Genomic DNA, 922,746 nt, shown 5'->3' with positions numbered 1-922,746 from the left:
CAATCTATGAGAAATATAAATTATTGAAACTTTTCTTTTGTTAAGTTCGTCAATTAATTTAAACATAGATTCAATCTCGACAACCGTTAAGGGAGCGGAAGGTTCGTCCATAATAAGAACTTTAGCGTTCTGTATTACGGCTTTTGCTATCTCTACCATTTGTTGATATCCTACGGTAAGGTTTTTAACAAGTTTATCGGGATTTATATCTATATTTAATTGTTCAAAAACTTCTTTAGATTTTTCATGCATTAGTTTTTTATTTATAAATATACCTTTTGAAAGTTTTTTGCCTAAAAATATATTTTCTGCAGCAGATAATTCATCAACTAAATTAAATTCTTGATAAATAGTCGCTATTCCCATTTTTTCCGAAAGTTGAGGCGTCATATATTTAAACTGTTTGCCGTCTATATTAATAGTTCCAGCGTCAGGCTGTATTGCTCCCGCTATAGTTTTAATTAAAGTAGATTTTCCAGCTCCGTTTTCTCCCATTAAAGCATGTATTTCGCCTCTTCTAATATCTAACGATACATTATCTAAAGCCAAAATGCCAGAATATTTTTTAACAATATTATCTAAACTTAATATTATATCTTGTTCCATAATTCAACCTTTCAAAAAAATAGGGGCAAGATAATTACCCCTATTATCCAAAAAATAAATTATTATAATTATATTTTTCCTGCCATATAATCTTGCACATTTTCTTCGTTTATTACTTTAAATTGTCTATAAATTTTACTATCTATATCTTCGTTGTTAACAAGTTTCATGCATATATCAAAAACTGATTCGGCAAGTTGTTTTGGAGTTCCTAGTGAAACGGAAGCTCTAAAAGGCTCATTTGATTTAGAGATTTTATCGCAAGCTTCGTCGGTAGCGTCCGCGGCAAATATTCCAAAATCTGGAGTAGCTTTGCCAGCGGCTTTAACGGCTTCGTTTGCTCCTATTGCCGCTCCGTCTCCTATGCTCGCTATGACTTTTATATTAGGATTGGACTGCAAAAAAGATTCTGCAAGAGGCATGCCTTCAGCCGCGTTTATAGCGCTATCTCTGACTACTATTCTTGCATTTGGAGACAATTCTTTAATGCCCGCAACTATTCCGTCAGCTCTTTTAATTAAATTTGGATAAACTGAATATTCAACGATAGCGACATCCGTTTGTCCGCCTAATTTTTCATTTATCCATTTTCCAGCTTCCGTTCCTATAGCTTTTCCAAATTCAAAATTGTCTATAAGCCAAGACACATCGGCGTTGTCGGTATCCTCATCCCAGCAAAATACTTTTATTCCGTTGTCTCTAGCTTTTTGCATTATTGGAGCTAACGAATTAATTTCTGCAGGATGGATTGCAATAACATTCAAGCCTTTTTGGATAAAATTTTCCATTTGAGTAATTTGATTTGCCGAATTACCCTGACAGTCTACCACAGTCAAATCGACATTATTATTAGCGCAAATAACCTTTAAGTTTTCTGCCGTAGCTCCCCAAACAGGATTAGTTAAATCCTGCACTGTAAATGCCATAGATATTTTTTTGGCGTTAGATTTGTTTTTACTGCCAGAGCATGATATAGAAATCACGGTTAGGCAAGTGATAAATAATGTTATTAATATTTTTCGCATAATGCTTCTCCTTAAAAATAATTTTATTTACATTTTAATAACAGTCTTTACTATATTGGCTTTATCTTTCACGCTATCGTCCATCGCCTTTTGTAAATCTTTAAAATCATAAGTATTTGTAACGATATTTTTAATATTTATAGCGCCGCTTTCTACTGCGTCTATAGATAAAGGGAATATATGTCTATATCTAAATACGGTTTTGAAAGTTAATTCTTTATCCAAAGCCATTCCGACATTCATATTAATCATTCCCGTTTTACTATATCCAACCAAAACTATAGTAGAACCTTTTTTAGCGAATTCTATAGCCTGATTTGTAATACTTTCAACCCCTGCAGTTTCTATTGTTAAATCGCTTCCTTTTCCGTTAGTAAACTCATAAGCTTTTTTTACCACATCCTCTTTAGAGGCGTCTATAACTCCAGCAGCTCCTAATTCCAAAGCCTTATCCAATCTCTTTTTCATTACATCTATAACATAAACTTTTGATATTCCGCAAGCTTTTAAAGAAAGCATCGAACATAAACCTATGCATCCCGCTCCCGTTACAAATGCAATTTCTCCTATTTTGGCTTTTCCTTGCATAGCCGCATGCATTCCTACGGATAAAGGCTCTATTAAAGCGCCTTCCATAGTCGATAATTTATCAGGAAGTTTAAATGATAAATTTTCAGGATGAGCGACATATTCTTGAAATACTCCATCTACTGGAGGCGTTGCGAAAAATATTACATCTTTGCATAAATTATATTTTCCCTTTCTGCAAAACTCACATTCTCCGCATGTTTTTCCTGGCTCTAAAGCCACTCTGTCTCCAACCTTTAATTCTTTTACCTTGCTTCCGATTTCGACTACAGTTCCTGCGCATTCATGCCCTAGGACAAAAGGAGTTTTAACTATAAAATTTCCTATAGCTCCATGTTCGTAATAATGCAAATCCGAACCGCAAACTCCGATATATTCGAGTTTTACCAATACTTCATTATCTTTAGGTTTCGGTATTTCTCTTTCGGTAAATTCAATTTTATTAAGAGCCGTCATAACGGCGGTTTTCATCATTCCTTTCATAAAAAATTTATCTCCAAATTAATATAGATACTTTTTTAAAATAGTTTTATTAAAGTATTTATATTAATAATATAATACATAAAAAATTATTTGTCAAGTGAAAAATTCAAAATTTGTTTAAATTTTTAGGTTTATAAGAAATTTATTGAGCTATTATAATACATTTAATACATATTTTTAGCTTTTTTAAAAAATAAAATTTGCAAATCTTTAGAATTTGATTAATTAATCTTTATATTTTATCAATGAAAGCGTAAATATGCTGTAAAGCTGCGCCTAATGCTGCTGCTTCAAAATGATGCTTACAAACTTTTACATAATTTCCGTTTGTTTCAAAAGTATTTAATTCTGCGACTCTTTTTCTAAAATCGTCAATATAATTTTCAAAATATCCGCCTACATAACCGCCAATTATAACATCGCAATCGAAAGCCATTCTCAAATTATTAACCGCTATTGCCAAATAATATAAATAATTTTCCCATATTTTTAAGAAGTCTTCATTTCCTTCTTCAAGTTCTTTGAAAAAATCTCCAAGTTTTCCGTTTGTCAAATCCGAAAGCAAATTAGCTTTGCAATAAGAATCTAAACATCCGATTTTTCCGCAATAACATTTAATGCCGTTTGGAACTATACGCATATGTCCAAACTCTCCGCTTCTTATATTGTCTCCGTTATATAATTGTTTTGCAAATATTATAGCGCCGCCAACGCTATTGCTTAAAGATAAATAAAGAGAATTATTTTCAAGATATCTTGCTTCCGCAAATCCAGCTGCGTTTGCATCGTTAATAAATATGCATTCAAACGGTATATATTTTGTAAAATCAGTAAATGGAACTTTTCCAAATCCCAAAACATAAGAGTTTGCTATATCGGTTGCAGATTTATCAATTATTCCGGGTATCGATACGCCAGCTCCGAGAATTTTGTTTTTATCGATTCCTTCCGTAAAATCGTTAATAGATTTATTAAACCATAAAAAATAATTTTCATCGTAAGAAAAAGTATTTTTTAATCTTATATGTTTTATAACTTTTCCCGCAAGGTCAACCAAAACTAAACTAACATGATTTTTAGTTATATCTATTCCGATTGATAATCTCGCGTCAGATATTATTGAAATAGCTTTAGCCTTTCTGCCTCCGCTAGATTGAAATTCTCCGACTTCTTTTATAAGATTTTGGTTAAGAAACTCTTTAATATTTTGCAAAACCGTAGGCATACTCATATCTAAACCTATAGCTATATCATGTTTAGAAATTTTTTCTTTTTCAAGAATATATTTGTAAATAGTGTTTTTATTAATCTTTTTAATTTCAATATTATTGCTTTTTTTGTATAACATAATTAACCATAAAATATAATTAAGAATAGTATATATTAAAGTAATAAATTTGGAATATTATTAAATAAATAATTAATATATATTGTTAATAATTAAAAAAATTGTAAAATATAATAAATCTATAAATGACAATTTAACGAGGAAAAAATGAACATAAATATAACTAAAGAAACCGAAGACGCTCTTTCAAGTATCGCTAAAAAACATAATAAAACCGTAGATTATCTTGTCGAAGAAGCAATTTTAAATTTTTTGGAAGATTTTGAAGATATAAAAGACGCTTTGCAAGGAAGAGAAGAGTGACTTAAAGGCGATAACGGAATAAAAGCTAATGAATTTTATAAACAGATTGGAATTTAAATGGAATTTGTATTTTCTTTATAAAAAATATTTATAACAAATAATTTCTAAATATTAAATTAAGATAAAACTTGATTTATAAAATATTTTTCTATATACTCATAACGAATAATAAAAAAGCGAGGCTAAAAAATGTATAGTTTAGGAATAGATTTAAGCACGCAAAGTTTAACTTTAAGCGTTTTGAATTACAAAAATTTTAAAAACGAATTAAATATATCGGTAGCTTTTAATTCTTTGGAAGAAATAAATAATTCTTCAATGAATAAAAATACTTTATTAATCGATTCAAATATAGAAGGCAAAGCGGAACAAGATACAAATATTTTTTTAATAGCTTTAGATAAAGCTTTTTCAAAATTAAAAGATAAATGCAATATTTCGCTTATAGATTCTATTCAAATATCCGCTCAACAGCATGGACATGTTTATTTGTCTGATAATTATAAAAAGAATTTAGAATATTTAAAATTAAAAGAATCGGCAAATAAAAGTTTAGTCGAGATATTAAAAAATTCTTATTCTTATAATGGCGCTCCAATTTGGAGAACTTCCTGCGCTGAAAAACAAGCTAAAGAATTAAGAAAGGCTGCGGGCGGTAAAGAAAAAATGATTCAAATAACTGGTTCTGATTCGCCTTTAAGATTTACGGGAGCGGTTATAAAATATTATTTTGATAATAATAAAAGTCTTTTAGAAAATACTTATAAAATATTTTTGCTCAATACTTTTATCTCTTCAATATTAACGGCAAAAGACGGTATCTCCGTAGATTTTGGAAACGGCGCGGGAATGAGTTTAATGGATTATTCAAAAAAAGAATGGAACGAAAATCTTTTAAATGCAGTTTCAAAAGATTTAAAAAATAAATTAGGAAATATAAAAAGTCCTTCAAGCGAAGCGGGATATATTTCAACTTATTTTATTGAAAAATTTGGATTTAATAAAAATTGTATTGTAGGAATTGGAAGCGGAGATAATCCTGAAACAAAAGTTTTATATAAAGGCGATATTTTATCTCTTGGGACAAGTTTTGTTTATATGCTTAATATAGACGAAAATGATAGAGATTATAACGGAGTTTCAAACGCTATGTATGACGGAATAGGAAATCCATTTATGATATTTTGCAGAACAAACGGCGCTATGCTTTGGGATGCTATAATGAATAATTATAATAAAAATTATAAAGATATAACAATTTCGCTTAAAGAAAATATAAATAATTTGCCTTTAATGTTATGGCAGAAAGAAAACGAATCCGTGCCTATAAGTAAATCATTTGAAATAAAAAGATATTACGAAAAAGCTAATTTTGATTGCGATTATAAAGGAATTGTTTTAAGTTCTTTATCTTTAATCGCCGAATATTCTAAAAAATTTAATTCTTCAAAAAAAGCCGATTTGTCGGTTACAGGCGGTCCAACAAAAGATATTGAAATATTAAAAATTATAGCGAATATTTGGCAATGTCCTATAAAAATTCTTCCTTCGGGAGGAGCTTCTTTGGGAGCTGCAATTTCCGCTATTTTATTATTAAATGAAAATATTGATTTAGATGAAATTAGAGAAACTTTGAGAGATAAAACAATTATAGAACCCGATTATAAATTATCCAAAAAATACGAAGAATATCAAAAAAATATGATTGAAAAATTTGAAGAACTTACAAAAAATTAAAATTAAAAAACTAAAATTAGAATATAAAAAATATTTAACATAATAAAATTTTGTATAAAATGTATTATTTCTATTATTATCTTTTCAAAAAATTTAAAACTTCACAAAATTTTTGAAATAACTATATATAGTAATATTGATTTAATTTTAAGAAATTTTATAATTATTGCCAATAAAAATAAAAATTTTTATTAATAAAAATTTAAAAATTTTATTGGAGGATACAATAAATGAAAAATGTGCCTGAAATTTTTGGTAGTATGGTTTTTAACGATAATGTCATGCGGGAAAAATTGCCTAAAGATGTTTATAAAAAATTGGTAAAAACCATAAAAAATGGAGAAACATTGGATTTGGAGCTTGCTAATGTAGTGGCGCATGCCATGAAAGAGTGGGCTATAGAAAAAGGCGCTACGCATTTTACTCATTGGTTTCAGCCTATGACGGGAATAACTGCGGAAAAGCATACAAGTTTTATAACGAGACAAAAGCCGGCGTCTGGCGAGGTAGAAGGCGGTTCTATTCGTATGGAATTTACGGGTAAAGAATTGGCGCAAGGCGAACCTGACGCTTCAAGTTTTCCTTCTGGCGGATTAAGAACTACTTTCGAGGCGAGAGGTTATACCGCTTGGGACCCGACTTCCTACGCTTTTATAAAAGATAATACTTTATGCATTCCGACTATTTTCTGTTCTTATGGAGGCGAGGCTTTGGATAAAAAAACTCCTCTTCTTCGTTCTATGGAAGTTTTAGAAAAAGAAGCTAAAAGAATACTTAAATTATTCGGACATAACGATGTCGGAAGAGTTTATACTACTGTCGGAGCGGAGCAGGAATATTTTTTAATAGATAGAGAATTATATTTGCAAAGACAAGATTTAAGATATTGTAAAAGAACTTTATTCGGAGCATGCCCGCCTAAAGGGCAGGAACTTGAAGACCATTATTTTGGAGCGATAAAACCAAGAGTGCAGGAGTTTATGAAAGAGCTTGATAACGAGCTTTGGAAATTAGGAATATTGGCAAAAACGGAACATAACGAAGTTGCGCCTGGACAATACGAATTAGCGCCCGAATTTTCAATTACAAATATCGCTTCAGACCAAAATCAGCTTATGATGGAATTAATGAAAGTTATTGCCGAAAAGCATAATTTATCTTGCATACTGCATGAAAAACCTTTTGCGGGAGTAAACGGAAGCGGAAAACATAATAATTGGTCTATAGGCACGGATACGGGAATAAATTTGCTTGAGCCTGGAAATACTCCTTGGAAAAATAAACAATTCCTATTATTCTTAACGGCGTTTATAAAAGCGGTTGACGAATATCAGGATTTATTAAGAGTGACAACGGCAAGCGCAAGCAATGACCATAGACTTGGAGCGAGCGAAGCGCCTCCTGCGATAATATCAATATTTTTGGGCGAAGAATTAACGGATATGTTGGAATCTTTTGTCAACTCTCAAAAATATAACGCTAAAGGCAAAGAAGAGATGGAAGTCGGAGTTCATTATTTGGCGAAACTAACAAAAGATATAACCGACAGAAACAGAACTTCTCCTTTGGCTTTCACGGGAAATAAATTCGAATTTAGAATGGTTGGCTCAAGTTTGTCAATTTCAGGACCTAATATAATATTAAATACGATAGTAGCCGAATCTTTATCGCAATTTGCCGATATTTTGGAAAAAAGTTCTAATTTTGAAAAAGATTTAGAAGAGCTTATTAAAGAAACTTTCAAAAAACATAAAAGAATAATATACAATGGAAATAACTATTCGGACGAATGGGTAAAGGAAGCCGAAAAAAGAGGATTATATAATTTAAAATCCACGCCCGAAGTTTTGCCTCAATTTATTTCAAAAAAGAATGTCGAGCTTTTGACTAAACATAAAGTTTTTGCAGAAAGCGAAATTCATTCAAGATACGAAATAGTTTTGGAAGAATATATTAAAGTTTTGAATATCGAAGCTTTAACTTTAATAGATATGATTAATAAGCATATTATTCCAAACTCTATGGAATATACGAGAGCGCTTTTGGATATTGTAGAGAAAAAGAAAAACTTAAAAATAAAATTTGAAGTTGAGAAAGATTTGATTAATAAAATAAGCGATTTAACCAAATCTCTATACGACAAATTGAAAAAGCTTGAAAGTTATCTTACGGAAGCTAAAAAAATTGGCGATATAAATAAATTATCTAAATTCTACAGAGATAAAATTTTACAATGCATAGATGTAGATATGCGTCAGATAATTGACGAGCTTGAAAAAACGGTTGCAAAAGAATATTGGAAATTGCCGACTTACGGCGAGATGCTTTATAGTTTATTATAATTATTATAAAGATTTTTAAATTTAGCTTTAGGTTTTGAGTTTATAGCTTGAAATCTAAAGCTAATTTTTTATTTATTTTTATTGATATTAAATATTAATTGAATTTTATAAATTATTATAATTATAGTCTAATAAAAAAGCCATTAGGAAGAAAAATCTCCCTAATGACTTCTGACTTTCAAAGCATTAGTTTATTATTTAATTTTTTTTATTTTTGTAAAGCTAATTTTATATCTCCTCTTTCAGCTAAATCGCCTTTCCATTTAAGAGTAAGAGAACCGTCTGTTCCAAAAGTAGCCGTAGCTTCTCTTGTATAAGTTACATATCCGTTTCCTTCTACATAATTTGCTTTTTTGTATTGTAAATTATATACAGAGCCTTTTTCATTTATAGGATAATAATACTGTTCAGTTTCCCAAATTTCTCTATTTTCGTCTTTAGGGTCTATATATCTTACTTCAAGATACGACTCATTAACTTCAGGGACTACAATTTTTGCCACTAAAACTACAGAAACATGTCCTATCTTTTCTATATTTGATTTATATGTTTTATTTTCAAATTGACTGATATCTTTATTATCGTCAACTTTAACTACTTCTTCGGTTGTAGCTTCTCCTGATAAGGTAAGGTTATTTGCCCTAGTTACCTTATTCTTACAGCTTATTGAAAAGACTATAAGAATAGCTACAATAAAAACTAATGCTGAAAGTTTAAAGATTTTTTTGTTCGTCATAAAACGCCTCCTGCCGAGTTTTACTCTGGCTTTAATTAATCTTTCTATACTTAATATAATTAATTAATTTAAAAAGTCAAGTCTTTTTTAAAAAAAATTTATATATTATGTAAACATAATTTATATTGAATTTCGCTTGAATTTTTTATAAAAAATATAATCGTAAAGTCGTTATTTACTTAATAAAAATATTATAGTATAATAGAATTATGAAAAAAAGATTTCTTATTATTGACGCTTTCGGTATCCTTTATAGATATCATTTTATTTTTTTGAAAAGACCGCTTTTAAACTCAAAAGGAGAAAATGTTTCTTCAATAAACGGATTTTTGAGAACTTATTTTTCTTTATTAGACGCTTATCCTTCCGATTATGTCGCTATAGCTTTAGATAGTTCAAGAAAAACTTTCAGAAGCGAAATTTATAAAGAGTATAAAGAAAATAGAGAGAGTATGCCTGACGATTTGAGAAGTCAAATTCCGATTTTATACGAACTTATAGACGCTTTAGGAATATCTAGAATAGTTTTGGATAATTACGAAGCGGACGATATTATAGGATATATCGCAGAAAGAAATAAAAAAGAAAATATAAAAACTATAATTTACTCTCCCGATAAAGATATACTGCAACTTGTCGACAAAGATGTTAATGTTGTGGCAAGCAATAAAGATAATGAATTAATAGAATACGATGCGGAAACAGTTAAAGAAAAGAGAGGAGTTTATCCTAATCAAATTATAGATTTACTCGCTTTAATGGGCGATTCTTCGGATAATATTCCTGGAGTAAAAGGAGTCGGAGAAAAAACGGCAGTTAAACTTTTGCAAGAATATAAAACCTTAAACGGCGTTTATCAAAATATAGATTCTATTCAAGGAAAATTGCAAGAAAGATTGATTAACGATAAAGAAAACGCTTATATGAGTTATGAACTTGCTACAATAAAAAGAGATATAAAAGAATTAAATTTAGATTATAAAGATATTGAAAATAATAAAATCGATATTGAAAAAGTTAATAAAATTCTTGACGATTTGGAATTAAAACAAATTAGAAATAAAATTAATTCTTATATATCCGAAAACGGAACTATAAAATCGAAAAAAGAAGATAAAGTAAAAATATCGGACGAATCAAAAAAAACAGATAAAAAAAATAAAAGAGAAAATAAATTACAAAGCGAATTAATAAAAGAAGAAAAAGAAATAACGATATTATCGAGCGCAAAAGACGGTAATGCAAATTATTATTTAATAGAAAACGAAACAGAATTAAATAATCTTATTAAAGATATAAATAATAAAAAATTGGTATGCGTTGATTTTGAAACTACGGGTTTAAATGTTTTTGAAGATAAAATTATCGGCATTTCGTTTGCTATGAAATCAAAAGAAGCTTTTTATTTTGATATTAGCGGAAGAACTAAAATAAATATTGATTCTTGCTTAAAATTAGTATTCGATACTTTGGCTAAAGAAGATATAAAAGTAATAGGACATAATTTAAAATACGAATATAAAATGATGCGAGCGATAAATAAGAGATTTGGAAATATGTATTTCGACACTATGGTTGCCGCTTATCTTATAAATCCTGCAAGAAGCCGATATAATATGGACGATTTGGCTTTAAGTTATTTGTCTTATAATACTATAAAATATAGAGATATAACCGACAACGCCGAAAAAACTTTATTAAATGTAAATTTAAAAGATGTAGTGGAATATGCATGCGAGGATGCAGATATAACTTTTAGGCTTTACGAATGCTTTGCTCCGATAATAAAGAAATTTGAGCTTGACAAATTATTTTTTAATATAGAAATGCCTTTGATAGAAGTTCTTGCCGATATGGAATTTGACGGAGTTTATATTAGTTCTAAAAAAATGGAAAAACAATCGGAAGAGTATGGTTTGCTTTTAGATAAAATTCAAAAAGACATTTATAAAGAAGCTAAAGAGGAATTTAATTTGCAATCTCCGAAACAACTTGAATATATATTATTTACAAAATTAAAACTTCCGACTGCAAAAAAAACGAAAACGGGATTTTCTACGGATGAAGAAGTTTTGAGCGAGCTTGCCAAAAAATATAAAATAGCGGAAAATATGATAACTTATAGAAAATATTCAAAATTAAAAAATACATATTTGGATGTTTTTCCGACTTTAGTTAATAAATCGACAAATAGAATTCATGCATATTTTAATCAAACCGTAACCGCAACGGGAAGATTATCTTCTTCAGAGCCTAATTTACAAAATATACCCGTGAAAGGAGAAGAAGGTAAAGATATAAGAAATACTTTTATAGCCGAAAAAGGAAATTTACTTATATCAGCCGATTATTCGCAAATAGAATTAAGATTACTAGCTCATTTTAGTAAAGACCCGACATTAGTAGAAGCTTTTAAAAATAATGACGATATTCATAAAAAAACTGCAATGAAAATATATTCCGTTAGTAAAGAGCATATTACTCCTTCAATGAGAAATACGGCAAAAATTATTAACTTTTCAATAATTTATGGAAAAACTGCATTCGGGCTTTCAAAAGAATTGGATATAAAAAGGAAGGAAGCGGACGAGTTTATAAAAAGTTATTTTGAAACTTATTCTCAAGTTAAACCTTTCTGCGAAGAGGCAATTAAAGATATTAAAAATAAAGGCTATGTTAGAACTATGATGGGAAGAATAAGGGATTTATCAAAAACTATAAACTCTTCAAACTCTGTAGTTAGAAACGAAGCGGAAAGAATGGCTTTGAATACTTTAATTCAAGGAAGCGCCGCCGATATGATTAAAGTCGCTATGATAGGAATTCATAGAGAGTTTAAAAATCATTTCAAAACTGCAAAAATAGTTATGCAAGTTCATGACGAATTAGTAGTTGAAGTTTCAGAAGAAGAATCCGACAGAGCTATGAAAGTTATGAAAGATATAATGGAGCATTCGGTTAAAGCAAATGTTCCTATAGTAGTGGATATTCATAAAGGCAAAAGTTGGGGAGAAATTCATTAATTATTTGTATTCAATTTATTTTTCATAAGCGTTAATGCAAGTTTTTCAATATCAAAATTATTATCTTTAGCGGAAGTAGATAAAAGCGAATAATTTATATTTTCTATATTCCATAATATAACTTTTTTATTATCAGAATTATTTTTTATTATAATATTTATGCTTTCAATATCTTCGATTATAAAATCTAACTCTTCTATAATAGCGTTAATATTATTAGAAATATTTTCTTTATTACTAATATTTATATTATTTAATTTAAATAAATCGTTTAATTTTTTTGAAGCTCTATAATAATAATTATTATTTGCATAATCAAAATTAACTTCCGCAATAGTTTTATTTATAATAGCATATTTAGAGTTTAAAGCGTTTTCAGGAGCGGGAGTGCAAAATCCCAAAACCTTAAAAGATTTCGGAGAATCTACGGGAACATAATCTAAATTACTTTTATCATTAAAGCATGATATTAAAATAAAAATGGATAAAGTTAATAATACAATTTTGATTAATTTCATGGAATTTCCTTTATTATAATTTTTTAATGTTCAATTGATTATATATTAAAATAAAATAATATTGAATATGTAATTAATTTTAAGACGATTTTACGAAATTATAAAAAATGCAATTAAGAATATAATATAATAGAGTAAGGTAGAGTAGTTATTAAAAATGTAATAATATATTTTTTAGATAAAATATTTTTGACAACAAATAATTTTTGATATAATATTATTTTATATTTTAATTAATTAAATGTATAAGCAAAAAATGAAAAATATAATTAAAAAAATCGCATTAACTATAATATATATTTTATTATTAACTTCATTTATATTAGGTTTAATATTTATTCCTAAAGTTTATAAATTATATAAATTCTCAAAAGAATATATTAATAAACCTTTTTCAAAAGAAAAATTACAAAAAAACGAAAGCAGAGTATTAAAAATTTACGATAGAAATAATATTTTGCTTGCAAATCTTTTTCCAGAATACGGCGGATTTTATAAAGAAGTTAAATATTCCGATTTGCCTCAAAATTTAATTGAAGCCGTTATAAGCGCCGAAGATAAAAATTTTTTTAAGCATAAAGGAATAGATTATAAAGCGATTTTAAGAGCCTTTATTTCAAATCTTTTAAACAGAAAAATTGTTTCGGGCGGAAGCACAATAACTCAACAACTTTCAAAAAGCATTATTCATAGAGAAAGAAATTATATAAATAAATTTTATGAAGCTTTAGATTCCATTCGATTAGAAAAGAATCTTACTAAAGAAGAAATATTAACAGAATATCTTAACAGAATTTTTTTTGGTAATAATTGCTACGGAATAGGAGCGGCTGCGGAATTATATTTTAAAAAAGAAGTTAAAGATTTAAATATAAACGAATCCGTTATTCTTGCATCTATAATAAAATCGGGAACAAAATTTAATCCTTATAAATATAAGGAAAGATTGCATTTAAGAAAAATATATGTTCTTGGTCAAATGAAAAATAATAATTATATTAAAGAAGAAGAATATAATAATTATATAAACGAAAATACAACGATTTATAAAAATAAAGAAAAATATACTTTTAAAGCTCCGCATTTTGTAATGTATATAAAAGATTCGCTTTATAAATTAAAATATTCAAATATAACGGAAGTAAAAACTACTTTAGATTATAAAATGCAAAAAGAAGCTTCGTTAGTTATAAGCAATGCGAGTCAATCTCTTCATAGTTTCAATGTCAGAAATATTTCCTGCGTTATATTAAACGCTAAAACGGGAGAAGTTCTTTCAATGATAGGCTCTATGGATTATTTTGACAAGGAGACGGACGGCTCTGTAAATGGCGCTATAGCTTTAAGACAACCTGGAAGCGCTTTGAAACCTTTTTTATACGCTTATTTATTTGATAAAGGAGAATCGCCCGCTTCGGTAATAGGAGATATTAAAACTTATATAAACTCGCCAGGAGGAGATTATATACCCGAAAATTTTGATAGAAAGTATAGAGGTCCTGTTACAATAAGAGACGCTCTTGCAAACTCTCTTAATATACCCGCTGTTAGATGGCTTTCAAAATATAGTCTTAAAGATTTTCAAAATATTTTATTAAAATCGGGTTTAAGAAGTATTGATAAAAATCCCGATTATTACGGTTATTCTTTAGTTCTTGGAAGCGCTGAAGTTAGGCTTATAGATTTGGCTTCGGCTTATACTATATTTCCAAATTCGGGAATATTTATAAATCATTATTCTGCAGTTTCATTAAAAAAAGAAAACGGAGAGATATTTTATTTTCCTAAAAAATCCTACACTCATAAAAGAGTAATTTCGGAAGAAAGCGCATATTTAATAAATAAAATATTATCCGACAAAAATGCAAGAATGGGTTCTTTCAGAAGTTATAGAGGATTAGTTTATCCTTTTTCTATAGCGATTAAAACGGGAACTTCAAAAGGCTCAAGAGACGCTTGGGCTATTGGCTATACAAAAGATTATATAGTCGGTTTATGGCTTGGAGATTTTAAGGGAAGCGAAATGATAAATATAACGGGAGGAAACGGAGCGGTCCCGATACTTTACGATTTATTTTCTATGCTTAATAAAAGTCAAAAAGAAACAAGATGGGATAAGCCTAAAGATATTATAGAGAGAGAAATTTGTTTAATCAGCGGAAAATTGAGAGGAGAATTTTGTAAAGAGACTCGACTCGAAGAATTTTCGATTTCAAATGTAGTTAAAGACGAATGCGATGTTCATAATTTATATATAAAAAGAAATTCGGACGGAAGCTTTGATAAAAAAGTTTTTCTTAATTTGCCGAGCGAATATAACGATTGGATTAAAGAAAGACAGATAGAAAAACCAAATTCAGAATGGATAAAGGCAGAAAATACTTACGCTTATAATAATTTAAATCAAATTAATAATTTTAATAGTATAAATAATCAAAATAAAATAAATGAAAGAATTTCAATAACTTCGCCAACCGATAATTCGATTTATAAAATAGATTCTACTTTGCCTTTGGAATATCAAAATATTTTTATTTCTTCTTACATTCCTAAAAATATTATCGAAGCTAATTTATATTGCAATGAAGAGATTATTGCAAATATTGAAGAATTAAAAAACGGTTCTGTGATTTGGAATCTTAAAAAAGGAGATTATACTTTTTATATTAAAGCGATTAATTCAAATGGAAACGATATAAAAAGTCCGAATATCAATATTTTTATACAATGAAATTTTAATAAAGCTTATCATAAAATTAAATTTTATTCCGATAATTTTTAAGTATAAATGTAAATTGGAGTTTATTTTAAAAATGAAAAAAAGAATTATAGCCACAATATTAATATTTGCAATTTCATTAAATATAGAAGCTTATTATAATTCGACTAAATATATAAAAGTTGTCGATGTTCAAGGAAATGTAAAACTTGAAGTGGAAGCGAAAAAATCTGACGAAACTCAAGCGGCAAAAAAAATTATTCAAAAACCCGCGAGATTGGGAGATTTATTATTTACGAGAGACACTATAATCACGGAAGCGTCTTCTTTAACTGCATATTTGCAAGACAGAATTTTATTGAAAGTCGAAGAAAACTCCTCAATATATTTAGACAATACTTTTGATAAAAACGGAAATATTGTATTTAGTTTGCATAAAGGCGAGATTTTAATCGTAGCGCCTATGAGTTATAAACCCGAATACATTACAATTTATACGCCCGACAACAGCACTATAAATATATCTGGAGCCGCTATAGTTTCTCATAATGGAGGAATAACAAAAGTTCAATTCTTGCATGGATATGGAAAATTAAATAATACGGTTGTAGGACAGTTTAGAGAAGTTAATCTAAAAGACGGAACTACAAAAGATATAGTTATGTCGGCTTATTTAAGAAATAGAATAAACGAAATATTAAGAATGCAATATATAGAGAGAGTGGCTCAAGCTAATGTTTACAAAAATATTGCAAAATTAAGCGATTCGTCTGCGTTTAATGTAAAACAGGTAGTAGCGCCTATAGGAAACGATTTTTTTAGCGAATCAAAATAAAATCTTAAAACAATAAATCCTATTTTTTGACAAATATCAATATTCTGTTATAATATAATTAAATTAATTAAATAAGGATAAAAATGAATCCGAGAGAACAAATTATAAAAGCTGCAAGAAAATTATTTAAACAATATGGTTTTAAAAAGGCTTCTATGAGCGATATTGCATTAATGGTTCATAAATCTAAAAGCAGTATTTATTATTATTTTAAGAGCAAAGAAGAAATATTTTTTGCAATCGCGGAAAAAGAAGCTTTAGACTTAAAATCGGAATTATACGAAGCGATAAAAAAAGAAGAAACGGCGGAAGCGAAAATAAGAGCGTATATACTAACGAGACAAAAAGGTTATATAAAACTTGCCAATCTTTACGAAGCCTTGCATAGCGGAATATTTGAAGATTTTACGCTTATAGAACATATGAGAGCGCAATATCATAAAGACGAATTTAATACTATAAAAATGATATTAAGAAGCGGAGTAAAAAAAGGATTATTTAATATAGATATAAAACTTGCAACAGAGTCGATACTTGCAATAATAAAAGGCTTTGAATTAGAATGGGCAAAAAACGAAAATTTTGAAAGCGCAGAAAAAGATTTAGACACTATTATAAATATAATTTTTTACGGAATAGTAAAGAGATAAATATTTTTACTTTTAAATAATAATGAAAAAATTTTATAGCTATCCGATTACTTATATTTTATACATTGCTTTAAGTTTTTCTTTTGGAATATCTTTAGCTTTATCTTTAAAAAATATTTTTTTATCGTATATATTTTTAATAGTCGCTTTTATATTAATAATCTTATCTTTAATTTTTGCATTTTTTAATAAAACTAAAATTTATTTAGCTATAATATCATGTTTTTTTATCGGTTATAGTTTTACTATAGCGAGATATTATAAAATATTTATTAATCCTTTGAGCGATTTTGAAGGCAATATAAAGGGCTATAGAGCGAAAATAAAAGAATATGAAGGAGTAATAAATTTTAGAGATAGATATATTGCTTATGTCGATATGATATTTGACGGAAAAAATTGGCTTTATTATTCGGGAAATATTAGAATATATCATAATTCTTCAAAACCGATTTATATAAACGATGAAATTACGGTTTATGCAAAAATTAATTTGTATAAAAATATTTTTACAAATGAAAACGAAAAAAATATTATAAAAAATCTTGATAATAAAATGTTATATGGCGTTTCTTCAATTTATACTTATATTAATTTTACCGTTCAAAAAAGCGGTTTTTCAATTATCAATTATATAAATAAATACGGTTTATATTTTAGAAATATTGCAAAAAAATCTCTCGGAAAATTTTTAAGTCCAATAAATTATTCTGTAGCTCAAGGCATAACAATCGGAGATAAAAGCATTATTCCAAAAAATATAAATCAATATTTTATAGACGCGGGAATATCTCATATACTTTCAATATCTGGACTTCATATTTCTATGGTTCTTTATATTTTATTTATCGCTTTATCTTTTCTGCCGATAAATTTTTATAAAAGAATATTAATATCTACAATTATAACAATTATAATTTATCCCGCTATTACTTTATTTTCGGTTTCTATAATTCGAGCGAGCATAATGGCTTTTTGTTTATTAATATCTTTTATTTTCGATAAAAATAGAAATTCCGTCAATTCGTTATTTTTAGCCGCTTTAATAATATTGACAATAGAGCCTAATTCTATAAGAGAGATAAGTTTTCAATTTTCTTTTTTAGCGACTTTAGGAATAATTCTTTATTATCCGATTTTTGATTTTTATATTTTAAGTAAAATAAAAAATGTAGATAATATTTTTCTAAAAAATTTAATCATAAAATTAGTTGGATTTCTTTTTATAAATTTAATAGCGTTAATTTCAATATTGCCTTTTAGCGTTTATCATTTTTCGATTTTAAATTTAACTTCGATATTTGCAAATATTTTCGCCGTTCCTTTGGCTTTTATAATTCTATCTTCTTCGATAATAACTATAATTATTTTTCAAATATATTCTCCTTTGTCGATTTATCCCGCTTCTACTGTGGAATTTTTTACAAATCTATTAATAAAATTGTCTAAAAATTTTTCCGAAATAAAATTTTTGAAATATCAAATTTTATGCAATTTATATTTTGCAATATTTTTAACTTTTATTATTATGTTTATCGGGCTTATTTTAAGAGTAAAAATTAATAAAAAATAATTGATTAATAAACTTTTAATATTTATATTATTTACAAATATCTACAAACATAGAAAATATATTTTGCATTTTTATATCTTTAGCAGTCATACATTCGGGATGCCATTGAACGCCAAATATAAAAGCGTCTTTTTTCTTATATTCTATAGATTCTATTATTCCGTCATTAGCCGTAGATGTGATTTTAAAATCTTTAGAAAGTTTATCAATAGCCTGATGATGAAAGCTATTTACTTCGGCAGTTTTTCCAAAAATATTGTAGATTATAGAATCTTTTTTTATTTTAATTTTATGAGTCGCCACATCTATTGCCGCAGTTTGAGAATGTAAAACATTCGTATTTTTTTGAGAGTTAATATCTTGTATTAAAGTTCCGCCAAAAAAAACATTTATAAGTTGTATTCCTCTACAAATTCCAAATATTGGTTTTTTCATTTCAAAAGCATGTTTCATAATTAAAAAATCGAAATCGTCTCTTTCTTTTGATATTGCTCCAATTTTTGGATTAGGTTCTTCGTTGAATCTAAAAGGATGAATATCGACTCCTCCCGTCATTATAATTCCGTCAACTTTTTCAATCATTTTTTTTATTATATTTTCGTCTTCGCATATAGGAATTATAAAAGGAATTCCGTTAGCTCTAACTACAGAATCTATATAAGTTCGATTTACAAAAACCTTTGCTATAGAATTTTCTTCTAAAATATTTCCCGATATTCCTATAATATTCATTTATTAATTCCAAATTTATTTTTAATTTTTAGAAATAATTTTATATATAAAAAATATTTTTTCAAGTTTATTTAATAAATTTTATAAATATATTTTAATTATGTATAACGCTTAAAAATAAAGTATTAATAGTTTTTTATTTAGTTCAAGTTGCGCTCTTTTGTTTTAAGCGTATTAAACTCTTGACAAATCATTTATTATATACTATAATATAGCTATGATTATTAAATTAATTAATTATATTTACGATTACCCAATCGCCAATCGCCAATCGCCAATCGCCAATCGCCAATTAATATAATTTTAAATTTTTTAAAATACTTTTCAAAAAATAAAAACTTATTTATATATGCATATACATTAAATTATATATATTGTCATTATTTTTATAAATTCAAATATTTATTGAGTTATCTATTTTTATTTAGAGGTATAAATTATGCTTTATAAAAATTATACAGACCTAGTAAATAAATTAGTTTGGATTATACCCAAAAAGAGCAAAAGAGATAATATGAGAAATATTCTTAACGATATTGTAAATACCGCTTATAAAGTAGAATATTTAATGAATAAAAATAATTCGGCAGAAAGCGATAAAGACGAAAGAACTATTATAATATGGCAAAGTGATGGATTTACGGGACAGTTGGGTAAATATTTTATTGGAGAATCTATTAAACAAAATTATGATAATGTAAGGATAAAATACGATATTACTTGGCATTTAAATTGGGGTAAAGATGCTTTGGGAAAAGAAAAAAGAATTTTTGATTTAACTAATTGTTTTCCCGATTTAGATATAGAAATAGCTACAAAAGATGAGATTGAAATGTATAAAAGATTATTCTATGTTAAAGACGAAACTTGGTATCCTATAGATAATTATATCAAAAAAATGAAGAATATATATCTTGACGGTTATCCGCTTCCATTAAATCATGATTTTGAAAAAATAAAAGAAAAACTTGACCTTGATAAACATTTGCTTCATAGACTTGAAGGCGATAATTTGGTTATTCATAACGAAATAATTAATCATCCTGCATCGGTAGCCGTTCATATTAGAAGAGGAGATATTAAAGCGCATGGCGGATTTGCGGTATTTAAAAATAACGATTCTATATATAAAGAATATATTTTTAAATCTATTTATTTAATGATAGAAAAATTAAAACCGATAAAGCCTAAATTCTTTTTCTTTTCAAACGATATGAATTGGGTAAAAAATAATATATTAATAAATTTGAAGAAAGAAGTAGAATATACTTACTCTAATAACGATAATAAAGATACGGTATATTTTGATATGTATTTAATGTCTTCATCAAAACATATGATATTTACTATTGGCGCGTTTTCAAAAGCCGCTTATATGTTTAATAAAAATAAAAATATCATAGTAATAAGCCCCGATAATATAAATTCTTTATAAGTAGTTTAAAATATAATTTCAGATTTATAAAAATATTTACATAACATAGTTAACATATTGCTTATTATCGGAATATGCAACCTCAATAATTTATAATAAAATTCATTATAACATACAAAAAATAAAATATCAACAGTTGAATATAAATTTATTTGTATCATTTTCTGAGTATTAATTTATAAAAAATAATCATTTATCAAAAAATTAAGTATAATTTAATCATAATTTAATAATTTATGTTCCTATAATAAGCAATATGTTAACTAATTCTGGAGAAATAAATGAATGACAAAGATATTAAAAAAACGATAGATAATATAGTTTGGTGGATACCAAATAGAAAATTAAGAGACAAAGTTAGAGATTTTTTTGAAAGTATTAGAGCAAAGCATGATTTAATTAATTTCCAATTTAATAAAATAACTCCTAAAGCGAATATAGATTTTATAGATATACATTTGGTGGAACATTGCAATCTTAATTGTCAATGTTGTGACCATTTCTCCCAATTAGCAGAACCGGAATTTACAAATATTGAAGTGTTTGAAAAAGATATTAAAAGACTATCCGAATTATCTAACGGAGAAGTAAATACAATTCATTTAATTGGAGGCGAGCCTTTATTAAATCCTAATATAAAAAGATTTTTTGAAATTGCAAGGAAATATTTTGATAAAACCGAAATAAAATTAATTACAAATGGAATTTTATTATTGAAACAAGATAATAGCTTTTGGCAATCAATGAAAGATAATAATATTACTTTAGCGCCGACAAAATACCCGATAAAAATAGATTGGGATAAAATAAAAGAAATTTGTAAAGACATGAATATAAAATTACAATTTTTTAATGATGAAAATATTATTAAGACTAGCTATAAACATATGCTAAATTTGGATGGAAAAGAAAATCCAGAGTATAATTTTAGAAATTGTAATTTAGCAAATAGTTGCATATTTTTAGATAATGGAAAATTATATACATGTTCTTTACCTTCAAATATAAGACATTTTAATAAATTTTTTAATAAAAATATTCCGATAAGCGTTAATGATTATATTGATATACATAAAGCAAGAAATTATCAAGAAATTCTACAATTTTTAGCGAAACCGATACCTTTCTGTAAATATTGCGATGTGAAAAATTGGAAATATGGTATAACTTGGAAAACTTCAACAAAAGGCATTGAGGAATATATTGAATAATTCTTTATAAAAAATAAATTAATATAAGTTTTCAGGATTGAGACATTTCAAACTATCGACTACAAAAATTCCGTTTTTCCTTATCAATATATCGTCAAAATAAATTTCGCCTCCGCCGTAATCTTCCGTCTGAATGCAAACTAAATCCCAATGAATAATAGATTTATTTCCGTTAGGCGCTTCATCGTAACAAGAGCCTGGCGTAAAATGAAAGCTTCCCATTATTTTTTCGTCAAATAAAATATCTTTCATAGGTTTTGTTATATAAGGATTAACTCCCAAAGAAAACTCGCCTATATATCTTGCGCCTTCGTCCGTATCTAAAATTTCGTTTATTCTTTTAGTATCGTTTGCCGTAGCTTTTATAATTTTTCCGTTTTTAAATTCAAATTTTATATTCTCGTAAGTAAATCCATCGTTATATAAAGAAGGAGCGTTATAAGATAAAATTCCATTAACCGATTCTCTAACGGGAGCGGTAAAAACTTCTCCATCAGGAATATTCATTTCGCCCGCGCATTTAATAGCTTTAATATTTTTTATTGAAAAAGTTAAATCCGTTCCTTCGCCGATTATTTTTACTTTATCTGTTTTATCCATAAGCTCTACTAAATTATCCATAGCTTTTGACATTTTAGAATAATCCAAATTGCATACTTTAAAATAAAAATCTTCAAATTCATCGCTGCTCATTGAAGCCTGCTGAGCCATAGAAGGAGTCGGATAATTAAGTATAACCCATTTTGTATTTTTCACTCTCTCATGCATATGAACGGGATTAGAATAAAATTTTTCGTATATTTGATTATTCTCTCTTCTAACCGAAGAATTTTCCGCGTTATTTGAACCGCCCCATATTCCGATATAAGCGTCCATTTTTCGCATAAGCGCCAAATCGGATTCCGCCCATAATTTTATCTGCTCTTCATTGCATTCTTTAAGTAATTCTATCATTATTTGCGGGTTATGATTCCATACGAAAGGATTTCCTCCGACTTTATAAACTTCTTTTATCAAAGCTTTAACCAAATTATGCTCTTCGCTCTCTCCATAAACTTTTATTAAAACATTTTCATTTTTATTAACTTTACAGGAATAGTTAACCAAACTTTCCGCTAATTTATTTATTCTTGGGTCTTGCATTTTTACTTCCTTAATTTTAATTTTAAAAATTTACTTTATTTTATAAAATATAAAAATTATTTATTAATTTCGTAAATATTATCGTATTCAATATTATTTTCTTTTAATATTTTTATCAATACTTCTCTTAATTCAATTTTAGATTCCCAAGTCAAACCGCATCCCGCCGATATTTCGCTTGGAATAGAAATTATTTTTCCTAAAATATTATTTTCTTTAAATACTTTTTCGGCTCTCAAAACATCAGTTGTAGTATTAAAAGTTATTATAAGTCTTTTTTCATTTTTTTCTATCATATAAAATCTTTTAAGTCCTTTATTTATTATTTTTATCAAATCCTATAATAGCCGCTCCAATAGCTCCGGCGTATTGCCCTCTATCGTCAGTTATCACTTTACCGCAAAGCGATTTTTCTAAAGATTTCACCAAATACGGAAATACGCATAAACCTCCCGTAAGAAAATAATTATCGTCTTTAAACTTTCCGCATAACGAAGCGACTTTATTTGCAACAGACGACACTATGGCGAAAGCGATTTCTTCTTTTTTCTTTCCTGAAGATTTAAGGCTTATAACTTCCGTCTCCGCGAATACCGTGCAAGTAGAACTTATGCTTATATCGGTTGATTCGCATTTTTCAGCCTCTTTAATCAAATCGTTTATCGAGCAGCCGAGAGAGTTAGCCATCAATTCTATAAATCTTCCCGTTCCCGCCGAGCATTTATCGTTCATAATAAAATTATCCACTTTGCCGTCTTTTATTTTTATGATTTTAGTATCCTGTCCGCCGATATCTATTAAAGTGCCGCTTAAATTATTGAATAAAAAATTAGTTCCTTTCGCATGACATGTTATTTCGGTTATCGTATCGTTTGCATATTCTATAGCCACTCTTCCGTATCCAGTGCCTACAAAATATGAATTATCTTTATTAATATTTTTTTCTTTTAAGGTTTTAAATATTTTTGAAGCGGTTTCTATTCCAGACCATCCCGTAGGAAGCATAAATAAATCTATAAATTCTTTTTTATTTTCGTCATAAACGGCTACTTTTGAAGCGGTAGAGCCTATATCTATTCCGACATAATACATTTTTTATACCTATTTTTTAAATTTAGAGCTTATTTCTTTTATAGCCTCTATTCCTTTGTCGATTTCCTCAAAAGTATTAAAATAAGAAAAACTAAATCTCGCTATTCCTTGATTTACCGTCCCTAAAGCTTCATGCATTAAAGGAGCGCAATGAGCCCCTGGTCTCGTGGCAATATTATAATCGTTTGATAGAATATCGGATATTTTTGAAGAATCTATTTCGCCTATATTTAAAGCGACTATCGACACCCTATTGTCTGTTTTATAATCTCCGTAAAATTTTATATTCTCAATATTTTTAATAGAGTCATAAAAATAACGGCTCAATTCTCTGTCATGCTTCATTATTTTTTCTATGGTTTCATTTTCTATAAACTCTAAAGCGGCGTTTAATCCAGCTATTCCATGTCCATTTAATGTCCCAGCTTCAAGCCTCGTAGGCATATCTTTAGGATGAGTTTTTGAATAGCTTTTAATTCCCGTTCCTCCCGTTTTCAAAGGCTTTATATACAAATCTTTTCTAACGCATAATCCTCCAGTTCCTTGAGGTCCCATTAATCCTTTATGTCCCGTAAAACATAAAACATCTATAAAATTATTTTTAATGTCTATCGGAACGCATCCCGCGGTTTGAGAAGCGTCCAATATAAAAATCAATTTATATTTTTTAGCGATTTTTCCTATTAAAGAAATATCCAAAATATTTCCGATAACATTCGAGGCATGCGCGCAAATAATCGCTTTTGTATTTTCTTTAATATTATTTTCTATTTCATTATAATTTATGATTCCTCTTTTATCGGCTTTAATAATTGTAACTTCAGTTCCTATATTTTCCATTTCGTAAATGGGTCTTAATACGCTATTATGTTCAAAAGAAGTAGTTATAATATGGTCGTTTTTATTAATCAAACCTTTTATGGCAATATTAAGAGCTTCTGTAGAATTATTTGTGAAAGCTATACAATTTGGAGAATCCGCATTGAATAGCTTTTTTAATCTCTCTCTTGCCGATAAAATAATTCTTTCGGAATTTAGAGACAATTCATAAGAGCCTCTCGATGCATTTGAAAAATTATTAATAGCTTCATATACCGCTACGGCTACTTCTTTAGGCTTTTTTAAAGTCGTAGCGGCGTTATCAAAATAAATCATAGCATCTCTACAAAGGCTTCAAGTCTCGTTTTAAGTTGTCCCGAATCGCTATTTGAATAATTAGTTTCTATAGCCAAATAAGATTTTCCACATCCTTCAACCGCTCTTCTAACTTTTTTGGTTTCTATAGCATAAGTATGGCAAGCGGTAAGAGTGACATCGACTACTCCGTCTACGCTATAATCTTTTATATATTCTTTTATTCTATCCATTCTACCGTCATTTGGCGTCATTATAGAACATGGAATATTTAAATATCTTTCGGCTATAGCGTCTATAGGCTCTTTATTTTCGTCCACAAGCATTTCAAAATTTTTAGTTCCAACGCAATTTTCAAAACAAACTACAGAACTTCCCGCCTCTTCAAGCTGTTTTACAATTTTATCGACAAGCCCTCCTGTAGGACATCCCGTTATAAGTATTCTTGGCGTTCCTTTTTTAAACGGAGTCTCTCCGCTATCGTATTTTTCTTTAAGCGAATTAGTCAAAGATTTTATTTCGTTTATATAAAGCTCTCTGTCAAACTTGAAGTTGGAAGAATACAAAGCTTCATGCATATCCGTTCCCTTTATTGGCGAAGGATTAAGTTTAGCCAAATTAAAGAATTCTTTCATCGCTTTTCTCTCTTTATTGCATAATTTAATCGCTTCTTTTATTTTATCTTCCGTTATCTTAACACCAAACTTTTCTTCTAATTTTTTTATTAGCTCGACAAGTTCGTTTTTCCAAAGTGCCATAGAAAAATTATTTTTAGAATGAGGAAGCTGCATAACATAAGTGTCTTTTATCTCTCCCAAGAGTTCATACATTTTCTTTTTAGCGTCACATGTAGTCTCGCCGATTATAATATCCGAAAAATACATGTAAGGGCATTTATCGGTTATTGCAAAACCGTAGCTTGATTTTACCAAAGGACATAAATTTTTTGGCAATACTTTTTCTGCATCTGGAACGGTTTCATCGCTTGTAGAACATAGAGACACCGACATGGCATCCGCCGCATATATTAACTCTCTCGGAGTGTATGTGCAAAAAGTTCCTACGACTTTTCTTCCTTTATCTTTTTCTTCTTTCATAGTAAGAAAACCTTTTTTACGCGCGTCGTTAAAAGATTCAAAAACATCTGGCAATTTGTTAGACATATAATTTCTCCTATTAATTTAAATTTTTTAATTTTATTGTTTTATATTTTATAGTAGTGTTTACAAAAATTTATTTTTAGAGTCTATAAACTATGGACTTTTTAGATTAGAATATATGCTTTGTATGTTTCTTTGCCAAATACGATATGGCTACTATTATTTTTGATATTGAAAAATATTCTATCATAAAGATTAATATCTCCAAAATTTCCAAATCTTAAATATCAATATTTTATCGCTATATTAAATATTATATAACATTTTAATTATTTTTCAACAAGTATTTATATATTAATAATTATATTTTTAATTATATAATTAAATTTAATTCAATTTTTTTATTTCATAAAAATATTGTCATTGCAATGACTATTTTTTACCGTTATGCGAAGTTACTGACACAACAAGTCGGTTAGAAGCCAAGCAATATCTCCCACTATCATTGCAAGCGTCTGCTGAGACTAAAGTCTGCCGTTGACGAGCAGTCCACTTTTTATAAAATTTATTTATTTAATGGAACTAAATAATTATAATAAAACTCTTTTTACAATTGCATAAAAAATATGTTAAGTATTTTTTTACTATACCGATATTATATTAAAAGCAGTAAATATTTATAAAGTTAACATAAGAATTGATATATTTATTTTCTGCTATATAATATTAGAATATTATATTTAAGAGAGGAAATAATATGGCAGACGAAGAAAATTTAGATTTAGAAGAAGGCGAAGAAGAGGAACAAGCCGAAGCCAAACCTAAGAAAAAATTTAGCATAAGTCCTATGATTATTAAAATACTTATGATTATTGCTGCTTTATTAGTTGTTATTTTAATTTCTGGACTTATAGCTTACTTTGTATCAAAAGGCGTGGGAAAAGCCTCTGGAGTTCAAGGCGGAATTTCGGACGATATGATAAAACAACCGCCTCCAACTTATTTCCCTATAACTCCAGATTTCAACGCTAATACGGCGGATATGGATGTTACAAGATATTTTAAAGTGAGCATAGTTTTAACTTATACGGCTAACGCTAAACAATTAGCTGTTGAGCTTCCTGAAAGAGTTTATATGATAAAAGACAGAATATACGCGCTCATTAGTTCTTATACTTACGACCAATTAAGAACTAACGAAGGAAGGGAGCAGTTAAAAGCGGATATTAAAAGAGAAATAAACAGTATGCTTAGAAACGGTCAAATAGACGATGTATTGTTTGTAGACCTTATATTAAGTTAATTTGAAAATAGGTTTAAGGAATATTTTATGACGGAAGTATTGTCTCAGAGCGAAATAGATGCTTTATTAAGCGCCATATCGTCAGGCAAAAGTTTGGATAATATCGATACCAAACGCGTTGAAGTAGAGCATAGAAAAATAAAAATTTACGATTTTAAGCGTCCTGATAAATTTTCAAAAGACCAAATTAGAACGCTTCAAATGATGCATGAGAATTTCGCCCGCGTTACCACTACTTCTTTATCGGCGCAATTAAGAACTTTAGTAGGAATCCATGTCGCAAGCGTTGACCAGCTTACCTACGAAGAGTTTATAAGAAGCGTAAGCAATCCTTCTACTTTGGCTATGGTTAGTATGGACCCTCTTAAAGGAAGTTCTATTTTAGAAATTGACCCTTCGATAACTTTTACTATTATAGACAGATTATTTGGAGGACCTGGAGAAAGTCCTAAAAATCTAAACAGAGAGTTAACCGATATCGAGCTTTCCGTTATGGAAGGAATCATAGTTAGAATATTAGGAAATTTAAGAGAAGCCTGGTCTCAAGTTATAGATTTAAGACCGCGTTTAGGCTCTATTGAAACGAATCCTCAATTCGCTCAAATGGTAAGCCCTAACGACATGGTTGTTTTAATTACTTTAGAGACTAAAGTTGCCGATGTTGAAGGTATGATGAATTTTTGTATTCCTTACATTACGATAGAACCTATACTTTCAAAATTATCGGCTCAATATTGGTATGCTTCGGTTAAAAGAGGAAGCACGATTGAAAACTTGAAAATTATTAAAGAGAAATTACAAAATATATTTGTTGAAACTTCGGCGGAACTTGGCTCTATGCAATTGCCACTTTCGGATATTCTCAATCTTCAAAAGGGAGATGTGGTTAAATTTACGGACACTAAAATCACCGACCCTGTTATATTTAAGGTTGGAACGAGAAAGAAATTTTTATGTCGCCCTGGTATTTCGGGCAGTAGAATGGCTGTTCAACTTACGGGAGTCATGGATAACGAGGCTGACATAACCGAAGAAGATTTATTAAAAGAGGAGGAATAATTTATGATAAGTGACGGCGCATTATCTCAAGATGAAATAGAAGCTTTGCTTAAAGGCTCTGATGAAGCGTTTGGCGGAACTGAAACAGCATCCGATGGAAATGTGGATAAACAACTTTTTAACGAGGCGGCTAAAATTATAGCGGATAATCAGGCTTTTTCATTATCTTCTATTTCCACGAAAACCGTGACTATAACAAATATTGCAACCACTATAGGAAATACTACAAATTTACAGCAAATGCTATCGGGTAAAATGGTAGAGGCTAAAGTGTCTTATACAGGTTCGATTAGCGGAAACGCTTATTATTTCATGGGCGAAAAAGAATCTTTGGCTATATCTTCTTTTATGATGGGACAAAAAGAAGAAATCTTAAACGATATGGTTGCGCAGGCATTGAAAGAAGCATTTTCTCAAATGATAGGCTCTTCAGATAGCGCTTTAACTTCAAGATTCGGAGGCAATTTTACAAATTCGCCTGTAGAAACTTCTATATTGGAAGATGCGTCTAAGATTAATATATCGGGCAGTTTGGCTATAGTTAATGGAACGGCTACAATAGAGGGAGAATTTGAAAACGCTCCTTATGTATTAGCTATGGAACTTCCTCTTTTGCAAGCTCTTATAGGAAATAGCAAATCTTCGAGCGGAAATTCTGCAAGCAATTCTAATAGCGGAGATTCTAATAATAATGAATTTGAACCTTCTAATCAATTAGGAGTTCAGCATGCAGAGTTTAATTCTCTAATGCCTGCGGCGGATATTCAAGGAACGGGAAATATCGGATTGCTTATGGATGTAACCATGAATATGACGGTTGAACTTGGAAGAGCGACTATGACTATTCGAGATATATTAGGACTTGGCGAAGGTTCGATTATAGAACTTCAAAAATTGGCTGGAGAACCCGTTGACTTATTAGTTAATGGAAAACTAATAGCTAAAGGCGAAGTTGTGGTTATAGATGAAAACTTTGGCGTTAGAGTTACCGATATTATCAATCCTATGGATAGATTAAGAAATAAAGCAAAATAATTTGTTTTATAATAAATTAAGAATTTAAGCGGGACTATTTTATAGTCTCGCTTTTTTATTTAATTTATAAAAAGTATAAAATAAGCGTCATCAGTCCGCACAAACTAATAATATAAAAAATTATTAAAATTATTTTAACAAATAAAATATTCTGTTATAACATAACTATGATAAGGTTATTCTGCATAGTAAGTATTTAGGTATGCTTGCTATATAACCGCTTCTCAATTATCCTCCAGTATTTATATTGGCATTTCGCTACTACCATAACTACTTTCAGTTATAGCTCCATTTACAGGCGCAAAACCTTTAGCCGTAATAAATAATTATCTACAATATTATAGTTTCTTGTAATATTCTTAAAAATTTTAATTTTAAATTGTCCTTTATTTTTTGTCATCGCTGTAAGTCGCACAGAGTGGGCGAGCATAAGTGTAGCAATCGCTTTCTTGTCATCGCGATCGATAGCGTGGCAATCCGATTTAAGAAAGTTAATTTTAAATAAAGAAAAGTTTAAAATAAAAAATGGCAGAGCTTTTAAACCCTGCCTATATTAAAAATGAAAACCTTATCTAATTTATCTTAATAATTCTCTATCTACCAAAGTATTTGCAGGTACATAATCATTAACTACTTGAGAGAAAATTAAAGTATCCGCAAAGCCCCCTCGTTTTACCGACAAGAATAAATCGTTATATTCGCTTTCCGCCATTCCCATTTTCTTTAATGTAACCGCTTTATAGAAAGTCGCATCGTTTGCAAATCTTGTGCTTGGATATTCGTTAATAACTCTATCAAATAAATCTACCGCGCTTTGTAATTCGTTCATATCGGTAGAATAAGTTTGATAAAGCATTCCGTTCCATAATAAAGACAGAGGTTTAAATTTTTCTATAGTCGTATTATTCATAACATTTTTAAACGATTCGTTAGCTATAGATATATTTGCTCTATTGCTTTTTGAAAGAAAATAATGAACTATTCCTTTAAATTGATAAATCTGTCCCAAATCAACTCCAACAGGCAAATTATTCAAATCTAAATTATTTATATAATTTCTTGCTCTCGTATATTCTTTATTTGCAATCATTACTCTTATCTCTTTAATAATCAAAGGGTCGGTTTTATGCGTGCTTGCCCAAGGACTATAAAAATTGTATATAGTCGCTTTTCTTTGTCCTCTCCTTATAGGCGTTGAAGTTCTAACCGTAGGAGTCGGCTTTTTGGGGGCGTTATTTTGATTATAATCATTAACGCTAAAATCGTCATAAAAAGGACCTGAATTAAAATTATTCGATTCTAAAATAACATCCTGATTAGTAGACTGTTGATATTCTCGTTCTATTTGATTTATATAATCATCCTGAACATTTTTATTATCTTTACAAGAGGCAATAAAAGATAATAGTATTAAAGATAAAAACATTAATAAAGCTTTTTTCAACATTTTTTACTCCATAAAGTATAATTAATATTTTTTATATTATCGGAAATTATATAATAAATATTAGATAACGGTTTAATAAATTTAATTTTTCTTCAAAATTACTATCTTACGCTTTTATCATAAGGCAAACCCGAAGCTTTCGGAGCTTGAGAGTTTTTTGAAGTAAAAGCCAAAACTATTATAGTCGTTATATAAGGAATCATTTTATAAACGCTATTTGATATCGGCAAATTTGAAAGTATAGGAATTCCCGAATATGCTGACGCTAAAGTTTTCATTAATCCGAAAAAGAAAGCTGCATAAAGTATTCTTATTGGTTTCCACTGCCCGAATATTAAAACCGCCAAAGCTAAAAATCCGTATCCTGCAACCGTAGCATTAAAATTTGTCGAAGTTGGAATAACGAATACCAAACCTCCAATTCCAGCCAAAGCTCCAGAAATTGCAACTCCAAAATAACGCATTTTATAAACATTAATTCCGACAGAATCGGCGGCTTGAGGATGCTCTCCGCAACTTCTTAATCTTAAACCAAATCTAGTTTTATAAAGCGCAAACCATGATAAAGCTAAAATTATAAATCCCAAATAAGTCGTTATATAAGCGTTTTTAAATAATAAATTTCCTATAATCGGAATATTTCCTAAAATTGGAACGGATTCTATTCTAAAATTATTTACAAAAGATATTTGCTGAACTACTTGAATCGCTCTCGTAACATATATTGCAAAAGCGGGGGCGAATATATTTAAAGCCGTTCCGCTTATAACTTGGTCGGCGCTCATATTAATAGAAGCGTAAGCATGAAGCAAAGAAAATATTAAACCAGACAAAGCCGAAATTATTATAGCTATAAATAAAGTAATTGTTGGCGAAAATAAATTTCCGAATCTGCTTATAAAAAATATTCCCGTAAAAGCTCCGATAATCATTATTCCTTCTAAAGCTATATTAACCACTCCGCTTCTTTCTGAAAACATGCCGCCCAAAGCGACAAGCAAAAGAGGAATTGAAAATAACATTGTTTGTTGAACTAAAAAATAAATTGTTTCCATAAATTGTCCTTCTTAATTTTTTTAATTAATTTTCTTTTTTAAGTTTTTTAGAAATAAATCCTGCAATGCTTCTAAACATTAAAGCGAAAGCGCTAAAATAAATTATAGACGATATTATCATTTCTATAACTTCGGGAGTAAAATCATGCATTTGCATATAAAATCCTCCAACCGTTATATAAGCGATAAATATTCCCGCTATTAATATTCCAAAAGGATGCGATAAACCTAATAAAGCTATAGGAATTCCCATAAAACCTTCTTCAGCTAAAATGTCTACGACTTCAATATGTTTTCCAACGCCAGATAAATATAATAAACCTCCTCCGAGTCCCGCTAAAGCTCCCGCTATAACCATCGATAAAATTATATTTCTTTTTTCGTTTATTCCCGCATATCTGCTAGCTTCTTTATTCAATCCGCAGGCTTTAAGCTCAAATCCGAAAGTCGTTTTTGAAAGAATTATATAAATTATTATAACTGTTAGAATCGCTATAAAAAATCCTCCGTTTGCGCTTGAGCCTTTAAATATTGCGTTTAATCCCATATTTGGAATTGTTCCAGATGGCGGAATATTTTGAGATTGATTTTTTAACATATCATAAACCGTTAGAGTGACAAGATAATTAACCAAATACATTCCTATATAATTCATCATAATGCTCGATATAACTTCATTAACATTAAATTTAGCTTTCAAAATTCCTGGCAAATAAGCCCATAAACCGCCAGCGATAAAAGAAACGAATAAAGCCAAAATCCAATGAAGCCAAGATGGAAGGCAAACGCATTTTACCGCAACCAAAACCGCCGCATAAGCTCCGACTATAAATTGTCCAGGAGCGCCTATATTAAAGAGTCCGTTTTTGAAAGCGAAACCTACCGAAAGTCCCGTTAATATTAAAGGAGTAGCCGTATATATAACTTGTCCCATTCCTCTGCTTCCGCCTGAAAATCCGCCCAAAAGTATTGTAATAAAAGCGGGCAAAGCGTCTTTAGGATTGCTTATAAGAAGTATTATTAGTCCGAGTAAAAGTCCTATTATTATTGCAAGAAAAGAAGAAAATATTTTAATAAATCCGTCTTTTTCGAGTATATTAATTATTTGATTTTTCATTTTATTTGCTCCTTTTATGCGCTTCTCTTTGAGCCAGACATATATAATCCAAGTTCGTTTACAGTTAAATTGTTAGGATAGAGATTTGCAACTATTTCGCCTTCAAACATAACTAATATTCTATCGCTTAAATTCATTACTTCGTCAAGCTCTAAAGAAACAAGTAAAACCGCCTTTCCTTTATCTCTCTGATTAATAAGCTCTTTATGTATATATTCAATCGCTCCAACATCGAGTCCGCGAGTAGGTTGAACGGCTATAAGTAAATCGGGTTCTCTGTCAATTTCTCTTGCTATAATAGCTTTCTGCTGATTTCCGCCCGACATACTTCTTGCTATCGTCTTAAAACCTTCGGCGCTTCTTATATCGAATTTTTCTATTAAAGAATTTGAATAATTTTCCATTTCTTTAAAATTTAAAAATCCTTTATTTTGAAATCTTTCGGTAAAATAAGTTTGAAGAATTAAATTCTCTCCCAAAGTATAATCCAAAACTAAACCGTATTTATGTCTGTCTTCGGGAATATGTCCTATTCCGCTTAAAGTCTTTTTCCTAATGCTTAAATCGGTAATATCATGTCCTTTTAAGTTTATGTTTCCAGAATTTAATTCTATCAATCCCGTTAATGCGTATATTAATTCGCTCTGTCCGTTTCCGTCTATTCCAGCTATGCAAACTATCTCGCCCGCTCTTACTTCAAAAGAAACATTTTTAATGATATTCTTTGCGCTTTTATGAGATTTTATATTCAAATCATGAGCCGATAAAATTATATCTTTAGGTTTAGCTTCGCTTTTTTCAACTACCAAAGATATTTTTCTTCCAACCATCATTTCTGACATTTCTTCTTTTGTGGCTTCTTTTACATCTATAGTTCCTATATATTTTCCTTTTCGTAAAACGGAACATCTATCGGCAACCTCTTTTATTTCGTTTAATTTATGAGTTATAAATAAAATTGATTTTCCTTCTTTCGTTAACGATTTCATTATTTTCATTAATTCTTCTATTTCGTTTGGCGTTAAAACTGCAGTAGGTTCGTCAAATATAAGTATATCGTTATCTCTATAAAGCATTTTTAATATTTCAACTCTCTGTTGCATTCCAACCGTTAAATCGCTAATTAAAGAATCGGGATAAATTTCAAGTCCGTAAGTTTTGCTTAATTCTAAAACTTTTTTTCTTGCATCGTCCATTTTTAAAATTCCGTTTTTTACGGTTTCAACTCCGAGTATAATATTTTCTAAAGCGGTAAAATTATGAACGAGTTTAAAATGCTGATGAACCATTCCTATTCCCAAAGCGTTTGCCGTGTTAGGGTTATCAATATTAACTTCTTTTCCATTAACTTTTATGATTCCTTCTTCCTGTTTATAAAGCCCGAATAGAACGCTCATTAAAGTTGATTTTCCCGCTCCGTTTTCTCCGAGCAATGCATGAATTTCGCCTCTTTTTAATTGAACGGTAATATTATCGTTTGCGATTATTCCCTTAAATCTTTTTGTAATGCCGAGCATTTCGACTACATAATCTTCGTTTATATTAGGCATAGTAAAATCCTTGTTAAAAGATTATTTATATTTATATATTACAATATTTTTTATAAAAATGAAATAGCTATAATTATATATTATTGATTTTTTTCTGTTTTTTTGTATATTTATATATATAAGACTTAATTTAACGGATTAAAAATTGAAAGTTAGATTTTTGGGAAGTAGAGGCTCAATACCGACCCCTGGTAATAGTTTTAGCGAATACGGAGGTAACACTTCTTGCATTCAAGTTATAGACGATGATGGAAATTATATCATACTTGACGCTGGAAGCGGAATAAAGAATCTTGCTTATTATGTTTTTAAATCGGAAAAAACCGAAAGCATATTATTATTAACGCATTTTCATTGGGACCATATAATGGGAATACCATTCTTCGCTCCTTTCTTTTCAAATAAATATAGTTTTACAATTTACGGACCAAAAGACACTTCGGGCGAAATGTATGATACGATAAATAATATACTTGCAAAAGATTATTTTCCCGTTAGTTTAGAACAGTTTTCACAAAATTTAAAATTTGACGCATTTTTTGAAGGAAAAAAAATAACTTTTGGAAATATGCTTATAGAAGCGATATGGGTTAATCATCCTTGCCATACTTTATCTTATAAAATAACATCGGGAAATAAAACCATAGTTTATTTAACAGACCATGAACCTTATAAAAAAAGAATGCATGAACAACATCCTTCTTTAGAACATTATAATCATAACGCCGATTTACTTCATGCAAGATTAATAGATTATGTTAGAGGAGCGGATGTTTTAATAATAGAAGGAGAATATACGAAAAGCGAATATTATAACGGACATGTCGGTTGGGGACATTCCACTTTAAATGACGCTATTCAAGTCGGACTCGATGCTGAAGTTCCTTATGTCGTTATTCATCATCATAATCAAGATAGAACGGATTCTCAAATCAAATTAATATACAGCAAATTATTAGCATTTTTGCAAAAAGAAAATATAGATTTGCAATTAGCTTTTGCCAAAGAAGGCTCTTATATAAAAATTTAATTTAATTTTTATTACAATTTTTCATTAATTAAACTATTGACATATTTAAAAAACATGTTAAACTTTATTTATATTGATTGTCAACTATTCGGCAAAGGATTTTTTAATGTATAGTAATATATTTTCAAGTGAAATTCGTCAACAGAACAGAACCCTTACAGGGCTTCCTTCGGTCGCAGAACAGAATTATTACAAGGCTTATTTCATTGCAAAACAAAATCTTGCAAAGTTTATTTCAGTCGTTTAATAGAACTATTATTAGTTATACGAAACAAAATATTATCTTTAATTATTTTAAAATTTTTTATGCAATTTTCTAAATTTCTAAATGCTCATCCCTCAGGGCATAAAGCGAGGGGGTATGCGTTTTTGTCCTTATCAAATACGGGTTTTGATTTTAGGACAACCCCCTTGTTATTTAATTTTAAAATTAAAAAAATATTTTTATGACAAACTAATATATTATTAATTAAAATTATAGTAATTATTTTTAAAATTTTCATTAATAATAACTTTAAGAAATTAAATTATTCTATTATGATATTAGTATTTTATCTTCCCTTGCTTGAAAACGAAGTAATCATAAAAAATGCGCCTATTACAGCCAGGACTATATTTGGAAACCACATTGCAAAAAAAGCTGGGACGGTTCTATTTCCCGCTATTATTTCGGCGGCGGTTATAAGTAAATAATATATTACAACTACAATAACCGATATTCCAAAACCGAAACCTTTTCCGCTTCTCTTTCCGACTATTCCTAAAGGAGCGCCTATAAAAACCATAAATAAACAAGCGGCTGGAATAGAAATAAATTTATGGAATTCAACATAATAAAAATAAGGAACGGACATTTTTATCGCTTCATTTCTTATTGTTGTAATCTCTTGAGAGTTTGTGCTTATATATTCGTTTGAAAAAGATTCTAAACTCTTTACGGAATTATCCTGAATATTTGAATAAGAGTCTATTATCATTCCGCTTATTTGAGCTTCGGCGGAATTGCTTGCCTGACTTTTAGTATCTTCTATTTTTTCGTATATTTTCCAAGCGGGCATTTCTCTTAAACCTCTTTCATGCGATGATAAAGTGCTTACTCTTCTAACTATATTTATATCCATAGAATCGAATACGCTAAAATCGTTACTAACTATTCCAAAATATGGCATTTCTTGAACTATTCCATCCGATAAAGTTAAAGTTATGATTCTTGAATTTGCTTCGTTATTATGCCATACTCCCGATTTTGCAGTTATAACTCTTTTAGATTCTGAAGTTCCGTCAAATATTACAACATTAGACATTCCCATATTATCCGAATATTCCGCTCCAATAGAAAGTCCCATATCCGATATATAAGTAAAATCCGATTTTCCAACCGCAATAGAAGGACGCATATTAATCATATAAGATATTAAAGCTCTGTATCTATAATTTGATTCGCTCATTACAACATTATTAAAGAATAGAGAAAATAAAAAAGTTATAAATCCTAGTATTATTATCGGTATATATATTCTCATATGCGAAAAACCAAGCGCTCGCATAACTATGATTTCATTGTCTGAAGATAATCTTAAATATCCCATTATGCTTGCCATTAATATTGACATTGGTATAGTTATCGCTATATTGAAAGGAAGCATATAAACAAAAACTTCGAGAGATATTTTTATCGGCGCTCCGTTATTGATTATTAGTTTAAATAATTCGGGCAAAAGCTGTATTACGAATATAAAAGTAAAAAATAAAACTCCCGCTACAAAAGGACCTATAGCTTCTATAATTATATATTTTGCTATTTTTTTCATTATAAAATATTAATAAATACTCCAAAAATTAATATGCCTAAAGATATATAACTTAAATAATCAAATATCATAGGCGAAAGTAAAATAATAAAAGCCTTAAAAGAATTATTTATATTAAAAGAAAATTTAATATTTCTATATAATAAAATTAAATAATATATTTGCAGTATCGTAAATACTATCGCTTGAATAAATAAAATCCCTGCAGATTTTGAAAATATTAAAGTTATGGGAAGAATAAATATAAATATTCCGTATATTCCAAAACAGTTGCTTGCAAATATTCTCAAATTATTTTTATCGTTATCTTTAGAAAATATAAAAACCGTAAAATTAATAATCGCTATTTTTATAATATTTGAAACGGCTATATAAGAAGCTATTCCAAAAGTAATTATAAAAAGATTTAAAATATTACTTTTGCTTCCAATAGAATATAAAACCGAAATTGAAACAGTTAAAGCGGTTATTAAATATACGATTAAAGAATATTCAAAATTAATATTTTTTTTAATCGCTTCTTTCGGAGATAATAAATAATAATATAAAGATTCGCAGATTTTCATTAATTTTCTCCTATATAATTTGGAATATAAATATACATAGGAATTCCAATATATTTTGCGCTCATTATCTCTTCATAATAAGGCATAATAGATTTTGGTTTAATTCCGTCCGATACGCTCGACAATAATAGATTTATTAGTTTTTCTTTTTCTTCGGGCTTTTTAATTATATAAGGCTCTTCGTCTTCTATGCCAGCCATTTTTGCAGCGTCTTTTATAGCGTCTTGCAAAGTTCCTATAGAATCTATTAATCCTATTTCTAAAGCGTTTTTACCGCTGAAAACTCTGCCGTCAAATATTTCGTCTTTATTTCCTTTTATTTTATCGCCTCTTGTTTCTTCGACAACATTAATAAACTGCTCGACAAATTCTTTTGTCATATTTTGCCAATATTCAAGTTCGTCTTCTCTTGGTTCTCTGAAAGGCGAGAGGGAATCTTTATTTCTTCCGCTTTTTATCGTATACATTTTTACTCCGTATTTATCCATTAAGCCTGAAAGATTAATAAATTGAGATATGACGCCTATGCTTCCCGTTAGAGTCGATTCGTTGGCGTATATTTTATCCGCTATCATTGAAATATAATAACCTCCGCTTGCCGCCATACTTCTAAAAGACGCTATAATAGGTTTTGGATATTTTTCTTTTAATTCTTTCAAATATTTTAATGTTTCTTCGCATGAAGTTAAAGCTCCGCCAGGACTATCGACTTGTAAAACAATAGCTTTGACATTATCGTCTTTCATATAATATTCAAAATCGTCCATTAAGGCTTCGGTTACGGATTTTATTTCCATGCCGAAATTCGATTTTCTTTTTTCATGCGAAATAACTCCCGTTAAATCTATTACCGCGATTCCTTCTCTGCTCGATACTTGCGGTATTGATTTTGATATATTATTTCTCTTTACTATTTTCATTGCTGAAATATTATTATTTTTTTCTCTTGAAAATATCGTAATTATTCCAATAATTATCGATATTAATATAAAAGCCGAAAATATTATAAATTTTCTATCTTTTTTAATATTCTCTTTTTTATTATTTTCTTCTTCTCTTTCAAATTCAAATGACATTTAAATTTTCCTCCGATTATTTTAATTGTTCTTTATTTTCTTCAATAATATCGTCTATATAAAGCGAAACAAATATAACAGGCTCTCTGCCGATTATTTGCATATATTTTCTTCTTAAAGCTTCTCTCACTTCGTATTTTATTGTAGAAGGAGTTTTTTTATTTTTTGAAAGCAATTTTTTAACCGATTCCATAGCCGAGTTTATTCCTTCTTTTTTTAATTCTTCGGTTTTTAATAATAAACTTTCATTATCTCCCGATTTATAAATAAAACCTTTGCTTTCCGTATCGATTTTTATATCGTAATTTCCATTTATATTTTTTTTAATTATTACATTTGCAGCGACTACTCCGTTTAATGATAATTGCTCTCTATCATGAAATATGCTTTCTTCCAAATCGCCAACTCCTTTTCCGTCAACATATATATTTCTAATTTCTATCGGTTCTGATAATTTTGCGTCTAAATTTTTATCGATTTCCAATACATTGCCATTATAAAGTAAAAAACCTTTTGTGTTAAGTCCGTTTAAATTTTCTACAAGATTTATATGGCTTATTAAATGTCTTTTCTCTCCATGAATTGGAATAAAATATTTAGGTTTAACCAATCTATACATTAATTTTAAATCTTCGCTTGAAGCATGTCCAGATACATGAAGTAGCTTTTTATCTTCTCCAACCATTTTTGCTCCCAAATCAAAAAGATTATTTATCATTCTTGTAACAACCATTTCGTTTCCAGGAATAATGCTTGAAGAAAAAATTACCATATCTCCGTCTTCAATTTTAATATGTCTATGCGAACCAGCGGCTATTAAAGATAATGAAGAATAAGGTTCTCCTTGCGTTCCTGTAGTAAGACAAACTATTTTTTCTCTTGGATATCTGTTTATTTTATCAATCGGAATAACTATATCGTATAGATTTAAATATCCCATTTCTTCCGCTATTTTTGTATATTTAATCAAACTTCTTCCCGAAAAAGTTATATATTTATTATTGACTTTCGCCGCTGTCACCAAATCTTGTATTCTCTCAATACTGCTTGCAAAAACCGCCGCTATTATCATTCCGTCTTTATATGCAAATAGAGGAATTATCGTGCTTTGAACAACGCTTTCGCTTATTGAAAAACCTTCTCTTTGGCAATTTGTAGAATCGGCTAAAAGTAATAAAACTCCTTTCTCTCCATATTCGGCAAATTTATAAAGGTCGATAAATCTATCGGTTGTAGGATTTAAGTCTATTTTGAAATCTCCCGTATGTATTATTATTCCCAAAGGAGTTTTTATGGCGACTCCAACTCCGTCAGGAATACTATGATTTACTCTAATAAATTCTATTTCAAAATTTATTCCTAATTTTATTTTATTTCTCGGTTCTAATTCGTATATTTCAATGTCTTTATATTCGTTTTTATAATCCGATAATTTTGCTTTTAAAAATGCGGCTGTTAATCTCGTTCCGTAAATTTTTATATTTGGAAAATTTCTTAAAAAATGCGGAATCGCTCCGATATGGTCTTCATGTCCATGCGTTAATATTAATCCTATTATATTTTTATCTTTCAAATAAGAAGTGTCGGGTATAACATAATCTATACCAAGCATATGATATCGTGGAAACATAAAACCGCAGTCTATTATAATTAATTCGTTTCCATATTCGATGACAGTCATATTCATACCTATTTCTTGAACTCCGCCAAGAGGTATGATTCTTATTTTATCGTTATTATCGTTCATTGATTTTTATTATTTTATATTTTTACATTTTCTATATTTTAACTATAAAAAGGCATAAAGTCAAGGATTTTTTATTAATTTTAATAATATGAAAGTCAAATTTTACCTTATTTAATAATTAATTTTTAATTTATATATTTAAATTATTATTTTATATTTTGACAAATAAAAATATTTTGTTATAATATTATTAATATTAATTAAAATAGATTTATAAATATTAAACATTAAATAAATATAAAATTAGGCAAATAATTATGAAAAATCAAATACCTAATATATTAAGCGTTAGCAGAATTATTTTATCTCCGCTTGTTATATTTCTTTATTTTTACAATTCTATTATAACGGCAATTTTAGGATTAATATTTTTAATTATCCTTGAAATTACTGACGCTTTGGACGGAATGATTGCTAGAAAACTTAATTTAGTTAGCGATTTGGGAAAAGTTCTCGACCCTTTTGCTGACACAGTTTTTCATATTACTATGTTTACAATTTTTTTATACGAAGGTTCTATGCCGATATGGATGTTTATAATTTCGCTTTATAGAGATATGTTTTCAATGTTTATAAGAATTCTTGGAGGTTTGAGAGGTTTCGCGGTCGCCGCAAAGTTTAGCGGAAAATTAAAAACCGCTTCGAGAGCCGCCGCCGTTATAATAATATTTTTGATAAAAGTTTTAAAATTTACTTCTATTGATTTTCTGCCTTTTGATACAATAACTTATTATAGCTTGCTTATAGTGACGATAATAACGATTTATTCATTTTTTGATTATCTGCCTTTAATAATTGGTAAAAAATAAAGTAATTTTATTTAAATAAATACTTGACAAAAATATAATATATGTTATAATATTTTATATATTAATTTTAATTTAGGAATGAGATTGTGAGTAAATTCGTCAACAGTCAACAGTCAACAGTCAACAGTCAACAGTCAACAGTCAACAGTCAACTAATACATTTAGTTTAAAATTATGTAAACTATTCATAATAAATATTTTTAAGAAATATTATTTAATAGCAAATTCACTTATACGATTTGCCTCGCATTTCTATTGCAAAAAATTAAATTTTATATATTTGGAGTATAAAAATGGACAAAAAAGTAATCGATAATATAGTTTGGTATATACCTTTTAGAAAATTAAGAGATGCAATTAGAGAATATTTGTCAGAACAAATAAGATTGCTCAATAATTTACCAGATAAAAATTATAAATATGATTTGGACACTTGTAGTTTAAAAATATTCGAACTACTTCATGAAGAAGATACAAAAGAATCAATAAAATATATTCGCGAGAACGGTTCTAATGCCATCATGTTTACAGATAGAATAGAAATGTTTAAATTTGTATTCGAAGAACATGTAAAAACTAACGATTATAAAGATAAATTATTTTTAGAATTTGGAGTATTTGAAGGATATTCAATAAATTTCTGTTCTTCTTTAATTCCTGAAGCAAAATTTTACGGATTCGATTCTTTTGAAGGTTTGCCAGAAACATGGCACGCCGAATGTTTTAAAGGCGAATTCGATGTTAAAGGTAAATTACCTAAAGTCAACAAAAATGTTAGTTTAATAAAAGGCTATTTCAATGAAACATTGCCAAAATTTTTAGAAGAACATAAAGAGAAAGCCTCTTTTATACATATCGATTGCGATTTATATTCTTCTACAAAAACCGTCTTCGATAATATTTACGATAGAATTGTTCCAAATACTGTTATACAATTTGACGAATATTATAATTATCCAGGTTGGCGAAATCATGAATTCAAAGCGTTTCAAGAATTTTGTAAAAAGTATAGCGTTGAATACGAATATATAGGAATATCTCTTTATCAAGTAGCGGTTGTAATAAAGAGTATTAAGAATTGATTATTATTTTTATTATATACTAATATATTATCGTCATTGCGAGGCTTTAGTCACTACAATCTCACGATATACTAAAGTCCGCCGTTGGCGAAGTCGGACAGAAGCCAAGCAATCCACTATTAATGAAATTAAATTTTTAAAATTGACTTTATTAAATGTAGATTTTATCAAGTTTCACTTTATTAATTATTTTAATTTATAAATTGAATATATACAGAAAATATATAAAATGTTATAATAATTGTCAATTAATTAAGAATATAATAATTTTATTAAATAAAGTAAAGAAGCGGAAAATTGCGGAGGCATAAAATGAGAATAATTATTACTAATGAAAGCGTTTACGAATGGGCGGCTTATTATACTACAAAATGCATACTAGATTATTCAAACAAAGATAAACCTTTTGTATTATCGTTTCCAATTAGATATATCGATAAATCATATTATCAAAAATTATTGTCTTTCTATAACGATAATATAGTTTCGTTTAAAAATGTTCATATAGTTTCAGCTGGAGAATATATAGATTCTAATATATCTCAAAAATATATAGAAGATAATTTTTTACAATTTATAGATTTGCCTAAAGAAAATATTCATCTTTTCGACAGTTTCGTTTTAGATAGAAAAAAAGAAGCTAAAAGAATGAAAGATTTAATAAAAAATTTGGGCGGAATAACTTTATTAATAGATTCTTTAGCAGAAGATGGAAGTTTTTTACTCAATACTCCAAGTTCGTCTTTAGAGGGAAGCGTTAGAGATAAAAGAGTAAGCGAAATAATAAGAAGTTACGAATCGAAAAAAATAGGAATTGCATCGGAATCTTTTCCAAAAGAAGGATTTACTTTAGGTTTTGAAGAAGCTTTCGATTCAAAATATATAATGATTATTGCAAAAGGTTATGAAGTATCGGAAGCTCTGCCTCATTGCGTGGAAGGAGAGATTAGTCAATTCTATCCTACATCTATATTGCAAAAACATAAAAAATTAATAATAGTAGCGGACGAAGAAGCGAGCGAAAACTTAAAAGTAAAAACTTATAAATACGCTAAAAGTTTGGAAAGCAAAAGTTTGCATCCTAAAGAATTGATTAAAGGATTATATAAATCATATTACGCTTTAACGAATATTAAAATATTTGACGGAGAAAAATTTATAAAAGGTTATTGTATTGTTATAGAAAATAATATTATAAAAAGCGTTGAAAAAGAAATTGATGTTGACGCGGTTATTACGAGAATTGATTTGGGCGGTAAAATTGTAGCTCCTGGTTATATAGATTTGCAAGTTAACGGAATTGGCGGATACGATATAAACGCTTATCCTTCTTTAGAAACTTTGCAAAATATGAGCGAAGTTTGTCAAAAATACGGATGCACTTCATATTTGCCTACAATAATAACTACAGACGATAATCATATGCTTAAAGTAATAGATTTATTTAACAATATAGAGGATTTGTCTGTATTGGGAGTTTTGGGAATACATTTTGAAGGACCTTATATATCGCATGAAAAAAGAGGAATTCATGAAGATAAATTTATAAGACATCCCACTAAAGAAATGATAGATAAAATAAACGATTCAAAATGCGTCATGATTACGGTAGCGCCCGAAACGGTTGACGGAAAAGTTATAGAGGCTTTTGCAAACGCGGGAAAAGTTGTTTCTGCTGGACATACTAACGCCACTTATAACGAAATAAAAGAAAAAATACCTTACGGAATAACTTTTGCAACGCATTTATTTAACGCTATGCGTCCTTGGGGTTCGAGAGAGCCTGGAGCGGTTGGCGCGGTTTTGGAAACTAAAAATATTTACGCTGGTTTAATATGCGATGGAATTCATTGCGATTTTGCTTCTATAGAATTGGCTTATAAATTAAAACAAGGACATATATGCATAGTAACGGATGCAATCTCTCCCGCCGCTTCCGATATAAAAGAATATATTTGGGCTGGAAAAAAATTGCATAGAGAAGGAAACAGATTAATAGACGATAACGGAACTTTGGGAGGTTCGGCGATTACGATGAGTCAATCGGTTAGAAATGCAGTTAATCAAGTTGGCGCTACTTTGGAAGAGGCTTTAAAAATGGCTTCGCTTTATCCCGCTCAAGTTATGAAGATAGACAATAAATACGGAAGAATAAAAGAAGGCTATATTGCAGATTTGGTTATATTGGACGAAAAATTAATCGTTAAAGGAGTCGTATTTAAAGGAAATTATAAAGAATGCAATTATGATTACGAGTGGGAAACTCATACATAAATCATAAAATATATTTTAATTAAAAAGGAAAATTAAATGAATAAAGAGATTTTAGAAAGAGCTAAAAATATTTTTAAGAATCAGGAATTTCAGATTTTTACGGGAATGAAATTGGAGAAATTAGAAGATAAAAAATCTATAATATCATGCGAAAATAAAAAAGAATTATCGCAAGGTTTGGGTTATATGCATGGCGGAATGGTTGCCGCAATTTTAGACACGGCGGGAGGATTTGCAGCTTTCACTGTAATTCCTTCAAATTGTCATTTGGTAACATCCGAGTTAAAAATTAATTATATGCGTCCTGTTATTTCAAAAAAAGTATTTGGAATTGGAGAAGTTATAAGTCAAGGAAAAAAATTAATCGTAGTTGAAGCGACTTTAAAAGACGAAAAAGACAATATGCTTGCAAAAATGATGGCTACTATGTTTGTAGTTGAAGATAAAAAATAAATATTAAAATAAAAAATAAATTTAAGGAGATATTATAATGAAAATTGGATTTATAGGAGCTGGTTCTATGGGCGGAGCTTTAATAGAAGGTTTTATTAAATCTGGCATAGATAAAAAAAATATAATAGCAAGCGTTAAAACAAAAGAAAAAAAAGAAACGCTTGAAAAAAATATTGGAATAAAAGTTTATAACGATAATAAAAAAGTAGCGAGAGAATCGGATATATTATTTATTGCCGTAAAACCTTATATGTTTGAAAATATTTCAAAAGAGATAAAATCTAATATAAAAAAAGAAACTATAATAATAAGCGTAGCGGCTTCGATAAAGAATAAAGAATTAATAAAATTATTTGAAACAAAAAAAATAATTAGAATAATGCCAAATACTCCCGTTAAAACTTGCAATGGATTTATAGCGGTAGTAGAAAGCGATTCTATAGAAAAAAAAATAATTGATTTATTAAGTAAAATTGCAATGGTTAAAATTATTCCCGAAAATCTTATTCATTCTTATACGGCTATTTCTGGATGTTCGCCTGCATTTTTATATATATTAATAGAAGCTATGAGCGATGCTGGAGTTATAATGGGAATAGATAGAAAATCATCAATAGAAACGGCGGCTCAATTATTCAAAAGCGTTGGAGCTATGGTTTTGGAATCTAAAAAACATCCTGCAGAGCTTAAAGATGCCGTATGCACGCCCGCTGGAATAACGATAAAAGGCGTTGAAAAATTGGAAGAAAAAGCCTTAAGAAGCGGACTTATTGAAACAATACTATCAAGTTATAATAAATCTATAGAAAGCGAAGAAAAATAAAATGAATTTAATAAAATTATATTTGACTTTTTTATTCAAATTTATATAATATACAAATAAATATATGTTTATATTTTAAGGAGCATTTATATGCCTAAGAAAACGATATTAGTGTTGGACGATGAAAAAAGTATTAGAACTTTATTTGAAGAAGAATTTAAAGACGAAGGTTATAATGTAGTTTCTACTGACGATGGCGAGGAAGCTTTGAGAATGATTCAAAATGGAAATCCTAGAATCGATTTAATAACATTAGATATTAAAATGCCTAAAATGGACGGACTCGATTTTTTGGCTAAAGTCAGAGAACATCATAGAGATTTGCCCATAATAATATGCACCGCCTATAATAATTATAGACATGAATTTTCTGTATGGAATGCGGACGGATATATATTAAAATCGGGCAATTTAACCGAAATTAAAGATAAAATAAAGAGACTCATAGGTTAAGATTTTTTATGCCTCATATACGAAAAGACCCAGTAACGAAACAATCGGTAATAATAGCTTCCGACAGGACAGGAAGACCTAGCGATTATATTACGGTTAAAGACGATAAAAGAATTTCAAATACCGAATTGAATTGCCCTTTTTGTAAAGGACATGAAAATATAACTCCAAACGCTTCAATTAGTATTTTTGACGATAATTCAAATTGGGCTGTTAGAATCGTGCCAAATAAATATCCTATAATTGCCGAAACTAAAGCGGGCGAACTTCCAAATACTACGAATTTATTTAACGCTTCAAGCTCTAAAGGTTTTCATGATGTTATTATAGAAAATCCTAATCATAATTTTAATTTTTATAACGGGAAAAGCGAAGATTTATTGAAAATTTTTGACGCGGTTATTTTAAGATTAAAAGAATTATATAAAGAAAACGATATGCAATATAGTTTGTATTTCAAAAATTTCGGAAGAGAAGCGGGAGCGAGTTTATATCATTCGCATTCGCAGATGATAACGACTCCTTTTATCCCCGTTCAAATGTTTGACGAAATAAACGGAGCTTTGGAATATTATAATGAAAAAAATAAATGCGTTTATTGCGATATAATAGCCGAAGAAAAAAAACTTAATGAAAGAGTAATTTGCGAAAATAAAGAGTTTATTGCAATTTCGCCTTTTGCTTCAAGATTTCCTTATCAAATATATATTCTTCCAAAAAAACATTTTGATAGCATAATCGACTCTTCCGATTATAATTTTGACTTTGCCGATATAGTTAAAGATGTTTTTAATAGAATAAATAAATTGCTTGGAGAGGTTAGTTTTAATTATGTTTTGCATACTTTATCGCCGACATTAAAACAAAAAGAAAAATATTCTTCTTCAAATCATTGGTTTTTGGATATAATTCCTAAAATGAGCAAATTGGCTGGATACGAACTTGGAAGCGGAGTTTATATTAATTCTATAAATCCCGAAGATGCTGCAAAAGATTTGAGAGATGTTTCTTCAATTTAAAATCTATTTATAATAATTTACAAATATATTGCAAAATATAATTTTTATTTTTGTATATTATTTAATATTTTTGTTATTATATTTTTTAAATTTTCTTTTTCTTCTTCCGACATATTTGAAAACATTTTATTATCGTTGTCTCTTATATATTTAAAAATTATATCTTCTAATTCTCTGCTTTTATCGGTTAAATAAATTTCCTTGTATCTTTTATCTTTAGAGCTTATTTTTCTTATTATAAATCCATTTTTTTCAAGCCTTAATAAAGTTCCCGCTATAGTCGGATTGCTTAAACTTAAAAAATTTTCTATATCTCTTTGATTGACTATTTTATCTTCGTTATGAAGAAGAAATATTAATATATCCATTTGAGAAGAAGTTAATTTATATTTTTTAGAAAATTTATTAAAATTATTTTCTAACGCTATATGAAGCTGTTTAATTAATTTCCCTATAATGAAATTTTCCATATAATTATTATATATTTTTATATTTTAAAAACAATATTATAATTTTTATATGTTTATGATTTAAAAGGTTTGTTATTATTTTATAGCATAAAAAGAATAAGAATTTTTTGCTTTCTTTTACAAAAAAACCGAAATTTTTTATTTCTTTATATTTATATATTTCAAAAATTTAAATTTATTTTTATTTAAATTATTTAAAAAAAAGCAAATTATCATATTGTAAAAAATGCTTTTTAATGATAGAATATTTATTAAATAAAAAAATAAATATTAAAAATTATGAGGAAGCTATGAGATTCAGATGTTCAAAAAAAGATATAGTAAAATCAATCGGAGTAACCGAAAATGTTGTTGAGGGAAAAGTAATTTATAATATAGAAAGCAATGTGCTTTTTCACCTTTCGGGCAATATTCTAACATTAACCGCTACGGACGGTTCGGTTTGGGCGAGAAGTAGAATAATATTGGACGATTGCGAAGGCGAAGGCATCGTTGCAATATACGCTAAAAAAATAAGTTCTATATTAAAAGAAATGCCCGAAGGTATGATAACTATAAATGTTGAAGAAAACGAAAAGATTAATATAGAATCCGAAAACGGAAGAATAAAACACTTAATAATAGGAATGAAAGCGGATGAATTCCCACAATATCCCGAAGGCGAAGGCGATATAAATTATATAATGCTTCCTACAAAAGAATTGGTTAATATGATTAATAAAACCATAACCTCTATAGCGAAAGAGCCTTTTAAACCAGCTTTAAGAGGAATATGCTTTGAAAAAACCGATTCTAAATTTTTAGCCGTTGCGACAGACGGAAGAAGAATGGCTATTATAGAGCGAGAATTTGAAGGAATAGAAAAAGGTTCTTTTTCAATAATTGTAGAGCCAAAAGTTTTAAATGAAATACTTGTAACTGCAAATTATGACGAAGTTGAGCAGGTAAAAATGGGAGTTGATGGACAGCAAGTTTATTTTCAAGTTGGGAAATACGATTTTGTTTCAAGTCTTATTGAAGGAAAATATCCTAATTTTAGACAAGTTATACCGAAAGAATTCGCTTATAGTTTTAGAGTTAATAAAAATGATTTGCTTGACGCTATAAGAAGAATTGTGCCTATGATTAACGATGTTCGTTCAAAAAGAATGATATTAAGCGTTTCTGAAGAGACTCTCAAAGTTAAAGGGATTAATCAAGAAATGGGAGAATCTGTAGAAGAAATAGATATAAAATATTCAGGCGAAGATAATTCTGTAGCTTATAATTATAGTTATATACAAGATGTTATTAAGCAAATTGATTCTGAAATAGTCACTTTTATGGTAAATAAAGATTCAAGTCCGACTATGATAAAAGAGATAGAAAGAGACGACTATTATTTTATAATTATGCCTATGAGTTTAGGAGACGAATAATTAAGTAGTTTCTATTTTTATTCTTTTTGTAAAATGAAAAATGAATTAAACGAATACGGCGAAAATTTAGATTGTCGAAGTTTAAATAGATGGCGTTTAATACTCGGAAGTTTTTCAAATTTAGAAATCGATAACGAATATTCTGAAATAGACGAAACATTAAATTTTTTATACGATAGAGAATATACTCAAAACGGCGGATATTCTTTAGATAATTTTAATAATTCTAATAGTTCAAAAGAAAAAAGCGCTTTAACCGTTCCAAAATGGATTTCAAAAGTCAAAAAATTATTCCCAAAAGAAACCGTTGAAATAATGCAAAAACAGGCTTTAGAAAAATATAAATTGACGGAAATTTTAACTGATGAAAATATACTTAAAGAAATTGAGCCTAATATTGAACTTTTAAAAAATATTTTAACTTTTAAGGATATGATGAGTCAAAATGTTAAAAAACTTGCTTACGATATAGTAAAAAAAACGCTTGAAGAAATTAAAAATAAAATGGAAGTCGAAATAAAAAAAGTTTTCTACGGAAAGAAACTTCCAAATTCAAATACGACAAATAAAATATTTAAAAATCTCGATATAAAAAAAACTATAAGATATAATTTAAAAAATTATGATATTAAAAATAAAACAATTTTTACTGATAAATTATTTTTCAATCAAAATATAAAAAAATATAATCCTTATAATATAATCATACTTATTGACGAAAGCGGTTCTATGCTTGATTCGGTTATTTATTCAAGTATTATGGCTTCGATATTTGCAAATATTCCTTATCTTTCTATTAAACTTGTGATATTCGATATTTCGGTAGTCGATTTAAGCGAACATATAAAAGAGCCTATAGATATATTATTTAAAGTTCAATTAGGTGGAGGAACAAATATAGCGCAGGCTTTGGAATACGCTAAAAAAATAACTTTCGCTCCCGATAAAACAATCGTCCTACTTATAAGCGATTTATTTGATAGCAACGATTACAAACTTATGTATAAGAATGCAAACGACATAATAGAATCTGGAAGCAAATTGATTGTTTTAACCGCTTTAGATTATAACGCTAATTCAATTTACGATAAGGAAGCTGCAAGATATTTTTTAAAAATAGGCGCAAAAGTTGGAGCGTTAACTCCAAGTAAACTTTCAAAATGGATTAGCGATATAATTTCGTAAGAATAGATTAATATCATTTTTAATTTTAAAAAAATAATTAACAATATAAATCTATAGTTATTAATTTATTTTATATATTTCTATTGAAAATAATATAATTTAAAATACAATTCTATAAAAAATTTTATAAATTAAGAGGTTTAAAAATGATTAAAATAGTCGCTAAAAATACGGTTAAAAAAGAAAATAAAGCGGATTTTATAAATACGGCAAAAGAGCTTATAGAAAAAAGCAGGGCGGAAGAAGGATGCATATCCTACACTCTTAACGAAAGTTTAGACGGAAAATATTTAACATTTATAGAAGAATGGAAAGATGAAAAATCTATAGAAATGCATAACAATTCGGAACATTTTAAATCTATAGTTCCAAAATTATCTAAATCTAAAGAAGGCGATATGGATGTTATTTTGTATAAAGAAATTTAATTTTTTATTGACATTAATTTAATTTAAATTATAATTTCTTAAAAATAATTCTAATATAATTTAAAGAGGTTTAAAAAAGATGAAAAAATTATTTTTTATTGTATCTTTTATTATTTTTGTTTCATGTTCAAAAAGTAAAAATATGGATGCCGTTTATGTTAATTTGGGAGCTGAACCTAAAACTATAGACCCAGCTTTGAATATAACTTTGCAAGGCTCGACTTATGTTACGCATTTATTTGAATGTTTAACTACAAAATATAAAGACATTGCAATTCAGCCAGGCGCTGCAGAAAGTTGGGATATTTCCGAAGACGGCTTAACTTATATATTTCATTTAAGAACCAACGGAAAATGGTCGGATGGAAAAACTTTAACTGCAAAAGATTTTGAATATTCTTGGAAAAGAGTCGTAAATCCCGATACGGCAAGCGAACCGAGTTATTTATTTGAGCCTATTCTTAATTTTTCTAAAGTAAATTCTGGAGAGATTGATGTCGAAGAATTTGGAATTAAGGCTTTGGACGATTTTACTTTGGAAGTTAAATTGGAATATCCAACGGCGTATTTTTTGGAATTGGTTAATCTTCCCGTTTTCTCTCCCGTTAGAGAAGATATTGTGGAAAAAAATCCAGACGATTGGACTATAAATCCAGAAACTTGTATAGGAAACGGCGCTTTTAAATTGTTGGAAAGAAAACCAGACGAAAGCATAACAGTTGTAAAAAATACTAATTATTGGAATAAAGATACTATAGTAGCCGAAAAAATAAAATTTGTTTTAATGGATAATCCTAATTCTGCAGTTGCGGGAGTAAAAGAGGGAATTTTGCATTTTTCCGACACTTTTCCTTGGCAGGATATTGACAGTTTGAAAGAAGAAGGTTTAATAGATATTGCCACAAGAATTGGAACGGTATATTACGCTTTAAATACTACAAATAAAACTTTAAAAGATAAAAGAGTTAGAAAAGCTTTATCTTTGGCTATAGATAGAAATTATATAATTGAAAATATAGTTAAATCGGGAAAACCCGCGGGAGCTTTAGTGCCTAGAGGAGTGACGGATGTTGAAGGAGATTTTAGAGAAAATGCGGGCGAATATATAAGCGTAGAGCCTAAAGATTATACAAATAATGTAGAAGAAGCTAAAAGATTAATGGCTGAAGCTGGATATCCAAACGGAGAGAATTTTCCCGTATTAGAATTTTATCTTACTTTTAATAATGATATTCCAATGTTTGAAGCTATTCAAAATATGTGGAAAGTTAATTTAGGAATAGATATTAAACTTATTCGAATGGAATTTGCGCCTTTTATTAACGCTTTTAGAACGGAAAGAAATTATACTATGGCTGGAGCGAGCTGGACAGGAAGCTATAACGACCCTACGACTTTTTTAGGAATGTTCGTAAGTTATTCTTATAAAAATCATTCTTTATTTACGAATAAAGATTTTGACGATGAAATTCTTACGGCTTCAAAAACTATAGACCAAAATATAAGAATGCCCGCCTTACATAGAGCGGAAAAAATTCTTATAGAAGACGAAGCGGTTATTATTCCAATTTATTATTTTGAACCGCCTGTATTGAAAAGTCCGAATTTGAAAGATGTTTTTTATATTCCATTTGCGCAATATAAATTTTCTTATTCGTATTTGGAAAAATAACTAGAATATATTAACTTTATTTATATTTTTTATTTCATAAAAATATCGTCATTGATAAGCTACTACTGAAGCAATCTCGCTCCCCATCATTGAGAGCGATTGAAAGGAAAAGAAGTAATCAACCTTTAATGAAACTACATTTATAAAATTAATTTTTTAAATGTGGGTTACTTCGTCCTCCAATGGAGGACTTTAGTATAGTTCGGTTTTTTGTTATCAAAAAATAAAAAATAATTTATTCAATCCTAACTCTATGCAAACCTCTTAAATAATAAGTTATATCTTGAATATTTTTATCTATCATTTGCTTATATTCTTCGGGAATTTTCTGCTCTCTTATAAGTTTAAACATTTCTAATCCTTCTTGCAAATTTCCAAGCAAACTTATTCTCGCCGCATTTCTCAATATTTTTTTATATTTTGAATAATAAGTATTTTCGGGCATATTGTCAAATCCATAAGTTATAACAAGTTTTTTTTCGTAATCGTCAGTATCGTCCAAAAGTTTCATTCTCATTGTTGGAGTTTCGCTTGCAGGTTTTAATTGAGTTTCGGGTTTCGCTAATTTTGAAGATTCTTTAGGCGCTTCAACTTTTACCGTTATATTCGGAACGGGCATTTGATTTTGAGGAGCATTTTCATCTTGAGGTTTTGCAACTATATTTTGTCCGCCAGCCGTTGTGGAATATCCTTCGTTAATTTCTACTCTGCTATTTTCTATTTTATCAATTATAGTAAATTTTCTTTTTAAATTGTCTTCATTTCCCGCCATAGCTTCTAATTGCTCTGCGGCTCTATTTAATCGCTCTTCGCCTTCCGATAATTCGGAGTTTTTTTCTTTCTCTTCGATTTCTTTTTGCTCTCTATAATCGTCCATTGCGGCGCATAGAATAGTGGCAAGTTTTTTTAATTCTTCTTCGTTATCCGTTATATTTAAAGAGTCCGTAGGATATTCGGGATTTAAATTGCTGTCCGCTTTATCGCTGCTTCCGTAATAATTAACTTGACTGTTTCTTATAGTCGATGCTATATCTCTTGCGGAATCTTTAATATTGCTTCTAATCGCTTTTACTTTTTGAGCTTCTTTTTTCAATAATTCTCTTTTTTTATCTAATATTTCATTTTCTCTTTTTATCTTTTTTAAAATTTTAATATTTTCTTTAAATTGATTTTTATCTTCTTTAGAAATCGCTAATTTATTTTTTTTACTTTTCTTTAATTCGGCTAACGCTTCTTTTAATTTTGAAGTTAATTCTTTTCTTTCTTCTTCCGACTCTTTTAATTTTTTTCTTAATTCCTTTATCTCTTTTAATGTTTCTTTTGAAGAATCTTTTGCAACTCTCTCTACTCTTGCCGTTTTTGAAATTTTCGCTTCCGCTTTTATTTTCTCCGCTTCCAATTTTGCGTTTTTGCTTTCTAATTGTTCTATTTTCTTTTGAAGTTTAGATAATTCGCTTTTATTCAATTTTGAACTTCCCAAATTTTCCGCAGTCGATTTTTTAAGATTATCTTCTAAATTTTTAACTATTTTTTTATATTTTTCTTCCGCTTTTTTGTATTTATTTTCTAATTTTTGTTTTTGAATATCTATTATTTTTTTATATTTTTCATTTAATTCGATTATTTTATCTTCCGATTTTTTTAATTTTAATTGCAATTTTTCAATCAAATTTTTTGAGTTTGTATTTTCTGATTTTGTTTTTATTGTTTTTATTGTAGATATTTTTTTATTTGCTTTTTTGATTGTTTTTTTTACAGCCATTAATTAATTCTCTCTAATTATTATTTATTTTATTTTTTAATTATCTTAAAATTTTAAACTTATCAATATTAACGGAATATTTTACGCGTATATAATTAAAATATTTTAGTTAACATATTATAATATTATGTAAACTAACGCCACATTATTGTTAATAAAAAATCCTAATAAAAAATTTAAAATATACGATAACTATTATAAGATTTTTTATTTTTATAATTTTAAGGAGCAGATAATGTCAACAAGCTCATTTTTCGGAATAGAATTAGGAAAAAGGTCGCTTCAAAATTTCAAAACGGCTTTGGAGGTAACGGGACATAATATAAATAATGTCGCTACTAAAGGCTATAGCAGACAGCGAGTAGTAATGCGTTCTTTCGATAAACCTTTGGAAGCGCCGAGTTTAAATAGAGCCGAACGCGCGGGACAATTAGGACAAGGAGCCGAAATAACTACTATTGAAAGAATAAGAGACGAGTTTATAGATTCAAAAATTATGACGGAGCTTGGCGAAAGCGGATATTGGAATACTAAATACGAATATCTTAAACAGCTTGAAGCGATTTACAATGAGCCTGGCACAAATAATTTAAGAAACGATTTGGATGCATTTTGGGACGCTTGGCAAGAAATGGCGGTTAATCCATCCGAAAGAGGAACGAGATTAGTTTTAGTTGAAAGAGCGGATAGAATTAATTCTTCTTTAAATTATATGTTCGAGCAGATGAACGGAATGCGAGGAAATTTAAATAATCTTATTGAAAGCAAAGTAAATAGAATAAACGATATTGCAAACTCTATTAAAGATTTAAATGTAGAAATAGTTAAACAGCAGGCATTGGGACAGAATCCTAACGATTTGCTTGATAGAAGAGATTCACTTTTAGACGAATTATCTTCTATTGCAAATGTCGATATAAAATCGGCAGACCCTGACGAAACTATGATTTATATCGGAAGTAGAGCTTTAATTCAAGGAAATATAATAAGTAAATTGAGTTTGGAGAGAAGCGCAAACAACGAAGGAATGTTTGATATTTATTGGGAAAAGGATAATATTCAAGTTAATCTTGGCGGAGGCGAATTGAAAGCCTTACTTGAAATGCGCGATATAGACACAATTCAAGCTATAAACGATTTGGATACTTTTGCAATGAATTTAGCCGATTCGGTTAATGAAGTTCACAAAAGCGGATTCGGATTAAATCAAGAAACGGGAATCGATTTCTTTACTATGACAAAAAATACTCCTTCCGTTATCGGCAACTTCGATACTAATAATGACGGCGAAGAAGATGCAAGCATAATGTTTAAGGTTAGCGGAATCAACTCAATCGATTTAAACGATAGTATAGGAAGCGCGGGAACATTGATTTTTGGAAATAAATCTAGAGAAGGCGTTAATATTGCTATAGATTATACCGCTCAAATGAAAGTTAAAGATTTGATAGATAAAATTAATTCAAGCGAAGCAAATGTTTCGGCTTATTTGGACGATAAAAATAGACTCGTTCTTAAAGCGAAAGGTTTTGACGATTATATGCGTCCTTCTTATTTTATAAAACATATAGAAGATTCGGGCGACTTTTTAGTTGGAATAACGGGAGTTTTAAATCAATCGGGAGAGGCTGGCGCTTATGATTGGAATCAAATAAATCAAGTTAATCAACTTGCAGGCGATTTTAGAAATTTCACCGTAACTCCTTATAGACATCCTGCATCTTCTATTCAAGTTAATGATATAATAAGAAATGATATTAATTATATCGCGGCTTCAAAAGGAATAGACACAACGGGAAACGGTTTTAATGATAAATGGAACGGAATCGGAGATGGCTCAAACGCTTTGGCTATAGCTAATTTAAAAAATAAAGATATTATGGTTGAAAGCAAATCAACTTTTAACGATTTTTATACGGGAAGCATTGCAAGAATAGCGTCAAGAACAGAAACGGCAAATGCAGAATCGGAAAAACAAACTATAGTAATGGAATATCTTGAAAAATTAAGGCAGTCGGTTTCGGGCGTTAATTTGGATGAAGAAATCGCTCAAATGGCAATGTATCAACATGGATATAACGCTTCCGCTCGGGTTGTTAGCGTTATGGACCAATTGCTAGATGTTGTTATAAATAGAATGGGTGTTTAAAATTATATAAATTAGTTTAGGCGATGCTCTATTTTTTAGAGTGTCGCTTTTTTATTTTTTCAAAAAACCGAATTCGTAAATCTTCGGCTCAATCTTTTTGGCTAAAATTTTCATTCTCTCTCTTAAATTTCCAATCAATTTATTATAAGTTTCGTCAATACTTTAATATCTTTCGCTTCTTTTGAAAACTTGAGAGGATTTGCAAGAATAAACGATGCATTTTTAGATAACAATAAGGTTTTCACTTATGCGTCTCTATGGAAACAAGGATTTTCTTATTTACTAAATAATAAAAAACCCGCAGATATACATAAGCTTATTTTCTTTCAAAATTTACTTAATTTCCCAATTGAAGCCTGCTGACAAATATCAATATATCTTTTATCTCTTAATTTCTTTTCTATAGCGACTATTCCATCGTAAAAATGCAGAGAATATACAAAATCGGTAAAATAATTTGCATTCAAATCGTCTCCTTTCAAACTCCAATATGCATTTAAATAATCAATTAATTTTTTAGCATATTCTATAAAAGAAGATTTATTTTTATAATCGTTCCAATAAGAAGTGTAAATATCTTCGCAAAAATACAAACCGCCGTTATTTATATGTTCAAACATCTCTTCAAATGTTATTATCTGCTCTTCGGGAATATGTCCGCCATCGTCAATTAATATGTCTAATTTTGGAATTTCATTTTTTAATCTTCTTAAAAATTCTCTATCGGATTGCGAGCCTATAAAAATTTTTATTCCGTCTTCTTCAAATTTTTTGCATCTTTCTTTTTTATCGATTCCATAAATATTTACTTTTGAGTTTGGGTTTAATTTACTAAAATAATTTTTCCACATTTTAAGAGAACCGCCATATCCAACGCCAATCTCAAGCAGATTAATATCTTTTCCTCTGTATTTTGAAAAATGTCTTTCGTAAATATCGAAATAGGGGAGATGTTTATAAATTGCTTCTTCCTTATTATTCAAAAAATAATTATGCAAATCGGATTTATTTTTATTTTCTTCGTTTATTAAAATATTTTTTATAATCTCTCTTTTTTTATTATCTTCTTCCGACTCGCCATTTATCATAAAAGTATTTCTATTGATTTTAGTTTTTATTTTATTATTCATTTTAAATATTTCCTTGAAAAAATTTTAACAAGCATAATTTTTATTTGTAAACGATTTCTAAATAATCGCTTTCGTTATGTATTCTATCCAACGCCGTGATATAATATACATAATTTGATTTTTTATTTACGGTTTTATCTTTATAAATTATTTTAGCGTTTGTATTATAATTAGTTCTTCTGATTTTATCTATTAATTCTATTCCCGCTTCTTTAATATTTCTTCTGTAAACGGCATAATAAACCGAAGTTCCTACTTTTGGATGCGAATAATCGTCTAATTTATATTCGTTAGGGTCCGTAAAACTTATTTCTATATAATTAAAATGTTTTTTTATTTTAGGATTTTCTAATTTTAAAGGAGTTTCGTTTAATTCTTTCATTGTATTCATTTTAGGAATTATAGCTTTGAATATATAATTATTTTCTTTTATATATTTTATCGCTTCGCTTCCGTAATTTTTTGTATTAATATCGTTTTTATACATATTATGCATTGTAAAAAAAGCCGAACCTTTTATAAAATTTTTTCCTTCTTTTCTTATATAATTTATTTGCTCTGAAAGTAAATTTGTATTTCGCCAATTTTCCGAACTATTTGAACTGCCCATTCTGTATAATGCATGCCCGATATATAAATCGGCTAAATTGTTATTTGTAGATTTTTTCGCTTCTTCAATCCACCAATTTACTATTATATTGAAAGGAATTAATTTATGCCCTGAACTCCAATAAATTTGCGGAATAATAGCGTCAATATACATTTTATTTATTCCGTCTTTTTCGGTAGCGTTGCTTAACGATTCTGTTTTCTCTCCGTTTAGCATCCATAATAAAACATCCGCATGCAAAGCGTCAAAATTAGGATTATAGGATTTTGTATCGCTTCCGTATTCGCTGCCTTTATATTCCGATAATTTATTTTTGTTTCGCCAAACTCCAGCGGGCGATATTGTCCATTTAACATAAGGCTTTCTTTTTTTTATTTCTTCATATAATTTGCTTACCAAGTTATTTATATTATTTCTTCTCCAAGAGTATAAACCGTTAACTCCGTAATCGTCATAAGATTTATTTGCAATATCGTATCCCGCTTCTTTTCCGTATTTTGAGGCGCTTATTTTATCATCCCAATCTTTATAAGTTTTTCCTTTTGCCGCGTTTTGATAAAAATAATCGTCAAAATGCACTCCGTCTATATCGTAATTTTCAACTACTTCTATAACCGAATCTATTACATATTTTTCGCTTATAGGCTCGCCAGGGTCTAAATATAATCTTTTATCAAACCAATATATCGGCTTTAAATTATTTGAAACATAAGTATGAATAAAATTCTTTTTTGAAAATTGTTCTTTATAACTTTTTTTAGAGTTATAAGTTAATGATATTCTATAAGGATTAAACCAAGCATGAACTTCAATATTTCTTTTATGAGCTTCTTCGATTATAAACTCAAGCAAATCGGTTTTAAAAGGATATTCGTCTCTTTCGTTTGTAGAATCGTTTCCAAAAAAATATCTTGTAGTAGGATTTATTTTAGAATTAAAAATTACTCCCGCATCTGGTTTCACTTGCACAAATACCGCGTTAAAATTATTTTTATTTAAAGTTTCTAAATGCTTTACTATAAGATGTTTTTGTTCCGTTTCGCTTCCGTTTTTTATGGGAAAATCTATATTTACGACTGTAGAAAACCAAGCCGCTCTAAATTCTCTGTATATCGGATTATATTCTCTCTTTTCGTCCATGCTTCTTACGAGAGATTTTTTTATATCGTTAGGAATAATTATATTAATAGTTTCGCATGATAGAATAATCAATATAAATATAAAAATAATAATTTTTTTCATTAATTTAATCGAGTATAGTTTATTAATTTAATTTTGGCATTAATAAATATATTTTTAAAATAAAAAAGGAGCTTTATATAAAATAAAACTCCTTACAATTTTAAACTTAATTATAACATGCTATCAACCATAGATTTAATATTTTCTATAGTGGCTTCTTCTTTTGTAACTTCTTTAACTTTAGCGCCGTCTTTATAAATCGCTATAGTCGGAAGTCCTAATATTTTTTCTCTGATAGCCAATCTTCTTGCTTTAGAAGTATTGAAAGAATAGAAGTTGACTTTGCCCGTGTATTGTTCGGATAACTCATGAACTTTAGGCATTAAAGCTTTACAAGGTTCGCAAGTGTCTCCAAAATAGTCAACCAAACATAATTCTTTTGAGTTAATAACTTTTTCGTCAAAACTGTCTTTATCTAATTCTAACATAAATAAAAACTCCTTATTTTAATTTATCTTATATTTTTAATTATACATATAATTTATTATTAGTCAAGCTATAAATTTTAAATTATTAATTTAATTATAAATTATCGCTTGACAATAGAAAATATCATTATATATTTATCATTATTTTAATATTTTAAGGTTTTATGAAAAAAAATTATATTGAAGAATATACAAAAGAAAGTATAGATTATTTAAAAAATACAGATATAAAAAAAAGAAAAAAATTAGGGCAGTATTTTACGCCAAAATCTATAAGAGAATTACTGCTTTCAAAATTGCCAAAAAAAGATAACGCCGATATTCTTGACCCAGCTTGCGGAAGCGGAGAGTTTTTACTTTCATGCAAAAAATATTTTAAAAATCCAATTCTTTACGGTTTTGATATAGATAAAAAATTAATTAATATCTCTTCAAAATTAGTAAAAAATGCGAGTATAAAAAATTTTGACTTTTTAAATATCGATATTAATAAAAAGAAATACGATTATATTATAGGAAATCCGCCTTATTTTGAATTAAAATTAAACGAAGAGATTAAGAAAAAATATTTTGATATAATTAAAGGAAGAGTAAATATATTTTCTTTATTTATAAAAACGGGTTTGGATTTGCTTAAAGACGGCGGTTATTTGGCTTATGTCGTTCCGCCTTCAATGAATAACGGCGCTTATTTTTCAAAGTTGAGAGAATATATAATTAAAAATTCAAGTTTAGAATATTTGCATATAATTGACGGAGCGGATAATTTTCATTTGGCAAATCAAAAAGTTATGCTTATAATTTTAAAAAAAACTAATTTAAAAAAATCGTCAAAATATATTTTTAAAAAAAACAAAATTACGATTTTTACGGAAGATAAGAATTTTTTGAATAAATCTTATAAAAATACGGTTAGCTTAAAAGATATTGGTTATACGGTAAAAACGGGAAGTATAATTTGGAACGAGCATAAAGAAAAATTAACTAACGATAAAAATAATTCGACTCTTTTAATTTGGGCTTCAAATATAAATAACGGAAAAATAATTATTGGTTATACTAAAGGAAAACCTCAATATATAAAAAATATTTCAAACGATTTAATAATTAAAAGTAGGGTAGTTGTAGTAAATAGAATAACAGGCTCTTCAAAAGATATAAATATAAAAGCGGCTATAGTTAATGAAAAAGAATTTGTTTGCGAAAATCATGTTAATGTTATTTACATGTCCAAAAATGCAAATCAAAATTATTCTTTGGAAGATATTTTTAAAGCTTTACAAGATAAAACAAATATAAAAGTAATGAGACTTATTAGCGGAAATACTCAAATATCTAAAACCGAATTAGAAAGATTGCTTCCTATCATTAAAAAATAAAAAATGCAAGTTGATAATAAAGTTTTTGTTATACTTGATTTTATATAATATTAATATATTATATTTACATGGAAAATTTTATAAACAAAATAACCTGCGATGACGCTCTTAAAACCATGAAATTATTAGACGATAATACTATTTCTTTAATCGTCACAAGTCCGCCTTATTGGAATTTAATAGATTACGGAGTCGATGGACAATACGGGCAATGCTCTTACGAAGAATATTTATATCAAATGCTTGATATATTTAAAGAGTCGGCTAGAGCATTAGAACCTAATGGTAAAATAGCCTATATTACCCCAATAGTTCCCGTATCAAAATCGGTGGACGCTTCTACTCATACGAGAAAACTTTTAAATATTTCGGCGGATATAGAGAGAAAAGTTTTAGATAGCAATTTGGGACTTCATAGATTTAGTTTATATATTTGGCAAAAACAAACCTCTAAAAAAATGTTTGGCAGTTATCCGTATCCGCCTAATATTTACGAAGACAATACTATAGAGTTTATAAATGTTTTGGTAAAAGAAGGCTCGCCTAAAAAAATTCCTCAAGAGATTAAAGAATATAGTAAAATTACGCAAGAAGAATGGTTAAATATGTCGATGCAGATTTGGCCAATAATGCCTACGAATATAAATAGAAAAAATGCGGGAGGACATCCAGCGCCTTTCCCTTTAGAAATTCCAAACAGATTAATCGCTATGTATACTTTTAGAGGAGTGGAAGAATTGGGATTTAAAGGAGATATAGTTTTGGATATGTTTAACGGTTCGGGTTCTACAACTTTATCGGCATATATAAGCAAAAGAAGATTTATAGGGATAGAATTAAATATGGATTATTGCAATATTGCAAGAGACAGAATAGCGAATGTCGATAAAAATTTGGCTCGTAATTTAATTATAGATAGAATAAAAATGCCAAATAAAAATAATACTAATAATATTGTAAAGGCAACGGAAGAAAAAATGTTATTTGAGTTATAATTATGAATATAATAAAAGAGTTATATTGGAAAGAATTTTTTATAAACTACTTAAACGATAATTTATATTGGTATATACCTAAAGGATACGCGATAAAAAGCGATAATTTTGAGAGCATAAAAAATAAATTGTCAGTTTTGAAAGAATACGAAAATAAAATTTGGAATAATGAACTTCAAACAATTATTAGAAAAGAATTTATAAAAAAAGGATTATTTGAACCGAGAGCTGAAAATCAAAATGAAGAAGATGAAAACGCTATAATAAGAGTTATAAAAGTTATTACTTCTACTTTAGGTTTAGCTTGGGTTAATGAAAAAGAGAAATTACATATAACGGATATAGGAAATAAATTATTAGAAAAATCAAATTATGAAGAAATAATATTTAATCAAATAAGAAGATTTGAATTTAATAATTTTAATATTACAAGAAGCAAAGAAAATATTAAAGTATTGCCTATATTTTATTTAGCCAATGTTTTAATAAAATTAAAAGATAAGCGCTTAACAAAAGACGAATATTGCTTATTTATCGCTAAAAAATCGGATAATAACGAAATAAAAAAGTCAGTCGATGAAATAGAAAGATATAGATTATTGAGCGATAAAGACAAAGATAAAATAAAAGATTATTTGAGAGCAAAAAATATTAAGAATATACGAAATAAAAAAAGAAAATCTATATTAAATACCATAGAATTAGATAGTAGTTACGCTTTTAATTTTTTCGCTTCTTCCAATTTGTTTTATATAGAAAATTCAAATATCTTTATTAAAGATAAAAAACAGTTAGAAAACTTTTTAAATGATTGTAAAAATAGCAGTATATGGATAGATTTTAAAGAGAAAAAAGATTGGTTTTATTATTATGGAAGCGACAATAAAAATATATCGCCAATAGAATTTGCTTTAGATTATTATACCGATATATCGGATGTCGATAACGCTTTAAATATTTATAATTATTGCAAGAAAAATAAAATTAAGATTGATAAGAGTATAAATGCAATTTCAGAAACGGAGTTTAAATCCGTTCTTGTCGATGAAAAAATATTAGAAGATTTTTTAGAAAGACATATAAAAGAATTAGAAAAAGGATTAAGATTAATCAGAAGACAATATCCTACTATATCGGGACCTATAGATTTATTAGCTACAGATAATAAAGGACGAATGGTAGTTATAGAACTTAAAAAGAATAGAGTTTCCGATAAAGTTATAGGACAAGTTGCAAGATATGTGTCTTTTTTAGAAAGAGAGCAAGACAAAGAAGTAAGAGCTATCATAATTGGAAAGAAGATAGACAATAATATAAAATTAGCCGTGAATGCCTTAAGTTGCAGAACCGACTTATATAATTTCGATTATAGAGTAAATTTTGAAAGAGTAAATTAAAATATTTTTAATAAAAATTAACAATTCTCGTTAGCGTCACTGTTTTATTATCAAAATCGGTAACTTCTGTTTTAAAAGTATATTTTCCTCTTCTTGGAATAAAACTTCCGCCTCTGTAAAAATGTGAATCTACTCCGTAAACTTCTTCAAATCTATAATTTGGCGCTATATAATAAATATTGTCTCTTTTTATAAAATAAGTAAAATCGTAATCTCTTATAAGCTCTTCGTTCATAAATATTTTTACTCTTTTAAGTCCCATTGGGATGCTGCCAAGCAAATCATAAGCTTTAACGAAAAGCCTCAACTCTCCGTTATATCGCATTGGCATTTTGTCTTTTATTTGAATTAATCTATTTTCCGTTCTTAAATATATTCCATGTATTAAAGGGCTTTGTTCCGAGCCTTTTGAAATTTTTAAATGCTCTAAAGGGTCAACTACCAAACCTTCTTTTATATTTTCTACGGTTAAATGCAAATGAGCGCCGCCCGACCTTCCGCTATTTCCCGTTAAAGCTATAATATCTCTTTCCGTCACTTTTGCAAAAGATTTTTCTATAGTTCCGTCTTCTATATGATAATAATAACTTCTAATTCCATTTGGATGCTCTAATATAATAGTGTTTCCAACTCCGTATAATTGCCTTGTCGGGTCTTCGGCTATATCAAAATAATGAACAATCTCTCCATCCGCCATAGGATATATTTCCATTTTGCTTCCTCCGAAATCCACGCCATTATGAAAATGGTCCGTTCTGAATTCTCCAAAAGTGCTTGTTATTTTTATTTTATTTTCGTCAATCGGAACTCTTCCAAATAATATTGAAGATAAAATAAATAATAAAATAGATATAATTAAAATATTTTTTGTCATAATTTTACCCTTTTATAAGTATAAATATTTTTGTCGCTTACTATCATATATTCGTTTTTCTCGCTCGATATATCCAAATGATAAATCCATCCGTCTATAAAATTCTCATAAATAATTTCTTTCAATTTATTATCGTAAATTATAACCGCGCTTTTTCCTTCTTTCGATACGCTCATTATTGTAGTATTCGTTTCGCTGTTTAATTTCATGTTAATTGCATTTTGCATATTATATTTTTCTATATTTATTCTGTCTTTTTCTTTTCCATTATTCAAATTATATAAAATAATATTTCTGTCCGAAAGCATAAAAGCAGTCATAGATTTTTCGCTCACATAAGCGGAAACATGTCTTCTTCTATTTAATCCCGTGTCTAAATACCATAAAGTCCCGCCTTTTGAATTATACAAACTTATATATTCCGCTCTTATTCCGCTTATAGATAATGCAAAGCTTCCGTATTCGCTTATGGCAACCGATTTGATTATATTTATTTCGCTTAATATTGAAGAGATTACAAAGTCTAAAGTTCCGTTTCTGTTTATATAAGCAATATCTCCGCTTGAAAATCCCGCTATATAATCTCCCGTATTTTTAGCAAAAGCTCCGTCCGTTACAATTTCTCCATATTGAATATGCGAACTTAAATAATTATTATCAAAATCAAACATTTGAATTTTTGAATTATCGCTTGAATGATAAATAATTCTATTTGCATAAGGCGAAATTTCAGGATAAATAGAAGTATTAGTTTTCCATAAAATTAGCCCGTTATTATTGTAAGCGTCAATATAATTTCCGTATCTTTTATAAATAATAAAAATTTCATTATTTAAAGAAGCAAGCTCTCCTCTCTGTAAATTCGTATAAAAAGTTGTTATTCCGTCTTTATTAAAATAATGAATCATACTTTCGGATTTAGTAAAAAAATTATGATTAAATTCTCCTTCAATATTAAAATTATTATCATGCGAAGGCATTTCATAATTATAATTAGATTTATTCCAAATATTTATTATATTATATTCTTCGTTTAATCTATTTTTCCCGAATAAAAATATAAACAATAAAATAAATATGATTGAACTTATTATAGTTAAATATTTTATAAAGAAAGGCTCTATTTTATGTATATTTTCTTTTTCAATAATTAATTTTTTGTTTTCTTTCATTTTTAATATTTCTTTATAAGAATTCTTCCAAAACATTTCTTTTCTTTTATATACGGATAATATTCTCTATCTCCAAAAATTTGATAACCTTTTTCAAGTATTCCGTTTAATATCGAACGCGATGACACGGCAAAAGGTTTTTTATAATCGCTTGGAATATAATTATTATCAACCAATAATATTTTAGAATCGTCATATTTTTTATATTTTTCAGGTATCTCTTTTAACGGCATTATTTTTAAGTTCTTATATTTCGGACGATTTTTTATTTTAAAATTCGTATACCAATGTCCAGCGGCGCGAGTAAGTTCTTTTTTAGGAGTTAGGAAATTATCAACGCTATTATATCCCGCCCATACCAAATTATCTTTGAAATACGATATATAAGCGGGAGTTAAAACATTTGCAATATTAGATATTATAATAAATTTCTTTTTGCTATCTACTAATATTTTCCAATAATCTGTAGCTCTTGAAAACGGAGGATTTGTGCATACAATATCCGCTTCTTCTTTAAGAATTTTCAAAGATAAAGGGTCGTCAAAACTTCCCGTATAATGTTTTGGATAAAATTTTTTCTCTAAAAAGCCGTCTTTTGTAAATACATACGCTTTTGAACCTTGATTAAATAAATCCACAGGTCCATCGTAATGCGTGCATATTAATTTTTTTAATTTAAGTTCTATAAAATTTCTTAAAAAATATAAAGCGAATGCGGATGTATTTCTTTCGTCATCGCCGACGGCATCGTCACAGTTGCAGAAAACCGTTTTATTTCTCCAAATTTTTTTATTATACATAGATAATTCTTTTTCAATATCTTCCATTCGAGTATAAAATTCATCATTATTAACTTTTTGGGCTTTTTGAAGTATATCTTTTCTTGATAAGCCTCTTTCTTTAAGAGTCGGCGTAGTTTTCTTTACTATTTTAACTTTTTTTAAAATTTCTTCTTTCGATTTTGTATATATTTCTTTTATAAATAGTTTATGGGATTTAATAAATTTAACATAATCTTCAAATAAAGGCGAATTATAAAAATATATTTCTTTACTCTTTTCTTCTCTGAGATTAGAAAATTTTTTCTTTATATCGTTTTCTAAAATTGACATATATTTTACTTCAGAGCAAAATAAATATTGATAGGTATTTTCTTTAGATTTTCCCGTCATACTATTATATTCTTTTAGCCTTCTTTCCAAATCGTTAGTTTTTCCTATCTTGCATTTTGAAGATTCTAATCTTGCTTGAACTATATAAATATATTCTTTTTTCATATTTATATATATAACATATTTAATCGGCTTTGTCAAGTTTATAATATTTGATTATTTTATTCGAGTTAAACTTTTTATATCAAACGAAGAATTTTTTTCTAAAATGCTTAAAGGGTCGAAAGTCATATTTCCCGCGCGCATTTCCCAATGACAATGAGGTCCCGTAGCCATTCCCGTAGAACCGATTAATCCTATTATATCGCCTTTTTTTACATATTGTCCTTCTTCCGCTATCAATTTAGACATATGAAAATAACTGCTATAAACTCCTTCGCCATGGTCTATTACAACGCAATTTCCCCTAACAAAAAGCTCTCTCGATACTCTCACCACTCCGTTATTTGCAGCGACTATTGGCGAACCGTTAGTATTCGCTATATCAAATCCTTGATGATATCTTGCATAATCTTTAGTATAACCTCTAAACGCTCCGAATTGCGAAGAATATCTTCCTTGAGCGGGCATTATATAAACAGTGTCGGCATAATTTGTTGGAGTGTATGAAGTATAGACTTTTCCATGCAAAAGTTCTCTCTCTTCTTTAGATTTTTGAGGATTGCTTATTATATTTGTCATAGCCGCGGTAACGCCTGGAATTTGTTTTGGTTTCGGCGGAGGCGGAGTGAAATCCGATTTTATATCTATTGCCAAATTTAATAAAGTTTTATCTTTTAATTCTATATTGCAAACGAATTGATATTTTTCATCTTGAGCGCCGACATATATTCCGAATACGGTTTTATAAATTTTTATATTTTCGTTAGAATTTTTTACTTCAAAAAATTTTACTATCGGTCTTGAGCTTCCCATTAATTTTGAATCTTTTATTTTTATTTCGTCTTTGCTCGTTATAAAAATATTTCCGACTTTCCCCGCATAAAGAGGAACAGGGTTGGCATATACTTTTAAATCTTCGTTATATTTTTTAAAATCTTCCAATGATTTAAAAGATTTGTCTTTTATATAAATCGCTCCGTTTTTCAATTTAGCATTTTTTGAAATATCAACTTTTCCGTTATTTGCAATATAATAATATTTATTATTTATTTTTACTTCTAAAAATCCGTCTTCTCCCGTTTCTATTATATCTCTATCAAATAGTTTTTTTGAATTATCCAAATTTATTTTTTTATTATCTCTTATAATATTGACATTTCCTATATATTTAAAATCGTATTGAGAATACAAATTTATTGAATTTATCGAAAGAAAAAATATAAATGTAAAAATAAATTTCATGATACAACCTTTATTATTTTAATTATTTTTTATAACCTAATTGGTCTAATTTTATAAGATGCTCTTTAATATCTTTATTTGTCGGAGAAATTTCAAAAGCTTTAGTTAAAAATTCTTTTGCATTAGCTATATCGTTTTTTTTGAAAAATGCCCAACCTAAAGAATCCAAATAAGCGGGATTATTCGGGTCTGAACTTAAAGCTTTTTTTATTTCTGAAATTCCTTCTTCTATGTTAGTTTCGCTATCCGCTAAAATAAATCCGAGAGAATTTCTTGCATTTGCGCTTTTAGGGTCTAAAGCCAAAGCCTTTCTTAAAGATTCTATAGCCTTTCTAATATTATTTTTTTTATAATATATATAACCAAGCACGGAATATATTTGAGTATTTTCTATTCCTGAAGATAAAGCGTCCGATAATTCAAATTCCGCCAAATCATACATTTCTCTTACAGAATAAATATAACCTACAATTATATGAGCTTGCATAATTCTTAAAGGATTGTCTAATCTTCGCATTATTTTATCGAAAATTTCAAGAGTTTTATCATAATTTTGAATTTGAGCGTAAGCTAAAGCCAAATGATAACCCGATTCTATATCGTTTTTGCTTTCAAAAGTTTTTTCAAGCGAATCTATAGCCTCTTTATAATTTTCGTTTCTAAATAATTTTATTCCAGCTTCGAGTTCGGTTTTACCTGTCCCTATACTCATATATTCTCCTATGATTTATAGCTTTTAACATTTTATATTTAAATTAAAAAATCTCAATATCTATTGTTTATATATTATTTTATAAATATTATATTTAACAAATAAAATTTTACTCTATTATTTGATAATATAGAATTTTATTAATATTTCTATTTCGTAAAAATATTATCATTTCGGAATAAGCCAAACAACCCACAACTAACAAAACAAAAAAAAGAAGCTCGCCCATTTTAGACAAGCCTCTTCAATAATATAAAAAAAAGAATTTTCTAACCGCAACCTAAAAATCGCAACTTAAACCCTCAACTTTTTTAATTATTTTATCAAACTCTCACTGCAAGCAAAAACTACTTACAATGAGGAGTTTAATAAAATCTATTTAATATAGTGAGGAATTTATTATTTACTTTATAGTTAATCTACCCAACCACCTACATCCCGCAGACTATCATTTTTACTCATATTAATCAAAATTGAATGCTCATTATAGAAAACGGACGGTTTAAACTTAATTGTCCAAGTGGCTATTCTCGGAGCATCCTTATTAGTAGCGCTTGTAATTTCAAAATCTAAAGAATTATAACTTTGAATGTCGGCATTCTTTTTAATAGAATTTGATAGAATAGTTGTAAATTCTGCCACGCTTAATTGATTACCTGCTTTACCATCTTGCGAATTGGTAAGGAAAAATTTAGTTGTATCGTCTGTTCCTACTGCGAATTTACTATTTTCAAAGAATATGTTTTCATGTGGTTCAGAAGTAATATTACCGCCACTAATACTACCTTGGTCCGTTAAGGTAGCACCATTTTTATCTGTCATATCAAACTTACTTTTCTTAAATGTGTCAACCGAAATATTAGTTTGCATTTTACCAATATAAATAGTTGCAGTTTCGGTGTTTTTCGTAATTGGAGTAGCCGAACTTGGAGTTAGCTTAAATGTTAAAGTGACTGCATTAGATTTTCCAGCAGGCATATTATTAAAATCGAAATTTGTCACTTTCAAAGTTCCATTTTCGATAATAAAATTATTTGTGGTTAATGTTTGCAAAGTTGTTTCTTCACTGCTAACCTCCGTCAAAGTTCCGTTGGCATTGGCGAAACTTAAATTAATTGAGTTTATATTGGTTGCTCCGTTAGTAGAAATAATGAGCAAACCTCCAGCGTTTATTGTAGGATTAACGGGCGTTGGGTCTCCTCCTCCGCCGCCTCCGCTTTTTCTACAACCGAAAATTAATGCTACTGCCAACAACATTATTGTGAAAGTTATGCTTCGGACATGTCCGAAGGGCGCAAGCCTACGGCTTGCGCCTATGTTTCTTTTAATTTTTTTTGAATTAGTCATACTAATTCCTCCTTTAATAATTTAATATTTTTATTTAAAATAATGGAGTTTTACCTCCAATAATTTTCCACTTTAGCAAATAAACTTAAAAAAGCCTAATTTCAAATCAACTTTTCTTTATCTTGCCATCCGAATTACCAATAGCAAGTATCAAATATTCTCTACTCATAATATAGCAAACTTTTAAAAAAAGTCAAGTAATAAATTTATAATTTTTGACTTTCTTTATATTAAAATATCGGTTTTTGTATTGATAAATTTTAATTTTATGAAAATAAATTATAAGGTTTATAATTTGGCAAATCGGCTTCAATAAATACAATTTCGTCTTTCACAGGATGCGGAAATTTCAAACTTTTTGAAAATAATGCAAGCAAAATATCGCTTTTATCGTATTTAATATAATTTCCGTATTTTCTATCGCCGTAAATCGTATGTCCGATATTTGAAAATTGAACTCTTATTTGGTGAAATCTTCCCGTTTCAAGTTCTACTTTCACGAGGCTTAAATTTTTAATAATATTTTCTTCTATAACTTCGTATTTTAATTTGGCAAATTTTGAATTTTTAGTATTTTCAAAAACTATTTGGGCTATATTTCCCAATTTATTTGATTTCTTAATAATATAATTTTCTAATATTCCCGTTTTATCTAAAAAAATTCCATTAACAACCGCATAATATATTTTTTCAAATTTTCTCTCTCTTATAGATTCGCTCAATCTTCCCGCCGCTTTTGAAGTTTTAGCAAATACCATAATTCCCGAAACGGGTCTATCCAATCTATGAACCAAGCCTAAAAATATATTTCCGCTTTTATTATATTTTAATTTTATATAATCTTTCACATATTCAAAAAATGAAATATCTCCGCTTTTGTCTTTTTGCGTTGGAATATTTGGAGGTTTTACGGCTACTATTAAATGATTATCTTCATACAATGGATTTATATATTCGGTTAATTCTTTTAAGGATTGCATAAAATTAATTGATATTCTATTAAAGACTTTATAAATTATTTAATATGCCGAGTCAGGGAATCGAACCCTAGACACAAGGATTTTCAGTCCTTTGCTCTACCAACTGAGCTAACTCGGCGATTAATTTAATTAATTGATATTAATTATAACATTATTTAATTTTTTGTCAATAGTATTATAAACAATTATTAAATTTTATTCTTATTCAAAAAAGCTAACTTTTTCTGATTATGTTCGTTATCGCCTCCTTCATGTCCGTTGAAAGTATATACTACGATATCTTTTTTTCCAGCATAATTATTATAAGCGGCAAATACTGTAGAAGGCGGACATATCATATCCATTAAAGCGGTTGAAAATAAAGCTTTAACTTTGCATCTTTTTGCAAAAAATACTCCGTCAAAATATGTTAATGTTTCAAATACTTGATTCTCTTTACTTCTATCGGATAAACAATATCTTGCAATTTGATGATATGGATATGTGTCTACAATCGTAGCAGCTCTTCTATAATCGCATAAAAATGGAACATCGATTAAAGAAGCTTCAACTTTTATATTTGCAAATCCCGATAAAGCTGTAGCTGCAAGAGACATTCCGCCTCCTTGACTCGCTCCGCTTATAACTATTTTATCCGTTAGTTCATGTTGTTTAGCGGCTTCAATAGCTTTAAGAGAATCAATAAATACTCTTCTGTAATAATATTCGTCTTTATTTAATATTCCTTTTGTCATAAAACCATCGGAATGCGGTCCAGAACCTACAGGGTCATAAGTCACGCTTCCGCCGTTTGCTCCTTCAGTTCCTTGTCCTCTCGCTTCCATAACAAAAGTAGAATAACCAGCTGATGGATACAATAAATACTTAAAAGGAAAATCTCTTCCTCCGCCATAGCCAGGATAATACATAACGCAAGTTAATCGTCCTTTGGCATTTTTAGGCGCTATATACCAACCGTATATACGATGCCCGCCGAAACCAGCAAAATTAACTTCCCATACATCGAATAATTTTAAATAATAATCATTCTTTAATTTGTATTTAGCGTCAGCGTTATGAGAATTTTCTTTTAGAGTTCTTTTCCAAAAAGAATCGAAATCTTTTGGCTCTTTTGAGCTGCCTTTATATTCTTTCAACTTGTCTAAACTTAAATCAAATAACATAATTAAATCCTTAATTTATAAAAGTTTTGTTATAATTGTAAGAATATATAATTTAATTTTCTTTGTCAATATTAAAATTTAGTTTTTATTTATTAATAATTTATAATAATAATTAAATCTATTTTGACGCTGTCCACATTTGGCGTAGTTTTTCTATATATAAAAATATAAAAAATAACTTGAAGTTTTGACTTTCTTTTAAAAATAAATTTACTTTTCACTTCTTCTTAATATAAACAAAATTATAAATATCAATATTGGAAAAATTATTGCAAAAAATATTCCCGCTTTTAATCCTATTTGAATAATATCATTATTTGAAATTATATAAGAAAATTTATTTATTATAGTTTTATTATTTGAAATTATTCCTACAATTCCAGGTCCTATTGAGCATCCAACATCGCCCGCTAAAGCTAAAACCGCAAACATAGCCGTTCCGCCTTTTGGGTAAGATTTTGAAGCCAAACTAAATACCGAAGGCCACATTATGCCGACTGAAAGCCCGACTATAGTGCAACCTATTAAAGATAAAAAAGCGAGCGGACTAAATGCTATTATTAAATAACCAAACATACAAAATATTGACGAAACTGTTAAAGCTTTATTTATATCTATATTTTCCGATTTCATTCCGTAAATTAATCTAACTATTCCCATGCAAAAAGCAAACATACAAGCTCCTAATAAATCGCCGACAGTTTTATTTACATTTAAACCGACTTCGGAAAAAAAAGAAACCCATTGAGCTACCGCATGTTCCGAAGCGCCCGAGCAAATCATTAATAATACAAAAGCCAAAACTATACGAACGGATAATAATTTTCTAATTGAAATTGAATTATTTTCATTGCCTTCCGATTTTAAAGTATTTATTGGAACTTTTAGAAATAAAATCGAACAAATTATCGGAAATATAGCCCAAAATATAGATAAATATCTCCAATTTTCTATTCCAAATATTTTAAAATATATAGTCGATAAAATTACTATAAACATCCAACCCCAACAGTAAAAAGAATGAAGTATATTCATAGCTTTTACTTTTTGTTTTTCTGGAAGCGCTTCCACTATAGGACTTACCAAAACTTCAGTCAATCCGCCGCCGATTGCATTTAGAAAATAACATATCAATATTGCCGTAAAAGGATTTACATAAAAAGGCAAAATTCCTAATAATATAAATCCAAAAGCTATTATAATATTTGCAAATACGATTGGAATTCTATATCCTATTTTATCTACAAATTTAGCGGATAAAAAATCTACAATAACTTGAATTATAAAATTAAAAGAAATTAAAAAAGCTATTCTTTCAATCGAAATGCCAAATTGTTTTTGAAAAGCTATAAAAATCAAAGTTGGAAATATATTAACCATAGCTTGATTTATATAACAAAGATAACTTGCATATAAAGTATGAGTATAATTAAATTTTATATTAAATCGCATTTTAAAAACTCCAAATTAAAAATAAAAAAATAAAATTCGCAAAAATTATATTATAGAAAATATAGAAATTCAAATATTAACGATTAATTACTTTTCCGTTTATAAAAGAAAAATTGACGCTTCCAAAATCTCTGCTGTCGTATCCGTAATCTCTGTTATCCGAAAGAACAAAATATTCGTTATAGCCGATAATATAAGGTCCAAAATTATCTCTTCCCGAAACTTCAGAATTTAAAAATCGCAAATCGTTATTTATATTAGCCCAAGATTCTTCTAAAAAACTTCCGTTGATATAAACTTTTTTTTCTCTTATTTCTATAGTTTCATTTGGAAGCCCGATAACTCTTTTTATCAAATATCTTTTTTTAGAAATATTGACATTTCCAAAAGTTGCAAAATAAATAACATAAGAAAAAAATCTTTTTATAAAATTTTCTCTCGAACTTCTTGGGTCTGTCATAAATATTATATCTCCTCGTTTAGGTCTTGAAAATATAATTGTTTTTCCTGTTAGAGAAGATACGAAAGGTTTTATTGCAATCGCATATCTTAATTTTGAAGTTATAACAGTTTCGTTTTTTTCTATAGAATTTTTTGTAGAATTTGACATGGCGGAACTTTTCATTTTATCGAATCTTACAAATATAGTAATTATTCCAAAAATAAAAAAAGCGATTATAAATCCTAAAATAAGTCTTACAAAAATTTTCCATAAAACCGCTATTTTGAATATAAAAAAATTTGTTTTTTCTTTCATTATTTTAACGATTTTTATTTAGAAATCTTTTTTGCCTGATGCTCGCTATTTTCTAAAGCCGCTGGAACTGCAGGAACGACTATATAACCGTATTCTCCGCTTCTGCAAAGATTCATTATAGTTTGATTGTCTAAAGTTTCTCCTGCTTCATCTTCTCTTAAATATTCGGGCAAATCGATTACATGATAAAGAGGCGGAATATTTTCAACATTAACCTCAAATAAATCTTCAATAAATTCCAAATCTTTATTTAATCTGCTTAACATTTCTTCTTTTTGATTTTCTTCTATTCTTAATCTTGTTTGATATAAAAGCGCTTCTAATTCTTCTCTGTCTGTTTTCATAATTAAAAATTTCCTTTTTCTGAAATTATTAAATGATTATATAGGTTTTTTTAATTTATTTCAATTATTTATTTTTAATATTTATATTATTCTTTCTAACTTATAAATAAATATTAATGAAAATAATTTTTTTTGATTTAAATCTATATTCTTTATAAAAATCATTGAAAAACATTATGAAAAATTAAAAAATATTATGTAAATATTAAAAAAATTAGAAAAAATTTAAAAAAAGTTCTTGACTATTTAAAAAAATTTATTATCTTATATACAGAGAGTATAAATAATGTAAAGGCTTTGAGCCTTACAAGGAGTATTTTATGAGTAAACAAAAATATTTATTTAAGGTTATAGCAATAGCTATAATGGTAGTAATGGTAGCGGTAGCTTGTAAAAAGAAACCTACGGGTGTTAACGCTACTGTAGATGTTGGCGAAGAAATAACGCCTCCAGAAGAGCCAATTCAACCCGAAGGACCAAAAGTAAAAATTGACCCTAACGGAGACTTAAAACAGTTTTTAGGTTATTATTATGAAAGCGGCGGATATCAGGGCATAAGCGGAGTTCTTGTATTTACGGCTAGAGTAGGAAGAGATGATAAACAAGCTTATATTGAATTTGAAGACGGTTTTAAATTCTATCAAGGAGCCGGTCCTGCTTGTAAAGGAGCTAATTATAAATTACTTATAGAATCAGGAAAAGAAAGAAATGGAGGAGCTTGTCAATATGCGGATGTAGTATTCTATGAAGACGGCTATATTGATGTTAAATTTAATAATTATCTCTTGCCTATAAGATATTCATTACAAGCTACAAATAAATAAACGAGTTAGAAAATAATTAGCCTGCTCATTAACTTGAGCGGGCTTTTTTATTTTTAATCAACCTTTTACTAAATATAACGAATTAATAGACTTGACTATAAATAAAAAATTTAATATTATATTTACATTAATTTTATTAGGAAAAAAAATAATGATTAGAGATTTAATTATATACGGAGATGAAAGATTACAGCAAAAATCTTTATATATAGAAAAAGTTGACGATGAAATTTTAGATTTAATCGAAGATATGTTTGAAACTATGTATAAGGCAAACGGAGTAGGGCTTGCGGCGGTTCAAATTGGAATATTAAAAAAGTTAATCGTTATATCCGTTCCCGATTTCGATAACGAAGAAGACGATAAAAAATCTAAAAAACCCGATTTCAAATTGGCTTTAATTAATCCCGAAATAATTTGGCATTCTAACGATAAAGAAATTCTTGAAGAAGGTTGTTTATCTTTTCCCGAAATAAGAGACGAAGTTGCAAGATATAAAAACATTAAAGTTAAATATATCGATACAAACGGAGAAGAGAAAATACTTGAAGCTAACGATTATGTGGCAAAAGTTTTACAGCATGAAATTGACCATACTAACGGAATAACTTTTATTGACAGATTAGAATCCTATCAAAAGAGAAGATTAAAAAGAGAATTGAAAGAATTGAGAAACAGCCCGAAACATTTTTATAGCGTTTAATATTATGCAAAAAATAAAAAATATTATTTTCGATTTGGACGGCACTTTAATTGATTCTATTCCCGATATTTATAAATCGATTAATAAATCTTTGGAATATATTAATTTTCCTGAAATTCCTATAGACAATATCCGCAAATATGTAGGAAACGGAGCGAAAGCGCTTATAAAAAGAACTTTAAATTTCTTTTCTTACAAATATGATAAAAAATATTTAGAAATCGTTGAAGAGAAAATGTATAATTTTTATATGGAATATTATTTTGAACATTGCATTGACGAAACTAATTTATACGAAGGAGTGGAAGATACTCTAAAAAAACTTTTTGAATTAAATATTGATATGTTTATTATAACGAATAAGCCGAATAATATTGCGATTAATACTGCAAAAAAACTAAATATATTTAATTATTTTAAGGCGATTATTGGAGATGGAGTTTATCCTTATAGAAAGCCCGACATTAATATTTGGAATAATTTGAAAAAAGATTATAATTTAATTGAAGATAAAACTATTATGATTGGAGATGGAATTCCCGATTATGATTTTGCTAAAAATTCCAAATTAAAAGTTTTGCTTGCGTTGTATGGAATAACCGATAAAAATATTCTTTTGAATTTGAAAAACGATTATTATATAAATTCTTTTTACGAAGTTTACGATTTTGTAATAAATAATTAAATTCTTATTTGTCATTATATTTATTTTTTGTTATAATATTTGTTATAATAATTTAAGAAAATTTTATTTAAGGATATTTAATTTATGATAGAAAATTTAATAAAAAGATTGCCAAAATTAGAACCGATTAAAAAAAATATAGAACTTGCAATAGAAGAGATTATAAAATGTTATGAGAAAGGCGGAAAAGTTTTAATAGCGGGAAATGGCGGAAGCGCTTGCGATAGCGAACATATAGCGGGCGAATTATTAAAAAGTTTTTTGAAAAAGCGTCCGATTAAAGAAGATTTAAGAAAGGAATTATTAAAAATTGAAGACGGAGAATATATAGCCGACAATTTGGAAGCGCCATTAAAAGCGGTTGCCTTAACTTCGCATATTGGACTTTCAAGCGCATACTTAAACGACAGAGAGCCTTATTTGGTTTTTGCTCAACAATTATTAGGTTTTGGAGATAAAGGCGATATTTTTATTGCAATAAGCACTTCGGGAAACGCTAAAAATATTTTATATGCAGTTAAACTTGCAAAAGCTATGGGAATAAAAATTATATCTTTCACAAATGAAAATGGAGGCAAATTGTCCGAAATAGCGGATATTCAAATAAAAGCGCCTGCAAAAGAAACTCATATAGCTCAAGAATATCATGAAGCGATATATCATGAATTATGCATAAAAGTTGAAGAGCATTTTTTTAAAGAAGATAGATAAAAACTATTTTAAAAATTATTTAAATTATCTAATATTTTTATTTTAAGAATTTTTATAATATTAGATTTAATTTTAATCATACTAAAAGAAATTATTAAAGTTAATAATATTATTAAACTATAAAATATTTTTAATACTTTAATAGAATTTGTAATAACTTAAAGATAAAGCAAAAACAAAAATATTGTCTAATTTAAAATATAATATATAATTTTATTTTGTTAGAAAATTATAACAAGGAGAAATAAAATGAAAAATATAATAATAAAAATAAAAGGCATGGGTTGTCAAAATTGCGTAAATGCGGTTATGGAAAGTTTAAGCGAAATTGACGGAATAAATAAAGTTAATGTAAGTTTAGAAAAAGAATTAGCCGAAGTGGAATATGACGAGTTAAAAGTAAACGCGGATAAAATGATAGAAACAATTAAAGAATTGGAATACGAGGCTTCAATATAATAAATGTTCGCTTTTATAGAAGGTAAAGTTCAAATAATATCGGAAAATCTTATAGCCGTTTTATGCAATGGAGTAGGGTATGAAGTCAATGTTTCAAAAAAATTGAATGCTCAAAATAATGATAATATAAGATTATATACTCAACTTATACATAAAGAAGATTCTATGACTCTTTACGGATTTGCAACGCGTGAAGAAAAAACAATGTTCTCAACTTTAACTTCAACTTCGGGAGTCGGCGCTAAACTTGCTATGGAAATTCTTTCAACTTATTCTATAAACGAGATAATGCATATTTTATTTAATAAAGATATTTCAATGCTTAAAAAAGTTCCAGGAATGGGATTAAAAAAAGCGGAAAAATTATTATTTGAAATTAGAGATAAAATAGATAAAATTAATATTAATATCGATATTTCTTCTTCTAAACCTAACGATAATGAAAGCGATGTTATAAAGGCTTTAATTTCTTTAGGTTTTTCAAATAATGAAGCTATTAAATCTTTATCGAAAATAGAAAATAAAGAAAATATGAGCGTTGAAGATTTAATAAGTTTGGCTTTAAGAAATTTGAGTTCTATATAATTTAATATAATTATAAAAAAATTATTTTTAAACTATTGCAATTCTATTAACAGTATATTATAATATAAAAGATTAAAAAGGGGAATGAGGGTGAAAATCCCACGCTGGCACGCAACCGTAAAGTTCGATTATTTATAAATCGGCAAAGTCGGAATACCTTAAATAATAATCGAGTCGAGCGCGCTTGATTAGAGCCGCTCCTTTATCTTAAATTAAGGAGTTAAAAATGAAAACAAAAAAATTCGGCAAAATTCATACATATTCGCTATTATTAGTATTTTTATTTATAGCTATAATATCCTGCAATAAAAATCCGTATAATCGACTTTTAGGAACTTGGAAAAACCCAAAATATAGTGGCGAAACTTATATATACGATGGAATAACATTTACTTCAAGCGGTTCTTATAAAATGAAGGTAAAAAGCATAATTTGGAGTTCAGATGCATCTGGAATTATTTACGGAAGATATACTGAAAATACTTATAGTCCGAGTGTGGTTGGAAAATATTACGCTGTTTCATTTAAGGATTTAACAGATACTAGTATATCGATTTCTGGAGCGTTTAAAGACGGGAAAATGTCAGCGGATTCTTTAGTAGAAGCCATAACCGAATTTACTATAAATAACGGTTATTATGGCACTTATTCAAGTTGTAAAAAGGTTAAATAAAATATTTGATTTATTAATTTAGGTTTGTAAAAAATGAAAAAATCATTATCGTTTATTATAATATTAATTTCTTTAATATCTTGCGGTAATCCGATTGCAAATTACGATAATAAAAAAGATAATAAATTAGAAATTATAACCGAAGGAATTAGACTCGTTAATTACGGTTTAAAAAGTTCTCATGTTGATGTAAATGATAATAATACGCTTACAAATTTATGGAAAGAAATTACTTCAAATAAAGAGGTTTATTCTTCTTCGTCTTTAACTCCAACTTATATAATCGGACGCTTTGATGCCAATTCCGACTATATTGAAAACGGAAGAACAAGGACAAAATTTAAAAAATGCTATGTTTATAAATTTGAAAATAAAGCTTATTTATCCGCCGTATATTGGGATAATAAAACAGGCATTGGAATGCGAATAAGATATCGCTTAATTATTATAAACGACAAAGGCGAAGAGCATGCTTGGTATGGCGGCGGAGAAGATATAAATATTTTACCCGATAAAAATACCGATTGGGTTAAATATGATTTTTTATTTGGATATTTAAAAGTTAATATTTAAAGTAGTATTATAATGAAAACTAAAAATTTAATTTTATTATTAATTTCGGTATTAATTATATCATGCGGAAATCCTATGAATCCGCCAAAGAATGATAATGAAAAAGGTAAAGTAATTATTACGGAGGCAGATAAAACTTATAAAGTTAGAATGGGTACTATAGAAAAAGAAATAAAACCTTCAGAGATGACGAATGCATGGAAAAATTATATTGGCGGTAAAAAAGTATTAAACCCGACCTACAATAGTTATTTTGGATGGTATTTTGAAGATGGAACGGGCGATTATTGGGAAGCCTCATATAAGCAAGGAAAGTATCCGAGAGCTAAATGCTATGGCGCTACTATATGCTCTAATAATGATACTTTATATTTAATGGGTGTTTATTATAATTATTATACTAAAGGAATGCCTAATAATTGGATGTTAATATATATTCAATCCGATGGACAAGAAAGAGGTTATTATGGAGGCGGTAGTAATGAGAATATAAAACCCGATAATTCTACAGAATGGACGCATTATACATCTCCTGTTGACCCTTTGGGAAAATTAACAAATTATTAAAAGTTTTATTATGAAATATTTAATTCTAATATTATTATTTATATTTAATATTAATTTATATTCTCAATCTTATTTAATTAAAGAATTAATTGGCGGTATTTGGGTAACTTCGAGAGTTGAAATTACAAATTCCTCTTTAACTAATATTACTACTAACGAAGGCAAACCTAAAGAACCTATTAAAGTGAATAACAATATTATAACTTCGGAAGATATAGACAGAATGGGCTTTAAAAATGCAGGGGAAGTTTTAGCAAATCAACCTGGTTTTGTAAATAAAGGCAATTATATGGGAAATGAAACCGTTGACCCTGCGGGAGCTAATGCCGATAACATAAAAATATATATTAACGGCGTTTTAATGAATACTGCAAAAGGCAATGCGGATGCAGGAGTCGATTTAAGAAGAATACCCGCGAATTTAATTGAAAGTATAGAAATTATAGGCAATTCTATTTATATAACGACAAAAACGCCTTTAAATGATATACTTTTAATTTCTCTTTCTTACGGTTCTTATAATACAATTCGTCCTTCAATTTTATTTTCAAGGAATTTTGATAATAAACATGTCTTTACTTTTACCGCCGATTCTTATTATTCGGATGCAAATTATTATTATGATTTTATTAATCAATGGGGAGATAGAATAAAAGGCTATTTGCATGATAATCGTCAACTTATTATGAATTTTTCTACAGATTATAAGTATTTGCTTCCTAATAAAGATTATATAAGAGCTTTCGTTAATATTTCTTTTAATAGTTCCGCAGCTCAATATAATATTCCGCCTATAACCGCAACGGATTCTTGGTTTAATTTTACTACTTTAGTATCTTCGTTATCATATAATGGTTTTTCCGATATTCTTAATTATGATATAAATTTGTCTTATTTATACGATTCTTTTGTAGATAGACCTTTTCATTCTAATGGTAAATTTGAATCCGATTATAAATCGCATGCAGTTTCGCTTAATTTTTCATTAAATAGAATGGATGAATTTTTGCCTAATTTAATAACAATGTTTAATAAAATAACTCCCGAATATAGATTTGATATTTTAACCGAAGAGAAAAACGCTATTTTGACAAATTATCCGACAAGTCCTAAAAGGCATTCTATTTCTATAAAATACGAACCTCAAATTTCTTTTGGTTATTGGGATGAAGATACTCCAATTTTTACTTTGCTTCCATTTATTAAATACGAATATCAACTTGATTACTTAAACGGTTATAAAAATAGAAATTATTTAGCTTATAGCGGCGCTTTTAATTTGAATTTTTACAAGGGCTACAGTTTATATTTTTCTTATTCTCATGATTATACCGCTCCGACATTTAACGATTTATATTATGGCGATTTTGGAAATATTAATTTGAAAGCCGAAGATTATAATCAAATACTTACAAAATTAACATTAGAACCGATAACCAACTTAAAAATTGAAGGCTCTTATTCTTACACAGTTTACAGTAATAAAATAATTTGGTATGGATTAAAACCAGAAAATGTAGATATTGCAAAATCGCATATAGTTAATGCAAATATAGGTTATGAGATTCCATTTTTAACTTATAATAAAATAAAGGCTAAAGTCGGTTATTCCTATCAACTTGCATATATGAGCGAGAATAAACTTCCAAAAATAGGAATGCCCGAAGATGTGATTTCGGTTTTATTAGGTTATGATTTTATTTCTGAAAATAATATTTTAACTTCTTTATCGTTAAATATTTATTATATTTATTCAATGAAAAGACCGATAACGGATTATAAACCTATTAAATACTCTGACGATTTTCATGATTTCAATATTTCTTTTTATTCGATATGGTTTAAGCATTTGATAATCTCTACGCATTTTAAGAATATTTTTAATAAAACTCCTATTTTATCGACTTATTCGGTTGCAAAACCGTTTACTTGGGAGATAGAATTAGGTTATAATTTTTAATTTTTTATAAGGATATAACAATGAAAAATTTTAAAATATTTTTAATTATTTTTTTAATAATAATTTCTTGTAATTATAATAATAAAAATAATTCAATTTCTAAAATAAAAGATAGAGCGGGAAACGATATAATTATTCCAAAAAAGATTGAAAAAATAATTTGCCTTTCTCCTTCGATTACGGAAATTTTAATTGAAATTGAAGAAGAAGATAAAATAATTTCGGTAGATTCTTATTCAAAAGAAATTTTAGAAAAAAATAATATATCTACTTCAAGTATGCAAATTTTCGATATGATGAATCCCGATGTTGAAAAAATTATATCTCTTAAACCCGATATTATATTTGTAAATACATTTAGCGTTTTTTCCGCTAAAAATTCTGTAGACGCTATAAAAAATCTTGGTTTGTCGGTTGCCGTTATTCCAAATAGCGATACTTTAACCGCAATAGAAGAAGATATTTATTTTTTAGGAGAAGTTTTAAAATTAAAAGACGCTTCTAAAAAAGTTATATCTAAAATGCAAATAAATATTGAAAAAATAAAATCTATTGGCGATAAAATAACTAATAAAAAATCGGTTTATTTTGAAATAGGAGCTATGCCGAATTTATATACTTTCGGATGCAATGTTTATTTGGACGATATGATAAATATTATTGGAGCTAAAAATATTTTTGAAGATAAAAATTCTTGGATAGCGGTTTCAGAAGAGAGCGTTTTATCTGCAAATCCCGATATTATTTTTACAAGCGTAGATTATATAGATAATCCAATAAATGAAATTCTTAATCGTAAATCTTGGCAGAATATAAAAGCTATTAAAAATAAAGAAGTATATTTTATAAACTCAAGTTTGTTGCCAAATCATAATGTTATACAAGCTTTATTTTCAATGGCAAAATCGACTTATCCGAAAGAGTTTAAAGATATTGATAAATAATATACGCGTAATAAAATAATAATATGATAAAAAAAATTATAATAATTCTTATATTTGTTTTTGCTTCAATTATATTGTCTATATGTATTGGAAGTATTTTTATATCTCCAAAAGAAATAATATCAATATTCTTTTATAAAATATTTTACCCAAATTTAATTGAAAATAAAATCAACGCGGATATTATTTTTAATATAAGATTGCCTCGTTCAATTTTAGCTTTTTTTGTCGGAGCTTCATTGTCATTAACGGGAGTCGTTATGCAATCAATATTAAGAAATCCGCTCGCATCCGCTTATAATTTGGGAATATCTTCTGGAGCGGGATTAGGCGCTGCATTATTAATAATTACGGGAATATATTTTAATCAATATGTTTTTGTAGCGGTTTCGACTATTTTCGCTTTTATAACTATAATATTTATTTTATTTATATCTAATAGAATAGACAAATATATGAATAATAATTCAATAATTCTTGCTGGAATTGTAATATCTTTATTTCTTTATTCTCTTATGAGTTTTTTTATTTATATATTTCCTAAACACTCAAATCAAATAATATTATGGCAATTAGGAAATTTATATTTAAAAAATTTTGCCGATATTTTTATTATAATTTTTATTACTTTAATTTTTCTTCTTGTTTTAATTAAATATTCAACCGTTTTGGATATAATGACTTTTGGAGACGATACGAGTTTATCGCTTGGAGTAGACGCTAAAAAAATGAGAATATTTTTTATAATTATCTCTTCGTTTATAACCGCCGTTTTAGTTTCTTTTGTCGGAATAATAGGATTTGTCGATTTGGTATCTCCGCATATTGCAAGAAAAATATTTAAAGCGAATCATATTATAGTTTTGCCTATATCCGCTCTTTTTGGCGGAATACTTCTTAATGTTGCCGATATATTTTCAAGAATTATAATTTCGGGAGCGAATATTCCAATCGGCATAGTAACCGCGTTGATAGGAGCGCCTTTTTTCTTATATATTTTTATTATAGGCAGGAATAATAAACTATGATTGAAGTTAATAATTTATCTTTTTCTTACGATTACAATAATAAAAAAATATTAAAAAACATATCGTTTAAGTTATTTGAAAACGAAAGATTATGTATTATAGGTCCAAACGGTTCGGGAAAAACTACTTTATTAAAATGTTTATGCAATATTTTAGATTTTCAAGGCTCAATATTTATTAATAATAAAAATATAAAAAATATTGAAGTTTATAAATCCGTATCTTTTTTAAGTCAGTCTTCAGAAATATATTTTGATTATAATGTTTTTGATACGGTTATGTTGGGAAGATACGCAAATTTTAAAGATAAACTTTTATCAATTCCAACCAAAGAAGATAAAGAATTTGTATTTGAATGTTTAGAAAAATTAAATATTATTCATTTGAAAGATAAACTTATAAATCGACTTTCTTGTGGCGAGCTTCAAAAAGTTTTTTTAGCTAGAGCTTTCGCTCAAAATCCAAAAATTATATTAATGGATGAACCTACTAATCATTTAGACTTAAATAGTCAAATTGAACTTATTTATAATTTGAAAGAATGGGTTAATAAAGATTTTAGATGCATTATAGCCGTGATGCATGATATCAATAACGCTTTAAATTTTGCCGATAAAATATTGCTTTTACATAAAGGAGAGATTATATATTTTGGCGATATTGAGAATTTTAATTTAGAATTATTGAATAATATTTATAATATAAATGTAGTCGAGTATATGAGAAATTCTTTAAAAAATATAAAATAATATTTTATAATTATTAATAATAAAAGAAGAAAATTAAAGTATTGACTTTTTTTATTAATATGTTATAATTTATTCATTAAAAAATAAAGTAGGAATTTTATATGTTTAGTTTGCCACTACACTACACTACACTACACTACACTACACTACACTACACTACACACGCCGCATTGTAAATTTTTTCGGCGATTTTTTCATTGCAGAAAATTATTTATTAAAGAATTATCTAATTATTTTTATATTAAGGAGTTTTCAAAATGATTAAACTCCATGAAAAAAATAACGGTAATAATATTAATATTTTAGACAAAAAAGAATGCACGGGTTGTTCGGTATGCGCACAAGTTTGTCCTCATAATTGCATTAAAATGATTGAAACTAAAGAAGGCTTTCATTGTCCTGTTATCGATGAAAAATTATGCACAGATTGCGGTTTATGCGTTAAAAAATGCCATGCTCTAAACGATAATTTTAAAACCGACTTTAATCAAGAATTCTACGATGTAAGGGCGAGCGATGAAATAAGAATGAAATCGTCTTCGGGCGGAATGTTTACTTTAATTGCCGATTATGTTTTTGAAAATAACGGTTTTGTATGCGGCGCAAGTTGGCGGGAAGATTGGCTTGGTGTAGAACATATAATAATTGAAGACAAAAAAGATTTGGACAAATTGAGAGGCTCGAAATATGTCGAAAGTTCTTTGGGAAATATTTTTTCTGAAATAAAGAGATTATTAAACGATAAAAAATTGGTTTTATTTTCAGGGACGCCTTGTCAAGTTTCTGCATTAAATTTTTATTTAGGTAGAGATTACGAAAATTTAATAACGGTTGATTTGCTTTGCAATAGCGTAGTTCCGCAAAAAGTTTGGAGAAAATATTTATTGGAGAAATTTAACGATACTGCAAAAATAGAATATATAAGCTTTAGAGACAAAAAAGCCCTAGGTTGGTTGGGTGGGTGTTTCTTGAAATCGGCGGAAATCGAATATATAGACAAAAAGAGCGAAGATTTTTACATGAGAGCGTTTTTGGAGCATATTTCTTGCAAAGAAGAGTGCATTCGTTGTAAATATAGAAAATTTGAGCGAGCTGGCGATATTACGATTGGCGATTATTGGGGCGTTGAGGATAATGACGATAAAGGAGTTTCTTTGGTTTTGGTAAATAGTATTAAAGGAAAATCAATTTTTGAAAATATTAATCAATCAAATTTTAATTATAAAAGAGTTTATAATATTTCTAATGGAGGTTTGGGCGGAAATGTTCCTATATTTGCGAGCAGAAAATATTTTTTTGATAATTTGGATAAAGAAGATTTTGAGACTTTATATAATAATTCAAATAATCCAAAATATAATGTGGCAATAGCAAATATGCTTTTTCAAAATAATTTTGGAGCGATATTGACGGTTTACGCTTTATATAAAACTATAGAAGATTTGGGTTATAATCCGTTAATAATTTATAATAATCTTTACTGTTATAAAAATAGTTTATATTCCAATATGCTAGGCAATCGATTTGGTTTAAAATATTTGAATATTGCAAACGAATATTTTTCAAAAGAAGAATTGGAAAAATTAAATGAAAAATGCGATAATTTCGTAGTCGGTTCTGACCAAGTTTGGCGAGCAAAAGCACATGGTGAAACGGCTCAATTTTATTTTCTAAATTTTGCATATAACTTCAAAAATAAAATTGCTTATTCATCGTCTTTTGGAATAAATTATTTTGAAGGAGAATTAAAAGATAAAATACTTTTTAAGTATTATTTAAAACAATTTGATAAAGTTTCGGTTAGAGAATATGACGGCGTAAAAATTTGTAAAGAAGATTTTGATGTCGAAGCTACTCATGTATTAGACCCAGTATTTTTACTTAACGATTACGATTATTTAGTTAGCAAATCAATGAAAAATAAAAATAATAAATTTATTGTCGTTTATTCTCTTTATACAAATATTGAAAATGAACTTAATTTTATTTTAAATAAATTAAACCTCGATATTGAATATTTAATTAAGGATAATGAAGAAATAAGTATTGAAGATTGGCTTTGGACTATAAAAAATTCTGAATTATTAATAACCGATTCTTTTCATGGAAGTTGTTTTGCCATAATTTTTAATAAACCTTTTGTATGCATATTAAACGAAGGAAGCGGAATTTCAAGATTAGAAAGTTTATCGAATATGTTTGATATAAAAAACAGAATAATTAGCGATTTGTCGGAAGTTATGCATAATACTGATTTTTTACTAAAAATGGATTATACAGAAATTAATAAAAAACTTGAAATAGAAAAAGTAAAATCCTTGAATTGGTTAAAAAATGCATTAGAAAATAAAAAAGAAAAATATAATTATAGAGACGATATAATAAATTATTTGATTGAAGAAAATAATGAGAAAGAAAGCGAGATACATTATTTACGGAATTATATTAATGAAAAACAGAATTGGATAAAATTATTTGGCATTTATAATACGAAAGATTATTTAATGTTTTATTTATTTGGAATTAAGATTTCATTAAAAATAAATGAAAAGAATATTAATAAGTTGGCTTGGTGGATACCTATTAGGAAATTGAGGGAGAGGTTTAAGAGGAAATTTTTTAAATGAGAAATATTAATTAATTTATAATTAGGCTTTGAGTGAGAATATAAGATTTTAGTATAACTCTATTAAATGAAACTATAATTATTTTAGCATTATTGAAATAATATAATATTTGAATTATGATTATTTAATCTATTATTTATGGAGAATTATAGATGACAAATGAAATCATATTAACTAATTTTATTACAAACTATATTACTAATTATACTGAGATAACAAATTTTGGATTAAATAGTAATACTATTTATAGTCTAACAAAAACATCATATTTGGATATAATACATGTTGGTATAGAAGCTATTGTTCCAATTTTAATATTCATACTAGGTTTTATATTACAGTCTAAATTAAATAAAATTAATAGATGTATTAATATATCCAAAGAATTTGATTTTTATATTGATAAATTAGTTACTGAAGAGTATTTAGATAAATTTTATTATAATATAAATAATGATAATGGCAGTTTATCACAACAATTTTATTATTTATATGATATATATAAAATAGTTAAAGGTTATTCTGATAATATAAATAAAATAATCGCTTTATTGGAAAAATATGAGAAAGATATTCCTAATTCTTATAAGCTATATTACCCTAAATTAAAATCAATTTTTAAATATTTAAAATACTCACAAACTACATCAAGTATCAACTATTCATTTATATTTGACAAATATATAAAGCATATTTCAAATTATTGTAATAGAATATCAGAAGTTATACATAAAGAAATCAATGGGTATAGTATAGAAAAAGAGAAAAATGAAATTTATGATATCTATAGAGAAATAGAGCAAAAACAAAAGGAATTAGATGATGAATTTAATAATCCAACACTATTATAAAAATAAGCTCTATTAAAAATATATCGTTAATACTCAAAAATCATGTAATCAATAATGTAATCAAACTATAGGCTATGCTGTTATTTATGCAAATATTGGAAAAGTTAAAAATGTTTTAGGTTGGATACCAAAAGATAGTATTAATAGTAGTTATTTATGAAAATTAAAATAAATAATTTACTAATAAAAGTATTGACATAATTCTTAATATAATGTATAATTCATATTAATTAATTAGAAAATTTGATTAAATTAAAAGGTAGCGATTATTGGAAAAGCTTTACTATTATATGAGTTTAATGGAGATTCTGATTATCATATTTTTGATACTAAAATTACTTCAAAATATAATAATATTATATCTATAGATGTATATGGAATGTCTAAATGTAGTAAAATAAATTTGGGTAATAAATATAATTATACAAATTTAAAATTATACGATGTAGAAGTAAAATCTACTATTTGTAATAGCAACTTGAATATTTATTATGGCAAATATCCCAATACAAATAATTTAGAAGTTATATACACAGAAAATGATAATGATTTTAATGAAAGAGGTATGAGGGTTATAGCTGCGGTAATTGGTAGTAAAATATGTGGAAATTGTACATCCACTTTATATAGCAATTTAAATAATAATTGAATTTATAAAATTGACTTATTTTTTGTTATATTACTATACAGGTTCTTTGAAATGGAAATATAATTGGTTTAAGCATGCTTTTAGCGTGAGTGTGCTATTAAAGATATCAATAAATTTTAAGGAGGATATTATGACAATATTTATTTTATTAATTAATTTTATTATTACAATAAATTTTAGTTTATATATAAATTGTGGTATAAAAATTCTTTCAATTTCAAATCTATCATTCTATATCTGGCATGCTTAAATTAATTATATTTTAGCAACCTCAATACTCCATTCCGCACCGCTGTAAACCCTATACCTCTCTGAAAAATTTCCCATATTTATCGCAATCGAAAAATTAAGCTCTGAATTAAAATAAGCCAAATTATCATTTTCTGCCACATCGCCGAATGTATTTACAAGTTTAATGTCTCCCGTCCATACAAGCGAATTATTATTATAAATTTTAACATTTAAAATATCGCCAATTTGAATTCCGTTATCTATCATTAATTTTCTTGGTAAAGAACTCCAAACATTTCCGTATTGAATATCCAAAATTGGAATATTTGCGAAAAATTTTCCGTCTTCAAATCTCGCTTTTTCGTAATCTATTTTAGTTATATTAGTTCCTAAAGATTTTCCAACTTTTTCAAAAGTAATTTGTTTTGAAGCTAATTTTGCGCCCGTATAAACATAAACATCTCGCCCATGAAATGTGTAAGATTCTTCGGAATTTTCTCTTCTGTTAATCGCTTCGTCTATCTCTCTGACTTCTTCAATTCCTAAACTTTCCGCCACAAAAGTTAAAGCGCCATTATCGGGAGTGACGAAATAATAATTATTTTTAGTTTTCATTACTACAGATTTTCTTTCCGTTCCAACTCCAGGGTCGACAACATTAATAAATACAGTTCCCGAAGGCCAATATCTTGCCGTCTGCTCCAATCTTAAAGCCGCCTCCCAAATATTATAAGCGGGAATTTCATGAGTTAAATCGTAAACTTTCAAATCTTTATCAACGCTCAAAGCAACGCCATACATACTTGCAACAGCGTTATCTTTTCTTCCAAAATCGGTTTGTATTGCCAAAGGCGATTTATTAGATTTATTTGAACATGAAATTAAAATCGTCCAAATTAAAATTATAAAAAATATTGTCTTTTTCATTTTATCAAATCCTTTTTTATCAAATAATTTTATCAATAATAAATTAAGGGCATAAGAATAACTTACGCCCTCGCTATATAAACTTATTTTAATTATTTTGTTTTGCCGTTTAGAGCGTCTTTTTGTCTTTTTATTCTTCTTGCCGCTCTCTTTCTTTTTACAACTTTTCTATGTTGCTTTCCCATAATATCTCCTTATATTTTATTATTACTGCCTAAAACATTATTTATTTTATGCATATAAAGTTTTTTCATTTCATCTCTTGCAGGTCCCAAATATTTTCTTGGGTCGAATTCTTTTGGGTCATCATGAAATACTTTTCTTATAGCCGCCGTCATTGCTAGTCTTGAATCGCTGTCTATATTGATTTTACAAACCGCGCTTTTTGAGGCTTCTCTTAATTGCTCTTCTGGTATTCCAATTGCATCGTCTAATTTTCCGCCGTTTTCGTTAATAATTTTAACATATTCTTGTGGAACGCTTGAAGAACCATGCAAAACTATAGGAAATCCTGGAATTTTTTTCTCTATCTCTTTAAGAATATCCAACCTTATTTTAGGATTCTGTCCTGGTTTAAATTTATAAGCTCCATGACTCGTTCCAATAGATATTGCAAGAGAATCTACTCCCGTTTTTTTAACAAAATCTTCAACTTCTTCGGGGCGAGTGTAAGTATGCTGTTCGGCTACAACATCGTCTTCAACTCCAGCTAAAACTCCCAATTCGCCTTCGACTGTGACATCGTATTTATGAGCATATTCTACAACGCTTTTTGTCAATTCTACATTTTTATTATAATCATGATGACTGCCGTCTATCATAACGGAAGAAAAACCATATTCAATACAACTTTTACAAAGTTCTAAAGTGTCGCCATGGTCTAAATGTAAAACTATAGGAACATTTACTCCCAATTCTTTTGCATATTCAACCGCTCCTTGCGCCATATATCTTAATAAAGTTTGATTGGCATATTTTCTAGCGCCTGAAGAAACTTGAAGTATAACGGGGCTTTTTGTTTCAACGCAGGCTTGAATTATTGCCTGAAGTTGCTCCATATTATTGAAATTGAAAGCGGGAATTGCATATCCTCCGCTTACAGCTTTTTGAAAAAGCCCTCGGCTATTTACTAAACCTAAATCTGAAAATTTAACCATTATTTTATTCTCCTTAAAATTGAAATTAATAAAATTATAAATACGCTTTAATAATATAATAAAACCGATTATTTTTCAATAAAATAAAATCATTAGTATTGACATTTTTTATTAAATATGTTATAATTTTCTTAAATTAATTGATTGTAATTTGTAATTGTCGAAAAAAGGAGAAAAGAAAAATGAGCGGATGTAAATTCTACAATACAATACAATACAATACAATACAATACAAGCCATTATTATAATTTTTGGCTGTTTTTTCATTGCAAAACTAAAGAATTATTTGAAACATTTAAACGCTTTCTCTTGCGTCTACAAAAATTAACTTTTAAGGATATCGCTCTATGAAATCTAAAAACAAAAATTTATTTCTAAAAATTTATATTCCGTTTGTGATTATTACAATTATTACTCTAATCGTTTTACAAATTCTTGGTTCTAAAAATAGAATTGGATATTTAAGTGATTTTAGTTTAGTTGTTGATAAAACAATGAAGTTAAATAATTCGGAAAATATAACTAATTATGTTTATCATTTTAGAATTAGATATTATGACAAAACATTTAGAAATAACGATATTTACGGAGTTTATCCTGATTTATCAAACTTACCAGATTTTGTGAAAGAAATTAAAATGGATTATTTTGGTAGTCCTTTTGGAATTTTTATTTCAGATAAAAAAATTATTGAAGAAGATAAAATTGACAATATTAATTATACATTAAAAATAAAAAAGAATATTATAGAGATAATTATATTATTACATTTATCAATCTTAATAATATTTATAATGAATAATATTAAAATTTATTATTATAATAAATTTTATAATTTAATTAACAAAAAATACATTTTATATAGTTTTTTATTTTTAATATTATCATTTTCTTTATTCGTAAGAATTTACTGGGCTTCAAAACAAGAAGGTATGTATTGGGACGAATATTATAGTTTAAGCGCTGCTAATTATAAAGTTTTTGCAAATGAAGATAAAATTAATAATTATAAAAATATTAAAGGTTTTGATATATTAAAAGATTTAACATTTGATAATTCAAGCATAGAAGATTGCATAAACGATATAAAGAGATTATATAAAGACACTAACGACCCTTTTATAAGCAATTTATATTATACTTTTTTAAGATTAGCTTTTATCGGAAGAGAAGCGGTTGATATTAAAAATATAATTATTACAGGAACGATTTTAAATTGCATTTTTTCAATTATTTCATTTATATTTTTATTTAAAATCTTAAAATTAATATTTGAAAATAAAAATGAATTTATAATATTTACTTTATTAATTTTTTCATTATCTCCAATATCAATAAGTTTTTCTATGTTTTTGAGAGCCTATCAAATGCAGGAAACTTTCTTTATTGTAATTACTTATTTTGTTTTGAATACGATTTATTATAATAAATATTCTATCCTAAATTTAATTTTAACTTCAATAATCGCGGGAATTGGTTATTTAACTTTATATTCTTCATTATTATTTATTTTAATTTTATCGGCAATGTTATTTTTTAATTATTGTTTAAATATTGATAAATTAGAATTCTTAAAAAATAAATACGCGATATTAAATCCTTTATTAAAAATAAAAAGTTATAAAATAATAATATATTATGCGCTCGCTTTTATCTCGGCTTTATTTGTCTCAAGAATATTATATAATAGTTTTTTCGCTTCTTTATTTAATGCAAATAATAGAGCGTCTTCTTCTTTGGCTTTTTCGGGAAAATTATTTAATTATATTAACGATTTAGCTTTTGACGGATTATTAATAATTTTATTAACTTTGTTTGTTTTTATTTTAATATCAAAAATTATAAAGAAAAAAGATTTAAATATAATCGCAGAAAAATCAAAATTTAAATTATTAATATTTATTATTTTATTAGGATTAATATTTGCAATTTTGGGAGATTTGACTTCGCCGTATAAACTTGAAAGATATTCGGCATCAAGTTATATATTTATATTATTTTTTATTCCATTAATTATTTGTTTTATTACTAATTTAAAAATTAGAATTATTTTACTTTCTTTAATATCAATAATTTATATATTTAATATAACTAATTCTAAAAGATTTGTTTATTTTGAAGTTGTTGATAAAGATAAATATGTTTTAACTAATAATTATAATGTTTACGCTTATAAATCTTTTATTAATTATTATGATTTTCATTATTTGAATACTAATCTTTATTACTCATATTTAAATGATAGAAACGAATTGAATTCCATTAAAGAAAATAATTTTTATTTAATGATTGATTATAAAGATATAGATAAAATTAAAAACGAATTAACCGACTATAATTTTAATTATTTGAATAATGTAGGAGAAATTAATATATTTGAATTGAATAAAAAATTTAATTAAAGTATTGCAATTTATTTTAAAAAATGTTATAATTTCTTTAAAATTAAAACTAAATAAATAAAAAAATAGGAGAAGAAAAATGAACAAGTTTCATGCATCAAACGAAATAAGTTATTCTTATTCGTTTAATTATTCTAAAAAATATAACAATAAAAGAAATCAAAATAATATTCTTAACATTCTCTTATCTATTCTAATTAATATTCTGTAATAAATAAAAATAATTTATAAAAATAAAATTTAAATATTATACAAAATATAATATTTTAAAATTAATGCAATTTTTTAATAAGGAGTTTTAAAATGAAATTAAACGGTTCTGAAATAATTATGGAAGTTTTAATAGAGCAAGGAGTAGACACAATATTTGGCTATCCTGGAGGAGCTGTATTATATATATATGATGCGCTTTATAAATATAGAAATAAATTAAATCATATAATGCCTGTTGATGAATGCGGCGCTGGACATGCAGCTGACGGATATGCGAGAGTTAGCGGAAAAACGGGAGTAATATTAGCGACAAGCGGACCTGGAGCTACAAATTTAGTCACGCCTTTAGCAACCGCTTATATGGATAGCGTTCCGATTGTGGCGATAACGGGAAATGTTCCAATAAGTTTAATGGGTAAAGATAGCTTTCAAGAGGTTTATATTGCGGGAATTACTATGACTATTACGAAGCATAATTTTGTCGTTAGAAAAATAGAAGATTTAGCCGACACAATAAGAAAAGCTTTTATAATAGCGAATTCGGGAAGAAAGGGACCCGTTTTAATCGATGTTCCTAAAAATATAACCGCCGATATTACCGATTTTATACCTAAAGAAAAAATTAAATTAAAAAATCCAAAAATAACTAAAGAAGACGAAAGCGTTATAGAAAATGTTGCAAAATTAATAAATCAGTCTAAAAAACCTATTATATATTTTGGAGGCGGCGCTAAAGATTCTAGCGATAAATTAAGAAAGTTTATGATTAATACAAATATTCCATCCGTTCATACGATAATGGGAGCTGGAACATTAGGATATAACGAGCCTCTTAATATCGGTTTATTAGGAATGCATGGAAGCGAAACTGCAAATAAAGTTATAAACGAAGCCGATTTAATATTGGCTATAGGAACGAGATTCAGCGATAGAGTAGCCCTCAATACTTCAAAATTTGGAAATAACGCTAAAAAAGTGCATATAGATATAGATGGAAGCGAAGTTAATAAAAATGTTAAAGTAGATTATAGCATAATAGGAGATATTGATGATGTATTAGATAAATTTTCAAAATTGATTAATAGATTAAATAATGACGAATGGGTTTCAAAATTATCAAATTTGAAAATGAAAGAAGAAGAAAATAATACAAAAAAATATTCCAAAGACAATATATTTCATCCTAAAAATATTATAGAATCAATCGGTTATAAATGCGAGGATAATGTAATATATGTAACCGATGTTGGACAGCATCAAATGTGGGCGGTTCAATATCTTCATCATACAAAACCAAGAAGTTTTATAACGAGCGGAGGACTTGGAACTATGGGATTTGGTTATGGAGCTTCCATTGGCGCTAAAATTGCGAAACCTGAAAGGCATGTTGTTCATTTAACGGGAGACGGTTCTTTTTATATGAATTTAAATGAAGTCGCTACGGCTATAGAATATAAATTACCTATAATTTCCGTAATATTTAATAACAATACATTAGGTATGGTTAGACAATGGCAAAATGTTTTTTATGAAGAGAGATATTCAAGCACGGATATGAATAAAAAAATAGATTATATAAAAGTTGCGGAAGGTTTTGGAGCTAAAGGATTCAGATGCGAAACTTTAGAAGAATTTGAAAAAGCATTTGATAACGCCTTAAAAGAAAAAGTTCCAGTTTGGATAGAATGCATAATAGATAAAGATTTAAAAGTTTTGCCTATGATTCCATCGGGCGGAACTGTTGAAGATATTATATTAAATTAAAGATTTAAAGAGGTTAAAAAATGAAGAAAAGAATTTTAGTTTTATTTGTAGACAATAGCTCGGGCGTTCTTACAAGAGTTTGCCTTTTATTTAGTCAGAGAGGATTTAATATATTGAGTATAACTTGTTCGGCTACTTGCTATCCAAATATTGCGAGGATGACAATAGTAACGGAAGGAGACGAATCTCAAATCTCTCAAATAATTAAACAAACATTAAAATTGATAGAGATTCATTCTGTATTTTTGCTTGATAATGAAAATATTATTGAAAGAGATTTATTATTATTAAAAATAGCCGTAGAAGATTCTAAAAAAAATGAGTTATATGATATAATTAATAAATACAAAGCTAAAATTACGGATGAATTTTCAGGCGGTATTATAACCGAATTTACCGATAAACCCGAAACTATAGATAATTATTTAAAAGAAATTTCGGAATTTAATATTTTAGAATTATCGAGAACGGGAATAACGGCAATGGAGCGAGGAGATAAAATTCCAACTATTGATTTAACCGATAATTATTGATTAAATTAATTAATAATAATTATAGATAAAAAATAAAAAATTTAAAAATATTTTAATTAATAAAAGGAGAATTAAAATGATAAAAAAATATTATGACGCAGATTGTAATTTAGGGCTATTAGACAATAAAACTGTAGCCATAATGGGATTTGGAAGTCAAGGACATGCGCATGCTCAAAACTTAAAAGAAAGCGGCGTTAAAGTTATAGTAGGATTAAGAAAAAATAGCGCTAATTTTAAGAAAGCTGAAGAAGCGGGCTTAAAAGTTATGGAAGTTGAAGAAGCCGCAAAATCTGCGGATATCGTTATGATGCTTGTTCCTGACGAAGTTTCAGCCGACATATATAACAATCAAGTCGCGCCTTATATGAAAGAAGGAAATATATTAATGTTCGCTCATGGCTTTAATATTCATTTTCAATTTGTAGTTCCTGCAAAAAATATAGATGTTATAATGGTTGCGCCTAAAGGACCTGGACATACCGTTAGAAGTCAATATTTGGAAGGTAGAGGAGTTCCGAGTTTAATTGCCGTTTATCAAGATTTTAGCGGAAGAGCGAAAGATTATGCTTTGGCTTATGCAAGCGGAATTGGAGCGGGAAGAGCGGGAATATTAGAAACGAGTTTTAGAGAAGAAACGGAAACGGATTTATTCGGAGAGCAAGCGGTTTTATGCGGAGGCGTTACCGAGCTTATGAAAGCGGGATTCGACACTTTGGTTGAAGCTGGATACGAACCTGAAATGGCTTATTTTGAATGCATACATGAAATGAAGCTTATAGTCGATTTAATATATTCTGGAGGTTTTGCTATGATGAGATATTCAATTTCAAATACTGCCGAATATGGAGATTATAGAACGGGTAGAAGAATGATAACGGAAGAGACGAGAAAAGAAATGAAAAAAGTTTTAAGAGAAATTCAGGACGGAACTTTCGCAAGCGAGTTTATGCAAGAGTTTAGCGCAGGAAGAAAGGCAAAATTTAACGCTACAAAAAGAGTGGAAAGCGAGCATAAATTAGAAAAAGTCGGAGCGGAATTAAGAAAAATGATGAGTTGGATTAAAAAATAATATTTAATTTATCGTTTTATATGCGAGGTTTAAAAATGAGAAAGATTAAAATTTTTGACACTACTTTAAGAGACGGCGAGCAATCGCCAGGTTGCACAATGAATTTAAACGAAAAATTGGAGATGGCTTCTGAATTGGATAAATTGGGAGTCGATGTAATAGAAGGCGGATTTGCAATTTGTTCGGACGATGATTTTAAAGCTATAAAAGAAATTAGCAAAGTCGTAAAAAATTCAAAATTGGCAAGTTTATCTAGATGCAATAAAAAAGATATAGATAGAGCTTACGAATCTTTAGCCGAAGCAAAACATCCGATGCTCCATATATTTATAGCGACAAGCGATATTCATTTGAAGCATAAACTTGAAATGACGAGAGAGCAGGTATTGAAAGCTATAAAAGATTCTGTTTCTTATGCAAAAAAGAAATTTGATTTTATAGAATTTTCCGCCGAAGATGCATCTAGAAGCGATAGAGAATTTTTGGCAAAAGCTTATTCTATCGCTATTGAAAACGGAGCTACTACGATAAATGTTCCAGATACTGTCGGTTATTCTACGCCTATTGAAATGGCTGATTTGATAAAATATTTAAAAGAAAATGTTAAAGGAATTGATAAAGTAGATATATCCGTTCATTGCCATGACGATTTGGGACTTGGAACTGCAAATTCTCTTTCTGCAATTTTGGCGGGTGCTACTCAAGTGGAATGCACTATAAACGGAATTGGAGAGCGCGCTGGAAATGCGAGTTTGGAAGAGATAGTTATGGGAATAAAGACGAGAAAAGATTTTTATAACGCTTATACTAATATAAATACAAAAAGAATATATAAAATATCAAAATTATTATCTACAATATCTGGTATGGTTGTCGCTCCTAATAAGGCTATAGTCGGTTCAAACGCATTCGCTCATGAAGCGGGAATTCATCAACATGGCGTATTGAAAGAGAGAAGCACTTATGAGATAATGAATGTCGAAGATATAGGAATTCCTCAAAATAAAATGGTTTTGGGCAAACATTCAGGCAAGCATGCTTTTAAGGATAGAGTAAAATCTTTAGGATACGATATTGATAAAAAAACTTTGGAAGAAGCTTTTATAAGTTTTAAGAATTTAGCCGACAAGAAAAAAATTGTCACAGATTCCGATATCGAGGCTTTGGTAATAGGAAGCGGTAGCGTTATGGAAAATCCGACTTATTCCTTAAAAAGTTTTGTAGTCAATTCGGGAAGCGATATTTCTTCTTTGGCTGCGGTTTCTATACTTTATAACGATAATAATGTAGTCGAAGGAATAGCGAAAGGAAACGGACCGATTGACGCCGCATTTTGCGCGATAGATTCTATAACTTCAAACAGAGCGAAATTAACTACTTACAGCATAAACGCTATTACTGAAGGAGAGGACGCTTTGGGCGAGGTTATAGTAAAACTTTCGGATGGAAAAGATAAAATGGTTATAGGAAGAGCGGTTAGCACAAATGTTATTGAAGCGAGTTTAAAAGCTTATGTTAATGCCCTAAATAAGTTATAATAAAATAATAAATAAAAATTAAATTATAAAAAGGATTATAATATGACTATTACTCAAAAAATTTTAGCGGCTCATTGCAATGCAGAAAAAGTTGAAGCGGGAGAGCTTATAAAAGTAAAAACCGATTTGGTATTGGGAAACGATATAACGAGTCCCGTAGCGATTAACGAATTTGAAAAATACGGATTTAATAAAGTTTTTGATAATGAAAAAATCGCTTTGGTTATGGACCATTTCGCCCCAAATAAAGATATAAAAGCCGCAGAACAATGTAAACAATGCAGAGACTTTGCAAATAAATACGATATAAAACATTATTACGATGTTGGCGATATGGGAGTAGAGCATGCGCTTTTGCCTGAAAAAGGTTTAATAGCGCCTGGAGAGTTAATAATTGGAGCGGATTCCCATACCTGCACTTATGGAGCTTTTGGGGCTTTTTCTACGGGAGTGGGAAGCACGGATATGGCGGCTGCTATGGCTACGGGAGAGGTTTGGTTTAAAGTTCCTTCGGCTATTAAATTTAATTTGAAAGGAAAATTAAAAAATAATGTTTCGGGTAAAGATGTTATACTTCATATTATCGGAAATATCGGAGTTGATGGAGCTTTATATAAATCGATGGAATTTTCGGGAGAAGGACTTAATTCTTTAACTATGGACGATAGAGCATGCATTTCAAATATGGCAATAGAGGCGGGCGCTAAAAACGGAATATTTGAAGTCGATAATCAGACTGTAGATTATTTAAAAGATATAGTTAGTAGAGATTATAAAATATTCAAAGCCGATGAAAATGCGATTTACGAAAAAATTATAGATATAGATTTATCTTCTATGGAACCTACGGTTGCATGTCCGCATTTGCCCGAAAATACTAAAGAAGCTAAAGAGCTTAAAAATATAAAGATAGACCAAGTAGTTATAGGTTCATGCACAAACGGTAGAATTTCCGATATGGAAACGGCGGCTAATATTTTGAAAGGTAAAAAAATAGCTAAAAATGTTAGATGCATTATAATTCCAGCCACTCAAAAAGTGTATAAAGAATGCATTAAAAGAGGTTATATGGATATATTTATCGATTCGGGATGCGCGGTTTCTACTCCGACATGCGGACCTTGTTTAGGCGGATATATGGGAATACTCGCTCATGATGAAGTTGCCGTTACGACTACGAATAGAAATTTTGTAGGAAGAATGGGAGATAAAACTTCAAAGGTTTATTTGGCAAGTCCAGCGACTGCGGCTTATAGCGCATTAACGGGCTATATAACCGAGCCAAAATAATTATTATAATTTATTAAAAAAGGAGTTAATTAAATGAAAGCTAAAGGTTATGTTCATAAATACGGAGACAATATCGACACGGATGTCATTATTCCAGCAAGATATTTGAATACCGCTAATCATAAAGAGCTTGCATCTCATTGTATGGAAGATATAGATAAAGATTTTGTTAATAAAGTCCAAAAAGGCGATATTATTGTAGGAGGCGAAAATTTCGGATGCGGTTCTTCGAGAGAGCATGCGCCGATAGCAATAAAAGAATCGGGAATTTCTTGCGTTATTGCCTCTTCTTTTGCTAGAATTTTTTATAGAAATTCAATTAATATTGGGCTTGCAATTTTAGAATGCGAAGAAGCGAGCAAAAAAATTGTAGATAATGACGAAGTGGAAGTCGATTTTGATAACGGAATAATAAAAAATATTACTAAAAACGAAATATATAAATCCGAGCCTTTTCCAGAATTTATTAAAAATATTATAAACTCAAACGGGCTTTTGAATTCTATAAAAAACGGTTGATTATTATGAATAAAGAAATTAAAAAAATAGAAAAAAATATTGCGGTTATCAAAGGAGACGGAATAGGTCCAGAAATCATTGAAAAAGCTATAGAAATATTAAAAAAAATAGAAAAAAAATATTCGCATAAATTTAATTTGGAATATGTCGATATGGGCGGATGTTCGATTGATAAATATGGAATTCCTTTAACTGACGAAAATTTAGAAAAGTGCTTAAAATCGGATGCAGTTTTGCTTGGTTCGGTTGGCGGTTATAAATGGGATAATGTAGAGCCAGAAAATAGACCCGAAAGAGGATTATTAAAACTTCGTAAAGAAATGAATCTTTATGCAAATATAAGACCGACAAAAATTTTAAAGCCTTTGGAATATGCATCGCCTCTTAAAATAAATGAAAACGATTCTATAGATTTTATTATAGTTAGAGAACTTACGGGCGGAATATATTTCGGCAAACATTCTTTTGAAACTGTCAATAATATTAGGCAGGCAAGCGATATTATGATTTATAGAGAAGACGAAATAAAAAGAATAGGAAAAGTCGCTTTTGAGATGGCTAAAAAAAATAAAAAAAATATTGTTTCGGTAGATAAGGCTAATGTTTTATATTCTTCAAAATTATGGCGAGAGATTATGAACGATTTGTCTAAAGAATATAAAGAGATTGAATATAAAGATATGTATGTCGATAATGCGGCAATGCAATTAATAGCTAATCCTTCGCAATTTGGAATTATAGTAACAGAAAATATGTTTGGAGATATACTTTCTGACGAAGCGAGTATGTTAACGGGTTCGATTGGAATGTCGCCTTCTGCAAGTTTATCGGATAATTCTATCGGAATGTATGAGCCTATTCATGGTTCTGCGCCCGATATCGCTAGAAAAGATATTGCAAATCCAATAGGCGCTATTTTATCTTTATCTATGATGTTTAGATATTCTTTTAATTTATTAGAAGAAGCGGAAGATATTGAGAATGCGGTTAATAAAACTATTGAAGAAAATTATAGAACAATAGATTTAATTCCAAAAAATATGGAATTATCATATAAAAAAGTCGGATGTTCTGAAATGGGCGATATTATAATGTCAAAAATTTAGATTTTTTTTAATTTTTCGCTTGACAATTCGATTTTTATTAACATACTATATAGTATATAGAAAATAATTAAAGGTATAAGATAAGTGGAATACAAAGAAAAAGATATTATTTCGGATTTACAAGAAGATAATAAATTGCTTTTATCAAAAATTGAAGTTTATAAAGAAGAGATAACAAAATTAAAAAATAAACTTGAATACGCCCAAAGATTTTTTGTTTTGTATGAAAATATTATGGAAAATTCAAGAAAAGAAAATAAGCAGTTAACCGAAAAAATTAAAGAATTGGAAAATCAAATTAAATTAAACAAAAAAGATTAAATAATGATTAATATTTTTTTTCCTTCTAATAACGATAAAAATGAAATATTTATAGCCTCTTCGTCTAAAGGGCAAAATATAAAGGCTTCTGAAATTACGGAAGAAAAAAGAAAAGAAATTGAAATTGATTTTTTTAATAAAATTAATTTAGATATGAATAAAGCTATTTTTATGCATCAAGTTCATAAAGATAATATTGTAAAAATAGACGAAACTAATAAAAATATTTATAGTAAAGAAAATCCCGTTAAAGAAACTGACGCTTTAATTACAAATTTGAAAAATGTTCCTTTGGTAATTCAAACCGCCGATTGTCTGCCTATAATATTATATTGTAAAGAAAGCAAATCTATGGCTGCGATTCATTGTAGCTGGCGAGGAATAGTTCAAAAAATAGTTCCTAAAACTATAGAATTAATGAAAAAAGAATATAATATTGACGCGAGGACAACTTACGGATATATAGGAGCGCATATATTTCAAAAAGATTATGAAGTAGGCGAGGAGGTAGCGATTCATTTTAGAGCTAAAAGAATTATAAACGGAAAATGGCATACAGATAACGCTATGGAATCGGTTTTACAAATGATTGATAGCGGACTTTTTGAAGAAAATATTGAAGTATCGAATTTAAATAGTTATAATGAAATGTTTTATTCTTATAGAAGAGACGGAAAACAAATTGGGAGAATTTTAACCGTTGGAATGATAAAGTAAGAGAAAATGATTTTTATAAAATTATTTGTTCTTTTTCGGTATAAAAAATAACAAATAAATTTTGAATACTTCTTTCAAAAGTCTCACAAAAAACAAAAAGAATATTTTTAATAACTTCTAAAATTACTCAATTACTTGAATAAGCGCTTAATCCTATTTTCATTAACACTTCAAGAAAATTATCTATATTTATATTTTCTAATTTTTTTATTTTTCCTTCGTCTTCCAAATTATCTAATTTATCGTCAATATCGTTCATTATATCGTCTCTTATGGATTTAATATCTTGCCAATCAGGTTTGTTGCTTTTTTCTTTAAATAATTTATCAACGAATAATGAAAATTCTATTAACGCTTCTTTGTAGTTTATATATTTTTCGGCATTATCGTAAATCGCTCTTGCGCATTTATTATCTCTTATTCTTTCGTCATATTTAAGATTTTCTTCTTGATTTTCGCCCCTCATTTCAGATTTTATTTCCAAAGCTTCTTTTAAAAATTCTTCTTCAGTTATTCTCTTGCTCTCGTAATCTTTTATTATTCTTTTTATTTTTTCTGAAAGTTTTTCGTAGAAAGCGGGATTTTCCTCCATTTTTTCTTTTATCATATTACTTGCCGCGTTTAATATCGCTTCTGCTTTATCTTTATCGTTTTCAAAAATTTCAATTTCTTTTTCAAGCTCTTCGCTTAATATATTAGGAATTTTATTAAGAACTTTTACTTCTATCTCCGTTCCTATAAATGTGTCGTAAAGCTTTTGCATTTTCGCTTCATATTCTTTAAAATCTATAGCTTCGTTATATTTTAATCTTAAACTTTTTCTTAATTCTATGCAGTTTTTAAATAATTCTTTGTAAAAATTTATTTCCTCTTCGTTAAAACTTTCTAAAAAATATCCGCTAAACTGACAAATATTTAATAACTTTGAATAGTTTGAAAATAGTTTATAAAATTCTTCTCTCTTTTCTTTTTCGTATAATAAATCTCTGCATAAAGATAATTTATCTTTTTTATTTGATTTTAATTCGGGTAAAAAATTTATTAATTTATTGCATGATTCTTTAAACTCTTCTATTTTTTCTTTTAAGTTAAAAATCGCATCCTCTATATCTTCAGAATCATAATTTGCAAGTTTATCGTATTTATTTAAAGCCAAATCTAAATTTTTTAATAAGCCTCTATAATCGATTAATATTCCAAAATCTTTTCCTTCACAAGTTCTATTTACTCTCGCTATTGCCTGCAAAAGCGCATGGTCTTTCAATTCTTTATCCATATATAAAACTTGAGCTTTAGGCGCGTCAAATCCCGTTAAAAGTTTATCGACAACTATAAGTATATCGATATTTCCGTCTTTAAATTTCTTTATTATCTCTTCCGTATATTTTCTTTCGTTATTTGCATATTTTCCGTAAAGCTCATTCCATTTTTTATAAACATATTTTTTATTTTCAGAATTTTCATCCTCTTCGTTTTCTGTAGATTCGGAGGATATAATAACTTCGGTTTCTAAATTATGATATGCGTCAAAAATTTCTTTCATTTTCAAAGCCTGATATTTGCTTGAAACTGCAAGCATAGCGTTAAAATTAGTATTCTTTAAATTCTTATCATAATGATTAAATATATCGCTAGCCAATTTCATTAGTCGATTATAATTTTGATTTATAGTATTTTCCGTAACTCTTTTATTTTGCAAATCGCTTTTTTGTTCTTCGGTAAAATCTTTTGTTATTAATTCGTATCTTTCGTCTAAACTTTTTTCGTCTAAAATCTTTAATTTTATTAATCTGCTTTCATAATACAAAGGCACGATTACTTTATCTTTAAGTCCGTCTCTTATAGTATAACAGTCGATAAAACCGCCGAATTTTTTAGCAGTGCTTTTTTCCGACTTATATAAAGGAGTTCCCGTAAAACCTATATAGCATGCGTTTGGGAAAACTTTTCTCATTTTATTTGCCAAATCTCCATATTGCGTTCTATGACTTTCATCAACCAAAACGAATATATCGGGAGAATCGATTTTTATTTTTTCTTCAAACGCTTTTTCAAATTTATTTATTACGGTTGTTATTACCGATTTATTATTTTTTATAAGTTCGGTTAAATGTTTTCCCGAATTTGCCTTATTAACCGATATAGAAGTATTTTGAAAAGTTTTGCTTATCTGTTCGTCCAAATCAATTCTGTCGGCTACAACTATAACTTTAGCTCCGTTTATTTTTCTTGATATAATTTTTGTAAGCATTGCCATAGTTAAACTTTTTCCGCTTCCTTGAGTATGCCAAATAACGCCTCCGTCTCTTTTTCCGTCTTTTATATTATTTATTCTTTTAATAGTTTTTTTGATTGCAAAGTATTGATTATATCTCGCTATTTTTTTAACCATTCCGTCAAATATTATAAAATATTCCAAAATATCTAAAAATCTTTCTTTTTTAAAAAGCGAATATATAGTTATATCAATTTTATCTAATTTTCTATCTTTTATAATTTCGCTCAATTCTTTTTTTATTTTTCCATCTTCTTCTTTATCTTTCCATACGGAATAAAATTCTTTGTTCGTTCCTGCAGTCGCATATTTTACGCTTTCGTCATTTGCGCATAATAATAATTGAGAGAATTTAAATAACTCTCTAATCTCGCCTTCGTTTTGATTTCCAATCATTTGTTCTATAGCGTTTTCTATACTCACGCTCGCTTTTTTAAGTTCTATTATTCCAAGAGGAATTCCGTTTATAAATACTATTAAATCAGGTCTTTTAGTTTTTTCTTTTTCTTCCGTATTTTGTCTCTTTACTTCAAATTCTTCTGTTATATGAAAAGCGTTATTTTTAATATTATCAAAATCTATATATCTTATATTAAAACTCTCTCTTTTATTTCCAACATTTTCTTTATAACCTTCGCCTTTTAAAAGTTTTTCGGTTATCTTTTCGTTAGCTGACAAATAGCCGTTTATTAAAGAAACATCTAAATCTTTTATAGCTTGTTTAATATTTTCTTCGGAGAATTTATATTTTTTATCGTCATAAACAAAATAATTAAATTCGTTCATTTTATTTGCAAGAATATTTTTAAGTAAAACATTTCCTTTATTGTTTCCTCTTTCTTTAAAAGCTTCTTCACGGCTTAAATATTTATAGCCCATTTTTTTGAATAGTTCAATAACTTTATCTTGCAAAAATCTTTCGCTATATTCTTTTGGCATAGTTAGTCCTGATTTTAAATATTTTAATAAAGCGTTTATAAATCAATATATATAATTTTCTAATTCCTTAATAGTTTTTGTTATTAATTTTCCTTTATTTTCCATCTCAAGAGCTTCGTCAAGATATTCGTTGGATTTTATTAATTTCATAACTCTTGAAATATTTTCTTCGGGCATTTTGTCTATAATTTGAATTAACTCTTCTTTAACCGTCATAAAATTTCCTCAAATTAAAATATTTTAGTTTTGCAATATATTTCTTTCTTCAAAATAAAGCGAAATAGCGTTTTTAAGTTCTTTTAATGCTTCTTCTTCCGTTTTTCCAAATGCGCTTATCGAGTCAAGCTCTTCGGCTATCGCAATATATCCTTCGTCCTCTTCGCTGAAAAATATTTTTATCGTATATTTCATAATTACTCCTCAAGATTATATTTTTTTATAATATTTAAAAATTGTTTAATTTGATAAGGTTTAACTTCTCCGTTGACATTTTGTATATTTAGCAATTCTTTAACTCCAATTCTATAATATAATCTATGGCTTCCTCTTTGTCTTTTGCATACAAATCCAAAATATTTTAATATTGAGCAAAAGTCGGCATATTCAATATTTTTATTATTATTTTTTAGTTTATTAATAATTTCTTTTTTATTCATAATATATATTAATTATATAATTTAAGATTATAAAATCAACTATTAATTATTAGCGTTTTATAAATTTTGAATTTGTATAATAACGATAACTAAATATAAACCGTCTATATATGCAAATATTTTTCCTATAAAATAAAAACATACAATATATTGCGGATATTTCAAATAAATTTAATGTCAATATTAAAAATATTTTTTGTCGATATATTAAGAATATATTATTGATATTATAATATTAAACTATATAATATAATTAAAAAAGGAGTAATTAAAAATGGGTTTATTTAAATGGCAAGAAGATATAAACGATATGTTTAACAATCCTCAAAAACGAGCTATGCTTGAAGAAGGAGTTAAATTATTAAATGAAATTAACGATAACCAAAAAGAGATATTAAAAGAATTAAAAGAAATCAATAATAAATTAAATTCTAAAGAGGAAATAAAATGAATGTAATAAGAATTCAAATAACCGAAGAAGAATACAAAATGGGCGTTTTAGTTACAAGTTTTTTATGTAATCTAAACCGATACAATATAATAAACGATAACGAATTAGACGAACTTATAAAATATTTTGCCGAAAAATACGCTAGAGAATGTAGAGAACGCAAGAAAAATAAATAATTTTAATTGTCAATCGACATTTAAGAAAATTAATTTTAAAAATTAGTTTCATTAATAAATGAATTTTATTAAAATTGGATTGCACGCTAAAGCAACAAATCTACTCCAACAACCTAACCTCGCCAGACAATAATTTTTGCATAGCTCCTCTCTTCATTTCCTTAATCAATTCTTTTTGCTTTTTCAAATTATCAATTTCTTCATCAAGCAAACTTAAATATCTGCCTATCTTTTCTTGCTCTTCAATACTCGGATATGGAACTAATATATCTTTGCAAGCTTTAAATTTAATTTGTTTACCATACCTAATACCTTCCGCATAAGGTCTTAAATCTTTAATAAATTTGAAACTTTTAAAATAATATTTATAAAAATAGTGAGCCATTTCTATTTTAGGTTTTAATACGGTATATGCTGGACTTATAATTCCTTCATAATCGGAATATTCAAATCCGCTTTGAAACGACATTAAACTTATAACAAAACAACCTTTTTTTACTAATTTATAATTAGATAAACTTTCTTTTTTTCTTATTATTTTTCTTTCCGTCAAACTATTAGGTATAACTCCTTTATCTATCGTAGAAGCCAATATTATTTTATCTTCGTTATTCTTTTCTTTAAAATTATCAAACATATCGCCAAGTTTAACTATTTCCCATTCGTTCTCAAAACCTTTAAATCTTGCTTCGGGAATATTTTCGCCTTCTTTACAAGTCAATAATTTTTTAGCAATTCCTCTTTTAAATCTTTCTTTTTCTTCTATTAGTTTAATTGTATTTTCTAAATATGCGTCAATTTTTGAAAGTGCGGATGCAATGCGTTTTTGTTCGTCTAATGGAGGAATAGGAATTTTTATTTTTTTTAAATTTTTTCGATTTATTCCATAAACCGATATTCCTGTGGCTACTTTACAACATTCTTTATGCACATTATGATTATAAAAAATATATCCTTTATAACCATCTGCAAAATAATTTCCTTTATCTCTTAATAAAAGGGTATGTAAGCCAGATACGAGTTTATACGATAAGTTTTTAACCTCAACGCTTGAGCATATTCCTTTATAATCTTCCGAAACATCAACTACTATTAAATCTCCGTTTTTTACTAACTCCAATTTATTAATATATTTAGAAAGTTTGTTCTCAGAAATTTTAGGCAAAGATATATTTTTACAATCTAATTTATGTTGGTAATATTTATGTATATCTCCGTAATGCAAATAAGAAATATTAGAATTATTATCCAAATCTTTTCTTGCATTAGTATAATTTTTTCTAATTTCAAATACTTCTTCAATATATTTTTCTTCCCAGCCGTCAGGTAATTTATTCATAAATTAATTATATAATTTATATGTTTTATAGTCAAATATTATATTTTTAGGATAAGCTAGAATTTTTATAATTTAATAAAATGATAGTTTATTATTTTAATTTTAATGGTTTTAATTTAACAAGTCAAATTAATTTTATTCATTTATTATAGTTTTTCAATTTCGTCTATGGTTAAGCCTGTGATTTCGCTTATAAGGTTAATGTCTAGGTTTTTAGTTTTCATTGATTTTGCCATTGAGTATTTTTCATCTCTTATTCCTTCAAGTTTACCCATTTTTATACCTTCTTCTATTCCTTCGTCAAAACCGTCTTCTCGCTCTCTTCTTAACATCATTTTTTGCCCAACTAAAAACGCTTCTCTAGCTGCATACGCTCGCATCATTTTATCATCCGAAGTAAATTTTCTGTATTCTTCAATAACTTTACTCATAATTTGATTCTCCTCCTTTAGCTCTTCTTCGATTAATTCTAAATTATCGCTTGTAAAAAATTTCATCCAACTTAATAATCTGTTTTTCTTTAATTCCTCTTTAGTTGAATTTTTAATTATTTCAATAAATCTTTTTACTTCTAAAATATGAATTTGAATTAAATCTAAACTTATATTTAAATCTTTTGTATCAATCAATTTAAAACATCTGTGAGCCTTACCTTTATCTCCGAATTTTAAATTAAAATCTAATAAATTAATGCTAATAATTTTTTGAACATTGTTATAATTTTCGCCTTCTTGGCGTCTGCCCGCTGTAAGCGTCACTTCATTGACAACATTTTTTGAAATATAATAAAAAATTCTTTTAAGAAAATCCATATTTCCGCAAAGTTGAAATTCTATAATCACAGTTTCATTATTTTTTGTTTTTGCTTTAATATCAATTATCGACTCTTTAAGTTCAATATTTTCTGACAAATTGAATGGGTCAATTATCTCTAAATCTTTAACTTCCTCAAAATTAAATTCTCTTAAAGTGGAATTTACCAAATCGGTTAATAAATCTTCGTTTCCGTTTTTTCCGAGTAAATATCGTGCAAATAAATCACTTAATTTGTATACTTCTTCATGTTTCATAATTATATTATAACAAAATAATTTTATTTGTAAAGAATGTAAAATTATTTATGTTTATCTTAATTATAAATTTCATTTAAAGTTTTTATTTTATTAATGTAGATTTTCAATATTTATTAATTTTGTAAGTTTATATATTTTTTAATAAAGTAAGTCTAAATATTTAAAATAATTTAACAAAAAATACTTGTTTTATAATTAATTATATATTATTATATAAGCATTATTTTTAATAGGAATATATAATGACAAAGAAAAAAGACAGAATCATAACATTTATTTTAGTTTTAATAATTATAATTTTAATCAATGCGATTATTAATCAATTTAATCCTTCTTTGGATTTAACGAGAGATAAAGTTTATTCTTTAAGTAAAGAAAGTAAAACTCTAATAAAAAATATAAAAGAGCCTATGAGCGTGAAGTTTTTTATAACTCCAAATCTTCCGCCGCCTTTTTCAACTTACGAAAAATATGTAAGAGATATCTTTGAAGAATATAAATCAAAAAATATAAGTTTTGAAATTATAGACGCTTCAAAAAATCAGTCTTTGGCTAATCAATATGGAATTAGCTCAAGTCAAATTAGCGTATTGGAGAGAGACCAAACTCAAACTAAAGTCGCTTATATGGGACTTGCCTTTTTGTATGGAGATTCTATCGAAACTATTCCTTTTATAGAATCTACGGAAGGATTAGAATATAGAATAGACACAGTTATAAGAAAAATGATTGATAAAAACGATAAATTAAAAAGACTTGAAAATAATTTAAATGTTTATTATATATCTTCGCCTGAAATTTACGGACTTCTTCCGATTGGAGCTGCAAATTTAGTTCCAGAATCAATAATGCAAGCCGTAAACGAAGCGAATAAAAATTTAATGAATAAAGTGGTGTTCACTAATATAAATATTGTAAACTCCGAAGACGAAATTAATAACGAAGAATTATTAAAAAAATTAAATATAAAAAAATTAGAGTGGGAAGATATTAAAGACGAAAAAGGAAACATAGTGGCAAATAAAGGAAGCGGTTATTTTTCATTATTTTTAGAAAACGGAGACGATATAAAAGAATTATCAACGGCTTCAATTTTATACGGCGATTTTTCCGCAATCAAAGACGATATATTAAAAAATATTGACGGTATGCTTGGAATAAAAGCGACTGTAGGATATATAACGGGACATGGAGAGCCTCCGTATTTCGACATTCCCGAACAATACGGCGGAAATCCAAACGATAGATATAATAGTTTTACGGAATATTTAGGCGAAATTGAAGCGAATTATAATTATCAAGTTATAGATACAACAAAAGAAGATATTCCTTCAAATATAGACGCTTTGATAATAGCGGGCGGTAAAGTTGAATGGACTGAAAGCGAATTATATAAACTAGACCAATTTATAATGAGAGGCAAGCCCGTTTTATTTATGATTAGCGGAGTAGAAATGGATGAAAATAATCCTAATTCTCCAATATATGGCGAGCCTGTTTTAGTTCCCGTTACAAACGGATTAAATAATATGATTCAAAATTATGGTTTAACTGTCGCTACGAATATGGTTTTTGACGAATATTGTTATAGAAGTAGAAGAGAGCAAAACGCACCAGAGCAGATGGTATATTATGTTCCCGCAATAGCTACGGAAAATATAAATCCTAAAAGCGATATAACTAAAAGTATAAACGCCATTCTTGTTCCGATGGTTTCTGAAGTTTTAATTAATACGAATATAGACGGATTAAAAATAACTCCTTTATTTCATACAAGCGTTAAGAGTTGGACTGAAACTCAAAATATTTCATCTTCTATGTCTGGAGCGCCATCGGATGCAAACAGATTATATAGAAGATTAATAGGAGCGGTATCCGAAGGAAAAATGGAAAGCGCTTTTTTAAATAAAGATATTCCTAATCAATCGGATTTGGCAAATATAAATAGAATTAATTCTACTACTGACGGAAAAATAATACTTATAGGTTCTTACGACATAGCTAAAAATAGCGCATATACTGTGAATAGAATACTTTTAATGAATTTAGTCGATTATATGGCTGGCGATGTCGGACTTATGAGCATAAGAAGAAAGGGAGCTATATTTAATCCGCCTTATAAAGGTTTAAACTTATTCGGCGTTATTATAAATCCCGAAATTTCTAAATTATTAGTTAGAATTGTAAATATAATTATAGTTCCTTTAGCTGTTATAGTATTCGGACTCGCTTTATGGAATTCGGACAAAAAACGAAGAAAGAAAATATTTGAGAAATTCAATAATGCCGAAAAAGAATAACACGATATTTATATGCGATAATTGCGGAGAAACTACGATTAATTGGATGGGAAAATGTCCGTCCTGCAATTCTTGGAATACATTAAAACCTTTCACAGAACCGCAAGAAAATAATAATATAAAAAATATAAGAGAGAGAAATTCCGAAGGAAAGGCTTTACTAACTTCAATAAAAAAAATTAAAACGGGAGATAATGTTAGAATATCTACTGAAATAGAAGAGCTTAACGGAGTGCTTGGCGGAGGATTAGTGCAAGGAAGCGTTATTTTAATCGGAGGCGAGCCTGGAATTGGAAAATCTACTCTGCTTTTGCAAGTCGCTTCAAATATATCAAAAAAAGAAAAAGTATTTTATTTTACGGGCGAAGAATCTTTAGAGCAAATAAAATTAAGAGCGGATAGATTAAATATAATGAATATAAACGATTCGGATTTTTTAATTTCTTCAGAATCAAATTGCGATAATATTGTAAATACTCTTATGGAAGAAAAACCAAAACTTGCGATAATCGATTCCGTTCAAACTATATATACTTCTTCAACAAATAGTATAGCAGGCTCTCCCGCTCAAATTAAAAACTGCGCTTGGGCTTTAATGCAAATAGCAAAATTAAAAAACATAACTATATTTTTAGTCGGACATATAACGAAAGAAGGAACTATAGCGGGACCTAAAATATTAGAGCATATAGTAGATTGCGTTTTATATTTTGAAGGAGACGATAAAGGAATATATAGAATTTTAAGAGCGGTAAAAAATAGATACGGTGCAGTTGATGAAGTCGGAATATTTGAAATGACAGAAAAAGGATTAATGGAAGTGAGCGATGCATCGAGAGTTTTTACTAAAGGAATTAACGAATCGATATTTGCAGGAAATGTTATAACTCCCGTAATTGAAGGAAGCAGAGTTTTTTGCGTTGAGCAAGAAGCTTTGGTTGGCAGTAGTTCTTTCGGTTATCCAAGAAGATTAACTATGGGATATGACCAATACAGACTTTTAATAATAATAGCGATTCTTGAAAAACGAGCGCATCTTAATTTGTCGAATCAGGATGTTTATCTTAATATAGCAAATGGACTTAATGTAAAAGAAACGGCGAGCGATATGTCGGTTGCAATGGCTATAGCTTCAAGTATGTCGGGAATTGCAATTCAAAGAACAACCGCTTATATAGGAGAGTTAGGACTTTCGGGTGAAGTTCGTCCCGTTAGATTTATAGAAAGAAGAATAAAAGAGATGAAAAAATTTTCTCTTAAAGAAGTTTATATTTCAAAAAGAGCGTTAAAAGAAATTCAAAACTCAAAAACTATTGAAGGAATAAAAGTTATAGGAATAGAGCATATTTCAGAAGCGGTTAAAAGACTTGGAATAAATTAAAATATTTTTATAAACTACAAAATTTAAATAAAATTTTTATCAATTCAATTTTATCTTTTGCGATTATTTTTTGATTTATTTCTTCCTCTATTATTACCGCGATTAGAATTATTTTTATTATTCTTTTTATTTTTGCTTTTTCTAATTTTATTAAAAAAATCTTTACCGTCAATTATATTCTCTCTATCAAATGAATTATCAAACTCGTCAGATGGAATAAAATCTATAAATAATTCTTTAAGATTAACTTTATAAACCGTTATTCTTATTTTATCGCCCAAAGTAAACCATTTGCCGTTAGCTTCGCTATAGGCAGCTTGTTCTTTTTCGTCAAATCTATAATGCGATTTTAAAATTGCGTATCTTATAAGTCCTTCTATTCCTCGCTCTTCTATTTCCACGAATATTCCGAATTTCGTTATTCCGCTTATTATTCCGTTATATTCGTTTCCAACTTTATCTTTCATAAACCTAACGGATTTTACTTTATTTAAAGCTCGCTCGCATTCTATAGCCACTCTTTCGGTTTTTGAGCATGACAAAGCGGCGTTATTAAACATTTTCTGCATTGAAGGTTTAAGAGTTTTTATATCTTCTTCCAATACTAATTTTAATAATCTATGAGTGAGCAAATCTGTATATCTTCTTATCGGCGATGTAAAATGCGTATAATATTGAAAGCCAAGCCCAAAATGTCCTATATTATTAATATCGTAAACAGCCTGTTTCATAGAACGCAAAAGTAAAGTGAGAAGTAATTTTTCGTCCGCCTTTCCCGTTATATTTTCCATAAAAGATTGAAAATCAAAATTTCCTTCATTGTCTTTTACTAATTTATATCCTCTGTTGTAAGCGATTCTATTAAATGTGTCCAATTTTTCTTTATCGGGAGAATCATGAACTCTGTAAATAGCGCCTTTTATATTTTTCAATTTTTTAGCGACTTCGCAATTTGCCAAAAGCATTAACTCTTCTATTATTTTATGCGTTTCTTTCCTTTCGGCGATAAAAAAGTCTTTCGGATTTCCGTCTCCGTCAAGTATAATTTTAGTTTCGTTTAAATTAAATTCTATACTTCCGTTTTCAATTCTTTTTTTTAATAATATTTCTTTTATTTCATTTGCTTCGGTTAATAATTTTTTTAGCCATTCTTCGTCTTCTTCAATTTTGTCTAAAATATCTTGAGCGTAATCGTAGGTTAATCTTCTGTCGGATTTTATAACGCTTTTATGAAAACTGCTTTCTCTAACATTGCCTTTATTGTCAATATTTATAAAAACCGTCATAGCAAATCTGCTAACTCCTTCATTTAAAGAACAAATTCCGTTTGAAAGTTCATGCGGAAACATTGGATAAACTTTATCTATCAAATAAACGCTATTTCCTCTCTTTCTCGCCTCTCTGTCTAAAGCGCTTCCAATATCTACAAAATGACTCACATCTGCAATATGAACTCCGATTTTATAACCATCGTTTAATTTTTCTACGCTTATCGCATCGTCAAAATCTTTTGAATCCGCTCCGTCTATAGTTATAGTTTTTAAATCTCTTAAATCTATTCTGTCAAATTCTAAAGGTTCGTTTTCCAAATTATCGGGCAGTGATTTTGCTTCCTCTAAACATTTTTTATTGAATTCAATCGGAATATTATAAGCTTTTGCTATTAATTCGGCGTCTTTTTTAGGATTGTTTATATCTATCTTTATATCGGGTTTTGGAATAGATTTCTTAATATCCGTTTTTTTATCCAATTTTTTTTTAACTAAAATTTTTTTATTTGAATTTTTATTATATTTAATTGATTTTTTTTCTTTATTAGATTTATCGTTATTAACTTTATTCTTTTTACTTTTACTATTTTTCAAATTTTAATTATCCATTTTTATTATTTTTTTAATATGCTATTAATTATAGAATAATATTTTATAATGTCAAATAATTTTTTTAATAGAATAATTGACATTTTAAATTAAATATTATACATTTTATTAGATAAACCGATAAATTTTATAAAATATATTTTATAAATGCACAAATAAAGAGGTATGATTAAAAAATGAGAAAATTAATTTATAAAATTCCAATTATGTTTGCAATTGCAATTATAATAGCCACTTCTTCAAGCATAATATTATCCAACGCTTTTTATATAAAAACTTTTAATACAACTTTAAATGAATATAAAATGCAATTAAATAATGAAAATGTTTCAAATAACGAATTAAAAGATAAAGTTTATATTCCATTAAAAAGAACGATTTTATTTTCCATAATAGTCGGATTAATTATAGTAATCTCTCTTACGATAATGGCGATAATTTTTACAAAAAGGCTAACTTCTTATTTGAACGAAGCTTTAAGAGTTTCGCATTTATTATCCGAAGGAGATATTAGTTTTAAAATTTCCGAAAAATTTTTAAGTAGAAAAGACGAAATTGGCGATATAATAAGAAGTTTAAATAATGTTGTCGATGTGTTAAAAGGAATTATAAAAACTGCAAATTTAAATATAGATTTGACAAAAAGAACGGCTTATTCCTTGACTTATTCTAATAAAGATTTATTACAAAGGACAACGGAACAAACTTTACAATTAGAAAAAACCGCCGAAGCTACGGAAGAGATTTCAGGAACTATAAAAAAGTCCGCAGAAAACGCGGGTTTAATAAATCAAATGATGAAAGAAGCTAAAGAATCTGTCGATAGAGCGGGAAATATAATATCCGAAACGGTTAATAATACGGAAGAAGCTTTTGAATATAGCGAAAAAATAAGCGGACTTGTAAAATTTATTGAAGATATAGCTTTTCAAACTAATTTGCTAGCGTTAAATGCATCGGTTGAAGCTGCAAGAGCGGGAGAGCATGGAAAAGGTTTCGCCGTAGTCGCTTCTGAAGTTAGGAATTTAGCTCAAACGACTCAAAGCTCCGTTCATGATATAACTTCTTTTATTTCGGGAAGCAATGAAAGAGTAAAGAAGGCTACAGAATCGGCTAATTTTTCAAGAGAATTATTTGCAGATATTGAAAATAAAATTTCAGAAACTACAAAATTAATATCCGATATGCATGATATAACTAAAGAGCAAATGATTGGAATAGGAAATATTAATAAAGCTATGACGGATATAGATTTGAGGAATCAAGAAAATGACAGTTTAGTCGGTTCTATGGGAGAATCTTCAAAAGAGCTTGAAAGTCAAATGGAAGAATTATTTAAAGCTATGAGTTTTTTCCAAATAGGAGCGAGAAAAATTGAATGGCTTGATAAATATAACACTTTAAATAAAACTATAGACTCGCAACATATTAAAATAATAGAATACGCGAATAAAGTTCATAACGCTTTATATAGCGGAAATAAAAAAGAAGTTGACGAAGCTTTTAAAGGAGCTATCGAATATACAAAATTCCATTTTTCAGAAGAGCAGAAAATACAAGTTCAACATAAAGATAAATATCATAAAGTTAAAGAGCATTTTGGAGAGCATAGAATGTTTGAAAATAAAATAGACGAACAATATAAAAAATTTCAAAACAGCCTCGATTGGCGTAAAGTTGCCGAAGATTTTTCTCACCTTTTGGAAAAACTTTTAATAGAGCATATCGGAGTTTGGGATAAAGAATTTGTAAAAACTGCAGGAATTCAGAATTCTTAAATTATTTTCATTGAATAAGATTTTATAATTAAATATTGCATATTATTTTACAGTCATTGAGAATATTTAGCCGCAAAATAGTCGGGCAAAAGTTAAGCAATCAGCCATTAATAAAGTTAAATTTTAAAATATAATTTTATTAATTTTAGATTGTTAAATACTTGATATATTTTTTTTAATATTGTATAATTTGCCAATATTTAAAAAATAAATAACCGAACTAAAAATTTCGGAATATAGGCGATTAACGGAGATAAATTCTTATGAAGAGAAGAGAAGAGAAGAGAAGAGTATTACGCTTTTAACTAATATTTTATCATTCAAATTATTAATTGCATTATTATCAATATTATTATTTTTAATTAGTTGTAAATCTAACGAAAATCCCAACACGCCTGAAAAACCGCCAAGAAAAAAACATGAACTTGAAGGAACTTGGGTAGGTTATGACAAAAAAGATAAGAATTATAAACTTAAATTTAAAGTCGATAGCGATGGAAATATAACTTTTTATCCAAAACCATATCCATATATTATTAGTCCCGGTAATACTAATTTACGCAATTATCTCTATATTGGAAAAGTTAAAACCAACGATATTGTTTACCCTTATACTAACGATGTAACTTGCGATTTATTGAATCGGATTGGGGAGGAAGATGGAAAATTTGTATTTAGTAACCAATCAAATTGCACTGCCAAATATAATAGAATAGACGCTGGCAATAATCCATATATTGAGATAACTATAATTACAAATGGAACGAATATAACAACGAATACAAATAATGTAGGGGGTTATCTGGGTTTAGCAGGAGTCACTGTAGAATTTACAAAACAATAATTTATAAATAAAATATTTAAAATATTAATTATAAAAGGCATAGCTTTGCTCGTTAAGGCTCGCAATAAGAAAAATATTTTTGACATTTTATACTTGCTTTTATATAATTTATAAATAAAAAATAATATAGGTTTATAAATGATTAATAAAGAAAATCGCTATTTCTATAACGCTTTAAGCAATATTCAAAATCAAAATTACGAAAAAGCTATTGAGGATTTGATTAAAGTAATTGAATTAGACGAAAAAAATTTAGACGCATATTATAATTTGGCAAGAGTTTATTACGATATAAAATCTTACGATAAGGCTATTGAAACTTATAACAAGTCGATTGAAATTTATCCGTATGATAGCGAAATATATTATAATAGAGCCGAAGTTTATATTGAGTTAAATAAATTTGAAGAAGCCTTAAAAGATTTAGAAAAAGCGATTTCGATAAATAAATCTTTTTCTGACGCTTATTATTTGATTTCCGTTATATTTAGAAAACAAAAAAAATATAAAAAATCAATTAAATATTTGAAAAAAGTTTTGGAGACGAACGGAGAAGATTATATAGCTTATTACGATATTTATAAATTATATAATATTTTAATTAAGCATGAAAAAGACGAAACTAAAAAAGAAAAATATTTAAATATTGCAAATAAAAGTTTGAAAAAATCTGCAAATTTAGGTTATGAGAAAGCGATTAATAAATTAAAATCTGAAAATTAAATAATTATTTTACAAATTTTTAAAAACTATTAGATATAAAAAAGCATAAATAATACCAATATAATTTTGACAAAACTAGTTTATGGTTATATAATTAAATTAATAAATATATTATTAACAATTTAGGGAAGCTAATTATGCCACATGAAAAATTAACAGATTATGTTTCTGGACAAGCAATTCCTGCTACACCAGAAGAAAAATATGCGACTCAACCATTTTCAAAAATGCTTGTTGAAGATTATGGCTATGATAAATCTATGATAATTACAAGACCTCAATTTAAGATTAAAAGAAGCCCGTCCGATAAAGTAGGTTATCCTATAGATATTTGTGTTTTCGATAAAATTAATGGTATAAAAAAAATAAAAATGATAGTTGAATGTAAAGCACCTAATGAAAAAATTTCGGATACGAGACAATTAGAAATATATATGTCGTTATCGGATTCTGAAATAGGTATTATGTTCAATGGAGTGGATAGTATATATCTACGAAAAATTAGAAATGAAAACGGGGATGTTTTTGAAAGAATACCAGCTATTCCAAAATATGGTGAAAAATTAGATGAGATAGGATTATATAAAAAGAGTAATTTAATACCAACGCATAATTTAAAAAGTATATTTAGAGAAATTCGTGGATGGATAGTTGCTAATGGTAATATTACAAGAGATGAAGATATAGCTAGCCAAATTATCTTATTAATGCTATGTAAAATATATGACGAGAGATTTACTTCTATGAAAGATAATTGCCAATTTAGAGCAACATTATCAGACACAGATGATGAAATAGAAAATAGGATTAATAAATTATTTTTAGCAACACAAAATAAATATAACGATGTTATATTGTCAACTGATACAATAGAATTCGATGGTAAAACATTAAGAGGTATAATTGGCAGATTGCAAAGGTTTAGTATCATAACAACAGATAGAGATTGTATGGCTGATGCTTTTGAAGTATTTATTAATAAATCTGTAAAAGAATCTGAAGGACAATTTTTTACTCCTAGAAATGTTATAAATGTAATAATTCAGGCAATAGATATTAAGAGAGATGACAAAATTATTGATAGTGCTTGCGGAAGTGGTGGCTTTCTTGTGGAAGCATTAAAAAAAACTTGAGAAAATTGTAAATGATGAAGGCGATATTTTTGGTTGGGATGATTCAGCTAAAAAAGAAGAAATAAAGGCATTAGCTATCAAAAATATAAGAGGTATAGAGAAGACCCATTCTTAACAAAATTGTCAAAATCATATATGGCTATTTTAGGGGACGGTAAAGGTGGAATTTTTCAATAAGATTCATTAGATTTACCAAAAAATTGGGCATCAAAAACACAACAAGAAATAAAATTAGATACTTTTGACATTTTATTAGCAAACCCTCCCTTTGGAAAAGATATTAAAGTTGAAGGAGAAGAAAAACTATCTCAATATATATTAGCTCATAAAACAGACAAAAAAGGAATTAATAAACTACAAAAACAAGGAAAGGTTTCCACTTTATTTTTAGAAAGGAACTTACAGTTAGTTAAGAAAGGAGGCAAAATTGGCATTATACTACCAGAGCCATATTTTGCATTACCTTCCTATAAAGGTGCAATAAATTTCATGTTTGAAAATAATAATATTATGTGGGTTATAGATTTACCACAAAATACATTTAGACCTCATAATAATGCAAAATGTTGCGCTATTATAATTCAAAAAGGGGAAAAGCAACAAGAGTATATAAATATGGCTGTTGCCGAATATATAGGGCATGACCATCAAGGAAGAGTAATCTATAATGCAGATAAAACTATTAAAGATGATACTTCGCAAATTATAAAAGAAATTAATGAAAGGCAAAAGAATAAAAGAAAGCTTATTAATAAATACGATAGAAAATTAACATTTAAGATAAAAGCTGATATAGTAAAAGAAAAAAATATTTTAGTTCCTAGATTTTATTGGCAAGCTAAATTAGATAGGGTTATAGAAAAAGCAAATAAGAATAATATTGAGCTAATATCTATGCAACAATTAATAGATGAAAAAATTATTGAAAGTTTTGATGGACATGGTTCTCCAAAAGGAGAATTAAAAGGACTTGGTGATGTCCCATATATAAGAGTTAAAGATATTGTTAATTGGCAATCGTATATAGATGTTACTTCTTTAATTCCAAGAGACGAATACGAAAGAATATTCAAAGAAAATAAAGAATTGAAACCGAGAGACATTCTATATGTTAGTAGAGGTAGCTATCGTATAGGTAGTGTAGCGATGGTATCGCCATACGATACGGAGATTTTATTGACAAGAGAAATTATTATTATTCGCATAAAAAAAGAAAATAATCAATATGGTATATCTCCTGAATATCTACTATATGCTTTATCTCATAAATATGTATGGGAACAAACTGAAAATAAAGTATTTTATGAACCTTGTTACCAAATATAGCAGAAAGATGGAAAGAATTAATGATTCCCATATTTAAAGATAAAAAGACATTTAATCTTATAAAAATGAAAGCAGAAAACATTGTTAAAGAACAATGGGGTTTTAAAAAGTCTATACAGGATTTAAGAAAGAACTTTGATGCATATTTAATTTAATAATTTATATAAATATTTAAATACTATATAAATAACTTTCAATAGATTATATATAAACATGCTAAAAATATAATTCTAAATAAATTAAAAATCTAATAAATAAAAAAGCCAATGGAAAATTAATTAATTCTCCATCAGCTTTATTAAAACTTTTAACTAATTATTAAATTGTTAAAAGCTATTATTTTTGTTGTTTGATAGATTCTACTAAAGCGTCTACCAAAGCGTCCATTTCGCCTACATTTGCATCCTTCATTGAAGAAGAAACAGAAACTTGAGCGTCTAAAACTTCTGATTGTTTAAGATTATTTTCTATAAACTCTTGCATCAAAGTGCCAGATTTAGGAGCCCAAGAGCCGTTTTCTATTAGGGCAAATTTTCTTTTTTGAAGATTAAGAGCCTTCATATCATGCAAATATTCGTATATAGGCGGATATATATTCAAATTATAAGTAACCGAAGCCAAAACAACATGGCTTAATTTGAAAGTATCCGAAATCAAATAAGATACATGCGTGCTTGAAACATCATGCATAACTATATTTGTTATTCCCCTATCCGCTAATTTTGCCGCAAGAACTCCAGCCATCTCTTCCGTATTTCCATACATTGTAGCGTAAACGATTAAAACGCCTTTTTCTTCTGGAACATAAGTGCTCCATTTGTCGTATTTTTCAAGTATATAGCCCAAATCTTTTCTCCAAACGGGACCATGCAAAGGACAAAGTATTTTAATTTTGTCAATAATTCCGCCCGCTTTTTTAAGGAGATGTTGAACATGAGGACCGTATTTACCAACGATATTCGTATAATATCTTCGAGCTTCATCGAGCCAATCTCTGTCAAAATTAACTTCGTCTGCGAATAATTTTCCGTCTAAAGCTATAAATGTTCCGAAAGCGTCCGCAGAGAATAAAACTCCGTTTGTAGCGTCAAAACTTACCATAGCTTCTGGCCAGTGAACCATTTGAGCGGCTATGAAGTGAATTTCATGCTTTCCAAACTTTTGAGAATCGCCTTCTTTAACTTGAATTTTTTGTCCATCAGGAACTACAAAACCGAATTGGTCCATAAACATAAAGGCTTTTTCGGTTGATATAACTTTAGTTTCAGGATAGCGAAGTAAAACCTCTTGAATACAAGCGGCATGGTCGGGTTCCATGTGATTGATAATCATGTAATCCAATTTTTTACCATTCAAAACATAAGCTATATTATCTATAAATTGTCTGCATACAGCCCAATCAACGGTATCAAAAAGAACCGTCTTTTCATCCATTAAAAGATAAGAGTTATATGAAACGCCTTTAGTCAAGGGATGCACATTTTCAAATAGGGCTAAACGATGTTCATTCGCTCCAACCCAGTATAAATCTTCTGTAACTTTTCTAACGCAATGCATTAATTTTCCTCCTTTTTAATTTATTGCAATTATATTAAAAAGCCTCTATAAATGTAGATTTTTCTTCGCTACATTCAGGGCATACCCATTCGTCAGGTAGAGACTTAAACTCTGTTCCTGGAGCTATTTCTGCTTCAGGGTCGCCTATTAGAGGGTTATATTCATAGCCACAACCGGTGCATGCATATAATTTAGGCAATTCGATTGTTTTCTTAGGAGCTATTCTCTTCATTTTTTTGTATGGAACTTCGGCTGGTTTTTTAGCGCCCGTATCCAAAGCTTTAGCGAGTAAAGGCAAAATCTCTTTAACATCTCCGACTATTCCATAATCGGCGTTTTTGAATATTTTAGCGTTTGCTCTAGTATTTATCGCAACTATTATAGCGGCATTTTTAATACCTTTCAAATGCTGATTTGCGCCTGAAATACCGCAAGCTATATACAAATTACCGTTGAATTTTTGTCCAGACATACCTACATATCTATTTATAGGCAAATATCTCAACTCTTCGGCAACAGGGCGAGAACAACCGATAGCAGCGCCTGCAGCTTTAGCCAATTCTTCAACAAGCTTCATATTTTCTTTTCCGCCAATACCTTTACCAGCGCTTACTACTCTTTCCGCGTCAATAATAGGAGTGCTTATATCTATACCAACAGAGAAGTCAATGCCGTCTTTTTGTAAAGCTGCAACCAAAGCGTTAACTCTATCTTGAGCCGAACCTTCTTTAAATAGTATATTTCTTCTTTCGCCAGTGATAGGACCTTTTTTAACCATAAGTCCGCCACCGCCTCCACCGCTTGGAGCTTTAGGCATTTTGCCGAGTATAGAAGCAGAAATAACCACTCTTTGAATTTCGTTAGTGCCTTCGTAAATTGTGCAGATTTTAGCGTCTCTGTAGGCTCTTTCAACCATATAAGCGCCTTTAATATATCCGTTTCCGCCATGAATTTGAAGAGCGTCATTAACTACTTCCAAACCTATATCAGAAGCGTATTGTTTAGCCATAGCGGCTTCCATTCCGTAAGGTTCATGAGCTTCTTTCAAATAACCCGCGCTATAGATTAATAAACGAGCAGCGCGCAATTTTGTAGCCATATCGGAAAGTTTAAATGCTATAGCTTGTTGTTGAGCTATAGGGCGTCCAAACTGTATTCTTTCTTTTGAATATTCTAAAGCCGCTTCGTAAGCGCCTTGAGCTATTCCTAAAGCTTGAGCTGCAATTCCTATACGACCTCCGTCAAGAGTTTGCATTGCAATTTTGAAACCTTGTCCTTCTTTACCAAGCAAGTTTTCTTTAGGAACTTTAACATCGCTAAATAATAATTGAGCGGTTGAAGAAGAACGAATACCCAATTTATTATAATGTTCTCCAAACTCAAAACCTTCCCATCCTTTTTCAACGATGAAAGCGCTTATTCCTTTTGTTCCTATGCCAGGAGTTGTAACGGCAAATACTACATAAATATCCGCTTTTGGAGCGTTAGTTATAAATATTTTTTCGCCATTCAAGATATAATAATCTCCTTGCAAAACCGCGGTAGTTTCCGTTCCGCCTGCATCAGAACCCGCTTCAGGCTCAGTTAAACCGAAAGCTCCTATTTTTTCTCCCGTAGATAGAGGAGTTAAATATTTTTTCTTTTGCTCCTCTGTTCCGTAAGCGGCTATAGGATAAGCTCCTAAAGAAGTATGAGCCGATAGAATAACTCCTACTCCGCCGTCAACTCTAGAAAGTTCTTCGACAGCTATTGCATAACTTATGACATCGAGACCAGCGCCTCCATATTTCTTCTCATAAGGAATGCCCATTATGTCGAGTTTCTTTCTTCCCATTTCTTTAACGGCTTCGTCAGGGAATTTGTTATCTAGGTCAAGCTCTACCGCTATGGGTTTAACTACTTCTTCCGCCCAAGCTCTGACCTTAGCACGAAATTCTTCGTGTTGTTCAGTTGTTTTAAACATTTGCTTCTCCTTTAATTTGAATTTTAAATATATAATAAATTACAGATTTTCTTCAAATTACTTTTTCTTAAACCGCGTCCGCTCTACAAAATAAATCTCAAATTCTTAACTTTGCAACCAAAATAATTTTCATTATACTTATATTATAGTATAAAAAAATTAAATTGTCAATTGCAAATATATACTAATTGATAATTATTTTAATTTATTTTTAATATTTTTATAAAATTTACAATAATTTAATGCAAAATTTTATATAATTATGATATTCAAAACCCAAAATAAGAAAATCGAAAAAATTTTTTATTCGTTTTAAATTATTTTTTTATTTAAGAATCCAAAAAATCTTTAAGTTTTCTCTTTTTTGAAGTGGCTTTTAATCTTCTTATAGCCTTTGCTTCTATCTGTCTTATTCTCTCTCTCGTCACTTTAAATACATATCCAACTTCTTCCAAAGTATGACTATAGCCATCATCCAAACCGAAACGCATTCTTATAACTTTCTGTTCTCTTTGCGGAAGATTTCCTAAAATAGAACCGATTTGTTTTTGAAGGATTTTGAAAGTAGTTATATTTTGAGGACTTTCAAATTCTTTATCTTCTATAAGCTCTCCAAGTATAGTATCTTCTTCGTCTCCTATAGGCGCATTTAAAGAAACAGGGTCTTTAGCTACATTTCTAACTTGTTTTACTCTGCTTTCGGGCCAACCTAATGCTTTCGCTATTTCTTGTATTGAAGGCTCTCTTCCGTATTGCTGCATATATTGTCTTAAAACTCTAGTCACTTTATTAATCTGTTCTATCATATGAACGGGAACTCTTATTGTTCTGGCTTGGTCGCTTATCGAACGAGTTATTGCCTGACGAATCCACCAAGTTGCGTAAGTTGAAAATTTATAACCTTTCTTATATTCAAATTTATCAACCGCTTTTATTAATCCTATATTTCCTTCTTGAACCAAATCGAAGAAATGAAGTCCTCTATTGACATATTTTTTTGCAATCGCTATAACCAATCTTAAATTCGCTTTTACAATATGGTCTTTAGCTCTTGCAATATGTCTTCTTGCAGAATCTATTTTTCTAACCCATTCCGTTAAAGTTTCTTTATCGACTCGAACTTCATCGTAAATATCTGCAAGACGAACTTGAGAATTATGGAAACTCGTTATAACGGCTTCGATTGCGTCAGGATTTATATTAAACTCGTCTACAAGTCTTATAAATATTTCTTTATTTCCTTTTTCAATTTCTTTATAATAATTTTCAAAATCTTCTATATCTTTGTAATATCTCTTTTTTAGCTTTCCAAAATATTCTTCAATTTGATTTATTCTATGCAAATAGAATTTTAATTTTTCGGCTATTCTGTCTATTTCCATTCTGTTTAATCTAACTTTGTAAAGAAGTTTAACTATAGAATCTTTAATTTCATCCTGCTCTTTTGTCAAATTTTGAATAGTTTTTTTAGTCGTAATCTTTTTTATTCTTTTGTCTAAAGAAAGATATTTTTCAGCCAATACAACATATTCTTTTTCAAAACTTTTATATTTTCTTTCCAATTTTCTTTTTTCATGCGTTGAAACATTATATATTCTTGGAGGCTCTAATATTTCATGAATAGAAACTCTTCCCGAATGAACATTTTTAATAGTAGTTAAAACTTCGCCAACTACTAAATGAGTATTTAATACAATTCCTTCAATTTCCGATTCTCCCGCTTCTATCTTTTTAGAAAATTCTACTTCATCGTCATGCGTAAGCAAATTAACTTTTCCAATTTCTTTTAAGTATAATCTTATCGGGTCGTCATTATTTCCTACTTTTTCTTCAACATGGATAAATTTATCCGAACTGTCCGATTTGCTATGCTCTTTTACAATATTGTCGAATTCTTTTTTATCTTCGACTGTGGCGATATTTCTTGCATTTAATAATTGAAATAAAATATCTATTACATCGGCGTCTACATTATCTATAGCGTTATTAATTTCTTTGTAGGTTAGATATTTATTTTCGTTTCCTTTTTCTAATAATTTTTTTATTTTTTCATTTTTTATTAGAAGGTCGCATTCTTCTTCTATTGTAATATCTGTAATATTATTATTCATAGTTTAATTTCCTTGATATAATTTTTCTTTTTGCTTATTAAGTTTATGTATTTCGCGGGCTTTCGCGCATATAGACTCAAAACTATCATTACTTTTAATTGAATTATTAGCGTTATTTACTATCTCTTTTCGTTTATAGTCTATATCTCCGCTTTTTATTTTAATAATAAGCGATTCTAATTTTCCGTTTATATTATCTTTATATAATTTTTCCTTACTTTTTATCTGATTAGCAATATTCTCGTTTCCAAGTATATTTAGCGCATCTTCCGAAGTGGCGTCTTTATCAAGAGTTAAGAGTCTTATATAAAATTCTTTAGTTATATCTTTTTTAAAAAGGTCAACTCCAATCTCTCTTTCTGCCTCTTTTATTAAAGACGGATTCAAAGCAAGCAAATATATTAAGCTATTTTCATAATAAAAATTATTATCGGTTTTTATATCCTTATTCTTTGAGTTATAATTATTAAATTTCTTATTTTTGTATAAATTTATATAATCTTTATTAAAAGCTTCTTTGTCAATAGAAAGTTTGGATGCTATATGAGATATTATCATTTGTTTTTCCGTTTCGCTTTTTAATTCATTTAAATATTTATAAATAATATTAACAATCTTTAATTTTTCTTCTATTGATAGATTATTTGGCTCTCTCTGTCCTTTTATTCCCATTTCTATAATAAAATCATACCAATTAAGCCTATTTTTATATAAATTATCAAAACCGTTTTTATCGTAAATTGTAAAATATTCGTCTAAATCTTTTGTCTCTTTTATATATAGTATAGTCAATTTCAAATCGAATTTCAATAGTATTAATATAGCTTTTTGGGAGGCTTTTATTCCCGCTTCATCTCCGTCTAAAGCCAAAACCACATTATTTGTATATTTTTTTATTTCGATTGCATGCTCTTCGGTTATAGCCGTGCCTAAAGAACCGACAACATTTTTTATTCCCATTTTATGGCAAGCTATCGTATCCATATAACCTTCGACTAATATAACTTCGTCAGATTTCATAATATATTTTTTAGCTATATTTATTCCGTATAAACATGATTTCTTTTTAAAAACCAAACTTTCTTTTGAATTCAAATATTTAGGCTCTACTCCGTCAATACTTCTGCCTCCAAAACCTATAACCTCTTCTCTTTCGTTTATAATTGGGAACATTATTCTATTTACAAAATTATCGTAAAAATGATTCGGATTATTTTTACTTATTCCGACAAGCCCTAATGTATTTAAATTTTGAACGGTTATATTATTTTGAGATAAAGTTTTAATTAATGCATTCCAACTTGGCGGAGCGTATCCGATTTTAAATTCTTTTATTATACTGAAAGGAATTTTTCTTTTTTTTAAATATTCTACCGCTTCTTTATAAAAATAATTTCCTTTTTTATCTTTCAAAAGAAGATTTTTACCGAAAAAATTGCATGCGATTCTGTTTATTCTTCTGCTTTCTAAATATATTTGCTCTTTTTGAGAATTTTTAGCCGAAAAAAAATCGCTCGTATCTACCGAAAATCTTTTTCCAAGATATTTAACCGCTTCTTTAAAATCCATTCCTTCTTTTTCTTTAAGATAGGTTATTGTATTTCCTTTAGCGCCGCATGTAAAACATTGATATAATCCTTTTGAATCATCAACCGACATAGAAGGATGAGTTTCCTGTCCATCTTTGTGAAAAGGGCATTGAACAAAATATTGACTTCCGCCTCTATGAACGACTTTATATTTATCTCTTAATATATCGACAAGAGAAACTCTCGATAAAAGAGAGTTCAATTTTTCAATAAATAAATTATTATTCACGGTAAATAAAATCTCAAAATTTATAAATAATTGAAAACTTTTATAATTATTTTGTATAAATATTAAGAATATTTTAAAAAAAGTCAACTATCTTAAGGTTATAATTTTATAATTTTTATTTTTAATAATTTAGCTGTCGTCTTGTCTACTAAATAGATAAACTATTAATAAAAAAAATAATAAAATTTTGACAATATAAGAGTATAAATAGTTTATAATAAAAAAAATTTAAATCTATAATTGAAATAGAATAATACTTTAATTGCTTGATTTTAGAATTCGTTAATTTTATAAAAATATTTATTTTCATGAAATTAAAGATTTAAAATAAATAAACTATCTAATGTATATTAGATTTTTAATATAAAATGTTAATGCTTTTATTGGGACGACTGATAAATTAAATAAAATAAAACCTATAAACCTTCTCCAATTTTTAATCCTAATTGAAAACCAATATCAAACGAAGATAAATTTCTATTTTCGACATATCTTTTTTCAGCGCCTCTTAAATCTAAATTAAAATCTGCTCCTATATAACCTCCAAATAAAACGGCGACTTTATCAAAAACATAAAAAGAATAATCGAAAGAAAATTTTATATAAGTTATAACCAAATCTTTAAAAAGATTATTCATCTGCTCAATATTATATTTGCTTATCGTAGAGCTATTTCCTACGCTAGCCGAATGAGTTAATTGAAAAGGAATTTTTATTCCTATTCCAAAACCTACGGCATAATTTCCTTTATGGAATTTCGGCAATATTCCAATTTGCATGCTTTCAAAAGTATAGCTTTCTTTTGTGCTAGAACCTTTTATTGCAAAAGTGTCATGCGAATAACCTAAATCGAGCAATAAACTTATTCCTTTATCTCCATCTCCTACAAAATATCCCGCCTGAACGGTTAATCCTGAATCAAAACCAACGCTTGTATCTCTTTTGGCGTAAGTATCTTTATAAGTTTGAGACGCATCGGAAGAAAAACGAACTTTATAAAATCCAAAACTTGCTCCAATCGGAATATTTAAACCGAATTGCCAACCGCTTACAGCGAAAGATTCTTTAGTAAACGCTATGATAAAAATTAACGCTATTATTAAACTTATTCTCTTCATAATAAAATTCTCCTTTTTAAATTTTTTATTTATTAAATTTTATTTCTTTAGCTTCGTTCCATAATTTATCCAAATCGTAATATTCCCTTCCTTCTTTCGTGAATATATGAATAACCATAAAACCGTAATCGCTTAAATGCCATAAAGATTCGGGAGTATTATCGTTTTCAGAATAGGGCAGTATTCCTTCCTCTTTTTTAAATTCTTTATAAACTGCATCCGCTCCCGCTTTCATTTGAGGCGAAGAGTTTGCCGTAGCTAAAATAAAAAAGTCGGATAGAGATGTTATTCCGTCCAAATCTAAAACTTTTATATCTTCCAATTTTTTATCGTCTAAAATTTTAGCCGCTTTCAAAGTAAGTTCTTTAGCTTTTTCTCTGTCGATAAATTTTTTCTTATTTTTTGTAATTTTATTATCTTGTAATTTCATAATAATCGTTTCCTAATATTAAAACGGCATTATTTAAAAGTCTTCTATCCGTTTTAGCATATATTCTATTTATTCTGCATTCTCTTCCAACCATAAAGCCTTTTTCAATTTGTCCGTTTCTTATAATAACCGCGCTTTCGCTTAAATTATTTTTTGAAAAATTTCCGTATTCTCCCGCTTTAAAACCTCTATATCTCATTCTTATGCTTATTCTGTCGGCAAGTCCGCCTATTCCCGTAGCGTTCAAAACTATTAAACTTATATCTTCGTTTTCAATTTCACTTTTTTGAGTTTTAAGTCCGACATATAAAGTTAAATCGTTTATTTGTTTAATAAAAGCGCTTCCTTCAAGTATCGGAGTTAATATTCCTCTTTCGTCTATGTTTGCGTCAATAGATTCTACAATTAAAGTTCTTTCATTGCAATTTGCAAGTATATTAAACAAAATCTTAATATCGGGCGGTCTCAAGTTCGATTTAATTCTTGAAGTTATTGCATTTTTTATATCTTTTGAAAGCATTATACTTTTAAGTTCGGGATTTTGTATAATTCCTATCATAGCGTTTATAATTAAATCTTCAAGTCTGTATAAAGTTTCAATTTCTTCATATCCTTCGATAGTTAAATAATTTAAATAAGATACCGCTTTATCGCCTTGAAAAAATCTCTCTCCGACATCGAAAGAAAGATTATCTATATTAATAGCCTCTTCAATATACATTCTAACTCCGCCGATTAAATCTATAATATCCGAAATTTGATTATTATCAACGGCTATTTTATAACTTATTTTTTTTCCCGTAGTAATTTCAATCGCTTTAAAAACTTCTTCTCTGCCTCCCGTTTCATATAATTTATTTAAAGGAATATTTTTATCGTTTTTATTTTTCCATAAACCTATATTTTTAGGAAGTCCGATAATTCCTATTCTATTATGCAAGCTTGAAATTATTCCAAAATAAGCGCCGTAAGGAATATTATTTTCGTCTATAAATAAAATTGCAAAATATAATTCTTCGTCATTATCTCTAGCTTTTTTTAAATCGCTATAAAAGAAATAATAAAATAAAAATATTATAATTCCAACTCCCGCTATTATTGACGAAATTACAAACGCTATCGCTTTTCTATTTGCTTGAGTTATCGATTTTAGAGATTTATCGTCTTTATGATTTTTTTTATTTTTTTGCGTTTTTTTATTCATATCATAAATAATATATTATGTTAAATAAGTTGTCAAATTATTTTTTATGCTATTGAAATTGTTTAACTTTATAATTATAATTATTGTAAATAAATAAAAAACGGATTAATATTTTATGAATATTGCAAAGAAAGTGGTTTTCTTAATAGGTTTATTATTAGCTTTTATTTCAATAAGCGCTATGACTTCCTATTATAAACCCAAAGATAAAAAAATAGAAAAAGATTATTAATTTTTATGATTAAATTTAGATTTATTTTATTTTTTATTTTATTAACGCTATTTTTCGGCGTAAATTTATATTCTATAACAATGACAATTTTACCTTTTAAGAGCGCAAATAGAGAATGGATAGAAGAGTATATGGTTGATGACGGAATGCCAAGAGTTTTAGAATCTTCTCTAATAAATACTCATTTATTTGAAGTTAGCGATTACGATTTATTAATTTCTTATTTTGCATCTTACGATATTGTCGCTTCTTACAAAATAATGCAGACAAATATTAATGTCGCTTCAAAATTTATTAAAGAAACTTTTAATTCCGATTATTTGATTAACGGAGAAGTTTTAGATTTTACATTAAAAAAAGGCGGAAAAGATACGGCGACTGTGGAGTTTAAAGTTAATCTTATAAATATAAAAACTTTAGAGGTTTTAAAAACTTTTACAAATAGCGCAAATTATACTTTGCCTGGCAATAGTCCCGTTTATAAATCGGAAGATGCGTTATTTTACGAAAGCGCGCTTGGAAGAGCGTCAATTTTGGCATTTGATAAAATTGTAAGAGATATCGTTAAATATCTTAAGGCTTCTTCTATTTCGGGTTTAATAACGAGAGTAGAAGATAAAAAAATATATATTAATTTAGGCAAAAAAGATAATGTAAAGAAAGGAGATAAATTCGATATATATGAACTTGAAAGAGTTTTAGAACTTCCAAACGGAGATAGCAATAGCTCAAATTCTTATACCAATGTTCATACAAATAGTTTAAATCAAAAGTTTGTAAATAAAAGCAATAGTCCAAAAAATTCTGTAGAAACTAATAATAGTATTGAAGAATATAAACATATAAGAAGCAATGAAAGAGGCGATGTTTGGTATACGAGCGAAATGCTTTATAAATATAGATTTTATAACATAAAAGAAAAATTTGTAGTGTCTGCAGAAGTTGTGGAATTATACGATAATTATGCAATATTGCAAAATAAAAGCGATAAGAAAATAGAAATTATGATGAGAGTAAGAATAAAGAAATAAAAAGCATTGGAGCTTATTTTATGATATCTAAAAATAATGTCTTATTTAATAAAATAGACAAAAAAGATTATTTTATTTATATTGATAAAAATACAAATAGAGGAATATTTTCTCCGTATTATAGAGGAATGCATAACGCTTTCTTTTACGATTTCAAACTTTCTAAATGCAGAATATTTCATAAAAATGCAAAATCATATTCTATTTTAGATTTGTCTTTAGACGGAAAAAAAGTAATGATTGTTTCAAACGATGCAAACGAATCTTTAAATAATAAATTGAGAATAATTGAAATTGGAACAAATAAAATACTTTTAGAAATAAATTATATGTATATTTACGAAGCTTATTTTACGGGAAATCCGAGATATATATTATGCAGAGGAAAAGAATTTAATTTAATTAATACTTTCGTTTACGATATAGTCGATAAAAATGTAGTTTCTATTTTAAAAGAAAATATTTTTATAAGCAACGGTTGTTTTTACGAGAACAGAACTTTTTTTAGTTATCCTTCAACTATCGAAGATAATACTATTAATCATCTTAATTTTTTGACATTGTCGGACATAAAAATTGCCGTAGATTATACCGACATAAAAATTTCTAAAATATATTTAGTAAATAAAAAAGATTTTGCATTATTAGACGAAAACAAAACAATATATTTATATTCTAATAAAAAAATATATTGGAAAATAGATTTATTTTTATTATTTACTTCAGAATACGAAGGCGGATTATTTTATTTAGACAAAAAAATATATTTAGACACTCCCGCTCTTGTGAAAGAAAGCAGCGATGAGGAAATTATATCGAGTATGGTTTTATTTAGAATAGACGAAGATAGCGGAAATTTAGAATATTTAATATTGCCAAATAATATAAAGTTTAAAAAATTTACTACAATGTTTGGTTATAAAATTATAGATACGGCGGGAAATGTATTCGATGTTAGAACTAATAAATTGCAATCATTTCCTTTGAAGTTATATAGATAGTTATTAAATATTTAATATTCTGTTAACTTTTTATAATTTGAAATACGCGACATTTAATTAATAAAAATTATTAAAAAATTATAATTTCACTATTGCAAAAATTCATTAAAAATATTAATATATAAATACGATAATAATATTATGCATAGTAAAGAGACTATTTTTATTAATGCGCTTTATTATTATAAAATTAAAAAAGTTAAGGAGAAAAAAATGAAAAGAAAAGTGTTAAGTTTTATTGCAGTATTTGTATCGTTATCCGCTATAGTATTTGCGCAAGATAATGAAATCAAAATTCCAACAGATTTGTATAAGATAAGCGATTATGGTAGAAATCTTGATATATACCATACCGAAAGAGGTTCTTCTACTTTAACTAGCGTTTGGGGATATGTTATACAAACAAATATTTATTATAGAAATAATATTAAAACTTGCTATCTTGTATTCGATTTATATTCGGAAGAGAATGCGAACGATAAATTTTATTCTGTTATTTTTTCTGATAAAAAAGAAAATAATAAAGTCGTTTTGAATATTAATTTGGCTGACAATGGAGAAAAATTATTTAAAGAAAGCGATGCCACCATACATTTGCGAAATTTACAAAATGTAGCAAGAAGGCAACATAGATTATCCGATTCTGAAGTAGATTCTTTAATAAAATTAATTGAAGATACTAAATTTAAAGTATATGTAAGATTTAATAGCGGAAATAATAATTATTATTCGCTATCTAGAAAGGATTTTAGCAAGAAGCAGGCTAAAGCTTTATATACATTATTAAAATTTTATAAAGAAATTAAGAATAAATAATTTAATTTTTATTTAAGCGATATAATTATTTATTTTGATAGATTATAATATTTTTAATAATTATAATTCATATCTATATATTGAAAAAATTAATCTTAATTGATGATAATATATTACGCTTTTTACTTAAAATAATATTTTAATATTTTATATATTATAATTATTTTAATGGAGTTTTGCTAATGAAAAAAAAATTATTATTTCTATTTTTAATTTTATTCTTAATTAATTTTCTTAACGCTCAAAATATTACAAGAACGAGCGAATATTCTCATAATTGGGTTAAGCGTATTAATAGAAAAACTATAGACATGCATGGCGCTTTATACGAAGCTATTCCTGGCGGAAATTGGGTTTTAATTTCGGGAAAAGCGCCATTTTTATTAATAAAAGAATATAAGTTTTTAGGAGCGCGTTCTGAATCTCAAGCTTATTATTCTCATCAAAAACCTATAAGTTTCTTTTTTGACAACGCTCCGAGTTTGGGAATAGTTATGGTTGAAGGTTATTCTATAGAAGGCGCTAAAATAACGAGATTTTCAAAATATGTGCCGAGTTATGAAGAAAAATTAGACGCTTGGAAAGAAGACAACGCTATTTTTACAAACGACACTTGGATTGCAAAAACAAATGCAAATTGGAGAAGTTTTCCCGTGCCGCAACCCGAAGATGTTAACTGGGCGAGCGGAGATTATGCAGGCGAATTATATTAAATGCAATATATATTTATTATAGCCGTTATATTTTTAGTTCTCACAGTTTTATTGCTGATTACAAATAAGCGGACAATATCTTTCGATAAATATTGGATTAATTTAATAAAAGAAAAAATCGTAAAAGCCGACAAAAATTATACTTTTCAAAAAGACGGCGAAATTATAATTGACAATAAAAAAAGATTAAATTTTATAAAAGCGATATCAAATAATATGGCGGTTTATAGTCATAGCGATTATATTAATAAATTTATGCTAGTATTTTCGGGTTATTCTTCAGTGAAAGTAACTTTTATGGAAGGTTATATAGTTGAAAATAATAAACTTTATTACACTTACGCTTATAAAAAATCTTATTATAATAAACTTCATTTATGGATGCAAAAAAACGGCGTCTTTGAATCTAAAGAAGTTTGGGTTGCAAAAAAAAATATAAATTGGAAAACATTTCCCGCTCCTACTATTAACGATATAAATTGGGAGAAAAAAGCTATGATAGGGGATATTTCAAATTAATATTATTTTCTAAACTATTTTAGATTTATAATCTAAAACATTTTTTATATTTCCAATATTTGTATAAATAAAGGTAGAGTAGTCTGTTTGTATTACTTTAATTATTAAAATCATTTTGACAAATAAAAATTATTCTGTTATAATATAATTATGAAACATGAAGAAGTATATAAATTAAGCGACTTATTTGCACGATATCTACTCGGAAAAAACGGAAATGAAGATTTATTAACCGATTTGGTAAATTCTACTTTAAGAGAATTCAATTTTGAGGAAGTTAAAGACTTGGAAATAATCGACCCATCGCCAAAGGCGGGCTTTAGCCTTAACTTATCGGAGAATATTGAACTTAAAGAGTCCATAATTGACATTAAAGCAAAAACAAAAAATAATGAAACTGTGATTATAGAATTTCAACTTTGCGAAAATATAGATTTTCTAAAAAGAATTTTTTATTATATTTCAAAAAATGTTATAAACGAAGTGACACTTACAGCGGGCAGACGCCAAGAAGGAGAAAATTATAACAATGTTCAAAAATTATTAGCATTAATTTACTTGATTTTAATTTAAAATTCGGAGACTAAGGCAAGGCTCACAGATGTTTTAAATTGATTGATACAAAAGATTTAAATATAAGTTTAGATTTAATTCAAATTCATATTTTAGAAGTAAAAAGATTTATTGAGATAATTAAAAATTCAACTAAAGAAGAATTAAAAAACAATAGATTATTAAGTTGGATGAAATTTTTTACAAGCGATAATTTAGAATTAATTGAAGACGAATTAAAGGAGGAAAATCAAATTATGAGTAAAGTTATTGAAGAATACAGAAAATTTACTTCGGATGATAAAATGATGCGAGCGTATGCAGCTAGAGAAGCGTTTTTAGTCGGACAAAAAATGATGTTGAGAAGAGAAAGAGAAGACGGTTTTGACGAAGAAATAGAAGAAGGTATAAAAATGGGTAAACTTGAAGGAATAAAAGATGAAAAATACTCAATGGCAAAATCTATGAAAACTAAAAACCTTGACATTAACCTTATAAGCGAAATAACAGGCTTAACCATTGACGAAATTGAAAAACTATAATAAATGAATAAAATTAATTAGACTTGTTAAATTAAAACCATTAAAATTAAAATAATAAACTATCATTTTATTAAATTATAAAAAATCTAGCTTATCCTAAAAATATAATATTTGACTATAAAACATATAAATTATATAATCAATTTATGAATAAAATTAATAAAGATTGGAAAGAAGTTAAACTTGGATATATAGTTTGTTATAAAATAGTTTTAATAAACTAAAAAGTTTACTAAATAAAATTATAATTATAAATGAGAAAATAAATGAAACTTACAATTAAAAACGAAGAAATTCAATGATTAAATAAAAGTTTAATTTTGAAATATTGACATTTTAATATTAAACTATATAATAAAAATATATAATTAAAATGGAGCTAATCTTATGGAAAACGAAACTAAAAATAACGAAATTATTGAAGCTAAATTTGATTTGATAGAAAATGAAGCAGATAAAAATACTTTGATAAATAATTTAAGCAATTATAACATATTTAAAATTGACGAAAGCAATTCAAATGGTATTAATATAGGAAATTTTTCAGATAGCGTAGTAAAAGTTGCAAGCGAACTATTTAAAGACGGACTTATTTTAGAAAAAACTTCAAAATTATTTAAATGTGATACATCTATTAATTCGTTAATGAAATTTACAACAGGCGGATACGGTAGTGCTATTATGAAAGACGGTAAAATATCCGAACATGCAAAGTTTTTTCCTGTTGGCGGTGATATTTCAAAAGTAATATCGCCTTTTCTTATATTGCAAATCGCATCCGTAGCGTTAGGGCAATATTTTATGTATCAAATAAATGAAAAATTAGGAGAGATATTGAATGTAGTAAAAGAAATATCTATGAAGATGGAATACGAAAAAATGGCTGAACTAAAAACTATAATAAGTGAAATACTTGTAATTGAAAATAAAAAGACTATAGATAAAAATGATATAAGCATATTGAATGATTTGAAAATAAAGGCAAAAGATATTTTTAATTATTATGAAATAAAAATTAAAAATACAACTATAAATGAAATTGATTTTGGCAACAAAAAAAGATTTAAATCTAGGATAGAGGAATTATTAAAAAATATAGGAGAATTTGATTTAAATTATTATATGTATAAAGCCTCTTTTGAAACTTTAATTTCTATATACGCATTATTATATAAAGTATATGCGCAAAATAATGATTTTGAAAATGCGGAAAATATTTTTGCTATTCTAAAACAATATGATAAATTATTTGACAATGGAATATCAAGTAAATTAAAAGATATTACAAATAAAATTTTAAATCAATTTGATTATATACAGAAAAATAAAGATTGGATACCAAATACGCTTTTTAAAGTAGGAATATTTGTAAATCCAATATTTCTTTTAAGTAGTTTTTTAGGCGGTAGCTGTAAAGATTTTACTAAAGAACATATAGAAAAATATTCTAAATTAAAAGAAGAAATAAATAATAATAGCAGTCAAGTTATACAAGCTAATATGAATTTTATTCAAAATATGGAAAGAAAAAATACTATTTATTATGCTGAAATTAATAACGATAAATATGCTTTAATAGAAAATAATATTTCTAATAAATAATATTATAAATATAAAAAATATAGTAATACAATATTTATAGGTAATGGCACATATAATTTAATACTTGACAAAGTAATTAAAAATGTTATCATATTAATTATAAAACTATTTTTAAGGAGTATTTTAATGAGTGAAATTGAAGAAGTTAAAAAAATTATTTTAGAACATCGTGGAAAAACGAATGCTATAAAATCTAGAGAAATTGCAAATAAAGTTGGCATAAATGAAGACGATACTCATGCTAAAACTCGTGAAATTATACGGGATATAGAGGAGACGGATAATCTTCCAGTGCTTGCATGTAATAAAGGATATTATTTAGCAGAAACTGAAGAAGAATTTAATGAATATATAGAAAATCTTAAAAATCGTATTAAAGGCATCGAGAAAAGGATACAAATAACTACTAATAACTATAGAAATGCTAAAAATGAGTAAAATTAAAAATCAAATTTGAATAATAAATAAAATTCATATTGGCAAAGATTTAATAAATTTACTTTTACAAGAATAGTCAAAATTAGTCTCAACATCGACATAGCCCGTTCTTATCAAATGATTATTAATAAAAGTTTTATTATCCAAATAAACATAGCACATTAAATTATTATTTTTATCGTATTTTTGTAAATCGTATTTCAAATATATTTTTCTTTTATTAAATTTTTCTTTCAAATAATTAATCGCTTGAGGCTTGAAATTATCTTTTTCTTTTATTCCAAGAAGTTTAATTTCGAGTCCGTTATTTAAAATAATTTTATTTGGAGAGACAACATCTTTTACGGAAAATAATTCTCTCTTATTTTCGTTTTTATTTTTGTCGATTTTAGAACCGAATTTTAGTTTTTTAATATCAATTTTTTTGTCAAGTTTATGAGCGTCTTCAAATATATAAGGCAATTTGTCGAAAGAATAATTATTATTTTCTTTATCTTCTAATAAAAATTCAATCGTATCTTCGTCTAAACTTAATTGATTTATATTTAATTTTTCTTTAATAATAGGTTCAAATTCTTTATTGATTTCGTATCCTATAGAATTTCTTCCCAAATTTTTTGCAGCTAAAGTCGTAGTTCCGCTTCCCAAAAACGGGTCAAAAATCGTCTCGCCCGAAAAAGAAAACATTTTTATTAATCTTTTAGGCAATTCTTCGGGAAACATAGCTATATGTTCCGATTGTTTTACTCCGCTAAAATTCCAATGCGAAGAAAAATATTGATTCCATTCTTCTTTTGTCATAATAGAATTTTCTTTTTGTTCTAAAGTCGGTTTTGGAGGATTTCCTAATTTTTTAAATATTAAAATAAATTCATAATCTATTTTTAAAATGCCGTTTCGAGGATATGGAAAACTTCCCATTATAGCTCCGCCTCCCGAAGCATTCATTGTTGTCGCTTTCTGCCAAATTATAGCGCCCATATAATCCATTTTTAAAGTTTCGCAAAATCTTATAATTTCCGTTCTTATTGGGACGACTTTATACCTTCCGTAATAAACAGAACGAGCAAATTGGTCGCCTATGTTTATACATAATCTGCAACCTTCAGATAAAATTCTTTCGCATTCCATCCAAACAAGATTTAAATTATTTATATATTCTTCATAACTATTATTAAATCCTATTTGATTATTAGAACCGTAATCTTTTAATTGCCAATAAGGAGGAGAAGTTATAATTAATTGAACCGATTTGTCTTCAATTTTATTTAAAGCTCTACTATCGCCGAAATATATTTTATGATTAGTCATTTATATTTTAACCTTCGCTTGCTTTCGTAAGCAATTCCACTATGCTGTCATAACCTTTTTCTTTCGCATATATCAAAGCGGTTTTTCCGTAATTATCTTTTATATCTACATCGGCGTTTAATTCTATAAGCATTTGCACAACCTGTTCATAACCGTTAACTGCTGCAAAGAATAAAGCCGTATATCCTACTCTATTTTGAGCGTTTATATTTGAGCCGTTTCTATTTAATATTCTTATAACTTTATCGTTTCCTCTTCCCGCCGCATACATTAAAGCCGTGTTTCCATAATAATCTTTTATATTAATATCCGCTTTCGCATCTATTAAAGTTCTCACTATTCTATCGTATCCGTTCATAGCGGCAAAAATTAAGGCTGTCGCTCCTATATTATTTTGAATATTTAAATCCGCTTTCGCAGTTATAAATATATTAACTAAAGCGATTTTATTATTAAAAGTAGAATACATTAAAGCCGTATTTCCATCTTTATCTTTTATATTTAAATCCGCTTTCAAATTAATCAAGGCTTGAGTCATATCTCTATTTCCGTTAATAGAAGCTAAAATTAAAGCCGTTCTTCCTACATTATTAGTAGAATTAACATTTACAGAATTAGTGAATAAAGGAATAAGATTTATTCTATTATTATAAGCTACATACATAAAAGAATCGTTTCCGTTTATATCTTTCATTTTAATATCGGCTCCGTTTTCAATAAGCATTTCTGCAGTTGCATAACTTCCTTTATATGAAGCGAACATTAAAGCGGTAAATCCGTCATTTTTTGCAGCGTTAATATCGGCTCCAGAATCGATTAATAATTTTAAAACATTTGTATAATTATTAAAAGAAGCATATATTAAAGGCGTATTTCCGTTTGCATCTTTAACATTAATATCAGCTCCAGAATCGATTAATAATTTCGCCACGCTATAACTTCCTCTATAAGAGGCGAAAGTTAAAGCGGTAAATCCTTCTTTATTTTTTGCATTAATATCGGCTTTCGTATCTATTATTGCTTTTGCCAAAGAATAATTATTATTATAAGCGAGATTCATTAAAATAGTATTGCCTTTTTCGTCTTTTATATTTATATTCGCTCCGTTTTCAATAAGCATTTTAGCGACTTCATTATTTCCACTATTTAAAGCGTAATTTAAAGCGGTTAGTCCGTTTTTATTTTTTATATTTACATTAGCTTTAGCATCTATTAAAGTTTTTGCCAATATTTGATTTTTATTCATAGCCGCATACATTAAAGGCGTATTTCCGTCATTGTCTTTAATTTCAATATCCGCTCCCGATTCTATAATCATATTGAATATTCTATCGTTTCTGTTTGTTAAGGCAAAAATTAAAGCCGTTATTCCGTCTTTATTTTTTATATTTACATTAGCTTTAGCTTCTATTATAAGTTGAACCATTTGTTGATTTCTTTTTAGAATCGCATGCATTAAAGGCGTGTTTCCGTTTGCATCTTGTATATTAATATCAAAACCTTCTTGTGAGATTAATTTTTTTACTTCTTGAGTATTATTTGCCCTTATTAAAGCGAAAATATTTGGAATGTTTTCTTGAGCCGTTAATATAATGGCAAATACTATAATTAAAGCCAAAATAATTTTTATATTTCTTTTCATAAATAAATACCCGCTTATAAAAACTTTATTATAATAAAATAATATAATAAAAAAAATAAAATATCAATTAATTTATTTTTAATATATAATTTAATTATTAACATAATATTGGATATTATTATGCAACATTTGGGAACATTTAATTTAGAAACCGACAGACTTATTTTAAGAAAATTTAAAATTGAAGACGCTACAGATATGTATAATAATTGGGCGAGCGACAATGAAGTTACAAAATATTTATCTTGGAAAACTCATTTAAATATCGAAGAAACTAAAGAAATATTGAAAAGCTGGATAGAAAATTATTATAAAAGCGATTTTTATCAATGGGCTATAGTATTAAAAGAAAATAATCAAGCTATAGGAAGTATAAGCGTAGTTAAAAATGACAACAGTATAGAGATGGTTCATATAGGATATTGCATTTCAAAAAAATATTGGAATAAAGGTATAACATCCGAAGCTTTTGAAAGAATAATAAAATTCTTTTTTGAAGAGGTAAAGGTAAACAGAATTGAAGCCGCTCATAACGAAAAAAATATTTACTCGGGAAAAGTTATGCTTAAATGCAAACTTAAAAAAGAGGGCATTTTGAGAGACGCTTTGAAAGACAATAGCGGAATTACAGATTGTTTAATTTATTCTATTTTGAAAAGAGAATATTTTTATAAATAATTTATTGTAATTTTGAAATATATAACAATTTGAATAATAGCGATTTAATAACGACAGCAAATAAATTTTTGCAATTTAATTTACTCCATTTTACTACTTTATAGTTAGATTTATTATATAAAATATTAAACTATAAAAATAATATTTAAAAAATTAGTTGACATAATATTTATATAATTTACAATATTATCATAAGGTTTTTTTATGAATAATAATATTAATACTCTTTTAAATGAAATTTCTTACAAAATAAATAGCGATGAATTCGATAAAACTTTAGATATTTTGGATAATATTTTAAAAAAAGTTCCTAAAAATTATAGAGCGAATTTGTATAAAGGGCAGATTTGCGTAGAGAAAAAAGAATTTCAAGAAGCGATAAAATATTTTGAGGAAGCAAAAAAAGTAGATATAAAAACTTTCAAGGCTTATAATTTGCTTGGAATTAGCTACCATGCAATCGGCGAATACGATAAAGCTATAAATTGTTTTAATGAAATCTTAAAAATAACTCCAAATTCATGTTCGGCATACAATTTGCTTGGAATAACTTATTATAAAAAAAACGATTATAAAAAAGCGATTGAATATTTTAACAAATCAATAGAGATAAATCCGAAATACGACAAGGCTTATAATAATTTGGCTTTGTTTTATTATAGAAATAAAAATTACGATATAGCGATAAAATTTTTTGAACATTCAAAGAGTTTGGACGAAAGAATATTTAAAGCTTACGATATGCTCGGAATGTCATATTATAAAATTGGCAATTATGATAAGGCAATAGAATGTCTTATAAAATTTCTTCAGCATAATCAAAATTCTTATAAAATAGCAAATACTTTGGGAGCGATTTATTCTTATTTAAAAGATTATGATAAAGCTATAAAATATTTTACAAAAGCTATAGAAATTAATCCGAAATATGCAAGCGCTTATAATAATTTGGCTTCGATTTATTTTAATAAAAAAAATTTTGATAAAGCCGCTTTATATTTTGATAAGGCTAAAAGATTTTCAGAAAATTATTTTTCAGATTATTATAAATTAGGATTTTCTTATTATTCTAAAGGTTATTATTACGAAGCTATAGAATGTTTTAAAAAAGTTATAGAGAAAAACGAGAATTCTTATAAAGCTTATAATTTAATCGGTTTATGTTATTTATCAAATTCGGAATATGAGAAGTCTATAAAATATTTTGAAAAAGCGATTGAGATAAACGGAGAATATTACGAAGTTTATAATAATTTGGCTATTGCATATTTCAATTTAAAAAATTATACAAAAACTATAGAGAATTTTAATTTAACAAATTTAGAAATTATTAAAGACAAGTTGGATATATATAATAAACTTGCAATTTCCTATTTCTATATTAAAGATTATAATAAATCTATTGAATATTATAATAAAATTATGTCGAAATTAAATTATAAAACTCCTTTCTATGTTTATAATAATTTGGCTATTTTGTATTATTTAAAAAAAGATTATGATTCTATTTTAAAAACTTACCATAAATATTTAGATAATTATAAATCGGAAAATAATTTTGCAAGTTATAATATATTTTTATTGTCTTATAATTTGCTTACAAAAAGATTAATAAAATATAACGATTTTTTAATTTTGTTTGAAAAATGTTTAATTAAAAGTATTGAAAATAATTCGTATAATAACGATATAAATAATATTTCTTCTATATATGAAACTATGGAATACGATATTGAAACTTTAAAATTAATTCTTGAAAATAAAATTAACTTTAAAAACTCAAAAGAATTATTGAAAGATAAATTAAACGAAAAACAATTAAAAGCTATAGAGCCAATAATTAATAAAATAAAATTATTTTCTTTTAATTCTAATATAAAAAATATTTCAGATTACGGCAATAATACAATATGCGTAGAATATTATTTTTCAAAATTAAATAGTGTAGCTATTATAAAAAACTCCGATAATAATAAAGAAATATATGGAAAACAAGCTAAATTTATTACGGAAGATATAAAATACGATTCTTTGATTTCGATATTTTCCGATAATAAAAAAGCTTATGATTTCAATATTTTATTTTTAATTAAAGAAAATATTGAAAAATTTGGGGGGTTAAAAGTGAAAGCTATATATTTGCCGAATAATTGCGATGAATTTGATATTAAATTAATAAAATGTATATTAAATAACGATGATATTAAATTATATAAAGCCGTTAAAGAGAATGGTTCGGTTAAATATTTATTGATATAATTTAATAGCGATATAAAATAAATTTTTATAAGTAAAGTATTGACATAATTATAAAAGTTTGTTATTATATATAGAATTAAGCGGATATTTAAGAGGTATTCTTATGAAAAAGCTAGTATTAATAATCTTTTTGGTTGGATTTAGTAGAGTTTTTGCAGCATTTGAAGTCGATGTTTTAGGACAACTTGCAGCGTCTTTTGGCGTGCCAATTGTGCAGTCAGTTTATACGGATGGCACTAATTTCTATGCAACAGCAGGAGCTAATACGAGAAGGTTAAGGGTTAAAGGTTCAACCGAAGCGAGATTTAGCGGTTCTGTGCAAATAGGTTATCAGTTTCCTAAGACTAATTCCTTAAAAGGAATAGGCGTTTTTTGTAATATAAAAATTGAACAGTTTTCTATGGGAACTTCGACTAACGACGGTAAAGATTTCCTTAAGAAAGAAGGATTTAATTTAGGCGTTGGACTTGCTACAAAATTTATATTTGGAAGTATTAATAGTTTAGTTCCGAGAGATACAATTATTGGTTTTGGATTAGGCGCTAAAGTTTTAGTCGCTCCAAAGATTGAATTTAGTTCTCCTATTCCTCCTCCTATAACTCCTTATGTAGATTTATTCGTAGAGCAGAGATTTTTTGTAGCAAGAAAATTAGCTTTGGTAGGCGGAATTAATGTTGGAGTTGATTTTATGATATACCAATTTTCCGATGATGGGAAAGCTCTATTTGGGAGTTATGGTCCTTATATAACAGCTTATCCTTCTTTAAGCATAGGACTTAATATAGGGCTTCATTTCGGAAATTAACGGCAATAGTTTTCTTTTTTGCGTAGTATTATAAACGAGACGGTATAAATAATGCCGTCTTATTTTTTATTGTTTATTGAAAATTATAAATTGAAAGTTATATATTATTGAAAATTTTTATAAATAACATTATAATAAATCTATTCGATTAAATTAATATTTTATGCGTTAAATTTTATGGAATATATAATATCCACGACTATTTATTTGCTTAAAGGAACTTATATGACTTTAAGCCTTTATTTTGTAACGGCTTTATTTTCAATGCCTTTATCTATGCTTTTTGCCGCTTTGCAATTTAGCGCTCCAAAATTTATAAGATATATTTTTGATATATACGCTTGGATATTTAGAGGAACTCCTTTAATATTGCAATTAATATTTTTTTATTATGGAATTCCTTTAATGACAAATAATTTTATAGCTTTTCCAGCTTTTACTTCGGCAGCTATAACTTTTATTTTAAATTATTCCGCTTATCTTATGGAAATATTCAGAGCGGGAATTGAAAGTATAGAAAAAGGACAATATGAAGCGGCTTATGTTCTTAATTTAAATCATAGACAGATTATGACGAGAATAATTTTGCCTCAAGCGGTTAGAAGAGTTTTGCCTCCTTTGTCAAACGAAGCTATAAATTTAGTTAAAGATACGGCGCTTGTTATAGTTTTAGGAATTGGCGATTTAATGCTTCATGCAAGAGAGATATTAACGAGAGATTTTAAATTATTGCCTTTCGTTATAGCGGGAATAATATATTTAATATTCACTTCGGTTTTAGTTCTTATATTCAGACGATTGGAGAGAAAATATGTTATCAGAAATTAATTTAAAAGTAGTAGACTTAAAAAAGAATTATAAAAATATTTCCGCATTAAACGGCGTTTCTTTTGATGTTCATAAAGGCGATATACTTTCTATTATTGGACCTTCTGGCGCTGGCAAAAGTTCTCTACTTAGAAATATTATACAAATTGAAAGTCCCGATTACGGCGAAGTTTATATAGACGGAGAGATATTATTTTCAAAAACTAAAGAAGATAAAAAAAATAATTTATCGCATGCCGATATGATGAAACGAAAAGAAAAAATGGGAATGATATTTCAGCATTTTAATTTATTTCCGCATAAAACGGCGCTTGAAAATATTATAGAAGCTCCGATTATAGCAAAAAAAATTAATAGAGAAGAAGCGATTGAAGAAGCTTTAAAACTTTTAGATAGAGTCGGACTTAAAGATAAAAGCGAAAGTTATCCTAATGAATTGTCGGGAGGACAAAAACAGAGAGTAGCCATTGCGAGAGCGCTTGCTATGAAACCCGAAATACTTTTATGCGATGAGCCAACTTCCGCTTTGGACCCTGAACTTATAGGCGAAGTTTTATCCGTTTTGAAAGAACTTGCCGAAGAAAAAATGACTATGATAGTAGTAAGCCATGAAATTAGTTTTGTTAGGGAGCTTTCTACAAATATAGCTTTTATGGATTATGGTAAAATTATTGCAATGGATAATTCGGAAGATTTTTTTAATAATCAGAAAAATGAAAGAATAATTGATTTTCTTAATAAGATTTTTCATAAATAATTATTATATAAAATGAAAATTATTAACATAATATAACATAAGAATTTTTATAAAATATAATATATAAAATTTTGGTATTGATAATATTAAAAAAAATTAGAGTTTATAAAGTAGAAATATAGAAACAAATATTTTATAAATCAATATTTTATAGTTATAAAATTTTAGAAAATATAAAAAATCATAAGGCATATATAATAAATATACATGCCTTATTTTATTAGTTTAGGATGAAAAAAATAATAAAATCTATTCTTTATAAGCGTAAACAAATTTATGCATAGCCAAAGCGTCATAATAAACATCTTTCAATTTAGGCGAAACTAATAACGGCTCTGTATAAAAATAAATCGGAACTATAGCGAAACTGTTTACAAGCAATTCTTCAGCCTTATGCATTGCATCCATTCTAACTTTTTGATTTCCCGTAGTCAATGCCGTTTGAATATAAGCGTCATATTGAGCGTTGCTATAAGAACTATAATTATTTGGAGAATGGCTCGTATATAAAGACAAGAAATTTATTGGGTCGTTAAAGTCCGCAAACCATCCGCCTCTTGCCATTGTAATATTTTTATCGTATCTCGTTTGCAAAAATACCGCCCATTCTTCTTGAATTATTTTTGTGTCTATTCCTAAATTTTCTTTCCACATTTGCTGAACGGCTTCAAATATAGATATATGAAATCCAGGGTCCGCTTTAAACTCAAAAACAGGAAAATTTTTACCGTTTGGATATCCCGCTTCCGCCATTAATCTTTTAGCTTCTTCAATATTATTTTGATAATTTTTAGGGCTTATGTCGAAAAATCCGCCTCCATTTTCTCTAAAACTTTCTTTAATATCCGCATCTCTTATTCCAAAAGGAACAAAAGCGTTAGCGGGAGTTTCGCCTCCTTTCATAACTTGCTCGACTATATAATTTCTATCTATAGCCAAAGCAAGCGCTTTACGAACTCTAATATCTTTTAATATTTCGTTTGTTACATTAAAACAATAAAAATAAGATGCAAGCATAGGTTTTATTTGCAATAATCCTTCTTCTTTTAATGTCGGTATATCTTGCGTTGGAACTATTCTTGCAAAATCTATAGAACCGTCTTTAATTCCTGCAACCGAAGATGTTTCATTTTGCATTAAAATAAATCTTAACTTTTCGGCTACTACAGAATCGGCATTCCAATAATTTGTATTTTTAATCATTATAATACTTTCATCTTGATTTATTTCGGAGGTTATAAAAGGTCCGTTTCCTATATAAGTTTTTGCATTTAAACTCCAAGCGTCTCCAAACTCTTCTATAATATCTCTTCTAACGGGATAAAAAGTAGGGAACGCTACCAAATCCAAAAAGTAAGCGGTAGGAGCTTCTAAAATAACTTCTAAAGTATAATCGTCTATAGCCTTTATTCCTAAACTTTCAACGGGCAATTTTCCAGCCGTAATATCTTTTGCATTTTTCACGGGTTCATGCTGAAAACTATATTGACTTCCAACCAAAGGGTCTACGACTCTTCTCCAAGTATAAACGAAATCTTCCGCTAAAACTGGTTTGCCATCGCTCCATTTTGCATTTGTTCTTAAATGGAATATATATCTTGCGCCATCGTCAAACTCTTCCCAACTTTCAGCGACTCCGCCGACTATATTCCCGTTTTTATCTTTTGTAGTCAAACCTTCAAACGCATGTATAACATAATAGCATCCGTCCAAAGCGGTATTCAAACTCGGGTCTATAGTTTTCGGCTGAGGTCCCGCGTTGATAGTTATAACCTTATTATTTGAAGATTTATTTCCGCATGAAATAATAAAAGCTAAACAAAAAACTGTTAATGAAATTATAATTATTCTTTTCATTTTTGAATCCTTTTAATCTAAATTTTATTAATAAATTATATAGATTTAATTTATTCTGTCAATATATAAATAAAGTATATTTTTTAATTAATTACATATTTATTATAAAATAAGAGTAAGCAATATATAATTTTCTTTTAATGCTTTTTTTAATATAGTCGGTCATTGTTAGCCAATGCCGTGACACTTGTCCGCCTCACTCTGTGGACTTTAGTCTTGGTAAGGCAAAGCAATACACTTTAGAATTAAAAATTGAAGACTTATGCTTACAGCGGGCAGTCGCTAGCTTCTGTTTGACGATTAATAAAACTAAATTTTGAAATTAACTTTTTCAAATGTGGATTACCACTATCCATTTAGGTCGCTCGCGATAGCGGTATTACGGTATTTAAGGAAGGTAAGAATAATAAAAAAAATTAAATAAATTTATAAATTTTAAAAACAATAAATTTATAAGTCTCAATTATTTTACGCTTTGACAAAAAAATATATTATATTATAATTAATAATTACTAAAATTAAGAAGAGAGGTAAAATTATGATAAATAGAACTATGAGCATAGGCGAGATAATTCAAATATTTCCAGATTCGGTTGAAATAATGATGAGTCATGGGCTTCATTGCGTTGGCTGTCATGTGGCAAGTTGGGAAAGTTTGGAAGAAGGTTGTCGCGGACATGGAATGAGCGATGATAAAATCGAGCATTTAGTTAATGAAATCAATGAAAAATGCGGTAAATAATCAATTATCGTAAAATAAAAAAGCTTTATAATTTTTTATAGATTATAAAGCTTCTTTAAATTTCTAAAATTTATTATTACACTTGCTTATTTATTAAAGCGGATAATTTTCTGTTAAAAACATATTCTTTGCCTTTATTATTATAACCGACTTTTTTACTGCTATATAAAACTTCTTTCATATCTTTGAAAAAGCTAAAAGTTTCGTCAAATAATTTTGGAGATAATTTATTTAAATGCCTCAATCTTGCTATTAAAGTCACTAATTCCAAACGCATAGCGGATATTTTAGAAGTTTTATTTAAAGGAATTTTTCTTATAATATCCGATAAAGTCGCCGTTTCAGATAAATGAGGAAATCTATTTAAAATTATTATATCTATAATATTTTCTCTCATTTTTCTTAATTCGTTCGCTTCGTTCATCTTATCGTTTTGATGTTCGCAATATAGATGTATATCCTGCAATCGGGTATTAATAATAGAATTTACTTTTTTTTCTTCGTCTTCCAATAAAATTTTGTAAACTTCTATTTCTTTTGAAAGAAGTATTTCAATTTTAGTAAGTTCTTCGTATAAATCAAACATAAAATACCGTCCTTTAATATCTATATATATTAATTATCGATAATTAAATAAATTACTTTACATAATTTTTTTATTACGGAACATTGAATTTTGTTATATTTTTATTTAAATCCTTTGACAAAATTTTATAATTATATATTATTTATACGATTTGAATTAAATTAAAGGCAAATAAAATGTATAAAATATCCGAATTAAAAGAATTATTAAAAAATAAAAAAATGTCCGAAAAGTTTAGCGGAATTTACGGCGGAGATAAAAATTCTATAGAAGAAGCTTATTCAAGATTATCTTCGGTTTTAGATGAATTTCAAAAAATTGACAAATCGGAAAATATTTTTATATTCAGCGCTTCGGGAAGAACGGAATTATCGGGAAATCATACCGACCATAATAACGGTTGCGTTTTAACGGCTTCAATTAATTTGGATAAATTAGCCGTAGTTTCAAAAAGAGAAGATAATAAAATAATCGTTTATACGAACGGCTATGATACTCCCGATTTAATAGATATAAATAATTTGGAAATTGATAAAAAAGAATTTGGAAATTCAAACGCTTTAATAAGAGGAGTTTGTTCTGGATTAAAAAATTCGGGTTATAAAATCGGAGGATTTACCGCCTATTTAAATAATAGAGTTCTTATAGGAAGCGGACTTAGCAGTTCTGCAAGTTTTGAATCTTTAATCGGCGAAATTTTAAATTCTCTTTATAACGAAAATAAAATAGAAAAAACTGAAATAGCTTTAATTGGACAATATGCGGAAAATATTTATTTCGGAAAACCATGCGGATTAATGGACCAAATGGGATGTTCGCTTGGAGGAATAATTTCAATAGATTTTAAAAATCCTAAAATTCCTATAATAGAAAAAGTGGAATACGATTTTGAAAAATCGGGTTATGCGCTTATGATAGTTGACGCTAAAGGAGACCATAGTTCGCTTACGGGAGAATATTCCGCTATAAGAGAAGAAATGAACGCCGTTGCAAAATATTTTTCAAAAGAAGTTTGCCGAGATATAACAAAAGAAGAATTAATTTCAAACGCTTCAAAAATAAGAGAGAAAATTGGAGACAGAGCTTTAATGCGAGCTTATCATTTTATAACGGAAAACGAAAGAGTTATAAATCAAATCAACGCTTTGAAAAATAATAATATTAAAGAATATATAAATCTTATGAACGATTCTGGACTTTCAAGTTTTATGTATTTGCAAAATTGCTATTCTACTACAAGCTCAAAAAATATGGGAGTCGCTTTGGCTTTAATGCTTACAAAAGATTTTTTGAAAGGAGATGGCGCTTGCAGAGTTCATGGCGGAGGTTTTGCTGGGACTATTCAAGCATTAATACCTTTAGATAAAGTTGAAGAATATACTAATTATATGAATTCGGTATTTGGAGATAAAAGCGCAAAGAAAATAAAAATTAGACAGATTCCAGTTTGCGAAATATAAATTATCTATCCGCTTTAATATCGATAACCGCATATTCTTCGGGAGGCAAAGTTTTCGGTGCTTTCTCTGAAATATCTCTTAATTCTTTTGAATAAAAATATTCTGTGCCTGATGTTTTTTTAGTAACATATTTTCTTATATTCGATATATAAACCGTAACGCCTGGAAAAAATCCTTCCATTGAAGAAACGCTACTATTTGATAATTTTTCAAATTCTTCGCTCATTTGTTTTCTTTTTTCTTCCAATTCTGCAGTTTCTTTTACAAGATTAGTAACTTTTTTCAATATATTTTTTATAGCTTCTCTTTTATTTTCTGGTATTCTTTGTATAAAAGCTTTAGGGTCTTTAAAATATTCCGCTCCTAATAAAGTTTTATATTTGTTTATCTCTTCTCTATTTGTTTTTATAGTCGTCACTATATTTTTAAATAATGCGTCAGCTTCTGCATCTCGCCCTACTATTATTGTAGTTTTTGATTCGCTTATAGCTCCTATACTTTTTGCCCAAATTCCGTTTAAGGCTTTAATATTTCCTCCAATTATAACGCCCTTTCCTTCCAAAACTATTACTCTATTATTGCATGATATGTCTGAGTTAACTATTTGATTGGCTATAACATCGCCGTTTGAAATTAAATTAGCGTTTCTTATAAAAGATGCGTAAACTTTTCCGTTTATATGTATATCGCTATCTGGTCCGCCTATTATTCCGCCCGACACAATTAAATTACCTCCGCAGTTTATTTTAGCGTCCTCAATATTTCCGTTTACTTTTATATCGCCTTCGGTTTTAATGCTAAATCCAGGCGTCACATTTTCTTTTATTATAACCGAACCGTCAACTTCTATATTTCCCGTAGACAAATCGACTTTTTCAATTTCAATAACATTGCTTACGGATATAGTATTATTATTATTTACCAATATTCCTTTTATCGCGCTTTTTATATTTATTCCGTCAGCTTCAACTTTAAGATTATTTCCTATTTTGTAGCATGGGTCATCGTCATAATTAGCTTCCATAACTTCGTCATATATATCAAGTCCGTCAATGGCTGGTTTTTCTGGAATAAAATGAGCGATTTGAACTCCCGCTTCTATATTATGAATAAAACTTCTTTCTTTAAAATCTATGCTTCCGTCTTCGGATTTTTTTCCCGTTTCTATCGACATATCGTAATCAAGTATAACTTTTTGCACATTTCCATCGATTGGTTTTTTTCCTTCGACAAATACGCAGCAAACTCCTTCGTTGAATTTTAAATTTTCTTCGACAAGTTCCGTTATCCTATCGTAATTAACCATTAATTGAATTGGAAGTTCTGAAATCATACTATTAATATCATCGAGTCCTAATTGTTTTTTTACATTTTTTTGAGGAGGCAAAACCATTATTCCGCGCCATTTTTCTGAAACATTTATAACGGGAATAACCGAAACCGAATTCATTCCGTCATAAACGACATAACCGTAAACCGCGCTTCTGTATACGCCCGTCATTTTATCGAATTTAACATTTTTACCGACTTTAATTCCCGCTCTCTTGCTTATTGATTTTAAAATCTGCTCGCCTATAGTCACATAATTTTTTGAAATCTCTTCGTATAAATGCTGATTATTAGGCTCAGAGTCCACTATTTTATAGTATATTTCTCTTATATTAATCGTATTGTCGAAAGAGTATTCGTAATTATTTGGGTCCATTGAAAGCAAACCGTTATTCTCTGTAGCCATAATATCTCCTTAATATTTTATTTTTTATATTTTACTTTTTACATAAAAAAAGCATTACATCGCCTTTATTAAATATTTTAACATATTTATCAAAAAATGATTTTATAAATTTATTCGTATTCTTTTCTATAGGAATACTTCCCCAAGAAAAATCTTTAATAATATTAAATCCAATATCTTTCATATATTGAGATAAAGTTTTTTTTGAAAAAAGCCATAAATGTTGAGGCATAACCGCGCGCCATTTAGATTTATATTTTTTAGCAAATATTCCGTCCGCATTCGGAGTCGTGATAGCCAAATAACCGCCTTTAGCGAGTATTCTATAAACTTCTTTTAAAGTTTCGGCGGGATTTGGAACATGCTCTATAACATGCGAAAAATGTATAAAAGAAAAAAAATCGCTTTCAAAACCTATATCAATTAAACTTTTTTCATAAACGGTTAAATTATAATTTTTTCTTGCATATTCCGCAGAAGAAGAGCAAATTTCAATGCCGTAAGTATCGTAGCCTTCGTTTTTAAAATAATTAAGAGTCATTCCCGTAGCGCATCCTATATCTAAAACATTTTTATTTGGAAATTCTTTTTTTATATTTTCAAATTCTATATCTTTTAACGCGAGTCTTATCAACTTAAAAAAATTTTCCTGATTCGCAATTTCGTATTCAAAATAATTGTCATCATATATAGCGTTTATTTCTTTTTTAGTTATAACGGGAAATTGATATATAAGTCCGCAATTTAAACATTTATTATAGCTTACCAAATCGGATTTTATATAGAGTTCGGACTCATTGCTATTACAGAATTCGCATACATTATTCATTTTAACTATATATATCTCCAATTAAAATTTTCGGAAAAAATTTTACAATTTTTATTATATATTTTGTTTAGTTTTTTCATTTTTACTCTTTAATTTTATTCTTTATTATTAACGATTAAAGTTATTTCCGAGTCGGATTTTATAATCTCATTAGCCAAAGGAGTTTGAGATAAAACTATATTGTTTTCTTGAATATCCTCTCTTGATTCTACTTTATTGTTAATAATAACATTAGGCAATTTACTTATAACATCGTTCGATATTATATTAAGCGCTTCTTCGTATTTTAATCCTATAATATCTGGCATATTTACGGTTATCTCTTCGGGAGCATTAACTACTAAATATACGGTTCTGCCTTTTTTAATTTTTACGCCGCCTTTAGGCTCTTGGCTTACTATAGTTCCCAAAGGATAATTATTAAAATAACGAGCTTGAATATTTAAATTAATTTTTTCTTTTTCTAAAATTTTAATGGCTTCGTAAATTCCTTTATTTTGAACATCGGGAAGAACAAAAGATTTTCCTCCAGATTTTACCACAATAAACACGACTATTGAAACTACAAAACATTGCAATACGAATAATAATAAAGCGAATAAAATTAATCTCTTAAAAACCAAAGCGGAATTTCGATTATTCATTATTTTATTTGGAAAAATCATTTTAAAGAATTTAGTAATTTTAGGTTTTAATTTGATTTTATATAATTTTTTTAATTTATCTATCTGATTATTTAATTTATTTTGCATCTCTTTCATAATTTATAATTAAACTCCTCTATTTAAAATATTCGCCCGTATTTAATTTATTTCCGCATAAAAATTCTTTCACAGTTTGCCTTTTTTTTCCTTCTTTTTGCAATTCTTTTATAATATAAACTCCATTTAAAGCCTGAATAAAAATTCCGTTATTATTAACTTCGATAATTTTTCCAAAGTCGGATTTATTATCAGATTTTTTATATTCGCTTTTAAAAACTTTTATCATAAAATTATCGTAATAACAAAACGCGGTTGGATATCTAACAAAGGCTTTAGTCATATTATGCAAAATTAAAGCGTCTTTTGTAAAATCTAATTTTCCGTCCTCTTTTTTTATTTTTCCGCAATAAGTCGCTTTTTTATCGTCCTGTTTTTTCAGATTTGAAATATATTTGTCTACATCGCTAAAAAATTCTTTTAATAAAGAAACTCCGCTTTTTTTAATTTCTTCGTATAATTCGTAAAATTGCCAATTTTCTAAAATTTCAAATTCGTCTTGAAGTATAATATCGCCTTCGTCAAGTTTATAATCCATTTTTTGCAATGTAGTTCCTGTCTTTTCAAAACCGTATAATAAAGCATGCTCAACGGGACTCGCTCCTCTCAAAATAGGCAAAAGCGAACCGTGAATATTTATTGGCATTATTTTAGGAATTGACAAAGTTTTTTTCGACAAAATTTTTCCATAAGCTACAACGATTAAAAAATCGGGTTTCAAATCCGACAAAGTTTTATAAGAATCGTCAGAGTTAATATTTTCGGGTTTCAAAAGTTTAATATTATTTTCTAAAGCAATTTTACTTGTAGGAGAAATTATTATATTTCCCTTTCTGTCTTTTTTAGAATCTACAGGCGCTATTATAGAGGATATATTGACATTATCCATTTTCATTAATTGCAAAATACAATCAGCCGTAAAATCGGTAGAACCAGCAACGATAACATTATACATAAATTCTATTATATATGGCTATCGTTAAAAGTCAAATTAATAAATAGGTAGAATTTCGACTTCAAAATATTTTGCATATATTTTCTTTATCTTTTAAATTTTTGTTCATCATAAAATTCTCCTTAAAATAACTTATATTATTAAGTATATACAAATTTATAATTTAATCTATAGTTTATATTAATTATTTATATTTTATAAGAAGTTCATCCTCTCTATCAAATATATCAATAAGTTTCTTTATCAAATCAAATTTTTTATCGCTGCTATAAGTATTTTCTGCATAATATATATCGCTTAATTGTATAGGATAATCCGATACAAGCTCTTTTTTATTCGTTGTTATTTTTATTACTTTTTGAATTTCATCAGTAAAAAATAACTCCTCTTTTTCACTGTAATAATATTTTAAAATAAAAGAGAATAATTTTGATACATCCGTTATATCGTTATATTCTTCTCCGTTGAATTTAATATATTCTAATTTTTTACCCGTAGGGTCGTCTGCCTCAAATATATCTACTTCAACATTACCATTTGTAATAATTACATTTGGATATTTCCAAACTTTCAAAAATCTTTCTTTAATTTTCTCAAATCTTTCTTTAATATTTTTTGGCTTCCATTCCTCTATTTGTTTTAAATATTCGTTAAGCCAAAGGCTACTGTATATATAACCCTGCTGTCCATTATCAATATTCATATTCTTTTTTTCTATAAATCTTTTATTTCCAAGCGCTCCATTATTAGCCGATAATGTTAAATTAGCTATTTTATGAAGGTTCTTTTCTGCAATACTATATTCTTCTTCCGTTAAATCTTCTTCCCAAGCGCCATCTGGATTTTGTGGAAATATATGCTCTATAGTCAAATCCGTTTTATTAAAGTCTACAACTTCTTTGCCTAAACCTTGTTCTAATTTATTAAACAAATACATTTTCTTTTTTTGAGCTATACTCTCATAAATATTTTTTTCTTTAAATTTAGATATAAATTCTTCGTCTTTTGGAAATTTTAGACTAAATTCTAATTTGCATAAATATTCTTCTAATGATTTAACATAATTATTTTTGTCTATTTGTCTATAATTTTGTCGTTATAGTCTTTATAAATTTTCAAGAAAAAAGGATAAGATACATTTACCTCTAAAGATTTTATATTATCAAGTTTCAATGATATATCTTTATCATTTTCTTTTTTAGGATTTAATAATTTATTATAATAACTTGCATATTCTTTTAATACTCCCAAATAGTTTTTTATTTCATTCAAATTGTCTATAGAATATTTTTCTTTAAACTCTTCGTAAACTCTGCTTTTATTTGGTATTTTATTATATTCGCTTGTCATAAAATCTCTAATAAAATCGGAAACCATATCCTTATTAATACTTTCGTCTTTAGCGTCCTTTTCTATATATTCCCAATATTTTTCATATATTTCTATTTGCTGTGGAGAGTCTAACTTCATTAAAATATAGTTTCTTATTAAATCGCCTTGAGATAAATCGAGTCCCGTTGAATTTAAACTTTCAAATATTCTTTGAGGGTCATCTATATTTCTATCTAAAGCCATATCGACAAATATAAGATTTGCTAATCCTTCTAATACATTTTTATAATTATTTTGTGTTATATTTTTTTCAAAAAATATATAATTATCTATTACATTAGATTTTTCATTAATGCTTATTTTTACATTATCATATATATGTTTTAAAGCTTTATCATTATTCGCAGTTGGTTTTAGTTTAATTTTCTTATCGGGCGTGCTTGCAAATTTATTTATTAAATATTGTTCGTGTATTTTATCTTTAAGAGATTGATTTCCAATTTCATCTAATAGTTTATATAATCTTAAATATATTAGTGTTATCGTAGTTAACCTTTGCTGTCCATCGACTACTATCAATTCTTTAACAGATGTGGCAGGTTTATTATCGGTTACATACACTATACTTCCTATAAAATGTCCTTTTTTATTTTTACCAGCTTCCATTATATCGTTTAAAAGAACTTTGCAATGTTTCTCTGTCCAATCATAATTTCTTTGATAAACAGGTATAACAAATTGTGTATCAGGCTGTTTTATTAACTTGTCTAAATTTGAATGTGTAGCAAACATAAAATCTCCTAATTATAATATTCCTCTATAATAAATCAAATTATGAAAAAAGTAAATTATTGAGATAACTATTTTTATTATTTTTTTGAACTTCTACTCGTCATAGCGAAGTATCTTCTGAAATAATCAATTTTTAATAAAATTCACTTATTTAATATTTTGCATTTTTATCTTAAATAAGTAAGTTTTATTAAAAGTGTATTGCTAACCAAATGCGGACTTTAGTCTCATAAATGACGATATTATTAAAAAAATAAACAATAAAATTAAAACTTGAAAAAATATTTATAGTTTATATAATATTTTTCAATATAATTAAAAAATAATTAGTTAAACGGAGAATATAATTAATGCTAATGCCAAATATAATATTTATAATCGCTATAATTTTAATAATAATTATAGCCATAATTTTAATTTTTATTAAAAAAAATAATAAAAGCAAAGTTTCATTAACGGGTTCAAAAAATAAATTTTCGCTTTCGGCTTTATTCAATACTTCGGCTATTAACGAAGAGTTTTTTGCCAATTTAGAAAACATATTAATAAAAGCGGATGCGGGAGTTGAAACGACTAAAGATATAATATTAAAATTAAGAGAAACTATAGAAAAAAATAATATTAAAGAACCAACGGAAGCAAAAAATCGTTTGAGAGAAATTCTAATATCAAAATTTATACAAAAAAAATTGGAATTAAAAGAAAAAAATATTTTATTTATAGTCGGAGTAAACGGAGTTGGAAAAACTACGACAATCGCTAAATTATCGAATCTATTAAAAAAAGAACATAATATTATAATAGCGGCTTCGGATACTTTCAGAGCTGCGGCAATAGAACAGCTTGAAGAATGGGCAAATCGTTTGTCGGTTTCTATAGTGAAAGGACAGCAAGCGGGCGACCCTGCGAGCGTTTTGTTTTCCGCTTTGGATAAGGCAAAATCTATAAACGCCGATATAGTTATAGTTGATACGGCGGGACGATTTCATAATCAGGATAATTTAATCAGACAGCTTGAAAAAATGAAAAAAATATCAACCGAAAGATTTTCAGAATTTAATTTTATTCCAATATTAGTGCTTGATGCAAATGTCGGGCATAATGGAATAGAGCAGGCTAAAGTATTTACAGATTCTTTAAATATTGAAGGAGCTATAGTTTCAAAAATGGATAGTTCGGCAAAAGGCGGCGTGGCAATAAGCGTAGCGTATTATTTATCGCTTCCAATATTTTATTTAGGATACGGGGAGAAAGTCGATGATTTCAAAGAATTCGATATTGAAAACTTTGTAGATTCTATATTAAAATGATTTGCAATAATTTCAATAACTATTAAAATAATTGCCAAAAAGGAGTCTTATATGTTTTTAAGAGTTAAGCCAAGCGATATTTTTGGTTCTGTATATATTCAAATAAGCAAAAGCGATGTTCATAGAGCTTTAATAGCGTCTTTTTTAGCAAAAGGCGAAAGCGTCTTAAAACCTTGGATGGAAAATGTAGGAATAGATATTACGGCGACAAAAGAAGCGATTTCTAATTTTGCCGATTTTAAATTAGAAAAAGATTGTTTGAAAGTTATTCCAAAAGATAAAAATATTGACAATATAATAATTGATGTAAAAGAATCGGGAAGCAGTTTAAGATTATTAATTCCCGTAGTTTCCGCTTTAGGAATTAACGCTAAATTTATAGGCAGTAAAAAATTATTTTCTCGTCCTCTTGATACATATAAAAAAATATGGATTAATCAAGGTTTAACTTTCGACTTAAAAAAAGATAGTTTAACAATAAAAGGAAAATTAAAAAGCGGAGATTTTAATGTCGAAGGAAATATAAGCAGTCAATTTATAAGCGGATTATTATTCGCTCTTCCTTTATTAGAAGGCAATTCAAAAATAATAATCGAAGGAGAATTAGAATCCGCTCCTTATGTTATGATGACTTTGAAAACTTTGAAATCTGCAAAAATAGAAACTTCAAAAAAGTCGGATAATAGCGTTATTGAAGTTTTTGGCTCTCAAGAATATTCTCCGATTAATTATGAGATTGAATCAGATTGGTCGCATGCGGCATTTTTTGCTGCGGCGGGAGCTTTAGGAGGCGAAGTTGCATTATACGGATTAAATAAATATTCTATTCAAGGCGATAAAGAGATATTAAATATATTAAAATTTATGGGAGCTTCGATTATATATAACGAAGACGGTTCTATAACGATTAAAAAGAATTTGAGATTAAACGCTTTAGATATAGATATTTTAAATATTCCCGATTTAGCGCCCGTTATAGTCGCTCTTGCATCAACGGCGAAAGGAACTACAAAATTATATAATGCAAGAAGATTGAAATATAAAGAAAGCGATAGAATAAACGATTTGAAAGAAAGTTTTAATAAAATAGGGGCAAAAATAACTACAACCGAAGATGAAATATTTATAGAAGGAGTGGAAAAATTAAAAGGCGGGAAAACTTCATCTCATAACGACCATAGAATCGCTATGGCTCTTTGCGTCGCTTCGATAGTTTGCGAAAATGAAATTATTATAAATGACGGCGAATCTATAAATAAATCTTCTTTTAATTTTATAGAACAATTTAAAAGCATAGGCGCAAAGTTGGAAGAAAAAGAATAATTAAAAAGTTGTTTTGGTTTGAATATTTAATAACAACAATGGGTTGCAACACATTGTTATCAAAAATTATTTATTAAAATAATTTTTTTTATTTCTAAATTTTAATCTTAAAACTCTAAATAATGCTTCCGCTATTATATTTTTTGACATTTTCGATTGTCCGCTTCTTCTTTCATAAAATATAATCGGTTCTTCTTTCACTTTATAACCGTTGCTTTCAAAAGAATAATTCATTTCAATTTGAAAAGAATAACCTGTTGAAAGTATATTATCGAAATTCATATTTTTAAGGACGGATACTCTAAAGCATTTAAATCCTCCCGTTATATCCATTATTTTTGAGCCTAAAACAAATGAAGCGTATCTATTTCCATAATATGATAAAAATAATCTTCTTAATGGCCAGTTAACTACGCTTATTCCGTTGCAATATCTTGAGCCTATAACCAAATCTAATTTTTCATTTTCCATCCTTTCGATAAATTTTATTACAAAATTTGGGTCATGAGAAAAATCGGCATCCATTTCTATAACATAATCGGGATTGTAGGAAAAAGAATGTTTAAAGCCCGCTATATACGCGGGACCTAATCCTTCTTTTTTTTCTCTTCTTAATAAATGAACTCTTTTATTATCAAGATATTTTTCTACCAAATCGGCTGTTTTGTCGGGGCTATTATCGTCAACGACTAAAATTTCTACATAGCTTGGCAATTCTAAAACCGCATTTATCATTTTTTCTATATTGTCTTTTTCGTTATAAGTCGGCACTATTATTATAGCTTTCATTTTTCTTCCATATTAAATTAATTAATTTTTAGTTTTAATATTTAATATATTATACAATAATTATATAAAAAATAAAGAATTGACTTTTTTATAATAATATATATTATTAACTAATAATAAAAAGTATTTTATGGTTTTTGCCATTTTCCGATAATAAAAAAAATAATAAATATATAAATATTCGGGGGGATTCATTGGCTATTACCGATGGTTATCAAAAATATAAAAAGGTTGAAATAAGCACGGCATCTCAAAATAGGCTTATAGTTATGCTTTATGACGGCGCTATAAAATTTTTAGAATCGGCATGCGTTTCTATAGATAAAAAACATGGAACTGAAGAAGCTCATAATAATATAGTTAAAGCTCAAGAGATAATATACGAACTTTTATCTTCTTTAAATTACGAAGCGGGCGAGATAGCCGATAGACTCGCTTCAATTTATACTTATATGAATCAAAAATTAACCGAAGGAAATATTTCAAAAACAAAACCTCCAATATTGGAAGTTATAAAATATCTTAAAGAATTAAAAAGCGCTTGGGCGGTTGTGGAAGAGAAAGCGGCTAAAGGAAATATAGATTCAAATAAATCGCAGAATAATAAAAATAATAACGAAGAAAATTCTGATAATTCTAATATAAAATTAAATACAAAAGGTTAATTTTGATGAAAAAAATAATTTCGTTTTTAATATTGGCGTTCGTAATATCTTGCGGCGATAAAGATGTAGAAACTATAGAACAACACGAAGAGCGAATGAATAGAATGGAAATTCTAAAATATTATAATATACAAGATGTAATGCCTCCGAGAGTAGTAGAGGACGGTATTTTATTTACTTTCGCTGAAAATTATGATTCGGTTGAAGTTTCGGGAGATTTTAATTATTGGGAAGATAGCATTCCTTTAATAAAAAACTCTTATGGAATTTTTTATTATTTATGGCAAGTTCCATTGAAAGCGGGAAAATATAATTATAGATATAGAGTTAATGGAGTTTGGATTAACGACCCTTTAAACTCAAATACGGAATACGATAATAATAATCAAGAAGTTAGTTATTTTATTTTAGATAAAGATATAGGTTTTTACGATAAAAATCCCGTTTACAATTCTGACGGAACGGTTACATTTTTCTACAGCAACGATATTGCAAGAGAGGTAATGTTTACTTCCGATAAATTAGGATTTGATAGTTTAAGATATCCTATGATTTATTCAAATAATTTATGGACAATAACTTTAAGAGCCGAGTCGGGAAATTATTATTATAATTTTGTAGTCGATAGAGTTTGGGAAGTCGACCCTTTGAATATGAATGTATATAAAGGAAATGACGGAAGATTGCATTCTTATACGGTTATAAATTATAGTCAAAATAAAGTCGTAAAATAATAATGAAAAATAAATTATAATTTATGTATATTTTTATAAATTTATTAAAAATTTTTTAGAAATTTTTATTAAAAACGCTTGGCATATCCTTAAAAATATTATATAATTATAATAGTCAATTAATTAAAAATATTGAAATTTTATTATTGACAAAAAATTTTAAATATTGTAAAATATTATTCAATTAATTAAAATAAATAGTTGATAATTTTTTTAAATATTTTATAATATTGTTAAATTAAATTAATCAATATTGAAAAAAATTTAAAATAAACTATTGACTAATTTTTAAACTTATTGTATAAATTAAAAGTTAGTTAAAAAATATTTAAATTGTTATTGACTAATTTTTTTAATATTGTATAATTTAATTAAATATTAATTTTATTGATAGAGTTATGATAGTAAAATATTTATCTTATAGTTTGGGTTACCGTCAACCGTCAACCGTCAACCGTCAACCATGAGATAAATTTATTCTTTGCAAAATTTTTATTTAAGTTAGTTCAGTTATTTTTTAATGTAATTCATTGCAAGACGAAAAAAGTAAAGGCTTGGCAATCAACTTTTAAAAAATTTAATTTTAATAATTTTGAAATAATAAGTCTTTTAGATTATGGCTTTTGCTATAATTACGGCTTTAATCATAATGAGAATAATCTAAAAAATTATCATTCTTCGGTTAATGAAAATTATAATTTTGCATTCGGTGAAAATTGTAATTTCGTAAAATCTTTTAATTACGATTTTGTAAACATTGAAAGCAAAAATTATAATTTGTCAAAAATCGGAAATTATAATTCTTTAAATGGTTCTTGTTATGGTTTTTGGCGTATTTATTTCATTTGCGATAATTTGAAGGATTTTTTATTTAATACGAAAAATCAAAAAAAATTTTAAAAAAGGAGAGAGAAAATGAAAAAGATTTTTCTAACAACAATAGCTTTGCTTTCTATGGCAAGCGCGTCAGTATTTGGTATGTATGGAGTTAATTCGGGAGATTGGATTGGCTTCCTTACTCATGGTAATCAGTTCAGAGCAAGAATGTGGCAATTAGGCTTTACGCTCGGAAACGACACTATTAAAGGAACTTTCGGATTCTTTAATAATGGTAGAGGAGCTTATGGTTCTATGTTAGTAAATAATGCTACAGATACTACAACAACGGGAGGACCAAGCGCAGGTTTATTCTATGACTTTACTCCGACAATTTCTATGGGTTTAGCTTATACTTCTTCATTAATAAGCGTAGGAGTTGGCTATAATGCAACCATAGGACCAAGATGGAACAGATATAACAATAAAACCGAGCCTAAAAAAGTGGAAGCCGTAGTTCATACGCCTGTTTTGGTTTTAAACGCTTTGGATAACGCATTTAGAATGGCTATTCCTATTCAAGTTGTTAATCTTACCGACAAATTTGACGGAGTAGGTAAAGGAAGCATAACGGCTGTAAGTTTGGACGCTCAATTTAGATATTTTACAGGTTTAGACTTCTTGCCTCAAATCAGATTGCTTATTAAATATGGAAACTATGGAATGCAATTAAGTCCAGAAGGAGGACAGAAAGAAAAAGTAACAATTGCGGAATCATTCGGATTTGAATTTAGACTTTACTTTGGCGCGATGGTGGAAGAAGTTGCTTTACAACCTTATATTAAATTGGTTTATAACGGAGCTTTAGGAAAACAACATAGTAAAACAAGCGTGACGGCGCTTTCAGCTCTTAACGATTCTGCAAGATTTATGGGAGAGCTTACTTCATTTATGGCTAATGCTGGTAGTGGAAGTGCAACTCAACCTACAACTACTTATGGCGGAAATGCTACTTGGAAAAAAAGCGCGTGGGATTTGACATTAGCTCCAACTTTGGGAATAACTGCAAACAGCGATATAGTTTCATTATATGTTGAGCCTTCATTGGGTTTGACAATTACTCAATCAGGAAGCGCAACAGACAACAAAGTTAAAGAACTTTACAGTTTATATTGGGGCGCTTATGCAGAAATTTATATTACGCCAATCAAAAACCTTGAATGGTATTTTGAGGCAAATGTAAGCAGAGATACTGTTGCACCAGTGAGCCTTGCAGCCTCTACGGGTATAACTTGGTATTTGCCAGCGCTTTAATTAGAAAGTAAATAAATTTATAATAAGGGACTTGTCGATTGGCGAGTTCCTTATTTATAAGTTTTTTCTTTTTAGAAAGAAATTCTTTTATTTTTTTGATACCAAAAAGAATAAATAATTTTTGTTATTAAAAAAGAATAAGAATTTTGATTTACTTTATCGAAGGTGAGCAGAGCGAAAAAAAGAAATAGTTTTTTGATTATTTTAATTTGATATTAAAAAAGTAAGATTAAAAATTTGATTTACTTTAAAGAAGGTTAGCGGAGCGATAAAAAAAACAAGAATTTTAATTTAATAATAAAGTAAAAATTTAAATTGCATCTTTCTTATACAGAGGATTATTCTCAAATCCTTTGTATTTCCTATAATTTTGGCGTCTTTCGTTTGTTGCGGACGGAGGGCGCTTTTATTTTTTGCAGATTTATTTTAATTGAATATTTTTAAAAATATTGTGCGATTATAATAAATGAATTAATATAAAGTTGAAATTAATCTAAAGTTTAAAAAGTTGCAAAATCTCAGAAGGAAACTTTCAATAAGAAAAAAATTATAATAAATTAATTAATATAAAGTTTAAAAAGGCGATATTAAAGTTTTTTTATTTCGTCAATGGTTAAGCCAGTGATTTCACTTATAAATTTTATATCTGAACCAGCTTTTTTTAGATTTTTAGCTATTGAATAGTTGCGTTCTTTTATTCCTTCAAGTTTTCCTTTTTCTATACCTTCTTTAATTCCTTCTTCTCTCTCTACATTCATCATATCCTTATAAAAATATTCATTCCATTCTTTTTTTCTATAAGCGTTTATTAATGGGTCGCTATCGATAAAACTTTGGCATCTCTTCTCAACTTCTTCAAAAATATTATTCTCTTTTATTAAGTTTGACATATTCTCCCCCTTGAAAAATTTTATCCAACTTGATAATTTTTCTTTATCGTTATTTAAATTAAATTTCGGTAATTCGATATAATGCAACATGCAATGGTCGGTTAATATTTTATTATGCTTGATTTCTTTTAATAAATAACAAGAATGAAAATCTTTAATATCGTTAAATAAAACAAAATCTAAAACATTAATGCTAATCACGGGCGAAAGTTTTGTATAATTTTCCGATTTATTAAGTAAAGAACTATAACTATTCGCCCAATAATAAAGACTTCTGCGAATAAAATATTGATTTCCTTGCAATTGAATTTCAATTATAACGGTTTGATTATCTTCGGTTATACATTTCACATCAACGATTGATTCTTTGCCGTCCAAATATTTAGTCAAATTGAATGGATTTAAAATTACAACATTATTGAAAGTTTGAAAATTTAAATCAATCATTACTCCGTTTATAAAATCTAAAACAATATTTTCATTTCCTTCGTCAGAAAAAAGATAACGAATAAAACAATCATTTTTCTTGTTTAAATTATCAATGGTAATAATTTTATTTTTGCTTTTTTCTAAATATTCAAATTCTTTCATAATGATATTATAACAAAATAATTTTATTTGTCAAAATGACTTTATAGTATTGATTATTGTTATATAGAATTATATAATAAATTCATTATAGAGAATGCAAAACTAATGCTTATAGTAAACCTTATAAAATCATAAATATAAAGGTTGGATATAGCGGATATTAAGGTTTTAATTATGAATAATATTAAAATTAAATCAAAAGAATTGGTAAATAAACTTATAGAAAAAAAATTAAAAATAACTTCGGCGGAATCTTGCACGGGCGGATTATTTGCATCTTCAATAACTTCAATTAGCGGTTCTTCCGTTTGTTTTGAAGGTTCTTTTATAACTTATTCAAATGAAATTAAAAATAAAATTATAAATGTCAAAAAAGAAACTCTATTAAATTACGGAGCGGTAAGTAAAGAATGCGTTATTGAAATGGCGGAAAATAGCAGAAAAATAATTAAATCGGACATATCTATAGCGATTAGCGGAATTGCAGGACCAGACGGAGGAAGCGAAGATAAACCCGTAGGCTTGGTTTGGATTTGTTTATCGGCAGAAAATTATATTAAAGCTTATAAAAATATTTTTTCGGGAGATAGAGATAAAATAAGAGAGGAAAGCGTTATTTTTGCTTTAGATTTGGTCTTAAATTTTATAAATAATCATTAAAATATGATAAAAATTATTAAAAATACAAAATAAATTAAATATTTTTTAAAAAATATTATGTTTACTTATTGACAAAAAATATATTATAGATTATCATATAAATAATAAGTATTATGTTAACTAATAAATAAACATAATTTTTTTATAAAGTAAACATAATTATTTCCGATAGATTATAAAGATAACTTTTTTTAGGTAGGTATTCCTATGCAGGACTTTATAAATAAATTAATAAGTCAAGTTAAAAATATTTTTTCAAAAACTACTAAAGTGCAAAAAGCTATAGTAATTGGCATTTTGGTTGTGGCGCTTGGCGCGATTATAGCGACTATAATTTTAAGTTCAAGAAGAACGGGAACTTTATTATTTCAAAAAGCTTTAAGTCAAGAGGATGCAAGAAATGTAATATCCGTTTTGGAAGCGAGCAATATTAAATATCAGTATAGAAACGGATTTATAACTCTTAATAATATGTCCGATAAAGCAAAAGCCGAATTAGAATTAGTTAAAGAAGGAAAAATGCCAACTTCTTTAGACGGTTGGGAATTATTTGATTCTCCGCGTATAGGAATTACAGATGTCGAATTGGATATAAATAAAAGAAGGTCTTTAACTAAAGCGATTACTCAATTATTAACTAAATTAGAATTTGTGCAAGAAGCTACGGTTGATTTGGCTTTTCCTAAAAAAGAATATTTAACCGATGTTGACGCTCCCGTTACGGCTTCTGTGGTTATTAAAGCCGAACCTTTTAAAGAAGAAATTTTAAGAGACCCAAAAACGGTTAGAGGACTTCAAAGATTAATCGCTATGGGAGTAGATAAATTACAACCCGAATTTGTAACGATTACCGATAGCGTTGGATTGGTATTAACCGATTTTACGGACGAAGCCGCTAATTTAAAATTGAAAGTAGCTCAAGAAGAATTAAAAATCGTTGACAGAGAGAGAAAAAAGATAGAAAATAAAATAAGACAAACTTTAGGAAGAATATATACGAATAGAGTCGAAACTACTATAGCTTTAGAATTAATATGGGATGAAGTGACTATTACAAATAATTCCGTTATGCCTATAGTTTTAAAAGAGGATGACCCTTCGACTCCTTATGACGATAGTATTATTACAAATAAAGTGCAGGTTTCAAGCAGAACTGTGACTGAAGATTGGAAAGGACAGCAATTTATTCCTCAAGGAGCGGCGGGCGCAGAAGAGAATGTTCCTCCAGGATATAAAGATAAAACCGATAGATGGCAAACTTATACAAAAACGGACACTCAAGATAATTACGAATTAAGTAAAAGATATGAAGCGATAAAAAAGGGAAGTTATCAAATAGGAAAAATATCGGCGGCGGTAGCGTTAGACGGAAGATGGACGAGAGTTTATGACGAGAGAGGAAATCCAGTAATAACTAATGGAACGAGTTATGTTAGAGAATATCATCCCGTATCTGCAGAAGAGATAAGAAATGTTACTTCTTTAGTTCAAGCCGCTATAGGTTATAATTTGAAAAGAGGAGACCAAGTAAGCGTTACTCATCTTCAATTTGACCATTGGGATAGATTTGACGCCGAAGATGCGAGAATCATGCGAAACAATTTTATAAAGAAAACTTTAGTTATAGCTATGATTTCATTACTTGCATTATTTATATTAGTATTAATTGTTAGAGCAATACAAAAAGAACTTGCAAGAAGACGCAGACTCAGAGAAGAAGAGCTTGAAAGAAAGCAAATGGAAATGCGTAGACAGGCTATGATGAATGTAAATGAAGAGCCTATTACGGAAATGAATTTAGAAGATGCCGCTAGAAAGAAACTTATGGAAGAGGTTATAAGAGTGAGCCATGAAAGACCCGAAGATGTGGCGCAGTTATTAAGAACTTGGATGGCGGACGATAAACAATAAAAAATTATAAAATTAATATAAAAAATATTGAGTTATAAAATAGGAGATATATTATGGCTACGGCTAATAAAGAAAAAGAAAATGATAAAAAACAGAGAGTTTTAAGCGGGCGTCAAAAAGTCGCTATATTTCTTGTTTCTTTAGGAATGGAAACTTCAAGCGAAATATTTAAACATTTGAGAGAAGAAGAAATAGAGCAAATTACTTTTGATATAGCGAGACTTGAAAATATCGAATCTGCCGATAAGGATGCCGTTTTTAGAGAATTCCAAGAGATGATGATAGCTCAGGATTTTATAACTCAAGGCGGTATAGATTACGCGAGAGATTTATTAGAGCGTTCGGTTGGAAGTCAAAAGGCAAGCGATATTATAAATAGATTAACTTCTTCGCTTCAAGTTAGACCTTTTGATTTTATAAGAAGAACGGACCCAGCTCATTTGCTTAACTTTATACAAGGCGAGCATCCGCAAACTATAGCGCTTATTTTGGCTTATTTGGAAGCTCCAAAAGCTGCAAGTATATTAGGTTCATTGCCTTCTGAAATTCAACCCGATGTTGCAAAAAGAATTGCAATAATGGATAGAACTTCTCCAGAGGTTTTAAGAGAGGTTGAAAGAGTTCTTGAAAGAAAATTATCTACTCTTGCAAGCGAAGATTTCACGAGCGCTGGAGGAGTCGATGCTATAGTTGAAATTATTAACAGCGTAGACAGAGCTACTGAAAAAAGTATTATTGAGAATTTGGAAGAGGATGACCCAGAACTTGCAGAAGAGATTAAGAAACGCATGTTCGTATTTGAAGATATTGTTCTTCTTGACGATAGAGCGATACAGAAAGTTTTACGCGAAGTTGATTCTAACGATTTGGCTAAAGCGCTTAAAAGCGTTGATTCGGATGCTCAAGATAAGGTTTATAGAAATATGTCTAAAAGAGCGGCTGCATTGCTTAAAGAAGATATGGATTATATGGGACCTGTTAGACTTAAAGATGTTGAAGAAGCTCAGCAGAAAATCGTTAATATTATTCGTAAATTGGAAGACCAAGGCGATATTGTTATTGCTCGCGCTGGCGAAGACGAAATGGTTGTTTGATATTTATATTAGGAGTTATTTATGCCAGAGAAGGTTTTTAAAGCTAAAAGTATAGTTGAACTTACTCAAAAAGTTAATATAGCAGTTCCTCATAATGTTTCAAAAGAAGAATTGGATTACGAGGAAGCGCAGGAAGAATATAGAGGTCCTTCAATAGAGGAAATCGAAGCGGAAATTGCTGGAATAAGGGCGAAATGGGAAGAAGATTTAAGAGATATGAGAAGAAAAGCCTCCGATGAAGCGGATAGAATAATGGAAGACGCTAAAAATCAGGCTTTTGAAATTTTTAAATCTAAACAAAACGAAGCTCATGTTATTTCAGAACAGGCTAAAGTTGACGCTTCAAAAATAATTCAAGATGCAAACGCCGAAAAAGCTAAAATAGAAAGCGAATCAGAATCTATTAGAGATGCAGCTTATAAAGAAGGTTATGCGAAAGGATATGATGAAGGTTTTGAAAAATCATTTTCCGACAGCAATAATGATTTAACAAAATTGGCGGAACAATTAAGAAAAATTTTAGGCGAGACTATTAATAAAAGAAACGAAATAATAGACGCAGCGGAAGCTCAAGTTATAGAGGTTGCCGTTCTTATAGCAAAACGAGTAGTTAAAATGCTAACCGAAAGAGATAAAGGAATCGTTATAAGAAATATTCAAGAAGCTTTAAGAAGAATTAAAGGAAGAACGAAAATTACAATAAGAGTAAATATTGACGATTTGGAAGTTTCTGCAAGACATAAAGACGAATTCTATCAAATGTTAGATAAAATTGAAGGCGTTACCGTTCTTGAAGACCCTAATGTCGATATTGGCGGTTGTATGATAGAGACAGATTTTGGCGATATTGACGCTAGAATAAATACTCAATTAAACGAAATTGAAACGGCTATTAAAGAAGTTGAACCTATAAAAGGTTTTTAATTTTATAATAATTAAAGGTTTATCTTATGCTAAAAAAACAAAGTAGGGAATCGATTATTGAAATTCAAAATACCTTTAATAAATATAAAGAAGTCGTTGACGATGTCGCTTTATTAAAATTTTGCGGAAAGGTTAAAGAAATTACGGGTTCGTTAATAATAAGCGAAGGACCTTTTGCAAAACTTGGAGATATTTGTCGCATATATAAAAGCGATAAGACATATATAGACTGCGAGGTTATAGGATTTAGAAATCAAGATGTTCTTATTTCGGCTTACGGTTCGGTAAACGGCATAACTTTTGGAAATATGGTTTATTCTTTTGACAAACCTTTATCAATAATGTGTTCGGATAAATTATTAGGAAATATTTTAGACGGAATGGGAAAACCATTAAACGGATGCGTTCATAAATTTTATGAAACTCCTATTTCAATACATCATAGAGCGGTTAATCCTTTAAATAGACCTAGAATTAAAGAGCATATACAAACGGGCGTTAGAGCTATAGACGGACTTTTGACGGTTGGAAAAGGGCAGAGAATGGGAATAATGAGCGGAACGGGAGTCGGTAAATCTACGCTTTTGTCAATGATTGCTAGAAATACTAACGCTGATGTAAATGTTATCGCCCTTATAGGAGAGAGAAGAAGAGAAGTATTGGATTTTATAGAAAGAGATTTAGGAGAAGAAGGATTAAAAAAAAGCGTTATAATAGTAGCCACAAGCGATGACGCTCCTTTATTGAGAGTTAGAGCGGCATATACTGCGACTACGATAGCCGAATATTTTAGAGATAAAGGGAAAGATGTAATGTTTATGATGGATTCCGTTACGCGCTTTGCTTTGGCTCAAAGAGAGATAGGACTTTCAAGAGGCGAGCCACCTACAACTAGAGGTTATACTCCGAGCGTATTTTCCGAATTGGCTCAACTTTTGGAAAGAACGGGAACTTCAAAGAAAGGAACTATAACGGCGTTTTATAATGTATTGGTTGAAGGAGACGATTTGGACGAACCGATTACGGATGCGGTTAGAGGAATAATAGACGGACATATAGTTTTATCGAGAGATTTAGCGAATAGAGGACATTATCCCGCTATAGATATAAATAAAAGCATTTCAAGAATAATGAGCGAAGTCGTTTCGGATATGCATAAAAAATCGGCTAAAGAGTTTCTAAAAATGAGTGCCGATTATAATGAAGTTAAAGAGCTTATAATGATAGGCGGATACGCTAAAGGAAGTATGCCCGAAGTTGATAAGGCTATAGAATATAAATCCGCTATGGATAAATATTTGCAGCAAGATATATACGAAATTTCAAGTTTTGCAGACAGCAAAGAATCTCTTTTATCAATGTTTTATTCTAGAGAAGAAATTGAAAACGATTTGCTTGAAAGCGGAGATATAAAAATAGAAAACGAGAATTCTAAAATTTCCGATAATGTTCAATATGTCGGAGATAATTTATTAAACGATAATCTCGTAATATTATAATATTGATATTTGGATTTATGATTAATGAAAAGATTTAATTTTAAACTTGAGCCTTTATATAAATTGAGAAAGAATATAGAAAAACAAAGGCAGGCTGAAGTTGCGGAAGTTTCGGCTGAATATAATAAAGAGAGAGACGGAAAAGATAATTGCATTTTTAAGATTAATGACGGAATAAAAATAGTCGATTCTATTGAAGATGAAAGAGAGATGATGAATATGAGTTTTTATTTGGGAGATTATATTACGGCGCTTAATTCTCAAATAGGATTGCATGAAAATAATATGTCTATTATTGAAATTGAATTAAGAAAAAGACAGGAGATTTTGCAAGAAGCTACGAATAGCAGGAGAGCGGTTGAAATATTAAAAGAAAAAAAATTAGCGGAATATAAAAAATTAATTAATAAAGAAGAACAGTCTAAATTGGACGAATGGAAAAAAGAATATATAAGTTAATAAAAAATAAAATTAAGGAATTATTATGATAGAATCTATACAAAAAATACATAGCAGAATAGGGGAGATTCAAAATACTTTTAACAAATTGGGTTTTGCTCCTCTCAATACTCAATTGCCTATTAAACCTTTTTCTGAATATTTAAACGAGGCTATGGTAAATAGTTCTAAAAATAAAATAAATAATTCTGAAGGCTCTCTTTTAATAGAAAATAATATAAAGAATAATAAAATTGATAACGGAAAAATTATAGACGAAGAAGCTTTTAACGGCAAACTTTCTTTTGGCGTTTATGACGATATAACAAATAATTTTGCAAAAGCAATAAACGCTTATAAAAAGACTTCGGCAGATTTTCCGAATACTTACGATAATATAATAAAAGAAGCGTCAGAAAAATATTCCGTTCCCGAGTATTTGATTAAAGCGGTTATTAAACAGGAATCTAATTATATGCCAAACGCTATTAGTTCAAAAGGAGCTATTGGTTTAATGCAAATAATGCCTTCAACGGGAGCTTTGCTTGGAGTTGATGATAAAGAACTTTTGAAAGACCCTTATATAAATATTATGACGGGAACTAAATATTTGTCTCAAATGTTAAATAGATATGATGGAAGATTAGATTTATCATTATCCGCCTATAATGCGGGTCCGAATTTGGTTGATAAATTGCAAAGAATTCCTAATATTGACGAGACTAAAAATTATGTAAAAAATATTATAGGTTATATAAAGTAAGTTAAATTTAAGTTTACTTGACTTTTTTTGCCTGTAATTTTATAATAGTAGAAATTGCCCGCTTAGCTCAGATGGTAGAGCATCACCATGGTAAGGTGAGGGTCATCGGTTCAATCCCGATAGCGGGCTTTTCTCATTAATTAAAAATTCAAGTTTGAAAGAGGATTAAATAATATTTATGAAACTAAAACTTGCAGCGATAATAACATTATTTTTAACGGTTATATCGCTTTTAAACGCTTTTGATAAAACGCCATATTATGTAAACACGGAAACTTACGATTCTTATAAAGAACTTATAAGAGGAGTGCATTATTATAATCAGGAGAGATATGACGCTTCAATAGCGAGTTTCAGAACATCTTTAAATACAAATCCAACCGATAAATTTATAAGATATTGGTATAGCAAAGCTTTATATAAAGCGGGTTATATGTCTTTGGCTATTAACGAATGGCTTAATATTACAAGAATGGGATATGAAGATGCAATAATATTATCTAAAATTAATAAATATTATACGGCAAATATTGAAGATACTAAAGATACTTTTAGTAATTTTATTTATTTAAAAGCTTTTTCTACAAATGCAAATTTTATGAAAAATATTAATCAACCGATACAATTAAAAGTTTTGGATGACGGAACAATTTATGTTTTGGATTATAGCGATTCTTCATTAAAGAGATTTGACGCTAACGGAAATTTGATTAAAAAAATATCGCAAGGCAAAAGGCTTGAAAATTCGCAATTAAATTGGTGGGGGAAAGCGGTTCAATTTGTAACGAGAGTTTATCCTTACGAAAAATTAGAAAATCCAAGAGGTTTTGCGATAGATACGGACGGAAATATTTATATAGCGAATACGAAAAAAGACAAAATATTTAAGTATAATTCCAACGGAAATTATATAACTAATATAGGAGTTTCGGGAATAAGCAACGGACAATTATTAGGACCGAATTCTGTTTATGCGGATAATTATGGCAGATTATATGTTTCAGATAGCGGAAATAATAGAATAGTTGTGTTTGATATTAACGGAAATTATTTATTTAGTTTCGGAAAACTTGGAGAAAATGAAGGAGAGTTTTTTTCGCCTGCGGGAATTGTCGTTAATCAAAGTAATATATATGTGGCGGATATGGGAAATAAACGAATTCAAAAATTCGATATTAGCGGAAATTATGTTTCGACTATTAAGCATGAAATGTTTAAAGAGCCGAGAGGTTTGTCTTTTTCTTCGGATGGAAATTTATTCATAGCGGACGGAGGTAAAGTTTATTATTACGATATTAATGCTAATTCGTTTACTTTATTTAATAATTCGGAAAGATATACTACAACTCCTACTTCGATTGCAGAAGATAAAAACGGAGCGATTTATTTAGCCGATTTTATGTCGGGAAGAATAGATGTTTATACGAGAAAAGAAGAATATTATGCCAACTTGGATGTATTTTTAGATAAACAATATTTAAGCAAATTTCCTGTAGTTGTCTCTTCCGTTACGGTTAGAGATAGACTTGCAAATCCTGTTATAGGTTTAACAGCGGATAATTTTTATATTACGGAAAACGATTTAACCGAGCATAAAGTAGCTTTATACGATGCGCCAGAATTATATCAATATAGATTTATTTATCTTATAGAAGATAGCGCAGCTGCAAAAAATTATGAAGGCAGATTAAAAGAAGAGATAAGCAATTTTACTTTGAGTTTGACGAATAATGACGAGGTTTTGGTTATTCATTATAACGATGGAGTTTATAAATCGGAAAATTATTCTCAAGCTAATTTAAGGATAATTGAAAACGCAAATAATTTTAGATTTTCGGGCGGAAATTCGGCGCTTGGAGAAGCTTATTATGAAGCGATAAGACAATCTTTAAATAGCTTTAAGAAAACGGCGATTATACATTTTTCAGTAAGCGATATTGACGATAACGCTTTTGTTTCAATGGATTTTAACGATTTGTCAAGTTTCGCAAAAAATAACGCGGTTTCATTAAATCAAGTTTATTTGGGATTAAATAAAAATAATTATTTTTTAGATTTCATTTCAAAAAATACTTATGGCTATATAATTAACGGCGATAGTTCAATCAATTATAGAGAGGCGATTAATAATATAAAAAATATCAATTTCGGAAGATATTATATTTATTATAGCAGTTATAAAAATATAAGAGAAAGCGGACAGTATAGAGCTATAAAAGTTAGAGTGCAATATAGAGATATGTTTGGTGAAGAAGAATCAGGTTATATAGTTCCTTAAATATATAATATAAGTTATTGACATTTTTATTTAATATGTTATAATTTTTCTATATTGAAAATATTAATTAAACGCCAAATAAATAAGTTTGCTTGCATAAGTATGCATTTGGCTCTATGTTAGTTTAACGAAGGTAAATTCTCATGAAGAACAGAACAGAACAGAACAGAACAGAACAGAACAGAACTATAATTATACTCTAAAATATAATTTCGCATTGAATCTTTTATATTTGCGGGGCGTAGTATATGTATAAGGGAAGAAACATATACTTATGCGCTTTCGCTAATATAGAACTTATGCCGTCTATTATTAGATTTCATAATCAGGCAAAAGAGAGTAATTTTTTCGACAATATTTTTATTTACAACGAATATAATTTGCCGAAAGATGAAAAATTTGAAGCGTTATTATCTCATAAATTAGTTCCGAGTAGAGGATTTGGTTATTGGTGCTGGAAACCTTTTATAATCTTAAAAACTTTAGAAAATATAAAAGACGGCGATATTTTAGTTTATGCGGATGTAGGTTGTCATATAAATAAAGAAGGAGAAAAACGATTTTACGAATATTTGGATATTGTAATTGAACATAAAGCTTTATGCTATAAATCGCATTGGGTAGAAGCCCATTATACAAAAGCCGATTTATTCAATTATTTCGATAAACTCAAAGATAAAAATATTACAGACACTTCGATGAGACCTGCAACTATTTGTATATTTGAAAAGAATGATATTAATTTAGAATTTGTTAATAAATGGCTTCAAGTTTTTTATGACGATTTTTCTTTAGTTGACGATACTCCTTCAAAATTGCCAAATTTGGATGGATTTATAGAACATAGACATGACCAAAGTGTTTTTTCTATATTCTCTAAAATTTATAATGTTTCTACCGTGTATGCTGGAGAGTTTGAAGTAAATAGCAAAAATTTCCCTTTTAATGCATTAAGAGATAAGAGAAAAATTATTGATAATAATATTCTAAAATACATAAATAAAATAGTATGGTGGATGCCGATAAGAAAGAATAGAGATGAAATAAGAAAAATGTATTATGATTATTGCAGTAATATTTTGTTAGATTTAATATATAATAAACGAACTAACGATAAAATATATAATCCGATAGATTTTTTAGTAAAATTGTATTTAAGAAATAAAATGAACGCCTTTATTAAATCAAATAAAATTAAAAATTTTATTAACGAGATGCAAAATATAAATCTTATATAATATGATTTTTATTTTACTAAATAATTTTTTTAATTATTGTTTAATAATAAAGAATAATTCCAAAAACTACCGAAATTAATATTATAATTATTATTGACATTTTTATTAAATATGTTATAATTAATCAAATTAAAAATTAGTAGAAAATTTATGCGCAATACAATACAATACAATACAATACAATACAATACAATACAATACATATAGGTATATTCTTAATTTTTTATTATTTTCCCTTTATTGTAAAAAGGGATTTTGTCATTGCATTTTTTCATTTAAGTTAAATATCGCGGGGTTATTATGTTATTTAGCTCTATGATATTTCTTTGGCTTTTTCTTCCGTTAGTATTTTGTTCATACTATTTAATCGATAAGAGATTTAAAAATATTTTGCTTTTAATATCGAGTATAATATTTTACGCTTGGGGAGGAGTTAGCTATAGTTTAATAATGCTCTCTTCAATAATCATAAATTATATTTTCGCATTACTTATAGATAAAGCGATAGAAGATAATAATTTAAAAAATAAAAAAATATATTTGGCTTTATGCATTATAATAAATTTATCAATATTAGGATATTTCAAATATACGAATTTTATTATTTCAATTATAAATTCTTTATCTCAAAATAAAATAATAGAATTAACAAATATAGTTTTGCCAATAGGAATATCTTTTTATACTTTTCAGGCTTTATCTTATGTTATCGATGTTTATAGAGGACATAATAAAGCGCAGAAAAATATATTTAATTTGGCTTTATATATTTCATTTTTTCCTCAACTTATAGCTGGTCCTATAGTGAAGTATCATGATATTGAAAATCAAATATTAAATAGAAATGAGAGTTTAGAAAATATTTTTTACGGAATTAAAAGATTTATTTACGGTTTATCTAAAAAAGTAATTTTGGCAAATATGTTTGCATTATCTTGCGATGAAATATTGAAACAACCTACAGATGAATTAGGCACGGCTTTAGTATGGTGCGCCTCTGTTTTATATACTCTTCAAATATATTATGATTTTTCGGGTTATTCGGATATGGCTATCGGTTTGGGTAAAATGTTCGGATTTAATTTTTTAGAGAATTTTAATTATCCTTATATATCGAAATCTATAAAAGAGTTTTGGAGACGCTGGCATATATCTTTATCGACTTGGTTTAAAGAATATTTATATATTCCGCTTGGAGGAAATAGAAAAAGAAAATTATTCGCATATATAAATCTTTTAATAGTTTTCTTTGCCACAGGTTTATGGCATGGAGCGAGTTATAATTTTATTTTATGGGGATTATTTCATGGTTTCTTTTTGGTAATCGAAAGAATATTTTTAGGCAAATTATTAGAAAAGAATAAATTAAAGTTTATCAATCATATTTATGTAATCTTTGTATTTGTAATTGGTTGGGTTTTATTTAGAGCAGATGATTTAAAACATGCATTTGAATTATATAAATTAATGTTTAGTTATAAAGAAAGTATTTATACAGTCCGTTATTTCTTTTATCCTCAAACTTTTGTCTGTTTCATATTTGGCATTTTATTTAGCGGATTATTTCAAAGCATATTTCCAAAAGTTAGAGAAGCTACATTTTCAAACAAGGTTTATATACTTGAAAGCGTGATTCAATTTATCTTATTATTTATTTGTATTATGTATTTAGTGAACGGCACTTATAACCCTTTTATTTATTTTAGATTTTAATCGAGGTTGATTTATGAGAAAAATAATTTATTTAGGTTTATCATTTTTATTATTAGCGACTTTAATTACTCTTCATATATTAGGAAGCAAGGAGCGAGTAGGGTATTTAAGCGATTTTGGAATGATTGAAAGAAGCAAATCTAATTATATTTATAATTTTAGAATAGGATATTATGATAAAGTATTTAGAAATAGCGATATTTACGGAGTTTATTTAATTACAAATAGTTTGCCCGAATATATTAAAGAGATAAAAATGAAAGAATTGGGCAGTCCTTTTGGAATAATAATTTCGGATAAAATAATTAAAGAAGAAAAAATTGATAATATTAAATATATTTTGAGATTAAAAAATAGTTTAATTATATTTGTTGTAATAATAGTAGATTTTATAATATTATTTGATTTTATAAAATTTGAATTATTACAATTATTTATTAAACTAAAAAATATGTATATTTTAATATCTATTTTATTTTTATGTTTCTTAATAATGCCAAATATTATTTATAGAATATTTTACAAAAATTTTGACCATATTAATTATGAGAATAGAACTTTAGCAAGCAAGCCGATTTTAGTTTTAACTAATATAAACGAATATCCTAAAAAGTATGAAGAATATTTTAACGATTATTTGCCGTTTAGAAACGAATTAGTTAAACTTAAAAATTTAAATGATATATTTGTATTTAAGAATATTATATCGGATAGAGTTTTATTAGGCAAAGCTAAATGGTTATTTCTTAAAAATGTAAATTCAATTGGAAAATATATGGGAATAGAAAGATATTATTTTACGAAAGAAGAATTAGAAATAGCAAAGAATAATTTAATTCATTTTAGGGACGAACTTAAAAAGAAAAATATTGATTTTATATTAATGGTATGTCCCAATAAACGATTTATATACTCTGAATATATGCCCGACTATATTAAAAGAAAATCTACAAAAAATGATACTGATATATTTGTAGAATATATGAAAAAAGATATAAAAGTAGTTTATCCTAAAGAGGAATTATTGAAGTATAAAGATAAATATCAATTATATTATAAATATGATTATCATTGGAATAATCTTGGAGCATATATTGGCTATAGTGAATTAATGAAATCACTAAATATTTATGTTGATAATATTGATAATGTTAATATAAAAAGTTTGAATGGTAATGAAAGATATAATTTTGATATATATAATTATAACGATATAGCTTATTCGTTGTCTCTAAGCGGATTAAAATATTATAACGATGATAAAACTTATATTATATCAAATTATATTATAAAAAATTATGAAACAAATTATTATATTTCAGAAACTAATTTTTCTTATAATTCAAAGTCATGTAAGAATGAAAATAATATTATGATAATAAGAGATTCATATGCAATGAATATGTATGATTATATAGCTATGGAATTCAAGCAAAGCGAATTTATTCATATAGACACTTTCAAAAATGAAAATATAACGGAATATAACCCAGATATAGTAGTTTTTCAATTAGTTGAATGGGATTTGAAAGGAAGAATTTTAAATGTTATGCCGAATTATAAGATTGAGGGGATTAATGAAGATTAAGTCATATTAAAAATTCAGTATAAAACAATCCCCAAAACAGCGGAAATTAATATTATCGCTATTACGGGAACTTTTTTAATTTTCAAAAATATCGACAAAGCGAAAATAAAAATTCCAATCGGGCTTATATACTTAAAAATATTTTGAATAAAATCTATATTTCTTAATATCGAGGTTTCCGTGAGTTTTACAAAAAAAGCGTCTTTTGAAAATGTGATTACGGCAGAAGCTATCAAAGCGACCGCGCAAACTCTCAAAGCGTTCATTATTGCGTTAAATTGTTCATTGTCTTTTATTTTGTAAAAAAAATTAGATACTATCATAGTTATAAAAAATGCAGGGACAAATATTCCTAATGTCGCAAAGAAAGAGCCTAAAATTCCCGCCACTCTATAACCCACGAAAGTCGCCGAATTAATCGCTATCGGACCTGGAGTTATTTGAGAGATTGCCACTAATTTTGAAAATTCCGATGCGCTTATCCAACCGTAATTTTCCAATATTCCTAATAAAAGCGCAATTATAGCGTAGCCTCCGCCGTAAGTGAAAAGTCCCAATTTTGCGAATACATAAAATAATCTGAAATAAATCATTATAAATCCTTTTTATTTTTTATATTTTTATTTATTAAATAATAAATCCAACCGATTAAACCCGAAAGTAAAAGCGTATAAATAACATTAAATTTCAAAAATACTACAAGAATAAAACTAAATATAAAAAGTATAGCGGTAAATTTATTTTTTAAAATTTCCTTTCCCATTCCGTAAGCCGAAAGTAATATTAATCCCGCTATCGCTCCTTTAATTCCCAAAAAAGCTTTATTGACATATTCTAAATTCTGAAATCTTTCAAATATCGGCGCTATTATAAGTATTATTATAAACGAAGGCATCATTACTCCAATTCCCGCCATAATTCCTCCCAATATTCCTGCAATTTTAAATCCCGTTATTAAAGAAGTATTAACAGCGATAACTCCAGGAATACTTTGAGCTAATGCAAAAACATCGATTATTTCCGATTTAGTTAAAAATTTTCTTTTATTTACAAATTCTTCTTCCATTATCGGAAGCATAGCTAAACCTCCGCCTATCGTGACCAATCCTATATAAAAGAAAGATATAAACATAGTTAAAAAAGACGCTTTCTTATTTTCGCTTTTTTCCGTTTCCATAACCATAATAGAACAGTCCATTATTTTATCGTTATTATAATAATAAACTTCTCCGTCAAAATAGGCGATATTAGAATCTCTTAAAGTTTCTTTCGCCTTTATATAAATTGTCTCTCCAGCTTTAACTTTTTCTTTATAACAATTTGCGCTTTTTATATTTAAAATAAATCCTATTTTTTTAGTTTTGCCGTTTTGAATATGCGAATTATAAGCGGCGCAACTTTGAGCTACATATTCTATAAATATATAACTTGGAATTCCGTCAGTTTCGTAAAAAATATTTTCTTCTTTTATAGTAGCAAAAGTAATTATAGTTTTATTTTCAAAATCTATATTTTCAATTCCGTCTATTAAAAGCATTTTATTTTTATGCGGAATTTTTAATTCGTATTTCATAATTTATTTTCCTATTATCAAACAAGTATTGCTTCCGCCGAATCCGAAAGAAACGCTCATACAATTATTTAATTTTTCTGCGTATATTTTTTCTGTGGCTAAATTTATTTTTTTCAAATTATTATCGTATTCTCCGTCATAAAAATGTCTTGGAATTATTTTATCTTTATTAACGCCAGATAAAGCCAAATAACAAACCCCAAGCTCCATTGAACCCGCCGCTCCAATCGTATGTCCGAATGCGGTTTTACTTGAACTGCAATAAATATTTTCAGCGCCGACTTTATTAATAGTTTCGCTTTCCATTATATCGTTTAAAATTGTTCCCGTTCCATGCAGATTTATATAATCTATATCGTCTATTTTTAGATTTGATTTTTTCAAAGCGTTGTTTATGCATTTTGAAGTAGATTTTGCTTCCGTGTCTGGACTCGTAATATGATGAGAATCCGAATTGCTTTCATAACCTTTTAATATAACGGCGTCTTTACTATCGATAAAATTTTCTTTAGCCAAAATAAAAAAAGCCGCTCCTTCTCCCAAATTTATTCCTTTTCTATTTTTTGAAAAAGAGTTAATTTTATTATAATCGACTATATCTAAAGAATCGAAACCGTAAACCACAGTATCGGTTACTACATCCGCTCCGCCGACTATGGCTACATCGATTATATCGCTTTTTATAAGTTCGTCAGCCGATATTATAGCGTTAGCACTAGAAGTGCAAGCTGTAGATATTGTAAAAGAAATTCCGTTAACATCAAAATATTTTTTAATAAAATCGCAACATATATTTAAACTTTGCATTATTAAAATTCTTTTTTCTTCTATTACCGAACCATTTAATATAAAATCTTTCGTTTCATCGCTTCCGTTTTCGCAAGTTCCGACAATTACTCCGATTCTGTTTTTTCCGTATATTTTTTTGGCTTCGTCTATAATAGGTTTTAATTGATTAACCGAATGCAAAGCCATTTTATTTATTTTATTATTATAAGGATTTTCTAATTCAAAATCAAAAAAATTATTTTCAATTTTTCCAAGATAAAATTTTTTATTATATTCCAAATTTTCTTTTAATCCGTTTGGAATATTTAGAAAGTAATTATTATATAATTCTTCTTTATTTTTGGAAATTGAATTTATAACGCCAAAATCGAGTAAAAGATTATTCATATTAAAGCCTTAAATTATAATACATAAAATAATAGTTTTATTATATAATATTTTAATTTCTTTTTCAATTTTCAGAAATTGATTTTTAATACTTGACTTTATTTAAAAAATAATTTATAATAAAGTTATCAAATAATAATATTAAATTTTGTATATGTCAAATTTAAATTTTAAAGTTTTGGATTGGGATTTCTTTTCTCCAAATATGAATAAAGAATATATATTAAACAAATTAAACGAAAATATTAATATAACTTACGGAGATGCGATTCCCGATTTGGATTTTATATCAATAGCGCAGCGAAGAAGATTCAGCCAAATAACTAAATATGTTTTTGAATCGGTTAAAAATCTTATAAAAGAAAACGAACAAATTCCAATTTTCTTTGTTTCGAAATATGGCGAGATAAATCGACAATATAATATGTCTAAAAAAATAGTAACCGAGCATGAAACTTCGCCTGCGGTATTTAGTTATTCGGTTTTTAATACGGCTATAGCGCAACTTACGATATTTTATAAAAATAACGCGAGAGCTATCGCTATAACATGCTACGATAATTTTTTAGATACGATTCTTTTGCAGGCTATAGCTTTTCTAAAAAATTCAAATTCTAATAAAGCGCTTCTAATTATAGCGGATGAAAAACTTCCCGAAAGTTATGAAGAAATATCGAAAGATAAAAATTATTCTTTTGCATTTTCTTTTATTATATCGGCTGATAAAAACGAAAGCGATATAAATATTAAAATAATAGACGGCGAAGAGAAGAAAGACGAAAATTCTATAATTGATTTTATAAAATTTATTTCTTTAAAAGATAAAACTAATTTAAAATTGGGAAAAATAGAATTAAATAAAATTAAATAAAATTACGGAGAATTAAAATGGAAAATCTTGAAAACGAAATTAAGAAAATAATTATTGAGGTTGCGAATCTTGAAGGAATGACTATAGACGATATTGACAACGATACGCCTTTATTTGGAGAAGAGCTTGGATTAGATTCTATAGACGCTTTGGAGATTGGAGTCGCCGTTAGAAAACATTTTGGAATAACTTTTTCCGATATTGAAGAAAATAATAAAAAGCATTTCTACTCTGTAAACGCTTTGGCAAAATATATAAGAGAGAATTCTAAAAAAGAAGATTAAACGGGAAACTATATTTATGAGAAAATTAAGCGAAACAAATTTTTATTCGTTGAAAGATTCCGAAGAGATTTTTTTAATTAATAAGGAAAATAAATATAATATAAGTTATAAAAATTTTATAATCGATATCGCAAAATGTTTGGAGTATATTTCTAAATTAGAAAAAGATACGATTACAATTTTTATAGATAACGCTTATTATTTTATAGTAGTTTTGTCTTCGGCGCTTTTGCTAAAAAAGAAAGTCAATGCGCTTAATAACAATAGTCCGAAATATGTCGAAAGCATAATAAACGATTCTATGATTTATATATCTGACGATGAAAAATCAAATATTTCATTAAAAGATATATTTGAAAAAGAGCATGATGAAAAATGGATTGAATTTTTGAAGTCGAATAAAATAGACGAAAATATGAATATAAATTTTTATACTTCGGGATTTACGGGATTTCCTAAACTCATTGAAAAAACATTAAAACAATTTGAAGCGGAAGCTTTGAAAATAATAGGGGAGTTTGGAGAAAATTTAAAAGATTCTATTTTTGCTTATAGCGTTCCACATTATCATAGCTACGGTTTCGTTTTTGATTTTTTAGTTCCTTATATTTTAGAATTAAAATTTTTGGACAATAGAATAAATTATTTGGAAACTTTAAATAATTTTGAAGAATATAAAGAGATTACTTTTATAACGAATCCAGCATTTTTAAAAAGAATAGACAAATCTTCGTTAAAAATAAAATCAAAATGGTATGTATTTTCTTCTACGGGAGCTTTAGATAAAGAGACAAGCGATTTATGTATAGAAACTTTTAATACTGACGCTATAGAAATTTACGGAAGCACCGAAGGAGGCGGAATGGCTTACAGAAAGAAAAGCGAAAAAGATTTATGGACGAGATTAAAAATCGTTAAACTTAAAGTTAATGAAAACGGAAGTTTATTCTGCTCTTCGGGTTATACGGGAGAAGGATTTTGGGTGCATGTCGGCGATGTGGTTGACATGAAAAACGAAAACGAATTTGAGCTTTTGGGAAGAGAAGATTCTATAGTTAAAATTGAAGGAAAGAGAATAAGCGTTCAACAAATAGATAGACAAATACTTCAAGATAAAAATTTTATAGACAGTTATACTATATATTGCAAATCGGACAAAAGAGAATATGCGGCTTCTTTTATAGTTCTTAAAGATGCAAACGCCAATAAAGATAATATGAGAAAATATATTAAAGATTATTTGAAAGGTTATTTTGAGAAAATTGTAATTCCTAAAAAGATTTATTTTATAGAAAGAATACCAAGAAACGAATTAGGTAAAATAGAGAGAAAAAAGCTTGATGAAATTATGGAAGGTTTTGAAGAGGCAAATGAATTCTAAAAATTATAATTTGAAACATAAAAAAGATAATATATTTATAGCGGAAGTTTTTATATCTAAAGATTCGCCTTTCTTTGACGGACATTTTGAAAATTTTAAACTGTTTCCCGCAATAGCTCAAATTAAAATAGCAGTCGATATGGCAAAAGAAATTTTTAATATAGATTTTAAGGTTAATAAATTATCGAAAGTTAAATTTACGAATATGATATATCCGAATACAAAAGTCGATATAGAAGGGCATTATTTAAACGATTCTTTAACTTTTAAAATATACGATAACGATAAAAAATACTCCGAAGGCAGAGCGAATATTACATTATTATGAAACATTGGAGCGAAGGAAAAGAAATAGGCAATAATTGGAAAATATTTTTGTCGATAGCCGTTTATAAAATATTCGGCAGAAGTTTAATGATAATTTATTTAATATTTCCCGTGAGTTTTATGTATTTTATTTACTGTTTTATTAGCGGAAGAATAAAAGCTTCGAGAGATTTTTTAAAAAGAATTTCAAAATATAATAAAAAAGTAAAATCTAATATTTTTCATTCTTATAAACATTTGCTTTCTTTTATAATTTCAATATGCGAAAAATACGCCGCTTGGAACGGAGATATTCCATTAAAAGATTTAATTTTACAAACAAAAGAAAATTATAATAAGGTTATAGATTTGCTTAAGTCTAAAAAAGGAATGATAATATTGTTCGCTCATGTTGGAAATATAGAACTTTTAAGAGCTTTAGCCGTCATAAGCGAAGGCAATCCGATAAAAAATTGCAAGATAAATATAATAATAGATTTTAAGCTAAATAAAAATATAAATATTTTAATGGCGTTTGCAAAAAATAATAAAAATAATTTTGTGAATTTTATAGACGCTTCCAATATTGGAGCGGATACTATAATAGCGATGGAATCGAAATTAAATAACGGAGAGATAATAGCGATAGCGGGAGACAGAACTTCAAGCAAGAGCGACAAATTTAATTTGATTAATTTTTTGGGAGATGAAGCTCCTTTTCCTTATGGCGCTTTTTTGATTCCCGTTTTGCTTAAGTATCCGACTTATTATTTTTTCGCTTTAAGAGAAAAAGATAAAATTATTCCGAAAAGATACGATTTTTATATTTATGAATCTAAAGTTTTGTCTGATATTCAAAATAAAAAATTAACGAAAGATAATAAAAATAGAATATCTCTTGAACTTACAAAAGAATTTGTTAAAATAATCGAGGAAATGGTTATAAAATATCCTTATCAATGGTATAATATGTATTATTTTTGGAATAAAGAAAATTAGGAAAATTAAATATTATGAGAAAAATTTTTATTTTAATATATTTTTTATCGTCAATATTATTAACGGCGCAAATTAAAAGCGAATATAAAAACGCTAAACTATTAAAAGGAAATTATAAACAAATAGTATATTTTAATCGTAATAATAAATTTTTTGTCTCTTCGGGAGATTTTTTTATAGCGAACGGATATGGAATTTGTTGGATTACGAAAAAACCTAAAGAGTCGATAACCGTAATGGAAGAAAAAAATATAGCTCAAATACTTCCAAACGGAGATAAAAAAATAATATCGGATTCAAGCAACGCCATTTTTTCTCAAATTGCAAATATAATAAAATCAATTTTTACTTACGATGAAATCTCTCTTAAAGATTATTTTATTGAAAGCGAAGACGAAAACAAAAATATAATTTATACTCCGAAAAATGACGATTTGAAAAAAATATTGAATAAAATAGAAATTGAAATATCCAAAGAAGGCTATATTGAAAGAATAAAAATATTTAATAAAAAAGGACATATCGAATATATAATGAAAAATTTGCAAATAGAAAACGAGATAGGCGATAATGAAAAAAAATATTTTGAATAAAAAAGTTCTACTATGGCTAATTTTTCATTTATCCGTTATTTTAATATTTTTATTTAGATTCGATTGCAGAGCTAAAATAGACACAAATTTTTTATCGATAGCTCCAAGATTTGCAGAAAGCGAAGATTTTCAAGAGAGCATAGAAACTTTTTTTATACAAAATTCGAGCGAAATTAAAATTTTTGTAGAAAGCGAAAATTTTGAAACTGCTAAAAATTCCGCTATAGAAATAGAAAATTATATAAAAGAAAAAGATAAAAATATTATAGTTAATTTGCGCTCTAAAAATTATGACGATATTTTGGAAACAATTATAAAATATAAATATCAACTCATATCAAAAGAAATAAGAAATTTACTTTTAATTAACGAAGGCTATAAAGTCGCAGAAAACGGCATAGCAAATTTTTATTCGCCTTTTTTTATTCACATAGTAGATAATATTGAAGATGACCCTTTTTTTGTTTTAAATTCAAAATTAATGGAGATTCTTAAAAATAATAATAATTTTGAAACTAGAGACGAAATTAATTTTTTAAATTACAAAGGAAAATTTAATATTCTATTAAATATAGAAATTCCTAAAAAAATTGAAAATGGAAATATGATTTTTTTTGACGAATTAACTTCGCATTTAAAAAATATAGAAGAAAATAAAAAAGTAAAAATATATATTTCGGGAGTGCCAATTCATGCGTATTATAGTCAGAAATCGGCTCAAAAAGAAATAACCATAATATCTTTAATTTCTATTATTATTATATGTTTAATATTTTTATTTATATTTAAATCTATAAAGCCTTATATAATTTCTATGATTTCAATATCTTTATCCGTGTTAACTTCGTTCTTTTTGCTTTCTATATTATTCGATTCTATTCATATATTTACTTTCGTTTTTGGGACAAGTTTAATTGGAATATCGCTTGATTATTCGATTCATTTTATAACTGAATGGTATAATGAAAAAGATAAAAAAGAGGTTTTAAAAAAAATATTGCCGAGTATGAGTTTAAGTTTTATAACTACAATTGCAAGTTATTTTGCTTTATTTTTAACTTCGCTTTCTCTTTTGAAACAAACGGCTTTATTTTCAATATTCGGACTTACAAGTTCTTTTTTAACCGTAATAGCTTTGTATTCTTTTATTTTTAAAAACGATAATAGTATTTTAAGAGATGGTATTTTAAATAAAAGTAAAAATATATTGAAAGGTTATATTAACTTTTTTAATAAAAAATATTTAATATTTTTAACAATATTTGTTATTTTAATTTCAATTATAAGTATTCCAAAATTAAAAGTTAATTTTTCTTCAAACCAACTTTATAATCCTCCGAATTTTCTTATAAATAGCGAAACGGAAATTTATAAAAGATTAGATTATTCAATTTCTAAAAATATAATTATATCGAGAGGAGATACTTTAGAAGATGCTTTAGAAAACGAAGAATTATTAGAAAATTATTTTACTAATTATACGGCTATATCCAAAGTTTTTTATTCTAAAAATAGGCAGAAAGAAAATATAAAACTTGTCGAAAATAATTTGATGCCTTTGTTAAAAAAACAGATTGAAGATTTAGGTCTTGATAACGAAACTTATAATAAAATAAAATCGAAATTTGAAAATAATAAAAACAAAATTCTAAATATTGGAGATTTAATTGAAAATATGAGCGAATTGAAAAAACTTATTCTAAAAAATAACGATAAATATTTTATAATTTCCACAACGGACGAAATCGAAACGAAAATTATAGAAAACGAAAACATAAAAATTTTTAATATAAATGCAGAAATAAACGAGGCTTTGGATAAAACCGCAAGAACGGCTATAAAAACCGCGCTAATCGCTTATGTGATAATATTTTTCTTTATGATAATTTTCTTGAGTAAAAAACATGCGGTTGCGATAATGATAATTCAAATAATTTCAATTTTCGTAAATTTAAGCGTCCATTCGATATTTAATTTAAGCGTAAATATATTTTCCGTATTCGCACTTATACTTTCGATTGGAATATCTATTGATTATTGCATTTTCTTTTCAAAAAGCAAAGCAAAAAAAGAAGTTACATTTCTTGCGATATTTTTATCTATGATTACGACAGCTTTATCTTTCGGAACTTTATCTTTCAGCGGATTTATTCCCGTTAAATCTTTCGGATTATTTTTATTTATTGGAATATTGGTTTCGTTTTTATTATCGCCCGTTCTTTTAAAAATTAACGATATAATTGATTAAGATTTATATTTATTTAGTTATAATTTTTAAGTTAAAACGCTTGACAGATTGATATTTATTGATTATACTTAATATATATTATAGATGTTTTAATGAGCAAAATAAAAAATTAAATTAGGAGTTATATTATGGAAGATAACAATATTTTAAAGATTTCTTCGACATTAGGAAAAGTCGATGTATTAAAATCAAAAAATGAACTTCAAGGCGGAGATAATTATTTAATATTAACCGCTTATCAATCCGATACCGATAAATTAATGGATTATCTTAAAAAATTGGAATCGTCATTTGGAGTTAGTTTTACTATCGCTAAAGATATTGATTTATATAATAACGATAAATATACGAGTTTTTATTGTAAAATAAATCAAGATAATATAAATAAAATATCCGAGTATATTTACGATTATAATAACGACAGCAAAATTACATTGCTTACAAATATTTATTCACTCAATAATTATATAAGCGATTTTGTTAATAGAATAAAAAATTATAAAATATATAAAGTTAATAAAACCGATGACGATGAAGATTCTGTTAGTTATTATTTGCATGATTTTAATAATGTAAAATTTTTGGTTATAACTTATATGGACCAAGTTAGTTATATTTATGTCGATAGATTTGTTAAAATAACCGAATTGGAATTGAGCAAATTTCAGCATGTCGATAAATCTATTTACGAAAATGTTGACGAGGATACGGAAATGCTTGTTCAACATCTTAAAAATAATGTGGCGGATACAGTTCCTTATCCGATTGTTAGCGAGTTATTTGGATTGTAATATATTTATTTTAATTTTTGATTAATATTTTTTATTTTTGCAAAAATTCTTTTTGTTTAATTTATTTGTAAAATGATATTAATTAATTCTTTTTAAATTATGATTTTATTTTAGAATTAACTTCTTTATATAAAAAATAACAGAGAATTTTTATCTACCTTTTTACATAAAAAAGTAAGTATAAATTTAATATAAAAATTTGTTTACTATTTTCTATAATTAATGTATTATTCGTAAGTAAATATTACTATAATAAGGTTTTAAAGTTAATATAAATTATACGAAAAAATGGAGTAAAATAAATGAAAAAAAGAAAAAATAGTTTAGTTCTCAAATTTCTAATTCCTTATATAATTTCAATGTTTGCTATTTGCATTATGGTTTATATTTTGTATTTTCCACAATACGAAAAAAGATTTTTAAAAGCCGAAGAATCTAATATAAATAATTTAACTGTAATATTAGAAAATAGAATTTTATCTCTTTACGGAAAAGTAAATATATTCTGTTCGTATTTAGAAAAAGAAACCGATACAAATAAATTGAAAAATATATTTTCAAATATTGTAGATAACGATAAAGATATAATGAATATATATTATGGAGGAAGAATTCCTTATAAAGACGGCGGATATATGCTAAATACTGTTGGCAAATTGGCTGCAGATTATGACCAAACTTCAAGAGGCTGGTATAAAGAAGCTTTAAAATCAAAAGATAATATAGCAGTATCCGAACCTTATTTAGATATTATAGACCCGAGCAATCCGATAGTAATAACTTTTTCAAAGGCTATTTATGATAACGAAAATTTATTGGGAGTAGTGGGAGTCGATATATTATTTTCAAAAATTGTAGAAGATTTAGAAATTATTAAAGACTATGAATTGAATATAATAAATCATAGCGGATTATATCTTCACAGTTCTAATAAATCTTATATTTTAAAGCAAAATATTTTTGACGATTCTATCATATCGAAACATAAAGATAATATTCTAAATAATTCTAATTATGGTTGGGTAGAAAAAGATAAAGCTTATATATCCGTTTCGGCTAAAAGTATGCCGTATATATTGATAGTATCTACGCCGACAAACGATTTAAAAAAATCTTTAATAAGTTTAATGATTGTTCTTATTGCCGTATTGATAGTTTTATCAAGCATAGAATTATGTCTTGTTCTTATAGTCGCAAAACCTATTTCTTCTACTTTAGAAAATACTATTAAAATTATAGAATCAATGTCTAAAGGAAATTTCAATATTTCTTTTAAGGATAAAGAATTAAATAAAAAAGACCAAATGGGCGATGTTATGAGAGCGCTTAATAGTATGCAAAATAAATTAGGCGATATAATTTATTCAATGAAAAAAGAAATCAACGGAATTAACGATTCTGTTAATATTATTACAAACGGAAGCGTTAATTTATCCGACAGAGCAAACTCTCAAGCAAGTTCTCTTGAAGAGTTGGCAAGTTCCGTAGAATTTGTATTATCTTCTTTGCGTGAAACCGCTAAAAATGCGAGCAATGCAAAAAGTATGAGCGAAAATGTTTCTAACGCCACAAAAAACGGAGTAGACGCTATAAATAATACTTCCGAAAATATGAATGAAATATCCGAAGCGAGTAAAAAAATATCCGAAATAACAAATACTATAGAATCAATAGCTTTGCAAACAAATATTCTTGCATTAAACGCGTCCGTTGAAGCTGCGCGCGCTGGAGAGCAAGGAAAAGGTTTTGCCGTAGTAGCTTCCGAAGTTAGAAATTTGGCGCTTAATGTAGGAAACGCTGCAAAAGATATTTCTGGAATAGTAGAAGAGACAATACGAAAAATAGATAATGGAAAAATATCGGTTAAAGCGTCTTCATATACTCTTAATCAAATTGAAAATTCGGTTAATGATGTATTAAAATTATTAATAGATATTTCTAACGCTATAATAAACGAAGAAGACAGCATATCTCAAATTAACGCCGCCGTAGTAGAATTAAATAATATTACTCAAGAAAATTCTAAAATAGCTGAAGACGGAGCTAACGCGAGCAAAAATGTTTTAGATAAATCGAAAAATATAGTTAATGAAGTTTCTTATTTTAATTTCAATTAACTTTAACTAATTATTTTGTCTATTAATCTTTTAGCCAATAATTTTGAATCAATATTTTCAATGCAAATATGATTATTTGGGCAGTTTTTCCTTTTATAACATTTTTCGCATTCTATATTATCCGCTCTGAAAACTTCGGAATTTTCCGCAATAGGTCCTACTCTGATTTCGCTTGTCGGTCCGAATATTGCAATAAGAGGTTTTTTGAAAGCGCAACCCGTATGCATAGGAAAAGAATCAACAGTTAACATGCATTGAGAATTTTTTATTAAATATGCAAGTTCTGGCAAATTAAAAAGTCCCGAAGAATCCAAAACATTATCAAAACCTTCTACAATTTCTTTGCATTCTTTATTATAATCCGAAGTCGCAGAAACTATTATTTGAATATCTTTTAATTTTTTTATTTCGGCTATTATCTCTCTCGCTTTATTTACCGACAAATCTTTTGTCTCCCATCTTGAAAAAGGAGAAAAAACTATATAATCTTTTTCAATTTTAAAATTTTTTGTTTGCTTTATTCTTTCAATAGTTTTATTAAAATCTTCTTCTATAGTTTCGGGCAGAAAATAATCTAAATCTACTCCGTCATTTGGACAGTCAAAAAATTTTAAAAATGAAATTAATCCGACTATAGCGTTAATATCGACATAATAATTACTTTTGACGAAAGCCCATTTTCCTTTTGCATATTTTTTTTTAGCCTTGCATAAATAAAGAAAAATTATGCTTCTTTCAAGCCCTTGCAAATCTATAGCGATATCGTATTTTTTTTTTCTAACTTCTTTTATATGAGAGAAAAATTCTTTTATAGTTGAAAAAAATTTTAAAGGCGATTTAAAAATTTCTTTTTCGTATTTATAAATATCTAAAACATATAATTTATTAATATAAGGATTATTTTTTAATATTCCCAAAGCTCTTTTATCGGTTACAATATCAATTTCAGATTCTGGCTTCCATTTTTTCAAAGCTCTTATAACGGGCGTCATGTGAAGAACATCGCCGAGAGAAGTTTGTTTTATTAATAAAATTTTCATAATTTATTTTAATTATATTATTATTATTATAAAATACAACCTTAACATTTATGAATAAAATTTTTCTTCTATTTTCAAAGGTTTGGAATTATTTTCTTTTAGAGTTTCTTTTATGCTTTCTTCTAAAAAAGACGATAGAGTAAATTTAGAACCGATATAATTCACTATTCGTCCTTGATATAATTTTTAAATATTCTCGTTAAATGCATTTTTAGACAACCTAACCTCGCCAGACAATAATTTTTGCATAGCTCCTCTCTTCATTTCCTTAATCAATTATTTTTGCTTTTTCAAATTATCAATTTCTTTATCAAGCAAACTTAAATATCCGCCTATCTTTTCTTGTTCTTTAATCGATTTTGGAATTTTTATTTTTAATTCTTTAATATCTGAAAGTCTAATTGTAGGATATGTAGAACCTACTAATCGACTTTTTATTTGTTTTGCCATATCGTCCGAATATAAATATTGATATATGTATTTCATTTCTATATTTGAATTAGCCGTTAAAACTGCAAAACCTTTGGAACAAATATAATCTTTTGCTTCAAAATCTATAAAAGCATGCCCTAATAAATAAGGGCGAACTGTTGCCATAATAATATCATTTTTATTTATAATTCTTCTTGCAGAAATCGGAGCATTCTCAAAAGTTGTATAGTCGTTTGAAAAATTAATTATTCCTTTTTTAACAGCGGTTAAATCTATATATTTGAATTTATAATTTTTATCAGTATTTTCTTTTAAACTTTTATTATTAATTAAACATATATCGCCAAGTTTAACTATTTCCCATTCGTCTTCAAAACCTTTAAATCTTGCTTCGGGAATATTTTCGCCTTCTTTACAAGTCAATAATTTTTTAGCAATTCCTCTTTTAAATCTTTCTTTTTCTTCTATCAATTTAATTGTATTTTCTAAATATGCGTCAATTTTTGAAAGTGCAGATGCAATGCGTTTTTGTTCGTCTAACGGCGGAATAGGAATTTTTATTTTTCTTAAATTTTCTTTATTAACTCCTCCAATTAAACCCTGTATATTTGAATTAAATTCTCGTAAAAAATCATTACTTTGTAAATAAAAATAAATAAATTTAGGTTCATCTTCAATAGCTTCAAAACAACAAAGTTTATTGCCAAAACAAACATCTTGATTTGTAAATCCTATTTTTCGTCCCGCGCTTCCGCCTTCTATACATAATAAAGAAGTATTTGATTTTGCTATTTTAAAATCTTTTAAATCCTTAAAAGGAATTTTTACTCCGTTCTCATATTCTATTATATTATTAAAACTTATATCTTTTGTCCCAATATAATTTAGTCCTTCTTTTAATCCTATAAAATTTTCTTCCTTCTTCTTTTTGTTAATACTATTCCCCGTATAAATATTACAGGCTTCATTTAAAGTTTTAATTTGCCAATCTGAAGGTAATTTATTCATAATTATTCCTTTATCTTAAAGGAGCTTGAGATATGCTCACTTTAATTTTATTCATTTTATCATTATCTTTATATTTATTATAAATAATTTGTTTAATATAATCCGAAGTTAATTCTTTATCCTCTATTTTACCGCCCAATATAATCTCTTCTATAAAATTTTCGTTTTCGTTAAATAACTCGTTATAATTTATATACAATCTTTTATTATTATCTACTTTTATATTCTCGTCTTTATAATCGGTTGTAATAAGCATTCTTAATTCTTGTTCTTCAAAAAACGCTTCATGCTTTATTATATATCTTATATTTTCAAATAAATTTGAAAATATTTCGTCTTTTAAATTTTTATTTTCTATTTGATTATCTATTTTTTCTGCATAGTTAAATATTTTGTAAAATATATAATTTATGATATTTTCTACACTTTCGTCAATAACTCTATTTAGTTTTACCATGCAATATTTATTTAAATCTACTATTATATTAGAATACTTTGAATTTGTAGGATTAAATATTAATTGATTTTCTTTTTCATTATAATAAAGTATAAAATATAAATTATTAATACCTCTTTTATAATTAGACATCATTTGCATTGGTGTTGCTAGTGAAAGAGGTTCGTTATTAAAATAATTTTTATCTATACATAAGCATATACCCGTAGCTTCTTTATTGTCTTCTTTACCATAAAATCTAAACATTGTTAAAGCGTCTTTATTCCTACTATATGAAGTTTGTAAAGTAATTAAATTATCCTTGTTTTTAATTTTAATATTTAAACCATTTTTACTAAAAATATTTTCTAATATTTTGCCTTCTTTAGGGTCGTTTGCATTCGATATATTTGTTATTCTTATATTATGACTATCATTTAATAAAGAAAATAATACTTTTAACGAGGTATAATGTGATACTTCTATATTATTATTTTTTGTATGTATTATTATAAAATAAAGAGATAACACCTGAAGTAAAAAATATTCATATAATAAAATATTTTTTATATCTTTTAATATATTTTCGTTATTTTTTAAATATTTAGATATAATATTATTTAATAAATTAAAAGTGATATCTTTACGCCATAAATCATTATATTCATTTTTAGATAATATTTTAAAAATATCTTCTATAGTGTCGCTATCATAATTCCAAATGAATATTGATATTATTTGATTAATGTAATTATATGTAAAATATTTATCTAATTTAGAATATTTAAGAAAAGCGTCTATTGATTCTCTATATAATCCTATTTCATGATTTACAATCGACATATTTAAATATGTGCTTTGGTCATAAGGGTTTATTTTTAATGCGGTATTATAATCGTTAAAAGCCTCTTCATATTTTTTTAATCTAACATTTATTAATCCTCTTAAATTATAAAATTGAGAATGTTCGGGAATTGGTTCTTTAATATTATTTATCACTTTATCGCATAATTCTAAAGCTTCTTTAGCATTGCCAGCAACGAGACGCATCGTTATTTCTTGTAATACATTCATAAATAAAATTTCCATTAAAAAATAAAATAATTATTTATTATAACAAAGTTATATAAATTATTTAAATTACAATCTTATCAAAAATAATTTCGGCTTCGCTTTCTAATTTTACTCTTTCAATTTGCAATTTTTTAAGTTCCTCTTTTGAAATTCTTAAATCTACATTTTCATAGCCCTCAAATGTATCTATATATCTTACTATATTCAAGTTATAATCGTTTTCTACAATTTCCTCAAAACTAACCGCGCGGCAATATTTCAATATATCTTTTCGCTTTCTATAAGCCGTTAATATTTTTGAAATATCTTCTTCTCTTAATTTATTTTGTCGTTTATCTTTATAATATTCAAAACTGCCGTCAATAAAAAATATATCTTTATTCTTTTTGTTATTTTTCAAAATAATTAAACATGTCGGTATAGAAGTTCCGTAAAATAAATTTGAAGGAAGTCCTATAATCGTATCTATTAAATTATTTTCAATAATTCTCTGCCTTATAAGTCCTTCGCTTTCTCCTCTTGACAAAATGCTTATAGGCATTACGACTACGATTATTCCGTTTTCTTTCATTGAGTTTATCATATGAAGTAAAAAAGCTAAATCGCCTTTGCTTTTCGGCGGTACTCCAAATTCAAATCTATTGTATTTATCGTTTAATGCAATTTCCTCTCCCCATTTATCTAAACTAAAAGGCGGATTTGCAACCACAACATCAAATTTTCTCAGCTCGCCTTTGTCCGTAAATTTAGGCTCTTTAATCGTATCGCCCCATTCAATTTTTGCTTCGTCTCCAATTTCATGCAAATACATATTCATTCTGCATAAAGCAAATGTTTGGCTATTTTTCTCTTGTCCGTATATTGTGCAATTTTCTCTTCCAATTTCTTTATTAACTTTAATCAAAAGCGAACCGCTGCCGCAAGTCGGGTCGTAAATTTTTACTCCCGTTCTATCGCTAACTATTTTTGCAATAAGAGTCGAAACTTCGGGAGGCGTAAAAAATTCTCCGCCTTTCTTTCCCGCATCCGAAGCAAAATTTGAAATTAAATATTCGTAAGCGTCTCCCATTACATCATTATTTTGAAGAGCGCTCGGGCTTAAATCAAGTTCGCTGTCGCTAAAGTCTTCAAGTAAATGTTTTAAAATTGCATTTCTTGTTTTTGTCTCGCCAAATTTATTAGAATCGTTAAAATCTATATTATTAAAAATGCCGTCAAATTTTTGAGGATTATCTTTTTCAATTTTTCTTAAAGCCGTATTTATTATCTCTCCAATATTTGGCGCTTCCTTATTTTTTAATAAATATTCAAAACTTGCATCTTTGCTTATTTTATAATTCATTCTTTCAAGTCTTCTTTTAAGTTTATCTCCCGAATATTTGCTTTCAAGTTCTTTTATTTTTTCTTTCGCAAAGTCCGATAAATATTTTACAAAAAGCATACTTAAAATATAATCTTTATAAAGCGAAGAATCTATTGAGCCTCGAAAAGTGTCGCATGCCTTCCAAACTATATTTTCAACCGTTTCTTTTGTAGTTTTCTTTTGCATAATTTTCTCCTTAAAATATTTTATTCAAATTTTTATTTATTTTATTATTAATAATTTACATATTATATATTTAATTATTCTATTTTACAATTTTCAACTTTTAATTTTTAATTTGAGTTAATAAAATCATTATAATTCTATTTAAATTTATATTTTTTATGCTAATATATAAATAATAAAAACATAGGATTAATTTAAATGAATAAATTTAATAAATATTTTTTAATGAATGAAAAAGATATTTTAGAATACGCCAAAGAAAAATTTAAATATTTTAATTCTAAAGATACGACTTGCAATGAAATTGGAGATGGAAATTTAAATTATGTTTATAGAGTTAAAAATAATAAAAAATCCGTCATAATAAAACAAGCGGGAGTTCATACAAGAAGCAATTCTTCGGGTAGAATTTTAGATATTAACAGAAATAAAAAAGAAGCTGAAATTTTAACTTATTACGGAAAAAAATTCCCAAAACTTGCTCCTAAAATTTTTTATATAGACGAAACAATGAAACTTTTTATAATGGAAGATTTGAAAGATTGCATTATATTAAGAGACGCTTTGATTAAAGGAAAAATTCTTTATCATCTGCCCGAACAGATAACCGATTTTATAATAGAAACTACTTTATCAACCGCCGATTTTTTTACAGATGCATTTTCTAAAAAAAACGAAGTTATAAAATATACGAATAAAGAATTATGTAAAATAAGCGAGGAGTTGGTTTTTACAGAGCCTTTTTTTAATTTGCTTAAAGAAAATGTTTTTTCAAAAAGATTGAAAAAATATGTTGAAAAAGAATTTTATAAAAATAAAAAATTGCAATTTGAAGCGGCAAAATTAAAATACGAGTTTATGAATAATCCTCAAGCTTTGATACATGGCGATTTGCATACGGGTTCTATTTTTACAAACGACAAATATATTAAAGTTATGGATTGCGAATTTGCATTTTATGGACCGATTGGCTACGACTTGGGAACTTTAATTGCAAATCTTATTTTTTCTTATGTTTATCATTTGAATATTACGAATAATAAAAAATTTATGCGTTTTATTTATAATGCCATAAACGATATAATAAAATTATTCAAAAAGAAATTTTTAATTAAATTTAAAAAAGATATTAAAGACATTTCGGCAAAAAACGAAGAGTTTAAAAAATATTATCTTGATAATATTTTAAAATATTCTTTCGGAATTTGCGGACTTGAAATAATAAGAAGAACTACAGGTTGTGCGAGAGTTAAAGAAATAGAATCCGTTTCTGACGAAAAAAAGAGAGCCGACATTGAATATAATTTGCTAAAAATTGGAAAAGAAGTTATAATGCAAAGAGAAAAACTAATAAGAGTTGCAGATTTTACAAATTGGTTAAAATTTAATTTGTAATTCATTGTGGAGGTTAATCAATGAAAAATCTAAAAAATTTAATAATAATATTATTCTTTTTATCCTTATTTCATATTTGCTGTAAGTCAAATTCAAACCCGATAACATTATCCTATTATGTGGGCAAATGGTATAATGTAAAAGATAATACTCTTGTTATTACGATATACTCTGACGGTTCTATGAGCGAAAGTAGTGACAAAAAAATTCACGCATCCGATATAACAAGAATTAGCGCGACAAGTTATAAGAATAAACAAGGCGATGCTTTATATTTTAGAAGTTTCACTAAAGGAACATTCACCGCTCAAGGAGCAGAAAATCCCACAATTATTACTAGAAAATAAAATAGAAATTGAATGATTAAAAAAATTTTAAGAATTTTTTGAGAGAGAAAATAAATTAATTTAAGAGAAAAATCTATGGAAAGAATCGATAAAGATTTGGCTTTTATGCTTCAATTTGAAAATATAGCTTGGTATGAAGAGGGAATAGTAAAAATATTAGATAGGCGAGTTTATCCGAATAAAATTAATTTTGTCGAATGCAAAACTTATAAAGAAGTTTCTAAAGCAATAGCCGATATGGTGACTCAAAGCGCGGGACCTTATTTGGCTGTTGCAATGGGAATGGCTTTGGCGGGATATGAAGCTAAAAATTTGCAAGGCGAAGATAAAATTAAATTTCTTAAAAACGCTTGCGATACTTTGGCAAACTCTCGTCCGACTACAAGCGCAAGAATGATGTCTATAACAAAAAATTGTTTAGATGCTGGAATTGACGCTATAAATAAAAACAAAGATTCAAACGAAATAATAGAGGAAATTTTTAATAAAGGAATAGAACTTTCCACAAAAAGATACTCGAAAATTAAAAAAATGGCTGAATATTTGGTTTCAATGTTTCCCTCTAAAGGGACGATTTTAACTCAATGTTTTGGAGAGTCAATAGTCGGTTTTATGATTAGAGAATTTCAAAAACAAAATAAAGATATAAAAATAATTTGCGCTGAAACTCGTCCGTATTTTCAAGGAGCAAGATTAACGGCAACCGTAGCCTTTGAGCAAAATGCCGATACAACAGTTATAACAGACAATATGATAGCTTATACAATGCAAGAGAAAAAAATCGATATATTCACTTCCGCTGCAGATTTGATTTGCCTAAACGGAGCGGTTGTAAATAAAATCGGCACTTATCAAATAGCGATTATTTCAAAATATTTGGGAGTTCCTTATTTTGTAACGGGAGCGCCCGATAAAAGTCATAGAGGATTTGAAGATATAGAATTTGAGTTTAGAGACGAAAAATTGGTAACGGAAGCTATGGGAGTAAAAACTGCAAAAAAAGGAGTTAAAGGATTTTATCCCGCTTTCGATTATACTCCGCCGCATTTGGTAAGCGCGATAATTACCGATTTAGGAATATTTTCTCCTTATGATGTTTTTAAATATTATGAAAATAATTCTGAAGGCGAATATTAATTTTATAAATATAAACTCGCTTCAAGTCCAAATTTACTTTCCATTTTTTTGAAAGCGTATAATTGTTTAGAGCGTTCATATTGATATTTTACGCCAATTATAATTCTGTAAATTTCAACGCCAGCTCCTACGGATATTGAAGGCGTCCATTCGCTATAACTTCTTAAAGCTATATAATCGTCAATAGTTCTTTTAATCGTATTTATTTGGTCAAGATTAACTCCTAAATATACTCCCGAAATAAAACTAATCTCTCCCCAAATTGGAACTCTAAAACCTATTCCAGAAAAAATATTAAACAAATCAACCAAATTTGATTTTTTAAAACCCGTAATTGCAAAAGCTACTCCGCCGTAAAAAGCAAACCATCCGTATTTGTAATGAGCGGAAAATTGCATTTGCTCAAATCCGTTATCTTTAAATTCTTCCGTAGATTTATCGTATAACTTATCGTCTCCCAATATATCGCCCGCTATATGAGAGCATACATGCCTTAAAGGAGAAAATCTAAACTTAAAAGAATTATTATATATATAATCAAAAAATACTTCCGTCTGCGTATAAGTTCCGTAAAATAAACTTTTTCCGTAATATTGACTAAATCCTTTTCCGTAATGCGAAAAGAAAAAATGCGTCAAATATCCAACTCCTATTTTAAATCTATGTTTTTCATTATGCTTAAAACTTATTGGCGTCACTTCTGTAGCTAAAGTCGGATGATAATATAATATCATTTTGTCAAAATTAAAATTTTTATTCGGATACATTTCTTTTATATTAAAAATATCTCCAAACCAAAATTTGCTATTATAAGCGTTTGGATTAAGCCAAGAAGAAAAATATCTATCCGTTGCATAATTCTTAAAAGGATTATATTCCCACTTAGTTTTTACTTTTTCCTCATAATTATCCATTTTATATTTTAACGAGCCGTTAGTTTCATCGCAATAAAGAAATAAATTTATAGAAAATAATAATAAGACGCTATAATAGATAAAATTTTTAAACATATTAACTCCTAACTTATAATTTAATATTAATAGTATGATTTTCCGAAAAGTATGATATAATAGTATGTAAATTATGTCAAGCAATAGAATTTTTTGCTTTAAATTTTTAATATTTTTTATATAATATATGGTAAATAAGGTATATTTATTAGGTAAATTAATGTTTATAAAAAAGATTTTATTAATTGTTATATTTATTACGATTTCAAGCGTAAGTCAATTAAACGGTTATATTTCAAGTTCGCCTATGTATCTTATGGAAGAAAAAGAATTAATAGGCATTGAAACTATAAATTATAACGATTATTCTCAAAATTTAAAAATATTAAGTTTTCCTATGGTAAGTTCGGCAATGTGGTTTAAGGATTTTCCGATATTGGATTTAATTTTGGATGTATATGTTTTTGTCGCTTATAATAAAAATGTAAATACTTTTGTGACTTATCTTAATTTTTATAGAACCTTAAAATCTATAGAATACAGATTTGAAAAAAGCAATTTTTCTTTGGTTTTTTACTATTCAAGCACAATGAATAATTATTATAATTCAATGATTAGAGATTTATCGATAACATATAGCAAATATTATTTTGATACGCATGTTTATTTGGGTTTTAATTATTATTTGAATTGAGTTTATTCTTTGTTAATATTTTTTATATATAAAAAAGCTACCGATTATTAAATCGATAGCTTTTATTATTTTAAACTTTCATGCTTTTATTTCACTATTTTATCCGCTATTCCAAGCAAAGCCTGAATTTTCGGAGAGAACGCTATAATCGCGCCTGCAAAAACCACGCTTATTAAACTCATTAATTTTATAAGAATATTTAAACTTGGTCCTGAAGTGTCTTTAAATGGGTCGCCAACAGTATCGCCAATAACCGCAGCGGCATGATTAGGATTTGTTATTTTATTTCCATTTTTATCCGTAATTTTTTTTCCGCCCAAATTTCCAGCTTCTATATATTTTTTAGCGTTATCCCAAGAACCGCCCGCGTTTGACATCATAACAGCCATTGCAAAACCAGAAGTTAATCCGCCAATTAAAAGCCCAATAACAGCGGGAACTCCAAATAAGAAGCCAACCAAAACGGGAACTATTATAGCCAAAACCGAAGGAATAATCATTTCTTTTTGAGCCGATTTTGTGCAAATTTGAACAGCTTTTTCATAATCCGCTTTAACTCCTTCTTCTCCAGCCAAAAGTCCTTTTATCTCTCTAAATTGTCTTCTAACTTCTTCAACTACTCCGCCAGCAGCTCTTCCAACCGCTTTCATTGTCAACGCGCAGAAGAAGAATACAAGCATTGAACCTACAAATATTCCAACTATTACTTTTGGATTCATTAAGTGAATATTGAAAGCCTGCATAAATTCGTTCATACTCAAGCTATAAACTACTTTATTATATAATTCTGAAGAACTTTCCGCGGTATATTTTACCGAACCTATAACTATTTCTTTTAAATTACCGCTATTAATCATTCTGCCCAAAGCCGTTTTAATTTCTTCTATATAAGCGGCGACTAAAGCCATAGCCGTTAAAGCCGCAGAACATATTGCAAAACCTTTTCCTGTAGCAGCCGTAGTATTTCCTAAAGAATCCAAAGCGTCCGTTCTCTCTCTAACGCTTTCAGGCAAACCAGACATTTCTGCATTTCCTCCCGCATTATCGGCAATTGGTCCGTAAGCGTCCGTAGCCAAAGTGATTCCTAAAGTAGATAACATACCAACTGAAGCCAAAGCTATTCCATATAATCCTTGAGAGAAAGAACCGACTTCAGAACCGAAACCGCCCGCAAAACCGAAAGATAATATTATAGAAACGACTACTGTAACAACGGGTATTAAAGTAGATTGCATACCGATTGCAAGTCCTCCGATTATAACTGTTGCAGGTCCCGTTTTTGATTGTTCAGCAACCCATTGAGTAGGTTTGTATTCTGCAGCCGTATAATATTCTGTGAAGAAACCGACAACATTACCAGCGATAAGTCCCACTATTATTGAAACGAATAATCCCAAATTATTAGGAAGAAGCGCTTTTACAAGTAAGAATGAAACTACTATAATAATAACGCTACTTACATAAACTCCGACTCTTAAAGATTTTAATAATTCTCCCATAGACGCTTTTTCTTTAGTTTTAACGAAGAAAACTCCGACTATTGAAGATAAAGTTCCTATTGCAGCGAGTATAAGAGGAAGAGTAACCGCATATATTGGGCTTATTGTAGGATTTATATAACCGAAAGCCGCAGAACCTAAACTCATTGCCGCAAGTATTGAGCCAGCATAAGATTCGTAAAGGTCCGCTCCCATTCCAGCAACATCGCCGACATTATCGCCGACATTATCCGCTATAACGGCAGGATTTCTTGGGTCGTCTTCAGGTATTCCAGCTTCAACTTTACCGACTAAATCCGCTCCGACATCGGCAGCTTTTGTAAATATTCCGCCTCCGACTCTTGCAAATAGAGCCTGAAAAGAAGCGCCTACTCCAAAGCTTAACATTGTTGTCGTTATAAAATGCATTTTAGCGGCGATATAATCCATAGAATCTCTTGAAATATTTCCAACTCCTAAAAAATCCGTATTAAACCAATTATTATCAAGCCAACCGTTTAATATTATAAACCACATTGAAATATCGAATAAAGCCAAACCTACAACCGTAAGCCCCATAACCGCTCCAGAGCGAAAAGCTATAGTCAAACCTTGATTTAAAGATTTTGAAGCCGCATGAGCTGTTCTTGCAGACGCGTAAGTCGCTGTTTTCATTCCTAAAAAGCCCGATAGAGTTGAGAAAAAACCTCCCGTTAAAAATCCAATCGGAACGAAAGGATTTTGCACTTTTAATGCATAAGAAAGAATGGCAAAGATAATGAAAGCTCCGCCAAAGAAGAAGGCTATAACCCTATATTGTTGTTTAAGGTAAGCCAAAGCTCCAGAGCGAACATGAGAAGCTATCTCTTTCATTTTGTCCGTTCCCTCGTCCTGTTTTCGCATCCATTTATAGAAATAAAATGCGAATGCTAAAGTTAATACTGCCGCCGATATTGTAAAAAAGCGGGCATTTTGAATTAACATTTCCATAATAGTCCCCTATAAATTAAAATTTTTAAAAATTATTAAATTGATTATAACAAAAAAAATATAAATTGTCAATATATTTTATGAAATTCTAATATATAATTTGCATATTTAAAACATAGAATTTTTTTAGAAAAAAATTAAGGTAGAGCAGGTTCTGTCGCCATAATTGGAGACGGTTCTATAGCTACATTTACGGACGAAGGCGGAGAATTAGTTTACAGAAGATTTACTCAAAAATATTTTGAAACTCAAGATAAAGCTGGAGTTGAAGTAGCTCAATAAAGAAAGATAAAATGATTTTAGATAATAAAGGGACGCGTAGAAATATGCGTTCCTTTTTTATTATAAAATCTATATTTTATTAATTTTAATACTTTACTAATAATAATTATTAAAGTAAAATATTAAGATATTAAATTAAATTTAAAGCGAGTAATCTTTATGAGAATTTTTATATTATTTATTTCTTTTATTTTAATCAATATTTCGGCTTTTCCTCAAATATATACTTTGCAAAGAGGCGAGAGAGTAAAAGACGGATATATTTTAGACGAAAATAATTTTGCCGTTATAATAGAAAAAACCGATATAGATAATCAAAAAACTTTTGATATAATTTATAAAGAAAAAAGATTAACGGGCTATAAAGACGCGGGAATAATAAAAATTCTTCCAAATAATATTTTAGTCGCCACAATGTTGAAATCTTCTACGGGAAAAGATATGTGGACTTTAATTTATGGCGATAAAGAAATGGAATTTGATTCTATAGAAAGAAGCGATTTTTCAGGAAATAATTCTATAATATTTGCAAGATTAAACGATTATGGAATCGCGATTATAAACGGCGAAAGACAAACGGAATACTCGGAGTTATTCGCTTCTATTATTGACGACAATGATTTTGCTTTTTCTTATTTAAGAGATGGAGAATATTTTATCAATATAAACGGAGAAGAGACACAAATTGACGGCAAAGTCGACAGAATGAAATATTCTACCTATGGAGACGAACTTATATATATTATTGAAGTAGAAGAAAGTTCAACTTTATCGAATGACGATACCGATATATTTTTTGAAGTCGTTGATTTTGCTTCTTTTGACGCTAATAATTATGCTGATGCCGTTAAATTTATGCCCGAAATTGATACTAACGATATAAATAATTCTATAATTACAAACGCATCGACTACAAATACTTCAATGATTACTAATTATAATTTATCGAATATCAGCGTCTATACAAATGAGGAAGGAATAACTGTAAAAGGACAATCCGACACTATAGCTCTTATGATTATAACGAATATTATAACAAATTTTATTTCATTACAAATGCCCGAATTATCTCAAGAAAATATTACAAACACTCCTGTAATGACAAGTCTTATTTTAAACGGCAGAAATTTAGGCGAATATAATTTAATAACTAATATGTCTTTTTCGCCCGATGGAAAAACTTTATTATTTATCGATATAGATACAAACGAAAATTTAAGTTTTCATGTTGGAGGAGAGATAATTACAAATTATGATAATATTCTTTTATATAAATATTCTGCAGATTCAAAATCTTTCGCCTATGCGGCGCAAACAAACGGTAATTCATTTATAATATTAAACGGAAAAAGATTAAATAAAGATTTTAATAATATAAACGAATTATATTTTTCTTCAAATAATAATTTAGTTTATAACGCTACAAAAGGCGATAGACAATATATTTTTACTGACGATTTCGAAAGCCCTTCTTATAATAATATAAATTCTTTTAAGTTTATCGGAGAATCTTTCGCATTCACGGGCGAGCGACTTGGGAAATATTATTATTTTATTTTAGATAAAGAGAATTTAAAAAGAAGAGAGTTTGGAGGCTACGATTTTGTATCGGCTATAAACGAAGAAACCGATTCTGCAATTTCTATAGTTTCTGACGGAAAAAATATATTTATAATTAAAGACGGAAATATTATAAATAATCGATAATTTTTTAAGAATTTTTTATTTTTGAAATTAATTCTTTTAAGTCTTTAGGCAAAGGAGCTTTTACTTTTATTAGTTTATTTGTTATAGGATGATTAAATTCTAATTTGTATGAATGCAACGCTTGTCTTATAAAAAAATCTTTTGGAATAACGCTTTTTTTAATAAAAGAATTAAAAACTTCGGGACCGTATTTTCCGTATATTTTATCTCCTAAAGTATAAAATCCAAGCGAATGCAAATGAACTCTTATTTGATGCATTCTTCCCGTGTATAATCTTGCCATTACAATTGCATAATCTCCAAATTTTTTTAAGGTTTTAAATTTTGTTTTTGAATATTTTAAATTTTTATTTTTTATATCTTTAATATTTTCAATATCCTTATTAAGAATTTGATATCTTCTATAAAAAATATTTCCTATCTCTTCCAAGTATCCTTCAACGATAAAATTATCTTCAATATTTTTTGCATTTTCAACTATCGCTATATAAGTTTTTTTTATTTTATTAGAATTATTTTTTGAATGCATTGAACAGAATTTTGAAGCCAATTCATGTCCTCTCGACATAACAACGCAACCGCTCGTTTCTCTGTCTATTCTATTTAACATATTTATATTGCAATTTAAATTTTCTTTCATTATCGTATGCAAAGTATTATAATAATATTTTCCCGAAGGTATAACGGGCAAATTTGCAGGCTTATTTACTATAATCAAATCGCCGTCATCGTAAATTATTTGAATATTTTTATCAATATCGGGTTCTTTTAGTCCTATCAAATGATAAACAATTTCATCTCCTTTTTTTATCTCTCTCGTATATTTTATTCTCTTTCCGTTTACCAATACCAAACCCTGCCCGACTAAATCCTGCCATTTATTTCTTGAATAATAAGAAAATCTATTTCCTAAATATTTATCTAATCTCATAGAATCAATATTTTCTTCAATTCTGCATTTTCTTATAACGGAGTTTTTATATATTTCCTCAAGGTTTGAATTTAATTTATTTTTCGCTTTTTTCATTTAGATTAAATTTTATTTTAGAAAATCTTTATATAACATACTCGGCTGAATATCGGTATTATTCTGATATTTTCCGCTATTATATTCTTCGTAATCTCCGCCAATCGTATGATAATATAATTGAGCTATTTCAACATTTGGATAAATTATTATTGGCTTGATACAAAATATTTCCAAAGTCCAATAACCCGAAAATCCAACATCGCCAAATCCCGCCGTTATATGAATGAAAATTCCTAATCTTCCAATAGAAGAGCGTCCTTCAATCATAGGAACGAATTTTTTTGTGCTTGTATATTCTAAAGTTCTTCCCAAGTATAATTGATTAGGTTCTAATTTAAAACCTTCTTCCGAAATTATAATTTCTTTAGTTTCGTTAGGTTTTTTCATGTCTAATAAATTTTCTTTATATATTAAAAGTTTATTATGGAGTTTAACATTATAACTATTTGAATTTAATTGATTTCTATTAAAAGGTTCTATTATTATATTTTTTCCTAAATTTTTTTCTATTTCGAGTCCCGATAAAATCATATTTTTGCCTTAATTATTTTCTTTATTTTTTAATTTAATATTGTATAATATATTTCATAAAATAAAAGTATGGAGTATCAAATGATAACTATAAATTATAAAAATACATTGAATTTTTTGAAAGAATACGAACTTGATTATTTGCATGATTTTGCAAAATATTCAAACGAACTTTTGGAAAACAAAAAAGGAGCGGGAAACGATTTTTTAGGTTGGGTTAATTTGCCTTCGGAAGCTTTAAAAACTTTTAAAGAAATCGATTCTATAGGAAAAGAGATTAGAGAAAACGCGGAAGTTTTGGTTTCCGTTGGAATAGGCGGTTCTTATTTGGGAGCGAGAGCGGTTATAGAATCTTTTTTAAATCCTTTCGCTCAAGCTAAAAAAGGCGCTACTCAAGTAATATACGCGGGACATAATATGAACGGAGAATATTTTAAGCATCTTTTGGATTATTTAGAAAATAAAGATTTTTATATAAATGTAATTTCAAAAAGCGGAACTACAACAGAGCCTGCGATAGCTTTTAGATTCTTAAAAGAATATGCCGAAAAAAGATACGGAAAAGAAGGAGCTTCAAAAAGAATAATAGCGACTACTGACGCTAAAAAAGGCGCTTTAAAAACTTTATCGACTGAAAATAAATATAGAACTTTTGTAATACCTGACGATGTCGGCGGAAGATATTCGGTCTTAACTCCCGTAGGTTTAATTCCTATTGCGGCCGCGGGAATAAATATAGAAGAGTTAATTAAAGGTTTCAATTCTATGGCAAAATTAACTAAAGATAGCGATTATAAAAAAAATCCTTCTATGTTATACGCTATAATAAGAAATATTTTATATAATAAAGGTTTTGCAACGGAGATTATGGTAAATTATATTCCAAGAATGCATTATATTTCAGAATGGTGGAAACAATTATACGGAGAGAGCGAAGGTAAAGACAAAAAAGGAATATATCCTTCTTCTGTGGATTTTTCAACAGATTTGCATTCTTTAGGACAATTCATACAAGACGGAAAAAGAGGATTATTTGAAACTGTTATAAGAGTCGGAAACGAAGATATTGATTTAAGCGTAAAAAAAGAAGATTCCGATTTGGACGGACTCAATTATTTGGACGGAAAAAAATTGCATGAAATAAATAAATCCGCTTTGGAAGCTACGGTTTTAGCTCATGTTGACGGAGGCGTTCCTAATATAATAATCGACATTGACAAAATTACTCCTTTTACAATCGGAGAGCTTTTGTATTTCTTTGAAAAAGCATGCGGAATTTCGGGATATATTCTTGGCGTTAATCCTTTTGACCAGCCTGGAGTTGAGGAGTATAAAAAGAATATGTTTGCTATGCTCGGTAAAAAAGGTTATGAGGAAATGGGCAAAACTTTAAGAGATAGATTAGGGAAGTAAATTAATTATATATTCATATAATTTAATAAATAATATATTTTAAAGAAAACTAGAATTATTGTTCTTTATATAAGTAAGAAAGAAAGTAAAAATTTTTTGTTTTTTAGTTTATTTGATATATTTTAAATTTTATTAAATTAAGCAATTAGAATTTTAATTATCGCTGAAATATTAACTTTATTTATTATTTTCATTATTATCGTTGGAATTTAAATTTCTCAATCTCTCTCTAATTTCTTTTGTTGATTGTAAAGCGTCTTTTTCTTTCATTTTTGGTTGTCTGAATATAGATAAAGTTTGATTTAAAATATTTTTAAAACTATCTTCAACCACATTTTCTTTAGAGTTTATATACATCATTCTTATTTGGTCTTTAATTTCTTTATCTTCTATTTTTTCAAGCAAATTAATATTATGGTCGGATATTGAAATTAAATACATTTCTTCCGCTATCTCTATAATCGAAATATATCTATTTGATGCGACAGTCGTTGTAGCTAATATTTTTATAATTTCGTTTGAACCCGATATTTTTTTAGTTTTATTTTTAAGATACATAAACACTAAATATATTCCGATTAAAGTTAATATAAATCCTATAATCGCTCTTATAAACATTCCTGTTGAACTTACGGCGGCTCTGTTTTCAATATTTCTTATATCTTGAATTATCGCAGGTTCGTTATTTGTATTATTTTCTGTTTCTGTGGGAACATTAAAATAATTTGAGGTTGCTTCGTTATTTGTATCGCCATTTTGAGAATAAGCCATAGATACGGCTATAAAAAATATTATAAATATCGCTTTCTTCATTTTAATCCGATGCGGAGAGCGAGGGATTCGAACCCTCGGTAGGAAAAATCCTACGACAGTTTAGCAAACTGTTCCCTTCGGCCTCTCGGGCAGCTCTCCAAACATTATACATTTTAAAAATAAGTTTTTTTATAATAACATAAATATATTTTTTAGTCAATATTTTTAAATGTATATTTTATTAATTTAGTTTTATAATTTTTTGGTTTCCGCCTATTTTATTTTAATTTTTTTAAAATAAACGCTTGATATATATTTTAATCAATGTTAAAAATTTTTTGTAAATTAAAAATATTTAAATTAATTATATTGACTTTATTTTAAAAGATTGTATTATAGTTAATAAATATTTAAATTATTTTGTTGACAAAAATTTTTAAATATTGTAAAATATTACTCAATTAATTAAAATAAATAGTTGACAAAATTTTTAAAATGTTTTATAATATTATTAAATTAAATTAATCAATATTGAAAAAAATTTAAAATAAACTATTGACTAATTTTTTAAATGTTGTATAATTTAATTGTAAAAGTATTTGCCGAGAAATCGGTGAGGAAAGTTTGATATGAAAACTACAACAAATAACAATACTGTAAATTTGTTAAGCAAAGCAAAGCAAAGCAAAGCAAAGCCATAATTATATCTTAAATAATTATTTTAAATTTCTATTTCAAAAATATTTTTTACATTTAGTTAAAATCTTTTTAACTTCAATTACTTTCGATAGCTTATCAGAGAGAAATCTCTGTTTAGTTATAAAAAAAATTTATTCAAAAGGAGTGTGCAAAATGAAACACACAAAAAACATTCTTAAATCTTTATTAATAACGGTAATGGCTTTATCGTTATTGTCGGTAAGCTGTAGCAAGGACGAAGGCGGAAGTAAACCTACTAACCCAACGCCAACTAAACTTGAATTAGCAAAACAAGCAGCGTCAGCAGCAAAAACAGAGGCAGCAGCAATAGCAGCAGAACAAGCACCAACAGAAAAAAAAGTAAAAACAGTGGCAACAATGATAGCAACAGCAGCAACAGCAATAGCAGATGCAGCAACAGGAGAGTTAAAAACAAAAGTAGAAGCAGTAAAAACAGCAGCGGAAGCAGCAACAAATAATTTAAAAGAAGAGGCAGGCAAAGTAGAAACAGCAGCGGTAGGAGCGGTAGCAGCAGTAACAGCAGCAAATACAGATTTAAAAGCAGCAGTTGATGATTTAAAAACAGCAGCTACTAGTTTAAAAACAGCAGCTCAAAAATTAAATTAAAGAAGCATATATCGAATAAAATAAAGATTTAAGACAACAACCTCTATGTTCAAAAAGAGCATAGGGGTTTTATTTTTTATAATGAAGATAATAATTTTATTTGTTTCTATGCGGTTTATAAATTATAGTTTTTCAATTTCTTTTATGGTTAAGCCTGTAATTCGTTTAATAGTTTCTATATCAATATTTTCTTTTTTCATTGCGGTTGCCATTGAGATTTGTTCTGCAAGTCTGCCTTCTTTAATTCCTTCCGCTTTGCCTTCTCGTCTTTTATCTTCAAGCGATATTTGTTTATCGTATTGATAGATTTCTTTTTTCTCATACTCCGACATCATTAATCGACTTCTAATAAAATTATTATATCTTTTATGCGCTTCTTCCATTATAGGTTTTTCTTTTACTATCTCTGACATATACTCCTCGCTACTGCGCACAGTCGTGCCATATTATTTGTAGTGAAAAATCCAAGCCAATAATTTAAATCCTTTTTCAAATTATTATCTTTGAATTTAAATTTCTTTAATTCTATCATATGTATTTGCAAATGGTCGGTTAATAATCTTTTACTTTTTGTATCGTAAATCATATAGCAACTGTGAACATTGCTATTCTTTTTATTCAAATTAAAATTAAGCAAATTAATGTTTATAACAGGAGTTAAATCATCATACTTTTCACCTTTCTTCAAAAGTTTACTATAATTTGCAGACCAATAATAAAGTATTCTTTCTGGAAATCTTGAATTGCCTGAAAGCTGAACTTCGATAATTACAACCGTTCCGTTTTTAGTAATGCATTTCACATCTACAATAGTCTCTTTATCATTGTAATGTTTTTTAAGATTAAACGGATTTAATATTTCAACTGCCTTAAAAGTTTTCATGTCAGCGCTAATCATAACGGCGTTTATAAAATCAAGCAAAACTTTTTCGCCTCCTTTATCAGTAAAGAAATACCGAACGAAACAATCATTAAGCGCATTAAAAGGTTTTTTATTCATAACAATATTATAACAAAAAAATTTTATTTGTCAAAGATATTAATCTAAAATAAAAATTGTTAAAATTAAAAAATTAATATATAAATTTTTTAAAAATATTATATAGTAATAAATATAACATTATAAGGAGTTTGTATGCAAAAGTTTGATATTTGCGTTATTGGAGTAGGAACTGTCGGAGCTTTCGCAGGTTATTATTTGGCTAAAAAAGGACTTAAAACCGCTTTGGTAGATATTTATTCTCCGCCGCATGATAAAGGCTCTTATCATGGAGATACGAGAATTTTTAGAATAGCGTATGGCGAAGGCGAAAAATATATTCCTATGTTAAAAAGAGCTTTTGATTTATGGGGAGAATTTGAAAAAGAAACCGATACAAAATTATTTGAAAGATGCGGCGTTATTAATATAGGGTATAAAAATTCGGATTTTATGATTAATATTATAAAAAGCGTTAATGATTATAAACTTGATTGCGAAATCATTGATAAAAAAGAAATAGAAGAAAGATATAAATTTTTTGTTCCAAATGATTTTATAGGAGTTTACGAAAAAAATACGGGATATGTTTATAGCGATAAATCAATAATAACGGCGTCTAACGAGGCTAAAAAATTAGGCGCTAAAGAATATTATAACGAAGAGATAACGGAAATTAAGAAAAATGATAATTCTTATTTAATAATATCTAAAAATTACGAGTTTGAAACAAAAAATATAGTATTAAGCGCGGGAACATATTCGGATGAAATTTTAAATCTGCTTTTAAAAATAATGCCTCTTCCTTGCATACCTATTTTTAAGAAAAGAAAAATTTTTTCTTGGTGGAAAAGCGAAGAATATATTTACGGAAAATTGCCAGCCTTTACTTTTGAAATAGACGGCGACCATTATTACGGTTTTCCAAATGCGGGAGACGGATTTAAAATAGGTAAAAATTTAAGCGGACAATATTATAATAAAAGAGAGGAGAGAGCGCCTTTCGGAGAATTAGAAGAAGATAAAAACGAAATAGGAGAGCATGCCAGAAAATTTATGCCTTATATTGGAGATTTTATAGAAGGAAAATCATGCAGTTATCCTATGAGTTTAGACGAAGATTTTATAATAGATTTTCTAAATAAAGATATATTATTTTTTGGCGGATTAAGTCATGGTTTTAAGTTTGCCACAGTTTTAGGCGAATTAGCAATGAAAGCGTTTATAGAAAAAGATTTTAAATTAGATGATAATTTTACTTTAAAAAGATTTAATTAATTATTTTAAATTATTTAATATTATTTTATATAATAAAAAATAACGCCCGCATATTAATAAAATATGAGAGCGTTATTATATTTTATTCTATAATTACTTATAGAACAGGACTTTCATGCATAGCCTTTAAGCGAGTCCATCTTCTGTCGACTTCTTTTTGGAAAGCTCCGAGTATATCGGGATATTTCAAAAGATGCTTCGTTTTTCCCATCATTTCAAGCCATTTTTCTACAGGTAATTTTTTATCGTCAGCTATCATATTGGTTATTGTCGTTACTCCATGTTCAACTTCGTATAGAGGGAAGAAACAAGTATCAACCGCAGCTTTAATAACATCTTTACCCATATCGTCAGGCGATTTCCAATTTAAAGGGCATGCTATTAAAATTTTGACGAAAGCCGTCCCATGATTATTCGCATACCATTGAGCTTTAGCCGCTTTTTTCACCAAATCCATTGGATAAGATTCGCAACCTGTAGCTACATAAGGTATATGACAACCCGCAAATATTTGAGCCACATCTTTATGGTTAAATTGTTTTCCAACTTCCGCTTTGCCGACATTTGAAGTTGAAGTTCTATGTCCTAAAGGAGTAGAGAACGACAACTGATTGCCCGTATTCATATAGCCTTCGTTATCGTATTCTAATATTATCATTTTATGGTTTCTAACCGCAGCTCCAATAGAAGGTCCCATACCTATATCATGTCCGCCATCTCCCGTAACCATTATAAATGTAGGGTCCTCAGGTCCGTCTATCTCGCCTCTTCTTTTTCTTTCATGATACATTTCAACAATGCCAGAAAGAGTGGCAGCACCGTTTTGGAATAGGTTATGAACATAAGTCGTCCTGTAAGAACTGTAAGGATAACCCGTAGTTACAACCATCGAACAACCCGTATGAACTAAAAGCACAACCGAACCTTCAATTCCTTTCATAAAAGTATTTATTCCAGAGAATATACCGCAACCGTTACAAGCGCCATGTCCTTGAGCGTATCGATAAGCCTTGCCCGTTAACTCTCTTAAAGGAGGAACTTTAACATCAAGTTTTTTAGTTTGCTCGTTCATTGTCACGGTTATTCCAGATTTTTGACTTTCTATTGTCAACGGTTCATGAATAGGTTTCATTTCAACGCCCGCATGTCCCATATACTGTTCTAAATAATCATGTTTATGAACTGTTCCAGGTTTTGCCAACTCGTCTATTCCAGCTTGGAATAATTTTTTAGCGCTATCTAAAGGGAATTCCGTTCCGCCAAGTCCGTAAGTTCTGCTTATAACGACTGTTTTATTCGTAGCGTCATTTTTCAAAGCCGCTCTTATTTCGGTAGACATATTTCCGCCCATACCAGAATAAGTGTCTTGTCTATCGCCTACAACTACAACTTTAACATTTGCCAATAATTTTTGAAGTTCTTTTTCAGGGAAAGGACGAATTTGAGATATCGCAAAAGTTCCTATTTTGAGTTTAGGATTTTCTTTTGTCATCTCATCAACCGCCAAAGTAGCCGTTTCATAAGCGCTTCCGCAAACCATTAAAGCGACATCTACATTATCCATTTTATAAGTTTCAATCGGCGAATATTTTCTTCCCGATAATTGAGCGAACTCTTCAAACACATCAAGTATTATTGGACGAGAGTCTTCTAACGCTTGAGATAATTGTAATTTGTTTCCCGTTAATTCGTCTTCATTCATGTAAGGTCCGATTGTAACGGGATGTTTAGAAGGTTCTACGGATGTAACTTCTGGAATATATTTTCCTAAAAAGTTTTGAACATCGCTATCGTTTTTAAATAATTGAACTTTTTTCTTCTGGTGAGAAGTAAAAAATCCGTCCGAAGAAACTATTATTGGAAGTTTAGCTCTTTCTGCAATTTTCAAAGCCAAAATATTGAAATCGTAAACCATTTGAGTAGTATGAGCCATTATTATTATCCAACCCGTATTAAGCGCCATCATTATATCCGATTGGTCGCATTTAATATCCAAAGGTCCTGAAACCGTTCTGTTTACCACATTCAATACCATTGGGAATCGAGTTCCAGATTGAACGGGAAGCTGTTCCATAGCGAATAGGAGTCCGTTCGCGCTTGTAGCGTTGAATACTCGTCCTCCAGCCGTGGTAGCTCCAAAACATATTCCCGCAGCTCCATGCTCTCCGTCTCCTGGTATCATACATACTTCATGTCTTCCGTTAGCCTTCATTTCGTCCAAATATTCGGCTATTTGAGTGGAAGGCGTTATTGGATAATAACCCATTACATGATAATTGATTTGAGCGGCCGCTATGGCTGCAAGCTCGTTACCACTTTCAAGTATATTTTCTTGTTCAGCAAGTTTGTATTTATTAGCCATTTATACGCTCCTTATTTATTTTTCTTATAACGACTGTAGGTTAATTTATCTACATCGAAATTTACTTCTAATTCGATTCTTAAAGCCTGCTGGTCTTTCTCCAAAGGTTTAGGAGCATAAGGACCTTTAGGACAAGCTCTAACGCATTTTAAACAACCTTTACAGTATTGATAGTCTATGCCCATCATATTCATAGCGGTAACTTCTGGTTTTTTTCTGTCTGGACCTCTTTCCCATACTATGCATAAATCTGGACATACCGCTTCGCATTGAGCGCAGTCTATACAATTTGCAGGATTGAATACGGGAATTTTACCCGTTCTCGTAACTTGCAAATCTTTTAAAGTGCTGTTTCCTGCCGCGCTTATATAACCGCCCGTTAGCTGATTATTTTTACCGTAAACGGGTTCTGGTTTTTTGTAAGGAATATAAGGGTATTTGTCTTCGGGAGCGAATACTTCCTCTACGGAATCATCGTATCCTCTTCTAAACGCCTCTATATTCGGCTCTACCAATTCGGGCTTCTTTCCGTCAAACTGTTTTCTAATTTGCTTTTCAAACAGTTCTTTTTCTATAAACGGAAGCTGTTTAATCATAGCGCCCATAATAATGGTGTTTGCGGCTTGCGATGGAAGATGCAAATCGCCCGCAATTTTAATAGCGTCCACACAAACTACTTTTCCGCCATGAAGTTTAGCGAAATCTCTCGCTTCTTTTGGAGACATATTGGTATTAAAAATAACGATAGCGTCATCTTTAACGCCCATTAATGTCATTGGGTTTTTCAAAAGATTCATATGGAAAACCGCTACAACATGTGGTTCTTCAACGGTAGAATTAACTCTAACCGAAGTTTCCGAATCGGCAAATCTAACGAAAGATTTAACGGGAGAACCTTTCTTTTCGGAACCATAACTTGAGAATGCGGCGCCGTTATAACCTTGTGATAAAACGCCTACATCGGCAAGCATTTTACCCGCGCTATTTGCGCCCATTCCGCCTATACTTTCGAGACGAATCTCGAAAAAGCCTAAATCATTGACTTTTGGAAGTTTCACAACTTTTCTCCTTTTGTTATAAAAATGAGATTTTTAAATTAATATCGATACAACAATATCAATCTATAATATTTTACTACAAAAAAAATAAAAGTCAAATTAATTACAATCTTATATATTATTATATATTGATATAATAATATACTATTTAAGGCATTTTTATTAAACAAAAAAATAATATCTCAATTTACAATTTACTTATTATTTGAATTACTAGATAAAATCATAAAAATCGTTGATAAAATAATTAAAATAGAACCTATTATAATATTTATAGTTAGTTTTTCGTCATATATTAAAGCGGAAACTATAACTGTTGTCGTAGGCTCGAACATATTGAGTATTGAAGCCAAAGAAGAACCTAATTGTTTAACCCCGTATAATAAAAGCCCTAAAGAAAATATTGTGCATAAAATTGATATTGCGGTAAAATTGTAGAAAACAAAAATATTATTTAATAACTGCAAACTATTAGTTAATATTCCAGCTATAAAAAATACTACCGATACGATTAAAGACATATAAAATAGAGAAACCATCGTATCCAAACTTGCAAAAGAAGATTTTTTATTTGCGATTATATATACTCCGTAAGTAATCGTTGTAAGCAAAGCGTATATAATTCCCTTAAAAGATTCTATCGCCGCTATTTTAGTTAAAAGGAATATTCCAATAATAGAAGATAAAGCGGATAAGATTTTTAATAAATTAATTTTTTCTTTATAAATTAAAGTCATTAAAATTAAAACGACAACGGGATAACCAAAATGAATCATATTCATAAGCCCAGCTGAAATATATAATAAAGATTGAGATAAAAGATAAAAAGTTAAACCAAGTCCGATAACGCTAAATATAAATAATTCTATAAACTGTTTTTTATTTATTTTAAAACTCTTTTTTCTTATAATTATAATGATAAATAAAGCAATAGAAGTAAATAAATATCTGTAGAAAACTATTGATATTGAAGAATAATTATAAGGAATAATATTTTTTACAAATATCGGCAGAAAACCGTAAACTATAGAACCTATTATGACTAATAATATATTAAACATTTTTATCTTTCTTTTAATTAATTAGTTTAATTATTGTATTTATATTCGTTTATAAAATCAAACAAATTTTATAATTTACTTTTTACAATTTAATTTATTATAAAGTAAATATATTTAATAGAAACAAATAAAAAAGACGACACATTTTCATGCATCGTCTTCTCAATTCGTATTACTTAATTATTAGATTTTATTAACATAAACCTTTTGTCCGTATGGAAGATTTAATATAATTCGATTTCCGCTTATATCAAGGCTAAATGTCATCCATGAACCTTTAACTGTAAATGTTCCATTAACGCTTTTTCCTGCTTCCCATTTAGCTTCTCTTCCGCTGTCTACATATACTTTATAGAGCGTAACATTATCGCCGTCTAATACAGCTTTATGTTTGTAAAAACCTTCTCCTTTTCCATCGTTATATTTATTAGAGCTTATATAACTGCCAGCGTATTTAGAAAAAGTTCCAACCGTTGGTTTAGGTTCTTCAGGAGTTTCAGGCGTAGTTGGTCCTTCAGGCTTTACAACTTCTTCTGAAGAATCTTCAGAAAATGATGCTAAAGGCGCTGTCGCTTTGTTTTTGCATGCTATAGACATTAACGCTATCATAATTGCAAGCGCTACAAGATATAACAATCTTTTGTTTTGTTTCGTTTTAGTCATTTAAATCTCCTCGTTAGGATTTACATCCAAACATTTTTTTATTTATTTTCTATACTTAAGATAACAAATTTTTTAAAAAAGTCAACTACTTTTTTTTAATTTTAACAAATATTTAATTGATAAATATCTAAATATTAATTTATAAAATTATGTCTATCGTATAAAATCTAATAAAATATTGATATATTTTCAATTATCTATAGATTAAATTATAAATTTGTATATACTTAATAATATAAGTTATTTTATTTTAAGGAGAATTTTATGATGATGAACAAAAATTTAAAAGATAAAGATTATTTGGAACTTCTTTCAAAAAATTATCCGACTATAGACGATGCTTCGGTTGAAATAATAAACTTAAAAGCAATCTCTCAACTTCCAAAAGGCACGGAATATTTTTTAAGCGATATACATGGAGAATCGGAAGGTTTTGAATATTTGCTTGGAACTTCTTCGGGAGTTATAAGAGAAAAAATTGAATTGTTATTTAAAAATACTTTGCCAGAACATGATAGAGTGGAACTTCAAATATTAATCGTTGATACTAAAAATCTTATAAATCAAAAATCAAGCGAAAAAGATTTTAACGATTGGTGCAGAATAACGATTTATAGACTTATAAGAATTTGCAAAGTTGTGACAAGTAAATATACTCGTTCAAAAATTAGAAAAAAAATGCCTTCAAATTTTGCGTATATATTGGACGAACTTTTGCAAACGGGAGACGAAGAAAATAAAGAAAATTATTATTTTTCAATAATAGATTCTATAATAGAAATTTCGGCGGAAGAAAAATTTATTATAGCTTTATGCCATTTGATTCGTCAATGTTCTGTCGATAGACTTCATATAGTCGGCGATATTTACGACAGAGGACCTCATCCCGATAAAGTTATGGAAAGCATAATGACTTTTAACGAAGTCGATATAGCTTGGGGAAATCATGATATCCATTGGCTTGGAGCGGCTAAAGGAAGTTTAATTTGCGTAGCCAATGCGGCGCGTCTTGCAATAAGATATAATAATTTTGATTTGCTTGAATATAGTTATGGAATAAATTTGCGCTCGCTTTCTTCTTTTGCAAACGAAGTTTATAAAGACGACCCTTGCGAAGTTTTTAAGCCGAACACTTTAGATAAAAATATGTATGACGAAGTTGATAAAGAATTAGCTGCAAAAATGCATAAAGCGATTTCTATAATTCAATTTAAATTGGAATGTCAATTAATAAAAAGACATCCTAATTACGGAATGGACGAAAGAATTTTACTCGATAAAATCGATTATAAAAACGGAACTATAAATATTGAAGGCAAAGTTTACGAATTAAAAGATAAAAATTTTCCTACAATTAATCCAGAAAATCCTTTTGAATTAACCGAAGGCGAAAATACTTTAATACAAAGTTTGGCGTTCTCTTTTATAAATAGTCCCGTTTTGCAAAGACATATGAATTATATTTATGATAAGGGCGGAATATATAAAATATTTAACGGCAATTTGCTTTATCATGGTTGCATTCCTACAAAAGAGGACGGAACTTTTGACGATGTTTATATTGACGGACAATATTTATCGGGATGGAAATATTTAAAACAGGTTGAAGATAAAGTAAGAAAGGCGTTTTATTGCGAGGTTGGAAGCGAAGAGCAATTAAACGCTTTAGATTATTGTTGGTATTTATGGAGCGGACCAAAATCGCCATTATTTGGAAAAAATAAAATGACGACTTTTGAAAGATATTTTATTGAAGATAAAGCCACTCATAAAGAGCATTATAATCCATATTATTATCATATAGAGGACAGAGATTATTGTAAAAGCATATTGAAAGAATTTGATTTGGATATTAATAAATCGCATATTGTAAACGGACATGTTCCCGTAAAAACTCATAAAGGAGAAAGCCCTATAAAAGGCGGAGGAATATTGCTCGTTATAGACGGCGGATTATCAAAAGCATATCATAAAAGCACTGGAATTGGAGGATATACTTTAATATCAAATTCAAATATGATGATTATCGCTGAACATAGACCTTTTGCCGAAGTTGTAGATTCTGGATTTAAAATCTCTCCAAAAATTACCATAGTCGAAAGATTTAATAAAAGAGTTACAGTAGGAGAAACCGATACGGGAAAAGCGCTTTCAAAAAGAATATCCGATTTGTCGGAACTTTTAAATGCCTATAAAAGCGGAATAGTAAAAGAGAAGAGAGGATAATTGATATAAAGCAATATTTTATGTTGACTGTTTGCTTTCAGTGAGATTTATTTACTTTAATTATTTATAATAAAAGGTATAAAAAAATTGATGTTATTTTTATCCCATAAAAAATAACTATGCCAAAGGTAGACGGATGCAAAAAATTTACTCTCAACTTTTTTGATGTTAATTAAAGTAAGAATAAATTTTAATTTCAAATAAATAAAAAAATTGTTATTTTTTATATACCGTATATAATTAGAAAACTAATATTTTGGAGGCGAAAATGAAAACCGATATACAAATAGCTCAAGAATGCAAATTAAAAAGAATCGAAGAGATAGCGAAAAAATTAAACTTAAAAGACGGAGATTATGAAGTCTACGGAAAATATAAAGCTAAAATTGAATTGTCGCTTTTAGACAAATTAAAAAATAAAAAAGACGGAAAACTTATTTTAGTGACGGCGATAACTCCGACTCCAGCGGGAGAAGGAAAATCAACCGTTACAATCGGATTAACTCAAGGCTTAAATAAAATCGGAAAAAGGACAATCGCCGCTTTAAGAGAGCCTTCGCTAGGTCCAGTATTTGGAATTAAAGGAGGAGCTTGCGGAGGCGGATATTCTCAAATAATTCCTATGGAAGATATTAATTTGCATTTCAATGGAGATTTTCATGCAATCGGGAGCGCTCATAATCTTATAGCCGCATGCATAGACAATCATATAAAACAAGGAAATAAATTAAATATCGATATTAATAAAATTGTTTTCAAAAGAGCGGTTGACATGAACGACAGAGCTTTAAGAAATATAATAATCGGACTTGGCGGAAGTCAAAATGGAATTCCGAGAGAATCTTCTTTTCAAATTACGGTTTCATCCGAAATAATGGCTATATTATGTTTGTCGACTTCGTTAATGGATTTGAAAAAAAGAATTGGAAATATAATTTTTGCTTACGATAAAAACGACAATCCATTAAAAGTAAAAGATTTAAAAATTGAAGGTTCGGCTGCAGTTTTGCTTAAAGATGCTATAAAACCTAATTTAGTTCAAACTCTTGAAAATACTCCCGCTATAGTTCATGGCGGTCCTTTTGCAAATATAGCGCATGGATGCAATTCAATCTTGGCTACAAAAATGGCTTTGAAACTTGCAGACTATACGATAACCGAAGCGGGATTTGCTGCAGATTTGGGAGCTGAAAAATTTTTGGATATAAAATGCAGATTAGCAAAATTAAATCCTAATTGTATAGTTTTAGTGGCGACAATAAGAGCCTTAAAACATCATGGCGAAGCAAAAGAACTTTCAAAAGAAGATTTAAAAGCTTTAAGCAAAGGTTTTGACAATTTAGATAAACATATAGAAAATATGCAAAAATATAATATTCCGATTATTGTCGCTATAAATAAATTTTCTTCCGATACAGAAAAAGAAATAAATCTTATAAAAGAACATTGCAAATCTTTGAATATCAAAATAGCTTTATGCGAGGCTTGGGAGCATGGAGGAAACGGCGCTAAAGAATTGGCTAAAAAAGTCGTAAAAATTATAGAAACAAAAAAATCAAATTACAAACCTTTATATAAATTAAATTTGCCCGTAAAAGAAAAAATTGAAATTATATGCAAAGAAATATACGGAGCTGAAAAAATAGAATTTTCAAATAAAGCGCTTAAAATGATAAAAAAAGCCGAAAGTTTAGGATTTGGGAATTTTCCGATTTGCATCTCAAAAACGCAAAAGTCAATATCCGATAATCCTTCATTACTCGGAGCGCCTAAAAATTATACTTTAAATATTGACGAAATAAAACTCGCTTCTGGCGCGGGCTTTATAATCGCTATGGCTGGCGGAATAATTGATATGCCTGGTCTTCCTAAAATTCCCGCAGCTTGCAATATTGACATAGACAAAAAAGGAAATATAAAAGGATTATTTTAATTTCAAAGTTTAAATAATTAATTTATAAACAATTAATTATTATTTAATAATATTTTTAATTTACAATTTGTAATAAAAAATTAATTGAATTATTCATTTTATTTAAAAAATATTTTAATAAATAATATGTTTTCCGATACTTGAACCTATTGCAATATTGACATAATAAGGATTTCTTAATTTTTTCTCTACAACCACGACATTTTCATGGAAATATATTCCGTATGCAGTATTCGTAAAATTTGAAACTCTTAAATTATCTTTTTCAGTAGCATTGTATGCATTTATAGAGTCTATTAAATTTTTCATATATTCTATATAAGAATTTGGATTTTTATAACCGCCACCATAATGTCCTTTCCAATAAGATGTTCCACAATCTTCACACCAATAAATTCCATCGTCTTTTATATGGGAATACATTTCTTCAAAAGTTATAATTTGTTCTTCCATACGATGCCCGCCATCATCAATCAATATGTCTATTTTTGGTATTTCGGATTTTAATTTCCTTAAAAAATCTCTATCGGATTGAGAGCCTACAAATAATTTTATATTTTCGTTTTCAATACCAAGTGATTTAACTCTATTGTCAATATCTAATCCAAATATGTTTATTTTAAAATTGGGATTTATTTTTTTAAAATAATACTCCCACATTTTAGTAGAACCTCCATTCTGAACTCCTATTTCTAATAAATTAATATCCCTGCCTTTAAATCTTGAAAAATATCTTTCATACAAATCGAAATACGAAAAGCCTTTATGTATTGCGTTTGAATTATTGTTAATAAAATAGTTATGAAGAATACTATTATTTTCATTTTCCGAATTTATTAATATATCTTTTATTAATTTTCTATTTTCTTCATCGGTTTCAATATTTTCGCCATCTATGATTATTTCGTTTAATAGATATTTCAATTTCGGGGGCATATATTTTCTTTCTTCTACAAGTTTTAATAAATCGTATCTGACTTTATCTCTTAATTTCCTAATAGGTATCCACCATACAATATTGTTTATAGTTTTGTCATTCATATATTTTTCTCCCAGAGTTTGTTAACATATTACTTATTATCGGAATATGCAACCTCAATAATTTATAATAAAAGCCATTATAACATACAAAAAATAAAATATCAACGGTAAAATATAAATATTGTTTGTATTCTTTAATTAGCATATTAATCAAAAAATAATAAATTATCAAAAATTTAAGTGAAATTTAATCATAATTTAATAATTTATGTTCCTATAATAAGTATTATGTTAACTTGAAATTTCTATTACTTATTATTATATATTTTGATTGGTATTTTCAAAGTATATCATAAAACATGTTTAAATCAAATTTATAGCCGATTTTTAATTTAATCATAATCAAAAGTTTCATAAAAATATTTAAATCATACTTTTAATTTTCATTTTATTAATATATAATTATACGCAAATTAAAAATTACGGAGATTAAATCATGCTACAAGAGTTTAAAAAGTTTATTATGAGAGGAAATATACTCGATATGTCTGTCGGTATTATTATAGGAGCGGCGTTTAGCAAAATAGCAGATTCGTTGGTTAATGATATTTTAATGCCTCCAATAGGTTTGCTTTTAAAAGGAATAGATTTTTCTAATATATTTTTAGTTATAAAAAAAGGCGTTGAAAACGAAGGACCTTATCATTCTTTGGAAGCCGCTAAATCCGCAGGAGCTGTCGTTATAAGCTACGGCGTTTTTATCAATACTCTTATAACTTTTTTTATAACGGCTTTGGCAATATTTTTAGTTATAAAAGCTTTTAATAAAATGGAAAATTCTTTTGTAAAAAAAGAAAAAGAGCAAAAAGAAATTACGGAAAAAGCCTGCCCTTATTGTTTTTCTAATATAAACATAAAAGCGGTTAAATGTCCTAATTGCACTTCAAGTTTGGATAAATAAATTTTTAATTCTATATTTTACGATTTATAAGAGGATACAAAAATGGAAAATAAATTAATTTTAAGAAAAAATGTAAAAACCGAAGATACTTGGAATCTAACTTTGCTATATAAAAACGATAAAGAATTTGAAAGCGATTTTAAGAAAATGGAAGAATTTTCAAATAAAGCGAAAAAATTCAAAGGCAATTTATCGAACTCTGCAAGCGAATTAAAAAATATATTAGATTCTATAATGAAAGCGTCAATAATTTTGGAAAAATTAGGTTCTTATGCTTTCTTAAAACAAACGGAAGATTTAACAAATAACGATTCAAATATTAAAGCGGCGAGATTATCAAAATTATCTTCTGAAATTTCAGCAAATTTAAGTTTTTTTGGACCAGAATTAATGAGTATAGAAGATAAAAAAATTAAATCTTTTTTAAAAGACGAAGTTTTAAAAGAATATTTAATTTATTTGAATAATATTCTTAAATATAAACCTCATACTTTGTCGGAAAAAGAAGAGAGAATACTCGCGTTGCAGGGCGAATTATCTTCAACGGCTTCAAATGTATTCGACACTTTAAATGACGCCGATTTGGATTTTGGAGAGATTAAAATAAATAATAAAAAAATGCCCTTAACTCATGCCACTTTTTCAAGTTTTCAGCAGAGTCAAGATAGAAAGATAAGAAAAGAAAGCTACAATCAATTTTATAAAGAATACGATAAACATAAAAATACTTTAGCGGAACTTTATGCAAGCCAAATTAAGCAAGATATATTTTCGGCTAAAATTAGAAATTATAAAAGCGTTAGAGAAATGGAATTATTCCAAGACGATATTCCCATAAGCGTTTATGATAGTTTAATTGAGAGCGTTCATAATGCGCTTCCTTCTTTGCATAATTATTATAAATATTGTCAGAAAAAATTGAGAATAAAAGATTTTAGACAATATGACAAATACGCTCCAATAGTGAAAAATGTAAAAATAAAAAATACTTTTAACGATGCGGTTAATATTTTGAGTAAAGCTTTCGAGCCTTTGGGAGAAGAATATACAAATATTTTAACAAAAGGATTAAATTCAAGATGGGTTGATAAATACGAAAATAAAGGAAAAACGAGCGGCGCATTTTCGGCGGGTTGTTATGTTTCAGAACCTTATATATTAATGAATTTTAGAGACGAAACTATAGAATCTGTATTTACATTGGCGCATGAAGCTGGACATAGTATGCATAGTTATTACAGTAGAAAAAATAATCCTTATCAGCATCATAATTATACTATTTTTGAGGCTGAAGTCGCGTCAACTTTTAACGAAAAATTATTATTTAATTATTTGATGCAAAACGAAAGCAAAAAAGAAGTTAAAAAATTTCTCTTAAATAAAGACATTAACGGATTTGTCGCAACTGTTTTTAGACAGACAATGTTTGCAGAATTCGAGCATATAATTCATAAAGAAGCGGAAGAAGGAAATCCTACTACTTTAGAACTTATAAGAAAAGTTTACAAAGATTTATTAAAAAAATATTTCGGCAAAAATGCCGCTTTGGAAGAGGTAAGCGATTTAGAAGCTTTGAGAATTCCTCATTTTTATCGCTCTTTCTATGTTTATAAATACGCTACGGGAATGTCTGCGGCTGTAGCTTTATCAAACGGAGTTATAGAAGGAAATAAAAGAAACGATTATACAAATAGAAATAATTATTTAAAATTCTTAAAAAGCGGCGGAAGTAAAACTCCTATAGAAAATTTGAAAGTTGCAGGAGTGGATATGACAAAACCCGAAGTTGTAAAAAGCGCTTTAAAACTATTTGCAAAAGAAGTTGAAGAATTAAAAAAATTAAATTAATAATTTAAGGATTATAAATGGAAAAAAGAGAATTAACCGAAGAAGAAAAAAATATTATAATTTTCAAAGGAACAGAATATCCTTTTACGGGAGAATATAACGACTTTTTTGAAGAAGGAATATATTGCTGTAAACAATGCGGAGCGAAATTATATCGCTCTAAAGATAAATTCAAATCTCATTGCGGATGGCCAAGTTTTGACGATGAAATAAAAGGAGCTATTAGACGCTCTTTGGATGCGGACGGATATAGAATAGAAATAACCTGTAATAATTGCGGCGGACATTTGGGACATGTATTTGAAGGCGAAAATTTAACCGACAAAAATATAAGGCATTGCGTTAATTCTATTTCTTTGATTTTTAAGCCTAAAGAATAAAAGAAAAATATTAAATCATATACTTATAAAAGTTAAGTCTTTAATCTTTAATAAAATATAACTAAAATATAATTATTTTTCTAATTTATTTTCAGTTTTTCTTTTTTTAAATTTATTATAATCTTTCGTCGATTTTGAAATCAACGGACTTAAAGCTAAAATTCCAAGAAGATTTGGAATAACCATTAAGCCGTTAAAACAATCCGCTAACGCCCAAACTAAATCTACTTTTAAAGTCGAACCTATAAAAATAAATATAACTACTATTACTCCATATACTTTAGACATTTTATTCCCAAATAAATATCTTATATTCTGCTCTCCGAAAAAATACCAAGCTATTATAGTTGAAAAAGCGAAAAATAATAAACAAACGGCTATAAATAAAACTCCTATATCGCCAAATCTCGTCTTAAAAGCTTCTTGAGTTAAACTAATTCCTTTATAAGTTTCTGAAATTAAACTTGGCGAAGATAAATTATATACATTGTCTTGCAATAAGCCTGAAGTTAATATTACTAAAGAAGTTAAAGTTATTACTATAAAAGTGGCGAATACTCCCATCATAGCCACAGCTCCCTGCTCGCAAGGATGCTCAACTTTTGCTATGGCATGCGCATGAGGCGTAGAACCCATCCCAGCTTCGTTTGAAAATAATCCTCTCGCAACTCCAAAACGCATAGCTTGTTGAATTCCTATTCCCAAAGAGCCTCCTATTATCGCTTTAGGATTAAATGCGGATACGAATATCATATAAAATGCATGAGGAACTTCATTTATATTAAAAATCAAAAATATTAAAGCTCCAGATATATATAATATTCCCATTATTGGAACTACTTTTTCGGTTATAGAAGCTATTCTTTTTATCCCTCCTAAAAATATAAATCCAGAAATTGAAGCCGTTATAATTCCTATTATGGTTTCATTTACAGGTATAGAATTAGCAAACGCCGCGTCTATTGAGTTTGATTGAACCATATTTCCCATTATTCCCAAAGCTAAAATAATAAAAATTGAAAATAATGCCGCTAAAATTTTTCCCAATTTTCCCTTATAAGCAGCTTTTATATAACAAGCGGGACCTCCAATTATTTGCCCGTCTTTATATCTTTTAAATTGTTGCGCTAAAGTGGCTTCTGAAAATATTGTAGCCATGCCAAAAAATGCCGAAACCCAAAGCCAGAATATAGCTCCAGGACCGCCCGATACCAAAGCGGTTGCAGTTCCCGCCAAATTTCCCGTTCCAACTTGTCCCGCTATAGAAGTAACCAAAGACTGAAAAGAACTCATACCATGCTCGTCTGCAGCCTCTCCTTTTAATGAAGCGGATGTAAAAGCATGCGTAATGCTATACATAAACTCTTTAACTTGTATAAATCTTAATCTTATAGTGAGATATAATCCTGTTCCGCAAAGAAATATAATTAAAGTGTAATCCCATAAAAAAGAATTAATTTTTGCGACTAACTGTTCTATAATAACCATTTAATCTCCAATAAAAAATTTTATTAATTCTAAAATTCCAAAAATTTTAATAAAAAATATAAAATAATACATGGGGCTTAAAATTTAAAGCCCCATTATAAAATTGTAAAAATAATTATTAATAATCTATTTTTTGTTTAAATTATTGTATTCTTTAAATAAAGTTCCAACTATACCGCTTAATGCGAGTATTCCCAAAAGGTTCGGTATAACCATTAAACCGTTGAAACAGTCCGCTAAATCCCAAACTAAATCAACTTTTAAAACTGAGCCTAAAAGTATAAAGCCAACTACAAGGACTGCATAAACTTTTACGGCTTTTTCTCCGAATAAATATTTAACATTCTGCTCTCCAAAGAAATACCAACCTATTATCGTGGTAAAAGCGAAGAATAATAAACAAACTGCAACGAATACTACTCCAAAGAATCCAAATCCATTGCTAAAAGCCGCTTGAGGTAATCCCACTCCTTTTAAAGTTTCTGGAATAGCGCTAGCGGTGTCTAACGGATATATTTTAGTTTGAAGTATATCAGAAGATAATATAACCAAAGCGGTTAAAGTAACTACGATAAATGTGTCGAAAAATACGCCTATCATAGCCACAACTCCCTGTTCGCAAGGATGTTTAACTTTTGCCAATGCATGCGCATGAGGCGTAGAACCCATACCAGCTTCGTTTGAAAATAATCCTCTTGCAACTCCGTATCTCATAGCCTGCTGAACTCCGATGCCCAATCCTCCTCCTATAACCGCTTGAGGATTAAAAGCGGAAGTAAATATTAAAACTATTGAGCTTGGAAGATTCTTAATATTCATTATTAATATTATTACAGAACCTATGATATAGAATAAAGCCATTATAGGAACAGTTTTTTCTGCAAATGAAGCTATTCTTTTTAATCCGCCTATAAATATGAAAGCCGCTACCAAAGCGCATGCTATACCAATATATATAGGCTTAATTTGAGGAAATGCGTTAACGAAAGCTCCGCTAATAGAATTTGACTGCACCATATTCCCCATAAAACCTAAAGCAAGTATTATAAATATAGCAAATAAACCAGCCAAAAATTTACCGAAAGGACCTTTGAATGCCGCTTTTATATAATAAGCGGGACCTCCGATTGCGTTTCCGCTCTCCGTAACAGTTTTATATTGCTGTCCTAAAGAAGCCTCGACAAATATTGTAGCCATACCAAAAAATGCAGATAACCACATCCAGAATATAGCTCCAGGTCCTCCAGCTATCAAAGCCGTCGCCGCTCCAGCTAAATTGCCCGTTCCAACTTGAGCCGCCACAGCGGTTGCTAAAGACTGAAAAGAACTCATTCCTTCTTTGTCCGCCGCTTTTCCTCTCAATGAGAGTCCGCCAAATGTTCTGTCCCAGCCGTCTTTAAACTTTGCGATTTGAACGAATTTCAACCTAATGGTGAAATATATTCCCGTTCCGCATAGTAAAAACAACAAAGCGAAATCCCATAAAAAACTGTTGATTTTTCCGACAATACTTGAAATAATGTCCATAAAATACTCCTTTTAATTAAATTTTTTTATAAAAAAACGGAATATATTATACAAATATGCATAATAAATTCCGTCCTTTTTGCAGTAAATAAAATTACCGTTATTGTATGTCTCGGCGTTATTTTCTAATCTTAAACTAAGATATAAATCCGCCATTTTTCAAAATAGTTTCTGCATTTTCTTTATTTTTCTCGCTTACTAATATTATAGGACCCGTGCATCCCATACCAGATTCTGCATATATTCCGTTTCCCATAACTAAATCAACCGCCGCATCCAAATCCATAACTTCGATTCCAGATATTTGAGCGGTTACAACTTCTTTTTCAACTTTAGGCTTATCCTTATCGCTTCCAGAAACGGAGGAATTTTTAGGTTTCAAACTTTCTAATATAGAATCAAAACCGCATTTTTTAACTTCCTTTTCTTCTTTATTCATAACGGATATAATATTCCCGTTTATGCATTGATAAGCGTATTCTATAGCTCCCGCTATAACATTACTACCAGAAGCTCTCGATATAATAAATATAGGCATTGTAAAACCAAAACCTATTCCAGGACCGTATCCGTATCCTATAGCTTCATAACTTCCGCCGCTATTAAAAGAAGAAAACATTTTTATAAGTATATTTCCCGTAAGAGAATCGCAAACTACAATATCAACCGCTCCCGTTATAATATCGTTTCCTCTTAAAACTACTCCGCCGTCAGCTCTATTTGAAGTTCCAAATTTTATATTGTATCCGTTTGAGGCTAAATCTTTTAAAGCTCTTTCGACTGTGCGAGCGGAATCTATATTTAATATTCCTACCGTAGGCTCTTCTATTCCGCAAGCTTTAGCGGTAATTATTCCATATATGGCATTCTTAAACATAGCCTGCTCTCTTATAGTAGCCGAAGTTCCTGTAGTCGTGGCAATAAAAGATTCTTTGCCATTAGCTTGAGATATAACTCTGCCAACCGTAGAAACGCCTATAGGAAAAGGATAATGCATAGTAACGCATGCATCAAGCTCTCCTTTTTTAAGCATCTCTTCCATTATTTTATGGGCTTTTTCATCGCAATCAGTTTCTATAGTTTTTAATCCAGAATTGTTTTTTTCGCCTATTAAAATAACTTCAACATTTTTATTTCTGCTCATAGCAATAACGCCGCCTAAAGATACCGCTTCAGCTCCATGTTCGCTTCCTCTATTGGTTATACCAACTACTATTTTTTTACCAAATTGTCCCGTTTCCAAAGCGTTTGCAAGAGAAAGAAAAGTTTCTCCTATCATAGATTTTACTATCGAATTATTAGAAGTATTGCTCATTAAAATACCTCCTCATTCGCCTAACATACTTTTAGCAAAATCTTTCATAGCGTTTGCTATAAGTTTATTAACTTCTTCTTTTGAAACTCCTTCGCTTCCGCCTTTATCTCCGCTATTTTTTTCTATTATAACGGATATTCCGTCAAAAAGATTTGTCATTCTTCCCAAAAACAAAGAACCTTTTCCGACTAACATTACGCGATTAATTTTACCGCTCATAATATCGTCTATTGCATATCCCAAATAAGGCACTCCAGAAGGAATATGTCCTTGAGTAGGCGCCCAGCCCGACATACCATGCTTTTCAACGAATTCGGCTAATTGACTTCTTTCTATATCGCCTTTTTTAACGCCTATAGCGGCTATCATTTTATAATTTGCTTCAGGCACATCTCCCGCTCCCGCAGGTTTAGTGACATCGGGATTTTGCATTTCAACGGTATATTTATCAATATCCGTAATTTTCAAATTTGCTTTTTCTAAAGGATTTACTACTAAAGAATTCATAACCGCTTGAGGAGCGCTTCCCGTAGAAACGGTATGCTTTCCGAGTAAATCCGTTCTTATAACGGGATGAATTCCGTCATTTTCGCTTATTAAAATAGCAAAAGCTCCTAATATATCTTCAATAATAGGCAAATTTTTACCGACATGACTTTTGCCATTCATACCTAATTTAGCCGTAGCGCCTCCAGCGACTATTACTACATTTTTATACGAACCTGATTTAACCAATGAAGCCGCCGTAACCAAAGCATGCGAAGGAGCAGCGCAAAATCCTCTTATATCAAAACCTGTAGCGTTAGGAATTCCAGCAATTTCCGCAACGCTTTTTGCAAAATTACCGCCTCCTCTCTGATTCATATCGCCACAAGCTTCTTCAGAACATTCTATAACCAAATCAATGATTGAAGCGTCTATATTTTTCTTTCTTATAAGTTCTTTTAAAGCCATAACGCCAGAAGCTTTTACCGCTAAATTTTCAAACATAACATGAGCGCTTAAATTAATATCCACATCATGCGCTCTCTTTATACATCCGACTAATTTTTCATTAAAATAAAGTCCTTCGGCATGTTCTTCTTTTAATAATTTCTCTATATCGGCTATTTTAGTTTCGCATTTTATTCCCGATAATTCTTTATTTAAATCTTCTTCGCTTTTAAATTTAGATTCTTTAGAAATATATAATTCTTTCATTTTCTTTTCAAATTCCGCTTCCAAATATACAAGCTCAAAAGAATCTGCAATTTTCATCATAAATATAAATTCGTCTTCGGAAAATATCTCTCCAAATTTGCCGTTTCTATCGCCTTTACAAGGAACTCCTATCCAACTTCCTCCAGATTTTTTTACCTCTTCGGAACATTGTCCCGCTAATTTTTTTAATTCTTCGGGATGAAGATTTCCAATATAAGTTTGATTTGGAGCATAATTAATAACATCTTCAAATTTTCTAAGATGTTTTTTTATGTCCTTTAAATATTGAGAATCGGGATTAACTTCCCTTTCAACCGTTTGCGTAGTTCCGTTATTGATAACCATATCGGGCGCATGAACTATAGCGTAAGCGGCGTCTTTTAATACAGCGTAACTCATTTTTTACTCCATTTTTATATTTATTAAAATAAGAGGCGAAACTATTATAAGTTTTTAATCGCCCCTTATTTATAATTTTTAATTTTCAAAAACGGTTTGCGAGTCTACGGGAGTCGTTAATGCTTTTAACGCTCTTTCAACAAGCGTCCGTCTTAATTTTTTCTCATCTTCTTTAGTCAAATTTGGATTTCCTAAAGGGTGAGGAATAGCAACCGCTGGAACTATTCTATTAGCTCCAACCGTTAAAGATATAGGAACAATTGTGCAAATATGAACCACAGGAATTCCCGTTGATTCTATCGCTTTTACCATCGTTGCACCGCAACGAGTGCAAGTTCCTCAGGTTGATGTCAATATAACGGCTTGAACTCCGTCTTTAACCAAAGTTTGAGCAAACTCAGACGCGTAAGCCTTTGAATTTTTAACAGAAGTTCCATTTCCTGTAGTAGTATAATAATAAGGATAAAGCTCTCCTATTTTTCCTTCTTTTTCAAGGTCTTTCAATACATCGACAGGCAATACTCTATTAGGGTCTTGATTTGCATAAGTAGGGTCATAACCTCCATGCGCAGTCTCGCCCATATCGTTTATAGAATATCTGCCGTATTTTGAAGCGGAAGAAGATTCTATATGGTCTGGATTTCCCGAAGGAACTATTCCGCCGCTCGTTACAAGCGCTATTTTGGCTTTAGTTATATCCGCTATAGCCTCTCCAGGAGTCACTCTATCGAAATCTGGCATTGGATATTCCGTAGAAAAAGTTTCGCTTTTAAGTTTCTTAATAAGCATATCGACAGCCCTTTCGGCTCCGTTTTTTTCTCTGAATAATACTTTACGAACTCCTCTCGCTATATATCCTTCTTCTTCCGAAGTTCCTATTTCTTCTTTATTAAGAAGTTTTTTAGACAATTTAGCAATTTTAGGCAAAGCGTCTCTCATACCTGCAGCGCTATTTTTTGTAGATATTATATAAACATCTTTTTTAAACATATCGGCGCCTGGATTTTCAATATACATTCCCGTAATTGCTGGAATCTTTAATTCGTCTTGCACCATCTTCGCTACAGTTCCGCAAGCCGTTCCATAACGACCAGCGTTAAAAGCGGGACCTGCTATAACCAAATCTGGATTAAAGCTCTTAATCATATCCAAAACTTCTTTTTTAGCTTTTTCAAGATTTTCATTAAAATAAGAATCTCCGCATATTACCGTTCCAATTATTTTTGCTTCAATTCCGCTTTTCTTTAATTCGCCATCAAGTCCAGCTCCAGGACCTACGACTCCGTCTCTTTTTTCTGGCGCTATATCCGCCTTTTCTTCTCCGCCTATATTAGCGAAAAATTGATTAATGTAATGAACAATTTTATATTCTGGCATTTAAGCCTCCTATTTTTTTAATTTTAGGCAGCCTCTCTATTAAAGAGACTGCCAAGTTATTTTAAAACCGAACCGGTTTTTTTAATGGATTTTAGAGAATTATTTATTTAGTTAAAAAATTTAGCTATTATTTGTATTGGCAGTTTTCATCGCGCATCTTTTTAATTTCGGCGATGATTTCATCTACATTCAATGTCATCTCTGCCATACCAACCTGCTCGTCATAAACCGCTGGGTCAACAGCTTCTTTAAATTCAGGCTCTACGGCATGATAAGCTGCCAATCCGAGCGAAACATTAGCCAACGCTCCCGCATAAGTAGGGTCACCTATCATAACGGTTTCTGCGGCTAATCCCGTAGCTTCCGCCTCGGCTGCTCCAAATAATACTACTAAATTTTCTCCTCCAAATTTTTCGTTAAATTCTTTAATTCTCTTTTGATTCTCCAAATCCATTGCTCCTGCGGCTGTTCAAACAAAACACTCCGTAGAAGCAAATAAAACTTCAGCGTCTTTTACCGTTTCAACGCAAGCTTTAATAGCCTCTCCAGGAATGCCGTCTCTGTCGCCGATGATAATCACTTTTTTACCACTTAAAATACTCATGGCTTTCCTCCAAAAATTTTTATTTATTTTAAAAATTCAACGCCGATTATTAATAACCCATAGCGCTAAATTTATTAAAACCTAATTCGTTTGTAGCTCCAGTTATAACCTGCAACTCCGCTTCAATAGAACCGTCAGGTTTTAAAGAGCCTTCAAATCCTCCCGCTATCTTATCGGTATAATCCAACATACCTATAATTTTATCCATTTTAGGCAAATTTATAACTACATTGGCGTTTCCAGCGGTAACTACGGCGTTAGCGGATACATCGGCATCGGCTAACGATTGGGAAGAACCGTCTCGTCCCGCATATTCGTCCGTTACTATACAAGTTTTAATTCCGAAAGCTTCGGCTTTTTTACAATTCATTATTAAATCGGAATCAGGATTGCCAAAACCTTCTTCGGATATTATAACTCCGTCCAAACCGAAATAATTAGCCAATTTAGAAGCCCAATCGGAAGAACGCATTTTATCGGCTAAAAATACATTTTCATTCGTTATTATAGCGCCCATAAAATTAATTTCTTTTCCATGTTTTTCGTATAAGGCTTTTATTATCGGATTATTCAAATGATGATAAGTCGTATTCTTATCGCATGCAGACACACAATTTCCGCTTACTATAGCTCCGTCCATAATCTCGGTAGGATATATAAAAGTAGGCACTATTTTTTTAGCGTCCACTCCGTAAACATAAGTGTCATGCAATAAACCTTGAGTTTGAAGCATATACACATAACCGACTTTTGGAAGATTAGGATACATAGAAGCCTGCTCAAATATAGGTTTAGTTTCATAGCTATAAGTATTGTCAGGTTTCACATCTTTAGCTAATTTTCCTAAATAAGTAGCGACTCTTAATCCCGCTCCTCTAACCGCGGCTTCATAATCATGTTTTTCTATAGGCTCTACAGGTTCTATAACCAAACATAAATTATTAAGTTTTGAAAAAGGCGTATAATCGGCTCCGGGTCCGCTCATATCGATTATTCCTTCCTGAAAACCAACTATTTTACCGCAAGTTATAACCGCCGCTCCTTTTAATACATGAGTTTTGCCTTCGCCTACGGTATCAACTTTTGAAATCATACCTGGAAACATTCCGCCTCTGCCGTCTACTTTTACTCTCGGCTCTATAACATCTTTAACAGGCGTTATACGAACAGATTCTCCAGGATGAGCAACTTCAACTTGAACGCTTTTTAACTTTTCGTCTTCAAGGACAATTTTTGTTATTTCGTCCTTATTGACATAAAGCGTCCCATTTTCAACTTTTGAATTTTTATCGAGTTTTATATCTTTAATATAAATCTCTCCTACTTCTAACTTCATATAGTCTCCTTAAAAGTTATTTTATTATATATTAATTTATAATTTAAATCAAGGCATAAAAAAAGCAGAAAAAATATATTATTTTTCCACTTTTTTAAAATATTAATGCAATATAATAATTTACAAATCATAGTTTTTATGATAATACTTTTTATTGCGCCGCAATAGCCAATTAATTCTCATTCGCAAAGTTTGTAAATTAAAATATCTCTCATTGTTGTTCCTTAAAATCTCTTAATTATTAAACCTATCAAATATTAAATTGTAAAATTAAAAATTAGCTTCAATATATTTATTTACCGATATTGCCGCTATAGCGCCGTCTGCCGTTGCCGTAATCACTTGTTTAAGCATTTTCGGTCTTAAATCTCCGCAGGCAAAAACGCCTTGTATATTTGTTTTCATCTCTTCGTCAGTTATTATATAGCCTTCTTCCATGTTAACCTTGCCTTCAAATAACTTGGTAAGAGGAACATATCCTACAAATATAAATACTCCAAAAGTTCCGTCTTCTTCATCGGCTTTATATTCCCATTGTTCGCCCGTTTCATTATTTAAAAATATAGCGGATTCAACTATGCCTTCGCCTTTAACTTCCAAAAGTTCGGTTCTAAATTTAATTTCTATTTTCGGATTAGCTTTAGCCTTTTCTTCTATAGAATCGGCGCAACGAACATAATCTTTTCTAACCACTAAAGTTACTTTTCTTGCAAATTTAGATAAATACATAGCTTCTTCAACGGCAGTATCGCCTCCACCTATACAAAATACCTCCATTCCTTCAAAAAAGTTTGCATCGCAAGTAGCGCAATAAGAAATGCCTTTTCCCGTATATTCTAATTCGCCTTTGCAACCTAATTTTCTAGGTTGAGCGCCTGTAGCTATAATAACGGCTTTAGCTTGGTAAGTATTGCCGTCGGAAGTTTTAATCTCTTTTATTTTATCATTAAAATTAACATCTATAACTTCTTTATGCTCTATTTCCGCTCCGAATTCTTTAGCCTGCTCTATCATTTTATTTATAAGATTTTTAGGATGCCTGCCTTCTTCAGTAGTTTCATAAAAACCAGGATAATTTGCTATTTCGTCCGTTATGCTTATTTGTCCGCCAAAACTACCTTTTTCAAAAAGAATAGTTTTCATTTTGCCTCTTGCAGAATATATAGCCGCAGCCAATCCTGAAGGTCCGCCGCCTATTATAATACAATCATACAAATTACTCATAAAATCTCCTTAAAAATTTAAGCTATACTTTCTATAGCCTCGCTTATTAATTTATAATCTATTAATTTAAAATCTTCGTCTATACTTTTAGTCAATTTTCTTCTCGGTTTATCTAAAAAATTTTTTAATAATTCTATAGAATTTTCTATTAATTCTATAGATTCTAAATCAATTTCTCCGTTATTATAAGCAAGAACTATGGTTTTATAAGGAGTTTCATAAGGTTTTATACTGCTGACAATAGGATGAGTTAAAAGTTTATATCCTAAATGTATAAAATCCCTCGCCTTATATGAAATCTCCATAAAATCCGCTTGCTCAAAATAAGAAATTTCTATATTTTTATCGGAAATTTCTTCTAATATTTTCGGATTATTCGTAATTATTATATTTTTCTTTTTATTTAACATATATAAAATAACATAAAATAAAAATTTGTCAAATACTAAATCAATATATTTTTACAAAATTTAATTTATCATTTAACATATATAAAATAACATAAAATAAAAATTTGTCAAATATTAAATCAATATATTTTTACAAAATTTAACTTTATTAAATTATAAGACTTTTAATAAATTAATTTGCAAAAACCTAATAACCGAATTATAATTAACCTTAATATATTAAATAAAAATTTATATAGCAAAGGTTTTTTATAAATGTCCTATTCCGATAAGATTAGAAATTTCTGCATAATCGCTCATGTCGACCATGGGAAAAGCACTTTAGCCGATAGAATTATAGAACATACAAAAGCTATTTCAAGCAGAGAGATGAAAGCTCAAATATTAGATTCTATGGATATAGAAAGAGAAAGAGGAATTACAATAAAAAGTCAGGCGATAAAATTATCTTATCAATCTAAAAACGGCGAAACTTATACTTTTAATTTAATAGACACGCCTGGGCATGTAGATTTTAATTATGAAGTATCTCGTTCGCTTGCAGCTTGCGAAGGCGCTATACTTATTGTAGACGCCGCACAAGGAGTGGAAGCGCAAACAATTTCTAATTTTTATTTGGCTTTTGAAAATAATTTAGAAATAGTTCCCGTAATTAATAAAATAGATTTGCCCGCGGCTAATATCGAACTTTGCAAAGCTCAAATGGAAAAAGAATTTGGAGTAAATCAAAACGATATAGTTTTAGCAAGCGCAAAAAACGATATAGGAATTGACGAAATACTTGAAGCCGTTGTAAAAATAATTCCTCCGCCAAAAAATAATTCAAATCTTAAAACAAGAGCTTTAATATTTGATTCTTATTATGACGCTTTTAGAGGAGCGGTTATGATAATGAGAATATTTGACGGAAAGGTAAAAAAAGGAGATAAAATTCTTTTAATGGAAAGCAAAGCCGTTTACGAAATTGAAGAATGCGGAACTTTACTTTTAGGATTAAAACCTTCAAACGAATTAAAAAGCGGAGAGGTTGGATATATTATAGCGGGAATAAAAAATATTTCGGATATAAAAATTGGCGACACTATTACATTGGAAAATAATCCTTCAAACGAACCTCTTATAGGTTATAAAGAAGTTTTGCCTATGGTTTTTGCGGGTATTTTTCCTGCAGAAGATGAAGATTATGCAAATTTACAAAAAGCTTTAGAAAAATTAAAATTAAATGACGCTTCTTTTATTTATGAACCCGAACGCTCTATTGCTTTAGGATTCGGTTATAGATGCGGATTTTTGGGGCTTTTGCATTTAGAAATTGTTCAAGAAAGATTGGAAAGAGAATTTAATTTAAATTTGGTTATTACAAGTCCGTCAGTCGAAGTAAAATTAAAACTAACAAACGGAGAAGAAAAATTAATCGATAATCCTGCAGATTTTCCTTCTAATCAATATATAGAAAAATGCTACGAACCTTTTATAAACGCTTTAATTATAGTTCCTACCGATTATTTGGGAAATATTATATCTTTATGCATAGACAGAAGAGGAGTTCAAACTTCGTTAAATTATTTGGACGATAGAAGAGCGGAAATAAAATTTGATTTGCCTTTAATAGAAGTCGTTTACGATTTTTACGATAAATTAAAATCAATCTCGAGAGGATACGCTTCTTTTGATTATGATTTTTCAGATTTTAGAGAAAGTCAAATTGAAAAAATAGATATATTAGTTCATGGAGAAGTTGTGGACGCTTTATCTTTTATGTCTCATAGAAGTAACGCCGAAATTAGAGGAAGACAAATAATAGAAAAATTAAAATATCTTATTCCGCGTCATATGTTTCAAATTCCTTTGCAAGCTGCAATCGGAGGAAGAATAATTGCGAGAGAAAATATAAGCGCATTAAGAAAAAATGTAACGGCAAAATGCTACGGCGGAGATATTACGAGAAAAAGGAAATTGCTTGAAAAACAAAAAGAAGGGAAAAAGAGAATGAAGTCAATCGGAAATGTTGAAATTCCTCAAGATGCATTTATAAGCGTTCTTAAAACAGACTATAATATAAAATAAAAAAAGCATAATAAAATAAAATTTTACTATGCTTTAAATATATAAACACTATTACTTAAAACTATTAAACATATTTTTCTAATTGATTGTATATAATATCGGCAAGCCCAAAAGTTTTTGTTTTTGAAAATTCTTTTGAATATTCATCGTAAAGCATATCTTCAAAAATTTGTTCAGCCATTCCGCCGTTTATTAATTCGCTTTTTTGAACAGTTTTTCGCATTTCTTTAAGCATTTGATTAATCATAAGCGCTTCAAAATCTTCAGAAACTTCTCTTAATCTTTTTTTTTCATTATTAACAATTTTATCGTTTTCAATATTTAAAGAAAATTTAGAAGTTTTTTCATTTTCGTATTTTTTTTTGGTATTTTCTAACTTTGTTAAATTTGCGCTATTTATATTTAAATTGTAATTGTCGATTATATTCATAAATATTCCTATTCTTTTATAAGAGTAAAAATTTTAAATTTACAAAATTTTTTATGTTTTTAGATTATCGGAAATGAAATAAAAATTATTAGGAATTTAAATTAATTTTAAAATATAGTTTTCATTTAAGAAAATATTAAAACTTATAATAGTTAATATTAATAATATTGCATAATATAAGAATTTTTATAAAATGTTATAATTAATAATTCGGAGTAAAAAATGTCTAAAAAATTAGAGTTTATAAATATAGAAAATAAAGACTTTATAAATCAATATTTTTATCGCTATAAAATTTTAGAAAATGAATTTGAAAATTTTAAAAATATTTTAATTAATTATATTAAAGATATGAATAAACGGGAAAATAAAAATGAAGATTCTTTAGTTGCAAATTGTCTCTCTCCGTTTTTTAAAAAATTAAATTTTGAAACGCATATAAAATATAAAATGAAAGGGAAAAGCGAGATTGATTTGGCAATTCTTAAAGATTCCGATATTCAAGTTATTATTGAAGCTAAAAAACCAAACGATAAAGATTTTTTTTACGCCGAAAATCCTAATTGCAAGGCTTTGCATGAAGCTATTTTATATTATTTTAGAATTAGAGAAGAAAGCAATTCGACTATAAAATATATTATTCTTACCGATTTTTATAAATTCTATATTTTTGAAGCAAAAGAATTTGAAAACGGATTTTATAAAAATAAAGATTTTGAGAAATTATATAAAAGTTTTACAAATAAAAATTCTATATTTGACGGAAGAACGGAAGAGTTTTATTTGGAAGCTAAAAAAATTTTGGATTTAAAAAATTTCGCTCTTAAAGGCGCTTTTATAGATTTAAACGAAATTATAAAAACGGATGCAGAATATAATTTTAAGGATTTAAAGCCTTATTTTAAGATTTTCAATAGAGATTTTTTACTTCAAGAATTTAATCCTAACGATGCAAATCAACTTAATAAAGGATTTTATGACGAACTTCTTTATTTATTAGGACTTTGCGAAAAAGTTATAAACGGTAAAACTCTTATAGCGCCAAGCAAAAATTCGATTGATAAAGATGGAACGCTTTATTATAATATACTTCAACATTTGCCAGAATATAAGATAGATAAAAAAGAAAATTCGGAAAACGAAATTGACGAAAACGCATTAGAGATTTTAATTATTTGGATAAACAGAATTTTATTTTTAAAGCTTTTAGAATCAAGTTTAATAAATTTTAACGATGATAAGAATCTTGCATTTTTAAATATTGATAAGATTCAAAATTATAATAAATTAAACGAATTATTTTTTAAAATATTGGCTAAAAAATCAAACGATAACGACAGAAAACAAAATAATATTAAAGATTTGGCTTATTTGCCTTATTTGAATTCAAGTTTATTTACTCGTTCAAATAAAGAGATTATTGAAATTTCGCAACTTTCAAATTTGCAATTAGAATATTTTAAAAATACGCAAATTAAAGATAAAAGCGGGAAAGCTAAAAAAGGAAAAGAAGATTGGCTTAAAATGATTTTTGAGTTTTTAAACTCTTTTGATTTTGGGGCAAATTATGATAATGAAAATTTACTCGCTCAAAAAGATTTGATTAATTCAAGCGTTTTAGGACTCGTATTTGAAAAATTAAACGGTTATAAAGAAGGCAGTTTTTATACTCCAAATTTTATTACAAGTTATATGTGTAAAGAAAGTTTGGATAGAATAGTTTTGCAAAAATTTTCTGAAAACGGATTAAACGCTGAAAATTTAGATATTCTTCAAAAACAAATTTTAGTAAATGTAAATGCCGATTTTAATTTTAGAGATAAGGCTATAAATATTTTAGAAGAGATTAGAATTTGCGACCCTGCGGTTGGAAGCGGGCATTTTTTAGTTTCGGCTTTAAATGAAATGATTTATATTTATTATAAACTTGGGCTTATCAATATTTCCGTTTCGGATTTGAAAATTGAAAACGATGAGATTTTAATTAAAGATAGAGAAGGCGGAAATTTTGAATATAAGCGTCCGAAATCTCAAAACGATAATCATAAAATACAGATGGAAATTTTTAATCTTAAAAAATCTATTATTGAAAATAATCTTTTCGGCGCGGATATTAATTCTAATTCATGCGAAATTACAAAACTTAGACTTTGGATAGAATTATTAAAGAATAGTTATTATTTAAGTTTCGATAGCGAAAATTATCATAATCTTCAAACTTTGCCGAATATCGATATAAATATTAAATGCGGAAATTCTTTAATTTCAAATATAGATTTTGGAATTAGTAAAGATAATTTTTTATCGAATTTAAAAAGTAGAATTGATAAAGCCGATATGTTTGAAAGAGAAACTTTGAAAAAAGAATTTGACGATATAAAGAAAGAGATTCCTCAAAGATTTGAAAATGCAAAAGTCCAATCTAAAATTTATAAGAATGCAAGCGATAAAACGGAAGCTAAAAAATCTAAAGATATTTACGAAGAGAGCATATTATATTTGATAAAACTTTTTAAGCGAACTTGCAACGAATATATAAATTTTTATCAAGGTTTGCATGACTTCTTTTATAATTACGGCTATATCAATATAAATAATATTTCTAACGAACAAATAAAATCGAAATTGAAAAATTATATTGAATATTTTAAATTTCATGAATTTGTGAGTTTTGAAAAAAATATTATTAGAGAAGTTAAAGAAAAAGAGCTTTCAAAAATTAAAACATTAATGCAAGCTTATGAAGATTTTGAAAATAAGAAAACTTTTGAATGGCGTTTTGAATTCCCCGAAGTTTTGGATTATGAAGGCAATTTTAAGGGATTTGATTTAATAATTGGAAATCCGCCGTATATAAGCACATTAGATTTATCTAAATCAAATACTCAAGCTAAAGATATTTATAAAAAACATTATCCGAATATTAATGGGCTTTATGACATTTATTTATTATTTATTTTACTTGGATTAAAAATAAAATCTTATAATGGTTGTTTTGCTTGGATTATTCCTAATAAATTTTTAGTTGCTAAATATGCAAAGGAAACATTAGATATGTTTATAAAAAATAATTTTTTAGGAGATTGTATTGATGTTTCAAATGTTAATACTTTTGAAAATGCTTCTATATATCCTATTATAGTTTTAGGAAGTAAAAAATCAAAATTTCAAAAATTTTATATCGAAAGACAGGAAGATTTATCAGTTGGTAATTTAAAACAAAGAGAATATATAGATTGGAATAGATTTAAAACTTTTTATGATTTTGGATTAAAAATACAATCTGGTTTAGCTGGTTTTCAAGCGCATTCCATAATAGAATTTCTAATAAATGAAAAAATAAAAAATGCTATTCCTTTCGCCGTAAGTGGAAACATTGACAGATATTTAATTAATACAGATGAAGTTAAATATATGAAAAAAGTTTATAAAAATCCATATATTATACCGAATAATGCCATATCTAATGATAAATGGAATTTTTGGTGTAGTGAAAAGATTGTTATTGCTGGAATGACAAAAATTTTGGAAGCTTGTTATATTAAAAAACCGTTAGCAATAGGAGTAGGCGTTTATGCAATTTATGATTTTAAAGGGTTAAATCCATTATTGATTTTAGGCGTATTAAATAGTAAATTTATGAATTATGTTTTTACAAATAAATTTCAAGACAAGCATTTGGCGGGTGGATATTTAGGAATTAATAAGAATAATTTAGAAACATTGCCTATTTTTGAAGTCAATTCTAAAAATAAAAAGTTGGAAGATAAGATTATTAATTTAGTCGATAGAATAATTGAAGGAAAGAAAAGCGGAATTGATATGAGAGAGTTGGAGGAAGAGGTTGATAGGTTGGTTTACAAGCTTTATGAGTTGAGCGAGGAAGAGATAAAGATTATTGAGGGGAAGGATTGATTTGTCGGTTATAGTTTCGGCAATAAAGAAAATATTTATAGTTTTTTGATTTCTTTAATTGTTAAGCCTGTGTATTTTGAGATTAGGTTAATATCAACGCCGTCTTTTTTCATGGTTTTGGCTATTGATATTTGTCCTTCTTTTATGCCTTCTTCTCGCTCTCTATTAAGCATCATTTTTTGCCCCAATAAAAATGCATCTCGGGCGTCATAAGCTCTCATAAGTTTATCGTCAGAAGTAAATCTTTTGTATTCTTCAATTACTTTCGTCATAATCGGGTTTGCCTCCATTAATTCTTTTTCTATAGCTCTTAAATTTTTGCTTGTAAAAAATTTCATCCAAGTCAATAACTTATTCTTTTTAAGTTCGTCTAAAGTTGATTTTTCAATTATTTCAATAAATCTTTGAACTTCTAAAATATGCATTTGAATAAAGTCTAAATCTATATTATGGTTTTTTGTGTCGATTAATTTAAAGCAACGGTGAGGTTTTCCTTCGTCTCCGAAATCTAAATTAAAATTTAATAAGTTAATGCTAATAATTCTTGGCAATTTTTTATAATCTTCGCCTTCCTTTAATTCATTAACAATATTTTTTGAAATATAATAAAAAATTCTTTTGACAAAATCCATATTTCCGCAAAGTTGAATTTCAATTATAACGGTTTGATTATCTTTTGTTTTTGCTTTAATATCAATTATAGATTCTTTTAAATCGATATTTTCGGATAAATTATAAGGGTCTATTATTTCTAAATCTTTAACTTCTTCAAAATTGAAATCGCTTAAAGCGGCGTTAACCATATCCTCAAGCATATTTTCATTTCCGTTTTTGCCGAGTAAGTATCGGACGAATAAGTCGTTTAGTTTATCAATTTCTCTATTTCTTTTCATAGATATAATTATAACAGAATAATTTTATTTGTCAAAAGAGAATACGATTTATATTTATTCTGAATTCGATAAAAAATAAAGAAATAAATTGAGAATTTGGTTGATTAGAATAATTGAGAGGAAGTGTTGAATTTGAAAGAGTTAATGGATTATAAATTGGATTTTTAGATATAAATTATTGTAATGACGAAAAATATAAATAAAGTTAATATTTCAGAATTGAGGGAATAAAATTTCTGTTGATTAATTTGATAAAATTTAAAATTAAAAATATATCAAATAAACTAAAAAACTATAAATTCCGATTGTTATTTTTTTTGCTGAAAGCTGGTTTTATCCTTGTTTCTTTTTTCACACACAAAATACGGGCAGACGCAAAAAAGAAATGCTTTTTTGCTTACTTTTACCTTCTACCAACTTTACTACTCAATACATAAACATAGCATCGCCATAAGAAAAAAATCTATAATTATTTTCTATAGCGTTTTTATAAGACTTCATTATATTATCGTATCCAGCGAACGCGCTTACCATAGCTAAAAGAGTCGAATGCGGAGTATGGAAATTCGTTATTAAAGCGTCAATGCATTTGAACTTATAAGGCGGATAAATAAATATATCTGTTTCTCCTTTCAATCTCTTAAAATTTCCGTTATCAAATTCGCTTTCTAAAACTCTAGCGACAGTTGTTCCGCATGCTACTATTCTTTTTTTGTTTATTTTAGATTCTTTAATTATATCTGCAGTTTCTTTTTCGATTAAAAATTTTTCTTTATGCATTATATGATTTTTAATATTATCTTCTTTAAGCGGATTAAAAGTTGAAAAACCAACATGCAAAGTTATATAACAAATTTTTATTCCTTTATTTTTTATTTTATCTAAAAGTTCTTTTGTAAAATGAAGTCCCGAAGTCGGAGATGCAACGCTTCCCTCGTTTTTAGCAAAAATATTTTGATAAAATTCTTTATCGTTTTCAGTATATTCTTTTTCTCCTTTTTTTTTTCTATTTTGAATTATATAAGGCGGAAGAGGAATATTGCCTATATTCTCTAAAATATCGTTATTTAACGGTTTTGAAAATTTAATTAATTTTGTAGATATATTATCTTTTTCAATAATCGCTTTTATATTATCATAATCTAAATATAAAATGTCTTTTTCTTTTATATTTTTTCCTTTTATTAAACATTCCCAATAACTTTCGTCAGAATCTTTTTTTTGCAAAAGTAGAATTTCAACAATTCCGCCCGTATTTTTTTTTGCAAATATTCTTGCTGGTATAACTTTGCTATCGTTTAAAATTAAAATATCGTCTTTTTTAAGATAATCAATTATATCGTAAAAAATTTTATGTTCGATTTCTCCCGTTTTAATATTCATTGTCATTAATTTGCAATTATCTCTTTTATGATTTGGATTAGTGGCAATTAATTCTTCAGGTAAATAAAAATTATAAGTTTCTTTATTCAAATAATCTATCATAATAATTTAGGTTAATATTTAAAAATTTATTATTATCTTTCTCTGTCTTAAAAATTTAATTAAACTTTTATTATTTATAGAAGTTGATTTTACTATGGCAAACTCTTCGTTTATTTTAATTATATTTATTCCTTTTCTTTTAGCCTCGCAAATTATCTCTTCAAGTTTATTTTGATTTTTTATATTTATAAGAGTGACATTTTCGTATATTGAAGATATTATTCCTCTTTCATACCATCTTTTAAGATTCGTTTCAATATGTTTTGGAATATTTATCGAATTCTTTTCAAATGTATTTTTTAGAATATTTAAAAAATTATAAAAACTATATTTTGAATCGGGATTATTAATTATAGTTTTTCCTTTTAAAATTTTATCTTCAGTCATAGAATAAGTATAAACCGTTTCGTTATTATCAAGTTCAAAATATAAATTGCACATATAAATAAAATCGTTTGAAAATAAATTATGATTAATTAAAGTTATTTCAAAATTTCCGTTTACAAAACATTTTTTTACGGAACTATCGCTATAATAAAGATTTCTTAAAGATATAATCGCGCTTTCATAAAAAGAAGCTTCTAAAAATCCTAATAAAAACATAGAATATAAAATATTATTAAATTCTTCCGAATTAAGAATAATATTATATTTTTCTTTTAACTTCAAAAATAATTTTGATTTTGAAATAATATCTTCGTCTTTCAATATTTTTAAAATTTTTTCGTTATAAGGCAAATAATTTTTATAAGAATTTTTTAATATAAAATCTATTCTCGTTTCTATATCTTGAGCTAAATAATTTTTTATATTATCGTATTCCAAAAAAATAAATCCTTTATTGTCGATTTTTATTAAATTAGATTTATAACATATATTTATTATAGTTTTTGAATCGATATTCTCGCTTAAAAATTTAATGTTAATATCATAAACATTTAGTTTTTGCATATCGGCTTCATAAATCAAAGTTTCTATATCGTTTAATATATTAAAATGATTGTAAATAAAAACTGAAGAAGGAATATTTTCGTCATAACTTTTTTCTATTTTTTCTATAACTTGATTATTATTTATTCCAATATAAGTTTTAAAATTTTCGCCGTAAAAATAAACGCAGAATATATTTGCCTTGCATAAAGCTAATAAATCTTCGTCTTCTATATTTAATTTATTTTTTTCAAATATTCCGCCGCTTTCATGTATGGAAATTATATCTTTTAAATATTTTTTATATATATTTGAATTATATTGAATATCGATAAAATTTTTAATCTTTAATTCTTCTAAAATTATATTTTCTATAATCTCTTTTACTTTAGGAATTAAATATAATATATCGTCTCCAGAATTTAATCTTCTTCTTCTCATTTTGACATATAAAAAACCAGATTCTTTTATTTCTTCCACAATATCAAGAAATGCAGGCAAGTGTTTAGGATTATAATGAAGCGAATAAGCGACATCTATAGAACTTAATTCTTTATCGCAATTTTTTACTAAATGATAAATTATATTTTTACATTCTATTGAAAGCTCATAAAATTTGAAAGAAACAATAGAAATATTTGAGGTTTTATTTTCTAACTCTTCTATATTTTTTACTTTCCAAATTTTAAATAATTCTTTTAGAGTATCCGCCGAAATTTGTTCATACATATTATTTTCTAATTAATTTATTTTATTATAAAATATTTAAAAAATCCCTGTTTAACATCGTCAGGTCTTTTCGATTGTATCCAAGCAATCATTGGCTGTCCTTTTATTAATCTATAAGGAACTAATCCCCACATTCTGCTATCGCAACTTTGGTCTCTATTATCTCCCATTACAAAAAAATAATCTTCGGGAACTGTATATATAAATTCTTTTTCTCCGTTTTCGCTCTGCATCCCTTTAGAATTAGCGTTTGGAATATATACATTCATCCAAAACCATAATTTTACATCATCGCTTACAACTTTATCATTTATATAAACTTCAAAAGAACTTAAATCGTTATAATAATCCGCTCTATCCATAATTTTTTTGAATATAATTATATCTCCTTTTTTAGGAACATAAACAGGTCCGTATATATCTATAATTGGATAAAATTCTCTCTCGCCGTAAAAGAAATATCCCCATTTGTCTTCTATTTGCTTTCCGTCTATAAATATATTTTTATCTCTCAATTCAACGGTTTCTCCCGCAGTCGCTATAACTCTCTTTACGAATTCTTTTCTTGGGTCTAAATCAACCGCTTTAAGTCCGAAAAATAAAGGCATTGGCGCTAAATGTTTTCCGCCCGTAAGTTTTTCTCCTATAAAATCGGCTAATAAAAATCTCGGGTCCCAAGTAAACGGCGTAATCGAAAATATCATAACGGGAAGTTTAATTAATTGAACAAAAGGCGAAGGCTCATAATAAGGCATTGAAGATTCGCATCCAAATGTCGAAGATGGCGGCGCTCTAAAAACAACCAAATCTCCCCTTTGAGGCGATTTTATTTTTGGAAGCCTATAACCTAAAAGTCCGTCAGTAAACGGAAACTTAACTCCATAAACGAATCTGTTTGCAAATAATCTATCGCCTGGCATTATTATTGGAATCATAGAACCCGTAGGTATTTGATAATTTTGAATTAAAAAAGTATTTATTATAAAAACTATAACTATGGCGTAGAGAATTTCTTTTAAGGTATGTTTAAAATTTCTGCACTCGCCCGTTATTGTTTCTGTAATATTTTTTATTGGATTTTCCATTTTAAGCCCTATATAAATAAAAATATTAATGTAGAATTATATAATATTTTAGATAAAATATCAATTATAGAATATATAGATACTTGAAAAAATAAATATTTATGTTAATATAATTATAAATCATTAAAATTAAATAAAGGTTAAATATTATGAAAAATTCTGATGTATTTATAGACGGAGTATGGAAAAATAATCCTACTTTCGTTCAGATTCTTGGAATGTGTCCTAGTTTGGCGGTGACGAGCAGCGTAGAAAACGCTATCGGCATGTCCGTTGCCACTATATTCGTTTTGGTTTGTTCTTCCGCTTTAATTTCTATTTTGAAAAAAGCTTATGCAAACGAAGTTAGAATAATGGGATACATTGTAGTTATAGCCGCTTTCGTTACATTAACCGATATTATAATGAAAGCTAAATTCTATACTTTATCTCTTGCTTTAGGAGCTTATCTTCCTTTAATAACGGTAAACTGTATTATATTAGGAAGAGCGGAAGCTTTTGCAAATAAAAACGGAATAGTTCCAAGCATAGTTGACGCTTTGGGAAACGGTTGCGGTTTTTTTATAGCTTTATTGCTTTTAAGTTCTATAAGAGAATTATTAGGAAATGGAAGTTGGCTTGGTATGGATATAGTAGGTTCTATAAGAAATTTTATAGAAACCTCGCTTCCTTTTGCATTAAACGCTTATAACGAAGTAACGACTCCTTGGGTAGTTATGATTATGGCGCCAGGAGCTTTCTTTACTTTGGCTGTTTTAATAGCGATAAAAAGAACTATTGATTCTAAAAAATCTCAAAAGGCTTAATTTAAGGAGAAATTGATTATGACAAATTTAATATTTTTATTCATTGCAACGGTATTGGTTAATAATTTTGTATTAACTAAATTTTTAGGAATATGTCCATTTTTGGGCGTTTCAAATAAACTTGACTCGGCTATAAGTATGGGAATTGCCGTAACTTTTGTTTTGGTTTTGACGGCTGCGGTTAGTTGGGTAATTCAATATTATATTTTAGCGCCTTTTAAAATTGAATTTTTGCAAACTATACTTTTTATTATAGTTATAGCGGCTTTAGTTCAATTTGTTGAAATAGTTATTAAAAAAACAAGCGAAGGTTTATATTTAGCTTTAGGAATTTATCTTCCATTGATAACGACTAATTGCTGCGTATTGGGTTTGGCTTTATTTGGAGTTTTATATCAATATGGCTTTATAGAAAATATAGTTTTCGCTTTAGGAGCGGGAATCGGATTTACTTTAGCTCTTGTAATAATGGCTAGCATAAGAGAGAGATTGTTAACTGCGGATATACCCGAAGCATTTAAAGGTCCTTCAATGCCTTTTGTAACCGCGGGAATATTGGCTTTAATATTTTACGGATTTTCAGGAATCATTAAGTAAAATAAAAAATAGTTTAATTTAAATTAAGGATATTTGATTATGATTACTACAATAACTATAGCGTCTATATCGGCTGCTTTAATAACTTTAATACTTGCGATTATATTAATATTTTCTTCTAAAATATTTAAAGTTGAAACGGATGAAAGAGTTGCGGAACTTACGGAAATTTTGCCAGGCGCTAATTGCGGCGGTTGCGGATTTCCAGGTTGCGCTCAATTTGCAAAAGCTTTGGTTGATGAAAAAGCTCCTCTTGATGGTTGTTCTGTTGGCGGAGCGGATACGGCTTCAAAAGTCGCTAATTATTTGGGAAAAGTCGCACCTCCTCAAAAAGAGAGAACGAGAGCGTATATTTTCTGTCATGGACATGAAGGAATCGCTAAAACAAATAAAGTTTATAACGGAGCGGAGACTTGCGTTTCTGCGGTTATGTCGGGAGGAAATAGAGATTGCACTTACGGATGCGTAGGTTTTTACGATTGTATGAAAGTTTGCGAGTTTGGGGCGATTGTCAAAAGCGAAACGGGAATTCCAATTATAGTGGAAGATAAATGCGTTTCTTGTAATGCATGCGTTAAAGCCTGTCCTCAAAAACTTATAGAGATTCATCCTGTCTCTCAAAAATATCATGTTTATTGCAAATCTAAAGATAAAGGTCCTATAGCCAAAAAATCATGCGATAGAGCATGCATTGGATGTAGCATTTGCGTTAAAGCGACAAAAGAAGGCGGAATGAAAATAGATAATTATCTTGCTATAGTTAACTATGAAGATTATTGCCTTACTGACGAAAGCATAGCTAAATGCCCGACAAAAGCTATAACGGATGAAAGAGTAAATTCTGTAATTAATGTTTAATTTTAATCGCATTTAAATAAATAATAAAACGGATGAGATTAATTCCCGCCCGTTTTTATTTTAAATTATTTATTTATGATTAATCGACTTTTCCTCCAAATTTAAGTCCGAATATTATTCCTGTATTGAGAGTTCCGCCGTATTCGTCTTTTCCTCCTTCGTTTATAAATTGCATAATATCGTAGCTCAAATATAATCCCACATCGAGAGCGACTTTATCGGTAAGATAAAACGAATAAGCTAAAGAAGTTTTTACATATCCGAAAATTGGAGGATTGAACATATCCGCTATATCGGTTCTGCTTAATTTTTGAGTTTCTTCGACATTGATAGCGGTTGCGGTTACAGACATTTCGCCAATCACAGGGATTTTGATTCCTCCGCCGATTCCGATTGAAAAATTTCCGAAATTGAATTTAGGAAATAAACCGACTTGAATATTATAAAAAGTAAAATCGAGAGCTACCGAAATATCGTTAGGCATTCCCACTTGATTAGGATTAATATTTATGCCAAACATTTCGTTTAATGCATCCGAAACTATGCTATTAAAATCTGGTTTTCCAGAAATGGTATAAGAGCTGAAATTATAACCCAATTCTAATAAATAGCTTATTCCAAAACCTTCTTTAACTTGACGCATATATCCAATTTGAAATAAACCTGTCCCGTCAAATCCTATATCGTTTTTAAATCCCATGTCTTTCATACTTGTCGTTGGAAAACTAACTCCGACTCCAAGCAAAGCGTTATAGTGGAATTCAAAACCGCTTTTTGCAAAAACCGAAACGCTAAAAATTGTCATTAATGCTATTGTTGTAAAAATTTTTCTTAAATATTTCATTTTAAAACTCCTTTAATAATTTTATAATGAGTATATTATAGTATTAAAAAAATATGTCAATTGTTTATTTTAATTAAATAAAAAATACAAATATTTATAATTGAAAAATAATGAAAAAAGATATATATTATTTTATTATTAATATCAGGAGTATTAAATGAGCGATAACACAATTAAACATAGTTCGCCAGGAAATCTTATATCTTTAACAATAGATAAATCTTATAATATTACGGATTTAACTATAGACGAAAGCCTTTTAACTAAAGAACAGAAAGAACTTTTGGAAGAGATGTTAACTTCAAGCGTAAACGAAGCTATTTCTAAAATAAAAGAATTAAATCATAGCTCTAACGATAAAATTAAATTTGACGCTCAAGATTTAAATAAAGTTTTCGGCGACCTTGCAAAAATGTCTTCGGTTAGATTTGAAAACGGAAAGCCAATTTTAAGTTTTTCTTTAGATTCTATAAGTCCAGAGATTATGTCGAAAGTTAATAGTATGATGGACGAATTAGAGAAAGACGAAGAAGACAAAAGAGATTAATTTTGAATATAACTCCTTCTTTAGAAAAACTTACTCAAATAATATCTAGGCTTCCTGGAATCGGCGGAAGAACTGCAATGAGACTCGCTTTATATTTATTTGAAAGCGATAAAGAATATTTGGAAGAATTTTCAAAATCGTTATCGACTTTGCATGAAAATATTAAATTATGCGAAGAATGTTATTCTTTAAGCGAAAATAATATTTGTCCTATATGTTTAAGCGAAAAAAGAGATAAAAAAAAAATATGCATAGTGGAATCCTATCCCGATATATTGGCTATTGAAAAAACGGAAGAATATAACGGAATCTATCATGTTTTGGGCGGCTTGATAGAGCCGATTAAAGGAATAGGAATAAGCGATATAAGAATAAAAGAACTTGTTGGAAGAATAAACGATAATATAGACGAAATAATAATAGCTTTCAGCGCGTCTTTGGAAGCGGATACTACGGCGTCTTTTATATACAAAACTTTAAGAAATAATAATTTTAACGGAAAAATAACAAGAATAACTTATGGAATTTCTTTGGCAAGCGATATAGAAAACGCGGATTCTCGTTCTTTGGCAAGAAGTATTTTAGATAGAATCGATATGAATTAAATTTTTATTTTATAATATTGTCTATCGCTTCTTTTAAATTGCTAAATGTCGCATCGTTTATATAATATCTGTTATTGTCGTTTGAAAGCGAAACTTCATAATTATTATTTTTATTTAAAATTTCGTATAAAACAAAATCGTTGTCTGCAAATATTTCAATTTTATATAAAGCTAAATTTTTATCTAAATTTTCTCTTATCAATCCGTCCGCTTTAAAATTTGCTATCGTATATATTGGGCTATATAAATCGTCAACTTTTACGGTTGAATTATTCCAAACTTTTAACCAATTTATAGATTCCGATTTTTCTAAAGTATAATCTTTATTATTATACGAAACGGTAATTTTATTTATTTTGTCGTTTCTTATAGACGAAATAGTTTTATTTATAATATCGTCTTCGCTTTTATCGAATATATCTTTAGGATTTGAAGATAAATTTCCAAGCAAATATATATTTTTATCTTTATCGATTTGAGCGTAAACATTATTTCCGAGCGTGGCTTTCATTCCGAATTTTATATTTCTTAATTCTTTTAAAGAATTGTCTATAGCTATAACGGTTAATAATTCTTCTTCTAAAAGTTTGTATTTTTCTTTATCGTCTTCGCCTCTTGAAATTATCTCAACGGGCTTAATCAAATTAAGAGCGTTTGTCATACTTTCGATAATATCCGAATCGGCAATATATTCTTCGTTTAAAATCCATTTTCCTTCGTTTAATTTTATAGATAAAGTTTCGTTTGTTCCTCTATTAATTTTTATTTCGCTTATATTGGAATTAATAGCTTTTAAAGTCGGAAGCGAATAACCTCTATTTTTTAATAATATAGTTAATACTAAAATAACCGCAAGAATTACTATTATTGACGAAAGAATCGCGTATTTTTTATTTATATTAGACATTAAATAATATCTCCTTTTTTTATTAAATAAATTAAAATTATAAAATTAATTAATTTAATATACTATGAATAATGAAAATTGTAAAGTATTATTTATATGATTTTTTAATTTTTTAATTTCGTAAAAATATAGTAATCTTGGGGGCTTTGTCTGAAGTAATTTACTTTTAATAAAATTCATTTATTAATGAGACTAAATTTCTAAAATTAACTTTCTTACTTAAATGTGGATTGCCACGCCCCACTCTGTTCGGTTCGCAATGACAAAGATAAGGAAAAAATTGTCAATTTATTATAAAAAGAATAAAATTTATTATTATGAATTTATTTCTAATTTATATCTAAAATTCCATTATTTTCTTCATTTTACATCTAAATTATAAAAAATTTAAAAAATATCATATAATCTTATTGACTTTATATAAAATATATGTTATTTTTATAATATATAAAATATAAAATTAATGAGGTGAAAAGATGAATGCATCAATTATGATTATTATCACCTCTGTTGTAGTCGGTATTGTTTTAGGATATTTAATCCGCTTTGTAATGGCGAAGATGGACGCTAACTCTGCGGAATTAAGAAAACATAAAATAATTCAAGAGGCAAAAGAAAAAGCCGAGAGCGAAAGAAAACATGCGATATCTTCGGCTAATTCTGAAATACAGAAAGAGAGGCATAAATTAGAAAATGAAAACAGAGATAGAAGAGCTGAGATTCAAAAATTGGAAAACAGAGTGCTACAACGAGAGGCAAATATAGACAAAAAATCTCAATATTTGGAAGATAAAGAACGCAATATTGAGAATAAAATGAAACAAATAAAAGAAAAAGAGGAAAAATTAGAAAGAATAATAGAAGAAGAGAGAAAAGAGTTAGAAAAAATATCGGGCTTTTCCGCAGAAGAAGCTAAAAACGCTTTAATTAAAGGCATAGAAGAAGACGCTAAAAAATCTGCGGCAAAAATAGTCGATAATATAGAAAAAAACGCTATAGAAACGGGAGAAAGAAAAGCGAGAGAGATTATCGTTCAAACTATTCAAAGAATTTCAAGCGATGTAACTCAAGAGACTTCTGTTACTTCAGTTTCTTTGCCAAGCGAAGAGATGAAAGGAAGAATAATCGGAAGAGAGGGCAGAAATATAAGAATGCTTGAAACTTTAACGGGAGTGGATATTATTATAGACGATACTCCCGAAGCGGTTGTAATTTCATGCTTTGACCCTGTGAGAAAACATATAGCTAAAGTTTCGTTGGAAAAACTTATTTTAGATGGAAGAATACATCCTGCAAGAATAGAAGAAGTCGTTGAGAAGACGAGAAAAGAAGTTGAAGATTCTATTATAAGCGCGGGAGAAAATGCTATTGCAGATTTAAATCTTACGGCTATGCATCATGAGTTAGTTAGACATATGGGAAGATTGCAATATAGAACGAGCTATGGACAGAATATGCTTCTTCATAGCAAAGAGGTTGCAAATATTGCGGCTATGATAGCGGCTGAAATTGGAGCGGATGTAGAAATGGCAAAGAGAGGCGCTTTTTTGCATGATATTGGAAAGGCAATAGAAGTTGAAGGCGAAGGCTCTCATGCAATGTCTGGAGCTGATTTGGCTAAAAGATGCGGAGAGAAAGAAGAGATAGTCAACTCTATAAGAGCGCATCATAACGATGTTGGAACTCAAACGGTTGAAGCGGTTATAGTTAAGGCTGCGGATGCGATAAGCGCCGCAAGACCTGGAGCTAGAATGGAGTCTTTTGAAAATTATATTAAAAGATTGGATAATTTGGAAAAGATAGCGGACAGTATAGACGGAGTTGAAAAATCTTTCGCGATTCAGGCGGGTAGAGAATTAAGAGTTATGGCTAAAAGCGATATAGTCGATGACGCTCAAGCAAAACAGATAGCGAGAGATATAGCGAAAAGAATTGAAGACGAATTAAAATATCCAGGTGTAATAAGGGTTACTGTTATAAGAGAGACGAGAGCGGTTGAAGTAGCTAGGTAATCTTTTATTATTATAAAATTTATAGGATAAAGGTTTTAAATATGTCTGTAAAAAATATATTATGTCTTGGAGATATTATAGGAATCACGGGACGATATGCCGTTAGAAGGCATTTGGAAGAGATAAAATTAGAACATGATATAGATTTTGTAATAGCTAACGGAGAGAACGCCGCCAACGGTATAGGAATTACTAGAGATACGGCGGCGGAATTATTTAATTCGGGCGTAAATGTTTTAACTTCGGGAAATCATATTTGGAATAATAGAGATGTTTTCGCTTTAATAGGATTTGAAAATAGATTATTGCGTCCTTATAATTATCCTAACGAATCGCCTGGATTAGGTTATTATATTTACGATATATTCGACTGCAAAATTGGAGTAATAAATCTTATGGGCAGAACTTTTATGGACGCTTTAGATTGCCCATTTAAAAAATCGAATATCGCTATTAAACATATTAAAGAAAAAACGAATATTATATTTATAGATTTTCATGCGGAAGCGACAGCCGAAAAAATAGCTTTTTCTTATTATTTGGAAGGACAGGTTAGCTGCATATTTGGAACTCATACTCATGTTCAAACCGCCGATGAAAAAATATTATCTTCTTTCACCGCTTATATTTCCGATTTGGGAATGTGCGGAAGCTATGATTCGGTTATAGGAATGAAAAAAGAAGCCGCAGTTTCAAGATTCGTTTCTAAAATCCCGCATAGATTTGAGGTTGAAACTACTTCGCCTATGATTAACGGAATTATAGTGCAAGTCGATATAGATTCGGGAAGAGCATTATCTATAAAGAGAATAAATACCGTTTATTATAATGACGAAGTTGAAAGACTTTAAAAGTAATACGGAGCGTTAATTATGAAAAAATCCGTTCTTATAATGGCGGGAGGAATAGGAGAAAGACTTTGGCCATTAAGCAGAGAAAATAAACCTAAACAATTTTTAAGAATCGGAGATAATAAATCTTTAATAGAAAAAACTATATCGAGAGCTTTAAAAATAACTAACGAAGAAAATATTTTTATCATAACGGGAATAAGATATAAAAATGCTTTTAATAAATATATACCAAGTTTTAAAGAAGAAAATATAATATACGAACCTTTAGGACGCGACACGGCGGCGGCGGTTACTTTAGGCGTTTTAACAATAAAAGAAAGAATCGGTAATTCAATTATAGCTATACTTCCCGCGGACCCTATTATAAAAGAAGAAGATTTATTTACAAAAACTTTAGAAGAAGCGGTTGAGGTTACTTCAAAAACTAAAAAAACCGTCATTATAGGAATTAAACCAAACAGAGCGGAAACGGGATACGGCTATATCAAATTGATAGATAATATTAAAGATAACGAGTTTAAAGTTGAAAGATTTGTAGAGAAACCTAATTTAGAAAACGCTAAAAAATTTTTGGAAGACGGAAATTATTTATGGAACAGCGGAATGTTTATTTGGGATATAGAAAGCGTTTTAGAAGCGGTAAAATCTTTAATGCCAGACACTTATAATAAAGTTATCGAGGCTTTTAATAATATAAGAAATAAAGAAAAATTGCATTTGGCAAAAGGAATATTTGCAAAAATAGAAAAAATATCTTTCGACTTTGGAATTATGGAAAAATTAAAAGATATTATTTGCATAAAAGCCGAATTTTTTTGGGACGATTTAGGAGCTTTTTCGGCTCTTGGAAGAATATATAAAAAAGATAAAGATAATAATGTTATTATAGGAAACGCTTATATTAAAGAATCTAAAAATAATATAATAATAAACGATGATAAAGATTTTATAACCGTTGACGGAATAAACAATTTAACTATAGTAAAATCTAACGGAGCGCTTTTAATATATTCTGATAATAAAGATTCAAAAATAAAAGAAATATTAAAAGATATAAGAGAAAAAGAAGAATTAAAAGATAACAGAAAATTTTTATAATTACTTTTCTTTATAAAATAATTTTCATTAAGTTTTTTTAATTCTTTTAATTTTTTCTAATTTCTTTTTATCTTCTTTAGCTTTTTGATTATTTTCAATTAATTTGCCATTGATTAAAACATTTTTCATTTCGATTTTATCGTTATAAATTATTTCCCCTGGTTTAAACTCGCCTTTAAATTCCGCATTTTCAAATTTCATTTTCTTAAAAAATACGGCGTTTCTAAAATCAATATCTTTTTCTACAATTATATTTTGAAAAGTAAAATCGTCTCTAAAAACGGCATTTAAAAAATTTAAATTATCTTTAAAATGAATATGATTAAATTCAAATTTTCCGTTTATACGAGTATTTGAAAAATCGGCTTTGCAATTAATTTTTGTATTATATGTAATAAGAGAATCGAAATTGCTTAAAGAAAAATTTAAATCCATCGATATATTTGAATTTTTTATTATTATTTCTTTTTTAATATCGGATAATGTTATAAATAATCCCGAATCAAAATTAGCGTCCGTAAAATCAAAAGAAGCGGTTAAATCTCTATTTTTTATTTGAAAAGGTCCCGCAAAATTAGAATTTCTAAAAATCATTTCGGCGTCTTTTTCAATTTTTAATTCTTCTAAACTAAATCCATCGTAGCTAATCATATAAGAAAAATTATAAAATCCTCTGTATATATCGTCTCTTATAATTTTTCTAAATATATTATTCGGTTTATCTTTTCCATTATGATGAATTATGCAAAAACCGTCTTTATATTCTTCTCTGTCGCAGTTTTGAGTATTTGAAATTTTTTGTTTGCAAATCTGTGGCATAATTAAAACATAAAACTTAATCCAAAATCATGCGAAATATTATTCTTATTAAAATTATCGAATACGATTGCATAATCTAATCTAAATAAATCGACATATAAGGATAAGCCTAAAGAAACTCCTTTATTTCCAACTCCGAGTCTTCCTAAAATTCCGCTTGGCAATTTTGTTAAATGTCTTTTTTGCATAGCGTTAGGTTCGTCAAGCGCGCTTTCGGGCAAATCGTCATAATCTATATTTGAATTGAATAAACCTAATTTATTAAAATTTATTATTATAGCTTCTAATCCAATCGCTACTCTATGACTTATCGAAGGAACTGAAATATCATATTCTAAAGAAACGGCGAAACTTGAATCTTCTTTTGCATAAGCTATAGAAGTTATTATATCCGTGTCTATTGCCGCAAATACTTTATCGTAAAATCCGAAATTTTTTATTCCAACTCCAATTTTAAATGAGGGATTAAATATTGATTGCATATAAGATAAATCTAAAAATCCTCCAAATATATTTTCTTTATCAAAATTATTTATAACGGCTTTAATATTCGCTCCAAAAAAAGAATTTTCATTTATCATATAAGCCGCTCCTATATTTATTAAATAATTTCCATTATATATATCTTTATCTCTTATTCCCGAATTATTATAAGTTTTTATTTTATTAATTTCAGAAGCGAAACCTATTCCAATTGCGTAAATATTATCCGTATGAGAATAAGAACCGTTAAATAAATATTCGTCTTTAAAATTTGGAGATAAAGTATAATTTAAATTAATAGAATCTCTAATTAAAGACATTAAAGAAGAAGAATTAATAAATATAACAGAAGAATCTTTTCCCGTTAAAAATCCCGAATCCATAATTCCTCTATTTCTCGCGCTTGTCGAATTTAAAATCGATAAAGAATGTTTTGAATAAATATTATCCGAAAATAATATATATGAAAAAGATAAAAAAATTATAATTAAAATGAAAACTTTTTTTAATATTGCAATACACATAAGCTACTCTGATAAATATTATTTTAATTATATCATAATAAATTGAATATGTTAATACTCTAAATACTTGATATTTTATAAAAAAATTATTATAATTTACTTTAATCAATAATAAAAATAAGTTTAAGGAAAATAAATATGGATAAGAAAATTATTAAAACTCATAAAGCTCCGCAGGCTATAGGACCTTATTCTCAAGCTATTAAAAGCGGTAATTTTATTTTTGCTTCAGGGCAAATACCTTTGGACCCAGTAAGCGGCAATATGGCGGAAAACGATATTAAAAAGCAAACCGAAAGAGTTATGGAAAATATTAAAGGGCTTTTGGAATCGGAAAATCTTAATTTGTCTAATATTATTAAAACTACATGTTATTTAAGCGATATGTCGAATTTTGCCGCATTTAATGAAGTTTACGGTTCTTATTTTACGGAAAATCCGCCTGCAAGAAGCACGGTTGCCGTAAAGTCGCTGCCGAAAGACGCTTTGGTTGAAGTTGAAATAACGGCGGTAATAGGTTAAAAGAATTATATAAGCCATGCATAATGAAAATTATTCATGGTTTTTATTTTATTAAAATTAAAGAGAGATAATATGAGAGTTTATTTATCCTATTTTATAAAAGGAATGGCAATAGGAATAGCTAACGCAATACCAGGAGTGTCGGGAGGAACTATAGCTTTTGTTCTTGGAATTTACGAAAAATTAACTTATTCAATATCGACTTTGCCTATTGCATTAATTAAATTAAAATGGAAAGATATAATTGAAAGTTTAAAAATATTAATTCCTACTTTTTTGGGAGCAGCCGTTTCGATATTTTTATTTTTAAATATTATTAATTATTTATTTTCAAATTATCCCGTTCCGACTAAAATATTTTTTGTCGGACTCGTGTTAGGTTCTTTTCCGTTTATAACGAAAACCGTTGAAGAATATAATTTTAAAGTATTTTTTGCATTCTTTTTAGGCGCTTTTATAATGGCTATATTCGTTTATTTCGATATTAATAAGCCTATGGGAGAGGCTACTTATTCGGGAAATTTTTCTGTTTTTTACGGAATAAAATTATTCTTTTGCGGAATAGCTGCGGCAATTGCGATGGTAATTCCTGGAATATCTGGCTCTCTTCTTTTATTGATATTGGGAGAATATGAGAATATTTCTTATTTTGTTTCGACTTTAAAATCTAATTTTAATAATGTTTATCCTTTAATATTTTTAGGAATAGGAGTTATTATTGGAATATTCGCTATATCAAAATTAATAACGATTCTTATTCAAAAATACAGGTCGACTCTTTTTGGTTTCGTATTGGGTATTTTGGTAGTTTCTTTTTTAAGTCTTTGGCCAAATATAACTTCTTTAAGTGTTCCTATGTTAATAGCTACCGTTTTATCAATGTGCATGGGTTTTCTTGTGGCAATTATTATGGAAAAAGTCTAATATTTTATTTTATAATATACCTAAATTTTATATAATTTCATTCCGAATATATATAGTAATGAAAAAGGGTGAACTAATATGCATAGAATAAAATTTAATAAAGCAAGATTATTTTTAATATTTAGTTTAATATTATTTATTTCTGCAGGATTTTTATATTCTCAAACTTCAACTAATGCCGAAGTTTCTTTTACGAATTTACCTAATTCTAAAAGATTAGCAAGCAAGATTTCCATAAAACCTATAAACGAAGATTCTTTATATGTGGAATGGGAAGGCATATATCATCCTAATTTAACTTATTATGTTTATAGAAGCAATAATCCTATATTATCTCGTCCGCTTTTAAGCACGGCTACAATTATAGGTTCGGTTAAAGCTACTAATAGTTTTAATTCATATTCTATGTTAGACATATTGCCAGGATACGGAAAATATTATTATGCAGTTATATCTTATGTTGATAATATAGGTTTTTATACGGCAGATTCTGATGTAGATACGGTATCTTTTGAATTTAAGGACCCTAATGCGATTAATACAAATATTATTATGACTAATACAAATACTATGATAATTGTGGCGACTAATGATTTGAATACGGCTACAAATTTTATATCTCACACAAATTATTATGAGCAAACTAATTATTATAATCAAACGAATTATTATAATTTTACAAACTATTATAATACGACTGAAATATATTTAAAACCAAATACAAATAATATTTCAAATAACGCTATTAAAAATAAAAAATTGGAAGATGAAAGCAAAACAAGTTTAGAATATACAAACGAGACTTTAATCGATTTAAGCGAAAATTCTTTTGAAACGCCAGCTACTAATACAGCGAACGAATTTCAAATAGAATATGACGAGTATATGAGCGAATATAATAAAGCTTTAGCTCAATTTAAGTTGGGTAATTATTCTACGGTAATTACTTTACTTAAACCTGTTTCGACAAAAAATGTTAATAGAGATTTATATTATAATATTAATTTACTGCTTGGAAAAGCTTATAAATATGCAAAGCAAAAACAAAACGCATTGACGGTATTTAGACGAATACAGTCGATTAATCATGAAGAGGTTAGTTTTTGGGTTAATCAGGTGTTAAGCGATTTATAATTGGAGAAGATATTATGAAGATTTATTCAGCAATTTTAGCGTCCGTTATTACTATAGTCGCCATTTTGGGCGCGGTTTTTATAACAAAGGCTTCCTCTTTATCTTCGCCTGAAAGATATTTTCAAAAAGGTAAGAGATATTATGAAATGGGCAATTATGACGAAGCTATAAATAATTTGAACGAATATTTATCTATAGAAACAAAATTAAGACCTTTAGAAAATGTGGCTCAATCTTATTTTTTGGTTGCCGATTCTCTAAAAAAACAAAAAAAATATCATTTGGCTAAAGAAAGGCTTACCGACATTATAGATAATCCCGAATTTATAAGTTATTCTACAAACGCTATAATGGTTTATGCGGATATAGCGAGATTGGAAAACGCTTTTGACGATTATATAACGCCGAAATTACAGAATAATTTAAGAGCTAAAGATAAAGATATTGCAGCCACTATGAATATGGAATATGGTTATCAATTATTTTTTCAAAAAAAATACGGAGAGGCTTTAAGTTATTTTTTAAGAGCGAACGGAGAGCTTGCAGTATTGGGAAGAGCGAGAGTTTATTTTAGTATGAATGATTATGACAGAGCTTTTGAAATATACGAAGATTTTTTACAATATTATAAAACGAGTATTTATTATAACGAGGTTACGAGAACATATTTAATACAAGTTCCAGCAAGAGCGCATAGATTCTTTTTAGATAGAAATTATACAAAAGCGAGAATGTATTATAATAAAATAGCGACTCTATTCCCAAGAACAAAATACGAAGAAGACGCTTTATTTAGAATAGGACAATCTTATTATAACGAAAAAAATTACGACAGAGCTATAGAATATTATAATAGAGTGAGATATAATAATGTCGACACTTTAGACGCGGAAGCTTTGCTTTATATAGGATTGTCATATTTCAAAGTTGGACGATATAACGATTCTTATAAAACTTTGGATTCTTTCGTTTCTCAATATCCGAATAATGCGAATGTTCCAAGGGCAAAAGAATATATGGCAGCTTTACAGGAAACCTTATTAACTTTGAATTAAAAGTTTAAAATTTAGATTAATTAAAGATTTATTATTTCTTATTTTTATTTAAAGTTAATTTTTCAAATAAAACGAGAATCCAAAAAAATATATAATCAAAATAGAGAAATATTCTAAATATATTTTTCTTTAGATAAAATATTTCTTCTTTATTTGATTCAAGTATATCTCTATTTGGAGATTCCGTTTTTCCTGCAAAACCGTCTAAAGGTCTTGAAACGGGAACGCATAATTTTACTTTTAAATTTTCTTTATTATCCGAAAACCAATATAAAGATTTTTTAAAAGGCATATATATTAAAAGCATATTTGGGTCTATCTTTTTTAATCCTATAAACGCTTTTTCTAATTCTGTTTTATTTTTTGTATTTTCAAAACTTCCAATATTAGTTATATTAGGATATATTTTTTTTATCTTTTCTAAAATAGAAAAAAAGTATTTCTCTTCGTTTCCGAATAAAAACATAGACATTTTTTTCTTATCCATATAGGACAATATATTTGAAAAAAATATAAAATCTTTCATATATTCTAATTTTTCTTTATGGATAAAATTATAACCTTTGGCTATAGTATGATGAGAGGCTATAACTAAAGAAGCATTATTTACAGTTTCTTTTAATTTTTTATTAGAACGAACTCTTAATAATTGATGAATATCTAAAGTGACTATTAAAGCGTTTTCTTTATTTTTTAATCTCTCTAAAATATCTTCAAAATTATTATTAAAATTGTCTATTCTAACGCCTAAAATTGATTTGCTTTCCATTCCTTCCATCATAAATATAAAACCATAGTCTTTAAAATTATAATTATATAGCGAGAGTTCTGCATAACTCCAAATCTACAGGGTCTATTTTTGGCACTTTTTTAACGGCATCCGCTAAAGAAGTATAAGTATATTCTCCTTTCCAAATTCCAACCGCTACATTTGTTTTTCCTTCTAATAAAGCTTTAACTGCGATATATCCAAATCTTGCCGCCATTAATCTTTCTCTTGAAGTAGGCGAGCCTCCTCTTTGCATATGTCCTAATATAGTGACTCTAGTATCAAATCCCGTTTTTCCTTCTATACTTTTAGCCGTTTCCATAGCTCCGCCAGATTCATCTCCTTCGGCGACAACTATTATAGAAGATTTTTTACCTCTCTTTTTAGCAAGTTGTAATTCTTCTACAATTTTGTCTAAATCGGTTGGAGTTTCAGGTATAAGTATATCTTCCGCTCCAGAAGCGATTCCAACTTCCAAAGCTATATATCCTGCATGTCTTCCCATAACTTCAACTACAAAACATCTTCCATGACTTGTAGCCGTATCTCTTAATTTATCTATCGCTTCCATAGCGACATTAACAGCCGTATCGTATCCTATAGTATAATCAGTTCCGTATATATCGTTATCTATAGTTCCAGGGATTCCTATTATAGGAAATTCAGGATGATGACTTGCAAAATCTAAAGCGCCTTTATAAGTTCCGTCTCCGCCTATAACTACCAAAGCCTCAATTCCATGATAACGCATATTATCTGCCGCTTTTTTCATTCCTTCTTCGGTTTGGAATTCGGGCGACCTTGCCGAAAATAATATAGTTCCGCCATGATTTATTATTCCGCCAACGCTTCCTGGATTCATTTCATATACATTATTATACATAAGACCTTGATAGCCTTCTCTTATTCCTACAACTTCAAGTCCGTTTGCTATAGCGGTTCTAACAACGCTTCTTATTGCGGGATTCATTCCCGAAGCGTCTCCTCCGCTAGTTAATATTCCTATTCTTTTTATTTCAGCCATATTGAAATAACTCCTTTTAAGTATATAATTTATATAATTAATGATATAATATATCAAATTTATTGCCTATATTATATATTAATTCTTAAAGAATTGATATAGTAAAAAATATAAAATTATGACAGAAAATAGAGAATATACGGAAATTATTAATATTATCGAAAATAAAAGATGGGATAAATTAAAATATTCATTAGCCGATATGCATGCGGCGGAAATAGTAGATATAATTCGCATACTCGACAACGATAAAAATAAAAGCATATTATTTAGATTATTATCTACAGAAAAAGCGGCGGATGTTTTTTCAGAATTGGATTCAAGCGAACAGGAAGCTTTAATATCTTCAATGAACGATAATCAATTAATGGAACTTATTCATGAAATGAGTCCCGATGATAGAACTTCTTTATTTGAGGAATTGCCAAGCGATATTACAAAAAATATTTTTTCTTTAATGAAAGAAACCGATTTAAATATTACAAGGCAATTATTGGGTTATCCCGAAGATAGCGTTGGAAGAATAATGACGCCAGAATATATAGATGTTAAGCCCGATTTTACAATTAAACAAACTTTAGAATATATTAGAGAGTTCGGCAAAGATTCTGAAACTTTTGAAGTTATTTATGTAGTAGGTAAAAACGATATATTATTAGGATATATTTTATTAAAAGATTTATTATTTGCAAAAAATGAAGAAGCTAAAATAAAAGATTTAATGCATACGGATATTATATATTTGTCGGTTTATTCGGACCAAGAGGAAGCGGTAAAAGTTGGCAGAAAATACGATTTGCTTTATATTCCCGTAGTCGATTCTAAAAACGCATTAATTGGAATAGTAACGATAGACGATATTTTTGATATCGCGGAAGAAGAGGATACTGAAGACTTTCATAAACTTGGAGCTATAAGCGTAGACGATGATTTTTCAGGAAATATTAAACAGGCTGGAATATTTACTTTATATAAAAAAAGAATTGTTTGGCTTTTTATACTTGTATTTATTAATATAATTTCGGGATATTTTATCGGTTTATTTGAAGCGACTATAAGCAAATATGTTTCTCTTATTTTCTTTTTGCCTTTATTAATAGACAGCGCGGGAAATGCGGGCGCGCAATCTTCAACTTTAATAATAAGAAGTTTATCGGTTGGCGATGTAAAAAAGAGCGATTGGCTTTTTATGTTAGGAAAAGAAATATTAATATCGGCGGCTTTGGGTTTAACTATGGGTTTAACAGTTTCTTTGCTTGCGATTTTTAGAGGCGGATTTATTATAGCTTTTGTCGTTTCTTTATCTATGGTATTAGTCGTTATAATAGGAAGTTTAATAGGTTTATGTTTGCCGTTTATATTTATAAAATTAAAGAAAGACCCGACTACGAGCAGCGTTCCTTTAGTCGCTTCAATTTGCGATATTAGCGGAACTTCTATTTATTTATTTTTAGCTACGATTATTTTATCGAAATTTGGAAATTAATAATATAATTATTATAAGTAATAATTTCAATAAAAAACCGAGCCTTTAATTAAAAAGAACTCGGTTTTATTTTCAAGTAAATATTTTTTATGATAAATTAAAAGCGTTTATTATTAGCGATAATAAAAATTAATTATTTCTATTATCAATCTAATAATAGATATAATAGGTATAGTAGTAAATGTTATATTTAATATTATCTTTACTCCTATTTTTTTATCATAATCAATATTTCTTTTGCGTCTCCTATAAGCGTCATGTCGTCTCTTCATTATGCATCACCTCCCCTCTATCCAAATTTAAATGAAGTCTTTCAGTTAAAAAAGAATAGCGAGGGTGAGCGATAATTCCAAAAATTAGAATTAACACTGTAGTCAGTAAAGTATGTATTTTGATTACATAGATATCAAGAACTAGGCAACAGGAAGATTTGATTGACATATTTATTAATTACCCCTTTTCAAATTTAATGCGCTATAGTGTTTGCTGTCCGAAGCAGTTCTTAAAGATATTGAGGATATAGTTTCAGTGGTAAAGTCATATATTACATTGAAAGAGTCTAAAGAATTAGGAGATGGTTTAGTAATAGTATATTCTCCACCATACGATGTGCCAACATAATTAAGATTTTGGACGGTTGTGATATTGGGATAATTTAACCAATTTGTTACAGTAATCTCATAGTCTAAACCGTTTCCATTAATGGGATAAACTTTTCCAGATATTTTGCAAGAACCGTCTATATTATGTGTGACGGTATGTGCTGAACCCGTGTTAGTATTACCACCATCATAATAGCTTCCAGCTGGCGGATGATTACGATTTTGAACTACTAAACCTTCATCGACTCCTCCTCCCGTTTTGTCGTCATTTTTGCAACTTATCGCAAACAGGATAATAAACGATAAGAGCATAATAATAATTTGTTTAGATTTCATTGTGAAATCCTCCTTTAAAAAATTTTTATTTATAACTAAACAAGGATTTTTTATTTTCCTTGATAAGTTATCGAAAGTAAATTTGATTGAAGTTAAAAAAGTTTTAACTAAATTATGCAATAAAATTGAGACACTTAAAAATTTAAATGCCTTTAAAAATTTAGATATATAAAATTTAAAATTATTATTTAAAAGACAATTATGGCTTTGCTTTGCTTTGCTTTGCTTTGCTTTGCTTTGCTTTGCTTAACAAAATTACAGTATTTTTATTCATTTTTTTATAATCCATTATTTATTTAACTATAAATATAATTAAAATATAACATAGATTAAAAAATTTGTCAAGCATTTAATTAAAAAAAATTTAATTCTATGATATGTAAAATATACGAAAATTCTTTATTTAATATGTTTAATATATAAATCTTTTAACTACTTTACTTAAAACCGTTTATACTATAATATTTATAACAATCATTATATAAAAGGATAAAATACTATGAAAAATATCATTTCAAAAATTATTTGTTTATTAATATTTTTATTTGCAGGAGATAATTTATTTTGCGCCGTTTTGGTAGATAGAGCGACTCCAATAGGCGAGAATAATAGCAGATATAATTACGAGGCTATAACCGTTTCGTTTAATCAACAAATGGTAAATCTGCAAACTATAAAAGAAATAACTAATCAATATTTTAGTTTTAATATAGATATAAAAGGTTCTTATAGATGGCTTTCGGTTAATACTTTGGCTTTCTATCCTTCGGAAACTTTGCCCGATAATACAAAAATAGCGATAACTCTAAAAAAAGGAATTAAGAGCGAGGTTAGCGGAGAAGTTTTGGCAAACGATTATACTTGGGAATTTAACACTATAAGACCGATAAGAGTAAAAAGCTCTCCTTACAACGAGCAATGGGATGTAGCGACAGATGTAAATATAGTCGTTTATTATAATATGCCTATTTATTTGCAAAGCGCAAAAGAAAAAATTACATTGATTAGCGAAAGCGAAGAGTATTTTAATTACAATATAGATTTCGATATAAGATACGCTACGACTAACGATTTGAGATATTGGGAAATAGACGAATACGATTTGAGGCAGGTTTTGGTAATAACTCCTAAAGAAAAATTTGATAAAAACGAAGCGGTAGTCGTTCATATAGATTCTGGACTTGCCGCTATTGACGGAGATTTGGGAAGCGCCGAACATTATAGTTTTCATTTCCATACTCATGATAATTTTTATTTAAGCGAAAAAAATAGAGAGCAAACTTTAAGCGCGTCTTATTCTCCTGAACCTCCTAAAATTTCTTTTTCTACTAGAGTTAATTGGGCAGATTTGATAAGAAATATTGAAATAACTCCTCAAATTCAACTTCCGTCCGAAGAAGATTTGGAAGACGAAACTTGGAGTAGAAAAGATTTTTCATTATATAGTTTAAGATTTAATCCTAATATTAAATATTCTATAAAAATAAAAGAAAGCCTTAAAGATATTTACGGGCAGACTTTGGGAAAAGAAGAAACTATTATTTTAAATGTTACCGATTATAATCCGAGAGTTTCTATTCCTTCTGGCATGGGAATAGTGGAAGCCTATGAAGGAGTAAGATTTCCAATCGAGGTTATAAATCCTAATCCTATAACCGTGCAGAGTAGATATGTTGATAAAAATAATATAATTCCATTTTTATTGATTAATGGAGGAGTTTATAGATACGATAATTCTACAGAATTCAAAAATTATACGAATATGCATAAAAATTTATTAGGCTATGATTCTAAATCTACTTTTGAAGCTAATGTTCCAAGAAATAGATATATTACAACGCCTTTATATTTAACAAATTATATGAATAATAAAAAATACGGTTTTTTGTCTTTGAACTTTAACGCTTTAGTCGGTTATGATAATTATACTTATAAATCTTCTTCACAGATTCAGATAACAAGTATGGGAGTTACGGGAAAATTTTCGGGCGATTCCAACACAATTTTTGTAACCGATTTAAGAACGGGAAATCCTGTCGCTAACGCTCAAGTTGAAATAAGAGACGATTTTAATAAAATTTTGGCTACCGCTACTACCGATGAAAACGGAATAGCGAATACCGAAGGTTTTAGAGCTTTAAATATTAAAAGAACGAGCAGATGGGATACGCCGAGACAATGGGCTATAGTAACAAAAGGCGAGGATATTTCGTTCATAAATAGCGACTTTGGAACGGGAATATCTCCTTGGCGAATGGATGTAAATTATGATTATTATCAAGAAGATAAAAATTATAATGGCGCTATGTTTAGCGAAAGAGGACTCTATAAACCAGGAGAAGATGTCCATATAAAAGGAGTAGTGCGCGAAAATAAAATTGGAAATTGGCAAATTCCAACCGATTTGAGCAACGCTATATTTACAGTTGACAATTCGAGAGGAGACGAGATACTTAAAGGAAATGTCGAGATAAACGAATTTGGTTCTTATTTAATAGATTTTACTCTTCCCGTTGACGCTCCTACGGGATATTATAATGTTTCTGTTTCTTTTACAAACGGTTCTACAAACGATTATAATTTATTTAGTTTGAGTCAAAGTTTTAGAGTTGAAGAATATAAGGCTTTAGAATTTGAATCGAGACTTTGGGTTGAAGATAAAAAATATTTTTTGGGCGACACTATGCCTATAAAAATGTCGGGTTGGTATTTATTTGGCGAGCCTATGATTTCAAATACGATTGATTATAATATTTCAATGAGAGAGACTTTCTTTATTCCTCCAAATAATGCGGGATTTAGATTTACAAAATTAAGTTGGTATGAAGACGAATATTACAGCGATTATTATTCTACTTTGTCTACGGGAACGGGAGCTTTGGATAATAAAGGAGAATATCTTTATAATCCTAAAATTGACGCGAGTCGTTCTATTCATTCGGCAAATCTTATGATAGAAGCTACAATAACGGGAGAAGATTCGCAAAAAGTAAGTTCAAGTAAAAATGTTTTAGTTCATGGAAGCGATTTTTATATAGGAATAAGAAGGCAAGGATATTTTCTTGAAACCGACAAAAAAACTCAATTAGATTTTATAGCGGTTGACCCTGAAGGAAATAGACTCAAAGGCAAAAAAATTGAAATTCAAATTATAAGAAGACATTGGGAATCGGTAAGAAAAGCTATAACGGGAGGAAGATTTCAATGGGAATCAAAACAGATAGACGATATTATAGAAACAAAAACTATAACTACGGGAATTAATCCTGTCGCTTTCGCTTTTACGCCTAAAAATTCGGGATTATATATAATAACGGCGAGAGCGAAAGATTCCGCAAACAGAGAAGTCGCAGCGGACGAATATATGTATGTTATAGGAAAAGATTACGCGGCTTGGGCTATGTTTGACGATGATTTGCTCGAGCTTATAACGGAAAAAGAGGAATATGTACCTGGTGAAACCGCTCGTATAATGGTAAAATCTCCTTATGAAAACGCTACCGCTTTAGTTACGGTTGAAAGAGAATTCGTTATCGATAGTTATGTCACAAATATAGAAGGAAGCGCCGCTTTAATAGAAGTTCCGATTAAAAAAGAATATTTGCCTAATATTTATGTCGGAGTTTCTTTGGTTAAAGGTAGAGTTGAAGACGAATCTTATACAAATTATGCGACTGACGAAGGAAAGCCTTCATTTAAAATAGGATATGCGGGACTTTCCGTATCGCCAAGAGAAAAAGAGCTTAATGTAAAAATAACAAAATCGCATGAAAGCAGAGAACCTGGCGATGAGATGAGCGTAGATTTATATGTCGAAACTAAAGAAGGGCAGGCTATTGAAACTGAAATTATGTTAAGCGTAGTCGATTTGGGAGTTTTAAATTTAATCGGATATAGAACGCCAAATTGGTTTAATACTTTTTATGGAGCGAGACCTTTAAGTGTGGCGAGCGCGGATACGAGAATTCATTTGATAGGGCAGAGAAATTATGGAGAGAAAGGCGATATTCCAGGCGGAGACGGAATAGCGGAAAGCTCAAAGCTTATGAAAGCCGCCGCCGATATGGGAATGGATATATTCAGCATAAGAAAAAATTTCTTAAGCACGGCATTTTATCAAGGAAGAGTAAAAACGGATACGGACGGAAAAGCAAAAGTTACTTTTAATTTGCCCGATAATATTACATCTTTTAGAATAATGGCTTCGGCTATAAATAAAGACGGATATTTTGGAGCTTCGGACGATGTCGTTATAGTTAAAAAGAATTTGATGCTTATGCCGACTTTACCCGAATTTGCTTATGTGGAAGATAAATTTAAAGCAGGAAGTTTAATTTATAATTATTCAAACGAAGATTTGGAAATTGAAATTCAAGCGGTTGGCTCGAATGTAAATATAGAAAACGCCATTCAAAAAATAAATGTCCCTAAAGGAGGAAACGCGGATATAAGATTTGATATTATAGCTACAAATAGAGGCGAGGCTAAAATTACGATTCTTGCAAAAGGCGGAGAATATAGCGATGCGGTTGAAAAAACTTTTGAAGTTAATACTCCTATGACTACAGAATCTGTCGCTATGTTTTCAAGTATGACTAACGACAATTTAAATATTGGTTTAAGAATTCCAGGTAATTCTGAAGTTTATTCGGGAGCGGGAAATTTGGATGTTTATATGTCGCCAAGCGCGTTCAGCGAATTAACGGGCGGTTTGGAATATTTAATAAATTATCCTTATCTTTGTTTGGAGCAGCAGCTTTCGAGAATCTATCCTATAATAGTAAGCAAAAGGCTAATTGTAGATATGAAACTTACGGATAAAACCGAAAAAGAATTAGATAATATGGTTGAAGATTTTCTTAAAAATATGCCTTCATATCAAACGGCGGATGGCGGATTTGCATATTGGACTAGCAAAACTTGGGTTTCTCCATGGCTTACCGCTTACGCTACGGAAACTATGATAAAGGCTAAAAAAGAAGGCTATAAAATAGATGAAAAATCTTTAAATTTGGCTTTAGAATATCTTAATCATTATGCGAAAAGCGGAAAAGCAGAAAAGCCAAATTTTTGGGATGACGAATATATTAATTTGTCTTCTATAGCTTATATTTCTTCGGTTCTTTCAGAAGGCGGATACGATTCTATTGAGGTTAGAGCGATAATAGATAGATTATATCCTCAAATAAATAATATTCCTTTTTACGGACAGGTTCAATTAATGCGAGCAATGTATTATAATAAATACGGAAATGTCGCGCTTAATAGAGTTCGTCAGTATGTATTAAACGCTTTAAAAGAAGATTCTACAACGGCGCATTATGAACTTGAAGATAAATATTCTAATTTATATTGGATTCATTCTTCGGCGGTTAGAGATACTTCTGTAGCTTTAGGTTCTTTAATTGAAATCGGATACGATAATCCTATAAACGAGAAAGTGGTTCGTTGGCTAATTCAAACGAGAAAAAACGGAAGATATTTAAATACGCAGGATAATGTAGCTGCCTATTCTTCAATGAATATATATTTCAAAAAATACGAAAGTGTTAATCCTAATTTCAAAGCGGAGTTTATATATCAGAGCAAAACTTTATTATCCGAAACTTTTTCAGATAGAACGAATCCGAGCGTTATTAAATCTTATTCGCTTTCAGAATTTGACGGAGAGAGATTTAGTAATGCCAATTCAAAAAATGCTAACGCTACAATAGCAAGAAATGGAGAAGGAAGACTATATTATGGAGTTAGATTGAAATACGCTCCGAGAGATTTAGCCGTTAATAGAGATGCGGGAATAAAAGTAGAAAGATATTATGAAACCAAAGACGGAAAAAGATTAGACTTAAATAAAGACACTTTCAAGCAAGGCGAAGAATATATTGTCACAGTTAAAATTACCGCTCCTTATGAGAGAAGATTTGTAATTGCCGATATTCCTATAGCGGGCGGAATGAGAATATTAAATTCTAATTTTGAAACCGAGAGCAAAGAGATAAAAGATATAACGGGAAATTATAGCGACAGATGGTGGGGCGGATTTAATCATACGGAAAACTATAAAGATAAAGTTTTATTATTTGCCGATATACTAGATAAAGGCGAGCATGTTTATAAGTATGTTGTAAGAGCGGCTACTCCAGGAGAATATTTGCTTCCTGCGACTAAAGCGGAAGAGATGTATAATCCCGATATATTTGGTTATGACGGACAGCATAAAATTATTATAGAAGATAGATAATAAATTTTAAGCAATAATTAAGGCGGGAATTATGTATTTATAGTTTCTGCCTTTTATTTATTTTAGAGAAAACTTTGTCTCAAAAAGGATTTTGTTTTGTAGCCGTTGGCAATCCGTATTCATAAAAACTATTTCTAATTTTTACTCTTGCCTTACCGCTTTGAGAAGTTAGAGGAATTCCAACATATATTTTATTATCTTCAAGTTTGCTAATTCGCATAATGTTCTCCTAAAAGATTTTCAAAATAGTTTAAAATTTTGGAATTTAATATTTTTGATTTTGAAGCCTTAATAAAGTCTTTCTCTAATATTTTAAATTTATTATAATCAATCATAATATCGCAATTTCCAAAATAATAAGGCACTGTTTTAATATTTTGCTTGAAAACATCGACATAACAATAAAGGCTATATTTTGACTTTGGAACATAAACGGCATTTGCGCAGTCTTTTTTAATAAAAGTTTTTGAACGGCGAAGGGCGTTAATATCTCTCATTGTATAAAACATAGCGACTTTATCCGACACGCGATTTTTATTTGGGTATTTGTCAATATATTTTGAGATAAAATCAAAATCATTTAAACAAAATATTTTATTGTCTATGGTTTTAAAATTATAATTTTTAATAAAATCATAGTTTATGCCTTTTTCGTTTTTCTCGTATAAAGCGATTATTATAGGGAAAAATCCTAAAGAATAAGGACAAAAAATTTGAGAGCTAATAATAATGGAATCTATAAGTTTATAATTTGAAAAGAATTTTTTTAATATTTTAAAATTTGCATTTTTTATAAGATAAGACAGAGGATGCAAGATGCAAATATAATCGGCTTTTAATTCGTTAAATGAAAGTAAAAAACTCATTCCTAAATCTCGGCATTTAAGATTTAAATCAACCTCATAATTTTTATTTTTAATATGATTTTGAACTATTGAAGTTTTATCGTTATAAGGCGGATTTCCTATTATAATAAGTTTGTCAGAATTATCGATTTTAAAGTTTTTTCTAATAACATTTATAAGCGAATTCTTATGCAAAAACAAAGGCGGATTTTTATAATTTATAAATTTTTCTTTAGCTATTTTCAAAGCCTTTTTATCAATATCTACTCCGATTTTCTTTTTAAAATCTAAATTATTATATTTTTTAGAATTCTGCAAAAAATTTCCGTATCCGCAAGAACTGTCAAGTAAAACAAAATCATTTAAATTTAATTTATTCTTTACTAAATAATTTAAGAGCATTTTATATACAATTTCTACAATATAATCTGGTGTGTAAAAGCTGCCTAAATTTATAGTTTGAGATTTATTTAAATGGTTTTGCATTAATTTTTACCTAAAAACAAAAATAAAATTATTGATAAATATAAAATATATAAAAAATATAATAAGTCAAGCCTTTAATAAAGTTGAAATTTTTTACGGTAATATCTCTGTGAAAGCGGTTATAGATTATTTCAGCGAGTATAAAAACGAAAGAAAAGATATAATGGTTATTATAGGATTAAAAATCTATACGATATTTTATTTTATTTTTACTTTACTCTTGCTTTTATTTTTATTTGACGATTTTGTATTTTTTAATTGATTTATTCTCTCTCTTATCTCAATAGCCTTTTCAAATTCCAAATTATTTGAAGCAATTTTCATTTCTTTTTCAAGCTCTTTTATATAATTTGCGCTTTGCTTTTCAGGGTCAATTTTTAATTTTTCGTTAAATCTTCTAAAGTCAAAATGAATTTCGTAAGAAGTTTCAACTTTTTCTTCTCTCTCTATTATATCTTGAACTTTCTTTACTATAGTTTTTGGCGTTATATTATGTTCTTTATTATATTCAATTTGTTTTTCTCTTCTTCTGTTAGTTTCGTCTATAGCCATTCTCATAGCTTCGCTTATAGTGTCGGCAAACATTATAACTCTTCCGTTAGAATTTCTTGCCGCTCTTCCTATAGTTTGTATAAGAGTTGTAGTATTTCTTAAAAATCCCGTTTTATCCGCGTCTAGTATTAATATTAAAGAAACTTCTGGAACATCTAATCCTTCTCTTAAAAGATTTATTCCAACCAAAACATCAAAAGCTCCGAGCCGTAAATCTCTTATTATTTCCACTCTTTCAACCGTATGAATGTCCGAATGCAAATATCGAGTTCTTATATCATGTTCGTTTAAATATTTAGTTAAATCTTCCGCCATTTTTTTAGTTAGAGTCGTTATAAAAATTCTTTCGTTTCTTTCTACTACTTTTTTTATCTCTTCGATTATTTTATCAATCTGTCCTTCAATCGGATAAACTTCTATAATTGGGTCCAAAAGTCCCGTTGGTCTTATTATCTGCTCTACAACTTGCGAACTTTTTTTAATTTCGTATTCGGAAGGAGTCGCACTTATATATATAATGTCGTTTGTCAAATTTTCAAATTCTTCAAAATATAAAGGGCGATTATCTAAAGCCGAAGGAAGTCTAAATCCGTATTTTACTAAAGTCTCTTTTCTGCTTCTGTCTCCATGATACATTCCTTTTATTTGCGGAACGCTTACATGCGATTCGTCTATAACGGTTAAAAAATCTTCAGGAAAATAATCAATCAAACAAGCGGGACGCTCTCCTTCGTTTCTGCCCGATAAAGGACGAGAATAATTTTCTATTCCCGCGCAATAACCGACTTCTTTAAGCATTTCCAAATCGTATTTTGTTCTTCCGTAAATTCTTTCGGCTTCTACAAGTTTGCCTTCGTCTTGAAATTTTTTATATTGTTCTTCAAGCTCTTTTTCTATAAGTTTTATTCCTCTGTTTAATTTATCGCCTCCCGTAACAAAATGTTTTGCAGGATATATAACGACTCTGTCTTGTTCGGATATTTTTTTTCTTGTTAAAGCGTTTATTTTTACTATCTTCTCAACCGTATCTCCGAAAAAATCTATTCTTATAACTTCATCGGCATAAGCGCTCATTATCTCCAAAGTGTCGCCTATAACTTTAAATTTCGCTCTCTCTAATATATCTCTTGTTCTTTCGTATTGTATAGTTACAAGTTTTTCAATAATTTCATCTCTGTCGTATTCTTCGTCTTTTTCTACGGCTATATATAATTGTCTATAATCTTCGGGAGAGCCTAATCCGTATATGCATGAAACTGAAGCGACTATTATAACATCTCTTCTTTCAAGCAAAGAGGTTGTGGCTTTTAGTCTCAATCTGTCAATTTCGTCATTAACGGAAGCGTCTTTATCGATATACAAATCTCTTGCAGGAACATAAGCTTCGGGTTGATAATAATCGTAATATGAAACAAAATATTCAACCGCATTACTTGGGAAAAAATCTTTAAGCTCTCTGTAAAGTTGCGCCGCCAAAGTTTTATTATGCGAGAGAACGAGAGTAGGGCGATTTACTTTTTCTATAACATTTGCAATAGTGAAAGTTTTTCCGCTTGCAGTCACTCCGAGCAATGTTTGATATTTATTTTTATTTTCAATTCCTTTTACCAAATTTTCTATAGCTTGACTTTGGTCGCCCGAAGGTTTAAAACTTGATTCTATTTTAAATTTATTCATAATATAAAATGCGATAATCTCTAAATATTAAAATTAATTAGTAAAGTTTATAATATAAATCTTTTAAAGTAAATAATATAAATTTCGATTTAATAAAAATATTATAAAAATTATAATAATTTTAGTATAGAAATATGAAAGTAATAATATTAATTTATTAGGAATTTTTTTTAATAAATAAGCGTTTTAAACTTGACAAATTAAAAATAATTTATTATACTAATAACATAAGATAGTTAATTTGAAGGTAAAAATATGGCAAGACTTAATATTGATAACGAAAGCGTTAAAAAATATATTTATTCAATGTCTGAAAAACTTATGAGACATTTTGATTTGGAATATCAAATAAATAAAGAAAACGAATATTTTGATTTATACGCTTTTCACCAAAATAATTTTTTCAAGTCTTTTATAACTCGTTCTACGGTTTATGAAGGCTATTCTGTTTTTGAACATGTTTTGGTTCGTTATATTAAAGAATGCTCGGACGAAGAATTGCAAAAGTTCGAGGATATGCTTGTTAGATTAACTCCCATACTTTCTAATCCGAATAAATTTCATAAAAGAAGCATTATAACGGGAGTAATTATTACTGAAAGTTCTTTAAAGCCCGAATGGGAAAAAAGAATAAGAAAATTCTTTTATAGAGCAAGTTATAAATTATTGTTTCATGGATGGTCTGAAACTCAATACGCTTTAACTTCTATAAAAGATAAAACTTTGTATCTGCCTAAAATGAGGAAAAAAGAATTAAAAGTTCTGCTTTCCGATTTTTAGTGTATATAATTTAATATTATTTTAAAAGGAGATGAAACATGAACGCTTTCATACTTTTACTAATTGGTATAGTAGCTTTTTTTATCGCCTATATAAGCTACGGTTCTTGGTTGGCAAAGAAGTGGGGTATTGACCCTGGAAAGAAAACTCCAGCTCATACTCTAACGGACGGAAGAGATTATGTTCCGACAGACGCTAAAGTTTTACTCGGACACCACTTTTCTTCAATAGCGGGCGCAGGTCCTATTACAGGACCTATTATCGCTATGATGTTTGGATGGCTTCCCGTTTATCTTTGGATAGTTTTGGGTTGCATATTCTTCGGCGGAGTTCATGATTACGGTTCGCTTCTTGCTTCTTTAAGACATGAAGGAAAATCAATCGGAGAGGTTATAAGAGCAAATGTTGGACAAAAAGGTAAAATAATGTTTACGCTTTACGCTTTTATAACAATTTGTTTGGTTGTAGCCGCGTTTTTAGATATTACCGCTGGAACTTTCGGCGTAAATGACGGAGACCCTAATATAAGCGCAGCCGCTGGAACGGCGTCAATGCTATTTATAGTTTTGGCTCTTGTATTCGGCTTCATGGTTTACAGAAAAGGCGCGGGAGTTCTTTTGTCTACTATTATAGGAGTTGTTTTACTTGCTTTAGTAGTATTTGCTTCAGATAAATATCCATTCTTGCAATTAAATAAATTCCCTTGGCAAATAATATTAACGATTTATATTATAGCCGCTTCTTTAATGCCTGTTTGGATATTATTACAACCAAGAGACTATCTCTCTTCATTCTTGCTTTATGCAATGGTTATAGGAGGAGTTTTAGGTTTGATTGTAGGACGCCCCGCTATGCAAGCGCCTATGTTTACAAGCATTAATCCAAGCGCTGGAAATTATCTATTCCCTATATTATTTATTACCGTTGCCTGCGGAGCAATTTCTGGCTTCCATGCTTTGGTAAGTTCGGGAACGAGCGCGAAACAGCTTAATAGCGAAAAAGACGCTAAATTGGTTGGATATGGCGCTATGCTTATAGAAGGTATCGTTGCAATAGTAGCTTTATTAAGCGTTGCGGCGGTTGCTGGTAATGGAGAAGGTTCGCCTGCTCAAAGATTTGCAATCGGAGTTGCCACATTTATGAATTCTTTTGGAATTCCTATGGGCATAGGACAAACTTTTGTAACTTTGGCATACGCTTCATTTGCGTTAACTTCGCTTGACAGCGCGACTCGTATCGGAAGATATTTGGTGCAAGAATTAGGCGAATATACAAATGCGGATGGAAAGGTTGTAAAAACTGTTTTAACAAATCCTTATTTAGCTACGGCAATAACCGTTGGATTATCTTTAGGATTTACGGCTTACGGTTATCAAAGAATTTGGCCAATTTTTGGTAGCGCAAATCAATTATTAGCTGGTTTGTCTTTGCTTGCCGTTGCAGCTTGGATAAAGAATCGCCAAAAAAGAACATCTTGGGAAACTATTATTCCTTTAGTGTTTATGTTTGTCGTTACGCTTTCCGCTTTAGGTTTGGTTGTTTATAATAATATTAAAAAAGCAACCTTTGACGGTTATGTATTGGCAGTTATAGCAGCCGTAATGATTATATTGGCGGTTGTAGAATTATTTATTACGGGACAATGGGCAAGAGGATTGAAAGATTCTGTAAGCGACCCTAATGAAACCGTAAGAAATAAATAAAAATTAGAAATTAGGCGAAAAAAAACTATACCAAATTAAGAAAATAAGCCTCGTTCATAAAGATTTTATGGGCGAGGTTTTTTTTATTATATAAATTATTAGAATTACATAATTAATTGCAAAATTTTTTTATTTTATTCGTTATTGCAACTTTTATTTTCTCCGTCACCGCGAGGACGAAGTCCGCTACAAAGTCGGGCAGACGCCAAGCAATCCACTATTAATAAAGTTAACTTTAAAAATTTGGCTTCATTTAATTAATGAATTTTATTAAAAGTCGGTTTATTCGTTCGTAAACGGCGGACTTTAGTCTGACATATTTATTTACTAAATATAAATTATTATATTTTATACTCTCTAAAATCTTTTATACTTTCAATATCTTTTTTCTCATAATCTTTAAGAGGAATTTTATTTCTTATCGCAGCGTAAATTGTCGGAACGATTATAAGAGTAAAAGCGGTCGAAACTATAAGTCCGCCTAATATCGCAAGAGATAAAGGCTGATACATTTCATTTCCGCTTCCGCTTGCCAAAGCCATAGGTAAAAGCCCTAAAATAGTAGTTAATGTCGTCATTAAAACGGGGCGAAGTCTTCTCTCGCCAGATTCTAAAGCAGCCGCATCTCCGTTTATCTTTTTCTCTTGCATAAGTTGATTCATATAATCGATTAAAACTATTCCGTTATTAACAACAATTCCTATCAAAACTATAAAACCTATAGCGCTGTAAACATTTAAAGTCTGTCGTCCTAAAAATAAAGCTATTAAAGAACCTGCAAATCCAAAAGGAACTGCAAAAGCTATTACAAAAGGCGCTATAAAAGATTCAAATTGACTTGCCATTATAGAATAAACTAAAACCAAAGCGAGTATTAAAGCTTGTAAAAGTTGTCCAAAAGCTTCATTCATATCTTCAAAATCTCCGCTATAATTTATACTAAATCCCGAAGGAATAAACACTTCGTTTTTTATTTTATTTTGAATATCGGCTATTATTTCATTTAAAGCTCTGCCATAACCCGATGCCGTTATAGTCGTTATTCTTGCGCTGTCTTTTCTTTCTATTTCTGTAGGTCCATAGCTTTTTTCAACTGTTGCTATTGAAGATATCGGAGTCATTCCGCTTGAAGTTGGAATCATTAATCTATTTATATCGTCAATATTTAATCTGTCTGGCTCTCCAAGTTGCACTTTAACATCGATATCCGTGACATCCGAATTTGCAGGCGTCATAGTAGTAGCGGTAGTTCCCGCGAAACTCGTCTTTACTATATTCGCTATAGTTTTTACATTTATTCCCATTTTAGCGGCTATCTCTCTATTGACATAAATTTTAAGTTCAGGATTTGAATCATCTCGACTTAATCTTGGCTCTCTTATTCCTTCAATATCAGAAATTGCATTTATTATATTATTTGCTATTTCCGTTGATTTATCTAAATCGTCTCCTATAAGTTCTATTTTTATTGACTGTCCGCCGCTATTATTTCCTCCGCCTCCTATTACCGTTGTAGAAACCGCCGATATATTTATTTGAGCGGGATAAGAAGAGAGGATATTTCTAGTAATTTCAATGTATTCGTTTAGAGATTTTTTTCTTCCTTCGCTTTTTTCTCTTAATTGAATTCTTATTTCTGCAGAATTTTCATCCGAACCCGATTTTACTCTCGATTGCATTCTGTCAAAATCTTCTCCTATTGCAGTTTCAATTTCTTTTTCCATTCTGTTAACAAATGTTTGAGTTTGAGCCGATTTTGTCCCAACGGGCATTTTTATATCTATTTTAAATTGTCCTTCGTCCGTAGACGGAAAGCCTTCTTTTCCTATAAATATTAATCCTAATATAATTATAATAAAAGCCACCAATAGAGAAGGAATAAAAACTTTCATTTTATTTTTTATAGAATAATTTAAAATTTTTGAATAAATATTTTTTATTTTACCGTGAAATTTTTCATTAAAGAAATTTTCTATCGGAATTAAAGCCTCTATTTTTTTATTTGTAATTAATCTCGCTCCAAGCATTGGAACTATAGTTAAAGCCACGAACAATGAGCCAATCATAGAAACCGTAACAGTTATGCATAAATCTTTAAATAATTGTCCCGTCTCTCCTTCCACAAACAAGAAAGGCAAAAACACCGCGATTGTAGTTAAAGTTGAAGCCGATATTGCAAGCGCCACCGAAGAAGTTCCGTTTATTGCGCTTGAATATTTTCCATAGCCTTCGTTTCTGTAATGAAATATATTTTCCAAAACTACAATAGAATTATCAACCATCATTCCTATTCCCAAAACCAAACCCGATAAAGAAATTATATTTAAAGTTATTCCCATAAAATACATTAAAGTAAAAGTTATTATTATAGACATAGGAATCGAAATCGCTATAACCGACACGGTTTTAATATTCCATAAATAAATCATAAGAATCATTATTGCAAAAAGTCCGCCTTGCCAAGCCGTATTCAAAACTCCTTTAATAGATTCATTAACCGTATCGGCGCTATTAAATAATATTTGATATTCAATGCCTTCGGGTAAATTTAAATTATCAAGTTGTTTTTGAACCGACTTTGAAACATTAACGGCGTTTCCTCCCGATTCTTTATTTACCGAAACCGACACGGAAGGCGAACCGTTTATTTTTACAATTTCCGTATCGTCAGAATAACCTTGATAAACTCTGCCTATTTCTTTTAATTTTATCGGAGTATTATTTGTTTTTAAAGCGACAACGGTATTTTCAATATCTTCTTCGTCAGTAAATTCGCCCATAGTTCTTAAAGTATATTTATAAACTCCTTCATAAGTTTCTCCTCCCGATAAATTTTGATTTTCTGAAGAAAGCAAAGAAACTATATCGTTAATATTTAATCCATAAGCATGAAGTCTATTTAAAACTATATCGACTTTCATTTCGGTTTTAAGTCCGCCTCTTATTTCCGCTCTTGCAACGCCCGAAGCCTGTTCTATTTTATTTAAAATTTGATTGTCGACTAAATTATATAAAGCGCCTAAATTATCAGTTCCAAAAAAAGCTATTTCCATCATTGGCATCATATCGGTTGAAAATTTAAAAACTGTCGGACTATCGGCATCGTCTGGCAAAGAATTTTTAGCAGAATCTATAGCTTCTCTAATGTCTGCGGTTGCGCTTGCCAAATCTATTCCCCAATTAAATTCAACGAATACTGTAGATTGTCCTTCTTTTGAAGTTGAAGTTATAGTTTTAATGCCGCTTACAGTCGCTACGGAATTTTCTATTATTCTTGTAACCGATTTCTCTACTTCTTCTGGTCCAGCATTTTCGTATTTAGTTTGAACCGTTATATAAGGAAGTTCCATATCGGGCAGAAAATCAACAGACAATTTTGTTAAACTTACAAATCCCAAAATCAAAACGGCAACCATTCCCATAAAAACCGAAACGGGTCTTTTTACTACTAATTCTAAAAAATTTCTCATTAATAATATTCCTTTATTTATTTTAATATTTATTATTTGTATAATTTATTTAGACGAATAAATCTCAAAAAAGTTCCTCTTAATTTAAAGATTATTTTAAAATTATATAATAAACTAAAAAGTTTTATATTAATTAATATATTTCATTTTAAAAATATTTCTATATAAATTATATTAAATATATTACTTGCAAAAAGTTATAATAAATGTTATATTTAATCAAATATATAAAAATTATTAAATTAGACGGTAAAATAGGAAAATATTTAAATGCCTGAAGTGATAGATAAAAATATAAGTCAAGATATATTCGATTATTCGGCAATACTCGAAACTACGGTTAAGGATATAGAATCTTTTTTAATTGAAGTTGGAAGAGTATATGGTTTTATTGCAGAAAAATTTCCAATAATTGAACAAGAAATGAAAAAAGAAAATGAAAAAGCAAATTATTTATTATCATATTTTTTAGGCGAAGATAAAGACAAAAATAAAAAGAAATTTTCAGACGACTTAAAAGAAAATCAGGATGATTTTTTAAAATCTTTTGACAGAATGCAAAATCTTATAGATAACGATAATCAGCTATCGGAAACTCTTATTCAGGATGTCGATAGAATAAACGCCGTAGTAGAATCGATAGAACAGATAAAAAAGTTAGCGGACCAAATAAAAGTATATTCTTTGAATGCAATTATTATTTCTTCAAAACATGGAGTAGAAGGAAGAGCTTTCGGAGAGATATCAAAAAATATAATAAATATGTCGGATATTTCAAACGAACAAGCGGATAATATGAATAAATTAGGACATGAATTATTTGACAGATTTGAAAATTTTAAAACCGAAATTCTTAAAGTCAATGAGCTTCAAAAACAGAATTTTATTATAATGAAAGAGCAATTATTTAAAGAACATAATAATATGGTTAATTCTTTCGCTACTTTTTCAAATATGATATCGAATATTCTTTCGAGAATCGATAATACTTACGATTATATTTTTGAAATAATGATGGTTTTGCCGAGAGAGGATATTGTAAGACAGCAAACCGAACATATAATAGAATCGATAAAATCTATAGTTCATGAAAATAAAAAATTTATTGAATATTACGGTTCTATGGTAGAAGATATGGATTTTAAAGAATTGGAAGAAGATAGCAATAAATCTATAGAGCATAAATTATTAGATTTATTGACTTTTGACGATGTCGTATTAAATTTGATTATAGAAAATTTTAAATCTATTTATGAAGAGATAAGCGATACGAATTCTTTTATATATAAGAGTTTGAAAGAATTTGAAAATTTGCTTTCGGATATCGCTTTCGATAGAAATATTATAGTCGAATATATGATAGGCACGGAATCGGGAAAATCGGAATTTCCTTTCACGGTTTCGGATTTGATATTTGAAGAATATGTTAATTTTATTAAACTTTATTTAGAAAATTTTAAATTATCTTTAACAAATAAGTATAGAATTTCCGATAATAATGTAGCGATAGTCGATTCTATAGAAGAATTAGAAAATATGTTTTTAGAGACGAAAAATATAGCGAAGGCTTTTAACTCTATTAATTTTTTATCGAAAATAGAGCTTGAAAAAAACGCCGATATGTTTACAAACTCTCAAAATTTTTCTATGGAAAGTATAGAAAGCATAGCTTCGGATATAACGGAAACGGTTGATAAATGTTTAGAACAGTTTAGAGATATTAAAGCGGAAATAATAAAATCTATAAATAAGTTTAAGTTAAATATTAATCAGCAGTCAAACGAGAATTTTTTTATAGAATCTATGACGGAAAATGTTAATAATAGGTTGCAAGAATCAAAATATATAATAGATAATAATGTTAAAAGATTAGAAAGTCATGCAAAAGAATTATTTGTGCTTATAGATAAAACTTTAATAGATTTAAGTTCTTTAAGCGTTTTACTTACAAAAATAAACGAAATTACGGATATTTTTGATAAAATGAGAGGAATTATAAAAGAAAAGAAAGATAAATATTACGATTCTTTGGGCATTAAGGAGTGGAAAATAGAAAGCAATAAATATTGGGATATAATAAATTCTTATACTATAAAGAAAGAGAGAATGATTGCAAATAGCGTTTTAACTGGAGAAAATGCGCCAAATGTCGATATAAATATAGAGGAAGGAGCCGATAGCGGCGATTTTACTTTATTTTAATATAGATTTATAATATATTATAATTTATTCGGAGGTATTAAAAATGTCCGTTATGGAAATAGACGATAATCTTAATGTGAGAACTATGGGAAAATATTTTAAGAATGTATTTAAAGCCGCTAATTATAACGAAGATATTACCGTAAAATTTCCCGAAGGAGCGCATGTGGATTTGGCTGGACTTCAAATACTATATGCCGTGAAAAAAGAACTTGATAAAAATCAAAAAAAACTTATAGTTGAAGGATTAGATAATTTATTTATAGAATATTTAAATAATTAAAATTTTAATATAAATGAAAATAAGAGGTTAAATATATGGCTAAAACAATACTAATAGTGGACGATTCAAATACTGCTCGCGCATCCGTTGAATATACCTTAAAAAAAGGCAGTTATGAAGTTTTGTCTGCAGACGATGGCACTACGGGTTTGGAGGTTTTAGGCAAATCTCCTACTATCGATATGATAATAACCGACCTTAATATGCCTAAAATGGACGGAATAGAATTTATAAAAAATGTTAGAAAATTCGACCAATACAAATATACTCCTATTCTTATGCTTACGACAGAATCGCAAGATGAAAAGAAAATGGAAGGCAAGGCGGCGGGAGCGAGCGGTTGGCTTGTAAAACCGTTTAATCCTACTCAGCTTTTAGATGTAGTTAAACGATTCTTAAATTGAGCTATTTTAAGAAATATAAAAGAGGAATATAATATATGTTTGATAGCGATGAGTTTATTTCGATATTTTTAAGCGAAGCTAATGAAATAGTCGAAGGTCTTGAAAACGATTTAGTTTTATTGGAAGACAATAAAAGCGATGAAGATTTATTAAATAAAATATTCAGAAGTGCCCATACTTTAAAATCTTCAGCTGGAACGGTTGGATTTACTACTATGAGCGAATTAAATCATGTGGCGGAAAATTTACTTGAGAAAGTTAGAAGCGGTAAATTGGATGTAACTCCCACAATGATAACCGTTTTATTGGAATTTTTAGATACCGTTAAAATAATGCTTCAAAATATTATAGACGGAAAAGGCGAAGCTGACGGAGTTAATAATATAGAATCTCTAAAGGCAAAAATTAAAGCGATAGCGGACGGAAACGAAATAGACGCATCCGTTCAAGCGCCAACGACTCCAAGCGCCGCTCCTACTGTAAAAAAAGAAACCCAAACTTCAACTCAAGCGCAAGCTATAGAAGAGCCTGAAAAAAAAGAAGAAAGCTCAAGCGGTTCTAATGTATTTCATATAAGTATGAGTTTTAAACCCACAATATTTGACAACGGTATCGACCCTCTTATGTTTTTAAACGACCTTAGAGATATAGGAACTATAAGCAATTTGAAAATTGATAGCTCAAATGTGCCTCCAATTTCCGCTTTGGAAGACCCTTATACATGTTATACTCAATTTTCATTAGATATTTCTACAAATTCTACTTTAGAGCAGGTTCAAAATATATTTTTATTCGTAATAGACGATAACGATATTAATATTTCGGATGCAAAAGTTTCGGTTCAGAAAGAAGATAAAATCGAAACTCAAAAGGAAACTCAAGTTGCAGAAGAAACAAAAGAAGAAAAAACTATTGAAGAGACTAAAAGCCAAAAAGAAACTAAAGAAGAGATTAAAACAGAGCAAGCAAAACCTCAAACTTCAGCTGCAAAAAGTCAAGCGTCTTCTTCTGTAAAAGTGCAAGCGCCTTCTACCGTTAGAGTCGATACAAGAAAGTTAGACAGTTTAATGAATTTAATTGGAGAGCTTGTTATAGCGCAATCAAGAATAATGCAACTTACTCAAAGCTTGGATATAGATAACGGATTAAAAGAAGCGGTAAGTTCAATGGATAGAACTTCAAGACAGATACAAGAAGAAGTTATGAATATTCGTATGATGCCTGTAGGACCGATTTTTAATCAATTCCATAGATATGTTAGAGATTTGAATTTAGAATTAAATAAAGAAGTAAAACTCGTTCTTAAAGGGGAGACTACCGAAATAGATAAAAATATGTTAGAGCAGTTATCCGACCCTTTGAAACATATTATAAGAAATTCTATGGACCATGGAATAGAAAGGACAAAAGAAGAGAGAATTGCAAGAGGAAAACCAGAATTTGGAACTATAACTATGTCGGCGGCTCATCAAGAAGGGCATGTCGTAATTGAAGTTTCAGACGATGGCAACGGATTAAATAAAGAAAGAATTTATAATAAGGCAATAGAAAAAGGCTTATTATCTAAAGACGGAAAATATTCGGATGCGGAAATCTACAGAACAATATTCAGCCCTGGACTTTCAACCGCCGAAAAAATTACAGATATATCGGGTAGAGGAGTCGGCATGGATGTCGTTAGAGCGAATGTTGAAAAAATGAAAGGAAAAATAGAGATAAAGTCGGAAGAAGGAAAAGGAAGCACATTTATAATAAAATTGCCTTTAACTTTGGCTATTATAGAAGGAATTACTTTCGCTTTGGGCGAACAAATATATATAATGCCTTTAATATCTATTATAGAACAAATGAAAGTGAAAAACGAGCAAATAAAACCTTTTGAAGGAAGAGGCGAGATGATAAAAATCAGAGACGAATATTTGCCTCTTATAAGACTTCACAAAGTTTTTGAAATCGACACTCATATTGAAGATATAGATAACGGCATAGTAGTAGTTGTCGAAGCTGGATATAGAAGATGCGCTATTTTTGTAGACGAATTATTAGACCAACAACAAGTGGTTATTAAATCTTTGGATTCTGCATTTAGTAAGCATTCTGGAATTTCTGGCGGAACTATACTTGGAGACGGAAGAATAGCTCTTATTATAGATATTCAAGGATTGGTTAATATATCCTTGCAAGGCAAAATTAATAATGGTTGAGAAATAAAGGAGAATTAAATATGTTAGATAATCAAAAAATTAATTCGGCTAATATACCTCAAGTTGGAAGTTTAGAAAATAAAGAAAATATTTCTACCGAACCTAGTCAACAGTTTTTGGTATTTAAAATAGATAATGAAGAATACGCTTTAGATGTTTTGAGTATTGAAAGTATAGTAAGCGTTACAAATATTACTCCCGTTCCTGGAAGCCCTAAATATATGAGAGGACTTATTAATTTAAGAGGAAATATTTTGCATGTAGTCGATATAAGAATAAGATTTGGACTTGAAAGAAGAGACGACCATTCTATTGAAGATGATGTTATTATAGTAATATCTAACTCGAATAGAAGATTTGGAATATTGGCGGATATAGTAAGCGATGTTATAACCGTGTTTGAAAGTCAAATAACGGAAACTCCTATTGACAATATGAGAGGACTTCAAATATCAAATGTTATAAGGCTTGAAAATAAAATTATTATGGTTTTGCCTATAGATGATATAGTGAAATCAAACGAAGAAATTAATAAAATGATACAATAGGTTTTGATTTATGGAAGATTTAAATTCTCGTATGCCATCCTTGACAGACGCCGAGTTTAACGATTTGGTTAAAATTATATACGATAAAACTCGTATTCAAATGTCGGAGCATAAAAGAGCTTTAGTTAATTCAAGAATAATCAAAAGATTAAGAGCTTTAAATATGTCTTCTTTTAAAGAATATATAGATTTCTTAAAAAATGTATCCGATGAAGAAGAGATTACAAATTTTATAAACGCCGTTACCACAAACAAAACCGATTTTTTTAGAGAAAATAAACATTTTGAATATATGAAAAGCAATTTTTTGCCGTCTTGGGAAAAATCATATCAAGAAGGCAGAGTTAAAAATTTAAGAATATGGTCGGCGGCTTGTTCTACGGGAGAAGAACCTTATACTATAGCTATGACTTTGCATGAATATTTTGGCGAAAGATATGGCAAATACGATATTAAAATTTTGGCAAGCGATATTGATACAAATGTTCTCTCTCATGCAATGCGAGGAGTTTATAAAGAAGAATCCGTAGACCCGATAGCGAATAGCATATTGAAAAAATATTTTCTTAAAGGCACGGGGGAAAAGGCGGGATTTTATAAAGTAAAAGAAATATTGCAAAAGGATTTATTTTTTAGGCAATTAAATTTTAAAGAATCCGATTTTGATATTCATACTATGTTTGACTTGATTTTTTGTAGAAATGTTATAATTTATTTTGATAAAGATTTTCAAAAAGAATTATTTAATAAATTTTATAGATATATGAAAGAAGATAGTTTGGTATTTATAGGGCATTCTGAAACTTTATTTGGAATATCGGATAAATTTAGATATGTTTCAAGTAATATATATAAAAAGATTTAATATATAGAGGGATTTAGTTTTATGGTAGATTTTCCATCCGCCGCCGATAGTAATTTTAAGAGAATTACGATATACATAGGAGGCTATTACGCTTCTAAAGAGCCAGCCGTTATAAAGACTGTTTTGGGAAGTTGTATTTCGGTATGCCTTTTTGAAAATAAATTAAAATTCGGCGGAATGAATCATTTTATGCTTCCAGAAATGAGAGAATGGGAAAATCCAGAAGACGATTATAATCATACGAGATACGGATTATTTGCTATGGAAGTTTTGATTAACGAAATAATAAAATTAGGCGGAAAAAAAGAAAATCTTACGGCAAAAATATTTGGAGGCGGACATGTTCTTACGGGTATGACTAGCAATTTACTTCAAATTCCCGATAAGAATATAAGATTTGCAAAAAATTTTTTATCCGAAGAGAAAATTCCGATTATAAGCGAAGATATAGGAGGCTCATGGCCCAGAAAAGTATTTTTTTTCAATACGGAAAATAGAGTTTTAATGAAGAAAATGGAAAGTCAAACTAAAGAGTTTTCCGTTGAGCAAGAAATTAAATATTCTAAAAGCTTACAAAACAAAATTGAAGAGAAATCTGATATTACATTGTTTTAATAAAATTTTTAAAGGATTATTATATGGCTACTAAAATTAAAGTAATGTCTGTCGATGACAGCGCCTTGATTAGGCAACTTCTTACTAAAATCGTGAGTTCTGACCCTTCTTTGGAAATGGTTGGGACGGCGGCTAATCCTATACTTGCCGAAAGTAAAATTAAAACCTTAAAACCCGATATTCTAACTTTGGATATCGAAATGCCCGAAATGGACGGAATAACTTATTTAAAAAAGCTTATGCTGAATAACCCTATTCCAGTAATTATGTTTAGCTCTTTGCTTGAAAAACATAGAGAGCTTGCTTTGGACGCTTTAAATATAGGCGCTTTCGATTATGTTATAAAACCTTCGGCTAATGTTAGAGATGGAGTCGAAGAGCTTGCCACCGATTTGGTTGAAAAGATAAAAAACGCTTATGCAAACAGAGGCAAATTCTACAAAAAGCATGGTATATCTATGCCTGGCGATATTAAAGAAAGCGTTATTCATACTTCTTCTATTAATTTGGAGGCTCCGCAAACTTCGGGATTTAAAGTATATCAAAAAAATACGGCGGATATTATACTTCCTCTAACTCCTTCGAGAGAAGTTCCATTAGATAAAATAATTTTAATAGGTTCTTCTACGGGCGGAACTGAAGCGTTAGTCGAATGTTTAAAAGATGTCACTCCGTCCGCTCCTCCTATAGTTATAACTCAACATATGCCCGAACATTTTACAACTTCTTTTGCAAAAAGATTGAATAATGTTTTGAAAATAGAAGTTTTTGAATCCGAAGACGGAATGAGCGTTGGAAGAGGACAGGCTATTTTATCTCGAGGCGCAAAACATACTATGATAAAAGTAAGAAACGGAAAATATTATGTCGAAGTTAGAGACGGCGACCCTGTCACAAGACATAGACCTTCAGTCGATGTTTTATTTAGAAGCGGCGCAGTTTACGCAAAACATAAAGCTATAGGAATTATTCTCACGGGTATGGGAGACGATGGAGCAAACGGCATGAAAGAAATGCATGACGCGGGCGCTTATAATATAGCTCAAAACGAAGAGACTTGCACCGTATTTGGAATGCCGAGAGAGGCTATTGCAAGAGGCGGAGTTGATGAAATTTTGCCTTTAGATAAAATATTAGCGGCGGCTCTTAAAAAAGCTTAAAATTGTAAAATAGTATAATAGTATAAATTATTTTATAAGATTATAAAGAATAACGATTTAAAAATTATTATTTTATTAAAAAAATTAATTTAATTTATAAAAATAAATATTTAAAATAAAAAAGAAGAGGAGACTTAATAATAAAGCCTCCTCTCTTAAATGAAAATGAATAATAAATTATTTAATCTCTCTTAAATTCTGTAGTCTTGCCTTTATATGTATAAGTTGCTACGCTGTTATCATCATTGAAAGTAATCGTTCTATCAATTTTATTTCCTTGCTCATCATATATAGTTATAGTTTTTCCTTTCAATATCGCTCTTTTAGTCGCTATATAGACATAATTAACCTGACTATCTCCCATATTAGGAACAGCAATTCCTCCGTCTTTACCTCCTAAATCCATATTAATATAACCTGCTATACTAGCATTATTAAGAGATATTTTATCTAATGAACTTGTTAATATATAAACATAATTGTTAGAAATTTATAGAGATGAAATTTAAAATATATTTTTTATTTGTTTCGATTTTTTATCTTATTGCGTCAATAAGATATCAATCGGCATTCCGTATATTTATAACGGACATTATAGAAGTAGAAATTATATTTTAGATGGCGGTAATTTTTTATTTATAATAGTTCGCGGAGGCGGCTTAACAATATATTTTGCCGATGAACCGTATCTAATATTACAGGACTCGGTTATACAAGCATAAGCGTATACGATATAACGGGATATTCCGACACTATGTATGTTTTTGAAACGGGAAGCATATCTGGAGTCGTAGTTTTTAACGGCGATAAATATTCTATAATTAAATTTTCAAAATTTTTGGGCGCTCCTTTTTTAATAGACGAAACTATTTTAGATAAAATAAATTCTCTTTAATTTTTTGTTTGTATTGAAAGTGTGAGTTTATTTTTTTGTAAGTTTAAGATTTTAAAATTTTTTTATTTCTTATAGGTTTAAGCCTGTGATTTCGCTTATAAGGTTAATGTCTATATTTTTATTATTCATTGCTTTTACCATTGAAATTGCTTTATTTTTTCCATTTTCTTATAAATAAACTATAATTTATGTTATAATATCAAATTATAATAAAAATTACTAAAAAATAAATTTGACATATTTTTTAAAATATTGTATAATTTATTCATTAAAAAATAAGGTGGAGATTTTATATGTTTAGTTTGACACTACACTACACTACACTACACTACACTACACGCCGCATTATAAATTTTTTCGGCGATTTTTTCATTGCAAAGATTTAATTTATATATATGTTTTAATTATTAAATTTTATAATAAGAATAGATTATTATTTATATTCATTTTAGCAAATATTATAAAATCATATTTTACTACTAAATTAAAATCTTCTTTCAAATTTAATTTACGCAAATAAAAAATAAATTAAATAAAGAAAGAAGGAGTAAAAAATGATAATAGATAAACCTGAAAAATTTGAAAATGAAGTATTAAATCAAATCAACGATATTTTAGATATAAAGATTACTAAATCAAAGCTTACTAGCGAAATGACTTATTTAGAAAGGTATTTTTTGAATGGAATAGTCAGACAAACTAAACCTAAAAAGATACTTGAATTGGGTGTGTCAGCTGGCGGGAGTTCGGCTATTATTTTAAATGCTATAAAAGATTTTGATAACGCTAAATTATATTCCGTAGATTATAATACAAAATTGTATTATGATAATTCTAAAAATACAGGTTTTATTATAGATGAAAAATTTAGTAATCTTAAAAATAAATGGAAGTTATATACGGGAGGAACAGCGGCAAAATATATGGAGGAAATCGGGGGAGAAATAAATTTATGCTTAATAGATACGATGCATATAAATCCTGGAGAATTTTTAGATTTTTTAATAGTATTGCCATATCTTAAAAAGAACGCTATTTTAATATTGCATGACATTGCGTTGCATTATAATGGCAATGAAAGACATAGTATAACAAATTGTATATTATTTAGCTGTTTAAGAGGCAAAAAATTAAGTTTTAATGAAGGTTTATGGAATAGATTTGCTAATATCGGCGCTGTAATTTTAGACGAAAATATAAAAGACAATATTTTAGATTATCTATATTTATTAACTTTGCCTTGGGAATATTTGCCTACCGATAATGATATTTTGGAATGTCAAAAATTATTTTCTAAACATTATAAACAAGATTTAGTAGATAAATTTATAAATATAATGCTAGTAAATAAAAAGTTTTTTATTAATGATAAAAATTTAATTGAAAGTAGAAATGATAAATTAGATAGATTAAATAAATTAATTGATACTTTAGCTTGGTGGATTCCCGTTAGAAAATGGCGAGATAATTTTAGAAATAAATTTAAAATTTAATATATTTAATTTAAATATTTGCTTTAAAATTAAATAATATATTTGCATATTATTCAAATAATTTATATTGTAAATTAATAGAACTATTGAGATTTTATTGAATTCTGAATTATGTTTTGGAAGTTATACTTCAAACCCTTCAATATTTTTAGGAGCGGTTTTAGGAAAAGAAAAATTTATAGAAGTAAATTCGCTTGATTTTAGAATTCTTTAATTAAGTGATAATAAAAATTATTAAAAATATTTTATCCGTTTCCGAAAAATTAACATAATACTTTATAAATTAGAAAAACATAATTAATAAAATTTGGAGAATTTTTTAATGAGAAGAGAAAATTTTGAATTACAAAACGCTGATATGCAACAGGAATCTTGGCGTATATTTAGAATAATTGGAGAGTTTGTCGAAGGTTTTGAAACTATGTCTTATTATAAAAACGCGGTTACGATTTTCGGAAGTGCAAGAACTAAAGAGGAGCATCCGCATTATAAAGCGGCTTATGAAACTGCAAAATTACTCGCTAAAAATAAATACGATATAATAACTGGAGGCGGACCTGGAATAATGGAAGCGGGAAATAGAGGAGCTTACGATGCGAATGGGAATTCAATCGGATTATGCATAGAACTTCCGCATGAACAAAAAACAAATCCTTATGTTAAAGAAGAAATTAAATTCAGATATTTTTTTGCAAGAAAAGTTATGTTCGTTAAATATGCAAAAGCTTTAATAATATTTCCAGGCGGATTTGGAACTATGGATGAAATGTTTGAAACTTTAACTTTAATACAAACTAAAGTATTGCATAGAATTCCCGTTATAGTTTACGGAAAAGAATTTTATAACGACCTTTTAAATTGGATAAAAAAAGATATGATTAACGAACAGTATATAGATGTGGAAGATTTGGATTTGCTTAATTTTATGGAAACTCCAAAAGACGCTTTAAATATAATTAAAAAGTTTTATAAAAATAAAAAATGAAAATTGTAATAATAATTTTATTAATGGGAAATATTTTATTCGCTCAATTTCTTCCCGAACTTTTTGAATTAAACGGTTATAAAACTTTAAAATTTGGAATGAGCGTTGAAGAAACCGAAAATAAAATTACTAATTATAATTTAATTTTGTTTGCCGATTATTTTGAAACAATAGAATTAAACGAAAATACTTTATTAAATATCTATAAAAACGATAAAGAAGAATTGGCTTATTATTTATATTTTTACAAAGACGCTTTATATAGAATAGAAATTTGCAATCATATAGGATACAGTTATAATAATCCAAAATTTTCTTATCCCGCAGAAGGCTCGAAGATAGACGATATAAAAGAAAAATTAAAAATGGAATACGGAGATACTTCAAAAACCGACATTAAATATTTTTCATATTATAACAAACCTTTTGAAGAATATATTTTATGGTGGACATCCGATTTGGTTTCAATATCGTTATATGTAAAACCCGATTTAGATACTTTGGATAAAACAATAAAAAAATATTCTTATAGAATTTCTTTTTACGATGAAATTAAAATGAAAGAAATTAATAAAGATTATAAACGACACAAATAAAATAATCTATAATATTGATAATTTTCATTTTCTATAATAAACTATTTTCTATGATTTTTACGATTTTTTATATTTTAATAAATATTATATTTACCATATTAAATTTTATAGCGGTATTTGTTTTATATATTTTTGTCCGTCCTTTTAGCAAAAAAAAATCTATAATAATAAGTCATTCGATTGCAAAATTTTGGGGAAGAAGTTTAATGAAAATGGCTTTTATAAAATTTGATTTGGAAAATAAAGAAAATTACGATTTGAAAAAAGTTTATTTGCTAACTCCAAATCATCAAAGCGCTTTTGATATATTCTGCAGTTTCTGTATATTCAAAGGTTTATACGCTTTCGTTTCAAAAGACACTTACGGAAAAGTTCCAATGGTTGGTTTGGGAATGAAACTTGCAAATTATATATTCGTTAAAAGAGGAACTGTAGGAGCCGTAAAATCGATAGAAGATATTAAAGAGAGATTAAATAATAAAACTAGCATTGTTCTATATCCTGAAGGCACAAGAAGTAAAACGGGAGAGATAAATATGCCAAAAAGAGGAATTTTAAAAGTAGCCGATAAATGTCCCGATATTCCAATTTTGCCCGTAGTTATATACGGAACTAAAGATATAATGAAAGCGAGGAGTTTTAAAATAAATCCTTTTAGAAAAATTAAAGTAAGATTTTTAAAACCTTTTTATTTTAAAGATATCGAAGGAGATGAAAATACTAAATTAAAATATTGGCATGATATTATGACAAAAAATTATAATGAATTAAAAAATAAGGATAATAATGAATAATAATAAATCTATAGCGCTTGCTTTATTAGCTTATATTCTATGGGGACTTTTGCCTATATATTGGAAAACGGTTCAAAATTTTAATTCCGCTTTCGTTTTGGGAATTAGAGTTATAACGACTTTTATATTTACTTTGATAATAATAATTTATAAAAAGCCAAAATTAAACAGAGGGAAAAAAGCGTTATTACAAACTATAATCGCGGGAATTCTTGTTGGCATTAATTGGTTTTTATATATTTATACCGTAAATTCGGGAAATGTTTTGGAGGCTGGACTTGCGTATTATATATGTCCGATATTAAGTATTTTTATAGGAATAGTATTTTTTAGAGAGAAGAAAAAACCTTTGGAATATTTGGCTATAATTTTAATGTTTACGGGAATGATTTATCAGACAATAACATTAGGCAAATTTCCGATTATGGCTTTTTGTATAGCTTTAACTTTTTCAATTTACGGAATACTTAAAAAATTTACGGTTTATTCTGCTTGGGAGAGTTTATTTTTAGAGACTTTTGCAATAATAATTCCTTCTATAATAATCGCTAAAATTTATTTTCCGCAACATCCTCAACCGATTTCAAAATGGATAGCTTTAATGTTTTCTGGCATTGCTACGGGAATTCCTCTATACTTATTTGCAAAAGCCGCTAAAGGACTTCAAATTTCTATGCTTGGATTTTTGCAATTTTTAGTTCCGTTTATGGCTACTATTCTTGCAATATTCGTTTACAAAGAAGAAATTAATATTAATAGAGCGATAACTTTATGCATTATAATATCCGCTTCAATTATTTATTCTATATCGATATTTAAAAATTCGCATACTAATAATAGTAAAAATTAAATTTATAAATTCCGATTATATTAGTATATTGACTTTTTTATAAAATTTGCTAAATTTATATATATAAATAAAAAAAATTAGGTTTATAACAATGAAAAAAATATTTTTAACAATTTTATTAGTAATTGCAGTTTATTCGCATAATCTTAAGGCTGTAAGTTTGTCTATGGGATTTTTAGGACAATTTGCAATAAGCGGAGCGTCTACAAATAAATCTATCCCGTCAGATTTTAGAGATTTTGATTCTGGATTTTCTTTTTTAATCGGAGTAAATCAAAGTTTAGTTAATACATTATCCGTATCTATTTTAGCGGAACTCGGATATTATCATGATTCTTATGATTTCAAACATAATATGTTGGGAGATAGAATAACCGAAAATTATCAGTTTGATAGTTTTCTTATAGGAGGATTTGGAAAATTTCATTTTTCTTTTTTCTCTTTGGGTATAGGCGGAGGAATAAAAATTCCAATTTCGGCAGTTTATAAAAAAGAAATTAACTCAAGCGCCAATAGATATTATTTAAGCAGAGGAGATATAAAAGATATTTTTCAAACTTCTATTATTCCGTATTTAAAAGCTTCGCTTGATTTTAGTATATTTAATTATGCATTATTCGGTTTATATGTTAATTATGATTTTCCAATAAAATTTCAGAAAAATAATTTTATGGATAATATAATAGTAAATAAAAATTATATGACGGGATTAGACATAGGAATTCAACTTGGATATTTCGTCAATTTTGAAAAATATAATAGATAAAAAAAGGAGTTTTATTTATGAGAAACAAATTTATTATATTTACGATTTTATTTATAATTTCTTTTTATAAATTAGACGCTGCAAATTTTGTAGTCGGTTTTATGGGACAGTTTGGAGCAAGCGCCGCAACTACAGAGAAAGGAAAAATATTTAATTCCGATTTTAGAGAATTTGAAAGTTCTTTTTCTGTTCAGCCTGGAATTTTCTTTTCTTATTACGATACTATATCTTCAGCAATATTTTTAGATATTGGATATGGAAAAGACAGATATGAATTTAGACATGGAGAAAGCGAAAATAGAATAATTGAAAATTTTAGATTGAATAATATTTCTATCGGACTTTTACCAAGAATTAATTTTGGATTTTTATCTATTGGAATAGGCGGAGGCGTTAAATTTCCAATTTCAATGACTTATTCAAGAGATAATGAAAAGAAGTATAAATTAGATTTGGGCGATATAAGAGACACTTTGAATAATTTTTACTATCCTTATATTAAGGCTTCAGTTGATTTTTTAATCAAAGGCAAAAACAAATTTATGATGACGCTTGGAGTTTATGCGAATTATGATTTTCCTTTTAATTTGAAAAATAATGGAATATTAAAAGATGCATATAGTAAAGAAAATATTGCATCGTTTGATATTGGTTTTCAAATAGGATTTTATATTATAAATTTATAATTTTTTATAATTTTAATATTATAACAGAAGCGGATATTTTTTTTAATTAATTTTTCATTATAAAGAATTTAATTATTTACTAAACTTTAATTTAAGCATTTAAATTCATAATCCTACTTTATTGGGATATAATAATTTATAATCTCTTTCGCGTCCCGCTTTAAGATAATCTTCGGGAATAACTTTCCAATTATTCAATTTTTCAACCATTATACTATTAGTTTGCTCTTCAAACCATTTCATCATATAAAATCTTAAATCTTTATCGGTAGATTTAATTACCAAATCCATATTTTGCAAAGTTTTCAAATCTATTTTAGCTCCTTGCGTCAAATGTCCTCCGCCTCCGCTTCCTCTATAGGAATTAATAGCTATTTTATATTCTTTATTCAAATCAAAATTAGAACCGTCAGACATAGAAATTATATTTACTCTCTCGCCATAACCTTTTCTAACATCGACAATATAATTTAATCCTCCAAAGCTTTCATAATTATAAGTTTGAGTTAAAGTATCGTAAGAATTATATCTATTATTAAAAATCAAATTTCCGCTTGCGTCTCTTTTAAAATATATCAAATGTTCGTTAATATTCGTCATGCGATTAAATTGTCTGCAATAAGAATATTCCATAATATATTTTATTTGCTTTCCTGTAAGTCTCATTACATAAAAGAAATTTTCATAAGGATACAAATTAAACATATCTCTAACTTTAACTTTTCCAATATTCAAAACGGCGTCTTTGCTTAAAGGCGCTGCAAAAGAAATATCCGCTTTCTCTCCAAGTTCTTTTTTAGCTATTTCAAATTGCAAATTATGAATAAAACTTAAAAAATAACTGTCTCCAAATATAGCTTCGTCTGAAGTTAATTTTGTATTTAACTCTCCAATATCTCTTTCAACCCAAATTTTAATTTCGTCTTTATAATCATTAAATCTATTTAAAAATTCTTTATCCGCTTCAAATTTTGAAGGTTCTATTAATTCTCCATTAAAATCAATATTCCATTTTTTAATTTCTTTATCGTAAATCATTCTAACATCTACCGAAGCGATTAATCTTGCCGCGTTTACTCCTCCGTATATCGGAACAATTTTATCGCTCGGACTTTTAACATCTTTAGTTTTTTGTTTTGTAATTTCATCGTAACCTTTGCCACTCCATCCTTGATGGTCATGCCCTACAAATATTATATCGAAACCGTCAACTTCTTGAGCTACCAATTGACTTGCATTTTCATTTTTATATTTTTCTTTATCTTCCGTATAATTTACTCCCGAATGAAAAAGCCCTATAATTAAATCGGGTTTTTCTTTTTCTTTTATAATCTTTATCCATTTTTTAGCGCATTCAATCATATCTTCAGCTATTATTCCTTCGTATAAAATTTTTGGAAGTTGTCTTTCTATCGCAGGCTCAATCATCCCTAAAACTGCAATTTTTATTCCGCTTTTCTTTATAATCGAATAAGGCTTAAAATAAGGCTCTTTAGTTTTTTCGTTTATTAAATTAGCGACAATAACAGGCGCTTTAATTTCTTTGACAATTTTATCGTAAACTGTATGCCCCGCCTCAATATCATGATTTCCCATAGTTATAATATCATAATTCATATAATTTAAAACTTCAGCCCAAATATGTTTTTTATTTGTAGCGATAAAATTATAATAATAAACCGTAGGCTGTCCTTGAAGAGTATCGCCGTTATCAAGCAGTAAAACCGTTTTTCCTTCGCTTTTCAATTTTTTAATATACGAAGAAATATGAGCCATTGAAGTATTTTCTTCTCTGTCTGTAATAAAATTATATGGAAAAATCATTCCATGAATATCGGTAGTTTCGACTATAGTAAAATTAATCTCGCCTTTCGGCTTGCATGAAAATAAAGATAATAAACTAAATAAAAAGTTAAACATTAATAAAAAACCTTTTCTCATAAAATAAACTCCTAAAATTTAGGCTATATATAACATTGTAAAAAGAATTAAATAAATATTTTATTCAATTCTCAATACTCTTTTAATAACTTCAATATTATTAATTATAAAACAAATTGAATTAAAAAGATATATCGAAGTTATTAAAATAAGCGCAAATAAAAATATTCTTTTAATAATAGTTTTCGATTTGCTTTTTTTATCTTCTTCCCAAAATAATTCAATTATGTCTTTCTTTTTATTATTTGGTTTTTTAGAATTATTATTTTTCTTAAAAACTATTCTAAATATAACGGATAATATTAAATATAATAAACAAATCGCTATAATAAAATTAAATATTAAATAAAGCGTAATTATTTGTTCTATATTATTTAAGTTAAATCTATTCAATTTATAACTCCATTTTATTTTATATATTTTAAATACTAATTACAAAATTATCTCCATATTATAATTAATAAACGATAAAGTATCGGAAGAAGAACAACCGTTAAAGCTCCCGCCAAACCTATTGCAAGCCCCGACATAGCGCCTTCGGTTTCTCCCATTTCTATTGCTTTGCTCGTTCCAAGCGCATGCGAAGAAGTTCCTATTCCCAAACCTATTGCAAAAGGAGATTTTATTTTAAATATTTTACAAATGAAAGGCGCGACTATAGCTCCCGTTATTCCCGATAATACTACCGATAAAACGGCTATAGATTTTATTCCGCCTATGCTTTCGGCGATATCAACCGCTATTGCCGTAGTTACAGATTTTGGAAGTAAAGATAAAAGTATATTGTCGGATATTCCAAATAATTTTGACATTATAAAAATTCCTATTATTCCGATTGCGCTTCCTATGGCTATACTTATTAATATAACGGGCAGATTTGCTTTAAGGATTGGAAGATTTCTGTATATTGGAAGAGCCAAAACTACTGTGGCTGGTCCTACTAAAGCGTTTATAAATTTTCCGCCGCTTTCATTGTAAACGCTATAAGGAATATTCATAAAATATAAAGAAAAACCAACTAAAACGGCGCTTGTCACTAAAGGCGTTAAAATCGGCAGTTTTGTTTTTATATAAATAGCGTATGAAATAATATAAGCTATTAAAGTTATAACTATTGGTATTATAGGATTTGATTTAAATAATTCTATCATTTTTTATTTTCCTTTCTTAATTTATTAAATAATCTTTCTAAAAATTGAGCTATTAAACCCGTAGAAACCATTATAACGATTACCATAAATATGCATATTATTAAAAATGGAATAACATATTCTTTTATATATTTATATTCTTCCATTATCGCCAAAGTTGCGGGAACGAATAATAACGCCATATTATTTATTAGAATATCGCTCGCTTTATCTATATGATGTTCTTTTAGTATTCCCGTTAAAAGAAAAATAAAGAGCAAAAACATGCCTATAACATTTGCGGGTATTGGTAGTTTTAATGATTTTCCTAATATATCAGAAATTGAATATATTGAAAAAATAATTGTAAATTGTTTTATTAATGCCAAAATTTATGCCTCTTCTTAATTAAATTAATAAATTTTATTAAAGATTATATATATAATATTTCGTTTTTCAATGCTTTATATTATAATTTTGCAAAATTAATTAATTAAACGCTTGCTATTTTTTATATTATTGTTATAATGCATTTAATTTAATAAATTTAATTAATAGGAAAGATTATGAATAAATTATTTTTCATTATATCTTGTAAAATGCTCATTCTACTTTTCGATGCATTGGCTTTTCCTCATATCTAAAAATTAGTAATCCGTGAGATTATAGAAATCAAAATTCAATTTGAAAAACAATAAAAAATAAATATAAATTATAAATTATAAATTAAGGAGTTTATAATTATGGAAAATTTAGAAAATAATAATAAAATAAGTAAAAAATCAATAATAGAAAAAGTAATTCTATTAATAATAATAATCGCTTGTATATTAATTTATATATTTGTTCCAAAAGTTAATTCTACGATTAACGATATATTTAAAATGTTCGCAACGGGCGATTTTCAAGTAGTTAAAGAATTTGTAGCTCAATACGGAGCTTACGCTATGGCGGTTTCGTTTCTTCTTATGATATTGCAATCTGTTATAGCGCCTTTGCCTGCATTTTTAATTACTTTTGCAAACGCCAATTTATTCGGCTGGTGGCAAGGAGCTATATTATCCTGGTCGAGCGCTATGGCTGGAGCGGCGGTATGTTTTTATATAGCAAGAATATTAGGAAGAGATGTCGTTGAAAAACTTACAAGCAAAACGGGATTAAAACAAATAGACGATTTCTTTGATAAATACGGAAAGCATAGCATATTGATAGCGAGATTATTGCCTTTCATTTCTTTCGATATAGTAAGTTATGCGGCTGGTTTAACTTCTATGGGATTTTGTGGATTTTTTATAGCTACGGGAATAGGACAGCTTCCAGCTACTATAGTTTATTCCTATGTCGGCGGAATGCTTACGGGAGGAGCGAGATTATTTGTAACGGGACTTTTAATATTATTCGCTTTATCAGTTTTGATAATTTTAATTAGACAAATATATTTAAGTAAAAAAAATAATAATAAAACAAATGAAAATGAAAACTAAATATATTAAATTAATTATCTTTATAGCGCTTGTTATAATTATATTAATATTAAATCATAATTATAAGCTATACGAAAAAATTAATAATTTAGATAATTTTAAATTTATGATAAACGAAAATATTATTAAAGCGTCTATTATATATATTATTATAACGGCTGTAGGAAGTTCCGTTTTAGCTTTGCCTGGCGTTACTTTCGCTTTATTTTCTGGAATATTATTCGGTCCAATATTAGGTATGATTTTATGTTCAATATCGGCTACAATGTCCGCTTCAATATCTTTTATTATATCGAGATTTTTTCTTAAAGACAGCGTTAAACCTTTGATAGAAAAAAATAAATATTTAAATAAAATATTATTTGAAGACGGAAACAAAAACGCCATTATGCTTTTAATGATAACAAGATTAGTGCCTTTATTTCCTTATAATATACAGAATTTTGCCTATGGGATAACCGATATAAGTTTTACTTTATATACAATATACACTTTTATATTTATGCTTCCAGGAATTTCGCTTTTTACAATAGCTTCCGCTGGCATTATATCTCAAGAAAATAGAGCTTTATATTTTTTAATAGCGGGAATTATATTTGTATTCGTTTTGATAATATCAATATATTTAAAGAAAAAATATGTTAATAATAAATCTATATAAAATTATAGATAAATTATAATAAAAAAATTTTTTACAAAGGAGTAAAAAAATGACAAACAAAATTATTTTAAGACTGCTTGCGATATTTACATTGAGCGTTTTGGCTTCATGCTCTAAAACTTCGCAAACGGAAGAGTTAAAAAACTCTATGGGAAGCCCAATATTAAGAGATAACGGCGCCGTTCCCGTTATTATTGACGCCGAAAAGAGAGAAGTCATAATAGAGGCTGAAGTAAACGGAAAATACTTTAACTCTCCTACGAGACATGGCGTAGTATTTAAAGGAGGCTCAAACGGAGATAAAGCGGTTTTAAGAGGACTATGCGATGAAAGAGAATTTTATCAAGCTTTAGTCGACATAGGAGCGAAACCAGGAAACAATCTCACATTTGAAGATATGAAGCTTGGCAAAACGGTTGAAGGCGAAAAATTAGATGTTTTCGTTAAATGGGACGGACTTGAAAAAGAAATACCTTTCGCCGATATAATCAAATCAGCCGATTATAGAACTATGGACTTAAGATTTGGCGGCAATTTTGAAAATGCAAAGTCAAAAAGAACGGGATGCATATTATGTCTCGATAGTTGCGCGGTTGGTATTGTAAGCGATGCAGCCTATGAAACAGGCGCTGTTGAAATAAAAAAAATAGACAGATTCGGCAGAGAAGATATTTTGCCTAAAGACGGAACAAAGGTTTTGGTTATATTTAGAATATCTTCTAATAATTAATTAAAAATAGGAAAATAAAATGAAGTTTTTTACCGTTCTATATAATACGCTTTTTTGGTCGTTATTAGTATCTTTTATTATGTTTAAAAATACATGGATTGAGATGCGTATTAATATAGGAACGGTTTTGTTTATATTATGGATATTGTTTTTTATAATATTTTATAAATTATATTTTATCAAAAATATTTTTAAATTTTCAATTATAAATCTTATAATATTTGCAATTTTAAGTTTAATAATATTAAAGCCTAAAGGATTAATTTATATTCCGTCCTCGATTATAAGAGAAGGATTGCATTTAATTGGAATACTAAATTTAAATGTCGTTAATGCGGTTTTAAGTATTTTTATAATATCGGGAATATTACTTATTTATATTTTTAAAAAATTAAAGAGAGTATAATTTGAGTAAAAACGGTTTAATAATATTTACAAGAATACCAGAAGCGGGCAAAACAAAAACAAGACTTCAAAGCAAATTATCTAAAGAAGAATGCGCTAATTTGCATAAATGTTTTTTGAAAGATATTTACGATATATTTTTAAATTTAAACGATATTGATATTATTATTTGTCATACCGAAGAAGGAGATTTAAATATATTAAAAAATATTTTTTATAAAGAGAATTTATATATTAAGCAATACGGAAATAATCTTAATGAAAAAATGTATAACGCTATAAAAGAAGTTTTGAGTTTAAAATATGACAAATGCGTTTTAATAGGAGCAGATATACCAGAAATTAACAAAGACGATATAATAAACGCTTTTAATTTACTTAAAAATAACGATTTCGTATTTGGAGCAAGTTATGACGGCGGATATTATCTTGTAGGCATGAAAGAAGCTAACGATATAATATTTAAAAGCGGAAGCGGAAATTTAAAAGATATAATTAATATTGTAGAAGCGAATAATTTAAAATACGGATTAACGAATAAAAAGCATGATATAGACGAATACGAAGATTTAATAGATTTATCAAAAAGAATAAATATAAATGATAATAAATTAAAAAATACAAAAATATTTTTAAAAGAGATTGAAGTTATATAATTATGGCAGTATCGATAATAATACCTACTTTAAACGAAGAAGAAAATATAGAAAATTTATTAAATAATTTAAAAAGTTTAAAAGGAGATTTTGAAGTAATATTTTCAGACGGAGGAAGTTTAGATAAAACCATAGAAATAATTAAAAATTTTGGAGATTATAAAATTATAAAATCAGAAAGAGGCAGGGCAAAACAGTTGAATAACGGAGCTAAAGAAAGCAATAAAGATATATTATTATTTTTACATGCCGACAGTATTATAGAAGAGGATGTTTTAATAAAAGTAGAAAATTTTATAAAAAATGGGAATAAAGCGGGTTGTCTTAAAATAAAATTTGATAGTAAAAAAATTATTATGAGATTATTTGCAATTCTTTCAAATTTGAGAGTGAAATATAGAAACATAGCTTTTGGAGACCAAGGAATATTTATAGAAAAAAAACTTTTTGAAGATATAGGAATGTTTGACGATATTCCGATTATGGAAGATTATAAATTGTCAATAAAATTAAAAAATGTATTTCCTATAAAATATATAGATTCTTATATTATTTCTTCTTCGCGTAGATTTGAAAAAAACGGAATTTTAAAAACGGCTTTACTTATGCAGAAACTTCAATATATGTTTAGAAGAGGAGTTTCTATAGATAAGATTGCAAATATATATAACAGTATGAAATAAAAAATATTTTAAGGATAATTTTATGCAAATGCCAAATAATGTTAATGATTGTATTCATTGTAATAAATGCGTTAAAAAATGCGACTTTTTGACAAAATATAATATGGACTTACATGAATTTTCAAAGAGAGACGATTTAGCTTATAATTGTTTTTTATGCAATGATTGTAAAATAGTATGTCCTAAAGATATAGACGGCTCTAAAATATCTTTGGCTTTAAGAAATAGTTGGAAAGATAAAAATTATATAGAAAAAAAATATAAGGCTCTTTTATTTGAAAAGAAGAATTATATTTTTAAAAATTATAAACATTCAAATACAAAATCTATACTTTTTCCAGGTTGTAATTTTTCTTCGTTTTATCCGAACGCCGTGAAAAAAATTGCCGATATATTTAGAAAAGAATATAATATAGGAATAGCTTTCGACTGTTGCGGTAAGCCTATAGCGGAATTAGAAATTAAAGATTATGAAGAGAATATAATAAAAGAAATAGAAAAGAGTATGGAATTATCTAAAGTTGAAGAGATAATAACTTTATGTCCAAATTGTTATTATTTTCTAAAGCCAAGAATTAGTATAAAAATTGTTACGATATACGAAAAGATATTTGAATTAGGAATAAAAATTTCAAATGTAGATTTTTCTAAAGAGATAAATTTATTTTTGCCATGCCCAGATAAAGAATCAAAATTTATTAAAGAATCGATATTAAAATTAATTCCTCAATATAAAGATAATATTAAAGAAATAAACGATATTAATTGCTGCGGACTCGGAGGATGCGCTATAGTAAATGAAAGAGATATTGCAAAAGGATTTATAGAAAAATTAAAATCTAAAAATTTAAATAACTTATATGTTTACTGTGCGACTTGCGCGGGAAATTTTAATAGAAATAAAATAAATAATGTCAGACATTTATTATTGGATTTTCTTAATATTAAAGAAAATATAAGCGATAAAACTTCGCTATTAAATAGAGCAAAATTTAAATTTTATTAAATAAAATTGCTATTTATTGCATATAAGAAATAAATAATATATAATTTAAATCAAGCAAATAAATCATATTAATTGCTAATATTAAATTTCGGAGTTGATTTTATGAAAGAATTAACTAAAGTTTTAACAATCGAAGACGGACACAAAATGTTTACTTATACTTTTATCCCCGAAAACAAACCTAAAGCGATAGTTCAAATAGTTCATGGACTTGACGAACATGCGGGAAGATATAAGGAATTGGCTAGAAAATTAACCGATAACGATTTTTTGGTATGCGCAGACGACCATAGAGGATTTGGAAGAAGCGCTATAACTAAAGAACAAATGGGAGATATGGGAGAAAACGGACATGAACTTATTATTGAAGATTTAAAATATCTTATGGATAAAACTAAAGCCGAATACGGAGATTTGCCTTATTTTATGTTTGGACATAGTATGGGTTCGTTTTTGACAAGAGGCTTTTTAATAAAATATCATTCATATTTAAACGGCGCTATAGTAATGGGAACGAAAGGAAAATTTAAAGGATTTGAAAAAAGCGGAAAAATTATAGCGAATATTCAAAAAGCAATTTTCGGCGGAAGCAAGAGAGCAAGATTTTTAGCAAAATTAGCTAACGGCGGATATGGAAGAAAATACTTTCCCGAAGATAATTCCTCTTTCGCTTGGATGACTTCGGATAAAGAAGAAATAAAAAAAGTTAAAGAAGACGAATATTTTTCAAAAATTCCTCCGAGTGTGGAAACTTATATTCAAATATTTAATCTACTTGAAAAAATTTCAAACTCAAATAATTATTCCAATATGAATAAAGATTTTCCTATTTTACTAATGTCGGGCGACAAAGACCCTGTTGGTAATATGGGCGAAGGCGTAAAATGGGTTTATGAAATGTATAAATCTTTAGGACTTACCGATATTAATATTAGTTTGTATAAAGACGGAAGACATGAAATATTAAACGATTTTTGTAGGCAAGATGTAATGAACGAAATAGTCGAATGGCTTAATAAACATATTAAAAATTAAATTGAATTAAATTTTAAAAAATTATCTATTCGTTAATATTGCGTTTTCAAAATCGCTATAATTTACATTATTTAAATTATAAATTTTAATAAAACCGTTTGTAGCCATTATGCTTGACGCTATTGTAGACCTGTTTCCACTTCTGCAATATATTAAATACTCTTTATTTTTATCGAGCAATTCTGTTTTTGATTTGAAATCGGAATTTAAAACATCAATATTAATTGAATTTGGAATATTGCCCGATGAATATTCTTCCGCGGTTCGCACATCTAAAAGAATTAAATTTGTTGAAGTATTAATAGTTTTTATTGCTTTTTTTAGATTAATATTTTTATAACCTTTATTTGAGCATGAAATAATAAAAATTATAAATAACGATAAAATAAAAGATTTTCTTATATTAGGCATAATTAAATATCCTTAATAATTTAATTATATTATTTGGAAATATAAATATCATTCAATGCGCTAAAGCATGTAAATATTTATAATTACCGTAGCGCATCAAAAATAATATATTTTTAATTAGCGTTCTTTTTCTTTCTGTTGCTGTTAGGGTTTCTTTTATATGTTAAAGTAGGTTCTAAACCAATTTCAACATATTCGTTTATAACATTGACAACCGTATGATATGTAACATCATATTTTTTAGCGATATCGGTATGACTTAATCCCGTATTCTTCTTATTGTCAAGTTCTAAAAGTATTTTTGCTCTTAAAATTAATCTTTGAGATTTTACTTCTTTGTTTAAGAACTCATGAATTTTGTTTTTTTCTTCTTCGCTTAAAGATATCACATGTTTAGTAGGTATACTCATTTAAACCTCCTCTTAATATTTAAAATATAAAACTACTAAAATTAACAATCATAATTAAATAAAATTTTAAAAAATAATTATTATTTATATTGTCAAAATCTCATTATAGTTAATATAACATAATATTAATAAATTGTCAATACGAATAAATAATTTTTTTCATAATAAATTATAACTAATTAATATTATTTATGTAAAAAAATAATATTTATTTTATGTTAAAAATATCTAATTTTTTTTCTATATTTTTATAATAATATTCTATTTTTTCTATATAATGCAAACTATCTTTTTTTAATTGAGTTAAAAATAAATTGTCGTCAATTAACGGAATATTTATATTGATATTTAATACAGAACCTTTTGAAGCTCCGTAAACTAAAATGTAAGCCGAAGCGATATCGGTTATAACTCCAACATTTCCATATTTAATAATCGTTTCAAATAAAGGCATTAATTCATAACAATATTTTAAAGTATTAAAAGGGCTTTCGGTTGCTTTAATTGAAGCTTTTGAAATAGCGTCTTTTCTGATTAATTTTTCTTCTTCCGTATTTTTGGGCAATTTTACAGCTTCCATAAATATATTAAAAGCATCGGCGTCTTTATCGACTATTTCCATTAATTTAATTTTTATTTCTTTAATATTTTCTATAGCTTTATTGAAATCATTTTTTTCATTATCTGATAATTCTTTAAAAACTTTTTTATTAATCGTTAAATGTCCAACCATTCCCGCCAATGCGCAAGCTAAACTTCCGACTACTCCCATTACGCTTCCGCCTCCTGGCGCTGGAGATGAAGAATCCACTTCGTTAATATAATCTGAAAGTTTTTTATCGATTAATTTATTCATAATTTTTCCTCGTTTTCAATTTGACTATATTTTTATTTTATATTAAAACGATATTAAAATATATATTTGTTATTGATTTAATTAATATATTTATTTAGATAAAATTTCAACGCCGTCTGTGGCATACTTCTGCAATTGAACCGTAGCAACTTTAGGATTTTTCACAACGCAAGGACCTCCAACGCATCCGCCTTTGCAAGCCATAACTTCCACCAAATTAGGAGTGTCGTCTTGAACGGGCAATTCTCCCGATTGAATCTTGCCGAAATTTTTAAGCTGTTTCATTCCTTCTTTATCCAATCCGTCAATAACGGTAGGCTTAACTTTTTCGGGATGTTTTAATCTTATTTTTACCGCTTCGGCTACTCCTCCGCTCATAGCGTATTTTCTTCCCGAAGAGGTTGGAATTACATCTATATTTAAATCTGGTTCTTTCATTACATCCGTTCCTGTGGCTATAAATAAAGCGTCAAGTTCTTCCATAGACAAACAATAATCAACCAAATCATCGTCTATGCTCTCTCTTCTCTTTGCAAGGCATGGTCCTATAAATACATTAATCGCTTCCGAATCGTCTTCTCTCATCATTTCCGCCGTATAATGCATCGGAGTTCTCGTTTCAGACACGCATGGAATAAGCTCGGGAACATGTCTTCTAACGGCTTTAACATAAGCGGGACAGCATGAAGTAGTCATAAGTTTATCGCCTTTCTCCATTCTCTCTTCAAATTCATGAGCTTCTTTGTCGGAAGTTATATCCGCTCCCAAAGCCACTTCCCAAACTTTACCAAATCCGATTTTAAGCAAAGCGCTTTTTAATTGTCCAGGTTTTGCATTGAATTGAGAGGCAATAGAAGGAGCATACATTACATTAACTTTTTTATTATCGTCTTTCAAATGTTTCAATACATCTAATAATTGTCCTTTATCCATCATCGCGCTAAAAGGACATTCTCGCATACAATTTCCGCAAAAAATACATTTATGATAATCTATAACTTCTTTTCCAAATTCATTTTTATTAATAGCTCCTACGGGACAAGATTCTTCGCAAGGAACAGGAATATAAATAATCGCATGATAAGGGCAATTTTTTAAACATAATCCGCAGTTTATACATTTTTCGCTGTGAATAAAAGCTCTTTTTTCGTCCAAAATATCTATAGCGTTTTTAGGACAATTTACCATACAAGGACGCGCCAAACAAGCCTGACATGCGTTTGTTACCATAAAGTTTGCTTTAACACAGGCATTACAAGCCTCGTCCAAAACGGTAAGCATGGGCCAAGTTGGCTTTTCTCTTTCCAAAGCCAATTTTGCGTATTGCGATAAAGGTATTCCGCTGTCTTCTTTTCCTTCAACGCTTATTCCTAGTCTCGCTAAAATTCTATTTTTTATAATCTCCCTGTCATGGTGAATGCAGCATCTTATAGATTTGCTATCTCTTGGTATTATTTCTATTGGCATTTTATCTATATCTTCCAAAAGCCTATCTTCAATAAAAAGTGTCGTTATTCTTACAAGAATATCTTTTTTTAATTGCGCGGCGTTATTATTTATATTCATTCTATTATCCAAAAATTTTAAGTGATTTTTATTAATATAAAATAATTTAAATATATTAATATTGATACCAATTATAATATAAACAAATATTTTTGCAAGTATTATAAATAATAAAATAGCAAAATTATATTGTTTATTGATATATAAAAATAATTGACTTCTGCAAGTCTTTGTCGTGTTATCAAAAAAAGGAATATTTTAGTTATTTTCTAAAAATAATAATATTTTTTGTTTATTTATTATATGCATAAAAAAGGAAAAAATTACATCTTGAAAGAATAAATTATTTAATATATCATTAATATAATTTAAATCAATTTATTATTTAAATCAAAATTAAAAAAATAAAAAATTAAATTAGGATAAAATAAATGAAATATAAATTAGACGAAAATAGAATAAAAGAAGGAGTCGGCGGGCAGGCTGTTATAGAAGGCATTATGTTAAGAAATAAAACTCATTATGTAGTCGCCGTTAGAAAACCAAATAAAATTATAGACTTTATAAAATATTCAATTCCAGAAAATAAAAATAAATTAAGCAAAATGATTTTTTTTAGAGGAATAATTAATTTTGTAGATATGATGAAATTAGGATACAAAACTTTAATGTTTTCGGCAAATACCGCGGGTTTGGAAGAAGAAGTTGAAAATAAATCAAAAACTGAAAAAGAAGAAAACAATGAAAAAAAACAAAATATGGCTATGACTTTAAGCATGTTAGTTTCTTTAGCTTTTGCAGTCGGACTCTTTGTAGCGCTTCCATATTTTATAGTAAATCTTATCGGTATAGAGGAAAAAAGCCATGTTATTTCTTTTAATCTTCTTCGAGGAGCGGTTAAATTATGCATATTTATAGGCTATTTGCTTGTAATTTCATTTTTTAAAGATGTTAAAAAAGTTTTTCAATATCATGGAGCGGAACATATGGTTGTAAACGCATACGAACATGGACTAAATCCAAATAAAGAAAATATAAGAGATTTTACGACAATTCATCCAAGATGCGGAACTACTTTTATGTTTTTAGTTTTAACAGTTTCGATTATTTTGTATATGTTTACAAGTTATTTCGTTTATTCTTTTATATATTCTTCTTTTATTCCGCCGAAAATTATAGGAAATATTACCGTTTTAATTATAAATATATTATTGCTTCCTGTAGTTTCGGGAATATCTTACGAAATATTAAAATTAGGTTTCAGATTTTATAATTTTCCTTTAATGAGATTAGCTATACTTCCAGGGCTTTTGCTTCAAAAAATCACTACAAGAAAACCTGAAGATGAAGAGATTGAAGTCGCTTTATTCGCTTTAAATAAATTATTGGATTCTTCAATTGAAAAAAGAACCGAAGACGAAGTAAAAGCGGATATTGAAAAAGAATTAAATAACAGCGAATTAAATAATAATTAAAATGAGTATAAAAAAACGACTTATAGAAAATAGCGATTATTATGAATATTCTTCCGATTATGTCAAAAAATATATTTTAATAGCTTTTATTATATTAATCGTTGCAATAATTATTTTTCTTTCAATTTATTTGCCATATAATTTAGTGCCGAAAAAATCTTTTATGAAAAGTAATACTCCGACAATAATCGGCGATAATATTATGAACTCTAAAGGAATTTATTATACGGGAACTTTTACCAATATTCCAAAGTTGATTCCTATAAAAGAAGATATGAAAGAAAATTTATATTTGTATCTCTTTCATGATAATCATGCAGTTTTATGGAAACTCTACAAATACGGAGAAAAAAGATATTTTTCTTACAACGCTTTTAATATATTTGACGGCGATAAACAAAATTTTTCAATAAAAGAAGAGAATAAAGATTTTTTAGATTATTATGACAATTTTACGAGAGCGCAATTTAGAAAAACGGCATCTAAATTAGATTTGGAGATTCCCAATTTTTACAATACTTTAATTAATTTTGAAAATTCAATTACAAATATATCGGATTCTAAACTTAATTTTAGATTTACAAATTTTAACGCTTCTATGATTAATTGGGGAAAGAATAGAGGACTTTATTTGGCAAATTATTATTTTGGCTATCCAAGAGGTTATTTGATTGTTCCTGGAAGCGATAATATAATCAATTCTACAAGTTCGATTTTGGCTATAAATACGGTTGGAAAAATTCCGTCAAGATACGAACATAATATTATTGTCGGATTAGTATATATTCCATACGCGGTTAAGCCAATTCCCGTTTTTATATACGATGCAAAACCTCAATCGCAAAATTCAAAGATAATAAAATTTTTATATAATAATAAATGGTTTGTTTACAATGATTTTATTTATCATGAATCTAATGAAAGCGTAGATTTTTATTCAAAGGCATCGGGATTTAGTTTCGTATATACTATTAAAAGCAAAGATTTTGAAGATTCTTTTGGAACTTTTAATAAAATGCATAATCAAATTTCTTACGGAATTTTAACGGGATATTTTACGATAGACTCGGAGCAGTTTAGTATAAGCGGAAATGCGATTAAAGAATTTATTCATTATGTTTTTTAATAAAATATTGAAAAAAATTATAGAAAATTATTTAAATAAAGCGATATTTTAAGTAAAATTATTATAAAAAATATTTTTAACGCTTGACTTTTTTTTTATTTATTGTAAAATATTTTGAAACCGATTTATTGGTTAATCTTTCCATAATTGCGAAATGTCTTAAATTAATTTTTAAGAAATTTAATTAAAAAGACATTGTTATCTAAACGATAATAAAAGCGTTATGATTTATAATAATAACGAATTGAGTTTATGGATAGAGCGCCTGAAATCGGGACTCTATTTTATTTTTAAAGGATATTTTTATGTCATTACCAGCTATGAAAGATTTGCTTGAAGCGGGAGTTCATTTCGGACATCCGACAAGAAAATGGGACCCAAGAATGAAGCCTTTTATATTTCAAGAGAGAAACGATATTTATATTATCGACCTTATGAAAACTCTTAATTATGTAAGAAAGGCTTTCGATGCCGTTAAAGAATTGGCAAGAAACGGAGGCAATGTTCTTTTTGTAGGAACTAAAAAACAAGCCGTTCAAAGCATTAAGGAAGCCGCGGAAAGATGCGATATGTATTATATAAACAATCGTTGGCTTGGAGGAATGCTCACTAATTTTGCGACTATTAAAAAAAGTATTGCAAGATTAAAAAGAATAGAAAAAGAGGAAGTTGACGGCACTTTTGATAAACTTCCTAAAAAAGAGGTTATACTTCTTCTTAAAGAAAAGGACAGATTGGAGAAAAATTTTGCGGGAATTAAAGATATGGAAAATCTTCCCGATATGCTTTTTGTAATCGACCCTATGCAAGAGGCTATAGCCGTAAGCGAAGCGAGAAAATTAGGAATTCCCGTTGTCGCCGTTGTCGATACGAATTGCAATCCCGAAATTATCGATTATCCAATTCCTGGAAACGATGACGCTATAAGAGCTATAAGTTTATTTGCGGGCGTTGTGGCTTCTGCGGTTATAGAAGGACAAAACGAAGCGGGAAAAGAAACTTTGGCTAAAAGCGAATATTCTTCTGAAGAATCTTCTTCTGGAGAATCTGCAACAGAAGAAGCGTTTGATAATAGCGCAACAGAAGCCGCCGAAGCTATTGCCGAACAATATGGCGTTTCGGACCAAGAAGAAAATTAATTAAATAGAATTAATTAATAATAAAAATAATTTTAAAATATAAGGATAATTAAATGGCAAATATAAGCATGGATATAATTAAAGAATTGAGAGAGCGAACGGGAATAGGAATAATGGATTGTAAAAAAGCGCTCCAAGAAACTGATGGCGATATGGATAAAGCTATTCGTCTTCTTAAAGAAAAAGGAGCTATTACCGCCGCAAAAAAGAATGAAAGAACGGTTAAAGAAGGTTCTATTGGTTTTTGCATTAATGACGATAAAACTCAAGTCGCTTGTATAGAACTTCAATGCGAAACGGATTTTGTCGCTAAAAACGAATTATTTATTAACTTGGCTAAAAATATTTCAAAAACGGCAATGAATCTTAACGATATTTCAGTTGATGCTCTTTTAAACTCTAAAGGAGAAAATGGCGAGACAATTCAAGCTATGATTAACGAAGGAATTCAAAAATGGGGAGAGAAAACCGTTTTAGCCGATGTTAAAGTTATGAAGACAAGTGGATTTTTTGGAACTTATGTTCATTTCAATAACAAATTAGTAAGCGTTGTAGAATTCGATGTAAAACCTAAAGGCAAATGTTTAGAAATTGCAAATCAAATAGCTATGCATGTTGCGAGCGAAAAACCTTTGGCTTTGAATAGAGAAGGAATTGACACAGAAGCGGTTAAAGAACAAAAAGAGATATTTGAAAAGCAGATAAGAGAACAAGGAAAACCAGAAAATATGATTGGAAAAATCCTTGAAGGAAAAATGAATTCTTGGTATTCTGAATCAGTTTTAATAGACCAAAAATTATTTACGGATAATAAAATAACTATTAAAAGTTTAATTGACGAAATATCAAAAGAAGCGGGTTCTACGGCTACGATTAAAAACTTTTCAATAATTTCTTTAGGGTTATAAATAATTTTTTTATATTAACGAAGCAATCTTTAAGAAAGTGTTAATTTTTTATAGATTGCTTCAATTTATTGGCTATCAATTAGATAATTTTTATACTAAAGTTTGCTTCACTCTGTGGGTAGTAGTTTTAGTGAAAGTATTAGCAGTTTAAATTTAAAATTCAATAGATTTGTGGTTATACCGTTTTTTGAAATTTTATTAAATCAAGAAACGGTAGTCTTATTTCCTTACCGCAGAATTCATTAACTTCATTATAAATTTTTTATTTTATTAAGAATATAGTCATTATGAGTGAATGAAACTAACGAAGCAATATGAAATAAAAAAGGCGCCACACTAACACGATACCTTTTAATTATTCTTTTCTTTTATCTCTGTAATTACTGTTTAGTTATAGTTCCCGTATATGTAACCGTATAATTTACTTCACTATTAGAACTACCAAATATATATTCGACTTCTGCCTTCGTAGGATTTTGGGCATTATCTAAAGTTAATTTTATATATTCTCTAATAGTGGTAGTAATTCCTTCTGATACTTCTACTAATTCGCCACTCGCCGCAACTATATTACCATCGCCAAATAATTGTTTTCCTGAAGCAAGCGCTCCTAAAAGAGTTTGTGCTGTAGCCTTATTGTTTGCTATTACCACTTGAAAATCTGGATAAGTAGTATCTGGTGCAATTAATTCGCCTTGTCCTGTTGTTCCAGTGCGAGTGAGATTGCCTTTTAAGGTAACATTTCCTACACTAGCAGGATTACCTGAAGCTGTAGGTATATTCAAGCTACCGCCTCCTCCGTTTCCTGTTTTGTCGTCATTTTTGCAACTTATCGCAAACAGGATAATAAACGATAAGAGCATAATAATAATTTGTTTAGATTTCATTGTGAAATCCTCCTTTAAAAAATTTTTATTTATAACTAAACAAGGATTTTTAATTTTCCTTGATAAGTTATCGAAAGTAAATTTGATTGAAGTTAAAAAAGATTTAACTAAATTTGTATTTAATTTTTGCAATAAAATTGAGGCATTTAAAAATTGCGATATATAAAATTTAAAATTATTGTTTTAAAAAATATTCAATTAAAATAAACATGCAAAAATTAAAGCGACCTTCGTCCGCAACAAACGAAAGACGCCAAAATTATAGGAAATACAAAGGATTTGAGAATAATCCTCTATATAAGTAAAGATGCAATTTAAATTTTTACTTTATTGCTATGCTCACCTTCGGTGAAAAAAACAAAAAAACATTAACAATTTAAATTTAAAGTATAATATATATGGTTTGTATCATTATTGTGAATTTTATTAAATTAAGCAACGGGGAATTTTATTCTCTTATATATAGAATTTATTAACTTTATTTAAATTCTTTACTTTATAAAAAAATTGTCATTGTGAGCCTATGCTGTGATACTTATCTTCCTCACTTTGTGGACTGCTGCATGAAAATCGCCAATACAAGATAATTTGTTTGTATTAAGTAGCTTGCCCGAAGTGGGTGTGATTATTTTTTTATTGTATTTATTTTTTTACTTATACTTTATAATTGACAAAAGATTTTCATTAAGTATAATATTTACAATTCAAATTTAAGGTTTTAATATGAAAAAAATATTAATAATATCTTCAGAATACACAGGACATGGACATAAAAGCGTTCATACCGCATTAATTCAAGGTTTTGAAAAATTATACAAAGATAAAATAGAATGCAAAGTTGTAAACGGTTTCACTTTTGGCGGAGCGGAATTTATAGCGGCGGAAAGACTTTATAATACTTGCGTAAAATATTTCCCTAATTTATGGAATAAGATTTTCAGATTTTCTTTTAAGAATAAAGATTTTTTAAATAAAAATAATTCTTTCAACATAAAAAGAAGATTTTTGAAAATTATTAAAGAATACAAGCCTGATTTAATTATAAATGTTCATCCTCTATTTAGCGGAAGTTTATTAAATATAATAGAAAAGAAAAAATTAAATATAAAATTTTTTATAATAATTACGGATTTGATAACGATAACTAAAATTTGGTTTGACAATAGAGCGGATAAAATCATAAGTCCTTCAAAAGAAGCTTCCGAATATATGATAAAAAACGGAATTGACAGAGAAAAAATAGAGACTTTCGGTTTGCCCGTGCGAGAAGGATTTAATCCAAAAATAAATTCTAAAGAAAAAATAAGAGAGAATACAAATATAAACTGTAAATTAAAAATATTAATTCTTAATAATTCTGAAAAAAATAAAAGATTAATTTATATAATAAAAAATCTGTATTCTAAATTTAATTGCGAAGTTACATTAATTTGCGGAAGAAATAAAAATACTTTTAATAAACTTACAAGTTTTTTTTCTTCAAAAAGTTACGCTCCTAAAATAATAGGCTATACTCAAGAAATTCCAAAATTATTTTCAGAAAACGATATATTGATAACGAGAGCGGGACCTACGGCAATAATAGAAGCGGTTAATTGTTTGATACCCGTAATTTCAATGGGCGCTTTGCCAGGACAAGAAGAAGAAAATCCTATATATATTCAACAAAACGGTTTGGGTTATAGCGCCGATTCTACGGACGATATTTTTAATAAAATAGAATTGCTTTTAGAAAATAACAGAGAGAATTTGGTAAAAATGCGAGAGAATCAATTTGATTATTACGGTAGAGATGTTAGAGAGAAGATAGTTGATTATATTGCGGAAAGTATTTTATAAAGTAAAGTATTGACTTTTTATTTCAATTAGAATAGTATTTTAATTGAAATAAAGGATAATAAATGGCTAAAGATAATAAAAAGCATCTCGTTTTACTTGATTTATATAATCATAATAATTCTATTTTTAATAATATATTGACAATGAACCCTGTATGCGGTTGCAATATAGGATGTCCGTATTGTTATGCTCGTAAAATTAATCAAAGGTTCAAACATATCCCAGATTTTAATAAACCTCAATTAAAATTAAATAGGCTTGATAATTTAAAAGAAAATCGAATATATTTAATGACAAGTATGTCGGATTTTTCGTCTTGGTGCATAAATAATTGGAAAGATAAAATATTTGAAAGATTAGATTTAAAAAATAATATTTATTTATTTCTAACTAAAAAACCAGAATTATGCCATATAGAAAAATATGACAAGAGATATTGGTTTGGAGTAAGTATTACTTGTAAATCCGATTTGCATAAAATAGAAGAGTTAAGAAATAATATAAAATCAAATAATTATCTAATTACTTTTGAACCGTTAATGGAAGATTTGGGAAAAATAAATTTAGATAAAATCGGGTGGGTTGTAATAGGAAAAGAAACGGGCAATAGAAAAGGAAAAATAGTTCCTGAAAAGAAATGGATTGAAAATATTTACAATCAATGCGCCGAAAGAAAAATTCCAGTATCTATGAAAGATAAATTATCCGACATATTAAAACCTATTCAACAGTTTCCCGAAGAATTTAGGAATTATATATAAAGAATTAATTTATCGTAAAAAATTGAAAAATAATACTGCAAAACTTTATTATCAATATTATTCTTTATACGATTTACAATCGATATAACCAAACGATATATGCAAACTAATAGACAATAAATATAATCTTTATTAAATATACGAATTTATTTTTTATTAATTATATGTTAATATTCAAATAATTATTGTTTTAATTCGGAAAATTAAATAATGATAAACTTAAAAGAATGCAATTTAAACTCTAAACCTTTCGTAAAATGGGCGGGCGGAAAAAACGGATTAATAAATTCTTTAATTTCGTTTATTCCAAAAAATTTTAATTCTTATTTCGAGCCTTTTGTCGGAGGCGGAGCTTTATTTTTTTATCTTAAAAATCTTAATATATTAAATTCTAAAAAAATATATCTTAATGATAAAAATACCGAATTAATTAACGCTTATAAACAAATAAAAATTAATCCTAATAAACTTTTGGAAGAATTAGAAATTTTGAAAAATAATCATAGTAAAGAATATTTTTATAAAATTCGTAATCTTGATAGAGATTTTGATTTTTATTCTTTAAGCGAAGTTTTTCGAGCCGCAAGATTTATTTATCTTAATAAAACCTGCTTTAACGGACTTTGCCGATATAATGCAAAAGGAAATTTTAATACTCCAATGGGAAGTTATAAAAATCCTAAAATTTATGATAAAGATTTAATTTTTTCAGTTCATGAGGTTTTAAAAAATGTATCGATAACAAATAAGGATTTTGAAGTCGTATCGCTTAAAGCTAAAAAAGGAGATTTTGTATATTTTGACCCGCCATATTATCCGCTTAATAAAACTTCAAGTTTTGTAAGCTATACTGATAATTTTTCTGCAAACGAACAAATAAGACTTTATAAATTATTTAAAATGCTTGATTGTGAAGGAATAAAAGTTTTGCAAAGTAATTCAAATACCGATTTCATAAAAGAGCTTTACAAAGATTTTGAAATAATAGAAGTAATCTCAAAAAGAGCGATAAATTGCAAAGGCGATAAAAGAGGAAAAATAACGGAACTTATTATAAGAGGAAATTATGAGTAAAAATAATGGAAGTTGGGAGAAAATCTATAACGATTTACAAATAAAAAATCATGATTTTAATAAATATCCGTTTATTATTACGGCGGAGCAAATTAAAGTTTGCGTAAAAGATTTTAATAAAACTTCAGAAAAAGAAGTTCGAGTATTATGCAAGCAAGATAGTCGAGAAGAGCGTCCTCAAATTTTTATTGATAATAATCTTTTTATTTTGCCTATAAAAAACGGCGAGTATATTATTTGCAAAGGAGACGGTTATATAGATATTCCAGAAATTAAAACGCAATCTTTAGAATATGAAAGCAAATTAGATTTTGAATTAAAAAGTTCTAAAATTGGGAATTCTGAAATGCAACATTTAGATTTTGCTTACGCTTCTTCGCTTATTCGTAGTTTTTTGAAAGACGATAGTTTAGTTTTAAGTATTAGAGGAAGAAAATATACGCCGCAATTTAATTTTAATACCGATTTATATAAAAATATTAATGTAGTATCCGTTCAAACCGAAGTCGATGCGGGGTTTGAAGGACGAAATAAAATAGTTTTAATTGAAGCTAAAAATTCTAATACAAAAAATATTATTATTCGTCAACTTTACTATCCTATGCGACAATGGAGCATTCATACTCAAAAAGAAGTTATTACATTATTTTTTGAAAAGAGAGAAAATGAATTTTTAATATGGGAATTTGGATTTAACGATATTTTAAATTATAATAGCATAATTCTTAAAAATAGCGCCAAATTTCAAATAAAGAGTAAAAATATATAGGGTTTTATTAAATAAAATATTTGCATAGTAATTTATATTTATATATAATATTAAACTAAAATTAAAACTAAAAATTAAGGAGTTATTTTGAGATTAGAATTAATGCTTGGTATAAGATACCTAAAAGCTAAAAAGAAATTTTCATTTGTTTCGGTTATCACGGTAATATGCATACTTGGAATTTTAGTCGGCGATATGGTAATGATAACGGTTTTATCTGTAATGAATGGTTTTCAGGATGATATAAGAGATAAAATACTTGGAATGAGAGCGCATATAAATATTAGCGCTTATAGCGACCAACCTTTAACAGATTATAATTATGTAATCGATAATATAAAAGATAATAAAGAAATAACGAGTTTATATCCTTATATTGTTTTGCCTTGCATAATGCGAACTTATAGTTTTACTACTTTAATAACCGTTCGTTCTTTTGAAGATAATATATTTACTACCGATAAAGATTTTATTAAATATTTTAATTTTATAGAAGGAAATAATAAATCTATGGCGAGCAACGAAGCTCTTATAGGTTCGGAAATGGCTTTCGATTATGCGCTTTCGGTTGGAGATACGATTGATATAGTTTCGGCTTCGGGCAGTTTTGAAAAAGGATTTCGTCCTCAAAAAAACACTTTCACTATAAAAGGAATATATAAAACGGGTTATTACGAATATGATAGCAGAATGGTAATCGTGCCTTTGAAAACGGGACAGGCTATGGTTGGATACGATAACGCAGTCACGGGAATTGCAGTTAAAGTTAAAAATTTTTTTAACGCAGGTAAAGTTGCAAAAGATTTGGATTTAACTTTGAAAGAATTTTATAATGTAATGCCTTGGATGTTATTCGACAGAAATTTTTTTCAAGCTCTTCAAACGGAAAAGTTGATGCTTGGTTTAATTTTATCTTTTATTATATTGATAGCCGCTTTAAATATAGCATCAAGCCAAATAATTTTTGTAAAAGATAAGAGAAGAGATATAGCTATAATAAAAACTTTAGGATTAAGACCTTCAAATGTTGCAAAAGTTTTCTTTTTGGAAGGAGCGATTATCGGAGCGATTGGAACTGTATTGGGAGTAATTTTTGGAATACTTCTTGCCAATTATGTTAATGAAACTTTAGAAGCGATTAGATTTATATCTCAATTTATAGTTAATATTATATGGTTTATTCCTTCGCATATAAACTCTTCTATATCTATTCCAATAGTGCCAGATTTTTTCCCTTCCGATATTTATTATGTGAGCGGAGGACTTCCTTCTATAATACATATTAATCAAGTTATTATGGTAGCTTTGATTTCGTTTTTGCTTTCTGTTATATTTGCAATTATTCCCGCGTATATAGCGAGCAAATATAAACCTGCGGAGGTTTTGAGGTATGAATGAAGTATTAATAAATATAGAAAATCTTAAAAAAACTTATATCGGTCCGCCGAAAGTTGAAGTTCTTAAATCTTTGAATTTGAAAGTATATAAAAACGAAATACTTGCAATAACGGGAGAATCGGGAAGCGGTAAAACTACTCTTTTAAATTTGATTGGAGGAATTGACAATATAACTGACGGAAATGTAAATATTGACGGAAATAATATTAATAAAATGAACGAAGGACAACTTGCGCATTTTAGAAATAGTTATTTAGGTTATGTTTTTCAGTTTCATAATTTGCTTGGAGAGTTTAGCGCAATAGAAAATGTAATGATTCCTTCTTTAATGCTTAAATACGATAAAAAACTTGCAAGAGAAAAAGCTGAAAATCTTCTTGAAACAGTCGGATTAAAAGACAGAATTGAACATAGAATTGGCGAGCTTTCAGGCGGAGAAGCGCAGAGAGTCGCTATTGCAAGAGCTTTAATAAATAATCCTAAATTGATTTTAGCGGACGAGCCTACGGGAAATTTAGATAAAAAAAATGCGGAAATAGTGAGAGAACTTTTATGGAATATGACTAAAAAAACGGAAGCGTCTTTAATAATAGTAACTCATTCAATTTCAATTGCAAATATTGCGGATAGAAAATTAAAACTTGAATATGGAGAGAATCTATCCGAATATTGAAATATTTAATATAAAGATATAAAATTAATTATGTAAATTCTATAAATAAATTAGGATATAATTGTAATGATAAAAAAAATAAAAGAATTTTTTAAAAAAGAAGAAGTATCTATTGATTACGGAGCATTAACTGAAGAGCATTTAAAAAAATATTACGGTAAATTAGAACCTCATCCTTATAAAAGAATGTTCTCTTACGCTATGAGGCATAAAAAATTATTTATACCTTCTTTTGTTATAAGCATATTTTATACTATTATAAATATACTTCCTCCATTTTTTGGACAAATGGCTATAGCTATTACGGGCGGTAAAAGAGTCGATATATTAGAAAAAATTCCTTTTATCAATGAAATTTCTAATATAAACCTAGGGCAAATAACTAATCATTTTCTATCTGCGGATTCTTTGGTAAATCCCGTTATAATAGCTCAATTCATTTTTATTATACTTTTAGGTTTTATATATCTTGTTTTTCGAGTCGGATTTGATTATATAAAAAGTTTTCTTTTTTCTTTTACCGCTCAAGAAATAGGAAAGGATGTTCGAGCGGATATGTTAAAAGGTTTAATGAATACGGATATAGGATATTTTAAACAAGAAAAAGAAGGCGATATAATAAGCAAAGTTTTAAATGAATCTGGGACTATAGAAGGTTTTTTATCTAGCACTTTGCCTAATCTTATAACCGTTCCTTTAACTTTAATATTAACTTTATGCGCGTTATTAATTTTGAATGTCAAACTTACTTTAGCATGTTTTGTAGCCGCTCCTTTAATAGCTTTAGGCATAAATTCAGTTTCAAAACTTATTAAATCGAGAGTGACAACGCAGCAAAGAGTATTGGGCGATATGACTTCTCTTATTCAAGAAGATATAAGGGGAATAGAAGTTATAAAAATATTTTCTAAAGAAGACGAAGAAGTCGACAGATATAAAAACGCTTATTCGGATTATATTAAATTAATTAGAAAAATGTCTTTATTGCAAGCTTTAAATAGACCTATGACGGAGCTTGTAATGATAGTAGCGATGCTTACGATTTTAGCTTATGGCGGATATTTAATTTTTATAGGCGAAATGCCTTTTGAATTTTTATGGGGATTTTTACTTTATATGTTAAATATCTCCTCTCCCGTTAGAGATATATCGGGAATATTTATGGGATTGAAAGTAACAAAAATTATAGCTTTAAGAGTATTTCAAATAATAGATTTGCCAGCGGAAAATGTAGACGATAAAACCAAAAAAGAAATGAAACCTATTGAAAGCTCAATAACTTTCGAAAATGTGCATTTTGAATATCCTAAAAGAAGCGACAGTCAACCTTTTCATTTAGGACCGATTAATGTCAATGTAAAAAAAGGAGATGTTGTGGCTTTCGTTGGAAATTCTGGAGGCGGCAAAACTACTCTTATAAGTTTAATTCCAAAATTATTTTCGCCAACCAAAGGCGTTATAAGATTTGACGGAATAGATATTAACGAACTAAATACAAGAAGTTTAAGAAATCAAATAGGAGTAGTTTCTCAAGAAAATATATTATTTTACGGAACTGTTAGAGAAAATATTTTATATGCCAACAGAGAAGCGAACGATGAGGATTTAATCAGAGCGGCAAGAATAGCGCATGCGGATGAGTTTATAGTCAAACTTCCAAACGGCTACGATACGCATATAGGTCCAAGAGGAATAATGCTTTCGGGCGGACAGAGACAAAGAATTGCTTTAGCGCGCGCGGTTTTAAAAAAGCCTTCTATACTTATACTTGACGAAGCTACAAGCGCATTAGATACGGAAAGCGAAATGTATGTTCAAAAAGCCTTAAACGAAATTATTAATTTGCAAACCACTTTCGTTATAGCTCATAGATTATCGACAATAAAAACCGCGACTTATATTTGCGTTGTTGAAAACGGAAAAATTATAGAATCGGGAACGCATGAAGAGTTGATGAAAAGAGGCGGAAAATATCAATATTTGTATTCTTTGCAATTTAGAGAATAATTATTATTTAATATAAATTAAATTATTGACATTTTTTATTAAATATTATATCTTTTAAAAATAATAAAATTATAATTATTAAAATATATTTAGATAGTTTAAAGAGGATTATTATGCTACCAAAAAGAGAATGTCCGCTATGCGGAAATAAAGAAGTTGAGAAAATTTATTCTTTAAATTTTCCAAACAATGAAGAAATTAACGGATTGCCTAATAATTGTGATATAGTAATTTGTAATAATTGTAAGTTAGCTTATTATGATTTTGATTCCTCTCAAAAACAGTTTGACGATTACTATAATAAAAATTCAGCCTATAGTCAGCCTCATCATATATTTTACGATGACGAGCATAGTAAAACATACAAACAGACTTTTAATTTTATCAATAAATATCTAAACTCTAAAGAAAGTAAAATTTTAGAATTCGGATGCGGAACTGGAGAATTATTAAAAATATTTCATAATAATGGATATTCTAATTTGTTAGGGATAGACGAGTCTAATGCATTCGATAAAATTAAAAGAGAATATAATATCAATTTTCAATATGGAAATATTTTTTCAGGCAAGGAACAAATTAATGATACCTTTGATTTAGTTATACTAAGTCATATGTTGGGGCATATTTATAATATAAAAGAGCCAATTAAAAATATAAAAAATTTATTGAACAAAGAAGGTTATTTATATATAGAATCTCCAGATGCGCAAAGATACAAAGAGATTTATATGGCGCCTTTATTTTATTTTAATTATGAAATTATATCTCATCTTTCTAAACCAGCTATTATTAATTTAGCCAATATTTATGGCTTTGATATAGTTTCTATAGAAGAATGCATGAGAGCATCTAGCATTCCTTCATTCAGGGTATTATTAAAAAATAATCCTAATAATAATGATATAAAAACTTCGCTGAATCAACATATAAATGATTCAATTGAAGATATAAATAATAACATAATAAAAAGACTTATATCGTCTAATGAAAAAGTTATTTTATGGGGCATAGGTTCAACTACTTTACATTTATTTTCTTTAGGATTAGAAAAATTGAATATAGTCGATATAGTTGACGCTTCCACTAAAAAGCAAGGAAAAACTTTATTAGGACATAAAATAATTTCTCCGAATGAAATTAAAGATGAGGATGCAACTATATTAATACTTCCAGTTGTATATTACGATAGTATATATAAACAGATAAAAGAAATGGGTTTAAAAAATAAAATATATGCTATAGCAGAGCAGAGCAGAGCAGAGCAGTAATGTTTGAATATGCTTATCGAAAATCGGCATAGAATGTATATTTATTATCGGAAAATATTAATTTAATTTTTAAGGAAAATATTGATGGAATTCAACATTTATAAACTTTACGAAGAACATAAAAAGGAAATCTATGATATAGATAAAATAATAGAAAAAGAAGGCGTTTCATTATTTGGAGCGGGACAATATGGCGAATTTGTTTCCGAATATTTAATTAAAAATGGCTATAAAATTAATTGTTTTATCGATAATAACCCAAATAAACATGGAACTAAAATTAATAATATTGAAATAGTTTCTAAAGATTCCGACCAATCTAAAAATTCAAAAGTTTTATTTATAACCGCCAGGCATACTGTTAATGAAATAATAAAACAAAATAAAATTAATTATAATAAATTAATATTTTTTGATAAATATTTTGTAATTAAAAATTTTAATAAATTATTGGATTTTAGAAACGGTCTATTTGACGATAAATCAATAAAAGTTTTTGATGTATTAATTTACTCAAAAATATTTGGTGACGGCTCTTATCTTAAAAATGTAAATGAAGATAATCAATATTTTTGTCTGTCTAAATTTAAATCTTTTAATGATAAGGATATATATGTGGATGTTGGAGCTTATGTAGGTGATACAATTGAAAAATTTATTTATTTGAATAGCGCAATATTTAGCAAGATATACGCTTTTGAAATAGGTAAGAAACAATTTAGAGCATTAAATACAAGAATCAAAAGACTAATAAAAGAATGGGCTATAGATAATGATAAAATAACATTAATCAATGCTGGAATATCAAATAAAAACGGGAGTATGTTTATTAATAATGATAGTATTATAACATCTAATAGTTTATCGAGCAGAGGAAATTATAAAGTCAAGGTATTTTCTATAGACGACTACTTAAAAAACAAACCTATAACATTTTTGAAAGCCGATATAGAAGGCGAAGAATTTAATATGTTAAAGGGGGCGGTAAATACAATTAAGAATTATAAACCTAAAATGGCTATAAGCGTATATCATAAACCAGACGATTTATTAACGATACCTGAATTTATTAAGAATTTAGTTCCAGAATATAAATTTGCTTTGAGACATCATAATATAACTTTTAACGAAACTGTTTTATATTGTTGGATAGAAAATACGAGACGAGACGAGACGAGACATCTTGTAATGTTTGAATACTGCTTTATGGAAGCTGCATAGAATGTATATTTATTATCGGATAATTTCGGATAAGATTAAATATTAAAGTATTGATAAATATTATATAAAATATACAATTATTCGACATAGATATTACGATACTTATGCAGCTATAAAATATAAGGATAATTAGTTAAAATGTTAATAAAATTTTCAATATAAAATTATAAATCTATTTATGATAAACTTGATTTGGATTTTTAGAATAATTCTAATAAAAAAGAAATATAATTGTAAACCGTAAATTAGGCGACCAACTTTTACTTGGAAATCAAAATAGCGATTATTTGGCAGACATTATAACAGACCATGATAGAGCACCGCTTTATTCCTTTGATGAACTTAAAAATATATTGAGAATTAAATAAATAGATTAGTAAATGAGTATCGTTCTATATTTTTATATAAATTAATTCATAGATTTATATTTTTGCATAAAGGTTTTAAAAAAGACTTAAAAAGTATAAAAAATGAAGTAAAGAAGGATATAAAGAATGGATAAAATACTATTTTTAAAAACCATAAAAAAGCTGTAGATAATTATTATGAAATGACTAAATATAGTAACTCTGTAGATAGTTATACAGAAATAGGTAAACAAGAATAAATCCCTTATTCTGATTTTCCTTACTTTTTTGAATTTTTAGATAGTAAGTATAATGCTGGCATACTAAATTAATTGTAAAGTTTTACTATTTATAGATTTAAAATTTGATTCGATGGATGAAATGTTATATAAAATGGATAATATGGATAGATATATTAAAGTTTTGACGGAGTAGGTTAAATTAATAATTGACTTTTTTGTTAAATGGTGTATAATAAATATTTATAAAAATTGGAGGTCGATTATGACTGATAAAGATTTTGATAATAAAAATGAAGAAGAACAAAATTCTAATGAAAAAGAGGTTGAAATAGTTAATTCAGGTTTATAATCAAAGAGTATGCCTAATTTATATATCGATTCTTTGGATAAAGCAGTTTATATTATAACAAAATATTCTAATGAAAATCTAAAAACTTTATTGGAAAATAGTGGTAATTTAGAATTTTTAAAAGAAATTTTAGAAAAGGCAGAATCTTTACCAAAAGATAAAATGGAATTGATTTTGGAATTTTTACAAAGAAAGAAATAGGAACGAAGAAGCCAAAATGGATAAGTGGTTAATTGGTGGTGAAATAGGGGTAAGTTTTTTAGCAATTTTAGCAGCGGCTATTTTATTACCTAATGACAATAATTCTTCTAACAACAATAAGTTAAAATGATTTTATTTTGATATTATATTTGTAGGATATATTAGATTAGATAATTATATTTAGTTTAATACCTCCTCTTATTTTTTAAGTTATTCGTAATTATTATTTTCTATTCGGTTAATTCCATCTATATAATTCGCATTCAAAATTAAATGCTTTTAATAAACGCTATAAGCAAAGTTTTAAGCGAGAATAGAAGATTTAAATATAATTCTATTAAGTGAATAAAGAAATATATTCTAATTCAAAACCATTAATAGAAATAATATATTAAGAATATCAATATTAAATTAATTATATACTCTTGAATATAAATAAAAAATATTGTATAATTATCGCATAAAAAATTAATCTTTTGGAGTAAATTCTATGAATAATGAAATATTAGCAGCTATTCAGATAATGCTTATCGGTATGGGAGTTGTAGTTTTATTTTTAATTATATTAGTTTATGTAATGAAATTTGTAAGTCTCGTTATAGCTCAAATAAATAAAATAATGCCGCCTCAAGAAGAAGCGATTTCGTCAGCGCCCGTCCAATCGGCAAGCGGAGATAAAATGAAGGCTATAGCGATAGCTTTGGCTCATATACATAGCAATAAAAAATAATAAATATAAAAAATGTTTTTAATTAATTTAAGGAGAAATTAAATAATGTCAAAAAAAGAAATTAAATTTATGATAACGGCGTTTAGAGACGGCTTTCAATCCGTTTACGGAGCGAGAGTTTTATCTAAAGATTTTATGCCAGCCGTTGAAGCTTTCGTTAATGCGGGAGTAAAATATTTTGAATCGGGAGGCGGTGCTACATTTCAAAGCGCTTTTTTCTATAATAATGAAAACGCTTTTGATGTAATGGATTCTTTTAGAAAAACCGTAGGTCCCGATGTAGATTTGCAAACTTTAGCGAGAGGCGTTAATGTTGTGGGATTAGAATCTCAACCAAGAGAGATGATTAAATTGCATGCAGATTTATTCAAAAAACATGGCGTGACTACTATTAGAAATTTTGACGCGTTAAACGATGTTAATAATTTGATTTATAGCGGAAAATGTATTAAAGAAGCTGGACTCAAACATCAAGTTTGCGTTACTATGATGGCTCTTCCGCCTGAATGTAAAGGCGCTCATGATTCCGAATTCTACGCTAAAGTTTTAAAACAAATTATGGATAATGTAGAATACGATTCTGTATGTTTTAAGGACGCTTCGGGAACTACAACTCCTCAAGTTGTTTACGATACGGTTAAAGAAGCGAGAAAATTACTTGGAAGCGATATTCGTATTCAAGTTCATAGTCATGAAACTGCGGGAATTGGAGCATTGCAATATAAAGCGGCTATCGAAGCGGGAGCGGATTATATAGATTTGTCTTTAGCGCCAGTATCGGGCGGAACTTGTCAAACCGATTTAATAGTTATGTGGCATGCTTTAAGAGGAACGGATTATTATTTTGATATAGATATTGATAAAATAAGAGACGCAGAAGAAGTATTTAAAGATTGTATGAAAGATTATTTCTTGCCTCCAGAAAGTAGAACAGTAGAGCCAATGATTCCTTTCGCTCCAATGCCAGGCGGAGCTTTAACTGCAAATACTCAAATGATGCGCGATATTAATGTTATGAATAGATTTCCTGAAGTTATTAAAGCTATGACGGAAGTAGTTGAAAAAGGCGGATTTGGAACTTCGGTAACTCCAGTTTCTCAATTCTATTTTCAGCAGGCTTTTAATAATGTAATGCAAGGAAATTGGAAAAAGATAGCGGACGGATACGGTAAAATGGTTTTGGGTTATTTTGGTAAAACTCCGACTACTCCCGATGCCGAAATAGTGAAAATTGCAAGCGAACAGTTAGGATTGCAACCGACTACAGAACTTGCTATGGATATTGATGATAAAAATCCTAAAAAAGGCAGAAAAGCCGCGGAACAAGCTCTTAAAGACGCGGGAATTGACGATTTATCGGATGAAAATGTATTTATTGCGGCAGCTTGTAAAGAAAAAGGAATTCAATTCTTAAAAGGCGAGGCTAAATTAGGAATAAGAAAGAATGTTGAAGAAAGCGCTAAAGCGACAAGCAATGAAGTGACTATAACAATCGGCGGTTCAAGTTATGGAATAAAAATAGAAAATGGAAAAGCGATAGTTGACGGCATAAGTTATGATTATTCTATTAAAGACGGAATATCTCAAACGATTTCGACTCCTACTCAAGCTACTTCAAGCGGAGCGGCTACTCCTGTAACGGCGGGACTTCCTGGAACGGTTGTAAAAATAGTTTCTCCCGTTGGAACTCAAGTTTCTGACGGAACTACAATATTGATTGTCGAAGCTATGAAAATGGAAGTTGAAATAAAATCTTCCGTTTCTGGTTCGGTTAAAGAGATTAAAGTTAAACCTGGCGATTCGATTGTAGCGGGACAAGAATTAGCGATTGTCGGTTAAGCGTAGGTATTTGAAAAAGGAGAAAACACAAATGAAAAAAATATTTTTAGTATTTGCGCTTATATTTATGACGGCTTCAATTTTATTTCCTCAAAATAATTCTACGGAAAAGCTTGATATGAAAGAAGCGGTTATTTCGCTTTTAAGAAATACGGCTTTCGGAGGATTTTTTCCTAAAAGCGAAGAGGATAAAGCTGAAGAGCGGGCAAAACTTGAAAAGAGCATTCAAGAAAAATACGAAATAAAATTGCATGATATACAAATAAAATCTGTTCCTTTATGGCAAAATATTATAATGATTTGCGTAGGGCTTGTTTTGGTTTATTTGGCTATTGCAAAAGATTTTGAGCCTTTGCTTTTGATTCCAATCGGTATGGGAGGCATTTTGGCTAATATACCAGTCGCTAATATTGCCGCAATTCCTGTAGTTCAGGTTATTAATAATATTCCCGTTACTATAAGCGCGGGAGGATTTTTAGGACAAGTTTATACTTTCGGAATAGAAGCGGGTTTATTTCCATTGTTTATATTTATGGGAGTCGGAGCTATGACGGATTTCGGTCCTCTTATTGCCAATCCTAAAACCGCTTTGCTTGGAGCAGCCGCACAAATAGGAATATTCGGAACTCTGCTTGGAGCTATGCTTTTATCGGCTTATGTTCCCGTTATAACATTTACTTTAAAAGACGCCGCTTCAATAGGAATAATTGGCGGAGCTGACGGTCCTACAGCCATATTTACGGCTTCAAAATTAAGCCCTAGTTTGCTTGGCGCTATTGCCGTTGCCGCATATTCTTATATGGCTTTAGTTCCGATAATTCAGCCTCCTATAATGAAACTTTTGACTACTGAAGAAGAGCGAAAAATAGTAATGAAACAACTCCGTCCCGTAAGCAAGAGAGAAAAAGTTATTTTTCCTCTTACTGTTATTATATTAATCGCTTTACTTTTGCCTGATGCGGCTCCTCTTATTGGCGCTTTAATGTTTGGAAATTTAATAAGAGAATCGGGAGTTACAGAAAGGCTTTCAAAAACTGCTCAAAACGAATTTATAAATATAGTGACGATTCTTTTGGGTTTGTCGGTTGGAAGTAAATTAGCTGCGGAAAAATTTTTACGATTTGAAACTATAGGAATATTGGTTTTAGGGCTTGTCGCTTTTTCTATGGGAACTGCGGGAGGAGTTTTGCTTGCTAAATTAATGAATCTTTTTAGCAAAGATAAAATTAATCCTCTTATAGGTTCTGCGGGAGTTTCTGCCGTTCCTATGGCTGCAAGAGTAGCAAATAAAGTCGGACAAGAAGCAAATCCTCAAAATTTCCTTTTGATGCATGCTATGGGTCCGAATGTATCGGGAGTTATAGGCTCTGCGGTTGCGGCGGGAGTTTTGCTTGCGATATTAGGATAATTAAGTTATAAGATAATAAAATATAAATTAAGAAAAATAAATAAAAATTTTTAAGGAGAAAAAAATGACTACACTAATTAAAAAATACAATGATGCGAGAGTTTATTTGATTAACGATGCAGGCATAGTTCAAAAAATGGCGCTTTCAATACTTTTTGCCATTATTTTAGCGGTTGCCTCTCAAATAAAAATATTTCTCTCTTTCACTCCCGTTCCAATTAATCTTGGAACATTTGCCGTATGTATGGCGGGTATGACTTTAGGCGGTTTCTGGGGATTTGTTTCGGTTGCAATATATATGTTAGCCGCAGCCGTTGGGCTTCCCGTTATCGCTGGCTCAAGCCTTATAGGAGCGACTACAGGATATATAATCGGTTTTGCTATATGCGCTTTCGTTTTGGGAAAATGGACGGAAAGAGGCAATATAAAGAAAGATAGTTTTGTAAAGACTTCAGCCGTTTTATTTATATTCCAAATAGCGATTATTCATATATGCGGTATGATAGGCTTATATATATGGTCGGTTTCAACGGGTTCGCCTTATACTCTTACTCAAGTTATAATGAAGGGAACTATTCCGTTTTTATTTGGAGATAGCATAAAGTCAATAATTCTTTCGTTATCAATGGGTTTTATTCTTAAAAAATAAAATAATAGAATATAAAAATCTACAAGAATAAAAGAGTTCGTAGAAATACGGGCTCTTTTTTTTATTTGAATTTGATTTTAAGATTTTATGTTTTTTTTGTTGTTCTGCGTCCCTTTGATAAAAGCATGCAAAATTACACTTACTTTTTTAATAAAAAGCAATAATAAATTTTTTATAAGAAATTAAAAATATTCACTAATCCAAATTAATTAATTCTAATTTATATTCTTTGTTATTCAAAAATATATTCAAAAGATTTTGAGCTTTATTTTTATCATTTAAAGTAGAGTATATAATAAATTGATTTCTTTTGCCTTCATTTAAAAGATTATTTTCTTTCAAATATTTTTTTACCGATAAAGCGGTTTTATGGCTCGCATTTACAATATTTTTTATATTCTTTTTATTTTGCTTCAAAACTTTTTTTATATCTTTAATTATTAAAGGATAATGAGTGCAAGCTAAAATTAAAGTGTCAGAATGCAAATCTATATTTTTTATATAATCGTTTAATATTTCAAATCTATCTTCGTAGTTTTGCCAATTATTTTCTATCATTGGACATAATTTTTTGCAGGCTATCTGTTTTATCTTTATGTATTTATTATATTCTTTTATTTTTTTTAAATATATTTTTGATTTAACCGTAAAATCCGTAGCCATAATCGATATATTATTATTTTCTGTTTTATTTATAGCGTCTTTGCATGCATTTGAAATTACTTCTATTATTGGAATATTATATTTTTCTTTTAGTACTTTATAAGCGGATGCGGATATTGTATTGCAAGCTATAACTAATATTTTGCAATTTTTATTTATAAGAAATTCCGCCATTTTTGAAGACAATTCTACAATTTCTTTTTTTGATTTATCGCCATAAGGAATATTTTTATTATCGCCGAGATAAATATAATTTTCATTCGGCATTAATTTTAATAACTCTTTCAAAATCGTTATTCCGCCAAATCCCGAATCGAAAACTCCTATAGGCTTAATATTCATAAATATAAACTCTGAAATTAAATTAAAATTATTATATAAAAAAATAATATAAAATCAATTATCTTTGTAAACACTATAAATAAGTAAATATAATATTAAATTTTTATTAATTAAGTATAAATTTATAATTTAAGTATTGACATTTTTTATTAATATGTTATAATTCTTTTAAAGTAATTGTTAAGTGTAAATTATATTGCTTGACAATTTTTTATAAAATATGTATAATATTGAAAAAATTGATTGTAATTGTCGAAAAAAGGAGAGCATGAAAAATGAGCGGATGTAAATTCTACAATACAATACAATACAATACAATACAATACAATACAATACAAGCCATTATTATAATTTTTGGCTGTTTTTTCATTGCAAAACTAAAGAATTATTTGAAACATTATAATTATCTATTTGAAAAGATAAAAAATAACAATGAAGAATATATAAAAATAATCGAAAAATATTTTGATAAATCTATTATTAATCAATATTTGCATTTGCAAAAATATAACGAAATAGAAAATAATAATTTAGAAGAATTGAATTATAAACTCTCGCCATATTTCTTTTATATGATTTTTATAGATTACAAAATAATAATTAAATTATTCGGCATTAGAATTGTTATAAAAAATAAAGAATGTTCCAACAAAATAATTGTAATAAGTTTGAGTAATTTTTTGAGGCGATTATTTTCTATAAATACAAAAAAGATTGAAGGGAAGAAAATTACTTTTTTAAACTTGTTAGGATTTAATTTTAAATTTTGAAATAAATTAAGGATTTGTATTATGTCGATTTTAAATAAATTATTTAGCTACAATGAAGATTATAAATATAAAGTATGGAAAATATTTGGAATAAGATTTTCAATAGTTAAAAAATATAAAGCTAAAAAAGTAAATATATACGAAGAGATAAAGAAGCATAATATTATTTCTTTCGATATATTCGATACTTTACTAATTCGTCCTTATGTAAAGCCTACCGATTTATTTTTGCATATTGAAAAATTATATAAGATTAAAGGATTTCATAAAAATAGAATAATGGCGGAAAAATCGGCGAGAGGAAAATATATTGATAAAGAAGAAGTTACATTAAACCAAATCTACGAAGAGATTGACGAAAAATATAAACGATTCAAAGAAATTGAAATAGAATTGGAAGAGAGAATATTATCGACACATAAAGAAAATAAAAAAATATACGATTACGCTTTAAGTTTGGGAAAAAAGATAATCATAGCATCCGACATGTATTTGCCTAAAAATGTTATAGAAAAAATACTTATAAAAAATAATTATACGAATTATTATAAATTATATTTGTCTTCCGATTTAATGCTAACAAAAGCTTCGGGCAATTTATATAAATATATTATAAACGATTTAAATGTAAAACCTTCAACTATAATGCATTTAGGAGATAATTATCATTCGGATTTTGAAAATGCAAGATTATACGGAATCGATGCATTTTTTATATAAAAGATAATTGATATTTTTTTGAAAGATAATATAAGAGCGGAAAAATTATTGCATAAAGATAAAAATAATATCGGCGTTTCAATTATGCTTGGATTATCCGCTTTTAGTTGTTTTAATAAAAATGATAAAAATAAAGAAAATAATTATTGGCGTAATTTTGGATTTATATACGGAGGTCCTGCCGTCTTTTCTTATATGAATTGGCTTGCGGAGATAAAAATTTTATTATTCCTATAACCGTAGCTATAACTTCAATTTTAACTAATATTAATAAATTGAGAATAGCAAGATTTTTCTTAATTACTACAGATTTTAGCGACAATGAAATTAACACGATATTAAAATTAAAAAAGAAATATAATTTTGAAATTATAAATATTGATATAAAAAATAATATAAATATTTTTGATAAAATAGATATTACAAAAAACAAAATACCTTATGTGTCTTTAGCCGCTTATTACAGATTATTAATGTTTAAAGTATTACCAGAAAATGTTGATAAATGTTTTTATATAGATGGCGATATGATTATTGATACTGATTTATCAATTACATACGATAATTTAACCGAAGAAAAACTTGCTTCCGTAATCGTTGAACCTTTGGCTATGCAACATAGAAAAAGTATATTATCTCATTGTTATGAAATTGATGATTTTAAAAATGACGCTTTGGAATATCCTTATTTTAATACGGGTTTATTTTTAGTAAATATAAAACTTGCAAACGAACTTAATATATTTGAAAAAATGCTTGACTTTTTAAATAGGTATCCAAATCTTCCTTATGTAGATCAAGATATTTTAAATGCCGTAATCGGACAGCAACATTCGGATTTGATAAATTATTTAGAACCTTCATATAATGTATTTTGCGATATAGATTATGAACAACCTTTTAACTATGCTTTTTATAACGAAGAAATAATAAAAGCATCTTTCAAAAATCCAAAAGTTTATCATTATGCGGGAGCTAATAAACCCTGGATTAATACGAAGGTAGCCAATTATTACGATATATGGTGGAAATATTTAAAATTATCGCCGTATAGAAAAATGAAAAATCCTAAAGATAAATATAAAATGGCAAATATAAAAAATAAAATATCTAAAATTTTGAGTTTCATTTTTTATAAAAAGTCTGAAGGAATATACAATATAATAACAATATTTGGAATTAAAATAACTCTTAAAAACAAATTTACTATAAAAATTAACGATATTAATAACAGAATTAATAGAGAATTAGAAAATATAAATTTTCAACTATTCAGAATAACTCCAAAAGCGAATATAGATTTTGTAGAAATACATTTGACGGAACATTGCAATTTAAATTGTCAATGTTGCTCTCATTTTTCAAATTTAGCCGAACAAGAATTTACAGATATTGAAATATTTGAAAGAGACATTAAAAGACTATCCGAATTATCCAACGGCGAAGTTAATATAATTCACTTAATGGGTGGCGAACCGTTATTAAATCCGCATTGCGAAAGGTTTTTTGAATTAACGAGAAAATATTTTTATAAAACCGAAATAAAATTAATCACAAACGGCATTTTATTATTAAAACAAAATGATAGTTTTTGGCAGTCAATGAAAGATAATAATATTACTTTAGCTCCGACAAAATACCCGATAAAAATAGATTGGGATAAAATAAAAGAAATTCGTAAAGACATGAATATAAAATTAATTTTTTTTAACGGTGAGGATGTTATTAAAATAAGTTTTTATAGTCCGCTTAATTTGGAGGGGATGAAAATCCCGAATGGAATTTTAGAAATTTTTTTTTAGCAAATAATTGTTTAATATTAGAAAATGGCAGATTATATATTTAGTAGGCAATATTTCAAATTTACCATAGTCACTTCCAGCACTACATAATATTCCTATTCTTAATAATGTTCTAGAAGTATTAGCTACCACAAAATAAAGAATATATATTATTATTGGTAGTATATAAAAATATAGAATCTGATGTTATTATACATTTTATAAATTTATATTTCTTTATATGACTATATACTATGTGATAGGATCTCAATATGTTGCTTTTTAATTTATCTGGATTTTTTATACTAAGATAAGATGCTACTAATAAATCCAAATAAAATATATAACCTTCCATAAATATACTTCCAAAAATATATTTTTAATAAAATTCCATTTATTATCTATATCAAAATTCATAATAAAATTAAAATCGACCTCTTCAACTTTATTACAATATGTTAAATCGTAATTAAATTTATACGAATGCCAATTTCTATTAAAATTATCAAATTTATCTTTATCAGAAAAGTCCATTCTATCTTTAGATGAAAATGGAACCATATAAATAAATGAAAAGTTATAAAAAATAAATTCTGAAACTAAATAAGGAAATTCTTTTGACACATTTTCTTTTCTATAAAATAAACTTAAAAAGACAGGTTTTTTTTCATCGGCACTAATATTTTTATTAAAATAAGTTATTATAAGCGGTAGCTTTTTATCTTTCAATTCACCATTATAAATTTAATAGTATTTGGAAAGTCTTTTATAATTACGACTATCGGATACATTATATGGTTTTTTTCGCCGTATCAATCTCATATAGCATAATAGAGAGAAAAAATATCCATAAAATTAGCTTCGATTTTTTTATATTATCCTCACTTTCTATACCAGATTCTTTTTTTAGATGTGTCATAGTATAAAAAAATTCTTTAGCTGTAACTTTATCTTTACCAGGAAAAATACAAAAATAATCACCTATATGAATTTTAGCAAATCTTATAATCAATCCTTGAACAAATTCATTATCACCATTTTTTTTTTATAAAGTATTTTCTAACAAATTTTTTAATCTTACCACTTAATTCTTCAGTCATTTGATGCGTTACCAAAAAATTTATTTTATGGGTTCTATAACTATTTCAGAAATAATATCTATTAAATCAAATATGATACATTGGTATATTGTATTTAATGTTAATGAAAAATACACTCCAGATAGAGATTGGATATACATCTTATATTCTTCTACTTTCTCAAATTTTACAGACATATTAAAACATCTTTCAGCTTCCTCATTATTTCCTAATTTTTGTAATGAAAGCCCCTTATTTTTATATGCACTTGTATTATAGGATATAATTTTATTGCTTCATCGTATTTTTTAATTTATTCTCCATAGTTATTTAAATAATAGTTGGCAATACCTATATAATTTAATAAATCAGACTTTAATTTATTACCGTTATATTTTTCAGAAATATTTACTTTCTCTATAGTTTCAGTAGTAAAAGCTATTATCTGGTCATAGTCCTTTAATTTAAATAAAGAAGATATTTTATTTATACTGATGTCTATTATACTTTCATCATCATTTTTACTGTTTACTAATGCAAGCGCTTCATTAAATTTTTCTAAAGCTTTTTCATTATCACCCAATTTACCATAACAAGCACCTATATCTTCAATAGCTTTAATATTATCTTTATCTTTTTTCAAAATTTCTTCAAATATTAAGATAGCTTCATTAAAATTATTCTCATCATATTTATTTATAGCTTCATTAAATAACTCTTCTATTTTATCATTACTTATAGTTATCATAATTTATTCCTTGAAAATTTATATTTAACATAAGTTAATTGTAGCAAAAATCCTAAAATTGTCAAATACATCATACTTTATAAAAAATTTCAAGTAAAGATACAATTTGAAAGTTATAGAACAATATGGCGAAGATACATATTCTATAGACAAAAACTGTTTGGTTACGGGAACTTTAATCGAGGATAAAATGAAGATTATAAAATATTATAACGAGCAGTTTATGATTTATATTTTGAAAGTTGTTAAGGAGTGATTATCTTTTTTAAGACTGAAAAAGTTATTGATAAAATTTATATGGGTTGTGGAGATGATTATAAAGATGGTTATGTAGGTTGCGATGTCCGAAAGACAAAAACCGCTAAAATTATTTGCAAGGCTTGGGAATTATCTAAATATTGCAAAAATGTTAATGAAATATATTCAAGGCATATGGTTGAACATTTGACTTATACGGAATTTAATGAAACATTAAAAGATTGGTGTAAAGCATTAACGGGGGCTAAATTGCATATAATTTGTCCCGATTTAGATTTTTATATAGAGCAGTTTAAAAATGCAATATTTGACGAATAAAATTTTAATAATAAATGGTCGAATTTTTCACATGGAGTAGTGGGATTGTATAGTTGGCAAAGAGAATGCGATATTGATAATAAAGATATAAAAACGAGATATTGGGATGTTCATAAATCTGTTTATAATAAATAGATTATGTATTTTATTTAAGCAGGAATGGATTTATTGATTTTATGCAAATTATCAGAATTAGTTATTAATTGTATGTATCCTATAAAAGCATTTTTCTGTCAATGCTATACCACATGTATTTTTGTCATGCGATATTAATTATTCGCTTACTAATTGATTTATAGATTTATTAAAATATAGTTTTTTATATTTGAATCTAAATCACCATAATAAAATAATTAATTTATGTTACATCTTCTTTCTTTATCTTAATCTAATATTTTAGAATTTATTTTATTTATAGTATCATCTTTATCTGAAATAATTAAATTAAATCCTTTTTGAGTTAAAGCTATATTATGACCATTGCATAATATTAATTCTTCATTTATTAATTTATTTATAGTTTTATTAAAATATAATTTTTCATAATAACTTAATTCTTGAATATATATATGGCTATAATCAAAATTTTCATTAATTTTTTATTATTTGTTACTATTTCAATTAAAATATCAGAGCATACCTTATTGATAATTTCTATGTTCATCATTTCTAAATCAAATTTTTTGTCAATTAAAATGATTTTTACAATTTCATATCTTATTATCCTTCTGTTATTTAATTCATCTAACACATCTTGACAATATTTTTTAATATAGCTTTTGTCACGAAAGATATGGTATTTTTCTTTTGGTTTAATATAATATGAACATTCTTTATATAGTTTTTCCATATCTAATTACGAATTATTATCAATATCTTTAAGTTTATCTAAAATAAATATTAGCATTTTAAACTTTTATAAATACTTACCATAATTTAATACCTCAATTAAATGATAATTTATTTACCTGTAACTATAATATAAAATAAATTTAAATCAACTACTTCTATATAATAAAAATAATAAATTTTTGAATAGTTTTAATACATAACCACTCCCAAAACATCGAAAATTAATATGATAACTATAATAGTAAGTTTATTAATTTTTAAAAATATTAGGGCTTGAAAAGTATTAAAGAAGATTTTGTAAAAAAGTTAAAGAGTTATTAAAAGTATAAATTGGTAATAGAATTTTATATATTTTATGGATAAAATCAATTTTAAAAATAATGTTGATTTTTTATTAGAAACCTAATTTACTTAAGTCTAAATTATTGAATTTTCTGTTAAAATTTGTTTATGTCTTTCTAATATTTCTTTTACAGTGTGAGAATTATATACTTGAGTGTTTTTATTAAAAGCGGATAAAATTATTTTCATTTGGAATTCGTCTATTTTTTATAAAGGCATACATAATATATTATTAATTGCTTTTATAAAGCCTTGACTATTTTCAAACACTTTGCATCTTTTAGTAATCTCTTCATAATATATTAAACTGCTTATATTTTTAAATTTTTCTAGTTCGGATAATTTTGAAGCATAAAATTTATCAAGCTTTTTAGATACTAAATAGTCTTTTATTAATTTTAATCCATAAAAATAATTATAATCTTCTAATAATAAAAGATCTGTATTTTTAAAAAATCAATACCGTAAGTCTTCATCTATATTAGATAGTATTTGAGCATTAGCTCTAAATATAATAATAGATAATATTGTATATTTCTATTATTACTATTAGAGATTTCTTATCTCCCTATATATATTTCTAAAGTTTGTATCAGAATTTCTCTTTTTTCACTATATAAACTAGATATTAAATATTCAATCTTATAAGTCTTACCATGAGCCGCATTATTTATCGTATTTTTATAGTTCTTACACATTAATTGCAATTGTGATTTATTAGGAAATATTATTTTAAGGTTATTATTATTTACAAAATCCATTAATTATTTATCCCAATTATTCTCATTAATTAAATCATATTTTTCAAATAGAATTTGACTGTTTAATTTTTCTAAAGAATTCTTATATTTTAATATTCTATCTCTCATAATAGTATCAAATCCTATCATAGCCATAACTATAGCAGCTCTATAAGCACCAGATTTATAGCATATTATAGATTCTTCAAATACATTTTTTATTTGCCCTATATTATTAGCTTCAGACGAAAGAGATTTATTCTCGCATTTTATTTCAAGCCATTTTTCAAAATTATGTTTCATATAATCGATTCTCTTTATATTATATAAATACGAAGACAAAATAGAGGACTTTCTGGTATATTATTATTTTGCATTTTTGTGTAATTCTCCTAAATCTATTTGATTTTCTTTATATTTCCATATGATATATGGAGAATGAGTAGAAATTATAATACTTATATTCTTATTTTTTATTATATTAAATAAATCGTCAATAAATCTTTTTTACCAAGCTACATGCAAAGATAATTCTGGTTCATCTATTAGCATCATTATGATTTTATCAGTAGAAAATATAAGTTCAAAAAATAATATAATTTCCTGTTTTTCACCAGAAGATAAATCGCTTAATTTTATTTCATTATCATTATCAGAAAATATTTGTATTCCATCATTTTTAGAAATCCTTATTTTTTTATAATATAATTTTTTATTAACTATATTAGTAAAAGTATCTAATTTTTCTATAAGTTCTTTGTATATGTTATATTTTTTATCAAAGTCATCAAAATATACCTTTAATGCTCCAGAATATTTCTTTTTAAACTTAAAATTTATTTCGTCTATATTACTAAATAACCCATAATTATATAATATACTTAATTTTTTATTCATATCATTTTTTTATCTTCAAATTCTTTATTAGTTATTTCTTCTTTATTTCTAAATAGTCTAATTGGATAAGTGCTATCTACTCTATATATTGTTTATTAAATAATCTATCATCTTTTATATAATAGATTTTTTCTATATTTTTTCAATTCGCTTAATATATTGCAATCCAGAATTGGCTTTTTGTGCTTTTACTTCTTCCTCTTTCACTATTAAATGTTTCCGCCATAGTATAAAAACCCATAGAATTCTTTTTTCTTTTTTTCTACACTTATATTATGAAATTTTATTGCATCTTTCAAATTATCAATCTTATCTTTATTATAGCTTATTATCATATTTATTCCATCTTTTAATAAAATAAAAGAATTAATGTTTATTTGTATTTCTTCAAATTCTAATTTATCAAAATATTCAATTTTATTAATATCAGTAAACACCTATAAACATTTTAATATGGTAGTTTTACCAAAACCATTGGGGCTAGTTAATATGGTAATCCTACTTTTTTAGTTTAAATTTGTAATTAAATTTACCAAATAACTTTTTAACTTCAAATGACAACATTATTTTTTTCTTAAATAATTTTAACTATAATATAATATCATTTTATAAATAAACACAAATATTATTAAATTAATATTTTTATAAAATTATAAAATATATACCAATAAAATTTATTATAACAAACTCTTATCGTGCGACATATTGGATATTTTAATGAAAAGAAAAGTTATAACAATGGAATATTTACATTCTAATAAATTCGATTATTTTAAATATCTACCACAAAATACACTGGAGACATAATTAACGATATAAATAAAGCTAAAATATACAAATACGCATTTGCCGAAAGAATTGATTTAACGCTTAATTATTTTAATTAAATAAAAAATTATTTGAAAGAAACCAAAGCAATTTATATTATATTAATTATGATTTAAGTGAAAAATATTATAATGATTTTCAATTTATAAATCGTTTAGTAATTATATTATTGAAGATAAAAATAATAAATTAGAAAAAATGATAAATAATATTATTTCAATTTTTAATGAGGTTATAAATAGGATTACTTGGTTTATTACCGATTAGAAAATGGATAGATAATTTTAGAAGTAAATTTTCTAAATAGTAAATATTAATTAATAAATTTATTTAAAAATAGAATAATTAAAAAATATTTTTTACAATATCATAGGCTAAAAAATACTACATAAATTCAATAATTAATTTTTATTCTATCATTTAACTATTGACATTATTTTATTATATAATATAATTTATTCTACATAAATTAAAAAATACTCAAGAGGGAGTAGTTGACGCAATTAATTTTGCGTGGCGAAGTCAACAATCGCAGCCCTTGAAAAGCAGGGTTTGGCTAGCCTTAATTAATGAGACTCGGGTATAAATAAGTTTGTAAATTATAATTTGTAAGCTTATTTATATTTGAGTCTTTTTTATGCTTAAAAATAGTTTAATTAAAAGGAGAATTTTTTATGAATGAATTTTTAGGAACAAAAGAGGATGTATTAAAAGAGCTTAATATTAATCCTAAAATTGGACTAACGGAAGAAACAAAAAAATTAAGTTTAGAAAAATACGGGAAAAACAGTTTTACAAAAGAAAAAGGAATTTCATTATTTGGCAAAATATTGGAATCTCTAAAAGAGCCTATGATATTAATGCTTATATTTGCAGGCTTAATTGCAATCGGAGTAAATACGGTTAATTATTTAAATGGCGGGCATTTTGATATTTTTGAATGTTTGGGAATATTTATCGCCATTTCATTATCCGTAATTATAACCGTAGTAATGGAAGGCAAAAGCGCAAAGGCGTTTGAGGCTTTAAATAAAATAAACGAAGATATAAGAGTAAAAGTTATAAGGAACGGAAACTTGGAAATAATAAATCAAAAAGATTTGCTTGTCGGAGATATCGCTTTTATAGAAACGGGAAATAAACTTCCAGCCGATGGCAGGCTTCTTGAAAGCGTATCTTTGCATATAGACGAATCCGCGCTTACGGGAGAAAGCGAAACGGTTGAAAAAAATTGCGATGCTATATTTACAGACGAAAAAGTTCCCGTTGCCGAAAGAGTAAATATGGCTTATTCTGGTTCTTTTGTCGCTACAGGAAACGGTAAAATGGTAATAACTTCGGTTGGCGATAGCACAGAGTTTGGAAAAATCGCTCGAGAATTATCGTCTACTAAAAAAACTTCTACTCCTTTACAAGAAAAACTTGCAGAATTAGGAAAGAAAATCGCTTTAATTGGAATATTCGCAGCCGCTATAGTTTTTATTATACAGTTGATTAATTTTATTAGAATAGGCGAAGCTAATTTTGTAAATATATCCGAAGCTTTTATTACTAGCATAGTTTTAATAGTCGCTTCAGTTCCCGAAGGTTTGCCAACGATTGTCGCCGTCTCTCTTTCAATAAATATTATTAAAATGGCTAAACAAAAAGCTTTGGTAAAAAAAATGGTTGCCTGCGAAACTATCGGAAGCGTAAATGTTATATGTTCCGACAAAACGGGGACATTGACGGAAAATAAAATGACTTTAAATAAATTATATATAAACGGAGAATATATAGAGCCTGAAAATATAAAGAATCAAAAAATAATAGAAAATTTTTGCATCAATTCTACAGCGGATATTAATTATAAAGATAACGCTATTAAATTTTTAGGAAATCCTACAGAATGCGCTTTATTGGTTGGAGCGAATAAATCGGGTTTTAATTATAAAGAGATAAGAGAAAAATCAAAAATAATATTTGAATATCCTTTTTCTTCAGATACAAAAAATATGACTACAGTATCGGAAATTAACGGAGAATATTTTGTATTTACTAAAGGAAGCCCCGAAAAAATAATTTCTATGTGTAATATAAACGAAGAAGAAAAAAAAGATATAGAAAAAACTATTGAAAAATTTCAAGACGAAGCTAAAAGAGTTATCGCATTCGCTCATAAAACGGTTTCGGAGTCCGTTGAAAATAATAGAGCGGATTTGGAAAGCAATTTAATTTATGACGGTTTTGTAGCAATTTCGGACCCCGTAAGAAAAGAAGTTTATGACGCGGTTAATCAATGTAGAAGCGCGGGAATTAATATAAAAATGCTTACGGGAGATAATATTGTAACGGCAAGAGCGATTGCAAGAGAGTTAAAAATGTTAAACGAAAATAGTTTAATTTTTGAAGCTAAAGATATAGAAGCTATGAACGATGAAGAGCTTAAAAATAATATCGATAAAATATCGGTTATAGCGAGAAGCACGCCAACTATAAAAATGCGAGTCGTTAATACTATAAAAAGTATGGGAAATGTAGTCGCCGTTACAGGAGATGGAATAAATGACGCTCCCGCGATAAAAAACGCCGATGTCGGAGTCGCTATGGGAATAACGGGAACGGAAGTTTCAAAAGAAGCGAGCGATATAGTTTTGCTTGACGATTCTTTTGCCACAATAGTTAAAGCGGTTCAATGGGGTAGGGGAATATACGATAATTTTCAGAGATTTATTCAATTTCAGCTTACGGTTAATTTTGCTTCGGTTATTGTAGTTTTATTATCGACTTTAACGGGACTTAAAGCTCCATTTACTGCAATACAATTATTATGGATAAATATAATTATGGACGGACCTCCCGCAATAGCTTTGGGACTTGAGCCTATAAGAGGCGATTTAATGAATAGAAAACCGACAAAAAGAAACGCTAATATAGTGACTAAAAAAATGTTTGGAAAAATAATATATTCGGGAATCATTATGATTATATTATTTATGATTCAAAGCAAATTAAATATATTAAATGTGGCGGAAAACGAACGCTCAACGGTTTTATTTGTTATGTTTGTTATGTTTCAAATATTCAATTCTTTCAATAGCAGAGAATTAGGATTTGACAGCATATTTAAACATTTTTTTGATAATAAATTAATGCTTTTTTCTATGTTAGGAACTTTTATATTGCAAATACTCGCCGTTCAATATGCAGGCGGATTTTTCAATACGATTCCTTTAAGTTTTAACGCTTGGATAAAGATTATAGGAATGGCTTTTATTGTTATAATAGCTTCGGAAGTATTAAAAATATTTGAAAGATTTGCATCAAAAAAGTAAAAAGTTATTAATCTTACTTTTTTAATTTTTATTAATTAAATAAATAAGAAAAATTATAATATTGAAGTTTAGATTTTCTTAACTATAATTTTGTCTATTCTCGCTCCGTCCATATCGACAATTTCAATATTTAAATTTTTCCATTTTATAGATTCTCCTTCTAAAGGAATATGCTGCAATATTTCAAGTATAAGTCCGCTTATAGTATTATAATTATTTGAAACTGTTTCATCGTCAATTTCAAAATATTCTAAAAAATCGTAAATCGGGCATTGTCCATCGACAAACCAACCTCCGTTTTTTCTCTCTTTTATATCTTTGTTTTCTTTGCTTTCGCTAATCGAACCGACTAAAGCGTCAAATATATCGCTTTGAGTTATCATTCCGTCAATATTTCCAAACTCGTCAGAGATAAATCCTATTTTTATATTATTCTTTTTCATTTCTTCTAAAACTAAATAAACTTCCATATTGTTATGAAAGTAATTAACTTTTTTAGCGAATTTTTCTATTTTTATTTTTCCGTTTAATTTATCGAATATATCGGTTATTCTTAAAATTCCAATAATATTATCCAAATTTTTATCTATAAGAGGATAATTTGAAAATGGATTTTTAGATATTATTTTTTTAATTTCATCTACACTCATATTAATATCTAAACAAACTATATCGCTTCTGTGCGTCATTATCGATTCTATTTTTCTATCTCCTAAAAAGAACGCTCTCTCTATAATATCTTGCTCGACTTCTTTTACTTCGCCTACTTGTTTTCCTTCTTCAACCATAGATTTAATTTCTTCTTCGGTTATAGGATTTTTATCGTCTTTTATTCCCAAAATTTTTGAAACTATTAAAGCGCTTTTTGAAAGTATCCAAACGAAAGGAGCGCCGATTTTCGACAATATATTCATTGGACTTGCAACGGCTTTTGCTATTTTTTCGGGCATAATCATTGCGAGTCTTTTTGGAACTAACTCTCCAAATATTAAAGTGAGATAAGTAACAAGAGCTACAACAATTATTTTTGATATTGAAGAAGCGTAAATTGTAGGAATATTTATTTTTATTAAAATATTTGATAATTCTTTTGCAATCGTATCTCCCGAATAAATTCCCGTCAATATTCCTATTAAAGTTATTCCTATTTGAATAGTCGATAAAAATTTGTCGGGTTGATTTGCAAGAGAAAGAGCGGTTTTTGCATTTTTATTTCCTTCTTTGCTTTCTTTCATTAAAGAAGATTTTCTTGCCGATATTATGGCTATTTCCGACATAGCAAATACGCCGTTTAAGATAATCAAAATTATTATAATTAAAAAATCCATAAATTAATTTTTATCCAAAAAATCGGATATTTCATTTGATAAGTTTTCCATAAATAATATTTTTTTATTTACCGCGTTTACAAAATAATTATAAAATACAACCGAAGGAATCGCGATTATAAGTCCAGCCGCCGTAGTTAGTAGAGCGTTTGCTATTCCCGAAGCCAAAGCAATAGGGCGTCCGCTTCCAACGGTAGAGATAACGGCAAAAGATTGAATCATTCCAAGTATTGTTCCAAGAAGCCCAAGCAACGGAGCTACCGTAGAAATTGTAGAAAGAGCCGCTATAAATCTTTCTAATTTTGGAAGTTCTTTATTTGCCTGACTTTGCATATATTCTTTTGAAGCTTTTGAATTATTTAATCCTGCGATTATAATATTCGATAGAGGAGATTTACTCGTTTCGCATAAAGCTATAGCCGTTTTTATTTCATTTTCTTTTATAAGAGAGACAATTTTTTGAGATAAAGAATCGTCTAAAGATTTTATTTTTGTGAAATAAATAAATCTATCGACTATTATCGTTAATGCCATTACGGAAGAAATTAAAAGTCCTATCCAACATAGAGTCATAGCCGCATTTATTAAAGTATCCGCATTAAAAATACCGTTCATTTATAAAATACTCCAATTATTTATATAATGCAAATATTTTAATTTAATTAATGTAAAAAATCAATAATTGATATTATATTAAAATTCTATTAAAACATAATAAAATTTTATTTTAAGATTGACTTTATTTAAATACGGATTGCAATGTTTTTTAGAAATAAAATTTATGTTATTTTTTACAAAAAGGAAGCCCATCATAATCTCCACCATACCAACTTATTCCATCGGTATGAGGAAAATATAAATAATAAATATCATATTTTCTACACGCTTATACACAAATACTTCTAAAGTAAGTCTTCCTCTTCCGCCTGGCGTTAATTCTCCTATCAATTCTATATAATCTGGCTCTTTAACGCTCTTACATGCAAGAATTAATAAACAATAAAAAATTATTATACATATTTTTAATTTCATTTTAAACTCCTTAAATTTTTATTAATAAATATAAAAGTTAATTTAATGTTATATTTTTACCTAAATAATCTTTATTTGTAAGATTATTTAATTTATCAATATCCGATTGAACCATAATGCTATATTCTTTGGTATCGACTTTAAAGCGTCTATATGGATGTTTGATTATATCATACACTGAAGGCATGTAATTATTAATAATTAACTCTCCTGTATAATTTGAATAAACGGGATAATTGGAATAAACTGGCTGCAGGGTCTGTGGGTCTTCATTGCTTTTACAAGAAACCATTTGAAAATAAAATATGCTTAAAATAATTGTAAAAATAATGATAGATAATTTAAATTTCATAATTTATACTCCTTTTATGAAAATATTAATTTTTTTATTTATAAACAGTCGAGAAATATTTCCAGATAGGTTATACAAAGTTAAAATTGGATTAACTAAATGTAGAATATATTTCTTATATAGATAAAATATAGAATTTATAAATTGCAATAGAAAAAGGACAGAATAATGCCATGTCTGTCTGGAATTTAATGCAAAATTTATTATTCATAAAATTAAACTCTTTAACTAGTCTATTTATAAGATAACAAAATTTTAAAAAAAGTCAAGAACTTTTTTTATTATTTTTTTTGAACTTCTACTCGTCATTGCGAAGTATCTTCTGAAGTAATTAATTTTTAATAAAATCCACTTATTTAATATTTTGCATTTTTATCTTAAATAATCTATAATAAATGCAAAAAATATGAGGAATTTATTAAGTGTATAAATATAATTCGTATATATCGGGAATAATCATATTAAGCGTTTTAAGCGCGATACTTTTAGCTTTCGCTTTTCCGCCTTTAAATCTTTTTCCAATATCTTTTATAGCTTTAACGCCTTTAATTATAATTATATATAAAGCGGAAAAAATCAGATATTATATAATATCGTCTGCAATATTCGTTCTTATTTTTTTTGGTTATTTGCTTATGTGGGTATCGGCTTTTATGTTAAAAGAAACCGAAGCGGTTGTAGCTTTTTTAGCTCTATTTACAATTCTTTTTTTACTCGTCCTTTTATTTTATTTTCCTGCAATGTTATTAAGCGGCTTTATATCGAAAAGACTTCCTAAATTTAGATTTATAATCGTTCCGATAGTATTTACTTTTATGGAATATATGCGAAATATCGGATTTTTAGGATTTCCTTGGGGAATAGTCGGATATTCTCAATGGAATTTTCTTCCGTTTATACAAATAGCCGACACAATCGGACTTTTGGGAATAAGTTTTATAATATATCTAACAAACGCTATGATAAGTCATTATATACTTTTAAATGCCGAAAAAATAAAAAATAAAAATCATTATTTGCCCGCTATAATAATGGCTTCTTCTTTAGTGTTGATTATAATTTATGGAGCTATAAAATTACATCTTGAAGAGTCAAAAAGATTAAGAGCAAAAAAAACTAAAATCGCTTTAATACAGAAATCTTTTGACCCTAATAATTATTGGAATAGCATTTATACAGGAGAGCCTTTTAGAAAAAATTCGGGAGGAATTCAAGGATTTGCAGAAAACTTTTTACTTAAATCGGATAAATTTAAAAGCGAAGAAATTCCAGACGGAATGACTCAAAACGGAACTATATCAGTTAATAGAATAGCGAAATTATCGCAAGAAGCGGCTTTATCTAATCCTTCTTTGATAGTTTATCCAGAATCGGTTACTATGGATTCTTACGGATTTTATATTGCAAGAAATAGAGAATTATACGAATACGGATTAGCTTCCAATTCTACATATCCAGCCATATACAATACTTTTATTTTATACGATATGATAAAAAAAACTCAAACCTATCATCTTTTGGGAACTACGATAATAAAAGAAAATACAAACGAAAACGCTTATAATCCTTTTGAATATTATAACGGCATGGAGTTTATAGATTATAACGGGAATGTTTTAGAAGAATATTCTAAAATAAAACTTGTTCCAGGCGGAGAAGCTTATCCTTTTCAAGATAATGAATTTCTTTTAAATACTTTTCCTTTTAAGAATATTATTAATTTTATGTATCAACAATTTGATAAAGCGGGAGCGAGTAAGTGGAATAGAGGAAAGAAAAAAACGGTTTTTAATCATCCTAAAGGTTATACTTTTTCGGGACTTATATGTTATGAAAGCGCATTTGGAGATTTTGTAAGAGATTTCGTTTATAATGGAGCGCAAATTTTAGCGGTAATAACGGAAGATGCATGGTCTTATAGCGATGAATCTTTAGTTCAACATTTTTATATGTCGGTATTTAGAGCGATAGAAAACAGAAGAGATTTAGTTCATAATGGAAATTCGGGAGTAACGGGACATATTTCAAGTTCGGGAAAAATTATATCAACTATTCCTTTTTGGAAACCTGATTATATGATAGCTAATGTTTCTTTAAACGATAAAATTACAATATATACGAGATTCGGCGAATGGTTTGTATGGCTTTGTTTTATCTCAATATTTGTATTTTTATTTTTCTCTATAAAAAAAGATATGATAAAATTAAGAGTTTATATAAAAGAAAAAATCTCAGCCGTAAAATTAAAAAAAAGTTTAATAGAAAATAATAAAAAGCCTTCCGCTGAAAAAGTTAATTCGTATATAAATAGCGATAATGTAGAAGAGATTCCGAGTTTGGACGATATAGAATATTCCGTTAAGAAAAATAATCCTTATAATATTTTTGAAGAGCCTAAATCGGATATATATTCCGCTTTGGACGATATTATGAACGAAAATAATGACGATAAAAAAATATAATTTTAATTTTAGGAATTGTTAATAAATGAAAAAAATATTTATAATAATATTATCGATTTTATTTATTATAAACGGATGCGATAAAAAGAGAGATTCAAATTCGGAATTCGGAGTTTATGAATTTGAAAAATATATTTCAAAATTAATTTCAAATAGAGACGCTTTGGAGTTTACATCAAATTTTCTTTTAAATTTAGATTCTAGTTTAATTGAAAAAATAAATCAAATGACAATTATATACGAGCTTAATCCGATAGAGATAATAGAATCTATAAAAAAAAGAGGCGCTTTGTATCAAAGAATATTTTCAGATAATGAAGATTCGCTTTGTAATTATTTGCCTAAAGAAGGCGGTTATTATGATGTGAGCGTAACTTATAGAAAATATAAAGATATAGCTATAGCTCAAATAGAATATCCTTCGTTTAATGTAATATCAAAAAATTCTATTGAATTTGTGGCGATATATTTAGAGGGTAAATAGAAAAAAATTCAGAAAACTTAAAAGATATATTAATTGAAAATGAAGATTCTATAAAAAATTTAATCTCTTCAGAGGACGGAGAATATTCGGCAACGATAAAATATACTATAGGAGAAAATGCAAACTATAATAGAGGATATTTTATAATAAGAAATACCGATTATTTGCCTACTTATTATTATATAAGATTGGTAAACGAAGAATCGATTAAATGGAAAATAGAGAATATATATAAATTGCCTTTAGAAAGATAAAATATTAATTGAGGTTCGGATTTAATATTTTTAAATATCCATAATTTTTTTATATAATTCGTCAAATATTTCTATATTCTTTTTATTTTCAGAAATATTAGATAAACATTTTTCTAAATCGTCATATTTTATAGAAAGAAATTCGTCAAAAAATCTTTTGCCTCTTCTTATATTCGTTTTTTCGGGTATGTAATTATTTCCTTTCATTTTTTTATTTGTAAAGTAAAATAAAATAGGAATAATGGTTTCTTTAAAGTTTTTATTTTTTAATTCTGTAGCTATCGCTCCGTAAGTTGTGATAAATTTTTTATTTATATTTACGAATTTTCCCGTATCATGGTCATCGTTATATTTTATTTCTAAATAATATATATTTTTATTGCCATAAAAAATTAAATCAATATCGCATTTAACTTCGATAAAATTATTTCCTTTATTGTTTATTATCTCGTTTTGTAATAAGCGAAATTCTTTTTCTAAATCCGCGGTATGTTCGTATTGGCATTTTGCAATATAATCGTCTATTCTTTTTATATTGGTATCCGACAAATAAAATTTATTATTCTTTTTTTCCGTTATATTCTTCTAAAATTTTAAATTTATTTTCGTTAGATATAATTAAAGCTATAAGCTCTTTAATGAAAGTTTAAAACCTAATATTTACGCTTTGAAATAATAATTCTAATACTTTAATAAAATGCATTTCATTATTATGATTATACTTTTCTTTTAACTTTTTATAAGAGATTGAATTCTCAATTATATCTCTAACCGCTTTAATTATAATATTTTCCAAATCGTTTTTCATTTTTTAAATTAACCAATTATTATTTTTTAGTCCGTTTACTACATGCTCATAGGTTTCTATCATTTCATCATAATTTACAAATTTAAAAAAATTCTTTTTATCTTGGTAAATTTCAAGTTCTAATTTTTGTTTAAATTTTTTATAATGAATTTGTGGCGCTACTATAATAAATTTAGTGGCAAATGCTTTGAGTTGCAAACAACGATTAAAAGCTCCGTTAAGAGTATTAACGCTATCGACTACTTCAAAAGCGCATTGCGGAAATGCATATTTTGCATTATTAAACCATAAAACATCAATTCGTCTAATTTCGTTTGTAATTTCTTTATAAGTAAAATTTGGAACAGACTTTAAATTTGCAATATCTTTCAAATAAACATTATCTCGATAAAGTTTTGACGGGTCGGCTGTATAAGTCAAATAATTTCTTGCATTTCCAAGTTCTAAACAAATTCCTTGCATAAACGAATGCATTTTAACTTTTTCGTTAGATTTTGGTAAAGGATTTTCTTCATAATCTTTCAATGCGTAAATACTAATTCCTATTTTCTTAAATCTATTTCCTTCTTTAATCTCTCTATAAAGAACGCCTCGAATTCCAGCTTCCCATTCAGAACTTTGTTTTGCTTTCGGATAAAACTTTTGAATTTTTTCATAAATAGTATTTAAATTTGCGCTTCCTCCATTTTGTTTTAAAACGCATTCAATAGCTTCTACTTTAGTCATTTTTAAAATCTCTAATAATTTTATTTTTAATATCGTTAATAATATACATAATTAAGCCTATATAAATTATAAAATTAGTATAAATAAAAATAAGAAAAATGCAAATTATAATATTTATTTTTATTTGAATTTTTTAATTTAAAATAACGATTAATAAAATATATAATGCATTTAAAATAAAAATCGATTTACAAATTCCAAAATAATAATAAATAATAAAATAAATAAAAAATCGAACGGTTATTAAAAACCATTCGATTATTAAAAAAATTATTTCAAAACCTCTTTAACTTTTTCAAATACATTTTGAGCAGAAACTCCGTATTTTAATTTAAGTTCGGTAGATTTTCCCGATTCTGTGAAAGAATCTTTACAGCCTACTATTCTTAAAGGAGCGACATCTTTATGAGCGGATAAAACTTCCGCAACGGCGCTTCCCAATCCTCCAATAACGCTATGATTTTCTAAAGTTATAACGCATTTAACTTTTTTAGCCCATTCTATAATATTGTCTGCATCCAAAGGTTTTAAAGAGCGAACATGAATTAAACGATATTTTATATTATTTTCTTCAAGTAAATTGACGGACGCTATAGCTTGCTCGAAAGAAGAGCCGTCAAAAAATAAAGCGACATCATCTCCCGTAGAATATAATTCTTTATTTTTTATGTCGAAATTTGCTTCTTCGGGCGAATTATAAATTATAGGAACAGGTTCTCTCGCCACTCTAACATAATAAAGCCCCTTATTATTCAAAGCGTAGCTGATTGCCGATTTAACATCGTTTTCGTCCAAAGGCAAAATGACATTCATATTTGGAATGCATCTCATTAAAGCCATATCCTGCGTAGCCTGATGACTCGCTCCGTCTGGTCCCGCGTCAAGTCCAGGGTGAGTGGCTATTATTTTAAGATTCGCTTTCGCGTAAGCCGCTTGCCTTATTTGCGTCCAAATAGTTCCGCTTGCAAATATTGCAAAATTAACATAAACGGGAAACATTCCTTCCAAAGCCAAACCTGTTGCAGCGCTTAAAGAACTTTGCTCGCCAATTCCCAATTCCAAAAAGTTTTTAGGAAAAGTTTTTTCAACATCCGCAGAAGAAGTTGAAGTTCCCAAATCATTGTCTATTACTATTATTTTATTATTTTTTTCAATTAAACTTGTTAAATGCTTTCCGATTACTACTCTCGGAGCTGAGCTTTTTTCTATTTTTATCATAATTTATATTCCTTATTAAATTTTATTTTATATCCAAATCTTTTTTAGCTTGTTCAAAATCTTTATCGCCGATTGTCAAAGAATGGCAATCAGGATTATTTTCTAAAGTGGAAACGCCTTTTCCTTTAACGGTTTTCATTATTATCGCTACGGGTTTTCCGCTTAATTTATCCAATTTATCCAAAGCCTCGACAACTTCTTTCATATTATTTCCGTCTTTAACGGTTATCGTATTCCAATTAAAACTTTTGAATTTATCTTCCAAAGAACCCAAATCTATAACTTTATTCACGGGGTCATGAGAAGAGAGTCCGTTATTGTCTATAATAGCGACAAGATTATCCAATTTGAAATGAGCCGATTGTTGAACGGTTTCCCAAATTTGTCCTTCATGCAATTCCGCGTCTCCGCATAAAGCGAATATTTTATTATCGTTATTTGATAATTTTCTTGCATAAGCCATTCCCATAGCAACGGCGAGTCCTTGTCCTAAAAGTCCCGTATTCATTTCGGTTTCGGGAATTTTATTAATATCGGGATGTCCTTGCAAACGAGTTCCTATTTTTTTAAGAGTGGTTAATTCTTCCATAGGAATTATTCCAAGTTCGGCAAGTATAGCGTATTGCATAACGACTACATGCCCTTTTGACAAAACAAAACGCGCTCTATTTTTGTCTTTAAAATTTATATATCTGTCGTAAACGGCAACCGCCATATCCATAGCAGACAAAGAGCCTCCGACATGAGCTACGCTTTTTGATTCGTAAACCATTTTCAAAAGTATCTGTCTGCATGCTTTAGCTTTTTTTTCAAGCTCTTCTACTGAACTCATAAAATTTATTCTCCTTTCAAATAAAACATTATTTTAAAAATTATTTATTAAAATTTACTTAAAATTATCTTTAAATTATATCACTTAATATTTTAAAGTCAAAAATATAAAATTTTACTTAATTATATATATTAGGTTTTATTAATGTGTTTTGTGATTTTTGAACGATATAGAATTATTTGTTCATACCTCCGATTAAGATGTATTTTGAGGGCTGTTGTCATGGCAGTCCTCTAATTAATTTAAAGAATAATTAATAAGTTTTTATAAGTCTAACCAAAATATCTTCGTTTTCCATATTTTCAAAGCTTCCTTCATAACCGTATTTTAAGCATCCTCGAATAACGCTTTCGCAACTTGAATGTCCGCTAACCAAAACCTCTATAACTGTATTTAATTCTGTATTATTTATTGCGACTAATTTAGCTTGAAATGAAGCTTGAGAGCATGACATTCCTCTAGTATCGACTTTAATGATTTCAGGCATAAATAATCCTTAAATATAAAAAATTAACGGTATTTAGATATCAAACTATTATAAAATTATAATTTCTATTTTTATAACCTCTACCGCCGCTTTATATTATCATTACCGATTAAGTTCTAATAATATAAAGTAACGGTAAAGTTCGTTATATAATCTTTATACCGTCTACCTTTATAAAAACAACTCACGGTTGCATATTTACGAATATATCAATTATTAGTTTCTTTCATCGTAAACCCAATAATAATGCAGAATATTAAACCGATTATAACGGCATATATTCCGTATATTGTAGGACCCGCAGTCGAGCTTGCCAAATTAAAATTATGAGAAAATCCAGCGCCAACAAGCATTCCCAAAATAAAAATTAGACTATCCATATTGCCTTCTGCAGATTGTATTAATTGTCTTCCAGGACAACCAGCTCCTAAAGTGAATGCAAGTCCCGTTAATATCATAGAAACTATATTCCATAAAATATTCGTATGAGCTATAGGCTGATTTTCCATAGAAATATGAAATCGGCTTGTCGCTATATTGACTATAATCGCAGCCACTATAAAAGCGATAACTCCTTTAGTCATGTGAAAATCTTTCATAAATATTCCGTCTCTTACTCCTCCGACTGTGCAGAATCTAGATTTTTGAGCTATGAAACCTATTATAATAGAAACTATTAAAGATATTATTATAGGCGCTTTCATGCTTCCAGGTCCAGATTCCGAAAAGAATATAGCTCCGTTTTCAGAAAATTTTATTTTGCTTAATAATAACGCTAAAAGAATCAAAGAAATTATAATGGGAAGCAATCCTACAAATTTATTATTATAATTTTTTGACGCTCCCAAAGAATAATTTTGTTTCCAAAAGAAAACTCCAATTCCTCCGCCGATTATTATTCCTATAAGCCCGAATATTCCGTTAATATCTCCGCCAGCAATTCTTAAAAGCGTTCTCCAAGGACAACCCAAGAAAACCAAAGCTCCAATCATAGCGAAGAAACCTAAAAAGAATCTTATCGCTGGAGAGCTTCCGCCTTTAGAAACAAACTCTTTCGACAAAACGGACGATATTGTAGCGCCGATAACGATACCAATAATTTCGGGTCTTATATATTGCACAGCCGCCGCTCTATGCAATCCCAAAGCTCCCGCCAAATCTCTTGTAAAACATGCTATGCATATTCCCATATTTGCGGGATTTCCTTTTACGGACAAAAAAGCGGCTAAAGCTCCTATAATCGCTCCCGACAATATAATGCCCGTAGAACTTGTGAAAAAACTTTTCTTCATAGTTTTTACTCCTTTTTTAATAAAAATTTATTTGATATTATTATAATAAAAAATATTTTATTATCAATATTTTATGCATATTTTTAATAAATATTATATTCTAAAATGTATTAAATGTATCATATTTTATAGATAACGATTAGTAAATCATAATAATTCTTAATAAATATTGATAATTATCATATTGACTTTTTTATTACTATAAGTAAAATATTTTAATATATTTTTTAATTTAATATTTATTTAATATTTTAAATATTTTAAGGAATATAGATTATTATGATGCGAGAAGTCATAAAATCGAAGATACATAGATTAACCGTAACGAGAACGGATTTAAACTATAAGGATTCTATTACAATAGACGAAGAGCTTATGGAAAAATCCGACATAATGGAAGGAGATAAAGTATCGGTTATAAATATTAATAATGATAATAGATTTGAGGCAATAGTTATAAAAGGAATTAGAAAAACGGGAATAATTGGAATAAACGGCGATTTAGTTAACTATGCCAAAATAGACGATATATTGGTAATACTATCATATTGTTATATACCCGAAGAGAAAATAGAAAATCATAAAACAAAGATAGTATTCGTTAATATTCATAATATGGCTATAGATTAATTTTTATAGCTTTTAATATAGAGATTTATTTTAAAATACTTGGAGATAATAATTATGAAAAAGATATATAAAGCTGGAATAGATATTGGTTCGACTACGGCAAAAATGGTTGTTTATGACGAGTTCGACAATATTATATTTAAAACTTATGTTAGACATAATGCCGATGTAAAGGAAACTTTATTATCGATTCTTGGAAATTTGCAAAGCATACATGGAGATTTAAATTTATCGCTTGCTATGACGGGAACTGCTGGAATGGGAATAAGCGAAAGAACGGGAATAAGTTTCGTTCAAGAGGTTATAGCTTCTTCAACGGCAATTAGAAAAATTTATCCTTACGGAAGAACTTTAATAGATATAGGCGGAGAAGACGCTAAAATTATAGTATTTGACGATAATTTCAAAGCGGATATAAGAATGAATGGGAATTGCGCGGGAGGAACGGGAGCTTTTATAGACCAAATGGCTACTCTTTTAAATGTTCATCCTTCCGAACTTTCAACTTTATCGGAAGAAGCGACTTCAATTTATCCTATGGCGAGCAGATGCGGAGTATTTGCAAAAACAGATGTTCAAACTTTAATAAGCAGAGATATTCCAAAATCCGATATTGCAAAAAGCATATTTCAAGCTGTCGCCGTTCAAACTGTCAATACTCTTGCAAAAGGTTTTGAAATTAAACCGAAAATACTTTTTACGGGAGGACCTTTAACATTCTTGCCCGATTTGAGGATGACATTTTTAACTCTTTTAAATGCCACAGAAGACGATATGTATACGATTGAGCATCCCGAACTTACGGCGGCTATAGGAGCGGCTTTTGGAGAAAAAGAAGATAAAACTATAATATCCGTTTCGGCTTTTACAAAATTGGTTCAAAATATTTCCGCTGAAGTAAAAATAACAAATTCAAAACATAGAGAAGCTTTATTTTCAAGCGAAGAAGAATATAATAATTGGTTTGAAGAACATGCGAAAGATAAAGTTAAATCCGCCGATGTAAAAACGGTTAATGGAAAAAATACTTTTTTAGGAATAGATTCTGGCTCAACGACTACAAAAATAGTTATAATAGACGAAGAGGGAAAAGTAGTTTTAAGACATTATAGAAATAATAACGGAAATCCTGTAGGTGCTGTTGTGGAAGGATTAACCGAAATAAAAAAGGAACTTGAAGAAAAAAATATTAATATAAATATCGCTCGAACTTCTGTGACAGGATACGGAGAAGATTTAATAAAAGCGGCTTTCAATATGGATGAAGGAATTGTCGAAACTATGGCTCATTATAGAGGAGCGAAAGCGTTTGACGAAAAAGTAAGCTTTATACTCGATATTGGCGGGCAGGATATGAAAGCTATATTTATTAAAGACGGAATAATAGAAAATATAGAAATAAACGAAGCTTGTTCTTCGGGTTGCGGTTCTTTTATAGAAACTTTTGCGCGAGGAATGGGTTATAAAGTTGCAGATTTTGCCGATATTGCTTGCGAAAGCGTTAGTCCATGCGATTTGGGAAGCAGATGCACGGTATTTATGAATAGCAAAGTTAAACAATCATTAAGAGAAGGCTCTTCAGTCGCGGATATTTCGGCAGGACTTGCAAAAAGCGTCACTTTAAATTGTTTTACTAAAGTATTGAAAATTACCGACACTTCAATTTTGGGAGATAATATAGTCGTTCAAGGCGGAACTTTCAAAAATTCGGCAGTTCTTCGTTCGGTTGAAAAATTCTTAAATAGAAAAGTAATTCGTCCCGATATATCGGAATTAATGGGAGCTTACGGTTGCGCTTTGCTCTCTTTAGACACTTTCAAAGTTAAAAATGAAAAAACTACTTTTATAGGTTTAGATAATTTACAGGAAGCAAACGATTATGAAAGAAGACAATTAACTTGTAAAGGTTGTGAAAATCTATGCACGGTTACAAGATTAAAATTTAAAGATTCAAAATCTTTCTACACGGGAAATAAATGCGAAAGAATATTTTCAAATAAAGGAAATAAAGAAAGAAAATACGGAATGGATATTACGCAAAAAAAACTTTCTCTTCTTTTTGAAAGACCTTTAGCGCCAGCGACTGACAAAATAAAGGGCGTTATAGGAATTCCAAGAGTTTTAAATATGTATCAAAATTTTCCTTTTTGGGCTACGATACTTACAGAATGCGGTTATAGAGTTCAATTATCCTCGCCTTCAAGTATGTCAATTGCAGAAAAAGGTTCGGGAACGGTTATGAGCGATAATATATGTTTTCCTGCAAAAATAGCAAACGGACATATTTACGATTTAATAGAATCGGGAGTCGATAGAATATTTTATCCTTCCGTAGTTTTGGAAAAAAGCGAAGAGGATGGAAGCGTTAATAGTTATAACTGTCCCGTTGTGACAGGTTATCCCGATGTTATAGATAGTTCTATAAGTCCGCTAACAAAATTCGGCATTCCTTTTGACGCTCCAATAATAAGTTTTTTAAATGAAGATTTATTATATAAAGGATGCAAAGCCTATTTCGTTAATATTTTGGCAATAGATAAAAAAGATTTTGACAAAGCGTTTAAAAAGGCTTTAAAAGAGCAAGTTAGAGTAAAAGAAGAATTGAAAAAAGAAGGCGAAAAAATAATAAAATATGCTAAAGAGACTCAAACTCCGACAATTCTTATAGTAAGTCGTCCTTATCATATAGACCCTTTAATAAATCATAAAATACCCGAAACTATAGCGTCTTTCGGAATAAATGTTTTGACTGAAGACGGTTTAGATATAGACCAATCTCTTGCCGATGTTCAAGTTTTAACTCAATGGTCTTATCCTAATAAAATGTTTAAGGCTGCTTTATGGGCGGCGGCTCAAAAAGACTTAAAACTTGAAGTAATTCAAATAAATAGTTTTGGTTGCGGACCAGATGCCACTACTTCGGACGAGATAAAATCAATATTAAATTCTTATGGTAAAAATCCAACTTTAATTAAAGTAGATGAAATATCAAGTCCAGGAAGTATAAGATTAAGAATTCGCTCTATGATAGAAAGCATGAAAATGAAAGGCAATTTTGTTTATAGAGAAAAACCAGAAAGAACATATATTAAAAGATACGAAAAGAATGAAAAAAGAAAAATACTCGTTCCTAAATTCGGTTATTTTTACGACCCAATGATTCTAACTTTGCTTGAAAGGAGCGGTTATGAAACGATATCTTTGCCTGACCCAGATATTGAATCTGTAGAATTGGGATTAAGATATGCAAATCAGGATATTTGTTATCCCGCTACAATAGTTATAGGCGATATAATAAGAGCGGTTCAAAGCGGAAAATATGATACGGATAAAATTGCGGCGGGAATTTCTCAAACGGGAGGACAATGCCGAGCAAGTAATTACGCTTCTTTAATAAAAAGAGGATTGATAAACGCGGGCTATCCAGATGTTCCAGTAGTAACGGTTGGTTTGACGGTTATAAACGACCAGCCTGGATTCGAGCTTTCAAAAATGGATATGATGAAAGAGGGAATTGTCGCTATGCCTTATGCGGACGCTATTTCTACAATGTATTATTACACGGCGGTTAGAGAGACAAAAAAAGGAGAGGCTTTAGCTTTGGCAAATAAATATATAGCCTTGCATCCAAAAGATTTTTCTCTTAAAGCTACCGATAAATTATTAAAGCAAGCCGTTGTAGAGTTTAACGCTATTGAAACTAAAGATTTATATTTGCCTAAAGCTGGATTAGTCGGCGAGATATATGTTAAATACAATAATTTTGCCAACGGAGATGTTTGCGATTGGCTTATGGCTAAAGGAGTGGAAGTTATAGTTCCGCCTGTATTCGATTTCTTCGTTCAAAAAGTTATAAGCGAGCAGGTAAATAAAGAAAAACATGCGAGAGAAGTTTCGTTTTTAGGTTATTACGGTTCTAAATTATCCGAAAAACTTATTGACGCGAGAATAGACTCTATAAATCAAATTATGTCAAAATTTAAAGGTTTTCGTCCCGCTCATCATATAAGACATATAGCCGAAAACGCTTCAAAAATTATTTCTTTGACGAATCAATTTGGCGAGGCTTGGCTTTTGCCAGGAGAGATAGCGACTTTTGCCGAAGAAGGCGTTAATAATGTGCTTTGTTTACAGCCTTTCGGTTGTATTGCAAATCATATTATAGCGAGAGGAATTGAAACGAGATTAAAAACGAGATATCCCGATTTGAATCTTCTTTATTTGGATATGGACGCTGGAGCAAGCGAAGTAAATACGATTAACAGATTGGAATTTTTCGTTCGTTCGGCTAAAGATTCTATAAGCGACAAAACCGTAGTTTTATACGATGAAAAAGAAGAATATTTTGAAGAACGCGGTTTTATTAAAATGGGAATATAGAAAAAATGAATAAAAAAGAATTTAAGATAGCTGTCGCAGGCTACGGACATGTCGGAAAAGATACGGTAAAAACTATTATCGAAAATAATCAAACTATAGAGAAAAGAACGGGAATAAAATTAAAAATAAAAACCGTTTTTAGTAGAAATATAGATAAAGTAAAAAACGACAAATATCTTGATTCTATAGAAATAAAAACTAAAGATTTAAACGATATATTAAACGATAAAGAAATCGATATAATTATAGAAGTTTTGGGCGGAATGGATACGGCTAAAACTTTAATAATGGAAGCGAAAAAAGGAGTCGTTACGGCAAATAAAGCTTTGCTTGCAAATTGTTTTTCGGAGATTGTGGCAAATAGAAAAACCGACATAGCTTTTGAAGCTTCGGTTGCGGGCGCAGTTCCTATAATAAAAGCGCTTAAAGAAAGTTTGGTTTCGGATAAAATAGAATCGGTTTACGGAATATTAAACGGAACTTGCAATTTTATTTTAACGAATATGACTAAAAATAATCTTAATTTCAATGTCGTTTTAAAAGACGCTCAAGAGAAAGGATACGCTGAAGCTAACCCGACTTTTGATATAGACGGAATAGACACGGCTCATAAATTATGCATATTGTCGTCAATAGCTTTTTCAAATATTATAGATATGAATAAAATATTTATAAGAGGAATAAGAAATATCGAGCTTTCCGATATAGTTTTTGCTAAAGAATTTAACTATACGATAAAATTAATAGCGGAAGCTAGCATAGACAAAGATAATAATGTTTTTATATTTGTAATTCCAACTATGCTTAAAGAAGATAATATGCTTTCAAAAGTCGATTACGCTTTTAATGCAATTACGGTTGTGGGCGATAGGTCGGGAGATAATGTATTTTACGGAGCGGGAGCTGGAGGACGCCCGACAAGCAGTGCAATAGTTTCTGACGCTATAACAATCGCAAGAAATTCTATTATAACCGACAAATTAAGAATTCCAATTTTAGGATTTGTAGAAAAAAATAACGATATAAAAGTTAAAGATTTTAAAGAAAAAAATGAAATTTTTTATATAAGATTTTCTTCTTCAAAAAATAATTTTGAAACTTTTAATAAATCTTTTGTTGAAAATAAAATTATAATAGAAGAGTCAAAAGAAAAAAACAATAATTTTATGTTTATATTGAAAGAGGCGAATATAAATAAAATAACAAAAGCGATTGAAAATATAGAAAAAATAGAAAATATATTTATAGCGAGAATAAAATCGTAATAATTTTTTATTGATTTTTTAATTCTTCTTCAAACTTCTTTTTTGCAATTTTATTCAAATTATATTTTTTATATTTTTCTCTCAAAGTTATAGAAGGAATCCACCAAGCGACTGAAAAAACTTTTTTCTTTATTCTTTCAACTTTATACAAATAAATATTATAATCGCCGTTCGTTTTCATTATATGGCAGGAATAAGCCTCGAAAGGATGTTTATCTTTGTCTATTTCGACATTCAAATCTTTCATTAAATCATGGCATTTTTTATAAAATTCATTTTTATTTTGAGCTTTATAATTATTGAATACAAAAAGAAAAGAATTAAAATTATAATAATTTGCATCTTTCAATAATTCTATTTTTTTTTCTTTATAAATATTAAATATATTTTTGAATACCGATAAAGCGTCCGTAATCATTTGATTGTCTTTTTCTATAGAATGCGTTAAAGATGATTTTCTTTGAACATAATAATATTTTGCTTCGTTATTATAAAATTTTTTCGGAGAATATAATAAATATTTATAAAAAAATTCCGTATCTTCCGAAACGATATAATTTTGAAATTTCAAATTATTTTTTTCTATAAAATCTTTTTTAAATATTTTATTAACCGTAGAAACTAAAGGATATTCGGGAGTATTTTCCTTTTCGGGAGTATTTACATTAAAATCACTTATTCCTTCTTTCCAAGTTTCATTTTCTCTAAATTTCTTTTTCCAAATATTTATTCTGTTATGATAATAAGGTTTTATTATTTTATCTCTTACTATATTTATATTATTTGTAAAAACTATATCGGCTTTATTTTTAATCGCCGTATTATATAAAATTTCAATATAATCTTTTTCGATATAATCGTCAGCGTCTATAAAAGAAATATATTCTCCCGAACTTTCATTAATTCCAATATTGCGAGAAAAACCAATTCCATAATTTTTTTCATTATTTATGATTTTTATTCTGCCGTCTTTTTTTGCATATTCTAAAATTATATTTTCGCAGTTGTCGGCGGAGCAATCGTTAATGCATATTATTTCAATATCCTTAAAAGTTTGATTTATAACGCTATCTAAACATTTTCTTAAATATTTTTCGACATTGTATATTGGCAAAATTACTGAAACTTTCGGCATTATTTTTCCTTAATTAAAAAATTCAGCAGTTTAATTTTTTCCGTGAGCGCTTATATTTTGGATTTCTTTAATTGTTAATCCTGTAGCTTTGCTTATGGATGCATCGTCCATGTTCATTTGTTTTAAGGTTTTGGCTATTGAATATTTTTCGTTTTTTATTCCTTCAAGTTTTCCTTTTTTCATGCCTTCTTTAATTCCTTCTCGCCTTTTATCTTCAAGCGATATTTGTTTATCGTATTGATAAAGTTCTTTTTTCTCATACTCGGTCATCATTAATCGGCTTCTTATAAAATTATTATACCTCTTATGCGCTTCTTCCATTATAGGTTTTTCTTTTACTATTTCTGACATATAAGCCTCCATGTTATTAGTTGTAAAAAATCCAAGCCAATAATTTAAATCATTTTTTAAATCATTATCATTAAATTTAAATTTCTTTAATTCTATTATATGTATTTGCAAATGGTCGGTTAATAGATTTTTATTTTTAGTATCATAAATCATATAACAGCTATGCACATTGCTATTCTTTTTATTCAAATTAAAATTAAGAAGATTGATACTAATCACAGGCGTTAAGTATTCATACTCTTCGCCTTTCTTTAAAAGTTTACTATAATTTGCAGACCAATAATAAAGTATTCTTTCGGGAAATCTTGAATTGCCCGATAATTGAACTTCGATAATTACAACCGTTCCGTTTTTGGTTATACATTTCACATCTACAATAGTTTCTTTATCTTTATAATGTCTTTTCAAATTAAACGGATTAAGAATTTCAACGGCTTTAAAAGTTTTCATGTCTGCGCTAATCATAACGGCGTTTATAAAATCAAGAAGAACTTTTTCGCCTCCTTTATCAGTAAAGAAATACCGAACAAAACAATCGTTTAGTGGATTAAATGGTTTGTTATTCATAAGATTATTATAACAGAATATTTTTATTTGTCAAAATTTAAATTATAATTAATCTAAATTAAATTGTATAAAATTTTATATATACTAATAAAATAAAGATTTAAGCCAAAACCTCTATGTTCAAAAGAGCATAGGGGTTTTTATTTAGAAAAATTTTCACTTTGATTTTCTTATTATTACTTTTAAAGGCTTTTTTCTTACATTTCTTTTAATAGGCGATTTTTTATTTTCGATTTTTTGAGATTCTAAATTCTCTTCTATAATGTCTTTAATTTTATTATCGTTATTATCTTTTTTAATATTGATTTCATGGCTTTCAATCGCCAAAACTAAATTTCTTACTTTCTCTATTTTTAAGTTTAAATTATTTTCAGCGTCTTCAATATCGGATATTATAAGTTGATTAAAATTATTCAAATCAAATTTTATTTTAGAATCTTTTGAATTAATTAATTGCATAAGTTTATTTGTATCTATATGCGAATATTTATCTAATTTAACATATAAGCAATTTTGTCCTTCTATAACCGATAATATTCTCGCTCTCTTCAATATTACTTTAAGTTTGGCTATTTCAAATATATCTTCTATTACTTTAGGAATTTTTCCATATTTGTCAGTCATATATTCTTTTGAAGATTCTATATCTTCATCGCTTTGAGAACGAAGAATTAATTTATAAACCGATATTTTTTCTTTAACATCCGAAATATAAAAATCGGGTATATATAAATCGTATTTAAAATCTATAACCGTATCAAAAGTGACTTCTTTAATATCGCCTTTAAATTCGTTAGTAGCCTCTTCAAGCATTTGAGTGTATAATTCGTATCCTACTTGATAAATCATTCCCGACTGCTCATCTCCTAAAATATTTCCTGCTCCTCTTATCTCTAAATCTCTCATCGCTATTTTAAATCCAGCTCCCAAATCTGTATGTTCCGATATTGCAGATAATCTTTTATATGCAATTTCGCTTAAAGACAAATTAGCGGGATAAAACATATAAGCGTAAGCCTCTCTATCGCTTCTTCCGACTCTTCCTCTTAATTGATAAAGTTCCGACAATCCGAAAGTATGGGCGTTTTCTATTAATATAGTATTGGCGTTTGGTATATCTATTCCGTTTTCTATTATCGTTGTAGAAACCAATATATCGTATTTATAATCTATAAAATCTCTCATTATTTTTTCTAATTGATTTCCCGACATTCTTCCATGAGCTACGCATATTCTTGCTTTTGGACATAATTTTTTTATCATAAGCGCGAAAGAATCAATTCCTTCGACTCTATTATATAAATAAAATATTTGTCCTTTTCTTTTAAGTTCTCTATCTATCGCCGATATTACAATCTCTTCGTTAAATTCCATTACAAAAGTTTTTACGGGAATTCTATTTAAAGGCGGAGTTTCTATTACGCTTATATCTCTTATTCCCGTTAAAGCCATATTTAAAGTTCGAGGAATCGGAGTCGCCGATAAAGTTAAAACATCCGTTTCTAATCTTAATTTTTTTAAAGTTTCTTTATGTTTTACGCCAAATCTCTGCTCTTCGTCTATTACTATTAATCCCAAATTTTTAAATTCAATATCTTTTGACAAAAGTGCATGAGTTCCTATTATTAAATCGCATTCTCCGTTTTTTAAGCTCTCTTTATTTTCTTGAGCTTGTTTCATATTTACAAATCTGTTTAAAGCGTTTATCGTTATCGGGAAATCTTCAAATCTTTTTTTAGCGTTATTATAATGCTGTTGAGATAAAATAGTAGTCGGACATAGCATGGCGCATTGTTTTCCCGCCATTATTGCCTTAAAAATAGCTCTAAAAGCGACTTCTGTTTTTCCAAATCCCACATCTCCGCATACGAGCCTATCCATCATTTTACCGCTTTCCATATCTTTTTTAATATCGTTAATCGCTCTTAATTGGTCTTGAGTTTCTTCGTATTTAAATGAAGCTTCAAAATCGTCCTGCCATTGAGTGTCATGTCCGTAAATATTTCCCTGAATATTAGACCTTATTACATATAGCCTTATCAAATCTCTTGCCGTAGTTAAAGCGTCCGCTTTAGCTCTGCTCTTTATTTTCTCCCAAGCGCTCGTTCTTAAAGAAGTTAATCTTGGAGTATGTCCGCCTCCTGAAATATATTTTTGAACAAAATTCATTTGCTCTACGGGAATATATAATTTATCGCCTTCCAAATATTCCAAAGTTAAATAATCTTTTTCTTTTCCGTTGGATGATTTTCTAGTTAAGCCTAAATATTTTCCTATTCCATAATTTACATGAACTGCATAATCGCCGACATTTAAATCGACAAAAGTGTCTATTATATTTTTATTTACTTTAGGAAGTTTTTTTATCTTTTTTCTTTTTCTTCCAAATACTTCCCAATCGGCTATGAATATAGTTTTTATATCTTCTTTTATAAATCCTGAAGAAGAAGGAGCGGTTATAATATAGAAATTATTTTTATTATTTGATAAATCAAGTTCTCTATCGTTGCTTGCTATAATAATTTCCGATTTTTCTTTTATGTTTATATCGTCTTCTGCTCCGATTATAGTCGGTTTTAATTCTCGCGTTATTTTATAAAATCTATTTGCCTGGTCATAATGTCCCGTTGATAAAATTATTAAATAATCTTTTTCTCTGTAATCTTTTATATAATCTAAAAAATCCGTTAATCTCGATTTGAAAGATTCTCCTTTGCTAAAATTAAATTGATATGTATTATTTTCAATTATAAAATGAGTTATATTGATTGATTTTTTTATTATTTCGTCAAAATAATTAGAGTCTATATATAATTTATTTGGACTTTCTATTATATTAAAAATATTATCCGCGCTATTAAAATTTTCTTCTATAGAATCAAATATATTTATTAATTTATTTTCTAATTTTATATAATCGTCTAAAAATATTATTTTATCTTTAAAATAATCAAATATAGTTTCCAAGTCTGAATAAAATAAAGAAAGTAAATTTTCACTTCCTGCAAAATATTTATTTTTAGATATATTTTCTTTAAGTTCCGCCTCAATATTTTCTCTTTTTAAAAATTCTTCTATCATAGAATCGCTATATATAGCTTCTCTAACGGGATAAATAATAATCTCTTCCAAATTTTCAAATGAACGCCCGTCTTCTATCTTAAACATTCTAATACTTTCAATATAATCGTCAAACATTTCTATTCTAATGGGATTATCATATCCTACGGAAAAAATATCTATTATGCTTCCTCGAATAGCGGCAGTTCCTTTTTCTGAAATATCTATATCTATTATATAACCCAAATCGTTTAACTTTAATCTTAAATCTTCTAAATTAATTTTGTCATTAACTTTTAAGTTTATATATAATTTTTCTAAATCTTTTTTGTTAGGAATTTTTTTAGTTATTGAATTTATAGTCGATACTATTACGCATTTTTCTTTATTTATAAGTTTGTATAAAATATTTATTCTCTCTTGAGCGATATCCGTTATCGGCGACATTTTTGTAAATGGAATGCTATCGTAATCGGGAAAATAATAATTTGGAATATTATAAAAATTTAGAGACTGACTTAAAAGCATAGCCTCGCTTTCATTTTCTTTAATTATTAAAAAACTTTCGCCTTTATCTTTAAAAATAGAGGCAAAAAATAAAGCATCGCTTCCGCCTTTAAGCCCAAATATATTTTTTACATTATCTATATTTAGAGATTTATATTCTTCGCTTTCTATAAATCTTTCTATTAATAGATTTGCAATATCAGAGTTTTCCATTTTCCTCTTTTTTTATATTGATTTTTTATAGATTTTATAATATAAATAATATCCAATTAAATTGCAATAGTTAAGTTATAATATTAATAGTCGAAAATATATTATAAGGTTTTTAAAAAGGGGTTAGTCAATAAATGAAGTCATATTTTATTTTTATATTATTATTTTTAATATCATGCGCTTCAAATACAAAAGTTTATAATAAAAATTATGACAATATATGGATAAATAGAGTTAAAGGCAAAAGCGTTGTCGCTCCAAACGGTTATTTATATACTTTTATGGATAACGGAAGCGTAGAATACGAAATAAACGGAAAGAAAAGAGGAATCGGATTTTTCATTTATGCAGAAAGCGAAACGAATGCATATTATTATGAAAAAATGTCTTTAGATTATGTGGCTCATAATGTTCAAGGAATATCTTCAGTTCCAAAAACAAATATTAGTATGTATGTAAGTTTTGTTCTTTCAAATGACAATTTAAAAATGACTTCGGGATATACAAAAAGTTATTATAATAGATTATCCGATTGGAAAAAAAATAATTTAAATATGTTTGGAGCATTAAAAGACGGAAAAGATATGTCGGAATATCCCGTTCCTTATTTGGAAGAGATTAATTTTAACAATTTTATAGAATTTGGAAAATTAAAAGCGTATAAAAATTAAAAATCGATTATAAAAATTTCTAATTGTAAAATATATTCTATTATTATAATTATAATTTTATTAATTAAATTATTTATTCAAATTAAATTATTTATTCAAATTAAATTATTTATTCAAATTAAATTATTTATTCAAAAGTCTTGACATTTATTTTGAAGAATGCTATAATTATGCTATGAAAATTATTAATAATCGTATAAATTTTGACTGCTGCAGTTCAGTTCAGTTCAGTTCAGTTCAGTTCAGTGGCTTAACTTTAAATTTTATTCAAACTTATGTTTATTTACTAATTATAAATCTAGGATAATATTATGGATTCTAAATTAACTATGCCGTTTGAAAATGAATTAACAAACGAAGAAATAACTTCTATAGACGAATATGTCGAAAGAACTTATGAAGAACACAAAAATAACCATAAAGAGCTTACAAGATTAGGAATGCAGGCAAGCGCCGCGGTTGCCGCGGGAAAAGCAAGAGCCGCAGAATTGGCAAATCAAAGCTTTTTAAAAAATTTATTGGGAAATATTACGGGAAAAAATAGAAAATTAAGAGGCGAGATAGACAGAGATTTTGCAATATCGCAAGAAGCAAGTATAAAAATGATTGCTAAATTGGCTCAACAGGGAAAATTAACTTTTGACGCAATTATGGGAGTAAATGTAAAATTAAATTCTTTGAGTAATCAAATAGATAAAGAATTTAACGAAATATATTCCCAAATAAATAAAATGATGACTATGGCAATGAGTTCTTTAATAAGAGAATCTCAAAGAATAGATAAATTGGAAAGAAGTATGAATGTCGTTCATTTAGAGTCGACTATTGAATATTTGGAATTCGGAGGAACTTTATATAAAGACTTATCAGACAATGAAAAAATATTATGCATTATATCCGATTTCTTTTTAGCTACGAAAGGAAATTATTCTATAAACGATATTATGATGTTAAAGCCAATGATGGATAAAATAGGAGTTAATCCGAAAGATAAAATATCTATGTTGAGTTTATACGAAACTTTAAATTCAAATGACAAAATAGCGAACAAGTTATTTGAAGCTTTAGATAAAGCTAAACTTAAAGAATTAGACGATATTTATATACCTTTACTTGGCAATTTACAAAAAATAGAATCTTTGAAAAATGAAGAAAAATATATTGTCGACAGCGTAGTAGAAATATCAAAATCGCCCGAGCAAGATGTTCAATTTAGTTTATTAAAAAGCTATGCAAATAATAATTTAAATATGGATTTAGAAAAAGAGAATTCATATTTTGATTTGAGCGTTGCAATAATAAACGAGCTTTCAAATATTGATAATGTGGAAATTGCGGAAACGGAAGAAATTAATATAAAGAAAATTCCCGCATCCGCTCAAAATTATTACGATAATGCGATTGAATTGATTGGAGAGGAAGATTTTAAGGGAGCTTTATTTTTGCTTAAAAAGGCTTTAGAAAACGGAATGGATAATTCTGAAATATACGAGAGTTTAGCGAAAGCGTCTTTATCTCTTGGAGAATTTGACGAGCTTCCAAATTATTATAAATTGGCGATTGAAAGAGGAAATGCAACTTATCAAAATTATTATAGATTTGGCATAAGTTCATTTATTAAATTATTTGTAGAAAAGCAAAAAGAAAATAATTATGAAGAAGTAATTAAAGCGTTAGAAAAAGCAATAGAACTTTCGGATAAAAGCGTTTATATCTATATTAATTTAGGCGTAATTTATAGAATGTTGGAAGATTACGATAAAGCCGTAGAATATTACGACAAAGCTATAAAATTAGAAAAAGATAACGCTTTGGCATATTTTAATAAAGCTGATGCGTTAGGTAAAAGAGATGGTAATAAAAATAGATTTTTGATTGAAGAATGTTTAAATAAGGCAATAGCTTTTGACCCTCGATATGAGGGACAAACAAAATATTCTTGGGGAGAATACTTCAACGATTTATCAAAATTAGAATGCGATTTTGATACGAATTCGGAAGACAAATTTGAATTGGAAATGCTTAAAAGATTAAATTCTTTCATATAATTTTAAAAATAAAATAAAAAAGAAAATGAACAATCAAATTAAACTAATAATTTATCGGGCATTTTTAGTAATTTGGGAGTAATTTTAAATGCGAGTATAAATGAATTTAATAAGAAAAAGGAATAAATAAAATGGATAAATTAGGAATAGTATTGGACGGGGGCGGAGGAAGAGGCGCTTATCAAATAGGAGTTTGGAAATATTTAAAAGAATCTAAACTTTATAACAGCATTAGCGCAATTTCGGGAACTTCCGTTGGAGGATTAAATTCTTGTCTTTTTGCATTAGACGAATACGATTTGGCTGAAACTATTTGGACGCAGAAAATACAGGATAAAATTTTAAGTATCGATATAGATATAAAAGAAATTTGTGGTAAAATAGCTTTGCAATTTGGAATACAAAATTTTGTTCCAGGGGCTTCTATAATATCTTTTTTTACAATGTTATCGACAAGAGGATATTTTTCAAGAAAAGGATTGATTGAAATAATAGACGAATATATAGATTTAAATGAACTTTCAAAAATGGAATTTCCTATTTACGCGACTTGTGTTGAGCTTCCGCTTTTTGAAACTAGATATTTTAAGTTAAACGGTTACGATACTGAAACTATAAAAAAAATTCTTCTTGCAACATCGGCGATACCGATTATATTTCCAAAAGAAGAGATAGAAGGAAAATATTATTATGACGGCGGAATAAAAGACAACTCTCCAATAACTCCTCTTTATGAAGAAGGATGCAGCGATATAATAGTAATTCATTTAAAAGCGGACGAGATTTTAAAAGACAGAAGAGAAGGCGTCAATATATACGAAATATGTCCGCAAGAAGATTTGGGTAATTTTTTCAAAGGCACTTTAGATTTTTCTACCGAAGGCGCTTATAGAAGAATAGAACAAGGCTATAGAGATGCAAAGGAAATATTGCAGCCCGTAGTAGATATCGCTAAAGCTGGAGCTGGAATAATAAAAGATTTGGATATGATGCGAGAACATGAAAAAATATTTAAAGAAAACAGAAAAGCGCTCCTTGAGGAAAGAAAACTTTTAAAATCAAATTTAAATGATAATATGGAAAAATTTGCAAATATTGAAGAAGCTAAAAAATTTTATTTGGAAGAAGAAAAACGGAAGAATATAAAATAAAAATTATGAATAATTTAAATTAAAGATTTTATACTAAAAAATAAGAATAATTTTTAAAATAATGATTATTGAAATAACATTTTTTTATTATTTATTTATTTTAGAATTAGACTTAAGATAATTTTTTTATAAAGTAAAAAAATTAAGTAAGATTTTTATATTCATAAATAATGGGAATAAAACTCTCGTTGCAAAATAGATAAAAATTTAAAATATATCAAATACTAATAAACTACAAATTGACGGTATAAAAAAGGACATAATATTTTTATTTACACGCAAAGAGCAAGAAAAATAATTTTTTATACTTAAATTCCATACAAATAAAATATTTTATAGTTAAAATATATTTGAAAAAATTCAAAATTTATTATATAATTTGCAATTAATAAAAATTATAAGTAATGGGAGTAAATAAAATTTAGAGGTAAGAATTTATGTTCGATTACATTATAAGAAGATTATTTATATCGATATTAACTTTATTCGTGATAGTTACTATAACTTTCTTTTTAATGCATACGGTTCCAGGCGGACCTTTCGTTGGAGAAAAACCTTTAAGCAAAGTCGCTTTAGAAAATTTAAATAGAAAATACGGATTAGACAAACCTTTAATAGTGCAATACGGAAATTATCTTAAAAATGCAATTAAAGGAGATTTGGGAACTTCGCTTACAAAAATAGGACAATCGGTTTCAGGCACTATAAAGAGAGCTTTTCCCGTTTCTTTTAGGCTTGGTATTTTCAGCATGTTTATATCTACAACGGTAGGAGTTTTATTTGGAATAATCGCCGCTTTAAGACAGGGAAAAGTTATAGACAGAGTCGTAATGGTTGCCGCCACTTTGGGAATTGCCGTTCCAAGTTTTGTTGTCGCTACGGTTTCGATTATTATATTTTCCGTTCAATTAAGACTTCTTCCCGCTTACGGTTTTGATTCTTTTAGTCAATATATAATGCCAGGATTTGCTTTAAGTTTCAGTTCTTTAAGTTTTATGGCAAGATTAATGCGAAGTTCAATGCTCGATGTTATTCATCAAGATTATATTAAAACTGCAAGAGCAAAAGGAGTTTCAAGAGGATTTATAATATTTAAGCATGCCTTAAGAAATGCGATTATTCCTATTGTCACTTATTTAGGACCTTTATCGGCGGGAATACTTACAGGTTCTTTTGTCGTTGAAAAAATATTTAATATTCCTGGTTTGGGAAGATATTTTGTAGAAAGCATTACTCAAAGAGATTATCCAACGATACTTGGAGTTACGATATTTTATGGCGCTTTTTTAATAGCAATGAATTTTTTAGTAGATTTGTCTTACGGAGTTATAGACCCAAGAATTAAAATTCAGGAATAATTTAATAATTAAATTTAATTAAACAGATAGAAGGAATAAAATGGAAATATTAGATAAATCATTATTTGAAAAGGCTACCGAAGAAGAAAAATATTCCGTAGAAGTTCAGAGAGAAAGCGTAACTTATTGGCAGGATGCTTATAGAAGATTCAAAAAAAATAAAGTCGCTTTAGTTTCAATTATAATAATAGGAATCATAGCCATTCTTTCAATATTTATTCCTATTTTTTCGGAATATGGATACGCTCAAATAAATAGAGGAGTTGAAAATAGTTTGCCTACTTTTGAGCATCCTTTTGGAACGGATACTTTGGGAAGAGATTTGCTTGTTAGATGCATGATAGGAGCGAGAATTTCTCTTTTAATCGGAATAGTTTCGGCTACATTAGTAGTTATAATTGGAATCGTTTACGGTTCAATTTCGGGATATTTTGGCGGAATGCTTGATAATATTATGATGCGAATTGTCGATATTATAAGCGCTGTCCCAACTCTTTTAATAGTAGTTTTGCTTTCGGTTGTATTAAAAGCTCCTATGGATAAATTATTTTTGCAAAGCGAATCTTTAAGAGGAATCGGGCTTTTAGGACCTGGTTTATTTAGCATATTTATAGTTATATCTTTATTATATTGGACAAATATGGCAAGAATGACAAGAGGACAAATTTTAGCTTTGAAAGGACAGGAATTTATAACGGCTGCAAGGGCTTTGGGAACTCCGCATTTAAGAATAATATTTAAACATTTAGTGCCAAACGCTATGGGCGCTATTATAGTTTCGGCTATGGTGCAAATACCGAATGCAATTTTTGTTGAAGCGTTTTTAAGTTTTTTAGGGCTTGGCGTAAGCGCTCCTATGGTTTCGCTTGGCTCTTTAACTTCAAACGCCGTAAGCGGAGTTTATTCTTATCCTTATCAATTATTATTTCCTGCGGCATTGATTAGTGTTATAATTTTATGTTTTAATTTGGTAGGAGACGGTTTAAGGGACGCTTTAGACCCTCGTATGAAAAATAGATAAATTAAAAAAGGAAATTAAATGAATAGCAATTTATTAGAAGTTAAAAATTTGAGCGTATCTTTTTTTACTCCATCGGGAGAGGTTAAAGCGGTTAATAATATATCTTATAAACTCGATAAATCAAAAGTATTGGGAATCGTAGGAGAATCGGGTTCGGGAAAAAGCGTTTCTGCATATTCTATTATGGGACTTATAGAAGAGCCTGGAAAAATTATAAACGGAGAGATTTTTTTTGAAGGAAAAGATTTAATTAAACTTTCAGAACATGAAAAAAGAAAAATCAGAGGCGATGCAATCTCAATGATATTTCAAGACCCAATGACTTGCTTAAATCCCGTATATACTATAGGAAATCAACTAACCGAAGCTTTAACTACTCATCAAAAAATAAGCAAAACGGCGGCAATAAATAGAATAATAGAATTATTAAATTTAGTCGGAATAAACGAACCTAAAAGAAGAATGGGACAATATCCGCATGAACTTTCGGGCGGAATGCGTCAAAGAATTATGATAGCTATGGCTTTGGCGGGAAATCCTCAAATACTTATAGCGGACGAACCTACAACGGCTCTCGATGTTACTATACAAGCTCAAATATTAGAACTTATAAAAGATATTCAGAAAAAAATTCAAATGGCTGTTATTTTAATTACGCATGATTTTGGAATAGTCGCGGATATGGCGGATGATATTATAGTTATGTATGGCGGCGGAATAGTTGAGAGAGGAACGGTTTTCGATATATTTGAGCGTCCAAAACATCCTTATACTTTAGGACTTTTGAAATCGCTTCCTAGAATAGATATTAAACAAGATAGATTAATTCCAATAGAAGGAACGCCAATAGATTTGTTAAATATGAAAGCGGGATGTCCTTTTAGCACAAGATGTGAGGAATGCATGAAAGTTTGCATTGACAATAAACCGCCGATAGTTCAATTTGAAGAAGGGCATTTTTCGGCTTGTTGGCTTCATGAAATGCCTAAATGATTAAGAATTAAAAATTAAATTAAGAGAGATATTTTTAATGGAAAATTTAACAAAACCTTTAATAGAAATTCAAGACTTAAAACAGCATTTTAAGATAAAAGGCGGACTTTTCGGAAGAGCGACTCAAACCGTTAAAGCCGTTGATGGAGTTTCATTTAATATATACAGAGGCGAGACTTTCGGATTAGTGGGAGAATCGGGAAGCGGAAAAACAACTTTAGGAAGAACATTGCTACATCTCTACAATCCGACAAGCGGAAAAATATTTTTTGACGGCGAAGAAATTAATAAAGAAAATTATAGAAATTACGCGAAAAAAATGCAAATAATTTTTCAAGACCCTTACGCTTCTTTAAATCCGCGTATGACGGTTGAAGATATAATTGGCGAAGCTTTGGATGTTCATAAATTATATTCCACAAAAAAAGAAAGAAGAGATAAAATTATAGAACTTCTTAAACTTGTGGGATTAAACGCCGAGCAGGCTCAAAGATATCCTCATGAATTTTCAGGCGGACAGAGACAGAGAATTGGAATAGCGAGAGCTTTAGCGGTTAGCCCTGAGTTTATAGTTTGCGATGAGCCTGTTTCGGCTTTGGATGTTTCTATTCAAGCGCAGATTATAAATATGCTTTACGATATGCAGCAAGATTTGAAATTGACTTATCTTTTTATCGCTCATGATTTGGCTGTAGTTCGTCAATTATGCAAAAGAATAGCCGTTATGTATTTGGGAAATGTAGTTGAGCTTACCGAAAGCGAGTCTTTATATACTAATTCGCTTCATCCTTATACGCAATCTTTAATTTCTGCAATTCCAATTTCAGAACCTTCGGTTGCAAAAACTAAAAAAAGAATAATACTTTCGGGCGAGATTCCCTCTCCAATAAATCCGCCTTCGGGATGCAAATTTAGAACGAGATGTCCAAAAGCGGAAGCTATATGTTCTGAAAAAATTCCCGAGTTTAGAGAGATTGAAAAGGGACATTTTTGCGCCTGCCATTTTGTTTGATTAATTTTTATTTATAATTAGTTTTAATTTATAAAATTAATATTTTGACAAACTATTAATTTTTTGGTATAATATAGTTATGAAGAATAATAAAGAAAATATAGAAATAAAAAAATTAAGCGATTTATTTGCCAGATACTTATTCGGCAGAAATGGTAATGAAGATTTGCTTGAAAATTTAGTTAACGCAACTTTGAGAGATTTTAATTTTGAAGAAGTTAAAGATTTGGAAATAATCGACCCATTTAATCTTTCGGAAAATATTGATTTAAAAGAGTCAATAATTGATGTTAAAGCAAAAACTAAAGATAATAAAATTGTTATAATTGAATTTCAACTTTGCGGAAATAGAAATTTTTTAGATAGAATTTTTTATTATATCTCAAAAAATATAGTTAATGAATTACATAAAGGCGAAGATTATCAAAGAGTTCAAAAAATAATTAGCATTAATCTACTCGATTTTAATTTGGATTTTTAAGACGAAGGCAAACCGCACCGTTGTTTTAAATTAATAGACACAGAAAACAAAAATATAAGTTTAGATTATATTCAAATGCATATAATAGAAGTTCAAAGATTTATTAATATATTAGAAAATTCGACTATTGAAGAATTGAAAAATAATAAATTGTTGACTTGGATGAAATTTTTTACAAGCAATAATTTAAAAGATATAGAAAAAGAACTTAAGGAGGCAAACCCAATTATGACAAAAGTAATTGAAGAATATAAAAGATTTACTTCTGACGATAAACTTATGCGAGCTTATACCGCCCGAGACGCATTTTTGCTAGGACAAAAAATGATGCTATCACTTGAAAGAGAAGAAGGAATTAAAGAAGGTATAAAAAAAGGTAAACTTGAAGGCGAAAAAAATAAATCAATTTCAATAGCCAAAAATCTAAAAAAATCTGGCTTGGATATGAAATTTATAAGTGAAAATACAGGCTTACCTATTGACGAAATCGAAAAACTATAATTATTTTTAAGATTTATTTTTAATTTCCTTATTTAATATTACTAAATAATTTTCATTGAAAATTGAATATTATATGCTATAATAATAAAAATTAAATAATAATCAGGCAGAATTATGGATAAAGAACAATTAATTAAAATTTTAAAAACTAAAAAAGATATAATCCCAGAAGAACATGACGGAGTTTATATTTTAATTCCTAAAGTCGTGGAAGAATTATCAAAGATTGAGCAGAATTTGGATAGTTTGGATTTGGATTACACTGATTTAAACGCAATATATTTTTTATGTATTGGAACATGGAAAGTAGGCTTCAAAAATAGAATAGAGCGAATAAATGATTCTCATTTACCAGAAGAAACTAAAAATAATATAATTAAATTGATAAAAGAAATAGAAGAAGAAACTAATGACAGTAAATTTAATAATAAAAATACTCTTGGAATGTTCGGAACTCCAAAAATGACTTTTAATATGAAACCTATTCCCGAAAAAGAGCAAATAATTAAATTTTTCAAATTAATAATAGAAATAAATAAAAATAAAATAGAAATAATTAAAAACAAAGAGGATATTAATAATATAATTGATATTATGCAAAATAGTCAATTTCAAATGGCGGGATTAAAAAAAGCAATGTTAAGCCAATTTCTACATTGCCTTAAGCCAAATATTTTCCCAATAGTTAACTCTCGGGGAATAAAAATATACAATAAACTTGAAGTTAAAATAGATAAAGATGATACAATTAACGGTTATATAAACGATATAGAAACTATAAATAAATTTGTGAAAGAAAATAAATTTAAATTTAAAAACTATAGAGTTATAGATTTATTAGATACTGATATTAATGTATATGTAATTAAACAAAAGAAACAAATAATACTTCAAGGAGCGCCTGGAACGGGCAAAACTTATTCAAGCTCCGAGATTGCCGTAAAATTAATAGACGGAAATGCGCCGTCCGATAGAGCGGAATTAATGAAAAGATATAAAGAATTGGTGGATAAAGAGCAAATATTTTTTACGACTTTTCATCAATCTATGGATTATGAAGAATTTGTTGAAGGAATAAAACCAGGGACAACTAGCGATAATAAAATAATATACAAATTGAAAGACGGGATTTTTAAGGAAGCATGCAAATCGGCTGAAAATAATAAAGTCGTATTAATTATAGACGAAATAAACAGAGGAAATATTTCAAAAATATTTGGCGAGTTAATTACTTTGCTTGAAGTAGACAAAAGAAAAGGTAAAGAAAATGAAATTGAAGTTATTTTGCCTTACTCAAAAGAAAAATTTTCTGTACCTGATAATTTATATATAATAGGAACTATGAATACGGCAGACAGAAGCATTGGCTATATAGATTATGCTTTAAGGAGAAGATTTGCTTTTATATCAATTAAAGCGGATAAATTGGCAATTGAAAATTATTACGATAATATTAATAAAAATTCTGATTGCAAAGATAAAGCTATTAATTTATTTGACGATATAAAAAATTTAATAGACAAAAATATAAACGAAGAATTTGAATCTGACGATATAATGATAGGGCATAGTTATTTTATGGCTCAAAATTTTGAAGAATTACAAAATAAATTAGAATACGAAATAAAACCTCTTTTATTAGAATATTTGAAAGACGGAATTTTGAAACTAAATAAAGATTTAAAAGATACGATTAATAATTTAAACTATGAATAAATGCGAATGCGATTTTTGTAAAGAAAATATATATAAAGAACATGAAGAAATAAAATGCGATTCTCTTAAAAAAAGTATAAGTAAATCTAAATATAGAAATAAACTTTTAACTCATTTTGATGGCAAAAAATTATTTTCTTATTTTATCGGCGCTTTTTGGCTTAACGACAAAGAAAACAAAGAAGAACATTATACCAAAAGCGTAATCATTAAACCTAAAATAGAAAATATAGATTTCATGAAAATGTTTTCAAAATGTTTTGAATATTCTACTATAATAAAAGATTTTAATGAAATATATAATATTGGCTTTGACGAAAAACCTATAAATCATAAAGATAATAAATTAATAAACGATTTGGATATTTTAATCGCGTTTCATTTTTTGAGAATGCTTGAAGTCGAACTTCATAACGGACTTAAAAAGAATTTTATAAGAAGAGAAGAAAATCTGCAGTCTAAAATAAAAGGTAAAATTCAATTTTCAAAACATATAAATAAGAATATAATCAGAGGAAGAGAAGATAAAATTTACTGTTCGTATTTGGATTATGATATAAATTGTTTAGAAAATAGAATATTAAAGAGAGCTTTAAAAATATGTTTATCGAAAATACAAAATATAAAAAATTCTCTTTATTTTTATTGCATATCGTTTTTTAACGAGGTTTCAGACGAACTTTATTATAGCGAATTAAATCATATAAAAATAAATCCGCTATATAAAAGATATAAATTATTAATCGAGCTTGCAATAAAAATAATAAAATTAAAAAGATATAAAGATTCTTGTAATGAAAATGAAGCGCCGCCTTTTTGGATAGATATGTCTTTATTATTTGAAAAATATGTTTACGCTTTAATGTTGGATAATATTGAAAGCAAAAATATATTATATCAAAAACAATATATGCATAGAAATTTTAAACCAGATTTTATAATAAAAGGAAAATATAATTATATTGCCGATACAAAATATAAAATAAAATATCAAAATAATAAAATCAATAAAGACGACTTTAGACAACTTTCAGGTTATTCAAGAGTAAGTAAAATTGTCAACGAATTTAAGAAAACGGAAAAATATATTCCTAAATGTTTAATAATATTTCCAAATAATGAATCCGATAGCAAAATTTCTTTTAAAGATAAATACAAAATAAAAGGTTTAGTAAGATTTTATAAATTAGGAATTAAATTGCCAGAAAAATAAATTATAATATTTAAAAATAAAATTTTTAAAATAAAAAGAGCTATTATATTTATAATAACTCTTCTTTAGTTTATATTTTGCTTTTTAATTTTTTAAATCAATATCTAGTTTCATAAGGCAAAAGCGCAATATTTCTCGCTCTCTTTATAGCCTTCGTAACCATTCTTTGATGCTTTGCGCAAGTTCCATTTAATCTTTTAGGAACAATTTTACCGCTTTCTTTGACATATCTTTTCAAAAGTTTTATATCCTTATAATCCAAAATATCAATATCGTTTTTACAGAAAAAGCATATTTTCCTTTTAAAGTATCTTCTTCTTGGATTGCCGATTATAGGATTTCCATCTTTATCTTCTCTATTGTAATAATGTCGTCTATCGCTTCTATAAAATCGATTTCCTTCTTCCGAATTGTTTTCACGATTTTCATTATTATCGTTATTTTCATTATTCTCAATATTGCTTTCGGCATTATTATTTTCTAAATTATTATCAATGTTTTCATTTTCTAAATTGTTATTTTCTAAATCCATTTTTATTCTCCTGATAAAAAAATTTTCTTTTATAAATTAAATTAATCAAAACGGCACTTCGTCATCATCCGAAAAACCGCCAATATCTACGCTATTCCCCATAGAAGAAGGCGCATAGGTAGCGTCCATATTTGGACTACTTGCTCCTCCGCTTCCAGAGGAAGAACCGAGCATTTGCATAGTATTCATTATAATTCTAATTTTAGACCTGCCCGTATTCGTATCTTTGTCTTGCCATCTTTCTTGTCTTAAAGTTCCAGATATTGCAATCTGTTTGCCTTTAGTAAGATATTTTGCAACTGTTTCTGCAGATTTACCGAAAGCTACTACATCAAAATAATTTACTTCGGTAGAATTTTTACTGCTCATATAATAATTATTTGCTATTGAAAATTCTGCGACAGCCATCCCGCTTGGCAAATATTTTTGAGTAGGGTCGGATACAAGTCTTCCTATTAACATTACATTATTTAAATCTGTAGCCATAAGATTCCTCTTCTTCGTTATTATTATTTTCTCTGTTTCTTTCTCTCATTTCCGCTCTATTTTTTCTTCGTATAGCTTTTTTGCTGTCTTGCTTTTCTATTATTTCATCCAACCTTACGATTATAAATCTTAATATGCTAAGTTCATAACGCAATTCTTTTTCGATAGCGGATAAACTTTTTCCATCGCATCTAAAATGATAATAATAATATTTACCTTGATTTACTTTACGAATAGGATAACTCAAAGTATAGATGCCGTATTCCGATTCGTCAAATATTTCGGCATTGTAATTTTGAAGAATTGATTTTACATGCTCTTTTGCTTTTTCATGCAGAGAATCGTTTATCTCTGTTACAAATAGAATCTCATATTCTCTCATTTTTTAACTCCTTGGACAAAGCCTCTTTAATTTTTTATTAATTATTAAAGAAGCGAAGTATATTTTTTTATTTTCAAATATTATATACTTTATATTAAAAAAAGTCAAGTTTAAATTTTATATTTTATAAAAAAATTCCGATAATAAATATACATTTTATGCCGTTTTTCGATAAGCATATTCAAACATTACTGCTCTGCTCTGCTCTGCTCTGCTCTGCTCTGCTCTGCTCTGCTCTTATGTTATCAACAAATAATAAAACTTCTTCCCATTCTTCTTTATTCACTTGTTCGGCTGGCAATATTTGTTTTCCTTGCGTGCCATAACAATAATAGCATGCTTCAACGGGAGGTTTTTCTTCGGCGAATTTCAAAAATTTACTCGGATTAAAATTATCTCTAATATAAATTCCGCATTTATCTGAAAATTCAAAATTTTGAACTATATGCGCTATGGTAGCTCTCGAACATATAGAAACAAAACCATTTTCTAAAGTTAAACATACTTTTGCAAAAATGCAATTATTATATGAATTCATCATTTCTTTATAACTTAATCTTTCCATATTAACATCTCCGCAATATGACCACATATAATCTCCTGTAGCAAACTTATGATAAGAGAAAGGAATTTTTAATTTTTCTAATTTATCTTTTAATTTGATTGCCGTATTATTATTAATCTTACCATAACTTGATATTCTAATATGTATTTTCTTACCGCGTTTTATATTTTTAAGAATATTATCTTTTGGTATTATAATGCCGTTGGTTGCAAGTGTAACGGTTTTAATTCTTTTGTTTATAATTATATAATTTAATATTTTCTCATATTCGGGATGAACAAAAAATTCTCCTCCCTGTATTTGTAATTGCCATATATTCATGTGTTTAGTTATAGTTTTCAAATCGTTAATTAATTCGTTTGCTTTATAATACGGTATTATTTGACTTAAATACGGCGAAAAATTAGCGCAGTTTTTACATTTCAAATTGCATTTTTGATTAGTTATAAAAACTAAATTCGGCAAAGTAGGAATATCAATTTTAGAATGCATATAATTTCTAAAATTATCTCTCCATTTTCTAATCGGTATCCACCAAGCTATATTGTCTATAATTTTTTTATTCATTGTTTTTTATCCTTAAAATTAAATATTATCTCTTGTCTTTATAAGTATCTCGTTAATCAAAGTCGAACTTGTGCCTTTTGTATATGGAAAATAAATTACTCTCACATTAACCTCTTTAAATTTATTCTCCATAATTTTCCAACTATCCGATTCATACCAATCGTCTCCAACAAATAAAACATCAAATTTTATCTTTTCCCAAACTTTAAATTTATCTATTTCGTATTGAGGAATTGCAGAATCAACATATTTTATATTTCGCACTATTTCTATTCTCTCTTCAAACGGTATAACGGCTTTTTTATTTTTATATTTTACAAGTTCGTCTACTGAAACGCCTACTATCAATTTATCGCATAAACCTCTCGCATTTTTAAGCAAATTTAAATGCCCTATATGAAATAAATCGTAAACTCCCGAAGTATAGCCTAATATCATTATATAAATCCTTAAATTAATTAAATATTTTTATTTTTTCCCATAGTTCTTTTACTTCAAAATCAAGGTATTTATCATGGTTATTAAAAAAATTTTCATTCTTTTTATTATTTATAAAGACTTCTATATCTTCAATATTTATAGAATATTTTTTTATAAAATAATTTAGATAGCTTATGCCATACGGATTAATCCCCATATATCTTGTGGCGACTATATCCGCTAATAATAAATCTTCGCTTGCCAATAAAGTTTTAGAGTTTACGGAATTGGGACAAAAAGGTCCTTGCCCTTCTCCTCCCATAATTCCGTCTATAATAGTAAAATTTTTTCCTTTTCTATTTAAAAAAGCTTGATATAAATCGCATACCATACGCCATATAGTATCGTTCCCTGGCCACGCCCCGCGCTCTTGAATTTTTTCTTTTTGCATTTTTTCATAAATTTCTTTATTAGGATATTCGTCACCGCCTATATTTGGATATCCGACTTTCCAATGCACAAGCTGATTTTTATTTATTATTGAACCTACTAATCCCTTCAAGTTTAAAGTAACGCCCGTTTTATGATGAGTTTTTAGTTTTGGTATAGATATATAAAGGTTAGAATTATAAATACTTGATGAAAAAGTATATAATTGATTATCTCCGCTATGAGATTTTATCGTTTCTTCTCTCTCGTCAAATACTCCTCTAAATAATGTCGGGTCCATTCCATAAAAAAGAGATTGTTTTTGTAAATTTATAGTAGTTCCCCCGTTAGGGTCGCCCGTTTGTTTTTTCATTAAATCTTTTTTTCCATAATTTTTTAAATCGTCACAAAATAATGGTCTTAAATCCAATATTTCCACTAAACCTTTATATTTAATCTCAAGTCGTTTTATATTGGTTAATTCCATTAATTCGTTAAAATTAGCGTCTATCGAAGGATTATCTCCTATATATATTTTTCCTTTTCCATCCAAAGATTTTACAACTCTATCGCATACCGCTTCTATCAAATTATGGTGAGTAATAACGCAGTATATATCGTCTTTATGTCCGCAGGATTCTCGCCACTTTGAAGCTACCCAATTAGGTTTAATAAATACGCAATCATTAGGTTTTATTAAATCTTTAAAAGGTTTTTCTTTATCCATATTTAAATCTTCAAATAAGCTATCTAAAGATTTATTAATATCTTTCATATCATAAGATTTTGATTTCGCTATAGAAACTTTCATTTTAATTCCTTAAATTTTATAAATTATTTATATTCATAAACCATTCTAAACAATATACAAGCCATTTTTGGTCGCCAGATAAAGAACTTATATTTTTACTTATAAATTCTTCTCTTATATTATTTCCGTTATAATCCGAAAGCCATTTTTCCATAGGTCTTCTAAACGGTATTTTTTCGGCTACATTAAAATTAGGGTATCTTTCTTTAAATAATTCTCTAATTAAATATTTACTGTTCCCATTTCGTATTTTATCTAAATCTAATTTATCATTTAAATACATATTTTCATAAGGTTCTATAGCTTCTATTCCCGCTAATGAAAAAGCATTTTCAAAAGCTTGAATTATACCAACGCCGTGAACCTTATTTAAAAAGCTTAAATAATCTATATATTCTCCTTGTCTAAAAGGCTCATATATATAATCTATATTTGAATATTCTTTAAGAACATCGTTAGGCATTACAAAAGTATATCTATTAACAAATTTATAAAATAGCCAATCTTTTGAAAGCAATTTATCCATACCTCCAAAATTTGAATCCGCTCCATTTCCAACTATTAATTTATTTATATTATCTTTTTTAGCTTCTATACCAGCTTTATATAAGGCAACTTCTATTGCATGCAAAGGCGCTTTCTTGTGTTCCATAAGTTTAGGGGCAAATTGCAAATAATCTTCCCAATATACATTTACTGTTTTATGCTCTAAATCATAAACTTTACAATATTCTTTAGCTTTTATACTCTCGTTTATTGCATTTTCTGCGCTGAAATATATCGTATAAGCTTTAGTTCCTTTTGGTAAATATGAAGCTAAAATTGCCGAATCTATTCCACCGCTTAATAATATGCCTGTATTTTTATCTATTTCTTTACTTAAATATTCTTTTAAAAATCTATCTATATCTTTTGCGTTTTTTACTGGATATAAAGATTCTTTTCTTAAATCAGGATATTTTGGTATCAATAAATCATTAAAACCGTAATCTTTTTTAGGTATATATCTAAACGCCAAATATAAACTCATAGCTTCTTTTTTATCTATCATAAAATTCTCCTTTTATTTATTTACAAATATATCGCTTAAATATTCCGTTATTATTTTTCCCGCAGAACCTATATTAATAAAACTGTCTTTTATTAAATTAAGCCTTTTATCTTTCATATAGTCGTTTTCTTTTATAATTATTTCGTTAAAATATTTATTTATATCTTCTTCGTTATAACAAAGATAATAACTATTTACTATTGGCTTTGCAAAATCGTTAAATGTATTTTCAATCAAATTTTCCTTTTCGGGATTAATAAGATAAATGCATGGATTTTCGCTCGGTAAATATTCGGCTATAAAAGAACCGCTATCGGTAATTAGGCAAGAACTTTTTCTAAACAAATCAATATATTCTCCATCCGAAATATATATTCCGTTATTTGAATTATTCCATTCTTTTATATAATTTTCATAATATTCTATATCCATAATTTTATAATCAATAATTCTATCTCTTAAACTTGGATGAGGCTTAAAAACAAAATTTATATTAGGATTTTCTTTAAGTAATTTCATAAAATATTTATGATATAAATTAAAAGTTCCTAATCTAATAAGCGTATCGGTTTTGCCTATAGTCCAATGAGGAGCATAAATAACTATTTTATTGCCATTATCTATTTTTTTAGGAATAATGCATTCTTTTATATCTTTTTTATAACTATCTAATTTTGGATATCCCGTTAAAACCGTATTAAATCCGTTATTAATATTCATATGTTTCTTATAACAATAATAAGTTTCAGCAAACATTTTATAACAAGTATTAATACTTGAATTGTTATAATGATAATCATCTAAACTAGCTACATTAATTGAATAATTTATATAACAAGTTAAATATTTTAAATTGATATTAATGTTTTTAAATACGCCAAGAGAAAACATATTTGGATTATTAATAAATATTATATCGGGCTTAAAATTCTCAATATCTATAGCTTTCATATTTTCCATATTATAAGCGAATAAAGTTCTATATCCTCTTTCTTTAAATAAATTGTAACTTTCAATAGCTTCTTTAAAATATGTTTGATTTTCATCAAAAAAATTATCTCTCGGATGAACTACAAGAATATAAGGGTCAAATATTTCGCTTTCAAGCATAGAATAGTAAATTGATTCCATTCCAAATTTAGCGCTCTCAGGTATTAAAAATATAACTTTAATTTTTTCTCTATTTTTAGATTTTTGTTTTAATAATTCTTCTTTATACTTATTAAAATTATAAAATGAATATTGCATATTAGCATTAAAGTATTTAGTATTATTATCAAGCTTTCTATTAATTTCATAATAAATATTTTTGATAGAGTCTCTTAAACTTCTAATCGGAATCCACTGCGCTATAAAATCAATATCAGATTTTGAACTCTTCTTTCTAACACTAATTTTTATAAATAAAATTTTTATTATTATATATTTTTCGTCTTCATGCTTTTCAAAGAGTTTAATCATTTTGAAAACTCCTTAATAGAAAAATAATTAGATAATTCTTTAATAAATAATTTTCTGCAATGAAAAAATCGCCGAAAAAATTTATAATGCGGCGTGTAGTGTAGTGTAGTGTAGTGTAGTGTAGTGTAGTGTAGAACTAAACATATAAAATCTCCACCTTAATTTTTAATAAATAAATTATACAATATTTAACAAAATATGTCAAATTTATTACAACGAATTAATTAAAAAAACAAAAAAATTATAATAAATATTTTACCTTATTAAAAAATTAAGGTTTTATATAATAGTATTTTTCATAAATAATCTCACCCTCTTATTCAATTTTTCACAATGATTAATCATAATATTGAATAAGAGGGCTTTTTTAATCTTCTATTACTGATTTATTTCTGCCCGATTGCTTTGCTTTATAAAGAGATTTATCCGCTTTATCTATAAAATTATCTAAAGAAATATTTTCTTCTTTAATCGCTCCGCCCAAAGACGCTGTAGCTTTAAGAGAATATTCTTCTGTTGAAAAATCTGTTTCGTTAATTTTATTTCTTATAAATTCCATAGAATTAAAAAGTTCTTTTTTATTATTTATATCGAAAACTATAATAAATTCTTCGCCTCCGTATCTTGCGAAAATTGATTTATAAGATAATTTTTTTAAAGAGTCTTTTATAACTTTGACGGCGGTTTTTAAAATATAATCTCCGACATTATGCCCGTAGCTGTCGTTATAATGTTTGAATTTATCCAAATCAATTATAGCTATAGAATAAATTTCTTTAGATTTTTCTTTATTCAATAAATATCTAAAAACATATCCTCTATTATAAATTCCCGTGAGTTTATCTCTGTTTGCTAAGAAAGATAATTTTTCGCTGTAAAGTATTAAAGCAAAATGATTGATTAATAAATATAAATATTCTTTTTCAATATCGCTTTCTATTATAATAAAACCAAAATTATAATTTCTTGCAATTAATTTATATTCGCATCCGTTTTTTAAATCGGACTTATTATTTGAAACATACCATAAAATTGTCTCTCCGTTTTCTTTATTAAAATAAATAGAAAAATTTTTAATTAATTTTTTTGAATTATTTTCAAATATTTTAATTATTCCATCAACGGAAAAAGGTTCGGGAATCTTATTCAAACTTTTAATGATTTTATTTATTTCTTTTATTATTTCTGTTTCTTTCATTTTACTTAAAATAAAGGCTGTTAATAATATTTTTTGCAAAAGATATTAAATAAGCGCTTATATAAACGCTCGAAGATAAAGTTAAAATAATCGATTCTTTGTTTTTAATCGCAATCGCCATAGCGTTGAAAGTATAATTATTTTTAATTTTTGAAGTAAATATAATGTTTGCAAAAGTATCGTTATATTCTTTTCTGTTTTCTATAGAAAGAGGCGAAACTATAGAATATATCTCTCCGCATTTTTTCTTAAAATCGTTTATTATATTATTTATCTCTTCGTTTTTTAAATTTAAACTCTCATAACTAATCATAATCGATATTGAACTATTTTCATTTTCTATTTTTAAAATTCCGTTTTCAATTTTAGCGTTAAAATTTTCGGGAACGAGCAAATTAAATCTATCGGGATTTGCTTGAATAGGAGTCAATTTTCCCGCATAGAAATTTGATTTTTCTTTTATAATTTTTATATCGTTTATTCTACTTAAAATATTATTATCTTTTTTTACCGTTAAAGCTCTTTCTAAAATATTTATCGCATCGTCATATAAATACATTGCCTTATAAGTTATTGACATATTAATCATAGAAGCGATATCGTTATAATTTAGAGAAATCGCTTTTTTATATTGCTCCAAAGCTTCTTTATATTTTCCTTCCATAGATAAAATAACGCCAAATTGTCCGTAAATTGAAGAATTTGCATTTCCTAATTTTATTAAATTGTTTATTACTATTTTTGCCTCTTCGTATTTATAAAGACTCGTAAGCGCTTCTATTTTATTTTCAAGCAAATCTTTATCGTTGTTTATATAATTTAATCCTTTATTTAAAATATCTATAACGGCTTTATAATTTTCTTCCTCGTAATAAATATCCGACAAAACCAAATAAGCTTCTTTATATTTCGGTTCTTTTTTTATCAATTCTTCCGCCAATCTTTTCGCGTATTCAAAATTATTAATATCCAAATAATTATTAATTTTATCAATAATATTTTCTTTTTTTTGAATTTCAACTTCTTTTATAATTTCCGTTATATTTATTTCATTTTCTAAAATATTATCTTTCATTTATTATCTCCATTTTACAATTAAAAAACCTTCGTTATTATTTAAAATATATTTCCTAAATTTATTATTCGGATTAACGCATATTTTAGTTTCGGCAAAATTTAAAAGCGGTAAATCGCTTATTGAATCGCTATAGGCTATATTTTTATATTTATGATTAGGAAAAATATGCTCGGTAAATAATCTATATCTTTTTGCAGCTCCATAGCAATTTTTACCATACATATAACCCGTGAACTTTCCTCTAAATGTCCAAAGTTCCGTTCCCATACATTTATTGAAACCTAAATTTTTCGCTATAAATTTTGCATATAATTCAAAACTCGCCGTAACCATAATAAGAGTATAACCTTTGCTTTTAAGTTTTTTTATTTCTTCTAAAGCGTCTTTGAAATATAAATTTGTAATTATAGAATCTGCAAATTCTTTTCCTATTTTTTCTCCAAATTCTATAGTTATATTTCTGAATATTGACGCTATTTCATATTTTATTTTATTATTGTCTATAATTTTTAAAAAGAATAAAATCAAATAAGGAATTAATCTTATATAATATATTATGCTTTTAGGATTTTTTTTTAAGTAGAAAATCATAAACGGAATTATAGAATCTTTTTTTATAATAGTTTTGTCCAAATCGAAAAATGCAATTCTCATAATTATTTTATTCTACTATAAAATTAAGTTTTGTCAAAGCAAATTTGCATTTTATTATCGTTATATTTTTATTAAAATAACTAAAATTAAAAAATTAATCTAATCGTATCTTTTTATACTCTTATAAGGTTCTCTTAAATTAAAATTAATTATATTTATATACCAATTATAATAATCAAAATCTTTTACTTCTGCCATTATAGAATGTCTTTCAAGTTCATGAATATCGTATTTTGCAAAAATCATAGCTACGGTTTGAAGAATATAATATTCAAATATATTTAATAAAATTTTATTATCCAAATATTTTATTTTTTCGTTTGAAAGCAAAGGATAAAGGCTGATAATAGCAAGAGATTTTGTAGGATTAATTTTTTTATTTTCTAAAACCAATCTGTCTATAAGTTTGTCATTTGAGTTTATAGGAATATTGACTATTATTATATTATAATTTTCAATCTCTCTTCCGATTATTTTCCAATATTTATCGGAGTATATAATATTTTCAAACGATAGATTTTTTTCTTCAAATAATTTCTTTTTTTTATTCAATATATTTCTATTTGATTTATAAAAACCTTGAGGACTATTTCCTGAAGCCAAATTATATTTTATTTTATAACCTAAAATTTTATAAGTTAAAAAAGGCATTCTATTATTAAAAATATTCATAAAATCCATAAGCTCAAAAGAAGCCAAATTATCGTCTTTAACATACATTATATTTATAGAATATTGAATATTTTTATTAAGAGGTTTTATACTTTTTTGACATGATATTATAAATAAAATAGAAAAAATGAAAAAAATTGATTTCGGCATATTATTCGGGTATCTCTCCGCTAACTCCGTAAGCCTCTATTTTTTCCGTTTCAATATAATATTTTATTTCTCTTCCTCGAACAATACTCTCGCCTTGTTTCAAATAAGGAGTTTCGCCCCATAATCTTAAATATTTTCTTCTATCAAAATAAGTAGCCCAAGCGCTCCTCGAATTCATATCTTTACTTTCTACAAAAACATCGCCGTTCGCTCTTAATTTTTCATCGTCATTAAACATTTGCATTGTGACAGAAATTATTTTTATACTTCTATCTTCAACATAAGCGCAAGGCTCTCCGCTGATTGTGGCTATTTTAGTGTCTGGGTCCAAATGCAATAATTCTCCTTCAAGCGACAAACTCTCGTCATAATCGACAAGCACTACATCGTTATGAAAAATAATATCTTTGAATTGGTTAGACTCGCCGTCTTTTTTATATTCTATCCATTCTCCAAAAGCTATGATTCCTCTATTTGGTATTCTCACTGAAGGCTCTTGATACATATACATATGTTCGTTTTCAATTTCATATTCAACATATCCGCCTTTAAGAATCATATTCTCTTCGTAAAAATAAGCCGTAACATTTCCATAAGCGTATAAAGTTCTTGTTTGTCCATCCTTTCCTGCATAATCATTAACGACTATTCTATCGGCGGTTACTATATTATAATTGCTAAATTGACTTTCATTATTAGTTTTTGTTCCTTCGACATAATTATTAGTTTGAAGAATATATATTTTTCCTCTTCCCATAACATTCGCTTCTGAAATTTTAGAATTATATTCTAAAATTTCGCCTTCTATTCTATCGTTTCCTTGATATAATCTCGGATTTCCTTTTAAGACAGATACTTGAGTGTCCATATTATATGATAATTCATCCGCATAACCATCCGTTTTTTTGTCGTTTTCTTTATCTATATGAGTTAAATGAACATTGCTTATAGCTTTTGCCATCGGAGTATTAAAATCTCTTTCCATATAAGAACTTCTTATTGTAACATTATTTGTAGTAGACCTTAAAATGGGTTTGTTTCTTGCATAAGCGTATTTAGTTTTTCCGTCATAACTTGCATATCCTGCATTTATTGTAGAGCCGTTAGTTTTGCTATAAAGTCTAACATTCCCGCTAAAAGTTGCAATTTCCGTTTCTTTATAGAATGTCATTACATGGCTTGTTATAATCGCCGAAGAATCTTCCATTTTTGAATTTCCCGTATATTGAAAAACTTGCCCTTTATTATCGTAAGTAAATTTATCGGCGCTTCTTCTTGAAGGCGAACGCGTTTCCGATTGAGAAAATAGCGAAGAAACTATTATAAATAATAATATAAATATTTTATTGTTCTTCTTCAATTGGCACTCCTATAGCGTTTCCTTCGTCAACTTCATTATATATAATTATATTTTCCATAGACATATCGCCTATCATACTACTTCCCGTTAACCAACTTCCGTCTTCTTGCTCCACTTTAACGGGACCGGGACTCATAAAAAGTTTATTTTGATTATCCCATTGAATATGCTTGCTGTATAAAGTCGTATTATTAGAAGATTTTGCTACAACATTTGTAAATATATCGATAAATAAACTATCTTGATTTACATTAACAAAATCTCCCGATACTCTTGCGGCAACTTTTTTATTTGATTCATAAGTATAAGTTTGCATATCGTAAAGCTCTATCATTTTTCTTTTTTCGTAAAATTTAGCGTTCGTTGCAAATAATTCCATCTGCTTAAAATTTGTATTATAGCTTTCTCTTCTAAAACCGAAAAATTCCATTTCAGGCGGAGGAATAAATTCTTCACTCATATTATTATTGTCAATTTCGTTAAAATTCGTGCAAGAAAAAATAATAAAAATTATAATCAAATTAAAGCTTGCAAATTTCTTTAATAACTTCATTATAAAGCCCCTTTGCTTTTAAAATCATATCTATAACCTCTCTCACGACTCCATCGCCGCCTTTTTTATTTATCGTTATAGTAGCCAATTTTTTAGCTTCTTTAATTGCATTTTTAGGAACAAATGAAACTCCCGCATATTTAATAGGCGCTAAATCTATAATATCGTCTCCTATATATGCCAATTCCTCTTTATTTAAACTATATTTTTTAATTAAAGTCAAAATTGAAGGCATTTTATAATCTTCTCCAAGTATTAAATCTTCAAAATTATGCGCTTTAAATTTATCGAATCTTTCTCTCACGCAATTAGCTTTTCCTCCCGATATTATAGCAATTTTTATGTCGGATTTCAACGCCATAACTATTCCCATTCCGTCTAAAGTATTAAAAAATTTACTCTCGACTCCGTTATCGTCAAATATAATTCTTCCGTCAGTCATTACTCCGTCAATATCGGAAACTATTAGCTTTATCTTTTTGAGTTTATTAATATTAAGCAAGTATGAAATATGATTTTTTATAGTCATTTTTTATATCTCATAATTCAAATATTTTTTAAATTTAGACATAATTGGGGCTTACAGGACTCGAACCTGCCCACCCGGTTTAGGAAACCAGCGCTCTATCCAGATGAGCTAAAGCCCCGTATAAATTCGGAAAGTGTGGGACTCGAACCCACATGGGTGTTAGCCCGGCGGTTTTCAAGACCGCTGCTCTACCAATTGAACGAACTTTCCACTAAAAATTATAACATATTTGAAATTTATTGCAAGCGTTAAATTGTAATTAATTATAAAAAATTATTTTAACGATTTATTTCAGTATTGTAAAATTATGTTTTTTGTAAATAACTAAAAAATTTTATTTTAATTTGTCAAAATATTATCTATATTACCTTTATCAAATCGCTTGTTTTTAAAATAATATATATTATAATTTATAGCTATGAATAATTTAAAAAATATAAAATTAATAGCCACAGATTTGGACGCCACTTTATTAAATAACGAAAGTGAAATAAGCAAATACAACAAAGAAATTTTTGAATATTTAATGAATAACGGAGTAGAAATAATTTTATCTACGGGCAGACCTTTTGAGGGAATGATTCGCTATAAAAATTATTTAAATAATAAAAACGAGTCCATAGTTCTTAACGGTTCTTTAATTGTCGATGACAGCGGAAAATTTGTTTATAACGAGCCTTTGGAAGAAAAAACCGCTTTTAAAATAATGGATATTTATAAAAAATACGATGTTTATTTGCATGTTTATTGCGGAAATAAATATATAGCCTCTGAAGAAGATTTTTATTTTAGAAGATATGTTCAAAAAGAAAACCTTAAAGAAATTTTTATAGGTTTACATAATATAGAAAAATTTGAATTTAGCAAAATGCTTTTTATAGGCGATAGAGAAGTTTTGGAAAAATTGCAAGACGAAATAAGAGAAACCGTTAAAGTTCATACTTCTTTTTCGCATACAAATTTTTTGGAAATATTGAGAGACGGAATAAATAAAGGTTCTGCCCTAAAATGGCTTTGCGATAAAAAAGGAATAAAGAGAGAAAATGTAATCGCTTTCGGCGATAATTACAACGATATTGAAATGATTGAGTTTGCGGGAGTCGGAGTCGCTATGGAAAACGGAGAGGAAGAACTTAAAAAGAGCGCCGATTATGTAGCTTTAAATAATAATGATGACGGCGTTGGAAAATTCTTAAAAGATTTTCTTGATTTATAATATTAAATATAAAATTTTTTATGAGATTATTATAAATTATATAAACAAAATGAAATCTTTTACTAATAATGAAAATGAAATATCCGACAAAAATTATAATACTTGTTTAATTTAAAGATTAAATTATTTTATGAATATTTCGGTAAAATTGCATAACGCTTTAAACAATGATTTGAATAATAAAAAAAGCGAATACAAAATAGAAAAAAATACAGACGGTTTTATTATAGCTTATAAAAATAATAGAGCGGTTCATAGCAAATATAATATTGAAAACGAATGCAAAAGAGCTTTAGAAAAAATCAATAAAAATAAAAATCTTCTTATAATTTACGGCTACGGTTTGGGTTATATTATTAAATATTTGATTGAAAATATTGAAAATTATTTTGATAAAAAAATTTTGGAAAGTTTAAAAATAATAGTAGTCGTAGAAGACGATTATTTATTTAAATATTCTTATTATAATATTTTTAATACCGACAAAAAAAATATTTTCTTTATTTATGCCGAAGACAATATTGATTATATAAATAAAATTGTAGATTACAAAAATATAAACGGAGTAAGTTTGGTTTTGCTTCCGTCTCTTACAAAAGAAGAAAAAGATAAAGCTAATAAATTTTACGAAGAGATATTAAATAATATTGAAAAAGAATTTTCAAATATATGGACGAATTTGTATTTTGAAAATATTTGGACAAAAAATATAATTTTAAATAGCGAATATGTAAATAAATCTTCCGATATTTCTGTTTTTAAAAATGCGTTTAATGGTTTTAATGCTTTGCTTATCTGCCCTGGTCCAACTTTAATAAATTATATAGAAAAAATTAAAACTCATAGAAAAAATTTAATAATAATATGCGTTGATACGAGTTATTCGGTTTTATGCAAAAATGGAATTATTCCCGATTTTATTATAACTGTTGATGGAGGATTTTTTAATTCTTTAGATTTTGTATGCGAAAATAAAAAATTTCCTTATTTAGTAATGGATATAGCTTGCAATAAAATTATTCCAAAAATTATTTATGATAGAACAAAAATTATAAGATTTACTTCAACTGACAATTTAGGAATTGTTGAATATTTAAAAAAGTTTACCGATATATCTTCGCTTACGACTTCAAGCACAGTTGCGACTACAATGATAGATTTCGCTTATTATACTAATTTCGACAAAGTTCTTTTAATCGGTTTTGACAATAGTTATCCTTACTATCAAAGACATATTAAGCATGCTTTATCTTACGAATATATGATTAATAAAACGAGCAAATTAAAGACTATGGAATCTTATTATTTTGACGCTATAAAAAATAATTCAAATGTAAATGTTTATCCGCCTACCGAATTTATTTTTGAAAACCAAATTGAATATTTTAAAGAATTAAAAAATAAATATTCAAAAATGTTTATAGGAAGAATAAAATCCGATGCGATTGATATAAATTCTTTTAAAGAAGATATTATAGAAAATTTTTTAGAAGATAAAGCGAGAGAAAAAGTTTTAAATATAGCGGAAAAATTATATAAGATAGACAAAAAAGACGATATAAAAAAAGCCTACATTGAATTAAAAAATATTTTAGAAGAGTTTAGAAATATTTTAATAAATTATAAAAAAAACGATTATAACGAAATAATAAATATAATAGAAAAATATAAAGAAAAAGCTCCGATATTAAAAAATATTTTATCCGCGGTTATTATAATGAGCGAGAGAGTAGAAGCCGATATTAAAAAAAGATTAGATTTTTTGCTTTCGGAAAGTTTAAAAAATGTTAATTATTTTTTAAAAAGAATTAATATTATTATTGATAGATTATAATTTTACAAATGCCAAATTATAAGATTTGTTTTATTAATAAAATATCGCATTATTTCAAATAATTAGAGAGTATTAAATAAGCGCCGTATTCAAATCTTTCATCCGCATTTCTGAAATTTATTTTTATGTTAATTTCTTCGTCATTATAAGCGCCGTAAAAAATGCCCGAAGTTATAATTTCTAAATAAGCCTCGTTATAAGTGTCGAATAAATAATAACCGTATATAAATCCCCCGTCTCCGAATTCCGTTTCTAAACATAATTTTGAAGCCAATCCTCTAATTGTTCGAACTGTGACAACTGAAGGAATTTTTTTTATTAATTCTTTTTTTGTTTTTGTAGAAAGTTGATTAAAAGGTTGAACTATCTCATAATCGTTTAATTGTATTTGCCACTTTTCTATAATTTTTTTATTTATCTCTATTGGACTTATTAGTCCGATTAAAATTTTATCTTTTAATTTTTTATCTTCTAATTTTATCTCTTCATCGTCTTCGTTATTAAAAGAACCGTCTTCCATATATCTAAAAGTTTTTAATAATTTATTTTTTTTATCGTAAACACCCCATATAAGTTTTATTGCAAAATCTTTTATTAAAGGATTATTAAAAAATATTTCTTTCCAATCTTCAAAACTCCATTTTCTACCGTCCAAAAAAACATATTGCAATCTTTCCGTTTGTATTTTTAAAACTCTGTTAATTTCGCTCTTTAATTTTGAAAGTTCTTTTTTATCATTTTCGGGAAAATCTTTAGGAAAATTTTTAAACTCTTTATTTTTTTCTTCATCAAATATTGAAATGCTAAAATCATTTTTTAAAGTTATTTTGAATTTTTTATTTTCTGCTTCAACTATTCTTATTCCATCTTTATCAAAATCAAAATCGGGAATTATTTTATCTGCAAAAACTTCTACATGAATTCCAATTTCTTTTGCGATTAAATTCAAAATAGCCTTGCAAGTAAATCTAACGGTTTTTTGTTTTAATTTTTTTGAAGCTTCGTAAACCAAATTCAAAGCCGTTTTCGTTCCGTTTAAAGCTATAGCCTCAAACATAAATGACGCATATTTAGACCTTGAGCTTGCAATTTCTTTAGCTTCTTTATACAAATTATTAATCTGATCGTTTGAAGCGAATATGCAATAAGGATAAAGTATATTTTTAGTTTTATTGTCTTTTTTGCTTGCAATATAAATTTTTTCAAGCGCTTCTCTAAAAGAATTGTTATCTAAAGAATAGCCGATATTATCGACATTATCCAATCTCAAAATTTCTTTTAAGTTTAAATATTCTCCAATAATATATTTTATAACTTTTGGAGAAACTTTGACGCTTTTATCTTTTATAAAAACATTTGAAATTTCAGAATCTTTTATAAACGCGGTAATTTTATCGTATTTATTATTATAATTTTTTTCTACGATATCGTTAATTTCTTCGATACTTAAAGGCAATTTCAAATTATCTTTCCTTAAATTATTTTTTAGACAAATAGAATAATGCGAATTTATATATAAGTCAATAATATAAATAAATTAAGTTTTTATATAATTATAAAAGATAATAGAAAATTAATAAGATTCTATTTCATTTAAAATTTGACTTTAATTAATAGATACTTTTTATAAAAAGTGCGTAAAATTATTCATTATTTATTATCGATAGTAAAAAATAAATTTTACTTTACTTCAAAATAAACAATAGGCTTTATTTATAAATTTAAAATCATTAAATAAATTATTAATTAAACAAAGCCTATTATAATTGTATTAAAATATTAGAATTTATGAATATCTACATTTTTCTCCAATCTATCCAATTCGCTTTTCAAAAAGTTTTTCCATTCGTTTGGGCGGAATATTGGCGAGGTTATAAAAATATCTTTATCTCCTCTGCCCGACATATTAACTATAATAACATCGTCCTTATTATAATTTTTTGCATATTCTATAGCTTTTGCTCCCGCATGAGCGCTTTCTAACGCGAATATAATGCCTTCGTTTTTAGCGAACTCTTTAACGGCATTAACGGTTTCTTCATCTGTTGCATAAGTAAACTCTATTCTTCCGCTTTCTCCCAAATATGCAAGTTGAGGTCCAACTCCAGGATAATCCAAGCCCGCCGATATTGACATAGTTTCCGCTATCTCTTCATTTTCTTTTAATATAAATTTACTTCTATAACCTTGAGCTGTAAAATCTTTAGCGTAAGGATTTTTCATTCTAACCGCATTTTCTCCAAGATTCATACTTATTCCTCCGCCTTCAACTGCGATAAGTTTAGGATTCTGTTTTTCTATAAAAGGCTCAAAAAAACCTATCGCGTTAGAGCCTCCTCCAACGCATGCAATCAAAGCTTTAACATTTAAATTTTTTTCTTTAATTTGTTTTTCTAATTCTCTGCCAATTACCGATTGAAATGTTCTCACAATATCGGGATAAGGACTAGGTCCTACCGCGCTTCCAAGCAAATAATGAGTGTCGCTCAAATCTTTAATCCAATCTTGAAGCGCCATATCTACCGCATCTTTTAATCCTCTTCCGCCAATTTTTACAGGCACGACTTTAGCTCCGTATAATTCCATAGAAGCTACATTCGGTTGTTGTCTTTTAACATCGATTTCTCCCATATAAATAGAACATTCGAGTCCCAATTTTGCGCATGCCGAAGCCGTTGCAAGTCCATGTTGTCCCGCTCCCGTTTCGGCAATTACTTTTTTCTTGCCCATTTTTTTAGCGAGTAAAGCCTGTCCTATCGCGTTATTGATTTTATGAGCGCCCGTATGAGCCAAGCCTTCCAATTTGACATAAATTTTAGCTCCGCCAATTTTTTCGGATAGATTTTTTGCAAACATTAAAGGAGTCGGTCTACCTATAAAATCGTCTCTCAATTCGTTTAATTCGTTTAAAAAATCTTTATCGTTGATATAATGCGAAAATGCTTTTTCTAATTCGATTAAGATTTTTTCTAATTCTTCAGGAACAAATCTTCCGCCAAATTTCCCAAAGAATCCATTATTACTATTTGTCATTTTTAATCCTCCATAATTTTATTAAACAATACTATAAATAGTAATACATATTTGAAATTTTGTCAAGCCTAATTTTTAATTTTTTTCAACTAATTTAAAAATTAAAAGTATTTTATTTTTAAAAAATAATTTATAATATAGCAAATAATTTAATTGGAGTATTTATGAATAATTATACAAAAATAATAATATCTTTATCGATTTTAATTTTAATATTTTTAATTCTTAAATTAGAAGATTTATTAACTCCTAAAGAAAAACGATTTTTGAAAGCAGCAGAAGACGGAGATTTTAAAAAGATTAAATCAATTATTGATAAAGAAGTAAATATTAAAAGTTTGATTGAAACTAAAGATAAAGAAAATAACACGGCTTTAATTTTGGCTTCAAAATTCGGATATATCGAAGTAGTAAAAATTTTAATTGAAAACGGAGCAAATATCAACGCTAAAAATAACGATAATTCAACGGCTTTAATAGAAGCTTCAAGTTTTTATTATGAAACGGTTAAAATACTTGCGGACATTAACGCTATAGAAAATGGGAAAGATAATGTAGGAACTACCGCTTTAATGAACGCCTCGACTGAAGACGATTATATAAATTACGAAATATGCAAATTACTTATAGAAAATGGCGCTAATGTTAATGATAAAGATTTGCAAGGAGCTAACGCTTTAATATACGCTTCTACTTTTGGAAATTATGAAACGGTTAAACTTCTTATAGAAAACGGAGTTGAAATCAATACGCAAAACAAGGACGGCTACACGGCTTTAATGGAGGCGGCAATATCGGACGATGAGGAAATCGTCAAACTTCTTATAGAAAACGGAGCGGATATTAATATTAAAAATAACGATGGAAAAACCGCTTTAGATTTTGCCGAAGAAAATGATTATAAAAATATAATTGAATTATTAAAAAATTCTATAGATAAATAAAATTGATTTAAATTAAAGCTTAATATATGCGGATTATAGAATTTATTTAAATTTTAAACTTAATTATTCTTGTTCTAATTAATAGGATTTGGTTCATTTATAAATATTTGATTTTATTTATATTACTTTGACTTTGTTTTGAAATATAATAATTTGAAGATTAAATTTTAATAAACTTATAGAATTTATAATTTTATAAATCTCAATTAATTAAACATAAAAATCAAAAATATTTATAATTTTTTATATATAAGCATTAAAGTGGAAATTAAAATTTTAATAAATTTACGAATTTTATTTTTCTATAAACTTAAAAATATGTATAAAATGTATTATAATTAATTTAAAATAAATAATTTTTTCTAAATTTTTCTTATTTTTATAGTTTTGTCCCTTGTTTTTTTTTTTTGTATGTAATATCTTAAATAAATATTGAAATAAAATTAAAGAGGTATTTTTTATGAGATTTTTTATAATATTGTTTATAATGATATTTTCAAATAATTTATTTTCTGCAAATTTTGAATTCGCTTTTGGAGTTGGAGCTGGAGCTACTACAGAATTTAGTTATGCATTAGATAGAGAAGAAAGTATTATCTCTAGCGGTGATAGAGTAGATAGCGGTTTATCTGTGACGGCTTTTTTAGATATAGGGGCTAATTTTGAGCTTCCAAACAGCAGGGTTTTAAGTAGCGTAAGCGTCCTATTTGAAACGGGATATAATCATTATATGAGAATTAGAACATTATATAAAGAATATCCTGAAATGGCTAAACATAGATTTATTTACCATAGTTTAATATTGGGGATAATGCCTAAACTCAATTTTGATTACGGTATCTCTTTAGGGATAGGAGCGGGTATTTTACTTCCTCTATATAGCCAATCGGGTAAAGGAAAAAATGAGGCTAATTGGGGATTAGGAAGTTATCATAATGACGGTTTAGGAAGTTATTATGATGGCGGTTATAAAGAATTCAACTTTAAGAGAATATCTTACATGTATAAAGTCCCCGTAATGCCTTATGTAAAATTGAATTTGGAGAAAAATTTTTATATGTCTGAGCTTTGGGCTTTTAAGATTGGAGCAAATTTACTTTATAATTTCGGTATGGAATTTGATATGGATAAATTGGGAGAAGGAGGCGCTAAATATTACGCTTGGGACAAATATAAATTTTCTTCATTAGTTTTTGAGGTTTTCTTTGGTTTCGGTTTCGGACGCCCTAAATAAAGTATTGGTTTTAAACTATTAATGTTTTACCTCCTAATAAAATACCCCGTAAAAATGCGGGGTTATTTTTTATGTATTGTTATTGTGCGGATTTTTAAAATTCTCATAATGATGATATTATTATGTGAGATAAAAAATATAAAATTTCAATATATTCATTAAATAATATTTCTATAAATCTCATTTAATGGAATTTCTTTCTCTTCACCCGTATCCATATTTTTGAGTTTGCATGAATTTCGTTTTAATTCGTCTTCTCCCAATATTAAAGCGAATTTTGAATTTCTTTTATTTGCCGATTTGAATTGATTTTTTATAGATTTTCCTGAAAAATCGCAATCGCAACTTATATTTGAGGCTCTTAATTCTTGCATAACTTTCAAAACTTCTTTTTCGGTTTCTTTGAAGGCAATTACAAAAATATCAAGTCTGTCTTTAACTATATTTTGATTATTTTCAAGAACTATTAAAAGTCTTTCAAGTCCCATAGCGCTTCCAAGCGCGGGAATATTTTTTCCCGAATTAAACAATCCTATAAGATTATCGTATCTTCCGCCTCCAAGTATAGCGCTTTGAGAACCTAAAGCGTTTGTTTGAACTTCAAATACGGTTTTTGTATAATAGTCTAATCCTCTAACGAGCATAGGCTCTATTATAAATTTCTGATTTATTTTATTAAGCTCTTCGCATAATTTATCAAAATGTTCTTTACATTCTTCGCATACATAATCATAAAATTTTGGAATATCTTTCATTATTTCTTTGCATTTTTCGTTTTTGCAATCTAATATTCTTAAAATATTCGTTTCGTATCTTCTCTTACAAGTTTCGCAAAGTTCTTCTTTTCTGTTTCCAATCGCTTCTTTTAAAGCTTTATTATAATTTGGTTTGCATTTAGGACAACCAACTGTATTTATAATAAGATTTGCATTTTCTATTCCAAATTCTTTTAAGATATTAATATTTAAAGCTATAACTTCGGCGTCTATCAATGGCGAAGAAGTTCCTATGCATTCCATACCAAATTGATTAAACTCTCTATATCTTCCTTTTTGAGGTCTTTCCGCTCTATACATTGTGCCGATATAAAAAAGTTTATTTATAGAAAATTCATTTTGCATAGAGTTTTCAATATAAGCTCTAACTACCGATGCCGTGCCTTCAGGTCTTAAAGTTAGCGAGCGTCCGCCTCTGTCTTCAAAAGTAAACATTTCTTTTCCGACTATATCCGTATCTTCTCCTATTCCTCTTGTAAATAAATCTGTAGATTCAAATATTGGCGTTCTTATTCTTTCATATCCGTAAAGTTTAACTATATCTTTTATTTTTTTTTCTATAAATTCCAATTTAGAAGCGGATTCGTAAAAAAAATCGTTAGTGCCTCTAGGTTTCTTTATATTAAGCATTTGAATATTCCTGTTATAAGTTAATTGAAATAATAATTTTATTTTATATTTTCATCTTGAACGACTATAGAAAGTAAATTATAAGCTCCTTTTGAAACATTTACTCTATTAGTATATTTTTTTCCTAAAAACGATACTAAAACATCATAATCGCCTTGATTTAATTGAATAATAAAGTTAGTCGAAGTTTTAGTATTAAAAGTTCTTCCCGCTATATCTATTCTTACATTATTATTAGCGACTTTATCAACCGATATATTTAAAGATTCAGAACCTGAAGCTATAACGGTATTGATAAAATTCGTATCTCTTGCAGGTTTATTTGTTTCTACTATATTAATATTTGGATTATTAAAAATCTCGTTTGTCTTTATAGGTTTTGTATCAAATCTTTTTTTGCTATCGGAATATTCCGATAATATACTATCTATATTAAAATTTGAACTTACAGATTCTTTAGGAGGATATTCTTCAAAAATTAAATATTGATAAGTAGAACCTAAAGTAGATTTATCGTCTTCTGGAATTATTGGAATCATACTTTTTATAGTCGCAAATAAATCGGCATTTTCAGGTATTCTTCCGCGTTTATTTTTATTCATATTTGCATTATCTAATCTTCTTAACATTTCAGATATACTTTTATATTCGCCCTTAAAATAATCGTATATTACCGGTCCATCGTATATGCTATTTTTATTTAATTTTATTAATTTTTCATAATAAAAATTATAAGTATCTTTATTTATATATCCAAGATATAAACACCAATATATTGCAGTAGGGTAGTTTGGGTCAAATTGTTCGCAATTATCCGCATAATATTTAAATATTCTAGAAGCTAATTCTTTATCTCCTTCTGAAATAGTTAGTATTCCCGCAAGATATAATAGCGCTCTATCGGTATATAAATATTTTATATCGTAAGGAATATCTAAAGCTAACTTAAAATCTCCCGCCGCTTTGTCTAAATTTTCAACGGGACCGTTATATTTAACATAAGAATCGTATCTACTAATTCCTCTATAAAATGCAAATATAAGTTCGCTTACTCCATAAGTTGGAGAATATGCATTTTCTTCAAACCATTCAATCGCTTTCAACGGCACTTTGCTTTGAAGATTTTCCATATATTCGGGGAAAGTATATCTATATTGAGACGCTAAAGGTAAAGATAAAAAGACTAAAGCTAAAATTAATACAACAAATACAATTTTTTTCATCAATTCTGTCCTAATTTATTATATTTTTATTCTATACCGTTATCGGCATTATATAAAAAATTTAAAGTAATTTAATTAACATATCATACAATATAATTTATATTTTTCAAGATAATTAAAAAACTTATATTACTATTCTGTCGTTCCCGTTTCTTTTTAATAATTTTTCTCTCTCTAAAGCATTTAACAAAGGAATAACATATTTTCTTGAAAGTTTTGTTTTTTCTTTTACAAAAGCTATCGTTATAATATCTTTAGGTTTAGCGTCTTTCAATATAAGATTTTTAGCCTTATTATAGCTTTCTATATGATAATATATTCCATCTTCGAGATAAATTGCAAGTTTTAAAGCGGATAAAACTTTAATATCTTTAATTCCATTTGTAAAAGATTTTATTATTCTTTCTTCAAGTCCGTTTAAATCTTCTTTTTTTAATTTTTCGAGCAAAATTTTTTGAGAATTATTAAGTTCAATATTTTGATTATATTTTTTATATATATTATTAAAAGGCATTATCATTTTAATTTGAATCAAATAATCAATAAAAGCTTTTGTAAATGCGTTGTCAATATTAAAACTATTTCTTATATCTTCAAATGAAATTCCGTCTTTTTTAGAATCTATTAATTTTTTAGATTTTTCTAAAATAGAGTTTAAATAATCTTTTTTAACGAAATAATTTGAGATTTTTACCGCATAATCGGGCAAATTTCCGATGGCAAAAGAATAACCGTTAACCGACATAACCAAATCGGTATATGCCATCCTTTTAACATTTCCCAAAAAATTTGCAGCGTTATCCATTATATTTTTTCTAACTGACGGAGTAGTTTTTGTTCCCCAAAATACATTTCCCGTCCCTATTATAGCGCTTCCGCCATGACTTATTAATATTCCTCTTTCCTTCCAAAAAACTGATAAAGGTTTGTCAAATTTTAATCTTATAAATCTTTTATCTATTTCTCTTTCTTCAACATTATTTTTTATATTATTATTGTCTTCTTTATAAACGGGCTTTTTGTATAACGGAATAATTTGAGCGACTAAACATTCCGTGCCTATCGCAAATTCGGCGTTTTTTATTTTTCTTAAATATTCTATATCGCTGTCTCCTACCAATTCTAATATTATTTCGTCCGTTAAAAATATAGTTTCTTCTTTATCGCATAATAAATGTCCTCTTCTAATTTCTTCTTTTTTGATATTTTTCAAATTAATCGCTATACGAGAAGTCGCATATACTATTTCTCTGTCTTCATGATAAGATTGTATATTTCTTATATAAACTTCTCTTTTGCTTGGATAATGTATTAAAGAATCGTCTTTTTTTAAGCTTCCGCCTTTAATACTTCCCGTTATTGTAAGTCCCGCTCCTTTTACAGAAAATACTCTATCTACATAAATATGAGTTTTTATATCTTCTTCAAATTTATCTTTAATCAATATATCTGTTATTCTTTCTTTCAAAAAATCTATATTGTCTCCTATAACGGCGGACACTTTTATAATTTCTATATCTTTTTTGAATATTCTTATTAAATTTTTCTTTATATTCTCTTCGCTTTCTTTTAATTTGTTTTCGTCTACCAAATCTATTTTATTTATTACGCAAATTATATTTCTTATTCCAAGAGATAAAGCGACTTTTGAATGTTCTTCAGTCATATTCATCCAACCTTCATTTGCGCAAACTACAAGCATAACTAAATCCAAACTCCACATTCCTGCAACCATATTTCTTATAAATCTTTCATGTCCTGGAACATCTATAACTCCTATCGTAATATCTTCTTTAGGTTTAAAAAATCCAAATCCTAAATCTATTGTCATTTCTCTTTTTTTCTCTTCGGGAAGTCTCATCATTTTAATGCCCGTTAACGCTTTAATTAATTCCGATTTCCCATGGTCTACATGCCCCGCCGTGCCTATAATTTTATTCACTTTAAAATATTCCCCCTTTGTTTTTAATATTTATTTTTTATTATAAAGATTATAATAAGTTACTCTGGACTATTTTATTTAATGACTCTTTAATATAATCTATATCTTTATCGTCTATAGTTATAACATATAAAAGTATAGAATCTTTTTTTACTTTAGGAATAATTGGAATTTCTAAATTATGCATAAATTTAACCGATTCTTTTATATTTTTAGGCTTAAAACTTATTGCGTAAGACGGAAAAAATATATCAGCCATAGCGCCGCCGCCCGTTTCAATATTTTCTTCAATAACATTAAAGACTTTTATATTTTCTATAATTTTTAAAGCTTTTTCTTTAATAATTTCGGGCTTTATTGAAAGAAGCCTTTCGCAATATCCTTTAAATTGTTCCGTTGAATTTAATCTTTTTATAGCGTATTTTTCTAAAATTGACAAAACCGTTTTACCGCATCTGAAAGCTCTCATTAAAGGATGCTTATATATTTTAGAAATAAATTCTTTTTTGCCTACTATTATTCCCGCTTGAACGCTTGAAAACATTTTATCTCCCGAAAAACATACTAAATCCGCTCCGCTTTTTAACGCCGATTTTATATGCTCTTCTTCCGACAAACTCTCGTCAAATATTCCCGCTCCTTCGTCATAAACAAGAGGAATATTTTTGGGAATAGCGTCTCTTATATTTTTTAAAGATGGATATTTTACGAATCCTCTTATTCTAAAATTAGAAGCATGCACTTTTAATATCATAGCCGTATTTTCCGTAATCGCTTCCTCATAATCTTTAATAGTTACTATATTTGTAGTGCCAATTTCGACTAAATTTGCTCCAGCTTCTTTTAATATTTCAGGTATTCTAAAACCTCCGCCAATTTGAACTTGTTCGCCTCTTGAAACTATAACATCTTTGCCCGATGCGAATGTCTTTAATATTAAAAATACTGCAGCGGCATTATTATTAACGACTAAAGCATCTTCCGCTCCCGTTAATTTTGCTAAAAGAGAATATAAAAATTCTCCTCTTAATCCTCTGCCTTCGTTATTAATATTATATTCAAGATTATTGCTATAAATATTTAAATTTTTTACTTCGTCCCATATTTCAGAATCGATTGGCGAGCGTCCCAAATTAGTATGCATTATAGTGCCTGTCGCGTTTATTACTCTTTTAATTGGCAAATTCGATTTTGATTTTATTTTTTTTTCGCATAATTTTATTATATCTTCTTTAGATAAAGATAAATTTGAATCGGAATTTTTTTTAAAATCATATCTTAATTTATCCAAAGTTTCGCGAATTATATCCGCTATTATCGGACGAGAAAGAATTTTATAATACGGCTTTATTGATTCATGTTCCAATACCGCATTTACTTGTATTAAATTAAATTTGTTATCCATTAGCTCTCACTTAAATTATAATAAGATAAGAGACTATTAATTATTGCAAAATGCAATAATTTATATAATCGCTTATTTATCGGAAGAGGCAGGAGTTGAACCTGCCAATGTTTCTATAACATCCAACGCTTTTGAAGAGCGCGAAGCCCACCGGGACTTATCTACCTCCAAGCGATTTAATTATAACATTTAAATATTTTATGTCAAACTTATATATTTTTTTATTATTTATAAATAATACTCTTTACAGTTATTATATTTAGATATATTATATTTTTAAAAAATATATTGATAATTCCGATATTTAATTAGCAGGAGTATATCTTAAATGGGTATAAGATTTCGTATTATTTTAATAATAATAATTGTCATGAGTATGATATCTTTAAGCGTCTACTTTTTAGGCGATAATGTAAACACAAGAATTTTTAGAAATATTATTAATGAAAATATTAATAATAAATTTACGGTTATAGCGAACGAATTTGAAAATAATATAATAACGGCGCGTGAAGAGGTAGAAAAATTATCTTTTAGTTTGTCGGCTATGTATAATAATTTAAATAATAGAAGCAGAGAATATTTATATTCGTATTTGCCTAATTTTTTATCGAGTTCCGTAAATAATTTAAATTATGAAAGAGAGATAAGTATATTATTCTTTCAACCTTTGGCGGGAACTTATCGATATTCGCCTGCAGATAATGAATTTGTAATAACAGAAAGAAACGATATATTAAATATTCGTAATTTTAAAAGCTCAAGAATATATATGAATTATGATTCTGAAAATAATTTAGTTTTTAATATAGATAGAGCTATAAATAATGTAAACAATAACGCGGTTATAGGAATCGTAGGAATATCCATTCCTTTAAGTTATAATTCTGAAAATATAAAAAATATTTTTGCAATAAAAGAATCCGACATACTTATAATAAATAAAAACGATTTGAGTATTATTAATTCAAAAGAAGACGCTTTAAATAATTTGAAAATAGACGCTTTATATCCCGATGATTATGAGCTCTTAAATTCAAATACTGAAAATAATAATATTTTAAATAGCGATATTATAGTAAATAATTTGAAATTCACTGCTTATGTAAAAACAATATCCAAAGATTTAAATATGGTAATGTTTATTCCCGAAACTTATTATAATTCTGAAATGAAAGAAATGAATAAATCCACAGTTTATATGGTTATTGTAGCTTTTTTTGTCGCTATGATGATAATCGTATTTTTAATAAAACTTGTATTTAATTCTGTAACGAGAGTAACCGACACTATAGGAAATTCGATAGACGATAACGATTTGAGATTAGCAATTCCAGAAGTTTCGGGAAGCGATGAAATTGCCGAAATGGCTAAATGGATTGAAGTTATTAATAACGGATTTCAACATACTTTATCAAATATAAAGAAAAATGTAGCTATATTTAAAAGACAAACCAGCGCTTTTCCAGAAAAAATAAGCGAAAATGTTAATACTATTTATAGCGTTAACGAATCTGTAGAAAATATAAGAAAAAATTTAAACGAAGAATCGAATCAAATAGATATTGCAGAAAATAATAATAAAAATATACAGGAATATATAGAAAGCAATACGAGTAATATAAACGCGATAAATATAAACGCTAAAAATTTGCAAGATAAAATATTAGAAGAAAGCGCGAGCATTGAAAAAACCGTATCCTCTATAGAAGATATGATTAAAAATATAGAAAATATAGATTCTATTATTGAAAGCGCCGAAAATAAAACTAGAAATCTTTTATCCGCTTCGTCTAAAAGTAAAGAAAAAATTAAATCGGCTACAAAATCTACTGAAGATTTAATAAACTCTTTAGTTGCAATTTCAAATTTCGTAAGTTCGATTAGAAATATTGCAAGACAAACAAATTTACTTGCAATGAATGCGGCAATAGAAGCGGCTCATGCGGGAAAATACAGCACGGGATTTGCAGTCGTTGCCGAAGAAATTCGTATTTTGTCGGAAACTTCAGACGAACAAGCCGATAATGCGGATAGAATTTTGCAAGAAATTAAAGATAGAATTTCAACCACAAGCTATGATTTATCGGATTCTGCAGAACAATTTTCCGCTCTTATAAAAGATGTTTCTGAAATTACGGATTTAATGGATAGCGTTCATAATTCTTCTTCAGGACAATCGAAAATAACAAATGAAATTTTACATTCTATTACAATGATGTCAAAATTAAGCGAAAATATTAAATCTCAATATATTAATATTACCGAAAGATTGGGCGAGATAAAAAATAATATAGAATCTTTAAGTTCTTTATCTTTAAATAATTCAAAAGCTTTATCGAGCATAAGAAATGTTTCGGGAAATATAAACGAGAATATTGAAAAAATATCGGTTAATTCGGGAAATCTTTATGCTTCTGTAAATAATATGAATAAACTTGTATATGAAAATAGTTCTTTATTAACGGACATTGAAGGCGAAATTTCAAAATATAAAATTAAAGATATAAGAGTTCAATCGAATATTACGCAAAGAGTAAGAGGAATGAATTTAATACTCTTAAAAGAATTTGTTAAAAATAAATTTGGAGAGGACGGATATCAAAAATGGATAACGGCAATGCAACCTTCTTCTTCGTTAATATTTAAAAACGATATTTTAAGCAACGATTGGTATCCTTATATGACGGCTTTTCATAATCCTTATAGATTGGTATGCGATTTATTTTATGACGGTTCTAATACGGGAATAAAAGAAATTGCAGAATATAGTTATAATAGAATTCTTCCAAAATGGACTAAAATATTTTCGATTTTTATTCCTAAATTTTTTATATTAAGCTACGGCACGGAATTTATATTTAAAAATTTATTCGACCCTGTGAGTATAGAAATAATCAAAAGTAGAAAAGGAATTTTAATCGCTCATATAAAAGACTTTAACGAGGATTCCGATGTTTTGGAATTATCGATATTATATTGGGCTTCTTCTTTATTAGAATCTATTAATAATGTAAAATCTTCGATAGAAATAACAAAATCTATGAAAGAAGGAAACGCTTACACGGAATTATTATTAAAATGGTAAATTGATTTTTAATTTAAATTTAAAATCTAATTTATCAATTTAAATTAAATCTATATTGCAAAGCTTCCGTTATATGTTCTATTCCAATTATATCTTTATCTTCCAAATCGGCAATCGTTCTTGAAACTTTTAAAATTTTATCGTAACTTCTTGCGCTCATAGAAAATTTTTCAATAGCCAAATTAAGCAGATTTTTCGCCTTATCGTCCATTATGCAAAATTTTTGAGTTTCTTTTATTCCCATTAAAGCGTTTGAAAATATTTTAAGTCCGTTTTCTTTGAATCGTTTTTCTTGTTTTTTTCTTGCATCAATTACGACATTTCGCATAGAAGCCGAACTTTCGCCATCGCATTTTCCAATCATTTTATTATAATCAACCGCTCTAACTTCGATTGAAATATCTATTCTATCTAAAATCGGTCCCGATAATTTTGCTATATATCTTTTTCTTGTCATTTCAGAACATCGGCAAATATGTTTTTCGTCTCCGTAATATCCGCAAGGACAAGGATTCATTGCGGCGATTAAAGTAAAATTAGCGGGAAAACTTATGCTTCCGTTAGCTCTGCTTATAGTTATTACTCTCTCTTCCATAGGCTCTCTTAAAGTTTGCAAAGCGGAACTTTGAAATTCTACAAATTCGTCTAAAAATAAAACTCCGTTATGAGCTAAAGTTATCTCGCCCGCTTTTATATTTCTTCCTCCTCCGACAAGACTTACATAAGAAGAAGTATGATGAGGAATTCTAAAAGGACGCTTTTTTACTATAGGCATATTTTTTGACAAAAGTCCGTAAGAAGAATAAATTTTTGTCACTTCTAAAGCCTCTTCAAAAGTTAATGGCGGAAGAATAGTTGGAATTCTTTTAGCGATTAATGTTTTACCGCAACCTGGCGAGCCAATCATAATAAAGTTATGTCCGCCCGCAGCCGCTATCATTGCCGCTCTTTTTGCATATTCTTGTCCTTTAACATCGGAAAAATCTATATTCTCTTCTTCGTCTTCTTTAAAATTAAATTTTCCTTTTGAAATTATAGGGCTTTTCTTTCCTTCGATAGAATCAATCGCTTCTTTTAAGTTTTTTACTGGATATAAATTTAATCCTTCGACTATATCGGCTTCTTCTAAATTTTTTAACGGAATTATCGCGCTTTTTATGCCGTTTTCTTTTGCATTTAATAGCATTGAAAAAATTCCTTTAATTTCTCTAACGCTTCCGTCTAAAGCAAGTTCTCCAAGTATAATAGTTTTTTCCATAGAATCGTCAAAAAATATTTGAGCGCTTGAAGATAATATTCCTAAAGCAAATGCCAAATCGTATAAACTGCCCGCTTTTTTTATATCGGCGGGTGCAAGATTTATTGTAATTCTCTTCGGCGGAAAAAATCTACCGCTATTATTTATAGCCGCAATTACTCTCTCTTTAGCTTCATTAACCGCTTGGTCGGGAAGTCCAACGACATCAAATTTAGGCAAACCTTCCGAAATGTTAACTTCTATTATTATTGGTATTCCGTCAATTCCGTAAAGAGATTCAGAATATATTTTTGTATGCATATTAACTCCAAATAATCTTTTTTATTATAATATGCATTAATTAAACAAATTTTTTGTAAAAATAAGCCTAAAATACTTATATTTTTAATAATTTAATCAATTAATTTTGATTATTACATAATTTATAATTAAATAGCTATATTTTTATACATTATATTATACAATATTATTGATATTTTAGACTTTTTAGTATATAATCTATAATATCTTAATTAAAATTATTTATAAGCCTTAAATATCGGATTTTTAATAAAATGGAAAGACTTAAAACTTGTTATAATGAATTTTTAGAAATTCTCGGAAGAAACGAAGAATACAAAGCCGTAGCGTTGCTTAAAGGTTCGGCATTTACGATAGACACAAATAATAAACCGACTATAGTATGCTCGGGAGATTTTGCAGCCTCTCATATTAAAATAAATTTTCTTAAAAGAATTGAGGATTTTTTTAAAGATAAATGCGGAGATAATATAGATATAAATGTTATAGTCGATGCAAAATTTGTTAAAGAAAATAACATTGAAGAAGAAATTATTATTGATGAAAAAATTACAAATGAAAATATTATTAAATCTAATAATATAAACATAGAAAAAAATATTGAAAAATCTAATTTAAATAAAAAATTTCGTTTTGATAATTTTATTCAAGGCAATAATAATAAATATGTTTTTGAAGCTGCCAAATTAGTATCTTCAAAACCTGGAATAGAATATAATCCGCTTTATATTTATGGAAGCGTTGGAATTGGTAAAACTCATATACTTCAAGCGATAGGAAATAATTATTTGGAAATAAAACCTAACGCTAAAGTTTGTTATATTGACGGAAGCGGTTTTAGAGACGAATATATTCATGGACTTCAAATTAAAAAGCCCGATATTTTCAAAAGAAAATATAAATCTCTTGATATGTTTTTGCTTGACGATTTACAACTTCTTGAAAGCGCTCAAGAAACTTCAAAAGAGCTTTTTGAAATTTTTCAGGTTTTAGATAATGCGGGAAAACAGATGGTTTTTGTAAGCGATAAACCGCCGAAAGAATTGAGAAATATTGAAGCGAGACTTAAAAATAGATTTGAAAAAAGTTTAATATTGTCGATAGAGCCTCCGCAATATGAAACGAGACTTGCAATTATAGAGAGAAAAATTAATGATTTAAATACTTCCATTGACGAAGAGATTATGAAATATATGGCGGAAAATATTACAACCGATGTTAGAAAAATCGAAGGCGCTATAAGAAGCTATTTATCGGTTAGAGATATAATGAAAATAACTCCAAATATTGAACAATGCGAAGAGATGAATATTTTTAAAGATTATTTTACAAGCAAACCAAAATTGCAAAACGCCACTATTAGAGAAATAAAAAAGCGAGTTTCAGATTATTACGAAATAGAAATTTCTTTACTTGACAGCAAGGACAGAACAAAATTTATATCGAAAGCGAGACATATTGCAATGTATTTGGCATGCGAATATTCTAAAAAATCGGTTACAGAAATTGGATTAGATTTTAATAGAGACCATGCTTCCGTAATTCATGCAAGAGATAAAGTTAAAGAAGAATTAAAGGCAAATACTCATTTATCGGTAGAGATTGACCAAATAATATCAAGTTTTAATATTAGTAGATAAATATAATATTAAATTATAAATTGAATTTTGAATTGATTAAATTTTATAGAGGTTATAAATAATGGGATACGATAAAAAAATAGCCGAAGAAGAATTAAAGAATAAAGTCGCAAGCGATTATTTTACGACAAAAAATTTTGATTCCACTCAAATAATAGGAAAGATTGATTTTTGTATAGCGAAGAAAATTAATAAAAAAGATAAATATTTAAAAACTCAAAATAACTTTAACGATAAAGAGTTTGAAGCGGAATATTATTTATGGGCGGAAGCTAAAAAAGGAAATAAGCATGACTTTATCGAATCTTTTGTTCAATTAATTCTAACAATCGGAAAGGGAAGAATCTACGATAAACATTTGCCACCCGCATTTTTGGGAGAGTTTGACGCCGAGCAAATAGCTTTTTTGCCGTATCATAAAATAATGGATGTTTTCTCTCAAAATGATTTTAATTGGAATGTGACGCCTTCAAATCATAATACGAAAGAGTTTAAGCAACTTTACGAAATGGTAAAAAATACTTTAGAAGAAGAGAGTTTTATTTTTAAGTTTGGAAAAGACGACAAAGAGATTGAAGATTTTATTAAAAATAATTTTGGCAAGACGGGAGTTGAAAATAATTTATCGAAGACTCAAATTGATAAAAATAATTTTGTTAATATTTATTCAAAATGGCTTGTTTCGGTAAAAAATTCTATTTCTGTAGATTGGGATATGGCTAAAAAGAACGGAATAATAGACGCCGATTTTTATTTGGCTGATTTATTAAGCGAAAATAATTTAACATTAATAAAAAAACTTTTTGTTATTTTGAAAACCGACCATTACGAACTTGACAGAAAAATAGACGATATGGGACTTATTACGAGCAAGCAATCACATTTTTACGACAATCAAAAAGCGCATAAAGAATTTTGGAAGAGATATCATAGACCGCCGAAAACGGAATATTGGGATTATATTATAAACAGGCGAGATTTACTTGTTCCTCCAGATATACGCTCAAGAAAGGGTTCATTTTTTACTCCACAAATTTGGGCGGAAAAGTCGCAAGGATATTTGGCTTCTGTTTTGGGTAAGAGATGGCAGGAGGATTATCATATTTGGGATTTGGCTGCTGGGACTGGGAATTTACTTGCGGGATTAACTAATATAAATAATATTTGGGCATCTACAATTGACCAAGCGGATGTTGATATAATGCTTGCAAGATTGAGGAGCGGGACGGGAATGTTTAGAAATCATATTTTTAAGTTTGATTTTTTGAATGATGATTTTTCTAAATTACCGAAAGAATTAAAGAAGGTTATTGAGGAGAAACCCGAAAAACTTATTATTTATATCAATCCTCCTTATGCGGAAGCGGGCGACCAAAAACAAGCTACGGGAACTGGAAAAAATAAAACGAAAGTGGCGACATTAGGTAAAGTTTACGAGAAATATAGCGTTGAATTAAATTTAGGACTTTCGATAAGAGAGATTTTTACTCAATTTTTTATTAGAATTTATAAAGAAATTCCAAACTGTTTTTTAGCTTCATTTTCAACTTTAAAATATGTAAATTCAAGCGGCTTTATAAATTTCAGAGAAGAATTTAAAGCGAAATTTTTAAAAGGTTTTATTTGCCCCGCAAATACTTTTGATAATGTTCGAGGCAATTTTCCAATAGGGTTTTTAATTTGGGATACTTCTAAAAAACAAAAAATAAAAAGTATTAGCGTAGATGTTTTCAATGAAAAAATAGAATTTTTGGGAAAAAAATCATTTTCTTCAAATATATCTAATAAACAAAAATTAACTATAACTCAATGGATTACAGGATATGAAACTAATGGAGAAATTCTTGGATATACGGGAAATAATGGACCCGATTATCAAAATAATAAATTTTTAAAAATTAGTAGCATACAAACAAAAGTAGCTGGCGGTAATTTAAATAATGCGACAAAATATAAAATAACAGCAACAAATTTAATTCAAATTTCTATTTATCTATCCGTTCGATTATGCATTGAAGCGACTTGGATAAACGATAGAGACCAATTTTTATATCCAAACGATTTATGGGAAGAAGATTTAGAATTTCAAAGCGATTGTTTGGCTTTTACTTTATTTCATGGACAAAATAGAATTACAAGCGAAGAAGGAATTAATCATTGGATACCTTTTAGCGAGGCGGAAGTTGGAGCGAAAGATAGTTTTGAATCGCGTTTTATGAAAGATTTTATAGATGGGAAGATAAAACCAAAAGAGACGAAAGAACTTTTAACGGAACGCAGAAGCCTAAAGCCAATAAAATTTTCAAAAGAAGCGAAAGATATTTTTGAAGCGGGCAGAGAGTTATGGAAATATTATCATAAGCATGATTTGATTAATATTAACGCGTCATATTATGATATTAGGAAATTCTTTCAAGGAGTAGATTCAAAAAGCGGAAGAATGAATAATAAAAGTATTGACGAAACTTATAATAAATTGATTGGAAATTTAAGAGAGAGAATGAAAATTTTAGCCAAAAAGATTGAGCCGAAGATTTATGAATTTGGTTTTTTGAAGAAATAGAGATTTATAAAATTATAAAATTTAATAATATTCTTTATTTTTCTTTATTTTTTTAGTATAAGGTATTGACTTTTTATATAGATTTATTTATAATTTATATACTAATTTGCAACTTATGATATTGATATAGATTTTTTAGAACCTCCTTATTTTCCCACTGCGGTTATTCTCAGTGGGATATTTTTTTATTTTATATTCTGCAAATAATATTAAATATTGTTAAAAAATAATACAATTAATATATATTTTAATGTTTAATAATGATACATACTAAATTTTAATGTTTAATAATTAACATAATTTTATTAAAAAATATATCTTATTCTATGTAATTTTATTAAAACTTTTAAAAATAATTGGCATATTTTTTGCATATTAATATAGCAAAGGATTTGATAAAATAAAAATTTAAAAAAATAAATAAGTTAAATAAAGTAATTGAAAGGAGATTTTGCGATTAAATGGAAGAAGCAAAAATGGAAAATAGCGAAGAATTGCAAGAAGTAAACGAAGCTATCGAAAAATATAAAAATATTGAAACCGAAGAAGAATTAAAAAATAATAAAGAAAATAAAGAAAATGCGAACGAAGATGATAATAATGAAGAAAACGAATTAAGTAAAAAAATTGAAGAATTGGAAAATCAAAACGCCGATTTGAAAGATAAATATATGCGAGCTATGGCGGAAACTGAAAATATTAGAAAGAGAGCGGCGAAAGAAAAAATTGACACTATTAAAAGAGCGAATAAAGATTTATTATTATCTCTTTTGAATTTTATGGATAATTTTGAGCGAGCAATAAAAGCGGGAGAAAATAATAACGATATACAAAATAGCGAATATTATAAAGGAATAGAATTGATACATAAACAGTTTATAGATTTTATTCATGATAACGGAGTCGAGGAAATAGAATGCTTGGGCGAGGAGTTCGACCCTAATTTGCATGAGGCTTTGACTGTGATTGAAGTTCCCGATTGCGAGCATGAAAAAATTGTAAAAGTTTATGCTAAAGGATATAAATTAAACGATGAGCTTTTGAGAACGGCTAAAGTTATAGTCGGAAAACCGAAAGCTAAAGAATAAAATTGTAAAAAATTAAAATAAAATAAATAAAAATAAAAAATTAAAAATAGGAGATTTTATGGCGCATATTCAACTTTTTAGGGCTTATTACGAGCCAAAAGCTGCAGACAGACAGCATATTAATACCGTTTTGCAAGATTTAACGGATAAAATTAATAAGCATATTGAAAATAGGGAAGTAATAAATGTTGACCTTAATACTTCTCATTTGGGAAACGGTCACACAGAATATATTGTAAGCGTTCTGACAAAAGATTAGTTTTAATTTTAGTTTAGAATGCAAAATTTAAAATTTTATTAATTAAGGAGATAATACAATGAGTAAAATAATAGGAATAGATTTAGGAACTACGAATTCATGCGTATCCATAATGGAAGGCGGAAAACCCGTAGTTATAACGAATAGCGAAGGAAATAGAACTACTCCTTCAATAGTCGCTTTTACCAATAAAGGCGAGGTTTTAGTCGGACAACCAGCTAAAAACCAAATGGTAACGAATCCCGAAAATACTATATTTTCAATAAAAAGATTTATGGGAAACACTTATAATGAAGTAACCGAAGAGCGTTCGAGAATGCCTTATACCGTTTTAGAAGAAGACGGAAAAGTAAAAATAAAAACTTTAGAAGGCAATTTTACTCCTCAAGAGATAAGCGCTAGAATACTTCAAAAAATGAAACAAACGGCGGAAGAATATTTAGGAGAAACAGTAACGGACGCCATTATTACCGTGCCAGCTTATTTTAATGATAGTCAAAGACAATCTACAAAAGACGCGGGTAGAATTGCGGGGCTTAATGTTTTGAGAATAATTAACGAACCTACCGCAGCCGCTTTGGCTTATGGAATAGAGAAAAAGAAAGACGAAAAAATAGCCGTTTACGATTTGGGAGGCGGAACTTTCGATATATCTATATTGGAATTGGCTGACGGTTTATTTGAAGTAAAAAGCACAAACGGAGATACGCATTTGGGAGGAGATGATTTCGACCATGCGGTAATCGATTGGCTTATAAGCGAATTCAAAAAAGAACAAGGCATAGATTTAAATAACGATAAAATGGCTTTGCAGAGATTAAAAGAAGCCGCAGAAAAAGCGAAAAAAGAACTTTCAAGCTCATTACAAACCGATATTAATTTGCCTTATTTGACAGCGGACGCGTCTGGTCCTAAACATTTGAATGTGTCTTTGACTAGGTCTAAATTTGAAGAGCTTATAAGAGATTTAGTTGAAAAAACTAGAATCCCTTGCGAAAAAGCTATGCAAGATGCGGGATTAACTTTAAACGATATAGACGAGGTTATATTGGTTGGAGGTTCTACGAGAATTCCTTTAGTTCAAGAAACCGTTAAAAATGTATTTAATAAAGAGCCAAATAAAAGCGTAAATCCTGACGAAGCGGTTGCAATGGGAGCGGCAGTTCAAGGCGGAATAATAAGAGGCGATGTTAAAGATGTTCTTCTTTTGGATGTAACTCCTCTTTCTTTGGGAATTGAAACGGAAGGAAGCGTAATGACTGTTTTAATAAATAGAAATACAACAATTCCTACGCATAAGAATCAGGTATTTTCAACAGCGGCGGATAATCAGCCTTCGGTAACTATAAGAGTTTTACAAGGCGAAAGAAAAATGGCAAACGATAATAGAGAGCTTGGCAGATTTGATTTGGTTGGAATACCGCCAGCGCCGAGAGGAGTTCCTCAAATAGATGTCTCTTTTGATATTGACGCTAACGGAATAGTGCATGTATCGGCTAAAGATTTGGGAACGGGAAAAGAGCAGAAAATAAGAATAGAATCTTCAAGCGGATTGAGTGAAGAAGAAATTAACAGAATGGTGCAAGACGCAGAAAAACATGCAGAAGAGGATAAAAAGAAAAAAGAAGAAGTTGAAGCTAAAAATAACGCGGACCATATGATTTATCAAACGGAAAAATTATTAAAAGAATCGGGAGATAAATTACAGCCTTCGGATAAATCCGAAATTGAATCTAAAGTGTCGGCTTTAAAATCGGCAATAGAATCAAATAATACGGATAATATTAAAAAGTCTACGGATGAACTTCAGGCTTCTTGGAGTAAAGCGTCAGAAACTCTTTATAAACAAGGACAGCAAGCGGGAGGACAAACCGAACAACAAAGTCAGGCAAATGAAACTACGGAAGATACGGGAAGAAAAGACGAATCCGTTGTAGACGCCGATTACGAGGTTGTTGACGATAATGATAAAAAGTAAAAGTTGAATATAAAGCATTTGGCGGTTAAAAAATAATAAATAATTTTAGCCGCCTATTTGATTATATTGTTCTTTGATATATAATTATACAAATCAATTATAAAGGTTTTGATTTTGATTAATAAATTATTAAAAAAGAATATTTCAAAAAAAAGTAAATCGAAAAAAAATATTTTATCTTTTCTAAAAAAGAAGAAAGAAATTCATACTTTGGAAACTATATATATAGCCTCAATGCTTTCTATGGTTTGCGGTTATGTGGACGCTTATACTTATATAACGAAAGACGGAATTTTTGCATACGCTCAAACGGGAAATATAATATTTCTTGCAATGAATTTAGCGAAAGGCAAATTTTATGACGCTATAAATTGTCTGTTTCCAATATTGTCTTTTATATGCGGAATTTGGTTCGCTCAATTTATAAAAAAAATTACAAACGAAAAGCATATAATAGAATGGGGTTATATTATTTTATTAATCAATACGATTATACTTTTTATGGTTGGAATGTTTTCAAGAAGTTTCCCAAACGCTTTAATGGTTAGTTCCGTTTCTTTTATATCCGCGGTTCATATGACAACTTTTAATAAAGTAGAAGGGCTTTCCTATGTTTCGACTATGTGCACGGGAAATTTGCGTTCTGCTTCGGAGCATTTATTTGATTATTTATTTAGAAAAAATAAAAATAAAAAAGAAGAACATATTAAAAGCGTAAAAAATGGATTTATTTATTTGACTATTATTTTGTCTTTTACTTTAGGCGCTTATTTAGGTTCTTTATTTACCAATAAATTTGGAACTAAATCGGTTTGGATTGCTGCGGGAGTTTTAATGTTTGTAAATAGTTTTATGTTTTTTGAAGAGGTTTGAAATTTTTAAAAGATTTTTTGGAATATTTAAAGTATAATTATATTTTTATTTAATTTAAGTTAAAAAGGATATTTATAAATGGCTGATAAAAGAGATTACTACGAGGTTTTGGGAGTTTCAAAAACTGCCAATGTGGATGAGATAAAGAAAGCCTACAGAAAATTGGCTATGCAATATCATCCTGACAGAAACCCTGGAAATAAAGAAGCGGAAGAAAAATTTAAAGAAGCTACGGAAGCTTACGAAATATTATCGGACGAAAAAAAACGCTCTCAATACGATAAATTCGGATTTCAAGGAGTTCATAGCGATTTTGCGGACGCTTACGGAAGAGGCGGTTTTGATTTTTCTTCAATGTTTGGCGGCGGAGGATTTGGCGATTTAGACGATATATTTAGTTCTTTTTTTGGAGGCGGATTTGGAAGCAGAAGTTCTACAAGGCAGAGAAGAGGAAACGATATAAGATACGATATTAATCTTTCTTTGGAAGATGCGGTATTTGGCAAGAAAATGGAAATTAAACTTGACAAAAACGATATTTGCGATGTTTGTCATGGAAGCGGAGCTGAGCCAGGAACAAAAACCACAACTTGCCCGACTTGTGGAGGAAGCGGAGAGATAAGAAGTTCGCAAGGATTTTTTAGCGTTAGAAGAACTTGCAGTAGATGTCATGGAAGCGGTTCGATAGTGACAACACCTTGTAAAAATTGCAGAGGAGCTGGAACGATTAAAAAACCTAAAACTATTTCGGTTAATATTCCAAAAGGCATAGACGATAATACTCAACTTAGAGTTTCAAAGGAAGGCGAAGCGATTGCGGGCGGAATTCCAGGCGATTTATATTTGTATATTAATGTTTTGCCTCATAAATATTTTATAAGAGATGGAATTGATTTGATAACCGAAGTAGGAATTAATATAGTTCAAGCGACTTTAGGAGCAGATATACTTATAGAAACTTTGGATAAGAAAAAAGTAAAAATAAAAATTCCAGCGGGAACGAATAGCGGACAGGTTTTCAAATTAAAAGGCGGCGGAGCTACAAACTTAAATAGAGGAGTTAGAGGCGATTTGCTTGTGATAGTTAATATCGATGTTAATAAAAAATTGTCTTCAGAAGAGAAGAGATTATATAGCGAATTAAAAAAAGTTATTCCAAGCAATGACGAGCCAGAATTGAGAAAACCTAATAAAAGCATTTGGTGATTATTCTTTATTTAATTTAATATAATATTTATTTTTTATATTGATTTATAATATATAAATTTAAATTAAATTTATTATTTAAAATTTAAAAATAAACGCTTGACAATTACTACTAATAGTATTATAATATTTAAGTATTTTAAGCTAAATTTTATTATTATAAGTTATAAATTATGAATATTGAAAATATAAAGAAAATAAAAAATTTAAACGATTATAAACGAGTTCCTATTTGCAAAGAAATTTATTCCGATTTTATTACGCCTATAGAAGCTATGCGTATTTTAAAATCTAAAAGCGTTAATGCATTTCTTTTGGAGAGCGTGGAAGATAGAAAGGTTTGGGGAAGATATACTTTTTTATGTTATGAGCCTATACTAGAAATAAACGCAAGCAAATGGAATGTAAATATAAAAGACAAAAACGGACTAAAAACTATTAAAGGAAATCCTAAAGACATAATAAGAAAAATTTTGAAAGAATATAAAACGCCAAAAATTGACGATATGCCTACTTTTACGGGCGGACTTGCAGGATATTTTTCTTACGATTATATAAGATACAACGAAAAAAAACTCGATTTTGAAGAATACGATAATAAATTTTACGATTTGAATTTGTTTCTTTTTAACGATGTTATAATTTTCGATAATTTTAAACAGAAAATAATATTAATCACTGGAATAGAAATTTCAAAGTTGGATTTTCAATACGATAAAGCTTTAGAAAAATTGGACTCTATAGAAAAACTTCTTAAAACAGAAAGCAAAAAATATAAAAATAGTTTTGAAAAGTTTAGTTTTAAATCGGAAGCGAAACATAGTTTTTCAAAAGAAAAATATTGCGATATGGTAGAAAAGGCTAAAAAATATATTTACGAAGGCGATATTTTTCAAGTCGTTCTTTCAAATCCGATATACGCTAAAGCCGAAGGGAATTTATTTGATGTTTATAGAGTATTGCGAACAATTAATCCGTCTCCTTATATGTTTTATTTTTCTATGGGCGATATAGAAATAGCGGGTTCTTCTCCCGAAACTTTGGTTAAACTTGAAAACGATAAATTGCATACTTATCCTTTGGCGGGAAGTCGTCCGAGAGGAAAAACTTTAGAAGAAGATTTAAAATTGGAAAAAGAGCTTTTAACTGATAAAAAAGAGCTTGCAGAACATAATATGCTTGTCGATTTGGGAAGAAACGATATTGGAAAAATAAGCAAAATAGGAAGCGTAAATGTAGAAAAATATAAATTTGTAGAAAAATATTCTCATATAATGCATATAGCTTCTACAGTATCGGGAATCATAAGAGACGATAAAGACGCTTTGGATGTTTTGGATTCTATACTTCCAGCGGGAACTTTATCGGGCGCTCCAAAAATAAGAGCTTGCGAGATAATAAACGAACTTGAAGGAATATGCAGAGGAATTTACGGAGGCGCTATCGGTTATATTGATTTTTCGGGCAATATGGACACTTGTATAGGAATAAGATTAATATATAAAAAAGAAGACGAAATATGCATAAGAGCGGGAGCGGGAATAGTTTACGACAGCGTAGGCGAAAAGGAATATATAGAATGCATAAATAAAGCGGCTGCGGTATTAAAAGCTGCTAAAATGGCGGAGATGGAATTATGACTTTATTAATAGACAATTACGATAGTTTTTCTTATAATCTTTATCAACTTATAGGACAATTTGATAAAAATATAAAGGTTGTAAGAAATGATGAATATAAAACGGAAGATTTTAAAGAAATAGAAAAGTTAAATCCAAATATTATAATAATATCGCCCGGACCTGGAAAACCCGAAGATGCGGGAATATGCATAGATATTATAAAATATTTCTATATTGATAAAGATAATAAAAGTAAAATAAATCCCATAATATTTGGAGTTTGTTTGGGACATCAGGCAATATGCAAATCTTTCGGAGCGGAAGTTAGTTATGCAAAAAAGTTGATGCATGGAAAAACTTCGATTATTGAACTTTCTAATAATTCTATTTTATTTAAAAATCTTCCTAAACAAATCGAGGTTGCAAGGTATCATTCTCTGTCAGCCGTCAGAGAGAGCATGCCCGATTGTTTAAAAGTAACTTCTTTTTCAATAGAAGATAAAGAAATAATGTCTATAGAGCATAAAGAATATCCGATATACGGAGTGCAATTTCATCCCGAATCGGTTATGACTAAAGACGGATTTAATATTATAAAAAATTTATACGAGGTTATAATATGATTAAAGAAGCAATTTTAAAATTATCTAAAAAAGAAAATTTAAATTACGAGGAAGCCAAAGAGGTAATGAATGAGATAATGTCTGGAAAAGCTACAGTCGTTCAAATGTCTTCGTATTTAACTGCGCTTTCAATGAAAGGCGAAACTATTGAGGAAATAACGGGTTCGGCTGCGGGAATGAGAGAGAATTGCATAAAACTTTTGCATAATATGGAAGTTCTTGAAATAGTCGGCACTGGCGGAGACAATTCTAACTCTTTTAATATTTCTACGGCGTCTGCAATAGTTATAGCTGCGGGAGGAGTTGCGGTTGCAAAACATGGAAATAGAGCGGCGTCTTCAAAATGCGGCGCTGCGGATGTTTTGGAAGAATTGGGAATTAGTATAAATATTTCACCCGAAAAGAGTCGCGAAATTCTTTCAAAAATAAATATATGTTTTTTATTCGCTCAAAATTATCATATAGCTATGAAATATGTCGCTCCCGTTAGAAAAGAACTTGGAATAAGAACGGTTTTTAATATATTAGGACCTTTATCAAATCCAGCTGGAGCTAATATAGAACTTATGGGAGTTTATGACGAATCATTAATCGAACCTCTTGCAAAAGTTATGCAGAATTTGGGAGTTAAAAGAGGAATGGTAGTTTACGGAACGGATAAAATAGACGAAATATCAATGTCGTCTGAAACTAAAGTATGCGAAATTTTAGATAAAGAAAATTTAAAATCTTATACGATATCGCCTAAAGATTTTGGATACGATTTTTGCGATAAAAAAGAACTTGAAGGCGGAAGCGTAAAAGAAAATGCGGAAATTATAAGAAATATTTTTAATCTCAAAGATAATGGAGCTAAAAGAAAAGCCGTTTGTATGAACGCTGGAGCTGGATTTTATATCGCTAAAAAAGTTAAAAATATAAAAGAAGGCATCCAAATGGCTGAAAATCTAATAGACGAAAAAAAGGCTTTTGAAAAATTGGAAGATTTTATAAAAGAAAGTAATAGTTAATATTATAATTAAAATTATATAGGTTTGTCGATAATGAATATTCTTGATAAAATATGCGAAACTACAAAAGAGCGTATAGGAAAAGAAAAACAAAAAATCTCTTTAATCGAAGTTAGGAAAATTGCCGAAAGTATAAAAAGCGTAGAAAAAGAAAATTATTTTAATTTTGAAAAAGCGATTGGCAAAAAAGAGAAAATTAATTTTATTTGCGAAATTAAAAAAGCCTCTCCTTCAAAAGGAATAATAACAGAAGAATTTGATTATATTGAAATAGCGAAAGATTATCAAAAAGCAAAAGCCGATGCGATTTCTTGTTTAACCGAACCTCATTATTTTATGGGAAGCGATAAATATTTAGAAGAGATTAAAGAAACGGTAAATATTCCAATACTTCGCAAAGATTTTATAATAGACGAATATATGATATATAAAAGCAAAAATATAAAAGCGGATGCTATTTTGCTTATTGCCGCCGTTTTGGATAAATATAAATTAAAAGATTATTTTGAAATTGCAAATAGTTTGGGTTTATCTTCTCTTTTTGAAATTCATAACGAGGAAGAGCTTGAAAAAATATTAAATTTAAATCCAAGAATAATAGGAGTAAATAATAGAAATTTAAAAACTTTTGAAGTCGATATTAATAATAGCGTTCGTTTAAGAAAATTGATTCCAAATAATATAATTTTTGTTTCCGAAAGCGGAATAAAAAATAGAAACGATATAAAAATTCTTGAAGCAAATAAAACTAACGCCGTTCTTATAGGCGAGACGCTTATGATTAAAAAAGATAAAGAAAAAGAAATAAAAAAATTAAGAGGAATAATAGATTAATGAAAATAAAAACCTGCGGATTATTTAGAGAAGAAGATATAAATTATGCAAATAAATTGAAACCAAATTATATAGGATTTGTTTTCGCCGAAAGCAGAAGAAAAGTCAAATTTGAAGAAGCCTGCAATTTAAAAAATAAACTCGACAAAGAAATAAAAGCCGTTGGAGTATTCGTAAACGATAATTTTGATTTTATATTAAATTTGATTAAAGATAAAATTATAGATATTATTCAATTGCATGGAAGCGAAGATAATGATTTTATAGATAATCTAAAAATAAAAACTAATTCTAAAATAATAAAATCCGTGACGGTTGAAAATGAAAATTCTATATTAGAAAGCGTTAATATATTTTCCGATTTTATACTTTTAGATAATTTTAAATGCGAAGTTGGAAAAACTTTTAATTGGAATTATTTGAAAAAGGCTTTTAAGTTAAATAAAAATTTCAAAAATATTTTTAATGAAAAGTATTTTTTGGCTGGAGGATTGAATAAAGAAAATATTAACGAAGCTTTAAAATTTAATCCTTACTGCGTAGATTTGTCGGGCGGACTTGAAACGGACGGAATAAAAGATTTTGATAAAATGAAATATATTATAAATATTACGAAAAATTATAAAGAGGAGAGAATATGAATAAAGGACATTTTGGAGTTCATGGCGGAACATATATTCCCGAAACTCTTATGAATGCGATTATAGAACTTGAAAAAGCTTATAATTTCTATAAAGACGATAAAGATTTTAACGAAGAATTAAACGATTTATTTAAAAATTATGCGAATCGTCCTTCTATGCTTTATTTTGCAAAAAGAATTACTGAAGATTTGAAAGGAGCAAAAATATATTTGAAGAGAGAAGATTTGAATCATACTGGCGCGCATAAAATAAATAATGTTTTAGGGCAGGTTTTACTCGCTAAAAAAATTGGGAAAAAAAGAGTTATAGCCGAAACGGGAGCGGGACAGCATGGAGTGGCAACGGCGACTATAGCGGCGCTTATGGATATGGAATGCGAAATATTTATGGGAAAAGAAGATACCGAAAGACAGGCTTTAAATGTCTATAAAATGAAACTTTTGGGAGCTAAAGTTAATTCTGTGGAAAGCGGGACGGCAACTTTAAAAGACGCCGTATCGGAAACTATGCGAGAATGGACTAAAAGAATAGACGACACTCATTATGTGATTGGTTCGGTAATGGGACCTCATCCTTTTCCTACAATAGTGCGGGATTTTCAAGCTATTATTTCAAAAGAGATTAAAGAGCAAATTTATAATATTGAAAAAAGACTTCCAGATATGATTGTGGCATGCGTAGGCGGAGGTTCTAACGCGATAGGTTCTTTTTATCATTTTATAGAAGATAAATCGGTTGAGCTTGTAGGATGCGAGGCGGCGGGAAGAGGAGTTCATACTTTTGAAACGGCGGCTACAATATCTACGGGAAAATTAGGAATATTTCATGGAATGAAGTCTTATTTTTGTCAGGATGAATATGGACAGATAGCTCCCGTTTATTCCATATCGGCGGGACTCGATTATCCTGGAATAGGTCCCGAACATGCATATTTGCATGATATTGGAAGAGTAAAATATATTCCGATAACGGACGATGAAGCGGTTAAATCTTTTGAATATTTATCGCGTATGGAAGGAATAATACCCGCGATAGAAAGCGCCCATGCTTTATCCTATGCCATTAAAGAAGCGCCAAAAATGAATAAAGATAAAATAATAGTAGTAAATTTATCGGGTAGGGGAGATAAAGACTGCGTATCGATAGCAAAATATAATGGGGAGATAATCAATGAGTAATATAAAAAATGCATTTTCAAAAGGAAAGGCTTTTATTCCTTTTATAACTTGCGGACAAATTTCTTTGGATATAACCGAAAAAACTATATACGAAATGGAGAAAAATGGAGCTAATTTAATAGAACTTGGAATTCCTTTTTCCGACCCTGTAGCCGAAGGTTCTATTATACAATCGGCAAATAGCAGAGCCTTAAAAAATGGAACTACAACGGATAAAATATTTTCTATGTTAGAGTTGGTTAGAAAAAATACCGATATTCCAATGGTTTTTATGACTTATGCAAATATAGTGTTTTCGTATGGAATAGAAAGATTTGCAGAAAAATCTAAAAAATTAAAAATTGACGGAATTATACTTCCCGATGTTCCTTACGAAGAAAAAAAAGAATTCGACTCGATATTTAAAAAGTATGATATTGATTTTATATCTTTAATAGCGCCTACATCCGAAGAGAGAATATCGGCAATAGCAAAAGATTCTAACGGATTTATATATTGCGTTTCTTCTTTAGGCGTGACGGGAATAAGAGAAAATATAAACACGAATATAGAAAAAATGGTTAATCTTGTAAAATCGGTTAATGATATTCCTGTCGCCGTAGGTTTCGGAATATCGACTCCAGAGCGGGCAAAAGAAATGAGCGAATATGCGGACGGAGTGATAGTCGGAAGCGCAATAGTAAAATTATGCGAAGAATACGGAGAAGATTCGCCAAGTTATGTTGGAAAATATGTTAAAGAAATGAAAAACGCTATATTATGATTTTCTTTTAATAATCTTTTTTCTAAAAATATTAATGAAAGATAAAAAATCATTGTTTTTTAAAATTATATTTATTAAGCAGTAAAAAATTATTCCTGCAAAAATTATTATAAAAACTTTTAATACAAAAAAAGCTTTTGAAAATTGCGGAACGGATAAAAAATAATATTTTAGAGAAAAAACAAACATTCCCATTAATAAACTTGATAAAAAAGTTTTGAAAATATCGATTTTTTTATTGATTATGGATTTCGTTTTAATTTTTTTCATTAATAAAATATATAATATGCAAAAAGAAATTATATTTGCAGAAACGCTTGAAATTGAAATTCCGATTATATCGAATTTGAAAATATAAACGCATAAATAATTGCTTAAAGCGTTTATTACAAATGAAAAAAAAGCCGTATATACGGGAGTTTTCATGTCTTTCATAGCGTAAAACGATTGAACAACTATTCTATAACTTGCCACAAAAAATAAAGATATAGATAAATATTTTAAAGCGCTTGAAACTAAAAAAGTTGAATTTGAAGAAAAAGCTCCGTATTGAAAAATTGAGGCTACAATTTCTCTTCCTAAAATAATAAATCCGAAAGTAGCGGGAATAGTTATTAAAGCGACTAATCTTAAAGAATAGCCTAAAGTGTCTTTTGCCTCTTCTTTTTTATCTTCGGCTATCAATTTGCTTAAAGTCGGAAGCATAACAGTCGCTATACTTACGGCAAAAACTCCCAAAACGAATTCATGAATTCTGTTTGCAAAAGTAACCGCCGAAACTCTGCCTTCTCCAATCGCTCCCGCAAAAGCCGTTGAAACAAGCAAATTAATTTGATAAACGCTCGCTCCAAAAATTCCAGGCGCAAATAGTTTTATCATTTTTATTACATAAATATCTTTAAAATTAAAACTTGGCTTAAAAGTAAATCCGAATTTTTTAACAAAAGGCATTTGATAAATAAATTGAACGAATCCGCCGATTAAAACCGCTATTGCAAAAACATAAGACATATTTTCAAAAACATTTGGAAAAAAGAAATAAAAAATTAAAGCTGTAGTTATTATAATAGTATTTAAAATAATCGGACTTGCAGCCGAAATAGAATAATATCCTCTTATATTTAAAATTCCTTGCATCAAAGCCGCTAACGATATAAACAAAAGATAAGGAAACATTATTCTTGACAAATTTGTAGCCAAATCCAAAGCTTCTTTATCTGCCGATTTATATAAAAATTTAACGAGTAGAGGAGAGATTATTATCCCTATTAAAACGATTAGAATTAATATTAAAGTTAAAAGCGTAAAAATTGCTCTAAAAAATTTTTTTGATTCTTCGATTCCTTTTTCTTTTTCAAGTTCGGTAAATACGGGAATAAAACTTGCAACCATATTTCCTTCAGCGAATAATCTTCTTAATAAATTAGGAAGAATAAAACCTATTGCAAAAGCGTCCGCAATAAAAGTTGTTCCAAGTAAAGCCGCCTGTATTTGGTCTCTAACAAGTCCGAATATTCTACTAATTGCAGTTACTATAGACATTTTCAAAGACGACTTTGTAATTTTTTCTTTAATTTTTGTATTATTTGAATTTTCCAACATAAGAATCTCTAAAATAATTTATGATATTATATATAAAAAATAAATTTATGTTAATATTATAATTAATCGTTTGAGTTTTTATTGATAATAAATATTTAAAATTCGAAGAGTAGCCAAGCAAATAGACTACTCTTCTTAATTATGATAATTTAAATACTGTGTTAATATTGTATATTATAATTAATTAATGTCAACACTTTAATACTTGAAAAATTGCTAATAATCTATATAATTATAAAAAATCAATTAGGAATTTATTTTATGAAAAAATTATTAAAATTAAAAGAATTAAAGAAATTATTTTTATTGTCGCCAATTTTATTATTAATATCCTGCGCCGTAAAAGTTAAAACTGTTAACGATAGTTTTTACGGAACGCAACATTATGAAACCGATTATATGACAATAACGGGTTGGGATACGACAATTAAATTAAGATTTAGTAAATTGGTAAATACTGACAATGTAATTTTAGACGCTTTATATGTAAGTAGCGCAGCTTTTACTATTTCAAAAGGAAATAAAATAATTTTAAAATTTAGTGATAATAGTTTTATAAATCTTAATTATACAAGCGAAATGTCAAAGATTGATAAAGGCGAAATGTTAAGCACATATAAATGGCTTTTGTATGATGCAGATTCTTTTGATACATATACTATAAATGCAAATGCGAGAGTTGATAATATAGGAAATTTAGTTGCAATAAGAATTGAAAATAGCGCGGGATTTAAAAATATAGAAGTAAAATCAGATTTTTCTAAAAAATTTAAAAATGCTTTTGAAGAAATAAAAAATAAATAAATAAAAAATCTTATTTATTAAATTGACAAATTTATATATATCTATTATAATTAATTTATAATTTAACAATTAGGAGTTTTTATGAAGAAAATTATATTTTTATTTTTAATGTTTTCGGCAATGCTTTTTGCTAAATGGGAAGTTGGCACTGCATACACTAAAAATGGAGAACCTTTAACTACTTTTACAACTTATGATTTGGGAGATAGTGGGGCTTATATATTAATAGGCGTTAATGTAGATTCTCTTGGATACTCTGTAATAGCGATTTTTCATGGAGATATACAAAAAGGGGACAATTTAATTTTAGTTATAACCGATAATGAAGGCAATGATATTAATAGCACTTTTCATTCTGACGATTTTAAATCTGACGATATGGGATGCTATGGTATAAATGTGCCATCCAATAGAGCTAGCGTATTAACAAAAATGCTTTATAATGGCAAATCCGCAAAATTAATGAAAAACTTTGAACCAATAGCCACATTTGATTTAAGCGGAATAAAAAAAGTTATGCAAAAGCATGTTGGAAATTCTTATTGGTATAAATATAAATTAAATGATTAATTAGATTTTATTTTAATAAATACTAATTAATATTTTATATATTGACTATTGACTATATTTAATTATGTAGTATAATATTTAAATAATTATTAAAAATATCCAAATTTTAGGAGAAAAATATATGCCCCCAAGGTCAAAATTAGGCGAAATACCAAGACAGGATATGCCTACAAGAAGCGCCGAAGAACGCAGAATGGATTTTAAAGAAGTTCCTTTAGGTTATACCGAAGAACAGGCTTTAAAAGAAGCTTTAAGATGTTTAGATTGCAAAGTTCCGCATTGTATGGAAGGTTGCCCAGCGAAAGTAAAAATTCCCGAATTTATAGGATTAGTCGCTGACGGAAAATTTTTAGAAGCGGCTAAAAAGATTAAAGAAACTAACGCTTTGCCAGCCGCATGCGGAAGAGTTTGTCCTCAAGAAACTCAATGCGAAGAGAGATGCGTTGTCGGTAAAAAATTCGAGCCTGTAGCTATTGGAAAATTAGAAATGTTTGTAGCCGATTACGAAAGAAAAAATTCGGAACATGAAGATTTAAAAGTCGAACAAAACGGAAAAAAAGTTTGCGTTATTGGAGCGGGTCCTGCGGGTTTGGCATGCGCGGGAGATTTAATTAAATTAGGTTATGATGTCACAGTTTTAGAGGCGCTTCATACAATCGGCGGAGTTTTAATGTATGGAATTCCAGAATTTCGTTTACCTAAAGAATTGGTGGCGCATGAAGTTGAAAATCTTAAAAGAGACGGAGTTAAATTTAAAATAAACGAAGTTGCGGGAATATCTATAGATTTTGGAGAATTAAGAAAAGAATATGACGCCGTATTTTTAGGAACGGGAGCGGGACTTCCTTTATTTTTGAATGTTCCAGGCGAACATTTATGCGGAGTTTATTCTGCAAACGAATATTTGACGAGAGTCAATTTAATGGGCGCTTACAAATTCCCAGAAGTCGACACGCCCGTTATAAGACATAAAAAAGTAGCGGTTTTGGGAGGCGGTAATGTCGCTATGGATGCATGCAGAACCGCGGTTAGACTTGGAGCTGAAAAAGTTTATATAGTTTATAGAAGAACGGAAAAAGAGCTTCCTGCAAGATTAGAAGAAATTCATCATGCTATAGAAGAAGGCGTAGAGTTTAGATTTTTAAGAGCGCCTTTGGAAGTTGTAGGAGATGAAAACGATAATGTTGTCGCTATAAGAACTCAAGTTATGGAATTAGGCGAACCTGACGAAGACGGAAGAAGAAAACCAATAGCAGTTGAAGGAAAAATTGAAGATATAGAAGTTGACGCCGTTATTATAGCTATAGGAACTACGCCTAATCCTTTAATTGCAAGAAAAGTTCCCGAGCTTAAAATAAGCAAAAAAGGAACTTATGTTATAGACGAAGAAACGGGCGCAACATCAATGGATGGAGTATTTGCAGGAGGAGACGCTGCAAGAGGTGCTGCTACTGTTATACTTGCTATTGGAGACGGAAAAAGAGCCGCTTACGGAATAGACAAATATTTATCTGCAAAATGATTCTTTTTTACATCAATATTTTAATTTCCTAAAAGCCTAATGTTTTTAAAGCATTGGGCTTTTACTTTTTAGAATTTTTCTTTTTATTTTCTATCGCATCTTGAACTATAGGAACTAATATGTCAAAATCGAGAGGTTTTTCTATAAGTCTAAAAACGCCTTCGGCTATTATCTCTTTTACCATTTCCGTATTTCCGTAAGCTGTGATTATAATAATCGGAATCGAGCTTTTTCTCTTTTTCATTTCTCTTATTAAAGCGAGTCCCGTCATTGTCGGCATAAGTAAATCGGTTATAATTACATCTATAGGATTATTTTCCAATATAGTTATAGCCGCTTTTCCGTTTTCAGCCGTCATTACTTCGAGATTATGCTCTTCAAATGTATAAGTTATAAGATTTCTAATATTTTCTTCATCGTCTACAGCTAATATTAAAGGTTTTCCGTTTATCATATTTTTCCCTTGTTAAATATATTTGGATAATCTATATAAAATATTATCTTTACCCAAAAGCTCGCAAATATGCGAAAGCTCCGTTCCAGCTTTGCTTCCCGTTAAAACATATCGAATAGGATGATATAAATTTGGTCCTTTTAAACCCGTTTCTTTTTGAGCCGATTTTATTAAATTTTTCATATATTCGTCTGTTATTTCATTTGCATTTTCTATATTGCTTTTTATAAATTTAAGCAAATTTTTACTTTCTTCTTTATTTACAATTTCTTTCATTTCGTTATCCAATTCAAAATCGTTTTCAAAAAATACGGGAACATATTTATTTATATCCGATAAAACTACGCAATTATGCCTTATTACCGAAACAAGTTTTTTAGCCCAATTTTTTTCGCTTTCCGTGTAATTTTCTTTTAAGAATCCGCCTTTTATTAAATATGGAATAAATAATTCAACCGCTTCCTCTAAATCGATATTTTTTATATGCCAAGCGTTTAAATGTCTTAATTTAGCCGTATCGAATATCGCGGGACTTTTTGAAAAACGAGATAGAGTAAAAGCTTTTATCATTTCTTTATCGTTCATAGTTTCTATAGCTTCGGGATGCGTCCAACCGAGCAGAGCTAAAAAATTTCGCATAGCTTGAGGCAAAAATCCTTCTTCTTTATATTCCATAAGAGTAGCGGCGCCATGTCTTTTCGATAATTTTTTTCTGTCGTCTCCAAGTATCGAAGAAGTATGAGCAAATTTCGGAGGTTCGCTTCCTAACGCTTTATAAATTAAAATCTGTTTTGGAGTATTTGAAATATGGTCTTCCCCTCTTATAATATGAGTTATTTTCATTAGCATATCGTCTATAACTACGGCATAATTATAAGTTGGAAAACCGTTTTCTCTAACGATTATAATATCGCCAATTTCATCGCTATTAGTTTTTACCGTTCCTCTAACGAAATCTTCAAAAATAATTTCTTCGTTTTTAGGAACTCTGAATCTTATTTTTGCCGCCTCTCCGTTTGCGACTCTTTTTTTAGCTTCTTCTAAAGGAATATCTTTACATTTTCCATCGTAAATTATTGGCTGATTTAAAGTTTTTTGCATGTTTGATTTTTTTTCTAATTCTTCCGAAGAGCAAAAACAATAATAAGCCTTTCCTTCTTCCATAAGTTTTTCTGTATATTTTTTGTATATATCTAATCTTTCCGATTGAAAATAAGGTCCATAATTTCCATTAACTTCTGGTCCTTCATCCCAATCGACTCCAAGCCATTTTAAAGATTTTATTGCCATATCAACCGCTTCTTTTGTGCTTCTCTCCTGGTCGGTATCTTCTATTCTCAATATTAATTTTCCATTAACCGACTTTGCATAAAGCCAATTAAATAATGCGGTTCTTGCATTTCCTATATGTAAAAAACCCGTTGGTGACGGAGCGAATCTGACTCTAATATCGGACATAAATTTTCCTTAAAAATTAAATTATTTGTTAATTTTATTTTGAATAAAGATATTATACATTAAAATATAATAAATATCAATAAATAAACATAATATTGCATAAGATATTTTTATAATATATATTATTGAATTATTTAATTTTTTCTTATATAATATTATTTATGTATATATTAGAATTATCTGAAATAGCTAAAGAAACCGTTTGGGGCGGAAGTTTGCTTGCATCTTTATATTCAAAACCTTTTGAAAGCGATAAAAATATAGGCGAAAGTTGGGAAATATCCGACTTAAACGAGGAAAAAAGCATAATCCTAAACGGAGAGTTTAAAGGAAAAACTTTATCATTTTTAGTAGAAAGATACAAAGAAGAATTTTTAGGTTCTAATTGCATTGAAGCTTTGCAATTGATATCGGCAAAAAAAGAAAAATATTTTCCGTTATTAATAAAATTTATAGACGCAAAAGATAAACTCTCTATACAAGTTCATCCCGATGAAGAATATGCCTACAAAAAACATAAAAAACATGGCAAAAATGAAATGTGGTATATTGTAGAAGCGAAAAATAACGCTAAAATTTTATTAGGTTTAAGAGAAGGAATAGATAAAAATATTCTTAAAAAAGCGATTGACAATAATATAAATAATATAGAAAGTTTATTTAATTATTTTGAAGTTAAAAAAGGAGATGCTTATTATATTCCAAACGGATGCGTTCATGCAATCTTGGGGGATACAATGATAGCAGAAATACAAACTTCAAGCGATATTACTTATAGATTATACGATTGGAAAAGAATCGATAAAGACGGAAAAGCGAGAGAATTGCATATTGAAGACGCTTTTAATGTTATAGAAAATATAGACGCTTATCAATTAAAATCTGAAAAAAGAAATAAATTTAAAAATAAAGATTTAGAAATTAACGAAATATTTTCAAATAAATATTTTACGGCGGAAGAATATTTTATTAAAAATAAATTCTCTTCGCAAACAAATTCTAAAACTTTTGAAATTTTTATTGATATAGAAGGAGACGGATTTATAGAATCGGATATAAAAGATAATAATATAAAATTAAAAGCGGGTAAAACCGTTCTTATTCCCGCATGCATGGGAAATTATAGAATTAAAGCGGATAATGAAATTAAATTTTTGAGAATTACCGTTTAGAGTTTATAAGGTTTTTATTAATGAATATTATAGAAATGAAAGAAGTATATAAAAGTTTTGGCTCTCAAATTGTATTGAGCGGAGTTAATCTTATAGTTAATAGAGGAGAAACTTTATCTATTATAGGAAATTCGGGCTGTGGTAAAAGCGTTCTTATAAAACATTTGATTGGATTATTGCAGCCAGATTCTGGAACTATAATCGTTGAAGGACAAGATATTAATAAAATTTCGGATAACGAATTAACGGAAGTTCGTAAAAAATTCGCTATGGTTTTTCAAGGAGCGGCGCTTTTCGATTCTTTAAATGTTTACGAAAATGTAAGTTTTGGACTCCGAAGAATAAAAAAAGATATGCCCGAAGATAGAATAAAAATAAAAGTTGCGGAAGTTTTGGATATGGTTGGAATGCCAAATATAGAAAAAAAAATGCCATCCGAACTTTCTGGCGGTATGAAAAAGAGAGTCGGTTTGGCAAGAGCGATTGCTATGGACCCAGAGATTTTACTTTATGACGAGCCGACAACGGGATTAGACCCGATTATGTCTAGAATAATAGACGATTTGATAATAAAGATGCAAAATTTACTTAATGTTACGAGTATAGTTATTACTCATGATATGACTAGCGTTTTTAGAATGGCTGATAGAGTCGTAATGCTTCATAATGGTAAAATTATTGAAGGAGGCGCTCCAGAGCGTTTGCATGAAATTGAAGAGCCTCATTTGAAATTTTTCTTTATGAGTAGTATTGCTAAAAAAGGCGAGGATATAGAAACTATAAAACCTGCGGATGCGGATTAAATGATTAAATTGAGGAAGGTAAGATAAAATTATGAGAAAAAAAATAAAATTAGGAATATTCTTTATATTGACTATAGCGTTATTTTTAATTTCTATAAGCATATTAGGAAATTTAAAATTAAAAGGAAACGGTTATAGAATATATGTAGATTATGTATTTATAGGCGATTTGCTTGTAAATGGTAAAGTTTCATATAGAGGCGGCGGAATAAATATAGGATTTATCGAAGATATATCTATTAATAAAGACGGAACTATAAGGGTGACTCTATTCATAACCGATAGAAATGTCGTTTTGCCCGAAGGAACAAGATTTACAATACAAACTGTTGGTTTGGGATTAGGCGAAAAATATATAATGGCAACTCCGCCTACAATAACTACCGAAGGACTTAAAAGTTTGCCTCCCGAAAGCGTAGTTAAAGGAGTAGAGCCTTTTAGTTTAGAAAGTGCTTTAGGTTCTATTGGCGATATAGGTAAAGACCTTAATTTTGAAGAATTTACAAGCATAATAACAAATATGTCGTCTACAATCGAGCTTATAACAAAATTAATAAATACCAATGAATCTGAGATTGGCGAAATAATTTCAAATGTTAATGAAAGTATTGCAAATATAAGCGTTATAAGTAAAGATTTGTCTTTTATAATTCGAGATGTTGAAAGCGGAAAAGGAATAGTTGGCAGTTTAATGAAAGATACGAATTTACAAACTAATGTTTCTCAAATAATTTCTAATTTAAAAATATTTAGCGAAAAGGTTAGAGATAATCCTTCCGTTTTATTATTTAGGGAAACTCAAACAAATAAATAAATTTTAATTTTAACGGAGTATTTATTATGAGCATATTTAATTTTAATAAAAAGAGCAAAACTAAAGACGAAAACGATAAAAAATATAGATTAATAGAAAACGAGATTAAAAAATTTTCAAAATCTAAATTAAATAAATGCTTAAAAGACGCGGAATATATCGCAATAAAAGCGGGCAAATATTCTTTAAAATATTTTGGCGCTCCAAGAAAAGTTTCTAAAAAAGGAAAGACGGATTTATTTACCGAAATCGATTTAAAAAACGAGGAAACTATTAAAAAATATTTATTAAAAAAATATCCTAAATTCGCATTTTTAGGCGAGGAATCAAATAATTTTGAAGATAAAGATTTTTCTTGGATAGTCGACCCTATAGACGGAACGAGTAATTTTATTCATGGCTATCCTTTTTATTGCGTTTCAATAGGTTTGGCTTATAAAGGTTATCCAATTTTGGGAGTTGTTTACGCGCCTTTAACGAATACTATTTATAAAGCGCATGCAAAATCGAAAGCTTATAAAAACGGAAAAGTTATTAATGTTAGCGCAACTAATAAATTAATAGAATCTCTTATTATTACGGGATTTTATTACGATACGGCTACTAACGATAATTTTTTAAATGATAGAATGATAGATTTTGCAAATATGGTAAAAAAGAGTTTATGCGTAAGAAGAGACGGTTCTGCAGCTTTAGATATATGCATGGTTGCAGAAGGAGCCGCCGATGGATTTTTTGAATTTGGACTTTCGGCTTGGGATATTTGCGCTTCTACAGTTATATTAAAAAGAGCTGGCGGACTTATAACAAATATAAATATGAAAGAATATGATATTTTTTCAAAAAAACAGTATATAGCGAGCAATAAAAAAATACATAAAGATATGGTAAAAACTCTTGAATAAGTTTTTAATAAATATAAAATATAATAATAAATTTTTGAATATTGATTTTAAGGAATAAATTTTATGATACTTGAAAGCGAAATTAAAAGAGGAAAAGTCGTTCAGGTTGTCGGTTCTACTTTAGATGCGGAATTTGAAGAGGGACATTTGCCTGAAATATTAAACGCTCTTTATATAGACAAAGAAGTCGAAGGAATTCAAAAACATGTAGTTTGCGAAGTTCAACAACATTTAGGCGGCGGAAGAGTTAGGGCAATAGCTTTAGAATCTACAGACGGAATTTCAAGAGGCGATAATATTATAGACACGGGAAAGCATATAATGGTGCCTGTCGGAAACGAAACTATAGGAAGAATATTTAATGTATTGGGAAAAACCGTAGATAAAGGCGAACCTATAGAAGCTAAAGAATATCGCTCAATACATGCGCATGCTCCAAGATTTGACGCTTTAGAACCTAAACTTGAAATTTTTGAAACGGGAATAAAAGTTATAGATTTGCTTGCGCCTTATATTAAAGGAGGAAAAACGGGATTATTTGGCGGAGCGGGAGTAGGAAAAACGGTTTTAATAATGGAACTTATTCATAATATAGCTAGCGAACACGGAGGCTATTCTGTTTTCGCGGGAGTAGGCGAGAGGACGAGAGAAGGTAATGATTTATGGAGCGAAATGAAAGAATCGGGAGTTATTAACAAAACTTGTTTAGTTTATGGACAGATGAATGAGCCTCCAGGAGCGCGTTTGAGAGTCGCTTTAACCGCTTTAACTATGGCGGAATATTTTAGAGATTCTGCAAATTTAGATATTTTATTATTTATCGATAATATTTTTAGATTCACTCAAGCGGGAAGCGAAGTTTCGGCTTTGCTTGGAAGAATGCCGTCTGCAGTAGGTTATCAGCCAACTTTGGCAACGGAAATGGGAGCTTTACAAGAGAGAATAACATCTACAAAACATGGCTCAATAACTTCAATTCAAGCGGTTTATGTTCCAGCGGACGATTTAACCGACCCAGCGCCAGCTACGGCTTTTACGCATTTGGATGCGACAACGGTTTTATCGAGAGATGTTAGCGAAAAGGGAATTTATCCCGCTGTGGACCCTTTGGCTTCCACAAGCAGAATATTAGACCCTTTAGTTTTAGGAAATGAACATTATGAAGTTGCAAGAGCCGTGCAGAATATTCTTCAAAGATATAAAGATTTGCAAGATATTATAGCGATACTTGGAGCGGATGAACTTTCCGAAGAAGATAAATTAATAGTTTCGAGAGCTAAAAAAATAGAACAGTTTTTAAGTCAGCCTTTCTTTGTCGGCGAACAATTTACGGGACTTCAAGGGCGATATGTAAAAATAGAAGATACAATAAGAAGTTTTAAGGGAATTTGCAATGGAGATTATGACGATTTGCCCGAACAAGCTTTTAGATTTGTAGGTTCTATTGAAGAGGCGATTACGAAAGCAAAAACTCTAAATGTATAAATTAAATATAAAATTAAAAAAAATATTATTTTATACCGATAATAGAAAAGATAGAGATTAAAGATAATAAATTTTTATAGGGCTAAAATATGATATTTCAAGAAAGTGAAAATATTTTACTGAAAAGGTTAAAAGTTCTTTTGCCTATTTCTTTTTTAGTAAATGGTATCATTACCGTATCGACTTATTCTTTTATGTTGAATTATCTTTATAGACAATTTACTCCTATAAGAAAATTTTCGTATTTCTTTATTATGCTTATTACTGTTGGAATAATGATAAGCATATTTTTCGATTGCCTTAAAGTTGAAAGAGGAAAATTCATAAAGTTAGGATTTAGATATATATTAAAAACTTTAATCGCTTTTATTGGAGTAGCTTTAGTAACTTATCCAGTGTATATATATAACGGCACAATGACTATATTTGAAGTAATGAATATACGATTTGTAGTAGTAATTTTATTTATGAATTTTGGCGCTTCTATATCCGCTTTATTTTTTATTTTATGGAGTTTGCCTTTATATAAAGCGACAGGAAGAAAAGAATTCCATCTTTCAATGGCTTATATAATAGCGCCGCCTTTATTAACCGCCGCTATCGGAGTTATTGCCGTAGTAAACGGACTTCATTATAGAAACGCTTTTGAATATTACGGACAATATAATGATATTGTAGATAGAGAATATGTAAGCGATGCATCTTCAAAAATTTATGATGCGATTAACGAATATGTAAAATTGTCGGAAAATTTATCTTTTTATTTGGGATATCTTCCAAGATTTGGATATAATTATAACGAATATAGTTCTCGTTTGACGGATTATTTAAGAAGTAGATTTGGAGGTTATAATGATGTAAACGCTTTTTATGTAGTTTTTGACGATATTAGAAGAAGCGGAATTAATTTTGAAAATGAAAATACGGCTTTAGGAAATTTGAATATATTTTTAAGTCAAAATAACGATTTTAATTTTGTGGCTACAACAAACGCTTCGTTGAATATTCCGCCTGCAGATTTGGAAGGAAAAGAACTTTTTATAGATTTAGTTAAAGATTCTATATATTTTTATATTTACACTCCAATAACTTATAACGGAAATAGAATAGGTTATGTCGCCGTAGAAGTTAGAGAATCTGCTTATACAAGATTATTTGAAGAATATATGAATATTAATATTTTTGTAGTCGATAAAGATTATGAAGTTATAACTTATAATAGAATAAATTTATTAGGAGAATTTCAAAGCATATTAAATAATCCAAGAACTTCTTCGGATTTAAAAAACGAAATTAATGATAGTTATTTGAATAATATTTTAAACTCAAAAGTAATTTTAGATAAAAATTATAATTTAAATATAGTTAAATATTTATTATTCGACAATCTTTATATAATGGGCGCTTGGGAGAATATAATTCCATATAAGCAAAATATGACTTTCAGAAGAACTATTCTTACGGCTTCAATTACGATATATTTGGGAGTTATTTTCTTTTTAGCAATAGTTATAACGCTTATTCTTGTATTTAGAAAAAGTATAGTATCTGCAAGAAAAGTATCGGATGCTTTAAGCGAAGGAGCGGGCGATTTAACTATTCGGCTTCCTGTTATTAATATCGATGAAACGGGAGATTTGATTCATTCTTTCAATAGATTTTTAGATAAAATTCAAAGCATTATTACAAACATTAAAGAAAATACTTATGTTTTGACGGGAAATATTCAAAATATTCGCTCTTCAATAAATATTGGAGTTAGCGATTTTGAAACTTTAAATAAAGAGTTTAAAGAGGAACTTATTAATTCAAATAAAATTGCAGAATCTTCAGCGAGCGCTTCGAGAGTGAGTTTTATGCAAAGAACGAGAATAAACGCCGTAAACGAAACTATAAGACAGCTTTTAGATAATATAAACGAAATTAGCGAAAAAATGAAATCTCAATCGGATGCGGTTAATAGAACGAGCGTATCGGTTCAGCAAATGATGGCAAATATTGTTACGGTGAGTCAAGGTTCGACTAGAGCAAATACTTATTCAAAGATTCTTGATGCGGAAGCGAGAGACGGAGGAAATATATCAGAATCGGTTGCAGATTCTATTCAAGGAATTAAAGATTATTCAAAACAAATAACGAATATTACTCAAGTTATTCATAATATTTCAGAGCAAACAAACCTTTTGGCAATGAATGCGGCAATCGAGGCGGCTCATGCGGGAGATTATGGACGAGGTTTTACGGTTGTTGCCGAAAAAATAAGAAAACTTGCAGAAGATACGGCGAATAATTCTACAGTAATTAACGATTTAATCGAAGAGACGATTCAAGCGATAGAGCAAACCGTAGCTTTGGTTTCAAAAAGCGCCGCTTCAAGCGATAAAATTCTTGAAAGTTCGGTAATGCTTAGCGATGTTATATCTTCAATTTCTATGGCAAATGAAGAGCTTGATGTCGGAAGAAAAGATATATTAAATAATGTTTCAAACTTAAATATCATAACCGAAGCGGTGCAAGAGCTATCAGTTAGGCAGATGCAAATGAGTTCAATGGTAAGTCAGAATATTGCGGGAGTAGATAAATTAGCCGAAGATGTAGTTAATGTTGTTAATAATACGGAAAACGATGTTAAAGTTTTGCTTGGTTCTATTGAAAATGTAGCCGAATTATCAAATACTACAGTCGACAGTATGGAAAGTATGGATAAAAAAATTAAAGAATTGCAATATATTTTCTTGCAATTATATAAATTGGTTATATCTTTCAAAACAGAAAAAACAGAAGAAGAATTAAGAACGGAAATTAAAAAACGAAGTCTTGTCGATAAAATCAGAATTAAATTGGAAAAAAGAGCAAAAAAAGAAAAAGCTAAAAAAGACAAAAAGAAAAGAGAAGAAAAAGAAATAAATCAATTATGATTAAAAAATTATTTGTTTTAATATTTGAAATTATTATTTTTAATATCTTTTTTGTTAATATTCTTTTTTCGGAGGTTTCGCATAAATTTTATTGGAATTTGCAAACGGGAAAAAGAATAGAATCGGTAAAAACCGCGGATGTAGAATATTATGAAAATGGAATTTTAAAAAGAGTCTATAAAGAAAGAAATATTGTCGATTTAACGGTTATAGCAATCGCACCAAAAGGCGGTTATAGAGTAAGCGGTTTATTTAAAATTTTCAGAATGCTTAAAGGCGATAAAGTTTTTCATTTGGATGAAGAATATCAAAGCGATTTTATAATTTGCTCAAACGGAAGATTTGAAGTTCCTAAAGTTCATTTTATGCCGAATGTTAGACATATTCCGACATTTCCCGAAAGAGAAATTAATTTAACGGAATCTTGGAATGCGGAAGCGATTGAAATTATAAAAGTAAATAACGCTCCAAATTTAACTATGGCTTTATCTTCCGATTATCTTTTTGCTAATATCGAAACTAACGAGGAAGGAAAGAAAAACGCTATTATTCAATATCATATTATGACGGATAAAGATTTGCTTCAAGCGGGACTTTCAAGACAAGGCTATCCGCAGAGAATTTACGGATTTAATTACGGGACATTTTTATGGGATATGGAAAAAAATATTCCAATCTCTCAAAGCGAAAGATATCAAATACTTTTTGGATACGGAAAAGAATTATCTTATTCAAGTTTGCAATATAAAATGAATATTGTAAGCGTTTATAAAATTTACGATTCTATTTCAAAAGAAGAAGAGGATAAAGAGCGAAAAAAACTTGAAGACGATTTGGGCGATAATATTATAGTCGATACAGTCCCCGAAGGTTTAGTTTTAAGGCTTGGCGAAATTTTATTTGATACGGATTCTTATAATTTAAAAAGCGAATCTAAAGAAACTATTGACAATATTATAAACGCCATTAAAAAAAATTATCCCGACAGAGAGATAATAGTTCAAGGACATACGGACAATACGGGAAGAGAAGATTATAATAAAACTCTATCCGAAAGAAGAGCTAAAACCGTAGCGGATTATATTTTGCCTAATCTAAATCATGATAAATTATCTTATAGCGGATTTGGAGATAAAGAGCCAATCGCCCCGAACGATACGGCGGAAGGCAGAAGAAAAAACAGAAGAGTCGATATTATAATTAAATTAAGATAATTTTTTTATTATAATTCTTTAAGATAATTTTTAATATCCGAAACTATATCGTTTATGGAATTCTTGCTTAAATAATCTAATTTTTTGCCGTAATTTTCTAAAAATATTTTATCGTCTTCGGTTTGTATATTTTTTGTAGCTAAAATTTTTCTATTCATAAGCATCATTAATGCATGATGAATTTTTAATTTTGTAAAATCAATCGCTCCTCTTAAAAAATAAAAAGTTATATTTTCTTTTTCTTTACTTTTAAAATTTTTATTTATAGCATATTCGTATAATTCTTTATGTTCGGGATTTCCGATTCCTACTATAACGCAATAGATTTTTTTATTTTTAATTAATTTTTTATATAATCTCTTAAAACTTTTATAAACTGTTAATTTGCTTGCGTATAGAGAGCCTGCAAATATTATTACTTGATAATTATTTAAACTTTGAAACGAAATATTATCCGCTTCAAAAATATCGGCATGAAGTTTGTCGGCTATCCATTTTGCGTAAGTTCTTGTAGCTCCATATTTGCTTTTATATACTACGGCAATATTATTTGGCATAATTTTTCCTTTTTTGTATAAAATGATTTTATATTAATATAATAGAATTTTTAAGTAAAAATTTCAATTAATAAATATTAAATTAGTATTGACATTTTTAAAAAATATATTATCATAAATTCAAATTAATTTAAGGCAATTATTATGAATACGAATTATAAAAAAATATTGCATTATATATTCTTATCTGCAGATTCTTTCAGGCGTTAATCGTCCGCATTTAAATTTTTCAAAAAATTAATCTATTAAAATAAAGACTAAAAATTTTGTTATTAATTGGAGTTTTAAAATGATAAAAGTGTCTATAATAGGAGCTACGGGATATGCGGGAGCGGAATTGGTAAGACTTTTACTCTCTCATCCAAAAGTAGAATTAAAAAATATTTCTTCAAAAAGTTTTGTCGGCGAAACTATTGATAAAATATACAATAACTTAAATAAATATTGCGATAAAGTATTAATTGACGAAAATAATATTTTTGAAGATTCGGATGTTATATTTGCGTCTTTACCTTCGGGTTTAAGCGAAGAGATTGCAAAAAAATGTTTTGAAAAAAATATATTGTTTATAGATTTGGGAGCGGATTTCAGACTTTCAAACGAAGAAGATTATAAAAAATGGTATAAAAAAGATTATAAATATAAAGAGATTCATAAAGAAGCGATTTATTCTATTCCCGAAATAATTAAATATGATAAATTTTATAATAAAAAATCTTTGAAAAAAGCTAAAATAATTGGAAATCCAGGATGTTATCCTACTTCAATAGCTTTGGCTTTATCGCCCGCTTTAATAAATAAAATAATTGAAAAAGAAGATATAATAATCGATTCAAAATCGGGCGCAACGGGAGCGGGACGAGAATTAACTTTAAATACTCATTTTACGGAATGCAATGAATCTTTCGCTCCTTATAAAATCGCGGAACATAGACATACTCCCGAAATTGAGCAGACTTTATCGAATATATACGGAGAGGAAATCAAAATTACTTTCGTTCCTCATTTACTTCCGATTAACAGAGGAATTTTATCAACGATATATACAAAATTGAAAAATAAAAATTCTTTGGAAAATATTTATAATTTATATAAAGATTTTTATAAGGATTCAAAATTTATAAGAGTTTTAAATATTGGAAATATTGCAAATTTAAAAAATGTAAAATATTCTAATTATTGCGATATTTCTATTCATATTGACGAAAGGACGAATAAATTAATAATAGTTTCGGCAATAGACAATATGATTAAAGGAGCCGCGGGACAGGCTATACAAAATATGAATATAGCTTTGGGTTTTGAAGAGGATGCGGGATTAAATATGATTCCGCCCGCTTTCTAATTTTTGATTTATAATATTAATTAAATAAAATTTTAAAAAATAAAAAAGGATAATAAAATGAAAAACGAAAAAAATGATAATAAGAAAAAAAATAATAATATGAATAATATAAAAGAAATTAAAGGAGGAGTATGCGCAGCTAAAGGATTTTTTGCAAACGGAATTTACTCTGGGATTAAAAAGAAAAAAACTTCTAAAGATTTAGCAATTATTTATAGCGAGAGTTTATGCGCTGCCGCTGCAGTTTATACTCAAAATAAAGTTTGCGGAGCTAATATTATAGTAAGCAAAGAGAACTTAAAAAATGGAAAAGCAAAAGCGATTATATGCAATTCGGGAAATGCAAATACTTGCAATAAAGACGGAATTGAAAAAGCAAAAGCAATGTGCGAAAGCGTGGCTAAATATTTGAATATAGATAAAAAAGATGTCGCTGTCGCTTCAACGGGAGTAATCGGAGTTCCTCTGCCTATAGAACCGATTTTAAAAAACATTAAACCTTTAATTGATAACGCTAAAAATTCTAAAGAAGCATCAAAAAATACGGCAAACGCGATAATGACAACCGACACTTTTATTAAAGAAATATCTTTTTCTTTTGAGATAGACGGAAAAGAAATTAAAATCGGAGGAATTGCAAAAGGAAGCGGAATGATAAATCCGAATATGGCTACTTTGCTTGCTTTTATAACGACAGATGCGAATATAAGTCAAAAATTACTTCAAAAAGCTTTGAGAGAAGATGTTAAAAATACTTATAATATGATTAGCGTTGATGGAGATACTTCAACAAACGATATGATTGTAGTTTTATCGAACGGAGAAGCTAAAAATAAAATCATAGATAAAGAAAACGATAATTATAAAATATTTTGCAAGGCTTTAAATATGGTTAATACTTATTTATCTAAAGCGATAGCGAAAGACGGAGAAGGCGCTACAAAATTGATTGAATGCGAAGTTATAAACTCTAAAGATATTGAAATTGCAAGAAAAATTTCAAAATCGGTTATATCTTCAAATTTATTAAAATCCGCTATTTTCGGTTGCGATATGAATTGGGGAAGAATAGCTTGCGCGATAGGTTATACGAATTGCAAATTCGATATTAATAAAGTGTCGATAAATGTTTCTTCAAAATTTGGAGATATGGATGTATTTAAAAACGGATACGGTTTAAAATTTGACGAGAATAAAGCTTTGAAAATACTTAAAAAAGACGAGATTAAAATAACAATAAATATGAATTCTGGAAATAAAAAAGCTTTAGCTTGGGGATGCGATTTAACTTACGATTATGTTAAAATAAACGGCTCTTATAGAAGTTAAAAATTATTATGAGGATTAAATAAAAATGAATAATATTGATAGCATAGAAAATATTGAAATAAAAAATAAAGACAAGGCTTTTATTTTAAATCATGCATTGCCCTATATTCAAAAGTATAAAGATAAAACGGTTGTAGTAAAATACGGCGGAAGCGTTATGGAAAATCCCGAACTTAAAAAAAGCGTTATGCATAATGTAGCTTTGCTTTCCACTTTGGGAATTAAAGTTATAGTAGTTCATGGCGGAGGAAAAGATATAACCGAAATGTTAAAAAAAATAGGAAAGGAATCGAAATTTATAAACGGTTTAAGATATACCGATAAAGAAACCGCCGAAATAGTAAAAATGGTTCTTGCGGGAAAAGTAAATAAAGATTTGGTTTCGCTTCTTCAAAATTGCGGAGGAAAATCAATCGGAATTTGCGGAATAGACGATTATATGTTTAAAGTAAGCAAACATAAAAAAGAAGACTTGGGATTTGTCGGAGAGATAGACGATATTGATACAAATTTAATTGAAACAATTATAAATAATAAATATATACCTATAATTGCGACAGTAGGATGCGATAGTTTAGGAAATATTTATAATATAAACGCCGACACGGCTGCTGCAAAAATAGCGGAAAAAGTTAATGCAGAAACTCTTATATTTATGACGGATACCGCGGGACTTTTGAAAGATAAAGAAGACGAATCAACTTTAATAAGCAAAATCGAAGTTAACAGCATAGACAAATTAATCGACAGCGGAAATATTTCTGGAGGAATGATTCCTAAAGTTCAGCATTGCATAAACGCTGTAAAAAACGGAGTAAATAAAGTTTTTATTATTGACGGCAGAGTTCCTCATTCTATTTTGATAGAAATGTTTACTGACGAAGGAATTGGGACTATGTTTTATAAAGAATAAATTTTAATTTTAAAAAGGATAATTAAAATGAAAAATAAAAGCGATAAAAAAAATAATATTAAAAAAAAATATATAAAAAAAAGTAAAAAATATGTGGCGAATACTTATGCAAGATTTGATTTATTACTTGAATCGGGAAACGGTTCTAAATTAAAAGATTCTGACGGAAAAGAATATATTGATTTGGGAAGCGGAATAGGAGTAAATAGTTTAGGTTATAATAATAAAAATTGGATAAAGGCTATAAATAATCAATTAAATAAATTGCAACATACTTCAAATTTATACTACAATAAGCCTTATATAGAACTTGCCGAAAAATTATGCTCTATAACGAAATTCGATAAAGTATTTTTTGCAAATTCTGGAGCGGAGGCAAACGAATCGGCTATAAAATGCGCAAGAAAATATTCTTTTATAAAATATGGAAAAAACGCTAAAAGATATAATATAGTTTCTTTAAAAAATTCTTTTCATGGAAGAACTATGGCTACAATTTCGGCGACTGGACAAGATGTATTTCATAATTTCTTTTTTCCTTTTTTGGAAGGATTTTTATTCGCTGAAGCAAATAATTTGAAAGACACGATTTCAAAATTAAAAAATAATTCCTGCGCGATAATAATGGAGCTTATTCAAGGAGAAGGCGGAGTAATTCCTTTAAATAAAGAATATGTTAAAGCCATTAGAGAATATTGCGATAAAAACGATATTTTAATTATAATAGACGAAGTTCAAACTGGAATCGGTAGAACGGGAAAATTTTTATGCTCGGAGCATTATAATTTAAAAGCGGATATAATAACTTTGGCAAAAGGTTTGGGAGGCGGACTTCCAATCGGAGCTATGCTCATGAATAAAAAATGTTCCGACACTTTTACGGCTGGCGACCATGCTTCGACTTTTGGCGCTAATCCCGTAATTTGCTCGGGAGCTTTGGAAATTCTTAAAACTTTAGATAAAAATTTTCTTAAAGAAATTACTAAAAAAGGAAAATATATAAAAGATAATCTAAAAAAATTAGATAATGTAAAAAGCGTTGACGGAATTGGGTTAATGCTTGGAATTGAGCTTAAAGAAGGATTAAATGCAAGAGAGATTGTCGAAAAATGCATTTCAAAAGGAATAATTCCGCTAACGGCAAAAAATAAAATAAGATTGCTTCCGCCTCTTAATATTTCTAAAAAAGATTTGGAAAAAGCGATTAGAATTTTGAGCGAAGTTTTGAGATAATATTTATTTAATTTTATATTCTTTAAAAGTTAAATATTGTCTATTGCTATAAATTAATCGCATTCCTCTATAATCAAATTCTTTATAGAAAGAACTTATTAAATAATATTTGATAATTTAACTATTAAAATAATGCCAATAAATATTGAAAATATAATAAGTATTATATAAAATAATCAAATTTGATTGCTTTATGATAAAAGTCTAATAGCCGTTTTTTATAAATTATTATCTATTGACTTTTTAATCGTTTTAATATAATATTAACTATATAAAAAGTATAAGGCGGTGTAGCCAAGTGGTAAGGCGGGAGTCTGCAAAACTCCTATTCATCGGTTCAAATCCGTTCGCCGCCTCATTTTTTCAATTATGAAGGATATTCAATTAATAAAGATTTTTATAATAGTTTTTTTTGTCGCCACCATTGCGATTTTTATTAAGCTAATTAATCTAACCGTAATAAATGCAAAATCGGTAGACACTTTAGAGATTTCAAATAAACCAAGAGGAATAATATACGATTCTAAAATGCAACCTTTAACTATTAATATTCCCGCATATACTATATATATCGATACTCAATCGGTAAAATTAGACGGAAAAGCCGAAAAAGATATTAACGAAGGATACGATAAAATATTTGGAATTATAGGAATAACGAGAGAAAAATTTAACGAATATCTTAAAACTAAAAGAAGAACTATAAAATTAATTCAAAATTTATCTTTAGATTCTTATAATAAAATGCGAGAAGTAAAAAACGAATATGGAATAAGAAGCATTTACGGAATAGAAAGCTATAAAAGATTCTATCCTTATAACGATATTTTCGCTCATGTAATAGGTTATATGAATAAAACCGAAACGGAAGGTTATGCAGGATTAGAAGCGAGTTATGAAAATATACTTTCTGCAGAAAACGATAATCCTAAAGATTTAATATTGACTTTAGACAGAGATATTCAAACTATAGTTAGAAATGAAGTTTTAAAAACAGTTGCCGAAAAATCGCCGCAGTCCGCTACTATTATAGTTTCGGATGTTGAAAACGGTTCTATAATAGCGAATTATTCTTATCCTTCTTTCGACCCGAATAATCCTTTTATTTATGTTAATAGCGAAAGACTAGATAGAAGTATAATGAGCACAATTTATCCAGGCTCAACGATGAAAATATTTGCAGAAATTGCAGCAATGGAGCAGGGAGTCGTTAATAGAGATGAAAGATTTTATTGCAGAGGTTATTACGATTATAGTCCGCAAACGAGGATTCACTGCGATTATCCGCATGGAAATATAGCATTTGACGATATATTAAAATATAGTTGCAATGTAGCGATAGTCACAATAGCCGAAAGAATAGACAGAAAATTTTTTTACGATTATTTAAGGAAGTTTGGTTTTGGAGAGAAAACGCAAGTCGGACCTTATAAAAACGAATGGAGCGGAATTTACCATGAATTAAATAAATGGCATAGATTTTCAAGAGGATATTTGGCTATAGGATACGATTTAAGCGTAACTCCAATGCAAATTGCTTCGGCTTATTTGCCTTTATTAAACGGCGGTTATAAAGTTCCTATGCATGTTGTAGATTCTATATACAACGGAGTTGAAAAAATAAGGTTAACCAACGGATTAAAAAGAGAAAGAATAATAGAGGCTCAATATTCGCAAGTAGCAAGAGTTCTTTTAAGAAAGGGCGTAGAATCTGGCTCTACGGGACATAGGGCAAATTTGCTTAATATCGATGTCGTTGGAAAAACGGGAACTGCAATAACAGAAGTTTTTAGAGGCGGTTCAGAGAATAAACCTGAAAAATATTATCAATCAATTTTTGTCGGCGGATTTCCTTTAGAAAATCCTAAAGTTTCAATATTAGTTTTGCTTGAAGACCCGCAAGGAAACGGAGCGAGAGCGGCGGGTAGGGTAGCGACTCCTCTTTTCGCCCAAGTTGCAAATCAAATAATTCCATATCTTGGACTCGTTGATGGCGAAGTGCATACTATAAATACGAATGAATTTTTATCTTTAATTCCTATTATAAACGAAAGCGTTTCTAATATTATGCCCGATTTAACAAAATTATCTTTGAGAGACGCTTTAAAAGATATATCATATATTGTGACAAATAATAACGCTAAAATAATTATACAAGGCGAGGGATATGTTTCGGAATTTTCGCCGCAAGCTGGAAGTGTTATAACTAACGATTCCATAATAAGATTGATACTTGAAGCGCCTAAAAGAGTAGAATAAAATAAAAAGGAGATACAATGAATAATATACTTGTTTTTGGAGAAATTTTATACGATATTTATGACGATGTCGCGGTTATTGGCGGAGCGCCTTTTAATTATTCCGTTCAATTATCAAGGCTAATTTCTAAAAACGATAATTTGAAATTTATAACCGCATTGGGAAAAGACAATTTTTCAAAAGACGCATTTAAATTTATTGAAAATGAAAATATAGATTCTTCTTTAATGCAAGTTCTTGATAATTATGAAACGGGAAAAGCTACGGTATTTATGAATGAAAATAAAATTCCCGATTATATAATTCATGAAAATGTAGCTTGGGATAATATTGAATTTAATTCTGATATTGAAAAAGCCTTAAAAGAAAAATACGATTTATTTTATTTTAATATTCTTTCATGCAGAAGCGAAAAATCTTATAACACTTTAAAAAATATATTTAAAAATATAGATTCAAAATATAAAGTATGCGATGTCACTTTTAGAAAAAATTATTATACAAAAGAAAAAATAAAAGAAGCTTTAGAGTTTATAAATATATTAAAAATTAACGATGACGAATTGGCTATTATAAAGAGTTTATTTTATCCTAATTTGCAAAACGATAATGAAATATTATTAAAAAATTTGAATAAAGATTTTAATATAGATTATATATTTTTAACTTTAGGAAAATCGGGAGCGTCTTCGTTTTATAATAATCAATATATTTTTAAACCTTCAAATAAAATTAAAGTTGTCGATACGGTTGGAGCGGGAGATTCTTTTTGCGCCGCTTTAAGCTATGCGATATTAAAAAAACTCGATATTAAAAAAGTTTTGGATTTTGCTTCTGCGGTTTCGGAAGAGATGATTCAAGTTAAAGGCGGAACTGCAAAATATAATATAAAAGCCATAAAAGAAAAATTTAATATAGAATAATTTTTAATTTATATTTTCATTTTGGAATTGAAGTTTGAAGTCTTATAAAATCTCTATCGTTTGGAAATAATTTTAAAGCTTCTTCCGATATCGTATAAGCGTTATTATATCTTCTTGAATTATATTCGCTAACGGCATAATTATAATAAGAAACTTTAAGATTTTTTTCTAAAACATTTGCATTTTCTCCTATATCCATTAATCCTTTTTTATAAATTTGTATTGCGTTTGGAAAATCTTTTTTTCTTAAATAAGCCGTGCCTATAGCGTTATAATAATGAATTATATTATTTTTAGTCATAGCGCTAGAATTATCAAAAATTAAAGCTTCGCCCAAATATTGATAGGCTTCGTCATATTGAGTTTTTTTTATGCAATCTAAAGCCGCTCTATTAAAAGCGTTTACCAAATTATCTTTATAGATTTTAGTGTTTGGCGATAAATAATAGGCTTTCTTTGCCATAGTAAGTTGTTTTTCTAAATCTCTTTCTATTTTTCTTAAAGATATAGAATTAGGATATAAAGTCGCTATTAAAGTTAAAATATCCACTTCGTTTCTGTTATTATAATTTTGTCTTGGCACAAAAGTTATTATTGTCGATGCGCCCGTATTTCTTATTTCTTTAGTTCCAGGGTCAAATCCTTTTGCTACGGTAGTTTCGACATCTATATTTCCTCTTTCCGTATAAACTACGCAAAATGCATGGTTTGAAGTTAAAATTCCTTTAACTTTATAGCCGAATTCCGTATAAAGAAGAGAATATAATATGCTTGAAGTTAGACAATTATATTCGCCTTTATATATCATATCTTGAAATAAAGTAGCCGTTTCAAAATATTTTTTTAATATTCCTTTTTCGTAAATCCATGATAATAATCTTTTGCCAAACTCATAAGCTCCTTCGTTTATATATTGAGTAAGCTCGATTTTTGCAAGATTTCTTATTTCGTTTAATTTTTCTCTGTATAATTTAAACTCGGTTTCATCCGTTATTCCCGAAGCGATTATAAATCCGTCATAATGCAATTCTATATCGTTTGTTATTCCTTTGTCGATTTTAGTAAAAAAATCATATTCCAATTTTGTCACTTCGTTTGAATTAAATTTTATTTTATCGGAAGGTTTGCCGTATATTATTGAAGAAATTATTAATAAAAGTAAAATAATTTTAAAATATTTTTTCATCTATCCTCTATTTTTTAATTTTCTAAATTATTAAGATTATTAAGCTCATCTCTATATTTTGCGGCGTCTTCGTATCTCTCTTCTTTTACCGCCTGCTCCAATAATTTTTGTATCTCTTCTTTTGTTTTAACGCCATTTTCATTATTTAATTTAATATCTCTTCTCTTATTTTCGGAATTAGCTTCTTTATCAAACACTTGATAATTATAAGGAATTCCGCTTTTCATTTCCAATTCTTTTGAGCCGTTATCTTCAATTATCATTCCCGCTTTTTCTATAACATGCTCTTCTACAAAAATTGAAACTTGAAATCTCAAAGCGAGCGCTATTGCATCCGATGGTCTAGCGTCAACAAATTCATTTTTTCCATTATGTTCTATCACAAGTTTTGAATAATAAGTATCCAAATGAACATTATCTATAATAATATTTACAAGCCGAATATTGCACTTTTGAAATATGCTGTTTATAAGGTCATGCGTTAGAGGTCTTCCCATTTTATAATTAAACAATGCCGTTGCCATAGACTGCGCTTGCAAATAATCTATAAATATAGGTATAACTCTTTCGGAGTTTATAGGTTTAAGCATAACGACAAAACCTTTATCTGTAATAGCCAAACTGTGAACTTTTGCTTCAATCACTATTAAGTCCTAATAAATAATATTTATAAATTATATTCATATTATATATATTGTCAAGTATAGAATTATATAATTATTTCTATTAAATGATTTTTTTAAAATTGACAAAATCTATTATATATATTATATTGTATAATAATTAAAAAAATTAAAACGAGGATAAAAAATGAAAAAGATAATTTTCAAAATGATAATTTTAATGACTATTTCAATAATTATTTCATGCTCAAATGAAAATTCAGGAACTAAAAAAGAAAATATTCAATTAAGCGAAAACGAAAGATTAGAAATAAATGAAAATTCAGGAACTAAAAAAGAAAATATTCAATTAAGCGAAAACGAAAGATTAGAAATAAATGAAAATTCAGGAACTAAAAAAGAAAATATTCAATTAAGCGAAAACGAAAAATTGCAAGTATTCGATATGCGATATTTGACAAGCGAAAACGGAGAATATTTATATTTAAATGTAATATTGGAAGAAAATTCTAAAAGCGTCTTTGTAGATTATGTATTTTACGAAAATCAATCTATTAATGCATTTATATTTGATACGGAAATTAACGAAGGATATATAAGCGCCGACTATATTGAAGGCAATTTATCCGATTCGGGATTTAGCGGAAAAATATACAATAGAGAAGTTAATTTTGTAAACTCAAAATCTCCTCTTTCTGACGCAAAAATTGTCCGATATACATACACAAATATCTCTACAACAAATGCATCCGAAGAAGATATAAAAACTTTTGAATATTATTCCTCAATATTTTTATTTAATAACGATAGTAAATCGGCAATAATAGATAAAATCAATTTGGATATAAATTCCGAAATAACGAACGCAAAATTGGATATAAATAAATTGTCCGATATAAAAAATATTTTAAGCAATAATATGCTTCCGTTTTATAACGATTGGCGGCCTGGCGAAGGCGAATATGGATATAATTACTATTCAATATCCGAATACGGAATAGATTATTTAAGCGAAAAAATAGCTTCTATAAATGAATATTTTTACGAATATACGGGCGGAGCGCATGGAGTTCACGGAAAAATTTATAAAGTTTATTCTTTATCAAACGGCGAAAGATTAAAAATAGAAGATATTTTAATTGATGTAAACAATTTGGATTTAATAAATAAAGTCAAAGAAAAACTTTTATCAAATGCGGACGAGGAAAGCTATTTTAATTTGGACGGACTTTCATTACAAGAAAATAATTTTTATATAACTTCAAAAGGTTTGACATTTACTTGGGGAATATACGAAATCGCTCCTTATGCTACGGGCGATAGCAAAGTTTTATTTTCAATAGACGAAATAATGCCTTATTTGAAAGACGAATATAAGAGTATTTTTGAATAATAATATTTTGAATAAAAAATATAATTATTTAAATTTGTAAAATTGTTTTAAGTTTTATTAAATTATATTTATTAACAATTATTTGGGAGATTTTTACATGACTTATAAGTTTGTAAAAGAAGATAAAGATTTTAGAAAATTAAAAAAAAAAGAAATTGAATTTTTGAAAAGTCAGGGATGTATCTCTCAATCTTGGGATAAAATACTTATAAAAAATGTAGACTTAAACAGAATAAAGGATGTTTCGTTTCATGGAAAAATAAAAATAAAAGAGCTTAACGAAACGGTTAATTATCATAATAAAGTTAAAGTTATAGCTTCGATTACGCGAGCGGTTTTAATTGATGTGATTATAAATGGAGATGTATATATAAATAATGTCGGACGATTTATAGCAAATTACGAAATAGAAAACGGAGTTATAATTGAAAATGCGGGTTCTATATACATGGAAGGTAAAAGCAGTTTTGGAAATGGAGTCGAAACTTCGCCAATTATGGAAGGAAACGGAAGAAGCGTTAAAATATTTAATAGGCTTAATTCTCATATAGCTTATATAGTCGCTATGTATAGACATAATTTTGTTATGCGTAAAAAAATAAATAAAATCATAGACGATTATGCTTCTTCAAAACTTAGAGAATTCGGAACTATAAAAAAACATGCTAAAATAATAAATGCAAGATTGATAAAAAACGCGCTTATCGACCCTTATACCACAATAGAAAATACTGACGAAATAAATAATGCTACAATAATAAGCGCAAAAGAATCTCCTTCATATATAGGAACTTCGGTAATATTAAAAGATTGCATAGTTTTGAAAGGCGCTCATATAGTTGATGGAACTGTTATAAAAAAAGCGTTTATCGGAGAGGGAGTGAAATTGGGAAGACAATTTTCATGCGAAGATTCTTTATTATTTGCAAATTGCGAAGGCGAGCATGGAGAGATGTTTTCAATATTTGCTGGACCTTATACCGTCACTCATCATAAAGCGACTTTACTCATAGCGAGTCATTTTTCTTTTTTTAACGCGGGAAGCGGAACGAATCAAAGCAATCATATGTATAAACTTGGACCTTATCATCATGGTTTTATGGAGCGAGGATGCAAAACGGGAAGCAATTCTTATATTCTTTGGCCATCTAGAATCGGAGCTTTTTCAACGGTTATAGGCGCTCATTACGATAATATAGATTCTTCAAATTTTCCTTTTTCTTATATAACGGAACATGGCTATCATCAAACGAGATTAATTCCCGCTTTAAATCTTTTTGGCGTAGGGCTTGCAAGAGACGAAAATAAATGGATTGAAAGAGATAGAAGAACGGGCGATAAAAAAGATTTAATTATATTTGAAGTGTTTAGTCCTTATACAGTTTCAAAAATGATTAACGCCGAGAAAATATTAAAAGACATTATAAAGAATAAAGACGAAAATAATAAAAAAGGAGATTTTATTGTTTATAAGAATATGATAATAAAAGGCGCTTCGTTAAATAAATATTCTCAAAGATATTCTATTGCTATAGATTTGTATTTACGAAATAAATTGCTTTCTTATATAAAAGATTGCAAAAATATAAACGATATAATTGAAAGTTTAAAATCCGAAAAAGTATATAGCGATTGGGTTGACGTTGGCGGGCTTATTTGCGCAAAAGAAAGATTAGATAATATTATTAAAGATATTGAAAACGAAAAGATAAATAATATAGAATCAATTTTAAATGCTTTTAAGAGTTTATACGATAATTATTATTCTGATGAAAAATCTTGGGTTATCGATATAATTAAAAAAAGATATTCTATAAAAAATATTAATAAAGAAATAATAATAAAAATATTAAAAGAATATATTTCGCTTTTAAAAACTTCTTACGATATTTTATATAGAGATGCCGAAAAAGAATACGACATTTCAAAAATGGTTAGCTGCGGAATAGACGATAAAAATTTTATGGAAGAAGATTTTAAAGCTATAAGAGGAACTGTCGAAGACAACTCTTTTGTAATTCAGTATAAAAAAGATATGAACTCAAAAATAAACGATATTAATAAAATAATAGATTTGTTATAAATATAATAAAAGGATTTTTAATGAAATTATATTCTATTTCTTTTAAAGTGGAAATTGGATTTGAAGATATATTTGAAGCGATTATTGAAAACGGTTTTTTGGATATATTAGGTTATAATGTGGAATATCCAGCAAAAGAAAATTATGCGATAATAAATATATATAATGAAACAAAAGAAAAACTTGAAAATAATTTTAAGATTATAAAAGATAAATTAGATATTAATTATAATTATGAAATAAAAGAGCTTGATTCTGAAAAATATTTAACTTCTTATATGGATTATTTAAAGCCTTTTAAAATAGGCGATATAACTATAGTTCCAAATTTGAGAGATTATTATAAAGACTTGAAAGAACCCGTTATTTATATAGCAAAACAATACGCTTTTGGAAGCGGAACGCATGAAACTACATATTTAGCTTTAGAAATGATTAATCAATATTCATTAAATAATGATATTAAATTAAAGAGCATTGCAGATATTGGTTGCGGAAGCGGAATATTATCTTTATTTAGTTATAAACTTGGAGCGAGAAATATAACTTCTGTCGATATTGATAGCGATGCCGTTCATTGTTCTTTGGATAACGCGAAATATAACGATATAAATTTAAATAATGTTATTTTAGGAAACGCGAAAGATTTGAATAATATGAATTTAAAATTTGATTTAGTAGTTGCAAATATAGAAACTGATATTTTAATTGAAATTATTGCAGACTTGAAAAGATTGTTAAAAGAAAATTCTTATTTAATATTATCGGGAATTTTGTTTGAAAAAGAATCTTCAATGAATAATGTTTTAAGAGAGAAAAAATTAAAAATTATTGATAGAAAGCGAAAAAACGATTGGCTAGCTTTAATGTTGAGTTTATAAGAAATTTAATTATATTAAAAAGTATATTAATATTGACTATAAAATATGCTATGATATAATAATTTATAATATGCTTGATTTATGTTTAAATCGTAGGGGTTTTTGTGGATATATACGAAATAGTTAATGAACCTGAAAAACAACTTGAAATATTTTCCGATATAATCAAAAAAATGAATAATATCGGCGATTATGAAGAGACTTTAGTAAATATAATATCCGAAATAAAAAACATAATGCTTACCGATACGATTTTATTGTATTTGATAGACCAGGAATTATTTAATTTAAATTATGAAATGTCTATAGGACCTTTGGGAAGCAAATTTTTTGGCTCAATAATAGATGGAGAAAAACCTTTATCGGTTAGAGCTTATACGACTTCTTCGTCTTTATATTCAAATAATCCGCAGGACGATTCAGCGTTTATTCCGATAAAAGAGATTTTGGGCGAAGATTTAAAAAATATATTATTTGTTCCTCTTAAAGCGAGAAAAAGAAATATCGGCGCTTTATTTTTAATAAATAAAAAAGAAGGAAAATTTATAGAAACCGACACTATTATAATGTCTATGTTTTCAAATATAGTTTCTTTAGCGCTTATAAATAAAATGACTTACGATAAAGGACAGTCGAGAGCTTATGAAGTCGGCGCTTTATATGAAATGTCAGTTTCAATAAATAAATGCGAAACAATAGACGATATTTTAAATAATAATATAAGTATAGTTTGCGAGGCTTTTGAGGCTCATAGAGTTTCTATAATTTTGAAAGACGAAAAAGGAATGTTTAGATTTAGAGCGGGAATAGGAATAGACGAAGAGGTTTTAAAATACGGAGTAATAACCACCGAAGACAATGTTTTGGGAGAGATATTAAAAACGGGGAAGCCCGTTTATTCTGTAAATGTTTCGAGAGATTATAGATTTAAACCGAATAAATCTTTAAGATATACTAGAGATAGTTTTATCGCATCGCCTATAATGGGAAAAGAAGACGATATAATAGGTTTTTTATGCGCAACCGAAAGAAGCGTAAATAAAGCTTTTAATTTAAGCAATTTAATGCTTCTTGAAATGCTCGCTCAACAGATTTCTGAAAATTATATGCATGTCTTTTTATCGGAAGAATCAAAAATAAAACAATCTCTAACCGAAGAAATTAATTATACAGAAGAACTTCAAAAGAGCATACTTCCTACTGAATTTCCAAATAAAAAATTATTTGATGTCGCAGCCGTAAGTATTCCAAGCAAAACGGTTGGAGGCGATTTTTACGATTATATAAAACTTAAAGACGGAAAATACGCTTTGATTATAGCGGATGTTTCGGGCAAAGGATTAAAAGCTGGTTTCTTTATGGTTATGACGAGAAGCGTTTTAAGAGTTTATTCTTCTCAAATTGATAATCCCGCTAAAATATTAGAACAGACAAATAAACATATATTTTACGATTCAAAAAAAGGTATGTTCGTTACATGCTTTTTGGCTATAGTAGATACAAAAAATAAAAGTATTACTTATTCAAATGCTGGACATATTCCGCAATATTTTATTAAAAAGTCGGCAATGAATAAGCCCGAATATTTAACTGAAATGTATATTCCAGGAAAGCCTTTGGGATTTGTAGAGAATGCTTCTTATAAAAATAAAAAAATATCGTATTCAAAAGCGGATAAAATAATTATGTTTACGGACGGAGTTACCGAAACTTTTAATAAAGATAACGAAGAGTTTGGGGAGAGCAAATTAAAAGATATTCTTAAAAACGAATACGACAGTTCAAAAGAATTATTAAACGATATAGTGGAAGAAACCGTTTATTTTAGAGCGGACGCTCCGCAATTTGACGATATAACGCTTTTAATAGCTAAATTTTTATAAAATAAGGTGTTGACATTTTTTTTTAATATGTTATAATAAATTCAATAATTAAATAATTAATTAAAAACATTCCGAGATAGCTCAGTCGGTAGAGCAGGTGACTGTTAATCACCGGGTCGCAGGTTCGAGCCCTGTTCTCGGAGCATAGACAAGCCCCGCATTAGCGGGGTTTTTTGAAATTGATAGCGTAAAAAAAATAATAAAATAACGCTTGATTTTTTTTTATATTATAGTATAATTATTGCAATTCTCTATAATATATGTTTAATATATGTTTAGGCATATTTGTATATTTTAACTGGATATCTTATGGGTAAGATTATTGTTATTACGGGACCTTCGGCGGCTGGTAAAACTACTTTAATAAAGAAATATATATCGAACCATCCTGAAGTTCTCTTCGCCGTTTCGCATACCACGAGGGAAAAGAGAAGCGGAGAGATTGAAGGAAAAGATTATTATTTTATAGATAAAGAAAAGTTTGAAGAAATGATAAACGAAGGAAAATTTTTAGAATGGGCAAATGTTCATGAGCATTATTATGGAACATCTTTTGAAGAAATTGATAAAGCGAATGATAAAAAATCCGTTTTAATACTTGATATAGATATTCAAGGAGCTTTATTTCTTAAAAATAGCGGAATAAAAGCAAAATATATATTTATAGACCCGCTTTCAATAGAGGACTTGAAAAATAGACTTGAAGGCAGAAAGACGGAAGATGAAGCGAGCATAAAAATAAGAATTTGGAATGCTAAAAGAGAATTAGAATATAAAGATAATTTCGATTTTGTAATAAAAAACGATGAAATAGAAAAAGCTTATAAAGAGCTTGAAAAAGCCGTTAATTCAAAAAAATAATTTATGGAGTTAAAAATGAGCATAATACCTTTAAAAAAACTTATAGAATATAAAGGAAATCGCTACGAACTTAGCCGAGCTATGATAGAGTTGGCAAAATCTGGCGGTAATTTATTAAGAAACGAAACTAAATACAGAAAAGGAAAATATATACAAACCGTTATTAAAAATATACTTGACGGAAATATAAAATACGAATACGAAGACGATACTAAAATGTCTGTAGATGCGGACGCTCCTTTTAAGAGTTCAAAAAGCGAATACGATGCCGAAGCTTATGCGATTGAAGAGACTAAAAAAGAAGAAGAAATTGAAGAAACTTCAGCGGTTATATACGATGATGACGATGAGGAAGAAGAGACGCCAAGAAGAAGACGAAGAAGAACTAAAAATCAAGAAAACAACCAAGAAGACGAAAAAGAATAATTTTATTAAAAATTAAATTAAAGTGAAAAAAATTGTTTTTATATCGGGAGCTACAGCGTCTGGTAAAAGCGATTTCGTCCATAAACTCATAGACAATTATTTTAACAACGGCGTTATAATATCTATAGATTCTATGCAGGTTTATAAATATATGGATATAGGTTCGGCAAAACCTTCTTACGAAGAGATAAAAAAATATAATTATAAAATGATAGATATTGTAGAGCCTTCTTTTAATTTCAATATTAAAGATTATCTTGAAATATTTAAAAATGTTATTGAAAATATTGATATTGATAAAGCCCCGATTTTTGGAGTCGGCGGAACGGGTTTTTATATCGATTCTATAAAATACGGAATATTTGACGAAACAAACGACAATAAAGAAAATTCAATTAAAATCAGAAAAGAACTTTATCAAAGAATAGAAAACGAAGGATTAGAATCTTTATATTTAGAGCTTTTAAAAGTCGATAAAGAATCTGCAGAAATTATAGATAGATATAATTCAAGAAGAGTAATAAGAGCTTTAGAAGTTTTTTATAATACGGGAAGAAAATTTTCGGAGTTAAAAAAAGAAAGAAAAAAAATAATCGATTTGGATTATTTAAGTTATATAATGGATATTGAAAGAGATACGCTTTATAATAATATTAATAAAAGAGTCGATTTAATGTTTGATAATGGGCTTCTTGAAGAGGTTAAATCAATAATAAAAATGAATGTAAATATAAATTGCACTTCTATGCAGGCGATTGGCTATAAAGAATGCTACGATTATTTAGTTAATAATTCTATGAGTTTTGAAGAGCTTAAAGAGATTATAAAAAAACGCACTCGAAATTTTGCTAAAAGACAATTAACTTGGTTTAGAAGAGAAGAGCATAAAAGAATAAAACCCGAAGATATAGAAAAAGTAGCAAAAGAGATAAAAGATTTTTATAAATCATAAACTAATCATTAAAGTTCCCGCTATAATAAAAATAATTCCTATAATCGTTTTTAAGGTTATAGTTTCTTTTAAGAATATAAAAGCAAGAATAATTGTGAGAGCTATTGAAAGTTTATCTATAACGGCAACTTTTGAAACTTCGCCAATTTGAATAGCTTTAAAATAAAATATCCAAGACAATCCTGTAGTAATGCCCGAAATAATTAGAAATATTAAATTTTTTGAATTAATCGATTTTATATTTTCAAAAGAATTTGTATAAAAAACTATAATCCAAGAGATAATCAAAATTATTATAGTTCTTATAGCCGTAGCAAAATTTGAATTGATATTAGACAAACCTAATTTTATAAATATTGCCGTTAGAGAAGCGAATATTGAAGATATTAAAGCGTAAATTAAATACATTAAAAATCCTTATAATTTTTTTATTATATTTTAAATTTATAAGAAAAAAAAAACAACGATTAATAAAATTATCGTTTTAAAAGCGAATAAAATATAAAATTTATAATCAATAATCTAATTTGATTAAATAATCTAATTTATCGACTAATCTCTTAAAAGGTCTTTGAACATTAATCATAGAATGCTCCGTATCGTTTCCGTTTTCGTCAAGAACATATATATCGTAAAATATTTCTTTATGGTCGTCTTCATTTTGAACTATTAATCTAATAAATATAAAATTGTTAATATTTATTCTGTCCATTTTAGGCTCGTATTCCAAATGTTTAATTTCTTTGTTTAATAATTCTTTTCCCAAATTTTCAACCACGACATTGTATATAGAATCCAATTCTTTCATTATATAGTGAATATTATTGTCAAACATATTATTGCTCCTTAAAATTAAAATATTTAATAGTAAATATAACATATTTAATTTAAATATCAATTATTATTTTTTAAAAAGAAATTCTTTAGATATAAATATCGTAAATACTATTAATATTATTCCGCTTATTCCCGCGCTTATATAAGGAGATATAAAAGATATTAAGAGAGGAATTATAGCGGTAATAACAATAGAAAGTATTATTATAATAATTTCAAATATTATAAATAAAAGAATTTTCTTTTTATCTATCGGTTTTTTCTCTTCAGGTTTTTTATAAGGTATCGGTTTTCTCATAATTTTTTCCTAATTTTATTTTTTTAATAAAAAGTATCTATATCAAGCGAAGCTCTCGATATCCAAGTTTCCTCAATATTATTTACTTCAACTTTTAAATATCCTTCTTTGGTTATATCTTTTACAAAAGCCTCGATTTCTTTTCCGTCTTTTTTTGCTTTTATTTTTTTTCCTATCATTTCGTTATTTTCTCTAAAAAGTTCGATTAATTTTTTTTCGCCTAAATAAATTTCTTCAAAATAATAAATAAATTCTTTATAAAATTCTTCTAATTTAATTTTTATTCCCGTTTCTAAAAATAACGAAGTCGCTTTATTTATTATATCAGAAGAAAAATCATTTTTATTATGATATAAATTAATTCCCGTTCCCATAATGCATGCATTTTTATTATTTATATTTATAATTTGAATTAGAGTTCCCGATATTTTTTTATCTCCGACAAGAACATCGTTGGGCCATTTTATATGAGCTTTAATATTATAATTTTCTCTTAATAATTTTGTTAAAGCTATGCATGGCAAAAAAGTTAAAACTTCTTTATTAAACGGAGAATATAACAAAACGCTTAACCATAATCCTAAATTATTATTAGAAGCCCAAGAATTTCCATAACTTCCTTTTCCTGAAGTCTGTTTTAAGGCTATATAAACCGCGCCTTCTTGCAAGTTAAAATTGTTATTTAAATCTTCAATCATTTTTTTATTTGTGCTTTCAATAATTTCAAACAGTTTTAAGTTTCTGCCGTATATTTTTGTTTTTAAGTTATCAGTCCAATTATTTTGTAATATGTTAACTTCCATGATTTTATTATATATTAAAAATTTATTATATCAATAGGAAATAAAATATTTACATAAATATAACTTTTTGCTATAATTTTAAAATAGGCAATATTTATAATGAAAGCGGAAAAAATTTCGGCAATATTAAAATTTATCTCAATAGTATTCTTTGCGCTATTTATTTTATTAATGATATTTTCAATAGTTAGTTATACTAATAAGAAAATTTTTATAACTTTATTAACATTATTTTTACTTTTTATAATTCCGTTTTTTATTTTTTATAAATATAGCGTTAAAATTTATTCTAAAAATTCTTATAAAAAAATAAAAGAAAATAAAGAAAAATTAAATCATATATCTTTAAATTATTCTATATTAAAAGATTATCAAAAAGCTATTTTAGAATTAAAAGAAAAAAATACTTATATACTTGGCAGATTTGATGTAATTTATTCTTTAAATAAAAATTATAAAAAAGACATGAAAAGAGCGAGAAAAATTCAAGAGGCAATGATAAATAAAAAGATTTTGAAAAATAAATTTATCTCTTCGGCATGCTTTTACGAACCTTTTGAAATTATAGGCGGAGATTTTTTTGATTATGTTTATATTAATGAAAATAGAATTTTATTTATTATGTCGGATGTAAGCGGGCATGGAGTTGAGGCTGCAATAGTCACTTCAATGCTTAAAACCACTTTTAGAAATTTATCTAATTCTTTTAATTCTGTCAGTTCTTTATTATTTGAAATTAATAATTATTTAGTCGACACTTTACCAGCGGATTTTTATTTGACAATGATAATTGCCGATATAGATTTTGAGAGTAAAAAAATTAATTATTCAAACGCTTCTCATACTCCTTTACTTTTAATAAAAGATAAAGAGATTATAGAATATTCTAAAGGCGGAACTATAGTAGGACTTTTCAAAAATGCATTTTACGAAGAGGATATTATAGAATTAAATAACGGCGATATATTTTTATTTTTCACTGATGGAATAATAGAAGCTTCGCAATCAAAAAACAAATACGATATTTACGGAATTAATAAACTTAAAAAAATTATTTCGACAAATAAAAATCTCGATGCTGACGCTTTAATGACAATTATAAAAAACGATTTTTACGAATATCTTTCCTACAGAAGCCCAGACGATGATTGCTCTATGTTTTTATTTAAGCTTAAATGATAAGACGCCCTTTTTGAGAGCGCCTTAAACAGTTTAATTAAATGAAGGTTATAAAATATATTGTATAATTTTAATATACAAAATAGTTTGCAAATTCAATATTTTCTTTGTTATTGTTAGCTTATTCTAACATAATGTTTGATTTAAATCAATAGTTTATCGCAAATTTTTTTAAAATTTTTTTAGAAAAAAAGATTAAAAATTATTATAAAATGATGCTATATAATATGAAAATTTAATAAATTTTAATATTTTTTATGGATTTTTAAATAAAACACTTGACTTTTACAAAAATAAATGGTAATAAAAATTTTAAAATATGCGTTGACGAATATAGAGATAAAAATAAAAATAGTTTGGAAAACTCGCCATTTAATCATAAGTTAGTTTTTCAAAGTTACAAAGAAATATGGAGAGGCGGACAACCTTATATAAGAACAGAAGAATTTATAAAAGAATTCAATATTCAGAAATTTTTAGAAAAATATATAAAATAAATTCTAATAATTAGGCGCTTTAGAAGTTATCTTCACATCATGCACATGACTTTCCGCTAAACCTTGATTTGTTATTTTTACAAACTCCGCTTTTTCTTGAAGTTCTTCTATATTTTTAGCGCCAACATAACCCATTCCCGCTCGAACTCCTCCAATAATTTGATAAATTACATCGGCTACATGTCCTTTATATTCCGTCACGCCTTCAATTCCTTCGGGAACGAATTTCGATTTATTAATAACTTCGCTTTGAAAATATCTGTCTTTGCTTCCTTGAATCATAGCTCCAACCGAACCCATTCCTCTATATGGTTTATATTTTTTTCCGTCTATAATTATTACATCTCCAGGCGCTTCATAAGTTGAAGAAAATAATCCGCCCGCCATAATCGCATCCGCTCCGACTGCGAAAGCTTTAACTATATCTCCAGAATATTTTATTCCGCCGTCAGCTATAGAACCGACATTATTTTTTTTAGCGATTTGAGAAGCGTCTAATATTGCCGTAAGTTGCGGAACTCCGATTCCAGCTATTATTCTTGTCGTGCATATTGAACCAGCTCCAATTCCTATTTTTATAGCGTCAACTCCAGCGTCAATTAAAGCTTTAGCTCCTTCAGAAGTCGCAATATTTCCAGCAATTACATCTATGTCGGAATATAATTTTTTTATTTCTTTTATAGCTTTCAAAACATTTTGAGAATGTCCATGCGCCGTGTCAATAACTATTATATCTACTCCAGCTTCAATAATTTTTTCTATTCTTTTATATCTATCTTCTGAAATTCCTATTGCCGCAGCAACCAATAATTTTCCGTTTTTATCTACGCTTGATAAATTTTTATTTTCTATTTCGTTAAAATTTTTTACCGATTCAACTTCTTTAGCTTGCATCTCCAAAGGCATGTTTTTGTGAACGACTCCAAGCCCTCCGCATAATGCCATAGCTATTGCCATTTTATGTTCTGTTATCGTATCCATTGGCGAACTTATTAAAGGAATTTTTAAAGTTATTTTTTTAGTTAATTTTCTTTCTAAATTTACATCTTTCGGCAAAATATCCGATTCTTTCGGCACTAATAAAACATCGTCAAAAGTTAAAGCCCCTCTTATCTTCATAAAATATCCTTTCAAAGTATAATGTTTTATTATATTTCGTATATGTATAAAAAACAAGTATTTATTACGATTTTTATATATTATTTATAATCCAAATTTTTAAAATTTTTTTATTTTTTTACTTGACTTTTTAGAATAATTTAACTATATTATTAACATAAAATATAATAATGTTAATAGATAATACTATTAACGAGGAGTGATTATGTTTAAAAATTTAAAACTCAAATATCCGTTTTTATCAATAATAGCGGTAATAATCGTAGTTTGCTTAATTGCTATAGCTTGTAAAAAGAAAGCTACCGAACCAAGTTTTACTGTTGAAGTAGAAAAAGTGCCAGGAGTAGAAACGCCAAAACCTGGCGATGTAATGCCTTTTACGGATGGCGAAATGTTAAAACAGTTTAAAGGCTATGTATTTAAATCTGGTCCTTATTTTTACGATAGCGATTATACAAAATTTTATTATTTCTGGGCGGAAATAGTAGACGAATATGAATCAGCTGAAGGAACGGAAACTTATATAAAATATACTCTTAAAGACGACGAAGGAAATATAGCTGGAAATGAAAATATTAAATTCTATGTAGACCCTAGATATAATAAAGCTCCTACTTACGAGTTAGAAGGCATTAGAAATGTTGTCTATGAGAATACGGTAACTCCTAATAAAAATAGAGCGGTAGCGACATTTAGTAGAGACGGTTATTTAGTGGTAAAGTATAATAATATAGGCGTAGATATTACTTATTCTTTATATTCTATAAACCTAGAAACTGAATACAAACCTACAAACTAAAGCAATAAAACATTTATTAAATAAGTCAAATTACGATTAAAAAGGGGAATGTAAATTATGCATTTCCCTTTAATTTTTTAAATGAAATTATTTTTAATAAAATGTTTTAATCAATAATTAATTTTATCTATTTCTTAATTTTGGATGAAGAATTTTATCTAATGCAAATCCTAAAAATGCAAAAGACATTCCCAAAACTGCAATTAAAATTCCAGGCGGAATTATCCACCACCAAAGTCCAGAAAGAACCGCCGAACCTTTCATCGCGTCATGTAAAATTTGTCCCCAAGTGACTATTGTCGCATCTCCAAAACCAAGAAGCGATAAAGAAGATTCGTAAACTATTGCAGAAGGAACGGCTAAAGCCATAGACGCAAAAGAAAACGGAAGGAGTAGTGGAGTTAAATGATTAAATATTATTCTAAAATGTCCAGCTCCAATAGTTCTTGCAGCTTCAATATAAGTTTCTTCTTTTAATTGCATAGCCATAGAGCGAACAGTCATAACCGAACCCGTCCAAGAAAATAATATCATCATAGCAATCATTGTCCAAATGCTCGGTTTGAATATTGCGCTCATTACTATCATAACGGGCAAAACGGGAATTCCTATAAATATTTGATAAATAAATTGCATAAATCCGTCAACGAAACCTCCTAAATATGCAGAAATTATTCCATACATAACGCCAATTATTACCGCTATAAAACTTGTAGCTATTCCTATAAATAAAGCCCATTTCAAACCAGATATAAGTCCAGAAAAAATATCTCTTTTCATGTTATCAGTTCCCATTAAACCCGACATTGAACCGACTAAAACCATATAAGGATTATCGACTTCGGAGTTGGAATCCGAAATTTTTCCCATTATTTCAAATTTATAAATTCCTTTTAACGATAAAAAATTTTCAGCCATATCGTTTTTTTTTGTATTAAATAATATTGTCATTGGGTTTGTGGTTATAGCGTCTAATTGTCTCGCTAAAAATTTTGGCACAGATTCTCTATAAAATCTAAATATTCTATTTTTTGAATCGTTAAAAGCCGATATTCTTAAATTTCCGTAAGCGTTATATAAACCGTCATAAAGAATTATACTCTCTTCGTCAGGGCGAATAACTTTCCAAATTAATCCCGTGTTTCCTTTAATATTCAAATGAAAAATTAAATCTACAGGCGGTTTGTCAAAATTATAATCGTATTCAAATAAAATTTTATAATTTAATTGATTGTCTATATAATTTGTTTCAAAACTTATAGCCTCAATATTTGCAGTAATAGAAGCTTTTTCTTTTTGAAAAAAATTAATCCAAATCGGAGGAGCGGAAGTCGGGTTATCCTGCCAATAATTAATATCTCGCCATCGTTTCGGCGCTTCTTTATAAGTTAAAATTAAAGGCTCAAATAAAGATATTAAAATCGAAATAATAAGAATCGATAATCCTATCATTCCCGTTTTATCTTTTTTGAATTCATTGAAAAAATCTATTATAAGATTTTGTTTTTGCGGATTTAGTTTTTTATTTTCCATTTATAATTTTCCTCCGACTTTTATTCTTGGGTCCAAAAATCCATAAGAAATATCAAGTATAACGAGTCCTAATTGATATAATGCCGTAGTTATAGCTAAATTTCCCATTAAAACGGGAATATCATTTTGTTGAACGGCTATCCAATATAAATTGCCTAATCCTGTCCAAGAAAAAATGCCTTCAAATATTATTGAACCCGCTATTGAGCCAAGAAGTCCAAGCAGAGTAATCGTCACTATCGGAGGCGCTGCGCTTCTTAAAGTATGCCCGAATAGAATTGATTTTTCGGTTAATCCTCTCGCTCTTGCAGCCATTATATAATCTTCTTGCAAAGTATTTAAAACTATATTTCTAACTACAAATGAAATTCCCCAAAAACCTATTAAAACCAATGTTATTAAAGGAAGCGACATATGCCATAACATATCTAAAAAATACATTATTCCATCGGGAGTAGGCACGGAATGAACTCCGCCCGAAGGAAAGAGATTTAATTTATAAACGAATATCATTATAAGAATCATTGAAAGCCACCAAGTAGGCATGCCGTAAACTATCATAGTAAAAATGCTTGTCGTTCTATCGAATATGTTTCCCGCTTTTCTTGCCTTTATCAAACCTATAGCTAAACCGATAATTATTTGAATTATAGCAGCAGTTGTAAATAATATTATAGAGCGAGGCAAAGCTTCGCCTATTATTTTTATGACGCTTCTGTCTCCGTTTGAATCCATCATAATGCTTGATTTTCCAAATTGAAAAGTTATAGTATTAATCGCTCTTAAAAATATTCTCTCGCCTTTGCTTCTGTTAAGCCAATAAATATCGTAATAATAGCTTCTTCTTTCTTTAATAAAATTGTCTATATCTTCCGTTCGCATATTAACCAAACCTCTAACTTCGGCGTTAATATTTTCTTCTATTTGCGCTTTTAAAGTTTTTTCGCTTACGGTATTAAATATTGCCGAAGACATAAACATAAGTATTATAAACATTATAATACCTTTCAATATTCTTTTAATTACAAAATAAGTAAACATAATAATTTATTATATAAGGATTCTTATTAAAAAGCAATAAGGAATAATTTATAATTTTTTATAGAGTTAAAATAAGAAATAGGCAAGATATTTTTTATAACAAAAAAAAAGAAACAAGACTAAAGCACGCTTTCAGCGAAAACATTAACACTCTGAATTTTAAGTCCAATGGTTATGGTTTATATTTTCTTTATTTAGATTTTATTAAATTAAGCAACGTGAGTTTTACTCACTTGTATCTGAATATAAAATTTTATTTAGATTTTATACTTTATAAAAATGCTGTTTTTAGTCTAATTCTGAATTTATTAATTTCATTTATATATATTCTTTATTTTTTTAATTTTATTGTCATTGAGAGTGATACTAAAGCTCGCCGTTGGTTAACGAACGAAGCAATATACTATTAATAAAGTTAAATTTTAAAATAGAATTTTATTAATTTTGGATTAACATACCTTCGGCTTGCAATGACATTTTTTTATTTTGGTCATCATTGAAACTATTTTTTATAATTAAATAAACATATAAATAACATTAATTTAAGAAAATTACTTTATTCCATAGCATTTTACATTTGACTTTTTTTACTAATGATATAATATTATATAAAAATATGTATTTAATTATAACAGCATAAATGAAAAAGACGATTTTTTTATTTTTTATAACAATTTATACTTGCTTATTTTCTCAAAGTATCAATAAAGAAAAAGAAATAACGGATAGATATGTTAAAGAAAATATTGCCGTTTTTGAAATTGAAGATGTCTCAACAGAATACAGAAAAGATTTAAGTAAAAAAGTTACTAAACTTATTGAAAATTCATTAACGAGAATGAACAGATTTAATATTGTCGATAGAGCTAATTTAGATAAATACTTAAAAGAAATGGAACTTCAATTAACGGGAATTACGGAAGAAGAGGTTATAGAAGTCGGAAAAATTTACGGCTATAGCAAAGCGATAACGGGAAAAATAACTTCGGCAAATGTAACTTTTGATTACGATATAGAATTAGGAAGCGGAAATATTTACGCTAATGTCGATTTAATTTTGCAAATAGTCGATGTCGAAACTACTAAAATATTATATTCTTCAAAAATATCTGGCTCAACTTATTATACGATAACAAAGTATCCTTCTATGGCGTTGAGAGAAGCCGCTTTAGATTCCGCTTGCAATGATTTGGCTATTCAAGTTGAAAGCAAAATGAGAAATATTTTTAAGGTTATTCTAAAAATATCGGATATGAAAGACGGAAACGCTATTTTATTTGCAGGAAGCGAACATGGAATAAATAAAAATACAAGATTTAAAGTTTATTCAAAATCGGAAGATACAATTTTACCATCTGGAAATATTATAGAAGGACAATATAAAGAAAAAGGAACTTTAAGAATAAAAGAATTGGGAAGAGATTATTCTATAGCGAAAATATCGAGAGGAAAAAATATTAAAGCTGGAGATATAGCGAAAGAAACTCATATAGGAAATTTTATAGTCGGTTTAAATATAAATTATGCGGAGTATAAAATAAAGTCTTTTCAAAAAACTTATAACGGTTTTACTAATAAAGGACAATTAAATATTAATTTAAATAAAAACGATTTCGCTTTGGGAATTCATTTTAAAGTCGGATACGATAATAATTTATTTTCTCCAAATTTAAGTTTTGGATTATTATTTGGCGACTTTTTCAAATCGAGCTACGGAATTGATATGAGATTTAATTTTGATATTAATGTTAATATTTATCAGGAAGTCGTTAAATTTGTATTCGTGCCTTATTTAGGAATAGGAATAACATTTACAGATATAGGAAATATAAGCGGAGGCGATTATTATATAGACGCTAATACTTCTATACCGAATGGCTCTAAAATAAATTCAAGAGATATTATGTTTGGTATTGGAGCTTTGGCTATTATACAATATAATATAAAAGACACTTTAGGATTTAATTTTGGATTTGGTTATAGACTTTATACTAATCCTATTAATTTAGGAACTTATTATGACGGAAACAGTTTTGAATTGCCCGAAAAAATAAGAACGGTTAGTTTAATGGGATTTGAATTTATGATAGGAATATACGGACTTTTATAATATGAGATTTTACAGTTTTATAATAATAATATTTTTGATAATAAATAGATTTGCTTTTTCGGATTTTTATTTTGCGGATACGGCGAAAGAATTTGGAACTAATGAAGCTATAAAGTCGCCTATTATTGAAGATGAGCAAGAATTGGCTTCAAAATATTCAACAGACACAAATAATATAAATTCGTTTTTTCAAATGCAAGGAACTAATATTATAAATCAAAGAGGAGTTACTAGCTCTTCGATAATATTCGAGCCTCCTTATAAATCGCATCCTTTTAGATATACGGAAGTTACTTTTATATTATCAAGTTTTTTATCATATACTTACGCTTCTTTTTTAGTATTCGGTTTGGACGCTTTAGAAAATACTTTCGTTCAGCCTTCGACTACAGGACGAGCGAGATATAAATCTTTATGGATTTCGGCTACAATATTTGAAGTAACAGCTGGAGTAATTTTTGGCGCTGCTGTAGCTTATGACAGTTATCAGAGAATTTTTGGAAAGAAAAAAGAGGGAATGAGTTTTAATTTTGTTCCGTATTACGAGCCGATAAATAAAGACGCGGGATTTATGTTTTCTTTAAGTTATCCTTTAATGAGATAATTAACCGTTATTTATATTTTGATTTTGATTTGAAGAAGAATATTTTTGCCTATTAAAATATATAATAAATAATAGAATAAAAATCACGAGAGATAAAATAATTATTCTTTTAATATTTATATCTATTTCTTTATCTGAAGAATATTTTTGAATTGGAGCGGGCGACAAATCTTTAACCTCTTCGTCTTTTATAATTTTAATGATTTTTTCATTTTTTGAGCCGTCTAAATATCCGAAAGTTTTTGCATAAGAAATTATATATTCTCTGTCGGTTTTTAATCTTTCAATATTGCTTGTAATTTGTATTTTTTCTCTATTTAATTCCGCTATTTTTTCTTTTCTTATTTTTAAAAGTTCTTTTTTTGAATCGAGATTTCCAAAACCTTTAGGGCTAAAAACAAATATAAACACGGTAAATATTATTCCAATTAATATTATTCCGTAAAAAATTCCCGCTTTAACCCTAATCTTACAATACATAAACTATAACCTTATAAAATCTATGGTTTATTATCGGAAGGTTAGAGTTTAAAATTAAGCGTAGATCATTAATGTTATATTGACAAATTTTTTTATATATGTTATATTTATCTAACAATTTTTTTAAGGTTATTTTATGAATAAGAATTATGTTTGGGTTAATCCTGTTATAATGGTTCAATACGATATAGAATATTTAAAATATATTCTATCAAAAAACGGTTTTGAGATAGTATTGCCTAATAAAAACTGTTCCGATATAGTTAAAAATAAGTATAGAAAAAAATATTTAAATTCTGATAAATGTATAATTGATTCAAGATGCCCTAAAATTTATGAATATATAGATAATAATGATAATAGCTATGAATATGCTAATATTAATCCTATTTTAATAGAAACTGCTATAGAATTAAAGGCTCAAATTGAAAATAATATAATTATAATAACACCTTGTGTTGCTTTATCCAATTTTGGAAATTCATTAAATATAGAAGGATTAATTTTTAAAACTTGGATAGAATTTGTAAAAGAAAATAATATAATATTGGATGAAAATAAAAAAAGAAAACTAAATTCGAGTCCCATTCCTCTTGGATTTTTTAAAGGATTTGAAAAGGTTTATTCTGTCACAGGAGAGGATAATATATTGAAAGTCTTTAAAAATAAATTATACATGAACAGTAAAATTTTAGAGGCTCTTTACTGCGATAACGGTTGCCATAACGGAGACGGTATAGATAAAAAATGAAATTTATAAAATCAAATATGATATTAATTATAATTATAATACTCTGGTTTATAGCGAGCAAATCTAATATATGGAGTGAATATGTTCTTCCATCCCCTCAAAAAGTATTAAAAACATTCTATATAGAAACTATTAACGGCAATTTAATAAAAAATATTTATGTAAGCCTTTTAAGAGTTTTAACTGGATTTTCTATAGCGTTTATTTTAGCTTTTGTATTTGGAATGATACTTGGGACAAAACCCCAAATATTTATATATTTTAAGAATATAATAGAATTTATGAGAAATATACCGCCTATAAGTTTAATAGCAATATTAATATTATGGTTTGGCATAGGCGAAAAATCTAAAATTATAATTATTGTTCTTGCTTCATTTTTTCCAATACTTATTAATATAAGACAAGGTATATTTTCGGTTGATAAAAAACTTTTAGAAGTTGGATATTCTCTTAATTTCTCAAAGTTTAAAATATTTTTTTGTATAATTTTACCGAGTGCATTACCTGAAATATTAGCGGGAATGAAAATAGGACTTGGTTATAGTTTTAGGGCTATTATAGGAGCTGAAATGATAGCGGCTTCAAGCGGATTAGGTTATATGATACTTGATGCCCAACAATTATCAAGGTCGGATAAAGTTATAGTTGGAATAATTACAATAGGTATTTTAGGTTATTTATTAGATAGAATTTTTTATTATTTTATAAGAAAATTTACTTTCTATAATACTGAAGGAGTTAATATTGATAATTAGAACGGAAAATATTTCCAAATCATTTTTTGTTAACAATAAAAAAATAAAAGTGATACAAAATATAAATTTTGAATCCTTTCCCGAAGGTATAACCGTAATACTTGGAAAGAGCGGATGTGGTAAAACTACATTTTTGAGATTATTAGCTCAATTAGAGATTCAAGATAGCGGTAAAATAATAATCGAAGATAACGCTAAAATATCTATAGTTTTTCAAGAACATAGATTAATGCCTTGGCTTAATGTGTTTTCAAATATAACTTTTGGAATGAATAAATCGGAGAAAAAAGAATGTAAAGATAAAATATATAATCTTATAAATATGATTGGATTGAACGGTTTTGATAAGGCTTATCCTTATCAGCTTTCGCTTGGAATGATGCAAAGAGTAGCTATTGCAAGAGCTTTGGCTAACGATAGCGATATAATATTGATGGACGAGCCTTTTGCATCTTTAGATTACTTTACTAGGGAGACTTTGCAAAATGAGACTATAAATATTTGTATGAATAGTAAAAAATCTATAATATTTGTCACTCATAGTATTGACGAATCTTTAATTTTAGGAAAGAAAATAATTATATTTGAAGGAGGTAAAATAAAAAAAGAATATGACTTAAATCATGAAAACTATGATAGAAATATACTATCACCTTTTTTTATAGAATTAAAAAAGGATATTTTAAATTCGATTAAAAATTAACTTTTTAAGGAGCAAAAAATGAAAAATATTTTAAAATTACTATTATGTATCATATTAGTTTTGAGCTGTAAAAATAAGTCTGATTTTTCAGTTAAACAAATAGCATTAACTTATGTTAAATCACCTTTAAATGTGCCTTCTATGGTAGAAAGAGATAAATTTATATTTAGCAACGCTTTTAGCAAATATAATCTTCCCGTAGTATATTCCGAATTAACTACTGGACCAGACCAGACGCAAGCGCTGGCATCTGGCGATATACAATTTTTATATGCTGTCGGCTCTACTTCCGTTATACTTGCAAAAGCAAATGGAGCGGATATAAAAATAATAAATACTTATAGCAGGTCACCTAAATCTTTTGTTATATTTTCTAAAAATATTATAAAAGGCTCTAAAGATATTATAGGAAAGAAAGTTGCTGGTCCTAAAGGAACTATACTACATGAGCTTTTAGCCGCTTATTTGAATTCTTTGGGGTTGAAAGAATCGGATATTCAATTTATATCTATGGGAATTCCAGAATCTTATGCTGCATTATCAAGCGGTTCTGTAGACATGGCGCTATTGGCGGGACCTTCTGCTTATAATACGGCGAAAGAAGGATATAACATAGTTACTACGGGAGAGAGCCTTATAGAACCAGTAGTTGTTGTGGCTACAAGCGAAAAATTCTACAATAATAATAAAGAGTTAGTTGATACATTTATTAATGCCGAGATAGAAGTTTTAGATTATATGAATAATAATTATGATGAGATAATTTCTATATCGGCAAGAGAAACGGGATTAACGGAAGAAGCCGTAAAAGAAATGTATCTTATGTATGATTTTAATATAGATATAACTGATAAAGATATAACTTCAATAAGAAAAACCGAATCATTTATGAGAGAGAATAAAATGATAGAAAACGAGGTTGATATTAATGATTTATTTATAAATTAAAATATTTTGTTTTAATAAAATCCTATAGCTTTTTAATAAGTTATAGGATTTATTAATGTTAAACTAACGATAAAGCCACTTCCATCATATTAGTAAAAGTTTTTTCTCTCTGTTTGGGCGTTGTCGCTTCTTTTGTAATTAAAGAATCCGAAATTGTCAATATACAAAGAGCGTTAGCTTTTCCATAAGCGGCGTTCATATATAATGCGGCGGCTTCCATTTCTACGGCAAGCACTCCCATTTTTGCCCATTCAATCGTGGAATTATTCGCTCCGTAAAATACATCGGAAGACAATATATTTCCCACATGATAATTTATTTTCATGCTTTCCGCTTTGTCTACCGCTTTTTTTAATAATTCATAACTTGCTATTGGCGCAAAAGTTCCGTCTAATTCGTATTGACTTGCAAAATTTGAATCTGTGCAAGCTCCCATTCCTATAACCAAATCTCCAATTTTTAATTTGTCTAATAAAGCTCCCGCCGTTCCTATTCTTATAAGATTTTTGCATCCAAAAAAATGTATAAGTTCGTAAGAATATATCGCGCAGGAAGGCATTCCCATTCCCGTGCCTTGAACCGACACTTTTTTTCCTTTATAATTTCCCGTATAACCGAACATATTTCTTACGGAATTATATTGAATAACATTTTCTAAAAAATTTTCCGCTATAAATTTTGCCCTCAAAGGGTCGCCAGGTAAAAGTATAGTTTCCGCTATATCGCCTTTATTTGCCTCTATATGCGCCGTTGACATAATTCTCTCTCCTAAAATAATAAAAAATTTAATATTTAATTATTATATATTAAATAAAAATAATTTGTATATTTTATGCTTGACATATTTTTAAAAATATTGTATAATTTAATTATTAAAAATAAGGTAGGAATTTTATATGTTTAGTTTGCAACTACACTACACTACACTACACTACACTACACTACACTACACTACACTACACTACACTACACTACACTACACTAACGCCGCATTATAAATTTTTTCGGCGATTTTTTCATTGCAAAATTAAAGAATTATTTTCAAATAGAAAAATACAATTTTATATTCTATGGTTAATCAGAGCCATATTTGACGAGGTTATATTATGAAAAAAATTAAATTATTTTTAAGAAATACGGCTAAAAAATTATTGCCAAATATGTCGGCGGAACAATTATATTTTATAGAAAAAATTTATTCGCTTTATGCTAAATTATCAAATTTGTTAAAATACGGAGATTATAATTTTTTAACGGGAATTAGTATAGAAACTTCAACCTATTGCAATAGAAAATGTCATTATTGTCCAAATTGCCATTATGAAACGCCAAAATTATATGCCGATGAAAAAATAATTTATAAAGCTATAGACGATATTTCAAAATTGAATTTTAGCGGTTGGATTAATTTTAATTTTTTTAACGAGCCGACTTTAGACGAAAGATTAATAACTTTTATAAAATATACGCATGATAAAGTTCCGAAAGCTACAATTATGATGCATAGCAACGGAGATTTTTTGAATATTGAAAATACTAAAAAATATAAAGAAGCGGGATTAGACCAATTTATAATAACTATACATGATAAAAATCCCGAAAAATTATTTGCAAAATTATCCGAGATACAAAAAGAAATCGGAGCGTCATTTCATATACAAACTTTAAATCTAGAAAATCTCAGCACGAGAGCGGGAGCGATTGAAGTTAAGACATTGAAACCTTTTAAATATTGCGATAGCACAAGAAACCCAGTTATAGATAAAGACGGAAATATACTTATTTGTTGTAATGATTATTTTAGAAAAAGCAAAATGGGAAATATAATGGAAAAATCAATATTAGAAATTTGGAATCAAACGGAATATAAATCTTTAAGAAAAAAATTAAGAAGCGATTTGGCAAATTCCGTTAAAAATAAAACCGTTCCCGAAGTTTGTCAAAAATGCTATTATAGTTATAAATAATATCGATATTTAAATTAACTTATATTTTATTATATCTTTAAAACTCTGTTATTATATATAATATATTGATAAAAGATATTTTTTAATATAAAATTACTTTATTAATAATGAAGAAATAATTATGCATATTAAATATTTTGTCATTGCGTTTGCATTTATATCATATAGTTTTTTGCATTCTTTTGGCGGAAAACCGATTTCTATGGAAGAAGTTCGTCCTTATTATACGGCTTCAGACAGAGTAAAAATAGACATTTACATTTATAGTAATTTAAGCGCAAATACAAATTATAATTATTTAACTTTTACGGTTGCCGATGCTATTGCAAATCAACTTGATTATAATAAAACTTTAAAACTTCAAACGGAAACGAATTTAAATTTAACTCCCGTAAATTTTGAAAGAGCTTACGATTATAAAGTATTTCAATTTACAAATATAATTTATTCTGCAAAAGAAGGAAGCAACGAAACTATAGCGACAAATTACGAATATACTTATTATACGAATTGGGGAGGAGTTCGCAGTAATGTAAAATATGTCGGACCTGAAAGCAAATATTTTTTCTTAAATGACGATGAAATTATTATAGAATACAAGGGAAGTAATGTAATAGTTAAAAATACAAATGACTTTTTGCAAAAAATCGATACGGGATATAATTATTATGAATATTTTGGAAAAGATATTAAAGATTATGTTTTTACAAGAGACTCGGATATATCTATTTTTGGAACTGTAGAATATAAAAGACCAAATATTATAATTACTACTTATGTCGCTTATATAAAAGAAAGAAAAATTAATTCTTATAAAGTCGAACTTTCGGAAGCGGTAATAGACGAGCAAATTCCATTATACGCTTTGGATATTGCAAATAGAATAAGTCATTTAGATAAAACGGGAGTAATATCAATCGATGTAGAACCTGAAAATTCTTTTATTTATATAGATAATATTTTAATGGGAGTTAGCGGAGATACTTTATATATTCCAGCTTTAACTACAAATAGCCATAGATTTACTATAAAAAAAGATATGTATGAAACCATTGATACGATGCTATCATTTGAAAAACCAAGCGAAGATATAGAATTAAATTTTTCATTAAGCAGAATGACTAATATTGCAAGAGTTCAAATAGAAATTCCAGGAGAAGAAAAAAGCGCCGTAGTTATTAACGGAATAAGAGAAAGCCCTTCTCCAATTATAGATAGAAATTTTGGATTTGGCACTTATTCAATAAAAATAACAAATTCAAATTATATGGATTATTATGGAGTTTTTACTGTTGATAGCACTAATTCTTTATTTTTAAAGCCTACTATGAAACAAATTAAAATTCCTACTTTGGCTGATAGAATATTTAAAAACTATGAAAGAAATACAAAAGTGTTTTTAGGATTAACGATTGCGGCGGGAGTATTTACTTTAGGAAGTTATATTTTTGCCGAAGAAATTTTAGATACGACTATGGTTAATTATTACGATAAATATAAAAATGCTCCAAATAGTCCGCCAATAGATTTGAGTCGCTATAAAACCGCTTATAATTTCTATATTGCGGGTATGGTTATAACGAGCGCTTTTGCTTTAACTACGGGAATATATTATATGCTTTGGATAAATGAAAATAATTTTAGCGTTGAAAAATTGGCTTTTAATATGGGATTAGGAGGAGCAAATTTAACTTATTCGTATAGATGGTAATTTATAAAATTTATAATAGATAAAAAAATTTAGTTTAATGTTTGACAAATATATTTTATTTTAATATACTATTAATATAATAAATATTTTTGGAGGCATAATATGTTTAATATTATTTTTATCGGAGCGCCTGGAGTAGGCAAGGGAACTCAAGCGGCTTTTATACATAAGGAATATTCTATAGCTCATATTTCAACGGGAGATATGTTAAGAAAGAATATTGAAGACGGAACTGAACTTGGAAAAATGGCAAAATCTCATATGGATAAGGGAGAATTAGTGCCAGATATTTTGGTTATAGATATGCTTGCAGAGAGAATAAAAAAAGACGATTGTAAAAACGGTTTTATGCTTGACGGTTTTCCGAGAACTATGAAACAAGCCGAAGAGTTAGATATAATATTGAATAAATTAAATCATAAAATAAACGCGGTTATAGATATTTACGCTTCAGAAGATATTATTGTAGAAAGATTATTAAAGAGAGGAAGAGCGGACGATAACGAGGCGACTATAAGAAACAGAATTGAAGTATTTGAAAAACAGAGCAAGCCCGTTTTAGAATTTTACAGAGATAAAGACAAGGCGAAAATAATAAAAATAGAAAGCGTTGGAACTCCTGAAGAAGTTTACGCTAAAATAAAAAAAGAATTAGATAGTATGAAATAAGCAATAATTTATAAATTAATTAAATATAAACTATTGACTTTTATAATCATTGATATAACATTTAATATTATACTATAGGAGTATTTATGAAGTTAAAATTATTAATTTTTATTTTGATTTTTGTAATATCTTGCGGCGAAACTATGCCATTAAAAGAGTATAAAGACGCTTCAAGTTTGAGAGAAAAAGCGGTTAAGTATGAATTGCAAGATTATTCAAAAGAGCAGTTCGATATAGCGGAAGCGAGTTTTTCCGAAGCGGTTATATTGATAGACGATAATAATAGCAAAGAATCTAAAAAACTTGCTAACTTATTGACTACGGCGTCTAATTCTTATCAAACCGTATTAAATGAAGGACTTCCAAAATATGCCGAAACTTTAAAAGAAGAAATTACTTTAGAAAGAGTATATTCAAAAGATATAAAGGCTTATAAAATTGATAAGGAAAATTACGAGCTTGCCGAATTATATTATATTAACGGAGTGGAAGCTTTTGGAACAAATAATTATGAGGAAGCGGTTAATTATTTCTTGCAGGCTAAAAAATTGCATAATAAGGCTTATTTTTCCACAAAAGGAATATTTGACGAAAGTTCAAAAAACATAAAAGAAGCGGAATTAAAAATTAAAGAGATGGAAGAAATAGAAAAATATTATACTAATAATTATAATAATTAATTTTTAGATTTTAAATTTAATTTATAAATTGGAGTAATTAAAATGAAAAAACTATTATTTTTATTTATTTTTTCTTTATCATATTTGGCTTATGGACAATCTCTCACTATAGAAGAAGATTATAAATTAGCTCAAAGATATAGAGAATTGGCGATAGAAGCGCATGAAAATGGAGATTATGAACAGAGTATAGAATTTGCTAAAAAGAGTCAAGAACATTCGCAGAGATTTATATCTAAATATAAAGTTTACGGATATCTTTTAAATAGTCAAATCGATGCCGAAAGAAAATTAAGTTTATTTAAAGGAATAGGCGGCAACACTAATCAAAAAACTTCAAACCTTTACAAGTTAGCCGTTGATGATATAGAGTCCGCTCAAAGTATATTTTCTATAGCTTCAAACGATAACGATTATAGCAACACGATAATTAAATATGAGGATTCCGCTTTAAAATCTCAATTAGGTTATAATTTGCTTTCTATAGATTCAAGAAGAGAATATTTAATAAAAGAATCTGTTTTAACCAACGGAGACGATAACGATACGGAAATTTTAGATTTGCAAAATGGCGCTTATATCTATTTGGGAGAGGAAGATTGGATTAACGCTTCATCGACTGCAGCTTTTGCGGTTAGTAAATTGGACAAATTGGAAGCGCCTCTTGCTTATGCAAAAGCTCAAGAATCATTAAATAAAGCTAAAGAAAAAGGTTATAATAATTCAAAAGCCGATATATATAACGAAGCTTCAAAATCTTTGTCAAATGCTAGTTATTCTTTGAAGGCTGAAGATTATTCAAATTCTTTAATGCATTCAAAAAATGTTATCGCTCTTGTTAATACAATGGGAACTACGGATTCTAAAGGCATGAAAACTGCGGAGACTAAAACCACAAAAGAAACTATTTTTACGGGAGAATTCCCGCAATATTATACGGTTGTGGAAAGAACTAAAAATACAGATTCTTTATGGCTTATTGCTTCTTATGATTTTATATACGGAGACGGAAGATTATGGAGAAAAATATACGAAGCAAATAAAGATAAAATAAAAGACCCTAATATTATAATAAAAGGACAAATATTAACTATACCGAGTTTGAAAGGCGAGACAAGAAAAGGAACTTACGACTCAAAAAATAGTTATGAAAGTATAAATAAATAATTTTGTCGATATAAATTTTAATAAAAAAATTACGATTATTAATTTATATTATCGTTTTTTATGATTAATAAATAAAATTAGCGGGAAGGGATTTTAATGTTAAAAAAATTAAAAATAATTATAATAGCGGTTTTGTCTATAGCGGTATTTACGACTGTGCTTATAGCTCAAAAACCTAAAACTTCAAACGAACATTTATTTATAGAAACCGATTTTGGAACTATAGAGATAGCGTTTTTTCCAGATAAAGCTCCGAAACATGTTGAAGCGATTAAAAAGTTAGCAAATCAAGGTTTTTATAATGGAACGCTTTTTCATAGAGTTATCCCGGGATTTATGATTCAAGGCGGCGACCCTTTAAGCAAACAACCGAATAGAGCTTTGCATGGCACGGGCGGACCGAATTTTGTTATTCCAGCGGAGTTTAATGATATTTCGCATAAAAGAGGAATTTGTTCTATGGCAAGAAGTCAAAGTATAAATAGCGCAGGTTCGCAATTTTTTATTTGCGTTGCCGATTCCACTTTTTTAGACGGACAATATACGGTTTGGGGCGAAGTTGTAAGCGGAATGGATGCGGTTGATAAAATAGTGGCGTTAAAAAGAGATAGAAACGATAATCCTTTAGAGCCTGCAAGAATGAATAGAGTTTATATAAAAACTATTAATTAAAATTTAGAGAGATTAAAATGAAAGAGCATTTATTTATAGAAACCGATTTTGGAACTATAGAGATAGCGTTTTTCCCAGATAAAGCTCCGAAACATGTTGAAGCGATTAAAAAATTGGCAAATCAAGGTTTTTATAACGAAACGCTTTTTCACAGAGTTATACCAAATTTTATGATTCAAGGCGGCGACCCTTTAAGCAAACAACCAAATAGAGCTTTGCATGGCACGGGCGGACCAGATTTTAATATTCCAGCGGAGTTTAATGATATTTCGCATAAAAGAGGAATTTGTTCTATGGCAAGAAGTCAGCATAAAGATAGCGCAGGCTCTCAATTCTTTATTTGTGTCGCTAATGTTCCTTATTTAGATGGACAATATACAGTTTGGGGCGAAGTTATAAGTGGAATGGATGTCGCCGATAAAATAGTAGCTTTAGATAGAGATTATAACGATAATCCTATAAAGCCCACTAAAATGAATAAAGTTTATATTAAAGAAGTTTGAAAATATTCTAAATAAAAATCGATTATCATAATACAACTTGAAAATTTCTTAAAATCGTTTATTATTATATAACAGTTTATATTTATTAATTTGGGTTAAATAAATTGCATAAAGAATATATTAATAACAACGAAGAATATAACAGTCCTTTGGGTATATATTTAAAACAGATGGGAGAAATTCGCAGACTTTCTAAAGAAGAAGAATTAGATTTATGGCAGAGACTCGAAGCATGCAGAGAAGAGAGAGCAGAGTTGGAAGAAGGATGCGAAAGAGCTTTTTTACTTGATAGAGAAATAGAAGCGATACAAAATAAATTGGTAAAATCTAATTTAAGACTCGTTATAAGCGTTGCAAAAAAATATTATAATAGCGGAGTTCCTTTCATTGATATAATAGACGAAGGAAATATAGGACTTATAGAAGCCGTAAAAAGATTTGAATATAGAAAAGGATTTAAATTTTCAACTTACGGCGTATGGTGGATAAAACAAAGCATAGTTAAAGAAATATCAAGCAAAAAACATATAGTTAGATTTCCTATGCATATAGCAAGATTAATTAAAAAGAGCGTTCAAATATCTAAATATTTAAATCAAAAATTAAATAGAGAGCCTACAATTGAAGAGATAGCAAAAGAAATGAAAATAGACAGAAAAATATTGTCGTCAATAACTATGTTTACTCGGGCAATATATAATTCGGATATTATTTATAAAGATTCTAATGACGATATAAACTCTTATAATATAAATTCGGCTATAGAAGATAGAGATTTTCCTTTTCCTTATCAACAAGTATTTACAAATAGTTTGCAAGAAACTTTAACCGAAGCATTAGAAACATTAAACGAAAAAGAAAGAATTGTAATTATTTCAAGATTTGGTTTATATGGAAAAGAGCCTAAAACTTTGGAAGATACGGGAAGAGAATTAAATATTACGCGTGAGAGAGTGAGACAATTACAAATAAAAGCGTTAAAAAAGTTAGCGGATATTGATTTATCAAAGGAACTTAAAAATTTTCTTTGCGAACAATGATTTTTTATAATATTTTTTATAATATAATTTTTTATTTATCCGATTAATTATACATATAATTTTAAATTTTGGATGTGAATTATGCCTATTGAAATCAGAGCAAAATTAAAACCTTTTATAATAATTCTTATAATTATTACTATTTTAGTGGCGGGATTTTTTATTACAAGAAGTTTTCTTAATAATAAGAGATTTGAAGCTGTAAGCGGTATAGATAGCGAAAGTTTCAATAATGAAATTGAAAGCGACACTACTATAGACGATATATTCGGAGATAATATAACGAAAGAAGAAAAAGATTTTTTATCGACTAACAATAATATAGCGCCGATTGATACAAATGCGGCTATCGATACGAATTCTTTACCTTATCCTATTCAATTAGACAATAACGGATTATACGAAGTTAATACTAATAATATTCCCGATATCGCTCCGACTAAACCTAAAGTCAATACTTTCCCTAAAAAAGATTCGCCTTATGTTTACGATAATACTTCTTCGACTGTAGATAATCAAAATGTAAGAATAAGTTCTTTTATTATAAATTATAACGACAGATTTATAGCTTCAAGGAGCAATCCTCTATTAATTACATTAGCCGTAAAAACTCCGCCTCAAGGAAAATTTGCAAGAATAAGAGTTTACGCTAGAAGAATAGACGATAATTATAATATTTTAAGCAGAAATTTAATATTCTATTTACCTAAAATATATGTTATAGACGGACAAGCTCAAACTCAATTTTATTTTGCGGGTAGAAGTTCTTCTATCGCTGGAGCTAGTTATTTGCCTAAAGGAAGATATATACTTTACGCGGAAGCCGAAATTACCGATATAAACGGAAGAAGCGTGGGAAAAACGGGAAGATATCCTTTGCCGAAATGGAATTATATTATAACCTTAAGATAACAAATAAAAAAGCCTTAATATTAATTTATTAGGGCTTTTATTTTTTGTCAAGCATTTATTAGATTTTTTTTAATTCTTTATTAATTATCAATTATACAAACTAAAAATTTTATCTATCTTTTTGAATTATTATAATCTTCCAAATCTATTATAGCCTTAAATATCATATTTTTGTCAATTTTGTATGGGCTTATATTTAAATCTTTAGCCGACATTGCGCCATCTAAAGCTGAATTTAATTCTTTATTATCTAAATTTATATCTTTAATTCCAATATCTTTTATCGAGGTAGGCAATCCTAAAGATTTATTAAAATCAAAAACTTTATCTCTGTCTTCAATTTTATTATCTAAAGTAAGAAGAAGTAATATACCATAAGCTACCATTTCTCCATGAAATAAATTTTCCGCTATTGATTTTATTTTAGTAAGTCCGTTATACATAGCATGAGCTAAAGATATATGATAATCGTCTTTCATAGTTACTGAAGTCAAACCTGTAGTATATATTATATGAAGTATAACTCTTTCAAGTATATCGCTCGATTTTTTATTTCTAAAATCATTTAAAGATTGAATGGCATTTTTTATAATATCGTTTGAACAATTTTTTATTATTTGATATCCGAGAAAATTATTATAATCTAAATTTTCGTTTCTTATTGAAAATTCCGTTTCATATTGTTTTGAAGCGGCGTCTCCTATGCCCGCTATAAAATATCTTTCGGGAGAATTCAATATAATATCGGAATTGATAAAAGTATGAATTGGAGGTTTCTCTTGATGAAATAAATCTTTAAAAGAACCGTCTTGATTATACATAACCGATAGACTTGTCGCCGAAGCGCAATTTGAAGCGAGAGTTGGAAAAGCGAATAGAGGTTTATTTATAGTTTCTGATAAAGTTTTTGAAGTGTCTATAGATTTTCCTCCGCCTACTGCAAATATTATATCTGCTTCTTTAACTTCTTTTTTATTTTTTAGAATGTCCACATTTTCGTAGCTTGCTTCTCCTCCATAATACAATATTCCGTTAATTTTTATTTTATTTAGATTTTTTAAAATACTGTCTTTTGATACGGAAATAGATTTTTCGCCTCCTATAATCACAGCTTTTTTACCGTAATTTATACATATTTCTTCAATATTTTTATATGCGTCAATTCCTATTGAATAATTCGGCAAAATAAGATTTTTAATATTCATTATATTTATCCTCAATTATGATTTTATAATTATATTGTATATATGCAAATTGTCAAAATAGATTTGAATGATTGACTTTAAATATAAAGTATAATAAAATAATATTATAAACTTAAAAAATTAGTGGGGATGTAGCTCAGTTTGGGAGAGCATCACGCTGGCAGCGTGAGGGTCGTGGGTTCGAACCCCATCATCTCCAATTATAATATAAAAAATAACCGTATAGTTCCGATAATATCAATATTAGATAAAATATAAGAATTAATACGATTAAAAATAAGCGGAGGCATTATGGCAGACTTGGAACAACAGCCTATCGAGAGCGAAGATATTGAAAAGGTTGATGTCGAAGAAGAATCTACCAATTTAGTTACTTTTAGATTAGGAAGCGGAGAATATGCTATAGATATTATGCAAGCTAAAGAGATAATTAAAATGGAAAAGATTACTCTTATACCAAACGCTCCGTATTTTGTAGAAGGCGTTATTAATTTAAGAGGAAATATTATTCCTATAATAGATTTGAAAAAAAGATTTAATTTAGAAGAATCCGAAGGCGATAAAAATACGGGAATTATAATCGCTAAAATAGAAGATGTAGATATGGGAATTATGATAGACTCCGTTTCAAAAGTTGTATCTATATCAAATTCGGATATTCAGCCTCCTCCGTCTATGCTTCAGGGAATAGGGCAGAGATATATAAAAGGCGTAGGTAAATTAGAAGATAAATTATTAGTCGTTTTAGATTTAGATAAATTATTTACTAATGAAGAAGACGATGACAGCGAAGAAGAAGTTCCCGAAAGTTAATCCGCTTTTATTACTTTATTCTCGCTTATAATTATATCAAGCATTTCATCGTTATTATCTTTTGGAAGATTAGGCAATATTTGATAATCGTAAGCTAAACCTATTCTTAAAGCTTTTTTATTCAATTTCAAAATATTATCGTAATATCCTTTTCCAAATCCTAATCTATTGCAATATTCGTCAAAAGCCAAAGCGGGAATTATAAACATAGATATTTCTTTTATTGACGCATTTTTGCAATAATCGAAAGGCTCGCCGTTTCCGAATTTTGTATTTCTATTAATATCTTTATCGTAATCTTTTATATATTTTAATTTCATTTTATATTTGTCTACTATATAAGGAATCGAAACTTTTATATTATTTTTAATGGCGTAATTTATTATATTTTTTGTAGAAACTTCGTTATCAAAGTCGACATATACGCATATAGAATTGAATTTATTTAAATTTACAATTTTTAAGAATTTTTTATAAATTATAGCGCTTCTTTTTTCAACAAAATCAGGCTCTAAATTTTTTCTTAAACTTTTGAATAAAGTTCTTATTTTATTTTTTTCTTTCGTTATAATTTCCCTATATTTATCAGGAGAAGTTTTCATCTTTATATTCTATTAATATTTCTTGTAATAATTTATCTCTTATAATTTGGTCTATTATCTTTTGAGATGCAGGTCCTATATCTATAAATTGAACTGCAAAACCTTTAGGAAATTCAGGCTTTTTATTATCATCGTTTACCCATACTACTTTTGCTTCGGTAAATAATTTAAAATCCTTAAACGATATTGTTAATCCGAGCATATCGCCTTTATCGGGAATACTTGTATCGGAACTTATATAAGCCCCGTTTCCGCTAATAGATAAAATATTTCTGTCTATTGAATTTTTTATTTTATCTTTATAACCAATTATAACATGCAAAGGCCAATTGACTCTTGAATATTGTCTTCTTTTTTGATTATCGTCTATATTTTCTATATATTTTTTAATGCTTGAAACTATATGTTCAGCGTCAATTTGTTTTGTAAATATTAAGGCGTCATTATATTTTTTTTCGTCTAAAGCGCCGTTTTCAGATTCTATTATAACTAATTTTATTTGAGGATTTATTTCTTTTATTTTATCTGCAAAGAATTTTACGCTATCTTCGTTTTCGTTAGAAATTCTTACCACATAAAAATAAATATTTAAATTATTTTCTATAATATAACTCAATGAAGAGTTTGAGTCTTTAAAAACAGTTATATCAAATGATTCATCAAATGAAGTTTTATATTTGCTTAATATAGAAGAATCGCTTTCTATAAATATTCCTTTTATCTTTCTCATTTTTTTCTCCTTAAATAAAATGCTATTCTATAATAATAACATATTTATATATTTATTCAATAGTATATTTATAATTTTTTTTATTATGCTATAATGTTTTAATTAAAATTATTTTATAGGAAGTTTGATTTGTTAAAAAACAATAATTATAACGATTATAGCAAAGATATTTTTGAAAAGAGTATTAAATATTGCAAAGGCGTAGGCTCAAGATATGCAAATATACTCGCTAAAAAAAATATATTTACAGTTTACGATTTAATAACTTTTTTTCCAAGAACTTACGAAGACAGAAGAAAAATATTAAGCATATCCGAAGCTTTTAAAAATAAAGGAAATAATAGCGTAATTTTAGCCGAAGTAATTAATATTGCGGCTTTTGTATATAGATTTAGAAAAAAACCTTTATTAATAGTTAGCGATGGCGAGACTATGTGCGAAGTGCCTATTTATAGTGGAGCGCTTCCTAAAGATATTTCTAAAGGAGATAAAATATATATAACGGGAAAATTTCTTAGAGGAAATAAAGAAAAAGTTCAATGCAGAATGATTGAAATGGAAAAACCTTCTTCAAATTCCACATCTTACGGAAAAATTATTCCGATATATCCTTTAACGGAAGGACTTTCTCAAAGAAAATTAAGAAATTTAATAGTAAACGAACTTATAACTTTTGAAAAAAATATGAAATACGATATTCCTTCAATTATAAAAAATAAATACAGACTTAAAAATTTTGTTTCTTCAGTTATGGAGATGCATTTTCCAATATCTTTTGAAGCTTTAGACGAAGCGAGAGAAAGTTTAGTATTTGAAGAGTTTTTAACATTTCAATATATTCATTTAAGCGAGAGAAGACCGAATATACTTATAAAAGAAAAAAGATACAATTCTTTTGATTTGCTTGGTAAAGTTAAATCTAATTTAGGTTTTGAACTTACTCAAGACCAAAATACTACGATAGACGAAATAAAAAAAGATTTATTTTCAGAAAAGCAGATGTTTAGATTATTGCAAGGAGATGTAGGAGCTGGAAAAACTATAGTTGCTTTTTTAACGGCTTTAATTCCATGCGAATCGGGATTTCAAACTGCATTTTTAGCGCCTACGGAAATTCTTGCATTGCAGCATTTTTATTCGTTTAAAAAAATTATAAAAAAATCTGGACTTGAAGATATTATAAAAGTCGATATATTAACTTCTTCGGTTAGCAAGAGCGAAAGAAATTATTTGCTTAAAAGATTAAGAGAAGGAAAATGCGATATTTTAGTCGGCACTCATTCTATACTTTATGACGAGGTTATATTTAAAAATCTTTCTTATGCGATAGTTGACGAACAACAAAGATTTGGCGTAGCTCAAAGAAATAAACTTTTATCTAAAGGCAAAAATGTAGATTATTTGCTTATGACGGCGACACCGATTCCTCAATCTTTGGCTTTAACTTTATTCGGAGAGTTAGATTTATCGACTATAAAAAGTATGCCCGTTGGAAGAAAAGGAGTTTTGACTAAATATAAAGAATTATACGAAAGAGACCATTGTTATAGATTTTTAAGAAGCAGAATATTAAAAGGAGAGCAAGGTTATGTAGTTTTTCCTCTTATAGAAAATGCGGATTTTAATTTTATAACTTTAACGAGCGAATTTGAAAGAGCTAAAAAAGATTATTTTCAAGATATAGAAATTGAAATTATACATGGAAAAATGAAAGATGCAGAAAAAGAATATATAATGAATAGATTTAATAATGGAGAGATTAAAATTTTATTTTCGACTACGGTTATTGAAGTCGGAATAGATAATCCAAACGCCACAGTTATTCTTATAGAAGGAGCGGAGAGATTTGGACTTTCTCAACTTCATCAATTAAGGGGTAGAGTAGGGCGAGGAGATAAATTAGGATACTGTTATTTAATTATTCATTGCGAGCTTAACGACACTATAAAAGAAAGAATAAATATTATTTGCGAAACTACTGACGGATTTAAAATATCCGAAAAAGATTTAGAATTGAGAGGCTCGGGAGAATTTTTAGGAGATAGACAAAGCGGAATTCCTGATTTCAAAATTGGAAATATAGTTAAAGACGGAGAGATTATGCGAAAGGCAAAAGACGAAATGAGAGCTTTATTAAAATCGGAAAAAGAAAAAGAACAGTTTTTAAGAGATAATGAAATTTTTATTTTTAAATCCAATTATTTAAAAAAATCTATAATGAAAGAAGATTAATTAAAATAATTTATGATAAACAAAAAACATATTAAACATATTTTAGAAATAATATCGGCGTCTTTGCTTGCTATATTTATTGCGGGTTTTATAAGAATATTTTTTTTCGACACTTATATCGTAACAAATAAATCTATGTCGCCCACTTTAGACGAAGGAGACGAAATACTTTTAATTAAAAAAAGTTTTATATTAAACAGAATAAAAAATTTCGATATAATAGTTTTTAGAATGGGAGAAAATAATTTGGTAAAAAGAGTTATAGGAAAAGAAGGAGACAGAATTGAAATTATAAACGGAGAGATATATTTAAATAATAATCTTTTAAAATACGAATATTATAATTTTGAAGAAAAAGATAATATAAGTTATACTATCGGACATAAGCAATATTTTGTTTTGGGAGATAATGTTTTTGTAAGCGAGGATAGTAGAAGTTTTGGACTTATAAACGAAAGCGATATAATAGGGCAGGTTATTTTGATATTCAGCCCTAAAAATAGATTTAAGTTATTTGGTAATTAATTTATGATTATTTTAATTATAATAAAAAAGAGACTTTAAATAAATTAATAATTAATATTTAAAGCCTCTTACATTTTAATAACTCAATTATCATTATTTGAAAAGTCTTTTATAACCAAACCATAATTGTATCGTTACTATTCCGTATAGAATTAAGCCGCTTCCTAAAATTATGCTTAAATAAAGCGTTCCAAGTAATGGGTTGAATGTTAATATTATTCCTGCTATTATAGTTAGTATTCCGCTGAATAATGTCCAGCCCCATTTGTCGTATCCTTGCTTTTTTAAATCTATTGAGGAAGCTATTGAAACCGCACCTCTTACTATTGTAAATATTGCTACAAAGTAAGGTATAGTCGCAGCGCTTATTAATAAATTAGAAATTATTATAATACCGCAAATAGTAGAAACTATTCCGTCAAGTAAAATAATTCCCGAACCTATTAAATGTCTTAAACTTACAAAATAGAATATAGAACTTATGCCCGAAAATATCATTAGAAAACCTATAATATAAGCCAACATTACAACCGTTTCAAGCGGATTAAATATTGCGATTATTCCAGATATTATAAGCGCTATTCCAAATATTAACCATAAAACTCTGCTAAATTTACTCATTGTTTCTCCTTTTTAATTTTACAATTTATAGCAAAATTAAATTAACTTAAATTTTTATTTATTATTAAATATAAATTATACATTATTTTTTTATATTTTCCATATCTATAACTATATCGATTTCGGTTATAGAGAGATTAAGTTTTTTTGAAATTTCTTCTTTTGAAAAACCTTCTTTATAAAGTTTAATAATATTTTCGTTAATAGTTTTTTGATTTTCAATATTATCGTTTTTATTTTCAGTTTTATCAATTTTATTATAAATATTTTTTTTAAATGCAATATCAAGTTTATTTTTTAATTCTTCTCTAAAATCTTTATTTAATCCGCTAGTAAATTCTTTAATATTTTCTTTTTTAGTTTCATTTTTATTTTCTATAATTTGAATTTCGTTTTCTTTATTTCCTATTTTATTTTCAATATCTTCTATTTTTATATTCAAATTATTTGTATGATTTTTAGATTTCACTTCATTATTATTATCTTGATTGTCGATATTCATTTTTTTTAATAATTCGTCCGCTCTGTTTATAGCGTCTTCAAGTATTGAAATTCTGCTTAAAGCTATATTATTAAATTCTTTAACCAAAGCTTCTATTTCTTCTCTCGCTTTTGAAGTAGTTTCTCTTTCAAGTCTTTCTCTCGCTCTTGAAACTATATAAATATAAAATAACGGCAAAGCAACCGCCAATATTATTATATTAATTATAACGCTTATTAAAATTTGCATACAAAATTATTTAACCGAAAATATCTATTTTAGAACCTTTCACGGATTCTCCAATTTCTTTTATTTCTATAGATTCAATTATAGAATTATCGTTATTGTCGTCTAAAATAATATTTCTTCTATTTTTTTTTCTATACGAAATATAACCTTGTCCTTTTTTGCCTCTCTGTTCGTCTTTTTTTTCTTTAATTTTATTATCTTCCGAAACATTTTCCGATTTTACAACCGTAGAATCCTTTATAAAAGATTCTCTATGAATATCTTTATCTTCCGATTGCATGGCTATAGTTCTTGCCGCCATTCTCACATGCTCCATACGACCAATATGGGATTGTTGCATGTATAATTGTTGTAAATCTAAAGGGGCTATAGGCATTATTAAATCTCCGTATTTATGCCTTAATTTTATTACTAAATTTAAATATATATTTTTTTTATTTTATTGCAAGTCGATAATATTGATTAATAATTACAATATTGAAAAATTTAAAAAAATAATTATACTAATTAAACGGGATTTAAAATGAATAGAGATTTAATATTTCAAAAATATAATAATATAAAAAATAATATCAATCGCATAAAAGAAAAGTATAATATAAATTACAATATAGAAATTGTTGCAGTTAGCAAATACGCGTCTTTGAAAAATATAAAAGAATTTTTGAATCTTAATTTAGATTTGCCTTTAGCTGAAAGCAAGGCGCAAAGTTTAAGAGATAGGGTAGGGGAGCTTGAAAAATTTAATAAAAATCTTAATATAAAATGGCATTTCATTGGACGAATTCAAAGCAATAAAATAAAATATATCGTAAAGTTTGCCGATTTAATTCAAAGCGTTGATTCTGTTGAAATTGCAGAATTAATAAATAAAGAAGCTCAAAAAAATAATAAAATTCAAAATATATTATTGCAATTTAATATAAGCTTTGAAAATCAAAAAGGAGGATTTAATTTATCCGATTATAAAAATATTTACGAACAAATTTTAAAAATGAAAAATATAAAAATTAAAGGACTTATGGGAATTGCTTCAAATAGCGAAGAGAAAAATTTAATTGAAAATGAATTTGAAAAACTTAATAAAATATTTAAAGATATTAATTTAAAATTTGATAAAAATAAAATTTCAATACTTTCTATGGGTATGACTTCCGACTATGAACTCGCTATTAAACATGGCTCAAATATGATTAGAATCGGGAGCGGTTTATTAGGCAGTTCTTAATATTATGTTAACTTTATTGAAATCTTCTAGGTCTATCTATTGTTATAAGATAATTCCAAACATAATAAAAAATTGTCTCTTCAGTAGTAAAATGTTCAATCGCTTCGTCTTTTTTAAGAGAAAACATAGAGTTTGAAAATTCTTCTTCTTTTTCAAGCTCTTTTATATTTAAGGCTAAATTATCAGTATGAATTTTAACTTTAATCATAAGTTCTGTTGGTAAATTTCTTTCGTAATTTCTGGCGGTTAAAGTTTCTAAAGCGTATTCGATTTTATCGGGCGTTATTCTTGAAGATATTTCTTTTACTGCTAAATCTTCATTATTAATAGTATTAGTAGTCCAAGTATTAAATTCGTTTATCCATTCTTTATACAAATCGCCGTATTTTTCAGAGTTAACATAATAATCGTTTTTTATATCGTTAGGCAGAATGTTAATAAAATTATTATATCTTTTATGCATAGCGTAAATTGAACCGCCATCTTTACCGCAAGATATTATTGCAAGTATTATTGATAAAATTAAAATTATTTTTTTCATTTTCATTTTTTAAAATCCATTTTTATTTTTTATTTTAATTAAAAATTTATTATATTATATATATTAAAAAAATCAATTATTATAAAGAATACAAGGCTTATTATTAAATTAATAGTTTATATTAAATTATCATATTTTTTGTATTTATTAACAATTTATATATAAGTTAACATAATAAAATATATGCAAGTTAACATAATATACATTATCGGAACATAGATTTTGATTATTATTTAACAATATTAAAATGCTCTTCCACTATTTCGTTTAATTGTTTTTTAATATTTTCCCATTTTTTATTTAAATCTAAAATTCTAACGGAAAAATATTTATCTTGGATTTTATAATCAAATTTTTCTTTTTGATAATTTTTATTAATTATTTCATTTGTTCCCGCATATAGCAAAATTCCTTTTATATTTCCTTTAAATTTTATATTATTCATATAAGCGTATATTTGGTAAATATGCGATGGTCTTATCATTTTTTTGCCTTTATGTTCTTTCAAAATTTCTTTATAATATTTAGTGTCAATTATTAAGCATTTTTCTTTATTATAAATTGTAATATCGGTTTTCATATTTGGTATAAAATTAAAATTATCATTTTTAATTTGCCATTTTATCGGTTTAGATTTAACCGTAAAATTTTGATAATTGATTTTATAATAATTCAAAACAAATTTTTCATATATTCTATGCATGGTTTTATTTTCATTTTTATCTATATAAAATCGTCCGCTATTTTCATTGTAATTTTTATCTAAAATCAAATTATTATAAACTAATTTGCATATATTAATTATAAATTTATAGTGTATATTATTTCTATGATATTTTAGCGATTTGAAATTATTATTATTAATTTTTATATCTTTTATTTTTATGAAATATCTATTTAAAATTATTAATTTATTTTTCAATTCTTCGTCTATATTTTTATAATTTATAAGTTTATTTAGCGTAGATTTTATTATTTGATTGAACAAAATATTTGTAGAAAGAATATCATATTGACATATTAATCTTTTTTGATTTATAACATTAGTTTTTATTGACTTTGAAAAATCAATTTTTCCTTTAAGCATTGATAAATCTTCTTCAATTAGAATATAATTTTTATAGAAACCTCTTTTTATAAGTTTATTTAAAAAATAATCTAATATTTTAGCCATTAAATTATAAATATTTTCAAATTTTTCATCTCCAAATTCTATATCGTTAATTTCGTCAATTATATTCCAAGCATAACAGAGCATATAATAAATATTTTTTATAGGTATATTATTCATAATCAAATATTTAATAATTCTTTTATTTCTTTTTCAGCTTTATCTTCGTTATCAAACCAATATTCCCTTAAAGTCGGCGCTATTTCATAATTTATAATATCTTCGTAATCTTCTTTACTCAAATTTTTTCTATTACAAAAATAACTATGTCCGATAGTATAACCTTTGCCTAATGTTTTATCGTTTTTAATTGTTTCGTTTAATTTTGTAAATTTTTCGATTATTTTATTTATTAAATCTTTATCAATATTTTTACTTTCCAAATCTTTTCTAAATTGAGGTTTATTAAAAGCTGGCTCTATATCTATAAATATAAATCTTCTTCTCAAAGCATAATCCAACATTGCCAAACTTCTATCTGCGGTATTCATTAAACCTATTATATAAAGATTTTCTGGGACAAAAAATTTTTCATCGTCTTTATAAACCAATTCTAAAGCGTATTCCTCGCCTCTTTTATCGTTTTCGATTAACATAAATAATTCGCCAAAAATTTTGCTTATATTTCCTCTGTTTATTTCGTCTATGATTAAAAAATAATCGTTTCCTTCGTCATTTCTTGCATCTTCGCAGAATTTATAAAAAACTCCTTCTTTCAATTCAAAACCGTTTTCATTTGGACGATAACCCATAATAAAATCTTCATAAGAATAACTTTGATGAAATTGTATCATTTTTACTCTTTCGTTATCTTTTTCTCCGATTATAGAATATGCCAATCTTTTTGCAGCGTAAGACTTACCTACTCCCGCCGAACCTTGCAATATAATATTTTTCTTATCAAGTATTAAATTTTTAAGTTTATCGTATTCTTTATCGGTCATATAAACTTCTTGTAAGAATTTATTTTTATCATATTTTGAAAATTGCCAAGCTTTATAAGATAATTCTGGGAAATCTTTAATATTAATATTTTTTATATCTTCAAGCAAATTATCGCATAAATTAATATATTCTTTACCGTTAGGAAGTTGTTTTATATTTTGACTATGATTTGGCAGTTTAAATTTTATATATTCTCTATTTGTTTTATCTAAATTTACATACTTAAATGGGCGTATCCAAAAAAGTCCCATTGTTAAACTCCAATTAACGCCTTTTATATCTTTTGCCAAATTGTAATATTTAATAAATGCCTCTCTATTTTCATTGGTATTATTATCAGCGTAATTAATAGAGGCTTCAAAAATATTCCATAAATTCTCAATATCTATTTTTGCTTGTTGCCCTTGAGTATCAAAAAAGCGTAATTTATATATATTCATTGCTGGAATACCATCAAAATTTTTCGGCGTTTCGACTTCAATTTTGAATTCGTTTTTTATACTTTTAAGTATATTTATTTTTTTATGGTGTGCAATTCCTTGATAATTAAATAATGCAAAGATACTAAAAGGGGCTATATCGTCTCCCATTGTTATTTTTGAAATATTAATATCTTTGATTAATTTCATTTTATCAATTAGTTCTTTACGATTATCTTTATACTTTAATAATTCGTTAGCAAATTCCATGTAAAAGTTAGTCCATTCAAAATTCATTTTTATTCTCCTTTCAAATGTTTTTTATGTATGCGTAAATGTTCCGTATATTCTTTAGGCAAATCTGCATTTTCTATATCCACATATTCTATTTTCATTTGGCAATTTTTAAATACCGCTTCTTCCCAATAATCAGTGCCTGCAAAAGTATGGATTTCTAATTTTATTTTATTTTCTTCTTTTTTACTATAACGGCTATAATCATCGTCAAAAATTATATTAGCCGAAAGTAAATGAGCGTAAGGATAAGGAGCTATAAAAAGCAATTTATAATTATCTCTCGATACTTTTATCAACTCTCTACTATGCTGTAAAGTGTTAAGTCCTTTATAAATATTATCCATGTGTTTGCTTTTAATGGTAATAACCTCTAACGGTTTTGTAACATTTCTATTTACGCAATATATTTTTAATTCTGCCATAAAAATCTCCTTTTTATTTTAATTTATATTTTATAATTTAATTATATATAATTATAAACAATTTTATTAAGTTTACCGCTACCCTACTTTTATTTAGTCATTAATATTAATTTTCCTTTTTTATTATAATATATATTATATATAAAATAAATTTTTTATTTTTGAAAAATTTTATTTTTAATTTGATTAAAAACCGCCTCGCCAAATTATTATCTGTTGTTCCACATCCCAATTAAAATTTTCTATCGTTTTTTGCCCTTCGACTATATCGTCATCATACGCCTGAACTAAACAATCAAGCCGTGCTACGCAACTTGGTCGCATTTCCATTCTATCGTCATACACTACACTGCGAACGGGATTATCAATTAAATATTTTCTCAACGCTTCATAATCCTTAAACTCCGACTTTTTTACATTTTCATGTATATTATGCAAAATATCTTTTTCTTCGTCCATAACTATATTTTTTTTACAATACTCATCACAATTTTTTATTTTTGTTATATCAAATTCTTTTGACATTATTTTTCCTCCTTTCATATTCTTTTATTTTTCAATCTATATTATATCATAATCGTTTTTAATAAATTTGCCATACTATCTTCAATAAATAAGCCTTCAATATTTAAAGAATTCAAATTTTCAATATTATATTTTGCAGTTTTATGTTTAGAATTTATCCTTAATGCTTTATTAAAATATTTTTTAGCTTCCTCGATTTTATTAATTTTTGCCAAAGCCACGCCATAATTATTTAATATATCGCAATCGTTAGAATTAATTTCAATTCCTTTTTCGTAATAATTAATGGCGTTAGAATAATCTTTTAAATATAAATACGAATTGCCAATATAATACCAAGTTTCAAAATTATTGCCTCCTAATTGATAGGATTTTAAAAGACATTTTATAACATTTTTATATTCCTTATCAAGATAATAGTATTTCCCTATAGTTAACCAACTGCTCGCATCGTCATAATCAAAACCTCTATGTTTTAATAATAATTTTCTTTGATTTTTTATAAGCTCTTCGTCTTCTAATTCAATAGATTTTAAATAGGCTTATATAGATTTTTTATATTGCTTATCGCCAAAATATGCATTGCCAATATTAAACCAATAACCGCTATTTTTAGGAGATAATTTTATGGCTTTTGCAAAAAAATCTAAAGCCTCTTTATGTTGTCCGTTTTCTTCATAAATTAAACCAATGCTATCCCAAATAATAGGGTCTTTAGAATTAAATTCGATGGCTTTTAAGTATGTGGCTATGGCTTTTTTAGGTTGATTATTAAAATAATACGCTTTGCCAAGAAGTCGCCAATAATGATAGCTGTTAGGCTCTTTTTCTATAGCTTCCAAACATAATTTTATAACTTTTTTATATTGTTCGTCCGCTAAATATGTTGACTCTAATAAATTTAATATTGATTTATTATTAGGATTTAATTCAAAAGCTTTTTTAAAAGATTTTATAGCTTGTTTATATTGCATAATTCTTAAATGAGATTGTCCTAACCAAAACCAATTATCAATATTATCAGGTTGTAATTTCGTAGCTTTTGAAAAAGTTTTTATAGCGTTTTGATAATCTTTCTTTTCAAAATAAGATTTCCCAATCGAAAGTAAATCTTTTTCGTTTTTATTAGTTTCTTGCATTTATTACTCCTATATTCTACTATTTTTTATTATAATGTATTTGTATATTAATTGCAAGTATTTAATTTAGTAGATTTATAAAATAGTTTGGCGATTATCAACTTGAAAATTTTAAATTCTATAACGGACTAAAGTTTTTTAATTTCGTCTATGGTTAAGCCTGTATATTTTGAGATTAGGTTAATATCCGCTCCGTCTTTTTTCATTGCAGTTGCCATTGCTTCTTTTTCCTCAAGTCTACCTTGTAATCTCTCTTCGCTTAAAGTTAGCATTTTAAAATAATTCTCCTCCCACTCGGTATAGCCTTCGGTTAAATTATCGTCTTTTACAAACTTATTGTATTTGTCATAAATTTCTTTCATTATGGGATTTTTTTCAACTAATACTTTCATTTTATCCTCCAAATTTTCTTTTATACTTAAAAATTTAAACCAATCTGAAAGCGGTTCGTATAATTTTGATTTTTCATTAAATTTTTTTAATTCAAGAAAATGCATTTCAAAATGGTTTGTTAATATTTCGTTTGTATCAAATTCTTTTATAAAATAGCAACTATGCGGTTTGTCTTTATTTTCCGTTAAATTAAAATCGACTATGTTTATACTTATTACGGGATTTAAATCGTCATATTTTTTACTCTTTTTCAAATTCGCGGCATAACTTTTTGCCCAATAATAAATTCCTCGATAAATAAAAGCCTTATTTCCCGCTCTTTGAATTTCAATAATTACAGTTTCGCCGTTTTTAGTTTTCGCTCTCACATCAACAATACTTTCTTTACCGTTTATTGATTCCTTTAAATTAAAAGTGTTCAAAATTATAATTTCTTCAAAAGGTTCTTGTCCTGCATCAATTCTAACGGAATTAATTAAATCTTTCAAAATATTTTGACTATCTTCTTTTGCCAAAAGAAACCGCATAAAATAGTCGTTTAATACAATAAAATCTTTTTTAATCATAAAAATATTATAACAGAATAATTTTATTTGTCAAAATTTAAAAAATTTAATATACTCCCCTACTCTATTTTTGTATATGCAAATTCTCAATATCCAAATACGAATTTAAATTATTAAGATTATCTTTAGCCATTTCATTATTAGGATTTATCTCTAAAGCTTTTTCAAAATATTTTTTAGCTTCTTCAATTCTATTAAGATTAGCCAAAACCACGCCATAATTATTTAATATAGAACTATCATTAATTACGACTATAGCGGACGAATCATTAATATCAATTCCAGATTCTTTTAAAATATAATCATTATTTGAATTAATCTCAATACCTTTATTAAAATCAATTCCTTTTTCAAAAGAATGAAAAGCGTTATAATAATCTTTCAATAATAAATAAGAATTGCCTAAAAATCGCCAAGTTTCAAAATCGCTATCTAATAATAAAGACGATTTTAAAAGATTTTCCGAAGCTTCTTTATATTTTTCAATTGTATAATAAGCCATCCCAAGCCATTTATAATTAATAGAACTATTTTGATTAATTTCAATCGCTTTTGATAAATATTTTATAGCTTCCTCATAATCGCATATTTTATAATAAGTATTTCCAAGCCAATAATAATGATTATCGTTTTCAGGTTCTAATTCGATAGTTTTATTAAAAGATTCAATTGCTTTTTCGTATTGTTTGCTTTTATTATAAGAGATGCCGAGCCAATACCAATTACCGACATCTTCCGAATTTAATTCGTTAGCTTTAATTAACGCTTCAATCGATTTTTCAAATTCTCCGTTTTTATTGTAAGAAATTCCAAGCCATTGCCAATTAAAATGATTTGAAGGGTTTAATTCTACTGCTTTCAAAAAACTCTCTATAGATTCTTTATATTGATTATTTTCAAAATACGCTTTCCCCAATATAAAATAATTCGTAAAATCTTCCGTAGAATTTTTAGCGTCTAATTCAATCGCTTTAATTAAGGAATTTATAGATTCTTTATAATTTTTATTTTGAAGATACGAGCCGCCTAACCATTGAAAATTTTTACTATCGCTTGGGTTTAATTCGATTGCTTTTAATAACGATTTAATCGCTTCTTCGTATTGTTTGCTTTCATGATAAGAACAACCAAGCCATTGCCAAGATTTGCTATCGTTATTGTTTGATTCGACAGCTTTTAATAAATATTTTATAGCTTCTTCATATTTTCCAATTTCAAAATAATAATAACCCAAACCGCTCAAATTTTCAGGGTTATTAATATCAAAACCGATATTTTTTAATATTTGTTCTATAAACTTTTTATATTCTTCATTTTCGTTTAATATCATAGCTCTTAAAAAAGCTTTCACGCCGTTTTGAAATTGTTTCGTTTCAAAGAAAATGCTTCCCAAAAGTTGCCAATTAAGATAATTATTATTGTTTAATTCAATCGCTTTAGAACATAGATTTATAGAATTTTCATATTCTCCGATTTGAAAATAAGAATTGCCAATTTCTCTTAATAAATATTCTATATCGTCTTTAGCTTCTTTACTTGGGTTTAATTCTAAAGATTTTAATAAAGATTCTACCGCTTGTTTATATTGAAAACTTTCATAATAAGAAGCTCCAAGCCAAAACCAAGTCGAAAAATTGTCAGATTTTGATTCAATAGATTTTAATAAATTTTCTATCGCCTCTTTATATTGCTTATTTTTACAATAGGAAATTCCAAGCCACTCAAAATAATTATATTCATTTTTGTTTAATTCAATCGCTTTCAAAAAACATTTTATAGCGTCCGCATACCGTTTATCTTTATTATATAAATGTCCTAAAACAACCCAACTATTTGCATTATTTTCATTAAAACCAATATCATTTAATAACGATTTGAGAGTTTCTTTATATTCGTTTTTATTGTTAAATTCTATAGCTTCGATATAACATTTAATTGCATTTTCAAATTGTTTATTTTTATGATACGAAAGAATTAACCAATACCAATTACTGCTATCTTCTTTATTTAATTCTAACGCTCTTTTAAGAGATTTTATAGCTTGTTTATATTCTCCGATTTCGTAATACGAACAACCAAGCCAATTATAATTAGGATAATAATCAAAATTCAATTCTATGGATTTTAATAAAATTTTTATAGCATTTTTATAATCTCCAATTTCAAAATATGAGCAACCTAACCAATGAAAATTTAAAAAATCGTCAGGATTTAATTCAATCGCTTTTAGTAAATATTCTATTGCTTTATCGTATTCTTCATTTCCATAATAAGAACATCCTAACCAATGAAAGTTAAGATATTCCTTTGGCTCTAATTTTATTAATTTAGACAAAGTATTTATTGCCTCTCTAAATTGATTATTTTTACAATATGAACAACCAAGCCAATATAAACTATAATCGTTATAAGGTTCTACGGTTTTATTTTTGCTATTTAATTTTATAGCTTTCGATAAATATTTTATTGCCTTTTTATATTCGTCATTTTCAAAATATGAGCGTCCCAACCAATGCAAAGCAATATAATCGTTTGAATTTAATTTTATAGACTTTAATAAATATTTTATCGCTTTATCGTATTCGTCTGTTTCATTATACGAACGCCCTAAATAATATAAGCATTCGGAGTTATTAGGATTTAATTTTGCAAATTCTAAAAGAGTTTTTATAGCTTTTTCGTATTCTTTATTTTTGCAATATGATTTGCCGAGCGAAAGTAAATTATCTTTTTTGTCATTATTGTTTTTAATTTTTCTCATACTTTAAACCTCAAGTATTTTTATTACTATTTTTTAGTATATTGTATTAATATATATTTTTCAATAGAAAATTTTAGTGAGGTTATTAAAAAAATAAATTTGATACGATTTTATGAGTTTGTAGTTAAACTCAAGCTATAACATATCTATATAAAAACCAATAATGAGAAAATGAACCCATTAAAACAAATATATGAAAAATATCATGAGTAAATTGTTTTGTCTTATCATTAAACTTTTTTCCCAAAGCGTATAAAAAAGCTCCTATTGTGTAAAATATTCCGCCCCAAATTAGCCAATTTAATTTTAATATTTCAAATTCTTGAAGCAAAGGTTTAAAAGCAAACGCTATTATCCAACCCATTGAAATATACAAAATTATCGTAAGAATTGGACTTTTATAAATTAAAATTGTATTTGATATAACGCCGATTATTGCGCATGTCCATATAACTGTTAAAATCAAAAGTCCAATATTTCTTGGAAGTGAAAAAACGCATAATGGCGTATAAGTCGCCGCTATAAAAACATATATGCTTATATGGTCAAATTTACGAAAAATATTTTTAGCTTTTCCGTTTGGCAGAAAATGATATAAAGAACTGAAAGTATATAAAAGTATTATTCCGACTCCGTAAATTATCACGGGAAGAATGGCATTTTTATTACTATAAACTTTTATAATCATAAGGACAAAGCCCGCAATCGAAAGTAAAGCTCCCGCTCCATGCGAAATTCCCGAATAGAGTTCGCCTATTTTCTTTTTTGCCACTTTTGACTTTTTAGATTTTTTTATATTATCTTCTACATTATTATTATATAAAATACTATTTTCCATTTTAATTATTCTCCAAAAATTTAATTATATTTTTTTATTAACTTTAATTATAACAAATAATAAAATATTTAAATAAAATTGGAATAAAAAGAAATAACTATATTTACTTATTTTACATAGATTATTATAACTATATAGGCAATTTTATACTACATATAATACATATTTAAATAATCTCTCCAAGCATATATAGATTATCCCAATCAATATCGTCTTCGGTTGGCAGAGGATATGAATTCCAATCGGCATTTAAAATCGGATACCATTCTTCATTTTTAAAATATCCGTTATTTTCAAACCATAAATTAAGTTTATCTTTATAAGCGGAAGAATAATTTTTTGCTATATATAAAATATTATTTTTTAATATCAATCCTATCGCTATATAAATATTTTTATTCTTAAAATTATTGTCGAAATATTTATTTTGATTTAACAAATTAAATAAACTTTTGCTTGAGTTGATTTCATAAAGATTAAAATTCGGCAAAACTGTCATTATATAACTTTTTAAACTCGTAATCGTATAATAAAAAGCTCTGTCGTTTTTTATTTTAAATAGTTTATATTTTATAGCTTTAGAATAATAACCATAGGCAAATACATTCATATCGGCTTTATAATTAAATCTATAAATATTTTCGTATTCGTCTATAACGGTTTTATTTTTAATATTTTCAATCCAATTTTGAGAATTATCGTCTTTCAAATCGGCTTTCGGAATTGACAAGCATGATAATAAAAAAAATAATATTGGAATTAATAAAAATAACTTCATAAATTATAATACCGCTTAATTCTTTAATAAGTATAATATAGTATAAAAAATATTTATTCAATAAAAGATTATTTATTAAATCCAATTCTCAACTTTCAAACCTTTTATACGCTTAAATTCTTTTATATTGTTTGTAATAAGGGTAAAATTTTTCGCAAGCGAGCAAGAAGCGATAAGCATATCCATACAACCTATTATTTGTCCTTTATTTTCAAGTTCCGCTCTTATCTTTCCATAAGCTAAAGCGCATTCTATATCAAATTCTATAATATTAAACGGAGATAAAAAATTATTCAAACTTAATAAATTTTGCTCTTGTTTAGAACTTTTATAAGCTCCGTAATAAAGCTCGGAAACTGTAATGCTCGATATTGCAATTTCGCCAAAATTATAACTTTCAAATTTTTTTCTAACATTTAACGGTTTATTTTTAATAATGTAAATACAAATATTAGTGTCAAGCATTAATTTTTTCAAAATAAATCCTCTCGTTTTTGATTATTTTGATTAATTTCTCTGCTATCTAAAATTTTTGTAAAATCTTCTGAAAATTCCTCCAAATTATCAAACCAATTTTTCCATATATTTTTATCTTGCGACATAAGCAAAACTCCATTTTCAACTTTGCGAATAATAACCTCTTTGCTTTCAAAACGAAATTCTTTTGGCAAACGAACGGCTTGAGAATGTCCGTTATTAAAAATTTTAGCTTTTTGAAACATATTAATTCCTTAATTAAATATATATTTATTAGTATATACTTTTAGATTTATAAGTCAATATTAAATTATAAATAAGAATAGATTAAAATTTTATTTTTTCGTTTTTATAAATATAATCTATTCCTCTGCCTTTGTAATTCTTGCATAAAAATATATGATAGTTGTCCAACAGTCTGATTTTTCCGTTTAATGTTTTTCGCTTCGATTGAAAATTTGTAATATATTCGCACTCTTCAAAATATTGAGAAATTAAATCGGTATTATCCGAAGTAGAAATATAATAAAAATCATTGCCTATAAAATCTTTATCATTATACCAAAAATCAAAAGAAGTTGGATGATAAGTGTCCCAATTCAAACAAACTGCTTCCTTTTCGGGCTTGACATAAAAATTAATCATCGAAGGAATTTGATAATTAAGCGAAAAAATTCTAATATCTTTATTCATACTATTTTTATAATAATCTTTAATATCATACCTTATAGCGTTATAATTAAAATATCTGTCAGTTGGGTCGCCTTTTATAGGAATTATTGGAATAAAATATTGAATAATTATTATAGATATTGCCGTCATACAAAAAATTATATTTCCAAAAAATAAATTTCTTATATATCTTTTATGCCAATTTTGAGAGATAAAAAACGAAACTAAAAATAATCCGCCCGCATACATAAACAAAGCCCAATTTGCCTCAAGTTTATTTTTAAAAGATTTTTGCAATATGTATAAAAATGGAATTAACGATATAAATGCAAAATAAAAATCTTTTTCGGAAGTTTCTTTTTTAATATATTTAACTGCAGTTTTAATTATCAAATAGACGAATAATATAAAAAATAAAGGACTAAATAAACCGATTTGAGTGCCCCAAAAATCTAAAGTCCCGTTTATACTTCCTGATTTGCCAAGTCTTTTTATTATATAAATAATGGGAGCAAAATTTGTATCAATAATATAAACTATAAAAGGCAAACAGAAAATAATTATAATTAAAAATGATAAATAGAATTCTACTGATAAAAATATTTCCCTTCGTTTTGAAGAAAACAATATAAAAACTAAAATTGAAAATATTATAAATACGGAATTTATTTTAGATAATATTGAAAATCCAATTAAAGCTCCCGACAAATAAAAATATTTCTTATCGTAAAAAATACTTTTGTAATAAGCTATTATAGAAAATATAATAAAATAAAACATTGGAGTATCTATCGTAACTATCAAAGAAAGCCCAGAAAAGAATGGGATTATATTAAATAATATTATCGAAATTATAGCGGAGTTTTCGTCTCTTTCATTTCTTATAAACTTATACAAAAATACGGAAACCAAAATTGAAAATATAACGCTTCCTATTCTCACTCCAAATCCGTTATAACCGAAAATCGTTAAACTTAATTTAAGGAAATAAGCTATTCCCGCTCCATGGTCGAAAAAACCAAACGGCAAATGATTTGTCCATAAAACATAATAAGCCTCATCGTCTATTAAAGTAGTAAACGATATTAATATGATTTTTACGATATAAACAAAAATTATAAATATAAAAGAAATTAGAAATATTTTATTTTTTATTATTGTTTTTAATTTATTGTAAATATTTAAATAATACAATTCAAATAAAGTATTAAATAACGATTTTTTATTTTTCATAAAATATCGCCTTCAATATTTAGTTGTGATTTACGCAAGAGAAAGCGTTTAAATGTTTCAAATAATTCTTTAGTTTTGCAATGAAAAAATCGCCGAAAAAATTTATAATGCGGCGTTAGTGTAGTGTAGTGTAGTGTAGTGTAGTGTAGTGTAGTGTAGTGACAAACTAAACATATAAAATCTCCACCTGTTTTTTAATGATTAAATTATAACATATTGATAAAAAATGTCAATACTTAAATTATAAATTATAATTAATTTAAAATAATATAATCTTCATTTTTTATAAATATAATATATAATAATTTTATTAAAAGTCTATTTTATACTATATATTCCGAAAATATTAAAAAGCGGAATTGTATATTAGTTTATAGGAAAGATATGCCTGCGAGCGAAGAAATTAAAGAAAATAATATTGAAAGTTTAGAACCAAAAAAAGCTTTAAAGAAAAAAGTTTTGATTAAATCTAAAGACAAAGTTAAAGATTTAGATTTATCTAATTACGGTTATAGAACTCAAGCGAGAATATACGCTATTATGTCTTTATACGCTTATGAAATGAATAAAGGAGATATGAATCTTGAAGAAGTTTTATCTTTCGATTATGAAGATAAGAATATAAACGATTCTATAAAACAATTTGCAAAAGAACTTATTGAAGGAACTATAAATAATTTGGAGAGAATAGACGCTATTATAGAAAAATATTCTAAAAATTGGGACATAAAGAGAATACAATATGTGGATAAATCAATATTAAGAATGTCAATTTATAGTTTGATTTATTTGAAAGAAAAAATATCAAAACCTATAATTATAAACGAAGCGGTGGAGATAGCGAAAATATTTGGCGATAAAGATTCTTATAAATTTGTTAACGGGATTTTAGATGGCATACAAGAAGAAGACTTATAATAAATTATTGTCAAAATACAAAAACCTGAAAATCATTGTATTTATTTTATGCGTAGGAGCTTTAGGCATTATATCTATTATTTCTTTAAATGTCGCTATAGTTCAAGGAAAGATAAGATTAAATTCAAAAATTATAGACGAATATACTTTAGCCGAAGAATATTATAATAATAAAGATTACGGAAAAGCTAAATCAATTTTGAAAAAAGAGATTAATTCTACTATCGACCCGAAAAAAGAATACGACGCGAATATACTTCTTGGAAAAATCTATAACGAAACGGGCGATTATTTAAATGCTATAAATCTATTTAATAATATGACTAATTCGTTGTATTTGGACGAAAGATTAAAATATAATATGGCAATATCCTATTTGAAAAGCGAAATGCCCGAACAGGCTTTATATTATTTGGAGCAAACTTTAACCGTAAACTCGAATTATATCCCTACCCTACTTACTTTGGGACAATTTTATATGGATAGAGATTTGCCTCGTTTGGCTAAAGGTTATTACGAAAGAGTTTTGAGATTGGAAGAAAATGACGAAGCTATGTTTTATGTCGGAATAATCGCTTTAAACGAAGGGTTGCAAACGGTAGCTTACGACACTTTAAATAAACTTGTTAGAACGAGCAAAGGAGAATATGCGGACAAAGCGGCAGGTATTTTGGGAGACTTTTATGTAATATCGGGCGACACCGACAGCGCTATAGAAATGTATTTGAAAAGTTTGGCTAACTCAAAAATGCAATCGGACTCGGCGGGCAGACTCGTTAGAGTTTATCAGCAGACGGAAGATTACGATTCCATAAAAAAAGTTTACGAGCAAATTTTGGAACAGAATCCTTACGATGTCGAAACGATTTTATCTCTCGGAGAATTATACGAAAAAGAAAACGCTTACGATAAGGCGATTAAATATTATTTGAGATTAACAAAGATTAAAAATTACGAAAATACTTACGAAGCGGTTGGAATGCTCGCAAACGCTTATTATAAAGGTGCGATGTTAAAAGAAGCGGAAGCGAATTATAAAAAAATATTGATAGTCGACAAAAAAGACGATTTATATATAACGGCTTTGGAAAGACTCGGAGACATAACTTACAGAAAAAAATCTTATTTTGAATCTTTGAAATATTATCAGCAGGTTTTTGCTATTGAAACGAATAATTTAATTTTCATGCCTCGACTAGGAGAATTGGAATTATATTTTGGCAACTCCGACAGAGGAATTAGATTGCTTGAAAATTCTATTAAAGCGGAAGTTGGAAACGCTTTTCCGAGTAGAACTTTGGCTATTTATTATGAATCGATAGGAAATAATAACGAAGCTATAAATTATTATAATTATACTTTGTCGAAATATCCTAAAGATAGAGAAAGCATTTATAGAGGCGGAATTCTTTATTATAAAACAAAAAATTACGAAAAGGCAAAAGAATCTCTATTAATTGCGGCAAACGATGAAAATAATACTACTTTAGTTAGAGAAACCGCTTGGGTGACTTTATGTTCTATGATGGAAGAAATATCTTCGTATAATGACGCTTCAATTTATTATAGACAATTAATAGAAATGTCGCCTAAAGTTGAAAATTACAAACTTTACGGAGCGTTTTCATACAGAAGACTTCAATATAATGACGCTATATATTCCTACAACGAAGCATTAAATATAGCGACAGATAAAAAAGATATGTTTGAAATAAATTTAGCTTTAGGAAAATGCTATTATAGAATGAATGAACTTGATAATGCAGAAGAAAGTTATAGAAACGCTTTAAGTTATAACGGCGGAGATTCTCAGGCAAAAGAAGGTTTAAAGCAAGTTATGTCAAAAAAGAAGTTGATATATAATAAATAATTTTAGTCTATTCAAAATTGAAAAGGAATTTCTCTCGTAAAATCGGGCAAATAAGTTTCCGAACTTTCCATTTCCTGCGATAAAATATTTTCAAATCCCAAATCCAAAGCGTAATTAATCAAATCGTCATATTCTTTAAAATATAATTTTCTGTTTATATATTCAAAATCTTTAGCTTTAAACTCGGGATTATATTGAGACATAAGTGAAATTGTAGTTTTTAAAAATCCTCTCTCTTTTAATTCTATCAATATATCGTAAGAATCCGATTGATTATTTGGCAAAATTAAATGTCTTATTATTATTCCGCTTTTTGCAATGTTGTTTTTGTCTACAATTAAATCACCGACTTGATTTTTCATTATCTCTATAGCTTTAATCGATACATTAAAATAATTTTCGGCTCTCGAATATTTTATTGCCTTGTCGTCAAATAAATATTTTAAATCGGGCAAATAAATGTCGACTATTCCGTCTAAACAATCTAATAATTCTTTTGTGTCGTATCCGTTAGTGTTATAAACGATTGGCAAATTGAGTTCTTTATTCAAAGCGATTTTCAAAGCTTTCAATATCGGATAAATTACATGGCTTGCGCTTACAAGATTTATATTATTTGCTCCTTTTTCTTCAAGTTCTAAAAAATATAAAACTAAAGTTTCAATGTCGATTATCTCTCCTATTTCGTTATGACTTATTTGATAATTTTGACAGAATACGCATTTTAAATTGCAGTTTGAAAAAAATATTGTTCCGCTTCCGCTTTTTCCAACTAACATAGGCTCTTCTCCAAAATGAAGATTATGAGAAGCGACTTTTATATGGTTATTATCTTCAAAAATTTTGCATATTCCAATTTTATTTTCGTTTCTATTTACTTTACATAAGTGTCCGCAGCAAACGCAATTATCATAAAGTAGTTTTGCTTTTTCAATCGCTTTGTCGATATTTTCCAAATGTTTTTTATTATAATTTATTTTATAATTTTTCATTGTCATTGCTTATTATTTTTACTTCGGGTTTTAATAAAATTCCTTTTTGATTATAAACTTCTTCTTTAACTTTTTTCATTAATAAAAAAATATCTCGTCCCGTAGCGTTTTTATAATTAACTATAAAATTCGCATGATATGGCGAAACCATAGCGCCGCCTAATTTTACTCCGCGCATATTAATAGAATCTATAATTTTTCCCGCTATCATATTAGTTTTATAATCGTTTAAAAATACGCTTCCCGCCGAAGGATATTTAAATTGATTTTTTTTCTTTCTGTCATTTAAATATTTATTCATTTCGGGCTTTATTAATTTTTTCTCTTTTTTATTTAATTTAAATTTTACATCTATAATAATATAATTTTTATTTTGAAAAACGCTTTTTTTATAATGATAATCGCAATCTTCAATTCCAATATGATTATATTCAAAATTATCGTCTATTATTCCAACGGTTTCAATAAATTCCGAAATAGAATGCTCATAACATCTTGCATTCATATAAGCCGCTCCGCCGACTGTTCCAGGCAATCCAAATAAAAATTCCAAACCGCTTAAAGAATTTTTATAAGCGCATTTAATTAAATCAATAATTTTCGCTCCCGAATATCCTAAAATTCCGTCCGAATAAATTTCTATTCTGCTAAAAAATCCCGTATATATTATTGGAATTTCTACAATTTCATCAACAAATAATATATTGCTTCCGCCTCCTAAAATAATATATTTTTTTTTAATGTCGTTTAAATATTTAAGCAAACTTATAAATCCGTTTATATTTTCGGGAATATAAAAATTTAAAGCTTTCGCTTCAATTTTAAAATTATTATATTTTTTCAAAGAAATATTTTTTTTATGCAATACGGAGTTTAAAGATTTATTCATTTTTATTATCTTCTGTAATTATAGAATTTTCTTCTCTTTTAAAAACATAAATTTCTTTAAATTTAGTTTCCTGCTTCAGTAGAATTTCTTTTTCTTTAACCATTTCCAAAATAGCCAAAAAGAAAGTCACCAATTCTCTTTTTGTCACTCCGTCCTTAAAAAGCATAATGAAAGGAAATATTTTATTTTCAGACAATTTTATTCTTATCATATCTATAGCGTTATCAATATGGAAATTCGACATTCCCGAAAGAACAGCCAAATCGGTTTCGGGAACAAATTGAATTTTTGCAAAAGAATAAACCAAATCGTAAAGTTTAATATCTTTCCAAGCGATTTCATTATCGTCAGAATTATTATTTTGAAAAAAATTAACTCTCTCCGTATCTTTTCTTTCAAAAATAGAATCGGAAATTTCTTGCAATTTATCAAGCTCTTCTGAAACAATTTTATATCTTTGAAATTCAAGCATTTGTTCTACAATTTCAAATTTTAATCTGTCGGTAAATTTATCTTCGTCCATATCATGAGGAAGAAGCATTTTAGATTTATACAAATGAAACTCCGAAGCGACAAGCAAGAAATCTCCCGTATAATTTAGATTTAAAGCAGCTTGCCTTTTCAAATATTCTATAAATTGGTCTATAATCTCCAAAATCGAAACTTCGTATATATTTTTTTCGCTTCTTTTAAGCATATCGAATAAAATCGACAAAGGTCCCTCGTAATCTATGCTCGATAAAGAAACTTTAAATTCTTCAAAATTAGTCTTTTCGGTATTTTCTATTTTATTTTCCATAATTATTTATATTATTATAATATAGGTAAAAATTCAAGTTATTTATTTTTATAATAGATATGCAATATTAAAATAAATTTAATATTGATAGAATTACTATAATAACTTTTTTATATCGTCAATCTCTTCGTTAATTATAAGCCAATCGTTTTCCGTTTTTTCTATAAGTTTTTTTATTTCTAATAATCGTTTGCTTTTCTCTTCGTCATAATTTGTAGAAAGTTCAAAAAATTTTAATATTTCTTTTTCTTCGTTTTTATAATCGTTAATCTGCTTTTCGTATTCTTTTAATAGATTTTCGCATTTTGAAAGTCTATTTCTTATTTTCTTTCTATCTTCATAACTATTTTTATTTTCGCTTATTATATTTTTATTATTATTTTGAAATTTAATTTCCTCCTCCTCTTCTTTTAACGCTTCAAGTTTTGCCTTATAAACATAAGCCTCGTAATTTCCCGAATAGAGAGAGATTTTTTTATCTTTAATTTCAATAATCGTATCGGCAAGCAAACTTGTAAAAGTTCTGTCATGCGAAGTAAAAAATATAGTTCCTTTATAATCTTTCAATGAATTAGCTAAAGCTTCAACGGTTTCAAAATCTAAATGATTAGTAGGTTCGTCCAAAATTAAAACATCGGCGCATTGAGTGATTGCAGACAAAAGAGATAATCTTGCCATCTCTCCTCCGCTTAAAACTTTAATGTCTTTATTAATATCGTCTCCAGAAAATAAAAAACTTCCAAGCAAAGTTAAAAGTTCCTGATGCAGTAAACCTTGTTTTGCATGCTTTTTCAAAAAAGATAAAACGGTGTCGTTAGCCGTTATATTTTTATAAGTGTCTTCTCCGAAATATGCAGTTTTTATTCCTTGCGCATAATTATAATTTCCAGAGAGCGGTTTTATTATTCCCGATATCGTTCTTAAAAAAGTGGTTTTGCCTTCTCCGTTTTGTCCTAAAACTGCGACTTTACATCCTCTAAAAATTTCAATTCTTTTACTTTTTGCCACGATTTTTTTATCGTATCCTATATTTAAATTATCAGAAATTATAGCGAAACCTTTTTTTTCTTCGACTGCGGGAAGTTTTATTCTAACGCTTTTTGAAGGATGAGATATTTCTATAGTTTTTAATTTTTCCATTTGCTTTATGCGAGATTGAACGGCTTTCGCTTTAGTCGCTTTATATCTAAATCTCTCAATAAATCTCTCCAAATGCGCTTTTCTCTCTTCGATATTTTTATTATATTTTTTTATTGACGCTTCTTTTTCTTCTTTATATTCAAAATAATCTTCGATGCCTGACGGAAAATAAATTATTTTGCCTTTATCAATTTCTATGGTTTTTTCGCAAGTAGTTTTTAAAAATTCTCTATCATGCGAAACGATTAAAAATCCGCCTTTATAATCAAGTAAAAAATTTTCTAAATCAATTAAAGTATTTAAATCCAAAAAATTTGAAGGTTCGTCAAGCAGTAAAAAATTTGGTTCTTGAAGCATCATTTCGGAAAGTTTAATTCGCATTCTATAACCGCTCGACAAATCGCCAATATTATAATTTATTTTTATATGGTCAATTCCAAATCTACTCGCTATTTTATAACATTCCCAAGATTTTTTATTAGTCGATTTTATAAGATAATCAATAACTTTTTCTTTTTCGTCAAAATTTGCTCCTTGCGATAAATAACCGATTTTTATATCGTCAGAAAAAATTATCTCGCCATCATCCGCTTCCTCTTCGCCCATAAGTATTTTTATTAAAGTTGTTTTTCCCGCTCCGTTTCTTCCAATCATTCCGATTTTTGATTTTTCTTCTATAAGAAGATTCGCTTTATCAAGCAAAATTTTATTAACAAAACTTTTTGATATATTAACTATATTTATAACGCTTTTTGCCATATTTTAATTTATTATTTTCTTGATTTTTTGATTAAAAAGATTTTATATTAATTATAGAAAATATTCAAATAATAAAATTTTTAATTTTTAAACTTATAATAATTTTTATATTCAATTTATATATTTTTTACAGCTTGATTAATATAATAATAAATATATAATTAATGAAATTAAATAATTTTGTTGGCTTATTACAAATGAATAAAAAATTAATTATACTCATTGCGATTATAATACCTTTAATTATAGTTTTAAGTTTTTATTTATATTTTAAAAATTCGCCTAAAAGAAAAATAATTAAATTTCAAAAAAATGTCGAAGAATTATTAAAAGAAAATAAATATAAGGAAGCTTTTGTATTTATATACTCAAATAAAGATATCAATAAACTTAAAATTTCAAATGAAATAAAAATTAAAGAATATAATAATTTAATAACTTCTATGATTGATAAATTATATTTTCTATATGGCGGAAAAATAAGTTACGGAAATTATAATTTAATTTATAAAACTATTATTCCAATATATTCTCATGCTTCAAATCAAATAAGTCAAATTAGCGAAAAAGAAATTTATGATAAATATAAAGCAAGAAAAATTATTAATCTATTTATAAATAAACAATATGTTTATTTGCAAGAAAATGTAGACGAAGAGATTAATTATCTTTTGGATATTGAAGAATATAAATTTGCTTATAATAGATTGTCTAAAAACGAAAATCTTATTAACGCTCCGAATAATATAAAATTTGAAATTCAAAAAGAAGAATATATTAATATTATAAACAAAGCTATGAATAAACTTGAAAAAATGAGTTTTAATAAAATCGACACTGAAAAATATAAATTTATATATCAAAATATTTTAATCGCTTATGAGAATTCTATGATAAAATTAAACGATATAAAAAATTTTTATTCGATTAATAATAGAATGAATAATAGAGAAATTGAAATTAGTTCGGATATGAGAAAAATTAATTTAAGATTTAATAATATAATGAAGTCGATTGATTTACAAAGACATAAATATTTGGAAACTTTAATAAATAATATTGATAAAATGAATAATTCAAAATATACAAACGAATTAGAAAGCAAGATAAACGAAATATATCATTATTCAAAAAGATATGTCGCTGAAAATAGAATGCCGATTATGAAATATGTCAATTTGGATAAAGATATTACAAAAAAATCTTATCATGATTTATGGGAATATATTGGAAAAATCTATAAAAGAGAATTGAAAAGTTATAATATTTTTATTTATAATCATTTGCAAAATTAAATATTATTTTTCAATTTATAAACCAAACTTTTAAAATATTTTCCTCTCTCTTCGTAATTTTCAAAAGCGTCAAAACTTGCGCAGCCTGGCGAAAGCAAAACTATATCTCCGCTAATTGCAAAAGAAGAAGCATAATTAAAAGCGTCCGTAAAATCTTTTATAATTATTTTATTTTCAAAATTAATCATATCGTTAAGAATTTCAGAAGCCTCGCCGATTAGAATAAGTTTTTTTACTCTTTCTTTAATAATATCATTTAAAGGGCTAAAATCTATATTTTTATTTCTTCCGCCCATTATAAGAATTATATTTTTATCAAAAGATTTTAAAGCGCTCATTACAGAGTTCATAGAAGTGGCTTTTGAATCGTTAATATACATAACATTATTTATAGTATCGACTAATTCTAATCTATGTTCGATTCCGTTAAAATTATTTATTGCATTTTCAATATATTCTATTGGAATATTATTTTTCAAACATATTAAAATTGAAGCTAAAATATTTTCAACATTATGCATTCCGAATAATTTTCTTTTTTTTATTGAAAACAATTTTTTATTTTTATAAAATATTTCTTCGTTATTATAATAAATTGTCGCATTTTTATTTTTAGTAGAAAAAGTTAAAATATTAAATTTTTCTTCTTTATTTTTTTTCAATTCGTTAAAAAGTCTATTTGTAAAAATATTATCGTAATTAAGAATTAAAAAATCTTTGCAATTTTGATTTTTATAAATATTTTTTTTAGCGTTAAAATAATCTTCAATATCTTTATATCTGTCTAAATGGTCTTCTGCAATATTCAATATCGCGCTTATATGCGGATGAAAATTTTCAATAGTTTCAAGCTGAAAACTCGAAAGCTCTAAAATTATATCTTCGCCTTCTTCAATATTTTCAATTTCTTTAGAAAATGTATTTCCGACATTTCCCAAAAGTCTAGCCTTTTTATAAGAACTTATAATATTATAAATTAAATTAACTGTCGTAGTTTTTCCGTCCGTTCCCGTTATCGCTATATAATTTCTTTGAGGAAGTAGATTATAAGCAAACTCAATCTCCCCTATTATTTTTATTTTTCTTTTTTTTGCTTCTTTAATTAACGAAATGCTTTGAGGAATTCCTGGCGATGTTATTATTAAAGTTATATCGTTTATAATAGAAGAATTTTGATTTCCTAAAAATAATTTTGCATTTTTATCTTTCAAATCTTTTAAATTAAGTTTTTCTTTTTCTTTGCTGTCGCTTAAAGCGTAATTAATATTTATATTTTCCGATTTATTAATGTCGTAAATAACATTGGCGATACTTATTCCGCTTCTTGGAGTCGCTCCGAGTATTAATATATTTTGTTTTTTAAGAAAGTTTATATAATCTTTATTTAACATTTGCATGCCGTTAGTAATTTTTATTTTATATTATATCATATTTTAAATAAAAATTATTGATACCTATCGCCCGTGCTGTAATAATAAACCCACTTAGCTATATTTTCCGCATGGTCGCCCATCTTTTCAAAATATTTCGCTATCATCATTAAATATATAGCTTGGTCGGAATCTTCAGCGCCGCTCTTTATCAAATCAACCATAGAATCTCTAACTTTATAAAATAATTTGTCGACTTTATCGTCAGCTTCTATAACTTTTTTCGATAATTCAAAATCTTTTTTACCGAAAGCGGATAAAGAATCTTCAACCATTTCTTCTATTATATTTGACATTTCGATTATTGTATCCATTTTGTCTTTATAAATATTTCCTTCAAGCAAAAATTTTAATAAATCGCAAATATCTTTTGCTTGGTCGCCTATTCTCTCCAAATCTGTCGCTATTTTCAAAGTCGCGGAAACTATTCTTAAATCTGTGGCTACAGGATGCTCGAGCAAAAGAATTTTCAAACAAGCGCTTTCTATTTTATAAGAAATTCTATTTATATTTCTATCGTTATCTATAACTTGATTTGCAATCTCCATATCGCCGTTTATTAAAGAGACTCTCGCATTTCGCAAAGCTTCCAAAATCATATCTCCCGCTTCGATAACATATTCTCTTAAATTATTTAATTCTTTATCAAATTTTATCATTTATTTACTCCATAAAATATTATTCTAATTTTAATATATAAAAATTTTTTAACCAAATCTTCCCGTAATATATCTTTCGGTTCTTGCATCTTTAGGTTTATAAAATATCTCTTCAGTATCTTCGTATTCCACAATTTCTCCAAATAAGAAAAATGCAGTTTTATCCGAAACTCTCATTGCCTGTTGCATATTATGAGTGACTATGACAATCGTATAATCGTTTTTAAGTTCGTTTATAAGCTCTTCTATTTTTCCCGTGCTTATCGGGTCAAGAGCGCTTGTAGGCTCATCCATAAGAAGTATTTTCGGATTAACCGATAAAGCTCTTGCAATGCATAATCTCTGTTGTTGTCCGCCCGACAAACCTAAAGCGTTTTTATTTAATCTATCTTTTATCTCGTCCCATAAAGCCGATTTAATCAAACTATATTCTACAATATCGTTAAGCTCGGATTTCTTTTTTATTCCAAAAGTTCTAGGTCCGTATGCAATATTATCGTAAACGCTCATTGCAAACAAATTTGATTTTTGAAAAACCATCCCTACATTTTTTCTTAAATACGAAACATTAATATTATTGTCGTATATATTGCATCCGCCAATTTCTATATTGCCTTCTATTTTGCAATTTGGAATTAAATCGTTCATTCTATTGAAAGTTTTGAGTAATGTCGATTTTCCGCAGCCCGAAGGTCCTATAAAAGCCGTCACGCTATTTTTATTTATATCTATATTTATATTTTTTAAAGCCTGAAAACTTTCGTAATATAAATTTAAATTTTTCGTCTTAATAGCTATATCAAGATTAAAATTGAAAATTAATTTTTTATTAGTTAATTCTTTAGTCATATTAAATCCTCTTAATAATCCTTTTTTAATTTATTATTTAAAACAAACAGCAAAGCGTTAAGAAATATTACAATCGTTAATAAAATGCTTGCCGTTGCAAATGTCTGATTTATATAAAGTCCTTCGCTTGAAAACATCCACATCATAACCGCAAAAGAACTTCCCGCATTAAGATAACCAGCGGGCATATATCTAACCGCTCCAGAAGTATAAATTAAAGCGGCGCTCTCTCCGACTATTCTTCCGATACTCAAAATAATTGCCGTGATTATTCCAGAAAAACCGCATGGTAAAACTATTTTAAATATCGTCCTAACTTTAGAAGCGCCCAATGCCAAACTTCCCTCTCTTAAACTTGCAGGTATAGATATTAAAGTCTCTTCCGTTTGCCTTATTATCGAAGGAAGAATTATTAAAACCAAAGTTAAAGAACCAGCCAAAACGCTTCTTCCTAAACCGAATAAATCTAAAAATATTAGCATACCAAAAAGCCCAAAAACTATAGAAGGAATTCCCGACAAACTATCCGTAAATATTCTTATTGCATAAATTAATTTTCCATTAGCTTTAGAATATTCTGTTAAATATATCGCAGAAAAAACTCCTATAGGAACGGCTATTATAAGCGACATAAAAAGCATCATTGCCGTTGAAACTATTGCGGGAAATAATGTCATTTGAGAATTATTGCTCTCTCCAAAAAGCAGATTAAAATTAATATAAGGAACTCCTCTTATTAAGATAAATAAAACTATAAATAATAGAAATAAAGTCGATATAATCGTAGCGAAAATTGAAATATATTTTAATATGTCCGATTTTATCGAAACATTTTTCATTTTTATGTTTTTAAAAGAGAATTCGTTTATATTTTTCTTTATGTTTTTTATAAAAAATAAATCTTTAATAGAAGCTATAAAATCAAAATTAATATGATTTCCTTTTATTAAATACAAAATTATATTGAGTAATAAAATAAATAAAAGCAAAACAAATGCCGTAGCGATTAAAGAACTTCTATGAATTCCCGTAGCGTATCCCATCTCCAAAGCTATATTTATAGTCATAGTTCTGAAATAAGAAAATAAATCTTTCGGAATAAAAGGCGCGTTTCCAGCAATCATCATAACCGCCATTGTCTCTCCTATAGCTCTACCCATTCCTAAAACCATAGCGGAAAATATTCCCGACTTTGCCGCTTTAACTATAACGCCAAAAATTGCCTGCGAATGAGTGCTTCCAAGCGCAACCGCTCCGTCATAATAATATTTATAAACCGCTTCCAAATTATATCTGCTTATAGATGTTATAGTGGGAAGTATCATTATTCCTAAAATAATAGAACTTGCCAAAACGCCCTCGCCTACTCCGTTTGGAGAGATATTTTTTAAGAAAGGAACTAAAACTATCATTCCAAAAAATCCGTAAACTATTGACGGAATTCCCGCAAGCAAATCTATTATTTGAGATAAAACTATTTTTAATTTTTTAGGACAAAACATTGAAATATAAATTGCCGTAAATAGTCCAAAACCTCCGCCAATTAAAGTCGAAAGAATCGTGACATAAAGCGAACCTACAATCATTGGAAAAATTCCGAATTTATTAAACGAAGGCTGCCAATCCGTTCCAAATATAAATTTGAAAAATCCCGCTTCTTTAAATAACGGAATGCTATAAATAAAAATAAATATACAAATTGAAAATACGACAATAACCGCAAATATAGAACATATAAAAAATATATATTTCATAACATTGTCGACTATAGCGTTAAATAAATGTTTATTAGAATTTTCTTTCATAATTTCTTTTAATTTTATTATTTTTTTACTCTTAAATAATTACTAAACAAATTGATTAAAAAAGTCGGCATACAAAATTAATTGTAATACCGACTTAATCATTTTCTAATTTGCCACATACCCGCTTTCATTGATAACCTGTTTTCCGACATCGCTGTCAATGAAATCTAAAAAAGCCTTTGTCCCTTCGCTCATTTCTTTTCCCTTTTTAGTGAAAATATAAAACGGACGATAGAGTTTATAATTGTCGCTCTTTATATTATCAACCGAAGGCTCTACATATTGATTTTGAGATTTCGCTTTATAAGAAAGCGGTTTAATCGTATCGTCTATAGAACCTAAAGAGATATAGCCTAATTTTGAAGAGTCGCTATTAACTGCAGTTTTAACTTTTCCCGTGCTGTCTAATATCTCAACCGTATTAGGAAGAGGCTCTTTTTTGCCTATTAAAGTTAAATCGGTAAATGCGCTTCTCGTTCCCGAACCGTCCTCTCTCGATATGGCTTTTGAAATAGAACCGATAGCCGTGTTTTTAATATATAGATTATATAATTCTTCTTCGCTTATTTGTTTTATTGAAGAATCGTTATTCGCTATAATCACTATTCCGTCCTGACATAAAAGATAAGAATCTAATTCTGGCGACTCATTTTCTTTTAAGTTTCTTGAAGCCATTCCTATATCGTTTTTTCCGCTTATGGTATCTTGAACTCCGATAGTAGAATCCGAAGTCTCAACCGTTACGCTATAGTTAGTATTCGCTTCTTCAAATTTTTCAGCCAACTTAAACATTAAAGGCGTCACTGAAGAAGAACCCGAAACTAACACATTTTTTTTAGAGGCGCTTGAATTACCTCCGCAACTTATAAACAAAAAACTGTTTATAACAAGCAATGAAATTATTATTTTTTTCATTTTTTATTCTCCTATGAATTAATTTTACGCAGACTTTATATAATAAATAAAAATTAATGTCAATACAAATTTCAAAAAAAATTTAAAAAATTTGACAAAAAATAAATTAAAATCGTTGTTTATAATACATTTAATACATATTTTTAAAGAAAACGAATTTACAATTTTAAGAAAATTAAAATTTAACGCTACTTTATAATAAAATAAAATTATTTATATTATTTATTTTGCTTATTATATCATTAATTTTTTTATTATAATAAGATTTTTTAACTGTTATGCGTAGAAATTTTTCATTTTTAGAATTATATAATCAATATTACTTAAATATTTATTTTTATTAATTAAATTTCTTCAGTATCTAAATCTTCTTCGCTTTTTATATAATATTCAATTCCTCTCATAGAAGCGTCATACACGGAATAATCAACCTCGTAAATAATTCCGCTTTCTGGTTTAACATATACTTTATTGTCAATATCGTAAACTAATTGATAAATAATTTTTGTATTATCTTCAAAATATAAAATAACAATCGCGTCTGGAGTTCTAAAAAGTCTCTCAATTCGCGGCGAAACATTATAAACGAAACCCGAAGCCTTTATTAAAGATAAAGTTGAAAAATCATTATAAGCTTTTTGCAGATCGGTTTTATTTTCTATAGTTTCAACAACCCAATTAGTTCTATTTATTTTTTTTATAATATTCGTATGATTCACTGCAGAAATTACAACTGTTTTAACGGAATCTAATGATATTGGATTATTAAATATTTCTTTATCTCGCAACATATCGACAGTTTTTTTCAAAGCGTCAATATAAATTGATTCAACGCTAAAGTATTCGTCATTATATTTTACATAATATCTCTCTTCATCAGCCGTTTTATCTCCGACAAATATTTTATATTTTTTATTTCCTTCCCAAATTGTAAATTCGCTTGAAGGATTTTCTAAACCGAAAGATTTAACTTCGGATAAATTAGTAATTATCATATCGATATTTAAAGTATTAAAATTTTTAACATTTGCAAACGCTTCAAGTTGGTCAACTTTATAATCGCTCGCATTTAACGGAGAGATTATTTTCCAAACATTATTTATTTTTTCAACTATTGTAGGCTCGCTTTCAAATATCAATTCGTATTTATTGGCGTTAGTTTCATTAAGCTCAAATATTTGAGTTCTTGGTTTATTAGACGCGATTTCGGCGCTTCTTTTTTTTGTTATATAAAAAGCCGTAAAACTTATAATTAAAAGTATTATAACTAAAATCAATAATTTAATAATATTTTTATTCTTCATATAAATTGCAAATCCTATTTTCTATTTTGAAGAACTATATTAGATAAATATAAAAATATAGTCGTTATCGATAAGAAATAAATAATATCTCTTAAATCCAAAACTCCTCGCGAAATGCTATTAAAATGATAATCTCCGCTTATAAACTCCATAACATTTGAAAGCGAAGGAAACAATAAAGCTAATAATTTTAAGAATATATTAAAAAATACGGTTATAGCAAGCCCAACCATTAAAGCTATTATTTGGTTTTTAGTTATCGAAGAAGCAAATATTCCAATCGAACATAAAGCCGATATTAAAAATACGCTTCCAATATATCCGCAAATTACAGGTCCTAAATCCAATCTTCCTAAAAATAATAAAGTTATCGGATATAATAAAGTCGGCAAAAGAGCAAAAAGCATAAATATAACCGCAGATAAAAATTTTCCAATTATAATTTCAAGAGTCGAAACCGATTGAGTAATTATAAGCTCGTAAGAACCACTTGAAAATTCGCTTGAAAATAATCCCATAGTTATTGGCGGAACTATAAGAGATAATATTACAGGTAAAAGCAAAAAATAATCTCGCATATCGTTTTGAGATATAATAAAAAATCTTGAGAAAAAATATATTCCCGAAACTACTAAAAATATAGCCGAAAAAATATAAGCTATCGGCGAAAGAAAAATATGCTTAAGTTCCTTTTTTAATATTATTAATGATTTATTAAAAGAAAAAATATTTTCCATTATTCGTCTCCTTTAGTTAATGTATGGAATACGGTTTCCAAATTCTCTTTGACTCTCGTCATTTCGTAAATTATCCAATCCGTGCTTTTTATAAATCTATATATTTCATCTCTTGGCTCTTCAGAATTTGAATATATAGTTAATTCTTTTATATTATTAAAATTATCTTCAATTTCAACTTTATAAATATCGCTAACGCTTAATAATTTTTCTTTAACGCTTTCTATATTGTCGTTTGTTTTAATAGATATTTTTATAGTTGAAGATTTATTGTTATTTCCAAAATTTAAACTTAAATTTTCAGGCGTATCGTCCGCTATAATATTTCCTTTATTTATTATAATCGCTCTTGAGCAAGTGGCTTCAACTTCGCTTAATATATGAGTGGAAACCAAAACGGTTTTTTCTTTTCCTAATTCTTTTATCAATTCTCTAATTTCAACTATTTGATTTGGGTCAAGTCCGTTTGTAGGTTCGTCTAAAATAAGAATTTTAGGGTCATGAATAATAGCTCCTGCAAGCCCTACCCTCTGTTTATAACCTTTAGACAATTCTCCTATTGGTTTTGAAATTACTTCTTTTAATCCGCAAACATTAACTACATAATGAAGTCTTTCGTTTAATTTGCTTCTTTCTAATTCTTGTATATCAGCCATATAAACTAAATAATCAAAAACGCACATATCGTTATAAAGCGGGGCGGATTCGGGAAGATAACCGATTATTTTTTTTACATTATTTTCTTCGTCTAATATGCTTTTTCCGTCTATAATAGCATCTCCGCTAGTAGGATTAAAATAACAAGTTAATATTCTTAAAGTCGTGGATTTTCCCGCTCCGTTTGGTCCGAGTATTCCGACAATTTCTCCCGATTTTATTTCAAAACTTATTCCTTTTAAGGCTTGAAAATCGCCGTAATATTTAGTCAAATTTTTAACAGAAATCATTATTATTCCTTATAAATAATTTAATAATCAATTTGAAATATTATAATATAATTAAAATAAAATCTCAACTATTTATTATGCATATTTTATTCAAAAAAAAATATATTTATAAATTTATCTTAATAAACTAACTATATCGCTATAGCCTTTTTCTCTTGCATACATTAAAGCCGTTTTTCCGTCATTATCTTTTATATTTCTATTTGCTCCCGCATTGACTAATAATTTGACAATATCAGAATGATTATAAAACGAAGCAAGTATTAAAGCGGTTTTTCCGTAAATATTTTGAATATTTAAATTAGCTTTAGCGTCTATAAGTTGTTTTGCAACTTTATCATAACCTTGCCTTGAAGCGTCTATTAAAGCCGTGTGTCCGAAATTATCTTGCATATTCAAACTTGCATTAGCGTCTAATAATATTTTTACTATATCGTCTTGTCCGTTAAACGAAGCTTTTATTAATGCCGTATCTCCAAATTTATTTTGAGCGTCTATATTTACCGATTTATCATTTAAAAGGCTCTTTATTCCGTTTATATCGTCTTTGGCATAATCTATAAAATTCTGCTCTTTTGAATTGATAGGACAGACAATTTCAATAATATTTAAATAATCGTATCCTTTTCTTATAACGGATAATATATCTTTATTTTCTTTATTCTTTATACTAATATTAGCTCCAGCCTCGATAAGAATTTTAACTATTTTATTTTTTTTATTAAGAACGCTTAACATTAACGCCGTATTTCCGTCTTTATCTTGTCTATTCAAATCGGCTTTTGCAGATATTAAACTTCTTACCAATTCTTCATTTCCATTTTCAGAAGCTATCATTAAAGCGTTATATCCGTTTTTATTTTGTTTATTTAAATTAGGTTTTCCTCTTATCATAGCTTTTACTCCGCCGACATTATTATTTTGAGCGGCATATATTAAAGCCGTATTTCCATCTCTATCTTCAACATCCAAATCTGATTTTGCAGATATAAGCGCTCTTATTGTCGCTTCATCTCCATCGGAAGCAATGCACATTAAAGCCGTATATCCTTCGTTATTTTGAATATTTACATTTGCTCTTCCGCTTATAACCGCTCTTATTTTTTTTAATCTATTTTTATCTTCTTTTCCAATTGCAATATTAATTAAAGCCGTATTGCCGTTTTTATCTCTTTCGTTAATATTTACGGAACTAATCATATTTCTTATACTTCCGCTATAATCATAATCGTATGCATTTTTAGACAAATATAATAAAATATTTTCATTATTTATTTTTATTTGTAAATCGGCTTTCGCTTTTATTAAAGCGTCAGCTATATTATAATGTTTATTATAAAGAGCGTTTTTTAATGCAGTGTCGCCTTTTTTATTTGCAATATTTACTTTAGCTTTTCCGTCAATCAAAATTTTTGCTATTGGATATCTTCCCCAGAAAGAAGCTACTATTAAAGCCGTATCGCCTTTTTCGTCCTGTTGATTAATATCGACTCTTTCGTTTATCAATACTCTTGTTAAATAAGAATCGTTTTTTGAAGCCGCATAAATTAAAGGATAATCTCCAAAACAATTTTTTACATTTTTATTGCCTTCTTTAATTTTTCTTATCAATTTATTTCTTATTTGACTTGGAGCGAGCATTAAAGCCGTTTGTTTTTGAGAATTCATATATTCTAAATTTGCATTTTTACTCATAATCATATCGATTATCTCGTTATAATTATTATAATTTTTTCCGTTTATAGTTTCAAAATTTATTGCAAATACGCTTTTCATTATAGCGGTTTCTCCAACTTCATTTCTTATATTTACATCGGCTCCAGAATCTATAAGAACTTTAACAGTGTCTTTAAATCCCAAATCTGCAGCGTAAATTAAAGCCGTATTTTTCATGCCGTTTGTATCTGTGACATTTATATCTATATTTTTTTTCAAAAGTTTCTCAATATTTTTAGTTTTTCCCGTTTTGGCATAATCTAAAAACGCTCTTTCGTCTTTAGTCAATTTGTTATCTTGAGCTAATGCCGATAAACTTGAAAATAAACTTATAAAAATAATAAATAAAATCAATCTTTTAATATAAAAAAACATAATCCTCTCTTTAATAAAAAAATTAATCTTCTTATTAATGATACTATATATAATTTAAAAATCAATAATAAAAAATAAAAATTACATATTTTTTATTATTGTAAAAACTTGACTTATTTTCTAATTTGTATTATAATATTAATATGATTAATAGATTAGTTATTGTAAAATCGCCAGTCGCCAGTCGCCAGTCGCCAGTCGCCAGTCGCCAGTCGCCAGTGGGAGAAATTTCTATTGCAAAAAATTTTGGAGTAGTCAATTGCAAAAACTTGAATACTCTAACAAATATATATTTATAAAAATAAAATTAATAATTCTAATTAAAAAAATAATATTACATTTTTATAAATACATTAATTTTTATAAAAATAAAAATAATTATATTATAATACATCTTAACAAGGAGAAATAAATGACAATTACAAACACAGAAGAAGAAAAATATTATTGTAAATATTGCGGGAAGTCCTCTTCAAGCGAAAGTTTATTATGGCAATGTTTATGCCAAAATAATCCCGAAGGCAAAAATCATGTCGCTTACGAAGGAAATAAAAAATCTAAATATCAATGTGTATATTGCGGAGAAGAATATTGCAGTATAAACTCTCTTACAAAAGTTTTATGCGAAAAGAATACGGAAGGAAAATATCATGTTCCTTACGAAGGCAATGAAAAAGAAATGTATTCATGCAAATATTGCGGCAGTTCTTATTATACTATAAAAGAATTGACTTCGGAATTATGCTTAAGAAATCCTAAAGGCAAATTTCATGTTCCCGCTAAATAAATTTATTATATAATATTTATAATTTATAAAAAATATATACAAATATTTAAATCTAATATATTATAAATATTAATATATAGATTTTATCGTTAGGAGAATTTTGTGTTCAAAAGATATATTAAATATAGAATAGATAGAATTTTTAGCAAAGGTTTAACTCATCAATTAGTAGTTTTAGTATTTGTAATAGTTATAATTCTTGCAGTCGTATCAATATTTATGAAATTAGTTTTTGATTATCCAATAACCAAAGGTTTTTGGGATAGTTTAATGCAATTTATAGATACGGGAAATATATCCGCCGTTGAAGCCAATTTAGGAATAGTTGTAACTTTTTTAAGCGTTACATTTATAGGAGTATGCGGTTGGGGACTTTTAATAGCTATGATTAATAACTCATTGCAAGATAAGATAAGTAATCTCAGCAGAGGAAACGCTTTTATTATGGAAAAAAATCATTCTATAATATTAGGATACGGAGAGGAAGCTTTAACTATAATTGAAGAATTTATAAATGGAAGAGCTAAAAAAATAGTTTTGTTATCGAAAACTGACACAGATTCTATAAAAAAGAGAATATCGTTTTTAAATAAAAAAAGAAAAGTGGATATAATAGTAAGACAAGGAAATCCAAATATTATAGAAAATCTCAAACTTTTAAATATAGAAAAAGCTAGTAGCATATCGGTAATAAACGATAATGACGCCGATTCCATAAAAATATTATTATCGCTAAAAATGATATATAACGAAGCCAAAAAGAAATCTGAAAATATAAATCCAATGAATATATGCGTATTAGTTAATAATAAAAATAGCATTGAATTAATAAAATCTATAGAAGAAGAAAATTTTATAATACATATAGTTTATAAATATGGAATATTATATAAACTTATTGCGCAAAGCATAATTTATACGGGATTAAGTAGCGTATATGAAGAACTTTTTTCTTATGAAGGTCCCGATATAAAAATAGAATACAAACATAATCATAGTAATTCTAAATTTGTAGATGTAGCTTCAAAATACTTATCGGATACTATTGATAGTAAAGTTTTATTAGGGATTATTAAAGATAAAAAATCAGATATTACAAATTCTGATTGTAAAATAAAAAGCGAATATAAAGAATTATATATTCCTAATCCTAATTACAAAATAATCGAAAATGACAAATTAGTTGTTTTATACACAAATTATACTGAAAATGAAAAAAAACTTGATATAAGCAAACATATAGCGGAAAAAACATCTCATAAAAATAATATATTATTAATTTGCAACGATAAACAAAGCAATGAATTAATTGATACTATTAAAAGTTATAATAATGAAGAAGAAACTAATATTATACAAATAAATTATGATAAAGTAGATTATAAATCTGATTTTATATCTAAAAAATTAAACGAAGAAAAAATTACAAAAATAATATTAATATCCGAAGATATCGAAACGGATATAAAAGCGATAAATACTCTGTTAATAATAAGGCAAGTTATAAAAGAAGAAAATCATCATATACCCGTATTATCGTTAATAAACTCTATAGAAAATAGAGATTTAATTCGCTCCGATGACTTAAGAGATTTTATAGTTAGCGGAAACTTAATAGGCATGCTTATGGCTCATGCGTCATTTAATCCAGATATGCTATATATATTTAATGAATTATTAAGCGAATATGGTAAAGATATAATAATAAAAAAATATAATATAGGACATGTAAATAAATTTAAAGATACTTATTTAAAGCTATTAAATAATAATGAGATTATTATAGGTTATAAAAAAGACGATACAATTATATTAAATCCAAAATCAAATGAAGATTTAACTAATGAAATAATTGTAATAACAAATAATAGCGATTAAAAAATTATTTTCCTTTTTCTAATTTATTTTTAACGAAGGAACTTAAAATATTTAATTCTTCTATAGTTGATTTTGAGGCTTCTAAATTTTCGCTTTTTACTTCTTCGTAAACTTCTTTTCTAAAAATTTTAACGCTTTTCGGAGCGTTTATTCCAAGTTTAATTTGGTCGCCTCTTATATCGACAAGCATTATTTCTATATTGTCTCCGATGACTATACTTTGATTAATTTTCCTCGAAAGCACAAGCATATTTAATTTTTTCCTTCATTATCATATTTGCAGTCATCTTCAGACAATATAAAATGTCTAGTATTATATTTGTCGCCTAAAGCGGCGCATTGTTTTGCCTTATGATTCTTGATATTAAAAACTATTGGCGCTATAAGATTTGCCGTCATAGATTTTAAATCTCCGTTTGGAATGCTCACGATAGTAAGCAAATATATATCCGATTCGTTTTCTATACTCAATGATTTTATATCTTCGTCATGAATATCGGGCTGATAATCTTTAAAAACTAAAAAAGGGTCTATAAGTATAAAGCAAATATTTTTATCGTCTTTAGATTGAAGAATCTTAAAAGTTCCCTCGCCGTCCATATTGACAAGATAAAATTCATCGTAATCTTCAAAAGCCAAAATGCTTCCGTTAAGGTGATAAAGCGAATTATCCGCAACTTCAATTTTACCCAATATTCTAGATTCTATTTCAGGCATAAATTATATTCCTTTAAATAAATAATGAATAAAGCAAATAACGATTATAAATATTTATTGTCTTAAATAATCCATAAGAGTTCTGCCTAATAATCTTCCCGCAGTTTGCAAAGAAGCGGTATGAGCGTATTGCCACATATTAAAGTTTACAATCTCTTCGGAATAATCTATATTTTCATTTTTTGCCAAAGCTTCCTGTATCGCTAGTTTTTGGTCTTCAAAATTTGTAAATCCCATATCCAATCTTGTCACTTTTGAAGAAGCGTTAGCCTGAACCGTTGTCACATTATCAATGGCGCTATCGATATAACCTAAAGCCTCGCTTCCAATCGCTCTAACATCGTCATTAAGCATAGCGTCTCTTAAATAAATTAAAGTTTCAAATATTGATTTTCCCGTTACTAAAGCGCTTGGCTCGTAATTATTTTCATAAGTATTGCCAGCTCCCGCTCTAACCAAACCTATATCTTGCAAAACAGTTCCGCCAGCCAAATCTTGCAAAAGTATTTTATGAGGAGTCGAAGTTCTTAATTGTATTACTTTAGCGCCTCCTCTTAAATCTCCTATGCTCGCTCTAACATCTCCATTGGCATCGTTTATTCTTTGAACTATAGCCTCAATATTATCGCCTTGTTTTATGCTAATCGTCATATCGTCTATCATAATATCTTGATTTTCAGACGCGATATAAGCAGAAGCGTCCATAGTCGACATTATTTCCATATTAGTTCCCCAGAATATATAATTTCCTGGCGTTCCTACATTTATATATTGTCCATTTTCAACTTCTCTATTTTGTTTATTTGCATCTCCTTCATACATAACGGATTTTATTATAGAGCGTCCAGCCTTTTCGTCATGAGAGTAAAAAGCTCTAAACGGTTCGGTTTTTATGCTCGTTCCTGAAAATATAAATTCTCCCTTGCTTTGAGTTTTTGAAATATCGTAAACTCTTTCAAGCATTTCTTCTATTTCCATTGCCATTTTATTTCTATCTTCTGCGGAATAAGTGCTATTCGCTCCTTGAACCGCTAAATCTCTCGCTCTCGCTAAAGCTTGAGTTATAGAACCCATAGAATCATGAGCTATATTTAATCTTTCTTTTCCTTCGATTATATTATTTTGATATCTGTCTAAAGATGACATTCTCGTTCTATAATAAATAGAATTAATTGTAGAAGTAACATTTTGATGAGGATACTGAACTCTTTGTCCAGTAGACAATCTTGTTTGGGAAGCTTCCAACTCGGTATAATTTCTTTTTATCGTGCTAACTGTTCTATTAAATTGGGCTTGTTCTGTAACTCTCATTTTTATCTCCTTACGCTTTTTTATATTAATTAAAATAAGCGAAAAATATAATTATTCTTTTTTATTTTCGTAATAATTAAAAATCGCTTTATTATTTTTATTTTAGAAAATTAAAAATTATTTAATTATTTATATAATGGAAAATGATAATTTAAATTCTTATTTTTTTTGATGACAAAAAACAATGAATTTCGACTTAACAATTTATAAACTTTAATTTTTTACATTAGCGCCGTTGTCCAATAAAAACGATGCAATTTCAAAATGTTTATTCGCCAAAGCCTTCATTAAAGCCGTCCAACCGTTATCGTCTTCGGCGTTAATATTTGCTTCGTTTTCCACAAAATATTGAACCAATTCCAAATTACCGTTTTCCGATGCAATCATCAATGCCGTTTCTCCGTATCCTTCGTCTATATCCGCTCATAGTTTTAAACTATCTTTAGCGTTAATATTCGCTCCATTTTCAACTAATAGCTCAACAATGTCAAAATTTGATTCTATAGTGGAATATGTTAAAGCGTTATCTTTATATTCGTTGGCTATTATATCAATATCCGCTCCGTTTTCTATTAAAAGTTTAGTCGAATCGTAATTTTCATTGTATAAAGCAAAACTTAACGGCGTGATTTCATATTCATCATCATTTATCGTCACTTTAAATTTCTCATTAATATCCGTATTGCTTTGAATTAATATAGAATTTAGTTCTTCAATATCGTTATTTGCTATCGCATCCATTAAGTTTTTATTATTTTTGTTACCATTATTCTTATTATTATAATTTTCTATATCATTTTCATTATTTTCTATTTTGTCAAATTTATCAAATTTGGAATTTTTATTTTCATTTTCCGTTATATATTCTGTTTCTACGATTTCTTTTAGTTTTTCGGTTTTATCTGGCGATTCTATTTGAGGTTTTTCTAAATTTTCTATAATTGTTCTATTTATATTTAAAATTTCTTCTTCAATTCTTGTATTTTGAATATTATTAATAATAATTTTAGAATTTTGTTCTAATTTTTTTATATTATTATTATTATTTGGATTATTTATATTCTTTTCTACATTGTTAGATTTTCTCAAACAGGCAATTAAAGATAAAACTAAAATAATTACTAATATTAATTTTTTATGCATTTTATTTCTCCTTAAAATTTTAAATTAACATAATAATATTATAGCATATTTTTTATAAAAAGCCAAATAAATTTTTATATTTTTTAAAAAAAATAGAAAATTAATAAAAACTCCAAATTATTAATTTTTTATAAACTCCAAAACCAAATCCAAAGCAAAAATAACGCTATCCTCTCTTATTTTATCTCTATCGCCAGAAAAAATATTTTTATAAGCTTTAATATAATTATCGAAATTGATATTTATAAAAATTAAATAGCTTAAAAAATAATCTTGTATTTTTAATTAATAGTAAAAAGACAATATGAAAAATAAATAAATTAATATTATATAAAGTAATATTTTATGTAAATATAAAATAAAATTTAATAAAAAACTAAAAAAATACTTGACTTTTTTTTTTTTTTTTATATCTTATGTATGTAAGATAAATAAATCTTGCAAAACAAATTTAATATGTCAGGTAGGACAACTTGGCAGAGGAGTTTTTTATGTCCACAAAATCAAGATACGCCATAGTATGGCGAGTGGCTATTATAATGTTAATAGCCGTTTTTAGTATCGCAGGATTAACTTCTTGCGGAGGCGCTGCAACTGAACCGACATCATTTTCTTCTTCAGGCGGAAGCGCTGGCGGAGGCACAGGAGATGGAACAGGCGGCGGAACAGGTTCTGGTGATGGAACTACTAGCGGCGGAGGAACGGGAACAGGCGGCGGAACAGGTTCTGGTGATGGAACTACTAGCGGCGGAGGAACGGGAACAGGCGGAACAACTACAAAACCTACTTTCCCAGAAGACACATATTACACAATATATGCTCCTTTCGTTAATTGGGCAGACAAATCGGAAGTTCCAGCAGAAAACAGAATTAGAGTTAGTTGGCAAGATACCAATACCGTTAGCGAAGTTTGGAAGAAACAAATTGAAGGCGGAAAAGATAACGATGGAAAAAGATTTATTATAAGAGATGCAAATAATAATCAAAAAGAACCTCTAACGGGAAGTTATTACTTTTTCGATAAAAACTTTAATATTGTATATTACAGACAAGGCAAAGGTTCGCTTTTGGTAAGAAGATTTGTAATGGGTATAATAGTAAATTATAGTAACTATATTGGAGGCGTAAAACCAGACGGACAAAACTGGGGAATAGGCGGAGTATATCAAACCGTATTAAGTAAAGATGAAATTACGGCTAATAATTTTGACCAATTAAATATCTTTATGGGCGATAGAGATATGGGAGCGACCAGTGGCAATTTAGAAGTTTTAATTCTAAATACGGGCTATAGATTTGATAATGATACTGAATTCGGAGTTACCTTTATTTATGGCGATAATGTTAAAACAATATATAGGGAATCTACTCCAATTAAGGGAATAAGAAATCTATCTTGGGACCCAGGATATGTTAACTTTAAGTTTGTTTCCGTTGACCCTTATCTTTGGCATTTAGAAGACCATTCTAGTCAACAAGGTTGGAAAAGAGAATAAAGGATAATAAATATAGAGATATACTAAAGACTTAAACATATGATATTTCTGTTGGTAAGGGGTTTATCCTAAAGGGTAAGCCCCTGCCTTTTTTAAACTTTATTAAAGTAGATTGCTTCGCTTTCTTTTTTATGCCGTCCTAATAAATTAATGATTATGATTTGATAATTATAAATGTTTAATTAAAAATTATAATTCTAAATTCCGATTATAAATAATAATAGAGCGTATTACTATGAAACTAACAAAAATACTTTTTATAATTCTTATAACATATATTTCGGCATATTCCAACGATATTTTACATTATTATTCAAAAGTAAACGATAGAAACATAAATATTGAAATAGGAAGCGTATTCGTTAAAACAAACGATTTTATTAATAAATTAGACGACAGTTCAAAATTGGAATTAAACAATAAATTAAACGATGCAAAAAGATTGATAGATAATTTCAAATTCTTTGAGGCGATAGCTTTATGCAATGAACTTGAGCCGATTTATAGAGATTATTATATGCTTTATTATATAAGAGGTTTAGCATATTATAAAACGGGCGATATTTATTATTCTACTCTCGATTTTAATAAATTATTGACAATGTATTTTAACGATAAAGAAATTTACGAAATTGTCGGCGGATTTTTCGATTCTATAAACGATTATGAATCTACTATAAAAACCTATCTTATCGCTTATAAAATTTATAATGAAACTTATTGGTTATTTTTAGCGGGAAAAACTTCTTTAAAATATAACGATATAAAAAGCGCAAACAGTTATTTTGCTTATTGTTTGAAAGTCGGAAGCGGATACGGATTTGAAGGTTTTGCAGATATTAATCTTTTGCAAAATCAATATGCTGATTCTTTAAATAATTATAGCAACGCTTATAAATCTTATTCAAGTTATGGAAATAATCAAACCGATATGCAAAGATTAAATTCAAAAATTTCAAATGTTATAGTTCAAAGCGAATTATATAATTGGAATTATAATCTTGAAAACAGAGAATTTGAAAAGGCTACAAATATTTTAAATAATTTATCCGCTTATTCAAAAGATTTTCCCGAAATAAATTTAGCTTTGGCAAAAACTCATTTTAGAATTGGAAATTATCAACTTTCAAAAAATATGTTAAACAGATTTATATACGAAAATAAAACTTTTGACGAAGCCTACGCCATTTTGGCGCAAATTTATTTATACGAAAATAACGAAAGAAACGCCATTAAAATTTTAGAAAAAGGTTTAGAATATTCTTATAATAAACCGAGATTATACGAAACTCTTGCAAATATGCTTTATAATTCGGGATATTATTATTATCCGAATAAAATTATTTCGCAGATAATCGATATATATAATATTTCAGACGAAAATAAAATAGAATATTCTAAATATTTAATAAGCAAAAAAGAATATTATAAAGCGAGAGAATTATTAAGACAAATTAACTCTTACAAATCTACGGCAGATGAAATTTTGGAATTGATAGGATTTAATATTATTTTAGATAAAGCAGAGTCCTTAAACGAAAACGGTTATTATGTCGATATTATGGAACTTCTTTCAGGTTATAAGTTTAAAGGATACGAAGAGCAATTAAGAATAGGCTATATTGCAAATTCTTATTATAAATTGGGTTCTATAGATAAAGCTATAAATATTTTAAAAGAATTATTTGATGCAAATTCTATAAGTATAAATAATGTAGTTCTTTTAAGAGATTTACTCAAAATAAGAATATCTAATAATAATTACGCTCAAACTCAAAAAGATAAAGATATGGCTTATATACAATCCACTATATTTTGGGAAGAAGATTTAAATTCAAATACTCTATTAATAACCGACAAAATATACGATTTTATAAAAAATAATAAATATGACGAAGCTTTAGCTTATATTGAACAGCTTAAAATTAAAAATTATGATATCGATTATATTAAAAAAATTGAGTCTATAGTTTACGGATATTACGCGACTTTTTTGTATGATAATAGACAGTTTGATAAAGCAAAATCCGTTTCAAATCTTGCAATAAGAAGAAATAAAGATAATTATGACGCTATAGCAATAAAGAATCAAGTTTATGTTGATATTTATTTAAACTCCGTTGGCAATTATAATAATATAGACGCTTATGTTAAACTTTCGGATATAAGAAAAGAGATTTTAAATATTTCGCCCGCATATATAGAAAATATGATAAAATTAGCAGAAGCTTTGGTTTACGAATATAATATTGAAGGCTATGATATAATAAATAATATTTTCAAATATATAGATATAAACGGAGCGAGAGATTCGCTTTTGGGAAGAATATATAATAAAAGCAGATTGTATAATTATTCGGCTAACGCTTATGGACGAGCTTCAAAATATATCGGAGTCGATTTATTAAACAGAATCGAGAGCGTTATTAAAATTGATAATTATAATATATCTTCAATTAATTTTAATCAAAAAAGAAAAGCGAGAGATTTTTATGCATTGTCTAAATTATATGTTAAAATTAATAATTATAGAGAAGCGATGAATTCTATTCAGTATGCTATTTTAAATGATAATTTAAATTTAGATTATCGCTATCAGCTTGGTATCATTAACGAGAAAATGGGAAATACAAAAGAAGCTTTAGATTATTACGAATATGTTATTAAAAATAATAAAAATCATGCGGCGGCTAATTATAGAGCGGCTATTATATATTTAGATTATATGAGAAATTATAAATTGGCTTACGATTATGTTTTAAATTATATTTCTTTACTTCCAAACGATTATAGCGGATACGAATTATTAGGCAAAATATACAAAAACAGAGCGGAAAGTCTTTTAGAAAATAATATAGAAAATTTATTAAATAATTCTTTAGTATCTTATAAAACGGCGTCAGATAAAGCGATTTGGGGAAAAGATAAAGATGCAAAGAAAAATATTGAAATAGAAATTCAAAATATTTTAAATAAATTGTTGAAGTAAATTATTAAAGTAAATTAAGTCTTTTTTCTATAGCGATTCCAAATAATCTATCGTCTTTTTCTTCAACCGAAGCCTTTACCGAAGAATAAACAAATTTCGTAGCTTTATTTAATGCCTTTTCTATAGAGTTTCCGTTTAATATATATCCTAATAACGAAGAGCCAAAAGCGTCTCCCGTTCCTGGCATGCTTATATCAATTTTATTATAATATTTCGTTATAATTTTATTTTCACCAAAACATAAACAACCTAATTTATTTTCTTTTTCAACGCTTGTAACTATTACGGTTTTAGGTCCAATTTTAGATAATTTTTTAGCCATTTTTTCAATTTCTTTTTCATTATATTTTTTTGACGGGTCTTTATCTAATAAAACTGCAAGTTCCGTTATATTTGGAGTCGCTATCGTGGAATATTTTAATAATCTCTTCATTGATTTTACATGTTCGTCAGACATTGAAGGATATAATTTTCCGTAATCTCCAAGTATTGGGTCTAAAAGAACGGTTTTAAAATTAAAATGCTTTATTATATCGATAACTATTTCGGGTTGTTTTCCTGAAGATAGCCAACCTATATAAAAAGCGTCAAATTTTGGTTTTCTTAATTTTAATTCTTTTACTATCGCTTCTAATTCTTCCGTTAAATTAAAAGCGCAAAAAGTTTCAAAAGCAGTGTGATTTGAAAGTAAAACGCTTATAAGAGGCGAAACCTTTATTCCAAAAGCCGACAAAACGGGAATATTAACCGTTAAAGAAGCTTTTCCGTAAGAGCATAAATCGTTTATAATTAAAACGCTTAAATCTTTTTTATTCATAAAATACCGCTTGTTTTTTATAAGATTAAAAAATCGTAATATATGCTATATGATATTTTTAATTTGTCAATGATTAAATAAGCAGCGAAAATTTGACTCCATCAATTTTAATTTTTTGACTTTACTTATATTTTTTTACTTCATAAAAAAACCGTCATTGCAATACTACTTTTTGCCGTCATTGCGAGGCTATTTATAGCCGAAGCAATTCACATTTGAAAAGTTAAATTTAGAAATTTAGTTTTTTAGTATAATGAATTCTATTAAAAATAGATTATTTAGGTATTTTCAATATCTTACAATGACAATAAAAAAATTAATTCTAAAATAAAAAAAATTCTTGACTTTTTTAAAATATTTATTATCTTATAAATATAAGGTTAATAAAATCTTATAAAATAAATATTTAAAGTCGAGGATGGAAACCTTGACGAGGAGATTCTTATGTTTAAGTCAAAATTATTGTGGAGAATGGCTGTTATAATTTTAGTAGTTGCATTCTCTGCAGCAACGATTGTTTCTTGTGGTGGCGATACCCCAACTCAATCGACTTCTTTATCTACTTCTAGTGGTGGCGGAACAGGTTCTGGTGGCGGAACTACTGGCGGCGGAACGGGTTCTGGTGGCGGAACTACTGGCGGCGGAACAGGTTCAATTACTCTTCCAGAAGAAGCTGGCTCAGTATATACGGTTGATGTTCCTTTTGCAAGTTCTCAAAAAGTTTCAGTAGACTACAGAGATTGTGCAAAACTAAATCAATTATGGCTCGACCAAATTAACAGAAAAGCCGCTAATGACGGTAAAGTTTTCGCAATTAGAAATGGTAGAAATCCTCATGGACCTAATGATTTCCAAAAAAGCTTACCAGCAAAAGACGAAAAAGGAAATCTACAAGATTACTACTATTTTGCTTCTAACGGCGATATTTACTATAAACCAGATAACAGATTAATCAAACAATTTGTAGGAGCGGTTATAGTAGATTATGTAAATTGCACTGCAAAGAGATATGGATGGGCAGATAGCGTAACGCATGAATATGCTCATACGGGACAATGGACAGTTGGAGCTATTTATAAAATGGCTATAGGCGAAGGTGACGCTGAAAGAATATATGGAAAAGGCGGAAGCGCTAAAAACGCAGTTCATACATTTATAGAAGCTAATATAACTTTGTCTAAATTCTGGAATGGCGTTTATCATGAAGAGATATACTTTACGAGACAGTTCCCAAGAGGTTATTTAGAAGTTTTGGTTATGAATCCACAGGCTAATGAAGGCTTAAGCGGTTGCGCAGGCGTTGATTCTTACTATTGGTGGTGGGAAGGACCTGACAGAAACCAAGATAACAGATTTGAAAAAATGCAAGATTATAGACTATATTTAGGTAAAAAACCTCAAGAATTAGTTAAAACATTTACAAGATATGTAAAATTCACAGATTCTTGGAATACGCCTTGGTGGAATTACATGTTCATACCAGGAAGTCCTAATTAATTTGGGAATATAATTTTAAGGGGTTTATCCGAAAGGGTAAGCCTCTTTTTTTTAACTTTATTTTTTCTTATCACTACGATGCATTGAAAATGTCAAAACAATACGCTTACTCTGTCATTGCTAGGACGAAGTCAGCGACATAGTCGGAGAGAGTTAATTTTTAAAATTTATACAAAGCTAAATATTTTATATATAGTAAAAAAATATTTTTATGTTATAATTGTTAGATAACTTTAACAATTATAAAAAATTATTTTTGGAGATATAAAATGAAAATGACATTAAGAATAGGCGGAATGCATTGCGCCGCATGTTCGAGAGCTGTTGAAAGAGCTTTAAAAAAAACGGAAGGAGTAAAAGAGGCAAATGTAAATATAGCGACAGAAAAAGCCGTTTTGGTATTTGACGATAAAAAATTAAAATATAAAGATATTGTAAATACGATAGTAAAATCAGGTTATCAGGTTATCGGTAAAGAAGAAGATATTTCAGAAAAAAAAGCTAAAGAAATTAAAGAGCAAAAAATAAGATTAATTATTTCTGCAATATTTTCAATTCCTTTATTTTATATTTCAATGTCTCCAATGATAAAATTTATAAAACTTCCGCTGCCAGAAATTTTATCGCATCATTCCAATCCTCAAATATTTTCAATAGTAGCGATTATATTATGCATTCCCGTTATGGTTTCTGGTTATAAATTTTATACTTTAGGATTTCCCGCTTTATTCAGAGGCTCGCCGAATATGGATTCTCTCGTTGCAATAGGAACTACGGCGTCTTTTGTTTATAGCGTTTATTCAAGTATTTTGTCTTTTATAGGACTTAATCCGCATGGAGATAATTTATATTATGAATCAGCGGCGGTTATAATTACTCTCGTTCAATTTGGAAAATATTTAGAGGCAAGAAGCAAAGGAAAAACGGGAGAAGCTATAAAAAAACTTATGGGACTTCAACCTAAAATGGCAAGAGTAATTGAAAACGGAGAAGAGAAAGAAATAAAAATTGAAGATTTAAAAGTCGGAAATATTTTGATTGTTCGTCCTGGAGAGAAAATTCCCGTTGACGGAGAGATAATTGAAGGCTATAGTTCGGTTGATGAATCTATGCTTACGGGAGAGAGCATTCCTATAGAAAAAAATATTGGCGATAAAGTAGTTGGCGCTTCAATAAATAAAACGGGAACTTTTAAGCTCAAAGCTACAAAAGTTGGAGAAGAGACGGCGCTCGCTCAAATAATAAAATTAGTAGAAGATGCACAAGGTTCAAAAGCGCCGATTTCTCATATTGCCGATGTAGTTTCGTCATATTTCGTGCCAGCCGTTATAACGATTGCTTTAATTTCGGCAATAGCTTGGTTTATAGCTACTCATAATTTTGTTTTTTCTTTAACGGTATTCGTATCAGTTTTGGTTATTGCTTGTCCATGCGCTTTGGGATTAGCCACGCCTACCGCTATAATGGTTGGAACGGGAAAAGGAGCGGAACTTGGAATTTTATTTAAGAATGCAGAAGCTTTAGAATTATCTCAAAAAATAAACGCCGTTATGTTCGATAAAACGGGAACATTAACGGAAGGTAAACCTTATCTAACCGATATTATTTCAAATAATAAAGAAAGATTATTATTACTTACGGCAAGCGCAGAAAACGGAAGCGAGCATCCTTTGGGAGAAGCGATAGTTAGAGAAGCGAAAGAAAAAAATATTAAACTTTTGCAAGTGGAAAATTTTAAAGCTTTATCGGGTTTTGGAATAGACGCCATTATAGACGGAAAAAGAATTTTAATCGGAAATAAAAAATTAATGGAAAAAGAAAGTATATTGGTAGAATTATTTTTAAACGAAGCCGAAAAACTTTCAAAAGAAGGAAAAACTCCAATGTATATAGCCGAAGACGGAAAACTTTTAGGAATAATAGCATGCGCCGATAAATTAAAAAAAGACAGTATTGAAACTATAAACAGACTTCATAAATTAAATATAAAAACGATTATGATAACGGGAGACAATAAAAATACGGCAAACGCAATTGCAAATGAAACGGGAATCGATATCGCTCTTTCTGAAGTTTTACCCGAAGAAAAATCAAAAGAAGTGAAAAAACTTCAAGAAAAAAATTGTATTGTGGCTATGGTTGGAGACGGAATAAATGACGCCCCCGCTTTAACTCAAGCGAATGTTGGAATAGCGATTGGAAGCGGAACTGATGTCGCTATTGAAAGCGCCGATATAGTATTGGTTAAATCTAAAACAAAAGATGTTGTGACCGCGATAGAATTAAGCAAGGCTACTATGCGAGATATTAAGCAGAATCTTTTTTGGGCTTTTTGTTATAATGTTTTGGGAATACCCGTTGCCGCGGGATTATTGCATATATTTAGAGAGAGTTTGATTAATTCGTCAATCGGCAATTTTTTAGTAGCGATAATGGGAAAAGATTTATTATTAAATCCTATATTTGCCGCGCTTGCTATGAGTTTAAGTTCAGTTTGCGTGGTTGCTAACGCTTTGAGATTAAATTTTTTTAAGCCTAGTAAATAATATTTAAATTAATAAAAGTCGCAAGCTATATTAAAATTAATAATAGTTTACGACTTTATTTATTAAATTTATTAACTAATTATTTATCCGCCGTTCCCAAAGCGTCATCAATATTTTCATTCTTTTCAATGCTTTCAATATCTTTAGCCGCGTAATCTTTTAACGGAATTCTATTTCTTATAGCCGCATAAACTGTAGGAACTATAACCAAAGTAAACATTGTAGAAATTGTAAGCCCGCCTAATAAAGCCAAAGCCAAAGGTCTATACATTTCATTTCCGCTTCCGCTACTTAAAGCCATAGGCAAAAGCCCCAGTATAGTGGTTAGAGAAGTCATTAAAACTGGACGCAATCTTCTTGGTCCTGCAATCATAGCGGCTTCATCTCCGTTTATCTTTTTCTCTTGCATTAATTGATTCATATAGTCGATTAAAACTATTCCGTTATTAACTACAACTCCGATTAAAACTATAATTCCAATTCCGCTATAAACGCTCAATGTTTCGCCTCCTATAAGAAGTAAAATAAGAGAGCCAGCAAAACCGAAAGGAATTGCTAAAGCTATAACGAAAGGCGCGATATAAGATTCAAATTGAGTTGCCATAACCGCATAAACCAAAACTAAAGCCAAAATTACAGCTTGTAAAAGTTGTCCGAAAGCTTCCTGCATATCCTCGTAATCTCCAGAATAATTTATACTAAATCCAGAAGGCATAAAGACTTTTGAATTGATAGCCGATTGAACATCTTCCATAATTTGATTCATAGGACGCCCATAACCCGAAGCCGTTACGGTAGTTATTCTGCTATCGTCTTTTCTATCAATTACCGTAGGTCCAAAAGTTTTATCTATGCTCGCTATTGAAGAAACGGGAACCATTCCAGCCGAAGTAGGAATAAGCATTCTTTTAACATCGTCTACATTTATTCTGTCTCTTTCGTTTAATTGAACTTGAACATCGATATCGGTATTTGCCGAACCTTCTGGCGTCATTCTTGTGGCTTTAGTGCCTCCGAAACTCGTTTTAATAGAATTGGCAACCGTGCTTATATTTAATCCCATTTTTGAAGCTAAATCTCTATTTATAGAAATATTAAGCTCGGGACTTGAATCGTCTCTTTTCAAACGAATATCTCTCAATCCTTTAACATCTTCCAAAGCCGCTATAATATTATTTCCCAAATCTACCGCTCTGTCTAAATCTTCTCCTATTATTTCAATATCTATTCCTCCAGAGTCGCCTCCGCGTCCGCCCATAGTATTATTTACGGTATCGACATTAATTTTAGCGGGATAGCTTATCAATTTATTTCTAACAAGCTCGACATATTCTTTAGTTTCAATTTTTCTGCCTTTATCCTTATCTATTAATTTAACTCTCAACTCTCCTCTATTAGCCGAAGAACCGTATCTAACTCTCGTCTGTATTCTCTCCATATCGTCTCCTAATACATCCATTATATCTTTTTCCATTCTATCTATAAAAGAGCCTGTTTGTTCTATTCTCGTTCCAACAGGCATTGTAACATTTGCTTGAAATTGTCCTTCATCGGCTTCAGGAAAACCTTCTTTTCCTATAAATATAAGTCCTATAACTATTATAGCCATAATTATGCTTATAATTGGAATTAAAACTCTATTCTTATGTTTTACCGAATAAGTCAATATTTTATCATAAATATTATTAACTTTTGAATGAAAATGTTTATCAAAGAAATTTTCAAATTTGTATAAATGTTTTGATTTCTTGCTCGTTATTAATCTTGCTCCAAGCATTGGCACTATAGTTAAAGCAACCGCCAAAGAAGCAAGCAAAGAAACCGTAACCGTAATACATAAATCTCTAAACATCTGCCCCGTCATTCCTTCAACGAATAAGAAAGGCAAGAAAACGGCTATTGTCGTTAGAGTTGACGCCGATATTGCGAGCGCTACGGTATATGTTCCGTCTATTGCCGCGGAATATTTTCCGTATCCGCTATTTCTATAGAAAAATATATTCTCCAAAACAACTATAGAATTGTCTACCATCATTCCTATTCCCAAAACTAGTCCCGAAAGCGAAACTATATTCAAAGTAATATCCATAAAATACATTAAAGTAAAAGTCACTATTATAGACATAGGAATAGATATAGCAATTATGGCGACTGTTCTAAATTTCCATAAATAAATCATAAGAATTATTACTGCAAAAAGTCCGCCCTGCCAAGCGGCGTCCAATACTCCCGCAATAGAATCATTAACCGTATCGGCGGTATTAAAAAGAACTTCGTATTTAATTCCTTCGGGCAAATTCAAATTATCTAGCTGTTTTTTAATAGAGTCAGAAACTCCAACGGTATTCGCTCCAGATTCTTTATTTATCGAAACAGAAACGGCGGGCGCTCCGTTTACTTTAACTATATCCATATCTTCATCGTAGCCTTCGTAAATATTCGCTATATCTCTTAATCTTATAGGAGTATTATTTTCTTTTAACGCTACAACAACCGTTCCGATATCGCTTACCGTTTTAAACTCTCCCGTAGTTCTTAAAGTATATTTATAAACTCCTTCGTAAGTTTGTCCTCCCGCCAAGTTTTGATTTTCGCGAGCAAGCGTGGACACAATAGTATTAATATCGAGTCCGTAAGCCTGAAGTCTATTCATATCGACATCGACTTTTATTTGAGTTTTTAGTCCTCCCCAAATTTCAGCCATTGCGACTCCGCCGACTTGCTTTATTCTGTTTAATATTTGATTGTCTACCAAATCGTATAAAGCGGATAAATTATCCGTTCCGTAAAAAGCTATAGCCATAACGGGAATATTGTCGGTAGAAAATTTATAAACAGCGGGACTTTCCGCATCGTCTGGCAAAGAACTTCTTATTCTGTCTAAAGCTTCTCTTATATCGGCGGTTGCGCTCGATAAATCGCTTCCCCAATTAAATTCTATAAAAACGCTCGATATTCCCTCTCTTGAGGAAGATGTTATTGTTTTAACATTATTAATTCCCGAAACGGCACTTTCGATTAATCTCGTTACCGATTTTTCAACCTCTTCTGGTCCCGCATTATCATAAGTCGTCCTCACGCTTATAAATGGAAGTTCCATATTTGGCAAAAAGTCTACGGGCAATCTCGATAAACTCACTATTCCCAAAATTACTATAGCGACAATACCCATGCAAACCGCTACGGGCTTTTTTACTACTAATTCGATAAAACTTCTCATTGATATTCTCCTTAATTATTATTTATTTTATAACTAATTAACCGCCTACGGAATAAACTTCGTTAATCTCTTCGTTATTATTTGTATTCGTTCCTTCTACTATATCCGATTTTAAAGAATTAGAATTATTAATATTATTGGTGCTTAAATTATTCGTATTATTAATAAGCGGAGTTTGAATAACATTTTCTTTTTTTGTTTTTTGAGTATTATTTTGATTTGTAGAACTATTTTTTTGTTTTATAGTTCTATCGTTATTAACTCTATTATTCGTATTTGCTGAAACTTGCGCATTATTATTTGTTGAGGCATTCGTTATTATTGTATTTGTTTCTATAGAATCTGAAGGAGTTATATATTCCATAATCGTAGGGTCGTTTTCTATTCTATTAACTAAAGAACCGTCTTTTAAGAATTCTCTACCAAACATAACGACTTCCTCGCCGTCTTCAAGTCCGCCGCTTAAAGCCACTTTATCCTTTGAAACAAATAATATATTTACCTCTCTCGTATAAGCTCTATATTTAGAGTTAGTATTTTCGCTTTCTGTAATATTTCCGTCTTTAGGAACTACGCTATCTCCTTTTACTACATATATATAATTTTTTCCCAAATCATCGCTAAATACCGCGCTATTTGGTATAACGAATACATTATTTGCAGAATTTAATAAAATAGAAACATCGGAAAACATTCCAGGCAAAAGTAATCTGTCTTTATTGTCTATTAAGGCTTTAACCATTAAAGTTCTTGTTGAAGGATTAACCGCATAATCTCTCTTTGTTATTTTAGCCTCAATCTCTTTATTTGGAGAAGAAGGCACTCTTATAAATACCGACTGCCCTAATTCTATTCCCGTAATCGACCTTTCGGGAACTTGTATTTCAACTTCTAATTTGCTAATATCCGCCACATTTGCAATTGGAGTTGAAGCCGCTATTGAAGCGCCAACAGCCATATAAGTAGTTGTAACATATCCCGCTATCGGAGTTCTTGCGGGAGCGTATGCATAATTTGCGCCTATTACGAATCTGTCAATTAAAGCTATAGTGTCTCCTTTTTTAACAAAACTTCCTTCATATTTAAGAATATTTGCTATTTTTCCAGGAACATCGGAAGATATTTCCACTTCTTTAATAGCCTTAATTTCAGCCGACAAATCCAAATATTCGTTTAGATTCTGTCTTATCGGAGCTGCAACCAAAACGCTTATAGGATTTTCTTTTCTTTGCAAATCTTCTTTTTTCTTACAAGATATAAATAACAATGTAAAGAAAACGAAAAAAACTAAAATATTAATTTTATTTTTTAAACTCATAATTTTTAATCTCCTAATTAATAATATTAAATCGTTTATATAAATCTAAATTCCTAAAAGTTTAAGAACCTGAAGAGCGCTTGACAAATATTCATAAATAGCTTGCAAATACGAAAGTTGAGCGTTCAAATAAGTTACTTCCGCATCATTCACTTCAAGCATAGAAATACTTCCGCCTCTATATTGTCTCTCTGCCATTTGTAATGCATAAGCCGCCGTCCTTGCATTTTCAGCCTGCGATTCTAAATTCAATGCTTGCGAGCGAGCCGTTGATATTAAATCTCTGCTGCTAACCTCTATAGTGTCTCTTAACTGCGAATAATTTAATTCCATCTGTTTTATACTCAAATCTATCTGTTCCGCCGCCTTTGCCGTTGAAGAAAAAGGAAGAAGAGAATCGAGATAATAATTTAGAGAAAAACCAACTCCCCAATTAAATTGTCCTTTTCTATCCGCATAACCTTTATAATCTCTTAATTTATCCGCTTTGCTTACTCCGACTGTCGCGTTTCCCGTTAGCGTGGGCCACAAATAACTTCTTGCAACTTTTTTATTATATTCGAGCATTTGCAAATTATTTTCCATATTGTTTAATTCTACATTATTATTCATTATAATAGTAAGCAAATCGTCATATTCCATATCGGGAATTATTATATTTGTAGCGTCCAAAATATTTCCTATTAATTCAACTTCATCCGCAATATTGGTAAGTCCTATTTGTCGGATAAATGTTAATTTTAAACTTTGGTATTGATTGCTTAAAGTAACAACTTGAGGTTTTGTATTTTCGTATTGAACTTTTGAATTTAAATATTCGTATTCTGAAACCTGCCCATTTCTATATTGAATATAATTATAATTCATTCTATTGCTATAATTTAATTGAGATTGCAAATAAACTTTATAATTTTCTTGAGCTATAAAAGTGTTATAAAATGCAAGTTTTGTATTTAAATCTACGCTTTTAGCGTTATCATAATAAGTGTTTTTCTTCATTTTTAAATTTATATCGTTAGCTTTATCCGTATTCCAATTTTTAAATCCCGTAAAAAGCGTTTTCGATAAAGTGGCGTTTGCGCTCCAAGTCGTTGAACTTGAAGAAAGTTCCGAACCCAATTCTTGCTGTTCGCCTAAATTAACGCTTCCGCCAACCGAAAGAGAAGGCAAAAATAAATCGGAAAAAGAAGCGTCCTTTTGAGCTTGAGCTATTCTAACATCGTATTCCGATTGTTTAAGCGTTTTATCGTTCTCGGAAGCTATTTTTAAGGCATCTTCCAAATTTATTCTTACTTTTATATTATTTGTATTTGCAGAAGTTTCATTAGTATAATTGTTATCTTGAGCGTATATAATAAAACTAAAAAGCAAAAATAAAAATAAAAATAAATAAAATCTCACAATAAACTCCGTTGTTTAAGGATAGTTTACAATATTTAATAAACGATTATTATAAACTTCAAATTAAAAATATCAATATATAATTTTCTATATTTTATTAGACGAATAACTTTTAAAAAAGTTCCCTATCTGATTTAATAACAAAAATTTATATTTTTAGTAAAAATCTATTATTCTCCAATATCTCCTAAAGCGTCTTCAATATTCGCTTTATTTTCAATGCTTGCCGTATCTTTAGCGGCATAATCTTTAAGCGGAATTCTATTTCTTATCGCAGCATAAACGGTTGGAACTATTACCAAAGTAAACATTGTCGAAACGGTAAGTCCGCCTAATAACGCTATTGATAAAGGTTTATACATTTCGTTTCCTTCTCCGCTCGCCAAAGCCATAGGCAAAAGTCCTAATATTGTAGTAAGCGAAGTCATTAAAACAGGACGCAATCTTCTTGGTCCTGCAATTAACGCCGCCTTATCTCCGTTTATTTTCTTTTCATGCATTAATTGATTCATATAATCTATTAAGACAATTCCGTTATTAACTACAACTCCGATTAAAACTATTATTCCAATTCCGCTATAAACGCTTAAAGTTTGTCTCGTAATTAATAATAACAAAATTGAACCAGCAAAACCAAAAGGAATAGCCAAAGCGATAACGAAAGGCGCAATATAAGATTCAAATTGAGTTGCCATAACCGCATAAACTAAAACCAAAGCTAAAATTATAGCTTGCAAGAGTTGAGCGAAAGCGTCCTGCATATCCTCGTAATCGCCCGAATAATTTATACTGAAGCCAGAAGGAATAAAGACTTTTGAATTAATAGCCGATTGAACATCAGCCATTATTCTATCCATAGCTCTTCCCTCGCCCGAAGCCGTTATTGTGATTATTCTGCTATCGTCTTTTCTGTCAATAGCCGTAGGTCCGAAAGTCTTTTTTATATCGGCAATCGAAGATATTGGAACTATTCCAAATGAAGTGGGGATAAGCATTCTTTTAATATCGTCTATATTTATTCTATCTCTCTGATTTAATTGAACTTGAACATCCAAATCGGTATGAAGAGAACCGTCTGGAGTCATTCTTGTAGCAGTAGTTCCGCCGAAACCCGTTTTAATAGAACTAGCTACAGTTTTCATATTAAGTCCCATTTTTGAAGCCAAATCTCTATTAATAGAAATATTAAGCTCGGGATTTGAATCGTCTCTTCTTAAACGAACATCTTTAAGTCCTTCCACATCTTCCAAAGCGACTAAAATTTTTTCAGCCAAATCTATTCCTCTGTCTAAATCTTCGCCGACAATATCGATATCTATTCCATCAGAAGACGAATTTCCCATAATTTTTGTTGAAGTTATTAATTTTAAGCTTATTTTCGCAGGATAAACCGATAATTTTTTTCTTGATAAACCCATATATTTTAAAGTAGATAATTTTCTTCCTTCAGATTTATCTCTTAATTGAACTCTTATCTCTCCTTTATTTGCCGAAGAACCGTATCTAACTCTAGTCTGTATTCTCTTCAAATCTTCTCCTATAGCCTCTTCAATATCTTTGCCCATTCTTTCTACAAAAGATTTAGTTTGTTCTTTTCTCGTTCCAACGGGCATTGTAACCTTTGCTTGAAATTGTCCTTCGTCAGAAACGGGAAAACCTTCTTTTCCTATAAATATTAAACCTATAATTATAATAGCAAAAACTATGCTTAAAGTAGGAATTAAAACTCTATTTTTATGATTAACCGAATAAGTCAATATTTTATTATAAACAAAATTAACTTTAGAATGAAAATATTTATTAAAAAAGTTTTCAAATTTAGCCAATCTTTTTGATTTCTTACCCGTGATTAATCTCGCTCCAAGCATTGGAACTATAGTCAAAGCGACTCCAAGAGAAGCTATCATAGAAACCGTCACAGTAATGCATAAATCTCTAAACATTTGTCCCGTTTGTCCTTGAACGAATAGAAAAGGCAAAAATACGGCGATTGTAGTTAAAGTTGACGCTAAAATAGCAAGAGATACCGTAAAAGTTCCTTCTATTGCCGAAGAATATTTTCCATAACCGTTATTTCTGTAGAAAAATATATTTTCCAAAACTACAATAGAATTATCAACCATCATACCAATTCCTAAAACCAATCCCGCCAAAGATATTATATTTAATGTAACTCCCATAAAATACATAATCGTAAAAGTGATTATTATCGACATTGGAATAGAAATCGCTATTATTGAAACCGTTCTAAAATTCCATAAATAAATCATAAGAATTATTACGGCAAAAAGTCCGCCCTGCCAAGCCGTATCCAAAACTCCCGATATTGATTTATTAACCGTGTCGGCATTATTAAAAAGAATTTCATATTTTATGCCTTCGGGCAAATTTAGTTTTTCAAGCTGCTTTTTTACCGCTTTTGAAACGGCAACCATATTCGCTCCCGATTCTTTATTTATTGAAATCGAAATTGCAGCCGTTCCGTTTACTTTAATTATATCCATTTTATCGTCATAGCCTTCGTAAATATGGGCTAATTCTCTTAATCTTATTGGCGTATTATTATTTTTTAAGGCGACTACGACAGTTCCTATATCGTCTATAGTTTTAAACTCTCCCGTAGTTCTTAATATATATTTATAAACTCCTTCGTAAGTTTCTCCTCCAGCTAAATTCTGATTTTCTTCTCCTAATGTTCTTACTATCGCATTAATATCGAGTCCATAAGCCTGAAGTCTATTCATATCAATATCGACTTTTATTTGACTTTTAAGTCCGCCTTTAATATCAGCCATCGCTACTCCTCCAACCTGCTCTATTTTATTTAATACATTATTATCAACCAAATTATAGAGAGCGGATAAATTTTCAGTTCCGTAAAAAGAAATTTCCATAACGGGAATATTATCAGTAGAAAATTTATAAACAGTCGGACTGTCGGCGTCATCAGGAAGATTTTTTCTTATTCTATCAAGAGCTTCTCTTATATCTGCCGTCGCGCTCGTCAAATCGCTTCCCCAATTAAATTCTATAGTAACTTTAGATTCTCCCTCTTTTGAAGAAGATGTTACAGACTTTACATTATTTACGCTCGAAACTGCGTTTTCAATCAATCTTGTCACGGATTTTTCAACCTCTTCTGGTCCTGCATTATCATAACTCGTTCTAACCGTTATATAAGGACGCTCGATATCGGGCAAAAAGTCAACGGGCAATCTCGTTAAGCTTATTACTCCTAAAATAACCAATGCGACTATTCCCATACAAACCCCAACGGGCTTTTTTACTATCAATTCAATAAAATTTTTCAAAATGAAACTCCATATTTTTTATATTAATTTCTTATAAAAAAAGGGGAATAAAAATATTTACTCCCCTTTACGACTTTTAGATATTAATCTAATTTTTCTCCCAAAACCTCTCCGTTATTGGATATATAGATTTCTCTTCTATTATCCAAACTTATCTCATAACTGCTATATTGTTTTTGAATTTTCAATATGCTCGCTTGCGGATATTTTTGTTTAAGAGCGTTTGAAACGGCATTAGGCAATAAAGTTTGAGCCAAAGGTTTATAAGGAGACGATATTTCTTTCCAATCTCCGTTTATAAAAAACTCAATCTCAATTCCGCTTTCTAAAGCGGCTTCAAAGTCGTTTCTGTTTTGTTCCGCATAAACTATAGGGTCGTTCGGAAAAGACTTTTTAATAAAATCTTGCGCCGCTTTAGGCAAACCCGAAGGTTGTATAACCACTCCAGCCAAAGCGCTTATGCTCGTTACGGATATAACCGTAATCACTAAAAATAATTTTTTTATTCGATTTGTCATAGCAAATCCTCCTTAATGTTTAATATATTTATATTATAAACCATTTAAAAATAAATGTCAAGTATTTTTACACTTATTTTTAATAATTTTTAATTATTTTTACTTAATTTATATAATTTAACAATAATTATAATACATTTAATACAAAAAATTAGATATTTAAAAATAAATTATAAATATTTTTTGTAATTCTTGATTAATTCATAGATAAATGTAAAAAATATATGTAATTTTAATAATAATTTTGAAAAAATGAAGTATAAAATCGTAAAATATTTAAAAATTATTTTTTAAAAATAAAAAATACCGCAAGAATCAAACATAAAAAACCTATAAAATGATTAAGCTTAAAAGTTTCGGTTTTAAAAAATATTATAGTGAAAATCGTAAAAATAGTTAGAGTTATAACTTCCTGTATTACTTTAAGTTGCAAAAGCGAGAATGGACCGCCATTTTCTGAAAATCCTATTCTATTTGCAGGAACTTGAAAACAATATTCAAATAATGCAATTCCCCAACTTATTAATATAACTAAAGGAAGAGCCAATTTATCAAATCCTTTCATTCGATTAAATTTTAAATGTCCATACCAAGCAAAAGTCATAAATGTGTTTGATAAAATTAATAAAAATATTGTAATTATTCCTTTCATTATTTCAATTATCCTTTTTATGATTTATATTAATAGTTATTATCGGATTAAATTTTATTCTTTATATATTTTAATTTTAAATCTATTTCTAAAACTTGAATAAACCGCAGGAATTATAATAAGAGTAAACATTGTAGAAAATATTAAACCTCCGCAAACCGCAATTGAAATTGGTTTATACATTTCGTTTCCGCTTCCCGTTTCAATAATCATAGGAAATAAACCTAAAATTGTAGTTAATGAAGTCATAAGAACGGGACGCATTCTCCTTTTGCAAGATTCCAAAGCCGCAACTTCCCAACTTATATTCCTTGCCAAAAATAATTTATTCATATAATCAATCAATACTATTCCGTTATTAACAACTATTCCAATTAACATTATTATACCAATTCCGCTATAAACATTTAAAGTATTGGAGCTAAAATATAAACATATTAAAGCTCCAAATAAAGCGAAAGGGACGGCTAAAGATATTACAAAAGGAATTATATAAGATTCAAATTGCGCCGCTATAATAGCGTAAACGAAAATCAAAGCCATTATTAAAGAAATTAAAAGTTGATAAAAAGCCTCTTGCATATCTTCGTAGTCTCCAGAAAAATTAACCGAAAAACCGATTGGAATATAAATATTATTAATTTCTTTTTTTATATCGCTTACTATATCGTTCACGGGTCTTCCAAAAGAATCGGCGCTTATTTCTATTATTCTTTTTTCGTCTTTTCTGTTTATTTCCGTAGGTCCCATATCTCTATTAATATTAACCAAAGAAGATATTGGCACTATTCCATGAGAAGTCGGAATCATTATTTTATTAATTCCTGAAATATTATTTCTGTTTTTATTCTCAAGTCTAACTATAATATCCGCATCAAAATTAATAGAATCTTTTAATCTCATTTTACTTGCGACATTTCCGCTAAAAGAAGTTCTTATAATATGAGCGATTTCATTTACATTAACTCCCATTTTTGAAATCAAATCTCTATTTACATCAAATATAATCTCTCTATTTGAATCGTCTTCTTTTATTAATACATTTCTAACGCCTCGCACTTTTGAAACGGTTTTTATAATAGAATCGGAAAGATTATATCCTCTCTCTAAATCATCTCCCACAAGCTCGATTATAATTGAACTATAATTTTTAGGTTTTCCAAAAGCTACATTCTCCGAATTAAGCTCTATTCTTCCAGGATAGCTATTTACTTTATTTCTTATAGTTTCGACATATTGATTTATTTTATATTTTCTACCGTCTTCTTTATCGACTAATTTTATTCTAACTTCTCCATGATGCTCGTTTCTTCCCGTTCTAACTCTCGATTCATAATAAGCCATATTATTGCTTAAACTATTTTCTATATTCTTTTCCATTTTACTAATAAAAGAATCCGTAAATTCCACTCTCGAACCTACGGGCAATCTCAATCTTGAAATTATAGTTCCTTCGTCAGATACGGGATAACCTTCTTTGCCTATTAAATTTAATAATAATATCAACGAAAACAATAAAGAAGAACCTATAAAAACAAATGCTTTCTTTTTATTTTTAATAACTATTATCAAAAGACTCAAATAAAATTTTTCTACATTTCTATGAATATTATTATTAACAAAATTTTTTATTTTAGAAAATATAATATTTATTTTATTATCGTTTTCATTATTTTTATAATCGTCTGAAATTAATCTCGAAGCAAGTAACGGAACTATTGTTATAGCCACAAATAAAGAAGTTAAAAGCGATATTGAAACGGTTATGCATAAATCGCTAAACATCTGCCCTATTTGTCCTTTAACAAATAAAAAAGGCAAAAATACGCAAACGCTAGTTAAAGTTGACGCGGTTATTGCAAGAGAAACTTCGCTTGCTCCAAAAATTGCAGATTTAAAATTTTGTATTATTCTATAATTATTATTTAAAAGATTTAATTTATTTTCTTTGCTATATTTTAACGAATAATAAAAAATATTTTCCAAAACAACGATAGAATTATCAACCATCATACCAACGCCAAGCACCAAACCCGAAAGCGAAATTATATTTATAGTTATATCGAAAAAATACATAAGAATAAAAGTCGTTATTATAGAAATTGGGATTGATATTCCTATTATGAATACGCTTTTAATATTCCATATATAAATCATAAGAACTATTATAGAAAATAAAGCGCCCTGCCAAATAGCGTCCGCAACATTTTTAATTGAATTTTTTATAGTCTCTGAACTGTCAAATAATATTTTATAATATAATCCTTCGGGCAAATTAATATTTTTAAGTCTATTTTCAATATCTCTCGCTATTTTTATTATGTTTCCGTCCGACTCTTTTGTTATTGCAACCGTTAAAGCTTTATTCCCGTTTATTCTAACAATTTCGGCTTCGTTATCATAGGATTTATAAACATAAGCTAAATCTCTAACTCTAACGGGAAATGTATTATCTTTTAATTCTACTACCACATCTCCAATATCTTCTATATCTTTAAACTCTCCCGTAGCTCTTATTCCGTATTTATAAACTCCTTCATAAGTTTCGCCGCAAAAAATATTTTTATTATCTTTTTCAATAGCTTTCATTATATCGTTTATATTAATTGAGTATGCATTTAATCTATTCAAATCGACATCCACGCAAACTACCCTTTTCAGTCCGCCGCGAATTTCAGTCTGCCCTACTCCGTCTATTTGATTCAAACTTGTAAGAATTTTATTATCTACTAAATCGTATAAATATCCTAAATTATCAGAACCAAAAAAAGCTATTTCCATTATTGGCGTTGTGTCGGAAGAGAATTTAGATATATTAGGATTGTCGGCATCGTCAGGCAAAGAATTTCTAATCGTATCAATCGCTTCTCTTATATCGTCCGCAGCCATTCTTAAATCAGTTCCCCAATTAAATTCTATTTCAATATTTGATTCCGATTCTTTAGATTTTGACTTTATAGTTTTTACATTATTAACCGAAGAAACTACTCCTTCTATTAATCTCGTTATAGATTTTTCTACTTCTTCGGGACCCGCGTTATTATATTTAGTTTTTACGCTTATAACAGGAATTTCCATATCGGGCAAATAATTAATATCCAATCTTGATACGCTTATAAAACCTATAATAAATAAAGAAGCCAAAATTACAACTACTGCATGCGGTTTGCTTACTATAAGCGTTATAAATTTTTTCATAATCTACAAATACTTTTAAATTATATTATTCTTTTTTATTTGATTTATTTTTATCGTATAAATTTTTTATTAGCAATACCAAAGCGACTATTATTAATATTTTAATTATTGAATTTAATATTCCGTCAAAATGCAAAAAATTAATATGCGGTTTATAAACTCTGTGAATTGCAGGAGCGCAAGAAAACAAAAATAATGAAGATAAAATAATCGATAAATATTTTAACATAATTTAATCCTTTTTAAAATAATTCTTTTTAAATTAGACGAATATATAATCAAAAAGTTCCCAAAATAATTATAAAAAAATATGATTTCTATAGCAAAAAATTATGCATTCTATATTATTGATTTTGTTTTCTTTTAATAATTTTATCGCTTCTTTTAATGTAAATCCCGAAGCAAAAACATCGTCTATCAAAAGAATTTTTTTATTTATAAATTTTTCGGGCGAAATTATATTAAAAGCGTTTTTTATATTTTCTTCTCTCTCTTTAAGAGTTTCCAAATATTTTTGTTCTTTTACTTCATTATTAAAAATTAGCGCATTTTCTTTTTTTATATTTAATTCTTTTGAAATATTATCCGCGAAAAAATTCATTATATTATTATTTTTATTTGAAGGAATAAATAATAAAATATCGGATTTTAAATTTGAAGATTTATAATATTCAATAAACGCATTTAAAATTTTTTTAGGAAAATTAATTTCTTTTCTTTTGAAAGCTCTTAATTCGTCTCCCAAATCTTTATCCAAATCGCCAAGAGCGGAAACTTTAATATCGTCAATATAAAATATTTTGTATATAATGTTAATTTCTCTTATCTTTGAATATTAAATAAATTAAAATGGCAAATAAAGAATTAACTATAATTCCTTTATATCCTTTTAAAAATCCGTTAAACCAAATTTCAATATTTGACTTTAATAAAAATACAAGCAAAATAGAAGATAATCTTGCAATTATAAAAGATAAAGGCGCTAATATACAAAAAGAAAATTTATTTTTAAGTAAAGAAATTAAAACCGAAAAAGTAAAACCTTCAAATATTAAAAAATATAATATCGGAACTTGAGGCATTCCCGTTATTATCGAATTAATTAAAGGCGAGATTATTGCAAGAGTTATAAGCGAAAGCGGATTTAAAATATAAGAAGCTAAAGATAAAGCGAAAAATATTGGCAAAAATTCAGTTCCTTTTAATCCGAAATAATGAACGGCAATCGGCGAGACTAAACTTATTCCTATTAAAAGTATAAATGCAAGTATTTCAAAAAGTTTTGTTTTTTCTTTAGTTATATGTTTTATCATAATTTACTCCTATTTTTTTATTTACAAAAAATTAATTTACTTTTAAAAAATATCAATTTATAATAACTCGTCTTTTATCATATCTTCAAAACTCTGCTCTTTTCTTATAATATAATTCTTGTCTTTATCAACCATAATTTGAGCGATTAAAGGACGGGAATTATAATTTCCAGCCATACTATATCCATAAGCGCCAGCGTCAAGCAAAGCCACATAATCTCCCGATTCAAGTAAAGCGCATTCTCTATCGCTTGCAAATATATCGGAACTTTCGCATATCGGTCCAACAAAATCATAATTTGAAAAACCTTCTCTTTTAATTAAAGGCGCTATTTCGTTATAAGCTTCATACATCGCGACTCGAATATAATCGTTCATGCCTCCGTCTAAAATAACATATTTTCTGTTTAATTCTTCTTTTATATATTCTATTTTCATTATTAAAGCGCCAGCTTCGGCTACAAAATATCGTCCAGGCTCAACAGTTACGCTTAATGCCATTTCTTTTAATAAGTTAATGCTTTCTTTTTTAAATTTATCAAAATCAAATCCCGAATGGTCTCTATTATAACGAACTCCAAAACCTCCGCCAATGTCTATATTTTTTATATTAAATCCCATGTTGTTTATTTCTTCGATTAAACTTTTCATTACAATTATTGCTCTGTAAAAAGGTTCTGCATCAACCATTTGCGAGCCAATATGCATTGATAAAGATTCTATTTCTATATTGTCCAAACTTTTTAATAATTTTGAATTTTCTCTTATGGTTTTTATGCTCACTCCAAATTTATTTCCGTTTATTCCCGTTGTAATTTTTTCATGAGTATGAGCGTCAACATTCGGATTTACCCTTATAGAACATTTTACTTTTCTTTTTAATTCTTTTGCAATATCGTTTATTCTTACCGCTTCGGGAAACGATTCTATATTGAATCTCTTTATATTTAATTCTATAGATTTTTTTATTTCTTCTTCGCTTTTAGCTACGCCCGAAAAAACTATATTCTCCGCTTTTCCTCCAGCTTTTATATATTTTAAAATCTCTCCAATAGAAACTACATCGCCTCCGATTCCTTCTTCTATCATAAGTTTTAATATCGATAAATTATTTTCAGCTTTTATAGCGTAAACTATAGAACAATCTTTCAATTCGGAAAATATGTTTTTCAGATGTCTTATTTTTTCAAGAATATCATTTTTTGAATAAACATAAAAAGGCGTTTTATAAATTTTAACCAAATCGGAAATTTTAATATCTTCGCACATGAGAATATTTTTATTATAATAAATCATTTTCAAATCCGTTTTATTTATAAAATTTTGTTATATTTTAGTATAAATGTTATATTTTTTCAATCGTTTTTATATCAATTTTAATTAATCAATTATAAAAATAAAAAGGATTATCTAAATTAATAGACAATCCTTTTTAATGTGAAATGATTTTTAATTGTTTAATTTATTACCTTTTACCAAAACGAAGCCCTATAGTAGCATTAGCTCCTATTGAATGATGCTGATTTATATTATAGCCTGCAAATAATCTGTTTCTATCGTTTTTATCGAAAAACATATATTCATAATAAATGTCAAATCCCGCAACCAAAGATATTTTTTCAGTGGTATAAATTCTATCCTCAAAAAATAATTTAACATAAGGCGAGAAAGGAACTTTATTGGGTTTTATATTGAAGTCGTCAATAATCGGAATAAATTTTACGCCCGAAGCTACGCCGACAGCCAAATCGACTATAGAAGATGGATTTTTACTTAAAACAAATTTAAAAGCCAGCCCCGTATATACTCCGCCAGCCTCTATTTGATTTATTTTATAATTTTCGTTAGGGTTTGCTATAGAAAGCATATTTGCATCAATCCCGAAATCGAATAATAAACCGAAACCTTTGAATAAGCCTTTATTTACGGGAAATTCATAACCCATTTGCAAATTTATATTTATTCTTGGCTCAAATACGCTTTCAGTTAAATCCGTCCAACTGTCTGCAAATCCAAGTTTAGACAAAAGCTCGAATTCAAAAGCGGGAAATAGAGCGCTTGAAATCGTTAAAAAAGAAGTTATTATAAAAATTTTTAATTTCATTTTGTTATTCCTTAATTTTTAAATTTTGTTTTAATATTTTTAATAAATCATTAGTTTATTAAATTTTATTAGCTTGTATCCATAGCAACCTCCTTATATAATACAAAATCATTATAATCATAAAATATAATTATAATAATATATAACCAAATTAAAATAAAAAGATAAAATATTATAATAATTAATTTATTTTATAATTATTAAATATAACCATTATAAAAAATAAAAGTAAAATAATATATTAGTAATTATATATGACTATTATGTTAAAAATTTATGAATGTATCTATTTATTAATGATTTTAGTTATTTCATTTTGCCATATTTCAGCATACGAGTTTAAAATTTTTATAAAAGTTTCAATATTTTCTAGCCCAATTCCTTTTATAGTTTTATATTCGCATTCTTGAAATTTTAGAATAATATTTTCTGCATATTTTTTGCCTTCTTCAGTAAAATGAATAGTTTTTTCTCTTCGATTTTCTGGATTTTCAATTAATTTTATATAACCTTTTTTATAAAAATATGTTATAGCTATATTTACAGTTTGTTTTGGAAGCGATAGATTTTTGCATATAATAGTTTGAGTGCAATTTTCAGTTGTAAATATAGAATATAAAATAATAAAATTTACATAAGAAAGCCCGAATGATTTTGCATAACTTTCAGATATGGAATTAAATAACTGCATACCTTTATAGCCTTTATAAAATTTATCTAAATATTGTTCAAATTCTTCATCCATAAAATTCTGCTCCAATTCGATATTATTTTATACGATTAATTAATAAAGGTATTATATTAGAAATTTGATTATTGTCAATAAAAAATTATTAAAATGTTAATTTCAAAAATTTTGGTTATTTAATTAAACGAGTTTTATTAAAATAAAAAATAAATCAAATTAAACTATTGCAATTTATACAAAATAATTATAATATATTATTCATTAAATAAATAAAAAACGGGAGATAAATATGAACGCTTTTGAATTTACGAACGAAACAAAAAATTATCGTTCTTTAAATTATTTTAAAAAATATAAAAATCAAAATAATGTCATTTTATCTATTATCGTCAATATTCTGTAATATCGTTAAACTAATCTATAATTAAAATTTTAAATAAAAAATTTAAAATAAATATAATTAAATTAAACATAAAGGAGTTTTAAATGAAATTAAGATTATCAAAGAGAGCGTTAAAAGAAGATTTTCAAGGGCAATTTGTAAAAATGATGTTGGATGTTGCGGCAAAGGGAGATTTAATATCTTTTGCAGGCGGACTTCCAAATCCTATTTCTTTTCCCGTTGAAGAGATTAAAGAAGCATGTTGCAAGGTTTTAGATAATAACGGAATTCAATCTTTGCAATATAATAATGCGGACGGATATTTGCCATTAAGAGAGTTTATAGCAAATAGATATAAAATGCAGGGAGCGGATATAAAAGCGAAAAATATTCTTATAACAAACGGTTCTCAGCAAGCTTTGGATATAATCGCTTCGGTTTTGATTGATGCGGGAGACGATGTTTTGGTTGAAGACCCTTCATATTTAGTGGCTTTGCAAACTTTTCATATTTATAACCCGAATATAAGAACGGTTAGTTTAAACGAAGTCGGAGCAAATTTGGAAGAGTTTAAAGAATCTATGAATAAATATAATCATAAATTATTTTATTCTGTTCCTACTTTTCAAAATCCTACGGGAATAACTTATACGAGCGAAGTTAGAGAAAAAATAGCCGAAATAATGAAAGGAAAAGACACTTTTTTTATTGAAGATAATCCTTACGGAGAATTGAGATTTAGAGGAGAGCATCAAAAATCTTTTTATAATTTGCTTGGCGAACAGGCAATACTTATGGGAACTTTTTCAAAAACTTTTTCGCCTGGTTTTAGAATGGGATGGATAGCTTGCGGAGTTGACGAAGTAATAAATAAAATGAAACATTATAAACAACTTGTTGATTTTCATACGAGTATATTTAGTCAAATGGTTGTAGCTCAATATCTTAAAGACAATGATTATGACGCTCATATAAAAAAGATTACCGATTTATATAAAAAACAATGCGATTATATGCTTGAAGCTATGGATAAATATTTTGCTAAAGATATACATTGGACGCATCCTGAAGGCGGAATGTTTATTTGGGTTAAACTTCCTAAAGGAATTGACGCCGTAGAACTTGGAAAAAAAGCCGCAGATAACGGAGTCGCTATCGCTCCTGGAGAGCCTTTCTATGAAAAGAAAAGAGGAGAAGGAACTTTTAGATTAAATTATACTAATTCGTCTCCTGAAATGATAGATAAAGGAATTTCTATACTATCAAAAGTTATAGAAGAAATGAAAAAAAGTAAATAAAATCGGCTTGTTTTATTTGTAAAAAAAGTTTAATATTATTCTTATTCATTGATTTAAGAGCTTAAAATTAAGGTAAATTGTATAATGAAAAAAACTGTATTATTAAAAATTTCAGGCGAAGCTTTACTTGGACAAAAAGATTACGGAATTGACAATAATGTAGTCGATAGAATAGCTTTGGAAATGAAGGAAGCGGGAGGCGACACTCAAATAGCGGTTGTCGTTGGCGGCGGAAATATTTTCAGAGGAATGCAACTTTCTAATAAAACGGGAATGGTTAGAGCGACTGCCGACTCAATGGGAATGCTTGCAACTATAATGAATGCTATAGCATTGAAAGATAGATTTATGGCGGCTGGAACTCCAACTCAAATTCTTTCTTCTTTTAATATTGAAGGTATGATTGAAGGATTTGAAAGAGATAAAGCTATAAGAATACTTGAGAGAGGAAATGTTTTAATAATAGCTGGCGGAACTTCAAATCCTTATTTTACGACAGACAGCACCGCAATTTTAAGAGCTTTAGAAATAGGAGCTTCAATAGTGCTTAAAGGCACAAATGTTGATGGAGTTTACGATAAAGATCCGAAAAATAATGAAGACGCTAAAATGTATAACGAAATTACTTTTAGAGAGGCTTTAAATAAAAATCTTCGAGTTATGGATATGACGGCTTTCGCTATGGCTAATGATAACGATATGCCTATAAGAGTTTTTAATATGAATAAAATGGGAAATATCACAAAAGCGATTTCGGGAGAGAGTATAGGAACTTATGTGCATAATTAATTAAGTATATAAATTTATAAAATAAAATAAAAAACTTAATGGCGCTAATATAATTGTAGCAAGTTATGATGAGAGTAAGATTAAAGAATATAGGGCAAAATTGAAAGAGCGTCTTAATAAAAGCCTTAAGTTTAAAGATAATATAATAGAATATTATAAATGGCTTAAAAATCAAAATTAGGTAGGTATTATTAAATGAATAAAGTTATAGAATCATATAGTAGAATGTTTGGCAAAGGAAAATTAAAAATTTGCCATCAAAGTAATAATTTTATTTTACTATCCACTATCGGCGATATGGGTGAGCTTATGGAAGATATTCAACCAACCAAGGATACTACAAATGAATTATATATTAATAGTTTTGCTACTTATAAGGTAATGGGTAAAGATTTGGCAATTATACGCAATAAATTATTATGCTTCCCAGAATTTCAATTATTAAGCGCTAATACCTTAATAGCTGATATGCTATTTTATAAGGGTGAAAATGTATTTATAATACCTACAAAGAGTTATAAGTTACTTTATTTACCGGGGGTAAAAATATTAATAGAATAAAACATTGGTTATAAGGTATATAATATAAGAGGTAAATAATATGTTAAAAAAACCAGAAAAAATAAATGAGAATTTTTGGAATAATCTATCTGAAACAGGCAAAGCCAATTTACTTAAAAGTATGTTAAATATTGATAATGATGAAATAGAAACAAATAAATATGGCAGATGGCAATTAAAGAGGTTTGCCGAGGATATAGCTAATTATAAGAATTATCATTTAATAAAAAACAATATACAAAATACCATAGGATATAAGGCAGGAGATAATAAAATAAGACCAACTTGCTTACCAGGTTGGGATTTTTTAGTAAGGGAATATACAACGGAATACCCAGAAACAGTAGAAGATTTTAATAAACATTATGAGGATATGATGAGTAAGTGGATGTAAAAAATGAAATAATTTTTAAGAGTTATTGCTTATAAAGTTTTAGATGGCTGAAAGCAAAGGATTTATAGACAAAAGAGAGTAGGTTTTGGAAGATATGCATAAAGATAATTATGGCAGATATTTTTTAATATATAAGCCGCAGGAGTAATAAATATGTTAGAATTTATAGATAAATCAGTATTATTAAGTTTATGTAAAAAGATAGTTAAGATATATAAAAAGCATACAAAGCCAAATAGTTTATTTGTAAGGAATTGGGTTATGAGGAATAAAGATAAATATAATGATAAATTCTATAATTCAAATAAAAATTATAAATATATAGATGCTATGTTAATAGCTTTATCATATCATAATTTAATAGCTATTGAATATAAGAATAATAGTAATATAATTACAGATATAATTGAAATAAATAATGAAGTAGAAAAAATGCTTGACGAAGACTTTGATGATAGCGATTTTGATAACGAAGAGGATATAGAGGATTTAGAAAACTTATCAATAGAATAGGTTAATAAACTTATAGATGAAAATAATTAATAAAAAGGGATTACTTAATATTAAAAAAATATATATATAAGTTATGGAAATAAAAAATAAAGTAAAATTAGTATTAAATTAAAAAATAATTAAGGAGATTTTATTATGTATGATATTTTATCTTTAGGAGGATTCAGTATGATTCCAATGTTTATAGGAATAGTTATTATATTAATTATTCTGCTTATTTTCTTGCGTTTTTTCCCAATCGGACTTTGGGTGACGGCTTTGTTTTCGGGCGTAAGAATAAGCATAATAACTTTACTTACTATGCGATTAAGGAGAGTAAATCCTTCTTTAATAGTTTTGAATCAGATTAAATTATGGAAAGCGGGATTAAAAATAGGAAGTAACGAACTCGAGGCGCATTATTTGGCTGGAGGAAATCCAACCGCTGTGTCGGACGCTTTGATTGCCGCAGATAAAGCCTCTTTGAATTTATCATTTGAAAGAGCATGCGCTATAGATTTGGCGGGACGAGATTTAGTAGACGCGATTAGAACTTCCGTATCTCCAAGAGTTATAGCCACGCCTTTAATCGCCGCGGTTGCGAAAGACGGAATTCAGGTAAAGGCTACGGCAAGAGTAACTGTTAGAACGAATATTAATAGACTTGTCGGAGGAGCGGGAGAAGAGACAATAATCGCGAGAGTGGGAGAAGGAATAGTCACCACAATAGGAAGTTCGGCATCTCATAAAGAAGTTTTGGAAAATCCCGATAGAATCTCTCAAGTAGTTTTGGCAAAGGGTTTGGATTCTGGCACGGCTTTTGAAATTTTATCAATAGATATTGCGGATGTTGATGTCGGAAACAATATCGGAGCGGTTTTGCAAATTGACCAAGCGGAAGCGGATAAAAAAATAGCTCAAGCTAAAGCCGAAGAGCGAAGAGTTATGGCTATAGCGAGAGAGCAGGAAATGAAAGCGCAAGTTGAAGAGATGAAAGCTAAAGTTGTGGAAGCTGAATCTCAACTTCCTTTAGCTATTGCGGACGCTTTGAAAAAAGGAAATATTGGCGTTTTGGATTATTATAATATGAAGAATATAATGGCTGATACGGAAATGAGATATAGTATTTCTGGTTTAGATTCTTCAAGTAAAGATAATCCGAATAATGCAAAATAGCTAAAATTTCCGCATATTGTATTTAATTAAAATAAATAATATAATACGAATAAAAAAATTACGGCAGAATTATATATGGAAAAAGAACTAATTTATTCGGTCGAAGACGATATTAATATAAGCGACCTTATAAAATATACTATTGAAGAGTCTGGTTTTAATATAAAATGTTTTTCAAACGGCTACGATATGCTTGAAGCTTTGAAAATGAAAACTCCGAATTTAATTTTACTTGATATAATGCTTCCCGATATTGACGGAACAGAAATCTTAAAAATCATAAGAACAGAATATTCGCATCTTCCTATAAAAGTTATAATGCTTACGGCAAAATCAAGCGAAATAAATATAGTAACGGGATTAAACGCTGGAGCTGACGATTATATGCCAAAGCCTTTTTCGGTTTTGGAGCTTATAGCAAGAGTAAAGGCAAATTTAAGAAAGAAAGATAGAAGTTTAGAAAGCGAAGAATTGATATTTGGAGAGATAAAAGTTCTTGTTAGAAAAAGAGCCGTATTTGTAAATAATAATCAAGTTGTTCTTACTCAAAAAGAATTTGATTTATTAAAATTATTGGTTGAAAACGCGGAAAATGCAGTATCTCGAGAAACTATGCTTGAGGAAGTTTGGGGCGTTGATTATTCTATGGAATCAAGAACCATAGATATGCATATAAAATCTATAAGACAAAAGTTAAATCTTCAAAAAGAAAATATTGTAACCGTTCGCGGAATGGGTTATAAACTTACGGAAGATTAACGAAATCATTTTATGATTAAAAATATTTTTTATAAATCGCTGTTTATTCTTATTTTAACAAGCGCTTTAATGTTTATAGGAATTCTTTTTACCGTTCAATATAATAATATTAAATATAGTCAAGTAATGATTATGAATATTATGGAAATGCTTGAAAGTGAAGTTGATATTTACGACATGAAAACGGAAGAAGATTTTAGAAGATTTGTTTTGCAGTCGGATAAAAAATACTTAAGAATAAGCGTTATAGCGACAAATGGAATCGTGATAGCCGACACTACGATTAATATTGCGCTAAATCCTATGGCAAATCATACAAATAGAAGCGATGTTATAGAGGCATTGCATAGCTCGGGCGATAGAACATTTTTTTCGATTCATATTTCGGCTAGTCAAAAAATTCCGTATATATACGCTTCAAAAAAAATAAAAGCGGAAGATTATAGAGATTATATTTTAAGAATTTCTATGCCTATGGATTCCGTTAATAAATATTTAATAACTTTTTTATTTACCGCGGTTATGGTTATAGGAATTGTAATTATAATAATGGCTTTAATTTTACCTTCTACGGCAAAAAGCATTATGATTCCGTTTTATTCTATAAAAGAAACTTTGGATAATATATATAAAAATAAATCTCAAAATATAAAAAATTTGACGGGCTTTAACGATATTAACGACATATTATACGATATTAACGAGCTTGCAATAGATTTGAATAATAATATTATAGGCTATCAAACCGAAAGAGAAAAATTAAATTATGTGCTTGAAAATATAGCTCAAGGAATTGTGGCGATTAATAAAAATAAAGATATATTTTTTATAAATCAATTCGCTCTTGAACTTTTAAACTCTACAGATAGCGATATTAAAAGTTTAAATGAAATTATTAAAGATAAATCCGTTATAAAAAAAATAGAAGACGCTATTAAATTAAATAGATTTTCAAAATTCGACATAAAAGAAAGAAATATGGATATTGAGATAAATGTTATTCCGATATTAAACAATAAAAATATATCCGCTTTAATAAAATTTGAAGATGTTACCGATATAAGAAAAGTTGAAATTGAAAAGCAAGATTTTTTTATAAACGCTTCGCATGAATTAAAAACTCCTTTAACTTCAATTTTGGGTTATTCTGAACTTCTTATAAATATGAGCGCTAAAGATAAAAATGAAAATAAAAAAACTGATTTTATAAAAAGAATTAACGCGGAAGCTTTGAGAATGAAAGAGCTTGTTTTAAATATGCTAACTTTAAGCAGAATGGAAGCTAATTGGCAGGAAACTATAGACGAAAAAATAGATTTAAAAGATATAATTTTAAATGTTTTTGAAAGCAATAAAATAAAATCTCAAAAAAGAAATATAAATATAGAATTGGATATAGAATCTGCAATTATAATAGCAAATAAAGAAAAAATAACCGAAGTAGTTAATAATCTTGTAGACAATGCCATAAAATATACTGACGATGGCGGAGAGGTAAAAATCATTTTAAAAAACAACAAAGATAAAGCGATATTTACCGTAAAAGATAACGGTTGCGGAATTGAAAGCAAATATTTAAATAGAATTTTTGAAAGATTTTTTAGAGTTAAAAATGAAAAATATTTAAAAGTTCAAGGCACGGGTTTGGGTTTGACTATAGTAAAAAATATATGCGCGCATTATAACGCCGATATATATATAAACAGCGAAGAGAATAAAGGAACTGAAATTTCGGTTGTTTTTAATTTATAGGAATTTTAAGCGGTTTTATAAAATTGTTTCTTTTTTACAAAAATATAAATTTGTATGCTTTTACAAAAATGATAAATACATTATAATTAAAATCTAAACTCTACAAAATGAATTATTACAAAATACAAAGGATAAAATAAATAATGAAGAAAAAAGTTTTAATACTCGGTTCAACGGGTTCTATAGGAAATAATACATGCTCGGTTATAAGAGAGTTTAATAAAGATTTTGAAATAGCGGGAATTTCTACAAATTCTAAAATCGATATTTTGCAAAAACAAATTAAAGAATTTAATCCTAAAATAGTTCATATATCTTCAAAAGAAGCTTTAAATAATTTTAAAAATACAAAAAATAAAATTAATGTTCACGAAGGAAGTATTGCAGAATTTGTTAGAGATTCTGATTTTGATATTCTTGTAAACGCTTTGACGGGATACGCTGGATTTTTACCAACAATAGAAGCAATTAAAAAAGGAAAAACTATAGCTTTAGCAAATAAAGAGACTTTGGTTGTCGGAGGCGATATAATAAACGAATTATTAAAAAAATATAACGCGAGTTTAATTCCGATAGATAGCGAACATTCGGCAATATTTCAAATATTAAGGCATTTCAAAGACGCTCAAATTTCAAAAGTTATAATAACAGCATCGGGCGGTCCTTTTTTCAAAACTCCAAAAGAAGAATTAAAAAATGTAACGGTTGAAATGGCTTTAAAACATCCTACTTGGAAAATGGGCGGAAAAATTACGATAGACAGCGCTACTATGATGAATAAAGGTTTTGAAGTTATAGAAGCGCATCATTTATTTAATTTGGATTACGATAAAATTGAAACTATAATTCATCCTCAAAGTTTAATTCATTCTATGGTTGAATTTGTTGACGGTGAGATTTACGCTCAAATTGGAAAAAACGATATGCGTCTTCCGATTCAACATGCTCTAACCTACCCCGAAATTAGAAATACGCCTTTTGAAAAATTGAAATTGCATGAGCATTCTGAAATTAATTTTTATAAAATGGATTTTGAAAAATTCATTATGCTTAAACTCGCTTATGAGTGCGGTAAAAAAGGAGGATTATATCCTTGCATTTTGAATGCTGCAAACGAAATATGCGTTTATTCTTTTTTAGAGAAAAAAATTGGCTTTACCGATATATTCGATATAGTTCATAAAATATGCGATAGAGAAATAAATATTCCGCTTACAATAGAAAATATTATAAAAACTGACAGAGAGATAAGAGAAGAAACTTTGAAAGAAATAGTAGGTTAATAAAAGATTTATGTTATTTATTTAAAAAATTTTGTTTAATTAATAAATGAATTTTATTAAAAATGGATTGCTTTGGACTTTTTAAATTCTCGCAATTACGATTTTTTTATTGAATAAAAATTTCAATAACAATATACAGTTTTCTAATTCTAAAAAGCATCAGTGTGAATAAGTAAAACAAACAAAATAATCTAAATAAAATTTAATTATAAACGGTTGACTTATATATATAATTTTATATTATTAATATATAACAATTAAGGATTTTAATTTTTTATGAACGATATTAAAGAAACAAAAGAGATAAAAGAAAAAGAAATAAAAAACGAAAACAATAGCGAAAATACGCTTTCAATTTTAGAAGATAAACTTCCGTCAAAATTAATAATAATTCCCGTTATCGGAAAGCCTTTATTTCCAGGTCTATACGCTCCGTTTCCAATTCCGCCAGCTTATGCGGATTCTGTAAATAAGGCGATAGAAGAATCAAACGGATTTTTAGGACTTAATTTATTTATATCCGACACTCCAAAAGAAGACGGAAAAATTTCTACAGAAGATATATATAAAGTCGGAGTTATAGTAAAAGTATTTAAAAAATTGAATCTTCCTGACGGCGGACTCAATTTGCTTATTAATTCTATAAAGCGATATAAAATAATTAGGTTTATAAATGTTGAGCCTGTTTTAAGAATAGAGCCTTTGTATATGCCCGATATTAATAATTCTTCAAGCAAGGAAGACGAAAACGAAATTAAAGCTTATACGAGAGCTTTGATTTCTGAAGTTAAAGCTTTAAGCGAAAATAATCCTTTATTTACTGAAGAGATGCGTCTTACTATGATTAATGTCGATGACCCTGGAAGATTAGCGGATTTTGTCACTTCAATGATAAATGTTGAGAGAGCAAGTCAGCAAGAAATTCTTGAAACTTTTGAAGTTAGAGATAGATTAGAAAAAGTCCTTTTACTTTTGCAAAAAGAAAGAGAGATAACTAAAATACAGCAGAAAATTCAAGGAAGTATAAATTCAAAAGTTCAAAAACAGCAGCGAGATTATTTCTTAAAAGAACAATTAAAAGAAATAAAAAAAGAATTAGGATACGATAGCGACCCTAAACAGAGAGATATTGATAAATATAAAAACATTCTTAAAAATCTTAAAGTAGTTGACGAAGTTAAAGAGAGAATGCAACAAGAAATTGAAAAAATTTCTTCTATAGATAATCATTCTCCCGAATATACGGTTTCTAAAAATTATTTAGACACTTTATTTTCTCTACCTTGGAATGAAGAAGCTAAAGAAAGAGAAGATATAAATAAAAGCAAAAAAATATTGGATAGAGACCATTATGGGCTTGAAGATGTTAAAGAAAGAATATACGAATTTTTAGCCGTTCGTAAATTAAACCCAAATAAAAAATCTTCAATACTTTGTTTTGTAGGTCCTCCAGGAGTTGGAAAAACTTCAATAGGAAAAAGCATAGCCGAAGCTTTAGAGCGTCCTTTTTTTAGATTTTCTCTTGGCGGTATGAGAGACGAAGCAGAAATTAAAGGACATAGAAGAACTTATATAGGAGCGATGCCAGGAAAAATAATAGAAGCTTTGAAAATAGTTAAAGTTAAAAATCCCGTTTTGATGCTTGACGAAATAGACAAATTGGGTATGAGTTATCAGGGCGACCCTTCAAGCGCGTTATTAGAAGTTTTGGACCCGGAGCAGAATTCGGCTTTCAGAGACCATTATTTAGATTTGCCTTTTGATTTGTCAAATGTTCTTTTTATAACTACTTCAAATACTCTCGATACGATTCCATCTCCTTTGCTTGACAGAATGGAAATTATAAGACTTTCGGGTTATATTATGGAAGAGAAATTAAAAATCGCTTCAAAATATATTATCCCGAGACAAATTAAAGCTCATGGACTTAATATAAAAAATATAAGATTCACAAACAGAGCTATAGAATATATTATTAACGGATACGCGCGCGAGGCGGGAGTTCGTAATTTTGAAAGAAGAATTGAGAGAATATGCAGAAAAATTGCGGCGGATATAATTGAAAAAAATAAAAAAACTTACAATATAAATATAGATTCAAAAGATATAGAAAAATATTTAAAAAAACCTATATTTACAAACGATTTAACAGAAAGAGCAATTAAACCAGGAAACTCAATAGGACTCGCTTGGACATCTATGGGCGGAGCGACTCTTACAATAGAATCGATTAAAGTCGCAGAAAAAAAAGACGGCGGTTCAATAAATATGACAGGACAACTTGGCGAAGTTATGACTGAAAGCGTTCAAATTGCTTATAGTTATGTTAGAAGTATCGCTAAAAATTATGGCGTTTCTGAAGATTATTTTACAGACGCTATAATTCATTTGCATGTTCCAGAAGGCGCTACTCCAAAAGACGGTCCTTCGGCGGGAATAACTATGGCTACGGCTTTATTATCTTTGGCAATGAATAAAGTAATAAGAAACGATACGGCGATGACGGGCGAGCTTTCTTTAAACGGAAAAGTTCTTCCAATCGGCGGACTCAAAGAAAAAACTATCGCGGCGAAACGACTCGGATTTATCAAGCATATTATAATTCCTTTTGAAAATAAAAGAGATTTAGACGAGATTCCAGATAAAGTTAAAAAGGGCTTGACTTTTCATTTGGTAAAACAGGTTGAAGAAGTTTTTGATTTTGTATTTAAGATTGATAAATCTAAAAAGTCGAATAAATCAAATAAAAAAATTAAAGTAAAAAAGAGAAAATAGAAAATATTATTATTACCTATACTTTGTAGATAATAGACAGAAAAAAGTTTAACAGCATGAGATATTGCAATTTGCTATTATAAAAAATTAGTTTTTATTTTATGCGTCTATTTTGTAAAAGCATGCAAATCTGTTTGTATTTTTTTATCAAAATCTGAATATAAAAATTTTATTTAAACTTTTTATTTTATAAAAATATAGCCATTAAGAGATGCTTTTATCCAACTTTAACGATGCATTCATACGAAATAATATTTAAGACTATAGCGATTCTTTCAAAAGAACAGAGTTTAATATCTCCAAATTCCCCAAACATCCAAACCAGCGCCAAATCCGTTCTTTATTTCAAATTCGGCATTCTTTTTCATTATGCTTTTGCCTTCTCCATAAGCCGTTAATCCGAAAGTCATATTCTCAACGGGAGTAATTCTTAACTCTCCTTCCATTCCGTAATGAAGATTATATAATCTATCCACTTTATAAATATCGCATTCAAACATTAATCGAGGCATTGCATAAACATATATCGCTCCCAATTTTGCCTCAAACTTTGCAGGAAGCAAAGCGTATATTCTAATGCTACTAGAAGAGCGTCCGCCATTATCGTCATATAAATAATTAGTCAAAGAATCTTCCGCATATCCCGCGTCTATAGTAGCCCATCTGCTTTCGATTCCATAATAAAATGCAAGTTTTACGGGCAAACTTATTTGAACGGGATAATTATCAAATCTTGTAAGCATAATATCGCCAAATAAAGAAAATCCTATAACCATAGGAGCTATTGAAGTTTTCGATATTTCATTAGTTATTGAAGAAAGTTGAATTCCATAATGCAAAGAAATAGAAAATTCATTCATTAAACCGCCTCTAAACATAAAAGAAAATTTAGGAGTCGTGCTTATCGATAATCTTCCGCCGTAATAATTTTTATCGGCAATAGAAACCGAAATTGGCAAATTAAATCTGTATTTTTCCATTGCAATTCCTAAAGCTAAAGAATGACTATGAGCTATCGGCGATTTATTTGAGCTTAAATCGTTATATAAACTAAATTGATAACCGATTCCGAATATTCCATAACTTAAACCTATAAAACCTTTTGGCAAAAAAGCAAATATCCTTTGGTTGCTTATAACGGTTTTGTTATCGACTATATGACTTAAATCAAGCAATGTAAAACCTAATTTAAAAGGCGTATTTTTTTCCATTAATGGCGAAAAATCGTATATCGTTCCTATTCTGTCAGTTCCCGCTCTTGAAGAAGTTACGCCTTCAATTAAATTATACAAATTATCTTTATCGACAATATCGTCTATAGCGAAAGCTAAAGAATTAAAAACTAAAAATATTAAAATCAATAACAATATATTGGCAACTTTTCTCATTTTATCTCCGTTATTATCATTTTATAGATTATTTTTAAAAATATATTAAAAGAATTTATAATAGTTTATAATATAAAATCGTTTTTTTCAAGTATTTTATAATAATTATCTTAAAAATAAATATTGACAATTTAATTATTTTAGTATATTCTATATGATTAAATTACTATATATAATAAAATTTTGGAGATAAAAATGGAGCTATCTAAAAGAATTCAAGCGTTAAAAACTTCGCCGACAAGAAAATTAAATCCTTATGCGGAAGAGAGCGAAAAAAAAGGAATTAAAATTTATCATCTTAATATAGGACAGCCCGATATTGAAACGCCTAAAAAATTTTTTGAAGCGATAGAAAAATATAACGGAAAAACTTTAGGCTATTCTCATTCGAGAGGAAGTAAAGAGCTTATTCAAAAAATACAAGAATATTATAATAAAATGGGACTTCATTACGAAGAGGACGAAATAATAATAACCGCTGGCGGAAGCGAAGCTGTGCTTTTTAGTTTATTTGCAATATTTGACGAAGGCGATGAAATATTGGTAGCCGAACCTTATTATGCAAATTATAATAGTTTTTGCGATTTGCTTTCTATAAAAAGAAATGCCGTTAGAACTTATGCCGAAGACGGTTTTCATCTTCCAAATAGAGACGAAATAGAAAAACATATTACTAAAAAAACAAAAGCATATATATTTGCAAATCCTAATAATCCTACGGGAGTAGTATTTACAAAAAAAGAATTGGATGATATAGCTTATATATCTAAAAAGTATAATATGTTTATTATAAGCGATGAAGTTTATAGAGAATTTGTTTACGGAGATAGAGAAGCCGTAAGTATGGGAACTTATAAAGATATAGCCGAAAATGTTATTATAATAGATTCAATTTCAAAAAGATTTTCCGCTTGCGGCGCTAGAGTAGGATGTATAATAAGTAAAAATAAAAATTTTATGAACGCCGTATTTAGAGAATGTCAGGCAAGATTATCAATGCCTACTCTTGAAATGATTGGCGCTGCGGCTTTATACGATTTGCCTTCCAATTATTTTGAAAGCGCTAAAAAAGAATACGATAACAGAAGAAAAATATTATTTGAAGAACTTTCAAAAATGGATGATGTGATTGTTAGAGAACCCGAAGGCGCTTTTTATGTTTTGGCAAAACTTCCCGTTAAAAATGCGGAAGATTTTGCAATATGGCTTCTTAAAGATTTTAATATTGACGGCGAAACTGTTATGTTTGCTCCTGGCGAAGGTTTTTACGCTACGGATGGACTAGGAGTAGACGAAGTGAGAATATGCTATTCTTTAGACGCTAAAGATTTAAAAAAAGCTATGAATATTCTTAAAGAAGGTTTGATTAAATATAGAAAAGAAGTTGAAAAATAATATTTAATTAAACGCTAATATAAAACATTCATTTTTAAAATATACTTTCTTGAATAATTTACTATAATTTGATATACTATTGATATTATAGTTTTTTAATTTTATAAAAGCAAAGGAGTTAGTATGTCGGCAAATAGCAAAAATAAAGAAGAAGCTTACAACGGAATTAAAGAGCTTGTAGAAAAATTTAAATCTAATTATAAGCAGTTTCATTCGAGCGAGTATAACGAAACTTTGACGAGGCAAGATTTTATTAATCCTTTCTTCGAGTATTTGGGATGGGATATTTCAAATAAAGAAGGACTTTCTCAAACCTATAGAGATGTTATTCATGAAGATAAATTAAAGATAGGAAAAGAAACGAAAGCCCCTGACTACTCTTTTAGAATTGGCGGGAATAGAGTATTTTTTGTTGAAGCGAAAAAGCCAAGCAGAAATTTAAAAGAAGATGCGGATGCGGCTTATCAAATAAGAAGATACGCTTGGAGCGGAAAATTGGCAGTAAGCATTTTAACCGACTTTGAAGAGTTTGCAATTTACGATTGTTCTAAAAAACCTTCGCCTAACGATAAAGCCTCTATGTCGAGAATCGAATATATAAATTATGAAGATTATTTAAATAGATTTGATTTTTTATACGACACATTTGCAAAAGAAAATGTTTTAAGAGGCTCTTTAGAAAAATATAACGCCGATACAAAATCAAAGAAAGGAACGGAAAGCGTAGATATTGATTTTCTTAATTCGCTTGACTATTTGAGAACAAAATTAGCTTCAAATATAAGCAAGTTAAATAGTTTGTCGTTAAGAGATTTGAATTTTGCAGTTCAACATATAATTGACAGAATAATATTTTTGAGAGTAGCGGAAGATAGAGGAGTTGAGAATTATGGAGATTTGCGGGAGGCTTGCAGTGGAAGTAATTATTATAAAAATATTGTAGATATATTTAAGAAATCGGATGGAAAATATAATTCGGGAATTTTTGATTTTTCTAAAGATAAAATTACGCAGAATATTGAAGTCGACAATAAAGTAATTAAAGAGATAATTAACGATTTGTATTATCCAAAAAGTCCTTATGAGTTTTCGGTAATATCGGTTGAGATTATAGGAAATGCATACGAGCAGTTTTTGGGAAAGACTATAACGATTGGGAAAAATAGTAAGGCGAAAATTGAACTTAAACCCGAAGTGCGAAAGGCGGGAGGAGTTTATTATACGCCCGAGTATATTGTCGATTATATTGTAGAGAATACGGTTGGAGAAAAAATTAAAGGAAAAACGCCAAAAGAAATAGCAAATATAAAGATTGTGGACCCTGCTTGCGGTAGCGGAAGTTTTTTAATAGGCGCTTATAAATATCTTTTAAATTATCATAGAGAATATTATTCAAAACAAGGCAAAAAGAAATTCTTGGGTTCAAAAGAAGACGCAATTACCGAAGACGGAGAGCTTGCATTATGGGTGAAAAAGCAAATACTAATAAATAATATTTTTGGAGTCGACATTGATTCGAACGCCGTTGAGGTTACAAAATTATCGTTGCTTTTGAAATGTATGGAAAACGAAACGCCCGCCTCTATAATGAATAATCAAAGTTTATTTAACGAGAGGGCTTTGCCTTCACTTGACGAAAACATTAAATGCGGAAACTCTTTAATTGGGAACGATTTTTATAGCGGAGGCGATAGTCTTAATATTGACATTGAAACGCAATATAAAATTAATTGCTTTGATTGGGAGAGGGAATTTTCTTCGATTTTTAAGTCGGGCGGATTTGATATTGTTATAAGTAATCCGCCGTGGGGTAGTAAAGAAGTAATATCTAAAACCGAAATGCCATATTTTGAAGAAAAATTTAAAAGAAAAAATAAAAATTTAAATATTTTCGCTATATTTATAGATAAATCAGTTAATATAGTTAATAATAAGTATATTATAGGTTTGTTAATTCCAAAAAATTTTATAAAAACTTCTTCATATCAAGAATATAGAGAAAGTTTTATAAATAATATAAATTGTATAGTTGATTTTGGTAAATTTCCAGGCGTAGCCCAAGAATGCATAGGTTTATTTATAGATTATAATAATAAACCTAATGTAAAAAGAATTATATTTTCAAAAAATGAAATAGAATTTTTATCTGATTTAAATAAATTAAATATAATACGAGATAAATTTAAAGTTTTAACTTTATCTAAATTGTCTGGCTACAATACTATAATTAATAAAATGCAAAAAAATACATTTCTTTTAAGTGAATATTTTACCGTATTTAGAGGGATAGAACATGGAAGAAATGGAGATTTAATAAAATGTCCTTATTGCAATCACTTCTTTGAAAAACCTGGTAAAATAAATAAAGAACTAAAAATTACAAATTGCAAACATTGTAAAAAAAAGATAAAAATAAATACTAATTCTTATAAATTTATACATCAAAAAAAATTAAGAAATACAACACCGTTATTAATAGGTAATTCTATAGATAGGTATTCTTTGAAAGAAACAAAATATTATATAGAAAATAATTTATCTGGTATAGATTATAAAGGATTAAATATTATAGATGAAAAACTATTTTTTATAAGAATTTCAAAATATTTAAGAGGATATTATGACAACGAAAAATTAATATCTTTAAATGCTTTAAATGTCATAATACCTAAAAAATCGCCATATAATTTAAAATATTTATTAGGGATTTTAAATTCAAAATTATATACTATTTATGCCGACATAAAAGTAACAAGCGGAGCAGATTTGACAATAAGATTTTCTAATGAAATAATGAATAACTTACCAATTCCAAAATTAGATTTTTCTAAAAAAGAAGACAAAAAAAAACATGATAGATTAGTTAAACTTGTAGATAATATAATCGCTATTAATAAGAAGTTGGTTGGAGAAAATAACCCTAATACTAAAGAGATTTTAGAGCGGCAGGTTAGAGCGTTGGATGGAGAGATTGACAGGTTGGTTTATGGGTTGTATGGGTTGAGCGATAATGAAATTAGGATTATTGAAAATGGAAGTTGAATTTTGGCAAGCATGCAAGGGGTTTAATTCACTTGTTATTAGAAATGCAAATAAACAATGAGGCTTTCGCTATAGAATTTGATTAATATATAAATTACGAATTATAATAAAAATTCTTTTGTATTATCAAAAGTTTTAATAAGAGCAAATAGCATTAAATCCTTAAAAATTTGATTGATAGATTCGTCTACATTAACCATAAATAATTTTATTTTTATAGATTGTAAATCTTTGTATAATTTGAGAATTTTTGATATTCCCGCGCTGTTTATTTCTTTAACATTTCGCATATCCAAAACGACTGCGGGCATTCTTATCGAACAAGCTTCTTCGCAATCTTCTACGAATTTTTTTATTTCTTCAGGCAAAACGAGATTGGATTCTATAACTATAGATATATATCCGTCATAAAATTCTATAGCCAAAATATCTCCTTTATTTTTATTTTTTATTAAAACTATAAAAAGATTTGGGCAGGGAGGGATTCGCACCCCCGTAGACTTCCGTCGACAGATTTACAGTCTGCTGCCATTGACTGCTCGGCCACCTACCCATTTCATTTGAAAATTTAGAATTATTATAACATATTATTATAAAATGTCAAGCATAATAAAACTATTATATTAAAAAAAACTTGAAAAAAGTATTATAAATGATACAATTAAAAAAACAGTTTAAACAATATTTAAGGAAATTAATAGATGCAAACAAGAGTATATCAAGCTGGTTCTGTGGTATATTTTGCTGGCGACAAATCCGATAGAGTTTATATATTAAAAGAAGGAAAAGCTCAAAGTATATTTTTATCGGAAGAAACGGGATATGAAGCAAGAGAGGCTATAAATGTTGGAGAATTTTTTGGAGTAAAAAGTCTGCTTGGAGATTATCCTCAAGAAGATACAGTTCAATGTTTAAGCGATTGTGTCGTTATAATTATTACTTACGAAGAATTTGAAAATTTAGTGGCTAAAAATAAATCTATAATAATAAAAATGTTAAGAGTATTTTCAAATCAGCTTAGAAGATTAAATAAAAAAGTAAATAAACTTGTAGAAAAAGCGGAAGATGAAGAAGAGACTAATCAGTTAGAAGGATTATACAATATCGGAGAATTTTATTTTAAAAATCAAAAATATAAAGACGCTTTATACGCTTATAAAAGATATTTTCAATATGCGGATGAAAATTCGGCTTTCTATCATACGGTTGAAAATAAAATAAAAGCCTGCAAAGAAAAATTAAATATAACGGACGACAGCGATATAGCTCCGCCTCTCGATATTATTAATGAAAATAATTTTTCTAATAACGATATTAACAACGAAGATTATAATAAGGCTTTAGAATTATACGATAACGGCGATTATATTAATTCTATAAAATTATTTAACGCTTTGCTGAAAAACGAAAATGAAACTATAACGGAAAATTCTATATTTTATATGGGAAAATGTTATTATAATATAGATAAATACGACAACGCTTCTTCAATTTTACTTTCGGCAATAAAAAAATATCCGAAATCTCAAAATGTAAAAGAGGCTATACTTTTTTTAGGTAAAGCATGCGAAAAAACGGGAGATAAAGAAAAAGCGAAAGCGTATTATCAAAAAGCGGCGTCAATGCCTCCTAATGATAATATTTCAAAAGAAGCGGAAGAAAATATATCAAAACTTTAATAAAAAAATAAGGAATAAAAATGGATAATAATATATCTTCGCATACAAAGAAATACGATACTGACGATATTATATTTTTGGAATTTGAAAAAGGCGATAAATTTTATATGGTTCAAAGCGGTTCGGTTAAAATAATGAAAGTAATTAAAGATGTTGAAAAACTTCTTAATATAGTTTACCCTGGAGATTTTTTTGGAGAGATGGCGATTTTGGAAGGCACTACAAGAAGCGCTTCGGCAATAGCTAACGAGCCTACGGTTTTACTAGAATTACAAAAAGAAAATTTTCAAACAGTTCTTGCAAATAATACGGAAATGGCTCTTAAACTTTCAAAAATGTTTGCAAAAAGAATATTCGATTCAAAAAGAAGACTTTTGATACTGCAATTAAACGAAACAGAGTTAAGAATATACGATTGTTTATTGCTTCTTGCCGAACTTCAAAATATAAATAGAGAAGATTATAATAGTCCTCAAGAATTGAAAGCGACTATAAACGATATTGCAAATTGGTGCGCGATAAAACCGATTGAAGTTCAAAAAGTTTTGAAATTGAAAGCGGGAAAAATAGATATAAAAAAAGATACTATATTCGTTAAGAATTTAAAAGAGATTCAAAGACAGATAGATGTAAAGAGAAAAAAGTCTTATAATATTTAATAGATTTTATTTTTTAGTAAAAATATTCTATGAAATATTATAATTAAAAGATTGTAAATAAATAAAATCAAATAAAACACAGTCATTATAAATATAAATCTCTCAAATGTCCTCTCGCCGTTTCTCAAGCTAAAATAAACATAGGCGAAAATTATTAAATAACCGTAAAAAGGATAGAATAATTTATATGCAAGTCCATAATTAAAAGTCAAAACTGCAAAACCTAAAGAAAAACCGAATAGCGCCGCTTTTGGAATTAACGGAATAATCGCTTCGTATCTTTCTGTAAATTGAATTAATATTATCTGTTTTGCAAATATTATTAAAAAAGCCGACAAAAATAAAGACGCCAAAGAATATAATATAATCGAATAATATAAAACTTTTTTCTCTCTATCTTTATTTTTATTTTTCATTGAAATTAAAATATAAGAAAACATAACGGCGGCTATAGGCGCTCCGATATAGAAAAACATTTTTATTATTAAAGCAATTGTCGAATAATATCCCGCGCTTAATTTATCTAAATATCTATTTGCCATAAGAACATCGTTTAAAGAAATCCAATTAAATATAAAATTAATTATAACGACATTTATTATATAATTTTTAAAATCCGACAAATCTTTAACCGAAAAATATTTTTTTAAATTTTTTATTTCTGCATAATACGGAAGATTTTTTTTCTTTAATTCAAAAATATGAATTATAAAATAAATTAAGCAAGAAACTAAAACGCATATAATAGATTTTTCTAAACTTAATCCCGTTATTATAAAAATCGCAAGCAAAATTATTTTTCCAAACAATGTGGATATAAAACTTGCCATGTAATCGTAGCCGATATAATTATTAATCTTTAAAATCGACTGCGAAACTATAGTAAAAACGCTTATAAAAATTGCTATAGAAATTAAAAACATAGCCTTATAATTTTTTATGTTAAATAAAATATCGATTAAAGGAATTGAAAAAACAAAAACTACAAAAATTATAATCGCTATAAAATATCCGTTTGCCCAATATCTTTTTGCATCTTCTTCGTTTTCGTAATTATGCATTATATAATAACTGAAACTTGAAACGGTTAAAATTATTATAGAATATATATTTATTATTCCGTTATAATATGCAAAATCGGATATTGATAAACTTCTATTTATATAAATTGAAGAGATATAATTTAAGATACTTGTAAAACCGTTTAATGCAACCAATAAAATATAATTAATATAATATCCGTAATTTTTATATAATTCTTTTATTTTATTCATAATATTTTAATAAAAAAATTATCTTCTTCTAAAAAACCATATAAGAATTCCCAAAATTCCAAATAAACAAGGCAAACCGATTTGAGCGACATATCTTATAAAATTAGTTTGAGTAGTCGTTAAAGTAAGGTTTCTAACGCTCGCCTCTTTGGGTCTAATAGTTATTTTTTGTCTCGCTTCCAAAAGATAAGCGACAGTATTCATAAACAAATCTTTATTTCCCGCAAAAGCTATATCTACGGATTGCCCTTGCTCGGGATTTATGTAAGCGTTTAACGCAAAAGTGGAATCTCCAAAAACTACAATTCTCGCGGGATTTTCTCTGCCTTCTATTTCGTAAGTTCCGCTAATTCCCAACGGCACTGGTCCCGCAATATCCGTTTGAGGATTGAATCTCGCTCTCGATAAATCGAAAGTCGCTTCTCTCTTTGCGTATCCTTGAGGAGTAGTGGTTATAATATTTTCAAAAACGCCGTTATATTTATTTTCTCCCGCTCGAACGCTCCTTGCCACAACCAAACATGCAAAAACATTTCCCTCTTTTAAGGTTTGAGTTATCGGATGCGCCGTATATTGAGGAACTATATTAACTGGAATTACAACGCTTGAAGATGCGTCTATTATATAATCGTTTCTTGTATAAAATCCCCACTCTCTTAAAAATATATCCAAATTGCTGTTAAAAGCGTTTCTATCCATAAAGCTGTCGTATAAAACGAGTAATTTTCCGCCCGTTTTTATATAATTATTTAATTTTTCTATTTCAAAATTGCTAAATTTTTCTATAGGCGAGGCTATAATTAAAAGCGAAGCGTCAGTTGGAATATTTTCAAGAATAATATTTAATTCTCTAACTTTATAATTTTCATTTTCCAAATAAGTTTTAACGAAAGAAAGTCCTTCTCCGCCTCTATCTTGCAATTGCCTTTCGCCATGCCCAACTGTAAAATATATAACGGAAGATTCCTGCTCTAATAAAGTGTATATTGCTTGAGTAAATTTTTCCTCTCCGACAAATAAAGGCTCTGAAGTAACTTTTGATTGCGAAGTTAAATCTTTTCTGTATATTCTAACCTGTTTATTTTGTCCGTAAGTAAAAACTATTTCTCCGACTTGAGTCATTTGATATTTGCTTTTTGCCGAAGGTTTTTCTATAGGATTTATATATTCGACTATTATATGTTTATTTATTCTTTTATATTGTTCTAATAATAAATCGGCTCTCCAATCGGAAGAAGTCGGGTCGGAACTTGGCGAACGCAAAACTACTATAGAAAGCGGATTATCTATTCTTGATAATATATCCATAGTCTGTTGCGAAACAGTATAAGATTTATTTTGAGTTAAATCAAATCTTAAAGGAAAATTAACGCTTATTATATACAAACCTACAAGTATAGCCAATATTATAATTAAAGACAATATTCCGAAAAACGCTTTATGAACGAAACGCATTCTAAAAAGAGTTATTATGCTTTTTCTCTCAAGTATTACCGTTATAATTGTGATTATTGCAGATATTGAAAGAACAATCAAAAATGTAATCGTAGGTCTTTGAGTAACCGCATAGAAAAATATCCATGCGAAAAATAATAATACCCAAGATGCAAGCATAAGAATTTTTAAATTAAATTTTTTATTAGACATTTATAATTTCCGTTTTTATTTTTTGATTTTTAATTATAGTTTAATTTAAGATAAATTTCAATAGTAATATTCAATATATTTACTTTATAAAAAATTGGAGTGTTTAATTTAAGAGGAATTATTTTATCTAAAATATTTTTTATCTATATCATTTGGAGTTATGAGAATTTTATTTTGATATTTATTGAATATATGAGCGGTTTCGCAAAATCTTCCTTCTGAAGCGATTTGATATTTGCAATTGCTTATTAAATAAAAATCGAAATATCCTTTATCGTTGTCGTTTATATCTACTGCCAAATAATCGTATTTATCTTTCACTAAAGGAATTAATTTTTCTTTTACCCAATCCATATCGTCAGAAAAGAAATATATTTTTAATTTTTGTCTAATTTGTTTATTGATTTTTTCAATCGCTTTTATAAAATAATTTTCGTCTAAACTATATCGTCTATAATTTACTTTTAAATAATCGTTTCTTCTTACATGACAGGCTACAGAATGTTTACAATTTTTAATATCTTCGTAAATCTTTTTATTGTCGTTATCTAATTTTGGAAGAATATATTTGTCTAAATCAAATATTTCGTTAAAATCTAATTGTTTTATACTTGCTCTCCAAACTCCATTATCGCAATAAATAAATTTGTTATACTTAATTATATCCGTTATATCAATATTTTTATATTTATACCCTTCTATAAAATAACAACTTTTAGCGATTGATATTATATTTTTAGAAGCGATTTTAAAAGAAAAATCTTCAAATATATTTAAAATTTCAAAATTACGATTATATTTACCGATATCATCTTTTCCATTATAATTATACCAAGAAATATCATATAAAACTTTCTTTCCATATAATTTTTCAATAGAATATCCAACTCTATATAAATAAAGTTGGTCAGCAAATCCGCCAGTCATTTTTATAATTATGTATTCAAGATTATTATTTTGAGCTAATAATTTTAATAAAATATCATTTTGTTCTTTGATTTCTAAAATTGTATCTACTAATTCTCTAATAAAATCTCTCAATTTTCTTGACGGTATCCACCAGACAATATCGTTTAAGTATTTTTTTAATCTTTCGTTAGGCATAATATTTTATACCTCGCAAAAGATAAAAAATTGCAATGAAAAAGTCTCTATTTTTAATAATAGAGAAAATGATAAAATTATGGCTTGGCTTGGCTTGGCTTGGCTTGGCTTGGCTTGGCTTGCGAATTCTCAAGTTTACTTTATTAATAATACAATTAAATATTGTCATTTGCAAATTATTATACATTAAAATAAATAATTGTCAAGTATAATTATTATTTAATAAAATAAAAATATAGTTGATAATTTTGTTTTTTAATATATCATTAATTAAAATTCGATTTAATAATAAGGAAAATATTATGCGTTTATCCAAACTCTTTATGCCGACTTTAAAAGAAGCGCCAAACGATGCGATTATAGCGTCAAATAAATTAATGATTAGAGCGGGCTTGGCGAGAAAAATATCAAACGGTTTATATTCGTATTTGCCTTTGGGAGTTAGAGTATTAAATAAAATTTCAAATATTATAAGAGAAGAAATGAACGCCATAGGTTCAAACGAATGCATAATGCCTTTGCTTGTTTCAAAAACTTTGTTAACTCCTTCAGGAAGATGGGAAAGATTCAAAAAAGAATTATTTAGATTAAAAGATAGAAACGATATTGATATGGCAATGGGACCGACTCATGAAGAAGCTTTTACGATTACCGCTAAAAATGAAATTCAATCATATAAAGATTTGCCTTTAATATTATATCAAATAGAAACAAAATTTAGAGATGAAATTAGACCGCGCTATGGAGTTATTCGTTCAAAAGAATTTATTATGAAAGACGCTTACTCTTTTAATATGACAAAAGAATCTTTAGATAAAAGTTATAACGATATGAGTAAAGCTTATACAAAAATTTTTAAGAGAATGGGATTAAATACCGTGAGCGTAAAAGCCGACAGCGGAGCTATGGGCGGAGAAGGAAGCGAAGAGTTTATGGTTTTAAGCGAAGTTGGAGAAGAAACAATAATTTTTTGTTCAAAATGCGATTATCGCGCAAATGTAGAAAAAGCGGAAGTTAAAGCGGAAGAGATTGCAAAACATTATACCGATAAAAATTTAGAAGAAGTTTATACTCCAAATATAAAAACGATTAACGATTTGGAAAAATTTTTTAATACTACTGCGGATAATTTTATTAAAACGATTTTATACAAAACGGAAGAAAACGAAATTATAGCGGTTATCATAAGAGGAGATTTGGAAATTAACGAAACAAAATTATCAAACTCTTTGGGCGGACTTGAAATAGAATTAGCAAACGAAGAAACAGTTAAAGAAATTACGGGAGCTAAAGTAGGATTTGCATCGCCTATAGGATTAAAAAAGAAAATTAAAATATACGCCGATTATTCAATTAAATCTATTTCGGATGCTATAGTCGGAGGAAATAAAGACGATACTCATATAAAAAATGTAAATGTTGAAAGAGATATTAAAGCGGATATTTGTGGAGATTTTAGAGAGGCAAAAGAAGGAGATAAATGTCCTCAATGTGGAGAAAAATTATACCAAAAAAAAGGTTTGGAATTAGGACATATTTTTAAATTGGGCGACAAATATACTAAAGCTTTTGATTTTAAAGTATTAGACGAAAATAATAAAGAAGTTTTTCCAATAATGGGTTGCTATGGAATTGGATTAAATAGAACTTTGGCTTCTATTATAGAACAAAATTATGACGATAAAGGAATAATTTTTCCGATAACAGTAGCGCCTTACGAAGTTGTAATAATTGCCGTTGATAAAGAAGGAGAAAATTCTTTTAATAAAGCTATTGAAATTTATAATTCGCTTAATTCTATTGGAATTGAAACTTTATTTGACGATAGAAATTTAAGACTCGGCGTAAAATTGAACGATTGCGATTTAACAGGAATTCCAATGAGAATAATTATAGGAAAAAAATCATTAGAAAAAGGAATTGTTGAGTTTAAATTAAGAAATTCCACACAAAGCGAAGAGATTAAAATTGACGATATTGTTGAATATGTTAAAAATAAAAAAGAAGAATTATTTAATGAAATTAATCGAAGTAAAAAATAATATTTTATTAGGGCTTGATAAATTTGCAAAAGAAAATCAATTTAAAATATTTAAAAAAGATTTTGCAATTAAAAAAAATACAAAAGAATATATTTGCGCTTTCGATTTTACTTATAATTATTGGCAAGATGAAATTCACTTATTCCCGTTTGCTACAATTAAAATAAATCAAATTCATAATATATGCAAAATAAACGGTTATGATTTAAATTACACGGCTTTTATAAATCTTTTGTTTCTTGAAAAATACGCGAAAAATAAATATGACGAAAATACTCGTTGGAAAATGCAATATAATCAAAAAGATAGATTTAAAATTTTTAGCTTAAACGATATCGATAAAATAATTGATAAAACATTAAATTTAATTTATAAATACGGATTAAATTATATTGAAAAATATTCAAATATAAAATCTATCGACAATCTATATAATAAAAATCCGTTTGATTATAATCCAAATTGTTCTGGACTTAATACTCATTGTATAATAGGTTTAATCTCGGCTAAATTATCAAAAAATGAAAACTACGATAAATTGGAAAAAATTTATTCCAAAATAGTAGAAGATAATGATTTTAACGATATAGATAAAGTCGCTTTTGATAAAATTAAAAAATATCTAAAAAATTAAGAATTAAATTGTAATTAATAAAACTTCTTAAAAGCCACTAAACAAAGAAAAGCGAATATAATATTCGGCATCCAAGCGGCAATTAAAGGGTTTATAGTTCCGCCATCTCCCATTGAACGAAATATCATGAGAATAGAATAATAAAGCAAAGCGACAACTATAACCATAACCAAACTTACAACCAATACGCTATGAGTTGAAAATTTTGAAAATAGCGATGCAAGAAGAACGATAATAAAGCCCGAAAAACAATAAGATATTCTATAATGCAAATCTGTTTCCAAAAGCGCCGTGCTCATATGAATCTCTTTGCGAAGTTTAATTAATCTTAACGATTCCGTTAAACTTAAAGTGTCTAAAATCGGTTTCTGACTTAAATGTTCAGGTCTTTCCAACACATCGAGAGGATAATTTTTAATCACTTCAACCGTTATCTCATTTTTATCGCCAAACTTACTTAATATTCCATTTTCTACATACCATTTTTTATCGTTATCGTCCCATTTTATACAAGGCGATGATATTCTAGTTTCTATTCCGCCGCCTTCTTTTAATTTTATTATTATAGCGTTAGTCATATACTGCCCGCTATAAGAATAATTATCTATAAAATAAACATATCTATTACCGCCAAAAATATTCCAAACTCCACTCTCCTCGCTTTTCTGTCGTCCTCTTCCAATATCGTCCGCTTCAAAAGAAATTTTATTTGCTGGAGCTGCCACATATTGCCAAAATATAACTAGCAATAAACATAAAAGTATAACGATTATAAAAACGGGAGAAGAAAATCTAAATAAACTTATTCCCGAATTTTGAACTGCAAGCATCTCTTTATTTTTTACAAAAGTTCCCAAAACATAAGTCGAAGAAAACATAAGCGCTACTGGAAATATATAATACATATTATGCGGAATTCTTGCCACATGATAAATTATAAAATATCTCATATACTCAGAATGTTCAGTATAATAGGATAATTTACTGCTTAAATCGGCAATAGTTACTAAAACTACGAATAAAAATAAAGAGCCGAAAAAAAGAGTAAGGAATTCCGATAAAAGATAAAAATTCAACTTTTTCATTTTATTATTATAAAATAAAAACGATTTTAATTCAAGTTTATTCCGTAAGTTTCGTTTATAGAATTTAATTCTTCAGTTATATTTGTATGCAATTCTTTAATCTTTTCAAGCAATGCGGAAGGTTTAGATTTACTACTTTTCCCCGAACCGAATACTTTGCTTATTTTTCTTTTAGCTTGAACTAAAGTATTTGCCTTAACATTAGGGTCGGGAATAAACTTTGAAGAGTCAAAACCAAGCAAAGCTCCCATATAAAGCATTCCTTCGTATCCAAAATTATTGTCAATATCTGGTCCAAAAGATTTTATTTTATCAAAACTTTCTTTACCATTTTGCATAAACTCTATAGCTTCTGCATACAATTCGCTCGCCTTATATTGAAAGAAAGGAATCAATCTATCGTAATTTTCTTCAGGCGCTATAGCCGATAAATCTTCCAAAACCCAACTTAATCTTAAAGAAGAGAGAGCTTTTTTAAGAGTCGGAGCGACTTCTTTATCATGATATAAATATCCGTCAAGCGCTAAAAAATAACTCGCCGCTCCCGAATATAAATCTCTGTTTTTTTCAAAATCAATCTCATCTCCAAAAAACTCTTCCATATATTTTCTTCTCAACTCTTTTGTTGATAAAATATCGTCTACAAATTTTTTATTAAGAATTGAAAAGTCTTCGTTAAATGAAGCGTATAAACAATTCGGACAAACTACAACGACATATATTAAAGGATAAACCGCTCCGTATTTTTTGCTTTTCTCGTAAGTTCTTCTTAAGTCGTTTCTTAACTCTCCCGCTATTAATCTTCCGCCGCCCGTAAGAAGCATTTCATGATAAAATTCAGTTTCGCATACGGGACAAACTCTCGGATTTTTTTCAAAATAAGATACTTTTACTTCTTCGCCACTCATAAAAATTCCTTCTTTATTTATTTTTTATAAATTCGCATAAGTTAATTATCGACTTTTTTATGTTTTTCAATATCGCTTAATATTAATATGACTTACATTAAGTTTGCTTATTCTTAATTCTTTAAATAAATCATTATAATAAACCATATAAAAATAAGGATATTGAGCGGATGCAATTCTAATATCTCCCTTGCTTTTTCCAAGCGAAGATAAATCTATTGTCTGCTCGTCCATATAAACATATTTATAACCGTTTTCTTTTGTATAAAAAATTATATCTTTCGCCGAATAATCTAAAGTAGAATCTAAAGAAATTATATTTTCGTTTTCCGTTATTATATTTCCTTCAGTAAAATTTCCTTCATAAAATTTTTTATAATCTATAGAATTTCTATTATCTTTAGGAATATATATTACGCTAAATCTATTATGCTCTTCATGATTAACAGAATATAAATAAGCGTTTTCAACTATCGGATTATTATCAAAAAATTTAAATTTGCTATTAGTTTTTCTCGAAGCGTAAAATATATTATCAGTTTGATATTCTTTTATATAAATCGCATAACCGTCTTTTTCGGCTACAGGATAAACTGCATCTATAGTTTTATTAGTATAAATTAAATCGGAAAAAAAATTATCTCTATAAAATCTTGAAACATATAATATTCCTTTATTGTCTACAAAAAAAAGAGCGGGCGAATTGAAAGTTGAAACAACCAATTTTAAGTCTATTATTTTTTGATTTTCTTTTAACTCCATAGGATAATTATTAAAATACCCCGAATTATTATTTGCATACCAAACTTTATTATTTTTCATATAAGATATATGCATATTTTCAGAATTCGTAGCCATACTAACTAAATCGCCAAATTCTCTGTCTTTATCTATAATCTCTCTATTAAATTTTCCGTCCTTTCCGCTAACATAAACGGGAGTTTTCAAAATATTATCATAATAAACAAAATGAATATTATTTTTAGAATCTGCAAAAACTTTGCTTATATAAGTTTCTTTATTTAAAGAAGCGACAGCCCAAGTTGATAAAGATTCAAAACTGCTTATCCTCGTATATTCTCTCGATAAAGGCGGAGCGTCTTTTTTTATATCTTTTTCGTATTGTCCGTTTAATATTAAAAATATTGAAAATAAAAGGATGACAATTTTTATAATTATATTATTTTTTATTTTATTTTTTCTTGCTAATTTTCTTTTTTGTTTTATCTTTTTCATCGTCTATTTTTATAACGGATTCTATTCCTTCTTCTTTAGGTCTTATAAATCTGCATTTAATTATATTTCCATTTTTATCTTTCAAAGCTTTTATATGCGAATAATAAAAAATACAATGTTCGATATAAGCGTTATTGTCGACTATAGAACCGTATAAATAACTTACGCCTTTTATAAGAACATTTTTACCTATTTTTACGGGATGATTATCGCTTCCCGTTATATTAACGCCTCTCTCTAAAATAGTTCCTTCGCCTATATAAACATTTCCTCTTATTTGATTTCCCGAATATATTTTAACATTTTTCTCTAAAATAAGATTTTGCTTTTCAAGACATGAAAGTAAAACATTATCGCCTATAAAAGAGTTTTCGCCAAGCTCTATATTTCCTTCAAGTTTCGCTCCGTTAGATATAAATAAACCGTAATTTATTTTAACGCCTTTTCCTATATAAGCGCCTTTTCCTATATAAATATCTAAAGGTTTTTCGTCTTTGTCTATTTCTAAAATTTGCTCGACTACGCTCTCTTCTATAAAGAAATCCTCCGAATCTTCTATTGTAATTATATTTTTTAATTTATTATACACATTTGATTTTGCGATTGATTCCATTTCTTTAAGAACTGTTTTATCGTTAAAGCCCAAAACGACTTTATTGTCTTTAGGCATAAATGTTGAAACTGATAAATCATTATTAACAAATATCTCTATTAAATCGGTTATATAAAATTCTTTTTGAATATTATTAGATTTTAATTCGCCTATTAATTTAAGCAAAGCTTCCATTTTAAAACCATATACTCCGACTATATATTCTTTAAAACTCTCAAGAAGCTCATCTTTATGAAAAGAAAATTTTTCATCTTTATAAGTTTTATAAAGTTTATCTTCATCTCCCATAGAAAGAATATCTTTATATTCTACAACTCCGACAACATTTCCTAAAGCTTTAAGTTTATATTTGCTCTGTTTTCCTTCAGTAGTTAAGCCTCTGCTTCTTAATAATCTTCCGTAATAATTGCCATCTGCTGGTCCGTCATATAAAGCCGTCATTACTATCATATCCGATTTTGATTTTAAAAATTCTTCTCTAAACTCTCTCATTGTTTCTGCATCTATAAGTCCCAAATCGGCATAAATTACATAGCAATATTTTATATTTTTTAAGTCGCTTTTTTCAAGCCCGATTCTAACTGCATGTCCCGTTCCCATTTGAGATTCTTGATAGGCAAAAATCGTGTTAGGCTGTTTTCCAACCGTATTTGCCACATCTAAAGCTTTTATTCCAACGACTATAGTAACATTGCTTTTTGGAATTCCATCGTTTACCGCAAGACGAACTCTTTCAATACTAGGAATACCCCAAATAGTATGTAGCATTTTTGAAGTGGAGCTTCTTATTCTCTTTCCATGTCCCGCGGCTAATATTATAACCAAAGTGTCATTTTTAGAAAATTTAGAAGATAATCCTAAAAGTTCTTTTTCAATTAAATTATCGCTTTTCTTTTTTTTATCTTTGCTTTCCATAAAGAGAAACTCCTTTTTTGAAAAATTATTTATTAAACCGTTTTTATATTATCATTATCGGCAGAATTAATCTTTTTAAAAACCGCTTTCTTTATATTTGGCTTTTTCTCAAATATTTTATCTTTATTTTCTTTCAATATTTTATCTTCATTATTTATATTATTATCGTTTGAATTATTATAAGTTTCGTCTTCTTTAAGCCATTTTCTTAAAACTTTAACAACCGATTGAGCGAGAATATCCAATTTTTGTTTCGCTCTAACATTTCCGCCCAAATTAGAATCTTCTTTTAATATAAATTTATATAATTGCATTGCTTTTATAATATTTTTTTTATCAAAATTATAATAATCGGCTATTTTTTCTATTCCGCCAAAATACGAAGCGGTTAAATAACATCTATAAGCTCCTTCAATATCTTTTTTATTAAAGAGTTCGTTTCCTTTTCTGATTAAGGCGCTTCTTGTGGAATCGTTTATTTTCATAGTGATAATTATATATTAAATAATATTAAAATTCAAGTATTTTCACAAAATAAAAAACAGATTATTTAATTTAAAGTTAAATAATTTTTTAATATAATTTTTATTTAGAAAATATATATTGTCTTTTTATAATATAAAAATAACAATCAAATAGACAATATCGTTTTAAATGTATCGCCCAATAAATAACTTGATATATTTTGTATAAACGACAATATAGTTCTTAATATTCCAAAAAATAATAAAGCGTATAAAATCAAAAAACCGTAAGGATATATTTTATCGTAAGTATTTTTTCCTTTTGGAGATAAAAAGAATCTCAATATCCATCCGCCATCCAAAGGAGGAAAAGGCAGAAGATTAAAAAACATAAGCATTATATTTATAGTGTAAGACATAAACAACATTGCAAGAAATATTGGAATTATATTTAAAATAATATTCGTTATAACATTATCGTTAGATTGCAAAATTATGATTAATTTATTTATAATAAAAACTCCTTTAATTGGAAATGTAAGAATTTTCATTATTATAAAAGATATAAAAGCTATTATTAAATTCGCAAAAGGTCCCGCAAACGAAACTATAGCCTGGTCTCTTTCAAAATTCTTAAAATTATTAGGATTAACGGGAACGGCTTTCATCCAACCTATAATTGGAATTCCTGTCAAAGCTGCAAGCAAAGGCAAAATTACCGTGCCTAAAATATCTATATGAGCGAAAGGATTTAAAGTTAATCTTCCTAAATCTCTAGCCGTTTTATCGCCAAAATTATACGCAGTTTTTGCATGCGAATATTCATGAGCGCTCGCCGATATTATAAATACAAAATAAGATATAATTCCGATTGATAATCTATTTGAAAATATTTCATAAACCATTTTTTATTTTCCGTTTAATTAATTATTTTTATCGATATTCGTATCGTATTTTTTAGCATAAGTATAAATAAGCATTACAACTCCGACTATAATCATACATATAGAATAAATCGCTCCCGAAGTTATAGGTCCTATAGTCCATTCGGTTATATCTCTTGCAAACTGTTCTATAAAAGCTCTAAATAATCCGTATAATATCATCCAAACCCAAAGCCTCGTTCCCCTTCTTATTTTTTTATTTTTTTGACTTAAATATAAAATAAAATAAGAAACCAAAGCCAAAACCAAACCTTCCAAAATAGCCTCGTATATTTGAGAAGGATGCCTAGATTCAGTATAAGGTCTTATAGCTGGAAACATAGCCTTCCAATTTTCATATCCTCCGACTGCATCATATAAAGGAAATTGCATTCCTATAAAAGAATCCGTTACTCTTCCGTAAAGTTCAGCATTCATAAAATTTCCTATTCTTCCAAAAAATAAACATAAACTTGAAGGCAAGGTTGCATGGTCGCCTATATCTAAAATTTTATAATGATATTTTTTACTGAAAATAATTAAAGATATGCACATTCCTATAAATCCGCCATGAAAGGACATTCCTGCAAAACCCGAAAAACTTATTCCGTTTCCAAGATTTATTCCAAGTATTTCCCAAGGCTTCAAAAAAGTTTGCGGAGAATAAAATACGAAATAACCTAATCTCGCTCCCGCTATCGCTCCGACTGCCGCATAAAAAACCATATCGTAAACTCCGCCGTTGTTATCGTCATTATATTTAATCCAACCTTTCTTTTTTATGCTATTCAAAACCAAACATGAAACGACTATTCCGACTATATACATAAGCCCATACCATCTTATTGGAATACTTGGCGAGATTACAAAAGGCGTAAAAAATTCAGGATACTTCATTATACTTTCCTTAAAATATTAAAATTAATTATGTTATATTATATCTAAATATATATTGTATCAAGTGCAAAAATTTAAAAATATAAATATAAATTGTTTTAATAAAAAATAAACCGTTAAATAAAAAGGACTCATATTCTTAAATAAAAGAACATGAGCCTTAAATCTTTATTCTTGTGGAATTAAAAAATTTTAACTAATTAATCCCCATTCTCCGTCATCGCCACTATTATTGGTATCGCCGCTATCGTTTGTATCTCCGATATCATTCGTATAAACTCTATAGGAAGTGACACTATCTTTAGAATCAGTTAGTCTTTTGTCATCATCCTTCCCACAGCTTACCATTAATAATAAAGCAATTATTATTAATAAAGATTTAGAAATTGTCTGTCTGTTGTTCATTGTGAACACTCCTTTATAGAAATTTTATATAATAAAAAACCTTGACAAAATTGTTAAGTCAAATTTTCACTGTCTTAAATAAATATTTTAAATTTTATTAATGATTAAAATTTATAAAAAGATAATTATTTTATAATTTTTACTTGATTTTTTCTAATAATTATATAAAATTATTTTAATAAAAAATTAAAAATTTTGAGGAGTATTTTATGTTAAAGAATAGTATTCTAAAATTAATTATGATTTCTGCAATAATTTTTATTGCAATTATTGGATGCGAAAAGGAAAATAAAAAATTGTATGTCGGAACAAATGCAGAGTTCGAGCCTTTCGAGTATAGAGAAGGCGGAAATATTGTAGGTTTCGATATAGAACTTATCGGCGAAATATCTAAACTTATAAACAAAGATATTGAAGTTGAGGATATGGCTTTTGACGGATTGCTTCCCGCATTACAAACAAAAAAAATAGATTTAATAATAGCGGGAATGACGGCGACTGAAGAAAGAAAAAAATTCGTTAATTTCTCCGAATCTTATTATAAATCGCAACAGGCTATAGTAGTTAATAAAGACGAAAACGGAATAAATAATTTTGACAATTTAATCGGAAAAGAGGTTGGCGTGGTTTTAGGATATACGGGCGATATAATCGTATCTGAAATGGCAAATGTTAAAGTTCAAAGATATAACGCCACTTCGGAAGCTATTATGGCTTTGAAATCTAAAAAAGTTCAAGCCGTAGTTTTGGATTATGAGCCAGCAAAAAATTACTCCGCTCAAAACCCAGAATTAAAATTAATTGAAACGGATTCTCAAAGCGAAGAATATGCAATAGCTATTAGAAAAGAAGATACTCAACTTTTGAACGATATTAATAAAGCTTTAACCACTCTTAAAGAAAACGGAACTTATGACGCTTTATTAAATAAATATTTTAAATAAAAATATTTTAATTTGTAAAAAGTTTTTATCTTAAAATTTTAATTATAAAAAATTATATAAACGGAAAATTAAATGGAATATTTAGGGCTTCTTAAAGATATATTTTTTACTAACGGCAGATATATGTATATGATTAAGGGGCTTCTATTTTCCATTGGAACTACAGCTTTTGCCGCATTGCTTGGAATCGCGCTTGGAATATTTATAGCGCTTATGGAACTTTCGCATTTCTATCCGTTAAAAAATATAAAAGGATACGAAAATTTTAATCCTATTTCAAAATTGGCTTTTGGATTTGTCAATCTCATAAGAGGAACTCCCGCGGTAGTTCAGTTAATGATTTGGGCAAATGTAATTTTTATCGGTTCTTTAAGAAATACTCCAATATTATTAATTTCGGGAATTGCATTCGGCATAAACTCATCCGCTTATGTAGCAGAAATAATAAGAGCTGGAATTGAAGGACTCGATAAAGGACAGATGGAAGCCGCTCGCGCTTTGGGAATGAATTACGGTTTATCAATGAAAGAAATTATAATTCCGCAAGCTATAAAAAAAATACTTCCCGCTTTGGTTAGCGAGTTTATAACTTTGCTTAAAGAAACTTCTATCGTAGGATTTATCGGAGGAATAGATTTGCTTCGTTCGGCGAATATTATAACAAGTCAAACTTATAGAGGAGTAGAGCCTTTGATTGCAGTTGGAATAATATATTTAATATTGACTTCTATCTTTGCTCTGTTTATGCGAAATATAGAAAAAGGATTAAAGGAAAGTGATTAAAATAGAAAATTTACACAAAAGATTCGGCAAACTTGAAGTATTAAACGGAATTGATATTAATGTAGAAAAAGGCGAGATAATAGCGATAATCGGTCCTTCTGGAAGCGGAAAATCTACTTTTTTAAGATGCATAAACAGACTCGAAGAGCCTTCCGAAGGAAAAATATTTATTGACGGAGAGAATATTTTAAGCAAAGAAACGAATATAAATAAAATAAGAGAAAAAGTTGGAATGGTTTTTCAGCATTTTAATTTATTTCCTCATAAAAATGTTATAAAAAATATCACATTAGCTCCTATAAAAATTAAAAATTATTCTTTGGAATTAGCCGAAAAAAAGGCGGATAAACTTTTAAGCAAAGTCGGACTTTTAGAAAAAAAATACGCTTTTCCAAATCAACTTTCGGGCGGACAGAAACAGAGAATAGCAATTGCGCGGGCTTTGGCAATGGAGCCTGAAGTTATGCTTTTTGACGAACCTACTTCGGCGCTTGACCCTGAAATGATAAAGGAAGTTTTGGATGTTATGATTGAGCTTGCAAGAGAAGGAATGACTATGCTTATAGTGACTCATGAAATGGGATTTGCAAAAAATGTGGCGACAAGAATATTATTTATGAACGATGGTAAAATACTTGAAGACGAAAAACCCGAAGAGTTTTTTAATAATCCTAAACATAACAGAACTAAAGAGTTTTTATACAAAGTTTTGAATAAATAATTATTGATTATAATATTAAAACATTTTTAAATTTTTGTTTTTTATTAAATACTTTTAATTAATATTTTTTATAAAAAATTAATAGGCAATCGTATTATAAAATAGTTTATTGCGATAATATACTTTTTATATAAATTGTAAAAATAATATAATCAATTTGAAACTATCGTATCTTTACTTTAAAAATTAAAGCGCAATTATAAATATCTAAAACTTTTTCTTTACTTTTATCATATATTGCGAAAACAATTTTATAATAATTATTTTTTATTTTCTTTTACATACATATTATATTTTTCAAGTAATTTATTATAATATTCTAATTCTTCTTTATTAAATAATTTTGTATTTATAGCTTTTATATACGGATTGATTTTCGTTACAAAATAATTGACAGTTTCGTCAAAATCAACTTCAATTTTTTCACCGCTAACATATTTAACAGCTAATTTTTTATCCACATAGAAAGCCGAACTTCCTTTTGTCTCTCCTATGCCTTCATACAATGTAGCGACATAAATATCCGTAAAATCATATTTATTATTTTTAATCTTATATTCGCTTATAAACAAATACCAAAAATGAGGATATTCGGGGGATAAAATTAATAAATATCTTATTCCATCTACAATTACGACAATCATATCGCCATCGGACGAAAAAGCATAATCGACATTTCCCTGACTCCATTCTTTTACTATTTCCTTATTATTTCCAAAAATTAAACTATTTAAAATTAGAAATATAATTAAAATTTTTCGCATTTTTATTCTCCTTCTCTTCTTAATATATTTTGTATTAGACGCTCTAAACAATCAGGACATACCGTTTCGCCAATAAATGCAGAAAGCATAATAATATCATTTTCTTCCGCATATCCTTTATATTCCATAATAGTAGTTTCGCCGTCATATTTATCTTTTTCAGTAGGATACTCAATATATAAATAACAATTATAATTTTTACTTACTCCTATATCGGATGCTATAAGATATATAGAATTTACCCAAAGTGTATGTTCCAAATTTTCCGTTACAGTTATTTCTTTACATAACGAAGTCTCACCTATTCTAATTATTATTCCATTTTCTACATTTGATATTATATTAGCATTATAAATATGATGAATATTATCCTCTTTTCCTATAAAATAATTATGTATAATAGCGTATCCCATAAAATCTCCTTTTTACCTAATATTTGAACCATTTTCATTGCATGCTTCTCTAATAAATTCTAAAAAGCATTTATGACACATTTCATTTTCAGAATAAAATAATGACGAAAAAATCATTATAACTTTTCTTTCTGCATAGATATAAGCAGCTTCTTTTCTATTATTGAATTTATATAAATAATAATATAGCTTTGGGTTATAAAGTTTATTACGATATTCTTCTTTTGGAGTAAAAGTAAGCGTATGTTTTTCAAATCTATTAAAATCATTCATTTTAATATATTCATTACACAAAGGATATTTATTTATTTTAATGTCTATATAAATAGGCTTTCCTTTTTTAATGTTTTCGTCCAAACAATTTGTATATAGATAAATATTTTCATTTCTATAATAGATATATTCTAATTTTTCTATATTAATATCTTTTCTTGTTGATTTATAAATATGATATTTGCTATCTTTTTTATTGTATAATAAAGCATATTGCATATAAAACTCCTTTTAAATATTATTCTTTATCTCACTTCAAAAAATATTTTACAATATCCACAACGCCTTTAACGACTTCGGGGTCTACCTTTTTATATACTTCATTCACTGCGTCTATAGTGCTTGAAATTCCAGAAACAATACCGCCATTATTAGAGCCTCTACTTGAATATCCTATATTATTAAGATTATCTCTGGCTATTTCATTATCTGGGTCTATTCTAACGGCATTTGCATAAGCGTTTCTAGCCTCTTCTATTCTTCCTAAATTTGCCAAAGCTACGCCATAATTATTCCAAACATAAGAACTTATTTTAAATTTAATTAAATTTCTAAATTCTATATATTTTTCGTATGAAATAACCGCATTATCATAATCTTCAAAAATAGAATAAGCATATCCTAAATCACCATATCTATTTTCATCGAAATTTCCATTTTCAATAGATTTTTCAGAATATTTTATAAATTCCTCATATTCTTCATTTAGATAATATAAAAAATTCAAAGTGTCACTATAAAAGCTAATATTTGGATTTAATTCAATTGCTTTTTTAATTGCATCTTTAGCTTTATCATATTGGCTACTTTCCATAAAAATTTTACCAATTCCATAGTAAGCATTACTATTTGAAGCATTTAATTTTAAGGCTTCAATAAATGATTGCATCGCATCTTTATATAATTCCATATCATAATAAACCCATCCTAATGAAACAAAATACTCGTCATCGTTAGGATTTAATTGAGTCGCTTTTAGATACGAATTTATTGCGTTTTGGTATTGTTTATTATCTCTATATGCTCCACCTAATTCAAACCAATTGCCAGCATAATTGGGATTTAATTGTGTAGCCTTTAAGCCAGAATTTATAGCATCTTGATATTGGTTATTACGACAATATGCAATACATAGCCTATACCAATACTCTGAACTATCTGGATATAATTGAGTGGCTTTAACTAAAGACTCTATTGCATTTTGGTAATTTCCAGCAGTAATATATGAACGCCCCAACCAACACCAATTTGCAGCATTATTAGGATTTAGTTCTGAAGCTTTTAATAAAGAATTTATCGCTTCTATATTTTTATAACTTTTTGTAATTTTACAACCACTATAAAATCTTAAAATTTCTTCTTTATGTTGTTCTTTATTTTGATATGAACAACCCAACTCAAGCCAATTACCCGCATAATCGGGATTTAATTGCGTAGCCTTTAAACCAGAATTTATAGCTTCTTGATATTGTTCATTATTTTTATATGCAATGCATAATCTATACCAATACTCGGGACTATCTGTAACTAATTGAGTGGCTTTAACTAAAGACTCTATTGCCTCTTTATATTGTTTGTTATCGTTATATGAACGACCTAACCAATAATAATTACCCTCACTATTAGGATTTAATTCTACAGCTTTTAATAAAGAGTTAATAGCCTCTTGATATTGCCCATTTTTATAATATGAGTGTCCTAACCAAAACCAATTTAAATAATCATCAGGATTTAATTCTACCTCTTTTAATAAAGAATTGATAGCTTCTTGATATTGCCCATTTTGATTATATGAGCATCCTAATTCAAACCAACCAAATTTACTATCAGGATTCAATTCTACTGCTTTTAATAATGAATTTATAGCCTCTTGATATTGCCCATTTTTGTAATATGAACTTCCTAACCACTGCCAATTAAATTCATTATCAGGATTTAATTCTACAGCTTTTAATAAAGAGTTAATAGCCTCTTGATATTGATTATTAAAATAATATGAGTGTCCTAAAAAATAACAATTAAATTCATTATCAGGATTTAACTCTACGGCTTTCAATAAAGAGTTAATAGCCTCTTGATATTGATTATTAAAATAATATGAGTGTCCTAGCCACTGCCAATTTAAATAATTATCAGGATTTAATTCTACGGCTTTTAATAAAGAGTTTATAGCCTCTTGATATTGTCCATTTTCATAATATGAATTTCCTAACCAATGCCAATTTAAATAATCATCAGGATTTAATTCTACGGCTTTTAATAAAGAGTTAATAGCCTCTTGATATTGCCCATTTTGATTATATGAACTTCCTAACCACTGCCAATTAAATTCATTATCAGGATTTAATTCTACTGCTTTTAATAATGAATTTATAGCCTCTTGATATTGCCCATTTTGATTATATGAAGTTCCTAACCAATACCAATTAAATTCATCATCAGGATTTAATTCTACAGCTTTCAATAAAGAGTTAATAGCCTCTTTATATTGTTCGTTATCATTATATGAGCGTCCTAACCAATAATAATTACCCTCACTATTAGGATTTAATTCTACTGCTTTTAATAAAGAGTTAATAGCCTCTTTATATTGCCCGTTTTTATTATATGAACAACCCAACCAATTCCAATTAAATTCATTATCAGGATTTAATTCAACCGCTTTTTTAAATATTTCTATGGCTTTATCATATTCCTCATTTTCATAATCAGATTTTCCTTGTTCAAATAAATCGTCATCCTCTTTTTCTTCTTTTTCTTTTATAATCACTTTCTTAATAACTTTTTTCTTAATTTTAATAGGCTTGCCTTGTTCTTGCGTATTTAAACTTTTAGCAAAATTTTCAAGTTCTTTCGCTCTTTCGTCCGAAATTCCGTATTTTTCTTTTCTCTTGTTTAATATATTCCTTTCGCTTTCGTCTATAACTCCATCGTCAAGCATATCGACTAATAAATCGTAATAATCTTTTTCGCCGTCAGTTTCAAATTGCGGAGTTTTACTTTCCAAATATTCCTGCTTTGCAAAATCCTCTATTTCCTTTGCTCTTTCGTCCGATATTTGATATTTTTCTTTTCGTTTGTTTAATAAATCTCTTTCGCTACCGTCTATAATGCCATCGTCAAGCATATCTGCCAAAAGCTCATAATAATCTTTTTCTTCATTAGTTAGGTTTTCCATTTTTATTCTCCTTCTATCTATCTATTTTAATTATTTATTTAGTCACGACTTTAAATACCAACACTACCAAAAGAACTACAATCAATATTGCAATTCCGCCGATTATTAAAAGCCCCCACTTTAAATATTTTATTAATGTCCTTAATGAACTGTTAGCTTCTAATACTCCATTTTGAATGCCGTTAAGTCCTCCTACCAAAAGCAATAAAGCGTCTTCAAACCATCCGACAATCGGAATAAAATCGGGAACTAAATCTATTGGCGAAACTGTATATATTAAAGCCAAAATTAAAGGTATCCATGGTTTTATTCCTTGAGATGCTGGTTGATTTTCGTTATATTCGTTATTATATTCGCTCATAAAAATCTCCTTTATTTTTTAATTTTTTATAAAGCTGGCGCATGTTTACCTTTACAAAATCCATCTGGATGTCGAGGACATGATGAGGCTGTAAGCGGTTGTAGGGAAGAAAATTTCTTTCCGCAATATTTACAAAAATATTGAGACTTTTCGCTTCCTTCGTAAAGTTTATGCTTTCCTTTAGAAAAACCGTCAGGATGTTTAGGACAAAACGAACTTGTTAGTTGCGGTATAGATGTAAACTTTTTCCCGCAATATTCACAATAAAAATTTGACATAAATATATCCTTTCATTTTTAATATATTTTTAAATAAAAGCTTATTGAAGCCGTTATTTTCGTTATATAATAATTTGATTGAATAAACGATTTTATCAAATATGAGCTCAAAATAAATATAATAGTTTTTATAATTAATAAGTAAACATAAAATTTTAAAAAGTTTAAAGTGAAGCTGAGCTGAGCTGAGCTGAGCTGAGCTGAGCTGCTGCAGAATTTATTGTTTTTAGTATTTCATTTTTATTTAACATAGTTAAAATTATACAATATATTAAAAATAAGTCAAGCGTTAAATTAAAAAAAATTATAATTTTAAATATTAATAATTAGGTTAAAGCTATCAAAATAATAATATTTTTATGAATTAAAAAAATTAAAAATCAACTTTTCGATAATTCTTTATCTTCTGCTTTAGCGCACTTAATATAAGAAAACATTAAAGAATTTCCATGACTATCGACATTAATAATATCTCCGTCATCTATATGTCCGAATAAAATCTCGCCGCTTATATAATCTTCAATCTCTTTCTGTATCGCTCTTCTTAAACTTCTCGCTCCGTATTTTTTATCAAAACCTTTGTCGATTATATAAAGTTTAGCTTCGTCAGTTAAATTAATTATTATATTTCTTTCTTTAATCGATTCGTTCAATTCTTTAAGCATTATATCTATAATCTCTTTTAAATCTTCTTTCGTAAGAGTATGAAAAACTATAATATCGTCTATTCTATTTAAGAACTCGGGATTAAAATTCTGTTTCAATTCTTCTAAAGCAAAATTCTTTATATCATTAGCGTCTTTTTCGCTTCCTATGGCATTAAATCCTAAAGAACTTCCTTTAACAATATCTCTCGCTCCAAGATTACTCGTTATTATAATTATCGTATTTGAAAAATCAACCTTTCTTCCGAAATTATCGGTAAGCTGTCCTTCTTCCAAAACTTGCAAAAGTATATTCGTCACATCGGGATGAGCTTTTTCTATTTCGTCAAACAATATTAAAGAATAAGGTTTTCTTCTCACTTTTTCGGTAAGTCCGCCGCCTTCTTCATAACCTATATATCCTGGAGGCGCTCCTATAAGTCTGCTAACGGCGAATTTTTCCATAAACTCGCTCATATCTATTCTTATTAAAGCCTCACTATTTCCAAACATAAATTCCGACAAAACTTTTGCCAAAGCGGTTTTACCGACTCCCGTAGGTCCTAAAAATATAAAACTTCCCAAAGGTCTTTTTGAAGATTTTAATCCCGCTCTGCTTCTTCTTATCGCTTTAGAAATTGAAGAAATCGCTTCTTCCTGCCCTACTACTTTTTTATGCAATTCTTCTTCCATGCCTATTAATCTTTTGCTTTCGGAATTTAATAATCTTTTTACGGGAATATTTGTTATTTCGGATATTACATTTCTTATATCGTCTTCTTCGATTAATGTTTGAATTTTATCTCTTTCGCTCCTCCATTTTTCTTGTTTTTCTGAAAGTTTATCTTGCAAAGAACGAACTTCGTCTCTTAAACGAGCCGCTTCTTCAAAATTTTGGCTTTCTGCAAATTTCTGTTTTTCTTCGTCAAGTTTTTTTATTTCTTCTTCAATATCTTTTAATTCAAGAGGTCTTGTCATATTAATTAATCTCGCTCTTGAGCCTGCTTCGTCTATCAAATCTATAGCTTTATCGGGTAAATATCTTTCGGTTATATATCTTTTGCTTAAAACTACCGCCGCATTTATTGCTTCGTTAGTATATTTTACATTATGATGTTCTTCATATTGCGGTTTAATTCCGTTTAATATTTCAATAGCGTCTTCGATATTAGGCTCTTCTACATTAACAGGCTGAAATCTTCTAACCAAAGCGCCGTCTTTTTCTATATATTTTTTATATTCGTTAATTGTAGTAGCTCCAATACATTGAATCTCGCCTCTTGAAAGAGCGGGTTTTAACATATTGGCGGCATCCAGAGCGCCTTCCGCACCGCCAGCTCCGATTATAGTATGAAGTTCGTCTATAAATATTATTATATTATTCGCTTTTTTTATCTCCATAACTATATTTTTTATTCTCTCTTCAAATTCTCCCCTATATTTTGTTCCAGCGACTACGGAAGACAAATCTAAAGTTAAAACTCTCTTTTTAAGAAGAATATCGGGAACATCGGTTTCCACAATTTTTTCTGCTAATCCTTCGACTATAGCGGTTTTGCCGACTCCAGGCTCGCCTAAAAGTATTGGATTATTTTTCTTTCTTCTTGATAAAATTTGAACGACTCGCATTACTTCGTTTTCTCTTCCTATAACTTTATCTAATGCTTTTTCTCTTGCAAGTTTTGTCAAGTCTCTTGCAAATTGGTCTAAAGTGGGAGTTTTTACTTTTCTTACAACTTCATCTTGATGAGCTTGTTCGTTTGAATTTGTGGCGGCTACTCCTACTACTCCGATTACTTTCATTATTTCCTGTTTTAGAGAATTTAACTCTATTCCTAAACTTGTAAGAACATTATAAGCTACTCCGTTTTCTTCTCTCAATAATCCTAAAAGCAAATGTTCCGTTCCGATATAATTATGTCCGAATGCTTTCGCTTCTTCCGCAGAAAAAGCTATTAATCTTTGAACTCTTGGAGAGGTTGGAATTTGTCCAAATAATTTCGTATTTGAAGAAGATTTAGCCATTGAAGTTTCCAATTCTATTTTAAGTTTATCCAAATCTACTTTTAAATTTCTTAAAGATTTTATGGCTATAGATTCAGGTTCTCGAAGCAAACCCAATAAAACATGCTCGGGAGTCACTTGGTCATGATTTAATCTTTTCGCTTCTTCTTGAGAGTAAAAATCTATAACTACTTTAGCTCTTCTGGTTAAATGAAATTGCCACATAATTGTTATCCTAATTTATAACTTAATCTATTATATATTTAATATATTATTTATTCAAGTAAGAAAATATAAATTTATTATAATTATCGGTTTTAATAAGAAATTTAATATACAAATATTTAAAAACCTATAATTACATATTTATAAATCAAATAAAACTATTATTAGAAATATTAACTATAGGAGCATTTACTCTATTATTTGAAGCCGTATTATTATTTTCATTTACGGCATTTGAAAACAACAGAGAAAACATTAAAGCCACAATTATGGCTATAGATAAAACAAATGAAAGTTTTTTAGAACACATAAAAGAATATAATTTATCTGCAATATTATAATCTTTAATATCGTTAGTTTTTTCAATTCTAGCTATGCTTAAAAGATGCTGCCATTCTCTATCGGGTAAAGTTGGCAACTCAAAATAAGATTTTCTTTTTTCAATTCTGTTTTTAAATTTCATAATCTCATATAGTTTCATAAAAGAGTCCTTTCTTTTTCTAATAAAGATTTCATTTTTTTAAGCGCATAAGAATAATTGCTTTTAGCCGAATCGCTTGAAATATTAAGTATATTTGCAATTTCCTTATACGAATAATTTTCATAATATCTCAATATAAACACATCCCTTTGCTTTCCTTTCAATTTCATAGAAGCGCTATAAATTTTTCCCTGCAAATAAACTCTTTCATATTCTTTTTCCGTGTTATATCTTTTATCGTCAACAATATCTAATTTTTCAAGATAAGGCGATTCTCTTCTATAGGCTTTTGTATACATATTTATAGCCGTATTGCTTATTATTCTGTATAGCCAACCCTTAAAATAATTTCGCTCTTCATATCTTCCTATCGCTTTATAAACGCGAATCAAAACATCCTGCGTTAAATCCATAGCGTCTTCATAATTATGCATAAAGCGATAAGATATATTAAAAATATAATTTTTATATCTCGTTAATAATATATCTAAAGCTTCATTATTGCCTTTTTTATATTCTTCTATTAACTCATAATCTTTGAGCGATTCTTTTTCTTTTATTTCCATCTTCTGCAAACTCCAATTCTAAATTTATAACTTTATTTTCTATCTTGTTTTACTTTCAATTATTTATACTATATATAACAAAAAAATATATATAAAGTAAAATCAAGCCATATAGTTTTTATCGTCTTTTTTCGCAATATTAATATTAGATTTTTTTAATATATCTTCTTTATTTGAAATTACAGTTTCTTTTTTATTAAATACTTCTTCAATATCGTCTCTCGTTAAAGTTAGAGAATTTCCTTTTATTCCGTCCAAATTAAATAATATATTAACCATTGCCGTTTCGACTATACTTTTTAATGCTCTCGCTCCCATATCCATTCCCGAAGCTCTATCGACTATATAATTTATAGCGTCATCGGTTAATATTAATTTTTTTCCTATGCTATTAAAAAAATCTACATATTTTTTAATCGGCGATTCTGAAGTTTTAATTAAAATATCTTTCAAATTATCTTTAGTAAGTTCGTTAAGAGTAACTATTATAGGTATTCTTCCTATGAATTCTGGTATCATACCGTATTTTTCCACATCTTTAACATCCACTTGACTTAATATTCTATTTTTTTGCAATTTATTTTTATTTAAAATAGCGTTAGAACCGAAACCAAGACCGCTTTCGCCTTTCAATCTCATTTTTATTATATCTTCCAATCCTATGAAAGCCCCTCCGAATATGAATAATATATTTTTCGTATTCATAATAATTCCATCGCTCGAATGCATCATTCTTCTATCTCCAAACTCGGGAACTCTTATATCCTCTCCATTCATCATAGAAAGTAAAGCCTCCTGAACCGCTTTATCGGAAGGATTGCCCGTAGTAGATTGATGAGGCTCCGCCTTAGCTATCTTATCAATTTCGTCTAAAAATACTATACCGTATTGAGCCTTATCTAAATCACCGTTAGCTTTTCTATATAAATTATAAAGAACTACTTCGACATCATCTCCAACATACCCCGTTTCAGTAAGAGTGGTAACATCCGCTCTTGAAAATGGAAGCCCCAATATTTCGGCTAAAGTTTTTACCAAATATGTTTTACCGACTCCAGTGGGACCTATCATAAGTATATTCGAGCGAAAAGGAATATCTTTATTTCCGTTTATTCTTAAGCAATGCAAATACGCGTGAACGGATAAAGCTTTTTTAGCTTCGTCCTGCCCTATTACAGTTTTATTTAATTCATTTACAATTTCTTTTGGCGTTAAAATATTGAATTCTTTTGTCGCTTTTTTTCTCGCTCCCGTTTTAATATCTATGATTACAGAATTATTTATATTTTCCGCGTTAATAATTTCAGATATAATATCGTATTTATCTTTTTCTAAAAATGCAAAAACTATTTTAGAGTTAATAAAAGTCACTAAAGTATTTGTTACTTCAAGCAAACCTATACTCGGATAAGGTTCATGCGATAGAGTCAATATTCCTGAAGACATTAATTTTCCGTCATTTTCAAAATAATTATATTTATTTATATAAATGTCGGAGTCGATGCTTATAAGTTCTAAAATTCTTCTAACTGAAATTGCCGACATAGAATCTCCGTAAATCGTATAAACTATAAGGCAATATAATATAAACCTTTCGTCAGTATTTAAATCAATCTCTTCAATAAATCTCTCTATATTAAAATTATATTTCTTAAAAGAATCTATTTTTTTTAAATCTACTTTCAAAGAATTAATTAATAATCCGACTTCGTTATTATTATTATTTATAGTTTTTTCATTATTTGAAATCATCTCTTCTTCATAGCCTAAAGTTCTGTCTATATTATTTGATAATCTTCTTGTCATATCGTTTTTATCGGATATGAGATTTAAAGTATAGACTATTTTTGTAACTGTATCGAAATAAACTCTAAAAGCGTCTTCTCTGCTCGAATATTCGTTATCGTTTATCTTTTTCTTCATTTTATTTAATTTACTCCCAATATTCTTAAAACTAAAATCAATTAATATAATCGCCTATTAAATCGTATTCGGTATTATGTTTTATATCGACTTTAATAATATCTCCCGCTTTTATATTATCATTTCCGTTATAAACTTCAACATATCCGTCAACTTCTGGCGCGTCATAAATGCTTCTTCCTATAAATTTATCGTCTTCTTTTTTTTCAATCAAAACATCTATAGTTTTTCCAATAAATCTTGATAATCTCTCTTCCGAAACTTCAATCGCCGTTTTCATTAATTTTTCTCTCAAAAATAATTTTTTTCGTTTGCTAATTTTAGTTTTATTTATAAGCAAAGCATCCGTTCCGTCCTCTTCTGAATATGTAAATACGCCTACTCTATCGATTTTAGCGTTTTTAATAAATTTTAAAAGCTTCTTAAAACTCTCTGAAGTTTCACCTGGAAATCCGACTATAAAAGAAGTTCTTATAACGGCATTATCGTCAAACTTACGAATTTTATCAATCATATTTCTATAAAATTTATATCCTCTGTTTCCTCTATTCATATCTTTTAATATATTTTTATCGACATGTTGCAAAGGAATATCGAAATAAGGCAAAACTTTATCAATTTTAAAAAAAGATTCTATTATTTTGTCGGTTAAAATAACGGGATTTTGATATAAAACTCTTATCCATTCAATTCCTTCTACTTCCGATAAACTTTTAAGCAAATTGGGTAAAGCCAATTTTTTATATAAATCGTATCCATAATAAGTTGTTTCTTGAGCTATTAAATTAATCTCTTTAACTCCGTTTTGAGAGTAATTTTTAACTTCTTTAACTATATCTTCAATTTTTCGACTTCTATGTTTTCCTCTTATGCTTGGAATGGCGCAAAAACTACAATTCGCATGACAACCATCGCTTATTCTTATATATGCGCTATGCAAACTTCCCGTATTTATTCTTTCGTTATATTCTTTATAAGAAAGATTTTCTTCAGCGTTATGAAATCCGTCTTTTTCTATAGCATCCAATATATTATTAAGATTATGAATTCCTATTGCAGAATCGACTTCTTTGAACATTTCTAAAAAATTTTCTTTATATCTTTCGCTCATGCAACCTGAAACTATAAGCCTTTTGCATTTTCCATATTTTTTATAAATCGAATGCTCGAATATAGAATCAATCGACTCTTTTTTAGAATCTTCAATAAAAGCGCAAGTATTTATTATTATAATATCCGCTTCTTCGGGATTATCTATAATATTATATCCTTTATTTTTAACTATGGCTAATATATGCTCGCCATCAACTGTATTTTTTTCGCATCCCAAATTTTGTAAATATATATTATGCAATATGCTTTCCTTTTGTAATTTAATTTAAATAAAATATAAATAAAAAATTCTATCTCGTATCGGACATAATTAAATTATATTTTGTAGAATCGCCAATATCTTTAATCCATTTTATAGTTTTATTTACAGTCTCGCCCGCTTCTCCGACATTTACAATATTTCCATTAACTTTAACTATAACTTCTCCCGCATTTCCTATAGTAAGCATTATAACATCGCTTGCAGTCAAATTTATAGTTTTTCCGCTTAATAAATTTTGAGTCGCTGGCGCGCCCGAATCTATAAAATATCTAACATAAACAAATTGTTTTGCAGTTATTTCAATTTTAATATCTTCTTTTTCAACATTTCTCATTATATAAGTATCGCCGTCAATTACTTGAAAATTAGAAGCTATAGCGGTTGTATTTTGAATATTATTACTAAAATTATTATTGCTATAGACAATGCCCGCGTTTATCATTTGATTTTCTTCAAGTTTTTCCATTTCAACGGTAGCTAAATTATCGTAAATTTCTATAACGCTAATCTTAAAATCGTCAATTCCGTTTCCGCTTAAATCTAATATTATAGGACTTCCTTTTGATAAAGTTAAATCCTGCCCGTTAATATTTAAATGTATAGCGTTTCCTATAGAATTAAATTTAATATTTGCAGATATTCCAAGAGGTTTAAAATTTATAATATCTCCCGATTTAACATTCTGTCTCGATACGCTATTATTAACTATATTTCTAACTATTTCAACTTCGTTTTTTCTGTTATCGTTATTATTTTTTCTTCCTATTATTCCACTAAAAGATACAAATATAACCAGCAAAATAACCAATATTGCAAGAACGACTATAATGGGAACTATTGGAAAACTTTTTCTTCTACTTCTCAATCTGTCTAAATCTCTTCTTGTTGTTGCAAGTAAATCGGATTCTGCATTACTTATATTGCTTCGTATTTTTGGTTTTACTTTATTAAATTCTTCGTTTACATTTGAAATAGCGGCTTTTTTTATTTCTATATTTGTAGCTTCTGAAGAAGAAATAGCGCTATCTTCAATTTTTTTTTCTTTCTTTGTTTTTGATTCTTTCTCTTTTTTTGTTGGCTTTGCGTTTTTGTCGGATTTATATAAATCTTCTTCAAATCTATCTTCGTTTATTTGCAAATTATATCTTTCTAAAACTTTATCGGAGTCCAACAATAATTTATCGCTTATAGTTTTAATAAAACCTTTTACATATATTTCGCCTGGCAATTTATCAAATTCGTTGTTTTCTAAAGCTTCTATATATCTTGATACTATGCGAGTCTTTTTCTCAAGCGACTCTATAGTAAGTCCTTTTTTTTCACGGGCATTTTTTAATATTTCACCTACAGTTTCCATAAAAATCCTTCTGCTTAACAATTTTTACTTAATTATTCGGAACTAAACCGTCTTTTAAAACTTGCATCTCTTCGGGTATTTCGGGAGTAAAAATCTTATCTTCAAGTTTCAAGTTGTATCTAATCGAAGTAAATAAATATTCTACGGGAGTATTTATAGCAGATATTCCTAATATTCTTATAATCATTCCGTCTCCGTCAACCCATAAATGTATAATCGGAAATCCTGTTCTGTCAACGCTTGCCTGTTTTGGAGTTAAAAGCATGTGATAAGCGAGTCTATTATCTTCCGCCGTATAATAAGAACTATCATAACCCGCTATATTTAATTCCTTCCCGTCAAAACTTTTTACAGGTTTTAATTCCCTCTCTTTATAAAAATTTACATTATATTTTGAAGTTAATCTTGAAATTCCCGCTTTAGTATAAATCGCTCCCGTATCTCCATAATTTAATGTCTGTTCGCTCACTATATTTTTTTTAGGAAATATTATCCATAAAGTTTTACCATCGCAATAAATTTGTTGTCCGTTAGTGCCTGCAGAATATTCCAACTTAAAAAGATTTGGATTTTTTGAAATTATATTTCCGTAATTGATTCTGTTTCCATTTCTTTCGGCAAAAGCGGCGTAAAAATTGTCTATAGTTGCAAATCTATTTGAAATCATACTAACGACTTTTTCAGGAGTCATTATTTGCGAAAATAAATTCATTCCAAATATAATGAACGATATAAATATAAAAAAGCATTCCCTCATTTTTCAACTCTTATGCCAAAGCAATTAATTTCTAAATATAGTTATTATATAGTAAAAAATATAAAAAACAAGCATTTATTTAGATTTTCCTTAAAATTGATTTTTACTATATGCATAATGAAAATTGTCATTTGTCGAAGGCGTCCATTTTGAAACGAGGATTTGAAAGCAATACAGCGAATAGAGATTTTATTATTTTTGGATTGCTTCACTTCGTTCGCAATGACGAATTGGTAAAATTGCAATGAAGAAGTATAAAAATTAGTTTACTTTTTAAAAAGTTTATTATCTTATTAATATATTAAAAGAATAAATTTATTTGACTTATGATTAATATTTAATTTATATAGATTATTATAATTAATATTGAATTTATAAAAATTATTATGATTTGATTTAAATTTATAAAATTATAATCCGATAAATTAAGTAAAAAAAATGTATAATGTTTATAGATTTTTTTTAATTGAAAGAGTGAAAATGTATTAAATGTATGATAAAAATTAAAAGATTTATTAATATTTCAGAAAAATGGGATGGAAAATGAAAATTTGCGCGATAAATAGCTTGACATTTATTTTGTTTATGTTATATTTTTCTCAAATAAATCGCCGAACTAAAAATTCGGAATTGAGGTGTTTAACTTTGAATAATGTGATTGACGCGAGACGCGAGACGCGAGACGCGAGACGCGAGACGCGAGACGCCCTTACTATGTCTTAAAACTTACTTCGCTTGTAGTTTATTTTTTCACTGCAAAACTTTTTATTACAACTTTAACGAAATTATATTTTATTTGGCTTGCAACCTTGCAGGCTTTTTATTTGGTAAATCCTCAAGCTCAAAAGCTTGTTCATTTAAAATTAAATTATAAAGGAGAGTCATCATGACTAACAAAAACATTTTAAAAATTTTAGTAATAATGATAGCGGTATTATCATTATTCGCGGTAAGCTGTAGAAAAAGCGGAGGCGGAGGAGACCCAACGCCACAAAATCCTAATATGAGTATTGGGAATTTGCTGATTATTTCAACTAACGGAAAAGACACGGTTCAAGGAATTTCTTTGCGATTTGATTATGCAGACGCAACTGTATCAGATGTAGTAATCGATGCAACAAACGATATGAATGACAGCATAAAAAAAGACAATTTCTTAATTGAGAATAATACTTTGAAGTTAACGAATGTTGATTTAGATACAAAAAAAGCAGCGGTTTCCAATTTTGCAACTTTAACTTTTTCTCTAACTCCAAATTCGTCTACTCCGATTACTAAATATACCGAAACGGCGAATATTTATATTGGAAAAATGCAAACTAATATCGGCACTAATGACTTTGCAAAACAATTAAGTGGTGCAGGTAAAATTGACAATGACAAAGACTTGTTTGGCGATAAAAATAAAGAGCAAAAAATTCAATTTGATTTTAATCCCGAACTTAGCAAAGATAGCAATAATTATTTAGTTTTCACTAATAGTAAGGAAGGCAGTAAAGATAATTTAATATCTAAAGACAAATTCTATAGTAACTTTAATGAACTAATAAAAACTACTTGGCAAAGTTTTGGAGATTCTTATTCAATCGAAACTTCTATTGAAGACAAAACTAATGCTATAGTGAAACTTAAATTTGAGCCAGCTACTTTTTATGAACCGTATATGTTTAAGTTCATTATGACAAATGGAGAGTTTGTTTCAACTAACGCAAAGTAAATAATTTTAATAAAATTTTACTTAAAAAAATAAAGTGGGATAATAATTTAGGACAATAATAATTGTAAAATATAAGTCAATCAATTATTAATAAATTTTGTTAAACTCCTCATTGTAAGTAGTTTTTGCTTGCAGTGAGGGTTTGATAAAGTAGTTTATAAAAGTTGAGGGTTTAAGTTGCGGTTTTTAGGTTGCGGTTAGAAAATTCTTTTTTTATATTATTGAAGGAGCTTGTCTGAAATGGGCGAGCTTCTTTTTTTTGTTGTTCGTTAGTTTAAGGTTTTAGAGGTTTTTATTTATATTAAAAAAGTAAAAGGTTTTTATGGGTTGTTTGGCTTTTGCCCGACTTGTCGCATTATCAATTGCAATAACAATTTTTTATAAAGTAAAAAATATAAATAAAGTTAACATTAAAAATTATTTATAAAAACAGTTAAATAAAAATTACCGCAATATTAATAAATACTACGGTAATTAATGAAACATTTATTTTTATTCTTCTTTCTTTTTCTTCGGATTAATTTTTTTCATTGAAGTAGTTTTTTTTATCATTTTAGCAGACTTTTCTTCGTCTTCGCTTTTTTTAACGGTTTTAAGCGGGCTATTAAAAACCTCTTCCTTAACGCTTTTTACATCTCTATCTTGATAATCGCTATCTTCAAGTTCATCCGTTCCTCTTTTAGGGTCCTTTCCTGCATATACGAGTTTATCTTTTACTCTATCAAGTTTAACTTCGCATATTCTCTCTATATCTTCTATATCCAAAGATTCTTTTTCAAATAATTCCTTCGCTAAACTTTCAAACTTATCAGAATTTTCTTTAAGAAGTCTTTGAGTTCTTTCATAAGCTTTCATAACAAATCTATGAACTTCTTCGTCTATTTTTTGAGCTGTCTCTTCGCTATAATCTTTATGTCTTGCAATCTCTTTTCCTAAAAATATAGGCTGTTCTTTCTGTCCAAAAGCGATTGGTCCAAGCTTACTCATTCCCCATTCGCAAACCATCCTTCTTGCCATTTCCGTCACTCTTTCAATATCGTTTGAAGCTCCCGTAGTAACCGAATCTTCTCCAAATTTAAACTCTTCGGCGACTCTTCCTCCCAAAAGTAATGACATTTCGTCTATAGCTTTTTTTCTCTGTAAAGTATATCTTCCGTCAGATGGCAAAGTCCAAGTAGCGCCTAAACTTCTTCCTCTCGGCACAATAGTCACTTTATGCAAAGAATCGGTATTTTGAAGTAAAACCGCCATTAAAGTATGTCCCGCTTCATGATAAGCCGTATTCAATTTTTCTCTCTCGCTTATTAATATGCTTCGTCTTTCTGGTCCCATCATAACTTTATCTCTCGCTTCCTCAAAATCGGGAAGTTCAACTCTCGGTTTATCGTTTCTTGCGGCAATTAAAGCGGCTTCATTAACCATATTGGCAATATCCGCTCCCGAAAATCCAGGAGTCGCTCTCGCTAAATGATACAAATCTATTGAAGGGTCATGTTGTATTTTTGAAACATGAACTTTAAATATTCCCTCTCTTCCTTTAACATCGGGTAAATCAACCACAACTTGCCTGTCGAATCTTCCAGGACGAAGTAAAGCTGGGTCCAATACATCGGGACGGTTAGTCGCTGCAAATATTATTATTCTTGTGTCGGTATTAAATCCGTCCATTTCTACTAACATTTGGTTTAAAGTCTGCTCTCTTTCGTCATGTCCGCCTCCGTATCCAGCGCCTCTCGTTCTTCCAACCGCGTCAAGCTCGTCTATAAATATTATACAAGGAGCGCTTCTCTTTCCCTGCTCGAATAAATCTCTAACTCTCGAAGCTCCTACTCCGACAAACATTTCAACAAATTCAGAACCCGACATGCTGAAAAACGGAACATTTGCCTCGCCCGCAACCGCTTTTGCAAGAAGAGTTTTACCCGTTCCTGGAGGACCTACCAATAAAACGCCTTTCGGTATTTTAGCGCCAAGTTTAGTAAATTTAACAGGGTCTTTTAAAAATTGCACAACTTCGACTAATTCTTCTTTAGCTTCTTTACATCCTTCTACATCCTTAAAAGTTACTTTAACATCTTCTTTAGTCAATAATCTAGCTCGGCTTTTTCCAAAACTCATAGCTCTATTATTTGAGCCTTGAACCTGCCTAAACATAAAAAACCATAATAAAAATCCTATGGCAAGAATCGGAAGCAAATTAACAAGTATTATACTAAAATAACTCGGTTTATTTTCTTCTCCTTTGACTTTTACATTATTTTCTATAAGCAAATCTACAAATCCGTTTGCAGTAAAAGGTATAAAAGAATAAAAACTTGTTTCGTTTATTTTACCGTTAACCGTTTCAAAGGCTTTGCCGTTTCTTATATTTTGGTCGACTATCGTTACTTCGGTTACCGCTCCTTCTTTAACTTTTTGAACTACGGTAGAATAATCCCATTCAACAGCTTTCTCTTGAGGATTTTTTTGAAAATACATAACCGCCATAACTACAACCATAGTTAGAAGCAAAACTATTATTATTTGATTTCCTCCGCCTCCAGATTGAGGCATTGGGCTTTTTCTATTATTATTTTTTTTATTGCTCATATATTAATTCTCCATTATTTAATTCTATTAATTTATATTTAAAATCTAACTTTTTATCTATATAAAAATTAAGGCAAATCTAAAATCGTTCCGTAGCTATTAAAACATTTTGAAGCCAAAGAATCGATTCCTCCGCCTGCCCTTAAATAGCTATTTATAACTTTGCCATTCTTTCTTGCCAAATCGGGATATTTTAAATTCATATATCCTAAAACAAGCCCTTTACTCGTTGATGCATGAATATAAGTTATAGTTTCGTCTTCTTTATCGACATTAACTACTATTCCCGCATGAGTAAGTTTTTTTGTTTCGGAAGTAGTTCTATCAAACATAATAATATCGCCTATATTCGGCAAAGAATTATTATATATTTTTTTATATTTTTCTAAAGTGCCGTATATAGTTTTTACTCCGCTTTCTCCCAAAACCGCTTGCTTTTCAAATACCGCTATATTGCTTGTCCAATAAACCGCGGCTACAAAACCCGAGCAGTCAAAATTAAAATTCTTTTTTTCTTTAGAGATTGGATGCGTCAATTCGGCTTTTTCATTATATTTATAATGTTTATCCAAATAAAAATTTGCATATTTTTTTATATCCTCTCTGACTTTCTTTTTCTGCTCTTCGTTTATTTCAACTCCGCTTTCGCTTAATTGCTTTTGGTATTTTTTATCGTATCCGTAATTTTGAGCAAACGCAAAAGTAGATAATAATATATAAAATATAACAATATTAAAACGCATATCTATCTCTTTTTAATAGAAAATAATTTTATAAGATATTTATAAAAAGTCAATATAATTAATTTATACTATAAGGTTTAAATCGGATTTTTTATTTTAAATATAATTCTAAATATAATTCTATTTGTAAAAATAATTAAACCCCACGCGTCTATGCATGAGGTTAATAGAAACGATATATTATTATTTAGCTCCAGCTTTCCTCAATACTTTTTTTATCTCTTCGGTTTCCGCCAAATCTAAAGCGGTTCTTCCATGATTATCTTTAATATTAACATTAGCCCCTTTTTCTACCAAATATTTAACTATTTCTAAATTTCCATGTTCTGCAGCGTATATTAAAGCGGTTATTCCATAATTATTTTTAATATTAACATCCGCGCCATTCTCTATTAAAAATTTAACTATTTTTAAATGTCCATTAAATGAAGCATTAATTAAAGCCGTTCTGCCAATATCATCTTGAGCGTTAATATTCGCTCCGTTCTTTATTAAAAATTGAACCGTTTCTAAATTTCCATATTCTGTGGCGTATATTAAAGCGGTATAGCCCCACTTACTATCTTTAGCGTTAATATCCGCGCCATTTTCTAATAAATATTTAGCTATTTCTAAATTTGAAACATACATTAAAGCAGTTTGTCCGTTATTATTTTTGAGATTAACATCCGCGCCATTCTCTATTAAAAATTTAACTATTTCTAATTGTCCTTCGTATGAAGCATTAATTAAAGCGGTTTTACCTTCATTATCTTTAATATTAACATTAGCCCCTTTTTCTACCAAATATTTAACTATTTCTAAATTACCTTCTTTTGAAGCATTCATTAAAGCGGTCACTCCGTCTTTATCATTAGCGTTAATATCCGCTCCGTTTTCTACTAAATATTTAACTATTTTTAAATGTCCATTAAATGAAGCGACTATTAAAGCCGTCCTGTCAATATTATCTTTTTCGTTTATATCGACTTCAATATCTTCTATCAAATATTTAACCATTTCTAAATTACCAAATGCCGAAGCCTGCATTAAATCCGTAACGCCGTCTTTATCATTAGTATTAATATCCGCGCCGTTTTCTATTAAATATTTAACTACTTCTAATTGTCCTTCATATGAAGCATTCAATAAAGCCGTTACGCCGTCATCATTTTTAGAGTTAATATCCGCTCCATTTTCTAATAAATATTTAACTATTTCTAAATTTCCACTTATTGAAGCATACATTAAAGCGGTATTACCATTATTATCTTTAGCGTCAATCTCCGCGTAGTTTTCTATTAAAAATTTAACTATTTCTAAATGTCCATTATATGAAGCATTCATTAAAGCCGACTTGTCAATATAATAATCAATCTCCGCACCGTTTTCTACCAAATATTTAACTATTTCTAAATGCCCATTATATGAAGCCCATATTAAAGCCGTCCAGTCAATATTATCTTCAGCGTTAATATCCGCTCCGTTTTCTATCAAATATTTAACTATTTCTAAATGTCCATTAGCTGAAGCATTCAATAAAGCTCCGCCGTTCCGTTCACTTCCAGAATTAATATCCGCTCCGTTTTCTAACAAATATTTAACTATTTCTAAATGTCCTTTTCCTGAAGCAAATTCCAAAGCTGTCCAGTCGTTATCAACTCTAGCGTTGACATCCGCTCCATTTTCTACTAAATATTTGACTATTTCTAAATTTCCATTAAATGAAGCATACATTAAAGAGGTATAACCATCTTCATCTTTAGCGTTAATATTTACTCGTTTTCTTTCTACTAAATCCTTTACGGTTTCTAAATTCCCATTTTCCGAAGCCTGCATTAAATCCGTCACTCCGTCTTTATCATTAGCGTTAATATCCGCGCCATTCTCTATTAAAAGTTTAGCCGTTTCTAAATCTTCATTCCTCGCGGTATCTATTAACGCTTCTCCCGAATTTGAAGAACAGGCTATTACTCCAAAAGTTATAATAGTTATAATAGCAATTAATATTATTTTTTTTATCATTGTTTTTCGCCTTGATTTAATTATTTTTTAAAATTTATGTTAAAAATATAATATATTTGATTAAAAAAGTCATGTAAAATTTCTTATTCTTAAATAAGATAAAGAAATTTATAAAAAATAATAAATTTATGAATAATAGATTGTTTCGGGATAAAGTCTTCGCTCACTCTGTGTGCCTTGCCAATCCCACGCCAAAGTTGGGCAGTCGCAAAAAAATCTAGTCATTGCGAGGCTTTACCGAAGCAATCCAGATATATAGATTGTCACGCTCACACTAAAAGTGGGCAGACGCCCGCTCGCAATGACGGACTTTATAAATATTGCGAAAATGTTTTTACAAGCGGAATAAAGAATTCAAAATAATATCAATATAATTCGCCAATTTTAAACTCTTCCGACTTAAGCCATTTAATTCTATATTGCAAAGGCGTTATAATATTAAAAAAGATTGACAAATATGGAAAAGCGTTTTGAAATCTTATAGATAATCTTGTTTTGAAAAAATAAATATTCTCTTCGTTTAATTTATCGGTTTCGTATATTTCTACTCTGCTTATTTGGTATAAAGTTCTTATTAAAACATAAAAATTTTGACTTCTCGTTTCAAGAGAGGTTTCAGAATTAACTGCTACATATTCTTTTGTAAAAAAATCATAATATATTCTTCTACTTAAATAAACTTCTTTAAGGTTTTCGTTAAAAATCGCTCTCTTTCTTAAAAAATCTATTCTAAAATTCAAAAATACTATAATTCCGCTTTCTACATATCTTTTTATATTTTCGTCTATTTCTATATTTATTCCCGCGTAAACATCGGCGTATAAAATATTATTGTCAATATAGCTCCTTGAATAATGAAGCCTTAATTCATGCGAATATAGAGGAATAGACGATATTAATAATATTATAATTAATTTAATAAAGTTTTTATATTTTAGCATTTGTAAAAGTATATATTTTGTAAGATATATGTCAATAATAGATATTAATTATTTTTTGCAGCTATTATTCTTATATTCCTTCCAAAATTAAAATTATCAGAAATTTTATAATCTATAAAAGCGTTTTTTGGATTAAAACAAATTTTAGAGATAAAATACAAAAAATTTATTGACGATTTAAAATCAAATTTTCCAAGCCATATATTTTTCTTCAAATTATTATCGTTTATATTATATTCGTTATAGCAAATATCCAAAATCTTAAAATTGCATTCTTTCATTAAAAGCGAAATATTCTTTTCGTTAAAATGAACCGTATGCTCGGTTTCAAAAAATATTTTCATGTCGTCTTTTGAAACTATTTTATAATTTGGAGTATATGGAATTTCAATAAATAAGATATCGTTTACCCCCCCCCTATGAAGTTATGAACGCCATTTAAAATATATTTTGGATTTGTAAAATGCTCTAAAATATGCGACATTATAACGATATTATATTTATTTTTATCAATATTTTTATCTTTCAAAAAATCATCTTTCATTTTTATATCGTATTTTTTTAAAGCGTCCTTTCTTGCATTTTCATTTAATTCGTATCCAAAAACATTAAAATTTTCTTTTTTAAAAATAGAAAGCAAAAGTCCGTCCGATGCGCCTATTTCCAAAACATTTAAATTGTCAGTTTTTTTAATAAATTTTTTTATATAATTAAATCTATTTAAAGCTCTTGCATATTTCATTTTAGCGTCAATAAATTTATAAATAATATTATTATTCCTTGCATAAAAATCGCTATTATATAAAAATTTAATTTCGCTTTGAGAAGGCTCGTCTATAAAATAAAGTTTGCAATTACTACATTCGTAAACATTTTTATTATTTTCCCAAATATTTTCTACAATATCGACTATATTATTTTCATTAGCTTCCGCTTCGCATAAAGGACATAATTTTTTATTTAAATTTATATTATTCAAAAATCCGCTCCTTCGCTATTATTCTTATATTTTCTCCATAGCTCCAAATATTTTTATTATCGTCATAGTTAATAAAAACTGACTTCGGATAAATTATAGTTTTTAAGGCGATTAATAAAAAATTAAAAAGATTATCAAAAGAAGGAAAACCGCCTTCAAGCAAACTTATTTTAAGTTTTTCATTATTTTTATTTACATTATAATCGTAATATTGATATTTAATTATTTTAAAGCCTCCGTTTTCTACAAAAGTTTTTAAATTATCAATATTAAAATTAACCGTATGAGTAGTTGTTAAATATTTAATAAGCGTTTCATAAGAACATTGATTTTTTAACGGAGAGTTAGGAACTTCTATATAAATAAATCCGTTTTCGTTTAACATAGATTTTATTTTTAATAAAATTTCTTTAGGCTCTTTGAAATGCTCTATAACATGCGAAAGAATTATAATATCGTATTTTTGATTATCTTCTAAAAAATTTTGTTTTAAGTATATATTATATTTATTTTTTGCATATTCTCTCGCCCTGTCGTTAAGTTCGTATCCGTGAACTTCGCATTTATTATTTTTGAATATATTTAATAATAATCCGTCAAAAGCTCCGATTTCGCATACTTTTTTATTGTCGCAATTTATATTAGCTTTTATAAAATTAAATTGATTTAAGCATCTTGAATATCGCATTTTGCTTTTTGCAAACTCGAATATTTTATTTTTTATGCTATTATGATATTCGTTTTTATACAATAAATAAATTTCTTCATCGCTTGGAGATTCTATAAAATATAAAAAACATTTTTCGCATTGATAAATATTTTTATTTTCTTTCCAAATTCCTTTAATCTCGCCGATTTTATTATATTTATCGCTTTCGCAAACTTTACAAATCATAATTTTATTTTAATTATTCAAAAGAGAGTTCAACTCCGCATTTAGGACATTTTGTCATATCTTCCGTTATTGTAGAACCGCAATTTGGACATTCATAAACTTCAATCTCTTCAACAACTTCTTCTGTAGTTTCGTAGCCTTCTTCGTCAGATTCTACTACCGTAACAACTTCTTTAAGTATATTTATTATATTATCAACCGTATCTTTATCTAAATTTGTTTTTTCCATAATTTCTTCTGCAGATAAACTATAAAGCTCTTCTATAGAATTGATATTGTTATTAATTAAAGTTTCTATAATCTCTTTATCTACTCCAGAAAGAGAATAAAGATTACTTACGACTTCTTTATTTTCTTCTTGTGAGGCTGTATCTTCAGTTTCTTCGGAATTATCGGAGAATATTTGACTTAAAGGAACTAAATCTTTTAATAATTCAGGATTCGATTTAATATCTGTTTCGGTTTTTAAGTCAAAAGTATAACCCGTAAGTTGAGATGCAAGTTTAACATTATAACCGCTTTTGCCAAGCGCTAAAGTTAATTGTTCGTCAGGAATTATAATCATTGCTTCTTTATTTTCAGGCTCTGTGATTATTATTCTTATAGGTTTTGCAGGCGATATTGCTTCGGCTATATATTCTCTTATATCTTTAGACCATTTTACGACATCGATTTTTTCGCCTTCTATTTCTTTTATAATCGATTGAATTCTAATTCCCTTCTGCCCGATGCAAGCGCCAACAGGGTCGACTTCTGGCTTATTTGAGATTACGGACATTTTTATTTTTAATCCTGGTTGTCGGACTATATTTTTTATTTCTATAGTTCCGTCCGCCACTTCTGGTATTTCAAGTTCAAAAAGTTTTTTAATAAAAGCGCCTTTGCTTCTCGTTAAATAAATCGTAGGATGTCCGCCTCTATCGTTTTCAACTTTATAAATATAGGCTCTTATTCTATCGCCAACCGAATAATGCTCTCTTGGAGATTGGTCTTTTCTTAATAAAATTCCTTCCGTTTTGCCTAAATTAACATAAATATTTCCTCTCGTTTCTCTTTGAAAATATCCGTTTACAAGTTGATTTTCTCGTCTTTTGAATTCGTTATAAATAATATTTTTTTCAAGTTCTGCAATTTTTTGAAAGAATGTAGTTTTTGCAACCGTGCTTTCTATTCTGCCAAACTCTTCCACATGGTCGACTAATAATAAAACTTCGTCTCCCAAATTAATATCTTCATCAAGTTTTTTAGCTTCTTCTAAAGAAATTTCTTTTTTATCGTCTTCTACATTTTCAACGACTATTACCGCTCTATAAACAGTCGGATTATTTTTTTCGTCAAAATTAATATGGAAGTTAGTATCGTTTCCGTATTTCTTTTTTAAGGCTAAAATCATAGTAGATTCTATAACCTCTTTAAGAAGGTCAACGCTAATATCTTTTTCCTCTGAAAGTAATTGTAAATAAGTTCCTACATTTTCAAACATTTTTTATCTCCATTTTTTAATTTTTTAGCAGTTTAATCTTGCTTTTATAATATCTTTAATTTTTATTGTTTTTTTAATTTCATTTTCTAATTCTAAAATAATATAATCTTCTTTCGCTTCTTTTAATATTCCGCCTTCCGTTATAATTTTATCTTCATTTTTATATTTTATTTTTACAGGCATATCTTCAAAAAGTTCAAATCTATTTTCGATTTTCCATCTAAAGCCCGCGCTTGAAACGGTAATCGTATAATCGCCTTCGTCATATCCTTCGGATTTTATTATTTGCTGAATTATTTTAGTAGCCTCTATACAATGACTATGCGAAATATTTTCTTTTTTCTTAAAAATCACGGCGTATATTTTTTTATTATCTTTTATAGCTCCGACTTTAAGATTAAGCAAATATATTTTATTTTTCTCCAATATATTTTTGCTTTTTTCAAATAATATTGTCTCGTCTATTATATTAATCGTTTCGTTTTTTCTAATATTATTTTTATTGCCAGCTTTTCTTCTGTTTGCTTTATCTCCTCTTCCGTATTCTTTTTGTTTTTGAATAATTCTTTTATTATTTTTCATATCATATAAAACCTTAATACTATAAAACGGAATTTAACAATAAAAAAAGAGTGTCGGTTTTTCCCATTTTGAAGAAACAAAAACCAACGCTCTTAATTTAATTGAAATTAATTTAAAAGGTGTTCTAATTATATATAACCTAATATTTTTGTCAATAGTTAAATTGATTTTTAATTTAAAAATTATAAAATATAAATATACATTTTATTAAAAAATTACGGAGAAAGAAATGAGCGAATTAAAAATTGATTGCATTAATCTTAATATTTACGGTATGAATTCTTATATAGTGTCCGCCGATGACGAAGCTATGATTATAGATATTTCTAAATTATCTTTTGGATATGAAGATTACGATAAATTACTTGACGGTAAAAAATTAAAAAGAGTAATTTATACGCATGGGCATTTTGACCATATATCGGGTAGCGATGATATAAGAAAAAAATATAAAGGAGTAGAGCATTGCATTCATAGTTTGGATTATGATTTTTTTGGAGACGCCACTTTGAATGCGAGCGGATATTTTGGAAATGGCATAAAATGGCAATCGCCAGAAATAAAATTTGAAGACGGCGAAACTTTCAAATTAAAAGATATTGAGTTTAAAGTAATTCATACGCCAGGACATACGAGAGGAGGAGTTTGTTATTATACCGAAGGACATTTATTTTGCGGAGACACGATATTTGCCAACGGAATAGGAAGAACCGATTTGCCTACGGGAAATTATTCGGAATTAGAAAATAGCATAATGGAAAAATTATTTAAATTAGACGATGAAACTTTATTATATCCAGGTCATGAAGCTTATGGATTTAAATTAGGGCAGAGAAAAAAATTATAATAATAAATACGATAAAATTACCACATTTATAAAATAAGCTAAAAATCGTAACAGTTTTAAGCGAAGGCTATAAAATGTAACAACTTTAAATATTATAATAAAAAAAGTTTATTTAAATCTCATAGAAAAATAATTTTTTATTAAAACTTAAATATTAACCGCATAAGAAACAACTCCGTTAACAATCTCTTCTCTAACCTTATTTTTTTTAATAAGTAAGTCCAACAATTCCTTAACTTTTCTTTCGTTTTCATTAAAACTTTTAGCTATAATATATGCCGTATCAGGTTGGCGAATTAAAAAATTGACAATATCCTCTTCGGTTAATATTCTCGTATTTCCTTTATGATTTTCAGAAATGTTTGGAATATCGATTTCAATATCGCATTTTGAATTAAAATATTTTTTTATTTTTTTAAGCTCTTCGTCAGATAACGCTTTAGCTTTTTCATTTGCCACTCTTCTTGTCGCCGTTATAAGCTGAATTCTGTCGGGTTTAATTTTTTTTACAATTTTTATTATATCGTCAAGTTCGTCTTCGTTATCGTTTATGTCTTTAAGTAAAAATATTTCAAGCCAATATTCGCCTTTGAATACTTTTTTGAATTCAATTAATCCTTCAACCATTTTATCAAAATCAATTTCTTTATTAGGATTATCTATCAATTTAAAAGTTTCTTCATTTCCCGCATCAAGCGATGGAATAATTAAATCTGCCAAAAGCAAATTTGAACGCATTTCCTGTTTGTATAATAAAGAACCGTTAGTTATTACGCATACGGGAATATCTGTTATTTGCTTTATTTCGTAAATAAGTTTTTTCAAGTCTTTATATAAAGTAGGCTCTCCCGAACCCGTGAAAGTTATATAATCGATATTTTTATTATTAAGCAAAGCCTCTTTTAATTCGTAAATTATTTCATCAACGGAATAATAATTTGTTAAATCGGTTATAGTATTTTCTTCAGAACCTAATTGACAATATATGCAATTATAAGAACAAGTTTTATGAGGAATTACATCTATTCCCAAAGAATTTCCAAGTCTCTTTGAAAGAACGGGACCAAATACTCTTTTTGTTTTTAATTTTTTATTATTTAATAATAAAGGCTCTTTATAATTTTTTTTAGTTTCAAAATATCTTAATTCGTTTGCCTTATATAAAGCGTTTGTAATTTTTTCCAATTCTTCTTCATCTAAACTAAAAACAGATATCGCAAATACTTCGGGAATTTCAAAATAATTTTCTTTATTATTTTTATATTCTTTATTTATAACTTTTTTTACGCTTTTAATTTTCTCTTCAATTTCTTTTTTTTCAAGCATATCGGTTTTATTCAAAATAATTATTGATTTCTTTTTTATTAATTCTTTGCTATATAATTTTAATTCTTTTCTTAATTTTAAATAAGTTTCGTTAATATCTTCGTCAGTTATATCGATTACAAAAACTAAAGCTCCCGTTCTCTCAATATGTCTTAAAAATGTGAGTCCTAATCCCGCTCCTTCGCTCGCTCCCTCTATAATTCCAGGAATATCTGCGATTATAAAACTTCTTTCATAATCCAAATAACAAACTCCCAAATTTGGCGTAAGAGTCGTAAAAGGATACGATGCAATTTTAGGATTTGCTCTCGTTAATCTTGCAAGCAAACTCGATTTTCCCGCATTAGGCATTCCGACAAGTCCAATATCGGCGATTAATTTCACTTCAAGTCTTATATTTAATTTATCTCCGTCTAAACCATGTTGAGCATAATCGGGCGCTTGATTTGTAGAAGTAGCGTAGAATTTATTTCCCTTGCCACCTTTTCCTCCTCTTGCAATAGTTTCGCTCTGTCCGTCTTCAGTTAAATCTGCAATTATATTTTCAGTCTCTTCGTTATAAATTACCGTGCCGATTGGAACTCTTATTATTACATTGTCGCCTTTTTTTCCATCGCTTAATCTTGCCCTACCCGACTCGCCATCTCTCGCTTTGAATTTTTTTCTGCTTTTTATTTTTCCAAAACTATTTATTCTCGCATCAACAATTACAATTACATCGCCTCCGTCTCCTCCGTTTCCTCCATCGGGACCGCCCATTGGGACATGCGCCTCTCTTCTAAAGCTAACGCATCCAGCTCCGCCATGTCCCGCTTCGATTTCAAAATTAACGACATCTATAAATTGTTTCATTTTATAATCCTTTTAAGTGATAAATTATATTATAAAAAATTATTTTATCAATTATAATTTATAATAAAAATTATCAAATTTAAACTTGACATAAATTTTAAGATATTGTAAAATATTTATATGTTTGATTTTGTAATGAATAAAATAAATTTGCGCTCTTGCAATTCAATTCAATTCAATTCAATTCAATTCAATTCAATTCAAGCATAATTTTTGCATAATTCCTATTTTCTTTAATAGGTCTTTTTCTATTGCATTTTTTATTATTTTACATTTAGGAGAATTCTATGACTTCAAAAACTATTGATAATATCGTTTGGTTTATTCCATTTAGAAAATTAAGAGATAATATTAGAGATTATATGAATTTTATATACAACTTAAATAAACCGCTAAAAGCTTGGGATGGAGCTACTCATTTTAGAAAAGAAATAAAAAATGACGCTAATTTTTATCAAAAATATTTGAATTTAATTAAAAATTTAGATAAAGAAAGCGTAGAAATTGTTATTGGAATATTATCCAAGATTACAAATTATAATAATATTGAAGACGATATTTATTTTTCGCATAAAGAATCGAAAAGATTAAACGATTTATACGAAGAATTTAATAACAAAATAATAAAAATAAATGAAGAATTATTTATATACGATAAATATATTTTACCAAAGAACCAATTTGAGTTTGAAGCTTTTTACGGAAAATACGGAATGGATTATGTAAAAAATTTAAATCAAGTTAAAAATAAAAATATTATAGACGCAGGCGGTTATATTGGAGATTCTGCAATAGTATTTTCTGATTATACCGATAAAAATGTTTATAGTTTTGAACCATTTTTACAAAATTATAATCTGATGTTAAAAACTATAGAATTAAATAAAAAGAATAATATTATTCCCGTAAATATGGCGCTTGGAAATGAAAATAAAGAAATAAGTATTTATTCAAATAGTGATACAGCCAATAGCGGACTTTCGGTAGAAACAAAACAATCTGATATTAATAGCTTTGAGAATAAAGTAAAAATGGTAACTCTCGATAGTTATGTGAAAGAAAATAATATTGAAGTCGGCTTGATAAAAACCGATTTGGAAGGTTTTGAACAGCCATTTTTGAAAGGAGCGATTGAAACTATAAAAGAACAAAAACCCGTTTTAATAATAAGCATATATCATAATTATAGCGACTTTTTTGAAATAAAACCAATGTTGGAAAATTTAAATTTGGGTTATAAGTTTAGAATAATAAAAAACAGATTAAATAAAGTAATTGCGGAAAATAAATTATTAGCGGAAGTTTAATCAAATAAAAAAATAAAAAATCGCTTTTCTTGTTTATAGTTTATTTATTTCTTTAATGGTTAATCCTGTTATTTCGCTTATAAAATTAATATCCATGTTTTTTGCTTTCATTGATTTTGCCATTGAGATTGCTTTATTTTTTTCGCCTTCTTTTATTCCTCTTTTAATGCCTTCTTCTATTCCTTCGTCAAATCCGTCTTTTTTAGCTCCTCTCATTAAACTATCTTGATAAATTAAGTAAGCCTCTCTCCTGTCATATTCATTTAATAAATCTTTGTTATCCGTAAAATAATTATACTTATTTATCGCCTTTTCAAAAATCGTATCCTCTTTTAATAATTGAGACATATCTTCCTCCTTGTTAGATTTTAAAAATAAAATCCAATTCCTTAATTCTTTCTTAATGTTGCTCTTTTTGTTAAACTTCGGAAGCTCTACATAATGTAATTGTATATGGTCGGTTAGAATTTTATTACTCTTTTTCTCTTTTAGTAAATAACAAGTATGCATTCTGTTATCGGTTTTGTCAAAAAGAAAATCATTTACTAAATTAATGCTTATAACAGGTTTTAGCTCTTCATATCCCTTGCCTTTTTTCAAAACGCTTGAATAATTTTTACTCCAATAATAAAGCGTTCTCTCAAAGAAATTTTTAGTCGAATAAGTTTGAATTTCAATTATAACAATAGCTCCATTTTCTGTGATTGCTTTTAAATCTACAATGCTTTCTTTATTATCTATTTTATCTTTAAGATTAAACGGATTTAAAATTTCTACCAATTTAAAAGTAGCAAAATTTGAATCTATCATTATAGCGTTAATGAAACTTAATAGTAAATCCTCATTCCCTTTACTTCCGAAAAAGAATCGGACAAAAAAGTCATTAGTTTTTATTACTTCTTTTATCATTAAGAATATTATAACAGAATATTTTTATTTGTCAAAATTTTAATAATTATAATTTTTTTAATAAAATATAAAATTATTAGCGGAAGTTTACTAAATTTAATTACCGTTATTTTGATTTTGCATAGCCTCTAATCTCTTTCTGTCTCTTTCAGCCTGTTTCAAATCGGATTGCATTCTATAATAAGAAGCGAGTCTTTCCTGTCTATATTGTTCTATTCTTTCTTTTTCGCTATCCATTCGTTTTTGATTGCTTTCTAATCTCGTTTTTGCAACGGAAATGCTATTATCTACTATTCCTCTTGTTTGCGAATACGGAGTTATAAAATCGTTCATAGTATAAGCGGCTCCCGTATCGGGCAAATTATCTCCCGTAGTATCGTTTGCAAATAATTCTTCTACTCCGTCCATTTGAGTTTCAATTTTATTCATAAATTTTTCTTCTTCTATTTGAAGAAATCCTTTTTTTACTACATTCCAATCCTCGCCCGCATTTCCTCTATTAATTCCTATTTGGTCTAATAAAGCCAATTCTTCGCCGTAATCGGTTTTATAAGAATCCGAAACTATAGCCTTAACTCTTTGCGAAATCGTTCCTACTAAAGTATTTCCGCTAAACACTCCGACATAAAATAATTTTTTTCTTAAATCGGAGTCGCTCATTTCAGGATTAAAACTTATTTGTAAAGTAGTGGCTAAATCGTTCATATCCGTTCTATTCATATCGTCTAAAGAATTTCTAACTTCTTTAGTTAAAGGTCTTTGAGTAGAATCGTTCAAAAAATCTATAAGAGAATTATAAGCGCTTACAAAATTAACTATAGCGTCAACAACTCCCTCTTTATTAATTTCTATAGTCGTGGCAAATGCTTCGGGCGTAGGTTTTATAGCGACTATATTGAGTCCGTTTATAACATCGTTAAATTCATTGCTTTCGCTTAAAATATCTATTCCGTCTATAGAAGCTCGCGCGTCTGTCGCTTCCGATATTAAATAATTTGGAGCATCTTCTTCTTTTCCCGAATCTTCAACTAATAAATCTTTATAAAAAATATTATATTTAGGATTTTTATTTATCAAAACTATTTGAGTTATAACATCGCCCTCTTCAAATTGGCTTCCAATCGGAATATTTAATCTCTGCCAAGAAGAACTTATTGTAGGCAAAGCAAAAAATTTTTCAACCTCGTCTCCCGCTTTATTTATATATTTTACGCCGATAATTTCAGAATTAAATCCTGTTTCGTCTATCGCATCTGGAATTTTCGCTTCAATTCCTTCCTTTTCTCTTCTTTCGCTTTCAAGCGCTTCTTTATATCTTTTTATATCTTCAAAAGTCCTCGAACTGTCGGCTGGCGATAAACCTTCTCCGTATAATTCTACATCTTTAAATTTAACGCTGTCTATTTTATCGAATATAATTCCCGTGTCTGGTATCGACAAATCAACAGTTGGCGGCATTACGGGAATAACGGTTTCTTCCTCATCGTCTAAAGTGTCGGACGCTCTTGCAGTTATTGAAATCGTTATATTTTCGTTTGCTTCCGCTTCTCTATGCAAAGGCATCGATAATTTATTTATACCTTTCAAAACTAAAAAATCATTTTTTATCATATAATTTGTGGTTAAATTATCCGATTCGTCTTTCCATTTGCTTAAAAGTTCTTGATTAAAAATATGCCCCAAATATCTATAATTTCTTCTTGTAAACATATTTAATTCTTTTAATATTCCCGATTCATCGCTTATAACTTCGGCAATATTTTTTGAGCCTGTTTTAACTAAATCAATTGTCAAAACTTGCAAATTTTTCGATTTTTGAGTCACCGTAGTTTTTGCTTTTTTTCCAAATGTTTTGTCAAAAGCTTTTTGCAAATCTACCAAACTTCCGCCCGCAAAATCTATAGAATATTCGTCTTCTCCGACTTTTAATTTTATAATTCCCGCAGGCAATTTATCTTTCATATTATAAGCTTTTGAAGAAAATTTTTCGCTTTTTGCCAATTCTTTAATCGCTATATCGTAAGTTGTAGTATTTGCCATTCTATTTGCCGTAACTGTAAAATAATTTGGAACGCCTTCGCCTCTGCCCGCAAAATTTCTAAAAGGAGAACGAAAACCGTATAATTCTTTTGAGGCTGAAGCTAAAGTATCGAGTCTATATTTCAAATCTTCATAAGCCGATATTTCTCTTTGATAATCTTTCGCGTTATCTACTAAATTTGAAAGCGTGGAACTTCTTTTTATAACTTCCGCATCCACAGCGTTTTTATAAACTTCTTCAAGAAAAGCTTCGCTAGTTGCCATATAATTATCTCCAAATAAAATTTATAAATTAAAACTTTTAATAAACATATTATAAATTAAAAACTAAAAATTTATACATTGCGTAAAATAATTTAAACTATATTCAAATTTTCGGAAAGCTAAAAATTTTTATTAGTTATTTAACATAATATATTTAATTGAAATCGTCTAAAATTCCGCTTTCTCTAAAACTATAAATTGAATCTCCCGCTATTATTAAATGGTCTATCATTTTTATATTTACTATTAAAAAGGCTTTATATAAAATTTTCGTTATTTCTATATCTTCTTTTGAAGGTTTTGAAATTCCCGAAGGATGATTATGCGAAATAATTACATAACTTGCACCTAAAGATAAAGATTTTTCAACTAAATCATTCGGGTAAATTGTAGCGGAATCTATAGTTCCTCTAAAAATTTGCTCCATAGAAATAAATCTTTTATTTATATCTAAACAAATTATTGAAAAAGCTTCAAATTTTAATTTTCCAAATTTTATAATCAGATAATCAATCAAATCTTTTTTATTAAAATGCAAAGTTGATAATTTCAAACGACTTAATAAATAATATTCTAAAATTTTAGGCAAACTTTTTAATAAATCCGCTCTTTTATTTCCAAGCCCTTTTATTTTTATAAGTTCGTTTTTAGAAGCGTTGACTATATTATAAAGATTATAAAATTTATAATAAAGTTTTTCGGTTATCATTTTTGATTTTTCCGCAGAAATTCCATTTGACAAAAGAAAACTTATAATTTCTTTTTCTTTATCGTTTTGATTATCAATATTTTCAATTAAACTATTTTCAAAATCATTAATCATAAATTATCCTTTTTTATTATATTTTATAATTAAACAAATTTTTTTAATTTATAAGCCTTGTTTTATAAAATAAATAAAATATGATTTATCCTACAATAATTAAAAAATGTCTATAAATAAAACTACAATTAATAAAAAATGTCGATTAATTTGTATGAAATGTATTATAATATAAGGCATTTTATTATTTTTTTTAAGAATTTCGCTAAATTTATTAAAAAAAATGTATTATTGCTATTGACTTATTCGATTATTATATAGTATAGTTTAACTAATAATTAATTATTGAAAATGAGGGCATGTTTTTATGAATAGAAAATTTTTAGTAGTTATGCTTTTTATGATAACTTCGATTTTATATAGCTTTGAGGAAGGTTTTATTTGGGGATTGAGAGCCAACTTCAACGGTTCGTTAACTCTTCCTTCAATTAGTCAAGAAGATTTAAATAAAATGGGAGCTGCCTATATGAAAGGAGCTGTCGGTTATACAATGGATGGCGAGGCGGAATTAGGATATTTATTTGGAGCGGAAAGATGGTTTGGAAAAGAAAAATCCGATTTTAGTAAATTCAGCGGAATGAGTTTATATGTTTCTATTGGAGTTGGAAACGGATTTACAGGATTGGTAGCTGGAAATACAATAAACGGAATAAATCCAAATATGTTTATAAATGTTAAATATACTCCCGTAATAAGTTTTGGAATAGGAAGCAAATTATATCTTTTAGAAAGCAGAATGGCTATAGGACTTCAATTAGGCGGTAAATTAATTGCCGATACTTCGCCTGAATATTTGGCTTATTCGGATATGGATTTAAGCGCAGTTTTTACAAATATAACTCTTCCACAAGTGGGGGAAATAATTGTAACCGATTTTATGAAGAAAAATATGAATCCCGTTATGTTTAGTATAAAATTAATGTTAGAATATAATCAACCTATAAACGATAGAGTCGAGGTAGTTTTGGGAATATATACAAGATTTAATATATATAAACCTAAATACATAACTATGCCCGATAGTTTACTTGAAATGATAAAAAAAGGAGCGCAAAAGCCTAATTTTAGTACCGAAACGCCAATGCCTACATATTATATAAACTCATTAGATTTTGGTTTAACTTTAGGTTTACAATTTAGAGGTTAATTAATAATTTATAATAAATAAAATTAAATTTTAAGGATGTAAAAATGAAAATTAAAAAAATATATTTATTTATTTTGCTTATAGTAGCGGTTTTTATGTTAATATATTCATGCGGTAGCCGTTTCAACCCAAGATATTATTATAATAAGAATTTAAACGCTAATGCAGGATATATTGGCGGCGGCGATTTGCCTGACGATTTTGAACCTGAAGAACCAGGCGATACGAATCAAAACGGAGATACAAATCAAGGCGGCAATACAAATAGCGGAGGTTCTACTATAACGAATAGCGATGGTTCTATGACTATTACTAAAACCGTATATTTAGACCCTTTCCAAAATGGAGAATGGAACGACCCTAATTATAGATTTTCAATGAATTTTGATAATATGGTTATACAAGCTTCATTTGATGGAAATAATAGACCTTCTTATAAATTAGTTAACGGAGGTTGGAGTTTAGGAAATGCTAGAGAAAAATCATATTCTTATAATGGACCAAACACTTCGGCTGCGGGAAATAATATTAATTCCGTTCAATATTGGCTTTATAAAGGCAGAAATCCTCTTTTTAAGCCCGATGCAAGATATAATAAAACTAATAGAATTGAAAGATTTTATTTTTATAGATTTAACGGAATGGCTTTGGGATTGGTATATATTGATAATTATTTAATCGCTATAGATAAATATTCAAAATTAGTATTTGGTTTTGCAGTTCCTGTAGAATGGAAACAATATGTCGCGGGAACTCCTAAAGCTCCTGTAAATTGGGGAAGCGTTGAATTAGGCTATGAAATCGATAAAGATAGCGGCGGTAAAGCAAGTTTTAAAGTTAACGGCGCTTCTTATTTCTACGAATACGACCCTGTTGGAATACTTAAATCTGACGGAACTATTGAAATGTATCAATGGTGTTTAGATTCAATCGGTAATAATAGCAGATATGGACCTAGAATTGAAGGAAATAACGCCCGAGATACGAGCAGAGCGATTGCGACTTATGGAAAACCTGGACGCTCTCCTTATATTCCTATACAAACCAATATTACTATAGTAGTTCCTCCTGGCGGAAATGTAGACGATTATATCAATAATGGCAGCGGCGGAGGCGGAATTATCGAAGATGACGGCGAGATAACAAAAGATATAATAACCGTTACGGCTAAAAGTTTTAAAAGTATAAAAGCTTATTCTTGGCATTATAATGTTTATCTATCGGGAAATCTTAAAAGGTCTGTCGGATTTTACAATTATAAAATTGGCGCAGCGATTTATGACGATAGTTTTCCGAGCGGAATTTAATATTTGGCAAGTATGAACGATGTCGGCGGAATAACGCCTTATGAAGATTTGCTTAAATTAGATTGGAATGAGCAAGTAAATTTATCGGGTTCTCAAACTTTTGAAGTTGAAGATATAAGAAATAAGGATGTTTATATAGAATTAGGCTCTGATATAGCGAAGTATAATTTGAATACGATTTATGCAGATACGGGAGGTTTTGGAAGAGACGGAAGCGGTTGGATTGCTCAAAGCGGTTCTCAAAAAATTACTCTTCTATATAATGACGATAAAGGAGCTTTTGAAATATATAGTAAAAGAAATCAAAATACTTTTAGCGATATGAGTATTAATAATAATTTTACGCTTAAAAGAGGCGAGAAAAAAGATTATACTATAAGATATTTATGGAAAGGAATTACGGGCTTCTATGAATGCGCCGATGTAACTTATACTTTAGAGTTCAAATCCGCATCGTAAATATATTAAGATAATTATAAATCGGGCATTGGAAAATAATTCCTCTGTCCGATTTTTATTTTATAATTTTTATTTAATATTTTTTAAGTCTATTTCTTTTCCGTTATGCCATAATTCATTGCAACTAATATCGAGATAATCATTCCAATAAACACCATAACCATGAGCGTCAATTTTTACAAGATTAAATAAAATTTCGTCTTCTAACGCTTCAAAATTTTTGAATTTTTCAAGTAATTGTTTAACATCGTATATTTTAAATATTCCGTTTTCAAATTGTATTAAAAGTTTCATATCGGGTTTTGGTTTAACTTCTTTAATTTTATAAAATTTATAAAACATAATTACTCCGTTTAATTTTAATTTTAGAATAAACATAAATTTAAATCAATAATTAAACGATTATAAAAGTATTATTTTTTTTTAATAAAGATTGCAATAATATAATTTTTATAATAAAATATTAATATTATTAAAATTTTTAAAGGGGTTTTATTATGGCATCTTTTATGGACAATTTAAGGGAAAAAGTTAAAGCTAATCCCAAAACTATCGTGCTTGCCGAAGGTTATGACGAAAGGCATGTTAAAGCGGCGGTAATATTAAAAAAAGAAAAGCTTGCAAAAAGTGTTATACTTTTGGGAGATAAGGCTAAAATCGAATCTTTGGCGAAAGAAAATTCTTTAGAGATTGACGATTTTGCAAGAATATTCGACCCAAAAACCGAATATAAAACCGAAAGCTATATCGAAATGCTTTTTAAGAAGAGAGAAAAAAAAGGAATGACTAAAGACCAAGCTAAAGAGTTAATCGTTTATAATTCCGTTTATACGGGAGCGGCTATTCTTGCCGACAACGGAGCGGACGGAATGGTTGGAGGAGCGGTTTACGCTACGGGCGAAATGTTAAGAGCGGCTTTATTTTTAATCGGATTAAAACAAGGAATAAAAACGCTTTCAAGCACATTCTTTATTGAAAGTCCCGATAAAGCTTTATTTGATGACGGAATCGCATGCTTCGCGGATTGCGCCGTTATACCCGACCCTAACGCCGAACAGTTAGCGGACATTGCGGAATCTACAGCGGAATCTTTTAAGACAATGACGGGAAAAGACCCGAGAGTGGCGCTACTTTCGTTTTCTACAAAAGGCTCGGCTCAACATGAATCTGTCGATAAAGTTATTGAAGCGAAAAAGATTTTAGACTCAAGAAATGTAAATTTTGTTTTTGACGGAGAGTTGCAATTTGACGCGGCTATAGTTCCTAAAGTAGGCGAACAAAAAGCGCCAAACTCAAAAGTAAAAGGAAACGCTAATGTTCTTATATTCCCAAATTTGAATGCAGGAAATATAGGATATAAAATAGCTCAAAGAGTAGGAAAATGCACGGCTATAGGTCCTATGCTTCAAGGAATAGCAAAGCCCGCGAACGATTTATCTAGAGGTTGTTCGGCTCAAGATATAGCGGATTTGTCGGTTTTAACTTCATTACAATAATTAAATAATATTTTAAATTATAAAATAAAAGCCTTATATAAAAAATATAGGGCTTTATTTTTTTATTATTTTTGTTTTTTTATTTTGTTTTATATTTTATTTTTAATCGACTGAATATTCCGCTTCGCTATCTCCGCTTATAATAAATCTATAAGGATTTGATGGCATTATTTTAATTAAATAATTATAAAGCAAAGTCGAACTATGAAGAGTGGAATTGTTTGTATTATAATAAAAATATTTCGGATAATTTAAAACATAATCGTAATAAGGATTATTTTTAGAACTTACAAGCTCCCCTATTTTATTATTTACCTTCCATAAAAAATAAACTGATTTGTCTGTAAAATAATTCGTTTCGGGCTGACTCAAAACATAAGAAAAATAATCTGCAGATTTTAAATAATCGTAATTCTTATAATGATTCATAGCCGATTTATAACTTTCAAATACTTTGTCTATATTTTGAAAATTATTCGTCATATATCTTAAATAACTCCATCCTATTATTGGACCGTAATAAGTATCGTATCGCACTAAAGCCCAATCTTCTCTTTGTCTGTCTTTTGCATTATAAACATTAGTTTTATTAAGCACATTTACAAAATCATAATTATATAATTTAAATAATTGATTTTCATTTCCGTCTATCGCGGGAATTCTATCTCTTATTATTATTCCGTTTCCAATTATATAATAATCTTCTTCAAAAGCGGGGTTTATTTTTTCAATTCTCTCTCTCACGGTTTTAACCGTATTGTCGTAATCCAATTTTTCTCTTTGACTTAATTGAAAAGGCAAGGAATCGGGAAAATAAGATTTATTATTTAATATATTTTCTTGTAAAACGCTCGTTCTATATCTGTCGGAAAATCTTTTTAAATAATTAACATTCGTTATAAAACTTTCTTTATCTTCTTTTGATAAAATATTTTTAAATCTATGCCTTACGCTAAAATAATAAGCGAAATCTTTTAAAGGAAATGCGCTTTCGCTGTCTTGAATTATTCTATCGAAAACATAACCGTTAAAAGAATATTTGCCGTTTTTTTCTATTATTCCCATTTGACTATAAATATTTTTTAAAGCGTTAGTTTGATTTGTTAAACTAACTTCTTTATTGTCCTCGCCTTCCGTTATTCCTTCCGATATTAATTTTTTGTAAAATTCTTCGACATATAAAGGATTATTTTCTATCATATAAATTAAAGCCTGCCCAAGCAAATAAGAAGCCTCGCTTTCATAATAACTCGATGGATAGGTAAATAAAAATCTCGCCAAAGTTTCAAAACCTTCTTTATAATTTGAAGCAAGTATTTCATTTCTTCCTTTTAGAAAAGTGTTTATTTCATTATAAGGAGTTTGAGCGTTTTCCTGCTGATTTTTTGGAAGAGATTTTAAAAAATCGCTTAAAGCTCCATAATCTTCGGTTTTTTCTATCGTTCTTAATTTTTGCATTTCGTCTATAGAATCTTTTACTTTACAAGATAATACAAACATTATAACAAACGATATAATAATTAAATAATTTATTTTTCGCATTAATTACCTTCTACTATATATTCATAATTTTTAATATTTATTTTATTCATAAAACTATTTAAAATCGATTTTGAAAAATTATTGTCGTTTTTCTCAAGCATCGCGTTTATCAAATCTTCGCATTCTTTAATTGAAACGGCTCTAATTGTATTTTTTATTTTAGCTATAGAAGTAATAGACATTGAAATCTCTCTTATTCCAAGCCCTAATAAAACGGGCGCATATTTAGATACGCTTCCCATCTCTCCGCATATAGCGACTTTTTTATTCGCTTTATTAGTTACATCTATTATATGTTTTAACATTCTCAAAACCGATATATCTATAGGATTATATAATCCGCTTAATTTTTCGTTAGTTCTATCGCAAGCCATCATATATTGAACTAAATCATTTGTGCCAATAGAAATAAAATCCGCTTCTTTAACTATTAAATCCATAATAATCGCAGCCGAAGGAGTTTCTATTAAAGCGCCGATTTTTATATTTTCGTTAAACTCTACATTTTCATTTTTAAGTTCTAATTTTATCTCTTCAATAAATTTTTTAGTTTCCGTAAATTCTTCCAAAACGCTTATCATAGGAATCATTATTTCAATATCGCCAAAAGCGGAAGCTCTTAAAAGCGCCTTTAACTGCTCTTTAAACACATTTTTATTTGATAAACAGAATCTTATAGCTCGCCATCCCAAAAAAGGATTATCTTCTTTCTTAAAATCCATTAAACCCAAAGCGGGCGACATTTTATCGCCGCCTATATCTAAAGTTCTTATAATAATTTTTCCTTTTATTTTAGAAGCTATATTTTTATATACTTTAAATTGAACCTCTTCGCTTGGAAAAACCGAATTCTCATTTTCATTTATGTCGGAAAAAATATATAAAAATTCCGTTCTGTATAAACCTATAGAATCAATTTCGTATTTTAACAAACTTTCGGTTTCTTCGGGAATATCTATATTGGCGTTTACTTTTATTTCTATTCCGTCTTTTGTTATCGCTTTTTCTTTAATATCTATTATCGATTGCTCTTTATACTTTTTTATGTTTTCGGTTAGTATCGTATAATTTTCTATATCTTTTTTGCTCGGATTTATTATAACTATATTACTTCTACAATCGACAATTACTTTTTTTCCGTTTTTTATTTTATTTAAAATATCCGAAACATTAAATATTGCCGTTATTCCAAAAGATTTTGCAAGTATAGAAGCATGCGAAGTAAAACCTCCGCTTTCTACTATAAAACCATTAACTCCCATAGCGTTAAATTTTAAAACATCGCTCGGCTTTAGAGTTTTCGCTATAACTATGCAATCTTCGGGAATTTGATTAGAATTTTCCGAAAATGGCTGAATCAAATTTTTTATAACTCTCGATTTTATATCTACAATATCGCTCGCTCTCTCCGATAAAGTTTTATCGCTGAAAGAAGATAATTTATCCAAATATTCAGAAACTATATTATCGTATATATATTCCGCGTTATATAATGTTTCTTTTATTTCGTTTTTAATCCGCTCTATAATAACTCTATCTTTAAGCATTAATATATGCATTGATAAAATATTTTTAATATTATTATCCGCATGTTTTTGCATATCTTCTATTTCTTTTACCGATTTATCTATTGCAAAGTCTAATCTTTTATATTCTTCTTCAATATCTTCTTTTTCTATTTTGTATATAGGAATATCAAGCGAATCCACATGTAAAAAAGAATTTCCTATAGACACATAATCGCCTACTCCATGTCCGTTTAATATGGTTCTTTTATCTCGCATAATTCTCCGATATACGATAATTTATTTTTACGATATGAAAATTATATTATAAATAATAATATTTTCAATAGTAAATTTTAATAGATTTAAGTTATTTCATATTTTTTAGCATTTCAATTACTATTTTTGTCGAATTCTCCGAAGCTTCAACTACGAATTTAGGAAAATCGACTATCGCGTTACTATCCGCTTTATCCGATAGAGAACGAATAACTACAAAAGGAGTTTTAAACATTAAAGCGACATGTCCAACCGAAGCGCCTTCCATTTCTATAGCTCCCGCTTTAAACTTATCTCTTATATATTTTACTTTCGCACCATCTCCTATAAATTGGTCTCCCGTAGCAATAGTATCTATATAAACTTTATTATTTTTAATAACTTTTTCGGCGGACGATTTTGCAAGCTCAATTAAATATTTGTCGGCAGGATAATAATTTTTATCATAGCCTTTAACTAAAACGGTTAATTCGTCTCCGTCTAAAGCGCTTGTATCAAAATCATGTTCTATTAAATCTTTTGAAATTACAATATCGGCTATATCGTAATTAGGATTGCAAGAGCCAGCAACTCCCGTAAATATTATTTTTTTTGCTTTAAATATTTCTATCGCTATCGTAGTCACTACAGCAGAATTGACTTTTCCAACTCCCGATTTTAATAAAACTATATCTTTATCGCATAATTTTCCTTTATAGAAAATAATTCCCGCTATTTCTATCTCTTCTATATTTTCGATTTTGCTTTTTAAGTTTGTTATTTCAGAGTCCATTGCTCCGATTATCGCTATAGTTTCCATTTGTCTTTTCCTTAAATAAAATAAAAATTTAATAAAAAATTAGCGGAGCTATAAGCCGAATTCTGTCTTGGATAAACATTTATCTTATCATTATATCGCTATAATGATTCAGCGAGCCACCTGAAACTTTGAAAAGGGCAATCTATATCGTTTCGTTTTGCTCTTGCCTCTCATGGGGTTTGCACTGCCATCTATGTCGCCATAAATGCGGTATGCTCTTACCATACCTTTTCACCCTTACCCAAACGGGCGGTATATTTTCTGTTGCGCTTTCCATAGACTTTCGTCTTCAAGCCGTTAGCTTGCATGAAGCCCTTTAGAGGTTCGGACTTTCCTCGATATTATTAACTTAAATACCGCGTTTATCCGCTCCGCATATTTATTTTTTATTATAATTTATATAAATAATTTATATTATATAGAGATTAAAAAGTCAATAGTTTATTAAATTTTGTATTTTCAGACGAATTGGAAATTTAACTAAATTTAACTATTGATAAAGAATTAAAAATATTTTCATTCGCTCGGCTTACAGCCCACAGAATGTGCGTTAATGCTGGAGCGAGCATCTTTAAAGCGTGGTAATCCAAAATTAATAAAATTCTATTTTAAAATTTAACTTTATTAATAGTGGATTGCTTCGTTCGTTTCACTCATTCGCAATGACGATTTTTTATAAAAAAAGATTATAAAAGATTACAAAGTGGAAATAAAATATAAATAAAGTTCTTATTCTTTCGGTATAAAAAATAACAGTGAATTTTTTAAAAAAATTTTAAAAAAACTATTGACAAATTAATTAACATAATATATTATTATGTTAATTAAAAATAAATTCGGAGATTTGTATGTTCCCTATACTCAATTTTGCATTAATGTTTATAATACCAATTATAGTGGTTGGAATTGCCAAAATTATTGATAATAAAAGAAATTCAAATATTGGAAATTTCAATAATATTTTTGAAGAAGAAAAAGCGGCGTTAGAAGGAATTATAGAAGAAAAAATTTCCGAAGTGAAAGACAATGCTATAGATTTAGAAATTGCCGTTAAAAAAGCTGGATTTATAAGCAAATCAATGGAAGAAGATTTAGCCAAACTTAATACTAAAATTGAATCTTATAAAGATTATAAAGCCGCAGTTTCGCAATATCAAGAGCAAGTTGATTCTTTGGAAGAAGCTTATTTAGATATTTTAAATAAAGTCGATACGGTTTTGAAAGAAAGAAATACTATAGAAAAAACTTATAAAAGAATTTCCGATGTAAAAACTAAAATGATAGAATTAGAAAAAAATGTTTCTACAGTTCAAGATAAGCTTATAGATTCTTATAATTCTAAATTCAACGATTTTGAATCCGAATTATATAAAAGATTTGACGCTCTCACTTCTAACCTACTCGCTAGAGACGCTCATTATATAGATATGGCGGAACAAGAGAAAGAAAAAATTTCAGCATTAACCGAAGAGTTTAAACTTCATGTTGCAAAGAAAGAAGAATTATTTACGAATCAACTTACGCAGCTTGCGGAGAGAACGGCAAGAAATAATATAGAACAATTAGCGGAATTATTTGAAAAGAGCAGAGAAGAACTTATTAATAAATATTCTTTATTTGCAGATGAAATTGATTTTAAATCAAAAGATATTGAAGAGAGATTTGAAGTTATAAGTCAATCTAAAGACGGACTTGAAAACGAATTAATTAATTTAAGAGATACGATTCATGATAGATTAAATTCTATAACAGAATCGAGCATTTTAGAGTTTAAAGACGAAATGGAAAAAACTAAAGAAATGTTATATTCTTCTTTAAGAGAAGGACTTGAAAAAATAACTCAAGATAAAGAAGAGTTTTTAGAGTCGATAGAACAAAAAGCGGTTTCTTTAGAGCAGTCAATAGATTATATAAAAGATAAGGCGGATTTTATTTCAAAAGATTATGAGGAAAGAACGGGTCAATTAGATTCTGATTTTGTGGCGCTTAAAGACGATATAAACAGAAGATTATTAAACGAAGTTGAAGCGTTTTCAAATAATATAAGAGATGTTCTTGAAAATGAAAATAACGGAATAATCACGCTTTACAGAAATAAAACAAAAGAATTGTCCGATTTAATTATCGCTTTAGACGGAATGAGCGAAGAAACTTTATTAAAAGCCGAAAGCAGATTTGAAGAAATTTCAAACGATATAGAAAAATTGAAAAACGATATTTTATTAAAGACTCAAGACGACATGGAATATTCTATAGATAATGCGAGAGGTTCTTTAATTGCCGAAATAAACGAACTTAGAGCGGATGTAGAAGGAGAGACAAATTTATTAAAAGAAAAAATAGAGGAAATACATTATCAAACTTCTGAATTTTCTTCAATATTGACTAATAAACAAGAAGAAATATTAGATTCTTTAAGTTTAGAAAAAGAATATTTGTATAAAGATTTAGAAAATCAGGCAAATAATAGAATGCAGGAACTTCAAAATCAATATAATTATATAAAAGATAATTTGGAAGGAAATATAGATAATTATATTAGAAATACGGCTTCAGAATTGGAAGATATGGATAATAAATTGTCTATCTTAAAAGAAAAATATAACGAAGAATTTAATAATATAGATTCTTTAAGCAAAGATATGGAAAATCATATTAAAGAAAATACTGAAAAGCGTATTGAATTAAACGATATGATTAATAATTTGGAATCTTCTTTAGAGGATTTTAAAAATAGAGTTAATAATATTGTAAATGAAAATATTAAATACAGCGAAGATAATAAAAAGAATATAGTCGATATGCTTCATAACGAATTGCATAAAGCTACCGAATCTTTCAATTCTCTTTTAGAAGGCAAAAGAGACGATATGAATAAAATAAGAGACGAGCTTGAAGATATTATGCATAGATTAGAGATTGGAAAAGAATCTTTTGAAAAAACTATAAACGGCGTTTACGAAAAAGCGGATAATAAAGAAAAAGAATTAGTTTCTGATATAGAAAATAAATATAATAATTTAGATAAAAAAATAGAGACTTTATTTGATGAAAAGAAAACCGATTTAAATAATATGAGCGCAAAATATCATTCTATTATAGAAAATACTTTTGCAGAATTAAAAGAAGAATACGAGCAGTTAAAACATCATTCCGATATAGTCGCTGACGAATATAAAGTTCGTATGGATACTTTGGTAATGAAATTAAATGAAATTTCTTCAAATGCGGATAATATAAAATATAGCATAGACAATAAAATGGACTCTATAGAAGTTTATATTAACGATAAAAAAGCTTTAGTTGAAAGCAAGGTTGATAATATATTTAACAATGCCGAAGAAGGAATAAATAAAAAAATAAACGAGCTTAAAGATTTAATAGAAAGCTCCGTAGAAAAATACAGAGAAGAGATAAAAGAAATTGAAACCTATAGACTTGAAGAGAATAAAAATATAATTGAAGAAGTTGAAAATATTGGAGTTGAAATAAGAGAAAATTATGAAGAATATATTAATACTCTTGAGGATATTTATAACAATGAGAAGGTTTCTTTAAATGATTATGCGAATCGATTAAGAGAGGAGATAGAGAAGAGCAGGGAGGAATCCGAAGCTAAACATTTAGAAAATGAGACTAATTACATAGACGATTATCTTAATAAGACTTCTTTGAAGATAGACGAGAAAGTTAAAGGATTAAACGAAACCTTAAATGAATCATTTAATACATTGCATAAAGGCGTTAATGATTTACTTGAGAAAACTAAAGAAATGTATAACGCTAAAACTTCAGAATCTGTAGAAGAGATGAAAAAGTATGCGGAGGAGCTTGTAGACAATAGAATTATTGAAGCTAAAGAATCAATAAGTTTGTCTATGGATGATTTGAAGAGAGAGTTTTTGGAATTAAGAGAAGGGATGGATTATAGAATCAAAGAGCAAACCGATAGTTTAATTTCAAATAATGAGAGCATATTATCGATATTTGACGATTATGATAAGAAGATTAAATATATAGAAGAGTTTTCAAATTTAATAAACGATATTAAAGGCGACTTAAATAACGAAATTGAGGAATTAAAATATAATTTATCATATAGAGATAATGAGATTGATAAAACTATAGAATCGATAAAATCTTCTTTAATTGATAAGGATGAGTTTGTAAAATTATATGATAGCGAAAAAGAATTATTAAACAATCAAATAGAAGATTTCAAAGAAGAGTTTGAATTATTGAAATCTCAAACTTTAAGAGCCAATGAGATAGAGCTTCCTAGTTTATTTGAAGAAGAGAAAGAAAGAATAGAGAATATGTTTGAGGATTTTTCTAAAAATCTACTTAATAGGGTTTCGGATAATGAGAGTGATTTAACTTATATAAAAAATCATTTATTAGAAGAAAAGAATAATTTAATATCTCAATTTGAATCTTTGAAAGATGATATTAACAATATAAGAGAGGATAACAGAATTGAATCATTAACGGAAGATAAGTCTAAATTAGAGAATTCTTTAATAAGTTTGAGAGAAGATTTTGAGAAGGTAGAGGGTTTAGAAAATAATTTATTAGAATTGAAAAATAAAATTGACGGAATAGATATAGATTTGAGAGGCGATATAGAGATTTTATCGGATAAATTAAAAGATTTCAAAGTTAATCTTGAAAATAAAATAGATAGCGATTCTGAAAGTTTATTTGAAGATTTAGCCTCTCTTAATAAAGATTTTGAATCTATAAAAGATAATCTTTTAAGTTCTATGAGTAAAGCTGAAACGATAGAGAATAAAATAGATTCTGTATTTAAGGATTTGAGTAATGAGAATAAAGATTTTAAGGATAGATTAGAGAAGAGGATAGCGCATTTTGAGGATATATGGTCTGACAATAACAGGATAAAGAGTTTATTTAATAGCGATATAAGAGAGGAGGTAGAGAATTTAAGGAAAGAGGCGGATATAAAATTTGAACATTACATTTCTGATTTGAAAGAGAAAATGGATGATATAGAGAGAGGCATAGGCGATTGGAAGGAAGGTAATTTAAATGAATTATTGAATCAATTAAATCAAGCTAAAGTAAGTATTGAAGGATTTGTAGAAGCTTCTGAAAATAAGAAAGAAGAATTATTATCCGAAATGTTAAAAACTATTGAAGATAAAGAAAATGAAATTTATTCTCAATTAAGAGATAGAATGGATACGATAGGAAAAGATATAGAAGATTGGAAGGAAGGCAATTTAAATGAATTATTAAATCAATTAAATCAAGCTAAATTAAGCATTGAAGGATTTGTAGAAACTTCTGAAAACAAGAAAGAAGAATTATTATCCGAAATGTTGAAAACTATTGAATATAAAGAAAATGAAATTTATTCTCGTATAGATAAAAATATAAATGAAAGGTTATCCTATATAGAAAATAAATTATCAAATATAGACGATAAAATAAATAATGAGATAGAAAATAATTTAGAAGATATTCATAATAATATTAGAGAAGCCGTAGAAAGATATAACGAAGAGATAAAGAATATAGAACATCATAGAAATAACGAAAAAGATTTAATAACGGACGATATTAAAGAATTGTCAGAGAGCATACGCAAAGATTATGAAGGATATTCGATAGCGCTTGATAAAATGTATAATGATGCGACTAAAGAATTAGAAAATAATCTTCAGAGTATAAAAAATGAGATAGATAAGATTATAAATGAAGCGGAGACTAATCTTATTTCAAATGAGAAAAATTATATAGAGGAATATTTAGAGGAACGTTCTATAGAATTAGAGAATAGATTATCTGAGAAATTAAATATGTTAGAGGATAGCAAACAACAATTTAACGATATTATAAACGAATCTTTCAACGCTATTAATTCCGATTTGGAGAAGGCTATAAATAACTTTGAAGAAAAATCTGACAATATTATAAATAATACTTTGTCTAATTTAGAAAATAAAATTGGAGAGACTATAAACGAAGATAAAGTTAAAGAAATGTATAATAAAGTCGATGAAAAAATATTAGCCGTAGAAGAAAAATATAATATTTTAGAGAAAAAAGTAGATAGCGTTAAAAATAATAAAGCATATATAAAGAAATTAGAAGAAAAAGTAAATAAATTATATGAGCAGTTGGGAAATAAAATATCCGAAGCTAATAACAAATACGAATCTGCAAATCAATATTTCAATGATAAATTTGTTAATATTGAAAGTTCCGTATTAAATAACGAACAGATAAATCAATTAAAAGAAGAATTTGCATCTTTCAAAAATGAAGTTCTAAACGCGAGCAAAGATAATATTTATAGCTTATTTGAAGAAGAGAAAATTAAATTTGAAAATTCTTTTGATTCTTTCGGTAGAGATATGATTGAAAAAATGTGTAATTCTAAATTAGATATAGAAGAAATGAAAAATATTATTATAGAAGAAAAAAATTCCATGCTTGCAAATATTGAAGCCTTTAGATTTGAATTAGATTCTTTGAAAAATAACGATGCTATTGACGATTTAGAAGCGGAGAGAATAAAATTAGAACAAGCTTTTAATTCTTTGAAAAATGATTTTGAAAGAATAGGTAATTTGGAAAACGAATTTTATAATATAAAAAATATTTTTGATAATTCTAAAGAAAAAGATAACGCTTTAAATAATGAAATTGAAAAAATACTTGAAGAAGTTTCTAATATGCAAGAACAATTAGGAAAAATAGAAAATAATATAACCGTTTTGGAAGACGGAAGTTTATCCGATTTGCTTGAGCAGTTGAGAAACGCTAAAGAAAATATAGATTTATTTATTGAAAGTTCAGAAGAGAAGAAAAATGAAATAATTTTAAAAATAGAAGATTATAGCAGAGAATATATTGATTCTTGTTTGGGAGAATATACTTTAGAGTTTAAAGAATATATTGAAAAAGCGGAAGAGATGGAAAATCGAATTAACGATTTAATAAACAATAAAGAAAACGATATTATAAACAGAATAAACTCTTATGAAGACGAAATTGAAAATAAACAATCAAATTATTTTGAATCTATAAGGAAAGAATTATTTGATTTATACGATTCATTTAAAAACGATATCGATATTGAGAGTTTAAATTATATGTCGGATAAATTATTCCATATAGAAAATTCGCTCGCTCAATTAGAAGAAAATAATAAAATCGTTTCAACTAAAATAGATAACGATAAAAAAGAATTGTCGGATTCTTTCAATAATTTATCAAAAGAATTTGAAATATTTAAATCTAATATAAATATAGCGAATGCAAACGAAAAGATTAACGATACTAACGAAAATTCTGCATCGTCTTTGCTAAACGAATATATTGAAAAAATTGCCACTTTGAAAAATGCATTGGAAAATATAAAAGACGATATAAACAATAATAATAAAGAGTTTAAAGATAGAATTGAAAAAAGAATAGCGTTCTTTGAAGATTCTTGGTCTAATAAAGAAAATATAAAAAGATTATTTAGCGATTTGACAAACGATAAATTTAAATCATTAAAAGAAAAATTAGAATCTAAATTAAATCTTTCTATAGAGGAAGCTTTGGAGCAATCTCTAGAAGAATATAAAGAAAAAATAAACGAAATGGAAAAAGATTTAAATCTTTGGAAAGACAATAATCTTAATTCTATTATAAACGATTTGGATGCGCTTAAAGAAAATATTAATTTTGAAAACAATGATAATATTTCAAATATGTTAAATATGATAGAAGAATTAAGAGAAAAAATAAATCAAAAACATAACGATTTGGCTTCTTCATTTGAGGATAAAATATCCGATGTTGAAAGCAGCATAATGGCTTTTGACGATAGATTAAAAGATATTGAATATAATCAAAGCTCTATAAATGAAAACATGGAAAAATATTCAAATAAATTGGATAATGTATTGAAAGAATATGAAGAGCGTATTAAATCAAAAATTATCAATATCGAAGATTCTATAAAACAAGAAAACGATAAAGCTATGAATTATGTAAACATTGTAAAAAATAATGACGATTTTAGCAATGTGGAAATAAGATTATCCGACTTAGAAAATTATATAAATAGATTAGACAATAGCAATTTAGAACTTTCAAAAGAATTGGCTAAAGATAAAAACGAATTAATAGAAACTATATATCAACTTAAAAAAGATATGTATTCTAAAATAGAAAAAGATTTTGAAGGTTTAAAAAATAATGTTCCTAATATGGAAGAACTTACTGATTTATTTGTATCTGAAAAAGAAGGATTAATAAATGAATTTGAAGAGTTTAAAAAAGAAATCTTGGAATATCATATAGAAAATAATAATTTCGCTCAAATATTTGAAGAAGAGAAAACAAGATTAATAGAAGAATTAGATAATTTTAAATCCGCTATTAGAGTGGAATATATGTCTAACGAAGAAAAATTTGATTTGCTTAAAGAAGAATATTTAAATAATATTAATCGATTTCTAGATAATGAAAAAGAAAAATTGCATTCTTTATTAGAAAATTCATTAGAAGATATAAATAAAAGAATCGATTCCTTAAAAGATAATTCAATTAATAATGAATATGTAGAAAAACTTATAAATAAATATAAAGACGATATAACTTTATCGGTTGAAAATACTAAAAAAGAAATTTCCGATAATTCTGAAAAAATTGATAAACCTTATATAGAAAATATAATTGAAAAAGAAAGATTGAGAATAGACGAAATATTAGAATCGTTTAAGAAAAATATAGAAGATAATTATTCAACGGTTGAAGCTATAGCCGAAGTTTTTTCTAAAGAAGAAGATTCTATAGATAATAAAATCGAAAATAAATTATCCGAAATGAAGGAAAATATTATTAAAGAAATTCCTACGATTGAAGATATAAGCCAAATATTTATTGAAGAAAAAGATTCTTTAAGAGAAGAGTTTGATTCGTTAAGAAATGAAATTTTAAACTCTATGCCGACTTTGGAATATTTTGAAAATATTTACAAAGGGCATGAAGCGGAAATTAAAAATAATTTTAGCATATTGGAAGAAGATTTTTCAGAAAGCATAAAGAGATATAAAGATAATATAATGAATGAAATATACGATTTCAAAAACGAATTCGTAGAAAAAATTTCCATTATAAATAATTTGGCAAGCAATTTGCAAATTGAAAGAGACAGATTATCCGCAGAAATTGAAGATATAAAAACAAAATACGAAAGCGGAGCTATTTATTCAAACGAGGCTTTAAACTCAATAGAAAGCGACAGAGATAAACTTGTAAGCGAATTTTTAGATTTTAGAAAATCTATTTCCGATTTAATGAAAGAACAAGAAGAAGCTATAAGTTTATTATCAAATGAAAAAAATAATATAACTCAAAATATAGAAGAATTAAATAATAAAATTTCTTTAGATATTCCTAATAGAGAAGAAATTTCCTCTATGATTGAAGAAGAGAAAAAATATATAATCGATATGTTTGAAAATTTGCAAAACGAAGCTTTGAAAAACGATTTTTCTTACGATTCTTTTAGAGACGATATTATAAAAGTATTTGAGGATTCTAACGAAGAGTTTAGAAAAAGAGTAGAAGCAAGAATAGAGCATTTTGAAGACGCTTATTCAGAACCTGATAAAATTAAAGAATTTTACAGAGACGCTATAGAAGTCGAAGTAGATAATTTAAAAAGCGAAACTTCAAATATACTTAACGATATAAACTTAAAAGTCGAAGAAGCTAAAAATAAAGTCGATATAATAGAAAATGAAAAAGTTAATAATATTATAAACAGAATAGACGAAGCTCAAAATAATATAGACGCTTTAGTAGAAACTATAAAAGCAAATCTTAAAGAACAAGAAAACGAGATTAGAATGTTAGGACAATCTCAAAAACATATATCGCAAGATATAGAAAATGTTCGCAAAGAAAGAGAAGCTTTAATAGAAATGGTTAAAAATAGCGATGTAAATATAAAAAATAAACTTGATAGTTTAACCGAAGCGGTTGCCGATGCGTCAAAAAAAGCTTATGAAAGAATGGCTAAAAAAGAAAATATATTTAACGATAGAGTTAAAGAAATTGAAAATTATCTTACTTCTGTAGAAAACCATATTAACGAAGATTATTTAAATAAATCAAAAGAAACTATAGATAATTTAATAGCCTCTTTCAACGAAGAGATTATTAAAGAAACTAAAGATTTAACTCCTCATATAATGACTGCCGTGCAGAATTTTATAAATAAAGAAACGAGCAAATTTGAAAAATTCTCCGACATTAAAAAATCTATAGAAGATATAGAATTAACTATTAACGATAGATTAAATGAATCTTTCAATATTATAAATACAAAACTTGAAAATAATATGGAAGAATTAAAGAAAAAAATGTCGGAATACGAAGAGAAAATTATAAGCGAGTTTAAAATTTCGGCAAATCAAGAAGGTGCGAGGACGATTGAGGAAATAAACGATAGATATAACGAGGAGATGGCAAAATTAAAAGATATGTATCTTACTTCTGAAAAATTCTATACCGATAGACAAGAGAGAAATCATGAATCCTTCACTACCCTATTTGAAGAAACTTATAAAGAATATAAAGATAAAATCAACTCTCTGTATGACGAGCTTGAAAATAGCAAATCGAATTTAACTAATTCCGTTAATGAAATGGTTGCAGATTTGCAAGATGCAATGAAGATAAAAGACGAGTTTATGTCTTCTGTTGAAAGCAATCAAGCAAAATTAAAAAATGTGGAAGAGAAAATGAATAATTTAGAAAATGAATTTACTCCTTCCATAGAAAGATTAAAATCGATTATAGAAGAAAAAGCTTTAGAATTGCAAAATAAAATAGAAAATTATTCTAAAGATATAGAAGAGCAAGGCAAAAAATTTAACGATAGATTGGAAGAATTATCAAATAACGCCAAATTATCCGTTGAAGGCAAGATTGAAGAATTTGATTCTATAATAAATAATATATCTCAAAGAATGGATGAAATATTAGAAGGCAAAAATTCCGAATTTGAAGAATTAAAATCTAATTATATAAGCTTGTCAGAATCGTTATTAAATTTAAGAGATTCTATTTCAAAAGCGATTAATGAAAAAATAGCGGACGCTAATTCTATTATAGAAGAAAATATAAACTCTATTGAAGAGCAGACAAACGAAAAATACGATAAATATGTCGCGAGATTAAATTCTAATTTAGAGCAAACTTTATCTCTTCTTATGAATGACGCTAAAGAATATGTTCAAAACGCTAAAACCGAGATAATTAAAACTCAAAACGAAAATTTAGACATATACGATAACAGAATCGAAGGTATGAAAAATATTGTAGACGCTTTGGAAAATGATATAACAAAATATTCAAGCGAAATTGAAGCGAGATTAGAAGAGCTTAATTTAAGTTATAATGAAAAAACTAATATTATACTTAAAGATTTGGATAATAGAGCGAACTCTTTAAATAAAAAACTTGACGGTGTCGTTATGGCAATAGATAATTTGCTTGACGAAAAATCGGACGATATTGCAAACGAATACGATATTTTAAAAATGAAAATAGAAGATATACAAAAAGATATCGATAAATATATGAATACTATTAAAATATTTGATAAAGCCGAAGAGAGCGCAAAAACTATAAAAGAAGATGTTTCAAAATTGGATGTTTTAGTAAAAGATACAAAAGTCGCGGTTTCTGATATGAATAAAACTATGTCTGAATTTGAAGGGCTTAAACAAATGCATAAAGAAATATTAGAATATTCTAAAGGCATAAAAAAAGAAAGAGAAAGCTTAAAAGACACTCAAGATAAAGTTAATATTTTAATTGAAATGACTGACGATATTCAAAATAAATTCTTAAATATAGCCGAAAGCAATTCTATGATAGAAAATACCGAAGAGGGAATAAAAGCGGTTATAGATATAGCTTCGCAAATAGAAGATAAACTTTCATTTATAAAAGATAAAGAAGAATATGCGGAAAATATATTATCTCAAATGAATAAAGCGGATATTGAAATTGAAACCGTTTTAGAAAAAGTTGACGGCATTAAATCCGCTATGGTAGATGTGGAAGAGAAAAGGAAAGTCTTCATGGATAAAATTTCTTCTTTAGAAAAAGACTTTAATAAAATAGAGAAAAACGATAAAAAAGTTCAACTATTCTTAAATAAACTTGAAGAGTTAAATATTATACTTGAAGAGATGCAAAATCAAAGAGAAAATCTTAACTATATGAAAAAAGAAAATGATAATATAGTTAAGAATCTTGAAAGAGCGGAATATTTTGTTAGATATTTACAAGATTTGCTTGATAATGCGGAAAAATATATGTCGGATGGAAAAACTACATCTAAAAGAAGCAAATCGAATATAGTCGACAATAAGAAAGAAGAATTTATTATTAAAATGTATAAACAAGGATGGAAAACTGACGAAATAGTAAAAAATTCTTCTTATTCAAGAGACGAAGTTGAAACGATTATAAAAAAGTGGAAAGATAAACAATCGAGAGGATAAATTTTATATTGAAAATTATAGCTTAATATGTTATAATAAAGAAAAACGGGAGATAATTATTTATTATGACATTAAACAATGTTGTAACCATAAAAAGTAAAAACGGCATGCATTTAAGACCAGCAGGCATTTTATCTCAAATATCGAGCAAATCGGAATATTCAGATATAGGCATATTTTTGCTTTATAACGGAGTAAGGGCGGATGCAAAAAGCGTATTTAATATAATGGGACTTGGGGCTTTTCAAGGAGCGAATTTAATACTTGAAATAGAATACGAAGACGGAATGGAAGAGATTGCAAAAAACGCCGAAAAAGAATTAATTGATTTTTTTGAAGAAGGCTATATTAACGCCGAAGTTCCAGAAGAAGAAGAATAATTTTTTAAATAATAATTTTAAAAAATAAGTTATTGCAAAATATAGATTATAAAAAATAATATTTTAAGGATATTCAATGATAGGTTATTTCACTATAATTATACTCGTCATATCCATAGCCTCTCTTATGATTTTAACTATGAAATTTCAAGTTAATCCTTTTATAGCTATGATTTTAGTCGCGATATTTTTAGCTTTTACTTTATATATACCGCCAAATAGAGAAACGGATTCTATTACCGAAGTGTCGGCATTAATAGGAAAAGGTTTTGGATACGCTTTAGCAAATGTCGGAATAATTATAGTTTTGGGAAGCATTATAGGAAATATACTCGAAATGTCAGGCGCAGCATTAAAAATGGGCGAAGTTATAATAAAAATAGTCGGCAAATATCATCCCGCTATTGCAATGAATATACTTGGTTTTATAGTTTCAATTCCCGTTTTCTGCGATTCTGGTTATTTAATTTTAACTCCTTTAAGAAAGGTTGTGGCGAAAAAAACGGGCGCTTCTCCCGTAGCTTTATCAATAGCTTTATCGACAGGGCTTTATACTTCGCATGCTTTAATTCCGCCAACTCCAGGACCCGCCGCTATGGTTAATTTATTTAATTTGCAAGAAGATATATTAGCGGTAATTATAATCGGTTTAATAGTGGCAATTCCAACTTCTTTAATTGGCGCTTTATACGGAATATTTATTTCAAAATATATACAAAAGCCAAATTATGTTGATAAATCGCCGACTTACGAAACTTTAATAAGCGATATCGGCGAACTTCCGCCCGCTTATAAATCTTTCGCTCCGATTTTTATTCCTATAATATTAATGGCAATGGGAACTATAGTTAGATTTATGCCTACAAAATTTGACGAAAGCGTTTTAGAAAATATATTTATATTTTTAGGCGAACCTTCAATGGCTTTGTTTATCGGCTTTTTAGTTTCTCTTTCTCTTACGCATAAATTTAATAAAGAAGAAATTCATTTATGGATTGGCGATGGAATAGCAAGCTCGGGAAGAATATTGGCTATTGTAGGCGCTAGCGGAGCATTTGCAGAAGTATTAAAATCTACCGATTTAGTAAATTCTATACCTCAATTAAATAATTTAATTTCTTCGCCAAGTTTAGGGCTTGTATTTCTTTTTGCAATATCGTCTTTGCTTAAAATAATTTTAGGTTCTTCGACTATAGCGGTTATAACGGTTTCCACTTTATTCGCTCCGTATTTAAATATTTTAGGATATACGACAATAATATCTAAAGTATTGGTTTTAATGGCAATCGGCGCTGGTTCTATGGTTGTATCGCATGCAAATGATAGTTATTTTTGGATAGTCGTGGAATTATCGGGCTTAAAAATAAAAGACGCTTATAAGGCGAGAACGCTTGCAACTTTAGTTCAAGGACTAACGGCTTTAATTATTATTATGGTAATTTCATTTTTATTTAGATAATTTATAAAGACAAGGAAAAAATATTTATGTTAAAAATTAAAGTAATTAATAAATCGAAAAATCCTTTGCCTAAATATCAAACTGCTGGCGCATCGGGATTGGATTTGCATGCTAATGTCGAAGAGCCTATAATTTTGAAAAAAAACGATATAGTTTTAGTGCCAACGGGATTATATATAGAAATTCCCGAAGGATACGAGGCGCAAGTGAGGAGCAGAAGTTCTTTAGCTTTAAAACATGGAATATTTTGTTTAAACTCTCCCGCTACAATAGACAGCGATTATAGAGGAGAGATAAAAATTATTTTGGCTTCTTTAAGCGAAGAGCCTTTTACTATTAATTTTAGAGATAGAATCGCCCAAATTGTTTTTGCAAAAGTGGAAAAAGCGGAATTTGAAGAGGTTGAAAGTTTATCTCAATCGATTAGAGGCGAAGGCGGTTTTGGAAGCACGAATAAATAATTAAAAACAATTAATTTTTTAACTTTTTTAAAAAATAGTTGTTATAATAAGTAGGAGATTTAAAAAATTGTCATTTATGAATAATTAATTGAAACTATTGAAAAAGTTTTAATATATTATGTAATAATGACGAAATTATTAATAAATGTATTGAATAATTTTTTAAAAGTCGTATAATTGAAATTATGAAAAGTTTATTTAAGTTATTTTTTATATCGATATTATTTTTTAATATTATGTTTACTATATCATGCGGACTTCCCGATATTACAAGCATATATCAAGAAATGAATCAGCCTTTTATTACGAAACTTATACCAGGACCTAATAAAGTAACCGTTGAATTTCAAGCCCAAAATAATGAGCCTGCTTTTAGCGGTTATAATATATATTTTGGAGATAGCGTAAATCCTCAAAAATATAAATTATACAATCAGCAAAAAACTCGCCCGACAATTATAAATAAAAATTCACAAAATATAACTTCGTATAGTTATACAATAGGAGTTGGAAGTTATTATTCTACGGGAGGAGATAGCGAAGTCACAACTTTAACCGCATCGGAAATTCAAAACGGAATTCCTATTTATGTATGGGTGAGCGCCTATCAAATAACGCCGCAAAACGAAAGTATTTATTATTTTGATTATGCTCAAATGGCTACTCCTAGAGAGGAAAATACGGGAAGCTTTTCTTCGGGAAATATTACAAGTGGAGGTAAAACATTAGCAACCGTAGGAACAAGCGGAGGAAATTTAACTTTTCAAAACGGGGGCGGAATTCAATCTCGTTCGGCATCTTCGTTGTATGAAGTAACGATTCCTCCAGAAAGCGGATATTCAACTGCAGCTTTAACCGTTGAAGCAAATAAATTATATTTAACGAAGACAGTGGACGGAGGAAAAAATTATTATGGTAAAATATTTGTAAAAAGCGTTAGCGGGACAACTGCAACGGTAGATTATTGCCTTCAGACAGCCGCGGATGTATTAAGCTATTAATTTATGAAAAAGATTATTTTTTTTATATCAATATTATTTATATTTATCTCTTGCTCAAACGAACTTATTACGGTAGTTGACGAATATAATCCGCCTTACGGAATAAAAGCTATTCCAGGAAATAATTCAATAAGTATTAGTTTTTGGTCGGGAATTTTAGCTTCCGATTTCGTGGGATTTAATATATACATTAAACAAGGCAATTCTAGTTTTACTCAACCTACGGACGCTATAAAAAATAATTTGGGCGGTTATCCTACCGTAGCAAATTCAACTCATACAAGGACTAATTTTACAATACAAGTGCCGCCTACTCAAACAGGACAAACTTATCAAAACGGCACTTTATATTATGTTACCGTAACCGCTTATGGCACAAACGATTTGACTGATACTAAATATATAGAAACTAAAATAAACGCTATAGTTCCCGTTATTCCGAGAACGGAAGGCAATGGCACGGGAAATACAATAACTGCAAACAGTCAAACCGTTGGCACTATAGATAAAACTCAAAATTTAGTTACAGCGAGCGGAGGTTGGAAACTTCAATATTTCGGACCTCAAAGCGATTTTAACGCGGTTGTAGTAATTACAAATAAGAATTTTTACGAAAAAGACGCTTACTCTCTTAACGGACTTTATATATTTTCAAATACGGGACAATCTGCTTTGGCTAAAGTTTGGTTAAATTCAAGTAGCGGTTATCGTTGGGCTTATCATAATCAAGCTTCGCAATGGAACGGTATTTAATAATTCTTTGTTTTTATATAAAATCTATGTTATAATATATCGATTATTTCTTTTACTTAAAAGGCTTTAAAATGAACGATTCTATTGAAATTAGAGGAGCTAAAGAGCATAACCTTAAAAATATATCGCTTTCTATTCCTCATAAAACTTTAACTACTTTAACGGGAGTTTCGGGAAGCGGAAAATCGTCTCTTGCTTTCGATACAATATTTAAAGAAGGACAGAGAAGATATTTAGAATCTTTATCCGCTTATGCAAGGCAATTTTTGGGAGTAATGGCAAAAGCCGATGTGGAGCATATAGAAGGATTATCGCCGACAATATCGATAGACCAAAAGAGCGTAAATAAAAATCCTCGCTCAACCGTTGGCACGGTAACTGAAATATACGATTTTTTTAGATTATTATTTGCAAGATTAGGAACGCCTTATTGTTCAAAATGCGGACATAAAATTTCAAAACAGAGCGAGGACCAAATAGCGCAAACTATTTTAAGAGATTTTAAAGATAAAAGAATTTTAATTTTAGCGCCGATAGTTAGAGATAGAAAGGGAGAATATAGAAAAGAAATAGAAGAAGTAAAAAATGCGGGCTATCAAAGAATAAGAATAGACAATATCGTTTATAAATTTGAAGACGATATAATTCCCGAACTCAAAAGATACGAAAAACATACTTTAGAAATAGTTATAGATAGAATTAAAGCGGAAGATAAATATTTATCGCGCATAACGGACGATATTGAAAGAGCTATAAGAATAACTAAAGGTTTAGTGGCGTTTTACGAAGAGCATGAAATTATTGAAGAAGAAAATTCAACCGAAGAAAAAACTAAAAGAAAAAAAACTAAAATAAGCAAACAATCGGAAATAGACAAATATTATAGATTATATACAACCGAGCGTTCTTGCGCAAACTGCGGGCATTCAATAGCCGACATAGAGCCAAATTTATTTTCGTTTAATAATCCTATGGGCGCTTGTTCTATATGCGGCGGTTTAGGAGTAGAACATATATTTACGGAAAAACATATAATAAGAGATGAAAATTTGAATATTTACGAAGGCGCTTTAAGTTGCTTTGTTGACAATCATATCGGTTTTGATATGGAATACGGTTTTGAAGAATTGGAGATAATAGCGAAAATTTACAATATAAACTTAAAAAATGCTTGGAAGGATTTGAGCAAAAATGAAAAAAAATATTTATTATACGGAAGCGATAAAGAGGTTAAATGGAAAAAAAGATTTTGGTATCATAGTAAAATAGTCGAAGAGAAAATTCCTGGAATTCTTACAAGATTAAAATACGATTACGAAACTTATAAAATATCTTATTATGCAAATTTTATGGATGAAGTTGAATGTCCGAAATGCAAAGGAAAGAGAATAAACGAAGACGCTTTAGCCGTTAAATTTGACGGAAAAACTATAGCCGATTTTTCTTCTATGACTATTGAAGATTTATTTAATTATTTTTCAAAATTAAAATTAAAACCAAACGAAGAGATTATAGGAAAACCGATTATAAAAGAAATTATTTATAGATTAACTTTTTTAGTTAAAGTCGGACTTACTTATTTGACGATTGAAAGAGCCTCCCCTACCCTTTCGGGCGGCGAATCTCAAAGAATAAGATTAGCCTCTCAAATTGGAAGCGGACTCGAAGGCGTTTTATATGTATTGGACGAGCCTTCTATTGGACTTCATCAATCGGATAATAAAAAACTTATAGAATCGTTAAAAACTTTAAGAGATAAAAATAATACGGTTATAGTAGTAGAACATGATAAAGAAACTATGGAAGAATCGGATTATTTAATCGATATAGGATTAGACGCGGGAGTTTCGGGCGGCAATATAGTTGGAATTGGAAATTTTAACGAGTTTATAAAATCTGAAAAATCTTATACGGCAAAATATTTACGAGGCGAAGACGATATTCCAATTCCAAAAACGAGACGGGAAGGAAACGGAAAATTTTTAAAAATAATCGGAGCTTCGCAATTTAACTTAAAAAATATAGATGTTAAAATTCCTTTAGGTTTATTTTTAGTAGTAAGCGGATTATCAGGAAGCGGAAAATCTACTTTGATTGATAATATATTAATGAGAGCTTTGCATAATCATTTTTATGGAAAAACTTTTAATGTAGGAAAGCATAAAAAAATTGAAGGTTTTGAAAATATAGATAAAGTTATAGAAGTTGACCAATCGCCAATCGGAAGAACGCCAAGAAGCAATCCCGCTACTTATACTAAAGTTTTATCGCCTATAAGAGATTTATTCGCGGCTACTAAACTTTCAAAAATGCGAGGATACGATAAAGGCAGATTTTCATTTAATGTAAAAACAGGAAGATGTCCGACTTGCGAAGGAGCGGGTTTAATAGAATTAGAGATGCAATTTCTTTCAAATGTTCTTGTGCCTTGCGAAGAATGCGCGGGAAAAAGATTTAACGCCGAAACTTTGGATATTAAATATAAGAATAAAAATATTTACGAAGTTTTGGAGTTAACCGTATCGGAAGCGATAGAATTTTTTGACGGAATAACTTCAATAACAAGAATATTAAAAATAATGGAAGATATAGGATTAGGTTATATAAAATTAGGACAACCTTCCACAACTCTATCGGGAGGCGAAGCTCAAAGAATAAAATTAGCGAGCGAACTTCATAAAATATCTACGGGAAACACTTTATATATTTTAGACGAGCCGACTACGGGGCTTCATTTTGAAGATATAAAAAAATTACTCAAAGCGCTTGATAAATTGGTTGAAAAAGGAAATACGGTTATAGTTGTAGAGCATAATTTGGATGTTATAAAATGCGCCGATTATATAATCGATATGGGACCTTTAAGCGGAGATAAAGGCGGAAGAATAGTAGCCGAAGGAAAGCCCGAAGAAATAATAAAAGTTAAAGAATCATTAACGGGAAAAGAATTAAAAGCTGTATTAAAACAAAAAACCAAAATAAAAGATAATTCTAAAAAAATATTAAAATCTAAAAATGATATTGAAGAAAGTTATCTTATAATAAAAGGAGCGAATAAACATAATTTAAAAAATATAAGTTTAACTTTGCCTAAAAATAAAATAAATGTGATAACGGGAGTTTCGGGAAGCGGAAAAACTTCTTTAGCTTTTGAAACTATATTTAAAGAAGGACAGAGAAGATTTGTAGAATCGCTTTCAACCTATGCAAGAAGATTTTTAGGAAGATTTGAAGATGCAAAAGTCGATAAAATAGAAGGATTAGCTCCAGCAATAGCTATAGACCAAAAAAATGTTAGCAGAAATCCTCGCTCTACAGTCGCTACGGTTACAGAAATATACGATTATTTTAGATTAATATTTGCAAGAGTTTCGACTCCGCATTGTCCATATTGCGCAGACAAAGATAACTTAAAAGCGGAAAGCCCTTCAATGCTTGCAACCGAAATATCTCAAACTATGGAAAATTATAAATTAATGATTATCTCTCCGATTTATCATAGTTCTCTTAATCATAGATTTGCTTTTAATTCAAGCGATAATATTTCTATAGCCGATATAATAAAAAAAATAAGAGACGCGGGATATATCAGAATACAAATAAACTCTTCCGATTATATTATTGACGATATTACCGAAGAGAAAATAAAAGAATTATCAAAAGAAGAAATTTATTCTATTGGAATAGTTATAGACAGAATAGTCGCGGGAAAAGATAAAAGAGCGAGAATTTCGGATGCGATTGAAAAAGCTATGGATTTATCGGGAGGGATTGTTCATATAAAAGCAAATTACGGAATAATGATAAGAGAGAGTTTTCACACAAAATTTCCAGCTTGTTTGCTTCATGGAATATTATTTAATTTTGAAATAACGCCAAGACATTTTTCTTTTAATTCGCATTGGGGTTATTGCCCAGAATGTAAAGGATTAGGAAGTAAGCCAGCTTTCAGTATCGATTTGGCTATTAAAGATAAAACTAAACCTTTATTAAACGGAGCTTTGGACAATATGCTTCATAATATGTTTTCAACGCATGGAAAATATTATACCGATTCTTTATTTAGAATGCTTAAAAGAAACGGAATCGGAAAAAAAGAATTGGAAGAAATTCCTTTTAATCAACTTGACAAAGAGATTATAAATATTTTCTTTTTTGGAGGAGAAAGCGCCGTAGGAAATGTTATAGAATATTGGCATTTGAATAACGATATTACAAGCGAAGATTATTCAGAGTGGAAAGATAAATCTCTATCTAAATTTTTTATAGATGAAATTTGTCCCAAATGTAATGGAGAGCGATTAAACGAAATAGTAAGAGCCTATACGATAGACAAAAAAAATATAAGTCAAGTCGCTTCAATGACTGTTGAAAGCGCGTCTCAATTTTTTAATAAACTTCCGTTAATTTTAAGCGAGAGAGAAAATATTATTTCAAAAGAAGCTATAAAAGAAATTAAAACAAGATTAAATTTTTTAGATAAAGTCGGACTTAATTATTTGTCTTTAGATAGAAGATATTCTACTCTATCGGGAGGCGAAGCTCAAAGAATAAGACTTGCAAGTCAGCTTGGCTCAAAACTCACGGGCGTTTTATATGTATTGGACGAGCCAACCGTAGGACTTCATCCTAAAGATACGGGGCATTTGCTTGAAACATTAAAAGAATTGAGAGATTTAAAAAATACTTTAGTTATAGTAGAACATGACAGAGATACAATGAAATCAGCCGACAATATAATCGATATGGGACCTTATGCGGGAGCTTTTGGAGGTGAGGTTATTTTTGAAGGAAAATTTAACGATATTATAAAAAATAAAAAATCTTTAACGGGAGAATATTTAAGCGGAATAAAAAAAGTATTTGATAAAAACATTGTAAGAAAAGAAAATACGGAGATGATAAAATTAAAAAATGTTTCTACAAATAATTTAAAAAATATAGATATTGAAATTCCTTTAAAAAAAATAGTCGTTGTTACGGGAGTTTCGGGAAGCGGAAAATCGTCTCTTATAATCGACACGCTCTATCCCGCGCTTAAAAAAAGAAAATTAAATCAATATTCAAAATACGAAAGTGCGTATATTCCCGATATAATTTCAGACACTATTTTAGTAGACCAAATTTCAATAGTAGGTTCGATTAGAAGCACTTTAATAAGCTATAGTAAAGTATTCGATAAAATAAGAAATATATTCGCCAAAACTCAAATAGCAAGAGCTAAAGGATTTTCTGCGGGAAGATTTTCTTATAACGGAAAAGAAGGAAGATGTAATATTTGCGAAGGAAAAGGAATAAGAAAAATTGCAATGCATTTTTTATCGGATATGGAAATTATATGCGAAGCCTGCGGAGGAAAAAGATATAACGATGAAACTTTATCGGTTAGATTTAAATCTTTGAATATAGCCGAAGTTTTGGAGCTTACCGTTGATGAAGCTTTAAAATTTTTTGACTTTGATAAATCGATTACAAAAACTTTATCGGTTATGAGCGAAGTGGGATTGGGTTATATAAAACTCTCTCAAAGATTAGACACTTTTTCGGGTGGAGAATTACAACGATTAAAACTTTCAACCGAACTTTCAAAAAAACAATACGGAGAACATATAGTTTATATACTTGATGAACCGACTACGGGACTTCATTTTGACGATGTTAATAAACTTTTAATAGCGTTAAATAAACTTGTAGACAAAGGGCATAGCGTTATAATTATAGAACATAATCCCGATGTTATAAGAGCTGCCGATTATATAATAGATTTAGGATTAGACGGCGGATTAAACGGAGGCGAGATAATAGCGAAAGGAACTGTTGAAGAAATTCTTGAAATGAAAAAAGGCTATACTTGGAAATATATTTAATTTTAGTTTTTTGCATTATCTAATAATTTTAATCTGCTTAAAAATTCATTATTATAATTTACGATTATATCAATATTCTTTTTTGTAATCGGATGAATAAAATGAATTTCTTTTGAAATAAGAGCGAAACCTTTCATTTTATATATTTTAGCGTTTTTAGAATATATTTTATCTCCAATAATAGAATGCCCGATATATGACAAATGAACTCTAATTTGATGCGTTCTGCCCGTAATAGGATTTAATTCTAAAAGAGTATGTCCTTTTAATCTTTTCAATACTTTATAATTTGTTATCGCATTCTCTCCGCCCTCTTTTACTTTCAAAGGAATTCTTTTATTAGGATTTTTCTTATCTTTGCCAATAGAAATATCTATAGTTCCTCTATTATTTTTTATAATTCCTTCGACTATCGCATGATATATTTTATTTATATTTCTGTTTTTAAAAGCGTCTTCAAAATATTTTTTTGTATTCTCTTCTCTCGCAAGTAAAACTATTCCCGAAGTAAATTTATCTATTCTATGAACCAAATAAAGATTTTCTATTTTTTGATTTTCTTTTTTAATTAATTTGATTAAATTATCGTCTACTTCAATTCCCGATTCTTTATATATGGCTATAAAATATTTGTCTTCATAAATAATATTAACAGTATTCATTTAATTTATATTATATTAAAATTAATATTTTTTAAATAAAACGCTTGACAAAAATTTAATTAATGTTATAATAATGCTATTATGAATAACGATTTATACTATATTTTTGACGCTTGCCTTGCCTTGCCTTGCCTTGCCTTGCCTTGCCTTGCAAGTATTCTATAATTTAAATAAATTAAATTTAGTTATATCAATTTTAAAAAATATTATGCTTATCTATGGCATATTTAATATATATTTAATAATTTTGTATAAATTTAATATTTTAATAAATAATCAAAAATTTAAGGAGAATAATTAAGATTATGGAAGATACAGGAAATAATAAAGATATTATTTATTATTATGTAGGATTTGCAATAATATTTATTATTGGCACAATACTTTTAGTATTTTATAGCGAGGATTTTGCTTGGTATTATTCTTTACCTATGGTGATTGGTTCGATAGTTTTCTTATTTTTACCTACTACACTACCGCCAGAAAGTAAATTTAGGTGCATTATTCCAATTTTTTCCGCTATATTTCAAATATTATCAATAGTATTAATTGTATTTGTATTTTTATACGCTTTGTTTAGCGCATCTTCCCCTAAAAAGAAGCGTAAAAAATAAATTAAAAATGGAGTTAAAAAATGGCTAACGGATACAAAAAAGACGAAATAATAAATAAACTTGAAAACTTAAAAGATATTTCAACTTTATACAAAGAAGATTTTATTAACTATAGAGGCGATACAACAGACACAAAAGAAAAATATACGGAAGTTATAGCCGAATGGTTAATAAAAAATTTTAATTTATTTGATAATATAAAGAAAATAACCCGTCAATCTTCTTATAAAGTTGATACGCATGACGGAAAACATAATAATCAAAATTCTAATCGTTTGGAAGAGATAATGGCGATTGAGATTTTTAATCAAAAATCGCTCAATATTCTTGGAAAAGTATTAGATTATCAAACTCCGTTAAAAAATGAACGGGACGACAAAGCGGGAAAAATTGATATAGTCTCTTATAATAAAGATATTAAAACCGTTTACCTTTTGGAATTAAAAAAGGAAGATAACGAAGAAACTATGCTTCGTTGCGTTTTAGAAATTTTTACATATTCTAAAACTTTAGACAAAGATAAATTTTTAGAAGATTTTAATTTGTCAAAAGATACAAAAATTAAAGCTTCGCCTTTAGTATTTTTCAATGGTTCTCAATATAAGGAAATGTCGGGTAGCGATAATAAATATTTAAAAGAGTTAATTAAAAAACTTGAGATAGAATTATTTTATATTTCTAAAAATAATAATTCTGAATATAACATTACAAAAGGAGAAAATAACTTATGAATAAAATAAACGCTGAAACATTATTTGGAGGAATTTTTAGCATTATTTCGGTTATAGCAGCTATAATTGAAATGGCTTTAAATAATTACGAAACGGTTTATATTGCGGGAGCGATAAAAGATATTTCCGCCACTATGCTTGCCGTTATGCTTTTATTTTTAGTTTTTAAAAATTTCTATGTTAAAAAAATAGTAGATTTTGAAGGTAGATTAAAAAATAAATTAAATCAATGGGAAGAAGATAATAAAACCGTCATAGTAAAAAGCAAAATCGATAAAACTGGATTTTACGGTTTCGATATGTTTACCGATATGAATAATTTTTATAAAGGCTGTGATTTTTCAAAAAATTCGGGTTGGTTTGTTAGATTTCCTGAAATAAAAGAAGAAAATTATAATCATAAAGATATAAAAATAGATTTTCATTTAAATAAAGGAACTTTCTTTGAAGGAATGGCATTAAATGACGAAGAATTAGAACCTCGTTATGAAAAGATAGCCAATAATATTATTGATTATATAAGAATGATATATAGTGCGGAAATATCAAAAATCTTTTATAAAAATCACACGATTACTATTACAATGTCTAACCCAATTCAAACGGACGAAGAAATTGATTCTTTAATAAGAATTTTAGATAGTATGATTAAAGCTTATTTGGTTTCCGCAAATATAAAATTATAATTATGAATATTAGTATTATTAGAGGACAAAATCAAATTGGAGGAAATATCATAGAAATTTGCTCTAAAAATACAAAAATAATTTTAGATACGGGAAGCGAATTGCAAGAAAAAATACCAAAAGTTCCCGATATAAAAGGATTATTCCAAGATAAACCAAATTACGATGCGGTTTTAATTTCGCATTATCATAGCGACCATATAGGACTAATTAATAATATACTTCCAAATATTCCAATTTTTATGGGAGAAAAATGTTATCATATTTATAAAACTGCAAACGAATATTTAGGAAATAAAACGGTTAAAATATCGAATTTTTTGCAATCCGAGAAAGAATTTGATATTAGAGATATAAAAGTAAAACCTATTTTATGCGACCACTCCGCTTTTGATTCTTATATGATTTTATTATATTTAGAAAATAAAAAAGTTCTTTACACGGGAGATTTTAGAGCTAACGGTAGAAAAAGCTTTTACTCATTATTAAATAAACTTGAAAAAGTAGATATACTCATAACCGAAGGCACTACAGTTACGAGAGAAAATTCAAAATCTTATAGTGAAAAAAGTTTAGAAAAACATGCGATTGATATTATAAAAAATAATAACGCTCCAATTTTTGCGTTAATGTCGTCCGTTAATATCGATAGAATTGTCACTTTTTATAAAGTCGCTAAAAATACAAATCGTTTGTTTTTAGAAGATGTTTATATGTCGAGCATAACTTCCGCTTCGGGAAATAATATTCCAAATCCGAAAGATTTTGAAAATGTAAAAGTATTTTTAACCATTCCTACAGAAAAAAATTATTCGATATTAAAAGAATATAAAGATAAAAAGATAGGCAGAAAAGAAATATTAAAAAGAAAATTCATTATGTGCGTTCGCTCGTCTATGGAAAATTATTTAGAAAAACTGTCAAAAGAAATATCTTTTAATGGCGGAATTCTATTTTATTCCATGTGGAAAGGTTATTTAGAAAATGACGAGATGAAACAATTTATAAATTTTATGAAAGAAAAGGAGGTGAAAATAATTAAATTACATACAAGCGGACATGCGGATGTAAAAACGATAGACGCTTTAATTAAAAAAACTGAACCCGAATATATAATTCCCATTCACACAGAAAATGCAAAATGGTTTGAAAGATATTCAGGTAGCAAAATTATTCATGATTATCAATATAATTTTTGATAATAGATAAAAACAAAAAAATAAAAATTACGGAGGAGCAAATATGCTTACTGAAATGAAAATTAAAACTATGATTAAGGAGCTTGAGAAAAACAATAAGGAGATTAGCAAAATTCGAGAATCTATCGATGATTTTATTGAAAACAAAAACAGGCTTATCGAAAGATTGGAAAAAGAAAACGAAAAAATAATGAAAGAACTTACAAGATAAACGCGGTTTTTTGATTTAATTTTTTAGTAAAACTATAAATATAGTTTATATAATAAGATTTATATTTGAGTAATGCCATAATTTGAAAATATATTAATTATGGCATTTGTAATTTTATATAATGATTAAGGATTTTATATTATGAAAAATACGACAATTAAAAAAGAAACTTTGACTGATAAAGATTTTGAAATAATTAAAAAATGGATTAAAGACAACGGTATAAAATATTTAGGAGATTATAAAATAGTAGATTATAAAAAGATTACAAAAGAAAAATTATTAAATCTCACTTATTTTACTATTAATTATGATTATATTCCAAAAGAATTTTTTAAACTTAAAAATATTAAAAAATTAATTATAATAAATAGAGAAACCATTCCCGAAGAAATATATAATTTGAAAAATTTAGAAGAACTTATTATAGTCGGCTCAAAACGGGGAGTTAAAATTGACAAGTTGTCAGAAGGAATAAATAAATTGAAAAAATTAAAAGGAGTTCGTTTAGCCCATAATAACCTTACGGAATTTCCAAAAGAATTATGCGATTTAGTTAATTTAGAATATCTTGAGTTTAGCTCTGATGAGATTGATAAACTGCCAAAAGATATATCTAAATTAAGAAATTTGAAGGAACTTAAATTAGACAGTAGTAGATTAAAAAGTTTACCAGATGAAATAGGCAATTTAGAAAATTTAGAAATACTGAATATAAATTGCAATAAAATAAGAATATTACCCAGAAATATAGCAAAGCTTAAAAAATTGAAAGAACTTAATTCATATTTTAACAATTTAAAAGAGTTGCCAGAAGAATTATGCAATTTAATTAATTTACGAAAACTCGATTTAAGCGGTAATAAATTAAATAATTTACCCAAAGATATAGCTAAATTAAAAAAATTGAAAGAACTTGATTTAAGAGATAATAAATTAAAAAGTTTGCCAGAAGGAATATGCGATTTGGAAAATTTAGAAATATTGGATATAGATAGGAATGAAATAAAAATATTTCCTAAAAATATGGCAAAACTTAAGAACTTAAAAGAGCTTGATTTTTCTAATAAGGATTTAGCGGAATTCCCAAAAGAATTATGCAATTTAATTAATTTACGAAAACTCGATTTAAGCGGTAATAAATTAAATAATTTACCCAAAGATATAGAAAAACTTAAAAAGTTAAAGGAGCTTGATTTATCTTTTAATAATTTAACAGAATTGCCAGAAAAATTATATAATTTAAAAAATTTAAAAGTATTAAATATATCCGATAATAAAATCAAAAATTTAAGTGAGAAAATATCTAATTTAAATAAATTAAAAGATTTGGATGCAAGCCGTAATAAATTAAAGAAATTACCTAAAAATATTAATAAACTTAAAAAATTGAACACAATTTATTTAGCGGATAATAAATTTAAAGAATTCCCAAAAGAATTATGCAGTTTGATTAATTTAAAAGAAATAGATTTAAGTTTAAATAAAATTAAAAAAGCGCCTAAAAACATTACAAATATTAAAAAGCTTGAAAAGTTGGATATTTCTAATTGATATCGGGTTTTTTATAAGAGTTTTTGTTCACAATACAAAGCATATTTATATCTAAACTTAAAAAATATATTGAAAAAAATTATATTTAAGTATATTCTATAAAAATATTATTAAAGGAAAATGATAATGATTAAAAATAAAAAACTTATAACTTTCAAAATTCCCGCAACAAGCGCAAATATCGGTTCGGGATTTGATAGCGTTGGGCTTGCATTAAATCTATATAACGAAATTCATATTTACGAAAACGATAATTCAAAAAAAATAGAATTTGAAATTTTTGGAGAAGGCGAAAATGAAATTTCTAAAAAAGACAATATGATATATTCGGCAATGAAATTAGTTTTCAAAAAATTAAAATCAAAACCAAAAAAAGGATATATTATAAAATGTATAAATAGAATTCCGTTATCTAGAGGACTTGGCAGCAGTTCGGCGGCTATTATCGGAGGTTTACTTTGCTCTAATTTTATTCTTGGAAATAAACTTAAAATAGAAAAAGATATTTTAAATATGGCTGTTCAAATTGAAGGACATCCCGATAATGTAGCTCCCGCGATACTCGGAGGAATAGTTTCGGGAGTCGTTAAAAAAGAAGAAGATTTTAAATATATAAAAATAAAACCTCCAAAAAATTTAAAAGCTATAGTTTCAATTCCCGATTTTTATTTAAGCACGGAAATAGCGCGAAATATTTTGCCTAAAGAAATTACAAGAAAAGATGCTATATTTAATATTTCAAGAGCGGCGCTTTTAACTTCTGCATTATTTTCAAATAGACTCGATTTGCTTGAAATCGCAACCGAAGATAAAATTCATCAAGATTATAGAGCTAAATTCATCCCGAATTTAAATCAATTATTTAAAGAAACAAAAAAAGCTGGCGCTTATTCTGTGACGATTAGCGGAGCTGGTTCTTCAATACTCGCTTTGGCAAAAGACGATAAAAATATAATAGAAAAAGTTTCAAAAGCTATGCATTCTAGTTTTAAGAAAAAAAATATAAATTCGGTTATAAAAGTTTTAAATATTCCAACAAAAGGAATTATTATTAACTAACGCAAAATCTCTTTTATTATATTAGGATATTTTATCTCTTCTATTTTTTTTATTTCAGGCTCAAATTCCGTCAAATAAATTTTTATCGGACTTATTTGTTTTCTTATATATTCTAAAACTTTTTCGGAAATAAAAATATCTCTGTTTACATTTATAATTATAAAAGGAGCTTTAAATCCTATTTGATGAAGAAATCCTATTTGCTCCAAACATGAATGAATAATATTAGAATTATATTCTACTACAGGAATTATTTGTTTTTCGTTTTCTATATCCGAAATTAAATCGATAAAATTATAATTTTCTTTTATAGGAGAATATAAACTTAAAGCCTCAAAAACCATATAATCATAATTGTCGCTATTTTCGTAAATTAAATCGTTAATATCTCTCTGTTCTATATTTTTTTCAATGCTATGAAGAGGCGATATATTTCCGTTTGTAGCGTAAGAAACAAATATATCGGAAGCGTTTAAATCGGTAGTATTTCTTATATATTCGCAGTCGAATAATTTTCCGTCTTTAACTTCCATTACGAAAGGTTTATAATAGCATACTTTCTTTCCTAATATTTTTAGAGAAGATATTATATGAGAAGACAAATAAGTTTTTCCCGAGCGTTTAATATCCGAAACTATGCAAAAAATTTTCATTTATAAGCCTTCCAAATTAAATTATTAAATATTTTTCGTATCTACTTTTATTTTATAATATTTTTTTTCGTTTGGTTTTAAGTTTATTTTCTTTAAGCAAACTATAGTAGAATTTTGATAATTCATTTCAAGTTTATCAACGGCATCCGATATCGTATAATTTGGCATATATAAAAAAATAGTCTCTTCTTCGGCTTCAATTAATATTTTTATTTTTATATAAGCCTCGTCCGTCATAGCGAAAATTTTTCCCGTCCACTCTCCCGTTTCGGATAAATTTTCGGATATTCTTTTATCTTCTCCCGTATAATATCTGTCTTTTTCGCCTCCCGCAAGCAAAGTAATATTATTTTCTAAAGCGTAAATGAATTCAATTTCTTCACACGATTTATTTTCAAAAATAGCTTCCAATAAAAAACCGCCTTTAGAGTTCACAATATATTTTTTTATAAGATTAATTTCTTTTCCGTTAATTTTTCCTTTTCTTTTAAATATTACCTTTGCAAAATCTTTATCTATTTTATCTTCGATTATTTTATAAAACGATTCAAAAAAATTTGCATTTTCTTTATATTGCAATAATTGAAATTCTTCGGCGCTTGGCATTTTATTTAAAAAATGGTCAACTCCAAAAACTTTTTCATTTTTATCAAATACCAAATATTTTGCAATTTTTTCATCGACTTTTTTAGCAATTTCATGAATAGAAACATGCCCTTCGTTTTGATTATCGTTATTCGTATTTCGCATAGCCGATATATGATAAGCTTCTTCTCTTCTTTTCAATGTATCAATTAAATTAATCGGGTTTTCTTTTTTTAAATCCCATTCTATTAAAGAACCGCTTAAAGAATGAAAAATTAAAGTTTCTTTTTCTGAAGATATAATTACTTCGTCTCTGCCGTCCATATCAAAATCGATATTTTTTTTAATAAAATAATTCTCTCCATAAATATTTTTTTCGGATATTGAAGTAGATTTTATTAAATTAGAATAAGTCGCATGTCTTAAATTATTTAAATATAATCCGCCGAAAGTTCCATGCCAATAAGGACAATTGCATTGCCCTTGAAGTAAATAATCTAAAGCGATTTCTTTATCTTCTTTTATTTTATCTTTATTTCTTTTAAATTTAAATCTATCAAAGATATTTGAAGCGTAAATCATTCTTTTATTCATTCTATTGCTTTCAGAATATTTTGAAAAATAATTTCTCCAAAAACCGCCTCGCATAAATCTTGTAATAATTTCATTTTCGTTTGATTTTTTTAATTCTTCAAGTTTTGAGTGAAATTCGTCTTGCACTTTAGCGGGCAATACCCAAGTAAGCATCTCTTCATAAGAGCCGTTAGGAATATATATTTTTGAAACTGGCGGGTATTTTTTTATATATTCGCTATATGTTGTCGTTTTTATAATATCTTTTTCTTTGCTTAAAGCTTCAAAAAAATTTTCAAGCCATTTATCTTCATAAACCCATTTTTGAGTTCCTGGCCAATCTCCATATTTTTCGCCATCGTCATGCAAAACTACTACTCTATCTCCTTCTTCGGTTGCTATTGATTTTAAATATTCTATAGATTTTTCGGCTTCTCTAAACGGAATTAAATAACGAAGTTCTTGCGAAATTGGAAATATATTTAATTTATAATTTTCATTGTCGGTTATAAAATATCCGTAAATATTTTTTGTATCTATTCCCGTAGTTAAAAATTGCGAGTCGTCAATCATAATATATTCGATTCCGTTTTTTGCTAAATTTTTAACTAAAGTAGGCTCCCAAACTCTTTCGGCAATCCAAGCGCCTTTTGCTTTAACTTTAAATTTATCTTTTATATAACCGTTTAATTTTTTAATTTGTATATCTTTATCTCTATCGGGAATTGACGGCATTATAGGTTCGTAAAAACCGCCGCTTTGAATTTCTATTCTTTTTTCTTTCGCTAAATTTTTTAATTTTTCAATATGCTCGGGATGATTTTTTTCTATCCAAGATAAAAGGCTTCCCGTATAATGAAAATTAAATTTTATATCTTCATATTTTTCAAGCATATCTAAAAAAGGTTTATAAGCTTTTTGATATGTGCTTTCAAATACAAAATCAAAATTTCCAACGGGCTGATGATTATGATTGCCCAATATTAAATTTATAGTTTTCATAAGAGTTCCGTTAATTAGTTTTTATAATTTTAAAATATTAAAATATTGAATAACATAATTTTATGTTAATTATAGTTTTTTGTAAAGTATTAAAATAAATTTCTTCTAAAAATATTTTTTCTTAAAAAATGCTTGATATATTTTTTTAATTCGGTTTTTGGCGAGACAAAATATTATATAAATAATTTTATTAAAAATAATTAATAAAGATTCAAATAATATTTAAAAAGTTCTTTTTTAGTAGAATATAAACTAACGCCTTTTATTGGGCTTATTTTTAAAGTAATAGTCGCAATTTTTATTTTTAAATTTTTTATCAAAATAAATCTTTCTCTAACGGAATTTATTATTTCGTTATTTATATTACTTTTGTTTTTGTAATGTTTTTTAATATCTTTGCTTTCCATTAATTGATAATTCAAATTATTGTTATTAAGAATTTTAAAAAAATTATTTTCCGTAAATCTGCTTGTGAAAATTATAAGTTTTAAACTTTTATAATTTTGAAAAATATTTGCAATTAAATTATTATATTCTACTATTATTAAATCTGTGTCTTTTGAACTTTCTTTATTTTTTCTTTTGCATTTTGAAAATACATCAGCAATTCCTATTTTATTATTTTTAAAAAGTTTTTTTTTCATATTTTTATTTATCAAAAATTCTTTATTATCAATATCAAAAGAATCGGCAATTAATCTCCAAAATTCGCTTTTACTACTTGCATAATACCAAGCGTTTTCTTTTTTATCTTTTGGAAGAGAATTAAATTTTTCTTTTTGAGAATATAAAGGCACGGGAAAAGTTCCTAATATAAGAATCTTCATTTTATTAGGAAAAAAATTTATATCTTCAAAAATTTGTTTTTCAATATCGCTCATTATTTGCCTTTGCATACTATATTTGAAACTTCGTCAAAACCTTCTTCAATAGTAAGTCCCCAAGCGGTTTTTATTTTAAACCATTCTCTAACATATTCGCATTGATATTCTTTATTTGGCGGAAGCCAATTTACAGGAGATTTATCGCTTTTATTTCTATTTGCGCTTTTCGATACGGCAATTAAATGATTATCGTATTTTAAATAATTATAATATCTGTTTTTCTTTTTCTTGTTCCAATTACTCGCTCCGCTAATATGAGCGTTTTTCAAAGGCACTAAATGGTCGATATCCAAATCGCTCGGATTGGTAAAATATTTTCCCGTATATTTATCAAACCATTTGCCTTTTATAACTTTATTATTTGAAATAACGGGTTTTATTAAAGATTCTTCGGCTAATACTTCATGCCTCGTGTTAAGTCCGTTTTTATCTTCGTCAATCCAATTTCCCCAATCTTTTCTGTTATATTCGTTTATTAAATTTGATTTATAAATATTTTTATAATAATAGTATAGAGCAAAAATTATAATTATTAATAAAACATATATTGGATATAATTTATTTTTTCTTCTTCTATTATTATTATTTCTATTTATTATTGCCATACTTTATAAAACAATTAAATCCGTTGGCGTATCATTCATTGAAACTCCTACGTCTTTTGTAACTATAACCATATTTTCTATTCTAACTCCGCCCAAATCTGGAATATATATTCCAGGCTCAACAGTAACTATAGTTCCGCCTTCAAGAACATTGTCTATTATTGGCGATAATCTTGGCGCTTCATGAATTTCAAGTCCAACGCCATGTCCTAAACTATGCCCGAAATATTTTCCGTATCCGTTAGATTTAATAATTTCTCTTGCAGAATTATCCGCTTCTTTTCCCGATATTCCCGAATGTATAGCTTCAATTCCTTTTTTATGTGCTTCTTTAACTACATTATATATTTTAGACATTTCTTTAAAATTATTTCCTTTGCCAAAAAAGAAAGTTCTTGTTATATCGCTTTTATAACCTTCTCTCGATAAACCAAAATCCATAAGAATATTATCGCCCAATTTTAATTTTCTATCGGTTGGCATTCCATGAGGAAGAGAGGTTCGCTCTCCAAATAAAAGTATTGTGTCGAAAGCCGTTTTATCTCCGCCTTCTTTTCTCATTTGATATTCCAACTCCGCCGCTAATTCTCTTTCGGTAATATTTTCTTTTATAAACGCTAAAGTTTTTGTCATAGCTTTTTCCGCTCTATTTAAATTATCTCTTATAATTTTTATCTCTTCTTTTTCTTTGGTGATTCTTATATTGTCAATATTCGCTTTATTTACCGATATTTTAATCGAAGAGCTAACCATAGCTAAAACTATATTTTCGTAATCGGATAAATAGAGTCCGTTTCTTGCAATGGTAATTTCTTTAACTTTAATAGATTTCAATAAATCGACTAAAGCGCCTTCATAATTATTTGAAACCAAAACTACGGAAGTTTTATGAGTAATTTTAGTAGCTTGTTCAAAATATCTCGAATCTACAAGCAAATATTTTTTTGAATTATGAATTAAAAGCCAGCCCGCCGTTCCCTTAAAACCCGTCAAATAAAATATATTTTCGTTTTTAGTTATAAGAATGGTTTCTTTAGTTAAGTTTCGCAATCTTTTAATTCTATTGTCGTAATCAAATTTTTTATTTTCTTTACTTTCGGTTATTTTTAACATTTTTATTTTATATCCTTTTTTATTTTACAAAATTATTTTATGATAAATAAATATTATACTTAAAATAAAAATTTTTGTCAAAATAAAATAAATTATAAATAAATCATTTTAATTCTTTTTATTTAATATAATAGACAAAATATAAAATTTAATTCTATCTTTATGATTATTAATCGGGTCTAATCCTAAAATCTTTTTTATTTTCTTCATTCTGTAAACCATAGTATTTCTATGTATCTGTAAACTTTCGCATGCTTTATTTATATTCATATCGTTTTTACTCATAGCCGTAATTGTTTCTTTATAAAGCGGACTTCTTTTTATTATATTCAAAGCGTTTCCTAATATCATTTTTGAATTTGCTTCTTCGCTTAAAGTAAGAAATTCTAAAATATAATCTTCTATAAAATATACGGATTTATTTTTAAACTCTATATAATTAAGCAAAAAATCCGCATGTTCATAACTATAAGGTATATTATCTAAACTATTAACTATTACTCCGCATGCCGTTGAAAATTTTAAATTCATTTTACTGTCTATTTCTTTTTGAAGGCTTGTAAAGAAATTTTTTAATACGCTTTTTTTATCCGTTTTTTCTTTATTGTTAAAACTTTTTATAATAATAAATTGTCTGTTTCCCAAATAAGATACTATATCTTGTTTATAAAAATACTTTAAATATTTAGTTTTGTCTATTATATATTCTACTGTTTTGTATATATCCAGATTTTCATTTTTCTCAAATTTTATTAAGCAAACGGCTCTATCTATATCAAATAAATAATTATTTTTTTCAGCCCAAATATTTATTGTGGAAGCGTAGTTATAATTTTCTTTCGATATAATTTTATGAATATAATTATTAAGAGTAGTTTGTTTAAATATCTTTTTATCTGCGTCTATTTCTCTTTCTATAAATATTTCCGTAAGCATTTTTACCATATCGGCTATTATATTTATTTTCTTTGGATTTCCCGTAACTCCGACAACTCCTATAACTTCATTATTAAATATTATTGGCATATTAATTCCAGGTTTACTGCTTTCGGTATCGTTATCTACGGTATCAAAATAATGCATGCTTTTTCTTTTTTCAATAACCTCCAAAGCTCCAGAATGTATTTTTCCTATTCTATATTTATCGCCGCTCGCTATAATCTCTCCGTATTCGTTCATAATGTTAATATTGATTTTATAATCAGTATCATTCATTATTTTTTTAATAATTTTTTTTGCTATTTGATTATCTAAAGAAATCATATATTTAAATCCTTAATTTTAATTTATAAAATGTATATAATCCTATAAATAATTATATTTAATAAAAACTATTTATAGGATTATTAAAAATTATACTAATTTATATAAAATACATATTAATGATTTTAAATATATTTTATAATTTTATCTTAAAACCAAAGACACTAAAAACACATTTATTATGCCCGCTATTCCTATTATAAGCGTCATTAAAGTTTGAGTTTTATAACCGTCTTCGGCTTTCATCTCTCCAAAATTCGTAACAACCCAATAATAACTATCATTTGCATGCGAAACAGTCATAGCGCCAGCCGCAATAGACATAACGGTTAAAGAAGCTAATGCAGGCGTATCCAAACCTAAAGCTCCCATTAAAGGCGCTATTATTCCTGCTGTTGTAGTTAATGCTACAGTGGAAGAACCTTGCGCAGTTTTCAATATCGCCGATAAAATAAACGGAAAAAATATTCCTATAGTTTGAAATAGAGTCGCATTTTCCGTTATGAAATCAACCAAACTTGAAGAAGCTATAACTTTTCCCAAAACTCCGCCAGCAGCCGTTACAAAAAGTATAGGTCCTACAATTTTTAAAGTATCGTTTGTTATATCGTAAAAACTTTCTATATTTTCAACGCTATTTTTTTGATTAAAATAAGTTATTGCTCCAAAAATAACGCCTACAGCTAATGCAATTATTGGAGTTCCTAAAAATTGTAATAAACTTATAAAACTTCCTTCTAATTTTGCCATAGTAACTGCGGAAGCTAAACCCATTAAAAGAATAGGTATTATAATCGGAGCTATCGCTAAAAAACCGTTAGGCAATTTTCCGTAGCTTTTTACCAATTCCTCATAACTTTTAACGCTATCTTTATTTTCTATTTCGTCTATAGATTTAACTCTCTTACCAATATATTTTGCAAAGAAATATCCCGATATTAAAGGCAATATTGAACATAAAATTCCCATTCCTATAACCATTAAAAGATGGTCGCCTACTCCTAAAGTATTTGCAGCGGCAATTGGTCCTGGAGTAGGAGGTATAAATACATGCGAAGTATATAAACCTGCAGAAAGAGCGACAGACATAGCAACACTTGAAGTCAAAGTTCTTTTTGCCAAAGCTTTTCTAATCGGATTTAAAATTACAAAACCAGAATCGCAAAATACGGGAATAGAAACTATCCAGCCCATAATAAGCATTGCAAGTTCGGGTTTCTTTTTGCCTACAACTTTTATAACTATGTCGGAAAGTTTTAAAGCGCCTCCCGTTTTTTCTAAAATAGTTCCGATTAACGCTCCTAATATAATTACTATTCCTATGCTTGTAAATGTTCCGCTAAATCCCGTTCCTATTATTGAAGGAATAGTTTTTATTGGAATTCCCGCTAAAAATGACAGAAGCAGAGAAACGCCCATAATAGACAAAAACGGATGAATTTTTAATTTCGATATAGCAAATATCATAATTATTATACAAATGATAAAAGCTATAATTAATGAAATTCCTTGCATATTTAACTCCTTATATTTTAATTTAATTAATAGTATATCAAAAAAATTATTAAATTACATTATACAAACAATACAACTTTTATATAAATTATTGTATAATATAAACAATGAAAATTAATACTATTTAATTTATCTTTAAATAAAAATATTATAAGAAATTCAAAATCTTTAAGGACAAATTAAAAATGAAAAAAATTATTATTATTCCCGATTCTTTTAAGGGCAGTTTGTCAAGTTTGGAAGTTTGTAACGCGATAGAAGAAGGAATATTAAAAGTATTTAAAAATACTGAAATAAAGAAAATTCCCATAGCAGACGGAGGCGAAGGAACTGTAGATTCTGTTTTATACGCTACGGGAGGAAAAATAAAAAAAGTTAATGTAAGAAATCCGCTCGGCAAAATTATAAAAGCAAAATACGGAATAATCGATAATAATAAAGCCGTTATAGAAATGGCGGAGGCTTCAGGTTTAACTTTGATAAAAGAAAAAAATCCGCTTAAATCTTCAACTTACGGAACGGGCGAACTTATTAAAGACGCTATAGAAAATGGAATAAAAGAAATATTAATTGGAATAGGCGGAAGCGCTACGAACGATTGCGGAATTGGAATGGCTAACGCTTTGGGATATAGATTTTTCGATAAAGATAAAAAAGAACTTGAAGCTATAGCGGAGAATATGATTAAAATTGCAGAAATAGACGATTCTAATGTAGATAAAAAAATATTTGATATAAAAATAAATGTAGCCTGCGATGTAAAAAATCCTCTTTACGGAAAAGACGGAGCTACTGCAATTTACGGAACTCAAAAAGGCGTTAATAAAGAAAGTTTTGATATATTAGATAACGGATTAAAAAATATCGCTAAATTAGTAAAAGAAAAATTTAATAAAGAAATAGATTATATAGAAGGTTCGGGAGCGGCGGGAGGTTTGGGCGGAGGTTTAATAGCCTTTTGCAATGCGGAGTTAAAAAGCGGTATCGATGCAATATTGGATATTATAGATTTTGAAAACGAAATAAAAGACGCTTCTCTTATAATAACGGGCGAAGGAGCGATAGACGGACAAACTAAAAAAGGCAAAGTTCCCGTAGGAATATCAAGAAGAGCGAAAAATATTCCTGTAATTGCGATAGTCGGAGATATAAGAGACGGAGCGGAAGCGGTTTATGAAATGGGAATAACTTCAATAATGCCCGCTTTAAAAAGAGCTATGCCTTTGGAAGAAGCGATAGCAAATTCAAAAAGTTTAATAATTGACGCTACAGAGAGAGCATGCAGATTTATGTCTATTGATTTGTAAATAATCTTGATTTTAAAATATTTTAATATTTATTATAAAATTATGTGAATTTTAATATAATTAAATGCTTGACAAATTTTTTTAAAATGTTATAATTTGCATACAATTAATAAATAAATAAATAACCGAAGGAAAGAATTTCGGTTTAAGGATGTTTAACTTGAATAATCTAGAACAGAACAGAACAGAACAGAACAGAACAGAACAGAACAGAACAGAACAGAACAGAACGCTATTATTATCTTCTAAACAATAATTTAAATTTCTATATATTACAAATTTCAAAAGCGTTTAAATTTTTAAGCGCTTCAATTTTATTGCAAAAATTTTTCTCAAATAAACAACTAATATTTGGATTATTTCAATTCAATCAAAATTTTAATTTCGCGAGAAACATTTATTTAAATGTTTTTAATAAATATCAAAAGGAGAGTTCTATAATGAAAGAACAAAGAAAAAATTTTTATCTATTATTAATTATCTTATCTTTAATCGCTCTATTTTCAATAAGTTGCGATAATAAGAATAAAACAGGAACAGAAGGAAGAACATTATCTTATTATGCTGGTAATTGGTATGGAAAACTAGTGCAAACTGAAATGCATTTACTTACAATAAATACTGACGGTTCTTTTACTATAAAAGGAGAGAGTGGCGATACTACAATTCCTTCGTCTTCTGTAACAAGAGTTAGCGACACGACTTATACCGCTTCGTATAGTGACAGTAGCAGTAGTGGAAAATTTACTCTTGTTTTTATTAGCGATACTCAAGGAAATTTAATAATGGGACAAGAAGGAGAAAGTCCATTAACTTTAGATATTACTAAAAAATAATTGAAATTAATAATAGATAAAATAATTAAAAGGCATCGTATTTATTACGGTGTCTTTTTTTATTTATAAATTAAATGATTGTTTTTTTATTCTCTTTTACTAAAATAATTAATTGTATTTTTATTCGTTTTTATATATCATAAAACAATTACAAAAGAGAAAATTAAAATGAATAATTATATTAATAATATTGAAGAGCTTAAAAATAATAAATATAATTTAAGAGCGATTGAAAAATTAAATATATATAAAATAAAAAATTCTGTATATTCTATAAAATTAAATAAAGAAAATCTTATAACCGTTTTATATAATAATAAACCTTTAACTTCAATTTACGCTCCGATTGAAGAAGCTAAAAAATTAATAAATCAAAATATAAAAGATAATTCGAGTCGTATTGGAATTTTTTTGTCTATATCTTCGTTTTATCATATAGATTATTTTTTATCTCTAAACGAAAATAGCAAAGCGATAATAATAGAAAAAGATATTGAAGTAGCGAAATTAATTTTTGAAAATATAAAATCTGAAAACTTAAAAAGAGTGATTATATTATTAAAAGAAAAAATTGAAGATATAATTTCTTTTTTCGATTTTTATATAGCCGAAGAAGATATTAAAAAAATAATTTGTATAATGCATATAAGAGCCTCGAATATAAACGCTGAAAATAAAAATTATTACGACAATGTTAATTTTCTTTTAATGAATAAAATTAAAGAAAAATTAATGTCTCTAACTTCAAATTATTATTTCGCTCCGATTTGGGCAAGAAATATAATTTATAATTTGGCTTTCAATAAAGGCTATTCTATAAAAACTTATAAAAATATTTTAAATAAAAAAACTCCTTTGCTTTTAATATCCGCGGGCGCTTCGATAGACAATTATATTGAAAAAATAAAAAAACTCTCAAAAACTCATTTTATTTTAGTTTTATCACATGCATTCAATACTTTAATAAAAAATAATATAAAACCTGATGCAATAGTTTCGACTGACGGCGGATTTTATTCTTGCATTTATATAATAGACGCTATAAAAGAAAATATTCCAATATTTACAACTCATAGCGCTTATTCTTTCCCGCTTACAAATATTAATAAAAAAAGAATATTTTATTTTTCGCATAATGAAAGTTTTGAAAAAATTATTTATTCTAATAAAAATAGCGATAATAATATTTATTTTCCTATGGAAGGAAGCGTTATAATGCCCGCTTTGAGAATTGCTAATTTTCTTAATCCAAAATATATTTTATTTGCAGGTTGCGATTTTTGTCATTTAAGTAATAAAAGCCATTCAAAATATTCAAATGCAATAGCTTTAGATTTTTTAAGTTCTTACAAATTAAAAACTTTTGAAAATTTGAAATATAAAAGATTAAACGATAATCAAAATATAGAATGCTACGATAATATTTTAAGAAAATCTTCTTCTTCGCTTATTAGTTATAAAATGCATTTTGAAACTTTGGCAAATGAAATTATAAAAGAAATTGAAATTTTTAATTTAACAAAAGAATCTGCAAAAATAAAAAATGTTAAAATATTTAATAATATAAATTTAAATAATACAAATGAAAAAAATATAAATATAAAAGATTATATTGAAGAGAATATAAACGAAAAAGAATTTATAAACAAATTAGAATATTTTATTAAAAATATATACAATGAAATTGACGAAAATTTTGCTAATATGATTTCGCCTTATCATTTTTCAGAATTAAAAGAAAATAAAATTTCAAAACGAGAATTTAAAGAATATATAAATAAATGGCATAACGAAATAAAAATAATTTTAAATAAATTTTAAAAATAAAAAAAGAGGATAATTAAAAAAATTAACCTCTTTATTTTTTGATTTTAAATATTTAATCTTTTTAATCTCTTCTTCTATTTGCAATTAATATAAGCCTTATAAGAGATAAAACCGAAGTAACGGCGGCGGCTACATAAGTTAAAGCTGCGGCTTTCAATACTTTTTTCGCTCCGTCAAGTTCTTCAGAATCTAAAAATCCGCCTTTATCTAAAATTTTTATAGCTCTGTTTGAAGCGTCAAATTCAACGGGTAAAGTTATAAGCGAAAAGAAAACCGCAAAAGCGAATAATATTATTCCAATCAACATAATCGTTTGAGAAAAACTGCCCGCTCCTCCGATTAATATTCCCGCTAAAACTAAGAAAGGTCCAAATTGGTCTCCTATCGCGCATAAAGGATAAAAACCGTTTCTTAAAGTTAAAGGCGTATATCCTCTGTCATGCTGTATTGCATGTCCAACTTCATGAGCCGCTATTCCTAAAGCCGCCACATCCGTTCCGCTATAAACTCCCGAAGATAGACGCAATACTTTTGCCCTTGGGTCATAATGGTCGGTTAAACTTCCATTTATTCTTTCAACAGGAATATCTATACCGTAAGCGTTTAATATATGTTTTGCAGTTTGCTCTCCCGTTATTCCTCTTCTATTTTGAACTTTGCTATATTTTGAGTAAGTTCCTTTAACTTTAGCTTGCGCCCAAAATCCGAGTATTAATCCAGGTATTAAAATCCATATATAACCGAAATAATATTCTAAATATCCTCCAATCATTTTTAAATCTCCTAATTTTTAATTTATGCATTATAGCATTAATTTATAACAATGTTAATATATAAAATGTAAAATTATTTATTATAAAATTATTGATTTTGAAGACTATAAAGATAAAGCAAATTATCTAAAAGCATTGCAACCGTAACGCTTCCCACACCGTTTGGAGTTGGAGTTATAAAAGAAGCTAATTTTGAAGCCTCGTCAAATTTAACATCGCCTTTTATAGAACCGTCCTCTAAAACATTTATTCCAATATCTATAACAATCGCTCCTTCTTTAATATATTCTTCGGTTATATACTCCGATTTTCCGATAGACACGCATAATATATCGGCTTTCTTGCAAATCTCTTTTAAATTTTTTGTTTTTGAATGAGTTATTGTAACCGTTGCCGATTCTTGAAGAAGCAAATGAGCTAAAGGTTTTCCAACTATATCGCTTCTTCCAACGACTACGGCGTTAGCTCCTTCAATTTTTATTTTAGTTTTTTTAAGTAAAGCCATTACGCTTTTAACCGTGCATGGAATAAGTTTGCTTTCTCCCAAAAATATTCTTCCTAAACTTATATTTGATATTGCATCGACATCTTTATCTGGCGAGATTGTTTCGTAAACTTTCTTTTTATCTATATGTTTAGGCAAAGGCGCTTGAATCATTATTCCGTTGGTTTCTTTTTCTTCGTTTAGATATTCTATTAAAGTTAAAAAATCTTTTTCGCTTGTGTTTGAGTTAAGATTATGAAGCGCGCCAATCATTCCCGCGCTTTCTGCGGATTTTTTAGCTCTATTAAAATATATTTCAGTAGATTTATCATTTTCAAAATATATAAAATCTATTCTTGGTTTTTTATCGAGCAAAGCGACTTTAGATTTTATATTTTCTTTTATTTCTTTTGATAATTCTCTTCCATCAAGTATCATTTATAAAACTCCGAAAAATTATTAAAATATTTTATAATTAATATTATAAAATACAAGTTGTTTATTTTATTTAATATATTTAAAATTATATGTTATTTTTGGCGAGATAAAAAATAATATAGAATTTCTGCTTATTTTGTTATCAAAAAATAACATTATAAACAATTTTATTTTAGAAATATTTTATTGACATATAACTTTATTATGATATAATGATATTAAAATAAATAATAATATCGGAGTAAATATGATTAGCAGAACACAAATTATGCGTTTATTGAAATATAAAAACGCCTTAAAGCGTATGAAAAGTTTTGGTTTCATAAAGGCTTATTCAAATAATTTGGGAGATGCGATTGGCATAAGCGCCGTTCAAGTTAGAAAAGATTTTTCATTATTTAGCATATCGGGCAATAAGAAAGGCGGATATATTATTGACGATTTGCTTGATAGAATAGACGATATACTCGGAAAAAAAGTTTCGCATAGTATTATATTAATCGGATATGGAAAAATTGGAAAGGCTTTAGTAAATTATAGAGGTTTTGAAAATGAATCTATGAAAATAGTGGCGGCTTTCGACCATAATCCCGAAAAAATCGATAGAGAGGCAAAAACTCCGATACTTCCGATTGAAGAATTAAAAGATTATATAATAAATAATAAAATAGAAGTTGCAATATTGACAGTTCCAGATTTGGAAGCTCAAAGAATGTTTGATGTTATATGCAATGCGGGAATTAAAGGCGTTCTTAATTTCGCTCCTATAAAATTATTAGATAAACCAAATTGTATTATAAACGATGTAAATATAGTAGATGAAATTGAATCATTATTTTATTTTATAAACGATATTGAAAATACCACAATTCAAAGAGGCAGAATAAAAAAACAATAAATAAAAAAAGAGGAATAATCTAAATTGATTAAACCTCTTTATTTAATTATAAAACTTAATTTTTTATATTTTTCTTAAAGCTATGGCGAGAAAGAAAACAAATCCTCCCCAAACTGCAAGTAGACTAAGTCCCATAAATATAGCCGAATCTATTCCCATAATTTTCTCCTTTATTTAATCTTTTTATTTATTAATATATTTTTCTTTAAGTTTAGCTAGTATTACTCCAACTATAAAAGCGATAATCGGCATAGACCAACCTAAACCTATTAAAGCCGCTTGAGGATAATTCTCATAAGGCGTTTTAAAATCGGTTATTAATTTTAATGCTAAAAAAACCGCTAAAAATATAGGAGTTAAGAATTTTAAACAGAAATCCCACCAAATTCCTATTCTAAACTCGCTTACTTTATTAATTAAGTCTTTAAAGTCATTGAGTTTATATACCCAAGCTATTAAAACCAATTCTATTAAACCGCTTATTACAATATTATAATTATTTATAAAATGGTCCACTATATCTAATATATATAAACCGCCGCCTGTCGCATATACCATAGATATTGCAGCCTGTATAATCATAATAACTATAGACGCTTTTTTTCTATTATAATGGAATTTATCTATAAAAGAAGAAATAACAACTTCTGATAGAGATATTGCCGAAGTTAAACCAGCAAATGCAAGAACTAAAAAGAATACAGCTCCAAATATTCCGTTTAATCCTGGCAAAGAATTAACGGCTTCGGGAAATACTATAAAAGCCAAACCTATTCCGCCATTTCCCGCAACTTCCGAAACTTCTTTACCTTGCGCGCCAGCCATATAACCAATTATACTGAACACTGTTATTCCAGCAAGCAAACTAAAACTTGTATCGGCAAAGCCTGTCATAAAAGCGTTATTTGAAATATCCGAATCGTCCGATAAATAGCTTGAATAAGTAACCATTATACCGAAAGCGATTGACATACTATAAAATACTTGTCCATAAGCGGCTATCCAAACATTAGGGTCGAGAATTTTTGAAAAATCGGGCTTAAACATATAATCTAATCCCTTAAACGCTCCTTCTAAAGTTAATCCTCTAATAAGTATTATTAAAATTAATATAAATAATAAAGGCATAAATATTTTATTAGCCTTTTCTATTCCGTCTTTAACTCCGCCTATAACGGAAATTAATATAATAATCCAAACTATTATCAAAGGAATTGCAACTTGAGGATTAAAACCGCCTAATTTAAAACCGTCCGATACTTTAAGATATTCGTTAAAGAAAAATCCCGCCGTATCGCTTCCCCATGCCAAACCTTTAAGAGAAAATAAACCGTAAGCTAAAGACCAGGCTATAATAACGGAATAATAAATAACTATTCCAAAGCATGTAAATACTTGAAGCCAGCCTAACCATTCCCAAGAAGGATTTAAAAATTTAAACGCTCCAGGCGCGCTCTTATGGGTTTTATGTCCCATAGAAAATTCTAAAACCATAATCGGTATTCCCGCGGTAAACATAGCGATTAAATAAACTATCATAAAAGCTCCGCCTCCAAAAGAAGCTACCATATACGGAAAACGCCATATATTACCTAAACCTACCGCAGAACCTATAGCAGCCAATATAAATCCCGCTCTAGTTCCCCATTGTCCTCTATGATGATGACTCATTTTTTACTCCTTAATTTAATTAAAAATTTAAATATTGCCTAAAATAATACATAAAAAATAATAAAATAGCAATACTTTATATAGAAATTATTTATATATTTTTATATAAATACTTGAAAAAATATTTATTAAGATTTATCATTTTAATAAAATTTTTATTACATTTACAATATATGAAGAGATTTATTTTATTATTATTTTTAGCTATATTTGAATTATCTTATTCTCAAAATGTTATTTTTAAACCTTTTAGAAAATTATACACAATACAAACCAAAAAATTTGAAATAATATTTCCAATAGAATCTAGAAGAACGGCGGAAAAATTATCCGAATTTGCAGACGAAATATACGAAGAATATTCAAAAATTTTAAATAGCAAAGTTGACGGAAAAATCCCGATTACTATAACATCCGACATGAATATATTTAACGCTTGGGCGACTCCTCTACCTTATCCTGCTATGGTTTTATTCGACACTATTGAAACGGGCGAACCGTTGGACGCCGACAATTTTAAAGGCACTTTTATTCATGAGCTTACGCATTTATTAAGTTTGGCTTCTGAAAATGCGGGCTATCCTACAAAAGTTTTGGGAAATTGGGCTTCAATGCTTTTTTTTAATACTCCGATTTTTATGCTTGAAGGAATAAGCGTGAGTATGGAAAGTTATAAAGGTTTTGGAAGAGCAAACGACCCTTTGGTTAAACAAACATTAAGACAAGATATTTACGAAGGAAAGTTTAAAACTCCGATACAATTAAGCGATATTTGGAGTAAAAGACCTTACGATTCTTATTATTTATATGGCGGATTATTTTCAAAATATTTACAAGAAAGATTTGGAATTGAAAAATATAATGAATTATGGAATGTAATGAGAAAAAAATTATCTTTTTCTTTTTTAATTTATAATTCGGGTTTTTACGGAGCATTTAAAAAAGTTTATGGAATGAATTTTTTAGAAGTTTGGGGAGATTTTCAAAATTCTTTAGCGCTTGAAAATATAAACCCGAGCGAAGAGTTAAGAGTTAATAATAAAGAAACTTATATAAGCGATTTGACTTCCTACGGAGATAAAGTTTATTATATAGATAATAATGTTGGAGCGCTTTATTCTTATAAATATAAAAGAAATGAAATCAATGAAAAAAAAGATTTAAAATTAGAATTCTACATTGATAGGAGTTCGGACAGTTTAGATATTTCTTCTGACGGTAAAAAAGCTTTATTCGTATCTCTAACTTATAACGGCGGACTTTATAAATATGTCGTAAAAGAATACGATTTAGAAAAAAAGAAAAGAACAAAAAGAAAATGGGCGGATATTCAATATACAAGATTTTTCAAAAACGGAATTATCGGAATTGGAAAAGATTTGCATAATCCTATTTTAATTTATATTGACGAAAATAATAATAAAGAAATTTTACTTGAAGCGAATGATAATTTTTCTTACATATCGCCAACTGTTATTGACGATAATAATATAGCTTTAATAATTTCCGATTACGGAATAAGACATATTGCGATTTTCAATTATCAAACAAAAACCTTAAAATATGTAGATACAAGAGACGACAGTTTAAATTTTGTAAGATATTTAAGATATTCTAACGGCAAACTTTTATTTTCTTATAATAATAACGATAGATTTTATAAATTGGGAGAATTGGATTTAAATGCAAATAATATAAAACTTTATGATAAAGATTTTTCGGGAGGAATAATCTCGCCCGTTTATGCAAATAATTCGTTTTATTATAGAGGCAAATTTTCTGAATACAATAAATTAATGAAGTTTGACGAAAATATAAAACCTCAAATAAAAAATATTTCGCTTACTTCAAAAACTATTGAAAAATATAATTTTATTCCAAAAAAAGAATTAGGCAAATATAATCAATTTAAATATATAAAACCTTTTGCAACTTGGGCGCCATTGCCTCAATTAAATACTTCGTTTCCATATTTTATAAACGGATTTGGAATTTTTTCTTATATGGCATCTCCGTCTCGAAATAATTCTGCATATTTATGGCTTGGGCTTGATATTCCTTCATTATTTTTACAAACAGAATTTAATCTAACTTCTTACGGTTTGTTGTATCCTTTAAATTTTCATTTCGACAGTCAAGTCGTTTATTCTGAATATAATTATTGGCAATTAAGTTCTTCGATTGATATGCAATTTAAACTTTACACGGAAAGCGATAAAGTATATTTTGTTATATCGCCAATATTATACGGAGCTTTATTTTCGGAAGATAAAATTCCAAATTATATATCGAGCGCTTTCAAGTGGAAATATGATACTTGGACTTTTGTAACAACTTTGCAAGCTTCATTTGTTTTTAAAACTAAAGCAGATAAACCTTATAGAGACGATTTAATTAAAATTTCTTTATATCCAATGTATTCGGTAAAATATAATAAATTCGGATTAGATTTTAAAACTCAATTTCAAACGAGATATATTCCTTTAAGAATGAGTTTTTACGGCGCTTATGTTTTAAACGGAATAGCGGCATTTGATGGAGCTTCAAAAATATTTGGAACAAAATACGCTATAGCTCCCGCAGAATTTCATGCATATTCCCGATTAAAAAATCTTAAAGATAATTATTTTTTAGCGGGCGATGTCGAGCTTTTAGGATTTGTTGACTCTCAATTTAATTTAAGTCATATTTATTTTGACAATTTTTTTGCTTCATTGTCTTATAGATACGGTTATTATGATAAAAATTATATGCATTCTATCGGGGTAAAATTAGGGGTAAATGCAAGTATTCCCGTTATATCTTATAATATCGTGACGGGCGAACCTTATATATTATTAGCTTTAAGAATGCCTGAAAGAATTGAAATGTTTAAAAAGATTTCTTTTAACGATTTTTATATAGGTTTCGGACTTCAAATTTCTTGGTAATTTTATATTTTAATTATAAAAATTAGAATAAAATTCATTTATTAATGACGATATTATTTTTTAACGAAATTTTTTTAAATTTTTTATTTAAAACGCTTGACAAATCATTTATTATATACTATACTTAATATAGATAAACAAAAAGGAATATATAATATGACTTTAATAAACTTATGCGGTAGGTATCCTATCCTATCCTATCCTATCCTATCCTATCCTATCCTATCCTATCCTATCCTATCCTATCCTATCCTATAAATTCATTTTTAAAGTTTTATTATATTTATCGATTAATCTATTTCTATATAATATCTATTCCAATGATAATTGGCGTTTATTCCTTAAAAAAACGCTTTTTATAAAAAAATATTTTCAAGGAGTTAAGTTATGAGAAAACTTAATTTAATTATTTTATTTATTGCGATATTTATATTATCATGTTCGCAAAGCAAAAGTTCGGATAAAGAAGAGTTAATAATATACTGTTCGCATCCGTTAGATTTAATGAATACTATTTTAGACGATTTCAAATTAAAAAATCCTAAAATAAGCGTTGAAGTTGTAACTGCAGGAACGGGAGAATTGCTTAAAAGAATAGAGGCAGAAAAAACCAATCCTTTAGGCGATATTCTTTGGGGCGGAACTTTAAACAGCGTCAAATCAAAAGGCGAATTGTTTGAAAGTTATATTTCTACAAATGAAATTAATATATTTGAAGAATTTCAAAACGAAGAGGGAAATTTTACAAGATTTTCGCTTATTCCAAGCGTTATTATGATTAATACAAATTTAACAAAAAATATAAAAATTGAAGGCTACGCGGATTTATTAAATCCAGCATTAAAAGGAAAAATAGCGGCGGCTGACCCTGCGGCTTCCTCTTCCGCTTTCGAGCATTTGGTTAATATGCTTTACGCTATGGGAAATGGAAATCCTGAAAAAGGTTGGGATTATGTTAAAAAATTATGCGCGAATTTAGACGGCAAATTATTAAGCGGTTCTTCTGCCGTTTATAAAGGAGTTGCGGACGGAGAATATGCAGTCGGTTTAACTTATGAAGAAGGCGGAATAAATTATGTCGTTTCAGGTTCGCCCGTAAAAGTTATATATATGAAAGAGGGCGTAATATCAAAACCCGAAGGCGTTTATATTATTAAAGGCGCTAAAAATTTAGAAAACGCTAAAAAGTTTATAGATTATTGCGTTAGTTTAGACGCTCAAAATATTCTTATTAATAAAGTTAATAGAAGAGCTATAAGGAAGGACGCTTCTTCCTCTGAAGTCGTAATACCTATGACTGAAATTTATTCAATAAAAGACGACCCAGATTTTGTAGAATCGAATCGTCAAAAATGGCTCGATAAGTTTAGAGATATTTACACAGGAATTTAATTATTCAAAATAAAAATTAAAAATAAAAGGAGAAATAAAAAAATGAAAAGAATAATTATAACTACATTATTTACATTAAGTTTATGTTTAGGTTGCTCAAGCGAAAAGTCGGATACGGGAAAAAATGCGCTTGTAATTTATGTTTCACACCCTTTGGTTATCGTTAATCCACTAGTAGACGATTTTAAGGCTAAAAATCCAGATATAAATGTGGATGTAATAGCCGCAGGAACAGGCGAGCTTATCAAGAGAGTAGAATCTGAAAAATCTAATCCTTTGGGAGATGTATTTTGGGGCGGAAGTCTAAACACTATAAAACCTAAAGCAGATTTATTTGAAAATTATATTACTACAAACGAAGCAAGCTTTTTAGAAGAATATAAAAATGTTGAAGGAAGTATAACCAGATTTACAACTATGCCAAGCGTTATTATGGTTCATACAAATTTGGCAAAAAATATAAAAATTGAAGGCTACGCGGATTTATTAAATCCAGCATTAAAAGGAAAAATAGCTTGCGCCGACCCTTTAACTTCTGCGTCTTCTTTTGAACATTTAGATAATATGCTTTACGCTATGGGAAATGGAGACCCTGAAAAAGGTTGGGATTATGTTAAAAAATTATGCGCGAATTTAGACGGCAAATTATTAAGCGGTTCTTCGGCAGTTTATAAAGGCGTTGCGGATGGAGAGTATGCAGTCGGTTTGACTTTTGAGGAAGGAGGGGCTAGTTATGTAGCGTCTGGTTCTCCTGTAAAATTAGTATATATGAAAGAAGGCGTAATAGTAAAACCTAATGTAGTATCTGTGGTTAAAAATGCTAAAAATATGGAAAACGCTAAAAAATTTATTGATTATCTAACAAGTTATGACGCTCAAAAAATGGTTAATGAAAAGCTAAACAGAAGAGCTATCCGAAACGATTTACCTCCTTCTGAAATACTTCTATCTATTGATAAGATAAATGTAATAGAAGATAATGAAGATATAGTAGAAGCCAATAAACAAAAATGGCTCGATAAATTTAGAGATATTTTTACCAGCATATAAAATGGTATAAATATAAAATTTTTTAATATTATTTTTTAAATAAAAGGAGATACAAAAATGAAGAAAATAATAAGTATTTTAATCGTATTAAGTTTATGTTTTGGTTGCTCAAGCGAAAAATCGGAGTCAAGTAACGCTCTTGTAATTTATTGTCCACATCCTTTGGATTTTATTAATCCTTTGGTAGACGATTTTAAGGCTAAAAATCCAGGTATAAATGTCGATGTAATAGCCGCAGGAACGGGAGAATTGCTTAAAAGAGTAGAATCCGAAAAAGATAATCCTTTGGGAGATATACTTTGGGGCGGAAGTTTAAATACCATAAGATTAAAAATGGATTTATTTGAAAATTATACTTCCACAAACGAAGTGAATATTGCAGAATTCTACAAAAATGTTGAAGGACCGATAACGAGATTTACTACTATTCCAAGCGTTTTAATGGTTAATACAAATTTATCGAAAAATATAAAAATTGAAGGTTATGAAGATTTATTAAATCCAGCATTAAAAGGAAAAATAGCTTGCGCCGACCCTTCGGCTTCTTCCTCTTCTTTCGAGCATTTGGTTAATATGCTTTACGCTATGGGAAATGGAAATCCCGAAAAAGGTTGGGATTATGTTAAAAAATTATGCGCGAATTTAGACGGCAAATTACTAAGCGGTTCTTCTGCCGTTTATAAAGGAGTTGCGGACGGAGAATATACCGTAGGTTTAACTTTTGAGGAAGGCGGCGCTAATTATGTAGTTTCAGGCTCTCCCGTAAAATTAGTATATATGAAAGAAGGCGTTGTTTTCAAGGCTGACGGAATATATATTATTAAAAACGCTAAAAATATGGAAAATGCTAAAAAATTTGTAGATTATGCCACAAGTTATGACGCTCAAAAAACTATTAACGAAAAATTAAATAGAAGAAGCGTGAGAGACGATTTGCCACCTTCTGAAATATTACTTTCTGTTGATAAAATAAATGTTATAAAAGACGATGACGCTACGGTTGAAGCGAATAAACAAAATTGGCTAAATAAATTTAAAGATATATTTACGGGAATTTAATATTTAATTAAATATTAATAATAAAAAATTAAATAAATAATAAATAAAAAAAGAGGAAAAAATGAGCGTATCAATATCTGTAGAAAATGTGGTTAAAAGATATGATAAATTAACCATAATACCAAATCTATCTCTAAATATAAAAAATGGAGAATTCTTTACTTTGCTTGGACCTTCGGGTTGCGGTAAAACTACTTTACTTCGTATGATTGCAGGATTCAATTCAATAGAGGACGGAAAAATAAAATTTGACGAGGATATTATAAACGATATTCCCGCGCATAAAAGAAATATCGGCATGGTATTTCAAAATTATGCAATTTTTCCTCATATGACGGTTAGGGAAAATGTAGAATACGGATTAAAATTAAGAAAAGAAGATAAAAATTCTATGAAGAAAAAAGTCGATGAAATGCTTGAGGTTGTAAAGATAGAAGAATATCAAAACAGACTTCCCGAAAGATTATCGGGAGGACAACAGCAGAGAGTCGCTTTGGCAAGAGCTATAGTTATAACGCCGAATGTTCTTTTAATGGATGAGCCTCTTTCAAATTTGGATGCAAAATTAAGAATAGAAATGAGAAGCGCCATAAAAGATATTCAAAGGCATGTCGGAATTACTACGGTTTATGTAACTCATGACCAAGAGGAAGCTTTAGCCGTTTCGGATAGAATAGCCGTAATGAAAGACGGAATAATACAGCAAGTTGGAAATCCCGTTTCAATATATTCGCGTCCTTCAAATGTTTTTGTCGCCACTTTTATAGGACATTCTAATCTATTTTACGCGAAAATATATAAATCTTCAAATGAAAGCGGTTTAATATTCAAAAACGGATATAAATTAGAAATGGATAATTTAGACAATATTGAAGACGGAGACGAGGTTATAGCGGCTATAAGACCTGAAGAGTTTAGCCTTGCAAAAATTACGGAAGAAAGCATGAAAGCGAAAGTAATTACAAAAACTTTTTTAGGAAAATATATAAATTATTCTTTGCAATTTGAAGATAAAGAAGTTATTCCCGAACAGCCAAGTATAGAATATTCTCAAGATTCCGCGTCTTTAGATAAAATATACGAAGTTAATGAAACGATTAACTTAAAACCAAATCCTAAAAAAATAAATGTCTTTACTCTCGATATGGAAAAGAGTCTTATAAAAGGAGTTAAAAAATATGAATAAAAAATTTAGAATAGATTTTTGGACTTCGATTACTTTAATAATAGCTTTAGTATTTGCTTTATTTTTAGTATATCCTTTGCTTTCTTTATTTTTAAGCAGTTTTAAGAATCCTGAAACGGGAGCTTGGACTTTAGATAATTTTCTTAAATTTTTTAGCAGAAAATATTATTATCAAGCTTTGGGAAATAGTTTTTTGGTAACTATATGCGTAACGATTTTAACTATATGTTTAGGAACTCCTATGGCATATTTTATGAGCGTTTACAAAATAAAAGGAAAAACTTTTTTACAAATTTTGATTATTATATCTATGATGTCGCCCGCTTTTATCGGCGCTTATTCTTGGATACTTTTACTTGGAAGAAGCGGAGTAATAACAAAATTTTTTGCAAATTTAGGAATAACGACTCCGACAATATACGGTTTTGGCGGAATACTTTTAGTTTTTACTTTAAAATTATATCCTTTTATTTTTATGTATGTTTCGGGAGCTTTAAGCAAAATAGATGTTTCTCTTATGGAAGCTGCGGAAAGTTTAGGATGTTCGCCTTTTAAGAAAGTTGCGACTATAGCGATTCCTTTAATAACTCCCACAATATTGGCGGGAGCTTTGCTTGTATTTATGAACGCATTAGCCGATTTTGGAACTCCTATGCTTATAGGCGAAGGATTTAGAACAATGCCTACAATGATATATTCCGAATTCGTAAGCGAGGTTGGAGGAAATGCAAACTTTTCGGCGTCTATGGCAAGCATAATGGTATTTATAACGGCTTTAATGTTTATAACTCAAAAATATTTTGTCAATAAAAAATCGTTTACAATGAGTTCTCTAAATCCGATTAAACCTAAAGAAATAAAAGGAATAATGTCTATATTCGTTCATATATTTTTATATTTGATAGTATTTTTATCTATAATACCTCAAATTACGGTTATTTATACTTCATTTTTAAAGACAAACAGAGCGGTATTTGTTAAAGGATTTTCTTTTGACAGTTATATTACTATATTCTCGTCTTTGGGAACTTCGATTAAAAATACTTATCTTTACGGACTTATAACTATATTTATAATAGTAATAGTCGGTATGTTTATAGCTTATATATCAATCAGAAGAAAAAATATATTAACTAGCATAATAGATACGATTACAATGTTTCCTTATATAATTCCTGGTTCGGTTTTAGGAATAACTTTGCTTTTGGCTTTCAATAAACCGCCTATAATATTAAGCGGAACGGCAATGATAATAATAATTTCTTTAGTTATTAGAAGAATGCCATATACTTTAAGGTCAAGTTCGGCAATACTCTATCAAATAAGCGTGAGCATGGAAGAAGCTTCAATAAGTTTAGGAGCTTCGCAGGTTAAAACTTTCTTTAAAATAACCGCTATGATGATGCTTCCTGGAGTTATGTCGGGAGCGATTTTAAGTTGGATAACTGTAATAAACGAATTAAGTTCTTCTGTAATATTATATACGGGAAAATCTAGGACTATGGCAGTTTCTATTTACCAAGAAGTTATAAGAGCAAGCTATGGAACAGCGGCGGCGCTTTCTACGATACTTACAATATCGACTATTATATCTCTTATAATATTTTTCAAATTAACGGGTAAAAAAGAAGTTAGTTTATAATATTATTTTATGTTTATCAAAAATGGAGTATATTTTTTATTCAAATAATAACTTCCTACTTTATTATATTTAATTTTTATGTTATTATATAGTTTTAATAAAATGTTTATAGAAATTATGAACTAATTATATATTTAAGGAGATTATTCAATAATGGGAGCGATGGACATTATATTTAAATTAATATTCGGTTCTAAATCTCAAAATGACGAGAAAATATTAAAGCCTATAGCCGAACAAACTTTATCGTTTGAAGAGAGTATAAAAAAATTAAGCAATGAAGAGCTTACGAATAAAACAAAAGAATTTAGAGAGCGAGTCGAAAAATATATCGGATGCAAAACTGAAGATTTTGATTTAACTAACGAAGAAAATAAAAAGAAATTGCAAAATATATTAGACGAAATTTTACCCGAAGCTTTTGCAGTAGTTAGAGAGGCAAGCGTAAGAACAACGGGAATGAGACATTTCGATGTTCAAGTTATGGGCGGCGCGGTTTTACATCAAGGCAGAATCGCCGAAATGAAAACGGGAGAAGGAAAAACTTTAGTCGCCACTTTATCGGTATATTTAAACGCTTTGACGGGACTCGGAGTTCATGTGGTGACGGTAAATAATTATCTTGCCAAAAGAGACGCTGAATGGATGATGCCAATTTATTCTATGCTTGGAATATCGGTTGGAATATTAGACGATACAAAACCGCATTCTCCCGAAAGAAGAGAGGTTTATTCCCGCGATGTCGTTTACGGAACTAATAACGAATTTGGTTTCGATTATTTAAGAGACAATATGGTAATAAGAAAAGAAGATAAAGTTCAAAGAAAATTTTATTACGCTATAGTTGACGAGGTTGACAGCATATTGATAGACGAAGCGAGAACACCTCTTATAATATCTGGACCAGCAGAAAAAAATATTAAAATGTATTACGAAATAGACCGAATTATTCCTATGTTAAAGCAGGCTGAAACGGACGAAAGAATGAGAGAAGTTGCGGGAACGGGAGATTATGTATTAGATGAAAAAGACAAAAATGTTTATCTTACTGAAGATGGCGTTCATAAAGTGGAAAAACTTCTTAATGTTGAAAATCTATACGGAGCGCAAAGCAGCACGATAGTTCATCATGTCAATCAAGCTTTAAAGGCGCATAAAGTTTTTAAAAGAGATGTTGATTATATGGTAACAGACGGACAAGTTTTAATTGTTGATGAGTTTACGGGACGAGTTTTGGAAGGCAGACGATATAGCGATGGACTTCATCAAGCGATAGAAGCGAAAGAAAAAGTCGCAATACAAAACGAATCTCAAACTTATGCCACTATAACTTTTCAAAATTATTTTAGAATGTATCCTAAACTTTCAGGAATGACGGGAACTGCCGAAACGGAAGCGGAAGAATTTTACAAAATATATAAATTGGATGTCGCAGTAATTCCAACTAATAAACCCGTGACAAGAGAAGATTTGTCGGATAAAATATATAGAACTAAAAAAGCTAAATTCGAGGCTTTGGCAAAATATATAAAAACTTTGCAAGACGAAGGCAAACCCGTTCTTGTCGGAACTGTTTCGGTTGAAATGAATGAAGAATTATCTAAAATATTTAAAAGATATAAAATAAGCCATGAAGTTTTAAACGCTAAAAATCACTCAAGAGAAGCGTCAATAATCGCGCAAGCGGGAGAGCCTGGCGCCGTCACTTTGGCAACAAATATGGCGGGAAGAGGAACGGATATTGTTTTGGGAGGAAATCCTGTAGCTAAAGGAGTTAGCGAAATAGAGCAAATTCTCACTCTTATGAGAGATAGAGCTTTTAAAGAGAGAGACCCTTATAAAAAAGAAGAATTATTAAAAAAAATAAAATCAATAGACTTGTATAAAGAGGCTTTTGTTAGGCTTGTAATATCGGGAAAAACCGAAGAAGCAAAAGAAATTGCCGAAAAAAATAACGCTTTGGAAATGCTTGAAAAAATTGATAGAATAATTCAAATAAATGAAAAATCAAAAATCGATAAAGAAAAAGTTATATCTGTTGGCGGACTTCATGTTATAGGAAGCGAAAGACATGAAGCGAGACGAATTGATAATCAGCTCAGAGGAAGAAGCGGAAGGCAAGGCGACCCTGGTTTAAGCGTATTTTACTTATCTCTTGAAGATGATTTAATGCGACTTTTCGGAGGCGAGAGAGTTTCAAGTATGATGCTTGCAATGGGAATGGGCGAAGAGGAAGAGCTTGGACATAAATGGCTTAATAAATCTATAGAAAATGCTCAAAGAAAAGTTGAAGGCAGAAATTTCGATATAAGAAAACATTTGCTTGAATATGACGATGTTATGAATCAGCAGAGAATGGCGATTTACTCAGAGAGAGATTATATACTCTATTCGGAAAATATATCTCAAAGAGTGGAAGAGATAATTTCGGATGTGTCGGATTCGACTATAAAAAATATAAGTTCAATTTCGGGTAAAAATATTAATCCTATTGAAATAATAAAATGGTTTAATAGTTATTCTATAGGAATAGACGAAGAAGCGGTTAATAAAGCTATTGAAGGCGGAATTGATAACGCTATAAAAAATATAACAAATTTACTTATCGAAACTTACAGAAAAAAAGCGACTTTGGTTGATGAAAAAGTATTTAGAGAAGTGGAAAAAAATATATTTCTTTCGGTAATAGACAATAGATGGAAAGACCATTTATTTTCTATGGACGGTTTGAGAGAAGGAATAGGACTTAGAGGATACGCTGAAAAAAATCCGCTTACCGAATATAAACTTGAAGGATATAAAATGTTCGTCTCTACAATGAATACAATATATAACGAGCTTATCAATTTAATAATGAGAGTTAGAATAGTTCCTAATTCTTTTAACGCTGTAGAAAGAGAAAGCGCTTTTGACGGAGGAGTTGAAGAAAAAGGAAATATAAGCGCTATGGATAACAATATGCAAGGAAAATCTAAAATGGCGCATGCTCAAGTTAAAATGACAAATAAGATTGGAAGAAACGACCCTTGTCCTTGCGGAAGCGGTAAAAAATATAAATATTGTCATGGAAAAGATAGCGCCGCTTAAATTATTAAATAATTTTTACTACCGAATGGCTTTAAGCAAAAAATTGCAAAAATAAAGGGCATATATTTTTAATTAATATACGCCCTTTAATTTTTCTTTTAATTATTTTGAACAGAATGTTATTTGTTGATTTAAGTATTTTTTATTAACTATCTCATCAGCAAAAGCAGCGGCATAGTCAGCATAGCTAATATAGCTTTCGCCTTTAGAATTAACTAATAACTCATCATTGCCTATATTATATTCTCCTGTTTTCTCTCTCTCAGCTTGAAAATCTGCAGAAGGCGAAACATATGTCCATAAAACATCTTTCTTATCTTTTAATATATCAAATGCTTTATTTTCACTTACTGCCAATCCCATAAAAGCTTCTGGAAAATTAGGTGCATCTTTTAATATCATAGTGTGCTCTTTATTTACATATAAACTTGCAGCTCCTCCGACAACCATTAATCTGATATTTGTGTCAGCCAATATGTCGCATAGATGGTTCATTACTTCGGCATGTTTTGGAAGTTCTTTTTCTTCCCATATTCCAAAAGCGCTTACGACTGTGTCGAAATCTTTTAAATCTTCTTTCTTTAAATCGAATAAATCTTTTTCGATTACTTTAACGCTCGAATTAGAAAGTTTGGATTTGTTTCTCACTATAGCCGTGACATCTAATCCTCTTTTTAAAGCCTCCTCCATAATTAATTTTCCAGCTTTGCCTGTAGCTCCTATTATAGCTATCTTCATTTTTTACTCCTTCGCCATTTTTTATAATTGGCATTTTTTAATTTTATATTTAATAGATATTGTAATATCTATTATTACAATAAATTATAACATATTTAAAATGTAATGTCAACTATTACAATTAAATTTTTTATTTCAATTTATTAAAAATTATTGTATAATTTATTAATATTTTGATTTTTGGAAGTTTAATGAAAATAAGCTCAAGATTTACTATAGCTGTTCATACTCTTTTATGTATTTTATTATTCAAAGACGAAAAAATAACTTCAAATTTTTTAGCTGGAAGCATTCAAGTAAATCCCGTTATAATAAGAAATATTTTAATTCAATTAAAAAAAGCTAAAATTATAATCGTAAAAAGAGGAAAAGGCGGAATATCTATAAATAAAAAAGCGAAAGATATAACTTTATTAGATATATTTGAAGCTGTAGAAAGTTTGGATGGAAAATTATTTTCATTTCATAAGAAACCAAATTCAAAATGCCCCGTTGGAAATAATATAACGAAAATATTACTTCCGAAATTAGACAATATTCAAAAATCTATGGAAAAAGAATTAGAAAAAACGACTTTGAAAGACATTTTTAACGACTTGCAAAATAATTTATAAAAAAGTATCTTAATTATTAATTAACTATCAAGTAAATTGCAATATAAATATTTTACCAAATTAAATTTATTCGGTTTATAATAACAAAGATTTAATATTTGAAAATAATTTTTTATATTAAAAGCATTAATAAGACATAAAGAATAAATTTTTTCATATTTCCTTTAAATTATATTTGTAAGAGGCTCCCGAGTTTCGGGAGTCTTTTATTTTTTTATAAACTTAATATAATATTTTAGTATAATCATAATATATGAAAAAAGTTCTTGACTTTTTTTAAATATTTATTATCTTATAAAGGTAAGGCTAATAAAACTTATAAAATTAATATCGATAAAAACATTAACAAGGAGATTCTTATGTTTAAGTCAAAATTATTGTGGAGAGTGGTTGTTATAATTTTAATAGCTGCATTCTCTATAGCAACGATTGTCTCTTGTGGCGGAGACGCTCCAACCCAATCGACTTCTTTATCTACTTCTGTTGGCGGAGGAGCAAGCTCTGACGGTGAAAATTCTGACGGAGGAGCTTCCGATAGCGGTTCAATTACTCTTCCAGAGGAAGCTGGTTCAAAATATACGGTTGATGTTCCTTTTGCAAGTTCTCAAAAAGTTGAGGTAGATTATAGAGATAGCGCAAAATTAAATCAATTATGGCTTGACCAAATTAACAGAAAGGCTGCCAATGACGGTAAAGTTTTCGCAATTAGAAACGGAAGAAATCCTCATGGAGCAGACGATTTCCAAAAAAGATTGCCAGCAAAAGACGAAAATCAAAGTTATCAAGATTACTACTATTTTGCCGATAACGGCGATATTTACTACAAACCAGATAACAGATTAATTAAAAAATTTGTAGGAGCGGTTATAGTAGATTATGTAAATTGCACTAAAAAGAATTATGGATTTAACCATAGCGTAACGCATGAATACGCTCATACGGGACAATGGACAGTTGGAGCAATTTATAAAATGGCTTTATCTGAAATGGAAGCTGAAATAATATATGGAAAAGGCGGAAGCGCTAGAAATGCAGTTCATACATTTATAGCGGCTAATATAACTTTGTCTAAATTTTGGAATGGCGTTTATTACGAAAATATATTCTTTACTAGAGGATTTGACAACGGATATTTAGAGGTTCTTGTTATGAATCCATCCGCTAATGAAGGCGTAAAAGATAGCGCAGGCGTTGATTCTTACTATTGGTATGGATACAAGGATAGAAAAGTAATGATGTACGAGTCTGTTCACTTGGGTAAAAAACCTGAAGAATTAATTAAAACATTTACAAGGTATGTAAAATTTACAGATTCTTGGGAGACGCCTTGGTGGAATTTCTTGTTTATGCCAGGACATCCTAATTGATTTGAGAATATGATTTAATGGGTTTATCCGAAAGGGTAAGCCTCTTTTTTAACTTTATTTAGATTATTGTATTTCTTAATTTTATTGTCATTGCAAACCTTCGTTAATCAAATGGTTGTAAAGTTTAAGGTGTGGCAATACATATTTGAAAATTAATTTTATAAATTTTAACTTTCTTTCAATTAAAAAACTACTGCAAATTAATTACAGTTCTATATAAAAAATCTTTTCTTTCAATCGCATATTTTGTTTTTGGCAAAGAAGGATATTCTTCTATATATTGATTATATGTTTGATAAGCCTTATTAAAATCTCTAACATTTCTGTCGCCTCTTTCGTATATTTCGGCAAGAAGAAGCAAAGCGTCCGCTCTTTTATTAAATTTATCGTTTGAACTTAAAGATTTTTCAAGTATATTAATTCCATCCGATATTTTTCCAAGCCTTTTTAAACTATCCGCCATTTCATAAGAAGCGTTTCCATAAGTTGAAGTTTTAGCGTATTTATTTATAACCTCGTTAAAATAATTAATCGCCTCTTCGTTATTATTTTGAAATTTCTTCATAATTCCCATAGAATATAGCGCCGCCGCTTTTTCATTATTATTTGCAGTTTTTAAATCGTAAACTTTTTTATACATGTCGAAAGCGTTATTATAATCTTTATTATTATTGTAAATATCCGCTATTCTAAAATGACTGTAAATGGAATATTTTGAATTTGGATATTGAGATATAATATTGTTATATAGATTAACGGCGTTTGAATAATCTTTTATATTTTTCAATTCTTCTGCAGAATTAAATAAAGTTAAAGTTTCCGATTTGTCAGATTTTTTAATCTCGGAATTCGTAGCATTTGCAGATATTATCGAATCGTTATTATTTGTAATTGATATTTGATTCAAATTATCAGCCGTGATTTTGTTAATATTATTACTGCTTATTTCAGATTTTTCAATTTCTAATAACATAGCGTTTGTATTTGCGGTATTTCTCTCGCTATTTGTTACATTAATTGTATATCTATATCTTCTTATAATATTTTCTTCATTATCGACTTGAAAATTTAATTTTGCAATTCCCGAAGTTAAAGTTGTAAAAGTTAAAAAAGTATTCGTTTTATCTCTCGTAAATCTCACAAAATCTAAATTTGTAGAATAGCTTGTTATACGAATATATCTGTCAAAATTTGTGGCGTTTAATCTTATTGAAAAAAGAGTATTATTTGCCAAGTCTATAGTTTTTATAAAATCTTCTTCCAAAGGTCCGCCTTTTTTTCTGCTTATAGGTTCGTTCGTTACAACTTGATTATCGGGTTTAACCGTTATCGTTTCTCTCGTATTTTGAGCGAAAATAGAAGTAAACATAATCAAATTAAAAATGAATAAAAAAATTTTAAATCGCATAATTATCTCCATTATTTATTTTTCTTATTTTTTATATAATTTTTAGAATATTCCATTTGTTCTATATCCAAATTGCCTTTTGTCGAAAGCATCTCGCCTTTAATAATTTTCTCTTCGTCTTCTTCCATATTGGCTACGGCTCTTGCATTTTCTTCTTCGGGACTTAAATAAATTACTTTAGAATTTGAATATAAACCGATTAAAATTCCCGAAAGTATCGTTAAAATAAGCCATACAAATATGACGACAAAAAATAAAATTCTTTTTGTTTTATAAAAATTTTTAACTTTTTCAATTATTACCATTTATAATTTGTCCTTATAAAAATCAAAATAAAAACAACTTAACATAATATTCGTAATATTTATTATAAAGTATAGAAAAAAATTTGCAATGTTATATATTATATTTATGATAAAATTATAATTATACTTCTGCAAGTAAAAGCGTAGAAACTATAGCACTCTCTGGTGCTTTAGGTTCTATTATCTTAAACTTATAACCTAAATTTAAATTCTCTATCATTGGTTTTATTTCAAAAAAGTCGCTATAATTATGATATATGCTTATTATTAAAACGGGCTTTTGTTCTTTTATAGTCTCAATCGCTCCTTTCAAAAACGGCTGTTCAAAACCTTCCAAATCCGTTTTTATTAATCCGACTTCAATATTATTTTCTTTCACATAACTATCGAGAGTTACCATTTTTACTTTATTCTCAATGCAATTAATATCGGATTGTTCAGAATTTCTCTCTATTGAAAGTCCCATATTTAAATCTCCGTTTGAATATAGAGATAATTCTTTATTGCTATCGCCTAAAGCCATATTCACGGGAATAATATTATTCTTTTTATTTAATTCTATAGTTTTCAACATCATATTATAGTGATGCAAAAACGGTTCAAAACTGTAAACATTTTTATCTGTATAATCGGAAAATAATATTGCAGAATCTCCGATATAAGCTCCCGCATCAATTATATTTTTATTTTTAACTTGATTTAAATTTTTTACATAATCCATTCCGTATTTTCCGTAAAAAGCTTCAATCTCAAATTGGTTTTTTGGTAAAATATATTTATCGTATATAAATAATTCTTCATTTATTTTTATTATTTTGTTATTAAATTCTTCGTATAAATCGTTTAATCTTTTCGATTCTTTACGCGAAAAATAAATATCGTCTTCAATATTATTATAATTTGTAATTTTGGATAATATTCCAATAACAATTTCTACGCTTTCTTTATCTAAATTTTTAATTAAATTCAAATATTTTTGATAAAAATTAGCGTCATTTTTTATATCTTCTCTAAAAAGAATAAAAAGATACCTATCCCAAGCTCGAATTGGTTTGTTTATTTCATTAATTTTATTATATATAAAATTCATATAATCTCTGATATTATCTCTTAATTTTCTAGATGGAATAAACCAAACGATATTATCAATAGTTTTTGAAGTCATAGAATTCTCCTAAAATGTAAAATATTAAAAAATGCAATAGAAAAAGCCCTATTAAAGAAAATAGGAATTATGCAAAAATTATGCTTGAATTGAATTGAATTGAATTGAATTGCAAGAGCGCAAATTTATTTTATTCATTACAAAATCAAGCATATAAATATTTTACAATATCTTAAAATTTATGTCAAGTTTAAATTTGATAAAATTTAAATTATTTTAAATTAATTATATTTAATGATTTTATAAATTTGACTAAATTCCGCATTTAAGTTATAATTTGTTAGAATATTAAAACAATTAAAAAGAGAGGTTTTATAATGAAATTAATAAATTCAAATAAAAATGTTTATCAATTATGCAAAGAATATCCCGAAATTAAAAATATATTGGCTGATTTGGGTTTTGACGCCATAAAAAATCCCTTTATGTTTAATACTTTGGCAAAAGTAATGACTATAGATAAAGCTTCAAAAATGAAAAATATTGACATGAAAGAAATTATAAAAAAGTTTGAAGAGAAAGGATTTATTTTTGAAAATGATAAAAATAGCGATAGAAATGCAATATTAAAAAATTTTATAACTCGACTTCATAACGGGGAAAATATAGAAAATATTAAAAAAGAATTTGCGGAAAAATTAAACAAAGTTTCGGCTTTAGAAATCCATAACGCTATGCATGAACTTGTAGAATCGGGAATGACGATAGACGAAGCTAAAAAATTCTTTTATATAAGGTCTTTGATTTTGCAAAATGCAATAGACAACGAAGATATAAATCAAAATTATAAAAATAATTATATTGCAATAGAAGAGTTTAAAAAAGAAAATAGAGATATAGAAAAATCGATTGAAAATATAATTGATTTGAAAGATATAAGTTTATGCAAAGATTTTTACGATAAACTTCATAATCATTATATAAAAAAAGAATCTATATTTTTTACAATGTTAAATAAATACGGAAATTTTGAACCTTCAAAAGTAATGACTAAAGTCGATAAAGATATTCTTGAAGAATTAAAAAATATTATTTTTGACAACTCTGATAAAATTTTTGAAAAACTTAAAGATTTAAAAAATAAAATTTACGATATGATTTTTAAAGAAGAAAATATTTTAATTCCGCTTATTATAGCAAATTTTTCTAAAGAAGATTTTGAAGAGATTAAAGAAAAATATAAAATAGGATAACTTGAAATATTATCAATAAATAATACAATTAAAAAAAATTATTTTATTATTATTTTGGAGGTTTATATGTCAAAAAGAATTCTCGTTCCTTTAGCCGAAGGTTTTGAAGAAATTGAAGCAATAACGATAATAGATATATTGAGAAGAGCAAATTTAGAAGTAATAACCGCGTCCTTAACCGATAATTTGGAGGTAAAAGGCGGACATAATATAACAGTTAAAGCCGATACGATTTTAGATAAAGTTATTAACGAAGATTTTGACGCAATATCTCTTGCAGGAGGTATGGGGGGCATGAATAATTTGAAAAACGATAAAAGAATTATAGAAAAAATTAAAAAAATGTATAATGATAAAAAACTCGTTTCAGCCGTATGCGCTTCGCCAATAGTTTTGGGAGAAGCTAAAGTTCTAAACGGAAAATATACATGTTATCCAAGTTGCGAAAAGTCAATTAATATGGGAGAATATCAAGATAAAGATTTAGCGGTAGTAGATAAAAATGTTATAACCTCGAAAGGTCCCGCAACAAGCATTATTTTTGCTTTAGAAATAGTAAAATATTTAACAGGCTCAAATGAAGAATTATCAAAATCTTTATTAATGCATTTATTAAAATAAAAGCTTAATTTAATTGATTGATTTTTACTAAAAAATTGCCTATATAAAGTAAAAAAGGAATTAAAAATATTTTGAAATTAAAAATTATATTATTCTTAATCTTTAATAGTATATTATATTCTCAATATAATAATTTGCTTAATTTCAATACAAATATAAACAATAACGAAGTAAAAATAATTTTTAATTTAAAAACCAACGAAAATAAATTAATCGTTAATGCAGATATTCCAAAAAATTATTACGGTTATTTAGAATCGTCTATAGCAAATAAAATAAAATTCTTTGCAGATAATAAAGAAATAAACGCAATATATCCAAAAGGCGAAAAATTTCACGATGATATAATAATAAAAGGAAAACAAGAATTTATATTAAATATCGATATAAAAAATATTAATTTTATAAAAGCTAATTATCAATTATGTTCTGAAAAAGATAATATATGTTTGCCTCCAAAAAGCGAAATTATATTTGGAGAAGAAATTTTAGAAAAACCTCAAAATGCAAGTTTTATAGAATACGATAATATAAATAATTTAGAGAATCAAAATCTATTCATAACTTTAATAATTATATTTGTATCGGGAGTCGCTTCGATTTTTCTTCCATGTTCCTACCCTCTTTTGTCAATAACAGTTTCAATATTTTCCAATTCAAATTCTAAAAATTCAAACGATAAAAATAATAAATCAAATATTTTGCATTCGCTTTTATTTTCTTTAGGAATTATAACGACTTATACGATTTTAGGCGGAGTCGTTTCGGCTGCTGGATTCTTTTTTAATAAAACTATTTTATTTGGAAGCATTGGATACAATCCGATAGTTTTGACAATTTTAATTTTATTTTTTCTATATTTTACTTTTTCAATGGCTGGTTTTTACGAAATAAGAATTCCTAATTTCTTAAAATCGGCAAAAACAAACGCATTTTCAAAAAATAAAACTTCTTTAATAAACAAATATATAATGGGACTTTTGACGGGAATTGTCGCCACTCCATGCGCAGCTCCTATAATCGCATTTATACTTGAAATTGGATTTTTAAATCCTATTTTTGCAACAGTTTATATGTTCGTATATGCGTTTGGTTTTTCTTTAGTTTTATTTATTTTGGGAGCTTTCGCTTCGATACTTTCAAAAATGCCAAAATCTGGGAGTTGGACAATTTATATAAAATATATTTTTACTTTTATAATGTTTATTATTTGTTTTTATTATTTAAATATATTATTTGGAATTTTAGGATTTAATAAAATTAGTTTTCTGTTTGCCGATTTATCAATTATAATATTTGCAATAATTATTTATTTGATAAAAAAGAAAAATATTTATTTGAGTAAATTTGAAATAAAAATATTTCTTTCTGTTTTAATATTATCTTTAATTATAGGTTCGTCTTATAGTTTTATAAAATCAAAATCTGAAATAAATAATTCAATTACTTACGAAGATGCTTTAGAAATTTCAAAACAAAATAAAAAAAATATATTAATCGATTTCTCTGCAATTTGGTGCGCCAACTGTTTTGAGCTTAAAGAAAAAGTATTTGAAAGCGAAGAATTAAAAAAGTTTATTTATGATAATTTAATTTTCATCGAAGTAGATGTTGATAAAAGAAAAGATATTGCAAAAGAATTTAATATAAAATGGCTTCCTTACATAATTATAATAGACGAAAATAAAAATATATTATATTCAAAAAATTCATTTTCAAGTTTTGACGAAAAAATTGCAAATGAAATAAAAAAAGATATAGAAAATATAATTAAATAATTTTAAATTTCTTCTCCGTTTTCAATTTTGCTTATCAATTCCACTCTTTTTAAATGTCGTCCGCCTTCAAATTTTGCCTCAATCCATTCTTTAACTATCATTTTTGCCAAATCTACTCCGACTACTCTCGCTCCGAAAGCTATAATATTTGAATTATTATGCTGTTTCGATAGTTTTGCAGAATAAGGCTCTGAACAAACCGCCGCTCTTATTCCTTTAACTTTATTTGCAGCAAGCGAAATTCCTATTCCCGTTCCGCAAATTAAAACTCCTCCGTCATAATTTCCTTTAGAAATCTCTTCGGCGACTTTTTTTCCGTAAATAGGATAATCTATACTCTCGGCGCTATTCGTTCCAAAATCGGAAACTTCATGCCCTAATTCTTTTAAGTATTTTATTATTTCGGATTTCAACTCCACTCCAGTATGGTCGGACGCTATCGCTATTTTCATTCTCTCTCCTTTTTATAAATTATAAGAAAATTCTACTATTGCATAAGTTGTATTATTTTCTGAGCAAAGTTTAATTATAATTTTATCTTCAATAATTTCTTTATTAACTATAATCGTATCTCCCAACTTTGCAGGAACTCTATATTCTATTCTTATTCTTTTATAATAATCTTCAACATAATCGATAACCATATCAATATATCTCGCGTTATTTACATGATTATTATCGTCTATAAAATATTTTTTTACTTTAAATCTGTCAATCTCTTTTAAATTTTTATTGTCGAATTTTATTTTTCTCGGCAAATAATTCATTTCAATTTTTTTATCGAATTTCACTCCGTCAATAATTGACTTTGGAATTCTAACTAAATTTGAATTAGTCAAATCTACAAATCCGCCAATCGCATAACAAACGACAAGCTCAATATTATTTTCATCGTATATAACCGTATTTCTGTATCCGTAAACCTCGTTGCATTCGTAAACATAAGTCCTCGTTATAATTTTTTCGCTATATTTTGGTAGTTTATAAATATCGACTTGTCTTGAAATAAGAAACATACTAATATTATTTTCATTAAAATAATTTGTAAGTTCATTTTCGCTTTCTAATTGAAAAAAAGAACAATCCTGCATAATATCGAATATTGACGAAGTTTTTAAAAGTCCGTCTTTGTCAATTTGACTCGTTCCAATAATCGTTTTCATTTCATACATATAAAAACCTATAATTTTAAGTTTGTATATTATATAGGAATAATTGGGAATTGTCAAAAATATTTTTTAAATTGTTATATTTTATAAATAGGATTAATTAATTTATATATTTAAATCTTATGTTTTAATTAAACATTATTTTTTATTTATCTTAATTAATATAGCTAAATAAATACCCTCAATACTATTTTATAAACTATTTTAGATTTATAATCTAAAATATTTTTTATATTTCCAATATTTGTATAAATAAAGGCAGAGTAGCTTGTTTGTATTCCTTTAATTATTAAAATAACTTTGACAAATAAAAATATTCTGTTATAATATAATTATGAAACATGAAGAAGTATACAAATTAAGCGACTTATTTGCACGATATTTACTCGGCAAAAATGGAAACGAAGACTTATTAACCGATTTAGTAAATTCCACTTTAAGAGAATTCAATTTTGAGGAAGTTAAAGATTTAGAAATAATCGACCCATTCAATTTGTCAGAAAATATTGAACTTAAAGAGTCGATAATTGATATTAAGGCGAAGACAAAAAATAATGAAACTGTGATTATAGAATTTCAATTATGCGGAAATATGGATTTTCTAAAAAGAATTTTTTATTATATTTCAAAAAATGTTGTCAATGAAGTTAAGGAAGGAGAAAATTATAGCAATGTTCAAAAAATTATTAGCATTAATTTACTTGATTTTAATTTAAAATTTGGAGATAAAGGAAAAGCTCACAGATGCTTTAAATTGATTGATACAAAAGATTTAAATATAAGTTTAGACTTAATTCAAATTCATATTTTAGAAGTAAAAAGATTTATTGAGATAATTAAAAATTCAACTAAAGAGGAATTAAAGAAAAACAGATTATTAAGTTGGATGAAATTTTTTACAAGCGATAATTTAGAATTAATCGAAGAAGAATTAAAGGAGGAAAACCAAATTATGAGTAAAGTTATTGAAGAATACAGAAAATTTACTTCTGACGATAAAATGATGCGAGCGTATGCGGCTAGAGAAGCGTTTTTAGTTGGGCAAAAAATGATGTTAAGAAGAGAAAGAGAAGACGGTTTTGACGAAGGAAAACTTGAAGGACTTAAAGAAGGTAGAATTGCAGAACAAATTTCAATGGCAAAATCAATGAAAACTAAAAACCTGGACATTAACCTTATAAGCGAAATCACAGGCTTAACAATAGACGAAATAAAAAAACTTTAACATTAAAATTTTAATTATAATGTATTTCTTTATTCATTATTCACTTAACAGAATTATATTTAAATCTTCTATTCTCGCTTATTACTCTGCCTATAGCGTTCATAATAAGTCCCGTAATTATAGATATGCCCGATAAAAGCATAAATCCAGAAGATAAAACCGAAGTCGCTACGGGAACTATGCCTGTTTCAAAAAATGAAATAACTATAGGAAGTCCAAAATATAATCCAAATAAAGCGAATATTAAAGCTATAATCCACCAAAATAATAAAGGTCTTTCGCTCATAAGTAAATATATTATTAATCCTAATATTCTAAATCCATCTTTGAAAGTATTTAGTTTAGAAAAAGAACCTTCAGGGCGACTTTTATATTCCGCTTCCATCTCGCCTATAGGAAGACGCATTTGTAAGGCAAAAATTGTAAGCTCCGTTTCTATTTCAAAGCCTCTCGAATTCGCAGGAAATGTTTTTACGAATTTTTTAGAAAAAATTCTATATCCGCTTAAAATATCATTGCAATTTTTACCGAATAATATTTTGGCAAAAGTCGTTATCATTTTATTTCCAAATGAATGCCCTCTTCTATATTTGCCAGCTTTACGAATTACCGTAATCATATCTAAATCTTCATTTATTAAATAATCGATTAATGAAGGAATAGCCGAAGCGTCACATTCTCCGTCTCCGTCTATCAATATATAGATATCGGCATCTATTATAGAAAAAGCGTTTCTAACAACCTCGCCTTTTCCTTGATACATAACTTTTTTAACTATCGCTCCCGTTTCTTTTGCAATGTTGTAAGAATTGTCGGAACTGTTATTATCGAAAACATATATTTCGCATTTCGGACAATATTTTTGAATATCGTAAATAACTTGTTTAATTGTAAGCTCTTCATTATAGCAAGGAATAATAGCGGCTATTTTCATTTTTTATTATCCTTTGCTATGTATTTAAAAAATATTGAATTGTCTATATCTTGACATGTTATTGTTCTCAACTGCCAACTATTATTTTTAGTATTAAATGTTTTATTAACCGCCATATCTTCCATATTTACTTTTCCAAATGTCTTAATTTGTTTTAAATAAAAATCTATTTGGTCAAGTTCAATATAACCTCTAAATATACCCATCATAAATATTATTAATAATAAATATTTTCTTAAAGAATTTTCATTAAAATGATTTATAAAATAATCCGTTAAAAAAATACTTAAAAAGAATAATGCCGTTATATTAGTTCTATGGAAATTATGGTCGCCCGAATATTGTATTAATGAAACCGCTATAAGAGTAAATAATGAAACATAAAACAAATAATTTTTCTTATTATATTTAAATAATAAAATAAATATAATTCCAAATTTAATCATAAATAGCTCTATTAGATATAATACGGGATAATCCGTTAATACAAATCTTAATCCATCGGATTTAGTAGCTGTTGATGAAAAATATAATAATAGTATTGGAAATATTGATATTGAAGATAATATATTGCTAACGCTAAATATATTTTTTAATTCATTTTTATCTGCGCTTATTTCTATTATAGATTTTGCAATCATAAAAGGTATAATTCCTAATGTCGCATAAGGTGAATATAGCATAATGGATAATCCTAAAAAAGCAAAATTAAATGAATTTTTTTGAAGTAAAAATAATACCGACATTAAATATATAGCTGGGCTTTGATTGAAAAGATTAAATATATTAATATAACTCGTAGCAAAAACAGTCAATAATCCTTTTCCAAAATTGCCTTCCTTATGAAAAATAAGACTTGGAGGAACAAATAAAATAAATATTAAAAAGATTATAAATATTTGTTTGGTTTTTATTTTATTTAAATATATTGACAATAATATCAAAGTTAAAAATAATGGTAAAGATGTCCATAAAATTAGAATAATATTTGCAACATTATAATTAAATATCTTTCCAAATATCGCTGGAATAATCCAATGAGCGAAATAATATACAAATCCGTATCCATTTTCAGGATAGATAATTGGAAAAGGAAATTCTATTAAGTCTTTAAAAACAGCATATCTGCCATAAATAGTATCTCCGCTTGGCAAACATATATTGCCAACTCCTAATATAATAACCCATATTGTAATAATAATAAATAATAATATCAAACTAAATAAATTAAAATTATATGATATGTTATAGTGTTTTTTTGTATCTTTAATTGTAAAGTAGGTAGCTATAATAACTAAAATTAAACTTGGTATAGATATAAAATATTTTACCCAAGTTATAAGAAAAATCATATAAGGCAATATTAAATATAAATAGCCTAATATCATTATAATACTTAAATTTAATTTTATATCCACATTTGATTTTATCTTTATTACTGTAATAATGCCATTAAAAAATATTTTTATATTTTCAAAATAAATTTTCGTGTAAATTATTAATAATATTAGAATAAGATATATAACATATCTAATAATATTTATTTTTATTTTCAAAATATAGTTAATATTATCAATTTTTTCTTCTTCAATCGTTTTTTTGTCAGAAATAAAATTTCCGTAAGGACTTCCGTTTCCATCCATTTCCGCATTTTCCATATAATCAGGCAAGTTTGATAAATCAGGATAAACTCCGTAAATATCGTTATTCCTAAAAATTTTATCATAATATCTTATTCGAAATTGATGAACATAATTTGTTATATTTTCATTAGTTAATATATAATTTTCTATGCCTTCTTCATCCAATTCGTCATCTATAATATAATTTGTCATAATGTTTTCTAAATTATTTAACTTTAGCGTTCTTTCAATATTCAAATTAAAATCGGTTAAATAACCAATTCTCTTTTTAGAACCAAGAATTTGTAAAACTATTAGAGCAATAGAAATAATAATCACAAACGGAATATAAATTTTTAGAAATAATTTTTTGTTTTTAAATATCATAGAGTTATCTCCTTAAAAGTTAATTTTTGTAGACGCAAGAGAAAGCGTTTAAATGTTTCAAATAATTCTTTAGTTTTGCAATGAAAAAATCGCCGAAAAAATTTATAATACGGCGTGTAGTGTAGTGTAGTGTAGTGTAGTGTAGTGTAGTGACGAGCTAAACATATAAAATTCCTACCTTAATTTTTAATGAATAAATTATACAATATTTAAAAAAATATGTCAACATTTATTATGTTAACATTATTATAAAAAACAACCTTCTAAATTCGTTTTTCCCAAAATATGCTTTTCTATTGAGGCGGCTATTGAAACGAAAGAATCTCTTATTCCTATATCGACATTTTTATTTAAATTTTTTCCGAAAGCTAAAATCGGTATATATTCTCTCGTATGGTCGCTTCCTTTATAAGTCGGGTCGCATCCATGGTCTGCCGTTATTATAAATAAATCGTCTTCGTTTAAGCTATCAATCATTTCAGGAATATATTTATCGAATTCTTCCAAAGCGTTTTTATAACCTTTTGCATCTCTTCTATGTCCGTAAAGCATATCGAAATCTACTAAATTAGTAAATATTAATCCTTTATCAATTTCTTTAATCGCTTTAATCGTTTTTTCTATTCCGTCCAAATTATTTTTATTAGTTTTTCTATTTTCCGTTATTCCAACTCCTGCAAATATATCGCTCGTTTTACCAATTCCAATAACGGGCAAATTATTTTTAGAAATTCTATCAAGCATTGTCTCGCCGCTCGGAGGCACGGAATAATCATGTCTTCTTTCGGTTCTTTTGTAATTTCCTTCGCTTCCTAAATAAGGTCTCGCTATAACTCTTGCAACGGGAGAAAATTCATTGCATATTTCAAGAGATTTTTCGCATATTTTATAAAGTTCTTCTATTGAAATAATTTCTTCATGAGCCGCGATTTGCAAAACGGAATCCGCCGAAGTATAAACTATAAGAGAGCCGTTTTTTAATTGTTCGTTGGCATAATCGTCTATAACTTCAGTTCCAGAATAAGGTTTATTACAAACGACTTTTCGCCCCGACATTTTTTCTATAGCTTCAATAGTTTTTTTTGGAAAACCGTTAGGATAAGTATTAAAAGGTTTTTTCGATATTAATCCCGCAATTTCCCAATGTCCCGTAGTCGTATCTTTAGCTTTCGATTTTTCCATAGATTTTCCATAATAGCCGATAGCGTTATCTGTTTTTGAAACGCCTTCAATATCTGTAATATTTCCAAGTCCCATTTTTTCCATATTTGGAAGATTAACTCCGCCTGCAGCTTTTGCCAAATGCGAAATAGTATTAACTCCTTCATCTCCAAAATCTTTAGCGTCAGGCAAAGCTCCAACTCCGCAACTATCGACTACTATTAAAACGGCTTTTTTATTATTCATAAATTCCTCTCATTTTTATTTTATTTTTTATATCTAAAATTATATACGAATTATATTATTTGTTCAAATTTTGTATTTTTTGAATCGGCATTATTTATTTTTATTATTTCTTTTTTTTCTTCGCCATTTTCAATATACGAAATCGTTATGCTCAAATATTCAAAATTCTCTTTTGAAAAATATCCCATTATCATTGCCGATTTATAAACAATATCTTTCAAATTATTTAAATTATCTTTATATATTTCCAAATAACCAAAAGGTCCTTTATTGTAATTCGGTTTCAAAGTTATATCGTCTATTCTTTTAATTTTTATTCTATCTCTTTTTTCTAAAGCGTTATTTTCTTTTTCGTTTCTTCCCAAGATTAATTTTGCATTATCGTCTATTCTTATATGTCTTCCAATCGCCAAATATTGCATAATTTCCATATTTATTATTTTTGTAGTATTATAAGAAATTAATTCATTATATCTTTTCGCATAACTTTTATCGACTATCGAACAACCGCTTCCCGCTGGAATAGGATAATCTTTTATTCCAAATTCTTTTGCAAGTTCCATTTGCACATGTCTTGCTCTTCCGTATATTCCAAATAAATTTTCTCTATTTATTAAACCTTCTTTTTCGGGAATCGTTATAGGAAGAAGTTTAGCCGATAATGGACGAAGAAGTCTTCCTTCAAGTCCGCTCTCTTTTATGGCGTTAATCAAATCCTGCGGTTTCTGACTCATAGGACGCTGTCCTTTAACCTCGCCCGTAGCGACAAAATCAAATCCTTCTTTTTCCATAATTTCTTTTGCCGTTTTTAGCATTAAAATATGGCAGTCTAAACATGGATTTATGGCGCTTCCGTATCCGTATTTTGGATTTAAAAACATATCAATATATTTATCTTTTAATGAAACGAATCTTATCGGAATATTAAGAAAGTCGGCAATTTTTTTAGCTGGGTCATTATTATATATTTCCATAAGTTCTTCTTTTATTACGGAATATTCTAAACCTGTTATAAATCTTATCGCAAGAACTTCAATATTTTCTCTTTTGAGTATCGCTCCTGCAAGCGAACTGTCTAATCCTCCCGATAAAAGTAAAATCGCTTTTGCTTTTTTATTCATTATAAATTATTTCCTTTAATTTAATTTTCTGAATTTTTAGAATCTGTTGCAATGCTTAATCTTGTAAATCCCGCATTTTTTACGCTATCAATAACCGATATTAAAATCTGCGTTCTAACATCTTCGTCCGACCTTATTTCAACGGGTTTTTCAAGTTCGCCTTCTATATTTGAAAGATTTGAAAGATGAGCGTCTATATCGTTTACTACTTCTCCGTTAACATAAATTTGTCCTTCTTTAGCTATAGTTATTATTATATTTTGATTTAAATCTTTGCCGACTGCAGAGCTTGATTTTGGCAAACTTATCTCTATTTGAGGAGATTCTATTATCGTAGCGCCAACCATAAAAAATATTAAGAGATTAAATACTATATCTATCATTGGCGTTAAATCTATACCGCTTTTTATTTCAAATCTTCTACGAAATTTCATTCTTTATATTTTCTTAATTTTTATTTTACCGTTATAGTTCTTATATTGCTTTGATACATTTCGCCTTTATACAAAAGAGAAATTTTATAATCGCCCTTTCCATATTCCGCTTTGAAAGTTCTACTTAAAACATTATTTCCCGCATCTTTAACATCGTATATAATTCCACCAATATATGTTTTTCCGTCATCTCCAATTACTTTAGCGTTTTTATCCGCCATTTCTACGGCAATTTTAAAATCGGTAAAAGGAGCTTTATTTAAAATTCTATATTTTATAGTAATATCTTCTCCAAACTTCGCTTCCGATTTGAAATCGACTTCTTCGGCTATTATATTAGCGTAAGTTATAGTCGCGTATAATCCTATTCCTCTTTTTGAAGCGCCTATTCCTATAGCGTTAAAATCTTTAGACATTATATATTTTTTATCGTCTGGAGTTTCAAGTAATTTTTTTACTATGCTTGAAGCGGCGTTTTTATCGGTAAGAGGAATTACATCCAATTTTGCAAAACTTTCCGTTATAGTTCCAACCATTTCGGGATACAGTTTTATTTGTCTGCCTTTTGAATCCAAGCCGTCCAAATCGGTATTGCCAAAAAATTTATTATTTGCCATATTGTCGCTATGATATAAAGCGATTGAATGCAATATTTCGTTATTTGGAATCGGAGGAAGAGACGATTTGCTTCTTTCCAAATTGATTAGCCTTAATATTTCATCTTCTATAACATTAGCGTTTAACATTAAAGAAAATATGAACATAAAAATTATTATTAAATTTATTTTTTTCATTTGTATTCTCCGTTATTAATTATTTTTTATTTAATAAGTAAATCATATTTTATAATAATATCGTAAAAAATAAAAGCAAGACTTAATATTTATAAATTCCTTAAATGCAATTTTCCGTTATTATCTATAGTTTTATTTCCAATTTTATACATTATAAACAAATAATTAAATCCTCTTAAATAATAATTATTTTCTATAGCAGAAATATGATAATTTCCTTTGCTTAAATTTTTATTATGACGAACTACTGAAATTATATCAATCGGCATAAAATATTTATTTAAAATTTCAAATAATTTAAAACCTATAGCCATAAAAGGATAATCTTTTTTATAAGAATCCGAAACATATAAAGCCATATATCTATCTTTTTTCATTATTCTAAATATTTCCTTAAAACAATCTTCCATTGCTTTATAATATTCTTCTTCTTTTGCGCTCAATTTTCCAATGCAATTTTTTTCATCCGAATATTTTATATGGTCGCTATAAGGCGGGTCGACAAATACAAAATCAACTTTTTCGTTTTCAATCGGAATTTTTCTAGCGTCCGCTTTAAAAATATCTTTTCTTTTTAAAGCCAAAGGATTAATATCATAACCTAAAACTCTTCTGTTTAATTCTCTCGACACATCTATTGTAGTTCCGCTTCCAACCATCGGGTCGACTATTAAATCTTTTTCTTTAGTGTATCTATTTAAAAGATTCCATATAATATAAGACGGAGTCGCTCCCGCATAAAATTTATGTTTTTCTTCTTCGCTTTTTAAATATTGCTGCGAAGGATAATTCCATAAAGTCGTAGTTTGTAATTCAAGTTTCTTTTTCATTATTCCGTTATTATTTATTAATTATAATTTTTATTTTTTATTATATATTAAAAATAAATTTATGATAGAAAATATTTGATTAAATATTGAAATAATAAATTAATGGTTTATTATATAAAGCTCATTAAAATTGATACGAATACGAAAATAGTTAATGTTAATTAAGGAAGTTGAAATTGGAAAAAACTAATAAAAAAGATAAAATTCAAACGATATACTTAAAATATATTTTTAATGAAAACTCAAATATAGAAGATATTTCTAAAGATATGGCAATAAAATATTATTCTAAACCCACAGATTTAATTATAGAAAGTGGCGAAAATGGAAAGCCTTATTTTTCGGGCGAAAACAAAATATTTTTTAACGGTTCGCATTCAAAAGATTTATTGTCGGTTGCAATGTCCGATAAATCCGTAGGAATAGATGTAGAGTTTATTAAAAAAAGAAATTTTTTAGGAATAGCCGAAGAATATTTTTCTTTTAACGAATATAAATATTTAAAATCTTCTCGTAAATTAGAAATCGATTTTTTTACATTATGGACTTTAAAAGAAGCTTATATAAAAAATTTCGGAAAAAAGATTTTCGATATAAAAGATTCTATTGAAATAGATTTAGAAGAAAGAGCGATATACAATTCTGACGATTTATTTTTTGCAACATTTTTTTTAGATAATTCTTATCTTATAAGTGTAAGCTGCGATATAAAAAATGCGGAAGCTTATAAGGATATTGTAATAAAAATGAACGGTTTTAATTTGGATTTGATTTTTGCATATCCTAAGTTTCCGCAAATAGAGTTGATAGAAATTTAATTAAAACTATTGACTTTTTTAATCGCAATATATAAAATATAAACGGTTATTAGATAACGATATAGTATTTAATAAATTTAGCCGATAATTAAGGAGTAAACAATATGAAAAAAATTATAATATTTTTACTGCCTATATTAATACTTTTTAATAGCGATTTTCTTTTTTCTCAAGAGACATCTTTTAAGATTACGGGAATATCGGGAACAGCGTTTATAGAAAAAGCGGACAAATCTTTAAGAGCGTTTAGAGGAAGCGAAGTTCATAGCGAATATAAATTAAAAACTTCAAGCAATAGTCAGGTTGAAATTGTTATATCTAAAAACGGAGACAAAATAGGAAATATAACGGTTTATGAAAATGCAATTTTGCTTGTAAATCCTTCTATTTATAAAAATAATAACGATAAAATTTCATTGTCTTTACTTGAAGGATATATTAAAGTTAATATTCAAAAAAATGCAGGAAATATTGCGGAAATTCACACGGCAAACACTTCGGCGATAGTTAGAGGCACGGAATTTGAAGTTGCATTTGCAGAAGACGGTTCAAGCATTGTTTTATTGTCAGAAGGCGCAGTTGATATAATAACGGACGAAGATAAAAAAAATCTCTCTCCTAAAGAAGCCTTTATAAAAACTATGGACGATAAATCTAAAATAATTAAACAGAATTCTGAAAGCGACCCGAGAATATTTTTGAATAGAGGAGAAGAAATTTCAAGAGCCGACTCCGTTTCTACTATAGAAAATCTTATTAATGCAATGGAAAATATTTCGCAGGAAGATGTTAATTTGGTTTCGGCTTTAAATAACGAATATAACGAAAAATATATTAACGATATGGAAATGAAAAGATACAGAATGCTTGCAGCTAACGAAGGCTATTATAACGCGATAGTTAAATTAATAAATTTAGACCCTGAAAAAAAAGTTGAAATGACTCCTTATGCAAGAAAATCTTTGGCTTTATACGGCGCAAATCAAAGAGCGATTAATAAAATGAATAGCGCAATAGTTAAAAACAGAGAAAAATTTGACAAAATAAGAAAAGACTTCGATAAAAAAATCGGCGCTTCAATTTCAAATTAATATTCTTATTTAAATTTTTATTTTATTCTTTTATGCTTAAAACTTGATTTATGCGAAACATAATCGTCTACTATTTGATAGTTGCCAAATAGTTTATATTTATAAATTGTAAGTCCTTCCAAACCTACAGGACCTCTCGCATGAGTTTTATTAGTCGATATTCCAACCTCCGCTCCGAAACCGTATCTAAATCCGTCCGAAAATCTTGTTGAAACATTTGAATAAACATTTGCAGAATCTACGAATGTCATAAATTTTTCTATATTTTCTTTATTTTCTGAAATTATAGAATCGGTATGATGCGAGCTATACTTATTTATATGTTTGTAGGCTTCTTCCACATTATCAACTATTTTTAACGAAACTTCTTTATCTCCGTATTCTTTATGCCAATCTTTGACGATTCCTATATCGGATAAGATTTTTTTTACTTCTTTATCTCCGTTTATTTTAATTTCATTTTCTTTAAATAAAGAATATAATTTTTTTAAAAATTTATTTGCAATATTTTTATTTATTAAAATAGTTTCAACAGAATTGCAAGCGCTTGGATATTGAGCTTTTGAATCCAAACAAATTTTTAAAGCGTTTTCTATATTTGCGCTTTCGTCAATATATAAATGACATATTCCGTCCGCATGTCCTAAAACGGGAATATTTGTATTTGCCTTTATATATTGAACTAAATCGTTTGAGCCTCTTGGAATTATTAAATCGATATATTTATCCATAGACAAAATATTTTTAATATCCTCTCTACTAAAAACTAAATTTACAGAATTTTTTGGAAATTCTTTTATATCGCTTAAAACTTGATTTATTATTTCAAATATAATTTTATTCGTATTCTCTCCCTCGCTTCCGCCTTTTAATATTACGGCATTTGAAGATTTTATGCATAAAGAAGATATTTGAGAGATAACATCGGGACGCGCTTCAAAAATAACAGCAATAAGTCCGATTGGACATGAAACTTTTTTTAAGATTAAATTATCGTCAAGCTCCGTTTCGGTTAATATTTTATTTATAGGCTCTTCCAATTTTATAACATCTTTTATGCCCGAAATTATATCAATCATTTTGTTATCGTCTAATTTAAGTCTGTTCAACATTGAAAGAGATATTTTTTTATTATTCAAAAGTTCTTTAGCGTTTTCTAAATCTTTATTATTCGCTTCAAATATTTCGCTTTTTCTTTTTTCAATATTTTTTGCAATTTCCGAAAGAGCATAATTTTTTATTTCAGTGTTTAAAGATTGCAATTTATAAGTAGATTCTTTTGCATTTTTTACTAAATCTATTAATTCCATATAATTTTCCGTTTAGCTTTTTTATTATGATATCATATTTTTTAAAAATATAAATCTATTTTTCTTTATTCCCTTTAAGTCTATTTATAATCGCTTTTTTATCTTCGCTTTCTATTATTGCGCTTCCAGAAACCAAAAAATTTGCTCCCGCTTCGATTACTTTATCGCAAGTATTTAAATTTATTCCGCCATCAACCGATAAAATTATATCTCTATTTCCTATAAGATTTTTTGCTTTTTTAATTTTTTCAATCGAACTCTCGATAAATTTCTGCCCGCCAAATCCAGGATTAACCGACATTATAAGAATATTGTCAATATAATCGATAATCGGCTCTATATTTTCGACTCTCGTATGAGGATTCAAAACAACTCCAGCTTTTATATTATGAGATTTTATTTGCATGATTAGTTTATGCAAATGAATATTATTTTCAAAATGAACGCTTATCATATTAACTCCAGCTTTTGCAAAATCGTCTATATGATTTTCAGGATTAACAATCATTAAATGAGCGTCCAAAGGAACTTTGCTTATTTTTTTTATATCGGCTACAATTTTCGCTCCAAATGTGATTTGAGGGACAAATACTCCGTCCATTATATCCAAATGCAAATAATCGCAACCAGCTTCTTCAAGTTCTTTTATAATTTTTTCCAAATTGCCAAACGATGCAGTCAATATTGAAGGAGCTATAATTATTTTATTCATAATTTTTCCTTAATTATTTTACAATCTTTTTTATATAAATTAAAGCGTTTTTAGCGGCTTCCATTTCCGCATCTTTTTTACTTTTTCCAGAGCCTGCGGCGTAACTTTTATTATTAACGATAACTTCGGATTTAAACATATCGTTTTCAATTTCTTTCGTTAAATATTTAGGATTTATTTTGTATTCTTTTTGAATTATTTCTTGAAATATAGATTTATAATCTTTATAAAAATTAGATATATTCAAATCGTTTAATTTTTCTTTGTAAGTTTTTATTATAAAATTTTTCGCTTCTACAATTCCCGCATCCAAATATATAGAGCCGACAATAGCCTCAAATAAATCTTCAAGCATATTTTCTCTTTGCCTTCCGCCAGAAGCCTCCTCGCCATGCCCAAGCAAAATGAAATCTCCCAATTCTAATTTTTTTGATAATTCGCATAATGTTTGATTTGAAACCAGAGAAGATTTTATTTTTGTTAATAAACCTTCATTATAATTAGGATATTTCCTAAAAAGATAATCCGATATTATAAGAGACAAAACGGAATCTCCCAAAAACTCAAGCCTTTGATTATATTTTATTTTTTCTATATCAGATTTATTTTCGTTTGCAAAAGTTCTATGAGTTATCGCTTCAAGTAAATATTTTTTGTTTTTAAAATTATAAGATATGGCTTTTTGGCATTCTTTTAATATTTTGTCAATATCGTATTTTTTATTATATTCGTTTTGCATTCTTTAATAATACAATAAATAATAATTCAGTCAAGCGTTAATATTTTTTATTTAATAATAATATCGTCATTATGAGAATTTTAAAAATCCACGCTATAACAATACACAAAAAAATAACCCCGCATTTCTACGGGGTATTTTATTTTAGGAGGTAAAACATTATAGTTTAAAACCAATACTTTATTTAGGGCGTCCAAAACCGAAACCAAAGAAAACCTCAAAAGATAATGAAGAAAATTTATATTCGTCAAATGTATATTGAGTAGTATTTTTTCTTAAATTATCCGTATCAAATTCCATACCAAAATTATAAATCATATTTGCTCCGATTTTGAAAGCCCAAAGCTCCGAAATATAATAATTTTTCTCCAAATTTAATTTTACATAAGGCATTACGGGGACTTTATACATATTAATTATTTTCTTGAAATCGATTTTACTTAATCCTCCATAAATTCCTAATCCTAAAGGACTTGCTTCAGTATTACTATAAATTTTACGCCCTATCCAACTATAGAAAGGCAGATAAATACCCGCTCCTATTCCGAACGAAATACCATTATTAAAATTAAATTTAGGCAATACTCCTAATATTAAATTATGATATTTAAACTTATTTTTTTTATCTATATTTTCAGTCTCTGTTCTATATCTCATATAATAATAGTATCCCGTTTCAAATAGAATACTCACGCCTTTTAAAACTTCGCTATCTTGCAGTTCAAAATTAGCGCCAATATCCAAAAAACAGTTTGCCGAAAATCCGTAGTCAACCCTGCTACCTTCCAAAGGTTTAGCTATATCTAAATAAGCCACTACTTGGCTAAAATCAATAGTCGAACCTAAAGAACCTCCAAAACTAAACTCAAAATTAACGGGCAATAATTTAGAATACATTAATATAAATAGTGATATTATTAATTTTAATTTTAATCTCATAAGAAATGCCTCTTTAATTTTATTTCAATATTATTTAATATATTACATACAAAAAAAAAAAAACAAGGGACAAAACTATAAAAATAAAAAAAATTCAAAAAAAATTATTTATTTTAAATTAATTATAATACATTTCATACATATTTTTAAGTTTATAGAAAAATAGAATTTATAAATTCCTTAAAATTTTAATTATAGATTTAAATATTAGCGATAAAAAAATTATAAATATTTTATATTTTTATATTTAATTAATTGACATTTATAAAATTATAAATTCTAATTCTATAAGTTTATTAAAATTTAATTTATAATTTTTACTTTTTTCATTATTGTAAATGCGATATAAATTTTTTATTTGTTATTGCAAGGATGAATTCCGCAACAAAGTTGGATAGACGACAAGTAATCTACTTTTAATAAAATTTATTGCTTTTATTAAAAATATGCAAAATATTCTTTCTTTTTTGGTGTTATAAATTATAAATAAAGAACAAAAATTTTTACTTGCTATTTAGAAAAAAGAAAGTAAGAATTTTTTTTTAAATTCTTCTATTATTGTTTTACAATAAAAGATATTATTTTTAACTCTTTACATGTCGATAAATTATAAGTTATTATTTATTGAATTTTATTTAATTTAGTATAATATTTATTATAAATTTTAATTTTTAATAAAACATAGGATATTATGACGAACAGAATATTTTTAACTTTATTTTTATTTAATTTAAGTTTATTCGCTCAAAATTTGCCGCCTTCTCCGCCCGATAATCCGCAGGTTATTCCAATGAGCGAAATAACGGAAGGAATGGAAGGGGTTGGCTATACTGTAATACATGGAACAAATGTCGAGCCTTTTAAAGTAAAAGTTATTTCCGTTTTAAGAAAAATGTGGCATGGAAGCGATGCTATATTAATAGAACTTGAAGGGCTTAATTTGGAACATTCAGGAACGGTTGCAGGAATGAGCGGCTCGCCAATTTATTTTGACGGAAAAATTGCTGGCGCTTTAGCTTTTGGTTGGAATTATGCGAAAGACCCGATTGCGGGCGTCACTCCAATAGAAGAAATGTATAAATTATATAACGATACAAACGCTTCAAAAGTCGCTTCAATTAGTAAAAATTCTTTGCAAACTCCTTTAATGTTTTCAGGTTTTAACGGAGATTCTTTTTTAGAATATTCGGATAAATTTAAAGAAATGGGATTTTATCCAATGCAAGCTGGAGGCTCAATTTCGGATATCAATCAAAGCGGCAAATTTTTATTCGGCGATTCTGTGGCGATAGTTTTAATTGACGGCGATTTTTCAATAGCTGGAGTCGGCACTGTTTCGCATACGGACGATGAAAAATTTTTATTATTCGGACATTCAATGTGGTCCAAAGGAAGATTAAGAGCGCCCGTTTCAAGAGCTTATATAAATCATATTGTGGCTTCAACGGCATCTTCATTTAAAATAGGAGCGGCTTATTCTAATTATTTGGGCTATACAGTTTATGATGGAACTTTTGGAGTTTCGGGAGTTTACGGAGAAGTGCCCGAAAATACTATGATTCCCGTTAATTTGCAAGTTGAAGACCAAAGTTTTTTGAATAAAGATTTTAATTTTAGAGTATTGAACGACCCGACATATTTTTCTTATTTGCTTTCTATGGCAATTTATACTGCCGTAACTTCAAGCGCGGGAAGCGATGAGGATGGAGTATTTAGCGTAAGTTATGAAATAGAAACTGATTATTTTGAAGAACCTTATAAAGTAACCGATAGAATATTAAGCTACTCTTCTAAAGACGCTTTCAAAACTGCAATAGAACAATTAATAGCTCCCGTTGATTTTTTTATTTATAATAATTTTAATAGAGTCGGAATAAAATCAATAAAACTCTCTATAAAAAGAAGTAATTTAGAATACGCTTTTTTAAACGATATAACTTTGCTTGAGCCTAAAGCTAAAGCGGGCGAGACTATACATTTAAGAGTTGGAATAACTCCTTACGGCAAAGAAAAAACTTATATAAATATTCCCGTTAAACTTCCCGTTAATTTGACTACGGATGTTTACAGTATTTATGCGGCTAACGAATATATTTATAATTATGCAGAGCGGTTATTTATGCCAAATAAATATAAAATAAGAAGTTTAGACGATGTTATGAGAATATATGGCAAATCCTATGACGATAAGGCTTTGAAAGTTTGGCTTTATTCTTCGGCAAGAGGCGTTCAAATAGGCAAAGATTCTTTTCCTATGCTTCCTATTTCAAAATACGGAGTAATGGCAAATAATTATACTTCGGATAAAGCATCGGTTATAAACGCTATAGAAGGACAATTTGATATGCCTTATTCAATATTAGGTTTAATGAAAATAGATATAATCATAGAAGGAGCGGATAAATATGAAAATCGCTAAAATCATTTTAATATTATTAATTTTATCAAATACTAATATTTTCGGAGTAGTTACAAGAAATTATTCAAGTTCAAGAAAGGGCTTTTATAATAACGGAACTTATAACGGAATAATGCTCACCGAACAAGGTTCTTTAATTTTAGCTCCGATTATAGAAAAAGACGGCGCTATAGAAGGAAAATTTATTTGGAAAATATATAATTCTTCGGACGGTTCTATGTATGCGGCTATAAGCGGAGACGGGGCGGAATTGTATAAAAGAAAAGCGGGAGAAAGCGATTTTAATTTATTCGTCAAATCTACAAACGAAAGCGCTTTTACTTCTGTAATTTCAGATAATTCTGGAAATATATACGCGGCTACAGCGCCTTATGCAAGAATTATAAAATATGATAAATCGGGAAATGAGATTTGGAGTAAAAATGTAGACGACACTTATATTTGGGATATGAAATTTGACAATAACGGAAATTTATATGCAGCAGCGGGCGGAAATAATGCGAGAGTATTAAAAATATCTTCAAACGGAAATATAACGGAAATATTAAAAACGGAAGAACAGCATGCAATGTCTCTTTATTTTGATTCTAAAAGCAATAAACTTTATATAGGAACGGCGGGAAGAGGATTAGTTTTATCTGTGGATTTATCGACTAATTTAGAAAATCCTTCTTATAAAACTGTTTACGATACCGCTCAAAATGAAGTTTACGCGATAACTATGGATAATATAGGAAATTTATATTTTGGAACGGCGACAAGAGAACCTTCATATTTAATTTTGCCTTCTATAATAGACGGCGGAAAATTGGCGGACGATAGCGCAAAAGAATTTAGAAATTCTTTATATAAAGCGGATACAAACGGAACGGTTCAAAGATTATTTTTCTTAAATCAAACTTTGGTTTTCGCTTTAAGTAGCGATATTGATAATAATATATATTTTATAACGGGAGATAACGCGGACATTTATAAAATAAACGGAAATGACGGACTTCTATCGTATATTGGCGGATTAGAAAATAAAACTCTCTCAACTTTTTCGGCTACGAAAGACGGATTATATTTTGCAATATCAAAAACGGGAGAGATTTATAAAATGCAAAACGGAAATCCTTCAGAAGGCAGTTTTATAAGCGATACTTTGGATTTAAAACTTTTAAGCAAATTAGGAAGTTTAAAAGCAATGACGACTATTCCAGACGGTTCGGATATATCTTTTGAAGTGAGAACGGGAAATGTGGCAAGAGTAGATAATACTTGGAGCGATTTTACTAAAGTTTCGGCAGACGGAAAAATTAACGCTCCAGACGGAAGATTTTTGCAATTTAGAATAACAATGAAAAATTCTAACGCTAATGAAAAATCAGTTCCCGTTTTAAGTTCTATGGATTTTACTTATATAGAAAATAATTTGCCTCCAGATGTTCTAAACGGCGGACTTACAACGCATTATAAACAGCAAAACGATTCAAGCGAAACTACAAAAAGCCCGCAACTCGAAGAAAGCGAAACTATGATTTATTGGAAAGGAAGCGACCCGAACGGCGATAAACTTATTTACGATTTGGAATATAGATTAAAAGGCGAAAAAAATTATAGAAAACTTGCAAATAATTTAGAAACGCCTTATTTTAGATTTAAGTCTTATTTAATGCCTTCGGGAATTTATGATTTTAGAATAACGGCAAGCGACAGATTCGATAATCCGATAGATTTATCAAAAACTAAAACTTTGGAAGTTCTTAATATAAAATACGATAATGATTCGCCCGAAATATTTGATTTTGCTGTAAAAACCGAAGGAAATAAAAGAATAATAACTTTTAGAGCGGAAGATAAACTTTCATTTTTGAAAACAGTAAGATATTCAACTATAACGGAAGAATGGCATTATATACTTCCCGATGATAAAGTTTTGGATTCTATGAGCGAAAATTTTACTATTATAATAGAAGATGAAGAAGCGGGTTCAATTACAATAGAAGTTTTGGATACTGAAGGAAATATTAAATATTATTCTTTTGTTATTTAAGATTTATTAGAAATAAAAAATTGGAGATAAAATGAGTATTAATTGCGTTTGGTGCGGTAAAGAAATTGAAGAAATCGAAGGGCAGGCTACAATGGATACCTGCGAAGAATGCGAAGATTTTTTTGAAGATAATATTTTAAATATTTCAAAAACCTTAAACGAACTCTTAAAAGAAAATGAATCTAGCAAAGATAAAAAGGATGCAGAAAAAAAAGCATGGATAAGCTACTCTCTTATAACTGCAATTCATATGTTAAGCTCAAAACCTTATTTAGAGTTTAAGGATTCAAAATATAAAGATAATTTGCCACAATAATAAAATTAATAAAGAAAATTAAAAATTATTTATTAACAACCAAATGATATAAATCTTTATTATAATCTTTATTCGATATAGTTTTATTTTCGTATATAAGTTTTTTATATTTATCGTCTGGAGAGAGATTTTTATTTCTAAATCCGCCATTCATTTTTAGAGAATATAAAATATCGCCAACGGTTATAGATTCGGGAGGACAACCTAATATATAAGATATTTTTGAACCGTCAACAGTTTTTATTATATACATAGATTTTTCTAAACTTTCGGATATTTCATTTATTATTGTAGGAGGAGTTTTTAATTCTTTTGCAAGTTCGTATATTGTAAAAGGTTTTTTCTTGTTAATAAATCTATAGGCAATCGCATGCATAAACTCTAAAGCTATAACTTCTTTTTCGGCAAATGAAAGTTTTATATTCGTTCTATCGACTCCGTAAGCTCTAAAATATTGAAGAGAATAAGTAAGTTCCGCTCCAAATAAAATTATTATCCAAATTATATATAAAAGCAAAAGCAAAACGGGAATTTGAGCGAAAGCGCTTGCCGATGAAAACTCGGCTGGACTTATGCTAGTTAAAGTATTATCTTCATTGCTTATCACTACAATATCGCCTATTTTAAAATTATATTTCATTAACTGCTCAAATACATTTGGCGAAAAATCAATAAAGTTAAGAATATTTGTAGAAATAATCTCTCTATCATAAGTTGGAGCGCTTAAACCGTTTCCAAGATTTTCAATTATTCTATAGCTTATTCTCTCTAAAGTAATATTTGAAATATTTTTATTAACGCCAGAGTTTATTTCTTTTACTATATATTCTATTTTATATTTATCGCTATCGAAAATTTGTTTATAATTTTTTACATTTAAATTTAATCTAAAATAAACGCTGAAAAGAGTTATTATAGTTATCGCTACCAAAACCGAAGATATAGCGGCGTTAGACCAATTTACTTTTGTTTGAGGAACTAAAACATAAGAAAATAAAACTAATAAAGACATAGCGATTATTGGAGTAACCCAAGATAATAATATTCTAATTATAGTCGGATAATTATATGAGCTAATATGCATATAAGTTATAAGCGAAAAAGATATTCCTATCATTATTGGAATTAAAAAAAGTAAAGCTATATAATTCGCAGCCACTCTAGGAATTGAAGTTTTTATTTTAACTCTCCATATTTTAACAAGTGATTGCTGTATATTATGCAAAATTAATCCCGTGCTTACCAAAGTAGAAATTACGCCGACTAATCCGAAACTTGCCAAATTTGTATTATCGGCTATATTTAATATTTGCCTAACCATTGGCTCGTAAAAAGGAGCGTTTGTTTGCATCCAATCAAAAATCATGGTAAAAATATTTTGATATAAATTAAAAATTCTCAATATAAATAAACCTACTATTAAAGCGGGAATTAAAGACAAAGTTACAAGATAGGTTAATGAAGCCGCTCTTATTGTGCAATCGTCTTTAACAAAATCGGTTATCGCAAAAGTTATTACTCTAAATAAATTTATAAAAAATCTTTTTATAGGATTAAATATCGAAGCGTCAGTATAATATATATCCTCGCTAAAGAATTTTTTTAACTTTTGAAAATTTTTATTTATTTTTTGAATTCTATTCATATTGTATACTCTTACTTGAAAAAAATATTATATAATGTATAATAAATAAACTTAAAGCGAGGGTGGTGGAATTGGCAGACACGCTAGACTTAGGATCTAGTGCCTAGGCATGAGGGTTCAACCCCCTCCCCTCGTAAATCTATTCGTTATATTTTTTATCTTCCACCTCTACCGAAAATTTACATTTATCGCATTCTTTTCTGTATACATTTTCCGTCTTTATAATTTTTAAAGATTTCCTACTATGACAAAAAGGACAATCTTCACGATTTCTAAAAATCAAATACGATATAAAATTAAATGTCTTGCTTACAAAAGATACAAAAAAAAGTAAGCCAAACATTAAAATAAATACTATAATTACAATTATAAAAAATATAATAGCTAATAATTCCACGATTAATAATTCCAATAAAATAATATAATTCATTATATTATAAACTATAATAAGAATTTTTGAAAGGTTTTATTTTACTTTTAATTTATTATAAATGGAATTTAACTATATCGAAAAAATTAAATTATTGACATAAAAAAAATTATTTCTATAATTAACTTTAATATAAAATATAAAGGATATTAATTAATGGAAATAGAAGAATTTTGCCGTAAATATACGGTTGATAGAAAAAATACCAATTCTGAAAAATGGGATACGGGAATTGAAAAAAGATTTAAAACCGAAGGACTTATTCCGATGTGGGTTGCCGATATGGAGTTTAAAACGCCAGATGAAGTTATAGACGCTTTAAATAAAAGAATATCGCATGGAGTTTTTGGCTATACTCATTTATGGGAAAGTTATTTTGAAGCGTTTTTTAATTGGCAGAAAACTAGATATAATATAGATTTAAAAAAAGAATGGATTTTATTTTCAAGCGGTTTAGTGACGGCGCTTTATTTAATCGTAAACGCTTTTACAAATAAAGACGACAGCATAATCGTTCTTACTCCCATTTATTATCCGTTTCATAACGCAGTTAAAGATAATGAAAGAAATTTAATAACTTGCGACTTAAAAAACGATAACGGAATTTTTACAATAGACTTTGAAAAATTGAAAAATAAAATAATTAAAAATAAAGTAAAATTAATTATATTTTGTAATCCGCATAATCCCGTTGGAAGAGTTTGGACAAATGAAGAAATAGAAAGAGTTCTTGAAATTTCTAAAAAGCATAATTTATATATAGTTTTTGATGAAATACATCAAGATATAAATATTGGAATTCGTCCTTTTATATCTGCTTTATCTATAAAAAATAAAAACGATTATATAGACAAACTTATTGTTTTAAATTCCGCCTCCAAAACTTTTAATTTGGCAAGTCTTTTAAACTCGCATGTTATAATACCAAACGAAGAGATAAGAAAAATATATAAAAAATTTGTTAGCAAAGTAAATAGAACGGAGTTTAATTTGCTCGGATTAATAGCCGCAGAATCCGCTTATAAATACGGTTCAGATTGGCTTGACGGACTTTTGAAAACAATTAAACGAAATTACGAATATATAAGAGGCGAATTTTTAAATAAAGTTCCCGAAATAATAATAAGTCCTTTGGAAGGCACTTATTTGCCGTTTTTTGATTTAAGAAATATGGTAAGCAAAGATAGAGTAAAAGAGTTTATTCAAGATGATTGTAAAATAGCGATTGATTTTGGAGAATGGTTCGGAGAAAATTTTAAAGGTTTTATAAGAGTTAATATAGCTACAGATTTTAAATATATAGAATATTTTGTAGATAAAACCATTGAGCAATTAAAAAATAAAAGTTATAAATAAATTAAATATTTATTCTTGCTTATGATTATTTTAAATAAATTAAAGAATTTTTTATTATATTTCAAAAAATACTGTAAACGAGATAAAAGATAGATATTAACCTTATAAGCGAAATTACAGGCTTAACCATAGACGAAATAAAAACCTCTAAAACCCTAAACAAACAAAAAAACAAAAAGATTATAATTCTATAAATCTAAATCAAATCATAGTAATTTTTATAAATTCAATATTAATTATAATTTCAATAAATTTATTCTTTTATTCTATTAATAAGATAATAAACTTTTTAAAAAAGTCAAATAAAATTTATATAATTTTTTACTACAGAAACTTTATTATAAATATTATCAATAACCATATAAAATATTATCTTAAATAAAAAATATCTTTTATAATATAAATAAAATCTTGTTTTGGGAATTTTTGAAGCTGAATAACATTTTCTATAGCGTCCGCATAATATAATTTTTTTTCGCTCGGCAAATATGATAAAACAAAATTTTGAGAATTAATGCCGTTTAATAATTCTTTCGTATATCCGTTTTTAGACATTTCTATTATTCTGCTTGGAATATTATCGCCCATAAAAATAAAAACTATATGATTATATAATTTCGCTTTTAATATTTTTTTATCTTCGTTATCTTTTTTAAATAATTTTTGATTATCGTCAATATATAAATCTAAAATTTCGTTTAATTCGTTTTTTAAATTAGTTAAAATTCCTTCGCCGTCTTTGTCAATATCTATAAGTATGAAATAATAAGCGTATAATATTATAGATTTATTTTTTTTAATTATTTCGGCATTTATAAAAACTCTTGAAGAATTAATTGAATACATACTAAACCCGAAATATTTTAATCTGTTTATTATATTTTCTTTATCAATATTTTTATTAATATTATGTTCTACTATTGAATTATTTTTTATAAAATTTAATTTTCTTTTATTAATGTTTGCTATATCGATATAAGTAAAAATTAAAGTTAATATTTCAAGCGCTATTAAAATTATTGTTATATAAATATTATTATTTCTGTAAATTGATATAAAAGTTAAATTGGCAAACGCTACGGCTATTAAACCGTAAACGCTTGCCCTTAACAACTCTTTCTTAAAGGAGAACTTTTTATTATAATTCATTATCTATAAGAAGTTACTTCTTGATACGCTCTAACCGCTCTATCCATTACCGCTTTAGTAAAACTTAAAGATAATTCGGCTTCGGCTATAGCGTTCATAACATCCGAAACATCCACTTGGTCGGGTCTTATTCCCGCTTGCACTATTATATTATCCCTATCAACTTGTTTTTGATTAACCGATTCTATAGCCTCGCTTAACATTGTTCCAAAATTGCTTATTAAATCTCTGCTCGTATCTCTTCCTATTTGTTGAGCTGGTCCATAATGTCTTGGGTCTGTGGTTTTCAATACAAAATTATAATTATCTCCGACATTTCCAATATTATTCATAAAATACCCCTTTTAATTTTAATATCTTATTATATTTAAAGCGCTTCCAAACATAGTTTTAGCCGATTGTATCATTGTAGAATTGGCTTCATAAGCTCTTGACGCTTCCATCATATCTACCATTTCCGTCACAGGATTTACATTTGGCATTTCAACATAACCCGCTTTCTCTCCGTATTTAATAGCGTCTGAATGCGAAGGGTTGTAAACAAATCTTGTTGCGCTTTCCATATCTTTTTCTATGCTAAAAACTCTAACTCCCGTTCCTACATTAGGCTGCAAAGCGTCAGGCAAAAAAGGACTTTTATATTTATTGCCATCATCTCTTGGCTTGAATATAACCCTACTTCTTCTAAAAGCTCCGCCTTCCGTTGTTCTCGTAGTATTAACATTCGCTATATTATCGGCTATAACATCTAACCTTGTTCTTTGAGCGGTAAGTCCGCTTCCCGAAGTATTTATAATCGAAAATATTCCCATTTAATTTCTCCTTTTATCTAAATCTAAAAACTAAAATTAAGCGTTTCCTATCATTCTTCTAATTTCTCTATATTGAGAGTTAACTATTTGAGTAAACATTTGATACCTTAAAGTATTTTTAGCCTCTTCCGCCATTTCTTTATCTATATCTACATTATTTTTATCGTTTCTATAGCTTGTATCAAAATCTACGGTTATAGTCGGCGCAACTTCTCTATAATCCATCGGCATATTAAAAGGAAAATGTCTCGCGTCCGTTCTTTTCGCTTCCAAACCGTTATATTTTTCGCTATCTAAAGCTCTGCCTAATTGATATTCAAATGTTACATCGCTTCTCTTAAAATTTGGCGTTGAAACATTAGCTATATTGTCGGCTATAACCTCCGCTCTTAAACCGTAAACATTCAAAAGTTTTTTCGCAACCGTCATAGTTTTGGCGTAAGTCGTATCTGCAAACATACTCATAATTTTATAATCCTAAAATTGTAGTTTTATTTATTTTCGGTTTTTTGAAAAAAGCCTTAAATAAATTTTTATAATATCAATTTAATTATTAAATATTATTTACTTTCGCTTGACATTTTATTTACAATAATTTATAATATCTTTCAAATAAATTTTTTAATGATAAGGAGAAAATTATGAATTTCAAAAAAATTATAATTTCTATAGTCGCTTTTGTATTTATATTTGCTGTTATAGTTTTTGCTCAAGCTAAAATTAATTTGAGTAAAATACCAAACGGAACATATTTAGGAAACTACAAAGCGACATATAAAGGAACTAGACAAGGCGATTATCAAGTAAAAGCCACAGTTTCTGACGGAAAATTGACGAGAGTAGTTTTGACAAAAAGCGCTCATAAAAGCGGTCCAGCAAGGTCAAAAGAGGCTTATGACAAAATGATAGCCGCAAACGATATCTATATAGACGGCATAACGGGAGCGACTTGGAAAGCTTTACTTGAAGACGCTTTTACTAAATTAACTCCCGCAAAATAAGAATTAGCGGCAAAGTTAAGAAAGCGAATTTCGATTAAATATCGAGTTCGCTTTTTTTATTAATTATAAACATTAATAAAAAAATCAAGTTTCTTTTTCAAATCGTATAGATGTTATATTAAATTTATTAAGCCTCAAAATAAATATAGAGAGTATTACAAACATAATCGAAACAGCAAGCATTGAATAATAAACTATAGAAAATGTTTTTGTATTTCTTATAATATTTAACTGTTCGGATTTTGAATTAATGCTTTCGTCTATTGCATTCGCTTCTGCAATATTTCCGCTTTCCATTAAAGAGCCTTTTCTCATTCTCAAATTGTCTATTTCTTTTACTATGCTATCGACAGTTCTATCTTGTTTTATTTTTTTATATAAATTAAATCCGAATATTCCAACGCTTATAAGAATAAGAGCGGAAGTTATTATTATAAGAATAATAGCTGCAAATCTTCTCTTTCTCACGCTTAAACGAGATATTGAAACGGATTTATTTTTTATATCTTCTATATGTTTGATAATTTCTTTCGATTCGGGATAATAAAGTTTAGCCTCTTCTATACAAGATAAAAGATTAATCATAGCCTTATATCTTTCCGATTTTTGAAATTTTAAATAATATTCGTCAATTTCTTTTATTTTATCTTCAACATTATGTTTAATTTCTTTAGGTTTTAAGTAATAAGCTTTTTTATTTTTTTTATTGTCTTTATTTAATTCTATTTCATTTTTATCTTTTTCAATTACGATATCGTCAGTTAAATCTACTAATTTTATATTTCTTTCTTCAGGGCTTTTTTTAAATAATATTCTCTCTCCTCCTAAAGTGCTTTCTTGACTCATAGTATTTCCGTCTTTATCTTTTACTTGCACTCTTATTCCGAATACTTTTTTAAACATTGACTCTACAGTTTCAACGCTCGTATCTTTATCGACTACAATAAAAGATTTTGGATTTTTTCTTGGGTCTGCAATTTCAAAAAGTTTAATATCGTCCGATTTATAAGCGCCTTTATAAATTCCAAGCGAAGCTCCGAATTCTCTATCGAAAGCGTCTAATAAAGCGGATATGCTCATATCTAAAGTTATTTTCATAATATCCTCTTAAAATTCATATATTAATAAAACATAAAAATATACAAAAAAGAAAAAGCGTATTCATTGATTTTTTAATTAAATAATTATATCATATTTATACAATAATTTCAGGTTTATTTTATGGTTAAAAAACTTATTTTTATCTTTCTATTTTTTAATGCATTAATATTTGCCGAACAGAAAATATTTATATCCTCAAAATTAAGAGGAGACGATTTAAGGCATGCAATTATAGAATGGATAAAAGATAAATCAAACAACGAAGATAATTATAAAATTTTTGATAACGGATTAATATATTTATTTTTCGTTTCGGACAATATTATAAATAAAAAATGTTTATGTTTTGATATTAATTTTTATTTGGAATACGATAAATTTATCGTAGATTTTTCAAATACAAAATTATTGAATATTGAAACTAAAAATATTGAAAATTTAAAATTTAATATTTGGAATACTTTAACTAATAGCGGATGGTTCAAAGAATATAACAAAAGCATTACGAAAATAACAGAAGAATTAGAAAATATAATTAACGATATTGAATAATTTTCTTCTCTTGTAAAAATAAAATTTAATAAATATAAAATCTAAATTATAGAAAAATATTTTTTAATTAAAAGAATTATTATTTAATTTGATAAAATTTATAAATAAAAAAAGGAAGACTATAAAAGCCTCCCTTTTTTATATGGTTAATTCTTAATTATTATTGTAATAATCTAAGAGCGCCTTGCGGTAATTGATTAGCTTGAGCAAGCATAGACAAATTAGCTTGATTAAGAATTTGGTCTTTAGCGAGTTTAACTGACGCTTCAGCCATATCCGTATCTCTTATTCTACTTTCAGAAGCTTGCATATTTTCAAAACCAACCATTAAGCCTTGAGCTGTCATTTCCAATCTGTTTTGATAAGCGCCTAAATCCGCTCTTTGTTTTAATACTTTAAGAAGAGCTTCATCAACCATACCTATAACGGTATTAGCTTTATTAGTGCTTGAAATACTTATAAATGTAGCCGTAGATGCAGGTCCAACTGGATTTTTAAGTCCAAGCGCTTGGCTATTCATAGTGCCTATATAAACGCGTTTTCTTTCGTCCATATTTGCTCCGATATGCAACCACATAGATGCCGTAGGATTATTTTCTCCCGTAGAGCGAGCGAATCTACCCGTAAGCATATTAAGTTTGTTGAATTGAGCTTGCGAAGCAACGCGGTCTATTTCGTCAACTAATTGAGAAACTTCTATTTGAATATAGATTCTGTCTTCGTCCGTATAGATACCGTTTGCAGCCTGTATTGCCAATTCTCTTATTCTTTGAAGAATATTAGTAGTTTCTTCCAAATATCCTTCTGTAGTTTGTATGAAAGATATACCGTCTTGAGTATTTCTTTCAGCTTGACGCAAACCGCGAATTTGAGTTCGCAATTTTTCAGAAACCGCTAATCCTGAAGCGTCATCTCCCGCTTGATTGATTCTTAAACCGCTTGAAAGCATAGCCGAATCTTTTCTTAATTCAACTTGGCGGAATTTAAGAGTTCTTTGCGCGTTTATAGCGCTAATATTGTTGTTAATAACCATATGGTTCCTCCATGAAATTTTATATTAGTCCGTCCTTGAACATATAAGTATTATCGGCTATATATTCTTAATTCTTAATGTTTTATAGAATATTTTTTATAAATTAAAGTTGAAAAAGTTAATTAATAGTTTATAATTAAATAAAATAAATAAGGATAATTATATGGCAAAACCTATAACTAAAGAAGGATACGATAATGTAAAGATTAAAATTTCTGAACTCAAAACGGAATTTGAATCTTTACCCGAAATAATAGCGGAAGCGAGAGAAAAAGGCGACTTAAAAGAAAACGCAGAATATCATGCGGCGAGAGAGAGACAGGGATTACTTCAAGCTCAAATATCGAAATTGGAAAGCGATTTAGCAAGCTGTGAAATAATTGACCCTTCAAAATTGGATAAAGATACCGTGACTTTTGGAAAAAGAGTAAAAGTGAAAGATAAAAACACGGATGCAATTTTGGAATATAAAATAGTCGGCGAGATGGAAGCGGATATTTCAAAAAATCAAATAACAATTATAACTCCAATTGCAAAAGGATTGTTAACAAAAAAAGTGGGCGATACGGTTACTATAAAAGTTCCCGCGGGAGATAAAGTTTTAGAGATACTTGAAATTGGGCTTTAAATATTAACGGCATAAAATACAACTACATTAAAACTCTACTCTATTTTTAGAATTTATTTTTTATTAAAAATATTAAATATTTTATAGAAATTTATATTGATAATAAATAAAATTAGCGACTATACTTCGTCTTTATTTATTATAGTCATATGTATATGGTCTTCCCATTTGCCGTTTATTTTGAGATATTTTTTTGCAAGTCCTTCGTATTCAAAACCTAATTTTTTAACTAAATTCATTGAAGGTCTATTATGCGGCATTATATTCGCTTCTATTCTATGCAATTTTAATTCTTTGAAAATTATTACAATCGCCGCTCTCAACGCTTCCGTCATATAACCTTGCTTTAATTCTTCTTCGTCTAATTTATAACCAACCGTAGTCGATAAAAAAGAAGAGTTTGAAATATTTGTAAAGCTAATCATTCCGATAATTCTTTTTTTATCTTCTATTTTGAAAATCCAAAATTTTAACATTCTTCCTAATTTTGTCTCTTCCAATTCTTTTTTAACAATTTTTTTATGAGTGCTTAAGTTATAAAAAGATTCAGGACGAAAAGGGTCGTAATCTCTAAAAAATTTTTTATTTCTCATATAAAAGTTGGCTATTTCTGTTGCCATATCCATATTTGGTTGAATAAGTAATAATCTCTTCGTTTTATAACTTTTCTTTATCATAATTAAACTAATTTTTTATTATTTTTAAATTGTCTATATTAAATCCTTCATGTTTAAGCAAATATTCTTTCTTTTCAATTCCGCCTCCATATCCCGTAAGTTTAGAATTTTTTCCGACTACTCTATGACATGGAATTATTATCGATATTGGATTTTTTCCTTCAACCAAACCTATCGCTCTTGCTATGCTTCCATTTCTATTTGAAACTTTTTTAGCAATATCCGAATAAGTCAAAACTTTTCCAAAAGGAATTTTTGAAGTTTCAAGCCAAACTAAATATTGAAAATCCGTTCCGCATAAAGCCAAGTCAATATTAAAAATTTTTCTTTTTCCCGTAAAATATTCGTCAAGCTCTTTTTTAGCTTTCTTTATAATATTCGGATTATCAATTTCGTCTTTAATTATTTTTTTAGTAGACTCTTTATCGCCATTAAAATCTAAACAAGTTAAATATTTATTTGAAATATCCGCATATAAAAATAATTTTCCGATTGGGCTTTTATATAAATAGGCTTTTTCATTTTTTATATTTTCATTAATTCTTATTATATTCAAAGTTTCACCTTTTTAATATTTATATTTTGAGAGGCAGAATATAATTTTTCAGCGTTTTCATAATTAATAGACGCGCATGCATATTCCAAAACATTTACATTAACCAAATATTCGGCGTTAATTGAAGCGACATAATCTGCCGTATCTTTGCTTGTATGATAAACGCAATTATCTAAAGCGACTCCTACAAAATCCAAAATTAAAACCTCTTTATTTTCTCTTGCGGCGTCTATAAAATCTTTATGCATATACGAAAAACCTGAAATTCCGTCATCGTCAGCATCTACTCCTTTTTGAACATATATATAATCTTTCTTTCTTTTAAGCCCATCAACGATTGCAGAACCGTAAGTTCTTGCAACGCAATGGCGCGGAAGCAAAGTTAAAATTTCTTCTTCTCCCGTTTCTTTATCCATAACTTTTATAGTTGAAAAAGGCTCTCTATCATGAGTCGATGCAAATGAAATATGATTTGAAGGATGCCAATCTTGTGTCGCTATAATCGCGTCATATTCTCCATTTTTTATAAGTTCGTTTATAATCGGAATTAATTCGTCCGCTCCTTTAACAGCCATAGGACCGCCTTTCATATAATCGTTTTGCATATCAACTATAGTTAGTATTTTTATTTTACTCATAATTAACTCTTATAATTTACGAAATTTTTTCAAGCCCAATTTCTTCCTGAACGGGAATTAAGGCGTTAATAGTTTCTTGTATTAATTCGTCTAAAGATATTCCTAATCTTTCAGCTCCTTTATTAATAACATCTCTGTCGACTTTTGCGGCAAAGTTTTTATTTTTCAATTTTTTCTTAACGGATTTTACTTCCATATCTTCTACGCTTTTTGAAGGACGAACTAACGCGCAAGCGGTTATAAATCCTGCAAGCTCATCAACGGCGTATAAAGTTTTTTCCATATCGCTTATTGGTTCTATATCAACGCATATTTCAAAACCATGACTTTGAATAGCTCTTATAAAACTTTCGGGCAAATTTTCTTTTTCAAGTATTTCTTTAACTTTTATACAATGTTCGTTTGGATACATTTCATAATCCATATCATGCAATAATCCAACCATTCCCCATTCGTCTTCATCCTCTTTATTTTTTCTAGCAAAATATCTCATTACCGCTTCAACCGATAATGCATGCTTAAATAAAGATTCTTCGCTATTATACTTTTTGAATAATTCTATAGCTTTATCTCTTTCTATGCTCGCCATAAAATCTCCTATAAATATTATATAATAAGTTAACATAATTATATATTATTTTATATATTTTTCAATAGTTAAAATTATAATAATTAAAATTTTTTTTATATATAAAAAAATTGAACGCTTGATTTTATACTTTATTTATGATATAATGCATTATCTGAATAATACGAAAATAATTTAATCAACATATAAGGAGAAAAGCATGGAAGTTATTTTGAAGAAAGATTTTATTACTCTTGGTTATGAAGGCGATATATGTAAAGTAAAAGACGGATATGCAAGAAATTATCTTATTCCAAGAAATATAGCCGTAATTAAAAACGCGGGAAATTTAAAAACTTTAGCTCAAATGCAAAAAAGTTTGGAGAAAAAAAGAGCAAAAAGAAAAATGGAAGCGGAAATTCTTAAAGGTAAAATTGTAGATATAAGCGTTATGATTCCCGTTAAAGTAGCCGAAAACGGAAAATTATACGGTTCTGTTAGTCCGCAAAATATAGTTGACGCTTTGAAAGAAAAAGAAATTGATATAAATAAAAAAGATGTTCATATGGATAAGCATATTAAAGAGCTTGGAGAATATGAAATTGAAATTAAATTATATCATAGCGTTAATGCAAATATAAAAATTAATGTAGTAAATATCGACACATTAGAAAACGCTACAAAATCCGAAACAAACGAAACCGTTAAAGAAACTGTAGAAGAGGCTTAATTAATAGCGGGTATAAAATGAATAGTATGCCTTACTCGATAGAAGCCGAAGAGTCTTTGTTGGGGGCTATGCTTCAAAATAATCAGGCTATATCGATAGCTTTATCAAAAATTAATTCAAAAGATTTTTATAACGAAAGAAATAAAATCCTATACGAAAGCATTATAGAATTGCATAATAGATTAGGAAATAAAGAAGATGTAAACGGAGAACTTGTTTTAAGATACTTAAAAGAAAACGGTTTATTTGAAAAAGTATTTCAAAATGACGAAGCCTATTTAATGAAAATAATAGACGGAACTCCTTTTTATCAAAATGCAAAATATTATTCGGAAGTTATTGCGGAAAAATCTTTACTCAGAGATTTAATTTTCGCCTCTCAAGATATACAAAAATCCGCCTATGAAGCGAAAGACTCGGAAACTAAAGAAGTAGCCGACTTCGCAGAAAAAAAAATATTTGAAGTTACTCAAAGAAGATTAGATAATGATTTTATTCATATAAAAGATTTGCTTTTAGAAGCTTTAAATACTATCGAAAGCAGAAAAAAACATAAAAGCTCCGTTACGGGAATTCCTTCGGGATTTTTAGGATTGGATAGAGTAACGCATGGATTTCAGCCTTCGGATTTAATTATATTAGCGGCTCGTCCTTCGGTTGGTAAGACAAGTTTCGCTCTTAATATAGTGGAACATGTAATGACAAATATAGAATCAATGAATTTTGGAATCGGTTTTTTTTCTTTGGAAATGAGCAGAATGCAATTGATTGAAAGATTAATTTCAAGCAAGGCAAGAATAAATTTGTCTAGAGTTCGTTCGGGCGATTTGGAAATGCAAGAATGGGCAAAATTAGGGCAGGCTTTCAATAGTTTATCTCAATCTAATCTTTTAATAGACGATTCAAGTCAATTAACGATAATGGAAATTCGCGGAAAAGCAAGGCAGATGAAACATAGATTTGCCGAAATGAGTAAAGAAAAAAAAGACGGAAAGAATATAGATTTAAAACTTATAGTTATAGATTATTTGCAATTAATTCATTCAAGCGCGCAAACAAGAAGAAACGGAACAAGAGAACAAGAAATAGCGGATATATCGAGAGGATTAAAAGCCCTTGCTAAAGAATTAAATATTCCCGTTATAGCTTTAGCTCAGCTTTCAAGAGCGGTTGAACAGAGGCAGGATAAACCGAGACTTTCCGATTTGAGAGAATCAGGCTCAATAGAACAAGACGCCGATTTAGTTATGTTTTTACATAGACAAAAACCAAATAGAGACGAAGAAGAGGTTATAGACGAAAGAAATAATCAAGTTGAAGTGATACTTGCAAAACATAGAAACGGCTCTATTATAGACGGACTTCCGTTAAATTTTATAGCAGAACAAACGAGATTTGAAAATATTTATAATAATGCGGATAATATAGAATAATAGAATAAGAGGATTAATTTATTATGGAAATTTTTGATTTTAAAATAGAATTAAGAAAAGGAATAAAAAATAAAATAATTTATTTTCTTGCGACTTTGGGAGAATTTAATAATTTATTTTTGCAAATATTAAAATATACTTTTAAGCCTTCTTTTTCTTTCAAACTTTTATCCGACCAAATAATAAGAATGGGAGTAGAATCTTTTATAGTAGCTTCGGTTACGATTCTTTGCACGGGAATGGTTATGTCTCTTCAAATAGCGGTAGTTTTAGATAGCGTCTTAAAAGGAATATCTCAATTTGTAGGCTCTATGGTTGGAAAGGCTATGGTTAAAGAATTATCGCCAATGCTTCTTGCTTTAATATTTGCAGGCAGAGTAGGAAGTTCCGTAACCGCGGAAATAGGCACTATGCAAGTAAGCGAACAACTTGACGCTTTAAAAACTCTATATACTAATCCCGTAGAATATGTAGCAGTTCCAAGATTTTGGGCGGCGGTTATATCTTTGCCAATGCTTACCATATCGGCGGATATTATCGGAATATTGGGAGGAGCTGTGGTTACGGTTTTTGTTTTAAATAGCGACCCGCTTCATTATTTTGATAGAGCGATTGCCGTTATTTCGCTTGGAGATTTTATTGGAAGTTTAATAAAGTCGACAATATTCGGGGCTGAAGTTATGCTTATATCATGTTTTTTCGGTTTTAGAACTACGGGAGGAGCCGAAGGAGTCGGAAAGGCTACTACAACAAGCGTAGTTTATAGTTTTATGATAATTTTGATTACAGATTATTTACTCGTTTCAATACTTGGAATGTTTGGAATGTGATTTAAATATAAATTTGACAAAATAATATTTTAATATATCATAATAATACTTGCTCGGGTGGTGGAATTGGTAGACACAACAGCTTGAGGTGCTGTCGGGTAATACCGTGCTGGTTCAAGTCCAGTCTCGAGCAATTATATTTTTTCCTTAACTCAAATTATTCATAAAAATTTTTATTCTTTTAATAAAATCCTTAAATCCCATTATTGAAATATATTATTAAAAATAAAGCAAATAAAAAAGGCGCCGCAATTAAGCGATGCCTTTATTTTCTCTTATCTCTTATCAGTTTAACTCTAAAATTTTATTATTTTGTCGTTGGAGTTGCTTCTTTTGTAAAAGTAAAAGTGCCAGGAGTTTGACCTTGCTCTGTTCTTGTTACAATACAATTACTCCCGCTTGTAAATGTAAATGCAAAATCATAAGTATGACCGCCTGAACTCTGGTTATTAATAGTTACTGTATATTTTGGAACTTCGGTATCTTTATCTTTATCCCAATCAGTAATTGTATAATCACCAATACTTATTCCATCAATTGATATACCAGTTATTTTACCATCATTCCCCATAGTAAATGTATGTGAACCTGATGTCCACTTTCCTGCGAGAGAGGAAGGTTTGAAAGTTGGAGTTGGAGTCGTGATTGAGCCGCCGCTGTCTTTTTTACAAGAGACAAAAGCTACAATTAAAACTGATAAAAAGATAAGAAATAATTTTTTAGAATTCTTCATTATTGAAATTCTCCTTTTTTAAATTTTTTTATTAAAATCACGGATATAAACATCCGATAATTTCCAAGAATGAAATGTTCCAAAGTAGAACAAAAATATAAAAATGATATAAGAGATTTGACAAAAAAGTAAGTTAATGTTATAATTATAAAGAGGAGCCTTGAGCCTTGAGCCTTGAGCCTTGAGCCTTGAGCCTTGAGCCTTGAGCCTCTATAATAGAAGAAAATATTCTACTTTCCATTAACTTATCCCTACCCTTTATTTCATATTTTCATAATAATTGCTTTGCTTAAAGCATAACAATTTTTATTTATCTATACATATAATAATAAACTTTTAAAAAAAGTCAAGCGATTTTTTATAAAACTTTAACTTTAATCAATTATTCTATTATAATAATAACAAATAATTTAAAAAAGTCAAGCAAAAAATTTTTAATTTTTAACTTTCTTTATATTAAAATATCGGCTTTTTATCGATAAATTTTAATTAAAATATTCGATTATAACCTCTTTAATTCCGTTTTTATCAAGTTTATATAATTCTAATAATTTTCCTCTCGTAGCCACTTCAAAAAATTTATTTGGCAACGCGTGAATTTTTACGGGTTTAAATATTTGATTATCCGACATAAGCTCTAAAATCGCGCTTCCAATTCCGCCATTTTTTAAACTCTCTTCTATTATTAAAATTTTATCCGATTTGTTTATAAAATCTATTATAGTTTTTTCATCAAGAGGTTTTAAAGTCGATAGATTTAAAATTGAAGCGTCAAAATTAATTTCGTTTATAGCCTCCACAATATCAATTAAAGTCTGCCCATAGCTTATTATACAATTTTTTTTATTGTTTTCTTTATTATGGCTTTCTCTTACAATATGCGCTTTTCCAATTTCAAAATTATCAGAAATAATATTTTCTTTATTATTTTCGCTATCTCTAACTGCAGATTTATTATATCTTATAACCGTAGGACCTTTATATTCTATAGATTTTTTTACCATTTCCTTAAAATCTTCTTCAAAAACGGGCGACATTATTACGATATTTGGAATTATTCTTAAAAAAGAAATATCAAAAACTCCTTGATGAGTATCGCCATCTTCAGGCACAAGTCCCGCTCTGTCAATCATAAATTTAACATTCGCCTTCATTATGCATGCGTCATGTATAATTTGGTCGTATCCTCTTTGTAAAAAAGTCGAATATAAACATACAAAAGGAATTAGTCCGCTTTCTGCAAGCCCTACCGCAAAAGTTATAGAATGTTGTTCTGCAATTCCGACATCAAAAAATCTGTCTTTAAAAATTTTCGCGTATTCCGTAAGTCCCGTTCCCGATTCCATAGCAGCCGTTATTGCCACAATATTTTTATTTTCTTTAGCCTCTTCGATTATGCTCTCTCCCGCAAGAAAAGAAAAAGTTTTATTTGAAGATTTTGATTTTAACTCTCCCGTTTCAATATCGAAAGGAGCTATTCCATGAAATTTAGCGGGATTTTTTTCGGCAATTTCGTATCCTTTTCCTTTAATCGTATTTACTTGAATTAATCTAGCGCCTTTTATTTGTTTTATTTTTTCAAAAGTTGAAATTAACTCTTCGTAATTATGCCCATCAACAGGACCAAAATATTTAAATCCTAATTCTCTAAAAGCTATTCCAGGAGCTACAAAACTTCTAATAGCGCCTTTTCCTCTGTCTATTATTTCGTTTGCAATATCGCCAAAAGGCAATGTTGAAACTAAATCTTTAATTTTATAAGAAGCCTCTTGAATTAAATCATCGTTTAATGTGGCGTTTAAAAATTTTGAAATAGCGCCAATATTTTTTCCAATCGACATTTCATTATTATTCAAAATTATAATCATATCAGTATTTGTATGAGCGATATTATTAATAGCCTCAAGCGCCATTCCGCCCGTCATAGCGCCGTCTCCTATTATCGCTATAACCTCTCCGCTATCTAGCAAAATATTTTTAGCTTGAGCTACTCCATAAGCGAAAGAAAGCGAAGTTGAAGCATGTCCCGTCTCTTCAATATCATGTTCCGACTCGCATTTTTTAGGAAATCCAGAAATTCCGCCGTAAGCTCTTAATGTATGGAATTTGTCTTTTCTTCCCGTTAAAATTTTATGAGTATAAGTTTGATGCCCGACATCGAATATAAAAGCGTCTTTCGGGGAATCAAATAAATAATGAAGAACTATAGTTAAATCAACGACTCCCAAATTGCTCCCCAAATGCCCGCCCGTATTTGAAACAGTTTTAATTATAAAATCTCTTATTTCTTTAGCAAGTAAAGGAAGTTCTTCTTTTTTTAATTTTTTCAAATCCAAAGGACTGTTTATATTTTCTATATACATATTTTTATAAATAAATAACAATAAAATCTAACTTAATCTATATATCAATTCCGTTATAACGAATATTAGAAAAATAAAACCTAAAAATAACCAAGATTTTATAGTTCTTCTTTTAGTTTCTCTTTTATTAAATTCTCTATTAAAAGGGTCGTTATTAGAAGTCATAAATAATTAAACCTTTTTCAAATATTTTTGAGTATCAACGGCAACGGCTGCTATTATTATAGCTCCTTTAATTATATATTGCATATAAGGCGAGATGCCGACAAATGACATACCATAATTTATAACCTGAAATATTAAAACGCCCGAAACTATTCCCAAAATAGAACCGATACCGCCCGAAAAAGAAACGCCTCCTACAACGCATGCGGCTATAGCGTCAAGTTCGTATCCGTTTCCTAAATTGTTTGTAGCCGAACCGACTCGCGCAACTTCCAAAGAGCCAGCTATTCCGTATAAAGCGCCAGCCATAGTATAGACAATCATTAAAGTTAAAGGAATATTAACGCCCGACACTGCAGCGGCTTCGGGATTTCCTCCGACTGCGAAAATATTTTTTCCTAATTTTGTTTTATTCCAAATAATATACATTATAAAAGTTATTATCACGGCAAATATTATTAAATAAGATATTGTAAAACTTCCGATTTTTATTCCGCCTTGAGCCAAATTTGTAAATCTTGGGTCTAATCCGCCAATAGGTTGCGCGCCATAAGGCGGTCTATCAAAATAAGTGCTTGTCACTCCGTAAAGAATAAGCTGCATTCCTAAAGTTGCAATAAAAGGCGTAACATACAATTTTGAAATTATTATTCCGTTTATAAGTCCGAAAACCATAAGTATAACCATAACCAAAAGTATTGGAAGAATAACGGGAAGCAATGGCAAATTAGGATACATTCTTGTAGGATTATCAAGCGACTGAAGTAAAGACGCGCTCACTACGGCTGCAAGTCCAACCGCCCTACCCGCTCCAAGGTCATTTCCTTGTGTAACGAGCAAAGTTCCAATTCCAACCGCGATAATCATACGAGTTGAGGCTTGAGCGAATATATTTAAAAAATTGCTTAACCTAAAAAATGAAGGTTCTTTAATTATAATACCGATTAATATTATAAGAAGCGCTGCAAATATAGCGTTATTCAATATAAAAGATTTAATTGTTTTAAGATTAGATTTTTCTTCAGACATAATTTTTTCCTTTTAATTTTATTTTATTATATTTAATATCATAAATATTTGGCGGATAATGCCATTATTTCTTCTTGATTAGTATCTTTAGTTTCTACTATTCCCGCAACCTTTCCATTACTCATAACCATAATTCTATCGGTTATTCCAAGTAATTCGGGCATTTCAGAACTAACCATAATAATAGTTTTTCCTTCCGTAGCCAAATCTATAATTAATTTATAAATATCGTATTTAGCGCCGACATCTATTCCGCGCGTAGGTTCGTCAAGCATTAAAATATCTGGAGCGCTTAAAAGCCATCTTCCAAGTATAACTTTCTGTTGATTTCCGCCCGATAAAGATTGAATAGGCGTTTTTTCAGAAGGAGTTTTTACCTGCATGCTGTCGATTACCCACATTGTGTCTTCATGCATTTTTCTATTATTTAAAAATCCGAAATTTCCTTTATAATTGTCAATATTCGCTATTATAGAATTAAAATTAATAGAAAGCATAGCAAATATTCCCGTTTGTCTTCTCTCTTCTGTAACAAGCGCAAAACCATGCTTTATTGCTTTTCTCGTGCTGTTATTTTTTATAATCATATCTCTTTTGAATATCTGTCCGCTCGATAAAGTCCTCATTCCAAAAATGCTTTCAAGTATTTCGGTTCTTTTAGCTCCGACTAATCCCGCTATTCCGAATATTTCGCCTTTTCTAACATTAAAATTAACATCGGTTAAAGAAGGCTGATAATAAGCGGTAAAATCTTTAATTGCCAATATATCTTCCGAAGGAGTATTAGTTTTTGGAGGAAATCTATTCGTTAAATCCCGTCCAACCATTTGTTTAATTATAATATCCGTAGTTAAATCTTTTGACGGAGTAGTTGCGACATATTTTCCATCTCGCATTATTGTCACTTCGTCCGATATTTGAAGTATCTCTTCCATTTTATGAGAGATATAAATCATTCCCACGCCTCTACTCTGAAGTTTTCTTATAATTTTAAATAATTTTGCAACTTCTTTTTCGGTTAAAGAGCTTGTAGGTTCGTCAAGCACCAATACTTTAGAATTGTATGAAACCGCTTTTGCTATTTCAACCATTTGCATTTCGGATACCGACAAAGTATTAACTTTAGTTTTAGGATTTAACGGAATTTCCAAATCGTCAAAAATTGCTTTTGTGTCGTCAAACATTTTCTTTTCATCGACTATGCCAAATTTAGTAGGATATTTTCCAAGCCAAATATTATCGGCAACGCTTCTCTGTCTAACTTGATTTAATTCTTGATGCACCATAGCAACGCCGTTATTTAAAGCCTGCTTCGGAGATGTAAAATTAACCTCTTTTCCGTCTAAAAATATTTCGCCTTTGTCTTTATGATATATTCCAAATAAACATTTCATTAAAGTAGATTTTCCAGCGCCATTTTCTCCCATAAGAGCTACAACCTCGCCCTCTTTCACGGTTAATTGAGCGTTATCCAAAGCCTGAACGCCTGGAAAATATTTAGAAATGTTTTTCATTTCAAGAATGACTTTCTTTTCATCGCCCATAATTTTATTATTCCTTAAATTATAAAATCAAAATAAAATACGGGGATATTAGAATTAATACCCCCGATTTATTATGAGAATTATTTATATGTATCTTCCGCAACTTGTATATTGTCTAAAGTTATAGGAACATAAGGAACTCTAACCGCTTTAACATCGTCTAATGTCCATTGAGTGCCTTCCAAAGGTTCTTTTCCATTGGCTACATTCAATGACAAATCTACAACGGCTTTAGCCTGATTCAAAGAGTCCTGCAGAACAGTGCCTACAATCGTTCCCTTTTTAATTTCGTTTAGCATATCGGGAATAGCGTCAACTCCGACTATTGGAATAAATTTACTATTGTCGCCTTGATTATATCCTAAAGACTGAACGGATTGCAAAGCGCCCAAAGCCATAGAATCGTTATTTGAGAATATAAATTCTATTTTGTCGCCATGTTTTTGTATCCAAGCGTCAACTATATCTTTTGCTCTTGCCGTATCCCAATTAGCGTTTAACTCTTCCAATTTTTGAACTTTGATTCCGTTTTCGGTTATATATTTCGTTACATGAGATGTTCTAGCTTCTGCATCAGGATGTCCTGGTTCGCCTTTTATTAAAACATACTGTATAACGCCATCGCCATTTTTATCCCAAGAAGGATTTGCCTTCCAAGTTTTTACGACAATTTCGCCTTGCATATCTCCAGACTCTTCGCTCTTTGTTCCGACATACCAAGCTTTATCGTAGCTTGCCATAGCTTGAGGGCTTGCTTCTTTATTAAAGAAAACTACGGGAATGTCTTTTGCTTTCGCTTTATCAATTATAGTTTGAGCCGCTTGAGGGTCAACTAAATTAATAGCCAAAGCTTTAGTGTCTTTGTTTAGCATAACATCGACTTGGTCATTTTGTTGAGCTTGATTATTTTGAGAATCGTTCATTATTAATTGAGCTTTTCCCGAAATAAAACTTTCGATATTTCTTCTAACGAAAGACATAAAATTATCGTCATACCTATAAATAGTTACTCCGATAGTTGGCGCATCCGCGCTGGCTTTTGAGCCGCTCTTCTCTCCGCATGAAACCATCAATACGGCTGATATTATAAGCATAGCGCTTATAACAAAAATTAAGTTTTTTCTCATGATTAAAAAATCTCCTTAATTAAATTTAATTAATATTCTATTATTAAGTATATACATTTTTATTTTTAAATCAAGTCTTCAATAGAATATTAAGCGTAATATTTTTAATAAATTAGCTATAATTCTATGATAAACTTTTAATATATAAAAAATCGTTATTATTATTGCATATCTTTTTTATATAATCAATATTTTCTATTCCTATATTTTTTATGGGAATAGAAAAATACAATATAAATACTAGATAATCTAAATATTCCTTTAATTCATTCTGTTTATCATAATTGATAATCTTTATCATTTTTAAATCTGAAGTCAAAATATTTTTTTTATTGTTTTTTATATAACTATCGATATTATTATTTATCGTATCTAACAAATTAGACTTTATTTTTAATTTAATTTCATTTCCTTTGTATTCTAAAATTAAATTATTATTTTTTAAATATATATTATCAAATTTTTGCATTTGAATAGAATTAAAATTTATAATATCTTTTAAATATATATTTTCTAATTTTAAAATATTCTCCATTTGTGTTATGATTTCATTTTTTATATAAAGATTACTATCTGAAATTTTAGGTATTCTTATAAATTGTTTTATTCTCGATATGGCTTTAAATATTCCAACTTTTTCATTACTTAATTTAAATAAACTGTTATAAATATTTTTATTCATAAAACTATTTAAAAGAGCCATTATATACAATAATTCATTTTTATTATTTGAAGCGATACACTGAATAGAAGTATCGAATATAATTTTTGTGTTTTTAGAATCAATAAAACAAAAATTACTATAATTTGAATATGCTTTTTTCCAAAGTATAAAATATCTATTTGATAGAATATTATCTATGCCTTGACTTCCTTCGGGAACTTTAATATATTCTTTGTTATTTGGATAATATATATTTTTCAACGATACTTTATATTCGTTATTATTAATATTTATTAACTGATAATAATCATTTATAGAACTATAAGAATATTTATCTTTTAATAATTCATATCCAGCATCGAAATAGAATTTACTTTTAAATCTCATATTCGATGAACTATGATTATAATAATTAGAAAAATCTTCGGATGATTCGTTATAAAGTCTTATAAATTCTTTAAATCTATTGTCTAAATTAATAAAATTCCAATTATTATAATTATCGATTAATTCTTTTTGCTCTATGCTTTTTACATTTTTACTATTTGATTTCAAATATTTTCCAATATTGATAATATTATCCTTTTTATAATATTTAATAATTTTTACTTTATGATTTTTATTAGGAAGTTTATTTTGCAATACTATTATTAAACTTGATGTAGGTATAGTTTTTTTCTGTTTTATTCCTCTGCCTATAAACATTTTTAAATTAAATATTATTATTTTTTCTATGCTTGTAAATTTAGATAAATGATATCTCAATACATCATAATTAGGCTCGGTTAAAATAGTTTGAGGTATAATATAACATAATTTACCATCTTTTTTTAATAATCCAATTCCAAGAGCTACAAAAAATGCGTATAAATTTGGTCTTGGAGGATAATTCTTTTTATTACCTGGCGTGCTATGTAAATTAACGCCATAAATATTATTCATATAAATTTTTTTATTATTCTTACTCATTAATTGAGTAAATAATATTTTTTGAGTAATGCAATTATTATAGGAAATATAAGGCGGATTCCCTATAACATAATCGAATCGTCTTCTTGGCGGCGAAATGCTAATTTTTAAGCCTTTTAAATCTTCTTCGTCTCTTATATAACTACTATATCCTAAAGATAAATCCTCTTCATAATTAATAAAATATTGTCCGTTATCTTTTTCTATATTAGAATTATCCATTATATCGGTATTAATAAACTCCGATATGCTATCGTTTGTTTTGAATAACTGAATTTTTTTATCTAACGGATTATTATATTTTTCGTTTATTATTATTGGAAGCATTCTCATTAAAATACTCATTTCAGCCAAATATAAAGGAAATTCTGATATATCAAGTCCAAATATATTTTCATTTATTAGTTTTTCTATATATTTTGCATTAGATTCCGAACCGTCAAAAAAAGCGTCTATTATTCTCGAAACGGCATTATATAAAAAAGTTCCAGCTCCGCATGAAGGGTCTATTATCGATATTTTATCCTCGTCTAACTTTTTTATATTATTTATCGTATATCCCATTTCATTCAGCATAAAATCGACTAACTCTGGGTCTGTAAAATATTGCCCTTTATCCTTATCTTCATACAATTCTTTTAAATAATTTTCATATATAAATCCAAATATATCGTTTTTTACATTAGAAAAATCAAATCTTTTTATAAATAAAATAATATCAAGCCATAAAGATATATCGGATAACATAGCCTTTGGTTTTGACATAATAGATTCTAATTTTTCATTTATAAATTCCTGTTCTTTTTTAAATGGTCTGTATAACTTTTTAGAAATCATAGACGATATGCTTTTTATATTATTAAGAATATTTATATAAGCCGTATCTCCAAATTTTAAGTTTTTTGATATAACATCCAATCTATCCTTAAAATCGTCATTAAAATCTATATATGAATTATCTATAAGAGTTTTATATAATATAAATTGTATTATATATGCGTATGATATCTCGGTAGCTTTTTTATCTTTATCTTCATCGTTAATAAAATATCCTGCAAGATTTAATTTAGTTTTGAAATTATAAATTAACGAAGTGATACTATTAAAAAATAATTCCTTTTCATCTTCTACTTTAAATGCGATATTGTTTTTATCGTCAAATAACTCTAAATAATAATATTCTTGACTTTTAAATTCGCTCCATAATGTAATAAATTTTTTATTATCTTCAAATATTTCCTCTATAGTAATAACTCTATACGAATTTCCGTTATAAAATCTCCATTCATAACCATCCGTTAATATGCCGTATTGTTTATTATACCCGCTTTGGTATCTTAATATCTGCTCTTCTCCGCTTTTTATACTTCCATAACATTTAACTTCGCATACTATAGTTATATTTTCGTCTATATATAATATAAAATCAGGTCTTCCATTTTTATCCGCTTCAGTATCATGAACGAATGTTAAATTTTTTTTTGTATTTCTAACCGTTTCTTTTAAATTAAATAGCTTATCAGATAAAAGCGCATCTTTAATAAAACTATGAATACCAGAACCTACTTCTTTTAGTTTATAATCTTCTTTATTAGCGTCCCATTTTTCTTTTAATTTGCTAATATCATCCATAAAGTAGTTATTCCTATTAAATAATCAATTATAAGCTTCTAAAGCGTCATTTATATTATCTTTAGTAATCGCTTTATAAGGAACTCTAACCGCTTTAACTTCGTCAAGTTTATAATCCGTTCCGTCCAAAACATCTTTTCCCGAAGCGACATTTAAAATCATATCGACAACCGCTCTCGCTTGGTCTTTAGGACTTTGCAAAACCGTGCCTACAATAGAACCTTTTCTTATCTCTTCAATAACTTCAGGTATAGCGTCAACTCCGACAATAGGAATATATTTACTTTCATCTCCGATATTATAGCCTTGAGCTTGAATCGATTTTAAAGCGCCTAAAGCCATAGAATCGTTATTTGAAAATATAAACTCTATGCTATCGCCATATTTTTTTATCCAAGTATTTGCAATATTTTGAGCTTGAAGAATATCCCAATTAGCCGTCTGTTCGTCAAGCTCTTCTAAAATTATTCCATTATCGATTAATACCGCTTTTATTCTTTCAGTTCTGCCTTCCGTATCGGGATGCCCAGCCAAACCTTTTAATAAAACATATTGAATTTTTCCATCATTATTTTTATCCCATTTTGAATTTGATTTCCAAGCATTTAAAACCATTTCTCCTTGAATATCGCCCGATTCTCTGCTTTTAGTTCCAACATACCAAACTCTATCATAACTCATAATATGTTCTAATCGAGGTTCTATATTAAAAAATACTACGGGAATTCCCGCTTTTTTTGCCTTATCAATAACCATATTAGCGGACATTGGGTCAACTAAATTAATAGCCAAAGCGTCAACTTTTCTTTGAATTGCCGCGTCTATTTGGTCATACTGTTTAGCCTGGTCATTTTCAGAATCGTTCACAATAAAAGAAGCTTTATCTTTTAGCATAGATTCTATATTTCTTCGCATAAAAGACAAAAAATTATCGCTATAACTATAAATTGTTATTCCAAGTTTTATTTGTTTTTCCGCTTTGCTTTCTTCTTTAGAGCATCCGACAAATAAAGACAAAACCGTTACAAAAATCATTGAAGTGAATATAGTAATTTTTTTTAACATATAATTTCTCCTAAATTTAATTTATATTCAAATTATAGTTTAATAGATTTTAATGTCAATATTAATAATAAACTACCAAGTTTCTTTTATTTTATTTAAAATGCCTTCGGTTAATTTAATCGTTCTAACATCGTCCTCTATCGAAACTAATTTTTTATCTTTTCCTAATATGCAATTTGCAAAATGTTCGTCTTCCAATTTGAGCGGATTGTCTCTGTGAATAAATACTCTTTCTATTATAGATTCTTGAGTATAATTTATTCCAATAGAAGTTTTTATTTTACTTTGACTCGCCGCTTGTCTATGTATCGTTATATCTTGCGTTGCATAATCCAATATAAAATGCGCTTCTTCAGAGCTAATCGATAAAGTTCTTATTTTTTCTTGCGTCACTCTGCTTGCGCTTATCGTAGCTATAGTATTTCCTTCAAATTCTAATAATGCGCTTGCAATATCTTCGTTATTTGTTTTTATTCTTTTTCCGCTTGCAGAAAATCTTATAAGAGGTTTTTTAACTAAAGAAGTTACTATATCCAAATCATGAATCATAATATCGAAAACGACTCCGACATCGGTTATTCTCGGAGTGAAAGGCGCTAATCTTCTCGCTTCTATTAAATAAGGATTTTCTATTATATGATGCAATTCTTGAACCGCTCCGTTAAATCTTTCTACATGTCCGACTTGAAATATAATATTTTTTTCTTTTACCATTGTCTCCAATTCTTCCGCTTGCATAAAATTTTCAGTCATAGGTTTTTCAACTAAAACATGCTTGCATTTTTGAATCGACTTTTTAGCTATATCGAAATGAAATTTTGTAGGACTCGCTATTATAACCGCATCGCATTTGTCAATCGCTTCCTCCAAACTGCCAAATTTATTTATATTATATTTGCTTGAAATTTCATTTAAATGTTTTTCGTCCGAATCGTAAATACCGCTTAAATTAATTGAATTTATTTGATTTATAACATTAAGATGGAATTGTCCCATTCTTCCAATTCCAATAAGACTTATATTAACTTTTTCCATAAATAAAGTCTCCTTAATTAACTAAAATTACACTTTCTTACATATATAAGATAATAATATAAATTATTTTAACATATTTAAATTATAAAGTCAAATCTTTTTTATTACTCAATGCCGTTTGATTTTTTTAATTTAGAATTATATAAATTAACCGATAAAATCATTACAATTTATTAAAATATTTAGGTTATTTTGTTCTTTATTTAATACCTAATTAACAAATTGTTGACTTTATTAACTATTTATTATACAATATTAACAAAAATTAATACAGGAGATACAAATGAGTAAAGAAGTAAAAGGAAACGCCGAGAATTCTATACTTGACGATTTAATATCGAAAGCTCAAAAAGCTCAGAAAATTTACGCCACATTTTCTCAAGAAAAAGTTGACGAAATATTCAAAGCATGCGCGATAGCTATAAACAGTAGAAGAATACCTTTGGCAAAAATGGCTTGTGAAGAAACAGGAATGGGGATAGTGGAAGACAAAGTTATTAAAAATCACTTTGCTTCGGAGTATATTTATAATAAATATAAACATACTAAAACCTGCGGGATAATAGACGAAGATACGGCTATGGGAATTAAAAAAGTCGCAGAACCTATCGGAGTAATAGCGGGAGTAGTTCCGACAACCAACCCTACATCTACGGCGGCTTTCAAATCGCTTATAACATTAAAAACGAGAAACGCCATAGTAATCTCTCCCCATCCGAGAGCAAAAAAATGCACGGCTGAAGTTTGCAAAATAATAAATCAAGTAGCCGTTGAAAACGGAGCGCCAGACGGTTTGGTGGGATGCATAGAAGAGCCTACGGTTGAATTATCTGCCGCATTAATGAAACATCCTAAAATAAACTTGATACTTGCAACTGGCGGACCTGGAATGGTTAGAGAGGCTTATTCGAGCGGAAAACCAGCTTTGGGAGTAGGAGCGGGAAACACCCCAGCCATTATAGACGAAACTTCAAATATAAAAATGGCGGTTAACTCCGTTATTCAGAGTAAAACTTTCGACAATGGTATGATTTGCGCAAGCGAACAATCGGTAGTCGTTTTAAAAAGCGTTTACGAAGAAGTAAAAAAAGAATTCGTTTATAGAGGAGCTTATATACTAAATAGAGACGAAAAAGAGAAAATAAGCAAAGTAATAATAATTGACGGCGCTTTGAACGCAAAAACTGTAGGACAGCCCGCTTATGTCATAGCTAAAATGGCGGGAATAACCGTTCCAGAAGAGACAAAAATTCTTATAGGAGAAGCTTCTTCAATAAGCAGAGACGAAGCCTTTTCTTATGAAAAATTGTCCACAGTTTTGGCTATGTATAAAGCGGATAATTTTGAGGACGCTTTGAATAAGGCTCATAATTTGGTGGTATTTGGAGGATTGGGACATACTTCGGTATTATACACGGACGAAGACAATCAAAAAGAAAGAATAGCTCAATTCTACGAAAAAATGCCTACAGGAAGAATACTTGTAAATATGCCTTCTTCTCAAGGCGCTATAGGAGATGTTTATAACTTCAGATTAGAGCCTTCCTTGACTTTGGGATGCGGAAGCTGGGGAGGAAATTCTACAAGTGAAAATGTGGGAGTTAAACATCTGTTAAATATAAAATCGGTAGCTTCAAGGAGAGAAAATATGCTATGGTATAGAGTTCCGCAAAAAATTTACTTAAAAAGAGGTTCATTGGATTTCGCTTTAAGAGAATTTGCGGATAAGAAAAGAGCGCTTATCATAACGGACGGACCGCTTTACAAATTGGGAATTACGGATAATGTAACAAAAGTTTTAGACGATATAGGAGTAAAATATTCAATATTTTCCGATGTTAAACCAGACCCTACTATAAGTTTGGTTATGGATATATTAAAAACCGCAAGAGCGTTTGAGCCAGATTTGATAATATCTTTGGGAGGAGGCTCTCCTATAGACGCGGGAAAAATAGCTTGGCTTTTATACGAAAATCCTGAAATCAAATTTGAAGATATAGCTATGGTGTTTATGGATATAAGAAAGAGAATATGCGATGCTGGAACTTTGGGCAAAAAAGCTCAATTTGTTGCAATTCCTACCACAAGCGGAACAGGTTCTGAAACGACTCCGTTTGCCGTTATAACGGACGACGCTACTCATATAAAATATCCTATAACCGATTACGCTTTGACTCCTAATATGGCTATACTTGACGCCAATTTAGTAATGAGCATGCCAAAAAGTTTATGCGCCGCAAGCGGTATTGACTCTTTGACTCATGCATTAGAGGCTTACGCTTCAATATGTTCTACGGAGTTTTCAAATTCCAACGCGGAAAAAGCGATAAAATTAATATTTAAATATTTGCCAGATTCTTATAAAGACGGAGCGAATAATCCAGAAGCGAGAGAAAATATGCATTACGCAGCCGCTCTTGCTGGTATGTCTTTTGCGAACGCTTTCTTGGGAATTTGTCACTCTTTGGCGCATAAATTGGGAGCGGCTTTCAATATTCCTCACGGTTTTGCGAACGCTTTATTAATATGTCAGGTTGTAAAATATAACGCCAACGAAAAACCTACAAAACAAGGTTTATTCCCTCAATATAAATATCCGCATGCTAGACAAAGATACGCTGCAGTTGCGGATTTGATAGAGCTTGGCGGAAAAAACGACAGCGAAAAAGTGGCTAATTTGATAAAGGCTATAAATAATCTTAAAAAACAACTCGATATACCTTTGTCAATAAAAGAATACGGTGTTTCTGAACAAGAATTTAATGAAAAACTTGACGATATAGTAGAACAAGCGTTTAACGACCAATGCACAGGCGCTAATCCTGTTTATCCTTTAATGAAAGAATTAAAACAAATATACTTGGATGCTTATAACGGCGTTTATTAATTTGTAAATACTTTTATAATTAAAATCATATTAAGGGCTTTCGTAATTTGCGGAAGTCCTTATTTTTTGATAATATATAATAAAGACTATTTTTTGCTAAAACTGGAATAACAAAAACCCCAAAAAATTATATAAATAATATTGACAACGAAATAATTATTTATATACTATATAATATAAACTAAATAATAATAGAGGATATTAATATGTCAAGCATAACTTTTGAACATATAAGAAAAGTTTACGATAACAATGTAGAAGTCGTAAAAGATTTTAACTTAAAAATTGAAGATAAGGAATTTGTTATTTTAGTCGGACCTTCGGGTTGCGGAAAATCTACAACTTTAAGAATGATTGCCGGACTTGAAGAGATAACGGACGGCAAACTTTCTATTGGCGAAAAAGTGGTTAATGATATCGCTCCAAAAGATAGAGATATAGCTATGGTTTTTCAAAATTACGCTTTATATCCGCATATGTCAGTTTTTAAAAATATGGCTTTCGGATTAGAACTCAGAAAAACTCCAAAAGACGAAATTAAAAAAAGAGTCGAATGGGCTGCAAATGTTTTAGATATCGCTCATCTTCTTGATAGAAAACCAAAAGCTTTATCGGGCGGACAAAGACAGAGAGTAGCGCTTGGCAGAGCTATGGTTAGAAATCCTTCGGTATTTTTGCTTGACGAACCACTTTCAAATCTTGATGCAAAATTAAGAATACAAATGAGAACGGAACTTATTAAACTTCATAAACAGCTTGAAACAACTTTTGTATATGTTACTCATGACCAAGTGGAAGCTATGACTATGGGAACGAGAATAGTCGTTATGAAAGACGGAAATATAATGCAAGTCGATGACGCTAAAACTCTATATAATCATCCTAATAATCTTTTTGTTGCGGGATTTATCGGCGCTCCTCAAATGAATTTTATAAACGCTAAATTAGAAAAGTCGGGCGAAAAATGGATAGCGGAATTTGAAAAATATAAATTAGAACTTTCAAATAATATAAGATATAAAATAAACGATTCTTACAACGGAAAAGAAGTTATTATTGGAATAAGACCCGAAAATATTTTACTTCATAAAGAAAAAATAAGCGAAAGTTATATAGAAGCTATAATTGATGTAATTGAAATGGTAGGTTCTGAAAGTTATTTATATTCAAATATAGGCGAAACTCAAATTACGATAAGAATAAACTCAAATGACGATTTTAAAAGAGACGAAAAAGTTTATATGGAATTAGATATGAATAAAATGCATATATTTGACAAAGAAACTGAAGAAAATATTTTATAATAATTGAAAATAATATTAAAAAAATAGGAATGCATAACAACTATGCATTCCTATTAAATAATATAAATTATCGCTTGCTATTCTTACTATTTTAATTTGGGCCAAAAAGATTTATTAGCTTCTATTAATTCGTCCAATATCTTTTTAGCGACTTCCACGCTTGGAATTGTTTTAGACATAGATAAAGCCTGCCACATTTTAAGATACGAGCCTTCTATCCAAGCGTCAACAACTAATTTTTCAACCGCAACTTGTTGTTCCATTAATCCTTTATTAAATCTTGGTATATCTCCCATAACCAAAGGCTCTGGACCTTCAGAACCGACTATACAAGGAATTTCAACCATAGCCGTTGGGTCAAAATTTATTATAGAACCGTTATTTTGAACTATAAGAAGCATTCTTTCGTTTGTGTTATTACTTATAGCGCATGCCAAATCTACTATATAAGTCGCATGTCCTCCGACTTCAAAAATAGAATCTTTAGCAGTTCCATCTTTGGTTATTCTTATACATTCGCCGAAAACTCTTTTTTCTCTTCCGTCTCTAACCATGTCAGTTCTGGTATATTTTATATCCGAATGACTAACTACATAATCGGGAAATAGATAATATTTAAAATAAGTATTTGGCATAAAATCTGGCGAAATAGCCCAAGTGTCTTTAGCTTTTTCGTAAGTTGAACGCCAATCTTCATCCATATGAGAGGCATCTAAATTAGGATGCAAATAACCATGTTTTGAAACATGCTCTTTTAAAATAGGCATTAAATCTTTTCCCGTGCTTTTTTCTCTTATGCTCGTCCACCATCCAAAGTGATTTAATCCGAAATATCTAACTTGCATTTCTTTTCTGGATTTTAATCCGCATATAACCGCCATATAATCTTCTATTCCTACGGGCATATCGCAAATATTTAAAACTTTTGAATTTGGCTTTAATCTTCTGCAGGCTTCCGCAACTATAGCCGCGGGATTAGAATAATTAAGCATCCAAGCGTCAGGAGAATATTTTTCCATAAAGTCTATAAGTTCCAAAACTCCGCCTATAGAACGCATACCGTAAGCCATTCCTCCAGCTCCGCATGTTTCTTGTCCAACGCATCCATATTTCAAAGGAATTTTTTCGTCAAGCGAACGCATTTCGTATTTTCCTACTCTTATATGAGCCATAACAAAATCGACTCCCGTGAATGCTTCTTTAGGGTCGGTAGTAAAACTAAATTTTATATGCGGCGCTCTTTCTTTCATTATGATAGCGCATGCATTTCCTACAATCGCCTGTCTTTCCGCGTCATTGTCATACAATTTTAACTCGGATAAAGGAAATCTTTCCTCTTCGCTTAAAAGCATTAAAAGTATTTCGGGAGTAAATGTGCTTCCTCCTCCCGCTATAACAACCGAATGTTTCTTCATTTTTTATACTCCTTAATTTAATTTATTTTTTTATTTTATAAAATTTAAAAACTATTCGTTATTTTTTTCATTCAATAATTGTTCAAATTTAGTTCTCACCTGTGGAACGGAAAGCCCGACTATAATTTGAATTAAATTGCCTTTTTTCATTATGCCATGCGCTCCGCCTTCTTTAAATACTTCCGCATCTTTAACTATTTCCATATCTTTTACGGTTACTCTTAATCTCGTGGCGCAGTTTGTAACATCGGCTATATTTTCAATTCCTCCCAAAGCTTCCAAATACGCTTTAGCCTGCTCTTCAAAGCCTGATTTTTTATTTTTTTCTTTTTCTTTATAATCGGATTTTCTATATAATTTTGTTTGAGCGCCTCCTCTTCCTGGAGTTGATATATTAAATTTGAGTATTAAAAATCTGAATACTAAAAACCATATTCCCGTAAATATCAATCCTATTATTATATTGGCTATAACTACGGAAGCATGATTTTTTAAGTCAAATATCCAATTTTGAGTTATAAATTGTATCAAACCAGCTCCAAAATTTCCCGATACTCCTCCTATTTCAAATAAAGCCGTAGACAAAGAAGCGGCAAGTATAGAATGAACAAAAAACAAGAAAGGCGATATAAATAAAAAAGTAAATTCTAAAGGCTCTGTTATTCCTACTAAAATTGAAGTTAGGGTAACGGGAATAAGCAAAGCTGCCATTTTCTTTCTGTTTTCTTTATCGGAACAAAAATATATAGCCAAAGCTAAACCAGGCGCTCCAAATACTTTAGATTGTCCATGCAATGCAAAAGCTCCTTGAGGAAAAATCTGTTTTAGAGGCTCTATCATATTTGAAAATTCCGAAACATGTGACGCCCAATAAGACTCTATTCCTCCAGGAACTACCGCAGGACCGTAAATAAAAGGACCGTATATAAAATGATGCAAACCCGTAGGTATTAATAACCTTTCTAAAAAAGTATATATAAAAACTCCTACTCCGCCAGAACTTGCTAAAAATCCTTGCATAGAATTTATTAAAGATTGTATTTTGGGCCAGATTAGGCATGTTAACAAAGCTAAAATTAACATGCATCCAAAACCGACTATATGAACGAAAGAAGTCCCTTGAAAAATTCCCAAATAATCTGGTAATTTTGTTTCATAAAATCTATTATGTAGTAGCGTCATAGTTAATCCTACTAAAATCGCTCCAATTATATTAGTGTCCAAAGTTTTAATGCCCGCTATTAAAGCCAAACCGCTCGTTCCTCCGACATCTTGAGTAAAATCTACTCCGAAATAAGAACCGTAAAAACCAAGTATAGAAGCTATAAAATAATTAAACGATAAATAACATATTAAAGTAGCCAATATGCATCTTTCTGGAGCAATTTTTGAAAGTCCGATAGGTATTCCTAAACAGAAAAACAGAGGCATATTTCTAAAAATAGTCCAACCTCCTTCTTCTATTGTGGAAACCACTCTATAAAACAAACCTTCAGGATTCGCCAAATTACCTACAAAAGTTTTGTCTTTAAAAATAATGGTTAGTCCTACTACTATACCCGAAAAAGAAAATAGTAGAACGGGAACGAACATAGCCGCTCCAAATCTTTGAAATTTTTCTCTTAAGTTTATTTGTAATCCCATAATATAAACCTCGATAATTTATTTAATATTAAAAAATGATATTTTAATCTATATATAAATATGTCTCCGTATGTTTGAAGAATAAACATAATCCTTGAGAATCTAAAAATCGAAATAGAAAAAATAATTAAAATATAAAATATATACTTATTGTATTGTATTGTATTGTATTGTATTGTATTGTATTGTATTGTATTGTATTGTATTGTATTGTATTGTATTGTATTGTATTGTATTGTATTGTGCATAAATTTTCTACTAATTTTTAATTTGATTAATTATAACATATTTAATAAAAATGTCAAATTTATTGTAAAAAATATTATTCCTTTATTGCATATAACTATTGAAATTATTACTAATTATAATATAATAAAAATAAAAGTTCTTTTTAGGGGTAAACTATGATAAAAGTAGAAAATATCACTAAAAGATTCAAAAATCGAACGGTTTTAAAATCAATTTCATTCCAAATTGAAAAAGGCGAATTTGTATCTATAATCGGACCTAGCGGTTGCGGTAAAACTACGCTTTTAAAAATGATTAATAGACTAATAAAGTCAACTTTGGATAAGATGTCAAATAAAATTTACGATATTAGAATTAAATTAAACACAATATAAAAATTTAATTACATATAAAATATTTCAGGTTCGGCTCTTCTTTCAAATTCTTCTTCTAATTCATGTTGATGATATAAATAACCTGCATCGTCATAATATCTGCATTTTTCAGGGCATTTTTTTATACAAGCGCCGCATTTCGTGCAAATATTAACATATTTTGTCACATCGTTAAAATCTATAGAAGCCATTGGGCAAACATAAGCGCATATTTTACAATCGGTGCATTTTGGAACATCGACTTTCGGCTTTACTTTCAAAATATCTATAGCATGTTCATGTCTATCTCTCGGCATATAATAAGGACGCAAAGGTTCGTTTCCTCTCACTTTTATTGGCTCTTTAGGAATTTCCGTGAGATTAATTATTTTATCCGCTATTTTTTCGGCGAAATCTAAAGCGATAGCCATATCTTTTTCGTCAGGTCTGTTCGCTCCTAAAGTGTAGGAAAATGCATGCTCGCCTATGAATCCGCCGCCCGCTATAGTTCTAAATCCGTTATCTTCCAATATGTTTCTTAATTCTATTAAAGAATCGTCAAAATTTCTATTTCCAAAAAGAACAACTGGAACTGCTAAAGCTCCGTTTCCTTTAATATTATTTTTAAGAAAAGGAAGCATTACATTTGGAACTCTTCCCGCATAAGTAGGAGACGCGCATATTATTAATTCATTTTCTTTGAATTCTAAAATTTTCTCTCTTCTTTTTGGCAAACTATAATTATACTTTTCAAACGGAATATTTAATTTTTTAGCTATTGTCTCTCCTAAGAATGAAGCGATTTTTTGAGTAGTTCCCGTAGCGCTATAATATACGGAATAAACTTTATTTATATTCATAATCAATCCCCCATTAAATTAAAACTTATTTAATTATATCATAAAAAAATTAATCGTCAAATTTTTGTCCTAAAAGTTGTCCGTTTGCGTCTATATAAAGTTCCATCATATTGTTAAGTTTTACTTCATAGAAATTCCATTTTCTTTTTATTTTAGTTATAACCGTATTAGGATATGTTTTGCCAACAGTATTTGCAACGCTTTGAGGCAATATTTCAAAAGGCAAAGCGACATAATTTCCTTCTATTTCTTTAAACTCTCCGTTTCTCAAAAATTCAATTTCGACTCCGTTTGATAATTGAACCTCATAACCTTTTTTATCCATTTCGGCGTATAGAATATTAACATTTGGAAAATATTTTTGTATAAATTGCAATGCGTTTTGAGGCAATTGCTCGGGCATTATATATATATCGTCCGCCATAAGAAAAGCGCTAAATAAAAATAATAATGTAAATATTTTTTTCATTATAACAAAACTTATAAATTTTAATTAAATAATAACAGAAATTATATAAATATCAATATAAAATAATATATAAATTATAATATATTGGTATTATAATCGTCATCTAAAATTCAAAAAATAAGGAGAATCGGAATAAATATTTTTTATATTCTTCAAAACCCATATATGATAATATTTTATATAACTAAAATTATAATTTAATCTTATCCAAAATTATCCGATAATAAATATACATTCTATGCCGATTTTCGATAAGCATATTCAAACATTACTGCTCTGCTCTGCTCTGCTCTGCTCTGCTCTGCTCTGCTCTTGCATATTTTAAAGTTAACATTTCTAATATTAAATCTAAATCTTTATTAAACCTTCTTCTAATATCTTTTTGAAACATCCAATCAATAGTTTGTTTAATGCCATCTTTAAATAATATTTTAGATTTCCAATTTGGAGCAATCGATTTTATTTTAGAGTTATCGTAAATATCACACCACATTCTCTGTCCCTTAAATGCTTTTCCTATGTGTGAGAATTTTAAATTATTAGAGGTTGGTATTTCTATCTTAATAATATCATTGATTGGTATATGAATATATTTTGCATTTTTAATACCTAAAGCTTCTAATAAATAATCCGTTATTTCAATCCAAGTAAGCCATTCGTCGCTAGTTATATGAAAATCTTCTCCAATAGCTTTTTCATTTCCGATTAAATATATAAAAGCTTCAGCAAAATCTTTAGAATGAGTTAATGTCCACAAATTTGTACCATCTCCTGCAATTAATATGGGTTTTCCATTCAAATATCTTTGAGGAGTGGTAAAACAATTATGTCCTATTGAAACAGGAATTATAGTGTCGTAAGTATGCGCTGGACGAACTATTGTTATTGGGAAATTTTTTTCTCTGAAAGCTTTCATAAAAATTTTTTCACACTTTACTTTATCTAAAGCGTAGTCATAATCTGTATCTTCCCATTGAGGAGTATTTTCCTTAAAAGGCAAATATTTTGTTTTTCTTTTATACACCGTTACAGAACTTATATAAATAAATTGTTTAGTTTTATTTTTAAATAATTCTATATCCAACTTAGCGTCTTCTTCGTTATAACAAATAAAATCTATGACGCAATCAAAATATAAACCTTTTAATACATTTTTTGCTTGTTCTTTATTTCGTATATCGGCTTTAAGTTTAATAACTTCTGGTTGTATATCTCTTCTTGTTTTTAACGACTGTTCTCTATTTAAAACATAGCAAGTATTTCCATGTTCTAAAGCTACTTGAACGCAATACCAACTAATATTGCCGTTACCTCCTATAAATAATATTTTCATTTCTCACCTCATTTTTATTTATAATATTAATTTTATCTCATAATTTTTATTTATATCATTACTCATATTTTTTTAATAACTCATCGGCATAATCGTCTATATCGTCATATTTATTATAATAATAATTGGGTATCTCACATTTCTTACAGGCATCTATAGTATCTTTCATTCCTTTTAGATGTATTAATCTAATATTTTTAGAATGCTGCCCCCCCCCCCCACTAAAGATATCAACAAGGCTATCATTTATATCTCCAACTTTAAGATTATTCTTATGATATCCAGCGCAACAAGGATATACCGAACCGCTAACGGCTATGCAAAGCATATAAAACAATTGCGGACATATTCTAAAATTGTTTTTGGTTTCATTTACAATAATATTAGAATAATCTACATCTGAAAACAATTTAGCAATATTTTGTATAATTAAATAATCGCATTTGTCCTCAAAAAGTTCATAGAATATTTTTTTCTTAATATCCGTATTTATTGCTATATCTGGCATTTTTAAATATAATTTTGTTATATTGCTCTTATTTTTATATAAATATTCCAAATTATCTATAAATTCATTAAAATTAATTTTGTATCCTGCAGTTTTTAAATAGTCTTCCTCGTTAATTCCTTGTAATGAAACTCTTATGGTATTTATTCCCGTTTCTATTAATTTATTTGAATTTTCTTTTGTCAATAAAGAACCATTAGTTATTAACGCTACATCATCCGCCACTTCTTTAGCCTTAGTAATCATCTCATAAATATTTTTATTTAATAAAGGTTCTCCAATTCCAACAAAATGCAAAGTTTTTATTTTATTAGGGAATTTCTTCAAACCTAATATAATTCTATCAAATATTTCCATACTCATAAATTGAGGTTTTATTTTTACAGTAGAATGTCTGCAATATATACATTTGAAATTGCATGCCGAAGTAGGTTCTAATTCTATTTTAAATGGAGTATCTAAAGGCAAAACATCTTTTAAATATACTCTTCCTCTATGTTCTATCCAATTAATTTCTTTATTCATTATTAATCCTTTTTAATAATTTATATTTTATGCAAATATTTTCTATATTATAATTTGAAGATTTCCTCAATATTCAATCCCGTTATTTTACTTATAATATTAATATATATATTTTTTTTAATTTAATATTTATGGTTTCTTTATCTTTTTTATAATGTTTTTCAAACATAATAATATTATAACAGAATATTTTAAATTTGTCAAAACAATATTTTTTTGACAATATTAAAAAATAAAATTCCGATAATAATTATACATTCTATGCAGCTTTCTTAAAGCCGTATTCAAACATTACGAGAACTCTTCTCTTCTCTTCTCTTCTCTTCTCTTCTCTTCTCTTCTCTTCTCTTCTCTTCTCTTCTCTTCTCTTCTATATTTCATTAATAATTCTTCTCTAAAATCGTCTATATCGTCATACTTATTATATTGATATATTGGATATACGCAAGAACTACAGCCGTCTATAGATTCAATTTTTGCATTTAGCATAGAAACTCTTAAATTTTTTAGATTATAATCGTTCCATATTTCATAAATATCGTTATTATTAATATTTCCTATTGTTGGCGAATCTAAATTTAATGAACAACAAGGAGCGACTTTTCCATCGGCGCATATCGTCATACTAAAAAATGGTTGCGGACATACGAGCGATTTTTGTGTATTTTCAAAATATACTCCTTTTGAATTGTCGTTAATTATTTCGTTATAATCGACTACATTTTGTAAAGGAGATATTTTTTGTATTATCAAATAGTCCGCTTTATCTTCAAATAATTTATAAAATAAATTTTTCTTATCTTCGTTGTCTAAAGATATATCGGCTATTTTTAAATATACTTTTTTATCTCCTCTATTTTTATATAAATAATTAATATTTTCTACAAAATTATTAAAATTAATTTTATAATTACAAGTCTTATAATAATCTTCTTCAGTAACTCCTTGCAATGAAATTCTTATTTCATTTGCGGATGTTTGTAAAAATTTGTCTGTATTGCTTTTGTCCAATAAAGAACCGTTGGTTATTACCGTTGTAATTTCCGTATAATCATTAACCAAATCAATCATTTTAAATAATTCTTTATTCAAAAAAGGCTCTCCGAGTCCAGAAAAAACAAAATTTTTTAGTTTCCTATTAAATTTTTGCAAACCTTTTATAGCTTTTGTAAAAGTATCTAATTTCATAGTATAAAGTTGTATTTTATCGCTTGAATATGCGCAGTAAACACACTTAAAATTACATGCCCTTATCGTTTCTATTTGTATAGAATATGGAGTATCCAAAGGTAGAACATCTTTAAGATAATTTCTTTGATTTCTCTCTATCCAATTAATTTCTTTATTCATTGTTAATCCTTTTTAATAATTCATCCGCATAATCGTCAATATTGTCTGCCATTCCATGAGTAAGTTGTCCGCAGTCTTTACAGATAGGATGACTTTTTCTTTTTTTCATTAAAAATAATTTTCTTAAATCGTTCATGCGTTCTCCATTCCAAATATCCTTTACGCTTTGTTTATTCGCGTCTCCTATAATTAATTTTCGCTCCCAATCCAAATAACATGCGCTTGCTATACCGCTTGAGTTTATAGACATAGAATAAAATACATAAGGGCAAACTATAACTTCTTTTATATTTTGTCCATAAATTCCCCTTTCCATATTAACGCTTACATTATCAAGCTCGAATTCGGGCCAGCATGACATTACGCTTTCTATATTAACGCCGTCCGCTATATCCCCAAAAACATTATAAAATTCTTCTTTTTGTTCTTCGTCTATAATATCTCCGTTTATTTTTATTATCATTTCACATTGATTTCTATTCTCATAAAAAAACGCTATATTTTCTACCAATTTATTAAAATCTAATTTTGCTCTCGAAAAATCTAAATATTGTTTTGAGTTCATACCTTCGATAGAAATATTTATTCTGTCAAGCCCTGCGTTTATAATTTTTAAAGATAAGTCTTTGTTAAGAAGAGAGGCATTTGTCGTAGTGTCGACTCTATCGACATATCCAGAATCTTTAGCGTATTTTATCATATCGGGAAAATTAGGATTTAATAGAGGCTCTCCGTCTTTATATAATCTTATAACTTTAATTTTATTTTCAAAATCTTTCAAATCGTCTATAATTTTTTTATATAAATTAAAATCTATAACGCCGAAATTCCTTCCTTGAGTATTTTTCATAAGCTCTATATTTCCCGTAGGACAGAATTTACATCTAAAATTGCATTTATCAGACGGGTCTATAAAAATAATAAAAGGCGTATTCAAAGGAATCACGGTTTCTAATTTTGTTCTATTTTCTAAATCAATTCTCGGTTTAATTTTTGCTTTCATAATTTATTTGCTATTTTTTAATATTTGATTTTTTTAATATATTATATTTTCTTAAAAAAGTCAAATGTTATTCTATTGATTTTTATTATTTTTTAATAGTTTTTAATATTGCAAATATTTAATAATTATTATAAAATAAATTCTTATTAAATTAAATTGCATTATTATCAAACAAAGTAAAATATGGATAATATAAATAAAAAACTAAATGAAATTTACGATACTAAAGCGCCAGATTTTGAAAGCTTGATAAATATTAAAGATATTGTTTTATACGGAGCGGGTTCTCTTGGTGAAATGGCTATTAATATTTTGCAAGATATGAATATTAAGCCAAAATATATGATAGATAAACAAAAGACAGGATATTTCAAAGATATAAAAATAGTAAAACCTTATGATATTGCAATTAACGATAAATATAATTCTTTATTTATTAATTGCATATCTTCAATTTCAAGAAACGAAATAGAGGATTATCTAAAAAGTTTGGGCTGTAAAAATATAATACATTTTTATAATTATATTTATTTAATATTTCCAAGTATATTATCTAACGGCTGGTTTATAGACGATATTTTGGATTCAACAAAACAAGAAATATATAAAGTATGCCAAGAATTACAACATGATGAAATATCTATAAATCATTATATTCAATTCTTATACGAAAAATTAAAAGTTAAGGAAGTTATAAATCCTAATTTTCCCGTATTGTCAAAAAAGAAATATTTTGGTTGTCCAAGTATTCCAAAATTGAAAAATAACGAAGTTTTATTAGATTTAGGAGCTGATATGGGACAAACCATTGAAAGTTTTATAAAGGCTACGGGAAATAAATTTAAAAATATATACGCTTTTGAGCCAAATAATAAATCTTATGATTTTTTAATAGATAATTATAAAAATGATGAAAGAATTATTATAGACAATAGAGTTATTCATAATATTGATGGATTTGTTAATTTCAAAGAAGATATAGGGGGGGGGGTTGGCTTCTAAAATTTTTGAAGGCGATAATAATATTAAACAATGCGTTACTGTAGACAGTTTAAATATAAATCCGACTATTATAAAACTTCATTTAGAAGGAAACGAATTAAACACTTTATTAGGAGCGAGAAAAACGATACAAAGATTAAACCCAATTATAATGGTTTTAGGCGACCATAACGAAGACGGTTTATTTAAAATAGCTAAATTTTTATATAGTTTGAAAAATTATAAATTATATTTTAATTTGCATGACTATGTTGGAAATAGCGCAGTATTTTATGCCATCCCAAATAATTAATAAGGAGTTTTTATGGATATTAATAAACTTTACGAAGAACATAAAAAGGAAATCTATGATATAGATAAAATAATAGAAAAAGAAGGCGTTTCATTATTTGGAGCGGGACAATATGGCGAATTTGTTTCCGAATATTTAATTAAAAATGGCTATAAAATTAATTGTTTTATCGATAATAACCCAAATAAACATGGAACTAAAATTAATAATATTGAAATAGTTTCTAAAGATTCTGACCCATCTAAAAATTCAAAAGCAGTTTTAATTACAGCTCACCATTCTATAGATGAAATCATAGAAGAAAATAAACATTTATATAAACATATAATGTCATTTGAAAAATATCTTGCTATAAAAAGATTTTATGATTTTTTAAATACAAGAAATATGATGGACGATAATAATTCTAAAAAAATACTCGATACATTGGTTTATGCTAAAATAACAGGTTGTGAAAGTTTATGTCAAAATATTTACTCAGATAATCAATATTTTGATATTCCAAAATTTAAATTTGGTAGTATAAACGAAATATTTTTTAATGTAGGCGCATATACGGGCGATACTGTAGAAAGAATTATATATTCAAGGCTTGGAGGATTTAAACATATATATGCTTTTGAACCAGGTAAAAAGCAGTTTGAAGCTATGAATATAAGAATTGAAAGGCTAAAAAAAGAATGGGCTATTAATGATAATAAAATATCTCTTGTTAATTTAGGAGTTTCAGATAAAAATGAAACATTAGAATTTAATGATAATTCAGATTTATTATGCAATAGAGTTTCAAATATTAAAGAAAATACAATAAAAATACAAACTTGTTCTGTGGATAATTTTTTAAATGGTAAAGAGATTAATTTTCTTATATCCGATATAGAAGGGTATGAGATAAATATGTTAAAAGGAGCGATAAATACGATTAAGAATTATAAACCTAAAATGGCTATAAGCGTATATCATAAACCAGACGATTTATTAACGATACCTGAATTTATTAAGAATTTAGTTCCAGAATATAAATTTGCTTTGAGACATCATAATATAACTTTTGACGATACTGTTTTATATTGTTGGATAGAAAAGACGAGACGAGACGAGACGAGACGAGACGAGACGAGACGAGACATCTTGTAATGTTTGAATACTGCTTTATGGAAGCTGCATAGAATATATGATTATTATCGGATTTGATTTTATAAATTTTATTAAAAAAGTTTCGATAATAAAAAACATAGGAGGATAATTTGGAAAATATATCAAATGTAAGAATAGATATAGAAAACTTTAAAACATTTAGAAATAAAGCAACATTATCGATAAGCGATGAAAAAAATGTAATAGCCATAATAGGTAGAAACGCAAGCGGTAAAAGTAGCATATTTGAAGCGATAGAAAATATTAGTAGTATATTAACTTTAGATAATTCTATATCGCTTAAATATATTTATAAACCTTATCTTTTTAATAAAGAAACTAAAGATAAAGAATGCTATTATGGAATTTCTTGGCAAAATAACGGTAGGCAATATAATTATTATATAAAATTTAATTCGGAAATGATTAAAGAAGAAAAACTATCAAATGATGAAACTACCTATTTTAATAGAAAAGAAAATACACTTACACTTGATAATAGAAAACTTGTTATAGCCAAAGGAGCTTTGCATTTATCTACTTTCTTTTTATTAAGTTTAAACGATAAACAAAATAAAAATAACGAAGAATTTTCAAAAGTGTATGATATAATAAATAGTATAGGTTCTAATATACAAACTTATACTCAAAAACATATGCCTAATTTTGACGATGCGGTAATATCTAATATCAGTAATAAAAAAATATCTAAAATAATCAGCGATGCCGACCCAACATTAATTTCAATTATGTCGGAAGTATTAGAAAAAGACGAAGAGCTAAATAAGAAACGAATCGAAATAGAAGGAAACGAAATATATAGCAAAAAAATTTATGCTCCTTATGGAGTTCATTATGTAGATAATAATACTTATAAACTCAATTTCGAAGAGGAGTCGGATGGAACTAAAAAACTATTTATATTAATGCCGACAGTTTTTCAAATATTAGAAAATGGAGGATATTTATTTATAGACGAATTAGATTCAAGTTTGCATCAAGATGTAATTATAGATATTATAATGAAACTATTTTGCAATAATGCTTTAAATAAAAAGAAAGCAAAATTAATATTTTCTATGCATAATTTAGGAATGCTCTATAATAAATACTTTAAGGAAAACATAGTTCTTAATGGTATAAATGCCGTCTCTTTTGATAGAACAATAGATAAAATTGAGCTAACTGATAAAACCATTAATAATATAGTAAGAGGAAGAACAGATTATACTCCTTCAATTATATCTAAATATAATATGGAGGATTAATTCTAATGGATAAGGATAAATTTGACTCTATATTAGAATCTATATTCCAAAAATATCAGAAATATTTTTGGAATAGGGATAATTATACTAAAAATTATGACCCATTAAAAAATAGTATTGGAAATTATTTGAGAGTATTCCAAAAAGCTTTACTAAAAAAATGTTTATACAAAGAAGTAATTAATTTGAGAGAATTTTCAAGTTTTCCTAAAGATTTTACACCTAATACTGAAACAGTTAAAAACGAATTAAAAAACTTTTATATGGAAGTTTTTAAAGAAGAGGGAATCGAAGAAGAAGAGTTTAATAATTTTTATGAAACTAAAATTAAATAGTAACTCAAAAAAATCAATAATGCATATTACTCCGCATTTGGGAGGAGGTGTCGGAACGGTATTATTAGACTATTTGGAATATGTTAAAAACGATAATAATTTTAATCATTCGGTCTACTGTTTAGATTATGCCAATGATAATGCAAAAAATAAGTCTAAAAATATCGGCTTTAAACTCGAAGATAATATGCAATTTAAAATAAAAGAATTAATTGAAAGTATAGAATTATATGATATTATTTTAATTCATTTTTGGAATCATCCTTTGCTATACAATTTTTTAATTAGAAACGAACTTCCAAAATGCAGAATTGTAATGTGGTCGCATATATCGGGACTTTATCCTCCGAATGTTTTTACAAATAAAATTTTAAATTATCCTGATAAATTTATTTTTACGACTCCAATGAGTTTTAACACTAAAGAAGTAAAAAATAATAATAATTCTTCATATATATATATATATATATATATATATATGGTCTACCTCAAACCTAAACAAATGGTATAATTTAGAACGGATAAACACAACAGATAATTTTAATGTTTTATATGTAGGAACGGTTGATTTTGTAAAAATGCACCCTAATTTTTTAGAAATTTGCGATAAAATAAAAATTCCTAATATAAAATTTATAGTATTAGGAGGTCCCAATAATTTAATTTTAGAAAATAAAGCTAAACAAATGGGAATCGCTCATAAATTTAATTTTGTCGGCAAAACTTCGGATGTAGAATCTTATATAAAGATAAGTGATATATTTGGTTATCCTCTTAACAGAAATCATTTTGGCACTTGTGACCAATCTTTGCAAGAAGCTATGAGTTCGGGGTTAGTTCCCGTAGTTTTAGATAATCCTATGGAAAAATACATGGTTAAATCAAATTGCGGTATTATATGCTCGAATGAAAATGAATATATAAATGCAATTGAAGAATTATATAAAGACAAAAAATTATTAAACATTTTAAGTCGTAATACAAAAGAATATGCGAAAAAAGAATTCTCTATAGAAAAAATGTCGTTGGAATGGCAAAAGGTTTTTAACGAAATAATAAATATCGAAAAGAGTAAAAAAAATTGGAATATAAACGATAAAAATAATTTAAAAGCTATAGATATATTTTTTGAAAGCATAGGCGAATATAAAAACTTATTTAATTTAGATAATGAATTATTGAAAGAAGAATTAAACAAACCTAATTGGCTTTCCTATTCAAAAGGAACTCCAAAACAATACGATTCTTTTTTACATGACGGCAGTTTGGATAGGTTTATTTTTTGAATGTATTTTTCAATTAATTTATAATAACCTACTCCGCTAAAACTTTAATACACCTATCCATATTATCCATTTTATATAACATTTCGTCCATCGAATCAAATTTTAATATCTATAAATAGTAAAGTTTTATAATTAATTTAATATATCAGTATTATAATCGTTATCTAAAAATTCAAAAAAGTAAGGAAAATCGGAATATGGGATTTCTTCTATTTCTTCATAGCTACTTACAGGCTCGCTATATTTAACCATTTCATAATAATTGTCCACAGCTTTTTTATGATTATTAAAAATAGTTATATTTTCATCATTTATATCTTTCTTTACTTGATTTTTTATACTTTTAAGATTCTTTATTAACTCATTACCATTATCGTAATAAAATCGCATCCAATCTTCAAAACCTCTATAGGAGAATATGAAATAACATTTTATATCACTAAAATTACCATTATTAGATATTATATTTTTGATAGCATTTTTTAGGTTATCGAAAGCAGAAAAAGGCGCTTTATCACAATCCGTTATAACGACTAATAAATAATCGCTATTTTGATTACCAAATGAAAGTTGGTCATTTAATTTACCGTTTATAGTATCACATATACCTTTTATAGCTTTGATTTCCATATCTTTATTTTCATGACGATAATCCAATTGATTTAGTTCGCTATCGGTATTATGGTAATTTATTTTATTTTTATTTTTTAATATTTTTTCCAAGTATCTTTTTTCATATTTTCCAGTAGATAAACAAATTAAAGTTGTTTTAGTTTTAGTTAAGTTTTGGATATTATGATTCATTTTTCATTTTCTCTTCGGTATTTTTAGATATAATCGTTGGTATATCGTAAGCTCTTGGAAAATATTTAGCACCTAATTTATTCTCTCTATAGCATTCTACTAAATTATTTTTATCTAATCCTTCTATATCTGATGCAGAATATACATAAGTTTTATTTTCGTCTTTTACGACAAATTTTATTTGCTCCAGTAATAAATATTTAAAATACATTAATTCTATATCATGCGTAGTCATAAATAATTGTGAAGTTTGTTCTATTTCTTTATATCTATTTTTAGTAAATAATAGAAAAGCGGTTTTTATTAAATCGCTTTGCACTCCATAGAATTCATCATGCAATGATAAGCGTCCTTCTTTTAAGGCTATTACTATATTAAACATGTGCGAAGCATACATTTTTGTTCCGTCTGATTCAACTTCTTCAAAAGGCTTTTTCCATTTATTCCTATAGGTGAAAATTTGTTTACGATTGGGAGGAAAAGAATTATTTTCTATTCCTCTTTTAATAATTTTTAATATGAGCTTTAATTCATCTTTTTTGTCTTCTGATAATTCTTTTCTATTACTATCTCTTTCTAATGAATTATAAAAATTTATTAAAGGCTTTTTATCATTTTCTTTTGTTTCAAAGGTCATATTGTCTATTCCAACATCGGCTATTTTTATAAGGTCTATATAGAAATCTAAAATTTTTAAGCTGTCTAATTTATTATATATTCTATTAGAAAACTCGCCTATAAAATCTGAATTTGATAAAGATTTTAATGAAGGAGTAGCACTCGGTAATAATTCAAATAGCTTAAAATAATTTATTATGTTATTAAAATATTCATCTTCTTTAGTATGAATACTTCTAAAAAATGATAAAACAGTTCTATTAGAAGGTATCATAATTTTATTATCATTAGTAATTATATTATTAATTAACTTATTATTTTCTCTTTCAAAAATTGTATCATCGCCTTTTTTTAAAATTTCAGAAGTAATTTGTATATTTTTTTTAGTAAAATTATTATTTTCTATATCTTTATTTTTTATACCGATTTCATATTTATATAATGAATATTCATTAGAATCGTTTAATTTATTTGAATAAAATTGGATTTCAAATTTTGATTCTTTGCCTTTTTCGCAAATACAGTTTGGTTCATATAATAATTTTAAAAGAGAATTATTATGATTGCATAAGGATAAATTAAATAAAGCTTCAAATATATTTGTTTTTCCAGAACCGTTATGTCCATAGAATAAACATAATTTTGAAATATAATCTTCGTTTATTTTTATAACAAAAGGATTCTCTTCTACTTCTTTTTTATTAGATTCATTTACTTTTATTGTAAAATCCAACTCAAGTTTATCATAAATAGATTTATAATTTTCTATTGAAAATTTTATTAACATTTTAATTAATTAGCCTTATATTTTCACTTTACGATTATATAAGTATCGTAATATTTATGTTGAATAATTATATATTTTATATAATATTTATCAATACCTTATAATTTAATTTTATCTAAAAATTTACATTAAAAATAAAAAATAATCCTTTAATTTATTTATAACCTTAATTTTGCAGGATTACCATAAACTATTTGATTATCATTAATATCTTTTGTTACCACAGAACCCGCACCTATTGCAACATTCTTTCCTATTTTATTCTTGGTAATATAGTAGCTCCAGCGCCTATAACAGTAAATTCTCCTATTTCTACTTCACCGCATAATGTAATCCCCGCACTCATAAAAACTCCTTTACCTATTATACAGTCATGTGATATTGTCACAGATGGACTAATAGACGAATACTCTCCTATATATACTTTTGGCATTATTACTGAATTAGCAAAAATTTGAACGCCATCCATAATTGAAGAAGACGGAGAAACATAAGCTTTTGTTGATATTAACTTTATAGATTTAAATCCTAAATCTGACAATTTTTTAGATATTTTATATCTGTCTATATTATGGTCATAACCTATACCAACCGTAAAATATTCATTTTCAAATCTTTTTAATTCTTCAATATCGTAATATATAGGTATATCTTTTAACGGAGACTTTATATTTCTATTATTATCAAAAAAACTAATACAATTTAAACCGAGTTCTTGCGCAACTTCTTTTGCCATTAAACCTTGTCCTTTAGCCCCCCATATAATAATATTTTTCATTCTATATACTCCTTCTTATACAATCTACAACTCTGTCTATATCGCTTTCATTTATATCATGATAACATGGAAGATTAATAGCTCTATTGTAAATAGAATATGAAACCGAATTATATTCTTTTACTCTCATTTTATTAAAATCGGCGCTATCTTTGAAAATTAAAGACAAAGGATAGAAAAATACTCTTCCGTCTATATTATTATCTTTGAATTCTTTCAAAAGTTTTTCTCTGTCAAAATTAATATCGTTATCGAATATTGCCGTAGTCATCCAATAACTATTAACGCAATCTTTAGGAGTATGATTGAGTCGTAAAGGAAAATCTTTTAACTTTTGTTTATATGTTTCAAATATTTCAATTTTTCTATTAACAAGCTCGTCTATTCTTTCCATTTGCGCGCATCCTATAGCCGCCTGAATATTCGACATTTTATATTTAAATCCTATTACATCAAACCAAAATTGTTTATATTGATTTTTATTCCTTCCATGATTCGATAATGTCAATATTTTATTGTATAATTCGCTGTCGTTTGTAGCGAACATTCCGCCTTCGCCTGTCGTTAATGTTTTAGTTCCATGAAAAGAAAAAGCCGAAAATTTACCAATCGAACCCGCTTTTCTGCCTTTATATATCGAACCCAAACCTTCCGCAGAATCTTCAATTATTGGAATATTATACTTTTTTGATATTCTCAAAAGTTCATCCATATTGCATAAATTACCATAAAGATGAACTCCGATTATAGCCTTCGTTTTTTCCGTTATAGCTTCTTCAACTTTTTTCGTATCTATACACCAATCTTTTTCATTAACATCTACCAAAACGGGAGTCGCTCCAAGATATATTATAGGCGATATAGTTGCAACCCAAGTTATATCGGGTGCTATCACTTCATCTCCAGCTTTTATTCCAAGCGCATAAAGTCCCATATGCAAAGCTCCCGTGCAACTTGAAGTGGCAATAGTATAATTAACATTCAAATATTCTTTAAACATATTTTCAAATTTGTTTATATACTCGTAACATTTACTTCCCCAACCGTTAGCCGCAGCATTCGTAGCATAAGAAATTTCTTTTTCAGTTATAGAAGGTTTTGAATAATAAATTTGGCTCAAACTCATAGTATGTTCCTATAATGTAGATTATGTTAACTTATTTGTATTGAACTTTAATAAAATTGTATCTTTTATTGTATTATTTTATATATTGATTTTAATATTAAGTGAAATTAATTATAAAAATATTAATTTTAAAGCGTAATATTTAATAATAATGCTTAAAATTTGACATTTTATATTAATTATTGTAAAATTAGTTAACAGAATCTACATTATCGGAACATATAAAATTCTCTATTTCCCTATAATTAAAATTAAAATTGTTTAATAAAATAGAATTATCCCCTACTATACTATCGGGTTCTTTGGTTTCAAGTTTTTTTAAATCCAATAATTCAAGTTTATTTAATTTTTTGGCTATTGTTATGGCAATATTTTCAAGACTTATAGATTTTCCGCTGCATATATTAATTATTCCGTTAAATTTAGAATTCAAAACTAAAGATATGGCTTTTGCAACATCTCCCGCAAAAATATAATCTCTTTTTAAGTGCGAATGATTAATAGAAACTTTTTTACCATTATTAAGAGAATTAATTATATATGGAAATAATCTATTCTGATGTTCGTTAGCTCCGTATGTATAAAAAATTCTTCCCCAGCAAAAATCGATATTATTTTTATCGCAATATAATTCTGAAATCTCTCTTAAATAATTTTTACATTTTGCATATATAGTATTCGGTTTTAGTTCGTCTTCTTCTTTAATCGGATAGTCTTTAAATTTATATTCAAAACATGTTCCCGTAAATAAAGCCTTTTCACCGCCATTTTCTCTGAAATATTTAAGCATATTAATAGAAGAAGCTACTAAATCAAAATTATCGTCCGATTCTAAATAGCCTTTATTTGTATCCCAAGCTAAATGAATCAAATATTGAGGTTTTATTTCTTTAAATAAACTTTTAGTTTCTAAAGAATTATTAATATCGCATTTTTTATAATTAAATTTATCTGTTATAAAATCTTTTCTGCCTATTCCATAAACTTCAAAATTCAAATCTTTAAGAGGTTTTGATATATACTGCCCGATTAATCCGTTTATTCCCGTAACTATAACTTTTTTCATAATTAATAATTATTCAACATAGCATATAAAACACCAAGTAAGTATTTCTGTATATCCTATTTGTCTAAACATTATTTTATATCCTAAATTCAAATTTTCTATCCATTTTTTTATTCTAAACATCTGTTTAAATGATACCCAATCATGATATCCAGCCACAAGCAATACGGGTTTATCATTCTTTATTATTTCTTCCGCTCCAATTAAAGCTTCCTCTTCAAATCCTTCTATATCTAATTTTATTAACCCTATTTTATTTTTTCTATCTTTAAAATAATCGTCAATTTTCACCACATCTACAGTATATGATTTATCTTCATCGCTTATACTTTTTTTGAAAGAACTACCAGCATCTATAAAATCATTAAATTGCAAATTTAATTTTGAATTTTCGTTTCCTATTCCCATATTTAAAATTTTAATATTATTTTTATTTTTATAGTTATTAATATTTCTCTTTGCAGTATTAAAATTTACAATATCTGGCTCAAAAGCATATACTTCTGAAAAATCATACTTACTAAAAAATATAGCGGTATCCCCGATATACCCCCCCCCCATCAATACATACAGTATTTTTAAATTTACTAATTATATATTTTGGTAAATATGATATGCCTCTTTTAAAATATAAAAGATAAAGTTTTATATAATCTATATTTCCAAATTCTTTCTTCAAATAATTATAAATTGATTCTTCATTAAAATATACTATTTCCTGCTCTTTGCTAAAAAATTTCAAAGAACTATTATCAAATATTAAATAAGGTATATCTATTCCATCGGGAGCGTATTTTATTTGATTCATAAAATATTCTAAATATTCCAAATCTTCATTATCCATACCTTTTTTAAACTCTTCCATCTCTTTCATAAACTCATCTGGAAATTTTCTATAATATTGGGCTAGCTTGGTTAAATACTCTCCATGACTTACATAAATTAATCCGTTTTTTCTACATTCTTCTTTTAATTTTAATCTTTTTTCTGCTATTTCTTGCTCTATAATTTTATAATTATTCAAAAGCATTTTATCTCTAACTCTATCTCTTATTTTCCTTGTAGGTATCCACCAAACTATTTTATCTATTCTTATTTCTGTTTTAGTTTTCATAAAATATACTCCTATATTTTTTAATTAAAGTCTTTAAATTTCTTTTATGCTTAATCCTATTATTTCATTTATAAGGTTAGCATCCATATTTTTTGATTTAATTTTTTTTGCCATAGAAATTCTTTCTTCTTCTCATTCTCTATTAAACATAATTTTTTATACTAATAATAATGCATTCTGCGCGTAATATTCTCGTATAATTTTCCCGTCTGAAGTAAATCTTTTATATTCTTCTATAGCTTCCAAATTTTTCGCTTCATTCCGAATAAATCGCTTAATTTTTTACTTCAATATTATCTTTACTATTTTTCATAAGAATATTATAACAAAAAATTATTTGTTTGTCAAGATATTATTTTTACAATCATATTAAAATTTAAAATCTGGAATATTTTTATCTTTTTCGCTCATTATTCTATTTTCGCATTTTGGCCATTTAATATTAAAAAGTTTATCGTCCCATCTTAAATATCCGTAAGCGTCTGGCATAAAAGCGGAACTTAAAAAATAAGACACCATTGAGTCGTCCTCTAAAGTTTGAAATCCATGAGCTACATACGGAGGAATATATAACATTTTTCCGTTTTCTTCGGATAATTCTACAGTAAAATATTTTCCATAAGTTGGCGAATCTTTTCTTATATCGGCTATTGCGTCAAATATCGCTCCTTTTATGCATCGAACAATTTTTATTTCGGCGTAAGGTTTCATTTGATAATGCATGCCTCGTAAAGTTCCTTTCTTTTTGTTATAATTTATATTTGCTTGAACTAAATTAAAATTCAAATTATATTTTTTCAATTCTTCATTGCAAAAAACTCTCAAAAAATACCCTCGCTCGTCTTCTATATAACTATTTTGAATTATATAAGCGCCTTCAATATTTGTTTTATCAATTTTCATGCTATTCTCTTTATTTATTTTTATTAAAAAACTATTTTAATAACTATATCAAGGTTTAAAATCTGGAATATTTTTATCTTTTTCGCTCATTATTCTATTTTCGCATTTTGGCCATTTAATATTAAAAAATTTATCATCCCATCTTAAATATCCGTAAGCGTTAGGAATAAAAGAAGCCCCTACAAAATAGCATATCATACTATCGTCTTCAAGAGTTTGTATTCCATGCGCTACATACGGCGGAATATATATCATTTTTCCATTTTCTTCGGATAATTCTACAGTAAAATGTTTTCCGTAAGTTGGCGAATCTTTTCTTATATCGGCTATAGCGTCAAATACCGCTCCCTTTATGCATCGAACAACTTTTATTTCACCATAAGGTTCTACTTGATAATGCATACCTCTTAAAGTTCCTTTTTTAGCGCTATAACTCATATTTGATTGTTTAACTTCAAAATCAATGCCAGCTTTTTTCAATTCGTCATTACAAAATAGCCTCAAAAAATATCCCCTTTCGTCTTCTATATAATTATTTTGAATTATATAAGCGCCTTCAATATTTGTTTTTTCTATATTCATGCCGCATACTCTCCATATTTTTGATAAAGAGGGTATTGACATTTATAAATATTAGTTGTAAAATATAAGCAATCAGTTAGGGAAATTCTCTTCTCTTCTCTTCTCTTCTCTTCTCTTCTCTTCTCTTCTCTTCTCTTCTCTTCTCTTCTCTTCTCTTCTCTTCTCTTCTCTTCTCTTCTCTTCTCTTCTCTTCTCTTCTCTTCTCTTCTCTTCTCTTCTCTTCTCTTCTCTTCTCTTCTCTTCTCTTCTCTTCTCTTCTCTTCTCTTCTCTTCTCTTCTCTTCTCTTCTCTTCTCTTCTCTTCTCTTCTCTTCTCTTCTCTTCTCTTCTCTTCTCTTCTCTTCTCTATTGCATTATTTTCTAAAAATATTTCAAAACATTTTTCAATATATTCAATCATTTTATCGTTAATAGCAGGATAAACTCCAATCCAAAAAGTATTATTCATTATAAAATCGGAGTTTTTCAAATCGCCAATAACTCTATAATTTCTGTCTTTCATATAAGGCTGTTTAATAATATTTCCCGCAAATAAAAGCCTCGTTCCTATTTTTTTATCATTTAAATATTTAACTATATCGTTTCTATTAAAAGGAGCATCCTCTCTAACGCTAATTAAAAAACCAAACCATGAAGGTTCGCTATTTTCTTGAGCTTCGGGTAGAATAAAATATTTTTCAAATCTTTTTAATTTATCTTTAATCTTGATAAAATTTTCTTTTCTTTTCTCTATAAATCCGTTCACTTTTTTAATCTGCGAATAACCTACTGACGCTTGCATATCGGTAATTTTTAAGTTATAACCCAAATGCGAATAAGTATATTTATGGTCGTATCCTTCGGGCAAACTACCAAGTTTTTGAGTAAATCTTTGTTTGCAAGTATTATCCTGTCCTGGAGGACAAAAACAGTCTCGTCCCCAATCTCTTATGCTTTCCATAGCTTTTTTAAGAATTGGATTATTCGTCATAACCGCTCCGCCTTCTCCCATAGTTATATGATGAGCGGGATAAAAACTTAAAGTGGCAATATCGCCAAATGTTCCCGTCTTTTTTCCGTTATATTTAGTTCCGAAAGCATCGCAACAATCTTCTATAAGCCATAGATTATATTTTTCGCATATCTTTTTTACTTTATCAATATTGAAAGGATTTCCCAAAGTATGAGCTAAAATAATAGCCTTACTTTTCTCGCTTATTGCTTTTTCTATTTCTTTAATATCGACATTATAAGTTTTAAGTTCCACATCTACAAATACGGGAATCAAATTATTTTGAAGAATCGGGTTAACAGTCGTAGGAAAGCCCGCCGCAACGGTTATAATTTCATCACCATATTTTAATGCTCTTTCTTTAAGCAAATGACTAGTTAAAGAAGAAACGGCGATTAAATTAGCCGAAGAACCAGAATTACAAGTCAACGCATATTTTAACCCGAAAAATTCTCTTAAACATTTTTCAAATTCATCGTTATATCTATAAGTAGTTAAATGAAAATCTAAAGCGCTATCGACTAAAGTAGTAATATCGTCTTCATCAAAAACTCTTCCCGAAACGGGAACTGCGCTTTTTCCTTCAATAAATTCTTTATTAGAATATTCTTCTTTCGCGAATTCTCTAACCAATTCTAAAATTTTCTCTCTGTTCATTATTTTTACCTCTATATTATAATTTTAAATTATTTTTCCCATTCTGGAGCGAATTGCTGATTAATTTGTATAAAAGACAATTCATTATTCCAATTTGCATGCGAAGATTGAAAACATCTTTTACATTCATTGCACATAGAATTTTTATCATTAACATTTTTCCTAAACTCTTGAAATTCATGCCCATTCCACATATCTTCAAAATTATCGTAATCTTCAAACTTCAAAAATTTAACCGCTGTCGACTGACAAGGACGAACAAAACCATCCGAAGCTAAAAAGAAATCTCTATATGCTACAAAACAATCTTTATGATATTTATCGCCAGCAATATCCTCGCCTTGAAGATACGGAAGTTTTAATTTTATATTCAACTTTTTAGCAAGCTCTTCGGTTTGCATATATATATATATGCAACCTTGTCTCGTTTATTATAAAGCGTTTCATTTAACAAATTTTTTGTAAATACGGTTAAATAAACTCCTTTTACCTCCTGCAATCCTATTTGGGATGCAAGAGAGACTAAATCTGGAAGTTCTTCTATATTTGAATCCATCAATGTCATAACGAAATTCATATAAGGATAATCCAAATTCCTTTCTCTTTTTTGTTTTACTATTTCTTTTATATTTTTAATTATAAAATCAAAATTACCGCCAAATCTTATTCTATCGTTCGTTTCGGGTTTTGCTCCGTCCAAACTTATAGCCATAATATCGACTTTATAATCAAATAAAGCGTCTTTTATTTTATTTAATCTCATTCCGTTTGTAACAAAATATTTTCTTACGGGAAAATCGTTTAAATATTTTAATATGTCTATGAATTGAGGATGCATAGTCGGTTCGCCCCATCCAAAAAGAGTGACTTCTTCTACTATATTAAGTAAATATTCAAGTTTTTTTAAATAATCCAATTTGAAAACCGTAGGCGCAAATTCGGCTTCATCCCTTCCGCACATAATGCATCTTAAATTGCATGCATTAGTTAATTCTAATACCAACCTTTGAGGATAAGATTTTAATATTGTGGATTTATTATCCATTTCTTCTTTATTTAATTTTGTATTATCTTTTTGTCTTTGAGTTAATTCTCTTGTTTGTAATAATTCTTTAGTTTTAGCTCTTATTATCATAATGTTTTCCTTTTTTAATTCATTCGTATATTTTCTATTTTAAGAACTCAATTAAAGTTTTTCTACTTCATTAATCGGTAAACCTGTGGCTTTACTTATAGATTCATTATCCATATTCATTTGTTTTAAGGTTTTAGCTATTGAATATTTTTCGTCCTTTATACCTTCTTTTCTACCTTCTTGTCTTTCTTCTTTAAGCGTTATTTGTTTATCGTATTGATAAATTTCTTTTTTCTCATACTCGCTCATCATTAATCGACTTCTAATAAAATTATTATATCGTTTATGCGCCTCTTCCATTATAGGTTTTTCTTTTACTATCTCTGACATATATTCCTCCATATCTTTTGTAGTGAAAAATCCAAGCCAATAATTTAAATCCTTTTTTAAATCATTATCTTTGAATTTGAATTTTTTTAATTCTATTATATGTATTTGCAAGTGGTCTGTTAATAATTTCTCGCTTTTTGTATCGTAAATCATATAGCAACTATGCACATTTTTATCATTTTTATTAAGATTAAAATTAAGAAGATTGATACTTATTACAGGCGTTAAGTCTTCATACTCTTCGCCTTTCTTTAAAAGTTTACTATAATTTGCAGACCAATAATAAAGTATTCTTTCTGGAAATCTTGAATTACCCGATAATTGAACTTCGATAATTACAACCGTTCCATTTTTTGTAATGCATTTTACATCAACGATTGTCTCTTTATCATTGTAATGCTTTTTAAGATTAAACGGATTAAGAATTTCAACCGCTTTAAAAGTTTTCATGTCTGCACTAATCATAACGGCGTTTATAAAATCAAGTAAAACTTTCTCGCCTCCTTTATCAGTAAAGAAATACCGAACAAAACAATCATTTAATGCATTAAAAGGTTTATTCATTTATACTCTCATTTTTTTAATATGATTATATTTTATAATAATTATTTTATTTTTCAATAATAAAAACTATTTGTATAATCTTTAATCTGTTTATCAGTTATATCTTTATTATTCAAATATTCTCTATACCATAAAGCGGTTTGTTTTACGGCTTCTTCCGTGTCAAATTTTTCTTCCCATAATAATTCTTTTCTTGCCAAAGAAGAATCTAAACGCAATATATTCATTTCTTTTTTATTCGTATTTTGAGATTTTATTTTATAATTTCCTTTGCCTATATTGTCTATAAAAACTTTAGTTATATATTCAACGGTTTGTTTATTGTCTATTGGAGCAAAATTATAACTTGGCAATTCTCCGTTTTTATTTGCAGAAATATTTTTATTATTTTCAATCAGATTATATGCAAGCAGTAAATAACCGTTTAAAACATCCAAAACATGCTGCCAAGGGCGAACGCTATTTGGATTTCTCAATTCAACAGATTCGTTTCTTTCAATCGCTCTCACTATATCGGGAATTATTCTATCTCTTGCAAAATCGCCTCCGCCAATAACATTTCCCGCTCTTGCCGTAGCTATATTCAAATTTTCAAAAAAACTTTTCTTATAACTTTTTATTGCTAATTCTGCGCATGCTTTTGAAGAAGAATAAGGGTCGTTTCCTCCTAAAGAATCGTTTTCTCTATAACCCCAAACCCATTCCTTATTATCGTAAACTTTATCGGTGGTTATCATTATCGCGCATTCCAAATTATTTAATTTTCTTAAAGCTTCAAGTATATTAATCGTTCCTATTATATTTGTTTCAAAAGTATAAACGGGATTATTATAACTTTCTATTACCAAAGGCTGAGCTGCCAAATGAAAAATAATATCGGGATTTATTTCTTTTACAATATTCTCAATATTTTTTAATTTTCTAATATCGCATATATGAGATTCTACTTCGTTATCGAGTTTAAGCAAATTATATAAAGAGACTTTTTCGGCTTGTAAAGATATTCCGCTTACTTTAGAGCCTAATTCCAATAATAATTTACAAAGCCAAGAACCTTTAAATCCCGTATGTCCCGTAATTAGAATTTTTTTATTCTTAAAAACTTCGATTATATTCTTCATTTTTATTTCCATAATTTCCAAGGAGCTTTATTGTCGTTCCACATCTCTTCAAGTAAAGCTTTCTCTCTTTGATTATCCATACATTGCCAAAAACCTTCATGCTTAAAAGCCATTAATTGATTATTTTTAGATAATTCTCTTAAAGGTTTTTGTTCAAATATTGTAGAATCGTCTTCCAAATAATTAAAAATTTCTTTATTCAATACGAAAAATCCGCCGTTTATATAAGCGTTATCTCCTCTTGGTTTTTCAACAAAATCTACAACCATATCGTTTTTATTAATACTTATTGCGCCATATTTTGCTGGAGGAAATACCGCTCCAATAGTGGCTATTTTTCCATGTTTTTTATGGAATTTTATTTCTTCTTTAACATTTATATTTGAAACTCCGTCTCCGTAAGTTAAACAAAAAGTATCTTCATCTTTCAAATATTCAAAAGCTCTTTTTAATCTTCCGCCTGTCATACTATTTTCTCCTGTATCGACAAGTTCTATTTTCCATTTTTCTTCTTCAATTTTGCTTCTTCTCAATATTTCAGATTTATTTTTCTTAAAATCGAGCCGCATATCGAATAAATGTCTTCTGTAATTGTCAAAAAATTCTTTTATCATATAACCTTTATATCCGAGCAGAATCACAAAATCGTTAATTCCGTAATACGAATAGATTTTCATTACATGCCAAATTATTGGGCGTCCTCCAATTTCAACTAATGGTTTTGGACGAATAGCAGTTTCTTCTCCGAGTCTTGTTCCAAGCCCGCCTGAAAGTATTACAGTTTTCATTTGTTTCTTTCCTTGATTATTAATTATTTAATTCCAAAGTTCTTTCAATATTCAAATTAAAGTCGGCTAAATATCCAATTCTATTTTTATAGCCTAAATTTTGTAAAACTATTAGAGCAATAATTGTAAGAATTACAAAAGGAATGTAAATTTTTAGAAATAAATTTTTATTTTTAGATTTCATAGAGTTATCTCCTTAAAAGTTAATTTTTGTGAACGCAAGAGAAAGCGTTTAAATGTTTCAAATAATTCTTTAATTCTGCAATGAAAAAATCGCCAATAATTATAATAATGGCTTGTATTGTATTGTATTGTATTGTATTGTATTGTATTGTATTGTAGAATTTACATCCGCTCATTTTTCATGCTCTCCTTTTTCGACAATTACAATCAATTTTTTTAATATTATACATTTTTTATAAAAATTGTAAAGCAATATAATTTACACTTAACAATTACTTTAAAAGAATTATAACATATTAATAAAAAATGTCAAGCATTAAAACAAATAAAAAATTATATAAAATATGCAGTTTTTATATAAATCAAATATTTATTAATTTATCTATCAAAAAGTATTTTATTAATTTCTATTTTAAGACAATAATAATTTATCGCTTAAAGCGTTTTCTTCATTTTCAAATTTTTTAAGTAAATCGGAAATTTCTAAAGATTTTTTCTCTTCTCCCGAAACATCGTAAATAATTCGTCCGTCATTCATCATTATAAGTCTATTTCCATAATGAATAGCGTCTTTAATATTATGAGTAACCATAAAAGCGGTTAGTTTGTCTTCGCTTATTATCTCTTCGGTAAGTTCAAGAACTCTTTTTGCAGTTTTTGGGTCCAAAGCCGCCGTATGTTCATCAAGCAAAAGTAGTCGTGGTTTTTTCAAAGTTGCCATTAATAAAGTTAATGCCTGCCTCTGTCCTCCCGATAAAAGCCCGACTTTAGAATTTAATCTTTTTTCCAAACCTAAATCGAGCCTTTTTAATTTTTCAATATATTCGCTTCTCTCCGCTCTAGTTATTCCCCATTTTAAAGTTCTTGGATTTCCCTTTCTTTTTGCAAGCGCAAGATTTTCTTCTATTCCCATATTTGAAGCCGTTCCTGTCATTGGGTCTTGAAATACTCTTCCAAAAAGTCCCGCTCTTGTATGTTCTTTTTTATAGGTAATATCTATATCGTCTAAAAGTATTCTTCCATAATCCGCTTCATAAACTCCCGCTATTAAATTTAAAAGCGTAGATTTTCCCGCTCCATTTCCGCCGATAACCGTAACAAAATCGCCTTCGTTTAATTTTAAATCAACTCCGTTAATGGCTTTTTTTTCGGTTATAGTGCCTCTATTAAATGTTTTATATATTTCTTTTAATTCGAGCATAAATTATCCTTTTCTTTTAGGGCTTAATATTTTATTGGCTTTTTTATTAAGCATGGGAACTGAAAGCGCTATTGCCACTATTATCGCCGTAAGAAGTTTTAAATCCGTAGCTTTTAAACCTAATTGAAGAACTATCGCTATTATTATTCTATAAATTATAGAACCCATTACAATAGAAGATAATTTATATAAAAAATTAAATCTATTACCAAAAATAACCTCTCCTATAATAACCGATGCAAGTCCAATAACTATAGTTCCCGTTCCCATTCCGACATCGGCATATCCCTGACTTTGAGTAACTAAAGCGCCCGAAAGAGAAACTAAAGCGTTTGAAATCATAAGCCCGATTGTTTTCATTACATTAGTATCAACGCCTAAAGCTCTAATCATTTTTTCGTTATTTCCCGTTGCCCTTATTGCGCATCCCATTTCAGTGCCAAAAAACCAATACATAATAAGAACTATAAATACGGAAAATACAAAACCAACTAATAAATCGGATACGACTTTACTTAAAGAAAGAATATTTTGAATAATAGTCAATGAAGTTGCCATTCCCAAAAGCGGTATATTAGGTCTTCCTCCCATAACTCTTATATTAATAGAATATAAAGCTATCATTGTTAAAATGCCCGCTAATATTCCGGGAATTTGCAATTTTGTATTCAATATTCCCGTAGCAAGTCCAGCCAAAGAACCAGCTAAAAAAGAAAAAAATAAAGTTATAAAAGGATTCATGCCGTTTGATATTAATATCGCGCTTACCGCTCCGCCCAAAGCGAAACTTCCGTCAACGGTTAAATCAGGAAAATCTAAAACCTTAAAAGTTATATAAACTCCAAGCGTCATTATTCCCCAAATTATTCCTTGAGAAGCCGCTCCTTGAATGGCAAGATAAATTCCTTCTAACATTAATTAATATCCTTTAATATCAAATTAAACTAATTATTTATTATATAGAGATTCTGGTATAGTTAAGCCTATAGATTCTATCATATTTGTATTAACAACCAAATCAAATTTTTGCAAATATTCTATCGGCATTTCGGCAGTTTTTTTATCTCCTTTCAATATTGAAACCGCTTGAGTTGAAGTTAATTTTCCAAGTTCATAATAATTTATTCCGTAAGTTGCAGTTCCGCCAAGCATAGTCATTCCACCTTCTCCGCAAATAACGGGAAGTTTGGCAGGCTCTGTCATTAAAGCTACGGTAGCCATTCCATTTGCAATCATATTATCTGTAGGAGTATAAATCGCTTCAACCTTTCCTATAACATTTTGTATAACCTGCTGAATTTCATTAAGGTTTGAAATTGCAATATCTATATATTTTATTCCCATAGAGTCTAATTTTTTCTTCGCTATATTTATTTGAAATACCGAATTCTGTTCGCTTGAACAATATAAAAGTCCTACGGTTTTTACATTAGGTATTATTTCTTTTAATAATTCTATTTGAGCTTCTACGGGAGTCAAATCCGAAGTTCCTGTAACATTTCCGCCTGGAGCGTTATTATCCGCAACCAATTTAGAATCTGCAGGGTCTGTAACGGCGGTTATTAATATCGGTATATCTTTAGTCATATTCGCTATAGCTTGAGCCGCTGGAGTCGCTATCGCTAATATTAAATCGCTTTTATCGTTAATAAACTTTTGTCCTATAGTAATGCAATTTGCCTGTTCGCCTTGAGCATTCTGATAATCTATTATTATATTTTTTCCGTCTTCATAGCCCGCTTCTTTAAGTCCGTCAACAAAACCTTTATATGCAGAATCAAGCGCGTTATGCTCTATTAACTGCAAAACTCCTATCTTTATTTGACTTGTCTTCTTACATGATAATAATGAAAGAATAATAAATAAGTAATAAATGTATTTCATATAATACTCCAAAATTATAAAGTTATATTAAGAAGTTATTATACTATATAAAGAATTATTGTCAATTATTTAATATAAAAAATTATCAAAAAATTATTAAATAATAAGTTTTTTATTATTGATTTTGTTAAAAAAAATAATATAATTACTTAATAATTAAAATAAAGAAGGAGTTTATATGTCAAGTTTGAGCGATAAGGAAATAAATGTCACTCTATCGAAAATTAGAAACGAATATGAAGAGGGAGCTAAAAAATACGGAAATAAAATTTATAATATCGAAAGCTTTAACGATAGATATAGAGAGGCTTTGCAAAATAGACAAGATTTATCAAATTATTTGCTTCTTGAAATAAATATATTGGAAGATATAAAAAATAGATTGAGAGAGAGAGAATTAGAAAAGGAAAGAAAAGAAGCGGAAGAAAAAAAAGCTAAAGAAAATTCTTTTATGAATAAAGTCGACAGTATGATAGAAAAATTTAGAAGCGCCATTGAAAAATATCCTTCGGAATATATTCATCCTAAAGCCGAAGAAGAGATATCTCATTTATACGGAGCTTTTAAGGAATTATATAATTGTTTTTGCGTTATAAGATATTTTTCATGCGGTCCTGCGGGCGATTATGTCGTTGAAACTGCAATAAAAGATTATGATAATAAATTTCAACCGTTTGTTATGCCTGTTGGAGAAAGTAAAGTTCCTCAAATATTTTCAGATTATGTATTCGCTTTAGAAAAAGGAGAAGGAGCAAACAGGTCGGAGCAATTTATTCTTAAAGAGTCGGGATTTTTCTTGCATTCTTTTATTGACAAAATGGACAGCATAAAAGCGATAGCGTTAAAAAAGACTTTTGATAATCAAATAATACTTCCCGAATCTTTAAGTTCAGAATCGCCAAGAGTATTTTCTTTTTTTAAGGGAAAAAACAAAGAAGAAATATATAACGCTACTTTAATTTACGCTTCGGCTATGATAAACGATTTTAGATTGCAAAGTTTTAGAAAAGATGAAAATTAAAATTATTTTTATTTTATTAGAATTATTAATATTCAATTTATTATTGTATTCGGAAGATTTTATATATAATAAAACAAATATAGAAAACGCTTACAAATATTATAATTCTAAAAATTATATTAAAGCGGCGGAATTATTTGAATACGAAATAAATAATTCTCCTATTTTAAAAATAGAATATTTTGAAATTCTTGCTAATATTTATATGTATCGGGAAGATTATAATAATATGTTGAGAGTCGCAAGAAACGGAATAATTATAAATAGATTTTCGCCGAAATTATATTTTCAAAAAGGATACGCTTTATATAAATTAGCAAAGACAAACGAAGCTATAGAATCAATAAGGTATTCTGTCGATTTAAATCCAAATGACGCTTATGTTAATAATTATTTAGGGCTTTTATATTTATACACAGAAAATTATAAATTGGCGGAAGCTTCTTTTTTAAAAGCAAATATTTATAATCCGAATAATATCGTATATATGGTTAATCTTGCCGCAACTTATGAGAGAGATAAAAATTATAATTCCGCTCTTCAGATTTACGAAGATGTTTATAAATTGGATAAAAATTATAAAGATGTGGCGGGTTCTATATTAAGAGTAAAAACTTTATTAGGTTTTGCGGAAAATCCTCAAAATCAGAATATTAATAAAAATTTTGAATATAATGAAGATATGGAAGTAAAGCCGATAGGAAGCAAAAATTATACAAATAATGCAAATACAAATAGATAATATATTTTTGGAAATATTATGCATACTATAGAAAATATATTAAACGAATATTCTAAAAGAAATATTAATTTATTCGCTTATCTTAAAATCGCTCAAAAGTGGAATATAATAATTGGCGAGACGCTTTCTAAAATTTGTTATCCTTCTTTTTATAAAAATGGAATTTTAACTTTAACGGTTGCGGACTCCGTTTGGGCTAATGAAATTTCAATGAATAGACTAAATATTTTTAAGAATATAAAAAAAGAAACGGATATAATAGTATCGGAATTAAGAACGAGAGTTGGAGAAATAGAAAACGAAGAAAATAATAATTCTATTGATAAAAATATTTATGATAATCAAAATATTTCTAAAAATGAAATAAGCGAAAAACATAAAAATTGGATTTTAGAAGTTATAAAAGAATCGAATATAGACGATAAAAAAATTGAAGAGATATTTTATAGAATTTTAGAAAATGTAAAAGAGGATAAAGATGCTAATTGACGATAAAATAATAAAAAAATTAGTATCCGAATATAAAACTGCAAGAAGCGTTATAACTTTTAAAGAAATTGTAAATCATTTGTCGAAATATATTTATAATTATGCAAGAAAAGTTTTCGGAGTAAATCATGAAATCGCAATGGATTTTTATTTATATTATATTGAAAGAATAGAAAATATTTTATTAAAGTATAATGAAACTGAAACAAAATTTATAACTTGGTTTACATATACTTTAAGAAACGGATATTTAAATTATATCGATTATAAAAAGAGAAAAGAAAAATATAAAAAAACTGAAATCTCTATAGACGCTCCTTTATGCGATAGAGAAGCATTAACATTGCATGATGTTTTATACGATACAAAAAAATATTCCGTTTATTCTATTGACGATATTGATAACGACAATATAGAAGAGATATCTTTGAAAATATTTAATTGTATAGAAAATATATTTACAGAAAGAGACTCTTTAATTTTTTTCATTCATAATTTGGAATTATTTATAAATCTTATAACAAAATCTTTAATGAAATATTTTAATATAAATTACGAAGAAGCTTATTCTATAATAGAAAAAGCGAGAGCGACTTATATTTATAAATATAACGATATAATTAAACTTCAAGATTCTATAGCGAAAATAAATTTGAAAATTTCGGAATATAAAAGCAAAGGGCTTTGGACGGTTCATTTGGCAAGCAAAAAGCAGAATAGAATAAAAAAACTTCAGGCAATAAAACTTAATGTTCCGCATTCTTTTATAGCGAAACTTTTTAATATAAGCGTTAATGCGATTACAAAAATTATAAATAAAATAAAAAAATATTTAAAAGAAAATTTTAAATACAATTTTAATAATTAAAGGAGTTTTTTATGATTAATAAAAAATACGAAGAAGAGATTATAAAATATCTTGACGGAATCAAAGTATCCGAAGAATTTTTAGACGAACTTGAAAATAATTTGGAACTTCAAATGAGAGTAAATAATTTGAAGTCCGATTTATTTATTATGAAAAATATTAAAGATTCTGAAATATTTGATATAACGGAAAAAGAATCTGAAATAAATATAAAAAATAATATAGTGGAATCTATGGCTTTTTTCTCAAAAATAAAACCGCTTGAAGCAAGAGGAGATAAAGATAACGAAATATATATTTTTAATAATATAGAAATTAGTAAAAACGACAATGAATATTATTTAAATATTAGAGATATAAAAAATTACTGCGTTATAGAATTTAATAAAGAAAAAATAGTAAATATATCTGGAGAGAAAAATAATTATTCTATGGAATTAAAAAAAGGAAAATATAATATTAAAGTCGATAATATTCAATCTAAAATAAATATAGAATAATTTTAAGGATTTATATGAAAGGAATATGCAAATGGGCAAAAAGCGAAATTGAAATAAAATATCATAATGAAGAATGGTGCAGAGTTTGTCATGACGAAAAAAGATTATTTGAAATGCTTATACTCGAAGGAATGCAGGCTGGTTTAAATTGGAAATGTATTTTAGATAAAAGAGAAAATATGCGAAAAGCATTCGACAATTTTAATTATAAAAAAATATCTAAATACGATTCTAAAAAAATGGAAGAGCTTTTGAATAATAAAGAAATAATTAGAAATAGAAGAAAGTTGGAAGCTTTAATAATAAACGCTAATAAATTTATTGAAGTTCAAAAAGAATTTGGAAGTTTCGATAAATATATTTGGAGTTTTACGAAAGGCAAAAGAATAAATAATAAATTAAAATCGACTGACAATCTGCCCGCAAGAAACGAATTATCCGATTTAATAAGCAAAGATTTAATTAAAAGAGGATTTAAATTTACGGGAAGCGTTATAATTTATAGTTATTTGCAAGGAATAGGGATAATTAACGACCATACTATAAATTGTAGGTTTTATAATAAAAAATAGATTGGACTTATAAAGCCGTGCATACCAATTACTCAATATGTCGTTAAACTCAATTTATAAATCCAACCTATACTTAATATAATAAATTAATTAATAAAAGTCAAGAGTTAATAAAATAAAGGTTGGATATTGTATGGCACTAACACATACCGATTACTCAATATGCAGTTAAAAACTCCAAATACATATCCAACCCGTTTATAGTATAATCAATTATTTTCTAAAAGTCAAAGTGGTAATAATGAAAGATAGGACTATAAGCCGCACAGTCTACAACAATTACTCATTGTAGCGTTATGTCTCAAAGCTTAAATCCTATCTACCTAAAGTATAATCAATTATTTAAAAAAAACAAGTATTTTTTATTTATTTTTAATATTTAAGAATTATTAAATGCAAAATAATGAATTACAATATTTTTGACATTACTATAAAATATGGTATTATATTAAATATATATTTTTAAGGATTAATTATGACTTATAAAGAAATTATAGAAGTTGCAAAAGATTGCATGGGTTTTTGTAAAGCCTGTATTATATGTAACGGTAAGGTATGTAAAAATTCTATGCCAGGACCTGGTGCTAAAGGAATAGGAGATGTCGCTATCAGAAATTACGATAAATGGAAAGAAATTCGTCTTAATATGGATACGATAGCGGAAAATAAAGATGTCAATACGAGTTTTGAATTATTCGGAAAAAAATTTAAATATCCAATATTTGCGGGACCTGTCGGAGCCGTTCAACTTCATTACGGCGATAAATATACCGAAGAAGAATATAATAATATAATGTTAAAATCTTGCAACGATTCTGGAATAGCCGCTTTTACGGGAGACGGAGTCAATCCAAATGTTATGATTGCAGCTACAAATATGATAAAAGAACAAAACGGAATGGGAATTCCTACCGTTAAACCTTGGAATATAGATATTATAAAAGAAAAAATGAAATTAGTGGAGGATTCAAACGCGTTCGCTGTCGCTATGGATATTGACGGAGCGGGACTTCCATTTTTGAAAAATCTCACGCCAAAAGCTGGAAGCAAAACTATTGAAGAATTAAGAGAGATAAAAAAAATTGCAAATCGTCCTTTTATAATAAAAGGAATAATGACGGCAAAAGGCGCAATTAAGGCTAGAGAATCTGGAGCTGACGCTATAATAGTTTCAAATCATGGCGGAAGAGTTTTAGACCAATGCGCTTCTACTGCGGAGGTTTTGCCCGAAATAGTAGACGCAGTTGGAGGAACTATAAAAATTTTAGTTGATGGCGGAATAAGAAGCGGAGCGGATATATTAAAGGCTTTAGGAATTGGAGCTGACGGAGTAGTTATAGCAAGAACTTTTGTTATAGCTTTATACGGAGGCGGAGAGGAGGGAGTAAAATCATATATTAATCAACTTGGAGCTGAATTAGAAGACGCTATGACAATGTGCGGAGTTCATAGTTTAAAAGAGATTAACAGAGATGTAGTGAGATTTTAATTTAATTAATAAACAATCCCGCCGCATAAAACTTCATCGTTATCATAACAAACGCAAGACTGTCCTTTGGCTACTATTCCCGTAGGCTCTAAAAATTTTATATTTATTTTATTTTCGTCTACTTGTTTAACTATAGCCATTGCGCCTTTATGCGCGCTTCTTGTTTTTACTAAAGCCTCAAATTCATAATCTTTAGGTTCTGCTATCCAATTAATATTGTTAATATTTACTTCTTTTATAAAAGTATAATCTTTTCCGCCAACATAAACCGTATTAGTTTCGCTCTCTAAACTTATAATAAATAACGGTTCTTTATAAGCTATGCCGAGTCCCTTTCTCTGTCCAACCGTATAATGCCAAATTCCTTTATGATGTCCCAAAACTTGATTAGTTTCTATATGAATAATTTTTCCGTCCAAATCTTCGTCAAATAATCTATGATATTCTCCGCCAAAAAAATCTTGACTTTCGTTTTTGTCTGCGACTTCAAGATTAAATTTTCTTGCAATTTCTCTCGTGTCTTCTTTTGTGTTTTCATACATTGGAAATATTATTCTACTTAATTGTTTTTGAGTTAATCTATATAAAAAATAAGATTGGTCTTTTATCAAATTTTTTCCTCTCAAAAGAATATATCTTTTTGTTTTTTCATCGTATCTAACGCCCGCATAATGTCCCGTTGCAAATTTATCGAATTTCAAACCGATATTTTCTATAGCTTCAAATAAGGCAGAAAATTTTATAAGGCTATTGCACATTATACAAGGATTTGGAGTAAGTCCGTTTTTATAAGAATCTATAACATAATTTATAACTTTTTGTTTATATATATCGCTTAAGTTAAATGTAAAATATTCTATTCCTATTTGCTCAGCGTATTTTTTACAATCTTCAACTATCTTTTTTTGATAAGGTCCATAACAAGAATTACTTAAAGGCGCTCGCTTATCTCCATCCCAATGAAGCATAGTAACGCCGAATACTTTATTTCCTTGTTCTTTCAAAAGTTTTGCCGTAGTTGTAGAATCGACTCCAGCGCTCATTCCTACCGCTATTGTAGACATAATTTAATTTCCTAATTTTTAATTTGAAATAGTATAATATATTTAAAATAAAATTACAATTATTATATTGAATTGTTAGCTTTCTTTTTTTCTATTTGAGCGATTAAATTTTTATTCAATTCTTTCGCGCTATTATAACCCATTTCTTTTAACCTAAAATTTTTAGCCGCTGTTTCTATTAAAATGCAAATATTTCTTCCCGACCTAACGGGAATTTTTATATAAGGAATTTCTGTATTTAATATATTATAAGTTTTTTCTTCTAATCCCATTCTGTCGTATTGTTCATCGTCATTCCAATTTTCAAGCTCTATAACCAAATCTAATCTTTTTTTATCTCTAATAGCGCTCATACCCGAAAGCCTGCTTATATCGACTACTCCAATTCCTCTAACTTCCATATTATGTTTTATAAATTCGTTTTTTCTGCCAATTATTCTTCCATCGTTTAATTTTTTAAACTCTACCGTATCGTCAGAGATTAATCTATGTCCTTTTGAAATTAATTCTAATGTCGCTTCGCTCTTACCTACTCCGCTCTTTCCTAAAATTAAAACGCCAACTCCAAAAACTTCAACCAATCCTCCATGAACTGTATGCGATTCTATAAGTTCTTCTTCAATTAAATTTTCTATATTTCTAATCATATCCATAGTTTTAAGTTCGCTTATAATCACGCAAACATTATTTTTTTCGGCTATTTTTATAAATGATTCGGGAGGATTTAAATTATAAGTGAAAATGCATAATGGCATTTTATATTTAAATAATTCTTCAAATATATCGAGTCTATTTTCTTTTGCAAGAGTTAAAACATAATTTCCTTCGCCTTTTCCAAAAATTTGTATTCTTTCAAAAGCGAAATCTTTAAAATATCCAAATAATGCCATTCCTGGTCTATTTACTTCATAACTTATTATTTCGTTATTCATTCCTATTGAATCGGTTATTAATCTTACTTTTAGAAAATTATTCTTTTCTTCGTTAAGACTTAAAAATTTTTCAACGGTTATTTTTGGCATTGAACTCTCATTTCCTCTTTAGCTATAAGTTCCAATATATCGTCCGATTTTTCAGCGTTAATAAGTTTTTCTATAAAATGAGTATTATCTCTGAGTATTGCCGCTATGCTTGTTAAAACTTTTAAATTATCGCTTGCCGAACTTTTAGGAGATAAAAGCATAAATATAACAAAAACTTTTTTATTATCGGGAGATTTATAATTTATTCCATTTTTAACAGTAGCTATAGTAAGAGTTATCGATTTTACCGAATTTGTTTTTGAATGAGGAATTGCGACTCCGTTTCCGACTCCCGTGCTCATTAATTTTTCTCTCGCCATAATAGAATGTTCCGCTTCTTCTTTATTTAAAAGCAATTTGCAATTATCTAATCTTTCTACCATTTTTGAAAGCAGACGCTCTTTACTAGTTTCTTGAACATCTATCATTATAGAATTTTTATCTATATAATCTATTAAACTCATATTTTTTACCTCCTTTTTTTAGGATAAAAATTAAATTTAAATATCAAACATTCTTATTAAAACAAAAGAATTATCCGTTTCTTTATATAAACCTTCAATTTGCTCCGTTATGCCGCTAATATAAACCACAAATTTTTTATCTTTATTTTCAATCAAATAATTCACAGCTTCGCTTACATTATACTCTTCTATTTTATATCTGCTTTTTTCAGAATAGTTTATATTATTGTCGTTCGCTACGCTTACTTTCTCTATATTCCAATGACTATGCTTTGTTTCTTGATTTTCAATATTATGAATTTCATAAACTATATTTTTATTATCTCTAAAAAGAAATGAAGGATATTTTCCGATTTTTATATTATATAAATCTTCGTCTCTTCTTATTGGAAAATAAGCCATAAAAGGATTTTTATCGGAATTGAAATGCAAAATTGCGTCTAATTCTTCAAGGGGTTTTTCGTATATTCCGACTGTTTTAATAGAATAAGCGTCTTCATCTTCTTCAACTTTAATGGTTTTATCGACAACGGCTCTTTGAGATTTATCAATAACTTTTTCTTTAGCCTTTCTAATTTTTCTCTCTATTTTTTGAAACATCATATCTATTGCGACATATAAATCTTTTTCTTTTTCCTCGTCATGAAAAACTTTTTTGCCAAATGTTATAGTTCCATGAACGATATATTTTTCATGTATATGTTCGCATATAATATTGGCATCGATTATTCTATCCGCTTGAATTTTTATGCCTTGCATTTTATTCGCTATATGTTCTCTCACATTTTTTGTAATTCTAACATTCTTACCTATAATATTTTGATGCATAAAAAATTTACTCCTTTAATTTATTATTATTTAATTATATTCATACTTTGTCTATATTTTGCAACCGTTCTTCTTGCTATTTCTATTCCTTCGCTTTTTAGAATTAATCTTATTTTTTCATCGCTTAATTTTGCATCCGAATTTTCAATTATTCTTTTTATAATTTCTTTAACCGCTCTTGAGCCTAACTCTCCGTTTATAGCTTTTATATTTTTAGAAAAGAAATATTTTATAGAAAAAGTTCCCCAAACCGTATTAAGATATTTTCCGTTAGATATTCTGCTTATAGTCGATTCGCTTAAATTAGTTTCCAAAGCTAAATCTTTTAATCTTAACGGTTTTATAAATTCTTTTCCGTTCTCAAAAAAATCAATTTGCAATTTTAATAAACCTTCCCCTACTCTTTTTAAACTCTTTTTTCTTTCGTTTACCGTGCTAATCAAATTTTGAGCCTCTAATTTCTTTTCTTTTAAAATATCATTATTAAAATTATTCTCTTTTAATATTTTACTATATTTTTTATTAATTTTCAAGGGTAATATAAAAGTCTCGTTAGTTTTTACTTGCCATTTATCATTTTCTTTGAATATAAATAATTCTGGGACAATATATTTTATAGTCGTTGTATCAAATTCTCTAGCTGGATAAGGTTCTAAAGTTTGTATTAATTTTAAGGCTTCTAAAATATTTTTTTCAGATATATTCATTTTTGAAGATATATATTTATAATCTTTTTTAGATAATTCATTAAGATAATTTTCTACTATATTTATCGCTATATTTTTTATATTTTTATCTATATTTTCTTTATTTTTTAACTGTGTCGATAAACATTCCGATATATTTTTTGCAGCAATTCCGATTGGCTCTAAAGTTTTTAATATCTTTATTATTTCATTTGCTTTTTTAACGCTTATATTTAAAATATCCGATATCTCTTCAGGCGAAATTGTTAAATATCCGTTTTCGTTTATAAAAGTCGATATTAATTCAGCCAATTCAATATCTTTTTTATTATTAAAAACTATTGATATTTGACTTTTAAGATGCTCAAATAAACTTTCTTTACTATTTGAAGCGGTATTTTCAATTATTGAATTTATATCTAAATTATTATGATTTGATTTTATATCGTATTCTAAAAAAGGATTTTCTTCAATTGCTTTTTCAATTTTTTCTTTTAATTCTATCGCGGGAATAGATATAATATTAAGCCATAATTTTGTCTGGCTATTTAATTTTAATTCGTTTCTTATAGAAGTATTAATCGAGGTATTTATAGAATTACGCATATAAAGAGTATAGATAATTAATTAATTTTGTCAATAATAAGTCGCCTAAAAAACAAAAAAAGACGACACATTTTTATGCATATTTAATTATCTTATTATTATTTATTATGTTCGTTTCATTCTATTGGCTTTTATATTCGTTCAGTTTTCAATGATGATTATTAAAATAACAATAAATTTTTATTTCTTAAATCTATTTTGAATTGCAAGACTGTTCCTTTCCCAAAATATATTGTTGGAAAAACCTTGAATAGTTTTATCTTCTTTCGCTTTTTTAAGTCGGCTTTCAGTCCAAGCGCAATAAGTCGGATTCTGTTCTATTCCGCAATAATTTCTGTTTAATTTTTTAGCTACAACCGAAGTAGTCCCGCTTCCCAAAAACGGGTCAAAAATAAAATCGTTTTCGTTTGAGCTTGCCAAAATCAACTTCGCTATAAGTTTTTCTGGCTTTTGAGTAGGATGAGCCGTATTTTCAGGCATAGACCAATATGGAATAGAAATATCGTCCCAAAAGTTAGAAGGGCAAGTATCTCTAAAATTTCCTTCTTCCGTTTCTATCCAATCTTTAGGTTTTCCTTCTTTTCTATAAGGAGCGATTACTTTTCTTCTAACCTTTACTTTATCCAAATTGAAAGTATATTTATTTGAAACCGTTGCAAACCAAATATCTTCCATTCCGTTTTTCCAATTCGATTTTGCGCCTCGCCCTTTCTCTCTCTGCCAAGTAATTCTATTTTGAATATTCAAATATTGCGATAAAACATTTCCGATTATTAAACTTGATTTCCAATCGCAACAAACATATATTGAAGCGTTTTCTTTTAATATTGGCAAAACCGATTCAATCCAAGATTTAGTATATATTTCGTAACTCAAATTATCTTTATTTCCAAATTTAAAACCATGATAATCTTTTGACAAATTATAAGGCGGGTCGACAATCATTAAATCGACAAATTTATCTTTAATTTTTTTTAGAACTGAAAAACTATCTCCGTTAATCGTTTTATTTTTAATTTCGTCTTTCGTATATTCTTTTATATTCTCTTTATCGATTATGCATTTATTAAAGAATAATTTTCCGTTTTCGCTTTCAATATCAAAGTCTATTGTTTTATTTAATTTAGATTTCATTTTATCTCCTTAAGTTATAATTTTTATTTATTCCCATTCTATAGTCGAAGGAGGCTTTGAAGAAATATCGTAAACTACTCTATTTATTCCTTTAACTTCGTTTATTATTCTATTCGATATTATTCTTAAAACTTCGTAATCTATTTTAGCCCAATCCGCCGTCATAGCGTCAACGCTTTCAACAGCCCTTATAGCGCAAACTTGCTCGTAAGTCCTATTGTCTCCCATAACTCCAACGCTTTTAATCGGCAAAAGCACAGCAAACGACTGCCATAATTTTTTATATAATCCCGCTTTCTTTATTTCCAAAACTACAATATCGTCCGCTTCTTGTAAAATTTTTATTCGCTCTTCGGTAATATCTCCCAATATTCTAACGGAAAGTCCAGGACCTGGAAATGGTTGCCTATAAATTATATCTTCGGGCAAATTTAATTCTTCGCCAATTTCTCTAACTTCGTCTTTAAATAATTCTCTGAAAGGTTCTAATAATTTTAATTTCATGTTTTTTGGAAGTCCGCCGACATTATGATGACTTTTTATAATCGCCGAGTTTCCTCTTAAAGAAACGCTTTCAATTATATCAGGATATAAAGTTCCTTGCGCCAAAAATCCTACATTCTTTATTTTTTTAGCTTCCTCTTCAAATATATTTATAAATTCTTTTCCGATTATTTTTCTTTTTCTTTCGGGATTTTTTACTCCTTTAAGTTTATTCAAAAATCTTTTAGAGCCGTCTTTATAAATCAAATCTATTTTAAAATTATCTCTAAAAACTTCGATTACTTTTTTCTCTTCATTTTTTCTTAAAAGTCCCGTATTTACGAAAATGCATTTTAATTGTTTGCCAATCGCTTTTTCAATTAAAACCGCAGCAACCGAAGAATCGACTCCGCCCGAAAGTCCTAATATAACATTTTTATCTTTAACAATTTCTTTTATATTTTTTATTTCGTATTCTATAAAAGAATTCATATTCCAATTTTTTTTGCATTTGCAAATATCGAATATGAAATTTTTTATTATTTTAATTCCGTTTTTCGTATGAGCGACTTCGGGATGAAATTGAATGCCGTAAATATTTTTTTCTTTATTTTCTATCGCGCAATAATTTGTATTTGAAGTTTTAGCCGTTAAATTAAATCCTTTCGGAATAGATTTTATACTATCTCCATGACTCATCCAAACTACGCTATTTTTTTCAAAAGATTTAAAAATCCTATCGTTTTTAATTATTTTTATTTCGGCGTTTCCGTATTCTCTTTTTTTTGCTTTTTCGACTTTTCCGCCCAAAGAATGAACTATTAATTGCATTCCGTAGCATATTCCCAAAATTGGAATTCCGATTTCAAATAATTCTTTATTTATTTTAGGAGCGTCTTTTTCGTAAACGCTTGAAGGTCCGCCAGAAAGAATTATTCCTTTTGCGTTAAAATTTTTTATAAAATCCATCGAAACATTGAAAGGATGAATTTCAGAATATACTTTATTCTCTCTTATTCTTCGCGCTATTAATTGCGTGAATTGAGAGCCAAAGTCGAGTATTAAAATTTTGTCTATATTTTTAAGATTTTCCATATTGATTCCTATATTTTAATTTTATTTAACGATTTATTGATAGTATAATTAAATTTATAAAAAAGTAAACTATAAATATTTATTAAAAAATTTATTTCTTTTTTGGCGTCTGCCCGCTTTTGGCAAGCAATTCACTTTTAATAAAATTTATTTGTTAAACTAAATTTATAAAATTATAGTAATTTATTTTTATAATATATTAAATTAAAATTATAAATTAACTTATTAAATATTATTATTTTATATAAATTTTTATAAAGATTAAAATTTATCAATACAAAAGCCGATATTTTACTATAAAGAAAGTCAAAATTATAAATTTATTACTTGACTTTTTTTAAAAAGTTTGTTATCTTATTAGTAGATAGTAAAAGGAATTAAAGTTTATAATTTTATGTTCCGATTTATAATATAGTTGGTTGTTGCGAATGTTGGATTTCTTCGCAATGACGGAGAAAAGGGAAAAAGATTTTATGGTAATGAAATTAAATTTAACAAATGATAATTTCATATTTGGGATTATTTCTAATATAATTACAAGTTTATTATATATAATGAAGCAGAAAGCCTCTTTCTAATTATAACACAAAACAATATTTATGTCAAGATTTTCGTGAATTTTTTTGCGAAAAAATTTCTATTGCAAATATTAAGTCGAACCTTCGGCTTTTTATTCATAAAAAAAATTCTTATTAAAAGGAGGGGCAATTATGTCTCAAAAAAACAAAATATTTTCAATTACATTATTATTATTAATTTTAGGTTCGGTAGCTTGTAGAAAAAGCGGAGGCGGAGGAAACCCAACGCCAATCGACCCTACAAAATCAATGACGGGAAATTTGCTAATCGTATCCGCTGACGGAAAACAAATTTAAACTCGCTTCCTTTAAGTTTTGTCGGAGCAAGCGCTACAGTAACGGAAGTTACAGAAAACCCAAAAAAATTAAAATTAGACACAAATAATTTTATCATTGCAGACGGCACTTTAAAGTTGACAAATATTGATTTATCTTCATCAACAGACGCCGCAGTATCGAATAAGATTACTTTAACTTTTAGTTTATCTGGAGAAAATCTTTCAAGATATACTGACACTGCAGATATTTTTGTTGGCAAATACTCAAATATCTACAGTAATACATTTGACACATTTACTAATTTAAATGAAATACAAGGGGACGATTTTACAACATCGACAACTCATAGATATATTACTTTTAAATTTGATGACAAAGCAAAAACTTTCTTTAAAGATAACACTTTCAATATAACTAATAGTAATACTACTGAAGGCGATAATGATAATGAATTAAAGGTTAAAGAGATGGAAAGTTTATTAAAAGGTAATCTACAAAAGAATACAATCTTTACAACTTATTTTAATGATGTAAAAGTTAGCTTTGTGTCAATAGACGAAACAAGTCAGTTTATTGCTACATTCAAAGTTGATTTAACTCCGAAGTCTGCTCTTTTTGAGACGCCTTATACGAGTTATAATTTTATTTTTAACGCCCAAAAAGGAAAATGGGTGCAGTAGATAATAAATTCCTCATATTAAATAAATTTTGTTAAACTCCTCATTGTAAGTAGTTTTTGCTTGCAGTGAGGGTTTGATAAAGTAGTTTATAGAAGTTGAGGGTTTAAGTTGCGGTTTTTAGATTGCGGTTAGAAAATTCTTTTTTTATATTATCGAAGAGGCTTGTCTGAAATGGGCGAGCTTCTTTTTTTGTTGTTTGTTAGTTTAAGGTTTTAGAGGTTTTTATTTATATTAAAAAAATAAAAGGTTTTTATGGGTTGCTTGGCTTTTGTCCAACTTGTCGCGTTATCAATTGCAATAACTATATTTTTATAAAATAAAAAAAATAATAATAAATAATTAATAAAGCGAATTTTTAATTTACCGAAAATTTAAAAAATAAAAATTATGGAGCAGTAATTATGATTCGTTCTCTATGGACAGCGGCAAGCGGTATGAACGGCATGCAATTTAAAACCGACACAATCGCAAACAACCTTGCAAATGTCAATACTATAGGATTTAAAAAAGTCAGAGCGGACTTTGAAGATTTAATATATCAAAATTTAAAAATGGAAGGAACTCCCGCAACGGAAGATACGGTAACTCCCGTAGGACTTCAAACGGGACTCGGAGTAAAAAGCGCCGCCACTCAAAAAATGTTTGACCAAGGCTCTCTTCAAGCGACTGGAAATAAATTGGATGTGGCTTTGGAAGGCGAAGGTTTCTTTCAAGTATTGATGCCTGACGGAACGGTTTCATATACAAGAGACGGTTCTTTTAAAGTCGATTCTAATGGACAACTTGTAACTTCAAACGGTTATAGATTAGTCCCTGAAATAATTTTTCCTCAAAATTTCTTGCTTGAAAAAATTAATATATCTAGAGAAGGCGTAGTTTCGGTTACCATTGGAGATGAAAACGACCCTGTAGAATTGGGAAATATAACTTTGCATAGATTTATAAATCAGGCTGGACTTCTTTCAATAGGCGACAATTTATATAAAGAAACTATCGCAAGCGGTCCCGCATTTGAAGGCGAAGCTGGAGCTAACGGTTTTCCGAGAATACATCAAGGTTTTGTTGAAATGTCTAATGTTAAAGTCGTTGATGAAATGGTTGATATGATTGTGGCGCAAAGAGCCTATGAAATGAATTCAAAAGCCGTGCAAACAAGCGATAATTTACTTGCTACGGTGGTAAACTTAAAAAGATAAATAATTAAACAATAATTTAAAATGCAGAAAGAGATATTTTTAAAATACCTCTTTTCTGTATATTTTCCCATAAGAAACTTGATTTCTAACATAAAGCAAATTTAACATTCTATATTCTTTCTTAATATTTTCTGCGTAAGCTTCTCCCTTTTTATTATAATCATGTCCTGCATTATAATATCTTAAAGAATTTTCAATATTTCCTTCAAATAATCCAAGAAGTTTATTGATAAATCTAACTCCAAGAATAATATTTTCTCTTTTTTTATATCTATTTAATTTTGGGTCGACATCCTTATTTGCTATAGGCGTTATTTGACAATAGCCATAAGCGTTTTTTCTCGATAAAGCCGTAGGATTAAAATCGCTTTCTATTTTAATTAAAGAAATCATTAAAAGCGGGTCTACATTATAACTCAAACAAATATCAAAAATATCTTTAATAAGCCAAAAATCCTGATTATAATGATTTGCAACATTACTAACAAGAACAGCCCAATCGTCCGAAGAAGAATAATCTTTAATATTTAAATCATGCGTCTCTAAACTAAAATTTCCGATTAAAAACGCTATTAATATAACTAACCTTTTCATAAATCTACCCCTTTAATATAAATTATTTTATCTTTAATTTTTAATTATATATAAATATTTTAATCGATAATAAATAAAATGCATTTATTGAATAATTAAATTATACTATATTACGATAATAAAGCAATAAAAAAATTTAATCAAGTCAACATAATATTTAAGTATAAATTAGTTCAAAATAATTAAATTTTTACGGTTATATTTTTATTTTATTACTGCGACTATATAAATTATAAATCAATTTAAAACTATCATATCCTTATCGCCGAAAGCGTTTTTCAAATCGGTATCAATATCTTTTGCTTTAAACATTAAAGCGCAATTATCAATATCTAAAACTTTTTCTTTACTTTTATCATATATAGCGCAAAGAATTTGATAATAATCTTTTTTATTTTCTTTTATAGCTACAGAAATGAAATTTTCATTTGAAGATAGTTTATCAAATAGCTCTTTTTGCTTAAAGAAAATAATAACATCTTCCATTTTTAGTATGTCTACTTCTTTTACATTATATAATTTTTTAGAAAATTTATTAGTAATGACTACGATTATTCCTATTACTACTGTAAATCCTAATATCCCAAATAATAAATCTTTCATTTTTTATCCTCCATAAATTAAATTTATTTTAAAATTAACATATCTTTATTGCCAAACTTTTGTTTAGTTTCTTCATCTAAACTTTCTGCATTCATCCCTAAAGCATCGGTTTCCATGTCTACGATTTCTTCCGTTTCTACATTATAGAAACAGTTTACTACATGATAATTTTCATTTTCTAAATTCTCTTTAATAGTAACAGCTATTGTATTTTTTTCTTCTCGTAACTTTTTTAATCTTTGCGGGTCCATGAAAAAGCCAACTATATTTTTCACAAAATTAACGACTTTTAGAAATACTTTTTTTATAAAATCCCATATTTTTCTTAATAAATCTATAAACTTTGACATAATTTTTAGCTCCTTTATTTAATTATTTTAATAAAATCATATCTTTACCTGCAAATTGATTTAATAAACTACTATCTAATTTATTAGTATAAACTATCCAATGTTTAGCGTTTCCTTTAAGCATAGGCTCGTTATTTTTATCTAAAAAACATATATGTATTTCAAATTTATATTTGCCATCTATATCTTTTTTATTTAAAATACAAGCTGAAGAATGTAATTTTTGATTAAATTCTTTTTTTACAAGCGAAATGCATTTTTCTAAAGATAATTCTTCAGTCTTTATCTCTTCCAAATTCCAAGCTTCCTTAATATTTTCCAAAGAGATAGCATCTGATAAATGTTCTTTTATTATCTTTAACACCTCCTCTGCAGATTCGCCCGCTTTTACTTTTACCACCTTAAGCAACTCTTTTAATAATTCTTCTAATAATTTATCCTTCATTTTTTACTCCTTGATTTTTATTTTCTAATTTATCAGTTTTATTTTCTGCATCATTAGATTGAATATTATAATTATTAGTTTCTAAATTTTCTTTTATTTTCAATTTTAAATTCTCCTTTCTAATATTTGATTTAGCTTTTAACTGCTCAAATTTTTCTTTCGCTTTATTAAATACTTCTTCAAATAATTCTTTATTAATATTTGCATTTTTCTGTATGCTCGATATAAAGACTTCCAAAATTGTATTTTTTATTTCTCTTGGCGAAAAACCCTCTATTATCTCGCTTAAAGAAAGTAAAAAATCGTCTTCTAAAACTTCTTTATCTATAGGAGCTTTATCAGGTAGCATTTTCTTTATAATCTTTAATCTTATATATTTATCTGGGAAGTTCAAATTTAATATGTCTTAATATTCTGCTTTCAAATGCGCTGTCGTAATTTTCATGCAAATTTGTAGCAAATATCACAACTCCATTAAAAGATTCTAGAAGTATTAACATTTGACTTCTTAAAGAATTAACGGCTTGGTCGGAACTTGAAGAAACATTAGTTATACGCTTTCCTAAAAAAGAATCGGCTTCGTCAAAAAATAAAAGGCAGTTTTCTTTTTTAGCTATTTCAAAAGCCTGAACTAAATTTTTTGGAGCGTCTCCCACAAATTTTGATTCTATATCCGAATAATTTAACGGAAGTATTTTTATTCCCAATTCGCTTGCCACTATATGAGCGGACATAGTCTTTCCAGTTCCAGGCGGTCCATAAAAATTAATTATGCATCTTGGAACAGGGTCGACTTGAGCAAATCCCCAATCATAATAAATTTTTTGAATATTTTTTATCATTACGGTAGATTTTTGTATCTCTTCAAAAGTTGAATCGTTTAATATTATTTGATTGATATTATATTTAGGTTCTGTGGGAAAAACATTTAATTTAATAGCGTTTTCATTTTCTTTTTTATTAAGATATTTATTTTCCGCTTCTTCTTTTGAACAATTAAAAGCGATTATTATTTTTATATTTAATTTGCCGTCAATTATATATTTATTTTCTATATGACTAAATTGAGCTTTTAATAAAGTTATTTTTATATCCTGCTTTTTGTTATATTTAATATTTTCTTTTGGCAAATAAATTATATTATTTTTATTTTCTATATTAAAATCATTATAATTATAAACTATAAATATTATTAAACTCTTTAATCTTTTATCTTTAAACTCAAAAGCGTTTAGTTTTTCCAAAGCTTCTTCATATAATTCTTTATTAGAATTATCTTTAGTATTTATCTCGTAAATTTGTTTTATATTTTCACTATTCATACATTATTACCAATTAACCTCATTAATAATTTATTAAAAAACCTATAAATTCGTTTCAAAATCGATACTAAAAAATTATCATAAATACCAATTTTTACTTTATTATAATTACCTGTTTCAAGGTTATACTTTATTTTATTAATTCTACTAATTTTTTTAGTTTTTATTATAAAACTAAAGAGTCTCACAATTTACTTTTCCTTACAGTTTCAATTAAATATTAAATATGGACTGATTACACAATATCTTAAAATTTTTATCAATACTTTAAAATAAAAAATTCTAAAAAATCTCAAAATAAACAACTTGATAAAATGCATACTTATGTTATAATTAAAATACAGTTTAATTTTTTATGGAGGTAAATTATGCCACGATTTATAAATAACGATTGTGTAGCCTGCGGTTCATGCTTGCCTGAATGCGCATTTGGAGCTATAAGCGAAGGCGATATTTATGTAATAGACCCTGAAAAATGCACGGATTGCGCCGCTTGCGAGCCTGTTTGTCCAAGCAACGCTATACATCAAGCTTAATCTTAAGCGGATGGCATGCGGGGCGGGTTTTTATAGCCTGCCCTTTTATTTTATAAAATTAAATATTTAATAAAAATTAATTAAGGATTTATATTTGATAAAAAATATTCAAGCGTTTATTTTATCTTACAATCAATATAAAACTTCTTCAATAATAGCTTCTTTTCTAACAGAAAACTCAATAATAGACGCAATATGCTATAGAGCAAAAAAAGATTCAAAAGCTTTCGGTTCTGATTTTATGAGCGTATCAAAAATGCAAATAAGTTTATATCAAAAAAAACAGCCTAATTTATCGATATTAAAAGAATCTTCAATAATAAAAAATTATAATTTGATTGAAAAATCAATTTATTCTTCGCTTGCAGTTTTTTATATAAGAGAAATTTTATTATATTCGGCAAAAGATTTTGACGAAAGATATTTTATTCTTATGGAAAAAATCTTAAACGCTATGGAAGAATTGGAAGAAAATAAAAATGCATTATTAAAAAATTATCTCAATATACTTTTAAGAGCTTTTGAAATGAAAGTTTTGCATATATCGGGAATATCGCCGCAATTAGATTCATGCGTTTTATGTTCAAATAGCAAAGCGAATTTTTATTCGATATCTGAAGGCGGAATTATATGCGATAATTGTAAAAAGACTTTAAAAGACGCTATTGAACTTGATAAAAACGACATTAATTTTATGAGAATAATAAAACGAACTTCTTTAATCGATATAGTTAAAAATAAAGAAATAAATAATTTTTATTCAAACTCAATAAGCAATGTAAGAGATATAATGAATAAATCTCTTTTTAATCATTTAAATAAAAATTTCAAAAGTCTTAAAGTGTTGGAAGAGGTTTTATTTAACTAATATATCAAATACGCTTTTTGCATCATCTACAATATAAGTGGCGTTTTCAAATTCTTCATCGTTTCCAAAACCGTATCTAACAGCAATAGAATCTATACCTACGATTTTAGCGCCTTCTATATCGTCTATTCTATCGCCAATCATTATAGTTTTTGATTTATCGAATTTTTCTTTTGATAAAGCTTCTATAAGAACATCGGTTTTATTTTTAGTTTTCTCTCCCAAAATTGGAGCGTAAATATTTTTAAAGAAAGTATTTAAATTAAAATATTCTATTATTCTAATAGCCGATTCTTTTGGCTTCGCAGTAGCGACAAATAAATTAAAATTTTTATCATGCAAATTTTTTATTAAATCAAAAATTCCTTCGTATAATTTGCAATTAAATAATCCATTATTTCCGTTATAATCTTCTCTGTAATATTTTATAAATTCGTTTGCAAGATTTTCGTCATTACGGCAATATTTCATAAAACTTATATCGAGAGGCGGACCTATGAATTTTCTTAAAATTTCTTTTGAAGGCATTTCTATATTTAAATTATAAATTTCGTTTACTTTTTTTATTCCGTATATAACGCCGTTTATTATTCCGTTAGCCGAGTCGGTTATAGTGCCGTCAAGGTCGAATAAAATATTTTCGTATTTAGACATATCGCTTTATCTGTTTACAAATATATATCCCGAAGCGGGAATTATTTCAAATTCTTTTTTAGTTTTTTCTTTTATCGCTTTAAATAATAAATTAAGTCCCAAACTATCGCTTGAAATATGTCCAGCGCAAACTATATTTATATGATATTTTTTACATTCGTCTATATGTTTATCCGACAAATGCATAACTACTAAAGTTCCAACGCCAGAATTTGCTAAAGCTTCTATCATTGCAACATCGAAAGCGGCTCCGCCCGTCATATCAACTACAATTTTACCAGCCCTATTTTTCTCGCTTCCGTTAAAAAGTTTAGGAGGATTATTATATTTTGCTGCAATTTTATATTCTTCCAAATCGTTTAATAAATCTAATATATCGGAAAGTTTATAAGGATTTTTATTTTTAATAAGGTTTGTTAAAAAAGTTTCAACATGATTATCGGCAACCGTATGCATACACATATAATTTAAATTAAGAAGTTTCGCAGCCATAGAATCTCTATTATGATTAGAAGGCGACACCGATTTTTCAACCGCGGATATTCTTTTATTTGTCAAAGCTTCGGCGACATTTATGGCGACTCCGTTTAACGCGTTTTTATCGGTTTGCATTCCTATAACTTCGTAAAATTTTGCATAAGCGTATCCGTTTGGATGATGAGTAATAACTAAATCTATATTAGAGTTTTTTTCGTTGAGTCTATCGGCTAAAATCAATTCGGCAGTTTGCATATCTATACCGCAGAATATCTTTTTTATTTCTTTATCTTCCGCTATATTTAATATTCTCGTGTCGGCGTATGGATTAAATAAATTATCCGTATCAAACATATTTTTCTTTTTTTTATCGGTAATAGAATCATAATCTTTTCTAATATCTTTAAGTTCTTTTTCTACGATTTTTCTTCCTCTCGGGTCAACATCTATAGCGCAATCTATAGCCACTTTATAAAATTCGTCAATATTTAAGAATTTTTTATTTTTTATCATTTTTAGGTTCGCCTCTATATTTTTCGCTCATTACCATTCCGTTTTCTTCGTAAAAAGTAATAGCCTTGTAATTCTGTCTTATTGAAAATTCCGCGCTTCCTATAACAAGCTCGACTCCAGATAGCATTTCTTTTCCCGCGCTTATTGTAGAATCTACTTTTTCTATCTCTAATTGCTGAATCACGCTTTCTCTATTTAAAACTACCTCCTCTCTTCTGCTATTCGATTGTTCAAGTTGTTCTTTCAAACTCTGCAATTGTTCTTTCTTTTCATCGTCTAATTTTTTAATTTTTGCAGCTTTCTCTAAAGATTTTATTCCTCTTTCAAGTTCTTCTATTGCCATATCAAGCTCTTCTTTTTCTTTTTCCATATCTTCAATAGCTCGTCTTTTTGCAGGACTTACTCCTGTCTCTATTAATGTTTTGCTTCCAGCTTGAGAACCTAAAACTTTTCCGTTTACTTCGTTTAAAGCTCTTAATCTTCCTCCGCTTGCTGACGCTCTCTTTCCTATCAAAATTATTCTATTGTCAGCGTCTATATTTGAATTTAATATCGCTTCTGTTACGACTACATTATTTCCAGCTTCAACATTAGAAAATTGTATAAATTTCGCTATAACATCTCCGCCAGCTTTTACAAAACTATTCTCATTTCCTTGAATGCCTAACTTAACCATTATATCGCCTTTAGCTTCGAGATTGCATTTGCCAACCGTCCCTTGAATATCTATATTTCCTTCGGCTTTAATAGAATAATTATCATTAACGCTTCCTTTAACAAGCACGCTTCCAATAAAATTTATATTTCCCGTTTCAGGTCCGACATCTTTTGCAACTTCAAATATAGGCTCAACACTTAATAATTTTCCGTTTAATACAACCTGCCCGTTAATAGCGGCTAATATAAATTTATTATCGTCCGACATTTTTACATTTTTACCCAATACTTCTTTAGTTTCTATATCCTTTCCAATTTTAGTTTCTATTTTATCGCCAAATACAGTTATTCCTTCCTCGCCTTTTGTAGCTTCAATTTTTTCTGCTAATTGCTGTCCTTCTTCAACATTTTCAACTATGCTTAAATCTTTATAATCTATGCTCTCTTCTTCGCCTATAAAATCGGGTATAATTTTTTTATTAACATTAACCAAAAATTCTATTCTCGCGTTATTTCCGTTTATAGGATGCTTTCCTTCGGCTGCAAGTATAGGAATATCAAAAGTTCCATCTTCCAAAGATTTTTTAATATTATCTTCATGAATTCCAAATACGATACCGCTATTTTCAAGCAATTCTTTAACATCTTCAAAATCCATCTCTCTTCCACCATTTGAAGGTTTGCCAATAGTAACAAAAGCCTGCATTTTATCTTCGCTAACCGAATAATTTAACTTCGCATTAAAAGCCGATTTAGAAGAATCCCACTCGGCTATTTTCTCATATTCTCCTTTTTGTTTATCAAGAATATCTTTAGCCAAATTAGCGTCATATTCTTTTATTCCAGCTTCTATTAATTTAGATTCTAAAGCCGTAATATCGTCTATTCTCTTTCCGCCAGCGACCGGAGGCGACACTTTCAAAAATACGCCGTTTCTTTTAACTCTTATTATTATTTTAGTGTCTTTATTAACCAAAAGATTACCTTCTTCGGATTCTTGTTCAATAGAAGTATAATCTTTATCAGCTCCCATATAAATTTTAGATTTCTCATATTCTATATGCGTATATCTAACAAAATATTTTCCGCCGCCAATTCCTAAAAAACTTCTGCTCTTCTCTCTTATAACTTTATAAGTTAATTCGTAAACGGGACATTGAAATATAGCCGCAGCTTCTTGCATTCCTTGTTCCAATGAACTTACATATAATTCAACCGAATGCGAATCATGAGCGTTGTAAATGTTCTTGTAAAAATTACTTTGCAATATTTTTCTTTTTAATTCGTTCATAACATATCCTATTTATAAATTATTATATTAAAGATTTTTTTATTTCAGAGAGACTATGTCTCAAATCTTGTATAGCTTTTCCATGAAGTTGCGATACTCTGCTTTCCGATACCTCCATAGCGACTCCTATCTCTTTTAAAGTAAGGTCTTCATAATAATACAATATCAATACCTGCTGTTCTTTTTCGGGAAGTTTTTTCAAAGCTTCGACTATTTGCTTTTTAACCGCTTCTCTTTCCGCTAAATATTCGGGATTAGTTTTATCGCTAGATTTTAAAGTGTCCATAATGGAAATTTCATCCGCATCGTCTCCCGTATAAAAAATCCCGCTTAAAGAAGTTATAGACGATTGTATGCCATATCCCATAAGTTCATTATATTTATCCATAGTAATTCCAAGCATATTTATTATTTCTTCGGGTTTAGCGTCTCTTCTTAAATGAATTTCCAATAACTCTCTAGCCTTTTCTACCTCTTTTATATCTTTACGAATAGAGCGCGGCAAACTGTCTAATTTTCTTAATTCATCGTATATAGAACCCATTATTCTAGTAAGAGCGTAAGTTTTAAACTTTACATCTTTATTAGGGTCGTATCTATCTATAGCGTCCAAAAGTCCAAAAGAGCCAAACCCAACCAAATCTTCAAATTCAATATCTCTTATATTTTTCGTGCTTATATTTATTTTATTAGCGGCGTATTTTACTAAAGGAGCATATTTTTTAACGATAGCTTCTCTTATTCTAGGAGATAGATTTTTTCTAAATTCTATCCAATATTCATGCTCATTTTCTTCGGTAATAATTGGCAATTTGTCTTTTCTATTTTGTTTCATAATCAACCACTCTTATTAGTTTTTTTAATTTAACTTTTTAACTTTCTTTTTTATCTTTATCTTTTGCTATCATTGTTCTTATGGCGCTAGCGGTTCTTTCAGGGTCTTCCATAACCTCTTTTTCTATAATTCTTTCATTAACCTTTCTTCCGCTGTCATAATATACGCTCGAATCGGAAATATCGGAAGAACTTTGATATGCTGGAGTATTCAATATAATATCGCCTATATCTCCCCTTGGACTATGATAATTCGCTTTATTATTTTTATCAATATTAATATTCTCTTTTGAAATATTTTTAAAATCTTCTTTAATAATATTTTCTTGAGGATTAGTAATATCGTTAAATATAGAATCGTTATTACTTTCGGATGTAATTTCATTTAAAGAATCGTTTGAAGTTTTCAAATTATCATTTTCGGCTGAAGAATTTTCAGGATTTAAAGAATCTTCTGTAACGCTCGTTATAGTTTCAATATTTGACATTTCAATTATATCTCCCAAATATTTTGTTAAAGCTATATTTAAAGCGTATAATATAATCATAGTTATTAAAGAAGAAAGCAAACCTTTAAAAATTGAAATATCGATTCTATTTTTTAATGCGATAGAAAGCATAAGAGTAATAATAAAAGATAAAACCGATATGCCGATAGATAATTTTCCGAAATTAGATAAAAAATATTTCTTTATTTTATTAATTATATTATCCATAAATTACCTCTAATTGCTATTCTTTACAAGAAAACGCGATAAAGTTTCCATAAAACCTGACAAGCCTTTAGTCGCTCTACTATCATTATATTCCATATCGACAATTTTTTTAGCTATATTATAAAGCGAAGAAGAAGCCTGACATTTATTATCGTATTGATAAAAAGGAAATTGTTGCGAAACAGAATAAGGAATCGTCTTATCCTCGTAAACATATCCCAAATATTTAACATCCATATTCAAATAATTTTTACTCGCGTTTATAATATTATCGCTAATGACTTTTGCCTGCGAAGGTTTTGTAACTCTATTAACTAAAATTTTAATATCCGCTTTTGCATCTTCTGGCGCTATAACTTTTATAACGGAAAAAGCGTCTAATACAGCCGTAGGTTCTGGAGTTGTAACGACTATATTTTCATCCGAAGAAAGCAAGAAATATACAACTTGGTCTGAAATTCCCGCTCCCGTATCAAGTATAATAATATCGGCGTCATTTAAAGAATCCATACTGCTAATTAATTTATTGAGTCCCCTACCCGATAAATTAGCCAAAGAAGAAAATCCCGAAGCTCCCGCAATATATCTTATTCCGTATTCTGTTTCAACCACAACTTCATGTATTTTCTTTGAACCTTTTATAACATGATATAAATTATATTCGGGCATATTTCCTAATATAACATTTACATTTCCAAGCCCCAAATCCGCATCTATCAAAAGCACATTTTCTCCCAATTCTTGCAAAGCTATGGCTAAATTAACAGCTATATTGGTTTTGCCCACGCCGCCTTTTCCGCTCGCTATGCTTATGATTCTTTGAGGTCTCTTATCTTTTACGCTCATCATTTTTCTTAATTCGTCCGCTTGGTCTTTCATAATAATTATAATCCTAAATCAAATTATCTTAAATTTCCATATAAATTTTCGATTATATTTTTTCCATATTTTTTAGCAGTAGATATATCTTTTGGAACTCCCTGCCCGCAAGTTACATAAGTTATAGGCGTTTTCGTTCCGCTTATCGCGCATACCGAAGAAGCTAAATAATCCGTTTCATCGACTTTTGTAAGAATTATTCCTTTATAATTTGCTGGCTTAAAAGCGTTCAATATTTTTAATGAATCTTTATATTTTGCCGTAGAACTCATTACAAGCTGAACATCCATATCGAATCTTCCAACCGTGCTAAAATATTTTGACATAGAAATTATTTCATCCGTTCCTTTTGGAGAGCGACCCATTGTATCTACAAATAATAATGAAGAGCTATCCATTTTTCTTATTTCCGCCCTTAAAGCTTCGGGATTACTAGCGCTTGTAAAAGGCACTTTTAATATACTCGCATATCTTTGAAGTTGGTCAACAGCCGCTATTCTGTAATTATCTATAGTCACAAATGAAACTTTTCTTCCCGACCTTATATATTGAGCCGCTATTTTTGGTATAGTAGTCGTTTTTCCAACTCCCGTAGGTCCAACAAAAATTATTATTTTCTTTTTAGCTCCTATATCTATTCCGTCAGACAAAATTAATTTATTTGAAAAATATTTTTCTATTTCGTCTTTAATAATCTCTCTCGACTGAAAAAATCTCGCATCGCTTGAATTTAATAAATATTCTCTTAAATTAATTAAAATCTCTTCGGGAAATTCTCTATTTCTCAAATAATTAAAACTCTCCTCCATAGAATCCGCAACTTCATTATTATCAAAATTTTCTTTATCATGATAAGATTTTCTTTCCGTTTCTTCAATTCTATCGATATTATCTATATGATTATTAGAATTAAAATCTAAATCATATCTATTATGTTTAATTATAGAGCCTCTTTCAGATTCATAACGATTATTAAAAGAATTTCTATTATTATAATTGTAATTATTATAATTATTTTTATTGAAATTAGGAATATTATTTTCAAAATATTCTTTAACTATATCCTTAACTTGAGCTTGAACCATTTTCTTAACATTTTCGTCTATAGAACTTTTAGGATTATAATCGCTCAACATCGAACCTCCAAACATAGAAGGATTATAAGAATTATTAAAAGAAGAGAGTGGCATAAAATTATTATTTCTCATTCTGTTATTTTCAAGATTTTCAATTCTTTCCTCTCTTTTATCAATAATTTTTTCATTAATAGTTTTTTCTTTTAAAATATTTTCGTTTGAATTCAAATTTAAATTATTTACTTGAATATCGGAAGAAGAGTTTAAATTATTTTCATTTTGAGTATTATTTGATTTTGCCATAGATTTAGCCGCTTTTAAGGCGTTAATCATATTTACTATTCTCTCTCCCATTTCGCTTCCGTCAATGGTTTCTGTTGTTTCGGCTGCATATCTATGTTTATTTAATTCTTTTCCATCGCTTATAAGTTTATCTTCGTAATTGTCGTTATTATCTTCTCTTAAAATATTTACGCTTTCGCTTCTTCTATTTTCGTATCTATCATAAATAGAATCTCGAAGCATTATTCTAAGCACATATTCGGGCTTTTTAAATAAACCTAAAGGACCTTTAACTCTCTCCTCCTTATTGCTTAAAATAGTAAAATTACTGCCATACTCAACCGTAGCTTTAGTAATAGCGTCTTTTTGATTTTTTCCTCTAATAGTTCGTATATCTACCATAATTGTAACTCCATAAATTAATTTTGTTCTAAAACGCCAATAGAAACTTCATATTCTTTCTTGACAATTCCGAATATAGTTTTTCTTTTTAATTCTCTAATACTAATGATAAAATAGCTCTCTCCATATTTGTCTCTAGCTATTCTCTCAATCTCTTCCCTATTCTTTCCAAAAATTTTAATAGTCTTCATAATTTTCTCCATTTCTATATTTATTTAATTATGGCTACGCCTTGAACATTATAACCTTGCATAATTTCAGCCGTAGACACAACTTTATATTTGCCTATATTCTTCGCTATAAATTGATATAAAGGTTTTCTTATTGCGGGCGAACATAAAAATATTATTTCCGAAACTCCCGATTCATTTGCCAATTTTATAGCGTCTTTTATATTTTTAATCAAATTCTGCATACTTTCAAAACCCATAGCTATCATTTGACTGCCTTGCAAATTTCCCGTATTAACAAGATTTTGAGCTATATTATTTTGAAGTTGCTGACTAAATGTTATCACTTTTATATTTTTATCCGCATCGGAAATCATTTGCGATATTTGAGGCGATAATCTGCTTCTAACAAGTTCGGTAGCCTGTTCGCTTCCCATAACCGAAATTGCATCGGCGATTCCTTCTAATATTGCGATATTATTTTTAATAGGTAATTCCTCTTGCAAAAGATTTTGCAAAACTTTTTGTATATATCCGAGCGGACTTTCGTTATGAGGTTTAGCCGCCAATATTTCGGATACGAGAGCTTTATTTTCGTCTTTAATTCTATCAAGCATTTTTTGAACTTCTTCTCTGCCAAGAATAAGATTAGCGTTTCTTTTGATTATTTCGCTAAAATGAGTTGCTATAACAGTGCTTGGCTCAAATAGAGTAAATTTTTTCTGTTCTGCGTCATGTCTTTCGTCAACTTTAATCCAATAAGCGGGCAAACCGAATGCGGGTTCTTTTACCATTTCCGCTTCTTCGGTAGGTTTTTCTTTAGACTCCGAATTCAAAGCTAAAAGCATATTAGGACGAACAAAATTTTTAGCCATTTCAATTCCGTTAATGCTTATCGTATATTCGTCAGGTTCTATAGCTTGATTGTCGACAATACGAACGGGAGGAACTGCTAAACCAATTTCTAATGCCAATTCTCTACGAACTCTACTAATTCTATTAATTAAATCTCCGCCTTCCTGTTCTAAAGCCAAAGGAATTAAAGATGTTCCGACAGAAAGTTCGACTTTTTCAACTTTTAGTAAATCTCCAACATCCAAAGGTCCCTGTTGCGTTTGTTCTGGAGTTTCCGCTTTAGTTCCGTCTTCGTTAATTCCAAGTTCTTTTTGTTCTTTTTTTAATGTATATCCTGCAAAAAATAACGCTAAAGATATAACGAATAATGCAATTTTTGGAAATCCTGGCAAAAACATTAAAAATAAAGCAAATCCCGCGCCTATAAATAAATTTTTAGGTTTCGCAAATATTTGAACGGCAATTTGAGTAGATAAATTATCTTCGCTGCTGCTTCTTGTCACTAATAAACCCGTTGCAAAACTCATAAAGAAAGCTGGAATTTGAGTTACCAAACCATCACCGATTGTAAATCGAGTATAAACATCGATAGCTTGATTAAAAGTCTCTCCTCTCATTGTCATACCAATTACGAGTCCGCCGACTATATTTATTACGGTAATAATCAAACCCGCTATAACATCGCCTTGAACGAATTTAGAAGCTCCATCCATAGTTCCATAAAAATCGCTCTCTCCTCTTATTTTCTTTCTCTTTTCTTCGGCTTCCTTATAGGTAATCGCTCCCGCTTGAAGTTCGCTTTCAACAGCCATCATTTTTGAAGGCATACTATCTAAAGCGAATCTTGCGGCAACTTCGGACACTCTTGTAGCGCCTTTAGTAATAACTATAAATTGAACTATTATAAGAATAATAAATATTACTACTCCAACTACTACATTTCCCGAAACTACAAAATTTGCAAAAGCCGTAATAACTCTTCCGTCAAAATTTGCTCCTTGAGATAAAATAGCTCTCGTTGTAGAAACATTTAAAGCCAATCTAAAAGCCGTCATAATAAGAAGCACTGAAGGAAATACGCTAAAATCGTTTGCGCTTTTTATACTCAAAACCATAAGAAGTATTAAAAGAGAAATCACTATATTTACTACAAGCAATAAATCTAAAATCATTGTAGGCAAAGGTATGATTAACATCATGATAACCATAACCGCGCCTATAGCGAACATAACATCCGTATGTCTTCCTAAATTAACGGGATTAGGCATTTTAAAAGGAATATTCATTTCCGCCACTTTCTATCTCCTACATTGCCCTTGACATTTTTTCATCGCGTATTTTATAAACATTTGTGAGTATAGTAGAAACAACATGAAAAAGTTTTTCGGGTATATATTTTCCTATATCCACATTATAAAATAATTCGCGAGCCAAAGGTTTATTTTCAACTATTTCAATTTCGTTTTCTTTAGCTATTTCTTTTATTTTTAAAGCTATATGGTCCGCTCCTTTTGCCGTCACTATCGGAGCATAATCGCCGTTGTTATATTTTAAAGCTACGGCAAAGTGAGTCGGGTTAGTTATTATAACATCCGCTTCAGGCACGGCTTTAAGCATAGTTCTATTTACAATTTTTCTTGCCATTTCCTGCAATTGACTCTTTACCAAAGGGTCGCCTTCCATTTCTTTAAACTCTTCTTTCATTTCATGTTTTGTCATTTTCAAACTTTTTATATGCTGCCTTCTTTGAAAAAAGTAATCGAATACGGAAACTATCATTAAAAATATTATAACTTTTGCAAGCATCTCTAAAACTATAAAGAAAAATACATTCATTGCTTGAGATAATTCCATATTAATCATATTAAATAATTCGCTTCGCTTTCCGTTTATTGTAGTAAAAGTAAGAAAAGCTATAACTAGCATTTTAAAAAGTATTTTCGCAAGATTCATTACATTTTGAGATGAAATAAAAACTCTCTCTTTGAAGTTTGACCAAGTTGGCGCTATTCTTTTAAAATTAGGTTTTAATTTTTTTACGGTAAATAAAAATTTCGTTTGAGCTAAATTAACTCCGACTCCGACTATTAAAGCTGCAAATAAAATTATTCCCGCCGTTTTTGTTATTAAAAATATTATATTCAAAAATATATCGGGCAAAGCGTTTATATTCATTGCGTTATCCGCATCAGATATTTTATTTATAATTTCCATAAAAAACTGCCCAATCGTATGCGTTAAATATCCTGCCAATATTGAAATTAATCCTATTGTTATAGCCAATACCAAAGTTTGATTTATTTCTACCGAATTTACTACTCTTCCTTCTTCCTCTCTCGCTCTTCTCTTTTTTCTTTCGGTAGGCAATTCCGTTCTTCCCTCGTCTTCGGGAGAAGCGAATAAAGTTAAAACGAAACCTTTACCCGTTAAATGCAAATATTTTCTGTATAATTTAGCTTTATATTTAATTAAAATTTCTAAAATAAAATTAAATATCATATAGTTCCTCCCGATAAGAAAGATATTATATGATTAACATCCGATATTGTAGTTTCAAGTATTTTCATAAAATTAGAAACCAAAGCGGGAATTAATATATAATAAGCGATTACTCCAACCGCTATTTGCATAGGAAAACCAAGCATTAAAATATTCATTTGAGGAGCGGCTTTTGCAAGAAGTCCCAAACTAATAGACAATAAAAATAATGTTAGCATTATAGGTAAAGCCAATGAAAGCGCAACGGAAAATAAAGAACTCATATAATAAATCATTCTGTCAATAACTCCTTGAAATGAAGAAGTAAATACAGATTTTGAAGCGGCGCTTAAAACGGGCAAAACCTCAAAACTATAATATAAAGTTCTTATAACCCAATTTTGTCCGTTAATGGCTATAAATATTAATATAGCGACTAAAGATTGAAGTTGTCCTAAAACGGGAACATTAACTTGAGATATTGGGTCAACTGTTTCAGAAACGCCAAATCCCATTTGTATTTCAAAAAAGTTTGCCATAACTTGATAGGCTGCAAATATAATAGACATTAAAAATCCGATTAATATTCCTATAAGCGCTTCGTTTAATAAAGTTAAAAAATATCCTACAAAAGTAGGCGCGGCTTTAATAGAAGTGTCGGCAATCAAAGGAAATATAGCGGCGGTTGCCACAAATGAAAGTCCTATTTTTATAGTATTTGGAATAACATTTGAAGAAAATAAAGGCGCTACCATTAAAATAGCCATAAATCTAACCATAATGAGCAGGTAAATTTGAAAGAAATTAACAAAATTATCCATTATGTTTTATCCTAATATTTTTTAATTTCATTTTTTAATCTCGCTTTTTCCTTATTTTTTATTTTATATTTATCTCGCTATCGTTGGCAAAATACTAAATAATCTAACCGTAAAACCGCTTATATAATTAAGCATCCAAGAAGCTAAAAAATATATAACCGTAAGCATAGCAATCATTTTTGGAACAAAAGTTAAAGTCTGCTCCTGAATGCTCGTAGTGGCTTGAAGTATAGATATAATCAAACCTACTAATATTGAAACTCCTAAAATCGGAGCGACAAGCAACATAAATGTCCATAAAGTTTCTTGCACCAAAACAACTATAGAAGTATCGCTCATAATTAAATCCTCTTTTAAACCTTTTTAAATTCCTTAAAATAAAATTTATCTAAAACTCTGAACTAATTGAAGTATCAATAGTTTCCATCCATCAACCGCCACAAATAAAATAATTTTAAGAGGCAAAGATATCATAATAGGCGGAAGCATTATCATACCCATAGCCATCAAAATTGAAGCTACAACCAAATCTATAACGATAAAAGGAATAAATAAATAAATTCCCATCTTAAAAGCTATAGTTAATTCGTTTATTATAAACGCGGGAACTACGACAATAGTTGGAATTCTATTTAAATCTTCAACCGTTTGAATTTCTCTCAATCTTATATTTGTATCGCTTATGCTTAAAAATAAATCCAAACTTTTCATTCCGTTTTCGCCTCTTAAAGAATTAAACATAAACATTCTTAAAGGTTGAATTCCTCTTCCGTATAAATCGTTTACTCCAATCGAACCGTTTAAATAAGGTTGCAAAGCTTCTCTATTTATTTGAGTCAAAGTCGGCATCATTATAAAAAATGTTAAGAATAAAGAGAGTCCCATTATTAAAGCTCTCGGCGGAGTTTCTTGCAAAGATAAAGCTCTTTGAACAAAATTTAAAACTATAGAAACTCTTATAAAACTTGTAGTCATTATTATTATCGAAGGAGATAAAGATAATATAGTTAATAAAAATAATATTTGAAGTCCTAAACTAACTTGTTGAGGAGTTTGCGCTTGAGTGACATTTAAATCTATAGTTGGTATTGGTATTTGAGCGTAAATAGTATTTGTAAGAAACAAACATAATATTAATATACCTATAAAAATTCTTTTCATTTTAATTAGTTCCGACTCTTTAATATAGCATTAAAGTTAACATAATTACGAAAAAAAGTCAAGTATTATGTTAACTTTTTTTATAAAAAATATAATATAAAAAGGTTATTTTACTGTAATATACTACAGTAAAAGTCCCATATAATAACAATTATAGTAATTTCCGTTCAAATAAATAAAATTTTTTATCTCGCCTTCAATTTCAAAACCAAATTTTTTATACAATTTCAAGGCTCTTTCGTTATCAATTCTAACCGTCAATTCTATCTTTTTTATACAATTTGATTTGCAATATTCAATCGCATAATCGATTAATTTTTCTCCGATTTTATTTCCCCAATAATTTTTTAAAACCGTTATAGCCAAATCTACTCTATGCTTTATTCTGATTTTATTTATTCCTTCAATGCTACACATCCCGACTATTTTATTTTCAATTTCAAATAAAAATATTTTTTCAAGTATAGAGCTTTGTATATTTTGCAAAAATTCTTTTTCTTTCTTTACGGTAAATTTTCTTTCGCTTGAATCGGAAATTAAAAAATCTGTTTCATCGGATACGATTTTTATATATTCAATTACATTTTCAGCGTCTTCAATATCAGCTTCTCTTATAATATAATTCATACAAAACCTTAATATAATATATTAGAATTATGTTAACTATATTATGATAACTTATTTTATAATTTTGTAAATATGAAATTTCAATAAAAAATTAATTTTTTTTTATTTTTTTATTTTACCTATTTTATTTATTTCGGTTATTATATATAGATAAAGTTGATAAATACTAAAAGTAAGTAATTATTCATTATTATCAGACTCCTAACACTATTATGATGGGCTTATAAACTCTTTTTATAAGCCCATTGTTATATCGAAATCATATTTAATTTTTACAAATTATTAAACGATTATTTTTTATTAACAAAATATAAAATATTAATTTAGTAAATAAAAAAAGCGAGGCTTTAAAACCCCGCTTAATCTACTTTTATTTTTTAATTATTTTAACGCTATATTATAAGTATCCAAAGCTATTGCCTTTTCTTCGTCTGTCGCTATAACATATAATTTTATAGAAGTGCCGTCTTTTTCAAAATTAGCACAACCTCTTGCTTTAGAATTTTTAGCTCCGTCAACTTTTATTCCCAATTCTTCCATTCCTTCAAGAATCTTCTCTCTTATATCGGGAGCGTTCTCCCCTATTCCGCCCGTAAATACTATACCGTCAACATGTCCTAAAACCGCCATATAAGAACCGATATATTTTTTAATTCTATAGCAGAACATTTTAATCGCCAAAGCCGCTCTTGGATTTTTTCCTTCTTGCTCTGATAAATTTCTCATATCGTTGCTTATTCCAGAAATTCCCAAAAGTCCGCTCTTTTTATTCAAAATATTATCCATTTCTTTAGGGCTTAAATTTTCTTTTGCCATTATAAAAGTTGCAACGGCAGGGTCCATATCTCCCGAACGCGTTCCCATTACCAAACCTTCAAGCGGCGTAAGTCCCATGCTTGTGTCAATAGATTTGCCTTCTTTAACCGCTGTAACGCTCGCTCCGTTTCCTAAATGACAAACTATAACATTAGCGTTAGGTTTATTTTCAACTTTGCAAAACTCTCCGTAAACATATTTATGAGATGTTCCATGAAAACCATAACGGCGAATTTTATATTTATCGTAATACTCGTAAGGAATAGCGTATAAATAAGCGTATTCGGGTATAGTTTGGTGAAAACTCGTATCAAAACATAAAACCATTTTCGTTCCTTTCGGAAGTATCTCTTCGCAAGCTCTTATTCCTTGCAAACCCGCAGGATTATGAAGAGGACTTAAATCCGAATACTTTTCTATTTCTTTAATAGCTTCGTCTGTTAAAATAGAACTTTTATTAAAAGCCTCTCCGCCATGCACAACTCTATGCCCAACGCCTGAAATTTCTTTCATATCCGAAATAACGCCGACATCTTTATCTGTTAAAAGAGAAAATATTAAAGCCATTCCGTCTTTATGATTTTCAACTTTCTGCTCTAATTTTTTTTCTTTATTTTTTTCAACCGCCGTATGCTTGAGAGCGCTTGTCTCCTCTCCAATTTTTTCTAAAAGCCCTTTAGCCAAAACTTTCGCCTCGGGCATAGAAAACAACTGATATTTGATACTTGAACTTCCTGAATTGATTACTAATATATTCATAAAAATACTCCAATTTATTAATATGATTATATTATAACATATAATTACATATAAATCAAGTATTTTTTAATTTACTTTTCTCACCCATAAAATATTATATCTTTCTAAATATCTGCTTCTATCGGCAAGCCATAATTTAGTTTTTTTAATTTTCGCTTCTATAGTTATAATCTCGCCTTGATATTTTGCATATTCTTCAAAAAATTTTTTATCAAAATAATAATCTCTATTTTCTTTAGTCGTTATAACTACATTAGGAAAAAGCGCCGTGCCGACTACTCTAATCTCTCCCGTTATTTTTTCTTTTTTTGTAAATAGAAGAAAGACAATCATAAATACAAAAATTATATTTAATAATCTTTTATTTAATAAAACAGATTTTAATTTTAATTTCATTTTTAACACTTTAATATTTTTTTATTTTTCCGTCTTTATCAAATACCAAATCTATATATTTAGGTTTTTGAGTAGTTTGCAAATAAATATTATTTTCATTTGCCGTATTATCCGCGCTTCTTGAAGTAATAATAAAATTATCTTCATAAATTTGCGCTCTAATAGCTTGCGGATTACCGCTCAAATCTGTTGACGGATTTACATGAATTTTGGAATTTCCATATACTAAAGCTCCTGGATATAAATATGCAGTCGTAGTCCAAGTCGAATTCCAATTATTTATTTTAGCGCCATTAACTTGTCCTTTTTTAATTCCGTCTATCCAATTAATTAATAATCCTTCCCAATTATTTCCATAACCTGCAGCGCCCAATACTTTTTTATAATCTTCACTTTCTGAAGAATGCGCGATATTTCTAAAAACGCTCTCGTTTCTATTATTTTTTTGATAAAGCCAATTCATAAATACCGAAGCCGAAGGATAATTAACAAACATATTAGGATAAAAAGGCAAATCCCAAGTATAGAAACAATAATAATTTATATTATTAAATTCCTCTATTCTATTTCTAGTCATATAACTATCAAATAATATTGAAGTCGATTCGGAAAGCGATTCGTTTAACCAAAGCGACATATCCTTTCCTTTTTTAATATAATTTACATTAAAATTAATTAAATGCTGAAATTCATGCAAAACAGTTCCCGCTATTAATTGAGGATTTTTATTAAGCAAATTAATATCCATATATAAAATTTCCGCATTATTAAAATCGCCGTAAATCAAATCGTTTGGTAAAAAATATCCCATTACTATAGAATTGCCGCTAATATTAGCGTTAATTTTTTGAAATAAAATTATAATTTTTCCGTTTTTGTCAACATCCGTATGATTTCCATATATATTTATCATTTTAGAATAATTATCTTCAAATTTTTTCGCTACATAAATTACATAATTATAATTAATCGAATAACCGCTTTCTGCATAAATTATTAAATTAGCGGTTTCTTCAACTTTGAATATTTTAATTTTCTCCGCATATTGAGAGCCGTTAATTCTCATTACATAAAAATCATTACGATTTGCCGAAACTTTATAAACACTTTCGCTACAAGAATTAAAAAATACAATACTAATAAATGAAATTAATAATAAAAATTTAGACATTTTTTCTCCGAATTAAAAATTAAATTAATCTTTCTTAATATTTCCGTTTCTATCCAAAAGAATATTAATATCTCTGCTTTCTTCATTATTGTCGTTTCTTATAGCGCTTCTTCTCATTCTTGCTTTAGAACTTGTAGAGCTAGTCACGCTAACTTTTACTGCAGAACCTTTTAAATTAGTATCTTTATTAAGAACTATCGTTTTACCACTATTGCCATTAACTTTGTTAGTGACAATATTTCCACTTGCTCCATTTGTATAGCTATCGCAAACTATCATTGCGCCTGGATATAAACTAACATTGCCCGATGCACAATTATTTGTAGGTTTGTTAGTCGTTGTCCAATTACTGCCATTAGTAACGATTTCCGACATCCAATCTAAAAGTAAACCATCCCAACTGCTTACAGAATAACCCGATATTCCACTCGCCGCTGATAAAACTTTTTTATAATCGCCCAATTCTTTTGAAGAAGCTATTGTTTTAAATATTTCATTAGAACCTTTTTTTTGATAAAGCCAATTCATAAATACTGAAGCCGAAGGATAATTAACATGAGTATTATTTTTATTATTATTACTAATATTTGAAGTGTTCCAAGTATAGAAACAATAATAATTTATATTATTAAATCCCTCTATTCTCGATTCCACAGTTGCCTTATTAAATAAAATTGAAGTAGATTCTGAAAGAGCCTCGTTTAACCAAGAAGACATTTCGTTTCTCTCGCCGCTAATTACATAACTATAATTTATTAAATGTTGAAATTCATGAATAATAGTTCCTATTGCATTATCCGTTTTATTATTAGCGTTGCTTATATCCATATATAGAATTTCGCCTTTATTATTGCCATGCATATCGCTCGGATTAAAATATCCTAATACCTGATTGCCACTACCTTTAGTTTTATTAATATCCATTAATAAGATTATTATTTTCCCGTTTGCGTCTATATCGCTATGAGTTCCATAAATATTCGTCATAGAAGTATAATAATAATCAAATTCTTGAGCCAATTTATTTAATGCATAAGAACTAATATTTTCTTTATAACTTGTAAAAAATGTAGTTTGCATATATATAGCCAAATTATCGCTAACTTTTAAAAGATGAGCGGGAATATTAAACCATCCATAAGTATTTCCATTATTTATCATTTGCGCGTAAAATACTCTATCTTCGCTTAAGCCCGATTGACTACCTAAATAATTTCTAACCGCGCAAGAATAAAAACTAACGCTAAATAAACAAATTAAACATAATATTTTCTTCATTAAACAATTCTCACTTAAATTAATTCTCTTTCTACCATATATTATATAAAAAAATAAAAATTTTGCAAGCATTTTTTTAAAAATTATTATTTTTTTAATATAAATTCTCTAATAAAAATTATCGAAAAATTGACAAATATAATTTAATAATATATGATAAATTTATTAAATAAACAAAAATTAATAATAAAAATGCGAATTTTGACAAAGATTTTGATATAAACTATATTTTAATAATGAATAACAAAGAATTAAACGATATATTTTCTATAGAAGCCGTTAATTTTATGAGAAAGTCTATAGTAGAAGCCTACGGCAATGAAGTTTATTTTGGAATAAATTTTAACGCTTTGGGAATTTTAGAACATATTGAAGTTATGGCAAGAGGAAATAAAGATTCTGTCCCCGCTATTATATCTCTATCTTTAGAATATGACGCCGTTATTCATAATCATCCATCGGGAGAATTGACGCCTTCAAGAGCCGATTTAATGATTGCAAGCGAACTTGGAAATAATGCGGGAGTCGGTTTTTATATCGTAAATAACGATGTTGACGATTATTACGAAGTTGTCCGCCCGATAAAATCGGAAGATACAAAAACTATAAACTCTCCCGAAGCTTTATATATGTTTACCGAAAACGGGCTTTTAAGCAAATTATTAAAAAAATACGAATACAGACAGGAACAAACCGAACTTGTAGAAGCGACTATTGAAGCTTTTAATAATAATAAACATTTAATATCGGAAGCGGGAACGGGAATCGGAAAATCATTCGCTTATTTAATTCCCGCTCTTTTATGGCTTAAAGAAAATAAAACAAGAATAGTAGTTTCAACTAATACGATTAATTTGCAAGAACAGATTATTTCAAAAGATTTACCTTCAATAATTGACGCTATAGCTCCAAATGTTAAATACGCTTTAGTTAAAGGCAGGAATAATTATGTATGCATAAAAAAAGTTAAAGACACATTAAACGATTTAGACAGATTAGATTTTGACGAACAGATTAATTTTTTTGAAAGTATCGATAATTGGCTTAACATAACAAAAGACGGTTCAATAACAGATTTAGGCTATAAACCGAAAAGCGAATTATGGGAAATGGTTTGTTGCGATACGGACACTTGCACTCATAGAAAATGCGAATATTTGGAAGAATGCTATTTTTATAAAATGCGAAAACAATTAAATGCATCTCAACTTTTAATTGTAAATCATCATATATTATGCGCCGATTTGTCTTTATATGCGGAAACTTCGGGAAGATATAGTTTGCTCCCGAGATATACGAAAGTTATAATTGACGAAGCTCATAATTTTGAAAATTCCGCTTCAAGTTATTTTGGAAACGAAGGAAGTAAAAACGGAATATTAAAAGCTTTATTTTATATTTCAAGAATTAAGAAAAATAAAAGACTAGGAATTATAGAAACAATTAACAAAATGTTAAACGAAAATAAATCTTTAATTGAAAATAGCGAATATAACGAAATAGTAGAAATTATAAATATAGCTCATGATACTGTAAATAGAGTTAGAAATATTGTAGACGAATCTTCAAAACAATTTATAACTTACTGCCATAAAAATATTAAAACTAAAGAAGGATTAGGATATAAATTTAGAATAAGTCCCGAAATAATAAGCGCGGAACATTGGCAAAACGAAGGATTAAAACATTTAAGAGAAATAGTTATAATAATCGGCTCTTTGGTTAATCTATGCGACAGATTATATAAAAAATTTTTTGATATCGCTATAGAAAATAATTTTGACTATGAAGAAATCGCTCAAATGTCAAATGCATATTTGGAGAGATTAAAAAATCAACTTATCTCTTTAAACTCTACAATCGATTATAAAAAAGACGAATATATAAGATGGATTGAAGCGAGACTTACAAAAAAAGGAAGCGTTGTTCTTAATTGGCATTTAACTCCCGTGACTGTCGCTAAAAATTTAAATGATTATTTATATATGAGATTCGATACTGTCGCTATGTATTCCGCTACTTTAACCGTTTCAAAAAGTTTTAATTTCTTTTCAAATAGATTAGGATTTGATTATATAGAACAAAATAAAAAAATAGAAATTTATTTAGAATCTCCTTTTAATTACGAAAAAAATGCAAGGCTTTATATTGCAAACGATATGCCCGATGTGTCAAGCGAAACTTTCAACGATTTTACTTCAAAAGTTTTGCTTGAAATATGCGATATAACGGGCGGAAGAGCTTTTATATTATTTACATCTTTTTCTTCTCTTATGAACGTTTATCAAAGCACGGAAAAAGAATTAAAGAAAAAAAATATAAATCCTTTAGCTCAAACTTCTTCAATACATAGACATACTTTACTTGATATGTTTAAAGCTTCTTCAAATAATGTGCTTTACGGAGTAGATTCTTTTTGGGAAGGAGTCGATGTCGCGGGAGAAAATTTAGAAGTCGTAATAATTCCTAAACTTCCATTTGCCGTGCCAACGGACCCGATAAGCGAAGGCAGATATAGATATATTGAAGAAAACGGAGGAAGCGCTTTTATGGATTACGCTTTGCCGCTCGCAGTTATAAAATTTAAGCAAGGTTTCGGTCGACTTATAAGAAGCAAAGAAGACAGAGGAGTGGTTTTCGTTTTAGATAGAAGACTTTACGGTAAAAATTATGGAGTTAAATTTATTCAATCTCTTCCGAAAGCGAAAATATTAAAAGCAAGTATGAAAGAAATTTTTGAAGATATGAATAAATTTTTTGACGGTTCTAAATGACTTAATGGTAATTTCTTTTTTTCTAAAAAATAATATATAATAAACGATAAATTTTTTAATAAAATTTTAAACAATATTTAAAGAATAATATTTTAATTTGTAAAGAGAAAATTTTATGACGCTTAATAACGAAAAAACTAAAAAAATTATTTATTTTCTTTCCGTATTAATTTTATCGGCGGTTGCGATTATTCCTTATCTCGTATATATGGGAATTATATTTACTTTTAAACCAGATTACAAAGGAGAAGAATTTATACCGACAATATTTATCAATTCTTTTCCTTTTCAAATATTTTATTTTTTATGTTATTCTGCGATTTTTAATTTATATCCGCTAAACAAAAAAGTTATTTTGCTCTCTTTTCTTTCGTTTCTTTTAATATTTTTAATTTGGCATTCTTTAAATTATCTAATGCCGATAGGATTTTTATATTCGACAAACGAAGAATTAAATATTCCATTTTTTCAAATGCATATAATTACAAATATATTTTCTTTCGTCATATTTTTTATTTTGGCATGTTTATCCTACAATAAATTTATAATAAACGACATTAAAAACATAAATAAATTTTTTACGCTAACGGGAAACACAATAATATTTTCTTTAATAATTTATTTTATATTAATTATTATTTGGATTTTATATACTCTATTATTTTCTATAATGATTAAAATTTTTGATTTTGAATTAAATGGCAATTTAGAAATGTTTTTATTTTTCAAAATTCCAATTATAATTTTTATTTTTCTTTGCGGAGTCGCTCCTTTTGTTTCGTATATTTTATTCTCGACATTTAAAAAATTAGAAAATATTTCAATATATTTTGCAAGAGGAATTATTTTGATTTTTTTATTTTTGGAATTTACCGCGTTGCTCGGACTTTTCTCTCCATTACTTCGTCCTTACGAAAATAAATTTATTTTTATAATTTATAATATTCTTATCGCTTTAATTGCGGCGACATTATTTTTTATATCTCCAAATTATAAGGCGGGAGTTTTTGCAAAAGCGATTTATTTGATAACTCCGATTTTTTCCTCTCTGTTTAATTTAGTCGTTTTAAGCGCGACAATATTTAGAATTATCGAATACAAAATTACGGCGACAAAAATAACTTTGCTTTTAACGAATATAGCAATTTTAATTCATTTGATAATAATTTCGGTTTGCAATATTAAATCGATTATAAAATATTTGAAATCAGAAAATATAGAAATTGGAGACGACAAAACCGTTTTTTATATGTATGTTTACGGAACGTTAGCTTTTGTAGTTTGTTTTATAATTCCGATTGTTTTTAAGGTTGATTAAATATAATTTTTATTCTATACTAAAAACATGAAACTTGAAAATTTTTATTACACGAAAGAATATAAAAATCATTGGATAAAATACGGCGGTTTATTCGACAAAAAATATTTTATCGAAGAAAAAGAAACTAAAATAAATAATAACTTTATTATTAAACATAAAAAATATTTCGGCAATATTCATAATAAGGATATAATCGGATACGAAAGAAAGATTTTTAATTATCGCAATAAAATTTTTTATTATAAAAGCGATGATGCAAGAATTTATAAAATCATAAAACATAAAAATCAAAACGATTATTTTATATTTAATAGAGATTTATCGGGTTTTTCAATTTTGAATTTAAATAACAGGAAAGAAGAGATTAATTTTTATAATAATAAATTTATAGAAAATAAAGGAATATTGGTATTTGTAGATTTAGATTATTATTGCATAGAAAACGGAAGAATTATTTTTTATGTTTTTTATTTTTCAGAAGCGGAAAATAACGCTTATAAAAGAATATTCAGCCATCTTATATACGATTTTTCAAATCCCGAAAACCTCGATAATAAAAATATTGTTTTAATCGATATAAGAGATATTATTTTAAAAAAGTATAATAAAGAATTAGATTTTACATATCAATCTTATTTTAATAACGGCGATATAATTATTGAAGATTTTAATAATAAAGAAAAATTTATTATTGAAGAAAAAGATTATATAACAAAATAATTTTTTATAATTAAAAACTTAAAATATTATTCTTTTACCGCTCCGCCTGTTAAACCTGATATAAAATATTTTTGCAAAGCTAAAAATACTGCCATTATTGGAGCGACAGCAAATATAGCGCCTACCATTATCTGTCCATAATCTATTCTTGTATCCGATTTTAATTGCGCCAAAGCTACGGGCAAAGTAAATTTTTCAGGGTCGTTTAATATTATAAGAGGCCATGTGAAGTTTGTCCATTGAGCTACAAACATATAAATTCCTAAAGCCGTTAAAGCTGGAATCATTAAAGGCATAACGATTTTTACAAATATTGTCCATTCGTTCGCTCCGTCAATTCTCGCCGCTTCTATTAAAGTATCGGGGACTGCATGAAAATTCTGCCTCATTAAAAATATTCCAAAAGCTCCAGCTATATCGGGAAGAATAATCGCTAAATGAGTATTGGAAAGCTTTAACGCTGTCATCATTCTATATAACGGAACTAATTTTGCATGAGCGGGAAGCATCATAGTAAGCATTATAATAATAAAAACTATATTTCTGCCTTTATAATTAAATTTTGAAATAGAATAAGCCGCCATAGAACATATTAGAAGATTAATCGCCGTGTATATTATGGCAATCTTAAAAGAATTAAATAACGCACTCCATATTGGAATCCTCTCCTGCAAATTTTTAAGATTTTCAAAAAATCTATCGCCAAAAGTTATAGGAGGCGGGAATAAAAATATATCGCCCGAAACTCTCGTTGACGCTACAAACATAAAAAATAAAGGATATACACATGCTATAAGCCCTATAGATAAAACTATATATAATATTATTCTTGTTATTTTTTGTCGTTTTCCGTTTATCATTTTGTATTTTCTCCAACTTTCATTTGCAATCTTGAAAGAACGCCTACTATTACAAGTATAGCTACCGATATTGTGGCGGCGTAAGTCAAATTAATAGATTGAAAAGCCTGCCTATAAATATATAATCCCAAACTTATTGTAGAATTATTCGGTCCTCCGTTTGTAAGCAAATAAGGTTCGGTAAATAAATTCAAAGTTCCTATAGTCGATAATATTGTAGAAAATAATATAACGGGCTTTAACATGGGAATGGTTATATTTACAAATTTATGAAAAGCGTTAGCTCCGTCTATAGTAGCCGCTTCATAATAATCGTTTGGTATGCTTTGAAGTCCCGCTAAAATTATTATCATATTATATCCCGTCCATCTCCATGTCATTATAAGCATTATTAAAAATCTTGCTGGCCAAGTTTGAGTAAGCCACATAACAGGACTAATATTTATAATAGACAGTAGAAAATTTATAACGCCTCTTTCTTGAAATAATAAAACGAATATCAAGCTATAAGCGACAGACTCGACTATAAACGGTATAAAATATATCGTTCTAAATAAGCCTTTTAATTTTGTAATTCCGTTATGCAAAGCCATAGCAAGCAATATAGCCAACAAAGTCATTATAGGAACTTGTATAATTAAATATATAAGAGAATTTTTCAAAGAAGTATAAAAATATTGGTCGGATAAAAGTCTCTTAAAATTCTGAAGCCCTGCAAATACGATATCTCCTCTTCTTGTAGTCATAAAACTTAAATATATAGTTTCAATTAAAGGATATATACTAAAACATAATATAAAAATTAAGGCTGGCGCTATAAAAAGCCATGGAGTTATATTCTTTTTCTTAATTTTCATTTTTTACTCCGATTTTATTTAGCTATCTTTCTTCCAGTGGAAGAACTTATTTGATTAGCGGCGTTATTCAATGTATTTTGTATATCCGAATTATTATTCAATATATCTTCATATACGCTTAACGCAATATTTCTAATTTCAGAATAATCGTCAGAGGTAAATATTGCAGGAGGAATTTCTCTCGTCACTTCGCCAAGCAGTTGATTATAAAACTGATTTCCAAAATAAGGGTCAGCAGTATTAAATCTTTCATCATCGTAAACGGGAAGATATGAAGGAAATAAACCGAATTTATCATACATTAAAAGCTGACTATCAACCGACAATAAAGAATGCTCTATAAAAGCCCAAGAAGCCGCTTGTTTTATAGGGTCGGACGCGGTTATCGTTAGAGTAGAGCCTCCATGCGATGAAGCTCTCGCTCCGTTTTCATTAATTGTAGGCATTTTCATAGCTCTCCATTTTCCTTTCATTTCAGGCATTTGGTCTTTTATAGTTCCTCCCCACCAAGCGGCAATAATATAAGTGGCGACTTCTCCGTTTTTATTCGCTCTTATAGTTCCGTCCCAGTTTACTGTATTCAAAGCCAAACCTTCGTCTATTAATCTTCTTAAAATCGTTATGCTTTCAACGGCTTTAGGAGACGATATTGTTATATCTCCGTCTCTATTCAAATAATAAACATTATTTTGAACCATTAAATCTCTCCAAAATCCGTCATCTTGAACGAATGGCCATCCGATAAATTTTACATTAGGCATCTTTCCCTGAAATTCTTTTCCTACTCTGTATAAAATCTTCCCAAGTGACTATTGAATCTGGATTTATTCCCGCTTGTCTAAATAAATCTTCTCTATAATACATAACCACTGGACCAGAATCCCAAGCTATAGCTACAAGTTTTCCTTCGCTGTCGTAACTTGTTGTAACTTTTGAAGGGTCGACTATTTGGTCTATATCCGAAGGAGCGAGACTTTTCAAATCCAAGAAATATTTTGGATATTTTTCCGCAAACGACTGAACATAATCGCTTTCTATAGTCATTATGTCGGGTATTCCTTCTCCAGATGCAAGAACGATTCCGTATCTTTCAAAAGCTGGACCTGCGCCTCCGAATTCCTGAACATTTACTTTAATGTTAGGATACTTTTCGTTAAAAGTTTTAGCCGTTTCCATTAAAGCTTTAGCGGCTACATTCCAACTCCAAACCGTTATTTCCGTTTCGGTATTTTCGTCAATCGCAGGCAATTCTACGATTTCGTTTTTTGATTTTGAATCTCCGCATGAAATAACCGCTATTGTGAGCAATGTAGCAAATACAATTTTACAAAAATATTTCATAAATATAAACTCCGTAAAATAAAATTATTTATTAACTTATAACTTTTTGTCAAAAAGTCAATAGTATTTTTTATTAACATTTTTTATTTAACTATCTTTCTTCCCGTAGCTCCGCTTATTTGACTCGCAGCCTGTTCCAAAGCGGATTTAATATCTCTATTATTATTTAATACATCTTCATAAACGCTTACTACGGTATTTTTTATTTCCGCAAAATCTTTGGACGCATAAATAACATTTGGGATTTCTTTTGTAACATCCGCCAATATTTTATTAAAATCGTCTCCAAAATAATCGTCAGATTTTAAGAATCTCTCATCGTCATAAGTCGGCAAATAAGAAGGAAATAAACTATATTTTTCATACATCATAAGTTGATTATCCACATTCATTAAACTTTCTTTTATAAACTCCAAAGCCGCCGCCTGTTTAATCGGTTCGCTTGCCGTTATGGAAAGTCCCGCTCCGCCAGAAGAAGACGCTCTTGCTCCGTCAGGAAATGCTGGTATAGGCGCTATTTTCCATTTTCCTTTCATTTCTGGCATTTGGTCTTTTATAGTGCCTCCCCACCATCCGCCCATAATCCATGAAGCCAATTCTCCGTTTTTATTTGCAACGATACCGCCATCCCAATTTATAGTATTTTTTGCAACTCCTTCGTCTATTAGTCTCTTTATCATTTGAAGAGTTTCAATCGCCTTTGAAGACGCTACCGTTATCTCGCCTTTATTATTTAAATAATAAGATTTATTCGCCACAAGCAAACATCTGAATAAATTTTCATCTTGAGTGAAAGGAAGCCCCGTCATTGTTATATTTGGAAATTTTTCTTTTAATTTTTTTCCCGCCGAAATATAATCTTCAAAAGTAATTATAGAATTTATATCGATTCCCGCTTGATTAAATAAATCTTCTCTATAAAACATAACGACAGGACCAGAATCCCAAGGAATAGAAACGAGTTTTCCTTCGCTGTCATAACTTGTGGAAATTTTAGAAGGGTCGACTTTTCCATCTATGTCTATATATCCGTTCATATCAAAAAAATATTGAGGATAAGTTTCCGCAAATGTTTGAACATAATCGCTTTCTATTTGAATTATATCGGGAACTCCAACTCCAGAAGATAAAATTACGCTATATCTTTCGTATACATTTTGAGCGAGTCCGTATTCCTGAACATTTACTTTAATTTTAGGATATTTTTGATTAAAACTTTTTGCCGATTCTACCAAAGCTTTTGCCGCGACATTCCATGCCCAAACTGTTATTTCAGTTTCAGTATTCTCGTCTATTGTCGGCAATTTGCTAACCGTTTGTTTTGTTTTTGAGTTTCCGCAAGACAATATTAATATGCTTGATAAAATAATAGATATTAGTTTTGATTGTAATCTCATATAAATGCCCCCAATTTTTTATTTATATAGTTAAATATATACAATTTAAAATTAAAAGTCAAGAATATATTTAAATTAATTCCTACTTTTGCAATAAATAAAATATATAATAAGAAATCGGAGCGGTTAATATAACGCTATCGAATATATCGAAAACTCCGCCATGTCCAGGAAACATTTTTGAAGAATCTTTTGTGTCATACATTCTCTTTATTAAACTTTCACCCATATCTCCCAAAAAACTTGTAAGAATAAATATCGAAGTTAATATTATAATTTGATGCAATGAAAAATTTGGAATATTTTTACCAAGCAGAAAAACCAAATAATTTTTTGAATATAAATAATAATAAAGAATTATCAAAGGAAGCGTAAATATAAACATTCCTATAAAACCTTCCCAACTTTTATTAGGCGAAGCAGAATTTGAAAGTTTATGTTTTCCAAACTCTCGCCCTATAACATATCCTCCCGTATCGCTTAACCAAGCGCACATAAATATAAATACCATATAATATTTTCCGCTCGGCATAAATCTCATTAAAGAAATATGCCAAATTCCAAGTCCGACATAAATAAAACAGAAAACCGCAGTTAATATCGCTCTTCCTTTTTCTTCAAAAGTGGAAACATTAACCTTAAAAATATTTATTAAAAATAAAGCCGCTATTAAAGCGAAAACCATAATCAAAGACAAATCCATCGAAGGATTTTTTGTTTCTACTATTTTATATAACGAAGAAAAATCGCCTACAAAAACTTTAGGTCCGCAAATAGTTATAACATATCCTAAAACCATAGCAATCATTGTAGTTATTACGGTTCTTAAATTTTTTTGTCTATGCACTTTTGCCATATAAAAAATTTCCAAAGCGCTAAAAATCGATATTGATAATATAAGCAAATGAAATAAAAAAATTAATCTATCGTAAAATAATATAAATGTAAATAACGGCAAAGTTAGAATAACCGATATAAGCCTTTTTCTCATATTTTAAAGTCCTCCGAATCTTCTGATTCTATTTGAATATTCGTTTATAGAAATTTTAAAATCTTCTTTTGAAAAATCGGGCCACAATATGTTTGTAAAATATAATTCGCTATAAGACGCTTGATACATTAAAAAATTACTCAATCTATTCTCTCCCGAAGTTCTTATAATAAAATCTGGGTCGGGAATATTTTTCGTATATAAATAGTTTGATATTAGAGTTTCGTCAATATCGTCTATATTTATAATTTCGTTTTTTATATCTTTGCATATATTTTTTACGGCGTTTTTCATTTCATCTCTAAATCCGTAATTTAAAGCCAAAATAACCGTCAATATGGGATTTTTGCATTTTTCCGCGGTTTCGCTTTCCGTTTCTTTAATAGTTTTTACGGTATCTTTAGGAAAAGCTTCAATATCTCCAATATGTTTAACCAAAATATTATTCGATATTAATCTTTTAATTTCTTTTTTATAGAATTCTTTTAATAATTTGAAAAGCGCTTTTTTTTCTTCTTCTGGACGCCTCCAATTTTCCGTTGAAAAAGCGTATAAAGTTAAATACTTAATATTTAGTTCGCAGCATGCCTCGACTATTTTAATTACATTTTCGCTTCCGCTTCTATGCCCATAACTTCTGCTTTTATTATGAGCCTTTGCCCATCTTCCGTTTCCGTCCATTATTATAGCCACATGCTTTGGAATATTATCGTTTATCATATAGTATCTAATTCTTTTTCTTTAGAGCCAATCAATTCGTCTACTTTTTTTATATAGGAATCTGTATCGGTTTGTATTTTCTTCTCTTGATTCTTTGATTCGTCTTCGGTTATAGTTTTATCTTTTAATTCTTTTTTTATTTTATCGTTTTCGTCTCTTCTTATATTTCTAATCGATATTTTTGCCTCTTCTCCTCTATGTCTAACGCCTTTTTTTAATTCTTCTCTTCTTTCTTTAGTAAGCTCTGGAACTACTATTCTAATATTTCCCGATTCATTGAAAGGATTAAATCCTAAATCCGATTTTAATATAGCTTTTTCTATATCGCCAATCAAAGCTTTATCGAAAGGTTGAATCATTATCGTTTTTGCATCGGGCGTTGTCACATTGCCGACTTGTTTCAAAGGCATATTGCTTCCGTAAGCTTCAACTTTTATGCCGTCCAATATTGAAGCGTTTGCTCTTCCCGTTCTTATTCCTTTCAAATCGTTTTGTAAGCTATTAATGGTTTTTTCCATTCTTTCTTTATAAGATTCTTTTGCCATAGAAAATCCTTTTTTGTTTTTAATTTAGATTATAATTTATTTAAGAATAAAAGCAAATGTTTTTTTATATTTTATTTAATTAGGCTTTAAATTATATAAAATATATGTTATACTTTAACGGATTTAATAAATTTATTTGTATAGTTAAGGTTTTTTATGTTTTTAGAAGAATGCGAAATAATAGAAAATGTAAAAATATCGGCAGATAAATTTTTATTAAAAGTAAAATCCGAAAAATCATTTAAATGCGTAAAAGCTGGACAATTCTTTATGCTTAAATGCGATTCATATTTGAGAAGACCGATAAGCGTTCATTATGCAGATAAAAATATTTTAGAGTTTTATTATCAAGTCAAAGGAAATGGAACAAAATATTTATCTAATTTAAAAAAGTCCGATTCTATAAATATTCAAGGAGCTTTAGGCAACGGATTTGAAACTAATATAAATAATAAAAATTTGCTTTTAGTGGCGGGCGGAATGGGAATAGCGCCTTTTAAACTTTTAATAAATAATTTGATTAAAAATAAAAACAATATCTCTCTTATTTTCGGCGGAGCTAATGAAAGCGCAATAAAAATAATCGAGAGATTCGATATTAATAATATTAAACTTTATATAACTACAGATGACGGTTCTGTAGGCGATAAATGTAATTGCGTAGAAAAAACAAAAGAATTATTAAAAGAAAATAAATTCGATTTAATTTATACTTGCGGTCCCGAGATTATGATGAAAGGAATAATAAAATTGTCTTTAGAAAATAATATAAAATGTTTTGCTTCTTTAGAAAGAAGAATGGCTTGCGGAGTAAATGCATGTTTAGGATGCAATGTAGAAATATTGAAAAATGAAAATACTAAAAATACAAAAAAAAATAAATATATATTAAAAAAAGTTTGCCATGACGGTCCCGTATTTGATGCAAAATATTTAATGGTATAGAATTAAAATTATGTCAAAATTAAGAATCAATTTTTTAGGAAAAGAATTAAAAAATCCCGTTATAACCTCTTCGGGATGTTTTGGCTACGGAGAAGAATATAATAATTATTTCAATGTCGATAAACTCGGAGCTGTGAACTTAAAAGGAATAACTTTAAATAAAAGAGAAGGAAACAAAGGAATAAGAATAGCCGAAACTCCTTCGGGCATGATTAATTGCATAGGTTTGGAAAATCCAGGAATAGAATATTTTAGAGATAATATAATTAAAAATATAAAATATAAAGCTCCAATAATTCTTAATATAAACGGAGAGAGCGAAGAAGAATATATAAAAATTTCGGAAATTGCAAACGAAATAGAGAGAGTCGATTTTATAGAATTAAATATATCCTGCCCAAATGTAAAAAACGGCGTAATGGCTTTTGGAATAAATTGCAAAACTGCAGAAAATCTAACAAAATCCGTAAAAAAAGTTTTAACTAAAAAACCTCTTATAGTAAAACTCTCGCCGAATGTTACCGATATAACGGAAATTGCAAAATCGGTTGAAAGCGCTGGAGCAGATGCCGTTTCTTTGGTAAACACTTTTTTAGCAATGAAAATCGATACAAAAACAAAAAAGCCTTTACTCGGAAATATATTCGGAGGATTATCGGGAGGATGCATAAAACCTATAGCGGTTAGAATGGTTTATCAAGTTTTTAAAGCGGTGAAAATTCCAATAATCGGAATGGGCGGAATAGAAAATTTTAATGACGGTTTGGAGTTTATAATGGCGGGAGCTTCTTTAATTTCAATCGGTTCTGGAATATTTTCAAATCCGATTCTTCCAATAGAAGTTATAAACGGAATTGAAAATTATCTTAAAGAAAATAATATAGATAATATAAAAGATTTAATAGGAATAGCGCATAAATGAGATAAGGAGAGTTAATTTTATGAAAGATAGAAATCAATTTATAAATAATCCGAAAGAAAAATTAATTATAGCTTTAGATTTTAATTCTATGAACGAAGCTACAAAACTTATAGACGAACTTGGTGAAGAGGCGATATTTTATAAAGTCGGATTAGAACTCTTTTTATACACTAAAGGAGAGATAATAGAATATTTGGCAAGCAAAAATAAAAAAGTTTTTTTAGATTTGAAATTTCATGATATACCGAACACAACCGCTATGGCTTCTTTATTTGCCGCGAAACAAAATATTTTTATGTTTAATGTTCACACAAGCGGCGGTAAAAGAATGATGGAGAAAACAGTCGAAGAGATTAAAAAAATCAATAAAAATAATTTAATAATCGGAGTTACAGTTTTAACGAGTCTATCCGAAAACGATATAAAAAATATGTTTAGTTCAAATTTAGCTCTTAAAGACCTTGCAGTAAATTGGGCAAAATTAGGAAAAGAAGCGGGATTAGACGGAGTTGTATGCTCGCCAAAAGAAGCGAATATTATAAAAAAAGAATGCGGAGAAAATTTTATAACGGTTTGTCCTGGAGTTCGTCCAAAATGGGCTGATATTAACGACCAAGAAAGAACGATGACGCCGAAAGAAGCCATTGAAAACGGATGCGATTATATTGTTGTTGGCAGACCTATAACAAGAAGCGATGACAGAGTTAAAGCTTGCAAAATGATTATAGAAGAAATAGCCGAAGGAATTGAAAATAATAAAAATTTAAAATCGGTATTAATAGCGGAAGCCTTGCTTGAAACTAACGCCGTTCAATTAAATATTAAAAATCCTTTTACTTTTGTGTCGGGAATAAAAAGCCCGATTTATTGCGACAATAGATATATAATCGGTTTTCCAAAATACAGAAAAATCATAGTTGACGCTTTTGTAGATATTTTAAAAAATAAAGATTTTGACATAGTCGGCGGAACGGCAACGGCGGGAATTCCTTGGGCTTCTTTTATATCTTACGAATTAAATAAACCATTATGTTATATAAGAGCCGAAAAAAAAGAGCATGGAAAAGGCAAACAAATTGAAGGAGCGGAATGCAAAGATAAAAAATTAATATTGATAGAAGATTTAATTTCAACAGGTTCAAGTTCTATTAAAGCTTTTGAAGCCTCCAAAGAAGATGGAGCTATTGGACTTGAAATAATATCTATATTCTCTTATGAATTTGAAAAGGCAAATAAAAATTTTGAAGATGCAAAAATAAAATTCTCTTCACTCTCTAATTTTTCAACTTTAATGAAAATTGCCAAAGATAAAAAATTTATAAGCGAGGAAGATTTTAAAATAGCGATAGAATGGAATAAAAATCCTGATAAATGGCAGAAATAAAGATAAAATATAAATAATAAATTTAATTAACCGTTATCGCTTCGTTAAATCTAAAATCTATTCTATAAGTTTTGCTTGCCTGTCCTTGAACGGTTTTCAATATTCCCGCAAGTTCCACAAACTTTGAAGCTTTAACATATTTTTCTAAAATAATTTGAACAGGATAACCTCTTGGATAAAGTATTAAATCTTTTCCGAAAGCGTTTATCTCCGATATTATATTATATATGTCTTTATTATTTTTTTTCACTTCGTAAATAACGGAAGCCAAATATTGAGTATATTCGTTTTCAATTTTTGTATTTGTAGGATTTACGATTAAACCCGTAATATAAGGAACATCGTAATTATAAATAATATCGTTTTTTATAATATAGCCTTCGTCCGTAATTTCGTATATTCCCTTATCGGATTCTAATAAAAATAAAGTTTCTCTTTCTTTTAAGTTTATTATAAGCAAATCGGGATAAGACAATTTTATATTTTCAACTTCAAGCCTTATATTTTTTTCAATTTCTTTTTTTATTTCTTTTTTAGGAATATTAAAAAAACTTTTTTTATTATATTTTGAAAGTTCCGCTTCTTCAATTATATCTATCGGATTTAAAAAATTTAATCCTCTCAATTCGACTCTCAAAACTTTAGCCTTGCTTATCAATACAACGGAAATGCATATAATAATTAAACCAAAAAGAGAGATAAACATTTTTTTTAATATCTCTTTTTGTTTTTTAGACATTTTATTTTTTCTTAATTTTTTTCTGAGTTTACTTTCATTAAATTGATTTTGAAATTTATTTTTGAATTTGCTATTTTTCATTTTTATTTTTTATTATAATTTTTATTTAATTAATTTACTTTTAATTTAATTTATTAATTTATTTTACTTCGCAACCCGCTTCAAAATCTTTTTCCGCTTTCATAATCGACAAAGTCTCTCCATTGTCCGCAAGTAGAAGCATGCCATGAGACATTATTCCTCTAAATTTTTTAGGTTTCAAATTAGCCAAATAAAGAACGGTTTTTCCAACCATATCTTCCGCTTTATAATATTCGGCTATAGAAGAAACGACTACTCTTTGCTCGCCTTCTCCTATATCTACGACAAATTTAATAAGTTTATCGGCGTTTTCAACCTTTTCTGCAAAAAGTATTTTAGCGGTTAATAATTCCAACTTTTCAAATTCTTCTTTTTCTATATTCGGTTTATGTTTTTCGTCTTTTGGCGGATTTACTTCTTTTTTATTTTCTTTAGTTTTTATTCCTATTTCTTCTTCTATGTCGTATCTTTTAAATAAAGCCTCTCCTCTTTCTATTTTTATTCCAGCATTTAAAGAACCCCATTTTTTAGCGTCTTCCAAAGGCACATTGTCGCCAAGTCCCAATCTATTAAATACTTTTTTTGGAGTTTCCACAAAAAATATTTGCAAATAAGCCGTTATAATATAATAACTTTGAAAAGATATATACATTACATTTGCCAAATAATCTTTTTTAGTTTCGTCTTTTGCTAAATTCCATGGCGCGCTCTCTTCGACATATTTATTAGTCATTCTTATAACTTCCCAAATATAAGAAAGCGCTTCGTTAAATTTAAAATCGTCTAATGCGGATTCTACATTTGCATCCAAAGTCAAAACCGCTTTTTTTAATTCTCTCTCTCTCTCTCCGTAAACGCTTTCGACTTCTTCTGGCAAAATTCCGTTAAAATATTTTTCAAGCATTGTGGTTATTCTATGCCATAAATTTCCGTAATCGTTTGCCAAATCGCTATTTATTCTTTTTAAAAGCAATTCTTGAGAATAATATCCGTCTATTCCAAAAGTAATTTCGCGCATTAAAAAATATCTTAAAGAATCGACTCCGTATTTGTCAATCAAACTATTCGGCTCAACTACATTTCCTCTGCTTTTGCTCATTTTTTTCCCATCGTCAAATAATATCCAGCCATGTCCGAAAACTTTTTTTGGCAGAGGAATGTCGAGCATTTTTAGCATTATTGGCCAAATTATAGAATGAAATCTAACAATTTCTTTGCCGACAAAATGAACATCGCATGCCCAATATTTTTTAAATAAATCGTCTTCTTCTTCGGGATATCCTAAAGCGGTTATATAATTACTTAAAGCGTCTATCCAAACATAAATGCTATGCTCTTTATTTATTGGACATGGAATTCCCCATTTTAAGCCTTTACGCGTGACAGCCAAATCTTCCAAACCTGGCAAAAGAAAGTTATTAAGCATTTCGTTCATTCTCTCTTTTGGTCCTAAAAATTCGGGATGCTCTTTATAATAATCGATTAACCATTGTCCATAATCGGATAATTTTAAATAATAACATTCTTCTTCTTTATATTCTAATTCTTTTTCGCAATCGGGACAATAACATTTTCCATCTTCTTTTTTTATAACCTGACTATCGGTAAAAAACGCTTCATCGCTTACGCAATATAAACCTTTATACAATCCTTTATATATAAAATTTTTATCGTATAATTTTTGAAAAATTTTCTGCACTCTTCTTTCATGATAATCGTCTGTCGTTCTTATATAATGAGTATAATCAATATGAAGTCTCTTCCATAATTCTTTTGTCGCTTGAACTATATTATCGACATAAGCTTTAGGAGTAGTTTTTGCAGCTTCGGCTTTTCTTTCTATTTTTTCGCCATGTTCATCCGTTCCCGTCAAAAAATAAACATCGTATCCCGTTATTCTCTTATATCTTGCCATAGTGTCGGCGGCGATTGTGCAATAACAATGCCCTATATGCAAATAGTCCGAAGGATAATATATCGGCGTGGTAATATAAAATTTCTTGTCCGTCATCCGCTTTGCCTCCTAAACATTTATTTTATAATTATTATATCGAATTAATTATAATAAAATTCATAATTTTTGTAAAGATATTTTTAATTAACTATTCATTAACAATATACAAATATATTTATGGAAAATAGCGAAAATTAATTTGAAAAGCTTTTTATATTATTCGATAAATTTTCAAAATCATTATGTTAGATTTATTTTATAATGTTTAATATTATTTTTTACTTCTCAAATTGACTATAACAATCTCGGGATATGCAAATAATCTAAAAGGAAGTAAAACCGCTCCAACGCCCGAAGTTATATAAATTTTCATATTTTCGCTTTTCATATTTCCATATATTGTAGTTAAAGGATAATTTCTATTTTTATTTAATCTTTCAAATAAAGACATAGGAACAAAACTTATTTGAAGCCCATGCGTATGTCCCGCTACAAAAAAATCTATAAATTTATTATATCCTTCTTTTTGAGCGATTTTTAGCGGAAACATCGGCTCATGCGATAATAAAATATTAAAATCGTTTGTTTTAACATTTTTTATAGCCAAATCAAATTTTACTTCGTCCGTCAAAAAATCTCCAATTCCTCCTATTGAAATATATTCTTTATTTTCATTTGTTATAAATATTATATTATTATCAAGCATTTTAAAATTATTTGAATAAAAAGTATTTGAAATATCAATTTTGCTTTCATAATTATCATGATTTCCCATAACGGCATATTTTCCAAGCGGAGCGTTTAAATCTTTTATGCCTTCGTTAAGTTTGATAATATTTTTTTTATTATAATATCTAAACCATCTTGGAGCGCTGTAAATATAATCGCCTACAAAAAGTATAATATCGGGTTTATTAGTCATTATCATATAAGACATTTTTTTTATATGCGAAGTTGAAACATAAAGCCCAGAATGAATATCGGAAGCCAAAGCGACTTTTATATTGTCAAAACTTTTAGGCAAATCTTCAAATTCTAAATCAATATATCTAACTTTCAAATCTCTTGAAGTTTTAAACATATACAAAGCGAATAATAATATAATAATTAAAAAAATAATTATTTTAGTTTTTCCAAATTTATTTAATAATTTATTTAAAATATTCATTATCTATTCCGTTTTATCAAATTTTATAATATCCATATCTTTAAGAATTTCGTTTTTCATTAAATCAGAGTAAATAGATTTTTCAGAAAATATTAATAAGCTTTCATTATAAGGCGATTTATTTCCGCTTTTTAAATATATAAAATTAGAAATTGTTTTTGTATCGGCATATATATCAAAATTTTTATTTTTAAATTCGTGTATTCCAGAAATTGTAAAATAAGCCGTTTCAAGCCAACCTCTCGAACCTCGCGCCATTAAAGATACGGCATCTCCGCTTTTTAATTTCAAATAATTTGCTAAATCTTTTCCTACGATTATTTGATTTTTATTATTTTCGTAAATTTTTCCTTCGATTATAAAATTAGATATATCGCTTAAATCTTGTAAAGTATTATAAACTCTCGATTGAGCGCTTCCCGTTTTTGTTACAATTCCTACGGGAAAATTTATTATATTTTTAATTTCGCTTTTTTTATCTAAAAGTTGAATTTCGTTTATTATTTCGTCAATATTTTTTATTCCGCCTTCAAATAAAAAAGTATTTTCTGAAATATTTTTTTTAGAAATTTTTATTATATTAATTTTTTCTTTAGTTTTTATTTTTTGTTTAAAATCGGACATTGAATAAATTTTTAAATCTTCTCCAAAAATTTTTGTTATTATATCGTTATAAGATTCTTTAAATTTTGTATCTTTTATATAAATTTCGCTCGCTAAATTGTTTAAATTAACCAAATTATTAAGTTTATTTATATCAATCAAGGCAAAATTATAATCTAAATTTTTCGCTATATCTAAAATAATAAATTCTTCGGCGTTATAATATCCATCTTTTGTTATTAGTTTTAATATAATATTATCTCCAATATTAATATCTAAAGCTAAAGCCGTTTTTGAGTTTATTATTATAAAATTTTTGTCTTTTATTTTTTCTATCGTTTCGTTATTTATAATATTAAAAACTTCTTTATCGTTTTTTGGAATTATTCCGTTTATTATTATCTCTTCTTCGCCCAAATGAGATATTAAAGAAGCTTTATATTTTAATCTTGCCGTTATCGGTTTTTCTTTAAATATTTTTTTCAACGCTTCAATTTTTTCAGAACAATTTTCTATAAAATAAAGCGGCGGAGCTATATCTCTAACTAATATATAATTTGTATTCATAATAGTTATATAATTTTCTTTAGACGATAAATTTATATTCTCAAAAATTAATAATGCGATTATAGATATTATTAAAGCTATGACAAAATATATTGCATTTTTCATAAATAATTTTAATCCGATTTTTTATAAAATTATATTCTAATATAAATTTTTGTAAATAGAATAATATTAAAAAATATTTAATAATAAATTAAATTCTCAATATATTTTATACGATACTAATAATAAGATTAATTTTAAATTAAACTTTTTTATATTTAAATATTATAGTTTTTATGTTATAATTTCTAAAAACATTAATTTTTAGGTAGTTAAATGATTCAAGAAGAAGTTACAACAGCAGATAAAGAATGTATAGCCGTTAGATTGCTCGCCGAATATCCCGATACGGACAGTTATATTTATTTAATGTTTTTTATAGATAAAGATAGCTTAAAATTAATTGACAGCGAAATAATGGTTTCAAATAATTATGATTTCTTTATCTTATTAAACGAAGTTAAAGATTTATCCGAATTATACAGACATATAGAAGTCGCCATTGAAGCGAATAAAAATTTAATAATTCCTTGCGATAAATTAAAAGACGATATAAATAAAATATTAAGAGACAGAATAAACAGAGTCGGCATTGTTAATTATTTGTCTAAAAAAGACATAATTCCAATTATAGACTTGTTTGCCGATACTCTTAATTCATATATGGATTTTAATATCGGAATATACGATGTGGTTTATAAAGTTTATCCGTTAGAAACTTTCAAAACTTTTATAGAAAAAACTAAAGACGATATAGAAAATAAAAGAGTCGATTTTGATAAATATAATTTTTATTCAAATGCCGAATACGAAATAGCCGAAGAAGTTGAAGAATCGATTACCGATAAATATGAAATAATAAACGCTTCTTTAGTTGTTTCGCCCGTAAATGGAAAACCTATAAACGAAGTTAAATTAGGCGATAAAATTGTAGTTAGTATAAATTCAAATTTGTTTGAAGAGGATATGGTATATTTGGATTCTCATGGCAAAAAAGATGTTTATTCAAAATATTTAGTTCCAGGAGAAATTATTGAAAAATCGGTTACAGAAGAAAGCACAACGCTTACGATAAAATTATCCGAAAGATGCTGCGCTATAATCGAAGAGGTAGAGCCAATTAAATTAAGAATGTTTAATCCTGAAAAAGATACTTATGTCGCTCCTCCCGTTATTTCTATGAATGAGAGAATTAATTTAATAGCTAAATTTTTTGATAATATAAGCATTTTTAATTTAATAATGTTTGGATTAGGAATAACTTCCCTATTTATTTTAACATATATTCTTTATATAATGCTTACTACTTAAAAATCAAAATAATTAAAATAATTCTATAAATTATAAAAAAATATATAAAAACTAATTTGCTAATTTATAAAAATAATATAAAATACTTGATATAGTAATTTAATAAAAATTCAAAATAATGTATACTATGGCAATAGAAAGTAGGATTCGTTTCATAACGGCTCTTTTTTTATTTATGAAGAAAGTCAAAATTTCCGATTACTTTTTTCTTATCAAAAAATAACGAAGATTTTATTTATTTTTCACTTAATCGTATCAGAGTCAAATCTTTGCAAAAGTCTTACCAATAAATAAGCCGATACAAAAAGCAAAGGGCATAATATCCATTCTATAATATTTTTAGGAAAACCTGGAAAAACTTGAATAATAGAACCTAAAACGAATCCCGATATAATCAAATAAGAAGATTTAACATAATGCAACATCCAATATTCCAAAATTTTTGTAGTTAAAATTATTCCTAAAATCAAACCAAAACCTAAAGGAATTAAATAAGGAATATAAAGATTTTGAACTGAGTTTATTGTCTCTTGATAAATGCCAAGCAATAAAAACATATACGAAACGCTTATTCCTGGCAAAATTAAAGCTATAGCCGAAATAAAACCCGCTACTATAAGTATAAAATAAGTTAAACTTTTTCCTCTGTTATTATCCGAATAAAAAAAACCTTCGGGTATAATAGATATTAAATATACTATAGCCGCTCCTAATATTATATAAAATACGCTCATATAATTAAATTTATAAGATTTTGTTTTATTATAAACTGCATTAAAACCGCCCAAAGCCGCTCCCATAAAAAAGAAACATGATATTGTAAAAAATTTTTCTATTATTACCGATAAAGGTTTTGAAACTAAAATCATTCCAAGCAAAGCTCCTATTGAAAAAAGAATTACTATTAAAAAATTTGATTTATTTTTTATAAAATAATTTTCATTTTTTGAAAAACTTAAAATACCGCTTAAAGAGGCGATTAATTTATCGTATATTCCAAGTATCATTGCCATAGTTCCTCCGCTAAAACCAGGAACTAACATAGAAGCGCCTACTATAAAACCTTTTATAACATTCATTTAAATTAAATCCTCTAAATTTTGTTTTGATTTTTAATTTTGAATAATAGCATATATAAAATATTAAAGCAATTATTAAATATAGTTTAATTTTCCATAAGTTATTTTTTCATGCAATGCTATCGCTTCGGAGTCAGTCAAATGAGCGACATAATCTTTTACTAATTCTTCCTCGCTTTTGTATGGAATATTTGCTTTTTTAAATAATTTATCTTCTTCTATAATCTCTTTATGTTTTAATAAATATTCAAAAATCGTAGAAACTATTTTATAAACTCTTTCAGAATCTTCCAATATAATTTTGCTTTCGTAAACTTTCTTAAACATAAAAGCTCTTAAATCGTTTATAGCTTTTAAAACTTTTTCGTCAATATCAATTTCCATTTTTTCCATACTCGATTTTATAACGCCCATAACCATAGCGTCAACTCTATCGCCATAACTATGCCCTAAAATTTTGGTTATGCTTTTTGGAATATCTTCAAATTTTAAAAGTCCATATCTTATCGCATCGTCTACGTCATGATTTGAATACGCTATTGTGTCGGATATTCTAACCAACATTCCTTCGTTTGTCGCAGGTCCCAAAGAATCGGCGATTAATTTTCCGCTCTTGCCTTTAGTATGTTTTACTATTCCATCTCTAACTTCAAAAGTAAGATTGAGCCCTTTTCCTTTTTCTAAATGCTCGACTACTCTTAAAGAATGAGTAGAATGATGAAAACCTTTATAATATTTCGCTATCGCTTTTTCTCCCGCATGTCCAAAAGGCGAATGTCCTAAATCATGCCCAAGCGCTATTGCTTCGGTTAAATCTTCATTTAATCTTAAAGCTCTCGCTATGCTTCGCGCAATTTGCATAACCTCTAAAGTATGAGTAAGTCTTGTTCTAAAATCTCCAACCGAAAGCATTATAACTTGAGCTTTATCTTTTAATCTTCTAAAATATTCGCTGTGAATTATTCTGTCTCTGTCTTGCATATATAGAGTTCTTATATCGTCTTTTTCTCTTTTAAACTCCGCTCCTCTACTCTCCGCCGAAAAAGAAGCCGCGGGCGATAAAAAACTTTTTTCTCTATCTTCTATATCGAGTCTTATAGTTCTCAAAATTAAATCCTTATAATTTTAATCTATATTATTCTATAAATAAAATAATTTCAAGTTTTTATTTTTATAATTATTTAATAAGCCTCAATATGAATAGTAGCCTCTATAAACAATTTTTCTCTTATTTCATTTTCAAGCAAAGTCGCCATATTATGAGCTTCAAAAACTGTCATATCTTTTGGAAAGCGAATATGAAAAGTAATTTCCGTATGAGCGCCATAAATATGTATATGGAAATGATGCAAACTCTCCACATTTAAATTAAGTTCTTTCGCAATATTTTTTATTTTATTTATAATTTCTTCGGAAGGATATTCTCCAATTAAAGGTTTTATGCTTGATTTTATAACATCGAAAGCTGCTATAAATATAACGATTGAAACGATTATACTTAATATGCCGTCTAATTGCCAAAAATTTTTGCCGATTAAAATTCCTACTAAAATTATTATCGATGTAATGCTGTCGCTTCTATGATGCCAAGCGTCCGCATATAATGATTTTGCTCCCGATTTTCTATAAGCCCAAAAAGAATATTGAGCTAAAATTTCTTTTATAATAATCGACACTATCATTGCAATAATAGAAATTTTATTAAAAGTTGCCGTTTGTTTATTTAAAAGATTTTTTATAGCTTCGGCGAAAAAAGTATAACCTATAAAAATAAGCATAATTCCTACAATAAAACTCGTTATAAGTTCGATTCTTCCATGTCCAAAAGGATGTTCTTTGTCTGCGGGTTTTTTTGAAAATATTCCGCCGATTATGACTATTATACTGCTTATCGAATCGCTTAAAGAATGCCAAGCGTCCGCAATAATTGAAAGCGAACCCGAAAAAATTCCAGCTGCATATTTGAAAGCGAATAATAATATATTTACTATAACCGAAACTATTCCTTCAATTATCATATATTTTGATTTAATTTCGTTTTTATTCATTTTTTCTAACCTTCATTTTTAATTTAAATTTAACTTTTAATTAATTTATTTAAAAACTTTTATTTAAGAATATTATTTTATTTGCAAATGTCAATAAAATATATTTACAGTTTAGAGAATATTAACATTTAGAAAGAATTATAAATAATAAATGTTTTATAAAATTAATAAATAATTATAAATGCGGATTTTAAAAAATTTATTTTTACTTATGAATTTAAATTTGCATGCCTTTATAAAATCGGTTGAAAATTATAATATTACATATATACTCTATAAAATCAATATATGAAAGAAATAATAATACATTACAAAAAAATAAAAAATATATACATTAGAGTAAAACCCGATTTAAATATTCATGTAAACGCTCCTAAAAGAGTAACTAAAAAATATATAAAAGAGATTATAGAAAAACGGAAAGATTGGATTGAAGAGAGAATAGAAGCAATGCAAAAAAGAAATATAAGCGACTTTACACTTAAAGAACTTGAAGACGGAAACGAAATATTTTATCTCGGAAAAAGCTATATGCTTAAAGTTGTAAAAAGTAGAAGAGAAAATATTATAATTGCGGGAAGAATTATGTATATGTATGTAAATATTTCAAATAATCTAAATAACAAAAGAAAAAAACAATTAACGCTAGATATATGGTATAAGAAAGAAGCTATAAAACTTTTTGAAGAGTTAATTAAAAAATATTCTTCTTTAATGAATTTAAATACAAATATAACTTTCACGGTAAAAAAATTAAAATCAAAATGGGGTTCATGCGACATAGCAAAAAAACATATATTATTAAATTTGGAATTAATGAAATATCCTATTCATACGATAGAATATATAATTTTACATGAGCTAACTCATTTATTATATCCAAATCATAGCAAAGATTTTTATAATACAATTTCTTTATATATGCCCGAATGGAAAAAAGAAAAACTTATATTAGATAATTTTTTTAATATTTAATTTTGCATCAAAATATCTAAAAAATAATATTGACAATAAGATTATTTCATTTACTATATAATATATGAATTTTATAATAACTTAAAATTTAATAATTTAATTAGGACGCATAATGAATACAAATAAAAAAATAATGAAATCGGTTATAAATAAAACTCCGAATATAGAAAGGATATCTCAATTATTAATAGCCGTTATTTTATACGCTTTTACTTTAGTGTTGGTTTTTCCAAGCTATATGCAAAAAATAACGATTCCGCCAATCGGCGAAACGGTTGAAGAATCTCTTATATTAAAGCGAACTATAAAATATAAAAATAGAGAAGAAACCGACAAACTTATAAATTATTCCAAAGCAAATATAAGACCAATATTTGATATGCCAGCGGAAATAAAAGAAAATACTATATCTAAAATAGGCGAAGTATTTTCATTTATGAGAAATTCTTACGAAAATAGCCTTTCAAACGATATTTTAATTGACGATATTTATAATGAATTTTCAAGCAATTATAATTTGTCTATAAATAAATCCGTCTTTTCAAACGCTATAATTGGCGATATAGATTTAGAATACGAGAATAAAGTAAAAGATACTATAAGCGATTTTTTAGAAAGAGGAATAATATCGAGAAGAAATTTAAGTCCTGAAACGATAGGTTTAATACAAAATAATGGAATATTCGTTTATAAATTTCATAAATCTATAGTCGAAGAGAAAATAGTTCCAAAAAACAGAGTTCATTTTTTAGAAGATTTAAGAATGGAGTTAGGTTCTATAATCGGCGCAAAATATAGAGAACTTAATATATTTAATATGAATACTCTATCGTCTTTAATAAATGCATTTTTAGTAGACAATTTAATTTATAATTCCGACAAAACTCAAGCTGAAATAGATAAAGTTTCGGAAAATATAGAACCTGTTTATACTACAATAAAAGCGGGATATCCGATATTAGAAAAAGGCGAGAGAATTACCGAAGAGAAAGTAAATTTATTAAGATATATATTAAACGATAATAATTTTTCGAGTTTTAATTTTAGCGCTTTAATAGGACAAATGTTTTTTATTCTTTTATTATTTATTTCTTTAGGTTATATTATTTTTAGATTTAAAATTTCTTTCTATACAAATTTTAAAAATTATTTATTATTTTGTTTTGAATATATATTTATTATGACAACCGCTTATATATGTTCAAATTATATTTCAAATAAACTCATAGAAGAATATTTGCCGTTTTATATATATACTTTTATTCCTATGTTTGCAATTTTAAATTCTTTATTAGGAGCGAAAAGAGGAATATCTTCTATAGTAACTATATGTATAACGGTTTTAGCCGCGAATATGACGCAGGCTGGAATATTTGAAACTTTTTCTTTATTTATAGGTTCGATAGTAGTTTCTATAATATCTAAAAGAATAAACAATAGAAACGGAGTATTATTATTAGGTTTTTATTTTGGAGTATATTTAAGCGTAATCTCTCTTATAAATATGTTTTTAATAAACGATATACGATTTGATTATATGCTTTTTGTATTATCTTTTGCAAGCGGATTAATTCAGGCTATTTTGGTTATGATAATATTGCCCGTATGCGAATATTTGCTTGAAACGGCGAGCATTTTTAAATTGCAGGAACTTGCCGATTTGAATAATCCTTTATTAAGACAATTGCAAATGAACGCTCCAGGCACCTATCACCATTCTATAAATATGGCAAATTTGGTTGAAATTATAGCCGAAGAGATAGGAGAAGATGGAAGATTGGCTTGCGTATCCGCTTATTATCATGATATAGGAAAAACAGAAAATCCTTTATATTTTATTGAAAATACAAATAGAGAAGAGAATATACACTTAAAATTAAAACCTACTCTATCGGCGTCAATAGTTAAATCGCATGTCAGATTCGGAGTAGAGATAGCGAAAAAATATAAACTTCCAAAAGAAGTAATAGCCGCAATTAAAGAGCATCATGGAACAAGTTTAATAAAATATTTTTATGTCGAAGCTTATAAAGAAAATCCAAATGTAGATATTAGTTTATTTACTTATCCAGGACCGCGTCCTCAATCGAAAATTACGGCTATACTTATGATATTAGATTCTATAGAAGCGGCAAGCAGAACTATAGAAATTCCTACAAGAGAAAATTTAGAAAGACTTATAGAAAATATAGTAAACGATAAAATGGCTCAAGGCGAACTAAACGATAGCGGATTAACCTTAAAAGATATAGAGATAATTAAAAGAATTTCTTTCCAAAAAATAATAGTTTCATTGCATGAAAGAATTAAATATCCCGAGCTTCCTGAAGAAAACGAAAAAGATTCTAAAAATGCAAAACCAAATAACGAAAAAAATAATAATGGAAAAACCGATTCGGATAAAAAAGAAAAATATAAGGTTAATGATAAAAAAGATATAAAAAAATTGCCAATGAAATATAATAATGAAAAAAATTCTATAAAATATAAAGATAATTCAAAAAAAGAAAAAGAAATTAAAGAAGTTGTAAAAAAATAATTATGAAAGCAAATGTTTTTAATCAAACCGATTATGATATAGATTTAAAATATTATAAATATTTTTTATCAAACGCTTTAAAAGTTGCAGGCATTAATGGAGAGGTTAATCTGCTTTTTTCTAACGATAATTATATAAGAGAATTAAATAAAAAATTTAGAAATAAAGATAAGGCTACGGATGTTTTAACTTTTTCCGCGGGAGATAAATTCGATAGAGAAGAAGGCGGAGATATTATTATTTCTTACGAGTGGGTAAAAAATAGATACGAAGAGAAAAAAATAAAAAAAACTATTATTAAATTAATAATTCATTCTATTTTGCATTTGAGAGGAGTTCATCATAATTATAGCGAAAAATCTTTAAAAGAAAATTATAAGAAAATGAAAGAATTATATTTAAAAATTATTTTGCATATTAAAAATAAAAGAAATAAAAAAGAAAATATAAATATTTAGGAAATTTTATGCCTATAAAAAATTTATTAAAAAAAATAAAAAACGATAGCGAAGGCGAATCGGAGAATAGCGATTATATAAATTTAAGTTCATTAACCGAAGCCGAAAGAGAGATAATAACAAACACGATAGCATTGAGAACAAAAAATGTAAAAGAGATAATGGTTCCGAGAGTCGATGTTATAATGGTTGCAATCGATACTCCTTACGATAAGGTTATTAAAGCTTTCAATAAAGGAAATTCGAGAATTCCCGTTTATAAAGACGGAATAGACGATATAGTCGGCGTTTTGTATGTTAAAGATATGATAGAAACGGACGAGAAAACTTTTAATTTGAAAAAATTACTTCATAAACCTTTTTTTGTTCCTATATCAATATCTCTTATGGAGCTTTTAAGAAATTTCAGAGAAAGGCAAGTTCATATAGCGATGGTTGTGGACGAATACGGCGGATTTTCAGGCATTGTTTCAATGGAAGATGTATTGGAGCAAATAGTCGGAGATATAATAGACGAATATGACGATGAAGACGAAGAAGTAAAAACAAACGAAGATGGAAGTTATTTGGTTGATGCGAGAGTGAGAATTGAAGATTTTAATAAACTTGGAATATTGCCTGTTATACCAGACGATGATGCCGACACTATAGGCGGATTTCTATTTTCTTATATTGGAAGATTGCCAAAACGAAACGAAGCTATATATTATAATAATTATTCTTTCACCGTAGTCGGAAAGAGCGGAAATATTGTAACGAAAATAAAAATTGAAAAATTAAGCGAAGATAATCAGAATTATAAAAAAGTTGAAGAATCTAAAGAATAAATAATTTTTTAAAATAAACTTGACAAAAATTATAAATATATTATAATTCAGTTATAATGATATTAAAATTCTTATTTAATACTTTGGTGACTGTCAACCGTCAACCGTCAACCGTCAACCGTCAACCGTCAACCGTCAACCGTCAACCGTCAACCGTCAACCGTCAACCGTCAACATATTATTATGACTTAAAAATATTTTTTTGCATTGCAAGATTTTTTGATTTTGCATTTATAGCAATATTTATAAATCTAAATTATCGCAATATATCCGCCGTTTTTGGAGGCTCAAATGGGCTTCGGTAATAAATTATTAAACGGCAAAATAAGACATAAAATTGGATTAAAAATTATAGATAAATTAAAAATTAATTCCGTTTCAATAAAAGATATAGATAAAGAATTATATATTCCCGTAAAATACGATAATTCAGATTTAGAAATGTTTTTATGCAAAATAAATAATGCAAAAGTTTATTCAAGTTGGGGATTTTATTTTACAAGCGACAACAAAATAATAAAAGAAGTTTTACCTTACGATAGAATATTGCGATTATCCGAAGAACTTGGAGGAAGATTTGCATTTTATAATTTTAGATTTAAAAAGAAAACCGATTTAAATGTTTTTAGTTTGCAATCAATATGGAATGTTTGTTTTGGACATTGGATACATGAAACTTTGCCTAAATTATTTATTTTAAAAGACGCTGGATTTTTGGATAAAATAGACGCCTTTATATTGGGAGACGGATGCAAAACTAAATTCCATAAAGACAGTTTAAAATATTCAATTTAGAAAATAAAAAGATAATATATATTTCAGACCAAACGGAGATTATATGCAAGAATTTATATTTATCTTCATTCCCAAGCGAAACGACTCATTATCCTTCAAAATGGATTTGCGATAAATACCGAGAATTAACAAAAGAATTAATGAAGAAATACGAAAAAAATAAATTCCCTAAAAAAAATATATTTAAGCAGAAAAAATGTAAAAACGAGAAGAATATTAAACGAAGATAAATTAATAAAAATGATAAAACCTTTTGAATACGAAATTATATATCCTGAAGATTATTCTTTAGAAGAACAATTTTGTCTTTTTTACAATGCCGATAAAATAATATCCGTTTTAGGAAGCGGACTTACTAATTTAGTATGTTCAAAAGAAACCATAGCCGTTCTTGGCATAGTTCCTAATAATAGATTGGAAGATACTTATAAAGCCATATTAGAAAAATTAGGCGGAAAATATTACGAATATATAGAATGCGATGAAACAAATTTTAAATATCATAATAACCGTAATAAAAATAACGATTTCGATTTTTATTTGAATATAGATAAATTTAAAATTATTTTTAACGAATTTGAAAATATATAAAAAATTATTAATTAAGATTAAAATAATTTACAATATTACAAAAATTATAATCTATTTAAATAATTGAGCTATATCGTTTATCGTTATAAATATTGCAAGAGTTATTAAAAACGCCGCGCCAATCGCCTGTATTTTAGTCAATACTTTTCTATCGAGAGGCTTTCTTAAAATAAGCTCTATAAAAGAGAAAACTATCATTCCTCCATCGACAACTGGAAGAGGAAGAAGATTCATTAAAAATAATATAAGGCTTATTGTAGCAGTAAAAGAAAGTATAGTTTTTAATCTGTATTCCGCGCTAACCGATAAAACCTGCGAAGAAATTTGAACTATTCTAACGGGACCGCCCAAATTTTCTCTTAAAGATAATTTTCCCGTAAATAGTAATTTTAATCCGTTTATATAAGACGAAATATAATTTCCGCTTTCTTTAAATGCTTCGGGAATCGATTTTGGAAAAGAAATTCCTTCAACTTTTTCAATTTTTACGGGCGAGCTTTCAAATTCTATTCCTAAACTTCCATAAGTTCCAATAGTTTTTGAATTAACGGGTTTTGGTATCGCCTCTCTTATTATCTCCTCTCCGTTTCTCATTATCGTAATATTTATTTTTTGCGAAGGATTATCCATAACTATAGGACGGAAATCCGCTATATTATTTGCCGAAATTCCGTTTATAGCGATAATTTTATCTCCAATTTTTAGCTCCGCCTCCGCAGCAGCCGAACCCGAAATTATATTTTTTATAATAAGGTCCTCTCCGAAATATAAACCTAAAGCTCTCTCTCCGCTTAAAGCTTTTAACATTTCAACTAAAGGAATGCTTATATTTATAGTTTCGCCTTTTCTGTTTAAAGTAAATATTATTTCGTTTGAGCCTTTTTGAATCGCCTCTTCGTTTATAGCTTTTAAGACATCGTTATCCGATTCTGTTTTATTTCCGTTTATTGCAGTAATAATATCTCCGCTTTCTATTCCGTATTCGTAAGCTAAAGTCATTCCAGATTTTGTATGCATATATTTTCCATCTCTAAAAACCGAAACTTTTGGCGAATATAATTCTATAGTCGAAGGAATAGAAACCAATACGATTAATAATATAACCGCAAAAATATAATTAAAAAAAGGTCCTGCAAAATAAACTATTATTCGTTTTAAAGGCGACATATTCAAAAAATCGTCTTCTTCCACTTTTCCGTCTTCTGAAATTTCGCCTTTAAATTTGCAATATCCTCCGAAAGGAATTATTGACAATCTAAAATCTATTCCCTTTATATCTTTTCTAAATATTATCGGACCGAAACCTATTGAAAAAGCTTCGGCTTTAATTCCAACGGCAAGTCCCGCAAGCAAATGCCCCATTTCATGAACAAATACCAATATTCCAAGAAGTATAATTCCTACAATCCAACTCAATTTTAATCTCCTTAAATTTAAAATATATTTAAATAAATTATTATCAATAATTATTATTAATAAAGATATATTTAAAATAAATTTATTTCAATAGTTGACTTATTATACAGCATATATTAAACTTTCATTATAAAAAATTATAAATTGTGGGAACTTTTTTAAGGTTAATTCGTCTAAATAATTATAAATAAATAAATAATTTTAAGGTAATTGAATAGGTTATAATTATGAAAAAGATATTTTATATTTTAGCAATATTTACAATGTTATTTTTATCGGTTTATGGGCAGCCTCCGCCTCCTCCGCATCAACATGGAAAGAAACCTCATAAGGATAAATTAGGACCAGACCCGATGCATTTTTTTAGAAAAGCGGGAATAACTCTAACATCCGCTCAAACAAATAGAATATACGATATAGCCATCAAATTTGTAAACGATGAGAAATCGATTAGAATAAAAATAGAAGAGATTGATTATAATATAAAAAACGAGCTTATTAAAGATAATCCCGATAGAAATATATTAAGAGATTTAATAAAAAGAAAGAAAGAAATAGAAGCGGAAAGAGATTGTTTGATTATATTTAGAGATTTGGATATAATAGGAATTTTGACTCCCGAACAGAGAGTTCAATTAAATAAATATAAAAAATAAGGCATATATCTTTTTATTTTAAGGATATAATTATGAACGGTGTTGAAATGACTTATGAAGACAATATAGAAGCTTTTAAATCCTCTAACGAAGAAGCTTATAAAGAACTTATGGAAAACTATAAAAAGCCTTTGGTTAATTTGGTTTATTCTATTATTTCAGATTATGAAGAAGCAGAAGAGATAGTGCAAGATACTTTTGTGAGTTTTTATATAAAGAGAGAGAGTTTTGAAGGCAGGTCGAAAATCTATACTTGGCTTTATAGAGTTTCTTTTAATAGAGCTATTGATTATATAAGAAAAAAAGAGAGAGAAAAAAAATATAGGCTTAAAGAATATAGAAATTTTGAAATGCAAGAATCGGGAAACGATAATAGCATAAATAAAATTATATTAGCGGACGCTTTATCGAAATTAAACGAGACTTTTAGAATTCCTTTTCTTATGTCGGAATATGAAAATTATTCTTATGAAGAAATTTCTAAAAAACTTGATTTGCCCGTTAATACGATTAGAACGAGAATTTTTAGAGCGAGAAAAAAACTTTTATCTATAATTAAAAAAATGGGAGTAAGTTTATGAGACAACATGAATATTATGAAATGCTTATAAGCAGACACAAAGATAAAGATTTAAACGCCGAAGAAATACTTGAAATGGAAAAACATTTATTAAATTGTCCGTCATGCAGAAAATTTAAATCCGATATCGATTCTATATCTTCAATATTATCTGGAAATAAATCGATAACGATTAATAAAGTTAAAAATAATTTTTATCCTTATATTATTTCAATAGCGGCTATACTTTTAATATTTGTAGCGTCTATTATTATATTAAATAAAAATTTTAATAATAATGTAAGAGAGGAAATTATAGCTTCAAACGAACCTATAGTTCAAGATATTGACGGAGACGGATATGGCGATTATGTTCCTTTGTCCGCATACTTTAACGATTATAGCGAAGAAGAAAATACAGATAACGATGAGATAACAATATTATCGTCTTATATGTATTATGTAGGAAGAGATTAAAAATATTAAAATATTAAATTTTACTTTTACTTGGAATTCCGAAAGGTATTCTTAATTTTACTATAGTTCCCGCTCCTTCAGAACTGTCAATATATATAGAGCCTTGCATCGTATCAAGCAAATCTTTAACTACCGAAAGCCCGATTCCTATTCCGCCGTATTCTCTTTCAAATCTCGAATCGCCTTGATAAAAAGGAATAAATATTTTTTTAAGTTGTCTTTGTTTAATTCCTTTTCCCGTATCTTTAACGATTATTTCTATTTCGTTTGGCATAATATTTTTCATAGAATGATAATTAAATAAATCGGGCGAAAAATCTAAATTCTTTTTTTCTATAATATCGGGGATTCTAACATTTATATTAATGCTTCCCGATTTTGTAAATTTGAACGCGTTTGATATTATTCCTTCCATTATGAGTTTAAATCTTTCTTTATAGCCTATTAAAATATTGCAATTTTTTTCAACTTCGATTTTTGTCTCGATATCTTTAGGATAAACGGATTTATATCCTTCAATCATAATATTTAATTCTTCTTCAATATTAAATTCCGACAAATATTTAGAATCTTCATCGTCTTTAATCGTAATTTGTATTAAATTATTATTTGTTTCATAAAGTTTTTTTAAGCTTCTTGAAATTACATTAATAGCTTCTTCTTTTTTATCTTCGTTTAAATTTTTCTTTTTAAGCAAATTAATAAATCCCATTATCTCGGTAAAAGGATGACGAAGTTCATGCGTAACCGTAGCCTTAAACTCTCTTATAAGTTTATTATAATAATCGGCGTTTTTCTTTAACGAATTAATTTCATGCAAAAGAGATTTTAATCTTCTTTGCAAAATTAAATTATGCTTTCTTTGATGTTCGTATTGAATAGAAAAATATAATCTATTAAGTCCAATCTCTGTTCCCGCATTTTTTATTATTCCTTCTTTGCACCATTTCATAGCCTCGTTAAACTGCACAAAAAAATGTTCTATATTCTCTTCCATAACCGAACCGTCAGTTTTTGGCTTTTTTTTAGGCTCTATTCCCGTTATATCGCAAGTGGCAATATTTATTCTTTCCGTTATTATTCCCGAAGAACTATAATAATTATGTCCAAGCACATTAATATTTTTTAAAGGAACGCTATAACCCGTTTCTTCTTCCAATTCTCTTTGAGCGCATTTTTTTATTCCCAACTGTTCGTCTTTAGCGTTCATTTCGTCTTCTTCAAGCATTCCCGCGGGAAATTCTAAAAAGTTAATTATATTTTCGTCTATATCTTCGGGCTTCTTATTCGTCATTACTTTTTCTCTATAATAAACTACGGGACGAAAGTTAGTTATCATTAAAACATTTAATTGATTTTCTATATAAGAATAAGGAACTATTATAACCGCGTCTCTGCCTTTTCTGTTTATAATATCGCAATTATATTCTTTTGAAAAAGTTTCATCATCGTATTCGTTTATGGCGATAAATCTCTCTAAACTTACAAATCCCGTGTTTAATTCTATAGGCGGAGATTTATGGAAAAATTTTGTATCTTTTACTTTCTTTATATTTTTTCTGCTCATTAATCTATTTTATGTTTTTTATTAAAGTTATAGCGTTTCCCGTTTTATTATATTTTATCTCGTCAAAATAGCTTTTCATCATCATCATACCTCTTCCGCTATTTCTTATACAACTTTCTTTTTTTATTTTTTCCATTTCCATATTGGGTTTAAAACCTTGTCCTTTATCTTCAACGATTAAAGTTATACAATCGTTTTCAATATTTAATTTTATTTCCACAAAAGTATTTTTTGCCTTTTCGGTTTTTAAAAGTTCGGATAGTTTTTCATGATATATATTTTTTTCAATCCATTCTTTTTTTGCTTCGTAAGATATTCCTAAATTTCCATGTTCAATAGCGTTTATTGCCACTTCGTATAAAGCCGCTGCGAATAAGTTTAAATTTGCTTCGTCTAAATAATCCGATATTTCAGAAGATATATCTTTTACTAAACCAGCTACATCGCTTATGCTATTTTTTAAAATATATTCTTTCATTTTCATTAACTCTTAAATCATAATTTTTATTGTATTATATCGCTATTAGGAAATAATATCAAATTTATAATAATTATTTAACTATAAAATTAAGATAAAATTTATACTAAAAATATCAAAAATTGAAACTATAATATAAATTTTAAAATCAAATTCTATTTTAATTGTAATAATTAGGATTTTTCAAATTTTGTAATGACTTTTAAAAATTAAAATCTTGTAAAAGCTGTATTTTCTATAGAACCTTCCGCTCCGATTGTCTCGTTTAAATTGCCGTCTATTAAAAATATAACTTTGTCTATTCCTTCAAATTGAGTCGCCGTATAAACTAATTGATATATTTGAATCATAGTTCCTTCGTTTCCTAAAGGATTAAATTCAAAATCTTCGTTAAAGTTCAAATAAACCGTGTCGTCTTCAACAAATATGTCGAGTAATTGAGTATTTTTCGGAATGCAGCTTATTATATTTTTATTATTTTCATCGTCAGTCGCTCCGTTAAGAAGAGTTTTTATCGCATTTTCAATAGACGCTTCATTTTTAAAATTTCTATTTCTAAATATTAAAGTTATAGCTCCCGAGTTTTCGTTATATTCTACTAAATAAATTCCTTCGTCTTTCGATTTCGTTTTTATATTATTAAAATCTCTGTTTATTTTATTATTCGCTTTTTGTCTTTTATATTTTGCCACATCGTTATTAGCTTTTTTCATTATCTCTTTTTTATCTATTTTATCATTTCTTTTTACAGGCTCTTCTCTATTTATATTATTTATATTATTTTTCGTATCGTTTAAATTATTATTATTTTTATTATTATCTCTAACAATATTATTATTTAAATTTGGATTAACCATATCGTTAATTACTCTGTCATAATCCGAAGTTTTTTGAAAATTTTGATTATTAAAAATTGTCTCTTCTATTATATTTTTTCTGCTTACTGATTTAACGGCATTATTATCTTTTTTATCTTTTATATCGTTTCTATTTGTCGCAGCGTTAATTATTCTTTCTCTATCGTTATTATTTTTTTTAGTCTCACTTTTATATTCAATATCTTTAAAATAATTATTATAATTATTGCTTGCCTTATTATATAAATTATTATTTGCATTTTCCCTTTTATTATTTTGCATATAATTTGGAATTTGCGAACTAAAACTTGTCGATGCGGGCTTCATAGTTTTTACGACTTTTTCAGAATTTTCTTTTGGTTTTAATATTTCTTCAAAAATACTTGAATTTGGAGAAGTTGAAGAATTATAAAAAATATTATTAGAATTATTTTTTGTTGAATTATTATTTGCAGATTTATTATTTATTTCGCTAATAGAATTATCGTTTTTTCTGCTATCTATTATCATCTGCTCAATATAATTATAAGGTTTATTTTCTTTGGCATTATTAATATTATTATTTTGATTTTCTCTATATATGCTCGAATTATAATTTGTATTAAAATTTTCATTAAAAAAAGGAAGCAAAGATTCTCTACTTATTAAATTAGAATTAGTAAAATTATTATCGCTTTCATTTTCGCTTAAAGTAGTTTCCAATTTTGAATTTGTTTCATAAGCCATAACGGATAAAGTTTGATTTGTATCGGATTTAATAAAAAAACTAAATAAAGGAATATTGCTTAAAAAACTCAATTTATCGGAATCTTCTTCAATTCCATCGCTTTCCAAAGCCAAAGCTTCTCTATGATTAATGCTAAAAAAATCTTTTATTGCAATATCTACTACGGGAGAATAATTTTTTATAATAGAAAATATAACCGATGCAAATATTATAAAAGCTACCGATATTATTAAAGGTTTTTTTAAATTTATTTCCTTGCTTTCGTTTTTTATTTGTCTTGTATAATTGCCTTTATATCTAGATTTATAAGGTTCGTATCTTGGCACTTTTTGAACTCCGATTAATTAGATACCTTTTATATTATCGATAAAAAATAAAAAGCTATTAGAAATTTACTTATTTTATAAATATTTATAAAGTTATCATAATATCTTTATTGAATTATATTTATTTATATAGTATTATAATCTAATAATTTACATCAAATGGAGATTTTATGATTAGAAAATATTTTATAGCGTTAATATGCATTATGGCGATTATTTCTTGTTCAAATAATAAGGCAAAAAATCGTTCTTCAAAGGAATTATTTATAAATGCGGGAGAAGAACCAAAAACTATAGACCCGACTTTATCGGGAAACGATTTCGTATATCCGAGACATGCTTTTGAAACTTTAATTATTAAAGGAAAGGACGGAGGATTAAAAAACGGAGTAGCCGAAAATTTAACAATATCCGCAGACGGACTAAAATATACTTTTAATTTAAAGACAAATGCAAAATGGAGCGATGGAAAATTCGTAACAGCAAACGATTTTGTTTACGCTTTAAGAAGAGCGGTTGACCCTTTAAGCGCAGCCGAATATACTTCTTTTATAGAATATGTAAAAAATGCAGCTTCAATATTGTCGGGCGATTTGCCTAAAGAAAAATTGGGCGTTCGAGCTATAGACGATTATACTTTAGAAATAGAATTAGAAACTCCTACGGGATATTTTTTAGATATATTGACTTATCCTATATTCGCCCCCGTTAGAAAAGATATTATAGAAAAGTATGGCGAGAAATGGACTTTGAAACCTGAAACCTATATAGGAAACGGCGCTTTTGTAATGATTGAAAAAAGTCCCGATTCAAAAATAGTTATGATAAAAAATACAAATTATTGGAATAAGGACGAAATAATTCCCGAAAAAATTACTTTCGTTATGATGCAAGACCCAACTTTAGCTTTAGCTGGAATTAAAGATGGTTCTTTAGATTTTTCCGTTCATGTATTGTCGCAAGATATAGAAAATTTGAAAAAACAAGAAATATTAAATATATCGCCTTATTATTCTACTTTAGCTTTTGGAATAAATAATAACGATAAAATTCTTAAAGATATAAGAGTAAGAAAAGCTTTATCTTTGGCGATTGATAGAAATTATATAGTTGAAAAAGTAGCTTTAACGGCGAAATCTCCTACAAGCGCTTGGGTTCCAGTTGGCGCTTACGATGTCGAAGGTGATTTTAGGGAAAACGGCGGCGAGTATTTGGATATTTCTAAAGAAGGTTATTCAAATAATGTGGCTATGGCTAAACAACTTATGGAGGATGCAGGCTATACTAACGGAGAAGGTTTTCCCGTTTTGGAATATAAAACCACTTCCGATTTGATTTATATTCAAGTAGCGGAAGCCATTCAGCAAATGTGGAAAGAGAATTTGGGAGTCGATTTGCAAATTGCTTCTATGGAATGGGCGGCTTATCAGCAAATGAGAAAGGATAAAGATTATCAGCTTATAAGAACTTTATGGATAGGAGATTATAGCGACCCTATGACTTTTTTAGAGAATTATTTAAGCTATCGTCCTCAAAATTATGCGGCTTATAGTAACGGCATATACGACAGATATTTGGAAATTGCAAGAAATTCTTCAGAGCAAAGCGTTAGAATGGAAGCTATGCATAATGCGGAGAGAGTTTTGATAGCGGAAGATAATATTCTTATTCCAATATATAATCCTTCATATCCTTTATTGGTTAGCAAGAGATTAAAAGATTATGTTGTAACTCCTATGCAAGAATTACAATTTCATTATGCTTATTTAGAATAATGATTTTTTAAAATGCTATATTCAATTTTTTGGATATAGTATTTTTATATATTTTTAATGAGTTTCTAATAAAAAGAATTTTTATACCGAAAAATATAAAAAAGAGGATTTATATTAACTATGAAATATATATTTATAATAATTTTATTAATAATTTATTCCTGCTCTACTACCGCGGATATTAAAGAGACAGAAAATAATCAAGTTGAAATTACAGAACCAGCAAACGAACTTATAGGAAAAAAATTTAAACTTGTGAGCATATATCCCGAAATGAATATAACTATAGAATTTGACGAAGAGAATATTTTTGGATTTTCCGCTATAAATAATTATTCTTCCGCTTATTTAACGGACGGAGATATATTTAGCGTTAAAAGTATTTCGACTACAAAAAAAACTGCAAGCAAAGAATATAGAGACGCCGAAAGCAAATATTTAAATATGTTGCGAGATGCGACTTCTTATAAACTTAAAGGAAAGAGATTAATTATTTATACTTTACTATCTAACGAGAGTTTAATATTTGAGGAATTTTAATTTATATGATAAGAAAAATTTTTTTATTATGTATTATTATTTTTATAAACTCCTGTGCAAGTTATAAAGAAAATTTAAATATGTCAATAAGCACTTTAAGCGGCAAAACATATCAGTTAATTAATATGTTTGTCGATACGGGAATAACTATTTCATTTTACGATAAAGAATTTTACGGCTATAGCGGATTCAATACTTATTTTGGAGAATATGAAGTAAGAAGAGGAAATAATATTTTATTTAAAAATATATCGACTACAAAAATGAGCGAAGAATCGGAATCTGCGGAAATAGAAAAAGAATATATAGAACATATAACAAAGTCTTATTCTATAGAGTTTACAAGCGATGGAATTAAAATAAAAACTTTAGACAATACGGAGTTAGTATTTAAGAGGCTTCGTTAAAAATAGGATAAATTAATGAAAATACTTATAGTTTCGGGATTTTTGGGAGCGGGAAAAACCACTTTAATTAAAGAAATGGCAAATAAAACAAAAAGAGATTTTGTTATAATGGAAAACGAATACGGCGATGTAGATATAGATTCAAATATGCTTAAAGACGAAGGAATGAATATTTGGGAACTTACCGAAGGTTGCGTTTGCTGTTCTATGAAACAAGATTTTGCAACTTCTATTCTAACTATAGCCAATTCATTAGACCCAGAATTTTTAATAGTCGAACCTACGGGAGTGGCAAAATTAGGAAATATAATAAACAATATAAGGCAAATAGAATACGAAAGAATTATTCTTCTTAAACCAATAACAGTAATAGACGGAAATAGTTTTGATTCTTTTATTTCTTCCTATGATAATATTTATATCGACCAATTAGTTAATGCTTCAAAAATAATAATTTCTAAAATGGAGTCGAAAGATAAAGAAGAAAACGAGGAATTAATAAAAAAAATAGAAAATCTTTTAATAAAAAATAATGTTTCGCTTAATAGCGTGGAAATATTAAAAGAACATTATAGCAAGAAAAATAAAGATTGGTGGGAAAATATATTAAAATCTTTTTTAGACGAAAAATATTCTGTAAAAGTAAAATCCGAAGAAAACGAAGAAATGCCCGATTCTATAAGTATGAAAGGTTGCGAACTTGAAAACGAAAATCAATTTCTAATTCTTTTAGAAGATATTATAAGAGGGAGATTCGGAGATATTGCAAGAGCTAAAGGGTTTATTAAATGCGGGAAATCATTTTTAAGATTTGATGTAGCGGGAGAAAGATACGCGATTACGGGAGCTAAAGAAACGGACGAACTTGAAATTGTTTTTATAGGAAAAAATTTAAATCGAAAACTTTTGAGAGAGATTTTTCAACCTGTTTATAGGGAAAATATAAAGCATTCTCATAAGCATTAATTTTATTTTATTTTTTTTAGTAAATCAAAATTTTCTATTCTTTTTTATTATAAAAAATCGTTAACATTTATATTAAAAATTAAAAAAATACGCTTGAATTTTTATTTTTATAATATAATATATATCTATGAAGCTATTTAGAAATTTATTATACCTACTTAAATTTTTTATTATATCTTTTGCGATATTATTTTTTATCTATTTTTTTAGAGTAATAGATATAAATAATTTATTAAAAGAGTTTGATATGAACATAATAAAAAGATTTGTTATTAATTATACATTTTATATATTTGTAGTCGCATCCGTAATATCTATAATATTTATCGGAACTTTAAATAAATTCAGAGGCTATGCGGCTACTATTATAACGATTGTATTATTGTCTTTAATCGTAATATCTTATCCTCTTTATGTTTTAATCGGAAATCATAACATTGAATTTTTAGAAAATGAAAATACTTTTTTAGATATAAACGAAAAAACTTTTACTAAAGTAGACAAGTATATAGTGAAGGCTAACAATAAATTATTTAATAACGGATATAAAGACGGAATTCTTATAGACGCTTTTTTAAATAATAAAATATATTTTGCAGATTATATATATGTTTCAAATAAAACTATATCTATGTTCAATGTAAAAGAGATTAACGGAATAAATTTAGAAATAAGAAATTCGGTTGAAATCGAAAGAAAGTCAATGTTTTATTATTTGTCGAGCATTTCAAAAGATGTGGTTTTTGGTTTTAGTTTAGTCCCATTTTTAAATTTATCTTTAAGATATCTTACGGTTGAGAGTCGTCAAATTCATGTAGTATTAATTTTATTTAGTCAATTTTTTCTTATATTTCTTGCTCTTTATATGTTAGGTTTATCGTTTAATTCAAAAAAATATATTTACCATAATATGCTTACGGGATTTTTAATATACGGAATAATGCAAATTATTTTTACGATTGCAAATGTATTAATGCATAATTTAAATTTTTGGAATATAACGGCTTTTATATATTTTATAGCGATATTTGTAATTATGATTTCGTTTATTATAAAAAGGTTTAAAAGTCAGTAGGTTAATAGAGTTAAAAAAATAAAATGAGCCAAATTGTTAATGAATTTTGTAATATAGATTTGAAAAAAGAAAGCGTTGTCACGATAGGCAAATTTGACGCCGTTCATAAAGGACATCAAAAACTTTTAAAATATACGGTTAATTTTGCTAAAAAAAATAATCTCGTTTCGATAGCGATTCTTATAAAAAAAAGAAATTTATCAATTTACAATATAGAAGAAAATACAAATTTTATAAAAGAATTGGGAATAAACTATATAATAGTTATTGACTTTTTGCCAGAATTTTATACAATGGAAGCTAAAGAGTTCTTTAATAAATTGATAGAGTATTATCGTATGAAGCATATAGCCGTAGGTTTTGATTTTGCATTTGGCAGAGACAGAGAAGGCGACATAGAATTTTTGTATAAATATTCAAAAGAATGCGGCATTGGAGTAAGCGTGATTAAATTTCTTAACAATAACGGAAATAGAATATCAAGTTCATCCATAAGAGATTGCCTTTCAAACGGTAAGATAAAAGACGCTAATAAAATGCTTGGAAGAGAATATACTATAAGCGGAGAAATAGTTCATGGAAACGCGCTTGGCAGAAAGATTGGCTATCCAACCGCAAATTTGGAAATTCCAAATAATATTTTTATTCCTAAAATGGGCGTTTATAGTTCTATAGTTAGAATAGGAAATGGAAGCAAATATTATAAAGCGCTCACCTTTATTGGCATTAGCAATATTAATAAAGAACTTAGAGTTGAAAGCCATATATTAGACTTTTCAAGAATGATATATGGCAAGAAATTAACTATTATTCCTCTTAAATATATAAGAGATAATATAAAAGTTAATTCTATAGAAGAAGTAAAATTATTGCTTAAAAAAGACGAATACAAAGTTAGAGAATTTTTTAAAAAGGAGAAAAAATGTCTATTACAGCGGACGAAAAACTAAAAATAATTAAAGAATTTGGAAAAAACGAAAAGGATACGGGTTCGGCAGGAGTTCAAATAGCGCTTTTGACGAATAGAATAAGCTACTTAAAAGGTCATTTTCAGACTCATACCAAAGATAATCATTCTAGGATGGGACTTCTAAAAATGGTTGCTAAAAGAAGAAAACTTCTTAACTATTTAAGAAAAGTCGACATAGAAGCTTATAAAAATCTTATACAAAAATTAAAATTAAGAAAATAATTTATTTTCATGAATTTAAATTTTATTAAACCGTTTTGTTTTAATTTATATCAAAAGGAGTAGATTATAATGGTAACAGTAAAAAGTTCATTTTGCGGAGAGGAATTGGTATTAGAAACTGGGCTTTTGGCAAAACAAGCTCATGGCGCGGTAACTTTAAGACTCGGAAACACTACTATATTGGCTACGGTTGTAGCAGCTAAAGAGCCAAATTTAGAATCGGATTTTTTTCCTCTAACGGTAAATTATAATGAAAAATATTACGCGGGCGGAAAAATTCCAGGCGGATTTTTGAAAAGAGAAGGCAAACCTAGAGATAAAGAAATATTAATATCTAGAATAATAGACAGACCTTTAAGACCTTTATTTCCAGAAGGTTTTAGAAATGAAGTTCAAGTAATTCCAACCGTTCTTTCGGTAGATTCCGATATGCCAACGGACGCTTTGGCTTTAATAGCTTCAAGCGCTGCGCTTACGATTTCATGGATTCCTTTCGGCGGACCAGTTGCGGCGGTTAGAATAGGATATATTAACGGAGAATATATTGTAAATCCAAAAAATAGCGAACTTTTAAAAAGCGATTTGGATATTATAGTTGCAGGAAGCAAAGACGCAATATTGATGATTGAAGGAGAAGCTAAAGAAGTTTCAGAAGAAGTTTTTATAGGCGCTATAGAACTTGCTCATAAAGAAATGCAAAAATATATTGATATTCAAAACGAAATGGCTAATCTTTGCGGAACTCAAAAGATTGAGCAGGAATTATTTGAATTCGATAAAGATTTATTAAATATGGTTAATGAATACGGAAGAGAAAAAATAAACGCCGCTAATTATAATCCAGATAAAGAAAAAAGAAACGAAAGCATGGATAACGCTTTTAACGAGATAGAAGAATATATTAAAACAAAAACGGAAGATGAAAAATTAATAGCTCAAGTTAAAGGAATTTGTCATTCTATAGAAGAAGAAATTGTCAGAGAAGCGATAGTTGAAAAAGGTATGCGCCCTGACGGAAGAGCTTTAGACGAAATTAGAAAAATCGATACTATGATAAATTTAATTCCGAGAGTTCATGGTTCGGGCTTATTTACAAGAGGACAAACTCAATGTTTATCAATAATAACTTTGGGAAGCGAGAAAGACGCTCAATTAATGGACGATATTTACGGAAAAGATAATAAAACTTTTATGCTTCATTATAATTTTCCGCCTTTTTCAGTTGGCGAAGTTGGAAGATACGGAGCGCCAGGCAGAAGAGAAATCGGGCATGGAAATTTAGCCGAACGCTCATTTAATGCCGTTTTGCCTTCAAAAGATAAATTCCCATATACTATAAGAGTTGTAGCTGAAATATTAGAAAGTAACGGTTCTTCTTCTATGGCTACAATTTGCGCATCGACAATGTCTTTATTATCGGCGGGAGTTCCTCTCAATTCAAGCGTTGCTGGAATCGCTATGGGACTTGCCACTTATAAAGACGGCTATAAAATATTAACCGATATTCAAGGAGTTGAAGACCATTTGGGAGATATGGATTTTAAAGTTGCGGGAACTAGAAAAGGAATAACGGCTTTTCAATTAGATATAAAACTCACGGGAATATCCGCCCAAATATTAAAAGAAGCTTTGGAACAGGCTAAAAAAGCGAGATTCTTTATTTTGGATAAAATTGACGCTACAATATCAAATCCAGCGGAAATATCGGATTTTGCTCCTAAATTTAAAATGATGGAAGTTAATCCCGAAAAAATTAGAGTATTAATCGGTCCTGGAGGAAAAAATATTAAAGCTATAATAGACGAAACGGGAAGCGATGTAGAAATACAAGACAGCGGAATAGTAAATATATTCGCTCCAGACGGTCCTACTTTAGAAAAAACTATAGAGCTTATAAATTCTTATGTTAAAGACCCTGAAGTCGGAGAAGTATATGACGGAGTCGTTAAAGATATTAAAGAGTTTGGAGCTTTTGTTGAAATATTGCCAGGAGTTGAAGGACTTTGTCATATATCGGAATTAGCTTATAAAAGAGTTATGAATGTTGAAGAGATTCTTAAAATAGGCGATACGGTTAAAGTTAAGATTATAGACAATAGAGGCGGAAAATATTCTTTGAGTAGAAAGGCTTTACTTGAAAAACCAGACGATTATGCGGAAGAAGAAGGCAATAACAGAAGAGAAAGAAAAAACCGAAATAATAATCATAACAATAACAGAAGAAGATATTAATTTAAAATTATTTATCAGATTATTTAAATGAAAATAGCGCTATCTCAATTTGAAATAATTCCTTCAATGCCAACGAATAATGCGGCGAGAATTATAAATTATATCGAAGAGGCGAAAAATAATAAAGCCGATATGATAATATTTCCCGAGCTTGCAATATCGGGATATTTAATCGGCGATATGTGGGAGAGCGAATCTTTTATAAGAGAATGCGAAGAATTGGGAGATGAGATAATAAAAGCCTCTAAAGATATTTTTGTTATATTTGGAAATGTAGCGGTAGATAGAAATAAAAATAATTTTGACGGCAGAGTTAGAAAATATAACGCTTTATTTTTAGCGAAAGACGGAAAACTTATAAAAAATCCATATTCAAAAATTCCATATCCTTTTATTATAAAAACATTACTTCCAAATTACAAAGAATTTGAAGATACAAGACATTTTTTTAGCTTAAAAGATTTGATTTTTGAAAACGCTTTAGAAGATAATTTTGATTTAAAAGAATATTTTAAGCCCATTGAAATAGAAATTAACGGAGAGAAAATTAATTTAGGTTTGACTATTTGCGAGGACGCTTGGAGTTCTAATTATAATTTATCTCCTATGGATATCCTAAACGAAAGCGGAAATGTTGATGTTTTTATCAATATTTCGAGTTCGCCTTATACTTTAATAAAAGACGATAAGAGACATAAAATGTATTCTGATATCGCGAAAAAATATAATAAGCCTTTGATATATGTTAATAATGTCGGCATTCAAAATAACGGAAAAACGATTTATACTTTTGACGGCGGAAGTTCGGTATATGACGATAACGGAAATATAATTTTAAACTCTGCCCGATACGAAGAGAGATTATATTATATAGAAATGAATTTAACAAAAAAAGAATTTCCAAAAGCTATAAAGATAAACGAAGAAAACGAATACAAATTAATTTACGATACGATTATTTACGGAATAAGAAAATTTATGAAGTCGATTGGAATTAATAAAGTAGTTATAGGAGTTTCTGGAGGAATAGATTCCGCTTTATCTTCTGCTGTTTATGTTAATGCAATCGGCAAAGATAATGTTTTGCTTGTAAATATGCCGAGTAGATTTAATTCTAACACTACAAAAAATTTGGCGAAAACTTTAGCCGAAAATTTGGGTTGCGCTTATATGGTAGTTCCCATTCAAGAATCGGTTGATTTTACAATAAAACAAATTGAAACATGCAAGATTATAAAAGACGGAGAAGAGAGTTTTTTAAAAGTATCTTCTTTTATAGCCGAAAATATTCAGGCAAGAGACAGGTCATCAAGAATATTATCGGGATTAGCCGCTTCTTTCGGCGGAGTATTTACTTGCAATGCAAATAAAGCGGAGACTATGGTTGGCTATTCCACTTTATACGGAGACGGAGCGGGATTTTTCGCGGCTTTAGCGGATTTGTGGAAATACCAAATATACAGACTTTCAAAATATATAAATAAAAATATTTTCAAAAAAGAAATAATTCCCGAAGGCAGCATAAATATTGTTCCATCTGCGGAATTATCAAACGCTCAAGCGGTTGACGAAGGAAAAGGCGACCCTATTAAATACGATTATCATGATTATTTATTTAAAACTTTGATGGAATCTTGGAATAGAATATTGCCCGAAGATATTTTGCAAATGTATATTGACGAAACTCTGGAAGAAAAAATAGGATGCGAAAAAGGAATAATAAAAAAATATTTTAAAAACGATTTGGAATTTATAGAAGATTTGGAAAAATGGTGGAGGCAATATATGGGAATGGCAATATCAAAAAGAATACAAGCGCCTCCGATACTTGCGATTAGCAGAAGAGCTTTCGGTTTTGGAAATAGAGAATCTCAAAACAGAGTTTATTATACTTCAAAATATTTGTATTTAAAAAATAAATTGCTTAATTAAAGGTTTCATTATGAAAAAAATTATATTTCTATTTATGATATTTGGTTTAAATCTTTATTCTCAAACCAATTTAGATTACGAGTTTAAAAATCCTTTTAGAGTTTACGAAACGGATAAATATTATATGGGTTGGCAGGACCCGAGGGCTTTTATAGGAAGATTATTATTTGCAAAAAATTTTAATGTGGAAAAGAATTTAACTAAAATATCTCCCGAAGCTAATTGGGATTTTAAATCGGTTTCTTTATATGTCGAAGGAAAAGTGGCAAGCGAGATAATGTTTTATAGAAATAAATATTTTTCAGTAGGAATGGGCGCGGGAATGGAAATATCGATACTTGGAAGAAAAAACGGATTATTCGATGTTTATGATTTTTCAGGACAATTCGATTTATTTTTAGATTTATGGCTTCAAAATCTTACGGGAATTAATTTGAAAATAAGATTTATTCCAATGTATCATCAATCAACACATTTGGTTGACGGTTTTAAAGGAGATGTTCATATAAGAAGCGGAAGCAGTTATGAGTTTGCGGCAATTTCGGTTTATTATTATATAAATAATTTCACAATATACGGAGGATGGGAATTTTCTTATAATACGGTTGGAAATAGTCCGCAAATATTCAGACTTCATACGGGATTTGATTATAGATTGCCTTTATACAAAGAAATTAATTTTATAACGGGAATAAATTTAGCGGTAATTTTAGATAAAAAAGACAATTTAGGTTTAATAAGAATAAGAGAAAATTTGCATGCGGCTATAAATCTTGCAGCGGGAATAGAATTTTATAGATTTGCTATAGCTTTAAAATTTGGATATGGAAAACCGAGAGGAGCTTCAAGTTATTTCGGATATGAAAGCAAAATTGGAGCGGAAATAAGCCTATTATTTTAATAAGATTTTTATAAATAATCTATTGCAAATTATTAAATAATAATATATAATTGATAAATAATTTAATACATTAAGGGGTTAGCAATGCTCAAAAAAATATTTACTTTAATCTTTATATTAGTATTTTCTACCGTATCGATTTTCGCTCAAGAAGAAAGCGAAGATTCTGCAAATAAGCCAAGAGAAGCTTTATTAAAAGATTTTGTAGACGCTTTGGCAAGTCAGGATGAAAGTTTACTATTAAGCGCCATTGAAATGGGAAGTCCCGAAGTTAAAGCGTTATGTTTTCAAGCTTTAAGCGAAAGCGGAGCGAGTAGCGATTTATTAATTCAAGCTATTAACAGATATGTAGACTATGGTTTAACTACTTCTTATGGCGGTAATTCCGATTCTGAAGTTCGTTATCAAGCTTTAAAAGCCGCAAAAACCGCTTTATCAGAATCGTCCGTTAAGGCAATATCAAGCATGTTATATAGCGAAAGAGAAACTTTCAATATAATAGCCGCAATTCAAGCGCTTGGCGAGATAGGAGACGCTAAAGCCGTTCCTTCTTTATTATTTCAATTAAGACTTGGAAGAACTCAAGGAATAGTTTACGAAGCCGCCGTAGCGTTAGGAAAAATAGGAGACGCTTCATCTTTGTCGGATTTGGTTTATTTGGCTCAAGATGACAGATATTTTTTAGCCGTTAGACAAGCTGCTATTGACGCTATTAGGAATATAAATCCTCCTTCTGAAAATTCGCAAGAATAAATTTTTCTCACAATAAAGATAAAAAAGCCTATCTTTAATAGATAGGTTTTTTTATTTTATAATATTTTAAATTATCTTATAATAAATAAAAAATTAAATAATCAATTCGTCTAATAATTCAAATAATTTGTCTTTGCTTTCGCATTTCATAAGTTTTATTTTATTTTCCATCTTAAAACCGTTAAGATATTTCATTATAAATTTACGCATAAAATGGACTCCGCTAATCTCTCCGTAAAATTCGCAGCATCCGTTTATATGTTCTTTAATAACGCTTTTAAGATTTTTATCAATATTTTCTTCTTTATCAAATATTTTATTTAATTCGCTAAATATCCAAGGATTGCCAATAGCCGCTCTTCCAATCATTATTCCATCAACTTTATAATTTTCAAAAACTTTTTTGGCATCTTCTTTTGTTTTTATATCTCCATTTCCAATCAATATATAATCTTCTCCTAAAGCTTTTTTTACTTGCGCTATTTTTTCCCAATCGGCATATCCTCTATATAAATCGCTTGCATATCTTCCATGCAAAGTTAAAAAGCATGCGCCATTTTCTTTAAGCGCTAAAGCTCTTTCAATCTCTCCTCCTTCTCCTCTTTTAAATCCTAATCTTATTTTTACGCTCACAGGCAAAGGCGAAACATTTTTTACCGCCTTCAAAATAGAAATCATTTTATTAATATCAGTCAATAATCCCGCTCCGCAATTATTTTTTATCACTTTTTTTGTAGGACAACCCATATTAATATCAATAAAAGAAAAATATTTAAAATCGGTTAATTCAATCGCTTTTTTAAAATCGTCTTCGTTGTTTCCAAATATTTGCAAAGAAATTGGATGCTCATCCTCTTTATGTTCCATATATTTATAAGTTTTTTTTACTTTTCTTGCCAATGCGGCGGCGCTTACAAGTTCGGTAGTAAGAAGTCCCGCTCCAAATCTTCTGCATAATCTTCTAAAAACATAATCCGTATATCCAGCCATTGGAGCTAAAAAAAATCTTGATGGAATATTTACATTTTCTATTATAATATTTTTAGTCATTTTATCATTTTATATTTAAATAATTCAAATAATTTTCAAGTATCAATGTAGCCGCTATTAAATCGTTGCTTTTTTTCTTAACGCTTTTTTTCTTTCCTCTTAAAATATATTCGGCGTCTTTTGAAGTTCCGTATTCGTCTATAAATACAATTTCAACTTTAACGCTTTTAAGCAAAAAATCGGCAAACCTTCTTATTTCAAAACACCATTCGTTTTCTTTACCATCATCCGATAAAGGAAGCCCAAAAATAACAGTGTCAATTTTTTTCTCTTCAATTATATTTATTAAAGCCATTTTTACTTTTCTAGCGTTGCTCTCTTCGATAAGTTTGCATGGAAAAGGAATTTTTATTTCCATATCCATATAAGCCGTTCCCGTTCGCTTTTTTCCGAAATCAACTCCCAATACCATTTATTATTTTTCCTTTATTCTTCTTCAGCCGTTATAATATCGTATTTGCTAAAATTATGGACGCTCGATTTTATATATGCATTATCAATATTTTTTATAATATCGACTTCAAAAAAATCTCCTTCCTCGTTTTTTATATATAAAGAAAATCTATCGTCTTTATAATTCAAAAAATCTCTACCAATATAAATAAGATTATCTCCTTTATTTATAGTATTATAAACATTTATTTTAGAATATTCTTTTTCTTGTCCTACAATCATACCCATTAATCTTCTGCCTTTTAAGTATCCTTTTAAAGCGGGTTTTATATCTTCTCTGCTAAAATAAAATCCCGTATCGCTTTCTCTTCTGCTTATAGTAGAAAGTTCTTTTATATAACTTGCTATAGGCTCTTTTTTTATCGCTTCGGGATATTCTTCATAACCTACTCTATTAAGCAAATCTAATAAAACTCTATAAACTCTAACTACATTTGCAACATAATAAACGCTTTTCATTCTGCCTTCAATTTTTATAGAATCGATTCCCGCTTTTGAAAGTAGATTTAAATATTCAGCCATTTGCAAATCTTTTGAACTTAATATTGCGCTATGATTTTCGCCTTCTTCCAATTCCATAAATTCGCCAGGTCTAGTTTTTTCTTCGATATAAGTTTTAAAATTCCATCTGCAAACTTGAGAACAATCTCCGCCGTTAGCGTCTCTTCCGTTCATATAATTTGATAATAAGCATCTTCCCGAATAAGCCATGCAAACCGCTCCATGAACAAAAGTTTCAAGCTCTAAATCCGTATTATCTCTTATCTCTTTTATTTCGTCTAAAGATAATTCTCTTGCAAGTATTATTCTTGAAGCTCCTAAACTCTCATAAGCTCTGCAGGAATAACTATTTGTAACCGAAGCCTGCGTGCTTATATGTATATTTGCGCTTGGAATAATCTCTTTAATAAGTTCTAATATTCCCAAATCGGAAACTATAAAAGCGTCTATTCCTATATTCGATATTGCCTTTAAATAATCTTTCAATTTTCCTTTATCGTATTCATGCAAAAAAGCGTTTAAAGTTAAATATATTTTTTTATTTAAACTTCTTGAAAGTTTTACGCAATCCGAAAGCTCTTCAAGAGTCGTATTCTTACTTTGATGTCTCAAATTGAATAAAGCTCCGCCTATATAAACGGCATCAGCTCCATAATGATAAGCGACTTCTAATTTTTCTTTATTTCCCGCAGGAGCGAGTAATTCCATTAATTTATCCTATTTAAAATTATTTATTAATAAAACAATTATTATTTTATATTAGAATATATAAAAAGTATATATAAAAATATTAATAATTTAGCAAATAAATATAGCGTCAATTAATTTGTAATATTTAAAATTATTTTCATTGTATTTAAATTTTTATTCTTTTTTTATTTTATAATAATATTGTCATTGCAAAACTTTAATCTAAACAATCAATATTTAATAAAGTTAATTCTAAAAATAAAGTTTATAAATTATTAAATCTATAAAAAATTTATATAAAATTTTACTTGACTTATTTTTTATAATCATATATATTAATTGAAATTATATATTATTATAACATATTATTGTTTTTTTATCATAAAATGTATTGACAATATAAAAAAATTATATATAATTATCTAAAAAATAAAAATGAGGTTTAACTAAAATGAAGAAATATTTAATAATTCTAATATTTTTAACATTAACTTCAAATTTATTTTGCATATCGATAACTCCGCAATTTAACCTTATTGCAAATATAGGAGGTTTGAAAACATTTACTCAAACGGATGTTAAACCTTTGGATAGTTATTATATGCAAGGTTATTCCGTATTTTTTGACACTATAAAAGGCGATATAAAATTTAACGCTTCAATATACTCTCAATTAGGTTTTAGAGTTGAAATAAAAGATAAAATAACATTGGGAGAATTCCTTGAATTTGGATATTATCCATTAACTATAAATACGAAATATGACGGTAAACCTTTTCCTCGTTTATATGATTATAGGAATACGGATAAAATGCTTTTTCATAGTATAATTTTAGGAATAATTGAAAAAGTTTATTTCAAAAATTTTAGCATAGGTTTGGGGGGGGCATAATTATCCCAATATCAGGGTATGGAATTTCTTCAAATCCAGAGAAAATATTTTATAGCGGAACGGAATATGTAGAAAATTATCCTTTGGTTATGCCGACTAAAAACGAATTCAATCATAACGATATAAAAAGAATGTTCAAAACTCCTATAGCTCCATATATAAAATTGACTATGGAATATGAATTCTTACCTTTCAAATCTAAAAATGTAGAAATTGGGTTTATTTTAGGCGCTTATGTAAGTTATAATTTTGGAATGAAATACAATGTTTCCGAATTAAATAAATATTTGCCTAAAAAAGTTAGTTATAAAGAAAACGGAACAACTTATTTAAATCCTTTAGCCGCAGACGATATATATTATAAATATAGTTTTTCAAGTATAGATTTTGGAATAACGGGCGGATTTGCTTTTAAGTCCTATAAAAATTAATATTTTATAAAGAGGTTTTCATGAAAAAATATTTAATAATTCTAATATCATTAATATTAACTTCAAATTTATTTTGTATAGCTATTCCTCCGATTTCGCTAGAATTTAATGTATTCGGTTTTTTGGGAGCTTCAAAAACTTTTACTCAAACGGATGTGAAATTAAAAGGAGACCATGAATTTTACCAGCCAGGCATGTATAGCGTATATCACATATATTTTGATTCTATTAAGCCTGATAAAATAGGTTTTGATGCAAAATTAAACGCTCAAATGGGGTTTAACGCAAAAATAAATGATAATTTTAGCATAAGTTCGCTTCTTGAAATAGGATATTCTTTTTATTCTATAGACACAAAATATGAAAGCAGAAAAGACGATTTAAATCGCTCGTATAAAATATATTCTGATAGTCTAATACTTAATTGTCTTTTATTAGGAATAGCCGAAAAATATAATTATAAAAAATTTAAAATAGGATGGGGAGCGGGAGTTTTAATCCCAATATCTGGAAAAGGCTCTTCTAATGCCGATATAAAATTTTTTGACGGTAAAGGCGGCAAATACGCTTTGGTAATGCCTTCAAAAGAAAAATTTAGTTATGAAGATTTGCGTAAACTTTTTAGAGTTCCTTTCGCGCCATATATAAAATTAACCGTAGAATATGAGGTTTTTTCTATGAAAGAAAAAAATATAGAAGTTGGAGTAGTATTGGGCGCTTATATAAATTATAATTTTGGAATGAAATACGACACAGATTTTTTAAACTCTCAACTTCCTCGAAACGATAAAGGATACGGAGTTGTTGGAGTGTATGGAAACGGCGATATTTATAATAAATATAATTTTTCAAAATTAGATTTTGGAATAACATTTGGAAGTTCTTTTAAAATTATTCAATAAATAAAATTATTTTAATAATTAAATTAAAAAATAATATTTAGTTTTTTTATTGAAATATTTATTTTATATGCTATTATAATTATCGATTTTATAAAAAGGAGTTAATATTATGAAAAATATTAAAACTATTATATGTTTATTTTTATCAATTTTATTTTTTACAAGTTGTAAAAGTAAGCAAGAAAGCAATCAAAACGAAGAGAGTTTTAAAAATCTAACCGTAGAAGAGGTTATAATTTTATTGGAAGCAAATCCCGATATTATAGTTATAGATGTTAGAACTCCAGACGAAATAGCGCAAACGGGAGCTATAGAAAATTCTATTAATATAGATTTTAAAGCTTCTGATTTTAAAGAAAAAATATCCGCTTTAGACAAAGATAAAGAATATATACTTTTCTGTAAGTCTGGCAATCGTTCTGGGCAGGCTTCTAAAATAATGGCGGAGATGGGATTTAGCAATATAAATAATTTAAATAATGCTGGATACGAAGAGTTTTCTAAAGCTCTGTCTAAATAGTCCATAAATTTTAATTTGTTTTTTGTATTAGGGAACGGTTATATTAAATAATTCGTTCCTTAAATTTGTGTTAGTTTTATTTTTATGAAAAAATTATTTTTTATAGCCTTAAGTATATTTCAAATAATTCTTTTAATATTTGCATATATTCTAAATTTTTTATCTCGTAAGAAAATGGGAGTTATGCGACATTTCATTTATAAAAATAATAAACTAAACGACATATATAACATGGAAAATATAATAAATATATTATGCCTTATAATATTTTTAATCTTAATATTTGCAATAATCAACATCGTTATTTTTAGAAAAAATAAAAAATTAATTTATCCGCATAAAAAATATTTTTATATAATAAATATTTCATTAATACTTTTAGGTTTGATTTTTATTATATTTTTAAAATATTTTTCAATCGATAAAATATTAACTTACTATTATATAAGTTTAATTTTTCTTATTGTATATATAATAGAATTTATAAAAGCGATAATTTACTCAATTAAAAAAGCTTTATAAAATTATTTGTTTGTAATTTCTTTCGGATTTCCTAATTGTATCGGTAATTTAGAATTCATTTGCCATACATACCAACCGCCGTCATACAAACTAATATTAGTCCAGCCGTTCTGATAAGCTATTAAAAAAGGTATAGACGCTCTCCAACCTGTTCCGCAATAAAATGAAATTTCATTTTCTTTTGAAACGCTCCATTCACTCCATATTTTTTGAGCTTCTTCTATACTTATAACTTTGCCATTTGTGTCAATATAGTCAAATTCGTCTCTTCCCCATACCGCTCCTTTAGGCTCGCCTTTTCTTTCTATATAACTATATCCGCTTATCTTTCCTATAAACTCGTCCCAACTTCTTATGCTTACCAATTTAAAATTAGCGTCTTTTTGTTTTTCAATTATCTCTTCAGGAAAAGATATAATATATTCGGGATGAGCTGGAACTATAACGCCAGTATCTTCTATAGGAAAAGCTTTTTCTGTATTATTTGAAGTTTTATAACCAGCATTAATCCATGATTTTAATCCTCCGTCTAATATATGAACTTCGTCTACTCCAGCCCAAAGTAAAGTTATCGCTACCCTAGCGGCGGGAGAAGGCTCCCCGTATATTATAACAGTTGTATTTTTCGATATGCCAAAATCTTTCATAACTTGTTCTATTTCTTCAGGAGTTCTAATATTCCAATATTTAGGCTCTTCTATTAAATCGGTATTTATATGCAATGCTCCCTGAATATGAGATTTTTTATAATCCGAACTCGGCTCTCCCCATGAAGCTTCCAATATTACATAATTAGAAGATTGCGGTTGGTTTCCGTCTATTACGCTTTTTACCCAATTAGGCTCTACATACACTTGAATTTTATCTATATTTTTAGCTAATTCTATATCGCTATTTTTAGACGCTTCATTTTTATTTTTACATGAAGTTATTAATAAAAACAAAATTAAAATAAATATTTTTTTATACATAATTACCTCTTAATAATATAAATTAATTATTACATTTTATTATATTTTAATTATTTTTCAATATTCGCTTTATTCAAATATTCGATTATATTATTTGCAATATATCTCGCATCCTCTTCACTTAAAGAACTATATAAAGGCAATGTAATCTCATTCTTATAAAGATTATAAGCGTTATCGTAATTTTTAATATTATAACCTAAATCAATATAAGCTTTTTGAAACGGCAAAGGCAAATAATGAACATTTAATATTATTCCAAGCTCAAACATTTTTTCAATAAATAAATCTCTGTTTTTTTCTTCAAAATCTTTTATTCTAATCATATATAAATGATAAGAAGATTCTATGCTTTCGTTTTTTAATTTTGGCAGAATTATTTTTTCGTTTTTGCTTAATATATCGTTATAAATGCATGCGATTTTTTTTCTGTTTTCAAGCATTTTATTATATCTTCTTAATTGCGATAAACCAACAGCCGCATGCAAATCGCTCAAATTACATTTATAGCCTATGCATTCTATATTATATTTCCAAGAATTTTTGCCGCCTTTTTCTTTATCTAAAGCGCTTTTATTTTGTCCGTTTAATGCCCAAATAGAAATTTCTTTATATATTTTATCCGCTTTTATATTTCCAATATCGTTAAATGCTAAAGCTCCGCCTTCCGCAGTCGTTATATTTTTTACCGCATGAAAAGAAAACGAAGTAAAATCCGCTTGACTTCCGACTCTTTTATCTTTATAAATCGCGCCTATAGAATGAGCGGCGTCAGATAAAAATAAAATTCTTTTCAATTCTTTTTGATATTTATTTTGAGAAGGTTTAAATAAATGCTTTTTATTTTCTAAAATATTTTTAATATTATCGTAATCGCAAGGAATTCCGCCTATGTCTACCGATATAATAGCTTTTGTTTTTTCGGTTATTGCATTTTCTAATTTTTTTAAATCTATATTGAAATCGTTATTTTTATTAGCGTCTATAAAAACGACTTTAGCTCCAAGATGAATCGCCACATTTGAAGTTGACGCGTAAGTATAAGCGGGAACTATAACCTCGTCTCCTTTGCCAATGCCGAATATTTTTAATGCAAGCTCCATTGAAGAAGTCGCGCTTGAAAGTAATTTTACTTTTTTTACTTCAATATATTTTGATAATTCTTCTTCAAATTCTTTATTAACCTCTCCGCTTGTAATCCAACCCGATTTTAATACTTTAACTACCGCGTTTATTTCGCTTTCGGTTATATCTGGAGGTGAAAATGGAATATTTTTTTTCATTAATTTATCTTATATTAATTTTATATATTATCTATTAATCGCCATTTTTTCTATTATATCGACTACATTATTTATGCCTATAAAATCGCTATTAAAACATGCATGATAATTTCTTGCATCTCCCCAAACTTTTCCCGTATAATAATTGTAATGTTTTTCTCTCAATTTATCTCTTTCTTTAAGTATTTTTTCAATATTATTGCTATCTAATTTATATTCTTCAACCGCTCTTTTTATTTTGCTTTCAATATTTGAATATATAAAAATATTTATGCAATCGTCAAATTTTTCCAAAACATGATTTGCGCATCTTCCGACTATAACGCATGAATGTTTTGAAGCCACTTCTTTAATAACATTACTTTGAGCAAAAAACATAGTATCTTGTAAAGATTCTCCATTTCCAAATACCATATTTCCCGCATAAGAACCCGAAACTGCAAAATTAAATAATGGCGTTCCCGTTAATTTCTGTTCGTTTTCTTTTATATAATCGGGCGAAAATCCCGTTTTTTCCGAAGCCATTTCAATTATAGCTTTATCGTAAAAAGGTATATTTAATTTATTTGCAACGGTTTCGCCAATATATCTTCCGCCGCTTCCAAATTCTCTGCTTATAGTTATAATAATTTTTCTATCCATAAAAATCTCCAATATTTAAATTTATAAAGCGTTAGCTAAATCTATACCCGCTTGAAAACATGCATCAAGTATTTCTTTATTTGGTTTTTCTTTGGCTATTATAGATTTTCTAAATAATTTTATTCCATTTTTAATAGCGTCTTCTTCCCAATCTTGCATCCATTTTCCATCTCCCCAACCGTAAGAACCGAAGAAAAATACTTTTTTATCTTTCAAATAAGGTTTAATATTTTCATACATAGGCAAAAATTCCGTATCCTCTAAAGTTTCCGAACCCATAGCTGGACATCCGAGAGCTATTTTATCATAATTTTTAACTATTTCAAAATTAAAACTATACGCTTTGAAAATATCCGCATCAAATCCCGCTTCTTCAACGCCTTTTTTTACGCTATCAGCCATAAGTTTGGTATTTCCCGTTTTACTCCAAACTACAATAGCTATTTTTTTAGGCATATTTTTTAATCCGTTTATTAAATATTTCTAAAATTATAATTATAATATTCTATTTGTCAAGATATTAATTTGAATTATTATTAAATAAATTTTATAATTATATCGTTATTTAAATTATATTTTGTAGCGATAAAAACAAGTATTTTATTTATTTAAACTATCATTTTTTTTATTTTAAGTTATAATATTTTTAATTAATTTATTTCATAGATTTGAAATCGGAATATAGTTTATGTTTTTCAAAAAAAAAGATAAAAATAATAATAATGATAATAATAAATCTAATCGTAATGAAGTTTCTGAAAGGGCTAAAAACTTTTTTAATAACGATAAAGAACATCCTTCAGAAATACGAGCCGTTAGTCTTACTAAATTTTATGGAAAGAGAAAAATTATAGAAGATATTTCTTACGGCGTTAAACAAGGCGAGGTTGTCGGACTTTTGGGACCGAACGGAGCGGGAAAGACGACAAGCTTTTATATTACGGTAGGTTTTGTTACGGCGACTAAAGGACAAGTTTTTTTGAACGATATTGAATTAACAGGTTTGCATATGTATAAAAGAGCGCAACTTGGAATAGGATATTTGCCTCAAGAAGCGTCTATTTTTAGAAAACTTTCGGTTGAAGATAATTTACTTGCAATTTTGGAATATAATAAAACATTAACTCCAAAAGACAGAATGTATATTGCCGACCAACTTTTATCGGAATTTAATATAAATCATGTTAGAAAACAAAAAGGCTATACTCTCTCGGGAGGAGAAAGACGAAGATGCGAGATAGCAAGAGCATTAACAGTAAATCCTAAATTTATTTTGCTTGACGAACCTTTTGCGGGAGTCGACCCTATAGCCGTTATCGATATACAAAATATTATAGCGTCATTGAAAGCTAAAGGTTTGGGAATTTTGATAACCGACCATAATGTTAGAGAAACTTTAAGAATAACCGACAGAGCTTATATAATGGGAAACGGAAAAATATTAGTTCAAGGAACTCCCGAAGATATTGTAAACAACCCGCTTGCTCGTAAGGTTTATTTGGGCGAATCTTTTACTATGTAATTTGATAATATAAAATTTAATAATATAAAATAAAAAATAATTATAATAATTCTTTCTTTCATCAAATTTTATATTTTTAATTATTTGAAAATAGTTATAATAAATTTTTAAGCGGATTTTAATTTTTTAATTTTCTTTATTTCTAAACTTACAAAAATTATTGTGACGATTAAAGCGATTCCGTCCGCTATCGGTCCTGCATACATTATTCCGTCAATTCCAAATATTCTTGGAAGTATTATAATAAGCGGAAGTAAAAATAATAATTGTCTCGTCATAGCTATGAAAGCTCCTTTAAATGCCTTGCCTATCGAAGTAAAAAAAGTTCCCGATACGGGCTGAATTCCATTAACTATCATAAGAGCCATATAAACTCTCATATATCTTTCTGCAAATTGAAAATATAATTCGCTTCCGTCTCCAAATATTGAAACAACTTGGCGTGGAAATATTTGAAATATTAAAAAAGATATTAAAGCTACTATTGTAGTTATGCTAACAGTCAATTTATAGGTTTCTATTACTCTGTCGTAATTTTTAGCTCCGTAATTAAATCCTATTATCGGTTGACTTCCTTGTCCGCTTCCTATTATAAAAGCCATTATAAGCATATTTATTTTTGCTATTATTCCCGAAACTGCCAAAGGAATATTGCCTCCGTATATTGAAAGCGCTCCATAATAACTTAATACATTATTCATAGTTATTTGAACAATCATCATAGAAAATTGATTTATTCCGCCCGAAGCTCCAAGCGAAAATATTTTAAAAACATTTTCCGAATATAAATTAAAACTATATCTATTAAAAGTGATATTCTTAAATTTAAAAACATATCTTAAAGTTATAAAAAATGAAATAAATTGTCCTATTATAGTGGCAAGCGCCGCTCCCGATATTCCCATATTAAATTTAAATATAAAAATCGGGTCTAATATTATATTAACCGCAGCTCCAATTAATACAGAAAACATAGAATATTTTGGACTTCCATCCGCTCTTATTATATGGCTCATAACCGTAGAAAATACGAAAGGAATAAAACCAATCGAAGTTATGCTCGTATAATCTATAGCGTATTGCAAAACTTCTTGAGTCGCCCCGAACATAATCATAAATTTTTTAACGAAAACTCTAACTACTATTGAAAATATCAAGCTGAATACGATTGCAAGAACTATTGTGTTTCCTATCATATCCGCCGCTTTTTTCTTATTTCCTTGTCCTAAAGAAATGCTATAAATTGAAGCTCCGCCCAAACCTAAAAATAAAGAAATAGATACGCATATAGTCGTTAGAGGAAAAGCCACATTTGTAGCGGCGTTTCCGTTAATTCCTATTCCTCTTCCGATAAAAATTTGGTCTACTATATTATAAAGAGACGCTACCAAAAGCGAAATAATGCTTGGAGTCGCATATTTAAAAAGAAGTTTATGGATTTTCTCGTAATATAGAGGATTGGAAGTTACATTATTATTAATAAGATTTTCTCCTTAAATAAAAATTATTATAGATTAATTTATTATATTTTATTTTCTTTATTATTGCTATATAATAAAAAATAAATATATTTTAGGTAAATTAATGCTTATAGATATTCTTACTTTATTTCCTACTTTTTACAAAAGCCCTATTTCGATTGGAATTATAAATAACGCTATAAAAAATAAAAAAATAAATTTGAATATAGTTAATATGCGAGATTTTGGAGAAGGCAATTATAAAAGATGCGATGATTATCCTTATGGCGGCGGACCTGGTATGATTATGACTTATAATATATTTAAAAAATATTTTGAAAATAATAATAAAGGCTATACTATAATTTTTTCGCCTTCGGGAAAAGTTTTGAATCAAAAAAAAATAAAAGAGCTTTCTAAAAAAAAACATATAACGATGATACTCGGACATTATGAAGGAATAGATTATAGAGTTGAAAAAAAATATGCTGACGAAACTATAAGCGTTGGAGATTATGTTTTAAGCGGAGGAGAAATTCCCGCGCTTTTACTTATAGATGCAATCGCAAGATATAAAGACACTTTGAATAATAAAGAATCTGTTTATAACGATACTTTTGAAGAAAACTCGGCGGGGCTTTTAGAATATAGTCAATATACTAGACCTGAAAAAATTGACAATATGGAAGTCCCAAATATTTTAATGTCGGGCAATCATAAAAATATTGAAGAATATAGAAGAATGTCGGGCTTGATAAAAACTTTTAAAAACAGAGCAGATATGTTTTCAAATATTAAACTTTCCAAAAAAGATTTGAATGCTATATTTGATTATCTTATAAATAAAGAGTAAAAATTCATAAAATGTATAATTAACGAATAAATTTCTATGGTAAAATTAATAAAATCTAAAAAATTGATATTAACCTTATAAGCGAAATAATAGGTTTAACTATAGACGAAATAAAAAAACTCTAATGAAAATTCTATTTTAAAATTTGGTTTCATTAATAGATGAATTTTATTAATTTTGTATTATCTATGATTTTTCAAATCCATGTAATTACAAATATAATTGCTTGCAACAAATCATTAAGTAAATTATAATTTTTTCAAATTTTAATTGTTAATTTTTTTTTAATTTAATTTTAGGGAGATGAAAATGAATTTTAATTTTTATATGCCAAGCAAACTTATATTTGGCAGAGGAAGTTTAAATAATTTGCATAAACAAAAATTTCCTGGCAAAAAAGCTTTAATAGTAACCGAAGCAATTATAAAAGAATTAGGTTATTTAAAAATGCTTGAAGAACAACTTAATAAAGCAAATATATCTTATGTTTTATTTGATAAAATAATTCCAAATCCTATAAAAGAACATGTAATGGAAGCCTCTGATATAGTTAAAAAAGAGAAATGCGATTTTCTTATAGGAATTGGAGGAGGAAGCAGTATAGACTCTGCAAAATCAATCGCTATTATGTCTACAAACGAAGGCGATTATTGGGATTATGTATCGAGAGGAACAGGAAAAAAGAAAGCAGTCTTAAACGAACCGCTTCCAATTATAGCAATAGCGACTACGGCGGGAACAGGAACAGAAGTAAATCCATGGCTTGTTATAACAAACGGAAAGGAAAAAGTAGGTTTCGGACATTATAAAACATTTCCTTATTTATCAATAGTCGACCCCGAACTTATGAAAACTATTCCGCCAAAATTAACCGCTTATCAAGGATTTGACGCTTTATTTCATAGCTCCGAAGGATATATTGGCAAACCTGCAAATGAAATGAGCGATTTATTAGCTTTAAAATCAATGGAACTTATAGGCAAAAGTTTAGCGAAAGCCGTTGAAAATGGAAACGATAACGAAGCGAGAGAAAATGTAGCTATGGCAAGCACTCTATCGGGAATAGTGCAAAGTATTTCCGATTGTACAGCCGAACATTCAATAGAGCATAGCTTAAGCGCATATTATCCTAAACTTGCGCATGGAGCGGGATTAATTGCAATAAGTAAAGCTTATTATACTTTACTTGCAGAATCTCATGATTGCGATGAAAAAATGATAAATATGGCAAAAGCTTTAGGTAAAAAAGACGCTTCAAAACCTATGGATTTTGTTGACGCTTTACTTGAACTTCAAAAAGCTTGCAAAGTAGACGATATTAAACTTTCGGATTATGGAGTAAAAAAAGAAGATTTACCCGAGATAGCGCAAAACTCTAAATTTACAAGCGGATTATACGAAAACGACCCGCATAATTTTAGCGATGAAGATATATTATTAGTATTAGAAAAATCTTATAAATAAAATATATTTTAAAATTAATATAATTTATTTAATTATTTTTTAAACAAAATCCGTTATATTTTTCTATATATCCAATCGGATTATAAGATAATTTAGCTTTTCTAAGTCCAATATCGCCGACATCCTGCTCTCTATTTACGAATTTAAATCTTTCGTCTTTATTATTTTCTAAAAATAATTTATTTATAGCCTGATAGCTTCCTTTATAATCTCTATCTCCTCTTTCCGAATGAACTACTAAAGTATCTCTTAAACTCAAATCTCCAATGCTATAAGCTACTACTTTACCGTCTATATAAATCGCTCCGCCAACTATATTATTTATTTCATTCCAATAATCGAAAAGAGTTTTTATCATAATAATATCCGCTTCCGCTCTTATCTCATGCATTAATAATTTATAACCGTCAAAAGCTTCGTAGTCTTCGCTTTTATTGTATTCGTTTGATTGAATCTCTAAAAAACTTTTTTTCATTTCATCCTCTTCCCATTTATTTTCAAATTCAAATATTTCTTTAACCATGCTTCTGTCTATCGGTTTGTATTCAAAATTATTTTTAATAAATTGATTATAAAGATTTTTTTTATTATGGAATTTTCTTCCGCTCAAATTCATTAATTCGTTATAATCGTATAAATATTCCCATTCGTCTCTATTTTCTTTTATTTTTATATTTATTTTATTTTCCCAATATGTCGCAAGCTCTTTTGGAATTCTTATTATGCTTTCTTTCTCTCCTATCATATCGCATAAATCTTTTTCTTTTCCAAAATCATGATTAAACCAATCGCCAACGGGCGCCCAATAAAGAGTGTAAGGCGAACATTGTCTTATCCAAACAAGCTCTTTTGTAAAAGCCCATTCGAGCATATAAATATCTTTAAGCCCAAATAAATTTATAAATGTATAATCTGCAGATTGAGTTGGAGTAATTGAAAAATATTTATGATATAATTCTTGTTTTTCTAATGTTATAGGTTCAAATTTTAGCATTAATTATCCTCTCTTATTTTTATTATTTTTCTTAATAAATCTTTTTATATTTCTAAAAAATTCGCCTTTAGCGTTTTCGTCTTTAAGTATATATTTTAACATAAATCTTAAATATGGGTGATAAATATACATCGTTTCTTTTATAGTCATTTTAGTTTTATTATCTCCTATATCTTCAAGTATATAAGTCCATAAAGTAGTTCCTTCGACTTCCACTTTTACTATAGATAATTCGGATATTTTATTATTTTCTATTCGGCGAACTTCAATTAATTCTTGATAGACTTTTCTGTTTTTATAAGTTTGCATTATTTTTAATTTTCCGCTGTCCGTTTTTTCAGTTTTTACTTGATATAAATATTTTATCCATAAAGGATAATTCTCATAATTCGTTAAAAGTTTGTATAATTCGTCTTTAGAAATATTAAGAATTTTAGTTTTTTCTTTTGTAAAAGACGGCGGAATTCTTTTTCCTATAATAAACGGAAGAAAAATCATTAAACCCATCAATATTAAAGGCATAAGTATAAATACGGGAATTATATAAAACATTATTTTCCTTGTTTTTTAAGCCTATTTTAAGGCATTTTTTACTTTTAATACGCTTGCTATTTTTTTTAAAATATGTTATATTATACCTTATAAAAAATTAAATAAAAGGGTCTGTAGCTCAGATGGTTTAGAGCGTTCGACTGATAATCGAAAGGTCGGTGGTTCAATTCCTCCCAGACCCACACAGATTCTTTTATAGCTTCGGGGGTTTAGCTCAGTTTGGGAGAGCGGCTGTTTTGCAAGCAGTAGGTCGTGGGTTCGATCCCCATAACCTCCAAATTAAAAACGATTCCTAAAGTATTAAAAAATATTTTAAGAATCGTTTTATTTTTTACGATATTTATTATAAATTAAATATTATACGGGAGAAAATTCATGAAGTTTTTATTATATGTTTTTATAATTCTTTCTTTATTTATTTTTAAGACGAATTCAATTTACGCGTTAAATCAAGACGAAGAAACTCTTTTAGACGCTTCAATTTTCGGAGATGACGATATCGTTGAAAAAATATTAGAAAAAAATATTGATATTAATATTCAAGACGATGTTGGAAATACCGCTTTAATTTTGGCGGCTATGGAAGGACATACAAAAGTTGTGGCTTTATTATTAAATTCGGATGCCGATAAATCGATAGTAAATAAGCATGGAAATAACGCTTTATTTTATGCGAGACAGAGAAATCATAGAAATATAATTAAATTGTTGGAATAATAAATAAAATAATTTAAGCAAAATTTTAATTTTTTATCATAAATAAATTAATTTTTCTATTGACATTTTTTATTAATATGTTATAATTTATTCATTAAAAATTAGTAGGAATTTTATATGTTTAGTTTGTCACTACACTACACTACACTACACTACACTACACTACACTACACTACACTACACTACACTACACTACACTACACTACACTACACTACACTACACTACACTAACGCCGTATTATAAATTTTTTCGGCGATTTTTTCATTGCAAAACTAAAGAATTATTTGAAACATTTAAACGCTTTCTATTGCGTTCACAAAAATTAACTTTTAAGGAGATAACTCTATGATATCTAAAAATAAGAATTTATTTCTAAAAATTTATATTCCGTTTGTGATTATTATTTCTATCGCTTTAATAGTTTTACAAATTTTAGGCTCAAAAAATAGAGTTGGTTATTTAACCGATTTTAATTTGAATATTGAAAGAATGTTAAATTTATATGATTTAGAAAATATTATAGAAGATTTTACCGTTGATGGAAAATTGGATGAAGAAAATATAAAAAATTATTTGCTTACAAATGAAAATATTACAAATTATGTCCATCATTTTAGAATTCGTTATTATGATAAAGTTTTTAGAAATAGTGATGTTTATGGAGTTTATCCTGATTTATCTAATTTGCCTGATTATATGGAAAATGCGGAAATGGAATATAAAGGAAGTCCTTATGGTAATTTTATATCTGATAAAAAAGAGATTAGTGAAGAAAAAATTGATAATATTAATTATATTTTGAAAGTAAAAAATAATTTAATTAGTATTATATGCGTAATATTAATATTTATATTAATTATTAAATTTTTTATATATTATGCATTTGGAAATTTTTTAAATTTTTATAAAGAGATTATAGGTAAAAAAGAATATTTTAATCCTTTAAGCGTAAATGAAAAAATATTTATTATTATAAATTGTATTATTGTATTAATATTATTTATATTTCAATTTTGGCTCGGATTTCCTGGATATTTTCAATTCTCGGACAACTATGCTATTATCGTAAAAGCTATAGCAAATACTTATAGTAATTGGCATCCTGTTATTATATCGTTGACTTTACGTTTTTTATATAAAATATTTGGAGTTCATTCTTATTATTTATTTTTTATTAATTTATTTCTATTCTATTTAGGATTAGCTCTTATTATAATTTCTTTATATCATAGATTTAAAACTAAAAAAGTTCTTCTGATTTATTTATTAATTTTTATTAAAGATATATATTTTATAAATTTTTCTCAAGTAAAAGATTCAACAGCTTCAATGTTTATTTGGTTATTATATTCTTTAATATTTTTTCAATTATCAATACCAATAAATAATAGATATATAAGATTATTCATGAAAATATTTACCGCTATTATATTATTATTTGGGCTTTTATGGCGACATAATTTTATCGTTACTATTTATCCTATTTTTATTTTAATTACTTATTTATGCCTTAAAACAAATCAAATAAAAAATATAAAAGAGTATGTAAAATCATTTGTTATACTAATGTTGTTATGGGCAATTATTTTAATCGGAATTGTAAAAGTATTCCCACATATATGGGGAATTTATAGTAATTATGCCTCAAACCATTTATTCTTACTTCAAATAGCGGGTTGTTCTGTTCCAGCGAATGACGATTCTTTAATACCAAACGAATGGTATGAAGATGGTAAAACTTTTGAAGATGTAAAGAAAACATATAACGACAATCCATTAAATGCTGATAATTTTTCTACAGGTTGGGCAAAAGATAAACCATTTGAAAATAGTAATATAAAATCGTCCGATTTAAAAAAGGTATGGATAAAATATATTTTTAAATATCCTATAAACTACATTAAACATATTAATAGATTTTTTATAGAATTTTGTATAAAAAATAAAAAAAGTTGGTGGTTAATGAATTCCGATACTATACAAAGATTAGATATTGGATTTAACAACGCATATATATCTATAATCAATAGATTTAATAGCAACGAGCAAAAAATTGCTTTCACGCCATTAAGAGAAAAAATATATAATTTTCTTTTTAATAGGATGGTTCATATTCCTATAATATTTCCCGTTATTATATCGTTTATAATATTTATAATTAATTTTATTTTAATTTTTATAAAAAGAATATTTGATTCAAATCTTTTAATTTATTCGTTCTCTGTTTCTTTTTCTTCAATTGCTACAATATTTATTGTAGTTTCATTTACTCCCGTAGTAGATATTAGATATATTTATCCCGTTTATCCAATATCAATAATATCTCTAATATCGTTTTTTACTTTTATTAAAGAATTGCGAGGAGAGAAAAAATGAAAATAGCCGCTATTATTCCTTGCTATAATGAAGAGCTTACAATTAAACAAGTTATTTGCGATATTCAAAAATATTGTCCAAAATGCGAAATATATGTTTTCGATAATAACAGTTCTGACAATTCTTATAATATTGCAAAAGAAACGGGAGCGATAGTAAATAAAGTTTCTTATCAAGGAAAAGGCGAGGTTATTAGAAGAGCGTTCGCTGATATTGATTCAGATATTTATATTATGGTTGATGCAGATATGCAATACGATTTAAGCGAAATAAATAATTTTATTAATTACTTTACGGAAAATAAATTAGATATGCTTAATATATCTCGAGAAGTTGTCGATGAAACCGTTCACAGAAAAGGACATTCTTTTGGAAATATGATGCTTACGGGATTTGCTAATTTTCTTTTCGGAAAGAAATTTAACGATATGTTAAGCGGTTATAGAATATTTTCAAAAAGATTTGTTAAAAGTTTTCCCGCAAATTCGAGAGGCTTTGAAATAGAAACGGAGCTTACAATATACGCTTTGCAAATGCGTTTGCCTATAGACGAAGTTTCAGCGAAATATATAAAGCGTCCAGAAGGTTCGCATTCAAAATTAAATACTTTTAAGGACGGATTTATAATACTTTTCACTATAATTTATTTATTAATTACCGAAAAACCTTTATTATTTTTTAATACGATAAGTTTAATATTTTTAGGGATTGGATTATTTTTAGGAATAGGAATAACGATAGAATATTTTGAAACTTTAAAAGTTGAGCGATTTCCGACAGCGATATTAACTATATGTTTGATAATATTATCCGCTTTGTCTTTTTCAATCGGGCTTTTAATGAAGGCTATAAGCAAAGTTTTAAGCGAGAATAGAAGATTTAAATATAATTCGATTAAGTGATATAGACGAGAGTTGCTATTTGAGAATTGTTAAGAGTTTCAGCGATAAAGTTATAGATTAATAGTTGTCTTTTGATTTTTTAGTATTTTGATAAAATATATTGAGGATTATCAAATAATTTATTGTAATCTTTCAATATTAAAGTTATAAATAAATTATTTTTTATGCAAAATAATGTGTTTTTCTGAAACTTTTTCTATTCTGTATTTACGCAATTTATTAAGAATTCCAATTCCAGCGCCTGCTATAGCTATGATTATAATAATTGCGCCTATAGTCGTATTGCTTCCAAGAGTAGATACCGCTCCAGTTCCAGAGCCTAATGCTATTAAATTTTTGCCGCCAGAAGTTGTAATAAGTAAAATACCTATTACGGCTACGATAGTTGACGCTATAGCTACAACCCATGCAACTTTTCCTGTGGCTTTAATTCTAATTGCTTTTTTAGAAAGGTCGCCTTCTATTTCTATAGTATCTTCATTATTTTTTATAGCATTTGTAAGCTCTTCTTCAGTTGTCACTTTTGCCATTATATCTATCCTTAATTTTAATTATAATTTAATTTATATTTTCTTAATAAAAAAGTCAATATATAGAATTATAAAATTAGTAGAATACTTCAAAAATGTTATTGTAGTTATATCTTATGAATAACTTATTTTAAAGGCATTACTAATTATATTATAAAAAATTATTCAACAGATGATTTTAATATTTTACAAAATAGATAATTTTAATAAAGCGTCATAATGAAATATTATTATTCGTCAAATTACTATAAAATTCATTTATCAATTTATAACCGTTTTTTATCGCGTTTGTATCGTAATTGCTATAAATATAATTTGTTTTGAGTTTCGGCATTTCAATATCGGGATTTTCTTTTATCGGTTTAATTATAAAATCAAAATCATTTTTACTTAATTTATTTTTATAAAAGAAAGCGTAATAAGTCGGCATAAATTCAAAATTAATTTCTTTATTTTCTTTTATTTCCAAAGATAAAATCGTTCCAATGTCCAAATATGGGAATCGTCCTTTATGGCTCGATATAAAATTTCCAAGCGAATATATTATTATTCCTTTATGATTTGTTCCTTCGTATATTTCAGAACATCTTGGAACATGAGGATGATGTCCTATTATTATATCGACTCCGTTTTCTATTAAATCTCTTGCAATTTCTATAGTTTTTTCTTCGGGTTTTGTAGTATATTCCAAACCAAAATGAAGAGATATAATTTTTAATTCGTTATTAGTCGCTAATTTTAAATCGTCTTTTATTTTTTCAATTAAATCTTCTTTTTTAGGAAAAAAATTCATAAAATAAAAATATCCGTTTTCATTGCTTCTATAACTTATTCCGTTATCAAGCATTGTATAAGCGGATAGAAAAATCGGAATATTATTAATATTGGTTATCAAAGGTTTTATATCTTTACTATTCGTAGAGCCTCCAATTATTAATTTATTATTTCTTTCAATTTCAGCTATAGTTTCGGCTTCGGCTTGCGCTCCTTGGTCGTATGCATGATTATTTGCCACAGAAAATAAATTAAAATAATTAAAAAAATATCTTAAATATTCTATTGAACCGTTAAATTCAGGATAAGGCATTGGCGGTTTATTTGTATCGACAGTAAATTCTAAATTTGCAAATACAATATCGCCTTTTAAATAATCTTTCAAATCAAAAAGAATATCTTTATTTTCAAACGATTTTACTATATTTGGATGAGTCATTATATCGCCTACAAAAACGAGCTTTGCAGATTTAACTTCTTCTTTTTTAGAAATATTATTTTTATCGCATGAATTAAATAAAGATATTATAAATAAAATTAATAATATATATTTAAACTTCACTATATATTATCCTCTTTGTTTTCGTTTGCTATGTTTTTAATTTCTTCTTCGTTTGTTTCAATAATTCTTATATTTTTTATAGGCGTAAATTCCATTTCTATTATTCTTCTGTCTTCAATTTTCATTATTCTTATTCTATAACCGTTTAATATTAATCTTTCGTTAGTTTCGGGAATATGGTCTAATTTGTCAATAACATAACCCGCTATAGTTTGATATTCTTCATGTTCTTCAATATTCCAATTTAAAACTTCGTTAATATCTTCTATTGAAGCCGTGCCGTTTACTATTATTCTTTTGCCTTTAAATTTAATTAAATCTTCTTCTTTTTTATCGCTTTCGTCTTCTATATCGCCCATAATCTCTTCTACTATATCTTCCATAGTTACAAGCCCTGAAGTTCCGCCGTATTCGTCAATCGTTATAGCCATTTGCAATTTCTTTTTTTGCATATCGTTAAATAAACTGCTTATAGTTTTTGTTTCGGGAATAAAATAAGGAAGCATTATATAATCAATCGCTTTATTTTTTGTTTTTGTATTTTTATTCGATTTTAAATAATCTTTAAATAACGAGCGAGTATGAAATATTCCGATTATATGGTCTATAGTCTCTTCATATACGGGAAATCTTGAAAGTCCCGTTTCTACAGTAAGTTGAATTATATCGTTTATATCGGTTTCAGCTTCTATGCAAACCATATCTACTCTTGGCGTCATTATATCTTCTACGGTTTTACTTCTAAAATCAATTACTCCCGTTAATAATTCATGAGTCGATTCTTTAATAATTCCTTCTTTATGTCCCATATCTATTATTGTGGCAATATCGTCCATACTTGCAAGAGCGCTTCTTTTTTCAGGATTTCTCAATTTTTTTGGAACTAAATAATTCATTATAAAAGTAGTTATTTTATCCATTAAAAAAGTTATCGGCTTAAAAATCAAATGGCATATTTTCATAAAATATAAAAGATAAGGAATAGTTTTTTCGGCGTTTACTCTCATTAATACTTTTGGTAGAATTTCTCCGAATATTATAATAAGAACGGTTATAGTAGCGGTTGATATTGTAACCATAATATTTTCAGAAAAATTTGGCAGAGCTTGAGCTATTCTTATGGCTAAAACAGTAGCGATAGAACTTGCCGTAATATTGACTATATTGTTTCCAACGAGTAATGTCGGTATCATTGAGCTTGATTTAGCCCAATATTTCATGTCTTCTTCTTTAATTTTTTTCTCTCTTACAAGACGCATTAAAGTCACTTCGTCTATAGTTGTGTATGCCGTTTCGCTTCCCGAAAAAAGAGCGGAAAGCATTATAAAAATCATTATAATTAATATTTCAATTAAATAAATTATCAGAATTTCCATAATTATATAATTTATTCCTAATTCTATTCATAAAATTTGTTCCAGGGTCAATTTTTATTGTATGAATATAATTAATATCCAATTCTTTATATAAATTAAAATGCGGTAAAGAATTATTATTATATTCATAATGCCCGATAATATATTTTATACTATTATATTTATTTTTTAAATATTTAATTAGTTTAATATTTGAATTAAATTGTTCTTCGGTTAAATTGTCTGCAAATCCTATATTTTCTACGCTTATAGCCGTATAATTAAAACCAATCGTATGTCTCGCTATATAATCTAAAGGCGTATTTGAATATATCTCTCCATTTGTGTCAATTATAAAATGTGTTCCAACATTAACTTCGCCTCCAAGCTCAATATCCGTTCTGCCAATCAATAAATCGTTTTTAAATATATTAACAACTATTTCAAGATTTTCTATTTCTGTAGAATGAATCACTATTATTTGAGGATTATTTAAATATACACAAGCTTCTCCATAATGTTTTTTTGTATATTCTCTTAATAAATTTAATCTCAAATCGTTTGGTTCTATTTTGTATTTATTATTTATTTCTAATTCTTTAAGTTTTGATTTTTCCGAATTTGAAATATTTTCGTTTATTTCATTTTTATCATTATTACAAGCGATTAAATCTATAGATATAGATATAAATAAGCAAAGAACGATGTTTTTCATTTAATAAAAAAATTATTTATAAATTAAATATCCATCGCTATATTAACGCTGACGAATCCTATATTTGATTGAAAAGGAATAATAATAGTTTTTAGATTTTTCGGTATAATTTGAATCTCTTTTCCGAAATATAATATAGGAGGAGTAATATCGCAACTTATTCCTTCTTCCGATAATTTTGTTATTGCAAGTCCGCTTATAGTATTTCCTATTTCATTAATAACGCTTCTCATCATATCTTCAAATTCTTCTTCAGAATCGTATTCTGAACGCTTTTTTTCGGTAAGATTTTCCGTTAGAAGTTGTGAAAAATTTTCTGGGAATTCGTATAAAACCTGTCCGTTTACATCTCCTACTATTCCTATAGCTACGCCATAACCTGAAAAGAGTTTTCTTCCCTGTCCTTTTACTAAAGTTCCTTTTTCCATAGTTATTCCCGCCATTTCTTTAAATATTGAAACTAAAGAAACTATGAAAGGATTTATAAATCTCACATCCATAAATTTTATGGTATTTGTAGTCATATATTATTTCCTTCTCTCTTACTTTTTATGATAATATTAATAGTATCGTAATATCTATTTATATTATAACAATTTTTTTTATTTTTTCAATATTTTTATTATGAATTAAAAATTTAATAATTTGTTTTATATAAACTATATTAATTTTATCTATAAAAATACCGTAAATGAATATAGTGTATTTAAGATAATTAACTAACAATAATATATTTTAAACTTGCTATTTAACATAATTCAGTATAAAATATAAATAACTAAAAAGGGGTTTTTATGTCATTTGTTCATTTACATGTTCATACGCAATATTCAATACTTGACGGAGCGTCTCGTATAAAATCGTTATATTCAAAAAGAGATAAAAAGAAAATGCTTATTCCAGGTTTAATAGACAGAGCTAAAGAATTGAATATGCCCGCAATAGCAATAACCGACCATGGAAATATGTTTGGCGTTATGGAATTCTTTTCAGAAGCGAAAGATAAAGGCATAATTCCAATTATAGGCTGCGAATTATATGTAGCACCAAAAACTAGATTCGATAAAAAAGTTGAAGGTTCTGAAGAAAAGAGCGCTATGCATTTAATTGCACTTGCTAAAGATAAAGAAGGATACGATAATTTATGTAAATTGGTAACGCATGGATATACAGAAGGATTTTATTATAGACCTAGAGTAGACCATCAATTAATTGAAAAATATCATAAAGGTTTAATATGTTTAAGCGCCTGTATGGGAGGCGAAATTCCTATAGCAATAAGAAAAGGAGATAATAAACAAGCTTCTCAATTAGCCGAATATTATAAATCTATATTTGGAGAAGATTTTTATTTAGAACTTCAAGACCATGGAATTCCCGAAGAAAAACATCTTAACAGCGAATTATATAAATTGGCAAAAAATCACAATATAGAAATGGTTATTACAAACGATGTCCATTATGTATTAAAAGAGGATGCAAAGGCTCATGAAATACTTCTTGCCATACAGACAAACGGAAAATTAAGCGATGCAAGAAGATATAAATTCCCAAGCAATGATTTTCATTTAAAAAGCGAAGAAGAGATGATGAAATCTTTCGCTAAACTTCCCAAAGCTTTTGAGAATACGGTTAAAATCGCAGAGCAGTGCAAAGATTTAAATATAATGACTAAAAATTATTATATGCCGTCTTATGATATTCCAAAAGGCGAGACGGAAACTACCGTTTTAAAAAAGTTATGCCTTGAAGGACTTAATAAATATTATAATAATGAAATTCCAAAAGAAGCTTTAGAAAGACTCGAGATGGAATTAGCCGTAATATCAAAAATGGGTTTTGAAGGCTATTTTCTTATAGTTCAAGACTTTATAAATTATGCAAGAAATAACGATATTGCAGTAGGACCTGGAAGAGGAAGCGCCGCTGGTTCTATAGTGGCTTTTTCTATCGGAATTACGAAAGTTAATCCTTTAGATTATGATTTGCTTTTTGAAAGATTTTTAAATCCTGAAAGAAAGAGTATGCCCGATATAGATGTAGACTTTCAAGACGATAAAAGGGATTTAGTAATAGAATATGTTAAAGAAAAATACGGAAACGATAATGTAGCTCAAATAGCCACTTTCGGAACTTTAGGCGGGCGTTCTGTTATAAGAGATGTTTGCAGAGTAATGGGATTTGAATTAAGTTTATCCGACAAACTTGCAAAAAATATACCAAATAATATTAGGCTTGCCGATGTGTATGACGACCCCGAATGCGCGGATTTTAGAAGAGAGATAGATTCTAATAGAGAATTAAAAAATATGTATGATATAGCCGTTAGATTGGATGGTTTAATTAGAAATGTCGGACTTCATGCGGCAGGAGTTATTATTTCGAGTAAAGCGATTATGGATTGCGTTCCGATTTATCAGGATTCTAAAACTAAAACGAGAGCTTGCCAATATGAAATGAATTATGTTGAAAATGCGGGACTCATTAAAATGGACTTTTTGGGGATTAAAAATTTAAGACTCATAAAAGACGCCGTAGCGGATATAAAAAATAGATACGGAATAGAAATAGATATTGATAAAATTCCTTTTGACGACCAGGAGGTTTATAAAATATTTAGAAAAGCCGACACAGCGGGAATATTTCAGTTTGAAAGTTCGGGTATGAGGCATATGCTTTTAAATATTAAACCTACGGAATTTGCAGATTTGGTTTCAAGCGTGGCTTTATTTCGTCCTGGTCCTTTAAATTCGGGAATGGATAAAGATTATGCCGACAGAAAAAATAAAAGAAAAAATATAGTTTATAAACATCCCGATTTGAAACCTATACTTCAAGAAAGTCAGGGAGTTCTTATATATCAAGAGCAGATTATGGCTATAAGCAGAGTTATAGGCGGATTTACGGCTGCGGAAGCGGATGATTTAAGAAAGGCTATGGGTAAAAAAATAGTCGAAAAAATGAATTCTATGGAAACAAAATTTATAGAAGGCGGACTTAAAAAAGGATACGATAAAGAATTATTAAAATATTTATTCGATACTATGAAAGGTTTTGCAGAATACGGTTTTAATAAATCGCACTCTGTATGTTACGCTTTAGTCGCATATCAAGAAGCTTATATTAAAGCGCATTATCCTATGGAATATTATGTAGCGCTACTTAACACTACAATAGAAGATGTTGAAAAAATTTCTTCATATTTAAATGAAATTAAACAAAAAAGTATAGGAATAATCACAGCTTCAATATCCGAAAGCAAAGCTTTATTTTCTCAAAAAGACGGAAAAATAGTTTACGGTTTGCATGCGGTTAAAGGAGTTGGTTATCAAGCGGCTTTAGCTATAGAAGAAGAGAGAGAGAGAAACGGAGAATATAAATCATTAGAGGATTTTGCTAAAAGAGTAGATGTTCGTTTAGTTAATAGAAGAGTATATGAAACATTAATTAAATGCGGAGCTTTTTCAGAGTTTGGACATACGGAAAATTCTTTATTATCGTCTTTAGACTCTATAATGGGATACGCTTCAAATTATCAAAGAGATACTTTAGCGGGACAAACTATGCTTTTTGATTCTGTTTCTTCGGAAGATACGGGAATCGCTTCTCTTACGATTGAAAATATGCTTGAATATTCAAATAGCATACTTATGGAAAATGAAAAAGAGGTTTTAGGATTTTCTTTAAGATATCATCCTTTTACAAGATATATAAATAGAATAGATTATAAATATTTTAATAATCTTTTGGAATTAGACAAATTAAAAGATAGATACGAATTTTCAATTCCCGCCGTTATAATAAAAGTGGGAGAATATATGACTAAAAAAAATACGCCTATGCTTACTTTAAATGTAATAGATTTATTTACGGAATCTGTTTTCTATATTACAGATAAAAATCAAACAGACAAATATAGAGATATTTTAAATGAAGAGATGGCAGTATTAATTAAAGGCAGAAGAGAAAAAAGTAGATTCAACGATAGAATATATAATAATATAATCGAAATAAAAGAACTTGATTCTTATTTAGAAAATAAAAATCTAAAAGAAGTTAAAAGAACCGTAAAAACAAACGATTTTGAAAATATAGCTAAAACAAAATCAATTAAAGTTGAAAATAAAGATTCTGAAAGTCATTTTAAGAATAAAGAGATAAAAACGAAAGAAGCAAATAATAATTTTATTAAAAATTCCAATTCTGATAAAAAACAATTATCTCTTTATATGAATAAAAATATTTTTGACGATATGGATTTATTATGTCTTCAAAATGCAATTTCAAGCAATCCTGGAGATTATACGATTTTCTTAAAATTAAAATCCGAAAGCGGAATGGAAATATTTAAAATAGGCGAAAATTATAAAGTCGAGCCAAACGCGAGATTTTTTAACGAAGCTAAAAGTTCTTTAAGGTCTTTAATAGAAATAGAATACGCTTAATTTTGAAATATTGAATAAGCGTAGCCAATTATAGCGGAAGCTGCGGACACATTTAAAGAATCAAAATCGCTTAAAGAATTTATAACAATACTTCCGTCAGAATTATTTTTTATTGTTTCTCTAACTCCTTTATGTTCGTTTCCTAATATAATTGCGGTTGGCAAGTCGAATTTAAAATTTTCTAAATGTATATCTCCTTTTTCGCTTGCATAATATATCCAAAAACCTTTATCTTTCATTTTATCCAAAATTCTATTTAAATTTGTTTCTATACAAATAGGCAAATGATAAGCTGCTCCTTGAGATACTTCATAAACTTTTTCGTTTATTTTAGCCGAATTGTCTTTAGGAATTATTATTCCAGCTAAATCGAAAAAATAAGCGTTTCTTATTATAGCGCCTAAATTATGAACATCGGTTATAGAATCTAATATAAATATTAACGGATTATTTTTTTTATTCAAAGCGTTGTATAAAAAATAATCTATTCCGATTTCTGCATTTTCTTCAATATCTGCTGCGATAGAATAAACTTTTCCAATTATAGATTCCATTTCTTTTTTATCTACAATTTTTATTTTAATTTTTTTTCTTTCCGCTATTTTTATTATTTCTTTTTCTCTTTTAGATAAAGGAAATTTAACATATAAAATTTTTACCAAATCTTTTGTAATCGCTTCGGTTATTGCGTTTTTTGAAGTTATAAACATATTTTCTCTTTTTATTAAAAATAAGATTATGATAAATTATAACAAGAATTAATTTTTTTGATATAGTTTTTCTATTTCTTCTTCATATTTTTTCATAATATTAAATCTTTTCATTTTTAATGATTGAGTTAAAAGCCCGTTTTCAATACTAAACTCTTTATCGGTTATAATAATTTTTGAAATTATTTCATAAGGTCTAAATCCGTTTTTAGAATTAATCAATCTTTTTAAATCCGATTTTATTAATTTATTTACTTCAGTAGAATTGCATAAATCATTAGAATTATCATAATTAATTTTATGTTTTTCAAAATATTCTTTTATGTTTTCCGAATTAATTACTATTATAGCTCCCGTTGAAGATTTATCTTGTCCTATAAGCATTATTTGAGAGATATATTTTGATTCCATCGCTTTATTTTCTATTGGTTGCGGCTCTACATTCTCTCCCGTTAAAAGAACAATCGTCTCTTTCGCTCTTCCCGTTAAAACAATTTCGCCTTCTTTAGTATAAGTTCCTAAATCTCCCGAATCAAAAAAATCGTCTTTCTTTGCGGTTTCGGTTAATTCTTTATCTTTATAATATTCTTTAAATACATTAGGACCTTTTATATAACAAACTCCCATAACTCCGTCCTTACAAACTTCGCCTCTTTTATCTCTTATCTCTATTGTTACTTCAGGTATCGGAGTTCCGCAAGTTCCTCTATAATTTTTATAAGGCGACCTTAAAGTGACAACGGGCGCAGTTTCGGTTATTCCCCAACCTACGACTAAATTAATTCCCGCAGCTTCTACAAAATCTTCAATATACATTGGCAAAGCGCCGCCTCCCGATATAGTTAACCTTAATCTTCCTCCCGTTAATTCTATAATTTTTTTATAAATTATTTTTTGAGCCAATTTATGAAAAATATAATCGAATATTCCTATTTGATAATATTTTATTTTCTCTTCTTTTGTTTCATCTCCTATTATATAAATTAAATTATTTTGATATCTTAAATTTCTCGTATATCGAATAGAACCTTTTATTAAAGTTTTAGCGAATACTCTTGAGATAAAACCTTTTCTGTCAATATTTTTCATCACGGTATTATATATATTAATCCAAATCGCAGGAACGGAAATAAATATATCGGGTTTTTCTTCCGTAAAATCTATTTTTAAATCTCTTTTATTTGTTATCGCAGTAAAACATCCCGTTATCGCCGTTACATAAGATATTGTTCTTTCGTATATATGCCAAATTGGAAGTATGCTTAAAAATTTATCTCCGCTTTTTAATCTTATTATATCGGGCAAAACTCTAACATTATGCAATATATTTCCATGCGTTAAAACAACTCCTTTTGGCTTTCCCGTAGTTCCCGAAGTATATATAATCGTTGCAATATTTTCGTTATTTAATTTTTTAGACTTATTTATTGCAAAATCTTCTTTTCCATTTAAACCTTCTTTTCCTAATTCTAAAAATTTATCGAAAGAATATATATTTTTATCGGGATTATGCATTGAGTTATCTAAAAAAACTATTAAAGACAAATCATTATGATGTTTTTTTATTTTCTCGAAAACATATTTATTTTCAACCAATACCGCTTTTGATTCGCTATGTTCTATAATATAATTTAATTCTTCCGAAGTAGAATCGTCTCCTCTCGGAACATCGACAGAACCTAAAGATAAAAGCGCCATATCGCATATAAACCATTCTATTCTATTTTCAGAAAATATTGCCACATTTTTTGAAGCAAATCCTTTAATTTCAAAAGCTTTAGCAATAGCGTTTATTTTATCATACAATTCTTTATATGTAATTGTAATTTTATCTCCGTTATTATCTCTATATCTATAAGCTGGACTTTGAGGCATTTTCATTGCCGTTTCAAAATAAGCGCTTGGTATTGAAGTATATTCTAACATAAATACATATCCTTAAATAATAAATAGTCATAATTAATATAGTTAATTATAACTATAAATTGTAAATATTACAAGCGGTTTTTTATGTATTCTAATAAATTTTCCGTATATTTAGATTGCGTAAAGTTATTAAGTATTTTTTTTGAGGATTCTATTAATTCTTTTTTTATATTCTTATTTTTATAAACTTCAAGCATTGCATTTGTAAGAGAATCAATATCTTTCATATCGCAGGAAATTGCATAATCTTTTGCGACTTCATAGACGCCCGAAAGATTCGATATTATTGAAATGCAAGAAGAATAAAGCGCTTCTATTACGGTTAATCCAAAAGGTTCGTTTATAGCTGGCATAATTAGAGCGTAACTTTTATTTAATAAATCTTTTTTTTCTTCGTCCGAAACATAGCCTTTAAATATTATATTTTTTTCTATTCCAATTTTTTTTGAGAGATTTCTTAATTTTTTTTCATGTCTGCCTTTGCCTGCGATGATAAATTTTAAATCTTTATCGTCTATTTTTTCAATTAATTTTTTGAAAGATATTATTGCATTTTCCAAATTTTTAGGTTTCTCTATTCTTCCAATATAAATAAAATATTCGGACAAATTTATAGGCATTATATTATTTTGAGTAATACAAGGATAGATAACTTTTGCCTCTCTATTATAAACTCTTTTAATTGCATTTTTTGTTCTTTCGCTATTTGCCATTATATAATCTATTTTTTCAACGCCGAGTTTATCCAACCGCATCGTCCATCTTGCGATAATATCCCAAGTCTTTTGAAGTTTATTATAACTTTTATCATCGCTTCCGTAAAGTCGAACGCTCGGCTCATGGCAATACCAAAAACTTTTAGGCAATTTTTTATTATTTTTTTTAGCTTCATTATAGGCAAGTCCGTAAAAAATAGTCGCGGGAAAATTATGAATAAGAATCGCATCGTAATTTATTAAATTATTTGCCAAATATTTTGCAGTTTTATTAAAAATAATCGGATTTAAATATATATCCGTTTTGAATTGTTTTATAAAATCAGGAGCGTTATCTCTTAATTTGTAAGTATAAATATCTGTTTCAATATTAAGATTATGTAAACTTTGAGCGGTTGAAAGAATAACATTTTCAGCTCCTCCGTTATAACCGAAAGTTGGATGCAATATGGCAATTTTTTTTATATTCATAAATTTTATAATAATATATTTTATAAAACTTACAAGTATTTATTATTTATGTTTTAAAATTTTTATAAAAGATATGAAGCTTGTAAGATTTGTAAACCTGATAGTATTTAAGATATTAATATATTTTATAATTATTCCGATAATAAATATACATTTTATGCCGTTTTTCGATAAGCATATTCAAACATTACTGCTCTGCTCTGCTCTGCTCTGCTCTGCTCTGCTCTGCTCTGCTCTGCTCTGCTCTGCTCTGCTCTGCTCTGCTCTGCTCTGCTCTGCTCTGCAGTTTTAAATTTATTTCTAAAATTATCTCTCAACTTTTTAACGGGTATAAACCAAACAATAGAATCTATAATTTTATTCATTTTATTATTTAAATCGTTTAATTGATTCTTTAAGTTACATACTTCATTGTATAAGTAAAATGAAGGTATTATTTTTGGAGTATTTATTTGAGTAAAATTATAACATTCTTTTTGATATTTGAATTTTGGGCTATAATTATTAATTCTGCAATTGCAATCATTTATTGAGCATTTTATCGGCTTTATTAATTTTAAATAATCTATATCGTCATAATATATATTTCCAATAAGCGGAGATATAGAACATTCAGAACCTTTATAATCTCCATTATGATTAATCGACATAGAATTTATACCTTGAACACAGAAATAATTTTCAAAATTTTTCATATTTTCAATTATACTTACTCTATGAGGCAGATAAATTATTTTATCGTCTTCAAAAATATATCTTGTATTTATATCTTGAAAAAAATCTGGAATATCGCTTGTATATTTAAACATTTCCTCTACATTTTTTAATTTCAAGATAGAGTTATTAAACCAATTAATCTCATCTTTATTATAAATTTTATCTATTTTTTCATTATTATGAATAATTGCCAAATCAATTCCAAAATAATAATACTTTCTATATTCTAATAATTCGTCAAAGAATAATTCATATTTTTCTTTTTTATCTGGATTCATCATTAATGAAACCATTATATATTTGTTATAAGTATTGGCTAATTTTATTAATTCTTTAATATGCGATATGTTGGCATATTCCAAATGAACTGAAAAATTGAAATTAAAATTATTTATTGAAAATAATTTAGAGAAATAATCTTTATTTTTATGTCCGTTTGAAAATAAATATATATGAGTATTTTTATTTTTTGATAAATATTCCGCCAAATCTATAAAATAAGGATATATTGTAGGCTCTCCGCCTGAAAAAACAAAAGTATATTTATCTTTATTAATAGAAAAAATTTTATCAGCGCAATTTTTTAATATGGATAAATCCGTAAAAGATATATTTTTATTTACTATCGGCGCATGAGTGATACAATAAGAACAATTATAATTGCAATAATTTGTAGGCAACCAATGTATTATCATATCATTTGTTTTTAAGTTTCCATGAAATTTTATATTTTTATTCATAATAATTTCTCCTTAATTTTTTATATTTTACAAAATAAAATGCTGCTCCAAGTATTTAAAGTGAAATGGTCAAAATAAAATTTATATTCTGGAACTATACTCTTTAAATATATGGGAATATTATAAAAATCGCTATTTTGATGATATAAACATATAGCGAGTTTAGGTTTATATTTTACAATAGTTTCTTTAGCGCCTTTTAAAGCCTCTAATTCAGCTCCTTCTATATCCAATTTAATGAAATCTATCTTTTCAATGTTATTTGATATTACAAAATCGTCTATACTTATAGATTTATAAATATTATCTCCGTCTTTGTTTATTCTTGAAGAAGGTCCTTCATCGCTAATGAATAAATCGGCATTTGAAATGTTATAAAGCGGATTTTCTATTAACTTTATTCTATCTTTTAATTGAGTATTTAATTTTAGATTTGTATTAAATATTTCAATATTATTTTCTACAAACTCAAATGAAAATACTCTTCCTTTTTCGCCAGAAAGATAAGAAAAATATAACGCCGTATCGCCATAGCACCCCCCCCGTCTATAATATAGTCGTCTTTTTCAACCATAACCTTATTTTTATATCTATATTGTTCTAAAAAGTAAGTTTCAAATAATTGTCTTTGAGTATAATATAATTTTATATCTTTAGAAAAAGATAATTTAGATAAATCATATAAATATAATTTTGAATTATTAATTTCAATTGTTTTATCGGTTTTAGCTAAACATAAATCGTCATAATATTTCCAAGAATTGCTATAATATAAAATTAAAGATAGTCCGTCATATTTAGAGGCTCTTACTATAATTTGAGATACAAACATATTTTTACTATATTCGTCTTCCAATAAATAATATGATTCCTCTAATTTTTCAATATCAAACGCGTCTTTTATATATTGTATTAAATCGTTTATCGTCATATTATTAAAATTTTTATTATCAAATATGTCGTTATTTAATATCGGCTTTAAATTTACATCGTTAAAATTTTCAATATTTAAATTATATAGTTTACATAGATTAAATATATTATTTATTCTCTTAAAAAATAAATTTTTATTTTGACTATTATATAAACGATTTCTTATTGAATTTCTCAATTTTTTAAAAGGTATCCACCAAACTATATTGTCTATTGTTTTTTTATCCATCTTTTTCTCCTTAAAAATTAAATTTATTATTATTTTCTTTCAATTTATGACTACAAAATTCTTTCATATACGGATTTAACCATTCTTTTTCGTCAGATTGAATTCTGTTTCGCATTTCATAATAGTATGGAGCTTTTAATCGAGGTATATCGCCCCAAGTTAAAAATGCATGAGAATTATAACAATGAGGCTCTAAACATTTTCTACCAACCGATTTTATTTTTATAGGTTTCATATTTTCAAATATATTTTGTTGCAGATTATTGCTATAACATTGTCTTAAAACTCCTTTCCCAATATCTAAAATATAAGACCATTTTCCCGCATAACAATATTCTTTTCTCTTCACTAAAAAAGTGCTTAATTTAAAGCTAAACATTTTTGAATTAAATTGAGACCAAACCTTATTATATTCTTGTTTTGATAATTTAGTTAATATTTTTTTATTATCGGTATTATCTTCTCTTGCAACGGTTATATGAGGCAAAGCTCCAAAATTTTTTAAACTAAATTCTTTAATCTCGTCAATATATTCTATCAATTCGTCATAAGGAGTTATTTCTATGCTGAATGACGCTCCCGAATCTTGCATCAATTTTATATTTTTTACATAATCTTCCAATTTGTTTAATCTTTTTAATTCAAGATAATGAAATGAAAATTTAAAAGCCAAACGATAAAGCAAATTCTTTGGAAATTGAGAAATCTCTTCAAATCTTTTGTTTAAAGAACCGTTTGTTATAACCCAAATATAATGTCCTTCTTCAAGCAATTCTTTCAAAAGCTCTATAATATACGGAGGAAGCAAAGTCTCTCCACCGCCGCACATATTCAATAAACAAGTTCCTCCCAAACGCTCTTTAGATAAAGCTTTTCTCACATCTTTAGCCGAATATTTAAATTCTGGCAAAGCGTCATTCCATCTATTATTTTGAGTTATATAACAATAAGGACATCTAAAATTGCATGTTGTAATCGGTATATAACAATCTATAAACTTTTTTATTTTATCAAGTTTTATATCTTTAAATTCATCCTCTACAAAATTAATAAAATCGGGTTTATGAGTTTCTTTAGAATATTCGTATATATCGATTATTTTATCTCTTATATTTTTATCATTCAAATATTGCTCATGCGTAAACATTATTATATTATTATTTATGTCGATTGTTTTTAAGGTTTCATTTATATTTTCAATTTTCTCGATTCTTAAATTAGTTTTAATAAAAAATATTTCATTTTTAATATCTTTGTAAATATTATGTTTATTAAGAAAAATATTTTCATTCTTTTTTAGATAATAATTATCTCTATCGTCATCCGCTGTGAGAAGCCCTTTTATTCCAAATTTTTTTATTTTAATCATATTTTCCAAATTGCCAGAAAAATAATGAAGCCTAACAAAATTATCAATAATATTTAAATTGCCTGCAAATCTTTTAACATATTTAAGAAATAGCTTATAATCTTTTTTAATATTTTCTTTGTCGTTATATCTGCTGTTTTCATTAAAACCATGAAATCCAATTTTTAACCAATTGCAATTATTTATAAATTCTTTTTTAAATTTATCGGTTGCGTTTTTTATATTAAATCCTTTATATTCTACAAACGAATATAAACTTATTTTCGCGTTATATTTATCATGCAATTCTTTGAAAAAAGAAAAATAATCGCTTTCAAATAAAGAATTATAATTATTAATCGTTATATCTCTAAATATTTCTATGCAATCGTCTATACTAAAATTTATTATTTTATTCATTTATAATTTCCTTAATTTAAAATATTAAATCCAATTTTCTACTCTTAAACCTTTTATACGCTTAAATTCTTTTATATTGTTTGTAATAAGCGTGAAATCTTTTGCAAGCGAACAAGAAGCGATAAGCATATCCATATAACCTATTATTTGTCCTTTATTTTCAAGTTCCGCTCTTATTTTTCCATAAGCTAAAGCGCATTCTATATCAAATTCTATAATATTAAACGGAGATAAAAAATTATTCAAACTTAATAAATTTTGCTCTTGTTTAGAACTTTTATAAGCTCCGTAATAAAGCTCGGAAACTGTAATACTCGATATTGCAATTTCGCCAAAATTATAACTTTCTAATTTTTTTCTAACATTTAACGGTTTATTTTTAATAATGTAAATACAAATATTAGTGTCAAGCATTAATTTTTTCAAAATAAATCCTCTCGTTTTTGATTATTTTGATTAATTTCTCTGCTATCTAAAACTTTCGCAAAATCTTCTGAAAATTCCTCCAAATTATCAAACCAATTTTTCCATATATTTTTATCTTGCGACATAAGCAAAACTCCATTTTCAACTTTGCGAATAATAACCTCTTTGCTTTCAAAACGAAATTCTTTTGGCAAACGAACGGCTTGAGAATGTCCGTTATTAAAAATTTTAGCTTTTTGAAACATGTTAATTCCTTAATTAAATATATATTAGTTAGTATATACTTTTAGATTTATAAGTCAATATTAAATTACTCCTAAACTTTAATAAAATTTTTTATAATTTCCCTCATTTTGTTATCAAATATAATTTCATTTTTATTAAAATTTTTAGATAAATATTTATCTATAATTAATTTTATAGAATTTATATCGTCTTTTTCTT

822 protein-coding genes, 14 tRNA genes, 1 other RNA gene and 4 pseudogenes (1 of these 841 only partly in view) are annotated in these 922,746 nt (G+C 28.0%); 411 read left to right on the top strand and 430 right to left on the bottom strand.

Annotated features, from left to right (window positions below):
* The 4 genes from EPJ79_RS04125 to EPJ79_RS04110 form a co-directional block, all read right to left on the bottom strand.
* Positions 1-606: the start of a sugar ABC transporter ATP-binding protein gene (locus tag EPJ79_RS04125; protein WP_147738544.1), read on the bottom strand. Its footprint begins 885 nt before the window's first position; 606 of the gene's 1,491 nt are visible here — the first part of the coding sequence; it begins with the start codon at positions 604-606; the stop codon falls past the left edge of the window.
* A gap of 68 nt (positions 607-674) precedes the next feature.
* A complete protein-coding gene (locus EPJ79_RS04120) occupies positions 675-1,631 on the bottom strand; it encodes a sugar ABC transporter substrate-binding protein (RefSeq protein WP_147738543.1) in 957 nt (318 codons plus the stop codon).
* Positions 1,632-1,658: 27 nt separating this feature from the next.
* Positions 1,659-2,702: an NAD(P)-dependent alcohol dehydrogenase gene (locus EPJ79_RS04115; RefSeq protein ID WP_147738542.1), complete on the bottom strand. Its 1,044-nt coding sequence runs from the start codon at positions 2,700-2,702 to the stop codon at positions 1,659-1,661.
* 232 nt (positions 2,703-2,934) lie between these two features.
* Positions 2,935-4,050 carry an ROK family protein gene (locus EPJ79_RS04110; RefSeq protein ID WP_147738541.1) on the bottom strand — a complete coding sequence of 372 codons (1,116 nt, stop codon included), beginning with the start codon at positions 4,048-4,050 and terminating at the stop codon, positions 2,935-2,937.
* Positions 4,051-4,197: 147 nt separating this feature from the next.
* Between EPJ79_RS04110 and EPJ79_RS11520 the strand changes: the two genes are divergently transcribed.
* The 3 genes from EPJ79_RS11520 to EPJ79_RS04100 all read left to right on the top strand — a co-directional run bounded on the left by EPJ79_RS11520 (position 4,198) and on the right by EPJ79_RS04100 (position 8,432).
* The gene (locus tag EPJ79_RS11520; RefSeq protein ID WP_158634349.1) at positions 4,198-4,353 is read left to right on the top strand and encodes a hypothetical protein; all 156 of its coding nucleotides are present in this window, start codon (positions 4,198-4,200) and stop codon (positions 4,351-4,353) included.
* A gap of 189 nt (positions 4,354-4,542) precedes the next feature.
* Positions 4,543-6,090: an FGGY family carbohydrate kinase gene (locus EPJ79_RS04105; protein ID WP_147738540.1), complete on the top strand. Its 1,548-nt coding sequence runs from the start codon at positions 4,543-4,545 to the stop codon at positions 6,088-6,090.
* 230 nt (positions 6,091-6,320) lie between these two features.
* Positions 6,321-8,432 carry a glutamine synthetase III family protein gene (locus tag EPJ79_RS04100; protein ID WP_021957902.1) on the top strand — a complete coding sequence of 704 codons (2,112 nt, stop codon included), beginning with the start codon at positions 6,321-6,323 and terminating at the stop codon, positions 8,430-8,432.
* Between the two features lie 208 nt (positions 8,433-8,640).
* On the opposite strand, the gene EPJ79_RS04095 is transcribed toward EPJ79_RS04100, so the two are convergent.
* Positions 8,641-9,168, bottom strand: coding sequence for a hypothetical protein (locus EPJ79_RS04095; RefSeq protein WP_147738539.1), 528 nt, complete (start codon positions 9,166-9,168; stop codon positions 8,641-8,643).
* 209 nt (positions 9,169-9,377) lie between these two features.
* On the opposite strand from EPJ79_RS04095, the gene polA reads away from it, so the two are divergent.
* Positions 9,378-12,191, top strand: coding sequence for a DNA polymerase I (gene polA / locus EPJ79_RS04090; protein WP_147738538.1), 2,814 nt, complete (start codon positions 9,378-9,380; stop codon positions 12,189-12,191).
* On the opposite strand, the gene EPJ79_RS04085 is transcribed toward polA, so the two are convergent.
* The gene (locus EPJ79_RS04085; RefSeq protein ID WP_147526039.1) at positions 12,188-12,709 is read right to left on the bottom strand and encodes a hypothetical protein; all 522 of its coding nucleotides are present in this window, start codon (positions 12,707-12,709) and stop codon (positions 12,188-12,190) included. The two genes, polA and EPJ79_RS04085, sit on opposite strands and share 4 nt — an antisense overlap.
* Positions 12,710-12,965: 256 nt before the next feature.
* Here EPJ79_RS04085 and pbpC point away from each other — a divergent pair, with 256 nt between their 5' ends.
* From pbpC to EPJ79_RS04065, 4 genes are all read left to right on the top strand, one after another.
* Positions 12,966-15,440 (top strand): penicillin-binding protein 1C, encoded by a 2,475-nt coding sequence (pbpC, locus tag EPJ79_RS04080; RefSeq protein ID WP_147739603.1) that lies wholly within the window; start codon positions 12,966-12,968, stop codon positions 15,438-15,440.
* 82 nt (positions 15,441-15,522) lie between these two features.
* Positions 15,523-16,263 (top strand): FecR domain-containing protein, encoded by a 741-nt coding sequence (locus EPJ79_RS04075; RefSeq protein ID WP_147738537.1) that lies wholly within the window; start codon positions 15,523-15,525, stop codon positions 16,261-16,263.
* An 83-nt stretch (positions 16,264-16,346) separates the two neighbouring features.
* Positions 16,347-16,913 carry a TetR/AcrR family transcriptional regulator gene (locus EPJ79_RS04070; protein WP_021958185.1) on the top strand — a complete coding sequence of 189 codons (567 nt, stop codon included), beginning with the start codon at positions 16,347-16,349 and terminating at the stop codon, positions 16,911-16,913.
* A gap of 22 nt (positions 16,914-16,935) precedes the next feature.
* A complete protein-coding gene (locus tag EPJ79_RS04065; protein WP_147738536.1) occupies positions 16,936-18,486 on the top strand; it encodes a ComEC/Rec2 family competence protein in 1,551 nt (516 codons plus the stop codon).
* Positions 18,487-18,513: 27 nt separating this feature from the next.
* Here EPJ79_RS04065 and EPJ79_RS04060 read toward each other — a convergent pair whose 3' ends face one another.
* Entirely contained in the window at positions 18,514-19,218 is a 705-nt protein-coding gene (locus EPJ79_RS04060) for a gamma-glutamyl-gamma-aminobutyrate hydrolase family protein (RefSeq protein WP_147738535.1), read from the bottom strand.
* A gap of 439 nt (positions 19,219-19,657) precedes the next feature.
* On the opposite strand from EPJ79_RS04060, the gene EPJ79_RS04055 reads away from it, so the two are divergent.
* Together EPJ79_RS04055 and EPJ79_RS04050 are read left to right on the top strand one after the other, a co-directional pair.
* On the top strand, positions 19,658-20,653 hold the full coding sequence (locus EPJ79_RS04055; protein WP_147738534.1) for an alpha-1,2-fucosyltransferase: 996 nt from the start codon (positions 19,658-19,660) through the stop codon (positions 20,651-20,653).
* A 281-nt stretch (positions 20,654-20,934) separates the two neighbouring features.
* Positions 20,935-21,864, top strand: coding sequence for a radical SAM protein (locus EPJ79_RS04050; RefSeq protein ID WP_147738533.1), 930 nt, complete (start codon positions 20,935-20,937; stop codon positions 21,862-21,864).
* A gap of 18 nt (positions 21,865-21,882) precedes the next feature.
* Here the strand turns inward: EPJ79_RS04050 and EPJ79_RS04045 are convergent, their stop codons facing one another.
* From EPJ79_RS04045 to EPJ79_RS04030, 5 genes are read right to left on the bottom strand one after another with little or no spacing between them, the layout of a single operon-like run.
* Complete coding sequence (locus tag EPJ79_RS04045; protein ID WP_147738532.1) at positions 21,883-23,007, bottom strand: aminopeptidase; 1,125 nt, start codon at positions 23,005-23,007, stop codon at positions 21,883-21,885.
* Positions 23,008-23,063: 56 nt separating this feature from the next.
* The gene (locus EPJ79_RS11815) at positions 23,064-23,342 is read right to left on the bottom strand and encodes a putative Se/S carrier protein (protein WP_244289064.1); all 279 of its coding nucleotides are present in this window, start codon (positions 23,340-23,342) and stop codon (positions 23,064-23,066) included.
* The gene (locus EPJ79_RS04040; RefSeq protein ID WP_167497314.1) at positions 23,323-24,099 is read right to left on the bottom strand and encodes an acyl-CoA dehydratase activase; all 777 of its coding nucleotides are present in this window, start codon (positions 24,097-24,099) and stop codon (positions 23,323-23,325) included. The genes EPJ79_RS11815 and EPJ79_RS04040 overlap by 20 nt, the downstream gene beginning before the upstream one ends.
* A gap of 9 nt (positions 24,100-24,108) precedes the next feature.
* A complete protein-coding gene (locus EPJ79_RS04035) occupies positions 24,109-25,254 on the bottom strand; it encodes an aminotransferase class V-fold PLP-dependent enzyme (protein ID WP_147738531.1) in 1,146 nt (381 codons plus the stop codon).
* On the bottom strand, positions 25,251-26,396 hold the full coding sequence (locus EPJ79_RS04030) for a double-cubane-cluster-containing anaerobic reductase (protein ID WP_147738530.1): 1,146 nt from the start codon (positions 26,394-26,396) through the stop codon (positions 25,251-25,253). Before EPJ79_RS04030 ends, EPJ79_RS04035 begins: the two co-directional genes overlap by 4 nt.
* A 694-nt stretch (positions 26,397-27,090) precedes the next feature.
* Between EPJ79_RS04030 and EPJ79_RS04025 the strand changes: the two genes are divergently transcribed.
* From EPJ79_RS04025 to fliN, 3 genes are read left to right on the top strand one after another with little or no spacing between them, the layout of a single operon-like run.
* Entirely contained in the window at positions 27,091-27,636 is a 546-nt protein-coding gene (locus EPJ79_RS04025) for a flagellar basal body-associated FliL family protein (RefSeq protein WP_021958435.1), read from the top strand.
* Between the two features lie 27 nt (positions 27,637-27,663).
* Complete coding sequence (gene fliM, locus EPJ79_RS04020; protein WP_021958434.1) at positions 27,664-28,695, top strand: flagellar motor switch protein FliM; 1,032 nt, start codon at positions 27,664-27,666, stop codon at positions 28,693-28,695.
* Between the two features lie 3 nt (positions 28,696-28,698).
* Complete coding sequence (gene fliN, locus EPJ79_RS04015) at positions 28,699-29,730, top strand: flagellar motor switch protein FliN (RefSeq protein ID WP_147559519.1); 1,032 nt, start codon at positions 28,699-28,701, stop codon at positions 29,728-29,730.
* A gap of 577 nt (positions 29,731-30,307) precedes the next feature.
* Here fliN and EPJ79_RS04010 read toward each other — a convergent pair.
* From EPJ79_RS04010 to EPJ79_RS03995, 4 genes are all read right to left on the bottom strand, one after another.
* Positions 30,308-31,177 carry a tetratricopeptide repeat protein gene (locus tag EPJ79_RS04010; RefSeq protein WP_147738529.1) on the bottom strand — a complete coding sequence of 290 codons (870 nt, stop codon included), beginning with the start codon at positions 31,175-31,177 and terminating at the stop codon, positions 30,308-30,310.
* Positions 31,178-31,278: 101 nt separating this feature from the next.
* Complete coding sequence (locus EPJ79_RS04005; RefSeq protein WP_147738528.1) at positions 31,279-32,232, bottom strand: ABC transporter permease; 954 nt, start codon at positions 32,230-32,232, stop codon at positions 31,279-31,281.
* Positions 32,233-32,257: 25 nt separating this feature from the next.
* Positions 32,258-33,349: an ABC transporter permease gene (locus tag EPJ79_RS04000; RefSeq protein ID WP_147738527.1), complete on the bottom strand. Its 1,092-nt coding sequence runs from the start codon at positions 33,347-33,349 to the stop codon at positions 32,258-32,260.
* Between the two features lie 14 nt (positions 33,350-33,363).
* Positions 33,364-34,899 (bottom strand): ABC transporter ATP-binding protein, encoded by a 1,536-nt coding sequence (locus tag EPJ79_RS03995; RefSeq protein ID WP_147738526.1) that lies wholly within the window; start codon positions 34,897-34,899, stop codon positions 33,364-33,366.
* Positions 34,900-35,044: 145 nt separating this feature from the next.
* On the opposite strand from EPJ79_RS03995, the gene EPJ79_RS03990 reads away from it, so the two are divergent.
* Complete coding sequence (locus EPJ79_RS03990; protein WP_147529021.1) at positions 35,045-35,929, top strand: MBL fold metallo-hydrolase; 885 nt, start codon at positions 35,045-35,047, stop codon at positions 35,927-35,929.
* Between the two features lie 106 nt (positions 35,930-36,035).
* A complete protein-coding gene (locus tag EPJ79_RS11515; protein WP_158634348.1) occupies positions 36,036-36,176 on the top strand; it encodes a hypothetical protein in 141 nt (46 codons plus the stop codon).
* Between the two features lie 304 nt (positions 36,177-36,480).
* On the opposite strand, the gene EPJ79_RS03985 is transcribed toward EPJ79_RS11515, so the two are convergent.
* From EPJ79_RS03985 to EPJ79_RS03970, 4 genes are read right to left on the bottom strand one after another with little or no spacing between them, the layout of a single operon-like run.
* The gene (locus tag EPJ79_RS03985; RefSeq protein WP_021959047.1) at positions 36,481-37,740 is read right to left on the bottom strand and encodes an LptF/LptG family permease; all 1,260 of its coding nucleotides are present in this window, start codon (positions 37,738-37,740) and stop codon (positions 36,481-36,483) included.
* Positions 37,740-38,306 (bottom strand): hypothetical protein, encoded by a 567-nt coding sequence (locus EPJ79_RS03980; protein ID WP_147545191.1) that lies wholly within the window; start codon positions 38,304-38,306, stop codon positions 37,740-37,742. Before EPJ79_RS03980 ends, EPJ79_RS03985 begins: the two co-directional genes overlap by 1 nt.
* Positions 38,306-39,382, bottom strand: a complete 1,077-nt coding sequence (sppA, locus tag EPJ79_RS03975; protein ID WP_147738525.1) for a signal peptide peptidase SppA — start codon at positions 39,380-39,382, stop codon at positions 38,306-38,308. The genes EPJ79_RS03980 and sppA overlap by 1 nt, the downstream gene beginning before the upstream one ends.
* Positions 39,383-39,398: 16 nt before the next feature.
* Positions 39,399-41,129, bottom strand: coding sequence for a ribonuclease J (locus EPJ79_RS03970; protein ID WP_147526272.1), 1,731 nt, complete (start codon positions 41,127-41,129; stop codon positions 39,399-39,401).
* A 257-nt stretch (positions 41,130-41,386) separates the two neighbouring features.
* Between EPJ79_RS03970 and pgsA the strand changes: the two genes are divergently transcribed.
* From pgsA to galT, 7 genes are all read left to right on the top strand, one after another.
* The gene (gene pgsA / locus EPJ79_RS03965; protein WP_147525801.1) at positions 41,387-41,938 is read left to right on the top strand and encodes a CDP-diacylglycerol--glycerol-3-phosphate 3-phosphatidyltransferase; all 552 of its coding nucleotides are present in this window, start codon (positions 41,387-41,389) and stop codon (positions 41,936-41,938) included.
* Positions 41,939-42,231: 293 nt separating this feature from the next.
* Entirely contained in the window at positions 42,232-43,020 is a 789-nt protein-coding gene (locus EPJ79_RS03960) for a class I SAM-dependent methyltransferase (RefSeq protein ID WP_147738524.1), read from the top strand.
* A gap of 312 nt (positions 43,021-43,332) precedes the next feature.
* Positions 43,333-45,294: an N-acetylglucosamine-6-phosphate deacetylase gene (gene nagA, locus EPJ79_RS03955; protein WP_147738523.1), complete on the top strand. Its 1,962-nt coding sequence runs from the start codon at positions 43,333-43,335 to the stop codon at positions 45,292-45,294.
* A 36-nt stretch (positions 45,295-45,330) separates the two neighbouring features.
* Entirely contained in the window at positions 45,331-45,747 is a 417-nt protein-coding gene (locus tag EPJ79_RS03950) for a PaaI family thioesterase (protein WP_147738522.1), read from the top strand.
* Positions 45,748-45,784: 37 nt separating this feature from the next.
* Positions 45,785-46,570, top strand: a complete 786-nt coding sequence (gene proC / locus EPJ79_RS03945) for a pyrroline-5-carboxylate reductase (protein WP_147738521.1) — start codon at positions 45,785-45,787, stop codon at positions 46,568-46,570.
* Positions 46,571-46,660: 90 nt separating this feature from the next.
* Positions 46,661-47,023, top strand: a complete 363-nt coding sequence (locus EPJ79_RS03940) for a response regulator (protein WP_021959599.1) — start codon at positions 46,661-46,663, stop codon at positions 47,021-47,023.
* 8 nt (positions 47,024-47,031) lie between these two features.
* Positions 47,032-48,042 (top strand): galactose-1-phosphate uridylyltransferase, encoded by a 1,011-nt coding sequence (gene galT / locus EPJ79_RS03935; protein WP_147738520.1) that lies wholly within the window; start codon positions 47,032-47,034, stop codon positions 48,040-48,042.
* Positions 48,043-48,086: 44 nt separating this feature from the next.
* Here the strand turns inward: galT and EPJ79_RS03930 are convergent, their stop codons facing one another.
* Positions 48,087-48,512: a MarR family winged helix-turn-helix transcriptional regulator gene (locus tag EPJ79_RS03930; protein ID WP_147738519.1), complete on the bottom strand. Its 426-nt coding sequence runs from the start codon at positions 48,510-48,512 to the stop codon at positions 48,087-48,089.
* 290 nt (positions 48,513-48,802) lie between these two features.
* Here EPJ79_RS03930 and dnaN point away from each other — a divergent pair, with 290 nt between their 5' ends.
* The 4 genes from dnaN to EPJ79_RS03910 all read left to right on the top strand — a co-directional run bounded on the left by dnaN (position 48,803) and on the right by EPJ79_RS03910 (position 53,215).
* Complete coding sequence (dnaN, locus tag EPJ79_RS03925; RefSeq protein WP_147526492.1) at positions 48,803-49,930, top strand: DNA polymerase III subunit beta; 1,128 nt, start codon at positions 48,803-48,805, stop codon at positions 49,928-49,930.
* Between the two features lie 33 nt (positions 49,931-49,963).
* Positions 49,964-51,115: a VWA domain-containing protein gene (locus EPJ79_RS03920; protein ID WP_147738518.1), complete on the top strand. Its 1,152-nt coding sequence runs from the start codon at positions 49,964-49,966 to the stop codon at positions 51,113-51,115.
* Positions 51,116-51,261: 146 nt separating this feature from the next.
* Complete coding sequence (locus EPJ79_RS03915) at positions 51,262-51,543, top strand: putative quinol monooxygenase (RefSeq protein ID WP_147738517.1); 282 nt, start codon at positions 51,262-51,264, stop codon at positions 51,541-51,543.
* 79 nt (positions 51,544-51,622) lie between these two features.
* Positions 51,623-53,215 (top strand): peptide ABC transporter substrate-binding protein, encoded by a 1,593-nt coding sequence (locus EPJ79_RS03910; RefSeq protein WP_147738515.1) that lies wholly within the window; start codon positions 51,623-51,625, stop codon positions 53,213-53,215.
* A gap of 235 nt (positions 53,216-53,450) precedes the next feature.
* On the opposite strand, the gene EPJ79_RS03905 is transcribed toward EPJ79_RS03910, so the two are convergent.
* Positions 53,451-54,977: a hypothetical protein gene (locus tag EPJ79_RS03905; RefSeq protein ID WP_147738514.1), complete on the bottom strand. Its 1,527-nt coding sequence runs from the start codon at positions 54,975-54,977 to the stop codon at positions 53,451-53,453.
* A gap of 235 nt (positions 54,978-55,212) precedes the next feature.
* On the opposite strand from EPJ79_RS03905, the gene flgK reads away from it, so the two are divergent.
* A complete protein-coding gene (gene flgK / locus EPJ79_RS03900) occupies positions 55,213-57,126 on the top strand; it encodes a flagellar hook-associated protein FlgK (RefSeq protein WP_147738513.1) in 1,914 nt (637 codons plus the stop codon).
* 326 nt (positions 57,127-57,452) lie between these two features.
* Here the strand turns inward: flgK and EPJ79_RS03895 are convergent, their stop codons facing one another.
* From EPJ79_RS03895 to trxA, 3 genes are all read right to left on the bottom strand, one after another.
* On the bottom strand, positions 57,453-58,256 hold the full coding sequence (locus EPJ79_RS03895; protein WP_147738512.1) for a class I SAM-dependent methyltransferase: 804 nt from the start codon (positions 58,254-58,256) through the stop codon (positions 57,453-57,455).
* A 40-nt stretch (positions 58,257-58,296) separates the two neighbouring features.
* Entirely contained in the window at positions 58,297-60,108 is a 1,812-nt protein-coding gene (locus tag EPJ79_RS03890; protein WP_147738510.1) for a glycoside hydrolase family 10-like protein, read from the bottom strand.
* Positions 60,109-60,218: 110 nt separating this feature from the next.
* Positions 60,219-60,536, bottom strand: a complete 318-nt coding sequence (gene trxA, locus EPJ79_RS03885; protein WP_147559526.1) for a thioredoxin TrxA — start codon at positions 60,534-60,536, stop codon at positions 60,219-60,221.
* A 164-nt stretch (positions 60,537-60,700) separates the two neighbouring features.
* Here trxA and EPJ79_RS03880 point away from each other — a divergent pair, with 164 nt between their 5' ends.
* The 3 genes from EPJ79_RS03880 to EPJ79_RS03870 all read left to right on the top strand — a co-directional run bounded on the left by EPJ79_RS03880 (position 60,701) and on the right by EPJ79_RS03870 (position 64,307).
* Positions 60,701-61,915 carry an HsdM family class I SAM-dependent methyltransferase gene (locus tag EPJ79_RS03880; RefSeq protein ID WP_147738509.1) on the top strand — a complete coding sequence of 405 codons (1,215 nt, stop codon included), beginning with the start codon at positions 60,701-60,703 and terminating at the stop codon, positions 61,913-61,915.
* A gap of 68 nt (positions 61,916-61,983) precedes the next feature.
* A complete protein-coding gene (locus EPJ79_RS03875; protein WP_147738508.1) occupies positions 61,984-62,910 on the top strand; it encodes a DNA-methyltransferase in 927 nt (308 codons plus the stop codon).
* Positions 62,911-62,912: 2 nt separating this feature from the next.
* Entirely contained in the window at positions 62,913-64,307 is a 1,395-nt protein-coding gene (locus tag EPJ79_RS03870) for an AlwI family type II restriction endonuclease (protein WP_147738507.1), read from the top strand.
* A gap of 7 nt (positions 64,308-64,314) precedes the next feature.
* On the opposite strand, the gene EPJ79_RS03865 is transcribed toward EPJ79_RS03870, so the two are convergent.
* The 12 genes from EPJ79_RS03865 to gatC form a co-directional block, all read right to left on the bottom strand.
* Positions 64,315-65,181, bottom strand: coding sequence for a M23 family metallopeptidase (locus EPJ79_RS03865; RefSeq protein ID WP_147527901.1), 867 nt, complete (start codon positions 65,179-65,181; stop codon positions 64,315-64,317).
* Positions 65,178-66,353 carry a hypothetical protein gene (locus tag EPJ79_RS03860; protein ID WP_147738506.1) on the bottom strand — a complete coding sequence of 392 codons (1,176 nt, stop codon included), beginning with the start codon at positions 66,351-66,353 and terminating at the stop codon, positions 65,178-65,180. The genes EPJ79_RS03865 and EPJ79_RS03860 overlap by 4 nt, the downstream gene beginning before the upstream one ends.
* 2 nt (positions 66,354-66,355) lie before the next feature.
* Complete coding sequence (locus tag EPJ79_RS03855) at positions 66,356-67,630, bottom strand: adenine-specific methyltransferase EcoRI family protein (protein ID WP_147738505.1); 1,275 nt, start codon at positions 67,628-67,630, stop codon at positions 66,356-66,358.
* Between the two features lie 51 nt (positions 67,631-67,681).
* A complete protein-coding gene (locus EPJ79_RS03850; protein ID WP_147527898.1) occupies positions 67,682-68,869 on the bottom strand; it encodes a M23 family metallopeptidase in 1,188 nt (395 codons plus the stop codon).
* A gap of 22 nt (positions 68,870-68,891) precedes the next feature.
* Positions 68,892-69,581, bottom strand: coding sequence for a tetratricopeptide repeat protein (locus EPJ79_RS03845; protein WP_147526051.1), 690 nt, complete (start codon positions 69,579-69,581; stop codon positions 68,892-68,894).
* A gap of 414 nt (positions 69,582-69,995) precedes the next feature.
* Positions 69,996-70,928 carry a hypothetical protein gene (locus EPJ79_RS03840; protein WP_147738504.1) on the bottom strand — a complete coding sequence of 311 codons (933 nt, stop codon included), beginning with the start codon at positions 70,926-70,928 and terminating at the stop codon, positions 69,996-69,998.
* Between the two features lie 266 nt (positions 70,929-71,194).
* Positions 71,195-71,908 (bottom strand): RluA family pseudouridine synthase, encoded by a 714-nt coding sequence (locus tag EPJ79_RS03835; RefSeq protein ID WP_147717574.1) that lies wholly within the window; start codon positions 71,906-71,908, stop codon positions 71,195-71,197.
* Positions 71,909-71,953: 45 nt separating this feature from the next.
* A tRNA-Phe gene (locus EPJ79_RS03830) sits at positions 71,954-72,026 on the bottom strand.
* 70 nt (positions 72,027-72,096) lie between these two features.
* Positions 72,097-73,071, bottom strand: coding sequence for an acetylxylan esterase (locus EPJ79_RS03825; protein ID WP_242003145.1), 975 nt, complete (start codon positions 73,069-73,071; stop codon positions 72,097-72,099).
* Between the two features lie 210 nt (positions 73,072-73,281).
* The gene (locus EPJ79_RS03820) at positions 73,282-74,523 is read right to left on the bottom strand and encodes an MFS transporter (protein ID WP_244289062.1); all 1,242 of its coding nucleotides are present in this window, start codon (positions 74,521-74,523) and stop codon (positions 73,282-73,284) included.
* Positions 74,524-74,599: 76 nt separating this feature from the next.
* Positions 74,600-75,280, bottom strand: a complete 681-nt coding sequence (gene lepB / locus EPJ79_RS03815) for a signal peptidase I (protein WP_147738503.1) — start codon at positions 75,278-75,280, stop codon at positions 74,600-74,602.
* Positions 75,281-75,294: 14 nt separating this feature from the next.
* On the bottom strand, positions 75,295-75,624 hold the full coding sequence (gene gatC / locus EPJ79_RS03810) for an Asp-tRNA(Asn)/Glu-tRNA(Gln) amidotransferase subunit GatC (protein ID WP_147738501.1): 330 nt from the start codon (positions 75,622-75,624) through the stop codon (positions 75,295-75,297).
* A gap of 320 nt (positions 75,625-75,944) precedes the next feature.
* Between gatC and EPJ79_RS03805 the strand changes: the two genes are divergently transcribed.
* From EPJ79_RS03805 to EPJ79_RS03730, 16 genes are all read left to right on the top strand, one after another.
* A complete protein-coding gene (locus EPJ79_RS03805; RefSeq protein ID WP_147735899.1) occupies positions 75,945-76,448 on the top strand; it encodes a hypothetical protein in 504 nt (167 codons plus the stop codon).
* A 151-nt stretch (positions 76,449-76,599) separates the two neighbouring features.
* Positions 76,600-77,151, top strand: coding sequence for a peptide deformylase (gene def, locus EPJ79_RS03800; protein WP_021958796.1), 552 nt, complete (start codon positions 76,600-76,602; stop codon positions 77,149-77,151).
* A gap of 4 nt (positions 77,152-77,155) precedes the next feature.
* Positions 77,156-77,836 (top strand): HAD family hydrolase, encoded by a 681-nt coding sequence (locus EPJ79_RS03795; RefSeq protein ID WP_147738500.1) that lies wholly within the window; start codon positions 77,156-77,158, stop codon positions 77,834-77,836.
* 84 nt (positions 77,837-77,920) lie between these two features.
* On the top strand, positions 77,921-78,547 hold the full coding sequence (locus EPJ79_RS03790; protein WP_147525845.1) for a D-sedoheptulose-7-phosphate isomerase: 627 nt from the start codon (positions 77,921-77,923) through the stop codon (positions 78,545-78,547).
* 249 nt (positions 78,548-78,796) lie between these two features.
* Positions 78,797-79,006 carry a heavy-metal-associated domain-containing protein gene (locus tag EPJ79_RS03785; RefSeq protein ID WP_021958183.1) on the top strand — a complete coding sequence of 70 codons (210 nt, stop codon included), beginning with the start codon at positions 78,797-78,799 and terminating at the stop codon, positions 79,004-79,006.
* A gap of 3 nt (positions 79,007-79,009) precedes the next feature.
* Entirely contained in the window at positions 79,010-79,591 is a 582-nt protein-coding gene (gene ruvA / locus EPJ79_RS03780) for a Holliday junction branch migration protein RuvA (protein ID WP_021958182.1), read from the top strand.
* A gap of 226 nt (positions 79,592-79,817) precedes the next feature.
* Positions 79,818-80,264 (top strand): hypothetical protein, encoded by a 447-nt coding sequence (locus EPJ79_RS03775; protein WP_147738499.1) that lies wholly within the window; start codon positions 79,818-79,820, stop codon positions 80,262-80,264.
* Between the two features lie 33 nt (positions 80,265-80,297).
* Positions 80,298-80,837, top strand: a complete 540-nt coding sequence (locus EPJ79_RS03770) for a hypothetical protein (RefSeq protein WP_147738498.1) — start codon at positions 80,298-80,300, stop codon at positions 80,835-80,837.
* Between the two features lie 12 nt (positions 80,838-80,849).
* Complete coding sequence (locus tag EPJ79_RS03765; RefSeq protein ID WP_147738496.1) at positions 80,850-81,404, top strand: hypothetical protein; 555 nt, start codon at positions 80,850-80,852, stop codon at positions 81,402-81,404.
* Between the two features lie 10 nt (positions 81,405-81,414).
* Positions 81,415-83,364 carry a TonB-dependent receptor plug domain-containing protein gene (locus EPJ79_RS03760; protein ID WP_147738495.1) on the top strand — a complete coding sequence of 650 codons (1,950 nt, stop codon included), beginning with the start codon at positions 81,415-81,417 and terminating at the stop codon, positions 83,362-83,364.
* Between the two features lie 20 nt (positions 83,365-83,384).
* On the top strand, positions 83,385-84,308 hold the full coding sequence (locus EPJ79_RS03755; RefSeq protein ID WP_147738494.1) for an ABC transporter substrate-binding protein: 924 nt from the start codon (positions 83,385-83,387) through the stop codon (positions 84,306-84,308).
* 23 nt (positions 84,309-84,331) lie between these two features.
* Entirely contained in the window at positions 84,332-85,336 is a 1,005-nt protein-coding gene (locus EPJ79_RS03750; protein WP_147738493.1) for a FecCD family ABC transporter permease, read from the top strand.
* The gene (locus EPJ79_RS03745) at positions 85,333-86,085 is read left to right on the top strand and encodes an ABC transporter ATP-binding protein (protein ID WP_147738491.1); all 753 of its coding nucleotides are present in this window, start codon (positions 85,333-85,335) and stop codon (positions 86,083-86,085) included. Before EPJ79_RS03750 ends, EPJ79_RS03745 begins: the two co-directional genes overlap by 4 nt.
* A gap of 257 nt (positions 86,086-86,342) precedes the next feature.
* A complete protein-coding gene (locus EPJ79_RS03740; protein ID WP_147738490.1) occupies positions 86,343-88,712 on the top strand; it encodes a polysaccharide pyruvyl transferase family protein in 2,370 nt (789 codons plus the stop codon).
* 152 nt (positions 88,713-88,864) lie between these two features.
* Complete coding sequence (locus tag EPJ79_RS03735; protein WP_147738489.1) at positions 88,865-89,563, top strand: hypothetical protein; 699 nt, start codon at positions 88,865-88,867, stop codon at positions 89,561-89,563.
* A gap of 379 nt (positions 89,564-89,942) precedes the next feature.
* The gene (locus EPJ79_RS03730; protein WP_147738487.1) at positions 89,943-90,212 is read left to right on the top strand and encodes a hypothetical protein; all 270 of its coding nucleotides are present in this window, start codon (positions 89,943-89,945) and stop codon (positions 90,210-90,212) included.
* A 255-nt stretch (positions 90,213-90,467) separates the two neighbouring features.
* On the opposite strand, the gene EPJ79_RS03725 is transcribed toward EPJ79_RS03730, so the two are convergent.
* Positions 90,468-91,370, bottom strand: coding sequence for an SAM hydrolase/SAM-dependent halogenase family protein (locus EPJ79_RS03725; protein ID WP_147738486.1), 903 nt, complete (start codon positions 91,368-91,370; stop codon positions 90,468-90,470).
* A gap of 194 nt (positions 91,371-91,564) precedes the next feature.
* Positions 91,565-92,527 carry a class II fructose-bisphosphate aldolase gene (locus EPJ79_RS03720; protein WP_147526563.1) on the bottom strand — a complete coding sequence of 321 codons (963 nt, stop codon included), beginning with the start codon at positions 92,525-92,527 and terminating at the stop codon, positions 91,565-91,567.
* Between the two features lie 347 nt (positions 92,528-92,874).
* Here EPJ79_RS03720 and EPJ79_RS03715 point away from each other — a divergent pair, with 347 nt between their 5' ends.
* The 11 genes from EPJ79_RS03715 (at position 92,875) to EPJ79_RS03670 (ending at position 104,002) form a co-directional block, all read left to right on the top strand.
* The gene (locus EPJ79_RS03715; protein WP_147738485.1) at positions 92,875-94,929 is read left to right on the top strand and encodes a hypothetical protein; all 2,055 of its coding nucleotides are present in this window, start codon (positions 92,875-92,877) and stop codon (positions 94,927-94,929) included.
* Between the two features lie 79 nt (positions 94,930-95,008).
* A complete protein-coding gene (locus EPJ79_RS11880) occupies positions 95,009-95,140 on the top strand; it encodes a hypothetical protein (RefSeq protein WP_274595993.1) in 132 nt (43 codons plus the stop codon).
* Positions 95,141-95,232: 92 nt separating this feature from the next.
* The gene (gene ilvB, locus EPJ79_RS03710) at positions 95,233-96,906 is read left to right on the top strand and encodes a biosynthetic-type acetolactate synthase large subunit (RefSeq protein WP_147738484.1); all 1,674 of its coding nucleotides are present in this window, start codon (positions 95,233-95,235) and stop codon (positions 96,904-96,906) included.
* Positions 96,907-96,926: 20 nt separating this feature from the next.
* The gene (ilvN, locus tag EPJ79_RS03705) at positions 96,927-97,439 is read left to right on the top strand and encodes an acetolactate synthase small subunit (RefSeq protein ID WP_147547104.1); all 513 of its coding nucleotides are present in this window, start codon (positions 96,927-96,929) and stop codon (positions 97,437-97,439) included.
* A 76-nt stretch (positions 97,440-97,515) separates the two neighbouring features.
* Positions 97,516-98,511: a ketol-acid reductoisomerase gene (gene ilvC, locus EPJ79_RS03700; protein WP_021958468.1), complete on the top strand. Its 996-nt coding sequence runs from the start codon at positions 97,516-97,518 to the stop codon at positions 98,509-98,511.
* A gap of 35 nt (positions 98,512-98,546) precedes the next feature.
* Positions 98,547-100,049, top strand: coding sequence for a 2-isopropylmalate synthase (locus EPJ79_RS03695; RefSeq protein ID WP_147526585.1), 1,503 nt, complete (start codon positions 98,547-98,549; stop codon positions 100,047-100,049).
* Between the two features lie 42 nt (positions 100,050-100,091).
* Complete coding sequence (gene leuC, locus EPJ79_RS03690) at positions 100,092-101,339, top strand: 3-isopropylmalate dehydratase large subunit (RefSeq protein ID WP_147738483.1); 1,248 nt, start codon at positions 100,092-100,094, stop codon at positions 101,337-101,339.
* 33 nt (positions 101,340-101,372) lie between these two features.
* The gene (gene leuD / locus EPJ79_RS03685) at positions 101,373-101,858 is read left to right on the top strand and encodes a 3-isopropylmalate dehydratase small subunit (protein WP_147735776.1); all 486 of its coding nucleotides are present in this window, start codon (positions 101,373-101,375) and stop codon (positions 101,856-101,858) included.
* Between the two features lie 26 nt (positions 101,859-101,884).
* Entirely contained in the window at positions 101,885-102,964 is a 1,080-nt protein-coding gene (gene leuB, locus EPJ79_RS03680) for a 3-isopropylmalate dehydrogenase (RefSeq protein WP_147739601.1), read from the top strand.
* Between the two features lie 84 nt (positions 102,965-103,048).
* Positions 103,049-103,285, top strand: coding sequence for a hypothetical protein (locus EPJ79_RS03675; RefSeq protein WP_021958473.1), 237 nt, complete (start codon positions 103,049-103,051; stop codon positions 103,283-103,285).
* A gap of 3 nt (positions 103,286-103,288) precedes the next feature.
* Positions 103,289-104,002 carry a purine nucleoside phosphorylase YfiH/LACC1 family protein gene (locus tag EPJ79_RS03670; RefSeq protein WP_147738482.1) on the top strand — a complete coding sequence of 238 codons (714 nt, stop codon included), beginning with the start codon at positions 103,289-103,291 and terminating at the stop codon, positions 104,000-104,002.
* A 127-nt stretch (positions 104,003-104,129) separates the two neighbouring features.
* On the opposite strand, the gene EPJ79_RS03665 is transcribed toward EPJ79_RS03670, so the two are convergent.
* The 4 genes from EPJ79_RS03665 to EPJ79_RS03655 are packed head-to-tail and all read right to left on the bottom strand — an operon-like array spanning position 104,130 to position 107,872.
* Positions 104,130-107,216 carry a type I restriction endonuclease subunit R gene (locus tag EPJ79_RS03665; protein WP_147738480.1) on the bottom strand — a complete coding sequence of 1,029 codons (3,087 nt, stop codon included), beginning with the start codon at positions 107,214-107,216 and terminating at the stop codon, positions 104,130-104,132.
* Positions 107,217-107,258: 42 nt separating this feature from the next.
* Positions 107,259-107,432 (bottom strand): hypothetical protein, encoded by a 174-nt coding sequence (locus tag EPJ79_RS11650; RefSeq protein WP_167497313.1) that lies wholly within the window; start codon positions 107,430-107,432, stop codon positions 107,259-107,261.
* A gap of 24 nt (positions 107,433-107,456) precedes the next feature.
* Complete coding sequence (locus EPJ79_RS03660; RefSeq protein WP_147532007.1) at positions 107,457-107,627, bottom strand: type II toxin-antitoxin system HicB family antitoxin; 171 nt, start codon at positions 107,625-107,627, stop codon at positions 107,457-107,459.
* A gap of 2 nt (positions 107,628-107,629) precedes the next feature.
* Positions 107,630-107,872: a type II toxin-antitoxin system HicA family toxin gene (locus EPJ79_RS03655; RefSeq protein ID WP_147738479.1), complete on the bottom strand. Its 243-nt coding sequence runs from the start codon at positions 107,870-107,872 to the stop codon at positions 107,630-107,632.
* A gap of 274 nt (positions 107,873-108,146) precedes the next feature.
* Between EPJ79_RS03655 and EPJ79_RS11510 the strand changes: the two genes are divergently transcribed.
* On the top strand, positions 108,147-108,323 hold the full coding sequence (locus EPJ79_RS11510; RefSeq protein WP_021958478.1) for a hypothetical protein: 177 nt from the start codon (positions 108,147-108,149) through the stop codon (positions 108,321-108,323).
* Positions 108,320-108,499 (top strand): hypothetical protein, encoded by a 180-nt coding sequence (locus EPJ79_RS03650; protein WP_147528676.1) that lies wholly within the window; start codon positions 108,320-108,322, stop codon positions 108,497-108,499. The genes EPJ79_RS11510 and EPJ79_RS03650 overlap by 4 nt, the downstream gene beginning before the upstream one ends.
* Before the next feature lie 100 nt (positions 108,500-108,599).
* On the opposite strand, the gene EPJ79_RS03645 is transcribed toward EPJ79_RS03650, so the two are convergent.
* Entirely contained in the window at positions 108,600-109,838 is a 1,239-nt protein-coding gene (locus EPJ79_RS03645; protein WP_147738478.1) for a restriction endonuclease subunit S, read from the bottom strand.
* Positions 109,839-109,984: 146 nt separating this feature from the next.
* A complete protein-coding gene (locus EPJ79_RS03640) occupies positions 109,985-110,908 on the bottom strand; it encodes an Rpn family recombination-promoting nuclease/putative transposase (RefSeq protein ID WP_147738477.1) in 924 nt (307 codons plus the stop codon).
* Positions 110,909-111,153: 245 nt separating this feature from the next.
* On the opposite strand from EPJ79_RS03640, the gene EPJ79_RS03635 reads away from it, so the two are divergent.
* Complete coding sequence (locus EPJ79_RS03635) at positions 111,154-113,211, top strand: GldG family protein (protein ID WP_147738476.1); 2,058 nt, start codon at positions 111,154-111,156, stop codon at positions 113,209-113,211.
* Positions 113,195-114,592 carry a DNA repair protein RadA gene (gene radA / locus EPJ79_RS03630; RefSeq protein ID WP_147739600.1) on the top strand — a complete coding sequence of 466 codons (1,398 nt, stop codon included), beginning with the start codon at positions 113,195-113,197 and terminating at the stop codon, positions 114,590-114,592. The genes EPJ79_RS03635 and radA overlap by 17 nt, the downstream gene beginning before the upstream one ends.
* A 50-nt stretch (positions 114,593-114,642) precedes the next feature.
* Here the strand turns inward: radA and EPJ79_RS03625 are convergent, their stop codons facing one another.
* Positions 114,643-116,457, bottom strand: coding sequence for a ribonuclease R family protein (locus EPJ79_RS03625; protein ID WP_147738475.1), 1,815 nt, complete (start codon positions 116,455-116,457; stop codon positions 114,643-114,645).
* Positions 116,458-116,648: 191 nt separating this feature from the next.
* Here EPJ79_RS03625 and EPJ79_RS03620 point away from each other — a divergent pair, with 191 nt between their 5' ends.
* From EPJ79_RS03620 to EPJ79_RS03605, 4 genes are all read left to right on the top strand, one after another.
* On the top strand, positions 116,649-118,250 hold the full coding sequence (locus EPJ79_RS03620) for a methyl-accepting chemotaxis protein (RefSeq protein ID WP_147738474.1): 1,602 nt from the start codon (positions 116,649-116,651) through the stop codon (positions 118,248-118,250).
* Positions 118,251-119,232: 982 nt separating this feature from the next.
* Positions 119,233-119,817, top strand: coding sequence for a tetratricopeptide repeat protein (locus EPJ79_RS03615; RefSeq protein ID WP_147738473.1), 585 nt, complete (start codon positions 119,233-119,235; stop codon positions 119,815-119,817).
* 137 nt (positions 119,818-119,954) lie between these two features.
* The gene (locus EPJ79_RS03610) at positions 119,955-120,950 is read left to right on the top strand and encodes an N-6 DNA methylase (RefSeq protein WP_147738472.1); all 996 of its coding nucleotides are present in this window, start codon (positions 119,955-119,957) and stop codon (positions 120,948-120,950) included.
* A gap of 225 nt (positions 120,951-121,175) precedes the next feature.
* Complete coding sequence (locus EPJ79_RS03605) at positions 121,176-122,276, top strand: Eco57I restriction-modification methylase domain-containing protein (RefSeq protein ID WP_147738471.1); 1,101 nt, start codon at positions 121,176-121,178, stop codon at positions 122,274-122,276.
* A 336-nt stretch (positions 122,277-122,612) separates the two neighbouring features.
* On the opposite strand, the gene EPJ79_RS03600 is transcribed toward EPJ79_RS03605, so the two are convergent.
* The 7 genes from EPJ79_RS03600 to EPJ79_RS03570 form a co-directional block, all read right to left on the bottom strand.
* Complete coding sequence (locus EPJ79_RS03600) at positions 122,613-123,833, bottom strand: FprA family A-type flavoprotein (protein WP_021959216.1); 1,221 nt, start codon at positions 123,831-123,833, stop codon at positions 122,613-122,615.
* 34 nt (positions 123,834-123,867) lie between these two features.
* Positions 123,868-125,796 (bottom strand): acyl-CoA dehydrogenase family protein, encoded by a 1,929-nt coding sequence (locus EPJ79_RS12000; protein WP_147559804.1) that lies wholly within the window; start codon positions 125,794-125,796, stop codon positions 123,868-123,870.
* A gap of 329 nt (positions 125,797-126,125) precedes the next feature.
* Entirely contained in the window at positions 126,126-127,886 is a 1,761-nt protein-coding gene (gene rpoD, locus EPJ79_RS03590) for an RNA polymerase sigma factor RpoD (RefSeq protein WP_147718657.1), read from the bottom strand.
* A gap of 24 nt (positions 127,887-127,910) precedes the next feature.
* Positions 127,911-129,725, bottom strand: coding sequence for a DNA primase (gene dnaG / locus EPJ79_RS03585; protein ID WP_147738470.1), 1,815 nt, complete (start codon positions 129,723-129,725; stop codon positions 127,911-127,913).
* Positions 129,726-130,141: 416 nt separating this feature from the next.
* The gene (locus EPJ79_RS03580) at positions 130,142-130,843 is read right to left on the bottom strand and encodes a hypothetical protein (RefSeq protein WP_167497312.1); all 702 of its coding nucleotides are present in this window, start codon (positions 130,841-130,843) and stop codon (positions 130,142-130,144) included.
* 25 nt (positions 130,844-130,868) lie between these two features.
* Entirely contained in the window at positions 130,869-131,273 is a 405-nt protein-coding gene (gene rsfS / locus EPJ79_RS03575) for a ribosome silencing factor (protein ID WP_147525607.1), read from the bottom strand.
* Positions 131,257-132,477 (bottom strand): LCP family protein, encoded by a 1,221-nt coding sequence (locus EPJ79_RS03570; RefSeq protein ID WP_147738469.1) that lies wholly within the window; start codon positions 132,475-132,477, stop codon positions 131,257-131,259. Before EPJ79_RS03570 ends, rsfS begins: the two co-directional genes overlap by 17 nt.
* A 231-nt stretch (positions 132,478-132,708) precedes the next feature.
* On the opposite strand from EPJ79_RS03570, the gene EPJ79_RS03565 reads away from it, so the two are divergent.
* The 8 genes and pseudogenes from EPJ79_RS03565 (at position 132,709) to EPJ79_RS03530 (ending at position 139,923) form a co-directional block, all read left to right on the top strand.
* Positions 132,709-133,740, top strand: coding sequence for a hypothetical protein (locus EPJ79_RS03565; RefSeq protein WP_147738468.1), 1,032 nt, complete (start codon positions 132,709-132,711; stop codon positions 133,738-133,740).
* A 20-nt stretch (positions 133,741-133,760) separates the two neighbouring features.
* On the top strand, positions 133,761-134,741 hold the full coding sequence (locus tag EPJ79_RS03560; RefSeq protein ID WP_147738467.1) for a hypothetical protein: 981 nt from the start codon (positions 133,761-133,763) through the stop codon (positions 134,739-134,741).
* A 213-nt stretch (positions 134,742-134,954) separates the two neighbouring features.
* Positions 134,955-135,557, top strand: a complete 603-nt coding sequence (locus EPJ79_RS03555; RefSeq protein ID WP_147738466.1) for a hypothetical protein — start codon at positions 134,955-134,957, stop codon at positions 135,555-135,557.
* Positions 135,558-135,739: 182 nt separating this feature from the next.
* Complete coding sequence (locus EPJ79_RS03550) at positions 135,740-136,270, top strand: hypothetical protein (protein WP_147736209.1); 531 nt, start codon at positions 135,740-135,742, stop codon at positions 136,268-136,270.
* Positions 136,271-136,789, top strand: coding sequence for a hypothetical protein (locus EPJ79_RS03545; protein ID WP_147528285.1), 519 nt, complete (start codon positions 136,271-136,273; stop codon positions 136,787-136,789).
* A gap of 150 nt (positions 136,790-136,939) precedes the next feature.
* Positions 136,940-137,883, top strand: a pseudogene (locus EPJ79_RS03540) (Rpn family recombination-promoting nuclease/putative transposase).
* 387 nt (positions 137,884-138,270) lie between these two features.
* Complete coding sequence (locus EPJ79_RS03535; RefSeq protein ID WP_147738465.1) at positions 138,271-139,485, top strand: hypothetical protein; 1,215 nt, start codon at positions 138,271-138,273, stop codon at positions 139,483-139,485.
* Positions 139,486-139,611: 126 nt separating this feature from the next.
* On the top strand, positions 139,612-139,923 hold the full coding sequence (locus EPJ79_RS03530) for a hypothetical protein (protein ID WP_147738464.1): 312 nt from the start codon (positions 139,612-139,614) through the stop codon (positions 139,921-139,923).
* A 33-nt stretch (positions 139,924-139,956) separates the two neighbouring features.
* Here EPJ79_RS03530 and EPJ79_RS03525 read toward each other — a convergent pair whose 3' ends face one another.
* On the bottom strand, positions 139,957-141,234 hold the full coding sequence (locus EPJ79_RS03525; protein WP_147738463.1) for a DNA methyltransferase: 1,278 nt from the start codon (positions 141,232-141,234) through the stop codon (positions 139,957-139,959).
* Between the two features lie 7 nt (positions 141,235-141,241).
* Positions 141,242-142,876, bottom strand: coding sequence for an ankyrin repeat domain-containing protein (locus EPJ79_RS03520; protein WP_147738462.1), 1,635 nt, complete (start codon positions 142,874-142,876; stop codon positions 141,242-141,244).
* Between the two features lie 120 nt (positions 142,877-142,996).
* On the opposite strand from EPJ79_RS03520, the gene EPJ79_RS03515 reads away from it, so the two are divergent.
* The 5 genes from EPJ79_RS03515 to EPJ79_RS03495 all read left to right on the top strand — a co-directional run bounded on the left by EPJ79_RS03515 (position 142,997) and on the right by EPJ79_RS03495 (position 148,203).
* On the top strand, positions 142,997-143,554 hold the full coding sequence (locus tag EPJ79_RS03515; protein ID WP_147738461.1) for a GNAT family N-acetyltransferase: 558 nt from the start codon (positions 142,997-142,999) through the stop codon (positions 143,552-143,554).
* Positions 143,555-143,758: 204 nt separating this feature from the next.
* The gene (locus tag EPJ79_RS03510) at positions 143,759-145,813 is read left to right on the top strand and encodes a tetratricopeptide repeat protein (RefSeq protein WP_147738460.1); all 2,055 of its coding nucleotides are present in this window, start codon (positions 143,759-143,761) and stop codon (positions 145,811-145,813) included.
* Positions 145,814-145,916: 103 nt separating this feature from the next.
* Positions 145,917-146,618, top strand: coding sequence for a hypothetical protein (locus EPJ79_RS03505; RefSeq protein WP_147738459.1), 702 nt, complete (start codon positions 145,917-145,919; stop codon positions 146,616-146,618).
* Between the two features lie 177 nt (positions 146,619-146,795).
* Positions 146,796-147,446 carry an amino acid ABC transporter permease gene (locus EPJ79_RS03500; protein WP_147738458.1) on the top strand — a complete coding sequence of 217 codons (651 nt, stop codon included), beginning with the start codon at positions 146,796-146,798 and terminating at the stop codon, positions 147,444-147,446.
* Positions 147,430-148,203: an amino acid ABC transporter ATP-binding protein gene (locus tag EPJ79_RS03495; protein ID WP_147738457.1), complete on the top strand. Its 774-nt coding sequence runs from the start codon at positions 147,430-147,432 to the stop codon at positions 148,201-148,203. Before EPJ79_RS03500 ends, EPJ79_RS03495 begins: the two co-directional genes overlap by 17 nt.
* Before the next feature lie 249 nt (positions 148,204-148,452).
* On the opposite strand, the gene EPJ79_RS03490 is transcribed toward EPJ79_RS03495, so the two are convergent.
* Entirely contained in the window at positions 148,453-150,060 is a 1,608-nt protein-coding gene (locus EPJ79_RS03490) for a peptide ABC transporter substrate-binding protein (RefSeq protein ID WP_147738456.1), read from the bottom strand.
* Positions 150,061-150,598: 538 nt separating this feature from the next.
* On the opposite strand from EPJ79_RS03490, the gene EPJ79_RS03485 reads away from it, so the two are divergent.
* Positions 150,599-150,802: a DUF1858 domain-containing protein gene (locus EPJ79_RS03485; RefSeq protein WP_021958215.1), complete on the top strand. Its 204-nt coding sequence runs from the start codon at positions 150,599-150,601 to the stop codon at positions 150,800-150,802.
* Between the two features lie 76 nt (positions 150,803-150,878).
* Here EPJ79_RS03485 and flgN read toward each other — a convergent pair whose 3' ends face one another.
* A complete protein-coding gene (gene flgN, locus EPJ79_RS03480; RefSeq protein ID WP_021958214.1) occupies positions 150,879-151,388 on the bottom strand; it encodes a flagellar export chaperone FlgN in 510 nt (169 codons plus the stop codon).
* Positions 151,389-151,564: 176 nt separating this feature from the next.
* Between flgN and EPJ79_RS03475 the strand changes: the two genes are divergently transcribed.
* Positions 151,565-152,848: a galactokinase gene (locus EPJ79_RS03475; RefSeq protein ID WP_147738455.1), complete on the top strand. Its 1,284-nt coding sequence runs from the start codon at positions 151,565-151,567 to the stop codon at positions 152,846-152,848.
* 1 nt (position 152,849) lies between these two features.
* Here EPJ79_RS03475 and EPJ79_RS03470 read toward each other — a convergent pair whose 3' ends face one another.
* The 6 genes from EPJ79_RS03470 to EPJ79_RS03445 all read right to left on the bottom strand — a co-directional run bounded on the left by EPJ79_RS03470 (position 152,850) and on the right by EPJ79_RS03445 (position 159,252).
* Complete coding sequence (locus tag EPJ79_RS03470; RefSeq protein ID WP_147738454.1) at positions 152,850-154,583, bottom strand: DUF342 domain-containing protein; 1,734 nt, start codon at positions 154,581-154,583, stop codon at positions 152,850-152,852.
* A 31-nt stretch (positions 154,584-154,614) separates the two neighbouring features.
* Positions 154,615-155,412, bottom strand: coding sequence for a class I SAM-dependent methyltransferase (locus tag EPJ79_RS03465; protein ID WP_147738453.1), 798 nt, complete (start codon positions 155,410-155,412; stop codon positions 154,615-154,617).
* Positions 155,413-155,507: 95 nt separating this feature from the next.
* Positions 155,508-156,173 carry a PASTA domain-containing protein gene (locus tag EPJ79_RS03460; protein ID WP_147738452.1) on the bottom strand — a complete coding sequence of 222 codons (666 nt, stop codon included), beginning with the start codon at positions 156,171-156,173 and terminating at the stop codon, positions 155,508-155,510.
* Between the two features lie 19 nt (positions 156,174-156,192).
* Positions 156,193-157,128, bottom strand: a complete 936-nt coding sequence (fmt, locus tag EPJ79_RS03455) for a methionyl-tRNA formyltransferase (RefSeq protein WP_147738451.1) — start codon at positions 157,126-157,128, stop codon at positions 156,193-156,195.
* A gap of 184 nt (positions 157,129-157,312) precedes the next feature.
* A complete protein-coding gene (locus tag EPJ79_RS03450) occupies positions 157,313-158,206 on the bottom strand; it encodes an HNH endonuclease family protein (RefSeq protein WP_147738450.1) in 894 nt (297 codons plus the stop codon).
* On the bottom strand, positions 158,203-159,252 hold the full coding sequence (locus EPJ79_RS03445; protein ID WP_147738449.1) for a DUF262 domain-containing protein: 1,050 nt from the start codon (positions 159,250-159,252) through the stop codon (positions 158,203-158,205). Before EPJ79_RS03445 ends, EPJ79_RS03450 begins: the two co-directional genes overlap by 4 nt.
* Before the next feature lie 356 nt (positions 159,253-159,608).
* Here EPJ79_RS03445 and ftsY point away from each other — a divergent pair, with 356 nt between their 5' ends.
* Together ftsY and aroA are read left to right on the top strand one after the other, a co-directional pair.
* Positions 159,609-160,562: a signal recognition particle-docking protein FtsY gene (gene ftsY / locus EPJ79_RS03440; RefSeq protein ID WP_147739598.1), complete on the top strand. Its 954-nt coding sequence runs from the start codon at positions 159,609-159,611 to the stop codon at positions 160,560-160,562.
* Positions 160,563-160,613: 51 nt separating this feature from the next.
* Positions 160,614-161,885 (top strand): 3-phosphoshikimate 1-carboxyvinyltransferase, encoded by a 1,272-nt coding sequence (gene aroA / locus EPJ79_RS03435; protein ID WP_147738448.1) that lies wholly within the window; start codon positions 160,614-160,616, stop codon positions 161,883-161,885.
* Positions 161,886-161,951: 66 nt separating this feature from the next.
* Here aroA and EPJ79_RS03430 read toward each other — a convergent pair whose 3' ends face one another.
* The gene (locus EPJ79_RS03430) at positions 161,952-162,674 is read right to left on the bottom strand and encodes a polyprenol monophosphomannose synthase (protein WP_147735145.1); all 723 of its coding nucleotides are present in this window, start codon (positions 162,672-162,674) and stop codon (positions 161,952-161,954) included.
* A 194-nt stretch (positions 162,675-162,868) separates the two neighbouring features.
* Between EPJ79_RS03430 and fliS the strand changes: the two genes are divergently transcribed.
* The 3 genes from fliS to EPJ79_RS03415 all read left to right on the top strand — a co-directional run bounded on the left by fliS (position 162,869) and on the right by EPJ79_RS03415 (position 166,203).
* Complete coding sequence (gene fliS / locus EPJ79_RS03425; protein ID WP_147738447.1) at positions 162,869-163,339, top strand: flagellar export chaperone FliS; 471 nt, start codon at positions 162,869-162,871, stop codon at positions 163,337-163,339.
* 5 nt (positions 163,340-163,344) lie between these two features.
* Positions 163,345-164,073 (top strand): early set domain-containing protein, encoded by a 729-nt coding sequence (locus tag EPJ79_RS03420; RefSeq protein ID WP_147738446.1) that lies wholly within the window; start codon positions 163,345-163,347, stop codon positions 164,071-164,073.
* A gap of 915 nt (positions 164,074-164,988) precedes the next feature.
* The gene (locus tag EPJ79_RS03415; RefSeq protein WP_147738445.1) at positions 164,989-166,203 is read left to right on the top strand and encodes a cell surface protein; all 1,215 of its coding nucleotides are present in this window, start codon (positions 164,989-164,991) and stop codon (positions 166,201-166,203) included.
* 587 nt (positions 166,204-166,790) lie between these two features.
* Here EPJ79_RS03415 and EPJ79_RS03410 read toward each other — a convergent pair.
* Complete coding sequence (locus EPJ79_RS03410; RefSeq protein ID WP_147738444.1) at positions 166,791-167,684, bottom strand: Rpn family recombination-promoting nuclease/putative transposase; 894 nt, start codon at positions 167,682-167,684, stop codon at positions 166,791-166,793.
* Positions 167,685-167,858: 174 nt separating this feature from the next.
* Here EPJ79_RS03410 and EPJ79_RS03405 point away from each other — a divergent pair, with 174 nt between their 5' ends.
* From EPJ79_RS03405 to EPJ79_RS03350, 12 genes are all read left to right on the top strand, one after another.
* The gene (locus EPJ79_RS03405; RefSeq protein ID WP_147738443.1) at positions 167,859-168,344 is read left to right on the top strand and encodes a CinA family protein; all 486 of its coding nucleotides are present in this window, start codon (positions 167,859-167,861) and stop codon (positions 168,342-168,344) included.
* 207 nt (positions 168,345-168,551) lie between these two features.
* Positions 168,552-170,255, top strand: coding sequence for a flagellar basal-body MS-ring/collar protein FliF (gene fliF, locus EPJ79_RS03400; protein ID WP_021959383.1), 1,704 nt, complete (start codon positions 168,552-168,554; stop codon positions 170,253-170,255).
* Between the two features lie 53 nt (positions 170,256-170,308).
* Entirely contained in the window at positions 170,309-171,349 is a 1,041-nt protein-coding gene (gene fliG, locus EPJ79_RS03395; RefSeq protein WP_021959382.1) for a flagellar motor switch protein FliG, read from the top strand.
* Positions 171,350-171,370: 21 nt separating this feature from the next.
* A complete protein-coding gene (gene fliH / locus EPJ79_RS03390) occupies positions 171,371-172,273 on the top strand; it encodes a flagellar assembly protein FliH (protein WP_021959381.1) in 903 nt (300 codons plus the stop codon).
* A gap of 26 nt (positions 172,274-172,299) precedes the next feature.
* The gene (locus EPJ79_RS03385; RefSeq protein WP_147738442.1) at positions 172,300-173,772 is read left to right on the top strand and encodes a FliI/YscN family ATPase; all 1,473 of its coding nucleotides are present in this window, start codon (positions 172,300-172,302) and stop codon (positions 173,770-173,772) included.
* 24 nt (positions 173,773-173,796) lie between these two features.
* Positions 173,797-174,231, top strand: a complete 435-nt coding sequence (locus tag EPJ79_RS03380; RefSeq protein ID WP_147526629.1) for a flagellar FliJ family protein — start codon at positions 173,797-173,799, stop codon at positions 174,229-174,231.
* Between the two features lie 25 nt (positions 174,232-174,256).
* Positions 174,257-174,973: a lytic transglycosylase domain-containing protein gene (locus EPJ79_RS03375; protein ID WP_147738441.1), complete on the top strand. Its 717-nt coding sequence runs from the start codon at positions 174,257-174,259 to the stop codon at positions 174,971-174,973.
* Between the two features lie 56 nt (positions 174,974-175,029).
* Positions 175,030-175,102, top strand: a tRNA-Thr gene (locus tag EPJ79_RS03370).
* A 49-nt stretch (positions 175,103-175,151) separates the two neighbouring features.
* A complete protein-coding gene (locus tag EPJ79_RS03365; protein ID WP_147738440.1) occupies positions 175,152-177,251 on the top strand; it encodes a 6-bladed beta-propeller in 2,100 nt (699 codons plus the stop codon).
* Between the two features lie 248 nt (positions 177,252-177,499).
* Positions 177,500-178,489 carry a hypothetical protein gene (locus tag EPJ79_RS03360; RefSeq protein ID WP_147738439.1) on the top strand — a complete coding sequence of 330 codons (990 nt, stop codon included), beginning with the start codon at positions 177,500-177,502 and terminating at the stop codon, positions 178,487-178,489.
* A 300-nt stretch (positions 178,490-178,789) separates the two neighbouring features.
* Positions 178,790-180,202, top strand: a complete 1,413-nt coding sequence (locus EPJ79_RS03355) for an MBOAT family O-acyltransferase (RefSeq protein ID WP_147738438.1) — start codon at positions 178,790-178,792, stop codon at positions 180,200-180,202.
* Positions 180,203-180,215: 13 nt separating this feature from the next.
* Positions 180,216-181,790, top strand: a complete 1,575-nt coding sequence (locus EPJ79_RS03350; protein WP_147738437.1) for an alginate O-acetyltransferase AlgX-related protein — start codon at positions 180,216-180,218, stop codon at positions 181,788-181,790.
* A gap of 14 nt (positions 181,791-181,804) precedes the next feature.
* On the opposite strand, the gene EPJ79_RS03345 is transcribed toward EPJ79_RS03350, so the two are convergent.
* The 3 genes from EPJ79_RS03345 to EPJ79_RS03335 are packed head-to-tail and all read right to left on the bottom strand — an operon-like array spanning position 181,805 to position 184,539.
* Complete coding sequence (locus EPJ79_RS03345) at positions 181,805-182,383, bottom strand: chromate transporter (RefSeq protein WP_147525556.1); 579 nt, start codon at positions 182,381-182,383, stop codon at positions 181,805-181,807.
* On the bottom strand, positions 182,383-183,363 hold the full coding sequence (locus EPJ79_RS11995; RefSeq protein ID WP_244289060.1) for an ApeP family dehydratase: 981 nt from the start codon (positions 183,361-183,363) through the stop codon (positions 182,383-182,385). Before EPJ79_RS11995 ends, EPJ79_RS03345 begins: the two co-directional genes overlap by 1 nt.
* Before the next feature lie 3 nt (positions 183,364-183,366).
* A complete protein-coding gene (locus tag EPJ79_RS03335) occupies positions 183,367-184,539 on the bottom strand; it encodes a beta-ketoacyl synthase N-terminal-like domain-containing protein (protein WP_147738436.1) in 1,173 nt (390 codons plus the stop codon).
* Positions 184,540-184,693: 154 nt separating this feature from the next.
* Here EPJ79_RS03335 and EPJ79_RS03330 point away from each other — a divergent pair, with 154 nt between their 5' ends.
* The 9 genes from EPJ79_RS03330 to EPJ79_RS03290 all read left to right on the top strand — a co-directional run bounded on the left by EPJ79_RS03330 (position 184,694) and on the right by EPJ79_RS03290 (position 194,129).
* Positions 184,694-185,410, top strand: coding sequence for a beta-ketoacyl synthase chain length factor (locus EPJ79_RS03330; RefSeq protein ID WP_147738435.1), 717 nt, complete (start codon positions 184,694-184,696; stop codon positions 185,408-185,410).
* Positions 185,411-185,427: 17 nt separating this feature from the next.
* Complete coding sequence (locus EPJ79_RS03325; RefSeq protein WP_147736088.1) at positions 185,428-185,694, top strand: phosphopantetheine-binding protein; 267 nt, start codon at positions 185,428-185,430, stop codon at positions 185,692-185,694.
* A 16-nt stretch (positions 185,695-185,710) separates the two neighbouring features.
* A complete protein-coding gene (locus EPJ79_RS03320) occupies positions 185,711-187,075 on the top strand; it encodes an AMP-binding protein (protein ID WP_147738434.1) in 1,365 nt (454 codons plus the stop codon).
* Positions 187,065-187,403 (top strand): ApeI family dehydratase, encoded by a 339-nt coding sequence (locus EPJ79_RS03315; RefSeq protein WP_147738433.1) that lies wholly within the window; start codon positions 187,065-187,067, stop codon positions 187,401-187,403. Before EPJ79_RS03320 ends, EPJ79_RS03315 begins: the two co-directional genes overlap by 11 nt.
* Positions 187,400-188,380, top strand: coding sequence for a glycosyl transferase family 2 (locus tag EPJ79_RS03310; protein WP_147738432.1), 981 nt, complete (start codon positions 187,400-187,402; stop codon positions 188,378-188,380). The genes EPJ79_RS03315 and EPJ79_RS03310 overlap by 4 nt, the downstream gene beginning before the upstream one ends.
* A 14-nt stretch (positions 188,381-188,394) precedes the next feature.
* A complete protein-coding gene (locus tag EPJ79_RS03305; protein ID WP_147738431.1) occupies positions 188,395-188,973 on the top strand; it encodes a LolA family protein in 579 nt (192 codons plus the stop codon).
* Positions 188,951-191,221, top strand: coding sequence for an MMPL family transporter (locus tag EPJ79_RS03300; RefSeq protein WP_147738430.1), 2,271 nt, complete (start codon positions 188,951-188,953; stop codon positions 191,219-191,221). The genes EPJ79_RS03305 and EPJ79_RS03300 overlap by 23 nt, the downstream gene beginning before the upstream one ends.
* Positions 191,222-191,349: 128 nt before the next feature.
* Entirely contained in the window at positions 191,350-192,012 is a 663-nt protein-coding gene (locus EPJ79_RS03295) for a hypothetical protein (RefSeq protein WP_147529000.1), read from the top strand.
* 302 nt (positions 192,013-192,314) lie between these two features.
* Complete coding sequence (locus tag EPJ79_RS03290; protein WP_147738429.1) at positions 192,315-194,129, top strand: methyl-accepting chemotaxis protein; 1,815 nt, start codon at positions 192,315-192,317, stop codon at positions 194,127-194,129.
* Between the two features lie 2 nt (positions 194,130-194,131).
* Here the strand turns inward: EPJ79_RS03290 and EPJ79_RS03285 are convergent, their stop codons facing one another.
* From EPJ79_RS03285 to EPJ79_RS03270, 4 genes are all read right to left on the bottom strand, one after another.
* Positions 194,132-195,169, bottom strand: coding sequence for a glycosyltransferase family 9 protein (locus EPJ79_RS03285; RefSeq protein ID WP_147738428.1), 1,038 nt, complete (start codon positions 195,167-195,169; stop codon positions 194,132-194,134).
* A gap of 276 nt (positions 195,170-195,445) precedes the next feature.
* On the bottom strand, positions 195,446-196,609 hold the full coding sequence (locus EPJ79_RS11505; RefSeq protein ID WP_158634347.1) for a restriction endonuclease subunit S: 1,164 nt from the start codon (positions 196,607-196,609) through the stop codon (positions 195,446-195,448).
* A gap of 10 nt (positions 196,610-196,619) precedes the next feature.
* The gene (locus EPJ79_RS03275) at positions 196,620-198,119 is read right to left on the bottom strand and encodes a tetratricopeptide repeat protein (RefSeq protein WP_158634346.1); all 1,500 of its coding nucleotides are present in this window, start codon (positions 198,117-198,119) and stop codon (positions 196,620-196,622) included.
* A 61-nt stretch (positions 198,120-198,180) separates the two neighbouring features.
* Positions 198,181-199,668: a type I restriction-modification system subunit M gene (locus tag EPJ79_RS03270; RefSeq protein ID WP_147738426.1), complete on the bottom strand. Its 1,488-nt coding sequence runs from the start codon at positions 199,666-199,668 to the stop codon at positions 198,181-198,183.
* Positions 199,669-199,866: 198 nt separating this feature from the next.
* Between EPJ79_RS03270 and mtnK the strand changes: the two genes are divergently transcribed.
* The 3 genes from mtnK (at position 199,867) to EPJ79_RS03255 (ending at position 202,547) form a co-directional block, all read left to right on the top strand.
* Positions 199,867-201,063 (top strand): S-methyl-5-thioribose kinase, encoded by a 1,197-nt coding sequence (mtnK, locus tag EPJ79_RS03265; protein ID WP_147738425.1) that lies wholly within the window; start codon positions 199,867-199,869, stop codon positions 201,061-201,063.
* A 20-nt stretch (positions 201,064-201,083) separates the two neighbouring features.
* The gene (locus tag EPJ79_RS03260; RefSeq protein ID WP_147738424.1) at positions 201,084-201,410 is read left to right on the top strand and encodes a hypothetical protein; all 327 of its coding nucleotides are present in this window, start codon (positions 201,084-201,086) and stop codon (positions 201,408-201,410) included.
* A 75-nt stretch (positions 201,411-201,485) separates the two neighbouring features.
* Entirely contained in the window at positions 201,486-202,547 is a 1,062-nt protein-coding gene (locus EPJ79_RS03255) for an S-methyl-5-thioribose-1-phosphate isomerase (protein ID WP_147738423.1), read from the top strand.
* A 2-nt stretch (positions 202,548-202,549) separates the two neighbouring features.
* Here EPJ79_RS03255 and EPJ79_RS03250 read toward each other — a convergent pair whose 3' ends face one another.
* Positions 202,550-203,557: a hypothetical protein gene (locus EPJ79_RS03250; protein WP_244289059.1), complete on the bottom strand. Its 1,008-nt coding sequence runs from the start codon at positions 203,555-203,557 to the stop codon at positions 202,550-202,552.
* Between the two features lie 160 nt (positions 203,558-203,717).
* Here EPJ79_RS03250 and EPJ79_RS03245 point away from each other — a divergent pair, with 160 nt between their 5' ends.
* Positions 203,718-204,191 carry a hypothetical protein gene (locus EPJ79_RS03245; protein WP_147738422.1) on the top strand — a complete coding sequence of 158 codons (474 nt, stop codon included), beginning with the start codon at positions 203,718-203,720 and terminating at the stop codon, positions 204,189-204,191.
* 86 nt (positions 204,192-204,277) lie between these two features.
* Here EPJ79_RS03245 and EPJ79_RS03240 read toward each other — a convergent pair whose 3' ends face one another.
* On the bottom strand, positions 204,278-206,659 hold the full coding sequence (locus EPJ79_RS03240) for a sodium-translocating pyrophosphatase (protein WP_147738421.1): 2,382 nt from the start codon (positions 206,657-206,659) through the stop codon (positions 204,278-204,280).
* 441 nt (positions 206,660-207,100) lie between these two features.
* Here EPJ79_RS03240 and EPJ79_RS03235 point away from each other — a divergent pair, with 441 nt between their 5' ends.
* Positions 207,101-208,648 carry a TolB-like translocation protein gene (locus EPJ79_RS03235; RefSeq protein ID WP_147738420.1) on the top strand — a complete coding sequence of 516 codons (1,548 nt, stop codon included), beginning with the start codon at positions 207,101-207,103 and terminating at the stop codon, positions 208,646-208,648.
* 4 nt (positions 208,649-208,652) lie between these two features.
* On the opposite strand, the gene EPJ79_RS03230 is transcribed toward EPJ79_RS03235, so the two are convergent.
* A complete protein-coding gene (locus tag EPJ79_RS03230; protein WP_147738419.1) occupies positions 208,653-209,675 on the bottom strand; it encodes a pseudouridine synthase in 1,023 nt (340 codons plus the stop codon).
* Between the two features lie 12 nt (positions 209,676-209,687).
* Positions 209,688-210,209, bottom strand: a complete 522-nt coding sequence (gene dcd / locus EPJ79_RS03225) for a dCTP deaminase (protein ID WP_147738418.1) — start codon at positions 210,207-210,209, stop codon at positions 209,688-209,690.
* An 81-nt stretch (positions 210,210-210,290) separates the two neighbouring features.
* Between dcd and EPJ79_RS03220 the strand changes: the two genes are divergently transcribed.
* Entirely contained in the window at positions 210,291-211,622 is a 1,332-nt protein-coding gene (locus EPJ79_RS03220; RefSeq protein ID WP_147738417.1) for a glucose-6-phosphate isomerase, read from the top strand.
* Between the two features lie 177 nt (positions 211,623-211,799).
* On the opposite strand, the gene EPJ79_RS03215 is transcribed toward EPJ79_RS03220, so the two are convergent.
* A complete protein-coding gene (locus EPJ79_RS03215) occupies positions 211,800-212,435 on the bottom strand; it encodes a FliO/MopB family protein (RefSeq protein WP_147738416.1) in 636 nt (211 codons plus the stop codon).
* Between the two features lie 12 nt (positions 212,436-212,447).
* Positions 212,448-212,534 (bottom strand) — tRNA-Ser (locus EPJ79_RS03210).
* Between the two features lie 693 nt (positions 212,535-213,227).
* On the opposite strand from EPJ79_RS03210, the gene EPJ79_RS11500 reads away from it, so the two are divergent.
* The gene (locus tag EPJ79_RS11500) at positions 213,228-213,701 is read left to right on the top strand and encodes a hypothetical protein (protein WP_158634345.1); all 474 of its coding nucleotides are present in this window, start codon (positions 213,228-213,230) and stop codon (positions 213,699-213,701) included.
* Positions 213,702-213,823: 122 nt separating this feature from the next.
* On the opposite strand, the pseudogene EPJ79_RS03200 reads toward EPJ79_RS11500, so the two are convergent.
* Positions 213,824-214,701 (bottom strand): annotated as a pseudogene (locus EPJ79_RS03200) (Rpn family recombination-promoting nuclease/putative transposase).
* A gap of 135 nt (positions 214,702-214,836) precedes the next feature.
* Between EPJ79_RS03200 and solA the strand changes: the two are divergent.
* Positions 214,837-215,958 carry an N-methyl-L-tryptophan oxidase gene (gene solA / locus EPJ79_RS03195; RefSeq protein WP_147738415.1) on the top strand — a complete coding sequence of 374 codons (1,122 nt, stop codon included), beginning with the start codon at positions 214,837-214,839 and terminating at the stop codon, positions 215,956-215,958.
* A gap of 97 nt (positions 215,959-216,055) precedes the next feature.
* On the opposite strand, the gene EPJ79_RS03190 is transcribed toward solA, so the two are convergent.
* The 4 genes from EPJ79_RS03190 to EPJ79_RS03175 form a co-directional block, all read right to left on the bottom strand.
* Positions 216,056-218,320, bottom strand: a complete 2,265-nt coding sequence (locus EPJ79_RS03190; RefSeq protein WP_147528486.1) for a thiamine pyrophosphate-dependent enzyme — start codon at positions 218,318-218,320, stop codon at positions 216,056-216,058.
* 11 nt (positions 218,321-218,331) lie between these two features.
* Positions 218,332-219,378 (bottom strand): 2-oxoacid:acceptor oxidoreductase family protein, encoded by a 1,047-nt coding sequence (locus tag EPJ79_RS03185; protein ID WP_147526640.1) that lies wholly within the window; start codon positions 219,376-219,378, stop codon positions 218,332-218,334.
* 194 nt (positions 219,379-219,572) lie between these two features.
* Positions 219,573-220,439, bottom strand: coding sequence for a DMT family transporter (locus EPJ79_RS03180; RefSeq protein ID WP_147738414.1), 867 nt, complete (start codon positions 220,437-220,439; stop codon positions 219,573-219,575).
* 183 nt (positions 220,440-220,622) lie between these two features.
* Complete coding sequence (locus EPJ79_RS03175) at positions 220,623-221,102, bottom strand: hypothetical protein (RefSeq protein WP_147738413.1); 480 nt, start codon at positions 221,100-221,102, stop codon at positions 220,623-220,625.
* A 264-nt stretch (positions 221,103-221,366) separates the two neighbouring features.
* Between EPJ79_RS03175 and EPJ79_RS03170 the strand changes: the two genes are divergently transcribed.
* Together EPJ79_RS03170 and EPJ79_RS03165 are read left to right on the top strand one after the other, a co-directional pair.
* Positions 221,367-223,328 carry a fructose-1,6-bisphosphatase gene (locus EPJ79_RS03170; protein ID WP_244289058.1) on the top strand — a complete coding sequence of 654 codons (1,962 nt, stop codon included), beginning with the start codon at positions 221,367-221,369 and terminating at the stop codon, positions 223,326-223,328.
* Between the two features lie 268 nt (positions 223,329-223,596).
* Positions 223,597-225,261 carry a formate--tetrahydrofolate ligase gene (locus EPJ79_RS03165; protein WP_147738412.1) on the top strand — a complete coding sequence of 555 codons (1,665 nt, stop codon included), beginning with the start codon at positions 223,597-223,599 and terminating at the stop codon, positions 225,259-225,261.
* 114 nt (positions 225,262-225,375) lie between these two features.
* Here the strand turns inward: EPJ79_RS03165 and EPJ79_RS03160 are convergent, their stop codons facing one another.
* Positions 225,376-226,302 carry a class I SAM-dependent methyltransferase gene (locus EPJ79_RS03160; protein WP_244289057.1) on the bottom strand — a complete coding sequence of 309 codons (927 nt, stop codon included), beginning with the start codon at positions 226,300-226,302 and terminating at the stop codon, positions 225,376-225,378.
* Between the two features lie 436 nt (positions 226,303-226,738).
* Between EPJ79_RS03160 and mscL the strand changes: the two genes are divergently transcribed.
* From mscL to EPJ79_RS03145, 3 genes are read left to right on the top strand one after another with little or no spacing between them, the layout of a single operon-like run.
* Positions 226,739-227,203: a large conductance mechanosensitive channel protein MscL gene (gene mscL, locus EPJ79_RS03155; RefSeq protein WP_147738411.1), complete on the top strand. Its 465-nt coding sequence runs from the start codon at positions 226,739-226,741 to the stop codon at positions 227,201-227,203.
* Positions 227,204-227,245: 42 nt separating this feature from the next.
* Positions 227,246-229,051 (top strand): oligoendopeptidase F, encoded by a 1,806-nt coding sequence (gene pepF / locus EPJ79_RS03150; protein WP_147738410.1) that lies wholly within the window; start codon positions 227,246-227,248, stop codon positions 229,049-229,051.
* Between the two features lie 17 nt (positions 229,052-229,068).
* Entirely contained in the window at positions 229,069-229,431 is a 363-nt protein-coding gene (locus EPJ79_RS03145; protein ID WP_147738409.1) for a methionine-R-sulfoxide reductase, read from the top strand.
* A 72-nt stretch (positions 229,432-229,503) separates the two neighbouring features.
* Here EPJ79_RS03145 and EPJ79_RS03140 read toward each other — a convergent pair whose 3' ends face one another.
* From EPJ79_RS03140 to EPJ79_RS03100, 9 genes are all read right to left on the bottom strand, one after another.
* Entirely contained in the window at positions 229,504-230,919 is a 1,416-nt protein-coding gene (locus tag EPJ79_RS03140; protein WP_147738408.1) for an alanine/glycine:cation symporter family protein, read from the bottom strand.
* A gap of 126 nt (positions 230,920-231,045) precedes the next feature.
* Complete coding sequence (locus EPJ79_RS03135; protein ID WP_147738407.1) at positions 231,046-232,446, bottom strand: alanine/glycine:cation symporter family protein; 1,401 nt, start codon at positions 232,444-232,446, stop codon at positions 231,046-231,048.
* Positions 232,447-232,582: 136 nt separating this feature from the next.
* Positions 232,583-233,761 carry a glycine/sarcosine/betaine reductase complex component C subunit alpha gene (grdD, locus tag EPJ79_RS03130; protein WP_147738406.1) on the bottom strand — a complete coding sequence of 393 codons (1,179 nt, stop codon included), beginning with the start codon at positions 233,759-233,761 and terminating at the stop codon, positions 232,583-232,585.
* 12 nt (positions 233,762-233,773) lie between these two features.
* Entirely contained in the window at positions 233,774-235,360 is a 1,587-nt protein-coding gene (gene grdC / locus EPJ79_RS03125) for a glycine/sarcosine/betaine reductase complex component C subunit beta (protein ID WP_147560405.1), read from the bottom strand.
* 78 nt (positions 235,361-235,438) lie between these two features.
* Positions 235,439-236,737: a glycine reductase complex selenoprotein B gene (grdB, locus tag EPJ79_RS03120; RefSeq protein WP_147560404.1), complete on the bottom strand. Its 1,299-nt coding sequence runs from the start codon at positions 236,735-236,737 to the stop codon at positions 235,439-235,441.
* A 127-nt stretch (positions 236,738-236,864) separates the two neighbouring features.
* Complete coding sequence (gene grdA, locus EPJ79_RS03115) at positions 236,865-237,341, bottom strand: glycine/sarcosine/betaine reductase complex selenoprotein A (RefSeq protein ID WP_147717462.1); 477 nt, start codon at positions 237,339-237,341, stop codon at positions 236,865-236,867.
* Between the two features lie 49 nt (positions 237,342-237,390).
* Complete coding sequence (locus EPJ79_RS03110) at positions 237,391-238,677, bottom strand: glycine/sarcosine/betaine reductase component B subunit (RefSeq protein WP_147738405.1); 1,287 nt, start codon at positions 238,675-238,677, stop codon at positions 237,391-237,393.
* Positions 238,678-238,947: 270 nt separating this feature from the next.
* On the bottom strand, positions 238,948-239,901 hold the full coding sequence (gene trxB / locus EPJ79_RS03105; RefSeq protein ID WP_147736140.1) for a thioredoxin-disulfide reductase: 954 nt from the start codon (positions 239,899-239,901) through the stop codon (positions 238,948-238,950).
* Between the two features lie 17 nt (positions 239,902-239,918).
* Positions 239,919-240,311 carry a GrdX family protein gene (locus EPJ79_RS03100; protein ID WP_147738404.1) on the bottom strand — a complete coding sequence of 131 codons (393 nt, stop codon included), beginning with the start codon at positions 240,309-240,311 and terminating at the stop codon, positions 239,919-239,921.
* Positions 240,312-240,566: 255 nt separating this feature from the next.
* Here EPJ79_RS03100 and lepA point away from each other — a divergent pair, with 255 nt between their 5' ends.
* Entirely contained in the window at positions 240,567-242,378 is a 1,812-nt protein-coding gene (gene lepA, locus EPJ79_RS03095) for a translation elongation factor 4 (RefSeq protein WP_147738403.1), read from the top strand.
* Between the two features lie 64 nt (positions 242,379-242,442).
* Here the strand turns inward: lepA and EPJ79_RS03090 are convergent, their stop codons facing one another.
* Positions 242,443-242,808, bottom strand: coding sequence for a rod-binding protein (locus tag EPJ79_RS03090; RefSeq protein ID WP_021958085.1), 366 nt, complete (start codon positions 242,806-242,808; stop codon positions 242,443-242,445).
* Between the two features lie 222 nt (positions 242,809-243,030).
* On the opposite strand from EPJ79_RS03090, the gene EPJ79_RS03085 reads away from it, so the two are divergent.
* Positions 243,031-246,723: a type IIG restriction enzyme/methyltransferase gene (locus EPJ79_RS03085; RefSeq protein WP_147738402.1), complete on the top strand. Its 3,693-nt coding sequence runs from the start codon at positions 243,031-243,033 to the stop codon at positions 246,721-246,723.
* Between the two features lie 35 nt (positions 246,724-246,758).
* Here EPJ79_RS03085 and EPJ79_RS03080 read toward each other — a convergent pair whose 3' ends face one another.
* The 4 genes from EPJ79_RS03080 to lepB (EPJ79_RS03065) form a co-directional block, all read right to left on the bottom strand.
* Positions 246,759-247,616 carry an Rpn family recombination-promoting nuclease/putative transposase gene (locus tag EPJ79_RS03080; RefSeq protein WP_147738401.1) on the bottom strand — a complete coding sequence of 286 codons (858 nt, stop codon included), beginning with the start codon at positions 247,614-247,616 and terminating at the stop codon, positions 246,759-246,761.
* 426 nt (positions 247,617-248,042) lie between these two features.
* Positions 248,043-249,101, bottom strand: a complete 1,059-nt coding sequence (gene queA, locus EPJ79_RS03075) for a tRNA preQ1(34) S-adenosylmethionine ribosyltransferase-isomerase QueA (RefSeq protein WP_147738400.1) — start codon at positions 249,099-249,101, stop codon at positions 248,043-248,045.
* Between the two features lie 18 nt (positions 249,102-249,119).
* A complete protein-coding gene (locus EPJ79_RS03070) occupies positions 249,120-250,760 on the bottom strand; it encodes a hypothetical protein (protein WP_147738399.1) in 1,641 nt (546 codons plus the stop codon).
* A 17-nt stretch (positions 250,761-250,777) separates the two neighbouring features.
* On the bottom strand, positions 250,778-251,845 hold the full coding sequence (gene lepB, locus EPJ79_RS03065) for a signal peptidase I (protein WP_147738398.1): 1,068 nt from the start codon (positions 251,843-251,845) through the stop codon (positions 250,778-250,780).
* 149 nt (positions 251,846-251,994) lie between these two features.
* Between lepB (EPJ79_RS03065) and rsxE the strand changes: the two genes are divergently transcribed.
* From rsxE to EPJ79_RS03050, 3 genes are read left to right on the top strand one after another with little or no spacing between them, the layout of a single operon-like run.
* Complete coding sequence (gene rsxE / locus EPJ79_RS03060; protein ID WP_021959051.1) at positions 251,995-252,651, top strand: electron transport complex subunit RsxE; 657 nt, start codon at positions 251,995-251,997, stop codon at positions 252,649-252,651.
* Between the two features lie 18 nt (positions 252,652-252,669).
* A complete protein-coding gene (gene rsxA, locus EPJ79_RS03055) occupies positions 252,670-253,248 on the top strand; it encodes an electron transport complex subunit RsxA (RefSeq protein WP_021959050.1) in 579 nt (192 codons plus the stop codon).
* A 39-nt stretch (positions 253,249-253,287) separates the two neighbouring features.
* Positions 253,288-254,106, top strand: a complete 819-nt coding sequence (locus tag EPJ79_RS03050; protein WP_147530430.1) for an RnfABCDGE type electron transport complex subunit B — start codon at positions 253,288-253,290, stop codon at positions 254,104-254,106.
* A 79-nt stretch (positions 254,107-254,185) separates the two neighbouring features.
* On the opposite strand, the gene EPJ79_RS03045 is transcribed toward EPJ79_RS03050, so the two are convergent.
* Positions 254,186-254,950 (bottom strand): hypothetical protein, encoded by a 765-nt coding sequence (locus tag EPJ79_RS03045; RefSeq protein WP_147738397.1) that lies wholly within the window; start codon positions 254,948-254,950, stop codon positions 254,186-254,188.
* Positions 254,951-255,107: 157 nt separating this feature from the next.
* Here EPJ79_RS03045 and EPJ79_RS03040 point away from each other — a divergent pair, with 157 nt between their 5' ends.
* Together EPJ79_RS03040 and recR are read left to right on the top strand one after the other, a co-directional pair.
* The gene (locus tag EPJ79_RS03040) at positions 255,108-255,497 is read left to right on the top strand and encodes a YbaB/EbfC family nucleoid-associated protein (protein WP_147525765.1); all 390 of its coding nucleotides are present in this window, start codon (positions 255,108-255,110) and stop codon (positions 255,495-255,497) included.
* Positions 255,498-255,499: 2 nt separating this feature from the next.
* A complete protein-coding gene (gene recR / locus EPJ79_RS03035; RefSeq protein ID WP_147738396.1) occupies positions 255,500-256,102 on the top strand; it encodes a recombination mediator RecR in 603 nt (200 codons plus the stop codon).
* A 4-nt stretch (positions 256,103-256,106) separates the two neighbouring features.
* Here the strand turns inward: recR and EPJ79_RS03030 are convergent, their stop codons facing one another.
* On the bottom strand, positions 256,107-257,009 hold the full coding sequence (locus tag EPJ79_RS03030; protein WP_147738395.1) for a DUF4340 domain-containing protein: 903 nt from the start codon (positions 257,007-257,009) through the stop codon (positions 256,107-256,109).
* Positions 257,010-257,485: 476 nt separating this feature from the next.
* Here EPJ79_RS03030 and rny point away from each other — a divergent pair, with 476 nt between their 5' ends.
* The 3 genes from rny to EPJ79_RS03015 are packed head-to-tail and all read left to right on the top strand — an operon-like array spanning position 257,486 to position 260,973.
* The gene (gene rny, locus EPJ79_RS03025) at positions 257,486-259,021 is read left to right on the top strand and encodes a ribonuclease Y (RefSeq protein ID WP_147528152.1); all 1,536 of its coding nucleotides are present in this window, start codon (positions 257,486-257,488) and stop codon (positions 259,019-259,021) included.
* 41 nt (positions 259,022-259,062) lie between these two features.
* Positions 259,063-259,872: a TIGR00282 family metallophosphoesterase gene (locus EPJ79_RS03020; RefSeq protein ID WP_147559880.1), complete on the top strand. Its 810-nt coding sequence runs from the start codon at positions 259,063-259,065 to the stop codon at positions 259,870-259,872.
* Positions 259,873-259,893: 21 nt separating this feature from the next.
* Entirely contained in the window at positions 259,894-260,973 is a 1,080-nt protein-coding gene (locus EPJ79_RS03015; protein WP_147738394.1) for a mannose-1-phosphate guanylyltransferase, read from the top strand.
* 27 nt (positions 260,974-261,000) lie between these two features.
* On the opposite strand, the gene EPJ79_RS03010 is transcribed toward EPJ79_RS03015, so the two are convergent.
* Both EPJ79_RS03010 and EPJ79_RS03005 read right to left on the bottom strand, forming a co-directional pair.
* Positions 261,001-261,792 (bottom strand): hypothetical protein, encoded by a 792-nt coding sequence (locus EPJ79_RS03010; RefSeq protein WP_147738393.1) that lies wholly within the window; start codon positions 261,790-261,792, stop codon positions 261,001-261,003.
* Positions 261,793-261,794: 2 nt separating this feature from the next.
* Positions 261,795-262,787: a hypothetical protein gene (locus EPJ79_RS03005; protein WP_147739593.1), complete on the bottom strand. Its 993-nt coding sequence runs from the start codon at positions 262,785-262,787 to the stop codon at positions 261,795-261,797.
* A gap of 150 nt (positions 262,788-262,937) precedes the next feature.
* Between EPJ79_RS03005 and EPJ79_RS03000 the strand changes: the two genes are divergently transcribed.
* From EPJ79_RS03000 to EPJ79_RS02985, 4 genes are all read left to right on the top strand, one after another.
* Positions 262,938-263,321, top strand: coding sequence for a RidA family protein (locus EPJ79_RS03000; protein ID WP_021959472.1), 384 nt, complete (start codon positions 262,938-262,940; stop codon positions 263,319-263,321).
* A gap of 72 nt (positions 263,322-263,393) precedes the next feature.
* Positions 263,394-264,245 (top strand): DUF368 domain-containing protein, encoded by an 852-nt coding sequence (locus EPJ79_RS02995; RefSeq protein ID WP_147738392.1) that lies wholly within the window; start codon positions 263,394-263,396, stop codon positions 264,243-264,245.
* Positions 264,246-264,323: 78 nt separating this feature from the next.
* Positions 264,324-265,379: a tetratricopeptide repeat protein gene (locus tag EPJ79_RS02990; protein WP_147738391.1), complete on the top strand. Its 1,056-nt coding sequence runs from the start codon at positions 264,324-264,326 to the stop codon at positions 265,377-265,379.
* A gap of 14 nt (positions 265,380-265,393) precedes the next feature.
* Entirely contained in the window at positions 265,394-266,434 is a 1,041-nt protein-coding gene (locus tag EPJ79_RS02985) for a tetratricopeptide repeat protein (protein WP_147738390.1), read from the top strand.
* A 31-nt stretch (positions 266,435-266,465) separates the two neighbouring features.
* Here EPJ79_RS02985 and EPJ79_RS02980 read toward each other — a convergent pair whose 3' ends face one another.
* Together EPJ79_RS02980 and pfkA are read right to left on the bottom strand one after the other, a co-directional pair.
* Entirely contained in the window at positions 266,466-267,215 is a 750-nt protein-coding gene (locus EPJ79_RS02980; protein WP_244289055.1) for a WecB/TagA/CpsF family glycosyltransferase, read from the bottom strand.
* Between the two features lie 31 nt (positions 267,216-267,246).
* Positions 267,247-268,227 carry a 6-phosphofructokinase gene (gene pfkA, locus EPJ79_RS02975; RefSeq protein ID WP_021959467.1) on the bottom strand — a complete coding sequence of 327 codons (981 nt, stop codon included), beginning with the start codon at positions 268,225-268,227 and terminating at the stop codon, positions 267,247-267,249.
* A gap of 118 nt (positions 268,228-268,345) precedes the next feature.
* Between pfkA and mgtE the strand changes: the two genes are divergently transcribed.
* Positions 268,346-269,713 carry a magnesium transporter gene (mgtE, locus tag EPJ79_RS02970; protein ID WP_147738389.1) on the top strand — a complete coding sequence of 456 codons (1,368 nt, stop codon included), beginning with the start codon at positions 268,346-268,348 and terminating at the stop codon, positions 269,711-269,713.
* Between the two features lie 113 nt (positions 269,714-269,826).
* Here the strand turns inward: mgtE and EPJ79_RS11495 are convergent, their stop codons facing one another.
* Complete coding sequence (locus EPJ79_RS11495) at positions 269,827-269,985, bottom strand: hypothetical protein (protein WP_158634344.1); 159 nt, start codon at positions 269,983-269,985, stop codon at positions 269,827-269,829.
* Between the two features lie 174 nt (positions 269,986-270,159).
* Positions 270,160-270,651: a hypothetical protein gene (locus EPJ79_RS02965; RefSeq protein WP_147738388.1), complete on the bottom strand. Its 492-nt coding sequence runs from the start codon at positions 270,649-270,651 to the stop codon at positions 270,160-270,162.
* Positions 270,652-271,150: 499 nt separating this feature from the next.
* Between EPJ79_RS02965 and EPJ79_RS02960 the strand changes: the two genes are divergently transcribed.
* Positions 271,151-276,892 (top strand): Ig-like domain-containing alpha-2-macroglobulin family protein, encoded by a 5,742-nt coding sequence (locus EPJ79_RS02960; protein ID WP_147738387.1) that lies wholly within the window; start codon positions 271,151-271,153, stop codon positions 276,890-276,892.
* A 79-nt stretch (positions 276,893-276,971) separates the two neighbouring features.
* Here EPJ79_RS02960 and EPJ79_RS11645 read toward each other — a convergent pair whose 3' ends face one another.
* The 3 genes from EPJ79_RS11645 to uvrB form a co-directional block, all read right to left on the bottom strand.
* On the bottom strand, positions 276,972-277,112 hold the full coding sequence (locus EPJ79_RS11645; RefSeq protein ID WP_167497311.1) for a hypothetical protein: 141 nt from the start codon (positions 277,110-277,112) through the stop codon (positions 276,972-276,974).
* Entirely contained in the window at positions 277,102-278,223 is a 1,122-nt protein-coding gene (locus EPJ79_RS02955; protein WP_147738386.1) for a DNA methyltransferase family protein, read from the bottom strand. Before EPJ79_RS02955 ends, EPJ79_RS11645 begins: the two co-directional genes overlap by 11 nt.
* Positions 278,224-278,421: 198 nt before the next feature.
* On the bottom strand, positions 278,422-280,452 hold the full coding sequence (uvrB, locus tag EPJ79_RS02950; RefSeq protein WP_147738385.1) for an excinuclease ABC subunit UvrB: 2,031 nt from the start codon (positions 280,450-280,452) through the stop codon (positions 278,422-278,424).
* A 255-nt stretch (positions 280,453-280,707) separates the two neighbouring features.
* Here uvrB and EPJ79_RS02945 point away from each other — a divergent pair, with 255 nt between their 5' ends.
* Together EPJ79_RS02945 and EPJ79_RS02940 are read left to right on the top strand one after the other, a co-directional pair.
* Positions 280,708-281,232, top strand: coding sequence for a DUF8052 family protein (locus EPJ79_RS02945; protein WP_147527218.1), 525 nt, complete (start codon positions 280,708-280,710; stop codon positions 281,230-281,232).
* A 38-nt stretch (positions 281,233-281,270) separates the two neighbouring features.
* A complete protein-coding gene (locus tag EPJ79_RS02940; protein ID WP_147738384.1) occupies positions 281,271-282,935 on the top strand; it encodes a carbon starvation CstA family protein in 1,665 nt (554 codons plus the stop codon).
* A 341-nt stretch (positions 282,936-283,276) separates the two neighbouring features.
* Here the strand turns inward: EPJ79_RS02940 and EPJ79_RS02935 are convergent, their stop codons facing one another.
* Positions 283,277-286,405, bottom strand: coding sequence for an efflux RND transporter permease subunit (locus tag EPJ79_RS02935; protein ID WP_147738383.1), 3,129 nt, complete (start codon positions 286,403-286,405; stop codon positions 283,277-283,279).
* A 270-nt stretch (positions 286,406-286,675) separates the two neighbouring features.
* Here EPJ79_RS02935 and EPJ79_RS02930 point away from each other — a divergent pair, with 270 nt between their 5' ends.
* Genes EPJ79_RS02930 through EPJ79_RS02895 form a run of 8 tightly spaced genes read left to right on the top strand, consistent with a single transcriptional unit; the run spans position 286,676 to position 294,686 of the window.
* Positions 286,676-288,607: a methyl-accepting chemotaxis sensory transducer gene (locus tag EPJ79_RS02930; protein ID WP_021958723.1), complete on the top strand. Its 1,932-nt coding sequence runs from the start codon at positions 286,676-286,678 to the stop codon at positions 288,605-288,607.
* A gap of 43 nt (positions 288,608-288,650) precedes the next feature.
* Complete coding sequence (locus EPJ79_RS02925) at positions 288,651-288,890, top strand: hypothetical protein (protein WP_021958722.1); 240 nt, start codon at positions 288,651-288,653, stop codon at positions 288,888-288,890.
* Between the two features lie 35 nt (positions 288,891-288,925).
* Positions 288,926-289,294 carry a response regulator gene (locus EPJ79_RS02920; RefSeq protein WP_021958721.1) on the top strand — a complete coding sequence of 123 codons (369 nt, stop codon included), beginning with the start codon at positions 288,926-288,928 and terminating at the stop codon, positions 289,292-289,294.
* A gap of 35 nt (positions 289,295-289,329) precedes the next feature.
* Positions 289,330-291,498, top strand: coding sequence for a chemotaxis protein CheA (locus EPJ79_RS02915; protein ID WP_147738382.1), 2,169 nt, complete (start codon positions 289,330-289,332; stop codon positions 291,496-291,498).
* Positions 291,499-291,518: 20 nt separating this feature from the next.
* Positions 291,519-292,046, top strand: a complete 528-nt coding sequence (locus tag EPJ79_RS02910; RefSeq protein WP_021958719.1) for a chemotaxis protein CheW — start codon at positions 291,519-291,521, stop codon at positions 292,044-292,046.
* A gap of 10 nt (positions 292,047-292,056) precedes the next feature.
* Positions 292,057-292,911 carry a CheR family methyltransferase gene (locus tag EPJ79_RS02905; RefSeq protein ID WP_147738381.1) on the top strand — a complete coding sequence of 285 codons (855 nt, stop codon included), beginning with the start codon at positions 292,057-292,059 and terminating at the stop codon, positions 292,909-292,911.
* Positions 292,912-292,932: 21 nt separating this feature from the next.
* Positions 292,933-293,526, top strand: a complete 594-nt coding sequence (locus tag EPJ79_RS02900; protein ID WP_147525773.1) for a chemotaxis protein CheD — start codon at positions 292,933-292,935, stop codon at positions 293,524-293,526.
* 23 nt (positions 293,527-293,549) lie between these two features.
* Positions 293,550-294,686: a protein-glutamate methylesterase/protein-glutamine glutaminase gene (locus EPJ79_RS02895; protein WP_147738380.1), complete on the top strand. Its 1,137-nt coding sequence runs from the start codon at positions 293,550-293,552 to the stop codon at positions 294,684-294,686.
* A 181-nt stretch (positions 294,687-294,867) separates the two neighbouring features.
* On the opposite strand, the gene EPJ79_RS02890 is transcribed toward EPJ79_RS02895, so the two are convergent.
* A complete protein-coding gene (locus tag EPJ79_RS02890) occupies positions 294,868-295,092 on the bottom strand; it encodes a hypothetical protein (RefSeq protein ID WP_147738379.1) in 225 nt (74 codons plus the stop codon).
* A gap of 348 nt (positions 295,093-295,440) precedes the next feature.
* Between EPJ79_RS02890 and EPJ79_RS11490 the strand changes: the two genes are divergently transcribed.
* The 8 genes from EPJ79_RS11490 (at position 295,441) to EPJ79_RS02855 (ending at position 301,751) form a co-directional block, all read left to right on the top strand.
* On the top strand, positions 295,441-295,581 hold the full coding sequence (locus tag EPJ79_RS11490) for a hypothetical protein (protein WP_158634343.1): 141 nt from the start codon (positions 295,441-295,443) through the stop codon (positions 295,579-295,581).
* Between the two features lie 554 nt (positions 295,582-296,135).
* A complete protein-coding gene (locus EPJ79_RS02885) occupies positions 296,136-297,074 on the top strand; it encodes a class I SAM-dependent methyltransferase (RefSeq protein WP_147739591.1) in 939 nt (312 codons plus the stop codon).
* Positions 297,075-297,396: 322 nt separating this feature from the next.
* Positions 297,397-298,059, top strand: coding sequence for an LOG family protein (locus EPJ79_RS02880; protein ID WP_147526621.1), 663 nt, complete (start codon positions 297,397-297,399; stop codon positions 298,057-298,059).
* Complete coding sequence (locus EPJ79_RS02875) at positions 298,056-298,655, top strand: hypothetical protein (protein WP_147738378.1); 600 nt, start codon at positions 298,056-298,058, stop codon at positions 298,653-298,655. The genes EPJ79_RS02880 and EPJ79_RS02875 overlap by 4 nt, the downstream gene beginning before the upstream one ends.
* 50 nt (positions 298,656-298,705) lie before the next feature.
* Positions 298,706-299,449, top strand: coding sequence for a lysophospholipid acyltransferase family protein (locus EPJ79_RS02870; RefSeq protein WP_147737358.1), 744 nt, complete (start codon positions 298,706-298,708; stop codon positions 299,447-299,449).
* Positions 299,442-300,299 carry an EamA family transporter RarD gene (rarD, locus tag EPJ79_RS02865; protein ID WP_147738377.1) on the top strand — a complete coding sequence of 286 codons (858 nt, stop codon included), beginning with the start codon at positions 299,442-299,444 and terminating at the stop codon, positions 300,297-300,299. Before EPJ79_RS02870 ends, rarD begins: the two co-directional genes overlap by 8 nt.
* A gap of 91 nt (positions 300,300-300,390) precedes the next feature.
* Positions 300,391-301,065: a hypothetical protein gene (locus EPJ79_RS02860; protein ID WP_147737360.1), complete on the top strand. Its 675-nt coding sequence runs from the start codon at positions 300,391-300,393 to the stop codon at positions 301,063-301,065.
* A gap of 17 nt (positions 301,066-301,082) precedes the next feature.
* Positions 301,083-301,751, top strand: coding sequence for a hypothetical protein (locus EPJ79_RS02855; RefSeq protein ID WP_147738376.1), 669 nt, complete (start codon positions 301,083-301,085; stop codon positions 301,749-301,751).
* Between the two features lie 105 nt (positions 301,752-301,856).
* Here EPJ79_RS02855 and EPJ79_RS02850 read toward each other — a convergent pair whose 3' ends face one another.
* From EPJ79_RS02850 to EPJ79_RS02835, 4 genes are read right to left on the bottom strand one after another with little or no spacing between them, the layout of a single operon-like run.
* Complete coding sequence (locus EPJ79_RS02850) at positions 301,857-303,692, bottom strand: bifunctional metallophosphatase/5'-nucleotidase (protein WP_147738375.1); 1,836 nt, start codon at positions 303,690-303,692, stop codon at positions 301,857-301,859.
* Positions 303,693-303,752: 60 nt separating this feature from the next.
* A complete protein-coding gene (locus tag EPJ79_RS02845) occupies positions 303,753-304,085 on the bottom strand; it encodes a hypothetical protein (RefSeq protein ID WP_147738374.1) in 333 nt (110 codons plus the stop codon).
* A 47-nt stretch (positions 304,086-304,132) separates the two neighbouring features.
* The gene (locus EPJ79_RS02840; protein WP_147738373.1) at positions 304,133-304,843 is read right to left on the bottom strand and encodes an LrgB family protein; all 711 of its coding nucleotides are present in this window, start codon (positions 304,841-304,843) and stop codon (positions 304,133-304,135) included.
* Complete coding sequence (locus EPJ79_RS02835) at positions 304,840-305,211, bottom strand: CidA/LrgA family protein (RefSeq protein WP_147738372.1); 372 nt, start codon at positions 305,209-305,211, stop codon at positions 304,840-304,842. Before EPJ79_RS02835 ends, EPJ79_RS02840 begins: the two co-directional genes overlap by 4 nt.
* A 354-nt stretch (positions 305,212-305,565) precedes the next feature.
* Here EPJ79_RS02835 and EPJ79_RS02830 point away from each other — a divergent pair, with 354 nt between their 5' ends.
* The 7 genes from EPJ79_RS02830 to EPJ79_RS02795 all read left to right on the top strand — a co-directional run bounded on the left by EPJ79_RS02830 (position 305,566) and on the right by EPJ79_RS02795 (position 311,482).
* The gene (locus tag EPJ79_RS02830) at positions 305,566-306,306 is read left to right on the top strand and encodes a TVP38/TMEM64 family protein (RefSeq protein WP_147738371.1); all 741 of its coding nucleotides are present in this window, start codon (positions 305,566-305,568) and stop codon (positions 306,304-306,306) included.
* Positions 306,307-306,412: 106 nt separating this feature from the next.
* Entirely contained in the window at positions 306,413-306,967 is a 555-nt protein-coding gene (locus EPJ79_RS02825) for a TVP38/TMEM64 family protein (protein ID WP_244289054.1), read from the top strand.
* Positions 306,968-307,016: 49 nt separating this feature from the next.
* Positions 307,017-307,697 carry a YdjY domain-containing protein gene (locus EPJ79_RS02820; protein ID WP_147738369.1) on the top strand — a complete coding sequence of 227 codons (681 nt, stop codon included), beginning with the start codon at positions 307,017-307,019 and terminating at the stop codon, positions 307,695-307,697.
* Between the two features lie 407 nt (positions 307,698-308,104).
* Positions 308,105-308,758: a TIGR04282 family arsenosugar biosynthesis glycosyltransferase gene (locus tag EPJ79_RS02810; protein ID WP_147738367.1), complete on the top strand. Its 654-nt coding sequence runs from the start codon at positions 308,105-308,107 to the stop codon at positions 308,756-308,758.
* 2 nt (positions 308,759-308,760) lie between these two features.
* Entirely contained in the window at positions 308,761-309,441 is a 681-nt protein-coding gene (locus EPJ79_RS02805) for a TIGR04283 family arsenosugar biosynthesis glycosyltransferase (protein WP_147738366.1), read from the top strand.
* Positions 309,442-309,463: 22 nt separating this feature from the next.
* Entirely contained in the window at positions 309,464-310,447 is a 984-nt protein-coding gene (locus EPJ79_RS02800) for a heterodisulfide reductase-related iron-sulfur binding cluster (protein WP_147738365.1), read from the top strand.
* 102 nt (positions 310,448-310,549) lie between these two features.
* On the top strand, positions 310,550-311,482 hold the full coding sequence (locus EPJ79_RS02795) for an alpha/beta fold hydrolase (protein ID WP_147526155.1): 933 nt from the start codon (positions 310,550-310,552) through the stop codon (positions 311,480-311,482).
* A gap of 21 nt (positions 311,483-311,503) precedes the next feature.
* On the opposite strand, the gene EPJ79_RS02790 is transcribed toward EPJ79_RS02795, so the two are convergent.
* From EPJ79_RS02790 to EPJ79_RS02775, 4 genes are all read right to left on the bottom strand, one after another.
* On the bottom strand, positions 311,504-311,893 hold the full coding sequence (locus EPJ79_RS02790; RefSeq protein WP_147738364.1) for a rhodanese-like domain-containing protein: 390 nt from the start codon (positions 311,891-311,893) through the stop codon (positions 311,504-311,506).
* A 113-nt stretch (positions 311,894-312,006) separates the two neighbouring features.
* Entirely contained in the window at positions 312,007-312,303 is a 297-nt protein-coding gene (locus EPJ79_RS02785) for a helix-turn-helix domain-containing protein (RefSeq protein WP_021957759.1), read from the bottom strand.
* 208 nt (positions 312,304-312,511) lie between these two features.
* Positions 312,512-313,159: a cyclodeaminase/cyclohydrolase family protein gene (locus EPJ79_RS02780; protein WP_147738363.1), complete on the bottom strand. Its 648-nt coding sequence runs from the start codon at positions 313,157-313,159 to the stop codon at positions 312,512-312,514.
* A 90-nt stretch (positions 313,160-313,249) separates the two neighbouring features.
* Positions 313,250-314,725, bottom strand: coding sequence for a 4Fe-4S dicluster domain-containing protein (locus tag EPJ79_RS02775; RefSeq protein ID WP_147738362.1), 1,476 nt, complete (start codon positions 314,723-314,725; stop codon positions 313,250-313,252).
* A 371-nt stretch (positions 314,726-315,096) separates the two neighbouring features.
* Here EPJ79_RS02775 and EPJ79_RS02770 point away from each other — a divergent pair, with 371 nt between their 5' ends.
* The 4 genes from EPJ79_RS02770 to tsf all read left to right on the top strand — a co-directional run bounded on the left by EPJ79_RS02770 (position 315,097) and on the right by tsf (position 319,313).
* Entirely contained in the window at positions 315,097-316,140 is a 1,044-nt protein-coding gene (locus EPJ79_RS02770) for a DUF1385 domain-containing protein (protein ID WP_147738361.1), read from the top strand.
* 1 nt (position 316,141) lies between these two features.
* Positions 316,142-317,266, top strand: coding sequence for a hypothetical protein (locus EPJ79_RS02765; protein ID WP_147738360.1), 1,125 nt, complete (start codon positions 316,142-316,144; stop codon positions 317,264-317,266).
* A gap of 305 nt (positions 317,267-317,571) precedes the next feature.
* Positions 317,572-318,405: a 30S ribosomal protein S2 gene (gene rpsB, locus EPJ79_RS02760; RefSeq protein ID WP_021958534.1), complete on the top strand. Its 834-nt coding sequence runs from the start codon at positions 317,572-317,574 to the stop codon at positions 318,403-318,405.
* Between the two features lie 53 nt (positions 318,406-318,458).
* Entirely contained in the window at positions 318,459-319,313 is an 855-nt protein-coding gene (gene tsf / locus EPJ79_RS02755; protein ID WP_147738359.1) for a translation elongation factor Ts, read from the top strand.
* A gap of 380 nt (positions 319,314-319,693) precedes the next feature.
* Here the strand turns inward: tsf and EPJ79_RS02750 are convergent, their stop codons facing one another.
* Positions 319,694-320,200, bottom strand: coding sequence for a hypothetical protein (locus EPJ79_RS02750; RefSeq protein WP_147738358.1), 507 nt, complete (start codon positions 320,198-320,200; stop codon positions 319,694-319,696).
* 723 nt (positions 320,201-320,923) lie between these two features.
* On the opposite strand from EPJ79_RS02750, the gene EPJ79_RS02745 reads away from it, so the two are divergent.
* The 14 genes from EPJ79_RS02745 (at position 320,924) to EPJ79_RS02680 (ending at position 336,978) form a co-directional block, all read left to right on the top strand.
* Positions 320,924-322,039: an MGDG synthase family glycosyltransferase gene (locus tag EPJ79_RS02745; protein WP_147738357.1), complete on the top strand. Its 1,116-nt coding sequence runs from the start codon at positions 320,924-320,926 to the stop codon at positions 322,037-322,039.
* 62 nt (positions 322,040-322,101) lie between these two features.
* A complete protein-coding gene (locus tag EPJ79_RS02740) occupies positions 322,102-322,800 on the top strand; it encodes a DUF5131 family protein (protein WP_244289053.1) in 699 nt (232 codons plus the stop codon).
* A gap of 210 nt (positions 322,801-323,010) precedes the next feature.
* Positions 323,011-323,874: a DNA adenine methylase gene (locus EPJ79_RS02735; RefSeq protein WP_147738356.1), complete on the top strand. Its 864-nt coding sequence runs from the start codon at positions 323,011-323,013 to the stop codon at positions 323,872-323,874.
* Positions 323,867-324,643, top strand: coding sequence for a type II restriction enzyme (locus EPJ79_RS02730; RefSeq protein ID WP_147738355.1), 777 nt, complete (start codon positions 323,867-323,869; stop codon positions 324,641-324,643). The genes EPJ79_RS02735 and EPJ79_RS02730 overlap by 8 nt, the downstream gene beginning before the upstream one ends.
* 102 nt (positions 324,644-324,745) lie before the next feature.
* The gene (locus tag EPJ79_RS02725; protein ID WP_147739589.1) at positions 324,746-326,041 is read left to right on the top strand and encodes an ABC transporter permease; all 1,296 of its coding nucleotides are present in this window, start codon (positions 324,746-324,748) and stop codon (positions 326,039-326,041) included.
* Positions 326,034-326,714 (top strand): ABC transporter ATP-binding protein, encoded by a 681-nt coding sequence (locus tag EPJ79_RS02720; RefSeq protein WP_147738354.1) that lies wholly within the window; start codon positions 326,034-326,036, stop codon positions 326,712-326,714. The genes EPJ79_RS02725 and EPJ79_RS02720 overlap by 8 nt, the downstream gene beginning before the upstream one ends.
* A 66-nt stretch (positions 326,715-326,780) precedes the next feature.
* Complete coding sequence (locus tag EPJ79_RS02715) at positions 326,781-328,721, top strand: ABC transporter ATP-binding protein (protein WP_147738353.1); 1,941 nt, start codon at positions 326,781-326,783, stop codon at positions 328,719-328,721.
* A 113-nt stretch (positions 328,722-328,834) separates the two neighbouring features.
* Positions 328,835-329,992 carry a class I SAM-dependent methyltransferase gene (locus EPJ79_RS02710; RefSeq protein WP_147738352.1) on the top strand — a complete coding sequence of 386 codons (1,158 nt, stop codon included), beginning with the start codon at positions 328,835-328,837 and terminating at the stop codon, positions 329,990-329,992.
* An 84-nt stretch (positions 329,993-330,076) separates the two neighbouring features.
* A complete protein-coding gene (locus EPJ79_RS02705; protein ID WP_147738351.1) occupies positions 330,077-331,213 on the top strand; it encodes an FkbM family methyltransferase in 1,137 nt (378 codons plus the stop codon).
* Between the two features lie 947 nt (positions 331,214-332,160).
* On the top strand, positions 332,161-332,352 hold the full coding sequence (locus EPJ79_RS02700) for a hypothetical protein (RefSeq protein WP_147738350.1): 192 nt from the start codon (positions 332,161-332,163) through the stop codon (positions 332,350-332,352).
* A gap of 490 nt (positions 332,353-332,842) precedes the next feature.
* Positions 332,843-333,082 (top strand): OadG family protein, encoded by a 240-nt coding sequence (locus EPJ79_RS02695; protein ID WP_147738349.1) that lies wholly within the window; start codon positions 332,843-332,845, stop codon positions 333,080-333,082.
* Positions 333,083-333,127: 45 nt separating this feature from the next.
* Positions 333,128-334,921: a biotin/lipoyl-containing protein gene (locus EPJ79_RS02690; RefSeq protein WP_147738348.1), complete on the top strand. Its 1,794-nt coding sequence runs from the start codon at positions 333,128-333,130 to the stop codon at positions 334,919-334,921.
* A gap of 31 nt (positions 334,922-334,952) precedes the next feature.
* Positions 334,953-336,329, top strand: a complete 1,377-nt coding sequence (locus EPJ79_RS02685) for a sodium ion-translocating decarboxylase subunit beta (protein ID WP_147738347.1) — start codon at positions 334,953-334,955, stop codon at positions 336,327-336,329.
* 64 nt (positions 336,330-336,393) lie between these two features.
* Entirely contained in the window at positions 336,394-336,978 is a 585-nt protein-coding gene (locus EPJ79_RS02680) for a biotin transporter BioY (protein WP_147738346.1), read from the top strand.
* Positions 336,979-337,173: 195 nt separating this feature from the next.
* On the opposite strand, the gene murI is transcribed toward EPJ79_RS02680, so the two are convergent.
* Positions 337,174-337,983, bottom strand: coding sequence for a glutamate racemase (gene murI, locus EPJ79_RS02675; RefSeq protein WP_147738345.1), 810 nt, complete (start codon positions 337,981-337,983; stop codon positions 337,174-337,176).
* A 275-nt stretch (positions 337,984-338,258) separates the two neighbouring features.
* Here murI and EPJ79_RS02670 point away from each other — a divergent pair, with 275 nt between their 5' ends.
* Genes EPJ79_RS02670 through EPJ79_RS02655 form a run of 4 tightly spaced genes read left to right on the top strand, consistent with a single transcriptional unit; the run spans position 338,259 to position 341,275 of the window.
* Positions 338,259-338,753, top strand: coding sequence for a hypothetical protein (locus tag EPJ79_RS02670; RefSeq protein WP_147738344.1), 495 nt, complete (start codon positions 338,259-338,261; stop codon positions 338,751-338,753).
* A gap of 21 nt (positions 338,754-338,774) precedes the next feature.
* Positions 338,775-339,473: an HAD-IA family hydrolase gene (locus tag EPJ79_RS02665; protein WP_147738343.1), complete on the top strand. Its 699-nt coding sequence runs from the start codon at positions 338,775-338,777 to the stop codon at positions 339,471-339,473.
* An 18-nt stretch (positions 339,474-339,491) separates the two neighbouring features.
* Complete coding sequence (locus EPJ79_RS02660) at positions 339,492-339,710, top strand: hypothetical protein (RefSeq protein WP_147738342.1); 219 nt, start codon at positions 339,492-339,494, stop codon at positions 339,708-339,710.
* On the top strand, positions 339,674-341,275 hold the full coding sequence (locus tag EPJ79_RS02655) for a glycosyltransferase (RefSeq protein ID WP_147738341.1): 1,602 nt from the start codon (positions 339,674-339,676) through the stop codon (positions 341,273-341,275). The genes EPJ79_RS02660 and EPJ79_RS02655 overlap by 37 nt, the downstream gene beginning before the upstream one ends.
* A 300-nt stretch (positions 341,276-341,575) precedes the next feature.
* Here the strand turns inward: EPJ79_RS02655 and EPJ79_RS02650 are convergent, their stop codons facing one another.
* On the bottom strand, positions 341,576-341,983 hold the full coding sequence (locus tag EPJ79_RS02650; RefSeq protein ID WP_147738340.1) for a hypothetical protein: 408 nt from the start codon (positions 341,981-341,983) through the stop codon (positions 341,576-341,578).
* A 663-nt stretch (positions 341,984-342,646) separates the two neighbouring features.
* Positions 342,647-343,081, bottom strand: coding sequence for a tetratricopeptide repeat protein (locus tag EPJ79_RS02645; RefSeq protein WP_147738339.1), 435 nt, complete (start codon positions 343,079-343,081; stop codon positions 342,647-342,649).
* Between the two features lie 106 nt (positions 343,082-343,187).
* On the opposite strand from EPJ79_RS02645, the gene EPJ79_RS11485 reads away from it, so the two are divergent.
* Both EPJ79_RS11485 and EPJ79_RS02640 read left to right on the top strand, forming a co-directional pair.
* Positions 343,188-343,337, top strand: coding sequence for a hypothetical protein (locus EPJ79_RS11485; protein ID WP_158634342.1), 150 nt, complete (start codon positions 343,188-343,190; stop codon positions 343,335-343,337).
* Between the two features lie 41 nt (positions 343,338-343,378).
* Complete coding sequence (locus tag EPJ79_RS02640; RefSeq protein ID WP_147738338.1) at positions 343,379-343,657, top strand: class I SAM-dependent methyltransferase; 279 nt, start codon at positions 343,379-343,381, stop codon at positions 343,655-343,657.
* Positions 343,658-344,207: 550 nt separating this feature from the next.
* Here EPJ79_RS02640 and EPJ79_RS02635 read toward each other — a convergent pair.
* From EPJ79_RS02635 to EPJ79_RS02620, 4 genes are all read right to left on the bottom strand, one after another.
* Positions 344,208-344,507: a hypothetical protein gene (locus tag EPJ79_RS02635; protein WP_147738337.1), complete on the bottom strand. Its 300-nt coding sequence runs from the start codon at positions 344,505-344,507 to the stop codon at positions 344,208-344,210.
* Between the two features lie 1,108 nt (positions 344,508-345,615).
* Entirely contained in the window at positions 345,616-345,894 is a 279-nt protein-coding gene (locus EPJ79_RS02630) for a hypothetical protein (RefSeq protein ID WP_147738336.1), read from the bottom strand.
* 204 nt (positions 345,895-346,098) lie between these two features.
* Entirely contained in the window at positions 346,099-346,488 is a 390-nt protein-coding gene (locus EPJ79_RS02625) for an AAA family ATPase (RefSeq protein WP_147738335.1), read from the bottom strand.
* Positions 346,489-346,697: 209 nt separating this feature from the next.
* Positions 346,698-346,925: a hypothetical protein gene (locus tag EPJ79_RS02620; protein WP_147738334.1), complete on the bottom strand. Its 228-nt coding sequence runs from the start codon at positions 346,923-346,925 to the stop codon at positions 346,698-346,700.
* Between the two features lie 1,065 nt (positions 346,926-347,990).
* On the opposite strand from EPJ79_RS02620, the gene EPJ79_RS02615 reads away from it, so the two are divergent.
* Positions 347,991-350,630, top strand: a complete 2,640-nt coding sequence (locus tag EPJ79_RS02615; RefSeq protein WP_147738333.1) for a calcium-translocating P-type ATPase, PMCA-type — start codon at positions 347,991-347,993, stop codon at positions 350,628-350,630.
* A 68-nt stretch (positions 350,631-350,698) separates the two neighbouring features.
* Here the strand turns inward: EPJ79_RS02615 and EPJ79_RS02610 are convergent, their stop codons facing one another.
* From EPJ79_RS02610 to EPJ79_RS02595, 4 genes are all read right to left on the bottom strand, one after another.
* Positions 350,699-351,958, bottom strand: coding sequence for a hemolysin family protein (locus EPJ79_RS02610; protein ID WP_147738332.1), 1,260 nt, complete (start codon positions 351,956-351,958; stop codon positions 350,699-350,701).
* Positions 351,959-351,961: 3 nt separating this feature from the next.
* Complete coding sequence (locus EPJ79_RS02605) at positions 351,962-352,573, bottom strand: MotA/TolQ/ExbB proton channel family protein (RefSeq protein WP_147527903.1); 612 nt, start codon at positions 352,571-352,573, stop codon at positions 351,962-351,964.
* Between the two features lie 216 nt (positions 352,574-352,789).
* Entirely contained in the window at positions 352,790-352,990 is a 201-nt protein-coding gene (locus EPJ79_RS02600) for a hypothetical protein (RefSeq protein WP_147738331.1), read from the bottom strand.
* Between the two features lie 37 nt (positions 352,991-353,027).
* Positions 353,028-353,342 carry a hypothetical protein gene (locus tag EPJ79_RS02595; protein WP_147738330.1) on the bottom strand — a complete coding sequence of 105 codons (315 nt, stop codon included), beginning with the start codon at positions 353,340-353,342 and terminating at the stop codon, positions 353,028-353,030.
* A 422-nt stretch (positions 353,343-353,764) separates the two neighbouring features.
* Between EPJ79_RS02595 and lnt the strand changes: the two genes are divergently transcribed.
* Together lnt and EPJ79_RS02585 are read left to right on the top strand one after the other, a co-directional pair.
* On the top strand, positions 353,765-355,804 hold the full coding sequence (gene lnt, locus EPJ79_RS02590; protein WP_147738329.1) for an apolipoprotein N-acyltransferase: 2,040 nt from the start codon (positions 353,765-353,767) through the stop codon (positions 355,802-355,804).
* A gap of 25 nt (positions 355,805-355,829) precedes the next feature.
* Entirely contained in the window at positions 355,830-356,288 is a 459-nt protein-coding gene (locus EPJ79_RS02585) for a hypothetical protein (RefSeq protein ID WP_147738328.1), read from the top strand.
* A 284-nt stretch (positions 356,289-356,572) separates the two neighbouring features.
* Here the strand turns inward: EPJ79_RS02585 and EPJ79_RS02580 are convergent, their stop codons facing one another.
* The 7 genes from EPJ79_RS02580 to yedE form a co-directional block, all read right to left on the bottom strand.
* Complete coding sequence (locus EPJ79_RS02580; RefSeq protein ID WP_244289052.1) at positions 356,573-357,091, bottom strand: HinfI family type II restriction enzyme; 519 nt, start codon at positions 357,089-357,091, stop codon at positions 356,573-356,575.
* Positions 357,092-357,188: 97 nt separating this feature from the next.
* Entirely contained in the window at positions 357,189-357,350 is a 162-nt protein-coding gene (locus EPJ79_RS11795; protein WP_244289051.1) for a hypothetical protein, read from the bottom strand.
* Between the two features lie 3 nt (positions 357,351-357,353).
* Complete coding sequence (locus EPJ79_RS02575) at positions 357,354-358,076, bottom strand: hypothetical protein (protein WP_147738327.1); 723 nt, start codon at positions 358,074-358,076, stop codon at positions 357,354-357,356.
* A 270-nt stretch (positions 358,077-358,346) separates the two neighbouring features.
* On the bottom strand, positions 358,347-359,294 hold the full coding sequence (locus tag EPJ79_RS02570; RefSeq protein ID WP_147738326.1) for a transketolase family protein: 948 nt from the start codon (positions 359,292-359,294) through the stop codon (positions 358,347-358,349).
* 22 nt (positions 359,295-359,316) lie between these two features.
* Positions 359,317-360,126, bottom strand: a complete 810-nt coding sequence (locus EPJ79_RS02565) for a transketolase (protein ID WP_147738325.1) — start codon at positions 360,124-360,126, stop codon at positions 359,317-359,319.
* Positions 360,127-360,379: 253 nt separating this feature from the next.
* Positions 360,380-360,613 carry a sulfurtransferase TusA family protein gene (locus EPJ79_RS02560; RefSeq protein WP_147738324.1) on the bottom strand — a complete coding sequence of 78 codons (234 nt, stop codon included), beginning with the start codon at positions 360,611-360,613 and terminating at the stop codon, positions 360,380-360,382.
* Between the two features lie 209 nt (positions 360,614-360,822).
* A complete protein-coding gene (gene yedE, locus EPJ79_RS02555) occupies positions 360,823-361,905 on the bottom strand; it encodes a YedE family putative selenium transporter (RefSeq protein ID WP_147738323.1) in 1,083 nt (360 codons plus the stop codon).
* Between the two features lie 279 nt (positions 361,906-362,184).
* Between yedE and EPJ79_RS02550 the strand changes: the two genes are divergently transcribed.
* The 3 genes from EPJ79_RS02550 to EPJ79_RS02540 are packed head-to-tail and all read left to right on the top strand — an operon-like array spanning position 362,185 to position 368,180.
* Positions 362,185-362,535: an aspartate 1-decarboxylase gene (locus EPJ79_RS02550; protein ID WP_147528498.1), complete on the top strand. Its 351-nt coding sequence runs from the start codon at positions 362,185-362,187 to the stop codon at positions 362,533-362,535.
* Between the two features lie 54 nt (positions 362,536-362,589).
* Positions 362,590-366,915 (top strand): acyl-CoA dehydratase activase, encoded by a 4,326-nt coding sequence (locus EPJ79_RS02545; protein WP_147738322.1) that lies wholly within the window; start codon positions 362,590-362,592, stop codon positions 366,913-366,915.
* Between the two features lie 5 nt (positions 366,916-366,920).
* Entirely contained in the window at positions 366,921-368,180 is a 1,260-nt protein-coding gene (locus EPJ79_RS02540) for a homoserine dehydrogenase (RefSeq protein ID WP_147738321.1), read from the top strand.
* Between the two features lie 7 nt (positions 368,181-368,187).
* Here the strand turns inward: EPJ79_RS02540 and EPJ79_RS02535 are convergent, their stop codons facing one another.
* The 3 genes from EPJ79_RS02535 to mfd form a co-directional block, all read right to left on the bottom strand.
* Positions 368,188-369,315 (bottom strand): glycosyltransferase family 2 protein, encoded by a 1,128-nt coding sequence (locus EPJ79_RS02535; RefSeq protein WP_147738320.1) that lies wholly within the window; start codon positions 369,313-369,315, stop codon positions 368,188-368,190.
* A 30-nt stretch (positions 369,316-369,345) separates the two neighbouring features.
* Positions 369,346-370,233 carry an Rpn family recombination-promoting nuclease/putative transposase gene (locus EPJ79_RS02530; protein WP_147738319.1) on the bottom strand — a complete coding sequence of 296 codons (888 nt, stop codon included), beginning with the start codon at positions 370,231-370,233 and terminating at the stop codon, positions 369,346-369,348.
* A 156-nt stretch (positions 370,234-370,389) separates the two neighbouring features.
* On the bottom strand, positions 370,390-374,013 hold the full coding sequence (mfd, locus tag EPJ79_RS02525) for a transcription-repair coupling factor (protein WP_147738318.1): 3,624 nt from the start codon (positions 374,011-374,013) through the stop codon (positions 370,390-370,392).
* Between the two features lie 134 nt (positions 374,014-374,147).
* Between mfd and EPJ79_RS02520 the strand changes: the two genes are divergently transcribed.
* The 10 genes and pseudogenes from EPJ79_RS02520 to EPJ79_RS02475 all read left to right on the top strand — a co-directional run bounded on the left by EPJ79_RS02520 (position 374,148) and on the right by EPJ79_RS02475 (position 386,178).
* Entirely contained in the window at positions 374,148-374,684 is a 537-nt protein-coding gene (locus EPJ79_RS02520) for a hypothetical protein (RefSeq protein ID WP_147528810.1), read from the top strand.
* Positions 374,685-374,995: 311 nt separating this feature from the next.
* The gene (locus tag EPJ79_RS02515; protein WP_244289050.1) at positions 374,996-376,732 is read left to right on the top strand and encodes a tetratricopeptide repeat protein; all 1,737 of its coding nucleotides are present in this window, start codon (positions 374,996-374,998) and stop codon (positions 376,730-376,732) included.
* 131 nt (positions 376,733-376,863) lie between these two features.
* On the top strand, positions 376,864-377,883 hold the full coding sequence (locus tag EPJ79_RS02510) for a patatin-like phospholipase family protein (RefSeq protein ID WP_147738317.1): 1,020 nt from the start codon (positions 376,864-376,866) through the stop codon (positions 377,881-377,883).
* A 437-nt stretch (positions 377,884-378,320) separates the two neighbouring features.
* Entirely contained in the window at positions 378,321-379,241 is a 921-nt protein-coding gene (locus tag EPJ79_RS02505) for an ABC transporter permease (protein WP_021958802.1), read from the top strand.
* Between the two features lie 40 nt (positions 379,242-379,281).
* Positions 379,282-380,262, top strand: coding sequence for an ABC transporter permease (locus EPJ79_RS02500; protein WP_147738316.1), 981 nt, complete (start codon positions 379,282-379,284; stop codon positions 380,260-380,262).
* Between the two features lie 18 nt (positions 380,263-380,280).
* Positions 380,281-381,255 carry an ABC transporter ATP-binding protein gene (locus EPJ79_RS02495; protein ID WP_147738315.1) on the top strand — a complete coding sequence of 325 codons (975 nt, stop codon included), beginning with the start codon at positions 380,281-380,283 and terminating at the stop codon, positions 381,253-381,255.
* 37 nt (positions 381,256-381,292) lie between these two features.
* A complete protein-coding gene (locus tag EPJ79_RS02490) occupies positions 381,293-382,267 on the top strand; it encodes an ABC transporter ATP-binding protein (RefSeq protein ID WP_147738314.1) in 975 nt (324 codons plus the stop codon).
* Positions 382,268-382,346: 79 nt separating this feature from the next.
* A pseudogene (locus EPJ79_RS02485) lies at positions 382,347-383,249 on the top strand (Rpn family recombination-promoting nuclease/putative transposase).
* A 114-nt stretch (positions 383,250-383,363) separates the two neighbouring features.
* On the top strand, positions 383,364-384,965 hold the full coding sequence (locus EPJ79_RS02480) for an McrB family protein (RefSeq protein ID WP_244289049.1): 1,602 nt from the start codon (positions 383,364-383,366) through the stop codon (positions 384,963-384,965).
* On the top strand, positions 384,958-386,178 hold the full coding sequence (locus EPJ79_RS02475) for a 5-methylcytosine restriction system specificity protein McrC (protein WP_147738313.1): 1,221 nt from the start codon (positions 384,958-384,960) through the stop codon (positions 386,176-386,178). The genes EPJ79_RS02480 and EPJ79_RS02475 overlap by 8 nt, the downstream gene beginning before the upstream one ends.
* A 97-nt stretch (positions 386,179-386,275) precedes the next feature.
* Here the strand turns inward: EPJ79_RS02475 and rpsR are convergent, their stop codons facing one another.
* The 17 genes from rpsR to EPJ79_RS02390 all read right to left on the bottom strand — a co-directional run bounded on the left by rpsR (position 386,276) and on the right by EPJ79_RS02390 (position 399,286).
* Positions 386,276-386,710: a 30S ribosomal protein S18 gene (gene rpsR, locus EPJ79_RS11940; protein WP_147526301.1), complete on the bottom strand. Its 435-nt coding sequence runs from the start codon at positions 386,708-386,710 to the stop codon at positions 386,276-386,278.
* 45 nt (positions 386,711-386,755) lie between these two features.
* Positions 386,756-387,196 carry a single-stranded DNA-binding protein gene (locus EPJ79_RS02465; protein ID WP_147738312.1) on the bottom strand — a complete coding sequence of 147 codons (441 nt, stop codon included), beginning with the start codon at positions 387,194-387,196 and terminating at the stop codon, positions 386,756-386,758.
* Entirely contained in the window at positions 387,177-387,578 is a 402-nt protein-coding gene (gene rpsF, locus EPJ79_RS02460) for a 30S ribosomal protein S6 (protein ID WP_147738311.1), read from the bottom strand. Before rpsF ends, EPJ79_RS02465 begins: the two co-directional genes overlap by 20 nt.
* A gap of 181 nt (positions 387,579-387,759) precedes the next feature.
* Positions 387,760-388,710: a radical SAM protein gene (locus tag EPJ79_RS02455; RefSeq protein ID WP_147738310.1), complete on the bottom strand. Its 951-nt coding sequence runs from the start codon at positions 388,708-388,710 to the stop codon at positions 387,760-387,762.
* 18 nt (positions 388,711-388,728) lie between these two features.
* Positions 388,729-389,148 (bottom strand): FAD synthase family protein, encoded by a 420-nt coding sequence (locus EPJ79_RS02450; RefSeq protein WP_147738309.1) that lies wholly within the window; start codon positions 389,146-389,148, stop codon positions 388,729-388,731.
* A 16-nt stretch (positions 389,149-389,164) separates the two neighbouring features.
* Positions 389,165-390,370, bottom strand: coding sequence for a DUF362 domain-containing protein (locus EPJ79_RS02445; RefSeq protein WP_147738308.1), 1,206 nt, complete (start codon positions 390,368-390,370; stop codon positions 389,165-389,167).
* A gap of 16 nt (positions 390,371-390,386) precedes the next feature.
* Positions 390,387-391,421, bottom strand: coding sequence for an asparagine synthase-related protein (locus tag EPJ79_RS02440; RefSeq protein ID WP_147738307.1), 1,035 nt, complete (start codon positions 391,419-391,421; stop codon positions 390,387-390,389).
* Positions 391,422-391,433: 12 nt separating this feature from the next.
* Positions 391,434-392,882: a hypothetical protein gene (locus tag EPJ79_RS02435; protein WP_147738306.1), complete on the bottom strand. Its 1,449-nt coding sequence runs from the start codon at positions 392,880-392,882 to the stop codon at positions 391,434-391,436.
* 367 nt (positions 392,883-393,249) lie between these two features.
* Positions 393,250-394,080, bottom strand: a complete 831-nt coding sequence (locus tag EPJ79_RS02430; RefSeq protein ID WP_244289048.1) for a GGDEF domain-containing protein — start codon at positions 394,078-394,080, stop codon at positions 393,250-393,252.
* 1 nt (position 394,081) lies between these two features.
* The gene (locus EPJ79_RS02425; protein WP_147738305.1) at positions 394,082-395,155 is read right to left on the bottom strand and encodes a tetratricopeptide repeat protein; all 1,074 of its coding nucleotides are present in this window, start codon (positions 395,153-395,155) and stop codon (positions 394,082-394,084) included.
* 3 nt (positions 395,156-395,158) lie between these two features.
* Positions 395,159-395,815 (bottom strand): HAD family hydrolase, encoded by a 657-nt coding sequence (locus EPJ79_RS02420; RefSeq protein WP_147738304.1) that lies wholly within the window; start codon positions 395,813-395,815, stop codon positions 395,159-395,161.
* Between the two features lie 96 nt (positions 395,816-395,911).
* A complete protein-coding gene (locus EPJ79_RS02415) occupies positions 395,912-396,634 on the bottom strand; it encodes a hypothetical protein (protein ID WP_147738303.1) in 723 nt (240 codons plus the stop codon).
* A gap of 1 nt (position 396,635) precedes the next feature.
* Positions 396,636-397,994 carry an LptA/OstA family protein gene (locus tag EPJ79_RS02410; protein ID WP_147544842.1) on the bottom strand — a complete coding sequence of 453 codons (1,359 nt, stop codon included), beginning with the start codon at positions 397,992-397,994 and terminating at the stop codon, positions 396,636-396,638.
* Positions 397,978-398,547 (bottom strand): LPS export ABC transporter periplasmic protein LptC, encoded by a 570-nt coding sequence (gene lptC, locus EPJ79_RS02405; RefSeq protein ID WP_021957899.1) that lies wholly within the window; start codon positions 398,545-398,547, stop codon positions 397,978-397,980. The genes EPJ79_RS02410 and lptC overlap by 17 nt, the downstream gene beginning before the upstream one ends.
* Positions 398,516-399,076, bottom strand: a complete 561-nt coding sequence (locus EPJ79_RS02400; RefSeq protein WP_147738302.1) for a KdsC family phosphatase — start codon at positions 399,074-399,076, stop codon at positions 398,516-398,518. Before EPJ79_RS02400 ends, lptC begins: the two co-directional genes overlap by 32 nt.
* Positions 399,077-399,121: 45 nt before the next feature.
* Positions 399,122-399,194, bottom strand: a tRNA-Arg gene (locus tag EPJ79_RS02395).
* A gap of 9 nt (positions 399,195-399,203) precedes the next feature.
* Positions 399,204-399,286 (bottom strand) — tRNA-Ser (locus EPJ79_RS02390).
* Positions 399,287-399,494: 208 nt separating this feature from the next.
* On the opposite strand from EPJ79_RS02390, the gene EPJ79_RS02385 reads away from it, so the two are divergent.
* Positions 399,495-400,292: a Cof-type HAD-IIB family hydrolase gene (locus EPJ79_RS02385; protein WP_147738301.1), complete on the top strand. Its 798-nt coding sequence runs from the start codon at positions 399,495-399,497 to the stop codon at positions 400,290-400,292.
* A gap of 130 nt (positions 400,293-400,422) precedes the next feature.
* Positions 400,423-402,126, top strand: a complete 1,704-nt coding sequence (locus EPJ79_RS02380) for a motility associated factor glycosyltransferase family protein (protein ID WP_147738300.1) — start codon at positions 400,423-400,425, stop codon at positions 402,124-402,126.
* Positions 402,127-402,175: 49 nt separating this feature from the next.
* Here the strand turns inward: EPJ79_RS02380 and EPJ79_RS02375 are convergent, their stop codons facing one another.
* Both EPJ79_RS02375 and trpB (EPJ79_RS02370) read right to left on the bottom strand, forming a co-directional pair.
* Positions 402,176-403,588 (bottom strand): DUF4132 domain-containing protein, encoded by a 1,413-nt coding sequence (locus EPJ79_RS02375; protein ID WP_147738299.1) that lies wholly within the window; start codon positions 403,586-403,588, stop codon positions 402,176-402,178.
* Positions 403,589-403,905: 317 nt separating this feature from the next.
* Positions 403,906-405,159 (bottom strand): tryptophan synthase subunit beta, encoded by a 1,254-nt coding sequence (gene trpB, locus EPJ79_RS02370; RefSeq protein WP_147738298.1) that lies wholly within the window; start codon positions 405,157-405,159, stop codon positions 403,906-403,908.
* Positions 405,160-405,323: 164 nt separating this feature from the next.
* Between trpB (EPJ79_RS02370) and EPJ79_RS02365 the strand changes: the two genes are divergently transcribed.
* Positions 405,324-406,103, top strand: coding sequence for an ankyrin repeat domain-containing protein (locus EPJ79_RS02365; RefSeq protein WP_147738297.1), 780 nt, complete (start codon positions 405,324-405,326; stop codon positions 406,101-406,103).
* 460 nt (positions 406,104-406,563) lie between these two features.
* Positions 406,564-407,337 (top strand): hypothetical protein, encoded by a 774-nt coding sequence (locus tag EPJ79_RS02360; protein WP_147738296.1) that lies wholly within the window; start codon positions 406,564-406,566, stop codon positions 407,335-407,337.
* 158 nt (positions 407,338-407,495) lie between these two features.
* Here EPJ79_RS02360 and hisS read toward each other — a convergent pair whose 3' ends face one another.
* The 5 genes from hisS to EPJ79_RS02335 form a co-directional block, all read right to left on the bottom strand.
* Positions 407,496-408,743: a histidine--tRNA ligase gene (hisS, locus tag EPJ79_RS02355; protein WP_147738295.1), complete on the bottom strand. Its 1,248-nt coding sequence runs from the start codon at positions 408,741-408,743 to the stop codon at positions 407,496-407,498.
* A 38-nt stretch (positions 408,744-408,781) separates the two neighbouring features.
* Positions 408,782-409,966: a protein kinase gene (locus EPJ79_RS02350; protein ID WP_147738294.1), complete on the bottom strand. Its 1,185-nt coding sequence runs from the start codon at positions 409,964-409,966 to the stop codon at positions 408,782-408,784.
* 124 nt (positions 409,967-410,090) lie between these two features.
* Positions 410,091-411,908 carry a selenocysteine-specific translation elongation factor gene (gene selB / locus EPJ79_RS02345; RefSeq protein ID WP_147738293.1) on the bottom strand — a complete coding sequence of 606 codons (1,818 nt, stop codon included), beginning with the start codon at positions 411,906-411,908 and terminating at the stop codon, positions 410,091-410,093.
* Between the two features lie 49 nt (positions 411,909-411,957).
* Positions 411,958-413,313 (bottom strand): L-seryl-tRNA(Sec) selenium transferase, encoded by a 1,356-nt coding sequence (gene selA / locus EPJ79_RS02340; RefSeq protein ID WP_147738292.1) that lies wholly within the window; start codon positions 413,311-413,313, stop codon positions 411,958-411,960.
* Positions 413,314-413,392: 79 nt separating this feature from the next.
* Positions 413,393-413,482, bottom strand: a tRNA-Sec gene (locus EPJ79_RS02335).
* Between the two features lie 159 nt (positions 413,483-413,641).
* Here EPJ79_RS02335 and EPJ79_RS02330 point away from each other — a divergent pair.
* Positions 413,642-416,401, top strand: a complete 2,760-nt coding sequence (locus EPJ79_RS02330) for a methyl-accepting chemotaxis protein (protein ID WP_147738291.1) — start codon at positions 413,642-413,644, stop codon at positions 416,399-416,401.
* 34 nt (positions 416,402-416,435) lie between these two features.
* On the opposite strand, the gene EPJ79_RS02325 is transcribed toward EPJ79_RS02330, so the two are convergent.
* Positions 416,436-417,959, bottom strand: coding sequence for a YifB family Mg chelatase-like AAA ATPase (locus EPJ79_RS02325; protein WP_147528611.1), 1,524 nt, complete (start codon positions 417,957-417,959; stop codon positions 416,436-416,438).
* Positions 417,960-418,213: 254 nt separating this feature from the next.
* Here EPJ79_RS02325 and dnaA point away from each other — a divergent pair, with 254 nt between their 5' ends.
* The 14 genes from dnaA (at position 418,214) to trpA (ending at position 434,240) form a co-directional block, all read left to right on the top strand.
* Positions 418,214-419,599: a chromosomal replication initiator protein DnaA gene (dnaA, locus tag EPJ79_RS02320; RefSeq protein WP_147738290.1), complete on the top strand. Its 1,386-nt coding sequence runs from the start codon at positions 418,214-418,216 to the stop codon at positions 419,597-419,599.
* A gap of 61 nt (positions 419,600-419,660) precedes the next feature.
* Complete coding sequence (locus tag EPJ79_RS02315) at positions 419,661-422,162, top strand: hypothetical protein (protein WP_147738289.1); 2,502 nt, start codon at positions 419,661-419,663, stop codon at positions 422,160-422,162.
* Positions 422,163-422,623: 461 nt separating this feature from the next.
* Positions 422,624-423,250, top strand: a complete 627-nt coding sequence (locus EPJ79_RS02310) for a nucleotide exchange factor GrpE (protein ID WP_147738288.1) — start codon at positions 422,624-422,626, stop codon at positions 423,248-423,250.
* Between the two features lie 58 nt (positions 423,251-423,308).
* Entirely contained in the window at positions 423,309-423,509 is a 201-nt protein-coding gene (locus EPJ79_RS02305; protein WP_021957751.1) for a hypothetical protein, read from the top strand.
* A 58-nt stretch (positions 423,510-423,567) separates the two neighbouring features.
* Positions 423,568-425,487 carry a molecular chaperone DnaK gene (gene dnaK, locus EPJ79_RS02300; RefSeq protein ID WP_147738287.1) on the top strand — a complete coding sequence of 640 codons (1,920 nt, stop codon included), beginning with the start codon at positions 423,568-423,570 and terminating at the stop codon, positions 425,485-425,487.
* A gap of 114 nt (positions 425,488-425,601) precedes the next feature.
* The gene (locus EPJ79_RS02295; RefSeq protein ID WP_244289046.1) at positions 425,602-426,360 is read left to right on the top strand and encodes a YoaK family protein; all 759 of its coding nucleotides are present in this window, start codon (positions 425,602-425,604) and stop codon (positions 426,358-426,360) included.
* 78 nt (positions 426,361-426,438) lie between these two features.
* Positions 426,439-427,566, top strand: a complete 1,128-nt coding sequence (dnaJ, locus tag EPJ79_RS02290) for a molecular chaperone DnaJ (protein ID WP_147736039.1) — start codon at positions 426,439-426,441, stop codon at positions 427,564-427,566.
* Positions 427,567-427,739: 173 nt separating this feature from the next.
* Complete coding sequence (gene trpE, locus EPJ79_RS02285; RefSeq protein ID WP_147738286.1) at positions 427,740-429,206, top strand: anthranilate synthase component I; 1,467 nt, start codon at positions 427,740-427,742, stop codon at positions 429,204-429,206.
* On the top strand, positions 429,203-429,811 hold the full coding sequence (locus tag EPJ79_RS02280) for an anthranilate synthase component II (protein WP_147738285.1): 609 nt from the start codon (positions 429,203-429,205) through the stop codon (positions 429,809-429,811). Before trpE ends, EPJ79_RS02280 begins: the two co-directional genes overlap by 4 nt.
* Complete coding sequence (gene trpD / locus EPJ79_RS02275; protein WP_147738284.1) at positions 429,808-430,821, top strand: anthranilate phosphoribosyltransferase; 1,014 nt, start codon at positions 429,808-429,810, stop codon at positions 430,819-430,821. Before EPJ79_RS02280 ends, trpD begins: the two co-directional genes overlap by 4 nt.
* 33 nt (positions 430,822-430,854) lie before the next feature.
* A complete protein-coding gene (gene trpC / locus EPJ79_RS02270) occupies positions 430,855-431,655 on the top strand; it encodes an indole-3-glycerol phosphate synthase TrpC (RefSeq protein ID WP_147738283.1) in 801 nt (266 codons plus the stop codon).
* Entirely contained in the window at positions 431,655-432,296 is a 642-nt protein-coding gene (locus tag EPJ79_RS02265; RefSeq protein ID WP_147738282.1) for a phosphoribosylanthranilate isomerase, read from the top strand. Before trpC ends, EPJ79_RS02265 begins: the two co-directional genes overlap by 1 nt.
* Positions 432,293-433,477, top strand: coding sequence for a tryptophan synthase subunit beta (gene trpB, locus EPJ79_RS02260; RefSeq protein WP_147738281.1), 1,185 nt, complete (start codon positions 432,293-432,295; stop codon positions 433,475-433,477). The genes EPJ79_RS02265 and trpB (EPJ79_RS02260) overlap by 4 nt, the downstream gene beginning before the upstream one ends.
* A complete protein-coding gene (gene trpA / locus EPJ79_RS02255) occupies positions 433,470-434,240 on the top strand; it encodes a tryptophan synthase subunit alpha (RefSeq protein ID WP_147738280.1) in 771 nt (256 codons plus the stop codon). Before trpB (EPJ79_RS02260) ends, trpA begins: the two co-directional genes overlap by 8 nt.
* Here the strand turns inward: trpA and murJ are convergent.
* A complete protein-coding gene (gene murJ / locus EPJ79_RS02250; RefSeq protein ID WP_147738279.1) occupies positions 434,235-435,842 on the bottom strand; it encodes a murein biosynthesis integral membrane protein MurJ in 1,608 nt (535 codons plus the stop codon). The genes trpA and murJ overlap by 6 nt on opposite strands.
* 261 nt (positions 435,843-436,103) lie before the next feature.
* Between murJ and EPJ79_RS02245 the strand changes: the two genes are divergently transcribed.
* The 3 genes from EPJ79_RS02245 (at position 436,104) to gltA (ending at position 438,738) form a co-directional block, all read left to right on the top strand.
* Positions 436,104-436,646, top strand: coding sequence for a hypothetical protein (locus EPJ79_RS02245; protein ID WP_147738278.1), 543 nt, complete (start codon positions 436,104-436,106; stop codon positions 436,644-436,646).
* An 81-nt stretch (positions 436,647-436,727) separates the two neighbouring features.
* Positions 436,728-437,216, top strand: coding sequence for a hypothetical protein (locus EPJ79_RS02240; protein ID WP_147738277.1), 489 nt, complete (start codon positions 436,728-436,730; stop codon positions 437,214-437,216).
* 121 nt (positions 437,217-437,337) lie between these two features.
* Positions 437,338-438,738: an NADPH-dependent glutamate synthase gene (gene gltA, locus EPJ79_RS02235; protein WP_147738276.1), complete on the top strand. Its 1,401-nt coding sequence runs from the start codon at positions 437,338-437,340 to the stop codon at positions 438,736-438,738.
* 61 nt (positions 438,739-438,799) lie between these two features.
* On the opposite strand, the gene EPJ79_RS02230 is transcribed toward gltA, so the two are convergent.
* Positions 438,800-439,192, bottom strand: coding sequence for a response regulator (locus tag EPJ79_RS02230; protein WP_147738275.1), 393 nt, complete (start codon positions 439,190-439,192; stop codon positions 438,800-438,802).
* 12 nt (positions 439,193-439,204) lie between these two features.
* Positions 439,205-440,650 (bottom strand): glutamate--tRNA ligase, encoded by a 1,446-nt coding sequence (gltX, locus tag EPJ79_RS02225; RefSeq protein WP_147527839.1) that lies wholly within the window; start codon positions 440,648-440,650, stop codon positions 439,205-439,207.
* Positions 440,651-440,811: 161 nt separating this feature from the next.
* Between gltX and EPJ79_RS02220 the strand changes: the two genes are divergently transcribed.
* The 7 genes from EPJ79_RS02220 to EPJ79_RS02190 all read left to right on the top strand — a co-directional run bounded on the left by EPJ79_RS02220 (position 440,812) and on the right by EPJ79_RS02190 (position 449,961).
* Positions 440,812-441,822, top strand: coding sequence for a type I phosphomannose isomerase catalytic subunit (locus EPJ79_RS02220; RefSeq protein ID WP_147738274.1), 1,011 nt, complete (start codon positions 440,812-440,814; stop codon positions 441,820-441,822).
* Between the two features lie 20 nt (positions 441,823-441,842).
* Positions 441,843-442,625 (top strand): ABC transporter ATP-binding protein, encoded by a 783-nt coding sequence (locus EPJ79_RS02215; protein ID WP_021957774.1) that lies wholly within the window; start codon positions 441,843-441,845, stop codon positions 442,623-442,625.
* Positions 442,626-442,656: 31 nt separating this feature from the next.
* The gene (locus tag EPJ79_RS02210; RefSeq protein WP_147738273.1) at positions 442,657-443,439 is read left to right on the top strand and encodes an MlaD family protein; all 783 of its coding nucleotides are present in this window, start codon (positions 442,657-442,659) and stop codon (positions 443,437-443,439) included.
* A gap of 26 nt (positions 443,440-443,465) precedes the next feature.
* Positions 443,466-444,344, top strand: coding sequence for an inositol monophosphatase family protein (locus tag EPJ79_RS02205; RefSeq protein WP_147738272.1), 879 nt, complete (start codon positions 443,466-443,468; stop codon positions 444,342-444,344).
* 63 nt (positions 444,345-444,407) lie between these two features.
* Entirely contained in the window at positions 444,408-445,829 is a 1,422-nt protein-coding gene (gene atpD, locus EPJ79_RS02200) for a F0F1 ATP synthase subunit beta (RefSeq protein WP_021957777.1), read from the top strand.
* An 89-nt stretch (positions 445,830-445,918) separates the two neighbouring features.
* Entirely contained in the window at positions 445,919-448,747 is a 2,829-nt protein-coding gene (locus EPJ79_RS02195) for a methyl-accepting chemotaxis protein (RefSeq protein WP_147738271.1), read from the top strand.
* Positions 448,744-449,961: an OmpA family protein gene (locus EPJ79_RS02190; RefSeq protein ID WP_147738270.1), complete on the top strand. Its 1,218-nt coding sequence runs from the start codon at positions 448,744-448,746 to the stop codon at positions 449,959-449,961. The genes EPJ79_RS02195 and EPJ79_RS02190 overlap by 4 nt, the downstream gene beginning before the upstream one ends.
* Before the next feature lie 8 nt (positions 449,962-449,969).
* Here the strand turns inward: EPJ79_RS02190 and EPJ79_RS02185 are convergent, their stop codons facing one another.
* On the bottom strand, positions 449,970-450,518 hold the full coding sequence (locus EPJ79_RS02185; protein WP_147738269.1) for a flavodoxin domain-containing protein: 549 nt from the start codon (positions 450,516-450,518) through the stop codon (positions 449,970-449,972).
* A gap of 289 nt (positions 450,519-450,807) precedes the next feature.
* Here EPJ79_RS02185 and argC point away from each other — a divergent pair, with 289 nt between their 5' ends.
* From argC to EPJ79_RS02150, 7 genes are all read left to right on the top strand, one after another.
* A complete protein-coding gene (gene argC / locus EPJ79_RS02180) occupies positions 450,808-451,863 on the top strand; it encodes an N-acetyl-gamma-glutamyl-phosphate reductase (protein WP_147738268.1) in 1,056 nt (351 codons plus the stop codon).
* A 99-nt stretch (positions 451,864-451,962) separates the two neighbouring features.
* Entirely contained in the window at positions 451,963-453,192 is a 1,230-nt protein-coding gene (gene argJ, locus EPJ79_RS02175; RefSeq protein ID WP_147739583.1) for a bifunctional ornithine acetyltransferase/N-acetylglutamate synthase, read from the top strand.
* 43 nt (positions 453,193-453,235) lie between these two features.
* On the top strand, positions 453,236-454,105 hold the full coding sequence (gene argB, locus EPJ79_RS02170; RefSeq protein ID WP_147739584.1) for an acetylglutamate kinase: 870 nt from the start codon (positions 453,236-453,238) through the stop codon (positions 454,103-454,105).
* A 27-nt stretch (positions 454,106-454,132) separates the two neighbouring features.
* Complete coding sequence (locus EPJ79_RS02165; protein WP_147738267.1) at positions 454,133-455,338, top strand: aspartate aminotransferase family protein; 1,206 nt, start codon at positions 454,133-454,135, stop codon at positions 455,336-455,338.
* 284 nt (positions 455,339-455,622) lie between these two features.
* Positions 455,623-455,694 (top strand) — tRNA-Cys (locus EPJ79_RS02160).
* Positions 455,695-455,707: 13 nt separating this feature from the next.
* Positions 455,708-457,597: a penicillin-binding protein gene (locus EPJ79_RS02155; protein ID WP_147738266.1), complete on the top strand. Its 1,890-nt coding sequence runs from the start codon at positions 455,708-455,710 to the stop codon at positions 457,595-457,597.
* A gap of 17 nt (positions 457,598-457,614) precedes the next feature.
* Entirely contained in the window at positions 457,615-458,520 is a 906-nt protein-coding gene (locus EPJ79_RS02150) for a carbohydrate kinase family protein (protein WP_147738265.1), read from the top strand.
* Positions 458,521-458,536: 16 nt separating this feature from the next.
* Here EPJ79_RS02150 and EPJ79_RS02145 read toward each other — a convergent pair whose 3' ends face one another.
* Complete coding sequence (locus tag EPJ79_RS02145) at positions 458,537-459,706, bottom strand: tetratricopeptide repeat protein (protein ID WP_147526210.1); 1,170 nt, start codon at positions 459,704-459,706, stop codon at positions 458,537-458,539.
* 14 nt (positions 459,707-459,720) lie between these two features.
* On the bottom strand, positions 459,721-460,350 hold the full coding sequence (locus tag EPJ79_RS02140; RefSeq protein ID WP_147526209.1) for a bifunctional nuclease family protein: 630 nt from the start codon (positions 460,348-460,350) through the stop codon (positions 459,721-459,723).
* A 166-nt stretch (positions 460,351-460,516) separates the two neighbouring features.
* Between EPJ79_RS02140 and EPJ79_RS02135 the strand changes: the two genes are divergently transcribed.
* From EPJ79_RS02135 to miaA, 8 genes are all read left to right on the top strand, one after another.
* Positions 460,517-461,722, top strand: a complete 1,206-nt coding sequence (locus tag EPJ79_RS02135) for a DUF3298 and DUF4163 domain-containing protein (RefSeq protein WP_147738264.1) — start codon at positions 460,517-460,519, stop codon at positions 461,720-461,722.
* Between the two features lie 97 nt (positions 461,723-461,819).
* Positions 461,820-463,805, top strand: a complete 1,986-nt coding sequence (locus EPJ79_RS02130; protein ID WP_147738263.1) for a DUF4954 family protein — start codon at positions 461,820-461,822, stop codon at positions 463,803-463,805.
* 20 nt (positions 463,806-463,825) lie between these two features.
* Positions 463,826-464,686: a 50S ribosomal protein L11 methyltransferase gene (locus EPJ79_RS02125; RefSeq protein WP_147738262.1), complete on the top strand. Its 861-nt coding sequence runs from the start codon at positions 463,826-463,828 to the stop codon at positions 464,684-464,686.
* 104 nt (positions 464,687-464,790) lie between these two features.
* Entirely contained in the window at positions 464,791-466,569 is a 1,779-nt protein-coding gene (locus tag EPJ79_RS02120) for a GAF domain-containing SpoIIE family protein phosphatase (RefSeq protein ID WP_147738261.1), read from the top strand.
* 70 nt (positions 466,570-466,639) lie between these two features.
* Positions 466,640-466,712, top strand: a tRNA-Asn gene (locus EPJ79_RS02115).
* A gap of 166 nt (positions 466,713-466,878) precedes the next feature.
* A complete protein-coding gene (gene gmk / locus EPJ79_RS02110; protein WP_147559578.1) occupies positions 466,879-467,430 on the top strand; it encodes a guanylate kinase in 552 nt (183 codons plus the stop codon).
* 15 nt (positions 467,431-467,445) lie between these two features.
* Positions 467,446-467,856 (top strand): hypothetical protein, encoded by a 411-nt coding sequence (locus EPJ79_RS02105; protein ID WP_147559579.1) that lies wholly within the window; start codon positions 467,446-467,448, stop codon positions 467,854-467,856.
* 22 nt (positions 467,857-467,878) lie between these two features.
* On the top strand, positions 467,879-468,808 hold the full coding sequence (miaA, locus tag EPJ79_RS02100; protein ID WP_147738260.1) for a tRNA (adenosine(37)-N6)-dimethylallyltransferase MiaA: 930 nt from the start codon (positions 467,879-467,881) through the stop codon (positions 468,806-468,808).
* On the opposite strand, the gene EPJ79_RS02095 is transcribed toward miaA, so the two are convergent.
* From EPJ79_RS02095 to EPJ79_RS02080, 4 genes are all read right to left on the bottom strand, one after another.
* On the bottom strand, positions 468,803-469,216 hold the full coding sequence (locus EPJ79_RS02095; protein WP_147738259.1) for an EamA family transporter: 414 nt from the start codon (positions 469,214-469,216) through the stop codon (positions 468,803-468,805). The two genes, miaA and EPJ79_RS02095, sit on opposite strands and share 6 nt — an antisense overlap.
* A 106-nt stretch (positions 469,217-469,322) precedes the next feature.
* Positions 469,323-469,643 (bottom strand): hypothetical protein, encoded by a 321-nt coding sequence (locus tag EPJ79_RS02090; RefSeq protein ID WP_021958955.1) that lies wholly within the window; start codon positions 469,641-469,643, stop codon positions 469,323-469,325.
* 66 nt (positions 469,644-469,709) lie between these two features.
* Complete coding sequence (locus tag EPJ79_RS02085; protein WP_021958954.1) at positions 469,710-469,943, bottom strand: hypothetical protein; 234 nt, start codon at positions 469,941-469,943, stop codon at positions 469,710-469,712.
* Positions 469,944-469,966: 23 nt separating this feature from the next.
* Positions 469,967-470,746 (bottom strand): biotin--[acetyl-CoA-carboxylase] ligase, encoded by a 780-nt coding sequence (locus EPJ79_RS02080; protein WP_147738258.1) that lies wholly within the window; start codon positions 470,744-470,746, stop codon positions 469,967-469,969.
* A 99-nt stretch (positions 470,747-470,845) separates the two neighbouring features.
* On the opposite strand from EPJ79_RS02080, the gene EPJ79_RS02075 reads away from it, so the two are divergent.
* Positions 470,846-471,925 (top strand): PP2C family protein-serine/threonine phosphatase, encoded by a 1,080-nt coding sequence (locus EPJ79_RS02075; RefSeq protein ID WP_147738257.1) that lies wholly within the window; start codon positions 470,846-470,848, stop codon positions 471,923-471,925.
* A 278-nt stretch (positions 471,926-472,203) separates the two neighbouring features.
* Complete coding sequence (locus tag EPJ79_RS02070; protein WP_147738256.1) at positions 472,204-472,422, top strand: hypothetical protein; 219 nt, start codon at positions 472,204-472,206, stop codon at positions 472,420-472,422.
* A 3-nt stretch (positions 472,423-472,425) separates the two neighbouring features.
* Here the strand turns inward: EPJ79_RS02070 and guaB are convergent, their stop codons facing one another.
* Entirely contained in the window at positions 472,426-473,541 is a 1,116-nt protein-coding gene (guaB, locus tag EPJ79_RS02065) for an IMP dehydrogenase (RefSeq protein ID WP_147738255.1), read from the bottom strand.
* A 205-nt stretch (positions 473,542-473,746) separates the two neighbouring features.
* Between guaB and EPJ79_RS02060 the strand changes: the two genes are divergently transcribed.
* Positions 473,747-474,340 (top strand): hypothetical protein, encoded by a 594-nt coding sequence (locus EPJ79_RS02060; RefSeq protein WP_147559497.1) that lies wholly within the window; start codon positions 473,747-473,749, stop codon positions 474,338-474,340.
* Positions 474,341-474,463: 123 nt separating this feature from the next.
* On the opposite strand, the gene EPJ79_RS02055 is transcribed toward EPJ79_RS02060, so the two are convergent.
* Together EPJ79_RS02055 and EPJ79_RS02050 are read right to left on the bottom strand one after the other, a co-directional pair.
* Positions 474,464-475,873, bottom strand: a complete 1,410-nt coding sequence (locus EPJ79_RS02055; protein ID WP_147738254.1) for an ABC transporter permease — start codon at positions 475,871-475,873, stop codon at positions 474,464-474,466.
* Positions 475,874-476,914, bottom strand: coding sequence for an ABC transporter permease (locus EPJ79_RS02050; RefSeq protein ID WP_147738253.1), 1,041 nt, complete (start codon positions 476,912-476,914; stop codon positions 475,874-475,876).
* 640 nt (positions 476,915-477,554) lie between these two features.
* On the opposite strand from EPJ79_RS02050, the gene EPJ79_RS02045 reads away from it, so the two are divergent.
* Both EPJ79_RS02045 and EPJ79_RS02040 read left to right on the top strand, forming a co-directional pair.
* Positions 477,555-479,024, top strand: coding sequence for a CsgG/HfaB family protein (locus EPJ79_RS02045; RefSeq protein WP_147738252.1), 1,470 nt, complete (start codon positions 477,555-477,557; stop codon positions 479,022-479,024).
* Position 479,025: 1 nt separating this feature from the next.
* Positions 479,026-479,628, top strand: a complete 603-nt coding sequence (locus EPJ79_RS02040; RefSeq protein WP_147738251.1) for a hypothetical protein — start codon at positions 479,026-479,028, stop codon at positions 479,626-479,628.
* On the opposite strand, the gene EPJ79_RS02035 is transcribed toward EPJ79_RS02040, so the two are convergent.
* A complete protein-coding gene (locus tag EPJ79_RS02035) occupies positions 479,629-480,108 on the bottom strand; it encodes a septum formation initiator family protein (protein WP_147738250.1) in 480 nt (159 codons plus the stop codon).
* 136 nt (positions 480,109-480,244) lie between these two features.
* On the opposite strand from EPJ79_RS02035, the gene EPJ79_RS02030 reads away from it, so the two are divergent.
* Genes EPJ79_RS02030 through EPJ79_RS02015 form a run of 4 tightly spaced genes read left to right on the top strand, consistent with a single transcriptional unit; the run spans position 480,245 to position 483,268 of the window.
* Positions 480,245-480,859 carry a hypothetical protein gene (locus EPJ79_RS02030; protein WP_147738249.1) on the top strand — a complete coding sequence of 205 codons (615 nt, stop codon included), beginning with the start codon at positions 480,245-480,247 and terminating at the stop codon, positions 480,857-480,859.
* Positions 480,856-481,617 carry an ABC transporter permease gene (locus EPJ79_RS02025; RefSeq protein ID WP_021957640.1) on the top strand — a complete coding sequence of 254 codons (762 nt, stop codon included), beginning with the start codon at positions 480,856-480,858 and terminating at the stop codon, positions 481,615-481,617. The genes EPJ79_RS02030 and EPJ79_RS02025 overlap by 4 nt, the downstream gene beginning before the upstream one ends.
* Complete coding sequence (locus EPJ79_RS02020) at positions 481,607-482,320, top strand: ABC transporter ATP-binding protein (RefSeq protein WP_147559503.1); 714 nt, start codon at positions 481,607-481,609, stop codon at positions 482,318-482,320. The genes EPJ79_RS02025 and EPJ79_RS02020 overlap by 11 nt, the downstream gene beginning before the upstream one ends.
* Before the next feature lie 18 nt (positions 482,321-482,338).
* A complete protein-coding gene (locus tag EPJ79_RS02015; protein WP_147717322.1) occupies positions 482,339-483,268 on the top strand; it encodes an ABC transporter substrate-binding protein in 930 nt (309 codons plus the stop codon).
* Between the two features lie 58 nt (positions 483,269-483,326).
* Here EPJ79_RS02015 and deoD read toward each other — a convergent pair whose 3' ends face one another.
* On the bottom strand, positions 483,327-484,025 hold the full coding sequence (deoD, locus tag EPJ79_RS02010; protein WP_147738248.1) for a purine-nucleoside phosphorylase: 699 nt from the start codon (positions 484,023-484,025) through the stop codon (positions 483,327-483,329).
* Positions 484,026-484,374: 349 nt separating this feature from the next.
* Here deoD and EPJ79_RS11790 point away from each other — a divergent pair, with 349 nt between their 5' ends.
* The 9 genes from EPJ79_RS11790 to EPJ79_RS01965 all read left to right on the top strand — a co-directional run bounded on the left by EPJ79_RS11790 (position 484,375) and on the right by EPJ79_RS01965 (position 492,589).
* Positions 484,375-485,235, top strand: coding sequence for a radical SAM/SPASM domain-containing protein (locus EPJ79_RS11790; RefSeq protein ID WP_147738247.1), 861 nt, complete (start codon positions 484,375-484,377; stop codon positions 485,233-485,235).
* Between the two features lie 121 nt (positions 485,236-485,356).
* A complete protein-coding gene (locus tag EPJ79_RS02000) occupies positions 485,357-486,946 on the top strand; it encodes a hypothetical protein (protein ID WP_147738246.1) in 1,590 nt (529 codons plus the stop codon).
* A gap of 102 nt (positions 486,947-487,048) precedes the next feature.
* A complete protein-coding gene (locus EPJ79_RS01995) occupies positions 487,049-487,615 on the top strand; it encodes an adenylate kinase (RefSeq protein WP_021958076.1) in 567 nt (188 codons plus the stop codon).
* An 86-nt stretch (positions 487,616-487,701) separates the two neighbouring features.
* Positions 487,702-488,295, top strand: a complete 594-nt coding sequence (locus tag EPJ79_RS01990; protein WP_147525721.1) for a hypothetical protein — start codon at positions 487,702-487,704, stop codon at positions 488,293-488,295.
* A gap of 42 nt (positions 488,296-488,337) precedes the next feature.
* Positions 488,338-489,462, top strand: a complete 1,125-nt coding sequence (locus EPJ79_RS01985; RefSeq protein WP_147559507.1) for a LysM peptidoglycan-binding domain-containing protein — start codon at positions 488,338-488,340, stop codon at positions 489,460-489,462.
* 96 nt (positions 489,463-489,558) lie between these two features.
* A complete protein-coding gene (locus tag EPJ79_RS01980; RefSeq protein ID WP_021959523.1) occupies positions 489,559-490,134 on the top strand; it encodes a peptidylprolyl isomerase in 576 nt (191 codons plus the stop codon).
* A 17-nt stretch (positions 490,135-490,151) separates the two neighbouring features.
* Positions 490,152-490,637 carry a peptidylprolyl isomerase gene (locus EPJ79_RS01975; RefSeq protein WP_147738245.1) on the top strand — a complete coding sequence of 162 codons (486 nt, stop codon included), beginning with the start codon at positions 490,152-490,154 and terminating at the stop codon, positions 490,635-490,637.
* 104 nt (positions 490,638-490,741) lie between these two features.
* Positions 490,742-491,677, top strand: a complete 936-nt coding sequence (locus tag EPJ79_RS01970) for a sigma-70 family RNA polymerase sigma factor (RefSeq protein WP_244289044.1) — start codon at positions 490,742-490,744, stop codon at positions 491,675-491,677.
* An 81-nt stretch (positions 491,678-491,758) separates the two neighbouring features.
* Complete coding sequence (locus tag EPJ79_RS01965) at positions 491,759-492,589, top strand: hypothetical protein (RefSeq protein WP_147525724.1); 831 nt, start codon at positions 491,759-491,761, stop codon at positions 492,587-492,589.
* Positions 492,590-492,702: 113 nt separating this feature from the next.
* On the opposite strand, the gene EPJ79_RS01960 is transcribed toward EPJ79_RS01965, so the two are convergent.
* On the bottom strand, positions 492,703-493,794 hold the full coding sequence (locus EPJ79_RS01960; protein ID WP_147738244.1) for an iron-containing alcohol dehydrogenase family protein: 1,092 nt from the start codon (positions 493,792-493,794) through the stop codon (positions 492,703-492,705).
* Positions 493,795-493,919: 125 nt separating this feature from the next.
* On the opposite strand from EPJ79_RS01960, the gene EPJ79_RS01955 reads away from it, so the two are divergent.
* Together EPJ79_RS01955 and EPJ79_RS01950 are read left to right on the top strand one after the other, a co-directional pair.
* Positions 493,920-493,993, top strand: a tRNA-Ala gene (locus EPJ79_RS01955).
* Between the two features lie 92 nt (positions 493,994-494,085).
* On the top strand, positions 494,086-494,607 hold the full coding sequence (locus tag EPJ79_RS01950) for a chemotaxis protein CheW (RefSeq protein ID WP_021958066.1): 522 nt from the start codon (positions 494,086-494,088) through the stop codon (positions 494,605-494,607).
* On the opposite strand, the gene EPJ79_RS01945 is transcribed toward EPJ79_RS01950, so the two are convergent.
* Both EPJ79_RS01945 and EPJ79_RS01940 read right to left on the bottom strand, forming a co-directional pair.
* Positions 494,604-495,209 carry a 5-formyltetrahydrofolate cyclo-ligase gene (locus EPJ79_RS01945; RefSeq protein ID WP_147735837.1) on the bottom strand — a complete coding sequence of 202 codons (606 nt, stop codon included), beginning with the start codon at positions 495,207-495,209 and terminating at the stop codon, positions 494,604-494,606. The two genes, EPJ79_RS01950 and EPJ79_RS01945, sit on opposite strands and share 4 nt — an antisense overlap.
* Positions 495,193-495,939 carry a PilZ domain-containing protein gene (locus EPJ79_RS01940; RefSeq protein ID WP_147525728.1) on the bottom strand — a complete coding sequence of 249 codons (747 nt, stop codon included), beginning with the start codon at positions 495,937-495,939 and terminating at the stop codon, positions 495,193-495,195. The genes EPJ79_RS01945 and EPJ79_RS01940 overlap by 17 nt, the downstream gene beginning before the upstream one ends.
* Positions 495,940-496,068: 129 nt before the next feature.
* Between EPJ79_RS01940 and recG the strand changes: the two genes are divergently transcribed.
* Positions 496,069-498,171: an ATP-dependent DNA helicase RecG gene (recG, locus tag EPJ79_RS01935; protein WP_147738243.1), complete on the top strand. Its 2,103-nt coding sequence runs from the start codon at positions 496,069-496,071 to the stop codon at positions 498,169-498,171.
* 12 nt (positions 498,172-498,183) lie between these two features.
* The gene (gene lepB / locus EPJ79_RS01930; protein ID WP_147544114.1) at positions 498,184-498,696 is read left to right on the top strand and encodes a signal peptidase I; all 513 of its coding nucleotides are present in this window, start codon (positions 498,184-498,186) and stop codon (positions 498,694-498,696) included.
* A gap of 93 nt (positions 498,697-498,789) precedes the next feature.
* On the opposite strand, the gene EPJ79_RS01925 is transcribed toward lepB (EPJ79_RS01930), so the two are convergent.
* The 3 genes from EPJ79_RS01925 to EPJ79_RS01915 all read right to left on the bottom strand — a co-directional run bounded on the left by EPJ79_RS01925 (position 498,790) and on the right by EPJ79_RS01915 (position 500,423).
* On the bottom strand, positions 498,790-499,317 hold the full coding sequence (locus EPJ79_RS01925) for an HdeD family acid-resistance protein (protein ID WP_147738242.1): 528 nt from the start codon (positions 499,315-499,317) through the stop codon (positions 498,790-498,792).
* 82 nt (positions 499,318-499,399) lie between these two features.
* The gene (locus EPJ79_RS01920; RefSeq protein ID WP_147738241.1) at positions 499,400-500,047 is read right to left on the bottom strand and encodes a DUF6115 domain-containing protein; all 648 of its coding nucleotides are present in this window, start codon (positions 500,045-500,047) and stop codon (positions 499,400-499,402) included.
* A gap of 10 nt (positions 500,048-500,057) precedes the next feature.
* Positions 500,058-500,423 (bottom strand): hypothetical protein, encoded by a 366-nt coding sequence (locus EPJ79_RS01915; RefSeq protein ID WP_021958195.1) that lies wholly within the window; start codon positions 500,421-500,423, stop codon positions 500,058-500,060.
* Between the two features lie 147 nt (positions 500,424-500,570).
* Here EPJ79_RS01915 and EPJ79_RS01910 point away from each other — a divergent pair, with 147 nt between their 5' ends.
* On the top strand, positions 500,571-501,275 hold the full coding sequence (locus EPJ79_RS01910; protein ID WP_147738240.1) for a YggS family pyridoxal phosphate-dependent enzyme: 705 nt from the start codon (positions 500,571-500,573) through the stop codon (positions 501,273-501,275).
* Between the two features lie 13 nt (positions 501,276-501,288).
* Here EPJ79_RS01910 and EPJ79_RS01905 read toward each other — a convergent pair whose 3' ends face one another.
* From EPJ79_RS01905 to EPJ79_RS01840, 14 genes are all read right to left on the bottom strand, one after another.
* Complete coding sequence (locus EPJ79_RS01905) at positions 501,289-501,822, bottom strand: hypothetical protein (protein WP_244289043.1); 534 nt, start codon at positions 501,820-501,822, stop codon at positions 501,289-501,291.
* 223 nt (positions 501,823-502,045) lie between these two features.
* Complete coding sequence (gene mcrC / locus EPJ79_RS01900; RefSeq protein ID WP_147738239.1) at positions 502,046-503,107, bottom strand: 5-methylcytosine-specific restriction endonuclease system specificity protein McrC; 1,062 nt, start codon at positions 503,105-503,107, stop codon at positions 502,046-502,048.
* Between the two features lie 2 nt (positions 503,108-503,109).
* The gene (locus EPJ79_RS01895) at positions 503,110-504,648 is read right to left on the bottom strand and encodes an AAA family ATPase (RefSeq protein WP_147738238.1); all 1,539 of its coding nucleotides are present in this window, start codon (positions 504,646-504,648) and stop codon (positions 503,110-503,112) included.
* A gap of 2 nt (positions 504,649-504,650) precedes the next feature.
* Positions 504,651-505,070 carry a hypothetical protein gene (locus EPJ79_RS01890; RefSeq protein ID WP_147559681.1) on the bottom strand — a complete coding sequence of 140 codons (420 nt, stop codon included), beginning with the start codon at positions 505,068-505,070 and terminating at the stop codon, positions 504,651-504,653.
* A gap of 186 nt (positions 505,071-505,256) precedes the next feature.
* Positions 505,257-505,595 (bottom strand): hypothetical protein, encoded by a 339-nt coding sequence (locus EPJ79_RS01885; protein WP_147738237.1) that lies wholly within the window; start codon positions 505,593-505,595, stop codon positions 505,257-505,259.
* Between the two features lie 41 nt (positions 505,596-505,636).
* A complete protein-coding gene (locus EPJ79_RS11870; RefSeq protein ID WP_338134183.1) occupies positions 505,637-506,098 on the bottom strand; it encodes a tetratricopeptide repeat protein in 462 nt (153 codons plus the stop codon).
* Positions 506,099-506,137: 39 nt separating this feature from the next.
* Positions 506,138-506,734, bottom strand: coding sequence for a tetratricopeptide repeat protein (locus EPJ79_RS01875; RefSeq protein WP_147738235.1), 597 nt, complete (start codon positions 506,732-506,734; stop codon positions 506,138-506,140).
* Between the two features lie 128 nt (positions 506,735-506,862).
* Entirely contained in the window at positions 506,863-507,693 is an 831-nt protein-coding gene (locus EPJ79_RS01870; protein ID WP_147738234.1) for an Rpn family recombination-promoting nuclease/putative transposase, read from the bottom strand.
* A gap of 64 nt (positions 507,694-507,757) precedes the next feature.
* Positions 507,758-510,454: a tetratricopeptide repeat protein gene (locus EPJ79_RS01865; protein ID WP_147738233.1), complete on the bottom strand. Its 2,697-nt coding sequence runs from the start codon at positions 510,452-510,454 to the stop codon at positions 507,758-507,760.
* Positions 510,455-510,584: 130 nt separating this feature from the next.
* Positions 510,585-511,292: a PAQR family membrane homeostasis protein TrhA gene (gene trhA, locus EPJ79_RS01860; protein WP_147525616.1), complete on the bottom strand. Its 708-nt coding sequence runs from the start codon at positions 511,290-511,292 to the stop codon at positions 510,585-510,587.
* Between the two features lie 166 nt (positions 511,293-511,458).
* Complete coding sequence (locus tag EPJ79_RS01855; RefSeq protein ID WP_147738232.1) at positions 511,459-512,070, bottom strand: hypothetical protein; 612 nt, start codon at positions 512,068-512,070, stop codon at positions 511,459-511,461.
* A gap of 75 nt (positions 512,071-512,145) precedes the next feature.
* Positions 512,146-512,547 carry a type II toxin-antitoxin system tRNA(fMet)-specific endonuclease VapC gene (gene vapC, locus EPJ79_RS01850; protein WP_147738231.1) on the bottom strand — a complete coding sequence of 134 codons (402 nt, stop codon included), beginning with the start codon at positions 512,545-512,547 and terminating at the stop codon, positions 512,146-512,148.
* A complete protein-coding gene (locus EPJ79_RS01845; RefSeq protein WP_147738230.1) occupies positions 512,544-512,792 on the bottom strand; it encodes an antitoxin in 249 nt (82 codons plus the stop codon). Before EPJ79_RS01845 ends, vapC (EPJ79_RS01850) begins: the two co-directional genes overlap by 4 nt.
* Positions 512,793-512,874: 82 nt before the next feature.
* Entirely contained in the window at positions 512,875-514,452 is a 1,578-nt protein-coding gene (locus tag EPJ79_RS01840) for a glycosyltransferase family 39 protein (protein ID WP_147738229.1), read from the bottom strand.
* A gap of 384 nt (positions 514,453-514,836) precedes the next feature.
* On the opposite strand from EPJ79_RS01840, the gene nusB reads away from it, so the two are divergent.
* Entirely contained in the window at positions 514,837-515,370 is a 534-nt protein-coding gene (gene nusB, locus EPJ79_RS01835; protein ID WP_021957604.1) for a transcription antitermination factor NusB, read from the top strand.
* Positions 515,345-517,240 carry a tetratricopeptide repeat protein gene (locus tag EPJ79_RS01830; RefSeq protein WP_147738228.1) on the top strand — a complete coding sequence of 632 codons (1,896 nt, stop codon included), beginning with the start codon at positions 515,345-515,347 and terminating at the stop codon, positions 517,238-517,240. Before nusB ends, EPJ79_RS01830 begins: the two co-directional genes overlap by 26 nt.
* Positions 517,241-517,251: 11 nt before the next feature.
* Here the strand turns inward: EPJ79_RS01830 and EPJ79_RS01825 are convergent, their stop codons facing one another.
* The 4 genes from EPJ79_RS01825 to EPJ79_RS01810 form a co-directional block, all read right to left on the bottom strand.
* Positions 517,252-518,232, bottom strand: coding sequence for a radical SAM protein (locus EPJ79_RS01825; protein ID WP_147738227.1), 981 nt, complete (start codon positions 518,230-518,232; stop codon positions 517,252-517,254).
* Positions 518,219-519,121 (bottom strand): UDP-N-acetylmuramate dehydrogenase, encoded by a 903-nt coding sequence (gene murB / locus EPJ79_RS01820; RefSeq protein WP_147738226.1) that lies wholly within the window; start codon positions 519,119-519,121, stop codon positions 518,219-518,221. Before murB ends, EPJ79_RS01825 begins: the two co-directional genes overlap by 14 nt.
* Positions 519,114-519,920, bottom strand: coding sequence for a segregation and condensation protein A (locus EPJ79_RS01815; protein ID WP_147738225.1), 807 nt, complete (start codon positions 519,918-519,920; stop codon positions 519,114-519,116). The genes murB and EPJ79_RS01815 overlap by 8 nt, the downstream gene beginning before the upstream one ends.
* A 96-nt stretch (positions 519,921-520,016) precedes the next feature.
* Positions 520,017-521,819, bottom strand: coding sequence for an ABC-F family ATP-binding cassette domain-containing protein (locus EPJ79_RS01810; protein WP_147738224.1), 1,803 nt, complete (start codon positions 521,817-521,819; stop codon positions 520,017-520,019).
* Positions 521,820-522,016: 197 nt separating this feature from the next.
* Between EPJ79_RS01810 and EPJ79_RS01805 the strand changes: the two genes are divergently transcribed.
* Positions 522,017-523,114 (top strand): hypothetical protein, encoded by a 1,098-nt coding sequence (locus tag EPJ79_RS01805; protein ID WP_147738223.1) that lies wholly within the window; start codon positions 522,017-522,019, stop codon positions 523,112-523,114.
* Here EPJ79_RS01805 and murD read toward each other — a convergent pair.
* The 9 genes from murD to EPJ79_RS01760 form a co-directional block, all read right to left on the bottom strand.
* On the bottom strand, positions 523,111-524,511 hold the full coding sequence (gene murD / locus EPJ79_RS01800; RefSeq protein ID WP_338134175.1) for a UDP-N-acetylmuramoyl-L-alanine--D-glutamate ligase: 1,401 nt from the start codon (positions 524,509-524,511) through the stop codon (positions 523,111-523,113). The genes EPJ79_RS01805 and murD overlap by 4 nt on opposite strands.
* 47 nt (positions 524,512-524,558) lie before the next feature.
* Positions 524,559-525,203: a phosphate signaling complex protein PhoU gene (gene phoU, locus EPJ79_RS01795; RefSeq protein WP_147738221.1), complete on the bottom strand. Its 645-nt coding sequence runs from the start codon at positions 525,201-525,203 to the stop codon at positions 524,559-524,561.
* A 48-nt stretch (positions 525,204-525,251) separates the two neighbouring features.
* The gene (gene pstB / locus EPJ79_RS01790) at positions 525,252-526,052 is read right to left on the bottom strand and encodes a phosphate ABC transporter ATP-binding protein PstB (RefSeq protein WP_147738220.1); all 801 of its coding nucleotides are present in this window, start codon (positions 526,050-526,052) and stop codon (positions 525,252-525,254) included.
* Between the two features lie 11 nt (positions 526,053-526,063).
* Positions 526,064-527,857 carry a phosphate ABC transporter permease subunit PstC gene (gene pstC / locus EPJ79_RS01785; RefSeq protein WP_147738219.1) on the bottom strand — a complete coding sequence of 598 codons (1,794 nt, stop codon included), beginning with the start codon at positions 527,855-527,857 and terminating at the stop codon, positions 526,064-526,066.
* Between the two features lie 105 nt (positions 527,858-527,962).
* Complete coding sequence (locus EPJ79_RS01780; protein ID WP_147531643.1) at positions 527,963-528,772, bottom strand: substrate-binding domain-containing protein; 810 nt, start codon at positions 528,770-528,772, stop codon at positions 527,963-527,965.
* A 344-nt stretch (positions 528,773-529,116) separates the two neighbouring features.
* Positions 529,117-530,076: a DUF4340 domain-containing protein gene (locus EPJ79_RS01775; protein WP_147738218.1), complete on the bottom strand. Its 960-nt coding sequence runs from the start codon at positions 530,074-530,076 to the stop codon at positions 529,117-529,119.
* Between the two features lie 14 nt (positions 530,077-530,090).
* On the bottom strand, positions 530,091-530,813 hold the full coding sequence (locus EPJ79_RS01770) for an ABC transporter permease subunit (protein WP_021959644.1): 723 nt from the start codon (positions 530,811-530,813) through the stop codon (positions 530,091-530,093).
* Positions 530,813-531,760, bottom strand: a complete 948-nt coding sequence (locus EPJ79_RS01765) for an ABC transporter ATP-binding protein (protein ID WP_147738217.1) — start codon at positions 531,758-531,760, stop codon at positions 530,813-530,815. The genes EPJ79_RS01770 and EPJ79_RS01765 overlap by 1 nt, the downstream gene beginning before the upstream one ends.
* Positions 531,761-531,874: 114 nt before the next feature.
* Positions 531,875-533,851 carry an ankyrin repeat domain-containing protein gene (locus tag EPJ79_RS01760; protein ID WP_147738216.1) on the bottom strand — a complete coding sequence of 659 codons (1,977 nt, stop codon included), beginning with the start codon at positions 533,849-533,851 and terminating at the stop codon, positions 531,875-531,877.
* Positions 533,852-534,263: 412 nt separating this feature from the next.
* On the opposite strand from EPJ79_RS01760, the gene EPJ79_RS01755 reads away from it, so the two are divergent.
* Both EPJ79_RS01755 and EPJ79_RS01750 read left to right on the top strand, forming a co-directional pair.
* Entirely contained in the window at positions 534,264-534,638 is a 375-nt protein-coding gene (locus EPJ79_RS01755) for a hypothetical protein (RefSeq protein ID WP_147738215.1), read from the top strand.
* Positions 534,639-534,740: 102 nt separating this feature from the next.
* Positions 534,741-536,516, top strand: coding sequence for a potassium channel family protein (locus EPJ79_RS01750; protein WP_147738214.1), 1,776 nt, complete (start codon positions 534,741-534,743; stop codon positions 536,514-536,516).
* Positions 536,517-536,520: 4 nt separating this feature from the next.
* Here EPJ79_RS01750 and csrA read toward each other — a convergent pair whose 3' ends face one another.
* The 5 genes from csrA to EPJ79_RS11480 form a co-directional block, all read right to left on the bottom strand.
* A complete protein-coding gene (gene csrA, locus EPJ79_RS01745; protein WP_021958659.1) occupies positions 536,521-536,766 on the bottom strand; it encodes a carbon storage regulator CsrA in 246 nt (81 codons plus the stop codon).
* 2 nt (positions 536,767-536,768) lie between these two features.
* Positions 536,769-537,233 (bottom strand): flagellar assembly protein FliW, encoded by a 465-nt coding sequence (gene fliW / locus EPJ79_RS01740; protein WP_147525824.1) that lies wholly within the window; start codon positions 537,231-537,233, stop codon positions 536,769-536,771.
* A 54-nt stretch (positions 537,234-537,287) separates the two neighbouring features.
* On the bottom strand, positions 537,288-538,544 hold the full coding sequence (locus tag EPJ79_RS01735; protein WP_147738213.1) for a flagellar hook-associated protein 3: 1,257 nt from the start codon (positions 538,542-538,544) through the stop codon (positions 537,288-537,290).
* Between the two features lie 213 nt (positions 538,545-538,757).
* Entirely contained in the window at positions 538,758-538,961 is a 204-nt protein-coding gene (locus tag EPJ79_RS01730) for an ankyrin repeat domain-containing protein (RefSeq protein WP_274596005.1), read from the bottom strand.
* A gap of 6 nt (positions 538,962-538,967) precedes the next feature.
* Positions 538,968-539,687 (bottom strand): ankyrin repeat domain-containing protein, encoded by a 720-nt coding sequence (locus EPJ79_RS11480; RefSeq protein WP_158634341.1) that lies wholly within the window; start codon positions 539,685-539,687, stop codon positions 538,968-538,970.
* Positions 539,688-540,178: 491 nt separating this feature from the next.
* On the opposite strand from EPJ79_RS11480, the gene EPJ79_RS01715 reads away from it, so the two are divergent.
* On the top strand, positions 540,179-541,183 hold the full coding sequence (locus EPJ79_RS01715) for a hypothetical protein (protein WP_147738209.1): 1,005 nt from the start codon (positions 540,179-540,181) through the stop codon (positions 541,181-541,183).
* 235 nt (positions 541,184-541,418) lie between these two features.
* Positions 541,419-544,172: a tetratricopeptide repeat protein gene (locus EPJ79_RS01710; protein ID WP_147738208.1), complete on the top strand. Its 2,754-nt coding sequence runs from the start codon at positions 541,419-541,421 to the stop codon at positions 544,170-544,172.
* 4 nt (positions 544,173-544,176) lie between these two features.
* Here the strand turns inward: EPJ79_RS01710 and EPJ79_RS01705 are convergent, their stop codons facing one another.
* Positions 544,177-544,989: a pyridoxamine kinase gene (locus EPJ79_RS01705; protein ID WP_147738207.1), complete on the bottom strand. Its 813-nt coding sequence runs from the start codon at positions 544,987-544,989 to the stop codon at positions 544,177-544,179.
* 444 nt (positions 544,990-545,433) lie between these two features.
* On the opposite strand from EPJ79_RS01705, the gene EPJ79_RS01700 reads away from it, so the two are divergent.
* Positions 545,434-546,486, top strand: a complete 1,053-nt coding sequence (locus tag EPJ79_RS01700) for a hypothetical protein (protein ID WP_147738206.1) — start codon at positions 545,434-545,436, stop codon at positions 546,484-546,486.
* A 269-nt stretch (positions 546,487-546,755) separates the two neighbouring features.
* A complete protein-coding gene (locus tag EPJ79_RS01695) occupies positions 546,756-549,032 on the top strand; it encodes a heavy metal translocating P-type ATPase (protein ID WP_147738205.1) in 2,277 nt (758 codons plus the stop codon).
* 79 nt (positions 549,033-549,111) lie between these two features.
* Here the strand turns inward: EPJ79_RS01695 and EPJ79_RS01690 are convergent, their stop codons facing one another.
* The 13 genes from EPJ79_RS01690 to EPJ79_RS01630 form a co-directional block, all read right to left on the bottom strand.
* Positions 549,112-552,252, bottom strand: coding sequence for an efflux RND transporter permease subunit (locus EPJ79_RS01690; RefSeq protein WP_147738204.1), 3,141 nt, complete (start codon positions 552,250-552,252; stop codon positions 549,112-549,114).
* 37 nt (positions 552,253-552,289) lie between these two features.
* Complete coding sequence (locus EPJ79_RS01685; protein WP_147738203.1) at positions 552,290-553,570, bottom strand: efflux RND transporter periplasmic adaptor subunit; 1,281 nt, start codon at positions 553,568-553,570, stop codon at positions 552,290-552,292.
* A gap of 45 nt (positions 553,571-553,615) precedes the next feature.
* Positions 553,616-554,971 (bottom strand): TolC family protein, encoded by a 1,356-nt coding sequence (locus tag EPJ79_RS01680; RefSeq protein WP_147738202.1) that lies wholly within the window; start codon positions 554,969-554,971, stop codon positions 553,616-553,618.
* A gap of 170 nt (positions 554,972-555,141) precedes the next feature.
* Positions 555,142-558,282, bottom strand: a complete 3,141-nt coding sequence (locus EPJ79_RS01675) for an efflux RND transporter permease subunit (RefSeq protein ID WP_147738201.1) — start codon at positions 558,280-558,282, stop codon at positions 555,142-555,144.
* 83 nt (positions 558,283-558,365) lie between these two features.
* Positions 558,366-558,800 carry a PepSY-like domain-containing protein gene (locus EPJ79_RS01670; protein ID WP_147738200.1) on the bottom strand — a complete coding sequence of 145 codons (435 nt, stop codon included), beginning with the start codon at positions 558,798-558,800 and terminating at the stop codon, positions 558,366-558,368.
* 283 nt (positions 558,801-559,083) lie between these two features.
* Positions 559,084-559,452, bottom strand: coding sequence for a DMT family protein (locus tag EPJ79_RS01665; RefSeq protein WP_147738199.1), 369 nt, complete (start codon positions 559,450-559,452; stop codon positions 559,084-559,086).
* A 54-nt stretch (positions 559,453-559,506) separates the two neighbouring features.
* Positions 559,507-562,650, bottom strand: coding sequence for an efflux RND transporter permease subunit (locus EPJ79_RS01660; RefSeq protein WP_147738198.1), 3,144 nt, complete (start codon positions 562,648-562,650; stop codon positions 559,507-559,509).
* Positions 562,651-562,675: 25 nt separating this feature from the next.
* On the bottom strand, positions 562,676-562,879 hold the full coding sequence (locus EPJ79_RS01655; RefSeq protein WP_021958965.1) for a hypothetical protein: 204 nt from the start codon (positions 562,877-562,879) through the stop codon (positions 562,676-562,678).
* Positions 562,880-562,948: 69 nt separating this feature from the next.
* Positions 562,949-563,407, bottom strand: coding sequence for a ComF family protein (locus EPJ79_RS01650; RefSeq protein ID WP_147738197.1), 459 nt, complete (start codon positions 563,405-563,407; stop codon positions 562,949-562,951).
* Positions 563,408-563,462: 55 nt separating this feature from the next.
* Entirely contained in the window at positions 563,463-563,963 is a 501-nt protein-coding gene (locus tag EPJ79_RS01645; protein WP_147738196.1) for a hypothetical protein, read from the bottom strand.
* 57 nt (positions 563,964-564,020) lie between these two features.
* A complete protein-coding gene (gene lysA / locus EPJ79_RS01640) occupies positions 564,021-565,259 on the bottom strand; it encodes a diaminopimelate decarboxylase (RefSeq protein ID WP_147738195.1) in 1,239 nt (412 codons plus the stop codon).
* A gap of 169 nt (positions 565,260-565,428) precedes the next feature.
* Positions 565,429-566,067, bottom strand: a complete 639-nt coding sequence (locus EPJ79_RS01635) for a hypothetical protein (RefSeq protein ID WP_147738194.1) — start codon at positions 566,065-566,067, stop codon at positions 565,429-565,431.
* Positions 566,068-566,353: 286 nt separating this feature from the next.
* Positions 566,354-566,812, bottom strand: a complete 459-nt coding sequence (locus EPJ79_RS01630; protein ID WP_147738193.1) for a MarR family winged helix-turn-helix transcriptional regulator — start codon at positions 566,810-566,812, stop codon at positions 566,354-566,356.
* Between the two features lie 429 nt (positions 566,813-567,241).
* Here EPJ79_RS01630 and EPJ79_RS01625 point away from each other — a divergent pair, with 429 nt between their 5' ends.
* From EPJ79_RS01625 to lon, 10 genes are all read left to right on the top strand, one after another.
* Positions 567,242-568,435 (top strand): aminotransferase-like domain-containing protein, encoded by a 1,194-nt coding sequence (locus EPJ79_RS01625; RefSeq protein ID WP_147738192.1) that lies wholly within the window; start codon positions 567,242-567,244, stop codon positions 568,433-568,435.
* A gap of 84 nt (positions 568,436-568,519) precedes the next feature.
* Complete coding sequence (gene pyrH / locus EPJ79_RS01620; RefSeq protein ID WP_147738191.1) at positions 568,520-569,224, top strand: UMP kinase; 705 nt, start codon at positions 568,520-568,522, stop codon at positions 569,222-569,224.
* A 195-nt stretch (positions 569,225-569,419) separates the two neighbouring features.
* Positions 569,420-569,785 carry a hypothetical protein gene (locus EPJ79_RS01615; RefSeq protein WP_147738190.1) on the top strand — a complete coding sequence of 122 codons (366 nt, stop codon included), beginning with the start codon at positions 569,420-569,422 and terminating at the stop codon, positions 569,783-569,785.
* Positions 569,786-569,825: 40 nt separating this feature from the next.
* Positions 569,826-570,179, top strand: a complete 354-nt coding sequence (locus EPJ79_RS01610; protein WP_147738189.1) for a hypothetical protein — start codon at positions 569,826-569,828, stop codon at positions 570,177-570,179.
* Positions 570,180-570,332: 153 nt separating this feature from the next.
* On the top strand, positions 570,333-570,692 hold the full coding sequence (locus tag EPJ79_RS01605; RefSeq protein ID WP_147559629.1) for a hypothetical protein: 360 nt from the start codon (positions 570,333-570,335) through the stop codon (positions 570,690-570,692).
* Positions 570,693-570,827: 135 nt separating this feature from the next.
* Positions 570,828-571,847, top strand: a complete 1,020-nt coding sequence (gene floA, locus EPJ79_RS01600; protein ID WP_274595992.1) for a flotillin-like protein FloA — start codon at positions 570,828-570,830, stop codon at positions 571,845-571,847.
* 75 nt (positions 571,848-571,922) lie between these two features.
* Entirely contained in the window at positions 571,923-572,606 is a 684-nt protein-coding gene (locus tag EPJ79_RS01595; protein WP_147527763.1) for a response regulator transcription factor, read from the top strand.
* A gap of 12 nt (positions 572,607-572,618) precedes the next feature.
* Positions 572,619-574,358, top strand: coding sequence for a sensor histidine kinase (locus tag EPJ79_RS01590; protein WP_147738188.1), 1,740 nt, complete (start codon positions 572,619-572,621; stop codon positions 574,356-574,358).
* A 143-nt stretch (positions 574,359-574,501) separates the two neighbouring features.
* On the top strand, positions 574,502-575,641 hold the full coding sequence (dxr, locus tag EPJ79_RS01585; protein ID WP_147738187.1) for a 1-deoxy-D-xylulose-5-phosphate reductoisomerase: 1,140 nt from the start codon (positions 574,502-574,504) through the stop codon (positions 575,639-575,641).
* Positions 575,642-575,917: 276 nt separating this feature from the next.
* Positions 575,918-578,416 (top strand): endopeptidase La, encoded by a 2,499-nt coding sequence (gene lon, locus EPJ79_RS01580; protein WP_147738186.1) that lies wholly within the window; start codon positions 575,918-575,920, stop codon positions 578,414-578,416.
* A 290-nt stretch (positions 578,417-578,706) separates the two neighbouring features.
* On the opposite strand, the gene EPJ79_RS01575 is transcribed toward lon, so the two are convergent.
* The gene (locus EPJ79_RS01575) at positions 578,707-579,804 is read right to left on the bottom strand and encodes a cell surface protein (RefSeq protein WP_147738185.1); all 1,098 of its coding nucleotides are present in this window, start codon (positions 579,802-579,804) and stop codon (positions 578,707-578,709) included.
* A 195-nt stretch (positions 579,805-579,999) separates the two neighbouring features.
* Between EPJ79_RS01575 and EPJ79_RS01570 the strand changes: the two genes are divergently transcribed.
* Both EPJ79_RS01570 and EPJ79_RS01565 read left to right on the top strand, forming a co-directional pair.
* The gene (locus tag EPJ79_RS01570) at positions 580,000-581,199 is read left to right on the top strand and encodes a pyridoxal phosphate-dependent aminotransferase (RefSeq protein WP_147738184.1); all 1,200 of its coding nucleotides are present in this window, start codon (positions 580,000-580,002) and stop codon (positions 581,197-581,199) included.
* Positions 581,200-581,322: 123 nt separating this feature from the next.
* The gene (locus EPJ79_RS01565; RefSeq protein ID WP_147738183.1) at positions 581,323-584,241 is read left to right on the top strand and encodes an Eco57I restriction-modification methylase domain-containing protein; all 2,919 of its coding nucleotides are present in this window, start codon (positions 581,323-581,325) and stop codon (positions 584,239-584,241) included.
* A 101-nt stretch (positions 584,242-584,342) separates the two neighbouring features.
* On the opposite strand, the gene EPJ79_RS01560 is transcribed toward EPJ79_RS01565, so the two are convergent.
* A complete protein-coding gene (locus EPJ79_RS01560; protein WP_147559701.1) occupies positions 584,343-584,666 on the bottom strand; it encodes an STAS domain-containing protein in 324 nt (107 codons plus the stop codon).
* A gap of 45 nt (positions 584,667-584,711) precedes the next feature.
* Positions 584,712-584,794, bottom strand: a tRNA-Tyr gene (locus EPJ79_RS01555).
* Between the two features lie 148 nt (positions 584,795-584,942).
* On the opposite strand from EPJ79_RS01555, the gene EPJ79_RS01550 reads away from it, so the two are divergent.
* Positions 584,943-585,920 carry a cyclic nucleotide-binding domain-containing protein gene (locus EPJ79_RS01550; protein WP_147738182.1) on the top strand — a complete coding sequence of 326 codons (978 nt, stop codon included), beginning with the start codon at positions 584,943-584,945 and terminating at the stop codon, positions 585,918-585,920.
* Between the two features lie 20 nt (positions 585,921-585,940).
* The gene (locus EPJ79_RS01545; RefSeq protein WP_021958441.1) at positions 585,941-586,579 is read left to right on the top strand and encodes a Crp/Fnr family transcriptional regulator; all 639 of its coding nucleotides are present in this window, start codon (positions 585,941-585,943) and stop codon (positions 586,577-586,579) included.
* On the opposite strand, the gene EPJ79_RS01540 is transcribed toward EPJ79_RS01545, so the two are convergent.
* The 3 genes from EPJ79_RS01540 to EPJ79_RS01530 all read right to left on the bottom strand — a co-directional run bounded on the left by EPJ79_RS01540 (position 586,576) and on the right by EPJ79_RS01530 (position 590,604).
* Positions 586,576-587,853 (bottom strand): MATE family efflux transporter, encoded by a 1,278-nt coding sequence (locus tag EPJ79_RS01540; protein ID WP_147738181.1) that lies wholly within the window; start codon positions 587,851-587,853, stop codon positions 586,576-586,578. The two genes, EPJ79_RS01545 and EPJ79_RS01540, sit on opposite strands and share 4 nt — an antisense overlap.
* Positions 587,854-587,871: 18 nt before the next feature.
* Positions 587,872-589,500: a GldG family protein gene (locus EPJ79_RS01535; protein ID WP_147738180.1), complete on the bottom strand. Its 1,629-nt coding sequence runs from the start codon at positions 589,498-589,500 to the stop codon at positions 587,872-587,874.
* Positions 589,501-589,623: 123 nt separating this feature from the next.
* Entirely contained in the window at positions 589,624-590,604 is a 981-nt protein-coding gene (locus tag EPJ79_RS01530) for an alpha-1,2-fucosyltransferase (RefSeq protein WP_147738179.1), read from the bottom strand.
* A gap of 302 nt (positions 590,605-590,906) precedes the next feature.
* Here EPJ79_RS01530 and EPJ79_RS01525 point away from each other — a divergent pair, with 302 nt between their 5' ends.
* Positions 590,907-592,646, top strand: a complete 1,740-nt coding sequence (locus EPJ79_RS01525) for a proline--tRNA ligase (RefSeq protein WP_147738178.1) — start codon at positions 590,907-590,909, stop codon at positions 592,644-592,646.
* Positions 592,621-593,280 carry a hypothetical protein gene (locus tag EPJ79_RS01520; RefSeq protein WP_147738177.1) on the top strand — a complete coding sequence of 220 codons (660 nt, stop codon included), beginning with the start codon at positions 592,621-592,623 and terminating at the stop codon, positions 593,278-593,280. Before EPJ79_RS01525 ends, EPJ79_RS01520 begins: the two co-directional genes overlap by 26 nt.
* Before the next feature lie 14 nt (positions 593,281-593,294).
* Here the strand turns inward: EPJ79_RS01520 and EPJ79_RS01515 are convergent, their stop codons facing one another.
* From EPJ79_RS01515 to EPJ79_RS01480, 8 genes are all read right to left on the bottom strand, one after another.
* Positions 593,295-594,365 (bottom strand): LptF/LptG family permease, encoded by a 1,071-nt coding sequence (locus EPJ79_RS01515; protein WP_021959365.1) that lies wholly within the window; start codon positions 594,363-594,365, stop codon positions 593,295-593,297.
* A 26-nt stretch (positions 594,366-594,391) separates the two neighbouring features.
* Positions 594,392-595,273: a DUF2225 domain-containing protein gene (locus EPJ79_RS01510; RefSeq protein WP_147544884.1), complete on the bottom strand. Its 882-nt coding sequence runs from the start codon at positions 595,271-595,273 to the stop codon at positions 594,392-594,394.
* A 66-nt stretch (positions 595,274-595,339) separates the two neighbouring features.
* Positions 595,340-596,509, bottom strand: coding sequence for a hypothetical protein (locus EPJ79_RS01505; protein WP_147738176.1), 1,170 nt, complete (start codon positions 596,507-596,509; stop codon positions 595,340-595,342).
* Positions 596,466-598,037, bottom strand: a complete 1,572-nt coding sequence (locus EPJ79_RS01500) for an NTP transferase domain-containing protein (RefSeq protein ID WP_147738175.1) — start codon at positions 598,035-598,037, stop codon at positions 596,466-596,468. The genes EPJ79_RS01505 and EPJ79_RS01500 overlap by 44 nt, the downstream gene beginning before the upstream one ends.
* Positions 598,038-598,069: 32 nt before the next feature.
* Positions 598,070-598,522: a hypothetical protein gene (locus EPJ79_RS01495; RefSeq protein WP_147525582.1), complete on the bottom strand. Its 453-nt coding sequence runs from the start codon at positions 598,520-598,522 to the stop codon at positions 598,070-598,072.
* 146 nt (positions 598,523-598,668) lie between these two features.
* Positions 598,669-599,406 carry a site-2 protease family protein gene (locus tag EPJ79_RS01490; RefSeq protein ID WP_021958009.1) on the bottom strand — a complete coding sequence of 246 codons (738 nt, stop codon included), beginning with the start codon at positions 599,404-599,406 and terminating at the stop codon, positions 598,669-598,671.
* 18 nt (positions 599,407-599,424) lie between these two features.
* Positions 599,425-600,321 carry a prolipoprotein diacylglyceryl transferase gene (gene lgt, locus EPJ79_RS01485; RefSeq protein WP_147738174.1) on the bottom strand — a complete coding sequence of 299 codons (897 nt, stop codon included), beginning with the start codon at positions 600,319-600,321 and terminating at the stop codon, positions 599,425-599,427.
* Positions 600,322-600,513: 192 nt separating this feature from the next.
* Positions 600,514-600,726 (bottom strand): hypothetical protein, encoded by a 213-nt coding sequence (locus EPJ79_RS01480; protein ID WP_147738173.1) that lies wholly within the window; start codon positions 600,724-600,726, stop codon positions 600,514-600,516.
* Positions 600,727-600,935: 209 nt separating this feature from the next.
* On the opposite strand from EPJ79_RS01480, the gene EPJ79_RS01475 reads away from it, so the two are divergent.
* The 3 genes from EPJ79_RS01475 (at position 600,936) to EPJ79_RS01465 (ending at position 603,174) form a co-directional block, all read left to right on the top strand.
* Positions 600,936-601,670, top strand: a complete 735-nt coding sequence (locus EPJ79_RS01475; RefSeq protein ID WP_147735610.1) for a basic amino acid ABC transporter substrate-binding protein — start codon at positions 600,936-600,938, stop codon at positions 601,668-601,670.
* Positions 601,671-601,742: 72 nt separating this feature from the next.
* Positions 601,743-602,453, top strand: a complete 711-nt coding sequence (locus EPJ79_RS01470; RefSeq protein ID WP_021958244.1) for an amino acid ABC transporter permease — start codon at positions 601,743-601,745, stop codon at positions 602,451-602,453.
* Positions 602,446-603,174: an amino acid ABC transporter ATP-binding protein gene (locus EPJ79_RS01465; RefSeq protein WP_147738172.1), complete on the top strand. Its 729-nt coding sequence runs from the start codon at positions 602,446-602,448 to the stop codon at positions 603,172-603,174. Before EPJ79_RS01470 ends, EPJ79_RS01465 begins: the two co-directional genes overlap by 8 nt.
* A 260-nt stretch (positions 603,175-603,434) precedes the next feature.
* On the opposite strand, the gene EPJ79_RS01460 is transcribed toward EPJ79_RS01465, so the two are convergent.
* The 13 genes from EPJ79_RS01460 to EPJ79_RS01400 form a co-directional block, all read right to left on the bottom strand.
* Positions 603,435-603,938 (bottom strand): hypothetical protein, encoded by a 504-nt coding sequence (locus EPJ79_RS01460; RefSeq protein ID WP_147738171.1) that lies wholly within the window; start codon positions 603,936-603,938, stop codon positions 603,435-603,437.
* 2 nt (positions 603,939-603,940) lie between these two features.
* Positions 603,941-604,351: a hypothetical protein gene (locus EPJ79_RS01455; RefSeq protein ID WP_147738170.1), complete on the bottom strand. Its 411-nt coding sequence runs from the start codon at positions 604,349-604,351 to the stop codon at positions 603,941-603,943.
* 12 nt (positions 604,352-604,363) lie between these two features.
* The gene (locus EPJ79_RS01450) at positions 604,364-604,843 is read right to left on the bottom strand and encodes a hypothetical protein (RefSeq protein ID WP_147738169.1); all 480 of its coding nucleotides are present in this window, start codon (positions 604,841-604,843) and stop codon (positions 604,364-604,366) included.
* Positions 604,844-604,874: 31 nt separating this feature from the next.
* Entirely contained in the window at positions 604,875-607,802 is a 2,928-nt protein-coding gene (locus tag EPJ79_RS01445; protein WP_147738168.1) for a tetratricopeptide repeat protein, read from the bottom strand.
* A gap of 34 nt (positions 607,803-607,836) precedes the next feature.
* Positions 607,837-608,163 (bottom strand): YkvA family protein, encoded by a 327-nt coding sequence (locus EPJ79_RS01440; RefSeq protein ID WP_147738167.1) that lies wholly within the window; start codon positions 608,161-608,163, stop codon positions 607,837-607,839.
* Positions 608,164-608,189: 26 nt separating this feature from the next.
* A complete protein-coding gene (locus EPJ79_RS11780; protein WP_147738166.1) occupies positions 608,190-608,441 on the bottom strand; it encodes a C2H2-type zinc finger protein in 252 nt (83 codons plus the stop codon).
* Positions 608,442-608,821: 380 nt separating this feature from the next.
* On the bottom strand, positions 608,822-611,314 hold the full coding sequence (locus EPJ79_RS01430; protein WP_147738165.1) for an ATP-dependent Clp protease ATP-binding subunit: 2,493 nt from the start codon (positions 611,312-611,314) through the stop codon (positions 608,822-608,824).
* A gap of 148 nt (positions 611,315-611,462) precedes the next feature.
* Positions 611,463-611,795, bottom strand: a complete 333-nt coding sequence (locus EPJ79_RS01425; protein ID WP_147526678.1) for a hypothetical protein — start codon at positions 611,793-611,795, stop codon at positions 611,463-611,465.
* Positions 611,792-612,361 carry an RNA polymerase sigma factor gene (locus EPJ79_RS01420; protein ID WP_147526677.1) on the bottom strand — a complete coding sequence of 190 codons (570 nt, stop codon included), beginning with the start codon at positions 612,359-612,361 and terminating at the stop codon, positions 611,792-611,794. Before EPJ79_RS01420 ends, EPJ79_RS01425 begins: the two co-directional genes overlap by 4 nt.
* Before the next feature lie 102 nt (positions 612,362-612,463).
* Positions 612,464-614,284, bottom strand: a complete 1,821-nt coding sequence (gene clpX, locus EPJ79_RS01415; protein WP_147738164.1) for an ATP-dependent Clp protease ATP-binding subunit ClpX — start codon at positions 614,282-614,284, stop codon at positions 612,464-612,466.
* A gap of 37 nt (positions 614,285-614,321) precedes the next feature.
* Positions 614,322-615,638, bottom strand: a complete 1,317-nt coding sequence (gene rimO, locus EPJ79_RS01410) for a 30S ribosomal protein S12 methylthiotransferase RimO (RefSeq protein WP_147738163.1) — start codon at positions 615,636-615,638, stop codon at positions 614,322-614,324.
* A 49-nt stretch (positions 615,639-615,687) separates the two neighbouring features.
* A complete protein-coding gene (locus EPJ79_RS01405; RefSeq protein ID WP_147738162.1) occupies positions 615,688-617,016 on the bottom strand; it encodes a helix-turn-helix domain-containing protein in 1,329 nt (442 codons plus the stop codon).
* 28 nt (positions 617,017-617,044) lie between these two features.
* The gene (locus EPJ79_RS01400) at positions 617,045-617,707 is read right to left on the bottom strand and encodes a LolA family protein (protein ID WP_147526713.1); all 663 of its coding nucleotides are present in this window, start codon (positions 617,705-617,707) and stop codon (positions 617,045-617,047) included.
* A 952-nt stretch (positions 617,708-618,659) separates the two neighbouring features.
* Between EPJ79_RS01400 and EPJ79_RS01395 the strand changes: the two genes are divergently transcribed.
* A complete protein-coding gene (locus EPJ79_RS01395; protein ID WP_147738161.1) occupies positions 618,660-619,490 on the top strand; it encodes a hypothetical protein in 831 nt (276 codons plus the stop codon).
* Between the two features lie 492 nt (positions 619,491-619,982).
* Here the strand turns inward: EPJ79_RS01395 and ftsH are convergent, their stop codons facing one another.
* The 3 genes from ftsH to EPJ79_RS01380 all read right to left on the bottom strand — a co-directional run bounded on the left by ftsH (position 619,983) and on the right by EPJ79_RS01380 (position 624,826).
* Complete coding sequence (gene ftsH, locus EPJ79_RS01390) at positions 619,983-622,079, bottom strand: ATP-dependent zinc metalloprotease FtsH (protein ID WP_147738160.1); 2,097 nt, start codon at positions 622,077-622,079, stop codon at positions 619,983-619,985.
* 68 nt (positions 622,080-622,147) lie between these two features.
* Positions 622,148-622,822, bottom strand: coding sequence for an NlpC/P60 family protein (locus tag EPJ79_RS01385; RefSeq protein ID WP_147738159.1), 675 nt, complete (start codon positions 622,820-622,822; stop codon positions 622,148-622,150).
* A 183-nt stretch (positions 622,823-623,005) separates the two neighbouring features.
* Positions 623,006-624,826, bottom strand: coding sequence for an ankyrin repeat domain-containing protein (locus EPJ79_RS01380; RefSeq protein ID WP_147738158.1), 1,821 nt, complete (start codon positions 624,824-624,826; stop codon positions 623,006-623,008).
* A 177-nt stretch (positions 624,827-625,003) separates the two neighbouring features.
* On the opposite strand from EPJ79_RS01380, the gene EPJ79_RS01375 reads away from it, so the two are divergent.
* Positions 625,004-625,189: a hypothetical protein gene (locus EPJ79_RS01375; protein ID WP_147559114.1), complete on the top strand. Its 186-nt coding sequence runs from the start codon at positions 625,004-625,006 to the stop codon at positions 625,187-625,189.
* 2 nt (positions 625,190-625,191) lie between these two features.
* Here EPJ79_RS01375 and EPJ79_RS01370 read toward each other — a convergent pair whose 3' ends face one another.
* From EPJ79_RS01370 to EPJ79_RS01345, 6 genes are all read right to left on the bottom strand, one after another.
* Entirely contained in the window at positions 625,192-625,767 is a 576-nt protein-coding gene (locus EPJ79_RS01370; RefSeq protein ID WP_021958819.1) for a DUF4390 domain-containing protein, read from the bottom strand.
* Positions 625,768-625,811: 44 nt separating this feature from the next.
* A complete protein-coding gene (locus tag EPJ79_RS01365) occupies positions 625,812-626,111 on the bottom strand; it encodes a hypothetical protein (protein WP_147559486.1) in 300 nt (99 codons plus the stop codon).
* 62 nt (positions 626,112-626,173) lie between these two features.
* Positions 626,174-626,746 (bottom strand): methyltransferase domain-containing protein, encoded by a 573-nt coding sequence (locus EPJ79_RS01360; RefSeq protein WP_147738157.1) that lies wholly within the window; start codon positions 626,744-626,746, stop codon positions 626,174-626,176.
* Positions 626,739-627,641, bottom strand: coding sequence for a class I SAM-dependent methyltransferase (locus tag EPJ79_RS01355; RefSeq protein ID WP_147738156.1), 903 nt, complete (start codon positions 627,639-627,641; stop codon positions 626,739-626,741). Before EPJ79_RS01355 ends, EPJ79_RS01360 begins: the two co-directional genes overlap by 8 nt.
* A gap of 13 nt (positions 627,642-627,654) precedes the next feature.
* The gene (gene nusA, locus EPJ79_RS01350; RefSeq protein ID WP_147738155.1) at positions 627,655-629,124 is read right to left on the bottom strand and encodes a transcription termination factor NusA; all 1,470 of its coding nucleotides are present in this window, start codon (positions 629,122-629,124) and stop codon (positions 627,655-627,657) included.
* A 24-nt stretch (positions 629,125-629,148) separates the two neighbouring features.
* A complete protein-coding gene (locus tag EPJ79_RS01345) occupies positions 629,149-629,706 on the bottom strand; it encodes a ribosome assembly cofactor RimP (RefSeq protein WP_147738154.1) in 558 nt (185 codons plus the stop codon).
* Between the two features lie 229 nt (positions 629,707-629,935).
* Between EPJ79_RS01345 and EPJ79_RS01340 the strand changes: the two genes are divergently transcribed.
* The gene (locus EPJ79_RS01340) at positions 629,936-630,553 is read left to right on the top strand and encodes an MBL fold metallo-hydrolase (protein WP_147738153.1); all 618 of its coding nucleotides are present in this window, start codon (positions 629,936-629,938) and stop codon (positions 630,551-630,553) included.
* A 147-nt stretch (positions 630,554-630,700) separates the two neighbouring features.
* On the opposite strand, the gene obgE is transcribed toward EPJ79_RS01340, so the two are convergent.
* Positions 630,701-632,731, bottom strand: a complete 2,031-nt coding sequence (gene obgE / locus EPJ79_RS01335) for a GTPase ObgE (RefSeq protein WP_147738152.1) — start codon at positions 632,729-632,731, stop codon at positions 630,701-630,703.
* A 287-nt stretch (positions 632,732-633,018) separates the two neighbouring features.
* Here obgE and EPJ79_RS01330 point away from each other — a divergent pair, with 287 nt between their 5' ends.
* Positions 633,019-634,038, top strand: coding sequence for an FkbM family methyltransferase (locus EPJ79_RS01330; RefSeq protein WP_147738151.1), 1,020 nt, complete (start codon positions 633,019-633,021; stop codon positions 634,036-634,038).
* A gap of 33 nt (positions 634,039-634,071) precedes the next feature.
* On the opposite strand, the gene EPJ79_RS01325 is transcribed toward EPJ79_RS01330, so the two are convergent.
* The 3 genes from EPJ79_RS01325 to EPJ79_RS01315 form a co-directional block, all read right to left on the bottom strand.
* The gene (locus EPJ79_RS01325) at positions 634,072-634,947 is read right to left on the bottom strand and encodes an Rpn family recombination-promoting nuclease/putative transposase (protein WP_147738150.1); all 876 of its coding nucleotides are present in this window, start codon (positions 634,945-634,947) and stop codon (positions 634,072-634,074) included.
* Between the two features lie 96 nt (positions 634,948-635,043).
* On the bottom strand, positions 635,044-637,251 hold the full coding sequence (gene fliD / locus EPJ79_RS01320; protein WP_147738149.1) for a flagellar filament capping protein FliD: 2,208 nt from the start codon (positions 637,249-637,251) through the stop codon (positions 635,044-635,046).
* Positions 637,252-637,405: 154 nt separating this feature from the next.
* Positions 637,406-638,074, bottom strand: a complete 669-nt coding sequence (locus EPJ79_RS01315) for a JAB domain-containing protein (protein ID WP_147738148.1) — start codon at positions 638,072-638,074, stop codon at positions 637,406-637,408.
* A 307-nt stretch (positions 638,075-638,381) separates the two neighbouring features.
* Between EPJ79_RS01315 and EPJ79_RS01310 the strand changes: the two genes are divergently transcribed.
* Genes EPJ79_RS01310 through EPJ79_RS01300 form a run of 3 tightly spaced genes read left to right on the top strand, consistent with a single transcriptional unit; the run spans position 638,382 to position 640,987 of the window.
* Complete coding sequence (locus tag EPJ79_RS01310) at positions 638,382-639,221, top strand: hypothetical protein (RefSeq protein ID WP_147738147.1); 840 nt, start codon at positions 638,382-638,384, stop codon at positions 639,219-639,221.
* Between the two features lie 44 nt (positions 639,222-639,265).
* Complete coding sequence (locus EPJ79_RS01305; RefSeq protein ID WP_147738146.1) at positions 639,266-640,528, top strand: hypothetical protein; 1,263 nt, start codon at positions 639,266-639,268, stop codon at positions 640,526-640,528.
* 3 nt (positions 640,529-640,531) lie between these two features.
* A complete protein-coding gene (locus tag EPJ79_RS01300) occupies positions 640,532-640,987 on the top strand; it encodes a hypothetical protein (protein WP_147738145.1) in 456 nt (151 codons plus the stop codon).
* Positions 640,988-641,056: 69 nt separating this feature from the next.
* Here EPJ79_RS01300 and EPJ79_RS01295 read toward each other — a convergent pair whose 3' ends face one another.
* Entirely contained in the window at positions 641,057-641,329 is a 273-nt protein-coding gene (locus EPJ79_RS01295) for a DUF2442 domain-containing protein (protein WP_147738144.1), read from the bottom strand.
* 155 nt (positions 641,330-641,484) lie between these two features.
* On the opposite strand from EPJ79_RS01295, the gene pta reads away from it, so the two are divergent.
* A complete protein-coding gene (gene pta / locus EPJ79_RS01290) occupies positions 641,485-642,483 on the top strand; it encodes a phosphate acetyltransferase (RefSeq protein ID WP_147526034.1) in 999 nt (332 codons plus the stop codon).
* 102 nt (positions 642,484-642,585) lie between these two features.
* On the opposite strand, the gene EPJ79_RS01285 is transcribed toward pta, so the two are convergent.
* From EPJ79_RS01285 to rnpB, 4 genes are all read right to left on the bottom strand, one after another.
* Positions 642,586-644,025, bottom strand: a complete 1,440-nt coding sequence (locus EPJ79_RS01285; RefSeq protein WP_147738143.1) for a hypothetical protein — start codon at positions 644,023-644,025, stop codon at positions 642,586-642,588.
* The gene (ptsP, locus tag EPJ79_RS01280) at positions 644,025-645,809 is read right to left on the bottom strand and encodes a phosphoenolpyruvate--protein phosphotransferase (RefSeq protein WP_147738142.1); all 1,785 of its coding nucleotides are present in this window, start codon (positions 645,807-645,809) and stop codon (positions 644,025-644,027) included. The genes EPJ79_RS01285 and ptsP overlap by 1 nt, the downstream gene beginning before the upstream one ends.
* A gap of 91 nt (positions 645,810-645,900) precedes the next feature.
* Positions 645,901-646,608, bottom strand: a complete 708-nt coding sequence (locus EPJ79_RS01275; protein ID WP_147738141.1) for a 5'-methylthioadenosine/adenosylhomocysteine nucleosidase — start codon at positions 646,606-646,608, stop codon at positions 645,901-645,903.
* A 35-nt stretch (positions 646,609-646,643) separates the two neighbouring features.
* An RNA gene (gene rnpB / locus EPJ79_RS01270) (RNase P RNA component class A) lies at positions 646,644-646,986 on the bottom strand.
* A gap of 470 nt (positions 646,987-647,456) precedes the next feature.
* Between rnpB and EPJ79_RS01265 the strand changes: the two genes are divergently transcribed.
* The 7 genes from EPJ79_RS01265 (at position 647,457) to uvrA (ending at position 669,074) form a co-directional block, all read left to right on the top strand.
* A complete protein-coding gene (locus EPJ79_RS01265) occupies positions 647,457-659,153 on the top strand; it encodes a SpiroCoCo family coiled-coil protein (RefSeq protein WP_147738140.1) in 11,697 nt (3,898 codons plus the stop codon).
* A 65-nt stretch (positions 659,154-659,218) separates the two neighbouring features.
* Positions 659,219-659,533 (top strand): HPr family phosphocarrier protein, encoded by a 315-nt coding sequence (locus EPJ79_RS01260; protein ID WP_147559468.1) that lies wholly within the window; start codon positions 659,219-659,221, stop codon positions 659,531-659,533.
* A 76-nt stretch (positions 659,534-659,609) separates the two neighbouring features.
* Positions 659,610-660,992 carry a GntP family permease gene (locus tag EPJ79_RS01255; protein WP_147559467.1) on the top strand — a complete coding sequence of 461 codons (1,383 nt, stop codon included), beginning with the start codon at positions 659,610-659,612 and terminating at the stop codon, positions 660,990-660,992.
* A 26-nt stretch (positions 660,993-661,018) separates the two neighbouring features.
* Positions 661,019-661,453, top strand: coding sequence for a dUTP diphosphatase (dut, locus tag EPJ79_RS01250; RefSeq protein WP_147528225.1), 435 nt, complete (start codon positions 661,019-661,021; stop codon positions 661,451-661,453).
* Positions 661,454-661,638: 185 nt separating this feature from the next.
* On the top strand, positions 661,639-662,454 hold the full coding sequence (locus EPJ79_RS01245) for a hypothetical protein (RefSeq protein WP_147738139.1): 816 nt from the start codon (positions 661,639-661,641) through the stop codon (positions 662,452-662,454).
* Between the two features lie 3 nt (positions 662,455-662,457).
* Complete coding sequence (locus tag EPJ79_RS01240) at positions 662,458-663,207, top strand: hypothetical protein (RefSeq protein ID WP_147738138.1); 750 nt, start codon at positions 662,458-662,460, stop codon at positions 663,205-663,207.
* A 71-nt stretch (positions 663,208-663,278) separates the two neighbouring features.
* Entirely contained in the window at positions 663,279-669,074 is a 5,796-nt protein-coding gene (gene uvrA, locus EPJ79_RS01235; RefSeq protein WP_147738137.1) for an excinuclease ABC subunit UvrA, read from the top strand.
* 2 nt (positions 669,075-669,076) lie between these two features.
* On the opposite strand, the gene EPJ79_RS01230 is transcribed toward uvrA, so the two are convergent.
* The gene (locus EPJ79_RS01230) at positions 669,077-669,736 is read right to left on the bottom strand and encodes an RluA family pseudouridine synthase (RefSeq protein ID WP_147738136.1); all 660 of its coding nucleotides are present in this window, start codon (positions 669,734-669,736) and stop codon (positions 669,077-669,079) included.
* 305 nt (positions 669,737-670,041) lie between these two features.
* Here EPJ79_RS01230 and EPJ79_RS01225 point away from each other — a divergent pair, with 305 nt between their 5' ends.
* From EPJ79_RS01225 to thrB, 7 genes are all read left to right on the top strand, one after another.
* A complete protein-coding gene (locus EPJ79_RS01225; protein ID WP_147717368.1) occupies positions 670,042-670,350 on the top strand; it encodes a hypothetical protein in 309 nt (102 codons plus the stop codon).
* Positions 670,351-670,370: 20 nt separating this feature from the next.
* Positions 670,371-671,081 carry a hypothetical protein gene (locus EPJ79_RS01220; protein ID WP_147738135.1) on the top strand — a complete coding sequence of 237 codons (711 nt, stop codon included), beginning with the start codon at positions 670,371-670,373 and terminating at the stop codon, positions 671,079-671,081.
* The gene (locus EPJ79_RS01215; RefSeq protein WP_147738134.1) at positions 671,078-671,767 is read left to right on the top strand and encodes a hypothetical protein; all 690 of its coding nucleotides are present in this window, start codon (positions 671,078-671,080) and stop codon (positions 671,765-671,767) included. Before EPJ79_RS01220 ends, EPJ79_RS01215 begins: the two co-directional genes overlap by 4 nt.
* Positions 671,768-671,769: 2 nt before the next feature.
* The gene (locus tag EPJ79_RS01210) at positions 671,770-672,966 is read left to right on the top strand and encodes an MBL fold metallo-hydrolase (RefSeq protein WP_147738133.1); all 1,197 of its coding nucleotides are present in this window, start codon (positions 671,770-671,772) and stop codon (positions 672,964-672,966) included.
* Positions 672,967-673,009: 43 nt separating this feature from the next.
* A complete protein-coding gene (locus EPJ79_RS11475) occupies positions 673,010-673,177 on the top strand; it encodes a hypothetical protein (protein WP_158634340.1) in 168 nt (55 codons plus the stop codon).
* 141 nt (positions 673,178-673,318) lie between these two features.
* Positions 673,319-674,731 carry a leucine-rich repeat domain-containing protein gene (locus tag EPJ79_RS01205; RefSeq protein WP_147738132.1) on the top strand — a complete coding sequence of 471 codons (1,413 nt, stop codon included), beginning with the start codon at positions 673,319-673,321 and terminating at the stop codon, positions 674,729-674,731.
* 120 nt (positions 674,732-674,851) lie between these two features.
* The gene (thrB, locus tag EPJ79_RS01200; protein WP_147738131.1) at positions 674,852-675,790 is read left to right on the top strand and encodes a homoserine kinase; all 939 of its coding nucleotides are present in this window, start codon (positions 674,852-674,854) and stop codon (positions 675,788-675,790) included.
* On the opposite strand, the gene EPJ79_RS01195 is transcribed toward thrB, so the two are convergent.
* The 7 genes from EPJ79_RS01195 to EPJ79_RS01165 form a co-directional block, all read right to left on the bottom strand.
* Entirely contained in the window at positions 675,787-676,443 is a 657-nt protein-coding gene (locus EPJ79_RS01195; RefSeq protein WP_147738130.1) for an AAA family ATPase, read from the bottom strand. The genes thrB and EPJ79_RS01195 overlap by 4 nt on opposite strands.
* A 24-nt stretch (positions 676,444-676,467) precedes the next feature.
* Complete coding sequence (locus EPJ79_RS01190) at positions 676,468-678,603, bottom strand: alpha-amylase/4-alpha-glucanotransferase domain-containing protein (protein ID WP_147738129.1); 2,136 nt, start codon at positions 678,601-678,603, stop codon at positions 676,468-676,470.
* A 200-nt stretch (positions 678,604-678,803) separates the two neighbouring features.
* Positions 678,804-679,499: a uracil-DNA glycosylase family protein gene (locus EPJ79_RS01185; RefSeq protein ID WP_208745251.1), complete on the bottom strand. Its 696-nt coding sequence runs from the start codon at positions 679,497-679,499 to the stop codon at positions 678,804-678,806.
* On the bottom strand, positions 679,484-680,092 hold the full coding sequence (locus tag EPJ79_RS01180) for a GmrSD restriction endonuclease domain-containing protein (protein WP_147738128.1): 609 nt from the start codon (positions 680,090-680,092) through the stop codon (positions 679,484-679,486). Before EPJ79_RS01180 ends, EPJ79_RS01185 begins: the two co-directional genes overlap by 16 nt.
* A gap of 3 nt (positions 680,093-680,095) precedes the next feature.
* Entirely contained in the window at positions 680,096-681,205 is a 1,110-nt protein-coding gene (locus EPJ79_RS01175) for a M24 family metallopeptidase (protein WP_244289040.1), read from the bottom strand.
* 108 nt (positions 681,206-681,313) lie between these two features.
* Positions 681,314-682,468, bottom strand: a complete 1,155-nt coding sequence (locus tag EPJ79_RS01170) for a CdaR family transcriptional regulator (protein ID WP_244289039.1) — start codon at positions 682,466-682,468, stop codon at positions 681,314-681,316.
* A gap of 144 nt (positions 682,469-682,612) precedes the next feature.
* On the bottom strand, positions 682,613-683,983 hold the full coding sequence (locus tag EPJ79_RS01165) for a GntP family permease (protein WP_147738126.1): 1,371 nt from the start codon (positions 683,981-683,983) through the stop codon (positions 682,613-682,615).
* Positions 683,984-684,168: 185 nt separating this feature from the next.
* Between EPJ79_RS01165 and EPJ79_RS01160 the strand changes: the two genes are divergently transcribed.
* The 3 genes from EPJ79_RS01160 (at position 684,169) to EPJ79_RS01150 (ending at position 687,947) form a co-directional block, all read left to right on the top strand.
* The gene (locus tag EPJ79_RS01160) at positions 684,169-685,290 is read left to right on the top strand and encodes a glycerate kinase family protein (RefSeq protein ID WP_147738125.1); all 1,122 of its coding nucleotides are present in this window, start codon (positions 684,169-684,171) and stop codon (positions 685,288-685,290) included.
* Between the two features lie 440 nt (positions 685,291-685,730).
* The gene (locus EPJ79_RS01155; RefSeq protein ID WP_147738124.1) at positions 685,731-686,126 is read left to right on the top strand and encodes a hypothetical protein; all 396 of its coding nucleotides are present in this window, start codon (positions 685,731-685,733) and stop codon (positions 686,124-686,126) included.
* A 168-nt stretch (positions 686,127-686,294) separates the two neighbouring features.
* Positions 686,295-687,947 carry a motility associated factor glycosyltransferase family protein gene (locus EPJ79_RS01150; RefSeq protein ID WP_147738123.1) on the top strand — a complete coding sequence of 551 codons (1,653 nt, stop codon included), beginning with the start codon at positions 686,295-686,297 and terminating at the stop codon, positions 687,945-687,947.
* A gap of 67 nt (positions 687,948-688,014) precedes the next feature.
* Here EPJ79_RS01150 and EPJ79_RS01145 read toward each other — a convergent pair whose 3' ends face one another.
* Positions 688,015-688,725 (bottom strand): zinc metallopeptidase, encoded by a 711-nt coding sequence (locus tag EPJ79_RS01145; protein WP_147530158.1) that lies wholly within the window; start codon positions 688,723-688,725, stop codon positions 688,015-688,017.
* Positions 688,726-688,814: 89 nt separating this feature from the next.
* Entirely contained in the window at positions 688,815-689,648 is an 834-nt protein-coding gene (locus EPJ79_RS01140; protein ID WP_147738122.1) for a bifunctional 5,10-methylenetetrahydrofolate dehydrogenase/5,10-methenyltetrahydrofolate cyclohydrolase, read from the bottom strand.
* Between the two features lie 247 nt (positions 689,649-689,895).
* Here EPJ79_RS01140 and EPJ79_RS01135 point away from each other — a divergent pair, with 247 nt between their 5' ends.
* On the top strand, positions 689,896-690,546 hold the full coding sequence (locus EPJ79_RS01135; RefSeq protein WP_021959201.1) for a redox-sensing transcriptional repressor Rex: 651 nt from the start codon (positions 689,896-689,898) through the stop codon (positions 690,544-690,546).
* Between the two features lie 63 nt (positions 690,547-690,609).
* Here EPJ79_RS01135 and EPJ79_RS01130 read toward each other — a convergent pair whose 3' ends face one another.
* Positions 690,610-690,705, bottom strand: a complete 96-nt coding sequence (locus tag EPJ79_RS01130) for a MetS family NSS transporter small subunit (RefSeq protein WP_021959202.1) — start codon at positions 690,703-690,705, stop codon at positions 690,610-690,612.
* A gap of 24 nt (positions 690,706-690,729) precedes the next feature.
* On the bottom strand, positions 690,730-692,217 hold the full coding sequence (locus EPJ79_RS01125; RefSeq protein WP_147738121.1) for a sodium-dependent transporter: 1,488 nt from the start codon (positions 692,215-692,217) through the stop codon (positions 690,730-690,732).
* 173 nt (positions 692,218-692,390) lie between these two features.
* Here EPJ79_RS01125 and EPJ79_RS01120 point away from each other — a divergent pair, with 173 nt between their 5' ends.
* The 7 genes from EPJ79_RS01120 to secA all read left to right on the top strand — a co-directional run bounded on the left by EPJ79_RS01120 (position 692,391) and on the right by secA (position 704,563).
* Positions 692,391-695,147 carry a TreP protein gene (locus EPJ79_RS01120; protein WP_147738120.1) on the top strand — a complete coding sequence of 919 codons (2,757 nt, stop codon included), beginning with the start codon at positions 692,391-692,393 and terminating at the stop codon, positions 695,145-695,147.
* Between the two features lie 387 nt (positions 695,148-695,534).
* Positions 695,535-696,539 (top strand): ABC transporter substrate-binding protein, encoded by a 1,005-nt coding sequence (locus EPJ79_RS01115; protein WP_147532074.1) that lies wholly within the window; start codon positions 695,535-695,537, stop codon positions 696,537-696,539.
* A 42-nt stretch (positions 696,540-696,581) separates the two neighbouring features.
* A complete protein-coding gene (locus EPJ79_RS01110; RefSeq protein WP_147738119.1) occupies positions 696,582-697,589 on the top strand; it encodes an ABC transporter substrate-binding protein in 1,008 nt (335 codons plus the stop codon).
* A 57-nt stretch (positions 697,590-697,646) separates the two neighbouring features.
* Entirely contained in the window at positions 697,647-698,648 is a 1,002-nt protein-coding gene (locus tag EPJ79_RS01105; protein WP_147738118.1) for an ABC transporter substrate-binding protein, read from the top strand.
* Between the two features lie 61 nt (positions 698,649-698,709).
* Positions 698,710-699,834, top strand: a complete 1,125-nt coding sequence (locus EPJ79_RS01100; protein ID WP_147738117.1) for an ABC transporter ATP-binding protein — start codon at positions 698,710-698,712, stop codon at positions 699,832-699,834.
* The gene (locus EPJ79_RS01095; RefSeq protein ID WP_147738116.1) at positions 699,827-701,476 is read left to right on the top strand and encodes an ABC transporter permease; all 1,650 of its coding nucleotides are present in this window, start codon (positions 699,827-699,829) and stop codon (positions 701,474-701,476) included. Before EPJ79_RS01100 ends, EPJ79_RS01095 begins: the two co-directional genes overlap by 8 nt.
* A gap of 153 nt (positions 701,477-701,629) precedes the next feature.
* Positions 701,630-704,563, top strand: coding sequence for a preprotein translocase subunit SecA (gene secA / locus EPJ79_RS01090; RefSeq protein ID WP_147738115.1), 2,934 nt, complete (start codon positions 701,630-701,632; stop codon positions 704,561-704,563).
* A 102-nt stretch (positions 704,564-704,665) separates the two neighbouring features.
* Here secA and EPJ79_RS01085 read toward each other — a convergent pair whose 3' ends face one another.
* Positions 704,666-705,301, bottom strand: a complete 636-nt coding sequence (locus EPJ79_RS01085; protein WP_147738114.1) for an NAD(P)-dependent oxidoreductase — start codon at positions 705,299-705,301, stop codon at positions 704,666-704,668.
* A gap of 191 nt (positions 705,302-705,492) precedes the next feature.
* On the opposite strand from EPJ79_RS01085, the gene EPJ79_RS01080 reads away from it, so the two are divergent.
* A complete protein-coding gene (locus EPJ79_RS01080) occupies positions 705,493-705,915 on the top strand; it encodes an Rrf2 family transcriptional regulator (RefSeq protein WP_147559716.1) in 423 nt (140 codons plus the stop codon).
* A gap of 359 nt (positions 705,916-706,274) precedes the next feature.
* Entirely contained in the window at positions 706,275-707,282 is a 1,008-nt protein-coding gene (locus EPJ79_RS01075) for a hypothetical protein (protein ID WP_147738113.1), read from the top strand.
* 190 nt (positions 707,283-707,472) lie between these two features.
* Here the strand turns inward: EPJ79_RS01075 and EPJ79_RS01070 are convergent, their stop codons facing one another.
* The 3 genes from EPJ79_RS01070 to EPJ79_RS01060 all read right to left on the bottom strand — a co-directional run bounded on the left by EPJ79_RS01070 (position 707,473) and on the right by EPJ79_RS01060 (position 710,160).
* Positions 707,473-708,690 carry a tetratricopeptide repeat protein gene (locus tag EPJ79_RS01070; protein ID WP_147738112.1) on the bottom strand — a complete coding sequence of 406 codons (1,218 nt, stop codon included), beginning with the start codon at positions 708,688-708,690 and terminating at the stop codon, positions 707,473-707,475.
* Between the two features lie 11 nt (positions 708,691-708,701).
* A complete protein-coding gene (locus tag EPJ79_RS01065) occupies positions 708,702-708,995 on the bottom strand; it encodes a hypothetical protein (protein WP_244289038.1) in 294 nt (97 codons plus the stop codon).
* A 121-nt stretch (positions 708,996-709,116) separates the two neighbouring features.
* Positions 709,117-710,160, bottom strand: a complete 1,044-nt coding sequence (locus tag EPJ79_RS01060) for an FkbM family methyltransferase (RefSeq protein WP_147738111.1) — start codon at positions 710,158-710,160, stop codon at positions 709,117-709,119.
* A gap of 317 nt (positions 710,161-710,477) precedes the next feature.
* Between EPJ79_RS01060 and EPJ79_RS01055 the strand changes: the two genes are divergently transcribed.
* From EPJ79_RS01055 to EPJ79_RS01045, 3 genes are all read left to right on the top strand, one after another.
* Complete coding sequence (locus tag EPJ79_RS01055; protein ID WP_147738110.1) at positions 710,478-711,353, top strand: DUF438 domain-containing protein; 876 nt, start codon at positions 710,478-710,480, stop codon at positions 711,351-711,353.
* Positions 711,354-711,419: 66 nt separating this feature from the next.
* Positions 711,420-711,974, top strand: coding sequence for a DJ-1 family glyoxalase III (locus EPJ79_RS01050; protein WP_147738109.1), 555 nt, complete (start codon positions 711,420-711,422; stop codon positions 711,972-711,974).
* Between the two features lie 68 nt (positions 711,975-712,042).
* Positions 712,043-713,752 carry a protein-disulfide reductase DsbD family protein gene (locus tag EPJ79_RS01045; protein ID WP_147738108.1) on the top strand — a complete coding sequence of 570 codons (1,710 nt, stop codon included), beginning with the start codon at positions 712,043-712,045 and terminating at the stop codon, positions 713,750-713,752.
* Positions 713,753-713,754: 2 nt separating this feature from the next.
* Here the strand turns inward: EPJ79_RS01045 and rpiB are convergent, their stop codons facing one another.
* Positions 713,755-714,204 carry a ribose 5-phosphate isomerase B gene (gene rpiB, locus EPJ79_RS01040; RefSeq protein ID WP_147738107.1) on the bottom strand — a complete coding sequence of 150 codons (450 nt, stop codon included), beginning with the start codon at positions 714,202-714,204 and terminating at the stop codon, positions 713,755-713,757.
* A gap of 12 nt (positions 714,205-714,216) precedes the next feature.
* The gene (locus tag EPJ79_RS01035) at positions 714,217-714,924 is read right to left on the bottom strand and encodes an acyl-[acyl-carrier-protein] thioesterase (protein WP_147738106.1); all 708 of its coding nucleotides are present in this window, start codon (positions 714,922-714,924) and stop codon (positions 714,217-714,219) included.
* 331 nt (positions 714,925-715,255) lie between these two features.
* On the opposite strand from EPJ79_RS01035, the gene EPJ79_RS01030 reads away from it, so the two are divergent.
* Complete coding sequence (locus EPJ79_RS01030) at positions 715,256-716,146, top strand: Rpn family recombination-promoting nuclease/putative transposase (RefSeq protein WP_147738105.1); 891 nt, start codon at positions 715,256-715,258, stop codon at positions 716,144-716,146.
* 40 nt (positions 716,147-716,186) lie between these two features.
* Here EPJ79_RS01030 and EPJ79_RS01025 read toward each other — a convergent pair whose 3' ends face one another.
* The 7 genes from EPJ79_RS01025 to EPJ79_RS00995 form a co-directional block, all read right to left on the bottom strand.
* On the bottom strand, positions 716,187-717,080 hold the full coding sequence (locus EPJ79_RS01025) for a glycosyltransferase family 2 protein (protein WP_147738104.1): 894 nt from the start codon (positions 717,078-717,080) through the stop codon (positions 716,187-716,189).
* On the bottom strand, positions 717,077-719,089 hold the full coding sequence (locus EPJ79_RS01020) for a hypothetical protein (protein WP_147738103.1): 2,013 nt from the start codon (positions 719,087-719,089) through the stop codon (positions 717,077-717,079). The genes EPJ79_RS01025 and EPJ79_RS01020 overlap by 4 nt, the downstream gene beginning before the upstream one ends.
* 246 nt (positions 719,090-719,335) lie before the next feature.
* Positions 719,336-720,496 (bottom strand): phosphopentomutase, encoded by a 1,161-nt coding sequence (locus tag EPJ79_RS01015; RefSeq protein ID WP_147738102.1) that lies wholly within the window; start codon positions 720,494-720,496, stop codon positions 719,336-719,338.
* A gap of 50 nt (positions 720,497-720,546) precedes the next feature.
* Positions 720,547-721,617, bottom strand: coding sequence for a thiamine biosynthesis protein (locus EPJ79_RS01010; RefSeq protein WP_147738101.1), 1,071 nt, complete (start codon positions 721,615-721,617; stop codon positions 720,547-720,549).
* Between the two features lie 20 nt (positions 721,618-721,637).
* On the bottom strand, positions 721,638-722,051 hold the full coding sequence (locus tag EPJ79_RS01005; protein ID WP_147546204.1) for an ExbD/TolR family protein: 414 nt from the start codon (positions 722,049-722,051) through the stop codon (positions 721,638-721,640).
* A gap of 20 nt (positions 722,052-722,071) precedes the next feature.
* A complete protein-coding gene (locus tag EPJ79_RS01000) occupies positions 722,072-722,845 on the bottom strand; it encodes a CAP domain-containing protein (protein WP_147738100.1) in 774 nt (257 codons plus the stop codon).
* A gap of 89 nt (positions 722,846-722,934) precedes the next feature.
* Positions 722,935-723,675, bottom strand: coding sequence for a TRM11 family SAM-dependent methyltransferase (locus EPJ79_RS00995; RefSeq protein ID WP_147738099.1), 741 nt, complete (start codon positions 723,673-723,675; stop codon positions 722,935-722,937).
* A 176-nt stretch (positions 723,676-723,851) separates the two neighbouring features.
* Here EPJ79_RS00995 and EPJ79_RS00990 point away from each other — a divergent pair, with 176 nt between their 5' ends.
* Together EPJ79_RS00990 and EPJ79_RS00985 are read left to right on the top strand one after the other, a co-directional pair.
* Positions 723,852-724,493, top strand: a complete 642-nt coding sequence (locus EPJ79_RS00990; RefSeq protein ID WP_244289037.1) for a 4'-phosphopantetheinyl transferase family protein — start codon at positions 723,852-723,854, stop codon at positions 724,491-724,493.
* A gap of 104 nt (positions 724,494-724,597) precedes the next feature.
* The gene (locus EPJ79_RS00985) at positions 724,598-725,584 is read left to right on the top strand and encodes a FecR domain-containing protein (protein ID WP_147738098.1); all 987 of its coding nucleotides are present in this window, start codon (positions 724,598-724,600) and stop codon (positions 725,582-725,584) included.
* Positions 725,585-725,601: 17 nt separating this feature from the next.
* Here the strand turns inward: EPJ79_RS00985 and EPJ79_RS00980 are convergent, their stop codons facing one another.
* The 4 genes from EPJ79_RS00980 to EPJ79_RS00965 form a co-directional block, all read right to left on the bottom strand.
* Positions 725,602-726,894, bottom strand: coding sequence for a glutamate-5-semialdehyde dehydrogenase (locus EPJ79_RS00980; RefSeq protein WP_147738097.1), 1,293 nt, complete (start codon positions 726,892-726,894; stop codon positions 725,602-725,604).
* 55 nt (positions 726,895-726,949) lie between these two features.
* On the bottom strand, positions 726,950-727,606 hold the full coding sequence (gene rpe / locus EPJ79_RS00975; protein WP_147738096.1) for a ribulose-phosphate 3-epimerase: 657 nt from the start codon (positions 727,604-727,606) through the stop codon (positions 726,950-726,952).
* Between the two features lie 13 nt (positions 727,607-727,619).
* On the bottom strand, positions 727,620-728,345 hold the full coding sequence (gene rnc, locus EPJ79_RS00970) for a ribonuclease III (protein ID WP_147738095.1): 726 nt from the start codon (positions 728,343-728,345) through the stop codon (positions 727,620-727,622).
* A gap of 180 nt (positions 728,346-728,525) precedes the next feature.
* Positions 728,526-729,284 carry a hypothetical protein gene (locus EPJ79_RS00965; RefSeq protein WP_147738094.1) on the bottom strand — a complete coding sequence of 253 codons (759 nt, stop codon included), beginning with the start codon at positions 729,282-729,284 and terminating at the stop codon, positions 728,526-728,528.
* Between the two features lie 691 nt (positions 729,285-729,975).
* Between EPJ79_RS00965 and EPJ79_RS00960 the strand changes: the two genes are divergently transcribed.
* The 3 genes from EPJ79_RS00960 to EPJ79_RS00950 are packed head-to-tail and all read left to right on the top strand — an operon-like array spanning position 729,976 to position 734,054.
* Positions 729,976-731,703 (top strand): SpoIVB peptidase S55 domain-containing protein, encoded by a 1,728-nt coding sequence (locus EPJ79_RS00960; RefSeq protein WP_147738093.1) that lies wholly within the window; start codon positions 729,976-729,978, stop codon positions 731,701-731,703.
* Positions 731,690-733,738, top strand: a complete 2,049-nt coding sequence (locus EPJ79_RS00955; RefSeq protein ID WP_147738092.1) for an NHL repeat-containing protein — start codon at positions 731,690-731,692, stop codon at positions 733,736-733,738. Before EPJ79_RS00960 ends, EPJ79_RS00955 begins: the two co-directional genes overlap by 14 nt.
* A 31-nt stretch (positions 733,739-733,769) precedes the next feature.
* Entirely contained in the window at positions 733,770-734,054 is a 285-nt protein-coding gene (locus EPJ79_RS00950; RefSeq protein ID WP_147560223.1) for a hypothetical protein, read from the top strand.
* A 25-nt stretch (positions 734,055-734,079) separates the two neighbouring features.
* On the opposite strand, the gene EPJ79_RS00945 is transcribed toward EPJ79_RS00950, so the two are convergent.
* Positions 734,080-735,699 (bottom strand): YhjD/YihY/BrkB family envelope integrity protein, encoded by a 1,620-nt coding sequence (locus EPJ79_RS00945; protein WP_147717653.1) that lies wholly within the window; start codon positions 735,697-735,699, stop codon positions 734,080-734,082.
* 56 nt (positions 735,700-735,755) lie between these two features.
* On the opposite strand from EPJ79_RS00945, the gene EPJ79_RS00940 reads away from it, so the two are divergent.
* A tRNA-Leu gene (locus EPJ79_RS00940) sits at positions 735,756-735,835 on the top strand.
* 3 nt (positions 735,836-735,838) lie between these two features.
* Here EPJ79_RS00940 and EPJ79_RS00935 read toward each other — a convergent pair.
* Positions 735,839-736,096 (bottom strand): hypothetical protein, encoded by a 258-nt coding sequence (locus EPJ79_RS00935; protein ID WP_147717654.1) that lies wholly within the window; start codon positions 736,094-736,096, stop codon positions 735,839-735,841.
* Between the two features lie 189 nt (positions 736,097-736,285).
* Between EPJ79_RS00935 and EPJ79_RS00930 the strand changes: the two genes are divergently transcribed.
* Entirely contained in the window at positions 736,286-737,485 is a 1,200-nt protein-coding gene (locus tag EPJ79_RS00930) for a MalY/PatB family protein (protein WP_147738091.1), read from the top strand.
* Positions 737,486-737,854: 369 nt separating this feature from the next.
* On the opposite strand, the gene EPJ79_RS00925 is transcribed toward EPJ79_RS00930, so the two are convergent.
* From EPJ79_RS00925 to flgB, 4 genes are read right to left on the bottom strand one after another with little or no spacing between them, the layout of a single operon-like run.
* Positions 737,855-738,634: a hypothetical protein gene (locus EPJ79_RS00925; RefSeq protein ID WP_147738090.1), complete on the bottom strand. Its 780-nt coding sequence runs from the start codon at positions 738,632-738,634 to the stop codon at positions 737,855-737,857.
* Positions 738,634-738,966, bottom strand: coding sequence for a flagellar hook-basal body complex protein FliE (fliE, locus tag EPJ79_RS00920; protein ID WP_147530154.1), 333 nt, complete (start codon positions 738,964-738,966; stop codon positions 738,634-738,636). The genes EPJ79_RS00925 and fliE overlap by 1 nt, the downstream gene beginning before the upstream one ends.
* Positions 738,967-738,984: 18 nt before the next feature.
* On the bottom strand, positions 738,985-739,446 hold the full coding sequence (flgC, locus tag EPJ79_RS00915) for a flagellar basal body rod protein FlgC (RefSeq protein WP_147544524.1): 462 nt from the start codon (positions 739,444-739,446) through the stop codon (positions 738,985-738,987).
* Between the two features lie 36 nt (positions 739,447-739,482).
* A complete protein-coding gene (flgB, locus tag EPJ79_RS00910) occupies positions 739,483-739,911 on the bottom strand; it encodes a flagellar basal body rod protein FlgB (RefSeq protein WP_147525718.1) in 429 nt (142 codons plus the stop codon).
* A gap of 176 nt (positions 739,912-740,087) precedes the next feature.
* Here flgB and EPJ79_RS00905 point away from each other — a divergent pair, with 176 nt between their 5' ends.
* Positions 740,088-740,447, top strand: coding sequence for an FMN-binding protein (locus EPJ79_RS00905; RefSeq protein WP_147738089.1), 360 nt, complete (start codon positions 740,088-740,090; stop codon positions 740,445-740,447).
* 84 nt (positions 740,448-740,531) lie between these two features.
* Here EPJ79_RS00905 and EPJ79_RS00900 read toward each other — a convergent pair whose 3' ends face one another.
* Entirely contained in the window at positions 740,532-741,545 is a 1,014-nt protein-coding gene (locus EPJ79_RS00900; RefSeq protein WP_147738088.1) for a hypothetical protein, read from the bottom strand.
* Between the two features lie 123 nt (positions 741,546-741,668).
* Here EPJ79_RS00900 and EPJ79_RS00895 point away from each other — a divergent pair, with 123 nt between their 5' ends.
* On the top strand, positions 741,669-742,100 hold the full coding sequence (locus tag EPJ79_RS00895) for a hypothetical protein (protein ID WP_147559812.1): 432 nt from the start codon (positions 741,669-741,671) through the stop codon (positions 742,098-742,100).
* 160 nt (positions 742,101-742,260) lie between these two features.
* Here the strand turns inward: EPJ79_RS00895 and EPJ79_RS00890 are convergent, their stop codons facing one another.
* On the bottom strand, positions 742,261-743,133 hold the full coding sequence (locus tag EPJ79_RS00890) for a flagellin N-terminal helical domain-containing protein (RefSeq protein ID WP_021959743.1): 873 nt from the start codon (positions 743,131-743,133) through the stop codon (positions 742,261-742,263).
* Between the two features lie 163 nt (positions 743,134-743,296).
* Between EPJ79_RS00890 and greA the strand changes: the two genes are divergently transcribed.
* Positions 743,297-743,761 (top strand): transcription elongation factor GreA, encoded by a 465-nt coding sequence (gene greA, locus EPJ79_RS00885; RefSeq protein ID WP_147738087.1) that lies wholly within the window; start codon positions 743,297-743,299, stop codon positions 743,759-743,761.
* A 119-nt stretch (positions 743,762-743,880) separates the two neighbouring features.
* On the opposite strand, the gene EPJ79_RS00880 is transcribed toward greA, so the two are convergent.
* From EPJ79_RS00880 to EPJ79_RS00865, 4 genes are read right to left on the bottom strand one after another with little or no spacing between them, the layout of a single operon-like run.
* Entirely contained in the window at positions 743,881-744,438 is a 558-nt protein-coding gene (locus tag EPJ79_RS00880; protein WP_021958704.1) for a GNAT family N-acetyltransferase, read from the bottom strand.
* 7 nt (positions 744,439-744,445) lie between these two features.
* Positions 744,446-744,994 carry a methylated-DNA--[protein]-cysteine S-methyltransferase gene (locus EPJ79_RS00875; protein ID WP_147738086.1) on the bottom strand — a complete coding sequence of 183 codons (549 nt, stop codon included), beginning with the start codon at positions 744,992-744,994 and terminating at the stop codon, positions 744,446-744,448.
* On the bottom strand, positions 744,991-745,632 hold the full coding sequence (locus EPJ79_RS00870) for an isochorismatase family protein (RefSeq protein ID WP_021958702.1): 642 nt from the start codon (positions 745,630-745,632) through the stop codon (positions 744,991-744,993). The genes EPJ79_RS00875 and EPJ79_RS00870 overlap by 4 nt, the downstream gene beginning before the upstream one ends.
* Before the next feature lie 16 nt (positions 745,633-745,648).
* Positions 745,649-746,221 (bottom strand): HDIG domain-containing metalloprotein, encoded by a 573-nt coding sequence (locus EPJ79_RS00865; RefSeq protein WP_021958701.1) that lies wholly within the window; start codon positions 746,219-746,221, stop codon positions 745,649-745,651.
* A 199-nt stretch (positions 746,222-746,420) separates the two neighbouring features.
* Between EPJ79_RS00865 and rplI the strand changes: the two genes are divergently transcribed.
* The 4 genes from rplI to EPJ79_RS00845 all read left to right on the top strand — a co-directional run bounded on the left by rplI (position 746,421) and on the right by EPJ79_RS00845 (position 749,326).
* A complete protein-coding gene (gene rplI, locus EPJ79_RS00860; RefSeq protein ID WP_147738085.1) occupies positions 746,421-746,930 on the top strand; it encodes a 50S ribosomal protein L9 in 510 nt (169 codons plus the stop codon).
* Positions 746,931-746,947: 17 nt separating this feature from the next.
* Positions 746,948-748,363, top strand: a complete 1,416-nt coding sequence (gene dnaB, locus EPJ79_RS00855) for a replicative DNA helicase (protein WP_147738084.1) — start codon at positions 746,948-746,950, stop codon at positions 748,361-748,363.
* Between the two features lie 23 nt (positions 748,364-748,386).
* A complete protein-coding gene (locus EPJ79_RS00850) occupies positions 748,387-749,193 on the top strand; it encodes an MlaE family ABC transporter permease (protein ID WP_147525929.1) in 807 nt (268 codons plus the stop codon).
* 51 nt (positions 749,194-749,244) lie between these two features.
* A tRNA-Leu gene (locus tag EPJ79_RS00845) sits at positions 749,245-749,326 on the top strand.
* A gap of 174 nt (positions 749,327-749,500) precedes the next feature.
* Here EPJ79_RS00845 and EPJ79_RS00840 read toward each other — a convergent pair.
* The 9 genes from EPJ79_RS00840 to EPJ79_RS00805 form a co-directional block, all read right to left on the bottom strand.
* A complete protein-coding gene (locus tag EPJ79_RS00840; protein ID WP_147738083.1) occupies positions 749,501-749,926 on the bottom strand; it encodes a hypothetical protein in 426 nt (141 codons plus the stop codon).
* 485 nt (positions 749,927-750,411) lie between these two features.
* Positions 750,412-752,289: a 1-deoxy-D-xylulose-5-phosphate synthase gene (gene dxs / locus EPJ79_RS00835; RefSeq protein WP_147738082.1), complete on the bottom strand. Its 1,878-nt coding sequence runs from the start codon at positions 752,287-752,289 to the stop codon at positions 750,412-750,414.
* A 27-nt stretch (positions 752,290-752,316) separates the two neighbouring features.
* Positions 752,317-752,454 carry a hypothetical protein gene (locus EPJ79_RS11635; RefSeq protein ID WP_167497309.1) on the bottom strand — a complete coding sequence of 46 codons (138 nt, stop codon included), beginning with the start codon at positions 752,452-752,454 and terminating at the stop codon, positions 752,317-752,319.
* A gap of 6 nt (positions 752,455-752,460) precedes the next feature.
* Complete coding sequence (gene mglC, locus EPJ79_RS00830; RefSeq protein WP_021959775.1) at positions 752,461-753,483, bottom strand: galactose/methyl galactoside ABC transporter permease MglC; 1,023 nt, start codon at positions 753,481-753,483, stop codon at positions 752,461-752,463.
* A 38-nt stretch (positions 753,484-753,521) separates the two neighbouring features.
* Entirely contained in the window at positions 753,522-755,027 is a 1,506-nt protein-coding gene (gene mglA / locus EPJ79_RS00825; RefSeq protein WP_021959776.1) for a galactose/methyl galactoside ABC transporter ATP-binding protein MglA, read from the bottom strand.
* An 80-nt stretch (positions 755,028-755,107) separates the two neighbouring features.
* Complete coding sequence (mglB, locus tag EPJ79_RS00820) at positions 755,108-756,154, bottom strand: galactose/glucose ABC transporter substrate-binding protein MglB (protein ID WP_147738081.1); 1,047 nt, start codon at positions 756,152-756,154, stop codon at positions 755,108-755,110.
* 124 nt (positions 756,155-756,278) lie between these two features.
* Positions 756,279-759,419, bottom strand: coding sequence for an Eco57I restriction-modification methylase domain-containing protein (locus EPJ79_RS00815; protein WP_147738080.1), 3,141 nt, complete (start codon positions 759,417-759,419; stop codon positions 756,279-756,281).
* A gap of 24 nt (positions 759,420-759,443) precedes the next feature.
* Positions 759,444-760,484, bottom strand: a complete 1,041-nt coding sequence (locus EPJ79_RS00810) for a galactose ABC transporter substrate-binding protein (protein WP_147738079.1) — start codon at positions 760,482-760,484, stop codon at positions 759,444-759,446.
* 72 nt (positions 760,485-760,556) lie between these two features.
* A complete protein-coding gene (locus tag EPJ79_RS00805; RefSeq protein ID WP_147738078.1) occupies positions 760,557-761,519 on the bottom strand; it encodes a Gfo/Idh/MocA family protein in 963 nt (320 codons plus the stop codon).
* A gap of 283 nt (positions 761,520-761,802) precedes the next feature.
* Between EPJ79_RS00805 and adhE the strand changes: the two genes are divergently transcribed.
* Complete coding sequence (gene adhE / locus EPJ79_RS00800; protein WP_147738077.1) at positions 761,803-764,406, top strand: bifunctional acetaldehyde-CoA/alcohol dehydrogenase; 2,604 nt, start codon at positions 761,803-761,805, stop codon at positions 764,404-764,406.
* Positions 764,407-764,612: 206 nt separating this feature from the next.
* Positions 764,613-765,710: an ABC transporter ATP-binding protein gene (locus EPJ79_RS00795; protein WP_147738076.1), complete on the top strand. Its 1,098-nt coding sequence runs from the start codon at positions 764,613-764,615 to the stop codon at positions 765,708-765,710.
* Positions 765,711-765,796: 86 nt separating this feature from the next.
* On the opposite strand, the gene EPJ79_RS00790 is transcribed toward EPJ79_RS00795, so the two are convergent.
* Positions 765,797-767,125, bottom strand: coding sequence for a 6-phospho-alpha-glucosidase (locus EPJ79_RS00790; protein ID WP_147738075.1), 1,329 nt, complete (start codon positions 767,123-767,125; stop codon positions 765,797-765,799).
* A 51-nt stretch (positions 767,126-767,176) separates the two neighbouring features.
* Positions 767,177-768,769 (bottom strand): alpha-glucoside-specific PTS transporter subunit IIBC, encoded by a 1,593-nt coding sequence (locus tag EPJ79_RS00785; RefSeq protein WP_147738074.1) that lies wholly within the window; start codon positions 768,767-768,769, stop codon positions 767,177-767,179.
* A 404-nt stretch (positions 768,770-769,173) separates the two neighbouring features.
* Here EPJ79_RS00785 and EPJ79_RS00780 point away from each other — a divergent pair, with 404 nt between their 5' ends.
* Complete coding sequence (locus EPJ79_RS00780) at positions 769,174-769,392, top strand: ATP-binding cassette domain-containing protein (RefSeq protein ID WP_147738073.1); 219 nt, start codon at positions 769,174-769,176, stop codon at positions 769,390-769,392.
* An 8-nt stretch (positions 769,393-769,400) separates the two neighbouring features.
* Here EPJ79_RS00780 and EPJ79_RS00775 read toward each other — a convergent pair whose 3' ends face one another.
* From EPJ79_RS00775 to EPJ79_RS00750, 6 genes are all read right to left on the bottom strand, one after another.
* A complete protein-coding gene (locus EPJ79_RS00775; RefSeq protein ID WP_147547737.1) occupies positions 769,401-770,231 on the bottom strand; it encodes an EFR1 family ferrodoxin in 831 nt (276 codons plus the stop codon).
* 49 nt (positions 770,232-770,280) lie between these two features.
* Positions 770,281-770,700 (bottom strand): PepSY-like domain-containing protein, encoded by a 420-nt coding sequence (locus EPJ79_RS00770; protein ID WP_021958690.1) that lies wholly within the window; start codon positions 770,698-770,700, stop codon positions 770,281-770,283.
* A gap of 268 nt (positions 770,701-770,968) precedes the next feature.
* The gene (locus EPJ79_RS00765) at positions 770,969-772,033 is read right to left on the bottom strand and encodes an NAD-dependent epimerase/dehydratase family protein (RefSeq protein WP_147738072.1); all 1,065 of its coding nucleotides are present in this window, start codon (positions 772,031-772,033) and stop codon (positions 770,969-770,971) included.
* Positions 772,034-772,091: 58 nt separating this feature from the next.
* Entirely contained in the window at positions 772,092-773,066 is a 975-nt protein-coding gene (locus tag EPJ79_RS00760; RefSeq protein WP_147738071.1) for a radical SAM/SPASM domain-containing protein, read from the bottom strand.
* A 291-nt stretch (positions 773,067-773,357) separates the two neighbouring features.
* Entirely contained in the window at positions 773,358-774,416 is a 1,059-nt protein-coding gene (locus EPJ79_RS00755; RefSeq protein WP_147738070.1) for a radical SAM protein, read from the bottom strand.
* On the bottom strand, positions 774,409-775,419 hold the full coding sequence (locus tag EPJ79_RS00750; RefSeq protein WP_147738069.1) for a radical SAM/SPASM domain-containing protein: 1,011 nt from the start codon (positions 775,417-775,419) through the stop codon (positions 774,409-774,411). Before EPJ79_RS00750 ends, EPJ79_RS00755 begins: the two co-directional genes overlap by 8 nt.
* A gap of 183 nt (positions 775,420-775,602) precedes the next feature.
* Between EPJ79_RS00750 and EPJ79_RS00745 the strand changes: the two genes are divergently transcribed.
* The 7 genes from EPJ79_RS00745 (at position 775,603) to EPJ79_RS00715 (ending at position 780,739) form a co-directional block, all read left to right on the top strand.
* Positions 775,603-776,421 (top strand): hypothetical protein, encoded by an 819-nt coding sequence (locus tag EPJ79_RS00745; protein WP_147738068.1) that lies wholly within the window; start codon positions 775,603-775,605, stop codon positions 776,419-776,421.
* Entirely contained in the window at positions 776,411-776,713 is a 303-nt protein-coding gene (locus EPJ79_RS00740) for a class I SAM-dependent methyltransferase (RefSeq protein WP_147738067.1), read from the top strand. The genes EPJ79_RS00745 and EPJ79_RS00740 overlap by 11 nt, the downstream gene beginning before the upstream one ends.
* A 12-nt stretch (positions 776,714-776,725) precedes the next feature.
* Positions 776,726-777,850: an FkbM family methyltransferase gene (locus EPJ79_RS00735; protein ID WP_147738066.1), complete on the top strand. Its 1,125-nt coding sequence runs from the start codon at positions 776,726-776,728 to the stop codon at positions 777,848-777,850.
* 110 nt (positions 777,851-777,960) lie between these two features.
* Positions 777,961-779,118 (top strand): AAA family ATPase, encoded by a 1,158-nt coding sequence (locus tag EPJ79_RS00730; RefSeq protein WP_147738065.1) that lies wholly within the window; start codon positions 777,961-777,963, stop codon positions 779,116-779,118.
* A 5-nt stretch (positions 779,119-779,123) separates the two neighbouring features.
* Positions 779,124-779,453 (top strand): hypothetical protein, encoded by a 330-nt coding sequence (locus EPJ79_RS00725; protein ID WP_147738064.1) that lies wholly within the window; start codon positions 779,124-779,126, stop codon positions 779,451-779,453.
* Complete coding sequence (locus EPJ79_RS00720; RefSeq protein WP_147738063.1) at positions 779,434-779,964, top strand: hypothetical protein; 531 nt, start codon at positions 779,434-779,436, stop codon at positions 779,962-779,964. The genes EPJ79_RS00725 and EPJ79_RS00720 overlap by 20 nt, the downstream gene beginning before the upstream one ends.
* Before the next feature lie 67 nt (positions 779,965-780,031).
* Complete coding sequence (locus EPJ79_RS00715) at positions 780,032-780,739, top strand: glycosyltransferase (RefSeq protein WP_147738062.1); 708 nt, start codon at positions 780,032-780,034, stop codon at positions 780,737-780,739.
* A 132-nt stretch (positions 780,740-780,871) separates the two neighbouring features.
* On the opposite strand, the gene EPJ79_RS00710 is transcribed toward EPJ79_RS00715, so the two are convergent.
* From EPJ79_RS00710 to EPJ79_RS00630, 20 genes are all read right to left on the bottom strand, one after another.
* Positions 780,872-781,543, bottom strand: a complete 672-nt coding sequence (locus EPJ79_RS00710) for a hypothetical protein (protein WP_147738061.1) — start codon at positions 781,541-781,543, stop codon at positions 780,872-780,874.
* The gene (locus tag EPJ79_RS00705; RefSeq protein WP_147738060.1) at positions 781,533-782,948 is read right to left on the bottom strand and encodes an AAA family ATPase; all 1,416 of its coding nucleotides are present in this window, start codon (positions 782,946-782,948) and stop codon (positions 781,533-781,535) included. The genes EPJ79_RS00710 and EPJ79_RS00705 overlap by 11 nt, the downstream gene beginning before the upstream one ends.
* Positions 782,949-783,201: 253 nt before the next feature.
* Positions 783,202-783,726 (bottom strand): PglD-related sugar-binding protein, encoded by a 525-nt coding sequence (locus tag EPJ79_RS00700; protein WP_147738059.1) that lies wholly within the window; start codon positions 783,724-783,726, stop codon positions 783,202-783,204.
* 1 nt (position 783,727) lies between these two features.
* A complete protein-coding gene (locus EPJ79_RS00695) occupies positions 783,728-784,852 on the bottom strand; it encodes a DegT/DnrJ/EryC1/StrS family aminotransferase (RefSeq protein ID WP_147738058.1) in 1,125 nt (374 codons plus the stop codon).
* A 190-nt stretch (positions 784,853-785,042) separates the two neighbouring features.
* A complete protein-coding gene (locus tag EPJ79_RS00690; RefSeq protein ID WP_147738057.1) occupies positions 785,043-785,918 on the bottom strand; it encodes an SDR family oxidoreductase in 876 nt (291 codons plus the stop codon).
* 9 nt (positions 785,919-785,927) lie between these two features.
* Complete coding sequence (locus tag EPJ79_RS00685; protein WP_147738056.1) at positions 785,928-786,479, bottom strand: FkbM family methyltransferase; 552 nt, start codon at positions 786,477-786,479, stop codon at positions 785,928-785,930.
* Positions 786,439-787,032 (bottom strand): hypothetical protein, encoded by a 594-nt coding sequence (locus EPJ79_RS00680; protein WP_147738055.1) that lies wholly within the window; start codon positions 787,030-787,032, stop codon positions 786,439-786,441. Before EPJ79_RS00680 ends, EPJ79_RS00685 begins: the two co-directional genes overlap by 41 nt.
* Before the next feature lie 369 nt (positions 787,033-787,401).
* The gene (gene rfbC, locus EPJ79_RS00675) at positions 787,402-787,935 is read right to left on the bottom strand and encodes a dTDP-4-dehydrorhamnose 3,5-epimerase (RefSeq protein ID WP_147738054.1); all 534 of its coding nucleotides are present in this window, start codon (positions 787,933-787,935) and stop codon (positions 787,402-787,404) included.
* Between the two features lie 48 nt (positions 787,936-787,983).
* Positions 787,984-788,517, bottom strand: a complete 534-nt coding sequence (gene rfbC / locus EPJ79_RS00670; RefSeq protein ID WP_147738053.1) for a dTDP-4-dehydrorhamnose 3,5-epimerase — start codon at positions 788,515-788,517, stop codon at positions 787,984-787,986.
* Positions 788,518-788,589: 72 nt separating this feature from the next.
* The gene (rfbH, locus tag EPJ79_RS00665; protein ID WP_244289036.1) at positions 788,590-790,164 is read right to left on the bottom strand and encodes a lipopolysaccharide biosynthesis protein RfbH; all 1,575 of its coding nucleotides are present in this window, start codon (positions 790,162-790,164) and stop codon (positions 788,590-788,592) included.
* 29 nt (positions 790,165-790,193) lie between these two features.
* Positions 790,194-790,565 (bottom strand): SPASM domain-containing protein, encoded by a 372-nt coding sequence (locus tag EPJ79_RS11695; RefSeq protein ID WP_208745250.1) that lies wholly within the window; start codon positions 790,563-790,565, stop codon positions 790,194-790,196.
* The gene (locus tag EPJ79_RS00660; protein WP_208745249.1) at positions 790,535-791,299 is read right to left on the bottom strand and encodes a radical SAM protein; all 765 of its coding nucleotides are present in this window, start codon (positions 791,297-791,299) and stop codon (positions 790,535-790,537) included. The genes EPJ79_RS11695 and EPJ79_RS00660 overlap by 31 nt, the downstream gene beginning before the upstream one ends.
* A 51-nt stretch (positions 791,300-791,350) precedes the next feature.
* Positions 791,351-792,193 (bottom strand): Rpn family recombination-promoting nuclease/putative transposase, encoded by an 843-nt coding sequence (locus EPJ79_RS00655; protein ID WP_147738052.1) that lies wholly within the window; start codon positions 792,191-792,193, stop codon positions 791,351-791,353.
* Between the two features lie 53 nt (positions 792,194-792,246).
* Positions 792,247-793,314, bottom strand: coding sequence for a CDP-glucose 4,6-dehydratase (rfbG, locus tag EPJ79_RS00650; protein WP_147738051.1), 1,068 nt, complete (start codon positions 793,312-793,314; stop codon positions 792,247-792,249).
* A 2-nt stretch (positions 793,315-793,316) separates the two neighbouring features.
* Positions 793,317-794,102 (bottom strand): glucose-1-phosphate cytidylyltransferase, encoded by a 786-nt coding sequence (rfbF, locus tag EPJ79_RS00645; RefSeq protein ID WP_147738050.1) that lies wholly within the window; start codon positions 794,100-794,102, stop codon positions 793,317-793,319.
* A gap of 19 nt (positions 794,103-794,121) precedes the next feature.
* Positions 794,122-794,286 carry a hypothetical protein gene (locus EPJ79_RS11470; protein WP_158634339.1) on the bottom strand — a complete coding sequence of 55 codons (165 nt, stop codon included), beginning with the start codon at positions 794,284-794,286 and terminating at the stop codon, positions 794,122-794,124.
* Between the two features lie 19 nt (positions 794,287-794,305).
* Entirely contained in the window at positions 794,306-794,461 is a 156-nt protein-coding gene (locus tag EPJ79_RS11465) for a hypothetical protein (RefSeq protein WP_158634338.1), read from the bottom strand.
* Positions 794,462-794,697: 236 nt separating this feature from the next.
* Complete coding sequence (locus EPJ79_RS00640) at positions 794,698-795,486, bottom strand: ABC transporter ATP-binding protein (protein WP_021958073.1); 789 nt, start codon at positions 795,484-795,486, stop codon at positions 794,698-794,700.
* A 3-nt stretch (positions 795,487-795,489) separates the two neighbouring features.
* Complete coding sequence (locus EPJ79_RS00635) at positions 795,490-796,401, bottom strand: ABC transporter permease (protein ID WP_147738049.1); 912 nt, start codon at positions 796,399-796,401, stop codon at positions 795,490-795,492.
* Between the two features lie 33 nt (positions 796,402-796,434).
* A complete protein-coding gene (locus tag EPJ79_RS00630) occupies positions 796,435-797,370 on the bottom strand; it encodes an ABC transporter substrate-binding protein (protein WP_147738048.1) in 936 nt (311 codons plus the stop codon).
* A 178-nt stretch (positions 797,371-797,548) separates the two neighbouring features.
* On the opposite strand from EPJ79_RS00630, the gene EPJ79_RS00625 reads away from it, so the two are divergent.
* The 7 genes from EPJ79_RS00625 to EPJ79_RS00595 all read left to right on the top strand — a co-directional run bounded on the left by EPJ79_RS00625 (position 797,549) and on the right by EPJ79_RS00595 (position 803,051).
* The gene (locus tag EPJ79_RS00625) at positions 797,549-798,391 is read left to right on the top strand and encodes a hypothetical protein (protein WP_021958700.1); all 843 of its coding nucleotides are present in this window, start codon (positions 797,549-797,551) and stop codon (positions 798,389-798,391) included.
* Positions 798,381-799,133, top strand: coding sequence for a tetratricopeptide repeat protein (locus EPJ79_RS00620; protein WP_147527781.1), 753 nt, complete (start codon positions 798,381-798,383; stop codon positions 799,131-799,133). The genes EPJ79_RS00625 and EPJ79_RS00620 overlap by 11 nt, the downstream gene beginning before the upstream one ends.
* 18 nt (positions 799,134-799,151) lie before the next feature.
* The gene (locus EPJ79_RS00615) at positions 799,152-799,622 is read left to right on the top strand and encodes a DciA family protein (protein WP_147560256.1); all 471 of its coding nucleotides are present in this window, start codon (positions 799,152-799,154) and stop codon (positions 799,620-799,622) included.
* Positions 799,612-800,490: an RNA polymerase subunit sigma gene (locus EPJ79_RS00610; RefSeq protein ID WP_147738047.1), complete on the top strand. Its 879-nt coding sequence runs from the start codon at positions 799,612-799,614 to the stop codon at positions 800,488-800,490. The genes EPJ79_RS00615 and EPJ79_RS00610 overlap by 11 nt, the downstream gene beginning before the upstream one ends.
* 11 nt (positions 800,491-800,501) lie before the next feature.
* On the top strand, positions 800,502-800,990 hold the full coding sequence (locus EPJ79_RS00605) for a hypothetical protein (protein WP_021958696.1): 489 nt from the start codon (positions 800,502-800,504) through the stop codon (positions 800,988-800,990).
* 14 nt (positions 800,991-801,004) lie between these two features.
* Positions 801,005-801,562, top strand: a complete 558-nt coding sequence (locus tag EPJ79_RS00600; protein WP_147738046.1) for a DNA-3-methyladenine glycosylase I — start codon at positions 801,005-801,007, stop codon at positions 801,560-801,562.
* 475 nt (positions 801,563-802,037) lie between these two features.
* Entirely contained in the window at positions 802,038-803,051 is a 1,014-nt protein-coding gene (locus tag EPJ79_RS00595) for an alpha-hydroxy-acid oxidizing protein (RefSeq protein ID WP_147738045.1), read from the top strand.
* 5 nt (positions 803,052-803,056) lie between these two features.
* Here the strand turns inward: EPJ79_RS00595 and mnmA are convergent, their stop codons facing one another.
* The 7 genes from mnmA to guaA all read right to left on the bottom strand — a co-directional run bounded on the left by mnmA (position 803,057) and on the right by guaA (position 810,433).
* The gene (mnmA, locus tag EPJ79_RS00590) at positions 803,057-804,115 is read right to left on the bottom strand and encodes a tRNA 2-thiouridine(34) synthase MnmA (RefSeq protein WP_147738044.1); all 1,059 of its coding nucleotides are present in this window, start codon (positions 804,113-804,115) and stop codon (positions 803,057-803,059) included.
* A gap of 62 nt (positions 804,116-804,177) precedes the next feature.
* Complete coding sequence (hprK, locus tag EPJ79_RS00585) at positions 804,178-805,137, bottom strand: HPr(Ser) kinase/phosphatase (RefSeq protein WP_147532138.1); 960 nt, start codon at positions 805,135-805,137, stop codon at positions 804,178-804,180.
* Entirely contained in the window at positions 805,125-805,601 is a 477-nt protein-coding gene (locus EPJ79_RS00580; protein WP_021957977.1) for a PTS sugar transporter subunit IIA, read from the bottom strand. Before EPJ79_RS00580 ends, hprK begins: the two co-directional genes overlap by 13 nt.
* A gap of 36 nt (positions 805,602-805,637) precedes the next feature.
* On the bottom strand, positions 805,638-806,429 hold the full coding sequence (gene hpf / locus EPJ79_RS00575; RefSeq protein ID WP_147738043.1) for a ribosome hibernation-promoting factor, HPF/YfiA family: 792 nt from the start codon (positions 806,427-806,429) through the stop codon (positions 805,638-805,640).
* 26 nt (positions 806,430-806,455) lie between these two features.
* On the bottom strand, positions 806,456-807,721 hold the full coding sequence (rpoN, locus tag EPJ79_RS00570; protein WP_147738042.1) for an RNA polymerase factor sigma-54: 1,266 nt from the start codon (positions 807,719-807,721) through the stop codon (positions 806,456-806,458).
* Between the two features lie 180 nt (positions 807,722-807,901).
* Entirely contained in the window at positions 807,902-808,855 is a 954-nt protein-coding gene (locus EPJ79_RS00565) for a DNA-methyltransferase (protein ID WP_147738041.1), read from the bottom strand.
* Positions 808,856-808,882: 27 nt separating this feature from the next.
* Complete coding sequence (gene guaA / locus EPJ79_RS00560; protein ID WP_147738040.1) at positions 808,883-810,433, bottom strand: glutamine-hydrolyzing GMP synthase; 1,551 nt, start codon at positions 810,431-810,433, stop codon at positions 808,883-808,885.
* 710 nt (positions 810,434-811,143) lie between these two features.
* Here guaA and EPJ79_RS11460 point away from each other — a divergent pair.
* The 3 genes from EPJ79_RS11460 to flgG all read left to right on the top strand — a co-directional run bounded on the left by EPJ79_RS11460 (position 811,144) and on the right by flgG (position 813,166).
* Positions 811,144-811,308 (top strand): hypothetical protein, encoded by a 165-nt coding sequence (locus EPJ79_RS11460; protein WP_158634337.1) that lies wholly within the window; start codon positions 811,144-811,146, stop codon positions 811,306-811,308.
* A gap of 116 nt (positions 811,309-811,424) precedes the next feature.
* Positions 811,425-811,970, top strand: a complete 546-nt coding sequence (locus tag EPJ79_RS00555) for a hypothetical protein (protein WP_147738039.1) — start codon at positions 811,425-811,427, stop codon at positions 811,968-811,970.
* A gap of 401 nt (positions 811,971-812,371) precedes the next feature.
* Positions 812,372-813,166, top strand: coding sequence for a flagellar basal-body rod protein FlgG (gene flgG, locus EPJ79_RS00550; RefSeq protein ID WP_147545278.1), 795 nt, complete (start codon positions 812,372-812,374; stop codon positions 813,164-813,166).
* 39 nt (positions 813,167-813,205) lie between these two features.
* Here flgG and EPJ79_RS00545 read toward each other — a convergent pair whose 3' ends face one another.
* From EPJ79_RS00545 to EPJ79_RS00520, 6 genes are all read right to left on the bottom strand, one after another.
* Complete coding sequence (locus tag EPJ79_RS00545; protein WP_147738038.1) at positions 813,206-813,760, bottom strand: lytic transglycosylase domain-containing protein; 555 nt, start codon at positions 813,758-813,760, stop codon at positions 813,206-813,208.
* A gap of 237 nt (positions 813,761-813,997) precedes the next feature.
* On the bottom strand, positions 813,998-814,363 hold the full coding sequence (locus tag EPJ79_RS00540) for a hypothetical protein (RefSeq protein WP_147738037.1): 366 nt from the start codon (positions 814,361-814,363) through the stop codon (positions 813,998-814,000).
* A gap of 23 nt (positions 814,364-814,386) precedes the next feature.
* Positions 814,387-814,713, bottom strand: coding sequence for a hypothetical protein (locus EPJ79_RS00535; protein ID WP_147738036.1), 327 nt, complete (start codon positions 814,711-814,713; stop codon positions 814,387-814,389).
* A gap of 22 nt (positions 814,714-814,735) precedes the next feature.
* Positions 814,736-815,158 (bottom strand): hypothetical protein, encoded by a 423-nt coding sequence (locus EPJ79_RS00530; RefSeq protein ID WP_147738035.1) that lies wholly within the window; start codon positions 815,156-815,158, stop codon positions 814,736-814,738.
* The gene (locus EPJ79_RS00525) at positions 815,148-815,552 is read right to left on the bottom strand and encodes a hypothetical protein (protein ID WP_147738034.1); all 405 of its coding nucleotides are present in this window, start codon (positions 815,550-815,552) and stop codon (positions 815,148-815,150) included. The genes EPJ79_RS00530 and EPJ79_RS00525 overlap by 11 nt, the downstream gene beginning before the upstream one ends.
* The gene (locus EPJ79_RS00520; protein ID WP_147738033.1) at positions 815,536-816,480 is read right to left on the bottom strand and encodes an ATP-binding protein; all 945 of its coding nucleotides are present in this window, start codon (positions 816,478-816,480) and stop codon (positions 815,536-815,538) included. Before EPJ79_RS00520 ends, EPJ79_RS00525 begins: the two co-directional genes overlap by 17 nt.
* 368 nt (positions 816,481-816,848) lie before the next feature.
* Between EPJ79_RS00520 and EPJ79_RS00515 the strand changes: the two genes are divergently transcribed.
* Together EPJ79_RS00515 and recO are read left to right on the top strand one after the other, a co-directional pair.
* The gene (locus tag EPJ79_RS00515) at positions 816,849-817,016 is read left to right on the top strand and encodes a DUF362 domain-containing protein (RefSeq protein WP_021959560.1); all 168 of its coding nucleotides are present in this window, start codon (positions 816,849-816,851) and stop codon (positions 817,014-817,016) included.
* Between the two features lie 94 nt (positions 817,017-817,110).
* Entirely contained in the window at positions 817,111-817,884 is a 774-nt protein-coding gene (gene recO / locus EPJ79_RS00510; RefSeq protein WP_147738032.1) for a DNA repair protein RecO, read from the top strand.
* Here recO and EPJ79_RS00505 read toward each other — a convergent pair.
* The 18 genes from EPJ79_RS00505 to EPJ79_RS00425 form a co-directional block, all read right to left on the bottom strand.
* Complete coding sequence (locus EPJ79_RS00505) at positions 817,873-818,538, bottom strand: HAD hydrolase-like protein (protein WP_147738031.1); 666 nt, start codon at positions 818,536-818,538, stop codon at positions 817,873-817,875. The genes recO and EPJ79_RS00505 overlap by 12 nt on opposite strands.
* Positions 818,539-818,544: 6 nt before the next feature.
* Complete coding sequence (locus EPJ79_RS00500; protein WP_147738030.1) at positions 818,545-819,528, bottom strand: hypothetical protein; 984 nt, start codon at positions 819,526-819,528, stop codon at positions 818,545-818,547.
* Positions 819,515-821,476 (bottom strand): FapA family protein, encoded by a 1,962-nt coding sequence (locus EPJ79_RS00495; RefSeq protein ID WP_147738029.1) that lies wholly within the window; start codon positions 821,474-821,476, stop codon positions 819,515-819,517. The genes EPJ79_RS00500 and EPJ79_RS00495 overlap by 14 nt, the downstream gene beginning before the upstream one ends.
* Positions 821,477-821,498: 22 nt before the next feature.
* Positions 821,499-822,311, bottom strand: coding sequence for an RNA polymerase sigma factor WhiG (gene whiG / locus EPJ79_RS00490; RefSeq protein WP_147527757.1), 813 nt, complete (start codon positions 822,309-822,311; stop codon positions 821,499-821,501).
* A 37-nt stretch (positions 822,312-822,348) separates the two neighbouring features.
* Positions 822,349-823,026 (bottom strand): hypothetical protein, encoded by a 678-nt coding sequence (locus tag EPJ79_RS00485; protein WP_147738028.1) that lies wholly within the window; start codon positions 823,024-823,026, stop codon positions 822,349-822,351.
* A gap of 9 nt (positions 823,027-823,035) precedes the next feature.
* Complete coding sequence (locus EPJ79_RS00480) at positions 823,036-823,905, bottom strand: MinD/ParA family protein (protein WP_021959567.1); 870 nt, start codon at positions 823,903-823,905, stop codon at positions 823,036-823,038.
* Positions 823,906-823,928: 23 nt separating this feature from the next.
* A complete protein-coding gene (locus EPJ79_RS00475; protein ID WP_147738027.1) occupies positions 823,929-825,665 on the bottom strand; it encodes a flagellar biosynthesis protein FlhF in 1,737 nt (578 codons plus the stop codon).
* Positions 825,666-825,682: 17 nt separating this feature from the next.
* A complete protein-coding gene (locus EPJ79_RS11630) occupies positions 825,683-825,856 on the bottom strand; it encodes a hypothetical protein (RefSeq protein WP_021959569.1) in 174 nt (57 codons plus the stop codon).
* A 20-nt stretch (positions 825,857-825,876) separates the two neighbouring features.
* Positions 825,877-827,976 carry a flagellar biosynthesis protein FlhA gene (locus EPJ79_RS00470; protein ID WP_147739576.1) on the bottom strand — a complete coding sequence of 700 codons (2,100 nt, stop codon included), beginning with the start codon at positions 827,974-827,976 and terminating at the stop codon, positions 825,877-825,879.
* Positions 827,977-827,995: 19 nt separating this feature from the next.
* Complete coding sequence (flhB, locus tag EPJ79_RS00465) at positions 827,996-829,189, bottom strand: flagellar biosynthesis protein FlhB (protein ID WP_147738026.1); 1,194 nt, start codon at positions 829,187-829,189, stop codon at positions 827,996-827,998.
* Positions 829,186-829,989 carry a flagellar biosynthetic protein FliR gene (fliR, locus tag EPJ79_RS00460; RefSeq protein ID WP_147527752.1) on the bottom strand — a complete coding sequence of 268 codons (804 nt, stop codon included), beginning with the start codon at positions 829,987-829,989 and terminating at the stop codon, positions 829,186-829,188. Before fliR ends, flhB begins: the two co-directional genes overlap by 4 nt.
* Before the next feature lie 69 nt (positions 829,990-830,058).
* Positions 830,059-830,328, bottom strand: a complete 270-nt coding sequence (gene fliQ, locus EPJ79_RS00455; RefSeq protein WP_021959573.1) for a flagellar biosynthesis protein FliQ — start codon at positions 830,326-830,328, stop codon at positions 830,059-830,061.
* A gap of 45 nt (positions 830,329-830,373) precedes the next feature.
* Positions 830,374-831,150, bottom strand: coding sequence for a flagellar type III secretion system pore protein FliP (gene fliP, locus EPJ79_RS00450; protein WP_021959574.1), 777 nt, complete (start codon positions 831,148-831,150; stop codon positions 830,374-830,376).
* A gap of 123 nt (positions 831,151-831,273) precedes the next feature.
* Entirely contained in the window at positions 831,274-831,777 is a 504-nt protein-coding gene (locus tag EPJ79_RS00445; RefSeq protein WP_147738025.1) for a GNAT family N-acetyltransferase, read from the bottom strand.
* Between the two features lie 381 nt (positions 831,778-832,158).
* Positions 832,159-833,352, bottom strand: coding sequence for an acetate/propionate family kinase (locus tag EPJ79_RS00440; RefSeq protein WP_147738024.1), 1,194 nt, complete (start codon positions 833,350-833,352; stop codon positions 832,159-832,161).
* Between the two features lie 66 nt (positions 833,353-833,418).
* Positions 833,419-833,748: a hypothetical protein gene (locus EPJ79_RS00435; protein WP_021959327.1), complete on the bottom strand. Its 330-nt coding sequence runs from the start codon at positions 833,746-833,748 to the stop codon at positions 833,419-833,421.
* Positions 833,749-833,758: 10 nt separating this feature from the next.
* On the bottom strand, positions 833,759-834,919 hold the full coding sequence (locus EPJ79_RS00430; RefSeq protein ID WP_147738023.1) for a hypothetical protein: 1,161 nt from the start codon (positions 834,917-834,919) through the stop codon (positions 833,759-833,761).
* Positions 834,920-834,943: 24 nt separating this feature from the next.
* The gene (locus EPJ79_RS00425) at positions 834,944-836,197 is read right to left on the bottom strand and encodes a peptidase M30 (protein WP_147738022.1); all 1,254 of its coding nucleotides are present in this window, start codon (positions 836,195-836,197) and stop codon (positions 834,944-834,946) included.
* A 236-nt stretch (positions 836,198-836,433) separates the two neighbouring features.
* On the opposite strand from EPJ79_RS00425, the gene EPJ79_RS00420 reads away from it, so the two are divergent.
* The 3 genes from EPJ79_RS00420 (at position 836,434) to EPJ79_RS00410 (ending at position 841,012) form a co-directional block, all read left to right on the top strand.
* Positions 836,434-838,971 carry a helicase C-terminal domain-containing protein gene (locus EPJ79_RS00420; protein WP_147738021.1) on the top strand — a complete coding sequence of 846 codons (2,538 nt, stop codon included), beginning with the start codon at positions 836,434-836,436 and terminating at the stop codon, positions 838,969-838,971.
* A 115-nt stretch (positions 838,972-839,086) separates the two neighbouring features.
* Positions 839,087-840,289: a hypothetical protein gene (locus EPJ79_RS00415; RefSeq protein ID WP_147738020.1), complete on the top strand. Its 1,203-nt coding sequence runs from the start codon at positions 839,087-839,089 to the stop codon at positions 840,287-840,289.
* A 27-nt stretch (positions 840,290-840,316) separates the two neighbouring features.
* Positions 840,317-841,012, top strand: a complete 696-nt coding sequence (locus tag EPJ79_RS00410) for a hypothetical protein (RefSeq protein WP_147738019.1) — start codon at positions 840,317-840,319, stop codon at positions 841,010-841,012.
* Positions 841,013-841,038: 26 nt separating this feature from the next.
* On the opposite strand, the gene EPJ79_RS00405 is transcribed toward EPJ79_RS00410, so the two are convergent.
* The 8 genes from EPJ79_RS00405 to frr form a co-directional block, all read right to left on the bottom strand.
* Positions 841,039-841,872 carry a carbohydrate ABC transporter permease gene (locus EPJ79_RS00405; RefSeq protein WP_147738018.1) on the bottom strand — a complete coding sequence of 278 codons (834 nt, stop codon included), beginning with the start codon at positions 841,870-841,872 and terminating at the stop codon, positions 841,039-841,041.
* Positions 841,869-842,729, bottom strand: a complete 861-nt coding sequence (locus EPJ79_RS00400; protein ID WP_147738017.1) for a carbohydrate ABC transporter permease — start codon at positions 842,727-842,729, stop codon at positions 841,869-841,871. The genes EPJ79_RS00405 and EPJ79_RS00400 overlap by 4 nt, the downstream gene beginning before the upstream one ends.
* A gap of 14 nt (positions 842,730-842,743) precedes the next feature.
* Positions 842,744-843,490, bottom strand: a complete 747-nt coding sequence (locus tag EPJ79_RS11865) for an extracellular solute-binding protein (protein WP_274595991.1) — start codon at positions 843,488-843,490, stop codon at positions 842,744-842,746.
* Positions 843,483-844,070, bottom strand: a complete 588-nt coding sequence (locus EPJ79_RS11860) for an ABC transporter substrate-binding protein (protein ID WP_274595990.1) — start codon at positions 844,068-844,070, stop codon at positions 843,483-843,485. Before EPJ79_RS11860 ends, EPJ79_RS11865 begins: the two co-directional genes overlap by 8 nt.
* Before the next feature lie 83 nt (positions 844,071-844,153).
* Positions 844,154-845,467 carry an ABC transporter substrate-binding protein gene (locus EPJ79_RS00390; protein WP_167497308.1) on the bottom strand — a complete coding sequence of 438 codons (1,314 nt, stop codon included), beginning with the start codon at positions 845,465-845,467 and terminating at the stop codon, positions 844,154-844,156.
* An 82-nt stretch (positions 845,468-845,549) separates the two neighbouring features.
* Positions 845,550-846,458, bottom strand: a complete 909-nt coding sequence (locus EPJ79_RS00385) for a phosphatidate cytidylyltransferase (RefSeq protein ID WP_147526026.1) — start codon at positions 846,456-846,458, stop codon at positions 845,550-845,552.
* Between the two features lie 3 nt (positions 846,459-846,461).
* Positions 846,462-847,178: an isoprenyl transferase gene (locus EPJ79_RS00380; protein ID WP_147735399.1), complete on the bottom strand. Its 717-nt coding sequence runs from the start codon at positions 847,176-847,178 to the stop codon at positions 846,462-846,464.
* On the bottom strand, positions 847,175-847,723 hold the full coding sequence (gene frr, locus EPJ79_RS00375) for a ribosome recycling factor (RefSeq protein WP_021957878.1): 549 nt from the start codon (positions 847,721-847,723) through the stop codon (positions 847,175-847,177). Before frr ends, EPJ79_RS00380 begins: the two co-directional genes overlap by 4 nt.
* A gap of 156 nt (positions 847,724-847,879) precedes the next feature.
* On the opposite strand from frr, the gene EPJ79_RS00370 reads away from it, so the two are divergent.
* The 3 genes from EPJ79_RS00370 to pyrF are packed head-to-tail and all read left to right on the top strand — an operon-like array spanning position 847,880 to position 850,974.
* Positions 847,880-848,668, top strand: coding sequence for a dihydroorotate dehydrogenase electron transfer subunit (locus tag EPJ79_RS00370; RefSeq protein WP_147738016.1), 789 nt, complete (start codon positions 847,880-847,882; stop codon positions 848,666-848,668).
* Between the two features lie 10 nt (positions 848,669-848,678).
* Entirely contained in the window at positions 848,679-849,590 is a 912-nt protein-coding gene (locus EPJ79_RS00365; protein ID WP_147738015.1) for a dihydroorotate dehydrogenase, read from the top strand.
* Between the two features lie 19 nt (positions 849,591-849,609).
* Positions 849,610-850,974, top strand: a complete 1,365-nt coding sequence (gene pyrF / locus EPJ79_RS00360; RefSeq protein WP_147738014.1) for an orotidine-5'-phosphate decarboxylase — start codon at positions 849,610-849,612, stop codon at positions 850,972-850,974.
* A gap of 22 nt (positions 850,975-850,996) precedes the next feature.
* On the opposite strand, the gene EPJ79_RS00355 is transcribed toward pyrF, so the two are convergent.
* From EPJ79_RS00355 to EPJ79_RS00340, 4 genes are all read right to left on the bottom strand, one after another.
* Positions 850,997-851,794 carry a cell division protein FtsQ/DivIB gene (locus EPJ79_RS00355; protein ID WP_147738013.1) on the bottom strand — a complete coding sequence of 266 codons (798 nt, stop codon included), beginning with the start codon at positions 851,792-851,794 and terminating at the stop codon, positions 850,997-850,999.
* A gap of 58 nt (positions 851,795-851,852) precedes the next feature.
* Positions 851,853-853,805 carry a methionine--tRNA ligase gene (metG, locus tag EPJ79_RS00350; protein ID WP_147738012.1) on the bottom strand — a complete coding sequence of 651 codons (1,953 nt, stop codon included), beginning with the start codon at positions 853,803-853,805 and terminating at the stop codon, positions 851,853-851,855.
* Between the two features lie 214 nt (positions 853,806-854,019).
* A complete protein-coding gene (locus EPJ79_RS00345) occupies positions 854,020-854,916 on the bottom strand; it encodes a metallophosphoesterase (protein ID WP_147738011.1) in 897 nt (298 codons plus the stop codon).
* A gap of 3 nt (positions 854,917-854,919) precedes the next feature.
* Complete coding sequence (locus EPJ79_RS00340) at positions 854,920-856,191, bottom strand: ABC transporter permease family protein (protein ID WP_147738010.1); 1,272 nt, start codon at positions 856,189-856,191, stop codon at positions 854,920-854,922.
* 213 nt (positions 856,192-856,404) lie between these two features.
* Between EPJ79_RS00340 and EPJ79_RS00335 the strand changes: the two genes are divergently transcribed.
* Complete coding sequence (locus EPJ79_RS00335; protein ID WP_147738009.1) at positions 856,405-857,439, top strand: hypothetical protein; 1,035 nt, start codon at positions 856,405-856,407, stop codon at positions 857,437-857,439.
* Between the two features lie 242 nt (positions 857,440-857,681).
* Here the strand turns inward: EPJ79_RS00335 and EPJ79_RS00330 are convergent, their stop codons facing one another.
* The 3 genes from EPJ79_RS00330 to EPJ79_RS00320 form a co-directional block, all read right to left on the bottom strand.
* A complete protein-coding gene (locus EPJ79_RS00330; RefSeq protein ID WP_147738008.1) occupies positions 857,682-858,518 on the bottom strand; it encodes a DUF368 domain-containing protein in 837 nt (278 codons plus the stop codon).
* Positions 858,519-858,593: 75 nt separating this feature from the next.
* Entirely contained in the window at positions 858,594-859,625 is a 1,032-nt protein-coding gene (locus EPJ79_RS00325; protein ID WP_147738007.1) for a deoxyguanosinetriphosphate triphosphohydrolase, read from the bottom strand.
* A gap of 74 nt (positions 859,626-859,699) precedes the next feature.
* Complete coding sequence (locus tag EPJ79_RS00320) at positions 859,700-860,566, bottom strand: cation diffusion facilitator family transporter (protein WP_147738006.1); 867 nt, start codon at positions 860,564-860,566, stop codon at positions 859,700-859,702.
* 288 nt (positions 860,567-860,854) lie between these two features.
* Here EPJ79_RS00320 and EPJ79_RS00315 point away from each other — a divergent pair, with 288 nt between their 5' ends.
* The 7 genes from EPJ79_RS00315 to EPJ79_RS00285 all read left to right on the top strand — a co-directional run bounded on the left by EPJ79_RS00315 (position 860,855) and on the right by EPJ79_RS00285 (position 866,751).
* On the top strand, positions 860,855-861,541 hold the full coding sequence (locus tag EPJ79_RS00315; RefSeq protein WP_147738005.1) for a M48 family metallopeptidase: 687 nt from the start codon (positions 860,855-860,857) through the stop codon (positions 861,539-861,541).
* Positions 861,542-861,653: 112 nt separating this feature from the next.
* The gene (locus EPJ79_RS00310) at positions 861,654-864,080 is read left to right on the top strand and encodes an HD family phosphohydrolase (RefSeq protein WP_147738004.1); all 2,427 of its coding nucleotides are present in this window, start codon (positions 861,654-861,656) and stop codon (positions 864,078-864,080) included.
* Positions 864,081-864,082: 2 nt separating this feature from the next.
* A complete protein-coding gene (gene ybeY, locus EPJ79_RS00305) occupies positions 864,083-864,538 on the top strand; it encodes an rRNA maturation RNase YbeY (protein WP_147738003.1) in 456 nt (151 codons plus the stop codon).
* Positions 864,539-864,546: 8 nt separating this feature from the next.
* A complete protein-coding gene (gene tlyC, locus EPJ79_RS00300) occupies positions 864,547-865,365 on the top strand; it encodes a hemolysin C (protein WP_147738002.1) in 819 nt (272 codons plus the stop codon).
* Positions 865,366-865,421: 56 nt separating this feature from the next.
* Positions 865,422-865,670: a hypothetical protein gene (locus tag EPJ79_RS00295; protein WP_147738001.1), complete on the top strand. Its 249-nt coding sequence runs from the start codon at positions 865,422-865,424 to the stop codon at positions 865,668-865,670.
* Entirely contained in the window at positions 865,657-866,160 is a 504-nt protein-coding gene (locus tag EPJ79_RS00290; RefSeq protein WP_147738000.1) for a glycosyltransferase family 61 protein, read from the top strand. The genes EPJ79_RS00295 and EPJ79_RS00290 overlap by 14 nt, the downstream gene beginning before the upstream one ends.
* A gap of 159 nt (positions 866,161-866,319) precedes the next feature.
* The gene (locus EPJ79_RS00285; RefSeq protein ID WP_147737999.1) at positions 866,320-866,751 is read left to right on the top strand and encodes a glycosyltransferase family 61 protein; all 432 of its coding nucleotides are present in this window, start codon (positions 866,320-866,322) and stop codon (positions 866,749-866,751) included.
* Positions 866,752-866,802: 51 nt separating this feature from the next.
* On the opposite strand, the gene rseP is transcribed toward EPJ79_RS00285, so the two are convergent.
* On the bottom strand, positions 866,803-868,167 hold the full coding sequence (gene rseP / locus EPJ79_RS00280; protein WP_147560309.1) for an RIP metalloprotease RseP: 1,365 nt from the start codon (positions 868,165-868,167) through the stop codon (positions 866,803-866,805).
* 227 nt (positions 868,168-868,394) lie between these two features.
* Between rseP and EPJ79_RS00275 the strand changes: the two genes are divergently transcribed.
* The 3 genes from EPJ79_RS00275 to EPJ79_RS00265 are packed head-to-tail and all read left to right on the top strand — an operon-like array spanning position 868,395 to position 869,859.
* Positions 868,395-868,823: a Spy/CpxP family protein refolding chaperone gene (locus EPJ79_RS00275; RefSeq protein WP_147737998.1), complete on the top strand. Its 429-nt coding sequence runs from the start codon at positions 868,395-868,397 to the stop codon at positions 868,821-868,823.
* A gap of 32 nt (positions 868,824-868,855) precedes the next feature.
* Entirely contained in the window at positions 868,856-869,404 is a 549-nt protein-coding gene (locus EPJ79_RS00270; RefSeq protein ID WP_147737997.1) for an RNA polymerase sigma factor, read from the top strand.
* Positions 869,401-869,859, top strand: coding sequence for a zf-HC2 domain-containing protein (locus EPJ79_RS00265; protein WP_147737996.1), 459 nt, complete (start codon positions 869,401-869,403; stop codon positions 869,857-869,859). The genes EPJ79_RS00270 and EPJ79_RS00265 overlap by 4 nt, the downstream gene beginning before the upstream one ends.
* Before the next feature lie 13 nt (positions 869,860-869,872).
* Here EPJ79_RS00265 and EPJ79_RS00260 read toward each other — a convergent pair whose 3' ends face one another.
* From EPJ79_RS00260 to EPJ79_RS00250, 3 genes are all read right to left on the bottom strand, one after another.
* On the bottom strand, positions 869,873-871,426 hold the full coding sequence (locus tag EPJ79_RS00260; RefSeq protein WP_147737995.1) for an ATP-binding protein: 1,554 nt from the start codon (positions 871,424-871,426) through the stop codon (positions 869,873-869,875).
* Positions 871,427-871,430: 4 nt separating this feature from the next.
* The gene (locus tag EPJ79_RS00255; protein WP_147737994.1) at positions 871,431-871,904 is read right to left on the bottom strand and encodes an ATP-binding protein; all 474 of its coding nucleotides are present in this window, start codon (positions 871,902-871,904) and stop codon (positions 871,431-871,433) included.
* A gap of 209 nt (positions 871,905-872,113) precedes the next feature.
* Positions 872,114-873,814: a GerMN domain-containing protein gene (locus tag EPJ79_RS00250; protein WP_147737993.1), complete on the bottom strand. Its 1,701-nt coding sequence runs from the start codon at positions 873,812-873,814 to the stop codon at positions 872,114-872,116.
* 170 nt (positions 873,815-873,984) lie between these two features.
* Between EPJ79_RS00250 and EPJ79_RS00245 the strand changes: the two genes are divergently transcribed.
* From EPJ79_RS00245 to EPJ79_RS00195, 11 genes are all read left to right on the top strand, one after another.
* Complete coding sequence (locus EPJ79_RS00245) at positions 873,985-875,589, top strand: peptide ABC transporter substrate-binding protein (RefSeq protein ID WP_147737992.1); 1,605 nt, start codon at positions 873,985-873,987, stop codon at positions 875,587-875,589.
* A 120-nt stretch (positions 875,590-875,709) separates the two neighbouring features.
* Positions 875,710-876,129: an META domain-containing protein gene (locus EPJ79_RS00240; protein WP_147737991.1), complete on the top strand. Its 420-nt coding sequence runs from the start codon at positions 875,710-875,712 to the stop codon at positions 876,127-876,129.
* 5 nt (positions 876,130-876,134) lie between these two features.
* Entirely contained in the window at positions 876,135-876,536 is a 402-nt protein-coding gene (locus EPJ79_RS00235) for an META domain-containing protein (protein ID WP_147737990.1), read from the top strand.
* Positions 876,537-876,551: 15 nt separating this feature from the next.
* Positions 876,552-877,502 (top strand): CobW family GTP-binding protein, encoded by a 951-nt coding sequence (locus EPJ79_RS00230; protein ID WP_147737989.1) that lies wholly within the window; start codon positions 876,552-876,554, stop codon positions 877,500-877,502.
* Positions 877,503-877,749: 247 nt separating this feature from the next.
* Positions 877,750-878,577 (top strand): hypothetical protein, encoded by an 828-nt coding sequence (locus EPJ79_RS00225; protein WP_147737988.1) that lies wholly within the window; start codon positions 877,750-877,752, stop codon positions 878,575-878,577.
* A gap of 23 nt (positions 878,578-878,600) precedes the next feature.
* A complete protein-coding gene (locus EPJ79_RS00220; protein ID WP_147737987.1) occupies positions 878,601-879,527 on the top strand; it encodes a bifunctional riboflavin kinase/FAD synthetase in 927 nt (308 codons plus the stop codon).
* Positions 879,500-879,769, top strand: coding sequence for a 30S ribosomal protein S15 (gene rpsO / locus EPJ79_RS00215; RefSeq protein ID WP_021958684.1), 270 nt, complete (start codon positions 879,500-879,502; stop codon positions 879,767-879,769). Before EPJ79_RS00220 ends, rpsO begins: the two co-directional genes overlap by 28 nt.
* Before the next feature lie 69 nt (positions 879,770-879,838).
* The gene (pnp, locus tag EPJ79_RS00210) at positions 879,839-882,001 is read left to right on the top strand and encodes a polyribonucleotide nucleotidyltransferase (RefSeq protein WP_147737986.1); all 2,163 of its coding nucleotides are present in this window, start codon (positions 879,839-879,841) and stop codon (positions 881,999-882,001) included.
* A 27-nt stretch (positions 882,002-882,028) separates the two neighbouring features.
* Positions 882,029-883,933 carry an NAD(+) synthase gene (gene nadE / locus EPJ79_RS00205; protein WP_147737985.1) on the top strand — a complete coding sequence of 635 codons (1,905 nt, stop codon included), beginning with the start codon at positions 882,029-882,031 and terminating at the stop codon, positions 883,931-883,933.
* A 10-nt stretch (positions 883,934-883,943) separates the two neighbouring features.
* On the top strand, positions 883,944-884,834 hold the full coding sequence (locus EPJ79_RS00200) for a hypothetical protein (protein WP_147737984.1): 891 nt from the start codon (positions 883,944-883,946) through the stop codon (positions 884,832-884,834).
* An 84-nt stretch (positions 884,835-884,918) separates the two neighbouring features.
* Entirely contained in the window at positions 884,919-885,587 is a 669-nt protein-coding gene (locus EPJ79_RS00195) for a HEAT repeat domain-containing protein (RefSeq protein ID WP_147526539.1), read from the top strand.
* A 93-nt stretch (positions 885,588-885,680) separates the two neighbouring features.
* On the opposite strand, the gene EPJ79_RS00190 is transcribed toward EPJ79_RS00195, so the two are convergent.
* Genes EPJ79_RS00190 through EPJ79_RS00180 form a run of 3 tightly spaced genes read right to left on the bottom strand, consistent with a single transcriptional unit; the run spans position 885,681 to position 888,299 of the window.
* Complete coding sequence (locus EPJ79_RS00190) at positions 885,681-886,637, bottom strand: tRNA dihydrouridine synthase (RefSeq protein WP_147737983.1); 957 nt, start codon at positions 886,635-886,637, stop codon at positions 885,681-885,683.
* A 4-nt stretch (positions 886,638-886,641) separates the two neighbouring features.
* Entirely contained in the window at positions 886,642-887,049 is a 408-nt protein-coding gene (ruvX, locus tag EPJ79_RS00185; protein WP_147737982.1) for a Holliday junction resolvase RuvX, read from the bottom strand.
* A gap of 14 nt (positions 887,050-887,063) precedes the next feature.
* The gene (locus EPJ79_RS00180; RefSeq protein ID WP_147737981.1) at positions 887,064-888,299 is read right to left on the bottom strand and encodes a peptidase U32 family protein; all 1,236 of its coding nucleotides are present in this window, start codon (positions 888,297-888,299) and stop codon (positions 887,064-887,066) included.
* 433 nt (positions 888,300-888,732) lie between these two features.
* Here EPJ79_RS00180 and EPJ79_RS00175 point away from each other — a divergent pair, with 433 nt between their 5' ends.
* The 4 genes from EPJ79_RS00175 (at position 888,733) to EPJ79_RS00160 (ending at position 891,026) form a co-directional block, all read left to right on the top strand.
* Complete coding sequence (locus EPJ79_RS00175; protein ID WP_147737980.1) at positions 888,733-889,173, top strand: hypothetical protein; 441 nt, start codon at positions 888,733-888,735, stop codon at positions 889,171-889,173.
* Positions 889,174-889,262: 89 nt separating this feature from the next.
* Positions 889,263-889,604: a hypothetical protein gene (locus EPJ79_RS00170; protein ID WP_147737979.1), complete on the top strand. Its 342-nt coding sequence runs from the start codon at positions 889,263-889,265 to the stop codon at positions 889,602-889,604.
* Between the two features lie 20 nt (positions 889,605-889,624).
* Positions 889,625-890,506: a hypothetical protein gene (locus tag EPJ79_RS00165; protein ID WP_147737978.1), complete on the top strand. Its 882-nt coding sequence runs from the start codon at positions 889,625-889,627 to the stop codon at positions 890,504-890,506.
* A gap of 109 nt (positions 890,507-890,615) precedes the next feature.
* Entirely contained in the window at positions 890,616-891,026 is a 411-nt protein-coding gene (locus EPJ79_RS00160; RefSeq protein WP_147737977.1) for a rhodanese-like domain-containing protein, read from the top strand.
* A 524-nt stretch (positions 891,027-891,550) separates the two neighbouring features.
* Here EPJ79_RS00160 and EPJ79_RS00150 read toward each other — a convergent pair.
* The 4 genes from EPJ79_RS00150 to EPJ79_RS00135 are packed head-to-tail and all read right to left on the bottom strand — an operon-like array spanning position 891,551 to position 894,900.
* The gene (locus tag EPJ79_RS00150) at positions 891,551-892,519 is read right to left on the bottom strand and encodes a sulfurtransferase (RefSeq protein ID WP_147737975.1); all 969 of its coding nucleotides are present in this window, start codon (positions 892,517-892,519) and stop codon (positions 891,551-891,553) included.
* A 50-nt stretch (positions 892,520-892,569) separates the two neighbouring features.
* Positions 892,570-893,802: a DegT/DnrJ/EryC1/StrS family aminotransferase gene (locus EPJ79_RS00145; protein WP_147737974.1), complete on the bottom strand. Its 1,233-nt coding sequence runs from the start codon at positions 893,800-893,802 to the stop codon at positions 892,570-892,572.
* A gap of 27 nt (positions 893,803-893,829) precedes the next feature.
* Positions 893,830-894,444 (bottom strand): cytidylate kinase-like family protein, encoded by a 615-nt coding sequence (locus EPJ79_RS00140; protein ID WP_147560332.1) that lies wholly within the window; start codon positions 894,442-894,444, stop codon positions 893,830-893,832.
* A 21-nt stretch (positions 894,445-894,465) separates the two neighbouring features.
* On the bottom strand, positions 894,466-894,900 hold the full coding sequence (locus tag EPJ79_RS00135) for a flavodoxin domain-containing protein (protein ID WP_147737973.1): 435 nt from the start codon (positions 894,898-894,900) through the stop codon (positions 894,466-894,468).
* A gap of 232 nt (positions 894,901-895,132) precedes the next feature.
* Between EPJ79_RS00135 and lptB the strand changes: the two genes are divergently transcribed.
* Entirely contained in the window at positions 895,133-895,966 is an 834-nt protein-coding gene (gene lptB / locus EPJ79_RS00130) for an LPS export ABC transporter ATP-binding protein (protein ID WP_147717190.1), read from the top strand.
* 107 nt (positions 895,967-896,073) lie between these two features.
* On the opposite strand, the gene EPJ79_RS00125 is transcribed toward lptB, so the two are convergent.
* Positions 896,074-897,447: an MATE family efflux transporter gene (locus EPJ79_RS00125; RefSeq protein ID WP_147737972.1), complete on the bottom strand. Its 1,374-nt coding sequence runs from the start codon at positions 897,445-897,447 to the stop codon at positions 896,074-896,076.
* 103 nt (positions 897,448-897,550) lie between these two features.
* Here EPJ79_RS00125 and trmD point away from each other — a divergent pair, with 103 nt between their 5' ends.
* Positions 897,551-898,279, top strand: coding sequence for a tRNA (guanosine(37)-N1)-methyltransferase TrmD (gene trmD / locus EPJ79_RS00120; RefSeq protein ID WP_147737971.1), 729 nt, complete (start codon positions 897,551-897,553; stop codon positions 898,277-898,279).
* Between the two features lie 309 nt (positions 898,280-898,588).
* Positions 898,589-899,743, top strand: coding sequence for an iron-containing alcohol dehydrogenase (locus EPJ79_RS00115; RefSeq protein WP_147737970.1), 1,155 nt, complete (start codon positions 898,589-898,591; stop codon positions 899,741-899,743).
* A gap of 28 nt (positions 899,744-899,771) precedes the next feature.
* On the opposite strand, the gene EPJ79_RS00110 is transcribed toward EPJ79_RS00115, so the two are convergent.
* Together EPJ79_RS00110 and EPJ79_RS00105 are read right to left on the bottom strand one after the other, a co-directional pair.
* On the bottom strand, positions 899,772-900,737 hold the full coding sequence (locus EPJ79_RS00110) for a DUF2156 domain-containing protein (protein WP_021958204.1): 966 nt from the start codon (positions 900,735-900,737) through the stop codon (positions 899,772-899,774).
* A gap of 3 nt (positions 900,738-900,740) precedes the next feature.
* Positions 900,741-901,289 (bottom strand): SRPBCC family protein, encoded by a 549-nt coding sequence (locus tag EPJ79_RS00105; RefSeq protein WP_147546920.1) that lies wholly within the window; start codon positions 901,287-901,289, stop codon positions 900,741-900,743.
* Between the two features lie 107 nt (positions 901,290-901,396).
* Here EPJ79_RS00105 and EPJ79_RS00100 point away from each other — a divergent pair.
* From EPJ79_RS00100 to EPJ79_RS00080, 5 genes are all read left to right on the top strand, one after another.
* Positions 901,397-901,471, top strand: a tRNA-Ile gene (locus tag EPJ79_RS00100).
* Between the two features lie 21 nt (positions 901,472-901,492).
* Positions 901,493-901,566 (top strand) — tRNA-Ala (locus tag EPJ79_RS00095).
* 98 nt (positions 901,567-901,664) lie between these two features.
* Positions 901,665-902,006 (top strand): ankyrin repeat domain-containing protein, encoded by a 342-nt coding sequence (locus EPJ79_RS00090; RefSeq protein ID WP_147530605.1) that lies wholly within the window; start codon positions 901,665-901,667, stop codon positions 902,004-902,006.
* Positions 902,007-902,352: 346 nt separating this feature from the next.
* A complete protein-coding gene (locus EPJ79_RS00085) occupies positions 902,353-904,383 on the top strand; it encodes a hypothetical protein (RefSeq protein ID WP_147737969.1) in 2,031 nt (676 codons plus the stop codon).
* Positions 904,380-905,285, top strand: a complete 906-nt coding sequence (locus tag EPJ79_RS00080) for a glycosyltransferase family 2 protein (RefSeq protein ID WP_147737968.1) — start codon at positions 904,380-904,382, stop codon at positions 905,283-905,285. The genes EPJ79_RS00085 and EPJ79_RS00080 overlap by 4 nt, the downstream gene beginning before the upstream one ends.
* Positions 905,286-905,440: 155 nt before the next feature.
* On the opposite strand, the gene EPJ79_RS00075 is transcribed toward EPJ79_RS00080, so the two are convergent.
* The 5 genes from EPJ79_RS00075 to EPJ79_RS00055 all read right to left on the bottom strand — a co-directional run bounded on the left by EPJ79_RS00075 (position 905,441) and on the right by EPJ79_RS00055 (position 909,745).
* Positions 905,441-905,815, bottom strand: coding sequence for a hypothetical protein (locus tag EPJ79_RS00075; protein ID WP_147544462.1), 375 nt, complete (start codon positions 905,813-905,815; stop codon positions 905,441-905,443).
* 214 nt (positions 905,816-906,029) lie between these two features.
* Positions 906,030-907,151 carry a CapA family protein gene (locus EPJ79_RS00070; RefSeq protein ID WP_244289035.1) on the bottom strand — a complete coding sequence of 374 codons (1,122 nt, stop codon included), beginning with the start codon at positions 907,149-907,151 and terminating at the stop codon, positions 906,030-906,032.
* On the bottom strand, positions 907,151-908,527 hold the full coding sequence (locus tag EPJ79_RS00065) for a hemolysin family protein (RefSeq protein ID WP_147737314.1): 1,377 nt from the start codon (positions 908,525-908,527) through the stop codon (positions 907,151-907,153). Before EPJ79_RS00065 ends, EPJ79_RS00070 begins: the two co-directional genes overlap by 1 nt.
* Complete coding sequence (locus EPJ79_RS00060) at positions 908,499-909,221, bottom strand: peptidoglycan recognition protein family protein (protein WP_147737966.1); 723 nt, start codon at positions 909,219-909,221, stop codon at positions 908,499-908,501. The genes EPJ79_RS00065 and EPJ79_RS00060 overlap by 29 nt, the downstream gene beginning before the upstream one ends.
* A gap of 23 nt (positions 909,222-909,244) precedes the next feature.
* Positions 909,245-909,745 (bottom strand): chemotaxis protein CheX, encoded by a 501-nt coding sequence (locus tag EPJ79_RS00055; protein ID WP_147718438.1) that lies wholly within the window; start codon positions 909,743-909,745, stop codon positions 909,245-909,247.
* Positions 909,746-910,015: 270 nt separating this feature from the next.
* Here EPJ79_RS00055 and dnaE point away from each other — a divergent pair, with 270 nt between their 5' ends.
* Positions 910,016-913,666: a DNA polymerase III subunit alpha gene (dnaE, locus tag EPJ79_RS00050; protein ID WP_147737965.1), complete on the top strand. Its 3,651-nt coding sequence runs from the start codon at positions 910,016-910,018 to the stop codon at positions 913,664-913,666.
* Here the strand turns inward: dnaE and rlmB are convergent.
* The 9 genes and pseudogenes from rlmB to EPJ79_RS00005 all read right to left on the bottom strand — a co-directional run bounded on the left by rlmB (position 913,663) and on the right by EPJ79_RS00005 (position 922,547).
* Positions 913,663-914,376: a 23S rRNA (guanosine(2251)-2'-O)-methyltransferase RlmB gene (rlmB, locus tag EPJ79_RS00045; RefSeq protein ID WP_147737964.1), complete on the bottom strand. Its 714-nt coding sequence runs from the start codon at positions 914,374-914,376 to the stop codon at positions 913,663-913,665. The genes dnaE and rlmB overlap by 4 nt on opposite strands.
* 48 nt (positions 914,377-914,424) lie before the next feature.
* On the bottom strand, positions 914,425-916,302 hold the full coding sequence (locus EPJ79_RS00040; RefSeq protein ID WP_147737963.1) for an AMP-dependent synthetase/ligase: 1,878 nt from the start codon (positions 916,300-916,302) through the stop codon (positions 914,425-914,427).
* A 68-nt stretch (positions 916,303-916,370) separates the two neighbouring features.
* Positions 916,371-917,489 carry a glycosyltransferase family 4 protein gene (locus tag EPJ79_RS00035; protein ID WP_147737962.1) on the bottom strand — a complete coding sequence of 373 codons (1,119 nt, stop codon included), beginning with the start codon at positions 917,487-917,489 and terminating at the stop codon, positions 916,371-916,373.
* Positions 917,490-917,644: 155 nt separating this feature from the next.
* On the bottom strand, positions 917,645-918,946 hold the full coding sequence (locus EPJ79_RS00030; RefSeq protein WP_147737961.1) for a radical SAM protein: 1,302 nt from the start codon (positions 918,944-918,946) through the stop codon (positions 917,645-917,647).
* A gap of 20 nt (positions 918,947-918,966) precedes the next feature.
* Positions 918,967-919,428 (bottom strand): annotated as a pseudogene (locus EPJ79_RS11455) (FkbM family methyltransferase); the annotation flags it as partial.
* A complete protein-coding gene (locus EPJ79_RS00020; RefSeq protein WP_147737959.1) occupies positions 919,407-920,108 on the bottom strand; it encodes a hypothetical protein in 702 nt (233 codons plus the stop codon). The gene EPJ79_RS00020 and the pseudogene EPJ79_RS11455, both read right to left, overlap by 22 nt.
* 10 nt (positions 920,109-920,118) lie before the next feature.
* A complete protein-coding gene (locus EPJ79_RS00015; protein ID WP_147737958.1) occupies positions 920,119-921,876 on the bottom strand; it encodes a radical SAM family protein in 1,758 nt (585 codons plus the stop codon).
* 24 nt (positions 921,877-921,900) lie between these two features.
* Positions 921,901-922,302 (bottom strand): type II toxin-antitoxin system tRNA(fMet)-specific endonuclease VapC, encoded by a 402-nt coding sequence (vapC, locus tag EPJ79_RS00010; RefSeq protein WP_147737957.1) that lies wholly within the window; start codon positions 922,300-922,302, stop codon positions 921,901-921,903.
* A complete protein-coding gene (locus EPJ79_RS00005) occupies positions 922,299-922,547 on the bottom strand; it encodes an antitoxin (RefSeq protein ID WP_147737956.1) in 249 nt (82 codons plus the stop codon). Before EPJ79_RS00005 ends, vapC (EPJ79_RS00010) begins: the two co-directional genes overlap by 4 nt.
* Positions 922,548-922,746: the final 199 nt, after the last annotated feature.

Origin of the sequence: Brachyspira aalborgi, from assembly GCF_008016455.1 — a bacterium.
Classification (GTDB): Bacteria; Spirochaetota; Brachyspiria; order Brachyspirales; family Brachyspiraceae; genus Brachyspira; species Brachyspira aalborgi.
This window is presented reverse-complemented; position numbering and strand designations above follow the sequence as displayed.

Coding starts and splice junctions, on each gene's coding strand:
- EPJ79_RS02550 (WP_147528498.1), top strand. CDS start 362,185: ATGATGCGAGAAGTCATAAAATCGAAGATACATAGATTAACCGTAACG.
- ruvX (WP_147737982.1), bottom strand. CDS start 887,049: ATGGTATTGGGAGTTGATTTCGGAAAAAAGCGAACGGGAACGGCTTAT.
- EPJ79_RS02310 (WP_147738288.1), top strand. CDS start 422,624: ATGGAAGAAGCAAAAATGGAAAATAGCGAAGAATTGCAAGAAGTAAAC.
- EPJ79_RS11465 (WP_158634338.1), bottom strand. CDS start 794,461: ATGAGCGGATGTAAATTCTACAATACAATACAATACAATACAATACAA.
- EPJ79_RS02940 (WP_147738384.1), top strand. CDS start 281,271: ATGAACGCTTTCATACTTTTACTAATTGGTATAGTAGCTTTTTTTATC.
- uvrB (WP_147738385.1), bottom strand. CDS start 280,452: ATGAATAAATTTAAAATAGAATCAAGTTTTAAACCTTCGGGCGACCAA.
- EPJ79_RS02060 (WP_147559497.1), top strand. CDS start 473,747: ATGTTTAAAAATTTAAAACTCAAATATCCGTTTTTATCAATAATAGCG.
- EPJ79_RS03145 (WP_147738409.1), top strand. CDS start 229,069: ATGGAAAAAAGAGAATTAACCGAAGAAGAAAAAAATATTATAATTTTC.
- rpsO (WP_021958684.1), top strand. CDS start 879,500: ATGTCTATTACAGCGGACGAAAAACTAAAAATAATTAAAGAATTTGGA.
- tsf (WP_147738359.1), top strand. CDS start 318,459: ATGGCAAATATAAGCATGGATATAATTAAAGAATTGAGAGAGCGAACG.
- EPJ79_RS00530 (WP_147738035.1), bottom strand. CDS start 815,158: ATGAAGGATAAATTATTAGAAGAATTATTAAAAGAGTTGCTTAAGGTG.
- EPJ79_RS00710 (WP_147738061.1), bottom strand. CDS start 781,543: ATGAATCATAATATCCAAAACTTAACTAAAACTAAAACAACTTTAATT.
- EPJ79_RS03600 (WP_021959216.1), bottom strand. CDS start 123,833: ATGCATTGCGTTAGAAAAGTTACAGAAGATTTATACTGGGTTGGAGCG.
- EPJ79_RS00255 (WP_147737994.1), bottom strand. CDS start 871,904: ATGAAAGAATATATTTTAAAAAATAGCATAAGCGATGTAGCTGGTTTA.
- EPJ79_RS03850 (WP_147527898.1), bottom strand. CDS start 68,869: ATGAAATTTATTTTTACATTTATATTTTTTCTTTCGATAAATTCAATA.
- EPJ79_RS03745 (WP_147738491.1), top strand. CDS start 85,333: ATGATTGAAGTTAATAATTTATCTTTTTCTTACGATTACAATAATAAA.
- EPJ79_RS00895 (WP_147559812.1), top strand. CDS start 741,669: ATGGTTAAAAAACTTATTTTTATCTTTCTATTTTTTAATGCATTAATA.
- fliM (WP_021958434.1), top strand. CDS start 27,664: ATGACGGAAGTATTGTCTCAGAGCGAAATAGATGCTTTATTAAGCGCC.
- EPJ79_RS00785 (WP_147738074.1), bottom strand. CDS start 768,769: ATGGGATTACAAATAAACTTAAGAGAAAAATTTCAAAGATTTGGAGCG.
- EPJ79_RS03880 (WP_147738509.1), top strand. CDS start 60,701: ATGAAAAAAAATTATATTGAAGAATATACAAAAGAAAGTATAGATTAT.
- argC (WP_147738268.1), top strand. CDS start 450,808: ATGATAAAAGTGTCTATAATAGGAGCTACGGGATATGCGGGAGCGGAA.
- EPJ79_RS01310 (WP_147738147.1), top strand. CDS start 638,382: ATGAATAGAAAATTTTTAGTAGTTATGCTTTTTATGATAACTTCGATT.
- EPJ79_RS01130 (WP_021959202.1), bottom strand. CDS start 690,705: ATGGGAATAGATTCGGCTATATTTATGGGACTTAGTCTACTTGCAGTT.
- EPJ79_RS02240 (WP_147738277.1), top strand. CDS start 436,728: ATGAAGAAAATTATATTTTTATTTTTAATGTTTTCGGCAATGCTTTTT.
- EPJ79_RS01830 (WP_147738228.1), top strand. CDS start 515,345: ATGGCATACAAGAAGAAGACTTATAATAAATTATTGTCAAAATACAAA.
- EPJ79_RS01115 (WP_147532074.1), top strand. CDS start 695,535: ATGAGAAAACTTAATTTAATTATTTTATTTATTGCGATATTTATATTA.
- EPJ79_RS00055 (WP_147718438.1), bottom strand. CDS start 909,745: ATGACTACAAATACCATAAAATTTATGGATGTGAGATTTATAAATCCT.
- EPJ79_RS00320 (WP_147738006.1), bottom strand. CDS start 860,566: ATGAATAAAAACGAAATTAAATCAAAATATATGATAATTGAAGGAATA.
- EPJ79_RS02040 (WP_147738251.1), top strand. CDS start 479,026: ATGAGATTTTACAGTTTTATAATAATAATATTTTTGATAATAAATAGA.
- EPJ79_RS04105 (WP_147738540.1), top strand. CDS start 4,543: ATGTATAGTTTAGGAATAGATTTAAGCACGCAAAGTTTAACTTTAAGC.
- EPJ79_RS03970 (WP_147526272.1), bottom strand. CDS start 41,129: ATGAACGATAATAACGATAAAATAAGAATCATACCTCTTGGCGGAGTT.
- EPJ79_RS00795 (WP_147738076.1), top strand. CDS start 764,613: ATGTCAAGCATAACTTTTGAACATATAAGAAAAGTTTACGATAACAAT.
- EPJ79_RS04045 (WP_147738532.1), bottom strand. CDS start 23,007: ATGCAAGACCCAAGAATAAATAAATTAGCGGAAAGTTTGGTTAACTAT.
- EPJ79_RS11995 (WP_244289060.1), bottom strand. CDS start 183,363: ATGAAATACGAATTAAAAATTCCGCATAAAAATAAAATGCTTTTAATA.
- EPJ79_RS00715 (WP_147738062.1), top strand. CDS start 780,032: ATGCACCCTAATTTTTTAGAAATTTGCGATAAAATAAAAATTCCTAAT.
- EPJ79_RS00685 (WP_147738056.1), bottom strand. CDS start 786,479: ATGGGGGGGGGGTATATCGGGGATACCGCTATATTTTTTAGTAAGTAT.
- EPJ79_RS02750 (WP_147738358.1), bottom strand. CDS start 320,200: ATGAAATCTAAACAAATTATTATTATGCTCTTATCGTTTATTATCCTG.
- EPJ79_RS02710 (WP_147738352.1), top strand. CDS start 328,835: ATGCTACCAAAAAGAGAATGTCCGCTATGCGGAAATAAAGAAGTTGAG.
- EPJ79_RS03845 (WP_147526051.1), bottom strand. CDS start 69,581: ATGAGTATAGGGACAGGTAAAACCGAACTCGAAGCTGGAATAAAATTA.
- EPJ79_RS01370 (WP_021958819.1), bottom strand. CDS start 625,767: ATGCTAAAATATAAAAACTTTATTAAATTAATTATAATATTATTAATA.
- EPJ79_RS02785 (WP_021957759.1), bottom strand. CDS start 312,303: ATGAGTATACCTACTAAACATGTGATATCTTTAAGCGAAGAAGAAAAA.
- EPJ79_RS00945 (WP_147717653.1), bottom strand. CDS start 735,699: ATGAATAGAATTCAAAAAATAAATAAAAATTTTCAAAAGTTAAAAAAA.
- EPJ79_RS11780 (WP_147738166.1), bottom strand. CDS start 608,441: ATGTCAAATTTTTATTGTGAATATTGCGGGAAAAAGTTTACATCTATA.
- EPJ79_RS00615 (WP_147560256.1), top strand. CDS start 799,152: ATGCATACTATAGAAAATATATTAAACGAATATTCTAAAAGAAATATT.
- metG (WP_147738012.1), bottom strand. CDS start 853,805: ATGACGGACAAGAAATTTTATATTACCACGCCGATATATTATCCTTCG.
- EPJ79_RS00695 (WP_147738058.1), bottom strand. CDS start 784,852: ATGAGTTTGAGCCAAATTTATTATTCAAAACCTTCTATAACTGAAAAA.
- leuC (WP_147738483.1), top strand. CDS start 100,092: ATGACTATTACTCAAAAAATTTTAGCGGCTCATTGCAATGCAGAAAAA.
- EPJ79_RS03560 (WP_147738467.1), top strand. CDS start 133,761: ATGATATCTAAAAATAATGTCTTATTTAATAAAATAGACAAAAAAGAT.
- trpA (WP_147738280.1), top strand. CDS start 433,470: ATGAGTAATATAAAAAATGCATTTTCAAAAGGAAAGGCTTTTATTCCT.
- EPJ79_RS01550 (WP_147738182.1), top strand. CDS start 584,943: ATGCAAACAAGAGTATATCAAGCTGGTTCTGTGGTATATTTTGCTGGC.
- EPJ79_RS03495 (WP_147738457.1), top strand. CDS start 147,430: ATGTTATCAGAAATTAATTTAAAAGTAGTAGACTTAAAAAAGAATTAT.
- ilvB (WP_147738484.1), top strand. CDS start 95,233: ATGAAATTAAACGGTTCTGAAATAATTATGGAAGTTTTAATAGAGCAA.
- EPJ79_RS02090 (WP_021958955.1), bottom strand. CDS start 469,643: ATGTTTGACAATAATATTCACTATATAATGAAAGAATTGGATTCTATA.
- lptC (WP_021957899.1), bottom strand. CDS start 398,547: ATGAAGTTATTAAAGAAATTTGCAAGCTTTAATTTGATTATAATTTTT.
- fliP (WP_021959574.1), bottom strand. CDS start 831,150: ATGAAAAGAATTTTTATAGGTATATTAATATTATGTTTGTTTCTTACA.
- EPJ79_RS00965 (WP_147738094.1), bottom strand. CDS start 729,284: ATGAGATTAAAATTAAAATTAATAATATCACTATTTATATTAATGTAT.
- EPJ79_RS11470 (WP_158634339.1), bottom strand. CDS start 794,286: ATGAAATCTAAAAATAAAAATTTATTTCTAAAAATTTACATTCCTTTT.
- EPJ79_RS00810 (WP_147738079.1), bottom strand. CDS start 760,484: ATGTTAAAAAAAATTACTATATTCACTTCAATGATTTTTGTAACGGTT.
- EPJ79_RS02205 (WP_147738272.1), top strand. CDS start 443,466: ATGAGCATATTTAATTTTAATAAAAAGAGCAAAACTAAAGACGAAAAC.
- EPJ79_RS00690 (WP_147738057.1), bottom strand. CDS start 785,918: ATGAAAAAAGTTATAGTTACGGGAATAAACGGATTAATCGGGCAGTAT.
- EPJ79_RS00870 (WP_021958702.1), bottom strand. CDS start 745,632: ATGAGTAAAATAAAAATACTAACTATAGTTGATATGCAAAACGATTAT.
- EPJ79_RS01245 (WP_147738139.1), top strand. CDS start 661,639: ATGAAAAGTTTATTTAAGTTATTTTTTATATCGATATTATTTTTTAAT.
- EPJ79_RS03755 (WP_147738494.1), top strand. CDS start 83,385: ATGAAAAATTTTAAAATATTTTTAATTATTTTTTTAATAATAATTTCT.
- EPJ79_RS01980 (WP_021959523.1), top strand. CDS start 489,559: ATGTTAAAAAAATTAAAAATAATTATAATAGCGGTTTTGTCTATAGCG.
- EPJ79_RS00545 (WP_147738038.1), bottom strand. CDS start 813,760: ATGAAAAGGTTAGTTATATTAATAGCGTTTTTAATCGGAAATTTTAGT.
- pbpC (WP_147739603.1), top strand. CDS start 12,966: ATGAAAAATATAATTAAAAAAATCGCATTAACTATAATATATATTTTA.
- rpiB (WP_147738107.1), bottom strand. CDS start 714,204: ATGAAAATAGCGATAGCGTCCGACCATACTGGAGTGGAGTTGAAATCC.
- EPJ79_RS01255 (WP_147559467.1), top strand. CDS start 659,610: ATGATAGGTTATTTCACTATAATTATACTCGTCATATCCATAGCCTCT.
- EPJ79_RS11490 (WP_158634343.1), top strand. CDS start 295,441: ATGTATGTTTTTGAAACGGGAAGCATATCTGGAGTCGTAGTTTTTAAC.
- EPJ79_RS02230 (WP_147738275.1), bottom strand. CDS start 439,192: ATGATAAACGGAAAACCTTTAATATTAGCTGTAGACGATGAAGAAAAT.
- EPJ79_RS02860 (WP_147737360.1), top strand. CDS start 300,391: ATGAAAAAAATATTTTTAACAATTTTATTAGTAATTGCAGTTTATTCG.
- EPJ79_RS00950 (WP_147560223.1), top strand. CDS start 733,770: ATGAGTATTAATTGCGTTTGGTGCGGTAAAGAAATTGAAGAAATCGAA.
- EPJ79_RS01365 (WP_147559486.1), bottom strand. CDS start 626,111: ATGAAAATATTTTTTGAAACCGAGCATACGGTTCATTTTAACGAAAAG.
- EPJ79_RS01530 (WP_147738179.1), bottom strand. CDS start 590,604: ATGCCTAACGAAAGATTAAAAAAATACTTAAACGATATTGTCTGGTGG.
- rny (WP_147528152.1), top strand. CDS start 257,486: ATGAATGCATCAATTATGATTATTATCACCTCTGTTGTAGTCGGTATT.
- EPJ79_RS02775 (WP_147738362.1), bottom strand. CDS start 314,725: ATGAATATAAATAATAACGCCGCGCAATTAAAAAAAGATATTCTTGTA.
- lon (WP_147738186.1), top strand. CDS start 575,918: ATGAACGATATTAAAGAAACAAAAGAGATAAAAGAAAAAGAAATAAAA.
- EPJ79_RS00240 (WP_147737991.1), top strand. CDS start 875,710: ATGAAATATATATTTATAATAATTTTATTAATAATTTATTCCTGCTCT.
- EPJ79_RS03865 (WP_147527901.1), bottom strand. CDS start 65,181: ATGACAAAAAATATTTTAATTATATCTATTTTATTATTTATTTTATCT.
- EPJ79_RS01185 (WP_208745251.1), bottom strand. CDS start 679,499: ATGCAAAGGCAAATAATGAGCGATATTGAAAAACAAATTTTTGAAGAT.
- EPJ79_RS00140 (WP_147560332.1), bottom strand. CDS start 894,444: ATGGATAGAAAAATTATTATAACTATAAGCAGAGAATTTGGAAGCGGC.
- EPJ79_RS03140 (WP_147738408.1), bottom strand. CDS start 230,919: ATGGTTATTATAGAACAGTTAGTCGCAAAAATTAATTCTTTTTTATGG.
- EPJ79_RS03250 (WP_244289059.1), bottom strand. CDS start 203,557: ATGTTTAAAAATTTTATCTATTATAGCGTCTTATTATTATTTTCTATA.
- dnaK (WP_147738287.1), top strand. CDS start 423,568: ATGAGTAAAATAATAGGAATAGATTTAGGAACTACGAATTCATGCGTA.
- EPJ79_RS02960 (WP_147738387.1), top strand. CDS start 271,151: ATGAAAAATATCATTTCAAAAATTATTTGTTTATTAATATTTTTATTT.
- EPJ79_RS00265 (WP_147737996.1), top strand. CDS start 869,401: ATGAGACAACATGAATATTATGAAATGCTTATAAGCAGACACAAAGAT.
- mcrC (WP_147738239.1), bottom strand. CDS start 503,107: ATGAATAATATACCTATAAAAAATATTTATTATATGCTCTGTTATGCT.
- EPJ79_RS00505 (WP_147738031.1), bottom strand. CDS start 818,538: ATGTCTAAATACGAAAATATTTTATTCGACCTTGACGGCACTATAACC.
- EPJ79_RS00520 (WP_147738033.1), bottom strand. CDS start 816,480: ATGAATAGTGAAAATATAAAACAAATTTACGAGATAAATACTAAAGAT.
- EPJ79_RS01340 (WP_147738153.1), top strand. CDS start 629,936: ATGAGCGAATTAAAAATTGATTGCATTAATCTTAATATTTACGGTATG.
- EPJ79_RS03385 (WP_147738442.1), top strand. CDS start 172,300: ATGCTAAAAAAACAAAGTAGGGAATCGATTATTGAAATTCAAAATACC.
- EPJ79_RS01920 (WP_147738241.1), bottom strand. CDS start 500,047: ATGCAAATTTTAATAAGCGTTATAATTAATATAATAATATTGGCGGTT.
- EPJ79_RS03215 (WP_147738416.1), bottom strand. CDS start 212,435: ATGAAGAAAGCGATATTTATAATATTTTTTATAGCCGTATCTATGGCT.
- EPJ79_RS03235 (WP_147738420.1), top strand. CDS start 207,101: ATGAGAATTTTTATATTATTTATTTCTTTTATTTTAATCAATATTTCG.
- EPJ79_RS01660 (WP_147738198.1), bottom strand. CDS start 562,650: ATGAAAAAATTTATAACGCTTATAGTAAGCAAACCGCATGCAGTAGTT.
- EPJ79_RS02350 (WP_147738294.1), bottom strand. CDS start 409,966: ATGAAAAAAATTGTATTTGTTGTATTAATTTTAGCTTTAGTCTTTTTA.
- EPJ79_RS03415 (WP_147738445.1), top strand. CDS start 164,989: ATGAAAAAGATTTTTCTAACAACAATAGCTTTGCTTTCTATGGCAAGC.
- EPJ79_RS01155 (WP_147738124.1), top strand. CDS start 685,731: ATGAAAGAACAAAGAAAAAATTTTTATCTATTATTAATTATCTTATCT.
- EPJ79_RS03300 (WP_147738430.1), top strand. CDS start 188,951: ATGAAAAAAAATATTTTGAATAAAAAAGTTCTACTATGGCTAATTTTT.
- EPJ79_RS00880 (WP_021958704.1), bottom strand. CDS start 744,438: ATGATAAAGAAAAGTTATAAAACGAAGAGATTATTACTTATTCAACCA.
- EPJ79_RS01950 (WP_021958066.1), top strand. CDS start 494,086: ATGGCAGACTTGGAACAACAGCCTATCGAGAGCGAAGATATTGAAAAG.
- def (WP_021958796.1), top strand. CDS start 76,600: ATGATTAGAGATTTAATTATATACGGAGATGAAAGATTACAGCAAAAA.
- queA (WP_147738400.1), bottom strand. CDS start 249,101: ATGATAGATTATTTGAATAAAGAAACTTATAATTTTTATTTACCTGAA.
- EPJ79_RS03100 (WP_147738404.1), bottom strand. CDS start 240,311: ATGTTAAATAAAAAGAAAAATATAATAATTACGAATAATCCGAAAATA.
- EPJ79_RS02330 (WP_147738291.1), top strand. CDS start 413,642: ATGGGTATAAGATTTCGTATTATTTTAATAATAATAATTGTCATGAGT.
- EPJ79_RS02795 (WP_147526155.1), top strand. CDS start 310,550: ATGAAAGAATTAACTAAAGTTTTAACAATCGAAGACGGACACAAAATG.
- fliH (WP_021959381.1), top strand. CDS start 171,371: ATGCCAGAGAAGGTTTTTAAAGCTAAAAGTATAGTTGAACTTACTCAA.
- EPJ79_RS01425 (WP_147526678.1), bottom strand. CDS start 611,795: ATGAAACTATATGAGATTATGAAATTTAAAAACAGAATTGAAAAAAGA.
- EPJ79_RS00415 (WP_147738020.1), top strand. CDS start 839,087: ATGACGCTTAATAACGAAAAAACTAAAAAAATTATTTATTTTCTTTCC.
- EPJ79_RS01020 (WP_147738103.1), bottom strand. CDS start 719,089: ATGATATTTAAAAACAAAAAATTATTTCTAAAAATTTATATTCCGTTT.
- EPJ79_RS03475 (WP_147738455.1), top strand. CDS start 151,565: ATGTATAAAATATCCGAATTAAAAGAATTATTAAAAAATAAAAAAATG.
- EPJ79_RS00765 (WP_147738072.1), bottom strand. CDS start 772,033: ATGAAAATATTATTTATAGGAGGTAACGGCAATATTAGTTGGTATTGC.
- gatC (WP_147738501.1), bottom strand. CDS start 75,624: ATGAAAACAGACAGAGAAGAATTAGAAGCGCTTTTATATCAAACAAGA.
- EPJ79_RS03760 (WP_147738495.1), top strand. CDS start 81,415: ATGAAATATTTAATTCTAATATTATTATTTATATTTAATATTAATTTA.
- EPJ79_RS04100 (WP_021957902.1), top strand. CDS start 6,321: ATGAAAAATGTGCCTGAAATTTTTGGTAGTATGGTTTTTAACGATAAT.
- EPJ79_RS03460 (WP_147738452.1), bottom strand. CDS start 156,173: ATGAAAGAGATGCAAAATAAATTAAATAATCAGATAGATAAATTAAAA.
- EPJ79_RS02905 (WP_147738381.1), top strand. CDS start 292,057: ATGGAAGATTTAAATTCTCGTATGCCATCCTTGACAGACGCCGAGTTT.
- EPJ79_RS03330 (WP_147738435.1), top strand. CDS start 184,694: ATGTCAAATTTAAATTTTAAAGTTTTGGATTGGGATTTCTTTTCTCCA.
- EPJ79_RS03165 (WP_147738412.1), top strand. CDS start 223,597: ATGAAAACCGATATACAAATAGCTCAAGAATGCAAATTAAAAAGAATC.
- EPJ79_RS02855 (WP_147738376.1), top strand. CDS start 301,083: ATGAGAAACAAATTTATTATATTTACGATTTTATTTATAATTTCTTTT.
- EPJ79_RS00925 (WP_147738090.1), bottom strand. CDS start 738,634: ATGAATTATAATAAAAAGTTCTCCTTTAAGAAAGAGTTGTTAAGGGCA.
- EPJ79_RS03635 (WP_147738476.1), top strand. CDS start 111,154: ATGACAAAGAAAAAAGACAGAATCATAACATTTATTTTAGTTTTAATA.
- EPJ79_RS01625 (WP_147738192.1), top strand. CDS start 567,242: ATGAAATTAAGATTATCAAAGAGAGCGTTAAAAGAAGATTTTCAAGGG.
- EPJ79_RS03640 (WP_147738477.1), bottom strand. CDS start 110,908: ATGAAACATGAAGAAGTATACAAATTAAGTGATTTATTTGCACGATAT.
- EPJ79_RS04055 (WP_147738534.1), top strand. CDS start 19,658: ATGCTTTATAAAAATTATACAGACCTAGTAAATAAATTAGTTTGGATT.
- EPJ79_RS00175 (WP_147737980.1), top strand. CDS start 888,733: ATGAAGAAATATTTAATAATTCTAATATTTTTAACATTAACTTCAAAT.
- EPJ79_RS11630 (WP_021959569.1), bottom strand. CDS start 825,856: ATGAAGACTATTAAAATTTTTGGAAAGAATAGGGAAGAGATTGAGAGA.
- EPJ79_RS00315 (WP_147738005.1), top strand. CDS start 860,855: ATGAAAGAAATAATAATACATTACAAAAAAATAAAAAATATATACATT.
- lepA (WP_147738403.1), top strand. CDS start 240,567: ATGTCCTATTCCGATAAGATTAGAAATTTCTGCATAATCGCTCATGTC.
- EPJ79_RS00090 (WP_147530605.1), top strand. CDS start 901,665: ATGAAGTTTTTATTATATGTTTTTATAATTCTTTCTTTATTTATTTTT.
- EPJ79_RS11520 (WP_158634349.1), top strand. CDS start 4,198: ATGAACATAAATATAACTAAAGAAACCGAAGACGCTCTTTCAAGTATC.
- EPJ79_RS00040 (WP_147737963.1), bottom strand. CDS start 916,302: ATGTTAGAATATACTTCAATACCAAGCGCTTATTTTGAAACGGCAATG.
- EPJ79_RS02615 (WP_147738333.1), top strand. CDS start 347,991: ATGAATGAATTTTTAGGAACAAAAGAGGATGTATTAAAAGAGCTTAAT.
- EPJ79_RS01975 (WP_147738245.1), top strand. CDS start 490,152: ATGAAAGAGCATTTATTTATAGAAACCGATTTTGGAACTATAGAGATA.
- EPJ79_RS02380 (WP_147738300.1), top strand. CDS start 400,423: ATGAATATTTCGGTAAAATTGCATAACGCTTTAAACAATGATTTGAAT.
- EPJ79_RS02695 (WP_147738349.1), top strand. CDS start 332,843: ATGAATAATGAAATATTAGCAGCTATTCAGATAATGCTTATCGGTATG.
- rpe (WP_147738096.1), bottom strand. CDS start 727,606: ATGAATAAAATAATTATAGCTCCTTCAATATTGACTGCATCGTTTGGC.
- EPJ79_RS02805 (WP_147738366.1), top strand. CDS start 308,761: ATGGCAGTATCGATAATAATACCTACTTTAAACGAAGAAGAAAATATA.
- EPJ79_RS02055 (WP_147738254.1), bottom strand. CDS start 475,873: ATGGAAAATAAAAAACTAAATCCGCAAAAACAAAATCTTATAATAGAT.
- fliQ (WP_021959573.1), bottom strand. CDS start 830,328: ATGAGCGATACTTCTATAGTTGTTTTGGTGCAAGAAACTTTATGGACA.
- EPJ79_RS03030 (WP_147738395.1), bottom strand. CDS start 257,009: ATGTCTAATATAAATAAAAAATACGCGATTCTTTCGTCAATAATAGTA.
- rpsF (WP_147738311.1), bottom strand. CDS start 387,578: ATGAGAGAATATGAGATTCTATTTGTAACAGAGATAAACGATTCTCTG.
- EPJ79_RS02725 (WP_147739589.1), top strand. CDS start 324,746: ATGCTTGGTATAAGATACCTAAAAGCTAAAAAGAAATTTTCATTTGTT.
- EPJ79_RS02325 (WP_147528611.1), bottom strand. CDS start 417,959: ATGCATACAAAAATATATTCTGAATCTCTTTACGGAATTGACGGAATA.
- EPJ79_RS03890 (WP_147738510.1), bottom strand. CDS start 60,108: ATGAAAAAAATTATTATTTTTATATTTATATTGATTATTCTATCATGC.
- EPJ79_RS00420 (WP_147738021.1), top strand. CDS start 836,434: ATGAATAACAAAGAATTAAACGATATATTTTCTATAGAAGCCGTTAAT.
- EPJ79_RS01475 (WP_147735610.1), top strand. CDS start 600,936: ATGTTAAAGAATAGTATTCTAAAATTAATTATGATTTCTGCAATAATT.
- EPJ79_RS00640 (WP_021958073.1), bottom strand. CDS start 795,486: ATGCTCGAATTAAAAGAAATATATAAAACATTTAATAGAGGCACTATA.
- EPJ79_RS02890 (WP_147738379.1), bottom strand. CDS start 295,092: ATGGATTTAGGAGGTAAAGACGGAGGAATTGCTGTTCCTAATATGGGA.
- EPJ79_RS03470 (WP_147738454.1), bottom strand. CDS start 154,583: ATGGCTACAGAGAATAACGGTTTGCTTTCAATGGACCCAAATAATTAC.
- EPJ79_RS00365 (WP_147738015.1), top strand. CDS start 848,679: ATGTCAAAATTAAGAATCAATTTTTTAGGAAAAGAATTAAAAAATCCC.
- EPJ79_RS01460 (WP_147738171.1), bottom strand. CDS start 603,938: ATGCGAAAAATTTTAATTATATTTCTAATTTTAAATAGTTTAATTTTT.
- EPJ79_RS01875 (WP_147738235.1), bottom strand. CDS start 506,734: ATGCAAGAAACTAATAAAAACGAAAAAGATTTACTTTCGATTGGGAAA.
- flgK (WP_147738513.1), top strand. CDS start 55,213: ATGTCAACAAGCTCATTTTTCGGAATAGAATTAGGAAAAAGGTCGCTT.
- EPJ79_RS02685 (WP_147738347.1), top strand. CDS start 334,953: ATGAAAAAAATATTTTTAGTATTTGCGCTTATATTTATGACGGCTTCA.
- EPJ79_RS01325 (WP_147738150.1), bottom strand. CDS start 634,947: ATGATAAAAGAAGTAATAAAAACTAATGACTTTTTTGTCCGATTCTTT.
- EPJ79_RS02565 (WP_147738325.1), bottom strand. CDS start 360,126: ATGAGTTCAGTAGAAGAGCTTGAAAAAAAAGCTAAAGCATGCAGACAG.
- EPJ79_RS02630 (WP_147738336.1), bottom strand. CDS start 345,894: ATGAAACATAATTTTGAAAAATGGCTTGAAATAAAATGCGAGAATAAA.
- trhA (WP_147525616.1), bottom strand. CDS start 511,292: ATGGAAAATAGTATTTTATATAATAATAATGTAGAAGATAATATAAAA.
- phoU (WP_147738221.1), bottom strand. CDS start 525,203: ATGATAAAATTTGATAAAGAATTAAATAATTTAAGAGAATATGTTATC.
- EPJ79_RS01910 (WP_147738240.1), top strand. CDS start 500,571: ATGAATAGAGATTTAATATTTCAAAAATATAATAATATAAAAAATAAT.
- EPJ79_RS02210 (WP_147738273.1), top strand. CDS start 442,657: ATGAGAAAAAAAATAAAATTAGGAATATTCTTTATATTGACTATAGCG.
- EPJ79_RS00080 (WP_147737968.1), top strand. CDS start 904,380: ATGAAAATAGCCGCTATTATTCCTTGCTATAATGAAGAGCTTACAATT.
- EPJ79_RS03915 (WP_147738517.1), top strand. CDS start 51,262: ATGATTAAAATAGTCGCTAAAAATACGGTTAAAAAAGAAAATAAAGCG.
- EPJ79_RS00755 (WP_147738070.1), bottom strand. CDS start 774,416: ATGAATAAAGAAATTAATTGGATAGAGAGAAATCAAAGAAATTATCTT.
- EPJ79_RS01940 (WP_147525728.1), bottom strand. CDS start 495,939: ATGAGAAAGATAAAAGGAATATTTATAGAAAGCGATTCTTCTATATTA.
- EPJ79_RS02770 (WP_147738361.1), top strand. CDS start 315,097: ATGAAATATAAATTAGACGAAAATAGAATAAAAGAAGGAGTCGGCGGG.
- EPJ79_RS01105 (WP_147738118.1), top strand. CDS start 697,647: ATGAAGAAAATAATAAGTATTTTAATCGTATTAAGTTTATGTTTTGGT.
- EPJ79_RS01065 (WP_244289038.1), bottom strand. CDS start 708,995: ATGGTAATAATTGAAAAAGTTAAAAATTTTTATAAAACAAAAAGAATT.
- lepB (WP_147544114.1), top strand. CDS start 498,184: ATGATAAACAAAAAACATATTAAACATATTTTAGAAATAATATCGGCG.
- dnaN (WP_147526492.1), top strand. CDS start 48,803: ATGAGATTCAGATGTTCAAAAAAAGATATAGTAAAATCAATCGGAGTA.
- deoD (WP_147738248.1), bottom strand. CDS start 484,025: ATGTCAACGGCGCATATAGAGGCAAATAAAGGCGATATAGCGGAAACT.
- EPJ79_RS00850 (WP_147525929.1), top strand. CDS start 748,387: ATGGAAATTTTTGATTTTAAAATAGAATTAAGAAAAGGAATAAAAAAT.
- EPJ79_RS02000 (WP_147738246.1), top strand. CDS start 485,357: ATGCATATTAAATATTTTGTCATTGCGTTTGCATTTATATCATATAGT.
- trmD (WP_147737971.1), top strand. CDS start 897,551: ATGCTTATAGATATTCTTACTTTATTTCCTACTTTTTACAAAAGCCCT.
- EPJ79_RS03360 (WP_147738439.1), top strand. CDS start 177,500: ATGTATAAGGGAAGAAACATATACTTATGCGCTTTCGCTAATATAGAA.
- EPJ79_RS00260 (WP_147737995.1), bottom strand. CDS start 871,426: ATGAGCAGAAAAAATATAAAGAAAGTAAAAGATACAAAATTTTTCCAT.
- EPJ79_RS02215 (WP_021957774.1), top strand. CDS start 441,843: ATGAATATTATAGAAATGAAAGAAGTATATAAAAGTTTTGGCTCTCAA.
- EPJ79_RS03190 (WP_147528486.1), bottom strand. CDS start 218,320: ATGGCTAATAAATACAAACTTGCTGAACAAGAAAATATACTTGAAAGT.
- EPJ79_RS00110 (WP_021958204.1), bottom strand. CDS start 900,737: ATGCTAAAATTTGAACCTATAACATTAGAAAAACAAGAATTATATCAT.
- dxs (WP_147738082.1), bottom strand. CDS start 752,289: ATGTATATAGAAAATATAAACAGTCCTTTGGATTTGAAAAAATTAAAA.
- EPJ79_RS01495 (WP_147525582.1), bottom strand. CDS start 598,522: ATGAAAATAAACGATTCCACAAGAAGCGCCTTAATCAGAAAAGGAAAC.
- EPJ79_RS01765 (WP_147738217.1), bottom strand. CDS start 531,760: ATGATTTCTGTTAAAAATTTGACTAAATATTACGGCGATTTTCAAGCC.
- secA (WP_147738115.1), top strand. CDS start 701,630: ATGGGAGCGATGGACATTATATTTAAATTAATATTCGGTTCTAAATCT.
- EPJ79_RS01265 (WP_147738140.1), top strand. CDS start 647,457: ATGTTCCCTATACTCAATTTTGCATTAATGTTTATAATACCAATTATA.
- rfbC (WP_147738053.1), bottom strand. CDS start 788,517: ATGAATATAGAAAAAACAAATATTGAAGGCGCTTATATAATTCAAAAT.
- EPJ79_RS03180 (WP_147738414.1), bottom strand. CDS start 220,439: ATGTTTAATATATTATTAGTCATAATAGGTTCTATAGTTTACGGTTTT.
- EPJ79_RS02500 (WP_147738316.1), top strand. CDS start 379,282: ATGGAAATATTAGATAAATCATTATTTGAAAAGGCTACCGAAGAAGAA.
- EPJ79_RS03645 (WP_147738478.1), bottom strand. CDS start 109,838: ATGAATAAATTACCTGACGGCTGGGAAGAAAAATATATTGAAGAAGTA.
- EPJ79_RS02455 (WP_147738310.1), bottom strand. CDS start 388,710: ATGAATAAAAAAATTATAGACAATATAGCTTGGTGGATACCGATTAGA.
- EPJ79_RS02830 (WP_147738371.1), top strand. CDS start 305,566: ATGGAAAATTTAGAAAATAATAATAAAATAAGTAAAAAATCAATAATA.
- EPJ79_RS03275 (WP_158634346.1), bottom strand. CDS start 198,119: ATGAATGTATTACAAGAAATAACGATGCGTCTCGTTGCTGGCAATGCT.
- EPJ79_RS00390 (WP_167497308.1), bottom strand. CDS start 845,467: ATGAGATTACAATCAAAACTAATATCTATTATTTTATCAAGCATATTA.
- EPJ79_RS03550 (WP_147736209.1), top strand. CDS start 135,740: ATGAAAAAAAAATTATTATTTCTATTTTTAATTTTATTCTTAATTAAT.
- uvrA (WP_147738137.1), top strand. CDS start 663,279: ATGAACGATTCTATTGAAATTAGAGGAGCTAAAGAGCATAACCTTAAA.
- EPJ79_RS00865 (WP_021958701.1), bottom strand. CDS start 746,221: ATGGCGAGCATAGAAAGAGATAAAGCTATAGAATTATTCAAAAAGTAT.
- EPJ79_RS04000 (WP_147738527.1), bottom strand. CDS start 33,349: ATGAAAAATCAAATAATTAATATACTCGAAAAAGACGGATTTATTAAA.
- EPJ79_RS00635 (WP_147738049.1), bottom strand. CDS start 796,401: ATGTTAGAAGGAATTTATCTTGCCATTCAAGGAGCGGCTTCTCAAGGA.
- EPJ79_RS00805 (WP_147738078.1), bottom strand. CDS start 761,519: ATGGAAAAAGTTAATATAAGTCTTATTGGAATTGGAAGAATGGGACAA.
- dnaB (WP_147738084.1), top strand. CDS start 746,948: ATGAATAGTATGCCTTACTCGATAGAAGCCGAAGAGTCTTTGTTGGGG.
- EPJ79_RS02445 (WP_147738308.1), bottom strand. CDS start 390,370: ATGAAAGTTTCTATAGCGAAATCAAAATCTTATGATATGAAAGATATT.
- lepB (WP_147738503.1), bottom strand. CDS start 75,280: ATGAAAGAAAAAACAAATTTTTTTATATTCAAAATAGCGGTTTTATGG.
- EPJ79_RS03090 (WP_021958085.1), bottom strand. CDS start 242,808: ATGAATATAATCGACAATTACAATTTAAATATAAATAGCGCAAATTTA.
- EPJ79_RS01985 (WP_147559507.1), top strand. CDS start 488,338: ATGAAAAAACTATTATTTTTATTTATTTTTTCTTTATCATATTTGGCT.
- EPJ79_RS03315 (WP_147738433.1), top strand. CDS start 187,065: ATGAATTCTAAAAATTATAATTTGAAACATAAAAAAGATAATATATTT.
- EPJ79_RS03430 (WP_147735145.1), bottom strand. CDS start 162,674: ATGAAAGCTATAATAATAGTGCCGACTTATAACGAAAAAGACAATATA.
- rfbH (WP_244289036.1), bottom strand. CDS start 790,164: ATGAACAGAGAGAAAATTTTAGAATTGGTTAGAGAATTCGCGAAAGAA.
- EPJ79_RS01430 (WP_147738165.1), bottom strand. CDS start 611,314: ATGTGGCAATTTCATTTAACCAGAAGAGCTAAAGTAGTTATAGATTTT.
- EPJ79_RS11480 (WP_158634341.1), bottom strand. CDS start 539,687: ATGCATAAAAAATTAATATTAGTAATTATTTTAGTTTTATCTTTAATT.
- EPJ79_RS04085 (WP_147526039.1), bottom strand. CDS start 12,709: ATGAAATTAATCAAAATTGTATTATTAACTTTATCCATTTTTATTTTA.
- EPJ79_RS02475 (WP_147738313.1), top strand. CDS start 384,958: ATGAATAAATGCGAATGCGATTTTTGTAAAGAAAATATATATAAAGAA.
- EPJ79_RS00595 (WP_147738045.1), top strand. CDS start 802,038: ATGACTTATAAAGAAATTATAGAAGTTGCAAAAGATTGCATGGGTTTT.
- EPJ79_RS00495 (WP_147738029.1), bottom strand. CDS start 821,476: ATGAACGAATTAAAAAGAAAAATATTGCAAAGTAATTTTTACAAGAAC.
- EPJ79_RS00725 (WP_147738064.1), top strand. CDS start 779,124: ATGGATAAGGATAAATTTGACTCTATATTAGAATCTATATTCCAAAAA.
- EPJ79_RS02185 (WP_147738269.1), bottom strand. CDS start 450,518: ATGCCAAATAATATTGCCGTAGTATATAAAAGCAAATATGGAGCTACA.
- EPJ79_RS02045 (WP_147738252.1), top strand. CDS start 477,555: ATGAAAAAGACGATTTTTTTATTTTTTATAACAATTTATACTTGCTTA.
- EPJ79_RS01285 (WP_147738143.1), bottom strand. CDS start 644,025: ATGCGAAAAATAAATTATTTAATTATTATATCGTTTGTTATAATGTTT.
- EPJ79_RS03015 (WP_147738394.1), top strand. CDS start 259,894: ATGAAAAAATCCGTTCTTATAATGGCGGGAGGAATAGGAGAAAGACTT.
- EPJ79_RS01535 (WP_147738180.1), bottom strand. CDS start 589,500: ATGTCTAATAAAAAATTTAATTTAAAAATTCTTATGCTTGCATCTTGG.
- EPJ79_RS03285 (WP_147738428.1), bottom strand. CDS start 195,169: ATGAAAATTTTATTAATAAAACAAACTTCTCTCGGCGATGTTCTTCAC.
- EPJ79_RS02385 (WP_147738301.1), top strand. CDS start 399,495: ATGAATAATTTAAAAAATATAAAATTAATAGCCACAGATTTGGACGCC.
- EPJ79_RS01445 (WP_147738168.1), bottom strand. CDS start 607,802: ATGGAAAACCTAACTAATGAAGAAAAAGATTATTATGAGCTTTTGGCA.
- EPJ79_RS02265 (WP_147738282.1), top strand. CDS start 431,655: ATGAAAATAAAAACCTGCGGATTATTTAGAGAAGAAGATATAAATTAT.
- EPJ79_RS03505 (WP_147738459.1), top strand. CDS start 145,917: ATGAAAAAGCTAGTATTAATAATCTTTTTGGTTGGATTTAGTAGAGTT.
- flgC (WP_147544524.1), bottom strand. CDS start 739,446: ATGGGAATATTTTCGATTATAAATACTTCGGGAAGCGGACTTACCGCT.
- EPJ79_RS01895 (WP_147738238.1), bottom strand. CDS start 504,648: ATGAATTTTGAATGGACTAACTTTTACATGGAATTTGCTAACGAATTA.
- EPJ79_RS03840 (WP_147738504.1), bottom strand. CDS start 70,928: ATGACTAATTCAAAAAAAATTAAAAGAAACATAGGCGCAAGCCGTAGG.
- EPJ79_RS00380 (WP_147735399.1), bottom strand. CDS start 847,178: ATGATAAACGATAATATTCCAAAGCATGTGGCTATAATAATGGACGGA.
- EPJ79_RS02050 (WP_147738253.1), bottom strand. CDS start 476,914: ATGTTTACTTATTTTGTAATTAAAAGAATATTGAAAGGTATTATAATG.
- EPJ79_RS02780 (WP_147738363.1), bottom strand. CDS start 313,159: ATGAATAAATTAATCGATAAAAAACTTTCAGATTATATTAACGAAGTG.
- EPJ79_RS01480 (WP_147738173.1), bottom strand. CDS start 600,726: ATGAACAACAGACAGACAATTTCTAAATCTTTATTAATAATAATTGCT.
- EPJ79_RS02680 (WP_147738346.1), top strand. CDS start 336,394: ATGACTACACTAATTAAAAAATACAATGATGCGAGAGTTTATTTGATT.
- EPJ79_RS03735 (WP_147738489.1), top strand. CDS start 88,865: ATGACAAATGAAATCATATTAACTAATTTTATTACAAACTATATTACT.
- EPJ79_RS03580 (WP_167497312.1), bottom strand. CDS start 130,843: ATGAAGAGAATAAGTTTAATAATAGCGTTAATTTTTATCATAGCGTTT.
- EPJ79_RS01905 (WP_244289043.1), bottom strand. CDS start 501,822: ATGAAAATGAAAAAAATAATTTTAATTTTATCAATAATACTTGCAATA.
- fliG (WP_021959382.1), top strand. CDS start 170,309: ATGGCTACGGCTAATAAAGAAAAAGAAAATGATAAAAAACAGAGAGTT.
- EPJ79_RS01735 (WP_147738213.1), bottom strand. CDS start 538,544: ATGAGAGTTACAGAACAAGCCCAATTTAATAGAACAGTTAGCACGATA.
- EPJ79_RS02150 (WP_147738265.1), top strand. CDS start 457,615: ATGAATAATATACTTGTTTTTGGAGAAATTTTATACGATATTTATGAC.
- EPJ79_RS01855 (WP_147738232.1), bottom strand. CDS start 512,070: ATGAAGTTATTTTTATTAATTCCAATATTATTTTTTTTATTATCATGC.
- EPJ79_RS02820 (WP_147738369.1), top strand. CDS start 307,017: ATGACAAACAAAATTATTTTAAGACTGCTTGCGATATTTACATTGAGC.
- EPJ79_RS02465 (WP_147738312.1), bottom strand. CDS start 387,196: ATGGCTACAGATTTAAATAATGTAATGTTAATAGGAAGACTTGTATCC.
- EPJ79_RS01085 (WP_147738114.1), bottom strand. CDS start 705,301: ATGAAGATAGCTATAATAGGAGCTACAGGCAAAGCTGGAAAATTAATT.
- mscL (WP_147738411.1), top strand. CDS start 226,739: ATGCTACAAGAGTTTAAAAAGTTTATTATGAGAGGAAATATACTCGAT.
- EPJ79_RS02955 (WP_147738386.1), bottom strand. CDS start 278,223: ATGCAAAACCATTTAAATAAATCTCAAACTATAAATTTAGGCAGCTTT.
- EPJ79_RS03380 (WP_147526629.1), top strand. CDS start 173,797: ATGAAAAGATTTAATTTTAAACTTGAGCCTTTATATAAATTGAGAAAG.
- EPJ79_RS00405 (WP_147738018.1), bottom strand. CDS start 841,872: ATGATAAACGGAAAACGACAAAAAATAACAAGAATAATATTATATATA.
- EPJ79_RS01305 (WP_147738146.1), top strand. CDS start 639,266: ATGAAAATTAAAAAAATATATTTATTTATTTTGCTTATAGTAGCGGTT.
- EPJ79_RS00385 (WP_147526026.1), bottom strand. CDS start 846,458: ATGAGAAAAAGGCTTATATCGGTTATTCTAACTTTGCCGTTATTTACA.
- ilvN (WP_147547104.1), top strand. CDS start 96,927: ATGAAGAAAAGAATTTTAGTTTTATTTGTAGACAATAGCTCGGGCGTT.
- EPJ79_RS01395 (WP_147738161.1), top strand. CDS start 618,660: ATGACTAACAAAAACATTTTAAAAATTTTAGTAATAATGATAGCGGTA.
- EPJ79_RS01780 (WP_147531643.1), bottom strand. CDS start 528,772: ATGAAAAAAATAATAATTTCATTGCTTGTTATAAACAGTTTTTTGTTT.
- EPJ79_RS01665 (WP_147738199.1), bottom strand. CDS start 559,452: ATGAAAGGAATAATTACAATATTTTTATTAATTTTATCAAACACATTT.
- EPJ79_RS01805 (WP_147738223.1), top strand. CDS start 522,017: ATGAATAAAAAATTAATTATACTCATTGCGATTATAATACCTTTAATT.
- EPJ79_RS01500 (WP_147738175.1), bottom strand. CDS start 598,037: ATGGAAAGCAAAGATAAAAAAAAGAAAAGCGATAATTTAATTGAAAAA.
- EPJ79_RS03405 (WP_147738443.1), top strand. CDS start 167,859: ATGAATAATATTAAAATTAAATCAAAAGAATTGGTAAATAAACTTATA.
- EPJ79_RS03420 (WP_147738446.1), top strand. CDS start 163,345: ATGAAAAAAATAATTTCGTTTTTAATATTGGCGTTCGTAATATCTTGC.
- trpD (WP_147738284.1), top strand. CDS start 429,808: ATGATTAAAGAAGCAATTTTAAAATTATCTAAAAAAGAAAATTTAAAT.
- aroA (WP_147738448.1), top strand. CDS start 160,614: ATGTTTTTAAGAGTTAAGCCAAGCGATATTTTTGGTTCTGTATATATT.
- EPJ79_RS00270 (WP_147737997.1), top strand. CDS start 868,856: ATGAACGGTGTTGAAATGACTTATGAAGACAATATAGAAGCTTTTAAA.
- EPJ79_RS00020 (WP_147737959.1), bottom strand. CDS start 920,108: ATGGATAAAAAAACAATAGACAATATAGTTTGGTGGATACCTTTTAAA.
- murJ (WP_147738279.1), bottom strand. CDS start 435,842: ATGTTGGAAAATTCAAATAATACAAAAATTAAAGAAAAAATTACAAAG.
- EPJ79_RS04025 (WP_021958435.1), top strand. CDS start 27,091: ATGGCAGACGAAGAAAATTTAGATTTAGAAGAAGGCGAAGAAGAGGAA.
- EPJ79_RS01215 (WP_147738134.1), top strand. CDS start 671,078: ATGAATAAAATAAACGCTGAAACATTATTTGGAGGAATTTTTAGCATT.
- dxr (WP_147738187.1), top strand. CDS start 574,502: ATGAAGAAAAAAGTTTTAATACTCGGTTCAACGGGTTCTATAGGAAAT.
- EPJ79_RS03445 (WP_147738449.1), bottom strand. CDS start 159,252: ATGTTTGCTACACATTCAAATTTAGACAAGTTAATAAAACAGCCTGAT.
- EPJ79_RS03375 (WP_147738441.1), top strand. CDS start 174,257: ATGATAGAATCTATACAAAAAATACATAGCAGAATAGGGGAGATTCAA.
- EPJ79_RS01770 (WP_021959644.1), bottom strand. CDS start 530,813: ATGGAAAATATTTTTTCTTTTAATAAATCATTAATAATATTAAAAAAG.
- EPJ79_RS02645 (WP_147738339.1), bottom strand. CDS start 343,081: ATGATAACTATAAGTAATGATAAAATAGAAGAGTTATTTAATGAAGCT.
- EPJ79_RS01140 (WP_147738122.1), bottom strand. CDS start 689,648: ATGATACTTGATGGAAGAGAATTATCAAAAGAAATAAAAGAAAATATA.
- EPJ79_RS01030 (WP_147738105.1), top strand. CDS start 715,256: ATGAAACATGAAGAAGTATACAAATTAAGCGACTTATTTGCACGATAT.
- EPJ79_RS01885 (WP_147738237.1), bottom strand. CDS start 505,595: ATGTCAAAAGAATTTGATATAACAAAAATAAAAAATTGTGATGAGTAT.
- EPJ79_RS03740 (WP_147738490.1), top strand. CDS start 86,343: ATGATTAAACTCCATGAAAAAAATAACGGTAATAATATTAATATTTTA.
- EPJ79_RS03860 (WP_147738506.1), bottom strand. CDS start 66,353: ATGAAAGAAAACAAAAAATTAATTATTGAAAAAGAAAATATACATAAA.
- EPJ79_RS01670 (WP_147738200.1), bottom strand. CDS start 558,800: ATGACAAATCGAATAAAAAAATTATTTTTAGTGATTACGGTTATATCC.
- adhE (WP_147738077.1), top strand. CDS start 761,803: ATGAGTAAAGAAGTAAAAGGAAACGCCGAGAATTCTATACTTGACGAT.
- EPJ79_RS02900 (WP_147525773.1), top strand. CDS start 292,933: ATGGTAGATTTTCCATCCGCCGCCGATAGTAATTTTAAGAGAATTACG.
- EPJ79_RS00930 (WP_147738091.1), top strand. CDS start 736,286: ATGGAAATAGAAGAATTTTGCCGTAAATATACGGTTGATAGAAAAAAT.
- EPJ79_RS02715 (WP_147738353.1), top strand. CDS start 326,781: ATGATAAAAAAAATAAAAGAATTTTTTAAAAAAGAAGAAGTATCTATT.
- EPJ79_RS02840 (WP_147738373.1), bottom strand. CDS start 304,843: ATGATAGAATTATTTAAATCAAATCCTATAATACCAATAGTTATAACT.
- EPJ79_RS01845 (WP_147738230.1), bottom strand. CDS start 512,792: ATGTTTCAAAAAGCTAAAATTTTTAATAACGGACATTCTCAAGCCGTT.
- EPJ79_RS00275 (WP_147737998.1), top strand. CDS start 868,395: ATGAAAAAGATATTTTATATTTTAGCAATATTTACAATGTTATTTTTA.
- radA (WP_147739600.1), top strand. CDS start 113,195: ATGCCGAAAAAGAATAACACGATATTTATATGCGATAATTGCGGAGAA.
- EPJ79_RS01400 (WP_147526713.1), bottom strand. CDS start 617,707: ATGACTCCTGAAAAAGTCGTTAGTATGATTTCAAATAGATTTGCAACT.
- EPJ79_RS03715 (WP_147738485.1), top strand. CDS start 92,875: ATGAAATCTAAAAACAAAAATTTATTTCTAAAAATTTATATTCCGTTT.
- EPJ79_RS02980 (WP_244289055.1), bottom strand. CDS start 267,215: ATGATGGAAGGAATGGAAAGCAAATCAATTTTAGGCGTTAGAATAGAC.
- EPJ79_RS11645 (WP_167497311.1), bottom strand. CDS start 277,112: ATGCGAATTAGCAAACTTGAAGATAATAAAATATATGTTGGAATTCCT.
- EPJ79_RS11795 (WP_244289051.1), bottom strand. CDS start 357,350: ATGAAAAACGATTTGGAAAATATTATAATTAAAGCGGTTAGAGATATA.
- EPJ79_RS03615 (WP_147738473.1), top strand. CDS start 119,233: ATGATTAATAAAGAAAATCGCTATTTCTATAACGCTTTAAGCAATATT.
- EPJ79_RS03255 (WP_147738423.1), top strand. CDS start 201,486: ATGGAAAGAATCGATAAAGATTTGGCTTTTATGCTTCAATTTGAAAAT.
- EPJ79_RS01490 (WP_021958009.1), bottom strand. CDS start 599,406: ATGGTTTATGAAATATTTTCAAATAGATTATCAATCGGAATTATATCT.
- EPJ79_RS01240 (WP_147738138.1), top strand. CDS start 662,458: ATGAAAAAGATTATTTTTTTTATATCAATATTATTTATATTTATCTCT.
- EPJ79_RS01345 (WP_147738154.1), bottom strand. CDS start 629,706: ATGAAAAATAATAAAAGAATTATTCAAAAACAAAAAGAATACGGAAGA.
- EPJ79_RS03665 (WP_147738480.1), bottom strand. CDS start 107,216: ATGCCAAAAGAATATAGCGAAAGATTTTTGCAAGATAAAGTTATTGAA.
- EPJ79_RS02735 (WP_147738356.1), top strand. CDS start 323,011: ATGATAAACTTAAAAGAATGCAATTTAAACTCTAAACCTTTCGTAAAA.
- solA (WP_147738415.1), top strand. CDS start 214,837: ATGCAAAAGTTTGATATTTGCGTTATTGGAGTAGGAACTGTCGGAGCT.
- EPJ79_RS01825 (WP_147738227.1), bottom strand. CDS start 518,232: ATGAAAAATTATAAAATAAATTATAATAAAAAACATTTGGAAAATATC.
- murB (WP_147738226.1), bottom strand. CDS start 519,121: ATGAATAAATCTTTAAACTCCGTATTGCATAAAAAAAATATTTCTTTG.
- rplI (WP_147738085.1), top strand. CDS start 746,421: ATGGAAGTTATTTTGAAGAAAGATTTTATTACTCTTGGTTATGAAGGC.
- EPJ79_RS03785 (WP_021958183.1), top strand. CDS start 78,797: ATGAAAAATATAATAATAAAAATAAAAGGCATGGGTTGTCAAAATTGC.
- nagA (WP_147738523.1), top strand. CDS start 43,333: ATGAGAATAATTATTACTAATGAAAGCGTTTACGAATGGGCGGCTTAT.
- EPJ79_RS01520 (WP_147738177.1), top strand. CDS start 592,621: ATGAAATTAATCGAAGTAAAAAATAATATTTTATTAGGGCTTGATAAA.
- grdC (WP_147560405.1), bottom strand. CDS start 235,360: ATGAGTTACGCTGTATTAAAAGACGCCGCTTACGCTATAGTTCATGCG.
- EPJ79_RS02545 (WP_147738322.1), top strand. CDS start 362,590: ATGAAAAAGATATATAAAGCTGGAATAGATATTGGTTCGACTACGGCA.
- EPJ79_RS04040 (WP_167497314.1), bottom strand. CDS start 24,099: ATGTATTATGTCGGAATAGATATAGGCTCTACCGCTTCAAAAGTAGCC.
- EPJ79_RS03940 (WP_021959599.1), top strand. CDS start 46,661: ATGCCTAAGAAAACGATATTAGTGTTGGACGATGAAAAAAGTATTAGA.
- EPJ79_RS02575 (WP_147738327.1), bottom strand. CDS start 358,076: ATGACTAAAGTAGAAGCTATTGAATGCGTTTTAAAACAAAATGGAGGA.
- EPJ79_RS01355 (WP_147738156.1), bottom strand. CDS start 627,641: ATGATTTGTAAAGTTTGCGAAAGCGATAAATATAATAAAATCGGCGAG.
- rsxE (WP_021959051.1), top strand. CDS start 251,995: ATGAAAAATTCTGATGTATTTATAGACGGAGTATGGAAAAATAATCCT.
- EPJ79_RS01275 (WP_147738141.1), bottom strand. CDS start 646,608: ATGGAAACTATAGCGATAATCGGAGCAATGGACTCTGAAATAACAAAC.
- EPJ79_RS03655 (WP_147738479.1), bottom strand. CDS start 107,872: ATGAATAAAAAAGAAATTATTAATAAACTAAAAAATAATAATAAAAAT.
- leuD (WP_147735776.1), top strand. CDS start 101,373: ATGAAAGCTAAAGGTTATGTTCATAAATACGGAGACAATATCGACACG.
- EPJ79_RS00655 (WP_147738052.1), bottom strand. CDS start 792,193: ATGAATAAACCTTTTAATGCATTAAATGATTGTTTTGTTCGGTATTTC.
- EPJ79_RS00310 (WP_147738004.1), top strand. CDS start 861,654: ATGAATACAAATAAAAAAATAATGAAATCGGTTATAAATAAAACTCCG.
- EPJ79_RS03000 (WP_021959472.1), top strand. CDS start 262,938: ATGGATAAGAAAATTATTAAAACTCATAAAGCTCCGCAGGCTATAGGA.
- EPJ79_RS02190 (WP_147738270.1), top strand. CDS start 448,744: ATGATTAAAAAATTATTTGTTTTAATATTTGAAATTATTATTTTTAAT.
- EPJ79_RS12000 (WP_147559804.1), bottom strand. CDS start 125,796: ATGTTTAAAACAACTGAACAACACGAAGAATTTCGTGCTAAGGTCAGA.
- lgt (WP_147738174.1), bottom strand. CDS start 600,321: ATGAAGTATCCTGAATTTTTTACGCCTTTTGTAATCTCGCCAAGTATT.
- EPJ79_RS01510 (WP_147544884.1), bottom strand. CDS start 595,273: ATGAGTGGCGAAGAAGTAAAAGTATCTTATTTTGAAAAAAATCCGAGA.
- EPJ79_RS04035 (WP_147738531.1), bottom strand. CDS start 25,254: ATGATTTATTTTGATAACGCCGCTACGACTTTAAAAAAGCCTAAAGAA.
- EPJ79_RS02280 (WP_147738285.1), top strand. CDS start 429,203: ATGACTTTATTAATAGACAATTACGATAGTTTTTCTTATAATCTTTAT.
- selA (WP_147738292.1), bottom strand. CDS start 413,313: ATGGATAACAAATTTAATTTAATACAAGTAAATGCGGTATTGGAACAT.
- EPJ79_RS01965 (WP_147525724.1), top strand. CDS start 491,759: ATGCCTATTGAAATCAGAGCAAAATTAAAACCTTTTATAATAATTCTT.
- EPJ79_RS01505 (WP_147738176.1), bottom strand. CDS start 596,509: ATGAAAAAGATAAAACAAAAAAGAAAATTAGCAAGAAAAAATAAAATA.
- EPJ79_RS02925 (WP_021958722.1), top strand. CDS start 288,651: ATGTCCGTTATGGAAATAGACGATAATCTTAATGTGAGAACTATGGGA.
- EPJ79_RS02935 (WP_147738383.1), bottom strand. CDS start 286,405: ATGAGAAATTTTTTAGAATTAGTAGTAAAAAGACCCGTTTCGGTTTTT.
- dcd (WP_147738418.1), bottom strand. CDS start 210,209: ATGATTTTATCGGGACTCGAAATAGAAAAAAATTTAGGAAAAAATATA.
- dut (WP_147528225.1), top strand. CDS start 661,019: ATGTTAAAAATTAAAGTAATTAATAAATCGAAAAATCCTTTGCCTAAA.
- EPJ79_RS02765 (WP_147738360.1), top strand. CDS start 316,142: ATGAGTATAAAAAAACGACTTATAGAAAATAGCGATTATTATGAATAT.
- EPJ79_RS03825 (WP_242003145.1), bottom strand. CDS start 73,071: ATGTTATTTGATTTAAGTTTAGACAAGTTGAAAGAATATAAAGGCAGC.
- atpD (WP_021957777.1), top strand. CDS start 444,408: ATGATACTTGAAAGCGAAATTAAAAGAGGAAAAGTCGTTCAGGTTGTC.
- EPJ79_RS02995 (WP_147738392.1), top strand. CDS start 263,394: ATGAGAGTTTATTTATCCTATTTTATAAAAGGAATGGCAATAGGAATA.
- EPJ79_RS03270 (WP_147738426.1), bottom strand. CDS start 199,668: ATGCAAAAGAAAACTACAAAAGAAACGGTTGAAAATATAGTTTGGAAG.
- EPJ79_RS01710 (WP_147738208.1), top strand. CDS start 541,419: ATGAAACTAACAAAAATACTTTTTATAATTCTTATAACATATATTTCG.
- dnaA (WP_147738290.1), top strand. CDS start 418,214: ATGGAAAGACTTAAAACTTGTTATAATGAATTTTTAGAAATTCTCGGA.
- EPJ79_RS03870 (WP_147738507.1), top strand. CDS start 62,913: ATGAATATAATAAAAGAGTTATATTGGAAAGAATTTTTTATAAACTAC.
- EPJ79_RS01815 (WP_147738225.1), bottom strand. CDS start 519,920: ATGGAAAATAAAATAGAAAATACCGAAAAGACTAATTTTGAAGAATTT.
- hisS (WP_147738295.1), bottom strand. CDS start 408,743: ATGCTTAATATAAAGAAACCTAGAGGCACTAACGATTTTTTTTACGAA.
- EPJ79_RS03500 (WP_147738458.1), top strand. CDS start 146,796: ATGGAATATATAATATCCACGACTATTTATTTGCTTAAAGGAACTTAT.
- EPJ79_RS00770 (WP_021958690.1), bottom strand. CDS start 770,700: ATGAAAAAAATATTTACATTATTATTTTTATTTAGCGCTTTTCTTATG.
- EPJ79_RS00165 (WP_147737978.1), top strand. CDS start 889,625: ATGAAAAAATATTTAATAATTCTAATATCATTAATATTAACTTCAAAT.
- nadE (WP_147737985.1), top strand. CDS start 882,029: ATGAAAATAGCGCTATCTCAATTTGAAATAATTCCTTCAATGCCAACG.
- EPJ79_RS02595 (WP_147738330.1), bottom strand. CDS start 353,342: ATGAAATTTAAATTATCTATCATTATTTTTACAATTATTTTAAGCATA.
- EPJ79_RS01195 (WP_147738130.1), bottom strand. CDS start 676,443: ATGAAAATTTTTTGCATAGTTTCGGATATTAAACGCTCGGGAAAAACT.
- greA (WP_147738087.1), top strand. CDS start 743,297: ATGGCAAAACCTATAACTAAAGAAGGATACGATAATGTAAAGATTAAA.
- EPJ79_RS02560 (WP_147738324.1), bottom strand. CDS start 360,613: ATGCCTGAAATCATTAAAGTCGATACTAGAGGAATGTCATGCTCTCAA.
- EPJ79_RS01890 (WP_147559681.1), bottom strand. CDS start 505,070: ATGGCAGAATTAAAAATATATTGCGTAAATAGAAATGTTACAAAACCG.
- EPJ79_RS02030 (WP_147738249.1), top strand. CDS start 480,245: ATGAATAAGAATTATGTTTGGGTTAATCCTGTTATAATGGTTCAATAC.
- EPJ79_RS01810 (WP_147738224.1), bottom strand. CDS start 521,819: ATGGCAAAAAGCGTTATAAATATAGTTAATATATCAAAAAGTTTTGTT.
- EPJ79_RS02035 (WP_147738250.1), bottom strand. CDS start 480,108: ATGTATTGTAAGATTAGGGTTAAAGCGGGAATTTTTTACGGAATAATA.
- EPJ79_RS00435 (WP_021959327.1), bottom strand. CDS start 833,748: ATGAAATTAAAATTAAAATCTGTTTTATTAAATAAAAGATTATTAAAT.
- EPJ79_RS03535 (WP_147738465.1), top strand. CDS start 138,271: ATGGAAAACGAAACTAAAAATAACGAAATTATTGAAGCTAAATTTGAT.
- EPJ79_RS02570 (WP_147738326.1), bottom strand. CDS start 359,294: ATGATAAAAATAGAAAAAAGCTCAGCTCCGAGAGTAGTAATCGGAAAG.
- EPJ79_RS03295 (WP_147529000.1), top strand. CDS start 191,350: ATGGAAGATAACAATATTTTAAAGATTTCTTCGACATTAGGAAAAGTC.
- EPJ79_RS01165 (WP_147738126.1), bottom strand. CDS start 683,983: ATGCAAGGAATTTCATTAATTATAGCTTTTATCATTTGTATAATAATT.
- EPJ79_RS01190 (WP_147738129.1), bottom strand. CDS start 678,603: ATGAAAACTATAAATTTAATATTGGGCAATCATAATCATCAGCCCGTT.
- floA (WP_274595992.1), top strand. CDS start 570,828: ATGTATGATATTTTATCTTTAGGAGGATTCAGTATGATTCCAATGTTT.
- EPJ79_RS00235 (WP_147737990.1), top strand. CDS start 876,135: ATGATAAGAAAAATTTTTTTATTATGTATTATTATTTTTATAAACTCC.
- EPJ79_RS01060 (WP_147738111.1), bottom strand. CDS start 710,160: ATGACTTCAAAAACTATTGATAATATCGTTTGGTTTATTCCATCTAGA.
- EPJ79_RS01380 (WP_147738158.1), bottom strand. CDS start 624,826: ATGATAAAAAAAATAATATTAATTGCTATTATAACTATTATAACTTTT.
- EPJ79_RS03175 (WP_147738413.1), bottom strand. CDS start 221,102: ATGACTAAAACGAAACAAAACAAAAGATTGTTATATCTTGTAGCGCTT.
- flhB (WP_147738026.1), bottom strand. CDS start 829,189: ATGATATTTAATTTTATTTTAGAAATTTTAATTAAATATAAAGCTAAA.
- EPJ79_RS00030 (WP_147737961.1), bottom strand. CDS start 918,946: ATGAATAAAAATATAAAATTTCATGGAAACTTAAAAACAAATGATATG.
- EPJ79_RS00620 (WP_147527781.1), top strand. CDS start 798,381: ATGAAAATTAAAATTATTTTTATTTTATTAGAATTATTAATATTCAAT.
- EPJ79_RS02195 (WP_147738271.1), top strand. CDS start 445,919: ATGATATTTCAAGAAAGTGAAAATATTTTACTGAAAAGGTTAAAAGTT.
- EPJ79_RS04010 (WP_147738529.1), bottom strand. CDS start 31,177: ATGTTGAAAAAAGCTTTATTAATGTTTTTATCTTTAATACTATTATCT.
- rpoN (WP_147738042.1), bottom strand. CDS start 807,721: ATGCGTAATTCTATAAATACCTCGATTAATACTTCTATAAGAAACGAA.
- EPJ79_RS00780 (WP_147738073.1), top strand. CDS start 769,174: ATGATAAAAGTAGAAAATATCACTAAAAGATTCAAAAATCGAACGGTT.
- EPJ79_RS00470 (WP_147739576.1), bottom strand. CDS start 827,976: ATGAATATTCCTTTTAAAATGCCTAATCCCGTTAATTTAGGAAGACAT.
- EPJ79_RS03875 (WP_147738508.1), top strand. CDS start 61,984: ATGGAAAATTTTATAAACAAAATAACCTGCGATGACGCTCTTAAAACC.
- EPJ79_RS03950 (WP_147738522.1), top strand. CDS start 45,331: ATGAATAAAGAGATTTTAGAAAGAGCTAAAAATATTTTTAAGAATCAG.
- fmt (WP_147738451.1), bottom strand. CDS start 157,128: ATGTATAATGTTATCGTTGCTGGTTCTACCGATTTTACGGCTGATTGT.
- EPJ79_RS00105 (WP_147546920.1), bottom strand. CDS start 901,289: ATGTTTTATATAATTCCCGTATTTATACTTATGCCTTTAATATTGATG.
- csrA (WP_021958659.1), bottom strand. CDS start 536,766: ATGCTTGTGCTTTCGAGGAAAATTAATCAAAGTATAGTCATCGGAGAC.
- EPJ79_RS00485 (WP_147738028.1), bottom strand. CDS start 823,026: ATGGATAATATAATTAATAAAATAAAGAAATATTTTTTATCTAATTTC.
- EPJ79_RS02430 (WP_244289048.1), bottom strand. CDS start 394,080: ATGAAAGAAACAGAAATAATAAAAGAAATAAATAAAATCATTAAAAGT.
- EPJ79_RS00345 (WP_147738011.1), bottom strand. CDS start 854,916: ATGAATATTTTAAATAAATTATTAAATAAATTTGGAAAAACTAAAATA.
- EPJ79_RS03080 (WP_147738401.1), bottom strand. CDS start 247,616: ATGAAAAGAAATAGAGAAATTGATAAACTAAACGACTTATTCGTCCGA.
- murD (WP_338134175.1), bottom strand. CDS start 524,511: ATGCAAATGTTAAATAAAGATTATATAAACTTTCTTAAAAAACAAAAT.
- EPJ79_RS03775 (WP_147738499.1), top strand. CDS start 79,818: ATGAAAACAAAAAAATTCGGCAAAATTCATACATATTCGCTATTATTA.
- EPJ79_RS03960 (WP_147738524.1), top strand. CDS start 42,232: ATGGACAAAAAAGTAATCGATAATATAGTTTGGTATATACCTTTTAGA.
- EPJ79_RS01960 (WP_147738244.1), bottom strand. CDS start 493,794: ATGAATATTAAAAATCTTATTTTGCCGAATTATTCAATAGGAATTGAC.
- EPJ79_RS03160 (WP_244289057.1), bottom strand. CDS start 226,302: ATGAATGACAAAACTATAAACAATATTGTATGGTGGATACCTATTAGG.
- EPJ79_RS03290 (WP_147738429.1), top strand. CDS start 192,315: ATGAAAAAAAGAAAAAATAGTTTAGTTCTCAAATTTCTAATTCCTTAT.
- EPJ79_RS00400 (WP_147738017.1), bottom strand. CDS start 842,729: ATGAAAATTAAGAAAAAGAATATAACTCCATGGCTTTTTATAGCGCCA.
- EPJ79_RS03995 (WP_147738526.1), bottom strand. CDS start 34,899: ATGCCTAATATAAACGAAGATTATGTAGTCGAAATGCTCGGCATTACA.
- EPJ79_RS00700 (WP_147738059.1), bottom strand. CDS start 783,726: ATGAAAAATATTATTATATGGGGGGCTAAAGGACAAGGTTTAATGGCA.
- EPJ79_RS11500 (WP_158634345.1), top strand. CDS start 213,228: ATGAAACACACAAAAAACATTCTTAAATCTTTATTAATAACGGTAATG.
- EPJ79_RS02530 (WP_147738319.1), bottom strand. CDS start 370,233: ATGAATAACAAACCATTTAATCCACTAAACGATTGTTTTGTTCGGTAT.
- EPJ79_RS03135 (WP_147738407.1), bottom strand. CDS start 232,446: ATGGACATTATTTCAAGTATTGTCGGAAAAATCAACAGTTTTTTATGG.
- EPJ79_RS00230 (WP_147737989.1), top strand. CDS start 876,552: ATGAAAATACTTATAGTTTCGGGATTTTTGGGAGCGGGAAAAACCACT.
- frr (WP_021957878.1), bottom strand. CDS start 847,723: ATGGCAAAAGAATCTTATAAAGAAAGAATGGAAAAAACCATTAATAGC.
- EPJ79_RS01145 (WP_147530158.1), bottom strand. CDS start 688,725: ATGATTGGAGGATATTTAGAATATTATTTCGGTTATATATGGATTTTA.
- EPJ79_RS00425 (WP_147738022.1), bottom strand. CDS start 836,197: ATGAAGAAAATATTATGTTTAATTTGTTTATTTAGCGTTAGTTTTTAT.
- EPJ79_RS01330 (WP_147738151.1), top strand. CDS start 633,019: ATGACTTCAAAAACTATTGATAATATCGTTTGGTTTATTCCATTTAGA.
- EPJ79_RS03345 (WP_147525556.1), bottom strand. CDS start 182,383: ATGATTTATTTCAGATTATTTTATGTATTCGCAAAATTGGGACTTTTC.
- EPJ79_RS01080 (WP_147559716.1), top strand. CDS start 705,493: ATGAAAATAAGCTCAAGATTTACTATAGCTGTTCATACTCTTTTATGT.
- EPJ79_RS01630 (WP_147738193.1), bottom strand. CDS start 566,812: ATGGATGAAGAATTTGAACAATATTTAGATAAATTTTATAAAGGCTAT.
- EPJ79_RS03510 (WP_147738460.1), top strand. CDS start 143,759: ATGAATAATAATATTAATACTCTTTTAAATGAAATTTCTTACAAAATA.
- rsxA (WP_021959050.1), top strand. CDS start 252,670: ATGACAAATTTAATATTTTTATTCATTGCAACGGTATTGGTTAATAAT.
- EPJ79_RS03820 (WP_244289062.1), bottom strand. CDS start 74,523: ATGCGATTTAATATAAAATTTAATTATACTCATACTTTATATGCAAGT.
- EPJ79_RS01695 (WP_147738205.1), top strand. CDS start 546,756: ATGAAAATGACATTAAGAATAGGCGGAATGCATTGCGCCGCATGTTCG.
- EPJ79_RS02910 (WP_021958719.1), top strand. CDS start 291,519: ATGTTAGATAATCAAAAAATTAATTCGGCTAATATACCTCAAGTTGGA.
- EPJ79_RS00225 (WP_147737988.1), top strand. CDS start 877,750: ATGAACATAATAAAAAGATTTGTTATTAATTATACATTTTATATATTT.
- EPJ79_RS00085 (WP_147737969.1), top strand. CDS start 902,353: ATGATATCTAAAAATAAGAATTTATTTCTAAAAATTTATATTCCGTTT.
- EPJ79_RS01990 (WP_147525721.1), top strand. CDS start 487,702: ATGAAGTTAAAATTATTAATTTTTATTTTGATTTTTGTAATATCTTGC.
- EPJ79_RS00135 (WP_147737973.1), bottom strand. CDS start 894,900: ATGCCTAAAAAAATAGCTATTGTAGTTTGGAGTAAAACGGGAAATACC.
- EPJ79_RS00160 (WP_147737977.1), top strand. CDS start 890,616: ATGAAAAATATTAAAACTATTATATGTTTATTTTTATCAATTTTATTT.
- fliW (WP_147525824.1), bottom strand. CDS start 537,233: ATGCCTGAAATAGAATCTAGAATATTGGGTAAAATTGAAGTTGCGGAT.
- EPJ79_RS11880 (WP_274595993.1), top strand. CDS start 95,009: ATGAACAAGTTTCATGCATCAAACGAAATAAGTTATTCTTATTCGTTT.
- EPJ79_RS00370 (WP_147738016.1), top strand. CDS start 847,880: ATGTTTTTAGAAGAATGCGAAATAATAGAAAATGTAAAAATATCGGCA.
- EPJ79_RS03720 (WP_147526563.1), bottom strand. CDS start 92,527: ATGGTTAAATTTTCAGATTTAGGTTTAGTAAATAGCCGAGGGCTTTTT.
- EPJ79_RS01645 (WP_147738196.1), bottom strand. CDS start 563,963: ATGATAAAACATATAACTAAAGAAAAAACAAAACTTTTTGAAATACTT.
- EPJ79_RS01705 (WP_147738207.1), bottom strand. CDS start 544,989: ATGAATAAAAAAGATTTAAGCGTTTTAATTATAAACGATTTATGCTCT.
- EPJ79_RS02600 (WP_147738331.1), bottom strand. CDS start 352,990: ATGAAATTAAAAATATGTATAATAATTTTTTATTGTTTATTAATTCTT.
- obgE (WP_147738152.1), bottom strand. CDS start 632,731: ATGAAACAATTTATAGATGTCGTTAATTTTGAAATCGAAGCGGGACAT.
- EPJ79_RS04065 (WP_147738536.1), top strand. CDS start 16,936: ATGAAAAAATTTTATAGCTATCCGATTACTTATATTTTATACATTGCT.
- EPJ79_RS00680 (WP_147738055.1), bottom strand. CDS start 787,032: ATGAAAACTAAAACAGAAATAAGAATAGATAAAATAGTTTGGTGGATA.
- hprK (WP_147532138.1), bottom strand. CDS start 805,137: ATGCCAAAAATAACCGTTGAAAAATTTTTAAGTCTTAACGAAGAAAAG.
- EPJ79_RS00475 (WP_147738027.1), bottom strand. CDS start 825,665: ATGGTAGATATACGAACTATTAGAGGAAAAAATCAAAAAGACGCTATT.
- EPJ79_RS03305 (WP_147738431.1), top strand. CDS start 188,395: ATGAGAAAAATTTTTATTTTAATATATTTTTTATCGTCAATATTATTA.
- EPJ79_RS03020 (WP_147559880.1), top strand. CDS start 259,063: ATGTCTGTAAAAAATATATTATGTCTTGGAGATATTATAGGAATCACG.
- EPJ79_RS02930 (WP_021958723.1), top strand. CDS start 286,676: ATGCCTGAAGTGATAGATAAAAATATAAGTCAAGATATATTCGATTAT.
- EPJ79_RS01775 (WP_147738218.1), bottom strand. CDS start 530,076: ATGAAGAATAAAAATATTATTAAATTATTGATTTTAGTTATAATACTT.
- EPJ79_RS01075 (WP_147738113.1), top strand. CDS start 706,275: ATGTTTAAGTCAAAATTATTGTGGAGAGTGGTTGTTATAATTTTAATA.
- EPJ79_RS01015 (WP_147738102.1), bottom strand. CDS start 720,496: ATGAATAATAAAAAAGCCGTTTTAATAGTAGTCGATAGTTGCGGAGTT.
- EPJ79_RS03465 (WP_147738453.1), bottom strand. CDS start 155,412: ATGAATAATGTATGCGAATTCTGTAATAGCAATGAGTCCGAACTCTAT.
- EPJ79_RS02985 (WP_147738390.1), top strand. CDS start 265,394: ATGAAGATTTATTCAGCAATTTTAGCGTCCGTTATTACTATAGTCGCC.
- EPJ79_RS02490 (WP_147738314.1), top strand. CDS start 381,293: ATGGAAAATTTAACAAAACCTTTAATAGAAATTCAAGACTTAAAACAG.
- lepB (WP_147738398.1), bottom strand. CDS start 251,845: ATGGAAAATCCAATAAAAAATATTACAGAAACAATAACGGGCGAGTGC.
- EPJ79_RS00980 (WP_147738097.1), bottom strand. CDS start 726,894: ATGGAATTAATAGATTTAGTAAAAAATGCAAAAGAATCTACTTATAAA.
- mtnK (WP_147738425.1), top strand. CDS start 199,867: ATGAATAAATTTAATAAATATTTTTTAATGAATGAAAAAGATATTTTA.
- EPJ79_RS04095 (WP_147738539.1), bottom strand. CDS start 9,168: ATGACGAACAAAAAAATCTTTAAACTTTCAGCATTAGTTTTTATTGTA.
- EPJ79_RS01865 (WP_147738233.1), bottom strand. CDS start 510,454: ATGAGAAAAATTAAAAACAATAATGACAAAAAAGATAATTTACTTTCG.
- EPJ79_RS01260 (WP_147559468.1), top strand. CDS start 659,219: ATGACATTAAACAATGTTGTAACCATAAAAAGTAAAAACGGCATGCAT.
- EPJ79_RS03730 (WP_147738487.1), top strand. CDS start 89,943: ATGTCTAAATGTAGTAAAATAAATTTGGGTAATAAATATAATTATACA.
- lptB (WP_147717190.1), top strand. CDS start 895,133: ATGTTTTTCAAAAAAAAAGATAAAAATAATAATAATGATAATAATAAA.
- EPJ79_RS02015 (WP_147717322.1), top strand. CDS start 482,339: ATGAAAAATATTTTAAAATTACTATTATGTATCATATTAGTTTTGAGC.
- EPJ79_RS03070 (WP_147738399.1), bottom strand. CDS start 250,760: ATGTATGAACAAATTTCGGCGGATACTCTAAAAGAATTATTTAAAATT.
- fliN (WP_147559519.1), top strand. CDS start 28,699: ATGATAAGTGACGGCGCATTATCTCAAGATGAAATAGAAGCTTTGCTT.
- EPJ79_RS02480 (WP_244289049.1), top strand. CDS start 383,364: ATGGATAAAGAACAATTAATTAAAATTTTAAAAACTAAAAAAGATATA.
- EPJ79_RS02920 (WP_021958721.1), top strand. CDS start 288,926: ATGGCTAAAACAATACTAATAGTGGACGATTCAAATACTGCTCGCGCA.
- EPJ79_RS00890 (WP_021959743.1), bottom strand. CDS start 743,133: ATGGTTATTAACAACAATATTAGCGCTATAAACGCGCAAAGAACTCTT.
- EPJ79_RS00580 (WP_021957977.1), bottom strand. CDS start 805,601: ATGAGTTTAATAGATTATATAGATAAAAATTCTATAATGATAGATGTT.
- EPJ79_RS02245 (WP_147738278.1), top strand. CDS start 436,104: ATGAAAAAATTATTAAAATTAAAAGAATTAAAGAAATTATTTTTATTG.
- EPJ79_RS02880 (WP_147526621.1), top strand. CDS start 297,397: ATGAGAAGAGAAAATTTTGAATTACAAAACGCTGATATGCAACAGGAA.
- rfbC (WP_147738054.1), bottom strand. CDS start 787,935: ATGAAAATTGATAAAACAAATATTGAAGGCGCTTATATAATTCAAAAT.
- EPJ79_RS00790 (WP_147738075.1), bottom strand. CDS start 767,125: ATGAAGAAACATTCGGTTGTTATAGCGGGAGGAGGAAGCACATTTACT.
- EPJ79_RS03835 (WP_147717574.1), bottom strand. CDS start 71,908: ATGCAATCCTTAAAAGAATTAACCGAATATATAAATCCATTGTATGAA.
- EPJ79_RS01125 (WP_147738121.1), bottom strand. CDS start 692,217: ATGAGTCATCATCATAGAGGACAATGGGGAACTAGAGCGGGATTTATA.
- EPJ79_RS00150 (WP_147737975.1), bottom strand. CDS start 892,519: ATGTATAAAAAAATATTTATTTTAATTTTGTTTTTATTAATAACTTCA.
- EPJ79_RS00605 (WP_021958696.1), top strand. CDS start 800,502: ATGATTAATAAAAAATACGAAGAAGAGATTATAAAATATCTTGACGGA.
- EPJ79_RS03980 (WP_147545191.1), bottom strand. CDS start 38,306: ATGAAAATCTGCGAATCTTTATATTATTATTTATTATCTCCGAAAGAA.
- clpX (WP_147738164.1), bottom strand. CDS start 614,284: ATGAAGAAAAAGATAAACGATAACGAATATTCGAGCAGAGAAGACGCT.
- EPJ79_RS00340 (WP_147738010.1), bottom strand. CDS start 856,191: ATGAAAAATGCAATATATTTTGTCATAGCTTTAATAATATCTATAATC.
- EPJ79_RS02145 (WP_147526210.1), bottom strand. CDS start 459,706: ATGAAAAAATATTTTAAAATTATTTTACTTTTATTAATAATTTCTTCA.
- flgN (WP_021958214.1), bottom strand. CDS start 151,388: ATGTTTGATTTATACGAAGAACTTACTAAAATTGAAATACTTCTTTCA.
- trpB (WP_147738298.1), bottom strand. CDS start 405,159: ATGACAAATAGTAATAATGGATTCTTTGGGAAATTTGGCGGAAGATTT.
- EPJ79_RS02075 (WP_147738257.1), top strand. CDS start 470,846: ATGAAAGCGGAAAAAATTTCGGCAATATTAAAATTTATCTCAATAGTA.
- EPJ79_RS03085 (WP_147738402.1), top strand. CDS start 243,031: ATGTCTAAAAAATTAGAGTTTATAAATATAGAAAATAAAGACTTTATA.
- EPJ79_RS02105 (WP_147559579.1), top strand. CDS start 467,446: ATGAGCATAATACCTTTAAAAAAACTTATAGAATATAAAGGAAATCGC.
- EPJ79_RS00985 (WP_147738098.1), top strand. CDS start 724,598: ATGAAAAAAATTATAATATTTTTACTGCCTATATTAATACTTTTTAAT.
- mglA (WP_021959776.1), bottom strand. CDS start 755,027: ATGGGCGATGAAAAGAAAGTCATTCTTGAAATGAAAAACATTTCTAAA.
- EPJ79_RS03650 (WP_147528676.1), top strand. CDS start 108,320: ATGAATGTAATAAGAATTCAAATAACCGAAGAAGAATACAAAATGGGC.
- galT (WP_147738520.1), top strand. CDS start 47,032: ATGCCTCATATACGAAAAGACCCAGTAACGAAACAATCGGTAATAATA.
- EPJ79_RS03220 (WP_147738417.1), top strand. CDS start 210,291: ATGATAACTATAAATTATAAAAATACATTGAATTTTTTGAAAGAATAC.
- fliF (WP_021959383.1), top strand. CDS start 168,552: ATGCAGGACTTTATAAATAAATTAATAAGTCAAGTTAAAAATATTTTT.
- murI (WP_147738345.1), bottom strand. CDS start 337,983: ATGAATATTAAGCCTATAGGAGTTTTCGATTCGGGATTTGGCGGAATA.
- EPJ79_RS02155 (WP_147738266.1), top strand. CDS start 455,708: ATGAAGGATATTCAATTAATAAAGATTTTTATAATAGTTTTTTTTGTC.
- nusA (WP_147738155.1), bottom strand. CDS start 629,124: ATGTTTGAAAATGTAGGAACTTATTTACAATTACTTTCAGAGGAAAAA.
- EPJ79_RS02690 (WP_147738348.1), top strand. CDS start 333,128: ATGTCAAAAAAAGAAATTAAATTTATGATAACGGCGTTTAGAGACGGC.
- ptsP (WP_147738142.1), bottom strand. CDS start 645,809: ATGCGAGATAAAAGAACCATATTAAACGGACATGGAGTAGGCGATTAT.
- EPJ79_RS03985 (WP_021959047.1), bottom strand. CDS start 37,740: ATGAAAAAAATAGCAAAATATATAATTATAGAAGCTATAGGTCCTTTT.
- EPJ79_RS01635 (WP_147738194.1), bottom strand. CDS start 566,067: ATGAAATTAAAAATTTTTATAATAACTTCTTTTTTAACGATTTCAAGC.
- rfbF (WP_147738050.1), bottom strand. CDS start 794,102: ATGAAAACTGTAATACTTTCAGGCGGGCTTGGAACAAGACTCGGAGAA.
- EPJ79_RS01690 (WP_147738204.1), bottom strand. CDS start 552,252: ATGAGAAGTTTTATCGAATTAGTAGTAAAAAAGCCCGTAGCGGTTTGC.
- EPJ79_RS03325 (WP_147736088.1), top strand. CDS start 185,428: ATGGAAAATCTTGAAAACGAAATTAAGAAAATAATTATTGAGGTTGCG.
- EPJ79_RS01590 (WP_147738188.1), top strand. CDS start 572,619: ATGATTAAAAATATTTTTTATAAATCGCTGTTTATTCTTATTTTAACA.
- EPJ79_RS03750 (WP_147738493.1), top strand. CDS start 84,332: ATGATAAAAAAAATTATAATAATTCTTATATTTGTTTTTGCTTCAATT.
- EPJ79_RS04115 (WP_147738542.1), bottom strand. CDS start 2,702: ATGAAAGGAATGATGAAAACCGCCGTTATGACGGCTCTTAATAAAATT.
- EPJ79_RS01570 (WP_147738184.1), top strand. CDS start 580,000: ATGGAGCTATCTAAAAGAATTCAAGCGTTAAAAACTTCGCCGACAAGA.
- EPJ79_RS11510 (WP_021958478.1), top strand. CDS start 108,147: ATGGGTTTATTTAAATGGCAAGAAGATATAAACGATATGTTTAACAAT.
- EPJ79_RS04075 (WP_147738537.1), top strand. CDS start 15,523: ATGAAAAAAAGAATTATAGCCACAATATTAATATTTGCAATTTCATTA.
- EPJ79_RS03790 (WP_147525845.1), top strand. CDS start 77,921: ATGATAGAAAATTTAATAAAAAGATTGCCAAAATTAGAACCGATTAAA.
- EPJ79_RS02080 (WP_147738258.1), bottom strand. CDS start 470,746: ATGGAAGTTAACATATTACAAAATAATTGGACTGATAACTTAAAAACA.
- EPJ79_RS00660 (WP_208745249.1), bottom strand. CDS start 791,299: ATGATAATAAGAGCTAAAACTAAAGAATTATTACAAACAAGAGAATTA.
- rsfS (WP_147525607.1), bottom strand. CDS start 131,273: ATGAAATTACAAGATAATAAAATTACAAAAAATAAGAAAAAATTTATC.
- EPJ79_RS00540 (WP_147738037.1), bottom strand. CDS start 814,363: ATGAAAGATTTATTATTTGGGATATTAGGATTTACAGTAGTAATAGGA.
- EPJ79_RS01295 (WP_147738144.1), bottom strand. CDS start 641,329: ATGTTTTATAAATTTTATAAAATTAAAGAAGTTAAACCAAAACCCGAT.
- EPJ79_RS01035 (WP_147738106.1), bottom strand. CDS start 714,924: ATGTATGAAATGAAAACGATTATTGGAACGAGTCAAATTGACAAAGAC.
- EPJ79_RS02220 (WP_147738274.1), top strand. CDS start 440,812: ATGTATATATTAGAATTATCTGAAATAGCTAAAGAAACCGTTTGGGGC.
- EPJ79_RS01995 (WP_021958076.1), top strand. CDS start 487,049: ATGTTTAATATTATTTTTATCGGAGCGCCTGGAGTAGGCAAGGGAACT.
- EPJ79_RS02790 (WP_147738364.1), bottom strand. CDS start 311,893: ATGCCTAATATAAGAAAATCTTTTATTTTATCGTTATTTATAATTTTT.
- EPJ79_RS04070 (WP_021958185.1), top strand. CDS start 16,347: ATGAATCCGAGAGAACAAATTATAAAAGCTGCAAGAAAATTATTTAAA.
- rnc (WP_147738095.1), bottom strand. CDS start 728,345: ATGCAAAACGAATATAATAAAAAATACGATATTGACAAAATATTAAAA.
- EPJ79_RS00180 (WP_147737981.1), bottom strand. CDS start 888,299: ATGGAATTACTCGCTCCTGCGGGAAATAAAGAAAAATTAGAAGTCGCT.
- EPJ79_RS03525 (WP_147738463.1), bottom strand. CDS start 141,234: ATGACTAATCATAAAATATATTTCGGCGATAGTAGAGCTTTAAATAAA.
- EPJ79_RS00410 (WP_147738019.1), top strand. CDS start 840,317: ATGAAACTTGAAAATTTTTATTACACGAAAGAATATAAAAATCATTGG.
- EPJ79_RS00115 (WP_147737970.1), top strand. CDS start 898,589: ATGAATTTTAATTTTTATATGCCAAGCAAACTTATATTTGGCAGAGGA.
- EPJ79_RS00295 (WP_147738001.1), top strand. CDS start 865,422: ATGATATTAAAATTCTTATTTAATACTTTGGTGACTGTCAACCGTCAA.
- EPJ79_RS00290 (WP_147738000.1), top strand. CDS start 865,657: ATGGGCTTCGGTAATAAATTATTAAACGGCAAAATAAGACATAAAATT.
- EPJ79_RS04060 (WP_147738535.1), bottom strand. CDS start 19,218: ATGAATATTATAGGAATATCGGGAAATATTTTAGAAGAAAATTCTATA.
- EPJ79_RS02360 (WP_147738296.1), top strand. CDS start 406,564: ATGAGATTTTTTATAATATTGTTTATAATGATATTTTCAAATAATTTA.
- pstB (WP_147738220.1), bottom strand. CDS start 526,052: ATGACTAAAGAATTAACTAATAAAAAATTAATTTTCAATTTTAATCTT.
- rlmB (WP_147737964.1), bottom strand. CDS start 914,376: ATGTTTATAACTTCAAAAAACGCAATAACCGAAGCGATTACAAAAGAT.
- EPJ79_RS01070 (WP_147738112.1), bottom strand. CDS start 708,690: ATGCGATTTAAAATTTTTTTATTCATTTTTAATTTGATTATGTTTACT.
- EPJ79_RS01095 (WP_147738116.1), top strand. CDS start 699,827: ATGAATAAAAAATTTAGAATAGATTTTTGGACTTCGATTACTTTAATA.
- EPJ79_RS01700 (WP_147738206.1), top strand. CDS start 545,434: ATGTTTAAGTCAAAATTATTGTGGAGAATGGCTGTTATAATTTTAGTA.
- sppA (WP_147738525.1), bottom strand. CDS start 39,382: ATGTCATTTGAATTTGAAAGAGAAGAAGAAAATAATAAAAAAGAGAAT.
- EPJ79_RS01610 (WP_147738189.1), top strand. CDS start 569,826: ATGTTAAAAAAACCAGAAAAAATAAATGAGAATTTTTGGAATAATCTA.
- EPJ79_RS01150 (WP_147738123.1), top strand. CDS start 686,295: ATGAATAATTATATTAATAATATTGAAGAGCTTAAAAATAATAAATAT.
- fliR (WP_147527752.1), bottom strand. CDS start 829,989: ATGGATAATTTTGTTAATTTCTTTCAAATTTACCTGCTCATTATGGTT.
- ftsH (WP_147738160.1), bottom strand. CDS start 622,079: ATGAGCAATAAAAAAAATAATAATAGAAAAAGCCCAATGCCTCAATCT.
- EPJ79_RS01135 (WP_021959201.1), top strand. CDS start 689,896: ATGATTAGCAGAACACAAATTATGCGTTTATTGAAATATAAAAACGCC.
- EPJ79_RS03805 (WP_147735899.1), top strand. CDS start 75,945: ATGAGTAAACAAAAATATTTATTTAAGGTTATAGCAATAGCTATAATG.
- EPJ79_RS00430 (WP_147738023.1), bottom strand. CDS start 834,919: ATGTCTAAATTTTTATTATTAATTTCATTTATTAGTATTGTATTTTTT.
- pyrF (WP_147738014.1), top strand. CDS start 849,610: ATGAAAGATAGAAATCAATTTATAAATAATCCGAAAGAAAAATTAATT.
- EPJ79_RS01110 (WP_147738119.1), top strand. CDS start 696,582: ATGAAAAGAATAATTATAACTACATTATTTACATTAAGTTTATGTTTA.
- EPJ79_RS00535 (WP_147738036.1), bottom strand. CDS start 814,713: ATGTCAAAGTTTATAGATTTATTAAGAAAAATATGGGATTTTATAAAA.
- EPJ79_RS01540 (WP_147738181.1), bottom strand. CDS start 587,853: ATGAATAAAATAAAAGAATTATATAAAAATTACGGATATTATATTAAT.
- EPJ79_RS00245 (WP_147737992.1), top strand. CDS start 873,985: ATGATTAGAAAATATTTTATAGCGTTAATATGCATTATGGCGATTATT.
- EPJ79_RS03170 (WP_244289058.1), top strand. CDS start 221,367: ATGATGATGAACAAAAATTTAAAAGATAAAGATTATTTGGAACTTCTT.
- EPJ79_RS00220 (WP_147737987.1), top strand. CDS start 878,601: ATGAGCCAAATTGTTAATGAATTTTGTAATATAGATTTGAAAAAAGAA.
- trpB (WP_147738281.1), top strand. CDS start 432,293: ATGAATAAAGGACATTTTGGAGTTCATGGCGGAACATATATTCCCGAA.
- EPJ79_RS00995 (WP_147738099.1), bottom strand. CDS start 723,675: ATGAAAAAGAAACTTGAATTACAAACTACGACTTTATGGAATTATCCT.
- grdD (WP_147738406.1), bottom strand. CDS start 233,761: ATGAGCAATACTTCTAATAATTCGATAGTAAAATCTATGATAGGAGAA.
- EPJ79_RS01440 (WP_147738167.1), bottom strand. CDS start 608,163: ATGAGCGAATATAATAACGAATATAACGAAAATCAACCAGCATCTCAA.
- EPJ79_RS03670 (WP_147738482.1), top strand. CDS start 103,289: ATGATTAATATTTTTTTTCCTTCTAATAACGATAAAAATGAAATATTT.
- EPJ79_RS03045 (WP_147738397.1), bottom strand. CDS start 254,950: ATGAAATATTTAAGAAAAATTTTTACAACAATAGCATTAATGACAATT.
- EPJ79_RS03520 (WP_147738462.1), bottom strand. CDS start 142,876: ATGAAAAGAAATATAAAAATTATTTTGGCTTTAATTATAGTATTTGCC.
- EPJ79_RS03570 (WP_147738469.1), bottom strand. CDS start 132,477: ATGAATAAAAAAACGCAAAAAAATAAAAAAAATCATAAAGACGATAAA.
- EPJ79_RS00035 (WP_147737962.1), bottom strand. CDS start 917,489: ATGAATATAAAAAAAATTGCCATATTGCATCCAACTTTCGGTTATAAC.
- proC (WP_147738521.1), top strand. CDS start 45,785: ATGAAAATTGGATTTATAGGAGCTGGTTCTATGGGCGGAGCTTTAATA.
- EPJ79_RS03765 (WP_147738496.1), top strand. CDS start 80,850: ATGAAAACTAAAAATTTAATTTTATTATTAATTTCGGTATTAATTATA.
- EPJ79_RS02400 (WP_147738302.1), bottom strand. CDS start 399,076: ATGACTATAAAAAATCATATTTCATACTTGCTTAATATTAATAAACTC.
- guaB (WP_147738255.1), bottom strand. CDS start 473,541: ATGAAGATAAGAGGGGCTTTAACTTTTGACGATGTTTTATTAGTGCCG.
- fliD (WP_147738149.1), bottom strand. CDS start 637,251: ATGGCAACTAGCGAAGCTTTTCTTGAAGAAGTTTATAAAAACGCTGTG.
- EPJ79_RS00005 (WP_147737956.1), bottom strand. CDS start 922,547: ATGTTTCAAAAAGCTAAAATTTTTAATAACGGACATTCTCAAGCCGTT.
- EPJ79_RS00145 (WP_147737974.1), bottom strand. CDS start 893,802: ATGAAAAAAAATATTCCATTTTCACCTCCAGATATAACCGAAAGCGAA.
- nusB (WP_021957604.1), top strand. CDS start 514,837: ATGCCTGCGAGCGAAGAAATTAAAGAAAATAATATTGAAAGTTTAGAA.
- trpE (WP_147738286.1), top strand. CDS start 427,740: ATGAATATTGAAAATATAAAGAAAATAAAAAATTTAAACGATTATAAA.
- EPJ79_RS11505 (WP_158634347.1), bottom strand. CDS start 196,609: ATGAATAAATTACCTTCAGATTGGCAAATTAAAACTTTAAATGAAGCC.
- EPJ79_RS03555 (WP_147738466.1), top strand. CDS start 134,955: ATGAAAAGAAAAGTGTTAAGTTTTATTGCAGTATTTGTATCGTTATCC.
- EPJ79_RS02610 (WP_147738332.1), bottom strand. CDS start 351,958: ATGGATTTTTTAATTATAATAATTTTGATTATCTTAAACGGCGTATTT.
- ilvC (WP_021958468.1), top strand. CDS start 97,516: ATGATAAAAAAATATTATGACGCAGATTGTAATTTAGGGCTATTAGAC.
- EPJ79_RS03230 (WP_147738419.1), bottom strand. CDS start 209,675: ATGAAAAAAGCGAAAAATAAATTAAATTCAAACCTTGAGGAAATATAT.
- EPJ79_RS01025 (WP_147738104.1), bottom strand. CDS start 717,080: ATGAAAATAGCCGCTATTATTCCTTGCTATAATGAAGAGCTTACAATT.
- EPJ79_RS00750 (WP_147738069.1), bottom strand. CDS start 775,419: ATGAAAGCAAAAATTAAACCGAGAATTGATTTAGAAAATAGAACAAAA.
- EPJ79_RS01385 (WP_147738159.1), bottom strand. CDS start 622,822: ATGCGTTTTAATATTGTTATATTTTATATATTATTATCTACTTTTGCG.
- EPJ79_RS00195 (WP_147526539.1), top strand. CDS start 884,919: ATGCTCAAAAAAATATTTACTTTAATCTTTATATTAGTATTTTCTACC.
- EPJ79_RS02720 (WP_147738354.1), top strand. CDS start 326,034: ATGAATGAAGTATTAATAAATATAGAAAATCTTAAAAAAACTTATATC.
- EPJ79_RS00515 (WP_021959560.1), top strand. CDS start 816,849: ATGCCACGATTTATAAATAACGATTGTGTAGCCTGCGGTTCATGCTTG.
- EPJ79_RS01945 (WP_147735837.1), bottom strand. CDS start 495,209: ATGAAAACTTCTCCTGATAAATATAGGGAAATTATAACGAAAGAAAAA.
- EPJ79_RS01615 (WP_147738190.1), top strand. CDS start 569,420: ATGAATAAAGTTATAGAATCATATAGTAGAATGTTTGGCAAAGGAAAA.
- tlyC (WP_147738002.1), top strand. CDS start 864,547: ATGCCTATAAAAAATTTATTAAAAAAAATAAAAAACGATAGCGAAGGC.
- EPJ79_RS02505 (WP_021958802.1), top strand. CDS start 378,321: ATGTTCGATTACATTATAAGAAGATTATTTATATCGATATTAACTTTA.
- trxA (WP_147559526.1), bottom strand. CDS start 60,536: ATGTTAGAATTAGATAAAGACAGTTTTGACGAAAAAGTTATTAACTCA.
- EPJ79_RS04110 (WP_147738541.1), bottom strand. CDS start 4,050: ATGTTATACAAAAAAAGCAATAATATTGAAATTAAAAAGATTAATAAA.
- EPJ79_RS00705 (WP_147738060.1), bottom strand. CDS start 782,948: ATGTTAATAAAATTTTCAATAGAAAATTATAAATCTATTTATGATAAA.
- EPJ79_RS03320 (WP_147738434.1), top strand. CDS start 185,711: ATGAGAAAATTAAGCGAAACAAATTTTTATTCGTTGAAAGATTCCGAA.
- EPJ79_RS03485 (WP_021958215.1), top strand. CDS start 150,599: ATGATAAATAGAACTATGAGCATAGGCGAGATAATTCAAATATTTCCA.
- EPJ79_RS02315 (WP_147738289.1), top strand. CDS start 419,661: ATGGGATACGATAAAAAAATAGCCGAAGAAGAATTAAAGAATAAAGTC.
- EPJ79_RS01525 (WP_147738178.1), top strand. CDS start 590,907: ATGCGTTTATCCAAACTCTTTATGCCGACTTTAAAAGAAGCGCCAAAC.
- rpsB (WP_021958534.1), top strand. CDS start 317,572: ATGTCATTACCAGCTATGAAAGATTTGCTTGAAGCGGGAGTTCATTTC.
- mgtE (WP_147738389.1), top strand. CDS start 268,346: ATGACAGAAAATAGAGAATATACGGAAATTATTAATATTATCGAAAAT.
- EPJ79_RS00720 (WP_147738063.1), top strand. CDS start 779,434: ATGAAACTAAAATTAAATAGTAACTCAAAAAAATCAATAATGCATATT.
- EPJ79_RS11635 (WP_167497309.1), bottom strand. CDS start 752,454: ATGACTTCTAATAACGACCCTTTTAATAGAGAATTTAATAAAAGAGAA.
- EPJ79_RS00955 (WP_147738092.1), top strand. CDS start 731,690: ATGAAAATCGCTAAAATCATTTTAATATTATTAATTTTATCAAATACT.
- EPJ79_RS01515 (WP_021959365.1), bottom strand. CDS start 594,365: ATGAAAAAGTTGAATTTTTATCTTTTATCGGAATTCCTTACTCTTTTT.
- EPJ79_RS03905 (WP_147738514.1), bottom strand. CDS start 54,977: ATGGCTGTAAAAAAAACAATCAAAAAAGCAAATAAAAAAATATCTACA.
- EPJ79_RS00065 (WP_147737314.1), bottom strand. CDS start 908,527: ATGGAAATTCTGATAATTTATTTAATTGAAATATTAATTATAATGATT.
- EPJ79_RS00200 (WP_147737984.1), top strand. CDS start 883,944: ATGAAAAAAATTATATTTCTATTTATGATATTTGGTTTAAATCTTTAT.
- ybeY (WP_147738003.1), top strand. CDS start 864,083: ATGAAAGCAAATGTTTTTAATCAAACCGATTATGATATAGATTTAAAA.
- EPJ79_RS00330 (WP_147738008.1), bottom strand. CDS start 858,518: ATGAATGTTATAAAAGGTTTTATAGTAGGCGCTTCTATGTTAGTTCCT.
- EPJ79_RS04120 (WP_147738543.1), bottom strand. CDS start 1,631: ATGCGAAAAATATTAATAACATTATTTATCACTTGCCTAACCGTGATT.
- EPJ79_RS03260 (WP_147738424.1), top strand. CDS start 201,084: ATGAAAAATCTAAAAAATTTAATAATAATATTATTCTTTTTATCCTTA.
- EPJ79_RS00335 (WP_147738009.1), top strand. CDS start 856,405: ATGATTCAAGAAGAAGTTACAACAGCAGATAAAGAATGTATAGCCGTT.
- EPJ79_RS00440 (WP_147738024.1), bottom strand. CDS start 833,352: ATGAATATATTAGTAATCAATTCAGGAAGTTCAAGTATCAAATATCAG.
- EPJ79_RS01565 (WP_147738183.1), top strand. CDS start 581,323: ATGTCGGCAAATAGCAAAAATAAAGAAGAAGCTTACAACGGAATTAAA.
- EPJ79_RS01120 (WP_147738120.1), top strand. CDS start 692,391: ATGAAGAGATTTATTTTATTATTATTTTTAGCTATATTTGAATTATCT.
- EPJ79_RS00900 (WP_147738088.1), bottom strand. CDS start 741,545: ATGAAAATAACTTTAGATATGAGCATATCCGCTTTATTAGACGCTTTC.
- EPJ79_RS01655 (WP_021958965.1), bottom strand. CDS start 562,879: ATGTTAAAATATTTATCGATTATTTTATCTTCATTATTTTTGTTTTCT.
- EPJ79_RS02425 (WP_147738305.1), bottom strand. CDS start 395,155: ATGAAAGATAATATTTTAGAAAATGAAATAAATATAACGGAAATTATA.
- EPJ79_RS02585 (WP_147738328.1), top strand. CDS start 355,830: ATGAAAAAAATATTTATAATAATATTATCGATTTTATTTATTATAAAC.
- mglC (WP_021959775.1), bottom strand. CDS start 753,483: ATGTCTGAAGAAAAATCTAATCTTAAAACAATTAAATCTTTTATATTG.
- EPJ79_RS03515 (WP_147738461.1), top strand. CDS start 142,997: ATGCAACATTTGGGAACATTTAATTTAGAAACCGACAGACTTATTTTA.
- EPJ79_RS01220 (WP_147738135.1), top strand. CDS start 670,371: ATGGCTAACGGATACAAAAAAGACGAAATAATAAATAAACTTGAAAAC.
- EPJ79_RS02515 (WP_244289050.1), top strand. CDS start 374,996: ATGGATTCTAAATTAACTATGCCGTTTGAAAATGAATTAACAAACGAA.
- EPJ79_RS02135 (WP_147738264.1), top strand. CDS start 460,517: ATGAAAAAGATAATTTTCAAAATGATAATTTTAATGACTATTTCAATA.
- EPJ79_RS02605 (WP_147527903.1), bottom strand. CDS start 352,573: ATGAACGGTATTTTTAATGCGGATACTTTAATAAATGCGGCTATGACT.
- EPJ79_RS01000 (WP_147738100.1), bottom strand. CDS start 722,845: ATGAAAAAAATAAATTTAATAATAATTTTTATGTTCATATTTTCTTTA.
- EPJ79_RS03545 (WP_147528285.1), top strand. CDS start 136,271: ATGCAATATATATTTATTATAGCCGTTATATTTTTAGTTCTCACAGTT.
- rpsR (WP_147526301.1), bottom strand. CDS start 386,710: ATGGATTTAGAAAATAACAATTTAGAAAATGAAAACATTGATAATAAT.
- EPJ79_RS02635 (WP_147738337.1), bottom strand. CDS start 344,507: ATGGAAAAACTATATAAAGAATGTTCATATTATATTAAACCAAAAGAA.
- EPJ79_RS01010 (WP_147738101.1), bottom strand. CDS start 721,617: ATGAATAAAAAAGCAAAAGCGATTTTACTTTTATCGGGAGGATTAGAC.
- EPJ79_RS02850 (WP_147738375.1), bottom strand. CDS start 303,692: ATGAGAAAAGGTTTTTTATTAATGTTTAACTTTTTATTTAGTTTATTA.
- EPJ79_RS03050 (WP_147530430.1), top strand. CDS start 253,288: ATGATTACTACAATAACTATAGCGTCTATATCGGCTGCTTTAATAACT.
- argJ (WP_147739583.1), top strand. CDS start 451,963: ATGAATAATATAAAAGAAATTAAAGGAGGAGTATGCGCAGCTAAAGGA.
- EPJ79_RS01210 (WP_147738133.1), top strand. CDS start 671,770: ATGAATATTAGTATTATTAGAGGACAAAATCAAATTGGAGGAAATATC.
- EPJ79_RS02440 (WP_147738307.1), bottom strand. CDS start 391,421: ATGATAGATAAAAAAGAAGCTATGAGTTTATATTTGGCGTTTAGATAT.
- EPJ79_RS01205 (WP_147738132.1), top strand. CDS start 673,319: ATGAAAAATACGACAATTAAAAAAGAAACTTTGACTGATAAAGATTTT.
- EPJ79_RS03770 (WP_147738498.1), top strand. CDS start 80,298: ATGAAAAAATCATTATCGTTTATTATAATATTAATTTCTTTAATATCT.
- EPJ79_RS01405 (WP_147738162.1), bottom strand. CDS start 617,016: ATGGAAACTGTAGGTGAAATATTAAAAAATGCCCGTGAAAAAAAAGGA.
- EPJ79_RS01605 (WP_147559629.1), top strand. CDS start 570,333: ATGTTAGAATTTATAGATAAATCAGTATTATTAAGTTTATGTAAAAAG.
- EPJ79_RS11865 (WP_274595991.1), bottom strand. CDS start 843,490: ATGCCTAATGTAAAATTTATCGGATGGCCATTCGTTCAAGATGACGGA.
- EPJ79_RS00565 (WP_147738041.1), bottom strand. CDS start 808,855: ATGAAATCTAAATTAAATAAAACAATAGACTTTGATATTGAAAGCGAA.
- EPJ79_RS00775 (WP_147547737.1), bottom strand. CDS start 770,231: ATGAATATAAATAAAGTTTATTCCGTATATTATAGCGCTACGGGAACT.
- EPJ79_RS03920 (WP_147738518.1), top strand. CDS start 49,964: ATGAAAAATGAATTAAACGAATACGGCGAAAATTTAGATTGTCGAAGT.
- trpC (WP_147738283.1), top strand. CDS start 430,855: ATGAATATTCTTGATAAAATATGCGAAACTACAAAAGAGCGTATAGGA.
- EPJ79_RS01175 (WP_244289040.1), bottom strand. CDS start 681,205: ATGTTAAAAATAACCGAAAGTAAAGAAAATAAAAAATTTGATTACGAC.
- EPJ79_RS02665 (WP_147738343.1), top strand. CDS start 338,775: ATGTCGATTTTAAATAAATTATTTAGCTACAATGAAGATTATAAATAT.
- EPJ79_RS02740 (WP_244289053.1), top strand. CDS start 322,102: ATGGCTAAAGATAATAAAAAGCATCTCGTTTTACTTGATTTATATAAT.
- EPJ79_RS00815 (WP_147738080.1), bottom strand. CDS start 759,419: ATGGATGATATTAGCAAATTAAAAGAAAAATGGGACGCTAATAAAGAA.
- EPJ79_RS01180 (WP_147738128.1), bottom strand. CDS start 680,092: ATGGCAATAATAAATAGAAATAATAATAATAGAAGAAGAAAAAATAAA.
- EPJ79_RS11475 (WP_158634340.1), top strand. CDS start 673,010: ATGCTTACTGAAATGAAAATTAAAACTATGATTAAGGAGCTTGAGAAA.
- EPJ79_RS02945 (WP_147527218.1), top strand. CDS start 280,708: ATGGCAAGACTTAATATTGATAACGAAAGCGTTAAAAAATATATTTAT.
- EPJ79_RS00600 (WP_147738046.1), top strand. CDS start 801,005: ATGAAAGGAATATGCAAATGGGCAAAAAGCGAAATTGAAATAAAATAT.
- EPJ79_RS02365 (WP_147738297.1), top strand. CDS start 405,324: ATGAATAATTATACAAAAATAATAATATCTTTATCGATTTTAATTTTA.
- yedE (WP_147738323.1), bottom strand. CDS start 361,905: ATGAAGAAAAGTTTTTTCACAAGTTCTACGGGCATTATATTGTCGGGA.
- flgG (WP_147545278.1), top strand. CDS start 812,372: ATGATTCGTTCTCTATGGACAGCGGCAAGCGGTATGAACGGCATGCAA.
- EPJ79_RS04050 (WP_147738533.1), top strand. CDS start 20,935: ATGAATGACAAAGATATTAAAAAAACGATAGATAATATAGTTTGGTGG.
- EPJ79_RS01005 (WP_147546204.1), bottom strand. CDS start 722,051: ATGAAATTTCGTAGAAGATTTGAAATAAAAAGCGGTATAGATTTAACG.
- EPJ79_RS00190 (WP_147737983.1), bottom strand. CDS start 886,637: ATGACTAAAAATATTATAATAGAAAATGTAAATATTCCATCAAGATTT.
- mglB (WP_147738081.1), bottom strand. CDS start 756,154: ATGAGAAAAAACTTAATTTTTGTTATAAGCGCTATGCTTATAATATCA.
- EPJ79_RS02085 (WP_021958954.1), bottom strand. CDS start 469,943: ATGAGAAAACCGATACCTTATAAAAAACCTGAAGAGAAAAAACCGATA.
- EPJ79_RS00075 (WP_147544462.1), bottom strand. CDS start 905,815: ATGGCAAAAGTGACAACTGAAGAAGAGCTTACAAATGCTATAAAAAAT.
- EPJ79_RS02025 (WP_021957640.1), top strand. CDS start 480,856: ATGAAATTTATAAAATCAAATATGATATTAATTATAATTATAATACTC.
- EPJ79_RS00735 (WP_147738066.1), top strand. CDS start 776,726: ATGGATATTAATAAACTTTACGAAGAACATAAAAAGGAAATCTATGAT.
- EPJ79_RS02095 (WP_147738259.1), bottom strand. CDS start 469,216: ATGTATTTAATTTACGCTTTAATATCTTCAATATTCGCTTCTCTAACG.
- EPJ79_RS02540 (WP_147738321.1), top strand. CDS start 366,921: ATGAATAAAAAAGAATTTAAGATAGCTGTCGCAGGCTACGGACATGTC.
- EPJ79_RS03910 (WP_147738515.1), top strand. CDS start 51,623: ATGAAAAAATTATTTTTTATTGTATCTTTTATTATTTTTGTTTCATGT.
- EPJ79_RS01925 (WP_147738242.1), bottom strand. CDS start 499,317: ATGAGTAAATTTAGCAGAGTTTTATGGTTAATATTTGGAATAGCGCTT.
- EPJ79_RS02990 (WP_147738391.1), top strand. CDS start 264,324: ATGCATAGAATAAAATTTAATAAAGCAAGATTATTTTTAATATTTAGT.
- EPJ79_RS02130 (WP_147738263.1), top strand. CDS start 461,820: ATGACTTATAAGTTTGTAAAAGAAGATAAAGATTTTAGAAAATTAAAA.
- EPJ79_RS00760 (WP_147738071.1), bottom strand. CDS start 773,066: ATGAATAAAGAAATTAATTGGATAGAACATAGAGGAAGAGTATATTTA.
- EPJ79_RS01230 (WP_147738136.1), bottom strand. CDS start 669,736: ATGAATACTGTTAATATTATTTATGAAGACAAATATTTTATAGCCATA.
- EPJ79_RS01450 (WP_147738169.1), bottom strand. CDS start 604,843: ATGCAATATGCTTTATTATACAATAAAAAAGATAGCAAATATCATATT.
- rarD (WP_147738377.1), top strand. CDS start 299,442: ATGAATAATAATAAATCTATAGCGCTTGCTTTATTAGCTTATATTCTA.
- EPJ79_RS03355 (WP_147738438.1), top strand. CDS start 178,790: ATGTTATTTAGCTCTATGATATTTCTTTGGCTTTTTCTTCCGTTAGTA.
- gltA (WP_147738276.1), top strand. CDS start 437,338: ATGCCCCCAAGGTCAAAATTAGGCGAAATACCAAGACAGGATATGCCT.
- EPJ79_RS01055 (WP_147738110.1), top strand. CDS start 710,478: ATGAAATTAATAAATTCAAATAAAAATGTTTATCAATTATGCAAAGAA.
- EPJ79_RS02305 (WP_021957751.1), top strand. CDS start 423,309: ATGGCGCATATTCAACTTTTTAGGGCTTATTACGAGCCAAAAGCTGCA.
- EPJ79_RS01470 (WP_021958244.1), top strand. CDS start 601,743: ATGGAATATTTAGGGCTTCTTAAAGATATATTTTTTACTAACGGCAGA.
- EPJ79_RS04030 (WP_147738530.1), bottom strand. CDS start 26,396: ATGTCTAACAAATTGCCAGATGTTTTTGAATCTTTTAACGACGCGCGT.
- EPJ79_RS03725 (WP_147738486.1), bottom strand. CDS start 91,370: ATGAAAAAGACAATATTTTTTATAATTTTAATTTGGACGATTTTAATT.
- EPJ79_RS02495 (WP_147738315.1), top strand. CDS start 380,281: ATGAATAGCAATTTATTAGAAGTTAAAAATTTGAGCGTATCTTTTTTT.
- guaA (WP_147738040.1), bottom strand. CDS start 810,433: ATGGAAAATCTTAAAAATATAGACAAAATTTTAATACTCGACTTTGGC.
- EPJ79_RS02415 (WP_147738303.1), bottom strand. CDS start 396,634: ATGCCGAAATCAATTTTTTTCATTTTTTCTATTTTATTTATAATATCA.
- mnmA (WP_147738044.1), bottom strand. CDS start 804,115: ATGTCTACAATAGCGGTAGGAATGAGCGCTGGAGTCGATTCTACAACT.
- EPJ79_RS04005 (WP_147738528.1), bottom strand. CDS start 32,232: ATGGAAACAATTTATTTTTTAGTTCAACAAACAATGTTATTTTCAATT.
- EPJ79_RS11695 (WP_208745250.1), bottom strand. CDS start 790,565: ATGCAAACCGAAGAGCTTGCTAAAAAGTTGAATATAAAATTAAAACTT.
- EPJ79_RS02895 (WP_147738380.1), top strand. CDS start 293,550: ATGGCTACTAAAATTAAAGTAATGTCTGTCGATGACAGCGCCTTGATT.
- EPJ79_RS00960 (WP_147738093.1), top strand. CDS start 729,976: ATGACGAACAGAATATTTTTAACTTTATTTTTATTTAATTTAAGTTTA.
- EPJ79_RS00355 (WP_147738013.1), bottom strand. CDS start 851,794: ATGAAAAATAGCAAATTCAAAAATAAATTTCAAAATCAATTTAATGAA.
- pyrH (WP_147738191.1), top strand. CDS start 568,520: ATGAAAAAAACTGTATTATTAAAAATTTCAGGCGAAGCTTTACTTGGA.
- mfd (WP_147738318.1), bottom strand. CDS start 374,013: ATGGAAAACTCTGATATTGCAAATCTATTAATAGAAAGATTTATAGAA.
- EPJ79_RS03350 (WP_147738437.1), top strand. CDS start 180,216: ATGAGAAAAATAATTTATTTAGGTTTATCATTTTTATTATTAGCGACT.
- EPJ79_RS02165 (WP_147738267.1), top strand. CDS start 454,133: ATGAAAAATAAAAGCGATAAAAAAAATAATATTAAAAAAAAATATATA.
- ftsY (WP_147739598.1), top strand. CDS start 159,609: ATGCCAAATATAATATTTATAATCGCTATAATTTTAATAATAATTATA.
- EPJ79_RS01755 (WP_147738215.1), top strand. CDS start 534,264: ATGACAATTACAAACACAGAAGAAGAAAAATATTATTGTAAATATTGC.
- EPJ79_RS03930 (WP_147738519.1), bottom strand. CDS start 48,512: ATGGAAAATTTCATTATAGGGAAATTAATTAAACAGCTTCATATAGCG.
- EPJ79_RS01315 (WP_147738148.1), bottom strand. CDS start 638,074: ATGATTAATGATTTTGAAAATAGTTTAATTGAAAATATTGATAATCAA.
- hpf (WP_147738043.1), bottom strand. CDS start 806,429: ATGCATCAAAATATTATAGGTAAGAATGTTAGAATTACAAAAAATGTG.
- EPJ79_RS00905 (WP_147738089.1), top strand. CDS start 740,088: ATGAATTTCAAAAAAATTATAATTTCTATAGTCGCTTTTGTATTTATA.
- EPJ79_RS03695 (WP_147526585.1), top strand. CDS start 98,547: ATGAGAAAGATTAAAATTTTTGACACTACTTTAAGAGACGGCGAGCAA.
- EPJ79_RS00445 (WP_147738025.1), bottom strand. CDS start 831,777: ATGAATTATATTATAAGAGAAGCTGATATTGAAGACGCTGAAAATGTA.
- ruvA (WP_021958182.1), top strand. CDS start 79,010: ATGTTCGCTTTTATAGAAGGTAAAGTTCAAATAATATCGGAAAATCTT.
- EPJ79_RS02885 (WP_147739591.1), top strand. CDS start 296,136: ATGATAATAGATAAACCTGAAAAATTTGAAAATGAAGTATTAAATCAA.
- EPJ79_RS03530 (WP_147738464.1), top strand. CDS start 139,612: ATGAGTGAAATTGAAGAAGTTAAAAAAATTATTTTAGAACATCGTGGA.
- EPJ79_RS03335 (WP_147738436.1), bottom strand. CDS start 184,539: ATGAATAATCTTTTACTCGATTTTGGCGTTATAAATTCAATTTCCAAA.
- EPJ79_RS01870 (WP_147738234.1), bottom strand. CDS start 507,693: ATGATTAAAAAAGATTTTATTGTATTAAACGACTATTTTATGCGGTTT.
- EPJ79_RS00840 (WP_147738083.1), bottom strand. CDS start 749,926: ATGAAGAATTCTAAAAAATTATTTCTTATCTTTTTATCAGTTTTAATT.
- EPJ79_RS00060 (WP_147737966.1), bottom strand. CDS start 909,221: ATGAAAAACATCGTTCTTTGCTTATTTATATCTATATCTATAGATTTA.
- fliE (WP_147530154.1), bottom strand. CDS start 738,966: ATGAATAATATTGGAAATGTCGGAGATAATTATAATTTTGTATTGAAA.
- EPJ79_RS02700 (WP_147738350.1), top strand. CDS start 332,161: ATGCCTAATTTATATATCGATTCTTTGGATAAAGCAGTTTATATTATA.
- EPJ79_RS00500 (WP_147738030.1), bottom strand. CDS start 819,528: ATGATAAAAAATAAAAAATTCTTAAATATTGACGAATTTTATAAAGTG.
- EPJ79_RS01050 (WP_147738109.1), top strand. CDS start 711,420: ATGTCAAAAAGAATTCTCGTTCCTTTAGCCGAAGGTTTTGAAGAAATT.
- EPJ79_RS02625 (WP_147738335.1), bottom strand. CDS start 346,488: ATGAATAAAAAATTAAGTATATTATATAATTATGGGTTATTTAGTAAT.
- EPJ79_RS03365 (WP_147738440.1), top strand. CDS start 175,152: ATGAAACTAAAACTTGCAGCGATAATAACATTATTTTTAACGGTTATA.
- EPJ79_RS02670 (WP_147738344.1), top strand. CDS start 338,259: ATGAGCGGATGTAAATTCTACAATACAATACAATACAATACAATACAA.
- EPJ79_RS11515 (WP_158634348.1), top strand. CDS start 36,036: ATGTATAGTAATATATTTTCAAGTGAAATTCGTCAACAGAACAGAACC.
- EPJ79_RS03610 (WP_147738472.1), top strand. CDS start 119,955: ATGCCACATGAAAAATTAACAGATTATGTTTCTGGACAAGCAATTCCT.
- EPJ79_RS02800 (WP_147738365.1), top strand. CDS start 309,464: ATGCAAATGCCAAATAATGTTAATGATTGTATTCATTGTAATAAATGC.
- EPJ79_RS00610 (WP_147738047.1), top strand. CDS start 799,612: ATGCTAATTGACGATAAAATAATAAAAAAATTAGTATCCGAATATAAA.
- EPJ79_RS01100 (WP_147738117.1), top strand. CDS start 698,710: ATGAGCGTATCAATATCTGTAGAAAATGTGGTTAAAAGATATGATAAA.
- EPJ79_RS01760 (WP_147738216.1), bottom strand. CDS start 533,851: ATGTTTTTTTATATTAAAAGATTGATTTTATTTATTATTTTTATAAGT.
- EPJ79_RS01160 (WP_147738125.1), top strand. CDS start 684,169: ATGAAAAAAATTATTATTATTCCCGATTCTTTTAAGGGCAGTTTGTCA.
- EPJ79_RS00015 (WP_147737958.1), bottom strand. CDS start 921,876: ATGAATAAAATAATAAATTTTAGTATAGACGATTGCATAGAAATATTT.
- EPJ79_RS01225 (WP_147717368.1), top strand. CDS start 670,042: ATGGAAGATACAGGAAATAATAAAGATATTATTTATTATTATGTAGGA.
- EPJ79_RS02125 (WP_147738262.1), top strand. CDS start 463,826: ATGAAATTATATTCTATTTCTTTTAAAGTGGAAATTGGATTTGAAGAT.
- EPJ79_RS03895 (WP_147738512.1), bottom strand. CDS start 58,256: ATGAATAATAAAATAAAAACTAAAATCAATAGAAATACTTTTATGATA.
- trxB (WP_147736140.1), bottom strand. CDS start 239,901: ATGAGTAATTTGTATGATTGTATTATAATAGGCGGCGGACCTTCAGGA.
- EPJ79_RS01455 (WP_147738170.1), bottom strand. CDS start 604,351: ATGGGATACGCTATTATACATAATTATTTTATAGGAAAAGAGGATAAT.
- EPJ79_RS00745 (WP_147738068.1), top strand. CDS start 775,603: ATGGATAATATAAATAAAAAACTAAATGAAATTTACGATACTAAAGCG.
- EPJ79_RS00170 (WP_147737979.1), top strand. CDS start 889,263: ATGCCGACTAAAAACGAATTCAATCATAACGATATAAAAAGAATGTTC.
- EPJ79_RS00625 (WP_021958700.1), top strand. CDS start 797,549: ATGTCAAGTTTGAGCGATAAGGAAATAAATGTCACTCTATCGAAAATT.
- EPJ79_RS03010 (WP_147738393.1), bottom strand. CDS start 261,792: ATGCCACAGATTTGCAAACAAAAAATTTCAAATACTCAAAACTGCGAC.
- dnaJ (WP_147736039.1), top strand. CDS start 426,439: ATGGCTGATAAAAGAGATTACTACGAGGTTTTGGGAGTTTCAAAAACT.
- EPJ79_RS03240 (WP_147738421.1), bottom strand. CDS start 206,659: ATGGAAATGTTAATTCAAAATGCCCGCTTTTTTACAATATCGGCGGCA.
- EPJ79_RS00480 (WP_021959567.1), bottom strand. CDS start 823,905: ATGAAAGACCAAGCGGACGAATTAAGAAAAATGATGAGCGTAAAAGAT.
- EPJ79_RS01420 (WP_147526677.1), bottom strand. CDS start 612,361: ATGGAAATAAAAGAAAAAGAATCGCTCAAAGATTATGAGTTAATAGAA.
- EPJ79_RS01170 (WP_244289039.1), bottom strand. CDS start 682,468: ATGATTTCTTTAGATAATCAAATAGCAAAAAAAATTATTAAAAAAATA.
- EPJ79_RS02965 (WP_147738388.1), bottom strand. CDS start 270,651: ATGAAATCTAAACAAATTATTATTATGCTCTTATCGTTTATTATCCTG.
- EPJ79_RS01595 (WP_147527763.1), top strand. CDS start 571,923: ATGGAAAAAGAACTAATTTATTCGGTCGAAGACGATATTAATATAAGC.
- EPJ79_RS01840 (WP_147738229.1), bottom strand. CDS start 514,452: ATGAAAAATAAAAAATCGTTATTTAATACTTTATTTGAATTGTATTAT.
- dnaE (WP_147737965.1), top strand. CDS start 910,016: ATGTCATTTGTTCATTTACATGTTCATACGCAATATTCAATACTTGAC.
- EPJ79_RS02730 (WP_147738355.1), top strand. CDS start 323,867: ATGAGTAAAAATAATGGAAGTTGGGAGAAAATCTATAACGATTTACAA.
- pta (WP_147526034.1), top strand. CDS start 641,485: ATGGCATCTTTTATGGACAATTTAAGGGAAAAAGTTAAAGCTAATCCC.
- EPJ79_RS02745 (WP_147738357.1), top strand. CDS start 320,924: ATGAAAAAAATATTAATAATATCTTCAGAATACACAGGACATGGACAT.
- EPJ79_RS03310 (WP_147738432.1), top strand. CDS start 187,400: ATGAAACATTGGAGCGAAGGAAAAGAAATAGGCAATAATTGGAAAATA.
- rfbG (WP_147738051.1), bottom strand. CDS start 793,314: ATGAAGAATATAATCGAAGTTTTTAAGAATAAAAAAATTCTAATTACG.
- EPJ79_RS11650 (WP_167497313.1), bottom strand. CDS start 107,432: ATGACGGTTAAAGAAGAGTTAATTCAAATTATAGACAAAATGCCCGAA.
- pgsA (WP_147525801.1), top strand. CDS start 41,387: ATGAAAAATCAAATACCTAATATATTAAGCGTTAGCAGAATTATTTTA.
- EPJ79_RS02510 (WP_147738317.1), top strand. CDS start 376,864: ATGGATAAATTAGGAATAGTATTGGACGGGGGCGGAGGAAGAGGCGCT.
- EPJ79_RS11790 (WP_147738247.1), top strand. CDS start 484,375: ATGAAAAAAATTAAATTATTTTTAAGAAATACGGCTAAAAAATTATTG.
- EPJ79_RS02435 (WP_147738306.1), bottom strand. CDS start 392,882: ATGATTAAACTCTTTGAAAAGCATGAAGACGAAAAATATATAATAATA.
- pfkA (WP_021959467.1), bottom strand. CDS start 268,227: ATGGCTGAAATAAAAAGAATAGGAATATTAACTAGCGGAGGAGACGCT.
- EPJ79_RS02870 (WP_147737358.1), top strand. CDS start 298,706: ATGATTTTTACGATTTTTTATATTTTAATAAATATTATATTTACCATA.
- EPJ79_RS03855 (WP_147738505.1), bottom strand. CDS start 67,630: ATGAAAAAAGAATATATTTATATAGTTCAAGCAAGATTAGAATCTTCA.
- gmk (WP_147559578.1), top strand. CDS start 466,879: ATGGGTAAGATTATTGTTATTACGGGACCTTCGGCGGCTGGTAAAACT.
- polA (WP_147738538.1), top strand. CDS start 9,378: ATGAAAAAAAGATTTCTTATTATTGACGCTTTCGGTATCCTTTATAGA.
- EPJ79_RS02640 (WP_147738338.1), top strand. CDS start 343,379: ATGGGTTGTGGAGATGATTATAAAGATGGTTATGTAGGTTGCGATGTC.
- EPJ79_RS02875 (WP_147738378.1), top strand. CDS start 298,056: ATGAAAATTGTAATAATAATTTTATTAATGGGAAATATTTTATTCGCT.
- EPJ79_RS01575 (WP_147738185.1), bottom strand. CDS start 579,804: ATGAGAAAAGTTGCCAATATATTGTTATTGATTTTAATATTTTTAGTT.
- EPJ79_RS01545 (WP_021958441.1), top strand. CDS start 585,941: ATGGATAATAATATATCTTCGCATACAAAGAAATACGATACTGACGAT.
- EPJ79_RS03660 (WP_147532007.1), bottom strand. CDS start 107,627: ATGAAATATACGATAAAAATATTTTTCAGCGAAGAGGACGAAGGATAT.
- EPJ79_RS03490 (WP_147738456.1), bottom strand. CDS start 150,060: ATGAAAAGAATAATTATAATTTCATTAACAGTTTTTTGTTTAGCTTTT.
- whiG (WP_147527757.1), bottom strand. CDS start 822,311: ATGAAACAAAATAGAAAAGACAAATTGCCAATTATTACCGAAGAAAAT.
- EPJ79_RS02520 (WP_147528810.1), top strand. CDS start 374,148: ATGAAGTCATATTTTATTTTTATATTATTATTTTTAATATCATGCGCT.
- EPJ79_RS00630 (WP_147738048.1), bottom strand. CDS start 797,370: ATGAAATACATTTATTACTTATTTATTATTCTTTCATTATTATCATGT.
- EPJ79_RS11460 (WP_158634337.1), top strand. CDS start 811,144: ATGTCTCAAAAAAACAAAATATTTTCAATTACATTATTATTATTAATT.
- EPJ79_RS03795 (WP_147738500.1), top strand. CDS start 77,156: ATGCAAAAAATAAAAAATATTATTTTCGATTTGGACGGCACTTTAATT.
- pstC (WP_147738219.1), bottom strand. CDS start 527,857: ATGAAAGAAAATTCTAATAAACATTTATTTAACGCTATAGTCGACAAT.
- EPJ79_RS02825 (WP_244289054.1), top strand. CDS start 306,413: ATGATAAACGAAAATATTATTAAAGCGTCTATTATATATATTATTATA.
- thrB (WP_147738131.1), top strand. CDS start 674,852: ATGATAATGATTAAAAATAAAAAACTTATAACTTTCAAAATTCCCGCA.
- EPJ79_RS03040 (WP_147525765.1), top strand. CDS start 255,108: ATGAGCGATAACACAATTAAACATAGTTCGCCAGGAAATCTTATATCT.
- EPJ79_RS03620 (WP_147738474.1), top strand. CDS start 116,649: ATGAGAAAATTAATTTATAAAATTCCAATTATGTTTGCAATTGCAATT.
- flgB (WP_147525718.1), bottom strand. CDS start 739,911: ATGAGTATGTTTGCAGATACGACTTACGCCAAAACTATGACGGTTGCG.
- EPJ79_RS02535 (WP_147738320.1), bottom strand. CDS start 369,315: ATGCCGAAAGTTTCAGTAATTTTGCCAATATACAATGTCGAAAAATAT.
- EPJ79_RS03110 (WP_147738405.1), bottom strand. CDS start 238,677: ATGAAGTTAGAAGTAGGAGAGATTTATATTAAAGATATAAAACTCGAT.
- EPJ79_RS11860 (WP_274595990.1), bottom strand. CDS start 844,070: ATGAAATATTTTTGTAAAATTGTATTTGCTACATTGCTCACAATAGCG.
- lysA (WP_147738195.1), bottom strand. CDS start 565,259: ATGATTTATTATAATAAAAATATTCTCATGTGCGAAGATATTAAAATT.
- pnp (WP_147737986.1), top strand. CDS start 879,839: ATGGTAACAGTAAAAAGTTCATTTTGCGGAGAGGAATTGGTATTAGAA.
- EPJ79_RS01685 (WP_147738203.1), bottom strand. CDS start 553,570: ATGAGTTTAAAAAATAAAATTAATATTTTAGTTTTTTTCGTTTTCTTT.
- EPJ79_RS02915 (WP_147738382.1), top strand. CDS start 289,330: ATGTTTGATAGCGATGAGTTTATTTCGATATTTTTAAGCGAAGCTAAT.
- gltX (WP_147527839.1), bottom strand. CDS start 440,650: ATGTCCGATATTAGAGTCAGATTCGCTCCGTCACCAACGGGTTTTTTA.
- EPJ79_RS02450 (WP_147738309.1), bottom strand. CDS start 389,148: ATGATATTAGGCTATACTTCGGGAGTTTACGATTTATTTCATATAGGG.
- EPJ79_RS11495 (WP_158634344.1), bottom strand. CDS start 269,985: ATGAAGAGACGACATGACGCTTATAGGAGACGCAAAAGAAATATTGAT.
- EPJ79_RS03410 (WP_147738444.1), bottom strand. CDS start 167,684: ATGAAAGAATTTGAATATTTAGAAAAAAGCAAAAATAAAATTATTACC.
- pepF (WP_147738410.1), top strand. CDS start 227,246: ATGGAAAATAAATTAATTTTAAGAAAAAATGTAAAAACCGAAGATACT.
- EPJ79_RS03245 (WP_147738422.1), top strand. CDS start 203,718: ATGTTTATAAAAAAGATTTTATTAATTGTTATATTTATTACGATTTCA.
- EPJ79_RS01915 (WP_021958195.1), bottom strand. CDS start 500,423: ATGCCTATAGCCCCTTTAGATTTACAACAATTATACATGCAACAATCC.
- EPJ79_RS01715 (WP_147738209.1), top strand. CDS start 540,179: ATGTCCACAAAATCAAGATACGCCATAGTATGGCGAGTGGCTATTATA.
- EPJ79_RS02705 (WP_147738351.1), top strand. CDS start 330,077: ATGGAATTCAACATTTATAAACTTTACGAAGAACATAAAAAGGAAATC.